862 protein-coding genes, 6 tRNA genes, 1 other RNA gene, 9 pseudogenes, 1 riboswitch and 1 other annotated feature (2 of these 880 cut by a window edge) are annotated in these 922,746 nt (G+C 53.5%); of the genes and pseudogenes, 472 read left to right on the forward strand and 406 right to left on the reverse strand.

Annotated elements, in window-relative coordinates:
* Positions 1 to 2,555: the 5' portion of a cyanophycin synthetase gene (gene cphA / locus RAL91_RS03710; RefSeq protein WP_306259822.1), read on the reverse strand. Its footprint begins 73 nt before the window's first position; the window shows 2,555 of its 2,628 coding nt (coding positions 1–2,555); it begins with the start codon at positions 2,553 to 2,555; the stop codon falls past the left edge of the window.
* 354 nt (positions 2,556 to 2,909) lie between these two features.
* On the opposite strand from cphA, the gene RAL91_RS03715 reads away from it, so the two are divergent.
* Genes RAL91_RS03715 through RAL91_RS03725 form a run of 3 tightly spaced genes read left to right on the forward strand, consistent with a single transcriptional unit; the run spans position 2,910 to position 5,107 of the window.
* Complete coding sequence (locus tag RAL91_RS03715; protein WP_306259823.1) at positions 2,910 to 3,743, forward strand: cyanophycinase; 834 nt, start codon at positions 2,910 to 2,912, stop codon at positions 3,741 to 3,743.
* 43 nt (positions 3,744 to 3,786) lie between these two features.
* Positions 3,787 to 4,503 (forward strand): MFS transporter, encoded by a 717-nt coding sequence (locus RAL91_RS03720; RefSeq protein WP_306259826.1) that lies wholly within the window; start codon positions 3,787 to 3,789, stop codon positions 4,501 to 4,503.
* A complete protein-coding gene (locus RAL91_RS03725) occupies positions 4,463 to 5,107 on the forward strand; it encodes an MFS transporter (RefSeq protein ID WP_306259827.1) in 645 nt (214 codons plus the stop codon). Before RAL91_RS03720 ends, RAL91_RS03725 begins: the two co-directional genes overlap by 41 nt.
* A 202-nt stretch (positions 5,108 to 5,309) precedes the next feature.
* Here RAL91_RS03725 and RAL91_RS03730 read toward each other — a convergent pair whose 3' ends face one another.
* On the reverse strand, positions 5,310 to 6,152 hold the full coding sequence (locus RAL91_RS03730) for a PRC-barrel domain-containing protein (protein ID WP_306259829.1): 843 nt from the start codon (positions 6,150 to 6,152) through the stop codon (positions 5,310 to 5,312).
* A gap of 191 nt (positions 6,153 to 6,343) precedes the next feature.
* Positions 6,344 to 7,354 (reverse strand): sensor histidine kinase, encoded by a 1,011-nt coding sequence (locus RAL91_RS03735; protein ID WP_306259831.1) that lies wholly within the window; start codon positions 7,352 to 7,354, stop codon positions 6,344 to 6,346.
* Positions 7,355 to 7,460: 106 nt separating this feature from the next.
* On the opposite strand from RAL91_RS03735, the gene RAL91_RS03740 reads away from it, so the two are divergent.
* Positions 7,461 to 7,811 (forward strand): response regulator, encoded by a 351-nt coding sequence (locus tag RAL91_RS03740; RefSeq protein WP_306259833.1) that lies wholly within the window; start codon positions 7,461 to 7,463, stop codon positions 7,809 to 7,811.
* Positions 7,812 to 8,149: 338 nt separating this feature from the next.
* Here RAL91_RS03740 and RAL91_RS03745 read toward each other — a convergent pair whose 3' ends face one another.
* Both RAL91_RS03745 and RAL91_RS03750 read right to left on the reverse strand, forming a co-directional pair.
* Positions 8,150 to 8,998 (reverse strand): DUF1206 domain-containing protein, encoded by an 849-nt coding sequence (locus RAL91_RS03745; RefSeq protein ID WP_306259835.1) that lies wholly within the window; start codon positions 8,996 to 8,998, stop codon positions 8,150 to 8,152.
* A 51-nt stretch (positions 8,999 to 9,049) separates the two neighbouring features.
* Complete coding sequence (locus RAL91_RS03750; RefSeq protein ID WP_306259837.1) at positions 9,050 to 9,760, reverse strand: phosphatase PAP2 family protein; 711 nt, start codon at positions 9,758 to 9,760, stop codon at positions 9,050 to 9,052.
* Between the two features lie 811 nt (positions 9,761 to 10,571).
* Here RAL91_RS03750 and RAL91_RS03755 point away from each other — a divergent pair.
* The 3 genes from RAL91_RS03755 (at position 10,572) to RAL91_RS03770 (ending at position 12,007) form a co-directional block, all read left to right on the forward strand.
* Positions 10,572 to 10,895: a helix-turn-helix transcriptional regulator gene (locus RAL91_RS03755; RefSeq protein WP_306259839.1), complete on the forward strand. Its 324-nt coding sequence runs from the start codon at positions 10,572 to 10,574 to the stop codon at positions 10,893 to 10,895.
* On the forward strand, positions 10,892 to 11,302 hold the full coding sequence (locus RAL91_RS03760) for an SRPBCC domain-containing protein (RefSeq protein WP_306259841.1): 411 nt from the start codon (positions 10,892 to 10,894) through the stop codon (positions 11,300 to 11,302). Before RAL91_RS03755 ends, RAL91_RS03760 begins: the two co-directional genes overlap by 4 nt.
* 282 nt (positions 11,303 to 11,584) lie before the next feature.
* On the forward strand, positions 11,585 to 12,007 hold the full coding sequence (locus RAL91_RS03770) for a DUF1801 domain-containing protein (RefSeq protein ID WP_306259844.1): 423 nt from the start codon (positions 11,585 to 11,587) through the stop codon (positions 12,005 to 12,007).
* Positions 12,008 to 12,018: 11 nt separating this feature from the next.
* Here RAL91_RS03770 and RAL91_RS03775 read toward each other — a convergent pair whose 3' ends face one another.
* Genes RAL91_RS03775 through RAL91_RS03795 form a run of 5 tightly spaced genes read right to left on the reverse strand, consistent with a single transcriptional unit; the run spans position 12,019 to position 14,617 of the window.
* The gene (locus RAL91_RS03775) at positions 12,019 to 12,639 is read right to left on the reverse strand and encodes a glutathione S-transferase family protein (protein WP_306259845.1); all 621 of its coding nucleotides are present in this window, start codon (positions 12,637 to 12,639) and stop codon (positions 12,019 to 12,021) included.
* Positions 12,636 to 12,947: a hypothetical protein gene (locus RAL91_RS03780; protein ID WP_306259846.1), complete on the reverse strand. Its 312-nt coding sequence runs from the start codon at positions 12,945 to 12,947 to the stop codon at positions 12,636 to 12,638. The genes RAL91_RS03775 and RAL91_RS03780 overlap by 4 nt, the downstream gene beginning before the upstream one ends.
* Positions 12,940 to 13,476 (reverse strand): GFA family protein, encoded by a 537-nt coding sequence (locus RAL91_RS03785; RefSeq protein WP_306259847.1) that lies wholly within the window; start codon positions 13,474 to 13,476, stop codon positions 12,940 to 12,942. The genes RAL91_RS03780 and RAL91_RS03785 overlap by 8 nt, the downstream gene beginning before the upstream one ends.
* Positions 13,469 to 13,951: a VOC family protein gene (locus tag RAL91_RS03790; RefSeq protein WP_306259848.1), complete on the reverse strand. Its 483-nt coding sequence runs from the start codon at positions 13,949 to 13,951 to the stop codon at positions 13,469 to 13,471. The genes RAL91_RS03785 and RAL91_RS03790 overlap by 8 nt, the downstream gene beginning before the upstream one ends.
* Positions 13,952 to 13,954: 3 nt before the next feature.
* Positions 13,955 to 14,617, reverse strand: coding sequence for a TetR/AcrR family transcriptional regulator (locus RAL91_RS03795; RefSeq protein ID WP_306259850.1), 663 nt, complete (start codon positions 14,615 to 14,617; stop codon positions 13,955 to 13,957).
* A 58-nt stretch (positions 14,618 to 14,675) separates the two neighbouring features.
* Between RAL91_RS03795 and RAL91_RS03800 the strand changes: the two genes are divergently transcribed.
* From RAL91_RS03800 to RAL91_RS03810, 3 genes are all read left to right on the forward strand, one after another.
* The gene (locus tag RAL91_RS03800) at positions 14,676 to 15,047 is read left to right on the forward strand and encodes a DUF1428 domain-containing protein (RefSeq protein WP_306259852.1); all 372 of its coding nucleotides are present in this window, start codon (positions 14,676 to 14,678) and stop codon (positions 15,045 to 15,047) included.
* A gap of 18 nt (positions 15,048 to 15,065) precedes the next feature.
* Entirely contained in the window at positions 15,066 to 15,683 is a 618-nt protein-coding gene (locus RAL91_RS03805) for a dihydrofolate reductase family protein (protein WP_306259854.1), read from the forward strand.
* 94 nt (positions 15,684 to 15,777) lie between these two features.
* On the forward strand, positions 15,778 to 16,431 hold the full coding sequence (locus RAL91_RS03810) for a glutathione S-transferase family protein (RefSeq protein ID WP_306259856.1): 654 nt from the start codon (positions 15,778 to 15,780) through the stop codon (positions 16,429 to 16,431).
* Positions 16,432 to 16,472: 41 nt separating this feature from the next.
* On the opposite strand, the gene RAL91_RS03815 is transcribed toward RAL91_RS03810, so the two are convergent.
* Positions 16,473 to 17,093, reverse strand: a complete 621-nt coding sequence (locus RAL91_RS03815; protein WP_306259858.1) for a glutathione S-transferase family protein — start codon at positions 17,091 to 17,093, stop codon at positions 16,473 to 16,475.
* 89 nt (positions 17,094 to 17,182) lie between these two features.
* Between RAL91_RS03815 and RAL91_RS03820 the strand changes: the two genes are divergently transcribed.
* Positions 17,183 to 17,860, forward strand: a complete 678-nt coding sequence (locus RAL91_RS03820) for a YafY family protein (RefSeq protein WP_306259860.1) — start codon at positions 17,183 to 17,185, stop codon at positions 17,858 to 17,860.
* A gap of 428 nt (positions 17,861 to 18,288) precedes the next feature.
* Here the strand turns inward: RAL91_RS03820 and RAL91_RS03825 are convergent, their stop codons facing one another.
* Together RAL91_RS03825 and RAL91_RS03830 are read right to left on the reverse strand one after the other, a co-directional pair.
* Entirely contained in the window at positions 18,289 to 18,807 is a 519-nt protein-coding gene (locus tag RAL91_RS03825; RefSeq protein WP_306259862.1) for a DUF421 domain-containing protein, read from the reverse strand.
* 32 nt (positions 18,808 to 18,839) lie between these two features.
* The gene (locus RAL91_RS03830) at positions 18,840 to 19,475 is read right to left on the reverse strand and encodes a DUF998 domain-containing protein (protein WP_306259864.1); all 636 of its coding nucleotides are present in this window, start codon (positions 19,473 to 19,475) and stop codon (positions 18,840 to 18,842) included.
* A gap of 213 nt (positions 19,476 to 19,688) precedes the next feature.
* Between RAL91_RS03830 and RAL91_RS03835 the strand changes: the two genes are divergently transcribed.
* From RAL91_RS03835 to RAL91_RS03865, 7 genes are all read left to right on the forward strand, one after another.
* Positions 19,689 to 20,306, forward strand: coding sequence for a site-specific integrase (locus RAL91_RS03835; protein WP_371932521.1), 618 nt, complete (start codon positions 19,689 to 19,691; stop codon positions 20,304 to 20,306).
* 111 nt (positions 20,307 to 20,417) lie between these two features.
* On the forward strand, positions 20,418 to 21,974 hold the full coding sequence (locus RAL91_RS03840; protein ID WP_306259868.1) for a type I restriction-modification system subunit M: 1,557 nt from the start codon (positions 20,418 to 20,420) through the stop codon (positions 21,972 to 21,974).
* Positions 21,971 to 23,206, forward strand: a complete 1,236-nt coding sequence (locus tag RAL91_RS03845; protein ID WP_306259870.1) for a restriction endonuclease subunit S — start codon at positions 21,971 to 21,973, stop codon at positions 23,204 to 23,206. Before RAL91_RS03840 ends, RAL91_RS03845 begins: the two co-directional genes overlap by 4 nt.
* 81 nt (positions 23,207 to 23,287) lie before the next feature.
* Positions 23,288 to 23,698, forward strand: a complete 411-nt coding sequence (locus RAL91_RS03850) for an MbcA/ParS/Xre antitoxin family protein (RefSeq protein WP_306259871.1) — start codon at positions 23,288 to 23,290, stop codon at positions 23,696 to 23,698.
* Positions 23,695 to 24,405: an RES family NAD+ phosphorylase gene (locus RAL91_RS03855; protein ID WP_306259873.1), complete on the forward strand. Its 711-nt coding sequence runs from the start codon at positions 23,695 to 23,697 to the stop codon at positions 24,403 to 24,405. Before RAL91_RS03850 ends, RAL91_RS03855 begins: the two co-directional genes overlap by 4 nt.
* Before the next feature lie 2 nt (positions 24,406 to 24,407).
* Positions 24,408 to 27,281, forward strand: a complete 2,874-nt coding sequence (locus RAL91_RS03860) for a type I restriction endonuclease subunit R (RefSeq protein ID WP_306259875.1) — start codon at positions 24,408 to 24,410, stop codon at positions 27,279 to 27,281.
* Positions 27,282 to 27,313: 32 nt separating this feature from the next.
* Positions 27,314 to 27,814, forward strand: coding sequence for a hypothetical protein (locus RAL91_RS03865; RefSeq protein ID WP_306259877.1), 501 nt, complete (start codon positions 27,314 to 27,316; stop codon positions 27,812 to 27,814).
* 358 nt (positions 27,815 to 28,172) lie between these two features.
* Here RAL91_RS03865 and RAL91_RS03870 read toward each other — a convergent pair whose 3' ends face one another.
* Together RAL91_RS03870 and RAL91_RS03875 are read right to left on the reverse strand one after the other, a co-directional pair.
* Entirely contained in the window at positions 28,173 to 28,958 is a 786-nt protein-coding gene (locus tag RAL91_RS03870; RefSeq protein ID WP_306259879.1) for an SDR family NAD(P)-dependent oxidoreductase, read from the reverse strand.
* Positions 28,945 to 29,799 (reverse strand): IclR family transcriptional regulator, encoded by an 855-nt coding sequence (locus RAL91_RS03875; protein ID WP_306259882.1) that lies wholly within the window; start codon positions 29,797 to 29,799, stop codon positions 28,945 to 28,947. The genes RAL91_RS03870 and RAL91_RS03875 overlap by 14 nt, the downstream gene beginning before the upstream one ends.
* A 284-nt stretch (positions 29,800 to 30,083) precedes the next feature.
* Between RAL91_RS03875 and RAL91_RS03880 the strand changes: the two genes are divergently transcribed.
* From RAL91_RS03880 to RAL91_RS03935, 12 genes are all read left to right on the forward strand, one after another.
* Positions 30,084 to 31,067: a tripartite tricarboxylate transporter substrate binding protein gene (locus RAL91_RS03880; protein WP_306259884.1), complete on the forward strand. Its 984-nt coding sequence runs from the start codon at positions 30,084 to 30,086 to the stop codon at positions 31,065 to 31,067.
* 85 nt (positions 31,068 to 31,152) lie between these two features.
* Positions 31,153 to 31,635, forward strand: coding sequence for a tripartite tricarboxylate transporter TctB family protein (locus tag RAL91_RS03885; RefSeq protein ID WP_306259886.1), 483 nt, complete (start codon positions 31,153 to 31,155; stop codon positions 31,633 to 31,635).
* A gap of 2 nt (positions 31,636 to 31,637) precedes the next feature.
* Entirely contained in the window at positions 31,638 to 33,158 is a 1,521-nt protein-coding gene (locus RAL91_RS03890; protein WP_306259888.1) for a tripartite tricarboxylate transporter permease, read from the forward strand.
* A 36-nt stretch (positions 33,159 to 33,194) separates the two neighbouring features.
* Positions 33,195 to 34,976, forward strand: coding sequence for a thiamine pyrophosphate-binding protein (locus RAL91_RS03895; RefSeq protein ID WP_306259891.1), 1,782 nt, complete (start codon positions 33,195 to 33,197; stop codon positions 34,974 to 34,976).
* Positions 34,977 to 35,001: 25 nt separating this feature from the next.
* Positions 35,002 to 36,417, forward strand: coding sequence for an aldehyde dehydrogenase family protein (locus tag RAL91_RS03900; RefSeq protein WP_306259893.1), 1,416 nt, complete (start codon positions 35,002 to 35,004; stop codon positions 36,415 to 36,417).
* Between the two features lie 16 nt (positions 36,418 to 36,433).
* Complete coding sequence (locus tag RAL91_RS03905; protein WP_306259895.1) at positions 36,434 to 37,387, forward strand: NAD(P)-dependent oxidoreductase; 954 nt, start codon at positions 36,434 to 36,436, stop codon at positions 37,385 to 37,387.
* 21 nt (positions 37,388 to 37,408) lie between these two features.
* On the forward strand, positions 37,409 to 38,389 hold the full coding sequence (locus RAL91_RS03910; protein ID WP_306259897.1) for an NAD(P)-dependent oxidoreductase: 981 nt from the start codon (positions 37,409 to 37,411) through the stop codon (positions 38,387 to 38,389).
* Positions 38,386 to 40,083 (forward strand): FAD-dependent oxidoreductase, encoded by a 1,698-nt coding sequence (locus tag RAL91_RS03915; protein WP_306259899.1) that lies wholly within the window; start codon positions 38,386 to 38,388, stop codon positions 40,081 to 40,083. The genes RAL91_RS03910 and RAL91_RS03915 overlap by 4 nt, the downstream gene beginning before the upstream one ends.
* Positions 40,080 to 40,982 carry an NAD(P)-dependent oxidoreductase gene (locus tag RAL91_RS03920; RefSeq protein ID WP_306259901.1) on the forward strand — a complete coding sequence of 301 codons (903 nt, stop codon included), beginning with the start codon at positions 40,080 to 40,082 and terminating at the stop codon, positions 40,980 to 40,982. The genes RAL91_RS03915 and RAL91_RS03920 overlap by 4 nt, the downstream gene beginning before the upstream one ends.
* A gap of 20 nt (positions 40,983 to 41,002) precedes the next feature.
* Positions 41,003 to 41,350, forward strand: coding sequence for a cupin domain-containing protein (locus RAL91_RS03925; RefSeq protein WP_306259903.1), 348 nt, complete (start codon positions 41,003 to 41,005; stop codon positions 41,348 to 41,350).
* Positions 41,351 to 41,431: 81 nt separating this feature from the next.
* Positions 41,432 to 41,539 (forward strand): M48 family metallopeptidase, encoded by a 108-nt coding sequence (locus RAL91_RS03930; RefSeq protein WP_306262770.1) that lies wholly within the window; start codon positions 41,432 to 41,434, stop codon positions 41,537 to 41,539.
* A gap of 331 nt (positions 41,540 to 41,870) precedes the next feature.
* Positions 41,871 to 43,193 carry a site-specific integrase gene (locus RAL91_RS03935; protein ID WP_306259905.1) on the forward strand — a complete coding sequence of 441 codons (1,323 nt, stop codon included), beginning with the start codon at positions 41,871 to 41,873 and terminating at the stop codon, positions 43,191 to 43,193.
* Between the two features lie 166 nt (positions 43,194 to 43,359).
* Here RAL91_RS03935 and RAL91_RS03940 read toward each other — a convergent pair whose 3' ends face one another.
* The 5 genes from RAL91_RS03940 to RAL91_RS03960 form a co-directional block, all read right to left on the reverse strand.
* The gene (locus RAL91_RS03940; RefSeq protein ID WP_306259907.1) at positions 43,360 to 45,297 is read right to left on the reverse strand and encodes a DUF3732 domain-containing protein; all 1,938 of its coding nucleotides are present in this window, start codon (positions 45,295 to 45,297) and stop codon (positions 43,360 to 43,362) included.
* Positions 45,294 to 45,803 (reverse strand): three component ABC system middle component, encoded by a 510-nt coding sequence (locus RAL91_RS03945; protein ID WP_306259909.1) that lies wholly within the window; start codon positions 45,801 to 45,803, stop codon positions 45,294 to 45,296. The genes RAL91_RS03940 and RAL91_RS03945 overlap by 4 nt, the downstream gene beginning before the upstream one ends.
* Positions 45,796 to 46,974, reverse strand: coding sequence for an ABC-three component system protein (locus RAL91_RS03950; protein ID WP_306259911.1), 1,179 nt, complete (start codon positions 46,972 to 46,974; stop codon positions 45,796 to 45,798). Before RAL91_RS03950 ends, RAL91_RS03945 begins: the two co-directional genes overlap by 8 nt.
* Positions 46,975 to 47,248: 274 nt before the next feature.
* Complete coding sequence (locus RAL91_RS03955; RefSeq protein ID WP_306259913.1) at positions 47,249 to 48,130, reverse strand: nucleotidyl transferase AbiEii/AbiGii toxin family protein; 882 nt, start codon at positions 48,128 to 48,130, stop codon at positions 47,249 to 47,251.
* Entirely contained in the window at positions 48,127 to 48,951 is an 825-nt protein-coding gene (locus RAL91_RS03960) for a type IV toxin-antitoxin system AbiEi family antitoxin (RefSeq protein ID WP_306259915.1), read from the reverse strand. Before RAL91_RS03960 ends, RAL91_RS03955 begins: the two co-directional genes overlap by 4 nt.
* Positions 48,952 to 49,069: 118 nt before the next feature.
* On the opposite strand from RAL91_RS03960, the gene RAL91_RS03965 reads away from it, so the two are divergent.
* The 4 genes from RAL91_RS03965 to RAL91_RS03980 are packed head-to-tail and all read left to right on the forward strand — an operon-like array spanning position 49,070 to position 53,216.
* On the forward strand, positions 49,070 to 50,116 hold the full coding sequence (locus RAL91_RS03965) for a restriction endonuclease (protein WP_306259917.1): 1,047 nt from the start codon (positions 49,070 to 49,072) through the stop codon (positions 50,114 to 50,116).
* Complete coding sequence (locus RAL91_RS03970) at positions 50,113 to 50,727, forward strand: hypothetical protein (RefSeq protein ID WP_306259919.1); 615 nt, start codon at positions 50,113 to 50,115, stop codon at positions 50,725 to 50,727. Before RAL91_RS03965 ends, RAL91_RS03970 begins: the two co-directional genes overlap by 4 nt.
* A 57-nt stretch (positions 50,728 to 50,784) precedes the next feature.
* Entirely contained in the window at positions 50,785 to 51,654 is an 870-nt protein-coding gene (locus RAL91_RS03975; RefSeq protein ID WP_306259921.1) for a hypothetical protein, read from the forward strand.
* Entirely contained in the window at positions 51,651 to 53,216 is a 1,566-nt protein-coding gene (locus RAL91_RS03980) for a caspase family protein (protein ID WP_306259922.1), read from the forward strand. Before RAL91_RS03975 ends, RAL91_RS03980 begins: the two co-directional genes overlap by 4 nt.
* Positions 53,217 to 53,314: 98 nt before the next feature.
* Here RAL91_RS03980 and RAL91_RS03985 read toward each other — a convergent pair whose 3' ends face one another.
* The 4 genes from RAL91_RS03985 to RAL91_RS04000 are packed head-to-tail and all read right to left on the reverse strand — an operon-like array spanning position 53,315 to position 58,622.
* Positions 53,315 to 54,730, reverse strand: coding sequence for a UvrD-helicase domain-containing protein (locus tag RAL91_RS03985; protein WP_306259924.1), 1,416 nt, complete (start codon positions 54,728 to 54,730; stop codon positions 53,315 to 53,317).
* Complete coding sequence (locus RAL91_RS03990; RefSeq protein WP_306259926.1) at positions 54,723 to 56,456, reverse strand: ATP-dependent endonuclease; 1,734 nt, start codon at positions 56,454 to 56,456, stop codon at positions 54,723 to 54,725. The genes RAL91_RS03985 and RAL91_RS03990 overlap by 8 nt, the downstream gene beginning before the upstream one ends.
* A 55-nt stretch (positions 56,457 to 56,511) precedes the next feature.
* A complete protein-coding gene (locus tag RAL91_RS03995; RefSeq protein ID WP_306259928.1) occupies positions 56,512 to 58,377 on the reverse strand; it encodes an ATP-binding protein in 1,866 nt (621 codons plus the stop codon).
* Between the two features lie 14 nt (positions 58,378 to 58,391).
* Positions 58,392 to 58,622, reverse strand: coding sequence for a hypothetical protein (locus RAL91_RS04000; protein ID WP_306259930.1), 231 nt, complete (start codon positions 58,620 to 58,622; stop codon positions 58,392 to 58,394).
* A gap of 396 nt (positions 58,623 to 59,018) precedes the next feature.
* Between RAL91_RS04000 and RAL91_RS04005 the strand changes: the two genes are divergently transcribed.
* The 3 genes from RAL91_RS04005 to RAL91_RS04015 all read left to right on the forward strand — a co-directional run bounded on the left by RAL91_RS04005 (position 59,019) and on the right by RAL91_RS04015 (position 63,380).
* The gene (locus RAL91_RS04005; protein WP_306259932.1) at positions 59,019 to 60,011 is read left to right on the forward strand and encodes an ArdC family protein; all 993 of its coding nucleotides are present in this window, start codon (positions 59,019 to 59,021) and stop codon (positions 60,009 to 60,011) included.
* Positions 60,012 to 60,134: 123 nt separating this feature from the next.
* The gene (locus RAL91_RS04010; protein WP_306259934.1) at positions 60,135 to 62,234 is read left to right on the forward strand and encodes a ParB/RepB/Spo0J family partition protein; all 2,100 of its coding nucleotides are present in this window, start codon (positions 60,135 to 60,137) and stop codon (positions 62,232 to 62,234) included.
* 63 nt (positions 62,235 to 62,297) lie between these two features.
* On the forward strand, positions 62,298 to 63,380 hold the full coding sequence (locus RAL91_RS04015; protein ID WP_306259936.1) for a toprim domain-containing protein: 1,083 nt from the start codon (positions 62,298 to 62,300) through the stop codon (positions 63,378 to 63,380).
* A gap of 108 nt (positions 63,381 to 63,488) precedes the next feature.
* Here the strand turns inward: RAL91_RS04015 and RAL91_RS04020 are convergent, their stop codons facing one another.
* Positions 63,489 to 63,671, reverse strand: a complete 183-nt coding sequence (locus RAL91_RS04020) for a hypothetical protein (RefSeq protein WP_306259938.1) — start codon at positions 63,669 to 63,671, stop codon at positions 63,489 to 63,491.
* Between the two features lie 3 nt (positions 63,672 to 63,674).
* Here RAL91_RS04020 and RAL91_RS04025 point away from each other — a divergent pair, with 3 nt between their 5' ends.
* The 16 genes from RAL91_RS04025 (at position 63,675) to RAL91_RS04100 (ending at position 76,044) form a co-directional block, all read left to right on the forward strand.
* Positions 63,675 to 64,616: a DUF2493 domain-containing protein gene (locus tag RAL91_RS04025; protein WP_306259939.1), complete on the forward strand. Its 942-nt coding sequence runs from the start codon at positions 63,675 to 63,677 to the stop codon at positions 64,614 to 64,616.
* A gap of 159 nt (positions 64,617 to 64,775) precedes the next feature.
* On the forward strand, positions 64,776 to 65,237 hold the full coding sequence (locus RAL91_RS04030; RefSeq protein WP_306259942.1) for a hypothetical protein: 462 nt from the start codon (positions 64,776 to 64,778) through the stop codon (positions 65,235 to 65,237).
* 585 nt (positions 65,238 to 65,822) lie between these two features.
* Positions 65,823 to 66,143, forward strand: a complete 321-nt coding sequence (locus tag RAL91_RS04035; RefSeq protein ID WP_306259943.1) for a DUF736 domain-containing protein — start codon at positions 65,823 to 65,825, stop codon at positions 66,141 to 66,143.
* Between the two features lie 191 nt (positions 66,144 to 66,334).
* The gene (locus RAL91_RS04040; RefSeq protein WP_306259946.1) at positions 66,335 to 66,589 is read left to right on the forward strand and encodes a helix-turn-helix transcriptional regulator; all 255 of its coding nucleotides are present in this window, start codon (positions 66,335 to 66,337) and stop codon (positions 66,587 to 66,589) included.
* 123 nt (positions 66,590 to 66,712) lie between these two features.
* Entirely contained in the window at positions 66,713 to 66,982 is a 270-nt protein-coding gene (locus RAL91_RS04045) for a DNA -binding domain-containing protein (RefSeq protein WP_306259948.1), read from the forward strand.
* 121 nt (positions 66,983 to 67,103) lie between these two features.
* Positions 67,104 to 67,457, forward strand: a complete 354-nt coding sequence (locus RAL91_RS25005) for a transcriptional regulator domain-containing protein (RefSeq protein WP_371932478.1) — start codon at positions 67,104 to 67,106, stop codon at positions 67,455 to 67,457.
* Complete coding sequence (locus RAL91_RS04055) at positions 67,372 to 67,872, forward strand: DUF2285 domain-containing protein (protein WP_306259951.1); 501 nt, start codon at positions 67,372 to 67,374, stop codon at positions 67,870 to 67,872. Before RAL91_RS25005 ends, RAL91_RS04055 begins: the two co-directional genes overlap by 86 nt.
* Before the next feature lie 177 nt (positions 67,873 to 68,049).
* Complete coding sequence (locus RAL91_RS04060) at positions 68,050 to 68,331, forward strand: AlpA family transcriptional regulator (protein WP_306259953.1); 282 nt, start codon at positions 68,050 to 68,052, stop codon at positions 68,329 to 68,331.
* Between the two features lie 8 nt (positions 68,332 to 68,339).
* Positions 68,340 to 69,419, forward strand: a complete 1,080-nt coding sequence (locus RAL91_RS04065; protein WP_306259955.1) for a replication initiator protein A — start codon at positions 68,340 to 68,342, stop codon at positions 69,417 to 69,419.
* Entirely contained in the window at positions 69,416 to 69,937 is a 522-nt protein-coding gene (locus RAL91_RS04070) for a DUF2840 domain-containing protein (RefSeq protein WP_306259957.1), read from the forward strand. Before RAL91_RS04065 ends, RAL91_RS04070 begins: the two co-directional genes overlap by 4 nt.
* Positions 69,934 to 70,476: a S26 family signal peptidase gene (locus tag RAL91_RS04075; RefSeq protein WP_306259959.1), complete on the forward strand. Its 543-nt coding sequence runs from the start codon at positions 69,934 to 69,936 to the stop codon at positions 70,474 to 70,476. Before RAL91_RS04070 ends, RAL91_RS04075 begins: the two co-directional genes overlap by 4 nt.
* A 46-nt stretch (positions 70,477 to 70,522) precedes the next feature.
* Positions 70,523 to 70,861 (forward strand): DUF736 domain-containing protein, encoded by a 339-nt coding sequence (locus tag RAL91_RS04080; protein WP_306259961.1) that lies wholly within the window; start codon positions 70,523 to 70,525, stop codon positions 70,859 to 70,861.
* Between the two features lie 4 nt (positions 70,862 to 70,865).
* Positions 70,866 to 71,624 carry a lytic transglycosylase domain-containing protein gene (locus RAL91_RS04085; protein ID WP_306259963.1) on the forward strand — a complete coding sequence of 253 codons (759 nt, stop codon included), beginning with the start codon at positions 70,866 to 70,868 and terminating at the stop codon, positions 71,622 to 71,624.
* Between the two features lie 244 nt (positions 71,625 to 71,868).
* Positions 71,869 to 73,608, forward strand: a complete 1,740-nt coding sequence (locus RAL91_RS04090) for a VirD2 family relaxase/mobilization nuclease (protein WP_306259965.1) — start codon at positions 71,869 to 71,871, stop codon at positions 73,606 to 73,608.
* A gap of 19 nt (positions 73,609 to 73,627) precedes the next feature.
* Positions 73,628 to 75,613, forward strand: a complete 1,986-nt coding sequence (locus RAL91_RS04095) for a conjugal transfer protein TraG (RefSeq protein ID WP_306259967.1) — start codon at positions 73,628 to 73,630, stop codon at positions 75,611 to 75,613.
* Positions 75,614 to 75,624: 11 nt separating this feature from the next.
* Entirely contained in the window at positions 75,625 to 76,044 is a 420-nt protein-coding gene (locus RAL91_RS04100; RefSeq protein WP_371932479.1) for a CopG family transcriptional regulator, read from the forward strand.
* Between the two features lie 196 nt (positions 76,045 to 76,240).
* Here RAL91_RS04100 and RAL91_RS04105 read toward each other — a convergent pair whose 3' ends face one another.
* Positions 76,241 to 77,152: an NmrA family NAD(P)-binding protein gene (locus RAL91_RS04105; protein WP_306259969.1), complete on the reverse strand. Its 912-nt coding sequence runs from the start codon at positions 77,150 to 77,152 to the stop codon at positions 76,241 to 76,243.
* A gap of 101 nt (positions 77,153 to 77,253) precedes the next feature.
* On the opposite strand from RAL91_RS04105, the gene RAL91_RS04110 reads away from it, so the two are divergent.
* The 12 genes from RAL91_RS04110 (at position 77,254) to RAL91_RS04165 (ending at position 87,661) form a co-directional block, all read left to right on the forward strand.
* Positions 77,254 to 77,586 (forward strand): helix-turn-helix domain-containing protein, encoded by a 333-nt coding sequence (locus RAL91_RS04110; RefSeq protein WP_306259971.1) that lies wholly within the window; start codon positions 77,254 to 77,256, stop codon positions 77,584 to 77,586.
* A 514-nt stretch (positions 77,587 to 78,100) separates the two neighbouring features.
* A complete protein-coding gene (trbB, locus tag RAL91_RS04115) occupies positions 78,101 to 79,081 on the forward strand; it encodes a P-type conjugative transfer ATPase TrbB (RefSeq protein WP_306259973.1) in 981 nt (326 codons plus the stop codon).
* Entirely contained in the window at positions 79,081 to 79,413 is a 333-nt protein-coding gene (locus RAL91_RS04120) for a TrbC/VirB2 family protein (protein WP_306259975.1), read from the forward strand. Before trbB ends, RAL91_RS04120 begins: the two co-directional genes overlap by 1 nt.
* Complete coding sequence (locus RAL91_RS04125; RefSeq protein ID WP_306259978.1) at positions 79,413 to 79,676, forward strand: VirB3 family type IV secretion system protein; 264 nt, start codon at positions 79,413 to 79,415, stop codon at positions 79,674 to 79,676. The genes RAL91_RS04120 and RAL91_RS04125 overlap by 1 nt, the downstream gene beginning before the upstream one ends.
* 7 nt (positions 79,677 to 79,683) lie before the next feature.
* A complete protein-coding gene (gene trbE, locus RAL91_RS04130) occupies positions 79,684 to 82,206 on the forward strand; it encodes a conjugal transfer protein TrbE (protein ID WP_306259980.1) in 2,523 nt (840 codons plus the stop codon).
* On the forward strand, positions 82,203 to 82,970 hold the full coding sequence (trbJ, locus tag RAL91_RS04135) for a P-type conjugative transfer protein TrbJ (protein WP_306259982.1): 768 nt from the start codon (positions 82,203 to 82,205) through the stop codon (positions 82,968 to 82,970). The genes trbE and trbJ overlap by 4 nt, the downstream gene beginning before the upstream one ends.
* Positions 82,967 to 83,239, forward strand: a complete 273-nt coding sequence (gene trbK-alt, locus RAL91_RS04140; RefSeq protein WP_306259984.1) for a putative entry exclusion protein TrbK-alt — start codon at positions 82,967 to 82,969, stop codon at positions 83,237 to 83,239. The genes trbJ and trbK-alt overlap by 4 nt, the downstream gene beginning before the upstream one ends.
* A 4-nt stretch (positions 83,240 to 83,243) precedes the next feature.
* Positions 83,244 to 84,560, forward strand: coding sequence for a P-type conjugative transfer protein TrbL (gene trbL, locus RAL91_RS04145; protein WP_306259986.1), 1,317 nt, complete (start codon positions 83,244 to 83,246; stop codon positions 84,558 to 84,560).
* On the forward strand, positions 84,560 to 85,243 hold the full coding sequence (gene trbF / locus RAL91_RS04150; RefSeq protein WP_306259987.1) for a conjugal transfer protein TrbF: 684 nt from the start codon (positions 84,560 to 84,562) through the stop codon (positions 85,241 to 85,243). The genes trbL and trbF overlap by 1 nt, the downstream gene beginning before the upstream one ends.
* Positions 85,240 to 86,235, forward strand: a complete 996-nt coding sequence (trbG, locus tag RAL91_RS04155; protein WP_306259989.1) for a P-type conjugative transfer protein TrbG — start codon at positions 85,240 to 85,242, stop codon at positions 86,233 to 86,235. The genes trbF and trbG overlap by 4 nt, the downstream gene beginning before the upstream one ends.
* Positions 86,232 to 87,407 (forward strand): TrbI/VirB10 family protein, encoded by a 1,176-nt coding sequence (locus RAL91_RS04160; RefSeq protein WP_306259991.1) that lies wholly within the window; start codon positions 86,232 to 86,234, stop codon positions 87,405 to 87,407. Before trbG ends, RAL91_RS04160 begins: the two co-directional genes overlap by 4 nt.
* Positions 87,408 to 87,409: 2 nt before the next feature.
* A complete protein-coding gene (locus tag RAL91_RS04165; RefSeq protein ID WP_306259993.1) occupies positions 87,410 to 87,661 on the forward strand; it encodes a DUF2274 domain-containing protein in 252 nt (83 codons plus the stop codon).
* Here the strand turns inward: RAL91_RS04165 and RAL91_RS04170 are convergent.
* The 7 genes from RAL91_RS04170 to RAL91_RS04200 form a co-directional block, all read right to left on the reverse strand.
* Complete coding sequence (locus RAL91_RS04170) at positions 87,624 to 88,628, reverse strand: LysR family transcriptional regulator (protein ID WP_306259995.1); 1,005 nt, start codon at positions 88,626 to 88,628, stop codon at positions 87,624 to 87,626. The two genes, RAL91_RS04165 and RAL91_RS04170, sit on opposite strands and share 38 nt — an antisense overlap.
* Entirely contained in the window at positions 88,625 to 89,779 is a 1,155-nt protein-coding gene (locus tag RAL91_RS04175) for an MFS transporter (protein ID WP_306259997.1), read from the reverse strand. The genes RAL91_RS04170 and RAL91_RS04175 overlap by 4 nt, the downstream gene beginning before the upstream one ends.
* Complete coding sequence (locus RAL91_RS04180; RefSeq protein WP_306260000.1) at positions 89,724 to 90,158, reverse strand: MerR family transcriptional regulator; 435 nt, start codon at positions 90,156 to 90,158, stop codon at positions 89,724 to 89,726. Before RAL91_RS04180 ends, RAL91_RS04175 begins: the two co-directional genes overlap by 56 nt.
* A gap of 74 nt (positions 90,159 to 90,232) precedes the next feature.
* Entirely contained in the window at positions 90,233 to 91,189 is a 957-nt protein-coding gene (locus tag RAL91_RS04185) for a LysR family transcriptional regulator (RefSeq protein WP_306260002.1), read from the reverse strand.
* Entirely contained in the window at positions 91,186 to 92,220 is a 1,035-nt protein-coding gene (locus RAL91_RS04190) for an aldo/keto reductase (RefSeq protein ID WP_306260004.1), read from the reverse strand. Before RAL91_RS04190 ends, RAL91_RS04185 begins: the two co-directional genes overlap by 4 nt.
* Positions 92,221 to 92,255: 35 nt before the next feature.
* Positions 92,256 to 93,551, reverse strand: coding sequence for an SGNH/GDSL hydrolase family protein (locus tag RAL91_RS04195; RefSeq protein ID WP_306260006.1), 1,296 nt, complete (start codon positions 93,549 to 93,551; stop codon positions 92,256 to 92,258).
* A 5-nt stretch (positions 93,552 to 93,556) separates the two neighbouring features.
* The gene (locus tag RAL91_RS04200; RefSeq protein WP_306260008.1) at positions 93,557 to 94,741 is read right to left on the reverse strand and encodes an MFS transporter; all 1,185 of its coding nucleotides are present in this window, start codon (positions 94,739 to 94,741) and stop codon (positions 93,557 to 93,559) included.
* Between the two features lie 106 nt (positions 94,742 to 94,847).
* Between RAL91_RS04200 and RAL91_RS04205 the strand changes: the two genes are divergently transcribed.
* Positions 94,848 to 95,753 carry a LysR family transcriptional regulator gene (locus RAL91_RS04205; protein WP_306260010.1) on the forward strand — a complete coding sequence of 302 codons (906 nt, stop codon included), beginning with the start codon at positions 94,848 to 94,850 and terminating at the stop codon, positions 95,751 to 95,753.
* Between the two features lie 114 nt (positions 95,754 to 95,867).
* Here the strand turns inward: RAL91_RS04205 and RAL91_RS04210 are convergent, their stop codons facing one another.
* Positions 95,868 to 96,221, reverse strand: coding sequence for a VOC family protein (locus RAL91_RS04210; protein ID WP_306260012.1), 354 nt, complete (start codon positions 96,219 to 96,221; stop codon positions 95,868 to 95,870).
* A 25-nt stretch (positions 96,222 to 96,246) separates the two neighbouring features.
* Entirely contained in the window at positions 96,247 to 97,257 is a 1,011-nt protein-coding gene (locus tag RAL91_RS04215) for a LysR substrate-binding domain-containing protein (RefSeq protein WP_306260014.1), read from the reverse strand.
* A gap of 54 nt (positions 97,258 to 97,311) precedes the next feature.
* Here RAL91_RS04215 and RAL91_RS04220 point away from each other — a divergent pair, with 54 nt between their 5' ends.
* From RAL91_RS04220 to RAL91_RS04245, 6 genes are all read left to right on the forward strand, one after another.
* Complete coding sequence (locus RAL91_RS04220) at positions 97,312 to 98,004, forward strand: FMN-dependent NADH-azoreductase (RefSeq protein WP_306260015.1); 693 nt, start codon at positions 97,312 to 97,314, stop codon at positions 98,002 to 98,004.
* Between the two features lie 238 nt (positions 98,005 to 98,242).
* The gene (locus tag RAL91_RS04225; protein ID WP_306260017.1) at positions 98,243 to 98,566 is read left to right on the forward strand and encodes a helix-turn-helix transcriptional regulator; all 324 of its coding nucleotides are present in this window, start codon (positions 98,243 to 98,245) and stop codon (positions 98,564 to 98,566) included.
* Positions 98,563 to 98,973, forward strand: coding sequence for an SRPBCC domain-containing protein (locus RAL91_RS04230; protein WP_306260019.1), 411 nt, complete (start codon positions 98,563 to 98,565; stop codon positions 98,971 to 98,973). The genes RAL91_RS04225 and RAL91_RS04230 overlap by 4 nt, the downstream gene beginning before the upstream one ends.
* 30 nt (positions 98,974 to 99,003) lie before the next feature.
* Positions 99,004 to 99,369: a DoxX family protein gene (locus RAL91_RS04235; RefSeq protein WP_306260020.1), complete on the forward strand. Its 366-nt coding sequence runs from the start codon at positions 99,004 to 99,006 to the stop codon at positions 99,367 to 99,369.
* A gap of 27 nt (positions 99,370 to 99,396) precedes the next feature.
* Positions 99,397 to 99,981: a YdeI family protein gene (locus tag RAL91_RS04240; RefSeq protein ID WP_306260022.1), complete on the forward strand. Its 585-nt coding sequence runs from the start codon at positions 99,397 to 99,399 to the stop codon at positions 99,979 to 99,981.
* 87 nt (positions 99,982 to 100,068) lie between these two features.
* Positions 100,069 to 100,491: a DUF1801 domain-containing protein gene (locus RAL91_RS04245; protein ID WP_306260024.1), complete on the forward strand. Its 423-nt coding sequence runs from the start codon at positions 100,069 to 100,071 to the stop codon at positions 100,489 to 100,491.
* Positions 100,492 to 100,527: 36 nt separating this feature from the next.
* Here the strand turns inward: RAL91_RS04245 and RAL91_RS04250 are convergent, their stop codons facing one another.
* The 7 genes from RAL91_RS04250 to RAL91_RS04280 all read right to left on the reverse strand — a co-directional run bounded on the left by RAL91_RS04250 (position 100,528) and on the right by RAL91_RS04280 (position 103,929).
* Entirely contained in the window at positions 100,528 to 101,103 is a 576-nt protein-coding gene (locus tag RAL91_RS04250) for a putative glycolipid-binding domain-containing protein (RefSeq protein ID WP_306260025.1), read from the reverse strand.
* A gap of 69 nt (positions 101,104 to 101,172) precedes the next feature.
* Positions 101,173 to 101,517, reverse strand: coding sequence for a VOC family protein (locus RAL91_RS04255; protein WP_306260027.1), 345 nt, complete (start codon positions 101,515 to 101,517; stop codon positions 101,173 to 101,175).
* Between the two features lie 41 nt (positions 101,518 to 101,558).
* Positions 101,559 to 101,957, reverse strand: a complete 399-nt coding sequence (locus RAL91_RS04260) for a GFA family protein (protein WP_306262775.1) — start codon at positions 101,955 to 101,957, stop codon at positions 101,559 to 101,561.
* Positions 101,957 to 102,268: a hypothetical protein gene (locus RAL91_RS04265; protein ID WP_306260029.1), complete on the reverse strand. Its 312-nt coding sequence runs from the start codon at positions 102,266 to 102,268 to the stop codon at positions 101,957 to 101,959. Before RAL91_RS04265 ends, RAL91_RS04260 begins: the two co-directional genes overlap by 1 nt.
* Entirely contained in the window at positions 102,261 to 102,797 is a 537-nt protein-coding gene (locus RAL91_RS04270; RefSeq protein ID WP_306260031.1) for a GFA family protein, read from the reverse strand. The genes RAL91_RS04265 and RAL91_RS04270 overlap by 8 nt, the downstream gene beginning before the upstream one ends.
* Positions 102,790 to 103,272 carry a VOC family protein gene (locus RAL91_RS04275; RefSeq protein WP_306260033.1) on the reverse strand — a complete coding sequence of 161 codons (483 nt, stop codon included), beginning with the start codon at positions 103,270 to 103,272 and terminating at the stop codon, positions 102,790 to 102,792. The genes RAL91_RS04270 and RAL91_RS04275 overlap by 8 nt, the downstream gene beginning before the upstream one ends.
* A 3-nt stretch (positions 103,273 to 103,275) precedes the next feature.
* The gene (locus RAL91_RS04280; RefSeq protein ID WP_306260035.1) at positions 103,276 to 103,929 is read right to left on the reverse strand and encodes a TetR/AcrR family transcriptional regulator; all 654 of its coding nucleotides are present in this window, start codon (positions 103,927 to 103,929) and stop codon (positions 103,276 to 103,278) included.
* A gap of 64 nt (positions 103,930 to 103,993) precedes the next feature.
* On the opposite strand from RAL91_RS04280, the gene RAL91_RS04285 reads away from it, so the two are divergent.
* The 3 genes from RAL91_RS04285 to RAL91_RS04295 are packed head-to-tail and all read left to right on the forward strand — an operon-like array spanning position 103,994 to position 105,671.
* The gene (locus RAL91_RS04285) at positions 103,994 to 104,365 is read left to right on the forward strand and encodes a DUF1428 domain-containing protein (RefSeq protein ID WP_306260036.1); all 372 of its coding nucleotides are present in this window, start codon (positions 103,994 to 103,996) and stop codon (positions 104,363 to 104,365) included.
* Positions 104,366 to 104,381: 16 nt separating this feature from the next.
* Positions 104,382 to 105,002, forward strand: coding sequence for a dihydrofolate reductase family protein (locus tag RAL91_RS04290; RefSeq protein WP_306260038.1), 621 nt, complete (start codon positions 104,382 to 104,384; stop codon positions 105,000 to 105,002).
* A gap of 15 nt (positions 105,003 to 105,017) precedes the next feature.
* Entirely contained in the window at positions 105,018 to 105,671 is a 654-nt protein-coding gene (locus tag RAL91_RS04295) for a glutathione S-transferase family protein (RefSeq protein WP_306260040.1), read from the forward strand.
* 40 nt (positions 105,672 to 105,711) lie between these two features.
* On the opposite strand, the gene RAL91_RS04300 is transcribed toward RAL91_RS04295, so the two are convergent.
* Positions 105,712 to 106,332: a glutathione S-transferase family protein gene (locus tag RAL91_RS04300; RefSeq protein ID WP_306260042.1), complete on the reverse strand. Its 621-nt coding sequence runs from the start codon at positions 106,330 to 106,332 to the stop codon at positions 105,712 to 105,714.
* 91 nt (positions 106,333 to 106,423) lie between these two features.
* On the opposite strand from RAL91_RS04300, the gene RAL91_RS04305 reads away from it, so the two are divergent.
* Positions 106,424 to 107,101 carry a YafY family protein gene (locus RAL91_RS04305; RefSeq protein WP_306260044.1) on the forward strand — a complete coding sequence of 226 codons (678 nt, stop codon included), beginning with the start codon at positions 106,424 to 106,426 and terminating at the stop codon, positions 107,099 to 107,101.
* Positions 107,102 to 107,275: 174 nt separating this feature from the next.
* Here RAL91_RS04305 and RAL91_RS04310 read toward each other — a convergent pair.
* From RAL91_RS04310 to RAL91_RS04325, 4 genes are all read right to left on the reverse strand, one after another.
* Positions 107,276 to 107,352 (reverse strand) — tRNA-Arg (locus RAL91_RS04310).
* Between the two features lie 291 nt (positions 107,353 to 107,643).
* Positions 107,644 to 108,207 carry a D-Ala-D-Ala carboxypeptidase family metallohydrolase gene (locus RAL91_RS04315; protein ID WP_306260045.1) on the reverse strand — a complete coding sequence of 188 codons (564 nt, stop codon included), beginning with the start codon at positions 108,205 to 108,207 and terminating at the stop codon, positions 107,644 to 107,646.
* A 58-nt stretch (positions 108,208 to 108,265) separates the two neighbouring features.
* A complete protein-coding gene (locus RAL91_RS04320) occupies positions 108,266 to 110,260 on the reverse strand; it encodes a DUF2207 domain-containing protein (protein ID WP_306260047.1) in 1,995 nt (664 codons plus the stop codon).
* Between the two features lie 7 nt (positions 110,261 to 110,267).
* Positions 110,268 to 110,822 carry a LemA family protein gene (locus RAL91_RS04325; protein WP_306260049.1) on the reverse strand — a complete coding sequence of 185 codons (555 nt, stop codon included), beginning with the start codon at positions 110,820 to 110,822 and terminating at the stop codon, positions 110,268 to 110,270.
* A gap of 198 nt (positions 110,823 to 111,020) precedes the next feature.
* On the opposite strand from RAL91_RS04325, the gene RAL91_RS04330 reads away from it, so the two are divergent.
* Positions 111,021 to 112,304, forward strand: a complete 1,284-nt coding sequence (locus RAL91_RS04330; RefSeq protein WP_306260051.1) for an efflux RND transporter periplasmic adaptor subunit — start codon at positions 111,021 to 111,023, stop codon at positions 112,302 to 112,304.
* A gap of 3 nt (positions 112,305 to 112,307) precedes the next feature.
* Positions 112,308 to 115,502, forward strand: a complete 3,195-nt coding sequence (locus tag RAL91_RS04335; RefSeq protein WP_306260053.1) for an efflux RND transporter permease subunit — start codon at positions 112,308 to 112,310, stop codon at positions 115,500 to 115,502.
* A gap of 156 nt (positions 115,503 to 115,658) precedes the next feature.
* Here RAL91_RS04335 and RAL91_RS04340 read toward each other — a convergent pair.
* A pseudogene (locus RAL91_RS04340) lies at positions 115,659 to 116,291 on the reverse strand (tyrosine-type recombinase/integrase).
* Between the two features lie 406 nt (positions 116,292 to 116,697).
* Here RAL91_RS04340 and RAL91_RS04345 point away from each other — a divergent pair.
* The 7 genes from RAL91_RS04345 to RAL91_RS04375 all read left to right on the forward strand — a co-directional run bounded on the left by RAL91_RS04345 (position 116,698) and on the right by RAL91_RS04375 (position 123,612).
* A complete protein-coding gene (locus tag RAL91_RS04345) occupies positions 116,698 to 118,149 on the forward strand; it encodes an HD domain-containing phosphohydrolase (protein ID WP_306260055.1) in 1,452 nt (483 codons plus the stop codon).
* A 164-nt stretch (positions 118,150 to 118,313) separates the two neighbouring features.
* Positions 118,314 to 118,688: a putative quinol monooxygenase gene (locus RAL91_RS04350; protein WP_306260057.1), complete on the forward strand. Its 375-nt coding sequence runs from the start codon at positions 118,314 to 118,316 to the stop codon at positions 118,686 to 118,688.
* 54 nt (positions 118,689 to 118,742) lie between these two features.
* Complete coding sequence (locus RAL91_RS04355) at positions 118,743 to 119,672, forward strand: efflux RND transporter permease subunit (protein ID WP_306260059.1); 930 nt, start codon at positions 118,743 to 118,745, stop codon at positions 119,670 to 119,672.
* 208 nt (positions 119,673 to 119,880) lie between these two features.
* On the forward strand, positions 119,881 to 120,384 hold the full coding sequence (locus RAL91_RS04360; protein ID WP_306260060.1) for a hypothetical protein: 504 nt from the start codon (positions 119,881 to 119,883) through the stop codon (positions 120,382 to 120,384).
* Positions 120,330 to 120,950, forward strand: a complete 621-nt coding sequence (locus RAL91_RS04365; protein ID WP_306262777.1) for a 3-oxoacyl-[acyl-carrier-protein] synthase III C-terminal domain-containing protein — start codon at positions 120,330 to 120,332, stop codon at positions 120,948 to 120,950. The genes RAL91_RS04360 and RAL91_RS04365 overlap by 55 nt, the downstream gene beginning before the upstream one ends.
* Positions 120,947 to 121,447 (forward strand): isoprenylcysteine carboxyl methyltransferase family protein, encoded by a 501-nt coding sequence (locus tag RAL91_RS04370; protein ID WP_306260062.1) that lies wholly within the window; start codon positions 120,947 to 120,949, stop codon positions 121,445 to 121,447. The genes RAL91_RS04365 and RAL91_RS04370 overlap by 4 nt, the downstream gene beginning before the upstream one ends.
* Before the next feature lie 2 nt (positions 121,448 to 121,449).
* Entirely contained in the window at positions 121,450 to 123,612 is a 2,163-nt protein-coding gene (locus tag RAL91_RS04375) for an RND family transporter (protein WP_306260064.1), read from the forward strand.
* Between the two features lie 126 nt (positions 123,613 to 123,738).
* On the opposite strand, the gene RAL91_RS04380 is transcribed toward RAL91_RS04375, so the two are convergent.
* Positions 123,739 to 125,103, reverse strand: a complete 1,365-nt coding sequence (locus RAL91_RS04380; RefSeq protein WP_306260066.1) for a mechanosensitive ion channel family protein — start codon at positions 125,101 to 125,103, stop codon at positions 123,739 to 123,741.
* Positions 125,104 to 125,339: 236 nt separating this feature from the next.
* Here RAL91_RS04380 and RAL91_RS04385 point away from each other — a divergent pair, with 236 nt between their 5' ends.
* The 12 genes from RAL91_RS04385 (at position 125,340) to RAL91_RS04440 (ending at position 138,072) form a co-directional block, all read left to right on the forward strand.
* The gene (locus RAL91_RS04385) at positions 125,340 to 126,920 is read left to right on the forward strand and encodes a peptide ABC transporter substrate-binding protein (RefSeq protein ID WP_306260068.1); all 1,581 of its coding nucleotides are present in this window, start codon (positions 125,340 to 125,342) and stop codon (positions 126,918 to 126,920) included.
* A gap of 82 nt (positions 126,921 to 127,002) precedes the next feature.
* Positions 127,003 to 127,926: an ABC transporter permease subunit gene (locus RAL91_RS04390; protein WP_306260069.1), complete on the forward strand. Its 924-nt coding sequence runs from the start codon at positions 127,003 to 127,005 to the stop codon at positions 127,924 to 127,926.
* Positions 127,923 to 128,825 (forward strand): ABC transporter permease, encoded by a 903-nt coding sequence (locus RAL91_RS04395; RefSeq protein WP_306260070.1) that lies wholly within the window; start codon positions 127,923 to 127,925, stop codon positions 128,823 to 128,825. Before RAL91_RS04390 ends, RAL91_RS04395 begins: the two co-directional genes overlap by 4 nt.
* Entirely contained in the window at positions 128,826 to 130,649 is a 1,824-nt protein-coding gene (locus RAL91_RS04400; protein WP_306260072.1) for an ABC transporter ATP-binding protein, read from the forward strand.
* 14 nt (positions 130,650 to 130,663) lie between these two features.
* Positions 130,664 to 130,888, forward strand: coding sequence for a hypothetical protein (locus RAL91_RS04405; RefSeq protein WP_306260074.1), 225 nt, complete (start codon positions 130,664 to 130,666; stop codon positions 130,886 to 130,888).
* Positions 130,889 to 131,110: 222 nt separating this feature from the next.
* Complete coding sequence (locus RAL91_RS04410) at positions 131,111 to 131,845, forward strand: glycerophosphodiester phosphodiesterase family protein (RefSeq protein WP_306260075.1); 735 nt, start codon at positions 131,111 to 131,113, stop codon at positions 131,843 to 131,845.
* A gap of 52 nt (positions 131,846 to 131,897) precedes the next feature.
* On the forward strand, positions 131,898 to 132,806 hold the full coding sequence (locus RAL91_RS04415) for an AEC family transporter (protein WP_306260077.1): 909 nt from the start codon (positions 131,898 to 131,900) through the stop codon (positions 132,804 to 132,806).
* Between the two features lie 75 nt (positions 132,807 to 132,881).
* The gene (locus RAL91_RS04420) at positions 132,882 to 133,256 is read left to right on the forward strand and encodes a hypothetical protein (protein WP_306260079.1); all 375 of its coding nucleotides are present in this window, start codon (positions 132,882 to 132,884) and stop codon (positions 133,254 to 133,256) included.
* 92 nt (positions 133,257 to 133,348) lie between these two features.
* Positions 133,349 to 134,242: a ribokinase gene (locus RAL91_RS04425; RefSeq protein ID WP_306260081.1), complete on the forward strand. Its 894-nt coding sequence runs from the start codon at positions 133,349 to 133,351 to the stop codon at positions 134,240 to 134,242.
* Positions 134,243 to 134,375: 133 nt separating this feature from the next.
* Positions 134,376 to 135,593, forward strand: a complete 1,218-nt coding sequence (locus tag RAL91_RS04430; protein ID WP_306260083.1) for an ROK family transcriptional regulator — start codon at positions 134,376 to 134,378, stop codon at positions 135,591 to 135,593.
* 8 nt (positions 135,594 to 135,601) lie between these two features.
* Positions 135,602 to 136,294 carry a D-lyxose/D-mannose family sugar isomerase gene (locus RAL91_RS04435; protein WP_306260085.1) on the forward strand — a complete coding sequence of 231 codons (693 nt, stop codon included), beginning with the start codon at positions 135,602 to 135,604 and terminating at the stop codon, positions 136,292 to 136,294.
* A gap of 131 nt (positions 136,295 to 136,425) precedes the next feature.
* Positions 136,426 to 138,072, forward strand: coding sequence for an iron ABC transporter permease (locus tag RAL91_RS04440; RefSeq protein ID WP_306260087.1), 1,647 nt, complete (start codon positions 136,426 to 136,428; stop codon positions 138,070 to 138,072).
* A gap of 279 nt (positions 138,073 to 138,351) precedes the next feature.
* On the opposite strand, the gene RAL91_RS04445 is transcribed toward RAL91_RS04440, so the two are convergent.
* Positions 138,352 to 140,022: a BCCT family transporter gene (locus tag RAL91_RS04445; protein ID WP_306260089.1), complete on the reverse strand. Its 1,671-nt coding sequence runs from the start codon at positions 140,020 to 140,022 to the stop codon at positions 138,352 to 138,354.
* A 379-nt stretch (positions 140,023 to 140,401) separates the two neighbouring features.
* Here RAL91_RS04445 and RAL91_RS04450 point away from each other — a divergent pair, with 379 nt between their 5' ends.
* Entirely contained in the window at positions 140,402 to 140,722 is a 321-nt protein-coding gene (locus RAL91_RS04450) for a DUF1330 domain-containing protein (protein WP_306260090.1), read from the forward strand.
* An 8-nt stretch (positions 140,723 to 140,730) separates the two neighbouring features.
* On the opposite strand, the gene RAL91_RS04455 is transcribed toward RAL91_RS04450, so the two are convergent.
* Positions 140,731 to 141,966: an amidase family protein gene (locus RAL91_RS04455; protein ID WP_306260092.1), complete on the reverse strand. Its 1,236-nt coding sequence runs from the start codon at positions 141,964 to 141,966 to the stop codon at positions 140,731 to 140,733.
* Between the two features lie 373 nt (positions 141,967 to 142,339).
* On the opposite strand from RAL91_RS04455, the gene RAL91_RS04460 reads away from it, so the two are divergent.
* Positions 142,340 to 142,786: a penicillin-binding transpeptidase domain-containing protein gene (locus RAL91_RS04460; RefSeq protein WP_306260095.1), complete on the forward strand. Its 447-nt coding sequence runs from the start codon at positions 142,340 to 142,342 to the stop codon at positions 142,784 to 142,786.
* Positions 142,787 to 142,828: 42 nt separating this feature from the next.
* Here the strand turns inward: RAL91_RS04460 and RAL91_RS04465 are convergent, their stop codons facing one another.
* The 3 genes from RAL91_RS04465 to RAL91_RS04475 all read right to left on the reverse strand — a co-directional run bounded on the left by RAL91_RS04465 (position 142,829) and on the right by RAL91_RS04475 (position 145,235).
* Entirely contained in the window at positions 142,829 to 143,077 is a 249-nt protein-coding gene (locus tag RAL91_RS04465; RefSeq protein ID WP_306260097.1) for a hypothetical protein, read from the reverse strand.
* 240 nt (positions 143,078 to 143,317) lie between these two features.
* Positions 143,318 to 143,974, reverse strand: a complete 657-nt coding sequence (locus RAL91_RS04470) for a hypothetical protein (protein WP_306260099.1) — start codon at positions 143,972 to 143,974, stop codon at positions 143,318 to 143,320.
* Between the two features lie 220 nt (positions 143,975 to 144,194).
* A complete protein-coding gene (locus tag RAL91_RS04475; protein WP_306260100.1) occupies positions 144,195 to 145,235 on the reverse strand; it encodes an extracellular solute-binding protein in 1,041 nt (346 codons plus the stop codon).
* Between the two features lie 171 nt (positions 145,236 to 145,406).
* On the opposite strand from RAL91_RS04475, the gene rirA reads away from it, so the two are divergent.
* Complete coding sequence (gene rirA / locus RAL91_RS04480; protein WP_306260101.1) at positions 145,407 to 145,865, forward strand: iron-responsive transcriptional regulator RirA; 459 nt, start codon at positions 145,407 to 145,409, stop codon at positions 145,863 to 145,865.
* 9 nt (positions 145,866 to 145,874) lie between these two features.
* Here rirA and RAL91_RS04485 read toward each other — a convergent pair whose 3' ends face one another.
* The gene (locus RAL91_RS04485) at positions 145,875 to 147,050 is read right to left on the reverse strand and encodes a MalY/PatB family protein (protein WP_306260103.1); all 1,176 of its coding nucleotides are present in this window, start codon (positions 147,048 to 147,050) and stop codon (positions 145,875 to 145,877) included.
* 181 nt (positions 147,051 to 147,231) lie between these two features.
* On the opposite strand from RAL91_RS04485, the gene RAL91_RS04490 reads away from it, so the two are divergent.
* Entirely contained in the window at positions 147,232 to 147,474 is a 243-nt protein-coding gene (locus RAL91_RS04490; RefSeq protein WP_306260105.1) for a hypothetical protein, read from the forward strand.
* A gap of 84 nt (positions 147,475 to 147,558) precedes the next feature.
* Here the strand turns inward: RAL91_RS04490 and RAL91_RS04495 are convergent, their stop codons facing one another.
* Positions 147,559 to 149,022 carry a short-chain fatty acyl-CoA regulator family protein gene (locus tag RAL91_RS04495; RefSeq protein WP_306260107.1) on the reverse strand — a complete coding sequence of 488 codons (1,464 nt, stop codon included), beginning with the start codon at positions 149,020 to 149,022 and terminating at the stop codon, positions 147,559 to 147,561.
* A 386-nt stretch (positions 149,023 to 149,408) separates the two neighbouring features.
* Here RAL91_RS04495 and aceA point away from each other — a divergent pair, with 386 nt between their 5' ends.
* The 3 genes from aceA (at position 149,409) to RAL91_RS04510 (ending at position 154,496) form a co-directional block, all read left to right on the forward strand.
* A complete protein-coding gene (aceA, locus tag RAL91_RS04500) occupies positions 149,409 to 150,695 on the forward strand; it encodes an isocitrate lyase (RefSeq protein ID WP_306260109.1) in 1,287 nt (428 codons plus the stop codon).
* A gap of 26 nt (positions 150,696 to 150,721) precedes the next feature.
* Positions 150,722 to 150,922 (forward strand): hypothetical protein, encoded by a 201-nt coding sequence (locus RAL91_RS04505; RefSeq protein WP_306260110.1) that lies wholly within the window; start codon positions 150,722 to 150,724, stop codon positions 150,920 to 150,922.
* A 334-nt stretch (positions 150,923 to 151,256) separates the two neighbouring features.
* Entirely contained in the window at positions 151,257 to 154,496 is a 3,240-nt protein-coding gene (locus RAL91_RS04510; RefSeq protein ID WP_306260112.1) for a hypothetical protein, read from the forward strand.
* A 189-nt stretch (positions 154,497 to 154,685) separates the two neighbouring features.
* Here RAL91_RS04510 and RAL91_RS04515 read toward each other — a convergent pair whose 3' ends face one another.
* The 8 genes from RAL91_RS04515 to RAL91_RS04550 all read right to left on the reverse strand — a co-directional run bounded on the left by RAL91_RS04515 (position 154,686) and on the right by RAL91_RS04550 (position 162,934).
* On the reverse strand, positions 154,686 to 155,483 hold the full coding sequence (locus RAL91_RS04515) for a hypothetical protein (protein WP_306260114.1): 798 nt from the start codon (positions 155,481 to 155,483) through the stop codon (positions 154,686 to 154,688).
* 217 nt (positions 155,484 to 155,700) lie between these two features.
* A complete protein-coding gene (locus RAL91_RS04520) occupies positions 155,701 to 156,777 on the reverse strand; it encodes an AbrB family transcriptional regulator (RefSeq protein WP_306260116.1) in 1,077 nt (358 codons plus the stop codon).
* Positions 156,778 to 156,927: 150 nt separating this feature from the next.
* The gene (locus RAL91_RS04525; RefSeq protein WP_306260118.1) at positions 156,928 to 157,515 is read right to left on the reverse strand and encodes a 2-hydroxychromene-2-carboxylate isomerase; all 588 of its coding nucleotides are present in this window, start codon (positions 157,513 to 157,515) and stop codon (positions 156,928 to 156,930) included.
* Positions 157,512 to 158,537 carry an ABC transporter ATP-binding protein gene (locus tag RAL91_RS04530; protein WP_306260120.1) on the reverse strand — a complete coding sequence of 342 codons (1,026 nt, stop codon included), beginning with the start codon at positions 158,535 to 158,537 and terminating at the stop codon, positions 157,512 to 157,514. The genes RAL91_RS04525 and RAL91_RS04530 overlap by 4 nt, the downstream gene beginning before the upstream one ends.
* The gene (locus RAL91_RS04535) at positions 158,534 to 159,508 is read right to left on the reverse strand and encodes an ABC transporter ATP-binding protein (RefSeq protein WP_306260122.1); all 975 of its coding nucleotides are present in this window, start codon (positions 159,506 to 159,508) and stop codon (positions 158,534 to 158,536) included. Before RAL91_RS04535 ends, RAL91_RS04530 begins: the two co-directional genes overlap by 4 nt.
* Complete coding sequence (locus RAL91_RS04540; protein ID WP_306260124.1) at positions 159,505 to 160,371, reverse strand: ABC transporter permease; 867 nt, start codon at positions 160,369 to 160,371, stop codon at positions 159,505 to 159,507. The genes RAL91_RS04535 and RAL91_RS04540 overlap by 4 nt, the downstream gene beginning before the upstream one ends.
* 13 nt (positions 160,372 to 160,384) lie before the next feature.
* Complete coding sequence (locus RAL91_RS04545; protein ID WP_306260126.1) at positions 160,385 to 161,350, reverse strand: ABC transporter permease; 966 nt, start codon at positions 161,348 to 161,350, stop codon at positions 160,385 to 160,387.
* 24 nt (positions 161,351 to 161,374) lie between these two features.
* On the reverse strand, positions 161,375 to 162,934 hold the full coding sequence (locus RAL91_RS04550) for an ABC transporter substrate-binding protein (protein WP_306260128.1): 1,560 nt from the start codon (positions 162,932 to 162,934) through the stop codon (positions 161,375 to 161,377).
* Positions 162,935 to 163,385: 451 nt separating this feature from the next.
* On the opposite strand from RAL91_RS04550, the gene RAL91_RS04555 reads away from it, so the two are divergent.
* The 3 genes from RAL91_RS04555 (at position 163,386) to RAL91_RS04565 (ending at position 165,550) form a co-directional block, all read left to right on the forward strand.
* The gene (locus RAL91_RS04555) at positions 163,386 to 164,180 is read left to right on the forward strand and encodes a DeoR/GlpR family DNA-binding transcription regulator (RefSeq protein WP_306260130.1); all 795 of its coding nucleotides are present in this window, start codon (positions 163,386 to 163,388) and stop codon (positions 164,178 to 164,180) included.
* A gap of 26 nt (positions 164,181 to 164,206) precedes the next feature.
* Positions 164,207 to 164,338 (forward strand): hypothetical protein, encoded by a 132-nt coding sequence (locus RAL91_RS04560; protein ID WP_306260132.1) that lies wholly within the window; start codon positions 164,207 to 164,209, stop codon positions 164,336 to 164,338.
* A gap of 603 nt (positions 164,339 to 164,941) precedes the next feature.
* A complete protein-coding gene (locus RAL91_RS04565) occupies positions 164,942 to 165,550 on the forward strand; it encodes a hypothetical protein (protein ID WP_306262779.1) in 609 nt (202 codons plus the stop codon).
* A 235-nt stretch (positions 165,551 to 165,785) separates the two neighbouring features.
* Here the strand turns inward: RAL91_RS04565 and RAL91_RS04570 are convergent, their stop codons facing one another.
* From RAL91_RS04570 to RAL91_RS04615, 10 genes are all read right to left on the reverse strand, one after another.
* Positions 165,786 to 166,223: an RbsD/FucU family protein gene (locus RAL91_RS04570; protein ID WP_306260134.1), complete on the reverse strand. Its 438-nt coding sequence runs from the start codon at positions 166,221 to 166,223 to the stop codon at positions 165,786 to 165,788.
* A 39-nt stretch (positions 166,224 to 166,262) separates the two neighbouring features.
* The gene (locus RAL91_RS04575; protein ID WP_306260136.1) at positions 166,263 to 167,045 is read right to left on the reverse strand and encodes an SDR family oxidoreductase; all 783 of its coding nucleotides are present in this window, start codon (positions 167,043 to 167,045) and stop codon (positions 166,263 to 166,265) included.
* 80 nt (positions 167,046 to 167,125) lie between these two features.
* The gene (locus tag RAL91_RS04580; RefSeq protein WP_306260138.1) at positions 167,126 to 168,424 is read right to left on the reverse strand and encodes a TRAP transporter large permease; all 1,299 of its coding nucleotides are present in this window, start codon (positions 168,422 to 168,424) and stop codon (positions 167,126 to 167,128) included.
* On the reverse strand, positions 168,417 to 168,986 hold the full coding sequence (locus tag RAL91_RS04585; RefSeq protein ID WP_306260140.1) for a TRAP transporter small permease: 570 nt from the start codon (positions 168,984 to 168,986) through the stop codon (positions 168,417 to 168,419). The genes RAL91_RS04580 and RAL91_RS04585 overlap by 8 nt, the downstream gene beginning before the upstream one ends.
* Positions 168,987 to 169,009: 23 nt before the next feature.
* Positions 169,010 to 170,044, reverse strand: a complete 1,035-nt coding sequence (locus RAL91_RS04590; protein ID WP_306260142.1) for a TRAP transporter substrate-binding protein — start codon at positions 170,042 to 170,044, stop codon at positions 169,010 to 169,012.
* A gap of 83 nt (positions 170,045 to 170,127) precedes the next feature.
* Positions 170,128 to 170,463: a cupin domain-containing protein gene (locus tag RAL91_RS04595; protein ID WP_306260144.1), complete on the reverse strand. Its 336-nt coding sequence runs from the start codon at positions 170,461 to 170,463 to the stop codon at positions 170,128 to 170,130.
* Positions 170,464 to 170,512: 49 nt separating this feature from the next.
* The gene (locus RAL91_RS04600) at positions 170,513 to 171,442 is read right to left on the reverse strand and encodes a 3-hydroxyacyl-CoA dehydrogenase family protein (protein ID WP_306260146.1); all 930 of its coding nucleotides are present in this window, start codon (positions 171,440 to 171,442) and stop codon (positions 170,513 to 170,515) included.
* Between the two features lie 4 nt (positions 171,443 to 171,446).
* Complete coding sequence (locus RAL91_RS04605) at positions 171,447 to 172,256, reverse strand: SDR family NAD(P)-dependent oxidoreductase (RefSeq protein ID WP_306260149.1); 810 nt, start codon at positions 172,254 to 172,256, stop codon at positions 171,447 to 171,449.
* Position 172,257: 1 nt separating this feature from the next.
* Positions 172,258 to 173,061: a cyclase family protein gene (locus RAL91_RS04610; protein WP_306260151.1), complete on the reverse strand. Its 804-nt coding sequence runs from the start codon at positions 173,059 to 173,061 to the stop codon at positions 172,258 to 172,260.
* Positions 173,062 to 173,076: 15 nt separating this feature from the next.
* Complete coding sequence (locus RAL91_RS04615; RefSeq protein WP_306260152.1) at positions 173,077 to 173,886, reverse strand: cyclase family protein; 810 nt, start codon at positions 173,884 to 173,886, stop codon at positions 173,077 to 173,079.
* A gap of 274 nt (positions 173,887 to 174,160) precedes the next feature.
* Between RAL91_RS04615 and RAL91_RS04620 the strand changes: the two genes are divergently transcribed.
* Entirely contained in the window at positions 174,161 to 175,072 is a 912-nt protein-coding gene (locus RAL91_RS04620) for a LysR family transcriptional regulator (RefSeq protein WP_306260154.1), read from the forward strand.
* Here RAL91_RS04620 and RAL91_RS04625 read toward each other — a convergent pair.
* On the reverse strand, positions 175,069 to 175,626 hold the full coding sequence (locus tag RAL91_RS04625; protein ID WP_306260156.1) for a fumarylacetoacetate hydrolase family protein: 558 nt from the start codon (positions 175,624 to 175,626) through the stop codon (positions 175,069 to 175,071). The genes RAL91_RS04620 and RAL91_RS04625 overlap by 4 nt on opposite strands.
* 267 nt (positions 175,627 to 175,893) lie before the next feature.
* On the opposite strand from RAL91_RS04625, the gene RAL91_RS04630 reads away from it, so the two are divergent.
* The 3 genes and pseudogenes from RAL91_RS04630 to RAL91_RS04640 all read left to right on the forward strand — a co-directional run bounded on the left by RAL91_RS04630 (position 175,894) and on the right by RAL91_RS04640 (position 177,688).
* Positions 175,894 to 176,535, forward strand: coding sequence for a GntR family transcriptional regulator (locus RAL91_RS04630; protein WP_306260158.1), 642 nt, complete (start codon positions 175,894 to 175,896; stop codon positions 176,533 to 176,535).
* A pseudogene (locus RAL91_RS04635) lies at positions 176,532 to 176,992 on the forward strand (heme-binding protein). The gene RAL91_RS04630 and the pseudogene RAL91_RS04635 overlap by 4 nt, the downstream one beginning before the upstream one ends.
* Before the next feature lie 15 nt (positions 176,993 to 177,007).
* Positions 177,008 to 177,688, forward strand: a complete 681-nt coding sequence (locus RAL91_RS04640) for an SDR family NAD(P)-dependent oxidoreductase (RefSeq protein WP_306260159.1) — start codon at positions 177,008 to 177,010, stop codon at positions 177,686 to 177,688.
* Between the two features lie 15 nt (positions 177,689 to 177,703).
* Here the strand turns inward: RAL91_RS04640 and RAL91_RS04645 are convergent, their stop codons facing one another.
* The 8 genes from RAL91_RS04645 to RAL91_RS04680 all read right to left on the reverse strand — a co-directional run bounded on the left by RAL91_RS04645 (position 177,704) and on the right by RAL91_RS04680 (position 186,474).
* The gene (locus RAL91_RS04645) at positions 177,704 to 177,997 is read right to left on the reverse strand and encodes a hypothetical protein (protein WP_306260161.1); all 294 of its coding nucleotides are present in this window, start codon (positions 177,995 to 177,997) and stop codon (positions 177,704 to 177,706) included.
* A 70-nt stretch (positions 177,998 to 178,067) separates the two neighbouring features.
* On the reverse strand, positions 178,068 to 178,565 hold the full coding sequence (locus RAL91_RS04650; protein WP_306260163.1) for a hypothetical protein: 498 nt from the start codon (positions 178,563 to 178,565) through the stop codon (positions 178,068 to 178,070).
* A 223-nt stretch (positions 178,566 to 178,788) separates the two neighbouring features.
* Positions 178,789 to 179,514, reverse strand: a complete 726-nt coding sequence (locus RAL91_RS04655) for an isochorismatase family protein (protein ID WP_306260165.1) — start codon at positions 179,512 to 179,514, stop codon at positions 178,789 to 178,791.
* Between the two features lie 11 nt (positions 179,515 to 179,525).
* Complete coding sequence (locus RAL91_RS04660) at positions 179,526 to 180,884, reverse strand: dihydroorotase family protein (RefSeq protein WP_306260167.1); 1,359 nt, start codon at positions 180,882 to 180,884, stop codon at positions 179,526 to 179,528.
* Positions 180,881 to 183,601, reverse strand: coding sequence for an aconitate hydratase AcnA (acnA, locus tag RAL91_RS04665; protein ID WP_306260169.1), 2,721 nt, complete (start codon positions 183,599 to 183,601; stop codon positions 180,881 to 180,883). Before acnA ends, RAL91_RS04660 begins: the two co-directional genes overlap by 4 nt.
* Before the next feature lie 14 nt (positions 183,602 to 183,615).
* Complete coding sequence (locus RAL91_RS04670) at positions 183,616 to 184,533, reverse strand: oxaloacetate decarboxylase (RefSeq protein WP_306260171.1); 918 nt, start codon at positions 184,531 to 184,533, stop codon at positions 183,616 to 183,618.
* Between the two features lie 37 nt (positions 184,534 to 184,570).
* Positions 184,571 to 185,848: an aspartate aminotransferase family protein gene (locus tag RAL91_RS04675; RefSeq protein WP_306260173.1), complete on the reverse strand. Its 1,278-nt coding sequence runs from the start codon at positions 185,846 to 185,848 to the stop codon at positions 184,571 to 184,573.
* Between the two features lie 92 nt (positions 185,849 to 185,940).
* Positions 185,941 to 186,474: a hypothetical protein gene (locus RAL91_RS04680; RefSeq protein WP_306260175.1), complete on the reverse strand. Its 534-nt coding sequence runs from the start codon at positions 186,472 to 186,474 to the stop codon at positions 185,941 to 185,943.
* Between the two features lie 249 nt (positions 186,475 to 186,723).
* On the opposite strand from RAL91_RS04680, the gene RAL91_RS04685 reads away from it, so the two are divergent.
* The 3 genes from RAL91_RS04685 to RAL91_RS04695 all read left to right on the forward strand — a co-directional run bounded on the left by RAL91_RS04685 (position 186,724) and on the right by RAL91_RS04695 (position 189,581).
* The gene (locus tag RAL91_RS04685) at positions 186,724 to 187,941 is read left to right on the forward strand and encodes an NAD(P)/FAD-dependent oxidoreductase (RefSeq protein ID WP_306260177.1); all 1,218 of its coding nucleotides are present in this window, start codon (positions 186,724 to 186,726) and stop codon (positions 187,939 to 187,941) included.
* 5 nt (positions 187,942 to 187,946) lie between these two features.
* A complete protein-coding gene (locus RAL91_RS04690; protein ID WP_306260179.1) occupies positions 187,947 to 188,699 on the forward strand; it encodes a hypothetical protein in 753 nt (250 codons plus the stop codon).
* 72 nt (positions 188,700 to 188,771) lie between these two features.
* Positions 188,772 to 189,581, forward strand: a complete 810-nt coding sequence (locus RAL91_RS04695; protein ID WP_306260181.1) for a GntR family transcriptional regulator — start codon at positions 188,772 to 188,774, stop codon at positions 189,579 to 189,581.
* A gap of 37 nt (positions 189,582 to 189,618) precedes the next feature.
* Here RAL91_RS04695 and RAL91_RS04700 read toward each other — a convergent pair whose 3' ends face one another.
* Positions 189,619 to 191,097: an aldehyde dehydrogenase gene (locus RAL91_RS04700; protein ID WP_371932522.1), complete on the reverse strand. Its 1,479-nt coding sequence runs from the start codon at positions 191,095 to 191,097 to the stop codon at positions 189,619 to 189,621.
* A gap of 279 nt (positions 191,098 to 191,376) precedes the next feature.
* Between RAL91_RS04700 and RAL91_RS04705 the strand changes: the two genes are divergently transcribed.
* From RAL91_RS04705 to RAL91_RS04720, 4 genes are all read left to right on the forward strand, one after another.
* The gene (locus RAL91_RS04705; RefSeq protein WP_306260185.1) at positions 191,377 to 192,426 is read left to right on the forward strand and encodes an ABC transporter substrate-binding protein; all 1,050 of its coding nucleotides are present in this window, start codon (positions 191,377 to 191,379) and stop codon (positions 192,424 to 192,426) included.
* Positions 192,427 to 192,500: 74 nt separating this feature from the next.
* Positions 192,501 to 193,685: an ABC transporter permease gene (locus tag RAL91_RS04710; protein WP_306260187.1), complete on the forward strand. Its 1,185-nt coding sequence runs from the start codon at positions 192,501 to 192,503 to the stop codon at positions 193,683 to 193,685.
* Positions 193,686 to 193,699: 14 nt separating this feature from the next.
* A complete protein-coding gene (locus RAL91_RS04715) occupies positions 193,700 to 194,497 on the forward strand; it encodes an ABC transporter permease (RefSeq protein WP_306260189.1) in 798 nt (265 codons plus the stop codon).
* 9 nt (positions 194,498 to 194,506) lie between these two features.
* Positions 194,507 to 195,610: an ABC transporter ATP-binding protein gene (locus RAL91_RS04720; protein ID WP_306260191.1), complete on the forward strand. Its 1,104-nt coding sequence runs from the start codon at positions 194,507 to 194,509 to the stop codon at positions 195,608 to 195,610.
* A gap of 40 nt (positions 195,611 to 195,650) precedes the next feature.
* On the opposite strand, the gene RAL91_RS04725 is transcribed toward RAL91_RS04720, so the two are convergent.
* On the reverse strand, positions 195,651 to 196,034 hold the full coding sequence (locus RAL91_RS04725; RefSeq protein ID WP_306260193.1) for a Rid family hydrolase: 384 nt from the start codon (positions 196,032 to 196,034) through the stop codon (positions 195,651 to 195,653).
* A 140-nt stretch (positions 196,035 to 196,174) separates the two neighbouring features.
* Between RAL91_RS04725 and RAL91_RS04730 the strand changes: the two genes are divergently transcribed.
* Both RAL91_RS04730 and RAL91_RS04735 read left to right on the forward strand, forming a co-directional pair.
* The gene (locus tag RAL91_RS04730; RefSeq protein WP_306260194.1) at positions 196,175 to 196,798 is read left to right on the forward strand and encodes a carboxymuconolactone decarboxylase family protein; all 624 of its coding nucleotides are present in this window, start codon (positions 196,175 to 196,177) and stop codon (positions 196,796 to 196,798) included.
* A 180-nt stretch (positions 196,799 to 196,978) separates the two neighbouring features.
* Positions 196,979 to 199,147 (forward strand): EAL domain-containing protein, encoded by a 2,169-nt coding sequence (locus RAL91_RS04735; RefSeq protein ID WP_306260195.1) that lies wholly within the window; start codon positions 196,979 to 196,981, stop codon positions 199,145 to 199,147.
* Positions 199,148 to 199,250: 103 nt separating this feature from the next.
* Here RAL91_RS04735 and RAL91_RS04740 read toward each other — a convergent pair whose 3' ends face one another.
* From RAL91_RS04740 to RAL91_RS04750, 3 genes are all read right to left on the reverse strand, one after another.
* Positions 199,251 to 199,574 (reverse strand): TipAS antibiotic-recognition domain-containing protein, encoded by a 324-nt coding sequence (locus RAL91_RS04740; RefSeq protein ID WP_306260197.1) that lies wholly within the window; start codon positions 199,572 to 199,574, stop codon positions 199,251 to 199,253.
* 62 nt (positions 199,575 to 199,636) lie between these two features.
* Positions 199,637 to 205,027: a S8 family serine peptidase gene (locus tag RAL91_RS04745; protein WP_306260199.1), complete on the reverse strand. Its 5,391-nt coding sequence runs from the start codon at positions 205,025 to 205,027 to the stop codon at positions 199,637 to 199,639.
* Between the two features lie 60 nt (positions 205,028 to 205,087).
* Positions 205,088 to 205,405, reverse strand: a complete 318-nt coding sequence (locus RAL91_RS04750) for a hypothetical protein (protein ID WP_306260201.1) — start codon at positions 205,403 to 205,405, stop codon at positions 205,088 to 205,090.
* 183 nt (positions 205,406 to 205,588) lie between these two features.
* On the opposite strand from RAL91_RS04750, the gene RAL91_RS04755 reads away from it, so the two are divergent.
* From RAL91_RS04755 to ptsN, 9 genes are all read left to right on the forward strand, one after another.
* On the forward strand, positions 205,589 to 207,400 hold the full coding sequence (locus RAL91_RS04755; protein ID WP_306260203.1) for a type I secretion system permease/ATPase: 1,812 nt from the start codon (positions 205,589 to 205,591) through the stop codon (positions 207,398 to 207,400).
* Positions 207,397 to 208,695: an HlyD family type I secretion periplasmic adaptor subunit gene (locus RAL91_RS04760; protein ID WP_306260205.1), complete on the forward strand. Its 1,299-nt coding sequence runs from the start codon at positions 207,397 to 207,399 to the stop codon at positions 208,693 to 208,695. Before RAL91_RS04755 ends, RAL91_RS04760 begins: the two co-directional genes overlap by 4 nt.
* A 98-nt stretch (positions 208,696 to 208,793) precedes the next feature.
* Positions 208,794 to 209,408, forward strand: coding sequence for a ribonuclease D (locus tag RAL91_RS04765; RefSeq protein WP_306260206.1), 615 nt, complete (start codon positions 208,794 to 208,796; stop codon positions 209,406 to 209,408).
* Between the two features lie 223 nt (positions 209,409 to 209,631).
* A complete protein-coding gene (lptC, locus tag RAL91_RS04770) occupies positions 209,632 to 210,339 on the forward strand; it encodes an LPS export ABC transporter periplasmic protein LptC (protein WP_306260208.1) in 708 nt (235 codons plus the stop codon).
* Positions 210,340 to 210,350: 11 nt separating this feature from the next.
* Positions 210,351 to 210,917, forward strand: a complete 567-nt coding sequence (lptA, locus tag RAL91_RS04775) for a lipopolysaccharide transport periplasmic protein LptA (protein ID WP_306260210.1) — start codon at positions 210,351 to 210,353, stop codon at positions 210,915 to 210,917.
* Positions 210,918 to 211,518: 601 nt separating this feature from the next.
* Positions 211,519 to 212,286 (forward strand): LPS export ABC transporter ATP-binding protein, encoded by a 768-nt coding sequence (gene lptB, locus RAL91_RS25010; protein ID WP_371932523.1) that lies wholly within the window; start codon positions 211,519 to 211,521, stop codon positions 212,284 to 212,286.
* A 217-nt stretch (positions 212,287 to 212,503) separates the two neighbouring features.
* On the forward strand, positions 212,504 to 214,009 hold the full coding sequence (rpoN, locus tag RAL91_RS04785) for an RNA polymerase factor sigma-54 (protein WP_306260214.1): 1,506 nt from the start codon (positions 212,504 to 212,506) through the stop codon (positions 214,007 to 214,009).
* A gap of 193 nt (positions 214,010 to 214,202) precedes the next feature.
* The gene (gene hpf / locus RAL91_RS04790; protein ID WP_306260215.1) at positions 214,203 to 214,772 is read left to right on the forward strand and encodes a ribosome hibernation-promoting factor, HPF/YfiA family; all 570 of its coding nucleotides are present in this window, start codon (positions 214,203 to 214,205) and stop codon (positions 214,770 to 214,772) included.
* A gap of 153 nt (positions 214,773 to 214,925) precedes the next feature.
* A complete protein-coding gene (ptsN, locus tag RAL91_RS04795; protein ID WP_306260217.1) occupies positions 214,926 to 215,390 on the forward strand; it encodes a PTS IIA-like nitrogen regulatory protein PtsN in 465 nt (154 codons plus the stop codon).
* A 121-nt stretch (positions 215,391 to 215,511) separates the two neighbouring features.
* Here the strand turns inward: ptsN and RAL91_RS04800 are convergent, their stop codons facing one another.
* Complete coding sequence (locus tag RAL91_RS04800) at positions 215,512 to 215,985, reverse strand: DUF302 domain-containing protein (protein ID WP_306260219.1); 474 nt, start codon at positions 215,983 to 215,985, stop codon at positions 215,512 to 215,514.
* Between the two features lie 68 nt (positions 215,986 to 216,053).
* Here RAL91_RS04800 and RAL91_RS04805 point away from each other — a divergent pair, with 68 nt between their 5' ends.
* Together RAL91_RS04805 and RAL91_RS04810 are read left to right on the forward strand one after the other, a co-directional pair.
* Complete coding sequence (locus tag RAL91_RS04805) at positions 216,054 to 217,631, forward strand: winged helix-turn-helix domain-containing tetratricopeptide repeat protein (protein WP_306260221.1); 1,578 nt, start codon at positions 216,054 to 216,056, stop codon at positions 217,629 to 217,631.
* A 203-nt stretch (positions 217,632 to 217,834) separates the two neighbouring features.
* Positions 217,835 to 218,098 carry a hypothetical protein gene (locus tag RAL91_RS04810; RefSeq protein ID WP_306260222.1) on the forward strand — a complete coding sequence of 88 codons (264 nt, stop codon included), beginning with the start codon at positions 217,835 to 217,837 and terminating at the stop codon, positions 218,096 to 218,098.
* A 67-nt stretch (positions 218,099 to 218,165) separates the two neighbouring features.
* Here RAL91_RS04810 and RAL91_RS04815 read toward each other — a convergent pair whose 3' ends face one another.
* Together RAL91_RS04815 and RAL91_RS04820 are read right to left on the reverse strand one after the other, a co-directional pair.
* Positions 218,166 to 218,987, reverse strand: a complete 822-nt coding sequence (locus tag RAL91_RS04815; protein ID WP_306260224.1) for an SDR family oxidoreductase — start codon at positions 218,985 to 218,987, stop codon at positions 218,166 to 218,168.
* A gap of 44 nt (positions 218,988 to 219,031) precedes the next feature.
* Positions 219,032 to 219,790, reverse strand: a complete 759-nt coding sequence (locus RAL91_RS04820; RefSeq protein WP_371932480.1) for an SDR family NAD(P)-dependent oxidoreductase — start codon at positions 219,788 to 219,790, stop codon at positions 219,032 to 219,034.
* Positions 219,791 to 219,950: 160 nt separating this feature from the next.
* Here RAL91_RS04820 and RAL91_RS04825 point away from each other — a divergent pair, with 160 nt between their 5' ends.
* Complete coding sequence (locus RAL91_RS04825) at positions 219,951 to 220,847, forward strand: AraC family transcriptional regulator (RefSeq protein ID WP_306260231.1); 897 nt, start codon at positions 219,951 to 219,953, stop codon at positions 220,845 to 220,847.
* 112 nt (positions 220,848 to 220,959) lie between these two features.
* On the opposite strand, the gene RAL91_RS04830 is transcribed toward RAL91_RS04825, so the two are convergent.
* Both RAL91_RS04830 and RAL91_RS04835 read right to left on the reverse strand, forming a co-directional pair.
* Positions 220,960 to 221,310 carry a DUF1428 domain-containing protein gene (locus tag RAL91_RS04830; RefSeq protein ID WP_306260233.1) on the reverse strand — a complete coding sequence of 117 codons (351 nt, stop codon included), beginning with the start codon at positions 221,308 to 221,310 and terminating at the stop codon, positions 220,960 to 220,962.
* Between the two features lie 144 nt (positions 221,311 to 221,454).
* The gene (locus RAL91_RS04835) at positions 221,455 to 222,012 is read right to left on the reverse strand and encodes a fasciclin domain-containing protein (protein WP_306260235.1); all 558 of its coding nucleotides are present in this window, start codon (positions 222,010 to 222,012) and stop codon (positions 221,455 to 221,457) included.
* A gap of 228 nt (positions 222,013 to 222,240) precedes the next feature.
* Between RAL91_RS04835 and RAL91_RS04840 the strand changes: the two genes are divergently transcribed.
* A complete protein-coding gene (locus tag RAL91_RS04840) occupies positions 222,241 to 222,681 on the forward strand; it encodes a GNAT family N-acetyltransferase (protein WP_306260237.1) in 441 nt (146 codons plus the stop codon).
* 8 nt (positions 222,682 to 222,689) lie between these two features.
* Here the strand turns inward: RAL91_RS04840 and RAL91_RS04845 are convergent, their stop codons facing one another.
* The 4 genes from RAL91_RS04845 to RAL91_RS04860 all read right to left on the reverse strand — a co-directional run bounded on the left by RAL91_RS04845 (position 222,690) and on the right by RAL91_RS04860 (position 229,016).
* Positions 222,690 to 223,592, reverse strand: a complete 903-nt coding sequence (locus RAL91_RS04845) for a LysR substrate-binding domain-containing protein (protein ID WP_306260239.1) — start codon at positions 223,590 to 223,592, stop codon at positions 222,690 to 222,692.
* 281 nt (positions 223,593 to 223,873) lie between these two features.
* Complete coding sequence (locus tag RAL91_RS04850; protein WP_371932524.1) at positions 223,874 to 224,830, reverse strand: DUF1402 family protein; 957 nt, start codon at positions 224,828 to 224,830, stop codon at positions 223,874 to 223,876.
* Between the two features lie 153 nt (positions 224,831 to 224,983).
* Positions 224,984 to 227,869 (reverse strand): DNA polymerase I, encoded by a 2,886-nt coding sequence (gene polA / locus RAL91_RS04855; RefSeq protein WP_306262781.1) that lies wholly within the window; start codon positions 227,867 to 227,869, stop codon positions 224,984 to 224,986.
* A gap of 103 nt (positions 227,870 to 227,972) precedes the next feature.
* Positions 227,973 to 229,016, reverse strand: a complete 1,044-nt coding sequence (locus RAL91_RS04860; RefSeq protein ID WP_306260243.1) for an acyltransferase family protein — start codon at positions 229,014 to 229,016, stop codon at positions 227,973 to 227,975.
* Positions 229,017 to 229,278: 262 nt separating this feature from the next.
* Between RAL91_RS04860 and RAL91_RS04865 the strand changes: the two genes are divergently transcribed.
* Both RAL91_RS04865 and RAL91_RS04870 read left to right on the forward strand, forming a co-directional pair.
* Complete coding sequence (locus RAL91_RS04865) at positions 229,279 to 231,402, forward strand: transglycosylase domain-containing protein (protein WP_306260244.1); 2,124 nt, start codon at positions 229,279 to 229,281, stop codon at positions 231,400 to 231,402.
* 118 nt (positions 231,403 to 231,520) lie between these two features.
* Positions 231,521 to 231,874: a hypothetical protein gene (locus RAL91_RS04870; protein WP_306260247.1), complete on the forward strand. Its 354-nt coding sequence runs from the start codon at positions 231,521 to 231,523 to the stop codon at positions 231,872 to 231,874.
* Positions 231,875 to 232,001: 127 nt separating this feature from the next.
* On the opposite strand, the gene secB is transcribed toward RAL91_RS04870, so the two are convergent.
* Positions 232,002 to 232,529 carry a protein-export chaperone SecB gene (gene secB / locus RAL91_RS04875; RefSeq protein ID WP_306260249.1) on the reverse strand — a complete coding sequence of 176 codons (528 nt, stop codon included), beginning with the start codon at positions 232,527 to 232,529 and terminating at the stop codon, positions 232,002 to 232,004.
* Between the two features lie 130 nt (positions 232,530 to 232,659).
* The gene (locus RAL91_RS04880) at positions 232,660 to 233,235 is read right to left on the reverse strand and encodes an FxsA family protein (RefSeq protein ID WP_306260251.1); all 576 of its coding nucleotides are present in this window, start codon (positions 233,233 to 233,235) and stop codon (positions 232,660 to 232,662) included.
* Positions 233,236 to 233,453: 218 nt separating this feature from the next.
* Between RAL91_RS04880 and RAL91_RS04885 the strand changes: the two genes are divergently transcribed.
* The 5 genes from RAL91_RS04885 to RAL91_RS04905 all read left to right on the forward strand — a co-directional run bounded on the left by RAL91_RS04885 (position 233,454) and on the right by RAL91_RS04905 (position 236,955).
* Positions 233,454 to 234,158: a Tim44/TimA family putative adaptor protein gene (locus RAL91_RS04885; protein ID WP_306260253.1), complete on the forward strand. Its 705-nt coding sequence runs from the start codon at positions 233,454 to 233,456 to the stop codon at positions 234,156 to 234,158.
* A gap of 28 nt (positions 234,159 to 234,186) precedes the next feature.
* Positions 234,187 to 235,311: a murein transglycosylase A gene (locus RAL91_RS04890; protein WP_306260254.1), complete on the forward strand. Its 1,125-nt coding sequence runs from the start codon at positions 234,187 to 234,189 to the stop codon at positions 235,309 to 235,311.
* Entirely contained in the window at positions 235,308 to 235,901 is a 594-nt protein-coding gene (locus RAL91_RS04895) for a Smr/MutS family protein (protein WP_306260256.1), read from the forward strand. The genes RAL91_RS04890 and RAL91_RS04895 overlap by 4 nt, the downstream gene beginning before the upstream one ends.
* Positions 235,898 to 236,278: a helix-turn-helix domain-containing protein gene (locus RAL91_RS04900; RefSeq protein ID WP_306260258.1), complete on the forward strand. Its 381-nt coding sequence runs from the start codon at positions 235,898 to 235,900 to the stop codon at positions 236,276 to 236,278. The genes RAL91_RS04895 and RAL91_RS04900 overlap by 4 nt, the downstream gene beginning before the upstream one ends.
* A 65-nt stretch (positions 236,279 to 236,343) precedes the next feature.
* Positions 236,344 to 236,955 carry a CDP-alcohol phosphatidyltransferase family protein gene (locus RAL91_RS04905; protein ID WP_306260260.1) on the forward strand — a complete coding sequence of 204 codons (612 nt, stop codon included), beginning with the start codon at positions 236,344 to 236,346 and terminating at the stop codon, positions 236,953 to 236,955.
* A 22-nt stretch (positions 236,956 to 236,977) separates the two neighbouring features.
* On the opposite strand, the gene RAL91_RS04910 is transcribed toward RAL91_RS04905, so the two are convergent.
* Positions 236,978 to 238,165 (reverse strand): O-succinylhomoserine sulfhydrylase, encoded by a 1,188-nt coding sequence (locus RAL91_RS04910; protein WP_306260262.1) that lies wholly within the window; start codon positions 238,163 to 238,165, stop codon positions 236,978 to 236,980.
* Between the two features lie 59 nt (positions 238,166 to 238,224).
* A riboswitch (SAM riboswitch) is annotated at positions 238,225 to 238,303 on the reverse strand.
* A gap of 56 nt (positions 238,304 to 238,359) precedes the next feature.
* Between RAL91_RS04910 and RAL91_RS04915 the strand changes: the two genes are divergently transcribed.
* A complete protein-coding gene (locus RAL91_RS04915) occupies positions 238,360 to 239,496 on the forward strand; it encodes a 2'-deoxycytidine 5'-triphosphate deaminase (protein ID WP_306260264.1) in 1,137 nt (378 codons plus the stop codon).
* On the opposite strand, the gene RAL91_RS04920 is transcribed toward RAL91_RS04915, so the two are convergent.
* Positions 239,486 to 240,316, reverse strand: coding sequence for an ion transporter (locus RAL91_RS04920; RefSeq protein ID WP_306260266.1), 831 nt, complete (start codon positions 240,314 to 240,316; stop codon positions 239,486 to 239,488). The two genes, RAL91_RS04915 and RAL91_RS04920, sit on opposite strands and share 11 nt — an antisense overlap.
* A gap of 266 nt (positions 240,317 to 240,582) precedes the next feature.
* Here RAL91_RS04920 and RAL91_RS04925 point away from each other — a divergent pair, with 266 nt between their 5' ends.
* A complete protein-coding gene (locus RAL91_RS04925; RefSeq protein WP_306260268.1) occupies positions 240,583 to 241,509 on the forward strand; it encodes a transporter substrate-binding domain-containing protein in 927 nt (308 codons plus the stop codon).
* 6 nt (positions 241,510 to 241,515) lie between these two features.
* Here RAL91_RS04925 and RAL91_RS04930 read toward each other — a convergent pair whose 3' ends face one another.
* The gene (locus RAL91_RS04930; RefSeq protein ID WP_306260270.1) at positions 241,516 to 242,337 is read right to left on the reverse strand and encodes a sterol desaturase family protein; all 822 of its coding nucleotides are present in this window, start codon (positions 242,335 to 242,337) and stop codon (positions 241,516 to 241,518) included.
* Positions 242,338 to 242,529: 192 nt separating this feature from the next.
* Between RAL91_RS04930 and trxA the strand changes: the two genes are divergently transcribed.
* The 4 genes from trxA (at position 242,530) to RAL91_RS04950 (ending at position 246,668) form a co-directional block, all read left to right on the forward strand.
* Positions 242,530 to 242,850, forward strand: a complete 321-nt coding sequence (gene trxA, locus RAL91_RS04935; RefSeq protein WP_306260271.1) for a thioredoxin — start codon at positions 242,530 to 242,532, stop codon at positions 242,848 to 242,850.
* A 692-nt stretch (positions 242,851 to 243,542) separates the two neighbouring features.
* Complete coding sequence (locus RAL91_RS04940) at positions 243,543 to 244,367, forward strand: hypothetical protein (protein ID WP_306260273.1); 825 nt, start codon at positions 243,543 to 243,545, stop codon at positions 244,365 to 244,367.
* The gene (locus RAL91_RS04945; RefSeq protein WP_306260275.1) at positions 244,364 to 245,725 is read left to right on the forward strand and encodes a hypothetical protein; all 1,362 of its coding nucleotides are present in this window, start codon (positions 244,364 to 244,366) and stop codon (positions 245,723 to 245,725) included. Before RAL91_RS04940 ends, RAL91_RS04945 begins: the two co-directional genes overlap by 4 nt.
* Positions 245,726 to 245,919: 194 nt before the next feature.
* A protein-coding gene (locus tag RAL91_RS04950) for an IS5 family transposase (protein WP_306260277.1) occupies positions 245,920 to 246,668 on the forward strand; the annotation gives its coding sequence in 2 pieces (ribosomal slippage) (positions 245,920 to 246,229 and positions 246,229 to 246,668; 750 coding nt in all).
* A 146-nt stretch (positions 246,669 to 246,814) separates the two neighbouring features.
* Here RAL91_RS04950 and RAL91_RS04955 read toward each other — a convergent pair.
* The 13 genes and pseudogenes from RAL91_RS04955 to RAL91_RS05015 form a co-directional block, all read right to left on the reverse strand.
* Positions 246,815 to 248,134, reverse strand: a complete 1,320-nt coding sequence (locus RAL91_RS04955; RefSeq protein WP_306260279.1) for a folylpolyglutamate synthase/dihydrofolate synthase family protein — start codon at positions 248,132 to 248,134, stop codon at positions 246,815 to 246,817.
* Positions 248,135 to 248,221: 87 nt separating this feature from the next.
* Complete coding sequence (gene accD, locus RAL91_RS04960) at positions 248,222 to 249,262, reverse strand: acetyl-CoA carboxylase, carboxyltransferase subunit beta (RefSeq protein WP_306260281.1); 1,041 nt, start codon at positions 249,260 to 249,262, stop codon at positions 248,222 to 248,224.
* A gap of 68 nt (positions 249,263 to 249,330) precedes the next feature.
* Complete coding sequence (gene trpA, locus RAL91_RS04965; protein ID WP_306260283.1) at positions 249,331 to 250,170, reverse strand: tryptophan synthase subunit alpha; 840 nt, start codon at positions 250,168 to 250,170, stop codon at positions 249,331 to 249,333.
* Between the two features lie 2 nt (positions 250,171 to 250,172).
* A complete protein-coding gene (gene trpB, locus RAL91_RS04970) occupies positions 250,173 to 251,393 on the reverse strand; it encodes a tryptophan synthase subunit beta (protein WP_306260285.1) in 1,221 nt (406 codons plus the stop codon).
* Between the two features lie 24 nt (positions 251,394 to 251,417).
* Positions 251,418 to 252,113 (reverse strand): phosphoribosylanthranilate isomerase, encoded by a 696-nt coding sequence (locus RAL91_RS04975; RefSeq protein ID WP_306260287.1) that lies wholly within the window; start codon positions 252,111 to 252,113, stop codon positions 251,418 to 251,420.
* 154 nt (positions 252,114 to 252,267) lie between these two features.
* Complete coding sequence (locus RAL91_RS04980) at positions 252,268 to 252,639, reverse strand: lipopolysaccharide assembly protein LapA domain-containing protein (RefSeq protein ID WP_306260290.1); 372 nt, start codon at positions 252,637 to 252,639, stop codon at positions 252,268 to 252,270.
* 89 nt (positions 252,640 to 252,728) lie between these two features.
* A complete protein-coding gene (locus RAL91_RS04985) occupies positions 252,729 to 253,010 on the reverse strand; it encodes an integration host factor subunit beta (RefSeq protein ID WP_306260292.1) in 282 nt (93 codons plus the stop codon).
* Positions 253,011 to 253,109: 99 nt separating this feature from the next.
* Positions 253,110 to 254,087: a signal peptide peptidase SppA gene (sppA, locus tag RAL91_RS04990; RefSeq protein ID WP_306260293.1), complete on the reverse strand. Its 978-nt coding sequence runs from the start codon at positions 254,085 to 254,087 to the stop codon at positions 253,110 to 253,112.
* A 33-nt stretch (positions 254,088 to 254,120) separates the two neighbouring features.
* Positions 254,121 to 254,381, reverse strand: a complete 261-nt coding sequence (locus RAL91_RS04995; RefSeq protein WP_306260294.1) for a DUF1150 domain-containing protein — start codon at positions 254,379 to 254,381, stop codon at positions 254,121 to 254,123.
* Positions 254,382 to 254,473: 92 nt separating this feature from the next.
* Positions 254,474 to 254,899 (reverse strand): annotated as a pseudogene (locus RAL91_RS05000) (Hsp20 family protein); the annotation flags it as partial.
* A 190-nt stretch (positions 254,900 to 255,089) separates the two neighbouring features.
* Entirely contained in the window at positions 255,090 to 255,257 is a 168-nt protein-coding gene (locus RAL91_RS05005; protein WP_306260295.1) for a hypothetical protein, read from the reverse strand.
* A gap of 640 nt (positions 255,258 to 255,897) precedes the next feature.
* Positions 255,898 to 255,973: transfer RNA gene (locus tag RAL91_RS05010), tRNA-Ala, on the reverse strand.
* A 160-nt stretch (positions 255,974 to 256,133) separates the two neighbouring features.
* On the reverse strand, positions 256,134 to 256,586 hold the full coding sequence (locus RAL91_RS05015; protein ID WP_306260296.1) for a TIGR02300 family protein: 453 nt from the start codon (positions 256,584 to 256,586) through the stop codon (positions 256,134 to 256,136).
* A gap of 296 nt (positions 256,587 to 256,882) precedes the next feature.
* Here RAL91_RS05015 and aroA point away from each other — a divergent pair, with 296 nt between their 5' ends.
* The 14 genes from aroA (at position 256,883) to RAL91_RS05085 (ending at position 273,428) form a co-directional block, all read left to right on the forward strand.
* Positions 256,883 to 258,235 (forward strand): 3-phosphoshikimate 1-carboxyvinyltransferase, encoded by a 1,353-nt coding sequence (gene aroA, locus RAL91_RS05020; RefSeq protein WP_306260297.1) that lies wholly within the window; start codon positions 256,883 to 256,885, stop codon positions 258,233 to 258,235.
* 8 nt (positions 258,236 to 258,243) lie between these two features.
* Entirely contained in the window at positions 258,244 to 258,885 is a 642-nt protein-coding gene (gene cmk / locus RAL91_RS05025; RefSeq protein ID WP_306260298.1) for a (d)CMP kinase, read from the forward strand.
* Between the two features lie 173 nt (positions 258,886 to 259,058).
* Positions 259,059 to 260,759 carry a 30S ribosomal protein S1 gene (gene rpsA / locus RAL91_RS05030; protein ID WP_306260299.1) on the forward strand — a complete coding sequence of 567 codons (1,701 nt, stop codon included), beginning with the start codon at positions 259,059 to 259,061 and terminating at the stop codon, positions 260,757 to 260,759.
* 294 nt (positions 260,760 to 261,053) lie between these two features.
* Complete coding sequence (locus RAL91_RS05035) at positions 261,054 to 261,404, forward strand: hypothetical protein (RefSeq protein ID WP_306260300.1); 351 nt, start codon at positions 261,054 to 261,056, stop codon at positions 261,402 to 261,404.
* Between the two features lie 364 nt (positions 261,405 to 261,768).
* Positions 261,769 to 262,458 carry a ribosome maturation factor RimP gene (rimP, locus tag RAL91_RS05040; protein WP_306260301.1) on the forward strand — a complete coding sequence of 230 codons (690 nt, stop codon included), beginning with the start codon at positions 261,769 to 261,771 and terminating at the stop codon, positions 262,456 to 262,458.
* Positions 262,459 to 262,510: 52 nt separating this feature from the next.
* On the forward strand, positions 262,511 to 264,136 hold the full coding sequence (gene nusA / locus RAL91_RS05045; protein ID WP_306260302.1) for a transcription termination factor NusA: 1,626 nt from the start codon (positions 262,511 to 262,513) through the stop codon (positions 264,134 to 264,136).
* A 29-nt stretch (positions 264,137 to 264,165) separates the two neighbouring features.
* Positions 264,166 to 264,885 carry an RNA-binding protein gene (locus RAL91_RS05050; protein ID WP_306260303.1) on the forward strand — a complete coding sequence of 240 codons (720 nt, stop codon included), beginning with the start codon at positions 264,166 to 264,168 and terminating at the stop codon, positions 264,883 to 264,885.
* A gap of 151 nt (positions 264,886 to 265,036) precedes the next feature.
* Complete coding sequence (gene infB, locus RAL91_RS05055; protein WP_306260304.1) at positions 265,037 to 267,751, forward strand: translation initiation factor IF-2; 2,715 nt, start codon at positions 265,037 to 265,039, stop codon at positions 267,749 to 267,751.
* Between the two features lie 39 nt (positions 267,752 to 267,790).
* Positions 267,791 to 268,255, forward strand: coding sequence for a 30S ribosome-binding factor RbfA (gene rbfA, locus RAL91_RS05060; RefSeq protein WP_306260305.1), 465 nt, complete (start codon positions 267,791 to 267,793; stop codon positions 268,253 to 268,255).
* A 5-nt stretch (positions 268,256 to 268,260) separates the two neighbouring features.
* Complete coding sequence (gene truB / locus RAL91_RS05065) at positions 268,261 to 269,187, forward strand: tRNA pseudouridine(55) synthase TruB (RefSeq protein ID WP_306260306.1); 927 nt, start codon at positions 268,261 to 268,263, stop codon at positions 269,185 to 269,187.
* 32 nt (positions 269,188 to 269,219) lie between these two features.
* Positions 269,220 to 269,489 (forward strand): 30S ribosomal protein S15, encoded by a 270-nt coding sequence (gene rpsO / locus RAL91_RS05070; protein ID WP_306260307.1) that lies wholly within the window; start codon positions 269,220 to 269,222, stop codon positions 269,487 to 269,489.
* A 251-nt stretch (positions 269,490 to 269,740) separates the two neighbouring features.
* A complete protein-coding gene (gene pnp, locus RAL91_RS05075; RefSeq protein WP_306260308.1) occupies positions 269,741 to 271,852 on the forward strand; it encodes a polyribonucleotide nucleotidyltransferase in 2,112 nt (703 codons plus the stop codon).
* 117 nt (positions 271,853 to 271,969) lie between these two features.
* Positions 271,970 to 272,785 (forward strand): 4-hydroxy-tetrahydrodipicolinate reductase, encoded by an 816-nt coding sequence (gene dapB / locus RAL91_RS05080; RefSeq protein ID WP_306260309.1) that lies wholly within the window; start codon positions 271,970 to 271,972, stop codon positions 272,783 to 272,785.
* Between the two features lie 22 nt (positions 272,786 to 272,807).
* Positions 272,808 to 273,428 carry a 2,3-bisphosphoglycerate-dependent phosphoglycerate mutase gene (locus RAL91_RS05085; RefSeq protein WP_306260310.1) on the forward strand — a complete coding sequence of 207 codons (621 nt, stop codon included), beginning with the start codon at positions 272,808 to 272,810 and terminating at the stop codon, positions 273,426 to 273,428.
* A gap of 5 nt (positions 273,429 to 273,433) precedes the next feature.
* Here the strand turns inward: RAL91_RS05085 and RAL91_RS05090 are convergent, their stop codons facing one another.
* Positions 273,434 to 274,297 (reverse strand): bifunctional transcriptional activator/DNA repair enzyme AdaA, encoded by an 864-nt coding sequence (locus RAL91_RS05090; RefSeq protein WP_306262782.1) that lies wholly within the window; start codon positions 274,295 to 274,297, stop codon positions 273,434 to 273,436.
* A 211-nt stretch (positions 274,298 to 274,508) separates the two neighbouring features.
* Between RAL91_RS05090 and RAL91_RS05095 the strand changes: the two genes are divergently transcribed.
* Positions 274,509 to 275,771 (forward strand): MFS transporter, encoded by a 1,263-nt coding sequence (locus RAL91_RS05095; RefSeq protein WP_306260311.1) that lies wholly within the window; start codon positions 274,509 to 274,511, stop codon positions 275,769 to 275,771.
* A 208-nt stretch (positions 275,772 to 275,979) separates the two neighbouring features.
* Here RAL91_RS05095 and RAL91_RS05100 read toward each other — a convergent pair whose 3' ends face one another.
* The 5 genes from RAL91_RS05100 to RAL91_RS05120 form a co-directional block, all read right to left on the reverse strand.
* The gene (locus RAL91_RS05100; RefSeq protein ID WP_306260312.1) at positions 275,980 to 276,498 is read right to left on the reverse strand and encodes a DUF2244 domain-containing protein; all 519 of its coding nucleotides are present in this window, start codon (positions 276,496 to 276,498) and stop codon (positions 275,980 to 275,982) included.
* A gap of 93 nt (positions 276,499 to 276,591) precedes the next feature.
* On the reverse strand, positions 276,592 to 277,755 hold the full coding sequence (locus tag RAL91_RS05105) for an alpha-hydroxy acid oxidase (protein WP_306260313.1): 1,164 nt from the start codon (positions 277,753 to 277,755) through the stop codon (positions 276,592 to 276,594).
* Positions 277,756 to 277,833: 78 nt separating this feature from the next.
* Positions 277,834 to 279,141 (reverse strand): TRAP transporter large permease, encoded by a 1,308-nt coding sequence (locus RAL91_RS05110; protein ID WP_306260314.1) that lies wholly within the window; start codon positions 279,139 to 279,141, stop codon positions 277,834 to 277,836.
* Positions 279,128 to 279,652, reverse strand: coding sequence for a TRAP transporter small permease (locus RAL91_RS05115; protein ID WP_306260315.1), 525 nt, complete (start codon positions 279,650 to 279,652; stop codon positions 279,128 to 279,130). The genes RAL91_RS05110 and RAL91_RS05115 overlap by 14 nt, the downstream gene beginning before the upstream one ends.
* Positions 279,653 to 279,736: 84 nt before the next feature.
* Positions 279,737 to 280,813, reverse strand: a complete 1,077-nt coding sequence (locus tag RAL91_RS05120) for a C4-dicarboxylate TRAP transporter substrate-binding protein (protein WP_306260316.1) — start codon at positions 280,811 to 280,813, stop codon at positions 279,737 to 279,739.
* A 145-nt stretch (positions 280,814 to 280,958) separates the two neighbouring features.
* On the opposite strand from RAL91_RS05120, the gene RAL91_RS05125 reads away from it, so the two are divergent.
* The 3 genes from RAL91_RS05125 to nth are packed head-to-tail and all read left to right on the forward strand — an operon-like array spanning position 280,959 to position 283,724.
* On the forward strand, positions 280,959 to 282,185 hold the full coding sequence (locus RAL91_RS05125) for an OsmC family protein (RefSeq protein ID WP_306260317.1): 1,227 nt from the start codon (positions 280,959 to 280,961) through the stop codon (positions 282,183 to 282,185).
* Positions 282,186 to 282,995, forward strand: coding sequence for an IclR family transcriptional regulator (locus tag RAL91_RS05130; RefSeq protein ID WP_306260318.1), 810 nt, complete (start codon positions 282,186 to 282,188; stop codon positions 282,993 to 282,995). It begins immediately after the preceding gene.
* Between the two features lie 6 nt (positions 282,996 to 283,001).
* Entirely contained in the window at positions 283,002 to 283,724 is a 723-nt protein-coding gene (nth, locus tag RAL91_RS05135) for an endonuclease III (RefSeq protein WP_371932481.1), read from the forward strand.
* Here nth and RAL91_RS05140 read toward each other — a convergent pair.
* On the reverse strand, positions 283,700 to 284,386 hold the full coding sequence (locus RAL91_RS05140) for a sulfate transporter family protein (RefSeq protein WP_306260320.1): 687 nt from the start codon (positions 284,384 to 284,386) through the stop codon (positions 283,700 to 283,702). The genes nth and RAL91_RS05140 overlap by 25 nt on opposite strands.
* 125 nt (positions 284,387 to 284,511) lie before the next feature.
* On the opposite strand from RAL91_RS05140, the gene RAL91_RS05145 reads away from it, so the two are divergent.
* The gene (locus tag RAL91_RS05145; RefSeq protein ID WP_306260321.1) at positions 284,512 to 285,525 is read left to right on the forward strand and encodes an adenosine kinase; all 1,014 of its coding nucleotides are present in this window, start codon (positions 284,512 to 284,514) and stop codon (positions 285,523 to 285,525) included.
* A gap of 8 nt (positions 285,526 to 285,533) precedes the next feature.
* Here the strand turns inward: RAL91_RS05145 and dut are convergent, their stop codons facing one another.
* The 4 genes from dut to ubiE are packed head-to-tail and all read right to left on the reverse strand — an operon-like array spanning position 285,534 to position 289,587.
* Positions 285,534 to 285,986 (reverse strand): dUTP diphosphatase, encoded by a 453-nt coding sequence (gene dut / locus RAL91_RS05150; protein ID WP_306260322.1) that lies wholly within the window; start codon positions 285,984 to 285,986, stop codon positions 285,534 to 285,536.
* Positions 285,987 to 286,013: 27 nt separating this feature from the next.
* On the reverse strand, positions 286,014 to 287,216 hold the full coding sequence (gene coaBC, locus RAL91_RS05155; RefSeq protein ID WP_306260323.1) for a bifunctional phosphopantothenoylcysteine decarboxylase/phosphopantothenate--cysteine ligase CoaBC: 1,203 nt from the start codon (positions 287,214 to 287,216) through the stop codon (positions 286,014 to 286,016).
* 37 nt (positions 287,217 to 287,253) lie between these two features.
* On the reverse strand, positions 287,254 to 288,831 hold the full coding sequence (gene ubiB, locus RAL91_RS05160; RefSeq protein ID WP_306260324.1) for a 2-polyprenylphenol 6-hydroxylase: 1,578 nt from the start codon (positions 288,829 to 288,831) through the stop codon (positions 287,254 to 287,256).
* Positions 288,832 to 288,843: 12 nt separating this feature from the next.
* Positions 288,844 to 289,587: a bifunctional demethylmenaquinone methyltransferase/2-methoxy-6-polyprenyl-1,4-benzoquinol methylase UbiE gene (gene ubiE / locus RAL91_RS05165; RefSeq protein WP_306262783.1), complete on the reverse strand. Its 744-nt coding sequence runs from the start codon at positions 289,585 to 289,587 to the stop codon at positions 288,844 to 288,846.
* 165 nt (positions 289,588 to 289,752) lie between these two features.
* On the opposite strand from ubiE, the gene mutM reads away from it, so the two are divergent.
* Positions 289,753 to 290,634: a bifunctional DNA-formamidopyrimidine glycosylase/DNA-(apurinic or apyrimidinic site) lyase gene (gene mutM / locus RAL91_RS05170; protein ID WP_306260325.1), complete on the forward strand. Its 882-nt coding sequence runs from the start codon at positions 289,753 to 289,755 to the stop codon at positions 290,632 to 290,634.
* Here mutM and RAL91_RS05175 read toward each other — a convergent pair.
* Positions 290,625 to 291,842 carry a DNA recombination protein RmuC gene (locus RAL91_RS05175; protein ID WP_371932482.1) on the reverse strand — a complete coding sequence of 406 codons (1,218 nt, stop codon included), beginning with the start codon at positions 291,840 to 291,842 and terminating at the stop codon, positions 290,625 to 290,627. The two genes, mutM and RAL91_RS05175, sit on opposite strands and share 10 nt — an antisense overlap.
* A 98-nt stretch (positions 291,843 to 291,940) precedes the next feature.
* On the opposite strand from RAL91_RS05175, the gene def reads away from it, so the two are divergent.
* The 4 genes from def to RAL91_RS05195 all read left to right on the forward strand — a co-directional run bounded on the left by def (position 291,941) and on the right by RAL91_RS05195 (position 297,056).
* Positions 291,941 to 292,459, forward strand: a complete 519-nt coding sequence (def, locus tag RAL91_RS05180) for a peptide deformylase (RefSeq protein ID WP_306260326.1) — start codon at positions 291,941 to 291,943, stop codon at positions 292,457 to 292,459.
* 27 nt (positions 292,460 to 292,486) lie between these two features.
* Positions 292,487 to 293,419 carry a methionyl-tRNA formyltransferase gene (fmt, locus tag RAL91_RS05185; protein ID WP_306260327.1) on the forward strand — a complete coding sequence of 311 codons (933 nt, stop codon included), beginning with the start codon at positions 292,487 to 292,489 and terminating at the stop codon, positions 293,417 to 293,419.
* Positions 293,420 to 293,435: 16 nt separating this feature from the next.
* Positions 293,436 to 294,191 (forward strand): tRNA pseudouridine(38-40) synthase TruA, encoded by a 756-nt coding sequence (gene truA / locus RAL91_RS05190; protein WP_306260328.1) that lies wholly within the window; start codon positions 293,436 to 293,438, stop codon positions 294,189 to 294,191.
* Positions 294,192 to 294,437: 246 nt separating this feature from the next.
* Positions 294,438 to 297,056, forward strand: a complete 2,619-nt coding sequence (locus tag RAL91_RS05195) for an EAL domain-containing protein (protein WP_306260329.1) — start codon at positions 294,438 to 294,440, stop codon at positions 297,054 to 297,056.
* A 32-nt stretch (positions 297,057 to 297,088) separates the two neighbouring features.
* On the opposite strand, the gene RAL91_RS05200 is transcribed toward RAL91_RS05195, so the two are convergent.
* The 3 genes from RAL91_RS05200 to RAL91_RS05210 all read right to left on the reverse strand — a co-directional run bounded on the left by RAL91_RS05200 (position 297,089) and on the right by RAL91_RS05210 (position 299,503).
* The gene (locus RAL91_RS05200) at positions 297,089 to 297,808 is read right to left on the reverse strand and encodes a spermidine synthase (protein ID WP_306260330.1); all 720 of its coding nucleotides are present in this window, start codon (positions 297,806 to 297,808) and stop codon (positions 297,089 to 297,091) included.
* Between the two features lie 30 nt (positions 297,809 to 297,838).
* Entirely contained in the window at positions 297,839 to 299,023 is a 1,185-nt protein-coding gene (dapE, locus tag RAL91_RS05205; RefSeq protein WP_306260331.1) for a succinyl-diaminopimelate desuccinylase, read from the reverse strand.
* 69 nt (positions 299,024 to 299,092) lie between these two features.
* Positions 299,093 to 299,503, reverse strand: a complete 411-nt coding sequence (locus RAL91_RS05210) for a DUF805 domain-containing protein (RefSeq protein ID WP_306260332.1) — start codon at positions 299,501 to 299,503, stop codon at positions 299,093 to 299,095.
* Positions 299,504 to 299,706: 203 nt separating this feature from the next.
* Here RAL91_RS05210 and RAL91_RS05215 point away from each other — a divergent pair, with 203 nt between their 5' ends.
* The 3 genes from RAL91_RS05215 (at position 299,707) to RAL91_RS05225 (ending at position 303,084) form a co-directional block, all read left to right on the forward strand.
* Entirely contained in the window at positions 299,707 to 300,897 is a 1,191-nt protein-coding gene (locus RAL91_RS05215) for an alpha/beta hydrolase (RefSeq protein ID WP_306260333.1), read from the forward strand.
* A gap of 281 nt (positions 300,898 to 301,178) precedes the next feature.
* Positions 301,179 to 302,441 (forward strand): sulfite dehydrogenase, encoded by a 1,263-nt coding sequence (gene soxC / locus RAL91_RS05220; protein ID WP_371932525.1) that lies wholly within the window; start codon positions 301,179 to 301,181, stop codon positions 302,439 to 302,441.
* On the forward strand, positions 302,425 to 303,084 hold the full coding sequence (locus RAL91_RS05225; protein ID WP_306260334.1) for a c-type cytochrome: 660 nt from the start codon (positions 302,425 to 302,427) through the stop codon (positions 303,082 to 303,084). Before soxC ends, RAL91_RS05225 begins: the two co-directional genes overlap by 17 nt.
* A 145-nt stretch (positions 303,085 to 303,229) precedes the next feature.
* Here RAL91_RS05225 and irrA read toward each other — a convergent pair whose 3' ends face one another.
* A complete protein-coding gene (irrA, locus tag RAL91_RS05230) occupies positions 303,230 to 303,637 on the reverse strand; it encodes an iron response transcriptional regulator IrrA (protein ID WP_306262788.1) in 408 nt (135 codons plus the stop codon).
* 431 nt (positions 303,638 to 304,068) lie between these two features.
* On the opposite strand from irrA, the gene fabA reads away from it, so the two are divergent.
* The 5 genes from fabA to RAL91_RS05255 all read left to right on the forward strand — a co-directional run bounded on the left by fabA (position 304,069) and on the right by RAL91_RS05255 (position 309,329).
* Entirely contained in the window at positions 304,069 to 304,578 is a 510-nt protein-coding gene (fabA, locus tag RAL91_RS05235) for a 3-hydroxyacyl-[acyl-carrier-protein] dehydratase FabA (protein WP_306262789.1), read from the forward strand.
* 32 nt (positions 304,579 to 304,610) lie between these two features.
* Positions 304,611 to 305,825 (forward strand): beta-ketoacyl-ACP synthase I, encoded by a 1,215-nt coding sequence (gene fabB, locus RAL91_RS05240; protein ID WP_306260335.1) that lies wholly within the window; start codon positions 304,611 to 304,613, stop codon positions 305,823 to 305,825.
* 32 nt (positions 305,826 to 305,857) lie between these two features.
* Positions 305,858 to 306,673 (forward strand): enoyl-ACP reductase FabI, encoded by an 816-nt coding sequence (fabI, locus tag RAL91_RS05245; RefSeq protein ID WP_306262791.1) that lies wholly within the window; start codon positions 305,858 to 305,860, stop codon positions 306,671 to 306,673.
* Between the two features lie 176 nt (positions 306,674 to 306,849).
* A complete protein-coding gene (phaZ, locus tag RAL91_RS05250; RefSeq protein ID WP_306260336.1) occupies positions 306,850 to 308,580 on the forward strand; it encodes a polyhydroxyalkanoate depolymerase in 1,731 nt (576 codons plus the stop codon).
* A 2-nt stretch (positions 308,581 to 308,582) separates the two neighbouring features.
* On the forward strand, positions 308,583 to 309,329 hold the full coding sequence (locus RAL91_RS05255) for a M48 family metallopeptidase (RefSeq protein WP_306260337.1): 747 nt from the start codon (positions 308,583 to 308,585) through the stop codon (positions 309,327 to 309,329).
* A gap of 185 nt (positions 309,330 to 309,514) precedes the next feature.
* Here the strand turns inward: RAL91_RS05255 and pheT are convergent, their stop codons facing one another.
* The 13 genes from pheT to RAL91_RS05320 form a co-directional block, all read right to left on the reverse strand.
* Positions 309,515 to 311,941: a phenylalanine--tRNA ligase subunit beta gene (gene pheT, locus RAL91_RS05260; protein ID WP_306260338.1), complete on the reverse strand. Its 2,427-nt coding sequence runs from the start codon at positions 311,939 to 311,941 to the stop codon at positions 309,515 to 309,517.
* Between the two features lie 12 nt (positions 311,942 to 311,953).
* Entirely contained in the window at positions 311,954 to 313,039 is a 1,086-nt protein-coding gene (pheS, locus tag RAL91_RS05265; RefSeq protein WP_306260339.1) for a phenylalanine--tRNA ligase subunit alpha, read from the reverse strand.
* Between the two features lie 125 nt (positions 313,040 to 313,164).
* On the reverse strand, positions 313,165 to 313,521 hold the full coding sequence (gene rplT, locus RAL91_RS05270; protein ID WP_306260340.1) for a 50S ribosomal protein L20: 357 nt from the start codon (positions 313,519 to 313,521) through the stop codon (positions 313,165 to 313,167).
* A gap of 25 nt (positions 313,522 to 313,546) precedes the next feature.
* Positions 313,547 to 313,744, reverse strand: a complete 198-nt coding sequence (gene rpmI, locus RAL91_RS05275) for a 50S ribosomal protein L35 (protein WP_306260341.1) — start codon at positions 313,742 to 313,744, stop codon at positions 313,547 to 313,549.
* A gap of 227 nt (positions 313,745 to 313,971) precedes the next feature.
* Positions 313,972 to 315,192: a phosphopentomutase gene (locus tag RAL91_RS05280; RefSeq protein WP_306260342.1), complete on the reverse strand. Its 1,221-nt coding sequence runs from the start codon at positions 315,190 to 315,192 to the stop codon at positions 313,972 to 313,974.
* Positions 315,192 to 316,538: a thymidine phosphorylase gene (gene deoA, locus RAL91_RS05285; protein WP_306260343.1), complete on the reverse strand. Its 1,347-nt coding sequence runs from the start codon at positions 316,536 to 316,538 to the stop codon at positions 315,192 to 315,194. The genes RAL91_RS05280 and deoA overlap by 1 nt, the downstream gene beginning before the upstream one ends.
* On the reverse strand, positions 316,535 to 317,290 hold the full coding sequence (deoC, locus tag RAL91_RS05290) for a deoxyribose-phosphate aldolase (protein WP_306260344.1): 756 nt from the start codon (positions 317,288 to 317,290) through the stop codon (positions 316,535 to 316,537). The genes deoA and deoC overlap by 4 nt, the downstream gene beginning before the upstream one ends.
* Positions 317,287 to 318,120: a purine-nucleoside phosphorylase gene (locus RAL91_RS05295; RefSeq protein WP_306260345.1), complete on the reverse strand. Its 834-nt coding sequence runs from the start codon at positions 318,118 to 318,120 to the stop codon at positions 317,287 to 317,289. Before RAL91_RS05295 ends, deoC begins: the two co-directional genes overlap by 4 nt.
* A complete protein-coding gene (locus RAL91_RS05300) occupies positions 318,117 to 318,506 on the reverse strand; it encodes a cytidine deaminase (protein WP_306260346.1) in 390 nt (129 codons plus the stop codon). Before RAL91_RS05300 ends, RAL91_RS05295 begins: the two co-directional genes overlap by 4 nt.
* 3 nt (positions 318,507 to 318,509) lie before the next feature.
* The gene (locus RAL91_RS05305) at positions 318,510 to 319,484 is read right to left on the reverse strand and encodes an ABC transporter permease (RefSeq protein WP_306260347.1); all 975 of its coding nucleotides are present in this window, start codon (positions 319,482 to 319,484) and stop codon (positions 318,510 to 318,512) included.
* A gap of 9 nt (positions 319,485 to 319,493) precedes the next feature.
* The gene (locus RAL91_RS05310) at positions 319,494 to 320,591 is read right to left on the reverse strand and encodes an ABC transporter permease (RefSeq protein WP_306260348.1); all 1,098 of its coding nucleotides are present in this window, start codon (positions 320,589 to 320,591) and stop codon (positions 319,494 to 319,496) included.
* The gene (locus RAL91_RS05315; RefSeq protein WP_306260349.1) at positions 320,588 to 322,162 is read right to left on the reverse strand and encodes an ABC transporter ATP-binding protein; all 1,575 of its coding nucleotides are present in this window, start codon (positions 322,160 to 322,162) and stop codon (positions 320,588 to 320,590) included. Before RAL91_RS05315 ends, RAL91_RS05310 begins: the two co-directional genes overlap by 4 nt.
* 65 nt (positions 322,163 to 322,227) lie before the next feature.
* Positions 322,228 to 323,226: a BMP family protein gene (locus RAL91_RS05320; protein WP_306260350.1), complete on the reverse strand. Its 999-nt coding sequence runs from the start codon at positions 323,224 to 323,226 to the stop codon at positions 322,228 to 322,230.
* A 245-nt stretch (positions 323,227 to 323,471) separates the two neighbouring features.
* Between RAL91_RS05320 and RAL91_RS05325 the strand changes: the two genes are divergently transcribed.
* Positions 323,472 to 323,927 (forward strand): methylglyoxal synthase, encoded by a 456-nt coding sequence (locus RAL91_RS05325; RefSeq protein ID WP_306260351.1) that lies wholly within the window; start codon positions 323,472 to 323,474, stop codon positions 323,925 to 323,927.
* A gap of 150 nt (positions 323,928 to 324,077) precedes the next feature.
* Positions 324,078 to 325,109 carry a glucokinase gene (glk, locus tag RAL91_RS05330; protein ID WP_306260352.1) on the forward strand — a complete coding sequence of 344 codons (1,032 nt, stop codon included), beginning with the start codon at positions 324,078 to 324,080 and terminating at the stop codon, positions 325,107 to 325,109.
* Between the two features lie 16 nt (positions 325,110 to 325,125).
* Here glk and RAL91_RS05335 read toward each other — a convergent pair whose 3' ends face one another.
* Positions 325,126 to 326,109, reverse strand: coding sequence for an SDR family NAD(P)-dependent oxidoreductase (locus RAL91_RS05335; RefSeq protein WP_306260353.1), 984 nt, complete (start codon positions 326,107 to 326,109; stop codon positions 325,126 to 325,128).
* A gap of 210 nt (positions 326,110 to 326,319) precedes the next feature.
* Between RAL91_RS05335 and RAL91_RS05340 the strand changes: the two genes are divergently transcribed.
* Complete coding sequence (locus tag RAL91_RS05340) at positions 326,320 to 327,969, forward strand: alpha/beta-hydrolase family protein (RefSeq protein WP_306260354.1); 1,650 nt, start codon at positions 326,320 to 326,322, stop codon at positions 327,967 to 327,969.
* 24 nt (positions 327,970 to 327,993) lie between these two features.
* On the opposite strand, the gene RAL91_RS05345 is transcribed toward RAL91_RS05340, so the two are convergent.
* From RAL91_RS05345 to RAL91_RS05390, 10 genes are read right to left on the reverse strand one after another with little or no spacing between them, the layout of a single operon-like run.
* Entirely contained in the window at positions 327,994 to 328,710 is a 717-nt protein-coding gene (locus RAL91_RS05345; protein WP_306260355.1) for a GntR family transcriptional regulator, read from the reverse strand.
* Positions 328,707 to 330,035 carry a TRAP transporter large permease gene (locus RAL91_RS05350; protein WP_371932483.1) on the reverse strand — a complete coding sequence of 443 codons (1,329 nt, stop codon included), beginning with the start codon at positions 330,033 to 330,035 and terminating at the stop codon, positions 328,707 to 328,709. The genes RAL91_RS05345 and RAL91_RS05350 overlap by 4 nt, the downstream gene beginning before the upstream one ends.
* A complete protein-coding gene (locus RAL91_RS05355; RefSeq protein ID WP_306260356.1) occupies positions 329,989 to 330,516 on the reverse strand; it encodes a TRAP transporter small permease subunit in 528 nt (175 codons plus the stop codon). Before RAL91_RS05355 ends, RAL91_RS05350 begins: the two co-directional genes overlap by 47 nt.
* Before the next feature lie 54 nt (positions 330,517 to 330,570).
* Positions 330,571 to 331,557 carry a TRAP transporter substrate-binding protein gene (locus tag RAL91_RS05360; RefSeq protein ID WP_306260357.1) on the reverse strand — a complete coding sequence of 329 codons (987 nt, stop codon included), beginning with the start codon at positions 331,555 to 331,557 and terminating at the stop codon, positions 330,571 to 330,573.
* A 22-nt stretch (positions 331,558 to 331,579) separates the two neighbouring features.
* Positions 331,580 to 333,226 carry a hydantoinase B/oxoprolinase family protein gene (locus RAL91_RS05365; protein WP_306260358.1) on the reverse strand — a complete coding sequence of 549 codons (1,647 nt, stop codon included), beginning with the start codon at positions 333,224 to 333,226 and terminating at the stop codon, positions 331,580 to 331,582.
* Positions 333,223 to 335,289, reverse strand: a complete 2,067-nt coding sequence (locus tag RAL91_RS05370) for a hydantoinase/oxoprolinase family protein (protein WP_306260359.1) — start codon at positions 335,287 to 335,289, stop codon at positions 333,223 to 333,225. Before RAL91_RS05370 ends, RAL91_RS05365 begins: the two co-directional genes overlap by 4 nt.
* A gap of 52 nt (positions 335,290 to 335,341) precedes the next feature.
* Positions 335,342 to 337,753: an ATP-dependent helicase HrpB gene (gene hrpB / locus RAL91_RS05375; protein ID WP_306260360.1), complete on the reverse strand. Its 2,412-nt coding sequence runs from the start codon at positions 337,751 to 337,753 to the stop codon at positions 335,342 to 335,344.
* Positions 337,750 to 338,418 carry an ATP-binding cassette domain-containing protein gene (locus RAL91_RS05380; RefSeq protein ID WP_306260361.1) on the reverse strand — a complete coding sequence of 223 codons (669 nt, stop codon included), beginning with the start codon at positions 338,416 to 338,418 and terminating at the stop codon, positions 337,750 to 337,752. The genes hrpB and RAL91_RS05380 overlap by 4 nt, the downstream gene beginning before the upstream one ends.
* Positions 338,419 to 338,434: 16 nt before the next feature.
* Positions 338,435 to 340,120 carry an ABC transporter permease gene (locus tag RAL91_RS05385; RefSeq protein ID WP_306260362.1) on the reverse strand — a complete coding sequence of 562 codons (1,686 nt, stop codon included), beginning with the start codon at positions 340,118 to 340,120 and terminating at the stop codon, positions 338,435 to 338,437.
* Positions 340,121 to 340,169: 49 nt separating this feature from the next.
* Positions 340,170 to 341,384: an ABC transporter substrate-binding protein gene (locus RAL91_RS05390; RefSeq protein ID WP_306260363.1), complete on the reverse strand. Its 1,215-nt coding sequence runs from the start codon at positions 341,382 to 341,384 to the stop codon at positions 340,170 to 340,172.
* Between the two features lie 210 nt (positions 341,385 to 341,594).
* Between RAL91_RS05390 and apaG the strand changes: the two genes are divergently transcribed.
* Positions 341,595 to 341,996, forward strand: coding sequence for a Co2+/Mg2+ efflux protein ApaG (apaG, locus tag RAL91_RS05395; protein ID WP_306260364.1), 402 nt, complete (start codon positions 341,595 to 341,597; stop codon positions 341,994 to 341,996).
* A gap of 28 nt (positions 341,997 to 342,024) precedes the next feature.
* Here the strand turns inward: apaG and RAL91_RS05400 are convergent, their stop codons facing one another.
* Positions 342,025 to 343,281, reverse strand: coding sequence for a lytic murein transglycosylase (locus RAL91_RS05400; RefSeq protein WP_306260365.1), 1,257 nt, complete (start codon positions 343,279 to 343,281; stop codon positions 342,025 to 342,027).
* A 143-nt stretch (positions 343,282 to 343,424) separates the two neighbouring features.
* On the opposite strand from RAL91_RS05400, the gene RAL91_RS05405 reads away from it, so the two are divergent.
* A tRNA-Thr gene (locus RAL91_RS05405) sits at positions 343,425 to 343,500 on the forward strand.
* A 499-nt stretch (positions 343,501 to 343,999) separates the two neighbouring features.
* Here the strand turns inward: RAL91_RS05405 and RAL91_RS25015 are convergent.
* The 4 genes and pseudogenes from RAL91_RS25015 to RAL91_RS05425 all read right to left on the reverse strand — a co-directional run.
* Positions 344,000 to 345,034, reverse strand: a pseudogene (locus tag RAL91_RS25015) (recombinase family protein); the annotation flags it as partial.
* Positions 345,031 to 345,384, reverse strand: coding sequence for a hypothetical protein (locus RAL91_RS05415; RefSeq protein ID WP_306260367.1), 354 nt, complete (start codon positions 345,382 to 345,384; stop codon positions 345,031 to 345,033). The gene RAL91_RS05415 and the pseudogene RAL91_RS25015, both read right to left, overlap by 4 nt.
* Positions 345,385 to 345,762: 378 nt before the next feature.
* Positions 345,763 to 346,383 (reverse strand): hypothetical protein, encoded by a 621-nt coding sequence (locus RAL91_RS05420; protein ID WP_306260368.1) that lies wholly within the window; start codon positions 346,381 to 346,383, stop codon positions 345,763 to 345,765.
* 28 nt (positions 346,384 to 346,411) lie between these two features.
* Positions 346,412 to 346,903, reverse strand: a complete 492-nt coding sequence (locus RAL91_RS05425; RefSeq protein WP_306260369.1) for a hypothetical protein — start codon at positions 346,901 to 346,903, stop codon at positions 346,412 to 346,414.
* A gap of 62 nt (positions 346,904 to 346,965) precedes the next feature.
* Here RAL91_RS05425 and RAL91_RS05430 point away from each other — a divergent pair, with 62 nt between their 5' ends.
* Positions 346,966 to 347,214: a hypothetical protein gene (locus RAL91_RS05430; RefSeq protein ID WP_306260370.1), complete on the forward strand. Its 249-nt coding sequence runs from the start codon at positions 346,966 to 346,968 to the stop codon at positions 347,212 to 347,214.
* Here the strand turns inward: RAL91_RS05430 and RAL91_RS05435 are convergent.
* Genes RAL91_RS05435 through RAL91_RS05470 form a run of 8 tightly spaced genes read right to left on the reverse strand, consistent with a single transcriptional unit; the run spans position 347,211 to position 351,756 of the window.
* On the reverse strand, positions 347,211 to 347,459 hold the full coding sequence (locus tag RAL91_RS05435; protein ID WP_306260371.1) for a hypothetical protein: 249 nt from the start codon (positions 347,457 to 347,459) through the stop codon (positions 347,211 to 347,213). The two genes, RAL91_RS05430 and RAL91_RS05435, sit on opposite strands and share 4 nt — an antisense overlap.
* Positions 347,456 to 348,436, reverse strand: a complete 981-nt coding sequence (locus tag RAL91_RS05440; RefSeq protein ID WP_306260372.1) for a type IV secretory system conjugative DNA transfer family protein — start codon at positions 348,434 to 348,436, stop codon at positions 347,456 to 347,458. Before RAL91_RS05440 ends, RAL91_RS05435 begins: the two co-directional genes overlap by 4 nt.
* The gene (locus RAL91_RS05445; protein WP_306260374.1) at positions 348,322 to 348,939 is read right to left on the reverse strand and encodes a hypothetical protein; all 618 of its coding nucleotides are present in this window, start codon (positions 348,937 to 348,939) and stop codon (positions 348,322 to 348,324) included. The genes RAL91_RS05440 and RAL91_RS05445 overlap by 115 nt, the downstream gene beginning before the upstream one ends.
* The gene (locus RAL91_RS05450; protein ID WP_306260375.1) at positions 348,936 to 349,265 is read right to left on the reverse strand and encodes a hypothetical protein; all 330 of its coding nucleotides are present in this window, start codon (positions 349,263 to 349,265) and stop codon (positions 348,936 to 348,938) included. Before RAL91_RS05450 ends, RAL91_RS05445 begins: the two co-directional genes overlap by 4 nt.
* A complete protein-coding gene (locus RAL91_RS05455) occupies positions 349,262 to 349,636 on the reverse strand; it encodes a hypothetical protein (protein WP_306260377.1) in 375 nt (124 codons plus the stop codon). The genes RAL91_RS05450 and RAL91_RS05455 overlap by 4 nt, the downstream gene beginning before the upstream one ends.
* A complete protein-coding gene (locus RAL91_RS05460) occupies positions 349,633 to 350,166 on the reverse strand; it encodes a hypothetical protein (RefSeq protein ID WP_306260378.1) in 534 nt (177 codons plus the stop codon). The genes RAL91_RS05455 and RAL91_RS05460 overlap by 4 nt, the downstream gene beginning before the upstream one ends.
* A 1-nt stretch (position 350,167) precedes the next feature.
* Complete coding sequence (locus RAL91_RS05465; protein WP_306260379.1) at positions 350,168 to 350,749, reverse strand: hypothetical protein; 582 nt, start codon at positions 350,747 to 350,749, stop codon at positions 350,168 to 350,170.
* The gene (locus tag RAL91_RS05470; protein ID WP_306260380.1) at positions 350,749 to 351,756 is read right to left on the reverse strand and encodes a hypothetical protein; all 1,008 of its coding nucleotides are present in this window, start codon (positions 351,754 to 351,756) and stop codon (positions 350,749 to 350,751) included. The genes RAL91_RS05465 and RAL91_RS05470 overlap by 1 nt, the downstream gene beginning before the upstream one ends.
* A gap of 957 nt (positions 351,757 to 352,713) precedes the next feature.
* On the opposite strand from RAL91_RS05470, the gene RAL91_RS05475 reads away from it, so the two are divergent.
* Positions 352,714 to 353,697, forward strand: a complete 984-nt coding sequence (locus RAL91_RS05475) for a hypothetical protein (protein WP_306260381.1) — start codon at positions 352,714 to 352,716, stop codon at positions 353,695 to 353,697.
* A complete protein-coding gene (locus RAL91_RS05480; protein WP_306260382.1) occupies positions 353,697 to 354,131 on the forward strand; it encodes a hypothetical protein in 435 nt (144 codons plus the stop codon). Before RAL91_RS05475 ends, RAL91_RS05480 begins: the two co-directional genes overlap by 1 nt.
* A 136-nt stretch (positions 354,132 to 354,267) precedes the next feature.
* Here RAL91_RS05480 and RAL91_RS05485 read toward each other — a convergent pair.
* Positions 354,268 to 355,019, reverse strand: a protein-coding gene (locus RAL91_RS05485) for an IS5 family transposase (protein ID WP_306260383.1) whose coding sequence is annotated in 2 segments (ribosomal slippage) — positions 354,268 to 354,686 and positions 354,686 to 355,019 — 753 coding nt in all. Because the reading frame shifts where the segments join, the coding sequence is not laid out codon by codon here.
* Positions 355,020 to 355,177: 158 nt separating this feature from the next.
* Positions 355,178 to 356,218 (reverse strand): hypothetical protein, encoded by a 1,041-nt coding sequence (locus tag RAL91_RS05490; RefSeq protein ID WP_306260384.1) that lies wholly within the window; start codon positions 356,216 to 356,218, stop codon positions 355,178 to 355,180.
* Positions 356,219 to 356,899: 681 nt separating this feature from the next.
* Here RAL91_RS05490 and RAL91_RS05495 point away from each other — a divergent pair.
* From RAL91_RS05495 to RAL91_RS05510, 4 genes are all read left to right on the forward strand, one after another.
* The gene (locus RAL91_RS05495) at positions 356,900 to 357,502 is read left to right on the forward strand and encodes an antirestriction protein ArdA (RefSeq protein WP_306260385.1); all 603 of its coding nucleotides are present in this window, start codon (positions 356,900 to 356,902) and stop codon (positions 357,500 to 357,502) included.
* Between the two features lie 85 nt (positions 357,503 to 357,587).
* Positions 357,588 to 359,291, forward strand: coding sequence for a ParB/RepB/Spo0J family partition protein (locus RAL91_RS05500; RefSeq protein ID WP_306260386.1), 1,704 nt, complete (start codon positions 357,588 to 357,590; stop codon positions 359,289 to 359,291).
* Positions 359,292 to 359,402: 111 nt separating this feature from the next.
* Positions 359,403 to 359,585 carry a hypothetical protein gene (locus RAL91_RS05505; RefSeq protein WP_306258403.1) on the forward strand — a complete coding sequence of 61 codons (183 nt, stop codon included), beginning with the start codon at positions 359,403 to 359,405 and terminating at the stop codon, positions 359,583 to 359,585.
* Entirely contained in the window at positions 359,575 to 359,871 is a 297-nt protein-coding gene (locus RAL91_RS05510; RefSeq protein ID WP_306257364.1) for a type II toxin-antitoxin system RelE/ParE family toxin, read from the forward strand. The genes RAL91_RS05505 and RAL91_RS05510 overlap by 11 nt, the downstream gene beginning before the upstream one ends.
* Positions 359,872 to 359,877: 6 nt before the next feature.
* Here RAL91_RS05510 and RAL91_RS05515 read toward each other — a convergent pair whose 3' ends face one another.
* Positions 359,878 to 360,450, reverse strand: coding sequence for a recombinase family protein (locus tag RAL91_RS05515; protein WP_306260387.1), 573 nt, complete (start codon positions 360,448 to 360,450; stop codon positions 359,878 to 359,880).
* Positions 360,451 to 360,639: 189 nt separating this feature from the next.
* On the opposite strand from RAL91_RS05515, the gene RAL91_RS05520 reads away from it, so the two are divergent.
* Together RAL91_RS05520 and RAL91_RS05525 are read left to right on the forward strand one after the other, a co-directional pair.
* Positions 360,640 to 360,999 carry a hypothetical protein gene (locus RAL91_RS05520; RefSeq protein ID WP_306260388.1) on the forward strand — a complete coding sequence of 120 codons (360 nt, stop codon included), beginning with the start codon at positions 360,640 to 360,642 and terminating at the stop codon, positions 360,997 to 360,999.
* Positions 361,000 to 361,878, forward strand: a complete 879-nt coding sequence (locus tag RAL91_RS05525) for a hypothetical protein (RefSeq protein ID WP_306258408.1) — start codon at positions 361,000 to 361,002, stop codon at positions 361,876 to 361,878. It abuts the gene before it with no gap.
* A 13-nt stretch (positions 361,879 to 361,891) separates the two neighbouring features.
* Here the strand turns inward: RAL91_RS05525 and RAL91_RS05530 are convergent, their stop codons facing one another.
* The gene (locus RAL91_RS05530) at positions 361,892 to 362,272 is read right to left on the reverse strand and encodes a helix-turn-helix domain-containing protein (RefSeq protein ID WP_306258409.1); all 381 of its coding nucleotides are present in this window, start codon (positions 362,270 to 362,272) and stop codon (positions 361,892 to 361,894) included.
* A gap of 19 nt (positions 362,273 to 362,291) precedes the next feature.
* Positions 362,292 to 362,732, reverse strand: a complete 441-nt coding sequence (locus tag RAL91_RS05535) for a hypothetical protein (protein ID WP_306258410.1) — start codon at positions 362,730 to 362,732, stop codon at positions 362,292 to 362,294.
* Between the two features lie 126 nt (positions 362,733 to 362,858).
* Between RAL91_RS05535 and RAL91_RS05540 the strand changes: the two genes are divergently transcribed.
* The 3 genes from RAL91_RS05540 (at position 362,859) to RAL91_RS05550 (ending at position 364,777) form a co-directional block, all read left to right on the forward strand.
* Complete coding sequence (locus RAL91_RS05540) at positions 362,859 to 363,515, forward strand: helix-turn-helix transcriptional regulator (RefSeq protein ID WP_306257369.1); 657 nt, start codon at positions 362,859 to 362,861, stop codon at positions 363,513 to 363,515.
* Complete coding sequence (locus RAL91_RS05545; RefSeq protein WP_306260389.1) at positions 363,515 to 364,078, forward strand: GNAT family N-acetyltransferase; 564 nt, start codon at positions 363,515 to 363,517, stop codon at positions 364,076 to 364,078. The genes RAL91_RS05540 and RAL91_RS05545 overlap by 1 nt, the downstream gene beginning before the upstream one ends.
* Positions 364,079 to 364,387: 309 nt before the next feature.
* Positions 364,388 to 364,777, forward strand: a complete 390-nt coding sequence (locus RAL91_RS05550; RefSeq protein ID WP_306260390.1) for a helix-turn-helix domain-containing protein — start codon at positions 364,388 to 364,390, stop codon at positions 364,775 to 364,777.
* On the opposite strand, the gene RAL91_RS05555 is transcribed toward RAL91_RS05550, so the two are convergent.
* Together RAL91_RS05555 and RAL91_RS05560 are read right to left on the reverse strand one after the other, a co-directional pair.
* On the reverse strand, positions 364,774 to 365,460 hold the full coding sequence (locus RAL91_RS05555) for an SOS response-associated peptidase (protein WP_306260391.1): 687 nt from the start codon (positions 365,458 to 365,460) through the stop codon (positions 364,774 to 364,776). The genes RAL91_RS05550 and RAL91_RS05555 overlap by 4 nt on opposite strands.
* 708 nt (positions 365,461 to 366,168) lie before the next feature.
* On the reverse strand, positions 366,169 to 366,840 hold the full coding sequence (locus RAL91_RS05560; RefSeq protein ID WP_306260392.1) for a hypothetical protein: 672 nt from the start codon (positions 366,838 to 366,840) through the stop codon (positions 366,169 to 366,171).
* Between the two features lie 695 nt (positions 366,841 to 367,535).
* On the opposite strand from RAL91_RS05560, the gene RAL91_RS05565 reads away from it, so the two are divergent.
* Complete coding sequence (locus tag RAL91_RS05565) at positions 367,536 to 368,660, forward strand: hypothetical protein (RefSeq protein WP_306260393.1); 1,125 nt, start codon at positions 367,536 to 367,538, stop codon at positions 368,658 to 368,660.
* Between the two features lie 381 nt (positions 368,661 to 369,041).
* Here RAL91_RS05565 and RAL91_RS05570 read toward each other — a convergent pair whose 3' ends face one another.
* Positions 369,042 to 369,581 carry a hypothetical protein gene (locus RAL91_RS05570; RefSeq protein ID WP_306260395.1) on the reverse strand — a complete coding sequence of 180 codons (540 nt, stop codon included), beginning with the start codon at positions 369,579 to 369,581 and terminating at the stop codon, positions 369,042 to 369,044.
* Positions 369,582 to 369,961: 380 nt separating this feature from the next.
* Here RAL91_RS05570 and RAL91_RS05575 point away from each other — a divergent pair, with 380 nt between their 5' ends.
* The gene (locus RAL91_RS05575; RefSeq protein WP_306260396.1) at positions 369,962 to 372,946 is read left to right on the forward strand and encodes an ATP-binding protein; all 2,985 of its coding nucleotides are present in this window, start codon (positions 369,962 to 369,964) and stop codon (positions 372,944 to 372,946) included.
* A gap of 397 nt (positions 372,947 to 373,343) precedes the next feature.
* On the opposite strand, the gene RAL91_RS05580 is transcribed toward RAL91_RS05575, so the two are convergent.
* On the reverse strand, positions 373,344 to 373,703 hold the full coding sequence (locus tag RAL91_RS05580; protein WP_306260397.1) for a hypothetical protein: 360 nt from the start codon (positions 373,701 to 373,703) through the stop codon (positions 373,344 to 373,346).
* Between RAL91_RS05580 and RAL91_RS25020 the strand changes: the two genes are divergently transcribed.
* From RAL91_RS25020 to RAL91_RS05600, 5 genes are all read left to right on the forward strand, one after another.
* Entirely contained in the window at positions 373,642 to 374,091 is a 450-nt protein-coding gene (locus tag RAL91_RS25020; protein ID WP_371932484.1) for an SH3 domain-containing protein, read from the forward strand. The genes RAL91_RS05580 and RAL91_RS25020 overlap by 62 nt on opposite strands.
* Positions 374,092 to 374,164: 73 nt before the next feature.
* Positions 374,165 to 375,277 carry an endonuclease/exonuclease/phosphatase family protein gene (locus RAL91_RS05585; protein ID WP_306260399.1) on the forward strand — a complete coding sequence of 371 codons (1,113 nt, stop codon included), beginning with the start codon at positions 374,165 to 374,167 and terminating at the stop codon, positions 375,275 to 375,277.
* Positions 375,278 to 375,415: 138 nt separating this feature from the next.
* Positions 375,416 to 376,072: a hypothetical protein gene (locus RAL91_RS05590; protein WP_306260401.1), complete on the forward strand. Its 657-nt coding sequence runs from the start codon at positions 375,416 to 375,418 to the stop codon at positions 376,070 to 376,072.
* A 581-nt stretch (positions 376,073 to 376,653) separates the two neighbouring features.
* Positions 376,654 to 377,934, forward strand: a complete 1,281-nt coding sequence (locus RAL91_RS05595; RefSeq protein WP_306260403.1) for a DUF4157 domain-containing protein — start codon at positions 376,654 to 376,656, stop codon at positions 377,932 to 377,934.
* A 565-nt stretch (positions 377,935 to 378,499) separates the two neighbouring features.
* Complete coding sequence (locus RAL91_RS05600; RefSeq protein ID WP_306260405.1) at positions 378,500 to 379,894, forward strand: endonuclease/exonuclease/phosphatase family protein; 1,395 nt, start codon at positions 378,500 to 378,502, stop codon at positions 379,892 to 379,894.
* 460 nt (positions 379,895 to 380,354) lie between these two features.
* Here the strand turns inward: RAL91_RS05600 and RAL91_RS05605 are convergent, their stop codons facing one another.
* Positions 380,355 to 381,698, reverse strand: a complete 1,344-nt coding sequence (locus tag RAL91_RS05605) for an HlyD family type I secretion periplasmic adaptor subunit (RefSeq protein ID WP_306260407.1) — start codon at positions 381,696 to 381,698, stop codon at positions 380,355 to 380,357.
* A 94-nt stretch (positions 381,699 to 381,792) separates the two neighbouring features.
* Between RAL91_RS05605 and RAL91_RS05610 the strand changes: the two genes are divergently transcribed.
* The 3 genes from RAL91_RS05610 to RAL91_RS05620 all read left to right on the forward strand — a co-directional run bounded on the left by RAL91_RS05610 (position 381,793) and on the right by RAL91_RS05620 (position 396,140).
* Positions 381,793 to 383,955 carry a type I secretion system permease/ATPase gene (locus tag RAL91_RS05610; protein ID WP_306260409.1) on the forward strand — a complete coding sequence of 721 codons (2,163 nt, stop codon included), beginning with the start codon at positions 381,793 to 381,795 and terminating at the stop codon, positions 383,953 to 383,955.
* 46 nt (positions 383,956 to 384,001) lie between these two features.
* Positions 384,002 to 384,601, forward strand: a complete 600-nt coding sequence (locus RAL91_RS05615) for a hypothetical protein (RefSeq protein WP_306260411.1) — start codon at positions 384,002 to 384,004, stop codon at positions 384,599 to 384,601.
* A 1,108-nt stretch (positions 384,602 to 385,709) separates the two neighbouring features.
* Complete coding sequence (locus tag RAL91_RS05620; protein WP_306260413.1) at positions 385,710 to 396,140, forward strand: LysM peptidoglycan-binding domain-containing protein; 10,431 nt, start codon at positions 385,710 to 385,712, stop codon at positions 396,138 to 396,140.
* A gap of 308 nt (positions 396,141 to 396,448) precedes the next feature.
* Here RAL91_RS05620 and RAL91_RS05625 read toward each other — a convergent pair whose 3' ends face one another.
* Both RAL91_RS05625 and mobC read right to left on the reverse strand, forming a co-directional pair.
* The gene (locus tag RAL91_RS05625) at positions 396,449 to 399,226 is read right to left on the reverse strand and encodes an AAA family ATPase (protein WP_306260415.1); all 2,778 of its coding nucleotides are present in this window, start codon (positions 399,224 to 399,226) and stop codon (positions 396,449 to 396,451) included.
* Entirely contained in the window at positions 399,226 to 399,669 is a 444-nt protein-coding gene (gene mobC / locus RAL91_RS05630) for a plasmid mobilization relaxosome protein MobC (protein WP_306260417.1), read from the reverse strand. Before mobC ends, RAL91_RS05625 begins: the two co-directional genes overlap by 1 nt.
* 217 nt (positions 399,670 to 399,886) lie before the next feature.
* On the opposite strand from mobC, the gene RAL91_RS05635 reads away from it, so the two are divergent.
* Entirely contained in the window at positions 399,887 to 401,059 is a 1,173-nt protein-coding gene (locus RAL91_RS05635) for a DUF6538 domain-containing protein (RefSeq protein ID WP_306260418.1), read from the forward strand.
* Positions 401,060 to 402,234: 1,175 nt separating this feature from the next.
* On the forward strand, positions 402,235 to 403,992 hold the full coding sequence (locus RAL91_RS05640; protein WP_306260420.1) for an AAA family ATPase: 1,758 nt from the start codon (positions 402,235 to 402,237) through the stop codon (positions 403,990 to 403,992).
* A gap of 148 nt (positions 403,993 to 404,140) precedes the next feature.
* On the opposite strand, the gene RAL91_RS05645 is transcribed toward RAL91_RS05640, so the two are convergent.
* The 7 genes from RAL91_RS05645 to RAL91_RS05675 all read right to left on the reverse strand — a co-directional run bounded on the left by RAL91_RS05645 (position 404,141) and on the right by RAL91_RS05675 (position 413,565).
* Positions 404,141 to 404,716 carry a hypothetical protein gene (locus RAL91_RS05645; protein ID WP_306260422.1) on the reverse strand — a complete coding sequence of 192 codons (576 nt, stop codon included), beginning with the start codon at positions 404,714 to 404,716 and terminating at the stop codon, positions 404,141 to 404,143.
* 362 nt (positions 404,717 to 405,078) lie between these two features.
* Entirely contained in the window at positions 405,079 to 406,356 is a 1,278-nt protein-coding gene (locus RAL91_RS05650) for a hypothetical protein (protein ID WP_306260424.1), read from the reverse strand.
* Positions 406,357 to 407,028: 672 nt separating this feature from the next.
* Positions 407,029 to 407,334: a hypothetical protein gene (locus tag RAL91_RS05655; RefSeq protein WP_306260426.1), complete on the reverse strand. Its 306-nt coding sequence runs from the start codon at positions 407,332 to 407,334 to the stop codon at positions 407,029 to 407,031.
* A 247-nt stretch (positions 407,335 to 407,581) separates the two neighbouring features.
* The gene (locus tag RAL91_RS05660) at positions 407,582 to 407,872 is read right to left on the reverse strand and encodes a DCL family protein (protein ID WP_306260428.1); all 291 of its coding nucleotides are present in this window, start codon (positions 407,870 to 407,872) and stop codon (positions 407,582 to 407,584) included.
* Entirely contained in the window at positions 407,872 to 410,496 is a 2,625-nt protein-coding gene (locus RAL91_RS05665; protein ID WP_306260431.1) for a DEAD/DEAH box helicase, read from the reverse strand. Before RAL91_RS05665 ends, RAL91_RS05660 begins: the two co-directional genes overlap by 1 nt.
* A gap of 1 nt (position 410,497) precedes the next feature.
* Positions 410,498 to 411,466, reverse strand: coding sequence for a DUF1837 domain-containing protein (locus RAL91_RS05670; RefSeq protein WP_306260433.1), 969 nt, complete (start codon positions 411,464 to 411,466; stop codon positions 410,498 to 410,500).
* Positions 411,467 to 412,794: 1,328 nt separating this feature from the next.
* On the reverse strand, positions 412,795 to 413,565 hold the full coding sequence (locus RAL91_RS05675) for a cell wall metabolism sensor histidine kinase WalK (protein ID WP_306260435.1): 771 nt from the start codon (positions 413,563 to 413,565) through the stop codon (positions 412,795 to 412,797).
* Between the two features lie 196 nt (positions 413,566 to 413,761).
* On the opposite strand from RAL91_RS05675, the gene RAL91_RS05680 reads away from it, so the two are divergent.
* Genes RAL91_RS05680 through cls form a run of 4 tightly spaced genes read left to right on the forward strand, consistent with a single transcriptional unit; the run spans position 413,762 to position 416,805 of the window.
* Positions 413,762 to 414,394, forward strand: a complete 633-nt coding sequence (locus RAL91_RS05680; RefSeq protein WP_306260437.1) for a MarC family protein — start codon at positions 413,762 to 413,764, stop codon at positions 414,392 to 414,394.
* Positions 414,395 to 414,418: 24 nt separating this feature from the next.
* Entirely contained in the window at positions 414,419 to 414,691 is a 273-nt protein-coding gene (locus RAL91_RS05685) for a YrhK family protein (RefSeq protein ID WP_306260439.1), read from the forward strand.
* 3 nt (positions 414,692 to 414,694) lie between these two features.
* On the forward strand, positions 414,695 to 415,378 hold the full coding sequence (locus tag RAL91_RS05690) for an endonuclease/exonuclease/phosphatase family protein (protein WP_306260441.1): 684 nt from the start codon (positions 414,695 to 414,697) through the stop codon (positions 415,376 to 415,378).
* Positions 415,375 to 416,805: a cardiolipin synthase gene (cls, locus tag RAL91_RS05695; RefSeq protein WP_306260443.1), complete on the forward strand. Its 1,431-nt coding sequence runs from the start codon at positions 415,375 to 415,377 to the stop codon at positions 416,803 to 416,805. Before RAL91_RS05690 ends, cls begins: the two co-directional genes overlap by 4 nt.
* Before the next feature lie 9 nt (positions 416,806 to 416,814).
* On the opposite strand, the gene RAL91_RS05700 is transcribed toward cls, so the two are convergent.
* A complete protein-coding gene (locus RAL91_RS05700; protein WP_306260445.1) occupies positions 416,815 to 417,513 on the reverse strand; it encodes a hypothetical protein in 699 nt (232 codons plus the stop codon).
* A 442-nt stretch (positions 417,514 to 417,955) separates the two neighbouring features.
* On the opposite strand from RAL91_RS05700, the gene RAL91_RS05705 reads away from it, so the two are divergent.
* From RAL91_RS05705 to RAL91_RS05735, 7 genes are all read left to right on the forward strand, one after another.
* The gene (locus tag RAL91_RS05705) at positions 417,956 to 418,843 is read left to right on the forward strand and encodes a DMT family transporter (protein ID WP_306260447.1); all 888 of its coding nucleotides are present in this window, start codon (positions 417,956 to 417,958) and stop codon (positions 418,841 to 418,843) included.
* Positions 418,844 to 419,055: 212 nt separating this feature from the next.
* The gene (locus tag RAL91_RS05710) at positions 419,056 to 420,561 is read left to right on the forward strand and encodes an ABC transporter substrate-binding protein (protein WP_306260449.1); all 1,506 of its coding nucleotides are present in this window, start codon (positions 419,056 to 419,058) and stop codon (positions 420,559 to 420,561) included.
* A gap of 71 nt (positions 420,562 to 420,632) precedes the next feature.
* On the forward strand, positions 420,633 to 421,547 hold the full coding sequence (locus RAL91_RS05715) for an ABC transporter permease (RefSeq protein WP_306260451.1): 915 nt from the start codon (positions 420,633 to 420,635) through the stop codon (positions 421,545 to 421,547).
* A gap of 9 nt (positions 421,548 to 421,556) precedes the next feature.
* Entirely contained in the window at positions 421,557 to 422,483 is a 927-nt protein-coding gene (locus RAL91_RS05720) for an ABC transporter permease (RefSeq protein ID WP_306260453.1), read from the forward strand.
* Positions 422,480 to 424,111 carry an ABC transporter ATP-binding protein gene (locus RAL91_RS05725; RefSeq protein WP_306260455.1) on the forward strand — a complete coding sequence of 544 codons (1,632 nt, stop codon included), beginning with the start codon at positions 422,480 to 422,482 and terminating at the stop codon, positions 424,109 to 424,111. The genes RAL91_RS05720 and RAL91_RS05725 overlap by 4 nt, the downstream gene beginning before the upstream one ends.
* A complete protein-coding gene (locus tag RAL91_RS05730) occupies positions 424,108 to 424,260 on the forward strand; it encodes a hypothetical protein (RefSeq protein ID WP_306260457.1) in 153 nt (50 codons plus the stop codon). The genes RAL91_RS05725 and RAL91_RS05730 overlap by 4 nt, the downstream gene beginning before the upstream one ends.
* A gap of 13 nt (positions 424,261 to 424,273) precedes the next feature.
* Complete coding sequence (locus RAL91_RS05735) at positions 424,274 to 425,314, forward strand: DUF475 domain-containing protein (protein ID WP_306260459.1); 1,041 nt, start codon at positions 424,274 to 424,276, stop codon at positions 425,312 to 425,314.
* A gap of 36 nt (positions 425,315 to 425,350) precedes the next feature.
* Here the strand turns inward: RAL91_RS05735 and RAL91_RS05740 are convergent, their stop codons facing one another.
* Complete coding sequence (locus tag RAL91_RS05740; protein ID WP_306260461.1) at positions 425,351 to 426,094, reverse strand: GntR family transcriptional regulator; 744 nt, start codon at positions 426,092 to 426,094, stop codon at positions 425,351 to 425,353.
* A gap of 105 nt (positions 426,095 to 426,199) precedes the next feature.
* Positions 426,200 to 426,364 carry a hypothetical protein gene (locus tag RAL91_RS05745; RefSeq protein ID WP_306260463.1) on the reverse strand — a complete coding sequence of 55 codons (165 nt, stop codon included), beginning with the start codon at positions 426,362 to 426,364 and terminating at the stop codon, positions 426,200 to 426,202.
* A 157-nt stretch (positions 426,365 to 426,521) separates the two neighbouring features.
* On the opposite strand from RAL91_RS05745, the gene RAL91_RS05750 reads away from it, so the two are divergent.
* Genes RAL91_RS05750 through RAL91_RS05760 form a run of 3 tightly spaced genes read left to right on the forward strand, consistent with a single transcriptional unit; the run spans position 426,522 to position 428,971 of the window.
* A complete protein-coding gene (locus RAL91_RS05750; RefSeq protein WP_371932485.1) occupies positions 426,522 to 427,244 on the forward strand; it encodes a ribonuclease activity regulator RraA in 723 nt (240 codons plus the stop codon).
* Between the two features lie 54 nt (positions 427,245 to 427,298).
* A complete protein-coding gene (locus tag RAL91_RS05755; RefSeq protein ID WP_306260465.1) occupies positions 427,299 to 428,204 on the forward strand; it encodes a 5-dehydro-4-deoxyglucarate dehydratase in 906 nt (301 codons plus the stop codon).
* Positions 428,201 to 428,971, forward strand: a complete 771-nt coding sequence (locus RAL91_RS05760; RefSeq protein WP_306260468.1) for an aldolase/citrate lyase family protein — start codon at positions 428,201 to 428,203, stop codon at positions 428,969 to 428,971. Before RAL91_RS05755 ends, RAL91_RS05760 begins: the two co-directional genes overlap by 4 nt.
* Before the next feature lie 15 nt (positions 428,972 to 428,986).
* Here the strand turns inward: RAL91_RS05760 and RAL91_RS05765 are convergent, their stop codons facing one another.
* The 4 genes from RAL91_RS05765 to RAL91_RS05780 are packed head-to-tail and all read right to left on the reverse strand — an operon-like array spanning position 428,987 to position 432,769.
* The gene (locus RAL91_RS05765; protein ID WP_306260470.1) at positions 428,987 to 429,622 is read right to left on the reverse strand and encodes an HAD family phosphatase; all 636 of its coding nucleotides are present in this window, start codon (positions 429,620 to 429,622) and stop codon (positions 428,987 to 428,989) included.
* The gene (locus RAL91_RS05770; protein ID WP_371932486.1) at positions 429,612 to 431,138 is read right to left on the reverse strand and encodes an FGGY-family carbohydrate kinase; all 1,527 of its coding nucleotides are present in this window, start codon (positions 431,136 to 431,138) and stop codon (positions 429,612 to 429,614) included. The genes RAL91_RS05765 and RAL91_RS05770 overlap by 11 nt, the downstream gene beginning before the upstream one ends.
* Positions 431,139 to 431,148: 10 nt before the next feature.
* Positions 431,149 to 431,952 carry a BtpA/SgcQ family protein gene (locus RAL91_RS05775; RefSeq protein ID WP_306260472.1) on the reverse strand — a complete coding sequence of 268 codons (804 nt, stop codon included), beginning with the start codon at positions 431,950 to 431,952 and terminating at the stop codon, positions 431,149 to 431,151.
* 25 nt (positions 431,953 to 431,977) lie between these two features.
* Positions 431,978 to 432,769 (reverse strand): DeoR/GlpR family DNA-binding transcription regulator, encoded by a 792-nt coding sequence (locus tag RAL91_RS05780; protein WP_306260474.1) that lies wholly within the window; start codon positions 432,767 to 432,769, stop codon positions 431,978 to 431,980.
* Positions 432,770 to 432,922: 153 nt separating this feature from the next.
* On the opposite strand from RAL91_RS05780, the gene RAL91_RS05785 reads away from it, so the two are divergent.
* The 9 genes from RAL91_RS05785 to RAL91_RS05825 all read left to right on the forward strand — a co-directional run bounded on the left by RAL91_RS05785 (position 432,923) and on the right by RAL91_RS05825 (position 443,478).
* Positions 432,923 to 433,681: an SDR family NAD(P)-dependent oxidoreductase gene (locus RAL91_RS05785; RefSeq protein ID WP_306260477.1), complete on the forward strand. Its 759-nt coding sequence runs from the start codon at positions 432,923 to 432,925 to the stop codon at positions 433,679 to 433,681.
* Positions 433,682 to 433,718: 37 nt separating this feature from the next.
* On the forward strand, positions 433,719 to 434,960 hold the full coding sequence (locus tag RAL91_RS05790) for a sugar ABC transporter substrate-binding protein (protein WP_306260479.1): 1,242 nt from the start codon (positions 433,719 to 433,721) through the stop codon (positions 434,958 to 434,960).
* Positions 434,961 to 435,029: 69 nt separating this feature from the next.
* Positions 435,030 to 435,893, forward strand: coding sequence for a carbohydrate ABC transporter permease (locus RAL91_RS05795; protein WP_306260481.1), 864 nt, complete (start codon positions 435,030 to 435,032; stop codon positions 435,891 to 435,893).
* The gene (locus RAL91_RS05800) at positions 435,886 to 436,707 is read left to right on the forward strand and encodes a carbohydrate ABC transporter permease (RefSeq protein ID WP_306260483.1); all 822 of its coding nucleotides are present in this window, start codon (positions 435,886 to 435,888) and stop codon (positions 436,705 to 436,707) included. The genes RAL91_RS05795 and RAL91_RS05800 overlap by 8 nt, the downstream gene beginning before the upstream one ends.
* An 8-nt stretch (positions 436,708 to 436,715) precedes the next feature.
* Positions 436,716 to 437,780 (forward strand): ABC transporter ATP-binding protein, encoded by a 1,065-nt coding sequence (locus tag RAL91_RS05805; RefSeq protein WP_306260485.1) that lies wholly within the window; start codon positions 436,716 to 436,718, stop codon positions 437,778 to 437,780.
* A gap of 191 nt (positions 437,781 to 437,971) precedes the next feature.
* Entirely contained in the window at positions 437,972 to 439,057 is a 1,086-nt protein-coding gene (locus RAL91_RS05810) for a hypothetical protein (RefSeq protein ID WP_306260487.1), read from the forward strand.
* Between the two features lie 22 nt (positions 439,058 to 439,079).
* On the forward strand, positions 439,080 to 440,267 hold the full coding sequence (locus RAL91_RS05815) for a hypothetical protein (protein WP_306260489.1): 1,188 nt from the start codon (positions 439,080 to 439,082) through the stop codon (positions 440,265 to 440,267).
* A gap of 26 nt (positions 440,268 to 440,293) precedes the next feature.
* Complete coding sequence (locus RAL91_RS05820) at positions 440,294 to 442,210, forward strand: AAA family ATPase (protein WP_306260491.1); 1,917 nt, start codon at positions 440,294 to 440,296, stop codon at positions 442,208 to 442,210.
* Positions 442,198 to 443,478 carry a DUF6638 family protein gene (locus tag RAL91_RS05825; RefSeq protein ID WP_306260493.1) on the forward strand — a complete coding sequence of 427 codons (1,281 nt, stop codon included), beginning with the start codon at positions 442,198 to 442,200 and terminating at the stop codon, positions 443,476 to 443,478. Before RAL91_RS05820 ends, RAL91_RS05825 begins: the two co-directional genes overlap by 13 nt.
* A gap of 35 nt (positions 443,479 to 443,513) precedes the next feature.
* On the opposite strand, the gene RAL91_RS05830 is transcribed toward RAL91_RS05825, so the two are convergent.
* Positions 443,514 to 443,993 carry a cupin domain-containing protein gene (locus RAL91_RS05830; protein WP_306260495.1) on the reverse strand — a complete coding sequence of 160 codons (480 nt, stop codon included), beginning with the start codon at positions 443,991 to 443,993 and terminating at the stop codon, positions 443,514 to 443,516.
* A gap of 529 nt (positions 443,994 to 444,522) precedes the next feature.
* On the opposite strand from RAL91_RS05830, the gene RAL91_RS05835 reads away from it, so the two are divergent.
* The 4 genes from RAL91_RS05835 to RAL91_RS05850 are packed head-to-tail and all read left to right on the forward strand — an operon-like array spanning position 444,523 to position 449,453.
* Positions 444,523 to 445,656 carry a DUF2333 family protein gene (locus tag RAL91_RS05835; protein ID WP_306260497.1) on the forward strand — a complete coding sequence of 378 codons (1,134 nt, stop codon included), beginning with the start codon at positions 444,523 to 444,525 and terminating at the stop codon, positions 445,654 to 445,656.
* A 5-nt stretch (positions 445,657 to 445,661) separates the two neighbouring features.
* Positions 445,662 to 446,867 carry a TIGR03862 family flavoprotein gene (locus RAL91_RS05840; protein WP_306260499.1) on the forward strand — a complete coding sequence of 402 codons (1,206 nt, stop codon included), beginning with the start codon at positions 445,662 to 445,664 and terminating at the stop codon, positions 446,865 to 446,867.
* Between the two features lie 36 nt (positions 446,868 to 446,903).
* Positions 446,904 to 448,952 (forward strand): M3 family metallopeptidase, encoded by a 2,049-nt coding sequence (locus RAL91_RS05845; RefSeq protein WP_306260501.1) that lies wholly within the window; start codon positions 446,904 to 446,906, stop codon positions 448,950 to 448,952.
* A gap of 18 nt (positions 448,953 to 448,970) precedes the next feature.
* Positions 448,971 to 449,453 (forward strand): MmcB family DNA repair protein, encoded by a 483-nt coding sequence (locus RAL91_RS05850; protein WP_306260502.1) that lies wholly within the window; start codon positions 448,971 to 448,973, stop codon positions 449,451 to 449,453.
* Positions 449,454 to 449,459: 6 nt separating this feature from the next.
* Here the strand turns inward: RAL91_RS05850 and RAL91_RS05855 are convergent, their stop codons facing one another.
* From RAL91_RS05855 to RAL91_RS05925, 15 genes are all read right to left on the reverse strand, one after another.
* Positions 449,460 to 450,032, reverse strand: a complete 573-nt coding sequence (locus RAL91_RS05855) for an ActR/PrrA/RegA family redox response regulator transcription factor (RefSeq protein ID WP_371932487.1) — start codon at positions 450,030 to 450,032, stop codon at positions 449,460 to 449,462.
* A 193-nt stretch (positions 450,033 to 450,225) separates the two neighbouring features.
* The gene (lepA, locus tag RAL91_RS05860; protein WP_306260506.1) at positions 450,226 to 452,043 is read right to left on the reverse strand and encodes a translation elongation factor 4; all 1,818 of its coding nucleotides are present in this window, start codon (positions 452,041 to 452,043) and stop codon (positions 450,226 to 450,228) included.
* A 63-nt stretch (positions 452,044 to 452,106) separates the two neighbouring features.
* A complete protein-coding gene (trmB, locus tag RAL91_RS05865) occupies positions 452,107 to 452,805 on the reverse strand; it encodes a tRNA (guanosine(46)-N7)-methyltransferase TrmB (RefSeq protein WP_306260508.1) in 699 nt (232 codons plus the stop codon).
* Positions 452,806 to 452,812: 7 nt separating this feature from the next.
* The gene (gene metK, locus RAL91_RS05870; protein ID WP_306260510.1) at positions 452,813 to 453,976 is read right to left on the reverse strand and encodes a methionine adenosyltransferase; all 1,164 of its coding nucleotides are present in this window, start codon (positions 453,974 to 453,976) and stop codon (positions 452,813 to 452,815) included.
* Between the two features lie 222 nt (positions 453,977 to 454,198).
* The gene (locus RAL91_RS05875) at positions 454,199 to 454,630 is read right to left on the reverse strand and encodes a helix-turn-helix domain-containing protein (protein WP_306260512.1); all 432 of its coding nucleotides are present in this window, start codon (positions 454,628 to 454,630) and stop codon (positions 454,199 to 454,201) included.
* A gap of 322 nt (positions 454,631 to 454,952) precedes the next feature.
* The gene (gene lnt / locus RAL91_RS05880) at positions 454,953 to 456,635 is read right to left on the reverse strand and encodes an apolipoprotein N-acyltransferase (protein ID WP_306262798.1); all 1,683 of its coding nucleotides are present in this window, start codon (positions 456,633 to 456,635) and stop codon (positions 454,953 to 454,955) included.
* Positions 456,636 to 456,656: 21 nt separating this feature from the next.
* A complete protein-coding gene (locus RAL91_RS05885; protein WP_306260514.1) occupies positions 456,657 to 457,934 on the reverse strand; it encodes a transporter associated domain-containing protein in 1,278 nt (425 codons plus the stop codon).
* A 91-nt stretch (positions 457,935 to 458,025) separates the two neighbouring features.
* Entirely contained in the window at positions 458,026 to 458,520 is a 495-nt protein-coding gene (gene ybeY, locus RAL91_RS05890) for an rRNA maturation RNase YbeY (RefSeq protein WP_306260516.1), read from the reverse strand.
* 4 nt (positions 458,521 to 458,524) lie between these two features.
* Entirely contained in the window at positions 458,525 to 459,565 is a 1,041-nt protein-coding gene (locus tag RAL91_RS05895) for a PhoH family protein (protein WP_306262800.1), read from the reverse strand.
* 74 nt (positions 459,566 to 459,639) lie between these two features.
* On the reverse strand, positions 459,640 to 461,091 hold the full coding sequence (gene miaB / locus RAL91_RS05900; protein ID WP_371932488.1) for a tRNA (N6-isopentenyl adenosine(37)-C2)-methylthiotransferase MiaB: 1,452 nt from the start codon (positions 461,089 to 461,091) through the stop codon (positions 459,640 to 459,642).
* 100 nt (positions 461,092 to 461,191) lie between these two features.
* Complete coding sequence (locus tag RAL91_RS05905; RefSeq protein ID WP_306260518.1) at positions 461,192 to 461,974, reverse strand: 1-acyl-sn-glycerol-3-phosphate acyltransferase; 783 nt, start codon at positions 461,972 to 461,974, stop codon at positions 461,192 to 461,194.
* A gap of 8 nt (positions 461,975 to 461,982) precedes the next feature.
* Positions 461,983 to 462,441 (reverse strand): Fur family transcriptional regulator, encoded by a 459-nt coding sequence (locus tag RAL91_RS05910; protein ID WP_306260520.1) that lies wholly within the window; start codon positions 462,439 to 462,441, stop codon positions 461,983 to 461,985.
* Positions 462,442 to 462,480: 39 nt separating this feature from the next.
* Positions 462,481 to 462,996, reverse strand: coding sequence for an N-acetyltransferase (locus RAL91_RS05915; protein WP_306260522.1), 516 nt, complete (start codon positions 462,994 to 462,996; stop codon positions 462,481 to 462,483).
* Positions 462,993 to 463,718 (reverse strand): tRNA (adenosine(37)-N6)-threonylcarbamoyltransferase complex dimerization subunit type 1 TsaB, encoded by a 726-nt coding sequence (gene tsaB, locus RAL91_RS05920; protein WP_306260524.1) that lies wholly within the window; start codon positions 463,716 to 463,718, stop codon positions 462,993 to 462,995. Before tsaB ends, RAL91_RS05915 begins: the two co-directional genes overlap by 4 nt.
* A 127-nt stretch (positions 463,719 to 463,845) precedes the next feature.
* Entirely contained in the window at positions 463,846 to 464,409 is a 564-nt protein-coding gene (locus tag RAL91_RS05925) for a NifU family protein (RefSeq protein WP_306260526.1), read from the reverse strand.
* 241 nt (positions 464,410 to 464,650) lie between these two features.
* On the opposite strand from RAL91_RS05925, the gene RAL91_RS05930 reads away from it, so the two are divergent.
* The 3 genes from RAL91_RS05930 to RAL91_RS05940 are packed head-to-tail and all read left to right on the forward strand — an operon-like array spanning position 464,651 to position 465,872.
* Positions 464,651 to 465,112 (forward strand): DUF4437 domain-containing protein, encoded by a 462-nt coding sequence (locus tag RAL91_RS05930; RefSeq protein ID WP_306260528.1) that lies wholly within the window; start codon positions 464,651 to 464,653, stop codon positions 465,110 to 465,112.
* A complete protein-coding gene (locus RAL91_RS05935; protein ID WP_306260530.1) occupies positions 465,109 to 465,450 on the forward strand; it encodes a helix-turn-helix transcriptional regulator in 342 nt (113 codons plus the stop codon). Before RAL91_RS05930 ends, RAL91_RS05935 begins: the two co-directional genes overlap by 4 nt.
* The gene (locus RAL91_RS05940; protein WP_306260532.1) at positions 465,447 to 465,872 is read left to right on the forward strand and encodes an SRPBCC domain-containing protein; all 426 of its coding nucleotides are present in this window, start codon (positions 465,447 to 465,449) and stop codon (positions 465,870 to 465,872) included. The genes RAL91_RS05935 and RAL91_RS05940 overlap by 4 nt, the downstream gene beginning before the upstream one ends.
* A gap of 10 nt (positions 465,873 to 465,882) precedes the next feature.
* Here RAL91_RS05940 and RAL91_RS05945 read toward each other — a convergent pair whose 3' ends face one another.
* The 11 genes from RAL91_RS05945 to RAL91_RS05995 form a co-directional block, all read right to left on the reverse strand.
* On the reverse strand, positions 465,883 to 466,374 hold the full coding sequence (locus RAL91_RS05945; RefSeq protein ID WP_306260534.1) for a universal stress protein: 492 nt from the start codon (positions 466,372 to 466,374) through the stop codon (positions 465,883 to 465,885).
* 82 nt (positions 466,375 to 466,456) lie between these two features.
* On the reverse strand, positions 466,457 to 467,515 hold the full coding sequence (gene trpS / locus RAL91_RS05950) for a tryptophan--tRNA ligase (RefSeq protein WP_306260536.1): 1,059 nt from the start codon (positions 467,513 to 467,515) through the stop codon (positions 466,457 to 466,459).
* A gap of 67 nt (positions 467,516 to 467,582) precedes the next feature.
* Positions 467,583 to 469,160 carry a murein biosynthesis integral membrane protein MurJ gene (gene murJ, locus RAL91_RS05955; RefSeq protein ID WP_306260538.1) on the reverse strand — a complete coding sequence of 526 codons (1,578 nt, stop codon included), beginning with the start codon at positions 469,158 to 469,160 and terminating at the stop codon, positions 467,583 to 467,585.
* The gene (locus RAL91_RS05960) at positions 469,157 to 472,015 is read right to left on the reverse strand and encodes a [protein-PII] uridylyltransferase (protein ID WP_306260540.1); all 2,859 of its coding nucleotides are present in this window, start codon (positions 472,013 to 472,015) and stop codon (positions 469,157 to 469,159) included. The genes murJ and RAL91_RS05960 overlap by 4 nt, the downstream gene beginning before the upstream one ends.
* Positions 472,016 to 472,097: 82 nt before the next feature.
* The gene (gene hslU, locus RAL91_RS05965) at positions 472,098 to 473,405 is read right to left on the reverse strand and encodes an ATP-dependent protease ATPase subunit HslU (protein WP_306260542.1); all 1,308 of its coding nucleotides are present in this window, start codon (positions 473,403 to 473,405) and stop codon (positions 472,098 to 472,100) included.
* Positions 473,402 to 473,860 carry a GNAT family N-acetyltransferase gene (locus RAL91_RS05970; protein ID WP_306260544.1) on the reverse strand — a complete coding sequence of 153 codons (459 nt, stop codon included), beginning with the start codon at positions 473,858 to 473,860 and terminating at the stop codon, positions 473,402 to 473,404. The genes hslU and RAL91_RS05970 overlap by 4 nt, the downstream gene beginning before the upstream one ends.
* A gap of 79 nt (positions 473,861 to 473,939) precedes the next feature.
* Complete coding sequence (locus RAL91_RS05975) at positions 473,940 to 475,100, reverse strand: hypothetical protein (protein WP_306260546.1); 1,161 nt, start codon at positions 475,098 to 475,100, stop codon at positions 473,940 to 473,942.
* Positions 475,101 to 475,110: 10 nt separating this feature from the next.
* Positions 475,111 to 475,668 carry an ATP-dependent protease subunit HslV gene (gene hslV, locus RAL91_RS05980; RefSeq protein ID WP_306260548.1) on the reverse strand — a complete coding sequence of 186 codons (558 nt, stop codon included), beginning with the start codon at positions 475,666 to 475,668 and terminating at the stop codon, positions 475,111 to 475,113.
* A 136-nt stretch (positions 475,669 to 475,804) separates the two neighbouring features.
* Complete coding sequence (locus tag RAL91_RS05985) at positions 475,805 to 476,692, reverse strand: NlpC/P60 family protein (RefSeq protein ID WP_306260550.1); 888 nt, start codon at positions 476,690 to 476,692, stop codon at positions 475,805 to 475,807.
* Positions 476,689 to 477,039, reverse strand: coding sequence for a MarR family transcriptional regulator (locus tag RAL91_RS05990; RefSeq protein WP_306260552.1), 351 nt, complete (start codon positions 477,037 to 477,039; stop codon positions 476,689 to 476,691). Before RAL91_RS05990 ends, RAL91_RS05985 begins: the two co-directional genes overlap by 4 nt.
* A gap of 47 nt (positions 477,040 to 477,086) precedes the next feature.
* Positions 477,087 to 478,529 (reverse strand): M17 family metallopeptidase, encoded by a 1,443-nt coding sequence (locus RAL91_RS05995; protein ID WP_306260554.1) that lies wholly within the window; start codon positions 478,527 to 478,529, stop codon positions 477,087 to 477,089.
* A gap of 251 nt (positions 478,530 to 478,780) precedes the next feature.
* On the opposite strand from RAL91_RS05995, the gene RAL91_RS06000 reads away from it, so the two are divergent.
* Entirely contained in the window at positions 478,781 to 480,484 is a 1,704-nt protein-coding gene (locus RAL91_RS06000) for a hypothetical protein (protein ID WP_306260556.1), read from the forward strand.
* A gap of 74 nt (positions 480,485 to 480,558) precedes the next feature.
* Here RAL91_RS06000 and RAL91_RS06005 read toward each other — a convergent pair whose 3' ends face one another.
* Genes RAL91_RS06005 through RAL91_RS06025 form a run of 5 tightly spaced genes read right to left on the reverse strand, consistent with a single transcriptional unit; the run spans position 480,559 to position 487,078 of the window.
* Positions 480,559 to 481,560, reverse strand: a complete 1,002-nt coding sequence (locus RAL91_RS06005; protein ID WP_306260558.1) for a PhnD/SsuA/transferrin family substrate-binding protein — start codon at positions 481,558 to 481,560, stop codon at positions 480,559 to 480,561.
* A gap of 28 nt (positions 481,561 to 481,588) precedes the next feature.
* Positions 481,589 to 483,694, reverse strand: coding sequence for a TIM-barrel domain-containing protein (locus RAL91_RS06010; protein WP_306260560.1), 2,106 nt, complete (start codon positions 483,692 to 483,694; stop codon positions 481,589 to 481,591).
* A gap of 11 nt (positions 483,695 to 483,705) precedes the next feature.
* Positions 483,706 to 485,091, reverse strand: a complete 1,386-nt coding sequence (locus RAL91_RS06015; RefSeq protein ID WP_306260561.1) for an L-fucose/L-arabinose isomerase family protein — start codon at positions 485,089 to 485,091, stop codon at positions 483,706 to 483,708.
* 11 nt (positions 485,092 to 485,102) lie between these two features.
* Positions 485,103 to 486,158, reverse strand: coding sequence for a tagatose 1,6-diphosphate aldolase (locus RAL91_RS06020; RefSeq protein ID WP_306260563.1), 1,056 nt, complete (start codon positions 486,156 to 486,158; stop codon positions 485,103 to 485,105).
* Positions 486,155 to 487,078: a PfkB family carbohydrate kinase gene (locus RAL91_RS06025; protein WP_306260565.1), complete on the reverse strand. Its 924-nt coding sequence runs from the start codon at positions 487,076 to 487,078 to the stop codon at positions 486,155 to 486,157. The genes RAL91_RS06020 and RAL91_RS06025 overlap by 4 nt, the downstream gene beginning before the upstream one ends.
* A gap of 170 nt (positions 487,079 to 487,248) precedes the next feature.
* On the opposite strand from RAL91_RS06025, the gene RAL91_RS06030 reads away from it, so the two are divergent.
* The gene (locus tag RAL91_RS06030; RefSeq protein ID WP_306260567.1) at positions 487,249 to 487,764 is read left to right on the forward strand and encodes a tetratricopeptide repeat protein; all 516 of its coding nucleotides are present in this window, start codon (positions 487,249 to 487,251) and stop codon (positions 487,762 to 487,764) included.
* Between the two features lie 113 nt (positions 487,765 to 487,877).
* Here the strand turns inward: RAL91_RS06030 and dctP are convergent, their stop codons facing one another.
* The 3 genes from dctP to RAL91_RS06045 form a co-directional block, all read right to left on the reverse strand.
* Entirely contained in the window at positions 487,878 to 488,966 is a 1,089-nt protein-coding gene (dctP, locus tag RAL91_RS06035; protein WP_371932489.1) for a TRAP transporter substrate-binding protein DctP, read from the reverse strand.
* Between the two features lie 79 nt (positions 488,967 to 489,045).
* Positions 489,046 to 490,383 carry a TRAP transporter large permease gene (locus RAL91_RS06040; protein ID WP_306260569.1) on the reverse strand — a complete coding sequence of 446 codons (1,338 nt, stop codon included), beginning with the start codon at positions 490,381 to 490,383 and terminating at the stop codon, positions 489,046 to 489,048.
* Positions 490,384 to 490,388: 5 nt separating this feature from the next.
* Positions 490,389 to 490,940 (reverse strand): TRAP transporter small permease, encoded by a 552-nt coding sequence (locus RAL91_RS06045; protein WP_306260571.1) that lies wholly within the window; start codon positions 490,938 to 490,940, stop codon positions 490,389 to 490,391.
* Between the two features lie 189 nt (positions 490,941 to 491,129).
* Here RAL91_RS06045 and RAL91_RS06050 point away from each other — a divergent pair, with 189 nt between their 5' ends.
* Entirely contained in the window at positions 491,130 to 491,999 is an 870-nt protein-coding gene (locus RAL91_RS06050; RefSeq protein ID WP_306262806.1) for a DMT family transporter, read from the forward strand.
* On the forward strand, positions 491,996 to 494,353 hold the full coding sequence (locus tag RAL91_RS06055) for a GH116 family glycosyl hydrolase (RefSeq protein WP_306260573.1): 2,358 nt from the start codon (positions 491,996 to 491,998) through the stop codon (positions 494,351 to 494,353). The genes RAL91_RS06050 and RAL91_RS06055 overlap by 4 nt, the downstream gene beginning before the upstream one ends.
* On the opposite strand, the gene RAL91_RS06060 is transcribed toward RAL91_RS06055, so the two are convergent.
* The 5 genes from RAL91_RS06060 to RAL91_RS06080 all read right to left on the reverse strand — a co-directional run bounded on the left by RAL91_RS06060 (position 494,332) and on the right by RAL91_RS06080 (position 498,843).
* Positions 494,332 to 495,345 (reverse strand): aldose epimerase family protein, encoded by a 1,014-nt coding sequence (locus tag RAL91_RS06060; protein ID WP_306260574.1) that lies wholly within the window; start codon positions 495,343 to 495,345, stop codon positions 494,332 to 494,334. The two genes, RAL91_RS06055 and RAL91_RS06060, sit on opposite strands and share 22 nt — an antisense overlap.
* A 110-nt stretch (positions 495,346 to 495,455) precedes the next feature.
* Positions 495,456 to 496,217, reverse strand: coding sequence for an SDR family NAD(P)-dependent oxidoreductase (locus RAL91_RS06065; protein WP_306260575.1), 762 nt, complete (start codon positions 496,215 to 496,217; stop codon positions 495,456 to 495,458).
* Positions 496,217 to 496,870, reverse strand: coding sequence for a uracil phosphoribosyltransferase (gene upp, locus RAL91_RS06070; RefSeq protein ID WP_306260576.1), 654 nt, complete (start codon positions 496,868 to 496,870; stop codon positions 496,217 to 496,219). The genes RAL91_RS06065 and upp overlap by 1 nt, the downstream gene beginning before the upstream one ends.
* A gap of 117 nt (positions 496,871 to 496,987) precedes the next feature.
* On the reverse strand, positions 496,988 to 497,953 hold the full coding sequence (locus RAL91_RS06075; protein WP_306260578.1) for an adenosine deaminase: 966 nt from the start codon (positions 497,951 to 497,953) through the stop codon (positions 496,988 to 496,990).
* 5 nt (positions 497,954 to 497,958) lie between these two features.
* Complete coding sequence (locus RAL91_RS06080) at positions 497,959 to 498,843, reverse strand: phytanoyl-CoA dioxygenase family protein (RefSeq protein WP_306260580.1); 885 nt, start codon at positions 498,841 to 498,843, stop codon at positions 497,959 to 497,961.
* A gap of 168 nt (positions 498,844 to 499,011) precedes the next feature.
* On the opposite strand from RAL91_RS06080, the gene argB reads away from it, so the two are divergent.
* Complete coding sequence (argB, locus tag RAL91_RS06085) at positions 499,012 to 499,917, forward strand: acetylglutamate kinase (RefSeq protein ID WP_306260583.1); 906 nt, start codon at positions 499,012 to 499,014, stop codon at positions 499,915 to 499,917.
* Positions 499,918 to 499,944: 27 nt separating this feature from the next.
* On the forward strand, positions 499,945 to 500,673 hold the full coding sequence (locus RAL91_RS06090; protein WP_306260585.1) for a pyrimidine 5'-nucleotidase: 729 nt from the start codon (positions 499,945 to 499,947) through the stop codon (positions 500,671 to 500,673).
* A 106-nt stretch (positions 500,674 to 500,779) separates the two neighbouring features.
* On the opposite strand, the gene RAL91_RS06095 is transcribed toward RAL91_RS06090, so the two are convergent.
* A complete protein-coding gene (locus RAL91_RS06095; RefSeq protein ID WP_306260588.1) occupies positions 500,780 to 501,229 on the reverse strand; it encodes a cupin domain-containing protein in 450 nt (149 codons plus the stop codon).
* A 415-nt stretch (positions 501,230 to 501,644) separates the two neighbouring features.
* Between RAL91_RS06095 and RAL91_RS06100 the strand changes: the two genes are divergently transcribed.
* The 7 genes from RAL91_RS06100 (at position 501,645) to recR (ending at position 507,003) form a co-directional block, all read left to right on the forward strand.
* The gene (locus RAL91_RS06100; RefSeq protein WP_306260590.1) at positions 501,645 to 502,811 is read left to right on the forward strand and encodes a winged helix-turn-helix domain-containing protein; all 1,167 of its coding nucleotides are present in this window, start codon (positions 501,645 to 501,647) and stop codon (positions 502,809 to 502,811) included.
* A 96-nt stretch (positions 502,812 to 502,907) separates the two neighbouring features.
* Complete coding sequence (locus tag RAL91_RS06105) at positions 502,908 to 503,183, forward strand: hypothetical protein (RefSeq protein ID WP_306260591.1); 276 nt, start codon at positions 502,908 to 502,910, stop codon at positions 503,181 to 503,183.
* Positions 503,184 to 503,584: 401 nt separating this feature from the next.
* Positions 503,585 to 504,010: a DUF2852 domain-containing protein gene (locus tag RAL91_RS06110; protein ID WP_306260593.1), complete on the forward strand. Its 426-nt coding sequence runs from the start codon at positions 503,585 to 503,587 to the stop codon at positions 504,008 to 504,010.
* 53 nt (positions 504,011 to 504,063) lie between these two features.
* Positions 504,064 to 504,163, forward strand: an RNA gene (ffs, locus tag RAL91_RS06115) — signal recognition particle sRNA small type.
* A gap of 71 nt (positions 504,164 to 504,234) precedes the next feature.
* Entirely contained in the window at positions 504,235 to 506,073 is a 1,839-nt protein-coding gene (locus RAL91_RS06120) for a DNA polymerase III subunit gamma/tau (RefSeq protein ID WP_306260595.1), read from the forward strand.
* Between the two features lie 3 nt (positions 506,074 to 506,076).
* Positions 506,077 to 506,400, forward strand: coding sequence for a YbaB/EbfC family nucleoid-associated protein (locus tag RAL91_RS06125; protein ID WP_306260597.1), 324 nt, complete (start codon positions 506,077 to 506,079; stop codon positions 506,398 to 506,400).
* A 9-nt stretch (positions 506,401 to 506,409) separates the two neighbouring features.
* Positions 506,410 to 507,003: a recombination mediator RecR gene (gene recR, locus RAL91_RS06130; protein ID WP_306260599.1), complete on the forward strand. Its 594-nt coding sequence runs from the start codon at positions 506,410 to 506,412 to the stop codon at positions 507,001 to 507,003.
* Between the two features lie 73 nt (positions 507,004 to 507,076).
* Here recR and moeB read toward each other — a convergent pair whose 3' ends face one another.
* Together moeB and mutS are read right to left on the reverse strand one after the other, a co-directional pair.
* Positions 507,077 to 507,838, reverse strand: coding sequence for a molybdopterin-synthase adenylyltransferase MoeB (moeB, locus tag RAL91_RS06135; protein ID WP_306260601.1), 762 nt, complete (start codon positions 507,836 to 507,838; stop codon positions 507,077 to 507,079).
* Entirely contained in the window at positions 507,835 to 510,522 is a 2,688-nt protein-coding gene (gene mutS, locus RAL91_RS06140; RefSeq protein ID WP_306262808.1) for a DNA mismatch repair protein MutS, read from the reverse strand. The genes moeB and mutS overlap by 4 nt, the downstream gene beginning before the upstream one ends.
* Positions 510,523 to 510,714: 192 nt before the next feature.
* On the opposite strand from mutS, the gene RAL91_RS06145 reads away from it, so the two are divergent.
* Positions 510,715 to 512,997 carry an NADP-dependent malic enzyme gene (locus RAL91_RS06145; protein ID WP_306260603.1) on the forward strand — a complete coding sequence of 761 codons (2,283 nt, stop codon included), beginning with the start codon at positions 510,715 to 510,717 and terminating at the stop codon, positions 512,995 to 512,997.
* A 205-nt stretch (positions 512,998 to 513,202) separates the two neighbouring features.
* Here the strand turns inward: RAL91_RS06145 and RAL91_RS06150 are convergent, their stop codons facing one another.
* The 3 genes from RAL91_RS06150 to RAL91_RS06160 are packed head-to-tail and all read right to left on the reverse strand — an operon-like array spanning position 513,203 to position 516,433.
* Positions 513,203 to 514,207, reverse strand: a complete 1,005-nt coding sequence (locus tag RAL91_RS06150; RefSeq protein ID WP_306260605.1) for an Hsp33 family molecular chaperone — start codon at positions 514,205 to 514,207, stop codon at positions 513,203 to 513,205.
* 60 nt (positions 514,208 to 514,267) lie between these two features.
* Positions 514,268 to 515,188: an ornithine carbamoyltransferase gene (gene argF / locus RAL91_RS06155; protein WP_306260607.1), complete on the reverse strand. Its 921-nt coding sequence runs from the start codon at positions 515,186 to 515,188 to the stop codon at positions 514,268 to 514,270.
* Positions 515,189 to 515,224: 36 nt separating this feature from the next.
* Positions 515,225 to 516,433 carry an aspartate aminotransferase family protein gene (locus RAL91_RS06160; RefSeq protein WP_306260608.1) on the reverse strand — a complete coding sequence of 403 codons (1,209 nt, stop codon included), beginning with the start codon at positions 516,431 to 516,433 and terminating at the stop codon, positions 515,225 to 515,227.
* 431 nt (positions 516,434 to 516,864) lie between these two features.
* Between RAL91_RS06160 and RAL91_RS06165 the strand changes: the two genes are divergently transcribed.
* Positions 516,865 to 517,389, forward strand: coding sequence for a GcrA family cell cycle regulator (locus tag RAL91_RS06165; RefSeq protein WP_306260609.1), 525 nt, complete (start codon positions 516,865 to 516,867; stop codon positions 517,387 to 517,389).
* A gap of 1 nt (position 517,390) precedes the next feature.
* Here RAL91_RS06165 and addA read toward each other — a convergent pair whose 3' ends face one another.
* The 11 genes from addA to RAL91_RS06220 all read right to left on the reverse strand — a co-directional run bounded on the left by addA (position 517,391) and on the right by RAL91_RS06220 (position 534,669).
* Complete coding sequence (gene addA, locus RAL91_RS06170; protein WP_306260611.1) at positions 517,391 to 520,924, reverse strand: double-strand break repair helicase AddA; 3,534 nt, start codon at positions 520,922 to 520,924, stop codon at positions 517,391 to 517,393.
* Positions 520,921 to 524,148, reverse strand: a complete 3,228-nt coding sequence (gene addB / locus RAL91_RS06175) for a double-strand break repair protein AddB (protein ID WP_306260613.1) — start codon at positions 524,146 to 524,148, stop codon at positions 520,921 to 520,923. The genes addA and addB overlap by 4 nt, the downstream gene beginning before the upstream one ends.
* Positions 524,145 to 524,936 (reverse strand): nucleotidyltransferase family protein, encoded by a 792-nt coding sequence (locus tag RAL91_RS06180; protein WP_306260615.1) that lies wholly within the window; start codon positions 524,934 to 524,936, stop codon positions 524,145 to 524,147. The genes addB and RAL91_RS06180 overlap by 4 nt, the downstream gene beginning before the upstream one ends.
* Positions 524,937 to 524,988: 52 nt before the next feature.
* Entirely contained in the window at positions 524,989 to 526,497 is a 1,509-nt protein-coding gene (tsaE, locus tag RAL91_RS06185; RefSeq protein ID WP_306260617.1) for a tRNA (adenosine(37)-N6)-threonylcarbamoyltransferase complex ATPase subunit type 1 TsaE, read from the reverse strand.
* Positions 526,498 to 526,509: 12 nt separating this feature from the next.
* The gene (locus tag RAL91_RS06190; RefSeq protein ID WP_306260619.1) at positions 526,510 to 529,077 is read right to left on the reverse strand and encodes a PAS domain-containing sensor histidine kinase; all 2,568 of its coding nucleotides are present in this window, start codon (positions 529,075 to 529,077) and stop codon (positions 526,510 to 526,512) included.
* A gap of 254 nt (positions 529,078 to 529,331) precedes the next feature.
* The gene (ahcY, locus tag RAL91_RS06195; protein WP_306260621.1) at positions 529,332 to 530,723 is read right to left on the reverse strand and encodes an adenosylhomocysteinase; all 1,392 of its coding nucleotides are present in this window, start codon (positions 530,721 to 530,723) and stop codon (positions 529,332 to 529,334) included.
* A gap of 132 nt (positions 530,724 to 530,855) precedes the next feature.
* On the reverse strand, positions 530,856 to 531,134 hold the full coding sequence (locus tag RAL91_RS06200; RefSeq protein WP_306260622.1) for an HPr family phosphocarrier protein: 279 nt from the start codon (positions 531,132 to 531,134) through the stop codon (positions 530,856 to 530,858).
* Positions 531,131 to 531,553 carry a PTS sugar transporter subunit IIA gene (locus tag RAL91_RS06205; protein ID WP_306260625.1) on the reverse strand — a complete coding sequence of 141 codons (423 nt, stop codon included), beginning with the start codon at positions 531,551 to 531,553 and terminating at the stop codon, positions 531,131 to 531,133. The genes RAL91_RS06200 and RAL91_RS06205 overlap by 4 nt, the downstream gene beginning before the upstream one ends.
* Before the next feature lie 108 nt (positions 531,554 to 531,661).
* On the reverse strand, positions 531,662 to 532,114 hold the full coding sequence (locus RAL91_RS06210) for an HPr kinase/phosphorylase (RefSeq protein ID WP_306260627.1): 453 nt from the start codon (positions 532,112 to 532,114) through the stop codon (positions 531,662 to 531,664).
* A 5-nt stretch (positions 532,115 to 532,119) separates the two neighbouring features.
* Complete coding sequence (locus RAL91_RS06215) at positions 532,120 to 533,949, reverse strand: sensor histidine kinase (RefSeq protein ID WP_306260628.1); 1,830 nt, start codon at positions 533,947 to 533,949, stop codon at positions 532,120 to 532,122.
* Between the two features lie 18 nt (positions 533,950 to 533,967).
* Complete coding sequence (locus RAL91_RS06220) at positions 533,968 to 534,669, reverse strand: response regulator transcription factor (protein WP_306260630.1); 702 nt, start codon at positions 534,667 to 534,669, stop codon at positions 533,968 to 533,970.
* A 185-nt stretch (positions 534,670 to 534,854) separates the two neighbouring features.
* Here RAL91_RS06220 and RAL91_RS06225 point away from each other — a divergent pair, with 185 nt between their 5' ends.
* Positions 534,855 to 536,426: a gamma-glutamyltransferase gene (locus RAL91_RS06225; RefSeq protein ID WP_306260632.1), complete on the forward strand. Its 1,572-nt coding sequence runs from the start codon at positions 534,855 to 534,857 to the stop codon at positions 536,424 to 536,426.
* On the opposite strand, the gene RAL91_RS06230 is transcribed toward RAL91_RS06225, so the two are convergent.
* Both RAL91_RS06230 and RAL91_RS06235 read right to left on the reverse strand, forming a co-directional pair.
* Positions 536,423 to 536,956, reverse strand: a complete 534-nt coding sequence (locus RAL91_RS06230; RefSeq protein WP_306260634.1) for a cytochrome b — start codon at positions 536,954 to 536,956, stop codon at positions 536,423 to 536,425. The genes RAL91_RS06225 and RAL91_RS06230 overlap by 4 nt on opposite strands.
* Before the next feature lie 26 nt (positions 536,957 to 536,982).
* Complete coding sequence (locus RAL91_RS06235; RefSeq protein WP_306260636.1) at positions 536,983 to 537,483, reverse strand: EF-hand domain-containing protein; 501 nt, start codon at positions 537,481 to 537,483, stop codon at positions 536,983 to 536,985.
* A 68-nt stretch (positions 537,484 to 537,551) separates the two neighbouring features.
* Between RAL91_RS06235 and RAL91_RS06240 the strand changes: the two genes are divergently transcribed.
* Positions 537,552 to 538,001: a MarR family winged helix-turn-helix transcriptional regulator gene (locus RAL91_RS06240; protein ID WP_306260638.1), complete on the forward strand. Its 450-nt coding sequence runs from the start codon at positions 537,552 to 537,554 to the stop codon at positions 537,999 to 538,001.
* 192 nt (positions 538,002 to 538,193) lie between these two features.
* On the opposite strand, the gene RAL91_RS06245 is transcribed toward RAL91_RS06240, so the two are convergent.
* The gene (locus RAL91_RS06245; RefSeq protein WP_306260640.1) at positions 538,194 to 538,805 is read right to left on the reverse strand and encodes a LysE family translocator; all 612 of its coding nucleotides are present in this window, start codon (positions 538,803 to 538,805) and stop codon (positions 538,194 to 538,196) included.
* A gap of 130 nt (positions 538,806 to 538,935) precedes the next feature.
* Between RAL91_RS06245 and RAL91_RS06250 the strand changes: the two genes are divergently transcribed.
* Complete coding sequence (locus RAL91_RS06250; RefSeq protein ID WP_306260642.1) at positions 538,936 to 539,331, forward strand: DUF2306 domain-containing protein; 396 nt, start codon at positions 538,936 to 538,938, stop codon at positions 539,329 to 539,331.
* Between the two features lie 42 nt (positions 539,332 to 539,373).
* Here RAL91_RS06250 and RAL91_RS06255 read toward each other — a convergent pair whose 3' ends face one another.
* The 3 genes from RAL91_RS06255 to RAL91_RS06265 form a co-directional block, all read right to left on the reverse strand.
* Positions 539,374 to 540,018: a glutathione S-transferase family protein gene (locus tag RAL91_RS06255; RefSeq protein WP_306260644.1), complete on the reverse strand. Its 645-nt coding sequence runs from the start codon at positions 540,016 to 540,018 to the stop codon at positions 539,374 to 539,376.
* Positions 540,019 to 540,054: 36 nt separating this feature from the next.
* A complete protein-coding gene (locus RAL91_RS06260) occupies positions 540,055 to 542,034 on the reverse strand; it encodes a tripartite tricarboxylate transporter permease (protein WP_306260646.1) in 1,980 nt (659 codons plus the stop codon).
* 162 nt (positions 542,035 to 542,196) lie between these two features.
* Positions 542,197 to 543,291 (reverse strand): tripartite tricarboxylate transporter substrate binding protein, encoded by a 1,095-nt coding sequence (locus RAL91_RS06265; RefSeq protein WP_306260648.1) that lies wholly within the window; start codon positions 543,289 to 543,291, stop codon positions 542,197 to 542,199.
* A 158-nt stretch (positions 543,292 to 543,449) separates the two neighbouring features.
* On the opposite strand from RAL91_RS06265, the gene RAL91_RS06270 reads away from it, so the two are divergent.
* Both RAL91_RS06270 and RAL91_RS06275 read left to right on the forward strand, forming a co-directional pair.
* Positions 543,450 to 544,289: a LysR substrate-binding domain-containing protein gene (locus tag RAL91_RS06270; RefSeq protein WP_306260650.1), complete on the forward strand. Its 840-nt coding sequence runs from the start codon at positions 543,450 to 543,452 to the stop codon at positions 544,287 to 544,289.
* 24 nt (positions 544,290 to 544,313) lie between these two features.
* The gene (locus RAL91_RS06275) at positions 544,314 to 545,246 is read left to right on the forward strand and encodes a sugar kinase (protein WP_306260652.1); all 933 of its coding nucleotides are present in this window, start codon (positions 544,314 to 544,316) and stop codon (positions 545,244 to 545,246) included.
* Positions 545,247 to 545,275: 29 nt separating this feature from the next.
* Here the strand turns inward: RAL91_RS06275 and RAL91_RS06280 are convergent, their stop codons facing one another.
* Positions 545,276 to 545,905, reverse strand: coding sequence for an SH3 domain-containing protein (locus tag RAL91_RS06280; protein WP_306260654.1), 630 nt, complete (start codon positions 545,903 to 545,905; stop codon positions 545,276 to 545,278).
* A gap of 244 nt (positions 545,906 to 546,149) precedes the next feature.
* On the opposite strand from RAL91_RS06280, the gene RAL91_RS06285 reads away from it, so the two are divergent.
* Entirely contained in the window at positions 546,150 to 547,148 is a 999-nt protein-coding gene (locus RAL91_RS06285) for a D-glycerate dehydrogenase (RefSeq protein WP_306260656.1), read from the forward strand.
* Between the two features lie 12 nt (positions 547,149 to 547,160).
* Here the strand turns inward: RAL91_RS06285 and coaA are convergent, their stop codons facing one another.
* The 7 genes from coaA to hisB are packed head-to-tail and all read right to left on the reverse strand — an operon-like array spanning position 547,161 to position 551,797.
* Positions 547,161 to 548,135, reverse strand: coding sequence for a type I pantothenate kinase (gene coaA, locus RAL91_RS06290; protein WP_306260659.1), 975 nt, complete (start codon positions 548,133 to 548,135; stop codon positions 547,161 to 547,163).
* Positions 548,136 to 548,145: 10 nt separating this feature from the next.
* Positions 548,146 to 548,472, reverse strand: coding sequence for a phosphoribosyl-ATP diphosphatase (locus tag RAL91_RS06295; RefSeq protein WP_306260661.1), 327 nt, complete (start codon positions 548,470 to 548,472; stop codon positions 548,146 to 548,148).
* Positions 548,473 to 548,486: 14 nt separating this feature from the next.
* Positions 548,487 to 549,260, reverse strand: a complete 774-nt coding sequence (gene hisF, locus RAL91_RS06300) for an imidazole glycerol phosphate synthase subunit HisF (RefSeq protein WP_306262810.1) — start codon at positions 549,258 to 549,260, stop codon at positions 548,487 to 548,489.
* Positions 549,260 to 549,991, reverse strand: a complete 732-nt coding sequence (gene hisA / locus RAL91_RS06305; protein WP_306260663.1) for a 1-(5-phosphoribosyl)-5-[(5-phosphoribosylamino)methylideneamino]imidazole-4-carboxamide isomerase — start codon at positions 549,989 to 549,991, stop codon at positions 549,260 to 549,262. Before hisA ends, hisF begins: the two co-directional genes overlap by 1 nt.
* 32 nt (positions 549,992 to 550,023) lie before the next feature.
* Positions 550,024 to 550,716, reverse strand: a complete 693-nt coding sequence (hisH, locus tag RAL91_RS06310; RefSeq protein ID WP_306262812.1) for an imidazole glycerol phosphate synthase subunit HisH — start codon at positions 550,714 to 550,716, stop codon at positions 550,024 to 550,026.
* A gap of 8 nt (positions 550,717 to 550,724) precedes the next feature.
* Positions 550,725 to 551,192, reverse strand: a complete 468-nt coding sequence (locus RAL91_RS06315; RefSeq protein WP_306260665.1) for a DUF2628 domain-containing protein — start codon at positions 551,190 to 551,192, stop codon at positions 550,725 to 550,727.
* A gap of 11 nt (positions 551,193 to 551,203) precedes the next feature.
* Positions 551,204 to 551,797 carry an imidazoleglycerol-phosphate dehydratase HisB gene (gene hisB / locus RAL91_RS06320; RefSeq protein WP_306260667.1) on the reverse strand — a complete coding sequence of 198 codons (594 nt, stop codon included), beginning with the start codon at positions 551,795 to 551,797 and terminating at the stop codon, positions 551,204 to 551,206.
* A 139-nt stretch (positions 551,798 to 551,936) separates the two neighbouring features.
* Between hisB and RAL91_RS06325 the strand changes: the two genes are divergently transcribed.
* Together RAL91_RS06325 and RAL91_RS25025 are read left to right on the forward strand one after the other, a co-directional pair.
* Positions 551,937 to 552,128 (forward strand): hypothetical protein, encoded by a 192-nt coding sequence (locus tag RAL91_RS06325; protein WP_306260669.1) that lies wholly within the window; start codon positions 551,937 to 551,939, stop codon positions 552,126 to 552,128.
* Between the two features lie 27 nt (positions 552,129 to 552,155).
* Positions 552,156 to 552,377, forward strand: coding sequence for an ABC transporter substrate-binding protein (locus RAL91_RS25025; RefSeq protein ID WP_371932526.1), 222 nt, complete (start codon positions 552,156 to 552,158; stop codon positions 552,375 to 552,377).
* Positions 552,378 to 552,603: 226 nt separating this feature from the next.
* On the opposite strand, the gene RAL91_RS06330 is transcribed toward RAL91_RS25025, so the two are convergent.
* Both RAL91_RS06330 and RAL91_RS06335 read right to left on the reverse strand, forming a co-directional pair.
* Positions 552,604 to 554,514, reverse strand: coding sequence for an ABC transporter ATP-binding protein (locus RAL91_RS06330; protein WP_306260670.1), 1,911 nt, complete (start codon positions 554,512 to 554,514; stop codon positions 552,604 to 552,606).
* 167 nt (positions 554,515 to 554,681) lie between these two features.
* Positions 554,682 to 555,587, reverse strand: a complete 906-nt coding sequence (locus RAL91_RS06335) for a hypothetical protein (RefSeq protein ID WP_306260672.1) — start codon at positions 555,585 to 555,587, stop codon at positions 554,682 to 554,684.
* 400 nt (positions 555,588 to 555,987) lie between these two features.
* On the opposite strand from RAL91_RS06335, the gene RAL91_RS06340 reads away from it, so the two are divergent.
* Complete coding sequence (locus tag RAL91_RS06340; RefSeq protein ID WP_306262814.1) at positions 555,988 to 557,019, forward strand: aspartate-semialdehyde dehydrogenase; 1,032 nt, start codon at positions 555,988 to 555,990, stop codon at positions 557,017 to 557,019.
* A gap of 68 nt (positions 557,020 to 557,087) precedes the next feature.
* On the opposite strand, the gene dapD is transcribed toward RAL91_RS06340, so the two are convergent.
* Positions 557,088 to 557,936, reverse strand: a complete 849-nt coding sequence (gene dapD, locus RAL91_RS06345; RefSeq protein ID WP_306260674.1) for a 2,3,4,5-tetrahydropyridine-2,6-dicarboxylate N-succinyltransferase — start codon at positions 557,934 to 557,936, stop codon at positions 557,088 to 557,090.
* Positions 557,937 to 558,035: 99 nt separating this feature from the next.
* On the opposite strand from dapD, the gene RAL91_RS06350 reads away from it, so the two are divergent.
* Entirely contained in the window at positions 558,036 to 558,455 is a 420-nt protein-coding gene (locus tag RAL91_RS06350; protein ID WP_306260676.1) for an HIT domain-containing protein, read from the forward strand.
* A 10-nt stretch (positions 558,456 to 558,465) separates the two neighbouring features.
* Complete coding sequence (gene nudC, locus RAL91_RS06355) at positions 558,466 to 559,416, forward strand: NAD(+) diphosphatase (protein ID WP_306260678.1); 951 nt, start codon at positions 558,466 to 558,468, stop codon at positions 559,414 to 559,416.
* Here nudC and RAL91_RS06360 read toward each other — a convergent pair.
* The 3 genes from RAL91_RS06360 to RAL91_RS06370 are packed head-to-tail and all read right to left on the reverse strand — an operon-like array spanning position 559,398 to position 561,336.
* Positions 559,398 to 560,327, reverse strand: coding sequence for a prephenate dehydratase (locus RAL91_RS06360; RefSeq protein ID WP_306260680.1), 930 nt, complete (start codon positions 560,325 to 560,327; stop codon positions 559,398 to 559,400). The genes nudC and RAL91_RS06360 overlap by 19 nt on opposite strands.
* A 9-nt stretch (positions 560,328 to 560,336) precedes the next feature.
* Positions 560,337 to 560,564 carry a hypothetical protein gene (locus RAL91_RS06365; protein WP_306260682.1) on the reverse strand — a complete coding sequence of 76 codons (228 nt, stop codon included), beginning with the start codon at positions 560,562 to 560,564 and terminating at the stop codon, positions 560,337 to 560,339.
* A 37-nt stretch (positions 560,565 to 560,601) separates the two neighbouring features.
* On the reverse strand, positions 560,602 to 561,336 hold the full coding sequence (locus RAL91_RS06370) for a 3-deoxy-manno-octulosonate cytidylyltransferase (protein ID WP_306260684.1): 735 nt from the start codon (positions 561,334 to 561,336) through the stop codon (positions 560,602 to 560,604).
* Between the two features lie 193 nt (positions 561,337 to 561,529).
* Here RAL91_RS06370 and RAL91_RS06375 point away from each other — a divergent pair, with 193 nt between their 5' ends.
* The 7 genes from RAL91_RS06375 to RAL91_RS06405 all read left to right on the forward strand — a co-directional run bounded on the left by RAL91_RS06375 (position 561,530) and on the right by RAL91_RS06405 (position 570,777).
* On the forward strand, positions 561,530 to 562,381 hold the full coding sequence (locus RAL91_RS06375; protein WP_306260686.1) for a cytochrome c family protein: 852 nt from the start codon (positions 561,530 to 561,532) through the stop codon (positions 562,379 to 562,381).
* 255 nt (positions 562,382 to 562,636) lie between these two features.
* Positions 562,637 to 564,217, forward strand: a complete 1,581-nt coding sequence (locus RAL91_RS06380) for a HAMP domain-containing sensor histidine kinase (RefSeq protein WP_306260688.1) — start codon at positions 562,637 to 562,639, stop codon at positions 564,215 to 564,217.
* A 101-nt stretch (positions 564,218 to 564,318) separates the two neighbouring features.
* Positions 564,319 to 564,395, forward strand: a tRNA-Arg gene (locus tag RAL91_RS06385).
* 1,272 nt (positions 564,396 to 565,667) lie between these two features.
* Positions 565,668 to 566,795 (forward strand): helix-turn-helix transcriptional regulator, encoded by a 1,128-nt coding sequence (locus RAL91_RS06390; protein ID WP_306260690.1) that lies wholly within the window; start codon positions 565,668 to 565,670, stop codon positions 566,793 to 566,795.
* Positions 566,796 to 566,812: 17 nt separating this feature from the next.
* Positions 566,813 to 567,964, forward strand: coding sequence for a fatty acid desaturase (locus RAL91_RS06395; RefSeq protein WP_306260693.1), 1,152 nt, complete (start codon positions 566,813 to 566,815; stop codon positions 567,962 to 567,964).
* Positions 567,965 to 567,970: 6 nt separating this feature from the next.
* Positions 567,971 to 570,259: an RND family transporter gene (locus tag RAL91_RS06400; RefSeq protein ID WP_306260695.1), complete on the forward strand. Its 2,289-nt coding sequence runs from the start codon at positions 567,971 to 567,973 to the stop codon at positions 570,257 to 570,259.
* The gene (locus RAL91_RS06405; protein ID WP_306260697.1) at positions 570,256 to 570,777 is read left to right on the forward strand and encodes a hypothetical protein; all 522 of its coding nucleotides are present in this window, start codon (positions 570,256 to 570,258) and stop codon (positions 570,775 to 570,777) included. Before RAL91_RS06400 ends, RAL91_RS06405 begins: the two co-directional genes overlap by 4 nt.
* A 67-nt stretch (positions 570,778 to 570,844) precedes the next feature.
* Here RAL91_RS06405 and RAL91_RS06410 read toward each other — a convergent pair whose 3' ends face one another.
* Entirely contained in the window at positions 570,845 to 571,456 is a 612-nt protein-coding gene (locus RAL91_RS06410) for a phosphatase PAP2 family protein (protein WP_306260699.1), read from the reverse strand.
* 499 nt (positions 571,457 to 571,955) lie between these two features.
* Here RAL91_RS06410 and RAL91_RS06415 point away from each other — a divergent pair, with 499 nt between their 5' ends.
* Positions 571,956 to 573,092 (forward strand): DUF6152 family protein, encoded by a 1,137-nt coding sequence (locus RAL91_RS06415; RefSeq protein WP_306260701.1) that lies wholly within the window; start codon positions 571,956 to 571,958, stop codon positions 573,090 to 573,092.
* Between the two features lie 96 nt (positions 573,093 to 573,188).
* Here RAL91_RS06415 and RAL91_RS06420 read toward each other — a convergent pair whose 3' ends face one another.
* On the reverse strand, positions 573,189 to 573,884 hold the full coding sequence (locus RAL91_RS06420) for a GntR family transcriptional regulator (RefSeq protein ID WP_306260702.1): 696 nt from the start codon (positions 573,882 to 573,884) through the stop codon (positions 573,189 to 573,191).
* Positions 573,885 to 574,584: 700 nt separating this feature from the next.
* On the opposite strand from RAL91_RS06420, the gene RAL91_RS06425 reads away from it, so the two are divergent.
* The 6 genes from RAL91_RS06425 (at position 574,585) to RAL91_RS06450 (ending at position 582,017) form a co-directional block, all read left to right on the forward strand.
* A complete protein-coding gene (locus RAL91_RS06425) occupies positions 574,585 to 575,760 on the forward strand; it encodes an extracellular solute-binding protein (RefSeq protein WP_306260704.1) in 1,176 nt (391 codons plus the stop codon).
* Positions 575,761 to 575,825: 65 nt separating this feature from the next.
* Complete coding sequence (locus tag RAL91_RS06430) at positions 575,826 to 577,607, forward strand: iron ABC transporter permease (RefSeq protein ID WP_306260706.1); 1,782 nt, start codon at positions 575,826 to 575,828, stop codon at positions 577,605 to 577,607.
* A complete protein-coding gene (locus RAL91_RS06435; protein WP_306260708.1) occupies positions 577,604 to 578,701 on the forward strand; it encodes an ABC transporter ATP-binding protein in 1,098 nt (365 codons plus the stop codon). Before RAL91_RS06430 ends, RAL91_RS06435 begins: the two co-directional genes overlap by 4 nt.
* Before the next feature lie 114 nt (positions 578,702 to 578,815).
* Positions 578,816 to 580,162 carry an MFS transporter gene (locus RAL91_RS06440; protein WP_306260710.1) on the forward strand — a complete coding sequence of 449 codons (1,347 nt, stop codon included), beginning with the start codon at positions 578,816 to 578,818 and terminating at the stop codon, positions 580,160 to 580,162.
* A 107-nt stretch (positions 580,163 to 580,269) separates the two neighbouring features.
* Positions 580,270 to 581,103: a fumarylacetoacetate hydrolase family protein gene (locus RAL91_RS06445; protein ID WP_306260712.1), complete on the forward strand. Its 834-nt coding sequence runs from the start codon at positions 580,270 to 580,272 to the stop codon at positions 581,101 to 581,103.
* Positions 581,104 to 581,123: 20 nt separating this feature from the next.
* On the forward strand, positions 581,124 to 582,017 hold the full coding sequence (locus tag RAL91_RS06450; RefSeq protein WP_306260714.1) for a VOC family protein: 894 nt from the start codon (positions 581,124 to 581,126) through the stop codon (positions 582,015 to 582,017).
* Between the two features lie 124 nt (positions 582,018 to 582,141).
* On the opposite strand, the gene RAL91_RS06455 is transcribed toward RAL91_RS06450, so the two are convergent.
* Together RAL91_RS06455 and RAL91_RS06460 are read right to left on the reverse strand one after the other, a co-directional pair.
* Complete coding sequence (locus RAL91_RS06455; RefSeq protein WP_306260716.1) at positions 582,142 to 582,456, reverse strand: bacterioferritin-associated ferredoxin; 315 nt, start codon at positions 582,454 to 582,456, stop codon at positions 582,142 to 582,144.
* A gap of 85 nt (positions 582,457 to 582,541) precedes the next feature.
* Positions 582,542 to 583,078: a hypothetical protein gene (locus tag RAL91_RS06460; RefSeq protein ID WP_306260717.1), complete on the reverse strand. Its 537-nt coding sequence runs from the start codon at positions 583,076 to 583,078 to the stop codon at positions 582,542 to 582,544.
* A 366-nt stretch (positions 583,079 to 583,444) separates the two neighbouring features.
* Here RAL91_RS06460 and RAL91_RS06465 point away from each other — a divergent pair, with 366 nt between their 5' ends.
* The 7 genes from RAL91_RS06465 (at position 583,445) to RAL91_RS06495 (ending at position 591,369) form a co-directional block, all read left to right on the forward strand.
* Complete coding sequence (locus RAL91_RS06465) at positions 583,445 to 584,638, forward strand: ABC transporter substrate-binding protein (protein ID WP_306260719.1); 1,194 nt, start codon at positions 583,445 to 583,447, stop codon at positions 584,636 to 584,638.
* Positions 584,639 to 584,744: 106 nt separating this feature from the next.
* On the forward strand, positions 584,745 to 585,569 hold the full coding sequence (locus RAL91_RS06470; protein WP_306260721.1) for an ABC transporter ATP-binding protein: 825 nt from the start codon (positions 584,745 to 584,747) through the stop codon (positions 585,567 to 585,569).
* Positions 585,566 to 586,279, forward strand: coding sequence for an ABC transporter ATP-binding protein (locus tag RAL91_RS06475; protein WP_306260723.1), 714 nt, complete (start codon positions 585,566 to 585,568; stop codon positions 586,277 to 586,279). Before RAL91_RS06470 ends, RAL91_RS06475 begins: the two co-directional genes overlap by 4 nt.
* Complete coding sequence (locus tag RAL91_RS06480) at positions 586,279 to 587,292, forward strand: branched-chain amino acid ABC transporter permease (protein ID WP_306260725.1); 1,014 nt, start codon at positions 586,279 to 586,281, stop codon at positions 587,290 to 587,292. The genes RAL91_RS06475 and RAL91_RS06480 overlap by 1 nt, the downstream gene beginning before the upstream one ends.
* A complete protein-coding gene (locus RAL91_RS06485; RefSeq protein WP_306260727.1) occupies positions 587,289 to 588,623 on the forward strand; it encodes a branched-chain amino acid ABC transporter permease in 1,335 nt (444 codons plus the stop codon). Before RAL91_RS06480 ends, RAL91_RS06485 begins: the two co-directional genes overlap by 4 nt.
* A 259-nt stretch (positions 588,624 to 588,882) precedes the next feature.
* Positions 588,883 to 588,938 (forward strand) — a sequence feature (sul1 is cis-regulatory element that is thought to sense ions involved in sulfur or methionine metabolism; They are found in Alphaproteobacteria).
* Positions 588,939 to 589,008: 70 nt separating this feature from the next.
* Complete coding sequence (locus tag RAL91_RS06490) at positions 589,009 to 590,505, forward strand: SulP family inorganic anion transporter (RefSeq protein WP_306260729.1); 1,497 nt, start codon at positions 589,009 to 589,011, stop codon at positions 590,503 to 590,505.
* A gap of 12 nt (positions 590,506 to 590,517) precedes the next feature.
* The gene (locus tag RAL91_RS06495; RefSeq protein ID WP_306260731.1) at positions 590,518 to 591,369 is read left to right on the forward strand and encodes a universal stress protein; all 852 of its coding nucleotides are present in this window, start codon (positions 590,518 to 590,520) and stop codon (positions 591,367 to 591,369) included.
* Between the two features lie 16 nt (positions 591,370 to 591,385).
* On the opposite strand, the gene RAL91_RS06500 is transcribed toward RAL91_RS06495, so the two are convergent.
* From RAL91_RS06500 to RAL91_RS06520, 5 genes are all read right to left on the reverse strand, one after another.
* Complete coding sequence (locus RAL91_RS06500; RefSeq protein ID WP_306260733.1) at positions 591,386 to 591,838, reverse strand: MarR family winged helix-turn-helix transcriptional regulator; 453 nt, start codon at positions 591,836 to 591,838, stop codon at positions 591,386 to 591,388.
* Positions 591,835 to 592,980 carry a twin-arginine translocation pathway signal protein gene (locus tag RAL91_RS06505; RefSeq protein ID WP_306260735.1) on the reverse strand — a complete coding sequence of 382 codons (1,146 nt, stop codon included), beginning with the start codon at positions 592,978 to 592,980 and terminating at the stop codon, positions 591,835 to 591,837. The genes RAL91_RS06500 and RAL91_RS06505 overlap by 4 nt, the downstream gene beginning before the upstream one ends.
* A gap of 321 nt (positions 592,981 to 593,301) precedes the next feature.
* Entirely contained in the window at positions 593,302 to 594,216 is a 915-nt protein-coding gene (locus RAL91_RS06510; protein WP_306260737.1) for a DmsC/YnfH family molybdoenzyme membrane anchor subunit, read from the reverse strand.
* Between the two features lie 9 nt (positions 594,217 to 594,225).
* Positions 594,226 to 595,041, reverse strand: a complete 816-nt coding sequence (locus RAL91_RS06515; RefSeq protein WP_306260739.1) for a 4Fe-4S dicluster domain-containing protein — start codon at positions 595,039 to 595,041, stop codon at positions 594,226 to 594,228.
* The gene (locus RAL91_RS06520; RefSeq protein WP_371932527.1) at positions 595,038 to 597,866 is read right to left on the reverse strand and encodes a molybdopterin oxidoreductase family protein; all 2,829 of its coding nucleotides are present in this window, start codon (positions 597,864 to 597,866) and stop codon (positions 595,038 to 595,040) included. The genes RAL91_RS06515 and RAL91_RS06520 overlap by 4 nt, the downstream gene beginning before the upstream one ends.
* A gap of 281 nt (positions 597,867 to 598,147) precedes the next feature.
* Between RAL91_RS06520 and RAL91_RS06525 the strand changes: the two genes are divergently transcribed.
* Entirely contained in the window at positions 598,148 to 599,290 is a 1,143-nt protein-coding gene (locus RAL91_RS06525; protein WP_306260741.1) for a glycosyltransferase family 4 protein, read from the forward strand.
* 12 nt (positions 599,291 to 599,302) lie between these two features.
* Here the strand turns inward: RAL91_RS06525 and ppk2 are convergent, their stop codons facing one another.
* Positions 599,303 to 600,196, reverse strand: coding sequence for a polyphosphate kinase 2 (ppk2, locus tag RAL91_RS06530; RefSeq protein ID WP_306260743.1), 894 nt, complete (start codon positions 600,194 to 600,196; stop codon positions 599,303 to 599,305).
* 177 nt (positions 600,197 to 600,373) lie between these two features.
* Between ppk2 and RAL91_RS06535 the strand changes: the two genes are divergently transcribed.
* The 16 genes from RAL91_RS06535 to RAL91_RS06610 all read left to right on the forward strand — a co-directional run bounded on the left by RAL91_RS06535 (position 600,374) and on the right by RAL91_RS06610 (position 616,207).
* Positions 600,374 to 601,774, forward strand: coding sequence for an ATP-binding protein (locus RAL91_RS06535; RefSeq protein ID WP_306260744.1), 1,401 nt, complete (start codon positions 600,374 to 600,376; stop codon positions 601,772 to 601,774).
* A gap of 180 nt (positions 601,775 to 601,954) precedes the next feature.
* Positions 601,955 to 602,992: a PstS family phosphate ABC transporter substrate-binding protein gene (locus RAL91_RS06540; protein ID WP_306260746.1), complete on the forward strand. Its 1,038-nt coding sequence runs from the start codon at positions 601,955 to 601,957 to the stop codon at positions 602,990 to 602,992.
* A gap of 425 nt (positions 602,993 to 603,417) precedes the next feature.
* Positions 603,418 to 604,455: a substrate-binding domain-containing protein gene (locus RAL91_RS06545; RefSeq protein ID WP_306260748.1), complete on the forward strand. Its 1,038-nt coding sequence runs from the start codon at positions 603,418 to 603,420 to the stop codon at positions 604,453 to 604,455.
* A gap of 105 nt (positions 604,456 to 604,560) precedes the next feature.
* Positions 604,561 to 606,021, forward strand: a complete 1,461-nt coding sequence (gene pstC, locus RAL91_RS06550; protein ID WP_306260750.1) for a phosphate ABC transporter permease subunit PstC — start codon at positions 604,561 to 604,563, stop codon at positions 606,019 to 606,021.
* Positions 606,021 to 607,340: a phosphate ABC transporter permease PstA gene (gene pstA, locus RAL91_RS06555; RefSeq protein WP_371932490.1), complete on the forward strand. Its 1,320-nt coding sequence runs from the start codon at positions 606,021 to 606,023 to the stop codon at positions 607,338 to 607,340. The genes pstC and pstA overlap by 1 nt, the downstream gene beginning before the upstream one ends.
* A 44-nt stretch (positions 607,341 to 607,384) precedes the next feature.
* Positions 607,385 to 608,182: a phosphate ABC transporter ATP-binding protein PstB gene (pstB, locus tag RAL91_RS06560; RefSeq protein ID WP_306262819.1), complete on the forward strand. Its 798-nt coding sequence runs from the start codon at positions 607,385 to 607,387 to the stop codon at positions 608,180 to 608,182.
* Positions 608,183 to 608,208: 26 nt separating this feature from the next.
* Entirely contained in the window at positions 608,209 to 608,931 is a 723-nt protein-coding gene (phoU, locus tag RAL91_RS06565; RefSeq protein ID WP_306260752.1) for a phosphate signaling complex protein PhoU, read from the forward strand.
* A gap of 45 nt (positions 608,932 to 608,976) precedes the next feature.
* Positions 608,977 to 609,675 (forward strand): phosphate regulon transcriptional regulator PhoB, encoded by a 699-nt coding sequence (gene phoB, locus RAL91_RS06570; protein WP_306260754.1) that lies wholly within the window; start codon positions 608,977 to 608,979, stop codon positions 609,673 to 609,675.
* A 219-nt stretch (positions 609,676 to 609,894) separates the two neighbouring features.
* Positions 609,895 to 611,088, forward strand: a complete 1,194-nt coding sequence (locus RAL91_RS06575; protein WP_306260756.1) for an NAD-dependent epimerase/dehydratase family protein — start codon at positions 609,895 to 609,897, stop codon at positions 611,086 to 611,088.
* Between the two features lie 70 nt (positions 611,089 to 611,158).
* A complete protein-coding gene (locus RAL91_RS06580; protein ID WP_306260758.1) occupies positions 611,159 to 611,845 on the forward strand; it encodes a hypothetical protein in 687 nt (228 codons plus the stop codon).
* A 65-nt stretch (positions 611,846 to 611,910) separates the two neighbouring features.
* Positions 611,911 to 612,261, forward strand: coding sequence for a hypothetical protein (locus RAL91_RS06585; protein ID WP_306260760.1), 351 nt, complete (start codon positions 611,911 to 611,913; stop codon positions 612,259 to 612,261).
* Positions 612,255 to 612,896: a hypothetical protein gene (locus RAL91_RS06590; protein WP_306260762.1), complete on the forward strand. Its 642-nt coding sequence runs from the start codon at positions 612,255 to 612,257 to the stop codon at positions 612,894 to 612,896. The genes RAL91_RS06585 and RAL91_RS06590 overlap by 7 nt, the downstream gene beginning before the upstream one ends.
* Positions 612,897 to 612,899: 3 nt before the next feature.
* Entirely contained in the window at positions 612,900 to 613,346 is a 447-nt protein-coding gene (locus RAL91_RS06595) for a hypothetical protein (protein WP_306260764.1), read from the forward strand.
* A gap of 33 nt (positions 613,347 to 613,379) precedes the next feature.
* On the forward strand, positions 613,380 to 614,723 hold the full coding sequence (locus RAL91_RS06600; protein WP_306260766.1) for a glycosyltransferase family 2 protein: 1,344 nt from the start codon (positions 613,380 to 613,382) through the stop codon (positions 614,721 to 614,723).
* Positions 614,724 to 614,876: 153 nt separating this feature from the next.
* Positions 614,877 to 615,074 (forward strand): hypothetical protein, encoded by a 198-nt coding sequence (locus RAL91_RS06605; RefSeq protein WP_306260768.1) that lies wholly within the window; start codon positions 614,877 to 614,879, stop codon positions 615,072 to 615,074.
* A gap of 317 nt (positions 615,075 to 615,391) precedes the next feature.
* Complete coding sequence (locus RAL91_RS06610; protein WP_306260770.1) at positions 615,392 to 616,207, forward strand: NAD(P)-dependent oxidoreductase; 816 nt, start codon at positions 615,392 to 615,394, stop codon at positions 616,205 to 616,207.
* 51 nt (positions 616,208 to 616,258) lie between these two features.
* Here RAL91_RS06610 and RAL91_RS06615 read toward each other — a convergent pair whose 3' ends face one another.
* The 3 genes from RAL91_RS06615 to RAL91_RS06625 all read right to left on the reverse strand — a co-directional run bounded on the left by RAL91_RS06615 (position 616,259) and on the right by RAL91_RS06625 (position 618,988).
* Complete coding sequence (locus RAL91_RS06615; protein ID WP_306262820.1) at positions 616,259 to 616,888, reverse strand: CoA transferase subunit B; 630 nt, start codon at positions 616,886 to 616,888, stop codon at positions 616,259 to 616,261.
* An 8-nt stretch (positions 616,889 to 616,896) separates the two neighbouring features.
* A complete protein-coding gene (locus tag RAL91_RS06620) occupies positions 616,897 to 617,592 on the reverse strand; it encodes a CoA transferase subunit A (RefSeq protein ID WP_306260772.1) in 696 nt (231 codons plus the stop codon).
* A gap of 166 nt (positions 617,593 to 617,758) precedes the next feature.
* Positions 617,759 to 618,988, reverse strand: coding sequence for a YbiU family protein (locus RAL91_RS06625; RefSeq protein WP_306260774.1), 1,230 nt, complete (start codon positions 618,986 to 618,988; stop codon positions 617,759 to 617,761).
* Between the two features lie 323 nt (positions 618,989 to 619,311).
* On the opposite strand from RAL91_RS06625, the gene RAL91_RS06630 reads away from it, so the two are divergent.
* Positions 619,312 to 620,016, forward strand: a complete 705-nt coding sequence (locus RAL91_RS06630) for a hypothetical protein (protein ID WP_306260776.1) — start codon at positions 619,312 to 619,314, stop codon at positions 620,014 to 620,016.
* Positions 620,017 to 620,023: 7 nt separating this feature from the next.
* Here RAL91_RS06630 and RAL91_RS06635 read toward each other — a convergent pair whose 3' ends face one another.
* From RAL91_RS06635 to RAL91_RS06690, 12 genes are all read right to left on the reverse strand, one after another.
* Positions 620,024 to 620,962, reverse strand: a complete 939-nt coding sequence (locus RAL91_RS06635) for a type II secretion system F family protein (protein WP_306260778.1) — start codon at positions 620,960 to 620,962, stop codon at positions 620,024 to 620,026.
* 7 nt (positions 620,963 to 620,969) lie between these two features.
* Entirely contained in the window at positions 620,970 to 621,920 is a 951-nt protein-coding gene (locus RAL91_RS06640) for a type II secretion system F family protein (protein ID WP_306260780.1), read from the reverse strand.
* A 4-nt stretch (positions 621,921 to 621,924) separates the two neighbouring features.
* Positions 621,925 to 623,394 (reverse strand): CpaF family protein, encoded by a 1,470-nt coding sequence (locus RAL91_RS06645; RefSeq protein WP_306260782.1) that lies wholly within the window; start codon positions 623,392 to 623,394, stop codon positions 621,925 to 621,927.
* A gap of 38 nt (positions 623,395 to 623,432) precedes the next feature.
* Positions 623,433 to 624,017, reverse strand: a complete 585-nt coding sequence (locus RAL91_RS06650; RefSeq protein WP_306260784.1) for a L,D-transpeptidase — start codon at positions 624,015 to 624,017, stop codon at positions 623,433 to 623,435.
* The gene (locus tag RAL91_RS06655; RefSeq protein WP_306260785.1) at positions 624,017 to 625,171 is read right to left on the reverse strand and encodes a hypothetical protein; all 1,155 of its coding nucleotides are present in this window, start codon (positions 625,169 to 625,171) and stop codon (positions 624,017 to 624,019) included. The genes RAL91_RS06650 and RAL91_RS06655 overlap by 1 nt, the downstream gene beginning before the upstream one ends.
* Positions 625,172 to 625,198: 27 nt before the next feature.
* Entirely contained in the window at positions 625,199 to 625,783 is a 585-nt protein-coding gene (locus RAL91_RS06660; RefSeq protein WP_306260786.1) for a TadE/TadG family type IV pilus assembly protein, read from the reverse strand.
* 11 nt (positions 625,784 to 625,794) lie between these two features.
* Positions 625,795 to 626,256, reverse strand: coding sequence for a TadE/TadG family type IV pilus assembly protein (locus RAL91_RS06665; RefSeq protein WP_306260787.1), 462 nt, complete (start codon positions 626,254 to 626,256; stop codon positions 625,795 to 625,797).
* A complete protein-coding gene (locus tag RAL91_RS06670) occupies positions 626,253 to 627,947 on the reverse strand; it encodes a Tad domain-containing protein (protein WP_306260788.1) in 1,695 nt (564 codons plus the stop codon). The genes RAL91_RS06665 and RAL91_RS06670 overlap by 4 nt, the downstream gene beginning before the upstream one ends.
* A 120-nt stretch (positions 627,948 to 628,067) precedes the next feature.
* Positions 628,068 to 628,289: a hypothetical protein gene (locus RAL91_RS06675; protein ID WP_306263122.1), complete on the reverse strand. Its 222-nt coding sequence runs from the start codon at positions 628,287 to 628,289 to the stop codon at positions 628,068 to 628,070.
* A 58-nt stretch (positions 628,290 to 628,347) separates the two neighbouring features.
* A complete protein-coding gene (locus RAL91_RS06680) occupies positions 628,348 to 629,853 on the reverse strand; it encodes a type II and III secretion system protein family protein (protein ID WP_306260790.1) in 1,506 nt (501 codons plus the stop codon).
* 63 nt (positions 629,854 to 629,916) lie between these two features.
* Positions 629,917 to 630,792 (reverse strand): Flp pilus assembly protein CpaB, encoded by an 876-nt coding sequence (gene cpaB / locus RAL91_RS06685; RefSeq protein ID WP_306260792.1) that lies wholly within the window; start codon positions 630,790 to 630,792, stop codon positions 629,917 to 629,919.
* A 113-nt stretch (positions 630,793 to 630,905) separates the two neighbouring features.
* Positions 630,906 to 631,142: a hypothetical protein gene (locus RAL91_RS06690; protein WP_306260794.1), complete on the reverse strand. Its 237-nt coding sequence runs from the start codon at positions 631,140 to 631,142 to the stop codon at positions 630,906 to 630,908.
* A gap of 306 nt (positions 631,143 to 631,448) precedes the next feature.
* Between RAL91_RS06690 and RAL91_RS06695 the strand changes: the two genes are divergently transcribed.
* The gene (locus RAL91_RS06695; protein ID WP_306260796.1) at positions 631,449 to 631,964 is read left to right on the forward strand and encodes a prepilin peptidase; all 516 of its coding nucleotides are present in this window, start codon (positions 631,449 to 631,451) and stop codon (positions 631,962 to 631,964) included.
* Positions 631,965 to 631,989: 25 nt separating this feature from the next.
* Here RAL91_RS06695 and RAL91_RS06700 read toward each other — a convergent pair whose 3' ends face one another.
* Positions 631,990 to 632,505: a tetratricopeptide repeat protein gene (locus RAL91_RS06700; RefSeq protein WP_371932528.1), complete on the reverse strand. Its 516-nt coding sequence runs from the start codon at positions 632,503 to 632,505 to the stop codon at positions 631,990 to 631,992.
* Positions 632,506 to 632,708: 203 nt separating this feature from the next.
* Between RAL91_RS06700 and RAL91_RS06705 the strand changes: the two genes are divergently transcribed.
* The gene (locus RAL91_RS06705) at positions 632,709 to 633,971 is read left to right on the forward strand and encodes an AAA family ATPase (protein ID WP_306260798.1); all 1,263 of its coding nucleotides are present in this window, start codon (positions 632,709 to 632,711) and stop codon (positions 633,969 to 633,971) included.
* Between the two features lie 27 nt (positions 633,972 to 633,998).
* Here RAL91_RS06705 and RAL91_RS06710 read toward each other — a convergent pair whose 3' ends face one another.
* The 5 genes from RAL91_RS06710 to RAL91_RS06730 form a co-directional block, all read right to left on the reverse strand.
* Entirely contained in the window at positions 633,999 to 634,523 is a 525-nt protein-coding gene (locus RAL91_RS06710) for an OsmC family protein (RefSeq protein ID WP_306260800.1), read from the reverse strand.
* 14 nt (positions 634,524 to 634,537) lie between these two features.
* Positions 634,538 to 635,773 carry an NAD(P)-binding domain-containing protein gene (locus RAL91_RS06715; RefSeq protein WP_306260802.1) on the reverse strand — a complete coding sequence of 412 codons (1,236 nt, stop codon included), beginning with the start codon at positions 635,771 to 635,773 and terminating at the stop codon, positions 634,538 to 634,540.
* A gap of 27 nt (positions 635,774 to 635,800) precedes the next feature.
* Positions 635,801 to 636,370, reverse strand: a complete 570-nt coding sequence (locus RAL91_RS06720; RefSeq protein ID WP_306260804.1) for an OsmC family protein — start codon at positions 636,368 to 636,370, stop codon at positions 635,801 to 635,803.
* A gap of 109 nt (positions 636,371 to 636,479) precedes the next feature.
* Positions 636,480 to 637,313 carry a class I SAM-dependent methyltransferase gene (locus RAL91_RS06725; protein WP_306260806.1) on the reverse strand — a complete coding sequence of 278 codons (834 nt, stop codon included), beginning with the start codon at positions 637,311 to 637,313 and terminating at the stop codon, positions 636,480 to 636,482.
* 35 nt (positions 637,314 to 637,348) lie between these two features.
* Positions 637,349 to 638,176 (reverse strand): class I SAM-dependent methyltransferase, encoded by an 828-nt coding sequence (locus tag RAL91_RS06730; RefSeq protein WP_306260807.1) that lies wholly within the window; start codon positions 638,174 to 638,176, stop codon positions 637,349 to 637,351.
* A gap of 269 nt (positions 638,177 to 638,445) precedes the next feature.
* On the opposite strand from RAL91_RS06730, the gene RAL91_RS06735 reads away from it, so the two are divergent.
* The 5 genes from RAL91_RS06735 (at position 638,446) to RAL91_RS06755 (ending at position 643,001) form a co-directional block, all read left to right on the forward strand.
* Positions 638,446 to 638,856, forward strand: coding sequence for an alkyl sulfatase C-terminal domain-containing protein (locus RAL91_RS06735; protein WP_306260809.1), 411 nt, complete (start codon positions 638,446 to 638,448; stop codon positions 638,854 to 638,856).
* Between the two features lie 149 nt (positions 638,857 to 639,005).
* On the forward strand, positions 639,006 to 639,644 hold the full coding sequence (locus RAL91_RS06740; protein WP_306260811.1) for a GntR family transcriptional regulator: 639 nt from the start codon (positions 639,006 to 639,008) through the stop codon (positions 639,642 to 639,644).
* 212 nt (positions 639,645 to 639,856) lie between these two features.
* A complete protein-coding gene (locus RAL91_RS06745) occupies positions 639,857 to 640,864 on the forward strand; it encodes a tripartite tricarboxylate transporter substrate binding protein (protein ID WP_306260813.1) in 1,008 nt (335 codons plus the stop codon).
* Positions 640,865 to 640,985: 121 nt separating this feature from the next.
* Entirely contained in the window at positions 640,986 to 641,483 is a 498-nt protein-coding gene (locus RAL91_RS06750; protein ID WP_306260815.1) for a tripartite tricarboxylate transporter TctB family protein, read from the forward strand.
* A 6-nt stretch (positions 641,484 to 641,489) separates the two neighbouring features.
* Positions 641,490 to 643,001, forward strand: coding sequence for a tripartite tricarboxylate transporter permease (locus tag RAL91_RS06755; protein ID WP_306260816.1), 1,512 nt, complete (start codon positions 641,490 to 641,492; stop codon positions 642,999 to 643,001).
* A gap of 94 nt (positions 643,002 to 643,095) precedes the next feature.
* Here the strand turns inward: RAL91_RS06755 and RAL91_RS06760 are convergent, their stop codons facing one another.
* From RAL91_RS06760 to RAL91_RS06770, 3 genes are read right to left on the reverse strand one after another with little or no spacing between them, the layout of a single operon-like run.
* A complete protein-coding gene (locus RAL91_RS06760) occupies positions 643,096 to 643,743 on the reverse strand; it encodes a ThuA domain-containing protein (RefSeq protein WP_306260817.1) in 648 nt (215 codons plus the stop codon).
* A gap of 15 nt (positions 643,744 to 643,758) precedes the next feature.
* Entirely contained in the window at positions 643,759 to 644,859 is a 1,101-nt protein-coding gene (locus RAL91_RS06765; protein WP_306260819.1) for a Gfo/Idh/MocA family protein, read from the reverse strand.
* A 3-nt stretch (positions 644,860 to 644,862) separates the two neighbouring features.
* Positions 644,863 to 646,083, reverse strand: a complete 1,221-nt coding sequence (locus RAL91_RS06770) for an ROK family transcriptional regulator (RefSeq protein WP_306260821.1) — start codon at positions 646,081 to 646,083, stop codon at positions 644,863 to 644,865.
* A gap of 744 nt (positions 646,084 to 646,827) precedes the next feature.
* On the opposite strand from RAL91_RS06770, the gene RAL91_RS06775 reads away from it, so the two are divergent.
* From RAL91_RS06775 to RAL91_RS06785, 3 genes are all read left to right on the forward strand, one after another.
* Positions 646,828 to 648,081, forward strand: a complete 1,254-nt coding sequence (locus tag RAL91_RS06775) for an extracellular solute-binding protein (RefSeq protein ID WP_306260823.1) — start codon at positions 646,828 to 646,830, stop codon at positions 648,079 to 648,081.
* 122 nt (positions 648,082 to 648,203) lie between these two features.
* Positions 648,204 to 649,088: a carbohydrate ABC transporter permease gene (locus RAL91_RS06780; protein ID WP_306260825.1), complete on the forward strand. Its 885-nt coding sequence runs from the start codon at positions 648,204 to 648,206 to the stop codon at positions 649,086 to 649,088.
* The gene (locus RAL91_RS06785; protein ID WP_306260827.1) at positions 649,088 to 649,939 is read left to right on the forward strand and encodes a carbohydrate ABC transporter permease; all 852 of its coding nucleotides are present in this window, start codon (positions 649,088 to 649,090) and stop codon (positions 649,937 to 649,939) included. The genes RAL91_RS06780 and RAL91_RS06785 overlap by 1 nt, the downstream gene beginning before the upstream one ends.
* 13 nt (positions 649,940 to 649,952) lie before the next feature.
* Here the strand turns inward: RAL91_RS06785 and RAL91_RS06790 are convergent, their stop codons facing one another.
* Entirely contained in the window at positions 649,953 to 650,387 is a 435-nt protein-coding gene (locus RAL91_RS06790; RefSeq protein WP_306260828.1) for a Fur family transcriptional regulator, read from the reverse strand.
* A gap of 145 nt (positions 650,388 to 650,532) precedes the next feature.
* Here RAL91_RS06790 and RAL91_RS06795 point away from each other — a divergent pair, with 145 nt between their 5' ends.
* The 4 genes from RAL91_RS06795 (at position 650,533) to RAL91_RS06810 (ending at position 654,167) form a co-directional block, all read left to right on the forward strand.
* A complete protein-coding gene (locus RAL91_RS06795; RefSeq protein ID WP_306260830.1) occupies positions 650,533 to 651,429 on the forward strand; it encodes a metal ABC transporter substrate-binding protein in 897 nt (298 codons plus the stop codon).
* Positions 651,430 to 651,493: 64 nt separating this feature from the next.
* Entirely contained in the window at positions 651,494 to 652,399 is a 906-nt protein-coding gene (locus RAL91_RS06800; protein ID WP_306260833.1) for a manganese/iron ABC transporter ATP-binding protein, read from the forward strand.
* Entirely contained in the window at positions 652,396 to 653,295 is a 900-nt protein-coding gene (locus RAL91_RS06805; protein WP_306260835.1) for a metal ABC transporter permease, read from the forward strand. The genes RAL91_RS06800 and RAL91_RS06805 overlap by 4 nt, the downstream gene beginning before the upstream one ends.
* Complete coding sequence (locus RAL91_RS06810; RefSeq protein WP_306260837.1) at positions 653,295 to 654,167, forward strand: metal ABC transporter permease; 873 nt, start codon at positions 653,295 to 653,297, stop codon at positions 654,165 to 654,167. Before RAL91_RS06805 ends, RAL91_RS06810 begins: the two co-directional genes overlap by 1 nt.
* Before the next feature lie 63 nt (positions 654,168 to 654,230).
* Here RAL91_RS06810 and RAL91_RS06815 read toward each other — a convergent pair whose 3' ends face one another.
* Positions 654,231 to 654,767 carry a peroxiredoxin-like family protein gene (locus RAL91_RS06815; protein WP_306260839.1) on the reverse strand — a complete coding sequence of 179 codons (537 nt, stop codon included), beginning with the start codon at positions 654,765 to 654,767 and terminating at the stop codon, positions 654,231 to 654,233.
* A gap of 89 nt (positions 654,768 to 654,856) precedes the next feature.
* On the opposite strand from RAL91_RS06815, the gene RAL91_RS06820 reads away from it, so the two are divergent.
* Together RAL91_RS06820 and RAL91_RS06825 are read left to right on the forward strand one after the other, a co-directional pair.
* Complete coding sequence (locus RAL91_RS06820) at positions 654,857 to 655,603, forward strand: AraC family transcriptional regulator (protein ID WP_306260841.1); 747 nt, start codon at positions 654,857 to 654,859, stop codon at positions 655,601 to 655,603.
* Positions 655,604 to 655,837: 234 nt separating this feature from the next.
* Positions 655,838 to 656,380, forward strand: a complete 543-nt coding sequence (locus tag RAL91_RS06825) for a histidine phosphatase family protein (protein ID WP_306260843.1) — start codon at positions 655,838 to 655,840, stop codon at positions 656,378 to 656,380.
* Between the two features lie 267 nt (positions 656,381 to 656,647).
* On the opposite strand, the gene RAL91_RS06830 is transcribed toward RAL91_RS06825, so the two are convergent.
* Positions 656,648 to 657,793 (reverse strand): N(5)-(carboxyethyl)ornithine synthase, encoded by a 1,146-nt coding sequence (locus RAL91_RS06830; protein WP_306260845.1) that lies wholly within the window; start codon positions 657,791 to 657,793, stop codon positions 656,648 to 656,650.
* Between the two features lie 491 nt (positions 657,794 to 658,284).
* On the opposite strand from RAL91_RS06830, the gene RAL91_RS06835 reads away from it, so the two are divergent.
* The 4 genes from RAL91_RS06835 to RAL91_RS06850 all read left to right on the forward strand — a co-directional run bounded on the left by RAL91_RS06835 (position 658,285) and on the right by RAL91_RS06850 (position 662,960).
* A complete protein-coding gene (locus RAL91_RS06835; protein WP_306260846.1) occupies positions 658,285 to 659,298 on the forward strand; it encodes a sugar ABC transporter substrate-binding protein in 1,014 nt (337 codons plus the stop codon).
* A 133-nt stretch (positions 659,299 to 659,431) separates the two neighbouring features.
* Positions 659,432 to 660,442, forward strand: coding sequence for an ABC transporter permease (locus tag RAL91_RS06840; protein WP_306260848.1), 1,011 nt, complete (start codon positions 659,432 to 659,434; stop codon positions 660,440 to 660,442).
* Positions 660,439 to 661,407, forward strand: coding sequence for an ABC transporter permease (locus RAL91_RS06845; RefSeq protein ID WP_306260850.1), 969 nt, complete (start codon positions 660,439 to 660,441; stop codon positions 661,405 to 661,407). The genes RAL91_RS06840 and RAL91_RS06845 overlap by 4 nt, the downstream gene beginning before the upstream one ends.
* Positions 661,404 to 662,960, forward strand: coding sequence for a sugar ABC transporter ATP-binding protein (locus tag RAL91_RS06850; protein WP_306260852.1), 1,557 nt, complete (start codon positions 661,404 to 661,406; stop codon positions 662,958 to 662,960). The genes RAL91_RS06845 and RAL91_RS06850 overlap by 4 nt, the downstream gene beginning before the upstream one ends.
* A gap of 34 nt (positions 662,961 to 662,994) precedes the next feature.
* Here RAL91_RS06850 and RAL91_RS06855 read toward each other — a convergent pair whose 3' ends face one another.
* Positions 662,995 to 663,144 carry a hypothetical protein gene (locus tag RAL91_RS06855; protein WP_306260854.1) on the reverse strand — a complete coding sequence of 50 codons (150 nt, stop codon included), beginning with the start codon at positions 663,142 to 663,144 and terminating at the stop codon, positions 662,995 to 662,997.
* 165 nt (positions 663,145 to 663,309) lie between these two features.
* On the opposite strand from RAL91_RS06855, the gene RAL91_RS06860 reads away from it, so the two are divergent.
* Both RAL91_RS06860 and RAL91_RS06865 read left to right on the forward strand, forming a co-directional pair.
* A complete protein-coding gene (locus tag RAL91_RS06860; RefSeq protein ID WP_306260856.1) occupies positions 663,310 to 664,002 on the forward strand; it encodes a GntR family transcriptional regulator in 693 nt (230 codons plus the stop codon).
* Between the two features lie 19 nt (positions 664,003 to 664,021).
* Positions 664,022 to 664,996: an aldo/keto reductase gene (locus RAL91_RS06865; protein ID WP_306260857.1), complete on the forward strand. Its 975-nt coding sequence runs from the start codon at positions 664,022 to 664,024 to the stop codon at positions 664,994 to 664,996.
* 34 nt (positions 664,997 to 665,030) lie between these two features.
* Here RAL91_RS06865 and RAL91_RS06870 read toward each other — a convergent pair whose 3' ends face one another.
* The 4 genes from RAL91_RS06870 to mnmA all read right to left on the reverse strand — a co-directional run bounded on the left by RAL91_RS06870 (position 665,031) and on the right by mnmA (position 668,435).
* Complete coding sequence (locus RAL91_RS06870) at positions 665,031 to 665,297, reverse strand: L-rhamnose mutarotase (protein ID WP_371932491.1); 267 nt, start codon at positions 665,295 to 665,297, stop codon at positions 665,031 to 665,033.
* Positions 665,298 to 665,311: 14 nt separating this feature from the next.
* Positions 665,312 to 666,421: a mandelate racemase/muconate lactonizing enzyme family protein gene (locus RAL91_RS06875; RefSeq protein WP_306260859.1), complete on the reverse strand. Its 1,110-nt coding sequence runs from the start codon at positions 666,419 to 666,421 to the stop codon at positions 665,312 to 665,314.
* 567 nt (positions 666,422 to 666,988) lie between these two features.
* Positions 666,989 to 667,065 (reverse strand) — tRNA-Met (locus tag RAL91_RS06880).
* Between the two features lie 164 nt (positions 667,066 to 667,229).
* Positions 667,230 to 668,435, reverse strand: coding sequence for a tRNA 2-thiouridine(34) synthase MnmA (gene mnmA / locus RAL91_RS06885; RefSeq protein ID WP_306260861.1), 1,206 nt, complete (start codon positions 668,433 to 668,435; stop codon positions 667,230 to 667,232).
* 342 nt (positions 668,436 to 668,777) lie between these two features.
* On the opposite strand from mnmA, the gene RAL91_RS06890 reads away from it, so the two are divergent.
* The 11 genes from RAL91_RS06890 (at position 668,778) to RAL91_RS06940 (ending at position 680,819) form a co-directional block, all read left to right on the forward strand.
* Positions 668,778 to 670,229, forward strand: a complete 1,452-nt coding sequence (locus RAL91_RS06890) for a flagellar hook-length control protein FliK (protein WP_306260863.1) — start codon at positions 668,778 to 668,780, stop codon at positions 670,227 to 670,229.
* Positions 670,230 to 670,245: 16 nt separating this feature from the next.
* Complete coding sequence (locus RAL91_RS06895) at positions 670,246 to 670,917, forward strand: flagellar hook assembly protein FlgD (protein ID WP_306260865.1); 672 nt, start codon at positions 670,246 to 670,248, stop codon at positions 670,915 to 670,917.
* 296 nt (positions 670,918 to 671,213) lie between these two features.
* Complete coding sequence (locus RAL91_RS06900; RefSeq protein WP_306260867.1) at positions 671,214 to 671,486, forward strand: DUF1153 domain-containing protein; 273 nt, start codon at positions 671,214 to 671,216, stop codon at positions 671,484 to 671,486.
* A 270-nt stretch (positions 671,487 to 671,756) separates the two neighbouring features.
* Positions 671,757 to 673,355, forward strand: coding sequence for a flagellar basal-body MS-ring/collar protein FliF (gene fliF / locus RAL91_RS06905; RefSeq protein WP_306260869.1), 1,599 nt, complete (start codon positions 671,757 to 671,759; stop codon positions 673,353 to 673,355).
* Positions 673,355 to 674,404 carry a flagellar motor switch protein FliG gene (fliG, locus tag RAL91_RS06910; RefSeq protein WP_306260871.1) on the forward strand — a complete coding sequence of 350 codons (1,050 nt, stop codon included), beginning with the start codon at positions 673,355 to 673,357 and terminating at the stop codon, positions 674,402 to 674,404. Before fliF ends, fliG begins: the two co-directional genes overlap by 1 nt.
* A gap of 17 nt (positions 674,405 to 674,421) precedes the next feature.
* On the forward strand, positions 674,422 to 675,060 hold the full coding sequence (locus tag RAL91_RS06915) for a hypothetical protein (protein WP_306260873.1): 639 nt from the start codon (positions 674,422 to 674,424) through the stop codon (positions 675,058 to 675,060).
* Positions 675,060 to 675,404 (forward strand): flagellar motor switch protein FliN, encoded by a 345-nt coding sequence (fliN, locus tag RAL91_RS06920; protein WP_306260875.1) that lies wholly within the window; start codon positions 675,060 to 675,062, stop codon positions 675,402 to 675,404. Before RAL91_RS06915 ends, fliN begins: the two co-directional genes overlap by 1 nt.
* Before the next feature lie 8 nt (positions 675,405 to 675,412).
* Positions 675,413 to 676,786 (forward strand): sigma-54 dependent transcriptional regulator, encoded by a 1,374-nt coding sequence (locus tag RAL91_RS06925; RefSeq protein ID WP_306260876.1) that lies wholly within the window; start codon positions 675,413 to 675,415, stop codon positions 676,784 to 676,786.
* Positions 676,787 to 676,796: 10 nt separating this feature from the next.
* Positions 676,797 to 678,923, forward strand: coding sequence for a flagellar biosynthesis protein FlhA (gene flhA / locus RAL91_RS06930; protein WP_371932492.1), 2,127 nt, complete (start codon positions 676,797 to 676,799; stop codon positions 678,921 to 678,923).
* Between the two features lie 291 nt (positions 678,924 to 679,214).
* Positions 679,215 to 680,060 carry an EamA family transporter gene (locus tag RAL91_RS06935; RefSeq protein WP_306262826.1) on the forward strand — a complete coding sequence of 282 codons (846 nt, stop codon included), beginning with the start codon at positions 679,215 to 679,217 and terminating at the stop codon, positions 680,058 to 680,060.
* 108 nt (positions 680,061 to 680,168) lie between these two features.
* Positions 680,169 to 680,819, forward strand: coding sequence for a pyridoxamine 5'-phosphate oxidase family protein (locus RAL91_RS06940; protein WP_306262828.1), 651 nt, complete (start codon positions 680,169 to 680,171; stop codon positions 680,817 to 680,819).
* Between the two features lie 135 nt (positions 680,820 to 680,954).
* Here the strand turns inward: RAL91_RS06940 and RAL91_RS06945 are convergent, their stop codons facing one another.
* The 3 genes from RAL91_RS06945 to RAL91_RS06955 all read right to left on the reverse strand — a co-directional run bounded on the left by RAL91_RS06945 (position 680,955) and on the right by RAL91_RS06955 (position 683,762).
* Positions 680,955 to 681,359 carry a hypothetical protein gene (locus tag RAL91_RS06945; RefSeq protein ID WP_306260878.1) on the reverse strand — a complete coding sequence of 135 codons (405 nt, stop codon included), beginning with the start codon at positions 681,357 to 681,359 and terminating at the stop codon, positions 680,955 to 680,957.
* 142 nt (positions 681,360 to 681,501) lie between these two features.
* Positions 681,502 to 682,926 (reverse strand): NAD(P)/FAD-dependent oxidoreductase, encoded by a 1,425-nt coding sequence (locus RAL91_RS06950; RefSeq protein ID WP_306260880.1) that lies wholly within the window; start codon positions 682,924 to 682,926, stop codon positions 681,502 to 681,504.
* 26 nt (positions 682,927 to 682,952) lie between these two features.
* On the reverse strand, positions 682,953 to 683,762 hold the full coding sequence (locus tag RAL91_RS06955; protein ID WP_306260882.1) for a TVP38/TMEM64 family protein: 810 nt from the start codon (positions 683,760 to 683,762) through the stop codon (positions 682,953 to 682,955).
* Positions 683,763 to 684,180: 418 nt separating this feature from the next.
* On the opposite strand from RAL91_RS06955, the gene rpmH reads away from it, so the two are divergent.
* From rpmH to RAL91_RS07015, 12 genes are all read left to right on the forward strand, one after another.
* The gene (gene rpmH / locus RAL91_RS06960) at positions 684,181 to 684,315 is read left to right on the forward strand and encodes a 50S ribosomal protein L34 (protein ID WP_306260884.1); all 135 of its coding nucleotides are present in this window, start codon (positions 684,181 to 684,183) and stop codon (positions 684,313 to 684,315) included.
* 75 nt (positions 684,316 to 684,390) lie between these two features.
* Positions 684,391 to 684,891, forward strand: coding sequence for a ribonuclease P protein component (rnpA, locus tag RAL91_RS06965; protein WP_306260886.1), 501 nt, complete (start codon positions 684,391 to 684,393; stop codon positions 684,889 to 684,891).
* Positions 684,892 to 684,905: 14 nt separating this feature from the next.
* Entirely contained in the window at positions 684,906 to 686,747 is a 1,842-nt protein-coding gene (gene yidC / locus RAL91_RS06970) for a membrane protein insertase YidC (protein WP_306260888.1), read from the forward strand.
* A gap of 180 nt (positions 686,748 to 686,927) precedes the next feature.
* Positions 686,928 to 687,560, forward strand: coding sequence for a CatB-related O-acetyltransferase (locus RAL91_RS06975; protein ID WP_371932529.1), 633 nt, complete (start codon positions 686,928 to 686,930; stop codon positions 687,558 to 687,560).
* Positions 687,557 to 688,213 carry a ribosome biogenesis GTP-binding protein YihA/YsxC gene (gene yihA / locus RAL91_RS06980; RefSeq protein ID WP_306260892.1) on the forward strand — a complete coding sequence of 219 codons (657 nt, stop codon included), beginning with the start codon at positions 687,557 to 687,559 and terminating at the stop codon, positions 688,211 to 688,213. Before RAL91_RS06975 ends, yihA begins: the two co-directional genes overlap by 4 nt.
* Positions 688,214 to 688,492: 279 nt before the next feature.
* Positions 688,493 to 690,268 carry an extracellular solute-binding protein gene (locus RAL91_RS06985; protein ID WP_306260893.1) on the forward strand — a complete coding sequence of 592 codons (1,776 nt, stop codon included), beginning with the start codon at positions 688,493 to 688,495 and terminating at the stop codon, positions 690,266 to 690,268.
* Positions 690,265 to 692,142 carry an extracellular solute-binding protein gene (locus RAL91_RS06990; RefSeq protein WP_306260895.1) on the forward strand — a complete coding sequence of 626 codons (1,878 nt, stop codon included), beginning with the start codon at positions 690,265 to 690,267 and terminating at the stop codon, positions 692,140 to 692,142. The genes RAL91_RS06985 and RAL91_RS06990 overlap by 4 nt, the downstream gene beginning before the upstream one ends.
* Positions 692,143 to 692,170: 28 nt before the next feature.
* Complete coding sequence (locus RAL91_RS06995) at positions 692,171 to 693,289, forward strand: microcin C ABC transporter permease YejB (protein WP_306260897.1); 1,119 nt, start codon at positions 692,171 to 692,173, stop codon at positions 693,287 to 693,289.
* Between the two features lie 3 nt (positions 693,290 to 693,292).
* Positions 693,293 to 694,447, forward strand: coding sequence for an ABC transporter permease (locus RAL91_RS07000; protein WP_306260899.1), 1,155 nt, complete (start codon positions 693,293 to 693,295; stop codon positions 694,445 to 694,447).
* Positions 694,447 to 696,090 carry an ABC transporter ATP-binding protein gene (locus RAL91_RS07005; protein ID WP_306260901.1) on the forward strand — a complete coding sequence of 548 codons (1,644 nt, stop codon included), beginning with the start codon at positions 694,447 to 694,449 and terminating at the stop codon, positions 696,088 to 696,090. The genes RAL91_RS07000 and RAL91_RS07005 overlap by 1 nt, the downstream gene beginning before the upstream one ends.
* Positions 696,091 to 696,099: 9 nt before the next feature.
* Positions 696,100 to 697,041 (forward strand): glyoxylate/hydroxypyruvate reductase A, encoded by a 942-nt coding sequence (locus RAL91_RS07010; RefSeq protein ID WP_306260903.1) that lies wholly within the window; start codon positions 696,100 to 696,102, stop codon positions 697,039 to 697,041.
* A 38-nt stretch (positions 697,042 to 697,079) separates the two neighbouring features.
* On the forward strand, positions 697,080 to 697,727 hold the full coding sequence (locus tag RAL91_RS07015; protein ID WP_306260905.1) for a nucleoside/nucleotide kinase family protein: 648 nt from the start codon (positions 697,080 to 697,082) through the stop codon (positions 697,725 to 697,727).
* Positions 697,728 to 697,757: 30 nt separating this feature from the next.
* Here the strand turns inward: RAL91_RS07015 and RAL91_RS07020 are convergent, their stop codons facing one another.
* The 3 genes from RAL91_RS07020 to RAL91_RS25030 are packed head-to-tail and all read right to left on the reverse strand — an operon-like array spanning position 697,758 to position 703,622.
* The gene (locus RAL91_RS07020) at positions 697,758 to 701,120 is read right to left on the reverse strand and encodes an error-prone DNA polymerase (protein ID WP_306260907.1); all 3,363 of its coding nucleotides are present in this window, start codon (positions 701,118 to 701,120) and stop codon (positions 697,758 to 697,760) included.
* Positions 701,117 to 702,733, reverse strand: a complete 1,617-nt coding sequence (locus RAL91_RS07025; RefSeq protein ID WP_371932530.1) for a DNA polymerase Y family protein — start codon at positions 702,731 to 702,733, stop codon at positions 701,117 to 701,119. The genes RAL91_RS07020 and RAL91_RS07025 overlap by 4 nt, the downstream gene beginning before the upstream one ends.
* Positions 702,642 to 703,622, reverse strand: a complete 981-nt coding sequence (locus RAL91_RS25030) for an ImuA family protein (protein ID WP_371932493.1) — start codon at positions 703,620 to 703,622, stop codon at positions 702,642 to 702,644. Before RAL91_RS25030 ends, RAL91_RS07025 begins: the two co-directional genes overlap by 92 nt.
* Before the next feature lie 262 nt (positions 703,623 to 703,884).
* Here RAL91_RS25030 and RAL91_RS07030 point away from each other — a divergent pair, with 262 nt between their 5' ends.
* The 6 genes from RAL91_RS07030 (at position 703,885) to RAL91_RS07055 (ending at position 708,457) form a co-directional block, all read left to right on the forward strand.
* Positions 703,885 to 704,529, forward strand: a complete 645-nt coding sequence (locus RAL91_RS07030) for a GntR family transcriptional regulator (RefSeq protein WP_306260910.1) — start codon at positions 703,885 to 703,887, stop codon at positions 704,527 to 704,529.
* 114 nt (positions 704,530 to 704,643) lie between these two features.
* Positions 704,644 to 705,675 carry an ABC transporter substrate-binding protein gene (locus RAL91_RS07035; protein WP_306260912.1) on the forward strand — a complete coding sequence of 344 codons (1,032 nt, stop codon included), beginning with the start codon at positions 704,644 to 704,646 and terminating at the stop codon, positions 705,673 to 705,675.
* Positions 705,676 to 705,740: 65 nt separating this feature from the next.
* Entirely contained in the window at positions 705,741 to 706,526 is a 786-nt protein-coding gene (locus RAL91_RS07040) for an ABC transporter ATP-binding protein (RefSeq protein WP_306260914.1), read from the forward strand.
* Positions 706,526 to 706,870 (forward strand): hypothetical protein, encoded by a 345-nt coding sequence (locus RAL91_RS07045; RefSeq protein WP_306260916.1) that lies wholly within the window; start codon positions 706,526 to 706,528, stop codon positions 706,868 to 706,870. The genes RAL91_RS07040 and RAL91_RS07045 overlap by 1 nt, the downstream gene beginning before the upstream one ends.
* Positions 706,863 to 707,681 (forward strand): ABC transporter permease, encoded by an 819-nt coding sequence (locus RAL91_RS07050; RefSeq protein WP_306260918.1) that lies wholly within the window; start codon positions 706,863 to 706,865, stop codon positions 707,679 to 707,681. The genes RAL91_RS07045 and RAL91_RS07050 overlap by 8 nt, the downstream gene beginning before the upstream one ends.
* The gene (locus RAL91_RS07055; protein ID WP_306260920.1) at positions 707,678 to 708,457 is read left to right on the forward strand and encodes an ABC transporter permease; all 780 of its coding nucleotides are present in this window, start codon (positions 707,678 to 707,680) and stop codon (positions 708,455 to 708,457) included. The genes RAL91_RS07050 and RAL91_RS07055 overlap by 4 nt, the downstream gene beginning before the upstream one ends.
* Positions 708,458 to 708,470: 13 nt before the next feature.
* Here RAL91_RS07055 and RAL91_RS07060 read toward each other — a convergent pair whose 3' ends face one another.
* Complete coding sequence (locus RAL91_RS07060) at positions 708,471 to 709,442, reverse strand: cation diffusion facilitator family transporter (protein ID WP_306260922.1); 972 nt, start codon at positions 709,440 to 709,442, stop codon at positions 708,471 to 708,473.
* 114 nt (positions 709,443 to 709,556) lie between these two features.
* Here RAL91_RS07060 and RAL91_RS07065 point away from each other — a divergent pair, with 114 nt between their 5' ends.
* Positions 709,557 to 710,504, forward strand: a complete 948-nt coding sequence (locus tag RAL91_RS07065) for a hypothetical protein (protein ID WP_306260924.1) — start codon at positions 709,557 to 709,559, stop codon at positions 710,502 to 710,504.
* 15 nt (positions 710,505 to 710,519) lie between these two features.
* Here RAL91_RS07065 and RAL91_RS07070 read toward each other — a convergent pair whose 3' ends face one another.
* The 5 genes from RAL91_RS07070 to RAL91_RS07090 form a co-directional block, all read right to left on the reverse strand.
* Complete coding sequence (locus RAL91_RS07070) at positions 710,520 to 711,305, reverse strand: 3-keto-5-aminohexanoate cleavage protein (protein ID WP_306260926.1); 786 nt, start codon at positions 711,303 to 711,305, stop codon at positions 710,520 to 710,522.
* 170 nt (positions 711,306 to 711,475) lie between these two features.
* Positions 711,476 to 712,981 (reverse strand): tripartite tricarboxylate transporter permease, encoded by a 1,506-nt coding sequence (locus RAL91_RS07075; protein ID WP_306260928.1) that lies wholly within the window; start codon positions 712,979 to 712,981, stop codon positions 711,476 to 711,478.
* 10 nt (positions 712,982 to 712,991) lie between these two features.
* Entirely contained in the window at positions 712,992 to 713,435 is a 444-nt protein-coding gene (locus tag RAL91_RS07080; RefSeq protein ID WP_306260931.1) for a tripartite tricarboxylate transporter TctB family protein, read from the reverse strand.
* Between the two features lie 81 nt (positions 713,436 to 713,516).
* Positions 713,517 to 714,521 carry a tripartite tricarboxylate transporter substrate binding protein gene (locus tag RAL91_RS07085; protein ID WP_306260933.1) on the reverse strand — a complete coding sequence of 335 codons (1,005 nt, stop codon included), beginning with the start codon at positions 714,519 to 714,521 and terminating at the stop codon, positions 713,517 to 713,519.
* A 38-nt stretch (positions 714,522 to 714,559) separates the two neighbouring features.
* A complete protein-coding gene (locus RAL91_RS07090) occupies positions 714,560 to 715,588 on the reverse strand; it encodes a YncE family protein (RefSeq protein ID WP_306260935.1) in 1,029 nt (342 codons plus the stop codon).
* A 115-nt stretch (positions 715,589 to 715,703) separates the two neighbouring features.
* On the opposite strand from RAL91_RS07090, the gene RAL91_RS07095 reads away from it, so the two are divergent.
* Complete coding sequence (locus RAL91_RS07095; protein ID WP_306260937.1) at positions 715,704 to 716,603, forward strand: LysR substrate-binding domain-containing protein; 900 nt, start codon at positions 715,704 to 715,706, stop codon at positions 716,601 to 716,603.
* Positions 716,604 to 716,711: 108 nt separating this feature from the next.
* Here RAL91_RS07095 and katG read toward each other — a convergent pair whose 3' ends face one another.
* Entirely contained in the window at positions 716,712 to 718,922 is a 2,211-nt protein-coding gene (katG, locus tag RAL91_RS07100) for a catalase/peroxidase HPI (RefSeq protein ID WP_306260939.1), read from the reverse strand.
* Between the two features lie 189 nt (positions 718,923 to 719,111).
* On the opposite strand from katG, the gene RAL91_RS07105 reads away from it, so the two are divergent.
* The 7 genes from RAL91_RS07105 to RAL91_RS07140 all read left to right on the forward strand — a co-directional run bounded on the left by RAL91_RS07105 (position 719,112) and on the right by RAL91_RS07140 (position 726,935).
* Complete coding sequence (locus RAL91_RS07105; protein WP_306260941.1) at positions 719,112 to 720,035, forward strand: LysR substrate-binding domain-containing protein; 924 nt, start codon at positions 719,112 to 719,114, stop codon at positions 720,033 to 720,035.
* A gap of 477 nt (positions 720,036 to 720,512) precedes the next feature.
* Entirely contained in the window at positions 720,513 to 721,085 is a 573-nt protein-coding gene (locus tag RAL91_RS07110; RefSeq protein WP_306263124.1) for an LVIVD repeat-containing protein, read from the forward strand.
* A 178-nt stretch (positions 721,086 to 721,263) separates the two neighbouring features.
* Complete coding sequence (locus tag RAL91_RS07120; RefSeq protein ID WP_306260943.1) at positions 721,264 to 721,848, forward strand: VOC family protein; 585 nt, start codon at positions 721,264 to 721,266, stop codon at positions 721,846 to 721,848.
* A 63-nt stretch (positions 721,849 to 721,911) separates the two neighbouring features.
* The gene (locus tag RAL91_RS07125; protein WP_306260945.1) at positions 721,912 to 722,640 is read left to right on the forward strand and encodes an SDR family oxidoreductase; all 729 of its coding nucleotides are present in this window, start codon (positions 721,912 to 721,914) and stop codon (positions 722,638 to 722,640) included.
* A 215-nt stretch (positions 722,641 to 722,855) separates the two neighbouring features.
* On the forward strand, positions 722,856 to 724,259 hold the full coding sequence (locus RAL91_RS07130) for an aspartate aminotransferase family protein (protein ID WP_306260947.1): 1,404 nt from the start codon (positions 722,856 to 722,858) through the stop codon (positions 724,257 to 724,259).
* A 111-nt stretch (positions 724,260 to 724,370) separates the two neighbouring features.
* Positions 724,371 to 724,979, forward strand: coding sequence for an NAD(P)H-dependent oxidoreductase (locus RAL91_RS07135; protein ID WP_306260949.1), 609 nt, complete (start codon positions 724,371 to 724,373; stop codon positions 724,977 to 724,979).
* 3 nt (positions 724,980 to 724,982) lie between these two features.
* Positions 724,983 to 726,935, forward strand: coding sequence for a cation:proton antiporter (locus RAL91_RS07140; RefSeq protein WP_306260952.1), 1,953 nt, complete (start codon positions 724,983 to 724,985; stop codon positions 726,933 to 726,935).
* Between the two features lie 8 nt (positions 726,936 to 726,943).
* On the opposite strand, the gene RAL91_RS07145 is transcribed toward RAL91_RS07140, so the two are convergent.
* Together RAL91_RS07145 and RAL91_RS07150 are read right to left on the reverse strand one after the other, a co-directional pair.
* Positions 726,944 to 727,864, reverse strand: a complete 921-nt coding sequence (locus tag RAL91_RS07145; RefSeq protein WP_306262830.1) for an NAD(P)-dependent oxidoreductase — start codon at positions 727,862 to 727,864, stop codon at positions 726,944 to 726,946.
* Positions 727,865 to 727,926: 62 nt separating this feature from the next.
* Positions 727,927 to 728,691, reverse strand: coding sequence for an NAD(P)H-dependent oxidoreductase (locus RAL91_RS07150; protein ID WP_306260953.1), 765 nt, complete (start codon positions 728,689 to 728,691; stop codon positions 727,927 to 727,929).
* Positions 728,692 to 728,873: 182 nt separating this feature from the next.
* Between RAL91_RS07150 and RAL91_RS07155 the strand changes: the two genes are divergently transcribed.
* The 15 genes from RAL91_RS07155 to urtE all read left to right on the forward strand — a co-directional run bounded on the left by RAL91_RS07155 (position 728,874) and on the right by urtE (position 742,801).
* The gene (locus tag RAL91_RS07155) at positions 728,874 to 729,668 is read left to right on the forward strand and encodes an urease accessory protein UreD (protein WP_306262832.1); all 795 of its coding nucleotides are present in this window, start codon (positions 728,874 to 728,876) and stop codon (positions 729,666 to 729,668) included.
* Between the two features lie 31 nt (positions 729,669 to 729,699).
* Complete coding sequence (locus RAL91_RS07160; protein WP_306260955.1) at positions 729,700 to 730,002, forward strand: urease subunit gamma; 303 nt, start codon at positions 729,700 to 729,702, stop codon at positions 730,000 to 730,002.
* Between the two features lie 34 nt (positions 730,003 to 730,036).
* On the forward strand, positions 730,037 to 730,342 hold the full coding sequence (locus RAL91_RS07165) for an urease subunit beta (RefSeq protein WP_306260957.1): 306 nt from the start codon (positions 730,037 to 730,039) through the stop codon (positions 730,340 to 730,342).
* Positions 730,342 to 732,054 carry an urease subunit alpha gene (gene ureC / locus RAL91_RS07170; RefSeq protein WP_306260959.1) on the forward strand — a complete coding sequence of 571 codons (1,713 nt, stop codon included), beginning with the start codon at positions 730,342 to 730,344 and terminating at the stop codon, positions 732,052 to 732,054. The genes RAL91_RS07165 and ureC overlap by 1 nt, the downstream gene beginning before the upstream one ends.
* 115 nt (positions 732,055 to 732,169) lie before the next feature.
* The gene (locus RAL91_RS07175; RefSeq protein WP_306260961.1) at positions 732,170 to 732,466 is read left to right on the forward strand and encodes a putative quinol monooxygenase; all 297 of its coding nucleotides are present in this window, start codon (positions 732,170 to 732,172) and stop codon (positions 732,464 to 732,466) included.
* Between the two features lie 73 nt (positions 732,467 to 732,539).
* Positions 732,540 to 733,013, forward strand: coding sequence for an urease accessory protein UreE (gene ureE / locus RAL91_RS07180; RefSeq protein ID WP_306260963.1), 474 nt, complete (start codon positions 732,540 to 732,542; stop codon positions 733,011 to 733,013).
* Between the two features lie 10 nt (positions 733,014 to 733,023).
* Positions 733,024 to 733,689, forward strand: a complete 666-nt coding sequence (locus tag RAL91_RS07185) for an urease accessory protein UreF (protein WP_306262834.1) — start codon at positions 733,024 to 733,026, stop codon at positions 733,687 to 733,689.
* A complete protein-coding gene (locus tag RAL91_RS07190) occupies positions 733,686 to 734,066 on the forward strand; it encodes a carboxymuconolactone decarboxylase family protein (protein ID WP_306260964.1) in 381 nt (126 codons plus the stop codon). Before RAL91_RS07185 ends, RAL91_RS07190 begins: the two co-directional genes overlap by 4 nt.
* Positions 734,063 to 734,677 (forward strand): urease accessory protein UreG, encoded by a 615-nt coding sequence (ureG, locus tag RAL91_RS07195; RefSeq protein ID WP_306260966.1) that lies wholly within the window; start codon positions 734,063 to 734,065, stop codon positions 734,675 to 734,677. The genes RAL91_RS07190 and ureG overlap by 4 nt, the downstream gene beginning before the upstream one ends.
* A gap of 422 nt (positions 734,678 to 735,099) precedes the next feature.
* Positions 735,100 to 736,578 (forward strand): hypothetical protein, encoded by a 1,479-nt coding sequence (locus RAL91_RS07200; RefSeq protein WP_306260968.1) that lies wholly within the window; start codon positions 735,100 to 735,102, stop codon positions 736,576 to 736,578.
* Positions 736,579 to 737,153: 575 nt separating this feature from the next.
* Positions 737,154 to 738,449: an urea ABC transporter substrate-binding protein gene (urtA, locus tag RAL91_RS07205; RefSeq protein WP_306260970.1), complete on the forward strand. Its 1,296-nt coding sequence runs from the start codon at positions 737,154 to 737,156 to the stop codon at positions 738,447 to 738,449.
* Positions 738,450 to 738,555: 106 nt separating this feature from the next.
* Positions 738,556 to 740,175: an urea ABC transporter permease subunit UrtB gene (gene urtB, locus RAL91_RS07210; protein WP_306260973.1), complete on the forward strand. Its 1,620-nt coding sequence runs from the start codon at positions 738,556 to 738,558 to the stop codon at positions 740,173 to 740,175.
* Complete coding sequence (gene urtC / locus RAL91_RS07215) at positions 740,175 to 741,350, forward strand: urea ABC transporter permease subunit UrtC (protein WP_371932531.1); 1,176 nt, start codon at positions 740,175 to 740,177, stop codon at positions 741,348 to 741,350. Before urtB ends, urtC begins: the two co-directional genes overlap by 1 nt.
* A gap of 3 nt (positions 741,351 to 741,353) precedes the next feature.
* The gene (gene urtD / locus RAL91_RS07220; protein ID WP_306260975.1) at positions 741,354 to 742,103 is read left to right on the forward strand and encodes an urea ABC transporter ATP-binding protein UrtD; all 750 of its coding nucleotides are present in this window, start codon (positions 741,354 to 741,356) and stop codon (positions 742,101 to 742,103) included.
* 2 nt (positions 742,104 to 742,105) lie between these two features.
* Complete coding sequence (urtE, locus tag RAL91_RS07225) at positions 742,106 to 742,801, forward strand: urea ABC transporter ATP-binding subunit UrtE (RefSeq protein WP_306260977.1); 696 nt, start codon at positions 742,106 to 742,108, stop codon at positions 742,799 to 742,801.
* 6 nt (positions 742,802 to 742,807) lie between these two features.
* Here the strand turns inward: urtE and RAL91_RS07230 are convergent, their stop codons facing one another.
* Positions 742,808 to 743,278: a hypothetical protein gene (locus RAL91_RS07230; RefSeq protein ID WP_306260978.1), complete on the reverse strand. Its 471-nt coding sequence runs from the start codon at positions 743,276 to 743,278 to the stop codon at positions 742,808 to 742,810.
* 247 nt (positions 743,279 to 743,525) lie between these two features.
* Here RAL91_RS07230 and RAL91_RS07235 point away from each other — a divergent pair, with 247 nt between their 5' ends.
* Genes RAL91_RS07235 through RAL91_RS07255 form a run of 5 tightly spaced genes read left to right on the forward strand, consistent with a single transcriptional unit; the run spans position 743,526 to position 749,403 of the window.
* Positions 743,526 to 744,569 (forward strand): BMP family protein, encoded by a 1,044-nt coding sequence (locus RAL91_RS07235; RefSeq protein WP_306260979.1) that lies wholly within the window; start codon positions 743,526 to 743,528, stop codon positions 744,567 to 744,569.
* Positions 744,569 to 746,137, forward strand: a complete 1,569-nt coding sequence (locus tag RAL91_RS07240) for an ABC transporter ATP-binding protein (RefSeq protein WP_371932494.1) — start codon at positions 744,569 to 744,571, stop codon at positions 746,135 to 746,137. Before RAL91_RS07235 ends, RAL91_RS07240 begins: the two co-directional genes overlap by 1 nt.
* A complete protein-coding gene (locus RAL91_RS07245; protein WP_306262836.1) occupies positions 746,127 to 747,176 on the forward strand; it encodes an ABC transporter permease in 1,050 nt (349 codons plus the stop codon). The genes RAL91_RS07240 and RAL91_RS07245 overlap by 11 nt, the downstream gene beginning before the upstream one ends.
* 2 nt (positions 747,177 to 747,178) lie before the next feature.
* On the forward strand, positions 747,179 to 748,126 hold the full coding sequence (locus tag RAL91_RS07250; protein ID WP_306260981.1) for an ABC transporter permease: 948 nt from the start codon (positions 747,179 to 747,181) through the stop codon (positions 748,124 to 748,126).
* Positions 748,123 to 749,403, forward strand: coding sequence for an amidohydrolase family protein (locus RAL91_RS07255; protein ID WP_306260983.1), 1,281 nt, complete (start codon positions 748,123 to 748,125; stop codon positions 749,401 to 749,403). Before RAL91_RS07250 ends, RAL91_RS07255 begins: the two co-directional genes overlap by 4 nt.
* 511 nt (positions 749,404 to 749,914) lie before the next feature.
* Here the strand turns inward: RAL91_RS07255 and RAL91_RS07260 are convergent.
* Positions 749,915 to 750,157: a DUF1344 domain-containing protein gene (locus tag RAL91_RS07260; protein ID WP_306260985.1), complete on the reverse strand. Its 243-nt coding sequence runs from the start codon at positions 750,155 to 750,157 to the stop codon at positions 749,915 to 749,917.
* A 431-nt stretch (positions 750,158 to 750,588) separates the two neighbouring features.
* Between RAL91_RS07260 and RAL91_RS07265 the strand changes: the two genes are divergently transcribed.
* Positions 750,589 to 751,149 (forward strand): hypothetical protein, encoded by a 561-nt coding sequence (locus tag RAL91_RS07265; protein ID WP_306260987.1) that lies wholly within the window; start codon positions 750,589 to 750,591, stop codon positions 751,147 to 751,149.
* A gap of 105 nt (positions 751,150 to 751,254) precedes the next feature.
* Here RAL91_RS07265 and RAL91_RS07270 read toward each other — a convergent pair whose 3' ends face one another.
* The gene (locus tag RAL91_RS07270) at positions 751,255 to 753,111 is read right to left on the reverse strand and encodes an autotransporter outer membrane beta-barrel domain-containing protein (protein ID WP_306260989.1); all 1,857 of its coding nucleotides are present in this window, start codon (positions 753,109 to 753,111) and stop codon (positions 751,255 to 751,257) included.
* Between the two features lie 97 nt (positions 753,112 to 753,208).
* On the opposite strand from RAL91_RS07270, the gene RAL91_RS07275 reads away from it, so the two are divergent.
* Positions 753,209 to 753,688, forward strand: coding sequence for a hypothetical protein (locus RAL91_RS07275; RefSeq protein ID WP_306260991.1), 480 nt, complete (start codon positions 753,209 to 753,211; stop codon positions 753,686 to 753,688).
* Positions 753,689 to 753,887: 199 nt separating this feature from the next.
* Positions 753,888 to 754,784, forward strand: a complete 897-nt coding sequence (locus RAL91_RS07280) for a hypothetical protein (RefSeq protein ID WP_306260993.1) — start codon at positions 753,888 to 753,890, stop codon at positions 754,782 to 754,784.
* 518 nt (positions 754,785 to 755,302) lie between these two features.
* Here the strand turns inward: RAL91_RS07280 and RAL91_RS07285 are convergent.
* The 3 genes from RAL91_RS07285 to RAL91_RS07295 form a co-directional block, all read right to left on the reverse strand.
* The gene (locus tag RAL91_RS07285) at positions 755,303 to 755,656 is read right to left on the reverse strand and encodes a hypothetical protein (protein ID WP_306260995.1); all 354 of its coding nucleotides are present in this window, start codon (positions 755,654 to 755,656) and stop codon (positions 755,303 to 755,305) included.
* Positions 755,657 to 755,954: 298 nt separating this feature from the next.
* Positions 755,955 to 756,809 carry a GIY-YIG nuclease family protein gene (locus tag RAL91_RS07290; protein ID WP_306260996.1) on the reverse strand — a complete coding sequence of 285 codons (855 nt, stop codon included), beginning with the start codon at positions 756,807 to 756,809 and terminating at the stop codon, positions 755,955 to 755,957.
* Positions 756,806 to 757,813, reverse strand: a complete 1,008-nt coding sequence (locus tag RAL91_RS07295; RefSeq protein ID WP_306260998.1) for a DUF3644 domain-containing protein — start codon at positions 757,811 to 757,813, stop codon at positions 756,806 to 756,808. Before RAL91_RS07295 ends, RAL91_RS07290 begins: the two co-directional genes overlap by 4 nt.
* Between RAL91_RS07295 and RAL91_RS07300 the strand changes: the two genes are divergently transcribed.
* Positions 757,704 to 758,452 (forward strand): IS5 family transposase gene (locus tag RAL91_RS07300; RefSeq protein ID WP_306260277.1). Its coding sequence is split into 2 segments (ribosomal slippage): positions 757,704 to 758,013 and positions 758,013 to 758,452, totalling 750 coding nucleotides; the frame shifts between segments, so codons are not numbered across the junction. The two genes, RAL91_RS07295 and RAL91_RS07300, sit on opposite strands and share 110 nt — an antisense overlap.
* Before the next feature lie 44 nt (positions 758,453 to 758,496).
* On the opposite strand, the pseudogene RAL91_RS25035 reads toward RAL91_RS07300, so the two are convergent.
* Positions 758,497 to 758,886: pseudogene (locus RAL91_RS25035) on the reverse strand (hypothetical protein); the annotation flags it as partial.
* Between the two features lie 122 nt (positions 758,887 to 759,008).
* Here RAL91_RS25035 and RAL91_RS07305 point away from each other — a divergent pair.
* The 6 genes from RAL91_RS07305 to RAL91_RS07330 all read left to right on the forward strand — a co-directional run bounded on the left by RAL91_RS07305 (position 759,009) and on the right by RAL91_RS07330 (position 765,136).
* Complete coding sequence (locus RAL91_RS07305; RefSeq protein ID WP_306261000.1) at positions 759,009 to 759,293, forward strand: hypothetical protein; 285 nt, start codon at positions 759,009 to 759,011, stop codon at positions 759,291 to 759,293.
* A gap of 207 nt (positions 759,294 to 759,500) precedes the next feature.
* The gene (locus tag RAL91_RS07310; RefSeq protein ID WP_306261001.1) at positions 759,501 to 761,081 is read left to right on the forward strand and encodes an ABC transporter substrate-binding protein; all 1,581 of its coding nucleotides are present in this window, start codon (positions 759,501 to 759,503) and stop codon (positions 761,079 to 761,081) included.
* 22 nt (positions 761,082 to 761,103) lie between these two features.
* Positions 761,104 to 762,078: an ABC transporter permease gene (locus tag RAL91_RS07315; protein ID WP_306261003.1), complete on the forward strand. Its 975-nt coding sequence runs from the start codon at positions 761,104 to 761,106 to the stop codon at positions 762,076 to 762,078.
* Positions 762,078 to 762,980, forward strand: a complete 903-nt coding sequence (locus RAL91_RS07320; RefSeq protein ID WP_306261005.1) for an ABC transporter permease — start codon at positions 762,078 to 762,080, stop codon at positions 762,978 to 762,980. Before RAL91_RS07315 ends, RAL91_RS07320 begins: the two co-directional genes overlap by 1 nt.
* On the forward strand, positions 762,980 to 764,683 hold the full coding sequence (locus tag RAL91_RS07325; RefSeq protein ID WP_306261007.1) for an ABC transporter ATP-binding protein: 1,704 nt from the start codon (positions 762,980 to 762,982) through the stop codon (positions 764,681 to 764,683). The genes RAL91_RS07320 and RAL91_RS07325 overlap by 1 nt, the downstream gene beginning before the upstream one ends.
* A 240-nt stretch (positions 764,684 to 764,923) precedes the next feature.
* Positions 764,924 to 765,136, forward strand: coding sequence for a hypothetical protein (locus RAL91_RS07330; RefSeq protein WP_306261009.1), 213 nt, complete (start codon positions 764,924 to 764,926; stop codon positions 765,134 to 765,136).
* A 395-nt stretch (positions 765,137 to 765,531) separates the two neighbouring features.
* Here RAL91_RS07330 and RAL91_RS07335 read toward each other — a convergent pair whose 3' ends face one another.
* From RAL91_RS07335 to RAL91_RS07350, 4 genes and pseudogenes are all read right to left on the reverse strand, one after another.
* Positions 765,532 to 766,719, reverse strand: coding sequence for a PIN domain-containing protein (locus tag RAL91_RS07335; RefSeq protein ID WP_306261011.1), 1,188 nt, complete (start codon positions 766,717 to 766,719; stop codon positions 765,532 to 765,534).
* A 131-nt stretch (positions 766,720 to 766,850) separates the two neighbouring features.
* Entirely contained in the window at positions 766,851 to 767,990 is a 1,140-nt protein-coding gene (gene tcmP, locus RAL91_RS07340; protein WP_306261013.1) for a three-Cys-motif partner protein TcmP, read from the reverse strand.
* A 12-nt stretch (positions 767,991 to 768,002) separates the two neighbouring features.
* Entirely contained in the window at positions 768,003 to 768,758 is a 756-nt protein-coding gene (locus RAL91_RS07345) for a DUF5131 family protein (RefSeq protein ID WP_306261015.1), read from the reverse strand.
* Positions 768,759 to 768,834: 76 nt separating this feature from the next.
* Positions 768,835 to 769,032 (reverse strand): annotated as a pseudogene (locus tag RAL91_RS07350) (iron-containing alcohol dehydrogenase); the annotation flags it as partial.
* Positions 769,033 to 769,216: 184 nt separating this feature from the next.
* Here RAL91_RS07350 and RAL91_RS07355 point away from each other — a divergent pair.
* Together RAL91_RS07355 and RAL91_RS25040 are read left to right on the forward strand one after the other, a co-directional pair.
* The gene (locus RAL91_RS07355) at positions 769,217 to 769,444 is read left to right on the forward strand and encodes a hypothetical protein (protein ID WP_306263126.1); all 228 of its coding nucleotides are present in this window, start codon (positions 769,217 to 769,219) and stop codon (positions 769,442 to 769,444) included.
* A gap of 40 nt (positions 769,445 to 769,484) precedes the next feature.
* A pseudogene (locus tag RAL91_RS25040) lies at positions 769,485 to 769,556 on the forward strand (hypothetical protein); the annotation flags it as partial.
* 10 nt (positions 769,557 to 769,566) lie between these two features.
* On the opposite strand, the gene RAL91_RS07360 reads toward RAL91_RS25040, so the two are convergent.
* Complete coding sequence (locus RAL91_RS07360) at positions 769,567 to 769,938, reverse strand: hypothetical protein (RefSeq protein WP_306261017.1); 372 nt, start codon at positions 769,936 to 769,938, stop codon at positions 769,567 to 769,569.
* A gap of 96 nt (positions 769,939 to 770,034) precedes the next feature.
* Here RAL91_RS07360 and RAL91_RS07365 point away from each other — a divergent pair, with 96 nt between their 5' ends.
* Entirely contained in the window at positions 770,035 to 771,030 is a 996-nt protein-coding gene (locus tag RAL91_RS07365; RefSeq protein ID WP_306261019.1) for a hypothetical protein, read from the forward strand.
* A 313-nt stretch (positions 771,031 to 771,343) separates the two neighbouring features.
* Here the strand turns inward: RAL91_RS07365 and RAL91_RS07370 are convergent, their stop codons facing one another.
* The 7 genes from RAL91_RS07370 to RAL91_RS07400 form a co-directional block, all read right to left on the reverse strand.
* The gene (locus tag RAL91_RS07370) at positions 771,344 to 772,489 is read right to left on the reverse strand and encodes an iron-containing alcohol dehydrogenase (RefSeq protein ID WP_306261021.1); all 1,146 of its coding nucleotides are present in this window, start codon (positions 772,487 to 772,489) and stop codon (positions 771,344 to 771,346) included.
* A gap of 5 nt (positions 772,490 to 772,494) precedes the next feature.
* The gene (locus RAL91_RS07375) at positions 772,495 to 773,877 is read right to left on the reverse strand and encodes an aldehyde dehydrogenase family protein (protein WP_306261022.1); all 1,383 of its coding nucleotides are present in this window, start codon (positions 773,875 to 773,877) and stop codon (positions 772,495 to 772,497) included.
* A 22-nt stretch (positions 773,878 to 773,899) separates the two neighbouring features.
* Positions 773,900 to 775,267, reverse strand: coding sequence for a glutamine synthetase family protein (locus tag RAL91_RS07380; RefSeq protein WP_306261023.1), 1,368 nt, complete (start codon positions 775,265 to 775,267; stop codon positions 773,900 to 773,902).
* Positions 775,268 to 775,359: 92 nt separating this feature from the next.
* On the reverse strand, positions 775,360 to 776,415 hold the full coding sequence (locus RAL91_RS07385) for a TRAP transporter substrate-binding protein (protein ID WP_306261025.1): 1,056 nt from the start codon (positions 776,413 to 776,415) through the stop codon (positions 775,360 to 775,362).
* A 65-nt stretch (positions 776,416 to 776,480) separates the two neighbouring features.
* Complete coding sequence (locus RAL91_RS07390) at positions 776,481 to 777,803, reverse strand: TRAP transporter large permease subunit (protein ID WP_306261027.1); 1,323 nt, start codon at positions 777,801 to 777,803, stop codon at positions 776,481 to 776,483.
* The gene (locus tag RAL91_RS07395; RefSeq protein ID WP_306261028.1) at positions 777,804 to 778,310 is read right to left on the reverse strand and encodes a TRAP transporter small permease subunit; all 507 of its coding nucleotides are present in this window, start codon (positions 778,308 to 778,310) and stop codon (positions 777,804 to 777,806) included. It abuts the gene before it with no gap.
* Between the two features lie 4 nt (positions 778,311 to 778,314).
* Positions 778,315 to 779,130, reverse strand: a complete 816-nt coding sequence (locus RAL91_RS07400; RefSeq protein ID WP_371932495.1) for an N-formylglutamate amidohydrolase — start codon at positions 779,128 to 779,130, stop codon at positions 778,315 to 778,317.
* Between the two features lie 171 nt (positions 779,131 to 779,301).
* On the opposite strand from RAL91_RS07400, the gene RAL91_RS07405 reads away from it, so the two are divergent.
* The 10 genes from RAL91_RS07405 to guaD all read left to right on the forward strand — a co-directional run bounded on the left by RAL91_RS07405 (position 779,302) and on the right by guaD (position 789,026).
* Complete coding sequence (locus tag RAL91_RS07405; RefSeq protein ID WP_371932496.1) at positions 779,302 to 780,189, forward strand: MurR/RpiR family transcriptional regulator; 888 nt, start codon at positions 779,302 to 779,304, stop codon at positions 780,187 to 780,189.
* A gap of 11 nt (positions 780,190 to 780,200) precedes the next feature.
* Complete coding sequence (locus tag RAL91_RS07410) at positions 780,201 to 780,506, forward strand: acylphosphatase (RefSeq protein ID WP_306261030.1); 306 nt, start codon at positions 780,201 to 780,203, stop codon at positions 780,504 to 780,506.
* A 136-nt stretch (positions 780,507 to 780,642) separates the two neighbouring features.
* A complete protein-coding gene (locus tag RAL91_RS07415; protein WP_306261032.1) occupies positions 780,643 to 781,416 on the forward strand; it encodes a Rieske (2Fe-2S) protein in 774 nt (257 codons plus the stop codon).
* A complete protein-coding gene (locus tag RAL91_RS07420) occupies positions 781,413 to 782,264 on the forward strand; it encodes an aromatic ring-hydroxylating dioxygenase subunit alpha (RefSeq protein WP_306261034.1) in 852 nt (283 codons plus the stop codon). The genes RAL91_RS07415 and RAL91_RS07420 overlap by 4 nt, the downstream gene beginning before the upstream one ends.
* A 5-nt stretch (positions 782,265 to 782,269) precedes the next feature.
* Complete coding sequence (locus tag RAL91_RS07425; protein WP_306262842.1) at positions 782,270 to 782,920, forward strand: glutathione S-transferase family protein; 651 nt, start codon at positions 782,270 to 782,272, stop codon at positions 782,918 to 782,920.
* Positions 782,917 to 784,458, forward strand: a complete 1,542-nt coding sequence (locus tag RAL91_RS07430) for an ABC transporter ATP-binding protein (protein ID WP_306261036.1) — start codon at positions 782,917 to 782,919, stop codon at positions 784,456 to 784,458. The genes RAL91_RS07425 and RAL91_RS07430 overlap by 4 nt, the downstream gene beginning before the upstream one ends.
* Positions 784,451 to 785,545, forward strand: coding sequence for an ABC transporter permease (locus tag RAL91_RS07435; RefSeq protein WP_306261038.1), 1,095 nt, complete (start codon positions 784,451 to 784,453; stop codon positions 785,543 to 785,545). The genes RAL91_RS07430 and RAL91_RS07435 overlap by 8 nt, the downstream gene beginning before the upstream one ends.
* The gene (locus tag RAL91_RS07440; RefSeq protein WP_306261039.1) at positions 785,542 to 786,465 is read left to right on the forward strand and encodes an ABC transporter permease; all 924 of its coding nucleotides are present in this window, start codon (positions 785,542 to 785,544) and stop codon (positions 786,463 to 786,465) included. Before RAL91_RS07435 ends, RAL91_RS07440 begins: the two co-directional genes overlap by 4 nt.
* A 48-nt stretch (positions 786,466 to 786,513) precedes the next feature.
* Entirely contained in the window at positions 786,514 to 787,602 is a 1,089-nt protein-coding gene (locus RAL91_RS07445) for a BMP family ABC transporter substrate-binding protein (protein WP_306261040.1), read from the forward strand.
* 62 nt (positions 787,603 to 787,664) lie between these two features.
* The gene (gene guaD, locus RAL91_RS07450; RefSeq protein ID WP_306261042.1) at positions 787,665 to 789,026 is read left to right on the forward strand and encodes a guanine deaminase; all 1,362 of its coding nucleotides are present in this window, start codon (positions 787,665 to 787,667) and stop codon (positions 789,024 to 789,026) included.
* A gap of 104 nt (positions 789,027 to 789,130) precedes the next feature.
* On the opposite strand, the gene RAL91_RS07455 is transcribed toward guaD, so the two are convergent.
* Complete coding sequence (locus tag RAL91_RS07455) at positions 789,131 to 789,883, reverse strand: SDR family oxidoreductase (RefSeq protein WP_306261044.1); 753 nt, start codon at positions 789,881 to 789,883, stop codon at positions 789,131 to 789,133.
* Between the two features lie 104 nt (positions 789,884 to 789,987).
* The gene (locus tag RAL91_RS07460; protein ID WP_306261046.1) at positions 789,988 to 790,896 is read right to left on the reverse strand and encodes a LysR family transcriptional regulator; all 909 of its coding nucleotides are present in this window, start codon (positions 790,894 to 790,896) and stop codon (positions 789,988 to 789,990) included.
* A 108-nt stretch (positions 790,897 to 791,004) separates the two neighbouring features.
* On the opposite strand from RAL91_RS07460, the gene RAL91_RS07465 reads away from it, so the two are divergent.
* Together RAL91_RS07465 and RAL91_RS07470 are read left to right on the forward strand one after the other, a co-directional pair.
* Positions 791,005 to 791,844, forward strand: a complete 840-nt coding sequence (locus RAL91_RS07465; protein ID WP_306261048.1) for a nuclear transport factor 2 family protein — start codon at positions 791,005 to 791,007, stop codon at positions 791,842 to 791,844.
* 72 nt (positions 791,845 to 791,916) lie between these two features.
* Positions 791,917 to 792,690: a nuclear transport factor 2 family protein gene (locus tag RAL91_RS07470; RefSeq protein WP_306261050.1), complete on the forward strand. Its 774-nt coding sequence runs from the start codon at positions 791,917 to 791,919 to the stop codon at positions 792,688 to 792,690.
* A 202-nt stretch (positions 792,691 to 792,892) separates the two neighbouring features.
* Here RAL91_RS07470 and RAL91_RS07475 read toward each other — a convergent pair whose 3' ends face one another.
* The 3 genes from RAL91_RS07475 to RAL91_RS07485 all read right to left on the reverse strand — a co-directional run bounded on the left by RAL91_RS07475 (position 792,893) and on the right by RAL91_RS07485 (position 796,059).
* A complete protein-coding gene (locus RAL91_RS07475) occupies positions 792,893 to 793,447 on the reverse strand; it encodes a hypothetical protein (protein ID WP_306261052.1) in 555 nt (184 codons plus the stop codon).
* A gap of 24 nt (positions 793,448 to 793,471) precedes the next feature.
* The gene (locus RAL91_RS07480) at positions 793,472 to 794,710 is read right to left on the reverse strand and encodes an NAD(P)/FAD-dependent oxidoreductase (RefSeq protein WP_306261054.1); all 1,239 of its coding nucleotides are present in this window, start codon (positions 794,708 to 794,710) and stop codon (positions 793,472 to 793,474) included.
* Positions 794,711 to 794,976: 266 nt separating this feature from the next.
* A complete protein-coding gene (locus tag RAL91_RS07485; protein WP_306261056.1) occupies positions 794,977 to 796,059 on the reverse strand; it encodes a methyltransferase domain-containing protein in 1,083 nt (360 codons plus the stop codon).
* A gap of 139 nt (positions 796,060 to 796,198) precedes the next feature.
* Here RAL91_RS07485 and RAL91_RS07490 point away from each other — a divergent pair, with 139 nt between their 5' ends.
* The 5 genes from RAL91_RS07490 to RAL91_RS07510 all read left to right on the forward strand — a co-directional run bounded on the left by RAL91_RS07490 (position 796,199) and on the right by RAL91_RS07510 (position 803,822).
* Positions 796,199 to 797,209: a GlxA family transcriptional regulator gene (locus RAL91_RS07490; protein WP_306261058.1), complete on the forward strand. Its 1,011-nt coding sequence runs from the start codon at positions 796,199 to 796,201 to the stop codon at positions 797,207 to 797,209.
* Between the two features lie 140 nt (positions 797,210 to 797,349).
* Positions 797,350 to 799,095, forward strand: a complete 1,746-nt coding sequence (locus RAL91_RS07495) for an ATP-binding protein (RefSeq protein WP_306261059.1) — start codon at positions 797,350 to 797,352, stop codon at positions 799,093 to 799,095.
* Positions 799,085 to 800,425 carry a sigma-54 dependent transcriptional regulator gene (locus tag RAL91_RS07500; RefSeq protein WP_306261060.1) on the forward strand — a complete coding sequence of 447 codons (1,341 nt, stop codon included), beginning with the start codon at positions 799,085 to 799,087 and terminating at the stop codon, positions 800,423 to 800,425. Before RAL91_RS07495 ends, RAL91_RS07500 begins: the two co-directional genes overlap by 11 nt.
* Before the next feature lie 124 nt (positions 800,426 to 800,549).
* Positions 800,550 to 801,548, forward strand: a complete 999-nt coding sequence (locus tag RAL91_RS07505) for a TAXI family TRAP transporter solute-binding subunit (protein WP_306261062.1) — start codon at positions 800,550 to 800,552, stop codon at positions 801,546 to 801,548.
* Between the two features lie 75 nt (positions 801,549 to 801,623).
* Entirely contained in the window at positions 801,624 to 803,822 is a 2,199-nt protein-coding gene (locus tag RAL91_RS07510) for a TRAP transporter fused permease subunit (protein WP_306261064.1), read from the forward strand.
* 148 nt (positions 803,823 to 803,970) lie between these two features.
* On the opposite strand, the pseudogene RAL91_RS07515 reads toward RAL91_RS07510, so the two are convergent.
* Positions 803,971 to 804,717, reverse strand: a pseudogene (locus RAL91_RS07515) (SulP family inorganic anion transporter); the annotation flags it as partial.
* A 78-nt stretch (positions 804,718 to 804,795) separates the two neighbouring features.
* On the opposite strand from RAL91_RS07515, the gene RAL91_RS07520 reads away from it, so the two are divergent.
* Positions 804,796 to 805,550, forward strand: a protein-coding gene (locus tag RAL91_RS07520) for an IS5 family transposase (protein WP_371932440.1) whose coding sequence is annotated in 2 segments (ribosomal slippage) — positions 804,796 to 805,137 and positions 805,140 to 805,550 — 753 coding nt in all. Because the reading frame shifts where the segments join, the coding sequence is not laid out codon by codon here.
* Here RAL91_RS07520 and RAL91_RS07525 read toward each other — a convergent pair.
* From RAL91_RS07525 to RAL91_RS07555, 7 genes are all read right to left on the reverse strand, one after another.
* A complete protein-coding gene (locus RAL91_RS07525; RefSeq protein WP_306261065.1) occupies positions 805,522 to 806,079 on the reverse strand; it encodes a SulP family inorganic anion transporter in 558 nt (185 codons plus the stop codon). The genes RAL91_RS07520 and RAL91_RS07525 overlap by 29 nt on opposite strands.
* A gap of 112 nt (positions 806,080 to 806,191) precedes the next feature.
* Positions 806,192 to 806,464 (reverse strand): helix-turn-helix domain-containing protein, encoded by a 273-nt coding sequence (locus RAL91_RS07530; protein WP_306261067.1) that lies wholly within the window; start codon positions 806,462 to 806,464, stop codon positions 806,192 to 806,194.
* A gap of 476 nt (positions 806,465 to 806,940) precedes the next feature.
* Entirely contained in the window at positions 806,941 to 808,338 is a 1,398-nt protein-coding gene (locus RAL91_RS07535; protein WP_306261069.1) for a uracil-xanthine permease family protein, read from the reverse strand.
* 52 nt (positions 808,339 to 808,390) lie between these two features.
* Entirely contained in the window at positions 808,391 to 808,885 is a 495-nt protein-coding gene (locus tag RAL91_RS07540; protein WP_306261070.1) for an ureidoglycolate lyase, read from the reverse strand.
* 2 nt (positions 808,886 to 808,887) lie between these two features.
* A complete protein-coding gene (locus tag RAL91_RS07545) occupies positions 808,888 to 809,736 on the reverse strand; it encodes a bifunctional allantoicase/(S)-ureidoglycine aminohydrolase (protein ID WP_306261072.1) in 849 nt (282 codons plus the stop codon).
* A gap of 18 nt (positions 809,737 to 809,754) precedes the next feature.
* The gene (gene puuE / locus RAL91_RS07550) at positions 809,755 to 811,152 is read right to left on the reverse strand and encodes an allantoinase PuuE (protein WP_306262844.1); all 1,398 of its coding nucleotides are present in this window, start codon (positions 811,150 to 811,152) and stop codon (positions 809,755 to 809,757) included.
* A gap of 166 nt (positions 811,153 to 811,318) precedes the next feature.
* Entirely contained in the window at positions 811,319 to 812,236 is a 918-nt protein-coding gene (locus RAL91_RS07555; protein WP_306261074.1) for a LysR family transcriptional regulator, read from the reverse strand.
* 116 nt (positions 812,237 to 812,352) lie between these two features.
* Between RAL91_RS07555 and RAL91_RS07560 the strand changes: the two genes are divergently transcribed.
* From RAL91_RS07560 to RAL91_RS07570, 3 genes are all read left to right on the forward strand, one after another.
* Positions 812,353 to 813,594, forward strand: coding sequence for a urate hydroxylase PuuD (locus tag RAL91_RS07560; protein WP_306261076.1), 1,242 nt, complete (start codon positions 812,353 to 812,355; stop codon positions 813,592 to 813,594).
* A gap of 73 nt (positions 813,595 to 813,667) precedes the next feature.
* Positions 813,668 to 814,072: a DUF427 domain-containing protein gene (locus RAL91_RS07565; RefSeq protein WP_306261078.1), complete on the forward strand. Its 405-nt coding sequence runs from the start codon at positions 813,668 to 813,670 to the stop codon at positions 814,070 to 814,072.
* 28 nt (positions 814,073 to 814,100) lie between these two features.
* A complete protein-coding gene (locus tag RAL91_RS07570) occupies positions 814,101 to 814,769 on the forward strand; it encodes a DNA-3-methyladenine glycosylase I (protein WP_306261080.1) in 669 nt (222 codons plus the stop codon).
* 4 nt (positions 814,770 to 814,773) lie between these two features.
* On the opposite strand, the gene can is transcribed toward RAL91_RS07570, so the two are convergent.
* The 9 genes from can to RAL91_RS07615 form a co-directional block, all read right to left on the reverse strand.
* Positions 814,774 to 815,379 (reverse strand): carbonate dehydratase, encoded by a 606-nt coding sequence (gene can / locus RAL91_RS07575; RefSeq protein ID WP_306261082.1) that lies wholly within the window; start codon positions 815,377 to 815,379, stop codon positions 814,774 to 814,776.
* Positions 815,380 to 815,560: 181 nt separating this feature from the next.
* The gene (locus tag RAL91_RS07580) at positions 815,561 to 816,337 is read right to left on the reverse strand and encodes an ABC transporter ATP-binding protein (RefSeq protein WP_306261084.1); all 777 of its coding nucleotides are present in this window, start codon (positions 816,335 to 816,337) and stop codon (positions 815,561 to 815,563) included.
* Positions 816,334 to 817,092, reverse strand: a complete 759-nt coding sequence (locus RAL91_RS07585; protein ID WP_306261086.1) for an ABC transporter ATP-binding protein — start codon at positions 817,090 to 817,092, stop codon at positions 816,334 to 816,336. Before RAL91_RS07585 ends, RAL91_RS07580 begins: the two co-directional genes overlap by 4 nt.
* An 11-nt stretch (positions 817,093 to 817,103) precedes the next feature.
* Positions 817,104 to 818,309 carry a branched-chain amino acid ABC transporter permease gene (locus RAL91_RS07590; protein ID WP_306261088.1) on the reverse strand — a complete coding sequence of 402 codons (1,206 nt, stop codon included), beginning with the start codon at positions 818,307 to 818,309 and terminating at the stop codon, positions 817,104 to 817,106.
* Positions 818,310 to 818,312: 3 nt separating this feature from the next.
* Positions 818,313 to 819,344, reverse strand: coding sequence for a branched-chain amino acid ABC transporter permease (locus tag RAL91_RS07595; protein ID WP_306261089.1), 1,032 nt, complete (start codon positions 819,342 to 819,344; stop codon positions 818,313 to 818,315).
* Between the two features lie 88 nt (positions 819,345 to 819,432).
* Positions 819,433 to 820,782: a substrate-binding protein gene (locus RAL91_RS07600; RefSeq protein ID WP_306261091.1), complete on the reverse strand. Its 1,350-nt coding sequence runs from the start codon at positions 820,780 to 820,782 to the stop codon at positions 819,433 to 819,435.
* A gap of 483 nt (positions 820,783 to 821,265) precedes the next feature.
* Complete coding sequence (locus tag RAL91_RS07605; RefSeq protein WP_306261093.1) at positions 821,266 to 822,009, reverse strand: SDR family NAD(P)-dependent oxidoreductase; 744 nt, start codon at positions 822,007 to 822,009, stop codon at positions 821,266 to 821,268.
* 151 nt (positions 822,010 to 822,160) lie between these two features.
* Positions 822,161 to 823,672 (reverse strand): UxaA family hydrolase, encoded by a 1,512-nt coding sequence (locus tag RAL91_RS07610; RefSeq protein WP_306261095.1) that lies wholly within the window; start codon positions 823,670 to 823,672, stop codon positions 822,161 to 822,163.
* 191 nt (positions 823,673 to 823,863) lie between these two features.
* A complete protein-coding gene (locus RAL91_RS07615) occupies positions 823,864 to 824,538 on the reverse strand; it encodes a GntR family transcriptional regulator (protein WP_306261097.1) in 675 nt (224 codons plus the stop codon).
* Between the two features lie 358 nt (positions 824,539 to 824,896).
* On the opposite strand from RAL91_RS07615, the gene RAL91_RS07620 reads away from it, so the two are divergent.
* The 5 genes from RAL91_RS07620 to RAL91_RS07640 all read left to right on the forward strand — a co-directional run bounded on the left by RAL91_RS07620 (position 824,897) and on the right by RAL91_RS07640 (position 829,672).
* Entirely contained in the window at positions 824,897 to 825,130 is a 234-nt protein-coding gene (locus tag RAL91_RS07620; protein ID WP_306261099.1) for a hypothetical protein, read from the forward strand.
* 114 nt (positions 825,131 to 825,244) lie between these two features.
* Entirely contained in the window at positions 825,245 to 826,744 is a 1,500-nt protein-coding gene (locus tag RAL91_RS07625; protein WP_306261101.1) for a sugar ABC transporter ATP-binding protein, read from the forward strand.
* Positions 826,741 to 827,739, forward strand: coding sequence for an ABC transporter permease (locus tag RAL91_RS07630; protein WP_306261103.1), 999 nt, complete (start codon positions 826,741 to 826,743; stop codon positions 827,737 to 827,739). Before RAL91_RS07625 ends, RAL91_RS07630 begins: the two co-directional genes overlap by 4 nt.
* Complete coding sequence (locus tag RAL91_RS07635; RefSeq protein ID WP_306261105.1) at positions 827,739 to 828,737, forward strand: ABC transporter permease; 999 nt, start codon at positions 827,739 to 827,741, stop codon at positions 828,735 to 828,737. Before RAL91_RS07630 ends, RAL91_RS07635 begins: the two co-directional genes overlap by 1 nt.
* Positions 828,734 to 829,672, forward strand: a complete 939-nt coding sequence (locus tag RAL91_RS07640) for a sugar ABC transporter substrate-binding protein (protein WP_306261107.1) — start codon at positions 828,734 to 828,736, stop codon at positions 829,670 to 829,672. Before RAL91_RS07635 ends, RAL91_RS07640 begins: the two co-directional genes overlap by 4 nt.
* A 72-nt stretch (positions 829,673 to 829,744) precedes the next feature.
* Here the strand turns inward: RAL91_RS07640 and RAL91_RS07645 are convergent, their stop codons facing one another.
* From RAL91_RS07645 to iolD, 4 genes are read right to left on the reverse strand one after another with little or no spacing between them, the layout of a single operon-like run.
* Entirely contained in the window at positions 829,745 to 830,578 is an 834-nt protein-coding gene (locus tag RAL91_RS07645; RefSeq protein WP_306261109.1) for a class II fructose-bisphosphate aldolase, read from the reverse strand.
* Complete coding sequence (locus RAL91_RS07650) at positions 830,575 to 831,417, reverse strand: 5-deoxy-glucuronate isomerase (RefSeq protein ID WP_306261111.1); 843 nt, start codon at positions 831,415 to 831,417, stop codon at positions 830,575 to 830,577. The genes RAL91_RS07645 and RAL91_RS07650 overlap by 4 nt, the downstream gene beginning before the upstream one ends.
* A gap of 17 nt (positions 831,418 to 831,434) precedes the next feature.
* A complete protein-coding gene (iolC, locus tag RAL91_RS07655; RefSeq protein ID WP_306261113.1) occupies positions 831,435 to 832,421 on the reverse strand; it encodes a 5-dehydro-2-deoxygluconokinase in 987 nt (328 codons plus the stop codon).
* Positions 832,421 to 834,307, reverse strand: a complete 1,887-nt coding sequence (gene iolD / locus RAL91_RS07660) for a 3D-(3,5/4)-trihydroxycyclohexane-1,2-dione acylhydrolase (decyclizing) (RefSeq protein ID WP_306261115.1) — start codon at positions 834,305 to 834,307, stop codon at positions 832,421 to 832,423. The genes iolC and iolD overlap by 1 nt, the downstream gene beginning before the upstream one ends.
* Before the next feature lie 162 nt (positions 834,308 to 834,469).
* Between iolD and RAL91_RS07665 the strand changes: the two genes are divergently transcribed.
* Together RAL91_RS07665 and RAL91_RS07670 are read left to right on the forward strand one after the other, a co-directional pair.
* Complete coding sequence (locus RAL91_RS07665; protein WP_306262846.1) at positions 834,470 to 835,591, forward strand: Gfo/Idh/MocA family protein; 1,122 nt, start codon at positions 834,470 to 834,472, stop codon at positions 835,589 to 835,591.
* A 32-nt stretch (positions 835,592 to 835,623) separates the two neighbouring features.
* On the forward strand, positions 835,624 to 836,517 hold the full coding sequence (locus RAL91_RS07670; RefSeq protein WP_306261116.1) for a TIM barrel protein: 894 nt from the start codon (positions 835,624 to 835,626) through the stop codon (positions 836,515 to 836,517).
* On the opposite strand, the gene RAL91_RS07675 is transcribed toward RAL91_RS07670, so the two are convergent.
* Positions 836,518 to 837,519 carry a LacI family DNA-binding transcriptional regulator gene (locus tag RAL91_RS07675; protein ID WP_306261117.1) on the reverse strand — a complete coding sequence of 334 codons (1,002 nt, stop codon included), beginning with the start codon at positions 837,517 to 837,519 and terminating at the stop codon, positions 836,518 to 836,520.
* A gap of 217 nt (positions 837,520 to 837,736) precedes the next feature.
* On the opposite strand from RAL91_RS07675, the gene RAL91_RS07680 reads away from it, so the two are divergent.
* From RAL91_RS07680 to RAL91_RS07720, 9 genes are all read left to right on the forward strand, one after another.
* Complete coding sequence (locus tag RAL91_RS07680; RefSeq protein WP_306262848.1) at positions 837,737 to 838,666, forward strand: sugar ABC transporter substrate-binding protein; 930 nt, start codon at positions 837,737 to 837,739, stop codon at positions 838,664 to 838,666.
* A gap of 118 nt (positions 838,667 to 838,784) precedes the next feature.
* Entirely contained in the window at positions 838,785 to 839,897 is a 1,113-nt protein-coding gene (locus tag RAL91_RS07685; protein WP_306261119.1) for an ABC transporter permease, read from the forward strand.
* A gap of 1 nt (position 839,898) precedes the next feature.
* On the forward strand, positions 839,899 to 840,678 hold the full coding sequence (locus RAL91_RS07690) for an ATP-binding cassette domain-containing protein (RefSeq protein ID WP_306261121.1): 780 nt from the start codon (positions 839,899 to 839,901) through the stop codon (positions 840,676 to 840,678).
* 300 nt (positions 840,679 to 840,978) lie between these two features.
* Positions 840,979 to 842,538, forward strand: coding sequence for an ABC transporter substrate-binding protein (locus RAL91_RS07695; RefSeq protein ID WP_306261123.1), 1,560 nt, complete (start codon positions 840,979 to 840,981; stop codon positions 842,536 to 842,538).
* 140 nt (positions 842,539 to 842,678) lie between these two features.
* The gene (locus tag RAL91_RS07700; RefSeq protein WP_306261125.1) at positions 842,679 to 843,659 is read left to right on the forward strand and encodes an ABC transporter permease; all 981 of its coding nucleotides are present in this window, start codon (positions 842,679 to 842,681) and stop codon (positions 843,657 to 843,659) included.
* Positions 843,656 to 844,600, forward strand: a complete 945-nt coding sequence (locus RAL91_RS07705; RefSeq protein WP_306261127.1) for an ABC transporter permease — start codon at positions 843,656 to 843,658, stop codon at positions 844,598 to 844,600. The genes RAL91_RS07700 and RAL91_RS07705 overlap by 4 nt, the downstream gene beginning before the upstream one ends.
* 5 nt (positions 844,601 to 844,605) lie before the next feature.
* Positions 844,606 to 845,598 (forward strand): ABC transporter ATP-binding protein, encoded by a 993-nt coding sequence (locus RAL91_RS07710; protein ID WP_306261130.1) that lies wholly within the window; start codon positions 844,606 to 844,608, stop codon positions 845,596 to 845,598.
* The gene (locus tag RAL91_RS07715) at positions 845,595 to 846,626 is read left to right on the forward strand and encodes an ABC transporter ATP-binding protein (protein ID WP_306261132.1); all 1,032 of its coding nucleotides are present in this window, start codon (positions 845,595 to 845,597) and stop codon (positions 846,624 to 846,626) included. The genes RAL91_RS07710 and RAL91_RS07715 overlap by 4 nt, the downstream gene beginning before the upstream one ends.
* A gap of 30 nt (positions 846,627 to 846,656) precedes the next feature.
* Positions 846,657 to 847,604, forward strand: coding sequence for a LysR family transcriptional regulator (locus RAL91_RS07720; RefSeq protein ID WP_306261134.1), 948 nt, complete (start codon positions 846,657 to 846,659; stop codon positions 847,602 to 847,604).
* 52 nt (positions 847,605 to 847,656) lie between these two features.
* Here RAL91_RS07720 and RAL91_RS07725 read toward each other — a convergent pair whose 3' ends face one another.
* Together RAL91_RS07725 and RAL91_RS07730 are read right to left on the reverse strand one after the other, a co-directional pair.
* On the reverse strand, positions 847,657 to 849,108 hold the full coding sequence (locus tag RAL91_RS07725) for an aldehyde dehydrogenase family protein (protein ID WP_306261136.1): 1,452 nt from the start codon (positions 849,106 to 849,108) through the stop codon (positions 847,657 to 847,659).
* A gap of 86 nt (positions 849,109 to 849,194) precedes the next feature.
* Positions 849,195 to 849,749, reverse strand: coding sequence for a hypothetical protein (locus tag RAL91_RS07730; protein WP_306261137.1), 555 nt, complete (start codon positions 849,747 to 849,749; stop codon positions 849,195 to 849,197).
* Positions 849,750 to 849,920: 171 nt separating this feature from the next.
* Here RAL91_RS07730 and RAL91_RS07735 point away from each other — a divergent pair, with 171 nt between their 5' ends.
* Positions 849,921 to 850,817, forward strand: coding sequence for a DMT family transporter (locus RAL91_RS07735; protein ID WP_306261138.1), 897 nt, complete (start codon positions 849,921 to 849,923; stop codon positions 850,815 to 850,817).
* Between the two features lie 2 nt (positions 850,818 to 850,819).
* Positions 850,820 to 851,692 carry a GNAT family N-acetyltransferase gene (locus RAL91_RS07740; protein ID WP_306261139.1) on the forward strand — a complete coding sequence of 291 codons (873 nt, stop codon included), beginning with the start codon at positions 850,820 to 850,822 and terminating at the stop codon, positions 851,690 to 851,692.
* Between the two features lie 2 nt (positions 851,693 to 851,694).
* Here RAL91_RS07740 and RAL91_RS07745 read toward each other — a convergent pair whose 3' ends face one another.
* The gene (locus tag RAL91_RS07745) at positions 851,695 to 852,081 is read right to left on the reverse strand and encodes a YciI family protein (RefSeq protein WP_306261140.1); all 387 of its coding nucleotides are present in this window, start codon (positions 852,079 to 852,081) and stop codon (positions 851,695 to 851,697) included.
* Positions 852,082 to 852,321: 240 nt separating this feature from the next.
* On the opposite strand from RAL91_RS07745, the gene RAL91_RS07750 reads away from it, so the two are divergent.
* From RAL91_RS07750 to RAL91_RS07775, 6 genes are read left to right on the forward strand one after another with little or no spacing between them, the layout of a single operon-like run.
* Positions 852,322 to 852,993, forward strand: a complete 672-nt coding sequence (locus RAL91_RS07750) for a malonic semialdehyde reductase (RefSeq protein ID WP_306261141.1) — start codon at positions 852,322 to 852,324, stop codon at positions 852,991 to 852,993.
* A gap of 36 nt (positions 852,994 to 853,029) precedes the next feature.
* Entirely contained in the window at positions 853,030 to 853,485 is a 456-nt protein-coding gene (locus RAL91_RS07755) for an OsmC family protein (RefSeq protein ID WP_306261142.1), read from the forward strand.
* Positions 853,486 to 853,523: 38 nt separating this feature from the next.
* Positions 853,524 to 854,624, forward strand: coding sequence for a C4-dicarboxylate TRAP transporter substrate-binding protein (locus tag RAL91_RS07760; RefSeq protein WP_306261143.1), 1,101 nt, complete (start codon positions 853,524 to 853,526; stop codon positions 854,622 to 854,624).
* 29 nt (positions 854,625 to 854,653) lie between these two features.
* Positions 854,654 to 855,277 (forward strand): TRAP transporter small permease subunit, encoded by a 624-nt coding sequence (locus RAL91_RS07765; RefSeq protein ID WP_306261144.1) that lies wholly within the window; start codon positions 854,654 to 854,656, stop codon positions 855,275 to 855,277.
* A 27-nt stretch (positions 855,278 to 855,304) separates the two neighbouring features.
* Positions 855,305 to 856,615, forward strand: a complete 1,311-nt coding sequence (locus RAL91_RS07770) for a TRAP transporter large permease (RefSeq protein WP_306261145.1) — start codon at positions 855,305 to 855,307, stop codon at positions 856,613 to 856,615.
* Positions 856,616 to 856,643: 28 nt separating this feature from the next.
* Positions 856,644 to 857,516, forward strand: a complete 873-nt coding sequence (locus tag RAL91_RS07775) for a dioxygenase (protein WP_306261146.1) — start codon at positions 856,644 to 856,646, stop codon at positions 857,514 to 857,516.
* Positions 857,517 to 857,548: 32 nt separating this feature from the next.
* Here RAL91_RS07775 and RAL91_RS07780 read toward each other — a convergent pair whose 3' ends face one another.
* Positions 857,549 to 858,268, reverse strand: coding sequence for a GntR family transcriptional regulator (locus tag RAL91_RS07780; protein ID WP_306261147.1), 720 nt, complete (start codon positions 858,266 to 858,268; stop codon positions 857,549 to 857,551).
* Positions 858,269 to 858,727: 459 nt separating this feature from the next.
* Between RAL91_RS07780 and RAL91_RS07785 the strand changes: the two genes are divergently transcribed.
* From RAL91_RS07785 to RAL91_RS07815, 7 genes are all read left to right on the forward strand, one after another.
* A complete protein-coding gene (locus tag RAL91_RS07785) occupies positions 858,728 to 859,948 on the forward strand; it encodes a LeuA family protein (RefSeq protein ID WP_306261148.1) in 1,221 nt (406 codons plus the stop codon).
* Between the two features lie 58 nt (positions 859,949 to 860,006).
* Positions 860,007 to 860,798 carry a glutathione S-transferase family protein gene (locus RAL91_RS07790; protein WP_306261149.1) on the forward strand — a complete coding sequence of 264 codons (792 nt, stop codon included), beginning with the start codon at positions 860,007 to 860,009 and terminating at the stop codon, positions 860,796 to 860,798.
* A 520-nt stretch (positions 860,799 to 861,318) separates the two neighbouring features.
* Positions 861,319 to 862,671 carry an ABC transporter substrate-binding protein gene (locus RAL91_RS07795; RefSeq protein WP_306261150.1) on the forward strand — a complete coding sequence of 451 codons (1,353 nt, stop codon included), beginning with the start codon at positions 861,319 to 861,321 and terminating at the stop codon, positions 862,669 to 862,671.
* An 84-nt stretch (positions 862,672 to 862,755) separates the two neighbouring features.
* Positions 862,756 to 863,763: a carbohydrate ABC transporter permease gene (locus tag RAL91_RS07800; protein ID WP_306261151.1), complete on the forward strand. Its 1,008-nt coding sequence runs from the start codon at positions 862,756 to 862,758 to the stop codon at positions 863,761 to 863,763.
* An 11-nt stretch (positions 863,764 to 863,774) separates the two neighbouring features.
* On the forward strand, positions 863,775 to 864,923 hold the full coding sequence (locus tag RAL91_RS07805) for a carbohydrate ABC transporter permease (protein ID WP_306261152.1): 1,149 nt from the start codon (positions 863,775 to 863,777) through the stop codon (positions 864,921 to 864,923).
* Positions 864,924 to 864,934: 11 nt separating this feature from the next.
* Entirely contained in the window at positions 864,935 to 866,596 is a 1,662-nt protein-coding gene (locus RAL91_RS07810; protein ID WP_371932497.1) for an alpha-amylase family glycosyl hydrolase, read from the forward strand.
* Between the two features lie 15 nt (positions 866,597 to 866,611).
* Entirely contained in the window at positions 866,612 to 867,709 is a 1,098-nt protein-coding gene (locus tag RAL91_RS07815; RefSeq protein WP_306261153.1) for an ABC transporter ATP-binding protein, read from the forward strand.
* A gap of 126 nt (positions 867,710 to 867,835) precedes the next feature.
* Here the strand turns inward: RAL91_RS07815 and RAL91_RS07820 are convergent, their stop codons facing one another.
* Together RAL91_RS07820 and RAL91_RS07825 are read right to left on the reverse strand one after the other, a co-directional pair.
* Positions 867,836 to 868,648 (reverse strand): lytic transglycosylase domain-containing protein, encoded by an 813-nt coding sequence (locus RAL91_RS07820; protein ID WP_306261155.1) that lies wholly within the window; start codon positions 868,646 to 868,648, stop codon positions 867,836 to 867,838.
* A 199-nt stretch (positions 868,649 to 868,847) separates the two neighbouring features.
* The gene (locus tag RAL91_RS07825; protein WP_306261156.1) at positions 868,848 to 869,639 is read right to left on the reverse strand and encodes a glutathione S-transferase family protein; all 792 of its coding nucleotides are present in this window, start codon (positions 869,637 to 869,639) and stop codon (positions 868,848 to 868,850) included.
* 154 nt (positions 869,640 to 869,793) lie between these two features.
* Here RAL91_RS07825 and RAL91_RS07830 point away from each other — a divergent pair, with 154 nt between their 5' ends.
* From RAL91_RS07830 to RAL91_RS07855, 6 genes are all read left to right on the forward strand, one after another.
* Entirely contained in the window at positions 869,794 to 870,795 is a 1,002-nt protein-coding gene (locus RAL91_RS07830; protein ID WP_306261157.1) for a TRAP transporter substrate-binding protein, read from the forward strand.
* A gap of 165 nt (positions 870,796 to 870,960) precedes the next feature.
* Positions 870,961 to 871,410: a TRAP transporter small permease gene (locus RAL91_RS07835; RefSeq protein WP_306261159.1), complete on the forward strand. Its 450-nt coding sequence runs from the start codon at positions 870,961 to 870,963 to the stop codon at positions 871,408 to 871,410.
* Positions 871,407 to 872,708 (forward strand): TRAP transporter large permease, encoded by a 1,302-nt coding sequence (locus RAL91_RS07840; RefSeq protein ID WP_306261161.1) that lies wholly within the window; start codon positions 871,407 to 871,409, stop codon positions 872,706 to 872,708. The genes RAL91_RS07835 and RAL91_RS07840 overlap by 4 nt, the downstream gene beginning before the upstream one ends.
* Positions 872,709 to 872,718: 10 nt before the next feature.
* Complete coding sequence (locus RAL91_RS07845; RefSeq protein WP_306261163.1) at positions 872,719 to 873,666, forward strand: D-2-hydroxyacid dehydrogenase; 948 nt, start codon at positions 872,719 to 872,721, stop codon at positions 873,664 to 873,666.
* 31 nt (positions 873,667 to 873,697) lie between these two features.
* On the forward strand, positions 873,698 to 874,876 hold the full coding sequence (locus tag RAL91_RS07850) for a Xaa-Pro peptidase family protein (RefSeq protein WP_306261165.1): 1,179 nt from the start codon (positions 873,698 to 873,700) through the stop codon (positions 874,874 to 874,876).
* Positions 874,877 to 874,921: 45 nt separating this feature from the next.
* Positions 874,922 to 875,896 carry an amidohydrolase family protein gene (locus RAL91_RS07855; RefSeq protein WP_306261168.1) on the forward strand — a complete coding sequence of 325 codons (975 nt, stop codon included), beginning with the start codon at positions 874,922 to 874,924 and terminating at the stop codon, positions 875,894 to 875,896.
* Between the two features lie 16 nt (positions 875,897 to 875,912).
* Here the strand turns inward: RAL91_RS07855 and RAL91_RS07860 are convergent, their stop codons facing one another.
* A complete protein-coding gene (locus RAL91_RS07860; protein WP_306261170.1) occupies positions 875,913 to 876,824 on the reverse strand; it encodes a pirin family protein in 912 nt (303 codons plus the stop codon).
* An 816-nt stretch (positions 876,825 to 877,640) separates the two neighbouring features.
* On the opposite strand from RAL91_RS07860, the gene RAL91_RS07865 reads away from it, so the two are divergent.
* From RAL91_RS07865 to RAL91_RS07890, 6 genes are all read left to right on the forward strand, one after another.
* The gene (locus tag RAL91_RS07865) at positions 877,641 to 878,189 is read left to right on the forward strand and encodes a hypothetical protein (RefSeq protein ID WP_306261172.1); all 549 of its coding nucleotides are present in this window, start codon (positions 877,641 to 877,643) and stop codon (positions 878,187 to 878,189) included.
* A 410-nt stretch (positions 878,190 to 878,599) separates the two neighbouring features.
* A complete protein-coding gene (gene infA / locus RAL91_RS07870; protein ID WP_306261174.1) occupies positions 878,600 to 878,818 on the forward strand; it encodes a translation initiation factor IF-1 in 219 nt (72 codons plus the stop codon).
* Between the two features lie 46 nt (positions 878,819 to 878,864).
* A complete protein-coding gene (locus tag RAL91_RS07875) occupies positions 878,865 to 879,548 on the forward strand; it encodes a Maf family nucleotide pyrophosphatase (RefSeq protein ID WP_306261176.1) in 684 nt (227 codons plus the stop codon).
* Between the two features lie 75 nt (positions 879,549 to 879,623).
* A complete protein-coding gene (locus RAL91_RS07880) occupies positions 879,624 to 881,300 on the forward strand; it encodes an NAD(P)H-hydrate dehydratase (protein WP_306261178.1) in 1,677 nt (558 codons plus the stop codon).
* A 12-nt stretch (positions 881,301 to 881,312) separates the two neighbouring features.
* Positions 881,313 to 881,510, forward strand: a complete 198-nt coding sequence (gene yacG, locus RAL91_RS07885) for a DNA gyrase inhibitor YacG (RefSeq protein ID WP_306261179.1) — start codon at positions 881,313 to 881,315, stop codon at positions 881,508 to 881,510.
* 162 nt (positions 881,511 to 881,672) lie between these two features.
* Positions 881,673 to 881,747, forward strand: a tRNA-Phe gene (locus tag RAL91_RS07890).
* A gap of 558 nt (positions 881,748 to 882,305) precedes the next feature.
* Here RAL91_RS07890 and RAL91_RS07895 read toward each other — a convergent pair.
* From RAL91_RS07895 to RAL91_RS07925, 7 genes are all read right to left on the reverse strand, one after another.
* On the reverse strand, positions 882,306 to 883,229 hold the full coding sequence (locus tag RAL91_RS07895) for a polysaccharide deacetylase family protein (protein ID WP_306261181.1): 924 nt from the start codon (positions 883,227 to 883,229) through the stop codon (positions 882,306 to 882,308).
* A gap of 45 nt (positions 883,230 to 883,274) precedes the next feature.
* Positions 883,275 to 884,318, reverse strand: a complete 1,044-nt coding sequence (locus RAL91_RS07900; protein ID WP_306261183.1) for a hydroxyacid dehydrogenase — start codon at positions 884,316 to 884,318, stop codon at positions 883,275 to 883,277.
* Positions 884,319 to 884,320: 2 nt separating this feature from the next.
* Positions 884,321 to 884,698: a carboxypeptidase-like regulatory domain-containing protein gene (locus RAL91_RS07905; protein WP_306261185.1), complete on the reverse strand. Its 378-nt coding sequence runs from the start codon at positions 884,696 to 884,698 to the stop codon at positions 884,321 to 884,323.
* Between the two features lie 5 nt (positions 884,699 to 884,703).
* Positions 884,704 to 885,516 carry a carbohydrate ABC transporter permease gene (locus RAL91_RS07910; protein ID WP_306261187.1) on the reverse strand — a complete coding sequence of 271 codons (813 nt, stop codon included), beginning with the start codon at positions 885,514 to 885,516 and terminating at the stop codon, positions 884,704 to 884,706.
* Between the two features lie 7 nt (positions 885,517 to 885,523).
* Positions 885,524 to 886,570 carry a carbohydrate ABC transporter permease gene (locus tag RAL91_RS07915; protein ID WP_306261189.1) on the reverse strand — a complete coding sequence of 349 codons (1,047 nt, stop codon included), beginning with the start codon at positions 886,568 to 886,570 and terminating at the stop codon, positions 885,524 to 885,526.
* A gap of 20 nt (positions 886,571 to 886,590) precedes the next feature.
* On the reverse strand, positions 886,591 to 887,838 hold the full coding sequence (locus tag RAL91_RS07920; protein WP_306261191.1) for an ABC transporter substrate-binding protein: 1,248 nt from the start codon (positions 887,836 to 887,838) through the stop codon (positions 886,591 to 886,593).
* 89 nt (positions 887,839 to 887,927) lie between these two features.
* Positions 887,928 to 888,962 (reverse strand): Gfo/Idh/MocA family protein, encoded by a 1,035-nt coding sequence (locus tag RAL91_RS07925; RefSeq protein ID WP_306261193.1) that lies wholly within the window; start codon positions 888,960 to 888,962, stop codon positions 887,928 to 887,930.
* Positions 888,963 to 889,177: 215 nt separating this feature from the next.
* Here RAL91_RS07925 and RAL91_RS07930 point away from each other — a divergent pair, with 215 nt between their 5' ends.
* The 6 genes from RAL91_RS07930 to RAL91_RS07955 all read left to right on the forward strand — a co-directional run bounded on the left by RAL91_RS07930 (position 889,178) and on the right by RAL91_RS07955 (position 895,797).
* Positions 889,178 to 890,293 carry an ABC transporter ATP-binding protein gene (locus RAL91_RS07930; protein WP_306261194.1) on the forward strand — a complete coding sequence of 372 codons (1,116 nt, stop codon included), beginning with the start codon at positions 889,178 to 889,180 and terminating at the stop codon, positions 890,291 to 890,293.
* On the forward strand, positions 890,290 to 891,156 hold the full coding sequence (locus RAL91_RS07935) for a glucosamine-6-phosphate isomerase (RefSeq protein ID WP_306261196.1): 867 nt from the start codon (positions 890,290 to 890,292) through the stop codon (positions 891,154 to 891,156). Before RAL91_RS07930 ends, RAL91_RS07935 begins: the two co-directional genes overlap by 4 nt.
* Before the next feature lie 96 nt (positions 891,157 to 891,252).
* Positions 891,253 to 892,077 (forward strand): helix-turn-helix domain-containing protein, encoded by an 825-nt coding sequence (locus RAL91_RS07940; RefSeq protein WP_306261198.1) that lies wholly within the window; start codon positions 891,253 to 891,255, stop codon positions 892,075 to 892,077.
* Positions 891,989 to 893,032: a sugar phosphate isomerase/epimerase gene (locus RAL91_RS07945; protein ID WP_306261199.1), complete on the forward strand. Its 1,044-nt coding sequence runs from the start codon at positions 891,989 to 891,991 to the stop codon at positions 893,030 to 893,032. The genes RAL91_RS07940 and RAL91_RS07945 overlap by 89 nt, the downstream gene beginning before the upstream one ends.
* 63 nt (positions 893,033 to 893,095) lie before the next feature.
* Positions 893,096 to 894,277 (forward strand): Gfo/Idh/MocA family protein, encoded by a 1,182-nt coding sequence (locus RAL91_RS07950; protein ID WP_306261200.1) that lies wholly within the window; start codon positions 893,096 to 893,098, stop codon positions 894,275 to 894,277.
* Positions 894,274 to 895,797 (forward strand): sulfatase, encoded by a 1,524-nt coding sequence (locus tag RAL91_RS07955; RefSeq protein WP_306261202.1) that lies wholly within the window; start codon positions 894,274 to 894,276, stop codon positions 895,795 to 895,797. Before RAL91_RS07950 ends, RAL91_RS07955 begins: the two co-directional genes overlap by 4 nt.
* A gap of 67 nt (positions 895,798 to 895,864) precedes the next feature.
* Here the strand turns inward: RAL91_RS07955 and RAL91_RS07960 are convergent.
* Positions 895,865 to 896,661, reverse strand: a pseudogene (locus RAL91_RS07960) (IS5 family transposase).
* Between the two features lie 197 nt (positions 896,662 to 896,858).
* Positions 896,859 to 897,437, reverse strand: coding sequence for a TetR/AcrR family transcriptional regulator (locus RAL91_RS07965; protein WP_306261204.1), 579 nt, complete (start codon positions 897,435 to 897,437; stop codon positions 896,859 to 896,861).
* Between the two features lie 89 nt (positions 897,438 to 897,526).
* On the opposite strand from RAL91_RS07965, the gene RAL91_RS07970 reads away from it, so the two are divergent.
* Together RAL91_RS07970 and RAL91_RS07975 are read left to right on the forward strand one after the other, a co-directional pair.
* Positions 897,527 to 898,666, forward strand: coding sequence for an NmrA family NAD(P)-binding protein (locus RAL91_RS07970; protein WP_306261206.1), 1,140 nt, complete (start codon positions 897,527 to 897,529; stop codon positions 898,664 to 898,666).
* A 48-nt stretch (positions 898,667 to 898,714) separates the two neighbouring features.
* The gene (locus tag RAL91_RS07975) at positions 898,715 to 899,245 is read left to right on the forward strand and encodes a carbonic anhydrase (protein ID WP_306261208.1); all 531 of its coding nucleotides are present in this window, start codon (positions 898,715 to 898,717) and stop codon (positions 899,243 to 899,245) included.
* Between the two features lie 58 nt (positions 899,246 to 899,303).
* Here RAL91_RS07975 and RAL91_RS07980 read toward each other — a convergent pair whose 3' ends face one another.
* A complete protein-coding gene (locus RAL91_RS07980; protein WP_306261210.1) occupies positions 899,304 to 899,966 on the reverse strand; it encodes a TetR/AcrR family transcriptional regulator in 663 nt (220 codons plus the stop codon).
* Between the two features lie 246 nt (positions 899,967 to 900,212).
* Here RAL91_RS07980 and RAL91_RS07985 point away from each other — a divergent pair, with 246 nt between their 5' ends.
* Positions 900,213 to 901,250, forward strand: coding sequence for an efflux RND transporter periplasmic adaptor subunit (locus RAL91_RS07985; protein WP_306261212.1), 1,038 nt, complete (start codon positions 900,213 to 900,215; stop codon positions 901,248 to 901,250).
* On the forward strand, positions 901,250 to 904,405 hold the full coding sequence (locus RAL91_RS07990; RefSeq protein WP_306261214.1) for an efflux RND transporter permease subunit: 3,156 nt from the start codon (positions 901,250 to 901,252) through the stop codon (positions 904,403 to 904,405). The genes RAL91_RS07985 and RAL91_RS07990 overlap by 1 nt, the downstream gene beginning before the upstream one ends.
* A gap of 54 nt (positions 904,406 to 904,459) precedes the next feature.
* On the opposite strand, the gene RAL91_RS07995 is transcribed toward RAL91_RS07990, so the two are convergent.
* Complete coding sequence (locus RAL91_RS07995; protein WP_306261216.1) at positions 904,460 to 905,518, reverse strand: hypothetical protein; 1,059 nt, start codon at positions 905,516 to 905,518, stop codon at positions 904,460 to 904,462.
* 158 nt (positions 905,519 to 905,676) lie between these two features.
* Complete coding sequence (locus RAL91_RS08000; RefSeq protein WP_306261218.1) at positions 905,677 to 906,225, reverse strand: hypothetical protein; 549 nt, start codon at positions 906,223 to 906,225, stop codon at positions 905,677 to 905,679.
* A gap of 78 nt (positions 906,226 to 906,303) precedes the next feature.
* Between RAL91_RS08000 and RAL91_RS08005 the strand changes: the two genes are divergently transcribed.
* Positions 906,304 to 906,882: a Crp/Fnr family transcriptional regulator gene (locus RAL91_RS08005; RefSeq protein ID WP_306261220.1), complete on the forward strand. Its 579-nt coding sequence runs from the start codon at positions 906,304 to 906,306 to the stop codon at positions 906,880 to 906,882.
* Between the two features lie 162 nt (positions 906,883 to 907,044).
* On the opposite strand, the gene RAL91_RS08010 is transcribed toward RAL91_RS08005, so the two are convergent.
* The 10 genes from RAL91_RS08010 to RAL91_RS08055 form a co-directional block, all read right to left on the reverse strand.
* Positions 907,045 to 908,289, reverse strand: a complete 1,245-nt coding sequence (locus RAL91_RS08010) for a D-amino acid dehydrogenase (protein ID WP_306261222.1) — start codon at positions 908,287 to 908,289, stop codon at positions 907,045 to 907,047.
* On the reverse strand, positions 908,286 to 910,532 hold the full coding sequence (locus RAL91_RS08015; RefSeq protein ID WP_306261223.1) for a molybdopterin-dependent oxidoreductase: 2,247 nt from the start codon (positions 910,530 to 910,532) through the stop codon (positions 908,286 to 908,288). The genes RAL91_RS08010 and RAL91_RS08015 overlap by 4 nt, the downstream gene beginning before the upstream one ends.
* Positions 910,533 to 910,569: 37 nt before the next feature.
* Entirely contained in the window at positions 910,570 to 910,776 is a 207-nt protein-coding gene (locus RAL91_RS08020; RefSeq protein WP_306261224.1) for a 4-oxalocrotonate tautomerase family protein, read from the reverse strand.
* A gap of 12 nt (positions 910,777 to 910,788) precedes the next feature.
* Entirely contained in the window at positions 910,789 to 911,562 is a 774-nt protein-coding gene (locus RAL91_RS08025; RefSeq protein WP_306261226.1) for an SDR family NAD(P)-dependent oxidoreductase, read from the reverse strand.
* Positions 911,562 to 912,500, reverse strand: a complete 939-nt coding sequence (locus tag RAL91_RS08030; protein ID WP_306261228.1) for a dihydrodipicolinate synthase family protein — start codon at positions 912,498 to 912,500, stop codon at positions 911,562 to 911,564. The genes RAL91_RS08025 and RAL91_RS08030 overlap by 1 nt, the downstream gene beginning before the upstream one ends.
* Before the next feature lie 21 nt (positions 912,501 to 912,521).
* Positions 912,522 to 913,817 (reverse strand): TRAP transporter large permease, encoded by a 1,296-nt coding sequence (locus tag RAL91_RS08035; protein ID WP_306261230.1) that lies wholly within the window; start codon positions 913,815 to 913,817, stop codon positions 912,522 to 912,524.
* Positions 913,814 to 914,272 (reverse strand): TRAP transporter small permease, encoded by a 459-nt coding sequence (locus RAL91_RS08040; protein WP_306261232.1) that lies wholly within the window; start codon positions 914,270 to 914,272, stop codon positions 913,814 to 913,816. The genes RAL91_RS08035 and RAL91_RS08040 overlap by 4 nt, the downstream gene beginning before the upstream one ends.
* Before the next feature lie 80 nt (positions 914,273 to 914,352).
* Positions 914,353 to 915,342 (reverse strand): TRAP transporter substrate-binding protein, encoded by a 990-nt coding sequence (locus RAL91_RS08045; RefSeq protein ID WP_306261234.1) that lies wholly within the window; start codon positions 915,340 to 915,342, stop codon positions 914,353 to 914,355.
* Positions 915,343 to 915,473: 131 nt separating this feature from the next.
* Complete coding sequence (locus RAL91_RS08050; protein ID WP_306261237.1) at positions 915,474 to 916,370, reverse strand: LysR substrate-binding domain-containing protein; 897 nt, start codon at positions 916,368 to 916,370, stop codon at positions 915,474 to 915,476.
* Between the two features lie 87 nt (positions 916,371 to 916,457).
* The gene (locus tag RAL91_RS08055) at positions 916,458 to 916,919 is read right to left on the reverse strand and encodes an Lrp/AsnC family transcriptional regulator (RefSeq protein WP_306261239.1); all 462 of its coding nucleotides are present in this window, start codon (positions 916,917 to 916,919) and stop codon (positions 916,458 to 916,460) included.
* 103 nt (positions 916,920 to 917,022) lie between these two features.
* Between RAL91_RS08055 and RAL91_RS08060 the strand changes: the two genes are divergently transcribed.
* Positions 917,023 to 918,486, forward strand: coding sequence for an aminotransferase class V-fold PLP-dependent enzyme (locus tag RAL91_RS08060; RefSeq protein WP_306261241.1), 1,464 nt, complete (start codon positions 917,023 to 917,025; stop codon positions 918,484 to 918,486).
* On the opposite strand, the gene RAL91_RS08065 is transcribed toward RAL91_RS08060, so the two are convergent.
* Complete coding sequence (locus RAL91_RS08065) at positions 918,461 to 919,837, reverse strand: amidase (RefSeq protein WP_306261243.1); 1,377 nt, start codon at positions 919,835 to 919,837, stop codon at positions 918,461 to 918,463. The genes RAL91_RS08060 and RAL91_RS08065 overlap by 26 nt on opposite strands.
* 341 nt (positions 919,838 to 920,178) lie before the next feature.
* Here RAL91_RS08065 and RAL91_RS08070 point away from each other — a divergent pair, with 341 nt between their 5' ends.
* Positions 920,179 to 921,153 (forward strand): aldo/keto reductase, encoded by a 975-nt coding sequence (locus RAL91_RS08070; protein WP_306261245.1) that lies wholly within the window; start codon positions 920,179 to 920,181, stop codon positions 921,151 to 921,153.
* Between the two features lie 27 nt (positions 921,154 to 921,180).
* Here RAL91_RS08070 and RAL91_RS08075 read toward each other — a convergent pair whose 3' ends face one another.
* Positions 921,181 to 921,672, reverse strand: a complete 492-nt coding sequence (locus RAL91_RS08075; protein WP_306261247.1) for a universal stress protein — start codon at positions 921,670 to 921,672, stop codon at positions 921,181 to 921,183.
* Positions 921,673 to 921,696: 24 nt separating this feature from the next.
* On the reverse strand, positions 921,697 to 922,746 hold the 3' portion of the coding sequence (locus RAL91_RS08080) for a TRAP transporter large permease (protein WP_306261249.1). 291 nt of this gene lie beyond the right edge of the window; the window shows 1,050 of its 1,341 coding nt (coding positions 292–1,341); its start codon lies beyond the right edge, outside the window; it ends in the stop codon at positions 921,697 to 921,699.

Raw genomic sequence — 922,746 nt, forward strand, 5'->3', positions numbered from 1 at the left:
ACCTCGTCAACTTGCACAACTATGAGGTCACCTGGCTGGACGATCGAGAACGCGCGAGCGAGCGCTTTGGTAGGGTCATTGACAATTTCCAGCTCCCCGGGGGCAAATCCATTGTGCAAAGCACCAGAGCGCACAAGTTCCGAGGTTTCGCCGAGTTCGCGCCCACGCGGATCGGCATCTGCAACAATGATGTGGTCGTAGACGTCAGAAAGCGCCGCACCGAATGCCTTTATGTCCTCGTCCAACCTACTTCCGGTACCATGCGCAACGACAATTTTTCGCCCCTTGGTGATGTGAGGGAGCGCGCTTCCCATGGCCTTCACCGCAGGTGTGTTATGCCCGTAATCAACAATAACTTTGAACGTCACAAAGTCGATCAAATTCATGCGTCCTGGGTTTTGGGAAGCGCTGGGGTGAAACGTGCTGATGCCGTTTCGTATCATGTCGACCGATAATCCCAAGCCGTGTAGGGCGGCCACTGCTGCCAGAACATTTGCAATGTTGAACCTTGCTGCGCCGCTCATGGTAATGGGTGCTTCGAGCACAGAGAGAACATGAATGGTGGGTTCCGGGGAATGGATGACAATGTCACCATCCTGCAAAACAGCCGCTGTGCCACCCTGGTCAAGATGCCGCGTAATTATTTCATTTTTTGGTTGCAGTGAAAAATAAATTACCTGGCCGCCCGCCCTGTTTTGAAGCCCTACGACTGTTGGGTCATCCGCGTTGAGGACTGATACACCCGTGTCTTTGACAACTTCTATAACGGTCGCCTTAACGAGAGAAAGCTCTTCCAGATCTTCAACACCATCAACGCCGATATGGTCTTCATCAACATTCAGGAGAATTCCGACGTCACAACTGTCAAAGCCCAATCCCCTTCGGATGACGCCACCACGCGCAATTTCAAGCACAGCATGGTCAATGGTCGGTTCACGCAAAACAATGTTCGAGCCTTCCGGGCCGCTATAGTCCCCATCAACGATCGGGACACCATCGATTGCAACGCCCGTTGTCCCGGCAAAACCGACCATTCGCCCGCTATATTTGAGCGTATGAGCGATGAGTTTTGCTGTCGTTGTCTTGCCGTTTGTGCCCGTCACCGCAATAATTGGCACGCTGTTGTCCAACTCGGGCGGGAACAGCATATCAACGAAGGGCTCAGCAACGTTACGGGCATTGCCTTCAGTCGGGGCCAAATGCATCCTGAAGCCAGGCGCAGCGTTGACTTCGACGATTCCGGCGGATCCGTGTTGCAGTGGCTGGTCAAGGCCGGGTGCCACGATATCTATGCCTATGCAGTCCATTCCAATAATACGGGCGACCCGCTCGCACATCAATCGAACGTCCTGGTGAACATTATCGGTCACATCGCAGGCGGTTCCGCCAGTGCTGAGATTGGCCGTGGATTTAAGGTACAGCTTTTCCTTCAACGGCAGTACATAATCGACCGAACGGCCCTGGAACGCGAGCAAACGCTGTGTCATATGATCGATCGAAATGGCAGTCAGCACCCGTTCGTGACCGATACCACGTCTCGGATCCAGATTAACCTGATTGATCAGTTGACCTATTGTGGATTTGCCATCGCCCACGATATGCGCAGGTTCACGAAGCGCAGCGGCCACCAGAACCCCGTTGATCACAAGCACACGAAAATCGAACCCGGTCATGGTTTTCTCAACTATGACAGAGCTGCATATCCTGCATGCTGACGCGAAGGCTGTTTCAAGCTCATTGTCGTCAATCACACGGGCGGTAATTCCACGGCCATGATTGCCGACCTCTGGCTTTACTGCCACCGGATAGCCAAGATCATTCGCAATTTGGGCAGCTTCAACGAGCGAGATCGCAACTTTGCCTTCAGGTGTCGGTATACCGGCTCGGCCAAGAAGCTCCTTCGTTCTGAATTTCTCATCAGCAATTTCAACGCCGATTGCGCTGGTCCGGTCTGTCATGGTTGCCTGAATATGACGTTGCTTGCAGCCATATCCGAGTTGAACGTGGCTATCATTGTTGAGGCGTATGGCAGGTATGCCTCTCAGTTTTGCTTCTTCGACAATGCTGTTGGTCGAGGGACCAAGAAGATCACTCTCTCGCAACTCCTTGAGTTGGGTAATAACGGTATCAATATCAAACGAGCGGTTTTGTGCGACAGCATGCACTAGAGCGACGGCTTCCTGGCCAGCTCTGAGGCCCGCCGATTCAACGCGGTAGCGGTACACGACTTTGTAAATCCCGTCGTCTTTGGTGTCGTAGGTCTTGCCGAAGCCCACTTCCATCCCCGCCAGACACTGCAATTCCAGGGCAACATGCTCAGCAATATGACCAATCCAAGTACCACGTCGCAGGCGCTCAATGAATCCGCCAGGTCTGCCAATTGAGCATCCGTGATTTTGAAGTGTGGGGATCAACTCGATCAAGCGATCCGCAAAACCATTCAATTTGTCAGAGGGTTGTTGCTCATACTCACCGATATCCAAGAGCATAAAAATGGCCTGATAACGGCTGTATCGATTTGGCCCCCTAAGGGCCCGGTGCTCGAGAATTTTCATGTGATGGCCTTCTGTGCACTCAAAGCGCACTGTTAACGCCAGACTCAATTTGCATGAGCAAAGCGCATTGTAGCTGTCGTGTTGACGATAAACGGTGCATGTACCCGGCTTTGACTAACCGGACCCGGCACATTTAGAAAACTGCTCGATATCTTTAAGTTCAAACACCGATATCACCCAATGGACCCCGCGGTGACAGGACTTTGAAACGGAACAGCCATCACTGACAACAAAGTGTGCCGCGTTTCCCAGGATGTAGCGTATCACGTAGTACAGCTTGAGCTTCATTGCCAGCTAGAATGCGATCGTGGTCATGGCAATGAAAGGGAAGCATAACATTTGGAGCCACTGCTTATGCCGCGTTATCTGATTCCCATCGGCGGAAATGAGAAGAAGTCGGAAAACTCGGATATTTTTAAGGAAATGATAGCACTGGCGGGCGGAGCTAAAGCGCGCATTGTTGTCGTGCCTACGGCCAGCGAAGACCCAAAAGAACGGGCGCGTGACTACCAAAAGCTGTTTTTGAGTTTTGAACCTGAATCAGTAGATGTTGTTCATATCGGGGAGCGCCCCGATGCCAGCTCTGCAGCGCTTGCCAAGATCGTTAGCAAAGCCACACTCTTCATGTTTGGGGGCGGCGACCAGTTGCGGCTCTCTTCGCTGATAGGCGGGACGCCGCTGCACAAAGCACTTTTGGAGCGATACCAGTCAGGCCGCTGTGTCGTCGCAGGAACTTCGGCGGGCGCCGCCGTCATTCCGGAAGGGATGATATTTCAAAACAATCGATTTCGACAGTTTCGCAAAGGCGGGATCGAAATGACCAAGGGGCTGGGATTGATCCACGACATCATTTTTGACACCCATTTCGTCGAGCGATCCCGAATTTCTCGTCTCGTACAAGCGGTTTCAACCAATCCAGCAATGTTGGGCCTTGGGATTGGAGAAGACACCGGGCTGCTGATCGAAGATGAAACCAAAGCGAGAGTGATTGGCACAGGTACGGTTATTGTGGTCGATGGGAGTGCCATCGAAATCAACCATGTCGGATACGTCAAGAATGGTAATCCATTCGCCCTCACGAATGTAATATATTCCGTCCTCACGCCAGGTGTGGTTTACGACCTGAAAAAACGAATGGTGATTGATCCCGGACCGATAGCCCCGCCACCGAGTCTAATACCTGCGTGAAATTCAAACCCACAAAGTGGGTACAACATATGGCTTTTGAATCATGTTAAGAGGCCTCTTTCCGCTCGCCGCTCTGTTGATCGGATCAGCTTTCCTGCTGTTTGCCGGGGGCGTGAATAGCATCATTCTGCCCGTCCGGGGTGATGCGGAAGGCTTCTCCGTCGCCTCGCTGGGTCTTCTCGGTACCGGGTGGGCCGCCGGTTACGTAGCGGGCTGCCTTAGAACACCGGCACTTGTGGCACGTGTAGGTCATATCAGAGCGTTTGGAGTGATGTGCTCAATTGCTGCCATCGCTGTTCTGCTGTCACTTGTCCTGATGTCGCCATGGGTCTGGATACCAGTTCGGGCCGTGTCAGGGTTCTGTTTCGCCGGAGCGGCAATGATCGTGGAAAGCTGGCTCAACGAGCGGGTGGACAACGCGTCCAGAGGACGTGTTTTTGGAATCTACACAATGGTCAATCTGGCAGCGACAACCGCAGGTCAGATGGTGCTTACCCTTGGTGACTCAAACGGTTACTTCTTCTTTGTTCTGGCTGCCATGGTCTATTGCCTTGCTCTTTTGCCGACCGCGATTTCCGCGACAACGACACCAAATCCCCTGACCAGCGTTTCCTTGAACCTACGCAGCCTCTGGGAGAACTCGCCGATTGCCGTTGTCGCAGCCGATTGCCGTTGTCGCAGTCCTCATGGTGGGGGTGTCCAACGCCTCATTTGGAACATTGGCAGCCGTCTACGCGGCTCGAATTGGTCTGAAACTTAGCGATATCGCGCTCTTTGCCAGTATTCCAATCCTTGCTGGGGCCGCCGCCCAAATCCCTATCGGCATCGCTTCCGACAAGCTGGACAGGCGGCGCGTGCTTGTTGGAATTGCAGTATGCGCCCTGGTTGTGGATGCGCTCTTCCTTTTCGGTGGATTAACTAATCTGTGGGCTGTCATGACCCTGGCAGGGTTATTTGGCGCAACAGTGTACGCCATGTATCCGGTGATCGTTGCCCATGCAACTGACCACGCCGCTACCGGTACCTATATTCAAGTCAGTGGCGGACTTCCTCTGGTCTACGGAATTGGGTCTATCTTGGGACCTACGGTCGCCGGTTTTGCCATGTCAGAATTTGGCGAGGCCAGCTTGTTTATGGTGACAGGAACAGCGCATATCCTCCTCATCATCTTCGCGTTGGCCCGCCTGATATTAGCGCCTGCGTTGGCTCCAGAAGATAAGGGCAGTTTCCAGGTGTCACCCCTTGCGCCTGTTTCCACCCCAGAGACCGCAGCCTTTGCGGCAGACCAGGCTGAGTTGAACGCTGACCGGTCTGAAGCCGCTGTTCTGGCGAGCGGCAATCAGAAACATCAGGACATGGACTAGGGATGGATAACAGGCGGGTCTTGGGCTGGATTTGATTGCCAAACCGTAACAGAATTGACGGCTCCTGATCCAAGATGAACAAAAAATATGCGATCTGGAAAACAATGATATTCCACGCGCCAAAATACTGGATTGCAGACAAAGAAACGGCCACTCCTTTTGAGAGTGACCGTCAAATCATGCAAGTAATTTACTTGGTAGATTAGCCTTCATATTCAGGCTGAGCTTCGAGTTGCTCTTTAGTTGCTTCAATGAAAACACGGAAGCTGGATCCATCTGCCGCGCGCAAGATGCTCAATTCATCAAGGGTTACTGAAATCTGGTGTTCGCCCAGACCCAGGAAGCCACCAATGTCCAGAATGGCACGCTTGATCTGGCCGCTGTCATCGACGATCAGGCTGTTGATTTCGCCGATATCTTCATCTTTGGTGTCATAAATCCGTGCACCTGTCAGATCTTCAGTTGTCAGCTCTTCCATGGTGGCAACGCCATAGCCATCCCGTGTGATTCTGGGGGCCATGAAAATTTCACGGTCGTTGTCCATCATTGTTTCGGCTGTCGCTTCAGCGCGGACTTCCGCCTTTTCTTCTTTCATTTCCATTGCAGTTGTGCGGGAATAAGCGTCGAAATCTGTCAGGGATTCCTTGTTTGTGTTGACGACAAGGAAGAAATCATCTGCGTCATCTTTTTCGTTCACCATTTTGATGCTGGACATTTCAACGGCGACATCTTTTTCGCCGATACCGATAAATCCGCCAACACCGATGATCACTGCTTTTACGCTGCCGTCACGGCCCAGAATAACATCGTTGATTTCGCCAATGTCTTCCCATTCCTGCTCAGCACCGGCTTCTACCATGGTGTCTGCATTAAAGCTGTCAAAGTCAGTTTCCGCAGCGTAGACCCGCATACCAATGAAATCGGATGCGTAAATGTCACCCGGCTGTTCCATTACATATGGGCTCAGCATTGTTGTGTGGGCGGCTGCAAATGCAGACGTGGACAGCATCAAAGTCATGGCTGTTGTTGCGATAATGCGTTTCATGAGGCATTCTCCGTTTGTTGTGTCGTTTTGGTCAACTTCACGCCGGGTTCGAAATCGTGCGTGTTGTTGCCTACAAAACAAACGACTGGCGAATAGGTTCCAAAGCTTTTTCAAGTTTTGAACTTATTCGCTGTCTGATCGCCAAAAGTCGGGTAACTTCCACATTTGCGTTCCGGCTGAGCATGCCCACCCTAGGCCTGCGGCGCGTGGCCGAATGACATTTCCGAGGCCTTCCATACACATTGATACGTCATGCCATTGCTACGCCATAAAAATTCGGGCTGTCCATTATAAGTCGCTTTTGTCAGTGATTTGAGAACTTGTGATCCAAATCCTTTTTTGTCACCGTGTTCTGCAAGTGGCTCTGGCCTGTTCTCGTCCCACCTCAGAATAAAACTGTCCGCTGCGGGGTTCACTTGAATGGATAGATCAACTTTCCCCTCTGGAACCGCCAGCGCTCCGTATTTAACTGCGTTGGTCGCCAGTTCGTTCAAGGCCAAAACCAGGGTCTGAGCAGCACGCGGATTAAGTTCAAATTCGGATACGTCCATCGAAATCTGCTTGGAGTTGTCGACCGAATGCAGCGTGTCGGACACAGTATTTGCAAGTGTGGCACGGCGTGTTTCGACGCCCAGAATGAGCTGGTTTACGCCCGCAATTGCATTGAGGCGCGTGTTGAACGACGGGAGGAATTCATCAAGATCAGCTGAATTTTTTGCCGTCATCCGCGCAATTCCGGAGACGAGCGCCAGAAGGTTCTTCACCCTGTGAGCCATCTCCTTAGCTGTCATTTCGGCTTGGAACTCAGCTGCTTTCAGAGCACTAATATCCCAATTGACACCGGCAAAGTGCGTATGAGAGGTTCCCGAAAGGGAAACAGCATCGCCACGCGCACCCAGCCAGATCGTAGTGCCGTCATCCCTGCAATAGCGAAATTCATGTCGAAATGTGGTGTTCGTCCGCAGCGCTTGCTCCACCGCTTCCTTCATACCAAGCAAATCCTCTTTATGGATGTTGCTGAAAAAATTATCTGCCAGAATAAGCCCGTTCGATGAACTGAGGCCAGTCAATGATTGTTGGACCACGTCAATATACAGCTCGTCGGTTGCCAGATCCCAGAACCACACCCCCAACCCGGCGGCCTCTAAAGCTTGAGAGAGCCAGGGCGCCGAAAAATTTTCGGCCGTCGCTTTGATATTCATATTTTGTTTGCCATCTTTTAAGACGTTTGGAACTGTTTGTAGTTCCACGCGTTGTTTAGGCACCCGCTTTAAGAATAACGAATTTTATTAAAACTGGAACAGACAAATGCCAGAACCACAAACATTACTGATTGTCGAGGATGATCCCTTCATTGCCATGGATATGGAAACTGAGTTTTCCGATCGTGGCTACAGGGTTGTGGCAGTGGCACAAACTGTTTCCGCCGCCAGCGCGATTCTGGAACACTCGGCGCCCGATTTCGCCATTCTTGACTACAACCTCGGCGATGATACGAGCGTTCTGATCGCGAGGAAGCTAAACGAGGCCGACATTCCGTTTGTATTTGTCACCGGTCGCCCGGATGCAGTCGCCAGCGATGAAGAGGCACCCGATGCACCGATCTACTGCAAGCCGGTTAATTTCGACGAGATTGAGAAAACGCATTTGGCAAACTAGGGTCTGGACTCAATTGGGCTCGGATCCTGGGTTATGAGTTCTCTGGAAACACACACAAAAAAACCCTCGGATGATAACTCATCCGAGGGTTTTTTGTGCTTTTGGAGGTCAGCAAATCGTTCAAGGAATGTGTCTCTACACCAACCCGGCGTAGGAGAGAATCGCGCCGACAATCACAATCAGGCCGACTACGTAAATAATGGATCTCATATTGTTTCCTTTCATCGTTCCTGACTTAAACGGCAGACCAACCAATTGGTTCCCGCTAGACGACAATTTATCGATGTCGGAATTCTGAACGTTGCTAAATGGCTTGAACGGCGCAGTGTTAAGACCTGTCAAACCTGATCCGTCAGCCCAGCGTCCTTTACGTTGATTTTGCGCCAGACGGCCTCGGTCAGCGAATAAGCAGCAAACAGGATCAGTCCAATTCCCATTGCGAGCAACAACCAGCGTCCGAATGGCAGACTTTGGACAAACTCAAGCGCATCGCGCACATTTGGCGTTGAAGATGGACTATTGCCGGCATTGAGGTAGCGGTAGAAAAGCAGCACGCTGATTAGCGCAAACACGCTGCCCCGTGCTGTCAGCCCCGCAATTGCGACAGGATGTATGAACTGCATTTGACGTTGACTTGCCTGAAAATGGTCGGCGTATTTTTTATGCAAGGCTTTCCACCAATGCGCAATTGCCACGCCCAGAAATACAGCGGCAAGCGCCAGTGATGAGTAATTCATACCGACAATGCCAAACATGGTTTCTGCCAGCCCGCCAGAATTACCAGAACTGCCAGAATTACCAGAACCATCAGAACCGCTTCCGGTCTCAAACCAAAACCCCAACAATGAAAGCGAAAACAGCGCCAGAGCAGTATAGGTGAATGCGCTGGCCAGAAGCCCCGCCCGAACCATCAGTCCTTTTGCGGACCATCCATGATCATCCGTGTCCAGCAGTGATTGCACGAGCCGCCAAAGAATATATCCGGCAAGACCAATGATCATGACGGCCAGCATCGCATCGCCCAAAGGTTGCTCGAGCACGACTCTTAGAGCGCCTTTCGTATCCTTGTTCTGCCCCGCCCCAAATGCTGCAAGAACAGTAAAGCACCCAATGATGAGGTAAACCGCGCCACGACAGGCATAGCCTGCGCGCGCCAGTGGGGAAATCCATTTTTTAGATGAGTTCATGATGACCGGTCCATGCTGATGAATGATTGCGCAAGCAAGCGCAATTTGGCTTCAACCAGAACGGCCCATGGCGTCGTTTCGTTCCCGACGCTTCAAGCTCTTTTGCCAGAATGCGTCTGCAATCAGCCAACTGAACGAGGCCCAGGTCAGACCCATCGCCCAACCGGCTATGACATCACTTGGCCAGTGCACGCCCAGATAAACCCGCGTCATGCCAATCATCAACGCGATGATGACAGCGCCCCAAAGCATGTAAATCCGCAAAGATCGACTTTTGACAAAGCGGATTGCAACAGCGGCGAGGGTAAGCCAGGCAATCATTGAAACCATGGCGTGACCACTTGGAAAGCTCGATGTGAAGGTTTTGTCCAGATGGTCAACAAGGTCAGGTCGGGGCCGATTGAACAGCAGCTTCAGGGCCGACGATGCGGCACTGCCCGAAATCAGGGTTGCCAACAGGAAGAAAGCTGCGCTGCCTTTGTGCACTATGAGAAGGGCAATCACGACGACAATGGATACAAGGATAAGAATTGGATATCCGCCCAGCGCTGTCAGCTCCGCAGCGGTCTCCTGAAACCAATCTGGGCCCCAGGCATCCGACAAATCTAAAGGGTTGCGCAGGATAAGAACAAATTGTCGATCAATCTGACCTGTCAGATCGTTCATCACCAGAAATGCGATTGTGGAAAAAACAGCCAGGCCACAAAATAAAATCACCCAGGCTGTGCGGCGCATTGTCGATGAAGAAGCAGTTTCATTCATTGTTGAGGATATCCATATTCTGCGCCCCGAGGACACTGATGATCAGATCAGGGATCAGCTTTACCGTATTGACTGTCGGGAACCGGGAAAACAGCCCAAATCGCAATTGGTTCCAATTTTAGCTGACCACTCGATAAAGTTTTCCGGAACTCTTCGGCCGCTCGCGCGTTTACTTACACAAATTCAAATTCGGAGTGATAAAAATGAACGGAATAATTTATCTCGTGGGTCTCGTTGTTGTAGTATTCGTCGTTTTATCATTTCTGGGAATCGTCTGACGGCTCCTTTCCGGCACGCCGGCCAAGAGTTGAACCCGATAATCCGTCCCTCAGCTTCAAATGAGATGCGTTGAGCCAAACCTCAGCCTAACGGGGTTATCTGTATGTTGGCTTCAACTGCGAAGCCGTGCCGAGACCTCGTTTTCAGAACAGAGCGCCAGCTTGGCGTTTTCTTCTCATGTCAAATCCCCGAACTCACACCGGACTTAGCCATATAGGCAAAGTGCCCCCAGCGCTGCCCAGCCGACAAACTCCAGACAAGCAAAACGACTGAAATCTTTGGTGCACCCGACAGGCGTGGCGCCTATGGGAGGTCGAGCCCGAAAGGGCCGGGATTATGCGCTTCCATCTTGATCCGGGTTCCCAATCGCATCCAACATCTTTTCCGGTGTCGACAGACTGGAACGAGGGGAGGTTTTCTCGTTTTAGTACCAGTTACCACCTGCAAATACTCCTGATTTCCCTATGCACTTGACCAACACATATCCAGATGGCTATATATAATTCAATAGCCAACGGGGTATAGCTTTCCAATGTCGAACACACATAATGTACTTTTCAGGGCGCTCGCCGATCCAACACGAAGGGCCCTTTTTGAACGTCTTTGCCGTGAGGGAGACACGACGGTCGGAGCATTGACTACCGGCGCCGGCGTTTCGCAACCGGTCGTCTCTAAGCATCTCAGAATTCTAAAGGAAGCAAAGCTTGTGCGCGGTCGCCATGAAGGGCGCCAAACTCATTACAGCGCCCAACTCGATGCGCTCGCACCGCTCTCCGACTGGACTCGGCAGATGGCCCGTTTCTGGGAAAGCCGGTTCGACGATCTGGAAGACGTCCTGAAAAGGATGGATAATTGAACGACAACGCACCCAAAATACGTTCGGTCGTCGTTGAACGTGATCTGCCCTATCCGCCGGAGAAAATCTGGCGCGCGCTTACGCAACCTCATCTGATTGAGGAGTGGCTGATGAAGAACGAGTTCAAACCGATCGTGGGCCACCGATTTGAATTGAGCGCGCAGTGGGGCAAGGTCGAGTGCGAAATCTTGGCCGTCGAGCCGAACAAGAAGTTAGCTTACACTTGGGGCAATCACGATCTGAAAAGCACTGTCACCTGGACGCTCGCCCCCACCAGAACAGGGACAGCCCTGCGCATGGAGCAGACAGGCTTTCAGTCGGATCAACCGCGCTACTATCAAGGTGCCAAAGCAGGATGGCCGACGTTTTTTGCAAGGCTCGAGCAGGTCTTGAAGGGGATGGATTGAAATCTGCCCCCAATCTATCCACACCGGTTCAAATTTTGAGGAGGTCTTTATGAATTGGAACAAGTGGGTCCGTCAGTTCCACCGTTGAGTGTCTCTGGCCTTTACGATAAGTGTCGGCGCAGTCTTCGCCGCATTGGCACTCGGGCAATCTGCTGAATGGGTCTATTACCTTCCGCTCATGCCCCTCGTTTTGCTTTTGCCAACAGGGCTTTACCTGTTCGTTCTGCCTTATCTCGGGCAGCGAAGCGGCAATCGTCCCGTTGTGACAGAGGAGTGATCAGGATGCCGGACAAAAGTACCAAAAACCCGAAACTTCTCTCTGGCGGCAATCCGCAGATTCCGAAAGGCGAAGGCGATGCCCCCGTACAGGCCTACATTGCGGCCATGCCGGGCTGGAAGCAGGACATTGGGCGAAGCATTGACGACATTGTAGAGCGTAATGTTCCCGAAACGCAAAAAGCGGTCAAATGGAACACACCCTTTTATGGGGTTGAAGGACATGGCTGGTTTCTGGGTTTTCATTGCCTGACCAAATACATCAAGGTCACCTTCTTTCGCGGTGCCTCCCTCAATCCCGCTCCGCCTGTCGAATCGAAGCAGAAGGACGTGCGCTACTTCCACATCCATGAGGGCGATCAATTCGATGAGGCCGGGTTCGCCGACTGGGTAAAACAAGCCAGCGAATTACCAGGCGAAGAACTGTAAGCGGTGACGCGTTATCTGTCGAAATCCGCCAGTTGATCAGACAGCGCCTTTTGGAATGCTACGCGGCCCTCATTTCGATCCACATAGGCCTGAAGCCTCGGAAACCCCGATAGCGCTTCTTCGGCTGCAAGCTCTCGCAACACGGTCGTCATAACGATATCGGCCGCGGTGAACCGACCTTCGAGATAGTCCTCGTCTCCCAGCCGGTCTGACAAAGCGTTCAGCCTGTCATGCAACTTCGCCGTGATCGCTTTCTGAAGGTCTTCGGAGACCGCATTGCGCAGGTGAATGTAATTCTGCGCCCGTGGTTCGACGGAGTTCAGCGCAGCGAACACCCATGCAGCAACCTGCGCTTGTCCCGGATGGTCAGCCGGCGCCAGCGCTTTTGACGTGGCTGCGATGTGAAGAACGATAGCACCGGATTCAAACAGCTCCACCTCCTCATCACGGTATGCCGGGACCTGTCCGAACGGTTGCCACTGCCGATAGGTTTCCGACTTTTGCATTTCGCTGTCGATCAACTCGACCTCATAGGGGATGCCGGCTTCCTCTAGTGCCCAACGCAACCGCAGATCACGGACGAAGCCGCGCGCAAAGTCCGGAACCCATTTGAAGGCCGCAATGGTGATCATAGGTTTTTACCCGTTTTGAACAGCCTGACCGGCCCCTTTCCGCCCCGTTCAATCACGCCCTTGGCTTCCATGTCGAGTTGCACGGCCTTGAGCCACCAGCCTGCTTTCTCACCACCCGGGAACAGCTCTTTTGACAGGTTTGGCAGAAGCGCCGCCTTGGCTTCAGCGACGGTCATGCCGGGCGCTTCGGTCGGCAAAACCGGAATGAGAGCATCACGCATTGCCATGTACTTGGCCCGGTTCACGCGCCCGGACCAGTCAGGCGAGGTGATGCTTTCGATCTCGATCTTCTCATTTACTTCAGACATTGATCTCTCCTGTCACTGGCATCTTGGGATTGCGGAAGCTCATGGCGACCCATGCGCCAAAGAGCTTGGCGAAGAACGCAAGGCTTTGCTTCTTCGCGTTGGGAACATCGTCCGGCAGCTCGGCGCCATTCGGCAGATCCGAGGTCATCGTCCGCATTTCGAATGATGGCCGCGTCCCGTCCGGCCAAAGCCCGCCGTAAAGGCTAAGCCAGTGACCGCCCTTGAACTCCAGAAAGACGGGCGTGTTACAGCAGTTGGCGATGACCCGCCGCGTGGATGCTTCAGGCGAGAGCCGGAATTCCTTGAGGCCATCTGTGCCTGCCAGAAAACGCACGCGGTCTTTTCGATGCATGACAAAGGGCGTCGCTTCGTATTCGGTCAGAATGTCGGGTGCGCCTTCGAGGTGCTGGACTTTCTCTGCGGCCTCACGGCACGACGAGCAGCAGCATTCGACGCTGGCGATGGGCTTTCCCGTCACCTCAAGGCGCGCCTGTCCGCAAGAGCATTGGATCTGTGCGGTATCAGCCATGGGCGGGCTCCTGTTCGGCAGCGGCATCCAATGCAGCGATGTCGATCTTGCCCATCTGCATCATGGCCCCGCTGACCCGTTGCACAACACCCGCATCCGGGCTTGCAAGTAAATCCGGCATGCGTTTGGGAACGATCTGCCAGGAAACTCCGAACCGGTCTTTCACCCAGCCGCATTGTCCGGCCTCGCCACCGTTTTCCACCAACGCAGACCATAGCCGGTCGGTCTCCTCCTGATCCTCAGTCAGAACGCTGATCGACGCGGCGGGCGTCAGCTTGTAGTGAGGGCCAGCTGTCAGGATCATCATCGGAGCTCCAGCCAGCATGAACTCGACGACCATGGGATCGTCCGGTTGACCATTGTCCCGTACAACCTCAATCCGGCTGTCAGGCACGATTTCAACGTACGCCTTGGCCGCGTCGATGCCGCGCTCGGCGAACCAGAGGCAGGTGCGCACTTTCGATGAATGTTCCATGGGTCAGGACTCCTTTGGTTGAGGTTGTTTTCTCTCTAAAACTGCATCGCTGGTTCTGAAAAGCTGGCGGACATAGCGGATCAGGTGATCGACGCTCTCGCGGGCCATATCCGGATCGCCTGAGGCCTTCGCGAGAATGAAAGCGCCCTGCAGAACTGTCTGCGTATGCCGGGCAAGGCTCCCGGCAGTCCAGTCGGCTGCAATGCCACGCGCCTGCATGGCCGCTGTGATATCCGCCTCAAGTGTGGCGGCATGGCCAAAAATACTGTCTGCGCAGGCGTCCCGGATCGCAGGAGTGGAAGCGTGAACCTCCTGCGCCATTGTTCCGACCAGGCAAGTATACTCGAAGGTCTCGCCGCCAATGATTGAGCGCCGAAAATCGAGATAGGCCAAAACGCGATCCAGCGGATCGGCCGGTTCGTGGTAAGGCGCGTTGATAAACAGAGCGCTGGTCGTCTCGGCCCAGAAATTCGCTGCGGCAACGCCGAGCGACTCTTTCGTCTTGAAATGGTGGAAGAACGCGCCCTTCGTTACCCCCGCTGACTGACAGAGATCATCCACAGAAGTGGCGGCAAAACCCTTCTGCCGAATGATGTCTCTGGCGGCTTCCAGAAGCCGGGTCCGCGCTTCGCCGCGCTCGGGTGATTGTTTGGTTGGTCTTGACATGGTTGACAGATACCATACGGTTGGTATGTTGGGAAGAGAAAAATGGAAGGAGAAAGAAATGAGCTATATCGACGGATTTTTGATCGCGGTGCCGACTGCAAAGAAGCAAACCTTCATCGACCATGCGAACCGCGCCGACAGTTTCTTCATCGAACAGGGCGCGCTCCGTGTTCTGGAATGCTGGGGTGACGATGTGCCGGACGGCAAGCTGACCGACTTTCGCAAGGCCGTTCAGGCGAAGGACGATGAGACGGTGGTGTTCAGTTGGGTCGAGTGGCCGGACAAAGCGACCCGCGACAGGGTCGGCGAACAGATGCAAGAATTGTCCAAAGCCGATGACCGGATCAATCCCGAGAAGAACCCGATGCCGTTTGATGGCGCGCGCCTGATCTATGGCGGCTTCTCTCCCGTCGTTACCCTGGAAAATTGAAATTGGAGTAGTCGCAAAATGAGACAGATCAAGATTCAGACATTCATGAGCCTAGATGGCGTGATGCAGGCCCCTGGCGGACCCGATGAGGACACGTCCTGCGGGTTTGCTCTTGGTGGGTGGTCGCAACCCTATTGGGATGAGATGATGGGTGAGGTCATGAGCCAGGCGATGGCCGAAGAATACGACCTGCTTCTGGGCCGCAAAACCTACGATATCTTTGCAGCACACTGGCCGAACGCAGGCGACGACAATCCGGTGACGCAGAAGTTCAACAAAGCGACGAAATATGTCGCAACCTCCGCGCCCGACACCCTTGAATGGCAGAACAGTGAGGCCATCACTGGCGATGTCGCTGCGGCCATCGCAGAGCTTAGGCAAGGCGATGGATTGCCGCTCAGTGTGCAGGGCAGCAGCCAGCTCATCCAGACCCTTCTTGAAAACAGACTTGCCGATGAGTTCTTCGTCTGGACCTTCCCGGTCGTTCTGGGATCAGGCAAACGATTGTTCGGCGACGGAGCTGCCCCGCTCGGTCTTGAGTTGGACGATTTGAAGACGTCAACAACAGGCGTATCGATGGCACGCTATCGCGCTGCCGGAGACGTCAAAATCGGCTCGTTCGCGTTGGATAACTAGACCCGACGGTTTCGAGCACCTGCAAGCTTGGCAAGCCTGTTCAGGTGCTCGGCCGCATCGCGGGAGACCATTTTTCTCAAGAAGGAGCAGCGTTATGCCAATCACCATAACGGCCTTTCAAACGTCGCCTGATCGCGGCCAGGGGCAGGCACGTGACATGCGCGTTCGTTGGGCGCTTGAGGAAGTGGGCCAGCCTTACGATGTCCGTCTCATATCGTTCGATATGATGAAGGAGCCGGCCCATCTGGCCCTGCAACCATTCGGACAAATCCCGACTTATGAAGACGGCGACCTTGCCCTGTTTGAATCCGGAGCAATTGCGCTTCATATTGCAGAGCGCCATTCAGGCCTACTATCGGACGATGCGAACGCCAGCTCACGCGCCATCGCCTGGATGTTTGCGGCACTGAGCACAATGGAACCGCCGATCATCGAAAGGGAACTCGCGCTCATTCTGGAATCCGGCCAAAGCTGGCACACAGAACGCCTGCCCCTTATGGAAGACCGCATCCGCGACCGGCTAGGCCAGCTGTCCGGTTGGCTTGATGACGCAGACTGGCTCGATGGCACATTCAGCGTGGGTGACCTGGTGATGGTGGGCGTGCTGCGCAGATTAAACGGATCGTCTCTCCTGAACGCGTTTCCGAACCTTTTGGCCTATGTCGCACGCGGAGAAGCGCGGCCCGCCTTCAAACGCGCATTTGCGGCTCAACTGGCTGTTTTCGAAAGGCAGTCTGCCGGAGCCTGATCCACGGCGGCGAAGTGGTCGCCGCCGTGGATGACGTCCGATCAAGCAGCGCTGACCTGCTCCAGATGCGCCGCATCAAACTCCACCATTTTTGTCGCAGATGGCCGGGCCTCGCAGCGCTTGATCCATGCCTTGATCGCCGGCTGATCCGGCGCAGCATCGGGAAACCATATGAACGGCGAGACCAACAGCAGATCCGCCGCCGTAAACTGCTCACCCATCAGAAATGGCGCATCTTCCAAAGCACCGGCCAGCCGCGCGATCAACTCGGGCATGCCCCGGAATGTAACATCGAGTATCGGATGCGAGAGCTCGGCCGCACCAAAAACGAGTACCGGTTCGACCACATTGCCATACCATGCGAGCCAGCTCAGATAGCGGCCGCGCTGCCGATCTCCCGCAACCGGGCCCATGCCGGCTTTCGGAAACAGATCGGTGAGATAGAGAATGATCGCATTCGATTCCCAGATCTCGACGCCGTCATGAACCAGCAATGGCACTTTGCCTTCGGGATGAGGGTTTGCCGGATCGTGTTCGCCCGTTCCATCTCTGTGCGTGATGCTGACAATACGGATATCGACCTCAGTCCAGATATTCAACTCGTCGATCAGCCGGATAATTCGCGATGAGCGAGAGCGGGGCGAATGATACAGGGTAAGCATGGTTTGACCTCATGATTTGGTTTCGAACTGCCATCTGGTATAAACGGACCATACTGCCAGTTTCCGGCAGGATGTCGTGAGAGGATTTCATGAGCCGGCCCGAACGCCTTTTCCGCCTTCTGAACGCGCTGCGGACCTTACCCAAACCCGTCACGGCCGCCCGGCTCGCCGATGAGACAGAGGTGTCGGTACGTACGCTCTATCGCGACATTGAGAGCCTGCGGGTGGCAGGCGCGCTGATCGATGGTGCTCCTGGCCTCGGTTACACGCTCACCGAAGACCCAGCATTGCCGCCGCAGACCTTTGACCGGATCGAGATGGAGGCGCTGGTTCTCGGTCTCAGCGATGTGCGCCAGCGTGGCGATCCGCAACTGGCGGCAGCGGCTGATGCTGCCCTTGCAAAGATCGCTGCGACCCTGCCGGAGCGTCTGCAGCGGCAGATCCTTCATGCGACGCACATGGTCTATCGATACGGAACGGCCGTGAATGACACGCCGGACATCTCGGTTATCCGCACGGCCTGTTGGGACGAGCGCGCAATCAACATCGACTATCGCGATGCGGACGGGGTGCCGACTGAACGGCGCATCTATCCGCTGGCCATCGTCTATCTCGATACCGGGTGCGGATTGCTCGCCTGGTGCTGCCTCCGAAAGGATTTTCGAAAGTTCCGGGTGGAGCGGATCGAAGCATTCCAGCCGACCGACGAGAGTTTCCGCCCGAACCGCGTCAGGCTACTCCGCGACTACCTTTCTCAGATGTCGTGAAACGGCGTGTCCGTAACGCATCAGCATTCTACGCGACAGCCGCGCACGCGCTGCGTAAACGAACCGCTCTTCAATGAACACTCTGTCGGATTCCCAACAACCATCAGGCGCGACCACCAGATGAAAACCTGTCGCGACGCCAGAGCAATATGTTGTTTTCAAAGAGAAAAATGGTGTTCTGTGGGATTTGGACTTGTGACCTCTGCCTCTCAGGCTGGAGATCACAATTCAACTTGGCACAAGTTCAGAACGTCGCGGCGGCGGCCCTTGGGATAACGCGGACATCTATCAATTTGCAATGAGTTGATAGCTCCGGATCAGGAGTCGACACCAACACGGACCATATCAAACGGCGTCAATGCGGACGAAGCCTGCTGATGGTTGCAATCGCGCAAAAGACCACTTTCGACAAAGGCCGCAGGAGATTATCAATTAATCCGCTGCACATTATCGAGCAGTCGCTCCTGCATTTTAGGGCCATGGAGGACAGAGATATCCCCGGTTGTCTCTAACACGACGGCCCGCACATCGGAGAGATCAAGGACGTTCGCTTCGCGCAGTTTGGCGATCAGATCGTCCTCGGCCACACGGGTCGCATCCAGCGCCGCGTGAAGGATTTCACCATCATGCATCAACAATACCGGAGAATTCTGAACGATTGCCTCGAACCGGTCGGATGATCTTCGTAAGCGCGCGGTAATCCATTGAACGCCGAGCAGGCTCGCGATCGCAACAATCGGCTGGAGGAAGGCCGACCATGATGCAGCCTGGCTCGCTCCGGCCAATAGAGAGCCGATGGCAACCGTCACCACAAAATCAAAGGCTGTCATTTTCGAAAAAGCGCGCAGTCCAATGACCCGCACGACAATGACAACCCAGCAGACAGCAACTGACGACAAAGCGAGTGCCCTGACTATCGTATCGAGTGGTTCGGATGAAAAGAACATTTTCTGGTCAACTCTCGTTCGCGCAGATCTGGTCAGCGAAGACTGTTTGCACGTTGAATAAACAGCCATGCCATTGTGATCACCGTACAAAAAGCAATGAGACCCAGATAACGCTCATAGATGCCATCAATGCTGTCTGGCAGAAAAAAGAAAATCGGGGCCGAGATCGTCCAGAGTATTGAAAGAGCGATGAGTATGCGACCAAAGTTGCGTCCGGAACGACGCGCGCCTTGCGCCATGGCCCATGGCAGTGCTGCCATTAGCAGGCCGAGGGCGTAGACGAGATAGATGTGGATCACGACCCCATCGCGGTCATTGTCACCATATTCGTTGCGTGCGCCCACCAAAAATACAATGAGCCCGAGCACGGAGAAACCGATAATTCCAAAACTCCAGCTCCTCCCGCCCAGATGAACGTGAGCGGCCAGCAAAGCGACAGATATGAGCGACGCCGAAAACGCGTAAATGCCAATATCGACGATGAACTCGTATTTACCCGCGCCCAGATCGCTGATCGTGTCCGCGATCCAGTCATGATCGGGCACGACGAAATCCGCGATCAAAATAGCGATCCCGAACACAATGCAGCCAAAGATCGCATACCATCCGAGTGCGCGCATGAGCCCGGGTCTTTCATGAGCCCCTGGCAACCCGGTCTCGTCCATCATCAGCAGCTCTCCTCGTTAATGATTGCCCAACGCAGCTTTCAGGCAAATCGTTCCAGATGCACCCACTCTTGGTTAAAGGCAATCGTGTACTCTGGGTTTGGTATAAGCGTGCTGCGTCCGCGATGATAGAAAATTTGATGACCCAAAGCTCCGACAGTAAAAGCTGAAAAAAGTAGTCCGACCCTGGCGATGGTGGAAAACGCTGTGAACAATATGCCCCGCCAAACTCCAATAGAAAACCGAAACCGAGCCCTCATCGCACTGACAGCGCTGACTGCGATCCGCGTTGGCGCCCAAATTTCGCTCAAACTCAAACATTTTGACCTAAACAGAATGTTGGTTCGTCAAATCCCTCAAGAGGTTGCGACCAAGTTCAGCAAGAGAATAGACACCTTTGTTCGCCCGTTTAGCGAGGCATTGGCGCAAATCTGTCTGGGCTGGGGGTGCTACCTCAAAGACGTTGAACTTTTTGCTGGCGACGATCCGCTGTTTCCCAAACCTGCCATGGGGCACCATGTAAATAATTGTTTTGCGGTGACCGATTTATCACGGGAACATTGGGCGGGTACTGCGCCGGTCCGTTTCATCATGATGCAGGCTTTTGATGACGCTGGAATTCCGCTTCTTACACCACACCGCTTCCGGCATATGCTTGTTAATGACCGATATGAGCGTGGGCTGAATGTCGCTGAGATGAAGGCTTTGAGCCGGAACCTTGGCCATGAAAGCGCAATGACGACGCTCATAAGTTATGGGACCATTGCCGCCGAGCAACAAGGGCGGCTCATTCGAGGCATCAAAAGCAATCATGAGGACAAACCATTCACCTAATCGCAACTCCGGGATGTGCTCAAGAGCGTTGCATCAGAGAAATTGAATGATGCAATCTGATTCAGGCGTGATGTATGGTAACGAATCAAGTGGGTTTTGGGGGCGATTTACGTGACGGATGATCAAAAGAAAAAGCTGGAGCAAAAGCTCTGGGATATTGCCAACACCCTGCGCGGCAAGATGAATGCAGATGAGTTTCGTGATTATATCCTCGGGTTTATCTTCTACAAATATCTGTCCGAACGGCTCCATCTCTATGCCAACTCGGTGCTGAAAGCGGACGGGATTGATTTTTGCGATCTGGATGAATCCACAGATGAGGGGCAGGCCTATCTGGATGCAGTGGCCGAAGCGGCGATTGGGGCGCTGGGCTATTTCCTCAAACCCTCGGAACTGTTCAGCGCAATTGTCAAGCGTGGCAGCAAGCCGGGGAATTTCATCCTTGAAGACCTTGCGCGCATTCTCAACAACATCGAACGCTCGACCATGGGCACGGAATCAGAAGATGATTTTGACGATCTGTTCTCTGATATGGATCTGACCTCCAACAAACTGGGCCGCACCGAAGAAGCCAAGAACACTTTGATCGCCAAAGTCCTGACCCATCTGGACGAGATCGACTTCGAGCTGGAAAAGGCTGACAGCGATGTGCTGGGCGATGCCTATGAATATCTGATTGGCAAATTTGCCAGCGGAGCAGGCAAGAAGGCGGGGGAATTCTACACCCCGCAAGAGGTCAGTACGATCCTGGCCCGTATCGTCACCACCGGCAAAACCCGGATCAAATCGGTCTATGATCCCACTTGCGGATCCGGCTCGTTGCTGCTGCGGGTCGCCAAGGAAGTCGAAGTGGGGGACTTTAATGGTCAGGAAATGAACCGCACCACCTACAACCTAGCGCGCATGAACATGATTTTGCACGGGGTTCACTACCGCAATTTTGATTTAAAGCAGGAAGACACGCTGGAACATCCGCAACATGCGGACAAGCGTTTTGAGGCTGTGGTGGCCAACCCGCCCTTCAGCGCCAAATGGTCAGCCAATCCGCTGCTGCTGAATGATGATCGCTACAGTCAATACGGGCGGCTGGCACCGGCCTCCAAGGCCGATTTTGCCTTTGTCCAGCACATGCTGCACCAGTTGGATGAGAACGGCACTATGGCCGTGATTCTGCCCCATGGTGTGCTGTTTCGCGGTGCGGCAGAGGGCCATATCCGCGAATACATCATCAAGCAAGGCAACTGGCTGGATGCGGTGATTGGCCTGCCGGCCAATATCTTTTACGGCACATCCATTCCCACCTGCATTCTGGTGTTCAAGAAATGCCGCGAACACCCTGAGGATATCCTGTTCGTCGATGCCTCAACCGGCTTTGAAAAAGCAAAAAACCAGAACTTTTTGCGGGCACAGGATATCGACAAGATCGTGCACACCTACCGCACGCGGGTAGTGGAGGAGCGGTTTTCACACCGCGCCCTGCTGGTTGAAGTGGCCGAGAACGATTATAACCTCAACATCCCGCGCTATGTGGACACGTTTGAACCCGAAGAGCCGATTGATCTGGCCGAAGTCGCTGCTGAGTTGCGGGCGAATGCAGCAGGCATGGCCGATCTGGACGCGCAGATTGCGGGGTTCTGCGCCGAGCTTGGGATCGAGGCTCCGGTATGAATGAGCCAGCGTTGCGGTTTCCTGAGTTCGACGGGGAGTGGAAAGAAAAACCACTGGGTAGTTTAGTTGAGACTGTCACCAGCGGTTCCCGTGACTGGGCACAATACTATTCAAACACGGGTGCAAAATTTATCCGAATGACGAACATTCCAAGGGATGGCATTCAGTTAATGTTGTCTGATCTAAAGTATGTGGAGTTACCTACAACCGGCACGGAGGGTGCTAGAACTTCTTTGCAAAGCGGTGATATTCTTGTTTCGATCACAGCTGAGTTGGGGAAAATAGGCCTTGTTCCCCATGATCTTGGAGAAGCGTATATCAACCAACACACAGCGCTCGTTAGGCCGCAAAAAAAGGAAGTTGTGCCCCAATTTCTTGCGCAACTGCTTGCAACAAGATCGTCAAATAAGCGCTTAAACCGACTAAATGACTCTGGTGCAAAAGCAGGTTTGAACCTTGGAACTGTTCGGGCGTTCAAGGTCTGTCTGCCAAAGCCCGACGAACAAAAGAAAATCGCGGCGTTTTTGGGGGTGGTGGATGCCAGGATTGCAGCGCTGCGGGATAGGCAGGCGGGGCTGGAGCGCTATAAACGCGGGCTGATGCAAGCGTTGTTCAGCCAGCGGCTCCGCTTCACCAAACCAGACGGCACCGCCTTTCCCGATTGGGAAAAACGCAATCTCTCTTTCTATCTTAGTGAACCAAAAGCCCGAAATCGCGACTTATCATTTTCCAAAGATGATGTTTTGTCCGTGTCTGGTGACGTTGGATGCGTCAATCAAATCGAGCATATGGGTCGCTCCTATGCCGGGGTTTCTGTGAAGGACTATCACATAGTTCGAACAGGAGATGTCGTTTATACAAAAAGCCCGCTGAAGCTTAATCCGTATGGGATAATCAAGGCTAACTTCGGTCGCGACGGTATAGTTTCGACCCTTTATGCGGTTTATCGACCAACTGATAAGGCAGACGCCTTGTTCATTCACTACTATTTCAGTCTTGATGATAACTTGAATCGCTACCTTCGCCCCATCGTAAGGAAAGGAGCAAAAAATGACATGAAGGTGAATAACACCGATGTTCTGGGAGATGCTGTCTTTTTTCCATCACGCGACGAACAAGCCAAAATCGCCGACGCGCTCTCGGCCATGGACACCAAAATCGCCGCTGTGACGGGGCAGCTTGACCGGATGCAGGCCTTCAAAAAAGGTCTGCTGCAGCAGATGTTTGTGTGATGCGCTCACATAGCGATACATCAAAAGATTGACATTTGTCATAAATTATATAAATAAATGACAAATGGCAGGAGTAACCACATGGTGCAACTTTACCGCATTGAAACGCCACAGCCCGTTCCCCAGCCGGACTTTTCGGATGCCGAAGCCGGGGCGATGCAGCGTGCTGTTATTCGCCTGTTTGATCTGTGGGGCCTCACCGACAGGCAGGCTGCTGTGTTGCTGGGCGATATTTCGGAGCGGACCTATGCGCGTTGGAAAGACGGGCAATATGGCCGCGTAAGCCGCGATCTTGCAGCGCGCCTGTCCAATTTGATGGGCATTCACAAAGCACTGCGCCTGTTGTTCAGCGAGGCTGCACGGACCTATGCCTGGGTCAAGAAACCCAACAGCGACTTTGGCGGGCGCTCCGCACTTGAGGTAATGCTGAACGGCAATCTGACTGATCTCATGCGCATACGGCGCTATCTTGATGCACAAAGGTCCTTGTGACCGCGCCGACACATGCGCAGATTGTCTGGGCGCGCTATTACCGGCTGATCAACTCGGCCTATCCGCCGATTGATGTGTTTGAAGACATTGCAGATCCGCAGGACTGGGCATTGCTCGCCCATGCCGAAAGTAAAACCAACCCGAGGCTGGCCGAGACAATCGGCAATCTCGATCTGGTTCCGCAGGCGCGGCGCGTGGGTGGTCCAGGCGCTTCCTATGTCATGGCACCCTTTACCCATTGCACACCCGATAAGCCCGGCCGTTTTCACGATGGCCATCGGGGTGCATTTTACGGGGCGGACCGGTTTGAAACAGCTATCGCCGAGACGGTGCATCATGTCGCCGGCTTCTTTTCGGCCACCAGTGAAGCTGCTGGGTGGGTCACCCAGATGCGTGAACTGATCGGTTCTGTGGACGCAGAGTTGATTGATATTCGCGGCGATGGCTTTGCCGATTTGCTTGATCCCGACAGCTATGCCGCGTCGCAGGCTTTTGCCGCAGAGATGATTGCAACCGGTGCTGACGGGATTGTTTACCCCAGCGTGCGCCAGCCTTATGGCCAGTGCTTTGCTGCATTCTATCCAGACATTCCCGATGTGCCGGTTCAGGGACGTCATTTTTCCTATCATTTTGACGGGCAACGCATTGATATGATCAAGGAATTAACCCTTGATGGGCAAGGCTCTGTTTATGAGTTGGGGGACTAGAAATGGCCGATTATCAATCTGAAGCACAACTTGAAGCCGATCTGGTCGAACGCCTCACCGGCCTTGGCTACGCCCCCGTCATTTTGCCGGATATGGACGCCATGCGCGTCAATTTGCGCGCACAACTGGGCAAGCATAATGGCGTCACCCTGTCAGATGCGGAATTTGCCAAAGTGCTGAACCACCTCGACAAGGGCAATGTGTTTGAAAAGGCCAAGATTCTGCGGGACCGGATGCAGTTGACCCGCGATGATGGCACGCCGCTTTACCTGCAATTCCTCAACACCCGGGACTGGTGCCGAAATCAATATCAGATCACCACCCAGGTCATCGTCATCGGCCATCACAAGACCCGCTTTGACGTGACCCTGCTGGTTAACGGCCTGCCACTGGTCCAGATCGAGTTGAAACGGCGCGGGATAGAATTGAAAGAAGCCTTCAATCAGATCAACCGCTATCAGCGTCACAGTTTTTGGGCTGATAAGGGGCTGTTTGAATACGTTCAGCTGTTTGTCATCAGCAATGGGGTGAACACCAAATATTACGCCAACAACCGACATCAGGATTTCAAACAGACATTTTTCTGGGCTGGGGAAGACAATGCGCCGATCACCCAATTGGATGCCTTTGCCGATGTGTTTCTGGAAAAATGTCACATCAGCAAGATGATCAGCAAATATATCGTTCTGCACGAGAGCGATAAAATCCTGATGATCCTGCGCCCCTATCAATATTATGCGGTTGAGGCGATAGACGCACGGGTAAAGAATGGCCGCAAGAACGGCTATATCTGGCACACCACCGGCTCTGGCAAGACTTTGACCAGCTTCAAGGCTGCGCAGGTGCTGATTGAAAATCCCAAGGTGGACAAGGTGGTGTTCGTGGTGGACCGCGCCGATCTGGATTATCAAACCACAAAAGAGTTCAACTATTTCTCCGATGGCTCTGTTGATGGCACTGACAATACCAGGGCGCTGGTGGGGCAGTTGGGCGGCGATACCAGGCTGATCGTGACCACCATTCAGAAGCTGAACACGGCCATATCCCGCGACCGCTATGAAGGTGCATTGCAGGCGGTCAAGGACCAGCGCGTTGTCTTCATATTTGACGAATGCCACCGTTCGCAGTTTGGCGATACCCACAAGCGGATTGTGGCCTTCTTCAGCAAGGCGCAGATGTTCGGGTTTACCGGCACTCCGATCTTTGCCGAAAACACCGTGGGCAAGCGCACGACCAAAGATCTGTTCGATGAATGCCTGCACAAATATGTCATCACCGACGCGATTGGGGATGAAAACGTGCTGCGCTTTTCAATCGAATATTGGGGCAAGCTGAAGCGCAAGGATGGCAGCCTGATCGACGAAGATGTACCGGCCATCAATGTGAAAGAATTCTTTGACAGTCCCGACCGGATAAACGGCGTTGTTGACTGGATCATCCAGAACCACGACCGCAAGACCCACGACAAGCAATTCAGCGCCATGCTGTGCGTCAGCTCGGTGGATGCGCTGATTGCCTATTACGAAGCTTTCAGGCGCAAGAAGCAGGCCGGCGAGCATCATTTGCGGGTCGCCACGATCTTTACCTATGGCCCGAATGAGGATGACCCTGATGCAAATGGCCTGATCGGAGACCCCGATCTGAATGTGGCCGACCTGCCTGTTGATGTGCACAAGCGTGACAAGTTGGAGTCCTTCATTGCCGACTACAACGCCATGTACCAGACCAAGGAAACCGTGAAGACCAGCGCCGGGTTCTACACCTATTACAATCATCTGAACAAACGGATGAAAGACCGCGACCGCAAGGATGCAAAGGATAAGGACAGGCTCGACATTCTTCTGGTGGTCAATATGTTCCTGACCGGCTTTGACGCCAAGAAACTCAACACGCTCTATGTGGACAAGAACCTGAAATATCATGGGCTGATCCAGGCCTTTTCGCGCACAAACCGCACGTTGGGTCAGTTGAAATCCCAGGGCAATATCGTGTGCTTCCGCAATCTGAAGCCCAACACGGATCAGGCGATCACACTGTTCTCGAATAAGGACGCCATCGAGACAATTTTGATGGGCCCTTACGAAGATTATTTGAGCGCGTGCAATGATGCGATCAGGGAGTTGCTCGCAATCGCACCCGATCCCGAAGCGGTCGATGCCCTCCAAAGCGAAACCGAGATGCTTGCCTTCGTGAAGGCGTTTCGAAAAGTGATCCGGCTGTTGAATATTCTGGAAAGTTTTACCGATCACGATGCCGGGAATATCGACCTGACCGCGCAGCAGATTGAGGATTTCAGCAGCAAATATCTGGACCTGCGAGATATCGGCCAAAAGGCAGATCCTGAAGGCGCGGCTTCCATATTGAACGAAGTCGATTTTGAGCTGGAACTTATTCAGCGCGATGAAATCAATGTGGCCTATATTCTGGCTCTGTTGGCAGATATTCACGATGATGAAAACAGCGACGATCCCGACATTCGATCCGCTGCCAGGCAAAAGCGTAAAATGGTGTCTGATCTGCTTGGGTCCGACGTGAAACTGCGCAGCAAACGTGAATTGATCGAAAAATTTATTGACGAACAGATGGTCGCTTTGAAACCAGGCGACGATGTTGCGTCTGCATTTTCTGATTTCTGGAGTGAAGAAAAGCAGAAAACAATCCGCGAAATGTGTGAAAGCGAAGGCCTGAAAATGGACGCGCTTCAGGTGATGATTGAAGAATATCATTTCTCCGGAAAAGAACCGCTTGGAGAGACAATCGTTGGCGCATTGAACGAACCGCCCAGGATATTGGAGCGCAAATCGATTGTGACACGCATCACAGAAAAAATGATGCGTCTGGTGCGGGTGTTTGATGACGATATGGGTGGTGTTTGAGCAACCACTAAGGCTGCGGAAAGGGAATTTACGTGGCATTGAGCGCACAAGAGTTGATCGAACTCGAACGATTAATCTCGGAATATCAGTCGCGCCTAGTTTGTGAATTTGATGATGAGAAATGGACCGCTGGCCGGTCAGACAACAAGTCTCTGTTAAAATACGAAATCTCAGAAAAGCCTGAAGCTGATGATTTGAAAGAAGCTATCATGATTGCGGTCGCATCCCGTGAAAGTAAGGGAAAACTAGTTGCACCAAACCCTGACGATCACAATGCAGGAAGTCACTGCAAAGGTCACCAATGCCGAATCCGTAAGACGGCTTATGGCGAACTTACAAAGCAACTAACGAGTGCCTCCCAATCCATTGAGGCTGCTCAAAACTTTGATGAAATCTATAAAATTGTCGACAAAGAAGCCCGACACGTCCATGGCGTAGGAGCACTTATGACCTATGATGTTGCCCAACGGATAGCGTTGTGGCGGGGGAAGATTATCACCCGAAACTCGTATATTTACACGCTACACCATTGAAATCGGCGAAATTTCTGATCCGTCCTGGTGTAAAAGGAAAGTTGAAACCGACCGGTTTTCCGGAACCGTTTCAAAAGTTGTCTTGCTCGAATATCGAGAATTTTCTGTGCGTGTATCACGATAAGATCAAGCGTGTATTAGCTGACAATTGAGCTCTGGAAACTTGATGGCCGCTTCGCAAAGCAACGGATGTCTCAGTGTGTCGGTACCAGGGATGACAAACACGCGGTGGTTACGTTTCAAATTAGCAGAGTAGTAAAACCCATCTAACTTACTGAAAGAATTGGTGCATCCGGCAGGATTCGAATCTGGTATCATTGCCTTCTTTTTGCGTCGCTCATCCGCCATTGTCGGTTGCCTACAGACCTGGTGTCGCGCCGCCATCAATGGCGATGCCGACCCCCTGAATATGCCGTGCCCTTGGAGAACACAGAAATGCAACGGCCTCTGCGATATCTTCGGGCTGACCTAGACGGCGCAGGCCCGATTCTGCACTTTTCCGGCTGCGAATTATATCGATGTCAACGCCTTCGGCTTTGGCCTCCTGCATGAGGAGGTCTTCCAGCCTGTCGGTTTCAGTCATGCCCGGGTGCAGGATGTTCACGTTCACGTCATCACTCACACCCTGTTTGGAGAGTGCTTTGGTGAAATGTGCGAGAGCTGCGTTCACCGCGCCCCCAACCATGAAACCGGGACCTGGCGTATAGGCTGCGGCTCCACCGATATTGATGATTATGCCTTTGGAGGAAACAAGAGCCGGCCAGAGATGGCGAGTGAGACGCACCGTGCCGTGGAACTTGAGCGCAAAGCCGTCAATCCAGTCTGCGTCGGGCTGCTCGGGAAATGTGCCCGCGCGGGTGGCGCCGGCGCAGTTGACGAGAATGTCGAGTGACCCGAGCGCAGCAAGCGCCGCGTCTGCCGCTGTCCGACAGCCGACCTCAGTGCCGAGATCAGCAGCGATGGCATGAGCTTCAGCACCGGATTTTGCAATTCCTGCGACAGCCTCAGTCAACCCTTCGCTGCCGCGCGCGGCGAGGGCGACACGACAGCCACTAGCGGCCAGGCGACCGGCGATCGCCCGCCCAATCCCTTTACTTGCTCCGGTGATCAGGGCCGTGCGGCCCGTTAACTCAGGACTTGTCATATTTAGTACTCCGTCTTTTTGGGGTCTTGTCATCGGTGGGTGTGACGGCCTCGGGGCGGAAGCCAAACTGACTGGACAATTCTGCAGAAATCGAGCGGATCACCTCCGTATACTCGGCAAGGTCCGTCAACGACGTTCTCCAGACAGGGCCGGAAAAGCCAATTGCACCAATTACATTGCCTGTAAAGTCCCGGACGGTTGCCGCCATGCAGCGAACTTCGGCGTTGAATTCACAATCGTCAAAGGCAATGCCATCGCGCTGCACTTTCTGGACCTGCAGGCGCAGTTCATTCGCATCCTTCAGCGTGCTGGGTGAGTAGGGTTCAAATATGATATCGCTTGCGTGACTGTCATAGGCGGCCGGAGTCAGGCCAGAGAGCAGCGCCTTGCCGATGGCAGTGCAGTAAACCGGCCTGAGCGTGCCGGCGCGCTCGTTTATCTGTAGTGCGTTGGGGCCGGTATGGCGCGTCAGGATAAGCGCTTTCCGGCCTTCCCAAATGGCAAAATGGGTTGCCTCGCCTGTCAAACCCGCCAGCTTTTCCAGAAATGGCTTGGCGGTGGCGCAGATCTCGGCCTCGTCGAGACAAGCCGCAGCCAGTTGAAAGATGCCGCGTCCCATGCGGTAGCGCTTGTCATCTGGCCCGGTGCGCAGATAGCCAAGCGATACGAGCGTGCGTGTGAGGTGATAAAGCGTGCTGGTATGCAGCCCGATCGCTCGGCCCAGATCTGAAAGCGTAATTCCGTCGCGGTGGCGCGATATTTCCTCCAGTGCGCTGAAGGCACGGTCCAGAGACTGGATGTGGCCGTCACGGCGATTGTCTTGTTTATCGACTTGAGTCACGGGATTTCCTTTCGACATGGAGAGATTAATATTCGTCTATGTGAGAAAATCAATGCTGATTTCGGAATTGACCAGAGAAAATTGACTCTGAAGGACTGTGTTTCCGGCTAAAAGACGCAAAAGTTAGTCGTTTTCGAGCATTCTTCTCACATTGAGAAAAACAAAACGAATATATGAGAAACATGTTGACTTGGCGCTGTCTCCTCCCCTAGCACTAGGTTTGCGGCATGAGGGACCGCAATGGGCAGGCCGATATTGCCCAATACCGAAAAGGGAGAGAAAGAATGATTTCCAAGACAGAATTTCGCAGTGGACTTGCAGCCGCGCTGATTGCGTCGGCTGCACTGCTTGCCGGGCCTGCGGCAGCGCAAGAATGGCCCGAACGTCCGATCACATTGATAATGCCATGGGGTGCCGGTGGCGGGACTGATACTGTGGCCCGCACGCTTGCGGCCGCAATGGAAGGACCGCTCGGCCAACCGGTAAATGTTGTGAACCGCACTGGCGGCTCGGGCATCATCGGACACACAGCCATGGCGACGGCTGCTCCGGACGGATACACAATCGGCACGATCAACGTCGATCTCAGTCAGCTCGTTTGCCAGGGTCTGACCGACCTCACGGCCAGCAAGTTTACCCACATCGCTCTGATAAACACCGAACCAGCAGCTGTCAGCGTCAGCGCTGAGTCTGAGTTCACATCGTTGGAAGATGCGCTTCAGGCCATTCGCGACAACCCGCCGGGCACATATACCGCCTCGGGTTCAGGCACAGGCAGCATCTACCATCTCGCTTGGGCAGGCCTGCTTGTGGCCGCCGATATCGATCCAGGTCGGGTGATCTGGGTGCCATCACAAGGTGGCGGACCATCGCTGCAAGACGCGGCGTCGGGGTCCATCGACTTCGTCACACCGCCACTCTCGACTGCGGCGCCACTCATCGAGGCTGGCCGTATCCGGCCACTGGCAACAATGGGGGCCGAGCGCTTCTCGGGCCTGCCGGATGTGCCAACCGTGAAGGAGGTTGTCGGTCTGGACTGGACATCGCAAACATGGCGCATGATTGGCGCCCCTGCCGGCCTTTCTGATGATGTGCGCGACAAATTGACAACTGCTGTTCGCACCGCTTTCGACAGCGCCGTGTTCACAGAGTTCATGGATGGTCGCGGCTTCGCCAAGACCTGGATGGACCCGGAAGAAGCGCGCGCCTTCCACGAATCCGAAGACACCGCAATCTGCGAAGTCATGGAAGCCGCAGGAATGCTTTGACCAGCATCATCTGCTGAAAACGCCTCATGTTCCCGCCCGGTTGGAGTTTCCCTGGGCGGGGACGACACGCGCCGGAGCTTGACCAATGAAGTTCAACGATGCCATTTCAGGAGCGCTTTTCCTCGTGATAGGAATCTTCGCGTTCATCCATGCCGGAAGCTTCAAGGGCTTTCCCGGCGTGCCTTACGGTCCTGAAGTATTCCCGCGGATCATAGCGGTGATGATGGGGGGCGGCGGGCTGCTTCTGATCGTTTCAGGCTTGCGCAGGGCAAGCAACGCGCCGTGGCTGGAATTGGCCGACTGGGCGCGACAGCCGCGCAGTTACGGCCTGTTCACGGCAATTGTGGGCGCGGTGCTAATTTACATCCTCGCTTCGGACTTGCTCGGGTTTTTGCTGACAGGTTCCCTCATATTGACGGGGCTTTTCCGCATCACACGTGGCCCCAAAACATTCGTCTCGAGCGCCATTCTGGCTGTCGGAATCACCGTGCTCATTCATCTTCTGTTTGCCAAGGCGCTGAGGGTGCCACTTCCTTTCGGCATCATTGAACATCTGTTGGTGGGCTAGCCATGGAACCTCTTTTTGCTGCATTCGACCTGGTGTTCCGGTGGGAAATCTTCGCAGTCATCCTCGGATCATGCGTGTTCGGGATATTTGCTGGTGCCATGCCGGGTATATCCGCCACGGTGGCTGTGGCGCTACTGGTGCCAATCACCTTTTTCATGGAGCCGGTTGCCGCTTTGGCCGCAATTGCAACAGCCGTTGCTATGGCAATCTTTGCGGGTGACCTGCCTGGCGCTTTGTTGCGTATTCCCGGAATGCCGGCCTCCGCAGCTTACGCAGAGGAAGCCCATGAGATGACCATGAAGGGGCAGGGAGGGACCATCTTGATGGTGTCGCTTCTCTGTTCGGTTCTCGGCGGGCTTGTGGGCACTCTTGCCCTCGCATTCTCGGCACCGCTGCTGGCCGACTTCGCTCTGGAATTCCAATATTATGAATATTTCTGGCTGGCTTGTCTTGGCCTCTCCACGGCGGCGCTTGTTGCCGCGACAAACCCGGTGAAGGGCATGATTTCCCTATCTATCGGGCTGCTTCTGGCCACCGTCGGGCTCGACATGATTTCCGGCCAGCCGCGCTTCACCTTCGGCACGCTCGGCCTGATGGAAGGCATTCACTTCATTCCTGTCATGATCGGCATTTTTGCCATCGCCGAAGTGCTTCGCACATTGATCCACCCGCCGCGCGCAGATGCGCGCAACGCGCGTGTCCAGAAGATCGACTTTCGCGAGGCATACCGGATTATCTGGCGTTACAAGGCTAATCTGGCTCGCGGATCGCTGTTCGGCACGCTCATTGGTGCGTTGCCGGGGGCTGGTTCGGACATTGCGGCGTGGGTGTCTTATGGCTATGCTCGGAAACGGTCGAAAACACCTGAAAAATTCGGCACCGGCCACCCGGAAGGAATCGTTGCCGCGTCTGCATCCAACAATGCCGCGACCTCATCGACATGGGTGCCGTCGCTTGTCTTCGGCATTCCCGGAGACAGCGTAACGGCCATAGTAATCGGCGTGCTGTTCCTGAAGGGCCTGGAGCCCGGACCCAATGTGTTTATCGAAAATGCGCCGCTGGTCTATTCCATCTTCGTTTCATTTTTCATCGCCAATCTGGTCCTGATACCGGTGGGCTATGTGGCAATCCGGGCCGCGAGCCAACTTCTGAAAGTGTCGAACAACATCCTGATGCCGATCATCCTGATCTTTACACTTGTGGGCGCGTATTCCATCAACAATTCCATGATGGGTGTCGCCGTCGCCCTGGCCGCCGGGATCGGTTCATTCTTCATGCAGGAAAACGATTTTCCCGTCGCGCCGCTCATTCTTGGCATGGTGATAGGCACCCTGCTGGAACAAAACTTCATGCAGGCCATGATTGCTCAACAGGGTGATCTGACAGCCTTCTTCTCCCGGCCGATTGCAGCGTCTCTCGGGGTGGTGACAATCTTGATCTGGGTCACGCCGTTGGTTGGGGCCGTTCGTCGGTGGCGCAATCGGCAACGCGCTCGTGCAACTGATGGCGATCAAAATGTGTAGTTTGAATTCTGGACTTTACTTGGAGGTGGTCGAACAATGACCAAAATAAAGGGTGGCGAACTCATCGCCGATCACCTGATCCGCGCTGGCATGCCGTATGTCTTTGGAATTTGCGGACATGGCAATGTGGGAATGCTTGACGCACTTTATGACCGGAAAGATCACATTACGATGATCTCGCCCCGGCACGAGCAGACGGCCGGCCATATGGCTGACGCCTATTATCGCGTGTCCCATCAGCCGGTCGCAACGCTCACATCCTGCGGCCCGGGCTCTGCCAATATTCCGATGTCCCTGGCCTGCGCGCAGGCGGACAGTTCCGCCTTTCTGGCGATCACCGCCAATGTGCCGACATCACAGTTCAACCGCGGCCCTTTTCAGGAGACCTACATGCACGGGCAGGCCAGTTTTCCAGATTCGGTGAAGCCCTTCGTCAAGCGCTCTTTCCAGCCCAGCCGGGTAGAAATGTTGCCACTTGCCCTGCGGCAGGCAACCAATCTGCTGACTTCCGGACGGCCAGGGCCGGTCAATCTGGATGTGCCTTACAATCTGTTCCAGGAAGAGGCTGACACTGCTCTTGAGCCGATGAATGGTGCTGGTGTCGATAACCGACCGGGCGCTGCACCTGAAATTATCACTGCAGTGACGGATATGCTGCTCGCCGCCAATGCACCTTTGATCTTTGTCGGACACGGGATCACGATCTCTGAGGCGGGTGCTGATCTGACCGATCTGCAACACCGATTGCAGATACCACAGGTGGCCTCACCGAATGGCATGGGGTCGCTCGACATGGCTGACCCGCTCTCGCTGGGTTTCATCGGCCGGAACGGCACTTACCCCGCGAACCAGGCTGGGCGCAGGGCCGATATACTTCTGACCATCGGGGCACGGTTCGACGATCGATCAGCCTCGTCTTGGCGCGAAGGCTATTCGTGGAATATTCCGCCGTCAAAGCTGATTCATGTTGATATTGATCCAACCGAGATCGGTCGTAATTATGAGCCATTTATGGGAATTCAGGCCGATGCACGCACCTTCGTGCGTCAGATATTGGCGGAACTGGATCGCCGCGGTGTTACCCGGCACGAGGGCACCAAATCCTGGCTTGCCCAGATCGCAGGCTGGCAACAGGAATGGGATTCGTTCATCGCGCCAAACTTCGAAATTGACTCTGCCCCGATGCGGCCGGAACGGGTTGTGCGTGACATGATGCAAGTGGTCCCGGACAACGCAATACTGGTTCCGGATTCCGGCGCGCATCACAACTGGTTCATGCAGTTCTGGAAATGCCGCCGCCCGCAATCCATGCTGAATACGTGGGGTTACTCGGCAATGGGGTTTGGCGTTTCAGGTGTGCTGGGCGCAAAATTGGCGGCACCGGACAGGCCATGCATCGCCGTGGTCGGCGATGGTGGATTTACCATGACACCGCATGTTCTGTGCACTGCTGTTGAATACAACATACCCGCGATTTGGGTGATCTGGAACAATTACGCATGGGGCGCAATCCGTGATTTGCAGCACGGCCAGTTTGGCGGACGCGAGATCGGTACCAGCTTTACGCACGGCCCCAACAGCGAGCCATATAATCCCGATTTTGCAGCGCTGGCGAAAGCCCATGGTGTGGACGGGATCAAAGTCAGCCGGTCGAGCGATTTCCGCGACGCTCTGGGCGCTGCAATCGCTGCGAACCGCCCCTATGTGATTGATCTTGAAGTCGATCCGGGCGTGAGGCCGCCTTCAACAGGGTCTTGGGAACTGCCACCACTGCAGGCACCAGAGCCAGCCTTTGGCGCGCCATGGCGTCCGCTTTGAGCAACAACAAGGACAGGAGGCAGATATGGACCTGACCCATATGATCGGCGGCGAGGCCGTCCCCGGAAGTGATCGTTTTGAAAGTCGCGACCCCTATCGTGGAGATTTGGTGTGTACAGCGCCTACCGCTGGCGTTGAAGAGGTTGACGCAGCTGTCATTGCCGCGCGCAAAGCTGCGCCGGAAGTGGCTGCAATGCCCGCATATGAACGCGCCGCAATCTTGCGCAAGACCGCTGAACTGGTTGTGGCAAACGCCGCAGCGATCGGCGAAATCATGGCGCGTGAGACGGGCAAGGCACTCGGTGATGCAGAGGGCGAGGTGAAACGCTCAATGGACACTCTCACCTTGTCGGCAGAGGAAGCGATCCGCATTGAGGGAAGCCATGTCCCGCTCGATGGCAGCGCAATGGGCCACGGCAAGATGGCATTCCTGATGCGCTTCCCGGTTGGCGTTGTGGGTGCAATTACGCCGTTCAATGCGCCCTTTAATCTGGCCTGTCACAAGCTCGGGCCGGCTTTTGCAGCAGGCAATGCAGCAATCATAAAGCCACCGCAACAATGTCCTTTGGTGGTGCAGCGGCTTGTGGAACTTTTCTACGAGGCCGGTCTGCCGCGCAATTTCATACAGCTGATCCACGGCGGCGCGGCAACCGGACAGGCACTGGTGGAGCATCCGGGCGTGGACATGCTGACATTTACCGGGTCATCTCAGGTCGGCGCAGCCATACGTGCGCGCGCAGGCCTTCGGCCCGTCACTCTGGAACTGGGCGGTACAGGACCAACCATCGTCTGTGAAGATGCGGACCTGGATGAGATCGCGCCGGTGCTGGCGCGCAATGCGGTCCGGCTTGCGGGGCAAAGCTGCATCTCGGTGCAGAACATTCATGTCCCGCGCGCGCTGGCAGAAGATCTCAGCGCCAAAATCACTACCGAGATGAACAAGCTCACCCTTGGAGACCCGTTGGTCAAGGGCACGGATGTCGGCACGATGATTGATGAAGCTGCAGCGCAGCGCGTTGAGACATGGGTGAATGCGGCAATCGCCCAAGGCGCAAGCCTATTGGTAGGCGGCCGGCGTGAGGGCGCAGCCTACGCGCCGACAGTGCTGGCAAATGTTCACCCCGAGATGAAGGTTGCCTGCGACGAGGTTTTTGGACCGGTCGCCAGCATTCTGGCCTATGACGATCTGAGCGAACCCGTTGAGCAGATCACCAATAGCCGCTTCGGTCTGCAATGCGGCATTTATACCGACAGTACCAAACGTGCGATGTGGTTGGCGCGCAATCTGCGCACCGGCGGTATTATCATCAACGGTACCTCAACCTGGCGCACGGATCAGCTTGCCTATGGTGGCGTGAAAGACAGCGGGATCGGCCGCGAGGGGCCGCGCTATGCGATCCGCGACATGACCGAAGAACGCCTGATCCTGTTCAACCACTGAAGCGGAGCGAAACGTCGTGTCAAAAATCCTAGTGACAGGAGCGGGCGGCTTTCTGGGTGGCGCAGTGGTGCGTGCGCTGCTGGAACGCGGAGACGCAGTGGTCGGACTCGACTGCGGTCCGAATGCCGCTGTGATGAAGACCATGTCGATGAGCAATTCCGGCTTTGACGCCGCAGATGCCGATATTTCCGACGCTGAAGCGGTCGACTCTGTTTTTGCAGAGCACCGGCCCCGGGCTGTGATTCATTGTGCCGCTGTTGTGGGTGTTCTGAACTCACTGGCCTCGCCAGCGCGCTTGTTTCGGGTCAATGTTGAAGGTTCTGTGAATGTGCTGGAAGCGATGGCACGGCACGCTTGCACGCGCATGATTCATATTAGCTCGGAGGAAATCTACGGCGCTTTCCGCGCCCCCCGGATTGACGAGACTCATCACCAGGCACCGCTTTATGCCTATGGCGTCAGCAAGGCGACGGTCGAACATTTGTGCCGCAGTTACCGCACGACCCATGGCCTTGATTGTATCAATATACGCACATCGTGGGTCTACGGACCCGGGTTCCCCCGGGACCGTGTGCCGCTCAACATGATCCGTGCTGCCGCAGAAGGACGTGTGCTGCATGTTACCAGCGGTGCGGATGAACGGATCGATCACACCTATCTGGACGACGCCGTGGCAGGGACGCTCGGCGCGCTCGACTGTGCGGAACATGCTTTTGACGCTTACCATATCGCCAGTGACAGTGCGCCATCACTGGCCGAAATCGCCGCAGTGGTGCGCGATCTGGTACCGGGTGCCAAGATTACTGTGGGATTTGGGCCATATAAGCACAGCGACGAAATAGCGATGCCGGCAAAGGGCGCGCTCAATTGCAGCCGTGCACACGTCGCATTCGGCTATCAGCCGAAGTTTGACATCCGAGCGGGCCTCGCAGCCACGCTTGAGGCGCACCGCGCACAATTGGCCAATTAAAGAGATTTGGGAGAACGTGAAATGGGGAAACTGCTTATCACCGGCGGCATGGGGCATGTGGGCTATGAAACGGTCCGGCAAGCTGCGGCATCCGGTATCGAGGTGGTCGCGCAATATTTGTCCACCTTCCGCAAGGAGGACGCCGAGGTAGTGGGGTCGAATGTCACCTGGGTAAAGTGTGACCTGTCCGACCCGTTTGAACTGTCTATGCTGGCATCAGCGCATGATATCTCGGGCTGCATCCACACAGCTGCAATTCCGAATGACAAACTCGGCTTTCCGCAACCGTTGCGCACCTTTCAAAGCAATGTGACGGCCACCGAATTGTTGCTGGAGGCGGCACGGCGTCTGGAGTGGCGGCGGTTCATCATGGTTTCAACGGGATCGGTGTTTCAATCCTTGCCAGACGCGGTGACGCCGGTGGCTGAAGACACAAACCCGACACCACGGTCTTTGTACGCGGCGACGAAACATGCAGCTGAATTGATGACATCGGTCTACGCTGATACTTATGGACTTTCCACAGCCACCGTACGGATTTCATGGATCTTCGGGCCACCGCTTGTACCCCGAATGTTTGACGGACCCCGTGGGCCGATTCCCGAATTTCTGCGCCGGGCACTGAAGGGACAACCCATCCGCGAGGCTTCCGGCGGCGAGTTTGCGGCGAGTTTCACCTACGTCCCCGATTGTGCCGCAGGCCTTCTGGCGCTCTGGCAAGCAGCGTCGCTCAAGCACAGCGTTTATCATCTTGGATCAGGTCGCAACCACACAACCCAGGAGGTGGCAAATGCCGTGATGCGTGCTGTGCCTGACGCAACAATAGAGATCGGCGCTGGCACCGCGCCCTGGACCGATACGACGGTGATGCGCGGCCCACTCGATTGCACGCGCATGGCTGAGGAATTCGGCTTTCGCCCGGAGCACTCGCTTGACGCCGCGGTTGCTGCCTTCGCCGACTGGATGCGCGCAAACCCCGAGCATTGGGGAGCAGCTGAATGACCGATACCGCCTACGATGTGATTGTGGTCGGGGCAGGTGCAGCCGGAATGACAGCCGCAGCAACGGCGGCCGTGCACGGGCTCCAGGTTCTGGTTGTCGAAAAGACCGGGCTCGTTGGCGGCAACACCTCTTTTTCCGGAGGGATGGTATACATTCCCGGCAATCACAAGGCGGCCGAAGCGGGCAAGCCGGACGACCCTGCTGCAGCCAACGCATATCTCGACGCCGCAGTGCCGACGCCGGCAGGGCGTGACGTGCGCCAAATTTTCGTTGACCGCGGACCTGAAGCCATCCAGTTTCTTGAAAAGAAGACGTCTGTTCGGCTTAAGCCTGTGCATTTTTATCCAGATTACTATCCGGAGCTGGATGGCGCTGCAGAAGGTCTGCGCGTGCTGGAACCCGTAGCTTTCGATGCTGCAACCCTGGGCGATTGGTTTGCCAGATTGCGTCCGCCTTTGCCGGAATTCACGATCCTTGGCGGCATGATGGTTGCGCGCGAGGACCTGCCCCATTTCCGCAACATGTGGCGCTCTCCCCGTGCTTTCGCACGCGTAACCCGGCTTGTATTGAGTTATGCGACGCAGCGTTTGCGCTATCCTCGCGGATCGCGTCTCGTGCTTGGTAATGCGCTGGCTGGACGGTTGCTCAAATCGCTTCTCGATCTAGACGTTTCAATCCGCACCGATTGCGTGATCGAAGAGGTGCTTATCGAGGAAGGTCGTGCGGTAGGCCTTCGGGTTCGGGAGAATGAGACCACTGTGACCATGCTTGCGCGCAAGGGTGTGATTCTGTCGACCGGCGGTTTTTCCAACAGCAGCGACAAACGCAAGGCCTGGTTACCGGATCCCGTTAGCCCCGACAGTCCCTTTGCGCCCGGCAGTACGGGTGATGGGCTTGACCTTGGGGTTGCAGCCGGAGGAGAGGTGGGCACTGACAACACCAACAATGCCTATTGGTCTCCCGCCTCGGTCTATACCCGCAAGGATGGGCGCAAGGTTGTATACCCCCACACAGTTACTGATCGTGGCAAGCCCGGCTCGATCGTCGTCAATTCCGCCGGGCGTCGCTTTACCAATGAGGCCGTGTCCTATCACCGCTTTGGTGAGGCCTTGTTGCAGGGCAATGACAAGGCTGTGAATCTGCCTGCATGGATCATTTGCGATGCAAATTTCATCTGGAAATACGGGTTGGGAGCGATCATCCCTTTCACCCGCAATCTGAAGAAATATCAGGCCGCAGGCTATCTCAAATCAGCGGCCAGCCTGCCCGAACTTGCGCGCAAACTAGGCCTCGATGAAACCGGCTTCTCGGCCACTATCGAGCGGTTCAACGCGGATTCCAGAATTGGGTGCGACACCGAATTTCATCGCGGTGAGGATATTTACTCCCGCTATCTGGGGGATGCCGACCACGGGCCGAACCCCTGCCTGGCACCATTGGAAAAATCCCCGTTTTACGCCATTGAACTTGTGCTCAGCGATCTGGGGACTGTGGCCGGGTTGCGCACCGACGGGGAGGGGTGTGTCTTGGGCGCAGATGGCCAGACAATTCCTGGCCTTTACGCCGTGGGCAACGATATGCAGTCCATCATGCGCGGCCGCTATCCCGGTCCCGGCATCACGCTCGGCCCCGCATTGACCTTTGGCTATCTCGCGGGCCTGCATGTGGCAGGTCGAAGGCATGACACCGTATGATGCGCGTTGTGGTGACCGGATCATCGGGCCTGCTCGGCACTTATGTTGTGCAGGCGCTCACTGACCGCTCGGAAGTCATCGGCCTGGACACCCGCCCACCAATGTCTGATCGCGGCCATGATCATATCAATGCCTCCATTCTGGATTTGCCAGCGCTTGAGCAGGCATTTTCGGGGGTCGCCGCCGTGTTGCATGTTGCTGCGGCTGCTAATATCGGTAGCGGATCACCAGAACAGATCATCGATGCCAATCTCAAAGGAAGTTGGAATGTGCTGGAAGCGGCGCATCGCGCTGGTGTTCGGCGCGTGGTCCTGTGTTCTTCCGACAGCGTTATGGGCAATACGGTGTGGACAGAAAATTTTTGGTGCCCTGATGCTTTGCCCGTGGACGAAACGCATTTGGTAAAGCCGGCAGATCCCTATGCGCTATCGAAATACCTTGCCGAGGAAGCCGGACGCAGTTTTTCCTATCGCGGGCTTGATGTGATCGCGCTGCGCCCGGTCTTTATATTGTTCCCATCGATGATGGGTGAAGTGCGCGCCCGCCACGCCGATCCTGAATCCTATATTGGGCCCAGTGCCGGTGGTCATGTGGCAGCGGGCGGCGGGCCATGCTGGCACCACATTGATCCCCGCGATGTGGCAGAGGCATTCCGGCTGGCCCTCGATATGGCGTGTCAGGGCTTCGAGGCGTTCTACCTCGCTGCGCCCTCCACGCTGCATCCATTGCCCACATTGGATCGAATAATTGAGGTCTTTGGGCGCCTGCCGGGCAGCATCGATCACGATCATTATGGAGCAAATCCGCATGCTCCCATGTTTGACATTTCCGCCGCCGCGCGCCGCCTCAATTGGCATCCGCGCTATGATCTGCGAGCCGACGTGATGGGTTCGCCATAAACAAACGAAGGGAACATTTGATGACGGACAGCAACAAAATTCGCACCGGGCATGTACGCGCTTCTGAACTGAATTGGCAGGATATGGGCGATGGCACCCGGCGCAAAATCCTTGGTTATGAACCGCAAATGCTGATGATGCGCAATGCCTTCGAGGCCGGGACCGAAGGTCCGCTGCACAGTCATCCACACGTACAATCAAGCTATATCGTTAGCGGCAAATTCGAGATCACCATCGGCGCAATCACCGAACAACTCGTTGAGGGCGACGGCTTTCTCGTGCCCGGCGGGGTCGAGCACAGCGCACATTGCATTAAAGCCGGTGAGATCATCGAAGTTTTCACCCCCATCCGCGATGAGTTTGTGTAGCTGGTAATTTATGGGCAGGCTGGCCCAAAAAATGACATGCATGGATGACAGCAAAAGACCTTTCGCAAACAATGCTCTCCTCTGACCACTCATTCCCAGGCATTCTGGAATGAAGTCGATAAGGTAATGCCTGATTACAAAGAGCGGAAAGACTGGTTCCGCCGCAACGGTGTGTCGCTGGACCTGTAACCATCAGGATGTGCTGCAATCCACTCAGGAAACTCATTCCGTGGTTACTATGTGGTTACTTTTCAATAATGCAGAAAAGCTGAATTCACCTAAGTCATTGAAAAATATGGTGCACCCGACTGGAGTCGAACCAGTGACCTCTGCCTTCGGAGCTGGTTTAAGGACCTATCCGAAGTGCACGATAGGGTACGCCAGAGCACGATATCAGCCTGTAATCACTAGACTTTTCTGATCGTCTCTCCGAAACCTCTATCCGAGAATACGCCCTGGTTTCCGCCCGCGTGCTTGCGTGGTGCTTACGTGAAATCAGGGCTCGGCAGGGAACAGGAGCATGGCGAAACTCACCAAACGGTTTGTAGAAGCGGTCGCGCCGCAGAGCAAAGGCCATGTCGTCTGGGACAATGAATTTCCGGGCTTCGGCCTGCGTGTCTATCCCTCTGGCAAGCGCAGCTACATCGTCCAGTACCGGTCGCGAGGACGATCCCGCCGCTATACGATCGGCCTTCATGGCCTGTGGACGCCTGAAACAGCCCGGCGCGAGGCGAAGGCCCTACTCGGGCGGGCAGCACATGGCGGTGATCCTGCGGAAGAACGTGAAGAAGAACGGAAAGCGCTGACCATCAAGCAGCTTTGCGAGCACTACATCGCGGATATGGAAGCTGGACTCATTCTCGGCAAAGGCGGCCGCCCCAAAAAGGAAACAACCATTGCGACCGATGTGGGCCGTCTGCGGCGGCACATCGTTCCCCTTCTCGGGACCCGGCGGGTGCGAGACATCACCAAGCCGGACATGAACAATCTGATGAAGGACATCATCGCTGGCAAAACGCGCGTCACGGTGAAAACCGAAAAGCTCCGTGGCAAGGCCATCGTCCGCGGCGGTCCCGGAACAGCTATCCGAACGATGGGGCTTCTCGGCGGCGTCTTCTCCTATGCCGTCGAGGCGGGCATTATCGAACACAACCCGACACACGGACTGCGCAAACCGAAGTATAAGGTTCGGGACCGGCGGCTCAGCGAATCCGAGTATCGGACGCTGGGCGACATTCTTCGACAGGGATGCCAAAGCAACCAACTCCGGATACACGCTGACATCCTTAGAATTATCGCGCTGACAGGCTGTCGCCGCGGTGAAATCGTCAACCTTAAATGGAGCGCTGTCGATCTTGAAGGAAGCTGCTTGCGTCTTGCCGACAGCAAGGAAGGTGCCACAGTTCGTCCCGTCGGATTGCCGGTCGTGGAATATCTGGAAAAGGAACGCCCGCACCGAACGGGAACCTATGTCTTCCCAGGCCAAGACATCGACAATGCAGTCGGTAATTTCCCCCAAAGCTGGAAGAAGCTCTTCAAGGACACGCCCCTCTGGGATGTGACGCCTCACGTGCTGCGGCACAGCTTCGCGAGCATGGCCAACGATCTTGGTTTCACCGAAATTACGATTGCTGCGCTGATCGGTCACGCGAAAGGGTCGGTCACCAGCAAATATGTCCACACGCTCGACTCCACGCTGATCATGGCCGCAGACACGGTCGCTGGTTATGTGAAGGCCCTACTGGAAGGCGCCGAGTTCAGGCGAAACACTTATACGTTGGATCGACAATCCCGGCAGAGCGCGATCGAGCAAATGCTCATTGAATCTAGGCCGACAGGATAGGATACACCTTGTTCATCCCAAGAATTGAACGCGCGTTTCGAATGAGACAATGGCGCCATAACCGCCATATTTGACGGCTAATCGCGCACTAACTGTCAAATACGACTGTTAATAGTGCATATTCTTCTCAGTTTGATAGCTTGTTCGCATCTGAGAATTGGAAAGTTCAGGAGGCATCGGGCCAGTCGCGGGGCACCAAAGCGTTTTGTCCTCGCCACTCCTCGACGATAGCTTTTTCAAACCAGTCTTCGCGCAGATGTGCATGGTCAAGTACGATAAGCTGAAATGGCGACTGAATTTCGTTGCACGCACGCTGCATCAGCTCAAATAAAGCAAGGACCGCACGCCTATCCGCATCGAGTTCTATTTCTTCAAGCGCGCCAGCTTCATTATCTGGAGGATAGTAAGCCTGCGTCGGCTGATCAAATATTAGAAAAGCCGGCACTGGGCGGTTTCGGCGACGCAGCCACCAATGAAGGGCTAAATGGGTCACGACGTGGTAGCCGACCCAATTCTCGCCACTGCCGATACGGTTCAAGGGAATGGGACCGTCTTCGGTGTTTGCAACCACCGTAAGCTTCGCCAAGTCCAGGCGCAGTGAGCTACCGCTATGCTCCAAATCCAAGTGTTGGGAATATTCCGTCATCTTTTCGCTGATAAAACTCAATATGGTTTCAAGTTTTGAAGCTATCTCATCCGAATTGAGCCTTTCCTTGACAGCGGAAATAAGTCTGCGCACCTGTTCGACCTCATCAGCTGTCGCTGCTTCAGTTTCGGCGGGCTCAAAGACTTCTACAAAGTCCGAAAGGCGTCCGAGGTAGCGCGCTCGACTAACAAGTTGATTTTGTGCTTCTCGCGCATTTTGATTTTCGGAGACAGCACGGTTCAGCTCACTTTGGGTTAACCTCAAAGCTTCCGTGGCGTTAGTAATCTGATCCTCTAGACCAGTCACGTGGGCTTGGATGTGCGGGCTTTCCTTGTAGACACCCTGAAGTTGTAGGTCGACCCGCTGAAGAGCTTCGTTCAGAGTGTGAACCGCAGGAACTCGGTTTTCAAGGCTGGTTTCGCACAACGGACAGGTTTCGATCGGCCCTCCGGCGGATTTGTACAGACCGACGCTTTTGAGACGGGCGCGTTGCTCGGATACTTCCTTCGAGAATGCCGTTTGGTCGGACAGGAACGATCGAGCCGCTCGAAGGTCCTGATTCAGTTCGCCAAGCCTACCTTGCAGAGTGGACTGCTCTCCGCGAAGTCGCTCAATTGTTTCTCCGAAATCGGGAACGATGCCTGGTGCAATAACCTCTGTCTTTGCTACATCTGCCAGATAGGCAAACACACTATCATCCACCGGTTGATAATCCTGAGGGATCAAACCCGTTCTCTTGCCCTCATTGACGATCTTGGTGACCCGGTTTCGGTTAGTCAGAACGGCTTGCAAATGCTGGTTCTGAGTACCTTCGAGCTCTCGAAGCCTTCGCTGAAGATCGTCCAGTTCACCCATCAAGAGGAAGTGCTTTTCGTCGACAGCGCCAAGAAAATAGGGAAGTGTATCTTTCAAGGCTTGCGGAAGAAACTGCTCGTTCATCCGGTGAAAAAGTTGATCCTGGCTGGCGATAGTATTCTGCTTCTGAAAGCAAAGCCACAGAGCGTGAGCAATATTCGCCTCCAAAGGATCTCTGGAACCAGTCGATGGGCGGTGTTCATTCTCCTTGATTCCGGCAAAACGAGTTGCGAAGGCCTTGAGACTGTTTTCCGTTGTATTCTTCTCGATGTCGTCAACCTGGGGGTACTGCTCGATTTTCCCGCGTTGCAGATAAACCTTGGCTCCGGTACCAGCACCAGGCCCCGGATTATCGCGCGCGATGAACACTTCGTCTTCACCCTTCACCAGGTGGAGAGCAAACCACGCCACCTTTTTGCGGATCGTTCCCTCAGCAACGTTGAAGCTACCGCGCCCGAGGCAGTAGTCGACTATATCGATGATGGCTGACTTGCCGGTCTTGGATTTGCCTGTAATTATGTTCAGGCCATCAATATTGAAATCAATCGTCCGTATATCTCCGGAATGGCTGTATAGGACCATTGATTTGATTGAAAAGCTCATGGGCGCACTCCCCACGCCGCAAGAATTGATGATTCCGAACCTGATTTTGCAAACCAGCGCCCCACAAACTTCGTTCGATCGATGATATCGCGGGTCTCTGCTGTGGTTTCGTCAATGAAACCTTTGGAGAACGGCGCTTTCTTCGATCCAAGTTGCAAATGGTGCCCCTCCCTGATTGCAAGAACCTCCTGTGCAACCGCAAATATTATGGCTTCGCGAATATAGGCCATCAATCCATGTGTACGCTCGGGGAAGCCGATCAATACGTCTTCATTTTGCTGCAGCCATTCATAGAGCGATGTGACTATTGAATACGGAAGCCGTCTGCGCGTCCCGCCGTGCAGTGAGATGGCGAGCGCGATCGCCGCCAGAGTTAGCGGAGCCGATCCATCCCGCTTGCTGCCGTAGGCCTTCACAAACTCGGTCGAAAGTGAACTGAGAAAAGCAGGGTTGAAAAGGCGAGCTTCTTCAGGGGCACGGCTGTTCCAGGCAGCAAGACTAGGCATCTTCACCTGCCATAATCTGTTCGAAATCCGGGTGCCAACCAATTTCCATCCGGTCGGAAAGCCCGTGAAACGAACCAGCGGTAATCCAAGTTTCCACTACGTTGCGAAAGCCCACCTGCTGCTGGGATGCCCAAAAGAAGATCGAACGACCGAGCTTCCGCCTCTCGTCCTCAGATTGTCCATCACTCTGGGTGCAATCTTCATCGAACTTGCGACCCCAGCGGTCTTGCAGGGATTTGTCATATCGGTCGCTCTCACCATCAAGGAGGAGGTTTTCGCGCGCCCATTTCGAACGTTGTGCGCTAGACCGGTAGAAGTCCCGGACTCCTCGCATGACCGCTCTTTCTGGCAGGCCTATGACGCGCATCTGCCTGACGAAGACGGCGTCTTCATCGTCTGAGGTGTAGGCCTTTGCGTCTAATTGTTCTGGATCGTCTACCGGCAGGCCGCCATCTTTAAACATGTTTCCGATTTCGTTTGCTTTGATTGTGATCGACTGAACCGGAATGAGGTCAGAGCTTTCTTCAACCAGATGCTTCCCAACCACACCCAACCACCATCCTTCCAGATATTCGGCTATTGTTGCTACGTGCTGTGGGGACAGGATAACAAGTTCTCCCTGGATATCGTCGGTCATATCGATCAAATTTGGATGCTGATCGCAGATCTCGATTGACTGAAGGAAAAGTTCGGCTTCCGAGTCGGTCAATTCGAGGAATAGCTTTCGTCCCACGTCAGTGATTTGATTTTTTGATTCATTGGCAGCCACGCGCAAAAGTTCCTGAGCCGCTTTTCGATCAGTGGCATTATGACCTGGTCGCAGCTTGGCCATGGCAGTGCCATCCGCAGCTTCAGCAGTCGTAATTAGAACCCGTCTCACGTTCCCCGCGGTCAGCGAGCCGGTCTGAAAGGACTCCAGCCATACACGCATGGTTTTCCATAAGTCGACGCTCTTATCGGCCAAGGATTTTGGCATGATGTGATGCTTTGCTTGGACGAGGCATTTTCCATAGTCGTCATCCTCGAAGACAACGTCATCAAACCTTTCAATTGATATCAGGGAGTTAGGATGCTTTTTTAGTAACTGCAATCCTTGCAACAATGCCAGCCGGCTTTGGAAAATATACCCAGCCATGGATGCACCGGCATCAAATTTGCCCTGTTGACTCACGGCCTAACGCCCCTCCCGCATCCGGTCAAAGATCCCCAGCCCAGACTCGTTCGGATACCGAGCATGTGGAATTTGTGATGCCAAGCTGAAGTAAAGCAGTAAATTCTAATGATTACTAGGGTTTGGTAGAGTCCGCATCCCCGGAGACGAGCGGTGAGTACAGTATCGATGACGCAGGCAACGATCAGATAGACAAAATGCCAGGATGGGTTGGTTAGGGATTGATGATCCGCTGTCGCGACCTCTTGTAAACTTACGGATTTCCAACGGGCCATCATGAACTGCTATCTGCAAGTTCAACGAGCCCGAGCGATAGAGCGATTTCGTCCATCCGCGCCCATCGCTGTCCAGGAATCCGCTCAACTACGTCGGTGAACACTCTGATGAATGCTGACCGCCCCGCTGCATCATCCATTTCGTCTGCAATATCTGGCGTCAAAAGAGCACGGATGTCAGCTAAAAGATCGGGTTTGGCGTACTTCGCAAGCATCCGCCTCTCCGCCTCGGGACGTCCTATCACCTGGCTTTGCAGGTCAAGATATCGGCCGAAAATCTCAATCATGCGCTCAACATCGAGATTGGGAAGGACTTTTAGTGCATGATCGAGATCGAACAGATCACGCCCTTTGTCCCTTTGGAGCAGCGCACGCAGCTTTGTCGCCAGCAGTTCTTCTGCCGAGAACGTTGCGATTGTGGTGGCACCGCTGAACCAAGGATTGTCAACCTCATAGTCGACTGAAACTGGTGCATCGAAGGCCTCAATCTCTGCGATGTTGATCTCGATCTTGAGGCGGATCTGAGCATCGGGATCATCTTCAGCCGGAACGCGGAAACGCAATTTCGGTGCAACTTGGCTCGATGCAAAGCTGCCCTGACCCAACCAGGGTTCCAGAACATCGCGTAGGGCGTCCAGGACGGGTCCGATTGGGCCTGCCTCAGTACGGACGAGGTCAATGTCCTCTGAATACCGTAAGGGTTTTGGAAAGATGATCTTGTTGAGCGCGGTGCCGCCTCGAAAGCGCAGCGTCGACCCAAGCAGGTCGTGGTTGAAGATATCTACCAGCGCGCGTGAAATGATGAGGTCCTGCTCGACCTGTCGCGGCTCAGCCCACGGCGCTACTTGGCTCCATGCCGTGATGTTCGTTTCGGGGATCATTGTTCGTCGATCTCGATCGGTCGCCGGACGATGACATGCCAGCGCCTGTCACGTTGGGGCTCGCTCTCCTCGATCACAGTATCGGCTTCGCCCGGATCGAGTTCGACCCACGGAATGGTGCCTTTATAGAGATGGCCATGAAGTGCTGCGGCGAGTTCATCACTACCAAGGTGATCGAGAACATAACCGAGGCGCTGCACAACGGACCGTTCGAAGGTTGGCGCCAAAGAAAGCAGCTGTTCAGGATCAATTCGAGATGCCAGCTCGTTAAGGACGCTGGCGGTATGATCAAGGCCGCCGCTGGCTTGACGATAACGCAGCAGATCGAGCGCGGTGAGCGCGGGCGATGATATTCGCATCGACCCCGTGTCCGTCTTGCGCCGTTCGATGCCCGCCTCAACGGCGCCGATGTCCTTGCGGAAATAGAAAACAAGCTTCGATCGACCGGCACGTATAGGCTTCCACTGTCTGTCGGTCACGATCTGGAATTCCATCACCGCCTGATGCGCTGCCCCCTGTAACTCCGCTGCCTTCAGCAACGCCACGTAGTAGGGTCGCCCTGAAGCCTCCATCATCGCGTCGATGTACCAGGTCGGTGGCGGCGCACCCCATTTCAGGAAGCGCGTTGGGGTGATGACGTAAAAGCCTCGGCGCGGCGCGAAGAGATGGCCACGTTTTGCAAGCCGGGCGGCTGCATCGAGAAACGCACCATGGGTTAGGCCCAGTGCGTCCATGGCTTCTTGTCGTGCGAAGTGGGTTCGACCGGTGGACGCCAGCTCTTCGGCGTAGCCGGCCAGGCCATTTGAATGTTCTAGAATCATATGCCAAATTCCGCGCTTTCAGCCGAGTTTGTAATATGATACTTGAATGTTGGCAAGTTCCATATCGCGAACTCCGCACAAGATGCGGAATTAGCCATATGAGTTGAGGAGAGATTGTGTGGGCCATATCGATGATGATGACCGGCTTATCCAAGAGGTGCTTACAGAACTCGGCCGGGATGCAGACCCCAAGGAGATAGCCGAGAAGGTTCGCCGGCTCGACTTGGGACTGCCTGCCGAGGATGAGCTAACGGCTATCTGTAGCTGGCTTGGCAGGGCGCGCCTCGTCCACAAGCTCGATCAGATGCAGGCACCGCTGAAGTCCCGCGATACCTATCAGGTGCCCGATCTGCTCGCCCAATTCGAAAACACTGGGCCGTTGCTCATCGAGGTCAAGTCCAAGACGAAGCAAACCCTGTCATTTACCCCAAACTATCTCGACCGGCTCAACGCCTATGCCAAACTCGTCAACATGCCGCTGCTCATCGCATGGAAACATCATGGCATATGGGTCCTGTTCGAAGCTCGGCACCTCACCAAAGCCCGTAAGAATTTCAACATCAGGTTCGGCGATGCCGTGCGCGAGAACCTGCTCGGCATTCTTGCCGGTGACCTCGCCTACAAAATTGCTCCGGGTGCTGGCGTGCGGTTTCGCTGCCGGAAAGAAGAACTGCTGATGCTCGATGAAAACAACGGCACCATCACAGAACAGTGGCAGATGCGGATCGACAAGGTCGACTTCACGGTTGCTGACGGCAAGCCGGCGGAAGGTCTCGACCCCGACGTTACAACGCTTTTCACGACCTGGGATCTTGCCGAGCGCCAATCGCATAGCGACGCCCATATCGAACTTCAGTTCGTTGCAGGAGACGACGACGGCATGATGTTCGGGCACATGGCACTTACGCATCTGCTGAACTGGACCCTCCCCCAAGGCAGTGCCATCAACTGGAGACACGCCATCCGGCGCGACGCAGTCGTCAGAAATATGGCCAATTTCAGTCAAGCTCTCGAACGGGCGTTGGAACAGAAAGTCGTGCGTCTCATCCTCCACCAGCAGCCTCAAAGCTGGCCGGACTTCATCCCGCGCGCATCGCTCCCTTTTAGGCCATCTTCACAAATGCCATATCAACACCGGCTCGCAAAAACTCAGGAAAAACAATGAGCAAGCAGGCAACCCAAGAGTTCGGACGAGCCGATCGAATTGATGAGGCGCTGGGTCTGGACGAAATCGTCGGACCGAAACTGGCTTCGATCATCGTCTTGGCTGCAAACATCGAATATCATCTTGAACGTGCCATCTGGGCGCTCGACGGTATCGACCCTAAGGGCATCCGTCCGGAAACCGATGCTAGGCCGATTACCGAGCTCATCGCGATGCTGGAAAAACATGCTACCAGTGTGACGGACGCTATCGTCCGCGGCATGCTGGAAAACTGGTGTCGCGCGGCACGACCGGGCTTTATCATTCGCCACAACATCGCACATGGCGTTTCGTTCAAGATGGAGACGAAGCTCGTCTTCTCCCGAAACCCCCGATGGCACGGCGAAATCCGGAAGCGAGAGTTCGGTGACCTCTGGTGCGACCCCTACATTTTGGATCTGGTCCGCGAGTCCTTAGCCACTTTGTTGCGAATCGTCGTAGCCATAGCCAAAAACCAAAAGCCGCTTGCAGAGGTTGCCAGTCCCCTTGCGCTTCGGGCGGTGCGCGATGCGCGCTCCATCCTCGGCGAGTTCGCGGATCAGTTCTATAATCCGAGCTTTGAAAAATACTGATGTATCGACACGGGAGGCAGTCTCGAAGATGAAACCGCAAAAAATGATCCTTTCGACATGAATGAAACCAAGACCCAAAACTTATCGTGGAGCGATATCAACTCATTGCGAGCCGATCTGCTTGAACATTTTCCCAAGGATCGGTTTCTCAAGAGGCTGCTGAAAGGCGTCATGAGGGTGGCGCGCGATAAGGCAAACCCGATAAGGGGCAATCTGGTCGCAAGCGGACTCCGCGAGGTTGTCGGTCACGTCTTGCACGACCTCGCCCCCGACGAGGAAGTCCGACGTTGCGTCTGGTTCGAACAGGCCACCGATACGAAAACCGTTACGCGTCGCCAACGCGCAAATTACATTGTGCATGCCGGTCTTCCAAACGCATTCGTCGAAGACACCCTGAAACTCGACGTGCGAGAGTTCGTTCAGCCCCTGCTCGATGCGATCGACACATTGAGCAAAGCGACACATGTCCGTTCCGAGACCATCGTTCACAAAGGCCGAGACGTCCGGGCGATGTTGCAAAACGTCCTGCTCGGACTTCTCGGTCTGATGGATGCAGCAGAAGCCAGCCGCGACAAGATGAAACGGGCCATTGCAGAGGTGATGCATCACGCCGTCTTCGAGAACCTTATTTCAGATACAATCCAAGAATTGGACGAGCTGTCCACTCACACTGTGGTCGATGGCCACTACATCGATACAGTGGAAGTCCAGTCCCTGTCCGCAACTAAAATCGAATATGTCGTGACAGGACAGGTTGAGGTCGAACTCCAATATGGTTCTAACTCAGACGTGCGGAACGACATCGGTTTTCGACAAGATGACTCATACCCTTACAGTGCGGTGATCAAATCTAAGCCGGCGAACCCAATGGATATACACCCCAATGATGTCGCTCTCAAAGTAGACAATAGAAGTTTCTTCGAATGATAAAGAAAATCAAAAAATCGATAGTTCCAACAGAGCCTACGCTCTTGCTCAAGAAAGGCGGCCAAGTGACGGCCGTCATTATTGCTATGGAAGATTATCAGCCCCGAAATAACGGCCAAATCCCAGGGGTCGACTACGCCAAAGCCGACGCAGAAGCCTTTTCGGCCGTTCTCAATCAGATGTTTCCAGATACAGAAATACATCGAATTGAACTGATCAACAGCCTGGCGACGAGCATGAGCGTTCAGGACGGTGTCAAAGAAGCGATCCATTCGACCGGACCCGACGACCTTTTGATCTTCTACTACGCAGGGCATGGCTTCCATAACGGGATTTCCAACTTGATCACTGTATGGGACAGCAACGGCCACAATCTATCTGGAACCTGCCTCAATCTGAGGGACTTGATTTTTGATCCAGTTGAGATAAGCGAATGCCAGAAGCTCCTGACATTCATCGATGCCTGCGCCGAAGAACTTGAAGTTCAATTCAGCAGCCGCAGCGTGATCTCGGATATGAGCGAGACTGAGTTCAAAGACTTCGTGAACGTCGACCAGTATGTGGGTGTGTTCCTGTCCTGCACTCCAGGCCAGAAGTCATACGGCCATGTCGGGCTTGGTCACGGGGTATGGTCTTACCATCTGGTGCAGGCCCTGAGTGGGAACGCACCGGATGCGATCGATACTTATTCAGTCATCACAGACACCTCGCTCAGAGACTATCTCAGCAAGTCGGTACGCCGCTATATCACGAAGAAGATGTCGACGGCGGCACAACAAACACCTATCGTCCGCACATCTGCGTCAAACCGCTTCGCGATCTGCGAAATCAAGGAAGCAGATGAACCAGCATTGCCCAAGAATGATTTTACCGCCCTGTCGTTCAAACCGGATTCCACGCATTTTAGCTATATTGAAACGCGCGCCTATGACCGGCTCCCCGGATTCTCGAAAGCAAAAGGACATTTCGTTCCCGACAATGTGAATCCAAGCAGTGCGGAGTTTGCCCGAAACCTCCTCGAAGAGGAAATCAACGAAGAGATCGATGACCACTATCAAGAGGCAAAACGGATTTTTCGCCTCCGCCGCGATGATATCGGAGCCGGTGATGACACACTTGATACTGATCATTTCCGGTTTTGGATTGAGATTCGGCAAACACCCGACGATCCATCAGAAATCCAGATTATCCGCTGCTTAACTGTGCGGGCGGATTCTGAGGAAATTCTTCGAAGTATCGACGAGATGTTTGGCGCCACGTTTGATCGTGTTGTCAGTCGCATCCAAGGGGTAGGACCAGACTTTGACGAGGTCGTCCGGCGACTTGAAGATATTGAAATTGAACATGGCGGATCGCTAGAAGAATCAGAGCGCAGACAGAAAGCGACATACTACTTTCCGGAGGGTGGTAGCTTGGAATTTGATCTTCGAGACGGTTGCGTAAGTATTTGTGCGCAGAAGAAAGCCAAGTTCCTCGACATTTTGGATTTCGCAAAACCAATCGCGCTTGGGGGACCCGATGATCCGGTCAAATATCTCTCAGACGAGTCACAGCGCGTGTAGGACAATCGGAGGACACTGGGCCTTGAGGGCAAAGCGTTCGCCTGCGGTTGAGCCTGTAGTATCGCCCGACCCCTTCTTCGGGGGTAAGTACGGCTTCGCTAGGCTTGTCTGACAATTATTGGGTTCGTCGTACAGATCACCAGCTTTCGCGAACCGCGCGTCATCGCAACATAGAGATCGCGAGCATTCAGCAGATCTGTATCAATTACTACTGCCACATCGGCTTCCAATCCTTTGAGAAGCAAAGTGCTGCCCACCGCCCGACGTGGCAACGCCCGGCCTTTAATGCGGGACTGCTCCCGCGCGCGAACCGCCATTTCATGAAAGTCATCGGCATCCACACATCCATTGAATGCCAGAATGGCAGAACGCACCAAGGCGGGACGAAGGGGAAAAACCCCCGCTTGCCGATTAATCTCAACCAACATGGTCACGGCGGCTTCTGGGCTTGGTGATCGTGAAAACGCTAGCGCCGCACTCTCAGCATCTGTTGGCGGCGTCCGTTCTCGCCCCGCCAACAATACGCCGAGCCGTTGCTTCATTTGTGCCGCGCCGACGCCAGTCATTGTGCTACCAGCAAAGTCTATCAGCTCCGCCGCCGCGGTCGGCGCGCGCATATCAAACGCTTCGGCAAACCGGATAAAATCGGTCAGATCGGCATTTTCCACTACGACCGCGCCATGCGCTCGTCCTGCGATATCCCGGTGCCGTGGCGGTCGTTTGGCGTCACAGACGATTAGGACACTCCCACCATCTACCGGCGCGCGCGTATTGGCAGCCTGCGTTTGCTTCTGGATGTCGTCGTCACCTGTCACCGAAATCAGCTCCACCTCAGGTGGTGCTTGGCGCAGGTCAATGGCCTGACCTGATTGAAGCGCGGCCCTCACAGCCAAGAGCCATCGTCCAAAGTCTTCGGTCCCTGCATTGCGCCAACGCCATGGAACATCCAGCTCTCCCGCCGCCGGAAAGCGGGCCTGAACATCGGCCTGCCAATCGACGAGAACGTTGGTGCCCCAACCGAAAATGGCCTGCATGGGATCGCCGAGAACGCAGGTCGGCAAGACTTCCGCAATCTTCGATACCATCGTGTGCTGTTCAATAATGCAATCCTGATACTCATCGACAAACAGACGGGCATAGGTTGCCTGGAGTACGTCCCTGAGATGGTCGCCAGCAAGGATATTGAGCGTCCCCACACGGATCGCGGGATAGTCATCTCTTGGATTGTTGAGGTCCAGCGTTCCGTCCGCATGACCACTGCGCTGCGGGAAGGTTCCAATGAGGCGCATTCCCCATCCGTCGATCGTCGTAATACGAAACGCACTTTGCGGGACACCCATATGCGTCAGTCGGGCACGGAGCGCCGCAACACCGGCATTTGTATGCGTCAGTATCAGAATCGGTTTTGGATCGACGTGGCGTTGCAATGCCGACGCTATGAGATGCGTTTTCCCGCACCCAGCAGGCGCGGAAACGCTGCCGCAAGTGATACTGAGCAGGTCGATCTCAGCCATGCGATGTCTGCGCCCATCCGAGCAGCGCATTCACGCGGTTCTGAAAATCCACACTGACATCTCCGAAGCTTGATGCCAAAATATTGCGTGCCACATATTCCATCCGGCCTACCGTTTTGAACCATGGGTTTTTCTTGGTGGTGCATGCCGCTATAATCATATCTCGCTGAGCTGAAGAGATCGCGTGCTCCGGTGAATGAAGAATTGCACGGAGATTTTCTATCGTTTCCTGGTTGGCTGACACTGATTGAACATGCGCCGCGACCATCTCCTGACCATGTTCTGCTATGGCGTAATCCAAGAGAACCAAGAGTGTCGCGTCTCCTGCATTGCCGATAATTGCTGCCTCTAACGATTGCCCGGGATGCCAAGTAAATGTGGTCCCCGCTGTCTGATGGAAAGCGGCTTCAATTTGTGTGTTGGGTACGAGATCAGCATCGCGAAATACCGCAGCGCGATACCCCAGCTTCACGAACTCCGTTGCCTTTTCGTACAATCGGTCTGGATGACCGCCACCGCCATCAACAAGTGCGACGCCACAGGCAAAGATCGAGGGGCGGCCGTGTGCAGCGCAGTGTTGTTCAAAGCCTCTTACAAACCCGATCTCAGACGCTCCCTCACAAACCAGAACCGATGGGGCCAGAAAAGCTTCGGGTGCGCCGCGCAGCGTCCCTTGTGCAGAATCAGGAACGAAACGCGCGACGTGTTTCCCTTCTGACTTACGCAACACACGAAGCTGTTTCGCGGCAAGTTCCCTTAAAACGATTGGTGAGTGCGTCGTTGCGAAGACTTGTTGCGGCGGCACCTGTTCCTTTGCCCCCAAAGACCCCAATAACCGGATGATCCGATGTGGTTCCAGACCGTTTTCCACCTCGTCGACGAGTAGGATAGACGATACCGCTGCCACTTCGCGTTGGAGGCCAGCAATCAAGAGGCGCGTCGAACCTAGGCCAAGGCCGCGCAGGGGCACGCCGTGTTCGTCGTGCAGCGCGATGGATCCGCCCGTCACAGAAACAGAATGTGTGTCGAGAAGCGCCTGTGCTTTTGCACCGATCGGGATGCCGAGTTCATCGGCTGCCTTTTTGACCGATGCTAACGCATCTCCCAGTTGTGCATCGGCGTCATTGCCAAAGGCTTTGCGAGCCTCTCTTGCAGCTTGCGAAAGTGCCAAGGACGCATCAGGTTTCTCTTCGCTTAAACGTCCAAGCACCGATCCGCGCCGCCATGCGAGATTATGGTCAGACGTTGCGCCTAGTCGGGTTGGCGCAAGGTTCAGCCGATCCTTCCAGTTGAGATTGCGTTCGGTGCCCTTCTCATCTGCTCGATCCGATCTCAGTCTCCAGCGCGGTTCAAGGTCGCCAGCAATCTCCAAATTCAGCGACAGGACGGTTTCCAATCCGTGCCCTGGCTCGTCTTCAATCGTTCCCAATAGACCTTCGTACCCGCGCAGATAGTCGCCATAGGCCTCATAATTTCTCAGACTATCCGACAAGTCGCCTAAGGTCAGTGTGACCGAAATCGGAGTCTCGACATCAATCATGTAAAAATCGGCGTCCGTAATCGGGATGGATCGACGGGCTCCAAGACATAGGTCGATCGCATCCAAAACGGTACTTTTACCGGAGTCGCCAGAGCCGATCAGGCAATTGATCCCCGGCGTGGGATACCATTCCAACGATTTGATCGACCGGAAGTGTGAAATCTCGACTTTGCGAATGACCGCCATGCTGCCCTCCTTAACGGCCTCCGCCAATTCCTAATTCTTCGCACCGCCTTTTGACCTAGGCTGCATTCTCTTCTGGCACGTCCGCCGTCTTGATCAGTTCTTTGGCATACCGCTTCGCTTGCGAGATGCTCTGCTTGTAATCGTCGGCGGCAAGCGACAGCGATTCAGGAGAAGTGGCGCGGTCTAAATCGTCACTTGACCAATCGTCTGAGAGGCGTTTGCTGATCGCATAGCAAGTTGCCTTTCCAACACGGAATGCCATGAATTTGCGGGAAGCTTTGAGAATAGCCGAACGCACAACCTCCGGTTCGCCCGACGTGCGCAGTTCCGCATCAAGCTCGATGGCCATACGCTCAACGACGGAGTAAAGACCGTTCACGAACAGCGTTTGGGCGTCTTTGTAAAAGCGCCCAGCACGGCCTTTCAGGTTTTTTTCGGCTATCTCCTCAGGATCGGTGAGGATCTTGATCTCCGGCACACGCTCCAGGGACTGAGCGGAACGTGAGAGTTTTGCCCCCTCGGGCGCCTTACGGACCTTTTTGTGCTTGGCGCGTTGGCTCTTGTTCGGGTCGCCCTTGGTACCACTCTCATCCGTGTCCTCACGCGTCTCAGCGAAATCCGTGTCGAGATCGACTGGGTCGGACGTTTCGCTGCCTTCGGCGGCATCTTCCGTCCGGGATGCTGACGGGCGGCGCGACGGACTCAGGGTAGCCGTGGGGACGCGGAACTCGTCGAGGAGTTTCTGAAGGTCGGTTTGGAGATCATCCAAATTGTCATCGGAGGACGGTGACTCCGAGCGAATAACATCCCTGACCCATTCCGGCATGAGTTCGCGGACATATGCGTCGAAATCCTCGGCGATCATTGAGGACCGGTCATCTGGCCACGTCAATCCGTCACGATACTGATTTGGCATGGCGATCGTGTCAGCAAGTTCGATTTCAATGGTGAGAACCTTCGAGCCGAACGGGATCCCGAAGTTTGGGGCTGCGGCCGACCAAGCCTTCTTCGATTTGATGTCATAGCGCTCCCCCTTGTGCACCAGCGCGCAAAATGTCGTGGAACTCGTCGCAGGATTGGCGAGCGCGCTGAGGGAATGGCTGTGCCGCTCATGCTTGGGATCGTGAATATAATGTACCGTGATCTCGCCACCCGGCGCTTCGACCCTCTCATGATTGGGCAATTCATCGACCACATCTTCAAGCGTCTTAAGCCGGCGCGTACGTCCCGTCTCACCCTTGCCGCCGCCTTTGGTCATGGCGACATCAACGCGAACTTCGACTCCCTCGCCAAAACGGGCAAAACGCCGAAAGATCGCCGATGCGATGAAGCTACGTTCTAGGCTTTTTCCTTTACCCAACGGTTCAGCAACGGTGTCATGATCTTCGCTTTGCCCTACAAGAAGGACTTCGGTCCAATCGAACGATGTGTCCTGCCCCGCTTCACGGGCCACATCGGTGACGTCGTAAACCGTGTCGAAGCTGCCATCGGGCAATTCGACGGGAAAGCGAACATAGGTGCCCTCGTCGGCATCAAAGCCGATCGTAACCTCATTAACGACACCATTCCTGCACGACCGATAGCGTATACCCTCGCGCGACATGGTGAGACCTGAGACTTTCGCCCCGATCCCGAAGTTTCCGTCGAGCGCCATCTCTTTATTGACTGATGACGACAGGTCCGTCGCTTGCTTCAACTCCTCATCATCCATGCCCACGCCCGTATTCCAGAAGGTCAGCTTGCGCACGCCCTCCATCGTGGTGGGGTAGATTTCGATGCGGCGGTTTCCTGGCTGCGCCTGAACAGCGCTTTCGTCGGCGTTCTTGAAGAACTCGCGCACAAGCGTGCTCACGGGCGCCTGTTCGATCAGCCGATTTATGAGAAACCGCTTGTCGCGGATGTTGAGTGGTTCGGCCTTCATGGGTCGTGCGCCTCCTACAGCTTGAATTTGTCAGCGCCGTCGCCGGAGATTGATCCGAACTTTCGCTCAATGTCGCTCGTCGCGTCTCGAAGTACTTTGATTATCTTCTTCACGTCTGCGTCGTCATACTCGTACGCGCGGCGGTTCGACAGATTGCCAAGCTTGCGAATTGCATCGAGCGCGGACTGCGTTCGCCCTTCGGCCAAACGAACAAACTTTTCTCTTTTTTCACTGCCTTTAGCCATCGAATCGTCACCGCTTTCCGCATATTATGATGAATTTCAGATAATAGGCTCACCTCTATCTGTCAACATCTCATCAAAATTCATCACACATATTGAACATAATTCATCAAAACTATTCGAATATCGCCACACTGTGGCGGTATTTCATGGAGATTTTTATGCGATTTCATGGATGGAAAATCCGCCCGTCGCTGCGTGTAACCCAGTCTTCTGCGCGCCGCGTATAGTAATTTTAGAAGAATGCCTTCCCATGCGGCCGAGCCTGTAGTCTCGCCCGACCCCTTCTGCGGGGAGACCCCGCAACGCCCCCTTGAGAGTGAGAGTGCGGACGGGTTTTCCGTGACGGGTTGAGAGCCGGGAGAGAGGCTTCCGGCGCCCGTCGCGGAGTATCCCGTGATGTCCCGAAACAAATCCCACACCCACTCTCGATCCCGAGCAAAAGGAGACCGGACGAACCTTTATGACGAAATCACCAACAACATCATCGGCGAGTTGCAGGCCGGCCGTGTGCCTTGGGTCCAGCCCTGGGGGTCAGCGGCGGCCAAAGCGCCGCTCGCCATGCCAAACAACGCAGCGACCAGTCGCGGCTATTCCGGCATCAACATTCTGATTCTCTGGGGTGCCGTCATCGAACACGGCTTTTCCGGCCAGAGTTGGCTCACCTTCCGCCAGGCGCTGTCGCTTGGCGGCAACGTTCGGAAAGGCGAACGCGGCACGACCGTCGTCTATGCGGATCGCTTCATTCCGGACGACGAGAAGAAACGTGCGCGCGAGACCGGCGACGATCCGCAGGCCATCCCGTTCCTAAAGCGCTTCACCGTCTTCAACACGGCGCAATGCGAAAACCTGCCCGAAGAGGTCGCCGTTGCCGCGCCGCCTACCCCGCCGGGACTGATCGAACCAACGGTGGAAGCCCTAATCGAAACCAGCGGCATTGAGTTCCGCATCGGCGGCAACCGCGCCTTCTACGCACCCGCCGATGACTACGTGCAGGTACCACCACCCCAAGCCTATTTCGAACCGATCAACTGGCACCGCACGGCGCTCCACGAACTAGGGCACGCATCTGGTCATCCCTCCCGGCTCGACCGCGACATGTCCGGCTCGTTCGGATCGAAGGCATACGCCTTCGAAGAACTCGTCGCCGAGATGAACGCCGCCTTTTGCTGCGCCTCGCTCGGCATCGTACCGACCGTGCGGCACGCCGACTATATCGGCTCTTGGCTCGAAGCTCTGCGCGAGGACAATCGCGCCATCATCCGCGCGGCCTCCAAGGCCAGCAAGGCAGCCGATTATGTGCTCGGGTTTCTTTCAGAACGCGAGCCGGTGCATGGGGCGGCGTCCGATCCGGATCGGAACGTGGAGGGTCTCGTGCCCGCGGAATCATAGTGCCGGAAACACGCCCTTCCGGTTCTGCGGCACGCCTCGCTGAGAGGGAGAGGAGGGAGGGGTTTTCGTGACGGGTTGGAGGTCGAGAGAGAGTCTCCCGGCCGCCCGTCGCGGAGAAAACCGATGACCAACGTCAAGTCCAAAACCAAGATCGCGCTCAGCATGTCGCGCGACATTCCTTTCAACAAGCTCATCCTCAGCCAAGCGAACGTCCGGTGCGTAAAAGCCGGCGTTGCGATCGAGGAGCTCGCCGCGGATATTGCCCGGCGCACGCTCCTCCAGAGCCTGACCGTGCGGGCGGTGACCGACGAGGACGGCACCGAGACCGGGATGTTCGAGGTCCCCGCCGGTGGCCGCCGCTTTCGCGCGCTCGAACTGCTGGTGAAGCAGAAGCGGCTCAACAAGACCGCGCCGGTCCCTTGCGTGATCCGCACCGAGGGCCTCGCCGAGGAAGACAGTCTGGCCGAGAACATCCAGCGCGCGCCGCTGCATCCGCTCGATCAGTTCCGCGCCTTCCAGGCAATGCGCGAGAAAGGCATGGGCCAGGAGGAGATCGCCGCCGCATTCTTCGTCTCCGTCAATGTCGTCAAACAGCGCCTGCGTCTCGCCGCCGTCAGCGAGACCCTGCTGGATGCCTATGCCGAGGACGAGATGACCCTCGACCAGTTGATGGCGTTCACGGTCAATCCCGATCACGAGCGGCAAGCGCAGGTGTGGGACGCGATCAAGGACTCGTATTCCGCACGGCCCTACCAGATCCGCCGTATGCTCACCGAAGATGCCGTGCGGGCGTCGGACAAGCGCGCCCAGTTCATCGGGATCGACGCCTATGTCGAGGCCGGTGGTTCGGTCATGCGCGATCTGTTCGAAAGCGACGATGGCGGCTGGCTCGAAAATATCGGTCTGGTCGACATGCTCGTCACCGAAAAGCTCAATGAGCAAGCTGAGGCGATCCGGGCCGAAGGCTGGAAGTGGATCGAGGTCGGTCTCGATTTTCCTTACGGTCATACTTACGGACTGCGCCGCGTATTCGGCGAACAGGAACCGCTGACCGACGAGCAGGAAGCGAGCCGCGATGCGTTGCAGGCTGAACTCGACAAGCTTGAGGCTGAATATGCCGATCTGCCGGAATTGCCCGACGAGATCGACGAGCGGCTTGGCCAGATCGAGACGGCGATCGAGGCGTTCGACGACCGTCCGGTGGTCTACGAGGCCGAAGACGTGCCCTGCGCGGGCGCGTTCCTGAGCGTCAGCCCGGGTGGCAATCTGCACATCGAGCGCGGGTTCGTGCGTCCCGAGGATGAAGCTCCTGTCGAGCCAGAGGTCGACGAACCGGGCACGACCGGCACTGGTGAGACCGAGAACAATGATGCGCACTCCGTCGACCCAGCAAACGAACCGGAGGAGGATGAAGATCTAAAGCCGATCCCCGATCGATTGGTGACCGAATTGACGGCGCATCGCACGGTCGCACTGCGTCTGGCGCTCAGCGGCTCGTTCGACACGGCGTTCCGCGCCTGTTTGCACAGGATCGTGCTCGACACGTTCTACAGCCACGCGCAAGACAGCTGCCTCGAACTGTCGGCATCCTGCGTTTATTTCGGTTCGCAGGCACCGGGCTTGGGCGAAACGCCTTATGCGACGGCGCTTACAGAGCGGCATGAGGCGTTCGCGGGCGCTCTGCCGAACGATCCCGAGCAGCTGTGGGACGCGCTCGGCGAACTGTCGGATTCCATGCGCAAGGAACTGTTCGCGCATTGCATCGCATTGACCGCCAACGCCACGGTCGAAGCGTACAACCGCAGGCCGCGCGCGATCGCCCATGCCAATAGGCTGGCGGTGACGCTCGGGCTCGACATGACGGAAGCGGGCTGGAAGCCGACCGGCGATGCCTATCTCGGCCGGGTGACCAAGGCGCGCATCGCGTCGGCAGTGGCAGAAGCGAAGGGCGACAAGGCCGCATCCGACATCGAAAGTCTGAAGAAGGACGCGATGGTCGAACGGGCCGAAGCCCTGCTTGCTGAGACTGGATGGTTGCCCGAACCGCTGCGGACACCTGCGCTCGCAGACGAACCGAACGAGCCCGAAGTCGATGACGACGTTGCTGATACCGGCGAAGTGGTATCGGCGGCAAAGGACGGCGAAACGGCCATGGACGAAGAGGTCGAACCGGCCGACCATGATGAGAAGGAGCAGGAAGAAGAACTCGAAGCCGCGGAATGACGACAGCATTCCCTCACTGGGTCCGCCGCAAGGCGGGCCCTTTTTTCTTTAGAAGGAACCGTCATGTCCCAATCGATCGCTGATCTGACCGAAGCCTTGGCCCGCAACGCCGAGGCTGTCTGTCGGCATTATCTACGCGATGGCCAGCGCCAAGGTCACTACTGGATGATCGGCGATGTGCGGGGCACGCCCGGACAATCCATGTTCGTCCGCCTGAAAGGGCCGACCAGGGGCAAGGGTGCTGCCGGCAAATGGACCGATGCCGCCACCGGCGAACATGGCGACCTGCTCGACATCATCCGCGAGACTTGCGGGCTGGTCGATTTCAAGGACGTTGCCGACGAAGCGCGGCGCTTTCTTAGTCTACCGCAGCCGGAACCGCAGACCCGCCCGAAATCGCGACCCGTCTCAGCCCCTACCGGATCGCCGGAGGCAGCGCGGCGGCTGTTCGCTATGGCACATCCTATTTCCGGCACGCTTGCAGAAACGTATCTGCGCAAACGCGGCATCACTAATTTGCGCGAAACCGGATCACTCCGTTTTCATCCCAACAGTTACTATCGGCCCGACCATCATTCGGAGACCGAGACCTGGCCCGCATTGATAGCAGCGGTCAGCGATCGTGTTGGAAGCATCACCGGGGCGCATCGTACATGGCTTGATCCAGACGGCTTCTCCGAGGCCATGCTTGGCAAGGCTCCGATCGACACGCCGCGCCGCGCGATGGGCAGTCTACTCGGCAATGCGGTTCGGTTCGGGATCGCACGGGATGTCATGGCGGCGGGCGAAGGCATCGAGACCATGCTGTCGCTGAGGATGATCTTACCCGGAATGCCCATGGCAGCTGCGCTTTCTGCAGCACACCTCGCAGCCATCATGTTTCCGGCAACGCTGCGCCGCCTCTATATCGCCCGCGACAATGATCCGGCCGGTGACGGAGCGATGAAAACCCTGATCGACCGGGCGCGTGAATCCGACATCGAAGCGGTCCCGCTGTCGCCACAACACGGGGACTTTAACGAGGATCTGCGCCTTCTCGGGATCGGTGCGCTGCAAGCCGCAATACGGGTCCAGATCGCCCCGGACGATGTCGACCGGTTCATGCATGGCGCAGCCACGGTCGGGAAGGAGGCGGTGACGGGCTGATGTGCCGCGCCGGGATCGGTGGGGGATATCGACCTGCATCGGTAAGAGCCGCGACCTCGGCCTTCTTCAGAGGGCGAACGGACGGCAAGCGGGCCGGTCCGGCAATGGCTACGCCCGGTTCTTTTCCGTCGACCCTGCGGGCCGTTCCATCGCGAGCCAAAAGAACCGGTCTGCGCCATCCTCCGCTGCGCTGCGGCCCTGCGCATCCGCTCCAGGTGCAGGTCTGTCCCGCCCGCCGTCTTTCGTCGCCATGAAGGCCGCGGCGGTCGCGGTCCACCCAATGAGGAGCATCCCATGTACACCGGTCCCCACAGCGAAAACACCGAGCCCCATCACGCATCTTCACCTACCGACGACATCTGCACCGGCCTCCAGTTGCACGGCTACCGACATTCCGAAAACGATCCCGACCCGCGCGATGTGCCCGAAGACGACCGGATCATCGGGGCCGTCGCCGATATCTTCGATGCCCTCGTGGCAACGATGGCGGACACCAGTCTCGACACCGATCTCGACGAATTGCTCTGGTCCACCGTCAATATGTTCCACCGCGCCACCGACCGGATCGAACGCAAGCTCGACGACAACGAACAGGCGCAGAAACGCGGCCAGCGCCGACAGGACGGCTCCGAGGTCAAGGCCGTGCAGCTCGAACATCTGATCTCGGTCGGGCAATCCTTGCTCGAACGCCGCGACTGCATGGAGGTCTTCCGCGACAGTGCCGCCGAACATCATCTGAAACTTACCGGCTCACCCTGGTCCGCTCGCTCCGGATCACGGGTCAGCCACCGCAATCTCACCTCGGCGATGATCGATAGCCGGGACTTCCTCGCCGCGAAGAAGCACGCCGATACCGAAGTGCATCTGCCCACAGGTACAAAGATCGCCTTCACCGGCGGAATGGACTTCAACGATCATCGCCTGATCTGGGATACGCTCGACAAGGTTCACGCCAAGCATTCCAACATGGTCCTGCTGCATGGCGGCTCGCCCAAGGGTGCCGAACTGATTGCCGCCAAATGGGCAAACAACCGCAAGGTGACACAGGTCGTCTTCAAGCCCGATTGGACACGCCACGCCAAGGCCGCTCCGTTCAAGCGCAACGATGCGATTCTCGATACCCTGCCGATCGGTGTCATCATCTTTCCCGGGACCGGTATTCAGGACAATTTTGCCGACAAGGCAAGAAAACTCGGCATCAAGGCCTATGACTTTCGCAAGAAGGACGGCGCATGAGCGCCGTTCCACCTTTTGCGATCAAGCAACCGCAATAGCAGACGGTTGCATTGATCGCGCCTGCAGACCCACTCCCAATTCTTCGCGTTTTTTGCTATAAGTAAAATGCGCCGAGGTGGTGGTGGCTGGCGCGACCGTTCTAGCACGGAGTCTGTCACCATGATCTTTATCAACATCCTCCTTGTCGTCGGCGTGATCAGCTTCCTCTGCTGGCTCGTCTTCACGCTCGCCGTTCACGCATTGCCACTCTTCACCGGCGTTACGGTCGGCATCTGGGCGCATGACAGCGGCGCTGGCGTTGTCGGCGGTCTAGCCATCGGTGCCCTCGCCGCGGGCGCCATCGCCATTGTCGGGCAATTGGTCTTCGCTTTCGCCCGCCCGCTCTGGGTTCGTCTCATCGTCGCGGCCCTCTTCGCGGGACCGGCTGCGGTTGCCGGTTACGCTGCAACGCATGGGATCGCGAAACACCTCATGCCGTCCGAAGCTTGGCAGATGACGTTTTCGATCGTCGGTGCAATCGTCGTTGGAATTACCGCTCTGTTTCGAATGCCGGGCACGGCCCCACCCGAGCCGGGCACGGCCCCACCCGAGCCGGGCGTGGCGCGTACGAGCGGCGCTTAGTCACCGTTAAGGGCCGAAATGGGGATGGGTGCGGCTGTCCGTCCGGATCTTCGCTGCCTCATCTTAAGAGAATGCACGGCGACGGGATGGATCTCAATTCTCGGTTCGAGCGAAAGTCACCCATGTCGAAGGTCTCCGGGTCGGAACCGAAGGCGCTGGACGTTCCGGGAAATGGTTGACTGGGTTCTCACAACTCCGGCGGAATGGCTCACGAGACGGCGCAGCGTGCCTGCGTATTCATGAAACGGATTTGACCGTTGTGAAACCGGACTGTCTCGGTGTCATCGGTTTCCAATTTCTCCGTCGGCTACCTCTGTTGGGATCGACCGCTCCAAACGGCCTCTTCAATGGACTGATCTGGCCGAAGGACGGCTTCGCCTCGACCGCCTATGGCTCAACGGTGCCGGTCCACTTTCTTCCCCTGCCGGCTGTGCCGCCATTCCTCGCGAAACCAAGAAAGTCTCCCGTCACCATCCTCCACCATGTTTCGGCCCTACGGGTGAGCCGTCGGTCGCCTCCGGCTTCTTGATCGCCATCGAGGCCGCAATGGTGCGGGCTCGGACACAGAGCAAACGGAGAAATATCATGGCAACCATCGGCACCTTCAAAAAGTCCGGCAACGAATACACGGGCGAAATCGTAACCCTCAACGTGCAGGCCAAGAACGTCCGCATCGTCCCCGAAACCAGCCAGAGCAACGAGAACGCTCCCAGCCACCGCGTTCTGGTCGGCCGCGCCGAAATCGGCGCCGCCTGGTCGAAGACCTCCAACGAGGGCCGCGACTATCTCGGCCTCAAGCTGGACGATCCGAGCTTCACCGCTCCGATCTACGCCAACCTCTTCGACGACGAGGACGAAGGTTATAGCCTCATCTGGTCCCGCCCCAACCGCCGCAACGGCGACTGAGCGACCAGCGAGACGCCCCGTTCGGACATTCCGGGCGGGGCCGTCAGCGTGCCTAGGCGACCGAATCAGATCGCCTCACCGTTCGCAAACTACCCATAGAACTGAATATTTTACTCGCCAATATCGCAAAGAACGACTATTATAGTCGTAGTACTGGCGTGCCTATTCGTGTCTGTAGGAGGTGATCATGCATGATCACCGCCCGACAAACGCGGGCTGCGCGCGCGTTACTTGGTTGGACGCAGGAGACGCTCGCTGAAAAAGCCCTGGTATCACTGACCGCCTTGAAGCGCCTTGAGTCATCCAGTGACTTGAAGGTGTTCGAGTCGACTTTCGACCAGGTCCGCCGCGCGCTGGAAGGTGCCGGTATCGTCTTCCTCAATTCCGGCCAAGGGGAAGGAGTGATGATTGTTCACGCCAAGGACGAAAGCGCGCAGGCGGGATAGGTTTCTTTATACCTTTTATGCGAAATGCTACGCGTTTTCCACCGGTCGCCAGCAACATCACTTCCCGAAAAAAGCCTCGTCGATACGGTTAACAACCGTCGCGCAGGCCGCTATCGATGGGGGATGGGGGTGACTACTGACAGACACGACGATGAGCCGCCACGTAGTGCAAGTCTGACGGCCTATGACCGGACTCATCTGAAACTGTACCTGCGTCTGCTCGACGCCGAGGCGGATGGGGCGGCATGGCAAGAGATCGTACAAGTCCTGTTCGATATTGATCCCACTATCCATCCCGACCGCGCCCGCCGCATGCATGACGCCCATCTTGCCCGCGCGCGCTGGATGACCGAACAGGGCTATCGCGATCTCCTTTGGGGCGCACGGCATTGACGCCGACGTGATGCCGCTACGGCATCACCCCTTGCCCAAAATCCGGCTTCTCAAACCAGCAATCTCTTGAAATCATGGAGGCTTAACTGCCCACCATGGCCTGCAGACGTTGGAGGAGAGGATGGCGCTTGACCCAAACCAGTGGCGGTCCGATGCCGCCTACGCCTATCTGGACGACCTCAATGCCGAAGGTCTGGCGTGGGAATGCCTGCGCCGAAACACCGGCTATCAGGATGAATATGCCGCCGCCCAAATCGGGAAGATCGATGGTGATGCTGTCGACGACCTGATCAGGCGGCACTGGGGGTTACGATTTCGCGACGCGTCCGGACTGCACTGCACTCGACGAAATCATCTATTGGTCACCGGTAATCGACACTGCGACGGTTATGTTGGCCGCAACATCCCCGACTATCGGTATGGTTGCCGAGCAATCGATCTTACTCGATCCTTCGTCGGTTCGCTCAGCCCCTGACGGATTGTATGCCCGCCATGGCGATGGGCCATCTGCGGTCTATTCCGTGGTGTTGGGGCAACGAGAACTTGTTCCGACCGCAACAGTCATCGTCCCTCTTGACGCAGATAGTCCGGACCGCCTTGCCGCCGCTGGTCGGCTCTGGCGTGTGCTCAACGGCATAGCCGCACCGGACACACGCCTCACGCCCCAACGTCGCAAACGGCTCAGTCTTATGATCCGCGCCGCAGATGGCGTTGCATGCCATGCGTCCCATCGTCAGATCGCAGCCGTGCTATTTGGCAGACATCGCGTCGCTGCCGAACTCTGGCACGAGTCCTCGCTGCGCTACACGACTATCCGGCTGTGTCGGAACGGTCAGGCGATGATCGACGGCGGCTACCGCGATATTCTGCGTCACCGCAGACGAGCGTAGCCAGCCTCCACGACGGAAATAGCGTCTCCGCCCTGCGTTCCGGCGTTTTTCCACCGGCGCGGTGCAAATTAGCGCTTCCCTTCTTCGCACCTGCCCGCGCCGGGCACGCTTCGCCATCGTGGCCTCCAATCGTCGCCGACCATCGGCAACGCGCTTGGACCCCACGGAGGCCTCACCATGTCAGCAAATACCGCCCACCTGCCGCCACGCTACCTGAGAACGCCAGAAGCGGCGCACTTCCTCAGTCTGTCCGGGCGTACTTTGGAGAAGCATCGCACGTACGGAACAGGACCCGCGTACCGTAAGCTCGGCGGCCGGGTCGTTTATTCGGTGGAGGACCTGCAGGCCTGGGCGGACCGCGGCGCGGTCACCTCGACCTCCGATCCGCGAGGATCGGTCCTTCCCGCCAAGCGCCATGACGATGCGTCGCTCGCTCCAAGTGACGGCGAGCCGCGCTGAGCTTTCTCATGTTGCGCAAGTCACAATCCAGATCCGAGCGTGCCCAGCTGGAGCTTTTCTATGCTTCCAGCGCCGATCCTGCCCCGCGCGATGCGCAGGATTTGATGGCATATCCCTTCTTCAGCCTGTCCAAAACGCACCGCACCCGCCCGATCGACTATGACGTCGCAGGTGTCGTAATCCGCGTCGAAGCGGTCCCCGAGCACGGGATGGCGACGATCTGGGATGCGGACATCCTGATCTGGGCCGCAAGCCATTTGGTCGAGGCCCGCGATGCCGGGCTGCGGACATCGCGCCTGATGGCGGCGACGCCCTATGAAATCCTGACCTTCATCGGTCGCGGCGTCAGTTCGCGCGACTATCAGCGTCTCAAGGCGGCTCTCGACCGCCTACAATCGACCACCGTCGCGACGACCATACGCCAACCCGCGTCAGGGCGGCGCCACCGTTTCTCCTGGATCAACGAATGGGTCGAGCGCACCGACCACCGCGGCAAGCCTGCCGGTGTCGAGTTGATCGTGCCGGACTGGTTCTATCGCGCGGTGCTCGACGATGCGCTAATCCTCACCATTGACCGTGCTTACTTCTCCCTCACGGGAGGGTTCGACCGCTGGCTTTACCGCGTCGTTCGCAAGCACGGCGGACGGCAACGGAACGGTTGGCGTTTCGAGTTACGTCATCTCTATCTGAAGTCGGGCAGCCTCTCTCCGTTCAAACGCTTCGCGTTCGAATTACGCGATATCGTCCGCCGTCAGCCATTGCCCGGCTACGTCCTGTCGATCGAAGTCGAGATCGGCGGCAAAACGTTGCTCGCCTTCGAGCCTGCGAGCGTCCCGGCACCTTGTGGACAATCTGTGGATGGCCTCGTGCTATCGGGAACCCGGCCTATCGTGCCATCGGGAACCGGAGTGTCGTGCTATCGGGAACCGAAACCGGCGCTAACACCCCGCACCAAAAGAGCAAATCGCACCCTTAACTTAGAGTCTAACTCAGAATCTAACTCTTGTAGTGGGCGTGCGGCTGTGAACAACGCTGCCCCGGCAGACGACATCGGAGACAATGATGCTTCTTCGGGAACTGCGTCATGAACTCACCCGCAGCATTCAAGAAAGGTGCGCAACGCGAGGCGACTGACCGTCAGTCGGACGCCCTTACCCATGTCGAATTGATCTGGTTCGAGAAGCGAACCGAATACTGGATCCGCTTTGGCCAACAAGCCGGTGAGCGCGTCATCGATCGCCGTCGCCGCGTCGTCAGCTTCGCGCCCGGACAGGTTTTTGCGTTCGTCCGCTGGGCATCGAACGACTACGGCACTGTCCTCTCTTGCATCGATATCTTGCGCGCCGTCTGTCGCGGTGAGCCATATCAGACGCTGCCGTCCGTGCAGCCCGGCGGCGATGTTTTACTGACCATCACGGGGTGGCCGAAGGTTGAACGGGTGTTGCAGGTCATCGATGCGATCGAGGCATTTGGCATCGATCCGGTCGATGTCACGCCCGACCATTGGCGGCACGTGCACAACCGGATGGCTGCACGCCAGACACCGCGCACCTACACGCAAACCCGCCATGCCGCCTGGATCAAACGTCGGAGGGTGGGCCGATGAAACGCCGCGCATGGTCGCTTATCGGTGCTGCGGCAGTTGGCGCGATTGCCTTTCCGGCGTTTGTCGAAACACCCGATACCTTCATCTGGAACGTCACGCCGTCCGCGCCTATCGGACTCTACGAAGTGCGACCTGTCGCGCAGCTTCAAAGGACCGAACTGGTCGTCCTCGAAGCTCCACAACCGCTCGAAAGTTTCCTCGCCGAACGCGGCTATCTGCCGCCGAATATTCCCCTCCTGAAGCGCGTCGTCGGTGTGCCGGGGCAGACCGTCTGCCGTATCGGTCGCACCATCACCGTCGACGGCACTGTGATGGGTAACGCTCAACAGCGCGACAGTTTCGGGCGTCCGATGCCGGTCTGGAGCGGATGCCAGCGCATCGCTCCAAATGAAATTTTTCTCATGAATCGCGACGCCGAGAACAGTCTCGACGGGCGATATTTCGGACCCGTTCCCGCCCATTCGATCACCGGCTTGGCGGTCCCAGTGTGGACCATCGAGCCCGGCACGGGCCGTTACCGCTGGCGCGCCGCCCAATGAACGGCACGCCGAACCTCCCACCAACGCCAGATGAAAGGACATTCCCATGGCACATATCGGACATTTCACGCGCACCAAAGATGGTTATCGAGGCCACCTGAAAACGCTCACCCTCGACGCCGAACTCACCCTCGTTCCGGCAGAGCAAACCGACGCCGAGAATGCACCCGACTACCGGGTTCACATCGGTGCAGACATGGAAGCCCATGAAATCGGTGCAGGTTGGAAACGCACCGGCGAGAAGGCTGGCGACTATGTTTCGCTGGTGATCGATGATCCGGCTTTGCCGCATCCGATCCATGCGAACTTGTTCCACTCGGTCAGCGAGAACGAAACCTATTTGCTGACCTGGAACCGGCCGCGCAAACGCCGCGAAAATGGGTAAGGCGATGCGCAACGCTCATCACCGCACGACTGCCGGACATCAACAGATCGTCCGGTTCGTCGCCCTCCTTCTCCTTTCCGGCCTGCTCGTCGGTGCCGCCCTGCCGTCCGTCACAGTCGCGCAGCGCGCTTCGATAGAGCGCCCGGCCGCCGATCCCTATGCCGCGCATATTGCAGAGGCGTCGCAGAGATTCCGCATCCCCGAGCGCTGGATACGCGCCGTCATGCGCGTCGAAAGCGCTGGCCGGGTGCGGGCGGTGTCCAGCGTGGGCGCGATGGGCCTGATGCAGATCATGCCAGGCACTTGGGCGGGACTTCGTATCCGCCACCGACTTGGCCGCGACCCCTTCGATCCGCGCGACAACATTCTTGGCGGCACGGCGTACCTGCGCGAGATGTACGACCGGTTCGGTTCGCCCGGTTTCCTCGCGGCCTACAATGCCGGTCCTGGACGCTACGAAGATCATCTCGCGACCGGTCGGGCGCTGCCACGCGAGACGCGCGCCTACATGGCGACCCTGTTGCCGATGATTGGTTTAGCGTCGTCGAATGGCTCCTCGACAACCGTGCCCGCACCACCGGATTGGCGCGAAGCTCCGCTGTTCGTCGAACGCTCCGAACGTAAATCGACTGCAAATCCCGTGCAGCAAGAACGCCGAACGTCTGGAGTCCCGCCGACGCCTCCAGCACGCAACCGCGACGCGCAAAGCGAGCAACCGGACGGCATCTTTATCGCCCAGTCACGCGATGAGAGGACACCATGATGATCGCAATCGCATTTCGCACTTTCGGAGGCAGCAGCGCAGTACGGCGTGTGTTGAGGGGAAAGGTCAGAAATTGGGAGAGGGGATGGCGAGATAAAAGGGCACGATGTGCGCCTCGGTTGTGGGGTGTGTTTTCAAAGGGTTATGCTTTGAATTCACGAGGTGCGCTTGAACAGCGCAGCCTGCATCCATCCTGCTTTCCGAGTGATTTCAATACGTTTGCGCGATGTGCGGGTTTCGCACCATGAGCAACGACGATGATTTCCACATCCGCCCTGGCCGCATTCGGTCATCGTCAAGTCAGCGCGCGCGGCCCTTCGTTGCTCAGGCCTTAGCTGCAGCACAGCGTGCTGGCGGCAATGTCTCGCGCTCGGGAAAGATCACGCCGGGCAATCGCTCATATTTTGGGCGCGGCAAGCGTGCCAGCGTGCAGGCCAATCGCTGGCTAACCAGCAGATCGCGCAACGCCGTCATCAAGACCCGTGTCGTTCGGCACAACGCTCGAAGCGCTCCCTTAGCAACCCATCTCACTTACCTGCGCCGCGAGGGCGTCACCCGTGATGGGGAGAAGGCAAAGCTGTTCGGTCCAGACATCGAAGAGATCGCTCCAAGCGAGTTCGCTGAACGGTGTGAAGACGACCGCCACCATTTTCGGTTCATCGTGTCGCCGGAGGACGCAGTAGAGATGACAGACCTTAAATCCTTCACCCGCGATCTGATGCGTCAGGCGGAAAAGGATCTGGGCACCAAACTCGATTGGGTCGGTGTCGATCACTGGAATACCGAGCACCCACATATCCATGTCATCGCACGCGGGCGTGCCGACGATGGCGAAGACCTCGTTATTGCCCGCGATTACATCAAGGATGGGATGCGTGCCCGCGCGCAGGATCTGATTTCGCAGGAGCTCGGCCTTCGCACTGACCGGGATATCCAGAATACCCTCGAACGACAGATCGATGCTGAGCGCTGGACCAGTTTGGACCGACAGCTCGCGCGCGACGGTGAGCGCTCAGGCGTAATTGACCTCGCCCCACGTCGCGGCGGGCAGCTCGACGGTCTCCAGGCTCTGAAAGTCGGACGCCTGCGCAGGCTGGAAAAGCTGAACCTCGCCGATCAAATTGGTCCCGGACAATGGGTGATGAAGGACACCGCCGAGACGACCTTGCGTGAATTGGGCGAGCGCGGCGATATCATCAAACGCATCCACCGCGGGTTGACCGAACGCGGCATCGAACGCGGTACATCGAGCTATGTCCTGGCAGGCGAAAGGATCGACCATCCCGTCATCGGACGGCTTGTCGATCGTGGTCTCGACGATGAACTCATGGGAACGGCTTATGCAGTGATCGACGGTGTCGATGGCCGCACCCATCATATCAAACTACCCCACATTGACGCCGCCGGAGACAACACGCTGGGATCGATCGTTGAGTTGCGCAAGTTCGAGGACCGCAGAGGCCGAGCACGGGTCGCGCTAGCCGTGCGGTCCGATCTGTCCATCGAGAAGCAGGTGAGGGCAACCGGCGCGACCTGGCTGGATCGGGAAGCCATCGCCCGGGAACCGAGCGCGCTTGGCAGTGGCGGATTCGGCGCGGAGGTCTCTGCCGCACTGGATCGACGTGCCGACCATCTGATCGAAGAAGGCTTGGCCAAACGGCAAGGGCAATGCGTCATCTTCAATCGTAATTTGCTCAATACGCTGCGCCAACGCGAACTGACGAATGTTGGTGAGACGCTCGTGACCGAGACCGGGCTCCCCCAGAAGCAATCCGCGGCAGGCGAGTATGTGGCCGGCATCTATCAGCGGCGCGTTGCATTGGCCTCGGGCCGCTTCGCCATGATCGGCGACGAGCTCGGCTTCCAGCTCGTGCCCTGGACACCCTCCATCGAAAAGCATCTCGGCCAGCACGTCTCAGGCATCGCCCGCAGCAATGGCGGTGTCGATTGGGATTTCGGCCGCAAGCGCGGGATCGGGCTGTAGCGCCCGGAAAGGAAAAGAGATGAACGCGACAAAAATTCTCTGGGGCCAGATCGTCTTCGTATCGATGATCGTTCTCGGTACGACATGGGCGGCAACGCAGTGGACAGCCTGGCGGCTGGGGTTCCAGCCGCAGCTTGGAATGCCATGGTTCGACCTGCTCGGATGGCCGGTCTACTACCCGCCGGCGTTCTTCTGGTGGTGGTATGCCTATGACGCCTATGCGCCGCCGATCTTCATCGAAGGCGCGTTCATTGCCGCATCGGGCGGGTTCCTCGCCGTTGCCGTGGCGATCACCATGTCGGTCTATCGCGCCCGGGAAGCGGAGAACGTCGCCACCTACGGATCGGCCCGTTGGGCGGACCAGAATGAGATCAGGAAGGAGGGCCTGCTCGGCTCAGATGGTGTGGTGCTGGGACAACTGAGCCAAGAATATTTACGCCACGATGGTCCCGAGCACGTCCTGTGCTTCGCGCCGACGCGGTCCGGCAAGGGAGTGGGTCTCGTGATCCCGACGCTTCTTGCCTGGCCGGGCTCGGCCATCGTCCACGACATCAAGGGGGAGAACTGGCAGATCACTTCGGGGTTCCGTGCAAAACACGGAACGGTGCTGCTGTTCGACCCAACCAATTCCAAATCGTCCGCTTACAATCCGCTGCTCGAAGTACGCCGCGGCGAATGGGAAGTGCGCGACGTCCAGAATATCGCCGACATCCTAGTGGACCCAGAAGGCTCGTTGGAAAAACGCAATCACTGGGAGAAGACAAGCCACGCGCTGCTCGTCGGCGTGATCCTGCATGTCCTCTATGCCGAGGAGAACAAAACGCTGGCCGGTGTTGCGGCCTTTCTCTCCGATCCGAAGCGCCCAATAGAAACGACGCTCCGGGCGATGATGGCAGCAGCACATCTCGGCGATGCTGGCCCGCATCCCGTTGTCGCCAGTGCGGCGCGTGAACTCCTGAACAAATCCGATAATGAACGCTCGGGCGTCCTGTCGACTGCCATGTCGTTCCTCGGCCTCTACCGCGATCCCGTCGTCGCCAAGGTGACGCGCCAATGCGACTGGCGCATCTCCGATCTCGTCGAAAGCGAGCGGCCGGTTACACTCTACCTTGTCGTCCCGCCTTCTGACATCAACCGGACCAAACCGCTGATCCGGCTGATCCTGAATCAGATTGGGCGGCGGCTGACTGAGGATCTGCAAAGTCACGCCAGGCGACACCGCCTGCTTCTGATGCTGGACGAGTTTCCCGCGCTGGGACGCCTCGACTTTTTCGAAAGCGCTCTGGCCTTCATGGCAGGCTATGGCCTGAAGGCGTTTCTAATCGCGCAGTCTCTCAACCAGATCGAGAAGGCTTACGGACCGAACAATTCGATCCTCGACAATTGCCACGTTCGGGTGAGCTTCGCGACCAACGACGAGCGCACTGCAAAGCGCGTTTCCGACGCGCTCGGTACAGCAACCGAGATGCGCGCGATGAAAAACTATGCGGGCCACCGGCTGTCGCCATGGCTCGGGCACCTGATGGTCAGCCGACAGGAGACTGCGCGCGCCTTGTTGACGCCCGGCGAAGTCATGCAACTGCCCCCAACCGACGAGATTGTCATGGTCGCAGGCATCGCGCCGATCCGCGCGCAGAAGGCGCGTTATTATGAAGATCCGCAGTTCCAGCAGCGTGTTCTGCCGCCACCTGCCCTTGAAAATACAACGGCTACGAAGACGGATCCCTGGACCGAAATGCCAATACCGGTGCAGCCGGATGGCATGGAAGAAAATGAAAGCGAACAACGAGAGGACGAAGACACCACTGGCTCCGAACCCCGTCGTCAACCCGAGCTGGAACGAACGAACCCCACCCCACCGAAAGCGCCCGCACAGAACGAGTTCGATCTCGATCCGCACGACGATGATGGCGAGGATCCCGCGCAACTGCGCAATTTGAATGCCCGCGTTCGGCAGGTCGCGCGTCAGGCGTCGATGAACCCTGACGACGGCATCGACATGTGAGGCGCATGACGATGAAACAGCCTAAGAAACTACGTCTGTCGGTTTACGTCGATCCGGACATCATGAACGCGCTTACGGAATATGCGGTGCGCCGGAATCACTCAAAGTCTCTGGTCGCTGAGGCCGCGATCGCCTCGTTCCTATCACCAGACGCCGCCGAGCGTCAGGAGGCAGCGACCACCAAACGTCTCGATAAGATCGACCGGCGTGTTTCGCGCGTGGAGCGTGATGTCAGTATTTCAGTCGAGAGCCTGGCACTTTTCATACGGTTCTGGCTGACCACCAACCCACCTCTGCCGGAAGCGGCGCAATCTGCTGGTAAGGCTCAGGCGGGAAAGCGATACGATGACTTTGTCGCTGCGCTCGGACGCCGACTCGCGAAAGGCCCCGCGCTGCGGCAGGAGATTTCCGAGGACATACCGGATCGGTAATGCTGTCCAGTTCAAATGAGCTGGTGGCTGGTCCTGACGCCAGATGTGGGAGCGTTTTAGAACCCTCCAACGAACTCTATCGCGACGACAGCAGCGTTTCACGTTGTCGTTGCAGTCAGGTATACTCATCTGAACATCCGCTAATGGGTGGGAACGGAATGGCGGCTTACGGTGTTATCTCGTTATTAGTTGCAGTCTACGCCACCATTGTAGCAATAGCAGTGTCGAGAGAAACAATCCCTGTTCTGTGATCGATTCCCGCATCATTGATAAAACTAATATGTCCCGAGTTAAGGCCCTGAGTCATCTCGACAAACCCATTCACAGCTACGGTTGAAAACCCTGCATTAGACAACGCCTCAGGCCACGCTGATTCAGACAGTGCAATAGGAACAACTATTTTTTCAAGCGCTTGGGTTAAACTATTTGCAACATCTTTTGGCGAATACCTGGCAGGTCCTTCCAGCTCAATTATCCTTACTTTGTACCAGTCTTCACATAAAGCTGCAGCAGCCATGCGCCCGATATCTTTAGTGGAAATCATTGGCAGTTTTTGCTCAACCGGTGCAAGAAAGCTGCGTAGTTCGCCATGTGTAGCGGCTTGAACTAAAGGGCTCCAATTCTCCATGAAATAAGCTGCGCGAAGAAATGTTACGGGTAATCCAGTTTGACCCAAAAACTTCTCAAGCGTTCTGTTCATGGCAATCCATCCTGTACCATCTGATTTATCAGCTCCTATCGATGATAGAGCTACAACTTTCTTAAGTTGCGCATTGGCGACGGCTTCAGCGATGTTATGTGCCATGACTTCAGATTGCTCGAAAAGGTCATTCGAATCATATTGCGGCGGACTGATTATATAAGCACGATCACCACCAGATAAGGCGCTACTTAAAGCCAATAAGTCAGTGAAGTCCGCGAGAACCACCTCTGCTCCTTGACTGGCCCATAGACCTCCTTTGGAATCGTCGCGCACCACAACCCGCACTCGCTTCCCCGCTTTTAATAAAGCGTGGGCTGCAGCCGAGCCAGTGCGTCCGCTAACACCAGTGACAACATATAATTCATTTTTATCGATCGGTTTCTTTTTTTCACGAAATGTTTGCATGCCAGGCTCCAGTTATACCTAGGAGACAGATGGCAAACCGTTGCTTTATCCGCAAGTACGCACCATGTTGATACATACATACAAAAAGGATACCATAAATCATGAAAGCACATGAGGCCTATGACTGCGCGGATGGATGCCCTGTTGAGGCAACATTAGAAATTATTGGAGGTAAATGGAAAGGCGTGATCCTGTTCCACCTTCTGCAAGGCACAAAAAGATTTAGTGAACTAAAACGAGAAATGGGTTCGGTCACGCAGCGTATGCTGACGAAACAATTGCGCGAACTAGAAGCTTCAGGCTTAGTAAACCGTAAAGTTTACCCGGTTGTTCCACCCAAAGTTGAGTATACTTTATCTCCCAAAGGTATGACGTTAGAACCAATTTTAAATTCGCTTAGAAATTGGGGCGAAACGCATATTTTGACCGACTGAGAGCAGATCAATATGTCCGCTATTGAGCGGAAAACGGAAAGTCTGTTTTTTGGATTCAAACGTGGCAAAAGTGAATATTGCGTTAGGTCGTATCCGACCCTGCTCGTGGAAGAGCATTATCATTCTGCATGCCCGCTGCGGCCCCTAACCGCACCATGTATGCAATCCGCCGTTCATCAACCCGTTGTACTGTTTGCCGGGTATCGGCGTGGCGATGATGCGAACGCGTGCGGCATCGGCGAAGTCTAAGGTCGCTAGGCAAGGCTGATGGAATTGATCTGCCGATAATTTTACCTCAGCCCAACGTTCGTTTCGCTACGATCATCCTGCACCAGCCGATACTCCTGGAGTGTTTCCACTCGACTATCGGTTGAGCCGCCCCGCCATTTCCCTGTCTTTCTACGCTAACACCCTACTACGCCCCTGACGCTATTGCACTGGACCAGTTTGCGGTTCTTTTAATCGTCCCATATCCGGGGCCGTCTTGTGACTTCCCCTCCAGACGGGGACGTACATGGCGACATCTCACCAATATTCCGAGGCGGTTTCACGCGGGTCGCGCATGCTGCGCACCGCGCTTGGACCTGCCATCGCCAAGTATCTCGACGACGAACAGATCGTCGAGATCATGCTCAATCCTGATGGGCGGCTCTGGATCGACCGGCTCTCCGACGGCCTCGCGGCAACCGAGCATAGTCTTTCCGCTGCCGACGGCGAACGGATCGTCCGTCTTGTCGCGCATCATGTCGGAGCCGAGGTTCATGCGGACGCACCGCGCGTTTCGGCCGAGCTTCCCGAGACGGGGGAGCGGTTCGAAGGGCTTTTGCCTCCAGTCGTCACTGCACCGACCTTCGCGATCCGCAAGCCCGCAGTCGCGATCTTCACGCTCGACGATTACGTCTCCGCAGAAATCATGTCTGAGCGCCAAGCGGAGATACTGCGGGATGCAGTCGCCGCTCGCCGAAACATTCTGGTCGTTGGCGGCACCTCGACCGGCAAGACCACACTTACCAACGCATTGCTCGCCGAAGTCGCCAAGACCAATGACCGCGTCGTGCTGATCGAGGACACGCGCGAGTTGCAATGCGCCGCGCCGAACCTGGTCGCCTTGCGGACCAAGGATCAGGTCATCTCACTGTCCGATCTTGTGCGCTCCTCGCTCCGGCTGCGCCCCGACCGTATTCCAATCGGCGAGGTGCGCGGCCCCGAAGCGCTCGATCTCCTGAAGGCCTGGGGCACCGGTCATCCGGGCGGCATCGGCACGATCCATGCCGGGTCTGCCCTCGGTGCGCTGCGTCGGATGGAGCAGCTCATCCAGGAAGCGGTCGTAACCGTGCCGCGAACGCTGATCGCCGAGACGATCGACGTCGTTGCATTGCTCTCGGGACGCGGGTCCGCCCGCCGTCTCACCGAGCTCGTGCGCGTCGAAAGTCTCGATCCATCGGGCGATTACCGCCTCAGCTCCGCAACTCCAGACTGCAAAGGAACCTCCTGATGCTTCAACATTTCCTTCAAAACCGCCGCCAGTTCGAAGCAATCTGCATCGCCCTGTTCGTTTCGCTCGCCATGGCCAGCACCGCGCGCGCCGCCGGATCGTCCATGCCGTGGGAAGCCCCGCTGCAGGCGATCCTGGAATCAATCGAAGGGCCGGTCGCCAAGATCATCGCGGTAATGATCATCATCATCACCGGCCTGACGCTCGCCTTCGGCGACACGTCCGGCGGTGCGCGCAAGCTGATCCAGATCGTCTTCGGTCTGTCGATCGCCTTCGCTGCGTCGAGCTTCTTTCTCAGCTTCTTCTCGTTCGGCGGCGGGGCGGTGATCTGATGGAGGATCCCGTTCCCGGCTTCACAATCCCGGTTCACCGCGCGCTGACCGAGCCGATCCTCCTGGGCGGCGCGCCGCGTACCATCGCGATCGCCAACGGCACACTTGCTGCCGCCATCGGGCTCGGCCTGCAGCTTTGGCTGGTCGGCATTCTGATCTGGGTGGCAGGCCACGCCGCTGCCGTCTGGGCCGCCAAGCGCGATCCGCTCTTTGCCGACGTGGTGCGCCGCCATGTGCGCATCCCCGGCCACTTGGGTTTGTGAGGCAATCATGATGAACCTCGCAGAATATCGCCGCACGTCGAACCAACTGGCCGACTTCCTGCCTTGGGCCGTCCTTGTGGGTGACGGGGTCGTTCTCAACAAGGACGGTTCGTTCCAGCGCACTGCGCGGTTTCGCGGGCCCGATCTCGACAGCGCGGTGCCTGCCGAACTGGTCGGGATCGCTGCACGCATCAATAACGCGCTGCGCCGTCTTGGGTCCGGATGGGCTGTCTTCGTCGAGGCACAACGGGTGCCCGCAAGCTCCTACCCTGAAAGCAGGTTTCCCGATGCCGCATCGGCGCTGGTCGATGCCGAGCGCAGGGCGCAGTTCGAAGAAGCTGGCGTCCATTTCGAGTCCGCCTATTTCCTGACGCTGCTGTTCCTGCCGCCCGCCGAAGACGCCGCCCGCGCCGAGCGGTTTCTTTATGAAGGCCGCGAGCGCGGAGCCGGGGCTAATGCGCATGAGACTCTGGTCGGGTTCGTCGACCGCACCGACCGCGTATTGCAGCTCATCGAAGGCTTCATGCCCGACTGCGTCTGGCTCGATGACGCCGAGACGCTGACGTACCTGCATTCGACAATCTCCACCAACGTTCAGCGCGTGCGCGTCCCCGAGGTGCCAATGCATCTGGACGCGCTACTGGCCGATCAGCCGCTGACTGCCGGGCTAGAGCCGATGCTTGGGTCAGCGCATCTGCGGGTGCTGACCATCACCGGATTTCCGAGCGCAACGACGCCCGGGATCCTCGACGACCTCAACCGGCTCGCCTTTCCCTATCGCTGGTCGACGCGTGCCATCATGCTCGACAAGACTGACGCCACACGGCTGCTCATCAAGATCAGGCGGCAATGGTTTGCCAAGCGCAAATCCATCGCGGCGATCCTCAAGGAGATCATGACCAACGAGTCCTCGGCGCTTCTGGACACCGACGCGCATAACAAGGCGATGGATGCCGATGCAGCTCTTCAAGAGCTGGGCTCCGACTTGATCGGCGAAGCCTATGTCACTGCGACTGTCACAGTCTGGGACGCAGACCCGCGCATCGCAGACGAGAAGCTGCGATTGGTCGAGAAGGTCATTCAAGGCCGCGACTTCACCTGCATCGCGGAGACTGTGAACGCCGTCGAAGCCTGGCTCGGTTCCTTGCCCGGCCATGTCTACGCCAATGTGCGACAGCCGCCAGTCTCGACGCTCAACCTCGCCCATATGATTCCACTATCTGCAGTGTGGGCAGGGCCGGAACGGGACGCGCATTTTGCAGCGCCCCCGCTACTCTTCGGTCAGACCGAAGGCGCGACCCCGTTCCGGTTTTCCCTGCATGTCGGCGATGTCGGCCACACGCTGGTGGTCGGACCAACCGGTGCGGGCAAGTCGGTGCTATTGGCGCTAATGGCGCTGCAGTTCCGGCGCTATGAGAACGCACAGGTTTTTGCATTCGATTTCGGCGGTTCGATCCGCGCCGCAGCGCTGGCCATGGGCGGGGAATGGTACGATATGGGCGGCGCGCTGTCCGACGATGCATCGGATCCGGTCTCCCTGCAGCCACTTGCCCGGATCGACCAAGAGAGCGAACGCATCTGGGCAGCCGCCTGGATCGCCGGTCTGCTCGGCCGCGAAGGGGTCGAGATCGGCCCGCTCTACCGCGATCACATCTGGTCGGCGCTTTCCAGTCTCGCCTCCGCGCCAAGAGAAGAGCGGACGCTCACCGGTCTCGCCATTATCCTGCAATCGGCCGAACTCAAACGCGCCCTGCAACCCTATACACTCGACGGTCCCTGGGGCAGCCTGCTCGACGCCGATAGCGAGGCGTTTGGCGATGCGCGCGTTCAGGCGTTCGAGACCGAGGGCTTGATCGGCACCGATGCCGCACCTGCCGTGCTCGCCTATCTGTTCCACCGCATCGAACACCGGCTCGACGGGTCGCCAACCCTATTGATCATCGACGAAGGCTGGCTGGCGCTCGACGACAAGGGCTTTGCCGGGCAGCTGCGCGAATGGCTCAAGACATTGCGCAAGAAGAACGCCAGCGTCATTTTCGCCACCCAGTCGCTGTCGGATATCGACGGCTCGGCCATCGCGCCAGCGATCATCGAGAGCTGTCCGACCCGGCTGTTCCTGCCCAACGAACGCGCGATCGAACCGCAGATCACCGCCATCTATCGCCGTTTCGGTCTGAACGACCGCCAGATCGAAATCCTCAGCCGGGCAGCACCAAAGCGCGACTATTACTGCCAGTCGCGGCGCGGCAATCGGCTGTTTGAACTCGGGCTCGGCGAGGTCGCGCTCGCCTTTACTGCGACATCGGCCAAGACCGACCAGGCCACCATCGCCCGCATATTAGAGGAGCATGGCCGTGACGCGTTTGCCGCCGCCTGGCTCTGCGAACGCGGCGTCGATTGGGCTGCGGACCTGATTCCGAACCTCACCAATCTCAGGGGCGTCGAAGCCGTCGATGAGTTTGAAACTCAGATCGCGCTCGACCTGTCCGAAGACCCAACCACCCCCACCGAAAAGGAGACTTCGCCATGACTACCAAGCAACTTCATTTACGCAGGTTCGCAATTGCCCTGATGGCCGCGCCGATTGTGCTGTCGCCAGTGCTGGCAGCGCCCGCACAGGCCCAGTTTGGGCGGATCGTTTACGACCCGACCAATTACGCCCAGAACGTCATGCAGGCGGCCCGCGCCCTCGAACAGATCAACCATCAGATTACCTCGCTCCAGAACGAGGCGCAGATGCTGATCAATCAGGCACGCAATCTGGCGAGCCTTCCACATTCCTCACTGCAACAATTGCAGCAATCGGTGGCGCGCACGCAAGCGCTTCTCAGCGAAGCCCAGCAGATCGCCTACAATGTGCAAGATATCGATCAAGCCTTCGAGACGACCTATGGTGACGCCTCGATGACCGCTTCCGATCAATCTTTGATTGAGGGGGCGAAACAGCGCTGGCAAACGACCGTCGCGGGTCTGCAGGATTCCATGCGCGTCCAGGCGGGCGTGGTCGGCAATATCGAAACCAATCGCCAGCAGATGTCCGAGCTTGTCGGTGCCAGCCAGTCGGCGACCGGCGCGTTGCAAGCGACACAAGCGGGGAACCAGCTCCTCGCGCTGCAGGCGCAGCAGATTGCCGATCTGACAGCCGTCATCGCGGCGCAAAGCCGCGCGCAGAACCTCGAAGCTGCCCAGCGGGCCGCTGCGCAGGAACAGGCACGCGAGCAACGACGCCGCTTTCTCGAACCCGGCGAAGGCTACCGGCCTGGCAACGCCGAGATGTTCCCGGGCGAAGAATGACGATGGGTCGGACGGCACTTCCCAGGCTTGCTGCCGCCGTCTTTCTGATGATCGCGATCGTGGTCGCGGTCATCGAACTTGGCCGTGATGGAAAAGAGGTCCGTTTCTCTGAGCCCATCGCGGCGGTCTCAGATCCGCTGAGCGCCGAACTCCAGCGCTGTCAGGCGCTCGGCGACGCGGCCTTGGAGGACAAGTCCTGCCTCGATGTTTGGGCAGAGAACCGGCGGCGTTTTCTAACACCCGGATCACCGCTGGACGGAAGGGAGTAACACAATGGGCGGCACAGGCGTCATCGATCGCTTCCTCGAAGTCTTTACCCGCTACATCGACAGCGGCTTCGGTCTCTTGGGCGGCGAAGTCGCGTTCCTTGCGACGACGCTAATCGTCATCGACGTCACGTTGGCGGCGCTATTTTGGGCCTGGGGTGCGGACGACGACATCCTTGCGCGGCTCGTCAAGAAGACGCTCTTTATCGGCATCTTCGCCTACATCATCTCCAACTGGAACGCGCTCGCCCGCATCATATTCGAAAGCTTCGCCGGTCTCGGCCTGCAGGCAACCGGCACCGGCTTTACAACCGCAGACCTTCTTCGCCCGGGCCGTGTCGCCCAGGTTGGTCTGGACGCTGGCCGCCCGATCCTCGAATCCATTTCCGACCTGATGGGTTTCGTCAGCTTCTTCGAGAATTTCATTCAGATCATCGTGTTGATGTTCGCTTGGGCAATGGTGCTGCTCGCCTTCTTCATCCTCGCGATCCAGCTCTTCATCACCCTTATCGAGTTTAAGCTGACGACGCTGGCGGGCTTTATTCTCATCCCGTTCGGGCTGTTCGGTAAAACCGCCTTCCTCGCCGAGCGCGTGCTCGGCAATGTCGTGTCGTCTGGCGTCAAAGTCCTGGTGCTCGCCGTGATCATCGGCATCGGCTCGACGCTGTTTGCCGAGTTCACGGCCGGGTTCGGCGGTGACCAGCCCAGCATCGAGGACGCCATGGCAATCGTGCTGGCAGCACTCTCGTTGCTCGGTCTCGGTATCTTCGGCCCCGGTATCGCAAACGGATTGATCTCAGGCGGTCCGCAGCTGGGAGCCGGTGCGGCGATCGGAACCGGCGTTGCCGCTGCTGGCGTGACCGCAGCGGCGGTGGCCGGAACGGGCATAGCGGCGGGTGCGGTGGCGAAAGGAGCTGCCGCCGGAGCGCGCGGAGGTGCCGCCATGAGCGGCGGAACCAGCGCCGCCTACAGTCTCGGGTCTACCGGAAAAAGCGGCGCATCAGCTGTTGCAGGCGGCATGGGCGGTGTCGCCCGAGCCGGAGCGGGCATTGCCGCCAGTCCTTTGAAGAAGGCTGCGGGCGCAATGCGTGACAGCGCCCGCAGCGGTGCGCGGACAGCGATCGAAGCGAGCGGCGGAACCTTCAAGGGCGGAGCCGTTGACGCCGCGTCTACCACTCCATCTTCCGCACAACCTAGCTGGGCCAAACGCATGAAGCGTTCGCAGTCCCTCCAACACGGCACGACCGCCGCCGCCCATGCCGTCCGTTCGGGCGACAGCCACGGAGGCGGCGCATCCGTCAATCTCTCCGAAAGGGACAGCTGATGTTCAAACGACCCTCCCTCCGCTACGGCAAGACGCCAGAACCCGAGACCCCCTATCAGAAAGCCGCGCAGGTCTGGGACGAACGCATCGGCTCCGCCCGCGTCCAGGCCAAGAATTGGCGCATCATGGCTTTTGGATCATTGCTGCTCGCAGGCGGCTTAGCGGGTGGTCTGGTCTGGCAATCCGCACGCGGCACGATTCAGCCTTGGGTGGTTGAGGTTGATAATCTGGGCGAGGCCCAAACCGTCGCGCCCGCAACTGCCGACTACCGCCCGACCGATCCGCAAATCGCCTATCACCTCGCACATTTCATCGAGCGCGTCCGGTCGATCACCGCTGACCCCGTTGTTGTGCGGCAGAACTGGCTGCGCGCCTACGACTTCACCACCGATCGCGGTGCACTGGCATTGAACGACTACGCCCGCGCCAACGATCCCTTCGCCAAGGTCGGCGAGATGCAGATTTCGGTCGACGTCTCCAGCGTCATCCGTGCCTCACCCGACAGCTTTCGCATCGCCTGGACCGAGCGGCGCTACCAGGATGGCAGTCTCGCGCGCACCGAGCGCTGGACAGCCATCCTCACCATCTCGGTGCAGCCGCCGCGCACCACCGAACGGCTGCGGAAGAACCCCCTCGGCATTTACGTCCATGCTATCAACTGGTCGCGGGAGCTGCAGGAATGAGACATTCATGTTCCGCACTACCGCTCGCCGTGGTCACGGCACTCCTGCTGTCCGGCTGCGCGACCTACAAGCCGCCCGAAATTACCTACGACAGCGATGTGCCACCACTCCCGACACCTCCGCCGCCGGTCGTCGAGCAGCCACCGACGGCTGTTCACACGCCGCCTGCTTGGACGCCGTCGCGTGGCGGCGAGAATGCAGGGACTCCAGAGGCCCGCGTCATCAACGCCAATGCCGCCGCCCGCGTCGAACCGCGCCGCGAGGGCTATTACAACGCAATCCAAGTGTTCCCCTATAGCGAGGGCGCACTCTATCAGATCTATGCGGCTCCGGGTCAGATCACCAATATCGCGCTCGAACCCGGAGAGCGATTGACCGGTGACGGGCCGATTGCTGCTGGCGATACCGCGCGCTGGATCATCGGCGATACGACAAGCGGCAGCGGACGTGCAGAGCGTGTCCATATCCTCGTCAAACCGACCCGGCCGGAAATTTCCACCAATCTCGTCATCAGCACGGACCGGCGCGCCTATCTCGTTGAACTGCGCGCGAACGAGAGCTCCTATATGCCGTCGGTCGCGTGGTCCTATCCGCAGGTTCGTACACAGACACGGGCACCTGCCGTGGCGCAGCCGACCATTCCTCCCGCGTCCCACCGCCGCTACCGCTATGGACTGCAGGGTGATAGCCCGCCCTGGCGGCCGCAGACCGTCTTCGATGATGGACGGCGCGTCTATGTCGTCTTCCCGCGCGGCATCGTTCAGGGTGAGATGCCGCCACTGTTTGTGATCAGCGCGGATGGCGAAGCACAACTCGTCAATACGCGCGTGCATCGCAACATCCTTATCGTCGACCGATTATTCGCCGCCGCCGAACTGAGGCTGGGCGGAGACAACCAGCAGATGGTCCGGATCGTGCGCACCGACGGCGTGCGGCAACGCCCGTCTCCAGTCGTGCCCGACGACGCCCGGTCCGGGACGCCCAACAAATGACCCATATACCCCCCGAGCAGGACCCGAAGGTCCCCGCAGACCGGCCCATCGATCCGAATGAGCCGTTCCGGCTTCGCGCCGCGCCGCCGCGCGTCGTCCGCCTGTCGCGCAAGGTTTTGGCCGGATTGGCGATCGTGGTGGCGCTCGGTATCGGCGGCGCGCTGATCTTCGCGCTTCAGGGCCGCGAAGATGGCGTGGGGCCGAACGAGTTGTTCACCACGCAGAACCGTCCGACCGCCGACGAATTGCGCCGACTGCCGTCCAACTACGGTGATGTCCCGCAACTGGGACCGGCGCTTCCCGGCGACCTCGGCCGCCCGATCCGTCGCGCCCAGGAAGAAGGTCGTCCGGTACCTGCCATCGTGGCACCTGGGCCTGACCCCGCGGAACAAAGGCGTCTGGCGGAACTAGAGGCGGCCCGGGTCAGTCAGCTGTTCATCGGCACGCAGAACCGCGGTCGATCGACCGGCGCACCCCAACCGGCATTTGGCATCGGTGCTCAACCCGTAGCAGGTGCGACACAGCAAACTGCTCAGGACAGGCAACTGGCATTTCTCAATGCCCCAGTCGATCGCCGTACCGTCTCTGCAGATCGGATATCGCCACCCCCGTCTCCATACACGCTTCAGGCGGGCGCGATCATCTCCGCTGCACTCGTAACCGGTATTCGCTCCGACCTGCCGGGCCAGATCACCGCCCAGGTGACCGAGAACGTCTATGACAGTCCGTCCGGCCGCTATCTGCTCATTCCCCAGGGCACCCGGCTGATCGGTGAATATGATAGCGGTGTCGGGTTCGGACAGCGTCGGGTGCTGCTGGTGTGGAATCGCCTGATCCTACCCGGTGGCCGCTCAATTGTGCTCGAACGGCAACCAGGAGCCGATGCTGCTGGCTTCGCCGGACTGGAAGACGGCGTCGACCATCATTGGTGGGACATCGCCAAGGCTGCAGCGCTCTCGACCTTGCTCAATATCGGGGCCGAGTTTGGAAGAGACGAGAACAACGAAATCGCCGAAGCGATCCGAGATGGCGCGCAGGATACGATTGGCGATGCCGGGCAGGAAATTGTCCGGCGTCAGGTTGGGCGAACTCCGACGCTGACCATTCGGCCCGGTTTTCCGGTGCGGGTGATCGTTACACGCGACCTGATCCTCGAACCAGTGAGGGAATAGGCATGGCTAAGCTGAAACTCGGATCGATCGTGGATGATAAGCCGGTGAAACTTACCGTAGAGTTGCCTGCTGCCGTGCATCGCGATCTTGTGGCCTACGCCGAGATCCTGGCGCATGAGACCGGCGGAGCGCCGGCCGTCCCAGCCAAGTTGATCGCACCGATGGTTGCCCGGTTTATGGCAACCGATCGTGGATTCGCAAAGGCGCGGCGGATGTCTACGAAGACGGATCCTTCGCCGACATCACGTGCATGAGTTCAGTCTCAGTTTGTTTGCTACGACCAATACCGTTTTGATGGGCCATTGCTTTGGCAAGACTCAGCATACGACGAAATGCAGGATTGTCGTTGCGTGGCGACCAAACCGCACAGAAGGGGAGTGTCTCGCCATCAAGCGGCCTGTAGACGACACCGGGAAATTGAGCCGCGATGGTCGACTCGCTCGTTAGAGTCAGCCCCCGGCCAAATGAGACGATCTGCATCAGATTGTCACGACCGACACGGTGGCGCTCAATCGATGGTTGTACCCCCAAATCGGCCAGATGCTTTACCAAGAAGTCCTGGATTTCCGGGCCCGGATCGCTCTCGCTCACGACGAATGCCTCGCCGTATAGATCGCGCCAACGGAGGGAGGCTCGTTTCGCTAAATCGTGAGCACGCGGCAAAACAACGAACACGCGCTCGGTCCAGAATTGAGAGGCGTCGCAGTCGGACAACATTGGTACACCCGTGACGAAGGCAACATCTAGGTTGTGGAGACGCACTGCAGAGATATGGTCAGACGGCGCCCCTTCGACAATATCGATCCGCACATCGCCGTATCGTGAGCAGTAAGTGTGTAACAACCGAGCAAGAAAACCAGACGCGAGAGACGAGAATATCCCCATCCGAATGGCTCCTCTTTCGCCGCGACCAATCAATCCGATACCCACCGCCGCATGTGAAATTTCGCTCAATGCTTGCTGGGCGTGACGGACGAATTTCTTGCCAGCGTGAGTCAGAATGACGCCGCCGGAATGCCGGATGAAAAGAGCAGCTCCTATCTCGTCTTCGAGGTCACGGATACGCCTGCTCACCGCAGATTGTTCGATCTCAAGTGTTTTCGCTGCTTGGCGAAAGCTTCCGCATTTGGATGCGGCAACGACGTAGCGCAGATGTCGCACCTCAATCCTCATCGGAATAGACCGCACCATCGAATGCTGAATATTGTGATCACTATTCACGACGGTGCGGCTCCTTCCTTCTCCGTGGATGATACTGGCATGAGCGACACTATTGCAGCGCACAGCAGTGCAATGGCCAAAACCGCGACCCATACAGCCGAAACGCCGTAAGCAAGCGAGGCAAGACCCGTTGCCGCTGCAACGCCCAGGTTCATCGCGCTCATCGCGAAGGCCATCAGCGTACCGCGACGTTCGGCGGACAATGCAGCAATGTGCGTCTGAAGAGCGGGCGCACCGACACCGCCCAACAACGCCCAGGCCGCCAATGCTGCACAAACAAGGATGAGAGGCGCAATATCCAGTGCGTAAATCACTACAATCGCGACCAGCACAAAGCATAATGCGACGCGCATGATGCGGCGTCCGGAACCGAACAGTCGAACTGCGGATGGCATTAAGAAGTTTCCGGCAAAAGTCAGCAATCCGAAACCGGCGTATATCAATCCGATCGTACCGGTTCCGAGCTCGAACTGATCCCTCAGCCGCTCGCCAACCAGAGCAAACATTCCAATGGCACCACCAAGTCCAAGCCCCATCGCGATCAAGGCGCCGATCGCGCCAGGCACAAAGAGCTGCCCGTCGTCGGGTAATGCACTTGTCTTTGTGGCCATGGACTTACGACTGAGAAAGCCAAAAAGAGCGATCGGGAGTGCAAGGACACCCAAACCCGCAAATGCCGATCGCCAAGATATATACTGAGTGGCCAATGCACCGATGCTGGGACTGAGGATTATGCCAAGCGTTAAACCCGAGGTCACAACTGCGATGGCTTTCGCGCCTTTGGCCTCGCCTTCATCGCCGGCCAACGCAAATGCGACAGGCAACATTCCGGCACTGGCGGCTCCCGTGACGACACGCGTAAGCAACCCCAGTTCAAAGCTGTTGACCAACGAAGTCGCGATCGAAGCTATTGCGAACACCAGCGAGGCTGGCGCCAGTACTGTCACGCGCCCGAACCTGTCCGACAAGTTGCCGAAAATCGGAGCAAGCAGGGCCAGTGGTAAACTGTAGGCCGCCACGAACAGGACGACGCGTTCGGGAGGAACGCCGAGATCACTACCGATCGGTGTGAGGATTGGACCAAGTAGAAATTCGTCAGCGCCGACGAGAAAGGCGATCAGGAATAGAAGTATCAGGCGGGGAAGTGGCATGGTGTTTGCTCTCTTTGTTCGGGTGTGAACGAAGAGATGCCGCGAATGAGTCCATGCGGGTGGTGACAGCTTCACGCTTGCTTTCCAACTCGGCAATCAGCCGGTCGATTTGCTCACGCTTATGCTGCAAATCCGCTAGACCGCCTTCACATGCACCAGCGCCGTCATCGCTCAGGCATGGGGCCATGGCGAGTATTTCGCGGGTCGAAAAGCCAGTCGCAATCAGGTCTCGCACACGCTCGGCGCGCCGAAAATCGCTCTCGTTATAGACGCGATATCCATTACTCCCGCGCTCCGGATTAAGTAGACCGGTCGCTTCGTAATGGCGAAGAGTTCGCTGACTGACACCGAGGCGATTGGCGAGTTCCTGAATCTGCATTTGCATCCCTTCCCGACCCTCTTACGGGGTTAACACTAGCGTCAATGTCAAGCCTGATAATTGGAGTTTTAATATCAAGGGCCCGCCATGGCTCGATGCGTCGAGCTGTTGCATAGACTATTGCGTCGCGCCATCACTCTGGCGAGACTGAGCAACCGGCGCAGCGCCGGATTATCATTCTTCGGTGACCAGATGGCGCAGAAGGGAAGTGCCTCGCCGGCTAACAAACGATAGACGACGCGTGGGAACTTCGTACCGGTCGTTGCTTCGCTGGTGAGCGTCAGGCCCTTTCCCAATGAGACGAGCTGCATGAGATTATCACGACCGACCGCGCAGTATTCGACGCTCGGATGGTAGCCGGGAAGCGACAAATGTTTGACGAGAAAATCGTGAATCTCGGGACCAGGATCGCTTCGACTGACGATGAAATGGCGATTGCGGAGATCATTCCAAGCAATCTCGGCGAGGTTGGCCAACTTATCTGCTTCGGGAAGCACGACGAAGACGCGCTCCGTCCAAAGGTGCTGTCCCTCGCAGTCAGGCGGTGCAAAAGGCCCGGTAAGGAACGCGATGTCTAGCTTGAAATGGCGGATGGCTGAAAGATGCTCTCTGGGTGAGCCTTCGATGAAATCAAGACGAACATCGGTATGTCGTTGCTCGTAAGCACGCATTAGATCTGCGATAAATCCCGAAGAGATGGATGAAAAGATACCAACCCGGACGATACCGGCATTGCCGCAGCCATGCGCATTTACCAGACTGGCCGCACGTTCGATCTGCCCCACGACGCGCCTGGCGTGCTCAAGAAAACCCTCTCCAGCAAAGGTCAGCTCGACGCCGCCAGAATGGCGGTTGAACAACGACGCCCCAAGCTCCTCTTCCAGGTCGCGGATACGCCGACTGATCGCGGACTGATGGACTCCGACAATGCTCGCCGCCCGCCGAAAGCTATGGTGTTCGGCAGCGGCAATAACGTAGCGGAGATGCCTCAGTTCAACTCTCACATTACATTGGGTGGTATTTCCGTTCACACCACTGGTGGGTTGAGCCGGGCAAAACCTTCCTGTCTGCGGTAAGGGAAATAGGGATAGGGTGCCGTCACCACACTCGCTGCGTCGAGCTTGACAATTTGATCTGGTGTTAGCTTCCAACCGACCGCTCCGAGATTGTCACGAAGCTGTTTCTCATTTCGCGCGCCGATGATGACGGATGAGACGGTCGGACGTTGCAGCAGCCAATTGATCGCGATCTGAGGTATGGTTTTGCCCGTTTCCTGGGCAACGTCGTCGAGCGCATCGACAATATCGAACAGTCGTTCGTCATCGACCGGAGGGCCAAATTCGGCCGTCTGATGCAAACGGCTCCCTTCCGGTATCGGCTGGCCGCGCCGGATCTTTCCAGTCAGCCGACCCCAACCGAGCGGGCTCCAGACCATTGCGCCGACGCCTTGATCTACACCAAGAGGCATCAACTCCCACTCGTAATCACGACCCACCAGAGAATAGTAGACCTGATGCGCTACATAGCGCGACCGACCATGTTTCTCAGACAAGCCCAGCGATTTCATGACCTGCCAGCCGGAGAAATTCGAGACGCCGATATATCGAACCTTTCCAGCATGCACGAGGTCATCGAGCGTGGAGAGAACCTCTTCGATAGGTGTGCCAGCATCGAAAGCGTGGAGTTGGAGAAGATCGATATAGTCAGTGCCGAGCCGGCGGAGCGCATTTTCAACTGACCGGATCAGACGCGAGCGGGAAGAACCGGAATCATAGGGTCCGTCGCCCATCGGCAACGCCGTTTTGGTGGAAATGAGCACCTTGTCGCGCCGGCCCTTGATGGCTTCGCCGAGCACTTCCTCCGAAGCCCCGTCGGAATAGACGTCGGCGGTATCGAAAAGGTTGACCCCCGCATCCAGGCAAATGTCGACAAGATGTCGCGCTTCTTTTGCGTCGGTGTCACCCCAAGCGCCAAATAGAGGGCCGGAGCCGCCGAATGTTCCCGCGCCGAAGCTCAATGCCGGGACTTTGAGGCCGGACCTGCCAAGAGAACGATATTCCATGAGATATTCCTTTCAGATTTTTAAACAGGGACCAATCAGCGGCCGAGCAGCGCATTGAGGTCGACGGCTTGGGCCATCGCGTGGTTGCCCGTGTCGCCGGGATGGAGGTGATCGCCGGAGTCGAACGATGGGGCGAGACGTGCAGGGTTCGACGGGTCACGGAGTGCTGCGTCGAAATCGACGACGGCGTCAAAAGCGCCGCTCTCCCTGATCCAGCGGTTCACCGTTTGACGAAGAGCATCTTTGTCGGCGTCATAGTAATCTGCGAATGGTGTGCCGGTAAGCGCGCCCTCGAACGGCGTAAGTGTCGCCCCGATGACCCTTACATTGTGCGCTTGCGCCAGAGCGATGAGCTGCTGGTAGCCAGAGATCATGGCCTCGGCAGTTGGTCTCGTCTCACGTCGGGCGAAGGCGGTGCCTGGCCAAGAAATATCGTTGATGCCAATCAGGACGATAATGGCCCTCACATTCGGTCGGGCAAATACGTCCTGTTCCAAACGCGCGACGGCGTTTACGCCCATTTTATTCCCTAGGAGACGCGCACCGGATATGCCGGCGTTCAGCACCGCAACGTCGTGTGACACCAGACGTCTTGCGAGGAAATCCGGCCAACGCGCGTCAGCATCGACCGTCGCGCCGTTCCCATCGGTGATCGAATCGCCGATCACGATGACCGCGCCGTCATTCTCGGTATCGACCAACACATCGCTCAGCAGAATGCGGGCGTCTGTCGTGGCTATCGCTTGAAAGTCGACGCTGCGTGTGAGATCGCCCCTGCCGAACCAGGCCTTTCCTCGGCCCTCCCAATGAAAGGTACTCAGCGGTGTCTCGTCGGGGAGGTAGGTGGAAACAACAAGACGCGCCTGTGCGTCCACGTTCATATTCACCGGATCACTGATAGCCGGTGCACCTGGCGGGATGACTATGAGGTCCTTACCGCCAAATGTAAGCGTGCGGATCGTATCTCCTTCAATTGCTCCGTCTTGGCCTGCCAGCGCCATTGTCGCGCTACCAATTTTCAATGAGCGTTCTCCATAGATATTCGAAAAGACGAAGCGTACGCGCGAGCCGCCCAGGCTGATGCGCACGATCTGCCGGAAGGTCTGGTCTTCAACCGTTGCCGGGATCTTAGTTGGCAAGGCGAAATTCTCTTCCCAAACCGGCTGTGGACTGGCCATCCATGTGCCGATCCAGTCTCCATCCTCAGCTTGCGCTGGTGACTGGCCGAGAAGGACGGACGCCAGGGCAAATGCGCCAATGAACTTGCCGAAGAACTTTTTTCTTCGGCCGTATCGGTAGCCCGTGGTCGCCGAGAGGGCTTCATTTGACATTGCTCTTATCCTTTGATTTTGCGAGCGACATTCGATCTCGTCGAGTGTTGGTCGATGCGCGCCGCGAAAGCGGCGACCGCGATCGCGAGGCTTGGAAAGAGGGCTGAGACCAGCGGCAGGACGACAAAGCCCGGGCCGTGGTCGATCACCATGCCGCCCGCCCATGCACCGATCGCGTTGCCGAGGTTGAAGGCGGCAATGTTGAAGCTCGATGCCAGTGTTTGCCCGGCACCCTCGGCCTTAGCGAGCACCCACATTTGCAAAGGCGCCACCGTCGCGAAGCCGGCAATTCCAAGCAGCCCGACGAAAATCACAGCGGCAACGCGATCCTGGAACGCGAACGTCATGAGGCCGAGAACGACAGCGAGAAATCCCAGCGTGCCAAGTATCGCTGGAACGAGACGAAAATCCGCCAATCGTCCGCCAATCAGATTGCCAACCACCAGGCCGATGCCGAAGATCAGAAGGATTGGCGACACCGCGTTCTCGGCAAAACCGGTAACTGTCTTTAGGATAGGCGCGATATAAGTGAACACTGCGAAGACACCGGCATAGCCGAGCACCGTCGTCAGAAGTCCAAGCACTACCGGACGCCGGGCGATGGCTCTCAGATCGGTGCGCCAATCGCTTGCTTCCGGCGTAGCCTTGTCTCTGGGAACGAACAGAATGATAACGGCAAGCGCCAGAAGACCGACGACTGTCACCGCCCAGAAGGCCGACCGCCAGCCAAATTGCTGGCCAAGCCAGGTTCCAAAGGGCACCCCAAGGACTGTCGCGAGCGTCAGACCGGTGAACATGATGGCAATGGCAGACGCCTTGCGATCGGGCGCAACCAGTCCTGTTGCGACGACGGCCCCGACCCCGAAGAAGGTGCCGTGGGTCATCGCCGTCAGCACCCGCGCCGCCATTAAAAACCCGTAACTCGGCGCCAACGCACAAGCAGCGTTCCCAACGACGAAGATGACCATCAGTCCGATCAGAACGACCTTGCGTGGCCATCGAGTCGTTAGAGCGGTCAGCAAAGGCGCGCCGACCACCACGCCCAATGCGTAACCGGAAATCAGAAGCCCCGCCGCCGAGATCGAGATGTCCAGATCGCTGCTGACCTCAAGCAGCAAACCCATAATGACGAATTCGGTCACGCCAATGCCAAACGCTCCGGCCGTCAGGGCATAAAGAGCAAGAGGCATGCAGGTTGTCCTTTCGTCGAAATTTCAGATCGAAAGACACTATGGACGTTATGCATAAAGTGAGATAGACAGCGCATAGTACAATCACTTATGAGTTGAATTCATCATGGCACGATTGGAAGTCAATCGCTCTGGCGAAATGGAAGTCTTTGTCAGGGTCGTCGAATTGGGCGGGTTCACCGCTGCCGCACGTGCCAGCCATATGACGCCGTCGGCCGTCAGCAAACTCATCGCCCGCCTGGAGGCACGTCTCGGCGCGCGGTTGGTAAACCGCTCAACGCGAAAGCTTCAGCTCACGCCGGAAGGCTGTGTCTTTTATGAGCGCAGTACTCGTGTTCTCGCTGATCTGAACGAAGCTGAACGCAGTGCCTCGACAAGCGAGTGTCCGACTGGACGCATCCGTCTCAACACGAGCGCCTCTTTCGGCACGCATATTCTTGCGCGATTGCTCCCAGAATTTCTGGCGCTCTATCCGGATGTGACATTGGACATTGTGCAAACCGATGCCGTGATCGATCTTTTGGAAGACAGAACCGATGTCGCGATCCGCGCGGGGCCCATGAAAAGTTCTAGTCTTGTCGCACGTAAGCTGGGCGAGACACCGATGATGATCGTCGCAGCGCCATCTTATCTAAAGACAGCCGGTACGCCGAAAACCATCGCTGATCTCGAAGATCACAACCGCATCGGCTTCAATTATGCGCGCGCGGTCGAGGGATGGCCATTCAAGATCGAGGGTGAGACGATCATCGTTCCTATGGCAGGAAGTGTTCAAACGAGTGATGGCGAAGCGCTGAGGCGTCTCGCATTATCCGGTGTCGGGATTGCTCGCCTCGCTGCATTCACCGTGCGAGAGGATATTGAAGCGGGACGGCTCATCTCTTTGCTGGAGCCCTTCGGCACTAGCGAAAAGGAAGCTTTTCACGCCGTTTATGTCGGTCAAGGCGGTCCGCTTCCTTCACGGGTCAGAGCGCTACTCGATTTTCTGGCCGAAAACGCGAAAGTCCAATGATTGTTATTCAATGTGAGAAGCATAGCGTTGAAAATGGTGCATAACGTTGGGTGAAAGAGAACTACGTCTCTGAAATTTCCCTATGATCCGTTTTGAGTGGTTTGCCGACGCTGCTCAATCAGGATGTGAAAGAACGTTAAGCAGCTTTCCAGCTGGATCGCGGACATAGAAACGCCGAACCCCCCAAGGCTCGTCAGTCAGTTCATAGGCGATCTCATGACCGAATTTTTTTGACAGTGCATATGCAGCGTCCACATCATCAACTTCGATCGAAAGGTCGGGTACGGGGGTGCCCGAACCACCCTCACTCGCGACACTGATTTGAACCGCCGCGGTCTCACCCGAAGCAAGCGTCACGATCCATCCGTGGTCCATAACAACGTCCAGACCAAAGAGATCCGAATAGAATTTTTGAACCGACGAAACCGATTCCGCTGCCACGTTCGTCACAATGCGTTTGACTTTCATTCAACTTCCTTACGCTACGCAGTGGTTATTTATCAATTATGTTACTGGCCGTCAGTGATGGGGCCACCTCTTCTTGATCCAAAAGCGTGCCGGCCCAGTTTGCGAATGTTTCGATCAGCGGCACACGTCCGTTGTCCGCGTCATAAACGATCCAGAAGCTGTAGCTGGGAACTGTGGTGCCGAACGGCCTTTCCAATAAACCATTGTCCAATTCCCGTCGGACGAATGCATGGCCGATGAGCGCGGCGCCGCGCCCTGCCAGAGCCATTTCAATAGCCTGATTCTCATCGCTCACATGGATGAGCTTGTCTTGCCCGATTGCGGCCATGGCATCTGGCTGCCCTGCGGCGGCGAACCAGTCTTGCCATTGTGGCGCGTCGGGATCGCGGCTCTTCCATTCGAAATGGATCAGCGGCACGTCAAGCAGGCAGGCGGGATTGCCGGATAACGCTAGGCGGGTTCGCAGCGACGGACTGAGAACCGGTTGCAACTGATCCTGATACAGTCTGAAAGCCGAAGCGTCCGTAGGGGCATGTCGGCTGTACCGTACAGCGAAATCGATGTCGCCGCGCTTTAGATCATGGACTTCTTCGCTCGCCCTTACTTCCAATGGCGGCTCGGGATTGACCGCATACCACTCCGCAAGGCGGGGCAATAACCACCGCGCCGCGAAAGCGGTCGTCGCGGTCATCACCAACGGACGCCGCGCGTTCGCCTGTGTAAGCCCATTCATAGCGGCGGCAAAATCGTCGAAACCGCGCCTGAGGACGGGCAGCAGCGTCTGCCCAGCCTCGGTGAGCCGCATTGGGCGTGGCCGCCGGCGAAACAGGAGGCAACCGCAAATCTCCTCAAGCAGTTTCACCTGATGGCTGATAGCCGTCGGGGTCACGCCGAGTTCAGCAGCCGCGTCTGCAAAGCTCATATGCCGGGCTGCTGCCTCGAAAGCACGCAGACTGTTAAGGGGTGGCAAGCGTCTCATCCGCGGCATTGTAGATGAATTATTCTCATCCAGCAGCTTATAAATTCGATTTTGCATGGCTCAACACCTTCAGGGCACATGAGGAAGCATAACAATCGGAGGAATAACCAGATGGCCACCTTACTTCACATCGACGCCAGCGCGCGCAGCATCGGTCCCGCGCCAGAGCGACACCGGTCGCTGAGCCGGCAACTCTCGCAGGCCTTCGTCGACGAATGGCTTGCCAAGCAACCTAAGGACTTCGTGATTCAACGCGACGTGGGCTTGGCTCCGCCGCCTGCCATCAGCCAGGACTGGATCGAGGCCGCTTTCACACCACCGGAGCAGCGCAACGCCGAGCAGGAAAAAGCGCTGGCGCTGTCGAACGAGCTCATCGCCGAAATCGAAGGGGCCGACATCATCGTGCTCGGAACGCCAATGTACAATTACGGCATGCCCGCCGCGCTCAAGGCGTGGTTCGATCAGGTCATCCGCGTAGACAAGACATTCACCTTCGATCTTGCCCGCGGCGACTTTCCATTGGAGCCGGTCTTGACCAGCAAGACGCTGGTCATGCTGGTAAGCAGGGGCGAGTTCGGCTTTGCGCCCGGCTGCATCCGCGAGGACATGAACCATCTTGAAACACATATCCGCGTCGCGGCGCGCTATCTCGGCGTCGCCCGAGATCATCTGATCGCCATCGAATACCAGGAATTTGGCGATGACCGACATAATCAGTCAATCGCTGACGCGTTTGCTGAAATCCCCAAGCTTGTCGGGACGGTTCAAGCTTACCGGTCGACCGAAGAAAGGGATGATGAGTGATATTTTATCTGCTCAAATTCACATAGCCAAAGAGGTGCCGCAGATCGTCGATGAAAAACTCGCCGCCATCTACGGGATGCACCGCCTGTAAAAGTTTGTCGTGCGTTTCGATGGGTAAGGATGCATTCAATTTCCACTACTCACCTTCTGATAATGCACTGTTTTTCTATTCGTTCTTGACCAACTCATACCTCTTTGGCTATACATAAATCAATAGTCAACGAGGTATAGCTTCCAAATGTCACAAGCGCATGACGTACTGTTCAAGGCACTTTCTGACCCGACTCGAAGAGCTCTTTTTGAACGGCTTTGCCGGGAAGGAGATACGACAGTCGTGGCTTTGACGGCAGGTGCCGGTGTCTCACAACCTGTTGTTTCAAAACATCTCAGAGTTCTGAGGGAGGCGAAGCTTGTTAGTGGCCGGCATGAAGGACGCCAAACGCACTACAGCGCTCGACTCGACGCGCTGTCGCCGCTGGTCGACTGGACACGCCAGATGGCCCAGTTTTGGGAAAGCCGGTTTGACGACCTCGAAGACCTGCTGAAAAGGATGGACAATTGAACGAGAGATCAACCGGAACACGTTCTGTCGTCGTCGAACGTGAGTTGCCTCATCCGCTGGAGAAAATCTGGCGCGCGCTTACGCAGCCTCATCTGATTGAGGAGTGGCTGATGAAGAATGAGTTCAAACCAATCGTGGGCCACCAGTTCGAGTTGGGCGTAGAGTGGGGCAAGGTCGAGTGCGAAGTCCTAGCCGTCGAGCCGAACAGCACGGTTTCCTACACTTGGGGCGACCACGATCTGAAAAGCATTGTCACATGGACGCTTACTCCCACGGAAACGGGGACAGTTCTGCGCATGGAACAGACGGGCTTCCACTCAGATCAGCCGCGCTATTATCAAGGCGCAAAGGCCGGATGGCCGAGGTTCTTTAGCCAACTGGAGCAATTGCTGGAACGGCTGGACTGAATCTGAACCCATAAATCGAGGAGTGAAGGGATGAATATGTTTCTATGGATTCTTCAGATCGTTCTAGCGCTGCATACGGCCATCGGCGCGGGCTGGAAGTTTTTCAATTCGGAGCAGAACATTCCCTCGCTGAGTGCCATACCTCATGGGCTATGGATAGCGCTGACCCCCTTTGAGTTAATATGCGCAGCAGGGCTGATTGCCCCGGCAATCGTTCCGTCTCTCGGCATTCTTGTTCCGATCGCGGCGATCGGCATTGCGGCTGAGATGTTGGTCTTCTCGGGCGTGCACCTCCAGTCCGGAGAGGGGCAGAACGGTCCCATGTTCTACTGGCTCGGTGTGGCGGCCATCTGCGCGATTACCGCAGTTGCGCGCTTGAAAATCTCGCCCCTCTGAAGGCGCCCGGAGGAAGGATATACGATAATGAAAAAGAAGTCAGAAGTCGAAAATCTGCTGCTCAAAAAGAACTGGCACAAAGAGCGGAAAAAGCTGCGTTCGCTGATCCTCGATTGCGACCTTGACGAGGAGGTAAAGTGGGGCAAGCTCTGCTATTCGTATCAAGACAGCAATGTCGTGATCATTTACGGAATGAAGAACTACTGCGCCCTCGGGTTCTTCAAAGGTTCACTCCTTGATGACGACACAGGTTTTCTGGTGCAACCGGGCAAACACTCGCAGGCCATGCGCCAGCTACGGTTCGATAACCTCGATGAAATCTCCGACAGCGAAGACCTCATCAAGGACTATATAGGAAAGGCAATCCAGGCGGAGAGGGATGGTCTTGAGGTGGATTTCGATGAGAAGGACAACCTGACCTATCCCGATGAGTTGCAGGACGTGTTGGATGATGACCCAGAATTTGCCGAAGCCTTCGATGATCTGACACCGGGACGTCAGCGGGGCTATGTCCTCCACTTCTCGGACGCCAAACGGTCCACGACGCGGAGCTCAAGGATCGAGAAATGCACGGCAAAAATTTTGGATGGCAAGGGACTAAATGAACGGTGAAACCTTCAAGCGAGCTGTCATTGGCTATTCCGCCTCATGTCAGCAGGCACAAACTTGGACGTTCCGCAGCAGAAGATGGAAAGTAAGATGGCAGACAAGAACGCCGAGAAACCGAAGCTTCTTTCAGGCGGCAATCCTCAGATACCGAAAGGCGAAGGCGATGCCTCCGTGCAGGCTTACATTTCTGCCATGCCGGGCTGGAAGCAGGACATAGGGCGCAGCATTGATGATATTGTAGTGCGTCTTGTTCCAGGCGTGCAAAAGGCCGTCAAATGGAACACGCCCTTCTATGCGGTCGAAGGAAATAGCTGGTTCCTAGGTTTTCATTGCCTCGCCAAATACGTCAAGGTCACCTTCTTTCGCGGCGACTCGCTCAATCCCACGCCGCCTATCGAGTCGAAGCAGAAGGACGTGCGCTACTTCCATATTCATGAGGGCGACCAATTCGATGAGGCCCAGTTCGCCGACTGGGTAACGCAAGCCAGTAAGCTAACTGGTCAGAAACTATAGATCATGCTGAGTATCACTGGCGGCAATCCAGTTTTCTCACTCCGAGATCGCTGTCCACAGCCCCGGATAAATACGAACTATCCCGAACTCGTCGGTTACGAGGTTGGCGGCATAATCGTGGGAAGGTGAGCTATAGGAAAAGTCGGTTTTGGAAAGCCGCTGATACACTTGTCTCAACGGTTTGAAACGCCAGTCTTCGGTATCAAGCCAGACAGCGGTCGTTTCGACCTTCTCGCCGATTTCCAAATCCAGCCGCCTGATCGCATTCGTGTTCGTCGCTGGCGTGAAGCCGAGATCGACGTCAAGAAGACCAGAGACTTCGCCAATCTCTTCGCCGTTGAAATCCCATGAGCCTGTCGGGTGGCGCGATAATGCAAACTCTGTCTTCGTAGTGCCAAGCCACCCGCTCACGCGCGCCGACTGGCTTGACCAGTCGGAATTGCAATTAACCTCATACTCGAACTTCGCCGGATCATCGCGCTCTTGATAGAGTGCCGTTCCTGAAATCAGAAAGCCATCACCCGATGGTTCGTAGGAGCAAGCGTCCATGCCATCTACATCAACCCTGCGCCACAAGATGGTGCGTGGAAACTGTTCATATTTGATGGTCATGCTAGTAACCCGCCCTTCTATTTCAGATCGCAGCTTAGCTCCCAGAGATGGCCGTCGGGATCGGTGTAGTTAGCCGTGCGGATGCCCCACGGACGATCCACTGGACCGCTCAAGGGCCTCAATGCCTCTTTCGGGCAGGCATGCCATTGTTGCATCAACATTCTCGACAGGCAAAGTATATACCGAACGCAGGCCTGTGGCGGCCATTTTTGCCGGTTCGATCAGCTCTGGCACGGCGCTTGAGCGCAGTAGATTCACCAAGGTCTCACCGATCTTGAAAACGGCAGAATCCTCATCTTCATAGATCGTCTCGGACTGAAGGAACTTCTCATAGAAAGCCTTTGCCAAATCTTTATCGGCGGTAAAGAGTGTGATTGCCCCGATGTGTGTCGCTTGGATCGTCTGCTCTGTCATACTTTCTCTCATCTGTGATCAGTCATCATCGCCGCTTTGGGTCAGTCAAATTCGCGGTGTTGCGGAAGATCATCTGTGATCTCAAACCATTCGGCTTTCGACCCGACGAAGATATGCGCCGTTGGCCGGATACTTGGCGTATCGACCAGCGTACCAAGCGTGACATGGGCGAACGTGCCGTCCCGGACCACAGAATATAGCAACGAGCCGCATGTCACACAGTGAAGGTCGTGCGCGTCGCCCCCGCCGAAACGCAGCAACTGGTTTTGCCCCGATACGATCCCAATCCTGTCGATCCCGATACCAGCCATCGGTTTAAAGGCAGACCCAGTAGATCTTCGGCAATCCGAGCAATGGCAGTTCATCGCATATTCGAATGCGTCCGCCACTTCATACGTCACCGTGCGGCAGAGGCATTGTCCTTTCAGCTTTCTTTCCATCATTGACTATCCGTAATCCTGAACAGTCGCACTGGCCCCTTGCCCCCGCGCTCGATCACGCCCTTGGCTTCCAGATCAAGCTGCACAGCGACCAGCCACCACCCAGCTTTCTCCCCGCCGGGGAAAAGCTCCTCGGAAAGGTTGGGCAGCAAGGCCGCTTTGGCATCGGCGAACGTCATGCCGGGCGGTTCGGTCGGTAGCACCGGAAGGAAGGCGTCGCGCATGGCCAGATACTTGGCGCGGTTCACGCGTTTGGTCTTGCCTAGCTGCGTGATGCTCTCGACTTCGATCATTTCTTCGGCGTCAGACATTGATCTCTCCTGTCTCGGGCGTCTTCGGGGTGCGGAAACCCATCGCGACCCACGCGCCAAAGAGCTTTGCAAAGAAGCCCAAGCTCTGTTTCTTGGCGTTGGGAATATCATCCGGCAGACTCGCACCTATAGGGAGGTCTGAGGCCATCGTGCGCATTTCCGCTGGCGGCAGCGCGCCTTCGGGCCAGAGCGTGCCATAGAGGCTGAACCAGTGGCCGTGCTTGAAATCCAGATATATCGGCGTGTTGCAGCAAGTCGCGATGACCCGTTCCGACGAGGAGTCCGGTGTCAGGCGAAACGACTTCAGCCTGTCTTTGCCGGTTAGAAACGCCACGCGGTCTTTGCGATACATCACGAAGGGCGTCGCGTCGTAATCCGTCAGGACTGGCGGTGCGCTCTCAAGCTGCTGCATCCGTTTCCCGGCCTCTCGGCATGAGGAACAGCAGCACTCGACACTCGCGATAGGCTTGCCCTGAACCTCAAGGCATGTTTGCCCGCAGGAACAGGTGATCTCGGTTGTATCACCCATTCGCTGGATCTCTCGCGGCTGCAGCCTCCAAAGCCGCGATGTCGATCTTGCTCATCTGCATCATGGCCTCGCTCACGCGCCGCACGACGCCTGGATCGTCACTGGCCAGAAGGTCCGGCATCCGTTTCGGCACGATCTGCCAGGATACGCCGAAGCGATCCACCACCCAGCCGCAGTGTCCGGCCTCGCCGCCATGCTTAGTCAGCGCATCCCAAAGCCGGTCGGTCTCCTCCTGATCCTCGGTAAGCACGCTGATCGAGGCGGCGGGCGTCAGTTTATGATGCGGACCTGCCGTCAGGATCATCATCGGCGCTCCGGCAAGGGTGAACTCGACAACCATCGGATCGTCGGGCCGACCGTTTTCTCGCACGGTCTCGATCCGGCTGTCCGGCACGAGCTTTACGTATTCCTGGGCTGCCTCATGGCCACCCTTCTCGAACCAAAGGCAGGTCCGCACTTTTGCTGCATGTTCCATTACTCAATTCTCCTTTGTTGGTGAAGTTTGTGGTTCGACATTGAGTCCGAACAGTCCCCGCACATAGCGGATCAGGTGATCGACGCTCTCGCGGGCGAGGTCGGCGTCGCCCGTCGCCTTGGCGAGGATGAACCCGCCTTGCAGGACCGCCTGGGTGTGCCGGGCGAGGCTTTCGGCGGTCCAGTCCGCGTCGATGCCGCGCTGAACCCTCGCCGCTTCGATATCCGCCTCGAGCGTCGCCGCATGACCGAAGATGCTGTCGGCGCAGGCGTCACGGATCGCGGGAGCGCTGTCATGCACTTCCTGCGTCATGGTGCCGACCAGACAGGTATATTCGAACGTCTCGCCATCGATGATGGACTTGCGGAAGTCGAGATAGGCCAGAACGCGATCCAGCGGATCGTCCGTCTCGTGATAGGGCGCACCGGCAAACATGGCGCTCGTCGTCTCTGCCCAGAAATTCGCTGCGGCAACGCCGAGCGCCTCTTTCGTCTTGAAGTGGTGGAAGAACGCGCCCTTCGTCACCCCCGCTGCCTGGCAGAGATCGTCCACCGAGGTGGCGGTAAAACCTTTCTGCCGAACGATGTCTCGAGCGGCTTCCAGAAGACGAGTTTTCGCATCGCCGCGTTCGGGTGATTGTTTGGTCGGTCTGGGCATGCTTGACTACATACCGTACGGTTGGTATGTAGTCAAGCATGAGAAGTACGAGAGGAAAACGACAATGAGCTACATCGACAGATTTATCCTCGCTGTGCCAGCCGCCAACAAGCAGACATTCATTGATCACGCAGACCGGGCCAACCGCTATTTCATGGACCAGGGAGCGGTTCGGGTTCGGGAATGCTGGGGTGACGACGTGCCTGACGGAAAGCAGACCGATTTTCGCAAGGCCGTTCAGGCCAAGGGCGAAGAGACGGTAGTGTTCAGCTGGATCGAATGGTCGGACAAGACGACCCGCGATGCCTGCATGGCTCAGATGGACGATGCATCGAAATCCGACGAACGGATCAATCCCGAGAAGAACCCGATGCCGTTTGATGGGATGCGCATGATTTACGGCGGCTTTTCACCCGTCGTCGAACTCGACGCCTGATGGATTGGAAAACTGTATGAGACCGATCAAGATCCAGACATTCATGAGCCTCGACGGCGTGATGCAGGCACCCGGCGGGCCCGACGAGGATACCTCCGGCGGGTTCACTCTCGGTGGGTGGTCGCAGCCCTATTGGGACGAGATGATGGGCGATATCATGGGCAAGGCGATGGCCGAAGAATACGACCTGCTTCTGGGCCGCAGGACCTATGACATCTTCGCCGCGCATTGGCCGAATGCGGGCGATGACAATCCGGTGACGCAGAAGTTCAACAAAGCGACGAAGTACGTCGCGACCTCCGCACCAGACACGCTGGAATGGCAGAACAGTCAGGCGATCACCGGTGATGTCGCGGCGACCATAGCAGAGTTGAAGCAGGGCGATGGATTGCCGCTCAGCGTGCAGGGCAGCATCCAACTCACCCAGACACTGCTCGCACACGGACTTGCCGATGAGCTGTTCCTCTGGACATTCCCGGTCGTCCTCGGCTCGGGCAAGCGGCTCTTTGGAAACGGCACGGTACCGTTCGGTCTGGAACTGGGCGATGTAAAGACATCCACAACCGGCGTGACCATGGCCCGCTATCGCGCCGCTGGAGACGTCAAAATCGGCTCCTTCGCCTTGGAAGACCAGTAAGGTGTAGGCCCCGCGATGACAATCACGATCACAGCCTTCACGGCCTCACCGGATCGCGGGCGGGGTCTTGCGCGCGACATGCCTGTCCGCTGGGCGCTCGAAGAGGTCGGCCAGTATTATGATATCCGGCTAGTCTCGTTCAAGGAAATGAAGGAGCCAGCCCATCTCGCCCATCAGCCGTTCGGGCAGATACCAACCTATGAGGAAGACGGACTGGTTTTGTTCGAATCCGGTGCCATCGTGCTGCATATCGCAGGGCGTTATCCAGGCTTACTGTCCGACGAAGAGAATGCGCGGGCACGGGCAATCGCTTGGATATTTGCGGCGCAGGCGACCGTGGAACCCCCGATTGTCGAACGCGAAACCGCGGGGTTTCTGGAACAGGATCGGGTTTGGCACGAACAGCGTCTGCCATTGATGGAGGAGCGCATCGAAACACGGCTGGCCCAACTCTCCGCCCGTCTCGGCGAGGCTGACTGGCTCCAAGGTGCATTCAGCGCGGGTGATCTGGTCATGGTGAGCGTGCTGCGCAGATTGAACGGATCGCCTCTCTTGAACGCGTTTCCGAACCTTTTGGCCTATGCCGCACGCGGAGAAGCGCGGCCCGCTTTCAAACGCGCATTTGCTGCTCAGCTGGCCGTCTTCGAAAGGCGATCCGCAGAAGTCTGATCCCCGGCGGCGAAATAATCACCGCAGGGATAACGTTCGATCAAGCGACGCTGACCTGCTCCAGATGCGCCGCGTCGAACTCCGCCATCTTTCTCGCCGATGGCCGCGCTTCGCAGCGCTCGATCCATGCCTTGATCGCCGGTTGATCCGGCGCAGCATCGGGAAACCATGTGAACGGCGAGACCAGCAGCAGGTCTGCCGCCGTAAACTGCTCACCCATCAGAAATGGCGTATCTTCCAGAGCACCGGCCAGCCGAAAGGTCATCTCGGGAATGCCGCGAAAGGTGACGTCGAATATGGGATGCGACAGTTCAGTTGCTCCAATGACGAACACCGGTTCGACCACATTGCCATACCATGCGAGCCAACTCAGATATCGGCCGCGTTGCTGATCGCCCGCAACCGGCCCCATCCCAGCCTTCGGAAACAGGTCGGTCAGATAGAGAATGATCGCATTCGATTCCCAAATTTCGACGCCGTCATGCACCAGCAGCGGCACCTTGCCCTCTGGATGCGGGTTCGTCGAATCCTTCTCGCCCGTCCCATCATTGTGCGTAATGCTGACGATGCGGATATCCACCTCGGTCCAGATGTCTAACTCGTCGATCAGACGGATGATGCGCGACGAACGAGAACGGGGCGAATGATATAGGGTAAGCATGGTTTTGACCTCATGAGTTGGTTTCGAATTGCCATCCGGTATATGAGCATCATACTGTCAGTTTCCGTCAGGATGTCGTGAGGAGGATGTTATGAGCCGGCCCGAACGCCTTTTTCGTCTTCTGAATGCCCTACGGGTTCTACCCAAACCCGTCACAGCGGCCCGGCTCGCCCGCGAGACCGAAGTGTCGGACCGTACGCTTTATCGCGATATCGAAAGCCTTCGGGCGGGCGGCGCGCTGATCGACGGCGCGCCCGGTCTTGGTTACACACTCACCGAAGACCCGGCCCTGCCGCCGCAAACCTTCTCCCGGATCGAGATGGAAGCGCTGGTCGTCGGTCTCAGCGATGTGCGCCAGCGTGGCGACCCGCAACTGGCGGAAGCGGCTGATGCTGCGCTCGCCAAAATTGCCGCGACGCTGCCGGAACGTCTGCAACGCCAGATCCTTCACGCAACGCATATGGTCTATCGGTATGAAACGCCCGTGAAAGGTACGACGGACATCTCGGATATCCGCACGGCCTGTTGGGACGAGCGTGCAATCGACATCGACTATCGTGATGCGGACGAAGTTCAGAGCGAACGGCGCATCTATCCGCTGTCCATCGTCTATCTCGATACCGGGTGCGGACTGCTTGCCTGGTGCTGCCTCCGCCAGGATTTTCGAAAGTTCCGGATTGAGCGGATCGAAGCCTTTCAACCGACCAACGAGAGTTTTCGCCCAAACCGCGTCAGGCTACTCCGCGACTATCTTGCTCAAATGTCGTGAAGCGGCGTGCCGGTAACGCATTGGCACTCCATGCGACGGCCTCGCACATACAGCGTCAGCGAACCGCTTTTGCGTGAACATATGTCGGATGGGCAAATAACCATCAGGCGCGACGACGATCAGATTAAACCTGTCGCGACGCTTGGGTGACGAAATGTTTTTTGAAGAGAAAAATGGTGCACCCGACTGGATTCGAACCAGTGACCTTCGGCTTCGGAGGCCGACACTCTATCCAGCTGAGCTACGGGTGCATCTTTGCGTTTTTAACGCTTGAACTGCTTACGTGGTGCTTACGTGAGAAACCTGGCTTTGAAAAGTCATCATTGCGCCTCATGCAAGCTGTTGATTCTAAGTACTTTTTTCGTCTCCTTTTTTCGAATTCCTCCTTGACATCAGCCTTCGGAGGGCAGCGCTCTATCCAGCTGAGCTACGGGTGCTTTTGGATATGAGGTCTGTTTAGCGGATGCGGCAGCTGGTCGCAACGGGGAAATCGGGTTGACGTAAAAAAGGTCGGCGGTGGTGCCGACCTTTGTCAAATTTTCCTACCAGGTGCGCCGTGGTCCGACATCTATGTGATAATGGCCGCCGCGATAGTATTTGTAACCGCCAACGCCGGGGTGGCTCTTGAGGAAGCGGACGACGGCTTCCGGGTTGGCGCGCACGCCGAAATCAGCCGCCTTGCATTTGCGGTGCCAGGATTTGCGGGCACCACCTTTGCGCAAATTCTCCAGCCACCAGCGTTTGGTCGACGTCACCGAGACCGGCCCGAATTGATGGGCCACATCCTGCAGGACATTTTTAAGGCGCCGTGGCACGCACCATTTTGTATCGGAATAAGTGACCTTGGCATTGGGGTAGGGGAGGCTGGATGAGCGGGTGCTGCCACAGCCTGCAAGGGCAAAGGCCAGCAGCATGATTGTCAGAACAAGCGCCATGCGTTGAAGGTTGATCGGCTGCGGATCAAACGGTTTGCGTGGTTGGACAGGCCGGTTGAAAATGCGTCCCAAGCGGGTGTGCCCCCGGGCGTTGGAACCGGGAATATCCGGCACGCTGAAGGTGGCGTTCAGGGCGTCTGTGCCCGGCTGTTTTTGAGTGCGATGTTCCATGGCCGCACCCTAGCCGTGCAGGGTTAATTTCGTGCTGAGAAAGCTGGTTTATAAAGTGTTACCAGCCGCCCCCACCGGAGCTGCCACCACCCCCTCCGGCGAAGCCGCCAGAGCTGCGTCCGCCACTGCTGCGCCTCCCGCTTTTAGGCGCAGGAATGGACGAGCGCATATCCTGTTCCAATGTGCGGGAGAGCCGTCCAAGATCCCGGCCAAGATTGTTGAAGCCGCGCCCGCGATGCCCGTACCAGTTGGAGGAGCGCATGGAAGCGGCCTCTGCCATCGTGGCGCTTTCAAGCCAGCGATCAAACGCGCTGGACCAGGGTTTTTCAAGATCAAGGGCGATGGCGAAAGGCAGCAAGGTTTCGAAATGCTGGGGCGACATCTTGGGTGCCCCCTGCAGGTTCAATCGGTCCTGCTCTGCCAGTTGCAAATAGGTTTTCAACCCTTCAATTTTGGCCAGCACCTGTTGGCCCAGGGGCGTGGGGGCCTGCATCAGTTTGAAGAACAGGGCGTTCACAGCCACAACGGCACTCAGCACCAGAAGAACCAGCGGATTGTCGATCTCAAAACCGTCAATAATCAACGGCACGACGCTCGCTGCGCCCACAAGTATACCGGCCAGTGGAATCAGCGATATTACCAATTGCCACCATCTGCGGCGATGGGCCTGCAGGGCGCGCACAATGCGCAGCAAAAACACGCCGATGAATATGAGGAAAATGATTGAGGCCATCAGCGGCGGGATGAGATTGGCAAGGCTGCCTCGGGACAGCACCAGCAGTGCCATAACACCCAGCGCCGACAGGGCGACGCCGACAATGCAATAGCCGCGATTGACCCGGAAAAACACCTGACCGTGCTCGCGTTCAATCGCGCCCCGGAATCGGCTGACCATGCTCTTGATGGCCTTGCCCTTGGCTTTTGAGAATTGCAGGGTTTCGCCCTGATCCAGTCTGGACAGCAGAGCAGCCTCGCCGGTGGCCGGTTTCATGCCGTCCTCCGGGTCCTGTGTTTTCTCGGTGCGGGTGATTGAGGGCGTTTTGTCAAACCCGGAAATTGTCAGAAAGCCACCGACAGCCAGATTGACGAGCGACGACGAAAGGGCGCGAAACGGATTGCCGCCAAAACCGCGATTTTGAACATAATTGGCAAGTGCAGGCGAGATGCCTTCAGGTGGTCTCCAGTCAGGCACGACCACGCCGCCCGGCGGATCGCGCCCGACGCGCAGCCACACCGCCACGTAATAAAGGCTCACCAAAAACAGGATCAGAATGGAGCCGACGATTTCCAGATTATCGCGCAGATACCACCAGATCAATTGTCTGAAATCCGGCTCGCGGACGGCCCTTTTTTCAAACTCAGCACGCACAGTGATGATACCGCCTGGCTGAAGTACCTCTTGCCGCGTATAAAATGCCGCGTTTTTATCCTCTGACAGGTAATGATTTGAATGGGCATTCTCGTCGCCAAAGGCACCGGCGTAAAAGTCTGCCGAGATCAGCTGTCTGTTTTTCCGCACACGTATGGTTGCTGTGATGCTATCGATGGGCAGGTTTTCAATGTCACCCGCGACATTCCAGATCAGGAAATCCTTGTCAGAGCCAAACTGCACCTGCCGGTCGACCCTGTAGCGAATGGAATACGTATGTTCGCCAATTGGAAGAAGCACGTTCTCCTCACCAATGAACAGACGCACATTGCCCGGAAAATACTCAATTCTGTATTTTTCCGGCACGCCATTGCGCGTAACTTCTCTAAATTTATAGGAGATTTTTTGCAGCCTGCCATCCGCTTCCTCGCGGACAGTGCTGAAGTCGAGATAAATGCCGCGTTTGATCTGCTTCCGCTCCGCGCGCACGGTAATCGTATCGCGCACACTCAGCCGACCATCTCTCGGGATCAATATCTTGCTGTCAAAAGACAAGATGCTCTCTCTTGCCTCTACCTGCTGTGGCAGCGCAACAAGCGCGACAACAATCAGCAAAAGCGCGTAAGCAGCAGACAGCAAGGCGCGAGGAACCGCAGCAAAACCGGTTGTCAGGAAGCGGGTCACTCTGTGCTCAGAACTGAACGTCTGGCACGGCTCTGTCGGAGGCATTTTCAATTTCAAAATAATCCATTTGGGAGAAACCGAAATTATTGGCAATCAGATTGGATGGAAAGCTCTCCACTTTCACATTCAAAGCGCGGGCAGCCCCATTATAATAGCGACGCGACATCTGGATTTCTCCTTCAATATCACTCAGCTGTTTTTGCAAATCCTGAAAGTTCTCATTGGCTTTCAAGTCCGGATAGGCTTCGGCAACGGCCATCAGCTTGATCAGTGCTTCGCTGAGCATGCTTTCGCTCCGGGCGCGTCCGGCCACATCATCATCAGCCACAGCACCGGCATTTGCGCGCAATTCAGTGACCCAGGAAAACGTCTCCATTTCGTGGGTCGCATAGCCCTTCACTGTTTCCACCAGATTGGGGATCAGATTGGCGCGGCGCTTGAGCTGAACATCAATGCCGCTCCAGGCTTCCTTCGCCATCTGGCGGGCTTTAACCAGACCATTATAGATAAAGATCAGATAAACGCCGATTACGATAATCAGTGCAATCACAATCAGTTCCATGATATTCTCCTATCGGTCGGCGCTCGATAGCCCCTGTAATACCCAGCCCATCGCAACCGGCCCTTGCAAATCGCTCTTGCAACGAGTCTTTGCAAGGAAAAGATTTTAAAACCGTTTTGCGCCCAGCTTGTACTTGCTGGTCGGTGCAATCGCTATATATTGCCGTTCTTAAAGCGTGTTTAACTGAAAGACAATTACATGCATCTTCTGCCAGGACTGAATGACCGACTTCCATTGCTGGTAGCAGGTGGTGTCCTGATCGCTTGCCTGACCACAAGCGTGCCCAATAGCGCCAGTGCCCAAGGCGGCCCTGCAGGGGTGGTTGTGGAAACCATCGAGACGCGTTCCTTTACCGAAACAGCGCCTGTGCTGGGCGAGTTTGTGGCGCCAACCAGCAGCGTGGTTGCCAGCCGCATTCCAGGCCTCATTGTCGAGGTCTCGGTTCAGGTGGGCGACCGCGTGAGTGAAGGGGATCCGCTGGTTCGGCTGGATACGGAGCTTCTGGGCATTGAATTGGGGGCGGCAGAAGCTGCGCGCAACGAAGCTTCTGCCGGGCTGACCGTCGCCGAGGCCGATCTGGCGCTGGCGCGGCAGGCGTTTGAACGCATAGAGCGTCTTAAAAAATCGCCGGCTTTCTCCCAGGGTCAGTTCAACGATCTGGGACAGCAATTGCAGCGTGCGCAGGGACAGATCGCGCAGGCACAGGCGCGCATCAAAAGTGCCGATGTGACCATCGCGCGCAGCCGCTACAATCTGCAGAATGCCGAAATACGCGCGCCGTTTTCAGGCACAATTCTGGAACGTCAGGCGCAGCCCGGTGAATACATTACCACCGGCAGCGCAGTTGCAACCCTTCTGGACGGCGCGCATCTGGAAATTGTGGCCGATGTGCCTGCTGCTTATGTTGCAGGACTGGCGCAAGGGCGCGAAGTCAATGTCAGATTGGCCGATGGCGGCGAATACCAGGCCATGGTTCGTGCCGTTCTGCCGCGCGAGACCGTGTCCACCCGCACCCGGCCGGTGCGGTTGATCGCACCCTTCACCGCAGCCGACGCCACCGATGGCAGCACACCCTTTGCCGAAGGTCAGTCTGTAACGGTTCTGGTGCCGGTTTCAGAGGAAAAATCGGTGCTGACAGTGCCCAAGGATGCTTTGGTGCAGGCTCGGGGCGGCTGGATTGTTTACATAGCGGAAGAAGGCAAAGCTCAACCGCGACCCGTCCAGATTGGTGCAGCTGTGGCTGACCGTTTTGAAGTGCTGAGCGGCCTGCAGGAAGGTCAGCAGGTAGTGGTGCGGGGCAATGAACGGCTGCGTCCGGGACAAGATATCATGACCGGACCACCCGGAGGTGCCTCAAGTAGTGCCCCCGGTGGAGCTCCAGGTGGCGGACAGGGCGGTGAAGCGGCTCCTGATGCAGAAGCCCCCAAAGCAGCGCAATCAGACGCAGGCGACACATCGTCCGATGAAAAAAGTGGCGGATAGCTCATGAACATCATCAAATATGCCATTGAACGCCCGATTGCTGTTATCGCAGCGGTGCTGATGGCTGTGCTGTTTGGTCTGGTGGCATTAAGCACCATTCCCATCCAGCTTGCGCCGGATGTGCGCAAGCCCATTATCATCATCGGTACTGACTGGGGTGGTGCTGCGCCTGCAGAAGTAGAGCGCGAGATCGTCAATCCGCAGGAAGACGTGTTGCGCGGGCTCGACGGTCTGGAGACCATGCTGTCCCGGTCCCAGACAGGGCGCGCTGAAGTCACACTGGAATTTGCCATCGGCACCAATATGGACCGCGCCTTGTTGCTGGTCTCAAACCGGCTGGACCGGGTGAATTCCTATCCTGATGAAGCAGGCCAGCCAACGCTCAATACATCGGGCGCGGAAGACAGTCCCATTGCCTGGTTCATTCTAACGCGGGCCGAGGGCAATACACGCGAAATTGCTGAATATGGCGACTTCATCGAAGACGTGGTCAAAGAGCAGGTGGAACGTGTGGAAGGCGTTGCCAATGTCAATGTATATGGCGGCGTCTCGCGCGAGTTGCAGGTTGTCATCAATCCGGAACGGCTGGCCCGCTTTCGTCTGACCATCCCGCAGGTCATTTCAAAAATGCGGTCGGAAAACATTTCTGTCTCTGCCGGCGATGTGGAGGAAGGCAAGCGCCGCTATATTGTGCGCGCGCAAGGGGAATTGAACACGCTGGAATCCGTCAACGCGGTGGTTCTGCGCAGCGAAACCGATCTAGGCACAGAGCGTCTGGGCCGCGTGCTGGTCAGAGATGTTGCCACCGTCAGGTTTGACTATAAAGAGCCCGGCGCACGCATTCGCTACAAGGGCCAGCCTGCCATTGCCATCAATGCGGTCCGGGATGCCGGGGCGAATGTCATTGAAACCATGGAAGGCGTGCGGCAAACGCTGCTGTCGCTTGAGAAACGTGACATTGAGCCTGCAGGCCTAAAACTCAATCAGGTCTATGATGAAACGCTTTATATCAACAGCGCCATTGATCTGGTGACCCAGAACATCTGGGTGGGTGGCATTCTCGCTGCCTTCATTCTGATGCTGTTTTTGCGCTCACCACGGGCAACTTTGGTCATTTCGCTGGCCATTCCAGTGTCCGTTGTTGCCTCCTTTGTGGCAATGGCCGCCATGGGCCGAACGCTGAACGTCATCTCGCTGGCTGGCATTGCCTTTGCTGTCGGCATGGTGGTGGATGCGGCAATTGTGGTGTTGGAAAATATCTTCCGTTTCCGGCAGATGGGATATTCATCCCGGCAGGCAGCCTATGAGGGTGCACGGCAGGTTTGGGGGGCCATTCTGGTGTCAGCCCTGACCACCGTTATGGTGTTCATTCCCATTCTCGTCATGGAACTGGAAGCTGGGCAATTGTTCCGCGACATTGCGGTAGCGATATCGGTGTCTGTGGTGTTGTCGCTGATTGTGGCGGTGACCGTCATACCGGCTCTGTCCAGTCGCCTTTTAGGCAGTAAAGGCAAGCTTGAGCCAATCCGCCTGCCAATCATTGATCATTTTGCCCGGTTCTTCTCCAGAGGGATCATGGCCTATGTGAAAGTCACAATTGCCAACCGTATTCTTGGCCTGTTCATGGTGGCGCTGATCGGTGGCAGCGCTATTTCTGCGGCCTGGTATTATCTGCCAGAGCTGGAATATCTGCCCGAGGGCAACCGAAATTTGATCTTTGGAATTGTCATTCCACCACCCGGTTACAATCTTGAAACCACCACCAGCATCGCCAAGCGCATTGAAGATGTTGCAGAACCGATATGGAACAAGGATCTGGATGACCCTGAAGGGCCGCCTGCCATTGAAAGCTTCTTCTTTGTGGCAACACCCAGCAACTCCTTTGTCGGAGCCGATGCAAAAGACGGAACCCGCGTTGGCGAACTGATCCCGGTTCTGTCGCGGCCCATCTTCTCCGAGCCCGGTACATTCGGCTTCATCACGCAGCCATCCCTGTTTGGTCGCGGCATTGGCGGTGGGCGTGCCATAGAACTGAACGTTTCGGGCCCTGATCTGGAAGATATTCTGGGCGTTGCACAGCAGGCCGCCGGCATCATTGCCGGCCGGTTACCGCGTGCCGAGGGACACCAGTTCCGTCCCATACCAGGGCTGGAATTGGGCGCGCCGGAAGTGCGGCTGACACCTGACCGCCTGAGACTGGCGGATGCAGGCGTTGGGGCTGCCAATCTGGCAACCACGGTGGATGCCTATAATGACGGCGTGCGCATTGCCGAAATTACTGTCGGAGGGCAGCGAATTGACCTGACCCTGAAGGGCGATGACACCAATTCTGACATTCAGCGAACGCAGGATATCGGTGCTTTTCCGGTTGTGACGCAATCCGGGCAGATTGTGCCGGTTGAGGCGCTTGCCAGCGTCACAGTGACGGCAGGCCCAACAGAAATCCGGCATCGTGAACGGCTCAGAACGGTTACGCTGGAGGTGCGCCCCTCTAACGAACTACCGCTGGAAACAGCGCTGGAGATACTGGAAACCGACGTGGTCGCGGTGCTTGAACAGGGCGGTCTTCCGCCGGGTGTGCGCTTCACCCTGTCGGGAACAGCGGATCAGTTGACGCAAACCTGGAATGCCATTTCCATCAATCTGGTGATTGCGCTGCTGATTGTCTTCCTTGTCATGGCCGTGTTGTTTGAAAGCTTCATTCTGCCAATGGTCATCATGATATCCGTGCCGGTGGCAGCTGCAGGCGGGGTTGGCGGACTGGCCGCATTGAACCTCATCCAGACCCAACCACTGGATATGCTGACGTTGCTGGGATTTGTCATTCTGGTGGGGATTGTGGTCAACAATGCCATTCTCATCGTGCATCAGTCACTGCATCATCTGCGTGAAGACGGTATGGAGCCGAAAGCGGCCATCACTGAGGCGACCAGAAACCGCATCCGCCCGATATTCATGAGCACACTGACCAGCGTCTTCGGCATGTTGCCGTTGGTGCTGTTCCCGGGCGAGGGTTCAGAACTCTATCGCGGCCTTGGGTCTGTCGTCGTCGGTGGTTTGGCAACGTCTGCGTTGCTGACCCTGCTGACCGTGCCACCGCTGCTGGGCATTGTTCTGCGCAGTTTGCCCGCCATTGCAGACGAAACGCCGCCTTTGAAAGTCGACGGCGAGGGGAACGCCCCGCAGCCGGCGGAGTGATTGTTTGCGTTGTTGGTGCAATGGGCGGGAAGCGGAACTTCGCTGCGCTTGCGAACCCGGCAAACCGAATAGAAAGAAGCGGACCTTCGACTGGTCGGATCACAGCGACTCACAAAACAGGTAAAAAGAGGCCGTCCGCGAAGACGGCCCCGGTAATCAGATTTCATCGGCTTCCGAGATTGCCAACGCGTCTTCTAGCTCGACGCCAAGATATCGAACTGTGCTGTCCATCTTTGTATGTCCAAGCAAAAGCTGAACCGCACGCAAATTGCCAGTCCTCTTGTAAATCTGCGACACCTTGGTTCGACGCATCGAATGGGTCCCATGCGAACTTGGTTCCAGACCAACCGACTTGACCCACTCTCGAACCAGTCGCGCTTATTGACGTCTCGAAATGTGGAGACGTTCGTGGAAACGCCCAGGCCACAGAAACTCAGAGCCGACCATCAATGGTTCGTCCATCCATCTAAGAAGTGACTTTCGGGTTCCTTCAGTGATCTCGAACCGAACCGGCTTTTGCGTCTTGCTCTGAATGATCGATGTTCGCTCCTTTACTTGGCCGGCTGCAAAAACATCAGCAACCATCAGTTTCACCAGATCGCAACCGCGCAGCTTGCTGTCGATGGCCAGATTGAACACCGCCAAGTCGCGGTAATTCTCGGCAATTTCTAACCGCACGCGGATTGCCCAAACATGTTTCGGCAACAAAGGGCTTTTCTGTCCAACAATGCGCCCTTTGTTCCAGGCTGGACGACAAGCGCGAATAGCAGGTAAATTTTGAATATGCATGGTGGTTCCTCAATTCCACCGCGCCCAACCTCAACGCCAACCCGACGTTGACGCGAGATCATACCATGCACATGTATGAATGCAGAGAAAGTCGGCTCTGAGCCCAATTTACACATTCTTAAAGCTGCGCCTGCAAGGTCTCGGTTAGTTCGCGTCAATCCAATTGAAAATTGAAGAAGTGTGAGGTAACTCTGAAGGGTCCGAATTGCAGGAATCTGATTTGCTTGTGGTATTGGTTCGTTTCAGATGCATCTGACAGCAAAAGTGAACTTGAATGAGAATAGGTCAACTAGCGAGTTTCGGAGTAGCGCTCCTCGGGGGCGGAACAAAGACCGGAATAGCAGAAGGGCTGGGTGTTCTCGCATTGGCAGCGGACGCTGCAACGGGCAGACCACAGGGTTCGGGTTTGACGGCGGCTATAGTCGCCGCCGAATTTTCGCGAAGGCTCGGCGACAACATCGAAACCCAAAAAGATGCGTATCACATTGCCTTGGTTCGGTTCATTGGGTGCACCATAACCAGCCACGAAACCGGCATGTTGTCGATTGGCGATGATCAAGGATTTGCCGTCGCGACAATGCTGGGCGATTGGGCCGACCGGGCCGATCTGAAGAAGCATCTGAATCATTTCATCGCTTTGGACGTCCCAGAAGACGAGCGTGATGCGGCATTTGAATCGATCTGCGATATCATCCCCGAAGCCGCGCCCGACTTCACCGCTGCCCACTGTCGCCAATCATACCTCTTGGCCAAACGGCTACCCATTTCCAAAGCTGTATTGGAAAGCATTCCCTACTTTTACGGCCGATGGGATGGGAAGGTACTTCCCTATGGTGGGGCAAGTCTCCCGTATTTGCAGCGGCTTCATCGCGTCACCGAACTGGCCGAGCTGGTTCGACGGCTAGAAAACCCGACCCGCGCGAAAGAGGTCATTGCCACCAAGCTTGGCCACGAAATCGATCCGGACTTGGGCGCCAAATTTCTTGAGCATGCGGACGAAATTTTCAAAGCCGCCAGCAAGACACCGGAGTTTGAAAGCTTCGTCGCCGCGGAACCTGGAGAGCGCGTTCTCATGACGCCCCAGTGTCGCGAAACCTTGGCAGAGATTGCCGCCGATATGACCGACCACAAAGCCCTTTGCTTCCTAAGCCATTCCCGCAGGGTCGCGGGTCTTGCCGCCCAAGCCGGACAAATAGCGAAGATGTCCAAAGGCGACGTCGTTAACCTTAGATTGGGCGCTCTGGTTCACGACATCGGCAAATGTGCGATAAACAATCGTATCTGGTACAAAGAAACCGAACTTGCCGTCTCCGAAAGATTGGAGATGGAACGTCATACCTATCAGACGCAGTTTTATCTTTCCCACGGCAGTCCATTCTCGCAATGGGCCGGCGTGGCCGCGTCAGTCCAGGAGCGCGCGGACGGGTCGGGATATCATCGTGGCGTTCCGCTCACGGACTTGGGCGCGAATATCCTCGCGGCCGCAAACGAATACGACGAACTCACGCATGGAATGCCCAATCGCCCGGCAATAAGTCCCGAACAAGCCGCCGAGCATTTGAATGCACAGAGTCGTGAAAAGCGGTTCCTGGCAACCGCCGTCTCGTCAGTTTTGCAGGCCGCTGGTCACAAAATAAGCGAAGCACAGGCGTCGTTTCCCTTCGGGCTCACGCGTCGGGAAGCGCAGGTTCTGTCTCGATTGGCAAAAAGCGAAACCACGGCGGGAATTGCGCAAACCCTTGGGATATCACCTAAAACTGCCGATCATCATATCCAGAATATCTACAACAAGACAGGTATCCGAGCCCGCCCCGCGCTTGCTCTGTTCGCGCTCGAGCACGGGATCGTGATGGATTGAGAATTTTCGTGAGAAAATAGGGGAAACTCCCGATACATAGGGACCCTCCTATGCTGCACCCTCATCTCAACGGCGACAAACATGCCGTCGGATAAACGAGGGAAATCAAGATGATTACGCAAGCGATCAAAACAGCAACTGCAGCACTGCTGCTTGGAGGACTTATGACAACTACCGCTATAGCCGAAAACAGCGACGATATTGTATGGACGCTGACGGCAAATTTGGCCGAGGGTCAGGATGACACATTCAACGCACTGATGGCAGAAATGGTCGAAGCAACAATGGCGGAAGAAGGTGCAAAGTCTTACGAATGGCACCGTTCAGGAAGCACCATTCACATCAATGAGCGGTACGAAACAAATGAAGATGCTGGCATCCACCTTGGCAACTTCGGAGAGAACTTCGCAGAGCGCTTCCTAGCCATTCTGTCGCCCACTGGACTGCAAGTATATGGCCCGGCTGTTGGTGGCGTCCGCGAAGGGTTGGCCGGGTTTGGCGCGACATTCTATGAGCAAGTTGGTGGATTTGAGCGCTAAGTTGTTCCCAAAAAACCAGAAACTGAAGGAGCCTGTTCACGGGCTCCTTTTCCATTGCATAGACGGTGGGTATCTTCGCGTTTTGACCTGACCCTGAAGGGTGATGACACCAATTCTGACATTCAGCGAACGCAGGATATCGGTGCTTTTCCGGTTGTGACGCAATCCGGGCAGATTGTGCCGGTTGAGGCGCTTGCCAGCGTCACAGTGACAGCGGGCCCTACAGAAATTCGGCATCGTGAACGGCTCAGAACGGTTACGCTGGAGGTGCGCCCCTCTAACGAACTACCGCTGGAAACAGCGCTGGAGATACTGGAAACCGACGTGGTCGCGGTGCTTGAACAGGGCGGTCTTCCGCCGGGCGTGCGCTTCACCCCGTCGGGAACAGCGGATCAGTTGACGCAGACCTGGAATGCCATTTCCATCAATCTGGTGATTGCGCTGCTGATTGTCTTCCTTGTCATGGCCGTGTTGTTTGAAAGCTTCATTCTGCCAATGATCATCATGATATCCGTGCCAGTGGCAGTTGCAGGCGGGGTTGGCGGACTGGCCGCATTGAACCTCATCCAGACCCAGCCACTGGATATGCTGACCTTGCTGGGGTTTGTCATTCTGGTGGGGATTGTGGTCAACAATGCCATTCTCATCGTGCATCAGTCGCTGCATCGTCTGCGTGAAGACGGTATGGAGCCGAAAGCGGCCATCACTGAGGCCACCAGAAACCGCATCCGCCCGATTTTCATGAGCACACTGACCAGCGTCTTCGGCATGTTGCCGCTGGTGCTGTTCCCGGGCGAGGGTTCAGAACTCTATCGCGGCCTTGGGTCTGTCGTCGTCGGTGGTTTGGCAACGTCTGCGTTGCTGACCCTGCTGACCGTGCCACCGCTGCTTGGCATTGTTCTGCGCAGTTTGCCCGCCATTGCAGACGAAACGCCGCCCTTGAAAGTCGATGGCGAGGGCAATGCCCCGCAGCCCGCAGAATAGACCAGGTTTTAGAATAGCAATACGGGAAGCTGGCAACAGCAGAAGAGGGTCGAAATTCTTCTTTGATTCAGCTTCCTGTTGAGCAAAAGGCTGAGGATCCTCGGAACGAAAGCGGGTCTGAATGGTTGTCATAACAGTCAGGGCCGCTATGTCCTTGATAAGGGCATACTCATACGCGATGACATCTGGTCATCCGAAAGGGTCTCGTTTGACCGTTTACCTCCATGGCCTCTCAACAGCACTTCCACAATATTGCCTCACCCAAGCAGAAGTTCAGGAACGCGCCGCCATAATATTCGGCGGAAAATATCCGCAATTCGATCGGCTCTCCAGAACGTTTGCCACAGCTGGCATTGATAATCGGTATTCCGTTGTGCCGATTGACTGGTTCTCTGAAAATCATGGCTGGTCGGACAGAAATGCAGCATTCATCGCTGGCGCAAAGGCAATGTTCATTGAAGCCGCAGGCCGCGCTTTGGCAGATGCGGGCTGGACCGGATCGGATGTGGATTGTGTCATCACTGTTTCTTCAACGGGCATTGCGACGCCGACTTTGGAGGCTCAGGTATTCACCGAGATGGGCTTTCGTGATGATATCATGCGGGTTCCATTGTTTGGCCTTGGCTGTGCTGTGCGGGCGGAGTTTCGGGATTGTCCGTGGCTCAATCGCTGGCTGCGGGCAAACCGGGTGCCAAAATCCTGCTTGTTGTGATCGAAACCTGTTCGGTGTCATTTCGCGCCGATCGTCTGCAAAAATCGGACATCATTGCGACCGTGCTTTTTGGCGATGGTTCTGCGGCGGCATGTCTCAGTTCGAATGCCCCGGTCCTGAAAAAGACCGTCATCTTGGGTCCGGGGCATCAGAAAATATGGCCCGATACACTGGGGATCATGGGGTGGGATGTGGATGAAACCGGATTCGGCGTCGTGTTTGACCGTTCCATCCCGACCTTTGTGACGAAAGAGTTCGCGGGGGCAACTGAGGGCGCGCTGAAAGCTGCAAACCTGAATCACGCGCAGATCGATCGCTATGTCTGTCACCCCGGCGGTGCCAAGGTTGTGGATGCCATTGAAGGCGCATTGCACCTGAACCAGGGCAGTCTTGACGCAGAGCGTGATACATTGCGCGACGTCGGCAACATGTCTGCGCCAACAGTTATGTTCGTATTGAAATCGGTTCTGGATGCAGGTAAGACGGGCCAGATGATGGCCTGCGCTTTGGGCCCCGGCTTTACAGCCTCTTTCTTGCCATTCCATGTCAGCGCAGAGGCCGCATGATGCAGACTGCCACCGTTCTGTTTTTGAGCTTTATCATCATTCAGCGGTTGAGTGAGTTGGTCATCGCTCGCCGCAACACGGCCCGTTTGCTGGAACAGGGGGCGTATGAGATTGGCGCTGGCCACTATCCGGTTATGGTCGGGATGCACAGCGCGTGGATCGCCTGTCTGGTGATCTTCGGCTATGATGAGGCTGTGTCTCTTGGCTGGCTGGCCGTCTTTGCAGTGTTGCAGGTGTTTCGGGTCTGGATTTTGGCCAGCCTTGGAAAGCGGTGGACCACACGCATCATCGTTTCTCAGGAACCGCTCGTTGTGCGTGGCCCGTATAAATATTTTTCTCATCCCAACTATATACTGGTGATCGCGGAAATTATCGTTGGCCCAATGGTTCTGGGGCTGGTGTGGGTTGCGCTGGTGTTTACGGTGCTGAATGCTGCGATGCTGTGGGTTCGCATTGGCGTGGAGCATAAGGCGCTGGGACCTCTTCGGACTGTCTGAAATTGACGTGGGGTATTGGTTTTGGTGCGGAACGGTTCGGTCTTGCAGCGCTGAGATTTCCGAAAATTGCAGCCCTTTGCATCCTTGTGCTGCTGGCTGCGATCGGGGCAAGTCTTCCGCGCATTTCATTTGATGATGATATTCACCGCGTTTTTCTGTCCGACAGCCTTTTATCGCAAGCTCAACGTGATTACGAAGCGAAACAATCACCACCCGTCAGTACTGTCCTGATCCACGTCACATCGCCAGACCCGTTCTCGGTCAATAATATGACAGCCTTGCGCGACCTGTCGCTTGATCTGGAATTTCTCGACGGGGTCAGCGCTGTCGCTTCCCCCTTTAGTTTGCGGTTACCACCGACCGCTACCGCTCCTTCCGGCGTGCCGCTGTTCGCGCCGGAAATCAGGGCAGGTTTTTCTGATGATCTTGCCAGCTTCAAAGCGCTCAAAACCGGCCTGCCGATTTTTCTGAATGATGCGTTGACCGCCATGGTTCTTAGCGTTTCTGTCAATTCTGATCAGACCTCTGTCGCGCGAGCCATGCAAGGCATTACAGCCGAGTTGGACCGGGTGCTGCCCCCTGAACTTTCAGCGACCATCACTGGCGAAGACGTAATAAGTGCCGAAATTGTCTCTGGTTTAAAAAACGAACTGATCTCTCTGAATCTTTGGGGCGCTCTGATCGTCACAATCGCGGCCTTTGGATTGCTGCGCGATCTGCGCATGGCCCTCCTGGCTGTTGTACCTGCAATCGTCGGGGCCGCGGGTGTTCTGGCGCTGTCGGTGTGGCTTGGCTACCCGATTACTGTGCTCAACAATGTGATACCAATCCTGTTGCTGGTCCTGGGCGTCGCAGATGGGGTGCATTTGTCACGACATTTCAAGGATACAAAAAATGCCCGCACCACCATTGTCACTGTCGGGCCTGCCTGCGCTTTAACGGCAATCACAACAACCGCAGCTTTCGCCAGCATAATGCTGACCGGGAACGAACAATTGTTTGAGTTTGCTGTTCTGGGAGCAATCGGAACCATGTTTGCTTTTGTTATTGTGATCATAACATTCCCGCTGATGGCAAATCAGATGACATTGTCCGCCAAGCCTGTTTTGCAGCAGGGTACCTTCATTGCAAAGATGCTGATCGATACAGGCGCCGCAAGACCAAGAATTACGGCTGCAATCGGTTTGGTGCTTCTTGCTGTATCGACGTTCGGATTCATGCAGACAAAAGCATGGTTCCCACTTTACCAGAACCTACCCGACGACAGCCCGATTGTGGCTGCAAATAACGCCCTTTCGGACGATTTCGGCGGCGTTTTTCAAATGATCATAGAAAGCGACGGGGATTGGGAGACAACGCGCAGGATTGCCGACAGTCTGGAAACCGTAAGCGCGCCGCAAACTGTTCTGTCCCAGCTCAATTTCGCCCGTTGGCTCGGAACACCCGAGCAGCGCCCGACGCCTGCGCAACTCGAAATGCTCCCAACCGCCCTGGTTGAGCAATTGCAGCCCACAGGCACCACATCCCGAATCTTTGTCTCCATGCCTGAGCCAATGCTCAGCGCGGCCACTCTGGCGCAATTCGATCGGCTCCACGATGCAGCGTTGGCCGCCGAAGCTGACCGCATTATCGGGTTGCCGACGATCATGCGGTATGAAGCGGTCAGTCTGATTTCACAATTGTCCCGTGGATTGGTCGTGGCAGCGTTAGGCGCAACGCTACTTGTCGCACTGGCGTTCCGGTCTGTGCGGCTGGTGCCAGTCCTGTTGATCCCGAATGTGCTTCCGCTGATGCTCACCGGGGCATCGCTGCACATCTGGGCGCAAGGTCAACTCAGCCCGACGGCTGTTCTGGCTCTGACTATCTCCTTCGGGATAGCCATCGACGATACAGTGCATTTTCTCAGCCGCTATTTTACTGCGAAAGAACAGGGTTCCAGCACGTCCGCAGCGCTTGGCATCGCGGCCGGATCGGCCGGGGAAGTCATGGTTCTGACAACACTTTTGCTGACAGCAGGCCTTTGCGTGACCCTGTTCAGCGCTTTCACCCCGATCCGACTGTTTGGCGGGATGATGATTACGACGCTCTTTGCCGCCTTGTTGATTGATCTGCTGCTTTTACCAGCCTTGCTGAGCTGGCGGGAGAAAAGCCGCGCCAGTATCTGAAATACCGTTCCCTGTGGTCGAATAGCACGGGCAATTCCCGCGTTCGGCCTCTTGATCTTCGTGAAAGATCAGAGGCGGCGGCGAATGATTTGCCCGTCTCATACGAACGATCAACAGCGTCCAGCCTCAGCCCATTTCCTGGGGCGCATCCTCTTTCAACAGATCCTGATCACCCAATTGCGCGCGCTCTTCCTCGACGATTTCTGCAATGCCTTCATCCGCCGAGATATCTGCCTCTTTAACCGGTGGCAGTTTTTTCTTCGCAGAAGCAGCTGGTTTGGCAGACGGCGCAGATTTCGCATCGGTAAGGGTGACGCGATAGCCTGGTTCCGGAAGCTCAAAACCGGCATTCTCCAGGGCGCGCATAATCAGTCGTATGGCCTGACCCCGAGCCAGCGGCATACTGGTTTCGCGTTGATCCACCCAGCCTGCATATCGAAGCTGAACAGTCGAATCCCCAAGCTCTTCAATACGGGATTCAGGCTGAGGTTTCTTCAAAATGAAATCCAGATCCTTCAGCACGTCATGCCCGATATCTACCGCCTTTTGAAGATCACCATGGGGCGCAATACCCATGTCTACAGTAAACATGCGTTCAGGGTGACGCGTGTAATTTGTGATCACACTTTTGAAGACGGTGGCGTTGGGAATGCGAATATGATTGCCATCCAGACTGAGCAGCACGGTCGCGCGTGACGTCAACATGATGACGTGGCCTTCATGCCCGTCAATTTCCACATAATCCTTGGGCCGGAACGGTTGGCGCAGGCTGAGCAAGATACTCGCAATATAATTTTCAACGGTGTCGCGCACCGCAAAGCCAACCGCAAGGCCGACGATCCCGGCAGCCCCGAGAACGGTTCCAATGACGGCACTGGCCCCCAGAATATCGAGCGCCAGAACAAGGCCGAGCCCCAAAAACACCAGACGCAGGATCTGGCGCAGGAGATCGGAAATAAAGGCGTTTGGCGCAATCCTTTCAAACGGCCATCGACGGGCCGCAAGCCACCAGCCGAAAATGCCGACGATTGCGAAAACAAGAACAGCCACTGTCAGCAGGGGAATGTAGTTAAGCGCCTGTAGCAGGCGGGTGGAGAGCCGTTCCATGACAGGAACAATGCGCTCAGTTACAGAGGTCTCTTCCTGCAACTGATTCGAGACGGTCACGACCCCCTCAACGCGGGTTGCCAGCGCTTCTGCCTGATCAATGGCAAACTGATCCGGCAACGCACCTTGCAGCAAAACCACACCGGAGCGGACGGACACCCTGACTGTTTTCAAGGCATCGATCTCTGCAAAAATCCCGGAAATCCGGTTTGCAATGGCGCTATCGGAGGGAATATCCCGTCCGGCAGCAATGGTTTCGCCACCCATCGTATCCATCGTCACCGGTGCTTTTTCGTCACCCGTCAAATCTTCGACAGATGTTTGCGCCAGAGCGCCTGTGGCAAGGCTTGTTATGATCAGTAGAAGAGCCAGAATAAACCGCATGGCTGACCTTGTTTGGATGTGGACTGAGTTTGGACTTTAGCCAGATACCACAAAGTGCTGTGCAAGGCGATCTTAGTCCGTGTGGCCTGGAATTCTAACGCAAGGCCACTCTACCGAAAGATGCACTTAGTGATTGTGTGCCGCTACCACTCAAGCTATCGTTACCGCACAGTTCAACGTGTTACAAGGCTAACGTGTTGATTTAAATAGTTTTTAGAGAAGAGGAGACCTTTAGAATGTATCACGGCTTCTTGAAATCGATAGCAGCGTTTGCAGTCTCGGCAGTTCTGATTTCCCCATTGTCGGCAGCAATACTGAATATCCACAATGGTGGCGATCCAACGTCACTCGATCCGCACAAGGTTTCCGGCGACTGGGAAAACCGGATCGTTGGCGATATCTTTGAAGGCCTTCTGACCGAGGATCGCGGTGCGCAACCAATTCCCGGACAGGCGGAAAGCTGGACCATTTCTGAAGACGGTCTGACCTACACATTCAGCCTGCGCGAGGGCATCGTATGGACCGATGGAACACCTGTTACGGCAGGTGATTTTGAGTTTGCTCTTCAGCGGCTTGTGGATCCGGCAACTGCGGCAGATTATGCTTATCTGCAATATCCGATTATGAATGCAGAAGAGATCAATGGCGGCACAATCTCCGATCTGGGCGAATTGGGTGTCAAAGCCCTGGACGACACAACTCTGGAAATCACGCTGAAACAGCCGACGCCCTATTTTCTGGGCGCGCTGACCCATTACACCGCCTATCCGGTGCCAAGGCATGTCGTCGAGGATAAGGGTGCCGACTGGGTCAAACTCGATAACATCGTGACCAATGGTCCTTACCGGCCAACCGAATGGGTTCCAGGCTCTCACGTGACAACAGTCAGGAACGACACCTATTACAATGCAGCCAATCTGAAAATCGAAAGCGCAAAATTTTTCGTTCTGGAAGATGCATCCGCTGCCCTGAAGCGGTATCGCGCTGGTGATTTCGACATCATGACCGAGTTTCCGACCGATCAGTATGAATGGATGCAGACGAACATGCCGGGCGAGCCACAGGTCGCGGCTTTTGCCGGGCTGTATTACTATGTGGTCAACCACAACAAGCCCCCGTTTGACAATGCAGATGTGCGGCAGGCACTGGCGATGTCGATCAATCGGGAAGTGATTGGCCCGCAGATATTGGGCACGGGCGAATTGCCGGCCTATTCCTGGGTGCCGCCTGGCATGGCCAATTACGGCGAGCCAGCCTATTTCAGCTGGAAAGACCTGCCTTACGGCGAGAAAGTTGCCGAAGCGAAAGCATTATTGGAAAATGCCGGGTTTGATGCCGACAATCCACTGGCGCTTCAATTGCGCTACAACACCAACGAAAACCACAAGCGGATTGCAGTTGCCGTTGCTGCCATGTGGAAGCAACTGGGCATTGAAGTGAGCCTCTATAACACTGAGGTTAAGGTGCATTATGATGAATTGCAGCGCAATATTGTCGATATTGGGCGCGCTGGCTGGTTGGCCGATTACAATGATGCACATAATTTCCTCAACCTGCTGGAAACTGGTATTCCGAACAATTACGGTCGCTTCAGCAATGCTGAGTACGATGCGCTGATGACACAATCCAACGGCATCGTTGATCTGAAAAAACGGGCCGAACTGATGAAGCAGGCGGAGCAAATTGCTCTGGATCAGACCGCCGCCATTCCAATCTACTACTATTTGTCACGCAATGTTGTGTCGCCGAAGGTCAAGGGCTTTGAGAACAACGTCTTCGACATTCACCGCACAAGATGGCTGGAGCTTGCCGAATAAGCTATTTGGATTTGTCCCTGCCAGACTTTGCAACAGCGCATAGTCAGGACTAATGCAAAGTCTGGCAGGGACCACACCAACCATGTTGCTTTACGCACTCAAGCGGTTCCTCACCACAATCCCCGTTCTCTGGATTGCAATCACGGTCTGTTTCTTCATTCTGCGGCTGGCGCCTGGCGGACCGTTTGATGGCGAGCGTCCTTTGCCGCCTGCCGTGAAGCAGAATCTGGAAGCGCACTACAATCTCGACAAACCACTGATCCAGCAATATGCGATCTATGTTGGTAATGTGCTGCAGGGCGATTTGGGCCCCTCTTTCATAAATGAGGATTTCAGCGTTGCAGAGCAGCTGAAACTCGGCCTGCCTTACACCATCACCATTGGCGGCACTGCGTTCATTGTGGCTGTTTTCTTTGGCATTCTTGCTGGCATTTATGGCGCGCTCTGGCGAAATTCCTTGCCTGATTATGCCCTTGCCAGCATCATATTACTGGGTCTGATCCTGCCCAGTTTCCTGCTCGCGCCAATTTTTCAGCTGACATTTGGCGTCGAGCTTGGCTGGCTTCCGGTGGGCGGCTGGGGCGATGGCGAATTGCGCTATATTGTTCTGCCGGTTGCCGTGCTGGCCTTGCCGCATATCGCCCGGATTTCCCGCCTGATGCGCGGCGCCATGATTGAAGTTCTGCATTCCAATTTTATCCGCACGGCGCGCTCCAAGGGGCTGAACACAGGACCCATCGTCCTGCGCCACGCTTTAAAGCCTGCATTGATGCCGGTTGTGTCCTATCTGGGGCCCGCGGCCGGTTATCTGCTGACCGGGTCCATCGTAGTGGAAACCATTTTCGGATTGCCCGGGATCGGGCGCTATTTCATCAATGCAGCGCTCAATCGGGATTACGGCATGGTTCTTGGAACCGTGATTTTCTACATGGTTCTGATCGTCATGCTGAACCTCATTGTCGACATTCTCTATGCCTGGCTGGATCCGAAAGTGACAAGCCAATGATCGGGCGCTCCTATCGGCAAGAGGCAACTGATGTTGCCCTGACGGCACCGAAGGGTCGCAGCCTGACGCAGGATGCACTGAGGCGCTTTCGCCGCAACAAAGCGGCCATGACAGGTGTGGTTCTGTTGGTGCTGCTGATCCTTGCAGCTTTTATCGGACCATCATTGCTGCCCTTCAATTATGAAGACCCCGACTGGAACGCCTTTCGCGTACCGCCATCATTTGAAAGCGGGCACTATTTCGGGACTGATCAGAACGGACGCGATCTTTTGGCGCGCACGCTGTTTGGCACCCGCATTTCCCTCGCCGTCGCACTGGTTGCAACACTGGTATCGGTGGTGATCGGTGTCACGTATGGCGCGTTTGCCGGTTATCTGGGTGGGCGGATTGATCAGGCGATGATGCGCTTTGTCGATATCATCTATGCGCTGCCTTACATCCTGTTTGTCATTCTGCTGATGGTGATTTTCGGACGCAATGTGTTTTTGCTGTTTGCCGCCATCGGCGCGCTGGAATGGTTGACGATGGCACGCATTGTCCGCGGGCAGACCCTGTCGATCCGTCGCCGGGAATATATTGAAGCCGCCCGCGCTTCGGGGCAAAGCACACCTGCCATCATCTTCAGACACATCGTGCCCAATCTGGTGGGGCCGGTGGTGATTTATGCCGCTCTGACCGTGCCGGAAATCGTCGCGACCGAAAGCTTTCTGTCTTATCTTGGCTTTGGCGTTCAGGAGCCACTGACCTCGCTTGGCACTCTGATTGCTGCAGGGGCAAATGTGTTTGAAGTCATGCCCTGGCTGCTCTGGTTCCCGGCAGGCTTTCTGGTGACGTTGTTGCTCAGCCTGTTGTTCATCGGTGATGGTCTGCGCGATGCGTTTGATCCAAGGGATCATTAGATGGTGACCACTACGCCCTTGCTCAGCATTCGTGACCTCCATGTGAATTTTCAGACCCATGATGGTCTTGTGGAAGCTGTGAAGGGCGTTGATTGCGACATTCTGCCCGGCGAATGTTTGGGCATTGTCGGTGAATCCGGGTCCGGCAAAAGCCAGACGTTTCTGGCCGTAATGGGTTTGCTGCATAGAAATGGTACCGCGCGCGGGACGGTGGATTTTCAGGGTGCTGATCTGCTCGCCATGGACGGCAAAGCGCTGAACCAGATCCGTGGCCGCGCCATATCCATGGTTTTTCAGGACCCGCTGACGTCGCTGACGCCGCATCTGAAAATCGGCGTGCAGATGCGTGAAGTTCTGAAAACCCATCAGCAGATGAGCGGCGCAGAAGCGGACGCCAAATGCCTTGAGTGGTTGCAGCGGGTCCACATTCCACTCGCCAGCCAGCGTCTGCGCCAATACCCGCATGAATTGTCCGGCGGCATGCGTCAGCGGGTGATGATCGCCATGGCGATGCTATGTGACCCCAAATTGCTGATCGCGGATGAACCGACCACGGCTCTGGATGTTACCATTCAGGCCGAGATACTGGATTTGATGGATGAGTTGCGCCGGGATCATGGCACAGCCATCGCCCTCATCACCCATGATATGGGCGTCGTGGCGCGCATGTGCGACCGCATTCAGGTGATGCGCTACGGGCGTTATGTCGAGGAAGGCGCGGCCGATGACATCTTCTATGCTCCGCAAAATGGTTACACAAAAATGCTGTTGGAGGCCATGCCGCGTCTCGACGGCAAGTCAGGCTCGGACCGGCAAATCAAACCGTATCAACCGCGCCTGGAGCAGGAAGACTTCCTGAACGTGGATGATCTGAAGGTTCATTTCCAGATCAGCAACGGCTTCTTCGCAAAGCCGGCCATTTTGCGCGCTGTCGATGGTGTGAGTTTCGCTTTGAGACCCGGGGAAACCATTGGCATTGTCGGTGAATCCGGTTCAGGAAAATCCACCCTTGCGCGCGCTGTCCTGCAATTGATCCCGCCAACCTTTGGCGCGGTGACCTGGCTTGGCGCTAATCTGACCGCGCTGGACCGACACGCCATGACCCAGAAGCGCAAAGATTTGCAGATTGTGTTTCAGGACCCGATGGCAAGCCTCAACCCGGCCATGACCATCGGCGATTCCATTATGGAGCCGATGCGCATTTTTCGGCGTGATGCCACCAAGGCAGACCGCAAAGCCCTGATTGCGGCACAGATGGAACGGGTCGGGCTGGAACCGGCCATGATCAACCGTTATCCGCATGAATTATCAGGCGGTCAAAACCAGCGTGTTGGCATTGCCCGGGCCACTATTCTAAGGCCCAAACTGGTTATTTGTGACGAGGCGGTGTCTGCGCTGGACGTCTCCATACAGGCGCAGATACTGGAATTGCTTGGTGGATTACAGGCTGAATCCGATCTGTCTTACCTGTTTATTTCTCACGATCTGTCTGTGGTTCGGGAAATATCCCATCGCATTCTCGTTATGTATCTGGGCAGTGTGGTGGAAATGGCAGATCGTGATGATTTGTTCAAAAACCCTCAGCACCCTTACACGCGACAGCTCATTTCAGCGGTTCCGATTCCGGATCCCAAAATCGAAAAAAGTCGCAAACGCCTGCGGTTGAAGGGCGAACTGACCTCGCCGATTGATCCCATGGCGCGGCTGCGGTTTTTGCCATCCCGAATGGGCAACGACACCCCATACCAGCCGAAGCTGCTGGAACGCTCGCCTGGCCATTTCGTGGCCGAACATGACCCGCTTGAAGATCTGCTGCTGGAGTAGCAGCATCTGGCGACTTGACACTGTCCCGGGTGCGCACCAACATTGCGGCGTTTCCGGCCTTGGGAGGATTTATGGAAATCGACGGAACAACAATCGCCTGGTATGCTGTGGTTTGCGGCATTCTTTCGGGGATGGCCCCAAGTCTGGGCGGACTGGGACTGCGGTTGGCAATTGGTGGCGGCGTTGGCATTTTTGCTGCCAGTGTGCTCCCGGTCATTCGCGGCATGATGGGTTACTAGGGTCCAGACCCTGGAGCATTAGTTTATGCTGCGAGATTTGCGCGCTCGCTGGATATTGCTGTGCTCCACTTGTGGTAGAGAGCGTTGCGGCGTAAACTGTACCTCACCAGCAACGCTCTAATTCGGTCAAATGATCCCGCATAGATAATTAACGCTCCAGAGGGGCTTTCCAGCCTCTATCCGCATGCCAAAGTGCTGGTGTTACAAGCATTGGAACAAGCCGTGCATCAAACGAAAATGGTCTGTCACAGGGGCGCACGTCTGAGTGCTCCTGAAAACACATTTGCTTCTGCTGAAACTGCGCTCAAGCTGGGCGGTTCCATCATTGAACTGGATATCCATCAGTCAGCAGATGGTGTGCTTTATGTCTTGCATGACGACACAGTCGATCGCACGACCAATGGTTCTGGTCCGATATCCGAGTTGAACAGCACCGAGATTGACGAACTGGATGCTGGACGCTGGTTTGCGCCACGCTTTGAAGGCCAGGTCATCCCGCGTCTTGAAGCCTATCTTGCAGCCTTTGCCGACCGGGCTGGTTTCTATCTGGAAATCAAACGTGCGGATTGTGAACAGGTTTCAAGCGTGGTGCGCAAGCTTGATATTGCGGATCGCTGCTTCACCTTTTCTTTCGATCCACAGATGCGCCAGCAGATGTTTCAGCACTGTCCCGACGTGCGCCGCATGGTGCATTGGAGCAATGCAGGCAGCCCGGAAGCTGCCATAGAAGAACACCATGCCAGCATTGTGGAGTTCAATACAGATTCGTTTGACGCATCCCGGATTTATGAATGTCAGGCAGCCGGTCTTGAGGTGATGTTCTACACTGACAAGTCTGATGAAGAGCGCTTTCACGAGGCGCTGGAAATGGGTATGAATTACGTCAACATCGACTATATTGCGCTTTTCCAGCAGCTCAGATCAGACTATGAGAGCAGCATCGGCACCGCGCCATAGGGCTGCATTTCCCAATTGAGTCCAGGTCCTGGCTTCCCACAAGGTTTCAGCATTGGAAATTCTTCAAGTCCTGATGGACCCCATTTTGCCGGTCTTTGCTATAATGGCCTTCGGGTTTGGCATGGGCCGGGCTGGCAAATCCAGCGTTGATGATGCACGTCTGCTGAACCGTTTTGCCATGTCTGTTTTGCTTCCGATCTATATTTTTGGGCTGATTGCAAATTCGTCAATCCAGAGTTTCAGCCTTGCACCTATTCTGGTCTATCTGCTGGTTCAGATCATCATTTTCAGCTGTGGCTTCTGGGTGGCTCACCGTCTGTTTGGGCGCACGCGAAAAGAGTCGCTTCTACTGGGGTTTTGCGGGATTTTTGGCAACAATGCGCTTTATGTGCTGCCCATGTCCGTTCTGCTCTACGGCGAAACCAATGTACTGCCGATCAGCAGCATTGTGACCCTGGATGCAATTGTGGCCTTTGGCGGCGCCATGCTGGCGCTTCAGATCATCAGTCTTGGCAAGGTAAGTCCTGGCACTGTTGCACTCGGCATTGCCAGGGTTCCCATGCTTCAGGCCATTGTTGTTGGTCTTGTGTTCAATCTGGCCGGTTTCACCGTCCCGGCACCGGTGAATACCTTTGTCGGTTTTTCCGGGGCAGGCGCGGCACCGGTTGCTCTTTATGCGCTGGGTGTTGTCCTCTCCCAGACAAGGTTCCGGCCGGACAAGGTTGTCATGACCTTCACGCTGCTCAAGCTCATCATGTTTCCTGCAGCCATGTGGCTTGGTCTTACGCTGTCCGTGGGCGCGGACAATGTCAGCAACCAGTTTATGCTGGCCGCCGCCGCTCCGGCAGGTGCCATGTCGTTCAGTCTGGCGATGCTCTATGATGTGAGTACAGATGATATTGCGCAGGTCATTATTATTACATGTGTTCTGTCTCTGATAACGCTTGCCGCATTTGCTTGACATGCCGATGCCTGCAAGACAGCATGGACCCTTGATACTTAGACTGGGCAGACGAGCTAATTCGGGGATGGCACCATGACACAGGATGATGATCCGATTGAAAAACAGATTGATGATTGGATGTCACCCGGCCTGAACAATGTGCGGCTGGTATATATCCTCTATCTGGTCAGCTTTGTGGTTGGCATTACAAGTATTGTCGGCCTGGTTTTTGCCTATATGAACCGCAGCAAAGCGGCTCCGTGGCTCCAGACGCACTATACCTTCCTCATCCGCACCTTCTGGATCGGCGTGCTGATGTTTTTCGCAGCCCTTGTCCTGACGCTGGTTGCGATAGGATTCGTGTTGATGCTGGCCATTGCGGTGTGGGTTATTGTGCGCTGTGTGATCGGATTGCAAAAGGCCTCACGCAATGAACCGATTGAAAATCCCGAAACATGGCTGATTTAAACTAGAGATTGATAAAATGAATTTTACAACCTTGACTTTTGTTGCCTGCACATGACACTTCGCTCGCAGGTTGAAATGGGCTGGGTGATTTCGTGATTATTGTATTTGGATCCATCAATCTGGACATTGTCACCCGTACAGCTCGCATTCCAGGTCCTGGTGAGACTGTCAAAGGCGAATCCTATCAGCTTATTCCAGGTGGCAAAGGTGCCAATCAGGCTTTGGCGGCGCGCCGGGCTGGCAGTGAAACGTTGATGGTAGGAGCTGTTGGCAAAGATGCTTTCGCCGATCTGGCACTGGAAAATCTGAAGCGTGATGGTGTGGATTTATCCCAGATCATGAAGGTGGATGCGCCAACCGGCATTGCCAATATCACGGTTGATGAGAATGGCGAAAACGCGATTGCTGTTGCCAGCGGTGCGAATGCCAAAGCGGATGCTTCACAGTTAAACGTATTGAGGCAGGTCGATGGCTATCTGCTCACCCAGAATGAGGTGCCGGAAAAAGAAACCCATCTGGCCCATTTGAAGGCGCGAGAGCTTGGCCTGAAGATCATTCACAATGTGGCTCCGGCCTACAAGCTGTCCAATGAAGAACTGGCCGAGATTGACTGGCTGGTCGTGAACGAGACCGAGGCATTGATTGTGGCCTTTGGGGCCGGTATTTCAGCAGGGTTTGATTCTGTGAAGGCTGCCGAAGCCTTGGCACAGCAGACCGGAAACAATGTGATTGTGACATTGGGCAACAAGGGTGCCTTCAGTTTTGGACCGGCCGGCAACCACCACGGCAAAGCGCTGTCGGTTGACGTCAAGGACACGACCGCAGCAGGTGACACCTTCACGGGAGCATTTGCAGCAGCGCTGGATCAGGGATGTTCAGTCGAAGATGCCTTGTCACGTGCATCCGTTGCGGGCAGCCTGGCCTGTACGGTTTTTGGTGCCCAGCCCAGCATCCCTGACAAGGCGGCCATCGAAAATTCGCTCTGATTGAGGGCAACCCGTCAATTCTCAAATCTATTATCAGATTAAATTGACTTAATTAGGCGCTGTACCCAAATACCCGTCATAACTCGTTCCTATATGAATGGTCGGGAGTTGGCACAAATATGGAGTACAGGGTGTGACCCTTCCTCTCACAGGCAGTGATAGTATCAGTACAAATGCGGTCGCAATGCGGACCCATGATGAGCGCTTGGTGATGAGCCTCCTCAAGCAGCTCGGCGCGCTGCAGGAGACCGACATCGTCCAACACAGTGGATTGCCGCTGCAGACTGTTTCCCGCGTTCTGGATGATCTTGAAAAGGACGCCCTGCTGCTGCGGGAACCGCCGCGCGGCGCAGCCGATCAGCTTTTGTCTGCTGCCTCATTGAATCCTGATGGCGCGTTCTCGATTGGATTGAAAATCGGCCGGCGCACATCCGAGCTGGTATTGATGGATTTTTCCGGTGCGATCCGGGCCTCTGCCAGCAGGGCCTACGCCTATCCGCTTCCAGATGCCATACTGGATTTCCTGCAATCGGAGTTGCCTGACATACTGGACGTTGTGCCTGCTGATCTGCACCACAGAATTTGCGGTATCGGTGTGGCTATGCCTTTTGAGCTGTGGAACTGGGCGCAGGCAGTGGGGCAGGGTGGTTCTGCTGAGGCTGGTCTTGCTGACTGGAAGCAAATTGATGTGGCTGGCAGAATAGCAGAGCTGACAGAGCTTCCGGTCCATGTTCAAAATGATGCAACAACGGCCTGCCGCGCAGAACTGGCGCAGCGAAATGCGCCGGAGTTGAGTAATTTTGCCTATTTCTTTATCGGCTATTTTATCGGCGGTGGCATTGTGGTTGACTATGCAGTCTATTCCGGACCCACTGGCAATGCCGGAGCGCTCGGCTCTCTGCCCATAATTGTTGGACGACACGGAAGTGGACAATTGCTCGACAAGGTGTCACTGGCCAGTCTGGAATTTGCGCTCACGCAGCAAGGCATCGACCCGTCACCCATATGGGTCTCTCCCAATGCATGGACGACATTCGGGCCGGTTCTGGATCAATGGATTGAGGACAGTGCAAATTATCTGGCCCAGGCTGCGTTGGCCTGTTGCTCGGTCATCGATTTTCAGGCCATTATTATTGATGGCGCATTCCCGCAGGATGTGCGCAGCGCCTTGGTGGAGAAAACCGCCTCTGTGCTGGAAACCCTGAATACGCAGGGCCTTGCACGCCCGGATGTTCTGGCCGGATCCATTGGCCACGAAGCCCGCAGTCTGGGGGCTGCGACACTGCCGATGTCCCATCGGTATTTTGTAGACCGAAATGTGCTGTCTGCGGCAGCAAGCAAAACGAATTGAGGACCAACATGAAACGTTCAACTGTCAACCACATCATGGAAGAAGCAGATGATTTCATCCGGTCCTTCGGATTCCTGTTGCCACCTTTTGCCTATTTCACGCCAGAAGAAATGCGGGCGCGTCGCAATGACATAGAGGCCATTATCGACGCACGTCTCGGTTGGGACATTACCGATTACGGCGCGGGGAAATTCGACGAGATGGGCCTGTTTCTGTTCACCCTGCGCAATGGTGATCAGGAGCACCTGAAGCGCGGCGGTGGCATGTGTTATGCCGAGAAAATCATGATTTCGCGTCAGGACCAGCTGTCCCCCACGCACCGCCATGTGGTCAAGGCCGAAGACATCATCAATCGCGGTGGTGCGACTTTGGCGTTGAAACTGTTCAATTCTCTGGAAAATGGTGACGTTGATAATGATACCGATGTCACCGTTTATTGCGATGGCATTCCACGCACCCAGAAAGCAGGCGAGGTGTTGCGTCTGTCACCGGGTGAAAGCGTCACCCTGCTGCAGGGCAATTGGCACAGTTTCTGGGGCGATGGCGGCGATGTTCTGATTGGCGAGGTTTCCACCGTCAATGACGACATGACCGATAATATCTTTGCCGAAAAAATTGGTCGGTTTTCCAAAATTGATGAAGACGTCGCGCCAAAGCATTTGCTGGTCTCTGACTATGACAAATGGCTGGTTCCTGGCTGACAACTCACCAGCTGCATATTGTGCGCATGGGGCAAAGTGTCTAAAACCACCCAACACTGTTAACAATGCCCGGTCAATTTCTGCTGGCAACCCGTCGGATGGTAGCAGACCTGTTTTGAAGGACTAAGTCTTTGCGTCTGGCAGCATGGAGTTTTGCCGCCCTCTGTCTGCTTCCCATTATAGCTGTGATTATCACAGCAATTGGCGCAGATGGCAGCCGCTGGGCAGCGTTGATAGACACGGTTCTTCCCGGTTACATCTGGAATACAGTTCAGCTGGTATTCTGGGTAGCATTGGGCACGGCGATTCTTGGCACAGGCAGCGCTTGGCTGGTCACAAACTGCCGCTTTCCCGGTCAACGCTTCTTCGAATTTGCTCTGGCCATGCCGCTGGCCTTTCCAGCCTATGTGCTGGCCTACGCCTACACCAATTTGCTGGACCATCCAGGCCCGGTTCAGTCTGCTTTGCGCGCGACGTTTGATTTGGGTCCACGAGATTACTGGTTTCCGGAAATCAGATCTCTGGGTGGCGCTGCAGCCATGCTCACATTCGTGCTGTATCCTTACGTCTATCTTCTGGCGCGTACGGCCTTTTTGCAGCAATCCGCCAGTGCCTATCAGGCCGCCCGCATGCTGGGCCGCACCCCCTGGGGGGCGTTTCGGTCGGTCAGCCTGCCTATGGCCCGCCCGGCCATTGCCGCTGGCATTACACTGGCTCTTATGGAAACCATTGCCGATTTTGGCACCGTGGCGCATTTCAATGTTCAAACCTTCGCCACCGGCATCTACCGTGCCTGGTTCTCCATGGGAGACCGGGGTATGGCGACGCAACTGGCGCTTTGCTTGCTGGGAGCCGCCCTGCTGCTTGCCGTTATTGAACGTATGGAACGGGGCGCGGCCCAGCGTTTTCCTGCTGGCAAGAAGAATGAAGGCATGTTGCCGCAACGCCTGACCGGCGGCCGTGCCCTGGGAGCTGTCCTGTTTTGTGCTTTCCCGGTTCTGCTCGGCTTTGTGGTTCCGGCGGTCATGCTGCTGGTGATGGCCCATGGCTCTGGCCAAAGCCTTCTGACCTCCCGTTATCTTGGCTTCATGGGCAATTCCATTACGCTTGCAAGTCTGGCAGCTTTGGCCACCGTCCTGGGTGCCTTGCTGATTTCCTATTGCGCACGCATGTCACCCGGTGTTGCTGCCAGCAGCGCCAAGGTTCTGGCGGGCATTGGCTACGCTATTCCAGGCGGGGTGATTGCGGTGGGTTTGCTGGTACCCTTTGCCGGGTTCGACAATTGGCTGGACGCTTTTTTCCGCAGTCAGTTTGGTATATCGACCGGCCTGTTGTTCACCGGCTCAATCGGCTTGCTGATTGTCGCCTATCTCGTGCGCTTTATGGCGGCAGCACTGGGGTCAGTTGATGCCGGTCTTGCCAACATCAAGCCCAGCCTCGACGATGCAGCCCGGTCTCTTGGGCGCACCGAGGCCGGCATGCTGAAGAGCATTCACATACCGCTAATATCCGGCAGCCTGTTGACGGCATTGCTGATTGTCTTTGTAGATGTGATGAAGGAATTGCCGGCAACCTTGATCATGCGCCCGTTTAACTTCGATACACTGGCCGTACAGGCCTATCGTCTGGCATCGGATGAACGGCTGGAACAGGCGGCAGTCCCGTCTCTGGTGATCGTCGGACTTGGCCTTGTGCCGGTGCTTCTGCTGTGCCGCGCAATTGCAAAAGACAGTGCTCGCCCGTCGCGCAGCCCCGCCCTTGGCGCAACCGTTACATAGCCGCGTTGATTAACAAAGCTGTGCTGGCCGCCGTTTCTTGACGTCGCATGTTGCTGATGTTTGTTGGCAGTTCTGCCTGGCAGGCAATTGGGGAGTTTTGTGCAATTGAGTTGTCTGCGACCGCAGCCAATCATTGCTTGAAGCATCATGAAGTTTTGGTGCCTGGAGTGTCTCTCTCACGAACTATGACGGCATGAGATATATGGGTTCGCGCTTGACGAGGTAGGCTGCGTCGCAAAACTGAACTGCTTTGCGACGCAGGTAATTCAGAAAGGCACCTTATTCGGCGGGTGCTGTTTCTATATGGGTTGTTGGCAATCCATGTTTTGCCCGCTGTCCATCATGGTAGATCGCTTTGATGAGTGAAAGACCCATCAGGACCATAACGAAGCTGAATGGCAGAGCGCCAATCACCATGGCTGTTTGAATCGCGCCCAGGCCACCGGCGATAATCAGACCTCCGACCACGAAAGCCAAAGCTGCACCCCAGAACAGGATATGTGGGCGTGCTTTAGGACCTTCATCGCCGGCAGCATTGATCGTATTGATGATCAGAACCGCGCTATCAGCCGACGTAACGAGGTAAGTCAGCAACAAGATGACGACAATAATTGACATCAAATATGACATGGTTTCGCCAAGCATCACCGCCAACATTGCGAACAACTGGTCAGCCTGACCGGCGTCAACAATAGCGCCCTGGGCTACGCCAGAAAGCTCCAGATCGATGGCAGTTCCGCCAACCAGAGCGAACCAGACAAAGCACATGATCGCAGGGATGATCAGCGCGCCCAGAACGTATTCGCGAATTGTCCGACCTTTGGAAATTCGCGCCAGGAAGACGCCCACGAAGGGTGCAAAGGCAATCCACCAGGCCCAATAGAAGATGGTCCAACCACCTTGCCAGCCAGCCAGGGCATCACCGGTTTCCGTGCCGTCTTTCGCCCAGACGGTCAGGATGTTACCCGGGATTGACATCAGGTAGTCCCAGATGCCGACAAAAAGAGTTTGCATTCCAAAGAAGGTGGAACCGAACAGCAGGAAGAAGGCCAATATGAAGAAACTGAGGCCCATATTGATGTTGGAGAGCCATTTGATTCCCTTGCCAACGCCGGACATTGCCGACAAAGTTGAGGCACCCATAATAACGATCAACGCCACTATGATACCGAGGGTCGATGAAGATCTGGTACCATCTGCCGCTGTTGCGTAAAGCCAGTCGCCAACGCCGATCCGGGACAATCCGGAGATGAATTGTTCAACCCCGAAGCCCAGCGTCTGCGATACGCCCAACACGGTGGCCACAACCGCAACCACATCAACCGTATGGCCAATCGGTCCTGACAGCTTTTTGCCAAAGATTGGCGTGAGTGCAGAGCGGATCGTCAATGGCAGGCCGCGACGGTAAGAGAAATAACCAAGTGCCAAGCCTACGATGGCATAGGCTGCCCAGGCAGCAAGTCCCCAATGGGTGAATGACCAGATGTAGGCGTCACGTACGTTTCCCGCAGTGCTGCCTTCCGTCAGACCCATAATGGTCGATGGGTTCTTGGCAAAGTGATACATCGGCTCAGCCGTTGCAAAAGTCAGCATGCCAATACCGATTCCGGCTCCGAACATCATTGAAAACCAGGAGAAATTGGAAAACTCCGGCCTGTCATCGTCCAGACCCAGTCGCAGCCTCCCTGCCGCAGGCCATAGTGCCAGCGCAAAACAAAGCACGACGAAAAACGCCATGGAATAGACATACCAATAGTTGAAAGTTGCCAGGAGGACTGTGTTTACCGAACCTAGAACTGCAGCTGCCTGATCCGGGAAAGCAATCGCCCAAAGGATCAATGCACCGACCAGTATTTTGGCACTGATGGTCACATCCTTGGTGAAGCCACGATAGAATCCGGAGTTCGAGACGCGAATTGGTAAATCTGTGATAGGTGGTTTTATAGGCATTATTTCTCCCTCGGTCGATAAATCGCCGATATTAATGAATGTGTTTTGTGTGTGGCAGGTTTATTAACCGAAACGCCCCAGATAGCAACGCTTCGGAGGCTAAAGTCAGGCCCCATGCCCCCATTTGTCGAATTTATCGCAGTCCTGTTGAGCCACTATGAAACGCTTTTTTCAGGATGCAGACATCACCTAAATGGCAGTAAACCGGCGGCTTGGGCGACTTGGGTTGGACGTGTCGGGTGGTGAGCTATTGTGATATCGGGTGATGCAAATGCATAGGTTCGCCATACACTGCTTTGCAGGTATTTAGAGCTAATCCAGATAGCGGTGCGGTTGCGTTTCAACCTCTGGTTTAATCATATTTTGGGAAATTTGCGCATTGTCTGGTTTCGTTATCCACCACTACAACATAATTGACCGCTCACGCGTGGATGAACTGGGTCCTCTAACCCTTCCGATCGCCGAAAAATATGGCGCTGACGTGATTGTCGCAAGCCCCGTCAAGGCGCTCACAGGTAAAACCTATTCTCATATGGTTATCTACCAGCTTGAAAGTTTTGAAGCCGCATTGAGCTTCCTTCACTCTCCAGAGATGAAGGGACTCGAAGAGATGCGAAATCAGATCATTGAGGGCTTTGCAGCTGTTGTGCCCGGACACACGGAAACAGCCGATGTCGTGAAATCTGGATATTTCGATTGATTTGCATGTCAGTCTGGTTGGCGCTCGCAATCTGGGGCGAACAGGACCTTGGCGGCCTCCAGCAGGAACTCATCTTCATAATGCCTGGCAATCAGTGACACGCCGACGGGGAGCCCGTCTACACTTGCAGCCGGTATCGATATTTCAGGCGCTCGTCCCACTCCGGCAAAGGATGTGAGGGCCATTGTCCGGTCGTAGAAATTCTGGAACTGCACAGCGCTGGTCATCGATGCTTTGAGTGGCGCTGGCGAAGGTGTTGTTGGTGTGCAAATCAGATCATCTGGACCCATGAAGTCCAGGATTCTGGCAAACAGATATTCGCACAGATCAAGCGCTTCATTCACGGTGCTGCGATCCTGATGCTGCACGTTCTGATAAGCCAATGCAAAGCCCGGGCTGACGTCAGCCTCCACTGTGTCGATCCAGCTGCCAACAGTGCTGGCAAACTCGGCTGTTTGCAGAATTCTGAGCGCGCGTTCGTTCGCTGCAATCAGATCGTAGTCACTGCCAAATATGTCGTTGGCGCTGACCTTTGAAACTGTCACCCCGTGTGCGCAGGACAAGTTGCAAATGCTGTTCTCGATGGCTGCTCTAACCGCAGGGTCGGCAACAGAGAATGCATCTTCCAGCAGAAAGATATTGTTGATGCCGCCGAACGGTTTTGGGCGGCTTCGCAGCAGAACACGCATCACTTTTCCCAGAACGTCAATTGTATTTGCAAACGCGCCCACGGTGCTGACACTGGGCATGAAGGGAAGAATTCCAGCCTCGGAAATACGATGCAGTGTCGGCCGCATGCCCCAGATGCCACAGAAGCTGGCCGGAACCCTGATCGACCCGGCCGAATCCGTTCCGATGGCAAAATCGCAAATCCCGCAAGCCACAGCAGACGCGGACCCGCTGGACGATCCGCCGGGTACGTGATCAGGCGCTCCGGGGTTCAGCGGCGTTCCGAAAAACGGATTTTCCCCGGTCAGGCTGTAAGTGAATTCGTCTGCCACAGTCTTGCCGATGCAGCTTGCTCCCGCCCCTAACAATTGCTCAACGCACAGGGCGTTATGAACTGCGTCCGGGTGGGTGTCCTGCCAGGATTTACTTCCGTATGAAGTGCGCGTTCCGGCAATTTCGATGTTATCTTTGACAGCGAAAGTCATGCCGTCCAGCGGCCCGGTCCGATAGGACGGCAGCGTGAATGTCTCAACAAATGCGTGGCTGTCTTTGACGCTGTATGCTTTCGATCCCATCAGACGTTCCTGCAAGTAGTCGTAAAATTGTGAGTGGCCGGACCAAGCCAACCGAAGCGCAAAGGGGTCCACGTCGGTGAGTGCCGTTGATTGGACTCAAATCGGTACGAATCTCATAGCAGCTTCTGGCAGCGTAGACACCTGCTTCAAACCCGACCGTTTCAGGCTGCCCGGGGTCTTTTTAGGAAACAACTGCCTCGGATCGGCACAGACCCAGCTCGATGAGCACAGGATTGCCCTGCATCATTCCATTTTGAAACGAAAACAGTCGGAAGATGACTTTGACTAAATTTCGGTGACGGCGATAAACACGCCCCAACCGAAAAGGAAAAAAGTAATGGGCAAATTTTTGTGTCTCGTGGGAGCTGCTTTGATGACACTCCCGCTTCCTGCGGCTGCGGAACAGCATGTCGTTTGCACCCTTGCAGTCGATGTTGAAACCAATGAAACACTGATAGGGGATGGAAGCTGCAACCAGCGTATATCCTCTGCATCGACTTTCAAGATAGCGATCAGCCTCATGGCATTTGACAGCGGAATTTTCACCGCATCGGATCAACCGGAATGGCCGTTTCAGGAAGGCTATGCCGACTGGAATCCGAAATGGAGTCAGTCCACCACACCTGAGACCTGGATGCGGGATTCAGTCGTCTGGTTCTCGCAACGTGCGACCGAAAAAATGGGTGCAGGACTGCCGTTTGGAGATGATGGCAAGCTGCTGAAGGGCCAGCCCTTTGACTGGTATGTCGGCTGGGCCGAAAAAGAGAACCGCACGGTCGCATTGCCCAGCTCATTCGCTTCAGCGAACGCCCGGACATGACCCCAAGTCTTTTGGCTCACCAAGGGATGGTCGATGAGTTCTTTACAACCTCAGGGCTTCTCGACTGACATTGACCTGGTAGAGACATCTCGCAACAGTGCCTAGAGCTGCGTAACGCGTTGCAAGACGTTTGGTTGGGGCGGTCAACCCGCTCCAGTCATGTGTAAGCACCACGCAGGCCCGGCTTGCAGCATTTGTGTCCGGAACAACGACATAGCCTTCAAAGGTGGTGTCACCATCGAAGTAATCGATTTTCTGTTCCTGTGGCTCGCAAATATTCTCTTCTTTCATGAACTGGTTCTCCTGCTGGGCTTTTCCCGATCATGGCATTCTGGAAGCGTCTGGTATTGAACGAATGTGACGTTTTCGATGTGTCAAAGATAGAAGGCTGGTTCGGCACGTGATGCGTCTGCTTTAAAGTGGTCAGCAACCGAAGATGGCCCCTTTTTTTCGTATATGCCGGGCGTGGTTCCCAGTCTGCGCCGCCAACTTCGGATCTTGTGCACCTGATCACTGAAACCAAGGCCGGGGTCACCTCGTTTCAATTGACTGCTTCGTAAACTGTTTGGAGCCGTTCCAGATCAGCCAATTCTTTTGGACCGATGCGGTATGACGCAGAAACCAACGATGCAGTTGACGCCGGTTGACGCTCGCCGCCTCAGCAGCATCAGAAACGGATCCATTGCATCGCAGAATAGTGCGCGCGGCGCTGACGCGACGAAGCTCTGAGACCGGTTCTGACGAGGCCAGTCTGGCGATCAGCCAATGATCCAGCAGCTTTGCAATCCGTCCAGGCTCGAATGCAGCGCTCACTCCCCTTGATAGCGATCCGGCGAGAGCATCTCCAGCTATCGCGCCAAGGTCCAGAATCCTGTCTGTGGATTCCGGGCCTGTATTTGGAAACAGCCGAACGAGACCAGGGATCGTCAACATCACCATGACAAAATAAGTGCCGGGGCAGGATCGCCACAAACGCGCCCGCGATTGCTGCCCAAGCAGGGAAGCGCGCGGGATAAGAGAGCCGTCTTCGCTTGTGTTAGGCCGACCGATGTTCACCGAAAGTACAGCGAGGGGAATTGGGCTTGTGTGGATATTCTTTCCTGCAAACTCTCCTTGAATATCCTCGATGAACCAATATGTGGCGACCATCGGGGCAAGCTGCGGATCGGGGGAAAGAGTAACGAACATGGTGGAGAAGGGTACAGATCAACCGATACATTGCAAGATCAGCCACGGCACAAGCGCGACCAATCAGATAGGGCCAATCAGATACGGGGTGTCGGCAAGCGCGGATGTCTGTGTGCGGACCAACGATTGTCAAGAAAGGAATCTGACCAAGATTGCCTCAAAAAAAGCCCCGACTGCTTGTGCAGCCGGGGCTCGGTATGAAACCTCAGAACCTGCGAAATTATTCCCAGCCAACCGCGTTGAAAATTTCTGTCGCTTTCGCTGCATTATTGGCAACGGTGGACAGGTTGATTGCATCCTGACGGAACAGTCCCAGCTTTGCCACTGACGGGCTGAGCGCCACACCTGAGACGGCCGGGTATTCGTCATTGCCAGCGGAGAAATATTGCTGGGCGGCATCACTGGTCAGATATTCCAGGAATTTGATAGCGTTTTCACGATGTGGCGCGTTGGCTGCAACGGCACCTGCAGAGATATTCATGTGAGCGCCATTGCCGGACTGATCCGGGAAGACCCAGCCGATTTTATCGATTGAAGCCGACAGGCCCTTTACATCTGTGCGGATGGCGCGGGCGAAGTAATAGGTGTTGGAAATGGCAATGCCACATTCGCCTGATGCGATGCCGCGCAACTGGTCAGTATCGCCACCCTGAGGCGCGCGTGCCATGTTTTCGCGCACGGCTTTCGCCCAGCTTGTTGCAGCTTCTTCGCCATTATGAGCGATGATCGAAGACAGCAGCGAAATCTGATAGGTGTTGGTGCTGGAGCGGGCGCAGATCATGCCCTTATAGTCCGGCTTGGCCAGATCGGCATAGGTTGCAGGCGGTGTTTCAACACGCTCCTTGTCGTAGAAGAAAATACGTGATCGTTGTGAAAATCCAAACCAAAGGCCATCTGGATGGCGCAGATGCTGCGGCAAGCGCGCATTAAGAACGGCACTGTCCACACTGGACAAAAGGCCTTTTTCTTCTGCGCGGACGACACGGGAAATATCAACGGTCAGCAAGACATCGGCAGGGCTGTTGGCCCCTTCAGCTTCCATGCGTGCAATCAACTCGTCAGCATTGCCTTCAATCCGGTTGATTGTGATGCCGGTTTGCTCTTCAAAATCAGAATAAAGCCGTTCATCAGTGTCATAGTGGCGGGAGGAATACAGATTGACCTCACCCTTTGCCAAAACAGCACTGGTGCTGGCCATCAGGCTGAGTGTCAGAAGTGCAGCTCCAAAAACTGTCTTGCGGCGACGTATATTGTGGCTCATATGAATTTTCACTCTCGTGTTCAAATTTAAACTTGACTGCATAAGTCATGTTTATTGGAGGAATGCTTGAGCGTCAACAACCTGAAACAAAAAACTTGAATTATTTACTCATGTTTCTTAGAATAGTTCTAGACTGGTTTCTACCCGGTCCTGATTTAACGGAGTGACGACATGCGGCTGACACGCCAGACGAATTATGCCATCCGCATGCTCATGTATTGCGCGGCAAATGACGGCCAGCTCAGCCGTGTTGCGACCATTGCGAATGCCTATGGCGTTTCCGATCTGTTTCTCTTTAAAATCTTGCAGCCATTGGTCCAGGCAAGTTTCATGGAAACCGTTCGTGGGCGCAATGGTGGCATTCGCCTTGCAGTTCCCGCCAACACGATTTCACTGCTTGATGTTGTGAAAACCACTGAAGACAATTTTGCCATGGCTGAATGCTTCGAAGATGAAGGCTCTGATTGTCCGCTGATTGGCAGTTGCACACTGAATGGTGCCCTTCGCGAAGCGCTCAACGCTTTTTTCGCGGTGCTTGGCGGCTACACGATTGCCGATCTGGTAGAGCCCAATCCCATGTTGGCTCCCTTGCTGGGGCTGGATCTGGCAGCCGCGCCTCCGGCTGCGTAAACAGGCTGTCTAAACCTGAAAAGCTGTTTCCAACCGGCTGATTGCGTCGTCCAAAGTGGCACGCGGGCAGGCAATGTTGAACCGTATCCAATGATCGCCGCCAATGCCAAAGATGGGGCCTTTGTTGACTGCAATGCGCGCAACATCCTGTACCCGGTGGATGACTTCGTCTGCGGAATAGCCGGTTTCGGAAAAATCGCACCAGGCCAGATAGGTCGCTTCCAGCTTCATCGGCCGCACGCCTGGAATTATGCGGGACACTGCTTCATCAAACCGGTCACGATTGGCTTCCAGATATGGCAGCAGAGCCTCCAGCCAGGGTGCGCCATGTGTATAGGCTGAAGTTACCATTTCAATTCCAACCCGGTTTGGGCTGTATGACCCCGTTCCCTTTACTGTGGTCATGAATGCCTCGCGCAGTTGCGCGTTGGAGATCATGACATTGCCTGTCATCGCGGCGGCAAGATTGAAGGTTTTGCTGGCAGCGGTCAGCGTGATCAGCCGGTCCGCAATGTCCGGATAGGCGTTGGCCGTAACGCAATGGCGATTGCCCTCAAACACCAGATCAAGGTGAATCTCATCAGAGATCAGCAGAAGATCATGGGCCTCGCAGAATTTACACAGATCAACCAGTTCCTGCCGGGACCAGACACGCCCGCCCGGATTGTGCGGTGAACATAGAATGACCAGTTTCGTCTTGGTATCAATTTGTGTGGCCAGGCCATCCAGATCCATCTCATAGCGGCCCTGAACAAGGCTCAGCGGACTTTCGATCACCTGCCGGCCCGCAGCGCGAATGGTGTTGCCAAAGACATGATAGACCGGAGAGAAGATCACAACGCCGTCACCAGGCTGGCTGAAGCTGTGCAAGGCAGACCCGATAGCGGCCACAACCCCGTGGCTTGTCGTAATCCAGTCCGGGTCAACGTCAAACTGATGCCGCGTTGCCATCCAGTCGCAGACAGCCCGCTTGTAATCCCGGTCATCACCAAAATAGCCGAAGACGCCCCTGTCAGCGATAAGGCGCAACATGTCCGCAACTTCTGGCGGCGCTGCAAAGTCCATGTCGGCAACCCACATCGGCAACATGTCCGGGTGACTGAGCCCAAGCCTGCTGTCCATAGCATCCCATTTCAGCGAATGGGTATTGCGCTGGTTAATGACGCGATCAAAATCATATGACATGAAGTACTGGTTCCGCTTGCACAATGTTTGACGCTCTATGTCACACAATGTTGCGATCTGTCACTCACAGTTCATTCACAAAATGACCTCTGGGTTGTCACTGAATCACAAAATTGCGAACACAGCAGCCTGTCAGTCTCTGTCTTGTTCAATCAGAACATTCCAACAATGGAGACTGACCATGACAAATGCGATGAAACTCAAATCCACCCTGTTTGCAACTTTGTTTGCAGGTGCATCTACCGTGGCGATGGCCCAAGGGGTCGAATTTGCAACGGTTGATACCGATGGTGATGGTATGCTGTCCATGGACGAAATCAAAACGCTTCTGCCGGATGTTCCCGATGATCAGCTGGTAGCTGCCGACGCAAATGGTGATGGCATGCTTGATGAGGCCGAATATCAGGTCCTTACCGGCGGATAATCAAGCCGTCTAAATGCTGGGGCAGCCCCTCCCACAAGGGTCTGCTCCACTGCGTTTGCAGGGTTGCAAGCACCAAAACCTGTCTTACGCTGTCTCATCAACAAAGCCGAAGGGCGAAATGCCCCGGCGATGCTCATCCACTTCCAGCGTTTTTGTCAAAGGCGGTGCTGCCCGTTGACGGCAATCCGGCCTTTCGCATAATTGGCAGTTAATGCCGATTGGTGTGGGATTGGGCGTGTCAAGATTTTGCCCCTTCGCATAAACAAGTCTGTGCGCGTAACGCAATTCGCAGCCAAGGCCGATGGCCAATTGCGGCTCGGGTTCCGAAAACGGTGTAATTGCACGCCGCACGGTGCGGGCCAGGCTGAAATATTGCACCCCGTCCGGCATCTCGACAATCTGGGTCAGAATTTTTCCAGGCGCGCTGAATGTGGAATGGACATTCCAGAGCGGGCAGGTGCCGCCAAATTTTGAAAAATGAAATTTTCCCGATGAAAACCGCTTCGAAATATTGCCTGCATTATCAAGGCGTATGAAGAAGAACGGAATGCCCCGCGCTGTTTGCCGCTGCAATGTGGTCAGACGATGGGCCACCTGTTCGTAGCTTGCCCCAAAACGCTGGCATAAAATGTCGATGTCATACCCAAGCGTTTCGGCTGCGTCCAGAAACCGCGCATAGGGCATCATCAAAGCACCGGCAAAGTAATTGCCGAAAGCGACGCGAGCCAGACGTTTGGTCACAGGGTCTTCCAAATTCGCCCGGTCCACCAGATCGTCAATGATTTTTCCAGCTTCCGTAAAGGCCAGATGATAGGCAACCTGAAAGGCGCGTCCGGCGGGCTCCATCAGTTCTGATAGCATCAGGCGTTTACGGTGGCGGTCAAAGCGCCGCAATTCACCGCGCATGACATCTTCCGGCATGACACGCACATCAATGCTGCGCGCCTCCCGCAAATGTCGGCGCATGGGCGCGTAAATCTCGTCATCCTCCTGGCGAAACCGCGCATACAGATCCTCGGCCACCTGATCCAGTTCCGGATAGTAATTATTGGCATCGCGGATCATGTCGCGAATCTGATCCATTGGACTGTGCAAAGCGGACGCGCTGGCATGAGCATGGCCATCAGCTCCAGCGCCTACGGCGCCTGCCAGCCGGTCACCGGATAATTTTGCGCCACTATAGGCCTGATACAGCCGCAACACAGCGTCTGCGACACTCGGGCTGTGTTCCGTCAGATCTCGCAATTCCTGCTGTGGCACCTGACCACCGCCACCGGCAAACACCGGGTCTGAAAAAATCTCGCGTAATTCGCCAAGCGCCTGATGCTCGGTGTCCGAGGCAAGAGCACGAATGTCCACATCATACGTGCCTGCCAGCTTGATCAGAAACTGGGCCGTTGCCGGTCGCTGCCCGCGCTCAATCAGGTTGAGATAGCTGGCCGAGATATCCAGTTCTTCGGCCATGCGCGCCTGTGTCAGTCCGAAGTCACGCCGCAACCGCCGCAAGCGCGGTCCTATGAAAAGCTTTTTTTCAACTGTGTCGACCACGTCAAGTCCTCTTCATGTGCATTGCACACACTGAAAACTGTGCGGTGCAAAATGTCCAGAATAATCGACCAGAAATTTACAATATTTACAAATTTACAAAACTTACAAAGATAAATTTACACGCTGACATCATTCTAAGGCTGGAATTACGTTTAATTCTTGTAATTAAATTTCAAAAATGAAAGCTTGAACGCAAGAAAGCGAAATTATTGCCTTTCACAGTTTGATTTGAAAAGTTTTTGTAAATATCTGCAAATGATTGAATCAAACGTCTGACTGGAACAATTTCACTTTCTGCCGTGTCGCAAAAGTTTCATTTTTTTGCGGCGCAATAGAAGCCCCGAGACCGCTTTGAAGGCGGCATGTTGACTTAAGGAATGAGAACAATGTCACAGAACACATTCAGCACTTTGGTTCCGAACACGACTGAAGATCGGTTTCAGTATATCGAGCGTCCTTATAGCGCTGACGATGTGGCGCGGTTGCGCGGATCGGTGAAAATCGAGCACACCCTGGCTGACAAGGGTGCCCGGAAATTGTGGGACCTGCTGAAATCAGAAGATTATGTCAACGCACTTGGTGCCATGTCCGGCAATCAGGCCATGCAGATGGCGCGTGCGGGCCTCAAAGCCATTTATCTGTCTGGCTGGCAGGTGGCAGCAGACGCCAATGTGGCCGGGGCCATGTATCCTGATCAAAGTCTCTATCCTGCAAACTCCGGTCCCGAGCTGGCACGCAAGATCAACCGCACTTTGCAACGTGCCGATCAGATCGAGCACAGTGAAGGCGGCGCGGAGCGGGATTGGTTCGTCCCAATCGTGGCCGACGCGGAAGCCGGTTTCGGTGGCCCGTTGAACTGTTTTGAAATCATGAAAGCCTATATTGAAGCAGGCGTTGCTGGCGTTCACTTTGAAGATCAACTGGCATCTGAAAAGAAATGCGGTCATCTGGGCGGCAAGGTTCTGATCCCGACACAAGCCCATATCCGCAATCTGGATGCAGCCCGTCTGGCCGCAGATACCTGCGGAACATCAACTTTGGTAGTGGCGCGTACAGATGCAGAGTCTGCCCGGTTGATCACATCGGATGTGGATGAGCGGGATCATGAATTCCTGACAGGTGAGCGCACCCCGGAAGGCTTCTTCCGCCTCAAGGAAGGCACGGGTGTTGAACATTGCATCAAACGCGGACTGGCCTTTGCCCGTCATGCTGATCTGATCTGGTGGGAAACATCCAAGCCAAATCTGGACGATGCCCGGCGTTTTGCAGAAGCCATCCAGAAAGAATTCCCCGGCAAGATGATGGCCTATAATTGCTCGCCATCCTTCAACTGGGAAGCCAATCTGGATAAGGAAACCATCGCCATTTACCAGCGCGAATTGGGGGCCATGGGCTACAAGTTCCAGTTTGTTACGCTGGCTGGCTTCCATCAATTGAACCACGGCATGTTCGAACTGGCCCGTGGCTACAAGGATCGCGGCATGGCAGCCTATTCCGAACTGCAACAGGCCGAATTTGCGTCCGAAGCAGACGGCTACACAGCCACCCGCCATCAGCGCGAAGTCGGCACCGGTTATTTCGACGCGGTCAGCGTTGCCATTGCCGGCGGCCAATCATCAACCACAGCCATGGGCGAATCCACCGAGACCGCCCAATTCACCAAAGCAGCTTGAAGCTGAACCCTGAAAGGATAGTGCCCATGCAAAATTCACGTTTCTGGATTGTTGGAGGCGAATTCACCTCAACGGATTTCAGCCAGGTTGTCGAAGGAACCGAACAGGTTGTCGGACCGATGGAATGCCGCAAGAAAGCAGAGCAATTGTGGCGCAACATGTCCGAGCAGGACCGTTCACAATGTAACATCCGCTACTCGATCGTCAGCGAACCAGCTTTCGCCTGATCGTTGAAAGGCAAACAGACCACGGCCTCCCGGCATGCGTGTCGGGAGGCTTTTTTTATGGAAGTTTATGTTTGGAATACAACTCGTCAGATTTGTTGTGCTACTCAATTTTTGCGAACAAATAACCGATGAGTTTCACTGCAAAATCACGGCCAACAAATTACTGGTCCACTATCTTGCTTAGCTGAAGCCGCAGTCATTCCCTGCAACCTCGACTGCCGACAAATCAGATTGAAAAATGAGTAATAAATTCCAGCAGAGTCAAAAAATATCGTGGCTGGTATTGTTTGCCAGCTGAGGTAAATATATAGGTGTTTCAAAAAGGAGATGCCCTTTGGTAGAGCTCGATGAAGGCTCCACTCTTTTGCTGGAGGAGGCCGCACGCGCTGGTCTGAAAACTTCCGAAATTGAGTTAACAACAGATAACGTTGAGGCAATTTTTGGTCGTATTGAAACAGAGTTTCGTGGATTTGCTGTGCGTGGCGGTCTCATTTACGAGGAATCTCCGATTTATTCAAAGCGTACCGGTCATCTGTTAAACGGATATGCTGCTGAGACTGTGATGAGCCGATCTGCAACAAGGGTTGCGCTTGGCATGATCGATGTGCCGGTAGCCAACGGCCGTGCTCTTCGCTCCTCTGTTCTCGATGCAGTGTTCGCCTATGCTCGAAACATTCAATCGCCTCTCCTTATAGCGCCAGATGACCGTGAGCTTGGATCGGCTTGGCTCTGCGTGGATACCGCAGGTAGCTTTGAGAATGTAGTTGGGATGTTGGCTACTATTTGCGATACAATATCAATTGAAAGCATCCCGACAGGTCGGACGTTTCGGTTCTTTTTCACTGTGGAGCAAGTGATCGGGGTAAAGGAAGTCTTGGACCCGCAAATTCCTCTTACTGGCGAGTCCCCAGAGCACATACCGAACAGATCTGTATTTTTTGCAGGCAAATGTGAGCCGCACCCATCATACTTCAGGGAAGCTAGCCGTGTTCTTGGAGCTTTCCCGACACTGAAATACGGGGCAGTTGATATCCGGTTGCTGAGCCCTGATGAGCCTGCCAATTCATTCAATTTTCAAGTTTCTGCAGTTCATCCGAGAGTTGACTTTGGCCAAACTTGCTGGACGGCTGATGGACAGGAAATCAAGTTTTCTGCGGCACTTGTTCGCATGTTGGCAGACATGCAGCCCGAAGGCATGACAGACCCAACACTTGCAAAGCGCGATCGGGGTGTTGAACGGTATGACATGGACGTCTTGGACCTCATTCTGGCATCTCGAGAATTGGGGATGAATACTCGTATGGTGAACTCCGACTCAGCGGGAGGGTCTCGGCGTACACTTCAGATTGAAGTCGCTTCCACACCTGTCCAGTTCCGGAACGGCGCTATTCGCATAGTCGATCAAAATGGCAACACCAGCCATATTAACGACGACGCAGTGAAAATTACGGTCAATAAGCAAGCCACAAGAGAAATACTTGAGACGGTTGGACTGTCGGGTCCGGAAGGACGACAGTTTGCATCAAGCCAATTGGCTGAAGCACTGATCTATGCAGATGATCTCGGCTACCCAATTTGTGTAAAGCCGTTGTCTGGTTCGCGGGGACGATTGGTCAGCACTGGCCTTACAACCAGCGCAGAAGTTGCAAAGGCCTTCCGAGAGGTAGCGAGCGCGTTTGGGGAAGTTATTGTAGAACGCAATGTTGATGGTGAAGTGGTGCGTTTATTCTACATGAAACCAGATATCTGCACCGCTCAATATCAAGCTCGTCCTGCTGTTATTGGGGACGGGAAATCAAGTGTCATAAGCTTGATCGAACAACGCAATACCAACCGCGGTACAAGTCAGCGCAAACCGGCAATTGTTACGCGTGCTATGGTGGGGAATTTGGCGCATCGGGGAATTGATTTGGCAGATTGCCTCCCCACAGGTGAGAAGCTGATATTTGGAGCTACTTCACATATATCATTGGGGGCAAGAGCGGCTGTTGCCTCTGATATCCATCCATCCTATCTGGAAAACGCCCGAAAAGCTTTCAAAGCGATTGATGGTCTGACAGTCGGTGCGATGGATATGATCGTAAAAAACCCAAGGCAACCCGCAACAAGCAAAAACCATTGGATCCTGGAGGTCAACAGTTCTGCAAACATAGTTGCATTTCATCAATTCAAGGAGAATGCCAATCTTGATGGCTGCAAAGCCTTGCTGCGCCATGTAGAACGGGTACTGACCGAAAGAAACAATGCCGAAACTGATGCCCAAACAAATTCCATTGAAAATCCGACAGAGAACATCTCTCGGGCATTGGAGCATATGGAGCGCGCATCGCCTGTCAAAGTCGCAAATACGCAAGCCAAACAACTGGAACAGGTGTTGCACCACGCCTGGCAACATACAGGCTTCTATCGCAGTCGGCTGAATTGCTTGTTTGAAGGCGGCGGATTTAATCCTGAAGCATGGACCGATGTTCCATTGTTGACTCGCCAAGAAGCCCAAGAGCATCGACTCAGTCGGCGTGCATTCGAACTTCGGGATGGCAATCAGACTTATGCTTCCCGCACGTCTGGCTCCAGTGGAGTCCCGCTCGACATCACGTGGAACCTGGTCGCAACAGTGTCGACACGTGCAGCAGCGGAGCGCATGTATCGATGGCACGGTCTTGATCTTGATGCACCACTTGCGGAGATCAAGAGTTTTGGAGGCGTCGGCTACGACTTTCCCGGTGGTCGGGGCCCGCAAGGTTGGAGCCCATCATCACCCAACGCAACCCGATTTAGGCTCTCGGTCAGTACACCAGTGAAGGATCAACTCGCTTGGCTGGCGCTTGTGAAAGCGCCATATCTCACGACCTATCCAACCATGATACGTGAGCTTGCGTTGGAAGCCTTAAAACACAAAAGCACGTTACGTTTTGATGCTATCCTCACCATTGGTGAAGTTCTGACGCCGGAAATCAGGCAGCTTTGCAACGAGGCTTTCGGCGCGAGGGTGATAGACTCATATGGTTGTCAGGAAATAGGGAAATTGGCAATCCAGTGTGACCAATCTGAAAATTATCACGTGTGCTTATCCAATGTTCTGTTTGAAGTGCTGGATGAAAATGGGCGACACGTGGCCCCTGGTGAAAGTGGGCGGGTAATTCTGACCAGCCTGTTCAACTATGCCACGCCCTTTATTCGCTATGATATTGGCGATTATGCCCAGCTCGGGATGGGGCCTTGTCAGTGTGGTCGGTCGCTACCTGTATTAACGTCAATTGTGGGCAGGCGACGTAATATGGTGACCTTGCCGGATGGAGAAAAACGATGGCTATCCGGCACCGTATTAGCTGAACTGGGCTCGATGGTGCATGCTGAGCAATCCCGCCTGATACAGCGAACACATAATCTCTTCGAATTACAATTTGTTGCCAATGGCAACAGCATCGATTTCGACCCGAAAACCGTCGCGCGTCGCGCTACTGAACTTATCCATCCGGAAATTATTCTCGAACCAATTCGGGTCGACGCACTCAAACGCTCGAGCGGCGGAAAATTTGAAGACGTAGTTGGATTAGAGCAGGAGAAGCTCTAGTTGGTGAATTTGGTTTGATAATTAAGCAAATCAGATTCAGTGTGGCAAAAAGTCAGTGCCTCAAAGACCGCCAATGCAACATATCATGTTACGATGAACCAACCTGCTTCATGGCGCCGAAAAAACGCCGCCATATGGTGTGTTTAATGAATTCTAAGCCTCAGCATATGAAGAAGATAGTTTGGATATCTATTCTGCTATAAATCCATCTTTATCTTCATAACTGCCAGTAGCATCAGACGCTGCCGCTAAAAACAAATCGAAATGATCGACTGGATCGTCTTCTCTCATGCGGTCGATCAATGGTTTCTGAGGACCAAAATAGATTCGCACTCCGACCTGACCACCAATGTCATCTTCACTGAAGGAGGCTTCACCGAACAATGAAAGGCTGTTGTCATTAATCGGCGTGAGCCATTCGCCACCGACAGATCCAATATGATCAACGTCGCCCGGCAAGTATTTGTGCTGCACGTAGAGCCGCAGATTATCATCAGCAAAATAGGACAGACTGGTCTTGGAGAAAAATCCTTCTCCCAAGTCGCCGAATTGGTAACCGGCCAAACCTGATAACATCAAGCGATCAATATAAAATTCTGTCTCTACACCCACTCTGGTTTGGTCGCCCCCGCCATCAGCAGATGCGTGCGCAAACTCTCCGTAGAGGCCCAGCAATGCGGTATCAGGATCGCGCCAAAAAAGATGTGCCGCGCCACCACCTGCAAAGTCACCGTCGACGATTCCGAGCATTCCGTCGAACTGCGCGCCCCAAGAAAAGGACAAGGGGATGGAAACTGAGCCAACAGCTGCAACGGATTCAACGCCGAACATATGATTCCAGCGGATGTCAAACTTGCTATTCAACTCGGAGACGGCTGGCTTGGGACCGGGCAAAGGCTGAGAGTTCTCAAGATCGGCAGCAACAAGCGGCTGTGCAATCAAACTTACAAGTGCTGTTGAGGATAACAACCAGTGAGACTTTGGCATAAAGATAATTCCTTCTTTCCCGCAATAGACCGTTTGACGAAGGGCACGTCAAGTAATCAAAGCGGTTTTGTAACTGCTTTTTTCTTGTTGAGGTTGTGTGATGTATTTTTGCAGCGGTTCGTAATTTTTGACCCGTCATACATGGCCCCGCTCTCGGGTCTTTTTCGAAGGCCGGGAGTAAGCACTATGCAACACATATGTGTTTCCGTTTGCGCAGCTAAAGGTCATTTTTCGAGCTGCGCCGCGCCATACCCAGCATGATAGGGGCAAGAAATGTCAGGATGAAAAGCCGCATCACATGGTGGGCGGCAACAAAGGCCGGGTCAGCATCCAGAGACACCGCCATGGCCGACATGGTTTCCACCCCGCCAGGTGCAAATGCAATCAACAGATGGCTGAATGGCGCGTCAATGAATAAAGACACGCACCAGGCAGCGAACGCCGAAATACTAAAAGCTGCCAAAGTCACCACAGCCCCGGCTGCAAATGCGCGCTTCAACTGGGCCAGTGTCACCCCGGAAAACCGGGTGCCGATCAAGGCGCCCAGTGTAATAAACGCAGGTATCGCCACATAGGGAGACACCGTCCCGTCAATGGCACCGGTAATGTGGCTTCCGGTGGACCAGATCAGCCCACCCAGAAGATAGGCTGCCGGAAGGCGGAGCCGGTTGAAAACATAGCCTATCGCAAAAGACATGATGAGGCTCAGCCCAAACATGGTCAGTGGCATGATGGCTGCTTGGGCAGCCACGGCGTCAGCCTCAAGTCCGATCAGCACCACAGCAAACGGCACTAGTATGGTCAGAGCCAGAAGACGCAGACTTTGAATGACACTGATGGATGTCAGGTCGCCACTGGTCTGGGCCGACAGGCCAAGAACGTAGCTCAAATGGCCAGGAACAACCGAGAGCAGAGCCGTCATCGGGTCAAAATGCCAGAATTTTTGCAGCAGCCAGCGACATCCCACAATGATCACAACCAGTGATAGGCCCAGGATTAAAAAACTCAGCGGCCACTGCTTTGCCGTCTCAACCACATCCGGCGTGACACCTGCCCCCATGGTGAGGCCGATTATGACAAAGCACATATCGCGCAGATGCCTTGGAACATTGACCTTCATCCCGAACAAGCCAACGCATGTCACGGCCAGGGATGACCCGATCAGAAAGGGCGCGGGAGCCCCGAACCAATAAGCTGCGCCAGCACCAAACGCTGCCGTCAGCAATGTTATTGCAACGGTCTGGAAGCTCTGCTGCCACGATGGAGCAGATTCGGTGGAAGGGTCAGAAATCATGGGCGTTTTTCCCACGCAGATTGTGGAAAGGCAAGCCGGATATGGTAAAGCGGCGGGCACAGAGTGCTTTCTGGAATAGTGAAGCATCAATCAAGGTCCGCGATGCCCGAAAGGGCACCGCAAATGCTGTAGGTTGAATTCGGTTGAAGCCTATTCAGACAGGCGTCGGTCCAGAAACTCAAGACGGTCTTGCCCCCAGAAACGCTCTCCATCCAGAACATAAGTCGGCGTGCCGAAGACCCCGGCTTCGCTGGCTTCCGCATGGCTCTTTTCCCAAAGAGCGACAATGTCCGGAGTGTCCTGCATCTCGGCCAGACGTACGCCATCCATGTCCTGGGCCACGGCAACATCGATACGCGTTTCTGTATCAAGGATATCGCGTTCCTCCGACCACAATGCGCGCAGCAAGGCGTGGCTCAGTCGTAATGCGTCCCATCCCAAAGTATCGGCAGCAATGACCATGCGCGCGGAAAATTCCGGGTTCGCAGGGTAATGCGCAGGGCGCAAGACAAGCGGCATATCCAGATATTTGCGCCAGCGATCCAGTTCCAACTCATGGTATTCCTGTCGCGCAGAGGGACGTGTTCGCAGAGGAATGCCGCCATTTTCCGTCAGAACAGTTGTCGGGCGTAGCACCACTTTAAGATCGTGCTTGCGCACGATATCATGAAAGCGTGGACCGCCAAGATAGGCCCAGGGTGATGAGAGGGAATGAAAATAGACAATTTCTCTGCTCATGGGAAAAACAGCTCCTTTGCCGCCAGGTGTTGCGTAGCGCGCATGGCGTCTGCCTGCGCCGGATCGTGAAGATGACAGGCGACTTGCCGCCCGGTCACCGGCTCTGTGGTTTTCGGCGTTACGGTGCGGCACAGATCCGTCGCAAAGGGGCAGCGCGGATGGAAATGGCAGCCAGGCGGCGGATTGGAGGCTGACGGGATTTCGCCGCTCAACCGCACCAGCGCCGTACGGGCCGATGGATCGGGGATCGGCGAAGCAGCGCGCAAAATCTGGGTGTAAGGGTGCAGCGGCGCATCGAATACCGGACCCACAGGGCCGCTTTCCACAATCCGGCCCAAATACATCACTGCCAGCCGTTTGCAGAATACCCGCACCACACCAAGATCATGGGAAATGAACAGAAACGACAGGCCGCGCCGTTGCATGATATCGCTGAGCAGTTTCAGGATTTGTGCCTGTATAGAAACATCCAGCGCGCTGACGGCCTCGTCGGCGATGATAAGGTCCGGATCAAGCGTCAGGGAGCGTGCAATGGCAATGCGCTGGCGTTGTCCGCCGGAAAACTCGTGTGGGTAACGGTTGGCCGCTTCCGGTGGCAGTCCCACCTCCTGCAGCAGGTCCGCCACAATACGGTCAGCTTCCTCGCCGGACCCACGGCCATGCACACGAATTGGCTCGGCAAGCGCCGCCCCCACCTTTTGCTTTGGATTGAGAGATGAATAAGGATCCTGAAAGATCATTTGCATTTTCGGGCGCAGCGCGCGCAACGCTGCCGGTTGCAATTGCAACAAATCCTGACCATGCAGCGCGACGCGCCCTTCATCCGGTTGGATCAGATGCAGTACCGCCCGGCCGACTGTAGATTTGCCGCAGCCGGATTCTCCGACAAGGCCAAAGGCTTCTCCGGCTTCAATATGGAATGACACACCATCCACGGCCCGCACGCTGACCGGCTTGCCGCCAAAAGCGCCGACACGGGTTTGAAAATACTTCTTCAGCCCTTCGACTTCAAGAACGCTCATGGTGTTTCACCTGCGCGCACCAGACAGGCGGCGGAGTGGCCCGGTGTCATTTCAACCAGCACGGGATCGTCGGTTTCACAACGGCTGATCTTGAGCGGGCAGCGAGGTGCGAACCGGCAGCCTTTCGGCATTTTGTCAATCGAGGGTACTGTGCCCGGTATGGAGTAGATATCCTTGGCATCGCGGTCCGGGCGCGGAATGGATCGTAACAGACCTTCTGTATAGGGATGGATGGGACCGGCAAATATCTTGTCCACCGGACCGGTCTCGACAATCGCACCAGCATACATCACGGCCACACGATCAGCCACAGCGGCAACAACACCCATGGAATGGGTGATCAGTAACAGACCCATTCCCTTGTCGTGGCGCAGATCCTCCAAAAGGCTCAGGACCTGCGCCTGAATTGTCACATCCAGTGCTGTCGTCGGCTCATCGGCAAACAGCACTGCCGGCTCGCAGGCCAGTGCCATTGCTATCATCACCCGTTGGCGCATTCCGCCGGAAAACTGATGCGGGTATTCTCTGGCGCGGCTTTTGGCGGATGGAATGCCAACCAGCTCCAGCAGACGGACAGCCTCATCCAGTGCAGCCTCACGGCTCAGACTGCGATGCTGCATCAAAGGTTCCGCCACCTGATAACCGACACGCAGAACCGGGTTGAGGGCGGTCATGGGCTCCTGAAAGATCATGGCCATCTGATCGCCGCGCAGCTTTTGCATGGCCTCCGCATCCGCGCCAATCGGCACACCATTGAGCAATACTTCGCCTTCAATCCGGCTGCCTGCTTCCGGCAAAAGCCGCATGATTGACATCACGGTCACTGATTTGCCGCAGCCGCTTTCGCCGACAATGGCAAGGGTTTCATTGCGCGCAAGATCGAAAGAGACGCCGCGCACCGCAGGATGCCATTCTCCGCCAATGTAAAAGCTGGTGGTTAAATCGCGAACCGCGAGAATCGGGTCGGTCATCCCATATCCCTCACCTGTTTCAGCCGAGGGTCAAGCGCGTCGCGCAGACCGTCGCCGATGAGGTTCAAGGACAGAACAGCCAGCAAAATGCACAAGCCTGGAAAAATGGACATCCACGGTGCCTGAAAGATGTGTTCGAACCCCTCACGAATCATGCCGCCCCAGGTGGGTGTTGGCGGCCTTACACCAAGCCCCAGAAATGCAAAGCCAGCCTCAATCATGATCGCGTTTGCGGTCCACAAGGATGCCATGACGAGAATTTCTGTCAGGATGTTCGGCACGATATGAAACAGGATAATGCGCGTATGGGAAAATCCCATCGCCCGGCATGCTTCGATATAGGCCCGTTCTTTCACCGCAAGGGTCGGTGCGCGGGCAATGCGCGCGAATTTCGGAATCAGCGTGACAGTAATGGCGACAATTACATTGGTCAGTGACGGACCCAGCAATGCCACGATAACAATGCCGGTGATCAGTGTTGGAAATGACAGCAGCACATCCATGGTGCGCATCACCACCGCGTCAATCCGCTTTCCAAAATAGCCTGCAAGAACACCCAGTAACCCGCCAATACTCATGCCCAGCAAAACGGAGACGACGCCGACCGTCAGCGAGATGCGCGCGCCATAAAGAGCACGGGAAAACTGATCGCGTCCAAAGGCATCAGTGCCGAACAGATACTCCGCAGAGGGCGGGCGCATACGGTTCATCACGCTTTGGTCAATCGGGCCGTAGGGCGCAATGAATGGTGCCAGGAATGCAACTGCGCACAGGATTGCGAACAACACCATACCCACCCAGGACAGTTTGTTGCGATTAAACGTCTGAATCAGCCCGCCTTTGGTGGCTCCTGCTGCGCTCATGGCGGCGTTCCGTTCATGACTGGCCGATGCGGGGATCAATGACTGAATAGGTCAGATCGGTCAAAAGGTTGACGACAATAACAATCGCCGCATAGGCGACCAGCAGGCCCTGTACCATCGGATAATCGCGATTATCCAGCGAGCCGATAATCAATGAGCCAAGACCGGGACGGGTGAAGACTGTTTCGATGAGCACTGAATTGCCGATGATGAGTGCAAAATAAAGCCCGATTACAGTGACAACGGGGATCAGCGCGTTGCGCAGGGCATGACGGTAAAGCACGACCTTCTCCGGCAATCCCTTGGCGCGCGCGGTCCGTATGTAATCATCTCCCAGCACTTCCAGAAGTGATGACCGGCTGGCGCGCGTAATCATGGCGATTAACCCCAGAGATCCGGCAACAGCGGGCAATACCAGCCCATGCAGGGCACTGCCCAACCCCCCTGTGGTCGAGCTGATGACCGGGAACCAGGGGAGCCAGACAGCAAATATCAGAATCAGCATGATACCGGCGTAAAAGACCGGGAATGAAAACCCCAGAAGTGAGAGCACCCGCGTGACATAATCGATGAACCGGTTGCGGTGCAGCGCGGAGATAATGCCAAGTGGAACGCCGATGAGTGTGCCAATCAGAATGGAGGCCAGTGTCAGGGCCAGCGTGTAGGGCAGCACACGCAGCAATTCCGACAGAACGCCGCGCCCGTAAACCAGCGAGGTGCCCAGATCACCACGCAGAAGGCCGCCAAGGAAATCAAGATATTGACGCCAAACCGGCAGGTTCAGGCCCAGCTTTTCACGCAGGCCCGCAATGGCCGCATCGGTCGCGGAATCGCCAAGGATCGCAAGGGCCGGATCACCAGGCAATGTGCGGATGGCAAAGAAAATGACTGTCAGCACGGCGAGCAGGGTGGGAATGGCCGACAACAGTCGCCGCAAAATATAGAGCGGGGCACGATAACGCCCCGCCCACTTGTCCATTGCACTCATGTATAGCGCTCGTCTCTACTGGGCAAAATGAGTGGTTTCGGTGATGGGAGGCCCAAGGTTCAGGGTACCGGTCAACTCATAACCCAGATCAAGCGATTTACGTTTGCCCCAGACCTGCATCAGTTCAAAGATTGGAACCACACATAGTTCTTCCATGATCTTTTGTTGTGCCGCTTCCCAGGACGCAAGTTGCAGCGCAGGATCGGCTGCAATACGGGCCGCAGAAATCTCCTCATCAGCGACATTGCAATGCGAAAAGTTGGTCTGGCCGGTGGGCGTGCCAACAATCGATGAAGATGCGAAGAACGGTGTCAGGAAAGCATCAGATTCAGGGAACGGCGCAGCGCCATAAATCACCATCGGGCTTTCATCCTTGCGGATCAGACCATGCCAGGCCCGGTGATCAACAAAGTCCACTTCCAGATTGATACCAACCCGGCGCATCTGTTCCATGATCAATTCAAAGGGAACTTTGAGCGACGCGATCTGGGTTGTCGGGACTTTGATGGAAACCCCATCGGGATACCCGGCTTCTGCCAGCAAGGCTTTGGATTTGTCCGGGTCGAATTCATAGCGCGGCAGATCAGATGCCTGGCCAAGGAACCCGCTTGGTACCGGAGCGAACAATTGCTTTGTGATGTCCTGACCGATCAGCACCTGAAATTCATCGCGGTTGATGGCATGGGCAACAGCTTGTCGCACACGAAGGTCATCCAGTGGCGAAACGCTTTGGTTCAAATGCAGCATGCGTGACTGGCTGGGGCTGAAAATCAGCACGTCCAGATCTTTGGCATACTGATTTTTGACCCGCTCCACCCAATCCTGTTCGCGGCGGCCGTAAAACAGGTCAATCTCGCCAGCTGCAAAGGCCAGCTCGCGGGCGTTGTCCGATGGAATGTAGCGGTAATTGATTTGCTCCAGCTTCGGAGCACCGCGGAAATAGCCAGCGTTGCCACTCAACACCGTCTGCACTTTCGGCGTATAGGTTTCAAACTGAAACGGGCCAGTGCCGATCATGGCGGCTTTGACATCCTCGCCCAGTTCCTCAGCGGCCTTTTTCGATATGATGAAGCCGCCCGCCGGATTGGCAAGCATCCCCATAAATGTTGGCACACGCTCTTTCAGCGTGATCTTGACCGTCATATCGTCCACAGCCTCAACGCTTTCAATCGCGGAGAATGCGGAGGCAAAGGCTGACGTTTCGGGATTGCGCACCCGATCAAGCGAGTACACAACATCAGCCGATGTCAGCTGACCATATCCGTGGTGGAACTGCACGTCATCACGCAGTTGTATGGTCCATACAAGACCATCATCACTGCCCTCAATTGAGGTTGCCAGATCCAGTTCAATCCTGGTCGGATCCATGGAGCCGGGTGGAAAGCGTGTCAGACCATTGAATACATACCCAAACAATGCGCGGTCTTGGCCACCACCGGACAAATGCGGGTCTAGCTGGTTCGCGTCAGCGCCGAATGCGCCAACATTTACAACACTTTGCGCCATAGCGCCGGTTGCCAGAACAAAGCTCATCGCCAGGGCGCTCAACCCGCATTTTAAAGAGTATTTCGTCATAATCGGTGCCTCATGTTTAAGTTGCGCAATTCATACGAATTCGTCGAGTTTACACCGGAATTTTGGAAGAGTCTCACCACTATGTTTGCCAAATATGGAGAAATTTCTATCAAATGACCCAACAAATCGGGAATAGAGTTTCACTGGCCCGGCGCCATGGGGCCCTGCTACTCAATCACGTACTGGTCCAAATAATCACAAGCATTTCCATCCCGCGCTATGCCCTTGAATTGGCAGTTATAGCCTCCACCATCACTGCCGAGTCACGAGGCAGAGACCGGGAAAAACCACGTTGAAATTTCTTGAAAATGCCAAGGTCTATTGAATCGAGACAGTAGACATTTATGCCTGCCTGATTGTGATACTCAGCATTAGTGCTTCTTTCGGATCGACCAATCCTCTATGAGAGCATGGACCCTTTATGGGTGCCAACGGGCTGTAAAGGACATCAATGCCGGTACTTCATCCACGTCAGAGTGATATTGTTGAGCGCGCACGCCAGGAAGGGCGTGTCGAGGTGGATTCCTTGGCAAAATCCTTTGATGTCAGTCCGCAAACCATTCGCAAGGATTTGAATGATTTGTGTGCCATGAGCCTGTTGCAACGCATTCATGGCGGCGCGATTTACCCCTCGACTGTCAGCAATATTGCCTATCTGTCCCGTCGCAGCATGGCGTCGGATGCCAAACAGGCGATCGCCAGAAAAGCCGCGTCTCTGATCAATGATGAGACCTCGATCATCCTGAATATCGGCACGACCACTGAGCAGGTTGCGCAAGCGCTGAAGCGCCACAATGATCTGATGGTGATCACCAATAATCTGAATGTTGCGAATATTCTGGCAGATGCGAGCGGTGTTAATCTGACCATTGCCGGTGGCACCTTGCGCAAGTCAGATGGCGGCATTGTTGGCGCAACGGCCATGGATATGTTTCGTCAGTTCAAAGTCGATTTCGCTGTCATTGGTGTGTCAGCCATAGACGAAGATGGTGCCTTGCTGGATTTTGATCATCGCGAAGTGCAGGTGACGAAAACCATTCTGGCCCAGGCCCGGACCACAATTCTGGTCGCCGATGCCATGAAGTTCAGCCGCCGGGCCCCGGCATTGGTTGCCACTCTGGCAGAACTGGACGTGTTTGTGACGGATTTGATGCCGCCCCAGAATATCGTCGATCTGTGTGACGCAAATGACGTTGAACTCTATGTCACCTCTGAAGGCAGTCCAGACCCTGTGAAACGCAACTGAGACCTGACGGTTTGCTGTATTCCGCCATGTTTGATGTTGCAGGTTCCGAGCATAACTCTGTTGTCGGAGGCGATCGTGGTCAGGTGCCAACGCCTGAATGGCAGCTCAACGATCAGGGCCGTGTTGCCAGGGAAATGGATGCGCTGATTGGCCGCTAAGCGGCATACAGTCTGACAATACCAAATAAAAAGGGGCGGTTTCGCGCAAGCATGAGCAGCCCTTTATCTTTGGGAGTTCTGGCTTTCACTGTCTGCCATGAAGCGATTGTGGAAGGAGAGGGACGCGGCGCATTGAAGATCTGGAGCAGGTGGACTGAAGGCTTTGAGAAGTCTCAATCTGCACTGTCAGACTGGTCTGGCTTCGTGCGCCTGTGCCGAAGCGACACTTGTACTTTTCGGTTGTTTAAGCTGGTTGGACCATTGTTATTTCTGGGCCGTGGCCGGGTCCACGGAATAAATCCGAGGACGACGATGGGAGCATTTCGACAAGACCGGTTATACGCCCACATCGCATGCCGTCGTTCTCGGGTATATTCCCAGAATCCATCAGATGACACCTTTACGGCGGGCTGTACGTTCAATGCGGTTTGGACATAACATTGATGCAGCACATGAGGCGATCAGCTTCATCTAATGTTTTCATAAAACAAAACGTGCCATAGACTGGAAAAATGTCTGGCAACCAATCAGAGATCTAGTTTTGTGAAAAGTCTCAAAAGCCTTGAAACGCTGGGGCGTGTGCGCCTCTCCAAACATTTCTTCATGCGGGATTTCCTCTATTCGGAAATTGGCAATTTTCATGCAATTCCAAACATGCCGAGCGATGTGGATTTGGCAGTATCCGCAGGTGAGCGGCTTTGCCAGGACTTACTGGACCCGCTGTTTGAAACTTTTGGCAATGTGATCATCCGTTCAGCCTTCCGGTCTTGCGATGTGAACGGCTTTGGCAATGCCAATAATCTGAACTGTGCGTCTAACGAAGCCAATTTCGCCGCCCATATCTGGGACAGGCGCGACGCGGATGGCAATATGGGCGCCTCTACCAGCATTGTTGTGCCCTGGTTTGCAGACCAGTTTGAACAAGGACGCAACTGGCAGGACCTTGCATGGTGGGTCCATGATCATCTGCCCTATTCCTATATGTGCTTCTTTCCGGTGCGTGCAGCGTTCAATCTGGGTTGGCGGGAAAACCCGAAACGGGAGATTTCATCCTATGCCAAGCCAAAGGGTAAATTGCTGAAAGCGGGACAAGAGCCCGAGCAAACACGGGAAGCAAGGCAGGCGCGCTATCAGGATTTCCCGCCTCTTAGGGGAATCCACTATCCGCCGACACCCGCGCGCTGGACGCAGAAAGAACAGATATCAAGTTAAATAGAGCGCGTAAGGCAATGCGGGCGGACCCTTGCACTCATAGCCTAAAGAAGCTTGTTCATTTCGGTGCACGTCTGCCCCCATCGGTGAACATGGCAACCCGGTGTCGGCAAATCAGATCAAGATCAGTTGGCAAAAGGGTGCGGGTAGCCAGCATCTTATACATCCCCGCTTGATGACGATCTGACGTCGCAACAACGTACGTCGAATGCAGGTCTGAAAGCCTGTCAGCCCTCTAAATGATGATACCCTTGCGGATAACCAGATTGCCGTAAGGCCGTGTTTCGAGCGTGTGGATGACGACAAATGATTTTTTTGTGATCTCATAAAAGGCATAGCGTTCAACAAGGCTGATTTTGCTGCCTTCGGCTTCAACCAGCGGTGCGCATTCCTGCATGCAGGGTGGCACTTCGTCCGGCGCACCAACGACCTGCATGCCCTGAACCGGAGGAATCTCAAGATCAAATGTGTCGATGGGAAAGACGGAAAGAATGCTTGCGAGCGCAGTTGTCAGATCAACCGCCAAGGGCAGAGCTTCACCTGTAATCGTATCTGCAGCCACAGAAGTTGCCGGGAAATTTGAATCGCAGATGGTCACCGTATCGCCATGCCCCATCGAGGCCAGCGCATAAAGGATATCCGGATTGAGCAGAGGATCGATATTTTTCAGCATGTGTTTATCCTTCAGAAATTGGCCGCAATGTGCGGATGGCTATGATCCGGTGATGGCCCGATCGAGGTGGGTGTAACCACCATCCACAAACAACCATTGGCCTGTTGTATGGCCTGCTTTGTCTGACAGTGCAAACGCCACCATATTTGCCAGTTCATCGGCCTCTGTCATGCGGTTGCCCAATGGAATGCGCTGTGTGATCTTCTGCAATTCAGCTTCCGGATCTCCCAGGGATTGAAGATAGCGTTCATAAAGCGGCGTCATGCACTCAGCGGGAATGACGGCATTAACCCGTATGCCATGCTGCGCCAGATCCGCTGCCCATTCGCGGGTCAGGCTCAATTGCGCGCCTTTGGCGGCACAATAGGCAGATGTGCCACCCTGACCGGTGATGGCTGTTTTGGAGGAAATATTGACGATGGCACCTTTACTGGTTTTCAGATGCGGCAGGCAGAGATGCGCCATCGTGTAATAATGGGTCAGATTGCGCTCAATGGAGGCGCGGAAGGCATCCGGCCCGGCATCAAGACCGATCCCGTCATTGGCGCCGGCATTGTTCACCAGTCCGTCAATTTGCCCGAAAGCCTCAAGCGTCTGCGCAATGGCTGCCGCACACTGGCTGTCATCGGTGAGTTCACAACGGATCACACGTGATTGCGGACTGTTGCTTTGCAGCCCATCCAAAAACCCGTCAGCAGGAGCCGAGCGGGCCAGGACCACAGCAATGCCGCCCTCGCGCGCAATACAATTGCTGATCGCAGCGCCTATACCGGAAGCGCCGCCCGTGATGAGAAACACCCTGTCGCGTAATCCCAGATCCATATCGTCGCTCCGCTTGCTGTCATTCGTATATGGATCAAGTATTCATATATAATATTTCAGGTCAACAGGCATCCGGTCTTCTAGCCAAGAGAAGGCAGATACAGCGTGATGGCGGGTACAAAGATCAAAAGCGCCAACCGCACCGTGTCGGCAATGATAAAGGGCACAATCCCCCTCATTACAGTGGCCGAGGAGAGATCGCGGGAAACGCCCTGCATGACAAACAGGTTCATGCCCACAGGCGGTGTAATCAGACCAAGCTCAGCAACCGTTACCACCAGAATACCAAACCAGATCGGGTCAAACCCGAGCGCTGATATCAAAGGGAAGACAAAGGGAATGGTCAGCATGATCATGGACATGGAATCCATGAAGCAGCCCAGCACCAGATAGAACAGAATGATCATCAGCAAAATGCCGAACGCAGGCAGGCCACTAGCTTCCACAGTGGCAATCAGATATTGCGGCAGGCCGGTTGTCTCAATGAAGAAGTTGAACAGCGCGGCACCAATAATGATGAAGAAGATCATGCCGGTCAGTTCAACAGTTTCCTGCATGGCGGAGGCAAGGGAGGAGCGGTTCAAAGACCGCCGCGCAACAGCCAGCAAAACAGCGCCAGCGGCACCCACCGCTGCCGCCTCTGTTGGCGAAAACACACCCGCCTGAATGCCGCCGATGACAATTGCGAACATGGCCGCAACCGGCCAGGCCTTGCGAACCGCCTTCCAGCGCGACGTCGCAGAGGCTGGTGGCAGGCTTCCCACAAGACCGGGATTGAGTTTTACAGATAGAACGACGGTTAGCGCATAAAGCGCTGTTGCCAGAAGGCCGGGAAGGATGGCCGCTGAAAACAGCTTGCCAATCGATTGCTCGGTCAACAATCCATAAATGATCAAAAGAATGCTTGGCGGGATCATCACACCAAGTGTTCCGCCGGCTGCAATGCTGGCAGAGGAAAGGCGGTCATCATAGCCAACCTTGCGCATTTCCGGCAGCGCCACCCGGCCAATGGTAGCAACGGTTGCCAGTGACGAGCCACAAATGGCCCCGAACCCGGCACAGGCACAGATGGTGGCAATGGCAAGTCCGCCGCGAAAGCGGCCCACAAGGGCATTGGCTGCCTGAAACAAATCTGTCGAAAGACCACACCGTGATGAAAAAACGCCCATCATCAAAAACAACGGAATGACAGACAGGGAATAGGGAAAAATCGCTTCAAACGGGCCAGACCCGATAATGAACAACGCGCCATAAAGCCCGTTGGTAAAAGCGTAGCCGGCAATGCCCACAAAACCCAGAGACAGGGCAACGGGCACACCCAATGCAATCAGAACCAGCGAGAGTAGAAAACCGAGAAGGCCGATGATGGGATCACTCATCACGGGGCACAGTTTCTCTGGGGTGGTCTGGACGAAACGCCTGATAAAGACCCAGGACACAGGCCAGCAAAGACACGGCAAAGCCAAGGATAAGCGGAGCCCAATACCAAGTGTAGGGAATGCCAAGCGTTGCTGATGTGGTGGTGAAATCCAGTTGGCCTCGCATTTCACCCCAGGCTGTCCACAAGCACAAGCCGCATACAGTGCCGCCAATAAGGGCTGACAACGCAGCAGACAAACGGCGACCCTTGCGCGACATCAGATTGAAAATCAGATCGATGCGGATATGGGCGTTCAGAAAGAAGGCGGCGGCAATGGCAAGCGGCACAGCGCTCATCATGGCAAGCTGGGTGAGATCGACCAGACCAAACAGGCCCCATTTGGGACGCTGGCCGGACAGCATCTCAGCAATCGAGGCGGCCAGACGCACGAGAATATCCCCCACTGTCATCACCATGGAAATGGAGATGGCAGCGAAGGACAGAAAGATGATCAGCTTTGTGAACACGCGCCCGCCAGGATTTCCATCAAGCGCGCGCGTATCAACTATGGGGTCAGACACAGATGCTGTGTTCCGCTGTGTCTTTATTGCGCATCTGCAAAGGCCTTCAGCTTGTCATAGATCTCTTGCGCATCATCGATGCCCTTGCTTTCCAGATCAGCAATGAACGCGGTGACCATGGGCTCCAGAGTTGCTGCCCATTTGGCGCGTTCTTCGTCAGACAGGGTGGTGATATCATGGCCTTCAGCAACAACGCGGTCATATCCTGCCTTGTCCCACGCATTCCACCAGTCACCGAATTTGGCAATCAGCGCCTCACCGGATTGCCCATCAACACAGGCTTTGACCTTGTCTGACAGCTCATCATAAGTGCGCTGGTTCATACCGAACCAGAATGTGGTCACATAGGCCTTTGCATCCAGATGATACTTCATCACTTCAGCCAGATTGAACGAGGCCATTGTATCCCACGTGAATACCGCACCATCGATCACACCTTTTTCGGCGTTTTCATAAACCGCGCCAGGTGGCAGACCAACCGGATTGCCGCCAAGAGCGGAAATCATGGCCGAGGCCGCTGCCGTTGGAAAGCGCAAGCGCAATCCCTGCAGATCATCGGTGGTTTTCACCTGCTTTTCTGTGGTGTGAACCTGACCTGGATTATGGGCATGGATCGCCAGAATTTTGACATCCGGGAACTCCGCTTCCAGATGCTCGGGAAAGACAGACCAGATCGCCCGTGTTGCTTCGTCAGCGCTGTCAAAAATAAACGGCAGCTCTGCAATTCGGGTGCGTTCAAAGCGCCCGCCTGGAATGCCGCTCAGACCCTGAGCGATATCCACTGCACCGGCACGCACCGCATCATAGATCTTGCCCGGATTGCCCAATTGCGTACCGCCCGGAAAGATCGTGACTTTAACCGCGCCTTCGCTGCAGGCTTCCAGATCCCGCGCCCATGGCTCCATGAAATCTGAATGCATGCCATTGGCCGTTGGCAGAAAATGCGCAAGTTTCAGTTCCACAGTTTGCGCATTCGCAGGCCCGCTGAGGGCCATCAGGGCGGCCAGAGCTCCAGTGAGCGCCGTTGGAACCGCATGTCTCAAGAGTGTTTTCTTCATTTCAGTCTCCTCCGTTTTTTGATTTTCATTCTGTTCCCGGTTGATCCACTAAAACCGGATCACCACAGATTTTTTAGTTTTTGTCAGTTTGGGGATATCACCAGCATCTGGACCACATGATTGGTCTTGTTCTCGATTGAGCGTTCCAGATTGGGCGGCAGATAGCAGGAATCATATTTCTCCAGCACCGTGTCGCCCTCAGCCGTGGTCACCGTAATTTCCCCGTCCAGCACCACATAAACCTTGGCCGTTGGTGCAGATCCCTGTTCAGCACCGCCGCCAGGCAGAAAGGTTGAAAATCCAACCCAATAATTTTCCAGATCAGAAACACCCTGTCCCTGCAGACGCACGGCCGACATGCCGAAATGTTTTTTGGCATCATAGGGTTTGGCCGTATCGAACCGTGTGACCTGCAACATATTTTGTTCCTTATTGTCTGAATACGCGCCCGAAAAATCCGGTGATGCGTCAGTCCTTTTTGTTGGTCGTCGCCTTTGTGTCGGCTTGTGCGACGAGGAAATTGTTCAGCCGCTCACGCAACGCATTGGCTTCTTCTTCTGTCCAGGTGCGAAAGCCTTCTCCGCTGGCCATGCCGATATGCCCGTCGGCAATCCGCTGCTCCAGATACGGGTGCACAGTGTCGGTGCGATCCAGATCGGGCATCAGCGTTTCATGGATGGCTTTCGTCAGCGGCAGGCCGACAAGATCGGATTGTTCCAGAGGCCCCAGCACGGCCAGCCTTTTGCCAAAGCCGTGCTTCACCACATCATCCACCGTTTCCGCATCGCAAATACCGTTGGCAACAAGCGCAATGGCTTCGCGTTTCAGCGCATGCTGAAGACGGTTGCCGATGAAGCCGGGAATATCCTTGCGCACATGCACAGCGTGATGACCCGCATCAGATAAAAGCGCCAAAGTCCGCTTGATGGTCTTCAGACTGGTTTTTTCCGCCTGCACCACTTCCACAAGCTTGACAAGATGAGGCGGGTTCCAGAAATGGGTTCCGACAATGCGCTCAGGATTGCTTGCCCTGGCTGCAATTCTGGTGATCGGCAGGGCTGATGTATTCGACGCGATAATTGAAGTGGGCTCAACCACGGCTTCCAGTTCGGCAACAATGAACTGCTTGATTTCCAGATTTTCCGCCGCGGCCTCAATCACAAAATCTGCGCCTGTTGCCGCTTCTGCCAGATTGCTATGAGTGGTGATGCGATCATTGATTGCGGGATCAACGCTCAGCAGATCACACAATTTGGCAAGGCGTTCAGGAAGACTCGCAAGAGCCTCCGCTGAGCGATCAAACACTTTGACCGGATGGCCAGCTGCCGCCAATACATGGGCAATGCCATGGCCCATCAGCCCGGCACCAATGATGGTAATGTTTGAGGTTTTTGACATGGCTCTATCCCGCTGTGAATCCACCGTCCACATACATGATCTGGCCGGTACAGAAATCGGAGGCAGGCGAGAGCAGATACAGCGCCATACCCATCAAATCTTCCGCTTCGCCCAACCGGCCAAGTGGAATACGCGCTAGTGAACGTTTGCGTGTTGCCTGTCCCACCGGATCATCGCTCCACATCCACGCTGTCAGTTTGGAGCGGAAGACGGTTGGTGCAATGGAATTGACGGTGATGCCATATTGCCCCCATTCAGTGGCCAACACACGGGTCAGCGCATCCGATCCACCCTTGGACGTGCAATAGGCAGTGTAGCCGGAGACATTGCCATGGCGTCCGCGAACCGACGACATCATCAGCATCTTGCCTTTGATCGCGTTTTCAATCCAGTAACTGCCGACCGCCTTGGCCATAAACCAGGCGCCGCGCACATTGGCATCCATGACCGCCTGCCAGTCTTCGTAATCCATGTCCTGGATAAAACCGGCCTTGTTGTAGCCGGATGCAATCACCAACTGGTCAATGCGGCCATAGGTTTCCAGAGCGAAATCACGAATGGCTTCTGCGTCTTCCAGTGAATTGGGCCGACGTTTGATGGTAACAGCGTCGCCGCCGACGTCTTTTACTTCAGCCAGCACGGCAGCCAGTTCCGCTTCAGAGCCAGACACCAGCACAAGCTTGGCGCCCAAAGATCCAAGGGTCAGGGCGCAGGCGCGGCCAAAGGCACCGGATGCACCAGTGATGATAGCGACCTTGTCTTTCACCTGAAACATGGAAAGCGGGTCACGCAGGGTCGGGGTGATCTCGCTCATATCAGGCTCCTGTTGGAATGCGGAAGGACTGGTCCGGATCAATCACGGCCATGACGCGCACGCCGCAGCCCTCGCCCTCTGGCCAGCGCCATGGAAACGACATGAAGGTGCAGCGTTTGCCGGTAACCATATCCAGTTCACCGCCCACATTCTCGATGCCGGGAATGCCACCCTTCACCATCAGAATTTTATGTGCAGCTTCCCAGTTCGGGAAATCTTCCTTCACATCGCGGCCGGTATAGTCCTTGTATTCCTCAATCAGATGCGGATGTGTGGGTCCAAGACCATGATCGACCAATTTGGTCGCCATCGGGTGGTCATTGGCCTGTACATCAACGCCGACCATCTTGACGCCTTTTTCAACAAGCCATTCAGCACCCTCGGCATAAAGGCCGGGCGAGTAGGCATAATACTCATCCGTATCCGCCATTTTGTGATGCATGCCGGTATTGATCATCACGATATCGCCCTTTTGAATTTTGGGCGTCGCGTTTTCCAGATCCTCGGCCGTGATCACTTCCCATTTTCCTTTTGGAATGGAAACCGCAACGCCGGTGCCGAAAAACGTGCTGACCGGATAACCCGTCAGCGTCGGCGTATTCTCAGTGACATGGAGTGGGGCATCCACATGGGTGCCGCGGTGCATGATCCCCTCAAATTCGGTGACATAAACACCGTCCTTGGCATGAAATTTCTTTACGCCCACATTGATGCCGGGGCTGGAAGGCCATTCTGGCATGCCATGCCCCCAGCGGTGCGACAGATTGTAGTAGCGAAGTCCGTTTTTTGTCTCTGTTTCAGCCATGATATCCTCCCGGCGCTATGCTGCAGCGCCTGCGTCAATGCGATAGTTTCCATTGGGGTCTGTGATTGCCACCAGACGAACAGGACAGGCATCGCCTTCTTTCCAGTTCCAGGGCAGGGCATGCATCAGGGCTGTTTTGCCCAGCATGTCATCCACATCACCGCCGACATTTTCGATGGTTGGAATACCGGCACTCAGCAGAACCTTGTGCGCGCCATTCCACACAGGGTGCTCGACCTTCGGATCTTTGCCCGTGCCGTCCTGATATTTTGCCACCAGGCGGTTCATCAGCGGCCCGCCGCGATGTGGTCCAAGTGAGGTGGCCAGAGGATGGTCCACCTGCGGCGTGTCTACAGCCACAAGGCCAACATTTTTTGCCACAAGCCATTCAGCGGCCTCGATGGAGAGGCCCGGCCCGTCGCCAAAATACTCAAGACTGTCGGAATATTTGCGGTGCCAGCCGGTGACAATCACCACCAGATCACCTTCGTTGACGCGATCCGAGAACGCGTCCAGATCGGCTGCTGTTACCAACTCCCATTGACCTTTGGGAATGTCCAGAACCACGCCATTACCAAACAGACGCTCCATGGCAATGTCGCCAACGCCAATACCTTGCTGGATCATGTGAAGTGGGGAGTTCAGATGCGTCCCGGAATGCATGACCATGCGCATTCGATGTGCCATGACACCGTGCTGACCATGCTTCACGCTGCGATACATCACAACATCATCAAACCCTGGAAGAGAGGGTGCGCCATGGCCCCATTCATGGCTCAATTCATGAAAAACAAGACCGCTTGCGGCCTCTGTATAGCCGGACATGGCTCTCCTCCATATGTGTGTTTACCGTTTGACCTTTGCGGCAATGGTGCGTGACGGACCGGGGGGCGTCCAATACATTGTTATGCCGCGTCCATAACGCTTGGTTATTCCCATCTGCTTCCCATATGTTTTTTGAAATGGTAAATCGCCTATAGTCACTGGTAGTCATGGGCTTTGATTGTAAGTCACGGCACAGCACAATTACGATGTTCATAACTACCGGGAATTGCACACCCGGCAAAAGAACATTGAGAAACGCTTTGGGAAGGTCATCATGCAGTCACGGCTTCTACGCAGTTTTCTGGTTGTTGCAGAAAACAACAGCATCACAAAAGCTGCTGAAATCCTGCATATCAGTCAGCCAGCGCTGACGAAGAGCATGCAGAAGCTCGAAGAAGAATTTGAGGTGAAATTGTTCGACCGCGTGTCCACAGGCGTGCGGCTGACCAATTTTGGTGAAATCCTGTTTCAGCATGCCAAAGTTATGGAGAATGAATACCGCCATGCGGTTTCGCGGATTGATCGGCTGCGCGGTGGCCATTCCAGCGTGTTGCGCATTGGTGCCGGTCCGGTTTGGCTGGTCAGCATATTACCGCCCATTGTGGCACGGTTTCAGGAGCAGCAGCCCGGCGTCAACATTTCGCTGATCGGTGGTGTGATCGACACATTGGTACCGGAGTTGATCAATGGTGAGCTTGATCTGATCTGTGTTTCATTGGATTTCCCCAACCGGTCTGAAGTCATCAAACAGAAACTGTTCGACATCCATCACGTGCTGATCGCTGACCCAAGTCATCCACTGGCCAGAGAGAGCGAAGTCGATGCCCTGATGATTCACAATTATCCATGGATGGTGCTGAAAAGTGATTATGTGGGAACAGAGCGCATCTCTTCCTTCTTTGCCGCTAACAGGCTGGAGCCGCCCCATATTGCATTTGAAACGACATCTATCCACAGCCTGCTACAGGGTCTGAAAAGTGGTCGTTATATTGCGCATGTTCCGGCGCAGATGCTGCCGCTGGCTCATGCCATTGGCCTGCAGGAAATCAAACTGAAGCAGCCCATCTGGGAAACCACTGCCGGCTACGCCTATCGGGCATCTGCAAAGGTTCCAGATCACATGAAAACCTTCATGCAGATGTTAAAGGACAGCGAACACGCCAGACAGGCCATCATCAACCATTAGAGCTGATCAGCTCTTCCCGGCTTGCCGATAATGGCAGCCAGTTCGCCTTCCCAATCCAGCGTCGGGCTGCAACCGGGAGCCACCATGGCTTGCCCATGCGCAATCTGGTTGCGGGCCAGTCTCAGAAAGATGGTCGGGTAATCAGTCCCTGCCACCGGCGCTTCCCGTTCATGGTCCGCATAATTGAGGCCGACACAAAAAATGCCCTTTGGATCTGTCAGTGGCGGCAGCAGGTTGATGGCGTCCAGTGATACGGATTGAAGCTGATCCGCTGCTGATGCGATCTTCTGCACAGCGGCGTCACCGCCGGCAATCACTTCCATCATGGATGCGGGCATGCCGGTCAGAGTGGGATTAACAATCAGGACAGTGGTCAGATCTTCCTGCACCCATCCAAGGTGTTCGGGAGCGGAGCCAGAGGCTGGCGCAACGCCATTGCCCGAGCGATCAAAGCCCCTGCGATCGAAGCCCGTGCGATCAAATTGTGAAAACGAAACCAGTTTCATTGAATAATTCTGCATAACGCAAACAGCCAAAGCAGACGGTTCACACATGCAAAGTCTCCTCCTGACTGCATTGTTCAAAACCATATGATCGGTAAAAATTCTGTAAAGCATATTTTATCGATAAAAATTCTTGCCATTTTGTGTTACCCAATAAAGTAGGTGTGACAGGTAGAGCAGGGGTAGAGCAGGGAATGGGCACTAATCCCAAGCCGATATGGCGTAGTCTGCGACACGTCTGTGTGATAAACGCAGGTGAAGAGCGGAATTGAAAAAGGTTGGTCGAACTTGAAGAGCGAGCGGACTCATACATCAAACGTGTATGAACAGATCAGAGCGGATATTATGAATGGCATGCTTCCGGCAGAGTCAAAGCTGAAGACCAGAAATCTGGCTGAGCGCTTTGATGTTGGCCTGAGCCCCATTCGCGAGGCCCTCAGCCGGTTGTCGTCTGAGGGCTGGGTTGTACAAAGTGATCGCCGGGGCTTTTCTGTTGTATCCGCCAGCATTGAAGAATTATGGGATTTGAATCGCGCACGCTGCATGTTGAATGAAGCAGGGCTTCGTGAATCCATTGAATATGGCGATGCGGAATGGGAGGAAACTGTCCTCCTAAGCTGCATCCGCATCTCACGGCTGCAGCGCCCGGCAGATCTGCAAATCACCGCCGAAGCGGAGCATTGGAACAAATTGCACCGCGCCTTTCACAGCAGCCTGGTCAGCGCCTGCCGATCAAAGCGGCTTGTTGAGTATTGCGAAAAACTATTCGACGAAATCGAGCGTTATCGGCGCATCGGTTTAACCTTGGGCAAGGCCTGCAACAATGTGGCCGATGAACACCGTGCAATAGCCGATGCAGCCGTTGCCCGTGATCCGGAACTGGCTGTCAGCCTGTTGAACAAACACTTCACAACGACCGTAGAGCAGGTGGATCAGGCAATCCAAAAGTCTGACACATGAAAGTGAAACGCAGCCTTTCCCTCGCCGCCGACAGCGCCATTGTTGATGGTGCTTTGGCTACCGCCCGGCAACAGGATTTTGATCCCCTGACCGTTGTTGTGCTGGACAGTGGCGGCATTCCGATAGCCTTCAAAAGCGAAGATGGCTGTGGCATTCTGCGCTACAATATAGCTCTTGGCAAAGCCTATGGTCCTTTGGGCATGGGAACATCCAGCCGAGATCTTGGGGACCGTATGGTCGCGCGGCCAAATTTCTCAAATGCCCTGAGCGCCGCATCTGATGGCCGCTTTATTCCGGTTCCCGGTGGGGTGCTGATTATGGATGAAGACGGTGCTGCCGTCGGGTCTGTGGGCATCAGCGGAGATATTTCCGCAAGGATGAGTTTTGCGCAATTCATGCCATCCGTGACGCTGGTTTTACGCCCGAACCCGCCAAGGTGGATGAAAGCCTGGCCTGATAGGGGAGCAGTTTTATGAAGACAGTCATTATCACGGGTGCCAATCGCGGCCTCGGCCTTGAATTCGCGCGGCAATATTCAAAAGACGATTGGAACGTGATTGCGACCTGCCGCGATTTGGATAAAGCCGGTGATTTGCGCGGGCTCAATGTAAAAATCATGCAGCTTGATGTCGCTGACCCTTCCTCCTGCAAAGCCTTTACCCGCCAGCTGGAGGGTCAAAAAGTTGATCTGCTGATCAACAATGCAGGCATTATGGGTGATAATACAAAAACCGCCCTTGATGCTGATCGGTCTGAATGGACTGACGCCTTTAACATCAATGTTCTTGCGCCTGCTCTGCTGACAAATTTATTGGTGCCGAATTTGAAACTGTCTGACAATCCTGTGGGTGCCACTTTGGGCAGCCAGGCTGGCACCTTCAGCAATATGGTTGCCGCCCGTAACTGTGTTTACGCATCGACCAAAGCGGCGGCGCATGCGGTGACAATTTCGCTCGGGCTCGCGCTCAAGGAACAGGGCATCACCTACATTTCCCTGAGACCCGGCCCGACAAAGACAGACATGCTGCCCGTCGGGGCCAAGTATGAAGCCGATGATTCCGTACGCAAAATGCGCAAGGTGCTCGCAACGGTAACAGCTGAAAACGCGGGCAAGTTCATGGACAGAACCGGCGAAGAAATTCCGCTGTCTTAGGGCAACAGTAACGGTCTATTTACTGTCTGAAATACATCTTTGGATCTGCTGTTGGACGTCTGTAAAAGACATGGCCGGAGCCAGTCGATCATCCGCAAACTGATTCCCAGGGGCCTCTTTGAATGGCCCATGACCATTGCCGTGGAAGGGGTGCTTTCCATTTTGCGGATCAATAATCATGTAATTCGGCGCAACGCCGTCGCCGGTAAGCCCGAAGCGGATGGAGGCTAGTTTGCCTCCATGCTTCACCATATTACCGAGAGCTTTCCTGAAATAGTCAGATTTTTTTACTTCTTCATGAGGATACATTGCGATCTCCATATGGTTTTCAAATAAATTTCAAATAATATAGGCTTCGGGAGCTGATCTTAGAAGAAGCTCAAAGCTTGATAGCGATTTCAATCTGCCGCACAGACACCTGATACAATTCGGCTATTCTCTCGCGATATTTACCAACGATAGCCGATTTGTCCGTTGCTTTTGTTGCAGATAATTGCCTTGGAGGAACTGATCGGAATTTCAGCTTGGACACATCCACACCTAGCGTCTCAAAATCTGTGAACCAAACGGGATTCTGTGACTTGCCCCATGCATCAGCGATATTGACCTCAGCATACTCGGAAATATCAATCTGAATTCTGGGCCTTCCATTGGCAGCCGTCTCATCGACTTCTCTTACACCAGAGATACGTCCGATCAGGAATACCGCACCATGTTCAACATCATGTGGCGCAGACGGGTGCTTGAAATTTCGTACCAGCACTACATACGGGTATTCTTGCACGCGCTCAGCTTTTGCAACCCAGCTGCGCGATCCGCCCTGCTTCAGTATTAATTCGCGTGGCTCGAATGTCAGCAGTGCGATAGCTTGTGTCATATCATGTTCCTTTTTGGTTTTGGAACATGTCATATACTAGTATCGCCACGCTCAGTCAACATGTATAATACAAGTATATGGATATATATTGTTTTTAAGCTTTGCCGTTGAGGCCTTGGCTTTTATGATTCTCTCTGTTTTTGGTTTTGCGCCCACCAGAGTCCTGTCCCGATCACCAGATCAATTCAATGGCCTCGCAATGTCCAATACAATGACTGCGGTCTCACGCCGTTTCACCGCTTTCCCGCTTCGGCAATTGCTGCAGATAATCCGCTACGTCATCCACCGGAATGACATCGGCATATTTGCAATTGAGATCGAACAGATTCATGGCGTGGCTGGCTTCAAACCGGTCAAAGGCGGTTTCTTCCGGAATCACCACTTTGAAATTGAACGAATAGGCATCCACACTTGTCGCCCGCAAACAGCCTGATGTGGTGCAGCCGGTCATGATCAGCGTGTCAACATCCAGAAAATTCAGATGGCTCATGAAGAGTGTGCCGAAAAAGGCCGAGGGCTTGCGCTTGCCGATCAGAATATCCTGCGGCTCCGGCTTCAAAGACGCAACTGTCTGGGTGGCATGGGCGCCTTCCTGACTGGTTTTTTCGCTGCCTCGATGATTTTTACCTACCTGCACACCGCTGTCGATCATATCCGGGCGGCGTTCTGACTGGGTATAGAACACTGGCAGGTTTTTTGCCCGTGCCAACTTCAACAGCCGTTCAATATGCGGAACAGCCTTCCAGCCTGCCTCGCCACAATGGGTGCGGTATTGTTTCAGGCCCTCTTCATGCGCCTCGCCAGGTTCATTGCCGCAGAAATTGTATTGCACATCGATAATGAACAGAGCTGGCCGTGTGCCAAAACCACCGCGTTTGCCATAGCCCGCAAGCTGGTAAATCCGCTTGTCTTTATCGGTCAGAAACTTGTCCCAAACCCGTTCTGTCATGTCTTGTCCTTTCAGCACGCGCGGTGCAGATATTGTCCATGGGGTGACGACGCAGTGACCAGATTGCCGTTCTCGGCAATAATCTGTCCCCGCAATATTGTATGCGTGACCGCACCCCGGCACCGTTTGCCTTCATAGGCCGAATAGTCAGAAAAGGAAGGCGATTGCGCGACGTCAATCAAAGTTTCCTTAGCCGGGTCAATAATGGCAAAATCGGCATCATAGCCTGGCGCAATCGAGCCCTTGTTTGGCAGGCTGTAGAGCGCGGCCACATTGCGGCTGGTCGCTTCTGCCAGTCGTTCCAAAGGAATATCCCGTTTGTGAAAACCTTCTTCCAGCAGCACTGGAAGGATTTGGCCAACGCCTGGAAAACCGGCACTGGCCTGCCAGATATCCGGCCCTTTGGTGGACCGTTTTCGCGGCACATGATCGGAACCAATGGTGGAAATATCGCCGGCTGCGACGCCTTCCCACAAGCCATCAATATCGGCCTGCGACCGCAGCGGCGGATTGACTTTTCCAATGGCTCCCAGATCAGAATCATGGGGCAGGGTGAGGTAGTGAATGCAGGTTTCTACATGAATGGGCGGCCGGTTGCGGTGACGCATACGGCGCACCAGATCAAGGCTCTCGACTGTCGACATGTGAACTATATTCACCGGGCAATTGGCTTTCTCGCCAAAGAACGCAACGCGAAATACATTTTCTGTCTCCAGAAAACCCGGAGATTGCTCATCCCAGACTTTCAGATCATCGCGCCCGGATGCTTTGAGCGGGGCGCGAAAAAACGGAATGACCTCGGTGTTTTCACAATGCACACCCACCACGCCGCCCTTGACCTTTGATCCCGCATCAAGCGCTGCAAACAGCAGATGATCATCCACTTCGGTAAAGCCCTTGGCCGCGCCGGTCGCGCCCTTGTACATGAGATAGACTTTGATAGAGGTTACGCCATGGGTTTTGGTGGCCGCAGCCAGTTCCGCTACATGTGCCTGCGATGTAATGCCGAAATGAAATCCGAAATCGATAACACTGCGCGTGAGGGCTTCGTCGCGCCAATCCGCTGCTGATTGCATCAATTCCTGGCTGCGCCAGAAACTCATCAGGCCGGTCACACCGCCCAAAGCAGCAGCCTGTGTTTCACTCGCCCAGTCATTCTCCTTGTCGCCAAAGCCGATATGGGTATGCGGGTCGATCAGGCCGGGAAATATCCATTTGTCCCGGCAGTCTATCACCCGCAGTGAATCCGGACGTTGATCTGCAGCCAGTATGGCCGCAATCTTACCGTCCTTGATGCCAATCGTGCCGGATCGGATCCCTTCTCCGGGGAAGATGATGCTGCCGTTCAAAAGACACAGATCAAAGCTCATTCGGTCATCTCCTTGATGCGGTTCTTGCCCTTGGCATTGGCAATAAGAGATTGAAAAATTCCGCCCTGCCGCAGCAATTCCGTTTCCTGCATGCCGCTGACATCCAGCTGTGCGTCAAAGACAGTGTCTTTGCCTGATGCATCTTTTGCCGTGACGACGACGGACTGACCGCCTTCCAAAGCCTGGCTCAAACCGGCAAAACTGAAGGTTTCAAACCCGGTAAGCCCAAGACTGTCGATAGATTGACCCTCAACAAACACCAGCGGAATGATACCCATCCCGATCAGATTGGCCCGGTGAATGCGTTCAAAGGACTGTGCCAGCACAAGCCGAACGCCCAGAAGTTTTGGTCCCTTCGCTGCCCAGTCCCGGCTCGATCCCATGCCGTAATCACGTCCAGCCAACACAATGGGGTTTTTGTGATTGTCCGTCAGCCATTGGGCCGCATCGAAAATCGGCAGGACATCGCCATCCGATGTGAGTCGGGTAAATCCGCCTTCAACGCCCGGCACAAGCCGGTTTTTCATACGCTGATTGCCAAACGTAATGCGCGTCATGAAGTCATGATTGCCGCGCCGCTGCGTGACGGCGTTAAAGTCGGATGGCGCAACGCCGCTATCCATCAAATAGCGCCCGGCCAGACTGTCGCTCAGAATTTCACCACTGGGGGTCACATGATCTGTGGTGAGAGAGTCCCCGGCCATGACCAGCACCCGTGCGTTCGATAATTCATCGGGCAGATCTGTGGCTGGCAAATCAAAGAACGGTGGCCGTTTGATATAGCTGGAGTGCGTATCCCAGGCGAATTGCTGGCCAGATGGGCTTTCCAGATCGCGCCACAGCTTTGACCCCTGATAGAGGCTGGCATAGCTGGCATTGAACCGCGCTGGCGTTTGGCTGGTGCCGACCAAAGACAGAATTTCATCCCGGTCCGGCCAGATATCTTTCAAAAAGACCGGCCCGTTGTCGGGGTCAAACCCAAGCGGCTCAGCATCAAAGTCAATGTCGACCCTGCCTGCCAGTGCGAAGGCAACGATGAGGACGGGAGAGGCAAGGTAGCTTGCCCGGCAGCTTTTATGTATGCGCCCTTCAAAATTGCGGTTCCCGGACAGCACAGCCGCCGCGACCAAATCCTGATCAGAGATGGCATCTGCAACCACGGGATTAATGGGGCCGGATTTCCCCGAACAGGTGGTGCAGCCATAGCCGACAATATGAAACCCAAGCTCCTGCAATGGGCCCATCAAATCGGCGTCCTGCAAATAGTCGCGCACCAGTTTCGAGCCCGGTGCCATGGAGGTTTTGACAAAGGCGGGAACGGTCAAGCCCAGACGCCTTGCATTGCGCGCGAGCAGACCAGCCCCGATCATCACAGTCGGGTTGGAGGTGTTGGTGCAGGAGGTTATTGCGGCGATGACAATGCTGCCATGGGTCAGCGTGTGGTCTTTGCCAGCAAGGGTAATGGTCGCTTTGTTCTCCAAAGCGTGCGGCGGCAGTCCAAATCCGCCATTCTGTGTATCGGTCGAGAGCGTTTCTCGGAAAGAGTGCGCAAGCGCATCCAACGCCACAAGATCCTGCGGTCTTTTCGGCCCCGAAACGCTTGGCCGGATGGACGCCAGATCAATCTCAAGGATGTCCGAATAGTCAGCCTCTTCGTCCGCATCGGCAAACAGGCTGGATGCTTTGGCGTAGGCCTCGACCAGCGCGATGTGCTCTTTGCTTCGACCGGATTGTTGCAGATAATCAATCGTGTTGTTGTCAATTGGAAAGAAGCCAATGGTCGCACCATATTCCGGGGCCATATTGGCAATAGTCGCCCGGTCCGCGACGGACAGCGCCTCAAGTCCGCTGCCGAAAAACTCTACAAAGGCCCCCACCACACCATAGTCCCGCAACCGGTTGGTGATGGTCAAAACCAGATCGGTTGGCATGATGCCGGCCTGCAAGGCACCGGTCAGACGCACGCCAATGACACGCGGAATACGCACGCTATAGGCATTGCCGAGCATGGCCATTTCACCATCAATGCCGCCAACACCCCAGCCCAGAAGGCCAATGGAGTTGATCATGGTCGTATGGGAATCGCAGCCAAGCACGAATTCCGGAAAGGCCAGAGGTTGCCCCGGTGCCTGGTCATCCAGAGCCACAAGACGGGCCAGCTTTTCCAGATGCACCTGATGGATAATGCCTGAGCCAGGCGGCACGATCGTCAGATTGTCAAACGCCGCTTCGGCCCATTTAAAAAATGCGTAGCGTTCCGCGTTGCGCTCCATCTCCTTTGCTTCATTCAGCGCAGGCGCATCAATGCGCCCGGAATGGTCGACGATCAGCGAATGATCAACAACAAGGGTAACAGGCACCACCGGTTCAATCAGTTCAGGTGCAAGACCCGATGCAGCCATCGCATCGCGCGCAGCAGCCAAATCCATCAATGCGGGCAGGCCGCTGCTATCTGGAAACAGAACCCGGTTGGCTTTCAGCGAGCAGATAATCTCGCCACTATCCGCCCCCAAATTCACCAATGCATCAATCTGCGTTGAAACATCGGCGCCTTTCAGCTGCTGGCGCAACAGATTTTCCAGCACAACCATCAGACATTTGGGCAGGGGCCGCTTGCGCGCACGCAATACGCGCTGCAAATCCAGACAGGCGTGGGAGCGAGGGCCGGTTACATCAAACCGCTTAACCTTCAATCTGTCTGTATTCGCAGCAATCATCGACAGGGCTCGTTTCAGCGGTGATATTTCGTCTCAATGGCTTCTGTTGTCAGGAGCTTGGCTTCCAGGTCGCGCGCGGAATCATAGTCCATAAGGTCCATGATTTCCTCAATGCCAGCCAGTAAATCTGTCCGGTCGACCGGTATACCGGTTTCAATGACCTCTCGCATGACGCTCAGAGCTGTCTCCATGGCTCGTATGGCCGCAGCCGGCAGCATACGCGGCAGACTGATGCGTTGCACACCCAGTTCTTTCAGGCGGGGCAGGGGAATGAGCGGTGTTGTGGGCCGCGCACGTATGCCAAAACCCATATTGACCGAAACCGGCACGTCTGCTGCCTCAACCACCCGGGCAATTGTCTCTTCGGAATTGACCGCATCGGCAAAAATCATGTCAGCACCGGCCTCAACATAGGCTTTGATGCGATCCAGTGTTTTCTCCAGCCCTTCAACGGCCAGCGCATCAGTGCGCGCCACAATGACAAAATCATCATCGCGCCGCGCCAGGCAGGCCGCCTCAATTTTCTTCTGCATTTCTGTGCTGTCGACCACCTCTTTGCCGCTCATATGGCCACAGCGTTTCGGGCTGACCTGATCTTCAATATTCACGCCGACAGCGCCAATGGCCTCAAATTCCTGGACAGTGTGATAGACATTGACCGGATTACCATAGCCCGTATCTGCATCACACGTGACCGGCAGATTGACCGCCCGCACGATGGCGCGGCACTGGTCCAGATTTTCCGCAAGGCCCATGACGCCCATATCGGCGATGCCCATTCGCGAGTTCGAGATAGCCGCTCCACTGGTCGCAACGGTTTTATAACCGGCTTTTTCGATCAGCCGGGCGCTGTAGCCATCATAGGCACCACAGGAAACGATGAGATCATCGCCCGCCATGAACTCGCGATATTGTCTCGCTTTTGTCGGCATCAAAAAATCCTTTTGTTCAGGACCTGCCGCTTCGGGCCTATTGGCCGAGCACTGCAAAGGCCTCTGTCATGGCGTCTTTGGTCAGGTCTATATCCTGTTGTGTATGGGCGCTGGACAGATACATCAGCCCGCGTGCAATGATCTGCACATTGCGTTTCAACATTTCTGCAGCGAACCGTGCGGTCAGTTGCTTGTCAATATGGGCCGTGTCCGAGAGGTTGGTGATTTTGGGCAGGCCCAGAAAAATCTGCAGTGCTGAACCAACCCTTGTGACGCTGGCCGTAACGCCTGATGCATTTGCACATGCATTGGCGTGATCTTCCAAATCGGCAGCCATTGCATCAATATCATTGTAAATCGTCGGCGCATGGCTGCGCAGATGATTGATACAGGCAATGGAGGCGGCAAGGCTGATGGGGTTCCCGTTAAACGTCCCCCGGTGCAACATGCGGCCGGATGCAATCGGTTCCATAGCCTCTTTAGTACCTGCTATGGCACCAATCGGCATGCCTGATCCCATGGCCTTGCCGATGACAGCAATATCAGGACAGACCTTCAACACCTGCTGGGCGCCGCCAACAGACAGCCGGTAGCCGGTGATGACTTCGTCAAAGATCAAAACGACGCCAAGTTCCTGTGTTTTTCGGCGGATGGCCTCCAGAAACCCTGCAGGTGGATACAGACACCCGCCATTCACAGCGATTGGCTCCAGAATAACAGCTGCATAATCCGAAGAGATCGCTGCCTCAAACCCGGCCGTATCGCCCCAATCCAGAATGGTCATATGAGACGCGGCATCTGGATTCTGGCCAATTGTAGCGGGGCCGTCATTCTGCGCATCATTGGCGAAATGGATGTTATCAAACCAGCCATGGTAATTGCAGCGAAACTTGATGACAGGCAATTTGCCGGTAACCGCACGCGCCGTACGCAGTGCCAAATGGGCAGCCTCAGAACCGGAGCTGACAAAGGCCGACTGTTCGGCACAAGGCAGCGTGTCGGCAATCAACTCTCCCAATTCCGCCTCGCCGGTATGCACAGAAGCGGTGCGCAAGCCAAGCTGGACCGCGTTCTGGATGGCGTCCACCACACAAGCTGGAGAATGACCGAGAATCAGCGGACCATAACCCAGCGCATAATCAACAAAGCCCGCGCCGGTTTCATCATAAATGTGCGCTTCCTCCGCACGTTTGGCCACGATCGGTGCAGGCAACTGGCGACCGCGCGGTGTCGAGGACACGCCGAACGCGACGCTTTTAAGCGCGCGTTCCCGGTAAGCTCGTCCATAGTCAAAGGCTTTGTCGGCAGGGTGCATTCTGGCTCTCGCAATTTGAAGATGCCCATAATGTATTAACATTAGTACATTAAAGCAATCAAAAAGCGAAAGCGGCGGGACTTATCGAACGCCTAAAGAGCGCGTTCAACTTCCCGTTGGTGGTCGATCTCATCTCGTTTGAGAATCAGCATGCCCATGAACTCAATGCCTGACTTCATGGAATCCATGATCAGCCTGACGGTATCACCAAGCGGCAGGCGGCCATCAACAAGCTGATATTTTTCCGGCAACTCAATCAGACCGAGAGACGTGAAAGACTTATAGTTCTTCTGAAGGTGGATACAGGACCAGTGCATGGTCATCGACAATTGCATTTTCAGGAACGAGGAAGGCTGAGTGTGCCAGACCGTAACATCACTGTCGCTCATGATCTCAAAGCTGAGGCTGACCGCAGAATTCATGCGAAATTCAGCCGTGAACACATCGCTGGCAAGACCCTGGCAGCATTCAAAAATGTCCTGAAAATCGTGGCTTTTTATCGCACGCCTGACAGTCTGTTTGCCGTTTTGGCCTTCAAAATGAATGACGACCTCTTCACCTTTCGGCGCGGTTGATTCGATCAGGATTTCAGTGAAATCCAATTCATACGGGGCCGGCGGGTTCACTTTGAATCTCCTTCGAACGTCAAAAGCGGTTATTTCAGTGTCACGATAGAGCTTATCCGGCAGGCAGTATACAACAAGTGCGAACCGTGGTCACGGCGGCATGCGGGCCAATATGAAGACAGAAGCCTATGCGGTCTTTTCGACATTATTGCGACGCCAAGTACTGAAACTGGTTGCTGAGCCGGATTGATATGTAGTATGTATGTAACATAATACATATGTTTGTAAGTGAATTGGCTAGAGGATTAAATGAGCGCTCACGTTTCAAAGCCGGATATCGTTATTTGCGGAGCCGGGCCTGTGGGCCTGACGGCTGCTCTGAAGCTGGCCAATCACGGCATAAGCAGCCACATTCTTGAAAAGCGTTCCACCTTGAGCCAGGCTTCAAAAGCCTCAACATTTCATCCCCCGACCCTGGAAATACTGGCGGAATTTGGCTTGTTGGATGTCATGCTGTCGCAGGGCTGCAAGGCGGAGCGCATCCAATATCGGGGAACCGGCGGTAACATTCTGGCCGAGTTTGATCAGGCTGTGCTGCAACGCGACACCATTGCACCTTACCGCATTCATCTGGAACAATCCGCAGTAACGCCCCATCTTCTGGAAAAGGCTCTGGCAACCGATCTTGTCAGGATCAGCTTTGATGCAGATGTGACAGAAACCGGTCAGGACGACAATCATGTCTGGGCCAGAACATCTGACGGGCAGACCGTGAGTGGTGCTTATCTGCTGGGGACCGATGGCGCGCGCAGCGCTGTCAGGCAGTCTCTCGGGTTAGAGCAGACCGGACATGTCTATCCCGGCCGGGTTCTGCGTTTGATAGTTGCTAAATCTTTCGGTGAATTAATGCCTGACATGGCTCCGGTTTCCTATATTTTTTCACAGGACAAGCGGTCTGTCAGCCTGCTGGAGATGCCGGATTGCTGGCGCATTATCATTCGAATTCCGCCAGGGGCCTCTGACGAAGAGGTGAAAGACCCGGCTTGGTACCGCCCGATTGTCGATGAGTTTCTGCCTCAATGCAGCACCGATCTGGAAATTCTGGGCACTGATGTTTACGGCGCCAGCAAGATGCTCTGCGATACCAACGCGGTTGGTCGGATCGGCCTGCTCGGCGACGCGGTCCATCTGACCAATACACGCGGCGGCATGAATATGAATTGTGGTTTCCACGATGCTTATGCAGTGGCCGATGCCATCATCGATGCCATGAATCATGGCAAATCCGAAAAATTTCATGAAGTGCTGCAGGAACGGCTCAGGATTGCGCGCGACGTCTTGCTGCCGCGAACCGATAAAAACGTCACTGGCAAGGATGACTGGCTGACATTCATTGCAGACGCTGCGTCTAACCGGGTTAAAGCCCGCGCCTATCTGCTGACAAGCTCCATGCTCGACATGGCGCCGGAGCGCCTGTCCCATCCAGAACGCTTTTCCAACCCGGAACGCCTATCCAACAAAGTGTGAATGATATGACTGTTGATGACTTGACCGCTAATGACATGACAAGCCTGACCCCGGACCATCGTGTAGGTGTCTTGGTGCCGCCATCCAATCCCACCGTGGAACCGGAGACACGCTACCTGCTGCCATCCAATGTCGGCGTTCATTTCTCGCGCTTCAGTCCCATGCCCGACACGACACTGGAGGAGCGAAACCATATTTATCTGGACAGATACGAACAGAAGATCGGCGATTTTGGCGCCATTGATCTGGCCGCTCTGATGATCGGGCTGACGGGCCCATCCTATCGTAACGGACCGGACGCAGATATCGAGAACTGCAATCGGCTGTCTGAAAAGCTTGGCAAACCGGTTGGAACTGCAAGCCTGGCAATTTCAGGCGCCTTGACGCATTTGGACGCGAAATCCATTGTGCTCGTCTCCCCCTATCCTGACTGGCTGACACAACTCTCTGTTGCCTATTGGGAAGCACTAGGGGTTGAGGTGTGCCAGACCCGGAAAATGTCTGAAGAGTTCCGTGCCTACGAACTGACAACTGAAGAGGTTGCCGAAGCTCTTGCGGGCATCGGCAAAGCCAATGCTGATGCGGTTGTCTTAAGCGGAACAGGCATGATAACGGTCCCGGCCATCCAGATGGCTTCTGCTGAAACCGGGATGCCGCTTCTGTCATCCAATATCTGCAGTGCCTGGTGGCTGTTGCGCACAATCGGCGTGAAGACAGCCCCCAATCTCAATACAACCCTGGCGACACTTGCTCTTTAAACGGTCGCCTCTTGATGTTATCAGTGCCTTCGATGGTTCGGAATACATTCTGAATTCTCAATCAGGTGAGTGATGTTGAAAGAAACCAAAAAGAAGCCGAAGGGACGATCCAAGATCGACCATTCCGTCCAGGACGTCATACCGCTTTATTATCGTGTCTATGAAATACTGCGTAAGGAAATAGAGCGCGGAGATTTTCCTGAAAATACGCCGCTCCCCGGTGAGCAGGAAATTGCCCTCCGGTTTGAGGTCTCCCGCGTGACTATCCGCCGGACCATGCTGTTGCTGGAAGAGGCGGATCTCATCACGCGCTTTCGCGGGCGTGGCACCTTCGCCAATCCTGCCGCGATCAAAACCGATGATGCGACAAATTACAGCGGCTTTGACCAGAATATCAAAGATTTTGAAGAAAACACCAAGGTTGAATTGATCAACTCTCAAACGGTCACCTTACCGGATTGGGCGCATGAGATCATTGGTGATATCGGCCCGGTTCTGGAAATCGAATACACAAGACGTGAAAGCCAGCAACCCTTCTCCCACATCCGCGTCTACGTGCCGGAGCCGGAAGCCAGCAAACTGAACATTGACGAGTTGGGCAACCGGACCGTGACAACAGCGCTGGAAGATGCAGGCATCACAATCATTCACATGGACCAGAGACTGACGGCCATTGCAGCTGATCCGGCTGAGGCCGGGCATCTGGGATTATCTGAAGGGCATCCGCTCATTCGGGTCCGGCGCGTTCTGTACGATGCAGATAATCGGCCCGTCCAATGTGTCGAGGCGACCTACAATCCCGAATTTTTCGAATATCGGGTTGAGCTGTCCCGCGAGAAACGCTTCGGTGGTGCGCCGCAATGGGTCGCGGCTAACAAATAAAAGCATTAACGCGCGCGCACTATGTCTTCAGTTGACCCTATCGTCTGATGAATGGATTGGGGATATCGACATTTGTTGAAATCCAGACGCTTTTCAGCTCCAGATATTCCATCATGCCGGGAATGCCACCTTCACGGCCAATACCGCTCATCTTGAAGCCGCCAAACGGGGATGTAACGCTGGTAGAGCGGTAATTGTTCACCCAGATGGTTCCGGCCCGAACCTTCTCCGTCATGCGGATGCCGCGCGCCAGGTTTTCTGTCCAGATACCGGCAGCCAGTCCGAACTTGATATCATTGGCGATGCGCACCGCATCCTCTTCCGTGTCAAAGGGAATAACTGACAATATCGGCCCAAAAACCTCTTCCTGTGCAATGCGCATGGAATTGTCGACATCTGCAAAAATGGTCGGCTCGTAAAACAGGCCGTTTGGATAGCCATCGACACTGGCGCGTTTGCCACCACGTACAAGCCGCGCGCCTTCTTCGGTGGCTATGCGCACATAATCTTCGATCTTCTTGAGCTGCGGAGCTGTTGAAATAGGCGCAATCTGGGTGCTGGGATCTGACGGATGGCCAAACTTGATGTCTTCCAGAAATGTGACCAGTCGCTCCAGAAAGGCATCATGGATGGAGCGTTGTACCAAAAGCCGCGATCCAGCCACACAGGTCTGCCCGGAGGCCGCAAAAATTCCCGCGACAGCACCTTTCAGCGCCTGATCGAGATCCGCATCTTCAAAAATGATATTTGGTGATTTGCCGCCAAGCTCCATCGTGACGCGCTTCATGGATCGGGCGGCCTGCTCATTGATGATCCGGCCAGCCTCCGGTCCGCCGGTAAAGGCGATGCGTTCCACATGGGGGTGAGACACCAGCGCCTCTCCCATTTCATGCCCGAAACCGGTGACGACATTTACAACGCCTTTGGGAAAGCCGGCCAATTCCACCAGTTTGACAAATTCAAGCAGCGAGGCGGAGGTGAACTCTGATGGTTTCAACACAACCGTATTGCCCGCCGCCAAAGCGGGTGCAAGTTTCAGACTGGTGAGCGGCAGCGGGGAGTTCCACGGCATGATACAGGCAACCACACCCAGTGGTTCATAACGCGTGAAGTTGAAAACGCCCGGTTTGTCGCTGGGTATGGTCGACCCTTCGATTTTGTCAGCCAGACCACCATAATAATAATAATAGTTCGACATGTAGCGCATCTGATTGCCCAGTTCGGCGATCAGTTTGCCATTGTCCTTCATTTCCACAGATGCCAGCCAGTCCGCATTCTCCAGGATCAGATCACCAAGCTGCCGCAGAAGCTTGCCCCGTGCGCTGGCGGAAAGGCCGCGCCATTCAGGGTTCTCAAAGGCTGCCTGTGCAGACGCGCAGGCTCGTTCGACATCCGCATCGGTACCGCGTGCGATTTTTGACCACACTTCACCTGAGACGGGGTCTGTGCTTTCAATGTAGGAACCGGAGTCTGAGCCAGTGAAGGCTCCATCAATATAATGGCCATAGACCCGCAGCCCGGCCTCATCCGTTGGTGTTGGTAAGATACCGCTATTGACAGGAGTCTTGAGCACAGAATCTAACATTGGAATCCCTTAATGTTATGTTATGCTAACATTAATACTTTTTGACCTTACTGCGCAAGAGACGCGGGGGAAAAAACCCCTGCCGGACGCCGCGAACGGCTCCCCGAAAGACAGCGCTTGAAGAATCCAGTTGTATTAAGGTAGCGTTTATAATACATTTAACCCAATCTACGCATTTCCAGCCCAAATGTTAACTACAGGAGAGTGACTATGAAATTCGGAACCCGCTTTACGGCAGCTGCTCTGGTTGCAGCCGGTCTTTCGGCCACAGCCTTTCTGCCGACTGTGGCAGACGCACGTGATCTCACAATTGTGGGATTTGGTGGCGGCTATCAGGATAGCGCACGTGAACACCTCTTTGAACCATTTGAAGCCAGTACCGGAATCGCTGTCAGCGATGATGTCTATAATGGCGAAATGGCCAAGGTTTATGGCATGGTCGAGGCTGGCGATGTCACTTATGACATCATCATGGTTGAGGCGCCTGAACTGGTCCGCGGTTGTGAAGATGGTGTGTTTGCCAAGCTTGACTACGATGTCATCGACAAATCCAAAATCATCGAAACTGCTGTTCACGAATGCGGTGTCGGCGGTGCCGGCTGGGGTGTTGTCGTGTTCTATGACAAGGCACGTCACGCAGAAGGCCCAACCAACCTTCAGGAATTCTGGGACACAGAAAAATTCCCGGGCAAGCGCTCTTTGCGCACAGGTCCGAAGATTACGCTTGAAGTGGCATTGATGGCTGATGGTGTAGCAAGTGCGGATGTTTATGACGTTCTGTCCACACCGGAAGGTGTTGACCGCGCTTTTGCAAAGCTGGATGAAATCAAGGACGATATTGTCTGGTGGAAATCCGGCGCTCAGCCGCTGCAATTCGTTGGCAGTGGTGAAGTCGACTATGCCTTTGGTTACACAGGCCGGATTATCCGGGCCATGGGTGAAGGCGCCGACTACGACATGAACTGGAACACGCTGCTTTACTCTGTTGATTATTGGGCTGTTGTCGAAGGCTCTCCAATGACCGAACAGGCAATGCAGATGGTTGACTACATCACAGACGCTGGTCCGCTGAGAAATCAAACGAATGTATGGCCATCCTCTCCTGCCAATAAGGAGATCAACATGGATCCGGAAATTCAGGCGAAGAACCCGGGTATGGTTCTGAACCATTCAGACAAGGGCCTGTTCCTGAACACAGAGTTCTGGATTGCAAATGGTGATGATCTGGAAGCCCGATTTACATCCTGGGCAGCTCAGTAATAGACTTTAAAAATTAAAACAGGCAGCACCCGGCACACCGGGTGCTGCCAACTCAAAAAGGCGGCATCCAGTCCATGAATGGCAAATCAAAAATGTCCTGGCTGCTGGTTGCACCACTGCTGATTTTGGTTTGCGTCGGCTTTATCATTCCCATCGGATACACGCTGATAAAAGCCATCAAGAATCCTGAAGTTACCGCAGCTCTTCCCCGCACAACGTCTGCCCTTGAAAGCTGGGAGTGGGACGGGAAAAGCCCGCCGCCCGAAGCGGTTTATGAAGCACTTATTGCCGATATCGAACAGGGCGATCAGGGCCGGAATTACGGTTCCATGACCCGGCGTCTCAATTTCGAGCAAAGCGGCACCCGCTCCACCATGATGAAAGCCCGGCGCGTTGCCGACAAGCTCAAAGCGCCCTATGCCGTAACCCTGCCAGAGGCGGTTCCTGAATTCGGCGATGGCGAAATCTGGCAATTGATCAAACAGAACTCCAATCCTTATACAGCGCGCTATCTCCTGCGGGCAATGGACCTGACCGTCACCATAGACGGGGCCATTGAAAGAGTTGCCAGTGATCAGGCGATCTTTGTCGATCTGTTCCAACGCACCTTCGTCATCAGCATCTGGGTGACGGTGTTATGTGTACTTCTGGGCTATCCAACTGCATTCTGGATGAGCACTCTGTCCGACCGGGCAGCGGGTTATGTCATGCTGCTGGTTCTCATTCCCTTCTGGACGTCCATTCTGGTGCGAACAACAGCCTGGTTCATTCTTCTGCAAAGGGAAGGGCCGATCAATGCAGCGCTACTGGGCACCGGTCTGGTGGATGAGCCCTTGCGTATGATTTTCACCCGTTTTGCGGTTTACATCGCCATGGTCCACGTGCTGCTGCCATTCTTCATTCTGCCGATTTACAGCGTGATGAAGCGGTTGGGCATGGAATATGTCAAAGCCGCGGCCTCTTTGGGCGCGCCGCCATGGCGACAGTTTGTGACCGTCTATCTGCCACTTTCCATGCCCGGCGTTGCTGCTGGTGCTGTGATTGTGTTCATGCTGTCGGTTGGCTTCTACATTACCCCGGCGCTGGTCGGCGGTCTGCAGGATCAGATGGTCAGCTACTACATCGCCTTTTATGCCAATCAGACCATCAATCTGGGCATGGCGTCCTCATTGGCTGTCCTGCTGCTGCTTTTCACGGCCGCAACCATTGCCATTGCCAAAAAGCTGCTGCCTGAAACGGGCAGTGGCATCCGGGCTTAGGAGGGGATCAAACCATGATGCGTTTTGGATTACCCATCTTTTCCGGCCTGGTTCTGTTTTTTCTGGTGTCGCCGATTTTTGTGATTTTCCCACTGTCGCTGTCATCAAGTTCCGTTCTGACATTGCCTGTGCCGGGTTATTCGCTGCAATGGTATGAAGATTTTTTCTTCAGTGAGCGCTGGTTGCTGGCCACGCGAAACAGCTTTGTCGTCGGCTTTGCAACCATGTTCATTGCCGGGCTTTTGGGCACCATGGCGGCTTTCGGGCTGCATGCATCAGAGTTTCGCGGCAAGAAGCTGGTGCTGGGCGCCATGTCTCTGCCGATGGTCGTTCCGCTGATTGTCACCGCCACATCCATGTTTCTGGCTTTTTCAATTGTGGGCATTGCCAACTCCCTTTGGGGTCTGATCGTTGCCCACACAATCATTGCCGCCCCCTATGTGGTGATCACTGTGCTGGCTTCACTGCAAACCTTCGACATGAATCTTCTGCGTGCTGCTTTGTCTCTTGGCGCGCCGCCTGTAACGGCCTTTCGTGAAATAGTGTTGCCCATGATCATGCCTGGCGTCATTGCCGGCGCGATCTTCGCGTTTGCAACCTCTTTTGATGAGCTTGTCATTGCCATTTTCATCACCGGCCCCGGCCAGTTTACCCTGCCGCGCCAGATGTTTGCCGGCCTCCGGGAATTCATGAGTCCGACCATCAGTGCTGCAGCGGTTATTATGGTCGTCCTGTCATTCATATTTCTGTTCATCACCGAAGCGGTTCGCCGCCGGGGTGAACGTCTTAAATCCAGCCCTGCTGAACATTAGGAAGTCCTCATGAGCAATCCAGTTGAGCCCTTTGTCATGTTCCGCAATGTGGACAAAAGCTACGATGGCAAGACCAATGTCGTCGACGGGCTTAATCTGGATATCGCGAAGGGTGAGTTTCTGACGCTGCTTGGTCCGTCCGGGTCTGGCAAGACAACGACATTGATGATGCTGGCCGGATTTGAAGCCCCGTCTGCCGGGACCATTCAATTCGACGGCAAGCCGATTACCGATGTGCCCACCTACAAGCGTGATTTCGGAATGGTGTTTCAGAACTACGCTTTGTTTCCGCATATGAGTGTGGAAGAAAATCTGGCTTTTCCCTTGCGCATGCGCAAGGTCGCTAAGCCTGACATCACGGACAAAGTGAAGAAAACGCTCGATATTGTGCAGCTTGGTCATCTGGCCGACCGCAAACCCGGACAACTTTCCGGAGGTCAGGCACAGCGTGTCGCATTAGCCCGGTCGATCGTTTTTGACCCGAAAATGGTGTTGATGGATGAGCCGCTGGGCGCGCTGGACAAGCAATTGCGCGAGCATATGCAATTGGAGATCAAGCGTCTGCACCACGAGCTTGATATCACCATGCTTTATGTCACCCACGACCAGACGGAAGCGCTCACCATGTCTGACCGCATCGCGGTCTTCAATGACGGAAAGATTCAGCAAATCGGAACTCCGTCACAAATGTACGGTTCGCCGCAGAATAAATTCGTTGCAGGCTTTATGGGTGAGAACAACGCCTTGAATGGCCGGATTTCCGGCACAGGCGAGGACGGTCTGGTGTCAGTGCATCTGACGGATTTCGACGCAGATATGCAGGCGGTTTCAAAGGAGCCTCTCCAGATTGGTGACACTGTGAAACTGATGGTGCGCCCGGAACGGGTGCGTCTTGTGAACGAGGCCGATGCTGAAATTCTGGCGGATGCCTTTGCATCGAATGTGACTGATACGATTTATTACGGCGATCATGTACGCCTGGTGTTTGGGTCAGATCTGAACAATGCGCTGACCACTCGCGTCCCGCATGACAGCCAAAGTCGTGACTGGGCAAAAGGGGACGCGGTGTTTTTGAGCTGGGAACCGCAGGCTGCGATTGTTTTTCAGCCCTGAGCGGCAATATCCTCAATTGTGAGCACAGCCGACTTGGGGTCTAACGACAGGCCACCGCCCGCATCTCCACCAGCGCGTTCTCCGGTATGAAATCTGTGACCCCAATCGCTGTCCAGGCAGGATAGGGTGCTTTGATATAGACATCTTTCACGGCGCTGAAAATATCCATGTGCTGCTTAAGCTCAACATGAAAAGATGTCAGCTCAACAATGTTGTCATAGTCCAGTTTTGCTTCAGTCAGATAGATTTTCAGTTTTGCAAACGCATCGTGAAACTGCTGCTCGGGGTCTTTGGAAATCTCCCGGCCCGGATGTGCAGCGGTCACGCCGGACAGAAACACCAGATGGCCCGTATCCACGACCGGCGTGAAATGCCAGTCATCGCGGTAGTGAGAGAAGGTTTCAGGAACAAGATAGTTTGGCATTGGCATAAGTCTCCATTTGGCGCGGGCGCTCGCAACAACCGCCACGCATTGGCTATGGAAGTTTGGTTGAGATCATCTCTATTTTATTGTATGAACAATAATACAAATCAACCAATACATTTTCTTTTTGCGAGGTCCCAATGCCGTTTTTTCCCTCAATGCCTGATGATGCCCGCAACATTCATGCTTGGGGCTTCAACCCGCAACGCTATAAATACTGGCCGAAGCTGGCCGAAGGGATCATGCGCGGTGAATCGCCACTCTCTCTTGCTGAAAGGGAAACCATTGCCGCTTACGTATCTGGCCTGAATGCTTGTGGCTATTGCTTTGGCGCGCATAAGGCAGTTGCCACGGAACACGGTATGGACCCGGCCATTCTGGAAGCAATGGTGGAAAATGTTGATACAGCTCCGGTTGCAGAAAAGCTGAAACCCATTTTGCATTTCATCAAGAAACTCACTCTGACGCCGTCACGTCTGGTTCAGGCCGACGCAGATGCGGTTTTTGAGGCAGGCTGGAGCGAACAGGCATTGCATGATGCCATTGCAGTGTGCTGTGAATTCAGCTTTATGAACCGGCTTATGATGGGACACGGAATTGAGCCGCTTCCGCCGGAGATTGCTGCAAAACGTGCGCGCGAACGCGTCAAATATGGCTATCTGGCCATGGCCGCTATGGAGCGCGGAGCCGAAAACGTGGAAGGCCTGGATGCAGAAACACAGGACATCGTTCAACAGAACAAGGATGAAATCACCAACTCCTGAATGCGCCTCCCGAACCCTGAATGTTGAACGCAATTCTAAGTTTACGCAATGTTCACGATAAACACAGGAACTTGCGATCTCTGCTTGCCCTTTACGGAATGTGTAACTTCCGGATCTATTGTGCGATTCATGGAATCTCAGTCTCCGGCTGTCTTGTCCGCGGACCAATGAGGAAGTCACATGAATACGAAATTGACCAGACGTATAACAATGCTTCTCTTCGGAGCGGTTGCAGCGACAATCTTCACGATCAGCGCGGTGCTTGTTTGGATGGCTGGAGAATTTAACCAGAAATCCCAAAACGATTCTCAAGTGATGATTCAGGGTGGTCTGGAAGCTATTGATAACACTCTCAGATTGGTCACCGTGGATTATTCCTGGTGGCAGGATGCTTACGACAACATCAGAGAGGACAATGCGGATTGGGTCAGATCCAATATCGGCTCAGGCGTTGTCGATTCCTCAGCGCTGGATTTGGCGGTCGTTGCGCCGCCATCTGGTCCTGCCAAATATGGCTGGATCAAAGGCCAGGAAGTTGAAGGCCCGCAGACCGGGCTGCTGACACCTGAGCAGATTCTGAGAATGCGTAAGCTGATTGACAATACACCAACCGATCAGGTTGTTGCCCTGACCCAGTTTGATATGGTCGGTAATCATCTGGTTCTGCTCGCTGCGGCGCACATTACATCAGACGATCCGTCGGGTCTTGAGTTCGATACGCTGGCGACTAATATTTTTGGTTTCATTTTCGATGAAGAGCGCATTACCAAGCTTGGTGAAACATTCCTGACAGATGATTTGAAACTGTCTTCCGTCATTGAACCCGACAAAGAGCATATTGCCTTGCTCGGACCTGTGGGCGAAGTGTTGGGTTACCTTGTCTGGACTGCTCCGGCACCGGGCGCTGAATTGCTGCAAAAAACACTGTTGCCTTTGTCGGCTGCGCTCATTTCATTCGCTGCAATTGGCTTTTTGGTCGCCTATGGGGCCAACAAATTTGCCGAGGAACTGGGCCGTAAGGAAGCTGAATCCTACGAAAATGCGCGAACTGACAGCATGACAATGCTGCCAAACCGATTCCACTTTATCGAAGCTCTTGGACGTCGATCGGCGCGTGCCGCAAACGAAAGGGGCGAAATGGGGGTGATCTTCCTGGATGTGGATGGCTTTAAAAATGTCAATGATACGATCGGGCATGCCGGCGGTGATGATCTTATCTGCCAGGTTGCCCAACGTCTGGAAGCCATTGTTCCCGACAATGCGTTTCTCGCCCGTGTCGGCGGCGATGAGTTCAACATTCTGCTGACAGGCAAAGAGATTGCGTCTGAGGCGAATGCTGTTGCGCAGAAATGCATAGAGGAAATCCAGAAAGATTTCCGGGTTAAAGGGCGTATTTTCAGGGTTTCCGTCTCTGTCGGCTATGCAATTGCCGATGAAGGCCAAACCAGCTGCGAAGAAGTGGTTCGCCGCGCCGACGTTGCCATGTATCAGGCCAAAGCTCAGAAAACAGGCGAGCCTGTTGTCTATGACAAGGAATATGAATCGAATCTGTTCAAGAACAAGCAGATCGATGACGCCTTGCGCGCTGCGCTGAATGCAGGTGAAGTTGAGGTTTACTACCAGCCAATTGTAAACGCCCAGTCCGGTAAAATGGAAATGGTCGAGGCGCTGGTCCATTGGGACTCCAAAAATCTTGGATCCATGTCACCGGCGGAATTCATTCCGATCGCCGAAGAATCCGGTCTGATAGGCGCGTTGGGAACCTATGTGTTCCGAAAAGTTTGCGAGGATCTGATCAAGAATCCAGAGATGATTGCGAGCATCAACATGTCGCCGGTTCAATTGCTTGATCCTTTGTTGGTGGAAAATCTGCTCTCGATTATTGAGCAGACTGGTGTGGACACGGCGCGCATTGAACTTGAATTGACAGAAGGTATTGTTGTCAGCCACCCAGGTCTGGCCAGAGAAAAGCTCACCGCCCTCAAAGGCGCTGGATTCAATATCGTACTCGATGATTTTGGCACCGGTTTCTCCTCTATCGGCTATCTGCGTCAGCTACCCTTTGACAAGCTGAAGATCGACAGAAGCTTTATCAGTGGCGTTGAGACGAATGTGGAAGCTCTTAACCTGATGAAATCTATCGCAAGTCTTGGCCGTGCGCTGGACCTGACGGTGGTTGCTGAAGGCGTGGAGACCGCCGAACAAGCCAATTTGGCACATTTGGCGGGTTGCAATCAGATCCAGGGCTTTTACTTCAGCGGGCCGATGGCAATTGCTGATCTGCTGAAATGGCAGCATCCCGGTTTTGACAAAAACGGCAACCCGGAAAGCCATTTGCTGAGAGCTTGAAAAACACCATAAGGGCCGCCGGCGCCAGCGGTCCTTGCGCCGCCGGCCCGCATGGTTTTTCATTGCACTGAACAGCCAATTGGAGAATCCGGGGCTCAGCGTTTCATATGCGCGTGATGATATCCGGGTGCGACCTATACGCATCAGCCAGACCTTCATACCCGTCTGCATCGCACATCTTTCCCCGCATCCTGGCAATCCATGCCCGGTGCTTTTCGAATAGCGTATGAAGACATTCCGCCGCGGTATTGGTTCCTGATTGATAAGCGCTGACCAGGTCCGTTTCGACGGATTTCAAATCCGGAACGACATTCTCCATACCTCCGGGCATGACGCCGATTGCCGCTCGTGAAGTTGCGATTTGCGCTGCCAGGTCCGCACCGTATCGCTGAAACAGCTGTATTACATATTGGATGAATTCATTCAATCCGGTCTCCCGAACAACAGCAGGATACCGGCGAACATATCTGAAAATATGAGAGTATCAGCCTAGACGAACTGGAAGGAATCATCCGGGTTAAGACCACTGGTCAGATCAATGTTGCTGATTGTGATGCTGTTATCTGCATCCAGCTGAACAATGGTATCACCGTCTTCAAAGCGGAAATCGCTGAGATCTGCAGTGGAGGAAAAGCCATAGGCGGAAATATCAATGAGATCTCCATCCGTAGAAGAAAAGTCCCCGATTGTATCGTCACCGTCACCGGTTTTGAACACGAATGTATCGGCGTTCTGGCCGCCAAACAAGGTGTCGTCACCAGCTGCGCCGGTTAGAATGTTGGAGAGGCTGTTTCCAGTCAGTTCGTCAGAATATTCACTACCGCTGAGGTTCTCAATATCGCGCAGCCTGTCACTGCCACTTCCGCCGGTCTGTTGCTCGCGTGTCGTAGCAAGTGAGACTGTGACACCGCTGTCGGCACCCTCATAAGAAGCTGTGTCGTTCCCGTCGCCGCCGTCCAGGCGATCATTGCCCTGGCCGCCATTGAGAATATCATCGCCATCTTTGCCATACAGGCGATCTTTGTTGCCCAGCCCGAAAACCAGATCTGCGTCGTCCGTGCCATTATAACGATCACGGCCCTCGCTCAGATAGACCGGCGTAATGTCATCGCTGAGAATCGTGCCGGTTGCTGTGTCGGTATCAATAATCAGAGCATCGCTCGGATTGCTGAGTGTCACGGAGAAGGTTTCATCACGTTCGGCATCAACATCACCGGCCACCTCTATGGTGATGATCTGGCTGATCTCGCCAGCTGCAAACACAATCGTTCCCGATGGCAGAGTAGCTGTGGCAAAATCATCTGCGTCAGCTTCGTCCGAGCCGCTGCCACTGACGACAAAGCTGATGGTCTGCTCGCTGGAGGCCGCTTTGTCGAGCGTAACCTCAAAGGTCAGTTCAACACTGTCCGCGTTGCCTTCTTCCCTGCTTGATTGCAGGGTTGAGATGGTCGCGATGGAGGGCAGGCCAATAACACCATCATCAAACTGAAGGTTTTCAATGCTCTCAAGTGTATCGCTGCCATCTGGACCATCAATGGTAAAGACGCCATTTGCAAAGCCGATTGTATAATCAGCACGATTGCCACTGAACACAGCAATATCGGTGCCGTCGCCGCCGACCAGCCTGTCATTATCGGCCCCGCCGGTCAGCGTGTCATCATCGTCGCCACCAAACAGGACATCTTCGCCACCTGCACCGTCAATCTGATCATTGCCGGCAAGGCCATCAATGCGCTCGTTCGTTTCGTCTCCGACATAATCGTCAATTCCGTCGGTCAACGGGACAATGGTCAGCTCCGCCGCTTCTATAGTCCCATCGGAGAACTGGAAAAACTCGATATCGGTCAGCGTATCGGTTCCATCCGGCCCGGAAATTGTGAACTGATCAGTGCCAGCATCATAGACAATTGTAGAGGCCGCCATTTGGGTGTCATAGATTGCTGTGTCTGTGTCGTCACCGCCATCCAGAATATCATCATCACCGCCGCCGCGCAGCGTATCATCACCCGCGCCGCCGGACAGAATGTTAACTCCGGAATTGCCAGTCAGCGCGTCAGAATATTCACTGCCACTGAGGTTCTCGATGCTGCTCAGGGTGTCTTTACCAGCGCCGCCGGTGTTTTGACTGCGTGTCGTTGCCAGTGAGACCGAGACGCCGCTGTCAGCGCCATCATAAGAGGCTGTGTCGTTCCCGCCGCCGCCGTCCAGGCGATCATTGCCCTGGCCGCCATTGAGAATATCATCGCCATCTTTGCCATACAGGCGATCTTTGTTGCCCAGCCCGAAAACCAGATCTGCGTCGTCCGTGCCATTATAACGATCACGGCCCTCGCTCAGATAGACCGGCGTAATGTCATCGCTGAGAATCGTGCCGGTTGCTGTGTCGGTATCAATAATCAGAGCATCGCTCGGATTGCTGAGTGTCACGGAGAAGGTTTCATCACGTTCGGCATCAACATCACCGGCCACCTCTATGGTGATGATCTGGCTGATCTCGCCAGCTGCAAACACAATCGTTCCCGATGGCAGAGTAGCTGTGGCAAAATCATCTGCGTCAGCTTCGTCCGAGCCGCTGCCACTGACGACAAAGCTGATGGTCTGCTCGCTGGAGGCCGCTTTGTCGAGCGTAACCTCAAAGGTCAGTTCAACACTGTCCGCGTTGCCTTCTTCCCTGCTTGATTGCAGGGTTGAGATGGTCGCGATGGAGGGCAGGCCAATAACACCATCATCAAACTGAAGGTTTTCAATGCTCTCAAGTGTATCGCTGCCATCTGGACCATCAATGGTAAAGACGCCATTTGCAAAGCCGATTGTATAATCAGCACGATTGCCACTGAACACAGCAATATCGGTGCCGTCGCCGCCGACCAGCCTGTCATTATCGGCCCCGCCGGTCAGCGTGTCATCATCGTCGCCACCAAACAGGACATCTTCGCCACCTGCACCGTCAATCTGATCATTGCCGGCAAGGCCATCAATGCGCTCGTTCGTTTCGTCTCCGACATAATCGTCAATTCCGTCGGTCAACGGGACAATGGTCAGCTCCGCCGCTTCTATAGTCCCATCGGAGAACTGGAAAAACTCGATATCGGTCAGCGTATCGGTTCCATCCGGCCCGGAAATTGTGAACTGATCAGTGCCAGCATCATAGACAATTGTAGAGGCCGCCATTTGGGTGTCATAGATTGCTGTGTCTGTGTCGTCACCGCCATCCAGAATATCATCATCACCGCCGCCGCGCAGCGTATCATCACCCGCGCCGCCGGACAGAATGTTAACTCCGGAATTGCCAGTCAGCGCGTCAGAATATTCACTGCCACTGAGGTTCTCGATGCTGCTCAGGGTGTCTTTACCAGCGCCGCCGGTGTTTTGACTGCGTGTCGTTGCCAGTGAGACCGAGACGCCGCTGTCAGCGCCATCATAAGAGGCTGTGTCGTTCCCGCCGCCGCCGTCCAGACGATCATTGCCCTGGCCGCCATTGAGAATATCATCGCCATCTTTGCCATACAGGCGATCTTTGTTGCCTTCACCCAGGATCAGATCAGATTCATCTGTTCCATTAAGCCGGTTTTTTCCATCAGTGCCATTGATGATGTTGTACTGGGATCGCGTTGTAAAATTCAGTGTTTCCGCATCACCAATACCACCAAATGCATTGTCGGCACTGTCCAGCACCGCTCCGGCATCGACTGTCACATAATAGGAACTGTCAAACGACAGATCAGCAGTCGGATTGATGCTGAGTGAAGAGTAGTCGGTAATGTTGATCTGGGTGCTATCCGTCACATCAATGCTGCTCCAGACGGACCCGTCTGCATTGTGAATTGTCACAAAACCGGTTCCAGCTTTCACAGCCTCATCGAAGATCAGGACCAAAGTGGCATCTGTCTGGATGGTGTCCGCATCGTCTGAAGGTGTGCTGGATGTTAGTTGTGGGGCTGTTCCATCCGGCCCGGTTGCTGGCGCCTCAATGGTCTGATCATCAAATTTCAAGAATTCGAAATTCGTCAGCGTATCCGTGCCGTGAGCACCACTAACCGTGGTTACACCGACTTCGCTGGTGATTGTGTAGTCATCAAGATTACCGAAGAAGACGGCTGTATCCGTGCCATCTCCACCATCCATAACGTCATCGCCACGCATCCCGTAAAGGGTGTTGTCTTCGGCATTGCCGATTATCTGATCATCACCGTCACCTGCAATCGCGTGCTCAATGGTGGTGCCAAGGGAAATTGTCAGAAATGCAGTTCCTGCCAATGTGGAAGTGCTGCCCTCAGACAGGTTCAAGACCAGATTGCGATACATCGCCGAAGCGTCAATCCAATCCACGCCTCCATCGCTGTCAGTCAGGGTCTCACGACCGCTCTGCGCTGCCTGCGCTGCCAGAACTTCATCAGTATAGTGATAGACATCATCTTCGGTGAGCGCGGTTCCATAGCCGGTGAAGCGCACTGAATTCAGGGTGCCTTCATCGGCGTTGTAGGTATCTTCGATTTGAACCGTCCACTGCCCGTAGCTGGATTCCCCGCGATAACCATCCAATCCGAATGTATAGGAAAAGCCACCGTCAGAGGTTGAACTGTCCCCACTGGAACCATTGTAAAACGACATCTGAGTTCCGTCGGGGGAAATCAGGTCCATGCGCAGATCTGTAAAATAGGAATGAGTGAGAGAGATCGTCAGCGCAACATGTTCCAGCGCAATGCTCTGGCTGACCATGAAGGAAAAGCTCATGGTCGCCAGATCGATAATCGATTTATTGGCAGTCACGGTTCCGGTTGTGACGCTTTGTTCGTTGGATGAGGTCTCTGGCGTTGGAGTGAACGCACTCCAGACTTCAGCCATCCGCACGGCGTTGAAGGCATTGATCATGCCATAGCCGTAATCCTCGCTGAAATGCAGCCCGCCGCCATTCCAGTTGTCGGCACCGTTCCACTTCCAGCTGTGATTTTCATAGGCGGTGGAACCTGAATACAGGCTGCCTGTTCCCACAGATGAATAGCTCAGAATATTCTGGACATCACGCCAGCCAAGCCCTGGATTGGCATCCAGAATGAGTGACACAAGCCCGGCTGTTATGGGGCTGGCAGCCGATGTGCCACCGAACTGATTGGTATAGTCACCGCCCAATAGGCCATCATAGCCATTGCCATTATCCAGCCGGTCGGTCGTTACCGATCCAGCAGGCGCTGAAACCAGCAAATGCGCCCCATAGGTGGAGTAATATGTAACCTGACCACCGGAATCGACGGCTCCGACGGTAACCGTGAATCGGCTCGCATCCAGCCCTTCACCATTGCCATCAATATTGCTGTTGCCTGCGGATTTGACATTGACGGTTCCAAGCCCGCCGCGCCCAATTTCGGCGGCATTTTCAAATTTTGCTTCATCACCATAATTGTAAAAACCGGGCGAGCCGCCATAGCTGTGGTTTGTTACGTCAAATTCACTCAGGGAATTCAGCGTTTGCAGGTAACGCGACCAGTTGCTGTTGATATCATCCGCACCACCAAAGATGCGGATGCCGGTCACACTTGCATTGAAGGCAACGCCGACGCCACCCGTTCCATTGTTCTCGGCCGCAATCAGACCGGCAACAGCGGTGCCGTGTCCATCTGTGGGTGTCAGCGGTTGCCCGTCATTGAGCGTGCCATCAATGCGCACATGCATGCTGTCATCATAATTGCCATCCAGATCCCAATGATCGGACTCAACGCCGTCATCCCATATCCCGACGGTGATGCCTTCGCCGGTATGGTCGGCCCAAATACGCTCCAGCCCGGCAAAATTCTGACCAAGCGTAAAGCCCAGCCGTCCGATGAGGGCCAGATGCCATTGATTTCCGTAAAGCGGATCGTCAGGAGAATAGTCGGAGATCACTGGTGCCTCAAATTTCTATGGTCAATGCTGGGTGGAATTTACGTTTCATTCATCAAGACTTCATTGCGGGACTGGAGAGGCGTTAAGAATTTCATCCACCCGAAACGTGCGGGCTGCCTGCTGACAGGTTGAATGCCGTACAAAAATACCGGTGGCAGTGAACGTCTTTCCTGCTGATGCTTTCTGCTTCGATACACCCATCAGAGAAACGCTTTCTCCGGTGCGCAGTTTGAGCATGGGACACGTGATTCCGCCTGCAATCACAACTCCTGAAAGCGTTTCGGCCTTGGAGGCATGAGCAGGCTGACCCAGTGCGGACAGAAAAAGTCCAACACACAGATAGAGAGAGACAGCTATAAGTCTTTGTTTGAATTGCACGCTAGTTCAGCCCCAGGTTGAACTATTTTCTATAGGGCAAATGAATCCATAAATTGTTAATTAATGCATCAGCATGTTAAACAATGGGTCGATATTTGCGGCAGGTCTGGGGTCCGAAATCAACTTGCTCAATGGGTCCAATCCCTTCCAGTATTCCTGAACCAGTGACTGAAAAGACCGGCTATGACAGACCCAAAACAATCTGATACCGGCAGCCCGACACGTTCGCGAAATGAATCGCCCGTTCCGCCCGAATTTTCGTTGCTGCGATTGGTGCCTGGTTCCGTCATGGCATTCAGTCTGGTCACTAACATACTGATGTTGACCGGGCCGCTCTTCATGCTTCAGGTCTATGACCGTGTTCTGTCCAGCGGCAGCGTCTCGACGCTCGTGGCTCTGTGCATTCTGGTTGCAATCCTCTATGCGCTCTATGGTTTCCTGGAGTTTATCCGCGGACGCATCATGACCCGTGTCGGACAACAGATAGATGAGCGCTACCGCCATACTGCTTTCAACATGGTGTCCCACTACGCGAAACTGGGGCTGGAACGTGTGAATCTGGCACCGATGCAGGATCTGGTGACACTGCGGAACTTTGTGTCCGGTCCAGGTCCTCTTGCATTTCTCGACATGCCATGGGCTCCGATTTATCTGTTTGTGATTTATCTCATGCACCCGCTCTTGGGGCTTGCATCCCTTGGCGCGGTTTTGCTGCTGGCCGGACTGGCCATATTGAACAACAGACTGATTACAGAGCCGACTGAGCTGTCTCAAAGAGCGCAGGCTGCCGCGCAGAATCTGGGCGCGGAAAGCCGCCGAAATGTGGAGACCAGCTCTGTGCTGGGCATGACAAATGTCGTGCGGGATCGCTGGACCCTGTTGCAAATGGAAGCGCTGGAGGCCCAGACAAACGCCTCTGACAAGGGTGGCGCCATAACGGCGACATCACGGACATTGCGGCTGGTCTTTCAGTCCGCCATTCTGGCGCTTGGCGCCTATCTGGCCGTGCGCCAGCAAATATCACCCGGTACCATGATCGCTGCCTCGATCATCATGTCCCGTGCACTCGCCCCGGTGGAACAATCGGTGACGCACTGGCAGGCATTCGTTTCATTCCGCCAGGCCTGGAAACGGTTTTCAATTTTGATGGCTGATATGCCTGCCCCTGTATCCAGACTGTCTCTTCCAGCACCTGAAGGCCGCGTTTCCGTTGAGGGTCTGACAATCTTTTCGCAATCAGACCGGCGGCCCTTGCTGCAGAATGTGACCTTCCAGTTGGAGCCGGGAAGCGGCTTGGGCATTATCGGGCCAACTGGTGCGGGAAAAACCACGCTTGCCCGCGCGTTAACCGGGAATTGGCCTCTGAAACAGGGCGTGGTGCGGTTGGATGGTGCAGATCTTGACCATTGGGACCCGGTAGAGTTGGGGCCATATCTGGGATATTTGCCGCAACGTGTTGATCTGTTCGAGGGAACAATCAGCCAGAACATTGCCCGTTTCCAACCCTCTGCCATGCCCGATGATATCGTAGCGGCTGCAAAGCAGGCAGCGGTTCATGACATGATTCAGCAATTGCCGGATGGCTACAACACCCAGCTTGGTCCGCGCGGCGGCACCTTGTCTGCCGGTCAATGCCAGCGCATTGGTCTGGCACGCGCCCTTTACGGCCACCCCGCATTGGTCATTCTGGATGAGCCAAATGCAAATCTGGATGCTGAGGGCGAGGCCGCGCTGATCAAAGCTGTGCTATCGGTGCGTGCCCGGGGTGGAACAGTGATCCTGGTGGCCCATCGCCCCAGCGCCATTGCTGCTCTGGACAAGTTGATGATGCTGCGTAACGGCCGGATGATGGCATTTGGCGATAAGGATGAGGTTTTGGGTAAAGTCATTGCAACCCGGCAAGCTTCCGAGAGCGAAGAGGCCACTACTCCCACATCGGATGGCACACAGACGCTGAAGGTGATTGGCAAATCTGTGAAGGATACGGCCACATGATGCAGTCATCAGAACAGTCCATGAAGCGTTATCAACGAGCCGGCGGGTTGGCAATCATCCTCGTTCTGGGCAGCCTGGGAGCCTGGGCCACGCTCAGCAGCATCAGCGGTGCCGTCATTGCGTCAGGAACGATTGTGGTTGAAAGCAACACCAAGCGTATTCAACATCTGGAAGGAGGTATTGTCGCGGAAATACTGGTGGAGGAGGGAGACACGGTTGCGGCCGGTGATCCACTGCTTCGGATTGACAGCACAGATGCCCAGGCGGAATTGTCCATCCTCGATGCAGCGCGTCTGGAATTGCTGGCAAAGATTGCACGCCTTCGGGCTGAGCGGGACTTTTCAAAAGATATCGTATTTGACGAAGATCTTCTGTCTCGCCAGGGCGATCCGGAGATGGCCGCTTTGCTGCTGGGACAGCGCCGCCTGCTGCAAACCCAGAATGCGGCCATTCAGGGTCGGCTTGATCAGTTGGAAGAGCGCATCGCGCAATATGATGATGAGATAAAGGGACTGGTGGCCCAACGGGCTGCAAAAGACGCGCAAACTGCTTTCATCACGGAGGAACTGGTCGATATTAAGTCCCTCAGTAGCCGTGGTCTGGTTCCCAAAACCCGAGTTCTGTCGCTGCAGCGTGAACAGGCCCGCCTTGGCGGTGAATCCGGTCAATTGAGTTCGGAAATGGCGCGTATTTCAGGGCGCATCAGTGAAACCCGGCTTCAGGCTATTCAGATCACTGATGATTTTCGCGCCCGCGCATTGGACGAATTACGCGATGCAGAAGCCCAGTTAAGTGAGTATCGCGAGCGCCGCCTGGCAGTCTCCGCCCGCTTGCGCCGCACCGAAATTGTCGCGCCACGGTCCGGTCTGGTGCATGAACTGTTGGTCACCACCATCGGTGCTGTTCTGGCTCCGGGCGAAACTGTGATGCAATTGGTGCCGGAAGGCGATCCTCTGGTGGTGGAAGCGCGGGTGCGGCCTCAGGATATTGACCAGATCAGCACCGGTCAAACCGCCTTGCTGCAATTTCCCAATGCCGATTCAAGACTGACCCCGCAGATCAATGGTGAGGTCATCCGCATTTCGGCCGATTTGAACCAGCCGGGTGGAGATGTGGCCCCGTTTTACACGGTTCGGCTTCGTCTTGCCGAAGCTGAGGAAACGAAATTGGGTCCGCTGGTGCTGAGGCCGGGCATGCCGGTTGAGGCCTTCCTGCAAACATCGGAACGCAGCCCGCTCAATTACTTCCTCAAACCGTTTTCCGACCAGCTCCGACACGCATTTAGAGAAAAGTAGCCGTTTTCACAGATTTCCTTGCATCAATCCGGGCTTTCATAGACGTATCAGGATAAAGAGCGCAGTCTCACGACCTGTTTCAAGAAAGAATGATCCTTATGACCATCCGCCTGCATAAAAACGATCTGCCAGATGATTACGATCCGGGCAGTTCTGTGGCCATCGACACTGAAACCATGGGGTTGAACCCGCACCGGGACAGGCTTTGTCTGGTGCAGATTTCCACCGGGGACGGCAATGCAGATCTGGTTCAGATCACTCAGGATCAGGAGACAGCCCCCAATCTGACAAGAATTCTGAATGATCGCTCTGTCTTGAAACTGTTTCACTTTGCCCGTTTTGATGTTGCGGTGCTGCTGCACCGGTTTGGCGCGCTGACGTCGCCGATCTATTGCACCAAAATCGCGTCACGACTGGTGCGCACCTATACAGACCGCCACGGCCTGAAAGAATTATGCCGGGAATTGATCGAGGTGGATCTGTCGAAACAGCAGCAAAGCTCGAATTGGGGCGCGGATGAGCTGAGCAAGGCACAGCAGGAATATGCTGCCAGCGATGTTCTTTATCTCCATGCTCTGAAAGAACAACTGGATGAACGCCTTGCGCGCGAAGGCCGTGCGGAAATTGCACAGACCTGCTTTGATTTTCTGCCTACAAGAGCGCGGCTTGATCTGATGGGCTGGCCGGAAACCGACATATTCGCTCATTCCTGAAACAATGTGCCAAAAACCAGTGGGCCCAAAACCAGTGGCCTGAAGTCCACGGGCTTGCAACTTGGTGTTTGCCTGACACATTCTCACCAAAACTTTCTCGTTTATAGAAATTGTGAAGTTTAGCCTGTATGGTTGCAAGGCGGCCATATGGCCGTGGTGGAAAATGACAGATAATCGGGTTTGCTGACTGTTGAGTGAGATGGTTTCAAATGGATCGGGTGGAGTGACGGCAGGCGCAGTCGTGCCGGCTCGTGCTCACTTGCCCGCGTCCAATGATCTGATGTCCTTTGACAGGACAAAGCTTTTCAGAAAAGTACGCCGACATTCCATCCTGGTGCGCATATTGAGGCTGCTCCTGCCGGTGCTCGGTGTCGGAACGATCGGTGCCCTGATTTTCATAACCACCTTTGTGCCCAGAATTGGTATAGCCGGGCTTGAACTTGATCCGGGTATGACGCTCTCATTTAATGGCTCTTCCATCCTGATGAACAATCCCAAACTCAGTGGATTTGGCGATGATGGCCAATCCTATGAGGTGAAAGCGGACAGCGCCACCCAGTCAATTCTCAATCCCGGTCTTATCAATTTAAATGGCCTGTTTGCCAAGATCACTCTTGAGGATGGGACCTGGGCGGATGTGCGCTCGCGAGATGGTTTGTATAACAACAACTCGTCGGAGCTGACCATACAATCGCCGATCCAGGTGGACTCAAGTGAGGGCTACAAGGTGACGTTGCAAAATGCCGAGGTTGATCTGAAAAGCGGAAAGCTGACCAGTCAGTCACCTGTAGAAGTGCGCAGTGAGACCGGCTTCATGCAGGCAAATCAGCTGATCATTGACAATAATGGCAAACGCATCCGGTTCACAAATGGCATACGCGTCACAATCGTGCCGCCGGACTCTGATGGAAAGTTGATAGTACAAGAATGATGGTTTCTAACATGAGTATTGTTGCGCAACAGAGCAAAGCGCCGGGCAAGAACAGGCTTTTGCAGTGGGTAGGTGCCTTTGCAATGGCTTGCTTGCTTTTGACACCTGCCGTTCATGCACAGGATGTTTCAGATGCCTTTTCTGGCTTGTCTGCGTCATCAAGAGATCCAATTGAGATTGAAGCAGACGAGTTGGAAGTTCAGGACAGCCAAAAAACGGCGGTCTTCCGGGGCAATGTGCGCCTTGTGCAGGGACCGACAACCCTGCGGGCGAGCAGCATAACTGTGTATTATGATGGCCGTGCGACGGGAGCCAATCAGCAGATTTCAAAAGTTGAGGCACGGGGACCCATTCGCGTCACCAGTGAAGATCAGACGGCACGCGGGGATCGGGCGACGTTTCAGATGGCGTCCCAGATATTGACCCTCACCGGCAATGTCATTCTCACCAAAGGCGGCAATGAACTGCGAGGTCAGCGCCTGATCGTGAACCTGAAAACCGGCGAAAGCCGTGTTGAAGCGCCTAACAGCCAGTCCGGGGGCCGGGTGCGGGGCGTCTTCCTGCCAGGAAAACGGTAAGCTTAAAGGACCGTCGACCGGGAAACCATGCGGCAGGAAACTGCACGCTTGCACATCGACATGGCTTTTGAAGCAGGCTATTGAAAACAACACCTGTTAAAAGCAGGGCCGATCACGTTTCAGGGTGCCCGCATCAGTGAAAAAATTCAGACTATCCAGGAAGGAAAATCGTGCGCGCGATGCGGCACCTGATTCAAGGTCCGCTCCTGTTGAGCCTGAATTCTCCGAAACCGGGATTTCCGGATCAAAAAACTGGGATGATGCGCAGATAGAGAGCGAAGTTTCCCAGCGCCGCCAATTGCGTTCGATCTATGATGATGATCGCGACGATTTGGTGCCACGAAGTGGTCCCGCCAGCAGTGACCGCGGTACGTTCCGAATCCGGGAAATGGTGAGCGCTGCTGTGAGTCCTCTGAAGGCGCTGCGCTTCAGGCGGAAGCCAAAAACGGCACCGGAACCGCCCCGGACGGCACCTTTGAGAGCGCAAGGCGCACCGCGACCAGAGCCGGTTTCGGAGGCATTTGCCGAACCCACACCTGTCTCGACCCCGGCCTCAGCATCGGCATTGTCACCCGGCAAGCCTGCAATTCGAAAGCCTGCAATCCGAACGGCAGGCAAACAAAAAGGCCGTCAATTCAGTGATGAAGATGGCTGGCTGGTGGCCCAGAATCTGGCAAAGAGCTTTCGGCGGCGACCCGTAGTTCGTGATGTCACCTTGGCTGTGCGTCAGGGTGAGGCCGTTGGACTGTTGGGTCCAAATGGTGCCGGTAAGACCACAGTTTTCTATATGATTACCGGCCTGATCCGCCCGGATCGCGGTGCAATTCGCATTGACGGTCTGGATGTGACTTCGCTGCCCATGTACAGTCGGGCGCGGCTTGGCATCGGCTATCTGCCACAGGAAGCGTCCATTTTTCGGGGCCTCACGGTGGAAGATAACATCAAAGCGGTGTTGGAGATTGTCGAGCCGGACCGACGCCAGCGCAAGCAGGACCTTGAGCGCCTGTTAGCGGAATTTGGTATTGATCATTTGCGCAACTCACCCAGTATTGCGTTATCGGGCGGCGAACGCCGCCGCTGCGAGATTGCGCGTGCTTTGGCCAGTCGCCCGGCTTTCATGTTGCTGGATGAGCCATTTGCCGGCATTGATCCCATTGCGGTGGGGGATATTCAGAAACTCGTCCGGCAACTGACGGCGCGCGGGATTGGCGTCCTGATTACCGATCACAATGTACGCGAGACCCTGGGACTGATTGACCGGGCTTACATCATCCATTCCGGGGAAGTTCTGATGGAAGGTACGCCAGAAGATATCGTCCAGAGTGAAGATGTAAGGCGCGTTTACCTTGGTGATCAATTTACTCTTTGAATACAATGGCCTGCTCGGCTAAAGTCCAATCAGCCCGACATCTGGTAAAATACTGGATGGAAAACGGGTCCGGAAGAATGCTGGATCATACAAGACGATATTTCATACAAGACGATATATCATAGCAAGCGCTTCAGAATAACACGTCAAAAATTCTAGGATCGTAGGGATCAAACCACCTATGTCAGGGCCAAGTTCATTTTCTTTTGCAGCAGGGATGAGTCAAAAACTCGCCCCCGGATTGCGTCAGAACCTGACTCAGTCTCTGGTCATGACGCCCCAATTGGTCCAGGCGATCAAGCTGTTGCAGATGTCGCATCTGGAATTATCGGGACATGTTGAAGATGAATTGGAAAAAAATCCACTTCTGGAGCGCGAATCCGAAGGCGATTCTGACGATCCTGCACCCCAGGCCGAGACAGATGACTGGCACGCACGGGAACTGACAGAAACCAATACCGATCTCAGCGGCCCGCCGGATTCCGACTACAGCAATCTTTATCAGGATGATAATGAAAAGGCTCTGACACCTTCGCAGGAAACCCCTTACGATCAGGCCCTTGAAGGCCCTTCCATGCTTGGGGCCGCCGTCGGCGAGGATATGGCCTTCGATGCCACACTGGCTGGCACAACCAGCTTGCGCGCACGCCTGGAAGACCAACTGTTCCTGATGACGACCAACCAGGTGATGCGGGCATTGTGTCAGTATCTGCTCAGTCAATTGGATGGCGCAGGCTATCTGCAACTCGACAGTGCTGCCATTTGCGAGCAGTTTTCAATTGATGAGGCAACACTGGAAGCGGCGATTGCACTGATTCACGCGTGCGAGCCAGCCGGCATTGGCGCGCGCAATCTGCAGGAATGCCTTGAACTGCAGTTGAACGATCAGGGTGAGCTGGACGCTGCCATGCGCCTCATACTGGATAATCTGCCGTTGCTGGCACAGCAGGATGTTGATGGCCTGCAAAGCCTCACCGGCCTGTCCGATAGAGACATCAGCCGCAAGATTGCCTGCATCCGTTCCCTCAATCCCAAACCGGGCGAGATGTTTGAAGCATTGGAGCCTGAAAGTCTGGTGCCGGATGTTCTGGTCAGGCCAAGCAGCGCCGAGGGAAGTGACAGCGCCTGGCATATTGAGCTCAACAGCGATGTCCTGCCGCGCCTTCTGGTGAATGAGATCTACTACCAGACCGTCTCAAAACACGCCAAAGAGGACGAAAAGATATTCCTGAACACCAGTCTGCAATCGGCAAGCGGCCTGATCAAGGCGCTGGATCAAAGGGCCAGAAGTATTTTGAAAGTGGCAACGGAAATTGTCCGGATGCAAGACGCTTTTTTCCTCTATGGAATTGAATATCTCAAACCCATGACCTTGAAACAGGTGGCAGACGCCATCGAAATGCATGAATCGACGGTCAGCCGCGTGACATCAAACAAATACATTTCAACGCCGCGCGGCATTTTCGAACTGAAGTTTTTCTTCTCCTCCTCCATTGCCGGCGTGAACGGTGAAGTCCATTCCGGAGAGGCTGTCAGGCACAGAATCAGGCAGTTGATTGATCAGGAAGTGGCCGGTTCCATTCTCAGTGATGACGCCCTTGTGGAAAAATTGAAGGCCTCCGGCATCGACATTGCGCGCAGAACCGTGGCAAAATACCGCGAAGCACTTGGCATACCCTCCAGCGTGGCACGTCGGCGCCAGAAGCGGACGGTTGGCGGGTAAGCCAGATAGGCCGTATGAGCTGCCTCGGCGGCAGTGAAAACGGCTACAATGCTGAATGTGGCATTGAGTGCAGCACTGACATTGGGTCGGGTAACCGGCCCATAATCAGTGGCTAGGCGTCCCAAACCGGCTTCTGAACCGGTGGATGAGTTGAAAAACGGCCCCATGCCGGGGCTCAAGCAAGAGGTAGATTATGGAACTTCGCATATCCGGAAAAAACATGGATGTGGGGGAAACCCTGCGTGGCGAAATAGAAAACAGGATTGGCGAGGCTTTAAACAAATACTTTTCAGGAACCTATTCCGGACAGGTCACCATGACCAAGGAGCCGAACGGGTTTTCCTCAGAATGTTCGATTCATCTGAGCACTGGTGCGAATTTGGCCGCATCCGGTAAGGCAGCAGAACCACGCGCAAGCTTTGAGAAATCCGCCGAGCGGGTGGAAAAGCAGCTGCGTCGCTACAAGCGTAAACTGAAAGACCATCATCAGCGCGCGAACCGTGAAAACGCAATGATCTCAGCAAATTACATTCTGGCTGCGCCCGCAGAAGACGAAGAAGTTCCGGAGGATTTCAATCCCGTCATTATTGCTGAAACGGCTTCCAGTTTGCCAACCTTTACGGTAGGAAATGCAGTCATGGAGATGGACATGACGGATGTGCCGCTACTGGTGTTTCGAAACGCTGGACATGGCGGTGTAAACGTGGTCTACCGTCGCGCCGACGGCAATATTGGCTGGGTTGATCCATCATTGCAGACTTGAAGGACTGCCGGGAACGGTTAGGTCCTGAGGTAGATGTGACAGCATTTTGAACCTGTAAGCCAAGCTGTTAGCCACCAGTCACCGGTTACCAGCTTGTATGTGAAACAGAGATATGTGCCGCGACAAAGACAAATTCAATAATGGATGTTTGCGATGGATCTGAGTGATCTGGTTTCGCCTGATGCTGTAATACCCACCCTGAAGGTGCAATCCAAAAAACAGGCCATACAGGCACTGGCTGAAAAGGCTGCGTCTTTAACCGGTGTTCCGGAGCGCGAGATTTTTGACACGCTTCTGCAACGTGAACGGCTTGGGTCCACTGGTGTGGGGCATGGCATTGCCATTCCTCATGGAAAATTGGTGACCTTTGACGCAATTATTGGCGTGTTTGCCCGTCTGGAAACACCAATCGAGTTCGAATCGCTTGATGGTGAGCCCGTTGACCTGATTTTCCTCCTGCTGGCCTCCGAAGGGGCAGGGGCAGATCATCTGAAGGCTCTGGCGCGCATTGCCAGAGTGTTCCGCAACAACCAAATCACATCGAAATTGCGTGAAACACGCGATGCAGACGCCATCTATTCCGTTCTGACGCAGGATATGGCGTCCAACGCGGCTTAGAGTATTTTCGCATTCATAGCTTCGTCTGCTGCACCAAACGATTGCCAAAACCAGAGCGGACAGACGGCCTGTTGGACCTGCGCCCAATTGACCGCCTGTGTGTCATTTGCAGGTTCGAACCCTAATTTCCGGAAGAATTGCCGCTGGCCGCCATTGTGAGCTTTTTCAAAGCTCCTTGCATGGCCTGGATGGCGGGATGATCCACTGGAATGCCATGTTCCACCGCAGCATCCGCTGGATCGGGATAGCTCAACCAGACCTGTCCTGATGCATCTTCATAGGCCAGAACACGCAGTGGCAAATAGAGCCCGATAGTCTGACCGATGGCGAAGGCGTCTGCGCCAATTTTCGGACTGCCAAAGATCAGGACGGTGGTGGGGCGAATATCTTTTCCAACACTTTTGACGCCTTGCTGAAAATCGACCTTTGTGAAGAGGCGTGCCCCCGCCTTTTCTATAGCGGCCTCCAGCCTGGCGGTGACGTCGCTGACGGGTAATTCGCTTTTTACGTTGATCGTTGCGGCCTGCGCTGACGAAAATGTCAGGAGCGCAAACAGGGCTGACAGACCTATGTTTCGGATGTGTGTGAGGTTCATTGGATTTCCTTTCCCGGATGTTCCAACAAAGGGCTACCAACGATTGGAAATTGGTGCTTGAGTCCGGCTTGAGTATTTTTGGAGGAATTTTGGAGGTTCCACAAACGGTCCGGGTTGGTGTTGTGATCTATCAGTTTGATAAATTTGAATTGGACTACACAAAATTCGAGTTGAATCATGCGGGCCAGCAGATTCATGTCGAGCCGCAAACGCTGACCCTGTTGCATTTTCTCATCCAGAACCGGGACCAACTGATTTCCAGAGCAGACATGATCGAGACCATCTGGTCTGGCCGCGCGGTTTCTGATTGGGCGGTATCTGCGGCGATCAAAGCCGCGCGAATTGCCCTTGGCGACGTCGACACGCCCCGGCGCTATATTCGGACCATTCACGGCAAGGGGGTTCGGTTTGTCGCCCACGTCAATGAAGTGGCGAGCGGTGCTGCCCCGCCCAAAACAAAGCTGGTGTCAGATAATGGTCTGCATCTGATCATCCTGCCGCTCGCCGATTTTAGCGAGCGCAAACAGAACCAGTATCTGGCAGACGGAATCACAGAAGATCTGATCAATGATCTGGGAACGGCCAAAAATCTGCGTGTTGCGCCGCGCAGTGCGTCTTTCCGGCTGCAAAACGAAGAGACTGCTCCCGGGTTTCTGCGGGACAGCATGGGCATCAGCCATATTTTGGAAGGCTCGATCCGCAGAAGTGACAGCCGGGTTCGGATTAATCTGCAATTGCTGGAAACCGAAACTGAAACCCAGGTTTGGTCTGACAGATATGATGGCACAATGGGGGACATATTCGATTTTCAGGACACGATTTGTGCAAAAATCGCGCGCAATCTGAAGGTCCAGTTTTCAGCGCTGTCAGGCCGCAGCGGCACGCGCAACAAAGATGCCTATGAGCACTGTCTGAAAGGTCGGGCCGAATACTACCAGTATAAGCCGGCAAGCCTTGCCAAGGCGCTCACGCATTTTGAAGCCGCAACGGCAGCAGATCGCTCGTATGCGGAAGCCTTCGCCTATCAGGCCTATTGCCGAACATCGAACTATGTCTTCACATGGCCAGGAGCCGATGATGATCTGAGCGGTGCAGAGGAATTGGCACGAAAGGCCATCGAACTGGATGAAAGCTCCGCCATTGCCTTTGCCCGTCTGGGCTGGACGCTTGGCTTTCTGGCAGATCGTGATCGAACCATTGAAGCCTTTGAAAAGGCTCTGGATCTGGACCCGTCCAATGCTGAGGTCTGGCATTCCTATGGTGAAACCCTCAACCGGCTGGCGCTCCCGGTAGATGCTTTGCGTCGTCTGGAAACAGCCTTTGCCATAGATAGTTACGCACCACCAAGTTGGGAATTCGCGCGCGGCCATTCCAGAATCCTGCTTCAGGATTACGATCAGGCGTTGGAGTATTTGTTGCCTGTACTGGATCGCGTTCCCGGCTTCATTCCCGCCCGCGTTCAACTGACGCGGCTTTATGCAGAAACAGACAGGTTGGGTGAGGCCGCTGACATGGTGGCATCCATTCGCAAACTGGCACCACGCTATCGAATGGAAAACGCGCTTAGAATGTTTCCGTATCCAGATGCCGCGCATAGCAAACGTTTTAAGGAGGCGCTGGAAATCGCTAATTTTCCAGAAGTTTAGTGTTTTCCAGAGGTCATTCTTTCAGCCAGGAAGCGCACAAACAGAAGTGTCAGGCCTTCTTCAGCAACATTGTTCGGCCCAGTCGAATTAAGAAACTCAATAATCCCATATTATCAATGTTTTTGAAATGCTGCATTCTATTTCAACGAAAGGCGAACACGCGTGTTTCAGCGGAATGCCATACAGATCAAAAGGAGTAAAACATGTCGGAAATCGTATTGACGCACAGAGTTGAAGACGTCGCCAAGTGGAAAAGTTTTGACGATGAGCGGAGCGCAAATCTCGGGGCCTTTGCCAAGAATATCAAAAGCCATGTTGATGTGGACGGCGGTGATCTGGTGGCCCTGACAATGACCATTACTGACCGCGATGGCATGTCTGCCTATATGAAGTCAGACGCCTGTGGTGCCATTATGAAGCAACACGGTGTCATCCAACCGGTCAACATGATGAAGCATGGCAGCTAGGTCTGAAACAAAGATCTGGTCGGGCAATCTGGCCGGGATGAGTTCCCGACCAGTTGTATTTGAATCATCAGAGCCCGATCATGGCCTTCATATTACCAATGAAGGTCGCATCATCCTGCTGCTTGCGCGCATCCAGCAGAGCGTCCGCATCAGGGCCAGCGCGATATCGCAGGATGCCCGTTCCATCAATTGCCGCTGACCAGATGATTTCGGCAACCACGGATGGTTCGGACGCTTCGGCATTGCTGCCCCAACTTTCAAACAGCTTTTGGACGGTTGGCTGATATTCAGCCATGGTTTCGTCATTGACGAAGTCGAACGACCGGCCGCCAAAATCAGTTTTGATGAGACCCGGTTCAACAAGTTTTACCCTCACGCCAAATGGGGCCAATTCGTAATGCAGGGATTCTGACATGCCTTCGACCGCGAATTTGGTGCCGTGATAAAGCGTTCCTAGCGGGAAGGTCATCTGCCCGCCAATGGACGAGATATTGATGATGGTGCCGGATGCATTGGCGCGAAAATGCGGCAGCAGCGCTTTGGTGGTTGCCAACAGACCGATGACATTGGTTTCGAACTGACGCCGGATGCGGTCCATCGGAAAGGCTTCCAGAGGTCCGTAAGCGCCATAACCTGCATTGTTGAGCAGAACGTCAATTTTACCAAACCGCGCCAAGCCCTGTTCGACAGCTTGCGCAATAGACGCTTCATCCGTCACATCCAGTCGCGTTACCAGAACATTGTCGAGTTGCGTGAGTTCCTCCTCTTTATCAGGGGCGCGCATGGTTGCGATGACATTCCAGCCATTGGCCTGAAACAGTTTGGCAGTTGTCTTTCCAATTCCCGAAGACGCGCCGGTGATGAGTATAGTCTGTGTCTTGGTCGGCATAATGGAGTGTTCCTTCAAAAGATTTTGCTATCTGATTTGTGCTCTCAGAGGTTCTGGCCGCCAGAAATCTCTATGCGTTGCCCGGTCATCCATTGATTGTCACCCACCAGAAGACTGGTAATGGCTCCGCCAACATCATCTGGAAGGCCAACGCGGCCCATGGCTGTTGTGGACGCGACAAATTGATTGATTTCAGGATTATCCCGCACCATACCGCCGCCAAAATCTGTCTCAATGGCTCCAGGCGCAATGGTATTGACGGTGATACGGCGTACGCCAAGTTCGCTTGCCATGTAGCGGGTCAGCACTTCCACCGCGCCCTTCATGGCGCCATAGGCCGAGAAACCAGGCATGGTGAATCGGGCAAGGCCCGTGGATAGGTTCACAATGCGCCCGCCATCATTAATCAGGGAAAGCAGCCGCTGGGTGAGGAAGTAGACCCCTTTGAAATGCATGTTCATCAAAGTGTCGAAGTCGTCTTCACTGGTGTCTGCAAAGGGCTTGTTGATGCCGATACCGGCATTGTTGACCAGAAAGTCAATTGTTTCGCGTTGCCAGGTCTGTGCCAATGCAGCCGTCAGGCTTTTGGTGAAATCGGCAAATTGACTGGTGTTTCCAGTATCCAGTTGCAAGGCAACAGCCTTGCCGCCTTGGGCCTGAATCTCGGAGACAACCGCCTCTGCCGCTTCGCTGTTGGAAAGATAGGTCAGAACTATGTCGACATTCCTGTCGGCGAGACGAAGAGCTGCGCTGCGCCCAAGACCGCGACTGCCGCCTGTAATCAATGCAATTTTGCGTGTCATCATATGCTCCAGCTTTGTGATGAAGCAGATTTAAGCCATGCAGATCTTCAATGCCTGCCCTTTTCTCCACATTATGTGCCTATTTCTCCAAAGAGCAGGATTTTATAAGTAATTCTGGAGTGAGCGCTCTATAAAAGACACTGAATTGGAGAGACGTATCATGCTGGATCACTTTGCCCAGACCGTTTTGACATACTTTGATAAAAACGGCTCAGAAGCTGAGCCTTGCCTGACCGATGTGCCGGGTTTGGTCGCTTTGTCCAATCGGAAACCAACCAGATTGGAAGGCATGCTGTACAATCCGGTTATTTGCCTGATTCTACAGGGTCGCAAGGAAACTTACATTGGTGACCGCAAGCTGAGTTTTGGCCAGGGAGAGTCGTTGATTGTCTCCCATGATCTTCCGGTTATGGCGCAGATCACTGAAGCCAGCCTGACAGCGCCCTACATTGCCGTTGCCCTGTCCATCGATCTGCAGATTATTCGCAGCCTTTATGATCAGATCGATGATCTGGACGATTTGCAAAGCCAATTCTGCGCCATGGATGCTGCGAAGGCCGACAATGAGTTAGTGAGCGCATTTGGCAGGCTTTTCGAGTTGGTGGACAATCCGCTAGAGGCAAAAGTCATGGTGCCGCTGGTTCTGCGGGAAATCCATTTTCGCATTCTTCTGGCCAAAAATGGCGGCATGCTGCGGCAATTACTGATGCGCGACAGCCATGCCAGCCGCATCGGCAAGGCCATTGACCGCATCAGACAGGATTTCGCCGCGCCGCTTTCTGTATCAGAGCTGGCACATATTGCGGGTATGAGCACGTCCTCGTTTCATGAGCATTTCAAGGCCATCACATCCTCCACCCCCTTGCAGTATCAGAAGGATTTGAGACTGCTGCAGGCACGGCGGTTGATACTGGAGGGGGATTGCACGGTCTCATCAACTGCTTTTGCTGTGGGCTATGAAAGCCCAACCCAGTTCAGCCGCGAATATTCCAGAAAGTTCGGGATTGCACCACGCAGCGACCGAACCAACCAGCAGATCGCAGCTCAGACGGCCTGAACTTTTTCTGCGACGCGCCGCTTTACCTGTTCCTCAAGCGCTTTCCCACAAAAAGCGTCGCTGTGCAGCGCCCGGCGTGATGCGGCATCGCAGAAGCAAAACCGCTTTGGGATCAGCTTTCAAAAATCGGTTCAAATCCGGCCCACATCATACGCATGCCATCGAATGGCATTTCGGGCATTTCTTTCCAGCGCGGATCGCTTTCCATCTTTTGTGCGGCAGCGTCGCAGGTTGCTTTGTCAGGCCACTCGATCCAGGAAAAGACAACAGCTTCATCCTTTTGCGCTTTGACCGCACGATTGAAGTCGGTCACCTTTCCATCCGGCACGCTGTCACCCCAGCATTCCACGGTACGCAGTGCGCCATAATCCTTGAAAACCGTTGCCGAGAGTTCAGCCATCTCGCGATAGGCATCCTTGTTATTCCGGGGAACTGGAATCAGGAATCCCTGAACATAGCTCATAACATTTTCCTTCCAAAACGAGACTACAACTCTAGGGCAGAAGAATAGCACACCAGATTGTGGTAAGACAAAAGGCCCTCAACCAGATGGCTGAAGGCCTTTCGGTCCTACCCGTTTTTTCGGGCTTGCCGCCAGCGCCCCGCCTTAGCTGGCAGGCAGCAGGACTTTGTCGATCACATGAATCACGCCATTGGACTGGTTGACATCGGCAATTGTCACGTTGGCAATGTTGCCCTGACCGTCTTTGATCATGATCTTGTCGCTTTCATACATGGCAGTGAACTCACAGCCACCGACGGTGCCGACAGAGTGCATTCCGCCATCATCATCAACCATTTTGGTGATGTCTTTGGACATGGCATCAGCCGCAACCACATGACATGTCAGAATCTTTGTCAGTTGGTCCTTGTTTTCAGGTTTCAGCAGCGTCTCAACGGTACCCGCTGGCAGTGCTTCAAAAGCCGCATCTGTTGGAGCAAACACTGTGAAGGGGCCGTCGCCAGACAGAGTTTCGACCAGACCAGCCGCTTTGACGGCTGCAACCAGCGTCTCATGGTCTTTTGAGTTAACTGCATTCTCGATGATATTCTTGTCTTCATACATCGCTGCGCCGCCGACCATCGGGTTTTCGGCAAAGGCCGTTCCGGCTGCAATCGTGATGGAAAGGGCTGTGGCTGCTGCGAGTGCTGTCTTTGAAATCATGAATGGTCTCCTTGTTGGCGCCCAATTCAGTTGAACTTCGATGTCCATTTTTTTTGAGCGGGTACCAACAGCCACGGTCAGCGTTGGGAAAAGTTTCAGATTCTTTTGATTTTCCAAGCCGACAGAAATTTGGTGTGGTCGAATGCGAAGGTTAGAAATTCGGCAACCAGCCATAGGCTCAATCCCGATGTGGAGCTGCAAACGGATCTATGCTGACAGGATATGGAAGTGGCAAGTTTTCTAGCGGCCAAGCCCGCTGACGCAGAAGCGCTTGCAGATATCCGCACCGAAGCCATGCAGCCCAGCCTTGAAGCCATCGGTCGCTTCCACCCGGTTCGCGTGCGGGAACGGTTTCTTTCGTCGTTTATCCTCGAGGATACACAACTGATCCTGCATGATTCAGAGATGGTTGGTTTTTTTGTTGTTCGAACAAGGAAGGACCATCTTTTGTTGGATCATCTCTATCTGAAGGCATCAGCGCTACGCTTGGGGCTGGGGCAGCGGGTTGTCAGACATGTTCAGAACATTGCAGGAAAGGCCAACATACCAATCAAGCTGATGGCATTGAAAAACAGTGCCGCGAATGAGTTTTACAAATCGCTTGGTTTTACCCGCGTCGCTGAAGAAGGTTTTGACAATTGCTACGAATGGCACCCTTCAGAATCCTGATCTTTGTGTCAGCCGCTGGTCCAATCGCGGATTGAGTCAGACAGCTCACTTTTCAGCCAGGACCGAAACAGGCTGACGATCTTTTTCCGGGATCGTTCTCTGCCTGTTACAAACCAGTATTTTGCTCCCGTTTCCATGCGCTGAGGAAATGGTGCGGTAATGCGCTCTGCATGAACGGCGTCGCAGGCAAGCGTTTCCCAGGCCATGAACACACCTTGCCCGGTCATCGCTGCATCAAGGCACAGCGACCCGTCGGCATAGGTTGGACCGTCATTCAGCAGCTCCGGCGTCAGATCAAAGGCGGCCAGCCATTCAGACCAGCCATGCAGGCATTCGTTTTCTCGAATGATCGGAACGCTGGCAAGGTCCTGCGGGCTTGAGAGACGAGCCGCCATTTCACTTGTGCAAACTGGAAACACGCGCTGTTCCAGCAACAGCTCACTTGTGACATTCGACCATCCGCCGCAGCCCACACGCACACAGGCATCCACATCATCATGATCCGGGTTCAGCAGGTTTACGTTTGGATCAATTCGAATGCGAATATGCGGATAAAGATCATTGAATTTACGCAGCCGCCAGACCAGCCATCTGCTGGCAAAGATGGGCGCAACCGAGATGGTCAGACAATTATCCCGCGAAGGATCGAGCAGCGATACAGCCGATGCAAGGTCGGACATGCCACGTGTCAGCAACGGCATGATGTCCGCACCCGATGGTGTGAGCAGCAGGCCTTTGGACGTGCGCTTGAAGAGCGGCAGGCCCAACGCCTCTTCCGCCTTGTGGATGCGTTGGCTGACCGCGCCCGATGTCACGCCCAATTCTTCTGCCGCCTTGACAACAGTGCCAAGACGCCCCGCAGCTTCCACGGCGCGCAGACTGGTAAGTGGGACCTTGTTCAAATCTCGCATTTAGAAAATCTAAATCCGAAGGCTTGAAGTTTCAATACCCAATTCTCCACAAACCACTATCTCTTTTGCATGACCTATTTTGCAAAAATCAAGATGTTGATAACCCGGATAATGCCAGGCAAAGCTTTGAAAAATATGGGCTGTTCAAAAGGTGATTGGGGACGGGACCCTTTGTCTCATCCGGATCTGCAAGCCATGTCAGAACGTGAGCTTGCCGATCTCCCCTTTGACCCCGGAACTGTTGTTTCTGAGTAGGTATCAGGATTTGGGGAATCCAGAGCCTAGTTCAGCAAGCCACGCAGCGTATCGATGCGGTTATTGACCAGCCAACCATAATAGTTTTCTTCCGGCAGCTTGAGGCTTTCTCCAGAAGCGCTGCGTTTCTGGTTTTCCAGCGCCAGCGCTGTCGCACGTGCTTTCGTGCCGCCCAGATTATAAAGCGTGGCTGTAATGCCTGGATTGCTTGAAATATCAAATCCGGCGATCTTTTGATAATCATCAATCGCGGTGCGCAGCACAGCAGCCATATAATGCAGAGACTTATCAGGGTCCATGATGGTTTGATAAATCACACTCGGCTTGCGCACATCCAGCTTGCGCTGGCGGCCCTGTTTTTTTGCCATGTCACTCATCATCAGCGCCGTCAGCGGGTTGAGTTGCCCCAGACCGAAAGTCTGCCCGGCAAAAAGCGGCTGAAAGAAGGTTTTCCCGAATGATTGATCTGGAAGAGACTGGCCGCGGAACCGGGCGTTAAACACGTCTTCTCGGCAGGTCCACAATTCGTAGGAATCGCGCAGACTTTCACACGATGCGAATTCAGGCCGGTGGACGAAATCGGTTACGCTTTCGCCATTATGCTCGAACCGGATGCGGGTTTCCGCATAGGCCAGTGCTTTCACATAATAGGACTGCAGCTGATCCACAGCATCAACATTGTAGGTATGCTCACCAACAATGGCACCGATTATGTGAACTGGATCGATATCATAGCGTTTGGCGGTTTTCTGAATTTTGGAAATCAGCTTCCTGTCGTTTTCGAACAGGCGCAGCACCTTTTGAAATTTGCCTTCAAACGTATCATTCGTCTGCTGGGTTCGGATCACCGCATCACGGGGAATTTCGGGTTGAGTTTCGTTGCGGTTACCAGCCGGAACAGCCGTGGCTGCCCAGGCACCGACAGAGAGGACCAGTACAAACAGGCCTGAAAACACAAATGCGATGATGCGTAATGGTGTCATAGTCAATAACTCGATGATGCGGGCGCGTTGTTTCAATACTCGCCATTGCGGCGCAAATGGGACAATTCCATGGCTGGTTTCTGGCTGTTTTCGAAATTCAGACATTTGTAACCTGTTTCGACGCAACCCGCCAAGGCTTCAAACAAAACCGGGTTAATGGGCTTCATCCCAATTATCGGCAGCGCGCGCGTCCACCTGCAGCGGCACTGACAGATCAATCAGAGGCAGGCAGGCCTGTTCCATAATGTCCCTGACCACCGGAATGGTTGCATCCACTTCATTTTCGGGAACTTCAAATATCAGTTCATCATGCACTTGCAGCAGCATCTGCGCTGATAAGGTTGACTTCGTCAGCGCCTCTTCCATACGCACCATGGCGCGGCGGATAATATCGGCTGCCGATCCCTGTATGGGTGCGTTGATGGCGGCGCGTTCATTGAAAGCGCGCATATTCGGGTTTTTTGAGTTGATCTCCGGATAATGCGCCCGTCGCCCGAAAATGGTCTGAACATAACCGTGCGTGCGGGCAAAAGCCTTGGTGTCTTCCATATAGGTGCGAATGCCTGGAAAACGCTCGAAATAGGTGTCGATATAGCTCTTGGCATCAGACCGCGAAATGCTCAACTGATTGGCCAGACCAAAGGCCGAAATGCCATAGATAATGCCGAAATTGATCGCTTTGGCCTGACGGCGCACCATCGGGTCCATACCCTCAATCGGCACGCCGAACATTTCACTGGCGGTCATGGCGTGAATGTCCAGACCATCCGCAAACGCCTGCTTCAATTGTGGAATGTCGGCGATATGGGCCAGCACCCGCAATTCAATCTGGCTGTAATCCGCCGAAATCAGCTTGTTGCCGGCTTCAGCCACAAAAGCTTGCCGAATTTTGCGTCCGGATTCGGTACGGACCGGAATGTTTTGCAAATTGGGATCAGAAGATGACAGCCGCCCGGTGGTGGTCGATGCGAGCGAGTAGGATGTGTGAACACGTTTTGTATCGGGATTGATGAAGCCGGGCAGGGCATCCGTATAGGTGGATTTCAGCTTGGAAAGCTGACGCCAGTCAACGATTTTGCGGGGCAGTTCATGGCCTTCTGCAGCCAGTTCTTCCAGCACTGAGGCCGATGTGGACCACGCGCCGGTTTTGGTTTTCTTGCCGCCGGGCAGGCTCATTTTGCCAAACAGAATATCGCCCAATTGTTTGGGCGAGCCAATATTGAACCGCTCTCCGGCAAGCTCTGTAATCTCGGCCTCAAGGCCCGCCATGCCTTGCGCAAATTCTCCGGACAGGCGCGACAGCATTTGTCGGTCCACCGATATGCCGCGCTTCTCCATGCGCATCAGCATTGGCACCATGGGGCGTTCCAGGCTTTCATAAACCCGGGTCATGCCATCGGCGGCAAGGCGCGGTTTCAAAACCTGCCAGAGGCGCAATGTCACATCGGCATCCTCTGCAGCATAGGCGGTGGCGGCTTCCAGTGGCACCTGATCAAAGGTGATCATGTTCTTGCCGGAACCTGCAACCTGCTTGAATGGAATGGGCGTGTGATCCAGCCAGCGCTGCGACAGTTCATCCATGCCATGCCCGCCGCGCCCGGTATCAAGCGCATAGGACAGCAGCATCGTGTCGTCGAAACTCACCACATTCATATCGTAGCGTGACAGCAGCAGAGCGTCATATTTTAGATTTTGAGCAATTTTCAGCACTGCGGGATCTTCCAGCAGTGGTTTCAGAACCGACACAGCATCACGCAGGGGAATTTGCCCCTCAACCATGCCGCCGCCTAACAGATCATCCACACCGCTTTTGTGTTGAAGCGGTATATAGGCAGCCTTGCCGGGCGCCAGCGCCAGCGAGACCCCAACCAGATCAGCCTGCATCGCATCCAGAGATGTGGTTTCCGTGTCGAAACTGACAAAGCCCTGATCTCGCGCCGCATCACACCAGGCGGACAATGTGTCCAGATCAGTGATGCGTTCATAAAGATCATGGTCAATCTTTTGCCCGAAAGCCGAAGCCTTCAGCGCTTCGGTCATCGCAGTTGGAGAGTTCTCTGCATCGCTCCTGGTCGAAGCCGCATCAAGCGCGCCATTCCCTTCCCAATGATCGACAGAGACCTTGGTGGCGTCGATTGTTTCGGCTACGGTTTCAGTGGCCTCTGCAACCCGCTTCGTCAGGGTTGTGAATTCCATGCCTTTCAGGAAAGCCACCAGCTTGGGACCGTCGACGCCTTCAACGGCCATATCATCCAGCGTTGCATCCACCGGAACATTCTGTTCCAGTTCCACCAGACGTTTCGACAGTCTGGCCTGATCGGCAAATTCGATGAGGTTTTCCCGGCGCTTGTTCTGCTTGATTTCTCCAGCACGCCCCAAAAGCGTTTCAAGGTCGCCGTACTCCAACAGCAATTGCGCAGCCGTTTTGGCTCCAATGCCTGGCACTCCCGGCACATTGTCGGTGCTGTCACCGGCCAGAGCCTGAAGATCGATCATCTTTTCCGGCCCGACACCGAATTTTTCAATCACTTCCGCAGTGCGGATGATCTTGTCTTTCATCTGGTCAAACATGATAATCTTTTCGGTGACCAGTTGCATCAGATCCTTGTCTGACGAGACGATTGTGACATGGGCCCCCATTTCTTCTGCCTGACGGGCATAGGTGGCAATCAGATCATCTGCTTCAAATCCGTCCTTTTCGATGCTGGCGACATTGAAGGCGCGTGTGGCATCGCGGATGACAGCAAATTGCGGAATCAGATCTTCCGGAGTTTCACTGCGGTTGGCTTTGTATTCACCGAAGATCTCATTGCGGAAGGTCTTGCTGCTGGCATCAAAAATCACCGCAAAATGGGTTGGCTTCTCACCAAGTGAGGTATCTTCGGCCACCGCCAGAAGTTTCCACAACATGTTGCAGAACCCGGCCACGGCCCCAACGGGCAGGCCATCGGATTTGCGGGTGAGGGGAGGCAAGGCGTGATAGGCGCGGAAGATATAGGCCGAGCCATCCACGAGCATAAGATGATCGCCGGGTTTCATGGATTTGGTCTGAGAATCTGTTTCATGTGACATGGCCGGACTATGCCATTGCCGCCACCCATACAAAAGCGGAAATCACCAACCAGATACGATTGGTGTCGCCTTATTCGCCCGGTTCTATCGCGACCTTGCGGTTCTGGGACGGCGATGTGTGTGACATCCGCGCCCATGAAGGTCTTTCAAACAGGAACAGCCCGATATTCAGCCGCTGCAGAATGAGATAGAAAACGGCCGGTGCCAAAACACCTGACAGGGTGACAAGCACAGATACGGTCCCAAGATCGGGAATGAGGCCCGTTTTCAGCAAAATGATCCGCGAGATCGCCATTGGCAGGAAAAACGCCAGGTAAATCACGATAGAGTGTGCCCCGAGCCAGGCAATCGGCCCGGAGAAGCGGCTCTGTACCAGTATTGATGCAACACAGATCAGCGCAACGGCACCAGCAAACCCCAGCGGCAGCGAGAAGACGGGCGTACCGGCAACACCGGCCCAAACAAGCCCGCCATTGACCAGCGCCCAGACCAGAAGGAAGGCCGCTGCCTTGGGCAGATCATGTCGCACCCATTCGGCAATGCGGAAGATCAAAGGAGCCAGCGCAAAGCCTGCAAAGAAGAAGACATAACGGGAGGCAAACTCATCCACCAGCAACCAGCCGGTGTGAAGCCCGGTTAAATGCAACAGCGCGGCCACAATGCCCGTCATCCAGACCGGAATGTGCAAATCATGGGCAGTTTTGGTTACAACAAAGAAGATCGGCAGAATATAGATGAACCACAGGGTTCCGAAGGGCTCGATATAGCTTTTCAGATACAGCAGAACCGTGCCGCCAATCCCGTATTCAGAGGCCAGTCCAGGCGCTTTGAACAGAAACTGGATCGTGACCCACAGGGCATAAAAATAGAAGAAGTGAATAACTTTGAGATCGAAATATTTCCGCCAGTTGCGATCCAGCACCAGCGCCAGAAACAGCCCGGAAATCAGGAAGAAATCCGGCATGCGGAATGGTGCGGCAAACGCAACAACCAGATGCATCCAGCTTGTCTCGCCGGCGGCTTTTTCCACCCCCAGCGTTGAATGCATCATGACCACGAAAATAATGCAGATGCCTTTGGCAGCATCCACCCAATCCACACGTTGTTGTGCCATTTTATCTTTTCTCAAGCGCGTTGTAATATGACGCTGAGAATACAACAGCGCATCCGGCCAAGGGTTAATGAGACCCGCAAAAGCCTGACTTTGTGGCGTTACAGTTAATATTTTTGACGTCTTGTCAGAGTTTTCGTCGGCCGATTGGCGAAACTGGCGGGTTTGGAAAAGTGGCTATACTTAACCGCCCCTTAAATTGCCTTATTTAAACTCCATGCCGCATGACGTATTATCCCTGACATGAGAGCGTGTGGAACACCCCATGAGTGGCCCCAGACAGCAGAACAGAAAAGAACCCGTATTTGGCACCGCGCCAGCGCGCGGGACAGCACAGCCGCGCACACGCGCTGCGCGACCTGAAGCACGGTCTGGCGCGGTAAAGCGGGGCGGTGGTGGCGGTCCAAAGCCACCTCAGCGCGGCAGGAAACATCCTTCAAAAGAGCGTCGCCCGAAGAAGAAGCGTGGTTTTTTCGGGTTTCTGTTTTACTGGAGCTTTGTGCTCATGCTTTGGGGCGCTATCGGCCTTGGTGGCCTGGCGATTTATTTTTCCTCGGAGCTTCCTGATTTTGCCGAACTGAAAATCCCGGGTCGCTCACCTAATGTGCAGCTTCTGGCCCGCGATGGATCCTTGATTGCCAATCGCGGCGAAACCGGGGGCGAAACGGTTCGACTGGAGCAATTGCCGCCTTATCTTCCGCAAGCGGTCATGGCCATTGAGGATCGCCGCTTTTACAGCCATTTTGGCGTTGATGTTCCCGGTATCGCACGTGCCATGGTTGCCAATTTCCAGGCCGGACGTGTGGTGCAGGGTGGCTCGTCTATTACCCAGCAGCTTGCCAAGAACCTTTACCTTGGTCCTGAGCGGGACTGGCGCCGCAAGTTGAAAGAAGTGCCGATTGCCATCTGGCTTGAGTACAAATTCTCCAAAGATGAAATCATGGAGATGTATCTCAACCGTGTCTATCTTGGCGGTGGTGCGACAGGCGTTGATGCAGCGGCGCGCACCTACTACCAGAAATCGGCCCGCTATCTGACATTGGCTGAATCCGCCGTGATTGCAGGCCTGTTGAAAGCGCCATCACGTCTGGCACCCAATCGCAATCCGGAAGCGGCACAGGCACGCGCCAAACTGGTTTTGGCTGCCATGGAGGATGTTGGATATATCTCCAGTTCCGAACGCGAATTTGCCATTGCAAATCCGGCCTCCGCCACAAGCCGTCATTTGGCGGGTGCTGAGAACTATGTAGCCGACTGGCTGTATGATCGGGTGAAGGGGTTCCTGGGCACGATTGATGAAGATGTGGTGGTTCAAACCACCATTGACGGTCGTCTGCAGAAACTTGCCGAAGGCGCGCTGCGTGAGGGTCTGGACCGCGATGGCGGGACCTACGGTGTTACCCAGGGCGCAATCGTATCGATTGATCCAACCGGTGCTGTCCGTGCCCTGGTTGGCGGACGTGATTATGGCGAAAGTCAGTTCAACCGCGCAGCCGATGCACGCCGTCAACCCGGCTCATCCTTCAAACCCTTTGTCTATCTGGCAGCTATGGAACTGGGCCTGACACCGGATACCGTTCGCATTGATGGTCCGGTTCAGATCAATGGCTGGGAACCACAGAACTACAACAAGAAATATCGTGGTCCGGTGACACTGGAACAGGCGCTGTCCCTGTCGTTGAACACGGTTGCCGCGCGTCTTGGTGACGAGGTCGGCATTGATGCGGTTGCAGAAGTTGCCAACCGTTTGGGCATCAACAGCGATTTGCAGCGCATTCCCAGCCTGTCTCTTGGAACCAGCGAAACAACACCGCTGGAAATGACATCGGCCTATGTGCCCTTTGCCAATGGCGGATACAGTGTTATCGAGCACGCCATCAAGCGGATATCAACAGCCAGTGGCGAAGTGCTTTATGAACGCCAACCCAGTGGTAATCTGCCGGTTATTGCACCCTTCACATTGGGGTTGATGAACAGCATGATGCAGACAACTCTGGTCTCCGGTACAGCCACCAAGGCACGGCTGGATGATCGGCCTGCGGGCGGTAAAACCGGAACCAGTCAGGACTTCCGGGATGCCTGGTTTATCGGCTACACCGCCAATCTGGTAACCGGCATCTGGCTCGGCAATGATGATAACAGCCCCACCAAGCGGGCCTCCGGAGGCAATCTGCCTGCAATTATCTGGCATGATTTCATGCAGCCTGCCCATGAGGGCATTCCGGCATCGCCACTTATCGGCGCCTCTGAATCCCGTGAAATTCTGGCCCAGACCGAAGCAACTGAGTTGCAGCCTTTTGCCAGATCATCAGATCAGATTGCAGCTCAACCGCAACGGCGCCGCACTGAAGAACGCGGGTTTCTACAGCGTCTTTTTGGTGGCGGATAGATCAGTCGCTGAAAAGCCGGATCTGAAGTCAGCAACCGGCTTGCATATCGCCTGAACTCGACACTGTAACGCAGAAATAGTAATTGCTACTTCTGATTACAATCGGTTGGGATTAGCCATGCTTAAGAAGATCACCATGCCGCCGCTGCTGGCAGCAATTTTCACAATGTCCGCACTCAGCTTTCCCGCGTCTGTAGCGTCAGCCCAACAATCCAGTTTTGAGGCAAATTGTGCTGTGACCTCAGGTACAAATGGCGGTCAGAAATACGCGACCCTGAAATGCCACAAGGTCAGTGAGCCGGGAAATTACAAGATTCGCACCACCGTGTGGGAGAACAAAGACAAAAACGGCTACAAGGATTTGGCCCGCATGTCTGGCAGGCGTTTGACCTGCACAATGGTCTGGGGTGGCGCAAACTCCAGCCGGGAAACCATCCATACAACTTATGAAATTACCGGATGTCGCAGGTAGCGGCCGTCCGCGAAAGATCTGCGCTGCGCTGAGCGCGGGCCTGACCCCATCGGCATTGCAGTGAGTATCCCGCAAAAAAAGCCGGCTTTCACCGGCTTTTTATATATTCAATCTGTTGTCAAAAAGCTTAGTTCGGCTGACCTTCGGCCTGCTGCTTGGCCTGAATCTGTTCCAGACGCTGGCGGTAAAGGGCGGCAAAATCCACCGGATCGATCAACAGTGGCGGGAAGCCGCCATCGCGTGTGGCAGAGGCCACAATCTGGCGTGCAAACGGGAACAGCAAACGCGGGCATTCGATCATGATCAGCGGATGCAGATGCTCTTTGGGAACATTGGCAAGCCGGAAGATACCAGCATAGTCCAGTTCAATATTGAACAGGATATCATCTTCATGAGTCGCCTTTGACTCCAGCTTCAGATCAACTTCAAAATCATTTTCCGACAGCGGTGTCGCATTCACATTGACGTTGATGGAAATGTTCGGTCCACCTTCACGCGGGCGCAGGGAATCCGGTGCTTTTGGATTTTCAAACGAAAAATCCTTGATGTATTGCGCAACGATATTGATTTGCGGCGGCTTTGCGGCTCCATCGCCATTCGCGGACGGTGCGTCCTGGTCAGATGGGGCCTGATCTGATGAAGAAGTATCGCTCATTGTTAATCCTGTTATCATTCAAGAAAAGTTGGTGGGTGGCTAACATGTGCCCGGCGCAGAAACAACCATTCAGCGCTTTTTATGCGCTCTGTCCCCTTGCGAAGTGGGCATTTATGCATTTTCTGCTGTCTCAGACTTTGTCGTCTCCATTGCGCCCATCTGCCCAAGGGCTCTCCGGATTGTTGTCCCGATAATCATCGGGGTCCAGATCGACGACAGTCTGGCCGGTTTTTGATTGGCTGGAAGATGGGTTCTGGGCACTCCTATTTTGGCCCTGCGAGCTATGCGAAGAACCTCCTGCATTCGGCGTCGTTGCGCCATTCGGGCCGCCCGGCATGCCGGGGCCGACCAAATTAACCTTGGATTTCAGAAAGTTCCAGACAGTGTCTTGAATCGGCGGAACAAAAAGCAGAAATCCAATCGTGTCGGTCACAAAGCCAGGTGTCAGCAGCAGGATACCGGCGATAACCAGCATTGCCCCACGCACCAGATCTTTGGCCGGTAGACGTTTTGCTGCCATTTCACCTTGTATGCGGCGCAGCAGTGAAACACCCTGCCAGCGCAACAGGAAGGAGCCGATAATGGCGGTCACAACCACCATGGCCAAAGTTGCCCAAACGCCGATCTGGCCTCCAATCAGAACGAAGGCGGCAATTTCCATCAACGGCACGATAAGCAGCACAAAGGGAATTAGGGAAAAGCGCATTAAATGTCTCCAATGATCGGCAGATAGGTGATTTTACCTGAAAAACGAGACTTTTTTGAAGTTTTATCGGCAAAGATGTGTCAAAATGGCTTTGCAGCCTGTTCAACACTTGTGTGTGACAGGCCTAGCGCTATCTGTAAAACAAGACTAAGAAAGCGCTGAGATGCGGCCCGTATTGTCACGGGTGACGGCTATGAAAAGGCACGAGCGGAATATCCATGCAATTTTTCGATTTCTACACTCTTGTTTTTATCGCAATCGCGGTATTTTTCTTCCTTCGCCTTCGCGGCGTTTTGGGAAAACGGACGGGTCATGAACGACGTCCGTATGATCCCTATGCGGAGAAACCCAAAACGGGCCAAAAATCATCCAATGACAATGTCATCAATCTGCCCAAGCGTGATGATGGTTCAGATGGTGAACCTGTTGACGGGCAGGATGAGGACGAAGATGTCGATCCAAAGAAACTGGCCCTCAAAAATCTTGTCGCGCCCATCGTGGCGCGCGATCCGGACTTTGATGCAAAGGAATTTGTGACAGGTGCCCGTGTTGCTTACGAGATGATTGTAACCGCTTATGCTGCCGGGAATCGCGACCAGTTGAAACCACTTCTGTCAGAAGAGGTTTATGCCGGATTTGACGAAGCAATCGCCGAGCGCGAAAGCCGGTCAGAAAACGTGGATTTCACATTTGTCGGTATCGAGAAAGCCAACATCGTGGATGCTCATGGTGACAATTCCGAATTGCGTGTCACTGTGCGCTTTGTCAGCGAATTGATTTCGGCCACCCGCAATCAGGATGGGGATATTATTGACGGGAGCGCCAGCAAGGTGACCGAAGTCACAGATATCTGGACGTTTGCGCGCGATCCACGCGACGGTGATCCGAACTGGCGTCTGGTGGCTACGGAAGCCGCAGACTGATCCTTGCAATTGGGCCGGGGCAGACAGGATGCAAACGGCCCTTCAGGCTCTGAGCTATATTGATCTGCCCGGCTGGGCTGACGATGATCACTTGGCAGCGTTTCACTGTTTTCTGAACAGCGCTGACATTTTTGAAGGTGTGGACGGCCCCAAGACCCGAGCTCTTGGCATTGATGGCCCGGCATTGGGCTGTGTATTCGCAAAGGCGCGCAGGCAAGCTGCCCAAATACAGGATTCTGCAGCCGCAAAAGCGTTTTTCGAAACTCATTTTACGCCGATTATGTTTGCCTCTGATACGCCATTTGCGGAATATCCGGGCCTGTTGACCGCCTATTTTGAACCGGTCGTGGAAGGCTCTCTCACCCGCTCCGAAGCCTTTCCCATTCCCCTGTTACGACGACCTGCTGATCTGGTTGAAACCAAGACGTTCGCACCGGAAGACATACCCGAAGACTTGCCGGAAGGTTTGCGTTTTGCAAAAAAGACAGCGCAGGGACTGGTGCCTTACTTCGATCGCAGTGAAATTGAAGGCCGTGTTTTTTCAGACGGTGCGCTGGCCGGGCAGGGGCTGGAAATGGTCTGGCTGGCCAACCATGTTGACGTTTTCTTTATCCATATTCAGGGTTCTGCCTCTATCCACTTGCAGCAGGGCGGAACATTGCGGGTCAGCTATGATGGCAAATCCGGCCATGACTACACGGCCATTGGCAAAGTGTTGAAGGACATGGGGGAGTTGGCACCGGGTAACATCATGATGCAGACCATCAAAACCTGGCTTTTGGAAAACCCGGACCGGCAATTGGAAATTTTGCACCAGAACCGGTCTTTCATCTTTTTTCAGGAAGAAAAGAATCTTCAACCGGATTTGGGCCCGCGGGCAACGGCTGGCGTGCAACTGACGCAGGGCCGCTCGCTGGCTGTTGACCGCGTATTGCACACATTTCACACGCCGATCTTTGTCAGTTACAGCCGGGATGGCGCCATAGATAATCGCCTGATGATCGCGCAGGATACCGGTTCCGCTATTGTCGGCCCACATCGTGGTGACTATTTTGCGGGCAGCGGATCGGGTGCCGGTGAGACCGCTGGTGGCTTTGCTGCGTCCTGTCGATTTGTTGTCTTGATGCCGCGCGCGCAGGACTTGCCAACATGAAGCGGCGCAAGTCACGAGAATTATCGCCCGAAGAACGCAGACTTTGGAACCGTGTGACCGAAAGCGTCATGCCTGCGCGTCCAGAGTCACATTACAAGAAAATCGCCAGTGAACCTAAGTCAAAAAAGGGCGATGAAGCGCCAAAGCCGGCCAAGTCTGTTGCGCGCCGCATCGTGCTACCCGCCTATCATCCCCCCGTCTCCACACCGAAACGGCCACAGCCATTATTGCTGTCCCCACTGGACAACAAAAGCAGGCGACGGCTGAAACGCGGTCAGGATGCGCTTGACGCAACGCTGGATCTGCATGGCATGACGCAGGCTGCAGCCCATAACAGGCTCATCCAGTTTCTGCATCAGGCTCATGCAGGTGGTGCGCGCTACGTGCTTGTCATTACAGGAAAGGGCAAGGCTGCGAACCCGGACACAGGCGAACGGGGCATTTTGCGCCGCATGGTACCGGCCTGGCTGTCCGGCCCTGACCTTGGATCATTGGTTGCCAGTTATGATGAAGCCGCCACACCCCATGGCGGTTCCGGTGCATTATATGTCAGACTGCGGCGCAAGCGGCAGGGACTTCAAAGACAATGACACCACTTGGCAAACGATTGCGGGAATTGCGGTCGCAAAAGAGTGTGACGTTAAAACATATGGCCGATGAACTGGGCGTATCATCAGCCTATCTTTCGGCATTGGAGCACGGCCATCGTGGCACGCCGGGCTGGTTGATGCTGCAGCGTATCATCGCCTATTTCAATCTCATCTGGGATGACGCGGAAGATCTGGTGGCATTGGCCCGCAGTTCCGACCCGCGTGTGACGGTGGACACATCCGGCCTCAGTCCCGAAGCAACGAGACTTGCAAATCTGCTGGCTGCAAACATTGCCGATCTGCCACCGGAGGCCCTGAAACGGCTGATTGAGGCTCTTGAAGCTGAACTGCGTGAGGCTGCGATCAAGCAAGAGTGAATGCGCGAAAGTCAGGAATGGTTTAGAGCGTATCTTGTGAAACCTGCCGGAACTGATGATTTGCCATGCTTGACAGCCAAATGCGTAAACTGATCGATCCACCTCTGAACCGCATCGGGATCTGGCTGGCATCGAAAAACATCACCGCCAACGGGGTCACAATAACCGGCTTTGCAATTGGTCTGCTGGCCGCGCTGGCAATTGCCTTTCAATTCTATCTGCTGGGTCTGGTTTTGTTGTTGCTCAGCCGCCTTGCAGACGGGTTGGACGGGGCGGTGGCCCGCGCCAGCGCGCCCAGTGATCTGGGCGGTTTTCTGGACATAACGCTCGATTTCTTTTTCTACGGGGCCATTCCATTGGCCTTCGCAATTGCGAATCCTGAGGCAAATGCTCTGGCCGCTGCCGTTCTGCTGACCGGCTTCTATGCCACCGGCTCCAGCTTCCTGGCCTTCGCCATCATGGCGGAAAAGCGTAAAATCACCACCACATCACAGGGCATCAAATCGCTCTATTACATTGGTGGCCTGGCGGAAGGCACGGAAACCATTGCCATCTTCGTCGCCTTTTGCCTGTTTCCAGGCTGGTTTGCCTGGATCGCCTACGCGTTTGCTGCCATCTGTTTCGTGACGGCAGCAAACCGTGTGGTCATTGGCTGGATATCGCTGAAATCCGACTAAGCCGACACCTTAGGCAGACATCTTAGGCAGACAGCGCCTGATCCAGATCTTCTTTCAGATCTTCCACATCTTCCAGCCCAACGGAGAAGCGCAGCAGGCCGGGTGCTATGCCAAGTTCCACCTTGTCTTCATCAGACAGACGCTGATGCGTTGTTGTTGCCGGATGGGTGATCAGGCTTTTGGCATCTCCAAGATTGTTGGACAGCCGGATAAGGCTAAGCGCATTGGAGAAGCGGAATGCGGCTTCCTTGCCACCCTTGACTTCAAAGGCGATCATGGTTCCGCCCTTTTCCATCTGCCGCGTGGCAATTTCATAGTGCGGGTGGTCTGTCCGTCCGGGATAAAGCAGGGTTTCAATCGCCGCATGATCCGCCAGAAAATCTGCCAGAGTTGCCGCCGAGCGCGTTTGTTCTGCAACCCGCAGCCGCAATGTTTCCAGACCTTTCAGCAATGTCCACGCATTGAACGGGCTCAGGCTTGGGCCTGTGTGTTTCAGGAACGGGGCTAGCTTGTCTTCCACCCATTCCTCATCAGACAATACCACACCGCCAAGGCATCGGCCCTGACCGTCAATATGTTTGGTTGCCGAATAGGCCACCACATCAGCACCAAGCTCCATAGGCTTTTGCCATAGAGGCGTGGCGAACACATTGTCGACCAGCAACCTTGCGCCGCCCGCATGGGCAATGTCGGCAATCGCAGCAATATCCAGAACCTCAAGGCGGGGATTGGTTGGGCTTTCCAGAAACAGGGTTTTGGTGTTTGGGCGCATGGCGGCCTGCCAGGCCGACAGATCGGTGCCATCAACCAAAGTGGTTTCAATGCCATAGCGCGGCAGAATATCGTCTACGATGTAGAGACATGAGCCAAACAGGGCTTTTGCTGCCACCACATGATCACCAGCCTGCAGATCGCACACAATGGCGGCGTAAATCGCTGCCATGCCGCTGGCCGTGGCCCGTGCGCCGGCAGCACCCTCAAGCGCCATCATCCGGTCTTCGAACATCTTGACGGTCGGGTTGGCATAGCGCGAATAGACAAAGCCCGGATCGCTGCCATCAAAGCGCGCCTCAGCGGCTTCCGCATTGTCGTAAACATAGCCCTGAGTCAGGTAAATTGCTTCCGACGTCTCACCAAATTGAGAGCGTACGGTTCCACCATGCACGAGTTGCGTGGCAGGGCGATACTGCTTGGATTGATCATTTCCCATTGCTGGCTCCATCAAAAGACCAAAAAAAAACCCGTTCCGACGCTTATTGTCGGAGCGGGCTTGCACACTCTCCGACCTTTTAGCGCTTTGTTTAACGTGGCGGCAAGCCGGCCGGCTCAAATGACCACGAGAGGCAGCAATAACGGCCTTGCCGCTTGGCGTCAATCCTGCAATCGGTTAAGGAAGGCCGACAAATGGTGAAACGGGGTTCTATTGTGACAGGCAAGTCGGAAGATCAGGCAGCAGGAATTCTGCCGGACCGCATGATCAAGGACCTGTTCGCGACCGGAGGCATAACAGCAAAGCTGGCACCGGTTGAGGGCCAGATACAGCCAGCCAGCCTTGATCTGCGCCTTGGCAGTGTCGCTTATCGCATTCGCGCCAGTTTTCTCCCCGGCCCTGAATTATCGGTGGCGGACAAGCTGGCCCGTTACAAGCTGCACGAAATTGATCTGACACAGGGTGCTGTGCTGGAAACCGGCTGTGTCTATCTGGTGCCCATACAGGAGCAGCTCGACCTGCCGGAAGGTCTGTCCGCATCGGCCAATCCCAAAAGCTCGACCGGGCGGTTGGACATTTTCACACGGGTCATTGTCGACAAGGCCCGCGAATTTGATCAGATACCGCAGGGCTATTCAGGCCCGCTCTATCTGGAAATCAGTCCACGTACTTTCCCAATTGTGGTGCGCCCCGGATCGCGCCTGTCGCAAATCCGCTTCCGCAGCGGGCACCCGCATCTGGATGATGCTGAATTGACGGCACTTCACAATACAACACCGCTGGTCATTGGCAGCGAGCCGCATATTGCCGATGGGCTGGCTTTCTCAATCGATCTGGAAGGCAAGGGCGAAGGCGCGCCGATTGGCTATCGCGGCAAACCCCATTCCGCTGTTGTCGATGTGGACCGACCGGGCGCTTATGAAATTCTGGATTTCTGGGAACCGATCTATCCGCGCGGTGCTGCCGAGCTTATTCTGGATCCGGACCAGTTTTACATTCTGGTGTCACGCGAAGCCGTTCAGGTGCCACCTGACTACGCTGCAGAAATGGTGCCGTTCGATCCGCTGGTTGGCGAATTCCGGGTGCATTATGCCGGTTTCTTTGACCCCGGTTTCGGCCACACCAAAGATGAGGCTGGCAATCTGATGGGCAGCCGGGCCGTGCTGGAAGTGCGCAGCCACGAAGTGCCGTTCATTCTGGAACACGGCCAGACCATCGGCCGGCTGGTTTACGAACCGATGCTGGACCGCCCGGATGCGCTTTACGGCGTCGATTTGAAATCAAATTATCAGGGCCAGGGCCTGAAACTCTCCAAGCACTTTAAACCCTAGTTTCAAGACCGGTTTTGATCTCATTGCGTAGTTGCGCGAGTTCCGTTCTCACGCTCTTCAATTCCGCCAAAACCGCTTTGTGATCATTTCGCTGGCGAACGGCAGCGTCGCTGCCCGCTTCTTCTTCTTCTTCAAGCGCGGCCTCATGTTCTTCCTGCATGGCACCGACAATGATGCCGATCAGCAGATTGATGACCATGAAGCTTGAAAACAAAATGAAAAGCACAAAGAACATCCAGGCAAAGGGGAATTCCTCCATCACCGGGCGCACAATGCCCATCGACCAGCTTTCCAGTGTCATGATCTGAAACAGTGAATAGGCGGATTCGCCAATGGAGCCGAACCATTGCGGAAAGCTGTCGCCATACAATTTTGTGGCAATGACAGAGGCGACGTAAAACACCAGTCCCAGAAGCATCAGCACGGACCCCATGCCGGGCAATGCGGTGACCATGGCCCCCACCACCCGCCGCAAAGATGGCAACAGGCTGATGAGGCGCAAGATGCGTAGAATGCGCAGAGCCCGCAGAACCGACAGAGCGCCACTGGATGGCAGCAAGGCAATGGTAACAATGACGAAATCGAATATGCGCCAACCATCTCGGAAAAACGCACCGCGATAGGCAAACATCCGACCGATAAGCTCAACAGTAAAAATACCCAACAGAACCCTGTCGGCCAGCATAAGCAACGGCCCGGCAACAGCCATGGCCCGGTCGCTGGTTTCCAGCCCAAGTGTGATGGCATTCAAAATCACCAGTCCAGCGATCACATATTCGGTTTTTTTGTTTTCGTAAAAATCGCGGAGCTTCTGATCCATGTATCCAGCCATCGGTGTGTGGGGGCAATGCTTCAGTCTTTAACTGAAGCAAATCGGATGTGGAGCTTTTTTTGGCGCGAACAACTCCAATGGCGCTTTTTTTGTGGTATTACGCCGCGGCGTAACGCTTGTGCAGACGACAGACCCATTCACAATGTGTATTTCCCCGGCAAATACGAAGCAGAAAATGGATTTTCAATCTGAAGTATGTCATTCAGAAAAACGTCATGAACGTTTTGAACACGATCTGCAGGGAAACTGGTTGAATGGCTCGATGCGAGGATAGTTTGACGGCGCGGATAAAGCCGCAGGGATCATCCTCTTTCTCTCCAGTCTTTGCCATGTGTGCGGCTGCCGTTGCGATGCTTGTTCCCGTATCCGGTTTTGCCCAGGACACAGACGCAGCTCTGGACAGCCAGCAACAGGCGACGCTTGGCCATGTGCCAAATTATTGGGATTTCAAAACAGTTGGTGATAGGCCCTCTGCTGAGGATCTGGGGTCGGTTCGGTTTTTGATGACCGACGATTTCCCGCCCTTCAGCTATCTTGCCCGTGATGGTCAATTGGCAGGTTTCCATGTCGATTTTGCGCGCGTTTTATGTGAAGAGTTGCAGATTTCCTGTCAGATTCTGGTGCGGCCTTATGCCGATCTCGTCGGCACGCTTGGAGATGGCAAGGGCGATGCGATACTGTCCGGTATTGCGGTTTCCACAGCGCTTGATCAGGGGCTTTTGCTGTCGGATGCCTATCTCACAACACCGGCCAGATTTGCTGCCAAAGCGGGCAGTGAGGATTTGCCAAAAGTGGAAGACATGGCCGGACGCAGCATCAGCTTTGTCACCGGCACATCTCACGAAGCGTTTCTCAAAGGCTTTTTCGGAGAGGCGGATTTGCGCCCCTATGACAGCCGGTTTGCTGCCCGCCGCGCCTTGCGGGACGGCGATGTTGATTTCACCTTTGGTGATGGTCTGTCGCTCTCCCTATGGCTGAATGGTGCACAGTCAAAGGGCTGTTGTCAGTTTGTTGGCGGTCCTTATCTGGAACCGCGTTTTTTTGGCAATGGCTTCACCATGGCCTTCTCACCAACGCGCCCGGAGCTGAAACAGGGATTTGACTACGCCATTCGCGAAATTTTCAAATCCGGCAAGTTCGCTGAATTGTATCTGCGCTATTTCCCAGTCAGTTTTTTTTGAGAAGCATCAGCTCTTTCTGATGAAGGGCAGCCACAGGCTCCAGGCCAGCCGCACGGGCTCTCCGTGCTGATATTCCTGCAATCCGATTGTCATGCCTTCATGGCCATCTTCGGGCTGATCCCGATAAGTTCCAAAGACCCGGTCCCAGATAGAGAAATTGAAGCCGTAATTGCTGTCTGTTTCCTTGTGGCGGATAGAGTGGTGAACCCGGTGCATATCCGGCGTAACAATAAGCTTGCGCAAAGGTCCTTCAAGCCAGATCGGCAGTTTGACATTGCTGTGATTGAACATGGCACACCCATTCAGGACCACTTCAAACAGAAAAACAGCGAAGGCCGGTGCGCCCAGTAGAATGATGAGGGCAGCCTTGATCAGCATGCTGAGAACAATCTCGACCGGATGAAAACGAATTGCTGTGGTGACATCAATGTCCGGATCAGAATGGTGGACCTTGTGAAACCGCCAGAATATCGGAATTTTGTGGAACACGAGATGCTGCAGCCAGATTGCAAAATCCAGGAAAATGAACACCAGGAGCCCGAAAAGCCACGCCGGTGGGGCGATGGCTTGTGAGACGGCCCAGGGGTAAAGTCCGATCTGGTTTTCACTGGCCCACACGGCAATGCCGACCGCTGCCGCCGGGAAAAGAACGCGTATGATCAGTGAATCCAGCACAATAATCGAGAAATTCGTGAACCATCGCCCGCCGCGGCCATGGAGCAGATGACGCCGTGGCGCAACGATCTCGAACAGGGCCATAGCGGCAAAAATGCCGAAGAAAACGCTGAGCCGAATGAGGCCTTCTGAAAATGAAAACGGTGAATCCATCGAATTACGCCAATTATTTTTAAGAGTATTTCTTTTATATAGCGCATTTGGAGGGACGCTGTAGGTCAAAGACTTGTGATCCGCGCACTGCGTCCCGCTCCTTGACCTGCTGCAACCGGGTTCCTACGTTGCAGACATGCTATTGAGGCGCGAATCGACTGTTTCGATGCGCTCTACTGGAGAAATGAAAAGATGACGACTCATACGGTTACAGATGCAGATTTTGATGCCTCAGTGTTGCAATCAGATACGCCAGTTGTGGTGGATTTCTGGGCTGAATGGTGCGGACCCTGCAAGATGATTGCCCCGGCACTTGAGGAAATCTCGGAATCCGTTGGTGACAAGGTCAAAATCGTCAAGCTGAACATTGACGAGAACCAGAATACCGCCATCAAATATGGTGTGCGCTCGATCCCGACGCTCATCATGTTTAAAAATGGTGAGCCGGTCGACATGAAGGTCGGAGCCGCCCCAAAGGGTGATCTGGACAAATGGATTTCAGGCGCAGCCTGAACTCATAGCAGTCTGGGCTGTCCGCAGCCTGAAATCATCAAAGAACGTATAAAGAGCCCCGGCAAGTCCGGGGCTTTTTTGTGGGATTAGCTCTATTCTGTTGATCATGATCTCGCGTATCTGAAAGACAATGTTGCAGAGACGGTAAGGGCTGTTTTCGCCCAAAGACGCCTGATCCATTCGAGGCCATCCAAAAGCAAATCATGTGGCAGCCGGGATGGGAATAAAGTCGGCGCCCTGCTCAAGCACCAAGCAATTACCGGTCGATACGGTAGCCATCCGGGGTAGGCCTTCGCAAGGCCGTATCACACATCGGATCAAAGAGCCGCTGATTTACCCATATGGACGCTTATGTATTTGGCATAGACCAGATGGTGGAATAGAAGACAAAGCACCTGTCCATCGACTCGGCGTAAACAGAGTCTGCGTATTGAGGCCCCACACCAGGAAAAATTTGGCAAGCGCGCAGTGAGAGAATAGCGACAAATAGTAATGGTAGTTGGCGCGAACAGACAAGTTGTTGACTGTAACCTCAGGTTGATGCATAATTTTAACATTGACATGCGGTTGTTTAAACTGCGGCCAAACCACTCATTCAGTTCTTTTTAGGGAGGTCCGATGTGGCATTTGGAACAACACGGTCCTCGCGACTTATAATAGCTATTACCATTTTGGCGTTCGGAGTGCTGCTGATGATCGCGCTTCCGATACTGGATGCGATTGCAGATGGAAGAGCTACGGATGGGCGAGCGGCATATGATTTCCTTGTGTTTTGGCCTGCCATTTACATCCTGAGTCTGGCAATTGTTGTATCGATGTTGACGATAGTCATCGCTCATCTCATTCGCCTTGACGCATCCGCAACCAAAAAATTCAAGATCCTTGGAGTAGAAATTCCTATCGAATTTAAGGGAGCTTCTCTTCTTATGCTATTGCTTAGCGTTGCTGCGGGGGGCGCGACACTGAAGTGGGATTTGGTTGGACTTGCCGAACTTCACGCAGATTATGACGTGACTAAATTAGACTATGAGAGAGAAAAAATTCTACGCGGAAATTCTGAAGCGCAGGTTGAACTACTCCTTACAGTCTTAGCCGGTAAAAGAAACAGCAAAGGAATTGAAGTTCTAAACTTGGTTGTGGCTTGCGGACCATCGGAGCACCAGAAGCATTCTGCGTGGGAAGTATATAATCAAGATGATAAAAAAAACCCTTGGCATAAATACGCTTCCCTACGCAAGCCTCTCGTTGTGAGCAAAAATCCGAAGGCTTATAGAATGACTCAGAACGGGCGTGAACTGATCAGCATCAACGTCGAATTCTCTGACAGCGGAGTTGTGGAGGTGGATCTTAACGACACTACGAGTGTCGCTGAATTCTGTAAATTCATCAATGAGCCACCATCTTCGGGGTTTGGAGTCGAGAATGCAGAACATAGGCCTCTTCCTGAAGAAATATCAACAGATCCTGATGCTCAGTCCGTAGGCGAAATTGAATCAAGTGCGAAGCGCGACGGATGACTATTCGCTTTGTTTTCCTACTGCAACTCGGTTGCGCGTTGTTAGGTCTGTCGAGAGAAGCCGCTTCACAAGAACTTGACCGTGCGCTCGTAGCAAAGGATCCAGTAGCTTTCATTGATGCTCTGGAGCCACAACAACGCGAAGCCATAGTAAGAGATATCGCCAAACTCATTGAAAAGAAGGGCCGAGAGTTTGATTCGCTTGTAAATCTCCTTTGTGAGGTGAGGCCATGGACGACGGGTGGTCGGGACCTCGATATTGAACTTCAAGATACGCTTTGGCAGAATGCGGCGCTGGAAACTGCTCCATGGACCGAAACCTTTGCTGCGTTAGATTGTGCTGCAGCAAATAGAATCGACTTCTATTTTTCAGAGGTTGTGAACCCGCTGGCGAAACTAAGGCAGGACATATGCGAGGGAGTAACAGTTTCAAGTATCGAATTTGAGCAATTTAGCCAAATTAGCAAAGCGATCGAGAAAGTTGATACTGCCATACTTCGCGGTCTTACGCTGCCGGGACGGAATAGTCGTAAATTTAGGAGCTATTTCCCGCTCCGCAACGCAATGCGTCGGGCGATGATGGAAGCAGCGCAGGGAGTTCGAGTTGCTGACACTAACTGGACTGAGGCGCAAAAACACTTTTTGAATGCATCGGAAGTTTTAGAAGAATGGAATGAGCTCGGAAGAGACGGAAAAACACGGATACTGCTCAAAAATACGAGGAATGGTTGGAGGTTTCATAATGATTTACAGCTTTATTCTGCATTATATTCATGGCTTGGAGGGAGCAGTAAGAATCTCGACCTCGAAGTTCTGAGAGCATGGCCCCCGGCAAAAGAGGATTGGGGTGTTGCGGGCGCTCTTGGCGCGACAGTTGAGCGTCGCATGCCAAAAAGCTTTGTTGATTTCATCTTCGTAGAACGTATTTTACCTGGTGCTGCAAGCGGTGCTTCAGAGTGCGAACGCTGGCGCCTTCGTTCGTATAATACTGAGGAGTTCTCAACCCACGTTGAAAACTGTGCTGAAGGACTTGTCCCAAGTGATCTCAAATCTCTTCGACAGATAGACGATTGCATAGCAAGTTATCAGGCATCAGATTGGAGGGTTCAGTTTCTCGCATTTAAGCGCCGATCCCAATGGGAAGATGTAGCGGATGAAGAAATAAGTAAAATTAAGGCCGCACTCTCGACGAGTTCAGATGATTTGAGTGATATTATTGAAAGCATTAGACCAGACCCTGGGGTCTGGATAAGAATTATGACCGATGAGAAGTTTACGACTGCAAGGGTTAATGAAGTTAGAAGTGAGGTATTGAAAATATATCCTAATGCTTTGTTTGCCAGGCCAGCCCTATATTAAATCTCATTTGAGAATGTTCCAAAAATTTATTTTCCCGTAGTTGCGAAAGAACACATCAAGCAGGATCCAATCATAACTGAAGGATAATGTTACGAAGATGGTGGCGCAAAGTTTTACTAGGGTGTGAACCCAATTCAGTCCCTTGATTTTGCTTGTGAAAGTGTGATTCACAACCTCCTTTGATGGAGGTAGTTATGGCACGATTTGATTTGACTGACGAAGAATGGGCAATTATTGCACCGCTTCTTCCCAAGCAGGGACGCGGTCCGGAACGCAAGGATGATCGCAGGGTGCTGAACGGCATCTTCTATGTTCTGCGAACGGGAGCACCTTGGCGTGATTTGCCGGAACGATACGGCCCCCGCACGACGGTTTATAACCGATACATCCGATGGGGTGAGCGTGGCGTCTGGCAAGGCATATTCGAAGCCCTTGCGCAAGAATGTGAAGACGCTTTGGTACTCATAGATGCTTCCATCGTCAAGGCTCACCGCGCAGCGGCTGGGTCAAAAAAGGGGAACTGGAAGAAGGTATTGGCCGCTCACGAGGTGGTCGCACAAGTAAGGTTCACGCGGCTGTAGATGCCAAAGGCCGTCCGTTGAGACTGGCCATATCCGGCGGACAACTACACGATAGCCAGATGATGGATACGTTTTTGAATTGGGACACTCCGCCACTCGCCATCGTCGCAGACAAAGCATATGGCAGTGGAAGAATTAGACAGCAAATTGCCGATGAAGGCGCATTGGCTGTCATTCCATCTAAGAGCAACGCGCGCCAACAGATCCCGCACGATGCCAACCTCTACAGGCAACGAAATGTCGTTGAACGCTTTTTTTGTAAGATGAAGGATATGCGAAGGCTGGCGACCAGGTTCGAGAAGAAAGCACGAAACTTCCTTTCAATGATCCAGATATTCGCAATCAGATGTTGGGCCAATTGAGTCCACACCCTAGACGTAATGGGGTAAATTGATTTTCCATCGCATTATTGCAAAGTAATCACAATAAGACGTTTTTTGTAAAATGGAGTTCTGCTAATACAATGAAAAACAGTTGTATTAATATGATGAAAGCTTTTCATTATCGACTATTCTGGCAGCGTTCCATTTGCCTTTAGAACCTCACCGGCCAGATACAGCGATCCGCAGATGAGAACGCGCGGGCTGTTTTCATAGCGCCAGTTTTCCGACATTGCCGCAAGCGCTGCTTCAACAGAGGCAGCTGGCTCGGCACTCAGACCGGCTGCAATTGCCAGATGGGCCAGTTCCTCTGCATCGCGAGATGATTCCGCGCCCGGAATAGCAACTGTGAAGACGTGTCGGGCCAGACTTTCAAAGGGTTCGAAAAAGCCGATTGGATCTTTCGTGCTCAACATACCGGCAATCAGGAAGAGCGGCCGTTCGACACGCTCTTCCAAAGCGGCCATGGCGCTGGCAACCACCGCGCCTGCACCGGGATTGTGTCCGCCATCCAGCCAGATTTCAGTGTCCGGATGCGCGATTTTGGTAAGCGCGCCGCTCTGTAAGCGCTGCAGGCGCGCGGGCCAGATCGCATGACCCAAACCATATTCGCGCGCATCTGATGACGGCATGAACCCGGTCGCTTCCAGCGTCGCAAGGGCCACGGCCGCATTGCCGATTTGATGCTGGCCCACAAGATTGGGCAGAGGCAGGTCCAGCACGCGCTGTTCGGTCTGAAAAACCATGCGGCCATGCTCGGCAAAGGCATCAAAATCCTGACCCAGCAAATGCATGGGGGAGCCGATGCGCCCAGCCACTTCAGCAATGACTGACATGGCTTCAGGCACCTGTCTGGCGATGATCGCTGGAACACCGGGCTTCAAAATGCCAGCTTTCTCATAGGCAATACTGGCCAGAGTGTCCCCCAGAAAGCTTTCATGATCCATGGAGACCGGCGTGATCACAGTGGCCAGAGGGTTTTCGACAACATTGGTGGCATCCAGACGCCCGCCAAGCCCCACTTCCAGCAACAGCACATCTGCCGGATGTTCAGCAAACAGTTTGAAGGCAATGGCTGTGGTGATTTCAAATTGGGTGATTTCCGCACCATCATTGATGCGTTCCACGTCCAGCATGGTCGAAATCAACGTGGCGTCATCCACCAGCCTGCCGCCGCCAGGCTGTCCCAGCCGGATGCGTTCGTTGAAGCGCACCAGATGGGGCGAGGTGTACACGTGAACCTGCTTGCCATCAGCCTCCAGCAGGCTGCGCATATAGGCGGTGGTCGAGCCCTTCCCGTTGGTTCCGGCAACGTGAATGGTTGGAGGCAGGGACTTTTCCGGGTTGCCCAACTTTACAAGCAAGTCCTCCAACCGACCCAGCGATAGGTCCATCAGGCGGGGATGCAGCCGTGTCAGCCGCTCTAATATGGCAGTCGTGTGGTCCATCAGATGTCTTCATTTGCTGCGGACAGGAGAATTGGAAACCGGTAAATGGCTCTTAGCAAGCCTTTGCCAGGATGTCAGTCTGGAAGTTTATGCTGTTTTGGCAGGCCCATCGGACGAGTCCACTTCTGCCGCATCAATTGGCTCCGGAGCCGGGTTCAGCTCACTGTCAACGGGCTCCAGTTCAACCACTTCCGGCGCGTCTTCCACGTGCGCCTTGGCGTCTTCCGCATGCTCGGGCTCATCAGCCTCTAAAGCAGCAGTCTTGCTGAGAGCCGCAGGTTGCTTCATCAGCAAGCGGCACACATTAGCCAGCGTTTCGCGCATTTTATGGCGATGGATCACCATATCGACCATGCCATGTTCCAGCAGATATTCGGACCGCTGAAAGCCTTCCGGCAGTTTCTCGCGGATGGTTTGCTCAATAACCCGTTGCCCGGCAAAGCCGATAAGCGCACCGGGCTCAGCAATGTGTACATCGCCTAGCATGGCGTAGGAAGCGGTTACGCCACCTGTCGTCGGGTTGGTCAGCACCACGATATAGGGCAGGCCCGCCTCGCGATGCTGTTGCAACGCGACCGTGGTGCGCGGCAATTGCATCAGCGATAAAATACCTTCCTGCATGCGCGCGCCGCCGGAAGCAGCGAACAGAATGAACGGAACTTTGGCTTTGGTTGCGGCCTGAAATCCGGCAATAATGGCTTCCCCGGCGGCCATGCCAAGCGACCCGCCCATGAAATTGAAATCCTGAACCGCAACAACGACGGTTCGTTCTTCCAGCAGGCCCTTGCCGAGCATGATGGCGTCTTCATAGCCGGTTTTGGCTTTGGCATCTTTCAGCCGGTCAGTATAACGCCGTTCATCGCGAAACTTGAGCGGGTCAACCGGCGCTGTTGGCAGAGCCAGTTTTTCAAACTTTCCTTCATCGAACAGCCTGGTCAGCCGCCGTTCGGCACTGATCCGCATATGGAAGCCGGAATTTGGAATGACGAAGTCATTGGCTTCCAGATCGCGGTGGAACACCATTTCACCGGACTCAGGGCATTTGATCCATAGATTTTCCGGAACTTCCCGCTTGGTGCTCCAGAGATTCTGGATTTTGGGCCGGACAACACTGTTAATCCAATTCATTGGCTTTCCTTGCTCATATGATGAAGAGCGAGCTGTAGTGATAAGATATTTGTCTCAATGTGGGCAGTTTAGCTGACTTCTGCAAGCCGCGATTTGCGAACGCCCTCGGCAAGCTGACGAACCAGCTTCGTGACGGCTTCTACAGGGTCGGAAGATACGCTGCCATCGTCGGACAGGGAATTTGCAACAGCATCCACAATGGCGCTGCCGACAACCACACCATCTGCGGCCTTGCCAAAATTTTGCGCTTGTTCTGCGGTCTTGATGCCAAAGCCGATACAGACGGGCAGATCTGTATGGGACTTGATCCGCGCCACAGCCTCGGCCACAGGCCCTGTGCTTGCAACGGCAGAGCCGGTAATGCCGGTCTTGGACACGTAATACACAAACCCGGATGTGTTGGTCAGCACCTTTGGCAAGCGCTTGTCATCGGTAGTCGGTGTGGCAAGGCGAATGAAGTTAAGACCGGCTCCCAGCGCTGGCAGACACAATTCCTCATCCATCTCGGGCGGCAGATCAACAATAATCAGACCATCAATACCGGCTTCCTTTGCATCGCTCAGGAACCGGTCCACCCCATAAATATAGATCGGATTGTAATACCCCATCATAACAATCGGCGTAGTGTCATCTTCTTCGCGGAAAGTCCGTGCCATCTGCAGGGTCCGGACCAGTGTCTGCCCGCCTTTCAGCGCGCGTTGCCCGGCCATCTGAATGGTCGGTCCATCAGCCATCGGGTCGGAAAACGGCATGCCCAGCTCAATCACATCGCTACCAGCGGCGGGCAGCGCCTTCATGATGCGCAAAGAGGTTTCAAAATCCGGATCGCCACCCATAAAATAGGTCACGAGCGCAGGGCGGCCTTCAGCCTTCAAAGCTTCAAATCTGCGGTCAATGCGTGTTGTCATGACTATAGCTCCACGCCCATGATTTTACTGACAGTGAAGACATCCTTGTCACCGCGCCCGCACAAATTCATGACGATAATCTGGTCTTTGCCCATTTTCGGGGCGCGCTTCATAACCTCTGCCAGGGCATGGGCAGGCTCCAGTGCCGGGATAATGCCTTCAAGCCGCGTCAGCAACTGAAATGCTTCCAGCGCTTCTGTATCCATAATCGGCACATATTCAACACGTTTTGTGTCTTTCAGCCAGGAATGTTCAGGTCCAATGCCGGGATAGTCCAAACCGGCAGAAATCGAGTGACCGTCTTTGATCTGCCCATCTTCATTTTGCAGCAGATAAGTCCGATTGCCGTGAAGCACGCCCGGACTGCCAGCCGTCAAAGAGGCACAATGCTCTTCGCTCTGCAGTCCCTTGCCGCCGGCTTCAACGCCGACGATCTGAACATCCTTATCGTCCAGGAACGGATGGAACAGGCCAATAGCATTGGACCCACCGCCAACAGCGGCCACCAGCATATCCGGCAATCTGCCTTCAGCGGCCATCATTTGCTCTTTGGTTTCCGCACCGATCACCGACTGGAAATCCCGTACCATTTCCGGGTAAGGGTGTGGTCCGGCAGCTGTGCCGATCAGATAATAGGTATCATCCACATTGGTAACCCAGTCACGCAGGGCCTCATTCATGGCATCTTTCAACGTGCCATGGCCGGATTTCACCGGATGGACCTTAGCACCCAGCAATTTCATGCGGAAGACATTGGGCGCCTGACGCTCCACATCGGTGGCACCCATATAGACTTCGCAAGGATAGCCAAACCGGGCCGCGACAGTGGCTGTTGCAACACCATGCTGACCTGCACCCGTTTCTGCAATGATGCGCGTTTTGCCCATACGCTTTGCCAGTAGAATCTGGCCCAGACAATTATTGATCTTGTGAGAGCCGGTGTGGTTCAGCTCATCGCGCTTGAAATAGATTTTCGCGCCGCCCAGATGCTCTGTCAGCCGCTCGGCGAAATACAGCGGAGAGGGGCGACCGGTATAGTGGGTATTCAGATTCTGCAATTCTGCGTGAAAGGCCGGATCCTCTTTCGCCTCAGTCCATTTTTCCTGCAATTCCAGAATCAGGGGCATCAGCGTTTCAGCGACAAACTGGCCACCAAAAATACCGAACATGCCCTTGTCGTCAGGGCCGTTGCGCAAGGAGTTTGGACTGGAATGCTGAGTCATGCAGTTACTCTTTCAGGGATGTGGTTATGCAGCAGCTGCCTGCGCGCGCTGCAAAAATGTCTCTATCAGGTCTTTATCTTTGATCCCGGGCGAAGTTTCAACGCCGGATGACACATCAATTCCGGAAATAACCGGATGCGCATGCGATAACTGCACTGCAGCCGTGATATTTGCCGGCGTCAGGCCGCCTGAAAGCATCACCGGAAGCCCTCCGCAGATGTCCGGTGTCAGGGCGTCGAGAATGCTCCAGTCAAAGGTCAGGCCATTCCCGCCCGGCAAGACACTGCCTTTGGGGGGCTTGGCATCAACCAGCAGCCTGTCTGCGACACCGCTATAGGGCCTTAATCGCTCAAAATCCGCCGCCTCCGAAACACCTATGGCCTTCATGATTGTCGTCGCGGTGATGGCCTTGACGTGCCGCACGCGGTCCGCAGTTTCGCTGCCATGCAATTGCAGAATATCCGGCTGGACGTCTGTGCAGATCGCCTCCAGCTCAACATAGTCGGCATCTACGGTCAGTGCCACGATCTGAATCTTGCTATCTGCCTTATCCCGTGCAAACGCAGCCAGATCAGCCGCAGCTTCAAACGTGACATGGCGCGGGCTTTTTTCAAAAAACACCAGTCCGATCATGGTTGCCCCGCCATCAATGGCGGCGGCCACATCGGTTCTGGTGGAAAGGCCACAGATTTTTATATCGAAGACTGATTGTGTAGTCATGAGAGCTGGCCATTATGTGAAACGAAAAGGACACGATAGCGCCTGAACATGCCGAACATATTTGAATTCAGGCCCAAACTATCAGGCCCAAACTTTGCTGATTGAGCTATCGGGACTGAGCCACCGGGTTCGACATGCAAGCTGGCAGAAAAACCTAAGCTTTTGCAACCGGCAAAAGAGGGTGATTGTTGTCATGATCAGGAGCCATGTCCCGGGCTTTCTTTTCGGCCTCTTCCGCCCGCTGTTGCTGGCGGCTGGCCTGGTGCTCATTCTCACGCGCTTTGCGTCGCCATTTTCCCTGGGAAAACCAGGAGCCAAGCCCCCCCAGAATGACGCCCAGCAGCAGGAAACCAAACAGCAGCAGGTATAGCGGCACAGAATAGCTCAGCACTGCCAGATCTGTGCCCGCCGCTGAATCTTGAAACGGATTAAGGGAAACAGTGACCGCGCCCCGATTGGCAATTGACAGAACCACCACAATGATACCGAGCGGTATCAGAATTAGGTATTTGATGAACCACATCATTTGAAAAGGACCTGCCTATGCCTGTTTGAGCCCAACCGGGCCTCGTTCGGACCGCAATTATTCTGCGATCTCGTATTATATGCGATGCATCAGTCGCTGTTCAACCGCTCACGCATTTCTTTGCCGGTTTTGAAAAACGGCACAACCTTGGATTCCACCTGAACCGATTCTCCGGTTCTTGGATTACGGCCGGTACGTGGATTTCTTGTTTTAACCGAAAAGGCACCAAATCCACGCAGCTCTACCCTGTCCCCCTTGGAGAGCGCTGCCGTAATCTCATCAAGGATTGCATTCACAATCATCTCGACGTCTCTTTGAAAAAGATGCGGATTTCGATCCGCTATCTTTTGAACCAGTTCCGACTTTATCACCGTATCGCCCCTTGCAACCAAAATATCCCCCAGAGCGTAATTCTGCGGGCCATCTTAGGGTGAAGACTCAAATTGAATCTATGTTGTTGGAATTACTCCCTAATCGAGAATAGGGTGCCAAACTGAAATCAGGCCGTCAAGCTGTGCAGGGGCGGAAACAGCGCTCAAAAAGCCAGAATCACCCCCCTGAAGGCCGATTGTTGTTGCAAAGGTGACAAATAAGGCACGCATGGCCAGCGTCAGAGGCGAACCGGCCTCATCAAAATCCCGGCGTATCACTTCGATATCAGTGTCAAGACCGTGCTCCAAAACCAGCCATTCCCTAGCCTGTTCCTTACTGCCAATCGCGTCAATAAGCTTGGTCGATAGTGCTCTGTCGCCCGAATAGACGCGTCCATCTGCCAGATCTCGCGCTGTGGCATCATCAAAATTCCGGCGCTCCTTGACCAGATCCAGAAACCACTCATAGGAATCGTTAATCAGGTTTTGAATGGCTTCCCGAGCTTCTGGAGACGTCGGAGAAAACGGGTTTGGAGAGGCTTTCAACGGAGCGCTTTTGATCTGCTCCATACGAATGCCGAGCTTCCCCATCAATTCGCTTATATTCGGGCTTTGATAGACAACACCTATGGACCCGGTAATGCTGGCGCGGCGGGCATAAATGCGGTCCGTGGCCAATGCCGCCATATAGGCAGCGGACGCGCCAACACCGTCAATGGTCGCGACGACCGGTTTTTTGGCGCTCAGTGTCAGTAGAGCTTCATACAAGGCCTCGCCGCCGGATGTTGTGCCACCTGGCGAGTTTATCTTGACGATAACCGCCTGCACATTGTCCTGGCTGCCAAGTTCTTCAATCAGATCCAGCCGTTCCCTGGCACCCACAATCACACCGTCAATAGCGATTTCTGCAATGTGTTCCCCCCGCGACGCGGACAGCGGGTCCAGTCCTGTCAGCCGGGCAATGCCCGCGATCAGGACAAAACCCAGCAGAACAAGTCCAGCTATCCGCCAGAAGGTCAGTTTCCGGCGCAAACGCCGACGGTCGAGAATGTAGTCCGGGTTGCTAGGCTCGGCCATCAACAGTCCTGCTATCGTGTGAGTTTTATAGGATTAATGAACGCTAACCGGCTGCAATTCATGTTCCCATGCATTTGCAATCAGCGCTTCGCGGCTATCGCCGATGACAATAGGCGCACCATCGGCATTCAGCAAAGCCCATAATTTCATGCCCGCTGGAAGCTCCTCCACATCTGGAAAGGCTGCGTGGAACTGGTCCGATGTCATCGAGCGGATGTAGGCGACCTTGCCTTCGCCAAGCAGGGCGAAGTCATGTGCACTCATTACCTTATTGATTTTGTTCTGGTTTCTCATGACGCAGGCTCCTTGGTTGATTGGGCCGTTTTCAGATGTTCGACAGTTTCCAGATGATTCGTATGCACAGAATTGCTTCGCGTTGTGTCATCATCGTGAATCTTGATGTCAATTTTGCGGACAATACGCTCCGGCTGAGGCCGAACAAGATCGATATTCAACAAACCGTCCTTCAGATCAGCTCCGAGTATCTCCATACCATCTGCCAGCAGGAATGCCCGCTGGAACTGGCGCGCAGCAATGCCGCGATGCAGATATTCCCGGCTGTCATCTTCCTGTTGACGTCCACGGATCACCAATTGGCGCTCCTCAACGGCAACGTCCAGTTCCTGGCGTGAGAAGCCAGCCACCGCAAGTGTAATGCGCAACACATCACTTTTGGTACTTTGTTCCGATCTGATCCGTTCAATATTGTACGGAGGATAGCCATCAGAGGATTTGGCCACACGGTCCAAAACACGTTCAATTTCGTCAAAGCCCAGCATAAAAGGGCTGGAAAACGCCGATACGCGCGTCATGATTAGTCCTTTCCTTCGGCCCTAAAAGCGGCCAATCAGCGATCCCGTAAGGCAATCGCCGTTATTGAGAATATGGTACGAACCAAAGGAAGCTTCAAGAGAGACGTGTGTTTTGTGCAACAAGGAGGCCGCGCCGTCAGGTTTTCCAACAGGGACAGAATATCAAAAGGGTTCGGATTCAGAGCGTCTATTATTGCTGCGAGCGGTTGCCAATACCGATACACAGGGACACAGGAGTTCCATTTGGCATATTGCCGGCACCACCCAGCACATCCAGCGTAATCGCGCCATTAGCCACACAGCTTGCATGAATGGCCGTCGCGTTGCTCTCTGGAATGCCATAGGTGAGGGTAGACACAAATTGCCCGGTACGATCATCTCTATGTTGACTGGCAAACCACAAAGGACCGCCGCCAAAGCTGGCGGGTTGTTGCTGCGCAACGGCTCCGGTCCAGCCGCAATTTGCTTTGAAATCATCCAGTGCCTTGCGTGATCCGCGCAGGCCAAAATCGTGGCGCTGGCCGTCAACCAGAAGAGTGACCGGGCGGATTGCGCCCGCAGGACCATTTTCGCTGCTGATGGATGGCAGGTTTACCAGGGCAGGTCGGCCATTGCTTGGCGCTGTGGGAGCCGGAGCCTCTGTGAAAAACTCCTTGTCAATTTGACAGGCAACAATTCCGGCACCCAGCGCCAGAATTCCAAGCGCTATGGCCTCTGGCGCAGACAGATCGTCATCCGGTTTGTTTTGCTGTGCAAAGCTGCTGGTGACGCCCGCAAAAAATCAGCATGGCTGCAAAAACGAGGCTGAAAAGGCCCGAAGAAATACGCGAATACAAGTGTACTGCCCCAATATGACAACCGCAAAGCCCTCAGCAACTGCGATCCAGCTTGTACTGTTATTCTGGAAATCAGCCTATACGGAACAACAAGGCGGGTGCAAATATTGCACCGCTGACCAAGGGGCTGACCAGGGGCTTCGTCTGGGAGAAATTGGGGAATGGTGGAGCCAGCCGGAGTCGAACCGGCGACCTCTTGCATGCCATGCAAGCGCTCTACCAACTGAGCTATGGCCCCAATGCAATTTGTGTTGTGAACAACCGCCAATTTGCCGCGCGGTTTTAGGAAGGCCTTGGCAAAAGATCAAGCGGTATTTTCGCTCATTTCAATTTGCCCGAACGGTGGTGCCCGAACCGGGGGCGATCAATGGCGTCACCGGTCCGTCGTTGCAGGATGATCAATTATCTTCGTCTTTGCCGCTTGATGGCACAACGATCACCGCGCTGTCATCATCATCGTCTTCCAGGAAGGTGTCATCATCTTCCGAGTCGTCATCGTCATCATCATCAATGTCAATGCCAACATCGATGTCGATGTTTTCTTCGCTATCATCATCATCGTCGTCGTCATCATCGTCATCGAGGCCGGCAGCTTTCACGGCACCGGTTGAACCATCCTCATCATCTGCGTCTTCCAGAGTGACCAGTTCGGCGTTTTCCAACTCTTCTTCTTCCTCTACCTTGGGCTTGGCTTTCACCGGCGCAGCCTTTTCAGGCTTGGATCTGGACACGGCCGCCAGAACGAAAGGCGTCTCGCATTTGGGGCAGATAATCGGGTCGCGTTTCAGATCGTAAAACCGGGCGCCGCAATTGCCGCAGGTCCGCTTGGTTCCAAGTTCTTCTTTAGCCATATTCTTGCCTCTGTCTTTTCTGTCGCAGGTGTCTGACTGTCGCAGCGCTACCTTCTAGAGAGATCTGTCGCGCCCGTGCCCAGCCCGTCTGTCATTGCCGGAAATTGGACCTGCAGATAGCGACCCGGACCCGGACTGTCAAAGCAAAACATTGATGAAATGCGCAAGAAACAAAACAACAGCCCTGTTTCGCCCTTCAAACCGGCATCGCAACATGCTAACGGCTGCGCCCATAACAGGTTTGTGGCCGCAGGTGAAAGGCCACATATGACAGCGTACCAAAAGGACATTCGGACATGACAGCTCATAAAGCAGGCCTGATGGCGCATCCGGCGCGCAAGCTCTCCGGTACGCTGCGCGTGCCTGGCGACAAATCCATTTCACATCGTTCGCTGATGTTCTCCGCCATGGCTGTTGGTGAAAGCCGCGTTGAAGGCTTGCTGGAATCGGAAGATGTGCTGGCAACCGCAAACGCCATGCGCGCCTTCGGGGCCACCATCGACAAAGATGGGGACAACATCTGGCACATTCATGGTGTCGGCCTTGGCAGCTTTCTGGAGCCGGAAGAAATTATTGATTATGGCAATGCGGGCACAGGTGTGCGGTTGGCTCTGGGCTTGGCAGCCCATGGTGATTTTGTCACCCGGTTTACCGGTGACGCCTCATTATGCTCCCGCCCTATGGGTCGTGTGCTTGACCCCCTCCGGTTGATGGGCCTGGAAGTGCTGGAAAGCAATGATGATCGGCTTCCACTGGCCGTGCGCGGCCCGGCCCGGCCTGCACCGATGCGTTATGAAACGCCGGTGCCATCTGCGCAGGTCAAGTCTGCTGTTCTTTTGGCCGGCCTGAACGCGCCTGGTGAAACCACAGTGGTCGAAAAGGTTTTCACACGCGATCACACGGAAAAGATGCTGGTCGGCTTTGGCGCTGATTTGACGGTCGACACGGCCAGTGACGGCACCCGCACAATTGTTCTGAAGGGCCAGCCGGAATTCAAACCGCAATCCATCATCGTACCGGGTGACCCAAGCTCAGCCGGTTTTCCGATGGTTGCAGCGCTGATTGTGCCAGACTCAGATGTCACCATTCAGGGCGCTTTGATGAATGAAAGCCGGACCGGTCTCATCAAGACGCTTCTGGAAATGGGCGCGGACATCACCATCCAGAACGAGCGGGAATCCGGCGGGGAAGCGATTGCCGATCTGCATGTGAAGTCCAGTGAGTTGAAAGGTGTGACCGTTCCCGAAGCGCGCGCCGCGTCCATGATTGATGAATATCCTGTGCTGGCTGTCGCTGCGGCTTTTGCCGCTGGTGACACCCATATGGAAGGACTGGCGGAACTTCGTGTCAAGGAATGTGATCGCCTGTCCGCCACGGCATTCGGCTTGAAAGCCAATGGCGTGACCTGCGTGGAAGGCAAGGATACATTGACGGTCACCGGCGGTGTTGTGCCAGGTGGCGGAACTGTGCCAACTCATATGGACCACCGCATTGCCATGGCTTTTCTGGTGATGGGGCTAGGATCGCAAAAGGGTGTCGCGGTCGATGATGCCGGACACATCGCCACAAGCTTCCCGACATTTACAACATTCATGGCGGAACTGGGTGCTGAGATCACACCGTTTGACGCTGATGCAATGGCATCCTGAGCGATAGAATGGCTGCGCAAAAACTGCCCCTCACTGTCGCGATTGACGGTCCTGCTGCATCCGGTAAGGGTACGCTGGCCCGTCGCCTGGCAGCAGAATTTGACCTGCCTTATCTGGATACCGGACTGACCTACCGCGCAGTTGCCGCCAAAATGCAGGCCGAAGATCAGGCTCTGGATGATGAAGGGGCCGCCATCAAAGCGGCACAAAGCCTAGATCTGGCAACGCTGGACCGGGTTTTTCTATCGGATCACCAGATTGGCGCTGCAGCGTCAAAAGTGGCTGTCATGCCAAAACTGCGCGCCGAGCTGGTGACCCTGCAGCGCGGGTTTGCGGTAAAAGGCGCTGTCATGGATGGACGCGATATTGGCACCGTCGTGTGTCCGAATGCACAGGTAAAGCTGTTTGTGACAGCCAGCGCGGAAGCACGTGCGGAGCGGCGTTTCAAGGAAGTTGAAGCAAGGGGTGATGCCTCCAGCTATGCCGATATTCTGCGTGATATCAGGCAAAGAGACGCGCGCGACAGCTCAAGATCCGTCTCGCCTTTGGAGAAAGCTGCCGATGCGCACTTGATTGATACCACTAATATGGATATAGAAACCGCGTTTCTTTCAGCGAAAACCCTGGTTTTGCAGGCAGTCGAGCGTTAGAAACACATATCAGTTGCCGAATTTGGACCATGCGCCACAGTTTGTTGGAGTGCTTTAAGGCACCAACAGGTCCAAACCGGCTTTCATCAACACCAACCTGGCGCATTGCGACCGGCCATATTTGACTGGCACTGAGGTGTCCCGAGACCGGCCATCGCATTCTAGGAGAATTCATGAATATCGAAACACCAAGCCGCGAAGATTTCGCAGCTCTTCTTGACGAAACCTTCGGATCAGAAACGCAGCAAGAAGGCAGCGTGATCAAGGGTACAGTCATTGCTTTTGAAAAAGATCTGGCCGTCATTGATGTGGGCCTGAAAGTTGAAGGCCGTATTTCCGTTCGGGAATTTGGTCATCAGGACAAAACCGGCGGTCTGTCCATCGGTGACGAAGTTGAAGTTTACCTTGAGCGTATTGAAAACGCGCTTGGTGAAGCTGTTCTGTCCCGTGAAAAAGCCCGTCGTGAAGAAAGCTGGGTTCGTCTCGAAGTGTCCTTCGAAAAGGGCGAAAAAGTTACCGGTCAGATTTTCAATTCCGTCAAGGGTGGCTTTACTGTCGATCTTGAAGGGGCTGTTGCCTTCCTTCCGCGCAGTCAGGTGGATATCCGCCCAGTGCGCGATGTAGGCCCGTTGATGAACAATCCGCAGCCATTCCAGATTCTGAAAATGGACAAGCGTCGCGGCAACATCGTTGTGTCCCGCCGTGCCATTCTGGAAGAAACTCGCGCCGAACAGCGTTCCGAAATCGTCCAGAATCTTCAGGAAGGTCAGGTCATGGAAGGTGTTGTCAAAAACATCACCGATTATGGCGCATTCGTAGACCTTGGCGGCATCGATGGCCTGCTTCACGTGACCGATATGGCCTGGCGCCGTATCAACCACCCAAGCGAAGTTCTGACAATCGGCCAGACGGTCAATGTTCAGATCATCCGGGTGAACCACGAAACGCAGCGCATCTCGCTTGGTATGAAACAGCTGGAAAGCGATCCATGGGAAGGCATCGATGCGAAATATCCGCTCGAAGCCAAATTCACTGGCCGCGTGACCAATATCACTGACTATGGTGCATTCGTTGAACTGGAGCCAGGCATTGAAGGTCTGATCCACGTTTCCGAAATGTCCTGGACCAAGAAAAACGTCCATCCGGGCAAAATCGTCTCTACATCTCAGGAAGTGGAAGTGCTTGTTCTGGAAGTAGATCCATCCAAGCGTCGTATTTCGCTGGGTCTGAAACAGGCTATGGACAATCCTTGGACATCGTTTGCTGACAAATTCCCAATCGGAACCATTGTCGAAGGCGAAGTGAAGAACAAGACTGAGTTCGGTCTGTTCGTTGGTCTGGATGGCGATGTCGACGGCATGGTTCACTTGTCCGATCTGGATTGGAAACGTTCCGGCGAAGAGATGATCGAAGAGTTCAAAAAAGGCGACATGGTGAAAGCCATTGTACTTGACGTGGACACAGACAAAGAACGTATCTCTCTTGGTATCAAGCAGCTTGATGGCGATCCGTTCGCTGATGCTGCAGCTTCCGGTGAACTGCGCAAGGGTGCGGTTGTAACCTGTGAAGTGTCCGAAGTTCAGGAAAACGGACTGGAAGTGAAGATTGCAGACACCGATCTGTCAGCCTTCATCCGCCGCTCCGATCTGTCCCGCGAACGCTCCGAGCAGCGTCCTGACCGTTTTGCCGTTGGCGAAAAGTTCGACGCCCGGATCACCAACTTCGACAAGAAAGCCCGCAAGGTTGCCCTGTCGATCAAGGCTCTGGAAATTGCAGAAGAGAAAGAAGCCGTGGCACAATACGGCTCCACCGCTTCCGGCGCATCGCTTGGCGATATTCTGGGTGCAGCTCTGAAAGGTCAGGACGACGAATAAAATCGTCTCTGACTGATCCGGATTGTAAATTCGGATTGAGATACATTTTAAAACCGGCGCAGTATTCCTGCGCCGGTTTTTTGTTGGCCGGATGATGACGCTTGGAACGATGGCCGTTGGTAACTTGTGCAGCTTTGGCAAAAGGAAATGGGGCAGGGGCGGACCCCGGGTGAACAGCGCGCTCGCGCCATCCTTAATAATTCATTAAGCATGCAAGCTATGCCAGCTTGTGTGTTACTGGGTTTTTCATTGCGCAATGATGCGCACTTTCCCACCTACAGATCGGTCTAAAACATGCAAATTCCTGAATGGACGAAACCCGCACTCATGGGCGCGGCAGTGGGCGCCATCGCATTGGCTGTTGTTGGATTCAATTGGAGCGGTTGGGTTACCGGTGCTTCAGCTTCCGAAATGTCCGGCAAGCAATCAATGGCAGCTGTTGCTGCAGCGCTTACGCCTTATTGTGTTCAGAACTCTGAATCTGACCCCAAATCCGTTGAAATCTTGGCGGAGATTGAGAGCGCCAGTACTTATCAGCGACGTGGCATCGTTGAAAAAGCTGGATGGGCGACGCCCCTTGGAGCTGAAAAACCAGACAGAGCCCTGGCAGAATCTTGCCAGATTGCACTGACCAACGACAATTGATTAAAGACAATTGACCAACTTTCGCCGGCAAAAAAGAAACATCGCCGGCGAAAGACCAAAATCGAATTGTCTGGCACTCGCCTTAAGCAATATCGGCAGCCGATGACAGTTCGGGGCTTTATCCCGACAAATTTGAGTTCATTCCCGGCTGCTTCAAACCAATCGCTTGCAAATCCCGCCGCCGCCAATTATATACAGGATAAATCTTGAACACTGTTTGAGAGTGGGCCCTACCGGACCCGCTCTTTTTTGTTGCCGATTGCCCGCTGGTTAACCGTCGAAACGACGCGCTGGCATTCGGAACTTTGTGATAAAGCCCAAATTTTCTGACAGGGCCGAAATTTACTGATTAGGAACAACGGATATGGCGGATGATCCGCGCATTGTAACTGAAACCGGGTTGGATGCCCGCATAGCCATGATTGCCGAGCCTGTCATACAGGATCTGGGCTTCAGGCTTGTGCGTGTGCGCGTCTCCGGACAGAGCGGTGTAACAGTGCAGATCATGGCGGAACGGCCAACCGGATTGATGACAATCGCCGATTGCGAGGCAATTTCGAAGGCCATGTCTCCGGAACTGGATGTTCATGATCCGATTTCCGGCGCTTACCACCTCGAAGTGTCGACGGCCGGTGTTGACCGCCCATTGGTGCGCAAATCGGACTTTGAGCGCTGGGCCGGACATCTTGCAAGAGTTGAAATGGCCATCACCATTGGCGGGCAACGCCGTTTTCGCGGCCAGCTACTGGGTCTGCGCGAAGAAGGTGACGGCGTGGAATTTGGCCTGCGCCCAATGGAAAAGCGCGGCAAGAAAACAAAAGCCAAATCAACAGAAAAATCATTGGTCTTGCCCGGGGCAGATATCTGGTTGCCATTGGCGGATGTGGCTGACGCCAATCTGATTATGACTGATGAATTGATCGACGCTGCCCGCGCTATGCTGAAAGCGGAAAATCCTGATCTTGATTCCACCACCGACGATGGCGCGATGCCTGAACTTGATGGTGACACTGAACTTGAAATTGATACAGAACCTGAACCCAATACTGACTGACCAACAGACCTGCCGGGATCGTTCCGGTGGCTCCGTTTAGGGAGATAAAGACATGGCTGTAAGTGCCAACCGACTTGAGTTGTTGCAAATTGCCGAGGCAGTTGCCCGCGAAAAAGTAATCGACCGCACCATTGTGATTGCGGCGATGGAAGACGCGATCCAAAAAGCCGCCAAGGCGCGCTATGGATCTGAAACCGATGTCCGCGCGGAAATCAACGACAAGACGGGTGAAATTCGTTTGGCTCGCTTGCTGCACGTGGTTGAAGAAGTCGAAAACTCGATGTCGGAAGTCTCTCTGGTGGACGCTATGGCGCGCAATCCGGAAGCCAAGATTGGCGATGCTTTGTCTGAGCCCCTGCCGCCGATGGATTTTGGCCGTATTGCTGCCCAGTCCGCCAAGCAGGTCATCGTGCAGAAAGTACGCGAGGCGGAACGCGACCGTCAGTTTGAAGAATATCAGGACCGCATCGGAACCGTGGTCAACGGCACTGTCAAACGTGTTGAATACGGCAATGTCATTGTTGATCTGGGCCGTGGCGAAGCGATCATCCGCCGTGATGAGTTGATCCCGCGTGAAACGTTCCGTTATGGTGATCGCGTGCGTGCCTACATTCATGATGTGCGCCGCGAGCAGCGCGGACCGCAGATTTTCCTCTCCCGCAGCCACCCGGCTTTCATGGCCAAGCTGTTTGAAATGGAAGTGCCTGAAATATATGACGGCATTATCGAGCTGCGCTCCGTTGCGCGTGATCCTGGCTCCCGTGCCAAGATTGCCGTCATCTCCAATGACAGTTCCATTGATCCCGTAGGTGCCTGTGTGGGTATGCGCGGTAGTCGTGTGCAAGCCGTGGTTGGTGAATTGCAGGGCGAGAAAATCGATATCATTCCGTGGTCTCCTGATGCTGCGACCTTTATTGTGAATGCGCTGCAGCCGGCTGAAGTGGCCAAGGTTGTTCTGGATGAAGATCAGGCGAAAATCGAAGTGGTGGTGCCGGACGAGCAATTGTCACTGGCCATTGGCCGTCGTGGTCAGAATGTGCGTCTTGCTTCGCAACTGACTGGTTGGGATATTGATATTCTGACTGAAGAAGAGGAATCCCAGCGTCGTCAGAAAGAGTTCGCCGAACGTACCGAACTCTTTACCAAGGCCCTGGATGTCGATGAAATGGTTGGTCAGCTTCTGTCCACCGAAGGCTTTACCTCGGTTGAGGAAGTGGCCTATGTGGAACTGGATGAGATTGCCTTCATCGAAGGGTTCGATGATGATACGGCGACTGAAATTCAGACCCGTGCTCGCGAGTATCTTGAAAAGCTGGAAGCTGAGCAGGATGCAGAGCGAATTGAACTGGGCGTTTCTGATGAACTGCGCGAGATTGAAGGTGTTACAACCGGCATGATGGTCGCATTCGGCAAGAATGATGTTAAAACTGTTGAAGATTTGGGGTATTGTGCTGCTGACGATTTGATCGGCTGGACAGAACGCAAGGATGGTGAGACCCAACGGTTTGAGGGTATCTTCCCGCCGGCGGACATGTCCCGCGCTGAAGCCGAAGCCCTGATCATGACAGCGCGTCTGAAATCCGGCCTTATCAGTGCAGAAGATTTGGCGGTTGACGACGAGGCTGAGGCCGGCGCTGAAGAAGGTGCTGTGCCAGCAGCAGAAGAGGTGGCCCAGTAAGGCGTTTGGTTTCGGCAGGGTTTACGCACATGTCGAACACACCGGACGGTCCAAAAGCTGCCATTGCTGAAGGTGCTGAGCAGGACATAGAGCCGGATGATGGGAGTCCTCGGGCTCGCAGAGAACCGAAAAGGCAATGTGCCGTCAGCCGCGACGTTCTGTCCAAAGCGGAGTTAATCCGCTTTGTGGCCGATCCGGAAGGGCGTATTGTGTCTGATCTGAAAGCTGTTCTGCCTGGGCGCGGTGTCTGGGTCAGGGCAGATGCCAGACATGTGGCGCTGGCGGAACAAAACAGGGTGTTTGCGCGTTTACTTGGCAAGAAAAGTGATCAGACGATCATTGTCGAAGCGGGTCTGGCAGGCAGAGTTGAAAAACTGTTGTTGGATCGGGCCATGGGTGCTTTGGCACTGGCGCAGAAATCCGGGCGGATTATAACTGGCTTCGCCAAGGTGGAGTCTGCAATTGGCAACGACAATGTAGACGCATTGATTGTAGCCAGTGACGGCGCTGAAGACAGTCTGCGCAAACTGAAGCAGGCGATCACAAGACGATTTGGCTCTTCGGACGCCTTGCAGCTGGTTCGAAGTTTTAAGGGTGTGGAATTGGATTTGGCATTTGGTCGCACAAATGTAATACATGCCGCGCTAACGAAAGCAGAAAAGAAGACGGACCGGGGAGATGGTGGCTTTTTGAACGCAGCCGAGCGGCTCCAAACATATATTGGAGCGCGGGCAGAGACCGAGAAATAAAATAAGGATACGCGCCTGGATTGAGGTGCGGGTCCCTAACAGTTGAAAATTAGCAGCCAAAATCGGGCAGAAAATTGCCTGATTATAGCGAAGATAATTTGACAGACGCGCCGCGCGGCAGTTTAAACGCGGCAGCAGGATCAGGATAAGAATGAGCGATACGGATAACACAGACGACAAGCAAGGCGGACGTCCAACTCTCTCGCTGAAACGCGGTGTGGAGCAGCAGGGAACTGTACGCCAGAGCTTTTCTCATGGCCGGTCAAAAGCCGTGGTCGTGGAAAAGCGCAAGCGCAAGATCAATATGCCAGGGTCAACACCAGCGGCGGCGCCGGCGGCTGCGGCGGCTGATGCCCCGCGCGCGCCAGCTGAAGCCTCTCGCAGTGCTGCAGCAATACCCGCGGCACCAGCAGCAACATCAGCTCCGGTGGCAAGACCGGCAGCACCGGCGGCAAAGGCTCCTGCACCTGCAGCGCCTCCTGTCACAGGTCCTGCCAGCCGGGTTGCACGCCCATCGGTACAAAGCCGGCCTGCACAAAACCGGTCTGGCGGCGGCCAGCGCGGCGGCAACAAGACCTTGCTGCGCACACTAACCAGTGGCGAACGCGATGCCCGCGCAATGGCATTGGCTGGCGCAAAGGCGCGTGAAGCAGAAGATATTGCCCGTCGCACGGCAGAAGAGGCCGAGCGCACCGAGCGTGAGGCGACTGAACGCGTCCGCCGGGAAACCAAAGCCAGAGAAGAAGCTGAAGCTGAAGCCAAAAAGACGGCTGAAGATGAGGCCGAACGCGCCCGCATGCGTGAAGAGGCAGTCAATCTGGCAGCAGCTGAAGAAGCTGGCGATACGGCACGCCCGACCAAGACCCGTGAACCTGACGCCAAAAACACCAAGGTGCTGCGCGCGGTCAAACGACCTGGACGCGAGCAGGAACAGGATGATTCCAAAGCCGCTCGTAAAAATGATGATCGTCGCAAGGGCAAGCTGACGCTGTCCAACGCGCTGGAAGATAACACCGGAGATCGGGCACGGTCACTGGCATCGATCAAACGTCGTCGTGAGCGCGAAAAACAGCGTGCTGCGCAAATGTCGCCACGTGAGAAGATTTCCCGCGAGGTCATCATTCCTGAAACAATCACCATTCAGGAACTGGCCAACCGCATGGCAGAACGTGCAGTTGATGTGATCAAGCTGCTGATGCTGCAGGGACAGATGCTGAAAATCAACGATGTGATTGATGCAGATACTGCCGAATTGATCACCGAGGAAATGGGCCACAAAGTGCGCCGCGTTTCTGAGTCTGATGTTGAAGGCGGCCTGTTTGACGAGGTGATCGAAGCTGACGATGATGGAACAGGTATTCCTCGCCCACCAATCGTGACCATTATGGGCCATGTTGACCATGGTAAGACGTCATTGCTGGATGCATTCCGCAAAACCAACATCGTGTCTGGTGAAGCCGGTGGCATTACCCAGCATATCGGTGCTTATCAGGTTGAGCAGTCCGGCCAGAAGATCACCTTCATTGATACTCCGGGCCACGCGGCGTTTACCGCCATGCGTGCACGTGGTGCCAAATCAACCGATATCGTCATTCTGGTTGTCGCGGCTGATGATGGCGTGATGCCTCAGACGGCAGAGGCGATTGCGCATGCAAAAGCCGCTGGTGTTCCGATGATCATCGCGATCAACAAAATCGACGTTGAAGGCGCTGATCCGAACCGTGTACGCACCGAACTTCTGCAATATGAAGTTCAGGTGGAAGGCATGGGCGGTGACATTCTTGATGTGGAAGTGTCTGCCTTGAAAGGCACAAATCTGGACAAGGTTCTGGAAGCCATCATTCTTCAGTCAGAATTGCTGGAGTTGAAAGCCAATCCGGAACGCAATGGCCGTGGTACGGTTGTGGAAGCACAACTGGATAAGGGCCGTGGCCCTGTTGCGACTGTTCTTGTACAGAACGGAACGCTTAAAGTTGGCGATATTATCGTGCTTGGCTCTGAATGGGGCAAGGTGCGGGCTTTGATCGATGATCATGGCAAACAGGTCAAATCTGCGCCACCATCCATGCCGGTTGAAGTGCTTGGCCTGCAGGGAACGCCTGAGGCCGGTGATCAGTTCGCCGTTGTTGAAAATGAAGCGCAGGCGCGTGAAATCACTGAATACCGCCGACGTGTGAAGCAGGAAGCTGTCAATGCACGGGGAGCCCGTGGCTCTCTGGAAGCCATGATGAACCAGCTTCAGACAGACAATGCGCAGGAATCGCCATTGCTCATCAAAGCCGATGTGCAGGGCTCTCTGGAAGCCATTGTCGGCGCTCTGGAAAAGCTCAACACCGACGAAGTTGCAACACGTGTGATCCATTCAGGCGCCGGTGGTATCACCGAAACCGACATCACGCTGGCTGCGGCTTCAAATTCACCGGTTGTGGGCTTCAATGTGCGTGCCAACAAACAGGCACGGGAAGCGGCGGAAGCAAACGGCATCGAAATTCGCTATTACAACGTCATCTATGATCTGATTGACGATGTGAAAGCGGCCATGTCCGGTATGCTGTCGCCTGAGCTGCGCGAGCATATGCTGGGCAATGCTGAAATTCTGGATACATTCAATGTGTCCAAGGTTGGCAAGGTTGCCGGTTGTCTCATCACAGATGGCAAGGTGGAGCGTGGCCAGCACGTACGCCTCATCCGCGATGATGTGGTGATCCATGAAGGCAAGCTGTCCACACTGAAACGCTTCAAGGATGAAGTGAAAGAAGTGAATGCCGGTCAGGAATGTGGCATGGCATTTGAAAATTATCAGGACATGCGCAAGGGCGATGTCATTGAGTGTTATCGGGTCGAAACGATTATCCGTTCGCTCTAACTGATTTCCAATCAACGCCATGCCTTGGTTAAACCGGGCATGGCGTTATTTTTTCTGGATGAGATAATGGGCCGTTCCGGGCATAAAAGTATCAGCAAAGAACCAACCCAGCGCATGCTGCGCGTGGGCGAAGTTGTGCGTCGTGCGATTGATGAGTGTCTGCGCCGGGGCGAAGTACGCGAGCCGGAGTTGGAGCGCATTATGGTCACGATACCGGAAGCCCGCATGTCGACCGATCTGAAACTGGCCAGCGTCTATGTTGCGCCGCTTGGTGGTGGCGATGGCGAGGAACTGGCCAAGTTGCTGAACGGTCACGCCAAATTCATCCGGGGTCGCATCGCCAAGGATATGACGCTGAAATACATGCCGGAAATCAAATTCTTTGCCGACAACCGCTATGATGAAGCCAGCCGGATTGAGAACTTGCTGCGCCAGCCCAAAGTTCTGGCAGATCTGGCAGCGCCTGATGATCCCCCTGAAACGGACGATGACGGCGGAACCTGATCAAAATGGGGCGTCGTAAAAAAGGGCAGGATATCCACGGTTGGGTCCTGCTCGACAAGCCCCTGGGGCTGGGGTCTACACAGGCCGTTTCCAAAGTGCGCTGGCTGTTTGATGCCAAAAAAGCGGGCCATGCCGGAACTCTCGATCCGCTGGCAACCGGCATGTTGCCGATTGCATTGGGCCACGCCACCAAAACGGTTCCCTTTGCCCAGGATGGTCAGAAGACCTATCGCTTTTCCGTTAAATGGGGCGAGGCGACCAGTACTGATGATGGTGAAGGCGATGTTGTTGCAACGTCACAGCACCGTCCGGACAAGGCCGCGATTGAGGCAATTCTTCCCGAATATAAAGGATGTCTTTCACAGCTCCCGCCCGCCTTCAGTGCCTTGAAAATCAATGGTGAACGCGCTTATGATCTGGCCCGTGCTGGCGAGACGGTGGAGCTGGAGCCACGTGATGTTCAAATTGACGAACTGACCCTGGTGGATTGCCCGGATACTGATCATGCCGAGTTTGAAGTTCTGTGTGGAAAAGGCACCTATGTCAGGGCTTTGGCCCGCGATATGGCCCGTTCTTTGGGAACGGAAGGCCATGTCAGCGCATTACGGCGTACACAAGTCGGCCCGTTTCACGAATCCCAGATGATTTCACTGGAACTTTTGCAGGAAATGCGCCATAGAGACCCCGCTGAAGCTGATATGGCTTCGGTACTGCATCCTGTTGAGACCGCGCTGGACGACATCCCGGCGTTGGCCGTCACGGAAGCGGAAGCGGTCCGGCTGTTAAACGGTCAGGCCATATTGTTGCGCGGACGGGATGCCCCCCTAGCTCTTGCCGAAGCCTATGTCACCACCAAAAATACTTTGGTGGCCATTGGCTCAGTGGATCAAGGCCAGTTCATCCCCAAGCGTGTTTTTAAAAATGCCGGGTAAAACCGGTAAGCGTTACATAGAAAGGATACCCGATGTCGATTACTGCAGAACGCAAGCAGGAACTCATTACCGAGTATGCCCGCGCAGAAAATGACACCGGTTCACCAGAAGTACAGGTTGCCATTCTCAGCGAGCGTATCAGCAATCTGACCGAACATTTCAGAGCACATGGCAAGGATAATCATTCCCGCCGTGGTCTTTTGAAAATGGTCTCTCAACGGCGCCGTCAGCTCGACTATCTGAAAGCGAATGACGAAAGCCGTTATACGGACATCATCAAGAAGCTTGGTTTGCGTCGCTGATGCGACACAAAACGGGCGTCGCTGTGCGGCGCCCTTTTTGGTATTTCTGGAATCCGTAAGAACAAACAGAGCCATGGCAGGATTATCAGATGCTTTTGAACGAAGAGCATCTTGTTGTCTTGCGATGGCTCAGATACCCGGCGTGATTTTCGCGCCATTCTGACACAAAGCGCGATGGTCGCGCCAAACTATCGATGATGACGGAAGGCCGTTTTCATCCTGTCCATTGACAAGAAGGTAAGACACAAAAAATGTTTGATACACAACGTGTAGAAATTGAATGGGGCGGACGCCCTTTGATCATGGAAACGGGCCGCGTAGCGCGTCAGGCCGATGGGGCCGTCATGATCACTTACGGCGAAACAACTGTTCTCGCCACCGCAGTTTCAGCCCGCTCTGCAAAGCCGGGCCAGGATTTTTTCCCGCTGACCGTGAACTATCAGGAAAAAACCTATGCAGCCGGTAAAATTCCAGGCGGCTTCTTCAAGCGTGAAGGCCGTCCGGCTGAAAAAGAAACACTGACATCGCGGCTGATCGATCGCCCGATCCGTCCTCTGTTCGCTGATGGCTACAAAAACGAAACCCAGATTGTTCTGACAGTTCTGTCTCACGATCTGGAAAATGATCCGGACATCGTTGCGCTGGTTGGCGCATCTGCTGCCCTGACAATTTCCGGTGTTCCCTTCATGGGCCCGATCGGCGGCGCACGCGTTGGCTACATTGATGGCGAATATATGCTCAACCCGCCACTGGATGTCATGGAAGACAGCAAGCTCGATCTGGTTGTTGCCGGTACAAATGATGCGGTTCTGATGGTTGAATCAGAAGCTCAGGAATTGTCTGAAGAGATTATGCTGGGTGCCGTCATGTTCGGCCATCGTGAATTCCAGCCTGTCATCGAAGCCATTATTCAACTGGCCGAGAAAGCTGCAAAAGCACCGCGTAACCACACGGCTATTGACCATTCTGAATTGTATGCAAAAGTGAAAGATTTGGTCGAGACCGATCTGAACGCTGCTTACGACAATCAGGAAAAAGAGCCGCGCCGCGATGCTATTTCCGACGCCAAGGCGAAAGTCATGGAAGCGCTTCTGCCTGAAGGTGCCAGCCCGGACGACAAGAATATTCTTGGCGACCAGGTCAAGAAGCTGGAAAGCAACATTGTTCGTGGCCGCATTCTGAAAGACGGCAGCCGCATTGATGGACGTGATACCAAAACCGTGCGCCAGATTGTTGCTGAAGTTGGCACATTGCCACGCGCACATGGTTCCTCCCTGTTCACCCGTGGTGAAACACAGGCGCTTGTCGTTGCCACACTGGGTACTGCAGATGATGAACAGTTCATCGATGCACTGACCGGCACTTACAAAGAACAGTTCATGCTGCATTACAACTTCCCGCCATATTCTGTCGGTGAAGCTGGTCGAATGGGCACCCCGGGTCGCCGCGAAATCGGCCACGGCAAGCTTGCATGGCGCGCTGTGAACCCTGTGCGTCCTCCGCATCATGAATTCCCATACACACTGCGTCTTGTGTCCGAAATCACCGAGTCCAATGGATCATCTTCCATGGCGACGGTTTGCGGCACATCGCTGGCTTTGATGGATGCGGGTGTTCCCCTGCGCCGTCCGGTCGCCGGTATCGCAATGGGCCTCATCAAGGAAGGCGATGATTTCGCTGTCCTGTCCGATATTCTGGGTGATGAAGATCATCTTGGCGATATGGATTTCAAGGTTGCCGGTTCCGAAGTGGGCATCACTGCTCTGCAGATGGACATCAAGATTGACGGCATCACCGAAGAAATCATGAAAATCGCTTTGGCTCAGGCCAAGGATGGTCGTGAGCATATTCTGGGTGAAATGTCGAAGGCTCTGACTGAGTCCCGTCCTGAGCTTGGTGAATTTGCACCACGCATCGAACAGCTGAAAATTCCGGTTGATAAAATCCGCGAAGTTATCGGCACTGGTGGCAAGGTCATCCGCGAAATCGTGGAGAAAACCGGCGCTAAAGTGAACATCGAAGACGATGGCACCATCAAGATCGCGTCTTCCGATGGCAAGTCCATTGAAGCTGCTATCGCCTGGATCCGCTCCATCACGGACGATCCTGAAGTTGGTCACATCTATCAGGGTACTGTTGTGAAAGCTGTTGATTTTGGCGCTTTCGTCAACTTCTTCGGTGCCAAGGACGGTCTGGTTCACATTTCCCAACTGGCCAATGAACGCGTTGCCAAAACCACCGATGTGGTCAAGGAAGGCGACAAGGTCTGGGTTAAACTGATGGGCTTCGACGATCGCGGCAAGGTTCGCCTATCGATGAAAGTCGTCGATCAGGAAACCGGCAAAGAAATCGAACAAGAGTAAATTCACTTTGTTCGTAAAAAAAGGCCGGGTGGAAACACCCGGCCTTTTTGTTTGCCATAACGGCTGGTTGGCCATGGCTGCGCTGTGTGCTAGAGCGTTTTCCAACAGGAGACTTTTATGGCCGATTTGAGAATTGTGGTTGTGGGCGCTGGCGGGCGCATGGGGCGGGCCTTGATCACGGCCATACATGGTATTGCCGGTGCACAGCTTGTGGCCGCCATTGAGCGCCCACAGGCTGATTGTATGGGGCAGGATGCCGGTACACTGGCAGGTCTGGAGCCATTGGGCGTTCCCGTCACCGACGATGCGCTGCTTGCCTTTGCCGCAGCTGATGCGGTGCTGGATTTCACCATGCCGGAAGCCACGCTGACCTTTGCCGAATATGCCGCTCAAGCACGTATTGTGCATGTCATCGGCACCACTGGTATGCCGGTTGAGGATGATGCCAAAATTGTCGCCGCGTCGCGTCATGCCCGGATTGTCAAATCTGGCAATATGAGCCTTGGGGTCAATCTGCTGTCCGTTCTGGTGGAGCAGGGCGCGAAGGCGCTGGGCCTTGAATGGGATATTGAAGTGCTGGAAATGCATCACCGCAACAAGGTCGATGCGCCGTCAGGCACTGCGCTGCTTCTGGGTGATGCTGCGGCCACCGGGCGCGGTATTGATCTGGCCGAGAATTCCGAACGCGGACGTGACGGCATCACCGGCGCGCGCGAGCCGGGCAGCATCGGCTTTGCCGCGCTGCGTGGCGGGTCCGTTGTTGGCACCCACAGCGTTATTTTCGCAGGGGATGGCGAACGGGTAGAGCTATCCCATATCGCAGAAGACAGAACGATTTTTGCACAAGGCGCGGTGAAGGCTGCGCTTTGGGCATTCCCACAGAAACCGGGCCTTTACAACATGCTGGACGTGTTGGGCCTTTCAAAAACCTAAGGGCATGTCCCGGGAGATTTTTATGGAACGTTTACTGGTACTGGTCCGTCACGGCCAAAGCGAATGGAACCTCAAAAACCTGTTCACCGGCTGGAAAAATCCGGATTTGACGGAAAAAGGCATTGAGGAAGCCAAGGCCGGTGGCCGGGCGCTGAAGGCAAAGGGCATTACATTCGATGTGGCTTACACATCCGATCTGATCCGTGCCCAGCACACATGCGATCTCTTGCTGGAGGAATTGGGCCAACCAGACCTTCCCACCATTCGCGATCAGGCTTTGAATGAGCGTGACTATGGCGATCTGGCAGGCCTCAACAAGGATGATGCCCGCAAGAAATGGGGCGATGAGCAGGTCCATATCTGGCGCCGCTCGTTTGACGTGCCGCCTCCGGGTGGTGAAAGCCTGAAAGACACCGGTGCGCGCGTTCTGCCTTATTACATGACCGATATTCTGCCGCGTGTCATGGCTGGCGAAAAAGTGCTGGTAGCAGCCCATGGTAACTCACTGCGCTCATTGGTCATGATTCTGGAAAAGCTCGACACAGTCCAAATCCTGAAACGCGAAATCGCAACCGGTCAGCCTATGATCTTTCGTCTGAAAGCTGACACGACGGTCGACAGCAGCGAAATGCTGACTGGCTGAGGCAATTAATCGGGTCGGGCAGTCTGCCCGGCCTCCCAGCCTAAAATAGCTCTTTTGCGGGTAATTCCCCAGTGGTAGCCGGTGAGGCCACCGCCTTTGCCAATGACCCGATGGCACGGCACCACAAAGGAAATCGGGTTGCGCCCCACAGCCGCGCCCACTGCGCGTGCCGCCTTGGGCTTCCCAATCGTGTCTGCCAGCGATGAATAGGTGGTGGCCGTGCCCATGGGAATGCTCAGCAGCGCTTCCCATACGCGCACTTCAAAATCTGTCCCGATCAGCACCACCCGAAGCGGTTGATCCGTGTCTTTGCCAGCAAATACTTTGGCAAGGAAGGGTGCGGTTTTATCCGGTGCTGCAACAAAATTGGCTTGTGGCCAGCGCCGCGCCATATCCGCAAAGGCGGCCTCTTCGCCATCAGCATCGGCAAAGGCAAGGCCGGACAGACCTCGGTCTGTGGCCATGACCAACGCAATGCCAAAGGGGCTGTCGTGAAACCCGTAATAGATGGTCAGACCGTCGCCCTTGGATTTGTAACTGCCCGGCGACATGGCCTCCGCATTCACCATCAGATCATGCAGCCGTCCCGGCCCGGACAATCCCAGATCATACGACACATCCAGAATACTGTCGCCGCCCTTCAGCAACCGGCGGGCATGGTCCAGCGTTACGCACTGCAAAAAGCCTTTTGGCGAAAGACCAGCCCAGCGCGTGAAGAGTTTCTGCAGGTGAAACGGGGACAGGCCTACCAGATCAGCCAGCGTGTCCAGACTTGGCTGATCCTGATAATTCTCTGATATGTGCTCAATGACCCGGCGCACAACATCATAATCGCGCGCAGCAGTCAGATCAGCAGCCGGAACCGGCATGGCGTGTTTCAGATCAGCCGCGCTTAATTGGAAGTTCATGATATTCGGTCTCTCAGGTCCGTTTCAAGGCTACAGGACCACAAGGGTTAGCTGCGCACCACCCGATTCTTGCGCAGATGAATGCAAATTTTTTCGGATTGAGATACACTTCAAATTCTTCGGTAAGTTGCCAAGCCACTCGCAGAATGCCCATCACAGGACGATTATACAAATGACCCGGGATCAGTTGCATTTTCTGCTGCTCAATATTGGGCACTTCCTTGACCATTTGTTCATGCTGATCTTCGCAACGGTGGCAGCCCTGGCGCTGCATCGGGAATGGGGCATCGGGTATGCTGATCTGTTAGCTTATGCAACGCCCGGCTTCTTTGCCTTTGGCCTGTTCTCGCTTCCTGCTGGCTGGCTTGCGGACAAGTGGAGCCGCGATGGCATGATGTGCGTGTTTTTTGTCGGTATTGGCGTCTCCTCAATAGCGGCTGGCTTTGCAACAACGCCCTTTCAAATGGGCCTGGGCCTGTTCGTGATCGGCCTGTTTGCAGCGATCTATCACCCGGTCGGACTGGCAATCGTAACCATGAAATGGCGCAATACCGGGATGCGCATTGCCGCAAATGGCGTTTGGGGCAATCTGGGCGTTGCCTGCGCTGCGCTTGTCACCGGCTATCTGATCGACAATGGCGGCTGGCGCATGGCGTTCATTCTGCCGGGCCTTTTCTCAATTGCGGTGGGGCTGGTGTATGTATTTTTGTGGCGCAAGACCGCCGCAGCGGACCATGCAGCACCACATGCGGACACCCCGAACAGGGCAACTGACACCTCATTGGTACACCGCGCCTTGGTGATGCGAGTTTCCGCGATCGTGTTTCTGACCACCGCCGTCGCCGCGATCAGTTTCCAGTCAACCACGTTTGCACTGCCCAAGATTTTTGATGAACGTCTGCAGGGCCTTGTCGCTCAGATTTCCGCACCAGCTGCCGCTGTTTCTGAATCCGGGCAGACTGACTTTGCGACGACACTCGGGATTCTTGCGTTTCTGGTGTTTGCTGTCGCCTCCATGGCGCAATTATTGGTGGGCAGACTGCTTGATCGTTACGGCCCGCGTCCCGTTCTGATGGCCGTGGGTGCGGTGCAGTTGATCTTCTTTGCGTGGATGCCGGGACTGACTGATGGTGCCGCCCTGGCGGTGGCGCTGGGGTTCATGCTGGGCGTCTTCGGTCAAATACCGATCAACGACTATATGATTGGCAAAATGGCCAGCGGAGCCTATCGGGCGCGCATCTACGCCGTTCGTTATGTCGTCGCCTTTACAGTTTTGGCATTGTCATTGCCGTTGATTGCACTTGTCTACGAGAATTGGGGATTCGATACCCTGTTTCGCATTCTGGCTGGCGTGGGTCTGGTGGTTGTGTCAGCCGCTGCCATTCTGCCACGCAAATTGCCCACCCCCGAACCCTCACCGGTCGTGGCTGAATAATTGTCCGGAAACACCGGATACTCATTGATTGGCCTGGTGAATCGATGATTTTCACAGCTTCGATACCGCGTATTTTGTCTTTCCCGGTCATGGCGAAATGATCGGAGCGCGCGCATGTGGTTCAAGGTCAATCCATTTGAAGGGTCGATGAGAGTTCCGCTTTTGGCGATGAGCCCGGGCTGAAAGAGGGCCATGGAGCACGCCGCCATTAAGAAAAAACCGGTTGCCGCGCTTTTTGCAGCGCATCACGCAAGGCGGCGCCAAAGGTCTCCCGGTCTCCCGGGTTCAAAAAACCACCGATCCCAAGTGACTGGCCGTGGCTTGTCAATGTCAGGGCCGTCACCCCTTCATCCTCTTCCCGGTTGATGGCCAGACGCACCCAGAACGGGTTGAAACTGAATTCCTGCGTCGCGCCTTTCGGACTGACTTTTTTGATGTGCAGGAGATCTTCAGACAAGACCACTTCTTCATAAGCCCGGGCAGAGCGGTAGTTCAGTTTGAATGCAATGAAGATGATAAGCACATCCAGCCCGAAAAAGCCGAACACTGGCCACGCGCCAATGGCATAAAACAAAATCCCCGCGACAAAGCAGATGATCGACAGACAGGTCATCAAGATCAAAAATCCCTTTTGCCCGAGCGAGCGATAGGGTGTCAGGCGAGCGGCAAAAATCAGTTGGCTGTCTGAGCTGGGTTGTGCCGTCTCGGATGAGGTTTGATTTTCCATGTGCTCATAATTAGCGCGGAAAAAACACATGGCAAAGTGAAAGGGACACAAATTTTCTGTGATGATAGGTGCGTCCCCAATGACACAGCCGTTTTATGCCAGAAAACTCTCATCCAGATCTCGTGCCGCACGGCAGCCGATCATGGCCAGCGCATGGGCTGATTCCACTTTCATGATGTCCATCGCACGCTGTGCGCCCGGTGCCCCGCCAGCGGCGACACCAAACAGGGTAGCCCTGCCCAGAAAGCAAAAACTGGCACCGACCGCCAACGCCGTCAGCACATCGGTGCCCCGGCGAATGCCACCATCAAAGAACAGGGGAATGCCGTACGTCTCCTTTTGCTCTTTGCAGATTTGAGACAGGGCATGCAGGCTCGGCAGCACACGATCAAGCTTGTTACCGCCATGATTGGAGATGGTCACAGCATCTGCGCCCGCAGCGATGGCACGCCGAACATCTTCCGCTCTTGAAATGCCTTTGATGACCATTTTTCCGGGCCACAATTTACGAATGCGCTCGACTTCCAGCCAGTCAAAGGGACCACACCAATTCTCATTGAAAATCTCAAACAGTTCCGATTGCTTCGCGCCCTTGGGCGCATAGGGCTGCCAGCTTTCCAGTTTGGGCGTGCCGCCTGAGGCGAGAAACTCGATCAACCACAGGGGATGACGCGCAGCATCCAGTGCAAGAGAGGGGAGCGTTTTCAGGGTTGGTCCACGGCCAACGGAAATGCCCGTGCGCTCTTTCACTTCGCTGCGATTGGGCTCGGGATAATCCACCGTAATAACCAGAACCTGCACACCTGCATCCTTGGCGCGGCTGATCATGTCTTCCGTGATTGCAGGGTCCTTGGCCGGATAGAGTTGATACCAGCTATGCTCCGGCGCAAGTTTGGCAATGGTTTCAATATTCGCTGTTCCAGACCCGGACAAAATGAAGGGCACATTGGCATCCCGCGCGGCCTCGGCCAGAATCTCATCAGCATGTTGGCGGTAGATGCCAGCCAGACCGACAGCGGAAATGCCGAAGGGCTGTGCGTAAGTCCGGCCAAACAAGTCCGTCGACATGTCGATAGGCGCATTGCCGGCCAGCGCTTTCGGGCTGAAGTGATAGTCCAGAAATGCGTCTACATTTCCGGACGAGCAGGCCCCGGACCCTGCGCCGCGTTCTGCATAGGAAATGATGAATTTTGGCAGGCGTCTGCGTGCCAGCTTTTGCAAATCATCAATCGTGACGGCGTTTTTGACAGAAAGCATGAATGCGGCCTTCGCATGAAAGGGCTGGAGCGTTGCACGGAACCAGCCGCCCTCGGCCAGATGGCTGGCACAATGGGTTCAGTTGAGTGTGAGCCAGGGCATGAAAATAACGAACAGCAAGCCAACCACCATGGTCAGGGCAAACGGAAACGCACCGATGAAAATATCGCTTAACGAAATATTCGGATCGTTCAAAGACCCCTTGATAACGAAACAGGCAATGCCCAATGGCGGCGTTAAAAGCCCAATCTCTGTTCCCAGAACAGTGACGATGCCAAGCCAGATCAGATCAACATCATAGGTTGCAAAAATCGGCAGGAACAGCGGCACCAGAACCAGAATGATGGAGGTGGAATCCAGGATCGTACCCAGAAATACCATCAGCAATATGTAGACGATCAGGATCAGCGTGAAGCCGGCATCCAGACTGGTGATAAAGGCTGACAACTGACTGGGAATGCCGGATACGCCGAGCATGCGACTATACATGCTGGCGGCAATGATCAGAAACAGGATGGACGCTGTAATGCGCCCCGTATCTGTCAGAATATTCCAGAAGCTGCTGATGCTCAGCCGACGCTTGGCAAACGCGATGAGCATGGCGCAAAAGGCACCGGCTGCCCCGGCTTCGGTTGGGGTAAACACACCACCATAAATACCACCGAGCACAACCCCGATCAGAAAAACTGTCGGGAAGATCAGTTTTACGCCCTTGAAGAACCCAAGCCGTTCCGCTTCTTCTCCTTGCGGCTGAGAAGCCGTGCCGGTGAATTTGGGCATGAACTTGGCCATGAACAGGATCAGGATACAGAACAGGATGGCCAGTACGATCCCCGGAAGAATGCCAGCAGTAAACATATGCGCCACCGACACTTCGGCAATCAGCGCGTACACAATCAACAAAACGGAAGGCGGTATAAGCATACCCAGGACAGAACTGCCCGCAACAACCCCCACAGCAAAGCGTGGCGTGTGACCGTAGCGGATCATTTCGGGCACCGCGATGCGTGTGAAAATGGCCGCTGAGGCAATCGAAATGCCGGTGATGGCGGCAAAAATGGCATTGGCGGCAACCGTTGCAATGCCAAGGCCACCATTCAGCTTGCGGAAAATGGCATTGGCAACAATGTAAATATCGCGCCCCAGATTGGACTGGGTTACAAACAGCCCCATCAACACAAACAACGGCACGACGCCAAAAGAGTAGCTCGCCACCGTGTCTTTGGCAGCAATGGTCAGCAGGCTGACCGCGATGTTGATATTGCCCTTGAAGATCCAGATGCCGACAAAGGAGACGGACGCCAGTGCAACGGCCACATGCATGCCGAGATAAATCAGCAGCACCATGATGACCAGTGAGGCTATTCCGATTTCAATGCCCGTCAACGGAACTCTCCCCGGCAAGCACAGAGCCGTCGGCCAGTACCCGCAACACTTGCGATAGATAATTGAGCGCCGCAAACACTGAACCGATGACAATGCACAGCAAGGCAGGCCAGATCGGCGCTGTAAAGATGCCCGGATTGCCGGTGAATAGATTGCGCTCGAAAGCCTGAATAAGTTTGAACCAGACGCCATAAGCGATGGCGCACATAACAAGCACGCCAACTGTATTGAAGGCTATGTCCATGATGCGTCCCAGACCGGGGCGCGACTTGATGATTGCTGTGAAAATGGCGTCGGAGCGAATGAAATTACCCGTGCCGATGGCGTTGGGAATTTGCAGAAAGACAATCGCAACGATTGTCAGTTCGATAATTTCAAACACGCCTGGAATCGGATGATCGAAGAAAAAACGGCCACCGATATCGGAGCAGATCAGAATCATCTGGAGCAGTATGAGGATTGTCCCGATACTGGCTAGAATTCTGTTTGCTAGGACCAAAATGCCTTGCATCGGAGCGTTCCTGAATGATGAAAAATTACCTGGACAGGGCCATAATGACCCCATCCAGGCAAGTTGGGAGGAGACCCTTTTGGATTATTCAGCAGACCAATCGCGCAGGACCGTCTGTCCCGCAGCCTTCATTGCATCAATATAGGCTTTCAGGATTTCAGTGCCTGGCGCACCGGTTGCCTCAACTTCTGCGGCCCATTCACCGGCAATATTATCAATGCCATTGGCCCAGATGACACGATCTTCCTGACTGACCTGAACAACCGTCGCGCCCGCAGCCACCATATCCTCGACAGATTGCGCAGCTTCGTCCATGGCATAATTGGCAAGAGCCGCGCGGTAGACTTCCGCAGAATCGCGCAGCGCAATTTGCACATCCTCCGGCAAGCCAGCCCAGACCGATTCATTGACGCTGAGCGCCATGGAATTCACACCGCCAAAATCAACTTTCACATAGGTCGGTGCGGCTTCATAAAGCTTGAAAGCCTCAGCTGCAGTCGCCCAGGCAATCACGCCATCAAAGAGGCCGCTGGCAACGCCATTGTAAAAATCTGCAAGCGTGGAGGAAACACCCGTTGCGCCAACACTTTCCACATAGCGCAAATTCGTGCCCGCACCACCGATCTTGAGACCTTTGAGACTTTCGGGACCGGTATATTCGCCATCCAGCAGGATTTGATAATTATCAACCGCCGCCAGAGTGGTCAGAAATTCCAATCCGTTCTGGGCCCAAACCGCCTTCATGGCCGGAAACTGTTCCGTCAGATCGTTGACGGTCTTCGTCACCAGATCCAGATCGGTTGTCACAAAGGGAGTTGCAAAGGCAATGTCATAGACCCGCAATTTGTCCGGATGGAACACAGTCTGCACGATGCCAATGTCAGCAAGGCCGGTTTCAATGGCTTCCAGCTCTCCCTTGGGGCCAACAATTGCGCCGCCCCAGCCATAGCTCCACTCAATCTCGTAATCACCTTTTTCAGCAAGGCGTTTATTGACTTCAGGCACATAGGTGGTTTCAAAAACCTCCACCCACGCGGCTGTTTTCGGATAGCCGGACACAGTCGTCAATTTGATTGTTTCTGCCGCAAAGCCGGGCGCTGTTGTCGCTGCCAGCATGAGTGCTGCCACGGCTGTGCTGCCAGTAAAAATTGAATTTTTCATAGAGACCTCCCTAGTTTCTAACGGATTAGATAATGACAAATTACTGAGTTGTGAATAAAATGCAAGTGCAATATTGAACGCATTCACTTTTCGGCATCAGGTCTTGCCGCAAATGCGTGAGAGAAAAACAAGGGAAGTGCGCTGCATGAAGAAATCCGAAAATGTAATCGAAACCTGTGGACTGCCGTTGGTGTTCCGGCTGGGACTGGCGGATGCCGCAATTGTGCCTGCAGCGATGCCACGCAGGGCAGAGGCAATACGTGTTTTTGCCACGTCATTGTCGGGCTATCAGAAAGAAGCACTGGTTAAATCCGCACGCACTGGCATGACCTGGCGGCTGGTCAGTGATGAGGGGGAGAACCTCAATGGTCACGATGCCGCGCCGCCGCCACTTGGCTTCTTCGCAGCCGGCCTTCTTGCCGGCTACATGGAAGAAATGACGGCGCTCGCCATCCGCCGGAATGTCAGCATTCGGACCTTGAATCTGACGCTGGATAATTTTTATACAATGAAAGGCTCCATGCCACGGCGGACAATGGTGGGAGGCGCGCAATCTGTTGAACTGACTGTGGCAATTGATTGCGATCTGACCGGTGCAGCGCTTCAGCAATTTCTGGCCGACGCGATCCATGCCGCGCCGCAAAACGGGTTTGTGCGCAAATCTCTCAACAGCATTTTTACGTTGACAAAAAATGGCCAGCGTCTGGCCCCGGCCCGTGTCGAGGAGATGGATGTGGAGCCGCCTGCCAACTCTTTTACAAATGATGCGGCAAAGGATTTAGCACCCGGCACGGCTGTCAAAACCAACCCTGTTACCGGTCTGCTGCTGCAATCTGCCGGGATGTCTCCGCCCTCAAAGACCCATGTGGCCAAGGGCAGTGCCGAAAATTATTCAACGGCCAATCCGCCACCACGCCCTTTGCATGTGGCGGCAACGGCCACGTTACGGGACGATGGACTGAAGGAGGTTTTTCAGCAACTTCATTTCCCCCACAGCTCCCAATGGCGCTTTCTGTCCGAAGAAGCCCCGGTCAATGGCGGCATGGGGCGTGCGCCTGACGCCAATACGCTAATTTCTGCGGGTATCGGCTTTTGCTTCATGACCCAATTGGGAATTCTGGCGGAAACATCGAAGCTGGATCTGCCGTCATATTCCATCTATCAGGACACGCATTTCAGCCTGGGCGGCGCATCGGGCGGGACGCAGACTGCAGGCGATGCAGACGCGGTTGAAACTCATCTTAGGCTGAGTACATCGGAGAGTGATCAACTTGCACAGGAAATGCTTGACCTTGCAGAACAGGCTTGCTTTCTTCACGCCTTGTGCAGCAAACCCCTTAAAACAAAGCTGAGAGTTCTTGAAATTCGATAGATGACCACACCGGAGACGAAAAACAAAAACCAACGGGGTATTTCGTCAATCGAGGTTGGCTTTGGAATTCTGAACGAATTTGCTGTTGACGGAAAGCCCATAAAGCTGCGTGATCTTGCCGAGCGAACAGGGATCGCCGCCGGTCAATTGCACCCCTATCTGGTCAGTTTTCGCAATGTGGGCATGATCGAAAAGAACGATGATGGCCTCTATCAATTGGGGCCGCACGCCTTGCATCTGGGGTTGATGCGGTTGCGGATGCAAAATGCCCATCGCATGGCAATTTCGCGCGTCGCGGCTTTGTCAGAGCAATTAAGCCTGATGATCTCTGTTGCTGTGTGGGGCCCCCATGGGCCGACCATCACTTATATCCAGGAATATGCACGCTCGCTTCACGTCAACATCCGGGTGGGTGGTGTTTACTCCCTGCCCATGACCGCCACCGGTCTCGTATTTTGCGCCTTCCTGCCAGAATCAAAAACCATCCGTCTTGTCGAAGCGGAATTTGCAGACAATGAAAGCAGGCGGCGGGATTTCTTCAAAATTGACAAGGCCGCTTTCAATGACAGTGTGGAACAGGCCAGGAAACGGGGCTTTGCTACAACGCAGGATATGCCAATTCCCGGCATCACTGCAGTCTCGGCGCCGGTATTTGATCATCTGGGAAAAATACAATTATGTGTCGCAGCCGTCGGGCCAAGTGATCTGATTGAGGTCGCACCAGGGACCCGGGTTGTGAGTCAGTTACTCGACTTCGCTGATAAATTGTCCCATGATCTGGGCTATCGACCCGAGCTTGCGGCGCGTTGAGGTCTGATGCAAAGGAGTCCATCTGTGAAGACCCAGGCTAAAAAGAAGCCCGCGAAGTCCCCGAAAACTCAGAAAACTCAGAAGCGCTCGCGCCTGTCTGTGGCTGATCGTCAGGACATGTTTGACCGGTTTTCGCGAGCCAATCCGGAGCCGAAGGGTGAGCTGGATTATGTCAACGACTTTACGCTGCTGGTTGCTGTTGTGCTGTCGGCGCAGGCAACGGATGTCGGCGTAAATCGCGCAACCAAAGACCTGTTCAAGATCGCTGACACTCCCGCAAAGATGCTTTCCCTGGGTGAGGAGAAGGTGCGCGAGTACATCAAGACCATCGGTCTTTATCGCAACAAAGCCAAAAATGTGGTGGCGCTGTGTGAAAAGCTGATTGCGGAATTTGATGGCGCGGTACCCGCCAATCGGGATTTTCTGGAAACACTGCCTGGCGTTGGCCGAAAAACCGCGAATGTGGTCATGAACATTGCGTTTGGCGAACCCACCATCGCGGTTGATACGCATTTGTTCCGTGTCTCAAACCGCACTGGCCTGGCGCCGGGCAAAACGCCGCTGGATGTGGAATTGCTTTTGGAAAAGGCGATACCGAAAGAGCATCTACTACACGCCCATCACTGGCTCATCCTGCATGGCCGCTATATCTGCAAGGCGCGCAAGCCTGAGTGCGAAAAATGTCTGATCGCAGATTTATGCCGCTATGAAGGCAAGACAGTCGCCTGATCTTTTCCATCCAGCCGTTTGAACACATGCACCATAAAGGCGGTTGCAAATAGGGGAGTCAAAAGGTTGAGAATGGGAATGGCCAGAAGCCCGGCAATCATGAGACCTGCAAACAGAATTGTCGTGGAATGGCGAGCGCGCAAGGCGCTGGCGTCAGCCTCGGAATAGAACCGCATGGCAACAAACTGAAAATACTCGCGGCCAAGCAGATAGCCATTGGCCAGGAAGAAGATAATCAGATTGATGCCGGGAACCAACAGCAGAAACAGTGCTACCAGATTCACGCCGACCACCAGCAATAGAAACCGGGCAGAGAGCACGAGCGAGCGGCCAAGCGGCATCGGCGCGCCTGGCTCATCCTGTGCATAGTCACGCTCCTCGACAACTTCGGAAATCTCATCCAGAAACAGTCCGGCAAACACGCTCATAACAGGGGCAATCAGGAAACCGGCCCCGATCAGCAGGCCAAAACCGGTCAGAAATGCAATGGCAGTATCCACCCATGGTGAACTGACGGCAATAAATAAATCCGCCAGATTTTGCAGCAGCATCACCAATGCGATCAGCAAGAGGATGGTCAGTCCCATGGATTTCCAGAATACCCCCCGGAAGCGGGGAGAGAGAATTTGCGAGAAAGCGCGGCTGGCGGCGGAAAAAAGCATAAGATTTTGGCGTTCCGTTGGTGGCAATGGCTGGTGTTTGGAGCATTTCCTGCTACATACGGGCAGGACATAGGCATCCCTTGTCCAGTTCACAAATCAAAATCGCCATAATACCGGACCTTCTTATGACCGACCGTTTTGACCACCATGTGCTCGGCATCGGCAATGCCATTGTTGATGTGCTGTCTCTGGCCGAAGATGACTTTCTGCTGCGAGAAGGTCTCGCCAAGGGAAGTATGAACCTTATCGACACCGCTCGGGCAGAAGAATTATATGCCCTGATGGGGGCGGCAACCGAAGCATCCGGCGGCTCAGCAGGCAACACCGTTGCAGCAATTGGCAGTCTGGGCGGCAAGGGTGTGTTTTTCGGCAAGGTCTGTGATGATACGCTGGGCCAGTTTTACCGCCATGACATGCGTGCCCTTGGCATGACATTCGACACAGAACCGCTACCAAATGGCGGCACGCCTACGGCACGGTCGATGATTCTGATCACGCCTGATGGTGAGCGCACCATGAATACGTTTCTGGGTGCCTGTGTGGAACTGGGTCCGGACGATATTGACGAACAGATTGTCGCAAACAGCGCCATTGCGTATTTCGAAGGTTATCTCTGGGACCCGCCCATGGCGAAAGATGCGTTCCGCAAGGCAGCAGATATTTCTCACGCACATGGCCGCAAAGTATCCATCACCCTGTCGGATTCCTTTTGTGTGGATCGCTGGCGCGAGGAATTCCTTGGGCTGATCAGGGATGGAACAGTTGATATTCTACTGGCCAATGAAGCCGAGATCAAAGCGCTCTATCAGACATCAGATCTGGACACGGCGCTGAAGCTTATTCAGACAGATTGCCCTCTTGCCGCAGTAACCCATGGCGAGCAGGGCTGCTTTGTTATCAGTTCTGATGACCTTGGCGGCATTGTATCGGTTCCGACCACTCTTGTAGAGCGTCTGATCGACACCACAGGCGCTGGAGACATGTTCGCCGCAGGCTTTCTTTATGGCCATGCGTTGGGCCTGCCCAATGAGACAGCAGCATCCATTGGCAATCTGGCAGCCGGTGAGGTGCTGGGCCATATTGGCCCGAGACCGCAACGCAATCTCTACCAGTTGGCTCAGCAGGCGGGTCTCCTATAGGAGAGTTTTTATAGCCCTGTGCTGCCGAAACCACCTGAGCCGCGCTGGGTCTCATCCAGCGTGGTCACACTCACAAAGTCTGCCTGCTCAGCCGGTGCAACCACCATTTGCGCAATGCGCATGCCGCGGCTGATCTCAAATGGTTCCCGACCGTGATTGATCAGCAGCACATGTATTTCACCGCGATAATCGGCGTCTATCGTTCCAGGTGCGTTCAGAACCGTGACCATGTGTTTGGCAGCCAGACCCGACCTTGGCCGCACTTGCGCTTCAAAGCCGGCAGGCAATGCAATGGCAATGCCGGTGGGTATGCTGGCCGCCGCCCCCGGTTCCAGAACCAACAGGGCGTCCTCCGGCGCTGCACATAACAGATCAACGCCCGCTGCCTGCGGGCTTTGATAAGACGGCAACGGCAACTCCGCCCCATGTGGCAGACGCATGATGTTAACCTGAACGCTCATCGATAAAATACCTTGTTGAAAATACTTCTATTGAAAGTGCTGAATAATCTCTGACACAAGCCGGTTAGCTACAGCCTGTTTATCCGCCTTTGGCCAGGCATCAATCCCTTGATCGCGTATCAGATGCACGCTGTTGGTATCACCGCCCATAACGCCCTCCTGTGACACATCATTGGCCACAAGCCAGTCGCAGCCCTTGCGCAGTCGCTTGGCGGTTGCATGCTCGATCAGATGATCCGTCTCGGCGGCAAAGCCAATCACCAGAGCAGGGCGGGGATCAGCCTCGCGGGCAACATGGTGCAGAATATCCGGGTTTTCGGTCAGTTCCAGCACGGGTGGTGTGCCGCTGCCATCTTTCTTTTGCTTTTGATCAGCCGCACTTGCTGTCCGCCAATCGGCAACAGCTGCACACATGATAGCAATATCAGCGGGCAAGGCATCGACAACAGCCTGCTTCATCTGGCGGGCTGTCTCGACAGCCACCACTTCAACGCCTTCTGGCGCATTGAGATGAACCGGCCCTGTTACAAGCGTTACCTCTGCTCCGGCAGCATGTGCCGCTGCGGCAATGGCATAGCCCTGTTTGCCCGATGACCGGTTGGCGATATAGCGCACCGGGTCAATCGGTTCATGGGTCGGCCCGGCGGTAATGAGGACGTGTTTTCCAGACAGCAGGCCATGCTGTGATGGTCTCAAAAGTCCGTCAACAGCATCCAGAATGGCGGCAGGCTCTGCCATGCGCCCGGTTCCGGCCTCGTTGGCTTCTGCCATTTCACCGGACGTTGGTCCTACAAAATGCACACCATCTTCGGCCAGTTGCGCGCGGTTGCGTTTTGCCGCTGGATGATCCCACATTTTCGGATTCATGCCGGGCGCAATCAACACTGGTCTGTCATTCGCCAGAAGGGTGGCAGTAGCCAGGTCATCTGCCAGACCATGGGCCATCTTCGCCATCAGATCAGCTGTTGCTGGTGCAATCACCACAATATCGGCCTGCCGCGACAGGCGAATGTGACCCACATCCATTTCTTCATGGGGATCAAACAGATTGGCGTAAAGCTTGCCTTTGGCGAGGGTGGAGACGCTGAGCGGCGTTACAAATTGTTCTGCAGCTTTTGTCATGATCACCGTCACTTCGTAGCCACGATCCTGCGCCCGCCGGATCAGTTCCAGCGCCTTGTAGGCGGCGATGCCACCTCCGATGATGAGCAGAATTTTATGTTTTGTCATGACGCGAAGCTTGGTTTTCCGGTGGAGTTTCAGTCAATCAGAACACATAGGCCAGTGCAACAGCGGCAGCCGACAGCGCCATTACAACAAGCGCAATCCGCGAGGTGCGGTTTTCGCGTGCCTGATAATGTGCCAGTCGCGCAAGGCTTGCATCATCAAGCCGCAATCCGGCCAGAGACATGTCATCCAGAGCTTGTGAGGCATGGGCGGCCCGATCTGCCAATTGTGGTAGCTCATTCAGCAATCGGCCAATGGAAGATAGGCTGCTGGCCGCCTGCTCCAGCTTGGCACCCGGTCCCAGATTGTCAGTCAGCCAGTCCCGCAGCACGGGTTCAGCGGCGCTCCACATGTCAAAATTGCTGTCCAGCGAGCGCGATACCCCTTCGACCACAACCATGGTTTTCTGCAGCATCAGCAATTCGGTGCGCGTCTCCATGTCAAATAATTCGGTGATTTCAAACAACAGACCCAGCAGCTTGGCCATGGAAATATCCTGAGCGGACTGGCCATGGATCGGCTCGCCGACAGCGCGCAGGGCCTGGGCAAAATCCGCAACCGATTGGGTGGCAGGCACATAACCGGCTTCAAAATGCACTTCTGCAATGCGCAGATAATCCCGTTTGATAAAGCCATAGAGAATCTCGGCAAGGAATTTGCGCTCCTTGGGTCCGATACGCCCCATAATCCCGAAATCAATCGCAACGATACGGCTTTGCGCATCAACGAACATGTTGCCCTGATGCATATCTGCATGGAAGAAGCCGTGATTCAACGCATGGCGCAGAAAGATCTGGATGAGATTTTTCGCCAGCGCGGATTTGTCGTGACCTGCTTTTTCCAGCCCGTCCAGATCTGCCATTTTCAGACCGTCAATCCAGTCAATCGTCAGCACATCGCGCCCGGTCCGGTCCCAGTCAATGGACGGAACGACGAACAAGGGATCATCCTTCGCTATTTCGGCCATTTCCGACAGGGCAGCGGCCTCGATGCGCAAATCCATTTCCATGGTCACACTGCGCGCCAGCGTATCAACCACGGCAACCGGACGCAGACGTCTGGTGGATGGATCAAGTGTCTGCACCAGTCGTGCTGCTGCATAAAAGCTTTCCAGATCCTTCTGGAAACGCACGCGCACATCGGGGCGCAGCACTTTTACGGCAACTGCCTTTTCGGTGTCAGCATCGACAATGGTTGCTCTGTGCACTTGCGCAATGGAAGCCGCTGCGACCGGTGCACTGAAGGTGCTGTAAAGCACATCTATCGTGCGGTTCAGATTGGAGGAAATGATCTGACGTGCTGTCGCGTCGGGGAAGGGTGGCACATCATCGCGCAATTTGCCTAGACCTTCGGAAATATCGGGACCGACAATATCCGGCCTGGTGGCCAGAAACTGGCCGAGCTTGATATAGGATGGGCCAAGCCGGTTTAATGCAGCGTTCAGCCGGTCGCCCTTGCTTTTATTATCAATATTCTTTTGGGCAATACGGTCCGCACACCACAGACCAAAGCGCACGGCAAGCGGCGCATCGTCTCGCGGCAGCAGGCTGAACACGCCTTCACGCGCCAACACAAAGCCAGCTTTTACAAGGCGCAGATAGGCAAGGGGTGCTGACACAGACTGCAGGTCCTACAATTTCCAACCGGAATGAATAGCAGCGACGCCACCGGTCAGATTGCGATGGGTCACTCTGGAAAAACCCTCATCGGCAATGATCTGCTCAAAGCGTGCCTGATTGGGGAATTTCCGAATGGATTCCACCAGATACTGATAGCTGTCCCGATCATTGGCCACCAACTGGCCCATCAGCGGAATGGCGTTGAAGGAATAGGTATCATACACCTTGTCCATTACGGGAATATCGACCTTTGAAAACTCCAGACAGAGGAAGCGTCCGCCGTGTTTCAGCACCCGATGCGCCTCTTTCACCGCCTGTGCTAAACGGGGCACATTACGAATGCCAAAGGCGATGGTGTAGGCGTCGAAGGATTTGTCTGCAAACGGCAATTCCTCGGCATTGCCTTCCACAAAATCGACCTGATCCGCCAGCTTTTCCTTGATCGCACGGTCTTCGCCAACACCCAGCATGGACGTGTTGATATCGCAAACGGTGATCCGCGCTTCAGCGCCTGCGCGCCGCGCAATCCGGAAGGCAACATCGCCCGTGCCGCCTGCCACATCCAGCACCCGGTAGGGCCGCGTTTTGGGCGGTGCCAGCATGGAAATCATGGCATCTTTCCACACCCGGTGCAGACCGGCTGACATGAAGTCATTCATCAGATCATAGCGTGAAGCAACCTTGTGAAACACATCATTCACGCGCTCCTGCTTGTACCCGCGCGCGACAGCTTCATAGCCGAAGGACGTTTCCATTCCGGCAGGATCAACTACGGTCTCAGGCGGTTCTGGCGATTCTGGCGATTTCGCATATATTGGCATGATAGGCCTGTTTCATGTCTGTGTATTCATCACAAGGTTCATATATAGCAAAATTAACGCACCACCATGCAAAACTGACAACAAACTTAAGGGGACATCTTGCCCGAATTGCCAGAAGTTGAAACAGTTCGGCGCGGTCTGCAGCCGGTTCTGGAACAGAAACGCATAAAGCGTCTGGAACAGCGCCGCCCAAATCTTCGCTTTCCGTTCCCCGAGAATTTTTCACTGCGTGTTGAAGATCAGACGATTACGTCACTTGGACGGCGCGCCAAATATCTTTTGGCAGATCTGACCAGCGGTGACGTTCTGGTTATGCATCTGGGCATGTCCGGCTCTTTTCGCATTGAGGTGCCGGAGGGCATGGACGTTCCCGGAGCTTTCCACCATGAGCGCTCAAAAATCAGTGCCCATGATCATGTGGTGATCCACATGGAAGACGGCACCACCATTACCTATAATGATCCGCGCCGTTTTGGTTTCATGCTGTTGATACCGCGCGCCGAAATTGCCGAACACAAGCTGTTTTTGAAAATGGGTATCGAACCGTTCGGCAATTCTTTGACGCCTGCCTATCTGGCAGAAAGATTCAAGGGTCGGACCACGAACCTGAAAGCGGCCTTGCTGGATCAGAGCAACGTCGTCGGGCTTGGCAATATTTATGTGGCGGAGGCTTTGTGGCGGGCTGGCCTGTCACCCAAACGCAGCGCCGGCAGTCTGGTGACCAAGGCCGGTCGACCGACAAAACATCTGGAACCGCTGATCGAGATCATTCAGGCCGTCTTGAGCGAGGCCATCGAAGCTGGCGGTTCATCCTTGCGCGATCATGCCCAGACCGATGGCAGCCTAGGTTATTTTCAACACCGTTTTTCAGTCTACGACCGCGAAACAGTGGAATGCCAGCGCGATGGCTGTGAAGGTGTGATTGAAAAATTTACCCAGAACGGAAGGTCCACCTATTGGTGCCCGTCCTGTCAGCGCTGACCGCTGTCTGATCCACGCACAGACTGCTTCAGGGGAATGACCGGAGTTGGCTTATCGGGCTGTTTGGCAACAGGTTGAACTTCGATTTCGCCAACTTCCAGATCTTCAATTTTTTGACTGCGCCGAACCACCTTGTTGGTGGAAATCAGAATATCATCAATGTCCTTATTGGCCTGACGGAAGTGGGTCTGAAGCTTGTTGACCCGGTCATCGAGCCGAAGCGTATCATCACGCAGCGCGGCAACTTCCGCCTGAATGACATGGGCCAGTTCGCGCATTCTTGCATCTTTCAAAATGGCCTGTACCACCTGAATTGACAGCATCAGCAGCGACGGTGAAACAATCACGATACGGGACCGATGTGCCTTTTTGACAAGGTCTTCAAATTGTTCGTGAATGGCCGCAAAGACCGATTCCGAGGGCACGAACATGAACGCTGTATCCTGGGTTTCACCCTTGATGAAATACTTGTCCGCAATCGCTTTGATATGCACATCCACATCTTGCTTGAAGCGGCTCGTGGCGTGTTTCTGTGCTTGCAGATCCGGCGCGTCCTGCAACAGATTATAGGCTTCCAGCGGAAATTTGGCGTCAATCACAAGGCTCGGTGCATCATTTGGCATGAACACAATACAGTCGGGCCGTGTGTTGTTGGTCAGGGTGGACTGGAAGGAATAGGCGCCATTCGGCAGCCCGTCCGCAACAATCGTCTCCATCCGCATCTGGCCAAAGGCACCACGGGTTTGCTTGTTGGCCAGAATCTGCTGCAATTGCACCACCTGGCCGGACAGCTCCGTAATATTGGTTTGCGCCCGATCGATGACGGCCAGCCGTTCCTGCAATTTGGAAAGGCTCTCCTGTGTGCCCTTGCTGCTTTCGCTGACAGAGCTGTTAAGGCGCTGGCCCATGCCATCAAGCCGCTCATTGACGCCGCGCATCAACTCGCTTTGCCGGTTTGACAACACATCCGACATGGTGCGCACCTGACCGGTAATCTCGCTCTGGGTGCGTGACATATCCAGCAATCGGGCTTCCAGCTCCTGCGCCCGGCGCTGGGCATCCTCCACGACTTTTGCCTGTTCCGCCCGCGTTTTGCTTTGCGAGTGCAGCAGCAGCCATGCGAACAGCACAAGCGCCACCACAGCGGCGATCAGCAGATCGCGGCCAATGATAATGGTGTCACCAAATTGAAAAACGGGCTCAAGCATGAGCCTTTCATATCTGATTCGCCGACGCTTGTGGCAAACTGCATTGACCAGCCTGCTTCAATTCCTTATCTCGTCCTTGAATAAAGAAGGACAACACGATGGCAGTTAAGAATCTGGTCATCTTGCCGGATGATCAACTGCGCCAAATCTCGAAGCCGGTTGATGATTTCGGCGATGACCTGCAGACGCTTTTGGATAACATGCTGGACACCATGTATGACGCGCCGGGCATTGGCCTGGCCGCGATCCAGATTGGTGTGCCAAAACGGGTTGTAACCATTGATTGCTCCCGCGAAGAAGACGAGCCGAAAAACCCGATCTTTCTGATCAATCCGGAAGTCATCTGGACGTCTGAGGAAACCTCGATCTACGAAGAAGGTTGCCTGTCCATCCCGGAATATTTCGAGGAAGTGACACGGCCAACGGAGTGCAGGGTTCAGTATTATGATCGCACCGGCAAACAGCAGGAGCTGGAAGCCGATGGATTGCTGGCCACATGTTTGCAGCACGAGGTAGACCACCTTAACGGCGTGCTGTTTATCGACTATATATCAAAACTGAAGCGGGACCGGGTGGTGAAAAAATTCACCAAGGCGCTGAAACAGAAATCCGCCTGACGGGCTGGAAACCAGGGACTATTCACCATGCCATTGCGCGTTGTTTTTATGGGCACGCCGGATTTTGCCGTCGGCCCTCTCATGCAGATCGTGGGCGCCGGGCATAATGTGGTCGCCTGCTACAGCCAGCCGCCGCGCAAGGCGGATCGTGGCATGGAATCGCGAAAATCTCCGGTTCACAAAATGGCAGAATCTTTCAACATACCGGTTGAGACGCCGACAACGTTGAAAGACAGCATCGCCCAGACGATTTTCAAAAGCCACAAGGCTGATGTGGCCGTGGTTGTGGCCTATGGTCAATTACTGCCAAAACACATTTTGCTGGCACCCAGACATGGTTGCCTCAATCTTCATGCCTCTAAGCTGCCGCGCTGGCGCGGCGCAGCGCCCATCCAGCGTTCCTTGATGACCGGCGACACGGAAACCGCCGTCGCCGTGATGAAAATGGACGAGGGCCTCGACACCGGCTCGATTGCCATGGAAGAGATTGTTTCCATCGACCCGAATATGACGGCTGGCGATTTGCACGATCAATTGTCGATTGTCGGCAGCGATCTCATTCTGGAAGCATTGGAACAGCTGGGCACCAGGGCTCTGACACTGACAGAGCAGAAGAAAACCGGCGTGACCTACGCCAACAAGATCTCCAAATATGAAACCCGTATCAAATGGAGCCGCAACGCCAAGGATGTTCACAACCACATTCGGGGCATTTCGCCGTTTCCTGGCGCGTGGTGTGAATTTGAATCAGGTGGACAAAAAGAGCGGTTGAAGGTTCTGCGGTCCCGCAAAATGGAAGGCGAAGGCGTACCCGGTGAAATCCTTGACGATCAAATGACCATTGCCTGTGGCAAGGGCGCAGTGCGCCTGGAGGAAGTTCAAAGGGCAGGCAAAAGACCCATGAGCGCAGAAGAATTCCTGAACGGCGCACCAATTAGTAAAGGCGCGGTCCTGCTTTAGAACCCGGACCCAGGCAATGCCCCGCTACAAGCTCACAATTGAATATGATGGCGCGCCCTATTTCGGATGGCAGCGTCAACCAAACAGGCCGTCCGTTCAGGCAACCCTGGAACAGGCTGTTCTGAAGTTCTGCTCCGAGGAAGTCACTGTTCGCGGTGCGGGACGCACAGATGCAGGCGTCCACGCTTTGGGCCAGATTGCCCATCTCGATCTGTCAGAGCCCCATAGCACCGACACAGTGCGTGATGCCCTGAACTTTCATCTGAAGCGGGAGCAAATTGCCATATTGGGTGTTGATCTCGTGGGCGATGATTTCGACGCCCGGTTTTCCGCGACAAAACGCCATTATCTGTATCGCATCCAAAGCCGTCGGGCGCGGAGCATTCTGAAAGAGGGACGCGTCTGGTGGGTGCCCAAGCAGCTGGACGCCGATGCCATGCATGTTGCTGCCCAATTGCTGGTTGGCCATCATGATTTCACAACATTCCGCGCAACCAAATGTCAGGCAAAAAGCCCGGTGAAAACCCTTGATAAGATTGATGTCAGACCGGAGGGCCTTGAAATCCACATTCGTGTCTCGGCCAAGTCCTTTCTGCACAATCAGATTCGCTCTTTTGCCGGGTCATTAAGGCTGGTGGGTGAGGGGGCCTGGACAGCCGATGATCTGCAGGCGGCGCTTGATGAAAAAAACCGGCGCGCCTGCGGGCCAGTTGCGCCGCCTTGGGGGCTGTATCTGCAGGGCGTTGACTATACCAGACCGGATCAAGATTGAATTCAAAATCCTGCACCGTTTTCTCAATTTGTTTTGAATTCTCTTATGCTCATTAACTGTTTGTTATAGTTGAATTGTAGCTTTGTTAGCCGTGTCACTTTGTCACCGCAACAATAAAGATTCTCTTTATTATTTATGTTCTATAGCGACGATCACAAATTTTGCTATTGTGTCTATGAATAGTGGTTATGTTTTCAAAACCCCTTGTCGATGGAGCGCAAGAGAAGATTGACGAGAAGGCATACAATGACGATACCCGCACCCATCCCATCTGATGAAGCCGAACGCCTCGCGACCCTGCGTCGCTTTGCAATTCTCGACACCGAGAAAGAGCGGGCCTTTGATCGTATCACTGATTTTGCCGCCAAAAACTTTGACGTGCCTATTGCGATTATCTCGTTGGTGGATACGGATCGGCAATGGTTCAAAGCATCATGCGGATTGGATACCGGGCAAACACCCCGTGATCTGGCCTTTTGCGCTTATACAATTCTGTCTGATGACGTGCATTTCGTGCCCGATGCAACCAAGGACAAGCGCTTTGCGAAACATCCTCTGGTCACCGGTGATATGGGCATCCGGTTTTACTGCGGTGCGCCACTCATCGCTGAAAACGGTCAGCGGATAGGGTCTCTGTGTCTCATTGATACGAAGCCGCGGCCTGATTTTACCAAGGATCAGCAGGAGCGGTTGGCAGAACTTGCTGCAATGGTGGTTGACCAGATGGAAATGCGCCTGGCCACCGGCGATGTCCTTCAGGAGATTGAATATCGCCATGAGGCTCAGCATAAGGCAGCCGTTACCGAGCGTCAGATGAGAGCCCTGATTGAACATGTTCCCACTGGCATCGCCCTGGTTGACAGGAACGGACATTACCTGGCGACCAGCCAATCATGGCGCGCGTTTTTATCGTCCGTTGAGGCGAGCAAGAGCGACCACGATATTCTGGACTTCAAGAATGTGCATCCCGGATGGTTAAGGGCCTTTAAAAAGGCCTTGAAGGGAGAGACAACGCTCAACCTGGAAGACGCGGTTCAACTGTCTGATGGAACAGTGGAGTATTTGCGGTGGGAAGCATGTCCCTGGAAATCCGGAGGTGATGAGATTGAAGGTGTTGTGATTTCTGCGACCCTTGTATCCACGCAGGTCCTGGCACGCAAACACGCTGAAAACCAGACAGAAATGCTGAATGCAGTGCTGGAAAACGTGAAGGACGGGGTCGTCGCTTGTGATGCTGAAGGCCGTCTGACCATGTTCAACCACGCAACGCGTGTTATGCACGGGATCGACTGCAAACCGTTGCCACCGGAGGAATGCTCTGAATTCTACAGTCTGTTTGAAGCAGACGGCACCACACCGCTAACGGCCGAGCGCGTTCCTCTTTTTGAAGCCTTGGCGGGAACTTCCATTGTGGATCGGGAAATGTTGATTGCCCCGAACGATCTTCCCGAACGGCATATTGTTGCGCAGGCGTCGCAGCTTTTGAATCCTGACGGCACGTTGCTGGGGGCGGTCGCCTCAATGACGGACGTCACAGCACAAAAGCATGCTGCGAATCAACTAAAGGCCAGCGAAGCTCATGCCAATTATGTGGCCTTCCATGACACACTGACAGGCTTGCCCAACCGCGCCAAGTTCCGCCAGATGATTGAGCACAAAGAGAACAGTCTGACAGATCAGATGACGGCTGCCTTCTTCCTGGATCTCAACCAGTTCAAGGCCGTCAATGATCTGATGGGGCATAAAATCGGCGATGATCTATTGAAGCGCACGGCCGACGTGCTGACCGAAATTGCAGGCAGCGAAGCATTTGTCGGGCGTCTTGGCGGTGATGAATTTATTGTCTTCAAGCCTGTGATGGACAGCGAAGAAGCAGTGAAGTTAGGCCAGCAGATGGTCCACGAAATCAGCAAGCCAATGGTACGTGGCGGGCATACGGTTGCATCCGGAGCATCGGTTGGCATTGCTTTGTATCCAGAGCATGGCGAAGATCATGACGAGTTGATGCGTCGGGCGGATTTGGCCATGTACAAGGCAAAGTCACTGAGTGACGGCAATCCGGTTCTCTTTGATCCTGTGATGGAACTGGAGACAATCCAACGGCGTGCGCTCGAAATGGAACTCGGACAAGCCGTCAACAACAATGAGCTTGAGGTCTATTTCCAGCCAATTGTTGACGGACAAACACAGGAGACTGTGGGCGTTGAGGCGCTTGTGCGCTGGAACCACCCCACCCGTGGGTTGGTCTCCCCGGTCGAATTCATTCCCGTTGCAGAAGAAAGCGGCAGCATCGTGGAAATTGGTGACTGGGTGCTGCGCACGGCCATGACAACCATGGCAAACAGGCCGGAGCTGTTTCTGTCGGTCAATCTGTCTCCCGTCCAGTTCCGCGATGCCTTTCTCGTTGAGCGCGTGTTTAACGCCGTGGACGAGACGGGGTTTGATCCCAAAAGACTGGAACTGGAAGTCACTGAAGGACTGTTGATTTATGATGCCAGCGTCGCACGGCGCACCATCGAGACCTTCAAATCCAGGGGTATACGGATCGCGCTGGATGATTTTGGTACAGGTTATTCCAGCCTTGGCTACATTCAGAGCTTCCCATTTGATAAGGTGAAGATCGACAGATCATTTGTCTCCGATATCGACATCAACCCTCAATCGGCAGCCGTTGTACAATGCGTTGTCAATCTGGCAGCATCGATTGGGATGGAAGTGACTGCGGAGGGAATTGAGACCAAAAGTCATGAAATGCTTTTGAAGTTCATCGGTTGCAACACACTTCAAGGCTTCAGATACGGAAAGCCTATGCCTGCCGCCGAGTTTGAGGCTTTCAGCAACCAAAAGAAGAAGAAGCTGGCTTGATCATCAGCAAGTTTGCAGCTGCGCCATAGGTTTCAATCTGCTGCCTGAGCCAGATAGACCGTCTGAACAAAATCCTTGTTTTGCAGCGGATTGAAAAAGCTCACAGTTTCAGCGCTTGCGCTGTCAAAAATACCGGCCAATCTTGCGGTAAAGCCATCATCTGGCAGATCGTTTGACCACAGGCCAAACACGCCGCCGGGTTTCAGATGCGTGCTCAGCTTTTGCAGACCTTGCGGTTCATAAAATGAGGCATTTTGCGGATCGAGCAAAAACTCTGGCGAATGGTCGATATCAACAAGGACAGCATCAAACTTTCGCGCAGGCGCAGCAGGGTCAAACCCTTCTTTTGACGCTGCCATGGCAAAGAAGTCTCCCAATTCAAACCGGTTGCGCGCATCTGCTGTCAGTTCCGGTCCCAGCGGCAGCAAACCATCTTGATGCCAGTCAATAATGGCCTGCAAGGCATCAACCACAATCAGCGAATTGACACGCTGGTCTTTCAGCACGGCCTGCGCTGTATAGCCAAGACCAAGACCACCCACCACCACGTCCAGATGATCGCCATTCAAAAGCGCCAATCCCAGATCAGCCAGCGCAATTTCCGATGCCGTAAAGCGATCCGACATCAGAAACTCTTCGCCCAGTTTAATCTCGATCACATCTGCCTGGAGCACCGGGTCGCGGCGGCGGCGCAGGCTCAGTTCGCCAATGGGGGTTGGCTGGAAGGCAAGTTCTTCAAAGGAAAGGCTCATGGGTTTGCCTTTCTCGGGCAATTTTCAAATTCAGGAAAAATAAGTGTCCAGAAAGCTGCGATAAATCCGCGTCAATTGGTCCACATCATCAAGATCTACACATTCGTCAACCTGATGCATGGTCTGGCCCACAAGACCAAACTCCACCACCGGACAGTAATTCTTGATGAATCTGGCATCAGACGTGCCACCGCCGGTAGACAGTTCCGGCTTGCGGCCGGTTACTGACCGAACGGCGTTGGACAGGGCATCAATCAACGTGTCGGACCGGGTCAGAAAACTGTCTGACAGATTGTCAATGAATTTTAAATCATAGGAAATCGGGCTTTTATCCGCGCTGCGGAAGCGATTGTCAGACACTGCTTGATCCAGTCTCTTCTTCAACTCTGCGGCAATTGTTTCCGGGGTCCACTCATCATTGAAGCGCACATTGAACAGAGCCGAAATACTGGCCGGGGTGACATTGGAGGTTTCATTGCCGGCATCAATGCTGGTGACTTCCAGATTGGTTGGTTGAAAGCGCTCATTGCCGCTATCAAGCGGCGGGTCCATCAAACCACCCAACAGCCCGATGATGCTGCGCACCGGATTATCCGACAAATGCGGATAGGCCACATGCCCCTGTATTCCGGTGACTGTCAGTCGTCCGGTAATGGAGCCACGGCGCCCGATTTTAATGGCGTCACCCAGAACCGATGGATTGGTCGGCTCGCCCACAATGCAGTGATCGAAATGGTCACCCTTATCTGCGCACCATTGCAGCAGCTTGACGGTGCCATTCACCGCCGGACCTTCTTCATCCCCGGTGATCAGAAACGATATTCTGCCTTTAAAGTCGGGCCTGTCTTTCAAAAACCCCAGGGCCGCTGCAGCAAAACAGGCAATACCGCCCTTCATATCCACCGCGCCGCGTCCGTAGAGAATATTGTTCTTGATCTCGCCTTCAAAAGGCCCGTGGGTCCAGGCGGACAAATCACCCGGCGGCACCACATCGGTGTGCCCGGCAAACACGAAATGAGGTCCACCGGTACCGATGGTTGCATAAAGGTTTTCAATTGTGGGCGTGTCCACATCCTCAAAGCTTGGGCGCGCAACTAAAAATCCGGCAGGTTCCAGCAGCGCTTGCAGGGTCGTCAGTGCCCCGCCTTCATCAGGCGTCACAGAAGGACATTTGATCAGGCTCTGAAGAATGTGGGTGGCGGAGTTTTGGGGCATAATTGATGGAACTCAGATGAAACAGAATGATTGTGGCAAGGGGCTGACCCTTGATGAAAGAGGCGTCTTTTATCTTGGCGGGACCATGCCGTATTTGTTTGGCTCATTGTTACCCTTCATCAATCCAAGCATAAGAAAGGCCAACAGGCCAATAGCCGGAAACAGGAACACGCAGGCAACAATGCCGGGCCAACCCAGATCATGCAGTCGTTTTACCGAAATGGCAAAAGTCACATAGAGCGACGCCACCATAATCATGAAAAACGGCGCCATCATTGCATCGGGCAGGAGAAGCTCGCCCTCGCTGGACAATTCGATTGAACCGGCAAACAAAATGCGAAAGGCCACAAGCGAGATACCCAGCAAAAACGCATTGGCCCACCAATACTCCTCCCGGTTCATGCGTCCGGAAAACTTCAGCATGGCCCAAAGAACATTATGTGTCTGGTTGCTGCGCTCTGGAGTTTGCTGGTCTGCCATTGGCTATTTGTTCCTGTTGAAGCGCGCCTGTGTGCAAGGCGGATTAAATCTGCTTTCGTGCGTTTGTCCCTTGCTAAACCCAAACTTGAATCAAAACAAGAAACCGCCATCATGCACATCTAAGTCCTGATGTGCCCGCCTGCAATCCGCCGCAATTTGGTCGCTAGGCTTTGGCAAAGAAAGTCTCGTTGGCGGATATGCATTTGATTAAAAGATTTTTCTGCCTGGCGCTGCTGCTGCCATTGGTTGGGTGCGCCTCGCTTGCGTCAACCGGCACCAGCACACAAGTGACCGGCAGCGTTAAGACAGAACACATTCTTGTGGCGACCACCCGCGCCCGTTCGGATGATACAGAGGAGTTTTTTTCCGGTGAACGCGGCGTTGGCCTCGACCATGCTGCCGTCTTTGTTTCCATACCACCGGGTCACCAGGCTGGCGCTTTGGAACGCCCGCGATACGGCCAGCCCTCTGCGGACCGGCATTTTGTCATTCGCGACCGCACCTATCTGAACAGCGATGAGGTATTCTCAAAAGCCGTCAATGCAGAGATTGCAACTCAGGAGAACAGCGATCGTGATGTGTTGCTGTTCGTGCATGGCTACAATACCGGTTTTTCCGACAGCGTCATGAGATTCGCTCAATTCGCGCATGATTCCGGCTTTCAGGGAACGCTGGTTTTGTTCACATGGGCTTCCAGGGGAAGTCCGCTGGAATATTTCTATGACCGCGAAAGCGCGACAATTGCGCGCGACGGATTGGAAAAAACCCTGAAGCTTCTGGCCGGAACAAATGCGCGCAAAGTCCATATCATGGCCCATTCCATGGGCAATTGGGTTGCGATGGAAAGCTTGCGGCAATTGCAGATCGCTGGCAATCCGACCCTTGGCGGCAAAATGGGAGAAGTGGTGCTTGCGTCACCCGATATTGATGTTGGGGTGTTCAAGGCGCAGATGCAACGGCTCGGCCGTCCGGAAAAGCCTTATAATCTGCTGGTTTCCAAAGATGATCGCGCGCTTAGTCTGTCGCAAAGACTGTCCGGCAATCAGCCACGCATCGGCAATTACGCTGAGGACACGGAAATCGCGGATCTTGGAATCATTGTCTATGATCTGACCAGCGTGAAATCAGATGATTCCCTGCGTCATGGCAAGTTTGCTCAGGCTCCGGAAATCGTGAAATTGCTTGGCGGCCGATTGAATGATGGCAATCAGTTTTCCTCAAATGACATGCGGTTTTCTGACCGCCTGCAAACCCTGACCCGCAATATTGGTCAGGTTGTCGCCACCACTGGTGATATCGTCATCCACACGCCTCAAACAGTGTTGACGCGACCCGACGAAATCCTGACGGCTCCCATTGAGGTGTTTGGCAACACTGTTAAATCCGTTCGATGATTCGCGGTCGTTTTCGATTCGCTGCGATAGCGGTTAGACCCAACAACAAAGACGGATAAATACCCTCACAGAGCGCATAAGACCCGTTGTGCGTAGCTCTATTTTCACATCCGGAATTCTTTACATTCAAAAAAAAGAATGTAATGATGTGTACACGAAATTCAGCGTTGAAATACGCCGGACAATGTTTGTGACACAGGGGAGGGCCTGATGTGAGCGATCAGAAAAACCGCCAGAATACAGGCACGGATGTGCAGCAGGATGGCTCAGGTTCGGACCCCATGAAAGGGCCATCCCGCCGTAGTTTTCTGCGTGCTGGAGCTGCTTCTTCGCTGGCTATGGGCGCAAGTCTTCTGGCCGGACAAAAGGCAGTCGCTGCCGGTGATCCCGCTATACTGGAACTCCAGGACTGGAACCAGTATCTTGGTGAGGGCGTTGACGCGCGCCCATACGGCACGCCCTCACCATTTGAGGAACAGGTCGTGCGACGCAATGTCCCCTGGCTGACGGCTGATCCGGTTTCTTCGGTGAATTTCACGCCATTGCATGATCTGGATGGGATCATCACCCCGAACGGGCTTTGTTTCGAGCGCCACCATGCGGGCATCGCCGAGGTTGATCCGTCACAGCATCGCCTGATGATCCACGGCATGGTGGACAAGCCGCTGGTCTTCACCATGGAAGATCTGAAGCGCTTCCCCAGAGAAAATCATGCCTATTTTCTGGAATGTGCCGCCAATTCCGGGATGGAGTGGCGCGGCGCCCAGTTGAATGGCTGTCAGTTCACCCACGGCATGGTTCACAATGTCATGTATACCGGTGTCCGGCTAAGCCATTTGCTGGCGGAAGCAGGCGTCAAACCCAAAGGCAGCTGGCTTTTGGCAGAAGGCGCAGACAGCGCCGCGATGACACGCTCCATACCCATGGAAAAGGTGCTCGAGGATTGTCTGGTTGCCTTCGCCATGAATGGTGAAGCCCTGAGGCCGGAACAGGGTTATCCGGTTCGGCTGGTGGTTCCGGGCTGGGAAGGCAATATGTGGGTCAAATGGCTCCGCCGCCTCGAAATTGGCGATGCGCCCTGGCAGCATCGTGAGGAAACCTCAAAATACACCGATTTGATGGCCGATGGGCGCGCAAGACGCTTTACCTGGGTCATGGATGCAAAATCCGTCATCACCAATCCCTCGCCACAGGCACCGTTGATGCATGACAAGGGCCAGACCGTTTTAACCGGGCTTGCCTGGTCGGGACGGGGAACAATTGCCCGCGTTGACGTCAGTCTGGACGGCGGCAAAAACTGGCACACGGCGCGGCTGGACGGTCCAAGCCTTGATAAATCGCTGCACCGCTTTTATTTCGATTTCAACTGGGACGGTCAGCCGCTGTTGCTGCAGTCACGGGCGATTGACTCCACCGGTTATGTGCAGCCCACCAAATCTGCCTTGCGGTCCGTGCGCGGCGAAAATTCGATTTACCACAATAACGGCATCCAGACCTGGCATGTCAAAGCCCCGGGGGAGGTGGAAAATGTCGAAGTTTCTTAAGGCATCAATTGCGGCCCTGCTGCTGAGCTCTCTCACCCTGCCTGCTTTTTCTGAAGGCCTGGGCCTTGGCCGGGTCGCCAGCGACGACGAAATTGCCGCCTGGGACATTGATGTGCGTCCGGATGGGACGGGACTTCCGCAAGGCTCCGGGACGGTTACCCAGGGCGAAGAAGTGTTCGCGGAACGTTGCGCTGTCTGTCACGGTGATTTTGGCGAGGGCGTGGATCGCTGGCCGGTATTGTCGGGTGGGCAGGACAGCCTGACCGATGATCGGCCTGTCAAGACAATCGGCTCTTACTGGCCCTATCTGTCCACCGTTTATGACTATATCAACCGGGCGATGCCATTTGGCGAATCCCAGTCACTGACACCGGACGAGATCTACGGCATCACGGCCTATCTGCTCTACATGAATGATATTGTGACGGATGAGGAATTTGAGCTATCGAAACAGAATTTTGCGTCAGTGCGCATGCCCAATGAGGACAATTTCTTCTTTGATCCAAGGCCGGATACACCAATTTTCAAAGCTGATGATCCTTGCATGAGCGAATGCAAGCCTGAGGTGACAATTACCAGCCGCGCACGTATTCTCGACGTGACGCCCGATGCGGAAGAAGGCGAATCCGGTTCCATTGACTGATTACCGATTTTGACGGTCCGGATGAGCTTACCGAACTGACCGATCTGACCGAACAGGGCGCACGTATTTTGGCGCGCGTCATCTGCATTTAATTTGCAAAATTTGGTAATTGGCATGATTTGCCGATCAGGCAAATAGGAGAGAATCAGCTTTTACGGCGGACCCGCACCACCACTTCAACACGGGTGATTTCCATGCCTTCCGGTGGTTCCGGCAGCATGCCCAAGGTGAAATTCTGTGCAGGGATATCAATGACCTCTTGATCATCTTCCACAAAGAAGTGGTGATGATTGTCGACATTGGTGTCGAAATAGGTTTTTGACCCGTCAACCGGCACTGCGCGCAGCAGACCTGCATTGGTGAATTGATGCAGCGTATTGTAGATGGTCGCCAGAGACACCTTGATGCTCCGGTTTTCCGCTTCCTCGTGCAGTGCTTCAGCGCTGATATGGCGGTGACCCTTGGAAAACAGCAGTTCCGCCAAGGCTACGCGCTGGCGGGTGGGGCGCAGATCATGGTCGCGCAACAGGTTTACAACACCCGTTTCAACCATCTCTTCCTGGATGTCAGCTTCGCCTTGTGTTTCAAAACCGGCCATCGGCCACTTACCTTTTCAATTAACCTGCCTGAACAATAGGCATTTTGGTGTCAAACCGCAAGGATTTGCTGCATCCGCGAAATGGCATTTCTCTGGGGTTTGAACTCAATTGGGAGATTGAATTGGCGTGTATAGAAAGCACAAATGCTATGAACAGATTGCGGGTAAGGCTGGGTGCCTTTTCAAAATCGGTGCAGCGGCAGTCGGGCATTCTATATAGTGTCCCTTCGGGAGGAGCGTGGTTTTGCGCCAGAACAAGTCTTTTCGTTGGCACATGCTTGTGTTAACGACAGCTATATTTAGGTGGTGTCTTCACATCATCGATACGTCTTAATGCCAGAGAAAGAGTTTAAGTGAGCGATAATCAAACGTCAGGCGACACACCGATCACGCGGCCATCTTCATTTGACAAGGCAGCCCTGCTGGAATGCGGTCATGGCCGCCTTTATGGACCGGGCAATGCCCAGCTCCCGCTGCCGCCCATGCTGATGTTTGATCGCATCACCGCCATTTCCGAAGAAGGTGGTGCGAAGGACAAAGGTCTCATTCGGGCTGAATACGATATAAATCCTGAACTCTGGTTTTTCACCTGCCATTTTGAAGGCGACCCCGTCATGCCCGGTTGTCTGGGCCTGGACGCCATGTGGCAGCTGTTGGGCTTCTATCTTGGCTGGCTGGGGGAACCGGGCCGGGGGCGTGCCCTGTCGGTGGGCGAGGTGAAGTTTTCCGGGATGGTAACACCCGATGTAAAGCTCATTGAATATGGAATCGAAATCAAACGCGTCATGCGCTCACGCCTGAAATTGGGCATCGCCGACGGCTGGTTAAAGGCTGATGGCGAGACTATCTATCAAGCAAAGGATTTGCGGGTTGGTCTTTTCCAGACTGAAGCGTAATCCGTAATTTTTGATCGTTAAAGGAGCCGACCATGAAACGCGTCGTCGTTACCGGCATGGGCATTGTGTCCTCAATTGGCAATAATAAAGCAGAAGTTCTGGATAGCCTGAAAACAGCTCGTTCTGGCATTTCCTATTCAGAAGAATATGCTGAACTGGGCTTTCGCTGCCATGTTTACGGCAAGCCAACCCTTGATCCATTTACAATGGTCGACCGGCGTGCTGCCCGTTTCATGGGGCTGGGTTCCGCCTGGAACTGGGTAGCCATGCAGGAAGCCATTGAGGATTCCGGGCTGGAACAAAGCGATGTCTCCAATCCACGCACTGGCATCATCATGGGGTCGGGCGGGCCTTCCACGAAGTCGGTTATTGAGGCGGCTCAGTTAACGGTTGAGAATAAATCGCCCAAGCGCATTGGGCCATTCACTGTGCCCAAAGCCATGTCGTCTACCGCGTCGGCAACTCTGGCGACACCTTACAAGATTATGGGCGTAAACTATTCAATTTCGTCGGCCTGTGCCACGTCCAATCATTGTATTGGCAACGCCTATGAGACCATTCAGGTCGGCAAGCAGGATATTGTCTTTGCTGGCGGCAGTGAAGATTTGCACTGGTCCATGTCCAATCTTTTCGACGCCATGGGCGCGATGACCAGCAAGCACAATGACACGCCTGAAACGGCTTCCCGCGCTTATGATGTAACACGCGATGGATTTGTCATTGCCGGTGGTGCTGGTGTGCTGGTTCTGGAAGAACTGGAACATGCCAAGGCACGCGGTGCCAAAATCTATGGTGAGATTGTCGGCTATGGTGCGACGTCTGATGGCCATGACATGGTCGCACCATCCGGTGAGGGCGCTGTACGGTGCATGCAACAGGCGCTGGCGACTGTTGAGGGCACGGTTGATTACATCAATACCCACGGCACCTCCACGCCAGTTGGCGACCGTAAGGAAATCGGCGCTATCAAGGAAGTCTTCGGAGAAAACATTCCCTTCATTTCTGCAACCAAATCACTGACAGGCCATTCGCTTGGGGCGACTGGTGTTCAGGAATCGATTTACTGCCTGATGATGATGGAAAACAGCTTCATGGCAGAAAGCGCGCATATCACCGAGCTTGATCCAGAGTTTGAAGGTGTTCCCATTCTGCGCGAGCGTAAGGACACGGAAGTCCAGATTGCACTGACCAATTCATTTGGCTTTGGCGGTACCAACGCAACGCTCGTTTTCCGCCGTGATGTGTAAAAGGGGCTAAAGTGACTGAGACAACAACGGAAATGCCGCGGTCGGCCGCTGGCCTGATGCGTGGTAAGCGTGGCCTTATAATGGGTGTCGCCAACGATCATTCGATTGCCTGGGGAATTGCAAAGGCTTTGCATGCTGAGGGAGCAGAGCTCGCCTTTACCTATCAGGGGGAGGCTTTCGGGCGTCGGGTCAAACCACTGGTGGAAAGCGTCGGGTCAGACATGCTGATCCCGTGTGATGTGGAAGATCTGGACAGTGTGGACAGTGTGTTTGACACATTGAAGGAAAAATGGGGCAGCATTGATTTTCTGGTCCACGCCATTGCCTTTTCCGACAAGAATGAGCTGAAGGGCAAATACGCCGATACCAGCCGGGGCAATTTTTCCAAAACCATGGTGGTTTCCTGCTTCTCCTTTACCGAAATTGCCAAACGCGCAGCTGATATCATGCCGGATGGCGGTGCGCTTCTGACGCTCACCTATGGCGGGGCAAGCCGCGTCATGCCGAACTACAATGTCATGGGCGTTGCCAAGGCTGCTCTGGAAGCTTCTGTACGGTATCTGGCCGGAGATTTTGGATCGCAGGGCGTGCGCGTTAACGCAATTTCTGCCGGACCTGTGCGCACATTGGCGGGGGCCGGTATTGCGGATGCGCGTCTGATGTATGATTTTCAGGAAAAGAACTGCCCGCTGCAGCGCAATGTAACCATTGAAGATGTCGGTGGCAGTGCGCTCTATCTGCTCTCGGATTTATCGCGTGGTGTCACCGGTGAAATCCACTTTGCAGATAGCGGATACAACATTCTGTCTATGCCCAGACTAGAAGAGCTGAAAGCCATGAAGTCCTAGAACACAGCGAATCTGCGGCATTCCGGCACCATGTCGGATTAAAATGCCGGATAACAACGCTTGTGTTGCGACTTTGGTCTGGTTTTGTGCGCAAAAGTCTTGCCCGATTCGGGAATCAGGCCCATATTGCAGTGCAGTATGAGTATTGATCCCCCCGAACACAAAGGCTGTCACACGTGCCCTTCTATCACTGGTATGAAATGAGTCACGCTGCCTTCGCACCTTTGCGTGCGGTCGCTGATGCAACAAAGCTTTATTACGACAATCCTCTCAATCCATTGTCCCACAGCGCAGTTGGCAAGAATGTATCCGCTGCCTGTGAGCTGTTTGAGCGCTCCACCAGGCGATATGGAAAGCCCGTGTTCGGTCTTGAAACAACCGAGATTGACGGTATTGAAGTTCCGGTTGTCGAAAAAACCGTATGGTCCCGGCCATTTTGCAATCTGGTGCGCTTTGAGCGCGCCAACCCAACCCGCCGCAAAACAGCAGCACCAGAACCGAAACTGCTGATCGTAGCGCCCATGTCCGGCCACTATGCAACCTTGTTGCGCGGCACAGTTGAGACCATGCTGCCCCATTATGATGTCTATGTCACCGACTGGATCGATGCGCGCGCAGTTCCCATGGCAGAGGGCAGTTTCGATCTGGATGATTATATCGATTATCTCATTCAGATCTTTGGCGTTCTGGGGAAAGGCGCACATGTCATGGCTGTTTGTCAGCCATCTGTGCCCGTTCTTGCAGCGGCCGCTCTTATGGATGAAGCCGATCACCCCGCCTTGCCAGCTTCATTGGTTTTGATGGGCGGGCCAATCGACACCAGAATCAACCCGACCGCTGTTAACAAGATGGCGGAAGAGAAGGATTTATCCTGGTTTGAGCAGAATGTGGTGATGACAGTGCCATTTCCGCATCCCGGATTCATGCGCACAGTCTATCCCGGTTTCCTGCAATTGACCGGTTTCATGTCCATGAATATGGACCGGCATCTCGATGCTCATAAGGAGTTCTTCAACCACCTTGTGGATGGTGATGGGGATTCTGCAGATAAGCACACCGAGTTTTACGATGAATATATGGCGGTCATGGACCTGACCTCGGAATTCTATCTTCAGACGGTTGATGCTGTCTTCATCAAGCATTCCCTGCCAAAAGGCGAGTTAACCTATCGTGGTCACCTGGTAGATCCGTCAGCCATTCATCGTATCGCCCTGATGACAGTCGAAGGCGAAAACGACGACATTTCCGGTGTGGGTCAGACAGAAGCGGCACACACGCTGTGCACCAATCTGCCCGAAGATATGCGTGCGCATTACATGCAACCGAAAGTCGGTCATTTTGGTGTTTTCAATGGCTCCCGATTCCGTTCGGAAATAGCGCCGCGCATTCGTGATTTTACAGCCACCCATAGCGAACGCCTGTCCTCAGTGAACGCTGCGCCGCCCGCACCAAAGGTTAAAGCAGCGCCAGCGGCACCAAAGGTGACAGCAGCGGCAAAACCAACCGCAACAGCCAAAAAGCCGCCTGCGGTGGCTAAAACCGCACCCGCGCCGGCCAGAGAACCGGTCGCAGCAGTTAAGAATGCGCCTGTTGCCGCCAAAACCCGCAAGGCGGCACCGAAGAAAGTTGCAGCCAAACCCAAAAATGATTTGGCGAGCTTGCTGCTTTCAAAGCCGCAAGGGGCAGCTGATGATCTGAAGAAGATTTCAGGTGTGGGGCCGAAGCTGGAAAATACATTGAACCAGACCGGTATCTTCCATTTCGCCCAGATTGCACGCCTCAGTCAGAGGGCAATCGATGAACTGGACGACAAGCTGGCATTTAAAGGCCGGGTTGCGCGTGATAAATGGGTTGAGCAGGCAAAAGCCCTGAGCGGTGCTGCCGCGAAAGACGAAACCGTCGGCTGAAAATGCTGTTTGCACGCAAACAGAAAAAATCGGAGCCGGTCGAGATTTCGCTGCGCCACGGGGACCAGACCATTGCGGTTGAATTGCGTCCCAATCCACGGGCACGGCGCTATATTCTAAAGCTTGATGCGAAGAACAGAAAAGCCATTGTGACTGTCCCCAAAGGGGGCAGTCGCAAGCAGGCGGAGCGCTTTGCCCGCGAGCAGGCGGACTGGATTGTCGAGCGGCTGGACAAACTCGAAGAACCGCTTCCCTTTGCCCCTGATATCCTGCTGCCGCTGCGCGGCGTCGAGCACCGGCTTGTGGCCACAGGGGCGAGCCGCGGCCTGGTTAAGGTGGTCGTCGCGGACCCTTTTACCGAGTTGCACGTAGCAGGTGCGCCAGAGCATTTTGGCCGCCGTGTACAGGACTATCTCAAAAGTGAGGCGCTGAAGGATTATCGTCGTCTGGTCGCGCATCACAGCCAGGCGCTTGGGGTACAGGCCAGCGCCATAAGGCTGCGTGATGGCAAGAGCCGGTGGGGATCATGCTCATCCAACAAGACCCTCAGCTTTTCCTGGCGCTTGATTCTGGCACCACCAGAGGTGCTGGATTATCTCGTCGCTCATGAAGTGGCGCATTTGCGGGAAATGAACCACGGCGCCCAATTCTGGGCTCATGTGGCTGCGCTCTGCCCGCAATACAAAACCCATCAGCAATGGCTGCGGACAGAGGGAACCCGGCTTTGGCGGTATGGGTCAAGCGGTTGATCCTGAAGCGGTAACATTTGCATGTGGGTCCTCGGAACAAGTCCGAGGACGACGGTAGTAAAGGTGAGGTTTGGCGTGGCACTAAGCCAGCTAAATTAAACCCCACCCGTCATTCTCGGACTTGTTCCGAGAATCCACAGCTTTCAGCTTATCAACCGGCGCAAGCAAGCGCGTGCGGCAAAAAATTATCCGCGCAATTGCCCGCCGGTTGCCTTTTCCACTGATGCGACAATGGCAGAACTGACAGCAGAAATATCCTCGTCTGTCAGCGTCTTGTCACGCGGTTGCAGGGTCACCTCAATCGCTACCGATTTTTGACCAACTTCCATACGGTCGCCTTCATAGACGTCGAAAATCGAGACACTCTGGATCAGCTTCTTGTCTGCAGATTTCGCAGCTTTCAGCACTTTGTCAGCACTCACATCCGAGGCGATCACAAATGCAAAGTCCCGCGATACCGGCAACAATTCCGGAAGATCAAGCGCAGGCCTGGTCCGTGAGGTCTTGTTCCGGGGTTTCGGCAGGTTTTCAAGGATGATCTCAAAACCAACCACAGGTCCATCCACATCAAATTGCTTCAGGATGGCCGGGTGTATTTCACCAAAAGTTCCGAAAATCTGCTTGGGTCCCAGTTGAATGCGTCCGGAACGGCCCGGGTGGTACCAGGACGGCGCGTCTGCCACGACCTGCAGATTGGCAACCGGAACACCCAGTTCTGCCAGGACCCCAAAGGCATCTGCCTTGGCGTCAAATGCATCCACATTGCTCGCAGCCCCGCGCCAGTCTCGCCCTTCATGGGTAATCTGAACCGCGCCACGACGCACACCGGTTGCACCGGTTTTCTGGTCATCCGGCTGGTCTCCCGTGAAGATCTGGCCGACCTCAAACAGGGCAAGATCATTGATGCCGCGATCACCATTGCGCTGCAGAGCGCTTAAAAGGTTTGGCAACAGGCTGGGCCGCATATCCGACAGATCATTTGAAATCGGATTGGCCAGCGCCAGTTCGGGCTGACCGCCACCAAACGCTTCCGCCTGATCTTTGGGCAGGAATGACCACGTAACCGCTTCCATCATGCCGCGTGAGGCCAGTGCACGCCGTGCGCGCCGTTCCCGTGTCTGACGCACGGTCAGAATAGGGCCCTGCACATGGTCGCCCCGTTCAATCGGACGATGGGCAATTTCATTGACGCCCACAATGCGCATGACTTCTTCAACGATATCCGCCTTGCCATCCACATCCGGACGCCAGCTTGGCACGGAAACCTGAACGACATCACCACTGCCGGAGACGGGAAAGCCAAGGCTTTCCAGAATGCTGTTGGTACGATCCTGCGGCACATCCAGTCCGGTCAGGCGCTTGATGTCGGAATAGGGGAAATCCACCAGCTTTTGCGGCTCTGGTAAAGTACCAGAGACACTGACCTTGCTGGCAGCACCGCCACACAGCTTCAGCACCATATGCGTTGCCAATTCTAGACCGGGCAGCATCATCGCCGGGTCTACGCCCCGCTCAAAGCGGAAGCGCGCATCGGAGTGAACGCCAAGATCGCGACCCGTGCGGGCAATGTTCAGTGGTTCCCAAAGCGCAGACTCGATCAGCACATTGGTGGTGATTTCCGAACAGCCACTGTCTTCACCGCCCATGACACCGGCCAGTGATTCCAGACCATTGTCATCGGCAATCACACAGATATCCGAATTGACCTGATAGGTCTTGCCATCCAGCGCGACCATCTTCTCACCAGCCTTGCCGCGCCGCACCACCAGATTGCCCGATACCTTGTCAGCATCAAACACATGAAGCGGGCGACCACGATCAAATGTGATGTAGTTGGTAATGTCGACAAGCGCATTGATGGGCCGCAAGCCAATGGCTTTCAACCGCTGCTGCAGCCAAACAGGCGAGGAGCCATTTTCAATGCCGTTGATAAGACGCAGGCCGAAGGCCGGGCACAGGGATTCCGTATCACCGAAATCCAGCGTGACCGAGACCGGGCAATCGCCTTCTCCCTCGACTGCGGCAATGCTGCCATCCTTCAAAGTGCCAAGACCCGCAGCCGCCAGATCGCGTGCCACACCATAGACGCCCAGACAATCCGGGCGATTGGGTGTGACGGCAATCTCGATCATCGGATCGTCAAGCCCCGCATAGGCGGCAAAAGACGAGCCCACAGGCGCATTGTCCAGCACATCTTCGGACAGGTCGATAATGCCATCATGCTCTTCAGACACTTCCAGCTCTCGCTCAGAGCACATCATGCCGAAGCTTTCCACGCCGCGAATGCTGGAGGTGCCAAGGGTGACGTCAATGCCGGGCACATAGGTGCCAGGACCGGCAAAGGCACCGATCAGCCCAGCGCGGGCATTGGGGGCCCCACAGACAACTTGCACCGGCGTTCCCGACCCTGTGTCTACAGACAGCACGCGCAATTTATCTGCGTCCGGATGCTGTTCGGCAGTCAGGACTTTTGCAATGGTGAAGGGCTTGAATTTGGAGCGGTCATCGACCTCTTCCACTTCCAGTCCAACCATGGTCAGTGCCTCGACGATCTCATCGAGCGAAGCAGTGGTATCAAGATGGTCTTTCAACCAGGAGAGTGTGAATTTCATGTTCCTGTCTCCCTATACGCGGCTCAGCCCGCCGAACAATGTCGGCAGGTCAAGCGGGCGGAAGCCGTAATGTTCAATCCAGCGGGCATCCGCATCGAAGAAGGCGCGCAGATCGGGCATGCCATATTTCAGCATGGCAATGCGGTCGATCCCCATGCCCCAGGCAAAGCCCTGATATTCGTCGGGGTCCAGCCCACCGGATTTCAGGACATTGGGATGCAGCATGCCGCAGCCCAGAATTTCCAGCCAGTCATCGCCCTGTCCGATTTTCACATTGTCGCCAGAGCGGTCGCAGCGAATATCCACTTCCAGTGAGGGCTCGGTGAAGGGGAAGAAGCTGGGGCGGAAGCGCATGTCAACTTCGGGCACTTCAAAGAACGCCTTGCAGAATTCAGCAAGGACCCACTTCATGGTGCCAACGGTTGAGCTCTTGTCCACAACCAGACCTTCGATCTGGTGGAACATCGGCGTATGGGTCTGATCACTGTCGCAACGATAGGTGCGTCCGGGAATGACCACACGAATGGGCGGCTCTTCCGCCTTCATTGTGTGTATCTGCACCGGCGATGTATGTGTGCGCAGCAACAGCCGCTCGCCATCTTCCTTCGGATTGAAGAAGAAGGTGTCGTGCATTTCCCGTGCCGGATGGCCTTCCGGAAAATTCAGTGCGGTGAAATTGTAGTAGTCGGTTTCAATGTCCGGCCCTTCAGCAATGGCAAAACCCATATCAGCGAAGATGGCGGTAATTTCATCCACAACCTGGGACACAGGGTGGATGCGACCACGCTCAGCCGGGCCAGCGGCCACAGGCAGTGTCACATCGATGCGTTCGGTCGCAAGGCGCTGTTCCAGAGCTTCATTTTCCAGAATAGCTTTGCGGGCAGCAATCGCGTTCGCCGCTTCATTTTTCAGCGCATTCAGCGCCGGGCCCATGATCTTGCGCTCTTCGACATCCATTTTGCCGAGCGATTTCATGGCGTCGGAGATGGAGCCTTTTTTGCCAAGGCTGGCAACGCGCACCGCCTCAAGATTTGCTTCATCAGTCGCTGCCGCAATATCTGACAGTACGGATTGTTTTAATGTGTCCAGATCACTCATTGGAGATTCCAGTAGTTAAAATTTCAATTCAGACAATGGCGCATCAATATGACAAAACCCACGCTGGCGCCGCCAACGTGGGTTCATAATCTGACCCCAACCGGGCCGAAAGCAGCTACTTTGGTTCAGGCGAGCGCGGATTGCGCTTTATCGACCAGAACTTTGAAAGTAGCAGGCTCATGAATGGCAATGTCTGAAAGTACTTTGCGATCCACAGCAATCTCGGCCTTGTTGAGGCCATCGATAAATCGACCATAGGTCATGCCATGTTCACGTACGGCAGCATTGATCCGCTGGATCCACAAAGCGCGGAAATTACGCTTTCTGGTTTTACGGTCACGATAGGCGTATTGGCCTGCCTTCTCCACGGCCTGTTTGGCAACGCGGATGGTATTTTTGCGGCGGCCATAATAGCCTTTTGCAGCTTTGATAACTTTTTTGTGTCGGGCGTGGGACGTGACGCCCCGTTTAACTCGGGCCATTTTCGTATTCTCCGGTAAAGATCAATTAAGCGTATGGAAGGAACTTCTTCACGATACGTGCATCCTGAGGACACAGCACCGTGGTGCCCCGCGCCTGACGGATGAATTTCTTGCTGCGTTTAATCATGCCATGGCGTTTGCCGGCCTGCGCAACCTTGATCTTTCCACTCGAAGTGACCTTGAAGCGCTTTTTCGCACCCGATTTGGTCTTCATCTTGGGCATTTTGCTCTCCTTAATTTGTCTTGTAAGCCCGGACTGGTCTGTTGCGCGAAACGCAATTTGGCCAATCAATATGTGGGCTTGAGCATTTTTGAACGGACTCGGCATGCCCTGCCGGCCAGTCCAATGAAGCCGCAGCTTATAACGGGGTGTCGTAGGAAGGGCAAGGGGTGATTTGCAATTCTGTTGGTCTTGCAAAACCATTATCTGAACTTGCTGTCTTTGGGAGTCTACAGAAAATTCGATCCATGTTTACCCGGCCCAATACCAAGGTGCGCCGCAATGGTTTCCCCGATATCGGAAAAGCTTGGCCGCAGACCAATTTCCTTTGCGCCAATGCCCGGTCCGAAGGCCAGTATCGGGACCTGTTCCCGTGTGTGGTCGGTGCCAATCCATGTCGGGTCGCAGCCATGATCGGCAGTGATGATAGCCAGATCACCATCCTTCATCTGGTTGATAAAGCGCGGCAGCATGGCGTCAAAGGCCTCCAATGCCTCGGCATAACCTGGCACATCACGGCGGTGTCCGAACAACATGTCGAAATCGACAAAATTCACAAACACCAGATCACCATCACCGGCCAGTGTCTCGGCTTCCATCATGGCATCGAAAAGCGCGGGATTGCCGCTGGCCTTGATGGATTTGGTAATGCCCTTGGCGGCAAAAATGTCTGATATCTTGCCAACAGCAATGATTTGTCGCCCTGCCGCCTTCAGCCGATCCAGAACCGTATCCTGTGTTGGCTCAATTGCGTAGTCGTGTCGGTTGCCGGTGCGTTTGAAGTCTTTTGCACTCTCGCCGATAAATGGCCTTGCAATGACCCGGCCAATCATCATGTCGAAAGTCAGCTCACGCGCAATTTCACAAATTTCGTAAAGCCGCTCCAGACCGAAATGGGTTTCATGGGCTGCAATCTGCATCACCGAATCCGCCGATGTGTAGAAAATCGGTTTTCCGCTGGCGATGTGTTCTTCGCCCAATTCTTCAATGATGACGGTTCCGGACGCGTGCTTGTTGCCCAATATCCCGGGCAGGCCGGCTTTTTCAACAATTTGAGCAATCAGCTCATCTGGAAAGCAGGGTTCTGTTTCGGGAAAATAGCCCCAGTCAAATGGCACCGGCAATCCGGCGATTTCCCAATGGCCGGAGGGTGTGTCCTTGCCATTCGAAATCTCGCGGCCGACGCCCCAGGCGTTTTCTGACGCGCCAGAATAATCCAGCCCGGCAGGTCGCGCACCGTCAGAAAGCTCTGCTGCTGCACCCAATCCCAGCCTGTCCAGATTTGGCAGCGACAATGGGCCTTTGCGCAGTCCGGCGCGATCACCGCCGCCTGAGGCACATTCTTGCGCAATATGCCCAAGCGTGTTGGACCCTTCATCGCCAAAGATCGCTGCATCCGGCGCACCGCCAATACCAAAACTGTCCATGATCAATAAAAATGCGCGTGCCATCAGGAAGGCTCCGTGGTTTTGGCAAAATCATCGGGTGCAAGCCGGTGCAGGATCACAGGTTTTCGGGTTGCGCTCTCACCTGTTGCATAACAGGCCTGCAATTCCGCCGCCGCTGCATCTGCTCTGTCCTGTGTCGCGGCATGGACACGGCCAATCGGTGTCTCATTGTCGGCGGTATCACCTATGCTCGCCAGATCAGAGAAGCCGACCGAGTAATCCAGTTCATCTTCCGGCGTGGTCCGTCCTCCGCCAAGTCCGATGACAGCCAGGCCCACATTACGGGTCTGAATTTCATTGATGATCCCTTCATGCGCCGCAAACACATCCATAATCACCGGCGCGACCGGCAGATGCCTACTGGCATTGTCAATAAAGTCAGTTGGGCCACCCAGAGCGGCAACCATGCGGTCAAACTGCTCCGCAGCCTTTCCGCTTTCCCAAACTGTCTGCAGCGCCGTGCGGGCAGCATCAAGGCCGCTATACAGATTACCAAGAACCAGCATGTCTGCGCATAAAGACAGCACCACCTCTTCCATTCGGGGCATTGCGCGTGCACGGGTCAGGAAATCAACCGCATTTTGAACTTCAACCGCATTGCCAGCGGCATTTGCCAGGGGCTGGTTCATATCAGTGACCAGCGCAAGTGTCGGCATGCCTGCACCATTGGCCACAGAGCCAAGCGAGTTTGCCAGACCAAGGGCTTCTTCTTCGCTGGCCATGAAGGCCCCGTTGCCGCATTTCACATCCAGCACAAGGGCAGACAGGCCCGCAGCCAGCTTCTTTGACAGGATGGAAGCGGTAATCAGGGCTTCCGATTCCACGGTCCCTGTCACATCGCGAATGCCATAAATCGTCTTGTCTGCCGGCGCGAGGTTTTGCGTCTGGCCGATAATGGCGCAGCCAACCTCCAATACGGTTTTGTGGAACAGGGCATTGTCCGGGCTGGTCTGATAACCGGGAATGGCATCAAACTTGTCCAATGTGCCACCGGTATGGCCAAGGCCCCGGCCGGAAATCATCGGAACGAAGCCACCACAAGCGGCAATCAACGGTGCCAGCATCAGCGAAACATTATCGCCGACGCCGCCGGAAGAATGCTTGTCGAGTGCGGGACCTGGCAAATCCGACCAGTCCAGCACATCGCCGCTGTCGCGCATGGCCTCGGTCAGCGCAACGCGCTCAGCCATGCTCATATCATTAAAGAACACGGCCATGGCAAAGGCGGAAATCTGCTCAGCCTTCACACTTTTGTCGGCCAGCCCCCTGACCAGAAATTTGATTTCGTCCGGTTCGAGCGCTTTTCCGTCGCGCTTTTTGCGGATGAGTTCCTGTGGAAGATAGCTCAATAGCCTGCGCCTTTTGTTTCCTCGCGTCCCTCAATAGAAGCGATCATCGCATCCAGAACGCTGCTGGCACCAAGGCGGAACAGAGCCGGGTTTGGAGCAGCGTCACCCCTGATGCGTTTCGCCACGTCAAAATAAGCAATAGCATCGGATGATGTCTTAATTCCGCCAGCGGGTTTGAAGCCAATAGTTTTGTCCGTTTCAGCAATCGCTGTCAGGAGAATTTCAGCTGCATCCAAAGTGGCGTTGGTGGCAACTTTGCCGGTTGAGGTTTTCAGAAAATCGGCCCCGGCAGCCAAAGCTACATCGGCAGCTTTGCGAATGGTCTCCGCGTCCTGCAACTCACCTGTTTCCAGAATGACTTTCAGCAGCGTATCGCCGCAAATGCGTTTGATGCGTACAATCTGAGTTTCTGCAAATCCGGGCCGGCCTTCCGCCAGCGCCTTATAGGCCATGACGAGGTCAATCTCGTCAGCACCATCGGCGAGCGCCTGCCGGGTGGCAGCCTCCACGGCCACAGTGTCTTCACCGCCATCGGGGAAGTTCACCACGGTTACGACCTTGATGCCGGTGCCGCTGAGATGGTCTTTGGCTTCTGCCACAAAACGGGGGTAGATGCAGACAGCTGCAACATTGCCATGCGGCGTTTGTGCCTTGGCGCACAGCGCGGCAATGGCGGCTGAATCGCAATCATCATTTAGATTTGTCAGATCAAGACAGCCAATCAGGCCTTTTAGCAAATCGGTATCGCTCATGTTTTCGCAAGTTCCTCCAACACACCGGCAATCAGCTTTTTCAGCTTGTCTGCCGCTTTGGGTGCGTTCTCTTTGGTTTCGTCATGGGACAGTTCCTGACCGGTCATGCCGGCAGCAAGATTGGTGATAGCAGACACCGCCACCACACGCATATCGAAAAAACGGGCCAGAATGGCTTCTGGTACGGTGGACATACCAACCGCATCAGCGCCGACAATGCGGGCCATGTTGATTTCCGCAGGCGTCTCGAATGAAGGCCCGGAAAACCACATATAGACCCCGTGATGCAACGTAATGGCCTCGCGTTTGGCGATTTCGTCAAACAGGTCACGCAGGTTTTTGTCATAGGCTTCCGTCAGGCCCACAAAACGCCGGTCCGTTGGTTCTCGAAACAACGGGTTGGACCCGGAGAAATTAATGTGGTCGGTGATGAGCATTGCCGAACCGGGACCCATTTCCGGATGCAGCGATCCCGCCGAATTGGTCAGCACCAGAGTTTCACAACCCAGAGCTTTCATCAAAGCAATCGGGCGGCGCATGACCGAGGCATCTTCCTGTTCGTAAAAATGCGACCGACCGGAATAAAGCACCACCGGCAAGCCCGACAGATCGCCGGCGATCAGAGTGCCTGCATGGCCCGAAACGCCAGAGGCTGGAAATCCGGGCAGATCGGTGAACGGAATTTCGATCCTGTTTTCCACCATATCGGCCAGAGCGCCAAGGCCTGAACCCAGAACAAGCCCGGTAGAAAAACGGCGCCCGGTTGTCTGGCGCACCAGCCTTAACGCGTCTTCAGCCTCAGTGCTGGCAAGATCGAATGTACCACTCATACCCGGTCCAATTTGAAAGCGTTGGGTAACAGATCACCCAGCAATAATGTGTCGACAATGCCGCTGTCTGTGGCAACGTGTACCGGCACCTGCCTGGAACCAAACTCGTTCAGTCTTTGGCGGCATCCTCCGCAAGGCGTGCAAAACGCATCGCCGGTACCGATGACGCAAACTTCTGTAAGGCTTTGCTCTCCATCCATGATCATATGGGAAATGGCAGATGTTTCTGCGCACCAGCCTTCGGGATAAGAGGCATTTTCAATGTTGCAGCCGGCGTAGATCTTGCCGTTTTTTCCACGAATAGCCGCGCCTACCAAGAATTTTGAGGCAGGCGCATAGGCCATGGCGCGAGCTGCCAGCGCGGCTTCAAACAAATCCTGGGACATGGTTCATCGCTCCTTGACGTAAGGCACGCCTCCGGCTTTCGGCGGTATTGCTTTGCCGATAAATCCAGCCAGCAACACGACAGTCAGTACATAAGGCAAAGCCTGCATGACTTGACCTGGGACAATACCAATGCCTGGAAGCGAAATTTGTGGATACTGGATCGGAATCGCCTGCAACAGGCCAAACAACAGGCACGCCATCATAACCGGCACAGGTTTCCATTTGGCGAAAATCAGTGCGGCCAGTGCAATAAAGCCACGGCCTGCTGTCATGTCTTTCGTAAAGCCCGAGGCCTGTGCAATGGACAGATAAGCACCGGCAAATCCGCACAACACGCCACAGACAATCACCGCACGATAGCGCAGCCAAATCACCGATACGCCAGCGGTATCCACTGCCGCCGGATTTTCGCCAACGGCCCGCAAGCGCAGGCCAAATCGGGTGCGGAACAACACCCACCACGATAAGGGAACCATCAGAAACGCAACATAGACCAGAATATTGTGGCCGGAGATGATGCCTTCATACAGCGGACCAAGGAACGGCACATCTGCAAGTTGGTTGGCAAAGGGCAGCGTCAATTCGCCAAATCGGCCATCGGGGCTGAGTTGCGGGGTACGCCCGCCTTGCGAAAACCAGGCTTGCCCCAATAAAACTGTAAGGCCAAGCGCCACGAAATTGATCGCCACACCGGAGACAATCTGATTGCCGCGCTGGCTGATGGAGGCAAAGCCATGCACCAGCGCCAGGGCAACAGAGACCAGTATACCGGCCAGCAATCCCGCCAGTGCGGAATCCATGACAGCGGCTGCAGCCGCCGCGCCAAAAGCTGCGCCCAGCATTTTGCCTTCCAGACTGATGTCAAAAATACCGGATCGTTCCGAGAAAAGCCCGGCAAGAGCGGCAAATAACAAGGGCACGCTGAGCCGGATCATGGAGTCCAGCAACAAAGGCAGCTTGATGAGAAAGTCTTCCATTACAGCCCCCTATTCAGCCGGTACAAGCGCTGGTTCGCGCCGTGTAAACAGTCTTATCAGACTGGGCCGGAACATATGCTCCAGTGCGCCTGCAAACAGGATTACCAGTCCCTGAATGACCACGATCATATCCCGTGAAATGGCTGGCATGGCGAAGGCCAGTTCAGCGCCACCCTGATAGAGAATGCCGAACAGCAATGCTGCCAATACAATGCCCACCGGATGTGACCGGCCCATCAAAGCAACCGCAATGCCAACAAAACCATAGCCCGCAACGAAATTATCCTGAAGTTTCTGGGCCTGCCCCATCACCTCATTAAGCGCCATCATGCCCGCCAGAGCCCCGGAAATCATCATGGTCACCACAATGATTTTAGTGGGGGAAATGCCGGCGTAAACTGCGGCTGACTGGCTGAAGCCGAATGTGCGCATCTCGTAGCCCAGCCGTGTGCGCCAGATCAGAATATACACAAACACGCAGCAGGCCAGCGCCCAGAAGATGGAAATATTAGCCGGTGAAAAACCGAAGGCCGGAATGATATCCCGCAGATAGGGCAGGGTGCCGCCTGCAGCAAACCGTGCGGTCGCTGGCTCCATGGAGCCCGGAACCTTCAGCACATTCACCAGCAGATAAACCATCAGCGATGCGGCAATGAAATTGAACATGATGGTGGTAATGACAATGTGGCTGCCGCGTTTTGCCTGAAGCCAGGCCGGTATCAGCGCCCAGGCTGCCCCAAACAAGCCCGCGCCCATAATCGCAACCGGAAATGTCAGCCACCAGGGAAAAACCTCGCCCAGAGACAGGCAGACCAACGCGACCCCCAGGCCCGCAATATAGGCCTGACCTTCTCCGCCAATGTTGAAGAGGCCTGCATGAAAAGCCACGGCCACAGCAAGGCCTGTAAAGATGAAATTGGTGGTGTAGTAGAGCGTAAAACCAAAGCCTTCGCCGTAGCCAAGTGCGCCAAAAATCATTTCCTGTATGGCCAGTACCGGATTTTCTCCGATGAACAACACAACCAGTCCGGACACAAGAAAAGCGGCGGTGACATTGAGCAGGGGGATCAGCCCCATATCCACCCAGCGCGGTAATTCGTTTTTCATTCTGCGGCCTCCGCCCGTTCAATGCCAGCCATCAGCATGCCGATTTCACCTTCCGGTGTGTCAGGTGAGCACTCGCCGACAACACGGCCTGCAAACATCACCAGAACACGGTCAGCCAGGGATCGAATTTCATCGAGTTCCACAGAGACCAGCAGGATTGCTTTTCCCGCATCTCGCATTTCGACAATACGTCTGTGAATGAATTCAATGGCGCCAATATCCACACCACGTGTCGGTTGGCCAATGATCAGCACATCGGGGTTCTGCTCCATTTCACGGGCCAGAACGATTTTCTGCTGATTGCCACCGGAAAAATTACCAGTCTTCAATCTCGGATTGGGTGGACGAATATCGTATTTTTCGATCTTGTCTGCGGCATCCTTGCGCATGGCACCAATATCCAGGAACGGGCCTTTCACAAAAGGTTCGCGCACCTGATAGCCCAATATGGCGTTTTCGTTTTCCTCAAATGGCAGCACCAGGCCCATATGGTGCCGGTCTTCGGGCACATGCGCCATGCCTTTTTCGCGCAACAGTGCCGGATCAGCATCGCCTGTGACATCGATTGGCGCACCTTTCAGCAAAACCCGTCCGCTCAAGGCCGGGTAAATGCCCGATATGGCTTCCAGCAATTCAGATTGCCCATTACCTGCAACCCCGGCAATGCCAACAATTTCGCCTGCACGCACATTCAGCGACACATGGTCCACCATAATCACACCGCGCTCATCGCGAACCGTCAGATCCTCAACTTCAAGCAACAATTCACCCGGTGTTGCAGGTGTCTTTTCAACATTCAACAGCACACTGCGACCAACCATCAACTCGGCAAGTTCTGCCAGGCTTGTCTCTGCGGTTGTGACGGTGGCCACCATTTCGCCGCGGCGCATAACAGACACCATATCGGTAATCGCCATGATTTCGCGCAATTTGTGGGTAATCAGAATGATGGTTTTGCCCTGAGCCTTCAATTGCTCAAGAATGCGAAACAGGTGATCAGCCTCTGCCGGGGTCAGCACGCCAGTGGGCTCGTCAAGAATAAGAATGTCAGCGCCGCGATAAAGCGCTTTCAGAATTTCAACCCGCTGCTGCAGGCCAACGGGCAGGTCTTCAATCATGGCATTCGGATCAACATCAAGCTGATACTCTTCCTCCAGATGCTTCAGATCCTTGCGCGCTTTGGCAAGAGCACCGGCAAGCACAGCACCGCCTTCGGCACCCAGGACGATGTTTTCCAGAACTGAAAAATTTTCCACCAGCATGAAATGCTGATGCACCATGCCTATGCCGGCAGAAATCGCTGCCTGACTGTCTTTGATGGTAATGGGTTGACCCTTGATCCGTATCTCGCCGGAATCGGCCTGATAAAACCCGTAGATAATCGACATTAAAGTGGATTTGCCAGCACCATTCTCACCAATTATGCCGTGAATGGACCCTTGCCCGACTGACAGGTTGATGTCCTTGTTGGCATGAACGGGACCGAAACGTTTATTGATACCGATCAGTTCGATTGCACGCGGTGATGTGTGTTGTGAGGCGGTTGCAGCGCTGCTTTGGGTCTCAGACATGAAGCCTCAATCATTTGCAGATGAACAAAACCCCCGCGCTGGGCGCGGGGGGTAATGATATGTGTTTACATGACAGGGCAGGAGTCGCTGGACATGTAATCATGTACGGCAATATCGCCGGCGATGATGGCAGCTTTGGCTTTTTCAACGGCTGCTTTCATCTCGTCTGTTACAAGATCGGCATTGTTCTCGTCCAAAGACCAGCCAACACCGTCTGCTTCCAGACCCAGAGCATTGAATCCGGTTTCAAACTTGCCTGCCTGTGCGTCACGAAACGCGTTGTAAACAGCCACATCAACACGTTTCACCATGGATGTCAGAACGCTGCCCGGGTGCAGGTAATTCTGGTTGCTGTCCACGCCGATCGAGAATTTACCTTCGTCAGCCGCTTGCTGCAGCACACCAACACCGGTGCCGCCAGCAGCTGCATAAACCACGTCTGCGCCAGCATCGATCTGCGCTTTGGTGATTTCGCCACCCTTCACCGGGTCATTCCAGGCTGATGGTGTTTCGCCAGTCATGTTCTGAATGACATTTGCTTCGGCATTGGCAGCCTTTACGCCCTGAACATAACCGCAGGCGAATTTACGGATGAGTGGAATATCCATTCCACCAACAAAACCCACAGTGCCTGTTTCAGATTTCATGCCAGCCAGCAAACCGACCAGATAAGATCCTTCATGCTCGTTGAAAACGACAGAACGAACATTCGGCTTGTCAACGACCATATCGATGATAGCGAAATTCAGGTCCGGAAATTCTGCAGACACTTTGTCCATTGCTTCGGCCTGGGCAAATCCCATGACGACGATCGGGTTATATCCGCGACGGGCGAAGTTGCGAAGCGCCTGTTCGCGTTGTGAGGCGTTTGTAATTTCAAACTCGCCATATTCAACGCCAGTGTCTTCTTTGAATTTTTCAGCTCCTTGAAAGGCAGCTTCGTTGAACGATTTATCGAACTTGCCGCCCATGTCGAAGATGACAGCAGGTTTGAACTCTGCCGCGAAGGCAGACGACGCCATCATGGCGGCGGCAGCAACGGCCGCAAAAAGTTTAAGTTTCATAATTATACCGCTCTTGTTTTGGCTGTCGGTCCAAAGGATGCACTATTTGATACATCTCAAGGGGCTGCCAGCGCTTGGTTTCTCCACTAAAAACGCGATCAGCTTTGCACGGCTTTCAAAAATTTGCATCGCTTTTTTTAAGAAGCCATGGTCATTTGGGGAAAACAAACTGGCTGTTGGCGGTCTGCTGCGGCCACCTGTCGGGACGTTGTAAAAGACAGGTAATGGAGATGTGGGGAAGAACGATGGAAACTGCGGCTCCAAAAAAATCGGGCAGGGCGAGGTTGGCCCTGATAGCCCATGATGAGAAGAAAACAGCGTTGGTGGAATTTGCCATGCGCCATCGCGCAGCGTTGCAGAATTTCGATATTGTCGCCACAGGCACAACAGGCGGGCGACTGAAGACTGCCTGTCCGAATTTGTCGATCACTCTTATGCGCAGTGGCCCACTGGGCGGTGATCAGCAAATTGGCGCGATGATTGCTGAGGGAACCATCAACGGGCTGATTTTCTTCATCGATCCACTGACACCAATGCCCCATGACGTGGATGTAAAGGCATTGATGCGCCTCGCTGTCGTTTACGATATTGCTACAGCTCTCAATGAAGCAACGGCGGAATTGATGATCGTCGACCCGGCACGCCTGTCTGATCCCCTGCCAATTGATCGGCGGGAGCGCGAACCGAAAGTAACACAATAGCGTGGGGCCGCATTCCGGTCGTTGCCTTGCCAATGATGGGCATCCCTCAAAATCACCTTGCCCGCCAGAGCGCCTTGTAGTTGACGGTTCCGCTGCTTTTTGTTTTGTGGTGTGTTCATTTGTAATTGAAATCGGAAGCGTTCCAGAAACATGACCCAGTCCGTTCAAAGTCACGAAAACCTTCCCTATCCGGTGCTGGTTGCAGATATTGGTGGAACCAATGCCCGTTTCGGTGTTCTGACAGACGCCCATGCTGAATTGAAAGAATTCGACACGGCTAAAACGGCAGATTTCGAAGGGCTTGAAGACGCCGCCGATGCAATGGTGCTGTCCCGCACTGCCATTACGCCGCGGTCTGCTGTTCTTGCCATTGCTGGCCCGATTGATGGTGAAGAGGTGCCTCTGACCAATTGCGACTGGGTTATTCGTCCCAATGCACTGATGCAGGCATTGCGACTGGATGAAGTTGTTCTGGTCAATGATTTTGAAGCGCAGTCATTGGCACTTCCGTCCCTGAAGGACAGTGATCTCCAGCTTATTGGTGATGTTGAAATGGCAGAGGCCGGAACCAAGGTCGTGGTCGGGCCGGGTACCGGGCTGGGCGCTGCCGGCATGGTGCATACCGGCGCCCTATGGGTGCCTGTTCCCGGTGAAGGTGGCCACATTGATCTGGGGCCGGTCACCGATGAGGAATTTAATCTGTGGCCTCATTTTGAAAAGGAACATGGGCGCATTTCCGGTGAAGCCCTTTTATGCGGTCGCGGCCTTGTGCGGCTTTATAATGGTGTCGCCAGTTGGCGCGATAAGCCTGCTGAATTGAGCGATCCCAGCGCCATCACATCAGCAGCTCTTGCCGGATCAGATGAAATTGCCGAGGAATCGCTGAACTTTTTTTGTCGTCTATTGGGGCGCGTTGCCGGAAATCTCGCCATCGCCTTCATGGCAAAAGGCGGTGTCTATCTGGCCGGTGGCATTTCGCAAAAGATTGCCGGATTTCTGGCAAAGTCCGAATTTCGCGCAGCCTTTATCGCCAAAGCGCCTCATGAAGCATTGATGAACACCATGGCAACGGCCGTTATCATTCACGAAAAGCCTGCGCTGCTGGGATTGGCTGCTTTTGCCCGGACACCTCAACTCTTCGGGGTGGATTTGAACGGACGACGATTCTACGCGGCAGAGTAACGCTTCAGTCCAGACCCTAATATCGCACAGCGTTGGTGTCTTTGAACCAGCGCACGAATTTAGCAATACCCAAATCCAGACTGGTTGTGGGGGCGAAGCCGTAATCATCCGATATGCGCGTAATATCCGCATATGTTGCGTGCACATCACCCGGCTGCATGGGCAGCATATCCTTGACCGCCTGCTGGCCAAGCTCACGCTCAAGACATTCGATCAGATGCATCAGCTCTTCCGGCTGATTATTGCCAATATTGTAGAGCCGGTGGCCTGCATCTGAAGACACTTTTGGCACATCGTCGGCGGTCGCCAGAACGCCCGCAACAATGTCGTCAATATAGGTAAAGTCCCGCTGCATTTTGCCGTGGTTGAAAACCGGGATCGGGCGGTTTTCCATAATCGCCTTGGCAAATTTCCAAAGCGCCATATCGGGCCGACCCCATGGGCCATAAACTGTAAAGAACCTGAGCCCCACCAGCGGCAATTCATAAAGATGGCTGTAGGAAATGCTCATCAATTCGTCAGCCCGTTTGGTGGCTGCATAAAGAGACACTGGCTTTTCAACCGGGTCATCTTCCGAAAAAGGCAGTTTCGTGTTGCCGCCATAAACGGAACTGGAAGAGGCATAGACCATGCGCTCCAGCGTGTCGGTATGACGTGCCAGCTCAAGCATATTCAAATGCCCGGTCAGATTGGTCGCCGCATAAGGTTCCGGGTGATCAATCGAATATCGCACGCCAGCCTGGGCTGCCAGGTGCACAATTTTTGTGATGTTTTCGCCAGCGACCGCTGAGCGGATTGCTGCCGCGTCGGCAATATCGCAATCAACAAACTGAAATGAATTATGGTGTGGCTTCAGCGCCTCAAGGCGCGCCTTCTTGAGCGCAACCGCGTAATAATCATTGAGGTTGTCAAAGCCAATAACCCGCTCACCCCGCTGCAGCAATTGCCGCGCTACGTGAAAGCCGATAAAGCCGGCAACGCCGGTCACAAGATATGTCATAACAGCTTGGTTTTTCCGCTTAGATTACATGGGAGCGGCCTATACTATTGCACGTTCACCGGCAAGCATCAGGCTTTTGAACAATGGGTCAGAACATGGGGATTGTCGGTTAAGATCGCCGTTGCGGTAATGCAAATTGCTGGCATATGTGTCAGCAACGGTCATATCGGCTTTGAAATAGAAGTGTGTTGCAGCTAAGGGAGACAAGAAATGGGCAAAAAACTCCTGCAGTCTTTTTCGGTTCTGGGCACATTATTCGGATTGTTGTTTCTGTGTGGCTCTTTAACTCCGTCACTGCTGCCGCGTGTACCGGCGGTTCAGGGCGTTCTGAGTGGCGTTGCTCTTGCTGTGGGATATGGGGTTGGCAAAGGCGTTTACTTCGGTTGGTGGCTGTTGGAATTCAAGGAAATTTCCGGCCCGTTTAAGCGAATTTCAATCTGGATTTCGACAATCGCTTTGGGCTTGCTGACAGTTTTTACCTTTAGTCGAAGCGTTGTTTGGCAGAATTCAGTCCGTCAAAAAATGGAAATGCCCGACGTCGAAAGCGCCTATGTCTGGATGGTGGCCGGCATTGCGCTGGCTGTAGCTTTGTTGTTGATCCTGATCGTGCGCGGAATTCTGCGTCTGGTGAAATTGGCCATTGCGTTGCTGATGCGCCTGGTGCCGCGCCGCACAGCCATTGGCCTTGGATCAATCATTGCCGTGTTACTTGTTTTCTCGCTGGTGAACAGTTTTGTTGTCCAGCGCGCCTTGCTGGCCGCGGACACACTGTTTGCCACCCTGGACGGTGTTGTCAGCGACGGTGTCGAGGCACCCACACATGGTTTTGCCTCAGGCGGTCCCAATTCACTTGTCGATTGGGAGGACATTGGGACCAACGGCAAAGACTTTCTGGTTGACGGACCGGGTCAGGCCGAAATTGCCGCATTTACAGGCCGTGAGGCATGGGAACCCATCCGTGTTTATGCGGGCTACAGTTCAGGGGACAATTCTGAAGAACGCGCGGCAATTGCCTTGCAGGATCTAATTAAAATGGGCGGTTTTGATCGTTCCGTGCTGATTGTCGCCACACCAACCGGCACCGGTTGGCTTGATCCGGCTGCGATCCGGCCAATCGCTTATCTGCATGGTGGCGATTTGGCCATTGTATCAACTCAATACACCTATGTCCCCAGTTGGCTGTCCATCATGGTCGAGCCCGATAGATCGCGCCTCGCGGCGCGTGCACTTTTCAATGAGGTTTTTACCTATTGGACCGCTCTTCCTGAAGACAACCGACCAAAACTCTACCTCTTCGGCCTCAGCCTTGGGGCACTGGGATCGGAGGCTGCTGCTGATTTAATGACTTTGTTTTCAGACCCGATTGATGGTGCGTTGTGGAGCGGCCCGCCTTTTGCCAGCACAATCTGGCCCCAACTTGTTGCTGGCAGAAACGAGAACAGCCCGGCGCAACTGCCCGAGTTCAGAGATGGCAGTCTGGTCCGCTTCATGAATCAGGACAAAATCGCCACACCGGCTGGTGCAAGCTGGGGCCCGATGCGCCTGTTGTATTTGCAGTATGCCAGCGATCCAATGGTGTTTTTCTCAACCGACCTTGCGCTGCAACGCCCGGACTGGCTGGGAGAAGACCGCGGTGCTGATCTGTCGGAATATTTCAACTGGTATCCGCTGGTGACATTTCTGCAGGTCGGGTTTGATGTGCCAATGGCAACCTCGACACCTTCGGGATATGGTCATACCTATGACGCGCTTGACTACATTAAAGGGTGGATCGAAGTCACTCAGCCAAAAAACTGGACGCAAGCTGATACGGAACGGTTGAACGCGCTGTTCACGGACTTTTCCGCTTCACCAATTTAAAGCGGTATAGAGCGGCCTGTGCACCTATTCGATTTCAACGTCTGTGCGCACCTGAAATCTATCCGGGTCAAACGTCGCTATGGAAACTTCCATAAGGCCCCCATTGCGCTCGTAAAGTTGCGCGACGATTTGCAGAACCGGTGCACCACTGCTTAACCCCAAAATCTTCGCTTCGGCGGGAGAACATGAAATTGCCTTGGCCGCTTGGCTGACACGCCCGACGGAAACACCGAAATTCACCTCGATGGCGTTAAAGACCGACGTTTCCGTCTCGCCAAGCAGGGGCTCAATTCCGGCATATCGCGCTGGGACATAAACATGATTGACGTTAAATGGCCTTGTTTCGCCTGCCAGTGATCTGGTGCCGGATACCTCAAGCCAATGCCCTGTTTCACTGTCGTTGCCATCCAGTAGCGGGATATCTGCGGTCCGGACAGTGCGCGTGCCGGTGACCGTCAGCTCAGTGTCGCGCCCAAGGCTCAACAGCTCGTAAATGCCGGTTGTGCTCATGGTGAATTTGGGTTTGGGCCGATCTGCAACGATTTGCGTTCCAGCCCGTTTTCGTCGTTTCAGAACGCCGACACGTTCCAATTCGGCAAAGGCAAGACGCAGCGTTGATCGGCTGATGCCAAGCTCTTCGGCATATTGTTCTTCGGGTGGAAATTTATCGCCAATCTGCAAGACGCCGGACTGCACCTGATCCAGAATATCCCGGGAGACCTGTTGATACAGCGCGGTCATTTCAGTGTCCTTGGAAGCCAGAGTGCCAGTTCAGGAAATACAGCCAGCAACAACGCAAATCCTGACAGGATCAGAAAAAACGGTGCTGCAGCTTTGGCTATCGCGCCGATTGCTTCGCCTGTCTGCGATTGTATCACAAATAAATTGAAACCAATCGGCGGTGTAATCTGGCTGATTTCGACCGCCACCACCACAAAGATACCAAACCAAACCGGGTCAAAGCCAGCCGCTGTCACCAAGGGCAATGTAATCGGCAGGGTCATAACAATGATGGATGTTCCATCCAGAAACATGCCTAAAATCACATAGAAAATGAGCAAGACTGCAATCAAAACAAATGGCGACAGGCCAAAGCTGGCAATCTGCGCCGCAATGGCCTTGGGAATGCCGAGAAATCCAAAAGCCGCGTTCAACAAAGCCGCGCCAATGATGATCAGGCCGATCATGGCTGATGTGCGCACCGCGCGCCGTCCAGCCGCAATCATGGAGACCAGACTGAACCGGCCCATCGCGATTGAGATGATGATGGATCCCAGAACACCAATGGCTGCAAGTTCGCTGACGCTGGCCAGCCCAAGGTAAAGTGACCCCATAATCGCAATGATCAGCGCCGCCACTGGGCCGATATCACGCAGGCCCTTCAGCCGGTCTTTCGCGGTGGGTTTTTCCTGTTGGGGCTGCGTTCCGGTCAGGGTCTGGTGCAGCGCGATATACGCCATGTAAAGCAGGGCAAGCGTGATGCCCGGAATAACACCGGCAATGAACAATTCCAGAATGGATTGTTCTGCCACCACACCGTAGATGATCATGATGATGGAGGGCGGGATAAGAAATCCAAGTGTGCCCGCACCAGCCAGCGATCCCATGGCAAGTTTTCGATCATACCCACGTTTTTGCAATTCGGGCAGACTGACTTTACCAACGATTGCTGTTGTTGCAGCAGATGATCCGGACACAGCAGCAAACAGGGTGGAGCCGACGACGTTTACATGCAAAAGCCCGCCGGGTAGCCGACCGAGCCATGGCGCGAGACCGGAAAACAGGGATCGTCCCAAACCCGCCGCGACCAGAACTTCACTCATCAGAATAAACAGTGGCAACGATAGTAATGGCGTAGGGATCATCGATCCCCAAACAACGCCGCTGGCAAAAATATCCATTGGAATATTCGGCTTGAAGATTGCCAGAAGTATGTATCCGGTCGCAAACAGTGACAGGCCGATCCAGACCGAACCTGCCAGCAGTGCAACAAAGAGCAAGAGTGTGACAAGCGAGATTTCAAACATCAGCGCTTTCCACATCTGCATCTGCCTTGCGCCACTCATAGGGGCGATCCGTTGCACGGCGGATCAACCGGGCCAGCAAATCCAGCCAAAGCTGCGCGAAGCCCCAAAGCACAATTGCCTGTGGAATCCAAAGCGGGCTTTTTGTAACTGATGTGGCAAGGATATTTCGTTCAAACGACGTTGAAACCTTGGTCCAGAGCGCGGATACGATAAGGGCAACAATGGCAAGTGCCACGATGTTTGCCAGAACATCCAGCCATTTGCGCGCGCCCATGGGGAGCATCTCCGACAACAGGGAAATGCGCACATGAACGCCGGCTCGAATGGCAGGACCAGAGGCCAGTGCAAAAATTGCTGACATCGAATATTGGCTGAACTCCCATGTAAAGGAGAGGCTGCTGGCCTGGCTGCGCGCGACAACTTCAGTCAGCATCAAGGCGCAATAGCCAAAAATCAGCACAACTGCGCAAGTCTCGGCAAAGCGCGATAAGCGCTCATTGATGGTTAGAAACTGGATCATTTATGAATCCACCGGGGTGACATGTGCCGGGGATTGCGCCCCGGCACCAATAGCCTATTTGCCGACTTTAGCAGAATAGACGTCAACAATAGCTTCAGCCTCAGGCACCGTCTTGAAGAAGTCTGCCCACATGGATTTGCCAGCTTCAGCCATTTTGGCCTTCAGACTGTCATCAGCCATTGATACGGTCATGCCGTTCTCCGTCAGAACGGTTGTTTTGCTGGTGTCTTCTGCAGCAGAGGCCGCCCAGAAATCAGCTTCCATTCTGTCGGCTATGCCTTGAATGATCTCGCGTTCTTCATCGCTTAGCGCATTCCAGGCATCAAGATTGACAGTCACAGCATCCGGCGACATGGACCAGTTGAGCGGATTGAAGTGCTCTGTGAATTGGTACAGTTTTGAATTCGCACCAGTCGATGTAGACGTTGCTGCCCCGTCAACAGTTCCGGCAGCAACCGCTGCAGCCAATTCGCCAAAGGGAAGCTCAACCGGTGCCGCGCCCATTTTTTCCAGGAATGTGAACGACGTTGCATTGAAGGCGCGAATGCGTTGGCCGGCCATATCATCTGCACTTACAACAGCTTGTTTGGTGTAAATGCCGGGCGAAGGCCAAGGCACATAGTAAAGCGCTTTCTGGTTCTTCGAGGCGAAGATTTCATCATATTTCGGACCCGCCACTTCAAGCCAGACTTTCATCTCATCCTGTCCCTGTATGAGATATGGCAGAGTATCGATGCCCAAAAACGGTGCTTCGCCAGCTTGCAGGAACAGCAGCATGTCTGCCATCTGGATCACGCCATTTTCAACAGATGACAGTTTTTCGGTGATCTTCACACCGATTTCACCTGACAGATGAACGGTAATGTCGACCGACCCGTTGGTTTCCTCACGCACGGCATCTGCAAACGCCATAGCACTTTGTGCATGGAAATTATTGGCGCCCCATGCCGTGCTCAGGTCCCATTTTGTTTCCGCCCATACGCTTGAAGCGCTGAGTGCGATGGCCGTTGAGGCCGCCAGAACTGTTTTCATGAAAGTCATCAAGATCTCCTACCTTTAAATTTTACGACTGAGTTTCATCCAATTTATAAATGGTTTTGGCTGCATCAGCCGTTATCAAACCATGAGACAAATCCTGCTTTACCGCAGCCCTGTCACGTTTGGCAGGGTCTGCAAACCCGCCACCACCCGGCGTTTGAAGGATCAACCGCTCTCCTGCCGGAATTTCGTAAATGCCTTTGTCCTTAATCACTGTGCCATCAGATATCGACACGCGTCCTTCTGTGCCATTCCCGCCGCCCTGGCGTCCTGCCGGGCCGGAGGTCAGGCGTTCAAAGGCAGCAGCAGACATGCTGAGCGGCTCCCCGATGCGCGAACTCACCTCAATGCGTTGGGCAAGTCCTCCGCGATAGGTACCAGCGCCGCCGGTATCAGGTGCAAACTCTTTTGAATGATAAATCAAGGGGGCCGCGACCTCAGCAGCTTCAATCGGCACTGCACCAACGCCGGAGGGAAATGCGGTTGTGGACAGACCATCCAGAGTGGGCCTTGCGCCCATCCCGCCCAGCGCCACATTGAGCGATGTGAACTGGGTGGTTCCTGCGCCCGACAATGATAATGTCCAAAGCGCGCCCGAGCTTTCTGCCAGCACTTCACCGGGCAATGCCTGTTCCAGACAGCCAAGCATCAGGTCTGGCAATGCCTGACCAATCACATGTCGCGCGGTCACCGGGCTTGGGCGCTCTGCGCTGACAACAAGGCCGGGTTGAGCCGTCACACCGATTGCATTTAGTGAGGCCTGATTGTTTGGAATGTCAGGGGCAAGCAGCGCGCGGATGCCAAAGGCAGCGTAAGCGGCACTGTAGTTCAGCGGGCAATTGATGCCGCGATTCACAGCCTTGGAAGAACCAGTGAGATCTACATCAATTCGGCCATCACCAATGGTCATTCTTGCGCGCAATTCAATCGGCGCATCGTAGCCGTCCAGCTGCATGACACTTTCATAAATGCCCTGCGGAGCGCGGCTCAATGCTTTTCTGGTGCCTATCGCAGAATGTTCAAAAATGAACTTTGAAACCTCTTTCAGATCGGTGAGCTGATATTCACGCATCAGGTCCAGCAAACGGGTAGCGCCCGTATCATTGCAGGTCAGAAGGGACAGGATATCGCCCCGCGCTTCGTGCGGCACACGCGAATTGGTGGTGACAATCCGCAACATATCTTCATTGAGGGAATTGCCGCGCCGCAGATGCATAACGGGGATGATGACACCCTCTTCAAACACTGAAGAAGATTCCGCCGACCAGCCGCGCCCGCCAACATCCACGATATGGCTGGTTGACGCCAGATAGCCGATGATTTTCCCATCCAGAAACGCGGGCGTAACCACGACAAAATCAAACACATGCCCGGCACCCAACCAGGGATCATTGGTGACGAGGGCATCCCCCTGGACCAGACTGTCAGAGGGCACAATTTCCAGCATGGCGCGCACGGAAGCGGCCATCGTGTTTACGTGGCCCGGCGTTCCGGTCACAGCCTGTGCAAGCATATCGCCATTGGCATCAAACACACCGGCTGACAAATCGCCTGCTTCACGCACGATGGCACCAAACGCTGCCCGCATCAGGGCATTGGCCTGTTCTTCGCAAACCGAAATCAGGCGGTTCCACAGGACGTTCTGAGCCACAATATCCAATTGTCCTGTCATGATGCGCTCCGCTCAAGAACCAGATGTCCGATGTCAGAGCGATGCACAGTCCAACCCGGACGCACCAGCGTGGTTGTTTGCGGCTCGCTGATGACGGCTGGACCATCAGTAAGGCTGCCATTCAATGCTGATCGATCCATGACAGCATAATTGAGATGTTCTTTGGCACTGAGGTCGTAGATATCGCGTGTCTGCGCGTCTTGTGTCGTTACGGTTTGCTGATCAGTGGCGCTGGTCGGTTGTAGGGCCTCGCGCGCGCTGACACTGATCGATACCAGTTCAATGGGAATGTTTTTGAGATCGAAGCCAACAAGGGCTTTGTAGCGTTCCACAAAAACCGCCTCCAATTGAGCCAGGCTTGCTGCAAAGTCTTCGTCGTCCGACAGTTCGATAAAGAGTTCCAGCCCCTGTCCCTGATAGCGCATTTCAGCCTGTATCGCAGTTGTAATGCGCTCTGAGCGAACGGCGTCTGCGACAATATTCCTGACATAGGCGATCTGTTGATGGACACGTTCTGTCAGCGCTTCTGAGTCGATGGCATCCAGTGTGCTTATGACTGAGATGGCGCTTTCAAACGCCACGGGAGAGCGCAGAAAACCAACAGCGGAACCTACGCCCGCATTTTGAGGAACAATAACGCGGCGAATGCCAAGCTTTTCCGCAATACGCGCTGCGTGCAACGCGCCACCACCGCCGGATACCAGAAGATCAAAGCTGGCAACGTCCAATCCCAGTTCAATGCCGTGGACGCGCGCAGCATTGGCCATAGTTTCGTCAGCAAGTTCAATAATTCCGGCAGCCGCGGGTTCAACCTTGTCCAGACCCATGGGCTGCTGCACGTGTTCCGCAATGGCGGCCGGTGCGCGTTCGGGCGCCAGTTCAATCATGCCACCAGCAAATCCATTGGCTGAGATATTCCCAACCGTCAAATGGCTGTCGGTGATCGTGGCCTCTGTGCCTCCGCGATTATAGGCCGCGGGTCCCGGGTCGGAGCCTGCGCTTTTCGGACCGACTTTCAATCGTCCTAACGCATCGATGGTGGCGATGGAGCCACCGCCTGCACCGATTTCCACCAGTTCCACGGTGGGAATGCGCACGGGCAATCCGCTGCCTTTTACATCCCGCCAGGCGCGGGCAACTTCAAACTTGCGTGTGGTTTTTGGCAGGCCCTTTTCAATGAAGCAGATTTTTGCGGTTGTTCCACCAATGTCGAGGGACAGGGTTTTATCTGACCCGACTTCACGTGCCACATGGGCTGCCAATGCAACCCCTCCGGCAGGTCCGCTTTCAAGCAGCCGGATGGGAAATCGAACAGCCTGTTCAAGCGTTGTCAGCCCGCCGCCTGACAGCATCATAAGCAGCGAGCCGTCAAATCCGCGATTTTGCAGCTGTGTTTGCAATTGTTGCAGATAGCGCGCCATGACAGGCCGCACATATGCATTGGCGCAGACGGTGGAGAAACGCTCATATTCGCGAATTTCACCAGCCACTTCAGCACTTTGACAGATCGTGACATCGTCGCCGAGCAAGGCGCGCAGGCGTTCGGACACATGGTTTTCATGAGAGGCGTTGCGATAGGAATGAAGAAACCCGACCGCGACGGCCTCAATTTTTTCTGCGATTAAGCGCGCAGCCAATTGTTCGATTTCACCGTCCTGCGGTGCCGCGAGCACTGAACCGTCTGCAAGAATGCGCTCGTTCAAGCCAAGGCGCAGGGGCCGTGGCACCAATGGCTCCGGCATCTGGATATCCAGTGCGTATTGATCGAACCGCTTTTCGTAACGCATTTCCAGCACATCGCGGAAACCAGCCGTGGTCACAAAAGCGGTTTTGGCACCTCGGCGTTCAATCAGCGCATTGGTCGCAAGTGTCGTCCCGTGAATGACTGTGGTGATATCGCTATAGGTAAGGTTCAACTCGTCCAGAAGGCAGCCAACACCGTCCAATGCACCCAATTCAGGTGATTGCGGCGTGGTCAAAACCTTTACAGAAAACAGCCCGGCCAGCGTTTCCGCCACCACGTCTGTAAACGTACCACCAATGTCTATCGCGAAACGAAGCATGGGATTAAGTACGTACTTATGACTTATGTGTCAACATAAGAGAAGTAACGGTCTAGGTAGAGGACGGGTTCTCCGGCCAATTATGTTTGGGATACCGACCGCGCATATCAGCACGAACGTCTCGCCAGGACCCGGTCCAGAACGTCGGCAGATTACGGGTGATCTGAATGCTGCGACGTGCAGGCGACAGAAGATCGATAATCAGCGGAACATTTTTAGCAATCACGGGGTGTTCATTCACTCCGAAGAAATCCTGCGCCCGCGCCCGCAAGGTGGGCCCGTTTTCGTTGCTGTAATCAATGGTCATCGTTCGGCCATTGGCTAAGGAAAACCGCTCCGGGGCCAGCCGGTCCAGATCATGGATTTGCGGCGCACGAAATTTGAGCGCATCCATGATTGCGGTATGCGATAGTGCCTTAAGCGCGACCGCTCCCGGCACAAACGGGCGAAGCCAGCTTTCCAGGGTTTCAGCGAGCGTTGCACGGCTCATATCAGGCCACGGGTCACCGATGGCGGTATGAAGAAACTGCAGTCGATCCAGCAATGCGTTGGTTTTCTGGGAAATGGGCACAAGATCAAGCCCACGGGCCGCAACCGCCTGCCAAAACACATCTTCTGCAGCGCTTTGATCAAATTTTGCCACTTGCTTTCGTTCCAGAACAATTGCGCCCAGACGTTTGATTTGTTCGGCTTTGACACGCCCTTCCGCTTCATTGAATTCCAGAAACTCTTCAGATGTTGCGTGACGTTCCGCGTGCGCTTGATAATCATCAGTGGCAAGTGAACTGGCAGATAGCAAACGCAGGTTTCCCGCATCCCCCATCATGTCTGTCACAACCAGAAACGGCTCGCCGGCCAATGCGTGTTCGGCAGGGCAGGTGACGCGCTGGCCTGCCGCCAGTTGAAACCGTCCCGGCCCCCGATTGATGGCAACCCACATGGGAAACGCGATCAGCAACAAGGGTCCAACAGCTTCGCGTGACCATGTCGGCCCTTTGACCGGAATGGAAAAGTGACGGCAGAGCCGTTCAAAGGATTGCCTTACCATGCCTTCCGGACGCGAGCGTGATTGACCGTAAAGAACGCCAAGATCCAATTCCCTTTGGGCCTGGGTATCGCTCAGCAGCGCGGCCAGCAGAAGGGCCGAGCGCAAAGCTTCCGTGCTTTGTTTCGCTGCGGACAGCGCCATGGCACCCAGATGCGGATCAAGCGGCAGCGCCTGCAGCTTGCGTCCGATATCTGTGACGTGCCCATCCTTGTCCAGGGCACCGAACGATCGAAGCTGGTTTTGCGCGGCAGTAAATTTGCCTTTGGCCGGGTAGTCCAGAAACGCCAATTGTTCCGGCGCATTGACGCCCCATTCTGCTAGATCAAGCGCGAAACGGGACAGATCAGCTTCCAGAATTTCAGGCCGATCCTGCGCCTCCAGCGTGCGCATCCATTGCTCCGGCCAGAGCCGGTAGCAGATGCCGGGTTCTGTTCGCCCCGCGCGTCCCGCCCGTTGATCGGCAGCCGCACGGCTGACGGACACCGTTTCCAGCCGCGAGACACTGGTTTGCGGGTTAAAGCGGGGGCGGCGGGACAGGCCACCATCCACCACAATACGAACGCCCTCAATGGTCATCGATGTCTGGGCAAGATTGGTGGACAGAACAATTTTGCGTTTGCCCTTTGGCGCAGGCTGCAAGGCCGCGATCTGCGCTTGTTGTGGCAGGCCCGCATAGAGCGGCGCAATCAGGATCGTGTCATCTCGGTCATAAATATCGTTGAGCATCCGCCTTGTTGTTTCAATCTCGCTGCGGCCCGGCAAAAACACCAACAGACTGCCGCTGTCCTGTTTGATCGCCAGCTTAACAGCCTCAACCACTTGCGGTGCAATCCGCTGTCTTGGCTTGCCCGGCAGATAATGAAAGTCGATGGGAAAGCTGCGCCCTTTTGAGGTGATCGTCGGCGCATCCTGCATCAGGGCCGACACGGCTTTTGCGTCAATCGTGGCTGACAGCACCATCAGCTTTAAGTCAGGGCGCAGCGCTGCCTGCACATCCAGCGCAAGGGCAAGCCCCAGATCAGCATCAAGAGAGCGTTCATGAAACTCATCAAACAGAACAGCACCGACGCCGGGCAATTCAGCATTATCGAGGATCATTCGGGAGAAAACGCCCTCGGTGACGACTTCCAGCCGCGTTTTGGCGCTGACTTTGGTTTCAGCCCGCATGCGCAGACCAACTGTTTGCCCAAGCGTCTCGCCAAGCAGGCTGGCCATGCGTTGGGCCGCTGCGCGTGCAGCAATGCGGCGTGGTTCCAACAGGATGATCTTTTGCCCGTCCAGCAAGGTTTCCTGCAGCAGCCACAGCGGCACTTGCGTGGTTTTACCCGCACCCGGCTCGGCCACCAGCACCAGATTGGGATGATTGCGAAACTGGTCCAGCAACTCCGCTTTAACGGCTTCAATCGGCAGTTTCATGATTTTGAATCAGGTGCCGTTTCAAGGGGCATGATCACGCGCCCGCCGGCGGCTTTGGCATCATCCGCATCGTGGGTGACCAGCAACACAGGCAGGTTCCGGGCTTTGGCCAGATCAAACACAATGCGCCGAATGCTCAACCGGCGATCCGCATCCAGTTTGGAAAATGGCTCATCCAGAAGCAACGCTTTGGGCGCGGACAGCAACACGCGGATCAGCGCGACGCGCGCGGCCTGCCCACCAGATAATGTTGCCGGGTCACGGTCAAACAGGCCTTCAAGGCCGACCTCTTTCAGGGCGTCTTCGGCCATGGATTGCCGGTCTGATTTGGCTTTGATGTCGGGCGGAATGGCAAACAGCAGGTTTTGACCCACACTCATATGAGGAAACAGCAGCGCATCCTGAAACAGAATGCCGACACGGCGGCTCTCTGCCGGTTGATCGTGGATCGCCACGCCATTCAGATAAACCTCGCCCATACCCGCAAAGACCCGGTCCAGAAAACCGCCGACATAGGCCAGAAAAGTAGATTTGCCAGAGCCTGAGGCACCCATAATGGTCAGCACGTCACCCGGTGCCACATGAGCACTGACATGAACAAGCGGTCGGCCATCCAGCAGAATGCAGACATCCTTCAGGGTCAGGCCTTCATTTGGCACACTCATAGACTTCCTTTTCGCATCAGCCATTGGCACGCATGGCCCGGCGATTGCGATACAGCAGTGCGGGCAGGGACAGCGCTGCGGCAAAACCGATAAAGGGCAGCAAAGCCTGTATCAGCGCATATACGCCGATCACCCGTCTGTCACCCCCGGAAGCCAGTGCAACGGCCTCGGTGGTAATCGTCGGGAAACGTCCGCTACCAATCAATAAGGTCGCCAGATATTGCCCAATGGAAACCGCAAAGCCAACCGCGGCTGCTGTCAGCACAGGGGTCAGCAGCATCGGCAGCCGAACCGACCAGAACACGCGGTTGGCGCTGTGACCCATGCCCTGGGCAACAGCTGCGTAGCGGGTGTCCCATGCACGCCATGGGTCAGCCAATGACAGATAGACGTAAGGCAATACAAAAATCACATGGGTGAAGATGACAAGCAACACATTGGCTTTGCCACCCATCTGCAGCACCAGTATATTCAACCCGAACAGAAAGCTGACTTGTGGCACAATCAGCGGGATATAGAGCAAAACCAGAGCCCGGCTGGTTGCGGTTTTCCCCGAGCGCGCTTCCTGCTCCAGACAGGCCAGCGTCAGCACAATGGCAATGGCGGTCGCCGCAACCCCAATTGTCAGTGTGTTTTGCAACGGGGTTTCCAGCCCCATCGCCTGTCGGCTCCAATTGGCGAGGGTAAAGCCGACGGGCAAAGCATCGGGAAAGCGCCAGAAACCGGCGATTGACCAGATGCCCAATACAATAATCCCGGCCAGAACCATGGCCGATGAAATGACAGCCAAAACGGCAATTATGCGCCGCAACGATTGGTCGGCAAAAGTCCGGTAGCCCCGACTGACGGCGCGCATGCCGGTCCGGCGCACCAGTTGCTCGGCTGCAAACCAGACCAACAGCGCAAGGGCTGTCACACCCAATTGCATCATGGCCCCGGCAGACGCGCGGAACCGCTCCGTAATTTCAGGATCATTCATCCATTGCAGCAGGCGCACAGACAATGGCGCCGGTGTGGACGGCCCCAGAATAATCGCCACATCCACAACCGATGTGGCATAGGCCAGCACTGCCAGAACAGGCAGGCGGATCTGGCGGTAGATGAGCGGAAAACTCGTTTTGAAAAAGCCGCTGACCGGGCCATAGCCAAGCGTGGCCGCAAGCACTGTTTTGCGCCGCAGATCGCTTTGCGGCAGGGCCGCCAGCGAGACCAGCAGCAGAAATGGCACTTCCTTGGCAATCAGACCTGCCATCATCGAAAGAGCAAGCGGATCATTCACAATCAACCAGTCAGGCGGACGGGTGACGCCGGTCGCCCAAGGCGACACAAGACGCATCAACCAGCCGGATGGCGCAATCAGAAACGCCAGACCAAAGGCAGCGGCTGCATGGGGCACAGATAACAGCGGTGACAGCAGGTTTTGCAGAAGCTTGAAGAATTTCGTGCCGTGCCAACCCGCAATCAGTAACATGACGATGCCAAGGGAAATGGCCGTTGTAATCAGACCCACCGCAAGGCTGAGAAATGAAGAGCGAATAACGCCGGGCGTCGTCAGAATATTTTGGAAATAATCCAGAGTCAGGCTGGTGCCGCCAAGACTTGGCAGTACGCCAAAGGCTGGCAGCAATACACCCATCAGACCGGCTAGCACCGGGCCAATCAAAAAGAAAAGAGTCAGGGCGGGAATGTGTTTTAGCACCATTTCCCGCCCTTGAAATCACGTCTTGTCAGCATGGTTGAAGCCGAATGGGTCAAACGCCGTAGCGCGCCAGCCAGACTTTTTCCAATTCCACCATCCAGGATGGATGTGGTTCTGGCAACACAATGCCAAGCTCGCTTGGGCTGAGGGTTGCAACGCCCAGATCCAGTCCTTCAAAGCTCCCCCGCGCGGCGGCGGGCAGTGCGACCACATCCAGGACTGTTGGATCGCCCCAGACATTTGGATCCTGCTTGCGCAATTGCGCTTCCGGTGACATCAGGAAATCTGCCAGCACCATGGCACCCGCCTTGGCATTGGCATTGAAGGGAATGGCAACAAAATGGGTGTTGCCGATAGTGCCCTTTTCCAAAACGAAAGAGCGCACACTGTCTGGCAGTTCATTATTGGCAATCGCATTAGAGGCCGCCGCGGGATTGAAGGCAAAGCCGATTTCCAATTCACCATCGGCCAATAATTGCCGCAAGCTTGCGGTGTTTTGCGGAAAGGCACGACCGGAGCGCCACATATTCGGGTGCAGCTTGTCCAGAAAGGCCAGCAATGGCTCGGTAACCGCGGCAAAATCAGCCTCATCGGTTGGTTGTTGCAGGACGGTCGGATCGGTCACCAATTCGTAGAGCGCCTGTTTCAGGAAAGTTGACCCGACATAATCGGGCGGCTGCGGGTAGGAGAACCGACCCGGATTTGCGGCCGCCCATTCAAGCAGCGCTTCCATGCTGGTGGGCATTTCGGTGCTGATGGCTGTGTCATTGAAGAATACCAGTTGCGCCATGCCCCAGGGTGCTTCCAGACCGTCAGTCGGTACGGTAAAATCATTGATCACGGTCGGCTTGCCGCCCACATCAACATATTGGAAATTCGGCAACTTGTTGGCCCAGCTTTCACTCAGCAACAGGCCTTCTCGTTTCATGGCGGCAAAATTCTCGCCATTGATCCAGATCAGATCAACCGATCCACCATCCAGTGTTCCAGCTGTCTTCTCTGCCAGAACCTGTGAGACCACAGACCCGGTGTCCTGGACTTTGACATGAACCAGTTCAACGCCAAAACGCTCTTCAATTTCGCGCCCCGCCCAGGCAATGTAGTCATTGATACGTGGCTCACCGCCCCAGGCATGCCAGTAAACCGTCTGCCCCTTGGCTTGCGTCAGAAGGTCTGGCCAGTTGGTCGGATCAGGCGCATTCTCTGCTTTCGCGGCACCCATCATAAGGAAACCGGCAAGCATGGCCCGTGTCAGAATTTTTAACATATGTCTTCTCCCCAAAAGATTCTGGAAGTTCAGTCGCCCCATGGCTCTGTTCACCTAGGAAATGGCGCGCTGTTGCCCTTCTGGTCAACTAACATTTTCTTGATAGCAGCGCGATCAACCTTTTAAAGCGGGACCGACACAGTCAGCCTTTGCAAGTCAAACGCTTTGCTTTTACAAAGAAGAAACGAACACGCACGTGTGAGCATGTCTATGACCCATCCCTATCAATCTGTGACCAACGGCGTTGAAGTGTCGGTCGCACCGCGGTTTCTGGAGGATCAGTCCGATCCGCTGGAGGGTCGTTACATGTGGTCCTACGCCATCGAAATCGTCAATAACGGGCCTGAAACCGTCCAGCTTGAAGCCCGGCACTGGACTATTACGGACGCTAATGGCTTGCAGCAATTCATCGATGGCAATGGCGTGTTAGGGGAACAGCCGGTGCTGAACCCCGGCGACAGCTATTCCTATATGAGCGGCTGTCCTTTGGTAACGCCAGACGGCGTCATGGTTGGCGCATACACCATGCGCACGCCTGGCGGAGACGAGTTTTTGGCTGACATTCCAGCTTTCTCTCTGGATAGTCCCTACACCAGACGCGTGCTGAATTAGCGACCATCGATAGCCAAGATCGCGAAAATCAGGGCCGCGTTTTTGGCAATGGCGGCGGCGGTGGCGGTGTTAAAGCGCTGCCGGTGTTGCGTTGCAAATCGCTCAGCAAGGCACGTGTGGGCCATGCATCGGCAGGCTGGCCAAGCTTCATTTGTATGTCTCGCACAGCGGCACGTGTACCGGAGCCGATAATGCCGTCAATCTTGCCCACATCATAGCCACGGTCCTGCAAAAGCGTCTGCAGAAGCTTGGCCTGATCAATCGGGAGAATATCTTCCGGTTTGCCCCGGTTCAGCGTTGGCGCGCCATTGATGCGCGTCGCCAGATAGCCAGCACTTGTGGTGTAAACCAGCGACTTGTTCCATTCCAGAAAGACGCTGAAATTCGGATAGGCCAGAAAGGCCGGACCCTCGCGCCCCATGGGCAGGATCAAAGATGACGGCAAATTATTGCTGTCCAGCGCCGGGCCATTACGGGCTTTAACCCCCATGGCCGCCCAGTCGGTCGTGGGTCGCTTGTTGTAAATCCCGGCCTGATCCCATGGCAGATTGGCTGGCACGGCAACCTCCTGCAGCCATGGCTCGCCCCGCCGCCAGCCCAGATGATTGAGGAATTTAGCGCCGGTGGCCAGCACATCGCCTGTGTTTTTCAGCAGATCAACCCGGCCATCACGATCATAATCCACGCCGTTGTCGAGATAATCTGATGGCAGAATTTGCAATTGCCCCAATTCGCCAGCCCACGCGCCCTGCATTTGCGCCGCCGACAAATCGCCCCGATCCAGCAATTTCAGCGCCGCAATCAATTGCGGGCGAAACAGCTCCGGTCTGCGACAATCATAGGACAGGGTTGCCAGTGCATTCAGCGTGTTGAAATTGCCCAACACCGCGCCAAAATCCGTCTCCAGCGCCCAGAATGCGGAAATCACGGCACCCGGTACGCCATACTCCGCCTCAACATCCTGAAAAATCCTGGCATGACGTTTTAACCGGTCACGCCCGCCACTGATGCGATAGGGCGCCACCATGCGGTCGGAAAACTGCAAAAAGCTTTGCGCAAACACACCCTGCTTGCGATCGGCTGCAATTACGCTGTTGGAATAGCTGAGCGATGGCACGATGCGGCGAATGATTGATGCATTGACACCTGCTGCCGCAGCTTCCTCCGCAATCCCCGCCTTGAAGCTTTCAAAGCTGCCGCTCGGTTGGCAGCTTTGCCCATAGGCCGCGCCCGCCATCAACCCGGTCACAAGCAGTGAAATGCCGGTGGCAGAAATCAGTTTCATACGCCGAAAAACGCCCATTCTATCACTCACCTCACCACAATTGCATTCACAGGCCTGAATCGCCTGAGATCAGAATCACAGCATACCAACTTAAAAGCAAGAGTTTGACGGATCGAACCCCAATGCGCTATTTCCCGACCAGTGCCGCTTTAGCTCAGTTGGTAGAGCACATCATTCGTAATGATGGGGTCGTAGGTTCGAATCCTATAAGCGGCACCATTTCAAACTTTCCCAGGCGAAAGTTCTCTAACACCTTGAATGGTAAGGTGGTTTTTGGTGTTCGATAGCCCTCTTTTCGGCAGTAGGCAATTCGCTCAGAAAAAGCCAATCTGAGGACCAGCCTTTTCAAGTGATATTGACCGGAATCCCATATATTCCAAGGGTTTGCGAGAAAGGTCATTGCGTGTTCGATAAATTCATCGAACCGGTCTTGAGAGACGGGCTTTTCTTGCAGTTTTTCGATTAGCAATTGCCGTTTGCGCTCTAGATTCTCCACTTTGCTTTCATATGCAGCGATCACAGTTGAATTGGAAGCATCCATGATGCGTTCCAAAGTTGTGTCAATCTGCCGTTGGATGTTCTTTTCATCCTGTTTCAGTGTTGCAATGGCACTTTCGGCCTGATTTCTGCGTTGGTTCCAAGCATCCCTGAACATAGCCTTGGCTATTTTGATCAGGTTTTGTGTTGGTTGCAGCGACCGCACGATGTCTGCAAATTCACCTTCGATTCTCTCTCGGGGAATAGACTTGCGATAGCTTTCACAAGCTTTGGTATCACACAGGTAATATGGGTATTTTTTGAGCTTACCTGCAGACCAGCAAGCCGTCAGTGGTTTGTGACAGTCATTGCAAAGCACGAAACCACGCAGGGGGAAATCGTGATTGAGATTCTTACGTGCTGGCGCTTTCGCCGAACCTTTGCGGCGCTCCTGAATCTTCTCAAAAGTCTCAAGTGTGATCAATGGATCATGCCGAGCTTTAACCCAGTTTATTCCCCAATCCTTATGGTTGAGATAACCGGCATGGATAGGTTGTGTTAGAATATCGGCCACGCGCTGATGCGTGACCACGCCGCTTTTGGGCTTTGGAAAAGCTGGTTGAGAGTTGAGAAATTCCCTAACCTCACCTTGGCTTTCAAAATGTCCCGCAGCGTATCCTTCCAGCGCTTCTTTCACAATTGGCGCCAGAATTGGGTCGAACTCAAGCACATGGCCGCCGCCTTTTGCTGCAACATAGTGATAGCCTTTGGGAGCAGGGAAGACCCAAAAACCTTGCTCCATACGCGCCATCATTTTTTGTGTCACCTGCCGTCCGTTTTGCTCACGTTCTAGAGTTCCAGCGGCGACTGCAATGGTTTCGGAAAATTTCCCTTCGGGGGAATCATCGAAAGGGAAGTTCAGGCATACGCGTATAGCGTTTCGAGCGGCCATTTCTCTTTTGAGTTTTAGATGAAACTCCGTGTCGCGAGAATAGCGCTTCAAATCATCAAATATCACGACATATTTCTTGGTGGGGTTTGCATCGAGATAGGCCAGAAGCGCAACCATGCCTGGGCGTTTCAAAAAATCACCGCCTCCACTCACATCATCAGGAAACACAGCTTCAACGTTGCAGCCAATTGCGTTCGCATGCTGCCTGCACCGATGCTCCTGGCTCTCAAGACCGCTGCCTTCCACTGTTTGTTTTTTGGTGGATACCCTGCAATAGATCAACGCCGCATCGGGTTTTGAAATCTTCTTTTTTTCTGTTGTCATTTTTGATTCCCTTTTTGTGATGCAAACGGTGACCCGTCGGCGGCGGTTAGAAATTCTGTTTTGGGATTATTGTTTGAGGTTATCACATCACTCGAATCCGGGGTGAGAATTTCAACTGGAATTCGATTTTGCTCACAGGCTTTCTGGAGCGGGGCTATCTTGATTCCGAGATCAACGAAGGCGACCATACTGTACCAAAGTGCTTGAAGAAATTCCTGCTTTTGTGCGTCCGTCAGATCGCACTCCTGGAGCATTTCGCCATAAAGATCCCAATCGATTTCAAGTGCCGGAAAAACGGTTAAATCGCCGCTTTGTTCGGGTTTGTCTGTCTTTTCCAGCTGTGTAGCCATGATCGTTCTCCTTTATGCTGTTGTTGCCCATCCTTTTTCCACGTAAGTGAACAAAAAGAGAACAGATTAGGTATAAAATCCTATATAGTCAAGTATAAACGACGTAATATTGTTGCTATTTTTAATATTAATGGATTATGTATTTACGGTTATTTATGCATAATCAGTCTTAGTTGTATTGAAGATGGTCGAACAGAGCGCTCCATCGCCTAAACTCGCTTTCGCTTATGCTTTTGAAGGAATAGGGATGCGTTTCAACGAGCCATTCACAGTGTATTGATGCCGCAGACGGTGCATGTCGGTTCGGCAGGAGGCTGACCATCAGCCGCCTGCTTTGAACTCGACCTAGAGGATATTCCAAAGAGTCCCATCGTCGGTCTAACGTGTTCGCGCATAACCACGCGTCTGCTGCTGGCTTTGCCCAGCTTTGCGCGCCTGTTTTTCGGCTTCGATTTGCGGGGTGTAGAATTTCTTTTCCTGCTCCTTGCCCCAGTCATAGAATTTCTCACCATTGACGGCCTCGAACTGCTGGGTCATCAAACGTTTTGCGCCCAGATCCGTAATATTGAGATCAGAGCCGAGGGCTCTGGCCTCGTGCGAAAACGCGCGGTGGAAAGAGATTTTATTGCCTTCTTCAATCATCTTGCCGACCTGCAAGGCCGCAGTGAATGCGCTTCTTTTCTGTGTGTCCGAAAGTGTTTCCTCACGCTTCACCAACAGTTCCCGCATGTCATTCATGCTCATGCCAGTACGTTCTTTGAACAAATCGCGTATGGCGACTTCGGCCTTGTGGGTTTCGAATTTTTCGGTTCTGGCAAAGGCAAAGGCGTAATCGCCAAGCTTTTCTTTGAACCTGCCGGTCTTTTGAATCTCTTTTTCAATGATGCCGGTAATTGTCATCGCTTCTTCGAATTGCGGGTCCGACAACAAACGACCGGAGAAGCTTTCGCGCGCTGATTTGACACGCTCCATTTCCTTGGGATCATACATGATTTGCATTGGTCATCTCCTTTTGGGCTAGTGGTAATTATCTTGACCGTTTTCGGGATTGCGATTGGTGTCTGTCTTGCACGTGCCGACGATCAACGGTCCTGTTGAAGGCGCGCTCCGCTTTTCCCTGAAGCTGGTTTTCGCGTTTAGCCTCTGTCATCAAATTTGACAGGCCGCGCTCCTCATATTGGTTGATCTGCGCGATCCGGTTTTCATGTGCCTGCCTGACATCCTGTTGCGCCAGATACAGCGTTGCGGACTTGTCGAAGCGGTCATTTTGCGACCAGAAAGGCTTATATTCTCTGGTCTTTGACCCGGCTTCATCAATCAGCTTTTTCTGGACGACTCCGACACGCATAGGATATCGCTTGAAATTGAGCTCTTCGGCCTTCTGACGCGCCTGTGCACACCGTTTGATCAACTCACCGCGCTTTTCCCACTGACGCCCAGTGAGCCGCGCTCCGGCTTCACGGCGAAGGGCGATTAGATTAAAAGTCTGTTTGACCCGCTCAGCGGTGGATAAAGCCATACTCATGACCCCCTGCAAAAATAGGCTTGCACTCGGAATCGCAAATCTGATATTCTTAATTCATGATAAAGTTCAATTACATGCAGGAAGTCGAAGAGTGGCTTGCGCCGCTGACATACGAAGAGTTCTGGCGGGAAACTGATCCCAACGGCCTTCAATCCGAAGATCGCGATCACTATGATTGCGAGATTGCCCGAGGCATTCCCAAAGCGACGATCCTCACAGTTCTGAAAGGGGAAAAGCGCCTTGAGATTATTGCCGAGCAGGATTTGAAATGCCGGCACCCGCATGATGAGATGCTGCTGCATTAATTCTCTCCGTCTTCGTAGTTGAAGAATTTGATGCGCGGGCAATTGCCATCACCGGGATGAATGGTGATTTCAGTGCGGAAATTCGTATAGGTGCAGCGCGTATAATGCCGTTCGGCAAACGGATCATTGCCACCATCACTGTAAAAATCATACGACCAGTTGAGATAAGGCGTGCCGTAGATCTGATAGGCCAGATACAGTGCTATGGGTACGATAACCCAGACGAAATAAACGGGCCGGATCATTTCTCCACCTCGAAATAATCTGCCAGATTGATTTTCACATCAGGTTCAAGCCGTCCGCCTTCGACGGGGTTATCACCCAGGTCGAAACAGGAAGGCGCAATCTCGTTCTGGCGAATTTTGAGGCAATGAATCCAGCCCACACCAGGGACGCGCAGAAATTGCTCACTCGGCGGCAAACTCATCAGTTCGTCGATGGTAAAAAGAGGCTCGCGCCCGGTCTGAAAAGTTGTTGTAAAATCCGGCTTGTCGGAACTGCCGCCAAGATTGAAATTGACGTTATCAATTTCGCCAATAGCTTTAGAAACGCGCTCGGCCTCTTCGAAATTGCCGAACTGGAGCCATTGGATGCAGCAATTGTCTTCCAATGTTTGAATCAGTTTTTCACCGTTCTGGCGGATCAGGTCGGCGCGCGATTGTGCGATATAAAGCACCTGTAATTTTGCACCGCGAAAAACCGTGACTTTTTCAATGAGTTCCTTGGCCGGAGTGTTTGCCACTTCATCAAAAATAATTGTTGTCTTGCCGCACTCACTGCTCAATTGGGCGGACAGGAAGGCATTGAACATGAGACCGTAATAAGTTCCAAGCCGCGCGGCATTCTTCGGATTTTGAACTACACAAACGACGTATTTTTCCGCGAGAAGTTGCTCGTGTGTAACGTCAGCGTCCCGGCCTGCTTCGGCTAACGGACTGCCAGCCATGAACAGGCGAAGTGCCGACTGCGCGGCCAGCATATGCTGGCTGTAGTGCTCGGGGTCTTTGTCGCGAAGTTCTTTCAACTGCCTAGCACGATTGCGTGTGAGCTCCTCGCCTTCGTCCGCCTCGATATCAATGACAGAGTTGAAAGTCTCCGGGTCAGCAATCAAAGCGGCCAGCCCGCCCGGAGTTGTAAGTGCCGCGCTGTGTTCCAGCAGCGCCAAAATTGCAAAGGCAAGAATTTCCCTTGGGACCTGCCGAAAGAAAAAATTCTTATCCAACCCCCCCTCGGGCTCTGGTATGATTGTGTTTGCCGCCGTTTCAATTTCCAGCAGCAATTCGGGACTTTTTTTTGGTGAGCGTCAACCAGATTGCCAAACGTATTAACGCGGATGCAATAAGGATAATCGGCACCCAAAACAAAGTTGTCATCAATCACGGCGAACCTGCGGCCAAGCTTGATACATAGCGCGGCAATCTGGTGCGCGATTTCTCCAGACTTCACATCATTGATGACAAGTGCGCGCGTTTGATCCCAGATCAGGGATTGAACAGCGGGAATGCTGACACAAGTCGTCTTCCCGCTGCCTGCACCACCATAAATCACCCATGACTTATTTCCGGGCGGCTCGAAAACCGGGCTGCCATCTGCAATATCTCGCCCAATAACGCGGCGGATTTCCTGAAAATTTACTGCATTATCTTGAGAGAGTTTTCTCAGCCGGATTGTGCGCCGGACAGCCTTTTGCGTGCCGCCAAAGAAGCTTTTGAGTTTTTCCCTCATGACTGCATCCCGCCATTTTGTTGAGCTTGCTTATTGGCAAGCCTCGCCTGCTTTGGCGCTTTGCCGCGCTTTTGAAATGCCCGCATTCTTTTGTAGTAGACGTGGAGTTGTCCCATTTGGCGCAGCGACTTGAAAACCAGACCTCCTGCCGCAAGCCAGCAAATTATCGACATCGCGCCAAACGCCCACCAATGGGGATCAGACGGCCACATCAAGACGCCGGCGATCACCAAAAGCGTTCCATAGCCAAGTTGAAAATTGATCTCAAAAATCGTGCCAGTGTTGTTGTGTGGCGGCCTGTTGTTGTCAGTTGGTGCCTTGCTCATGAGACCTCTCCAGTGTGGGAGTGATCAATCTTTTGGGCGATATCGGATCTGATTTTATTCAGATCAGCTATTTGACCCCACACAGCGCCTGATAGCTCGTTGCCATTCAATTCGCGGCTCAACAGTTTCAACTGCCCGATTTGTGAGGCAACCGCTATCGCAACAAAAACACTCGCCATGGTCGCGGCAATCTCATACCAATACAACAGATCGGCAAAGCTGATGATGAATCCGATGAGGGCGATACTGAGGGCAATCACCGGCACGAAAAACGGCAATTCCGTTGACACTGCCTTAAGCGATGAGAGGACATAAGATCGTCTGCGGGTTTCCAGCATGCCGCCTGATATTTTGGCGTAACCAAAGATCATTGGAATTCCCCCCGGCAAACAGGTGAGTTCAAAGCCGTGAATAATTCCGCATTCAAATTTTTGATTTCAGACGGAATCACGATTCTGAAGGAGCCGGAGTACAAACCCCAGAGTGTGCGGTTTTGGAGTTGAACATTTATGGCGCAAGTGCATCGGGAATTTGCGTTGCTCGCCGCGTTCTCAAGGCGTTTCGTATACGCTTCAACCAGCCTTTTGTTTTGGATTTTAATTTGGGATGCCAGTGGGTTCTCAAATAGGCCGCCAACGACATTACAAAGCGCTTTGCCATCCTGTCCGGCAAACATCCCCATGACGGCATTGCAGTCAGGTGTCGGTGCACTGAATTGCAGATCAGGTTTTGTATCGTGGGCATGTTCGACAACGACCCGTTCGCAATGTGGTAACCACCCGGAGCGTTCTATTGTTCGCTGTCCGATAGTTTGTCCGCCGACCCCCCAGAAAAAGGCCGCATACAGAATGCCTGCAATCATGATACCGCCGCCAAACGGCAAGGCGTTTTGATCAATCATATTATTGCTCCCGATTTTGATCGCTTGCGCGTGTATCAAACACGCCGAAGCGGCAATTGGCTTTTGCGATAGAGGCAAGGCGCTCTGTGCTGATGCCAAGCTCAGACAAGACATCTGGCGGCACGGTCTGTAGATCGCTGTAAATTGGCCGGGACGCCCCGGCCTGCTTGCCAAGATCAATATGTCTGGTGGCAACACCATTGCCGAAGCCGACATAGCACCACTGTTTCGCCACACGTTTTTCAATGACGTCTTCAGCGGACGCAAAGCTTGCTCCAGTCACGACGACGCCAAGCCCGGCGACAGTGACCCGCTTGAAGAAATTGATTTCGTCAACACCATCCAGCAAGTCGGTTTGTTGGGTTGTGTTTTCAGTATCTTCGGTTGGATGCCACTCACCAAACATTGCCAGCTTGAAATTCTCCCATTTGTCGCGGAAGACAAAGAAATCAGCATCCCACGCAATGAAAATCATCATGGCAACGAGGACAGCGCCGCCCAGCATCGTGAAGCCGATAGTGCGCGCGAGGCGGTTGGCCCCGCGCACATATCGTTTGCGCTTTGGGGTCGCAGGGGTGTTCATTAGCGCGCATCCCCATCCAGAGGCGTCGTCTTGCCGTTCTTATAGGCTTGCGGAGGAGTAGCGTTGCCGGAGCCACTATTTTTTGCCGTATTCTGTGATTTGTATTTTTGCTGCTTGAGCGCCTGCTCAATGATCCAGACTTCCTTGAGATAAGCCATGATCCAGACGGAGATCGGCAGTACGCCATCTATCGCGATGATCAGCAAAAACAGTGGCAAGAAATCCATGGCATGGGTCACCGCCTCACCAACCCCGGGACGCGCCGGAAAGATCGGACGCATGACTGCGGTACCGCCGCTACTCTCCAGGATTGCTTCAAGATTCTTGCCATGTTCCGACAAAATGGCATTGATACGCTGTGCGACATCTGCCCGTCCTGACAGCTTAATGCCGTTCGACAATTCCTCCGCATATCGTTCGATAAGATGCAGCGGTACGGCATTGGACAGTTTTGCCGTTGCCTGGTGCAGCAGGTTGTCGGTCTGTTTCAGTGTGTTGCGGCGCTCCCAAATGCTGATCTCTGTCTGCCCAACAATGCGCTGATAATCAGCAAAGTGATCGTTGATTTCTTCCAGCGCATGTTCACGCGCGGCTTCGCCCTGTTCATATTGCTGTTGAATGGCTTCTGCCTGTTCCGCCAGACCTTCTAGGACTACTGTGATAGACCCACGCCCCGTAGCGGCTGCTTTGCTCAAACAAGACTGGGACTGCTCGCAGGCGGCCCAGCCATGCAAATCCGATGCTATGACCCCGAGAGTCGCGCCACTTCTGCTGGCCTCAGTCGCGACTTGATTAACTTGCGAAATCTCTTGCGCTAGCTTGGTACCGTGATCCTGCATTCGAAGAGCAGCAACATCGGGTAAAATGTTCCCGGAAAATGTTGCCAAGGCGAAACCCGCGCCGACAAACATTATCCCAACAATGCTGGCGATCGCCGCCAACCTAAAGCGTTTGGCGGCATAAGGCGCACCAAAGCTAACAGCAAGGTGCATGACACCAAAACTCACTATCCCTGCACCAAGGGTCAGGGATGCAATCTTCAAATTGTGAAAACCGCCTGATCCTGTGATGATGTTTGGCAGGCCAAGCGCCAGTGTCAGTGTTTGGGTTCCGACAAGAAGGGGTGGGACCCAATCCATCAATGGGCGGCTCGGCGGGCGTTCATGAACCTGTAAGTCATTGTCAAAAGTGTCGTTGTGAACGTTCATATTATTCTCCGGTTTTGGGTGACAGCGACGAACGGGCCATGATTGCGGGCGTGCGGAAACAGCCGCGCAAAATCTGTCCGGTGGTACGGTGTCGATATATTTTGAAACTTTGACGGCTACGGATTTGCCGAAGCCGTCAGGGTTTTTTGTCTGGGCGGTTCCCTAGATGGGAAATGATCCGCGACCACGACAGCTCCGGCAAAAGAACGAATGTCGCGTCATTCCCCATCCCCTGCATACTGGGCAGGATAATTTCTCAAGATCATGAGGAAATAGTGTCGGATCAGGAAGCGGTGATAATTCCAATTCACTGATTGACCCGCAGTCTCCCAAGGTAGATAAATTCGCAATCATCAGGTTTCAGCCTTCACGTTGATAGTTGATGAAAGGAGCCGGAGAGCCGCAACTCTCTGGCTCCAATTTCAGTTCTTCAAATGCCCGCCTGAAGAAAGGCCAAGCATATTGACGGATGTTCCGGTTGAATAACCGAGTTGTCCCAACATGAACTGATAGGTGGTATTATTTCTCATTCGCATTTTCATTCTCCTTGAATCTTTGTTGAGTTGATGAACACAAAGGAGGCACTGCGCCAAACGGAGCAGAACTCCTGAACGCAAGATAACAGATGCAACTTGATTTGATTGGGGCACAGTTGGGGTACGTTTTGAACGCACAGGAATCAACTTCAAAAAACCACAATCGCAAATAGAATTTTGTAATTCACGCTCGAAAGGGTTCAATTGTGGTTCCCAAAAAATGAAATCAAAATTTATGATAGATAGCCAGCAACTGATCATACTGCCAATGACCTATGACTCTGAACGTCGAGAATTTATCCGTGACGCTTTCCGAATTGAATTCAACAGTCAGTCAGATACACAACAGCGTTATTTTAAAACTACAATAGTCCCGTTGCTCAATCAAAACGCTCACCGGTTTTCCATTCCTGGTGCAACGAAGGTTGAGTTTGAAATTGATGCATTTGTGAATGACAAAAACTTGATGAGGGATTTTCTGAAACAGAAAGACAAAGGCAAAAAACCGAGACGTTTCGGTGATCGTTTGGTTAAGGTTTTCGATGCTTTTCTTCAATTAAGAATTCCGGGCTATGATTCTGCATTTGAGAAGCAGGGCGCAGCGGATGGTGTCGGCCAAATATTAGGTACATATCTTCGCGACCAGTCGGCGCTTAAAGATCGCTATCAGCAGGCTCTCAATGTTGAATCAATCTTTGGTCTTTACGAATATGACGAAGTGGACACCCATCATAAATATAGTGGTTCGACCCGAGTGTTGGCCTTTCTATCAGGTAAAAGCATCGACTATTTGAAGGTAATAGACTTTTTCATGAATCAAAATAAACATGAAGGAACAGGGCAACGGGAACGGTTGAATATTATTTCTGGTTTTTGTATTCCCGGGCGTAGTTTTTCCCCGGTGATAATGCGGTCTGAGACATATAAAACTCGTCATCTAGGCCTGCTTTATACGCCGGGAAATCTCATAGATATGGTTGGCGGAGTCCTCGACGATCTTACTTATGAAGTTTTTACAACCGAAGAAAATAAGGAAAAAGTTACATTACCTACCAAATCTACCGCTCATGATGAGCTTTTTAAGAAAGCGCTAAATATTCATTACGGACCAAAGTTAAGAAGAAATTTGAGGGTAATTAAGGAAAAATCATATAAAATCGATATAGAAAGAAAAATAGACTTAATATTGTCGGATATGATATAATGTTTATTGTTTCTAATAACCTAATTGATAATTATAACCTATTGAACGAAGACAAACCTAATATTATTAGGGGAGCAATGAACGCGGATTTAGAGGAAGTTAAAGCTGCATTATTGGAAAACCCTGACTGTATCAACGAGGCCGACCCCGAAACTGGCCTGACAGCGATGCATATTGGGGGTGGCGAAGGCGATTATGCGCTTGTCGACTTGCTTTGCAATCAACCCGGGTTTGATATTAGCCTCCGCGATGCGTGGGGCCGCACGCCATACCTAATGGCTCGTGTCATAGGACGGCAAGATATCATCGATAGGATGTTTGAACAGATTAATGCCGAAATCAGCCGAAGATTAGAATTAGAAGATAGTGAAACAGAGGACTCTGCTAGCGTCACGCATTTTCGTCCACGCCGTCCGCCTTCTGGTCCGAGTTGATAACAATCAACCGCATTTTTGAAATTTGATAATATTTTGCCACTTCGCGGTGAAGGATGTCTTGTACCTTAAGCTATCATTATCCTCTTGACCCAAGTTGAAGAAATCAAGAATTCCGATTAGGGGTTGGTGACGTTTACCTTGTGTGAATGAGCGTTGCGGCGATTGAGATGAAGGCTTTAAAACTCTGGTCGGTTTTGCAAGAGCGCATTGCTGTCCCTCTGTTTTCCTTCAGTTTGCCAAAGTAGTTTTCGATCAATTGCCGCCATTTGTAGGTCTCCTTGTCGAATTCCGCCGGGAACCGCCGGTTGGATTTTGGCGGTATGACCGGGATTATGCCGCGATCCAGCAGGTCATTTCGCAGCCAATCCGCGTCAAAAGCCCTGTCCGCCAGTAAATGCCCGGCGGACAGGCCGCTGATCAATGCATCGGTCTCGCGCAGATCATGGGCTTGCCCGGGCACCACAGAGAAATCGACGAGATTGCCGAGCGCGTCAGTCAGGGCCAGTATCTTCGTCGTTATGCCGCCGCGAGAGCGTCCGATGGCCTGGCAAAGAGTCCCCCTTTTGCGCCTTGTCCCGAGCGATGAACCTTGACGATAGTACCGTCGATCATCGCGTATTCCAGGTCGGCTTCTGAGGCTAATGCTCTGAACATACGATAGAAAATATCTGCTTTGACCCATCTGCGGAACCGCTTGAATACTGAGTTCCATTTGCCGAACTCACCCGGCAGTTCGCGCCATTGAGCGCCCGTGCGGACAATCCAGAGGACTGCCTCCACGAAAAGCCGTGGGTCACGTCCGGTTTGTCCCGGATCGGTGGATTTGCCCAGGCAATAAGGTTCGATGATCGCCCATTGCGAATTGGATAGGACTCTTCGGGTCAAGGTTGCTCTCCTCCGTTTGCAACCTTGATGAACCAGAAATCAGCTGATTTGGGAATCCCGAACATCAACAGCCCCTAGTTCGTGTTTTTTGCTGTATTTGCAGAAATCTCAAAAATCTCCACGATGCACGATTTCAGACGAACATCTTTATACCGCGCTCAGGATGAATTCGACTGGTTGTCTTTTACAATTTCACCAACAGTATCAATGTCCCGTATTAATTTTTTCGCTGACCCATCCATTCCAGTAGAGGCTTGTCTATCCTTCACAACTGTGTTGAAAGTCGCATAATCGTATGCATATCGGTTCACACCAATTTCTTCAAAGACTTTCCGTAGCCGTCTATTTTCTTTTATGAACGGTATTTTGAACCATCTCTTGTCAATTAACCCATAATTTTGATCAATTTTATCTCTAGCAAGATCGGTGTAAATGTTCGTAACATCACCTATTTCTTTACCGCGCACCGCTAAATGAACCTCTATGACTTTTTCTAGATAATCATAATCATATGGTTGTTTGTTGTGTTCAGCATAGTGCATATAAATAAATGCCCTGGCTGCGGACAACTGAATGTCACTTGCAAATCCTGTAAGCGTTTTAACAAAGCGCCAAACAGCCCCAATAATTCCGAGCCGACCTTTGCTCTTGAATGATTTTGGGGCGTCCAACTTCCGCGCATAAGATGTAATCGCTTTGGTATTTTGTCCGTAGGCGAGATATGCAGGCGCTCTTAGAATCGACCATTCTTCTGTAAGTAACCGCATTGCTAGTTCAGCCTCGTCGATAACTTGATAACCGAATACAAATTTCCACAATGATGGTAGATAGAATTCTTCCTTTGATTGCATTAGGTCATCGACGAATGAGAGTGAAACAACACCATCGCCACCTGCTTTTATGGTGCTTTTGATGTTTTGTTGAGCATCATGCAATATAGCAAGTTGATCTATTCCAGAATTTCCGCCGTGAAAAACTTTTGGCCGCCCACCACTATTTATCGACCAATGTGTCGCATCCATATTCTCAACCACGTGCTTTACATGATTGAAATTCAACGGCAAATCATATGGGCCAAGATTTACTCGAATAAAAATCTGTTCAAACCCAAATGGGACGATAACATAGAGCCCGTCATCTATCTGCATTGGGTCGTTTTTAGTGGTTTGTAGATAGTTCTGATGAAATGGTCTAAACATCAAAAATAGTGCTCGCAAATAATTTGATTAGGCACCTCACAGAAAGGAGCCAATTATCAAGGTAATTATATTCTTTATTATTTGTCACAAGTAAAGCTGAACGCATAATTCATGCGATAATTGTTAGAATTCGACCTGCCTGTCCGAGCCGGGCACTATTTCACTAAGCGCGTGCCTTGCTAAGCGAAATCGAACCAACGAGTTGTTTCGGCGCATGCGCGTCACGATCCCTGACAGAGAAAGACCAAGCGGACGGCAATCCAAGGGTGCTCTCGATCCCGCGGCTTTGGCCGCTCCTGCGGGAACACCGGGAACCTTGGCTCACCGATCGACGCGTCCCGCCACCTCAAATGTGGCTCCTGGCAGTCTTCATTTTTATGGTGCCGTCGTTGACGGCGTTTTTAAGGACTGGTGGAGGCGGCATATGTGCCGCCGCTTATAGTGATGCCCGGCACACCGGACATGGAAACCCTAGGCCAGCTTACACCGACACAAAACACCTGATCCAATAGCCAAAATCCTCCGGCCCGCTCCATTCACCTCATTGCATTCGGCTCCCGTGTTGTCGGATCGGCTGGCGAGCAGCCGCCGCAAGCGGTGAGGCTTTGGGGCGTTTTGCTTTCGGCACAACCGTCCAAAGAGACGTCGCCCCCGATAAATCGGAGGCGGCTTTTTTCGTTTTTGGACGCTCGCCGCGAGCAAGGTTTCATGTGCGGGGTAGACAGAAGAAAGTCTGAAAACCTCGTTTTTGAAAACCAACATTGCGAGGAAAAAATGACCCTGATATTTTATGCACAACCCTATGATATTTCTGCCGAAGGCTTCTATTTTCGATCTGTCGATGAGTATGAGAGCCAAGCGTCAACCTTACGAAACAGCCACGGCCAAAAGGTCGAGGAATTTGAAATTCAATTCATTGACGGCGAGACTATTGACTGTGAGCTTGCCAAAGTCTGGGGCTTAAACCAATCCGATATCGCCAGATATTTCGAAGCGGCAACCGATTGGGATGATGACCAGAAAATCCGCTTCATTATTGCTGTTGGAGAATGTGGTTATTCCCACTCTCAACTTAGCGACGATCCCGAAGATATTGAAATCGACATTTACGAACTCGATAGCCTGAAAGAGCTGGCGTATCAGTTTGTAGAAGAAGGACTGTTTGGCGACATCCCTGAACGCATCCAGCACTATCTGGATTATGACGCTATCGCACGCGATTTAGGTATCGATTACAGCGAAACAACAATCAACAGCACGAACCTGATTTACAGGTGCGCTTGATGGCGTCCTTAAGCCCCTGCACTGTCGGGGGTTTTGGGATGCAATCACGCATCATTTAATCCATTTATTGAAAAGGAAAATTATCATGGAGTTACAACATATTGACCTAAGCCAACTTAAAACCACAAAACTGAATGTCCGTAAAATCGGCGCAAAAGAAATTGATGACCTTGTGCCAAGCATTCAGTCTCTTGGCATTATTCAGCCGCTGTTGGTGCGCAAGAATTGCGAGGGCTTTGAAGTTGTCGCGGGACAGCGCCGCTATCATGCCTTGAGCAAAATTGCTGAAACGGGCGCTATCGAACCTGTACCCTGTATCATCATGCAAGAGGGGGACGATGCCAAAGCAATTGAGGCGTCCTTAGCTGAAAACATCGCCCGTCTGCCAATGAGAGAAATTGACCAGTACAAAGCGTTTTCTGCCCTGTCCAAAAAAGGGACAGGCGTTGAAGATATTGCCGCGCAATTTGGAATTACCGACAGGCAGGTCAAACAGCGTCTTGCCCTTGGTAATTTACACGCGCCGATTTTAACTGCCTATGAAAAACAGGAAATAGGCGTCGATACAATCCGCTCCCTAACCTTGGCAACGCCGAAGCAGCAAAAAGCATGGTGGCAATTATTCAAGAGTGACGAATTCGCGCCCCAATTTCACGCGCTGAAAGCTTGGCTTTTTGGTGGGGCGAATATCCCGCTTGAAAATGCGTTGTTTGATGTCGCGGATTATGAGGGGCAGATTGTTTCCGACCTTTTTGGGGAGGAAAGCTATTTTGATGACGCAGAGAAATTCTGGACGCTTCAAAACCAAGCCATTGCCAAGCTGAAACAGGGTTTTCTGGATGAAGGCTGGCAGGAGGTGACTATCCTTGATGTCGGGGAGTTTTATTACAGATGGGATCATGTTGAAACGGGTAAAGACAATGGCGGCAGGGTCTATATTTCTGTCAGCAAGCTAGGTGAAGTCTCTCAGCATGTCGGTTATGTCACCCAAAAAGAAGCCAAGCGCAAACAGCAAGAGCTGAGCGGCGAAACGCCCGTTTCCAAAAACGGCGAACTCACCAAGTCCATGCAAAACTACCTTGGACTTCACCGCCATAGCGCCGTGAGAACCGAACTCCTGTCACATCAGGGCATTGCCCTGCGTTTGGCGGTGGCGCAGATGATTGCAGGGTCTTCGCTTTGGAGTGTTCAGGCCGACCCGCAAAAGTCCAATACGGACGCTATTGCAGAAAGCCTTGCAACCAATAAGGCGGAAAGCGTGTTTCAGGCAGAGCGCGAACGGGTACAGAGCCTGTTAGACCTTTCTGGTGAAGAGGGCGAACCCATCGTACCGCGCAAAACCGATTGGGGTAAAAGTCCTGATCTTTACGCCATAGTCGCCAAGCTGCTGGAACTGGACGATGCCAGCGTCAATCTGGTTTTGACCTTTGTCGTTGCCGAAACCCTGCCAAGCGGTTCTGCCCTTGTCGAAGTTTTAGGCGAAAAACTGTCGGTGAACATGGCCGATCACTGGCAACCGGATCAAACCTTTTTTGATCTGTTGCGCGACAAGGAAACGCTCAACACCATTGTCAAACAAGTCGCTGGAAAGAGCACGGCAGACGCGCATGTTGCCTCCACCGCCAAAGTCCAGAGACAGATCATTCAGGACGGCTTGAGCGGCAAGCGCAAGAATGGCAAGCAGGACTGGCAACCGGGCTATATGAGTTTCCCCATGACCGCCTACACCAAAAAGGGCGGCATAGAAGCCATGGACAGCCGCAAAGCCCTCAAGAAGCTGTTTAAATAGCCCTCACCAAAACAAAACCGCCCGTTGGCTCCCCAACGGGCGGTTTTACCGCTTTCGCGGCAGTTGTCGTTTTTTATGGATTTTTGCCCTTATTTTGCGTTACAATGGGGCATGAGCGAAATCAAAGAAACATCATCATTGGCTGAGTTGACACAGCCTTGCGAACCGTCTTCCGACCCAAACTATCTGGCTTGGAAAGAGGCCAAGATACGCAAAGGCCTTGAGCAGTCAAAAGACCGATCAAACATGATTCCCGCCCATAAGGTTTGGGAGACATTCGGCTTTGAACGTTAATTTTACCCCCGAAGCCCTTTCTGACCTTAAACATATTCATACCTACATCGCTGAGTTTGATCCGTCTGCCGCTGACCGCGTTATATCGCGCATTCGTCAGGTCACGCAGATTTTTGAAAACTTCCCGCTTCTGGGGCGTGAGGGACTTGTCAAAGATACGCGGGAGTTCGCCGTAACGGGTTTGCCCTATACGATTATCTACAAGATCACATCACCAACCGACATTGATATCCTGACCGTGATCCATCAGCGAATGCAATACCCTCCAGTAGAGCAAGACGATTAAGACCAATCACTGATGAAGCGTCCGCTCCGGTGGTAAAGCCCGCATTCTGCGGGATAGCGTCCAAGGGTGCACTTTCAAAGAGGCCGCCGCATCTTTGATGGTTGTATCGGAGCTATCAATCAATGCTTTTGCATCACGCACCTGTTCATCGGTGATTTTGGGCGGCCTGCCTAACCGGCTTCCTCGCTTGCGTGCCAAGACCAGCCCTTCAATCGTGCGCTCCGATATCTTGCGCCGTTCCCATTCCGCCGCTGCCGCTCTGCTTTGATATTCGTGGTTTCCATCTGCCGTACTGGTGTCGATGTTCATGTTCATGGCCTTGAATTTTATGCCACGCCGCCGAAACTCCTTCTCATAGACAATCGCGTCATACGTCGTCCTGAAAACTCGATCCAAATCCCAGACAAGAAACGTATCGCCGCGCTGTAGCTTTTGAACTATTTCTTCGAATATTGGCCGTTTTGCCGATACTGCAGATAGCACTTCAACGAAAAACGCGTCACATAAGCCTTTCAGCCCCTCAATTTGACGATCAGGCCTTTGCATTTTTGTACTGATCCGAAGATATCCATATATCATGTTTTTCAATGCGTTAGCTACATATGGTCGGTGACAAGCCAACCAACAAAATCGGTCCTTTTTGTGTGATCCTGAATTTGTGATGAAGTGCCGGGATTGTGTCCGGTCAAGTCATTGAAATTGCACGATTACAATTCAATTATAACAAAACCAAGGCATAAGAATCAAATTCCACAATATTGACCGATAATGTTGAATAGAAAAGTTAATATATTAAGTAAGTATAAACAAATATCTGTAATAATACTGTTATGTATATTTGGAAACACTGCCAGGGCGCAGGAAGACGTGATAAATGCCGGGTTTGTGTTACATAAAATGGCGGTTGCAGAGCAGTTCGCTTATGTTTCAGGGGTCGTGGAAGGCTTGGCCTACGCACGGTTTTTGCGGGATAAGCCAAATGAGGATGGGATGAAGTGTATTTATGACTGGTATTATGCGGATAGTGACCGACAGTGGGCGCGAATTGAAACGGTTTTTAGCGCACACTTGGAAAAACCAGTTGGAGTGTTGCTCCACGTCCTCATCAAAAAAAAGTGTGGTGCGTAGATGATTGAATTGGTGAGCCATTTTGCAAGCAAGGAACGAAGTCGCAATTTAGAGCCACTTCGCCAAAAGCAATGGTTCATCAAGGCAAAACAGGAAGCCAAACAACGCACGGACGTTGAAGATAGACTTGAAGGCGATGTTCTGGCGTTTGCAGCCGAAACCATCACCGCTACACAAATTCAGATTGAAGCATTTGAAGCCCGTCTTGATAGCTACGGTTCACAGCTTGATAAGAACGAAGCACAGCTGCTTGCATATGACACAGCTATTGTTGAGGCGTTGATGGAAAATCGACGACGTTTAGATCAAATTGGAGACGAACTGAACGAAGTTGACGCTGAACTGGAAAGCTTGCTTGAACAAGCCCATGTCCATGAAGACGGACGCCGCCTTTTTAAATCGCGAGATGGCTTGTCTGTCATTGATGAAACTGGTGAGAACGTCTCACTTGATGAGATTGATGTAGATTCTGTTTTTAGTCCTGCCTCTGAATTATATACGGATGGACTTGCTCGAAGGCGCGATTTACAGGGACAACAGTTGCTTGCCGAACAAGAACGCAGTGAACTTCTAGACGCACAGGAAGATATTGCCGTTGAACTTGAAGGGATTTCTGAATCCCGCGAAAATCTTGGTCAGGCGCGGGAACGCGCCGCTTCCGGCGACATGACAGTCAAAGAGATGGAAGAATTCGACGCCGAGCTTGAGGACGCCATGTCCCTGCCAATGCCAAAGATTCCAGCTTCTGCCATGAAACATATCACTGGAATTGAAAGCGCGATTGACACGCCAAATGCCACAACCGCCTTTACCAGCAATGCCGATCCAGCCGCAGCATTGCAGTCTCCAAATCATAATCCAGCCTTTCAACCTGGCTAGATGCAAAGAAGTTTTACGCCGCGTCTTTGCTGCGCTTTTCGTCCCACCGGATGATGGAGCGCACAAGATGAAAAACGCTTTTGCGGATATTCTCGTCCGGCAACTCCATGATCTCAGCCGCCAGCAACAAGCCGACTTTGTTCGTGTTCGAAGCTGCCGGATGCTGGTCAGTCTCGCCATAGAAAAAGCCGACAGGCGTATTCAGCGATGCGGCGCATTTGCCGATTGCCTCCGCAGTCAAAGGGATTTCACCCGCTTCATAGCGTTGCATTGTCGGGGTTGAAACACCCAGTCTCTCGCCCAGAACCTCTTGCGACCACTTGTTGAGACTTCGTATCTGCCGGACACGAAAGCCCAGCTCGACATTGAATTTGTTTTTCTGTTTCTTTTTCATTGCGACCCCCATCATCTGATCAGGCAGCAAACGCCTGGCACAGGGGAGTGCCAGACGTTTGCGGGGAAAGCCGCCTTGAAAGGTATGACGGCTTTGACAGTGCCGTTTTAACCTTGTGGTATAATGCGTGGTGCAGTTTCATGCTTGTCCAGTAGAGCCGGAAGACACGGTTGAACTCGATCTCAAGCGTGCGCTCGGCAATGTAGGCGATTTTACCCTCTTTGCGGCTTCGGCGCATTTTTCTCAACTCTTTGGATAAGTCCTGCGCTTCCCCACGGAACAGCTCCAGCATTTCAGTGCTGGCTTTGAAGGGCATATAGTCCGGCACTGTCGTTTCCGCCGTTGCGCGTTCGATTTGATCCATGATTTCCTGGGCTACAGCCTCGCCATAGCGTTTTTCGAGCTCTGCTCTGAGCGCCTCATTGTCTTCTTTTTCAGTATTCTTATTAGTATTACTCATAATAAACCCCCGTGTGTCTCAACTAATTAAATATGTAAATTAATAATATGTTGTACTTTCTACAGATATATGGTTAAAGAATGGTTAATATATAGTAATAATAGAAATTAAATTCCGGTATAGACAATGATTACTAAAGAACAATTACGCGCAGCAAGAGGTTTGGCGGGCTTCGAGCAAAAATTCGTTGCTGAGAATATCGGCGTAGACCCGAAAACTATTTCCAATATCGAAAATGGAAAGGGCAATGTTTCAAGCCCCCATGCTGCAAAGCTCGTCAATTTCTATGAAACCCGCGGCGTCGAATTTACCGATCACAATGGGGTCCGGCAAATCCCTTCGGGTGTTCGGGTCTATCGTGGAAACGCTGAGTTCCGCCAATTCTATGACGATATCTACGAAACAGCCCGGAAGGTCGGCGGCGAGATATGCCTTTACAATGCCGCATCACACCTTGTCATCGGCGCTTTGGGTGCTGACTTCGTGAAGGTTCAACAAGAACGTATGCTGGCGTTGAAAGACAAGAAGCCCAATCAGTTTAGATACCGGGTCATTTTTGCGGAAGGTGACGGCACATTTTTTGGCGCGTCCTATTGCGAATATCGCTGGATAAATCCCGAACACTTCAATGATACGGCTACCTTTGTCTACGGCGATAAAGTGGGCATTGCCACGTTTGAGAATAACGACGTCATGGTTGTTGTTATCAAGAATGCCGGTTTTGCCGAGTCCCTGAAAAAGCAGTTCAGCTTGCAGTGGCAATTGACGCATGAGCCAAAGTGATGCTCGGGACAATCAAACGCACGCATTTCTTGAAGACCAGAGATCAGTTCAATGCGCGTGGCGTTTGCGCGAAACACAGATTGGTTGAAGTCACCCCAAATCCGAAGAATATTGTTGACCGTGTGTCGAGCATTCCATGGAATTGGATCAACAAGGAACTTTACGATGTTGATGTTTTAACCGCGCGGATCAAAAAACAAAATATGCGCTTGTTTGATTTTGTTGAGGTTGGAAAACAGATTGGCTATTGCATCGCTGTGATCCCGGATCAAAATGTTACCAGGACGTTTCTTTCGGCGGCAAAACCGAAAAATCCGATTGAGATCGAGAACGTCGCCCTGTTCCCGGAACATGCGGGCAATGGCAGAGGCCGTAGCGTGGTAAATCTCATGATGGGTAAGTTGTTTGAAGACGGTCATGATGTTGTGTGTCTGAATACCAGCGAAACAAACTATCCAACATTATCCGCATTCTATGAGCGCATCGGAATGACCAATGTGGGGCAGGATGAAATTCCGGACTTCAACATCAGGACGCGTCAGCCAGAATGCATCGTGGCTTGATCTGATTGCTGAATTGCGTCCTGCGCAAATCCCACTTTCAAAGGTTACGCAAGAATTTGCGTGGAGCGCAACGGTGCTATGTTGGCAACCGCGCAACACGCACAAAATGCTGCCTATGGATGGTTTGTCTTGAGCTTTGATCTGGAGATCTGCGATTATCTTTTGATGAGCGAAACAAAAACCATCAACCAATTTCACAGAACAATGCGATATTTCCCCATCGCTTGTGCAGATCGGGGGAAAGCCAGCCGAAAGCGATTTGGGGTGTGTAGGCTTTCCTCCGGTTTCATGCGCTTTTGAAGGCCTGAAATGCGTCTGGTAGATCAAGATATTGAAAAACTAATCGGGCAACGCCTAAAGAAGGCGCGCCTCGAGGCAGGTCTGACGCAAGCCGCTCTAGCTGAAAAAATTGGTATCAAATTTCAACAACTTCAAAAATATGAGTCTGGCAAGAACAGGATTTCATCATCCAAATTGTTACAATCCGCTATCATCCTGGATCAGCCGGTTAGTTATTTTTTGTGTGATGCGCGTGCCGTTTTGACCGGCAGGCAATTATTATCAGAGCCGCGAAGTTTAGATGATGATGAAACGATTTTCGGCTACGGCCTTATCGTTCATGAAATACGCGACCCCGAATTCAGGCGGTCTTTTATCAATCTCATTGACCGCCACAATAAAATTGCTGAAATCAATTAAATTAATTCCAGCCCATCCTGTTTTGCTCCGCGCGCAACAATCTTGAGACTGTTATCTGGCAGAGGCCGTTGTACTGAAACGGCCTCGACCCATGGTGCATTCAGCCAAGTATCAGCCTCTTCGCTTGTTCTTAAAATCACCGGCATGGCCTTTGGATGAATAGCACCGACTTCCTTATTGGCTTCCGTTGTCAAAAACGCAAAAATATCTGCGGAGATTTCACCTTCCTTGAGTTTTCTTACACCTGTCCAATTTGTCCAAACTCCCGCAAAGAACTGCAGTGGCCTGTCATCGTTTGCCGCAAACCAGACAGGCGGGCGCGACCCATCCTGCAAGACTTCATTTTCGCTAAAGGAGTTAAACGGCACTACGCATCTGTTTTCGACCCCGAACCATCGGCGCCAATGCGGGCTTTTGGTGTTGCGGATATTGGTAATGCCTTTATCGGTGCCTTTCCGTTTCCCGGTCTTTTTACTGATAAGTGCAAATTCAGGTGACGGCATTCCCCAACGCGCCATTGAAAGCTGACGCTGATTTTCAAAGTTTCGTACAATTGGCGCGGTATAATCGGGGAAGACACCCGGTATTGGCGGGAAATTGCCAACGCCTTCTGCAACGCTAACGGCTTTGACAAAATCTATGATTGCCTGCCGATTGGTCGTGACCGAGTAAAGATTGCACATCGAGAAAATCTACGCGTTCTTGCGCGGCCTCGCAAGGCGTGCAATGTTCTGTTTTTGTTCTTATGTGAAACTCCAATGACTCGGCGCATGAATGCCTCCCTCTTATCGACGTGAGCTTAACCACCCTGGCAACAAGGAGCATCGCTTGTGTGATGCTGCCAAAGCGGGGCAGTTGATACTGGTAAAATGCAATTTATGCCGACGTGCCATTTATTTTTTAGCGTCTGATTTGGTCAATGTACTAAACCCGAACAACCCCGCCCGCAACGTCCCGTTTCCGTGCTCGAAATGTGGTAAAACAGATTATATCAATGTGACATTGCGCTTTCCTGCAATGGGCGATTACGGACATTTGAAACTTCGCCGACCCGATGAAGTCAAACATATCCAGACATGGCGCACCGTGAAACTTGGTGATCCATGACCCATGCTTGATGCGCCTCACGACACAACATCTCCTGGCACAAAAGAAAATACCGCAGCATCCTACGAGACAATCAGAATTGCCTGAACACTTTCGGCCCATTCCTGCCGTTCGTCGGGCAAGATCAGCTCCCCCGATTGCAGTCATTCGCCGCATTTGCGAACAATAACTGGGTCAGACGACCGCAATGCGGACTTTTGAGACCTTCAAAGCCTGTCGCTATCTGAAGGTTGCAAACATCACTAACGAGAAAAACGACTACAAACGCAGAATTCTCATAATAATCAACAACTCTGTGGGTTGACGCCGGACATGGACAAGTCAAAGTTATCAATGTTATCCAAGTCGGATTTATCAATAAAATCAATTGCTTTAGTAGCGTACATAGAGCCCCCGCAATCACTAATTATAGCGACGGATTCAGTGTTTTTCTTATCAATATAGCTCCCGCTTTTGTCTTTCATCGGATTACCAGCCTTGTCGAAAATAGAGATTAGAACCCACGGGGCATTGCCGTTGGTAGGAAATTTCTGATTGCCAGACCGCGCTCCTGCTGAATAGCGGAGATAGATATTGCAATTCTTGTCGATATTCAAAAAAGCCCTATTAACAGGCATTGTCCCACCGCCGCCGAGGCTAATTCCGACGTTTCTGTTTGTATCGCTCCAGTATGTTTCTTCAGCAGCCAACACACGTCGCTCCTCACATTCCGGTGCGGTAGTCGGCGTATTTTCTTCAGGAGGTACGAGGGGAGCTATCTCGCCGTTTATGGGAAGAAAAATAACTGCTACGTAGATTGCGACAATTACGAGTAGCAGAGCTACGCGAATAACTACAGGAGCGCCTTTCAGTAAAGCCAACGCGAGACCAGCAATTAGCAACATTGCCAATGTCGTCAAACCTGTATGATCTCTTATCGCCTCAAACAATTGCGGATTGAGTATTCCGTCCAGCATTTGATTCTCTTTAACAATCTATCAATTTAGATATGAAAATATGCATTATCATATAGCATGTAAAAAGCCATTATATAATGAGCGCAATACTAGACATGAGATTGCACCATGATGGGTCTGACATTGAGTTGGATCAATGCCGAGTTGGTCAGTTTGCGGCGTGCGCAGTTTTGTATTTTTGGGCTCATTGCGGCCTGATGCGGTGCAACATTTGGCGGCGCTCACAGCCGACCAGGGTCGACGTTTCCGGCCGAGGCTGTGTGAAAACTCAAAATTCTTCAGAGCAGCTAGAATGAATTTCCGGATTTGAGTGATTTCACGAGTGTTGGCGAAATGCATGTTTTGTCTGGGGTTGAGCAGGGGAATGGCGTTCTATCAGAGTTTTCCAAGATGGTGTTTTTACACAGCCTCGGCCCATTCCCGACCTTCGATGCATCGTTCGCATTTTGCGACTGCGAACCCGTTTCCAGACATTCGTAAATGGTACTCAAGTAGGCTTCAATCCCACGAGTTGCGTTTACTTGTTTGGGCCCTGAACGGCGTCCTCGGTCAGCATGTGGCGAATTTTGTATGGTTGCTGCGAGGAGTGCCGCGTTAGTGTCCGCTTCATAAGGGGGCATCGTAAATATGCAGAATCCGCTTGTCAGGGTATGGTTTGGGCCGGTACGAAGATTTATTGTCAAGGCCATTTCAGAATGCGTTCAATTGGGAGCATGCTTGTGTCAAAGTTCTGTGTATTTTGTGGAAACCCACCAGAAAATAAGAACAAAGAGCACGTTTTGCCACAGTGGCTTTTGAAAGAAACTGGTGACCCAAAACGCGTTGTGAAAATGTGTTTCAATTATAGAACGAAGCAGCACATTGAGTTTTCATGGAACAGCTTGACGATGCCGTCGTGCACAACCTGCAACGACGAGTTTTCTGGCCTCGAAGGTCAGATCAAACCGATCATCCAAGCGTTGCTCCGCCGTGAGGGCGTTTCCGTCGAAAACTACATTTCGTTAATGGACTGGATGGACAAAGTTCGGGTCGGGCTTTGGCTGAACTACCATATTCTCCAAGGAAACCCGACTGGTATAGATCCCAATTTTCATATCAAGGAAAGGATCGGTCGGAAGGATCGATACCTTGCAGTTCACTCAATTGATACAGACAAGATGGGTCTAAACGCATTCGGCGTAGAGAGCCTTGTGTTCCATAACGCGCCCATATGTTTTGGCCTAAAAATCAACAGCATACTTCTGGTCAACATTTCAGCCGATTTCATCTTCTCCGAACGGGCAGGATTCCCGTACCCAACACGCTGTGAGTACATAAGTGTAGGTGATTTCATGGGCGCTCATAAATTGGCTGATTTCGAGATGAACAAGCACATCGAGCATCCCGTACTTCACCCTAGAATGCACAAGGCTTCAATTGAGTTGGTGCAACCAATTTTGCAAGCAGACGTGAAGACTAGTGCATCGGTGGGGCCTCAAAAAACAATGAGAAACTTCTTGGGTGTAAACTGGGACGTCGATTCATATCTTACACCACGCACCTATCCACCACACTTTCAGGCTCAAGGCGTCTTGTTGCGCCAGCTTCAGGACCAGACCATCTCGTTGCCTGAATTGGCGCAGGTGATTGAGTTTGACTCAGTGACCGGGGACGAGTCCCAGCCAATCGGCGAGCTCGTAGCTCAGATTTACGAGTATCAAAACATGCTGTTTGAAAAGGCCGTGCCAGATGGCGTCAGCGTCGATGATGAGCCTTGGAAGGGAATTCTAAGTTTCAATTCAGCCGTCGCAGAAGAATACCGAAAACGCTCAGGGGGCTGATCTGGTAGCAGGCTCGCCCCTAATCCGACCTTGGGCCGGGCAATAGCCGCCGTTTGCTCACGGCGCAACGAACTTCCGCTCTCCATCCGAAGTTACCATACCTTCATTGGTACTTTCGGCCGATAGTGTTGAAAAGCTCCGCCTATCGACAATCAACGCCAGACTTGTAGCACCGCATTCCGCAGTCAAGTTCAGAATGAAATTCAATTTCGGTCAACCGCGAAGGCAGGGATCAAATTCTAAAAAATTGGCTGCGAATTTCGGTAACGGACTTTTTCAACACTATCGGCCCTAAGTTGCTCATGATATCGGTTCGTTATGCTGCGGTGCGGCCCGTCAAAGGAGACATCCGATTATAACTCTTAGGAGGGGCCATCTGCCTTAGTATTGCATTACACGACAAAACTCGCGGAAATTTTTCTGGAAGGTCATTCGAGAACTAGCCAAAAAATGAACACCCAGATTTGACTTGCCTAGCTCTTCCACAACGGTTCTGGCACTTCGCAGAAAAACGTCGATTTCGCCGTTTTTTATGTTCGCGAAATTGGCCCACTCCGCCTGCTTCCTCTTGGTGTTGACGTGCGCCGTTACATTGTTGCGGTATGTCGCGATCTTGGTCCTCAAACCGAGGCAGTTTTCGCACTCCATTTTGGCCAATGGCGAGACGATCAGGTCCGGGTCGTTGATGGCATGGTGCATCGAGTAAGAACGTTTTCCTGACTCCACAGACGCATAACAAGCAGACATAAAACTATGGCTAAGCAGGGCCCTAATAGTTGCATATCCATTGTACTCTGGGCTGTCTTGTCGCTCTACTGGCCAAACAGAGAATTTGTCGTACGCCGCGATGTAGATGCGCCAGGACGCGGTGGCCGTCGACACAACTTCATCCAACAACCAGATTTTGTCGCTAGGTGACATAATGGATGCTTCCCTTTGCCTGCCTCTCACTCGAACCTGCATCAAATCGGATGTGGGCAATAGATGCCAGATTTAATTGAGCGCAGACAACCTCGGCCCATACCGGCCACTGGGGAAAGGTGGTGATGCTGCAACAGCACTCCGGTTTGCGGACATTCATCCTGTCGTGCCAATGCATGAGTCCTCAGGCTATAGTACAATGCTAAAGACAAGCCGGAAGTTTTCGGTCGGGCTAGCTGGTGAAGCTGGAGAAGGCCACGTCCATAAAGACTATTGCACGCATATCGAAAGAATAAGTCCGATCTCACAAGGGACCTTGCGATTGGAAAATCTAAATCTTATGACTAAATCTAAGGGTGCAGCTCCAAGGATTTATAAAAATGAGAATTAGCGAAGTCATTCTAGAACGGATCAACAGCAACCATGCGCTCGACGGATACGTCAAAAGTTCAGTTGCTCGAATTTCTGACCATATCGTTTCAAACAAATTGGTGTTTTTTCCAGAATATACCGACCATGATGTCACTCACTTTGAGGCGGTTCTGGAAACGGCGGTTGACCTAGCAACCGACAAATCCTTGGAACTCATGACCGACCTCGACTTTGCCGCCCTGACTACATCAGTCATGCTGCACGACCTAGGTATGCACCTTACAAAGGACGGGTTTGAGACGCTGGTAAGTGCGAAAAGCCCGATGGTTCCCATTGAGGATTTCGGCGATTTACCTTGGAATGAGCTTTGGGTCTCCTTTCTGGCTGAAGCCAAACGTTTTGATGCCAAGAAACTGGAAGCGCTATTCGGCTCAAATTACGAACCAGTAACTGCGTTCCCCTCGTTCAGCGAACCATGGGACGAGTTTGACATACTGCTAGTTGGTGAGTTCCTTCGACGACACCACCCGCGCTTAGCGCATGAAATTGCCTTGTCCGGAATGCCCTCCAAAGACGGAACTCTCATCCAATTCTGCAACAACACCTCTGACCAAGACAGATTTCTGAATGACATCAGTGGACTAATTGCTCGTAGTCACGGCATGTCTCTTCGAGACACCTTTTCGTATCTGGAAAAGCACTACAACAATAAGATTGAGACGCGCTCTGCGCATCCTGTCTTCCTCATGGCTCTTCTCAGGGTCGCAGATTACCTGCAAATTCAAAGCGCAAGAGCACCTTCCGCTAAAACGGACGTTTCAAAGTTAAAGAGTCCCGTCTCGTCTCGGGAATGGTCTGTTCATCAATGCGTTACAGACATAACCAACATCGCCGACCCTGAGGCAATCGACATTATTGCCCATCCGCAAGACATCGACACATTCTTGCGGTTGGAGTTCTGGATACGCGACCTTCAACGCGAACTCGATATGTCTTGGGCCGTACTCGGCGAAGTTTATGGCCTTCATGCACATAGTGGGCTGAACAAGCTTGGCCTCAAAATACGTAGACTGAGGTCAAACATTGATGATGTCGAGGACTTCTCCCAAACTGTAGCTTATCTTCCGGAGCAAATCGCGTTTACAACAGCGGGAAGCGAACTCTTAAAACTACTTGTGGGACCACTCTATGCCAATGACATCACAGTTGGTCTTCGCGAACTGGTCCAGAACGCGACCGATGCAGTCAAAGAGTTAGACAGCCTGGTCGATGAAGGTTCAATCGAACCAACCAAAGGTCGAACTGACATATCAGCTGACGTGCAAGTGGACTTTGTGCAAGACGGCGAAAGTCGTGAGCATCTCATTCCCAACATTGTTGAAATCACAATCACGGACCGAGGTGTCGGAATGACCGCCGACATTGTAAAAAACTACTTCTTAAAAGCTGGGGCCTCATTTAGAAGCTCAGACGTTTGGAAGGAGCAATTCGAAAAAGCCGACGGTACTATTCGCGTCCAGAGAAGTGGGCGTTTCGGCGTTGGCGCGCTCGCAGCTTTTTTGATCGGTGAAGAAATCGAGGTAGACACTCGACATTATTCTGAACCTACCGAAAATGGGCTTCGGTTTTCAGCCAGCATTGAGACAACCTCGATAAACGTTGTGAAAGTTGCCTGTGCTGTCGGAACAAAAATAAGAATAAAGGTACCAAAACACCTCCAAAATCAAGTCGGCCAACTTCTCGGCGATACCCAAGGACGAGGAGTTGACCTGTATCACGGGATAAGCCAGTATTTTGGCCGAGAACCAAGCCTAAACTATACAGTTGATGGCAAGAACATCCCATGGGACGAGAAGTGCTTTCTACCTACGAAGGTCAGTTCATTTGAGGGAGGTTGGAATTACTTTGACACCGATGATTACGAAATAAATTGGTCATATGAAAGCGGGAAGCCAGCTCTCTCAGTCAATCAAATTCGGGTTTCGGGCACTTTCGCAGACCAATTAGTATCAGGCGAAAGCAACAACGCCGGGATAATACTGAGGACCGTCATTTTTAGTACCCCCGCCCTCTCAATCGGGGACAAGTCTGGTTCATTCCCGTTAAACCTGCAGAGAAACACGTACGCCGGAAACGAAATGCCATTTCAGAGTGAGTTGGCAACAGAGGTCACTGATGAGCTTCTGTTCTCCTGTCTTTGGCATCTATCGATCAAAAAGCAAAGCACGTTCCCCAAGTACGCAGGCTTTGAGCAAGGTAAATATTGGCGAGGTCATCGCCCCAAGTGGTTGCACTGCTCTGACGGAATGATTCTCAACATTCCAATGTTTTTGCGGGCTTACAATCCCCAGTTTGCTCTTGCTCGCTACGGGGGAACTGACGACTGGACTATCGCACAAGAGATAGTTGATGTCCTTCCAAAACAGTCACTTTTTGTTCACGAAGCCGACGATGAGTTCGCTAGGCGAAACTTCACGATGAAAGGGAAACTCACCAGAACTCTTCAGGGTGAAGCCCACGAATTCACAAGAAATGCCACTAAATCACAAACAGTGTTCGTGCCAAGTTCATTTGTTGATTTGATAAGAAACAAGATGAAGCCGGGCAGAGACGCAACCGTAGCTCTGGACAGTTTGGTGCAAGATACTGTCCCCAATTGGCTAGTTCACAACGCTTCAGGCGTCAAAGAACCCGATGAAGCTCAAAAATGGCGAAAGAAACTTAGTCATGACGGGACAGATACTTCGGTTGTTAGCTTGCATGAGCTAGCTTGTTCAAAACGGCCTGACAAGGAAGGCTTCGATAAGGTATTTTTTGAACGCTGGATGGAACTCATTGGTCACCCTCACCTACCAAAGTCGCCTTCCAAGGCGAAAGAGCTCCAGAAAGCACTCATGGGCAAGCTGGGAGAAAAATATAAATTCTTCGAGCAACGCGCTAATGAAAAAATCAAGAAGAAAAGAGATAAAGCAAAAGAACAAGGCGTTGGTTAGTCTTGGCGTTGCCTCCTACTCAATCGAGAGTGCATGGAAAGCTAAAAATGTCGTTCAGTAGATTGCAAGCCAATGTCTCCTCTCATCCAGGATCTGCCTTGACTTCGCATCCGCAGCGAAAGTCCAGTTTTCGCCCAACTTCGCCGTTTGTTGCGTTGCAATAGGTATGGCCAGAGAATTTCCCTTCTTGGTAAAGACACTTGAATTTAGAAAAGCTCTATTCCCGATTGGCTTCGCTCATATGGATTTGCAAGAAAACATTAGAGCCCCGTGAACCAAATTTGCGACGGGTCATGACCGCAACGAAAGTGGAAATGAGCCGAGAAAGAAGAAATACCGCATAGCGCAATGCGCTCCGATAATTCTACCACCCATTGACATGCCTTTGAAAATTTATTCAAAGTTGCATCGGGAGGTTGAGTATGGCTAGAAAGAAATCAGTTTGGCCATGGGTGTTTGGATTGGTTGCTATTGCGTGGCTCTCGCAAGATAACAGCCCCGATTCCACATTGCCCTCTCGATCCACAGATAATCCTCTTCCCAGCTCGATTGAGATTGGAATATCAAGTCCGAACTCGCCCCAGCAGCCGATCAGAAATACGAGAGAAACTGAATCCCCTAAACCACCGAAATTCGATATAGTAAGATCGGCGCCGCCTTCATCACCCTCATCTCCCGCAATCGGCGGTCGCACCATGTATGTGGACGCGTCGAGACTTAATGTCCGAAATGGACCCAGCAAAACCGACAAGGTCATTTGGACAGTCAAACAAGATGAAGCCGTCTCGGTTACAAAGACGGCAGGTGAATGGTCGTTTATCCGGGGCGCGAGATATGAAGGCTGGGTCTACAGTGGATATCTGACACCCAACCGATCTCCAATGGTCACGGTGACACTGGAACCCAAAAACCAACAACCAATCCGCCGAACCCAGCAATTGTCGGAGGCGGCAATAGCACAAATTTTGATCGACAGATCGAAAGCCTATTACTCTGGAAACTGCCCTTGCCCCTACAATACCGACAGGGCTGGACGGCGCTGTGGTGGTCGTAGCGCGTACTCACGCCCGGGCGGGGCTTCACCGCTCTGTTATCCGCGTGATGTATCATTGCAAATGATCGCTGACTATCGGGCGAGACAGTGATGCCCCAAAACGTGACTTCTAGAACCAAATGTTTTCCAGAAACCGAATTGCCACAATCCTGAGGGAGAAAGACATGAAAGTTACAAGCTCTTTAATGATCATTTTAGCAATGACCATTGGTGGGACGCATTCGAGTTTCGCGAAAGACACCATTGATATTGTCGCATTTAATGCAGAGAATTTGTTCGACACAATCGACGACATCGACAATCCGCGTGATGACACTTATTTGCCATTGAGCGTAAAGGCCATCATGCAACCCTCGCATGATCAAAAGTGCGATCAATACAACGGCAGCGGTTCATTCTACGCAAAGCAGTGCAAAACACTTGATTGGAGCCTTGCGACCTATAACCAAAAACTAAAAAGATATGGCGATGTACTGAAGGCCATGCCCGCGACCCCAGACATAATCGTCATCTCCGAAACAGAGAACAAACAGGTTTTGCTGGATTTGACCCAACAGGAGTTGTCCAGCGAAAACTACAACATCGTACAACTCGATAGCAGCGATGAGCCAGATAGCAGAGGAATTGATGTTGGCATCCTCAGCAAGTTTCCAGTCGTGGGAGATCCAGTTGCTCACACAATTGACTTTGGTAATGATGAAAGGACCTGTGGGAAAACACGTGACATTGTGCAAGCAAGCTTTGAACTTCCAGACGGTGAACCTCTTCATGTTTTCGGGGTTCACTTTCCATCAGGCAGAAGTCCATTCATATGCCGAATCAAAGCGTTTCAAAATCTGAATGAAATCGTCAAGACTCTACCGGCAAACTCATTGGCAATCGCAGCAGGTGACTTCAACATAAACTGCGTTGAAGCGCCCAGTGACGCCTTTACACGCTTGCTCGTGCGCAACGGCTGGTATGCTTCACCGCTGATCAGCAGCGGCTGCAGAGCGCCTGGATCAAGCAAGTTTATCGAACGCTCAATTGACAATTGGAATACATGGTCTTTTCTGGACATGATCATTGTATCTTCAGAGCTCAGTCCAACCAGACCGTCCGCGAAAAACTGGTTCGCGGATTTGGGTAGCTTCAGCACCCTAGTGGTTCAAAGCGAACAGATAATGGTTGATGAGGACGACAAGGGATACATTGAACCCAGACGCTTCGATCCCGTTTCTGGGAGGGGTGTCAGTGATCATTTTCCAGTCGGAATTCGTTTGGTCAATAGGCGTTAGTGTCAGCATAACGGCCTAAAGGTGACTTTGTGTTATCTGCAGCAAAAGACCGCAAGGAGCCTCATACGACTGCTGTGCAATGCATCAACGGCTACTAATCTGCATAAATGATTACAGCATTTAATTAGGAGATAAAAATTGCCAGGAAGAAATAGCTATGGCACAGCTTTTGTTGCCCTCATCGTTGGTGCTATTGCAAGTGCTGGCTACACCGTTGCAGCGTATTTTTTCCCAATCATAATATTTGGCACCATAGTGCCTATGGTTATAGCTTGTGTAACCATTATCGCTTTCCAGTCCGCAATGAAGGGTAGCAGCCTTTTTCGACTTAGTGTTTGCCTTGTAACTACTATTCTAAACGTAAGTGCAATTTGGTTTACATATTTTTTCATATTGTGGGGGCTAGACGGTGCTCTGAAAATATTTTCATCGGGTCCGATTAAAATTATTGAGGAAATCTATTTGAGCTCGCTCGAATCAAGCTTCGAGTTTTTCAAAGATTTCGGGAGCCTCGCAACCGACTCTGGCATAACTATTACCGGGACATTTCTCCTCATCTTATGGGGCCTTGAAGCTTTGATCTTCAGTACTTCGGCAATCGTTGGTTACGGAATAGGAAGAGAGAGTCAGGAGGAGTATTCCAAAGATCAGCTAGTTGATATTGCGGATAACTTGCGTAGTGAGGGCTTGCCGATTCTAGCCGTACTTTTCTTCAATTTTCTGAAAGGTCTAGTGCCAGTTGCTATCGTATTTGGGGCTATTTATGTTGCGTCGGAGGTGTTCGATCTATTCTGAACCTGCTCTACCGAAGTGAGGAACTATGATTAGATGGCATCCTTAATATTGACACTGAAAGGCAGAAGTCCCCCTTGTTTAAAAAAGGAAACCGGATTTAAAAACCAACCGGATGATATTAAATTTTGCCCGCAAATTGACCGTTTGCGCAATGCGCAGCCAATGACTGCTTTCCGCCCACAAACGTCTTTTTTGCGTTGCGATAGCTCCCGGTCGGGGAATTTCGCTCAGTGCATAAGAAACTCCATTTTAGAAAAACTTCATTCCCGATTGCCTTCATGCACGTGGTTCTGCAAGAAAATAATGGGGTTACGGGAACCGAATACGCAACGGGCCAACATTGGTGCAAAGCGAAGAGATTAGGAAGAGAAGAACGATTAACGCAGAGCGCATATACGTAATGTCAGACATTACGTATATGGCAAGGGAGACGCTGGCGCTCTTCCGTTGCATCCCGTCTAGCCCGACGATTTAAAACGTTGCAATTGGTCTGAACACCGACCACCTTCAGTTGCATTCTTCAAAAAAATTCGCAATTGTGGTATATTGAATATGAACCATAGTTTTCGGTTGGGGGTTACATGCGTAAAACAATAGTTTTCTTTATTGCATCAATTTCTATATTTTTGTCCCAAAACACAATGGCAGGTTTCCGTATTCCTATTGTGTCTGATGTCGTTGACAAAGCAGTCGATGTTGCAAAGGACGTAGCGAAGGTTACGGTTCCGACTCAAGCCGCCATTGATGTCGTTAGAGGAAAGAAAACACCGGACGAGGCCATTACGGGCATTATGAATGATGCACAAACAGCTGCAACCGGAACGGGTGAAGTTGTTCAGATGGTCAATCAGGTGACACGAGACGTAACAAATATTCCGGATCAAACTTTTGAAAAGTTGGCCGAAAGTATTGGTGGTGACGTTGGAAAGGTAATTTATCAAATAGGGACAGGCCCAAATAGACTGGTCAGAGAGTTCGGATTTACTTCCGTGGATGCTGGCGCAGCAATATTGCAGGGTCGAGACCCTGCTATCATAATCGCGATGCCATTGGCTGCCGCCATACGAGATGCACGCAATAAACATATCGATGCAGCTCTACCGCTTCCTGATGATATTAAAAAAGTTCTCACACCAATAATTCCTCGTCATGTGCTTGATCGTGCAAGATATACGGTCGGCTCCGTAAAAATGTCTTTGCCTGGAATTATTGATAAATTTGGAGATCAAGATGCGGTTACGTTAGATGATGTAATAGTCTTCTTTCAGGAGCCGGAATTACAAAACGCTTCCCAGATTGAATTGTTAGCTCACGAACTCTATCATGTTTATCAGTATTCGGAATGGGGAGTAGATTTATTCGCATATCGATATCTCATAAACCATGGTAAGGTTGAGGCTGAGGCCGAGCAGGCAGGTGGCTATGCTAAAAACTATTGGCAGAAAATCAATTCGAATAACGCGATGGTGCAGCCCGCGATGTCGTTTGCAGGGGTAAAAAATAGCCTCTCCGCACCAGTGAACATTAACACTCCGTTTGGTCCTCTCGCGATCAATCGCCCTGTCGCCCAGAACAACATGGCAGCTACGGTAGGCGGTGGATCTTTCACAGATCGATGTGTCGTGCAAGGCGAATACGTCGTGGTAACATCATCAAACCAAGTGATGTCCATTTCGCAAAATGGAATGCTCGTTGGGAGACGATTTCCGCCTTCTGTGCCCGGTTGCGTTTTTGAAATGCAAGGTTTAACAGGACAGCGCTTTTGCGTAGGCAATCAAAGTGCAGGTTTTGTTTATACTCCAGGATACAATGGTCCCGTAGGCCAATGTCAACCTTGCTTGAACGAAAGTTGTTTTTACTGAGTAGTAGTGACGAATTGAATTGCCCATGGCTCGGGAAGAATATGGTTGGTTCAAGATTAGCTGTCGAGACGGTTATGCGTTCAGCCAGAAAATTTGCCGACCCACAGAGGAAGCATTCAGTTAGTTCGAATTCCAGTCTAACACTTCTTCCGACTGTGCAAACGGCTTGTTCGGCGGTATTGATCGCAGCTTTGCGGCAGATCTCTACGACAGACGTACCTTTTTGCCTTGCCTGATGATGAGCGCCTTCTGCGCACTCGTGAACTTGGATGCTTTGATGCCTTCCCACTCCTCTCCCTACCAGGAAAACTCTAACCAAAAATGAGGACGCTTTAAGGGGGCACGTCACTTTCCATGCGGTGATTTTAATTCGCACTTCGCCGAATGATGAGAACAGAGTTATGATGAGGCACTCATCGCGGAAGCTGTCACGATATCATAGGCTGCAAGGTTCTATAAACGCCCGTTTTACTTGCATCATAATGTAAGGCGGCTTAGGGTAATTTTGGGTCACCCTTGTAAAGCTGCGACACACACATGGCGCCCGTTGAATGACGACAACTAGTTGCTGGTCATTTGCTTGATTTTTATCTGTGCATTGATTATCGGCGATAGCGAAAAAGGTGAAATCATGAAGCTGATACTATCTTTAATGTTACTAGCTTTAACTTTTATTAGTAGCGCTCACAGTGAACCCGTTTCATTTGTTGCATGGAACGTTGAAGACTACGACTTTGGCGGCCGTGAACCGCAAAATGGGAGTGATGGTGCGATCATTGCGACGCAATTGAGGGATGATTTCAATGGCATCGACATCTTTGGCCTAACTGAGGTGCACAGTGAATCTGCCATGCAAGTCTACGCAACTATGGCAGCGGCGGACGAAGATATCAGTTACCAATATATTTTCACTCGATCAGGGGGGTGGCTGCGTATGGGTATGATTTTCAATGCAGATCGCTTTGATGTCATCAACAGTCAGGAGCTCGATTTCGGTCTGAGCTCTGTCAGAACTAGATTTCCACTCGCGGTCACATTTAAAGACAAGACCAGAGATGTTACCTTTGTAGCTGTGCTGGTGCATTTGGCGCGGGGTAACTCTGATGTCCGTGAATTGCAGGCTCGACGTCTGGCGGAATGGGCGGCTGAAAATTCAGAACCCGTCATAGCCTTTGGTGACTTCAACTTCGACTACAATGTGACCAACGACTCTCACAATGGCGGTTATAGCGCCTTATTGGATAGCGGATATTTCAGCTGGCTCGAACCCGCCAACCGAGCCGATACCTCGTGGTCAGGCGACATTATCGATCAATATCCAGACTCCATTTTGGATTTTGTGTTTGCAGGTGGCGAAGCAAAAAACTGGTTGTATGAGTCGTTTGTGTACGTACGTGATGGAGATTTTCCGGATAACAGCGATACAGCAGATCATCGTCCGGTCGTCGCAGTGGTGGAACCAGCCGTTGGCAATGCATTGGAGCCTGACTTTAGTTATTTATTGCCGAAGCTTAATCTGGATGAAGTGATGGTATCAGAACTTAGTGCAGGGGCGCCGAGTGTCACGCGTGTCGAAACAACACGGCCCGAAGCGCTAAAGAGCGCTCAGGCAACACTGCAAGGGAGCAAGCTCGAAGACTTCAATCTCAATGGTGGAAGTGGCAGCGGAGGGGGTGGGCCAACAGGCGAACAGTTAGCGCGTCTCCGGTCAGCTGCAGCGAACTATCAGAGTGTTTTGGGTGAATTAGGTTACCTTACACCAGATGCGAACCCAGGTGATTATCCACCTAGTTTATTACCGTATATTAGGTCAGAGCAGAGAGAAAAATTTATCCAAGATCTTGGTTTGCATGGCTATATTACGCCAGACGCGGACCCAAACGACTTTCCTTCAAGTTTGTTACCCTACATTCGCGGTTTGCAAAACCGTCCGCTTCTCGATGGTGATAATGGGCGCTGAGCATTTGACGCTCAATAGGTCGCGCTATCGAGGTAATATGCTGTTTGGATCACAAAGCAGGCTGCTTAACTGAGTCAGTAAGCGAAGTGCAAAAAGTGCCCATTGTTGCTATCTGCTTCGAAAAGTCTTCGCGATAGCAGCGGATGACTACTTCGACGAACGTGCCAAGTCAGCAACAATCGGCAGCTACGGGCCGAAACTCCCATTTTCCAGACACAATTCATTTGATCAAATCAGATCGGATTGAACCTACTTGACCCAAATTTGGAACCTTGACCGAAGAAACCCTTTGACCATGCCCGAACGCTTATCTCTATTCGCAAGCTGTGTGTTGTAATACAACACCGACTTGGCAAGGGGGCTGAGCCCCCCGTTGCATCCCCGCCTCAATTTGGCACCTCAATTGAGCCCATAGCAATCCAGCAGGCATCACGAAGCACTAATCCCGGGCTGGTGGCCGCTATCTCTCCCGAATAGCTTCATCCCTGTATCGCAGAAGCGGCGACAGGAAGAACTCTATAATGCGCCTTTTGCCGGTTTTGACCTCTGTAGATGCGTTCATGCCCGGGCTCAGCGACAATTGCTTGCCCTCAATACGAATGAATTGTGCGTCCAGTTGAACTTTCGCGCGATAAACAGGCCCTAGTCTTTCATCAATGGCCACATCGTTTGAAATTGAACTTATCCTGCCATCAAGGACACCGTATCGTGTGAATGGGAAGGCCTCGAGTTTGATTTCAGCAATTTGTCCAACTTCAATAAAACCAATATCCTTGTTAAGAATGAGCGCTTCTATTTCAAGCGGTGTGTCTGCTGGCACGACGGTAAGAACTTGGGTGCCAGCCTCGACAACGGCTCCAATTGTTGAAATGGAAAGTTTGTCTACAAACCCAGTAACGGGCGAACGTAGTTCACGATATTTCTGCCGTTGAGCGGCTTTTTTTAATTCCTGTTCGATAGAAGATAATTTGTTCAATGCAGAATGCCGGTTTTGCGCAGCGGTTGAACGATATGTCGAAACTGCTTCGGCACGCTTGGCACTCAGACTGGCAATTGCAGCTTCAGCTTCGTGCACGCTTTCCTCAACGAACTGTTGCTGATGCAATGCCTCAATAAGGCTCTCACGCAGCTCCAGAACGAGTGGTTTTTGTGTGATGCCTTTTGCGAGAAGGTTTTCCTGCGCTGCCAACCGTTCCTGCAGCAAGGGCAATTTCTGTTCAAGCATCGATTTTTGAATGTGCGCCGAAGTTATTGCACTTTTTTGCCGCTCGATCTCGGCCTCAATTGATTTCAGCCCGGCAGAGTGACTATTCATCATGCCAGCCAAAAGTACCTGCGTATTGGCTCTTATGAGGCTTGGCGTACTGTCCGGGAGTTTTAGCTCACCAGTAACCTCTCTTAGAAGCGCTCCACCCAGTTCCGCTTCGACACTTGCCTGTATCCACTGGGCCTGAAGGGCATCCAAATTAGCGACAGTTTCTGTAGGGTCCATCTCAATAACAAGATCGCCCTTTTCCACATATTGACCATCTTCGATGTGAACCGCGCGCACCACGCCAGTTTCAAGCGTTTGGAGCGTTTTTACTTTGCCAGTGGGGACAGTTTGTCCCTGCGCGATGACCACAATATCAATTGTTCCTAAAGTCGCCCAAAACACTGCAAATACAAAGAAGCCACCAAGGATAAACGCCATGTATCTCCCTGATCGGGAGGGTGGTGTTTCCAGCACCTCCAAAGCTGCTGGTAGAAACTCATGCTCATCAGATTTTTTCAAGTTCTGATTGAAGCTTTTCCACACCGTCACAAAATTGTCTCCAAAAACTCGTTGAGCAAAAAGAATATTTCAACTATACCGATTAGATAAAAATAGTAAAAGGCAACGTGGAAAAAATACATATATGCTTGATCGGGTGGCTTCTTCGGGGGAAGAAAACCAACCAAGTTCGGACAACGCTCCACTTGGTGGCAGCGGTGCGCAAAGTCTTGCTATGTTGTTGGCTTTTCATGAAATTCGAGCATCTCCTGATCAGATTCAACATGATTTCTCTGATGAAACGGGTCAGCTGAGCGTCATCAATATGGTCCGCGCAGCACGACAGAACGGGCTTAAGGCAAAGTCCGTTTTCAGCGGTGTTAAGAAGCTTCATTCATCTCCACTTCCAGCACTGGCTTCAACCCATGAGGGTGACTGGTTTGTGCTCGCAAAGGTTGCTAACGACAAAGCTTTGATCCAAAGCCCCGGTCAGCCGCCAGAAACCCTGTCGATTGAAGATCTCAATAAGGTTTGGAACGGAACCCTTGTATTGGCCGCCCGGCGGGCCGGGCAAATGGTTGCAGACCTGCAATTTGGAATGCGTTGGTTTGTTCCGGTTCTTTACAAATATCGCAAGCTCTTTACCGAAGTGTTGGTCGCGTCGTTCTTCATTCAGTGCTTTGCGCTGATAACGCCTCTTTTCTTCCAGGTTGTCGTTGACAAGGTTCTGGTCCACAGGGGCATCACAACGCTGGATGTTCTCATTATCGGCCTGGGTGCCATTGCCGTATTCGACACGCTTCTTGGCTTCCTGCGCACCTACATATTTTCCCACACAACCAGTCGTGTAGATGTACAGCTTGGCGCTCAGCTCTATCGGCACCTCTTGGGACTGCCAATCAGCTATTTTGAAAGCCGGCCTACCGGGCAAACCGTTGCGCGTGTTCATGAACTGCAGACAGTCAGGGACTTTATTACATCATCATCCCTGACGGTGGTCATAGATCTGTTGTTCACGTTCGTGTTCTTCGCAGTCATGTGGGTGTTTTCACCGCAACTGACGCTCATCGTGCTGGCATCGGTTCCCATCTACGTTCTGCTTTCTGTTGCCATTACGCCCGAGCTACGCCGACGGGTTGAGGAAAAATTCTATCGAGGGGCTGCCAACCAGTCATTTTTGGTGGAGAGTATTTCTGGCGCGGAAACGCTCAAATCAATGGCAGTTGAACCCCAGATGCATAATCGCTGGGATGAAAATCTGGCGGCCTATGTGAAAGCATCTTTTCGCACGATCACCCTTGGCGCTTTTGGCTCGCAATTCGTTCAGCTGATCAACAAGCTTGTGATGGGTTTAATCCTCTGGCTTGGCGCGAAAGCTGTGATGGCAGGAGAGCTGACAGTTGGCCAATTGGTGGCATTTAACATGTTGGCTGGTCAGGTGAACCAACCCATTTTGAGGTTGGCCCAGCTTTGGCAAGATTTTCAGCAGTTCAGAATATCAATTCAGCGCCTTGGAGATATTCTCAACACGAAGACAGAGTTGACCAACTCTGCACCTGAAAACCTTCCGCCGCTGAAAGGTGGAATTGAGTTCAAAAATGTCACTTTCAGATACCGACCCGATGAAGCGGAAATACTCAAAAACCTGTCTCTGAAAATAGAACCTGGCCAGACAATTGGACTTGTCGGGCGCTCCGGATCTGGCAAGTCGACCATCACCAAATTGATACAACGGCTTCATATGCCCGAGAGCGGTCGTGTTTTGCTGGACGGCATAGAAATAGGGATGTTGAATCCCTCCTGGCTGCGGCGGCAGATCGGGATGGTTCTTCAGGAGAACATTCTTTTCAACAGAACCGTCAGAGACAACATCGCCCTTGCCAATCCGGCAATGCCGATGAAAGCTGTCATTCAGGCAGCTGAATTCGCTGGCGCGCACGAATTCATCCTGCAACTGCCAAAGGGGTATGACACTCAGCTCGAAGAACGGGGTTCAAATCTGTCGGGTGGGCAGCGTCAACGCATAGCAATTGCCAGGGCACTGGTCACCAATCCGCAAATTCTCATACTGGATGAGGCAACAGCAGCGCTCGACTATGAGTCAGAACGTATTTTCCAGCGCAATTTACAGCATATTTCAAAAGGGCGGACGGTGCTGATCATCGCCCATAGATTGTCCACGGTGCGCAATGCGGACCGCATTCTGGTCATGGATCAGGGGCAATTGGTTGAAGACGGCACCCACAGCGTATTGATGGCACAAAACGGTCTTTATGCCGAGTTACATCGCATAGCGGAGGCGGATTGATGGCAGCAGGTCCCGGAATGCATCTGGCCCATTATGGAGGCCTAATATGAATTCAGAAATGCAGATCACCGTGCCTGAGGGTGACGATTTAACTGCGGAGGATGTTTCTTCCGGGGCTGCGGCTTCGAGTAACACTGAACCGGTTGCTCATGGCACAAGCGTATCGGACGGGTTGGTTATTTACCGGGCCAGACATGTCGATGAAATTCCGAATGTCAGAGATATCGTCTGCGAATTTCATGCTGAAGGCCGCTTTTCCCACCTGCCTTTCTCGGAGGAAAAGTTCATTCGCTTTTATACCAAGGCACTCAGCAATCCGCACAACACGTTCTTGATTTACATTCAATACAAAAGCAAAACGATTGGGGTGCTCCATGCCTGCGTGGGGGATTATTATCTGGGCATTGGCGGGCGCATGGTGACGGTCTACGGGATATATGTATCAGCCAAAGTGCGCGGCACGTATTTGGGTGGCAAGGTGGGGGTCAAGCTGCTGAGGCTCGTTTCGGAATGGGCCAAATCGCAGGATGCCGAGGAAATCCACATTCATTCCACATCTGGTATTGAACCGGAACGCACCAACAAAATGCTGACGCGCATGGGGTTTGAAGCCTATGGTGGAAACTATGGGGCGCGGTTGATATGAGTGAAATACTGTTGTTTCGACTTGATCATGAAAAGCGAGTTGGCTCTGGAATGCAGATCAAGATGACCACCTAAGCTGCGAAAGGGCGTGGGATGTATGCAAAAAAACAGAACGTGACGTCAGGCGTACGCGATGGTGCAACAGTTCGGCTATACGGATCATCTAATGCGGAAAATGCACTTGAATACGATCGGTGAAAACTATGAACTCAAAATTAAAATTGAAGATCTTATCGCTAATACTTATTTTTTTTACTTCTACCGCAGAATTAACGGCGTTAGAGGTATCTGATTTTGTGGCTAACGATGGTTCGCCATTTTATCAAGAAATTTTAGAAATGTCCGATCCCCGAATAGCAGTTGTTGGTTCTTTAAGTTACTTGTTTGACCGTTCAAAATGCGACAACCAAGGGTGTCACGTATTTATCATATGCAATGATTTCGGCGGCCAGGATAAGGACACTCATTGTCATAACTCCCTCGGAGAAATACTAGCTAAGGTATTTATATCAAGTCAATATTTTCCAGTTCGAGAGAGTGCAAATAAGTCAGAATTAGACGAGTGTCGTGTCAGATTTTCAGGAATTTGTTTGAGGTAACTTAAGATGGATATTGCGGATGTTAGAGTAAAGATCACTGGGTCATCTGATTTTCAGGACGCGGTCAATCGTGTGCGATCAACCGGTTCGTATGACAAACTCAACCGGATGATGACTGACCGAGGGATTGCCTACATGGAAGTCCGGGAATCTGCCAGCTTCATGGGTTCCCCTGGAAGTGCAGTGTTTTCCCAAAATAGAGGTCTGCTCGCCACCATTGATACTTCTTCTAGGTATCCTAATGGGAGGCGGAATGGATTTATGTCTGTGGAAGAGGTAATCTTCCACGAAATTTCTCATTTTGCTCTAGGACATGTGTTTCAAACTAGAGAACTTGCAATGGAATATGCGTCCGTTACTTTTACTAATCAGACGTTTCGTAAAGAATTAGGCCTGAGCTCGCGTGTTGGTTACGAATTTAACCCTCTTTCTGTAAGGCCAGGTGCTCGTTACCTTGAACCTGCAGAGTGTTTTCCTGGGTTTGTTGAAATTTCGACGCCCAAAGGCATTATGAAAATTTCTGATATTAAAGTCGGCGATACTGTTTGGTCTTTTTCTGGTTCGAGTCTGATCCCGGCTAAAGTGTCCCGTCTTTATCGCAACGGTACAATAGAGTGGGTCAGGCTGAGGTGGCAGGAGCGGGACGAAACTGATACGCTTGTTAGTCGTGAGCTTGTTGCCACTCCCGGTCACCATTTCCTTGACCGTTTCGGCAATTTCCGAACCATAGAAGAGATGATCGAAAACGGTGAAGCCACCGTTATTCTTGCAAATGGCGAAGAAGCGCGAGTAAAAGCTGAGCGCATAGTGTATTCTGAAGAGACTGCGCATCTATTTGAGCAGGCCCAGTCCGTTACATCCGTTTCCAGTAATTTGGCCGTGAAGCCAGAATCTGTTGAGGGTTGGCAAACCTACAATTTCGAAGTTGAAGAACTCCACACCTACATCGCGGGAGGTGTGCGTGTTCATAATATGTCTTACAACACAACTATTCAACCTGGTGACACGCTTTCTGAAATCGCATTGAAAAATGGGACAACGGTGGCCGCTCTGTTGGAGGACAATGAATATATTCAGGATCCAAACAAGATTTATGCCGGAAACACGCTGCATATCACGCCCGGAGTCCGCGCAACCTATTCCTCTTATGGCAACGCTGGAAATACTTATAGTATCCAGAGCGGTGACACGCTGTCTGAAATTGCGCAGAGAAACGGAACCACCGTTGCCGCACTGATGCGAGACAACCGCCATATTACGGATCCAAACAAGATATATGCGGGTAACCGACTATACATTACGCCGGGGGGAAGCGTTAACTCCACCTATGGCAATAGCTCTAATGGTTACAACATTCAGAGCGGCGACACGCTGTCTGAAATCGCACAAAGAAACGGAACAACAGTAAGTGCATTGCTACGGGCTAATCCGCAGATTTCCGACCCCAACAGAATTAATGCGGGCGATAGGATTTCTTTTGGATCAACATCTTCTCGTACAGTCAATCGTGGTTCGACAAATTCATATAGCACCAGCTCAGACAGCGGCGGGCCTTATTCCGGGCAGTCTTGGCGCGATACATCGACTGGTGGAACACGTGTATTCAATCCTTCTTCACGCCAGTTCGAAGACATAGGTGGCAGCAGGGCTGGTCAACGTTCAACAAACCAGACCGTAGGCAGCGGTGACAGTGACAGTGGCGGTAGTGATACCAAGCCTGTTTTGATGGATCTTGACGGTGACGGGGTCAACATCACGCCGCTTCAATCGTCGAATTTCTTCTATGACACTGATGGTGATGGACAGAAAAACCGGACGGCGTGGGCGGCGGCTGGTGACGGTGTGCTGGTGCGTGATGCGGGCGATGACGGTATTATTGAACTCAAGGAAGAAATTGACTTCACGTCCTGGGCGCCCTCCGCCAAAAGTGACCTGGAAGCCCTACGGCTGGCATTTGATACGAATGATGACGACAAGCTGAGTGCGACAGATTCCGAATGGTCTCTGTTTAAGGTGCTTGTAACGAATGCAGATGGAACAACAATCCTCAAGACGCTTGGTGAACTCGGCATTACCGAGATTGACCTGATCAGCAACAATCAGGAAATCACGTTTGAGGATGGTTCCAAAATTGTTGGCTCAACCACTTTTACGAAAAGCGATGGCAGTACGGGTATTGTCGGTGATGTGCAATTGGCGAATGACGCGGCGGGTTATGTTGTCGCTGAAACCGTGACCAACAATGCTAATGGGTCAACGACGATTGAGAATGTAGCGTCACGTACAGATGGAACCATTGCTCATAAAACGACAACCACGACCAGTTCGGATGGTAACAGCCGTACAATAGATTTCGATGATGATGGTGATGGTGTTCTGGACCGCAAGCAGACAGAAGTGCGTGTGGTGAATGGCGATGGGTCTGTTACCAAAACGCTGGAAGATTATGATGGCAGCGGCACGATTCTGACGCGCCGACAGATCACCGACACAAGTGCAGATGGCAAGACGGTTACGGTCAACCGTGACACTGATGGATCAGGGGTTAATGATCAGGTTGAAACCCGTGTCACCGGTGTTGATGGCACTCTTACCCTGACTATCACCAATTTGAACGATGATGGCACAACAAACAGTGAAGAGGTCGCCATCACGAGTGCCGATGGCTTGAGCAAAACCGTTACGGTTGATTCAACAGGCGATGGGGTTGTAAACGCCACACGGGTTGTCTCTATCTCCGTTGCCGTTGATGGCACACGCACCGAGACAGAAACAGACTATGCGGGCGACGGTGTAACGGCAGCGCATCGTGTCAAGACAGCTGTGATCGTAACCAATCCCGATGGCAGCAGCAGAACAGTGGATACTGATCTGGACGGCGATGGCACCACTGACATCTCGACCATCAGCACCATTTTAAATAATGCGGATGGGAGTAGAACAACTTCAGACGATGTGTCGAACAATGATGGGTCACTGCGCGGCAAGACATTAACACTTGTGAGTGCGGATGGTAAAACCGAGACAGCAAGCATTGATCTGGACGGCGACGGTATTTTTGACCGGGTCAGTGCTGATGGCACAGTGGAGAATGTGGATGGTTCCAGCACACGCTCCATTATTCAGAGCTTTGCAAATGGGCAGACGGCCAGCAGTTCGATTGAGACATGGAGCGCTGACAACAAAACCCGCACAACAAATATCGATAGTGATGGTGATGGTGCAGTTGATCAGGTTCAGACGGTTGAGATTATTGGCACGGATTCTGTTGAAACCAATTCGGTTTATTCGGCTGACGGGACGACGCTGTTGTCCCGGTCTGTTGCAACCACCAGTGCGGATGGCCTGACGCAACTGACTCAGACTGATGTGAATGGCGACGGAACCTTTGATGGATCTGAGAATGTGGTCAAAGTCATCAATCCTGATCAATCCTCAACTGTGACGATTGAGAACAAAAGCAGTGATGGGTCGATTATCAGTAAAACCATTACCACGACAAGTGCAGACGGCCTCTCCACAACAACCGAAATGTATCTGAACGGTGAAGCCAATCCTTATCAGCGTCAAGTCAGCGTTACGGTGTTAAATGTCGATGACTCAATTACCCAAACACAGACACTGTTTGCCGGAACCAACCAGATTCAGGTTTCACGGGCTGTTATCACAACCAGTGCCGACAAACTGTCTCAGACCGTTGAAGGGTTTTTGGGCACGAACGCAGCGCCGCAATCTGTTGTGACCAGTGTAACTTCCATCGATGGGATCGTTACGGAAACGGAGTTCACATATTCTCCTGATGGTACAATGTTGCTTGGCAAAACCGTTGCGACACTCAGTGCAGATGGCCTGACACAAACCACCGCCACGGATGCAGATGGTGACGGAGATATTGATGAAACCAGCATCGCTGTAAAATCTCTTAACACTGATGGAACCACCACCACCACCACAATCAACTATGCGGGTACCGGGACAGATGTAACTGATCAGACCGGGCGGTCTGTTGTGACCGTGAGCGGCAATGGTCTGTTGATCACGTCACAGAACGACGCCAATGGTGATGGAATTTTTGACGAGAAAAACACCGACGAAACTGTTCTGAACATTGACGGGTCCACGACAAATACCATTACCACCTTCAATGGTGATGGCACTATACAGACCGGTAAAGTCATCACCACAATCAGCGATGACGGCCTTGAGACGACGACTTCGACCTTTGTGGGCACTGACAGCATCCCACATCTGGTAGCAACGGAAGTCAGTGTTCTTGGCTCGGATGGTTCAACGACCAAAACCACGTCATCCTATAGCGCCGATGACACATTGATATCTCGGCAGGTTGCGACGAATAGCGGCGATGGGCTGAGTTCCAACATAAGCACAGATACAAACGGCGACGGTGTTGATGATCAGGTCACTGTCACAAACACGAATGCCGATGGTTCTGTCACTGAATTCACGTCAATCTATGATGCGGGTGTTCTGGGCTCCCGAACAACACGCACAGTCAGCGGGGACGGCCTAAGCTCAACAATAACCACTGATCTGGATGGAGATGGTGTCACTGATCAGTCATCAAGCGAGTTGGTGACGCTGAATGCAGACGGATCCCGGCAGACAACCACGTCCAACTTCAATTCCGATGGGTCCCTGCGGGATCGGATATTGATCACAATCAGTGCTGATACTTTGACGACGACGACAATCTGGAAGGGGGCGGATGACAGCACAACAAAGACGGAAACAAAGTCAGATGTTGTAAACGCAGACGGTTCCTCAACACAGACCGTTACAACTTTGAAGGCTGATGGGACGCTGCAGGACGAGACAATTTCCGTCACGAGTGCTGATGGAACAAATGCCCGGACAACCATCGATATTGATGGCGACGGGACCGTAGATCAGACCTTCGTTGATACAACACATACGGACGGGACAACAACGAGTTCCAGCATGAATGGAACCGTTCAGTCAGCCTCAGGGCGCGAGTTTGGGGCCGATGGTGGGCGATATCTTTCAACCAGCGCAGACGGACTTGTTTCGACAACGCAGTATGACGCGGATGGCGACGGCCTGGCGGAAACTCAGACAATTGTTGCAATTGTACTCAATGCAGATGGCACCAGTACAAGCACAACAACTCGAGCCGATTTGACTGGTGGCAATGCCGGCTCTGCCACGCCGGTTTATACAGAAACGGTGGCTGATATCACTATCGTCACCACCAGCGCTGACGACAGAACTGTCACGACAACCTGGGATGTTGACGGCAATGGTGTTGCAGAGACCAGCAGCACCATGCAATCCATTTTGAATAGTGACGGCACCACCACAGATACAACAGAGTATTTTGAAGGCACAACGCTCACGTCACACTTCGTTACGAGCACAAGTGCAGATGGTCAGACGGTCACGACTGAGCGCGATATAGACGGGTCCGGTACGATTGATGAGGTGTCTACAAAAACGTTCAGCTATGAATCTGACGGCACAGTGGTTGAGCTTGTCACCAACACTGATTCAAGCGGCACCTTGGTTTCGAAGAAGGAAACAACCACAAGTGTAGATGGGCAGACTGTAACTGTACAATGCGACCCGGAAGGGACAGGGGCATACACTGAATCCATGACTACAAGGATTGTACTCCGGGCAGATGGATCCAGCATCGTCACACGGTCCGCTTACGATGGAACAGTTTTGCGCGATCAAAGTACAAACACCACCAGCGCTGATGGTTACACGACAACAATTGAACGTGACACAGATGGCGATGGTTACATTGACCAAACAGAAACAATTACGCAATTCGTTGATGGGAGTTCTGAAACTGTCATCTCAGATTTTGATGGGTCAGGAACACTTACGAGCGAGAATATAGGCCTCTTGTCCATGGACGGCCTGATCCTCAACTCGGAAAACGATGAAAACGGCGATGGAATCATTGATCAGACCACATCGCATACCTGGCATAATGCAGCTGATGGCTCTTCCATAGAGGTTCTGAAGGTTTACAGAGTCAGTGAGGAAGCGAACAACGGAACGTTTTCGACTATTTCACCTGAGCTTGAACGCGAAGTTAAGATCACCACAAGCGCGGATGGCCTGACTCAAACCTCTACCGTTGATGTCAATGGCGATGGTACCGTGGATGAAACGACAATAGTGGCACAAGGTATTGATGGATCAACAGTTACTACAGCCACTGCAAATGCTTTAGCGCGATCGGTAAAAACTGATCCAGATGAGGTCAAATGGGCCTCTACCATTGCATCGGGTAGCCCAATAATAGCTGCCGCCACGACCACTACGACAAGTGCAGATGGTTTGACAAAAACCGTTGAATCCGACTTCGACGGCAACGGCACCTATGAGCACAAGCAGGTCTGGAAAAGCAATATTGACGGTTCCCAGATAGCCACCATTACTGACTCGAATGGAAGCGGTAGCATTATTGCCTCGGGCACAATTATAGTCTCGGCAGATCAGCGCACGACTGTTCTGACCAGAGACAAGAACAACGATGGCACCATCGATGGTAGTGAAGTGACTGTCAGAGAAATCGATGGAAATGTGATCAAGACAATCATAGGTAGTTCAGGCAACGAAACGCTTACTGGTGGAGACGGAGATCAAATTCTGATTGGTGGTGGCGGAACTGATAAACTCAAGGGCGACGACGGAACAGACACGGCCAGTTATGCGACGTCTTTGGCTGGGCTTACCGCTAATTTGACTACCAGATCAGCTAACACTGGTGATGCTTCGGGTGACAGATACTTTTCAATTGAAAATCTTATCGGTACCGACTTTGATGACGAAATGGTCGGCAATTCCAGCGACAACGAAATTCAAGGTGGCGCCGGGGACGATTCCCTTGACGGTCGTGCCGGCAACGATACTCTTTTGGGTGGTGCGGGGGCCGATCATTTAATTGGTGACGCTGGGGATGATCGCCTAACTGGCGGAGCAGGGGCCGATATTCTTGATGGTGGTGCTGGTGACGATATAGCCATTTACAGGGCCTCATTTGAGAGCGTATCCATTGATCTTGAGTCTGGACTTGTATCCGGTGGAGATGCTGCCGGTGATGTTTTGACGGATATTGAATCACTGGAAGGGTCAGGGTTTGATGACACGCTTTCCGGTGATGGCAGTGACAACAGTATCGCTGGTGGTTTTGGTGATGATATTCTCGCAGGCCGTGGCGGGGCTGATGCGCTGGATGGCGGAGCGGGTACAGACGTTGCTATTTATGATGGGGCTTTGTCAGAGTATGAAGTCCTTCGCCATGGCGATATAATCCGTGTAACGCGCCTGTCTGATAGCTCCGATGTCGACGAGTTGACGAATATCGAGACGTTACGATTTGCTGACAGTGATGTTGATCTGGCATCTGCGTTCCCCGATATTAACCCTGCCGCAGCGCAAATATGGGTTGGCACATCAGCCGACGGGCGTTTTACAACTGCCGTGTCTAGCATGAACTATGCGCTTGAGAATGGCCCTGAACATGGCTCTGTTACTATCAATGCAGATGGTAGCTACAGCCTGACGGCGGCTTCTGATTACAGCGGGTCTGACAGCTTTACGGTGAGGATGACAAATGCAAATGGCTTGGTCGAGCTGATCACCATTGACGTAACGGTTGTAACCACCGAGTTTGCTGCCGGTGCTGAGACACAGGTGAATACCAACACACCCGGTACTCAATATTCGAGTCACGTGGCGGGCCTTCCAGGTGGTGGCCATGTAGTTGTATGGCGGGACAACAATGGTCCGGATGGCAGTCTAGCTTCGGTTCGCGGCCAGCTTTATGGGGCTGACGGGTCTGTCCTTGGTTCTGAGTTCCAGGTCAACACATATGGTGCGAGCCTTCAGATTGATTCATCTGTCACCGGTCTTTTAGATGGTGGTTTTGTGGTCAGCTGGTCATCGTGGGTTCAGGACGGTTCTGGCTACGGCATTTATGGCCAGCGCTATGATGCTTCTGGGGCTACTATAGGGTCAGAGTTCGCAATCAACACCAGTCAAACCTCAAAGGACCAGAGGTATTCAAGTATCGCCTCCCTTTCTAGCGGTGGCTTTGTTGTAACATGGTATAATGCTAGTGGGTCATCTATTCGTGGTCGTGTGTTTGATTCCAATGGTGCGGAGACCGGCTCTGAGTTCCAGGTCAACACATATAATTCAGACACGCAGATTACGCCTCATGTTACGGGTTTGGCGGATGGCGGTTTTGTGGTGATCTGGAAATCCAATGGTCAAGACGGTTCTTCTTGGGGGATTTTTGGTCAGCGCTATAATGCCGCCGGGGTAACAATTGGGTCAGAGTTCGCTGTAAACACCGGTATAACCTCATCCAGCCAGAGAGAGGCGCGTATCGCTTCTCTGTCTGGTGGTGGTTTTGTTGTGACGTGGTATGATGCCAGTGGCTCAGATGGCGATGGGCTATCGGTTCGTGGCCGGATGTTTGATGCCAATGGTGCGCAGACTGGCTCAGAGTTTCAGGTTAATACCTACAGTACAAACCACCAGTCTCAGTCCACTGTTACGGGTCTGGTTGATGGTGGCTTTGTGGTCAGCTGGGCATCCGCTGGTCAGGACGGTTCCGACTATGGGATCTTTGGTCAGCGTTATGATGCCTCTGGTGCTGTTGTTGGCTCTGAGTTCCAGATCAGTGACTACACGTCAGGCAAGCAGTACCTGCCGTCTATAGCAGCGTTACCGCAAGGCGGTTTTGTGGTCAACTGGACATCCGAAGGTCAGGACGGTTCTGGTTATGGGATTTACCGCAAAGTCTACACCCTCAAAGATGAGGTGCTAATTGGCAGTTCGGGCTTCGACCTTTTGGTTGGTGGTGATGGCGATGGCCGGTTAACTGGTGGTGACGGAATAGATAATATTGATGGGGGAGCGGGCGATGATGTACTGAACGGTGAGGGCGGCAACGACATACTGATAGGGGGAGACGGTCGTGACGAATTTCACGGCGGTGCAGGTAATGATAAACTTCACATCGACGATGACGATTTTGATGTAAATGGATTGCTTAATGTTGACGGTGGAGAGGGTTCCGACACTCTGGTCTTTGAAGGCGCAACGGATCTCACTCTGGATTTGTCGCTCTACAACATGGAAAACATGAACTCCGGTTCCGGAGACGACACGATAACTACCGGCGATGCAGATGCCGTTCTTGAGCTTGGTGCTGGGAATGACACCGCACAAGCGGGAAGCGGGAATGACGAAATCCACGGTGAAGCGGGCGACGACACCCTCAACGGAAATCTCGGCAATGACACGCTGATTGGTGGCGATGGCACCGATACTCTGAATGGCGGCGATGGCGACGATCGGATTGTCTCGGACGGCCAAGACACATGGATAGGTGGCGATGGCGGCTGGGATACGGTTGTGTTTGAAACGACATCCGACATTTCCTATTCGCTCGCGCAGGGTAGTTTTGAAGAAGCTGACGGTGGCTCGGGTAATGACACGTTCTGGGGCACAGCCGACGACAATATTTTGACCATGAATGATGGCGATGATACAGCCTTCGGCTACGCCGGGAATGACACCATCATTGGCGGGGCCGGTGCAGACAATCTGAATGGTGGCGATGGCGACGATCGGATTGTCTCGGACGGCCAAGACACATGGATAGGTGGCGATGGCGGCTGGGATACGGTTGTGTTTGAAACGACATCCGACATTTCCTATTCGCTCGCGCAGGGTAGTTTTGAAGAAGCTGAAGGTGGCTCGGGCAATGACACGTTCTGGGGCACAGCCGACGACAATATTTTGACCATGAATGATGGCGATGATACAGCCTTCGGCTACGCCGGGAATGACACCATCATTGGCGGGGCCGGTGCAGACAATCTGAATGGTGGCGATGGTGATGACCTGATCATTTCAGATGGCCTGGACAGCTGGATCAGTGGTGGCACTGGCTGGGATACGGTTGTATTCGATACCACGGTCGGCGTTTCCTATTCGCTCGCGCAGGGTAGTTTTGAAGAAGTTGAAGGTGGCTCCGGCAATGACACGTTCTGGGGCACAGCCGACGACAATATTTTGACCATGAATGATGGCGATGATACAGCCTTCGGCTACGCCGGGAATGACACCATCATTGGCGGGGCCGGTGCAGACAATCTGAATGGTGGCGATGGTGATGACCTGATCATTTCAGATGGCCTGGACAGCTGGATCAGTGGTGGCACTGGCTGGGATACGGTTGTATTCGATACCACGGTCGACGTTTCCTATTCGCTCGCGCAGGGTAGTTTTGAAGAAGTTGAAGGTGGCTCCGGCAATGACACGTTCTGGGGCACAGCCGATGACAACATTTTGACCATGAATGATGGCGATGACACAGCCTTCGGCCACGCGGGGAATGACACCCTCAACGGTGGTGCAGGTAATGATTATCTCAATGGTGGTGATGACAGTGATACCATCGACGGTGGCGACGGCAATGACAATATATTGGGCGCTGACGGCAACGATACACTCATCGCAAGTCAAGGTGTTGATGATTACGAGTTCGCCCGCGGTGAAGGTCAGGATGCCTATATCGGAAGCGACACAGCTGGCATGTCGGATGATGATGTGTTTTCCTTCACCGATGGAATATCGAAGGAAGAACTTTGGTTTTCCCGCTCCATTGAAGATCTTGAGATCACAATTGTTGGGTCAACAGACAAGGTCACCCTGCAGGACTGGTTCAGCAGCAATTTGTCCTCAGACACACCTGAGTACACTATTGATGAAATCTGGGCCGGGTCCGAAAAACTGGAATCCACGGATATCAACTCATTGATTTCGGCAATGGCGGCCTTCACGCCAGATGACGGAAATGGAAACGGGGGCGTTACGTCGACCAATTTACCGCAATCATTGCAATTGGCAGTGGACGCGGCCTGGGCATAACCTGCGTTATACTGTCTGCACAAAATGAATTAGTCGAATCGAGCTTCCAAGACTCATAACAGGAAGGTGGCACTTTCGAAGAATGAGTGCCGCCTGCCATTCTATCCAGCGCGCGCGTGGCACGCGGGTGGAACTGATCTGATCCATGAAAATGCCCACGTTTATGGTTAGAGGCTTCCGCAGAGATTCCTTAGCGGGAGAGGAGCGAATTGCTATGAAAGCATCGAAGTTTCGCAATTAGCACCAATCATACGCTTGCTGCAAAATAGATAATTTGATGGAGTGTCCAATAACCTCGTTCATTGCTGTCAACTAAGGGTCGGCACTCTTGATCGCCTTGGTGACAGCATACGCTCAATTTCGCTCGCCCGCTTCCGAGAGTTATCGACATAGAGTTTCGCGGTGTCTCTGTGTCTGGACATGGCAACATACGTTAAGTGATGATCCATTTTGCCCGACGACAGCACAAAAGTATCATCAACCGTCGCGCCCTGGCTCTTGTGAATCGTCGTCGCATATCCATGATCGATGGAAGCATATTGTCTCGGTGAGAATGTCAGGCGGCGCGTCTGGCTTTGGTCATTACCATCAAGCAAGACGGTGAGGTTGTTTTCTTCAAAATTCTCAACAGTACCAAGAGTGCCGTTCTTAACGCCAAGGTCGGTATTGTTATTCGTGAAGATAATACGATCCCCGACAGCAAAAGCGCGGGGGCCATGATTGGTTTTGAACAGCTTTTCTTCCGCCAATTCCCCACCGGATTGACGCGCTTTGCGGACAGCCTGATTGAGCGTGTGAACGTCCTTGCGGCGATAAGCCAACGCCAAGCGAGACGCAGACGCACCCCGCAATTCAAAATCCGCCATGTAATCTTGCATTAGTGCAGTAATGGCATCAGATTTGGTGTCGTACTGCTCTACCGCGCCACGATCCGCATAGGCTTTAAGGGCAGCACTCGTTTTGTTTTGTGCAAAGTCTCGGGTGGCCTGACGTTGCCAGTCTTCATTCTGACGGCGAATTTCTGTCAGCTCGGCCTTGCCTATTTGCTTAAGAACATCACGGAAAGGCGTGCCGGCATTTATGGGTTGCAATTGCTCGGGATCTCCGACCAAGACAAGCTTGGCACCCCGAAGGCGTGTTTCCTTGATAAATCGTAGCATTTGGCGGGTGCCAACCATTCCGGCTTCATCAATCACCAGCACATCGCCGCGTTGAAGTTGATTGAACCCATTATTCCAGCTTGTTTCAAATGATGCGAGCGTGCGACTTGCGATACCAGAAGCATCTTGCAGTCCATCGGCGGCCTTGCCGGAGAGCGCCGCGCCAAGAACGCGGTATCCTTGTTTTGCCCAAGCATCATTGGCGGCTGCAAGCATCGTACTTTTACCGGAACCGGCAAATCCGACAACCGCGCTCAATTGGTTATCTTCGAGCACATGGTTGATTGCCTGACATTGCTCATCGCTTAAGCTCGCACCCACGGCTTTTTGAAGCTTCGCATTCTGGTGATGAATGGCAGCGTGGATAGCCCGTGACCCAACATTATGAGTTCTTTGTCGTGCCATTGTTTTTGCATGATCGTTTAGCGATGTATGAAGGCGTTCCATCTCCTGCGTTGAATAAATTGGTTTTGGCGTATCGGAGAGTTTGACCAACTCGCTTGAAGCCAGCACGTCATCACAGGCAATGCGCAACTTGGCCGGGTCATCAATGTACTCTGCCAGCTTTCGCACAATGTCATTACGGCTGAACCTGGCTTCCTTATCGGTGATAACATCGAGAATTCGTTCCGGAACGCTTCTGATTTGTTCAGCGCTCCAGATGATGTCCCATTCCTCAGGCGGGATAAAATATTGTCTTGGATCAAACGCAAGATCGTCGCTGCGTAAAAGCGTTCCGGTATCGCGATAGAATTTCGCCAGTGCGATGGATTGATGATGCCGCAGAATGTGAATGTCATGCTGCAGAACCTGTCGCTCATTAAGCTGGCGCTCAATCAGTTTTTGCGCCTTTGCCTGATCGCGTAGGTCGCAAGCGTGCGCCTCTGCTTCAATCTCCTGGCGCAGTGTTTGATAGTGGCCTGACAGCTTAGCCCAAACAGCCTTAATGCCTGTCGGAAGCCCTTCAGAACGCGCTTTGATCTCGGCGATGCGCCGGGCTTCATGTTCTTGTCGGAGCGTCTCACGGGCGGCTCTATGGCGAGCAACCATATCAGCGCGCTTGCCCTGCAATTCCAGATGACGGCGATCATATGAGGCAATTGCCTCTTCGTGGATTTCTCGCGCCTCGTGGGAAATTTCGTTTGCGACTTTGCGCTTTACATCATCAACCGAGGGCAGAGTGTCAGGATCACCCAGTTTTGCCCGAACATCTTTTGCTTTGACGCCGACCCATCGCGAGATTGAATAGATTTCACCGCGCCAATCAACCGCCACATGGCCGCGTCTATCGCCTTTCGCCAAAGTGAATCCGCGCTCGGCCAGAGCATTGGCAAACGCATCTTGCGAGTCCGACACCGCCCAGCAATCGTGAAACAGCTTCTTGAGAACCCGTACGTCATGTTTCGTGCGCTTGGCTTGTTGCCATTCAGCGCGCTTGAAATTCAGCGGATCACGGTCTTTGTAATTCTCTAACCCAGGTGGCATTTGCCAATCATGTTCAAGGAAAAGATCACGGGAAATTTCGGTCAGCTTTTCCTTGTAGAGCGACAGATTGATCGCTTTCATCTGATCAATGTTGATGCGTGAGAAAACACAATGCACGTGACGACGGCCTTCCTTTTCGTGAAAGACAATCGCGCGGGGCTGCCCCACCAGCCCCAGCTTCTTTTCAATTCTCTCAATTGCGTCCTCGAAAACTTTGACGGGGACATTTTTATTGCTTGGAGGATTGAGGCTTATCGAAAACAGATAATTTTTGGCTCTTGTCCCCATGGAAACGGCCTGAATTTCTTTGAACGCGCCGAACAGATTATTGGAGACAAAACCTCGCAAATCATGGATTTCAACATGATCATTATCCATCGTATTCATAAGATGCCGAGCCAGGCGCGATCCCCCGGCACGCTCATTTGCTTCGAGGATCATTAAGCTGACTCGGTCAACCCAAGCGCATTGATCAGATCGCCGCGCATGGAAACGATATGTCCGTAAGCCTCATGGATTTCTTTGGTACATTGTTCATCAACCACCAAGGAGCCGACATTTGCCTGATAGGCGATCTGGTTTAGATTGTTGGCAATCCGGGATTGACCGAGCATTCCTAAAACCCGTGCAAGGGCCAACTCATCTTTGACCGGAACACGAGAGCGCACCTTTCGCGGGGCTGTATCATTGCCAAATAAGCATTTGCGGATATAGGCGCTCAAAGACATCCCAGCGGCCAAATCCTTTAGCATCGCCCGTTCTTCGTCCGTCAGCCGCAAGGTTATCGGGGAAGGATGCCTCTTGGACTGCTTTTGCGATTTGGCGGCCCGTTTAAATGAATTGCGGCGTTCGCTGTCGCTCGCCGAGCTTTCCTGATTTCTCATGGCCTTGGCCCTTGAAACGGGACTTTAGGCGTGTCTGGGGATAGTTCCTCAAAGCCAATGTTTTCTTGTTTGAGGTGTGTGTTCCAGTCTTCTAATGTCTCAAATAAGGTGTTCGAAGTTTCTCCTTCGAGGTGCACCATTCACCCTAGGTGAACCCGCAGTAACCCTCTGATTTATAATGGTTTAACCGTTGGAACTCACCCGGAGGGATGTACATATGGATGTACAAAATACACGCCATCTCTATACCAAACGTGGCATCTACTATTTTAGCCGTCGTGTCCCCAGAGACTTGAAGGCACACTACAAGCAATCACGAATTTCATTGTCGTTGGGCACAAAGTCCCAAAAAGTCGCTGGGGCAAGGGCAAGGACCCTTGTGGCGAAATTGGATGATGACTGGATTACACTGCGATGGAGAGCCTCCAGTGATCCGATTCGGCGCTTTCTTGTGGACCACACAGCTCCTAATGTCGCACTCACGTCCGATGCCCCCACTCTTGCAGAAGCAATGGATCACTATCTCCAGGCTAAGAGCAAAGGCAGATCAGTAACCTTCCGCCAGGCTGCAGAGCGGTCTGTTGGCTACCTTACTGGACTTCTGGGCGACCGACCCATTGATACCTATGCTCGTGCGGATGTGAACCGATTCCGAGATTCATTGTTTGAACGCGGTCTAAGTGCTGCAAGCGTGCGTCGCACCTTCAACAATGTACGTGCATTGATCAACTTCGCCGCCCGTGAGCACGGTCTTCCAGAGATCAGGAGTTTCTCCGGGGTTTATCTGGGAGAGGAACAGCATCAGTCTGAATCCAAACGCCAAACCATTCCCGTCGATGTCATCACGTCTATTCAAGCTCAGTGTCGGCAGCTTGATGATGAAGCGCGTTGGCTCATTGCGTTGATTAGTGACAGCGGGATGCGTTTGAGCGAGGCAGTAGGACTCACGAAGGATGATGTTCATCTCAGCGGCACCCACCCACATCTCACGCTCAAGGCGCACCCATGGCGAAGACTGAAGACGCGTGGCAGCGAAAGGGTGATACCACTCGTGGGAGCTTCGCTTTGGGCAGCGCAGAGAGCCACATCAACTTCTCAGGGCGATTTCTTGTTTCCGAAGTACTGCAGCAAGGACGGTTGCAAAGCCAATTCGGCCAGTGGGGCATTGAATAAGTGGCTATCAGCAAGGGTGCCCAAGGGCTGTGTCATCCACTCCTTCCGGCACAGTATAAGAGATCGCCTTCGGGCTGTTGAATGTCCATCGGATATGATCGATCGTATTGGCGGTTGGAGCATCGCAAGCATCGGTGAAGGCTACGGCTCTGGTTACCCAGTTGCAGTGGTTTCCAAATGGATGCTTAAGATTCAGATCAGCGCCAAAACGTTATAGTCTGCATGGCGGTCATGAAACAGACTGCAATCTCGTGGTTGAGAGCTTGTGGGAACATCCCTCCGGGTGAGTTCCAACGGTTAAACCATTATAAATCAGAGGGTTACTGCGGGTTCACCTAGGGTGAATGGTGCCGCTTATAGGGATTGGTTCCCATCACAGGCATCGCAGCGACCCTGACTTCTAATGTAATCAATGACTTAGCAGATAGGCAGTTCGATGTGAAGGGGCAAGAATGTACATCCGTTTGTACATCCGCCCCATAGGCCTCCCTGAGTGACCTGAAGTTACCCTGGGTGGACTCTTCGGCGGACCGTCGTTGGTATAGGAACTGCCAGACACCTCGAAGGGGGGGGTACCGGGGGAAACTGGAAACACAGACACATACATTCATGCTCCCACATTTTTTGGTCAAAATGCCCGCACCCCAAGGTTACACCCTGGTTGCCTCTCAGTCTGCCATTGCTGTCGTCGCATTGAGTCACAGAGAGCCGTTAGTGCTTTCTAGGCAGCTGCCGCCGCGGAAGTTGAGAACGCTCTCCACAGCCCCATGGTAGGAGTCACAAAGGGCACTCTGGGTACCGAGGGTCTTGCTAGTGAGGAGTGATGTGAATGAAGTACGACATACTAGCCCACGGCAACCAGCGCCCCACGGTGTCCTGAAGGAGACCACTGGGTTGCACCAGCAGGGGCACCTGATGGGAAGCCCAAAAGAGGACCCACACCCAGCCGCCTAACCAAGACACAAAACAATGGTCATGAACATCAGTCGTGACCGTCGCTCACAGGACGTGTCTCAGGTTGCGTAAGGCATCGGTGTCTGCCTTCTCCCTCGTCTTCGTATGTGAGGTGGACTGCGATCCGGTTGGACCCAAGGTAACCTTGAGGTGCGTTGCGTCAGCCAGGATAACTGTGAGTTAAACCTAGGGGCACCGGGGGAAACCAAACGACCGATATGTACAATCGGGGTCACATATTTTATCTGGAAATGCCCGCCGGAATCATGAGCAGGGAAGCTTCAGAGTGACTCACAGAGAGGCGTTTCGGTCACCGTAGGGGCAAGGTCATTTGGGCAGCTAAACGGCTCTGAGGGACTCACTGTGTGTGCTGCAAACGATGGATGGTCGACGGGAGCACTTGGGGTGGACTAGGGGTGGAGAGCGGAAGCCCGCTGCTTGTACGAAAATGGCAGCAGCGAGGCGGTTTATCCCTTGGCAAAAAGTATCTCGCTCAAAAACCTAATTAGAGTGACTTCGTCCAAATGCAACTTCCAAACGAATGGAATGCATCTTATGTTGTGCTGGAATAATGTCGGAGCACGTATGTCATTCAACCTGAGTTTCCCAGGACAGAACACTGATATTTCAAACCTTAAGCTTGAAGCTGACCAAATGCTCTTTGTGTTGGGCGCGAACGGCACGGGCAAGTCGAGCATGATGCATCGCTTTGCCACACAAAACGCAAACCATGTAAGGAAAATCGCGGCACACCGTCAAACGTGGATGAGCACAGACGCCCTAGATATGACGCCTCAAAATAAGCTTCAAACTGAAGAACAAATCAGAACAAACGATGCTCATAAGAGGTCACGTTATACCGACCGCTTTGCCGCGCAACGTGCGAGCATGACCGTTTATGATTTGATTGACGCGGAGAACGTTCGCGCCCGGGCAATGCAGACTGCCTACGATGCGGGTAGGATGGATGATGTGGAAGAAGCGGCAAAAAAAGAAGCCCCAATCACGATCATCAATGAATTGCTTCGGCAATCTAATATCCCAATCACGATCAATATAAGAGCAAATGAACGGGTAATGGCGAGCAAGGAAGGCGGACCAGAATACAGTGCAGTGGAACTTTCAGACGGTGAGCGTAACGCACTGCTGATTGCGGGGAGCGTACTCACAGCTCCGCCCGGTACTCTGCTGATTATTGACGAACCGGAGCGGCATCTGCATCGTTCGATCACTGCGCCGCTTTTAAGCCAGCTGTTTGCGCTCCGTTCTGATTGTGGATTCGTTATCTCGACGCATGATCACGACCTGCCCCTTGAAGTGCCCGGAGCTCGCACGCTTCTTGTCCGTGCATGTAACTTCGAGGGTCAAAATGCGCAGAGTTGGGAGGCAGACGAACTACCATTCGATTCTCCAATTGACGACACTCTAAAGCGTGACCTCCTCGGCGCTCGTCGTAAAGTATTATTTGTCGAGGGCACGGAAAGCAGTTTAGACAAGCCCCTCTACAGCCTAATCTTCCCGATGGTTTCCGTGATTCCTAAAGGCAGTTGTCGCGAAGTCGAGAACTCGGTTGCCGGTAGCCGCGCGGGAGACGGCTTCCACTGGCTTCGCGCCTACGGGATTGCTGACGGTGACGGCTATGACGAGCAACAGATCGAAAGCAAGCGCCATGGAGGCGTATACGCTTTGCCCTTCTATTCGGTGGAAGCAATCTACTTTCATCCAGAGGTTATATCAAGGATTGCAGCACGCCAGACAGCCATCTTGGGGGGCAACTCAGCAGCCTTAGCGCAGAAGGCGATTGAGAGTGGGGTTGCGGGAGTCGCAGGATATACGGATCGTCTCAGCAAGAACGTGGCGAAGAAAGCGGTACGGAAACTGATAATGGATCAAATACCAAACGACGACGATCTTTTGGCGGGGCATGAGGTGGAGGTTGTGAACAACGCGCCAAACATCCACGCAACCTGTAAGGCGGAACTCGACGCGGCAGTTTCAACAAAAGACTGGGGAGCCATCTTGACCCGTTGCCCTGTCCGAGACTCGCCAGCTCTTGGAAACATCTCAGTAGCATTGCGTTTCCGCAATATTGAAGATTATGAAAAAGCGGTTCGTCATATGTTGACAGTGGACGCAAACGCACTGGCCTTCGTCAGAAGTCTGTTTGGTAATCTGCCAAGCCAACTTGATGGGTAACCATAGTGGCCTACACTTATGGCTTAGCCCTAAATGCCAGATTTACTCAGGCTGTTATCGTTCATGCATCTCGCGGCATAAGTCAACAAGGACTCACTTTTGCGATTGGCAACACCGCCCGCAAAGGTCAACAACGTGCTCTGATATATTAGTAGATTCCGCTGAAACTTGTTCGAAGCCCCTCGTCCTCTTGGAGAATCTGATCAATGACAAACAGCGCCGCTAAATAAAGCATGGCGTTTCGATCAGCATCCGGGTCGCCGCTCTTTCCTCCGTGAAACAGGTTGTTCCGCACACGTCTCATCGCAGCTATTAGCTCTTGAATGGACGAAACTGCACCTGATTTTCTCCAATGCAAATTGCCATAGTTGTCAGCAATCTGTTTCATAGGTGGGGTTTCGATCAACGGCTCAGCGTCGGCGGCATCTTTAATCTTTTCCCAGAAAGCTAAACCAAGCCTTTCATTAACATAGCGTTCCCAGTGAACCTCAGCAACTTGCCGTCGACCTGGAGTGCAGAAGCCAATATCTTTCAGTGCGAATTCTAAGCGCATCATAATCTTGAAAAGACGTATGCCGTCATCAAGTACCTCTTCAGTTTTTGAATAGTTCACACCTTGTGCGGTCAAAACCAATCCTCCGCTGTCGGTCAAGCGTCTCGACACCATACCTATGTGATAGTGGATTTTGTAAGGGCTTAATGGGTCGATAATAAAATACTTCACACACCGCCACTGGTGCCCAACTTAGGTTCAAATAACAACATATTCATTGAGAGTCGCTCGGCGTCCCACGCACGGACGAAAGGCTTCTCTCGAACGGCGTCTTCAGGATGTCCTGTCGGCGGGATTTCTGGAACGTTCTGCCACGTGATTTAGCAAAGAGATTGATTCGCCTGTTTGTTGATCTTAAGCGGCTTGATTGAGATATAGAAAATGCTGTTTTTTGAACATTTGGCGTTCAAATAAGATTATCTGGACGTGTCGAAAATAGACGTCAGCGGGAGTTAGGCTTCTCAGTTTTCCGTCTGCCAATGGATGCCTCCAGTTTTCACTGGGAGCTATAATGATAGTTTTCAATGTCGTTCTCATGCAGCCAACTGCTGTGAAACCTTGTGCTCTATATTGCTGGCACCTGCATCCAACCAAGTATTTAGAAGCCGCCTCATCCGTTTACTGGGCAGGTATAAGACAATGGGTTCACCCCGCCTTACCCTTGAGCGGTAGACCCACTGGATGAGTTCAGTGAGCGCATAACGATCCTGCGCATTTGTGTCTGAATTTGGACCCAACCAGTTCTTGATGTAGGTATTCATGTACTGATCGTATAGGTAAATCAGATGAGTGCAGTCGATATAGTCGTTAGTCCCCCTTGTCGTATTTGCGACCCATTGGGCACGATCGAACATCCTTGAATTCTTTGCGAAGTGACCAGTTTTGATTTTATCGCCTGTAGATTTTCCGTTGTGGAACCAGTTTGCTTTGGCACAAGTGATCATCACCCTGGACATATCGGATTGACCGTCCTGTTTTATTATCTGGCGCTGTTTGATATTCTTTAGGGCAGATCCGACGATCCTCCCATATTTCTTTTGGTTATTAGGATCGGTTTGTTTTGTGTAGGATAAATTAAATTTTCCAAGAGCAGGTATGTCTCTGATTTCGATAAGTTCCTTGGCTCGCTTCCGAAACTCTAGGTCCACTGGAGGGTCTTTATCGACATCAACGCCGAGCTTCTTCAGATAGGGTACCAGCATCGACCCATCTGCCATGTATGTGTAGACAGTAAAACTACTTGCCTTGGTAAGCAGTTCAATTGGCAAGGCCCACATAAAGAACTTCCCACTGACAAGGTGGAGCATTCCAGCATTGGCAAGCTTGAATAGCTCTGGGGACAAGGTGTCTGATGTGTTATCGCAGTCATTCATCCACTTCTCGGTCGCTAAAATTCGATTGTCTGGAGACAAGGTTGCATAGCCACGTCCAAGGTAGAACTCTTGGAAGGACGTTGTTGTGACCCCTGCAACACTGGCACACGTGTCAGGGACCTCATCGATGATGATGTGGTAATCCTCAAGTTTCCCGCTGCGGGCAAGACAGGCTACTCTCTGGTACATGGCATGAGTCGTGACAATGTTCAGGCCTTCGTCAAGGTGGGTCTCAAGGCTTTCTCTTTTGGTACCAGAAGCATCCTTTGGTTCAACAAAGGGAACGCAAGCGCCTTTGATGACCCTTTTGACTTCACTTAGTAAGGGCACTACGACGAGGTATTTATATTTGGGATTGAAGGATTGCAGCAGTTTGGTGGTCTTTCCAGAACCGCAGGGTTGATCGACAATGCGTATGGGTTTCCGAGTTGATGTCATAAACATCTCCTTGGTTTGAGTGATTTTATTTTAAGGGGGAGGTCAATAAACCACAACTTTTCAATGGCTTACGAGTCGGTTGATCCGTGAGAAACGGCTCAGCGGTAACAAGGCTTGAACTCAGAGATAAGTTAAGTCGACCCAGGGGCGTCTGTGATGGTCTGTGATTGGTCATCACCCGAAAACAACAAATTTATATGGTCATTACCTGGGGTGAAACCTGAAGGTACTGAAGGTTAACTCAATGGGAAGGTGCTTACTGTGTGCTTTACGGTCCACTTAGTTAAATGGTGCTGTTCCACACCCCTTCAGAACCATCCAAACCCTTGCTCATCAAACAGCCCATGGATGCGATTGAGTGCAGCTTCGATAGCATCATCACGTTCAGCATTAGCTGACTAAGAGCCTGACGACGGAATGTCTCTTAAGGTTGGCTACAGGGTCAACCAGAGGAAATGGGTTTGCGTTGGGTATCCTTGGTATGGTCCCTCTCCTTCGGAGCAGGAGTACCATCACCTGAGCGATATTTAGGAGGCCCAGAGTGTCTCCAATGGTCTACCACCTCTTTCACAGGTCGTGTCTAAGGGTGAACCCTGAGGTACTTAAGGTTAACCTATAGTTATAACTTAAGGTATGTATCTATCGGCCTAGTGTGCTGTATGAGCCACTTAGCTAAGCCGTTGAATTACATAGGTTATTCGGAGCGTCAAATTGGACCTCAAGATGGAGGTCATGGATGTGTTCCAATTCCCTCCTAAGCTCTTCTGATTGTTCATCATTTGCTGACTTAGCGGCATCCTGATCCATGATCTCGATGAAGAATGCTACCAACATGGCCAGCACATCCACCCTATCATCATGGCGCAAGGCATTCTTCTCCCGGCAGATGTGGGTCATCTGATAGAAGAGGCTTTTGTCGTTCCGATGTGAGATGTCGTATTTCTGGATGCTGTCGTGGTCGTCGATTATGACCCGCATAATGCAATCGTGATTGCGGTGGTCATCTGTGAGACGCCTTTGCTCATTGAATAGGTGTTTCCCGGTGTAGGGATCAGACCTAGAATGAGCGTTTAGGAAGTTCCGGGGTTTGATTTGTACCGCAGAACCCTAAACGGCTCTGTGTGATCCAGTTTGGTAGGATGTAAATAGCTCTTAGAATTGTAGACAACCTTGTGAACGTGCACCATTTGAATAACGCAATTTAGCCTACAATTATTAGAACTAGTTAAACGCAACTTTTGTAGGAAAATCGTTCCTCACTCCCGTCCGTTCTTCTTACCCAAAAGCACTTCGTCCCATAATCAGCTCTTCTTACAAAAATATGGGCGACCCCAGCGCCAACTTTTTCACTGACTTCTGGATGGTTTTTGAGGGCTTTGAGAAGAAATATCTCATCCACGGCTGATACACGCTCTTCGGGGCTGTACCGGTTAAGTAGCGATTTCAGATAATTTAGTGCATCACCCTTTTTTGCGAATTTCATATCGCCGATCTCAACAGGCTGTGCTCTTGCCATTAGTTCGCTTCCGTGTTCTGGTCAGGTGCTTTCTCAACCTTTTTCTGCTCGATGACCCTACGTATTTCGCGTTTTACCAGCGCAGGTAAGCTAAGAGCTTCCCACTCTCCAGTTTCCAAGCGTTCCAGAATTTCCCCCTCAGACAAGGTTGTTGTCCCAATGTACTCACTCAGTTCAATTGAGCTGGTTCTGGATAGGCCCAAACCTATAAGGGATATTAGAGTTCTGGTACTTACACCAAACTCCAGAAACAGATCGTAGGTCAGTTCCTCTGGAAAATCGTCAGGTATGCCTTCTTCATGAAAGTACTGCCTCAACACCGAAAGATACGCGCCAAGGTATTTCGGAGCCAAAAACCGTGCGATGCTTTCAACATCAGCCATCGTGTCACGTATGAATTTCGCATACGGTAATTCTTCGTCGGTTTGATAATCACCCTTGGCGCGTTCACGTTTTAAGCGGCCGACTATCATCTGCCCAAGCGTGCGCCCTCGCATCCAGTCCCAAGTAGTTAAGGCGCAGGGCAGGACGCGAACATCTGGGGCAAATACAGGTGCTAGTGTCAAATTAATGATATCGAAAATGAACACAAATCTGGTTACTGAGTCCTCGTCTTCTGGCGGGATTGGGAGCAAGGACTTTGATTCACCATCAAAATCGCGAAAATAGCTCAAAAGCCTTTGAAGGGCCACGATAGAGATACCAGGATTGGCATCGACAATTTCCAGCGAGACATCAATTGCTTCCAGTGATGGCGTTATAAGCTCCTCAAGCTGACTTGCGGCTTCAGCGCTGATCTTCTTGATAGGTGGCGCTTTTTCGAGAGAGCCTTCCCTGTATTGCCAGCTCATAAGGTACGCGGCTACGTGTTCGAGCTTACCGTCGACATTGTCAGTCTTCATCTCCAAGCGTTCTGACAGATATTGGGAAAGATCATCAAATTGATCAATCACCTGATCTGTCTCGCGCCTAATCGGATATGCTGTCTTTTGCGGCAAGCCTTGGGGCCATACATCTGGCTTGCTCACATCAACGCAAACGATGTTTCCGTAGAAATCTGCTCCCCAACGTCCGGCCCGCCCGGCAAGATTCCAGAAATCCTGGGGCGACATATCCCGCCCGATTCCCTTCTTTGGGCCTCTTATCACAATAGTTCTGCAAGCGAGATTCACCCCCTCAATGAGGGTCGAAGTTGATACCAGAAACCGTATTTTTCCAATTGTAAAAAGGCGTTCTATTTCTTCCCGCAGAAGTGATGGCATGTTCCCATAGTGAAACGCTACACCTCGCTTGACCAAATGCACCAATTGAAATTTCGGGTGGATCATTTTCTCGCAAAAGTCAGACAGATCCTGAAGGTCACTGTCTTCCTCGTGATCTTCGTCTCTAAGGCCATCATAGATTAGCATCGCAACACGCTCTGCCGAGTCAGCCGTAGTGACGTATACCAGAGTTCCAGGGGTTTGTTTGCCCAGTGCAAGAGCAACAAAGGCCATACGTTTTCGCACTGATGTTGGCCTATCGAACAGTGAGAAATTGCCCAATGGTCTAAGCTCCTCCCCAAGCGCAAGCGAAAGGGTCCACTCCTTGGTATTTCCTTTCACCTGCTCCGCAACCAGCAAGTTTTGCATGACGGTCGCTGTGTTGCTCGGCACCACAGCCGTCCTCGCCTTTTCGGGGGCCTCTTCAAGGAGCACTTCAGGGTTGTCGGAATGAGGGCTCAAAAATACAAACCTGCAATCGCTGTTCGCCCGTGCCACCCTTTCTACTGCGTCTTGAAGTATCACCCCGCGTCTTTCATCGGACAGCTTTTGGGCTTCGTCGACAATCGCGATATCAAACTGATGCGGTTTTTGGCCAGCATTGAGAAAGATATGAAGCCTTTCCTGAGTAAAGACTGAAATGAAGGCCCCCGTTTGGAAATCTTCCTCGTTTATCGGCAGCGATGTCACTTTAAGTTTATTCAAGCCATGAACTATTTTAAGTTCATTGAGCTGTCGCTCGACCTCAGAAACCAGAGCGCGGGTCGGAGCTACGAAGACAGAGGATCGACTGTTTCCATTCGCGTGCTGCGAAAGCACCCAATTCAGGACCGCGAAAGTTTTCCCGGCTGCCGTGGGAGCGGTTGCGGACAGCCACTCTGATTCTGCAAGTTCCGACCACAACTCAGTTTGAAATCGGTTCCCGAGAAAGGATGTTTTCTCCCCCATAGAAATCTCGGCAGCGAGCCGCCTTCGTATTGACAATAACTGCTCCATCATACCAACCCGATGCTCAACATCCGGCAGGAGAAGCTCACGATCTTCCGCCAATTGCACAGCTCTGTGATTTGATAATCGGGTCAGTATCAGACTTCCGGCATCTCGAAAAATTCCATGACTTGAGAAGCAAACGGCACTTTCGGCGACCATAAGCGCGTACTCTTGGGACTCGCGATCTCTGCTTTCCGAAAGGATGCTGGCTGCCAGAAGCAGCTTGTTCCAGTCATGTGTGTCAGCGGTATTTTCTGTTTTGATGACACCGTCACCAAAGCTCAACGTGGCTGACCAAACCCTAAGCTCATCAAGGCTGGACCGGAGCCCTTCTGATGTTATCAACCAGCTTTGTATGCTTTCGAGGCCCATTTCAGTTCGCCAAAAGACTTAAAAAATAGTCTCTGAATTCTTTGACTGTCCTCATCGGAACACAGATGAAGTGAATGTCGTACTGGCTAATAGCCTCTTCGCTTACACGGTGCTTGATTTGTTTTAACCAAGTTGGGATTTGATCGAGGAGTTCGTTCTCAAGTGCTGCCTCGTCTGTGTTGAGGCTGTCATTCTTGTAAGAGGTTGTATCAAATCCAATAAGCGCGATACCACAATGTTTTAGCGAAAGTGATTTTGTATCATCGAGATCGAAATAGCGCTTGAGACCTTCGGCCAGCTTAGGATCGTCAAAGTTGGCGAATTCATTGATGAGGAATACATCTTGGGACCTCGCAGAATCGCTCCCATCTGTGTCGACCAAAAAAGGAGCCAAAGATTTTAGACAATCTCGTGCTGCGTCAGATGGATCACCGTACAGCTTTGATTCACCCCAATAGACATTAAGCCCGCCAGCATCTGTTCCTTTTGCGTATACACCATCTGCACCATGATAATGCATTTCTGCAGAGGTCTTCAGGCTCATCTTACAGATTATTTGGTTGAGACCAAAAACGGCCTCAGCAAACGCAAAGATTAGCAGTTCGCCACCTTCGCCGCTCTTGCTTAACGAGGTAAAAAGGCTCTTTGCTTCTTTCTCTAGCTTGAGTAGCAGAGCCGTCGAGCCAGTGTCATTCAAGCTTCTACGCGCATCCTCGATGCGTTTTCGGGGTATCGCATAATCGATGATACGTACACGGAGAAATTCAGCAAGTGGCTTGAAACGAACGCGACCGTTGCCATCAATTGGCAATCTATAACAATGAACAGTGGTTTTTGTGTCATCAACTTCAATGTTCTCACGCAGCATTTTCAGGTGGGTATCTGTTACTTTGCCACCACCTCGGAGAGAGCCATCGAGAAGACTGGCCATGTCTAGGATAGTCTCATCTATTTTGATTTCTTCATTCATTTAGTGGCAGCCAACGTGGGATATACAATACTTAGGGACAGTACCACTTAGAGTGTAGAGCAAAAAGTGATTTCTTCATCTCAGATGGAAGCTAACCCAATGTCCGCTTCCCAGAACTGGTTCATCTTAATTTGTACCCGCAGCGACCCTCCGCTCTCCTGCCCTTTTAGACACCCAAAGCAAACCCAAGGATTATCGCCACGTCCCGCATTCCCAACTCGGGTGATCGTTTTGTTCTGCCCCTAGTCCACCCCAAGTGCTCCCGTCGACCATCCATCGTTTGCAGCACACACAGTGAGTCCCTCAGAGCCGTTTAGCTGCCCAAATGACCTTGCCCCTACGGTGACCGAAACGCCTCTCTGTGAGTCACTCTGAAGCTTCCCTGCTCATGATTCCGGCGGGCATTTCCAGATAAAATATGTGACCCCGATTGTACATATCGGTCGTTTGGTTTCCCCCGGTGCCCCTAGGTTTAACTCACAGTTATCCTGGCTGACGCAACGCACCTCAAGGTTACCTTGGGTCCAACCGGATCGCAGTCCACCTCACATACGAAGACGAGGGAGAAGGCAGACACCGATGCCTTACGCAACCTGAGACACGTCCTGTGAGCGACGGTCACGACTGATGTTCATGACCATTGTTTTGTGTCTTGGTTAGGCGGCTGGGTGTGGGTCCTCTTTTGGGCTTCCCATCAGGTGCCCCTGCTGGTGCAACCCAGTGGTCTCCTTCAGGACACCGTGGGGCGCTGGTTGCCGTGGGCTAGTATGTCGTACTTCATTCACATCACTCCTCACTAGCAAGACCCTCGGTACCCAGAGTGCCCTTTGTGACTCCTACCATGGGGCTGTGGAGAGCGTTCTCAACTTCCGCGGCGGCAGCTGCCTAGAAAGCACTAACGGCTCTCTGTGACTCAATGCGACGACAGCAATGGCAGACTGAGAGGCAACCAGGGTGTAACCTTGGGGTGCGGGCATTTTGACCAAAAAATGTGGGAGCATGAATGTATGTGTCTGTGTTTCCAGTTTCCCCCGGTACCCCCCCCTTCGAGGTGTCTGGCAGTTCCTATACCAACGACGGTCCGCCGAAGAGTCCACCCAGGGTAACTTCAGGTCACTCAGGGAGGCCTATGGGGCGGATGTACAAACGGATGTACATTCTTGCCCCTTCACATCGAACTGCCTATCTGCTAAGTCATTGATTACATTAGAAGTCAGGGTCGCTGCGATGCCTGTGATGGGAACCAATCCCTATAAGCGGCACCATTTTTCATCAATAAAAACAGTATGTTGTGGGTGGGCGCATGATCAAGCGAAAATATTCTCAGTTCAATTCGCCTTCCTGAACATCGCCCGAACAAAAAGCCCACCGCTTGGCAGATTTGGGTTTTCGGAAGATATCAAATCCGCATGGTGCGGATTGGTTATGGTTTTGACCAGCGACAGGCCCAGGCCAGCACCATCGGTCGTTCGGCTTTTCTCCAGACGATAGAGCGGTTGCGTGATCCGGTCATACTCATCTTGAGGAATGCCTGGTCCGGTATCGGATAGACCCAAAGTGGGTCCGTCTGCAATCAGCGCGATGTCTGTTCCTTCGGGCGTATGATGCATGGCATTCTCGATAAGGTTTGCAAGCATTTGCACCAGTAGAACGCGATCTCCCTGGATGATCGCCGGATTTGTGACTTCTACGATCAGTCTGCGACCACTGTCTTCGATAACAGCACCGAAAATATCGGAAACTTTCTGAACAAGCATACCAAGATTGATAGCTTCAAAAGCGGCATAAGCCGCGCCGGATTCCAGTTTGGCAATCCGTAAAAAGGCATCAAAAATCGCAATGATGTGGTCTGTTTGGGCAATCGCGGCCTTAATGTTTTCAGCAATTAGGACCGCTCGTATCGAACCGGAGGGGCGCGCATGGCAGGCTCGCCACGAACCTGATTTCTTTGAACACGCCCGATAGGCTGTTTTGGGTGTGGCGCTTTTTAACAGGGCAGAGTGTTTCATTCCTTTTTGAGCGCGGTCTTCGCGGCAGTCAGTTCGCGGCAGTCGGGGGAAATCAATCAACTGGTCGCGTTGACCGATTACGCTCCACATGCAGCATCAACGCCTATTCTCCCGCACGTATGTTTCGTCGATATGCCATTGTCGGGCACGCCAGGATCGGTGCTGGGCGCAGGGGTATTTGGGGAGCGTGCGCTCGGCTTGTTCTGGCAGGTCAGGCAGGGCACAGTCTTTCGCAAGCGCCAATCCTGAGCTAGGGTCAAAGCAAGCAACGGGTCAAGGAACCGAGATGGACTACGCTGAATTGATGAAAGCCTTCGGGGCATTCTTTGCGATCATGAACCCATTTGTGAATTTACCTATCTTTCTGGCACTCACGGCCGGTTTCACAGTGGCTCAACAGCGCACTTTGGCCCTGAAAATTACAATTTTCTCTGCCATCATGTGCGCCGTGATCCTGTTCGCAGGGCACAGGATCATTGACTTTTTTGGCATTACCATTGATCAGTTTCGCATCGCAGGTGGTCTGGTTCTGGCACACATCGCCTGGTCGATGTTGAACGGCAACAGCATTACGTCGCATCACGGTACTGAAAAAGAGCAGGACCACATGCAGGACCTGTCTGGCCTTGCGTTCTATCCGATTACTTTTCCCATGATCGTGGGTCCGGGAACCATCGCGACGCTGATAATCTACGCTGGACACGCCAAGGGAATTGAGGGATTGATCGCCATCGGCGGGGTCGTCGGTGCCATTCTGGCAATGCTGTTCATTGTGCTCTTTTTTGCGGCCTTTTTTGGCAAAGTCTTGAGCGACACGATGCGTGTGATTATGACACGTCTGATGGGCATGATTCTGTTAGCGATTGCGATGGAGATGATTGTGGCGGGGGCAAAGGCTGTTTTGCCGGGCTTGGCCTGATAGCAGAAACATGGGGTCGCCGAAATGAAATTATTCAATCCAGACAATCACACGAGAAGCGCCGAACACAAGAGAATCTATGCTTATTGCGAATTGGCTTACACGATCGTGGATTTTGCCGCAGCGGCACTATTCGTGGTGGGAAGCATTCTCTTTTTCAGCGCGCAAACGACTTATTTCGGTACATGGTTGTTTTTGATCGGCTCGGTTCTTTTTGGGCTGCGACCGACAATTAAATTGTTTCGGGAAGCAGCCTATCTGCGGGTCGACAATTATGACGACGTTATAAAAGGCTGATGTGTGCGCGTCGCTAGTTATAACATCCGCAAAGCCGTCGGTCTGGACTGGCGACGGGACCCGGATCGGATTGTCGATGTCCTGGCCGAAATCGATGCTGACGTCGTGGTTTTGCAAGAGGCGGATCGGCGTGCGGGTTCCCGGGCAGGTGTTCTGCCGCTCGACCGCCTTGAGCAAGAGCTTGGCTATGAAATGGTCGACGTTTCTGTGCGACCTCAAAGCCATGGCTGGCACGGTAACGCGATCCTGGTACGCAGCAGCTTTGTGAGTTGGTCTTCAACGCGCATTGAAATTCCGACGGTTGAGCCGCGCGGGGCCGTTTCCATGCTCCTTACTGATCCAAAGGTCGAGGTTGTGGGCGTGCATCTGGGTCTGACGCCAGGCATGCGCAGGAAGCAAATTGAAGCGCTACGACAATTGGTCGATAAACGAGATCATCCAGTCATTCTGGCGGGTGATTTCAACGAATGGAACCATTCCAGACTTGTGTTCGATCCAGCGTCAAAAGTCATTTCACCTGGGCCAAGTTTCCATGCAGCCCGTCCGACAACAGCACTTGATTGGTTTGTCCTGACGGGGGCTGTGCATGCTGTCTCGTCACATGTGCATACCTCCAATCTTGCCGAGCGTGCTTCAGATCACCTGCCAATTGTTATTGATATTGAGTTCATGGAGAACGCTCAATGACAACAATTCTGTTCCTTCATCTCGTTCTCGTCATTGGATTCACCTTACGCATTCTACTGCGTGATGATTTGTCACCTCCTGCACGGCTGGCATGGATCGTTGTGCTGAATGTCCTGCCCTATGTCGGCAGCGTCGTGTATTTTATGTTCGGCGAGATCGATCTCGGGCACCGCGCTAACATACGACACGAGAAAATCTTTGATGAAATCCGTGCAAAAGCCGATGCCTATATGGGAGAAACCGGTAACTCCGACAGATTGATTGATCCGCTCTATCGCCCGCCATTCCGATATGCCGGTTCGATCAATGGGTTTCATCCGGTCGATGGCAATGGTGCCAAACTGATGGCAGATGGCGCCGCCACGAATAAGCACCTTGTTGAAGATATTGATGCAGCGACCAGCCATGTTCACGTGTTGTATTACATCTGGCACAATGATCACACGGGGACGGAAATCGCTCAGGCGCTGATGCGTGCTGCCAGGCGAGGTGTGGTATGCCGTGCTATGGCTGATGGCTTGGGGTCTCGTACTCTTATCAAATCGGACCTTTGGAAACAGATGAAGGATGCCGGCGTTAAACTCGCTGTTGCTTTGCCTCTCAGCAATCTGATCCGCACACTCCTGACCAGTAGAATTGACCTGCGCAACCATCGCAAGATCACAGTCATTGATGGCAGGATTACCTATTGCGGAAGTCGAAATTCGGCCGACCCCGAATTTCTTGTGAAAGCCAAATATGCGCCCTGGGTCGATATCATGTTGCGCTTTGAGGGGCCCGTCGTTGCGCAGAATGAACTTTTATTCATCAGTGACTGGATGCAGGCGACTGATGAGCCATTCGATGCATTTGAGCTGAAAGCAAAGCCGGTCAAGGGCGGATTTGCGGCTCAGGTCATGGGGGATGGGCCAACTGAACGCCGCGGTGCAACCCCACAGTTATTTTCAAATCTCATGGCCTGCGCCCAGCATGATCTGACTCTCACAACGCCTTACTTCGTGCCGGATGCGACGGTGCTGGAGGCACTTTGCTCAGCCGCGCATCGTGGCGTGCATGTCACGCTGATTTTCCCCAAAGTCAATGACAGTTGGATCGTGGCCGCGACAAGCCGCAGTTACTACCGAAAACTCCTGACCGCAGGGTGCCAAATACATGAGTTCGTGGGCGGTCTTCTTCATGCCAAAACTCTGACGATCGACGATAAAATCACCCTGGTAGGCTCCTCCAATCTCGATCTGCGAAGTTTTGATCTGAATTACGAAAACAACATTCTATTGCAGGATGTGGCAACGACAAAGGCCGTCCGCGACCGGCAGGAAAGCTACATGTCACAATCGGATGCTGTGGGTCTTGAACAGGTCCTGACCTGGCCATACCACAGACGAATATGGAACAACGTCGTCGCCACAATCGGCCCAGTCCTGTAAAGCGGATTCTTACGGTGCGCTGGTTGAATCGGCGTAGGCGTTTGAATCGTAAGACTTGGTGCCCTGTAAATCATCCAGCCAATAGCCGGAACTGATTGCCTCCACGGACCAAACGTCTTTACCGGCTGTATCAACACTGACAATCCAGATGATTTTATCGGCATTTGGAAATGATTTTCCGGACAGTTGTTCGCCATACATCCGGTGTAGCACCGCGCGATCTTCCATCCCGTCAGCAAGCAACCGGACCAGAAAGGATTCATTGGGTGAGGCGCTTAAAAGCTCGTTTGAGGCGGGGTTGAGAGGCGTGACTTCAAGTCTGACACGAACCGCATCAGGTTTGAGAAATACCCGGGGCATGGCTGCATAAAGCAGGCTGCCGACATTGAACAGACGCTCGTGGAATGCCGGATCTACGTATTCCTCCCAGAGCTTTTCATCGAGCATCTCGTTGGCCATGTTGCGTAACTGGCCCTCTCGAAGGGCATCACCTATGACATGTTTGAGCACAATATAGGCAGCCTCGTCGGGCTCCTGGTCCTGCAGTGACATGAGGCACATTTCGCGCAGTTCGTCGTCATCCAGCCCGGACCTGTCGCCAAACTCCATATGATCGAGAAGTGCTTCGAAATCACTGTTTGTCCACGCGCCTTCAATCTCCAGAAGGTTGGAGAAATCAAGCAATTGCACATGAAAACTGTTATTCATACTTCGCCGATTTTCTTATGATGTTCAGTTCAAGCCGATAGAAAGCGACTGCCTCAATAGCAGACGGCAAACCTTTGATCAAACGTTGTGTTTATAGCGGTCGGTGGCCGAGAACAGATGAATTGAAACTTGGTCCACAATAGGCTCATTAAGCAGAAATTTCAAAGTTACGATGTGAATTTACCAGGATGCCATCGCAAGATATCACAGGGCGTTCACGGTCCACGTGGCTCCATCTGCGTCAGGGAAAAACAGGTCTGGAAAAATTTGCGTCATCATACTCAACAGGTGAACGCGACTCGCCTCCTGATAATAATTGATGTATTAGCGTACTAGAATAAAATTCGCTTTGTGTCGTTTCCAACCACCTTGCACATGGACCACGCCTTTGAGGTCCGGGAAATTGAGTGAGATTTAATCCCCCAATGGAGTTCAGACCCTAATGTCCTTGGGCAGTCCCGGTGCCAGTGTGCGCAATGTCAATGCGATGGTGGCAGCAGCCCTGATGCTGGTCGCCGCTGTTCTGACCGCACTCGACGCTGTGCTTGTCAGGTTACTGGCAGACGAGGTGCATCCCTTCGTAATCGTATTTTTCCGCAGCCTTTTTGGGTTGATGGTCGTGCTGCCGTGGATTCTGGCGCGACGCCAGCAGATGGGTTCCCACTATCGCCTGATGCACTTTTTGCGGGCGGCCATGAAAATCGTGGCGTTGGTCTGTTTCTTCTTTGCGTTTGCCCTGGCGCCATTGGCGGATGTGACCGCCATCATGTTTACGGCTCCCATTTTCCTGACGCTGGGTGGCTGGATGATCTTCGGCGAAACATATTCCCTGGGTCGATTAATTGCGGTCCTGGCAGGATTTGTCGGGGTCATCATTGTCATCGGCCCGGCTGGAGGCGATATGAGTTGGGCGTTGAGCTATGCGCTGATCGGCTCTGCACTGACAGCAGCCATCCAGCTGATGCTGAAGAAGATGGCAAAGCATGACAGTACGCAAACTCTGGTGTCAAGGAATCTGGTTCTGATGGCACCACTGGCATTTATACCGGCGCTTTATTTTTGGGCGACGCCAACCCTGCCTCAACTGGGACTGTTGGCAGTGCAAGGCATTGTTGGTGCCCTGAACATGTCGCTTGTTACAAGGGCGCTCAGCATGGCTGATGCATCCTTGCTGGCGCCGATTGATTTTGTCCGATTGCCCATTGTTGCGATCCTCGCCTTTCTGTTTTTCGGCGAGTTGGCCAGCGTTGAAACCTGGATTGGTGCCAGCGTGATCTTTCTATCGACTCTGATAGTGGCTGGCGGTGCAGGCTGGAAACGCACCAAGTAACGACGCAGGTCAGGCGTTTAGAACGCATGGGTTTGCACCGGTAAAATTAGTCTGTGCGACCGAATCCGATCACATATTCTTGATTGACAAATACACTAATATATTAGAGGATCACTTTGAGGCATTACTCGAAACCCCTCGAATTGTATCAGACGGCGCGTTTGCAGCAGCGCGCCTTCTTATAAAAAAGCTGCACCGTAAAGGAGGAATTCATGCGTAAACTGTCTGTAGGTTTGCTGGGTGCGTCGCTCGCAATGACGATGATGTCACCTGTTTTGGCAGAAGACACCGATATCACCATCGTGCTGAGCGAAGAACTGGATTTGATTGATCCCTGCATGGCATCGCAGTCCAATATTGGCCGCGTCGTTCTGCAAAATATTTCCGAAACAATGACCGAACTCGACGGCAGCGGTGGCGGATTGATGCCGCGTCTGGCCGAAAGCTGGGAATCGGTTGATGGCGATACCTGGCGCTTCAATTTGCGCAAGGGCGTCAAGTTCTCCGACGGTACAAGCTTTGGTGCCGAGGATGTTGCACATTCGCTGAAGCGCGTTGTTGCCGAAGAGCTGGTTTGTGAAATCGGCGCGAAGTACTTTGGTGGTTCAACCATCACCACAGAAATCATCGACGATCACACAATCGAAATCACGTCCGATCCGGCGCAGCCTATTATGCCGCTGCAATTGTCGGGTCTGACAATCGTTCCATCTGAAACATTGATGGAGTACACACGCGAGCCCATTGGAACAGGCGCTTATGTTCTGTCCGAATGGAATGTCGGCCAGAATGTCATTCTGACGCGCCGTGACGATTATTGGGGTGAAACTCCGGCTGTCACCAAAGCAACTTACGTGTTCCGTTCAGATGATTCTGTGCGCGCAGCAATGGTCGCGACTGGCGAAGCGGATTTCGCGCCGAAAATCTCGGAACTGGATGCAACCAACCCGGCAACAGATTTTGCCTACCCGAACTCTGAAACTGTATATCTGCGTCTCGACACAATGACGCCGCCACTTGATGACGTGCGTGTTCGTGAGGCCATGAACCTCGCGATTGACCGCGAAGCCTTTATCGGGACAATTATTCCCGCCGAAGCGATCCTGGCCACCGCAATTGTACCGCCATCAACCATCGGCTGGAATGCTGATCTGAAGGTGCCGGCTTATGATCTGGAAAAAGCCCGTGCGCTTTTGGCCGAGGCCAAAGCCGATGGCGTGCCCGTCGATGCGGAAATCACATTGATCGGCAGAACCAGCAACTTTGCAAATGTCACTGAAGTGATGGAAGCATTGCTTTCCATGTATCAGGATGCTGGCTTCAACATGAAGTTGGAAATGTATGAAGTGGCAGAATGGCTGGATTTCTATTCACAACCTTTCGCGGAAGATCGCGGACCACAGATCATCGAGGCGATGCATGACAACGCCAAGGGTGATCCGGTTTTCTCGATGTACTTCAAATACGCGTCCGAAGGTTTGCAGTCAGCTCTGCGTGATCCTGCAGTCGATAAGATGATTGCGGATGCAACAGCTGCAACAGGTGATGACCGTACATCCAAATGGTCCGATCTGTTCGCATATCTGCACGATGAAATCACTGCAGATGTCCAGTTGTTCCATATGGTTGGCTTCAGCCGGGTCAGCGAACGGCTTGACTTTACACCGACCATCGCGACCAACAGCGAAATTCAACTCTCGCAAATTGGCTTCAAATAAGCTTTCAATAGAGAAGGGGGCGGCAAGTTCGCCCCCTTTTTGCATCTTGAGCTATGATGGGAGGGGCGGCAATGCGGCATTTCATTGGGAAACGAGCCTTCGCAAGCGCTCTTTCGCTTGTTGGCCTCATCGTATTGGTCTTCTTTCTCTCTCGCCTTACGGGCGATCCGACCGCATTGTTCCTGCCGCTTGACGCTTCGCTTGAAAGCCGCGAACGGTTCCGTGAACTGCACGGCCTGAACGATCCGATAATAGTTCAGTTTGGCCATTACGTCTGGGATGTCCTGAACCTTGATTTTGGCGATTCCATTCGCAAGGCGAGACCGGCGCTTGAGGTGGTTCTTGGCGCCTTTCAATGGACGCTGATACTGGCATTGACTACCGTTTTTCTGGTCACAGTCGCTGCCATCATCATTGGCTCACTGGCCGCATTCTATGCTGGCGGAGTTTTTGATCGCATCGCAACGTTCCTGTCGCTGATCGGTGCAAGTGCACCGGATTTCTGGATTGCCATTGTGGCAATCGTCTTGTTCTCCGTAAATCTCGGCTGGCTGCCAACTTCGGGAACCGGAACAATCTGGCATTGGGTTATGCCAATTGCGGTTCTTTTCATCCGTCCATTCGGCCTGGCTTTGCAAGTTGTACGCGGCTCAATGATCACCGCGCTGTCCTCGGCCTATGTAAAGACCGCCCGTGCCAAGGGCGTTCGGGCCAGTCCAATCATATTCATCCATGCCCTGCGCAATGCTTTGCTTCCCGTGATCACCGTGATCGGCGATCTGGCTGCAGGCATGCTGAACGGCGCTGTGGTGGTTGAAACGATTTTTGGCTTTCCCGGTGTTGGAAAGCTGATGATCGACTCCATTCTGCAACGCGATTTCACAGTCGTTCTGGCGGCAATCATGGTGTCGGCCATGGCCATTTTTCTTATGAATCTTCTGATCGACATCGCCTATTCGGTGCTTGATCCGCGCATTCGGTATTAAGGGACGATGATGACCGATACCGACCAGGCTCCCGACAATGCGCTTGAAAAAGAGCCGAATGCCTTTGCCCAGATGATGCGCATGCTGTGGCATGACAAGGTCGCACTGGTGGCCGTGATTTTTCTGATCATTGTGGCATTTTGCGCAATTTTAGGGCCGTGGCTTCTGGATGCCGCTGCAACGAAACAAAATTTGCGAGGGCGCAATTCCCCGCCTTTCGATATTGCGAAGGGCTGGCTGTTTGTGCTGGGTGGCGATGCTTTGGGGCGGCCATTATTTGCACGCATCATTGTTGCCGCGAGCAACACAATCATGGTGGCAACCGGCGCAGTGCTGTGTTCCATGGTGATTGGCAGCACGCTTGGCCTGATTGCCGGTTACACCAAGACAAGGGCAAGCCAGATTATCCTGCGGCTGGCCGATGTCATCATGTCATTCCCCTCACTGCTACTGGCGGTCATCGTGCTCTACATGCTGTCCCCGTCGGTCTCCAACATCATCATTGTTCTGGCAATCACCAGAATCCCGATCTATCTGCGAACCACCCGCGCGGAAGTGCTGGAAATCCGTGAGCGCATGTTCGTTCAGGCGGCCCGCGTTATGGGCGCTTCAGATATGAGGATCATCTTCCGCCATATCCTGCCGGTCGTCTTTCCAACCCTGCTGACCATCGCGACACTGGATTTTGCCTTTGTCATGCTGGCTGAAAGCGCGCTGTCATTTCTGGGTATCGGCATCCAGCCACCCGAGATCACCTGGGGCCTGATGGTGTCGCAGGGCAGGCCGTATCTGACAAATGCTTGGTGGCTGTCTTTCTGGCCTGGCCTTGCCATCATCCTGACCACGCTCAGCCTCAACCTTGTGTCAAACTGGATGCGTATTGCGCTTGACCCGGTTCAACGCTGGCGTCTGGAAATAAAAGGCAAAAAGCAATGAGCGCGCATCTGCTGGAAGTTCGGGACCTGTCAGTGGAGTTCCATACACTGCATGGTCAGGTGAAGGCCGTTCAGGGTGTCAGTTTCCACCTCGATCCCGGTGAAACGCTGGTCATTCTGGGCGAAAGCGGATCGGGAAAGTCAGTCTCGGCTTCGGCAGTGATGAACCTGATTGACATGCCACCGGGTGAAATAACCAGCGGTGAAGTGCTGTATCGGGGCAAAAGCCTTCTGGATATGACCGGCGAAGAGCGTCGCGCCATAAATGGTGCCAAGATCGCGATGATCTTTCAGGACCCGCTGGCCCATCTTAATCCGGTCTACAGCGTCGGTTGGCAGATCATTGAAATGATGACGACCCACGGCATGCCATCAGGCAAGGCGAAGCAGCGCGCGATTGAATTATTGCTGCGTGTCGGAATCCCGGATCCGGAAACCAGAATGCGGGCCTATCCGCATCAGTTTTCCGGTGGTCAACGTCAGCGTTTGATGATTGCAATGGCACTGGCACTGAAGCCCGATATCCTGATTGCGGATGAGCCGACAACAGCACTTGATGTGACGGTTCAGGCCCAGATTCTGGCATTGCTGAAGGAATTACAGGTCGAAACGGGCATGGGTTTGCTGTTGATCACCCATGATCTTGGTGTCGTGGCTGAGGTGGCTGACAATGTCGTTGTCATGAATGCTGGAGAAATCGTTGAATCCGGTCCCGCTGGTGAAGTTTATGCCAACCCGCAGCACTCCTATACCAAACGCCTTATCGCTTCGGCGCCCGGTCGCGGGGAAATGGCAGAACCTGTCAAAGCGCCCGGTGAACCCCTGTTGCGGCTGGTAGGCCTTAGCAAGAGCTTTGGGAAATTCGAAGCGCTCAAGGATGCAAGTCTGACCGTCATGCCCGGTGAAATTGTCGCCATTGTCGGGGAAAGCGGCTCTGGCAAATCCACCTTGGCGAAGACCCTTTTGCGATTGGAAGAGCCCACCAGCGGCGAAGCCTTCTACAAGGGTCGTGATTTGTTCAAGATGTCGCCGAAAGAGCTGTTTGGCATGCGCCGCGATATCCAGATGGTGTTTCAGGACCCCACGCAATCACTAAACCCGCGCATGTCGGTCTATGATCTGATTTCCGAAGCCTGGGTCATCCATCCTGAAATTTTGCCGAAGCCGAAATGGCGTGAGCGTGTAGCCGAATTGTTGGATCTGGTCGGTCTGTCGCCGGATCATGCACGTCGTTATCCGCATCAGTTTTCCGGCGGCCAACGGCAGCGCATTGCCATCGCAAGAGTTTTGGCACTGGAGCCCAAACTGGTGGTTTGCGACGAAGCAGTCTCGGCGCTTGATGTATCCATTCAGGCGCAAGTGATTGATCTGCTTGACGGTTTGCGTCGCGATTTTGGAATTTCCTACATATTCATTGCTCATGATTTGCCGGTGGTCCGGGACTTTGCGGACCGGGTTGTGGTGATGCAGGCCGGGCGGATCGTCGAAGAAGGAACCGTGCGACAGATATTCGAGGCCCCGCGCAATGACTACACGCGTGCTTTGCTGGCTGCCAGCTTGGACCCGGATCCGGAAGTGCAGGCGAAACGCCGCACTGCCCGTCTTGAACTGGAGGCCTTGCGCCCATGAAAGCCGATATCTTGTCTGCACCTGGACCACAGGGCACTTTGATCAACAGAGCGCGCCGAAGCGTGGTTGATAAATACGCCATCATTGCTGCGCTGAAGGCGGGTGATCTGGGGTCCGCCAGTCCTGACTCCGGTCAACTGAGACGCTGACGGAGAGTAGATTATGGCGTCGTCACTCTGGTTTTTTCGCTGGCCGTTTCTGGTAACGGTCCTGGGGCTTATGCTGGCCGCCTGGCTGGGGTGGCAGACCACCGGCACAGGAGCGGGCGCGCTCACCTTCTTTCTGATTGGCGCCGTCCTGGCTGTGTTGGAGATATCGCTCAGTTTCGACAATGCCATCGTGAATGCGAACAAGCTGAAGGATATGTCGCCTGTCTGGCAGAAACGGTTTTTAACCTGGGGTATTCTGATTGCGGTTTTCGGGATGCGCATTATCTTTCCCCTCGCCATTGTTGCAATCGCGGCCCAGATCGGGCCATTCGCAGCCATTCATCTGGCCGCAACGGAACCCGCCGAATATGCCCGCCTGATTGGAGAGGCGCATGTGTCGATCTCAGCGTTCGGCGGCACATTCCTGATGATGGTCGGGCTCTCTTACTTCATTGATGACAGCAAGGAAGTGGACTGGTTCTGTGCGCTGGAATGCCAATTGCGCAAATGCGCGGCGGTGCGCGGGCTGCAGGTGGGGCTTGTTATTGCTCTGGTAATGGTTTTTGCCAGTTGCCTGTCACAGGAAGACGGGACAACGTTCCTGTTTTCTGCCCTGTTGGGATTGCTGACATTTGTGGCGGTTGATCTGCTTGGTCACGTACTGGATGCGTCCCAGGGAGCGCGCGATGTCGCACGCGTCGGCGGGTTGGGCGCATTCATGTATCTTGAGGTACTTGATGCCAGCTTCAGCTTTGACGGCGTGATTGGTGCCTTCGCATTGACGCAGAATCTGTTTCTGGTTGCCATCGGATTGGGGATCGGGGCGATGTATGTGCGCTCAATGACCATCATGCTGGTCGAGCGGGAAACACTGGCACAATTCCGGTATCTGGAGCACGGGGCGTTTTATTCGATACTGGCTCTATCAGTGATCATGTTTGCACAATCATTGTTTCATATTTCGGAGTTTGTCACCGGGGCGCTGGGTGCCGGGTTGATCGGCGCATCGCTCTACGCATCGATCCGCTACAAAAAGCAGCTGATCAGCGGCTGATCACCGGCTTGTCAAATGGGGAGATGAAAAGTCTGGTCAGGCGACGTTGAAATAGTCCGGAAACTGGCTGCGAAGCGCTTCGACACGTGAGATAGATACCGTGTCTTTCAGATGGTCCCTGATGGCGGCAATTGCCTGGTTTTCATCGCCGGATTCAATCCCGGCAATGATGCTGGCATGCCCCTCAAGAATAAGATCGAATTTCCCCTCCGGTGGTGGGCCAAGACGTCTTATACGGCCAAGATGGCCTGATTTGGATTGCAGCAATTGGTGCAGTCCGCTTTGTCCCACACCGTCGAAAAGCGTTTTGTGGAAGGCTTCATCAAAATCATAGAACATGTCTATTTGTTCCACATCATGAACGATCGCGTGCTTCATGCGCAGGATGGATTTGGCTTTGGAAAGCACGGACGGATCGCACTCATTGGCCAGACGTCGAACCACCTCGGTTTCAACGGCAATCCGCAGAAAATAAGCTTCAAACATCTGTTTTTCATCAATCCGCGTAACCAGTGTCCGCGACTGTGGAAAAATCTTGACCAACCCGTCCTGTTCCAGCCGCTGCAATGCTTCGCGTACAGGTGTTTGACTGACCTTATACCGGTCGGTCAGGTCGGCGCGGGAAAGCGTTGTATCCGGTGGCAAATGAAGATCAATGATCCGCTGCCGAAGGTCCAGATAAATCCGGGTTGCAGCAGAACCTCCAACTGATGCTGAAAAGGGGGAGCCCTGCATATCCAAGGTCGGGAAATTCATACCAATTCCTTTTGTTTGCCCCATACAGCAATCTCCCGAAACAAATCAATGTCAGACCGGTTTTTTGTTGTTTTTACTAAAGCACTAATATATTAGTGCTCTAGACGGTAAAAACACAATAGCAACTTATCACGATTTATTGCGACCCTTTTCGGAAAAACTCGATGCCACGAGAAACCTGTCAAAGTCTGCGGTCGGCGCGCTGGTTCGTGCGAGAAGAATTATGCGATAGTCAGACAGCAACAAGGCAGATTGGGTGAAGCGCAACATGGCCAGATTATACAATAAACGCATGTCAGGAGCGTCCTGCGGGGCCAGCGCCATGCATGTGGCGCAAACCGACAAGGACTGTGACTTAGATTGTCTCACTTCGAAAACCGGGCGTCCCGTGCCCGGGCTGGAGATCAATTGAGATCAGACCCAAACATCAGAAAGAAAAACGAGGACCGAAATGGCTGAAAATTTGTCTGACGAGACGAAACAAAAACTGATGCACGTATCGGTCGCGACGCTTGCAACGGCGCTCTACAAAAGAGGCTTGCGCAATCAGGTGATTCAGGACGTACACCCGGTGGCGCGCAAAGGCCGCAATATGGTCGGTCCAGCCTTTACCCTTCGATATATGCCAGCCCGCGAAGATCGCAACACATTGGCCGAGTTTCGCAACCCGATGCACATGCAGCGCCAGGCTGTTGAACAATGTCCGCCAGACTCTGTGCTGGTGATGGATTGCCGCAAGGATGCCCGAGCGGCCTCGTCGGGAGATATTCTGATTAAGCGGCTGATGGTGCGTGGTGCCGCCGGTGTCGTGACCGATGGTGGCTTCCGTGACAGCATGGTGGTCGGCGAACTCGACATCCCTGCCTATCATTCGCGCCCGTCCAGTCCCACCAATCTGACGCTGCACGAGGCAATTGAGATCAATGGTCCGATTGGCTGCGGCGACGTGGCTGTCTTTCCTGGCGATACTCTGGTCGGCGATGATGACAGCATCATTGTGATCCCGGCCCACATCGTTGACGAAGTCGCTGATGAGGCGGTGGAAATGACGGTTTATGAGGACTTTGTTTCCGAGATGGTCCTGGAGGGGGCGACAATTATCGGGCTCTATCCTGCCACTCAGGAAAAGAACCTGAAATTGTTTGCAGAATGGCGCGCCGCAAAAGGTCGTTGATAAAAGCAAAGCGGGCCATTTCCGGTGGCTCCAGAACAATAAATTGGACTTGAAATGATTGCCCCAAACGAGCTGAAATCCATCATCCGAACCGGCCTCCTGTCGTTTCCGGTAACCCCGTTTGATGCCGACGATAATGTGGATGCGACCGCCTTCAGCTCACATCTGGAGTGGTTGTCCGGATATCCGGTTGCCGGTTTGATCGTGGCTGGTGGGACAGGAGAGATGTTCTCGTTGACCCCGACCGAGATTGTGGAAATCGTGCGGACCGCCAAGGCCGTTTCAGGCGATGCACCGATCATTTCCGGCTGTGGCTATGGCACAAAACTCGCTTGTGAAATGGCGCAGGGGATCGAGGCGGTGGGCGGTGACGGTATCCTGCTATTGCCGCACTATCTCATCGGGGCACCCCAGGACGGTATTGAGGCGCATATCCGTGCCGTCTGCAAATCCACCAATATGGCGGTCATTGTCTATAATCGGGGCGCAAGTCGCGTGTCAGTCGATACGCTGGCACGGCTCTCCGAGGAATGTCCCAATTTGATCGGCTTCAAGGACGGCACAGGTGATATCAACACGGTGCGCCGCGTGACCCTGACAATGGGTGACCGTCTGGCCTATATCGGCGGAATGCCGACACATGAATTATTTGCTCAGGCCTATCGTGGTGCTGGCATGGCGACATATTCCTCGGCTGTCTTCAATTTCGTCCCCGAAACAGCGCTGGCTTTCCACAAGGCATTTATCGCTGGGGATGATGCGACCTGCAATAAACTTCTGACCGAGTTCTACTATCCCTTCACCGCCATTCGCGACCGCAAGACGGGGTATGAAGTCGCCGCGATCAAGGCAGGTGTACGAATGCGTGGTTTTGCAGCAGGCCCAGTGCGAACACCCTTGATAGATTTGACTGCAGTAGAGGACGACATGATGCGGCAATTGATGGAGGGAAGAGGATGATGGTAGAAATTCCAAAGAATGCCTTCAAGCAGGCACTGCGCGAAGGCCGCCAGCAAATCGGCTTTTGGTCTACGATACCCGACCCATATCTGACCGAAATTCTATCAGGTGCAGGCTTTGACTGGCTGTTGCTGGATTCAGAGCATTCGCCAACAGATATAAGATTGATGATGCTGCAGCTTCAGGCCGGACGCGCTGGTCCCAGCGCGCTGATTGTGCGCCCGCAGGTCAATGACCCGGTCCTGATCAAGCAATATCTGGATATCGGCGCGCAAACATTGTTGTTGCCCATGATCCAGTCAGCCGACGAAGCCAGAGCGGCCGTTTCTGCCATGCGATATCCGCCTGCAGGTATACGCGGTGTTGCCACCATGACCCGTGCTTCCCGGTTTGGCCGTGCCGAGAATTATCTGCAGCGTGCAGAAGAAGAATTGTGCCTGTTGGTACAGGTCGAATCCAAAGAGGCCGTTGAGCAGATTGAAGCGATTGCGGATGTGGATGGGGTTGATGGTATTTTCATTGGTCCTTCGGATCTGGCTGCCAGTCTTGGCCATAGGGGCGAACCGTTTCATCCAAAAGTCGTGCAAACCATCGAGACCGCAATTGGCCGTATTACAGCGACCGGAAAACCTGCCGGTATTCTGACACCCAATGTGGAATTCGCGCAGCGTTGCATGGATCTTGGCACACGTTTTACCGCCGTTGGCAGTGATATGGGTTTGTTGCTGAATGGCGCTGAAGCGCTCGCACAGAAATTTTCCGACTAGGGGCTGAACTGGGCTTCAGGTCTGCCGATGATTTGACAGATGCGACGGCAAATCCTTGAGATCATCTATCCACACATCGGCTGGTAGGCCGGGATTGTTATAGGCAACGAGCGTAAGCCCGGCTGCTTTTGCGCTTTTCGCGCCAGAATGGCTGTCCTCAATCGCCAGAGCTTGGGATGGCTCAATCTCCATTTTGCTCATGGCTTGCAAATAGGGTTCGGGATCAGGCTTCGCTTCGCTGACATCATCAAGGCTGATGCTGAATTCGAAAATGCCATTGGTGCGCAGGAATTCAAGGTTGGTATCCACAACCTTGCGTCCCGAGTTTGAAACAGCCGCCTGCCGGATTCCGAGCCCATGCAGGCTTTTGATGGTCTCAATGGCGCCCGGCATGGCATGAAGCGTTTCAGACTGGCGCACATAGTGATCGTCTATCGCTTTTGTCCATACACCTCGGGTTAATTCTGCCGGGAATCGACGCTTGAGAGCGTCCCATACACCGTTCAGGTTTACACCGATGAATGTGTCATCCGGGAGATCTGAAATATCAGCATTGTACTGCATGCAAACCGCAAGCAGCGCTTTGAGATGCAGAGGCTCACTGTCGACCAACGTGCCATCGATATCCCAAAGAACTGCCTTAATGCCCACGAATTGCCTCCCTGACCGCGCGCTGGGCATTGTAGGTTTCACGAAACTGCCGATATCCCGCATCGTATAATGCGGCAGTCTCGGGGGCGGGTTGCAACAGCTCACCGTAAGTGACGTAGCGGTTGATGCCAGCCCAGTCATTGCTGAGGCCAACGCCAATAGCTGCAACCCAGGCAGCAGCCAGACATGAACCGGGATGCCCCTTTAGCAACTGAACTGGTTGTTGCAGAACGTCGGCACAAATTTGCATCCAGAATAGCGAATTCGCGCCGCCATCGGATGCAAGAACTCTGCGAGAAGGGTGGCCCATCTCTTCAAAGACGTCGACATGATGACGCAGCGCGTAGGCATATCCCTCAAGCATCGCTCGCCACACATGGCGCAAATCGTGATTGAGGCTCAGGCCATGAATGATGCCTCTGGCATCGGTATCGTGGATCGGTGTTTTCTCTCCAAGAAAATACGGAATAATCCGAACACCGTCCGCGCCGGGTGGCGTGGTAGCTGCGATCTTGTCGAGATGTTGATGCAAGGTGATGCCGGCTTTGCCAGCGGCCTCGGCTTCACCGGCTGCAAATTTGTCTGCAAACCAGTTTAAAGATGATCCGCCGGACGCCATGCATCCATTGGGCATGAACAGCCCGGGGATCAGATGGTAGTCGAGGAACATCCTGGGATCAGGTGACGCTGTTTCAGTTGCGATCAGCACATCTATCGAGCCGCCGAATTTGAGCAGTACATCGCCGGGTTGCGTAACGCCTGCGGCCAGTCCCGAGGCGATGTGGTCTGCCGCGCCGCCTACGACAGGTGTGCCAACGCACAAGCCTGTTGCTTGCATGGCAGAATGTGTGACTTGCCCAAGAATTTCCTCCGAACGGATTTTATCCGGAATGCATGCGCGCGAGACATGCCCTAATGCAATGAGTTCGTCGGAAAGCTCATGGGTTCCAAGATCCACAAAACCCGCCTCAAGTGCCCAGTTCTGTTCAATCGCTTTTTTGCCGGTCAGCTTCCAGTTGATGAAATCATACGACCCGAACACCGTGGCGATGCGCTTGAAATTATCAGGCTCGTTCTGTTCCAGCCAACGCAGCTTCGCAGCAATGAGCTGTTGGTTTATTCCATTGCCAGCGATCTGCGTAAATTCTGCCTCGTCAATTTCAGAGGCAATCTCCGCAACCTGCGCACCGCAGCGGCCATCGCTTTGCTGGATGGCGGGCCGAATGACCGTCTCGTTCTGATCAAGCGTTACGAGGGCCGGGAGCATGCCTGTGACACCGATGGCCTTGATTGCTTCGGCCTGAATGCCTGAGCGCTCAAGAAGCTCGGGAATGATCTCGGTGACGTTGGTCCACCAGTCTTCCGAATTCTCCTCAGCCCACCCAACCTTTGGTGAGGAAAGGGTAACCAGGCGCGAGGCTTTCGCAAGCACCCTGTCAGGCAATTCAATCAGAATGCCAATCGTCGACGTGGTACCGATGTCCAGACCCAGGACGCAATCGATGTGCTCGTTCATGCCAGAGATCTCAACGCAATCCGTCGACCTTATCCATGAAGCGTTTGACGCGGTCGCTATCAACCGGGTTCCACGTATCGCCGTCGACTTTGAAATGCGTGCCGATGATACAGCCCGAAGCGACCGACATCACATCATCCACATTGTCGATGTTGACACCTGTATTTGCAAACACGGGAACGGCGCCATCAATTTCATCAACCACATCGCGCAGGTCAGACCCTTCTACAGGCTGGCCGGTAATGGGGCCGGAGACCAGAATTGCATCAGCCAGCGATGAGAAAACAGCTGACTTGGCGCGAAGGCCGATAGGGCGCTGATCCAGAGAATGGGCGAATTCCGCATTGATGTTGAACAGCAGCTTCATGTTGTCACAACCCAGATTGCGGCGCATGCGCAAAGGCGTGGCACAATCGGGGGCCCAAACGCCCATATCGGAGGCAAACACGCCTGTAAAAATCTCGCGCACAAAGGAGGCTCCCGTGGCGGCTGCAATCGCGACGCTCGCCGCAGGGTCCCACAGATAATTGACCCCAAACGGGACTTTCAAAACAGGTTTTGCAGCCGTGACGATATTCGTCATGGCCGCGACGCTTTCGGTGGTCGCCTTCATCAGATAGGGCCGGTCATTTTCATTGCCGAACATAATCGCGTCGACACCACCGGCCTGCAATTTTTCAATATCCGAAAGGACATTTTCAACGAGTTTCTCCATGCCGCCATCGGCATCATACAGCGGTGAGCCCGGCATCGCACCGATGTGGGCCATGGAAATAACGGCTTTTTGCTTGTCGCCAAGAAAGTCGAAAATCATGTGGGTTTCCCTTTGCAGTTGAGAGCTAGTCGGCGATTTGAACAGTGACGCCGGCAGCTTTGAGTGTTTCCGATAATTGTTCAGGTGGCTCGGCGTCCGTCACCAGCATGTCAACGTCTTTCAGCGCGCATACTTTGGCGACTGACATGCGGTTGAACTTCGTGCTGTCAATGAGCGCAACAACCTTCTGCGATCCTTCGATCAGGGCGCATTTGATGTGTGTGTCTTCGAGCGAATAATCGTAAAAACCCGCATCTGTAATTCCGGACGCGCCGATGAACACGACATCAAAGCATAGATCGCTCAGGCTTTTGACGGCCTGCGGCCCGACAACTGAAGGCTCAGAACCGAATATGCGGCCGCCGGGAACAAACACACTTGGCTTCTGGCCTGAAAGCACACCGGCGATTTTCAGGCTGCTCGTATAAATATTGACATCATGGTCAAGCAGAAGGTCGGCCAGGCATAGCGCTGTGGTTCCGATATCAAGCGCAATCGTCTGGTTGGGTTGGATGAGCCCGACTGCGCTGCGCGCTATGGCACTTTTGCCTTCGCTGTTGACGACAGAACGCGCGGCGATGTTTGGCTCCACCAAATCCACCATGACGGCTCCGGTGGAGTCCAGCTTGCTGGCCCCCCCATGAGTTCTCTCAAGCCTCTTTTTTTCCGACAGCAAGTCAAAATCGCGACGCATTGTCATCTCTGAAACATTGCAGGCCTCCGCCATCTCGGGGACGGTTACAAAACCGGTTTCATCCAGCGCCTGGAGAATGAGTGAGTGCCGCTGGGTTGCATGCAATTTTGCCGCTGCCCTCATGTTGTTCGCCTCTCAATTTCGCCAAAGCACACGTTCAAATTGTTCTATTATGTTTATATCGGAAATATATCAAACATAAAAGAACATTTTTCCGTTGTAATGATGTTTTTTACGTGTTTTATTGTTATAAATTGTGGTTTCTTGGGAATTCTAATGAAAACAGTTTTGATCACAGGGGCTGCGGGCGGCATAGGATTGGCCTCGGCTCGTGCATTTCACAAGCTTGGGCACGCCGTTGTGATTGCGGATCTTGATGAAAATCTGGCGCAAGAAGCGGCTGCATCCTTGGGCGATCGCGCCTTTGGCTGTCAGGTGGATGTGCGGAACAAGGCTGAAATCGAAACGGTATTTGAGAAGGCCCGGTCTGTATTTGGCCCTGTCGATATTGTCCATGCCAATGCGGGCGTCTCAAATATGAAGCGCGCGCTGGAATTGACCGAAGATGATTGGAATTTCAATCTGGATGTGAACGCAAAAGGCGTTTTCTTCACCAATCAGTGCGCCGTCCAGCATTTTCTGGATCATGGTCGGCAAGGCGTGATCGTCAACACCGCATCGCTCGCCGCAAAGATGGGTGCGCCTCTGCTGGCTCATTACTCGGCCAGCAAATTTGCGGTCGTTGGCTGGACGCAGGCGCTGGCTCGCGAGCACGCCAAGGACGGTATTCGCGTCAATGCGGTCTGCCCCGGTTTTGTGCGAACGCCCATGCAGGACCGTGAAATTGCCTGGGAAGCTGAACTGCTCGGGTCGACGCCTGAGAAGGTGCTTCAATCCTACATTGACCAAACGCCATTGGGGCGACTTGAAGAGCCGGAGGATGTTGCCGATGTTGTGGTTTTCCTCGCCTCGGAGGGCGCCCGGTTCATGACCGGCCAGGCCGTGAATGTGACCGGCGGCGTTTACATGACTTGAACCATCAGAACATCAACTGAAGCAGGAGTGCAATGACATGAAAAAATTCAATTCTCTACCGGCTGTCGCCACCTTTTTGTCAGCGACGTTTTTGAGCACGGCATTGGTAAGTGCTGCAGATTTGAACATTATCATCGAAGAGGTGCCCGACTACGAAATTGTCAAGAAACTGACGGAAGAATATATAGCTGCCAACCCGGATGTGACCGTTAAATTTGACGCCATGCCCTTTGATGCAATGCGCGATAAAATCCTGACGTCCTCCCTTGCGCCATCAGCGACTTATGATGTGATCATCATCGATAATCCGTGGATGGAGGAGTTTGCAAAGGCCGGCTATCTGGCACCATTGGATGATTACATCGCGTCCAGTGATGGCTATAATTTCGATGATTTCGTCGGTGCCGTCAGCTCGATTGGTGTTGTAGATGGCAAAACCTACGGTGTGCCTTATTACAATTACGCACTTGGCCTGATCGTGCGTCAGGATATCTTTGACAAGGAAGGTCTGGAAATCCCGACGACGATCGAAGACTACATGAAAACAGTTAAATCACTGACGACTGACGACATGTTCGGTGCGGCCATGCAGCCCCAAAAGGGCTACAAGATCATGGAAGAGTGGAAGAACTGGCTGTATGCAAATGGCGGTGACGTGTTCGATACAGATGGCAACATCATCATCAACAATGAAGCGGCGGTAAAGGCACTCAACCAATACATTGAAACCTACAAATCTGCGGCGCCGGCAAACTCGCTCAATTGGGGTTTTGATGAAGCATTGCGCGCCATGTCTTCGGGCACAGCGGCGACCATGCTGTCTTATAACTGGATGCTTCCAGCCCTGAACGCAGAGGGTGGCATGTCCGGAGACCTTGCAGGCAACTTCACCCTGCATGAGGTTCCAGGTGGCAAGGCCGTGTTAGGCACATGGTCATGGGGTATACCTGCAAACTCTGAAGACAAAGATGCGGCCTGGGACTTTGTTTCCTGGATATCCAGCCCAGAAGTTGCCAAGCGTCGCGCTATCATGGGCGGTGCACCGGTCCGCACCAGCGTGCTGAATGATGAAACTGTCTGGAAAGACGGCTATGGCGAAGCTTACTACAAAGCGCTCTCGGGCATACTTGAGGATGCTGCGCCACTGACATCTGGCACCAATGCTGAAGAGCTGATCGAAATCATTGGTACAGAGCTCAGCGCAGCCGTCTCGGAACAAAAGTCACCGCAAGAGGCGCTTGATGATGCCGCGGCTGCGGTAAAACGGGCCAACCGCTAAGTTCAAAACAGCTGCGGCGCGCGAACCTTCGAGCGCCGCGGCAGTTCCAGCCGTTCCTGAGAGGGCCTGATGCAGTTGAAACATAAATTCGTCCTGCCGCTCGCGCTCGTGCTTTCGGCTGTGATGCTTTATCCAGTTGCTTTTTCGGCCTGGATTTCACTGCATGATTACCGACTTACACGCCTCAACGACGTGCGCTGGGTTGGTCTGGATAACTACACCTTCATCGCGACCGATCCTGGTTTTCTGAATGCCATGGGCAACACCATCACATTTGTGATTGGGGCTGTTACCTTGGAGCTGGTGCTGGGCCTGGGTCTGGCAATTTTGCTGCAGCGACTGGTGCGCTTTCAAAATTTTGTCCGGTCAACATTGCTCGCCCCCATGTTCATCACGCCAATCGCCGTTGGCCTGATGTTTCGTTTTCTGTTGAATTCGGAGCTTGGCGTGATCTCCCATTATCTTGGCGAGATCGGGATCAGTATTGATTGGTTCGGCCCGCAACTGGCGCTGTTTTCGATCATTCTGATTGATGTGTGGCAGTGGACGCCATTCATGGTGCTGATGTTTCTGGCCGGTCTGGAATCGCTGCCGAAAGCCCCGTTCGAGGCAGCCCGCATCGATGGCGCCAGCGCCTGGCTGACCTTTCGGTCAGTCACCCTGCCGATGCTGCGTCCTGTGATCACTGTTGCGATCATAATCCGTGCGCTCGACGCCTTCAAAGTGTTTGAATATGTGTTTGCGATTACCCGTGGCGGGCCTGGTGACGCTACAGAAACCATCATGTATTATATTTACCAGGCGGGTTTTCGGTTCTTCCGGATGGGAGAGGCAGCCGCTGCAGCCTTCCTTCTGATCGTTGTTATTCTCGTTCTTGTCATCGCCCTTGTGAAAGCCACCAAGAGCAACACCGAAGCGCCAAACGATGTTTAGTTTTTCCACCCGCCCAGCCCGGATAGCTGCATTCTTTGCCATTGCTTTGGCGCTTGTGGTGGTTCTGTTCCCGTTTGTCTGGGTTTTCCTGGAATCCATCAAGCCGCCCTCATTGGGCGGAAGACCTGATGTATGGGTATTTCCACCAACAGGTGACAATTGGAACAACGTTCTGTTTCAGTCCGATGTACCCAGCAACATCTTGAATTCATTTATTGTGGCATTTGCAACAGTCGCCATTGCGCTGTTGGTTGGATGTCCGGCGGCTTACGCGTTTTCCCGTTTCCGTGGCTATCATGGCGCGCGTTACTCCATACTGGCAGCGGAGATGATGCCGCCGGCAATTCTCATCCTGCCGTTCTTTCTGGTGTTGTATCACTTGCAGATGATCGACTCGCTGGCGGGCGTCATTGCTGCCCATCTGTCGTTTGTGGTGCCTGTGGTCACGTGGTTCATGATCGGCTTTTTTGATGAAGTGCCGAGAGACCTTGAACATCAGGCCATGGTCGATGGATACACGCGCTTTCAGGCGTTCTATAAGGTTATCCTGCCGGCTGTCCGGCCCGGAATCGGCGCGGCTGGCGTCTTCGGCTTTGTGCTGTCCTGGAACGATTTGTTTTACGCATTGCTTCTGACAGGTGGCGAAAGCCGTACACTGCCTGTCGCAATTGCAGGCTATTGGACCTTTCGAGGCGTCGACATGGGCAAGATGGCTGTCGCCATCCTGATTGCAGTCATTCCTGTATTGATCCTGTCTTTCTTCATTCAAAAACATCTGGTCCGCGGCATTGGCGGTGGTGCTGTCAAATATTAGGGTTTTGCATGAGCTACGTTTCACTGAAGTCCGTAACAAAGAAATTTGGCGCTGTTGAGGTTCTCAAAGGCGTTGATCTTGATATCGGGCGCCATCAATTTACTGTTTTGCTTGGGCCTTCAGGCTGCGGTAAATCCACAACGCTGCGGCTGGTGGCGGGGTTGGAGCCAGTCAGCGACGGGCAAATCTTCATTGACGGGCAGGACGTTACGATGCTGGAGCCACGTGAGCGCGATATTGCGATGGTGTTTCAGAACTATGCGCTTTATCCGACAATGACCGTCGAGCAGAATATGGGCTTCGGTTTGAAGGCCAAGAATGTCCCCGCATCTGAAATTCGCACAGCCGTTCACAAGGCCGCAGACTTGCTCGACATAACTCCGTTGCTTGCGCGCAAACCGGGCGCTCTTTCTGGCGGACAGCAGCAACGTGTCGCTATCGGACGGGCGATTGTCCGCCAGCCAAAACTGTTTCTCTTTGACGAGCCGCTTTCAAACCTTGATGCAAAACTGCGTGTGGAAACCCGGGCGGAGATTCTAAATCTTCACAGGCGTCTCAAGGCCACGACGATCTATGTCACCCATGATCAGGAAGAGGCCATGACCATGGCTGATAAGATTGTGATCATGAACCAGGGCGCGATCGAACAACAGGGCACACCCGAAGATGTTTTCTTCCACCCTGCCAGTCGCATGGTCGCCGCGTTTATCGGTAGCCCGGTGATGAATTTCTTTGATGGTGTCGGCACGGCGAACGGAAACATTGAAACGCCGGTCGGAATTTTCAAAGGTTTCCCGCAAGTCAAGACGGGACAGAAGGTCGAAATTGGCATCAGGCCAGACGATTTGCTTCCCGCTGCGCCAAGCGACAATACAATTACGGGACAGGTGCAACTGTCCGAACTTCTGGGCGTTCGCGCCATTATCCATTTGAAGACGGAAAACGGTTCTGCGTTCAAAGCGGTGGTAGATCATGAAATCTATCGGGATATGAAGCTGGCAAGTAAGGCGTCCTTCACAGTGCGCGAAGGGCGTCTTCATGTTTTCGACAGTCAGAGCGGCCAGCGCCTCTAAAGCTCAAGGCCATTTGTTGCTGCATCTGTATTGCAACTTCTGTCTCAACGCCAGGATAAGCTGAATAGACGCACAGTCTCGGCCAGTTGGGCCTGTTTGCCATCTTCTGCGTGCGTTTTTGGCGTGAACCGCTATATTGAACCCAACACATACAGATATTGACAATTCTATCCGCGTTTCAGGGGGACTATATGGCCGGTATTCAGCAGTTTGATCAGGAAATCGAAAAAACACGTGAGATGGTGGAGGAGATGCGCTCGAAGATTGATCAATCTTCGGAAGTGCTCGACACCATGGCGTCCACTGACAGCATTATGGACGTCAATTTCGACATCGAGAATGCGCGCATTCAGGATGTTCTGGGCCAGCAGAAGGTGATGGAAGGCAACATTGCCGACCTTATTCTGAGCCTCGAAGATGTGACCAATTCCTTCGGCGCTGAATTCAAGAACATGCAGACATTTACCGGCATGGAAAAGTTCATTGGCATGTTCTCGCAGAACAAAGCCAAATCCATGCGCAATGAGCGGGTGCGCACTACGTCTCTGGGCGGCAATCTGCAGGACCTTCTCTCAAAATCTGATACGATCGTCGGCATTCTGACCAATCAGAAAACGGTTCTGGAAACGCGTTATGCGACGTCCGAATCCAGCTTGCGTACCGTGCTGGATCGACGTCAGGCAACCACCGATGCATTGCAGGAAATCCAGAAGAAAATTGAAGATCTGAACCCGGCGCTGATGGATCTTGAGAACCAGATTGCAGCCACCACCGACCAGCAGGAGCGTACAGAGCTGGAAACAAAACGCTCTGAAATGGCGACCGATTATAATCAGGCACAGGCCAAGGAGCAGGAATTGCTGGCCGCGTCCCAGACCCTGGAACGCTATACGTCCATGTTCCAGACGTTCATAGACAGTCTGAACAACCAGATTGCTGCGCAGAACACACTGATCAACAAGCTGAAAATCGATACGGAGCAGCGCATTGTATTGTACAAATCTTTGGAAGACTCGTTGAAAACGGCTGCCCAGCAGGATGTTGCACACAAGATCAACACGCTGGGGTCCAAGGTCGATCTGGCGGCAGAACAGACCATGGCTGGCATTGGAGCTGCGGCGCAGTCTCACATTGCCGACCTTTTGGAGATGCATGAGCAGTCCATGGTCAATTCCGCTGAAATCCAGCGCCGCAAGCAACTGGCTGATGATGCGTTTACACGGCGCTTTTCTGACGTTATGGACAAGCATCAGGCCGCAGAATACAACGCGTCCTAGTCGAGACTTTTAGGAGTTCTCTGTGAGTTCGCAATCGGTTCTGGTGCGCTATTTCAATGCGTTGAAATCGGCCATTGTCTCTCTGGAGCGCGCTGTCGTGGCGCGCGATCAGGGGCCATGGGGCGCACGGCCTCATGACATTCTGGGCGCGGTCATGACTGCCAATCTGACACGGCTGGAAAATTCCACAAACGCCTTTGCATTGCAGGCGCGTTATCAAGACCGGTTTCGTATTGATCTCAATGAAAGCGGATTTCCTGTCTTGCAGGAAATCATGGCACTTTCCGACGCGGAAAGTCAGGCCCCGGAACGACTGAAAGCCTTGCCAAACCCAACCACGATCAAACGCAAAATGGTCGATCAGATGTTGTCGGCCCGCAAGAAGCCGGAAGCGTTGCAAAAGCAGATGGCCGAGCGATTGTTTTATCAGGAACTGCGCCGCGTGGCGGCGATCGATGGTATTTTCCCCGCATTCACACCGCCCAAAACCATCCGCATTTCCAAAAACCCGAAAAATGATCGCCCCTATTATGTGGTCTATTGGTCCACTTATGACGGCACCGCCAATATGCCGCTGCTTTACACAATGGTGGTGGAGGATTCCTCAAAGGAAGTGGCTGAGGGTAAGGCTGCGCTCATATTCAACGAAGCCATTCGTCCACCGTCGGGCAAACCATCACGCAGCAAGGCGAAACAAGGCATGGATGGGCTGCCAAACAGGGAGATCTCGGCGGAGTTCACACAATTTCTGGAAGCCAATTCCTCTTACAGCCTGACGCTGACCACCATCGGCACGGCGCTGGACAATGCCTTTGACAATCTGCACCCCAAACAATTGCGCCGCTTTGTGCTGGGTCCGTTTTACGCCGGTGGCATTACCAAGCACAATGAAACGGTGCAGGGTTTGTTGGACAAGGTGGATGCGTCAGGTGACAGCTGGCTTTTGACCTGGACCATGCAGGAGCTGTTTTCGGAAAGCGAAAAACCCGGCCAGCGACGATTCTGGAGCCAGAGCCCGCCCGAACAGATTTTTCACATCAACACCGATGATATTGATTGCGTACAACAGGGTGTCAGTGCGGTGGAATATCATGCGCTGGTCCCGCATGCAGCCTATCAGGCGGTCTATGCCAGCGGCATGGCAGGGGAAGTGTTTGGGCGCTATCAGTGCTCCATTGTCAGTGAAGACGATATAATCCGGCAGGTCTGAGCGAGAGAATATAAGGAACAAGTGTAATGGATATCGGCTTAACCACTTTGTCCGAAAAGGACATAGCCAAACATGTCAGCACCATGCAGGCATTGCTGGAACGCACAAGTGTGCTGGTGATGGAAGACCGCAGCCGATCCAAGACCGAAATTGCCGGCACAAGGCGCCGCTTTGTCAGTACGGTCTCGACAGCGCCGCAGCGACAGGCGCGGGATATCCGCTTTTTGCAGCGACTGCAGGCCATTCACCCGGATGACACGCTGCTGACCCCCGAAGAACATGCGCTGGTGTATAAATTGCGCCGTGGAATGGCCGTTGGTCAGGCGGTCGCCGATGTCTTTGCCCGTCAGACAGAGCTGGAAAAGCTGCAACAAGAAAACCGCGCAGGTGCCCTGAACGGAGAAGCAGCCCAGCATTTCCATAATCTGCAAAACACCGCTTCGTTTGTTGCCGCCTTCACAGCTGCACGCTTTTTGCTGGATGCGTTGCCCGCCAATGGCGAAAACCAGAGCGATCAGCCCGAGCCAATCCTGCAATTTGATACGGTTCGTGATGCCCTGAAGGGTCTGGTCGCGACGTTGGACGAAGCGCTGGATGGGGCAGACAGCGATGTCGCCATGACGTCCAATGCAAGAGCCAGTGCCCAGAGTTTCCTGGAAGCCCTGTCAGAACGGGCGCAGCGCTTTGATGAAATCGGTGTTTTCGAGGCGATGCACATCCGCCTTGATGCAGATGACTTTACGCTGGATGGTCTGGAGACCGGTCCGTCCAAGGCCAGCAAACCGCTGACCATGAGCTTCAAGAAAACCCATGAAGTTGTGGGCAACCACATCGCGAAATATCAGGCGGTGAAGCTGTCAAAAATGCTCATGGCCTATGATTTCGACAAGCAGATGAACCCGTTTGTGGAACTGGGCGGTTTCATTTTCACCTTTATCGGTGATGGCTTTCCCGGCACCGGCAAAACCACGCTTATTCAAATGATCGCCGGCCTGATGAATGATTATGCCCAGATTGGCGGCTACCGGTTTCACTACCAGAATTTTGGCGTCGACCAGATTTCCTCCTATCAGGGCAAATCCGGCCAGAACTGCCGCGCTTTCGTGGAAGCGGTTTTGGATCCGCGCAGCATCGGCTTTGGAACAGTTGATGATATTGATCAGGTGGCGGCAAAACGGTCTGACGCCAACAACACCTCCGCCGGACAGCAGGAAATCACCGCTGTTCTGATGGATGCATTTTCCGGTGCCAACACAGTGGTGCGCGGCAATTGCTCGTTCGGCATGTTTTCCAACTATCCGGAAATGGTGGATGATGCCCTGCGCCAGCGCGCCGGTGCACGTTGGTTGGTTGACGGGCCGCAAAGCCGTGAAGATTATGTCGATATCTTCACGCTGCTTCTGGGCAAAAACCACTCATTGGAATTGGGTGACCACGAGCTTTATGCCAATCAAAACATTCAACGTGCTGCCAAAGAAGCCTATGGCAATCTGATGGTGCCCGAAGAAGAAGGACTGAAGCAGGTATTCAACCACATCATTTCGGCTAATGGAACGCCTGAGACAATGGCCGATATCGGACGCTATCTCCACGCCATCAAGGAAGCACAGCCGCGTTTCACCGGACGTGCCATCAAAAATGTCACCGACGCCATCAAGATGCGGGCCTTTGATGTGGAATTGCCTGATGAGTGGTTTGAAGCGCCGGATCGCTTCATGCATCGCCCCTATGATGAAAAGCTGGCCATGATCAAGGAGCTGCAAAGCCCCATCACAATGGAAATGGTGATGCAAGAGATCAACCGTTATGCATCCTCCGAATTCCGCTATTCCGATAAATCAGATGAAGCAGCTACCGAGAAGATTTTGCGTGATCAGCGGGTGCGTGAACGAGCTCAGCGCGAAATGGAGCAATTGAAGCGGGACGGCCAATGGAGCGCCTGATTGCCAGCAAGATGATTTATGGCGGGCTGATGGAAGTCTCCCAGCCTCATCTTGTGAAGAATTACAACACCGCGCTGACCCAGTTTGGCTTCAAGCCGGTCGCGCCGGACACCTTCTCCATCGATGCTATGGGTTTTTCACCGCAGGTCGCGGACATTCTGGGCGACCAGCATTATCTCAATCCGCATCAGGTCAATCCGCGTTTTATCATACTGTCCCCCAAGCAGCATGATTTGCCCTATACGCAGGTTTCCTTCTCCTCAACGCCGGAGTTCATGCGGTCATTTTTCCAGACCAACCGTGTTGCGCTTGATATTCTGACGTTGAAGGATGTGGTGTTCGGAGAAATCGAGGACGATACTTATACGGTCACGACCATCGATGATCTGCTGTCTATACGTCATGTTGTGTTTGATCTGAACAGTGCCAATGGCGTGTTGGAAGCGGCCAACAGGCTGGAAGGCCTGATTGCAAGGTTTGAGCGGGAAACCACGTCCTGGAATAATGAAAAGCTGATGGACCAGATCATCGATCTGGCCGCGCTGACAGGTGATATTCGCAAGAACGATCCGGTGCCGCGCAATGTGCGCTTTACCAAAAATGCCTTTTGGGCAGACCACTTTGGCGGTGTCTACATTCTGCGCGACGAGGATGGCCACATGGTTCTGGGCGAACCTGAAGAGCCACCGTTCCCCAGCAAAAAGCGGGCTGTAAATTGGTATCTGTCTCTGGCGGACCCCAAGACACTCCACGCCTATCTGACAGCGACAGACCGTTTGGAACCTTTGAACCCGGACTGGCTGCTGGACTCAGGCGTATTGGAAAGCCGCATTGACCAGCATATGAGAGCTGTGATGGCTCTGTCCGGCAATGGTGCGGATTTGGGCAAGCTGACCCCTGCCAATGTGCGAAAATGGGTGCATGCTCATGCAACCGACATGGCGAATGACCGGGTTTTGTCCTTCCTCAATCGCACCAAAAAAGCGCTCTTGGCGAAAGAGAGTGTCGATCTGTACAAGGTTGCGCCCGATCTGCGCTTCCTGCTGCAACGGGCCAACCCGGATCATGAAGATGCCGGGTTGATCAATCGTCTTATCGCAGAATTTATCCCGTTTGATTTTGTGCTGCGCTTCATGGTCAACAAGGAAGCGTTTTATCGCGATTATGAAACCTATCCGGAAAATCTGCGTGACTACGTCGTGGCGCTGATCGAGAGCACCTATTTCCGCGACAAGGAAGTGCATTGGCAGAGATTGTTTGGTGTTTGAAGCTCTTCAACCCGTTGCGTGATCAAGCCCCGACCTCAATCGTAGTGGCTGCCATCCTTTTGCTTGAACACCCACTTGCCCGCTTCCAAGACGGCCTGCAGATCATCTTCAGGATAGGACCCTTCGTCTCCCGGTGTCCGGTCGCCAATTTCCAGATAGCGCACAATTGTCTTCGTTCTGTTGATCAAATGATGTGCCGTGCCGCCGGCTGGAAAACCTGCGCACATGCCGGGCTGCAAAAGCTGTTCGCCATCTTCCATGCGCAGTGTCGGCGTGCCTTCGAGGATATAGATCATCTCATCCTGACGCGAATGGCGGTGCAGCAATGCGGATTGCGCACCGGGTGATAATTCAGTCAGATTTACGCCAAAATTCTGTAAACCAAAAAAGTCTCCCAATTGCCGTTTGAGGCGTCCAGCCACACGCGCACCAAATGGGTTGGGATAGACCGACGGTTTCGACCGAACGGCCACATCCTGTGCCGCAATCGCTGGTTTTGTATCTGGCTGTTTCATGATTATTGTCCCTTGGTTGAAAATGTGCCGTGGATCGGTATTCTCGAAACACGCTGTCTGCCGCTGGTTACCCGGACGATTGCCGGAATAGGCTGATTACACTGTGAAATCAGGCGCGCCTGCGTTGCAGCAAGTGCGTGTCGGGTCCGGTTGCTTACAGATCGTTTTCATCGACGATGGCTCTGAGTTTTTCATACATGTGATGGGCATTCAAAAACAAACTCCCGGGAATTTGACAGAAACTGACGCAATACAAAACCGATTTCGCACGCTTGAATCAGTCATTTTGCGCCTTCCAAGATCAAAAATACTGATAAATCATCTTTCATCATCGACCGTGTCAGAGAACGTGCGGTTATAATTAATCGTATTCGCTGTATCTGCACCGCAAGCAATGGTGTGGCTGCTGATTGGCTTTTCTTGTGTATCTCTGGCAAAAATCCTATGTCATCAACCACACACATATGTGCGGAACGTATAAAGAAGCCGCACCTGGCTTTGCCATTGATCGAAAAAGGAAGACAGACCGATGCTGGACCCATTGATTGAAGGGTTTAAGGGCTTGATCGCCAGTCTTGTGGCATTGGCCAAAGGCTTGTGGCTGGCATTTTTGTGGCCGTTTCGTTCGGCCCATCAATTTGTCATGCGGCGCAGGCTTTGGATCCGCATTGCATTGGGTCTGCTTGTGTTCCCCATCCTCATTGGTTACGCGCTTCTTATCTGGAATGCCGCCTGGATCAGGGGCTATGACATAACCTATCCCGACAATTTCAAAACCTCCACGGACTCAGTTCCCGCCGGGGATACGGTGACAGTGGAAGGCGCAGCCGACACAACATTGACCTGTGGCCGCTCCTATACGCTCGACGCGGTCAGCTATCTGATCGATTTCAACGTCAACACCAACAACTGGATGTCCAGCAATCCGTTCTACAAGCTCGGCTTCTTTGGTATTGATTGGGACCGCACCTGGATCCTCGACAATAAAGCGGCATTCCAGCGCGGCGTTCATCAGGCGATTGGCCGTACTGCCATTGAAATGTCTGATCGGCTGGGCCGGGTTCGCGGCACATCGCAGATTGATCCCAATCTGAAGTCAGCTCGCGGATCGCTGCAATTCAATCAATATACCTGGTTCATCAACCCGTTCGGTGATCAGCCTTTCGGTCCCACCACCAGAAGCCAGACCTATTACCGCAATGCCATCAAGTCTCTGCAAGCCTATCAGGATGATCTGATTTCCTGCGACGCCACATTCGATGCCCGCGCCGATAATCTGATGCAGTTCATCGACCGAATTGCCAATGATATCGGCTCAACCTCTGCAAGTCTCAAGACGCGTGCGGAAGGCTACAATGCCGGGTGGTTTGACACCCGTGCGGATGATATTTTCTGGAACGCAAAAGGACAGCTTTATGCCTATTACGGCATATTGAAAGGCGCCCGTACCGACTTTTCAGATATTATTGAATCACGCGGGCTGGGCACATTGTGGCAGGAGATGGAAGCTCAAACCCTGAGCGCTATCAAACTGGAGCCCTTTATCGTGTCCAATGGCAAGGAAGATGGCTGGCTGATGCCAACCCATCTAACCACCATCGGTTTTTACATTTTGCGGGTCCGGTCCAATCTGGTTGAACTACGCTCAATTCTTGATCGTTAGACCGCGTGGCCGAGATTGCTATCATTGGTGCAGGCCCTGCCGGATTGATGGCTGCCGAGGTGTCGGCTGCGGCTGGCCATCAGGTCACCATCTATGAAAAAATGCCAAGCCCGGCGCGTAAATTCCTCATGGCCGGTCTGGGTGGCTTGAACATCACTCATTCCGGGTCCGTGGAGGCGCTGAAAGAGGCTTACTTTCACGCATCCCCGGCTCTGTGCGACGCAATTGATGCATTTCCGCCAGATGCCATTGTGAACTGGATGGCCGGTCTGGGTGAGCCGGCTTTCACAGGGTCCAGCGGCAAGATTTTCCCACACAGCTTCAAAACCTCCCCGCTTCTGCGCGCATGGCTGCGCCGGTTGGAGGGGCAGAATGTCAGGCTCCTGACGCGCCATGTCTGGATGGGATTTGACGACAGCGGCGCCTTGCTGATGCAGACCGCAAATGATGAGAATATTGTCGTCAAAAGTGCTGCAACAGTGTTTGCCATGGGCGGTGCAAGCTGGCCTCGCCTTGGCAGTAATGGTGCCTGGGCAGATCATCTTGGGACCTTGGCACAGATCGAGCCAATGCTGCCGTCCAATATGGGCATCAATATAGGTTGGACCGATTTCATCAAATCCGGCTTCGCAGGCGCGCCGTTAAAGGCAATTCAGCTGCATCTTGATGGCACACAGGTCGCCGGTGAGGCCCTGATTACCCGCTACGGCCTTGAAGGCACCGCTATTTATGCACTCAGCGCGCGTTTGCGACAGGCGCTGGCTCAGGGATTGACGACGATACACATGGATCTGCGCCCGGCATTATCACACCAAGCCATTGTCGAACGCCTGTCACACGTACCGGCGAAACAGTCTGTTGCTAATCGGTTGCGTCGCGCCCTGAAATTTTCCCCAGCCGAGCGCGCTTTGTTGCATGAAGCGGGGCCGTTGCCGAAAGACCTCGAAAACCTTGCATCCCGCATCAAACAACTGCCGCTCAGGGTTGATGGCTTTCAGGGACTGGAGCGCGCCATATCAACCGCCGGGGGCATCAGTGAGAATGACCTGACGGAGAATTTTATGTTCTCCCGACAACCTGGTCTGTTTGCAGCCGGTGAGATGCTCAATTTCGACGCCCCCACAGGTGGTTACCTGTTGCAGGCAGCGCTTGCATCCGGTCGCAGGGCCGGGCATGGCGCTGTAGATTTTCTTGCACAGGCCGAGGTCTGACCTACATTGACAATTCAACAGTTTCAGGAACAAAAAATGTCCGACAATCCGCTTCTCGCCAAATGGACAACGCCTTTCGAAATCCCGCCATTTGATCGTATTGAAATGGCGCATTTCAACGATGGTTTTGAAAAAGCCATGGCCACCAACAGGACAGAGATTGACGCCATTGCGGACAATCCGGATGCGCCAAGCTTTGACAATATGATTGGTGCACTGGAAGGGGCGGGCGATGATCTGAGCAAAGTTGCCAGCACCTTCTTTAATCTGTCCGGTTCAAACACAAATGACGAACTGCAGAAAATCGAACGCGAGATTGCTCCCAAATTGTCGCGGCACTCAAGCGCAACAATTATGAATGCAAAACTGTTCACCCGCATCAAGACCCTGTTCGAGCAAATTGATGGTCTTGATCTGGACACCGAGCAAAGCCGGGTCCTGACCAAATATTATGAAAATTTTGTGCGCGCCGGAGCGGCCCTGTCCGGGGATGCACGTGAGCGCATGTCGGAAATTTCTGCACGGCTTTCGGAACTGGGTACGCAATTCTCGCAGAATGTTCTGGCCGATGAAAAGGCGTTTCAACTGGTTCTGGAAGATGAAACCGATCTTGCAGGATTGCCTGATTTTCTGGTGTCGGCAGCCCGGTCTGCCGCCGAGGAACGCGGACATGAAGGCAAACATGTCATTACGCTGTCGCGCTCTCTGATTGAGCCTTTTCTGCAGTTTTCGAGCCGTCGTGATTTGCGGGAAACCGCTTTCAAGGCGTGGATCGCCCGCGGTGAAAACGGCGGTGAAAACGACAATAGAGACATCATAACCGAAACTCTGACGCTGCGCGACGAGCGTGCAAAGTTGTTGGGCTTTGATGGATTTGCCCATTTCAAGCTGGACAATCAGATGGCAAAAACGCCGGAGGCTGTTCGCGAGCTTCTGGAAAATGTCTGGGCACCGGCAAAGGGCCGCGCGGAGCGGGAGGCGCAATCCCTGTCCGCGCTTGCACGTGATCTGGGAGACAATTCGGAAATAGCGCCGTGGGACTGGCGTTATTTTTCACAGAAGCTGCGGATGCGGGACCATGCGCTGGATGAGGCTGAAATCAAACCCTACTTCCAGCTGGAAAACATGATTGAAGCTGCCTTTGCCGCTGCCAACCGCCTGTTTGGCGTATGGTTTCGGGAAGTGACTGATCTGAAATTATATCATCCGGACGTGCGGGCCTGGGAAGTGAAGGACGCTGCAGGTCACCATGTCGGTCTTTTCCTTGGTGACTATTTTGCACGCCCCTCCAAACGCTCCGGTGCCTGGATGAGTGCGTTCAGGTCACAGGAGAAGCTGGCTGGCGATATTCGCCCGATTATTGTCAACGTCATGAATTTTGCCAAGGCCCCTTCTGGCGAACCCAATCTTTTGACATTTGATGATGCGCACACGCTGTTTCATGAATTCGGACACGCGCTTCATGGCCTTCTTTCAGATGTCACCTATCCATTGGTCTCAGGCACCAGTGTGGCCCGCGACTTTGTGGAACTGCCGAGCCAGCTGTTTGAGCACTGGCTGACGACGCCGGACATCCTGACCAAATATGCCATCCATGCCCGTACAGGCGAGCCCCTGCCGCAGGATTTGATGGAACGGCTGCTTGCGGCCAGCACCTTCAACCAGGGCTTTGCCACGGTCGAATATGTGTCATCAGCTCTGGTTGATCTGGAAATGCATTTGAATGCGCCGGAGGCTGCAAAGGACCCGCTGGCATTCCAGGCCAGGACATTGGCCAATATCGGCATGCCGAAGCAGATTACCATGCGCCACGCCAGTCCGCATTTCATGCATGTGTTTTCCGGCGATGGCTACTCATCCGGCTATTACTCCTATCTGTGGTCGGAAGTGATGGATGCAGACGCATTTGTTGCATTTGAGGAGACCGGTGACGCCTTTGATCCTGAATTGGCAAGCAAGCTGAAGCAGCACATTTACAGCGCCGGTAACAGTGCCGACCCAGCTGAGCTGTACACCCGGTTCCGGGGCCGTATGCCAGCGATTGATGCATTGCTGGAAAAACGGGGTCTTCAAAGCGTAGCCTAGCTGCCTTAAGCTTGGCAGATGCTTGTCCGGGGAGAAGATTCGCTGGCACGGCAACTTGCCGATGGCCGCCAAAGTGAGACTGCGCTGATGATACAGCGCGGTGTCGGGCGTATGCTGTTCACCCAGCGCTTCTCCGTTTTGAGCGAATTGACGCTTGCCTCTGGTCGCAGGGCCGACCTCATGGCCTTGTCACCCAAGGGTGATTTCTGGATTATCGAGATCAAATCATCGGTGGCAGACTTCAAGTCTGACAACAAATGGCCAGACTACAAGGACTATTGCGACCGCATGTTTTTTGCCAGCCATGAAGAGGTTCCGGCAGATTTGTTTCCCGCAGATCAGGGTCTGATTATGGCCGATTCATTTGGTGCAGATATTCTGCGTGATGCGCCGGAGCATCGCTTGTCTGCAGCCCGGCGCAAGGCGGTCATGTTACGGTTTGCATCATTGGCCGCAAACCGGCTTCATCACCTCAGTGATCCGGGCCTGAGCGGAATTTAGAAAAAATCAGCGCGGTGCACGCTTTGCCAGAATGCGCTGCAGCGTACGGCGATGCATGGACAGCCTACGCGCAGTTTCCGAGACATTCCTGTCGCAGGTCTCAAAAATGCGCTGAATATGTTCCCAGCGCACCCTGTCCGCAGACATTGGGTTCTCTGGTGGTTGCGGCTTCTGATCTTCAGTTCGGGTCAGCGTGTTGAAGAGCTGCTCGGCAGTGGCCGGTTTTTCCAGATATTCGAAGGCACCCATCTTTATCGCTGCAACAGCAGTGGCGATGTTACCATACCCGGTGAGGACAATGACACGGGCCTGCGCGTTCGACGACAGCAGGCGTTCTAACAAATCCAAACCATTTCCGTCTGGCAATCTGATATCGATCACTGCAAAATCAGGAGCATTTTTATCGATGTTCGCCATGGCTTGTGCCATGGTCTCGAACGGTTTCACGGCAAAGCCCTGACCTTCAAGCGCGCGGGCAATGCGGCCTGTAAAAATGGTATCATCATCCACCAGAAACAGATTTCCGAGTGACTGCTTGCTGACAGGTATTTCTGCTTTCGTAAAGTCCAATGGTCTCATCCTGGATGCGCCAAACCACGTCGCCAAATGCGACACTATAACTCTGTTATATGGCGCAAATTGCAGACGGCAATTTATCAACCTCGTAATGCGACAATACAGCGCAGTAAAAGTATCAAAATGGCTGATTTTTGCGGATGTATGGTTTGAAAACAAAGATCCCCGGGCTTGGCCCGGAGATCCAGGTGCAGCTTCAGTCGCCCATCTTGAGCGCCGCGATAAACGCATCCTGAGGAATATCGACTTTCCCGAACTGGCGCATTTTTTTCTTACCCGCTTTCTGCTTCTCCAGCAGCTTGCGTTTACGGGTCACATCGCCGCCATAGCATTTGGCGGTAACATCTTTGCGCAGGGCGGCAATGGTCTCGCGGGCAATGATTTTGCCGCCGATGGCCGCTTGAATGGGGATTTTGAACATGTGGCGCGGGATCAGTTCTTTTAGTGTCTCGCACATGTCCCGGCCGCGTCTTTCAGACTGCGATCGGTGAACCAGCATGGCAAGGGCATCAACCGGCTCTGCATTGACCAACAGGGACAGTTTGACCAGATCGCCGGCGCGATAATCGGTGATCTGATAATCAAAGCTGGCATAGCCCTTGGATATGGATTTCAGCCGATCATAGAAATCAAACACAACTTCATTCAGCGGCAGATCATATTGAACCATGGCCCGACTGCCCACATAGGACAGATCAGTCTGCATTCCACGCCGGTCCTGACAGAGTTTCAGGATCGGGCCAAGATGCTCGTCGGGCGTCATGATTGTGGCATGAATCCAGGGCTCACGAATTTCTTCAATCTTCATGACATCCGGCAGATCCGCCGGATTGTGCAAATGGGTTTCCGTTCCATCAATCATGGTCAGCTCGTACACCACGCTTGGCGCGGTTGCGATGAGATCCAGATTGAATTCGCGCTCAAGACGTTCCTGAATGATTTCAAGATGCAGCAGGCCGAGAAAACCGCAACGAAAGCCAAACCCCAGCGCTGCCGAGGTTTCCATCTCGAAGGAAAAACTGGCGTCATTCAGGCGCAATTTACCCATGGCCGCCCGAAGGTCTTCAAAGTCACCGGCATCAATGGGAAAGAGGCCACAGAAAACCACTGGCTGAGCCGGCTTGAAGCCATCAAGTGCTTTGGCGGTTGGTCGGCGCTCTTCTGTAATCGTGTCGCCAACACGCGTATCTGCAACTTCCTTGATGGACGCCGTCAGAAAGCCGATTTCGCCTGGACCCAACTCATCCACAGTCACGAGCTTGGGTGTGAAGACACCCACACGGTCCACATCATAGGCAGCGCCTGTGCCCATCATTCGGACTTTCTGACCCCTTTTCAGCTTTCCATCGACAATGCGCACAAGCACGATAACGCCCAGATAGGCGTCATAATAACTGTCCACCAGCATGGCTTTCAGTGTGGCATCCGGATTGCCCGCAAGCTTGCCCTTTGCCGGTGAGGGCAGACGTTTGACAATGGCTTCCAGAACCTTGTCGATGCCGATACCCGTCTTGGCAGAAATTTCGATGGCGTCAGACGCGTCAAGGCCGATGACTTCTTCAATTTGCTCCTTGACCCGGTCTACATCTGCCGCTGGCAGATCGACCTTGTTGAGCACTGGAACGATTTCATGGTCATTTTCAATCGCCTGATAGACATTGGCCAGCGTTTGCGCTTCCACGCCCTGACTGGCATCAACGACCAAAAGCGAGCCTTCACACGCTGCCAGTGAACGACTGACCTCGTAGCCAAAATCCACGTGTCCCGGTGTATCAATCAGATTGAGGATGTACGTGATGCCATCTTCGGCATTGTAAGTCAGCCGAACCGTCTGCGCCTTGATGGTAATACCGCGCTCGCGCTCAATATCCATACTGTCGAGAACTTGCGCCTTCATCTCACGGTTTTCCAACCCGCCGGTGAGCTGAATCAGCCGGTCAGCAAGGGTCGATTTGCCGTGATCAATATGGGCAACGATTGAGAAATTTCGGATGGTTTCGATAGGTGTTGTCATGGGCGCTAATTAGCACCGGCTAATGATATCAGCAAAGGTTTTTGTGCCGCAGGACTTGTTTCGTCAAATCCGCTCAAAAGTCAGGTATGTGGGAAGGCGCCCCGCCTCCTGCGCCTTGGCCTCATAACGGGTTCCCGGCCAGTCAGAAAATGCGCCGCCTTCCGTCTTGATCCAGTCATCAGAACCTGTCGCTGTCCATGAAAAAGCAGGATGCCTGTGACAGTGATCAAGCGTCCAGCCAACATAATGCTCAATGTCGCTGGCAAACAAAAACAGCCCGCCCGGCTTCAGAACCCGTGCGATGCGGTCCAGATTGCGCGGCGATACAAACCGCCGTTTCCAGTGTTTGAATTTGGGCCAGGGATCAGGATAGAGCAGGAACACGCGCGCGATGGATGCTGCCGGTAACCAGTCAAGCAACGCACCTGCATCATCATCATGAAAGCGGATATTGGTGAGTTGAGCGGCATCGACCTGCATCAGGGCCTGAGCCAGGCCATTAATGAACGGCTCCACACCAATGAAACCAGTGTCCGCATGGGATGCGGCACGATGCACAAGATGTTTGCCGCCGCCAAAACCGATTTCCAGATGTACGTCTTCCGCTGCATTGAAGATCTGCCGCAGATCATCCGGCGCAGGTTGGGACGTATCCAGCCTTAAGTCGGGCAGCAGATTTTTAACCAGCGCAGCAGGGCCAGGCTTGAGCGGCTTGGTTTTCCGCCGTCCAATAAAGTCGCTCTTCTTTGTCCGGCGGGTCATTTGGGTGTCAAAAGGCAGATTTCAAGGCGTCCACGAGATTGGTCTGCTCCCAGGAGAAGCCACCATCGCTATCTGGTGTGCGGCCAAAGTGACCATAGGCGGCAGACCGGGCGTAGATCGGGCGGTTGAGGGCCAGATGTTCGCGAATGCCACGTGGCGTCAAATCCATCAATTCCCGCAGGACATCTGCCAGCTTCTGTTCGTCCACTTCGCCGGTATTGTGCAGATTGACGTAAAGCGACAGTGGATGGGAAACGCCGATGGCGTAGGCAACCTGTAACGTGCAGCGTTCAGCCATCCCTGCGGCGACCACATTTTTGGCCAGATAGCGAGCAGCATAGGCAGCCGAACGGTCAACTTTTGTGGGATCCTTGCCAGAGAAAGCGCCGCCGCCATGGGGGGCCGCACCGCCGTAGGTATCGACAATGATCTTGCGACCAGTCAGTCCACAATCACCGTCGGGCCCGCCAATGACGAATTTGCCCGTTGGGTTCACATGCCATTCGGTTGCATCGGTAATCCATCCATCTGGCAGCGTTTCGCGGATGTAAGGCTCCACAATGGTACGCACATCCTGCGACGACAGGCTTTCATCCAGATGCTGGGTCGACAGAACCAGCGATGTCGCCCGGACCGGACGATGGTTTTCATAGGCCAGTGTAATTTGAGTTTTTGCATCTGGTCCCAACATTGAGGCCGCGCCGCTTTTGCGTGCCTGAGCCAGATTTTGCAGAACACGGTGGGAATAGTAGATGGGCGCTGGCATCAAATCGGGCGTTTCAGTGCAGGCATAGCCGAACATGATGCCCTGATCACCAGCGCCTTCATCCTTGTTGTCCCCGGCATCAACACCCTGGGCAATCTGGTCAGATTGCTTGTGTACCAGAACCTCAATGTCGCAGGTTTCCCAGTGAAACCCGTCCTGCTCGTAGCCGATATCACGGATGGCCTTGCGCGCAAGCGCGGCCATCATCTCGCTGTTGACGTCTTCCGGGCCGCGCGATTCCCCGGCAATAACGACCTTATTGGTGGTCGCAAGTGTTTCCACAGCCACGCGGGACTGGTCATAAGCTCCCAGATAAGCATCGACGATCTCATCAGAAATGCGATCGCAGACTTTGTCAGGATGGCCCTCGGACACGGATTCACTTGTGAAAAGATAGTTTTTCATAATTTCTCAGAAATCAGAGATACGAAATCGCTGCCTTTGCGTTCCTCGCAGCCGATTTGGCGCGCACATAAGAATTGAGCCTCGCACAGGACATGCGAGGCCATATAAGGAATTCCTTATGTGGCGGTTTTTATATGAATCGTCAAGGCCAGATGAGACCTAGGGTGCGCACCCTAGTAACTGCTATGTTTGATCCGATTGAGAGATTCCAACCATACGCTGCTACTCCTCAATATCGCCGGCCATTGAGCGCACCAGATCAACAACACTCTTGCGCAATTTTGCATCTTTGATTTTTACAAAAGCCCGGTTCAACTGAAGCCCTTCATTGGTCGACAGAAACTCCATCACATGGCTTGTGGCTCCGGATTCGACAAAGCCTTCTTTGGCTATGGGCGAAACGTCAGGCGCATCTTCAAAGAAAAACGCCACGGGTACCTGAAGAATATTGGCAATTGCCTGCAGACGGCTGGCCCCAATGCGGTTGGTGCCTTTTTCGTATTTCTGGACCTGCTGAAAGGTAATGCCAAGCTGCTCGCCAAGTTTTTCCTGACTCATATTAAGCATCATTCGGCGCAACCGCACGCGGCTGCCCACATGAGCATCAATTGGATTGGGACGTTTCTTGTTAATCGGTTTTGGCTTGGTTTCCATCTGGCACACACTTCTCAGGTCCGTGATGTCAAAACCGCCCCCCGAATTCTGCTCAAAGGTTTCGCTGAGATGAAACTCTGAAGATTACGGGGAAAGTTATGACCTTGAGATATATGTCTATCGTGCGAATTTCGCACGATCAATTAAAAAACTGCGATATTAGCAATTATCAACCTCCAATATACATCTTTTGATACGGATGTGCCGAATCTGCATCTTTTAAGTGTGATGTTCTCGAAATGTCCCTTCAACGAGACACAGAGTCTCAAAGAAATTGATTCGTTTCCAAAAAACAGGTTCAGATTTGCTCTGCGCCTAACCTTTAAACGGCATCTTCCGGTTTGATAAAAATCTGACCGACTAAAAGTATGAGCCCCAAAATAACCATGACAATGGCAAAGGGCACATCTGGAAAACGTTTTTGGAAAGTGGATGGAAGTGCTGATGGCAACACAGTATCGATGATGCCAGCGGTTCCCAGCGGCAGGCTTTTCTCGATACGGCCAAACGGATCAACCGAAGCGCTGATGCCTGTGTTGGCCACCCTGATCAGGGGAAGGCCTTCTTCGACAGCCCGCACTCTTGCCTGGTGGAAATGCTGATAGGGCCCGGTAAGGTTGCCAAACCAGGCATCATTAGTGACATTTAACATCCATTGCGCAGGACTGTTTGACTGGTTCGGGTCATCTTCTGAATGGGGCACACGGGATGAAAAATTCGGAAAAATCGCTTCATAGCAAATCAGGATTCGCGCAGGGGGCAATTTGCTCTCTGCCTCTGCAGGCATATCAAACTGCATCATATTACCGCCAACGCCCGGGGCGAAACCGCTTGGCATATTCACCAGATTGGAAATGCCAAAACGCTCAACAAAGTCACCAAACGGGATAAACTCTCCAAATGGCACAAGATGTTGCTTGTCGTAAAACCCCATTGGCACGGCGCGATCATTGAAGTCTATCAGGGAATTGTAGAATTTAAGCTTGGGCGGTGAGTTGGAAAAGGTCATCTCCGGCGGCTTGACCCGCACTGCGCCACTCAGCAGCCTCACACCCTCGGGCAACAAGGCATCAATGCGTGACAGGGCATCTGGCCTTTGCATGACGAGGAACGGAAAGGCCGATTCCGGCCAGATCAATGCGTCGATGTCATCAAGTCCCGGTGCAGAACTCAGATCCAGATAGGTCTGGAAGACAGCCTCCTCATTGCCCTGGCGCCATTTGTCCCGCTGGGAGATGTTTGGCTGCAGCAAGCGAAGCATGATTGGATCGTCAGAGGCAATGTCGGGCTCTGCCTGCAACAACCGGAGCGCACCAAAGCCGGTATGAGCTGCCAGACTGAGACCCACACATATGAGCAGCGCCTTTCTGTGGACGCGCTCCTTACCAGTGCGTTCCTTGCCAGTTCTGGGCAATACCAAAAGAGCAGGGCTGAAGGCCGCCAGAAACGTGAAAGCGGTCACGCCCCATAGGCCAATGACACTGGCGCTTTGCATGAACAGCGCATTGGGCATGGCACCGTAGCCAATCGTGTTCCAGGGAAACCCTGTCAAAACGAAACCACGGAAATACTCGGCAAAGGTTAGAAAGAAAACGAGGCTGACAATTTTCAGCGGGTTGGACCGCCAGAACATCAAGGCAATTGCGCAGGCAAGCCCCCAAAAAAGGGCAAGCACGGCCGGAAACCCGGCAACGGCAAAGGGAAGGGCCCAGGCAAACGTAAGTCCATCAACCAGAACCGCAGCACCAATCCACCACAATCCCGCGAGAAAATAGCCAAACCCAAAACACCAGCCAAGCCAGAGAGCCATCCACCTTTTCTGGCGCGGAGTCTTGCCCACAACGCTTTCGTTCAAAATTAGAAAGAAGCCGGAAAACGAGATGAACAGGATAGGTGAAAAATGAATGGGTGCCATAGCAAGAGCCGCCAAAGCACCCAACAAAAATACGAAGGCCACACGTGATTTGCCACGCAGCCCCAGCACGAAATCAAGGGTTGAGCGCATCACGCCGTAAACCCCGGACCGTTAAGGCTGGCTTTGAACGTCAGCAGAGTTGTGGCTGACAGAATCTGTGGGCGTCCCATCTGCAGCGGTGTACTCAACTCCAGTTTGCTCGCGGTTGCGATGGGCTGCAATCTTGCTGCCGGCTTTCCGGCGTCTGCGGTGAATACGCAATCGTTTGATACGTCTGGGATCGGCTTCCAGAACTTCAATTTCAAAAGGCCCCGGTGCTGGAATAAGTTCACCACGTATGGGAATCCGTCCAACCAGCGCATAGACCAGACCGCCAAGCGAATCGGCATCTTCAGAATATTCACCGAGCGTGAATTCAGGGCCGATAACACCCACAACCTCGTCCAGATCCGTTTTTGCATCCGCAACAAAACTTGTCTCGCTTTCTGCAACAATGGTCGGCTTTTCGTCCTCATCGTGCTCATCTTCAATATCGCCGACAATGGTTTCCACCAGATCTTCCAGCGATACCAGGCCATCCGTTCCGCCATATTCATCGATGACCAGTGCCATCTGAATGCGCGCAACCTGCATTTTGGCCAGAAGTGCGGAGGCTTTCATGGAAGGCGGTACAAACAGCACCGGCCGAATGAGCGAGGTGTCTTCCAGTGACATACCAAGATCGATCTGACGCAAATCCAGATCGCCAGCCATTTTGCGCCGCCGCTTGACCTCCGGCCCAGGACTATATTCCGCGGTTTTGGTCATATAAACCAACACATCCTTGATGTGGATCATGCCACGCGGATCATCCAGCGTATCGCCGAAGACCGGCATACGGGAATGACCGGCACTGCGAAACAAATGCAGCAATTCCGCCAGATTTGTAGTGATCGAAACCGCATCAACATCGGCGCGCGGCACCATGACATGCTCAACGCGCACATCGCGCAAGGCCAGAATGTTTCCAAGGAAGATGCGTTCATCGGCACTGAAATGGCCTGCATCAAAACTGTCCTCTGACAGCGCAAACTGCAGATCCTGACGGATACTGCCATTCTTGATGCCAAGAATTTTCTTGAACTTGTTGAAAAATCCGTCCCGGCTTGTACCGTTTACGGTTTCCTGGGTCTCATCATTGTGCTGGGCAGAGTGCGACGCTGCGCCCAAACTGGGCCCGGAATCGCCGGATTCATCGCCGGATTCATCACCCGATTTTTCGCTGGATTGATCCGAGGAATTCTCAGAAGAGCTATCAGTTTGACTGGCGGTCGAAGTGGCAGCCAAACTGTCAGATTGACTGGCAGCCGAACTGGCAGTCGGATTGGCAGAATTAGAAGAGGCGGGCATTTCTGCGGTTCTCAATGTAAATTGTTCAACTTATTGTAGCCTATTTCAGGTCTATTGACACGTGCTTTATGGCAGTTTTCTGTTTCCAGGTTTAAATATGGGTGTACGGATCAGAAATTCCAAATCCTGTCAGAATGTCTGTTTCCAGGCTCTCCATTTCTTCAGCCTCTGCATCATCTTCATGATCAAATCCAGCCAGATGCAAAATTCCGTGGATAATCATATGGGTCAAATGGTCCTGCAGTGATTTGTCAGTCTCGGTAGCTTCCCGCAGAACGGTTTCGTAACTGACCGCAATATCACCAAGATAAAGTGCGCCGGTTTCCGGGTCCGGTTCCTCATCATCATTGGGAAATGACAGCACATTGGTCGGCTTGTTCTGGTCGCGGAACCGCGCATTCAAATCCTGAATATGTGCGTCATCAGTCAGCAAAACCGTCGCTGCAATTGCCGTATCATGATTGATTGTCGGCAGGCAGGCTCCCGCAATTCTGGTGCAAAGCTGGTTCGCATCAGGCACGGCGCTCCAGCGTGCGTCCTCAATGACACAGTTCAGTGCAAATTCTGGCGATGATGTCCCGGTCATTGGTCTAACGGCGGGCCGCAGTGGCACCGGCCTTGTCATAGGCACGCACGATGCGGGCAACCAGTTGGTGACGCACCACATCCCGATCGTTGAAGCGGATCATCGAGACCCCCTCAACATTTTCGAGCAATTTTGTGGCTTCCACCAGACCTGAAACCTGTCCCGACGGCAAATCCACCTGACTGGCATCGCCGGTCACGATCATCTGCGAATTTTCACCAAGGCGGGTGAGGAACATTTTCATCTGCATGGATGTGGTGTTCTGGGCTTCATCCAGAATAACAATCGCATCCGCCAGGGTCCGCCCACGCATGAAGGCAAGTGGTGCAACCTCAATCATGCCGGATTGCAAGCCCCGCTCTACCCGCTCCGGAGGCATCATATCGTAGAGCGCATCGTAAAGCGGACGCAGATAGGGATCGACCTTCTCGCGCATATCACCGGGCAGAAAACCAAGCCGTTCGCCGGCCTCCACTGCTGGACGTGACAGGATCAGCCGTGACGCTTCTCCGCGTTCCAGCCGAGCGGCCGCATAGGCAACGGCCAGATAGGTTTTACCGGTTCCTGCCGGCCCAAGGCCAAACACCAGCTCATTGCGCTGCATGGCACGGATATAGGCATCCTGTGTCGGCGTGCGGGCAATCACGGTTTTGCGGCGTGTCGAGATTTGCGACATCGCAACACGGCTGCCCTTGCCATTCTTGTCTTCTTCCAATGTTGGAAGGGAAGGCTGTGCGGCTTCCGCACGAACCATCCGGATCACACCATCCACATCGCCTGGAGACAATTCGTCACCGGCAGCCAGACGCTGATACAGGGTCTCAAGCACGTCGCGTGCCTCAGCACAGGCATCCTTGCTGCCGCGCAAAGTCACCTGATTGCCCCGTGCAAGTGCTTCCACACTTAACAGCTGCTCAAGCATTGCAAGGTTTTGATCAAACTGGCCGAACAGATCTCCGACCAAACGGTTGTCGTCAAATACCAGAACAATCTGATCGAGTTCCGTTTCCGGAATAGTCAGATCACTAATCGCATCGCCACGCATATCTGCAGGGGCGAAGAGAGCCTTTGGAATCAAATCAAAATCTCGCTGTTTGTGGGCGACTCACAGACCGGCATTCAGGCCGCATCTGCATTAGAAGGCGCGATCAGCTCCGCAGACAAGCTGAATTTTGTGATACCCGTTATCAAGACGCTCTGCAATGTCCCGATCAGATCTTCAGATGCCATCAGATGCACCGGTTGAAGCCATGGTGAACGACCGCCCAATTGACCCGGCTCCCGTCCTTTGCGCTCCAGCAGCACATCCATTGTAGTTCCGACTTTTGACGCATTAAAGGCAATCTGCTGTTTATTCAGCAAGGTCTGCAGCCGTTGCAACCGCTCAGACTTGACCTCTTCCGGTACTTGTTCCTCATGGGACGCAGCTGGTGTTCCGGGCCGAGGGCTGTATTTGAACGAATAGGCCTGTGCATAACCAACTTCCCGGATCAGCGACATGGTGTCCTCAAAATCGGCCTCGGTTTCCCCCGGAAAGCCAACAATGAAGTCGCCGGAAAGCGCCAGATCGGGCCGACCGGTGCGGATTTTCTCAATCAATTCCACATAGTCGCGCCGCGTATGCCGCCGGTTCATCGCTGCCAGAATGCTGTCGGAGCCGGACTGGATCGGCAGATGAAGATACGGCATCACTGATGGAATATCGCGATGGGCCGCAATCAGCCGGTCATCCATATCTCTTGGATGGCTTGTGGTGTAACGCAGCCGTGCCAACCCTGAGATGCCGGACAATTCCTCCAGCAAGCTGCCCAGTCCCCAACTGGTCTGATCTTCGCCCTTGCCGTGGTAGGCATTGACGTTTTGCCCCAGCAGCGTGATTTCCTTCACACCGGCAGCAACCAGAGAGCGGGCTTCTGCAACAATATCGCGCACCGGACGCGAGACCTCGGCGCCGCGTGTATAGGGCACCACGCAAAAGGTGCAGAACTTGTCGCAGCCTTCCTGCACGGTTAAAAAGGATGTGTAGCCACGGGCTTTGGTGATGGCTGGTTTCGCGGCAGGCAGATGCTGAAACTTGTCTTCTTCGGGAAATTCGGTTTCGACCACCTGCTCCCCGGCTTCAACGCTTTTCAACAGGCCCGGCAGACGATGATAGCTTTGCGGGCCAAACACCAGATCGACAATCGGCGCGCGGCGCATGATTTCCTTGCCCTCGGCCTGTGCCACACAGCCCGCCACGCCAATCTTCATCGGCTTGGCATTTTCACCACGTGCGTCGCGGATTTTCCGAATGCGGCCAATCTCCGAATAGACTTTTTCAGCGGCTTTTTCACGAATGTGACAGGTATTGAGAATGACCAGATCGGCATCTTCGATAATTTTGGTTTCGGCATAGCCTTCCGGCGCCAGCGCATCGGTCATGCGCGTGGAATCATAGACATTCATCTGGCAGCCATAGGTTTTGACAAAAACCTTTTTGGAACTGCCGTCTGTGCCCTGTTTTGCGTCCTGTTTTGCGTCCTGTTCCGGCGTCGGGATCATCTGTGTCTGCTCAGTGCTGGTTTCAACCATGCGAATGTCCTGCAGTGCGGCGCCGCTGCGCCCCTAAATCATGTGTGGATGCTGTTTGCGGGCGTTCTAGCGCGTTTTGCGGCGCGGGCAAAGGCCGGAGTTAAGGTCGCGCCTCTTCCAACAACATCAGCACTTCCGCTTCCATCATCTTTGTCAAAGTTTTTCGGTTTGTATCCGGGTTTACTTCAACCGGCGCACCAAAGACGATTTTGGCTTCCAAACCGCCGGTGGTGATGACCGACCATAAATGTGGCAGCAGGTCGATATCGCCGATCCAGGCTACGCGTTCAGCCTCCATGCGGCCAAGGGCGATGCCGCGCAGGCTGGTATAGGCCAAGGCGACCGGCTGCACGAACAGATCGATATTATGATCCTCCATGCGGGTTGCTGTGGCCACGACAGCGCCAATCAAAGCGCTTTTGAAAGGCAGAGTGCCCCAACCCTCGCTGCTGGTGCCTTCGGGAAACAGCACCAGAGCATCCCCGCTTTCAAGCCGCTCTGCCATGGCGTCAACGGCAATGCCGGTTTTGCTGCGCTTGTCGCGCTCTACAAAGATGGTGCGCTGCCATTTCGCCAGCCAGGAAAACACCGGCCATTTGGCCACATCCGCCTTGGCAACAAATGACAAGGGCGCGGCCCGTGACAGAACAACAATGTCCATCCAGGACACATGATTGCTAATATAAAGGACCGGGCCGGGTTGCGGCGTGCCACTTATGGTGACGCGCACACCCACCACCCATCTGGATACGAAATGCCACAGATAGGCAGACTGATTGGCGCGTTTGGGTGCAAAGGCCAGAAACACCAGATGAAACGGCAACAGCAGCACTGTGAACAGCACCAGCAGAACAATTCGGATGCAAACCAGAAAGGAGGACATGATGTGGATCAGTCCTGTGGATCTTTGTCGGCATCGGGCAACGGAACTGCATAGAGTTCCAGCCGGTGGTCGACAAGCCGATAACCCAGCTCTTCGGCAATCAACTCCTGCAACTGCTCAATGCGTTCATTGCGAAATTCGATAACGCGTCCGTTCTTCACATCAATCAGGTGATCATGATGCTCATCAGGAACTGTTTCATAACGAGAGCGGCCATCACGAAATTCATGGCGCTCAATAATGCCCTGTTCCTCAAACAGCCGCGTGGTGCGGTAGACGGTTGAAACAGAGATATTGGCATCAACGGCTGATGCGCGTTTGTGAAGTTCTTCCACATCGGGATGGTCATCCGATTGTTCCAGAACGCGGGCAATAACCTTGCGTTGTTCGGTCAGGCGTAAGCCCATTTCGCTGCATTGCTGTTCAAGCAGGGATTTCTTGTCGGCCTCGATCAGTTTTTGCGCCATGTCAGCCGTCCGCCAAAGACAGGAATCATTGAATGTCGATTACCGAACATTGCAGGCCATGACAAGCGCTGTCCCGCCAGATACACCTTTGCGCTTTTCAGCGTGGGTGTAATACCCCTTGCGCACGCCTACCTGCTCAAACCCGAGCTGTCGGTAGAGATGCAACGCGGACTGATTGTTCTCATCAACTTCCAGGATCAGTCTGCTGATGCGGTCGGCGTAGAGTTTTCTGAGCGACTCAGCCATCAGCTTGCGACCAACACCCCGGCCTCTGGTCTGCGCGGCGACGGCAATTGTCAGAATTTCCGCTTCATCTGCGGCGTGGCGCAACAACACAAAGCCAACCGGTCGGTTCCGGGTCAGCGGACCGGTTTCAAGCGCCAGATAACCGAACACATTGTTCTGGCGCAGCAGGCCCATCATGTCCTCAGCGCTCCAGGCAGGATCAAAGCCGGTAGCGTGAATGTCGGACATGGCCACGCAATCCTGCTCTTCCAAAGGCCGCAGCAGGATTTCCCGGTTTATAAGACGTGCCGGATTGAGGAATGAGATCACAGCGCTGCCCCTGACGATCTGCCACGGTCTTGTGCAGCAGGGCGCAGCACATGTTTTGCAGATTGAGGTTTTGCATCAGCACCGCGCAGATAAAGCGGCTCTGCCGGGTTGGTTTCAACGGCCAGCGTGTGGCCAAGCTCGGCTATGCTCAGAATATCCGGCAGCGTGGTGTCGATGAAATGCGGCTCTCCTGCGTTTTCAGCAGACAGCAAGGAAAGGCCTGAGCCAATCAGGCAGAGCGGCTTGGGCAAAGCTGCCAGCGCGCCTGGAAGAGCGTCAACAGGGATCAGGCTGTCATCTATCAGCACAGTCCCAGAATTATCCACAGCTTTGACATAAGCGGCGCCGCGCCTTGCATCGTTGATAGCACAGAAGGCCTGCGAATCGCGGCTGAGCGCACGCGCTTCCAGCAGCAATGCGTCCAGCACATCGACCCCGATGGCATCAATTTTCAGTGTTGCTGCCAGAACCCTGGCTGTCGCAAGGCCAACCCGCTGGCCGGTGAATGAGCCGGGGCCTTTCGTGACGGCAATCCGGTCAATATCAGCAGGTGCAAGACCGCACGTTGAGAGCAGCGTGGCAATCTGCCCGGTCAGAACTTCCGCATGACCCCGTCCCAGATCCTGTGTGTTCCGCGCGACAAGCTGAACCCGGCCGTCTTCCCATCTGGAAACCGCGACCGCACAAAGCGCATTACAGGTATCTATACTGAGTTGAACCATGGAATGTTCGTTAAAAGGCTTTTGTGGCGCTGCCAAGTCTTAGATCGCAGTTTCAACAAAAATGCCGAGCGAAATTGCCCGGCATTATAGAGTGCTGATTTTGTGATCGCGGGTGTTTCGCAAGCGATCAGGTGACCGGGCGCACTTCCTGCACATCGGGCACAAAATGGCGCAGCAGGTTTTCAATGCCGTGCTTCAGTGTCGCTGTGGATGACGGGCAGCCTGCACAGGCACCGCGCATATGAAGGAAGACAACGCCATCCTTGAAGCCCTGAAACGTGATGTCGCCACCATCATTGGCCACTGCCGGGCGCACACGCGTCTCCAGCAATTCCTTGATGACTTTCACCGTTTCCGCATCACTTTCTTCAAAAAATTCACCACTGCTCTCGGCATCGGCATCACCCGTGCCATCAAGCACCGGCAGTCCGGACAGGAAATGCTCCATAATCGCACCCAGAATGGCCGGTTTGATATGGGCCCATTCCACATCCGATTTGGTAACGGAGATGAATTCCTGACCAAAAAACACGCCGTCCACGCCCTCGACAGAAAACAATTTCTGCGCAAGCGGAGAATCTTCAGCATCTGAAGCGCTGCGATAATCGCGTGTTTCCTTTGCCAGCACCGTCTGTCCCGGAAGGAACTTCAGCGTGGCTGGATTTGGCGTAGCTTCTGTCTGGATAAACATGGAAACGAACTCCCGAAACAGTGCCTGAGTGCACTGTAAAAAACATCATCGTTGAATACCGATATAAGCATATTCTGACAATGTAAAAGGTCAAATTTAGAATTATTCTAGACTGGAATGCGATGTTTCACAATCTCGGATTTCGGCAGATCAGACCACAATTTCTCATACAGCTTGACATGATACCATTTGGTATCATATATAAATGATATCTTTTGGTGTTATTAAAGGAGTTCACTGGGTGTTTTACAAATTAACCATGCGTCTCGCAATTCTTGCCTCCGCAGCCTTGATCGCAAGCTCTGCTGTCGGTGCCAGCGCCGAAATTGATGAAGGCGGGGATCAGATTATCAACAAGCCAGCCGCGCAGATGAATTGGGAGATGACCGGCGAGGGCGTTCAGTTCGCCGCACTGCAGGGGGATCGTTTCTCAGAAGCCTATATGGCGATGGTGAAATTGCCTGCAGGCCTGATCAGCCCGGCGCACATCAAATCGGCAAACATGTATGGCCTGGTTCTCAGCGGCACCATCACGCACCACGCGGTGGATGTCGGGCCGGATGATGAGGTCGCGCTTCCTGCCGGCTCATACTACAAAATTCCTGCGGGTCTCGCCCATGTCAGCAAATGCGTTTCCGACGTCGATTGCGTCACCTTTCTCTATCAGGATGGCAAGTTTGATTTCCTGCCAATTGGCCAATGATGTCGGCAGAGCAGGGGGCTTTTCGTGCCCTGGCAGACCCAACGCGTCGTCAGATTCTCATGCATCTTGGGTCATCAGACATGACCATTGCCGAGGTTTCAGACCAATTTGACATGACCAGAGGCGCAGTCCGGAAACATCTGACTATTCTGGAAGAAGGCAATCTGATCTCGGTGCATCCCAAAGGGCGAGAGCGGATCAACCGGCTGGCACCCGAAGGCATCAGGGCCGCCGCTGACTGGCTCAACTACTTCAACCGTTTCTGGGATGAAAAACTGAGCGCACTGCAAACTGCAATTGAAAACGAACAACGCAATGAAAGTGAAAAAAAATCATGAGCAATGACACATTGAACAAATCCATCTTCCTGCCTGCTTCACGCGAAACCGTCTGGTCCTTTCTGACCGAGAAAGACAAGCTCAAACTATGGTTTCAGCCCGCTGAGGCCGATCTTGTGGACAAGCAGGATTATGCACTCATTTCGACCGGGGATGATGGCTCTGTAAACAAAATTTGCTGGGGCACGGTGCTGGAAATGGACCCACCGAGCCGCCTGAAATACTCATTCACCATCAAACCGTTGAATGGGGCCAGCACCATTGTGATCTGGGAGCTGGAAGCACTTGATGGCGGCACGAAACTGTCGCTGACCCATGAAGGCATCAGTCAGGCTGCGGGCGAAGCTGCAATGGGTCTGATACTGGCGCTCGACAAGGGTTGGGACGAACATTTGGCAAGTCTGCGTAAGGCAGCGAGCTAGGCTTTTGGGCTCAGACGATTGCATCCATGTCGTGGTCTGTCAGATCACCTGGAACGATGGTCACCGGAATTGGAAAGGCATTATTCTTGGTTGCAAGGGAAGCAATCAACGGACCGGGGCCTTCAGTACCGGAGGCTGCCGCCAGCACAAGGATGGCAATGTCTTCATCTGCTTCGATCAGTTCCAGAATCTGCGGTGCGCGCTGGCCTTCCAGAATAACCAGGTCCGGGCGTATCGTTGAGACCGAATTGACCTCATTTTCGTAGCGCGCAAGAATGCCTTCGGCTTCTTCGCGCGCTTCGGCCCGCATGATGTCTTCCACACCTATCCAGTGTTGAAATTCGCCAGTGGAAATCACATACAGCAGCACCAGCCCGCCGCCGGTGCTCTCTGCACGCCGTGCGGCATAGATCAGGGCTCGATGGCACTCGGGCGTGTCATCGATCACCACAAGAAACTTGCGGCGGTGACCCTCTTCCTTACTTTTTCGCTGCTTCATCATGTGCGGATGCTGCCATTGGTTGCGCGTTGCGGCAAGTATTTTGTTAGAGCACTCATTACGATTCTGTGTAAACAAAAACGCTCTAGGACACGAACCCGAATATGGCTTTGACATCCCGCAGAACCGGTTGTGCCAGCACGCGGGCTTGTTCTGCGCCATGACGCAGCACTGCGTCCACATGGTCCGTATCATCCATCAGACGGCGCATCTCCAATGTGATCGGAGACAGGGTTGCCACAGCCAAATCGGCCAGTGCCGGTTTGAACTTGGAAAAGTCCGCCCCGGCAAACTCTGTCAGCACATCCTGCGGTGCCTGATCAGACAGGCCGGAATAGATGTTGATGAGATTGCGCGCTTCCGGCCGATCAACCAGATCATCCAGACTTTCCGGCAGCGGATTGGCATCCGTCTTTGCTTTACGAACTTTCTTCGCCAGTTCGTCAACATCATCTGTCAGGTTCAGCCGCGACAGATCGGACGCATCGGAACTCGACATTTTCTTTGAACCGTCCCGCAAGGACATGACCCGTGTTGCTGCACCTGTAATCAACGGCTCCGGCAGCGGAAAATAGGCCTTGTCCGGCCCCAAACCCAATCCGAGGCGGTCAATTTCGCCAGCAAAATCCATATTGAATTTCTGCGCAATGTCGCGTGTCAGTTCCAGATGCTGTTTCTGATCTTCGCCCACCGGCACATGGGTGGCGCGGTAAGCCAGAATGTCAGCGGCCATCAGACTGGGATAGGCAAACAGGCCAACAGACGCGTTTTCGCGGTTCTTGCCCGCCTTGTCCTTGAACTGGGTCATACGGCTGAGCCACCCCATGCGGGCAACGCAATTGAACAGCCAGGCCAGTTCGGCATGTTCTTTCACCTGGCTTTGATTGAAAACAATGTGTTTTGATGGATCAATGCCCGCAGCCAGAAAAGCCGCTGTTACTTCCCGTGTTTTCTGCCGCAGCACAATGGGGTCTTGCCACACGGTGACGGCATGCAGATCAACCACGCAATAAACGCAATTGTGGCTTTCCTGCATGGCAACGAAGCGCTTGATCGCGCCCAGATAATTGCCAAGATGTACATTGCCGCTAGGCTGGATGCCGGAAAACACCCGTGGTTCAAAACCGGAAGCTGCCGTAGTCATGTTTTACTCTTGTGACTGGAATTGAATGCTGCGCTCTTATGACGAAGCGGGGCGGTGCTGGCAAGACTCAACCTTTCGAGCGGCTCCGTATCCGTTGTGCAATGGTCAAGGCATTGAAGACGCCGGTCAACTGACACACCAGGCCGAAGATGGCGAGGCTGACAGTGCCCAGAACCCCCATGCCAAAGAATTTCACCAGGAAGGCAGCATCGGTCAGAAACGGGTTTAACCAGTTGGCGCCATAGTAAATCCAGGCACCTGTCAGAAGCGTTGCCAGCACCAGACGCGGTACCCGGCGATGCAGGCTGTCATCCCAGATGAAGTGACCGCGTTTCCACAGCATGAACCCAAGGCAGCACGCATTGGCCCAACCGGCGATGGAGGTGGCAATGGCAATTCCGACATGCTGAAACAAAGGGAACAGCGCTAGGGAAAAGGCGACATTCACGGCAACCCCAACGCCTGCAAAATACATCGGCGTCTTGGTATCTTCACGGGCAAAATAACCTGGAGAAAAGACCTTGATCAGCACAAAAGCCGGCAGGCCCCAGGCAAAAGCGGCCAGGGCAGCACCGGTTTGAATGGTCGCTTCCGGTGTGAAATTTCCGCGCTCGAACATTAACCGGATAACCGCATCCGGCACCAGAAACAGAGCCATCGCTGCGGGCAGGGTCAATGCCAGCGCCAGTTCCATTGCACGGTTCTGGGTGTCGCTGGCAATCTGCAGCTCATCGCGTCTTATGTGCCGCGACAGGACCGGCAGCAGAACCACGCCCATGGCAATACCAACGATGCCCAGCGGAAACTGATAAAGCCGATCAGCGTAATACAGAAATGACACCGCACTATCCTGAGTGGAGGCGATGATGGTGCCAACAAGAATGTTGATCTGGGTAATACCCCCGGCAATGACACCCGGAACACCCAGCGCCAGCAGGCGCTTGACGGATTTTGTCAGGCGCGGTCGTTTGAGCCGAAGATTGAATTTGGTTCTCCGAAACATCCAGTACAGCACGCCCAACTGCACAAACCCGGCTACGAAAACGCCCCATGCCAGCCAGTAACCGGAAATAGGTGTGTCGCCAAAGCCCCGCAAACCAATGACAGCCAGCACGCCAACCATGATGACGTTCAAAAGGATGGGGCCGTAGGCTGCCGCACGAAAATGACCGAACGTGTTGAGCATGCCGCTCAGCATCGCAATCAGCGACATGCACAACAAATAGGGAAAGGTGATGCGTGTCAGCCAAACTGCCAGTTCGAATTTGACGGCGTCATCCAGGAAACCGGGCGCAAGAACGGATACGAAAAAGGGGGTCGCAATTTCTGCAAGCGCTGTCAGCAGCAGCAGAGTGAATAGAAACACAGCCAGAATTTCGCTGGCGAAATTGCTGGCCTTGTCGGGGTTCTTCTCCGCCTCGCCCTCTTCCAGAGAGCGCGCAAACAATGGCACAAAGGCTGCGTTGAATGCACCTTCAGCAAACAATCTGCGAAACAGGTTTGGCAGCCGAAATGCCACCAGAAAGGCATCTGCAACCGGACCGGTGCCCACAAAGGCCGCCATAAGAAGATCACGCACATAGCCAAGTATACGACTTAAAAGCGTTGCAAAACCGACAGTGAAGAAATTGGAAAAGAGTTTCACACGGTCAGGCTCTTTTTGTTCATCGGCGCTGTGTTGCGTTTGCTTTTGTTCGGCACATGACCGGCGGTGCCGGGCTTTGTCGTGAAAATCCGCATCAACCGTTCCTTGATTGCTTTGTGTTTGGCAGGACCGGTAATCTTCTCACCCATCAGATCCGTCACGTAAAACCCATCCAGTGCCCGCTCTCCAAAAGTCGCAATATGAGCTGAGGCAATGTCCAGATTAAGATCAGCCAAAGCTGTCGTCAGATCATACAGCAGACCAAGCCGATCGAGACCCGAGACTTCGATGACCGAAAACAGATTGGAAACCGTGTTGTCAATCGAGACCTCAGGATCGAGCGAAAACGCTTTCTGACGGCGCGTCTTCTTGCTTTTTGTGGCCAGCACACCTGGCAGATGCAACGATCCGTTCAGCACCTCTTGAATGAGATCGCCAATGCGCGCGCCGCGGCGCAATTCATCGGCATCATCATTGAATTCCCGGTTGATGAAAATGGAATCCAGCGCCTTGCCATTGGTGGTCGTGAAAATCTGTGCGTCAACAATGTTTGCGCCGGCAACGGCGCAGGCTCCGGTCACATAGGCCAGCAATCTGGGATGGTCCGGCGCATAGACGGTTATTTCGGTGATTTCTTCAAATGATTTCGTATGAACGGTGGTCGCAAAAGTCCGCTTTTCCGCTTCGGCATCATTGATGAAACGCGCATGGCGGGCCATTGCCTCCGGATCAACCCGCATCCAGTAGGCCGAATAATGGAGTTTCTGATAGGTTTTGACCTGGCGTTGGCTCCAGACTTTTTCGTCGCCGCGTTGTTCTTCCATCAGCACCTGGGACAATTGCTGTTTGGCGCGATTGACGCGCTCGCTTTGGGCAACCTGAGTAAAGCCACCGGTGAGCAGCGGCTCGGTTTCATAATAAAGCGTGCGCAGAAGCTGGCCTTTCCAGCCATTCCAGACACCGGGACCAACAGCTTTAATATCGCAGACAGTCAGGATAAGCAGCATTTTCATGCGCTCGGTCGTTTGCACCAGCGCATGAAAATCCTGAATTGTCTTGCGGTCGGCCAGATCGCGCGACTGGGCAATGGACGACATGGTCAAATGCTCTTCAATCAGCCAGGCCACCAGTTCGGTTTGCGCTGTGGTCAGGCCAAAGCGGGGGCACAGTTTACGAGCAACCTTGGCACCGGCAATTGAGTGGTCTTCCTTACGCCCCTTGGCAATGTCATGCAGGAAAAGAGCGACGTAAAGGACGACGCGATCCTTGATTTCAGGGAAAATCTCATTGGCCAGCGGGTGTTCTGCTTCCAAATCCCCGCGTTCGATTTCAGACAGAATGCCGATGGATCGCAACAAATGCTCATCAACGGTAAAGTGATGATACATATTGAATTGCATCATCGCCACGACGCGCCCGAAATCAGGGACGAAGCGGCCCAGAACCCCGGCCTCATTCATGCGTCGCAAAACGATCTCTGGCTGATTTTTGCTCGTCAGAATATCCAGAAACAATCGGTTGGCTTCCGGGTCTTCGCGCAGCCGCTTGGTGATGAACTTCAGGGATCTGCGCACCAGTTGGATTGTATCTGGATGAAAGGCCAGATTGTGTTTACCAGCCAGCCAGAACAGACGTATCAGATTGACCGGATTGCGCTCGAAGATCGTGTCATCTGCCGCAGCAATTCGCTTTGTCTCCAGAACAAAATCTGTCGTGCCACGAATTTTGCGCCTGCGGCGGCCGGTGAGGTTGAGAAACAGCCGATTGAGATCGGGTGTATCCTTTGCATTGGCCTCTTCCAGCTCAGCGCAGAAAATACGGGTCAGATCGCCCACATCCTTGGCAATCAGGAAATAGTGCTTCATGAAGCGCTCAACGGCTACCAGACCGCCATGTTCCTGATAGCCAAGCCGCCGTGCCAGTTCTGCCTGAACATCGAAAGACAGGCGTTCTTCGGGCCGACCGGTCAGGAAATGCAGATGGCAGCGCACAGCCCACAGGAAGTCTTCACATTTCAGAAAACGATTGTGTTCCTTACGGGTAAAAACGCCGAGCTTGATCAACTCATCCGTTTTGGAAGCCCCGTAGAAATATTTGGCGATCCAGAACAGGGTGTGCAGATCACGAAGCCCGCCCTTGCCTTCCTTGATATTCGGCTCAACCCGGTAACGTGACGCGCCAGACCGTTTGTGGCGGTCGTCCCGCTCTTCCAGCTTGGCTGCAATGAATTCTCTTGCGGTGCCGCGCACCACTTCCTTTTCAAAACGCTGTTCCAACTCGTCAAACAGGGAGCGGTCGCCGCACACATGGCGGGCTTCCAGTATGGAGGTGCGGATTGTTATGTCTGTTTTGGAAAGGCGGACACATTCATCAATGTTGCGGGTGGCATGGCCAACCTTGAAACCCATATCCCACAACAGATACAGCAGATATTCAACAACGCTTTCGCCCCAGGGCGTCTGCTTGTAGGGCAGTACGAACAGCAGATCGATATCGGACCCCGGTGCCAGAGTGCCGCGTCCATAACCACCGACAGCCACAACAGACAGTTTTTCTGCCATGGAAGGTGAACCGGTGGGGAAAACATGACCCAGAGCGAATTCCAGAATGCAGCGCATCAACAGATCCTGCATGTCTGAAAGGCGTTTGGCACAGGCCGTGCCACTGCCATTCTCATTCAATTCAGCCTTGGCAACTTCGCAGCCGGTTCGATAGGTCTCCTTCAGAGTAGCAAGAACCTTGTTGCGCACCTCATTTGCGTCAGCCTTGCCGCCATTTTCTGCAACAATGCTGTTCAACTGTTTGTTCAGCGCATTGATATCAATAAGCGGGAGGTTTTTTAGATGTATAGCCATGCTGTCGCTTTTCAGATTAAAGGGCCTGTCTGTCAAGGACAGACCCTTAAGGCCAGCGCACTAACCTGCATGAATATACCGGCTATAGAATAAACCGGCTAAGGTCAGTATCCTTTGCCAGTTCGGCCACATTTTCGCGCACCAGTTCGGCGTTGATCTCAATGGTTTCACCACCCCGGTCGGTTGCTGTGAAGCTGATTTCTTCAAGCAGCTTCTCTAAAATTGTCTGCAACCGTCTGGCTCCGATATTCTCCACCGATGCGTTGATCTGAACCGCCAAACGCGCAATTTCCGTTATGGAATCATCGGTAAATTCAAGCGTGACGTCTTCCGTCGCCAACAGCGCTTTATACTGTTTGATCAGGCTGGCTTCGGTTTCTGTCAGAATACGCTCAAAGTCGTTCTGTTCCAGAGCGCGCAATTCAACACGAATGGGCAGACGACCCTGCAGCTCCGGCAAAAGGTCTGACGGTTTGGCCACGTGAAAGGCGCCGGATGCAATGAACAGAATATGATCTGTCTTGATTGGCCCGTGCTTTGTTGCAACTGTTGTGCCCTCAATCAGGGGCAGCAGGTCACGTTGAACGCCTTCACGGGAGACGTCCGCACCGCCACGATCCGCTCGCGCGCAGATTTTGTCGATCTCGTCTAGAAATACGATGCCGTCATTTTCCACCGTTGAGATGGCATCGGTCACGACCTTCTCTTCATCAAGCATCTTGTCGGCTTCTTCGCTCAGCAGCAGACCATAGCTGTCCCGCACATTCACCCGGCGCTTTTTTGTGCGCCCGCCCATGGCTTTGCCGAACAGATCATTGAGGTTCATGACACCGACACTGCCGCCGGGCATGCCCGGAATGTCCATGCCACCAAGTGGGTTGGACGTGTCACGCAACTCGATCTCGATTTCCTTGTCATCCATGCTGCCATCACGCAATTTTTTGCGGAAAGATTCACGCGTTGACGGGCTGGCCGTATCACCCACCAGAGCATCCAGCACGCGTTCTTCAGCTTGCAGATGCGCTTTGGCTTCGACCGTTTTGCGGCTTTTTTCCCGTGTTTGCGCAATCGCAACTTCGATCAGATCGCGGATGATCTGTTCCACATCACGGCCCACATAGCCGACCTCTGTAAATTTGGTGGCTTCGATCTTGATGAAGGGCGCATTGGCAAGCTTCGCCAGACGGCGGGCAATTTCGGTTTTACCGACGCCTGTCGGCCCGATCATCAATATGTTCTTGGGCAGCACTTCTTCGCGCATGACCCCTTCCAACTGCATACGGCGCCAGCGATTACGCAGCGCAACGGCCACCGCACGCTTGGCATCTTTTTGCCCGATGATGTGGCGATCAAGTTCGGAAACGATCTCACGTGGAGAAAAATTACTCATAAAGTCCTCTGAAAACGGCTTCTTGTTAGGTCCATCAAATGTGTCACGCCTGTTGGCGTCGTGTAATCCAGCAGGTCTTCAAATCCTGCTTTTCCGTAGGCTTTGACAGCATTCGTGTTTTTGGCGTCCGGGTCGATCACCAGATAGTCGGCACCCTCATCAAAGAGCTTTGCACAAAAGGCGTGTACCATTGCGGTACCAAGCCCTTTGCCTATCATAGTGGTGTCACCAATAAACGTATCAATTCCAACGCTATCTTTTGGCAAATCCGCAGCCCATGGCTCTTCGTCCGCATAGTCTGTCGGCCGCCATTTCTGGATATAGCCAAATTTCTGTTTATCTGCCGATACAACAAATCCCTGTTCAAACGGATGCGTCATGGATTGCCGCATCAATTCAATTTCATGCTCGGGTTCCCCCCCAACCACAAGCGAACATGTGGTGTGCTCAGCCATTTCTGCAACATGGGAAATGCAGATTCTGCCACAGGTTGGAACGAGAATGACGGAGCAATAGTCGACATTCCCCCGCACCTTAAATTTTGATTGGTGGCAATGCAGCCAACCACCGATTGGGCAACACCGTGCCAATGACCATGTGCCGGATACGCTGCCAGCCCATGCCGAATATGATGATCAGTGCGCCAATCACCAGCAGCACCAATGCAAATGGCGGGATGCCCGTATTGTCGGACGCATTTTCAACGATGCGATAAATGCCCAGGGCACCGAAATAGGTGAGTGTGGGGATCAGCAAAGCGCGACGGTCAATCGCCAGTGAAATCAGAACGATGATCACCATCAGGGCAACAAGACCAACGGTTGCTGTGGTCCCGGGCTCAATGGAACCAAAGCCGACATCCTGACCGCTGGACAGAATAAACAGGGGATGGACAATCATCGGTGCAGATATCAGATGAAGCCAGAAGGCTGCATCAGACATGGTTGTAAGACGATTGCGGTCCTTGAAATCCAGATAGATGCCTGTGGCAAAAATCACCAGACCACAGATCAGGGGCAAGACCAGCAAACGCTGGAGCAACTGCAACACATCTGTCGCACTGGAAAGCCGAACCTGACCCTGCGCAACTTCATCCATGAACAATTCGCTGGCGCCTACAGTGACAAGACCGGTTGCGGCCAGCGCTATGATGGCCGCTTCCACAGGCACACGGAACCGCCAGAAATAGATGGCAGATACCGCCAGAATTGCCGAAAAACCAATAAGACCGGCAGTCTGGCCCTGATCCAGCAACACCAGTGCTGCCAGCGCATTGTCAGGTTCGGCAAAGTCGAACCGTTGATCCAGCCAGATCTGCAGCAGGCCACCAATGCAAACAAGAAAGCCAAGGGCCAGCACCGTGCTGGGCAGCTTCATTCGCTTGATGCGGCTGATATATTCTGCAAGCAACCAGATCACAGCGCCCATAATGGCGAACTGGGCCACCATTGACTGGTTCATGACCGAGCCGAGTGAAAACGCCAGCCCGGTCAGCAACAGAACGATTCCGATGGTGACAAAAATATCGTTGAAGCCGCCAATCAACCGAAAAGATTCACGGTCATCTGTTGCCCGGCTGGTGTCCGCTACGGTTTTCAGCAGATCGCGATTGCCGAACGCAACCAGATCAGCCGCCTGATCGGGGCTGATAATCCCGGCTTTCACCGCTGCAGGAAGATCAATCTGATGAGTCATCTTGGCCGGTTTACTCGCTGTCGAGGCTTTCCACGACGACCTGATCATTGGTGTAAACGCAGATATCGGCGGCAATTGCCATGGATTTGCGAGCTATCTCTTCGGCAGTCAAATCCATGTCAATCAGTGCTTTTGCAGCAGACAGCGCATAATTGCCGCCAGAGCCGATGCCCATGACGCCGGCTGGTGGTTCCAGCACATCGCCGGTCCCGGTCAGAACCAGAGAAACGGATTTATCGGCCACCAGCATCATGGCTTCCAGCCGGCGCAGATAGCGGTCTGTCCGCCAATCCTTGGCCAGATCGACACAGGCGCGGGTCAGCTGATCAGGATACTGCTCCAGCTTGGCTTCCAGCCGTTCAAACAGCGTGAACGCATCTGCCGTTGCTCCCGCAAATCCGGCGATAACCTGACCGCGACCAAGTGGCCGGACTTTTTTGGCGTTGTGCTTGATCACGGTCTGACCAAGGCTGACCTGACCATCGCCCGCAATCACAACCTTGCCGCCCTTGCGAACGGTCAAAATGGTTGTCCCATGCCATAAGGGCATGGCGTCTGACTTACTCATAAATGCTCCATTTCATTGAGCCGATCCAGGCGCGGACAGGCGCATCGCATCCGCTACCACATGTTCGTAGGTGACCTATGTAGTCATTTCGGTCCGGGCTGCAAACATATCTGACAAAACCGAGCTGTTTCCGGGTTTAATCCGGCCGCATTGCATGGCTTATTTTTCCGTAATGGGCCGCGATCCGCGCTTCCGCCTGCGCCAGAGGCTCAATGGCCGTTGCCATATGAAACCCGTTGGTATGAATGATATTGGTTGCGTCCAACATGATGGCAACATGGCCGGGCCAGAAAATCAGATCGCCGCGCTGTAGACCCGAAAAATTTGCCGTGAGTTCCAGCTCACGCCCCATTTTACCTTGCATATCGGAATCCCGTAAGGCGCTTTTACCAGAGGTCTGCCGGGCTATTTGCACAAGAGCAGAACAATCAAGCCCGATGCTGGACCGCCCGCCCCAAAGGTAAGGCACATGGAGAAATTGCTCAGCATAGGAAACCCAGTCCGGGTTACGCGTGTCCAGTGGCTGAACATGGCGCGCAATTACAGCGCCCTCAATTCCATCCGGCAAGGTGACCAGCTGATATTGCGTGCCGCGTGTTTCGGCGGTTCCAGTTGTACGCAGTTGAGCGCACATGGACAGCTGCATCAGGGGCGGATCACGCAGTTCGGCTTTCGGATAGACAAAGCTGCGCTGCACCACAATCTGCGCATTGGCGGCAACGGCGCGGTCTTTGGATATAAGATTGCTGGCCGGCATATAGCCGACATAATTATCGCTCTGTAATTGCCCCCAGCACCAATCACCGCTTTGATCGAAGACCGTGAAGGTTTCCCCCATCAAAGCTTCGGTTTCCATCGTTGATGTGGAATCAGCTGTTCTGTGGATGGGCGCCGTCGGCGTACTGACAATGAACGCTGTGCCCGCTACATAGTTGGCGGCATCGACGCGATCCTTAAGCCGTTCATCCGCCAAATCATCGCGAAAGGCGTGCAGCCTGCGATCCAGTGTAGACATATCACTCATCGGGGCACCTCTTCTGCCATTCGGGCAATAACATCGCCGGCACGTTCCAGAAACAATGATCCCTCAACTGTACGCTGGATCACCACATTGCGTCGGTCTTCCGGGTCCCTGCGTCTTGAGACAAGGCCCCAGCCGCCCATTGTATCAAGAGCCCGCGTGATCACAGGTTTGGTGACATCCAGTTTCCGCGCCAGGCCCCGCACCGTGTGGGGTGGTGGCTCCAGATAGATCGACAGCAGCACAGCCCATTGCCGCTGAGACAGATCGGGCTCCTCATCCAGTACCATGGCCAGATTGGCCTTGTGCCACAGATAGAGCGCTTGGGCTGGGCGCAGATTGACAGGCATTGGTTAAAATACAGTCCGTAACAAGGTTTCGTTTCGGAACCGTATCTTTATTGATCCTGTGCGTAAAGATTTTTCAGACACGCGTATAATGCGCGCATTCCCTGTGTCTCGCCACCAGCCGGTTTGCCGGGCCTTGTCGTCAGATTATAGGCCATCAGATCAATATGAGCCCACTTTGTCTCATTGGAGACAAAGGTCGACAGAAACAGCGCAGCCGTTATGGCACCGCCATATCCACCAGGGGAGATATGGTTGATATCTGCGATCTTGCTGTCGAGTGACTTCATATAGGGCTGCCATAAGGGCAGTTGCCACAGCGGGTCTGCTTCTGCCAGCGCGGTTGCCTGCAAATCTGCCGCGAACGCATCATTGTTCGAAAACATGCTTGGAATATCAGTGCCAAGCGCAACCCGCGAAGCACCAGTCAGCGTTGCCATATCAACAATCAGGTCAGGCTCATCTTCACAGGCCAGGGTCAATGCATCGGCCAGGATCAGCCGACCTTCTGCATCCGTGTTGCCAATTTCAACCGTGCGGCCAGATCGGCTGGTCAGAACATCACCTGGCCGGAAGGCAGAGCCGGAAATGGCATTTTCCACACAGGGGATGATAACGCGCAATCGCACCGGCAGATCGGTCGCCATTATGGCAGATGCCAGTGCCAGAACATTGGCCGCTCCGCCCATGTCTTTCTTCATCAACAACATGCCCGCCGCAGACTTGATGTCGAGGCCGCCAGAATCAAAAGCCACCCCCTTGCCGACAAGCGTGACTTTTGGATTGCTGGTCGCACCCCAGGAAAAGTCAACCAGTCTTGGCGCTTGCTCGCTGGCACGGCCAACAGCGTGGATCATCGGAAAATTTTCCGCCAGCAAGTCTTCGCCAATTGTAATTTTGCAGGGAACATCATGAGCGCTGGCCAGCGCTTGCGCTGCATCCGCTATGTCCTGCGGCCCCATATCATTGGCCGGAGTGCTCACCAGATCGCGGCCAAAAGCCGTGGCGCGGGCAAGTGCCCTTACCTCGTCCAGGTTGGTGACATCCTGATCGACGCATAATTTTGGTTCAGCAGAACCCATTTTCTTGTAGCGGTCGAACTTGTAGGATCCCATCGCCCAAGCTAATGCGTCGCGGGCGCGATCACGGGTGATGTTCTCTCCATAGGCAATCCGATAGTCACCGGCTGGCAGCGCCTGTGGTAATGCGCCGACAATCAGAGGGTCCTGATCCGCGGTATCGGTCGGTCCAACGCCAAGCACAACGCAGGATAGAAAACCTTCATCATCCGGCACAAGAAGTACTGCGCCAGTCGCTGCACCGAAGTTCGATGCTTTGATCCAGTTTTTTGCGCGCAGACTTATTGCCTCAAATGGATCATCTTCGAACAGCACATTATCCGCAGTTAGCACATAAATCGGTATGCATTGTGCTGGAGCCGTGGCTTCCGTGAATCCGGGGTCAAATGTCTGAAAGGCAAATTTATCGGTCATAAATGCGTCCACTGAGTTAAATCCTGGATTGGCTCTAGCATCTGGCCTGACATTCCAAAAGCCCGGATGCCCGGAAGTCTGTGGCCCAACCACTCATGAAATAGTTTATCAACACATTGTGGGTACCATTGGTAGATTAGTAACATCAACACCACTGGTGCATCATGGCGTCAAACGCCACAATTAGTGAGCCGAAATCAAGGACTGAAAGGCTGGTTCAGCCTGAGGATTCTCAATCTTTTGCGCCCAAATTGCATGCGTTTCTCCCCGCCATCCGTTTGTTCCTGAGGGTATGGATTGCCGTCGCCCTGGTCTATTTCTGTGGCCTTGCCGGATGGCACTTCCTGACTCAGGAGCAGAAGGCAAAAGCAACCATTGATGCCTCGATTGAACGTGTCCTGCTGGGCCTGCAGGCCGGCGCGGCGGTTCAGGATTTTTTAGATGCCGAACAGATTTCAGCGCTTGGAAAACAGTTCATCGTGCATGATATCATTCTGGGTGGAAAAGTGCTCAGCCCGACAGGTGATGTTCTGACCAGTTTTGGCCGCCAACCATTTCTGACCTGGCAAGACGTTCAGCTGAATGGCGAAAAATATCGCTATTATTCCGATGACAAGACCCTCGATGTTTCTTTCGAACAGATCGAGACCGGATTCACCTATCAGCTCATTCTGCGTATTCCCGGTCCCGGTCATGCTTTATCAAAACAGGATGAGACAATCGCTCTTTCCAGTCATTTGGTCAGGGATGCGAATGTTGCTGCTTCCGCCGCAACGGCCGTTGCCTTGCTCTTTCTGGTATTGATAGTGGGGCCACACAGGCATCTTCAGCAGGCCGCGATCAAAGCGGCCTCCGCCTCAAAGAATGTCGCGGCTGCGCGCCTGAAATGGCGACGAGGCGATTCAATTGGTGTGACCGCCAGAGCCATTGATGCGCTGATCGTGCGGCTGCACTATCTGCGTGAAAGTGAATTGGCGCCGCTAAGGCACGCCTTTCACAAATCCGGTTTCCCAATCCTGAAATTTAATGCCAATGGACGCCTTAGCGAGGCCAATGAGGCCGCAGCACATTTCTTTGAACGGGAAAACTCTGCTCAACTGAAAGACTTCGACTTCCTGTTTACCACCATTGCCGAAAACACGCAGGGCACGCCATTAGCTCTCAGCCAGGCTAGTGAAGATGGCAGTTATCAGGGGCAAATCCTGGTGCAGACTGATAAGGGCAACAGTAAAATCTGCTTCGCTGACATCACGGCAATGTCCTCAACCGAAGCACGAAAAAATGCTGCTATCCAGGTGGTACTTGCAGACGCGACGACATTTTTCACACGCCTTGTGACAAAGGAGCAGCAAGCTGACGCGCTGGAAGGTGCAAATCGGGAGGTAAAGCGGCATAGCCTGCAGTTACAACGACAGTTGGAAGCTCTTGCAAGCATGTCCAAGCCATTTGCGGACAAAAGCAAAGATGGCGGTGATAAGTCGGTCTTTATCAGCATGGAACGACTGATCAATGAGTGGTATCAGGAAAACGAGGACATGGGCGATCGACCCGATGACTTTGATGATAAAGCTCTGGAGGCCGTGAGCGGTAACGCTGAAATCGTCCGCATTGTTGTCCGGCAGGCCTATAATGCCCTGTTCTCCAAATGTGGTGAGATTTCACCCCGGATTGAAATTTCATCAAGGCTTGTTAGCGGTCGAATGGCAGAGTTCAGCATTGAACAAATTCCACAGCCAGGCGCGCCCCGGATGCAGCAACAAGATGAGATTATGGATTGGACATATAATTTCAAAGCCTTCCAGAAAGCACTCGGGGAAGCTGGGGGGAAACTGGTGTCTTTTGACCCGAACGCTCTTGAAGGCAAAATAGTCATGCAACTGCCTGCCTTCAGAGCGGCAGGCTTTGGTGGAGCCTCATCGACGTCGGATGGACCTTCCATGCGCAAGGCAGGATAGAGTTCACCGACTTTAAAGACATTCGGGAATTCAAAGAGCACAGGAAGGCAAAAGGGTTGCGGCGGCAAAGGGTCTCAGGGCCAGGCGGGTACCGTGTTCTCGGTGCCCCACCCCAGCACATTCAGTACGGGCAGATAGTCATAATGATCGACCGGAGAAAAACCACCTCCGAATATGTTGTCGATGGAATCCAGAATGTCCGACGCAGTGTAACTGGTCTCAAATGCCTGCTGGCTATCATTGGATGCCTCAGCACTCCGAACGCGCAATATCACTGAATCATCCCAAGGATCCAGATCGATCAGAGCTGACCGCAGATCGGCAATCAGTGAGGCAGGAAGATCTTTCAAAACCGCATGTGGTCCATGTGGTAACAGGTCTGATCGCCAGACAGAGCGTGCAAATCCAGGCTCGATAAGGCCTCTTTTTTCTGCAGACGCGATCATCCCGCGCTGAGGGCCTTCGGCACCTTCCCAGGCAAATACCCCATTGGCGCTTCCAGACTTGAGCGCCTCCAATCCGATAGTGGCATTGCGGGCCATATCTGCATCAGCGAAAACAAAACGGTCTTTGCCGCTGAGCAGTGACATGGCTCTGGCCGGTATCAAATGTCCTGCCAACGTTGAGGGCGAGGTGTACAGAACGCGCTGATTATTCAGATCATCCAGAGACCGAAAGCGCGTATCCGCAGCCACCAGCAATACGGAATAAATGCCGTATCCACCGCCAATGGATTTTGGAGCAGCCAAAGGTTCCAGGCAGCGGCAAGAGGCCCAGGACCTCGCATAGGCTGATGCTGAATAAATGGCATAGTGAATGCGCCCCTGCGCATGCACTTCCATCAGGTTTTGGAAACTGTGGGTTCCCTCAATGGTGACCCGGCGATCAAGCCTGTATTCCAGATAGAGGCGAAACGGTTCCATCCGCTGCAATGTGTAATTCAGATTGTCGCCCACCACCACGCCTATACGCAATGTGGAAATCGGGCGTGTTCCCTGCGCCCAGGCAGACATGGTGAGGAACAATAAAACCAGAATTGCTGCGCCGAAACGATGACTATGGGCGGCAAATCTCATTCCAGGCCTCGTTAGCGCGTGGGGCGTGTCAATATTTGCAGCTTTCCTCAATCAGCGGAGTATCCCCGATTTGGCCCGTATGCTGCACGGAAGGACCAAACGGAATGGTTGCTCCTTCTTTCACATAAACGGCCATGCTTTCCAGATCAAGCTGCTGATTGATCACCCGTCCACCCGCAACAAGCTCATTCGTCACAAGATGGCGCCAGTTGCCGGCAGGCAGATAGGTCTTGCCAATACCCTGCGAACGCACGATGGGAGACACCAGAATGTCGGGGCCAAACATGAATTGCAGCTCAAAGCTCCAAGCTGCAGGATCATCGGGAAAAGCAACCGCCATGGGGCGCTGAACGGGAAGGCCGGTTTCACAGGCTGTCTGAAGAGTGCGCCACAGATAAGGCAGAAATCTGTAGCGCAGCTTCAGGGCTGCCATAACTGCATTTGCTGCGCGTTCCCCATAGGACCAGGGAGCCCGGTCACCGATACCATGGAAGCGCATATGGGACGAAAAGACAGCGGCCTGAGTCCAGCGCACGAACAATTCTGCATCCCGAGTGTCGCCGTAGAAGCCACCAATGTCAGTTGCATAACAGGCCGCGCCGGTATTGGCCCATGACAGGCCGCCGCGCAGAGAAGCGGCCAAACCTTCCCAGTCGGCTTGCGGATCTCCGCCCCACTGGGCCGGATAACGCTGGGAACCAGCCCAGCCGGCCCGCGCCAGAAGGCATGCGCCTTCAGGAGAGTACATTTCAGAGGCTTCGTAAACGCATCGATTATACAGCAGCGGATACACATTATGCAGTCTGTGACCCGTATCGCCATTGAAGGCCTTGCAATCCAGCTCAACCTGTTCGCCAAAGTCGCTCTTGATCATGTCAACGCCAAGCGCAAACAGATCCTTGTGCTGATCGCGCCACCAATCATAGGCGGCGGGGTTGGTGAAGTCGATGAGGCTTGAATCTGGCAAAGGTGTCAGCACCTGACCAAATGGCTCCATATCCCATTCATAGCGATAGGGTAAATCCGTGCGCCTGTCGGTGAGAAAATAGCCCTTTTCGCTCAACTCATCATAGATAGGGCTGTTGACCGAGACCAGCGGATACTCCCAGCAACACACATGGAAGCCCATCTCCTTGACCTGGTCGATAATCGCTTTGGGATCGTCGAACCGCTTCGGGTCAAAATCAAAATGGAACCGCGTATCTGTGTCCTGCCAGGCACGGCCATCAAAGGTAATTGTATCGCATGGCATCCCGTAAGTGCGGACGGTCCGGGCCGCTTCCAGAAATTCTGCTGGTGTCTGATAATAGGCTTTTGAAAGGATGGCCCCAAGGCTCCAGAGCGGCGGCATGGCGGGCCGACCGGTGAGCCGGGTATAGCGTTCCAGAATGCGCTCCGGGGTTTTGCCGCAGATAAGAAACAGATCAAGCGCTTCGTCTTCCACCAGCAACCCATAGGCCCGGTGTGACCATTGCGAAAACCCAATGGCATGCAACACCGGCGCAGGTGTGTGCACAAAGATGCCCCAGCCTGCCGGAGACCACGCAAATGGACAGTTTTTGTAGGACCGCTCCGAGTTAACCCCCAGCGCGTCATGTGTGTAGGAATGGACAAGTTGACCGCGTTTATCCAGCGGGCCCCATTTTTCACCAAGTCCATAGACTGGTTCCTGGCTGGTCAGATCGAAATTGACAAGCCAACCCTTGTCGACACGCGCAAATGGCGGCAGACGAAATTCACGCACGAAATGACCATCACGGGCCGACTCCAGAATAGGTCCGTCCGATCTGTGAAAATCAATCGCCATCGGTTGGTGGCGGACGGTCAAGGTAAACCAGCCCCAGCTGATTATGGTTTCGCTGTCGGTTTGTTTTATTTCTGCCGGTACGGGAACCGGGTTTCCATCCAGAATGCCATAATCCGGCTTGTCATGTGGCCCCAGATTTAGCCTGACACCATTTTCCAGCGTCGTTATGTGGAACGGGCCATCGGTCGTATCGAAGATCAGTTGGCCGGGAGATACAATTTTTGCCGCGCCCAGAACTTCTGTCTGGCGACACGCGCTCCAATTGGGATTGAGAATATCAAAGGGAACGGTTTCATCAATCTTGGTCGTTTGGGGAAGGGCGCTCATCTTGCTCTCTTTCAAGCCATAATCACAGGAAGACCGAGGGCACTGGCAGCCGCCGTCAGCGTTCCCGCATGATCGCCATAGGCGAGGGTCGTGTGGTGTTCCAGCCCGGCATCCATCACTGCTTTCAGTGTTTTCTTGATGCCCGCATCAAATTGCATCACGCCGGCGGTACCGGAAAAGGCCAGTGGTGCTGTTTGCATCTCTCCGGTGGCCAGAAACAGGCTTTGTTCGCCCCGTGCCTGGCTAATACGGGCAAGGGTCACCCGTCCCGGCTTCAATGGAAATTCAAACAGAAGCGGCATTTTTCGATTGGAGTGAATGCTTGCCTGAGGCGCAAATTCCGGATCACACATGGATATGGGGGCCTGTCCGCAATGCCAGACAACGCCGGTTTCACTGGCCTCATCCAGATCGACCAGATCCACCAGAAACGGAGGCAATCCGGTTAGTTCCTGCACCAGCAGGTTGGTAAGCGCGCCATAGACATCAGCTTCGCAGGCACAGGGAATCTTGGATTCCCCCATCATGCCAACCGGGCCGCAGACCGCGCCGCCATATTCCGTGAAGGTTTCCGGCCAGCAGCGAATGGCGAAAGCACTGTAATCCTTGCCCTTTTGCATGTCCTGCAAAGCGCCATGCAACGCCAGTGACCGATCCAGCTGTGGCTGATCCACTTCTGCAAGCCCGCCCAAATCGGACACGATATTCCGGCTGGCCGAAATCGCTTCCGCAGGCACTTTGCGGGCCGTCTGGAACAGATCATCAAGCTCGATTTCATCAATCTTAACGCCGGTGAGATGCTCTACGGTTTTGGCGTTGTAGCGGCACGTATCGAACCCGTCCGGGCGTTCACCAATCCGGCCAATGCGCTTGCCCTTGAGACGCGCAATGGCCGCGTTAACGGCGCCGGTATCAACCGTGACGTCCCCACCAAGGCGAGGGGAGGCTTGCCGGTTTCCTGACAGAAAATCAGCCAGCAAAGCTTTTACATCTGTTTCACCGGGAGCGGAATAGGCATAGGAAAACGCCGTATCATTGAGGCCAAGAGCATGTGCGGCAAGGTTCAGGCCGCAAAAGGCGTTCAATCGCAGCCGCCCGCCAAGACGTGGTTCTGGAAAGGCCCACAACGCCAAAGGTGCATTCAGTTCACTGGCAATCCGCACCGTCATGCTGGCATCGGTAAAGGTTACCTGAAGGATCAGAACAAGGTCCAGCTTGTGTGATTTCAACATGTCCAGCGCAGATACAGTGGCATCAGCGTCGAACAACAATGTGTCGCCGCCAATGATCTCATGGCCGCTGGCCGTCAGGGCATCGCGCGCTTCGCCAAGCAGCTCCTGCGCGAATTCGACATCGAATGTGGGTCGACCAAGGGCCAGAACACCAATGCTGGACATGCGACTATCCTTTAAAATCCGGCGTATGTATTGCGGAAACCGGCATCGTCATCATCAATAGCAAAATCCGGCCCTGTTGTCCCACCGAAGCGGTCGTGATCAAACCAGGGCAATGCATGCGCATCGGTCAGTTCGTTGATCGATTTCATGTATGGCACCGCATCGGCTTGCAGTCCGGCACGCACCGCGTCCCAGTCCGGAAAGGCACCAAACGCATCCAGCCAGATCGCACGCCCTGCCAGATAACCGGACGCACCGGCTTTGTAGGCGTGGTCCAGAATGTTCGTGAACGCAGCCTTGTCAGCACCGGCTGACAGCATCACCCATGGCCGGGCAGACAGACGCCCCATTTCATCGAACAGGGCTTGAATGGCATCGGAGCCCATCGATCCGTTGCCAGCTGCAACAGCGGCACTGACGGGGCTTTCCAGCTTGAATACGTCTACGCCGTAATCCGCATGGGCAAACTCGGCAACGCTTTCCAATACATGAGCTGAATCCTTGCCCTGCATTTCCACGTAATCCTTTGTCTGATGCGCATCATGAGACAGCGGATAGACAAGCAACTCAAACAGGAACGGAATGTCAAAACGGGCGCAGGCGTCGCCAATGCGTTTGGTGAAATCCTTTTGCGCCTGACAGACCTGAGGAGAGGCATCGGGGCGATACCAGGCGAGAACCTTGACTGCATCGCCGCCAACCCGCTTGATTTTCTCGACGCTCCAATTGTCGATTTCCGCCGAAACGCGTCCGCCATCGGATTCTTCAAACAGGGAATCTTCCAGAGTCACGATCAGACCGTTGGTCGGATCTATCATGCGCATGCCCTTGGGCAGGGCAAAATGCGGGTCCAGAAGCATGGCCGTTGAACTGGCCTGCAACTCTTCCAGCAGCATCAGCTTGAATTGGGTCACATCCTTGTAGGGCGCTTCCGGTGTTCCGTGGAACTTGGCAATCGGGTTTTTGATTGGCGGCCGTTGATCAACGGCCAGCATTTTGTAGCGACCATTGGCGTCCGCCATTCTGCGAAGGCCCCATAATTTACCGTGAGAAAGTGAATGTGTCATAGGGAAATAGGCTCCATCTGGAGTGGGTGTGTTTCAAGAAAGTTGTTTAGAATTTCGCGCGACGGCGTGCCTTTACGCCCACCGAACTGAGTGCATTTCAAAGCGGCTGCGCCGGAGGCAAACATGATGGCCTGTTCGGCATTTTTGCCTTCTGCCAAGGCCAGAGCAAATGCGCCGTGCCAGACATCACCGGCCCCTAATGTGTCGACCACATCCATCTGGTGACCGGGCAACCGACTGAGCAATCCATTGTGAGCGACATAGACACCATTGGGTCCATCAGTCACTGCAGTCCATCGTCCTTCGCGCGAGGCACTGGCGGCCAGCAACGCGGTTAGAACGTCAGGCTCTTTTGCATAGTCCTGCAGGCCCTGAGCCGAGAAAACCGGGTGTGTTGCCAGATGCGCCGCTGCGCGTTCCACAGCGCCAAAGGGCATTTCGCCATCCAGAACGGCAGGAATTTGTTTCTCGGCAGCCAGTTCAAACAGACGCACGGCACCTTCCGCCCAGCGGCTGTCTGCAAGCACGGCATCTGGCGCACCAAAGTAATCGGCCACAAACCCCGGATCGGTCGGCATTTTTTCATCGCGGTAACCGACAACCAAACGCTCACCGCTCTGGTCTACCATGATGGAAGACAGGGGAGATTTGTAACCATCGAAGCGTTTTACGCCTGCGCAGTTGACGTTATCCGATTCCAGATCGCCAACAATGATGTCAGCCGTGATGTCGTTCCCAAGCCGTGAAATCAGGTGGCAGTTACCGCCAAGGCGTGCCACTGCAACAGCTGCAGTGGCCGCGCAACCACCGCCAACGACCACAAGGTCTTTTGCTCTGTATTTGCGTGCCTCAGTCGGGATTTCATCTACGGAAAAGACGAAATCCTGCACTGCAACGCCAAGAGAAATGACCGTGGCCATGAGTCGATCCCGAATTTCTGGGTGTAGGCAGAGCACAAATTTGCTCACTTTTGACCCTAATCAAGTCTTATGTCTTTTACAAGACTCTCAATGGCGGAAATCACGTCTTCGCCGCATTGCGTTTCTCTGTCGCCTTCCTATGGTAGGGAAAGATTTTTACGGAGGCGAAAATGATCAGAAAAATCAGTTTCAGACGCAATTTGCGCAATTGTGGCATCGGACTGTTTGCGCTGGCAGGGCTGGCAACGCAAAGTGCTGCCGGCGCGGATTTGTTTGATGGCTTGACGGCCATGAAAGCCAGCCGGTTTGAGGAAGCCAGAGAAATTTTCCTGCCATTGGCGCAAGGCGGAAACGCTGATGCAGAAGAGTTGATTGGCGTCATGTATGCCATGGGCCTTGGCGTCGAGCGTGATGACGAACGTGCATTTGACTGGTATTTGAGGGCCTCTTTGAAGGGGCATCCCGGCGCGCAATCGGGCATTGGATGGTATTATGAGGTTGGCCGCGGCATACCGGCCCCGGATCTGCCCCGTGCCTATACGTGGTATACGCTGTCGGCCATTGGCGGTGATCCCGATGCCGCGATTTCCATGAACGAAGTTGTCAAGAAAATGACACCGGAGCAGATCGCAAAAGCTGAATTGCTGATCGATGATTACAAGGATCATCTTTATCCGGAATATTGAGACCCACGCCTTGCAGATGCGCAAACAAAAGGCCGCTTCAACAGGATGTTGAAGCGGCCTGATTTAAGTCTGACAGACCTGAAGTAAGGACCGTCAGAATTAGGACAACTGGATTATTTCACATCCATCATAGCGCCGCCGTCGATTTTTTCTTCCGCTGCAGCGGCTGCATCAACAAGTGCCTGATAGAAGGTTTCGCCTTCACGAATGTTTTCCTTGAACCAGTCGAACACAGGCGCAGCTGCTTCGCGGAACATGGTTTTTTCTTCAGGAGTTGGCACATAAAGGTTACCGCCACCGGCGACAAACTCTTCATAGGCTGCAATGGATTTGCGTTTTGGTGACGCGAAGGTTGCCTGCTGCAGAGCAGCAAATCCATCGACGACCACGCGGCGCATGCCTTCATCCATAGCCATGAAACGATCATTGCTCATGAACCACAAAGCGCCCATGTAAGCATGGCCATCAAGGGTCATGTATTGCAGACCGGCGTCCGGGAACTTCATGCCCATGACATCGGTAATGCCGTTTTTGGAACCTTCAACAACACCCGTCTGGAATGATGTGAAAAGCTCAGGCCAGGGAATCGGGGTTGGGCTGGCACCAAGTGCTTTTACCAGTTCCTGCGGAAGATCTGCCACCACGGTCCGGATTTTCAGACCTTCCATATCGGAAGGCTTCTGAATTGGACGCTGTGTGTTGGCAAAGTTCCGCCAGCCACCAGTATTGCCAATTGTCATCAGGCGGATCGTGTCACCGGAATCTGCCAGCATCTGGGCACGCATTGTGCGAACGAAGTCACTTTGAAGAACTTCTTCGGCAATACGGTCATCACGCAGCAGATAAGGCAGATCAAGCACCTGCACATATGGGAAAATGCCAGCGGCACCGCCAGATGTTGAGATGTAGATGTCAATTGATCCATCAGCGATGCCTTGAAGACATTCAGCGCCCTTGGAGCACAATTGCGTACCGATGAACAAATCAACAGCGATGGTACCATTGGATGCGTTTTCGACGTAATTCTTGAAAACAACCAGACCATCATAGTCTTCATCATTTTCATTGGAATTGGCAGTTGCACGCAGAGTAATTTTCTCGACATGCGAAGCGGCCTGCGCATCGGACACAAGTCCGGTGCCCATAAAGGCTGCTCCAACGGCAAAAGCCGCGAAGGTTGATAGTAAGGATTTGAGTTTCATGGAAGTCCTCCCTTTACGATGAATCTCAGTTTATTCGCTACGATGTAACAAGCAAATGTCATTTATATGATTCCCGGACCTAGCCCCCGAAAATCAGTCTTAGAACCGGTCCCATAAGATCGGAATCCGCTGACACGAAACCGGTCAGCCACGGCACACCCATGGAGATGATCGGGAAATAGGTGATCAGGAAAATCACCACAACTTCAACGGCCAGGAATGGCAGAATGGCCTTTGAAATGGCCTCCACCTTCTCACCCGAGACGCTCGAGGCGACAAACAACACCAGTCCCATTGGCGGTGTGGCCAGGCCAACCGTCAGATTAACGCTCATGATGATGGCAAAGTGAACCGGATCAATGCCCATATTGATGAAGATGGGTCCAAGGATTGGCCCCAGAATGATGATCGCAGGGCCAGCATCCAGAAACATGCCGACAATGAACAGCAGGATATTGATGAGGAACAGCAGCATCAAAGGATCACTGGACATGGCCAGAATCATTTCCGCAAGCGCTTCCGGCGCGCGGGACAGGCTGACCACTGTTTTGAAAGCCATCGCCGCACCAACCAACAGCAGCACGACCGAAGAGGTCAGCGCGGCTTTTGTCAGGATCGATGGAAGGTCTTTGAAGCCAATTGTTTTCAGAAGAAACATACCGACAAAGAACGCATAGGCCGCAGCGACAGCGGACGCCTCTGTTGGCGTCATGACGCCACCCAGAATGCCACCAAGAATAATGACGGGTGTCAAAAGCGGGAAAAACGCCTTTACCAGTGCATGCCAGCGCTCACCCCAATTGGCACGCTCTCTGGCGACAGGATAATTATAACGCTGGGCCATCATGCCGGTGACGACCATCAGGCCAACACCCACCAGAACGCCGGGAACGATGCCGGCCAAAAACAGAGCTGCAACCGACTCGCCCATCACATAGGCATAGATAATCATGATGCCCGAAGGTGGAATGATTGGCCCGATGACAGATGAGGCCGCTGTAATGGCAGCTGCAAACCGGCGCGTATAGCCCTGCTTTTCCATGGCAGGAATAAGCATCGATCCCAGTGCGGACGTGTCAGCCACAGCCGAGCCGGACAGGCCCGCAAACAGCATCGACGACAGAATATTCACATGGGCAAGGCCACCGCGAAAGTGTCCCATCATGGACTGGCTGAATTCAACCAGGCGCATCGTGATGCCACCCCGGTTCATCATTTCTCCCGCCAGCATAAAGAACGGAATGGCCATCAATGGAAAGGAGTCGATACCGTTGAAAACGTTCCGGTACAAAAGGGCCAAATCGCGCTCCTGGCCGTTCAGCCAGAGCAGAACACCGGGTGCGAACAGAAGGCCGAAAAACACCGGCAGGCTGATCATCAGCAGGACTAGAAAGAGAGGCAGGAACCAGACAAGCATGGGCTTTACTCCGCGATAAATTCTGGCGCGTTATCGCCGGATTTATAATTGACACTCGGATCAAGTGCTTCGTGGAGTTCCTTGGCGATCAGCTCAACACAGGCTGAAATCATCATCAGGAACCCGACCGGAAGTGCCATATAGACCCAGGCAAGTTTGATTTTCAGTGTAGCGGACCCGAACAACCAACCACTGTTGATGTGTTTCCAGCCATAATAGGTCATCACGATCAACACGATCAGTGAAATACCAAACAGACAAAGAGTTAAAATTGCGCGTGGCCAGCGCGGCAGAAGATCGCGAAACATGTCAATGGCAACGAAAGAGCCCCAGCGATAGGCGGATGGTGCCATCAATCCGGTCAGCCACAGCATCAATACCCGTGCCAGTTCTTCGGACCATGGCAGAGCGTCATTCAGGATGTAACGCGCGAAAACCTGCGCTAGAATGATGAGGACCATCACTCCAATTGCCATCCAGGAGAGTTGTCGTCCAACCCAGAAGACCGCATCATTGATACGTGTTAGAAGTGCTATAAAGCCAGCCAAAGCTGCCATGATGTCTCCCCCTGCATCGCCCACCTGATCCTTAACGGACCTTTTTATGCAAGACGATACCGCTGCGACGGTCAATTCAATTCTTCCCTTCATCAACCCTAACAGGTCTTATATCTTTTACAAGACTCAACAAATGGCGGACTGATCTTGGAAGAACGGACGACCAAAAGATCCATCTTGCTGGCGCATTTGGCGCAGCTTTCCTCTGTGGCAATTTTTTCTTGCGGCTTCATGGTACAGCAGGCTTTGGCCATAGAATTCGCGCCCACGACAGTTCTGCTTTGGCAGTTTTTGGGCGCCGCGATCATCATGTGGATCATCTGCTTTGCAAGGCATCAACTGCCGCCACTGAACCGGCGCTTTGGCAAAACATTGCTATGGGGCTTCATGGCACCAGGCGCGGTTTTGATCTTCAGCATACATGGCGGCGCGCGAACCGACGGGGTCTCGCTGGCCCTTATGTGGGGGCTTTTACCGTTGATCGCTTCGGCGCTGGGCTATCTGATGCTTCGGGAAAATGCCCATTGGTCGCTGGCCGTTGGCAGCTGTATCGGTTTTGGTGGGCTTGTGATCGTCACTCTGAGCCGGGAAGCCGCCGGCGTTGGTGATCTGATTGGCAATGTATTGGTGTTTTTTGCAGTTCTGTGCGCCAGTTTCAGCCAGATTGTGGGCCGGCGCATGAACAGCGGCGACGTGCCCTGGTTTCAGGTCGCGACCCTGCAGGTGACCGGAGCACTGATTGCCGTTTTCTGTCTGGCACTTGCCACCAATGCCTTGTCATTTATCGCCCTTGGCTCCCCGTTGCAGATCTTCGCAATGCTGTATCTTGTGCTGGCCATGACAGTGTTGAATTACGCGATCTTCAATTTTGCGCTGCGACATCTGCAAGTGGCCTGGGTATCAATTTACGTTGCCCTGAACCCGGTCCTGGGTTCACTGGCCGCAATTGTCATTCTGGGCGATATCCCGCGCCTGTTTGACTGGGCAGGCATGATGGTTATCATCACCGGTGTCATGCTGCCACATGCCTATTCTCTCTATCGCAGGAGATATCGGTGATCTTGCCAGATGCCGCCTTCAAAATTGCAATGGACTGGGATGGTCCGGAACCACAACGGAAAATTTCTGCGCAAACCGGCGGCACATCTGATTCCGGCCTGCCGCTCGGCGGTCTTGGAACCGGCGGCATGGTGTTTTCCAGAACAGGCCGGTTCACACGCTGGACCATAAACCCCCAGCAGGTTTTGCATCATCGTGAAGCCGCGGCTGGATTCGCCCTATGGCAACAGGAAGCCGGGCAGGACCCAAAATCTTTCATGCTGCAACCCGATCCGAATGACGGGTCATTATCCGCAGCATCATGGCGGGAGGAGAATGCCAAAAACCAATATGCGGCATTGTTCCCAAAAGCCTGGCATGACTATGCAGGATGTCCAGGCCCTGTGAAGGCTCGCTGCGAGAGCTTCTCACCGCTTGTGCCAGATGATTTGGAAACCAGCGCATTGCCGGTTGCCATATTCAAATGGACTTTGGAGAACACGTCCACGGCACCCATGTCCGCCGCATTGATGTTCCAGTTCCCCAATCTGGTCGGTGCGTTTCGCGAATGTGGAAAGCCTTACCGGCGCCATGCCGGCTGTTTCAACACTCCGGTTCACAGCGACACAGCACACAGCATTGTCTTTGACAGACAAACCGCCGCTTCATCTCCAGATTCACCCCCTGATATGGGGGAGGGGCAGATGGCAATTTCCATTGCCAATGATGGCAATTTGCTGCTGACCGAGTGTGCAACTTTCGACGCTGCATCTGATGGCAGTGATTTTTGGCCCGGTTTTTCGAAAAGCGGAACTCTCGATCCGTCAGTCGACTGGATTGCAGATGCAGGTTTCCGGGAGGTTGAGACAAACCGCCCCGCTGGTGCATTGGCAGCCAAATGCGAACTGGCACCGGGTGAAAGCAGAACCATCACTTTTGCATTGAGTTGGGATCTGCCGACTATTCGCTTCGGGTCAGGCCGTCATCATGCCCGGAAATACACCAAGCACTGGGGCTGTGAAGGCAACAATGCACTTGCGATGGTCGAACAGGCTTTATCCTGCGCTCCGGATTGGTCGCAACGCATTGACGCCTGGCATGACAGCATGATTGCCCGGCTCGGCGATAGCCCATCGGTCACAGGCATGATGCTGAACGAGCTGTATTTTCTTGTGGATGGCATGACCGTCTATACAGCCGAGTCTGAAGCCGACAATGGCCATTTTGGCATTATCGAATGCCCTGACTACCCCTATTACAACACCCTTGATTTGTGGATTTATGCATCGGAGGCGGTGCTGAGTTTATGGCCACAGGCCGCTCGTTTAGTCATGGAGGATTTTGCCCGCAGCGTCTTGCAAAAAGATGATCGACAGCGTCGTCACATGCGCTCAAAAGCCAGCTTTCCTGTGAAACGAGCCGGAGCATTGCCGCATGATCAGGGCTGCCCGGATGAGGATCCATTTTTTGTCAATAATGGCTATGCCTGGCAGGATTCTACCCAATGGAAGGATCTCAATTCGCAATTCCTGATTGGCTTTGTGCGCGACGGGCGGAAATTTGGCGCGCATTGGTTGGCAGCACATTGGGATGAGGCCCGAGCGGCTTGTTTGCATCTCAATCAATATGACCGGGATGGCGACGGGCTGATCGAAAATGACGGCTTTCCTGATCAGACGTTTGACAATATTCCGATGAAAGGACCCAGCGCCTATTGTGGTGGCTTGTGGATTGCGGCCCTGTTTGCAATGGCAGAGGCCGCACATCGTGTCGGAGATACCAGTGCTGGCAAAACCTACTGCGACCAGGCCAAATCTGCCCGTGAAGCCCTCGAAGCTGCGTTATGGACGGGCACGCATTATCGGCTGGACCGGGATGGCCCGTTTTCCGAATGTTTGCTGATCGAACAGCTTTTTGGCGCATTTCTGGCGCGGCGCTATGGGTTTGATAACGTGGTTCCAGACAAGCATGCCATTCTGGCCCTGAAGACGCTCTATCGCGAAAATTTTCAAATTGCGGGACGTGGAGAGGGCGCAATTACGCTTGCAAATATGCTTCCAGCCGCAATTCAGGCTGTGCAGGATGATCACCACATCGCGTTCCAGACTTCGGAATGTATTGTCGGGTTCAATTTCAGTTTTGCGGCGCAACTGGAATGCTGGGGGCTGAGGCATGAGGGCCAGAAAATCCGCAAGGCGCTTTACCGTAACCTTTATCAGCGCGGCATGTTTGCCCGCACGCCAGCAGCATATGATGTGGCTGGCATGGAAAAGGGACTAAAGTTCCGAGCAACCATGAACATGCGACCACTGGCGGTCTGGTTCGCGTCGCCCTGGGATTTCAGGCAACCGGATCAGGCCATGTTAAAGCGGTAGATCGTTTCCTGAAAATAGGTTTCGCCTGGCCGCAAGGTGGAATCGGTAAAGTGACGGTGGTTCGGACTGTCCGGCCAGCGTTGTGGCTCCAGACACAGCCCGGCACTGACCCCGTAATTGCGACCATCCAGGCCTGGAACCGGCACATTCAACTTGTAACCATCGTAAAATTGCAGGCCAGGTTCTGTGGACAGAACATCCATCGATAATCCGTTGCGGGAGCTGCTCAGCCGGGCAGCAGGAACGGGCCTTGGTCGCGGCGCAAGTGCCAGAACATAATTTGTGTCAAAGGCAATGCGGCGGCCTTCATGCAAGGTGCGCACAGGCCGCGTCTCGCGAAAGTCAAACAAGGTATTCTGCACTGGCAACACAGCACCCGTCGGGATCATATCCTGTGTCACGGGCGTGTAGGCATCCGCTTCAATCTGAAGTGTGTGATCCAGAATATCCGGTGAACCATCCAGATTGAAATAGGAATGATGCGCCAGATTCATCAGTGTTGGTGCATTGGTCGTGGCTTCATAAATGACGTGGAGTGACGCAGGCGGGACGATTTTGTAAGTACAGCTGACCATGACCCGGCCCGGATATCCATCTTCCCCATCTGGCGAAACAAGTGTCAGGCGAATGGAATCAGGGGCAATTGACCCGACCGTCCACAGCCGCTTACCAAAACTGGCATCCCCGCCATGCAGATGGTGCGGCTCGGTGTTCTGACTCAGTTGATGCATGCGGCCATCGAGCGGGAAGCGGCCATAAGCAATACGGTTGGCGTAGCGCCCTGCAGTCGCGCCAAAGAAAGGAGAGTGATTGGCGTAATCCTCAAGGCGGTCAAAACCCAGCACAAGCGGATGATCAAAACCATCCAGCCGCAAATCCCGCAGGACTGTTCCCCATGTTAGTATTTTTGCGCGCAACGCTCCGGCACCGATTTCAACTTCGTTGATCTCAGTGCGGTCTTCCAATTTGCCAAATGGTCGCTTGAAATTCATGAACCCCACCTTCACTCGAATCAATGACTTTATGCCTGCCATCAGTGTTAGCGCAGATCATCATCTTAGGAAACGGGGCAGGCGTTTCCAAGCTGCCGATTTCCGGTCAGCTAGACCCAACCGCCATCCACGATAAAGCGCTGATTGGTGCAGGCCGCTGCCGCATCAGAAGCCAAAAACAAAATCGGACCAACCATATCGTCAGGCACCAGTTTGCGCTGCAGGCACTGGTTTTCCAGGATCGATTTCTCGCCCTCATCATCCAGCCATAACTCTTCCTGTCGCTTGGTGATAATCCAGCCCGGCAGCACCGTGTTGACGCGAATATTGTCCGGACCCATGATGCGTGCCAGCGAACGTGTCAGACCTTCCACCGCCGATTTTGCCGTGGTGTAACAGGGCATGGATCCAGTCCCCATAACCCAGGACGTCGATCCCATATTGATGATGGACCCACCGCCCAGTTTTTTCATGTCATCCTGCACCGCCTGTGCGCTGAAGAACTGATGCTTTAAATTGACGGCAAAGCGCTCATCCCAATACTCTGATGTTACGTCCTTGATGTCATGGCGCTGATCATGTGCAGCGTTGTTGACCAACACACCAATCGGTCCAAAGCGATCACGCACTTGAGCAATGCTTGCCTGAAGCGCTGGAATATCCGTCAGATCACAATGCAGAAACGCAACCGAGTGCCCGGCATCGGTCAGCTCCTGTTCCAGCGCCTGACTGGGTTCATCAGCAATGTCGAAAAACGCGACCGAGGCCCCTTGCTCGGCAAAGCCACGCACCAGATGCGCACCAATACCACTACCGCCGCCGGTGATCAGGACAACTTTGCCGTCAAGATCGGGAAAACGGGCGGAACTCATTATTTGGTTCCATACATGCGGTCACCGGCATCACCGAGGCCCGGCATGATATAGCCCTTCTCATTCAGCCGCTCGTCCAGCGCCGCTGTATAGATCGGCACATCCGGATGGCTTGTACGGAATTTTTCAACACCTTCCGGTGCCGCCAGCAGGCACAGAAAGCGGATTTGCTTTGCGCCACGCTCTTTCAGTTTTTCAATAGCAGCCGTTGCCGAGTTGGATGTCGCCAGCATCGGGTCCACCACAATCACAAGCCTGTCTTCCAGCTTCTCCGGGGCCTTGAAGTAATACTCCACCGGCTCCAGCGTTTCGTGGTCACGGTAAAGACCAATATGGGCGACCCGGGCTGCAGGCACCAGATCCAGCATGCCTTCCAGCAAGCCGTTGCCTGCGCGCAAAATGGACGCGAAGACCAGTTTCTTGCCTTCCAGAATGGGCGCATCCATTTCCTGCATCGGAGTTTCAATGCGTTTGGTGGTCAGCGTCAGATCGCGTGTGACCTCATAGCAAAGCAATAATGAAATTTCGCGCAGCAATCTGCGAAACCCGGCTGTTGAGGTTTTCTTGTCCCGCATGATGGTCAGTTTGTGCTTGATCAGCGGATGATCAACAATCGTAAACGGAGCTGGCAGATTATTGGCGTCGGTAACCATTGGAAACTTCCCTGAGCAAAACGTACTGCCAATTTCTTAGCAGCGCACAGCAAGCGGAAAAAGCCTTTGGCCGCCCGAAACACGGGGCCTGAGGGGATTCAGTCAGGTTTTACACCGTTAATCTTCAAACAGGCGCTGAAACAGGCGCTGTCGCGTCGGCTCGTCCACAAAGGCGGCTTCAATCGCCTGATGGGTAATCGCCACCAGATCAACAGCGGCAAGCTGGAATGCTGTTGCCCCTTCTTCATATTCCTGACCGATGCTGGTCTGGAAGAAGGGCGGATCATCGGAGTTGAGTGTCATGCGCACACCGGCGGTTCGAAGCGCCGTAAACGGATGCGTGTCACGACCGCTGCACAAGCCAAGTGATACATTTGAGCCGGGGCAGACTTCCAGTACGATGTCTTCCTCGCGCAGCCGGAGCAGCAGGTCTGCGTCCTCGACAGAACGCACACCATGGCCAATCCGCTTGACATCCAGTTCATCAAGGACGGCGCGCACACTTTCCGGCCCGGCAAATTCACCGGCATGGGCCGTCAGACCCATCCCCGCATCCGCAGCCGTCTGAAACGCTTTGGCAAAATCCGCCGGATGAAACATGCGCTCATCGCCGCCAATGCCAAATCCTGTAACCATGGGATGGGGATGCGTGTGCAACAGGCGCGCAACAGGCTCGGCCCGTTCCGGCCCGAAATGGCGCACGCAAGTGACGATGATCCGGCCTTCAATACCGGTTTCATTACCCGCCCGCTTTATGCCATCTGCCAGCGCCTCAATGTAAGCGGTGTAGCTCAGCCCTGCCAATTCCGCATGATCTGGAGAGGCAAAGATTTCTCCATAGATCATGCCTTCTGCCGCTGCGCTGCTGAAATAATCATGGGACAGATCACTGTAATCCTGCTCGGTGATAAACACTGCCGCTGCCCGGTCATAGGCATTCAGGAAACTGGTAAAATCATGCCAGATGTAATGCCCGTTTGCATCAATCAACCCGTCGATTGAAATCCCGTTCTGGGCAGCTTTCCTGCGCACAAGGGCAGGCGAGGCCGCGCCTTCAATGTGACAATGCAGTTCTGCTTTCATCACCATTATGCAAAACCTCTGACCGGCATATCAGATGCACGTTTGAGCCAGTTATCTTCAGCCCAGTCCGCCTTGCGGTCAAACATATGAAGTGCGTAGGCCTCGCGAGAGCGTGGACTTGTATTGGATGCGGAGCTGTGTGGCACAAGCCCATGGATCACAACCAGCGTGCCTTTGGGTGCTTCCAAAGCTTCTTGCGGACCCTGTGGTTTGGCGTCAGATGTCTGCTCCATGATCAGATCATCGCCATCATAATGGAACCGCTCCAGCAGCCCGGCCTTGTGACCCCCGGCCTGTCCGATCAGGCAGCCATTGCTCTGATCTGCATCTTCCAGCGCAAACCAGAAGCCGGTTGTGGTCATGGGGCTTGTATAAAGAAAGGTGGAATCCTGATGCATGCCCACCTCGCCGCCAATGAAGGGCTGTTTCATGATCACCATGGATTGCACCAGACCCGGATCCTGCAGTCCCAGCGCCTCTGCAAGATTGCCAAGTTTTTCAGATCGTGAAAACCGGTCAAATTCCGGATCAAGATCATGCAACGCATGGCCGATCTTATTGAGCGCCTGATGCTTTGGCTTCACCAGTTCGCCTTTGGCATCAAATGCTCCGGTCTCGAAGAAGAAGCGGATTTTATCGCCGGATTCCTTGAAATAGAGATCCCGTGCATGGGCCTGATCATCTGTTGAAAAGGTGCTGCGCACGCTTTCGGGATCAAACGCATCCACCAGCCCGGCAATCCTGGCTTTTAACGCGTCACAGGCGGCATCGCTGGCAAAACCTTCCAGAATCAGAAAACCGTTTTCTTCATAAAAGGCCAGCATTTCCGGTGTTGGCCTGCCATCGGCAGGACTGATAAAACGTTTCGCGACAGGCAAGTCAGATTGCATTTTAATCACTCCGGTCAGACAGGTGGGCTTCGCAAGTCAGTTGATCATCTGTGGTTTCACTGAGGTTTGTTTCAACCATCATGTCAAAACGCTGGAAAGTCCACTGGCACGAAATCGGGAAAACGCCTATAGCTGACCTTTCATATTCACAATTCCCGCCCAGAGTTCATGACCGATAGCGACCAACTTCTTTCTTCACCCAGCGCCCAGGCGCAACTTCTGTCCAAAGCGCTTCCCTATATGCAGCGCTATGATGGTCAGACCGTTGTTGTAAAATATGGCGGTCACGCCATGGGAGACGCGTCACTGTCCCGCGCTTTTGCCCGGGATATCACGCTGCTGCATCAATCCGGCGTTTTACCTGTTGTCGTCCATGGTGGCGGACCACAGATCGGGCAGATGCTTCAGCGTCTTGGTATTGAAAGCAAATTTGAGGGCGGATTGCGGGTGACCGATGAAGCGACGGTTGAAGTCGTGGAAATGGTTCTGGCCGGGTCTATCAACAAGGATATTGTCGCTTCCATCAACAGCGAAGGCGGTCGCGCCGTTGGGCTGTGCGGTAAAGACGGCAATCTGCTGACGGCCCGAAAACTCGCCCGCAGCATGATGGATCCTGACAGCAATATTGAGCGGATCATTGACCTTGGCTTTGTCGGTGAACCGGTGAATGTGGACAGCACTGTGTTGCAGATGCTGGCGCAGAGCAAACTCATCCCTGTCATTGCGCCGGTGGCTCCGGGCAAAGATGGTGAGACTTACAACGTCAACGCAGACACGTGCGCAGGCGCTATCGCTGGCGCACTCTCTGCACGTCGACTGCTGTTTTTGACCGACGTTCCCGGTGTTCTGGACAAGAACGGAAACCTGATCAAACAGCTCACCGTCTCAGAAGCTGAAGCGCTGATTGCTGATGGAACGATTTCCGGCGGCATGATTCCAAAGGTCGAAACCTGTATTGAGGCATTGGAACAGGGCGTATCCGGTGTCGTTATCCTCAATGGCAAAACCAGACACGCGGTCTTGCTTGAACTCTTCACAGAACATGGTGCTGGCACGTTGTTCGTGCCGGGCTGACTCTCCCCCAAAACAGATCGAGACATAATGACCGTTGAAAAACTTGAGCCGCATGATGCGGACGATTTGATCGCTTTTGACCATGTCAGCGAGTGGGTCTTTGATCTCGACAATACGCTTTATCCACGGCATTCCAATCTGTTCGATCAGATCGACAAGCGCATGACCACCTATGTGGCGCGCCTGATGAACCTTGGGCGCGATGAAGCAAGAATCATCCAGAAGGACTTTTATCACCGCCACGGGACGACCTTGCGCGGCCTGATGCTGGAACAACAGATCGACACGGACGAGTTTCTGGAATTTGTCCATGACATCGACCACACCCCCATTGAACCCAATCCCGAACTTGCCCAGGCCATCAAGGCGTTGCCAGGACGTAAGCTGATTTACACCAATGGATCGCGCAAGCACGCCGAGGCTGTGGCTGACCGATTGGGAATTTCAGAACATTTTGAAGACATTTTCGACATTGTGGCCGCTGATCTGGAGCCAAAGCCAGATCCGGCACCGTATGGCAAGTTTTTTGCCATGATGGGTGTTGATCCAACACGGGCGGCCATGTTCGAGGACCTGCCGAAAAATCTGCGCGTTCCCAGGAATGAAGGCATGGTCACAACCCTGCTTGTCCCGCAAGGCACGCGTGACGTGTTCCACGAAGAGTGGGAGCTGGAAAAACAGGATGGCGATCCGGTGGATTTTGTCACCGACGATTTGACAGAATTTCTGCAGGAAATTCTGGCGGTCATCCGCTGATTTAGGGCGCGTTTTGTGGCCATGTTGGGTTGCTGTAAATATTAGGTTTACGAAACGATTTCGACAAACGCCAAATTCGAAATAGCCTGGATTTGGTTCCGGTGTCTCAAGCTAGTATTTCAAGTCCTTCATCTTTACAAACCTTCGCGACCCATTCCATATCGAGTTCGGGTGAATTTGTCGGCCAGTCATCAGCACCGACTTCAAGGTCTGTGCCACATATTTTGAATACATTTTCATGGATCGCGCCGGGCACATTCAAGATCAACATCCGGGCCTCGGAATCAGAGGTGTTTTGAAAAGAGTGCACACCTCCTTTGGGTACTTTTACAAATTCGCCGGGACCCGCATTCGTGACAACACCGTCGACGGTGAATTCTACAGTTCCTTCGCGGACAAAAAATGATTCAGCATCGTCGGGGTGGCGGTTCTGTGGCGCACCTGCCGATGGTAACAAGGTGGCGTCACATAGAAAATACCCGTCGCTCTCGCTCGACGTGAGGAAATGCATTTTCATACCCATCAAATACATTGTTCGTTTGGTTTGCCGTTCCATTTTTCTCTGCCCTTTTAGTTTGTTTCGTTGGTAATGAAGCCCAGCATCATAAAACTATGAGGTCGGAATTACGCCATGCCAGCCAAGTGAATATTTTACAGAATTCCTACAAACCGAGTGGTATCCATTTTGCTGATTTTGGTAGTATGTCCCCAAAACGCCTGATCGGCTTTCATCGAGGTTTTTCTGGCCCAGATCGATATGTCACCCAGTATTTTGGCAAACCGATTGTTATTGCGCACAATGATTGTTGGGTTAGACTGATCTGGGTGGAAGAGATTGTTCATTTGGTGCCTCGGGGGATGTAAGTGGTTGTTGAACTAACAATAGAAGGCTCCCGAGGGCCTTGCATGATGATTGGCTTACCGTTGGCTCATCAGACCGTTTGTTTTGCTAACCGCAGGCTTATTTTTTTGTGATTTATCAATTTGGCGTCTTTCAGCTCGATATCGATGGCCTGGAACTCAGCAAGGATGGCGCGCTCGTAAAGTTGCAACCGCAAGCCTTTGCGCTGTTGAGTTTTCTGATTGAAAATCGTGACCGGGTGGTGACGAAAGACGAGGTGATCGACAAGGTTTGGGATGCACGTGTGGTATCCGATGCAACACTCAATACTCGGATTAACGCTTTGCGCCGGGCTTTGGGTGACAGCGGAGTCGTTCAATCGGTCATCAAGACCTTTCCAAGACGCGGGTTCAGGTTCGTCGCCAGCTTGAACGACAGCACTCCGGATTCCTCTGTTGCGGTGCCAATGCCAAATACAGATTCAAAGCCTTCCATAGCGGTGTTGCCATTTGTCAACATTAGCGGTGACGCGGAGCAAGAATTTTTCGCCGATGGTATTACGGAAGATCTGGTCACATCCATGTCTCGGATTGGTGGACTGTTCATCACGGGGCGAAACTCGACATTTGCCTACAAAGAATCTCGCACTGATATCAAAACAATTTCTGCGGAGCTGAATGTCAGATACGTTTTGGAGGGCAGCGTCCGGACGGCAGGAAAACGTGTGCGTGTATCAGTTCGACTGTCAGTGGGTGCCACCGGCGAACAATTGTGGGCCGATCGATACGACCGCGAATTGGACGATATCTTTCTCATACAAGATGAAGTGACAAACAGTGTCGTCGGCCAGTTGGCCCCTGAAATCTATTCCGCTGAGAATGCAAGAACGCAACGTATTCCACCCCAAAACCTTGATGCTTGGGAGTGTTTCGTTCGCGCAATGCATCAATACAGTCTTCAATCGGCAAAGAGTAGTTCAGAGGCGATCCGATTGCTCGAGCGCGCCACTGTCCTTGATCCGGAATATGCGCAGGCATGGGGCTTGTATGCACTGACCATGGCTTGGCGAGCGATCCAACGACTGGAGCCGTTTGATGAAGCCGTTGCGCTCGCATCGCGTGCCGCAGAAGCAGCCATTGCAGCTGACATAAATGAGGCATGGGCCCATATGGGATTGGGTATGGCGGGTATGGTAGCGCGCCAGCAATCAAAAGCTGTCATGGGTTTTGAACGGGCGGTCGAACTCAGTCCGAATTTCGCATATGCTCATGCTATGTGCGGCGCGGCGAACGCCTAGGGCGGCAATCCGGAAAAAGCCATCAAATGTATAGACCTTGCGATCAGACTTAGTCCACGGGACGCCTTTCTCGATAAATTTTATGTCTACTATTCGTTGGCGTATTTTCAAGGTGCAGATTACGAAAAAGCCGCTTTGGCCGCTGAACAGGCAATACATCTGAAACCGGAACACCCCAATACCCACATGTTGGCGGCGGCGTCTCATGCTCTGGCTGGAAATTCAGAACAAGCAATACTGGCATTAGCCAATTTCAAAGACTTGGTTCCAGGCAAAAATGCAGCCAATGTTGAACGGGCGATTGCCTATACCAATTTGGCAGACCGCAAACGACTGGCTAACGGACTTCGGCTCGCTGGCCTTGAGGGCTGAAGATTTCTACACGATAAGCGAGAGTGCCAGGTCCGCTCGTGATTTTTCAGATTTGTGACCATCCGGTGAACTTGTTCACAGGGGATTTGAGCGTATTTGAGCTGAAAACCCTCTCTGTCATAAGCTGATCGAGGACGTCAATTTAGCGTCTTTTTATGGACAATGGCTGTTTATAAGTCACTCATTTGGAGATGATCATCTGTGTGAAGTCACCTCGGTAAAAAAATCGACAAAAAACAGCGTTTTTTTGGAAATGTAAAAATAATACAATAAAAACAATATCTTGTGACATAATAATGGACCCGGATTTTCCGGGAAAAGCTGAAAAATCGATCAATTTTACCTTGAATGGGGCGTGAAACTCACCACCTGAAACTCATCAACTGAACGAGAGGGTGAAAATGATACACGCAACTACTGCAGACCAAAGAAATTGTTCAGGGCCGTTTCGCAGCCGCCGTTGGACGCCTTTTAACACCGTCGTCATGATTTTGGGATTTGTCCTGTTTTGGCCGCTTGGCCTGGCGATGCTGGCTTACATAGTATGGGGTGATAGAATGACTGGAAATCTTGCAACAGCACGCGACCGGATGGATGGGTTTGGTTCAAAATTCAGCCGTGACCGCCGTCCAAGCTATCGTGCACAGCCAACTGGCAACGCTGCTTTTGACGAATATCGCTCTGCCGAATTGGCACGTCTTGAAGAAGAACGCTTGAAAATTGATGAAATGCGCGCCGAGTTTGACGCGTTCGTAGACAATCTGCGTCAGGCCAAAGACAAGAAAGAGTTCGACAAGTTCATGTCGAGCCGTTCATCGTCTGAATAAATTGCTTTAAACGGCACCTTGCAATCTCCTGCATTTCGGACGATATGAAGTGTGGGAGGTTGGCGTAGGACGGACCACTCGCCAACCGGGTCAGATCCGGAAGGAAGCAGCCCTAACGAGATTCCGGTTCGGGTCTTTGTTCAGCCTCCCACTTTTCAAACAGCGCTGCAGATCCCGGCGGGATTTTGCGGCGGTCTTATGAAGCGGGTTATTGGCAAACAAACATGAGCGATCAGGAAAACACCGCCTATCGCGTTCTTGCCAGAAAGTACCGCCCTTCCACATTTGACGATCTGATTGGTCAGGCACCCATGGTGCAGACCCTGACCAACGCCTTCAAGCTGGGCCGCATTGCGCAGGCTTACATGCTGACCGGCGTGCGCGGAGTGGGCAAAACCACAACAGCTAGAATTCTGGCACGCGCCCTGAATTACGAAGTATCGGCAAAGGATGGTCAGGAAGCGATAAACGCACCAACCATCGACATGCCCGAACTTGGCGAGCATTGCACTGCCATTATTGAAAGCCGTCATGTTGATGTCATTGAAATGGATGCGGCCTCGCACACATCCATCAATGACATTCGTGAAATCATAGAAGCCTCACGCTACAAGCCGGCGAGCGCGCGCTATAAGGTTTACATTATCGATGAGGTGCACATGCTCTCCACAGCGGCCTTTAACGGCCTGCTGAAAACACTGGAAGAGCCGCCGGCACACGTCAAATTCATCTTTGCCACCACGGAAATCCGAAAAGTCCCTGTTACAGTGCTGTCCCGTTGTCAGCGCTTTGATCTGCGCCGCATCGATGCTGACACCATGACCACCTATCTGAAAGGCATTGCGGGCAAGGAAAATGTGTCGATTGCGGATGAGGCCTTTCAGCTTCTGGCTCGCGCCAGCGAAGGCTCTGCACGTGACGCTCTGTCCTTGATGGATCAGGCCATTGCCCATGGTGCCGTGAAGGGGAGCGGTGACATTGGCGAAGAAGACCTGCGCGATATGCTGGGTCTGGCTGACCGGGCGCGTGTCATCGACCTGTTTGAACTTTTGATGTCGGGCAAAATTGCGGAAGCTCTGGCGGAATTCAATGAGCAGTATAATTCCGGCGCAGACCCGGCGGTGGTCCTGACCGATCTGTCCGAGTTCTGTCATTTGCTGACCCGCCTCAAAGCGGCACCTGATGTGGCAGATCAGGGTGCATTGTCTCCGCGTGAAAAAGAACGCGGTGCCGAATTGGCAGCGCAATTATCCATGCGGGTCTTATCTTCAACATGGCAGATATTGCTGCGCGGCCTGCAGGAAGTCGCCAATGCGCCAAAACCGCTGGCGGCTGCAGACATGGTGCTGGTGCGCCTGGCCTATGCGGCTGATTTGCCAAGTCCCGACGAAGCCTTGCGGCAATTGAAAGACCAGACGAGCGCTGCGCAAAACGCACCAGCCAGCGCAGGTGGTACCGCTTCACCATCTGGTGGCAGTGTGAATGCACAAGGCTCACGGCCAGTGCAGGCCATATCATCCGGTGGTCCGCAACTGCGTGCCGTTGTGACAGAGCCCGAGCATGAGGCTATGACATTGGCTGACGAGAGTATTGCGCTGCCAGAAACGATTGCTGAACCGGTTTCCGATCCCATTTTGAACGGCGAACCTCAGCAACAGCCGAAGTCGCTGGCCGATATTGCAGCTATGGCTTCTGAGAAACGCGATTTGATGCTGAAGATGGCGGTAGAGCGCTATATGCGTCCGGTGCGGTTTGAAGCGGGCCGAATTGAAGTTGCCATGACGCCGGGTGCCCCCGCAGGAATTGCTGGTGATCTGGGTAAAAAATTGTCCGACTGGACCGGCCAGCGCTGGATGGTTTCAGTGGTGCAGGCTGAAGGCGCTGCCACTTTGCATGAACAGGCCGAAGCCGACAAGACACGGAAAATGGCTGAAATTCGTGCCCACCCACTGGTTGCTGCAGCACTGGAAACCTTTCCCGGCGCGCGCATTGTGGATGTGGTAGATCGCGATCTTAGTCAAGACACAGATAACAAAGACACAGATAAGAATGAACAGGAATAAATCATGAAAGACATCATGGGCATGATGAAACAGGCACAGCAACTGCAACAGAAAATGCAGGATGCGCAGGCCGAAATCGGCGAGCTGGAAATTGAAGGCACGTCCGGGGCAGGTCTGGTCACCATCAAACTGTCCGGCAAGGGCGATATCAAAGGCATTTCAATTGATCCATCGCTGATCAATCCTGAAGAACCCGAAATGCTGGAAGATCTGATTATGGCCGCTCATAACGACGCCAAATCGAAATCTGAAGCCGTCATTGCTGAAAAAATGCAGAGTGTGACCGGGGGCCTCAACCTGCCGGAAGGTCTGAAACTTCCTTTCTAGGCACTTTTGATGACCGGTTCTGAAATTGAGCGGCTGATCCAGCTTCTGGCCAGGCTTCCAGGGCTTGGCCCCCGCTCGGCCCGCCGCGCAGCTTTGCACCTGATCAAGAAGAAAGATGAGTTGCTGGTGCCGCTGGCCCGGGCAATGGGTGTCGCGGTCGATAAGATTCAGCTTTGCAGCAATTGCGGCAATGTGGATACGATTAATCCCTGCACCATCTGCACCGACCCGCGCCGCGATGACACAGTGCTGGTGGTGGTGGAAGATGTGGCTGATCTCTGGGCGTTGGAGCGGGCAACCGCAACACGGGGACGCTACCACGTACTTGGCGGAACCCTGTCACCGCTGGATGGTATTGGTCCGGAAGATCTGTTTATTGCCAAGCTGGTGGAGCGGGCTGGAGCGTCCGAAGTCAGCGAGGTCATTCTGGCCGTCAACGCCACGGTCGATGGTGTGACAACGGCCCATTACATCACAGATCAGATTCAGGGTCTGGATGTTGCAATCACACGCCTTGCCCATGGTGTGCCTGTGGGCGGCGAGTTGGATTATCTGGACGAAGGCACGCTCAGCGCGGCCATGCGGAGCCGGACAAAGTTCTGAGTTTTGTTGTTGTGTGATGTACCTTATGGATCCTCGGACTTGTTCCGAGGATCCACGCCGCTGGCTGCGACCTTTAACCGGTTTTGCGCCCGTATTTCACCGGATAAAACAGCATCGACCCTGCATCAAACAGTAAATGCCGACCTACCAGTAATTCGCCTGCGCCGGTGATTGCCTTGACTACTTCCAGCGCCTGAAGTGAGCCGATTACGCCGGGCAAGGCGCCCATAATGCCGGCTTCCTCACATGTCAGCACCGTACTTTCATCAGGTGCTTGCGGAAACAGATCCCGGTAACGCGGGTTGAGTGTGCCGTCCGCCCGGGTCAGAAAGGGCTGAAGGGTTGTGATTGAGCCGTCAAAGCGGTTGACGGCACCGGTTACCAGCGTTTTTTTCAATTGCTCGCAAGTATCAGCCACCAGAAAACGAGTGGCGAAATTATCGCTGCCATCCGCCACAATATCATACCGGGAAATGAGGTCGGAAGCGTTGGCTTCATCAATGCGCATATTGTGCAGGTCCAGAACCGGATGCGGGTTGATGGCTGTCAGGAATTCAGCCGCGCTTTCCACTTTGCTTTTGCCAACATTCTGGGTCGTATGCACAATCTGTCGCTGCAAATTGGAAAGGCTGACATGATCATCATCAACCAGACCCAGATGACCCACACCGGCTGCAGCCAGATACATCAGCACAGGGGCACCAAGGCCTCCGGCACCCACGACCAGAACACGCGCGGCCTTCAGCTTCTGTTGACCTGAACCGCCGATTTCCGGCAAGACCAGATGGCGCGCATAGCGCTGAATTTCTTCCGGGGAGAGCGGTGCATTGCTCATTGGCTCTGTCTCAGTTTCTTCAATTGGTAGAGGGCCTCAAGCGCCTCGCGGGGCGTCAAATCATCCGGGTCAGTTGCGTCCAGCTCTGCCAGTGCCTTTTCATCCTGCGACGCCATGGCTTTGGCAGGCTTGCGCTCAGGAGACACAGAAAACAGTGGCAGATCGTCAACCAGCGTGGTTTTCGAGCGTTCCCGTTCCTGCGCTTCAAGCTGCTTTAAAACATCGCGTGCCCGGCTCAGTGCAGCTTCTGGAAGCCCCGCCAGTTTTGCCACCTGAATGCCGTAGGAACTGGTGGCAGCGCCCGGCACGATTTCGTGCAGGAAGACGACATTGCCATCCCATTCCTTGACGCGAACTGTGGCGTTGGACAGCCGATCCAGCGTTTGCGACAGCGCGGTCAGCTCATGGTAATGAGTGGCAAACAAAGCGCGTGAGCTGTTGATGGCATGCAAATGTTCAACGGCTGACCAGGCAATGGCCAATCCGTCATAAGTCGCCGTGCCCCGACCAATTTCATCGAGTATGACCAGTGCCTTCGGCCCAGCCTGATTGAGGATTGCTGCCGTTTCCACCATCTCGACCATAAAGGTAGAGCGGCCGCGTGCCAGATCATCAGACGCACCAACTCGGCTGTACAGCGCATCAACAATGCCGATATGGGCGTGCGTGGCAGGCACATAGGAGCCGATTTGCGCCAGAATGGTGATCAGCGCATTCTGCCGCAGAAAGGTTGATTTACCAGCCATGTTGGGTCCGGTCAGAAGCCATATCTGTCCGGCTTTATCACCTGACAGCGTGCAATCATTGGCCACGAACACATCGCCCGCCTGCCGAAGCGCCTGTTCCACCACAGGGTGTCGCCCTCCTTCTATGGCAAAAGCCAGACTGTCATCCACATCCGGGCGGCAGTAGTTCTCGCTGTCCGCAAGCGTGGCCAAAGCGCAGATCACATCCAGCTCGGCCAAATTGCGGGATAATGACTGTATCGGTTCGGCAGCGGCGCTGACCTGGCCCAAAAACCGGTCAAACAAATTCAGTTCCAGTCTCACCGCCGCGTCGGCGGCTCCCGCAATCCGGCTTTGCAGAGCACTGAGTTCAGTTGTCGTAAACCGCATGGCATTCGCCATGGTCTGCCGATGGATGAAGCGCTGGTCAGCATCATTCTGCAGCGCTGGCGCGTTTTGTGCGGTTACCTCGATAAAGTAACCAAGCACATTATTGTGCCGAACTTTAAGTGCTTTAACACCGGTTTCACTGGCATACTGGTTTTGCAGCCCGGCAATAATCTTGCGGCTTTCATCGCGCAGCCCACGATGTTCATCCAGCTCTCCGGTATATCCGGTGCGAACAAACCCGCCATCTCGCTTGAGCAAGGGTAGATCATCGGCAAGTGCGTTGGTGAGCTCATCCGCAAGCGCTGCCAAATCTCCGGTGCCAGCCTCACTGAGAGTCTGCCTGATGTCTGCAACCAGACCATCAGAACCATCCAGATCAGCGGAGAGGGACCGCGCTCCGGACAAGCCATCACGAATTGCGGCCAGATCACGTGGGCCACCACGATCCAGCATCAGGCGCGACAGTGCTCGTGCCATATCCGGCAGACGTTTTAATTGTTTGCGCAGATCTGAAAGACCAGCCGGGTTCTTTATGGCCCACGCCAAGGCATCTTGTCGGGCCTGAATGGTGGCGACATCGGTTGAGGGCGCGGCCAGACGCATGGCCAGCAACCGGGCGCCAGCCCCGGTAACCGTGCGGTCAATGGCATCAAACACACTGCCGGACCGCTTGCCGGACAAGGTATGCATCAATTCCAGATTGGCCCGTGTGGCTGCATCAATCGACATGCCACTGCGCGCAGCCTCCCGCTCCGGGACGGACAATGGAGGGCGCGCACCGATCTGGGTTTTTTCGACATAGGACAGAATTGCGGCGGCTGCAGACAACTCAACACGTTCAAAACTGCCATGACCTTCCAATGTCTTCAGGTCAAAAAACCGGCATAGCCGACCGTCTGCGGTCGCACCGTCAAAAAACACTTTTGGAACCGGGCTAACTGTCGTGCTGCTGCCCTCCAAAAGGGTTTTGACCTCGTCATCATCCAGCAGCGCATCAGACAGGATCAATTCTTTTGGATCAATGCGGGCAAGGGCAGCTGGCACCTGCATCGTGTCCAGCGCTCTGACAAAAAATGCACCAGTGGACATGTCAATCCAGGCCAATGCGAAGCTGAAGGGTCCGGATTTTGCATGCGCCAAAGCAGCCAGAAAACTGTTCTGGGCGGCATCGAGCAAGCGTTCCTCGGTGATTGTACCGGGTGTCACAAGGCGCACCACATCGCGCCTCACCACCGATTTGGCACCGCGCTTTTTTGCCTCTGCCGGATTTTCCATCTGCTCGCAAACGGCCACTTTGTGGCCAAGCGAAATCAGCTTCTGCAGATAATCATCGGCTGCATGAAACGGTACGCCGCACATGGGGATATCGTCCCCAAGATGTTTGCCGCGTTTAGTGAGCGTAATGCCGAGCGCCTTGCTCGCGACTTCCGCATCGTGGAAAAATAATTCGTAGAAGTCGCCCATGCGATAGAACAAAAGCGAGCCCGGATTTGCGGCCTTGATCTCGATGAACTGGGCCATCATCGGCGTCAGTTTTGGCTCAGCAGACGGATCGACTGCAGTCTTCATTGCAGAACCGTTTTCTGTTTGGTGGTCATCACTGGAGGATTCGTCGGTGCGCATGGTCCTTCAATAGCAAATAAACCAGCGTAATTCACGCGGGATTGTCGTCTTCACCAAACCACACCTTGTGGATAACGCCCCGTCTCGCTACGTTGCTGCTCCAATTTAAAAATCAACAAATTAAAAACAGGAAACGCCATGCCAGCAACGGACAAGTCCGGCAAAAGCAAGATCCCGATGACCGATCAGGAAGCGTTGCAATTTCACCAGCAGGGCCGACCCGGCAAGCTGGAAATCACACCAACAAAACCTATGGCAACACAGCGCGACTTGTCGCTGGCCTATTCACCAGGTGTGGCGGTGCCGGTAAAGGCCATTGCGGAAGATCCTTCACGCGCTTACGACTATACGACACGCGGCAACATGGTGGCCGTTATCACCAATGGCACAGCTATTCTTGGCCTCGGTAATCTTGGTGCGCTGGCCTCCAAGCCGGTGATGGAAGGCAAGGCCGTCCTGTTCAAACGGTTTGCTGATGTCGACAGTATTGATCTTGAAATTGACACCGAAGATGTCGGCGAATTCATCAATGCCGTACGCTATCTGGGGCCTTCTTTCGGGGGCATAAATCTGGAAGACATCAAGGCTCCGGATTGTTTCATCATCGAGCAGCGTTTGCGTGAATTGATGGATATTCCGGTATTTCATGATGATCAGCACGGCACTGCCATCATTTCGACTGCGGGATTGATCAACGCCCTGCATCTCACCGGGCGCGACATCAAGACCACAAAGCTGATTTGTAACGGTGCAGGGTCTGCCGGGATTGCCTGTATTGAATTGATCAAATCCTTGGGCATGCCCCATGAGAACATCATCCTGTGCGACACCAAGGGCCCGATCTATCAGGGCCGCCAGGAAGGCATGAATCAGTGGAAATCTGCCCATGCGGTGCCGACAGAGGCGCGCACTTTGCTGGAAGCGATGGAGGGTGCGGATGTGTTCTTTGGCCTGTCTGCGAAAGGCGCTCTGACCGCAGATATGGTCCGTGCCATGGCTGATCAGCCGATCATCTTTGCCATGGCCAATCCTGATCCTGAAATGACACCTGAGGAAGTTGCCGAAATTCGCGACGATGCGATTGTCGCAACCGGTCGTTCGGATTACCCCAATCAGGTCAATAATGTCCTTGGCTTCCCTTATATTTTCCGAGGTGCGCTGGATGTGCGCGCTTCAACCATCAATGATGAAATGAAAATTGCAGCCGCGCGCGCGCTTGCTGATCTGGCACGCGCTGACGTACCCGATGAAGTGGCCGCGGCCTATCGTGGGAACCGGCCCAAATTCGGCACGGATTACATCATTCCGGTGCCATTTGATCCAAGGTTGATTTCGACTGTGCCAATGGCAGTGGCCAAAGCCGCCATGGAGTCGGGCGCTGCCGGCAAGCCCATCGTCGACATGGATGCCTATCAGGCTGAATTATCCGCACGCCGTGACCCGACCGCCAACGCCTTGCAACGCATTATTGCCAAGGTCAAACGCAATCCAAAACGGGTTGTGTTTGCGGAAGGTGAAGAGGAGCAGGTGATCCGTGCTGCGGTCAGCTTTGTTTCACAGGGCCTGGGGACTGCCATTCTGGTTGGTCGTGAGGATGAAATTCATAGCACGGCCAAATCCGTGGGTGTGGAACTGGGCGGAAAGATAGAAGTTGTCAGCGCCAGAAGCTCAAATCGCAACAAAGACTATGCAGACTTTCTGTACGCCCGCATGCAGCGCAAGGGCTATCTCTATCGTGATTGCGTGCGCCTGATGAACACCGACCGTAATTATTTCGGCAGCGCGATGGTCGCCCTGGGAGATGCGGACTGCATGGTCACTGGCATCACCCGAAACTATTCCACTGTGCTGGAAGATGTGCGGTTGATGATTGACCCAAAGCCGGGTCACCGTGTCATTGGTATGTCAATGGCCATTTGCCGTGGCCGTACAGTGCTGGTGGCCGATACAGCTGTCCACGATATGCCAAATGCCGTTGAGCTGGCCGATATTGCGGAAGAAGCCGCCGGTGTTGCCCGGCGTTTGGGCTATGAGCCTCAAGTTGCCATGTTGGCCTATTCCACCTTCGGCCATCCACAGGGCGAACGCTCCGAGCGTGTTCAGGAAGCAGTGAAAATTCTCGACAAGCGCCGCGTTGACTTCGAATATGATGGCGAAATGGCAGCAGATGTTGCCCTGAATGCGGATGTGATGAGTTCCTATCCGTTCTGTCGCCTGACCGGCCCGGCCAATGTGCTGGTTATGCCAGCGTTCCACTCTGCATCCATCTCTACCAAAATGTTGCAGGAACTGGGTGGTTCAACAGTGATTGGCCCGCTTCTGGTTGGTTTTGACAAATCGGTCCAGATCATGCCGATGGGCTCACGCGACAGCGATATCGTCAACATGGCTGCCATTGCGGCTTATGGCATTTCTGGCTGATGGAGGATGAGTGCCAAGTCATTGAGCGCATTGGGTTCTCGGAACAAGTCCGAGAACGACGGGGTTAAGCCTTTACGCCAACCCCGGCAGGACTGGATTTACCCTCTCCGCCGTCACCCTCGGACTTGTTCCGAGGGTCCACAATTTGTTGGTGTTCCAGCAATTACCCAAGAAGCAATCACCTGGGAAGCAACCGTCCTGAAAATCAGGACGGCTTCAAAAGCGTTTTCGGATCAAAGTCATATCTGCGGGCGCAAAACTCACAGGTCACTTCAATCTGACCGCTGTCAGCAATGCTCTCGACCACTTCTTCGCGGCTGAGTTGGCTTAAAACCCCACCGACCTTCTCTGCAGTGCAGGAGCATTTGTCATGCACTTCCAAAGCATCATAAACCCGGACACCGCGTTCATGAAAAAGACGGAACAGAAGCCGTTCTGCTGACAAATCCGGGTCCGCCAGTTCATTTTCCTGCAATGTGTCGACAAGCGCCAGAGCTTCCAGCCAGGCGTCATCATCATCCGGTAGCCCGGCGTGATATTCGTCATCGGCGACACCGCCACCTGGCAGGTCCTTTTGAACAAGACGGTCCGAGGCGTGAGGCAGAAACTGGACCATCATACCACTGGCTTGCCAGGAATGACTGGTTTCGCCGGAATCAGACCGGGTGATCAATTCGGATACGGCCAGTCGGATACGGGTTGGTATCTGTTCAGAGCGCTCGAAATAATCATGGGCGGCATCTTCCAGTGAACCACCCTTCAATTCCACATAGCCCTGATACCGGTTCATATATTGCCCCTGATCAATGGTCAGAGCCAGCGTTCCGGTTCCAAGTAATGACCCTGAATTGGCATCGTCGGCAGCTTCCAGTGCGGCCACACGGTCAGCATCAAATTTGGCGGTTGCGCGATAGTCACCCGGAGCCTGCATATCGACCACCAACAACGAGACCGGACCATCTGTTTGTGCCTGCACAATCATTCGGCCTTCCAGCTTGACGGAAGCTGCAAGCATAACCGTCAGTGCCGCAGCTTGCCCCAGCAGACGGGACACCGCCTTTGGATAATCATGGCGTTCCAGAATGCTGTTCAGGCTCTGGTTCAAATGCACCATGCGGCCGCGCACATCCAGTGCGTCAACCGAAAACGGCAGCACTTCATCGTGTCCCGGAGCCTTCGTGAGAACGTCCAGAGTTGTTTGATCTGTCATGGCAGACCTTTCTAAAGCATCATGTGAGCAAAGCAGCTATCTAGGAACTGATCTCAGGATTTAAAGAGCATCAAACGCCCAAACCAGAATTCCCTTATGGGCATGCAACCGATTTTCCGCCTGATCGAACACAACTGACTGAGGCCCGTCCATAACGGAATCCGTCACTTCCTCATTGCGGTGTGCAGGCAGGCAATGCAGGAAAATGGCATTCTCGTCTGCCCGGCTCATCAGCCGATCATTGACCTGATACGGCATCAGCAGATTGTGACGCCGCCCAGCATCATCATCGCCCATGGACACAAATGTATCTGTCATCACCACATCACAGCCAGCAACCGCTTCCTCGGGATCGGTCGCGACGACAAGATCCGCACCTTTTGCCCGTGCATCTTCTATCAGTGCCGGGTCCAGCGAAAGGTCCGGTGGACACGCCATCCGCAATTGGAACGGAAACTTGGTTGCAGCTTCCACCCAACTGGCCAGCATGTTGTTGCCGTCACCACAATAGGTGATGATTTTACCGTCAAGCGAACCGCGATGTTCTTCAATCGTCTGGATGTCGGCCATGATCTGTGTCGGGTGCGCCCGCTGCGTCAGACCGTTGATGACCGGAATGGTGGCATATTCCGCAAGTTGCGTAACATCCTCGTGGCTCAGCATACGGATCATGATTGCGTCCACAAACCGCGACATGACACGCGCGGTGTCGGCAATGCTTTCACCACGGCCAATCTGCATTTCGCTGCCATTGAGCATGATCGTTTCACCGCCCAACTCGCGCATGCCCACATCAAATGAAATGCGCGTGCGGGTTGAGGGCTGCTCAAATACCAAAGCAAGCACCTTGCCGGCAAGTGGCTTTTCGGGCGCAGTTCGGCGGATTGATTTCAGGCGTACTGCCTCATCCAGCATGGCGCGCAGCGCCTCTGTCGAATGATCTGCAATCTGCAGGAAATGTCTTGTGTTCGTATTGGCCATGGAACGACCTCGTTAGAATTGTTTATTATGTATCGATCAGTTTGCTGGCTTCAGGTCTGCAAATGCAGCATCCATTCGGTCAATGGCGGCATTGGCTTCGTCCAGCGTGATTGTCAGCGGCGGCAAAAAGCGTACAACATTGTTGCCCGCACCAACCGTAAGCAGATGATGCTTGCGCGCCGCTTCCACCATAGGTCCAACACCATTTGGAAACGCATCAGCTTTTAGCTGCAGGCCGAGCATCAGCCCTTCACCTCGGATGCTCTCAATCTGGTCCGGATATGTGTCGGCCAGTTCTGCAAGTCGCTGCTTGATCCGCAGGCCTTTCTGCTGAACTTCTTCCAGAAAGCCCGGAGCCAACACAACATCCAGAACGGCATTGCTGACGGCCATGCCCAGAGGATTGCCGCCGAACGTGGAACCATGAGTTCCAGCGGTCATGCCGGAAGCTGCTTTTTCAGTCGCAAGGCAGGCGCCAATTGGAAACCCGGCTCCAATCCCTTTGGCAATGGCCATGATATCCGGTGTGATGCCGGCCCATTCATGAGCGAACAGCTTGCCGGTCCGGCCAACACCCGTTTGAACTTCATCCATCACAAGCAAAATACCATGCTCATCACACAGTTCACGCAAGCCACGCAGGCATTGGTGAGGAACAACGTTCACCCCGCCTTCACCCTGAATGGGTTCGATAAGGATGGCAGCCGTTTCATCAGTGATGGCAGCTTTCATGGCCTCATGATCGCCAAAGGGAACCTGGTCAAAACCACCGGCTTTCGGACCGAAACCTTCCAGATATTTTTCCTGACCACCGGCGGCCAATGTCGCCAGCGTCCGGCCGTGAAAGGCCCCTTCAAAGGTCAGAATGCGGGTCCGTTCCGGCGCGCCATTGACGAAGTGATAGCGCCGCGCAGTCTTAATCGCGCATTCCATCGCCTCCGCCCCTGAATTGGCGAAGAACACCTTGTCAGCAAAAGTGACGTCTGCAAAACGCTGTGCCAGTTTCTCCTGACCTGGAATCTTGTATATATTGGAGACGTGCCAGACCTTGTCTGCCTGTTCTTTCAGGGCAGAGACAATATGAGGGTGGCCATGGCCGACCGAAGACACCGCAACACCACCGGCAAAATCCAGATATTCCTGATTGTCGGCAGTATATAGTCGCGCACCTTCGCCGCGTTCAAAGCTTAGCTCCGACCGTGCATACGTGCTGTAAAGCGCGGAGTCTTGCGCCTGCGATACCATAATCCTGTCTCCGTCAGTCCAGATGTGGAAGAAATTCCAATAAAAAATGCCGCCCTTCCGACTCTGTCGGTTGGCGGCGCCACATCGTTTAATGGACCTTACATACAGCCTAAAGGTCTGAATTCAAAGACCCTTTATCAAAGCCCATTTAATCGCATTAAATTTTACCGGATTCGCGGACTTTGGCTGCGACAAAAAAAACGGGGAAAACAAATTTAATTGGCCTCCGACTCTTGTCACAGACTCACCGCATATTGTAGTTTCAATTTAGTTAAGTACGACATATCGTGTCGCGTTTCCAATACCCCCTATATGCGGTGTTCGCGCGTTTAAAACATAATCGGTTTTGAACGGGGAGTTGGATTCCGGGCGTCTGAACGCTTTTGTTCAAGTCCGCCGGGAAAATAGCACGAATAATTGTGGAGACAAGCATGTCCTGGACCGAAGAACGCGTAGCCCTTTTAAGCAAACTCTGGGCTGATGGCCTGAGTGCCAGCCAGATTGCAACCCAATTGGGTGGCGTGACGCGTAATGCCGTTATTGGCAAGGTTCACCGCCTTGGCCTGTCCGGCCGCGCAAAATCTGCCAGCACGGCTGCTCGTCCCCGGAAGCCTCGTGCAAGTACAGCATCTAAAACATCAATCAAGTCTGACAGTGCATCCTCTGCACCGCGGCGACCTCAGACAATGGGCGCAACAGCGCTTAAATTCGAAGCGGACGTTGAAGCCGAGGCTGCCATCGCGCCACAAGCTCATGATGATGTTGTGGTGCCGATTTCAAAGCGCGCCAGCATCCTGACGATCACAGAGCAGACCTGCAAATGGCCGATTGGTGATCCCGGCGGAAATGATTTTCACTTCTGCGGACATGATTCCAAGGAAGGTGCGCCATACTGCAACTATCACTGCAAAGTGGCCTATCAACCGGCCAGTGATCGTCGCCGTAAAGCCTCCTGATTTATACGTCTATCTGGCGAGGCCCGCCCAGAATTCGGGCCTCTGCCGCATCCAGCATGTCTGTCGGTAGTTGATCCAGTCGTGCGGCGCTCACCCATAGGATAGCGGCTTTTATCTCGGTATCTGGAAAACTACGTCTGAGCAGGGCACGATAGGCCGCCAACTGATAAATATAGTTGGTCGGCGTCCCGGCGGCCGTTTCGGGGACACGCGCATTGGTCTTGAAATCGACAATCAGAAGGCCGTTTTCCAATTGGCATAAGCGGTCAATTTTTCCGCTGACCGCATAAAGCCCCTCGGTGGACTGAAGCTGTCCGGCAACGCCAACTTCCGCTCTGGTTTCGGGGCCAAACAAAACCGAAAATTCCGGGTTCTTCAAAATACCAAACACAGATGCCGTGATCTGTTCAACAATGTGGGATGGACAGCCAGTCGGTAAAGCGTGTGCCAGATAAGAGCGCGCGGCGGCATCACGCTCTTCGTCTGCCAGCGCAGGCAAATGCTGCAACAATGTGTGGACGGCCTGTCCCCGCTTCAAAGCGAATGAACTGTCCCGATTTCCCAGCGCGTCAAACCGTTCCTCCCAGGACAGCTCGTCAGCGCGTTGCTGTTCCGCATCCAGACGTGACGGCGACATGGCCTTGGCGATGGGAGGTGCCGGTGGCGGCGGGGTCAGTAGCCAATCTGGCAGCGGGCCCACATCTGCCTGCGTTTCGGCGGGTTCCGGGCGTTTGGAGGCTTGGGGTTCTGAGACGCGCCAGAGGAAATGGTCGACCTGACCGTCCTCGGTCTCAACGGTCCGCATGTGCGGTTTCAACGTGGCCTCAGCAAGACGATACCAATTATCATCTGAAATTGCCCGTTTTCCCTGCTTGCCACAGACGATCAGCCGGTCTTCAGCGCGGGTCATGCCGACATAAAGCAGCCTGCGATACTCCGCCATGGCGTCCGTATCGCTTGCATCCAGCAATTGGCGCTGCAAATCGGTCTGGTCCTTTTTGGCCCGCGCACCCCAGAAGAGAGCAGGCATTCCTTTGGCACCTTCGGGCCAATGGGCAAAGATCTGGGGTCTGTGGACATGGGCGCGTGGTTGGCTGCCATCATCAACCAGATACACAATCGGTGCTTCCAGACCTTTGGCGCCATGGACCGTCATCACGCGCACTTCGTCGCGGGCGGCATCCATCTGGCGTTTGATATCGCCGCTTTTCTGATTGATCCAATGGTTAAACCCCTGCAGCCCAGAGCCGCCGCGCCCTGCCGTCATTGTGGTTTCATAGTCCAGTGCCTGAGCCAGAAACTCGTCAATCAGATCTTCCGCTTCACTGCCAAGCCGCGTCAGCAGTTTCCTGCGCCCGCCATCTGCTGCCAATATACGGGCGAAGAACCGATAGGGCGTTTCAAAATCCACCCGGTTCAGCCACAGAATAATCTGCTCATAAGCCGCGCGATAACGGGCTTCCCGGGAGCCACGCATGGCTTCAAGAAGCGATCCGCTACGCGCTGTTGCCAGCGCCATCAAGTCCTCATCTGAAAAATCAAAGAATGGGCTCTTGAGCAAACTGGCGAGCGACAGATCATCGTCAGGGAGCAGCATGACATCGGCCAGGCACAGCAAATCCCGCACGGCAATGTGGTCTGTGAGTGCCAGCCGGTCCATTCCGGCAACGGGCAGTCCCGCACTTTTAAGTGCCTTGTTGACAAGGCCCATAATCTGGCCGCGCTTTTTCAAAAGGATCAGAAAATTGCCAGCACGCAAACCTTCATTCCGTATGGAAGCGGCGATATCTGCGGCAATCCTTGCAGCAAGTTGCTCCAGAGCATTTGCCGGACGGTCCACTGGCCGCCGCCAGTCTTCCGCAGTTTCTGTATCGCTTTCTTCCAGAAGCGGCCACAAACGCACTTCGCCAGCAGCATTGGCGCGATAGGCCTGATGGGGATCAACGCCCATACGGCTGACACTGGTTGCCATGTCTACCGGTGCAAACACGGCGTCTACTGCTGACAGAATGTCATTGGTTGACCGGAATGACAGGTTCAAAGTGATGTTGTGCCAGGGCAGTTGTGCCTCTTCTGCCTTGCGTTCAAAAAAACGCCTTTGAAAGTCAAACGCATCGGGAGCAGCACCCTGAAACGAATAGATGGATTGTTTTTCATCACCAACGGCAAACAGGGTGCGCACGGGTCCCCCACTGGGGCGATGATCGCTTCCCGCGTCATGGAAGAAGGCCTCACTCAGAGCCGTGACAACGCGCCATTGCGCCGGGCTTGTATCCTGCGCTTCATCAACCAGTATGTGGGACAGGCCCCGATCCAGCTTGTACTGGACCCACATGGCTGCCTCTGAGCTAGCCAGAAGCCGCTCGGTTTTGGCAATCAGATCATCATAATCCAGCAGGCCGAGCTGGTTTTTGAAGCCCAGATAGGCTTCGATAATGGCACCTGCGAGAGTCAGCAAAGCTGATGTATCGGCAAAGGTCTTCAAGGCATTCAGCCTGTTGCGCACTTCGGGCAGCCCAAACCTTAAAACCGCAACAGCTTCGTCATAAAGATCGGGATTGTCTTCGCGCACACTCTTTGTCAGAAACCGTGCTTCACTGCGCGGCTCCCCGGCACTGGTGGTGAAGATGGCAATCCATGTTTCAATCTGGGCTGCACCACCTTCGGCTGCCAAAGCCGTGCTGACACGGTTGGCAACATCCAGATCAGACTTTTTATCACTGCTTTGCGCAGCTTCGTGCAAATCTGCCAACCGATCACGGTTGAACGCGCCGAGCGTTCCGTCAGCAATGTCATTTGCGAGACGTTCAATTGTGTCACCCGGCGAGAGGCCCAGAACTGTGCTCAATCGTTCACTGTGCTCGGCAAGCCCGTTTTCCCGGCTGACAATGTAGCGAATATACACGTCCCGTTTGCGCAACAGTTCCCCAATGGCACTATCAATGGTCTCATCATCGCTGGCGTCAATCAGCGCAACCAGCGACCGTCTAAGCGCGCTGTTGGGATCAGTGTCCGCCGCGTCAATTGCGCGCTGCATGACGGTATTCCTGGCCCGGTCCAACAGGTCCCTCTGCCGGTCATCATCGGCCACTTCAAAATGGCCGGGTACATTGGCCTCAAGCGGAAACTGCTGCAACAGACGCTCGCAGAAGGCGTGAATGGTCTGGACTTTCAGTCCACCCGGTGTTTCCAGTGCGCGTGCAAATAATTGCCGGGCAAAGCTGAGTGTTCGCGGCTGAATGCGCTCCTCACCCAAATCCTTCAAAACCTGTGTTAGGGCCGCGTCCTCCAAAACCGTCCAGCGCGCCAATTCAGCAAATACGCGATTGGACATCTCACTGGCAGCAGCTTTGGTGAAGGTCAGACACAGGATGGTTGAAGGGTCGTTGCCCGCCAGCAGCAGGCGGATGACACGCCGCGACAATACATATGTTTTGCCGGAGCCTGCATTGGCACTGACCCACGCCGAGACATTTGGATCAGAGGCCTGACGCTGCCGCTGGCGCGTATCTTCCGGGATCGGCAACGCGCTCATTCTGCAGCATCCTCTTCGCTGCCCTGACCGCGCCATTCTGAAACCCGCGCCAGATGATCATAGGCACCTTCATACCGTACGGTCTGTGGCTGCGCCTGTGACAGATAACCGGTGTCTTGCTGGGCATAATGCGCAATCAGCTCTTTGAGCTTCACAAGAGCCGCGTCCGCCAATGCGGTAACGGCCGTTTCATCCTGGCAGACGGGCACATAAACGCCGGGAATGCGGTTTCCGGACAGACGGACATAGGAAAGGGTCTGTGATGGAAGAGCCGGGACGCCTTCAAATGCCCCTGCAGCGATCATGGCAGCTTCCAGCGGCAATTGTGGTGCAAGGCTCGATTCCACTTGCGCTTTGGATGGCGCTTGACCAGTTTTGTAATCGATAATTTCAACCAGACCATTGTCCAGAAGATCAATCCGGTCGGCCCGGCCTGTCAATCGAAACTGCGGCATGGTCAGTTCCAGAGACCCGGATAATTCGGTGAGCCGCTGACGAACCCTGTCGGACCGTTCGGTTTCAAACTTCAGGAACCAGTCCGAAATGCGCTGAAAACGCGTCTGCCAGCGCGCATAAAGGTCCGGGTAATCCTTGATCTTTTCAAATTCCCCCTGCGCAATCCGCTTTAAATTCTCAGCCGCTTCCGGCGTATCGAAATCTGATGTCCGAGCCTCCAGAAACTGTTGCAGGATGTCATGCAGCAGACTGCCGCGATTGGCATAGTTTGGCACTTCGCCAATGCCATCAAATGGCAGCAGTTTCAGAACATGTTTGGCATAAACCGCGTAAGGGTCGCGGATGAGTGTTTCAATCTCGGTGACGGACAGTCGTTTGGGCCGCAATGCCACTGCGGGTCTGGGGGAGGGGCGCAACACGGGCCGGCCGGTTGGATCGGCAGGCGCATCAAGCTTGCGCGCCAGTTGTAAAATGCGTGTTCCCCGGGCTGAAAGGGCATCCTGCTCCGCTGAACCAATCATGGCATCTATGCGCTGCAACCAGCGAGACGCCTTTGTTGGCGCACCGTCTTGCAGCAGCGATCGTGTCAAAACAACTTTCGGCTTGGAAGCAAGTTGCACAAAATCATGTGCTGACAAACCAATGGCCTGTTCTGGCGGATTGAGACCCAATTGCGCCCGCATGTTGCGCGACAGCCAGGGGTCCAGCTTGCCATCAGCTGGCCAGCCGCCTTCATTGAGACCGCCCAGAACCAGATGATCCGCGTTCAGCAGGCGCGCTTCCAGGGTGCCCAATATCTGAACGCGTGTGTCTTCCTCCAGATTGGGGCGATGACGCCGCACCGGGCGCGCACCCAGCAATGCCTGCAGCAGGTCGCTGTAATCGGACGCTGCGATTTCCAATGTGCGGGCTTCCGGCCCCAAATCACGCAATTCCGCCATGGCTGCAATAATGGCTGTACCATCTTCGGATGTTGCAAACTGCGGTGCCGTATCCTCACCGGCAGTGATGGTCTGAAGTGTTTTCAAATGTGCATCTATCAGATCACCCAACGCGAACCGATTGTCTTTGTCAGTGAAGAGGCGTTCAAAATCCTCCATGGCTGCTTGGGTGGCGTGAGCAATTTGTTCCGCATTTTCCCAATCATCACCGGACAGGCTGTTCTGCGAAGCCCGTAATCGCTGCTTTGGACCAGCCAACAGATTTTGTCGTAATTCAGATATGGCGTGAGACAGGTTTGCGCTGCCGGAAGGCAAGGCAGGACCACGCAGAATGGCCCGTTCCAGAGCGCGCACGCCAGAGCGAATGTCAGCGCGTGGCAGGCCCAACCCACAAAGCGGGTGCTTCAACAGTGCAAGCATCGAAATGGCGGTCCCATCGCGTGCCGCCTCGGCAATCAACCGCGCAAGTGTTCCAGCTGGGGTGGCAAATAATGGCTGTCCGGCGGAATCGTCTGCATTGATGCCAAACCGTTCCAACTCCACGGAAACCCGCCGGGCCAGAGAGCGATCAGGCGTTACCAATGCGATGCTGCTCAGGCCATTGATCTCCAGCGCTTCACGAATTGAAACGGCTATGGCAAGCGCCTCTTCCTGCGGGGTGCGGGCTTCTATGACCGTGAGGTCTGAAAAGGCCTGTCCGACGGAGGACGGAGGAAAATCGTTGATGATGTGCGACCACTGATCCGTTGTCGCTGCAGGCCGAAGGGCTTCATTTAACAGACGGAACAGCGCGTCATTTCCATTGTGCTGCTTCGGTTGCAGGTTCTGGACATCTTCACGCGTCACATCCAGATGAGACAGCGTATGTTTCAGCGCAGCTTGAGGGTGCCCCAGGGCAGCAGGATCGAACCCATCTTCCGCGTCCGCACCAATTGCAGCCCATGCAGTGGCATCCAAGCCCAAATCCAGACCCGGCAGAACCACACAGCCATTTGGCATTTGCGCAATTGCTTTCAGCAAGCGTGCGGTGGCTGGAACCGAACCGGTTGAGCCTGCCGCGATGGTTGGCCCCGTTCCGCCCGTATTCCGCGACAGCGCATCAGCCTTGGTTTCAATCAGTCGGTTCCGCCTGGCCATCGCATCGACATGGCCAAGATCTGCCAAATGTTGAGGCCAGGCCTGCGTCACGATTTCCAGAAACGACAGGCTCAATTGCCAGTAACGGGCAAAATCATCGGGAACCAGGGTCTTTAACTGGCCCCAGTCAACTTTGTGATTTTCCGCTTCATCCAGAATGGCCGCAAGGTCAGAAGCCAACCGCGCAGCATCAGCCGGATTGGCCGGAATAATGACAGCCTCATAAGGCTCCATATTGGCTACTTGTTTAACAAGGGCGCGGCTCCAGCCCCAGACCATTTCGGTCAGGGCGACATGACGTTCCAGCTCAGGCATTGCGGGCGGCAGATCAGACAGCGCCGACAGTGGATCAATTGCGCTTTCCTGCAGCATCAGATCGGCTTCATCCGTATCGCCGATGGCGCGGATTTGCGGCAACAACGCTGCCGATGCGCCACCACTGCGCCGCGCAACCGCCTGCACAATCACGTCTTCGGCCGCACGCACTGCGCGCCGTGTGGGCAGGAACAGGGTTACATCGGCAAGGCAGAAGGGGTTGTCGGCAAGCGTTTGCGCGTCAAGAGCGAAGCCGGGGACCAGTTCGCCGTCAAACAGCGCCTCTACGAGTGTATCCAGAAACGGATATTGTGGAGCAATGGTAGCAACGCGAGATGATTTACGGACCGACGGTGTTTGGCCCCGATCACTCACGCGGCGCTTTCACCAATGGCGTATTCAGCGTCCCGGACAGCCTGTGGTGTTCCGACATGGAGCCATGTGCCATCCATGCGAACCCCATGCAATCGGCCTTCTTCAATCAGAGCATCGAACAGCAGATTGAAGGAGAATGCGCCATCAGGAGACTTGTCAAATACACGGGGATGAACAATGGCCCCGCCTGCATAGACATAAGGTGCAATGCGTTTTTCAGGGCGGCGTTGCAATTGCCCTTCCGGCCCGAACAGAAAATCGCCCGGCCCTTCATAACCTACAGCACCCACTGTCGGAGACAGCAGCAGCAGCATATCCATGGCATCATCATCCCAACTTTCACACAGCCAGGAAAGATTGGGCCGTGCGCCCTCTATCCAGAAACTGTCGCCATTGAGCACAAAGAATGGTTTGTCGCCAAGCAGCGGCAAGGCTCGTTTGGTCCCGCCGCCAGTATCCAGCAATTTATCAGTTTCATCAGAGATCGCAATATCCAGCCCCTTATAGTGAGCCGCGAACTGGTGTATCTGGTCCGGAAGATAATGGGCATTCAGCACGGCTTTGCGAAGGCCCGCAGCTTTCAGTCGATCCAGACCATAGTCAACAATCGGCTTGCCGCACACTTCGATCAGTGGTTTGGGCGTAACAGCCGTAAGCGGGCGCATGCGTTTGCCAAGTCCGGCGGTTAGAACCATTGCAGTTTCCGGGCGGATGCGCGCCATGTCCCCGGCGCGGCGCGCCTTGGTATTTGCCAATGATATGACGTTAATCGCCTTGGTCTTTTTCATATGTCTGCTAATCCTGATTTGCAGATGAGTTTGCCACGATCCTGGTGTGGCATCAATTGCGCTGCCTGTTACCAAGATGGGTCTCATACCAGTGTCTGACCGCGCCCATTGCCTCATGTGCCAGCATTTCGCGCAAATAGTCTTCATTGCGAGGCATATGGGCAACGTATGACATTTTTGCGTCATGGGACGCCAGACGGGCAAAAATACCGAGTATCTTCATCGTGCGCTGCGCGCCAAGTATCGCAAGATGCTTGTCCATGTCAGCGCGCTCAAGTGGTGTTTTCCGCATGGATTGGTATCGGTCCAGCATCTCCTTGCGGAAGTCTGATGAAATGGTAATGCGCGCATCATAGACCAGAGATGACAGATCGTAGAGCTGAGGTCCCCAAAGGGCGTCCTGAAAATCGAGCAGTCCAATTTGTTGCGGCGGTTCACGGTCAGCCAGCCACATCAGATTGGGAGAATGCACATCGCGCAAGATGAACCCGGTTTCGGCTCTCTTCAACTCATCGAACAGGTCTGACCACAGGGTCGTAAAATCCTGCTGCTCCTGCGCCTGTAATTGTGTGTCGCAATAGGGTGCGTACCAATCGGCAAACAGTGCGACTTCCGTCAAAAATGCAGTGCGATCAAAAGCCGGGATCGTATACGGGCCATCAACCATTTGCGACAGGGCAGGGCCTTTGTCATGCAACGCTGCCAGAACATCAATCGCCGCAAGATAACGGTCTTTGATCGGCTGTGCGTCGCTGTCCACAATGCCTTCCTTGCCGAAATCTTCGAGCAACAGAAAGCCTGAAACATGATCCGAAGACAGGATTGAAGGCGCGCTGAAACCCAGTTTTAAAAGCGCTTCAGCCATTGCGGAAAAAGGTCTGGTGTCAGCGGCGCGGTGCACAAGGTCAGCATAGGATTTGCCATCTTCAATAATGTCACCCGGGGGCGTTTCCGGTGCATTCATGAAGATTGTCGTTGTTTGTCCAGCATTGGAAATACGTTCATAGGAACGATGGGAAGCATCGCCCTGAACATGGCTACGGGTTGCAGAACCATGTCCGGCAGATGCCAAGAATCTGCGTGCCGCAAGTGTGCGCTCGAAACGGGCTTTCTGAGCCTCAGGCACTGAAAGTTGAACAGATCGGGCGTCTCCAGCCAGTATGTCGATGGATAAAGTCATGTGATGCTCAGGCAGCATATCGCCCGCACGAGCGGGCCATTCGACAAGCGTAAGAGCCGTGTCTGGCTCATCGAAGAAACCGATTTCCTCCAGTTCTTCCGGGTCAGCCAGCCGATACAGATCGAAATGTCGAACCGGAATGCGCAATTCATATGGTTGCAACAGTGAGAATGTCGGGCTTGGAACTTCCAACTGATCGTCGCCCGCCAGATTGCGGATCAATGCCCGGCAGAATGCGGTTTTTCCGGCGCCCAGATCACCATAGAGGGCAATCAGATCACCCGGTAGAATGGCGGCTGCAACATCCTGCGCAAAGCGACGGGTTGCGGCTTCATCAGGCAGGGTTTCGTCAAAGACCTTGGTGAGGTTTTGCTGCTGCATGCTGACGACCGACTACTCGGCGGCCTGGGTAATCGGCTGCGGCTCAACAGGGAAGCGGCAGGTTACAATTGTGCCCTGACCTTCTTCGGATTCCAGTTCCACGGTTCCATGATGCAGTCCCATGAATTTTTCAACGATGGACAGCCCAAGACCAACATTGCGACGCCCATCAGACGGTGCTGTGCTTTCAAAGGGTTCAAACGCTGTCGAGCGATATTTATCAGGAATGCCAGGGCCCTGATCTGAAATTGCAAAGACAATCTCGTTCTTTTCCAGACGGCAGACCAGTTTGACCTCGGAGCCCGGATCAGAGAAGCGGATGGCGTTGCTAAGCACATTGAACAAAACCTGCCGCACACGCTTTGCGTCGCCAATGAAGCTGGAGGCGTTCTTGTCAATATCCTTGATGAGACGAATTTTGGTTTCATTGACCCGATCTTTTGAGGCTTCAATGACAGCCGCTACGGTCTCTGCCACATCCACCTCGCCCAATTCCAGCTCAACAATACCGGCTTCCACTGTCGCCAGATCCAGAACGTCATTGATGATGGCCATCAGAGACGATGACGAGGTCAGAATGTGATCGACATAATCGTCCTGCTTCTCATTCAGCGATCCGATTTTCGGCTCAGCCAGCAATTGGGCAAAACCGATAATATTGGTCAACGGCGCGCGCAGGGCATAGGAGACATGCTTGATGAATGTGGACTTGATTGCGTCAGCGGCTTCAAGCGCCTGATTGCGGTCGATCAGAGCCTGTTTGACCTGAACAGAATCTGTGGCATCGACAAAGGTCAGCATGGACAGCCCGTCGGGCAGGGGAACCAGAGCGTATTCGACGATCTTGTCGGGAGAGCAGGATATCTGCCCGGAAATCCCGCTGCGTCGATCTTCCAGACCTGTGATGGCATTGGCAATGTTCTGCCAGTCCTGCGTCGCATTCTGCGTCCAGTCTTGTGAATACAGGAATGCAGCTTCCAAAATCTCGCTGATGTGGCGGCCCGGTTCAACAGCCTTCTCATCCAGAAGCCAGATCGAGCCGAAGGCCGGATTGGACAGTTGCAGACGTCCGTCCGAGGCGAACACGGCAACCCCTTCGGAAAGATGGTCCAGCGTTTCGCCCTGAACCTGCGAAACGCGCTTCAGACGGCTGCGCAAATCCAGCTCTTCAGTAACATTTTCGAATATCTGGGTGATGCCGCCCTGCGGATGCGGCGTGGTTATGACATGAAGGGAGCGGCCATCCGGCAGATGCCACCAGTCGCTGATTGGCTCCATGGATTTATAGTGTTCCAGGAAGGATTTCCGCCATGATCCGAAATCGGACTGTTCCTGCAAGAGGCGCAGTTCGCGCAACCGATCCAGGATTTCACTTTCCAGTGGAGAGGCCTGGAGGAATGACGCTTCCAACCCCCAGAGGTTTCGATAGGCACTGTTGCAGAAACGCAGACGTTGATCGGTTCCAAAAACGGCAACTGGTGTGGCCAGTTGATCCAGTGTCCGGGCATGAAACTGTTGCATCTGGCTGAGTTCAGTTTCTGCATTTACGACAGCCGTGACGTCAGTGGCGATGCCTGCTGATCCACGATTTGCCCGCACATCCAGAACTTCAACAACGCGGCGCTGTCCGGCCATGGTTGCGCTCATCCGGCCGCTGGTCACGCTTTCACCCTGCTGTGCCTTGATGATGTCAGCACGTTCATCGCTGTCCAGTAATTCCAGATCCTGGGTGACCGCGATTTCAGGGTCGGATGCATCCACAGCGCTTGCATAGGCCTGGTTGACCCAGATCAGACGGCCCACATCATCGCGCATCCACACCGGCATCGGCGTTGCCTGCAACAGGGCACGCAGCACGGCGGTATCACGCGTCATCAGTTTGTGGTGAGCCTTTAACTCCGCAAGCTCCATGGAATGATCGCTCAGGGTGCGAAAGCGCAGCATGGGTTCATGGCCGGCAATACGGCCAACAACTTCCACCATGCCGCCACTGAGTGTGTGGGCTGCGTGGCTGAAGGCCTTGCCGGTCTGGACCAGTTCCAGCACTGCGTCAGTCAGTTCCGCAGCTGCTTCGGGTTCCAGCCAGTCGTCAAACTGCAGCAATCTGATGCTATCAGTGGCCAAAGCCTCTTCCAGAACCTGATCGCCAAGAGACAGGGCGCCAAACAATTTGGTTCCAATAATTGTGCCAACGGGGCCGCGCTGAATGGTCAGGGTCAGTTGCTCATCAGCGTGCAACAGGCGCTCTGCGCTGTCCGCTTCCCGCCGTGCTTCGGCCAGCGCGCTTTCCAGCGCGCGCTTTTCCGTTGTGTAGCGATGTCTGTTTTTGAGAAGAACCAGACTGCTGACGCCAGCGGCGACCAATCCGGCCAAAGCGGTAACGAGCAGTAAAAGGGTTTGCGGTTGAACGATGATTTCGGGTTTGTTGGCGGTTTCCTGTGCCAGGACGTGGGCTGAGGTTCCAAGAGCTGCAAATGCGCTAGTTGACAAAAATGCAATGCGTCGCCGCAACGGACGGCGACCGGGAATCCCGAATGGTTTGCGGCTGTATTTTTCAACAGCCCGCATAATGCGGTGCATAGGTAATCCTCAAGAACCAAACTCAACGCGCCAGAGCGTGGCCCAGACAATGGCCACATCGGCTACTCACGATATTCGTTGGTTGCCACCAGGGCGATAAGGTTGTTGGAGATTGAAAGACCCGCATCAACCAAAACGAATCAGTCGAAATTACCTGCTTCGCGAATCGGGGGGAAGCGCTTTAGGACATAAAAAGGGGGCGGTGAATCACTTTTTTCACCGCCCCCTACATATAGTGTATGGTTAACTTTGTATTAATACCTGTAGTGGTCCGGTTTGAACGGGCCATCAGCAGGTACATCAATATAACTGGATTGCTCGTCTGTAAGGCGGGTCAATTTAACGCCAAGCTTCTCCAAATGCAGCATGGCGACCTTTTCATCAAGGTGCTTGGGCAGGACATAAACCTCATTTTTGTACTGGTCGCCCCTGTTCCACAATTCCATCTGTGCGAGTACCTGATTGGTGAAGCTGGCGGACATGACGAAGCTTGGATGCCCTGTTGCACAGCCAAGATTCACCAACCGGCCTTCGGCGAGAACGATGATGCGCTTGCCATCCGGGAATTCAACTTCATCAACCTGAGGTTTGACATTATGCCATTTGAAATTCCGCAGACCGCCAATCTGAATTTCACTGTCAAAGTGACCAATGTTGGACACGATGGCCCGGTCTTTCATGGCACGCATATGATCGACTGTGATGACATCCTTATTGCCGGTTGTTGTCACGAAAATGTCGCCCTTTGAGGCAACATCATCCAGTGTGTCGACTTCAAATCCTTCCATGGCTGCCTGAAGCGCACAGATAGGATCGATTTCGGTGACAATAACGCGCGCTCCGGAAGAGCGCAGGGATTCAGCAGATCCTTTGCCAACATCACCATAACCACAGACAACAGCCACTTTACCAGCCATCATCACATCGGTTGCACGGCGCAGGCCGTCAACAAGGCTTTCACGGCAACCATAAAGATTGTCGAATTTCGATTTGGTCACACTGTCATTCACGTTGATGGCAGGGAACGGAAGCTCACCGCGCTGTTGCATCTGATAGAGACGGTGGACACCTGTGGTGGTCTCTTCTGAAACACCTTGAAGGTTTTCACGAACCTTGGCGAACCAGCCTGGTGTTTCCGCAATGCGCTTTTTGATAGTCGCGAAAAGCGCTTCTTCTTCTTCATTTTCCGGCTTGTCGAGAACAGAGATATCTTTTTCAGCGCGCGCACCCAGCAGGATCAGCATCGTCGCATCGCCGCCATCATCGAGAATGAGGTTGGCCGTTTCACCATTGCCCCAATTGAAAATGCGGTCCGCATAGTCCCAATATTCCTCAAGGGTTTCGCCTTTGACTGCGAAAACCGGAACGCCGGTTGCTGCAATGGCAGATGCTGCGTGATCCTGGGTGGAGAAAATATTGCAGGAAGCCCAACGGACTTCGGCGCCCAGTGCCACAAGCGTTTCAATCAGAACGGCAGTCTGAATGGTCATATGCAAAGATCCGGCAATCCGCGCACCTTTGAGCGGTTTGTCTTTGCCGAATTCGTCGCGCAGAGCCATCAGGCCCGGCATTTCTGTTTCGGCAATCGCAATTTCCTTGCGGCCCCAATCGGCCAGCGAAAGATCTTTGACAATATAGTCAGCCATGAAGAACAGCCCTTGATAAATAAGTGAAATGGAAGACCCGCCTAAAGCGGGTAAATTTGACGATTTGCTATCATGGAGATAGCCATAAAGCAAACTAAATATAAAGATTTCTTTATACGTTTTGGTGGAGCGTTATTCCTCGCCGAAACGACTCTTGATCAGGGCCTCAAGGGCGTTCAGGACCTCAGTGGAATCCGGTCCGCTGGCGGAAAGCGCCACTGCGCTACCGGGTGTTGCGCCGAGCATCATCAAACCCATAATGGATGTCCCGCCAACGGTCTGCCCGTCCTTGGACACCGATACGGATGCATCAAAGGCACCAGCGCATTTGACAAATTTGGCTGAGGCGCGCGCGTGTAAACCCTTTGCATTCAAGATGGTAAGAGTCCGAACCGCGTTGTCGTCGGTCATCCTGCAGTTGTCTTTTGAGGTGCTGCACCCAGAAGCGCGCTGGCAACATTGATGTATTTGCGGCCGGCATCCTGCCCTGCAAGCGCAGCATCGACCACACCCAAATTACGCCGCACGCTCGCCAGTTTCACCAGCATCGGCAGGTTCAGACCCGCAATCACTTCAATGGTGCCTGGTTCCATGGCAGAAATCGCGAGGTTTGAAGGTGTGCCACCAAACATGTCGGTCAGAACAATCACACCGGAACCGGACTCAACAGAGCGGATGCCCGCGACAATATCGTCACGCCTGGTTTCCATATTGTCATCTGGACCGATGCAGATGGTAGCAATCGCTTCCTGAACACCGACAACATGTTCCAGAGCGGAGCGAAATTCATCCGCAAGCTTACCGTGGGTGACGAGCACCAATCCGATCATTGAACAATCCAGCTTAAATACAAACCCAGTACGATACAGTCTTTATCTTGGGCATTGACCGTGCGAAGGCAAGGCCCAATTTTTGATTTTGACGCTTTTCCAAAGCAGCTAAGCGTTGATACGCCTCAAAGTTGCATAAACAGAAGAGGCACCATTTCGGGGCTGCTCCGGGAGTATTAGCTTGGGCAGCGAAACCGCTTCATGTGTCCAGATCAACGCATCGGGTTCCGGCATGCGGTCAATCCGGTCTCCCGGTATCAGTTCCACCACCAGCCCAAGACGACAGGTTTCCACAAATGCGTGCGTTTCAATGCCCATGCCGTAGCGCTCGATTTTGCCGCGTAAATTTGGTGGGGCAGATGTCCATAAATCTGCGCCGTCTGCACGCAGCAGCACACCATCATCTGTAACAAGAGAGCAGGGCCGCGTGGCATCACCCATCAATGCCAGAGCCAATTGAGATTTTCCGCTTCCGGAGCGGCCGATGATCAGAATGCCCGTTTTTTGCCAAACAACAACTGTGCCATGAATTGCCGGACCTGTCTTGCGGTCATCAGGCACGAATATCAGTCTCCCACCAGTGGCAGATGAACAATGAAGCGGGCACCTGCTGGCACATCTTCGTCGGTGTCATACCAGTTCTGGGCGACGATTGTTCCGCGATGGGCTTCCACAATCTGTTTGCTGATCGACAGGCCAAGCCCGGAATTCTGACCAAAATCTTCGCGCTCCGGGCGGTCTGTATAAAACCGTTCAAAAATCCGGGTCTGAACGTCCGGTCTGATGCCAGGCCCATCATCCTCAATTGTGATCACTACTTCATCATCGTCACATACCGCCGAAATGCGCACACTGCCTTCCGGACCTGTAAACGAACATGCATTATCCAGAAGGTTGTTGATGACCTGTCCCAGCCGTCCATCATCTCCCAAGACGAATAACTGGTCCTTCAAAGCGTCATCAATGGTCAGCTCTATGGTTGGAGATGTAGCTGTTGCGGTCTCGCGCGCGATTGCAACAACTGTATCCAGCAGCAACCACAGGTCAACCGGTTCTGAGGATTGGCGGGCCAGTTCAGCATCCAGCCGGGACGCATCTGAAATGTCGCTGATCAGGCGGTCCAGCCTTCGGATGTCATGTAGGATGACGCTCAACAGTCGTTCGCGTTGCTCTTCATTCTTGGCAAGCGGCAGGGTTTCCACAGCGCTGCGCAAAGAGGTCAGCGGGTTTTTCAACTCGTGAGAAACATCAGCTGCAAAGCTTTCAATGGCGGCCATACGGGTAAAAAGCGCATCGGTCATGTCACGCAATGCCTGGGAGAGATGTCCGATTTCATCCCGGCGTTTGGTAAAGTCCGGAATCTCACCACGGGTATTCACACCCCGACGCACCCGGTCCGCCGCCGCCGCCAGACGGCGCATGGGCCCCGCAATTGTGCTGGCTAACAGGATGGACAGTAAAATCGTGACGATGGCTGCAACCAGAAACACCCTGAAAATAGCCAGGCGTTCCGCTTGGACAATGGCATCAATATCGCCGCCTTGGGTCGATAGCAGCAACGAGCCCAGAACGGCCCGAAAACGCTGGATCGGCACAGCCACTGCAACGGTCAATTCGCCCTGATCGGTCACACGCACTTCGCTGGCCGGTGTTCCCGACAGCGCGCGCACTACTTCCGGATAGTTACGACCATTGCCGCCATCGACTTCGCTGTAGAGCGGCAGATCACCGCGGCGCAGCCACAATTTGGCTCTTTGCCAAAGCAGCTCATACCAGGCAGGCACCGCTTCAACGGGCGGCAGATCAAACCGCAAGATCTGGCCAGAGGCATAAAGCGCACGGCTATCCAGGATAAGTGTGCCTTCCTGATCATAAATTCGCGCCCTTGTGCGGGTCGGCGAAATCAGCCTGCGCAGGACCGGGGCAACAAGCTCTGGATTGATGGGAAACTCAAGTGCGTCTTCCTCTTCCTCAAACGCTGCGATGCTCTCGCCACTGCGCAGTTCCAGAAGTCGATCAGGATCAATTGTAATGGTATTGGTTTGCACACTGGCGGAGGCCGCAATGGCCCCCGAGATGATCTCGCCCTGTGTCAAAAGGCTTTCAATCCGCGCTTCTGTCAGTCCGGCCCGAAACTGGTTGAGAAACAGAATGCCGGACAGAAGCACAAGAAGCGCCGCAAGATTGAGAAATACAATCCGTCGTGTGAGAGATGAGAAAACCTGCAGACTGACAGCTGCTAATACACGCTTGGGCGTCAGCCGGGAAAAACGCACACGTCTGCGCGCACCCTTTTTGGCCTTTTCGGCAACCCGGCGCAAGGCAGATGCCGGTTTGGCAATCTTATCCTCAGGCTGGTGCAGATCATCCTCTTTTGTGGCGTCAGAAGCCGACATGGCGGTTTGCTGGTGTCCCTATCCTTCGCGAAAGCGGTAACCGACACCATACAGTGTTTCGATCATATCGAAATCATCATCGGTTGCCTTGAACTTTTTACGCAGCCTCTTGATGTGGCTGTCGATGGTGCGATCATCCACATAGACCTGATCATCATAGGCTGCATCCATCAAGGCATTTCGGCTTTTGACGACACCGGGCCGTTGCGCCAGAGCAAACAGGATCAGGAATTCAGTCACGGTCAGAACCACATTCTTGCCGTTCCAGGTGCAGGTATGCCGCTCCTGATCCATGGATAACGCGCCGCGCTCCAGCGCCTTGCTGGCCTCAGGTTCCTTGATGACACTGCCGTCACGTGGGGCGACCCGGCGCATTACGGCCTTGACACGTTCCACCAGCAGGCGCTGGGAAAAGGGTTTGTGAATAAAATCGTCCGCGCCCATTTTCAGGCCGAACAATTCATCAATCTCATCATCCTTGGACGTTAGAAAGATCACCGGCATATCGCTGCTATGACGCAACCGGCGCAGCAATTCCATACCATCCATGCGTGGCATTTTGATATCCAGAATGGCCATGTCGGGCGGATTATCCATCAACCCGTCCAGTGCAGAGGCTCCATCCGTGTAGGTTTGAACCCTGTAACCTTCCGATTCCAGCGCCATGGCGACAGAGGTCAGGATGTTACGATCATCATCAACAAGAGCGATTGTCGGCATAAAGTCAGCTCCAACGGCTTTTTGAGTGTCTTTAGCGCTTTCGCAGCAAAATTGCGCGCAAATTATGACTGCGGCCTTTTTGCGTTGTTCAAACGGCTGAAAATCTGGTTTGTAGCTGAACTCACATCCATTACGGTGCGGCTGACTTCTTCCAAGTCTCCCGATTTTCATAAAGGTCTCCCTACATGTCTTTCCTTCATAAGGCGCGAGATTTGCAGGCTGGTGCTGTTGCCGCCGGGCATAAAGTCACGGCTGACGCGGCGGCTCGCACGCTGAATGATGGTGGCAATGCCTTTCAGGCCGCCGCAGCCGGGCTGATTGCAGCCTGTCTTGCCGAGCCGGTTTTTGCCAGCCCCGGTGGGGGTGGGTTCATGACTGCGCGGCATCGCAGCGGAAAAACGGAAGTTCTGGATTTCTTTGTGGATCTGCCAGGGCAGAAGCAGAGCGATGCGCATGTGACGGATGTCGAGGCCGATTTTGGCAGTGTCCGGCAATTGTTTCATATTGGGGCCGGAACCAGTGCCGTGCCGGGAATGGAGGCTGGCCTGACAGCTCTCTTCAACCTTGGCAATACAGCGAATGCCCATACAGTTCATACTGGCCAAGCAACTCATACTGGTTTGACAATTCAGCAACTTTTCCGAACGGCTCTGGCAAGCGCGGAGGGACTGACGGTTAGTCCGCTTCAGGCAAAACTGTTTGAAATTGTCTCGCCCATTCTACAGGCATCAGACCCTGCCAGATCATTATATGCGCCAGAGGGAAAATTGCTGGCAGAAGGTGATGCCTTCAACAATGCCGAGTTGCTACGCCTGTTCAATGAGTTCGCCGAGCGCAGCGACGCATCTTTCAACGGCATGTGCGAGATAGACCGCGTGCTGCAACAGCAGGTGGATGAAGGCGGCCACATAAGGGCCGATGATTTTTCAGACTATGTTGCTCAATTGCGTGATCCGACACGCTGGGAAAACACAGCATGCCGGGTGTTCAGCAATGCGTTGCCAGCAATGGGTGGCGTGCTGTCTCTTGCCATGCTGAGCGCAGACAGCAACCCCTCATCGCCGCTATCTGGCAGGGCAGATGCAATTGCACAGGTGGATCGATTTTGGCGCTCTGGCCGTTCAGGCTCGGAAATAGCCGAAAAGTTTAAAGTGCAGGCAAAACAATCGGAACAGTCTGGCACCAGGGACGGGTTCAACGGAACCACCCATATCAGCGTCATAGACCGCCATGGCAATGCCGTTGCTGTGACCGTCACCAACGGTGAGGGCAACGGCCAGATCGTTCCCGGTCGGGGTTACATGTTGAACAATATGCTGGGGGAAGAGGATGTTAATCCGGAGGGTCCAACCCGCTGGCAACCGCAGCCCAAGGGGCAGCGACGCCTGTCTTCAATGATGGCTCCCACCATTGCCGATGGTGCAGACGGAACGTTGCTGGCTTTGGGTTCCGGCGGCTCAAACCGCATTCGCACAGCCCTTTATCAGGTGCTGGCCAATCGTTTTCTGACCGGTATGGGCATTCGCGAGGCCGTTCATCGGCCTCGTATCCATGGCGAGCGGCGGCGGCTGGATATCGAGGATTACAGCAATCAGCCAGAAGCAAAAGCGCTGGAAGGTGTGTTTCCCGAGACAGAATTCTGGCAGGAGCAAAGCCTTTATTTCGGCGGTGTTCATGCTGTCGAGCGCAACCCGCGTGGCCGCTTTGACGGCGCAGGAGACCCGCGCCGCGAAGGTGTCTTCGTGGTTGTGGATTAATCCGAACCCTTTTGAAACCACATCCGCATCAAGGTCACATCCCGTTTCATGAAATGGTGAAACAAAGCTGCGCCCGCATGAAGTGCAATCAGCCCGGCCAGTATCTTGGCCGCTATTCCGTGGGCTGTGCGCGGTAAATATTGTGAAAAATCAGGCAGTTCGGCACTGCCAAACACGGCATCCGGCGCGTCGGACAGGATGGACAGTCCAATGCCACTTCCCAACATCACGAACAGCAACACATAAAGCAGCCGATGGGTCCATACAGCAATGCTTTTCTGCCATGAAGGTGTCCCCTCAAGCGGCGCTGGTTTTTTATCGAACCGCCACCACCAGACCAGCCGTGCCACTGTGAGAACCAGCACCAGAATCGCGACAGGAATATGGACCCGGAGGATCGCGATTTTCACTGCTGGATCAAGGGTCATGTCCGACCTGAGTCCAGACCCCAACAGCACCAGAATAAGGATGGCGCTTAACCAGTGAATGCTGACTGCAAAGCGTCCGTAGGATTGTTTTGTGCTTTTCATAACCGACTCCATTCGGCTTCAGGAGATTAAAGATCGGGCCGGATCGCAGCGCGCATGGCAACTATGACCGCGAAACCACCGATGAATTCCGATTGCGAAAGCGTGCCATTATCATCGAGATCGGCACGGCGAAAATCGGCATTCATGGCAAACCGCATTTCAGCTTCGGTGATTTCGCCATTGCCATCACGATCCCAGAAAGCGAATACGATTTTGGTCGCTGTGGTATAGGCCTCGGATTTTCCCTCTTCTTCAGCAATGCTGGAGAAGCCCGGGTCCCATGCAGCGAATTCCTGATAGGTCAGCTTTCCGCTGTCATCATAATCCATGCCTGAAAACACACTCGCGCGAAATTCTTCCAGGTCTCCCTGATGAATGTAGCCTTTGCCGGTTGTATCAATGGCACCGAATGTCAGTTCAGCAGTCAACCGACCCGCTGGTTTGTCTGTAGCATTGGCGGTCTGTGCAAATGCGCATGTCGTTGTGCTAATTGCGACGGCGAGTACTGCTATTCCTGGAAACTTCATTTTACATCTCCTGTTGTCATGGACTAGATTATATTTACAAGCATATTTATTACAGGTAAAATATTTACATGGCAAATAAAAAATTGAACCCACCACGATCCATGGGCAGACAACTCAATTACACGGCAGGTGCGTGCAATGCGGTGTGCCAGAAAATTCTGGAGCGATATGATCTATCGTTGCCGCAATGGGTCATTCTGTCCGCCGTGTGGAAAAATAGCGGCCTGACCCTTGGTGATCTGGCCGCCTATAGCGGCAACAACGCACCCGCAACCTCGCGCATTGTGGATCGCATGGTTGATAAGGGGTTTCTGCTCAGAACGCCTGACGCCCATGACAGACGCACGGTCAGAATTGACGCAACCAGCGCTGCAAAGGACCTCAGTCACCTTGCGAACTTTTACGAAGACATCAACGCTGTGCTGCTGGATGGTTTTTCAAAGACAGAAACCGACATGCTGTTCAGCCTGCTCGAACGGGCCGAGCAGAACGCAAAAGGATGGAACAAAGCGGACTAGCCGCTTCGACTTGTCTTCCAGATATGGCGGTAACGATCGAACCCACGATTGGCCGCTGCTGCAACTGCCAATGCAACCGACCAGCCAGAGTTGCATCGCCCTGCCGTTCTGCCTCCGCGATCAGCAAGTCGGGTCTGTCTGAAGGCTCTGCAGGCCGAATGGACAAGCCCGTTATGACTCTGCAGAAAAACCTTATCTGTCAGACAATGCCAGACGCAGTCCCAGGAAACCGAATGCCCCAGCAAATGAACGCTTCATCCAGACCATGACATTTGGTCGCCTGATAAAATAGTCCCGGGCCAGTGCGGCGCAGCCGCCGTAAAGGACGAAGACCAGAAAGGTGAGCAGCATGAAGATACCTGCCAGAAAGAACATGGTCGGCATGGCATTTACCTGGTTCGTGTCAACGAACTGAGGCAGGAACGCCAAAAAGAAAAGCGACAATTTCGGGTTCAGAACATTGATAAGTGTTCCGTTCAGCGCGGTCTGAAACAGCGAGACCTGTTTTCTGTCTTCATTGACATCAAGAGCGCCTCCGTCACGAAGAATGCGCCACGCCATAAACAACAAATACGCAGCGCCCAGATATTTGACGATCTGAAACGCCAACGCGCTTGTGTGGAAAATGGCAGCCAGTCCGATAATGCTGGCAATGGCAGCGGGAACAATGCCGAATGTGCAGCCCAACGCGGCGGCAATACTGGCTCTAAAACCCCGCCCAAGCCCCACAGCCAGCGTGTATAGAACGCCAGTTCCCGGCAACAGAATGACAATCATTGATGTGATGAGAAATTCAACCGACATGGGATCTTCCAGCTTGGCTTTCATGTGAGGGAAGACCTTGCACGAAGTTGGGTGTTTTTCAAACCACCCAATTGAGCTCAAGCCCAAATTTTGCGTGGAAGGCGTGGCGTGCCTGTGGCACATATCATTCATGAATTTTGAACCGCTTCTGTCGGCTGCACAGCCGGTCCCGATCCATGCCATTCTGGCCATTTTTGCCGTTGTATCCGGCGGCCTGCAATTTGCGTTGCCCAAAGGCACAACTGCGCATCGATGCCTTGGCTATACATGGGTTACCGCAATGTTTGTTGTTGCGGCCTCCAGCTTCTTCATCAACGAATTTCGCACGGTGGGTCCCTTTGGACCCATTCATATATTGTCAGCCTTTGTTCTTTGGGCGCTGTGGCGTGCCATTGGCTTTGCCCGAAGGCACAACATTCCCGCGCACCGAAGTGCGATGATTCAGGTCTATGTGTTCAGCCTGCTTCTGGCAGGAGGATTCACATTCTGGCCCGGCCGCATCATGCATTCGGTCCTGTTTGGTTGAACATTCAGGATCGAATGCCGTTCCGAACTTTTCTATTTCAATTCAATTTCTTGCTTTGAATTTCGCCAGAGTTTCTTTTTCAAACGTCAGGACTTTTTGAACGCTGGGGCGCTCTGACAGGCGCTCGAAATGGGCCTGACAGTTTTTGAAGCCCGACAGGTCTACATCGAACATTCCGGTCCGGCGAAAACACCAGAAAAAATAGGCATCTGCCGTTGTGAAATGATCGAAGAAGAAGTCCTGGCCAGCCAGCATGTCATCGGCAATTTGAAAACTGCTCATAAGCGTCTTCTTGGCCAGGTTTCGAACATTGTCTTCCGTGCCGGGCACATCGCAAAAACCGGTGGGTGCATTACAGCGGCTGATATGAGGATGAAACCCTGAGGCAAACCAGGACAGAAGCGAAAGACCCTGGGCTTCCTGCCAGGTGCCTGATGGCAGCAGATTGGCATCAGGAAAGGTTTTGGAAATCCAGTATTGGATGGCCACATTCTCGGTCAGCGGTTCTCCGTCTACGATCAGAAGAGGAACTTTGTGCTTTGGGTTCAGCTTGAGATAATCGGGCGACATTTGCTCCTTGCCGCGAATGTTGATCGGGCTGATCTCAAAGTCCGCCTGTGCTTCATTCAGGCTCACAAAGGGAACAAGCGAACAGGCGATTGGCGCGTAATAAAGTGTAACTTTCATTTTGACCTCCTGGGAGTTTTGAACATTCGGCTTCAATCAGAACAGGGTGAAGAAAAGCGGCTGATACCAGATCACAGGAACAACCACTTCAAAAAGGCCGTAAAGGCCAATGGCGGAAAGGGCGCAGTAAAGCGCGATGATGCGGGGGCTGTAGCGCCCCCAAAACCAGAGATAAATCCCGACAAAAGCTATCAGGGCAAGATATTGCCCCACCACCAAAGCGGCCAGCAGAACGCCCAATAGCAGCAGGACAAACTTCATGGCGTTGCCCATCTCCGACGCCACAATGGGTCGCAGAGCCGTATTCGCCCCCCGCTTCATCAAGGCCAGATTCCGGACATCCGACAGAACCACAGACAATGCCAGAGCAATGCCGACTGCAATGACCGTCAAGGGGAACAGTTTCGAGCCATAAGACCACCCCAAGGCCGTGGCGCCGGCAGCCAGAAACACCAGTAAAGCGCCCATTGATACAGGAATGGAAAGGCTGGGGTGATGCACCGAGCCACCTTCAGATTCTGAATCCTCAAGCGGATCAGTGTTCAATTGGTTGGTTTTGTGCCGCCGGTAAGCCACATAAAGGGTCAGGATCAGCAATGCGATCATTGCCAGAACAATGGGCCGTGAAAACGATCCCATACTATGGGTCTGGATGCTGATATGCAGCGCAGATTCCATGATTTTTCCCAAAATGTAACCAAGCACTAGAGGCGGCCGGGACCAGCCGCCCTTTTTCATCAGATACCCAAGCGCACCAAAGCCCAATAACAATATCCAGTCGCCCATGTCACTGCGCTCAATCCACGAGCCCATGAAAATGAACTGCATCACGGCTGGAACCAGAATGTGACCTTTTACAAAGGTCAGTTTTGCAAGCTGGTTGCCCCAGACCAGAAGCGCCAATGCACCGGCCACATTGGCAATGGCCAATGACCAGATCAGGCTGAATGTCACATCCAGTTCGCTGATCAGCATTTGCGGCCCGGGCTGCAGCCCCTGAATGGTAAAGGCACCCAGCAAAATGGCCATGGACGCGCTGCCGGGAATGGCGAAGGCAATGGTCGGCAACAGCGCGCCGCCCTTCATGGCATTATTTGCAGCTTCCGGCGCAATCACGCCTCGAATGTCGCCTTTGCCAAACTGGCTTTTATCCTTGCTGCTTTGCACAGCATGGCCATAGGCAACCCAATCCACAATGGCACCGCCCAAGCCGGGCAGCATGCCGATATAAACACCGATCACAGTGCAGCGCAGGCCAAGCCACCAATGCTTGAACGCATCGCGCACACCCGTCATCATGCCGCCCTTTACCTCGGTGCGTTTGACGCGCGAGATGGAGCCATCACTGATGGCAAGATCGAGAATTTCCGGAATGGCAAACAGGCCCAGAACCAGCGGAAGAATGGGCACGCCGTCCAGCAGGTAAATGAAATCAAATGTATAACGTGGCTGACCGCTGAATTCTGCAAAACCGATGGTGGCCAGCAACAGTCCCAGACACGCTGCAGTCAGCCCTTTCAGCATGGAATGTCCCGACAGCGCACCGACCATGGTCAGCCCCAGGATGCCAAGCACAAAGAACTCCGGGTCTGAAACAGCCAGAATCAAGGGCTCCACGATGGGAATGGACAGGGCCAGCATTATCGCACCCAAAAGCCCACCAATGCCGGACACGGTAAATGCGGCGCCCAATGCACGTGCAGCCTCGCCCTTTTGGGCCAATGGGTAACCATCCAGAATAGTGGCTTGCGAGGCAGCCGTTCCCGGTACGCCCAGCAGAACCGATGCCAGCGTGTCGCTGGTTGTGGTCACCGCGTACATGCCGATCAGAAAAGCAAAGGCCGAGGCTGTGTCCATGCCGATGGTAAAGGGCAGCAGAATGGCCATTCCCACCAAACCGGACAATCCGGGCACGGCTCCAAAAAACATGCCCAGAACAATTCCCAGACCCAGATATCCAATGGCGGGCCAGACGACCACCATGGCCAGTCCGGCAAGAGCACTTTCAAAATACATTTATATGTGCTGCCCGACAGGCAGGTCCCTCTGGGTTTTGAACAGGGTGTATGTGCTGTGCTTTTATTGCAGTTGGCGCGCGATGCCTGATAAATCGATGACGGGCAGCGCGTGCCGCCCGTCAGTAAGTCATATGTTCAAAGCATCGATCAGACCGGCTTCTTATCTGGCACCTTCAGCCGCATAAGATTTGAGAATATCGATGATTTTCTGATCGGTATTCAACAGTGACGCCAGGCGCACCTCGGCTTCGTCATCGGGCAAGGCCACCAGATCGAAGCCACTGATTTTCATGAACTCGGCACGATATGCAGGATCTTCGGTTGTTGCTTTGAAAGCGGCCCGCAGGGTATCGACAGCTTCCTGCGGAGAGCCTTTGGGCAGGAACACAGCCCGCAGAGATGTTGAGCGAACCTGAGCAACCGTCCGCAGCACATCATAGATCGGTCCGGACGGCTTCTTGCCAAATCTGGCTTCATAGAACTCATCAAAGGTCGGAACGCCATCAAGTGTGCCAGGCGCTGCAGCCAAATGGCCGTCTTCTGTCGGAATGCCCAGAGAGAACAGCGGAATTGAATGGCCTTCATCCACAAGATTAGGCTTCACGCGCGACGCGTAGCCGGTCATGGAGTCTGCGGACATGTCCACATCACTCTTCAGGATGGCACCGCGAATTTTGCCGGATGACTGAAAACCGGTGACATGCTGATAATCCACTTCCAGCAGATCCATGGCAGCGCGCAGAATAAGGTCTTTCATGTTTACAGGACCATGGCCCGCAGTTTTGATTGGCGCATCAAGATCAAAAATATCGGTCGCCTTTTCCACGCCGACGCCTTTGCGCAGGTGAAAAATTGTGTCTTCCGGAATGCCGCCAATAAACTCAAAGTCTCCATGAGAGACGGTGAGCGCTTCATTGCCCATCATTTCCGGCATCAATGCGACGGAGAAAACACCAACGGTGAAGCCATCATTTCTGACCGCTTGGCCAAAATAATTTGTGCCGACAATGCCACCGGCACCGGCCCGGTTTTTCACCACGATACGCGGCTCGCCGGGGATGTGTTTCTGCATGAACTGCATCAGGGTGCGGGCTGTAATGTCGGTGTTTCCACCGGCGTCATAATTGACGATGACATCCAGTGTTTTGCCGTCGTAAAAATCTTCGGCGACCGCAGGTGCGGCGCCAATAACAGCCGACATGGCAAATGCCGCCAGACATTGACGCGTTTTCAGGCGCATTGTTTTCAGGTTCATCTCTGTTCCTCCCATTCAAATTAGTCTTTTGTGAGCGCACAACTCTCGAACGGAAAGGCGCTCTGATGGCGAAAATGTACACGCGTCAACATATAAATAAAGTTTACATATTTTACCGAAAGCGCTAATAAAATTAAACTATGATGACAAACCTCAACATGGATTGCCTACGCTCATTCGTCGCTGTGGTGGAGCTTGGCAATTTTTCAAAAGCGGCTGAACGTGCGGGGCGAACTTCGCCCGCCATCAGCCTGCAGATGAACCGTCTGGAAGGCCAGATCGGAACAGCGCTCTTCAAGAAGGAAGGCCGCAGTCAGGTGCTGACGACCACTGGCCGGGAGGTGCTGGAGCACGCCCGCGCAATTCTCACGCAAAACGATGCTGTCCTTAAGATCACACGCAGCAGTCAGATTTCCGGCCTTGTCAGAATGGGCGTCGTTCAGGACATTGCAGAAAGCTTCTTTCCAACAGCCCTTTCCGAGTTCTCCGAGCAGTTTCCCAATATCCGCATTCAGGTGTTGGTAGATCGCAGCCCGGTGCTTGTGGAAGGGCTGAAGCGGGGAGAGCTGGATCAGGTGATTTCCTACAAGCAGGACACCGATGCGACCGAAATTGAAATCAACTCGCCGCAGATGATCTGGCTGGAAAAAGCAGGCTCGGATATTTCAAGCAAGCGACCGCTACCGCTGGTTCTGGTGGAGGGACCTTGCAGTTTTCGCAAAGCCGCCCTGAATGCGTTAGGGCAGGCTGGCATTCCCTGGGAAGTGACTTTGACAAGCCCGAGTCTTGCCTGTGTTGCAGCTGCCGCTGAAGCCGGGCTGGGCGTCGCCGTGCGAACCCAGGAAATTCTCAATGGAAGGCGGCCAAAACTTGCGCAGGCGAAAAAACTGCCGGTATTGCCGTGCCACCATATGAGAATTTATAATGGCGCGAATGACACCAATCTTGCCATTCGCAAGCTGACAGATTTCTGGCTACAACAGTTCAAAGTCAGTTAGCGTCAGGAGTTCTGGAAAATCGTGATGCCCACAAATATTGTCACCGCCGGTGAACTGCTCGTTGAATTCGTATCGCACACGAAAGATTGTGCCTTGGAGCAGATTTCCAATTACTCAGGCCCTTTTCCAAGTGGCGCGCCAGCCATTTTCATAGATCAGGCGGCTCGCCTGGGCGCACAGACCTCGATTTTAGGCGGCGTCGGGGCAGATGGTTTCGGCAAGGCATTGCTCCAGCGTCTCAAGGATGATGGCGTGGGCGTGGAACATATCTTCATTGATCCTGACCGTCCGACCGGCGTTGCCTTCGTCTCTTATTTCAGCGATGGCCAAAGGGTTTTCATTTTCCATTTGGCGGGCACGGCAGCAGACTCTTTCCAGGTGCCAAATGATGGTTTGAAATTGCAGGATACGCTGTTCCACATCTCAGCCTCGTCCCTTGGAAACCCGAATCTGCGAAAAATGGTGCTGAAGACCTTTGACCAGACCATTGCTGCAGGCGGAAAAGTAAGCTGCGATCCCAATATCCGCCCCGAGCTTATGCGCGACACGGAAGTGCGTGTCGCCCTGGATGACATCATCAGCAAATGTACTTATCTGCTCCCCAGCACAGATGATCTGACCCACCTGTATCCCGGTATCACAGAGGAGGCCGCGATAGATCGTTTGCAGTCGGGTGGTGCAGAGATCATCGCCTTGAAGCGTGGATCAAAGGGCGCGCTGATTTTGGACGGGAAAAGCGAATTTGCAATTGCACCCCATCATGTATCGGAAGTGGACCCAACTGGAGCAGGCGATTGTTTTTGCGGAACGTTTCTGGCGCTTTTGATGCAGGGCTATTCTGCGGAAACCGCAGGGGAATATGCCAATGCAGCCGGCGCACTTTCTGTCACAAAACGGGGGCCGATGGAGGGAAATTCTTCGCTTGAACTGATCCAGGACTTTTTGGCTGAGAACTGAAGAAACCGGACGTCACCTTTGAGGTGCGGCTAATCCTCAAATTCTTCATTGGTGTAGACACCCCATAATTTATTCTGCTGGACGAACCCGCGATAGCTCTGGTCATTTCCGTCTCTTACGTCTGCACGGCACCATTCGCCATCGCATTCATCAATATTCAGCAGCAGGCCGGTTTCCAGTCTTGCATTGAGTTTTGCGCCGATGCTGCGCTCGCGATAGAGCGGCAATGGTTCGGCATCACTGGTCCATGGGGTCACCAGCGCGGTTCTGCGTCCTGATAGGAGGCTGTGAAACACCCAACCGGAATTTCCGGCAGCATCGCGAATGCGCCGCCAATTGTCGGATTCCTGAAAAACTTCAACCGGCAAGCCGCCTTTGACGAAAATCCAGGCGATATCGTAGTCCCGCCCAGGACCAACGCGCACATTCACCTGATTGGATTTCAGGCTTACAAAGCGGGGCAGAGGCAGACCAGACGTACCAACGCGAATGCCACGCTCATCGGCTGATTGAGCAAAGGCAGCGCCGGGACCCGGACCAAACATCGAAAATGTAAACGCGATCAAGCTCACGCAGGCGATGGATAAGACCTTGCCAAGGCATATCCTTCGGTACTGCTTTCGCACTGCCGGTCCAAATTGCATCAATTTAAAACTCATGTCCTGCGCACTCATACACCTTATCAGCGCACCCTACGTTGCAAACTCGCCGTCCACGCAATAGGAGGCTTGGCATCTGCTCTCCTGACACATTATACAAAGTCATTCAAATTGTGTTTGCAGTTCTATCTGTTAGGGTCTGCAAAATGAACCTTGTCCGGATCGGGCGATATCTGTTGATACCATATACATGTTTTGAACAGATATGGTTAAAGAGCTCTCAAAGAGAAGGGGCTAGCGCTAAATGTCGAGATCAAAAACGCTGGTTGTGGTAACGCGGAAACTGCCGGAACAGGTGGAAACGCGCATGCGCGAGTTGTTCAATGCGCGGCTCAATTTAGACGATCACGCCATGACACAGGCGGAATTGGTGGATGCTGTGAAGACAGCCGATGTGCTTGTGCCCACAGTTACCGATCGTATCGACGCCGCCATCATCAATCAGGCCGGGCCGCAATTGAAGCTGATTGCCAATTTCGGAAATGGTGTGGATAACATTGATGTAGGTGCTGCCCACGACAAGGGAATTGTCATCACCAACACGCCAAATGTGCTTACCGAAGACACCGCTGACATGACCATGGCGCTGATTCTTGCTGTGCCACGCCGCCTGGCCGAAGGCGCTGCGATACTTCCTGACGGCGAACACTGGTCAGGCTGGTCGCCAACATGGATGACCGGGCGTCGCATATCGGGAAAGCGCCTCGGCATTGTTGGCATGGGCCGCATTGGACAGGCTGTTGCACGCCGCGCCAAAGCGTTTGGACTGGCGATCCATTATCACAACCGCCGGCCACTGCCAGCCGAAATTGAAGACAGCCTTGAAGCCACCTATTGGGACAGTCTTGATCAGATGCTGGCGCGGATGGATATCATTTCTGTCAATTGCCCTCACACGCCCGGCACCTATCATCTCCTGTCAGCCCGGCGGCTGCAATTGATGCGCCCCGAAGCCTATGTGGTAAACACGGCGCGCGGCGAGATCATTGATGAAAATGCGCTCCTGAAAATGCTGGAAGAGGACAAGTTGGCGGGAGCCGGACTGGATGTGTTTGAACATGAGCCAGCCATCAATCCCAAACTGCTGAAGCTGGCTCAGACCAACAAGGTTGTGCTGCTGCCACATATGGGATCTGCGACCATCGAAGGACGCATTGATATGGGCGACAAGGTGATTGTGAACATCAAATCACTGTTGGACGGCCATGCCGCGCCGGACCGTATTCTGCCAAGCATGGTTTAAAACCTGGCCGCGCTAAAGTCGGCGCAATGCCACTTGATCAATTTTGTGATCTCCGCCCTTGTGCAGGATCAGATCAGCGCGTTGCCGTGTGGGCAAAATGTTCTCCAGCAGATTGGGCCGGTTGATCCGTGCCCAGATATCATCAGCCGTGGCCACTGCATCCTGTTCCGTCAATTCAGCAAAGGTCCTGAAGAAACTTTTCGGATCGCGGAATGCAGTTTCCCGTAGGCGCAAAAACCGCTCTCTGTACCATTGCTGAACAAAGACCTCATCTGCATCCAGATAAATTGAAAAATCAAAAAAGTCCGAGACGAAGGGAACACTGTCACCGCCCGGTGGCAGGTCGCGGACTTGCAAAACATTCAACCCTTCCAGGATCAGAATATCCGGATTGGAAATCGTTACCGTTTCGTTCGGCACCACATCGTAAATCAGGTGCGAATAGAGCGGCGCGGTTGCAAATTGCTTTCCGGCCTTGATATCGGTCAGAAAGCGCAGCAACGCGGTCACATCGTAGCTTTCCGGGAATCCCTTGCGCTCCATCAGGCCCTCAGCTTTCAACACAGCATTGGGATACAGAAAACCGTCCGTGGTTATCAGATCTACCTTGGGCATGGAGGGCCAGCGTGACAGCAGGGCCTGCAGGACACGGGCTGTGGTGGATTTGCCTGCCGAGACCGATCCGGCCAACCCGATGATAAACGGCACTTTCCTGTCTTTCATATCAAGAAACTGGGCGGTCGCCTGAAACAGGCCTTGTGTTGCCTTGACATAATGGAACAGCAGACGGGCAAGCGGCAGATAGACCCGCTCAACCTCTTCAACCGATATCGGATCATTCAGACTTTGCAGTCTGCGGATTTCATTGATTGACAGTGTCATCGGTGTATCGGCGCGCAGTTTTGACCAATGCTCGACATCATAGATGCGATAGGGGGAAAGAGAGCCTTCATGCAGGCTGCGTTCAGATGGTTTTGGCAAGCTCATATCAGGCTTCTTACTCAGGCGAAGTGCGTGCGGCTTTTTCCGCAAGACCGGATTGTGCGGTACGTTGGTTAAGAATTTCCATTACCTGATCCAGCCCAACACCACGTGCGCGCAGCAAAACCATCAGATGATACAAAACATCGGCAGCTTCATTCGCCACGTCTTCCTGCTCTTGCGCAGCGGTTGCCAACGCCAGTTCAACAGCCTCTTCGCCAAACTTTTCGGCGCATTTCAAGGGCCCCTTTTCAAGCAGGCGCGCCGTATAGGATGTCTCCGCACCCGCCGAACTGCGTTGCTCGATAATGGCTTCCAGATCGTTCAGAGAAAATGTGCTCATAACAATATCCGTTGTCACACAAGCCGCATCGGCAGGCCAGCTTTGGCCATATGCGCCTTGGCTTCGGCAATCGTATAGGTGCCAAAGTGAAAAATTGAGGCTGCGAGAACGGCGCTTGCATGGCCGCCAGTGACACCTTCTACAAGGTGATCCAGATTGCCAACACCGCCGGAGGCAATCACCGGCACATGAACAGCGTCGGCAATGGCTTTGGTAAGTGGCAGATTGTACCCGATCTTGGTTCCGTCCCGGTCCATACTGGTCAGAAGAATTTCTCCGGCGCCCAAGGCAACCACCTGTTTGGCAAAAGCAACAGCATCAATGCCGGTTGCTTCGCGCCCGCCATGGGTGAAAATTTCAAACCGGTCCGGTTCATCGGGTCCAGAAACGCGTTTTGCGTCAATGGCGACGACGATGCACTGATTGCCAAATTTGTCTGCGGCCTCACGCACAAAGTCCGGGTTTTTCACCGCAGCCGTGTTGATCGAAACCTTGTCGGCACCGGCCAGCAGCAGGCTGCGGATATCTGCAACTTCCCTGACGCCGCCACCAACGGTCAGCGGCATGAAGCAATGTTCCGCCGTCTCGCGCACGACATCCAGCAAAATGCCACGGTCTTCATGGCTGGCTGTGATATCCAGGAAACACAGCTCGTCGGCACCGGCAGCATCATAGGCAATAGCGGCCTGAACCGGATCACCTGCATCAATCAGATCGACAAAATTGACACCCTTGACCACACGGCCTTCCTTGACATCAAGGCATGGAATGACACGGATTTTCAGCATCACGCAGCTTTCTTCAACAGTGTCAGGGCTTCGGTCGGATCAATCCGCCCATCATAAAGCGCCCGTCCGGAAATGGCACCTTCCAGAATCTGCGCGTCGCCCTGCGTCATTCTTTGAATGTCAGTCATGGAGGCAAGGCCGCCCGATGCAATCACCGGAATGGACACATGATTGGCAAGCTCCAATGTGCTGTCCCAGTTAATGCCAGCCAGAACACCATCCCGGTCAATATCGGTGTAGATGATGGCTGCAACGCCTGCATCTTCAAACCGCTTGGCCATATCCAGAACCGTCAGATCAGATGTCTCGGCCCAGCCTTCCACGGCCACATGGCCGGAGCGGGCATCAATGCCAACGGCAACTTTTCCCGGAAATTCAGCACAGGCCTGCCGCACAAGAGCAGGGTCCCGCACAGCAATTGTTCCCAAAATGACCCGGGCAAGCCCTTTTGAAAGCCAGGCTTCAATGTGATCCAGAGTGCGAATGCCGCCACCCAACTGCACCGGATTACTTGTGGCGGCCAAAATCGCATCCACAGCTGCGCCGTTGCGGCTTTCACCGGCAAATGCACCATCCAGATCGACCACATGCAACCATTCGAAACCCTGATCTTCAAAGGCTTTGGCCTGAGCGCCGGGACTGTCATTGAAGACGGTCGCCTGATTCATGTCACCCAGTTTCAGGCGCACACACTGGCCGTCTTTCAAATCAATGGCTGGAAAAAGGATCATGGGTTTAATTCATTTCTCTAAATACAATCAAGTCAGGCGTTGGCTGCCACAGCATCAATCTGTGCCCGGCTTTTCGCTGGCCACCAGTTCAGGAAATTGCCGATCAGCGACAGGCCAAGCTGCTGGCTTTTTTCCGGGTGAAATTGTGTGCCGATCAGATTGTCACGCGCCACGATGGCCGTGACCGGACCTCCATGGTCCGTCAGGGCAACGATATGATCCGGATTTTCTGGCACCATATGATAGGAATGGACAAAATAGGCGTTGAGACCGTCTGGCCCCAATTGAATGCCGTCACAGACCGGATGTGCGCGCTGCTCAAGAAGCGTATTCCACCCCATTTGCGGGATTTTCAGTTCCGGGTCCAAGGGTTTGATGGGAACCACATCCCCGGCAATCCAGCCCAGACCATGAGAAACTTCCTTTTCCAGACCACGACTGGCCATCAGCTGCATGCCAACACATATGCCGAAAAACGGCACTGCGCGCTGTTCCACACTGTCGCGCAAAGCCTCCACCAGACCATCGATCGCAAACAAGCCAGCGCGGCAATCGGCAAATGCACCTACGCCGGGCAATACGATCCGATCAGCCTTTGCAACAAAGTCGGGATCATCGGTCACGACAATGTCAGCTGCAATGTCGCGTTCCCGCGCAGCCCGCTGGAAGGATTTTTCAGCAGAGCGCAAATTGCCGGACCCGTAGTCAATAATCGCGACACGCATCGACTGGCTCATGACTGATATCCGATAATGTTAGGTGCCGCGGGTTTTGCGCGAATAGAGGGGATTCCCGAAGTCACGCGCACAGGTGTGTTCGCCGGTTTACGATCTTCATCAAGACTGGCAAAAAACCGCTCTTCCGCATCCTCAAGATCATACGCCGACACAACACCTGCCAGCTGCCACCCTTTGGCACTCAGCCGCCAGCGCCGCAATGTGCTGGCCTCCAGCGCAATGCCAAGACCAAATAGAAAATTGACGATGGAAAGGGCCCAAAAAGAAGCAATATCGGTGGCAAAATCCAGCACCACCAGCGCAGCAATATACAGCGCCAGGCCCAGCCATTGACGGTACCAAAGCAGCCAGACCGGCGGCGCAATCAGCGCCACAATATGAAATCCGTCGCGCACGAAAACAGCTATTGACAAGCGCTCGTGCTGCGATGGCGAAGGCGGTGTGTGAACAGTATAGGACTGCATCCGGAACCTCTTTAAAGGGTGCCTTTGGTGGAAGGTATCTTGCCGCTTTCACGGCTATCCATGGCAATCGCAACCCGCAAAGCTCGTGCGACCGCCTTAAAGGCGCTTTCCGCAATATGGTGATTATTCTCACCATAGACACCCTCAACATGCAGCGTCAGTCGTCCATTCATGGCAAATGCCTGGAAAAACTCGCGCACCAGTTCGGTATCGAAATTGCCGATTTTTGCAGCATTGAAGTCAAGGTTCCAAACCAGAAACGGTCTGCCGGACACATCGATCGCTGCCCGTGACATGGCTTCATCCATGGGCAGATCGGCCGAGCCATAGCGGGTAATGCCGGCACGGTCGCCCAGCGCATCATTCAGCGCCATACCCAGCGCAATGCCGACATCTTCCACGGTGTGGTGGTCATCAATATGCAGATCGCCATTGGCGCGGATTTTGAAATCCATGCCACTGTGACGCGCTAGTTGCTCCAGCATATGATCGAAAAATCCGACGCCGGTTTCAATGTCATACTGCCCGGTTCCATCCACCGTGACAGACACTTCAATGTCTGTTTCACTGGTCTGTCTGGACCGGCTGCCAATGCGGTTGCTCATAAGGCGAACTCTTTTGCTTTTCTGCCAATGCGCTGGCCTTTTATCAGGCTAAGGATTCAAACGCCAGCATTTGCATTATTGCGCTATGGCGAGAGTTTAAGAGCGCGCTTCCCTTTGGCAATTTGCGAGCATTTCAACAATGAACCAGTTTCCACGGACCATTGCGCACCATGGTCATGAAATTGGTTTCCATCACAACCCGGTCATTGGCATGCTGTCGCTGAAAAGTGGCGATCTGGATCTCATGACCGAGCTTGGCTGGGTAGATGTGGCGCCTTTCAGCCGTGACGGTGATTTTGTAACGGGCACGGACCATCCGGCGTGGTTATGATCTCTCGCTTAACCTGAAAACACCTGCCTGCAGAACAAGGCCGTTCGTGAGGCGATTGATCTGTCACTGGACAGGAAACGCATTGCCAATCTGCTGTTTGGTCCTCAGTCCCAGACCTGCTGCCTGCCATATTCGTCCAACTCGTTGGCCCATTTCGAAGAATTTGACAATTGCGAGTATGATCTGGACAAGGCAAGGACGGTTCTGGAAGGCGCAGGCGTTGAACTTCCGCTGGAAGTCAAATTCTGACGTCCCCTGAAATCCGTACACAATATACGACTATTTCAGAAATCCTGCCGATCATTCCAAACATTTTTCTCTATGTTGCACCAACATCCGTCAGTGATCTGCAATGCAGTGCAGACGGTTTCGGTATTCTGGAAGGCGCAAAAATCACTGAATAAAAGGCTCGTCATAAAAAGGCAGTGTTTTGTAAGCAGGCGCTGCATAAATCGGGGCCTGTTTTTAGTCTCAATTACTCGGCTGCCACAGTCTGATCTACGCCACCCAGAAAGCCCCCGGACTGGCGGTGCCACAGGCTGGCATAAAGCCCGTCATTGGCAATCAGCGCCTCATGGGTGCCTGTCTCTGCAATGTGTCCGCCATCCATCACAACCAGACGATCCATTGTTGCAATGGTCGACAGACGGTGGGCAATGGCAATCACGGTCTTGCCTTTCATCAGATTGAACAATTGCTCTTGAATGGCAGCCTCAACTTCTGAATCCAGCGCCGACGTCGCCTCATCCAGAATGAGGATAGGGGCGTCTTTCAGCAACACCCGTGCAATCGCTATGCGCTGGCGCTGACCGCCGGAGAGTTTAACCCCGCGCTCGCCCACATGGGCATCAAAGCCCTGTCGACCTTTGGGATCCACCAGATCAGCAATGAACTCCATGGCCTCCGCCTGAGTGGCTGCCTGAATCATATCAGCTTCACTGGCATCGGGCCGGCCATAGAGAATGTTTTCCCGCACCGAGCGGTGCAGCAGGGAGGTATCCTGCGTCACCATGGAAATCTGACCGCGCAGGGAGTTCTGGGTGACTTTTGCGATATTGTGGCCATCAATGGTGATGCGCCCGCTTTCCACATCATAAAGCCGCAGCAGCAGGTTCACCAAGGTGGACTTGCCCGCACCGGAGCGCCCGACCAGACCGATTTTCTCCCCCGGTGCAATGCCGAGCGTAATGTCATGCAGCACACCTTTGCCAGGATCGCCGTCTTCATTGCTGTCAGCAGCGTTCTGCTGATTATCCAGCTTGCCATAGTGAAATCCCACATGGTCAAACGACACTGCACCATCCACCCGCGACAGAGTTGGCGCTGTCGAAGCGTCGGTAATGTCGCGGTCATTGGACAATGTGGTGATACCATCTTCCACCGTGCCGATATTTTCAAACAGGGCTGACAATTCCCACATGATCCATTGCGACATGCCGTTGAGCCGCAGGGCCAGTCCGATGGCCACAGCAATGGCCCCGGTGGATACATCTGCAGCAAGCCAAAGGCCGATTGCAGCAGCACTGGTCGAGAAAATCAGCAGACAGTTAATCACGTAGAGCAGGGCTTGCAGGCCCGTCACCTGTCGCATTTGCGCATGCACGGTTTGCAGAAACCCATCCAGGCCTTCCCGCGCATAATCCTCTTCCCGCGAGCGATGCGAAAACAGTTTAACCGTGAGGATATTGGTATAGCTGTCGACGATCTGGCCCGTCATCAGTGAGCGTGCATCGGCCTGACGCTCCGCGATACGGCGCAGGCGTGGAATGAAATGACGCAACAGAAAAACGTAACAGACAAGCCATACCAGCAATGGCACCGCCAGGCGCCAGTCTGCCACGGCGATTAGAACGACGGCTCCAATGAAATAGACTGTGACGAACACCAGAACATCCAGAACCTTCATCACAGCTTCGCGGACCGCCAGCGAGGTCTGCATGACTTTTGTGGCAATTCGGCCTGCAAAGTCATCCTGATAAAAGCTCATGGATTGACCCAAAAGATAGCGATGTGCCTGCCAGCGGATGATCATCGGAAAATTGCCCAGCAATGATTGATGGATCAGCAAACCGCCCAGAAAGACAGTCAATGGCAACAACACAACGATCATCAGGGCCATCAGCGACAGAGACACACCATTATCCGCCCAGAATGTTTCCGGGCTGGACGCGTTCAAACGGTCGACAAGGGACCCCAAAAACCCGAACATCAGCACTTCCATGATGGCGATGGCCGCCGTGATGGTGGACATCACCAGCAGGACTGGCAGCACAGGCTTTGAATAATGCCACAGAAACGCCATCAGCGTTTTGGGCGGGCGTGTTGGCTCGTCGGATGGAAACGGCTCAATCCGTTTTTCGAACCAGTCGTAAAGTGCGGTAATCATTTTAAAAGTCCGATTTGGTTCAGCAACAATGCAGCAAACGTTCCAAGTGCAGCAAAGCCGGTCAGAATATCAAATCTTGTGAAGCATGTCTGTCACCATTAAGTGACAGGTCGACCTAAAATTGAGTTCAGCACAACAACAACCGTGTGCTGAACTCGTGGTGCGTGTCAGAAGCGCGCACTCTCGGGCTTTGGTAGCCATTCGGTTTTAAGCCAGCCCTTGATCTTACCCTTCGAGTGTTCGACCAGAACAAATTTGTGGTCTTCGCTCAGGCGACGCACAATGATTGTACTGCCATCGGGCAAGGCGCCGGACGTTGCACTGGCATCATCGGGTTCGCCGCGCAACGGGAAGGGCGCGCCTTCGGGCAGTTCGATGCGAAGCGGTTTCCAGTCCCGCGGGTCTTCTGCCAGCGCGTCGGTAATCATTTCCTGATCAAGCGTTCCGTCATTCGTCAGAAAGCGCACATATTCCATACCGTCGCCGGCAGCTGTGGTCGTCATGAATTGATAGGGTCTGTCATCTGAAATCAGATAGACGCTTCGGTACCAGGTTGGGCCGCTGCGCTGCATGGTTGTGATTTGCTTTTGTTCCAGATCGATCTCCGGGTTGGACAAATCCCGACCGGCAGCTTGTGGCTCAAAGCCCGCTTCGGTTCCCAGATAAAGATCGAAAAACACATTGACGCCGCCATAGCCAATTTGTGTCTCTATCAGCAAATCCCGAATACCATCAAAATTCACGTCCAGCAGCCGCACCTCAACAGTACGATGGGGCAAGGTTTTCACGTCAAGGTCAAACAACTGGTCAGCGTGAACAACATTTCGGTTCTGCACAGAGGCAATAACGCGGTCACCCTTCCGGGTCAGAGCCAGTGACAGGTCCGGAGCAAGCGCAATTATGCCAGACGAATTCGTTTCCATATGCACCCGGCTTTCGCCATTCGGCAGGTCAAGAATACGTGCTTGCCTGATCACCTGATCTGCGGCCAGCGGATCATTTGCAAAACAGACCTGACTGGCCCCGAATGCAACAATCAGCGCGGTAGCAAGTCTGACAGAATGGGCGATCATGGAACGGCGAACTTTCACTGATGAGAAGCGGAATGACCGCGAATCTCTTAAAGGGCTTAATAACTCACTTTGATGACAGCGAAGTATGATTGCAATATGGCAAATGGTCGTCCATTGACTCTTTTGCGGTTTGCCCGCATAGAACGCGCAAATGCTGAAAGCAAGCTTTCGATAAGGTCAAATGTCAAACGGTTTGAAGCCAGTGCAGAAACTTGAATCAACCGCGTGCCGCAATGGCGCGAGGGTTTGCACACTGACGACCTTCACGACCACCACATCAGACAAAACCACCTGATTTCCCTCATAAGCCGCGTTCTCTTCCGCCGGTATTGTGGGGGAGAAAAGTCCCGGCCATGCGTGTCCGGGCCAAGCAGGCGGGAGAGCGATGAAAGGATATGAAATGGGTTACAAAATAGCAGTTGTCGGGGCCACCGGCAATGTCGGCCGTGAGGTCCTGTCAATTCTGGACGAGCGCGGATTTCCTGCAGACGAAGTGGTGGCACTTGCCTCACGCCGCAGTCAGGGAACGGAAGTCTCTTATGGCGACAAGACCCTGCGCGTGCAGGCCCTCGACAATTATGATTTTACCGGCACCGACATTGCGATCATGTCAGCCGGTGGTGACATATCGAAAACCATGGCGCCAAAAATCGCAGCCAAGGGCTGTGTTGTCATCGATAATTCCTCGGCCTGGCGTTATGATCCTGATGTGCCCCTGATTGTTCCCGAAGTAAATCCTGATGCGATCAGCGGATTTTCAAAAAAGAACATCATTGCAAATCCCAACTGCTCGACAGCTCAACTGGTTGTGGCGCTGAAGCCGCTGCATGACAAAGCCAAGATCAAGCGCGTTGTTGTCTCAACCTATCAGTCTGTATCGGGTGCCGGCAAAGAGGGCGCAGACGAGTTGTTTACGCAGACCCGTGCTGTATTCGTGTCCGATCCGCTGGAGACCAACAAATTCACAAAGCGCATTGCCTTCAATGTTATTCCCCACATTGATGTGTTTCTGGATGATGGCTCCACCAAGGAAGAGTGGAAGATGGTTGCCGAGACAAAGAAAATACTCGACAAATCCATCAAGCTGACCGCAACCGCTGTGCGTGTTCCGGTTTTTGTGGGGCATGCAGAAGCCGTCAATATCGAGTTTGAAAACGAGATTACCGCCGATGAGGCGCGCGATATTCTGCGTGAGGCACCCGGTTGTCTGGTGGTCGACAAGCGCGAAGATGGTGGCTACGTCACGCCTTATGAATCGGCAGGCGAAGATGCCACTTTCATTTCACGTATCCGCGAAGACAGCACCATCGAAAACGGCCTGAACCTGTGGGTTGTGTCCGATAATCTGCGCAAGGGCGCCGCGCTCAATACAGTTCAGATTGCCGAATTGCTGGTTAATCGCGGATTGCTGAAAGCCCAATCGGCAGCCTGATTTTCTAGGATTTAATAACTATCCGGCCTGACGCATTCCGGCGCGTCAGGCCATTTTTTTGCCTGACGTCAATCGCGCAGCAGTTCGTTGATGGATGTTTTTGACCGCGTCTGTGCATCCACCTTTTTCACAATGACGGCACAGTAAAGGCTCGGGCCCCAGTTCTGTCCGGGAATGGGTTTGCCCGGTAGCGCGCCGGCAACGACAACAGAATATGGGGGCACTTCACCCATGTGAATCTCGCCTGTGGCACGATCTACAATCTTGGTTGATTTGCCGATATAGACACCCATGCCCAGCACGGAACCTTCACGAACAATACAGCCTTCCACCACTTCCGACCGCGCACCAATGAAGCAATTATCTTCAATGATCGTTGGGCCCGCCTGAAGTGGTTCCAACACGCCGCCAATCCCGACACCGCCGGACAGATGCACATTCTTGCCAATCTGGGCGCAGGACCCGACGGTTGCCCAGCCATCAACCATGGACCCCTCATCCACATAGGCACCAAGGTTGACAAAAGACGGCATCAAAACCACGCCGGGGGCGATATAGGCTGATTTGCGTACCGTACAGTTGGGGACAGCGCGGAAACCGGCTTTTTCGAAATCCAGAGCGCCCCAGCCGTCAAACTTTGAGGGCACTTTATCCCACCAAACGGACTCGCCTGGTCCACCTTCAATGATTTTCATGCTGTTCAGCTTGAAGGACAACAGAACCGCTTTTTTCAGCCATTGATTGACTGTCCATTCTCCATCGGCCTGTCGCTCTGCGACACGGGCTGCACCCCGATCCAGCATGTTCAAAGAGGTCTCCACAGCATCCCGAATTTCGCCGGTGGTGTGGGTGTCAATTGAGCCGCTATCTTCAAAAGCGGCTTCGATAATGGTTTCCAAGGCTGCAAGGTCAGTCATTCTGGCTCCAAGATGTAAATGGGTCTGGAAAATCGAGGCGGACAATAGGGGCAAGAGGTTGATCTTGCAATGGGCGGAAAACCGGATTAGGCGTGGTGCATGAAACTGCACCCACCCGCCGAATTCCAACTTGATCCCCGTCTGGAAGCTGATACGCATTTCGTAGCGTCATTGTCGCTCTGCGATGTGTTGTTGATGAATGACAACCGGTTCCCATGGCTCATACTGGTACCGCGCCTGACAGAGGCCACCGAAATTGTGGATCTGGATGAGGCGCAAAAATCCACACTCTGGCAGGAGGTCGATCAAGCCTCGCGAGAGCTGCGTGCGTTGACATCCTGCGACAAGCTGAACATCGGCGCGCTGGGCAATATGGTGCGCCAGTTACACATTCACGTCATTGGCCGTTATGCAGCTGACGCGGCCTGGCCGGGTCCGGTTTGGGGCAAGGGAACTGCAGTGCCCTATGAGGACATTGCCGCAAAAGCCGTCGTGAACAATTTCAGATCAAAATTTTAAGGACAGATGCGTGAGTTCATTTTTTAAGCAAGCTCCCTTTCTGGATGCTGGCGTTGATGACGCCTCTGAGAGAAATGCTTTTTCCGCCAACAAGCTGGTACGCAACAGCGAGCATTTGAGCGCGCAGGATCTGGCAAAGGCCTGGGACAATCCAAACGCGCGCGTGCACCTTTACAACAAGGGCGCGCCCGTTCTGAAATATGATGGCGATCGGGCCCATGCCTTGTTCACCCTGCAGGAGGCGTCTGCCCTTGGTTATGATGCGGAAGGTGGCATCTATCTTGGGGAACACAACAATATGCCCGTTCTTGCAGCTAAAATTGCACCGGTTGAAGAACTGCCATCCGGCTACACCAGTCTGGATATACGCTCGATGGTTGTCTCAGGTGATGTGGTGGCCGAGGAGGTTGCGACACTTGGCCATGGCTGGTCGCTTCTGAGTTGGCACACAAACAATCAGTTCTGCGCCAATTGCGGGCAGAAGACCCAGAAAATTCAGGCGGGATATCGCCGCAAATGTCCTGCCTGCGAACGCGAGCATTTCCCAAGGTTCGATCCGGTTTCCATTATGCTGGTGATTGATGGCGACCGATGCTTGATGGGGCGCCAGCCACATTTTCAACCCGGCATGTATTCCTGTCTGGCCGGTTTCATTGAGCCAGGCGAAACACTGGAAGGCGCAGTGCGACGGGAGGTCCTGGAGGAGGCGGGCATACAAATATCAACCGTGCGCTATCATTCCAGTCAGCCCTGGCCATTCCCACACACATTGATGATCGGTTGCTTTGCCAAAGCCGCATCAACCGACATAATCATGGACGTTACCGAACTGGAAGACTGCCGCTGGTTCAGCCGCGACGAGGTGGGAAAAATGCTTACCCGTGAGCAAGAGCTGAAAACGCCGCCGCCCATGGCGATTGCGAACCAGTTGATCCAAACCTTTTATGATGTCTCTGGCTGAGCCGGGCGCAGTGCACGATTGACTTCAGGCTCTTTGATATTGGCGCGGAAGGGGCTGGCCGGATAGACGCCCAGTATCTTCAACTCGGCACAGAAGAAGCCAAGCTCTTCGAGTGCCAGCCTGACCGGTGCATCATCCAGATGGCCCTCGATTTCGGCATAGAATTGTGAGGCAAAGAACGTGCCTTCCAACTGGTAGGATTCCAGCTTGGTCATGTTCACGCCATTGGTGGCAAAGCCGCCCATGGCTTTGTAAAGCGCTGCTGCCACATTGCGCACGCGAAATACGAAACTGGTCATCACCGGCCCATTATCAGCCTTGGCCTGTAAAGCCTGTTTTGCCAGAATGATGAAGCGTGTCGTGTTATGATCTTCATCTTCAATATCTGAGGCCAGAACATCAAGTCCATAAATATCCGCCGCCATACTTGATGCAATGGCTGCAACGGATGCATCGCCCCTTTCTGCAATCTGTCGGGCTGAGCCAGCAGTATCTGCCCCGATCACGGGTGCCAGACCGAGCTTGCGGATAATCTTGCGGCATTGGCCAAGCGCCATGACATGGCTTTGCACAGACGTGATTGAACCGGTGTCGGCGCCCGCCAACCCCATTAATTGATGATGTATCGGCAGAAAATATTCACCGATAATGCTGAGCGAAGACATTGGCAGAAGATGATGAATATCCGCGACCCGTCCGGCGACTGAATTTTCGATGGGAATCATGCCAAGTTCAGCATCGCCCGCTTCAAGCGCTGCAAAACAATCCTCAAATGTTGCCATCGCCACGGCTTCAGCGTGCGGGAAAACCTCGCTGCAGGCAATATGCGAATTGGCGCCGGGCTCTCCCTGAAACACCACCTTGGTGGGCTTGATTGTATTTGCCAGAAGCGCTGCGGTTTCTGCGGTCATGTTACATCCTTAGGGCGTGGACCCTTTATGGGTGGTGAAATAGTCGGGATCGGTTTGTTTGCAGACCAGGAGCAAAGAAGCAGGAAGTCTGAACACTTTCAAGTCTTTGCGACGCGGGCTGCGGGCAAACAGGCCCGATCCCTGATGGACAGAAAAATGGCTGCGACCTGCGGCGTCAAAGTGCTTAACCGGGCAGAAAGCCCGCACCGCGCGCATTCCCTTGCATCTCTTTGCCATTTGTTCTGCTATTTCATCACCCATAAAGGGGCCGCCCCTAAGATAAAGCCTGCCGGGCAAGCTCCAGATCATGAGGCGTATCCACCCCTAGCGGCACTGTGTCAACAATCATGGCATCAATGCGCATGCCATCTTCTATGGCGCGCAATTGTTCCAGCCTTTCACGCTTTTCAAGGTAGGAAGGCTGCAGGGACACAAAGCGCTCGAGCGCCGAGCGCCGATAGGCATAGATGCCGATATGATGATAGAGCGGTCCATCACCATAAGGAGCAGTAGCTCTTGTAAAATAGAGGCCCCGCAAGCGTCTGTCTGTTATGGGACTGCCAATAATTTTTACGATATTCGGATTTGTCTTCTCGGCTTCATCGGAAATAATTGCTCCCAATGTGGCAATATCCACCTGGTCGTCTTCAAGCGGTACCAGACAGGCTTTGATGGACGCCGGGTCCAGCGTTGGCAGATCACCCTGAAGATTAACAATTGTCTGGTGGGTCTGATCCGGGTCACTGATTTGCAGCGCTTCAAAAATCCGGTCTGAACCTGACGGATGATCAGCGCGGGTCAATACGGCCCGACCACCCACTTGGGAAATGGCATCTGCCACACGATCAGAATCGGTTGCGACCACCACATCGCCGATATTGGCATCCATTGCTCTGCGCCAGACATGAACAATCATTGGCTCACCGGCAATATCTGCCAGCGGTTTATCGGGGAGTCTGGTTGCGGCCAGTCTGGATGGAATAAGCACCAATGGCGTTGGGGAAGCCATGAAATTGATCTCTATTGCCCTGTTTTTCGCAGTTCTTTGTAAAATATCCTGATTTCAGGACACTTCGTCACAAAGAACTATGCTTATACGTGTTGCATGACGAGGTGAAAGTTTTTAGTTTGCGATCATATCTTAGATGGCGTATCGCCACTGGCGAAACAATGCAACACCGGCTTGCAAGAGAGAGAAGCGAATGGACTCCTTTGAGTTTAACAAGATCGCAGGTGCTATTCTGGGCACCCTGCTCCTGGTGATGGGACTGGGAATCGTGGCAGAAACCATTTTCTTTAGCGAAGACATGGAAACCCCCGGATACGTGGTTGATGTCCCTGAAGACGGCTCGGATACGCAAACGGCTGCTGCTCCAACCGAAGAACCTATTGCCGTTCTTTTGGCTAGTGCAACTGCAGACGATGGTGAATCTGTCGCCAAGAAATGTGCGGCCTGTCACTCCTTCGACGAAGGCGGTGCCAACAAGGTTGGGCCGAATTTGTGGAACATCGTCAATGCCACGCCTGCTGCTAGGGATGGGTTCAAATACTCAGCTGCCATGGAGGCCTATGGCGATGAAAATGTTTGGGCTTATGAAAATCTGAACAATTTTCTGGCAGCCCCGAAGAAATACCTCAAAGGCACATCCATGGGCTTTGTTGGTTTGAAAAAGCCTGACGAGCGGGCCGATATGATCGCCTATCTGCGGTCCTTGTCGAATGCTCCGGCTGCCTTGCCGGTTGTGGAACCTGCTGCGGCTGAAATGCCAGCGGATGATGCCGCAACTGAAGAGGCTGCGGGCGAAGCAGCACCTGCTGCAGAAACAACTGACGCCCCATCTGCAGAAGAGCCTGCTGCAGCGGAAACCGCTGAGCCGGAAGCTGCGATGCCAGAAGCGACCGCACCAGAAGCTGCCATGCCGGAAACAAATATGCCGGAAACAAATATGGAAGCGCCTGCGGCAGAAGGCACAGAGACAATGGAAGAAGCAGCACCTGAAGCTGAAGAAACCGCACCTGACGCAACAGAGAGCAGCGAAACTCCTGCAAACTAAGCGAACGCACTTCGGCACTTTCACTTTGCCTGCAATACTGATCAACCTCCCGGACACACCGGGAGGTTTTTTGTTGCGTTCTGTTAGCTGGTGACAATTGCTGGTAACAGAAGCTGGTAACAAACGCTTCACGGGCTGTTTACTGTTGGTTTATTTGCAAATTTCCGCCAGCCGACGGATAAAGCGTCCACAATCTGCTTAGATGCGTGATCGACTTGCCTTTGTCGGATCACTGATTTTGCTGGACAAGCTTAAATGACCAACCGCCTTGAAAACACTTCCAGCGCTGCTGAGGCCCGAAAGCCCGGCAGGATTCGCCGCGCTGTCCAGCCTCGTAAAAGCAAAATGGGTGGCTTGTCGACAAAGCTTCTGCTGCTGACAATTGTGTTTGTCATGATCAGTGAAGTGCTGATCTATGTTCCCTCACTGGCAAATTTCAGAAATACCTGGCTGGTGGATCGCCTTGAGCGGGCAGCAATTGCGCTTCGCGTTGCCGAGGAATCGGGTAATTTCGACATGTTGTCCGACAGCGCCGCAAGCGAGATCATGGAAGAGCTGGGCGTTCAGACCATTGCAGTTCAACGTGATGGCCGCCGTCAGTTGATCGCCATGTCCAACATGCCCTCCATGGTGACTTCAGAATTCAACACCTCTGTCATGCAACCGACGAACGCCATTATGGAGGCCATTCAATCATTGCTGAATGGCCAGAACAGAACCACACGGGTGGTGGGTTTTGTCCGTGGTTTGAATGATGCAGAGGGCCAACCGGCAGAAGTTGAGGTTGTCCTGAAGGAAGATCAGCTGCACGACGCCTTGCTCGCTCACTCCTTTAACATTCTGCAATTGTCTCTGGTAATCTCCATCATCACCGCATCGCTGGTCTTTCTGGCACTGCGCGCCCTGTTCGTGCGCCCGTTCAGACGGGTGACGCAGAACATGGTGCGTTTTGCCGAAGATCCGGAAGACCCGGCGCGCGTCATCAACACCACCAAACGCAGCGATGAACTCGGCATTGTGCAAAATCAATTGGCAGACATGCAGACCGATCTGCAGACCATGCTGGGTGAACAACGCACGCTGGCAGACCTTGGTCTGGCGGTTTCAAAGATCAATCATGATCTACGCAACATCCTGGCATCTGCCGTTCTGTTTTCCGATCGCCTGCAATCCATTGATGATCCGGTGGTGCAACGCTTTACGCCCAAGCTCGTGCGCGCGCTGGATCGTGCCATCGCCTATTGCCAGTCCACGCTTTCCTATGGCCGGGCACGCGAAGCGCCGCCCACCATCAGAGTGGTTCAATTGCAGGCTCTTGTGATGGAAGTCTGCGAAGTGCTGGGTCTCGACAGCGAAAAGACAGTCCGGTTTGAAAACCTGGTGCCGAATGAAGTGACAATCGATGCTGATCCAGACCAATTGTTCCGCGTGTTGCTGAATCTCAGCCGCAACGCGCTTCAGGCCATGCAATCCAACGGCGCGGAAATGGCCGAAAGCGTCATTAATTGCCTGACAATCAGGTCCTGGCATGAAGAAGGTCACAATTGCATTACTGTCTCTGACACCGGCCCGGGCATCCCGCCGGAACTGCACGGCACGTTGTTTAAAGCCTTCCAGTCCTCATCAGGCCCCGGTGGCTCCGGCCTTGGTCTCGCCATCGCCTCGGAACTGGTTCGCGCCCACAGTGGCAGCCTCACACTGGATGAAACAGGGCAGGGCGCCAGCTTCACGATTCGCCTGCCCGTTCTCAGCGAAACGCCAGATCTTGCAAGCCCGGAATCCAGTGGTCAGGCGACCTTGCGCGTGGTCAAATCCGACAGCAGCCACAGCGCCTGAGCACCCACAGCAATTCCCGCAATTTTGTCCCCAATTACCGCTTGCATTCTGCCCGTCATCGCATTAGGGATACGCACCTTGCCGCCCGTTGGGCCTGCAATGCACCGGTAGCTCAGCTGGATAGAGCACCAGACTACGAATCTGGGGGCCGAGGGTTCGAATCCTTCCCGGTGCACCATCATTTTTTTCACGGCAGTTTGCTATGCAAACGCCTCCGATGGGGCGGAGCAGACGCGCCGGACGCTCGGTCGAGCATCTTGGTTCAGGTTCGAGGTTGTTCTTCTCACCCGCACCATTTCCCCATGTGAAACGTCACATCATTTTGACCTTTACGTCAAAAACTGACCCAACATCAGATCGTAGCCTTCCTGCACAGGTAATCGTCACCCGCAGGGCGGATCGACGAGGATAAGGTCGGGCAGTTGGCAAGGGAGTGTTCCAGCTCTGCGAGACGGACACCGGCCGAGAAGGAGCGTGACATCGGCATTGATCGAAAATTTGAGCATAGTCTTTAACTGCCGGTTTGCGGATGGTCTTGTTTCAGAGCGCATTGACCATAAATTGATCTGAAAGGAGAAAAGGAATGACGCCAGAAACATTGATAATCTTCGCAATCGCCATCGCTATTGTCGGCTATCTCGCTTGGCGTACCTGGCGTTGAGCATTTGTGCGTGCAAAGGCTCGAGAAAGCATTTGCGTAGAAGCATTGTGGCTTTGTCCGCTTAGCGTTCTTTCGACCACGGCCAAGCGACCATTGACGCAGCTCAAATAGAGCGACAATGTTCCGAGCGAAAGCCGGTTCGCCGACAGTAGTCTGGAGCGCGGTGTCCTAACGCAAAAGGTCGTGGGACAGGAGTGTTGAACGTCAGATGACTTTGACCTTCAAATTATAAACTGACCCAAAATGAGAAAATCCGTAAAGCCGACCTTGGCACGGATCGTAGCGAAGGTCCGGTTTGGGTCAGAATTGCTTGAGGTTTAGGCCAATATTGCGGGACGCGGCCCCCTGATAGGATTCTGAAATTCCTCTGCATCGAGTCAATGGTGCGCGACGTTCCACACCCCAGACAGCAGAACATCCCTGCAGCGCATCTCTGGAAATTCATGATCAGACTAGGTTTGGCGCCTTAAACCGACCCTTGCCACATTCTTTGAGGAAATTTGCGGGATTGGCCTGTTGAAAAAAGGCGCACGGATGTTGCTTTCCCTTGCTCTTTTCGCTTTATCTACCACATTTTGATATGATCAAGATTTCGTGATCACCTGTTTCCGTGGGCGTAAACCGGCGGCGCAAGCGCACCCGAAAACCCCGATAGCGCAAACAGACTATTGGCAAGCACCCCAAACTCTCAGATGATACCAAAAGTTCTGGCAATAACTGCCAGGGTCTGAACCCGGTTGGGAACTGGGGTTCGGGCTCTGGTTCATAGCTTGGTTTGGGGAGGCCAAAGTGACCGGGGGACGGCTGTCAAAAATTGAGTCTGTGGCTCAATCTGTGTTTGAGGCTGGAATTGGCCAGAGCTCGTGGACGAATGCTGTGCGCGACATGGTGGCGCTGCACAATGGTGCCGGTGGCGCTCTGTTTCAAATGAACAGAAAAACCCTCCAGATTTCTGAGTGGCATTCTGTAAACCTCAACGACACAGAAGAATATATTGAAGAGATGAATGCCATCAATCCGCGCATGCATCACTCTTTGGCAAACGATGCACCACACATTATCACAGACCTGGACTGCATCAGCAGGGAAGAGATGGCCCGCCACGAATTTTATCGCTGGCTGGAAACACGTTGCCACATGCAATACTTCATTGGAACCAGACTGATGGACACGGGAGATACGTCCACATTCATGTCCGTCGAATTTGAAGCGGGTGAAGCGTCGCCGCACAGGCAAAATCTGGAAGATTTCAGGGTTATCAGCACCCATTGTGCCAATGCCAAACGTCTGGCAATGGCCAGAAACGCTGAAAAGCCGTTGGCCGATCTGGACAGTTTTCTAGCTCAAAAATCATCGACAGCGCTTTTTTTCCTCGACAATAAATGCAGATTTTTCTTCGCTAATCCGGCAGGTGAATCATTGCTGTCCAACGGTCAGTTGCTCGCTTTGGCTGATGGATTTCTGACACTGGTACATAAGGCGTCGCAGGAGAAACTGGCCGCGATTTATCAATCCGTACAAGACGATGAAACCGGGTTGATCACGCAGCTGTTTCGCCCAATCTTTGTCCCCTCAAGCAACCCCAAATTCACGATGTTAGTCCGGTTTATGCGCCTGCCTCATGTGTTGAGAGGCCCGGGCAACAAGTGGAGTTCCATCTGTCTGTTCGTACAAACCACAACGGGTAATGATGACGAAATCAAAAGTCTTCTGGTGGATACATTCGGCCTCACTGGTCGTGAAGCGGAGTTGGTTATGATGCTCAGAGAGAATGGCACCATCGCAGAAGCCGCCGCCACGCTGGGGATCGCACACAATACGGCGCGGGTGCATTTGCAGCGCGTTTTCAAGAAAACCGGTGCCGGCACGCAGGCGGATTTGGCCGTGATCGTTGAACGTCTGTCAACATGGGTATGAGGTTTCCAGAAGCATCAATGACTCACATGAGATTTTACTTTCAGCCGCTCATTCTCATCTTTTCGGCATTCTGTCTGTTGAAGGGGGGCATCTGGATGTGGGTCAGCCCGGTCCTGATCTTCTTCAGTCTCTCTTTCATCGATGAGATTTTTGAGGAGAAGGATGACAGCGACGAAAATTTATCATCGGATGTGCCGCTGTTTTTGACCATTGGTCTGTTTCTGATGGTCTGGCTTTTGTTCCTGATTGTCGTCGGACACACTTACCAGAACTGGGGTGGCTACGTTCCGCTTAATTTATCCGATTTTGATGGTATATTAGAGCCGCAGCCGCTTTGGGCGCTTATTGGCGCCACCTGGACGATGGGCATGCTGGGGATCGCGGTTTGCAACATTGCCCATGAATTCGCTCACCGGCTTGCTAGCCCGCCTCGGAGGTTCGTCGGGCAATGGCTGCTGGGCTTTGCGTTCCACACCAGCATGCCAATCGAGCATGTCTTCGGTCACCACAAAAATGCGGGCTTTTACGATGACCCGGTCAGTGCTCATCGGGGAGAAGGTTTCTGGCTGTTTCTGATCCGGTCTTTTACGGGCACTTATCGCAACGCATTCAACATCGAGAAACAACGCCAGAAACGCAATGGCAGGCCGCTCATCAGCCTCAAGAACAAGGTATTTGCTGGCTATCTGATGCAACTCGGTCTTTTCGCTGTCAGCTTTTTGATAGGTGGGATCGCCGGAATTCTGGGCTTTTTGGGCGCTGTTGTGTTGAGCCTCGTCATTCTTGAGCAGTTTCAATATATCAGCCATTACGGGCTGACACGCATTCCAGGAACGCCGATGCAGGTTCATCATTCCTGGGATTTTTCCAGGCTGGGGTCGAACAGCTTCATGTTCAATCAGACCCGGCACAGCGACCACCATTTGTCTGCCCGCAAGGAATATGGCCAACTGGACAAGACCGATGACACGGTTTCCTACCCCTTCAGCCCCATTCTGATGCTTGTCATTGTGCTGGTTCCATCCCTTTTCAGAAAAGTGGTTTCCGCCGAGCTGGCGCGCTGGGACAACAGTCTTGCCAGTGCAGAGGAGCGGGATTTCATCCAGGACTATCTGAATTCAGATCCCCATGGGCGTGCTGCTGCAGGCCGAACAGCGGTTCTGGATTGAGAGCCCATGCTGGCAAGATTTCCTCAGGCCCATCGTCTTGGACAAATGTCACTGCACTATCCCAAATGGGCTGTGGTGATTGTTGTGATTGTCACCGCACTGTCGATATTCGGGATAAGCACGCTCAAGTTCGATGATGGTGTGGCCACCGCTTTCAGAAGCAAGGACGACATCTATCGCCTTTACAGTGAGAACAAGGAGCGTTTCACGCCGTCTGAAAACGATCAGGCAATTCTGTTCCGCTCCTCTGGTTTTGATGATCCGGAAAATCTTGAGAGAGTGCGCAATTTCGCGCTGGAGATATCCCTGATTGATGGTGTGGAAGACGTCTTTTCCATTTTTTCGCTGCGGACAGATACAGGCAGCGGATCATTCGAACCTGCTTTGCCGGTCGATCTCTCCGAGCTTGGTGCTGGCCTGTCTGATGCCTTGAAGGGTTTGAAATCCCACCCGCTGGAGCGTGGGCAATTTCTATCAGAAGATCTGAAATCCACGCTGGTCCTGTATCACCAGAATTTCGATCGTGCCGGGCTGGAGGCCTCCCGCATAATCTTGTCGGAAGTCCAGGAAGCCGCTCAGATGGTTGTCGAAGGTTCGGATGTGACCTTTGAAGTCACTGGCTTGGCCTCTATCAGGCAGATACTGATCGATTCCCTTTTGGGGGATTTGATGAGGTTGAACCTGATCGGCATGACATTGGGATTCCTGATCGCGCTGGTTGCCTTGCGCTCGGTCGTTTTGGCTTTTCTGACCTCGGTCCCATCGAACATTGCGCTCTTCTGGTCATTGGGAAGCATGGGGCTTTCCGGCATCGCGATTGATACGCTGACCAATGTCATTCCGGTTCTGATTTTGGTGTTGTCGTTAGCAGACAGCCTGCATCTGACCTATGAGCTGCGCCGCAATCTGGGCAAGACTTCTGAGATGAAGGCCATTGCAGATACGCTTCAGAAAATCGCCCCCGCATGTGTGCTGACCTCAATCACAACAGCGATTGCCTTTTCAACCCTGCTCATCTCTCAATCGGAGCTGGTCAGAAATCTGGGCCTTGCGGGCCTGATGTCTGTTCTTGTGGCCGTTGTTGCGGTGCTGTTGGTTCATCCTTTGGTGTTCATATTAGCCCTTAAGCTGAAAATTATTCCCAAAAATGCGCCGAAAAGAGCGGTTCCGCTCAGCTCTTACTTTGATGGCATGCACCTTGTGCGGTTCGGCACGCGCCATGCAAAAGTCATCACCTATCTGTCAATCATCGTGCTGTTGCTGGCCATCGCCGGTCATTCCATCAACAAATCGAACTACAGTTTCATCACGCTGGTCCACAAATCGCAGCCGGAAGTTCTGACGCTGAGGCAGATTGAAGAGACCCTTGCACCCACCATGTCAATCGACCTGCCAATTGAGATAACAGCCGGCAAAGCTTTTGCGCCGCAGGTTCTGCAGGAAGTCCATGCTGTTCAAACCGCCATTGAGACCGCGCTGCCCGACAATCCGGTGTTTTCAATCTCGTTGCTCGCGCAGTGGATTGCGCCCGATAGCAATAGGCTGGACAGGGAGACAATTGTGATCGATGTTTTTGAACAATTGTCTGAAACAACGCAAACGCGATTGCTGAACAGCGACAGAAATGTTGCGCTTATGCGGGTTCAGGTTGCGGACCACGGCGCGACTGAAACAAAGCAAAAAATTGCCGAAATCAGGGCTGCTTACAGCGCACTTGAATTCGAGCATATTCGTATATTGGAGCCAACAGGTCTGTTGCCGATGTCTGCAATTGTGGGCAGTAATATGATCCGCCATTTGAACATCAGCTTTCTGCTGGCAGTAATTTTTTCCGGGATTTTGATCGCCGTCTGGTTTGGTCATTGGCGATACGGTTTCTTTTGTATTGCGCCAAATGTTCTGCCCATTGCCATGGTTGGTGGTTGGCTGTTTCTGATGGGCTGGCCATTGGAAATGCCGTCAGCAGTGGCCTTGACAATTGCCTTTGGCATAGCCGTTGATGACACGATCCACGTTCTCAACCGGTTGAAATTCGATGCGCCGATTGAGCAGGGATATGACAAGGTTCTGGTTGAAAAAGCGTTTCAGGACGTATCACCTGTTCTTGTCACCACCACCGCGGTTTTGGGTTTTGGCACGCTTGGATCCCAGTGGAGCAGCACACCGGCAATCGCGTATTTTGGAGCGCTGACCATTGCCATTTTCATTTTGGCCCTGTTTGCTGTTCTCACCGTTTTGCCTGCATGGTTGGAAATATTCGGTAAATCAAGAAAACAGCGCGAGATTTCAGAATGACAGTCAACAAATTTTTTGCGGGAACAGTCATGGCGCTCGTCCTTGTGCTCTCGACAATGGGGTTTGGTTCGGCAGACACACTTCTTGCCAAGGCCGATGGCAGTTGGTCTGGCAGCGGATGGTTCAGGAACGGCATTGATACGCCCAAAGAGGCTGCACGCTGTCGCTATAAAAACCAGGTCAGTTCGTCTGGAGACAAACTGACAATCAGTGGAAAATGCACGGCCGCAGGCAGAACATTCAAAACCACCGGAACGATTGATTTTTCCGGAAGTGGCGGGCGCTTCACTGGAGGCTGGAGCAACCCCAGGGGACCCGGCACCATTTCATTGGTTGGGCAGCAATCCGGGAGCAAAATTACATTTACGTTTCGGGCCAGGGAAGAAACCACTTCCCAGTATCTGGCACACCGCAGCATCTGGACCATCAGCAGTTCAAAGCTGCGTCTGGTTGGAAGCGTAAAAAATCCGGACACAGGCAAATATTCGGACCTCAGCGTTATGGAATTCTCGCGCTAGACCTCAGCAAACTGGTGGATCAGTCCGGCCTTCGGGAATGATCCATGGCTTCGCAAATGATCCATGCCTAATAGACCTGTTGAAACAGCCAAAACACAAATCCGGCCAAAACAATGCCACCGGGGATATCCAGCACATAATGCTGCTTGGTGAACACGGTACTCGCCGAAATCAGAAACACGACCGTAAACATCACACCGGTCCAGGGTGTCAGCCAGTCAGAGATATTGGCCAGAATATGGAACAATGTCAGGAAAACCGCACTGACATGCATTGAAGGAAAACAATTCCCCCCTCGATCAATGATCTGCAAATTGGATAGAAATTTTTCTGATCGGGAATTATCCGGATCATAGCTGCGCCAGGAATCCGGTGTTTTCACGGGAAAGAGAAACGCCAGTAAAACCTGCAACACAAGCAGCAGGATAAAACTCGTGATCACGAATGAAAAGTGCCGCAGATCAGTCATGGTGAGGATGACCGAAGCGAGAAAGGGGTAATACAACAAACAATAAGCCCAAACCCAGCGCGGTTTGAACGGGATCAAATCATCCAACGCAGTGTTCAGGTTAAAATGTTGTCGAAGATGATATTTTTGGGGAAGTAAATAAAGCTGATAGCCACCCAGCAGAACAAGGATGGTTATAAATAGTGCGTTAAGACTATCTAGCAGGCTCATAATGTGTGAATTCACGTATTCTATGTGATTTATAAAAATGGATCATAAAATGCGTCAATTTACGTGTCCATTTTAAAAGCAGATTACACCATAATTTCTTTGACTATTTCATTGGAATATCAAGAGTGCCAGGTGAGCGCACAATCATAGATAGTTATACTTAAGTTTCTGAAGTTGTGGTTTAGTTGTGCGGGTGGCCTCGTGACGGGTCTCAGTCTGTTTTGACCTCCGGCCAGCAACTGACCTCTTGGTAAACACGCCAGCGCAGCAGCTGCTGCAATTTCACCAATTATCGTCCGCGTCAGCCAAAGAATGCGCTCCGGAAGGTCGCGGGGATGCAGCACCGGATAAAGTTGATCTGCTGCTTGACACATCAATAGTTAACATACTAACTATCGATCTGATGAGGCCACGCATCCGAACAGCGCCGAGGTCACTATGTTGGTCGGATTTGGGCCGACCACCGCATGCGATCCATCGGCCAAGCCAAGGAACCGACATGAAAAAGCACAAGACTTTAGGTATCCTCACCCTTATCTGCAGTGCTGCAGTTTTGGTCGGGCCAAGCAGTGCCCACCACGGAGTCAACGGGCAGTTTGACCTCAGTCAGACGCTCGAAGTTACCGGCACTGTTACGAATATCCGGCTCGTAAATCCTCACAGCTATGTTTATTTCGATGTACAAAACGACGAAGGTGGCGTTGATGAGTGGCGCTGCGAGCTCAGATCCGGCAGCATTCTCAGACGCCTCGGCTGGAGCAGAGATCTGTTCCCCGACGGTGCAGAGATCACCATTTCGGGCGCTCCGGCCCGGGAAGAACCGCATGCTTGCTATACCGAAACGATTACCTTTGCTGACGGCAGAGTTCTGCAACGCAATTCCACCATTGATGCCGAGGGAGCCGTGATCAAGGAAGAGCGGCAGATCGTTCGGTCCGATGGCACGCCAAATATCGACGGAAACTGGGTTGCGCCTGCGCGCAGTAGACCAGGTCCGCCCCCTGGTAACGGCGAGGGCGAGGGCGAAGCTGCGGCACCAACCGGCACCCGGCCTTCTGGTTCACCTGCAGATCCCCCTCCCGGTGGTGGCGGGAGAGTTGAAATCGAATTGACCGAGGCCGGCAGCGCGCTCGCCGCTGGGTATGTCCGCGAAGACCATCCCCGCTTCAATTGCCAATCCGTAAACATCTTTGATGACTGGACTTTTGACCAGATGGTCAACAGAATTGTCCAGACAGATGACACCATCTACATCAATTACGGATTCATGGACATCGTCCGCGAGATCCATCTTGATCTGGAAGATCACCCGACAGGCATCAAGCCGAGCATCTCCGGACATTCCATCGGGCGCTGGGAGGATGGGGTGCTGGTTGTTGACACAATCGGTTTTGAACCGGGCTACCTCGTCGCGCCTCCGGTGACAGGGCAGGGCGCTATGATGAACTCTGACGAGTTTCATGTGGTCGAGCGATTTTCACTCAGCGAGGATGGCTTGACAATGGCCCGCACCTTCGAGGGCAAGGATTCGGTAAATCTGGTGGGGCAATATGAGGGGCAAGACAGCGTCAGCCTGACTGATGCTGCCTATGAAGATTATGCCTGCGAGGATCTGACCAACGAGACCTTACCCTGAGACGCGCTGCTGTGGTCAGCTCTGCTGTAGCGTGGCTGCACAACTAGGGCGATTGACTGTCGGAGGATGCGGCATACCAGTTGGCTGCAACAAAGCCTACGCTGAATTTTCTTCAGCTTCGCCAACAACCGTCTGCACCAATTGCGCGGTCCGCATGAAATGCGCATTGAGCAATTCGATCACGAGGTCGGTCTCCCGGTCGACGGCCGCAGACATGATTTCCTGATGCTCATCGCGCGGGTCGCTGCGGGAGACACCGGCGACACGGGCCAGGTTTCGGTAGCGCTCTGCGGCATCAAAAAGGCGGCTGCAGGTATCGATCATCCAGTTTGAACCACAGGCTGATATGAGCGATTGGTGAAAATCCTTGTGGACAGTGGCCCATTTTGGATTGGGGATCATCTCTTCCTCGGGGAGAAAGCGCGGTGTCCTCTTGAGCCGATGGCAGTTCAGGATAACCGCTTCCTCCCAGTCGGTATTGCCTTTTTCAATCGATTCCCGGACGCCAATTTCATTCACCCAACATCTGGCCTGCGTTAAATCCGCAAGCTCCGGTACGCTGACCGGCTGAACCTTGAAACCGCGATTGTCTGCCTGAAGTGCCAGGCCTTCGGCTGATAGTCGGTTCAGCGCCTCCCGTACGGGACTGAGACCGGACGCGTAGGTTTTGCTGAGATCGCGGATGTTCAGCTTCGCGCCGGGAAGCAGCTTTCCCGCAAGAATTTCGTTGCGCAGAAGCAGGTAGATGGACGACGCCCGCGTGGGTCTTTGCTCAATGGCTTCGTTCACCATGTCTTTCATGCCTCATTTGGAAGGCTGGCCTGTCAGGAGTGATCGCCTTTGACTCTCAAGATGGGCCGCATTTATTGCCAACGATAACCCGCGCATTCAGATCAGTCAAAAATGATCGATTATTTTTACAGGCCCAAAATTCCGATTGCCGCTCTCGCGTATATTAAAACTGCAAACAAACCCGGCAACCTGTCCCAGAGCAATATTCTGGCAAACACACCGCCAAATCCGCTTGGGAATTTCATTCGGATGCCATTTTTAGAGTGTCGGTTTATGTCGATTATTCATTTGATAATTGAATGATACCATATATTTAGAAAATGTATCAAGTTGTTAGTTCCGGTATCGCATCCAGCTGTGGCGTAACGTTTCTGAGGGAACTCACTGCTTCCACGACAATATGAAATTTTCCACTTCATGGCTGCTAGGGCCCTGTTTAAGCCTCTGGCATCATCTGAGCAGGAACCTCTCGTAAATCCGTTTTTGATGCATTGTTGCAAAAATTGTTGGTCAATTCGGTATATTCGTGCAGAATAGAGCAATTGATAGATTATCAATCTTTAAAGAGCAAATAATCGATAAAATATTGCAGGGCCGTTTTCATTGATTTACGGTCGGGAATACCCGCTGACGGTCAGGAGCCGAACGCGGCATTCGAAAGCACCGCAATGGTGTATTTGGAAAACCAGGGAGGAAAAGTATGACTTTGATACAAAGAATGTCGAAACTGGCAGGCTGCTCCACAGCAGCGCTGATGGTGTTCGCCGGTGCCGCTTCGGCAGAAATGACTGATGAGGCGCGTGCATTTCTGACAGAGGGCGGCATTGATGCCGCCATCATCGAGCAGGCCAGCACCGCAGCAACAACAGACCTGGACGTTCCTCAGGAATGGATCGACAAGGCCGCAGAAGAAGGTGCAATTGATTTCAGCACCAATGATACGCCGGACCATGTCGCTGCCTGGTTGCCGGTTTTTCAGGCGCGCTATCCGAACATTGATATTGTTGCGACAGAGACCTCGGGCGCGGCCCGGGCTATTCAGCCCCTGCTGGGCTACAAAGCCGGCAGCCTTGTGCGCCATATTCTGGTGAGCTTTGAGGGCTCATTGCCTGATTTCATCGAGGCTGACGCATTGGCAGAACTCGACGATCTGCCAGCCTGGGACGGTGTTCCCGAAGAAAGACGCGCCGCCAACGGCACCTATGCCGGTATGCAGAACACCACATGGTGTCTGGCCTACAACAAGGACGAGGTTTCGGCAGATGAACTGCCAGCAACCTGGTGGGATCTGATGGCTGAGGACGGACCGCTGTCTGGTGGTCGTGTCGGTGCTGCCAACCGTGCCCAATTGTGGACACTGAATTTGTGGACCCATCCTGACTACGGTCCCAAACGTATGACCAACGAATTGCTGCCGGCGTTCTTCGATAATCTGAAACCGCAATTGCGCAAAGAAGGCATCTCTGGAATTTCCAATCTGATGCTGGTCGGAGAGTTTGATGTGGCGCTGCCCGCACCAAATGACGAGACTGAAGAATTGATGGAAACCGGCGCGCCGGTTGGCTGGCATTGCCCGGAGCCTGTTCCACAATATTTCAACCTCATTGGCATGTTCCGTGACTCGCCAACCCACTACTCATCCAAAGTCTTCATCAACTGGATTCTAAGCCAGGAAGGTCAGATGGTCCGCTACGTGGCTGGTGGCGACGGCCCGGTTCACAAAGACCTGCAGATCGATGGTGCTGCCGCGCTGGGTGCAGAGTTTGCCGGCAAAGACATTGCCCTGCGGACGATTGAGGGTCTGACGGTCGGATTGCCAGAGCTCTACAAGGTCTGGAATCCACTGTGGTCCAATTCGGGTGGCCCAGGTAAATAAGCTAAGCCGGTCGGCGTCGCCAATGGCGCCGGCCAATCAATTGTCTTCCACTTACAGGCAATAGCATGAGCAACACTGCTTTGGATGCCGGCCAGACCGTGGCCAAAAAACGCCCCACAAATATTCGAAATCTTGCGGGGCGCTTCTTTCCCTGGGCCATTCTGATCCTGATCGCTGCCATGGTTGCAGCCCCTGTCTTCTCACTTGTTGTGGGGGCTTTCAGCCAAGCACGTCTGCCCAATGAGTTCTCCATCGACAATATGGGGCTCGACAATTTCTATGCTGTCTGGGTTGAACAGCGCATCGATCTCGTGCTCTGGAACACGGCCATCTATGTCGTTGGCTCAACAATCTTTGGCATTACCACGGCGGCTGTTCTGGCGTGGTTGGTCGAGCGGTCGGATATGCCCGGAAAGCTTTGGGTCTATGCAGGCGTTCCTCTTGGCATTGCCGTCCCGGGTATTCTGCATGCCATCGCCTGGGTTCTGTTGCTCAGCCCGCGATCCGGGTTCCTGAACCGTGGCTGGATGTTCATGACCGGTTCGGAAGAGCCGCTTTTCAACGTCTACTCCATGGCAGGGTTGATCTTCGCAGAGGGGCTTCGGCTGGTCCCGGTCGCGTTCTTGATGCTGGTACCGCTGATGCGCAGTATGGACCCCAGCCTGGAAGAGGCCGCTGCCGCAAGTGGCGCCAGTCCCATGCGCACAATACGGCGGGTTACATTTGCCCTGCTGCTGCCCGGCGTCCTTGCCATCAGCATTTTTCAGGCCATCACTGCTATCGAAAATTTTGAGGTTCCGGGCATTCTTGGCATGCCGGTCAACCTGCATGTCTTCAGCACACGGGTCTTCAACCTGATCGAAAACATTGGGACGATCCCTGCATTCGGGCAGGCGAATGCCGCTGCGGTCTTCTATCTGTTCATCGCGCTGATCATTTCATTTTTCTATCTGCGTTTGGTGCGCCATTCAGAACGCTATTCCATCATTACCGGCAAAGGTTACACACCGCGTGCAGTTCGTCTTGGCAAATGGCGCTATCCGGCCATTGGCCTGGCTCTATTCTTCCTGTTCGTCACCATCGTGCTGCCATTCCTGGTGCTGCTTTATGTGTCGCTGGTCGGGTATCTGCGCCAGCCATCCATTGACGCCTTCCAGTCCTTTTCATGGAAGCATTACGAAGCCGTCTTCCGGCAACCGCGCGTTGGTCGGGTTATGTGGAACACGATTTCACTGACACTTATGACAGCGACCACAGTGACAATCCTGTCCTTCATTGTTGCCTACATCATTGTGCGCACGCGATTTGCGGCGCGCTACACTCTGGACGTGCTGTCCTTCATGCCACATTCCATTCCGGGCATTGTTCTGGGCCTGGCCCTGTTCTGGTTGTTGATCCAGTTTGACTCGCTCACCGGTGCAAGCACCTTTGGCTCGCTCTACTCTCTGGTGATTGGCTTCACCATTCTCTTTCTGTCCTATTCCGTGCGGGCCATGAGTGTGGCGATGATCCAGGTCCATTCGGATTTGGAGGATGCAGCCAAGCTGTGCGGAGCGCCGCCATGGCGCGTGGCGATCCGCATTTTTGCGCCGCTGCTGATGCCAACGCTTGTCGGTATCTGGATTTACGTGGCCATGCTAAGCGTACGCTTCATCAGCCTGCCTTTGATCCTGTCGCAAGGTGGCAATAATGAAGTGCTTGGCGTCATGATCTGGTCCCTTTGGGACAATGGAAATATCAACTCAGTAGGAGCAATTGGAATAATGCTGATGAGTGTAATGTTCGCCCTGGCTCTGTCACTCCGCATCTTCGGATTTGGCCAGAACAAGGGAGGCGGCGCGATATGATCGAGATTGATAATCTTCACGTCCGCTTTGACTCAGACAAAGGCATAGTTCATGCGGTGCGCGGCGTTACCATAAGTGTTGCACCCGGCGAATTTTATACGCTGCTGGGACCAAGCGGTTGCGGCAAGACGACAACACTGCGCTGTCTGGCCGGTCTGGAAACACCATCCGGCGGCAGCATCAGCATTGGCGATGTGGTGGTTCACGACACGGACCGGAATGTTTCCATTCCCACATACCGCCGCGACATTGGAATGGTGTTTCAGTCCTACGCGATCTGGCCACATCTGACCGTGTTTGAAAACGTCGCCTTCCCGCTGCGCGAGATGAAACCAAAACTCAAGGAAGCGGAGATTGAAAGACGCGTCAAAAACGCTTTGGAGCTGGTTCAGCTGATCGGCTACGAATCCCGTCCCGCACCGTTCTTGAGCGGCGGTCAGCAGCAAAGGCTGGCGCTGGCGCGGGCCATTGTGCGCGAAGCAACTGTTGTCCTGTTTGATGAGCCGCTGTCCAATCTGGATGCAAAGCTGAGAGCCGAAACACGTTTGGAATTGCGGCGTCTGGTCAAGCGTCTCGGCATGACCGCACTTTATGTGACCCATGATCAGACCGAAGCCCTGACAATGGCAGATCGTGTGGCCATCATGCGGGATGGCGAGATTGCCCAGGAAGCCACACCAACTGAAATTTATAAGCGGCCGGTCTCGCGCTTCGTCGCCAGCTTCATCGGTCAGTGCAATTTTGCTGATGGCGAAATTCTCTCTGTTCCAACCGCTGACACGCCGGGCCAAATCGACACGGAGTGGGGCAAGCTGTCTTATTCCGAAGGTCTGGATCACACGATAGGCGACAAAGTCACAATCGCGGTTCGGCCAGAAAATGTCTGGCTTGCCGGAAAGGGAATTGACGATGTAGCGACGTCAATTACGGGCGAAGTGTCAGAAATCATCTTCCTTGGGGAGTCTCTGGAATGCCGTGTGACTCTGGGCAATTCAAACCTCATCACGCGCTTGCATCCAAGCAGTGAAGTTGCGGTGGGTGACAGTGTTGGCATTATCGTGAAACCAAATGATGTCGCGATATTAGCGGCGTGACCTTGGCCCCATCCAAGGGCAGGGCAGGCGGATAAAATGGCCTCAAACAGCCCAAAGAATGATTTAAAAACACCCGAAAATCCGGAAACTGTCTCCGGGCTTTCGGGGACACCCTTGAGCACACATTTAGCCTTTGTCACAGTGCTGATTGCTGTTTGGGCCATCGTTCTGGAAAGCACGGCGGTCAATGTCGCCCTGCCGTTCATTGCTGCGGATTTTGATGTGACAGCCGCGACAGCCACATGGATTGTGGGCATGTCCCAGTTCATCATTGTGGCGCTGCTGCTTCCCATGGCTTCTCTCGGCGAGACAATTGGATATCGCCGCCTCTTTCTATCCGGAATGTTGCTGTTCTCGATTGCCTCTGTCGGCTGCATTCTGGCACCCAGTTTCAATGCGCTGGTGGCCGCCAGAGCTGTCCAGGCAGTGGGAACTGCCGCGACGATGAGTTTGAGTTTCGCCATGGCACGCACCATTTATGCGGACAAGAATTTGGGCGCAGCTATTGGCATACTGGCAACGGCGGTTGCAATCGCCTCGTCAGGCGGGCCGGCCATTGCAGGTTTTCTGTTGGAATTCAGCGGATGGCGCGGCGTTTTTGGCCTGATGCTTGTGTGCAGCACGCTGGGATTTGTAGGGGGCTCGTTTCTGCTGCCGCCAAACAAGCCATCTGATCGTCGGTTTGACATTAAAAGTTCAGTTCTTGTGGCGTTGACGCTGGCATGCGTCCTGTACGTTCTGAACGGGTTTGCAAACGATTGGTCGCTTTGGTCAATCATGGCTGCTGCAGGCGCGTCCGTGCTTGGTTTCATAGTGCTGACCCGCACATCCAGGGGCAAGGAAGGTGCTGTCTTTCCGCTGGATCTACTCGCCTTGCCGGTTTTCAGCCTGTCAGTCATTGCATCGGTCTGCGCCTTTTCATCTCAATTTCTTGGGTTTGTTCTGCTGCCGTTCTATTTACTGCTGGGTGTGGGATTCAGCCCGGTTGAAATGGCGCTGGTGCTGAGTGTTTGGCCTGCTTCAACGGCGATCCTGGCACCTATCCTTGGCTGGGCATCCGACCGAATTCCAGCCGGACCATTGGGCGCAGCCGGGCTGCTCGTTTTTGCAATTGGATTCTTTCTGCTGGCGGCCATGCCCGAGGATGTAACGACACTTGGCATTGCAGCACGACTGGCTGTTTGTGGCATTGGCTTCGCAGCGTTCCAGACGCCCAACAATCGGCTGGTTATGCTCAGCGCCCCCAGGGACCGTAGCGGTGCAGCAAGCGGGATGATTTCACTGGCCCGCCAGTTTGGACGTGCTCTGGGGACCGCGATTGCAGCTTTCACACTTGCCTCGATACCGGCTTCCGGCGCTCTGAGCGCTCTGAATATCGCTGGAATATTGGCGCTCGCAGGTGCCCTTGCAACTGTGGTGCGGGCCGTGGCCCTGCGCGATCGACAGGGCCAGACTGAATGAGGCAAGGCTAGACTGAATGACGCAAGACAAGACAATGAACAAGACTGACAGGGCGAGCATACCGTCGGCACTTAGCCAAAACCGGACGACAGATCAGGAGAAAACAAATGCGATTTATCAGTTTTGAGGCCGGTGGCCGCAAGTCATGGGGCCGTGTCGAGGACGACGAGATTGTTGATCTGGGAGCGCTTGATGGCGCGGCGGAAGATTTAAAGACGGCGATTGCTGCGGGCAAGCTTGACGGGACAAGCGATGCGCCACGTCTGAAGCGAGCTTCGGTCCGGTTGCTGCCGGTGATCCCAAATCCATCCAAGATTTTGTGCGTGGGGCATAATTACGAATCCCATCGCGTTGAAACAGGCCGCGATAAAACCAAACATCCGTCCATTTTCACCCGTTTTGCCGATACGCTGATCAGCGCAGATGATCCGATCATACGGCCGAAAGTGTCGTCTGATCTGGATTTTGAAGCAGAACTTGCCGTTGTCATTGGCAAAGGCGGACGCAACATTCCTGAATCAGAAGCCATGGACCATCTGGCCGGTTTTGCCTGCTTCAACGATGCTTCATTGCGCGATTGGCAATGGCATACGCGCCAGTTTATTCCAGGCAAAAACTTTCCCGGCACTGCGCCTTTCGGGCCGGAACTGGTCACACTGGACGAAATTGATGATCTGGACCGCATCGAGGTGAAAGCGGTTTTGAATGGTGAGGTGATGCAGAGCGCGACGCTGGATCACATGCTGTTCCCAATACCCACCATCATTGCCTATGTATCAACCTTCACACCGCTGTCTCCCGGCGATGTGATTGTCACAGGAACACCCGGTGGTGTGGGCGCAAAACGTACGCCGCCGGTCTGGATGAAAGCCGGTGATACGATTGAAGTGCACGTGTCCGGTGTGGGTTCGATAAGCAGCCATATCGTGGATGAAACCTGATCTATCAAAGGGAGACTGCAATGACCGATGGATTTCCCATAAGTGGCCTTCGCAGTGTGGAACTGGAAGCGCCGGATTTGGATCAGGCCGCAGCATTCTACACCAGAATATGGGGGCTGACAGAGGCGGCGCGTTCGCAGGGCCATGTCTATTTGCGGTGTGAGGGAGATGATCCCTATACAGTGCGCTTGAGCCAGGGCAATGCGCCGGTAATGCTTTCCTACACGCTAAGGGCTGCAGACAGCACAGATCTGGCTACTCTTCTCACACGCGCTGAGGCTGCCGGTGGCAAGGCGGAAGGCGGCATTGCGCCGCTATCGGATTTTGGTGGCGGAACCGGTTTCTCAATGTTGGATACAGTCGGGCGGCGTTTGCGCATTGTGCAGGGTGATGACCGCGTCGCAGAAGATTTCACCGAACACAGTCGTCCGGACCGCCTGTCACACCTCAACATCAACACCACCGATCTGGAGCGTGATATTGCCTTCTATGTGGACGGTCTTGGGTTCACAGTTTCGGACCGCAGCAAGATCATGGGGTTTGTGCGCACCAACAGCGACCACCACACAATTGTGCTGGCCAGGGCGCCGGTTGAAACGCTCAACCACATCGCCTTCAATCACCGCAACTGGGAAGATGTGATGAAAGCCTCAGGCCGCATGGTGGACGAAGACCATCCAATGGGCTGGGGCCCTGGACGACATGGTCCCGGCGACAATGTTTTTGCCTATTTTGTTGATCCATTCGGCATTGTCATAGAACACACGGCGGAAATGTTGCAGATCGATGAGACATACCGCGTCGGCGGCCCTGCAGACTGGACTTGGCCACCGGGCCGGATCGACCATTGGGGCATAGCGCCGCCCAAAACAGAGACCTGCAAGGCAGCGCAACTGGCTATTCCGTTCAAATAGGTTTGTCCAGGATCGCGCCTCGGCTATGCCGCGCTTGAATTCATAATTTTGAAATCCGCTTTGCTTCCGTCAGCCACGCCCGCATTGAGTTGGCCATATTTTTCTTCGCCAATTCTGGAAAAAATCAAGCCGCTTGTTGTGTTTTTCTGAGGAGCGCCAGGCGACGGGCTGTTTCGCAACGTTCATGCTCATCGCGTATCCGTTTAATGAACGGTATGACCTTGTCATGGGGCGACTGTCGCTGCGCGTGATAAGTCTCGCTGGTGCGAATGATGATATCTATGACGCCGGGAAAACAGCCGCAGCATTTGCCGCGCATTTTCATGGCGTGATAAACTTTGCCAGGCGTTATAAGTTGCCATTCATCCAGATCGAGAAAGCTGGTGATGACCTCTTCGATCTCCTGAGACGTGATAAAATTACAGCTGCAAACAATCATTGTCAGTTTGAATCCCGCCCCAAAAATATGGTGTTTCCCAAATCATTTTTGACACTATCCAAATGAGGCATGATCCCGCTGGCCTTCAGTGAAGCGTAAGGGGTGCAGGATGAGATTCTGCATCCCCGGCATGCCGGGTGGCACGGCTGAATGCCAGAATGTTCTCCATGACAGAAATCGAAATCGGCATAAGAACATGATTTGCGCTCTTGAGGATGAGGGCAAGTTCGCCTGCTGCGACAGCCACCTCGGCGCAACGGTTTTTGCAGGAAAGACTTGTCAGACTTAACTCAGCCGCTTCCGCGTCGCCATACTGTAGCGCGGCAATCAGGGCTAGCACCATGGCTTCATCCTTACACAAATGCCCCGATCCGACCTGAAAGGTTTTCAAAGGACAGGTTGAACAAATACCAAGTGCATTGATGAAGCCCATTAACGCGCTCAGGGCAGGCTGAACCTGCTTGAATGGTAAATATTCGCTGTAGAGGCTTTCGATGCGCGCCAGATCAGGTCGTTGGGCAATCGCCATTCCGGCGACCCAGTGACGATACCCTTCAAGCACCAGCCGTTCCGGCGTGTTGAAAAGGTTGTTCTCACATGAATGACAGTTGAAGGCGTTCATTTCCCAAATCTTTTAACATGATATCGTGAGTCATGTTTAGCGTTGCACATAAGTGGAGTCAAATTGTATAGTTTAGAATTGCTCTAACATGGCGGATCTTGGAACCGACACCGGTCTTACTGCGTTACTTCCAAGTCCTGATGACTGCCAATTCACGAGATCTCAGCCATTGGGTAAGCGTCATGTTGATTTTATTCCGTTGATGGCTAAACTCTCGTATGATTTGAGACGAAATGATGTTTATCTAAGAAAAGACGGTAGAATGTGCGCGCTCGTCTGTTTCATGGCAGCTGGTGCCACAAACATAAAACAACTCATACGTATCCAAATCGACAAGATATGTCGTACTAATAGGGGGAACTAAAATTGAAAAAAATCTTTCTCGCCGGATTGAGCACTGCTGCTCTGATGACCGCTACTGCAGCCTTGGCAGATGATCACGAAATCAAGATTGGTGTGATCCTGGGCTTCTCCGGTCCACTTGAATCCATCACGCCAGCCATGGGAGCTTCAGGTGAGCTTGCCATGAAAGAAGTATCGGAATCTGGTGCTTTCCTGGGCGGCAAGACCGTGACGCCGGTTCGCGCCGATTCAACCTGCATTGATGCCGCCGCTGCCACATCAGCTGCTGAGCGTCTCCTCTCTTCGGAAGGTGTCGCGGCCATTTTTGGTCCCGATTGTTCCGGTGTGACAACTGCTGTGGTGAACAACGTTACTGTTCCGCAAGGCGTCATAAACATTTCGCCATCTGCCACATCACCGGCTTTGTCCTCCATTGAAGACAATGGCCTGTTCTTCCGTACGTCACCGTCCGATGCCCGCCAGGGTGCTATTCTGGCTCAGGTGGTAATGGACCGTGGCATTGACGAAGTTGCTGTGACCTTCACCAACAATGATTATGGTAAGGGATTTGCTGATGCCTTTGTTGAATCCTATAAGGGAATTGGCGGCACGGTAACTCTTTCAGCGGCTCACGAAGATGGCCGCGCCGACTATTCTGCTGAAGTTGGTGCATTGTCCGCTGCTGGCGGTGATGCCCTTGTCGTACTTGGCTATATTGACCAGGGCGGACTGGGCGTAATGCGCTCGGCTATTGATACCGGCGCATTCGATGTATTCGTTGGCGGTGATGGCATGTATGGCACGAGCCTGCTTGAGAGCCTTGGCGATGATCTGGAAACCTGGTTTGGCACATTGCCCGGTTCTGCCGTTGAAGGCGATGATCCGTTCGTGGCGATTTCCGAAGCTGCAGGCATTGGTATTGACGGACCTTACGTGCGCGAGAGCTACGATGCAGCCGCGCTGCTTCTGCTTGCTATGCAGGCTGCCGGTGAAGCCACTGGTGCTGCCGCTGAACATGTAATGGCGGTCGCCAACGCACCGGGCGAGAAGATTGCTGCTGGAGAACTGGCCCGTGGGCTGGAACTGTTGGCCGCTGGTACAGACATTGACTATGTCGGTGCTTCGGGCGTTGAACTGATTGAGCCGGGTGAGTCTACTGGCGTTTATCGTGAGTATGAACTCGTCGACGGCGCCCTTAAAGACGTGCGGATGCGCTAAGCTTTTTAAGCTTGCATGAGTTGGAGGTGGCCGTCCATTAAACCGGATGGCCACTTTCCTTGACCCAGGTGCTACACCCCACATTCCCAAACAAAGTGGAGATGCGATGATCCGCGTTACGGATCTGCACAAGCGGTTCGGCGGCGTTCATGCTGTCGATGGCGCTTCCATCGAGATCAAGACGGGTACTATTACCGGATTGATCGGGCCCAACGGGGCCGGAAAAACCACCCTTTTCAACGTCATCGCTGGTGCGTTCCCTCCCACATCGGGCAAGGTTGAGCTGGACGGCGAAGACATTACCGGGCTTGCAGCACACGACTTGTTTAGCAAAGGCTTGCTGCGCACTTTTCAGATCGCCCATGAGTTTTCTTCCCTCACAGTGCGGGATAATCTGATGATGGTGCCACCAGGGCAACCCGGTGAATCCCTGATAAGCGCTTGGTTCAAGCCGACCGAAGTCAAGGCGAGGGAAGCCGAGCTTCGCGAGAAGGCCGACGAGGTTCTTGCCTTCCTCAATCTCTCCCACATAGCTGATGAGCGTGCAGGCAATTTGTCAGGCGGTCAGAAGAAGCTACTGGAACTTGGGCGCACCATGATGGTGGATGCGAAAATCGTCTTCCTTGATGAGGTCGGGGCCGGTGTTAACCGCACGCTTCTCAACACCATTGGCGACGCAATCATCCGCCTTAACAAAGAGCGCGGCTACACGTTCTGCATGATCGAGCATGATATGGCCTTCATCTCCCGCCTTTGCAATCCTGTCATTGTCATGGCCGAGGGCAAGGTGCTGGTGGAAGGTACCGCGCAGGAAGTCCGCAAGGACGAGCGCGTGATCGAAGCCTATTTGGGAGTTGGCCGCAAACAGGCTGCCAAACACGAAAATGAAGCGCCAAGCACAGCATCAAACCCAGAAGGCGTGGCACCATGAGCTTACTCCAAGCCACTGACATGCGCGGCGGGTATGGCGCAGCCGACATTCTGCAGGGCTGCACCATCACCTGCGACAAGGGCGAGGTCGCTGTGATTGTTGGACCGAATGGCGCTGGCAAATCCACTGCCATCAAGGCCATTTTTGGCATGATGAATTTGCGTGAAGGCGGTGTGACCTTTGAAGGTAAATCCATCAAAAGCCTGGCGCCGCAAGCGCGCGTGGCAGCCGGTATGGGCATGGTGCCGCAAACCGACAATGTCTTTCCCGGCATGACAGTAGAAGAAAACCTGCAGATGGGCGCTTTTCTGCGTCATGATGGCGGCGCAGGTGTGATCGATAAGGTCTATGAGCTTTTCCCCGCCATCAAAGATAAACGTTACCAGCAGGCTGGCGAACTGTCTGGTGGTCAACGCCAGCAGGTTGCTGTGGGCAGGGCCATGATGACTGAGCCGACATTGCTGATTCTGGATGAACCAACCGCTGGTGTTTCACCCATTGTGATGGACGAGTTGTTCGACCGGATATTGGAGATTGCCAAAACCGGCGTTGCGATTTTGATGGTTGAGCAGAATGCCCGCCAGGCGCTGGAAATCGCTGACACTGGATATGTGCTGGTGGAAGGCCAGAACCGCTTTACAGATACTGGGGCAGCTCTCCTGGCAGACAATGAAGTGCGTGCCACATTCCTCGGTGGGGATCAAAGCTGATGCATGAATTTGCCAACGCTTTCGTACTGTTTTCGAACTTCGTTCTCATCCCGTCCATCACCTATGGCGCACAACTCGCAATTGGAGCGCTGGGCATTACGCTGGTGTTTTCCATCCTGCGCTTTGCCAATTTCGCCCATGGCGACACCATGGCCTTCGGCACGATGATTGCCATTTTCTGCACCTGGGGTTTACAGGCCGTGGGTTTTTCTCTTGGGCCATTACCAGTTGCTCTGATTGCCTTGCCGGTAGCGATTGCCTTTACGATTGGCCTGGTACTTGGAACCGACAAAATCATCTACCGGTTCTACCGCGACAAGAAGGTCGATCCGATTATTCTTGTCATGGCCTCGGTGGGCGTGATGTTCATGATGAACGGTCTGGTGCGCATTTTCATTGGCGTCGGTGATGTCTCCTTTGCCGATGGCTCTCGCTTCATCATCCGGGCCCGCGAATTCCGCGAGATGACAGGGCTCGATGAAGGTTTGGCCTTGCGTACAACACAAGTGATCACAGTTGTGGTTGCGGTTGTCGTCATGGGCGCCCTGTTCTGGTTTTTACAGAAAACCCGCACTGGCAAGAGCCTGCGCGCCTTTTCTGACAATGAAGATTTGGCGTTGCTTTCTGGCATCAAGCCGGAGCGTGTGGTTCAAATTACCTGGATCATAGCAGCGACGCTGGCCACCATTGCAGGCGTGCTCTATGGGCTGGACAAGGGTTTCCGCCCGTTCACTTATTTCCAGCTGCTGCTGCCTATGTTCGCGGCTGCTATTCTGGGCGGCATTGGCCAACCCGTTGGCGCTGTTGTCGGCGGGTTTGTGATAGCCTTTTCAGAGGTTTCACTCACCTACGCCTACCGGCGCGTGTTCGAATATCTGGGTCCAGAAGGCTTTGAGGTCGAGGGCCTCGCGCAATTAATTCAGACCGAATACAAGTTTGCGATCTCCTTTATGCTTCTGGTCATCGTGCTGCTTGTACGACCCACCGGCATCTTCAAGGGGCGCGTGCTATGAGCGGTTCCACTCGCATTTCACAGACCAATACCACTCTCCTGCATCAGCCATGGTTCCTGTTCACGGTCATGGCAGCGCTGCTTGCCTTTACCGGTTTTGCACAAAGTTGGTTATTTGCACTTACGATTGTGCAGCTCTGCATGATCTCCGCCATCATGGCCCTGGGTGTGAACGTGCAGTGGGGTTATGCTGGCCTGTTCAACGCTGGCACCATGGGTTTTGCAGCGCTTGGCGGCGTGGCAGCTGTACTGGTTGCCGCCAATCCTGTCCCGGAAGCATGGTCAGCCGGTGGAGCTGGCATTGGTCTGTCGGCACTTATTATTGGCGCAACGATTGCATCTGTTATTCTGGTGCGCGCCAAGCTTGGCGGTCTGGTTCGTCTGATCGCCACCGCCTCGGTTCTGATCATCGGGTATCTGCTGTTCACGCGTTACTTTGGGCCAGCGACAGACGCTATTGAAGCCGTCAACCCGTCACGGACCGGCTACCTCGGCGGCATGGGCATCTCTATCCTGTTCAGTTGGTTGCTCGGTGGCTTTTTGGCCGCTGGTGCTGCCTGGATCATCGGCAAGATTGCCATAGGCCTGCGCTCGGACTATCTGGCGATCGCGACACTGGGCATTGCTGAAATCATTCTTGCCGTTATCAAGAACGAAGATTGGCTGACCCGCGGCGTGAAAAACGTCACCAGCCTGCCGCGCCCGGTTCCTTATGAAGTCGACCTGCAGACGGATCCTGCATTCCTCTCACTTGCACAAAATTTGGGCATGGATCCCATTGCGTTATCCAGCATTGCGGTCAAGCTTGCCTATATCTCTTTGTTTGCAATCGTGCTGATCGCGCTGGTCTACCTGTCGGAGAAAGCACTCTATTCACCCTGGGGCCGCATGATGCGCGCGATCCGCGACCGGCCTGACGCGGCAGAGGCGATGGGCAAGGATGTGAAGCGTAGACACTTGCAGGTCTTTGTTCTGGGCTCAGCCATTTGCGGCATTGCCGGCGCCATGCTCGTGACGCTGGATGGGCAATTCACACCGGGCTCCTATCAACCGCTGCGATTCACCTTTCTTATCTGGGTCATGGTGATTGTTGGTGGATCTGGCAACAATATGGGCTCGGTACTCGGTGGCTTCCTCATCTGGTTCGTTTGGATCCAGTCTGAATCTGCAGGCTTTGCCCTCATGGATGGCCTGTCCAGCCTGTTGGCAGAAGACAGCCCCATTCGCGGCAACCTCATAGAAGCGGCTCCTCATCTCCGACCGGTTCTCATGGGCCTTATTCTGGTGCTGGCCCTGCGCTTTGCACCGAGAGGTCTGATACCGGAACGGTAAGTTCACAGGTTCCTGATTGCGTTGATGTGCTACGCGGGGCGGCCTTGATACGCCTGTGGATTTATCCGCCATTCCAGTCGGATTGCAGTAAAATGCGAGGTTTATGTAGAAATTTGCGTTGAGCGGTGCTCATGAACACCTCTTTTCTGCGATCCTTGGGATTTTGATCGAAATCCCCCAGATCCCGCAACACCTTGCGAAATATGTTTTTGGGTCTTGAGTTTGGCTGAAAAACCATGTCTATGCCCTGATGATAACGTGTGGACCCGGTGAAAATCCGGGTGGCTCTTCCGGCCGCTGATCCGCCGGACAATTCCAAGAATACCCAAGCCATGCTGCGGGACCTTCTTGCGAAGGATTTCCCATCAAGGGTATTGGACTGTTTATGATCTCAATTTCAGACTATCGACAGCAATGGTTCGGCAACATTCGCGGCGATGTTCTTGCCGGAATCGTCGTCGCGCTGGCGCTGATCCCCGAAGCCATCGCTTTTTCCATCATCGCGGGTGTGGACCCGAAAGTGGGGCTTTACGCCTCCTTTTCAATTGCCGTTCTGATCGCTTTTACAGGCGGACGTCCCGGCATGATTTCGGCGGCGACTGCGGCCACCGCTGTCCTGATGATTACGCTCGTGAAGGATCACGGCCTTGAATATCTGCTGGCGGCCACCGTCCTGGCTGGCTTGATACAAATTGGTGCAGGCTTGCTCAAACTTGGGCGTTACATGCGCTATGTATCAAAGTCCGTGATGACGGGCTTTGTCAACGCTTTGGCTATCCTGATCTTCATGGCACAACTCCCGGAGTTGAACCTGGCCAACGCTGGTGTATCCTGGCTGACCTATGTTCTGGTCGCTGTGAGCCTTGCCATCATCTATCTCTTTCCGCGCATCACCACGGCGATTCCATCGCCGCTTGTGACCATTGTGGTGCTGACGGCTGCCGTCTTTTTTATGGGCTGGGATGTGCGCACTGTTGGGGATATAGGCGCATTGCCTGACACCCTGCCGATTTTCCTGATCCCGGAAGTGCCGCTGACGCTCGAGACCCTGATCATCATCTTCCCCTATTCTGTCGCTGTTGCGGTTGTGGGGCTTTTGGAAAGCCTGATGACCCAGAACATCGTGGATGACCTGACCGACACGAAATCCAACCGTAACCAGGAGTGCATCGGTCAAGGCATTGCCAATACGGCGACGGGCTTCATCGGCGGTATGGCAGGGTGCGCCATGATCGGGCAATCGATCATCAACGTGAAATCCGGTGGACGCGGGCGTTTGTCCGCATTCACGGCGGGGACCGTGCTGTTGATTCTCGTGGTTGGGCTTGGCGATCTTGTGTCACGCATCCCGATGCCTGCACTGGTCGCCATCATGATCATGGTATCGATCGGAACCTTCTCCTGGTCATCAATCAAGAATTTGCGCTTTCACCCTCGTTCGTCCTCCATCGTCATGATCGCGACCGTCGTTACGGTTGTCTATACGCACAACCTTGCCATCGGCGTGTTGGTTGGTGTGCTGTTGTCCGGCATCTTCTTTGCCAGGAAGATTGCACAACTTTTCCATGTCAATTCCAGCCTTTCTGCAGATGGTCGTGAGCGCACTTATGTGCTTGAGGGACAGCTCTTTTACGGATCAACAGAAGACTTTGTGGATGCCTTCGATTTCCGTGAGGCACCCGACCGTGTCATCATTGACGTCAGCCGCGCTCATATTTGGGATATCAGCTCGGTCCAGGCGCTGGATATGGCAATTCTGAAGTTCCGCCGGGAAGGGGCTGATGTTCAGGTCATCGGCATGAATGATGCGTCTGAGACTTTGGTCGATAAGCTTGCCATCCATGACAAGCCCGGCGCAATGGACACGTTGATGGGGCACTGAAGGAGGAACACGATGGACAAGATACTAACGTTGCTGGATGGCTCGGCTTACTCTGAGAGCGTTTGCCATCATACGGCATGGATCGCCAAAAAACTGAATGCCAGCGTTGAAGCCATGCACGTGCTTGGTCGCCGTGAAGGTGCTGTCTCCACCGATCTTTCCGGTGCCTTGCGCCTTGGTGCCCGAACGGCACTGTTGAAAGAGCTGTCATCTCTCGATGAACAGCGCGCCAAGCTTGCTCAGGCAAAAGGGCATGCCATTCTGGAAGATGCGAAAAACATCCTGGACCAGGATGGGGTTCCGCTAGTGAACCTGCGATTGCGCAAGGGAGATCTCCTGGATGCTGTCCGCGAGATCGAAGACGACATACGCGCAATCATCATCGGCAAACGGGGCGAGGGCGCGGATTTTGCCACCGGGCATCTGGGCTCTAATCTGGAACGGATTGTCCGCACGTCGAAAGTGCCGGTTTTTGTCGCCTCTCGAGAATTCAAGCCAATCTCCAAGGTTCTGGTTGCCTATGATGGCAGCGCCAGCGCCAAGGTTGCCATCAATCGTATTTCCACCAGCCTGGTTTTCAGCGATCTCGAAATCAGCGTGCTTTGTATTGACGATAGCAGTGCAAAAGCGCAGGCAACCGCCGAACAAGCGGTGGCTATTCTGCGCAGTGCCAATCTGGAAGCATCATTTCGTGTCGCTTCCGGCGAACCGGAAGCAGTTCTCGGTAAATTGGTCTCCGAAGAAAACTTCAATCTGCTTGTCATGGGGGCTTACGGCCATAGCCGTATCAGGAGCCTCATCATTGGATCGACAACAACGGCGATGATTCAGACCGTGAAAATTCCCGTGCTTCTGTACCGTTGATGGCTGCAAATAGCTTTCAGGCGTCCCGATTATTATCCAGCGCTTCGCGAATGGTCTGAAGGTCCGGCAGCATCCGGGTAATCGTGTCGAGATCCACATTGCGTGACAGCAAATCGATCAACGGGTTCAGACTTTCAATGGCATCTTTGTGAAAGCTGCGACCCGCATCGGTCAGAAAAACCAGCTTGCTGCGTCCGTCTGACGGATGTGGCTGGATGGCAATCAGGTTCCGCTTCGACAGGGCCCCCAGCGTATGGGTCATTGTGCCCTTGGTGACCTGAAACGCGTCAGAAATGGAATGCGGTGTCTTGCCATCACCCAACCGCATAAGGTGGTTGAGGACGGCAAAGTGTGACACGTGAAGACCATCCGGCATCTTCCGGTTGAAAGCCGTTGTGCTGAGCTGTTGAATAATCCCGATTTCATTGAAGAACTGGAAGGTCAACTTCCGCTTTTCGTCACTGTTCAAACTGTATTCCTGATAATCTTGGCATCCAATGGCCAGCGTGGGCTTGGCGGCACCGGTGCTGCAAACCCAAGCCGCGCAAGCATCTGCACAGTGCCACCCTCTGGCGCCAACATAGCATGGGTTTTTTCGTACAGTCCCGCCATTTCAGAATATTCCTGAAGGGCCTGGCTCATGGGTTGAGTGCCCAAACCTTCGGCTGTGGTTGCCAGGTTGATACGCAGCCAGTCCCGCCCTGCATGAATCTGGTCTATGCGTGTATTGCCGGGTGTCACCAGCCAGATGTGGGCCATGGCCGTATCAGCACTTTCCAGAACAGAATCCATACCCTGTGCATAGGCGCTGGAACTGGTATCCAGGGTCTGCTCACGAGTGAAAAGACCGGTCAGATGCATGCCTTCAAACAAGGGCCCGGAGAAATCGATACCGTCCGGATTGGCTTCAATCTCGGCGTGGCCAATCCGAAACAGATCGACACTTTCCTTGAATGTGTGCGGCGTCTCCACTTCTATACGCATGGCTTCATGGGTCAGCTTGCGCAATTCATCTACACGAGCCGGGTCATTGGAGCTGCCAACGCCCTCTTGAATGTTATCTTCAATACGGGCAAGCGCTGCAGAGGCAACCGGGCGCGCCATATCATAAGGCTCTTTCAAGGACCGACGATCAAAGACATGAGCAAACAGGGGATCACGCTTGACTGCTCGGTCTTTGATGAACGTCGCAATTGCAACGGGTCTTTGATCCAACTGCGTTGCGTCTTCACCGTCTGGAAACAGATCAAAGACCACATCAAATCCGTCGTCGGCAGCAGCCATCCGCAACAGCTCCAAAAAGCAGCCAAGGCCAATGGTAATCTGCCTGTTGAAGGGATCGGTATGTGGCAACAGCCGATCCGTATCGACAAATAGAACCATCTGGTCCGTGCGTGACAGATCAATCAGCCAGGGTTGCCGGTTATGCGGGTTCGGCGCCAGAATGGCATGGGACAATGCTTTTTTGCGAGGGTCGCTGTAGCTGACACCCGCATTGGCCCAAGGCTTCAATGCGTCTGTTGGTTGTCGGGTCACCGCGTAACCGGCAGCGCCGCCAGCCGCCAGAACAATACCACCACCGATCAATGCTATAAATTTTCGCCTGTTCATCACTATCTCCATTTGTTTGATATCAAACTATATAGTTTGATGTAAAACTAAATGCAAGAGGCTTTTACAGATGTGGGGTTTAAACAAGCGCATGAGATATTTGAAAATGTTTGCGCAGGCCTGTTTGGCCACTCTCGCAGACGGGCTGTCACGGACTGTTGGCGGGTCCATGGAATAGACCAAATCACAATGATGGAATCGTGTCCGCAACGCGGGGCAAGCGGCGACGTCTCATGCAACCGTTCCCGGATTTATTTCGAGAACCCACGAAGCCTGGCGCGCTGAGAGAACGCTCTGTCAGAAGGTGTTTGGAAAGGTGCGCTAGGCGCTGTCGGATCCGTAATAAACAGAGACCGCGTGTTTTGCCTCGGCAAAGAACAACCAGCGTTCTGCAAGAATACCTGTCAGATGGCTGAGAAGGGCAATTATGCCGAAAAAGACCATGCCGGTCGCACCCATAATCAGCAGCAACAGCACAGGCAGGACAAGGCCCAGGCCATAGCTGATCAGGCGCAGTTTCTGTGCGTGCTTGCGCGCCACGCGAAAACCCATTTCGCGGGTCAGGTAGTTCTCGCCCATGTGAGGACGTTCAAGCAGGCGGACTTTGCCAAGAAAACCAAGCCCCGTTGCGCTTTCCGGAGTGGAAGGACCACTTTCATTATCGAGCGCACGAAACCAGATGGTTTTTGCAATAAAGGCGGCAGCCAGGGCAATGATGGCCAGGACAATCAAAGTGGTCTGAGCATCGTTGAAGGCACTCAGCGTTGCGACTGCCAGCAGGCCACCTGATGCTGCAAACAGCATGTAACAGGTATTGGTCATTGGATTGTGCCAGGCATTCACGGTTTTCAGCGACGCGTAAATCATGCTGGTCGCGTAAACAGTAATAGCCGACATAATTGCTACGACAAATCCCAGCCAGCCGATGCTTGTATCAAACAGCACCGCAAGGCCGGTCTGTACTGTCAGTGGCACAAAGGTCAGAACAGCCAGTACGCCTTCACGCGATAGCCAGCTTGAGCGCCATTGCGAAAAGGCCCGCCATGCCCGCTGTGGATTGCCAAGATGAAGGGTAGAGGCCAAAAGCCCGCCCGCAATTGCCAGAAAGGCCAGCACATGACCGAATTTTACCGCCAGCAGAGACGGGTCTGGCTGAAACAGTCCCAAAATGGCGGCAAGGCCATAACCAAAGCCGGACAAGGTGGTGAAAATAATAACTGATAAAGCGGGGTGCATAATAGGGCCTTAGATTTTGGACAGCGCAGTGTCGATCCATTTCATGAAACCCTGCGCGCCATCTGTGGTCTCTGCTATTGCAGCAGCGGACGGCACTTCGGCGCTTGGCAGGGTCTGGCGGGCACGTGGTGGCAGATATTTGTTGACCGGTCGGGTGCCCTGTTCCGGCATCAGATCAATTCCGCCACGCTCTTCCACCATCTTGGAGACATCGGAATTCGGGTCTCCCAGATCGCCGAAATGCCGCGCATTGGCAGGGCATGTACGCACGCAGGCTGGCTGGCGGTCAATTTCCGGAATGTCTTCATTGTAAATGCGGTCAACGCACAGGGTGCATTTTTTCATGACACCTGCATCCTGATCCATTTCGCGGGCCCCATAAGGACAGGACCAGGCACACAGGCCGCAGCCAATGCACTTGTCTTCATCAACCAGCACAATACCGTCTTCGCCGCGTTTGTAGCTGGCGCCTGTCGGACACACGGTTACGCAGGGTGCGTCATCGCAATGCAGGCATGATTTGGGGAAATGAACAACACGCGCTTCTTCGGTTTGTGCAATAACTTCACCGACACCCTGACCTTTTGGCTTCTTGCCGTAGCCCGGAATCATGTCGCCCGGCGTCACTTCAAACGTATGAATACGGTTGAGCCAGGCGCCGGTGACATCCTCACCATAGGGGTCCTGATCGGACAATGCAGAGCCGTAGCCGCCAGTGTTCCATTCCTTGCAGATAACGGCGCAGGCATGACAGCCCACACAGACATCCAGATCGATGACAAGACCAAGTTTCTTGCCGGTAACTTGTGTTGGCAGGCTGGTCATGAAGAGGTCTCCTTGGTCCATTCCTCGCCGTAGCGCAGTTCATCGGGTGGATCACCCAGAACCTTCCGTGCGCCTACATCAGCAAAGCCGGGGGTGCTTTCCGGACTGGTTTGATCAACATCCCTGGTGATTGAAACGCGCAGATCATACCAGGCGGCCTGCCCGGTAATCGGATCACTATTGGCCCAGCGCAGACCGTCACCCTTTGGTGGCAGCAATTCATGTATCAGATGATTGAGCAGAAACCCTTCGGTTGCTTCAGGTGCCTTGGGCGATAGGTTCCACGCGCCTTTACGTTTACCGATGGCGTTCCATGTCCACATCGTGGAATCATTCACCGCTTCCATACGCGCAATCGGCACGCGAATGGATGAATGCCAGGACGAAACCTTTGCCCAGTCGCCATCTTTCAGGCCCTCCGCATCGCAAATGGGGCCGGGTACATACAGCACATTCTTGGTGTGAATCTGGCGCAACCATGCATTTTGCGAGCCCCAGGAATGGTACATGGCGGCTGGCCGCTGGGTGATGGCGTGATAGGGATAGGCTTCCAGATCGACACCATCTTCCTCAAAGGGCGCATACCAGACCGGCAGCGGGTCAAAGCAGGTTTTGATCCGTTCTTTCTGATGTGCTGGCGCAATGGGTTGGCGCAGGCCATCAGCGCAGAGGCGGAACTTCTGCAGTTCCTCAACATACAACTGGAACGTCACCGGTTGCGGTGCATCGAAGAAGCCCATTTCAACGGCAAAATCCTGATAGGCCTTATTGGCATGTTTGAAGAACCGCGCCTCTTCCGGCAGTTCTTTTGACCAGAAGGCACCGTTTTTGATATAGGCGTTGATCTGGTCCGGGTTGGGTGCTCCGCGCCCGACCTGATCGCCATTCTCGCCGCGGAAACCGGCCAGAGGGCCAATACCGGGTCGGCGCTGATGGTTGACGATGTAGTCGGCGTAATCCTTGTAAAGCTGTTCACCATCATCATTCACGAAGCCTGGCAGTTTCAGCTTTCCACCCAATTCTATCAGGGCAGTCTGGAAGCCGCGCACATCTCGGTCCGGCTCGACCACTGGCCAGCGAATGCTGTCATTGACGGAATCCGGTTCCGAAATCGGCCTGTCCAGGAGCGAGATACAATCATGGCGCTCCAGAAAGGTGGTGTCCGGCAGGATCAGATCGGAATAGGCCACCATTTCACTGGAATAAGCGTCGGAATAGATGATTTTCGGAATTTTGTATTCGCCCGTCTCATCCTTGTCGGTCAGCATATCAATCACTGACTTGGTGTTCATCGACGAGTTCCAGGCCATATTGGCCATGTACATGAACAACGTATCGATTTTGTACGGATCACCTGCATGGGCATTGGCAATCGCCATATGCATCATGCCATGGGCCGACATGGGGGCTTCCCATGAAAACGCCTTGTCGATACGCGTTGGCTTGCCTTCACCGTCAATCAGCAAATCTTCCGGGCCGCGTACATAGCCAAGATGCGGGCCTGCCAGTGGTTTGCCCGGATTGATGTGCTCAGGCTTGCCATGTGGTTTGGGATGCGCAGCAACGGGTTTCGGGTAGGGCGGTTTTGTTCTAAAGCCGCCGGGACAATCGATTGAGCCGATCAGCACCTGCAATACGTGCAAGGCGCGCGTGGTCTGAAAGCCGTTGGAATGGGCGGAGATGCCGCGCATGGCATGCATGGACACCGGACGGCCAATGATTTTGTCATGGCGCTCGCCCGTCATATCAGTCCAGGGCTGTTCAATGACAATCTCTTCTTCAAATGCCACCCGGGCAATTTCAGCAGCCAGATTGCGAATGGTTTCAGCCGAAATGCCGGTCTTTCCGGCAACGGCCTCTGGTGTGTAGTCAGGCACCAGATATTTCTCGGCCATCAGTTCCAGTACAGGAACTGCCGTTTTGTCAGCGCCGGTCAGGCAATCTGCCGGCAGGGTAACCGAGCCGCCCATGCGTGGCGAAACGCCCTTGGTCTTGGTGGGTTGGACTGATCCGTCTTCTGCCAGCACCAAAGGCGTGCCATTGCTGTCGCGTGCGATCAGACCGTGATCCTTGTCACCCGGTGCCTGAACCACCAGCCAGGACGCATTGGTGTAACGGTTCAAATAGTCCAGATCGATTTTGCGCATCCGGAACAGCTCATGAATCAGCGACAGGATCAGCAGCCCGTCAGTACCCGGTTTTACGCCCAGCCAATTGTCGGCAATGGAGGAGTACCCGGTGCGCACCGGATTGACAGACACAAAACGCGCCCCACGCTTTTTCAGTTTTGACAGGCCCATCTTGATGGGATTGCTGTCATGATCTTCGGCGACGCCAAACAGCAAAAACAGCTTGGTCCGGTCCCAGTCCGCCGAGCCAAATTCCCAGAAGGCGCTGCCAATGGTGTAAATGCCGCCAGCAGCCATATTGACCGAGCAGAAGCCGCCATGCGCGGCATAATTGGGTGTTCCGAAATTCTGCGCCCAGAAACTTGTCAGGGCCTGAGACTGGTCCCGGCCAGTGAAGAATGCCAGCTTTTGCGGATCATTGCGCAGCGGGCCAAGCCATTCAGCGGCCTTGTCAAGCGCTTCTTCCCAGGAGATTTCCTTGAATTCATTCGAGCCGCGCGGACCTGTCCGCAGCAAGGGTTTTTTCAGCCGGGCAGGGGACATGTGCTGCATGATGCCGGCAGATCCCTTGGCGCATAAGACACCCTTGTTGACCGGATGATCGCGGTTGCCTTCAATGTAGCGGACCTTGCCATCGCGCAGATGCACATTAATCCCGCAGCGGCACGCACACATATAACAGGTTGTCTGGCGCATATCGTCGCCAACCGGCCCATTTGTGCTAATGGTTCTATCACCAACACCACCCACCAGATGCTGTGGAGACGTCTCGCTCATGCTCATATACTTCATCCTCCGCACCCATGTGATAACTGCACACAGGCGGATTATCAATAGAAACCGTCGACTATCAAGACTATTAGTCTCAAAAATGAGCAAATGATCTTGGAAAAATGTGAGCCCAGATATGGACCTGAAGAACCTATTAACCTGTCTTATATAAGAATGACAAACCTAATCTTTTCAGTTGATGCAGAATGACGCAGCAAAACCCCCTCACAATCATACATCTCGTCCGCTCGCCAATTGGTGGAATCTTCAGACATCTTGCGGATTTGGCCGTGGCGCAAGCCGAGCAGGGCCACAGGGTTGGCATCATCTGCGATGAGGTAACGGGTGGTCCCTTCGAGGCCACTCACATCGAGCGTTTACGCCCATTGCTACCGCTTGGCGTCAGACGGCTGAGAATGCCTCGGGCGGTTGGTCCATCGGACATTGCCGCCTTTTTGCGGGTCAAAAAAGTACTCCAGTCAGTGAAGCCCGACATTGTGCATTGTCACGGCTCCAAGGGCGGCGTTTATGGCCGCTTTGCCAAAGGCCTTGGCAAGTTTGGCGGTCTGGAAAAGGGAACCGCCGTATTCTACGCCCCACATGGCGGAAGTCTGCATTATCCCAAATCCAGCAAGGAAGGCCGCATCTATTTTACCATGGAGCGGTTTCTGGAGCGTTGGACCAGCGGCCTCATCCATGTCAGTGCCTACGAGCAGCGGACCTATGTTGAAAAGGTCGGCGTGCCGAAAACAATGGCCACAGTCGTCCACAACGGCATCACCAGCGCTGAACTGGTGCATGTGGAACCTGATGAGAGCGCTCGAGATTTTCTGTTCATTGGCATGTTGCGCGATCTGAAGGGCGTTGATCTGTTCATCGATGCCATGGCGCAACTGAACCGCGAAAGCCTGACAACTGCCTGGATCGTCGGCGATGGCGCTGAAGCGGATAAGGCACGGTATCGCGACATGGTGGCGCAACGCGGCCTTGAAGACGCCGTTGCTTTCAGACCGTCAACACCTGCCCGCAAGGCGTTTGCAATGGCAAAAGCAATTGTGGTGCCTTCGCGGGCAGAATCCCTGCCATACATTGTTCTGGAGGCCGCCGGTGCCGCCATGCCCATGATCTGCACGCAGGTCGGCGGCGTTGGAGAGATTTATGGCGACCGCTCAGCAGCGCTGGTAAATCCGGATCTGCCGGACATCACCAACGCTATGCGCGTGATGAAACAAGCTGATTTCAAGTCAGCGGACACCGACTATCTGCATCAACGTGTCTCAGACGAGTTTTCCATTAAAGTCATGGAGCAACGCGTTATGGACCTCTATCGGTCTGCGCTCCAAAGCTGACCGACCGTTCAACTAATCATCAAAATCCATTGCCTCGTGCAGCCTCAGGAATTCAGGGCCCTGGCCAAGAATGAGTGGATCAATCTTGCCAATGGCATCCTTGTCCTTACCGTCATAGTCCAGATTGCTGAGCACATGACGGATTGTATTCAGGCGCGCCCTGCGTTTGTCATTTGAGCGCACAATTGTCCATGGCGTAGTAATCGTGTGAGTCGTCTTCAGCATCAAATTGCGCTTGTTCGTATAGTCACCCCATTTGTCCAGGGAAGCGATATCCATAGGCGACAGTTTCCACTGTTTCAACGGGTCATGCCGGCGGTCGTGAAACCGCTTCATCTGCATTTCACGCCCGATATTCAGCCAGAACTTGAACAGGTGAATGCCTTCATCCACAAGCATTTGCTCAAACTTTGGCGCTTCCTGCAAAAAGGTCTGGTGCTGTTCCGGTGTGCAAAAACCCATAACGGGTTCAACACCAGCGCGGTTGTACCAGGAGCGGTCAAACAGAACTGTTTCACCTTCTGTTGGCAGATGTTGAATATAGCGCTGGAAATACCATTGCCCGCTCTCCCGCTCGGTCGGTTTGGGAAGCGCTGCAATTTTGACTGAACGTGGGTTCATATAGGCGCGGATGGCATTGATGCTGCCGCCTTTGCCAGCAGCGTCCCGGCCTTCAAACACCAGCACCAGCCGCGCGCCGCTATCATTTGCCCATGCCTGAACTTTCACCAGTTCAATTTGCAAGAGCCGCAATTCTTTCTCATAGGTTTTGCGCGACAATTTTTCATCATAAGGATAATGGCCGCTCTGCATGGCCGCATCCTTGATCCGGGATGCCAGTTTTGCTTCATCAAGATCAAACTTTTCAAGAAGTGCATCGCTGGCGGATGAATTGCTTTTCGTCATAAAGGCTCCCAAACACTGTACTGTTGCCTCACGGTATCGGATTGTCGCTTCGCTCACAATCCGGCAGATTTCTGGTCAAGAGTTTCGCCGACTGTCAAAAAACTGAAATAACTTTGCCACATAAGGGTTTTCGGTCATGTTCAATGACAGATGCTAGTGAATGGAGGACCGGCCATCATGCCAGTCGACCCCGCAGTTCCGGATGCGGAAACGGAAAATATTGCGCCAATAAAGCGGTTGCTGGACCAGCGCTGGGTGTTGATTGTCTCTCTTGGAGGCGTGTTGGCCTTCTGGCTGCGCGGCGATGTGACACCGGCTGCCGGTATTCTGTTCCTTTTGGCGCTTTGGGCCGCAGCCATGGTGGAGCCTGTGACCAGTCAGCGGCGCAGGCATTTGGCTGTGCTGCAGACAGCGCGCGCAGTGGCCAGGCAGTCGATATGGCCCAACACATCCACCAAACGGGTTGTGGCGTCCCTATCGATGCCCAGCATTCTGGTGGATCGCGAAGGGATAGTGCGCTTCAGCAATTCGGCAACGAAGGAGGTGTTGGGAGACATCAAACCTGGTCAAGCCATGTCCCTGCATTTTCGACAACGTGATCTGGTGGGCGCTTTGACCCGGGTTTTGGCAAGCGATCAGCCCGAACAGCTTGAGTATATCGAGCGCTTTCCAGTTGAGCGCTGGTTCAACGTAGCCTTAAGTCCGTTGCGCTTCGATACGGAAAACAGCGGACGCATGAGCGAGCCGTCACGTTTTCTGCTGGTCCAGTTTCAGGATTTGAGTGAGCAGAAGCGCACAGAGCGCATGCGTGTTGATTTCATTGCAAACGCCAGTCACGAATTGAGAACCCCACTGGCGTCTATGTCCGGATTTGTCGAGACGTTATTGGGTCCCGCCAAGGACGACGAGGCTGCGCGCGCGCGGTTTTTGAATATTATGCGGGAACAGTCGCAGCGTATGTCGCGCCTCATTGACGATTTGTTGTCTCTCAGCCGAATTGAAATGAAAGCCCATTTGCGGCCAACTGATCCGATAGAATTGGGCGCGCTGATCGGCCATGTGAACGATACGCTGGCCCCTCTGGCACGCGAGAACAAGGTGAAACTTGATCTCGATATTTCGGCTCAGCCCGTCACGGTGTCCGGTGCTCAGGATGAGCTGGTTCAGGTGTTCAGCAACCTGGTCGAGAACGCGATCAAATATGGTGCGTCAGGCGGTCTGGTTGAGATCGTTCTGGCAGCAGGGTCGCCGGAAAATGGCCCGTCTGTCTCCATTCGTGATTACGGACCTGGAATTGCATCTGAACACGTCCCGCGCCTGACAGAACGGTTCTATCGAGCCGATGTGGAAACAAGCCGCCAGAAACAGGGTACGGGGCTTGGGCTTGCGATCGTCAAGCACATACTGAACAGGCATAGCGCTACGTTGGATATCGAAACGGAATCCGGTAAAGGGGCGATGTTCACCGTTAAATTTCCCCAAAAAATCGAGAATTCATCTATCGAAAATGGCTCAGAACTTCTTCTCGCGGGCAGCGTCAATTTAAGCTCCCAATCGGGTTCAGACCCTGAACACTGAGCCCTTAGACTATCGTTGGGTTGATGCCTAACGTTAAAGGAAGCATCCTTGAATCTGGCCTGATTACTTTTGGAAGAAGAAACCGGGCCCTCGATTCTCAAATGGGAAAGGTGCGCTTGCACCAATCGTTGGGTTCTGGAGCAGGAACCATAAACCCAGAATCTTCCCGGGAGAATTCAGGTGAAAACTGTTTCTGCGATATGTGCAATTATTGTTGGCGCATCATTTCTGGCAATTGGTGGCTCTGCGAAAGCGCGTGACCAGATTCAGATATCCGGTTCATCTACGGTCTTGCCATATGCAAACATCGTTGCGGAAGCATTCGGGAACTCATTCTATTTTCCGTCGCCCAAAGTTGGGTCAGGTGGGTCAACTGCCGGTCTGAAACAGTTCTGTGAAGGTGTTGGTGAAAACACAATTGATATTGCCAATTCGTCTCGCAGCATCAACAAGAAAGAATTGGAAGCCTGTCGGGCAACTGGCTTTAGAGACGTGCACCAAGTTAAATTCGGTTATGACGGCATAGTTTTTGCCTATAACATTTTTGCACCTTCAATGGCTTTCGAACCGGCTCATTGGTACAAGGCTCTGGCTGCGCGCATCGTTGTCGGAGGCAAGTTAGTCGACAATCCTTACATGACCTGGAATGAAGTAAACCCCAAATTCCCTGCAATGGAGATTACAGCTTACATACCTGGTAAAAAACACGGAACCCGTGAGGTTTTTGAAGAAAAAGTACTGGCCGCCGGCTGTGAAGCCACGGGTGCATTGGAGGTCATGATTGCCTCCGGCATGGACCCAATTGTTGCGGAGGGTGTTTGCATTGAGGTTCGTGAAGATGGTCGGTCAGTCGACATCGACGGCGACTACACAGAAACACTTGATCGTATTAACCTCAACAAATCCGGTATCGGAGTTTTTGGTCTCGCATTCTACAAGGACCACGCCAACAAACTTCAAGTCTCTACAATGGGTGGAATTCTGCCTTCCACACAAAGCATTTCCAGAGGTGAGTACCCTGTTTCCAGGCCTCTTTATTTTTATATAAAACAGAAAAATATTGGCGTCATTCCCGGTTTGGCTGAATATGTTGAGTTCTTTCTGTCGGAAGAGATTTCCGGTCCTTATGGTCCATTGGCAGATTACGGTCTGGTTTCCCTGCCGGAGTTCGAGCGGGAGCAGGAAATTACACAGTTCCAGAACAAAAAAACCATGTAGCTGAGTTAGACGTTCAGAGTACTGAACGGCCATGTGGCGGATAGGCTTGCCCAGTTTGGGCTGTCAATCGTCAAGCACATTCACCAATTCAACCCCCCAATTGATCCCGGACCCTGGAAAGATTGATGTTCCATCTGTTGAAAACGGATCGAACTTCGCTGCGTTGGATAAAAAATCATTTCAATGACAGTTACTTAGACTGTCATTGAAATGATACATAAACGTCATAGAAGCATCATTGCGTCTGGCTAGTTTGCATTGTGAGGGGCAGGCTTATTTCCTGTCTTTTGCGTAGCGCAAAGTGCGCTCGCTCTTTATTCGTCGCCCGTGCCTTCCTGTTTTGGGGAGGCAGTGAGCTTTAAATTGAACATTGGGTACTGCTGCAATATGGACAGTGGGCCCGGACCTTTCCAGGGAGAAGTCCATTGAAAGTTACTTCCGCAACAAGCGTGCTTGCTGTCAGCGTATCAATTTTCGCAATTGTCGGTGCAACTGAAGCACGTGATCAGGTTCAGGTTGCCGGGTCTTCAACCGTGCTTCCTTACGCCACCATCGTTTCCGAAGAGTTCGGAAATTCTTCTGAATTCCCGGCGCCAATCATAGCATCCGGCGGTTCTTCTGCCGGTCTGAAACAGTTCTGCCAGGGCGTCGGTGAAAACACCATCGACATCGCAAACGCGTCCCGAGCAATCCGCGAAAAAGAAATTGCTGCTTGTAAAGCTGCAGGCGTTGAAGGCATCCACGAAGTCAAGTTCGGTTATGACGGCATTGTATTTGCCTACGACATTGATGCACCTGCCATGGCGTTCGAGTCTGACGATTGGTACAAGGCTCTGGCCGCACAGATTGTCGTAGATGGCAAGCTCGTCGACAATCCATACACCACCTGGAATGAAGTAAACGCCAGCTTCCCAGCCTGGGAAATTGCCGCTTACATTCCCGGCGAAAAGCACGGCACCCGTGAAGTGTTCGAAGAAAAAGTGCTGGCCTCCGGGTGCGAACATGTTGGTGCTCTGGAGGTAATGATCGCCTCCGGCATGGACGAAGATGCTGCTGAAGACGCCTGTATTAAAGTCCGCACAGATGGCAAATCTGTCGATATTGATGGCGACTACACAGAAACGCTTGCGCGCATCGAATCCAACAAAACCGGTATCGGCGTGTTTGGTCTGGCATTCTACGAAAACAACACCGACAAACTGCAGGTTTCCACGATGGGCGGTATCTCGCCTTCCGTTGAAACAATCTCCAGCGGTGAATACCCTGTGTCACGTCCCCTGTTCTTCTACGTCAAACAGGCACATATCGGCGTGATCCCGGGTCTGGCGGATTATGTTGAGTTCTTCCTGTCCGAAGAGATTGCCGGTCCGTACGGTCCGTTGGCCGAATATGGTCTGGTCGCTCTTCCAGAAGAAGAACGTCAAGCTGAGCTTGCTCAGTTCGAGAACAAAGAAGCCATGTAATTGAAAGGGCGGTCAGATTAACTGGCCGCCCTTTCTTCTTGATATTCTAGGTATTTAAGGCTGCGTCTTGCCCTCAGGTGACACGCGGGAAGACGAGGGTCAGACATGACAACCGGGCTCCTTTTGAGCGTCATCATTGTTCTGATGGTCGCTGCATTCTTGTACGGCCGCACGCGCGCTGTCCAACTCGTCGCAGGCGATGTCAAGAAACTGCACTCGCGCCCAACTTATCATGGCAGCTTCGGAGCACTTTTGATCGGTTTACCGCTTGTTGTGGTGATGGTCTTCTGGATGATTGCAGAGCCGATCTACCTGAACAAGGTGGTTCAAGGTCAAATGCCTGATACGGTCAGCGCGCTGACGGACGCAAAGCGCGGGCTTATCGAAAGTCAGGTCCGCTCAATTGCTGACGGATTGACCTTGCTGGATGCTCCAGAACGTCGTCAGGTCAGCGCGGGTCTGGTGGATACACGGGCGCTTCTGGCAGAAAAGGGCGTCCCGCTGGGATCCGATGTCCAGCGCTATATGGTGATCGCAGCAGACGCATATCTGGAGCGTCAGGGCGTCAGCCGCACAGTGCGGGTCGGTGTTCTGATATTGGTGGCCCTGCTGGCCGGTTTTTATCTGTTGAGACTTTTGACACCAGAGTTGCGCGCCAGAAACCTGGTGGAACTTGCGGTCCGTATTGCGCTGATAACAGCCTCCAGCATCGCAATTCTCACAACCGTTGGCATTGTGCTGTCAATGCTGTCCGAGACCATTCGCTTTTTCAATATGGTGCCGCTGTCCAATTTCTTCCTTGGCACAGTCTGGGACCCACGCTTTGCAAATGTCGGGTCCGGAACGGAAGTTGGCCAGTATGGTCTGATCCCGCTGCTGTGGGGCACAGTTCTGATTTCCGTAATAGCGCTGCTGGTTGCAGTGCCAATCGGATTATTCGCGGCCATTTATATGGCAGAGTATGCGTCTAACCGGGTCCGGAACACAGCCAAACCGTTGCTGGAAATCCTCGCGGGTATCCCAACCATAGTTTATGGTTTCTTTGCCCTTGTAACCGTCGGGCCGTTTTTCAGGGATTTTGGTGCAACTCTGGGCCTGGATGTCTCCGCCCGAAGCGCACTGACTGCTGGCGTGGTCATGGGAATCATGATCATTCCATTCATTTCGTCCCTGTCAGATGATATCATCACCTCAGTGCCCCGCGCCATGCGCGAAGGATCTCTCGGGCTTGGCGCAACCAAGTCGGAGACTATTCGGCGGGTCGTGTTTCCGGCAGCTTTGCCCGGTATCGTCGGCGCCATTTTGCTGGCAGCGTCACGCGCCATCGGCGAAACCATGATCGTGGTTCTGGCCGCAGGGGTCGCTCCCAATCTCACGGCAAACCCCCTTGAGGCGGTCACAACCGTTACCGTGAAAATTGTCAGCCAGTTGACCGGCGACACCGAATTCACCAGTCCTCAGACCCTGGTGGCTTTTGCCCTCGGCCTGACGCTGTTCACCATGACTTTGATTTTGAACATCTACGCGCTGTATATTGTGCGCAAATATCGGGAGCAGTATGACTAATGACTGACAGCACCCAGCCTTCCCGACCGACATCAGGCCGCAAGACAATTGGCGAGGCGATGAAATCATCGCTGAAATCTCGCTATGCAGCCGAGAAACGGTTTCAGGCCTATGGCATTATCGCGATCTCGCTTGGATTGATTTTCCTCGGCCTTCTGTTTTACTCCATCATCTCACGCGGCTACACGGCATTTGAGCAAACAATTATCGACCTGCCGGTTGATCTGCCAAAGGCAGAGTTTTCCGTAAATAATCAGGTGACCGATGAAGCGATTTCCAAAGCCAATTATTCAAAAATAGTGCGCGAGGCCATCGTTAAAACCGTTGGCGCTGACCTGTCAGACAGAGGTGAAGTTCGCAAGGTTCTGGAACTCGTATCACGTGAAGCGAGCAATCAAATTCGCAATTTTGTCGCTGAAAATCCGGATGCGATTGGCTCCACACAGATCATTCCTGTCCTGGCGCGCGGTGATGTGGATTCCCTGATGAAAGGGCAGATCAGGCGCGACGTGGATGAGAGCCGACGTCAGCTGGACGATCAGCAACTTGTCTGGATTGACCAACTCGTGGACGAAGGCCGTCTGGAAAAACGGTTCAACACCTTCATCTTCACTGAAGGCCCCTCCAGCCGAGCGGAATCCTCCGGCATTGCTGTCGCTGTCATGGGCTCGGCCTTCATGATGGGGGTTGTGCTGTTGCTGGCGTTGCCAATTGGCGTTGCGGCCTCAATCTATCTGGAGGAGTTTGCCCCCAATAATCGCTGGACCGACCTGATTGAAGTCAACATCAACAATCTGGCAGCAGTCCCGTCCATTGTGTATGGGATTCTGGGTCTTGCAGTCTTCATCAATTATGCCGGTCTGCCGCGCTCCTCTGCCATCGTTGGTGGTCTGGTTCTGACATTGATGACGCTGCCGACCATCATCATTGCCACAAGAGCAGCGCTGCGTGCCGTCCCGCCTTCCATTCGCGAGGCAGCGCTTGGTGTCGGAGCGTCTAAAAACCAGGCGGTTTTCCATCATGTGCTGCCACTGGCGGCACCCGGCGTCATGACCGGGACCATCATTGGTCTGGCTCAGGCATTGGGCGAAACCGCACCCTTGCTGATGATCGGCATGGTGGCATTCGTGAATGACTTTCCAACATCCCCCTGGAGCCCGGCAACCGCTGTTCCGGTTCAGATTTTCCTATGGGCAAACTCCGCCGAACGTGCCTTTGTTGAGCGCACCTCTGCGGCAATCATCATTTTGCTGGTATTCCTAATTTGTATGAATGCCCTGGCCGTCTTCCTGCGCAGGCGCTTCGAGCAGCGCTGGTAACTCGTATGAAAGGATCTCATGACATGGACGCTTCCGCTCAGATCATGACTACCGATAATGAAAGCACCGATTTGACCTTCTCGCCGTACATCAAGATGAAGGGCGAGAAGGTCAATGTGTTTTATGGTGAGAAACAGGCACTTTTCGATGTGGATCTGGAAGTGCCTGAACATCAGGTTACGGCGCTGATCGGACCTTCCGGCTGCGGTAAATCCACATTCCTGCGCTGTCTTAACCGCATGAATGATACAATTGATATCTGCCGGGTTAAGGGCAACATCACATTGGACAAAACCGATATTTATGGCTCGTCAGTAGATGTTGTTGAATTGCGTGCCCGCGTGGGCATCGTGTTTCAAAAACCCAACCCTTTTCCCAAATCCATCTTCGAGAATGTGGCCTATGGCCCAAAAATTCATGGCCTTGCGCGCAATAAGTCAGAACTTGAGGAAATCGTTGTTGAAAGTCTGCAAAAGGCGGGCCTTTTCGAAGAGGTCAAAGACCGTCTTGATGAACCGGGAACCGGGCTGTCCGGCGGGCAGCAGCAGCGTCTTTGCATTGCGCGCGCCATTGCGGTGAGCCCTGAGGTGATCCTCATGGATGAACCCTGCTCAGCGCTTGATCCGATAGCCACAGCCAGAGTGGAAGAGCTGATTGATGAGTTGCGTCAGAATTTTACCATCGTGATTGTAACGCACTCCATGCAGCAGGCCGCGCGCGTTTCTCAGCGAACCGCTTTTTTCCATCTTGGCACGCTGGTGGAAGAAGGCGTAACCGACGATATTTTTACCAATCCGACGGACAAACGGACCCAGGATTACATTACCGGCCGGTTCGGTTAGCGTCGAACCCAAGCAAGGATAGAACAATGGCTGATCATACAGTTACCGCCTATGATGAGGAACTTCAGACCCTTGCAAGGTATATCGCCGAAATGGGTGGTATCGCAGAGGGTATGATTGTGGATGCCCTGCATGCGCTTTTGCGTGCAGACGCCGTTTTGGCCCGCAAGGTGATTGCTGACGATAAGGATCTGGACAAACTTCAGCGCCAGGTCGAAGAAGATGCATTCCTGACAATTGCCAAACGCCAGCCAATGGCTTCGGATTTGCGCGAAATCATTGCAGCCCTTCGCATATCAAATGATCTGGAACGGTGTGGTGATCTGGCCAAGAATATTGCCAAGCGGGCGATTGCCATCGAAGGCATGGTTCAGCCGTCGAAGCTCATCCATGGCATCGAGCATATGGCCGAGCTTGCCCAGGCCCAGCTCACCAAGGTTCTGAACGCCTATGTGGCCGGGGATGTGGATGAGGCAGAGCTTGTCTGGCAGAATGACGATGAAATTGACGCTATGTACACTTCGTTGTTCCGCGAACTTCTGACTTATATGATGGAAGATCCGCGCAATATTTCATTTTGCACCCATCTGCTGTTCTGCGCGAAAAATGTGGAACGCATTGGTGATCATGCAACCAACATTGCGGAAACGGTTATCTACAAGGTGACCGGTGTCCAGTTGGAAGACGAGCGGCCAAAGGGCGACAACAGCGCAATTCAGGTTCCAGACCAACCCCGGCCCAAGTCCTGATACGCAAACAATGAAAATCTGTAAGCACATCATGGAGACGCAGTAATGGCAGCGCCAAACATCTTAGTGGTCGAGGATGAGGAATCCCTCAGTCTGCTTTTGCGTTATAATCTTGAAAGTGAAGGCTATCACGTAGATGTCTCTGATCGTGGTGACGAGGCAGAACTGAAACTGCGAGAAAACGTTCCTGACCTGTTGCTGCTGGACTGGATGTTGCCGGGCCTGTCGGGGATCGAGCTTTGCCGCAGGGTGAGGGCGCGGGATGAAACCCGCAATCTGCCCGTCATCATGCTGACAGCCCGGGGTGAGGAAACCGAGCGCATTCGCGGACTGTCCACTGGCGCCGACGACTATGTCGTCAAACCGTTTTCTGTGCCTGAGCTCATGGCGCGGGTGAAAGCCATGCTCCGGCGAGCCAAGCCGCAGGTGGTCTCAAGATTGCTGCAGGCAGGCGATCTGGAGATGGACCGGGAAACGCACAGGGTTCATCGCGCGACACGCGAAATTCATCTGGGACCCACCGAATTCAAACTTCTGGAATTCTTCCTGCAAAGCCCAGGACGTGTTTTCTCGCGGGAACAATTGCTGGATGGTGTTTGGGGCCATGATGTCTATGTTGACGAACGTACAGTGGATGTACATGTTGGGCGCCTCCGCAAGGCTATAAATAAGGGCCGTGCGACAGATCCAATTCGGACTGTTCGCGGTGCTGGCTATTCCCTCGACGATCAGTTCCCCGTTTGATTTAATTGAAATTTTTCTATTTTAAATAGCATTTATCAGCAATGTACATAAGTCCTTGATTTTTATTTGACGGTTTTTCTGCTTTTAAAAGCAGGATGTTGACATGTTTTTCCCAATTTTCCCTTGTCTTGGACAGAGCGCTGCCCTAATTCCTGTTTACTAAACCTTAAGTAATAAGCGGGGAATGGGGTATGACGGCTTCGCCTTCAGTATTCGTGCTTGGGGGGGGACGGATTTTGTGGGTGGCCGACGGCTCTGCATTTGTCGAACCAGGGATATGACGTAACGATTGTGGACAATTTGTCGCGGCGTAAAATTGACGTCGAGCTTGGGACACAAAGCCTGACGCCGATTGCGGATGTGGAAACCCGTTTGCGCGCCTGGAAAGATGTAACAGGCAAGGTCGTCCGGTTCGAAAACATCGACATAGCAAACGATCATGAGGCGTTGCTGGCATTGCTGATGCAGCACAAGCCGGAATCGATTGTCCATTTCGCAGAACAACGGGCCGCACCCTATTCCATGAAGGGCCCTTCGCAGAAACGCTACACCGTCAACAACAATATCCAGGCCACCCACAATCCTCTGGTTGCTGTGGTTGAGGCCGGTCTTGAGACCCACATCGTTCACTTGGGAACAATGGGTGTTTATGGCTACGACACCGCGGAAGCCTCCCTCCCTGAAGGCTATGTGACTGTTGGGATTCCCACCGATGATGGCGGAATGCACAAACGCGATATTCTCTATCCGACCAATCCGGGCAGTGTGTATCACCTGACGAAATCAATGGATCAGTTGCTGTTCCAATTTTACGCCAAGAATGACCGACTGCGCATCATCGATTTGCATCAGGGCATTGTGTGGGGCACGCAGACCAGCGAAACCCGTCTTGATGAACGTCTGATCAATCGCTTCGATTATGATGGTGACTATGGCACCGTCCTAAACCGTTTCCTCGTGCAGGCGGCCATCGGCTATCCACTCAGCGTGTATGGCACTGGCGGCCAGACACGGGCTTTCATTCATATTGAGGACACGGTGCATTGCATTGAACTTGCGGTCAAAAACCCGCCAGGTGCCGGAGAAATGGTCCGGATCAGGAACCAGATTGCGGAATACCACCGGGTCAGGGACCTTGCGGAAATCGTGGGTGAAATTACCGGTGCGGAAATTGCACGATTGGAAAACCCGCGCCTTGAAATGGCAGAAAACGAGTTGCGTGCGAGCAATGATTCATTCGTGGAACTTGGATTTGAGCCAACTCTGCTCAAGGATGGAATTCTGACCGAGACGATGGAGATTTGTCAGGCCTATCGGGACCGCTGTGACATCAACACAATTCCAAGTACGGCGGAGTGGGTGACCCGCCGGGGAGATCCTCTTCAGCTAACCGAGGATTTGTCAGCACGGTAAAATTTATAAATAAGCCTGGTGTTAACGGACATGTTTTCCCCGTCCGGGCACCGACAAGGATTTTTGTTTGATGCGTATTTTTCTGCTCCTTGCATTGGCTTTTGCGTTGATAAGCATTTCGCTTGTCGTGTCTCAGAACCCGGGGTTTTTGAGACACACCCAGCAATTGGTAAGCGGATCAAACAAGGCCACACCGGCTGCAGGCTTGACGGATAACAGTCCCGCCAAGTGGTCGGACCTGTTTGAGCACACAAGTTTTGTTGGTATGCAGGACTCTGGCTGGCAGGCATTATCCGGCTTTCCTTCTTTTGCCAAAATCATCATTCCGCTGCCACGTAAAGTAACCCTGACCGAAGGTCGTTTGCGGTTGAGCCTGTCAACACAGATGGCCGAAAGTGGCGTTGGAACCTTGCGTGTGTCTGTTAACAAAACGAGGCGCGCCGATTTGGTCCTGAAAATCGGCGAAGACAGGCGTATTCTGTTGCTGGGACTGACCCCGGAAGATTTGGGAAGGCCACGCTTGGTGGTTTCCTTGACAGTGCAGGGGGATGCTTTTTGGGCGTTTGCCCGAGCCGGCCGAGCTGCAGCGTTGTTGTCGATGTTCTGCCCGAAAGCGGCGTTGAACTGGCTCATTCTGAAGCGCTTTCAGATCCTCTGGACATCTGGCTGGCAGATGCAAAACCAGCCCGGTTTTACATGCAGGCAAGCGATGGCGCTGTCCAGCGCGCCGACAGTCTCTTGTTGGCTGCGCGTCTGAAACAGTTGCAACATAATGTTGAGTTTTTTCCGCAACCAGACGCAGAGAATGCTCCCGTCCAGATCTTGTCCGTAGATCGAAGCCAGGCTGAGGAATTGGTCTATGACAATCAAACCGGTCGGTTGACCATCAAAGATCCGAACCTCGCTGTCACCAGCTTTGCCAGCGACACGACCCTGTCTCTGGCCGATCTTTTGTCCGGACCTTTGAGCGCTCTTCCGGCAGATGAAAACACAATTTTGGATGACGGCAGCACACGCACCTTTTTCCGCAGCCATCGTTGGCGGTTGAACTATGATCTGACCGAGCGCCGCGCTGGAAGCGCGCCTTCACAAATGCGTCTGGCTTTGAAAACCAGCAACCAGCTGGAGGGTGCAGACTGGTTGGTGCAGACTGGTTGGTGCGGGTTTTGTTGAACAATAATCTGTTGACCAGCTATCAGCTGGAAACCGGGTCGGATGTCTTTGAACGAATAATTCGTCTGCCCGCAGAATTGCAGTTGCCTGACAATGAGATTGCCGTTGTTCTGCTGACGACAGATATTACAAACTCAATCTGTGATCCCGGCCTGGAAGTTGCTGCCCAGATCCTGCCGGAGACGAAATTGTCAGGTGAGGCTGTTACAAGTGCCCAAATTCCTATTCATGCGGTTAGGGCGCTGGGTGAGCCGGACCGCATTTCCATGACTGCAGAGCCTCAGCTCAGCAGCGCCCAGGCAGCCCTTGCAAGCAGCCTTGTTGCCTATGTTCTGCCTCAGGACACATTGGTTGAAACCAGTGCGCAAGAGCTTGCGGCGATACCGACCAGATTGGACATTACCGATAGAGCCGGGCTTCAGAAGAGATTGGCAGCTGTGGATCTGAGCGACACCAGCAAGCAATACTGGATCGTAACTGAAACCGATGGTGCGTCGGCCGCACAGGCACCTTATCAGATCATTCCAGTAGGAGCCGGGCAACTGACGACCAGCAGGCTTCCGATTTACGACAGCGCAGTTTTTCTGTTCATAGAAACGTCTGGGGAGGCGACTGGCGGCGCACAGGCGGACTGACATTTGGCTACCCGATTAACCGACGCCTTTTTACACAGTGACTTCTGGTCCACAGACAGCGCACCGGCTGGCCTGTCTGCGCGCGTGTCCATGTGGAGAACGCCCGGTGTCATTCTGCTGTTCTGTGCGTTGAGCTATGGAAGCCTCTTAATCATCAACGAAGTCCCTTTTCTAAACGAGAACTTCCGCAATGATGATCTCAACTTTTCTCCCTATACCGGCACGCATTCGATCCCGGTACGTGTTTTTGTTCTGTGTTTCATGGTGGCATTTTCGGTCTTTGCGGCAGGTGGTAGGCTGCAGCGCCTCCGCTTCGGGCTTTATGTCATTGCGCAATACATCGTCTATTGCGCTGTGTTTGATATTTTCAACATCATCAACCACAGCGTGTTCGGATTTCTCTACCCCCTGTCGCTCATTGAAATCATCAGCGGAGTAGTGGGTTTCTAAGTTTTTTCCAACGCTCTTTTGCGGCTTGGAAACATGCCACCAAAGCGCGAGCGGGTCTATGTCCGGCAGTCGGTCATCCGGCCAGTGTTTCTGTTTTTCCTGGTTTTTTTGACGTCGGCCATTTTGGCATCCTGGATTTCCATCGTCACACCGGAGCGCATCATGGAGTTCCGTCTGCTGGCTCTTATGGGAGGAATTGGACCAGGGGTTTTTTTGTTTTTCCCGCTGTTCTTTGTTTCGCTTTACGCCATCAACCGGCTCAAGGAGCTGGCGTTCAATCGGGTCGATTTCAGGCCGCCGCTGACCATCATCATTCCCGCCCATAATGAAGCGCATATTCTGCGTCAGACGATCGGCAACATCGACAAGGCCGTTGAGGTCTACGGCGCCCCGGTCACGATCCTGATCCTGGATAACAATTCAACCGATGCAACGCCTTTAATTGCGCGCATCGCACTGTCGTCTTGCAAGTTCGTGTCGGGGCGTGTGGTGGATGTACCAACCCCGGGAAAAGCCCACGCACTCAATCGCGGTCTGGATCTTGTTGGAACCGAGTTCTTTGTTCGCATTGATGCCGATACACAGGTGGAAGCAACCTCATTGCTGCGCGCGATGCGCCATTTCAAAGACGCTGATATGGGCGTCGTTGGCGGTTTGCCGCTGGCACCGGGCACAGGCCAGTTTGACCACGCGCGCCTGGTGGAAACACTTCTCATGCACGGTTTTTATCAGGTCGCATTGTATCCGATCCGGGCCGTGGTTGGTGTCGCTGGAATGTTCGCGGTGTATCGCACGGAATTGCCGAGGCGCCTGGGCGGATTCGCCTCTGGTATGAATGGTGAGGACACGGATATGTCTCTGGCGATCGGAGAATCCGGATATCGGGTGAAGATTGATCCAGCGGTGAAATTCGTGTCTGAAGTACCCGCCACCTTCAGGCATTTGCGTGAGCAGCGTATGCGCTGGTTTCGCTCTGTCTATCATGTGACTGCACGCAATGCGGATTATCTGGAACGCTGGTGGCCGTCTGTGCGCGGTAAACTGATGCTGCCCTTCATGCTGATCAACTCTGCCAGACGCGCCATGATGCTGCCCCTCGTGTGTTTTGGACTGATCGAATACGCCACCGCTTTCGACAGTTCCAGCGCGCTGGTCTGGCAGGCCATTCTGGCAGTGCTGATCGGAATGCCCGCTGTTATGGCTATTATTGCCTGCCTGCTTAACCGACGTATCCGAGCGCTTTTATACCTGCCGGAATATGTGCTGTTCCGCGCACTCAGATCCTACTTTACGTTGGAGTCGCTGCTCTCAATTTCGCTTTATCTGCCACAAGATCAGCCAGAAGATCAGATGAAAAAAGCATCAGAAAACCAATAGCCCACGCCTTGGTTAACACAACCTAAATAAAACCATAAGGTGTTGCATTAAATCAAAATGCAACCTTTAGCCGGTTTATCAGTTGTTATCTGTAGAAACCGATCAACGTCCGCACAGACTCGTGCGGACACGTTCAATTTGTCGGAGGCTGATATGAAATTTCCTGTGCTCGGAATGGTTTTGGCGCTGATGCTGGGACAATACGCTGTTTTGGACTTCTCATTTGGTTTGGCCCACGGCCTTGCCGCGATGGACAGCAAAACTAAGCTTGCATCTGTTGATACACACGCCTCACCTGCCGTGTTTTGCCGTCAGCCTGTAAACGCTACCTGGCAGTGCACGCAGGGTTAGCATCGAAGTAGACCGCCGGGACAAGCCAGACGGTGGCGCCCAATTTGTGAGCAACCATCACACTCAGATTGAACCCACTGTCGCCATTCTCTGATTTGCTCCGAGAATCTCCCAGGTCTCACCTCAGAGCTACCAGAGGTCAGAAATCTAGCGCATGCCTGAAACTGCTATCTATTCGAGTTGCAGTTGGCCTGTGCGCCTCTGTCATACAAACTCGCTCGGTCAGCGCTGCATCCATTTTGCCATAACTCTGCGGTAGGTTTGATGATAAGAGATCGTCAGGTGCCGAACCGACATTGAGAGAATGGGCAACTGCAGTGACACAATCAAAAATCGGATTAGCCGGCTGCGGGCGCATGGGTGAGCCGATGCTGGCCGCTTTGCGTAGCGCTGGCTTTGACGCGTTGGGATTTGATATCCGTTCGCCACAAAGCTATGGAGATTTTGCCCGAGCGGTGACAGATAACGCACGTCATTTTGCCGACCACACTGAAATTCTTGTCTCGGTCGTCCGGAATATCAACCAGACCGATGCCCTGCTGTTTGACGATCAGGCGCTCGTGAAAACTGCGACGAACCTCAATACGATCATCATTGCCTCTACCCTGTCACCGAGCTATGTGCGCGCACTGCGCGATCAGGTGCCCGCGCATATAAGCCTTATCGATGCACCCATGTCCGGAGCCGCAATTGCAGCGCAGGAGAAGCGGCTGTCCTTCATGTTGGGTGGCAGTGACGCTGACCTGCAGCCGCTGATGCCACTATTTGAAGCTATGGGAACATCATTCCATAAAATGGGCAGCTTCGGGTCTGGCATGAGCGCAAAAGTATTGAACAATCTGCTCGCGGCATCATCTACAGTCATGACCCGCCTTGTGCTGGATTGGGCTGACAAACTGGATCTTGACGAACAGAGCCTTTTACAACTCATCGACAAGAGTTCCGGTCAGAACTGGTTTGCCAGTGCGTTTGATACCATTGAATTTGCCCGCGACGGTTACGCGCAAGACAACACAATTGAAATTTTGGAAAAAGATGTTTTCAGCGCACTGGATGCAGCACCGCAAGGTGTCGACACAGCATTGCCGGAAGCCGTGATAGCCGCAATTCGAAAACTGGAACCACGCAACTGAACTGCAAAACAGGCGTCGGGATCAAAAGGAACCCGACGCGAATATCAGGTTCTAGCCAACAATGGCAGCTTCGGTTTTGTCCCGAACATCCTGCTCAGAAACACCTTCGGCCAATTCGACAATTTTCAAGCCGCCCTCAACGACATCAAACACACCAAAATTGGTGATGATGCGGTCAACCACTGCCTGACCCGTCAGAGGAAGTGTACATTCTTTCAGGAGCTTGGTTTCGCCCTTCTTGTTGGTGTGGTCCATGACGACGATCACCCGTTTCACACCGGCAACAAGGTCCATGGCGCCGCCCATGCCTTTCACCAGCTTGCCGGGTATCATCCAGTTGGCCAGATCACCATTTTCCGCAACTTCCATGGCTCCGAGAATGGCCATGTCAATTTTGCCGCCCCGGATCATGCCGAAGCTGTCCGCTGAAGAAAAATAGCTGGTCCGATCCAACTGCGTGATCGTCTGTTTACCCGCATTGATCAGATCCGGATCAAGGTTTTCCTCGGTTGGAAACGGGCCCATGCCAAGCATGCCGTTTTCCGACTGCAGCGTGACATCCACACCGTCCGGAATGTAGTTTGAAACCAGAGTAGGAATGCCAATACCCAGATTGACATACATGCCGTCTTCCAGCTCGCGAGCCGCGCAGGCAGCCATTTGATTGCGATCCCACATAATTGCTCTCCTTAAGCCGCGCGTACGGTTTTCTGTTCAATCCGTTTTTCATGTTGGCCGACAATCAGACGGTTCACGAAAATACCGGGCGTATGGATCATATCCGGGTCGAGGCTGCCAACCGGCACAATCTCTTCAACTTCGGCAATGCAGACCTTACCGCAGGTCGCCGCATTCGGATTGAAGTTGCGGGCCGTTTTTCGATAAATCAGATTGCCCTGGGCATCACCCTTCCAGGCTTTGACGATGGAGATGTCCGCTACAATTCCGCGTTCCAGAATATAGGTTTGGCCGTCAAAATCCTTGTGGTCTTTGCCTTCGGCAATCACCGTGCCAACACCGGTTTTTGTATAGAAACCCGGGATGCCGGCACCACCGGCGCGCATGCGCTCAGCCAGTGTTCCCTGTGGATTGAATTCAAGTTCCAATTCGCCGGACAAATATTGCTGCATGAAGGTGTCATTTTCACCCACATAGGACGAGATCATTTTTTTGACCTGGCGCGTTTGCAACAGCAAACCAAGGCCGAAATCATCGACACCGGCATTGTTGGAGGCAACTGTCAGATCTTTGACACCGGCTTCACGAATGGCGGCGATCAGTAATTCCGGAATGCCGCAAAGACCGAAACCTCCTGCCGCAATAAACATGCCGTCGGACAGAAGCCCATCCAGGGCCTCTTCCGCTGAATTGAAAACTTTTTGCATTATCTGCTCCCGATTGAATGCCGCATTGCAGCAAGAGATACAAAAGTGTTGCTACACGAGAAGCTCCGTTTTCGCAAAGCCAATTGAACGGAATTTGTTCCGGATTGAGTAAATGTTTGAAAATCTGCCAGTCAGTCAGACCTCAGCACGCATGGAAAGCAAATCATCACAGGCCCATCTGGCGTCGTCCAAGCTCGGTCAGATCATCAATCGTAGCGCGCCCCTTGAAATCAACTTCATAATCTTCTGCGGCAAAATCCGGAGCGCTTTTACCGGCCATGAAATGTACAGCCTGTCGGCGCGCATAGGCTTCGTTTTTCGCACATTTAGGCGATGCGCCAATGTAGATCACATTGGCAAAATCGGTGCCCGTATGGGCGTTCGCGACAGAATGGATCAGATCGGGATGCCACCAGACCGTATCGCCGGGTTCTACGACCGGAATGGAAACCAGCCCTCCAAGAATATCCGCATGCCATTGTGGGTCGGCAGAGAGCGCCCGGCCCGGCGTTGCACCACACAAATCATCCTCCGGCACATCATCCTGCAGCGCTCGCAGCAGAAAGTAGGCAATGCCTCTGGCTGATGGGATCAGGCTGAGCGTACCGTCGCCCGGACCCTGACTTGTCAAACCTGTCCAACCTTGAAAAGTACGGAACATGGAGCACACTGAGGGGGAAGAAAACTCGCGTGTCTGTGTTCTGAACGTTGCTTTCCAAGGATCATAATCCTGCCAGGAGCCTTCAAACACTGGTCCGTAAATACGCTGATAAGCAGGGTCCACCCATCGTTCATATGAGCCTGAATCCATGTGTGGAGACAGGCCAAGGGTTGTATCACCCGGGCGGCGACGACGCGTTCGGTCAGCATAGGCGTAATCCTGATCAGGATTGAATTCCTGGCCCATTGGTCCACTGACATCCCACAGGCGATTGAGAAACTGTTTTGTTCTGGCCATGCTTTCCGCTTGCCGCGCCATGACTTGCGGCTTTGACCAATAAAGTCCAAAAATTTGCGGAGAGCCCGCATCCAGTGCACTGAAATAACTGTCCAGCCCCGCCTTTTCCTTGGCCTTGGTCACATAATCATTGTCTTCGATATAAGCGCCCAGTTCAGCATTCCAGTCTTCTGCCTGCTGGCGCGGAAAAACGCCGCGGATAATGGCGGCGCCACTTTGGCGAATGTCGTGCCGCAGCGTGTCAGAAACTTTGCCATCACGGATATGATCATAGCTCAGTTCAGGAATTGTGGATTGCCCGCTTGCGGCTCGCTTGCTGATCGCATCCACATCCCGGCAGACATGATTCCGAACATCCTGAAAAGCAGTTGTCACATCCTGTAGCGACCTCAGCCGTTGTTTGGTCGTCCTGACATAAGCTCTGATCTCTTCGTCCATACACGCCTCCCGATAGATTCTCAGTTTATTTTCGATGATTGAAGCACGCTCTTGGCAAAGCTTCAATCCGTTGCTGGCGTGCGATATTGATCGACCTTGCCGATTTGAATCCAGCCAAATTTCGGAATTTGTGGCAAAATTCATTTGCCCATTCCGTCTATGGAAAAAGAAGCCGGATTAACTATGGTTTCACAAATGTTAACAAGCACAATCAGAATTGGCGTAATTGTACCGCCATGTCATATTCAGTTCCATCGTCCGAATTTTTACTAGATTATCGGCGCATTCTGTTTTCACGGAGGAGCCTGCGAACCTGGGTCAGCTTGATTCCAAGTTCACCACAGGCATTGAAAATTCTGATTGGCCTATTGGTCATAGACCTTCTGTTCATTGGAATTTTTGTCTTCTATGGCGTTCAGCAGGTGGTCAGCGAGAACCCCGAAAAATTCCCGCAAATGTGGAGCCTTGCCGCAGATTACAGCATTCCGGAATTTTTTGGCTACGCAAAGTTAGCTCTGGTTGCTGCGTTCTTGTTCATTACGTTCAAACGGACCGGGCAGCCTGTCTGGTGGAGTTGGGCAGCCGTTTTTACCTTGCTGTTGGCCGATGACATGTTGCAGTTGCACGAATATGGCGGCGAGTGGGTCGCTGCGTTTTTGCCCTTCCATTCCATTAGCGGTATCGAGGCGCATCACATTGGTGAACTGTCGATTTATGCACTGCTTGGCGTAGCAGGCATCGCTCTTCTGATCATTGGCGCGCAGCGCACAGCTGCAGATGTTGTTGCTGGAAGCGGGTTTTTCCTGCTTGTCGTTTTGGGCCTTGTGGTATGCGGCGTTGGAATAGATCTGGTGTCTTCGGCAAGTTATTTTCAGGACACGGATGCTGGCACGGCGGTTTCAAAAGCACTCTACGGAGTATTGATAATTGCCGAAGATGGTGGCGAATCCATTTTCATGACGCTTGGCTGTGTAGGCGCATACGCTGTTTGGTTGAACAATGGAACGCAAAGTCTATCGGTAGAATAGAGAGCCGTCAGGTACCAAGGCTCTGCAACACACCCAAAACTTTCATGATGATTGGTACAGCAACAATCAGAATACTGATCGGAAACAGAAACAGGGCCAGCGGAAACAGCATTTTAAGCGGTAGAGCGTTGGCCTTTTCTTCGGCCGAGATCATACGCTTTTCACGCATTTCCTGACTGAACACACGCAAGGCTTTTGTGACGCTGGCACCTAATTCTTCGGATTGCCGGAACAAAATCGAAAGCGATTTGGCTTCGTCGATGCCCAGACGGTCTGCCAGATTTGACAAAGCATCCCGTAAGCGTCTGCCGCCCCGCACTTCCAGCATCATCATGGCCAGATGAAGCCCGAAATTCTTGCTGCTGGATTTGAGAAATTCCTTTGAAACCCGGTCAACCGCCGCCTCGACGCTTAGTCCGGCATCGACGCAGACAATCAGCGTATCCATGAAATCAGGAAACAAACGCCGGTAATCGGTCTCGCGGGAGTCGCCAATTTTTTCCAGCACTATATTACAGATGACAAAGACCAGTGCCCCGAAAATGAGAGCAACCAGCAACAACGAGGATTGCGGCAACTCTGGAGCAAAAAACGGAACACCAAACATGATCAGGCTGCAACCCATCAGGGACAAAGCCACTCTTATGAGATGGTAGGTCCGCGTAGCGCCGGAGTGGAAGTATCCCGCTCGAACCAACCGGTTGTTGACCGAGTTCGGGTCCTTGTCAGCGCGAACAACCGAGTAGTAATTCTTGACAAGCGTGGCTTCGCTTATGCTGAGGCCGCGGATATCCTGAGGCACCTCAATGTCATCTTCCTTTTTCTCTTCTGTCTCGGCGTCAAACCGTGTGGTGATCTGGTGACGGGAGTTGAAAAAGCCGATGAAGACCGCCGCGACAATGAGGACGGAGACAAAGGTTGCAAGAAGAATGAGGTTTTCAGACATGGGGTGCTCAATAGTCAAAATTGATGATTTTGCGGATGACGAGCATTCCCACGGTCAGCAAAACGCCCGACACCACAAGAAAATGTGTTCCGTATCCACTTTCCCACAATGGTGTAAAATAATCTGCATTCAACAATCGTATAATGCCATACAGGAAGAACGGAAAACCGAGCATGAACCATGCGGTCATGCGGCCTTCTGCGGATATTGCCTTGATCTTCGATTTCATCATCACGCGCTTGCGGATCATATCAGCAAGGTTGGTCAGAATTTCACCCAGATTACCTCCGGAGCCTTTCTGCACGCTGAGTGAGATGGCCAGCAGATTAAGCTCTTCAGCCCCGACTCTGGCCGCCATATTGCGGATTCCGACATCAACATCGACGCCATAGGTCAGTTCATCGGACAGGATTCCGAATTCGGATCCGATTGGATCCTTCGTTTCCCTTGCAACAAGCGATATGGAGATCGGCAGCGGGTGTCCTGCGGACAAACTTCTGATAATGATGTCAATGGCTTCAGGAAGTTGCGCGGTGAACTTCTTCACCCTGCTGGCTTTGGCCCGGAATACAAAAGCCAGCGCCACAGCCGCTGCGAGCATGGCTGCAATGGCGATCCCAAGCAGTCCGCCATATCCCAGATATGCCAGTCCGAGATAGCAGAAGGCCGCAACCAGTCCCAAATAGGACGTGATACGGGTGAAACTAAGCCGCAGTCCGGATTGTATGTACAGCTTGTTCAGATAATTGCTGAACGATTGTTGGTCTTCCGCGTCAATGCCGCGTTCCTTCAGCAGATTCCGATACACAGCATTGCGATCAGCATCCTGCTCAATCAGACTGAGACGGTGGTTCATATAGCTGCGCCGTTGAAGCCGATTGCGAACGGTGCGCAAAATCGTGTCCGTGGCAACCAGCACGCAGACAAAAACAGCGAAATAGACCAGATATATCGACATGCGCCTACATCAGCTCCCGGCTCGGGTCAAACAGGTCTTCTGGAACCGAAAGTCCTATTTCGGCTATCTCTTCAAGAAAGCGGGGTCGGATTCCGGTGGCGTAATACATACCTTTCACCTTGCCATTATCATCAAGGCCCTGCTTCTTGTAAGCCATGATTTCCTGCATCTGGATCACATCATTTTCCATGCCGGTGACCTCGGCAATCGAGGTCAGTTTACGTGATCCATCATGCATACGCTCGACCTGAACAACCAAGTCAATTGCGGAGGCAATCTGCTGGCGAACGCTTTTGATTGTCATCGGCATTCCGGCCATGCCGACCATTTGCTCAAGGCGTGAAATAGAGTCGCGCGGCGTGTTGGCGTGAACCGTACACATGGAGCCCTCGTGGCCCGTATTCATGGCCTGAAGCATGTCAAAGGCTTCTTCACTGCGCACCTCACCGACAATGATCCGGTCCGGGCGCATGCGAAGCGCGTTTTTCAGCAATTCGCGCTGACGAACCTCATTGCGCCCGTCAAGCGTGGCAGGTTTTGTTTCCAGTCGGCACACATGCACCTGTTGCAATTGCAATTCGGCAGCATCTTCAATGGTCAACAGCCGCTCTGAGTTTGATATCTGCGAAGACAGCGCGTTCAGCATGGTCGTTTTACCGGAGCCTGTACCGCCGGAAATGATAATGGATTTCCGCCCTTTTACCGCAGCAGACAGCAAGACGCGCATCGCGTCGGCCATGGATCCGCTGTCAACCAGTCTTTCCAGCGTGTAAGGCCGCCGAGAAAATTTGCGAATTGACACCATGGGGCCATCAACCGCAACTGGCCGGACGGCCACATTTACGCGAGACCCATCAGGAAGGCGGGCATCAACCAGCGGCGAGGATTCATCAACCCGCCGTCCGACAGCCGAGACAATCTTGTTGACGATCCGCATCAGGTGGTCTTCGTCCTTGAAGCGTATATCCGTCAATTCAAGCTGGCCATAGCGCTCGATGAAAACCTGTTCGTGACTATTGACCAGAATGTCAGCAATCGTATCATCCTTCAAAAGCGGTTCCAGCGGGCCAAGGCCGAGCATCTCATTGGTCGTATCCAGAATAAGCGCATCCAATTCAGGCGCGCTGAGCGGGAACTGGTTCTTTTTGATGAAGTCCCGGACCAATGGCCGGATTTCATCAACCAACTCTTCCGTATACATTGTGTCCAGGACACTGAGATTGATCTCGTCCAGAAGATAGCGATGCAATGCAACACGCATCGCAACCATGTTTTGCTGATCTTCATCAATGCCGGGATCGGGCGCTTCAGGCGCAGGAGCATCTTGTTTCGGTTTCTGGACTGAAGGGGCCTTGTGCGAAGCTCTCTTGGCCTCACTACGCGCATCCTCTCCCCGCGCGCCATCAAGCGGGTTTTCAATTGTCTCTACTGATTTTGCGGGGCTGAAAAACCGTCCCAGAACGCTTTCGTTCATAATAGACTCCTCTCGACAGCACCAATTATTCCCCGCAATCAGTTGCGGACAATCACTTTGGTTCCGGTCGGGATGTTGGCGTACAAATCCAGGACATCAGAGTTGCTGAGCCGGAAGCATCCGGATGTCACACCACCACCGACGGAACTGGCATCATTTGTGCCATGGATTCGGTAAAGGGTGTCTTTACCATTCTGAAATAGATAGAGCGCGCGTGCGCCAAGCGGATTGTGTGGCCCTGGAACCACCGTTTCTGGCAGACCGGGTTGCCTTGCACGCATCTCTGCCGGGGGGCGCCAGGTCGGCCATTCCGCTTTGCGGCCAACCACTGCTGTTCCGGTCCAGGTAAAACCTTCCCGTCCGATGCCTATTTTGTAGCGGACGACCGTTTTACGATCCTGCACCACATCCAGCGTTCTGGCCGAATTGGATATGATGATCGTACCGGATATCTCTCCCGTTTGAAGCTGCATACGTACTTTGGTAGCCGGACCATGTGTGCGCGGAATTTTGTTGGAGGCACCTTCAACCGGATTTGGCGAAAGGCTCAACAACCCAAGGGCCAGCGTCAGGCAGGCCAGAATATACGCAAAATTCTTCAACAGTTTCGACGTGTGTATCATCACCTGACCTCTTCAATAATGGAGTCTGTCATTTCCTGAACGCGGGAGCAGAAAGTAGAGCGCTGATTGACTTCGCTGGGAAGAATCCCGCGGTTCAAAGCTTCCATCATAATCTGTTGCTCGTCCGGTATGATGGTCAGGATGGATGAATCAAACAGCTTCGTAAGTTCCTTTTTGCCAAACTGGGATCCAAAAAAACCGGTCTTGATACGGTTGGTAACGACGCGGATCCCTGCCTCGCTGTTGCGAAGGGCGGTGATCTGTTTCAGCTTTTGTTTGGCCCGTTGCAGGGAGGGCAGAGAAGGGCCGGAAACAATCGTCACCGTGTCAACGGCAGACAGGATCGTGGGCTGCCAGCGCGTCATGTAGGAGGAAAGGTCAAGGACAGTGTGATCATGCCGGTAACTGACGAGGTCGAGCATTTTGAGAACCAGTTCGGAAGCCAGTTCCGAATAGGTCAATTGTGGGCTTTCAAAAGAGAATAATGTGAAGCCGGATTCATGTGTCTTTTTGATCACGTCGATGAATTCCAGATCAACGCGTTCTGATTTCCCGATCACGCTTTCAAGTTTGAACGCATTTTCAACATTCAGATAGGCCCCGACATCTGCTTTTGAAAAATCCAGATCAAAAAGGGCACCGGTCGTATGTGACCGCTTTCGACGGCGGCTGAGGTAATGGGCCATCATGATGGCAACACTCGTGCCACCTGATCCCCCGCCACACGAAACAACCGCATGGACTTTATTGCCGCCTGACTTCTGACGCTGCGTGATGGCGCTGACAGTGTCGATCAGTGCACGCTGTTTCAATGGTTTGGAAAGCCAGTCTGCGCCCTCCAGCTTGATGAGTTGACGAATGCGCTCCTGGTTCAGCTCATCAGAGATAAATAAGACAGACAATTTGCCAAGACTGCTGCGCATTTTTAGAAATGCGGGATCATCAAGCGCGGATCCGTCACCCACATCCAGGATCGCAATGTCGAATCCTTCGGGATCGACGCGCCCGTTTTCCCCCAACTCCTGCAGGGTGCATTTTGTCAGCTCATAGGACGACAATGACGAAAAGACACTTTCCATCATCTTGTTGGACTGCTCATCCTGAGAATACATCAGAACGTGCGAGCGTCCGATTACGGCAGGGACCGAACTCATAGGCTGATCTCCAAAAACTTATCCATCCTAAGAGCACCCATCCGGGCAACTCTGCAGATCTTCAGATGTGGCTGTTACTGCAAAGGACGGAAAGGAAATATCTATCAGATCGAGGATGGCACTGGTGATCGGAAGATTGATGGCGTTGCGCGCAAGTTCCATCCGCACGCTGACAACCGGACCATCCGGACGCCCCTGATATCCCAGACCGTTCAACTGATATGTGACCGTGATGTCGTCCACCTGCAGCGCTGGAAAAAAAGCCTGCAGGCCCTGCCAGCTGCCGCTGCCGGAAACAATACGCTGCATGAGAGCTGCATTACAGGTGACGCCTGTGTTGGCACCGCAGGTCGAAACAGCCCCCGCATTGGGTGCTATCAGGCCTCCTGTCTGTGAATCGTCAAATGAAAAAACACTGTAAAAGTCCGGTGTAACCGGGTCAGAAACAATCAGTTTGCGGACACCCAACTGCATGGCCTTGGCACCCGTATTCCACTGATGAAGAAGAAAACCGAATTCAACGCAGGCTGCAACAGCCAGAACCATAATCGGAAAAATTATCACTCCCTCTGTCAAAGCGGTTCCGCTTTGCTGACTAAAGAATTTGCGCATACGTGCAGGCCTCACCATCCGATCACCCGCTGATTGTGCCAGGAAGTGATTGTTATTTCGTCAATTCCAAGAATTGAAAATAATGGCGAGTTAACAAGCTGATGGGTTGTCGATGCAGTTACAATTGTCTGGGTAGCTCCTGTTGCCTCGGAAAAGCTGATCGGGGAGCCTGCGGGAACCCAGTCTGGAACACGGGGATTTGCCAGTGCTGCAACTGATCCGTAATAGGCTAGATTTCGCGCCACGGTCTCGCAAATCGCGGTATCGTGACGACAGCGCGCCATGTAACGCGCGGCATCACGCAGGCCGGTTTCAATCTGCTCGCGTTGCCAGAAGAGAGATCCGAATTCAAGAACACCGACAGTGAGCAGAATCAGCACTGGCAAAGCCACCAGAGCTTCGGTCATGGCAGCACCATCGTCTGATGTCCGAAAGCGACGCACGCGGGTGTTTGGGAGAATAGCTCGTCTCATCGCACCAACGCAGCCTCTTCACGGAAGAAATCGCTTAATGTGCCCAAACCGTACGTTCCTGTGATGTCCACGATTTCCATGGCAATCGTGCGATCATTCCCCTGGGCGATGGCCGGCCGTGTTAGGAACATTCTCGCAAAGCCTTCGGCCGGGATGTTCGTCGCCGCGCCTTTCAGGTCATCTTCATATTCCTTGCAGTTCACGATGGCCGAGAAAATAATTCTGCGATCAGCCTCGGAAGTAACAGAGGGAGCCTGGCACTGGGCCACGCCGGTCTCACCATTGGGTGACGCATCGCCAACCAGATTGTTGTCAATCTCGTAATTATAGACGTCGTAGCGTGACGCATTGGTTCCATTAGGCAGATTTGGAAAACTTTGTGGAATGCTCACGGGAAGGGCAGGAGCCGAATATCCCGAGGTGTCGGGCGCACTGGCATAACCGCCATGGGCAATGTCCCAATAGGTCTCGATATCCCAGTCACTGCTGCCGGATATGGTTCCGCCACCCATATCGATCTCGGTGTCGCCTTCGGGAAACGCAAGTGACTCATAACTCGAGGAATTGTCTTCCGGATCGTAGCCCGTACAACTTGGTCCGCTATTGCCGCCGCCGTTACCGCCGCCGTTTCCCTTACCGTTTCCCTTACCGTTGCCGTTGCTCGTGCCTTGTGATTGACCGACGCGGACATTCACATCCGGAGCATAGGCCTGATTGGAAGAGGGGAATTTGCTGCCATTTGGATAGAATCCAAATCTGGTATTGATGCCATCGGTCACAGGACCGACATTAGCGCCGGGCTTGGTATCCAGTCCTGACTTGCGATAGCAACTGGGTGAACTGGTTGCCAGTGCCTGAGCCAGAGCGCTGGCACCATTGCCATCGACCCGCAGAAATCCGAAGTTTCCAGGCCCGGCTTGCCCGTTCTTCCCATAGCTCAAATTGAGCTGCCGACCATAAAGATTTCCCTGCCCGAAATTCTGCGCGAAGGTCGAACCGTTTGCCAGCGAATTGCCCTGATAGTCTTCGAATGGATTGCAGATGAAGATCGGCGTTATGTCGCAAACGACAGCTGAGTAGGTTGCCACAGCTTCCGCAGTAATCGAAACTGTGTCGTTTCCGATGCCGGGAAATTGAAAAATGGTACGAATGGAGCGCGGCGTTGCCACAACCCGAACGTATAAGGCGTTGTTTGATCTTGTTGCATCCGAAGCGCCCAAAACCTGGCAGTCGGTTCCATTGGAAGATGTGGCAGCGCAGGCGCCACTTCCAATCGCAGTGTCATCGGACGCCGGGATAGCGCCGAGAAATGAAACAGTCACATCGCTGGATGCACCATCGGCTGTTGTATAGGTGATATTGACCTTCGATCCCATACCCTGGGCGGTCCCGTTATCACCGAACCAGGCCTGATTGCTGTTCATCGCTGCAATCGCTGCCTGAGCGCGTTGAATGGCGTCATCATCTCCGTCCAGTTCTCTGGCTCCCGCCAAGGCCATTGCGTCGACTGCGTTTTGGAGATCGGTATGCAGATTGGCAACGCGAGAGCCATCGATGACAAACGCGGAGAGGGCAAGAACAAGCGGCAAGGCCACAAGTGTCATTGCCAACGCATAGCCTTTTTCGTCGGTCCGGAACTGGCCAACCAAATTTTCAGTCTTGTTTTGTTTTCTCTTCTTTCCGATGCCCATCGCGTATCACATCCTGATCCCGGCTCTTTCGTGACAGGTGATACAAAATATAGGCGAACTGTCAGGGATTGCTTAATTTTCAACGCATTGCAGCGTTTTTTTTGGCTGCGCCAATTGAATTCATTTAGACTTGGTTACTGAATACTCACCAGAATCGCCACAGGTGACAACATCAGGGTCACAGGGTATCAAATAGCGCTCCCGGGCCTGCTCGGTTTTTTCTGGTGACACATTGATTGTCGTGTCAAGCGCGGAAGCGGGAAATGGCTCTACGGTGTGAATTCCCATATTGGCTGCGCTTGCGTTGCCCGCACCCAGTGTAATGCTGTCGCGATTGTTCATATGATCTGCACACGCTGAAAGGCTGAGCACGCCGAGCAGAGTAATGGCTTGGAGAGGTCTATTTCCTGAGAACATATGCGTCCTCAAATTCAAGGTCGAGACGATGGCCAAATGGGCCGGTAACACCAGCACCTGATCTAAATTGCCGGATCATGTCTTTGTCGACTTCCATCAATCCAAGAAGAAATAATTCTGGATCATTCGACGGCCGTGTTTGATCCAGCGGAGAATGCAATTGTTCATTGGGTGCGGCAGGGCGCACCAGCCGGGGGGTCACTACAATGACGAGGTCGGTTTCCTGCTTCTGATAGCTTGTTGACCGAAACAAAGCGCCGAGAATGGGTAGATTGCCGAGCCAGGGAAGTTGCTCGATATCTCTTTGATTGACCACCTGCAGAAGACCGGCCATTGCAAAACTCTGGCCACTGCGCAGCTCCATCACTGCTTCGGCCTTGCGGGACGTGAATGCAGGAAAGCCGTTGACCTGCAAAGTACTATCCAGTTCACTGACTTCTGTCATGACACGGATATTGATTTTCGAATCTTCCAGAACAGTTGGCACGAACTGCAGAACCACACCGTAAGGTCGATAGGTGTATGACACCTGCCCATCGCTTACGCTTGAGGGGACAGGTATTTCTCCCCCGGCATGAAATTTGGCCGCTTCGCCGCTGATGGTCGTGATGTTTGGCTGCGCCAGCCGGCGGACCAGTCCTTTTTGCTCCAGAGCATCGATAATAACATCAATCCGGATCCCAGCGCTTTCCAACACATTGGCCACCAAAGTTCCAAATGCTGTGTTTCCCGACAGGATGCGGTTGGATGCCGCTGTGTTGTTTTCAAGATAGGTGCCGAGCGTACCGGTATCATCTGCATTAACGACTAATCCAGTGCCGCTGCCGAAAAGAGAGTTTTTGGTCGTGCTCTGAACTTTGACGCCCAGATCACGGCCGACAGAGCGCTTGGCTTCCAGAACGCGAACTTCCAGGGAAACCTGTTGCACGTCGGAAATGCTCAATGCGTTGATGACGGGCTTGCTGGAAAATTGCTGCGCTGCCTTGAGCGCGCGTGCCTGGTCTTTTCCGTTTGCAACTATTCCTGATAGCTGTATCTGATCGCCCTGAGTGGTGACCAGAATATCGGCATAAGGGACAACAGCCCTGACGGCTCGTTGAATCTCGCCCGCATTTCGTTCCACACGAACATCAACCACCCCAAGCAGGTTTTTGAATTCGTCATATATGGAGACATTGGTGAAGCCGGTTGACAGGCCCTGGATGTAGAATGACACGTTGGACAAAGGAACGGCGTCCACCACCGAAGGATCGCCAATGACCAGATCAGAGAAGCTCTGGTTTGTGATAACTGTGGTGGAGGTGCCAGGGCGAATGGTTGCGCTCGTCGCCTGCCGCTCATTCAGGGTGATGCGCAAATCCTGTGCATGCAGGGCTGTCGGGACAAAGATATGGGTGAGCGAAAGGCCGAATGCAACCGCAACAAGCCCTCTGCCTATACGACAACTACGAAGGCATCCATAGATGCAATCCTTGTCCAACCACTGCATTTTGATTAACAGCTCCGAATCCTTTACGCGCTGTTAAACAATTCGCATTCCTATGGTTAATAATTACTTAATCTCGCTGAGAACATTGTACTCCGTCCGCTCGGAATCACGATAGACTGCGACCGTGGTAGTGGTGGGTTTTCGTACAACCGTTTTTGGCTTCGGCTTTTCTGGCTTGGTCAATTCGGAACTGGTTGAACCATCCAGATCGTTGATGTTCACAGCAGTTATTGTCTCTCTGGCAGATGAACCCACATTGCGAAGTGCCAGAGAAAGGGTGCCAATGGATTGAGCCAGGGTCAGCTTTTGTGCCTCCGATGTTGACACTTCAAAGGTGATGGTTTTCACGACAGCAGGATTGTCAGCGCGGTCATCAGCCAGTTGATCAATAGCCAGAACTTTCACACCCTGCAGCAGGACATCTGTCGAGACACTGGCTGCAGCCGTTGCCGCGTTTTCAATCGTGCGTGTCAGCATGACGTCGACCCGATCACCGGGCAGAACGAACCCTGCAACACCAAACACATCATTGACCCTTATGGATACGGCTTTCATGCCGGGGCTTAAAGCTGCGGATAGTGTTGCACGTTGACCGGGTCCGGTAATTTTGCTGGTAAGCAGCGGTTCGCCGGTTTCCACAGCTGACATCACATATCGCGGTTCGCCGGTTTCGCCGATCACTTCGGCGACGGTGCGATAGGCACCTTTTGGCACTATGTCAGACGGCCAGTCGATCACCCGAAGGCTTCCTGGCTCAATAATTTTCCCGAACCGCAGCGGCTGTGCTGCCACCACTATCGTATTTTGCGGAATTGATTTAGTCGTATTGTCCGCCAGAAGGGCTGCCTGTTGGCTACGCAGATAGGTCTGTACACCTACAACCGCAGCAATCGCCAAAACGAAGGCGATCAGCAGGCTAAGCAGTGAAGATCTGTTCATAATGGTAACCACCCAAAGAGCAGCCGGTTAGACCGGCTGCTTTTTTTGTTGGATCCCGCGAATGCAGACAAATACAAATGTCACTGCATTCGCGGGATCAAGACTGTTCGGAATTAACCTTCGCCTTCACCTTCGCCTTCGCCTTCGCCTTCGCCGCCGCCGCCGCCTGCGCCGATGCCGTCCCAGAAGGTCGACCATGAGGTCCATGCACCTTCAAGGCTATCGCCAGCAAGGCCAACGGTCGCGATGACGCCACCAACAAGAAGGCCGAGGAGGATGAGATATTCCGTCAATGCGATGCCTTCTTCGTCGGCTGCAAATGCGCGGAGGTTTTTGGAAATGCTATTCATGTTACACCTTATATTTCTGTTGTACTCAAACATTAGGGCGACTGGATACGTCTTGGTTCAGTGCTTTCTGCCCGAAATAGCTGACAACGCGGGAACGCTGAAAACCAATTCCCTGAGAACGTATTTTGTCGGTTTCTACCTATGCGCCTAATATCCCTTCAGGAATGAACCCTAAGGATTGACTATTTCCAAAGACATAAGATTTCATTTATGCCATTTGGCATGGAAGAATTTCTCCATAGTCCATACGATAATCAGCAGAGGTATATTAGTCGTGATTCAGTTAGATAAAATTTTAGCTATCTCATGATTGGGGCTCTCGCGATGCTGGTCCTGGTGGCGACCGGCCTGAGTTTTCTGTATGCAGCATTCACGGATTTCAGGTCCTGGAAGATACACAATCAGACCGTTCTGACGCTCATCTTGCTGTTTGCACTTTATGCTGCCTGCAGGCCCTATGTGTTCGATAGCCGGTTTCCTCCAGTCGATCTGCTCAGTGCATTGGGTGCTGGTGCCCTGTTGTTTGCGACAGGATTTTTATTGTGGCAATTCAAGCTCTTAGGCGCTGGAGACGCAAAGTTGATGTTCCCGATTGGCCTGTTCCTGGGCTGGAATAGTCTGCTGACCTACGCGTTTTTTCTGATCGGCTTTGCGGTGATAGCAATGTTGTTGCTGCGCATACCGTTGCCCTATGGACTGTCCAGAACCTGGCCGGGCATGCGGTTGGATGAAATCAGAAGAACAGGAAAGGTTCCTTACGGCGTCGTCATGGTGGCCGCATTTTTTGCTATACTGTTTGTTAACTATAGACTTACAATTTAAAAAAAATTGTATGGAACAGCCTGAGTCAGCCCCGCTGGATGGTCGTGGTGCTATTGCGCAGCAACTCCAGATTGTTGGCTGTTGTTTCATTTGCGGGGTCAATCTCATAGGCTTTTAGAAAATAGCGTCGTGCCTGAACCAGATTTCCGCGCAGTAAGTAGGAATAACCAACATTGTTGAGGTATGCTGGCCGGTTTGGAATCATGGAAGACAGGCGCTGATAGGCCTGATCTGAATTGTCGAAGCGGGCCAGATGATCCGAAGACGCTGCATATCCAAGCCACGCCATTGGATCATTGGGGTAAACGGAGGCGGCTTTCTTGAAGAGCGAGTAGGATTTTCCGTAATTCCGTTCACGGAACTGCACCTTGCCTTCTTTTACCAACTGATCATTTGAGTAATAGGACGCATAAGCGAGATCATCAGAGGACACAGAGCTGTCGCCAAAAGATGACAGTTCACGGCTCACTGACGCGCAGCCCGCAAGCAGACTGACAATTGAGATTGTAATGAAAAATTTCGCAACCATGATTTGTACCATTCTCATAAGACACATCCATACTGGTATGGGTGGGAACAACCCCACAGGCCTACAGATTACGAGGGTACAAAATACAGGAAACGCCTCTTATGCTGTCATAATGCACAATAGTCCTTAACAGTCCCTAAACTCGGGGCTTACTTAGGCTTAAGGAATGATTGGGTACAACCTGCAATGTGCAAGACCTAGCAGGAGAATTGACTATGGCTATCACTGAGCCGGCAGCGCCAACCACCGTTCTTGAAACGGGCATCAAACGTGATTCCTTGATGCAACTGCTTGCCAAGACCCTGCTGGTGCATGGGGCACTGGCTCCATCGCAAATTGCGACAGAGATGAGACTGGCTCCGGGCGTAGTGGTTGAATTGCTGAAGGAGTTGCAGAAGCTTCAATATGTGGAATCGCGCGGGTTGGAAGGGCACGAAATGCGCTCTGAGGTTCGCTTTTCTCTGGGCGGTGCCGGTGTGCATTATGCCAATCGCGCCAATGTGCATTCCCAATATATCGGCTCCGCACCGGTCAGTCTGGAAGACTGGGTTTCCCAAATCCGCAATCAGTCCATTGCAAATGAACGCATAAGCCGGGAGGTTTTGCAAGACGCCCTGTCACATCTGATTCTTCCGGAAAATATTGTTTCGCTTGTTGGCCCAGCCATCAACTCTACCAGGTCAGTCCTCCTTTACGGCGAGCCGGGGAACGGAAAAACCAGCATTGCCGAGGCGATGGGCAAAGCGTTCCGGGATCTGATTTACATTCCTCATTGTGTTGAGGTTGGCGGACAGATCATCAACGTATTTGACCCGACATTGCACACACCGGAAGAAGAAGACTATCAGCCCAAGAGCCGCCAAACATTTGACCGGCGCTGGCGTCGTTGTCGCAGACCGTTCGCGCTGACGGGTGGAGAGCTGACGCTCGAGATGCTGGATTTGTCCTACAATCCGGATTCGCGCTATTACGAGGCACCCATTCATTTGAAGGCAATTGGCGGCGTGTTTGTCGTTGACGATTTCGGGCGCCAGCGCACCAATCCGCAGGCGGTGCTGAACCGATGGATTGTGCCTTTGGAACGACGCTACGATTTTCTGACCCTGCACACCGGCAAGAAATTTGCCGTTCCCTTTGACCAATTGGCGATTTTCTCTACAAATATTCCACCTGATGAACTGGCTGATGCCGGCGCATTGCGGCGTTTGCACTACAAGATAAATGTTCCCACGCCTTCAGCGGACGACTATCGGGTGATTTTCGAGGGCGCAGCAAAAAAAGCCGGATTGCCCTTTGACAGTGATGTATTTGAAGCATTCTTTGACCGTCACTACGCGAATGGAAAGGCGACCCCTGCCGGCCACCATCCCAAATACATCGTTGATTTCATCACATCCGTTTGTCGTTTCAAAAGCGAGGAACTGCGCATGGACGCTGATTTGCTGGATGGCGGTTGGAACAATCTGACTGTGAACTGACCATAGGTTGATGAGCAAACTGGTTGTTCAGCCGACTTCAAGCCGGGTCACAACACTTTGCGGATCACGCAAAGCCAGAAACCACGGGCCCATTTCCAGCACATTTTCAATCATATCTGACACCGTTTGAAGGCTGACATCCGTATCGACGCGAATGAGGATCCGTGTTTCAACTGGCGCGGCCGTTGAGTCTCCCAAACCAAAAATGGCGAGATCGTCGAAATCCGTCGTAACCGCGACATCAACTGTGCGCAATGAAATGCCGTCGCGCGCGGCTGCCATCTTTACGCCTATGGCCACACAGCCCGCAATCGCGGTTCTGGCATAAAATCCGGGCGAAGGTCCTGCAACTGTGCCCCCCATGCCATATCCCAAATCAGTCACAGCGGTGAATTTTCCTTCCCGAACAGTACATGCCAGACCGTCTCCCACACGGCCCTGTATTGTTATTTCGCTTCTGGCAGCGGACGGATCAGAAAGCATACGTTTGATTACCTTCCTGTGGGCCAGTTGGATCGCGTTATCTGCATCATTCGTCATGTGAGAGTTCATAATTACGTGTCCTTTCAGGCTGCATGTTGTGTGGCTCGTATTGTCAGGTGATCGGCCAACGCTTCTGCATCCCCGCCTACACCATCAATCAGCGCGGATTTTCTGCGTCTCAAAAACGGCAGGCCAAGCACATAGAGGCCAGGAGCGACAACACCCCGGCCATGTTGCAAACGGTCCTTTGAATCAAACACCGGAAGCTGCAGCCAACTGAAATCCGGCTGATAGCCTGTGGCCCAGACAATGGTACCGATCGATCCTGTATTGAGGTCACATTGCAGTTTCGGATTGCCGCCAACGCTGGTCGCTGCGTGCCGATGGGGCGCGGCAATATCTGCAAGATTGTGAGCGGTTGCCCAATCATCAAATCCATCGAGAAGGCGGTTCATTTTGAGATCAGAAAGCGTACATTGATTTGCCAGCGATCCGGAAAACAAAGCACGTCCATCCCGAATACCGGCAAGCCTGCCAACAATCTCCACGCCGTCAGCCTGAAGCGCATTCAAATCCATGATCGGACGCGTTTTGGAGCCGATCAACTGAAGGGATGGCACGCGCCTTGCGCGGTCAGGATCATCCACATCATCAAGACTCATATCCAGAACGCCGGTTCGGTCCATCCACCATTGAATATCGAACCCGCGATACTGGCGGGGCATCCGGATGTGTTGTCCGGCCGCAAGCATAACCTCATGGCCCGCTGCCTTTATTTCCGACGCCAGTTGGACACCGGTTGCTGATGCGCCAACCACCAATACACCGCCGGGTCCAAGCTGGCTGGAATTGCGATAAGTGAGCGGGGTTAGCTGCGTAATAGGGTTGGGAATGCTCTGCGCAAACTGTGGCAGGCGAACCTGCGCACATGCTCCGCTCGCAACCACCAGATTGTCGCAATACCAATTGCCTCGTGATGTCTGCACGCAATAGCCGGAGCCGTGTGCGGTCGCGGACAACACTGTGGTGCGGTCTTCTATGGGTGCCGTGATCTTCTGTGCATAGAATTGCAAATGGCTGACGATCTCCGGCATTGACATGAAGCCGTCCGGATCTGATCCGGCATAGGCAAAGCCGGGGAGGCGGTTTTGCCAGTTGGGTGTCAGTAATTTGAGGCTGTCCCAGCGTTCATGGCCCCAGGAATTTGCCACCTCGCCCCGCTCGATCACCACATGGGCAATCGAGCGGTCGGCAAGGCATTTGCTCATGGCGAGCCCGGCTTGACCGGCGCCAACAATGACGGTCGAAATCTGTTTCACGACACTCGCTCCTTCAGGCAGCCCGGATCAGGCTACGTCCACATGGACATTGGTTGGGTTGGTGATGAGGTCGAACACAGCCGAACGTTTTTGTGATTGGGCAACCAGAGCGCGGATATCAGCGTCGCTGGCATCCGCATCGATCTCAAACCGCACTCTTACGGCACCAAAACCATTGCGAATGTCCGGGTCCATTCCCAGAATGCCTCGAACATCCACATCCCCCTCAACAATGGCCTTGACGCCGCGCAGTTGAATGCCGCGATGCTGAGCAACTGCCGCGACACCGCCGGTCAGACAGCTTGCCAGTGCAGCAAGCACGATTTCAGGCGGGGTTGGCGCACTGTCTTTGGCGGCAAAAACCTCTGGGTGGTCAGACGCGATTTTGAAAGTATGCTTACGCTCATGATCCTGGCCAAGACCGAAATAACCATTGATGCTGTTGATGCTTTCGGTGCCATCCACCCAGTCGCAGGTGCTACGGAACGTAAAGGCAGCAGCCTCTGGCGTCTCGGCAAATGCGCCGCATGCGCCAATAAGAGCTTCTGTGTTCACGCCATTGTCGATGACGCCGTCATTTGTAATTGCATGTGTCATGTTATCGTTTCCTTTTAGGATTGGTTGTTTTGTCATTGGGTTTGGTTTGGATGGCAGTTTAATCAGCCACGGGGTTACGAGCCGTGATCAGCCAGGAAGAACTGTCCATCTACAGCCCTTCCGCATTTGTTTCGACTGTTCGGAACAGTTTGGTGAGTGCAGCCTCAACATCCGCACGTCGTTCTTCGCCAAGCGCACCGGCTTCGCGAAAAGTTTCTCCGGCAGGACCGATCGCCAATTGAAAGGCAATGGCCTCCTCGATCGTGCGGCCCACCATGACTTTGGCGTCAATGCGCTGAAAGGCGACATCGGCAAAGCCGGCAGATTTCATTTGCGCCCGTGTGGTTTCTTCATCGGCCATCGAAAACGGGCCGGGTCCGCAGGTTCGAGCGTCTTCACCTGGTTTTGGCAAGATGCTTTGCACAACATCACGAGCCGCAATCAGCCAGGGATTATCAGCACGTTGCCGCCACACGATATGGGCTATCCGACCACCAGATTTCATGGCGTTCCGCATGGTGCGCAATCCGCCGACCGGACTGGCAAAGAACATGGTTCCAAAGCGGGCAAACACGAAGTCAAACTGTCCTTCATCCAGCCCCGCTTCCACATCGCGTGAGACAAACCGGACATTGCTTGATCTGTTATATGCAGCGTGTTCTCCGGCATAATCCAGAAAGGCCTGGCAGCAATCAACGCCGATAACGTCACCGGATGGTGCAACCCGTTTGGCCAGCGCAACCGCTGTATCGCCGAAGCCGATATCCAGAATCCGGTCACCTTTCCGCACATCGAGCGCAGGAAGGGTTTCGGCGCTGTGCCGAGACAGCCCACCAACCAGAATATGGCGATAGCGGATGAATTTGGGGGCCAGAATTTCGTTCCAGAACTCCACGAGGGGCGATGCTTCAAGCGCCGCCATGTTTGGTGTATGTGCATTCATTTTCTTGTCTCCCTTTCCAACATCTCTGCGCGCAATCAGGCTTTGGTGATGATGATTTCGGCATATTCCGCCGGCGCATTCATCGACCCGTCTGTGGCGATATTGAATTCTGCTATCAGGGACAGAATGTCCGCTTCCAAAGCTGCCTGACCATTTGCATCCAGCGCCAGAAACGCTTTGTGCACAGGGCCGTAGAGTGCCCGGAACACATCGATAAAATGCGCCGGTGAGCGATAGCGGAAATTGAAATGCCGCTTTGTGAACCGTATGGTTGATGCGGTGGTGGCAAATGTTTCATCCAGCCAAGCCTGATCACCCCACAGGGCAGGGGATTGAACACCCGCTGGCGGCTCGACATGCCTGCCAAGGGTTTTGAACAAGCGCCCGATGAAGCTTGCGGGCGTCCAATTGGCCATGCCGATCTGCCCACGGCGCTTGCAGACCCGAACCAATTCACGCGCTGCCTGTTCCTGATTTGGCGTGAACATCACACCGAATGTGGAAACAACCGCATCGTATGAATTGTCATCAAAGGGCAGTGCTTCGGCATCAGCGACTTTGAAATCCACATCATGGCCTTCAGCCGTGGCACGGACCTTGCCGCTTTCCAACAGTGAAGCCACATAATCGGTTGAAGTTACATTGTGCCACCGACGGGCAAAGGCGAGGGTGGCATTGCCATTGCCCGCAGCCACATCAAGGACTTCAGCACCGGCTTTGTTGTCCATTGTTTCCGCCAGCGTTTCGCCGACGATCTGCAGTGTTGTTCCAACGACTGCATAGTTGCCAGACGCCCATGCCGCGTTCTGTCTTGACTTGATGGCCTCAAAATCGGTTTCGATGATCGTGTTGTGAATATTCATGATGTATCTCCGTTTTATCAATTGTTTCAGTTGTTTAAGGAAAATACATTTGATTGCTTGCCGATAAACAGACCAATAGACGGAGAGCTCGTGTGCAGATACTTCGCAGAGTGAAGTAAACCACTACAGAAATGAAAGTGACGCGCTACACGAAATGAAGTTACCGTGTTAAAATGCCTTATCCTTGGCCAGAAGCGATATGAATATTTCCCGACAGAAGCCTGCAAAGCGCTTTTGCCGCTCCTGATCTCTCTGATCTATCTGGGCGAGTGGGACCGGTCTGGGCCCGCCACACCATCCTGGATGCAGATTTCGATGTCGAGTTTCTGATGTTCTATCTGGAGCGCGCCGTTGACCCGTCAAAACTGATCGGAACCGAAATCGTGATTAAATTCCGCTTTTCCGATCTGACGGCACAGCGTGACTGGTGGCTTCTGATTGAAAGTGACAACACGCAAGTCTGTCTGAAAGACCCGGGCAAGGACATTAATGTCTATTTCGATTGCTCGGTTCGCACCATGCATGATGTCTGGATGGGAGACCGCACCTACAAGGACGCAATGAAAAGCGGTGATCTGTCTGTTCAGGGTGATGTGGCCTTAACCAGAAATATCCAGGCATGGCTCACGCCAGCCACATTTGCCGATTCAGAGCGGGCGCCCCTACCGGCTTACAGTTGATTCCAAACTCCAATGGTTTTGAAATTGGTCGATATGGTCTGTGACCTCGGCTGGCCGGTCCTGGAACAGCCGTTGCTACGTAATCTATATGTCCTATATAACGGGAAACGCCAGAACCTGCCTCCAGTAAAGTCGGCACCGCTATCTTTATGAAAAAAATCGATGCCTACATCAAATTCAAAGACTGCATTTTGTCCGGCCAACTTCGCCCAGGGCAGTTTGTGACGCAAAAAGAGCTTTGTGAGTTGATTGATGTTCCAATTGCGCCCGCCAGAGAGGCCATCCAGCGTCTTGAGCATGAAACACTGCTAAAAGTGTATCCAAAGCGCGGTATCCAGATATCCGGTGTCAGTCCAAAGCTCATCCGAAACGCTTACCAAGTTCGCGTGCTGATGGAGAAGGAAGGGCTGCGGATCTATCTCGAAAAAGCCCCGATTGCCGACATCGAAGCGATGCTGGAGAGATCCAAAGAAGTGTTGAGCCGACTGGAAAAGAGAGAACTGACAGCGGACGAGGTCCTCGAAATTGATACAGTAGATGACTCGTTCCACAACACCATCGTCGAATATCTCGATAATGAAATTCTGTCGCAGACATACCAGATAAATCAGGCGCGTATTCGCCTGATCCGTATGGGCAATCAAAGTACAGGTGATCGGAAGATACCTGCCATGCGGGAGCACGTCGATATTCTGACCGCCTGTAGTGAGCGTGATATCTCGCTGGCAACGGCGCTTCTGGAACGCCACCTGCAGCTTTCCCAACGCCGTGCATTAGACGGCTGCTAACCCCCCAAAACGCCGAATAAGCTCTGACTGCATTGGCCCCTTGTGATTTCCCGGCGGCGCTGAATTCCCAAGACAATTGGATTTCAGGCTGCAAGCACGACTTCATTTCCGTTTGATTGCCGGCCAAATTCTGTTATATATATGTAAAATGTAAGAAGAATTTATAAGAACATGCGGCTCAGAAACGCATAAATTCTACCAAGGAGGAAGAAATGAAATTTGCTTCAATATTAACGGCTATGGCTCTGCTGACGGGTGTCGTGTCAGTCCAGACAGCAGCAATAGCTGCAGATTTTCCGCAACGGCCTGTGCAGACAATATTTCCATGGGGGCCGGGGACAGCGATGGCTGCGGATCAGATTATTGCCGATGCAATTGGCAATGAACTGGGCGTTGCAGTGACACTTGTTTCCACGCCGGGAGCTGGGGGCACAAAGGCGTTCAAAACCGCAATGGCACGCCCGGCAGACGGATACACGATGATTTCAGGCTGGGTTGCTCCATTGGTCAGTGCGCCAGCAAGTGGCAAGGCCGATTGGACTTACAAGGACTTTACGCCGCTTCACTCTGGCGTGGCAGCTGCGTTTGCCATCGCCACGCGGGTTGATGACGACCGCTTTGCCAATTTCCAGGAAATGATGGACTATGGAAAAGCCAACCCTGGAAAACTGCGTTATTCATCTGGGACTGCAGGGAACCTGCCGCATAAAGTCATGGCCAAGGCTCTGAAAGCCTTCGGTGTTGTTGCACAGGTCGTGCCTTACAAGACCGACGGCGAAGCCCGCAAGGATCTCCAGTCTGGTGTGTTGGACTTCGTCTTTGTCAATCCGGGAGCCTACATGGCCGACAAGGATGGCTACACAATTGGCCTTGTTCTGTCAGAATTGCCTGCTGTCAAAGCATTGTTCGACGGGGCAGATAACGTTGAAGACATGGGCATAGACATCGGATTGACGGGGCTCGGTCCACTGGGCTGGACATGGTGGCTGGTCCATAAAGACACACCAACTGAACAGGTTGAAGTGTTGCAAAGTGCCATGAGCAAAGCCATGAAAAAGGATGCTGTCAAAGAAAAGCTGAGCGCCATTGGCTGGACACCGCTTGAATGGGATCATCAGCAATATGCTGAAATCGTTGGTTCAGTATCGACGCAGATTTCCGGTATGGGCGACGGTCTGCTTTGGGAAGAAGAACAGATCAAAAAGCTGCGCGCCCAATAGCGTTGCTGTTCTCTTGGAAATGGCTTTTTTTAAAGCTTGATCAAGCCATTTCCCATCGTGCGGCAGAAAACTTCACTTCTGCAGACGACTCACTTTTGAGGCAGGCGACAGGCAGCACAAGATGACATTCACCCGGCAACACGTGGAATGGCTTTCCCTGGTCCTGTTCCTGGCAATTGTAGCAATCGTCTTCCAACAGATCAGCACAGACCTGGTAAAACAGGGCATTGCTGAAGGTGATCCTTTCCACAACGCGGCCTTCTTTCCGCGTGCGGTTTGCATTCTTATAATCGCGGCTGTCCTGATCCGTGTGGTGACGTTAACGCTGCAAATGAGACAAGAGACAATTGTCGGCGATTCCGTTGCCGCGAAAGACTTGCGCCGGCCCTTTATGCTGATCTGCCTGTTCGGTTTGTATTTATTGTTTCTGGACTTGCTGGGCTACCATTTGGCAACCGCGCCGTTCATCGCCATTGCCATGATCACTTGCGGGGATAAGAAGCCGATCCCGACAATCCTCTATTCTGTTGCAGTTGCGTTGCTCATAGCGTTTCTGTTTGAAAAATATCTGAAAATTGTGCTGCCGGGCGGCATGTTCGCTATCAATATACCGTGGTGACGTTTCATGCTGATTGAATCCATCACCCAGGGCTTTGCTCTATTCGCAACGCCGCTCGTTTTCATACTCATCATACTCGGCATCGTATTTGGTTTGCTGGTGGGGGCTGTTCCTGGCTTGGGACCGCTCATGGGAATTGTTCTGATATTGCCTGTCGCAATCAATCTGCAGCCCATTACCGCCATGGCACTTTTGCTGGGCATTTACGTTGGCGGATCCTGCGGAGGTTCGATTTCTGCAATTTTGCTTAGAATTCCAGGAACTCCCCTCGCGGCAGCCACCTTGTTTGATGGCTATCCGCTTGCGCAAAAAGGGCGCGCCGCCGAAGCCGTTGGCGTTGCCATTTCTTCTTCGGCCCTCGGCGGCCTTATTGGCGGTGTCATTCTGATTACGTCGGCACCAATCCTTGCGATTTTTGCCCGGCAGTTCAGTCCGCCCGAGTTCACAATGCTTGCGATTACCGGGCTGGTCGCGATAGCATCTGTTTCCGAGGGCTCATTCCTCAAAGGCGTTCTGTCTGGGTGTTTGGGCTTGATACTGGCAACCATCGGAACCGATCAGATTTCGATGGGCTACCGCTTTACATTCGACAGCCATCACATGCTCAACGGTTTTCATCTGGTTTCCATCGTTGTCGGGATGTTCGCTATCTCAGAGATGGTTTTTCAGATGATGGGCAAAAACCTGACCGCCAAACCGAACATTCCAATCGTGCGTGCGGAGTTCAAATCGGTCCTGTCGGTTCTCAAAAATTGGAAAAATCTGATCAGATCGTCCTTGATCGGAACATTCTTTGGCATCCTGCCCGGGGCCGGCGGCGTCATCAGTTCATTTGCAGCATATGCAGTTGCCAAGAATGCCGCCAAACCTGACGAAAAATATGGAGAAGGTGAAGTTGGCGGTGTGATTGCAACCGAAAGCGCCAACAATGCCACCTGCGGAGGTGCGTTGGTTCCATCTTTGGCGTTGGGCATCCCAGGTGACCCCATCGCCGCCTTGCTGGTCGCAACGCTTCTCATATTCGGTTTTTATCCCGGGCCAACGCTTTTCGAGGATCAGCCCGAAATCGTTGGAGCCATTTTCATTGTCTATCTGGCATCGAATGTCGCTTTGCTGATATTGGGTGTCTTGCTGACCCCGCTTTTTGTTTATGCGTTGAGAATTCGCAAATCCAGATTGATCCCCGCAATTCTGGTGTTGTGCGTTGTTGGCACTTTTGCTCTTCAATCCTCAATCTTTGATCTGTGGGCAATGTTGGGATTTGGGTTGGTCGGGATCATTCTACGCATTGCCAACTATCCCTTGGCACCCATCGTTATTGGAACCATTCTTGGGCCCTTGCTGGAAAACAATCTCCGACGCTCTCTGCTCTTGTCAGATGAAGGCTATTGGATATTCCTTGATCGACCGGTCTCTGCCGTCCTGCTGGTAATCAATGTGCTTCTTTTGTCGTGGGTTGCCTGGAGCACAATTCGCAAAATCGGATCACCTGAAAGCAAGCAAGACGATCCTGCATGAACAATGCCAGCGACAAATGTGGGAGCAGAACGTGCAAAAACACGCCCCCAATTGTGTCCAGACCCCAGTGCTTGTCAGACCTTGCACACCGCCATTACCGCGCGGCCCACAAGGCCCCACGCTCAAAGATGCTTCTCATCTGTGGCACCTTGAACTCGTCGGCCACATGGCCAAGTGAGCTGTAGAACACGCGGCCTTTGCCGTAAGTTCGTTTCCAGACAACAGGCATGACAACACCGTCGATTTCCTCAAAATAGGTACCATCGAAGCGCGTTGTTGCCAGCACCTCAATACTGGGATCGAAATGCATGTAATATTGTTCGGACCGATAGTCGAAATCGCCAATTCCGGCGACAATGGGATCGTCGGACTTGGTGATTTCAACCCGGTAATCGATGATATCTCCGGGATGCGCCACCCATTGGCCTCCGGTCATGAACTGATAGTCCGGCTCATTGCGAAAGGAGTCGCACATCAGCCCGTGGAACCCGGCAATGCCGCTTCCAGCGCGTATGCAGGCCAGAAGGTTTTGCAGTTCTTCTTTCTCAATGCGTGACATCGTGACGGCCGGAATGATCAGATCAAATTCGCCAAGTTTTGGGTCCGCAAATGCTTCGGTTGAACTGTCCAGAACAACGTCAAAATTCTGGGCTTCTAACATGTCTTTGACTACATTGGCACTGGCTTCCGGCGTGTGACCTTCCCATCCGCCCCACACGATAATCGCTTTCTTGTTACTCATGATTTTGGTGTTCCCTTAATTATAAAGCTGCCCGGCGGGCAGGGTGCTCTGCAAAGGCAGGGCTTGTTTACATTGATGTTTCAGCGTGATGGATTGTCCGGTGTCGGCAGAGATCAGAATGGATTCCATGATTTCCAGAACATGCAAAGACAGCTCGAGACTGGCGCGATGGCTGTGGTCTTTGACGATGGCTTCGGCCATATCGGCCAGGCCTATGACCCTGTAGTTGCCGTCACCATATAAATGGGTTTGCTCGGCTTTGCTCCAGTCGCCGGAGCCTGTTGAAACAAGAATGTCGCCGTCAAAATTGTTAGGGTCGGCGACGATCATGGAGCCTTTGCTGCCATAAATTTCTATGGGGTTGTGATCGTGCTTGTGCACGTCGAAACTGGTGACCAGTGTAATGGAAGCGCCATTTACAAAAGATAGAATAGCCGAAATATGGGTCGCGACATCCACCGCAATGGTCTCACCTTCGCGTGGTCCGGAGCCAATGGTGCGCGTCGGCCTTGTGATTTTGGCCGTGCCACAAACGGATGAGACCGGACCCAGCATATTGATCAGACTGGTGATATAATATGGCCCCATATCCATTAGAGGGCCACCGCCATCCTGGTAGTAAAAATCGGGATTTGGATGCCAGCGTTCATGGCCGGGAACCATCATGAAACCCGTTCCCGCAACCGCGTCTCCAATCGCGCCGGAATCGATGATCCGACGTGCGGTCTGGTGCGCCCCACCAAGAAATGTGTCCGGCGCACAGCCAATTCGCAGGCCGGTACGTGATGTGGCTTCCAGTAGTTTTTCAGCTTCCGCCAATGAGGTGCCAAGTGGCTTTTCGCAATAGGCATGCTTTCCCGCGTTAAGCGCGGCAAGATTTACGTTCACATGATGTTGCGGCGTTGTCAGGTTCAGAACAATGTCGATCCGGTCATCAGCCAGCAGTGCTTCGACGGTCATCGCTTCCAAACCATATGTGTCAGCTTTCTCCTTTGCAGCTGCCTCATTGATATCTGAGCAAGCAATCATGTTGATGAAGGGGAATTGCTTGGCTCTGCTTAAATAGGCATCTGAAATGACGCCACATCCGACCAGTCCTATACCCAGTGAACGCATAATCTATGTATCCTTTGCAACGTCGTTCCACGGCGCTCTGTAAATATCGCGCAGCATCAATGCCGCCGCACCGCGTGCCCATAATTGTTCGTTGATGGTGTGGAAGATAATTTCTGTGGCATCAAAATGCGCGGAAAAACTGTTGTCCCGTACGCTTTCATGAAAGGATTTGCTGATCACACTTTCATATCTGCTGTCTTCCGTAACCATCACGATTTTTTCCGGGTTTATCAGATTTATGATGTGAGAAACGCCGACCCCGAGCATTTTGCCCTGCATCCCGATCTGCTCAAGCGCCCATGGATTTTTCGCAGCAGCAAGTGTGATCAATTGCGATGTGGCGTTATCAGACTTGTGATGCTCCGATTGAACGGCCTCAGCCTGTTCTGCGCGCAACTGCGTCACATCAACTTCCATGTAAGCGTCGAGGCAATCCCGCTGACCGCAGCGGCAAGTCCGGCCTTCCAGACCTGTCTTGATATGGCCGAAAGCAGACCCCAAAGTTGTTGCGCCCTTGTGGAGATCATCGTCAATCCACAAGGCCAGACCTACGGCCTGATCTATTGTGATCGCGGCAAATGAATGATTGTTCTGAGCGTAGCCAAACCAGCTCTCGGCCAGGGCAACCAGATCTGCTGGCTTGGCCATTCGGGTCCGCAGTCCCAGTCGCTCTTCCAGCAATTGCGCAAGCGGAAACTCATCATCGGCAAAGATTGATCTGGAATGCTTTTGGCTGGCTTCCAGGTCAAAACGGTCGGGGACACCAATCCCGATGCCTTTGATTTTGCTGCGGTCAATGCCATGCGCGGCAACGCAGACATGAATGCTGTTCTCAATCACGTCGACAATCGCGTCGATACTCCTGCTGGCAACTTTCACAGACATCTGCATGGAGTAAACAGCTTCACCTTTGAAGTTAGCAATCGTCGTTGTGATTTGCTCGGATGAAATTTTTACGCCAATCACATGAGCTGCATTCGGTATCAGGTCGAGCAAAACGCGCGGACGGCCACGCTTTCCATCCTCAGGTCGTTTCACATGGATCGCCTGAACAAGGCCTTCCTCGATCAACGCCCCGGTAATCGCCGACACGGTGGTTCCGCTCAGCAAAGTGCGTTCCGATATCTCAACGCGGGAGATACGGCTGTGACAGCGGATTGTCTCAAGAACATGGTACTTATTGATCTCCCGCATCAGCAGTGGATCGGCAATCTTAACGGCCAAACGGCAGGCTCCCAAACTCGTCTTCGTATTTAATTCGTGTTCTTTATGTAAATCAACTTAAGCCCGCGTGGAACCCGTTTTTTTACGAAAATGCATATTAGGTCAAGCCGCCGGGCCACGGCCTGTCTCCACTGCACGGCCCAGTTTCAAGGCCCTGAACAGGTTGGGTAAATTGCATGGGGCGCACAAATCCAAATCAAAAACTTGTATTGGTGGATCGGTGGAAATCAGATTTTAGGAGGTAAATCAAATCGCGTAGAAAATGGTAAAAAATCCAGTAAAGCATTGTTATATATATATTTTCAAAATATCTTCATGATGCATCTGAGCGCTTCATTGTTATCCAGTGTTTGTCCTCGCTCGGACAATTTTGCAATCACTGCTGCCTGATATTGTTTAGCACTTGAATGCCGCAGACATCGTGTTGGTGAAACACGCGTCGATCCAATTTTGACTCCACGAAACCTGGCGCTGTCACGAAGCTCTTCGGTGGGTGCACTCAAATGATGGAGGATCTGTTTTCGCACAATACGGAGACAAAAATTATACGCTAAAACTCGGATAGCATATATTTTATTATTATTATTCAATATGTTATTCAATAATTTGCGATATTTGGAACGTGACTTGCCAATTAAAACCGGATTGTTTATTAAATAAGGAACGCCTTGCTCTGACAAGGGCTCAGAGGCTGAGCCAGGTGCATCGCGATCTGGAAACAGGGATTATTTTGGGAGGAAGACAATGATTAGACTAGCTATAGGTGCAGCACTTCTCGCGCTTGCTGCGGTTCCGGCACAGGCCGAAACGACGGTTGACTGGCTTCATATTGAGTCTGTGGAAGGCACTGTTGCCATCATGGAAGCAGCCGCCAAGGAATACGAAGCGGCTCATCCTGATATCAAAATCAATGTGCAGTTTCTGGAGAACGAAGCCTACAAGGCCAAATTGACGACCCTGCTGCAGTCTGACGCTGCCCCGGACATTTTTTATAGTTGGGGCGGTGGTGTCATGAGCGAGCAGGTGGAAGCTGGTGTCCTGCGCCCTATTGGTGATGTGCTGTCTGAAGAGGCGCGTAATGCCATTGGTGAAGCCGGTATCAGTGCCTTTACCCGCGACAATAAACTTTATGGCTTGGCGCAAAATGTCAGCCAGGTTGTCTTCTGGGGCAACAAGGACTTGCTCGACAAGGCAGGCGTCGGTGCTGATGACATGAAGACCTGGGATGGATTCCTGGCCTCTGTCAAAAAGATCAAGGATGCAGGAATCACACCCATTACTGTGGGCGCACAGGACAAGTGGCCTGCGCATTTTTACTGGTCATATCTTGTTGTACGACAGGCTGGTCAGGCGGCGTTCGACGCGGCTCGTGCCGGCGAGGGCGACGGCTTTGCAGGTGCCCCCTTTGTTAAGGCAGGCCAGATGTTCCTGGATCTCGTGGCTATGGAGCCCTTTCAGGATGGCTTCCTGGCAGCCAATTTTAGTTCGGCTTCGGGAAATTTTGGTGACGGAAAGGCAGCATTGCACCTGATGGGAAACTGGGATTATGCAGTTCAACGTGACAGTTCGGCGAGCGGCAATGGTTTGTCGGACGATCAGCTTGCGATCTTTCCATTTCCAACGGTCGAAGGTGGCGCAGGCGACCCTGCAGACACGCTTGGCGGGATCAATGGCTGGATATTCCATCGCGACGCACCGGATGAAGCGGTGAAGTTCATGGAATGGTATACGTCGAACGAAGTGCAATCCCGCTTTGCCGCTGCCAGCGTTTACATTCCGATTGTGGCAGGTTCCGCAGACAGTCTTGCCAATCCTTACTTCAAGGAGATCTCCGACAATATCAACAAGGCGAAGTGGCACGCCATCTTCTTTGATCAGGAACTGGGTAAGGACGTTGGCGGGGTGGTGAATGATATCTCAGCTGAACTTTCCGACAATGCGATCTCAGCAGAAGAAGCCGCAGAATTGGTGAAAGAGGCTGTTGACGACTCCCTTTAGTGGATTGCCTTACATACCGGCTGCAATCAGATTTGCAGCCGGTATGTAAGTGGTATGTGCCGCCATTTAGAGCAGTATCGGACCTATGAAGATGCCACAATGTTGTCGATAGGAATGCAGCAATGGTAAAGCGTCGTTTGTTGACCAGACGTTGGGTCGCGTTGATGTTGTTTCTTCCGTTGACGTTGGGATTGTTCACCCTGATGGTCGTCATGCCGATGTTCGAAGCGGCAAATTTTTCGTTTTACAAATGGAACGGCTTTGGTCCGCCAACTGACTTTGTCGGGTTGCGCAACTACGATGATGTTCTGACCCATCGGCACTTCTTCACCGCTGTCAAAAACAGTTTCTTCGTAATCGCGGTGTCGCTGTTGGTGCAATTGCCACTGGCGCTTTGGGCCGCCCTTGCCCTGGTTGCGAATAATTGGGGCATCAGCATGATCCGCACTTTGTTCTTCCTGCCATATATGCTGGCGGAAATTGCGGCGGGCCTGATGTGGCGGTTTGTCTATGACGGCGATTATGGTCTGGTTCCTGCGATCGGGAATACGCTGGGCATCGATACGCCCTTTGTCCTTGGCGACAAACTCTGGGTCATGCCGGCAATCATGCTGGTGATCGTCTGGAAATATTTCGGTTTTCACATGATGATATATATTGCAGCGCTGCAATCCATACCGCGTGAAGTCATCGAGGCGGCCCGTCTTGATGGCGTCAGCCCTTGGAAAATCACCCGGTACATCAAAATTCCGATGATCCGCTCGGCCATCCTCATCTCGGTGTTTTTCGCAATAATAGGGGCTCTGCAATTGTTTGATCTGATCATTCCGCTCAGTGGTGGAGGCCCCAGCAATTCCAGCAACACCATTGTCAGCTTTCTGTATCAGTTTGGCATTACCCGCACGAAATTTGGCTTTGGCGGCGCTGTCAGCATGATCCTGTTTGCAGCCTGTGTGATCATCACACTGGCTTATCGACATTTTTTACTGGCACGGAAGTGGGACTGATGGCAGCTCTTGGGAAAAAACGGTTTTTTCGGCCTTCGGGACTTTCAATCGGACAATGCGTAGGTCTATGTATCATCGCGCTTTTTGTCATTATCCCGCTTTATGCAACGGCATTGGGTGGCTTCAAGACCCTTGGAGAGTTGCGCAGCAGCCCGTTTAATCTGCCACAAAGCTGGAACCCGCAGAATTTCATCGGCATTGTTACTGAGAGCGCCTTTTTCAGATCGCTTTGGAATTCCCTGTATGTGTCCGTGGCAACGGTTGCCCTGACCGTAGTCCTGTCTTCCATGACAGCATTTGCGCTGGCTCATATCAGGTTTTTTGGCCAGCGCATGTTGACCAGTTTTCTCATGGTTGGCTTGCTGTTTCCGGCAGCGACCGCCGTCTTGCCATTGTTTATTACGCTGAGAGATCTGGGTCTTCTGGATTCTCATCTCGGCATTATTCTGGCACAGACAGCCTTCAGCCTGAGTTTTTCAATTCTGCTGTTCCATAATTTTTTCAAGGATCTGCCGAAAGAACTGATCGACGCAGCGCGAATGGATAATTGCGGTTATATCCAGATTTACTGGCATATTACGCTGCCACTATCGCTGCCCATTATCGCAACGGTTAGTGTATTCGCATTTGTCACGAGCTGGAACAATTTCCTGTTGCCGCTTGTCATGCTCAACACGCCCGACAAATACACCTGGCCACTTGGTATCATGCAGTATCGGGGCGAATACGGCACTGACTGGACCAAAATCCTGGCCTATCTGACGCTCACCATTATTCCGGCGGTTGCATTTTTCCTGGCAGCTCAGAAATACATCATATCCGGTCTGACCGGAGGGGCCGTCAAGGGATAGGCGCGCTTCTGGCTTAGTCCCGGTTTCTCACTTTGCCGTAGAGTTCCAGACGGTGATGGACAATGTCATATCCCAGCTCACGGGCAATTTCTGCCTGAAGTTCTTCAATCCGGGGGGAGATGAATTCAATCACATCGCCTGTATCAACATCGATGAGGTGATCATGATGCGGTTTATTGGCCAGTTCAAATCTGGCGCCCGTGCCATCAAACTCGTTGCGCAAAATGGTCCCGCGTCCTTCAAGAATTGAAAGTGTTCGGTAAACCGTTGCCAGCGACACCGACGAATCCTGCTTCCGGGATCGTTCCAGAACTTCTTCAGCACTGGGATGGTCACTGGAATTGGCAAGCGCCGATAGAATGGCAACACGCTGGCGCGTGATGCGCACGCCCTCAGCGCGCAATTCATGTTCAAGGTCGTCGACCATCGGTGTGTCTGTTTCGCTCATGCCAAATCATTAGCACGATAGATTCATTTGTTCAAACCTTGTTGCAAATAATTCGCAAGTGCATTGACTAGTTGCGAATTATTGTCATAATCATTTGCAGAAAGCCCACAAAGAGTGAATTATCAATTTGAACATGGAGCAAAAGATGCGTTTCGCTAAACGAGTCCTCTTGGCTACTGCAGTCCTTGCAATCAATGCATCCGGCGCATTCGCAGACGGCAAGATGAAAGTTGTGACAACCTTTACGGTCATTGCCGACATGGCTGCAAATGTTGCGGGCGACGCGGCAGAAGTGGTCTCCGTTACCAAACCGGGCGCAGAAATTCACGGGTATGAGCCGACACCGCAGGACATCGTACGCGCTTCAGACGCAGACCTTATCCTCTGGAATGGCATGAATTTGGAACTTTGGTTTGAGCAATTTCTCTCTAATTTGAAAGACATTCCCGCAGCGACATTGACCGACGGTATCAACCCGATCCCGATTGGTGCCGGGTCTTACGAAGGCCAACCCAATCCCCATGCCTGGATGGGCCTCGATAATGCGTTGATCTATATCGACAATATTGTCGAGGCATTTACCGAGTATGATCCGGACAACGCCGCGATCTACGTAAAAAATGCGGCCGCCTATAAGGATAAACTGCGCGCAACGATTGAACCTTTACGCGAACAGGTCGCAAAAATTCCCGAGGCCGAGCGCTGGCTTGTGACGTGTGAGGGGGCCTTCAGTTATCTGGCTCGGGACTTTGGCATGAAGGAATTGTATCTGTGGCCCATCAACGCTGATCAGGTTGGTACACCACAGCAGGTTCGTGCCGTCATTGATGGGGTACGGGATAATGATATTCCGGTCGTGTTTTGCGAGTCGACAGTCAACACTGCACCTGCAAAACAGGTGGCCCGCGAAACCGGCGCTGCCTATGGCGGAGAGCTTTATGTAGACTCCCTGTCAGAAGCCAATGGCCCGGTTCCAACTTACCTTGATCTTTTAAGGGTGACCTCACAGACAGTTGCCAATGGTCTGGTGGGCACGAACTGAATGCCTCACGACATAAGGGTGCAGGCGACCGCGATGAGAACAGAAGCTGAAATGTGATGCACAGATGCTTGATACAGTAATAGAGGCCAAACCCGGTTCCGGACACAACGCCGCAGCCGATGGCATCTCCGCCAAGAATGTGACCGTTACATATCGTAACGGCCTCACAGCGCTTCACAACGCCAGTTTCGAAATTCCGCGCGGCACGGTGACCGCATTGGTGGGTGTGAACGGGTCAGGGAAATCGACTCTCTTCAAGGCCATCATGGGGTTTGTGCCGGCGGCCAAAGGTGAAATACGCCTGCTTGGAAAACCAATCTCCGAGGCACTGCGCAGCAATCTTGTCGCTTATGTCCCGCAATCCGAAGAGGTCGACTGGGCCTTTCCGGTTTTGGTGGAAGATGTCGTAATGATGGGCCGATACGGCCATATGGGCTGGCTGCGTCGACCTTCGGCAAAAGACCACGAGGCGGTCACCGAAGCGCTGGCCCGCGTCAGCATGAGCGAATTTCGCGACCGCCAGATTGGTGAATTGTCAGGCGGGCAACGCAAACGTGTCTTCCTAGCCCGCGCCCTGGCGCAGGAAGGCCAGATCATTCTGTTGGATGAGCCATTCACCGGTGTCGACGTCAAAACCGAAGATCAGATTGTGGCGCTGCTGCGTGAATTACGTGACGAAGGCCGTGTGATGCTGGTCTCGACGCACAATCTGGGGTCCGTGCCCGAATTTTGCGACAGGACCATTCTGGTAAAGGGTACTGTGCTGGCGCACGGTCGGACCGAGACCGTTTTCACCCGCGATAATCTGGAACGCGCCTTTGGCGGTGTGCTGCGCCATATCACCATTGGTGGCGATGCGCTGCATGATGATGCTGACGCCAGACAAGTTACGATCATGACAGATGATGAGCGCCCCTTCGTGCAATATGGCGACATCACCGTACGTGGCGAGCAGGACAACGAAGAATGATCAGCTATCTGCTGGAGCCGTTTGGGTACAATTATATGACCAACGCCATGTGGGTTTCAGCCCTCGTTGGCGGTGTTTGCGCGTTCCTGTCTGCCTTTCTGATGCTCAAGGGCTGGTCTTTGATCGGCGATGCGCTGTCCCATTCGGTGGTGCCCGGCGTTGCCGTGGCGTACATGCTGGGCTTGCCATTTGCGCTGGGTGCCTTTGTCGCCGGAGGTTTGGCAGCCGGAGCAATGCTGTTCCTGTCTGAACGTTCCGGTCTGAAGGTCGATGTCATTATCGGTTTGATATTCACATCGTTTTTTGGCCTCGGCCTTTTCATCGTCTCAATCAGCCCGGTGTCGGTCAGCATCCAGACCATCACAATGGGCAATATTCTGGCCATCACGCCGGAAGACACGCTGCAACTCGTGATCATTGGTCTGGTGTCGCTGGTCGTGTTGTTGGCCAAGTGGAAAGATTTGATGGTCACCTTCTTTGACGAAAACCACGCCCGCTCCATCGGTCTGCGACCCGGGCTTCTAAAAGCTGTTTTCTTCGCCCTTCTGGCAGCATCTGTGGTGGCAGCCATGCAAACCGTCGGTGCATTGTTGGTGATTGCCATGGTCGTCACGCCGGGTGCCACGGCCTATCTTCTGTGTGACCGGTTTCCCCGGCTGATCGCCACATCAGTTGCCATCGGCAGCATCACAAGTTTTGTCGGTGCCTATGCCAGCTACTTCCTGGATGGCGCCACCGGCGGCATTATCGTGACGCTGCAAACGCTGGTGTTTCTGATTGCCTTCGTACTTGCCCCCAAACACGGCATTCTTGCCTCCCGCCGTAAATCGCGCATGGCGTTGGAACAGATTGATCAGGAAACCCCTGACGCCGCAGCCATCAGGGAAACGGCATAATGGAAAGCCTGTTGCTGCCCTTCCAGTTTCCCTTCATGCAGAATGCGTTTTTCATCTGCATGATCGTGGCAATCCCGACTGCGTTGTTATCCTGTTTTCTTGTGTTGAAAGGCTGGGCCCTGATGGGCGACGCCGTCAGCCATGCCGTACTGCCCGGCATTGTGCTGGCCTATGTTCTGGGCATTCCACTGCTCATTGGCGCATTTGCAGCGGGTATGTTTTGCGCGGTAGCGACCGGTTATCTGTCAAACAATTCCAGGGTCAAGCAGGACACCGTAATGGGAGTCGTGTTTTCCGGCATGTTTGCTGTTGGTATCGTGATGTATGTGTCCATCGAGACCAACATGCATCTGGATCACATCCTCTTTGGCAACATGCTGGGTGTCGAGCCGCATGAATTGCTGACCTCGGGGTTGATTTCGCTGTTCGTTTCACTGGCAATTTTGCTGAAGTGGAAAGATTTGCTGCTCCACTCATTCGACCCGACACAGGCACGCGGGTCGGGCCTGCATGTCGGCTGGTTGCATTACGGATTGCTGGCCGCCTTGTCTTTGACGATTGTCGCAACCCTCAATGCCGCCGGGTTGATATTGGCAATCGGCCTGCTGATTGCGCCAGGGGCCATTGCCTTCCTGCTGGTGCGGAAGTTTTCAACCATGCTCTGGGTCGCGGTTCTGGTCAACATGGTCACCATGCTTGCCGGCACCTATGCAAGCTTCTTTCTGGACAGCGCATCTGCGCCCACCATTGTGCTTGTCCAAACCGCTGTCTTTATCGTTGCCTTTGTGCGCCGGCTTGCCATCACCCGCAAAGCGTCGCTCATGCAGATTACGGCAGAAACTGAGGCCTCAAACCAGTCAAGTACGGCCTAAGGAAAAAGCGCGCAGCTCATAGAAATGGGAGCGCAGTCTGCGCCCCCATATCGGTCTGACTGATCAGACCTCACCATCATATTCGCCGCGTGCCGGGTAGTTGTTTTTGATTGCAAAATCCAGCGCACTGACAAGCTCTGAGAAATGCGGACGCACAAACGGCATGGTCTGCGTCGAGCCATAATAAAGGCTCTGATCCGGTGAAACCATGAAGAGACCGGGCTCTGAAAACAGGGCAGGTTCCTCAATGCCAATGGACGTCTTGCCGCGTGAGGTCGAAATATAAAGGCCCCATTCGCGTGCGACAGACAGCGGCAGGCTGTGACCGAAGCGGATATTCTTGTTCTCGATCTTGTCAGCCATGGCCCGCGTGCGTTCCTCGGTGTCGACACTGAGCGCAATGACCGTCACACCACGCTCTGCAAACTCGCTGACGCGCTTGTCGAGTTCGGACAGGTAGTTCGCGCAGATCAGGCAGTGCAGCCCCCGATAAAAACACACAACAGTGCCGCGTTCAGACTGTTCGTCTGACAGATTGAACGCGCCATGATCAAGGGTGGGAACGGTAAGCTCAGGGGTCTTGCGACGTGGCATCAACATGAGTAATTCTCCTTTTGAATTTCTGTTGCAAAAGGAGTAGCAGTCTCTATGATCGGATAAATCAGAAATAACCAACTTTAAAGACGAAAATGAAGATTGATCGCCTGACGGCCCTGTTGAACCGCTTTCGCCTGATTGTACAGCCCACAACACTGGAAAGCGCAAATCTGGCCGCGTTTCGAAATGTCGAAACAGGGCAGGATCATTTGGTGTTTCAACCTCGGGAAATCGGTATTTCAGGTCACGAGGGCGCACTTTTGTTCGCGTTGCATGTCGACTTTGATAATCTGACCAACCCGCTGCAAACCGCTCTGCCGGAGATGGTGGTCGAGATCGCCGAGCCTGATAGTGATTTGTCCAGTCTGGTCTCGTTGCTGGCGTCCGAGCAGCAAAATGCCCGCTGCGGCGCACCTGCTGTGCTGGGCCGTTTGGGGGAGGTTCTGGTGGTCCGCATGTTGCGCTTGCAATTGGAGCGCGGTGCAACAAATTCCGGTCTTCTGGCTGGTCTCGCCCATCCCCGCATCAGCCCGGCAATCGTCGCCATACATGACAATCCGGAAAAACCATGGAGCAATGCAGCGCTGGCCAGCGTGGCAGGCCTGTCCCAAAGCCGCTTCAAGCAACTCTTCGCCAGCGCCGTCGGCACAACCCCCGCCAGCTATCTGCGCCGTTGGCGCATGGTATTGGCACGCATCGATTTACAAAAAGGCGACCGCGTAGAACGCGTCGCCCACCGCTACGGCTACACCGCGCCAGACGCATTTTCGCGGGCTTTCATGAAGGAGTTCGGGGTGAGACCGAGCCATGTAACAAATGAGCTGTCTCATCCGGCATAAGTAAATCTGATTAGCTATCTGAAGTGTTGGTAGCGGAGGCAGGGCACTGTGTGGTCGTTTGATGTTGTAGCGGTTCCTCCAGTTTGCCGCACAGCCGCGAGGGAAGTGAATTGGCGTGCCAAAGCAACTCTGTTAGAACGGGATGGCAAGCTACCTTGCGCCAGGCTGGCAACTCATGCCACTGGTCAGACCCCGGTGTTCAACATCCTTCCAACTGCAGATACAGGAAAACATATGACCGTCTATCTCATTCGGCACGGCCAATCGGAATTCAATGCTGCCCACAATGACGGCGAAGCGGACCCGATGATTTTTGATGCGCCATTAACGGAAAAAGGACGCATGCAGGCGGAACAGGCAAGAGTCGCAATCATGGATCTTGGAATTCAGCAGGTCATAACGTCACCGTTGAGCCGCGCCATCCAAACAGCCCTTACAATTTTCCAGGGCATAGCGCCAATTCGCGTGCAGTCAGGCCACCGTGAACTTTTAAGCCACAGTTGCGATATGGGCCGCGCTCCAGGCGCATTGCAGGCGGAATTCTCCAGCCTGTCTTTTGACCATTTGGATGAGATATGGTGGCATCAGGGGCCGACAAACGCGAATGGCGTGCCTGTCGAACCAAGGGATATTTTCCAGCAACGCATAAGAAAGTTCGCCTTGGAACTTGACCAGATGGCAGACATTCAATTGGCAGTGGTCGGTCATGGAGACGTCTTCAGGGAACTGGCGGGATTCTCCATGGAAAACTGTGAAATCCGCGAATATCCCAAATAATTTGCGGCACCTTGCACCGTTTCCTGGTGGCTCCGTAATGTCGGCGGGTGCCCAACCCATAAGCACAGTTCTGTTAATCGGCTGCGCCACTGCCATGGGCCGCACCTAACCCGCTAAACAGGGCACCCCGCCCTATCAATGGCTTGTCGAAATTCAATGACAAACACATGGTCGGGATGGTCAAAAACAAGCCCGGTGGGAGCGTCCGTTTTCAGGATTTCCGACAGATCGGAACTCAATCACGTACGAACGCCGCCAAGCATCGCCTCAGTCAAGCGGAAGGTGCGGATACGCCTTCTGGCGTTTTTGGAAGGACAGAACGACCGGGTTTACAACAACACCGGCATCAACATTGATGGCCCGGCGAATGGTCTCGTTTTCCTGCCAGGCGGCGCGTCCATCGACAATGGTTGGCAAGTGCACCAGGAGTGCTGCAGAAATGGAACGTGACGCACTTTCCCAAAGGTAATTCGGGGTATGATCAACCGCATAATAATCGGTCTTTTCAACCTTGAACATTGGGTCTTTGAAAGTTGTTGGCTTGGCGAAATAGAACCCCATGCCCTCATCGCAGCTCACATCCACGATCAGGCTTCCCGGTTTCAGACAGGATTTTTCGGCTTCCGTGACAAAATCCATAGGATTATCCGGGTCCTGATAGGTCCCGTTGACAATGATGTCGGACTCGGAAATCAGATCGGACAGTGACCGTTCGCTGCCATCATGCTCGACGACCAGCATACGCGCTTCACCTTCACCGCCTTCGCGCAAGCGAACATAGTGACAATCCAGAACCTCTTCGCGCACTTCATGATCAGGGCGTTGGATGCAAATAGTTATGTCTCTGAATCCATGGGCCTTGAGCGCATAGATAGCGCCACGGCTGACCGCGCCAAAACTGAAAATGATCGTCTTGCGCTGGTTACCATAATGTCCATCAATGCCCTTGACCCGCAAAGCATGCAGGATTGCGCAATACCCGGCCAATTCATTGTTCTTGTAAAATGTATGCCGCCCGACCTGCCCGGACGGGCTCCAGACAAACATGTCCTCAAAGGCAATAAGGGTTAGCTTGCGGTCGATCGCAGCCTGGGTGATGTCGCGCTGTTGAGCGCAATGCGGATAACCCCAAAGAATGCCGCCCTCTTGAAGCTCCATAAGATCGGATAACATGGGCTTGGCGACGATCACATTTCCAAGCTCGGACAGGAGCGAACTTCGCGACGCAACGCCCCCGGTTTGTGCGGCAAGTTCAGCATCTGAAATGTTAAACGGTTCGCCATAGCCCTCCTCAAAGACCAGTTTTTTGCGATATTCTTCGGCCAGCCGAGGCAAGTGTTCGGGATGAATTGGAACGCGCTTTTCATATTTTTTCCTGGATGTCCCAATGACTCCGAAGGTTAGCTTGCTCATTCTGGTTCCATTTCCGGGGATTGCCCCTGAGGTCTAGGTCGATATGGGGGTAGACGTCGATATTTTGATCGCAATTTGAGCCAAACAGCAGAGGGAAATGTCTATGGACATCCCTCTGGCAAACCCGGCTTTTCATTGAAAGAGGCTGACAGCAGATGCCGCCAAATTTGCAGCTTCCACTGTAAGTTTTATGCAGTAACTGATTGCCTGAAAATTATCCAACAGAAACAGTTTTTAAGAAACATCGGGGTTGGCGGAGATCTGCTGATATGGAATTCATTCTCCCAATTGGGTGCAGACTCTAGGCCTTTGATGAGCGGTCATTGGCTGAAAGAAATCAGAAGGCAGCATCATATGGCACAGCCTGTATTGACACACTACCATGGTAAAGTAACATGCGGTTGTGAGACCACTCTGGCAAACGCGGTCATGAAGAACCCTGTCGGGAAATGGTGGTCACCTAATTTTGGATGTTAACGGGAGGACTTTGAATGTCTTTGAAATGCCTTATCACCACTCTTGTTGCTATCGGAGCGGTTCCAACCGCTGCCCTGGCCGAACCGTCTTCGCGCGTTGCTTTGGTTCCAGGTGGTCCCCATCCCTATTTTGCCGCTTGGGAACAGGCCGGTGCTGATGCTGCCAAAGAATTCAACATTGGTGCGGCAGAGTACAAAGTCCCGCAGAAATGGGAACTCGGACTGCAGAACCAAATGCTCGAAAGCCTTGTCACTCAGGGCTATAACGGCTTTCTGATTTTCCCCGGTGATCCAGTTGGAACAGTTGCAATCGCAAATGAACTGGCGGATACGGGGGCTCCTGTCATCGCTCTTGCCGGCTGCCTGAAGGATCCTTCTGACGCGCAGTTCTGTATGGGAACTGACACTGGAAATTCCGCCTATCTAGGCACGAAGGAATTGCTTAAGGAACTTGGAAGTGGTGCGAAGATCGCTCATTTCACAGGCTTTCTGGTGGATCCTAACACCCAGTTGCGCATCGACGCCGTGGAAAAAGCCGCAAAAGAAGGCGGCGCTGAGGTCATCCAGGTGATTGCCGATATCGATGCACCTGAACCTGCCGAAGAAAAAATCAACGCCTATCTGGCAGCCCATGCCAGTGAGGTTGACGGCATCATCACAACTGCATGGGTGCCAGCGGTTGTCGCATCCTCCGCTCTGCGCAAGATCGGTGACAAGCGCATCAAGATGGTTGGCATCGATCATGATAAAGTGGTGTTGCAGGCAATTAAGGATGGTTTCGTCCACGGCACCATGCTGCAAAACCCTTATGGTCAGGGCTATATCGGTTCCTATGCGGCAGACAAGCTGCGCACCGGTTGTACAGTAAAGGCTGATGCGCCGTTCAAGAGCAACGCTCTGACCGACAAATTCATCGATTCCGGCACAGTGTTTGCCGGCGTGAATGATGTCGATAATTACGTCGCATCAATGCAGGCGATCACCAAGACTCTTTTCGAAGGTTTTGAATCGACTTATCTCGATTGTTGATATTATTGTTTGGCGGAGCCTGATCCCGGGCTTCGCCAATTCTACTTCGTCAATCGCTCTTCCATGATTTATGACGGGACGGAAGTTTGAAAACTGACGTCCCGCATATCCATTTGATGCTATCAAGGAAATAATGGCCAATTCCTCTCAGCAAGACGCACCCCCGCGCTTTTCTGCCACACGCATTCTGTTAAGCAATGAATTCGGCCTGCTAGTGCTGATTGTGTTGTTTGCGACCATTTTTTCGACCATTTCTCCGGCATTTCTGTCGAAATTCAGCCTCTATGCTCTTGGGCGCACGTCTGCAGTCAACATTATGATCGGCTTTTCCATGATGGTCGTAATCATCACCGGCGGACTCAATCTGTCGGTTGGTGCCATCGGAGTGTCCGCTGCCATGTTCAGCGGCCTTCTGATGGAAAGCGTCGGACTGCCATGGCCTTTGGCCGTCGTCGGCGGGCTTGCGGTCGGTGCGGGTTTGGGCGCGATCAACGGCATCATCATCGTGCGCACCGGACTGCACAGTTTCATCATTACCCTGGCGACGATGAGTATCTTTTTCGGCATGATGATCTTTCTCACCCATGCTGAATCGTACCGTGGGATATCGCCGGTCTTCACCGGATTCGGGCGGATGAAGCTGTTCTCAATCTTCTCCCCATTGCTGCTGGTGACAATAGTCGTCGCACTCGGTCTTTCCGTGCTGTTTCGCTTTACCGCTCTGGGCCGGGAATTTCTCGCAACGGGCGCCAATGAGCGCGCAGCCGAACTGTCCGGCATCCGCGTCCATAGAATGATTACCTATTGTCATATGCTGTCCGGTGTTCTTGCTGGCATTGCCGGACTGATGCTGGTGTCGCGCACCGGTGCAGCGATTCCGTCGATGGCTGGGCAACTCGGGCAAGACTGGCTGCTACCGGCCTTTCTGGGCCCGGTACTGGGCGGAACGCTGCTCACCGGTGGACGCGTCTCTGTTCTTGGCACCTTACTGGGGTCGTTTCTGGTCACCATGCTCACAACAGGTCTGCTGCTGATGCAGGTCGGGGCATTCTGGGTGCAGACTTATCTGGGGCTGCTGCTGCTTTTTGCGGTTCTGGTAGATCTCGTGCGCCGATCTTATCTGCAGCGGAGAAAGTTGATATGAGCACCCGCTTCTGGGAGTCCGACTGGTTCGGACCATTTGTTATTACAATTGCCGCCATTGTTGTCGTCGGCGCGCTCAATCCGTCGTTTCTGTCACCGTTTAACATTCAGGTGCTGTTGCTTGCCATTTCGGTCAACGCACTGATTGCATTTTCTCAAATGATCATTATTGCCATTGGCCAGATGAATCTTTCGGTTGGCGCGATAGGTGGCCTGGCAGCGATTTCCTTTGCCGGAATGATGCAGGTATGGGGTATCCCCTGGCCCATCGCGGCGGCGGCGGCTCTGGCTATCGGCCTGCTGGCAGGCCTTGCCAATGGCGTGCTGGTCGCCTTCACTGGTATCTCGGCATTTGTCATCACCCTGGCCAGTCTTTCCATATATAAGGGCATCAATCTGGGCATTACCGAAGCCCAGCCCTTTTATGACATCCCCGACATCGTCAAGTCCTTGGGAAATGACACGTTCATTCACCCATTGCCGTGGCTGGTAATCCCCTGTGTTCTGGCGGCGATCGCGCTCTGGTATCTGCTCAATCGGCTGCCTCTCGGGCGTTCGATCCTGGCTGTGGGCGGCAATGAACATGCATCCGAACTGTCTGGTATTTCTGTCCGTCTAGTGGTCATCGTCGCCCATGCAATTTCCGGTGCACTGGCAGCTCTGGCGGGCATTTTGCTGGTCGGACGTCTGCAATTGGGCCAACCGACCATTGGCGACGATTGGCTGATCCTGTCCTTTGCCGCACCTGTGATCGGAGGTGCAATCCTGTCCGGAGGGCATGTCAGTGTTGGTGGCACGCTGCTTGGCGTTATGATCGTCGCGATTTTCACCCAGGTGCTGGTGCTGTTCAATATTGATCCATTCCTCGTTCAAGTCGTTCTGGGCGGGCTGATCCTGTGGGCTGTCGGTATGAATCGTTGGCGCGAAGTTCGGACGCAGCGCCATGCCGGGCAGGTTCGGACATGAGCGATACGACCCTCAAAACTGTGTTTCATGCTGACAATATCACCAAGACCTTCCCCGGTGTCGTTGCGCTGGACGAGGCGCGCATAACCCTGTCGGAAGGCTCAGTTCACGCCTTGCTGGGTGAAAACGGGGCCGGAAAGTCAACCCTGATCAAGGCGATCACCGGTGTTCATCGACCCGATTCCGGCTCAATGACGTTGAATGGCGAAGTCTTTGCGCCGCTCAGCACCAGAGATGCCATTGCCAAAGGCGTTGGCGTGGTGCACCAGGAGCGCAATCTGATCCCGCGCTTTTCTATTGCGGAAAATATATTTCTGGAAAAGCTTAGCGCCCACCCAATGCGGCCGATCAATTATCGGAAATTGTTTCGGGACGCGCGCAAGTGGCTGGATCTGCTGGAGATCGATGCTGATCCTTCGCTTCCGGTCTCGCGTCTCAGTGTGGCAAAGACCCAATTGGTGGAAATCGCCAAAGCTCTGTCGCTGAATTCAAAAATTCTCCTGCTCGACGAGCCGACCGCCTCTCTGACCTCGCATGAGACCGACACCTTGTTCGACATTCTGCGCCGTTTGAAAGGCGATGGGGTGAGCCTGATGTTTGTCAGCCACAAACTTGAAGAAGTTCAGGAAATTTGTGATCAGGTGACTGTGTTGCGGGATGGCCGAAATGCCTGCGAAAGCAGGCCTCTGGCGGGTCTTGATCGTCAGGACATCGTACGCTTGATGATCGGTCGCAACGAACAGATTCCGGATTGGTCGGCGCGTGACCGGTCCGGCGAAGAGACGGTTCTTGAGTTGAAGAATGTGGCGTCCTCCCTTGGGCACAAAGGCATTAATCTCAGTCTTCACAAAGGTGAAATTGCCGGGCTTTACGGGCTGGTCGGAGCAGGGCGCAGTGAACTTGCAAAAGCGATCCTCGGCAAATTTGCAATCACTGAAGGGTCGGTTCTGCTGAACGGTGAAAAGGTCGAGATTAAAAGCGTGGCCGATGCCGTTGGCAAATACCGCATCGGCTATGTAAGTGAGGATCGCAAGAGTGAGGGCCTCATACTACTGCATTCGGTGCTGGAGAATGTCGGTGTCCCTGTCTGGCGGCGGCTTGCAAACCTGTTCGCACCGCTGACCAATCGCGCTATTCGCGAGCACACCGAGCCCTATATCCGCAAGCTTGAAGTGCGCACGCCGTCGCTCGACCAGAATATGGGCAATCTTTCCGGCGGCAACCAGCAGAAAGTCAGCGTTGCCAAATGGCTCGCGGCTCAGGTCCAGATCCTGATTATTGACGAGCCTTCGGTTGGCATCGACATCAAGACAAAGGCCTATCTGCACGAACTCATCCGCGAACTCTCCGATCAGGGGACCGCAATTCTCCTGATTACCAGCGATATGCCGGAGATGATCGCGCTGGCAGACCGGATCATCGTGCTGAACGATTATCAGGTGCGCGGAGAAATCAGCAATACCCGCGAATACGACACTATGAGTGAGCGCATCATGAACCTGATTCAGGGTGAAGAAGCTTCAGTTGAGGTGATGGCTTCCGCAGGGTCATAACGATTAGGGTAACCTGATTTGGGGCGATTTGGAGCTAGATCACAGAATGGAATTTGTCACATGTGCCGCCCATGATGGCGACCTGTTCTGCCTCACTTAATTGGTTAGCCGAAGAGATGACGATGTCCAGCGCCATCAGAAAATCTGCTGCCAAAGTGCAGACCCGCCCGCCGGATTCACTCATCAACCGGTTTGGTCTTGGTGTCGGATGTTATCGTAAGTTTGCCAGGGAAATCGACAGATTGCGCAATCATGATGCGGGTTTACCCGCGAGAGAGTACCTACTACCATGGTAGTAGGTTAATCTGAACTGTGAGAAGTGGCCGGGTCGGGGAAGGAGGGCTTCCAGATGAATTCTGACGCAGCAATCATTACCTTTGACCGGAGCGGCCCTGTCACGGTCCAGGTCCATGCTTTTTTGCGACAACGCATATTGCGTGTGCAGTTGAAACCCGGAGAAGCGCTGAGCGAAAAGGAACTTTCCCTGCAGTTGGGCGTCAGTCGAACACCGGTGCGAGAGGCGTTTATACGGCTTTCCGAAGAAGGGCTTGTCGATATTTTCCCACAACGCGGAACTCTGGTTTCCCCCATCAGAATGGACGAAATCAAGGAGGCCCAGTTTCTGCGGGATATTCTGGAAACCGCCATAGTTCGCCGTGCGGCACGGGATATCGATGAGGCCAGCCTGTCACAGATGCAAGCCAACCTTCAGCGCCAGGAAGTCTCTCTGCAGAAGAAGGACTATTTTCAATTTATGGAACTGGACGAAGAGTTTCACCGGCTATTGTGCCAGAGCATCTCCCTGCCGCGAGCCTGGCGGGTGATTCAAGCCATTAAGGGACAATTGGATAGAGTGCGGTTTATGGGGCTGCCCCAGCCAGGTCATGCAGATCTCATGGTGCGGCAGCATGGAGCTATTTTCAATGCGATAAGGACGGGCGATGCGGATCTGGCTGAAACCGAAATGCGGATCCATTTGCAGGCGATCTGGGGCTCCATAGAATTGATGACCAACGAAAACGGCGCGTTTTTCGAAACTTGACTTAGAAGAGAAGACTTTCATGGCAATTGACCTCCCACAATTGGGTTTTGGTGGCGCGCCGATCGGTGGGTTGCTTGACCCAGTTGACGATGCCGCCGCTCTGGACGCTGTTTCAGCAGCGCTTGAATGCGGAATTCGGTATTTTGATACCGCGCCGTTTTACGGGTTTGGCCTGTCGGAGCGGCGGCTGGGCGATGTGGTACGCGGCGCAGATGACATCATCATCTCCACCAAGGTCGGACGGCTGTTGAAGCCGGGTCTGCCGGGCGATCCTGCAGCCTTCGGCTGGCCCAATCCATTGCCATTTCATCCGCAATTCGATTATGGCTATGCTGCTGTTATGCGCTCTTTTGAAGACAGTCTGCAACGGCTCGGGCGCGATCATGTTGATATCCTGTTTCTGCATGACATTGGCCCGTTCACGCATACTGACCCGGATGAAGAGACGCGCCATTTCAAGGATGCGATGAGCGGTGGTTACAAGGCGCTGGATGAGCTGCGCCGGGCAGGAAACATCAAGGCGATTGGAATCGGCGTCAACGAGATTGATGTTTCGATGCGCGCACTCGATCATGGAGACTGGGATGTCTTTCTCCTGGCGGGGCGCTACACCTTGCTGGAGCAGCATGCGCTTGGAGAATTTCTACCGAAATGTGCTGCAAAGTCGGTGCGCATTATAATCGGTGGTCCGTTCAATTCGGGTATTCTCGTTGGAGGCACGACTTGGAATTATGAAACCGCTCCGGCTGAAATCGTCAACCGGGTAAAGGGTTTGACAGAAGTCTGTACAGCTCACAATGTGCCGCTTCCCGCAGCCGCACTGAAATTTCCGCTTGCGCATTCGTCTGTTTCCAGCGTCATTCCTGGTGTGCGCACACCGGAGGAATTCTCGCAGCTTATGGACTGGTGGAAAACAGACATCCCCGCCGCCCTCTGGACAGATATGAAAAGCGCAGGTCTTATTCGCGAAGATGCACCGCTGCCAGTGTCGTGATCTGGCTTATGTTGGTACCAGATTTGTGTTCGTGTCAGGCAAGATGAAATACGTCGTACATCATCGCCCGGAACTCACCGTCCTTGCGCGTTGACAGCGGCACCAGGCAGGGGTCGGTAATGGTCAACCAGCGCAGGTTTTCCGGCTTCCTCAGAAAGATCGAATAATTGCGGATATGGCTCGTCGCCAGACAATCCAGAACTGACGGCCAAACGTTAGCATGCAGCCGTTTATAGTCAGCCACTTTCTCTGACTTCGAGCCTGTCACCATGCCCATTCGCTGCAGTGCACTGCCCCTCATTTATGCCGTTGATGTCAGTTCGATGACCATGAGAGGCCGTCAATCCGAGACCGGTCAATTGCGTCCCAGTCCCACTCGATGCCCAGTCCGGGCACTTCGCTCGGCCAGGCACGCCCGTTTTCAATACGCAGGCCCGATTTTGTAATCGTTTCGAGCTGCGGAATATATTCCAGCCACGGCGCATTGGGAATGGCGCAGACCAGGCTTGCATGCAGCTCCATCAGAAAATGCGGACAGACCGGCACGCTGAAAGCTTCAGCCAAATGCGCGACTTTCATCCAGGGCGTAATGCCCCCGATACGCGCGACATCAACCTGAACAATCGAGGCGCCGCCGCAGACAAGGTAATCCTTGAACTGGCTGACAGAATACATGCTTTCACCCACGGCAATCGGAACAGAGGTAGAGGCAGCAAGTCTGGCATGCTCAAGAACATTGTCCGCAGGCATAGGTTCTTCAAACCAGCCGATGTCGAACTCCTCCAGCATCCGTGCCCGTCGGGTTGCTTCCGCCCGGCTGAACGACTGATTGGCATCTACCATGATTTCGTAGGCCGGTCCGACCGCCTCGCGAACAGCGGATAGCCGTGCCCGGTCCTCTGAAATATGCGGTCTGCCGATCTTGATTTTCGACCCGGCAAATCCCTTCGCTTTCGCGTCCAGAGCATCCTTGACCAAATCTTCGGTATCAATGTGCAGCCAGCCACCCTCGGTGGTGTAGCAGGGCACATTGTTCTTGGCGCCACCCAGAAGCTGGAACAGCGGTAGGCCAGCTTTCTGACATCTCAAATCCCACAGCGCCGTGTCGATCGCTGCCTGCGCAAGCGAGGTAATCGCACCAACGGCCGTCGCATGAGTGGAGAACAGCAAATCCTGCCAGATTGCTTCAATAGTTTCGGCTTCTTTGCCGATCAGTCTGGGGACGAGAGTATCGCGCAGCAGAGACATGATCGCCGGCCCACCCTGACCAATTGTATAACAATATCCAGTGCCCGTGACGCCGTCCTTGTCGGTAATGCGCACGATTGGCGTTTCCTGGCTGTCAAAGGATTGGATCGCATCCGTCCGGCGCACCTTGGGCACCAGATCAACCATCAAAATCTCACACCGATCAATTATAGCCATGGTAGTCAGCCTTCCCTGCCTCAATTCGTCAACATCTTCCCGACTCAGCTTTCACCGACAGGAAATCAGACTTTAATCAGCCCCGTTTGACTGGTCCAGTTCGATTGTTCTTGCAGCCATGAACATGTCTGCGCATCTTCCATAACGAGTTGCAATGCGCTGCCAGTCTGTGAGCCTGCCGATCATCCACAAGGGTACTTCGTGAACCAACGGGGAGGTGTCCCTAGCGCTTGGTGCCGGGCGAATATCTCACATCAAATAACAAGATGCCGCACAGGACCTTGAAAGCGCATCGTCTAAATCTGTGTATCTGTCTGCATACATTGAAAGAAGATCAATGTATCAACCGTCATGGCCAATCAGAGGCTGGGCATCAAGGAGGTGGACGATGGAATCTGGCTCATCAACTTCATGAAATATGATCTGGGTTACATCGACCCGAAACAAAAAACACAGCAAACTATCGACAACCCGTTCGGCGCAAGGGTGTCACCTATGTCTTAGGTACAACCTGTTACCTATGTCTCCGGGTCGGACACTATGTCTCTGGGTCGGACAAGTGAAAAATGGTAGCGGAAGAGGGACTCGAACCCCCGACACGCGGATTATGATTCCGCTGCTCTAACCAGCTGAGCTACTCCGCCCCGTAAGGGACATCCACATTGAACGAAGTCATGGGATGTCTGGAAATCGTTATTTATCTAACGAATGACGCGCATATAAAGGGCGCAGCGCAGTCGTGTCAAGCGCTGTCACGGTGCCACTTTCAGATGAATGACGCCTGTGCGGTCTGACCGCCGGAAACGGGTCAGGCAATCAGGAAGTCTGAGACGGTTTTTGGCGCCGATGCCGGGTCTGTTGAAGCGGCAGAACTGATCTGCGGACGCTCGGTCGAGCCTATCCAGCCGCCGCCCAGAACAAGGGTGCTTGCAGTGTCATCTTCATAGATTACACAGGCCTGCCCTGGCGAAATACCGTCTTCCGGATTTGCCAATTCGCACCACACATCATCTCCTGATGCAAAGAGAGTTGCGGGCATTGGTGGGCGTGTGCTTCGCAAGCGCGCAAAGATCGGCAGACCCTCTTCAGGCAATTCCGTTAGTGCTGGTGTACCAAGCCAATTGACGTCACGCAGATGCACAATGGCCGTTGCCAGCGCTTCGCGCGGACCGACAATAACCTGCTGGGTTTTGGCATCCAGATCCACCACATAAAGCGGGTCGGCAGCTGAAATGCCAAGGCCACGGCGCTGGCCAACAGTGTAGTGAATAATGCCCTTATGGATGCCAAGCACTGTGCCATCCACATGCACGATGTCACCGCCGGTTGCCGCGTCCGGCTTCAGTCGTGAGATCACATCGGCATAGCGGCCGGATGGCACGAAACAGATGTCCTGGCTGTCCGGCTTTTGTGCAACATGCAGGTTCAGATCTTCTGCAATCTGGCGGGTTTCCGCCTTGCTGAGACCGCCAAGCGGAAAGCGGATAAAGTCGAGCTGTTCCTGCGTGGTGGCAAACAGGAAATAGCTTTGGTCCCGGTCATGATCGACCGGGCGATAAAGCTCGCGGTGCCCATCTTCGCGCATACGGCTGCCAATGTAATGGCCGGTCGCAAGCGCCGCCACACCCAGGCTTTTGGCGGTTTCCAGGAGATCGGAAAATTTGACGGTCTGGTTGCAGGCCACACACGGAATCGGTGTTTCGCCAGCCACGTAGCTTTCCATGAACGGGTTGATCACCTGCTCGCGGAATTTCTGCTCATAATCCAGTACGTAATGCGGCATATCCAGCATGTCGGCCACACGGCGGGCATCATGAATGTCCTGCCCGGCACAACAGGCACCCTTTTTGTGGGTCGCTTCGCCGTGATCATAAAGTTGCAGGGTCATGCCAATGACCTGATAGCCCTCGCGCTTCAAAATCGCGGCGGTCACAGAGGAATCGACGCCGCCAGACATCGCAACAACAATGCGCGTGTCTTCCGGCTTTCCCGGTAAATCAAGACTGTTCAGCATGGCAATGGTCCAGATAGTTCATCAGATGGTTTGCAGTGAATGCAATCACAAGGTTTGCATATAGTCCGACAATAACAAAACCCAAGCGGTTCCAATCATTTCGCGGCGTTTTAGGCCGAACACGCCGCCCATGCAAGGTTTCGCGTCCTACCGACACCGCCAATATGGCGAAGATGCGGTCGCATTTGCCGCTTTGGGCGGAAAAAATTGCCGCCTCTCAAGAGATGAAAACACGCGGATTATATCAAGTGTCTGATAAGTATGGATAAAATAGAGGAAAAAAACTGGCCTCTTGCTTGCATAGAGTGAGTGTCGGCGTGCGTCGACGCTTTGGAGTAAGCCATGTTTGTTTCCACGCCTCCGCAGATATCAGCGGATGCAGCCCAGACCGGATCTAATGGTCCGTCAGCCCCGGCAGATGCCGGATCTGGCGGGGGCTTTGCTGCGTGGTTGCCTGGCAGTGCGCAGCCAGGCGGCGAGACGCCAACAGGCGCGGCCCCCCTTCAAGGCGCTGACGGCACAATACCACCACCACAATTTTCACCGTTTGGACTGGAAGTCGCGGCGGGGGCATTGGGTCAATCCAATCAGGCAACTGCTGAAGCTGCGGTTACAACCGGTTTTCAAAAAGGGGCCGGTACAGCCGCTGACATGCTGCTGCAAACAGCTTTCCTGACCAAGGGTGACGGGCAGGCAAACCAGAGCGCGAACCCGTTGGCTGGCCAACAGGGCCTCGCCCAGTCAGGTGCAGAACTTGGCCTGATGGCTTCATCAAAATCCGGAACGACTGCGGCCACCACACAGACCGATGCTGACACCGCCGAGACTGTACTGAACCGGTTGGGTGTCCCTGCAATGCCAAAAGAGATGACAGACCCCTTAGCCAAACGCGCTGCCGCTTTCTCATCCACGGCGGCAGAACCATTTGGCAGCGCGCAACGCGTCAGTTCTGATGGATTGCCGCAGAGCCAGACACAATTAGCGACATTGCCGCAATCGACAGATAGCGGGTTCCGGCCACAGCTTTCGCAAGGTGGCCTGACCCAATCCCAAACTCAGGGTCAGGGCCAGGATGGCACCGGGAGACCCAACCCGACTATAAACTCCCCGGACATTGCGGTGCAGATGGCGCGCAACAAGGCGGCTGGCAACAATCAATTCACAATTCGCCTGACACCGGAATCCATGGGCACCATCACCGTCAAGCTGAACATAGCCAACAATGCAAATCTGACGGCGCAGTTGACGGTTGAAAAACCCGAAACGCTGGCGCTTTTGCAAAAGGATATGGCTGGCCTGGAAAAAGCGTTGAAAGCGCAAGGGTTTACGACCGGTGACGGAGATCTGACGATTGCATTGAAATCGTCTGCAATCGGCGTGCGTGGCGGCGAAGCGGCGATGAATTCTGGCGCCGACCAGCGTTTTAGCCACAACCAGAACACTGGCCAGAATATGGGCCAAAATCAAAGTCAGGCGCAGGGTCAAACCAATGCGCAAAATCAGGGATCAAGCACTGCTGCACAACAAGCGCCGTCCAGCCCGGCCCCGACAGGTGGCATGGATCGTCCGGCTCCCGGCATGTTGTCGTCCGGCGATATGGGCTTCCAGCAGTCTCATCATGAGCAAGGTACCCATGGTCACGAGGGGTTTGAGCAAAACCCGAACGGACAGGGCCAGCCGGAACCAGATGAACAGGATATGGCTCTGTTGGAACACGCAGAGCTTATTGCAAATGCCTATCACGGCAACAGCTTATTAATCGGAATGTCCACCCAGTTGGACCTGTCCGTATGACTTTTGGAGAAATGACATGGACCTGAGCGGACTCAGCGCTTTAACCAGCCCAGCCAGCACAGCCAGTGCGGCCAGCACGGATCAGTCGGATTTGATTCAGAGTTATGATCAATTTCTGCAAATTCTGACGGCACAATTGCAAAACCAGAGCCCGCTGGAACCTATGGATGCAAATGAATTCACCAATCAGCTGGTGCAATTCTCATCCGTGGAGCAGGCCATCAAGACCAATGATTCGCTTGAATCCCTGATTGCGCTTAGCGCTTCCAATGAGGCAACCAGCCTGGTTGGATATCTGGGACAGAACATCACAGCCGAAGGCGCGGCAACCACATTGCAAAATGGTTCGGCCACGTGGAAGCTGGATTCTGCCGATTATGCAAGTGAAACTCAGGTAAAGATTCGAAATGCAGCCGGGACGATCATCTACTCAGATGAGGGCACGCTGGACCCGGGTGAAACCAGCTATGTCTGGGATGGCACAACAAATGACGGCGGCACCGCCCCGGATGGCCTTTACGGCATTACCGTGGAAGCCAGAGACGGGGAAGGTAACGTGGTTGATGTATCGACGGCCATTTCCGGCAAGGTAACCGGTGTGGATTTCAAGACCTTCCCATCCGCACTTTTGGTGGGCGACACCCGTGTTCCGATCACGTCTTTGACGGCAGTCGAACTCGGAACCTAGCGCCTGTTTCATCCACCCAGAGCCATTTTATAAATTGAGCCAGCTGGCTTGAGGGCTGATATACAGCGGACAGCGCGTCTGCCCACCTGTGGTCGTAGAAGGCAGATGCGTCGATTGTGCCCCGCCAGCAAACGCCGAAACCCGGTCAAATGATTGCGTTTGAACAGAATATATCTGGGCCATTCGCATCCGTTCAAATTCTTAGCAAATCCTTACAGTCACCTTAGGCAAAATTTAAGGCGTCAGCGGTATTGTCTCCAAGTCTGGTCACATCAGATTTGAGTGTGAGAGTACTGATGACCGATCGCATAAAACCGCGTGTCAAATACGTGATCGGCCCTGACGGGTCGCCACTAACTATTGCTGATTTGCCTCCAGCGACAACTCGTCGTTGGGTCATTCGCCGCAAAGCAGAAGTTGTAGCTGCTGTTCGTGGTGGTCTGTTGAGCCTGGAAGAAGCCTGCAGTCGTTATACGTTAACGGTTGAAGAATTTTTATCCTGGCAATTGTCAATAGAAAGCCATGGGTTGGCTGGTTTACGAACGACGCGCATTCAGCAGTATCGCTGAATGATACAAAACTAAAAAACCGGCGGAAACGCCGGTTTTTTTACGCCCAAATTTCCAAATTTCACCGTGCGACCATGTTTCAAACATGGCCTCAAAATGTGCCTTGAATGAGGCCAAAACGCGGCGCTTTTTGGAAACGCTGCACTCGCTGGTTCACTAAATCTTAAGGCTTGTTAAGGACTTGTTTACCAATAGGTAGGTAATTTTTTCCTAGCAACACAACTATCTGAGCCAACAACACCACACCAATATTGAGAATAGAGTCCCTTCGTGCTGGAATTGACACGTTTTTTCAAATCAATCGGCGTTGCGCGTTTGGCTGCCATGGGGGTCGTCGCGGCAGTCCTTATCGGCTTTTTTGTGTTGATCATATCGCGCGTCACGTCGCCTTACATGGTGCCGCTATTCACCGATCTCACCTTTGAAGATTCAGCCGCAATTATTGAACAGCTTGAAAGCCAGGCCGTTCCATATGATCTGCGCGGGGAAGGCGCAGTTGTCCTGGTCCCGAAGGAAAATGTCCTGCGGTTGCGCATGTCTCTTGCCGAAAGCGGTCTGCCATCGGGCGGCAGCGTCGGCTATGAGATATTTGATCGTGGTGACACTTTGGGCGCTACAAGTTTTGTTCAGAATATCAATCGCCTACGTGCATTGGAAGGCGAGCTGTCGCGCACGATTCGTGCCCTGCAGCGTGTCGTGCAGGCCAGGGTGCATCTGGTCATACCCGAGCGGCAATTGTTTCAGCGTGACTCCGAATCACCCACTGCCTCCATAGCGGTGAAAGTACGTGGCGAACTCACCAACGGGCAGATTCAGGCAATCAGGCATCTGGTTGCATCAGCTGTTCCAGGACTTAAGCCATCACGCGTTTCGATTGTCGATGAAGCCGGCCAATTACTGGCAAATGGCGAAGACAGCGCCTCCGGCGGTGCCATGATGGGCGCGCTTGATGAAAAGCGCAAAGCGCAGGAAGCCCGTTTGCGCCGCGCCGTTGAGGAGATTGTTTTCCAGGTCGTTGGTGATGGCCGGGCGCGGGTACAGGTCACTGCAGAGCTGGAGCGCAACCGCATTACCCAGACGGCCGATGTCTTTGACCCGGATGGACAGGTTGTCAGATCTTCCCAATCTCGCTCCGAAGCCAGCAACGCATCAGAAGATCTTGCTGCCGGTGGTGTCACTGTTGGCAACCAATTGCCAGGCGCTGATGAAGAGGGCGGAGATACAGGCTCAAATTCTCAACGTGAAACCTCCGAAGAGGTCGTGAACTACGAAATTTCCCGCACCACAACCACCGAAGTGACCGAGGCTGGACGCCTTCGCAAATTGTCTGTCGCTGTCTTGGTTGACGGGGTTTACACCCAGGAAGCCGGTGGAGATCTCACCTATGCGCCCCGCACGGACGAACAATTGGCGCAAATTGCAACACTCGTTCGGTCTGCTGTCGGTTTTGAAGAAGGCCGTGGTGATCTGGTCGAAGTGGTCAATATGAGATTTGTGGCCAATGCTGCGCCTGATGCAGCACTGGTGGAACCCGGTCTGTTTAACTTCAGCATGGACGACATCATGCAGGTTGCCGAATTGGGTGTCATGCTTTTGATGACATTGCTGTTGGTGTTGTTTGTCATGCGCCCGCTGGTTCGAAAAGTTCTGACGCCAGAGCAGGTTGAAACGCCAGCACCGATCAGCCCGACCATGAACCAGGAGGGTTCTGAAGGGGTCGCTGTGGGTGAGCCGGATCAAAGGCTTGAAAAGGCACAGGCTACCGGTGCTGCTCGTGCTGACATGGTGCGTCAGGTCAGTGAACTGGTAAAAACAAATCCCGATGATGCGGCGACCATTCTGCGCAATTGGCTGCAGGAGGCTGCGTAATGAATGATCTTGCAGCTATTGGTGAGCTACAGATTTCAGAAAGCGCCCAGAACCGGAAACTGACCGGGGCTGACCGGGCTGCGGTTCTTCTGTTGTCACTGGGGGGTGACAATGGCATCGGCGTCTGGGAACGCCTTGATGAAATAGAAATCAAGGAAATCTCATTGGCTATGGCTCGCCTGGGGCCCGTATCCCCGGGCATGATGGAGGATCTGTTGGTTGATTTTGTTGCCAAATTATCCGCCAAGGGCGCGGTGATGGGCAATTATGAATCGACCGAAAGATTGCTTGCCTGTTTCCTGCCCAATGAACAGGTCAGCTCCATCATGGAAGAGATTCGCGGACCCGCTGGCCGAACCATGTGGGAAAAACTGTCCAACGTTCAGGAAACTCTCCTGGCCAATTATCTGAAGAATGAATATCCGCAAACCGTTGCTGTCGTGTTGTCCAAGATCAAGTCGGACCATGCCTCCCGTGTTCTCAGCCTGTTGCCGGAGGAGTTTTCTCTGGAAGTCGTCAACCGGATGCTGCGCATGGAGGCTGTTCAGACCGAAATTCTGGACAAGATTGAACAGACCCTGCGCGTAGAATTCATGGCCAATCTGTCCCGTGGCAGCAAGCGTGATCCACACGAACACATGGCGGATATCTTCAACAGCTTCGACCGTCAGACAGAAACACGCTTCATGTCATCGCTCGAAGAAGAGAATGAAGAATCAGCTGACAAGATCAAGGCTCTGATGTTCACATTCGATGATCTGGCGAAACTGGATGGCATGGCAATCCAGAGCATGCTGCGCTTCATCGAGCGGCCTCAACTGGCCCTGGCGCTGAAAGGCGCGGGGGACAGCATTCGCGATGTATTTTTTGAAAACATGTCTCAACGGGCCACCAAACTGCTCAAGGATGACATGGAAGCGTTAGGGCCTGTCAGACTGAAAGATGTTGATGAAGCGCAAAGCGGTATGGTCAACAAAGCCAAGGAAATGGCTGACCGTGGTGAAATCGCGATCTCCAGTAACCAAGGAGAGGACGAGTTGGTTTACTAAGCCAACCGCTGCGTATCATGGACGAAACTATCGTTGCCTCAACACCATTCCGATTTGATCTGGATCTGTCAAAAAATGCCATGACAGTTCAGGAGCGTCTGAATGCGCTTGAAATCGAACGCCTGGATCTGGAAAACAGGCACAGCACCGAACTTGCTGACGCCATAAAGGACAGTGAAGCAAAGGGGCGCGAATCCGCCGAAGCTGTCGCCGCAAAGAAATCCGCTGATGATGTGGCAAAGCTTGTCAAAAGCGCGGAAGCCCTTTTAAGCGCAAGAGACACCAACGCACAAAAGATGGAACGTGAGGCCTGCGAACTGGCCTTTACCATCGGCACACATTTGGCAGAAACCGCATTGGCCAAAACACCCTTTGCAGAAATCGAAGCACTTTTGAAAGACACAATGGATGTGTTGTCAGATACACCACATCTGGTGCTGTATCTGCCGCTGCAGACAGCTGATGACATCAAGCCGCAATTGACCCGGCTTTTGGATGAAAGTGGATTTTCCGGACGCCTGATCATTAAGGCCGAGCGTGAATTCACCAGCTCTGATGTACGCCTGGAATGGTCAGAAGGACAATTGGTGCGCGACCTGGAGGCAGCCAAAGCTGCTTTGCGCGAAAAGATAAATCATTATTTTGAGGCCACCTGATGAGTGACACCACAGACAAAGCAGCTGGTGCTTTACCACTGGATGACCACGGACCATCCAGTGGTAAATCAGAACTGAATGACCCCGACACACCCAAAACGGCGGCTGATCTTGAGAAGCTGTTCGATGTGCCCGTCAAGGTCTCTGCCATTCTTGGGCGGGCACGTATGCCTGTGGCTGAATTGCTGAAGCTTGATGAGGGTGCGGTTATCGAACTGGACCGTAAAGTGGGTGAAGCCATTGATATTTACGTCAATGATCGGTTGGTCGCACGCGGTGAAGTTGTGCTGGTTGACAGCAAGCTCGGCGTTACGATGACAGAAATTATCAAGACAGATAACTAGGAAGAGTCATGCGTTTATTGATCATCGGCAGTCTGAATGGACAACTGACCCTCGCCACCAAAATGGCTATGGCAGAGGGTGCCAAAGTTGTTCATGCCGACACCGTTGTACAAGCCCTGCAGGTTCTGAATGGCGGCACAAGCTTCGACCTGGTGATGGTGGACGTTACGCTCCAGGTGGCTGATCTGGTGTCTGGCATTACGCGTGCACGTATTCATCTGGATGTTGTGGCCTGTGGCATTGATCCTGATGCCGATGTGGCTGTTGCGGCTATCAAAGCTGGCGCAAAGGAATATATTCCACTGCCGCCAGAGCCGAAACTGATTGCAGCCATTTTGAAGGCTGTATCCCAGGAAAGCGCAGATATTATCTATGCCGATCCCAAATCACAGGCACTGATTGCGCTGGCCGAACAGATTGCTCCTTCTGAAGCAACCGTTCTGATTACCGGTGAATCCGGCGTTGGCAAGGAAGTCTTCGCCAAACACATCCACGCCAAATCCCGTCGTGCAAAAGCACCCTTTATCTCGCTGAACTGTGCCGCTATTCCCGAACAATTGCTGGAATCTGAATTGTTCGGCCATGAGAAGGGCGCGTTTACCGGCGCCGGGTCGAGGCGCATCGGAAAATTTGAAGAGGCCGATGGTGGAACGCTGCTGCTGGATGAAATCAGCGAGATGGATTTGCGGCTTCAGGCCAAACTGCTGCGCGCTTTGCAGGAACGCGTCATCGATCGTGTCGGAGGCAGTAAACCAATTCCGGTGGATATTCGCATTCTGGCCACCAGCAATCTGGACTTGATGAAAGCCGTTGCCGAAAATCGCTTTCGCGAAGATTTGTATTACCGGTTGAATGTGGTGAACCTTGCCATTCCGCCTTTGCGTGAACGGCCGCTGGACGTTGTGGTTCTGGCCAGGCATTTCGTCAAGAAATACGGGCAGGTCAACGGATTTACGTTACAGTCGCTTTCGCCACAGCTTGAAGAGGTGCTGATGGCAGCACCATGGCAGGGCAATGTGCGCGAACTGGAAAACGCGATGCACCGCGCTGTTCTCCTGTCCGGCGAGAGCCCGATTTCCGAAGCCGTGTTGAACCTGCCTTTGAATGGCGCAACATCTGCATCAGGCCTCACAGCCAGCAGTCACGCCGCACACATGGCGGCAGCCACAACACAAAACATGGTGGGCCGCACAGTGGCTGATGTGGAGCGCGAGCTGATCCTTGAAACGCTGGATCATTGTCTTGGCAACCGCACCCATGCCTCAAACATACTTGGTATTTCAATTCGCACACTGCGCAATAAGCTGAACCAATATACGGATGAGGGGCTGGATGTTGCGGCCCCTGGCGGCCAGCGCACCGCGCCTGCCTATCTATCGTGAAAGCTGATCAGTGAGCGATACCACTCAAAACACACCTGCAACCGGGCCGAAATCGGGCGCTGGCTTCAAGTTTCCTGGTCTCGATCAGATTGCAAAACGGGCTGATCTTGGGCTTGCTCTTTGCGTGATCTTTATCATTCTGGTTTTGATCATGCCTTTGCCCTCAGGGGCACTGGATTTTCTGCTTGCGCTGTCAATCATCTTCTCTGTCCTGATTTTGATGACGGCTTTGTTCATTCAATCGCCGACTGAGTTCTCATCATTTCCGGCCATTTTGCTGATCGCAACCATGTTGCGATTATCGCTCAATCTGGCATCAACACGTCTGATTCTGTCGAATGGGCACGAGGGGCCCGGGGCTGCTGGCAAGGTGATTGAAGCCTTCGGTAACTTTGTCATGCAGGGTAATTTCGTCATCGGGATTATTGTTTTCGGCATTCTGGTGATCGTGAACTTTGTCGTCATTACAAAGGGTTCTGGCCGTATTGCCGAAGTGGCTGCCCGCTTTAATCTGGATGCGATGCCCGGCAAGCAGATGGCCATTGATGCTGATTTGTCAGCAGGCCTCATCGACGAGAGTGAAGCCAAGGCGCGCCGCCGCGAACTGGAAGATGAGAGTTCCTTTTTCGGTGCCATGGATGGTGCCTCCAAATTCGTGCGTGGCGATGCCATTGCTGGTCTGCTGATCACCTTCATCAATGTTATTGGCGGGATGATTATTGGTGTGGCCCAGATGGATATGTCCGCAGGCGATGCGGCCCGTGCCTATACGTTGCTGACGGTCGGCGATGGTCTGGTCAGTCAGATACCGTCACTGATTGTGTCCATTGCCGCTGGCTTGCTGGTGTCCAAAGCTGGCGTCAAAGGTGCTGCTGATCAGGCGTTGATCAAACAATTGTCCGGCTATCCAAAAGCCATGGGCCTTTCGGCTTTTGTCATGATCGCCATGGCCTTCCTGCCTGGCCTGCCTTTCATACCGTTTATGGCGCTGGGTCTGGGGGCGGCATTCATTGCCCATCGATCATCGCGAAAACAGGATGAAGAGGTTGAAAATGCCGCTGCCATCCAGATCGCCGCGTCAGCCGACACGGGTCCCAAAGAAGAACCCATAACAGATGCGTTGAAGATGGATGAACTGCGTGTCGAGCTTGGCTATGGTCTTGTTCCCCTCATCAACGGCCCTGCCGGACAGGACATGTTGAGTGAACAGATCAAAGCTCTGCGCCGCCAGATGGCGCTTGATCTGGGCTTCATCATGCCGTCGGTTCGTATTCTGGATAACATCCAGCTGACCGGTGGTGACTACGTTATCAAAATCCGCGAAATCGATGCGGGCAGCGGAACCTTGTACCCGGACCATCTGATGGTGATGGACCCGGCAGGTGGCAAAATAAGCCTGCCCGGTCATCATACAACCGAGCCGACATTCGGCATTCCCGCCACCTGGGTGGAAGGGTCTTTGCATGATGAAGCGGAAGCCCGTGGCTTGACGGTTGTTGATCCGGCTACGGTTCTCGTCACCCATCTGACCGAGATCATCAAAAGCAACATTGCCGAATTGTTCAGCTATGCCCATGTTCAAAAACTGGTCGATGAATTGCCAAGCGAGCATAAGAAACTCGCTGATGACATCATCCCCTCCCAGATTTCGATGAGCGGCTTGCAGCGCGTTCTGCAGATGCTGCTGGCGGAACGGATTTCCATCCGCGATCTACCCGCCATTCTGGAAGGCGTGGCTGAAGCTGCAGGCAGCAACCGCAATCCGCAATGGTTGTCAGAACAGGTGCGCGCCAGATTGGCTCGGCAGTTGTGCAACGTAAACAAGGCCCCCGGCGGCTACCTGCCTATTTTGCCCATGTCACCGCAATGGGAGCAATCCTTCGCCGATGCCATGATCGGAGATGGCGAGGCGCGCCAATTGGCCATGGCCCCATCCAAACTCCAGGAGTTCGTCACCACGCTTCAGGAACGCTTTGAAAGCGCTGCAAAACTGGGTGAAGTACCGGTGCTGCTAACGTCCCCCGGCATTCGCCCCCATGTCCGCTCCATCGTCGAACGCTTCCGCACGCAGACCGTGGTCATGTCCCAGGCGGAAGTGCATTCGCAATGCAAGCTGAAGACAGTCGGGACTGTTTGAGTTTTGGCGGGTGGGTCTGTGAGTGAACGGGCCGGAACACAAGGCTTCACCTACTGGACTGGAAAGTCAGCACACCTTAATCCGTGAAGACGCAATGCGTGTTGAGTTCCCAGCCGTCTATGTGGCTTTTGCACGACCATATCTGATGCTCTTCTGTCTGCGGTTGGAACTGATGCATATCGACTGCGATGTGACGCCAGTAACGGCAAATACCGCTATCTAGACAAATCTGACTTTGATCAATGCACAAAGCGTTCGCATTTTTCGGGCGAGCGGCTAGTCTCCTTGAATATGACCTATGATGTAACCCTGTTGATATTGCTCGCCGCAGTTTTGCACGCTGGCTGGAATGCATTGATTAAGATCAGTGGTGACCGCATTGCCGTGATGGCGGTTGTCACAATGGCAGGAAGCATTTTGTCGGCGTTCGCACTACCCTTTGTAAATAGTCCAGACCCGGCGAGTTGGCCGTTGCTGGCTCTGACCATCTGTATTCACACCGGGTATCATTTTTTCCTTCCTGCTGCCTACGATCATGGGGATCTCGGGCAGGTATATCCAATTGCTCGCGGTATGGCCACTATTCTTGTCACTCTCGGCGCGTTGGTATTCGCTGGAGAGCACGTAAGCCAACTCGCGTTAATTGGCATTTTATGTCTCGCCGTCGGGGTTATGGCGCTCGCTTTCGATGGTGGAAAAGTCAGCTCGATCAATCCCAGGGCGATATTCTTTGCGCTTGCGACAGGCGTTTGTATTGCCTCCTACACGGTTGTCGATGGATTGGGCGTGAGGCAAGCCGGGTCGGTGCTCGGCTTTGCAGTGTGGCTCACCATTTGCAACGGAGTCCTGACTTTTCTGATTGCACTCATTTGGAAGAAGCGCGAAATAGCAGTGGTTTTGAAAAACAATGCTCTGACCGGTCTCGCCGGGGGCGCGATGCAAGTTGGCGCTTATTGGATTATCGTCTTTGCATTGGCTGTTGCGCCCATGGGAATGGTCTCCGGCCTGCGCGAGACAAGCGTTCTTTTCGCCGCGCTGATTTCTACTTTCTTGCTCAAGGAAGGATTCGGCGTTTGGCGCTTTGTGTCCGCCTGCCTGGTGACATTTGGGCTAATAGTCAGTCGAAACAGAAGTTAGACAGTTGAACAAGGCCTGCTTCTGCGAGTGGGCAAAACAGAGATCGACAGCCGAGAAGAAATCCGCTTGGGCGACATCCCAGCCGAGGCATTGAGAGGAGCAGGTATGGTGAAAGAGACACAATTGAAGCCGGAGTTTTTGGTCAAGGATGAGGAAGACTTGAGGTCTCTGTTTCCACAAACTCATGCCTTGGCAGTCAAGAAATGCCAAAATCACCTGGACAAACATGCCATGGACTTCGTGGCTCGATCACCCTTTCTGTGCATGGGAACACAATCGCCGGATGGGTTGGCTGATGTCAGCCCGAGAGGTGATCCCAGCGGTTTTGTAAAAGTCCTGGATGACAAAACACTCATGATCCCGGACCGGCCCGGAAACAACCGCCTCGACTCACAAACAAATATCCTGGCCAATCCTGCAGTCGGTTTGCTGTTCATGGTACCTGGATTTGATGACACGTTGCGTGTGAACGGGAATGCAAGAATAACCTGTGATCCAGATTTGCTTGCATTGATGGCCATGAAGGACCGAATGCCGACCGCTGCCATCGTTGTTACTGTCGAGGAAGTGTTCATGCATTGCGCAAAGGCTTTTCGACGCTCAAAGCTGTGGGATCCAGATCAGCTTCAGGATCGCAGCGAAATGCCATCCTTGCCCAAGATAATACTCGATCAAACCTTTGGTACACCTGACGACCCTGAAGAGATGCGGAAGATCGACGCTGACCTTGAGGATGAATATAAAAGGACGATGTATTAGCGCATGCGGGAAATCGCGATGTCCGCATGTCAGCCATGCAGACAAACCTGCTCTTGGGAAATTCAGGTTGAGTAATTGTTCCTATTCCACAGCGGATGGTCAAATTTCATCGAGGCGTCAGCACATCCTATTTATTTATGTGGTCTCTGTTCGTTTTTCAGACACAAACAACCATAGGAAAAACAGCATGAACACAAAGTCATTTAGCCCGTATATCGAATAAAAAACGCCTGCAAGAAAATCACTGGAATAAACCGCGCCGAGATCATTATTTATCAACCAGTTCAGCCAGGCCGAAACATAGACCAGCTTCTCAACTGCAAATACTGCTGCCAGCCACATGATATTCGACCGGATCGTGGATGCGCTTATGTAGGCGAGGCCCCAAATGACAATCATGAGGAGCCCGAAGTTAGACATAACAACAGGATCGGCTTCATTGATTGTCGTGTTTGAAAAAAATCGTGAGCAACCTAATGCGCCGACGATATTCATCACTCCGGCGGCAATAAGCCCGTTTTTCTTCAGTTGTACCTGCATCATGTAAGCCATTTATTCGGTGGAAATCTGGTGCTGGCCATGCTGATACCATACAAATCAGCTTAACTGGGTTTTCGAAATGGCTTACTGCTGTCAGCAGAGCTGTAATCGGCAACTCTGCTGACGGTATGTGAAAATCCGATCAATCAAACCGGCGCAGGAATTTGAGCACCCGCTGAACCCATTTGTTCTGCGCAGCCCCTGAAAGATTGGTGACAGCTGCACGTTTGCTGATTTCGGTTATCGTCGGGTATGGCGAAATGTAACCGGAAATTGCGCTGATATTCATCTTCTGTGAAATTGCCAGCGACCACATATTGATCATCTCACCGGCCTGATAGCCGACAATGGATGCGCCAAGGATCTTGCCTTTTCGGTTTACAATAACCTTGATCAGGCCGCTGGTCTTGCCTTCGGCCTGGGCTCGGTCATTTTCCGCATAGGGCCAGCGCAGAACTTTAATGCCGCGATGTTTTTTGCGGGCTGATTCTTCGGTAAAGCCCACATGCGCCATTTCCGGATCTGTGTAAGTGGCCCAGGGAATGATGTCCCGGTTTTCCTTCACCGGCAGGCGGAACAGAATGGCGCGGATCACCAGACCTGCGTGGTAATTCGCCATATGGGTGAATTGCAGGCTACCGGACACATCGCCAATAGCGTAGGCGCGCCGGTTGGAGGTGCGCATGCTTTTGGACACTTTAATGGCGCGATCAAACCGGATGCGCGCCTCTTTCAGACCAAGCCCGTCTACATTCGGCTTGCGACCGGCCGCGACCAGAAGATGGCTGCCGGCAATGATTTCTTCTTCGCCATTGCCGCTGTCCAGTACAACGGCCACACCGCTACCGGATTTTTCAACCCGTGCAATTTTAACTTCTTCACGAATGACAATGCCGTCTTCTTTCAGCTTGTCGAGAACGATTTCTGTCAGTTCAGGATCATCCTTCGCCAGCGCCTTGAACGCTTCAACCACTGTGACCTGGGCACCAAGACGCCGATGGGCCTGAGCCATCTCCATGCCGATGGGACCACCGCCAATGATGATCAGATGATCAGGCGCTTCGGTGCGTTCAAAGATGGTCTCATTGGTCAGGAATGGAATGCTGTCCAGTCCCTTGATCGGCGGGACGGCCGCGCTGGATCCTGTTGAGATGACAAAGCGTCTGGCACGAATACGGATGCCATTGACCTCGACAACCCGTGGGTTGATGAACTTTCCGGCGCCTTCAATGACATGAACGCCCATGGAGGTGAAACGCTCCACACTGTCATTGGGCGCGATTGCGCCAATTACTGAATGCACATAATCATGGACCTGCTGAAAGTCGACGACAGGCTCAGGCACGTGAATTCCGTATTTATCAGCATGCCGAATTGCATCTGCGGTTTTGGCCGTTGCGATCATGGCTTTTGAAGGCACGCAGCCATAATTCAGGCAATCACCGCCCATTTTACCTTTTTCAATCAGAACAACGGAAACACCGAAGGCTGCCGCGATGGCTGCAACGGACAACCCGCCGGAACCGGCGCCAATGACGCAAATGTCAGGTGTGAGAATTTCGGCCATAATAAAAGTCTTTCCAAAAAGTCGGGTTAAGCGGGTTTGCGGTTGCGCAACCGCTTCAGAACAACCGGGATCAGGGCAACCACGCTGAGGGCTGCCAGAGCTGCAAGAATTTCAGGTGTAATCAGGTCACCAGTGCTGATTTCGATGGCACATTCGCTGTTGCCGATGCAATCGGCATTGGCCGCGCGCTGTGCCTCGATAACGCTACCCAGTCCCGCGCCAACGAAGGCAAAGGCAAACGAACCTGGAATAATGCCGATGGCCGTCGCAGTTACGTAGGTGGACAGTTTGATTCCAAGCATGGCCGGGGCAAGATTGACCAGCCAGAACGGAAAGGCAGGTACGAGGCGGAGAAACAGGAGGTAGTTGAAGGCATCTTTTTCAAAGCCCTCTTTCAGCTTGGCGACCCAGGGTCCGGCTTTGGCACGCAAGGCATCGCCAAACGATGTCGTCACGGCCAGGAACAAAAGCGTTGCTCCAATTGTTGCGGCAACAATGGTCGCTGGCGCGCTCACCAGCCAGCCAAACAGGAACCCGCCACCAATGCTCAGGATGCCGGCACCCGGCAGCGAAAGCACCACGACGGCAATGTAAATGCCGACATAGGTCAGTAATGTCAGGGCAAAATTATCTTCAACGAAAGCCCCAAGACGTTCTCTGTTTTCTATCAGGGCGCTGATGGACAGGGCCTTATGCCATCCCATGAAAAAGGCAAATGCCATGAAGCCGGCAATGGCGACCAACGGTAGCCAGCGTTTCAGGCTGGAACCGGATTTGTCTTGCTTCGGGGCATTTTCCATTTGTGTTTGCTCTTCCAGTTGCTCGGACAGCATCATAGGTGCCCCTCTTTAAAATCATCAAGTGTTGCTTCAGATCGATTGCGGCATTTGGTCCCCGGTCTGCACGCGTTGCGATCGTGCATGTCCATCCGGGAACAGCCCCTAAATAGATGTCTGATGGCAAAACGAAAGCACAATCCGCGAGTCTCACCCATAAGTGAGAGAAGGGTCAAACCCGCCTCACGCCGCTGTGACTATTGTGATGTTGAATGTGATCGGCCAAGAAAGGTCGAATTACGGAATTCTGGTCCGCGATCAATTGACTTTTGCCGACAATCTTGCCTATAAGCCCGCTGACTTTGGCAAAACTCGGCTGAACTTTACGCTGATATGGCTTTGCCATTATGATTTCCCGTCTTGCGACGTTGTAATAGACTTTTTTTAAGAGGGCCGCTCCCTTTGCGGCAATGATACGATGAAACGTACCTTCCAACCGAGCCGTCTGGTTCGTAAACGCCGTCACGGTTTTCGCGCACGCATGGCCACCAGCGGTGGTCGCCGTGTTATTGCAGCCCGGCGCGCTAAGGGTCGTAAGACCCTTTCGGCTTAAGACAGCTTGCCGGCCTGATAGGGTCGGCAACCGGGTTAGGGCGTTTCTGATTCGACACAGACCAGAAGCGCTTTGATGGATCGGCTCAAAAAACGTTCTGATTTTCTGCGTGCGGCGCGGGGGCACAAACAGGTGCGCCGCGCCCTTGTGCTACAAGCATGGCAACACCAGATACAGGAACACGAGCAACCGGACCGCGAGCAATCCACCGATGGCGCGACCCGCATTGGATTCACTGTTACCAAAAAAGTTGGCAACGCGGTCATACGCAATCGTGTCCGCCGACGCCTTAAAGAAGCCGTTCGCCTTTTTGAAAAATCCGGCGGTGAAAGCGGACAAACAGATCTATTTCTTCCAAACACTGACTATGTTGTCGTTGGCAGGCTGTCGGCGCTTACCATGTCGTTTTCAGAAATTCAGCAGGATCTGGCCAGCGCATTTGACAAAATTGCAGCACAAATCAGGCGCCGCTCTCGTAAACTTGATAAAAAAGCTGAGAATCCTGAGCCTGACCACTCGCCAATCGATCAAAACCCCCTTAAAGAGCAGGGCACAAAGCCCTCTGACATTGCCTAAAAGCTGGACCCTTCATGCAGGACACTAAGAATCTCATACTTGCCGTTGCGTTGTCTGCTGTCGTTTTGATGGCGGCCCAGTTCTTTCTCTGGGGCCCGCAGCAGGAAGAAGCCCGGCTTCAGGCGGAACAACGCCAAGCGGAAATTTCCCAATCGACGGATGCTGCAACGACAACAACACCTGCTCCTGGCAGCAGTGTTGTGCCGACGCCCGGCGCGGCGCCGAGCGCCGCATCGGGATCGGGCTCCGTGGCTCCGCCATCCGGCGCGCCACGTGAAGCTGTTTTGCAGTCCAGCCAACGTGTTTTAATCGACACACCGGATTTGACCGGCTCCATCAATCTGACCGGTGGCCGGGTTGATGATCTGTCCTTGAAGAATTACCGCGAAGAGATTGATCCGGAAAGCCCGATCATTCAGCTGTTCTCGCCATCCGGCAGTGCGAACCCGTATTATGCGGAATTCGGTTGGGTGAAGGGGCAGGGCGTGACCGCGACGGTACCCGACAGTCAGACGCCATGGACCCTGACGCAGGGAGATCGTCTGACGGCGGAAACGCCGATTACCGTTTCCTGGGATAATGGCGAGGGTCTGATATTCTCGCGTGTCTATGCGATAGACGAACATTATCTGGTGACAATCACCGACAGTGTGGAGAATAACACAGCTGCACCTGTGTCACTGTTTCCCTATGCGCTGGTAACGCGCCATGGCATTCCCGATCTCCAGAATTTCTTTATTCTGCACGAAGGCATGATTGGCTTTGTTGGCGAAGAGGGTTTGCAGGAAGTCGATTATGATGACCTGGAAGAAGAGGGCGAGCTGAAATTCGGCACGCAGACCCAAGGCTGGCTTGGCATCACGGACAAATACTGGGCGTCAGCCATCGTGCCGACCCCGGGAGAGGCCTACACGCCGCGCTTCTTCCACCATATGGTCAACAATCGCTCCGCATTCCAGGCAGACTTTTTGGGTGAGTTGGTGGAAATCGCTCCCAGCAGCAGCGGAGAACATGTTTCGCGGCTGTTTGCAGGCGCCAAGGAAGTCAGCGTCATAAACAGCTACCGCGACGCGCCGGGCATTGAGCGCTTCGATCTGATGATCGACTGGGGCTGGTTCTATTTCATCACCAAGCCGCTTTTTGTGGCTCTGGACTGGCTCTTCAATCTGATCGGCAATTTTGGTCTTGCGATTCTGGCCGTGACCGTTGTTCTTAAAATATTCTTCTTCCCGCTTGCCAATAAATCATATGCCTCCATGGCCAATATGAAAAAGGTTCAGCCGCAACTGACCGAATTGCGTGAGCGCTACAAGGATGATCGTGCCCAACAGCAAAAGGCTATGATGGAATTGTACAAGAAGGAAAAGATCAATCCCCTGGCGGGTTGTCTTCCGGTCTTGTTGCAGATTCCCGTATTCTTTGCGCTGTACAAGGTTCTGTTTGTTACGATTGAAATGCGCCATGCGCCTTTCTTCGGCTGGATTCAGGATTTGGCTGCACCGGACCCCACGTCGATTTTCAACTTGTTTGGTCTTATTCCCTGGGACCCGCCGCAAATCCTGATGCTTGGCATCTGGCCTTTGATTATGGGCGTCACCATGTTCGTTCAGATGCGTCTGAATCCATTGCCGCCCGATAAGACACAGGCAATGATTTTCACCTGGATGCCGGTCATTTTCACCTTCATGCTGGCGTCATTCCCGGCAGGTCTGGTGATCTACTGGGCTTGGAACAACACCCTGTCCATTGCACAGCAGTCGGTCATTATGCGCCGTCAGGGTGTGCCTGTGGAAATCTGGAAAAATACGCTCGAAGCTTTTGGCTTGGGCGGTAAAGAGAAAGACGAGAAGGCGTAGCACCTATTTGCTATGCCGAGATTGGCTTTGAATCAGGTCCTGGACCGGGCGATCTGTTTGATCGTTCGATTCAGACCTGATTTACTGTCGCAACAGACAGACCAACCCATTTGATTCGAGACAGAAATGCCTGCAGATATTCCTGAGCAAAGCGTCGGTCAGTCCGATGGCGTGTCTGGGATGGGTCCAGATCCTGAATTGGCATTTCCCTTGTCGGAATTCCCGCAATTGGGTTTTCTCAATTGTCTGGTTGATCATCCGCATGTGACGATTGGCGATTACAGCTATTATGATGATCCCGATGGGCCGCAACATTTTCTGGAAAAATGCGTCAAATATCATTTTGACTTTGTTGGCGACGAGCTGATTATTGGTCGCTTCTGCGCATTTGCAACTGGCGTGCAATTTATTATGAATGGTGCAAATCATCCGATGGATGGATTCTCCACCTATCCCTTTGCCGCTATGGGCCGTGGTTGGGAAGCCGGTTACGAATGGCCGAAAAATTCCCGTGGCAATACAATCATCGGAAATGATGTTTGGATTGGCCGGGAAGCTATGATCATGCCAGGTGTGACAATCGGGGATGGTGCCATTGTCGGGGCACGAGCGGTTGTTTCGCGCGATGTGCCCGCCTACACGATCGTGGCAGGCAATCCGGCGCAAATTGTGCGAAAGCGTTTTGATCAGGACGTAATCGATCGTTTGTGCCGCATTGCATGGTGGAACTGGGATATAGCGACAATTACCCGCAATCTGAATATCATTCGCGGGGCGGATCTGGAAGCGATGGTACGGGCGGCGCCACAATGAGCACGGATAACACACAATCAGACTCGGCTGAAAATGCGTTCACACCCGAACAATTGGAAACCGGTCGACTGGCCTTCGCCCGCCCATGGCGGTTTGTCCTAGGCGTTGCAAAGCTGGTTCAGCTACCGGAAAATGATGGTATTGAAATAGCCTTTGCCGGTCGATCGAATGTTGGAAAATCCAGCCTGATCAATGCGCTGACCGGTCAAAATGGCTTGGCCCGAACATCCAACACACCCGGCCGCACCCAGGAACTGAACTTCTTTACCAATGACGATATTACCATCGTCGATATGCCCGGCTACGGCTACGCCAAGGCGCCGAAAGGGCAAGTCGAGGCATGGACACGTCTTGTCTATTCATATCTGCGCGGACGGCCAAATCTGCGGCGTGCCTATGTGCTGGTCGACAGCCGTCATGGCATCAAGGAAACCGATCAAAAAGCGCTGGACCTGATGGATAAAAGTGCCGTTTCCTATCAGATTGTCATGACAAAAGTTGACAAGCCGCGGCCGGCCGAACTTCAGGATGCCTTGGAGAAAACTCGCGCTGCCATTGCCAAACGTCCGGCGGCGCATCCGGAAATTTTGCTGACATCCTCGGAAAAAGGCTCCGGTCTTCCGGAGCTTCGTGCCGAAATTCTGCGCCTGTGACCCGATTTACCCCCTCCATCGCTTAAATTTTGGTCATAAAGGCACCTTTGCCCTAGTCCAGTCCGGCTTATAACCTATAGAAATAAGGACGGGTGGACGGTGTTTGTGCATCGTTCAGATTTTAAGCGCGTTTTCAGGAGGCTGGTCTTGGCAATAAAGAGTGAGCAAATAAGAGCATGTGCAGACGATAAGTTTCAGCACAGTCTGATCGTGGCAGGGACGTTTGTCTTAACAATGCTGGCGGCCTTATGGGTTGTGAGCCCGGCGAGTGCACAAACCATGAGCGAGTGGAAAAAGTCCACTGCCTTGGTTGGTGAGCCGCAATACACTGATGATTTTACTCATTTTAATTATGTCAATCCGGATGCCCCAAAGGGTGGAATTGTGCGTCTGGCAACTGACGGCACTTTTGACACGCTCAATTCCGTTCCACAACGCGGCAATCTGGCGATTGGTCTGGGCCTGATTTACGACACTCTGTTGACGCCTTCCCTCGACGAAATCTCGGCAATGTATCCGCTGGTCGCCACGCAGATGCGCTATCCCGATGATTACTCCAGCGTCACATTCCAACTGCATGAAGACGCGCGCTGGCACGACGGAGAGCCGCTGACAGCCGATGATGTGGCCTGGTCGTTCAATACGCTGATTGAGAACAACCGCGTTTACCAGAATTATTACAAGCATGTCAGTGGTGTGGAAATCATCAATGATCACGAAGTCACGTTCACCTTCGACCAGACTGGAAACCGTGAGCTGCCGCACATTGTTGGCCAGTTGCTGGTTATGCCCAAGCATTGGTGGGAGGGCACGGATAAAAAGGGCGAGCCACGGGATATAACGAAGGGTACTTTGGAAATCCCGCTTGGAAGCAGCGCTTACCGCATTTCACGAGTCGTTCCTGGGCGTACTGTTGAATATGAACGTGTTGAAGATTACTGGGGCCGGGATTTGCCGGTTAATGTCGGTCAGCACAATTTTGATCGAATCCGATACGAATACTTCCGTGACTCAGTTGTCCAGATGGAAGCCTTCAAATCTGACGATTATGATTATCGGGTTGAAAGCACAGCGCGTGTCTGGGCCACCGGGTATGATTTTCCCGCAGTGGCTGACGGTCGGGTCATCAAAGAGAGTTTTGTCGAGCGCGGGCGCGGGCTGATGGTTGGGTTCATACCCAATTTGCGCCGTGAGAAGTTTCAGGATCCGCGTGTTCGCAAGGCTCTGAACTTCGCGTTTAATTTCAACGAGATGAACCAGGCTCTTTTCTTCGACCAATACGAACGCATTGACTCCTATTTTTATGGAGAGGAATTGGCTTCGTCCGGTGTGCCGACAGGTCTTGAACTTGAGATACTCGATGGCATGCGTGACATGGTCCCGGAGGAGGTTTTCACAACACCCTACGAAAATCCGGTGTCTGGTGACACGCGCGCATATCGCACCAATTTGCGCGAATCCATCAAGCTGTTTCGTGAAGCCGGCTACGAGTTGAAAGACGGCAAGATGGTAAATGCCACGACTGGCGAGCCCTTTACCATTGAGTATTTGCTTAACAGTAATCGCTTTGAAAAGGTCGCATTGCGCCTGAAGTCGAATTTCGCACGAATTGGCGTCGATCTTTCGGTGCGCATTGTTGACAGTTCCCAATGGGTAAACCGCGTACGAAGCCGTGACTTTGACTTTATCTACTCCGGTTGGGCGCAGTCACTTTCTCCGGGAAACGAGCAATTGGAGTATTTTGGCTCCGCTGCTGCAGACCAGGAAAGTGCGCGCAACTGGGCCGGTGTAAAAAACCCTGCCGTTGACAAGCTCATTCAACGCATAATCTTTGCCAAGGACCGCGATGAACTGATCGCTGCGACGAAGGCCATGGACAGGGTACTTCTGGCCAATCATTACATCATCCCGGGCTGGACGCTGTTGTCGACACGCACGGCCCGTTGGGATCGTTTTTCCCATCCAGAGACGCTGCCTGCGTTCTCAGAACCGGGCTTCCCGACTATCTGGTGGTATGATGATGAAAAGGCCGCCCGCGTTGAGGCTGCCGAATGACAAAGCAAACCCAGACAGGCATAACCCGGCGTGAAGGATTGTTGTTTGCCGGTGGGACAGTGCTGAGCCTTGCGGCAGGTCCGGTTCATGCCCAAACGCTGGTCAGCCAAGTTGAAGGCTTTACAGACCAACCTGCCCGCCACGGCCTGTCCATCTTTGGTGATCTGAAATATCCCGCTGGCTTCTCCCACTTTGATTATGCCAATCCATCGGCACCAAAGGGCGGGCGCTTTGTGTTGGCGCCGGGAAGCTGGTTTCACAATCAAAATCCGCAAACCTTCAATACGCTGAATGGCTACGTCACCAAGGGGGATGCCCCTCCACGGCTTGAACTGATCTTTGATTCGTTGATGGCCCGCGCCCATGATGAGCCGGACGCTGTTTACGGGCTGGTGGCAGACAGCATTACCGTGTCTGAAGACGGCAACAGCTTTTTGTTCAGTCTTCGCCCCAATGCCCGGTTCCACGATGGGACGCCGTTGACGGCAGAAGATGTGGTGTTTTCTCTGACGACACTGAAAGAGAAGGGGCACCCTGATTACACTCAGAGCTTTCGCAAGGTAATGGCCCTTGAGGCACTTGATGAAGGGCGCCTTCTGGTCACGCTGGATGGCACCCAGTCCCGCGGCCTGATTTTTGAAGTTGCTGGCGCACCAATTTTCTCAAAAGCCTATTACGCAGATCGAGACTTTACCGCGTCCACCATGGACCCGCCCCTTGCGTCAGGTCCTTACAGGATTGGCCGCTTCGATGCCGGAACCTTTCTGGAGTATGAGCGTGTAGAGGATTATTGGGCAAAGGATTTGCCCATCATGCGCGGTCAGGCCAATTTTGATGTGGTGCGTGTTGAATTCTACCGCGAGCGGCAGACAGCATTTGAGGCCTTCAAAAAAGGCAATATGACATTCCGGCAGGAATTCACATCCAAGACCTGGGAAACGGAATACAACTTTCCCGCCGCCCTTGATGGCCGGATCAAGAAGGTTTTGTTTCCAGCCGAACTCCGGCCGCGATTTCAGGGCTCCTTTCTGAACACCAGACGCCAGAAATTTGCCGATCCGCGAACCCGCGAAGCATTGGTGCTTTGCTTCGATTATGAATGGGTCAATGAAAACCTGTTCTTCAACGCCTATTCCCGCGTTTCCTCCTATGTCGAAGGGTCGATTTACAAGGCAGAAGGGGTGGCGAGCGGCATGGAGCTTGCGCTGTTGGAGCCATTTCGCGACCAATTGCCCGAAGCAGTTTTCGGCGAAGCCTATCTTCCGCCCGTATCAGATGGCAGCGGCCGGGACCGCAGCTTGCTGCGGCGTGCCTCCGAACTCCTGTCAGAAGCAGGCTGGCAGCGCCGGGATGGCGGACTTTATAGTGTAAATGGTCAAAAGCTGACGATGGAAATTATGGTGCGCTCGCCTGTGTTTGAACGCGTCTATGGCAAATATGTAGATTCGCTTCGCGCTGTCGGTATTGAGGCCACAATCCGCGTCGTGGACCCTGCACAGTTCCAGGCCCGCTCCTCAGTGTTTGACTACGACATGGTTGGCACTGCGTTGTCATTGGGAGCCACGCCGTTTTCATCTGCTGATCAATTGTTCTCTTCACGCTCCGCTGATCTGGAGGGAAGCAACAATTGGGCAGGCATCAAAGACCCGGTTGTAGATGCGCTGACAGAAATAGTGGAAGCTGCAAAAGACCGCGAAACCCACCAAGCTGCATGGCGGGCTCTTGACCGGGTGGTCCGCGCTGGCCATTACTGGCTTCCAGGGTGGTATTCGGCAAATCATCGAATAGCAGTATGGGATAAATATGAATGGCCAGACACAAAACCGGATTATTATTTCCCTGTGGAAACCACTTGGTGGTCAAAGACGACCTGACGCAATAACAGTTTGAGTCGATAGAATTATGGCCGCTTATATTCTGAAACGCTTTTTGCTCATGATCCCAACCTTGTTCGGGATTATGGCCATTACCTTTGTCATCATCCAGTTCGCGCCCGGCGGGCCGGTGGAACAGGTGATTGCGAAACTCTCCGGCAATTCCATTTCAGCCACAGAGCGCATCAGCGGATCCGGCGGTGATTTTGGATCCGTTGGTGAAAATAATCTGGAACAATCCGGTCAGGCTGATCCGATCAACTCACGCTATCGCGGGGCACAAGGCCTTGACCCGGAGTTTATCCTTCAGCTGGAAAAAGACTTTGGCTTCGACAAGCCGCCGGTTGAGCGCTTTTTCTCCATGCTCTGGAATTATGTGCGCTTTGACTTCGGCGACAGCTATTTCCGCGATGTCAGCGTCATTGATCTCATCAAGGAAAAAATGCCTGTCTCGATTTCACTCGGCCTCTGGATGACACTGATCTCCTACGGCATCTCAATCCCCCTGGGCATTTCCAAAGCAGTACGTGATGGAAGCCGTTTTGATGTGTGGACTTCTTCAATCATCATTGTCGGCTATGCGGTGCCAGGGTTTTTAATTGCGATCTTGCTGATTGTAGTTTTTGCCGGGGGCAGTTTCTGGGATATTTTCCCTTTACGCGGTCTGACCTCGGAGAATTTCGACCAGCTGAATCTGTTTGAAAAAGTGCTGGATTATTTCTGGCACCTGGTCCTGCCTTTGACTGCCATGGCATTGGCCGCCTTCGCCACATCCACGCTGCTCACGAAAAACTCGTTTCTGGATGAAATTCGCAAACAGTATGTGGTCACAGCCAAGGCAAAAGGCGTGTCCAATCGTCAGGTTTTGTATGGTCACGTATTCCGAAACGCGATGCTGATTGTGATCGCAGGTTTTCCAGGTGCCTTTATCGGAGCATTCTTCTCCGGGTCTTTGTTGATTGAAACGATCTTCTCGTTGGACGGTCTGGGGCTTTTGAGCTTTGAATCTGTTCTCAACAGGGACTATGCGGTGGTCTTTGCAACACTCTACATCTTTTCGATCATGGGGCTCCTGGTCAGTCTGATATCGGATTTGACCTATACGTGGATTGATCCGCGTATCGATTTTGAATCGCGGGAGGTGTAGGTCATGGATGCACAGATTACACCAGCCGAGACAACAGATGCGGCAGCGGCTCCGCAGAAACGCAGCCGGTTCTCGCCAATCAATCAGAGGCGCTGGCAGAACTTTAAGGGCAATGGCCGCGGCTACTGGAGCCTGCAGATTTTTCTGGTGTTGTTTTTCGTCACCCTGTTTGCCGAATTCATTGCCAATGACAAACCTTTGCTCGTCTCCTATCAGGGCGAACTGCTGACACCGGTCTTTGTCGATTATCCTGAAGAGAAGTTTGGCGGTTTCTTGCCCGTGACGGATTATCGGGATCCATTTGTGCTGGAAGAAATCGAGGCCAATGGCTGGATTCTATGGGCGCCAATCCGTTATTCCTACCGCACTGTGAATAATGAAATTCCAACGCCCGCGCCTTCAGCTCCCTCATGGATGCTGGACAAGGAGGAACGCTGCCAGCGTTATCCGGGCGGGGTTGATGATCCCAATTGCTCCATCGGCAACTGGAACTGGTTCGGCACAGATGATCAGGCCCGTGATGTTATGGCCCGCCTGATATACGGCTTCCGGATATCGGTTCTGTTTGGTCTGACATTGACAATATTCTCGTCCATCATCGGCATTGCTGCTGGCGCGACGCAGGGCTATTTCGGTGGCTGGACGGATCTTCTGTTTCAGCGCTTCATTGAAATCTGGACCTCGGTTCCAACCCTCTATCTGTTGTTGATACTGGCCGCCATCATCACACCGAACTTCTGGATATTGCTCGGCATTCTGCTGCTGTTTTCTTGGGTCAGTCTGGTGGCTGTTGTGCGGGCCGAATTCCTGCGCGCCCGAAACTTTGAATATGTCAACGCAGCCCGTGCTTTGGGCGTGGGCAACATGACGATTATGTGGCGGCATTTGTTGCCAAACGCCATGGTCGCGACGCTCACCTTCATGCCGTTTATCCTCAATGGCTCGATCACAACTCTGACCTCACTGGACTTCCTGGGTTTCGGCCTGCCGCCGGGGTCACCTTCGCTTGGTGAATTGCTGGCACAGGGCAAGAATAACCTTCAGGCACCATGGCTGGCACTGACCGGCTTCTTTGTCATCTCGCTGATGCTGAGCCTTCTGATTTTCGTCGGTGAAGCCGTCCGTGACGCATTTGATCCCAGAAAGACGTTTTCCTGATGGCGACAGATAAGGCGGCTGCGCCACTCTTGAAAGTTGACAATCTGCATGTGGATTTTACCGCTGATGGTAAAACCACGCATGCGGTGCGGGGCGTGTCATTTCACATCAATCAGGGCGAAACTGTCGCGCTGGTGGGTGAATCCGGCTCAGGCAAATCGGTCACGGCCTTGTCCATTCTGAAATTGCTGCCCTATCCCCCGGCGTCGCACCCGGCAGGCAGCATTCTGTTTGATGGCGAAGACCTGATGCAGACCAAGGAAACAGAGTTGCAGCACGTGCGCGGCAACAATATTTCCATGATTTTTCAGGAGCCCATGACCTCGCTCAATCCGCTGCATTCGGTTGAACGCCAGATCGGTGAAACCTTGAAACTGCATCAGGGCGCATCTGACACCAAAGTCCGGGCGCGTGTTCTGGAATTGCTCAATCAGGTCGGAATTCGCGATCCTGAGAAACGACTGGAGTCCTACCCGCACCAATTATCCGGCGGGCAGCGCCAGCGTGTGATGATTGCCATGGCCCTTGCCAACAGCCCGAAGCTGCTGATTGCCGATGAGCCAACCACGGCGCTTGATGTAACTGTGCAGGCGCAGATATTGGAATTGCTGGCAGATATGAAAACCCGCATGGGTATGGGCATGCTGTTCATCACCCATGATCTGGGCATTGTGCGCAAGATTGCAGACAGGGTCTGTGTCATGACCGATGGTGAGATTGTGGAGCATGGGCCAACGGAAGATATTTTCCGCAACCCGCAGCACAGCTATACCCAACATCTGCTGTCTGCGGAGCCAAAGGGTGATCCACCGGAGTTGGATGTCAACGCAGCGCCCGTCATGACCGGGAAGGACATCAAGGTCTGGTTCCCGATCAAGCGCGGATTTATGCGCAAGACGGTGGACAACATCAAAGCCGTCGACGGTATTGATGTAACGGTGCGCGAAGGCCAGACACTGGGCATTGTTGGTGAAAGCGGATCAGGCAAGACGACGCTTGGTCTGGCATTGATGCGGCTTATTTCCTCAAGGGGCGATATCAATCTTCTGGGAACGGGTCTTCAGGGCAAATCATCAAAGGAATTGCGCCCATTGCGCAAGGATATGCAGATTGTCTTTCAGGATCCATTCGGTTCTCTCAGTCCGCGTATGTCAATTGCCGCAATTATTGCAGAAGGCCTGACAATCCATTTCCCCAAATTGTCTGTGGAAGAGCGCGAACAGCGCGTATCTGACGTGTTGCGCGAAGTTGGGCTGGACCCGGAGATGCGTAATCGCTATCCGCATGAATTCTCCGGTGGTCAGCGCCAGCGCTTCGCCATCGCCCGTGCGCTGGTTCTGGAACCCAAATTTCTGATGCTGGACGAACCGACCTCGGCTCTGGATATGAGCGTACAGGCGCAAGTCGTGGATTTGCTTCGGGCGGTCCAGAAACGGCGCAATCTGGCTTATCTGTTTATCAGCCACGATCTGAAAGTCGTGCGCGCGCTTGCCAATGAAGTCATCGTTATGCGGCTTGGCAGAGTTGTGGAGCAGGGACCATCAGCAAAGATTTTTGATGCGCCCGAGCAGGATTATACCAAGGCCCTGATGGCCGCAGCCTTTGATCTTGCTGCAGTCGATTCTGATGAGGTTGCGGTCTAAAGTGCTATCATGAGCATTCTTGTATTGGTCGATGGCTGGAATCCGGCGCCCTGGGTGCATGCCCTCAAGGCAGCAATGCCGGATGAGCGTATTGAGGCCTATCCAGATATCAAAGACCCGGAAGCGGTTGAGTATGCCCTGGTGTGGGCAGCCCAGGGCGAAACCCTGGCCACGTTTCCAAATTTAAAGGCTCTGTTTTCTTTGGGGGCAGGTGTTGACCATTTGTTTGGTGGCAACACATTGCCCCCAGTGCCACTTGCACGCGTTGTCGACCCTGATCTGACAGCCTGGATGACGGAGTGGGTTGTGGCGCAGGTCTTGCTGCACCACCGCCAGCAATTGCAGTATTCTCAACAACAGCGCCGTCGCAATTGGCAGGTTTTGGCGCAGCCTTTAGCCAGAGAAGTGCAGATCGGCTTGATGGGCCTTGGCGAATTGGGGCGTGATTCAGCGGGCCTGTTACACAAGCTTGGCTTTGGTTTGCGCGGCTGGAGCCGAACTCCGAAAGAACTGGACAATGTTACCTGCTTTCACGGTGCTGATGGGCTGGATGAATTTCTGTCCGGTACGGATATTCTGGTGTGCCTGCTGCCACTGACACCGGAGACGAAGGGGCTGATCGGGGCATCTGTCTTTGAAAAGCTGCACCGAAGCGGACCGCTGGGCGGGTCGGTCTTCATCAATGCCGGGCGCGGGCGCATTCATGTGGAAACGGATGTTGTGGCCGCCTTGCAAAGCGGCGTGCTGAAAGCGGCCAGTCTGGATGTGTTTGAAGTGGAGCCCTTGCCGAAGGAGAGCCCGCTTTGGGACTTGGACAACATTATCATCACACCGCATGTGGCAGCGGTCAGCGATCCAAAGACCCTGTCACAGCTGATTGCCAGACAGGTGGGTGCTCATAGGGACGGCAGATCGCTGGAGCATCTGGTGGATATGACACGCGGTTATTAAAGCGCGTCTGACAATTGGCCACACAAACGGGAGTCTATATGTCGCAATCTATTGATCAGCAGGAACTTTTGACGGAGCTGGTAAAAGGCGTCGATGCCGGTTTGGCTGGCGACAGGCTCATCATTGCCATTGCAGGCGCGCCCGCTTCAGGTAAGTCGACCCTTGCTGAATGGCTGGTGGATCAACTGAATGAAGTCCGTGCGGGGCAGGCCGCCTTACTGCCCATGGATGGCTATCATTATGATGACCATGTGCTGACACCAAAAGGATGGCAGGCGCAAAAAGGCGCGCCCCATACATTTGATGTTGGTGGACTGGCTGCCATGATCAAACGGCTTCGGGCTAACACTGAGCCGTCCATTGCTGTGCCAGTGTTTGACAGAACCATAGAAATTGCCCGTGCGGGTGCCGCTCTCATTGAACAGGCAACCCGTGTGATTGTGGTTGAAGGGAATTATCTGCTGTTGGATGAGGCACCCTGGCAGCAATTGGCGGAGCAGTTTGACAGAACGGTGATGGTCGAGGTGGGAGCTGCTGAATTGGAGCGGCGCTTGCGAGAGCGCTGGGTAAAGCTGGGGCTGTCAGAGGCTGATGTTGAACGCAAGGTTTTCGACAATGATTTGCCGAATGGCCTGTTGGTTTATGGAAAAAGCCGGGTGCCGGATATACGCCTTCAAAGCAACTGACGGGCGCAGCCTGTTGGACCCAATGATGCTTTAATGAAAATTTCGCCCTTTTGGCAAAACCGCACCGGCGCGTGAAGGGGGGCGGTTTTTGTGACGCATTGTATCGAGATCTTTTTCAAATTTTTCAATTCGGTCAGGGCGCGCGCGTTTTTGCCTGACATCCTGCTGCGGGTTTTTAACCTCATCTGCATTGGCCAGCGGCTCCAGATGCTCCGTTGCATCAGATATGGCTGACAGAAGATGCGTCAGATCTTCAAGATGGTTTGCAATCACATGCGTCACGCCCTCTGCCGTTTGAACCTTGCCATGAATGCCGACAAACCGTGCGCCCAGAACAACCGGCCGATATTTTTCAAAAATTTTCGGCCAGACAATAATATTGGCAACCCCGGTTTCATCCTCGATGGTTTCAAAGATCACGCCTTTGGCCGTGCCCGGTCGCTGGCGCACAAGTACCAGTCCGGCAATACGAATGAATGAGTTTGACCGTGCTGTGTTGAGAGCTTCCGTCTGGCGGTAATGCATTTGTCCCAGTGTTTGCCTGACGAAGGACACAGGATGCGCCTTCAGCGATAGGGATAGCGAGCGGTAGTCATGGATCACATGCTCGCCCAATGGCATGGTCGGCAGCGCAACATCCGGCTCGTTACGACGGTCCGTATCTGCCCCGATTGCAAACAGCGGCAGACGCTCTTCACTGGTCAGCGGGTCCAGTGCCTTGGCGGCCCACAGGGCCGTGCGGCGGTCCAGACCAAGAGAGCGCAGACAATCGGCCTCTGCCAGACGTTCCAGAGTGGATTTTGCAAGGCCGGAGCGAAGCCACAGATCGCGCATACTGTCATAACCACGCCCGCGATGGGCAACCAGTTGATCCGCATGGTCCTTATGCAGGCCTTTGACCCGGTTAAGGCCAAGGCGAACGGCATGGTTGTTTTGCATCACACCAGCCATATCCCGGTGTTGCGGTGAAATTCTCTGCGCCTGTGAATCTGCTTCCAGACTTGTGTCCCAGTTTGAATGATTAATGTCGGGAGGGCGCAGTTCCACACCATGTTCCCTGGCATCGCGCACAAGCTGAGCCGGGGCGTAGAAACCCATGGGTTGCGAGTTCAGGATCGCAGCGCAGAACACATCGGGATAATAGCATTTCAGCCAGCAGGACACATAGACCAGCAGAGCAAAACTGGCTGCATGGCTTTCGGGAAAACCATAATCGCCAAACCCTTCAATCTGCTTGAAGCAATGTTTGGCAAAGTCGCGCTCATACCCGTTGGCCACCATGCCCTCCACCATTTTCCGTTCAAAATTGCCGATGGTGCCAACCCGGCGAAACGTGGCCATGGCGCGGCGTAATTTATCGGCCTCGGACGGGGTGAAATGGGCGGCGACAATGGCAATATTCATGGCCTGTTCCTGAAACAGCGGAACACCCAGCGTTTTTTTAAGAACCCTTTCCAGTTCAGCTTTGGGATAGCTGACCTTTTCCTTGCCCTGGCGACGGCGCAAATAGGGGTGCACCATATCCCCCTGAATGGGTCCGGGCCGGACAATGGCAACCTCAATGACAAGGTCATAATAGGTTCTGGGCTTCAGACGCGGCAGCATCGACATTTGCGCCCGGCTTTCAATCTGAAACACACCCAGCGTATCGGCCCGGCAGATCATGTCGTAGGTCGCTGTATCTTCCTGCGGCAGGGACGCCAGAGTTTCATGACGTCCATAATGGGTTTTGAGCAGATCAAACGCCTTGCGAATGCAGGTCAGCATGCCCAGCGCCAGCACATCGATTTTCAACATGCCGAGACTTTCAAGATCATCCTTGTCCCATTCCACAATGGTACGATCATCCATGGCGGCATTTTCAATCGGGATCAGCGATGACAGCCGGTCGCGTGTAATGACAAAACCGCCGACATGCTGGGAGAGATGACGCGGAAAGCCGATGATCTGATTGGCCAGATCAAGCAATTGCTTCAGATGTTTGTCCTGTGGGTCCAAACCGGCCCGCTTGGTCTCCTCATCACTGATGGCGCTTGATCCGCTGCCCCATCTCGTGCCGGAAATGGCGCTGATGGCATCATCCGACAGGCCAAAAACCTTGCCCACTTCCCGTATGGCCGAGCGCGCGCGATAGGTGATGACCGTGGCTGCCAGACCGGCTTTCTCCCGGCCGTATTTTGCGTAGATATACTGGATGACTTCTTCGCGCCGCTCATGCTCGAAATCCACATCAATATCCGGCGGCTCGCCGCGCTCTTCGGAAATAAAACGTTCAAACAGCAAGTCAACCTTGACGGGGTCAACTTCGGTAATGCGCAGGCAATAGCAAATGCTTGAATTGGCAGCAGAGCCGCGCCCCTGACATAAAATACCCTGACTGCGGGCAAAGCGCACAATGTCGAAAACTGTCAGAAAATAGGAGGCATAATTCAGCTTTTTGATCAAACCCATCTCATGGCGGATAGCAGCCTGCACCTTGGGGGGCACCCCTTCAGGAAAGCGTTCCTTTGCACCGCGTGCGGTCAATTGTTCCAGCGCAATCTGGGAGGGAACCGGATGCCCGCCAAGCTCTTCAAAAACCGGATCTTCAGGATATTGATAGCGCAATTCATCCAGAGAAAACTGCAACTGTTCAAACACGGCTACAGAAGCGCTGACAGCCGCTTCATAGCCTTTGAAAAGCTGTGTCATTTCAATGCCGGATTTCAAATGACGCTCGGCATTCGGCTCCAGTGCCTTGCCAATGGTGGCCAGTGTCTTGCCTTCGCGCACACAGCTTAAAACATCCTGCAAAGGCCGCCTGTCGGGCGCGTGGTAAAGCACGTCGCCAATGGCCAGAAGCGGCAATTTGTAAGTGCTGGCCATGCGTGACAGACGTTGCAACCGCCTGTCATCATGCGTCCCATAGCTGCGCGACAGGGCAAGATAGACGTTGCGGCCAAACCGGCTTTTCAATTTTGGTAGAAAAGCGCCCGTCTTTTCTGAAAATTGTGCGGGCAGAACAGGAGCCATGATCATCTGTTCTCCCAAATCCAGAAAATCATCAAGCTGCAGATAACAGGCAGCTTTCGGCGCACGCCGTTTACCCCGTGTCAGCAATTCACACAGATTGCCCCAGCCCTGCCGGCTTTTCGGCCAGACAAGAATATCCGGTGTGGCATCGGTGAACACCAGCCGGCATCCAGGTGCAAAGGGCAGCTCTGCCTCCTTGGCGGCCATATGAGCGCGCACCACACCAGCCATGGAATTGCGGTCGGCAATGGCCAGGCCGGTGAGGTCCAGTTTTTTAGCCTGAAGAACCATTTCCTCGCCATGAGAGGCTCCGCGCAGAAAGGAAAAATTACTGGCTGCGGCCAGTTCCACATAAGGCAGGGCAAATGGCTGCTGGGTCACGGGAACAGCCCGTGCATATACCAATGCGGGCGCGCGGCTTCCCGCTCGTATAATCCCTGACGGAACAGCCAGAACCGCCGCCCTTCACGATCTTCAGTCTTGAAGTAATCCCGCGTCAGCGCCTGACGGCCATCGCGCCACCACTCGCAGGCAATTCGCTCCGGACCTTCGCTGGCGGCAATCTCATACAGCACTTTGCGCCAGCGGAAGCGTTGCGGCAGGCCTTCGGGTATCTCGGCAATCACATCCACAGGTTCAGGCTGATTCAACAGCAGAATTGGCCGCGTCAGTTGCGTGTCCAGCTCTTCCATATCCTCAGCATCTGTCAGGGAGAGGGCGGCCTGCGCCCGCATATTTTGATGCCTATGTCGGCCCTTCTGATTGGGCCTGCGAATGGACGGTAGCACCCCAAAGCTGCGTTCCGGAATATGGCTGTCATTCATGATGAAATGCTGGACCCGGTCTGTGCCAAGGCGCGCGCCAAGCCGGTTGATGAGCGCGTTATAGCTGTCTTCCATCGGCACTTTGGCAACAAAATCTGCCTGCTGATCGAGCATGGGCTCCGATGTGGCAATTTCCAGACGGACCAGATCAAACCCGAAACCGGCTTCCAAAGGGCTGTGCAAACTGACAAGCCGGTCCTGAAACAATTGCTCAATATGGGCGGGCTCGCGTTCCGGATTGGCCGTGACAACGCTGAGCATGCGGCGCTCTCCGTCCACCCGGAACAGTTTCAAGACCAGAACCCGTGCGCCAAGCGCGCGCTTTTCCAGAATAGGTTTCAGATTGCCTGCAAGCGATAAAATGCTGCGGCTGATATCATCCTGCAACGAGATTGGATCAACAAATTGCCGTTCAGATGCAAGTTCCGCCACAGCCATGCGCGGTGAAATGGTTTCCTCTTCGCGGCCAAGCGCCTGATCAAGCCTGCGCAGCAACTGCCTGCCAAACCGCAGCGATAGCGGCCCGCGTGGCAAATCCATGATGCAGCCAACGGTTTTCAACCCGACCTGCTTCAGTTCCTCAACAGTTTTCGGGTCCATGCGCAGAGCCTCAAGGGGCAGGGGCGCGACATGGTCCCGCTCTGCGCCTTGGGCAGCAATACGACTGTCGTTCACGTTCCCGTAGCGGGCAATACCCCAGGCAGCCCCTGGTGTGGAGGCAATGGCAATGTTGGTGACAAAACCCTGGGCATTCAGGCTCGAAATCAGATTCAGGCGCAATGCCTCCTCGCCTTTGAACAGATGTGCGCAGCCGGTGATGTCCAGCATCAGTCCGGGAAGACCATTGATCGTGTCGATGGACAACAGCGGTGTGTAGCGCTCGCACCAGTCGGCAATGGCTTCCAGAAGCGCAGCATCAGCCGCCTCATCAGCTTCATGACAGTCCAGCTTTGGCAAAATAGCCCGTGCATCTGTCAGGGTCTGATCTTTATGCAATCCGGCCTGTCTGGCCGTCTGGTTTAGCGCGGACAGGCGCAAGGCACTTTTAATGGAAGCGATAACGGCAAGGGGCGGGCAGTCAGCCTGCCCGTTCCAGTTTTGTTGGAAGCGCCACGATTTTCCCCATATCTGACGGCTGATCCGGTCGGTTGGCAGAAAGGGGAAGGCGATGCTGAGGAAGCGTTGCCCTTTGTCCTGATTGGGGCCCAGATTGTGGCCCTGAGTGTACCCCAGATTGTTCGTGGATGTGATCTTTGTGTCGGACATGGCAAAAGCCTCGAATTTGGTGGTTCCATGTGGCAGAGGCAGCCCCGGTTGCCCCTTGTCGATTACGCTCCAGATGAGCGGAAAATGCGGTATGACCAATGCCTGCATCGGGCTTCAGGGCACCCTGCATGTCTAACTGGCAGGACAGGCGCGGCTTGATGCACCAACGCGTTATGGCTGCATTGGCTTCCTCTTCGCTGCTCTGCCGCAGAATGAGAACGCTGGTTCCGCTTTCACTGGCTCGCAGGTTCAAACGCCGCGTAGCGGTCATATCAAGTGTTCTGGGGTGGCCCTCAACATGCAGAATGACAGCCGCCAGATCGGTGCATTTGGCAGCCTCATCCGCCGCCCATAAAGCGTGTTTCACACTGAGTGGCGTGACAATGACAAGGCGGTCAGGATCAAAGCCCAGATTGGCAAGACCCTGCGGGAACAGGCTCATATTGCTGGTATCGGCAAAAGGCGCTGATATCCATAAAACCGGTTTCGCCGCGTGTTGGTTCATCCGGCTCAGCAAGGCCATTGCAAACCCTGTCAAAGCCCCCGCATCACGGCTGTGCGCGCAGCGTATTTCATGCAGGCTGCCGGGCGGCAGACCGGTGTCAAAAAAGGCTGACAATTCATCTTCTGCAACACTCTGGCTGTTGGGCAGTAAGCGGCTGGCAGGGATCAGCTGTGCATTCAGCGCAGCGGGTAATCTGGTCCCAACTTTTGTCTGAAAACCGTCCTGAACGCGCATTTGATCCTGCGTATGCAAATGATCAATCAACGCTGTTGCCGTTGCGTTACGCACAATCGTCCTCGCTAAATGTTCCTATTTTGTTCTATTTAACAGGAGGGCGGACAAATGAGTCAAGCGGAAGATTTCAACAGCAACTCTGAAGCATGGCTCTGGTGCAGGCAGTTAAACCGAAGGCTGTAGTGAAAAAATATACCCGTGTTCAAACGGGTGAGCAAAACGGCGCAAGGTGCTGGATCGGGCATTGACTCATTTCATACGCTTTGATATTTCTTGTAAAATTTTACAAGAAATTTTATTGGGAGGGGACCTGAATTTGCTTCGCGAAAACGCTTATGCGGCCTTCAAGGAATCACTGTTTGCCGAGCAATTGCATCCCGGACAGTTTCTATCGATTCAGGAATTATGTGATGGATTGAACGTCTCGATCAGTCCCCTGCGTGATGCTTTACGCCAGCTTGAAAGTGAAGGGCTGGTCGAACTGCTTCCCAAAAAGGGCGTTCGCATCGCCAAGGTCGACCGGGATTTCATCACCAACGCATTTCAGGTGCGCCGGTTTCTGGAAGTGCAGGCCTGTTATGAACTGGGCGACAATGGCTGGCCGCAATTGCAGGAAATTCGCGACCGGACAAAAAGCATTGCCGTCAGGGCAGAAACCAATATTGACGAGGCCCTGCTGCACGATGCCTACAAGACCGATTGGGCATTCCATGACGGTTTGATAGCAGCCATCGGGAATGATTTGCTGACCCAGATACATGGCCAGAACAGTGACAAGGTCCGCATGGTTCGTCTGAACCGTCGCTTCATTGCTTCGCGCGTTTTACCGGCCATGCAGGAGCATTTGAAAATACTGGACGCGTTGATTGTGGATGACCGTGCGGCGGCTGCAGCAGCCCTGAATGAGCATCTTTGCATCTCGGAAGCCAGAGCCCTTGGAAAAGAACCGGGGCTGGTCTGACGAACGCACGCCATCCCTAAAATAGCATCTCTGGCCATGAATGCCTTGCCGAACAGAAGATCCGGGACGTGGCCAGTACCAATAGACTGACACCCAAATAAAGAGGAGGAAACCATGAATACAATACTTAAATTAATGCGCTTCGCCATGGTGGCGTTGTTACTGGGCGGAGGAGCCGCAACTGCACAGGATACTCTGAAGCTGAAAATTGCCGCTGCAGGTGGAACACTGCATGCACCAATTTTTGTGGCGGTGGAGCAGGGCCTGTTTGAAAAGCATGGTCTTGATGCAGAGATTGTGATGTTCCAGACAGGTGTCGAGATGATCAACGGTCTGCTGGCAGGCTCCCATGATGTGAACACGATGGGATCAATTCCATTCCTGTCCGGGGCATCAAACGGCTTTCCGCTTGTTTTGATCGGTCACCTTCATGGCGACGCCCTCAAGGATCACTATGTTGACAATAACGGTATCGCATCGTCAGCCGGTATCAATTCAATTGAGGATCTGAAGGGAAAACGCATCGGTTTGCCCCGCGGCACTGGCGCGGAAGGCTATGTGCTGGGCCTGCTTGCCCAACACGGAATGACAGGTGATGATGTCGAGATGATCAACGTTAAGCCACCGGAGCTTCCGACAGCTCTTCTGAACGGCGATGTAGATGCGGTTTCCGTGTGGGAGCCATGGCTCTCAACAAGTGTTGTCAACGTTGATGGCGCCAAACAGCTCATCGTCGGCCAATGTCAATCCTGCTATGATCCCGGCACAATTCTGACGTCCAAATCCGTTGTTGAGGGAAAGGCGGAACAGCTTCGCCGCTTCATGCTCGCATTCGCAGAAGCGTCTCAATGGGTTCGCCAGAATCTCGATGAGGCTGCGGAAGTGAACCTGCGTTGGATCAATCTCAAGGATGCCAGCGTCATGAAAGCTGCCATACGCAACGGTCTGAGTGACCCGCGCATGTCCCGCTACACCGTGGATATGTACCGGGAAAAAACCATTCCTGGTCTGAAGGCTGCCGGCAAGCTGCGTGATGAAATCAATCTGGATGAGGTTGTTGATGCGCAGTTCATCAATTATGCGATGGAAACAGCTCCGCAATTTTTTGATGATCTGAAGCCGATCCCGGATGATCTGAAAAACTAGCAGATAAACGGAGCCGTCAAACAGGGCGGCTCCGTTTTTATCTGCCAGAGCAAAGAAATGTGGTTGTGAACAAAGAACTCCCCAAAATTTCGGTCGACAACGCGTCCATCGCCTACACCAATCAGGACCTTTCCGAGCCGCATCTGGCGGTCAAGGATGTCACATTGGAGGTGAGTGCAAACGAGTTTCTGGTCGTTGTCGGGCCCAGTGGTTGCGGAAAATCCTCATTGCTGTCGGCAATCGCCGGATTTCTGACACCGCAGAGCGGCAGCATCAAGCTGAACGGCAAGGACATTGAAGGACCGGGCGCTGATCGCGGTGTGGTGTTTCAGGATTATGCCCTGCTGCCGTGGAAAACGGTGCTGGACAATGTTGGCCTTGGCCTGAAATTCCGTGGCAAATCCAAGCCCGAGCGCGATAAAACAGCCCGTGAATATCTGGCCCTGTGTGGCCTTGCAGATGCGGAAGCGAAATACCCCCATCAATTGTCAGGTGGCATGCGCCAGCGCGCGGCCGTGGCACGCACATTGGCGAATGAGCCGGAAGTGATGTTGATGGATGAGCCGTTTGCAGCCGTGGATGCACAAACCCGCATGACGCTTCAGGAAGAACTGGTCCGCATCTGGCAACAGACAGAAGTGACCGTCTTTTTTGTAACCCACAGTGTGGAAGAAGCCATCTTTCTCGGTGACCGGGTTATGGTTCTGTCTTCCGGCCCTGGCGAGATCAAGGCGATGGTGGATATCGATATTGACCGTTCAGAACGAGATATGTCGTCACTGAATTCCAATCCGCGCTTTCAGGCATTGCGCGACGAGATCACAAAGCTGGTCAGGCAGGATGCGGCGTGATGGGTTGGATGCGAGTGCTGCTGAAGCCGCCGATCCTGACCACATCCCTGATCCTGGTCTTTGTGCTGGTCATTGCGTTGCACCGCACCTCACAGCGTGATCTGAAACTGGACGGGTTCCAGACAGAGCCGGGGGGGAAATACGCCATTGTTGCAAGTCTCGACTTTCAACCGGAAGCATTTCACATGACGCGTCTGCAGCAGACCGGCAGGTTGATGCGGGTAGATGAAACCAACGTGTATCTGCGTGATGTGTCGACCGGGGACCTGCTGGCACTGGCGAGCAAACCATGGATTTCATCAATCAATTCCTGGGATCCAGAGCAGGGTGACGCAAGTGAGTAGGTCGCCAGCTCAGGCACGTTTGATAAAGCGTGGGATTAAAGCTTCCAAAGGCGTCGCCGGGATAGCGGCCCTGTTCATCGCCTGGCAGATAGGTGCCAGCGTGTCCGGGGTCAGTTCCTATTTCTTTCCAGCACCGGTTGATGTCTATCACGCCTTTATGGACATGATGCGCAAAGGCATTCTGGAGGTCTATCTTCTGGACAGCCTTTACCGCTATGTGGCCGGTGTCTTTCTTGGCTCCCTTGTGGGAATTGGTGTTGCGCTTGCACTTGGCCTGAACAAGGCCATTGCCGCCGTTTTCGCACCGCTGGTCGGGTTCTTCTATGCAATTGTGGAATCGGCCTGGCTGCCGGTCTTCGTCATCTGGTTTGGCTATGGCATTACGACCATATTGACGTTGCTGATCTTCGTGGTCGCATTTCCCATTCTCTACAATGTTCTGGCTGGTATTCAGACCCTGCCAATCGTCTATGTAAATGCGGCGCGCTCACTGGGCGCTACCCGCTGGCAAATCCTCAGGGAGGTTATTTTGCCGGGTGTGTTGCCAAGCATTGTAACCGGTTTTCGCATTGGTGCCGGTTTTGCATTCCGTGGCCTCATCATTGCTGAAGCCATTGCCGCCACATCAGGAATCGGCTTTCTGATTTTCGATGGTGCGGCCAACAAGCAAACCGACAGAACCATTGTCGGCATGATTATCATGGGGCTGTTGTGGCTGATTATCGAACTGGCCTATCTGCGCCCCTTTGAGCGCGCCACCATTCAAAAATGGGGCTTGGTGACTACAGCCGAGCAGCGTGAGATTCAATGATGAAAACCTTCAAACTCAGGCCATATCTACTCGCTGCAATGCCCTTTATCGGCATCCTGATATTATGGACGGTGCTGCCCTCACTGCTGTCTGTGCCAGCTTACAAACTGCCATCTCCGCAGCTTGTCTGGACCAAAGCAATCGAACTCACCGGCGATGGATCGCTGTTGGAACATATTCTGGTCAGTCTCTATCGGCTGGCGCTTGGATTTATCGTGGGAAATCTGCTGGCAGTCCCGATTGGCATTGCCATTGGCGTCAACAGACATGCATCTGATTTCCTGCTGCCCCTGCTGACATTTCTGCAATCCATTGCCGGTATTGCCTGGATTCCGCTGGCCGTCTTGTGGTTTGGCATTGGCGATGGCGCAATCATCTTCGTTATTGCCAATATCATCTTCTTCTCAAATCTCTACAACACGGTGATTGGTGTTGAATCCATCCCGCAAACCTATTACCGCGCTGTTCTCTCACTTGGGGCCAGCCGGTTTGATATTCTGAAATCCGTCATCATCCCCGGTGCCTTTGTGCAGCTGATCGTTGGCTTTCGCTCATCCATGGCTTTTGGCTGGCGCGCCCTGATCGGAGCAGAACTCATCGCTGGAACCACGGGGCTTGGCTATATGACCCTTGATGCCGTTCAATGGTATCAGACCGAGACAGTCATATTGGGCATGATTATCGTGGGCGTCATCTGGCTTGTCATGGACCGCTTCCTGTTCCGCAAACTGGAAACCATGACCGTGCGCCGATGGGGCATCCTTCAAGACAAATAGTAGAGCCCGGACCCTAACCCGTCCAGCTGTGTTCGTGATCCCCATGTTGATCGGTTTTGTCGGCTCCACTGGCAGCCGCATGACCAACAGTCTTTGCTGCGGGGCAGGCATGGATCGAACATTCAATTTCCAGTGTTGCATGCGCAATGCCAAATTTGGCTTGAAGCAATTCCTTGGTGGTCATCTTGATAGCATCAGCATGTCCCCATGCGCCTTGTGATACAACCAGATGTGCATTGAGCGCCGTCTCATGTTCCTGCATCTGCCAAAGGTGCACATGATGAATATCTGCCACACCCTCAATGGACCGGAGTTCTGCCAGAATATCGGGAATACTCATATCAGGTGGGCTACCAAGCATCAGAATGCGGATCACAGGCCCGATCTCCGCAAATGACTGCCACAGGATATAAGCAGCAATCATCAGAGTGACAATCGGGTCCACCAGACGCCAGTCATAAAGCAGGATCAGGGTGCCGGCGAAAATGACGGCGATCGATCCCAACGCATCCGCCACATTGTGCAGGAACGCTGCACGAATATTCATACTCTGCTTGGACATGGTAAATGTCAGAAGCGCTGTAACGGTATCAACGGCAAGCGCTATGCCTGCAATGATGATAACCAGCCAGCCATCCACGCCCTGCGGATCAAAGAACCGCAAGACCGCCTCATAAATCAGATAGAGCCCGATAACGATCAGTGTTGTGTAATTGACCAGCGCCGCCACGATCTCGGCTCTGCCATAGCCAAATGTCATGGCTTCATCTGCCGGACGGCGCGCAATCTTGCGCGCGGCAAACGCGATGATCAGCGAAATGGCGTCGGAAAAATTATGTAACGCATCAGCCAGCAACGCCAGGCTGCCAGACAGAATGCCGCCAATGATCTGAGCAATTGTAAGGCCCAGATTGACGACAACAGCCCAGAATACACGCGTGTCGCCAGCGTCCGGGTCTATGTGATGGTGGTGATGTCCTGCCAATGCCTAATCCTGCGCCATTCCTGCCGAATTCATATTCATTCCATATTTCAAGAATATCTGTGCCCATTATGTGTCGCACTTTTGCACACTTTCTCACACAGGCGGCCTGAAAGCATGTTTAAACACACCCTCCCAATTGTCTTTCTCTGCACGCTCGCACCTGCTGCTTTTGCACAGGAACCAACCTTCACAACCGGCCCGGCAGAAATCACCAACCCTGGTCTCATTGATTGCGGGCGCCGGTCTCGTGTCAGTCTGGTCGGAGAGATTACGGCCGATGACGGCACGGTATGGACTGTTCCGGCAGCGACCAATTTTGAAACAGCTCCAAAAGCAACTGATCTGTACAATGAGTGTGGCGGCGCCCAGCTTGGCTCTCTTTCAGAGCTGAACCTGGCGGACGTTCCGCTGATGGATGCGGGCGGCGATGAGGAATTCACCGCCTATATCTTCGCAGACAATTATTTCGAGTTCTATGTAAATGGCGAGTTGCTGGCGGTCGATCCGGTTCCGTTCACGCCATTCAACTCAAATGTAATCCGCTTTTCCGCTGATCGTCCGGTGACCATTGCCGTGATGATGGTTGATTGGGAAGAAAATCTGGGTCTTGGCTCTGAAGCCAACCGCAGCGCAAGCCATCATCCGGGTGATGGCGGCTTCGTGGCCCATATTCAGGATGCTGCAGGTAAAATCGTTGCCCTGACAGATTCCAGTTGGCGCGCGCAGACCTTTTACACCGCACCGCTTAAGGACCGCACTTGCCTTGTTGTAAGTGGTCCACTGCGGGACAGTTCGACCTGTGATCAGGAAGGCGTAAATGATGCAACAGGCTTTTCCGCCGCTCACTGGGCCATGCCCGAAGACTGGATGATGCCCAATTTTGACGACAGCATCTGGCCTTACGCCTCGACCTATACAAATGACATTGTTGGCGTCGACAACAAAAAAAGCTTCACAAATTTCGTGGATGTTTTTGACACGCCCGATGCGGATGCAGACTTCATCTGGTCAACCAATCTGGTGCTCGACAATCTTGTGCTTTTGCGAAAGACAGTTGAATAACTTACAGCGCCTAAATCACGAGGCCTGAACAGATCGCGAAATTTCATGAACCCGCTCGGTATTGTCAACGGCCAGTGAACCATCTTGGTTCCAGAGCGAGTTTTCAAAGCCGACGCGGACTTTCCCGCCCAGTCTGACAGCTTCTGTCAGACAGTCTGTCTCTTCGCGCCCGAAGGCACACAGCATCCAGTCGAATGTATGGGCGCTAGAGCTGCCCAACAGATCAAGCAGGGACTGTATGTCATCCAGGCGGCTGATGCGCGTGCCCTGATAGTCGCCCAGAACGAATTGCAGCAAATGATGCGTGCCGGGAATTTTGCCCGCGTCTAAAGCGCCGAGAAACGCCGCGACCTCTTTGGGGGTATAAAGAATGTGCTGGATCGCAACGTTGGCTTCTGCTGCCCAATGATAAAAATCCCGTGCGGCGGGCCAGGCTTCAGGCGAGGGGGCCATTTCCCTCAGCGCAACAGAAACATGATCCGGCTTCAGGGCACGAACAATGGCTATCTGCTCGCCGGTTTCGTAGCGACCGGCAGCTTCCGATGTCACTTGAAGATACATTTCCGGAACAGCAGCCATGAGCGCCTCAAGCAATTGCGCATAGCCCGCTGCATCCAGCAGATGCAGTCCCTGTTCGTCCCTGATGTGAAGATGTATCCCGTCTGCACCTGCTTTTTGGCAGGCAATCGCGGTTTCAACCAGTTCCGACTGCGTCAGGGGAATGGCCGGATGATCCGCTTTGGTTCTGCGCGCACCATTGGGTGCCACCATGATGTTTGGCAATGGCCGGTGATGGATCATAGAACGGCAAAACTCCGATGAGGGTTGGGTCCGGAATTTATAAAACACATTTTAAAGTGGCACGCCAATACCGGCCAACGAACCGCTTGGAGTATGTGAAGTGAGGTTCCAGATTTGTGAAAATTGCTGAGAGATGAGCAGAATGACGCAAGATTTCTGATTTCGCTGCCCTAATCCTCGTCCACCAGCGCAACGTTCCTTGTCTTCCGAACAGACGGCAGAACTGCAGCCACCAATGCAATGGCCGCAACGGCCAGAAGTCCGGCGCTGATTGGCTCGCGCACAAAGACAGAAACCTCACCGCCCGAGATCAACAAGGCCCGTTGCATATGCCCTTCCATCATCGGCCCCAGAATGAAGCCCAGGATCATGGGGGCAGCCTCGCATTCCAGCTTCTTCAGCACATATCCAAGAACGCCAAAGGCGGCCATGGTCAGCACTGCGAAAGCAGTGTTGTTGACGCTGAAGACACCCACACAGGCAAACACGATCACAATCGGAAACAGAAATTTATAGGGGATGGACACCAGTTTGACCCACAACCCGACCAGCGGCAGATTAAGAACCAGAAGCATCAGATTGCCGATCCACATGGAAGCAATAATACCCCAGAACAATTCAGGGTGGTCTGTAATCACGGCAGGGCCAGGCTCAATCCCCTGAATGATAAGAGCGCTGATCATCAGCGCCATCACCGGATTGGAGGGAATGCCAAGGGTCAACATGGGAATAAAGGAGGTTTGTGCACCGGCATTGTTGGCCGATTCAGGCGCTGCTACACCCTGAATGGCACCTTTTCCGAATGCGCTGGGATCCTTGGCGATTTTCTTTTCCAGCGCATAGGCCGAAAAGGATGCCAGCAGCGCTCCGCCGCCGGGCAACACGCCCAGAAAGGAGCCCAGAAACGTGCCTCGCACCATGGGCGCAAAAATGAGTTTCAGATCATCCCGTGTCGGCATCAGACTTGTAATTTTTGACACACTAAATTCGCGTTTGGTGGTGTCTTCCAGATTGCGCATGATCTCGCCAAGACCGAAAATGCCCATGGCAATTGCGGCAACGCTCAACCCGTCTGATAGTTCAGGAATGTCCAGTGTCATGCGCTGAAGGCCCGTCATTTCATCGGTGCCGATCAGACCCAGCAAAAGACCAAAGACCATCATGCCGATGGCTTTCAGAACGGAGCCATTGGCAAGCACGACAGAGACAATCAGACCGCAAACCATCAGGGAAAAATATTCGGCAGGGCCAAACTGAAAGGCAAGCTCTGCAAGGGGCGGTGCGAAGACTCCAATCAGAACCGTGGCCACACATCCGGCAAAGAAAGACCCAATGGCTGCGGTCGCCAGCGCTTTTCCAGCATGTCCGCGCTTCGCCATTTCGTGGCCATCCAGCGTCGTAACAATGGAAGAGGCTTCTCCCGGCAAATTGATCAGAATGGCTGTCGTCGAGCCACCATATTGTGCGCCGTAGAAAATTCCAGCCAGCATGATCATCGAGGACACCGGATCAAGCCCGAAAGTGAAGGGCAGCAATACAGCGATAGCCACTAATGGCCCAAGGCCGGGAAGCACGCCGATAAGTGTTCCCAGCAAGACGCCGAAAAAGGAGAAGAGCAAATTCTGGCCGGTTAAAACTGTGCTGAAACCGAGGCTGAGATTGTTGATCAGTTCCATACCACGCCTCTCAAAACGACCAGAGGGCGACAGGTAAATTCAAGGCACCGATGAACAGAAGCGCGCTGAAAAAGGCGAGACCCGCTGCTGCCAGAATGCGGTGAACCCAGCCATAATTGGCTCGGGCAAAGCTGGCAACAATGGCAGTGACAAACACCGACGGCACCAGACCAAAGCGCTCAATACACAACGCAAAAACGACGACTGCGCAGGTAATCAACAAGAAGGGCCGGATCGCAATTGCCGAAATTGGGTCGGCTTCACGCAACCAAACACCAAGCGCCACTGCAATGCCAATCAGAATCAGAAGCGTGGACAGGATAATCGGAAAAAAGCCGGGGCCAGGCTCTGCAGTGGACCCAAATTCAAAGCTGGATGTCAGGACCAGACCCGTGATGCCAGCCAGGGCAAACAGCAAACCCGATCCAAAATCCTTGTCAGTCAATAACTTCACCGCGAGCCCCTCAGTTTTGGTGAAAGACACCAAAGGCCTGCACAAACTATGAACAGGCCTTTGTCTTATTATACAGCTTGGCTACTTGGACAGAATACCCTTCCAACTGGCAAGCTCAGCATCAATTACGCTGGCGAATTCTTCCGGTGTGCCAGCGATCAGTTCCAGCCCGGCCTTTGCAAGTGCCTGCTGGAAAGCCTCTGTCTTGGTCTGGCGGACGACTTCCGCATTCAGCTTGGCAATGATGTCCGAAGGAACCCCCGATGGTGTAATAAAGCCAAACCAGGATTTGAATTCATAGCCGGGAACACCAAGTTCCGCGATTGGTTTCAACTCCGGCGCGCCTGGATTGGGTGTCAGACCGGTGATGCCCAATGCGGTCAACTTGCCATCCCGGACAAATTGCATGCCTTGTGCAGCAGACACAAATACGGTGGAGACGCGCCCTGCGACAACATCCAGAACACCAAGATTGAGCTTCTTGTAAGGAACGGCTTTCATGCTCACGCCGGTTTTGGTCTGGAACAGTTCCGATGCCAGATTGGCAGCGCTGCCAAGGCCCGCTGTTGCAAATGTCAGCTTGTCGGGATTGGCTTTGGCATAATCGATGAATTCCTGAACGCTCGAAATGCCAAGGTCATTGTTCACATAATGCACCATGGACGCACCCGCGACCCGGATCACCGGATCAAAATCCGCCTGCACATCATATTTGATTTTGTAAAGATAGGGGTGCGTGGTGAGGTTCGCTGGAACAAAACCAAGCGTGTAGCCATCAGCCTCTGCTTCCGCAATCTTGGCAGCCCCGATAGAGCCGCCAGCACCGCCAATATTCTTGACGATGACCTGCTGGCCCCAATTCTCGGTCATGCCATCACCAACGAGGCGCGCCAGAATATCAACCAGGCTGCCAGGGCCTGTTGGCACAATAATGTTGATGGGCTTTTCCGGATAGGATTGAGCCGCTGCAGGCGTTGGCATGGCTGTCAGCGACAAACCAATCGCGCCAATGGCCAAACCACCAAATTTCAGGCCACCAAATGTCAGAGCACCAAAGGCGCGTCTGCTCAGTTTCAAAAATGTCATGGCAATTTCCTCCCGTTTTACCAATTATCTGTTCTGTTCTAGAAATATGTAAGTGTCTCGATACCCTTGCCCGCGGCCACACAGGCCACTGCCTTCTGGCTGGCCAGATGAACCCGCGTAAACAGACCGCAATCATGATTTGAGATCAGCGTGTGCTCACCGTCCGGATCAAAGGCAATGCCTTGTGGGCCCTTGGCGATTGGCAGCAAGACGTGATCTTCCGGGTCCTGCGCATCATGGATATGCATGACACCGGAGACGTAATTTGTGCTCACAAGATATTTGCCGTCAGGCGAGAAACGCAACCGGATCAACCGGCTTGTTTTGGGGCTGCTGAGGACAGCGCCCTTCAATGCAATCACCCGAATGATCTTATTGGTCGCTATGTCGATTTCCAGCAGATCCTGCTTGCTGTTTTCCGCCGCATAAAGCCGGTCGCCGCCGGGTGAAATCGAGATGCCCTCGGTCCCCTTTGGCACCTGAATTTCCGCTACGACCTGCCGTGATGCGATATCAAAAACCAGAATATTGCCAAGCTTGCATGAGACATAGATGCGCTTGCCGTCCGGTGTGATTTCAATGAAGGGAGCACGCTTTCCTGCCGCGCCAATGACGCAGGTCTCAACCAACTCCATGGAGCCGGTATCAATCCGTCCCAGTTCACCGGTCTCTTCAAAGATCACCCAAAGATCGCCATTTGCATCAAAGCGCATGGCGTGTGGCCCTTTGAATTCTGATGTGGAAATGCGGTGCATAATGGATTGTTCTTCCAGATCGACCACGCTGATATGCGCGCCGGACTCGATGAAATTTCCGGCGAAAAACTTGCCGAGTTCCGAGACGAAGGCAAATTTATGATCTGGCGTGACAGCCAGCTCATGGTGGTTTTTCTTGGGAATTATTTTTTGTGTCTCAAGGCTGACAGGGTCAAAAAACAAGATGGCGTCGCCAACCTTATCGATACCGATAAGACCGTTACGCCCGGTTGGATTGTTCACGGCTCCAAGATTTGAAACGCCAGACGGGCTTTCTTGTGGCGTGCCGTCCTGTTGTGTCGCGATTGCCATGCTTCCTCACCTGCCGAACTCCCCATCCGGCTTGAATTTGTCCGCAGCTTCGCAATTGCTTTATTCCATTTCAAATATATAATTATCATATTATATTCTTATATGGACTATTAACATGCGATTTTCACTGAACCAGATTCAGGCCATTGTCGAGATAAGCAGGCAGGGGTTTCATGTGTCGAAGGCTGCAAAAAAGCTGAACACATCCCAGTCAGTCATCAGCAAGCATTTGAAATCACTGGAAGATACACTCACCCGCAAAATCTTTATTCGCACCGGAAAACGCCTGTCTGGCCTAACGCCGGAGGGTGAGAAAATTCTGCACCATGCAGAGCGTGTTCTTCAGGATATTGGCAGCATCGAAAAAATCGGACAGGAAGCCAGTACGCTGGAACAGGAGACCCTGTCGCTGGCAACAACACCAACCCTGGCGCATTATCTGCTCACGCCAACGGTGAAGAAATTCACGCTCAAGCATCCAAACGTTCACTTGCGCATGCAGGTGGAGGAATCGGACAAGGCGGTCGAAGCTGTACGCCTCGGGCAATGCGATTTTGCAATTGCACCAATTGGCGCGGAGCCGCGCGGAAATCTGGCAACAGATATCCTGCTGGAATGGACGCGCTTGCTGATAGGAACTGCAGATTGTCCATTGTTCAGTGCGGAGAATATTACGCTTGAGATGATTTCAACCGAGCCGATTATCGCGTTTGAAACGCCAACGGTTTCCCTACGCGAGACCTTTGACAGAAACGGACTCAGCCCCAATTACGCGCTGACCACCAGCAACCCGGATGTCATGAAAACCTACGCTGCCAATGGGCTTGGTGTTGCCATTGTCGCCACGCCGACCTTTGACGCGGAGCGCGACAGGCCGCTGGTTGCCCGAGATGTTTCACACCTGTTTCCCAACGTCAAAATTGCCTCTGTGCATCGGATTGATGATTACAGCACGCTGGCCCGTAGAACGTTCCTGGATTATCTGAAATCCGGTTTGACAGAACAGAACAGCTGAGAAAAAAGCGGCGCCCCGGATATCCCGGAACGCCGCTTCGCAATTTTGGTTCAGATGCTGGCAGATGATGCCCTGTTCAGGGCACACACATCGCCATAAGTGGCAAAATCAGGCCAGATCAAACCGGTCTGCATTCATCACTTTCACCCAGGCTGCAACGAAATTTTCCACAAAAGTCTCTTTCGCGTCGTCCTGCGCATAGACTTCGGCCAAAGCCCGCAATTGGGAGTTCGAGCCGAACACCAGATCAACGCGAGTGGCTGTCCATTTCAGGTCGCCGGATGTGCGGTCGTGGCCCTCAAATACTTTGTCCGAGCCATCTTTGCCGCTCCATATGGTGCCCATATCAAGCAGATTGACAAAGAAGTCGTTGGTCAATGTTTCAGGACGATCGGTGAACACACCATGCTGCGACTGGCCGAAACTGGCATTGAGAGTGCGCATGCCGCCCACAAGAACCGTCATTTCAGGGGCCGTCAGTGTCAGCAATTGTGCGCGGTCAACCAGAAATTCTTCAGCCGAAACCGAATAGTCCAACTTCAGATAGTTACGGAAACCATCTGCCGTTGGCTCCAGCATGTCGACAGATTCCACATCGGTCTGCTCTTGTGAGGCGTCACCACGCCCAGGTGCAAAGGGAACCTCAATCTCATGACCGGCATTGGCTGCGGCTTTCTCAACAGCTGCCGAGCCTGCCAGCACAATCAGATCGGCCAGCGATACCTGCTTGTCATTTGACTGGCCATTGTTGAAGTCGGCCTGAATGCCTTCCAGTACACCAAGGACTTTTGCCAACTGGTCTGGCTGGTTCACCTCCCAGTCTTTCTGGGGAGCCAGACGAATGCGCGCACCATTTGCGCCACCGCGCCGGTCAGACCCGCGGAATGTGGCAGCAGATGCCCAGGCTGTGGAAACAAGTTCAGAGATTGAAAGACCTGACGCCAGAACCTTTGCCTTCAGTGCAGCAATATCCGCGTCGTCAACCAATGCGTGGGTGATTTCTGGAATCGGATCCTGCCAGATCAGTTCTTCATCAGGGACAAGTGGTCCCAGATACAGATCACGCGGCCCCATATCGCGGTGTGTCAGCTTGTACCAGGCGCGTGCAAACGCATCGGCAAATTCATCCGGGTTTTCGTGGAAACGTTTTGAAATTTTCGCGTAGATGGGATCCTCTTTCAAGGCAAGATCCGACGTGAACATTACTGGTGCATGTGATTTGGAAGGATCATGTGCATCAGGCACTGTTCCGGCAGCAGAGGCGTCTTTTGGTGTCCACTGAATGGCGCCTGCCGGGCTTTTGGTCTGCTCCCAATCGAAGCCAAATAGATTTTCAAAGTAATTATTGTCCCACGAGATCGGATTTGTGGTCCATGCGCCTTCAAGCCCGCTGCCTGTGGCATGAACGCCAATGCCGCTTTCAAAACCGTTTTTCCAGCCAAGCCCCTGATCTTCGAGCACGCCGCCTTCGGGATCGGCTCCAATCAGCGCAGGGTCACCGGCCCCATGGGCTTTACCAAACGTATGACCACCGGCGATCAGCGCGACAGTTTCTTCATCATTCATGGCCATGCGGCCGAATGTGTCGCGAATATCATAGGCTGACGCCAGCGGATCGGGGTTGCCGTTTGGGCCTTCAGGATTAACGTAAATCAGGCCCATCTGTACGGCGGCAAGCGGATTTTCCAACTCACGCTCACCTGTGTAGCGATTGTCGTCGAGCCACGTATCCTCATGGCCCCAGTAAATATCTTCTTCAGCTTCCCAGATGTCCTCGCGGCCACCGGCAAATCCGAATGTTTTGAAATTCATGGAATCCAGAGCACAATTGCCAGCCAGGACCATCAGATCAGACCAGGAAATCTTGTTGCCGTATTTCTGCTTGATCGGCAACAGAAGTCTGCGCGCTTTGTCCAGGTTCACATTGTCCGGCCAGCTGTTCAAAGGAGCAAACCGTTGTGAGCCAGACGTTGCGCCGCCACGACCGTCTGCGGTTCGGTATGTTCCCGCACTATGCCAGGCCATACGCACGAATAACGGTCCGTAATGGCCGTAATCAGCAGGCCACCATTCCTGGGAATCTGTCATCAGCGCATGAAGGTCTTTTTGCAATGCATCCAGATCAAGCTTCTTGAATTCTTCAGCGTAATTGAAGTCCGGAGCCATAGGACTGGACAAGGAAGAATTCTGGTGAAGCATCTTCAGGTTCAACTGATTTGGCCACCAGTCTTTGTTTGATTTGGCACCGCTGATGGTGCGCCTGTGGCCTGCACCCATCACCGGGCATTTGCCCACATTGTCAGCCGCATCGATATCCATTTCAGTCTCCTAATATTCCTGGGTTACTTGAATGCTCCTGAGTGACGTTTCCTGTCAGCTTAAGCCTTGTGGAGATATCATCATCAGGTGGCTGTAAAACTGAACAGCCTTTCCTCGCTGTGAGCACTCTAGCAAATCCCTCTCATTAGTTTAAGTTGAATATTCTGATCGCAGGAATAAGTTCAGCTTATGACAAATATCACTTTCAAGCAGCTTCGCTATTTTGAATCACTGGCGCGGCACACCCATTTTGGTCGCGCAGCGGATGCCTGTGCCATCTCTCAGCCAGCATTGTCCATGCAGATCAAAGAGTTGGAGGATGAGCTTGGAACAACCCTCATTGAGCGCGGCGCGCGGCAAATCCGGCTGACAAATTTCGGAGAAGCCTTTGCATTGCGGGTTCGGGATATATTGCGTTCAGTCGATGAATTAGGCGAGTTGGCCCGCGCCTCTCAGGACGGGCTGGTCGGACGATTGCGAATCGGTATCATCCCGACCATTGCGCCCTATTTACTGCCGACAATCATTGGCAAGCTGAACCATGCGTATAAAGACCTCGACATTCATGTGCGCGAGACCCTGACGCCCAAACTGATTCAGGAATTGTCCGATGGCCGCATAGACACGGCCATAGTTGCATTGCCGGTATCAGAGCCATCTTTCACGGAAGTCGCTCTGTTTGAGGAAAACTTCATGCTGGTTCGGTCCAGCAAGGATTCCAACAAACCGGTGCCGGAAAGCGAATTGCTGCATGAAATGCGATTGCTGCTTCTGGAGGAGGGCCATTGCTTTCGCGATCAGGCTCTTTCTTTCTGCGGTGTGCCGTCGGCCCGTCCGTGGGAGGGGCTGGATGGCAGCTCTCTCTCAACGCTGGTTCAGATGGTCGGTGTTGGCCTTGGTGTCACGCTGCTTCCAGAAATGGCGGTGGCAGTTGAAACGCGCTCGGCCTCTGTTTCTGTTGCAAGCTTTAAGGAGCCGCAGCCGTCACGAACCATCGGCATGATCTGGCGCAAAACCAGCCCGCTGGCAGCACAATTATTGCGCTTGTCCGAACTGATAGGTCAATCAGCACTCGCTCTGCGGAACGAGCACGAGCAGGCTTTACGGACCTGACTTTATAAGAAAACGGACTATCGTCAGGTCCGGCCTGCAACCTGTTGGCTATGCCAAAAGGTAGAAAAATCTATGCCGGTGAAGGCATATCTCCGCGCATTGCCTGCAAGGCAGGGCGTGAAATGCTTGCAAAACGGCGATTTGAACAAGCTCCAATCCGCTCATCCCAGCACAAAGCATTATAACTCCATATTATAACTGCGCGAGCCATTACTATTGGACCAAAACAGCATTTCACGGCCACTTTTAGGTGTGCTGCAGATTTGCACACCGGTTGGAGGTAACCAGCAATTTGAGACGACGCTGGAAAGCCGGTGCCAACCGTTGGCAGGCTTGGCCTTGCGCAAGGCTTTTGCGCCTTTGCGGACCCGGTTTTGAGCGCCCGTCACAAAGGCCTTCAGCGGCGGTGGTGGGATAAACGATCAGCATAATGTCTTGGATAGAGCACTATTGGCACCCATCCTGAAAGGGAGTGGAATGCCAGAGGCGCACAATATCAAAGAAGTCGGTTACGTTGATTGTGTCGGTGGAGGACAGGTCGTCGTTGTGGATGGGATTGCCTATATCGGCCACGTGAACGCCCCTGATGGTACGTCCATCATTGATGTAAGAGACCCAAAAAACGCCAAGGAGCTTGCCTCAATCGGCATGGCGCCGGCGACCCATTCTCACAAGGTGCGCGTGGCCAACAATCTGATGATTGTGAACCATGAATTGAATGACGCTGACCACGCGCCTGTCCCTGATGATTTTGCCGGGGGCGTGGTGATTTATGACGTCTCTAACCCTGCCAAACCGCGTGAAATTTCGCGTTGGACGACGGCAGGCAAGGGCGTTCATCGCTATGATTTTGATGGGCGCTACCTCTACATGTCACCCACCGTTGAGGGCTATGTGGGCAACATCGTCATGATTCTGGATCTTATTGATCCGGAAAAGCCGCAGGATGGCGATAATAGTGTTTTCGGCGCTGGGTCCACATGGGCGCAGCACCCTGTTTTGAACCCGGTCTTCGTTACCCCATGCGCCCCGGACAGATTATGCGTGTGAACATGATCACCAGCTTTGATCGCTTCTTCCGCGATGCCGATGGTCTGGGCGTATTTGTGAACCAGCTCACCTTTAGCCATGTCGCGTAGCGCGACTTTGTGGCCACGCATGATTTTCTGGTCTGCTTCTGTCAAATAGGGCAATGTCATTTATCCAAAGCAGTATCAGGAGAGCCATTATGCAAAAGCTCCAGTCTCAGGGCGTCCATCACATCACACTGGTCGGTGCCGACAGGCAGACATCCATTGATTTTTGGGAAGGCGTTCTTGGCATGCCCTTTGTCTTTGAGCAGCCCAATCTGGATGACCCTGACGAAGGTCACCTTTATTTTGATCCAGGTGACGGGCGGCTCATTACCGTTTTTACCAACGAAAATCGCGAACGTAATCCAGGCCGGACTCCAACCGAGCCGGGCTGTGTCCATCATGTTGCATTCGCGGTGAGCCAGGCAACCTATTCGCAACTGGTGGGTCGCCTTGATGCGCGCGGCATCAAACATTCCGGCGAGAAAGATCGCGGGTTCATGAATTCGATATATTTCGAAGACCCGCTGGGATTGCTGATCGAACTTGCCTCCTATCGCTTCGAACCACCAAACGGCGCGACGCACACAGATGTTTTGTTTGAAGCACATCTTGTCCGCACGGAAGCTGGCGACAACAGTATTGCAGACACGCATGTAGCCGAAGCAATCGAGCGTCTGTCTCACAGGTTGCAACGCTCACATTCAACAGATCGCGGGCCTAAAAACCCTTATGGATGATGCTGTGGCCGGTGTGTTTTGGTCAACGCGGCTGGTGCAGAACAAACGATTTAAAGGAATGACATGAGCAAGTCTCTGGAAGGCAAAACAGCGCTGGTAACTGGTGCAAGTTCAGGCATTGGCCGGGCTATTGCGCGCAAATTGTCCAAAATGGGGTGCAAGCTGGTGCTGGCCGCACGGGAGCGCAAGACCCTTGAGCTGGTGGCACATGAATTGGAGGGCGAAAGCATCTGTGTTCCAACAGATCTTGCCGATCGCGTTCAGGTGGAAGCGCTGGTCAAAGAGGCGGTCAAAAAATTTGGCTCACTTGATATTCTGATCGAAAATGCCGGCATTTATACCAGCGATGCTTTTTCGGATATGACGCCAGAAGCCATGCAAAAAATGATTGATGTCAACCTGACCAGCATCATGGTGCTGTCTCATGCGGTGCTGCCCTATATGAAGCAGCAGCAATCCGGGGAGATCATGGTTATCGGCTCAATTGCCGGTGTTGCCGATATGCGTGATGAAGCTGTTTATTCTGCCACCAAACACGCGGCCAACGCCTTTGTCCGCTCACTGCGCCGACAAGTGGCACCCGACGGCATTCGGGTCGGGTCAATTCTACCGGGAACCGTGGCGACCGAATTATGGGGCGAACTAGATCCCGCTCGCATCGACCAGCAGGTTGCTGAGGGAGAGGTATTGCGGCCTGAAGACATAGCCGACATAGCCGTCTTCATGCTGCAGCAACCGGCAAATGTGACGATCAGGGAACTTGTGGTTCTGCCGCAGACTCAGGATATTTAGTCAGATCCGTTACTTGTGACACGGCGCGCTTCTGCACGCATGGGCTTTGCACACCCAGCGATGCAGCAGCCTGCGCTCTCATTACGGCTGGCGCAGTGTTGGCAGCAAAAGACCTGTTGTTCAAATGCAAGAGCCTTCGAGTATCTCAAAAACCCGGCTTGCCATTGGCCTTGGGCCGGTGCCAGAGTGACGTCACAACAAACCTGGATCCGCACATGACATCACCCGGCAAAGCCGCGCCTGCCCAGTCCGAGGGTGAGGTCAACACATCCTCCCGCCGTGCCCGCTGGGCCGCAGCCAATCATGATGCTGAAACCCAAAAAATGCTGGATGAAGATGCGCGCTATTTCCTGCATCAAGCGGTGTCGACACCCTGCCTGTCTGTCATCACCGCAGCAGAAGGGGCTTACATCAAGGACGCACAAGGGCGGCGTTATCTGGATTTTCACGGCAACAATGTGCATCACATCGGTTATGGCCATCCGCGTTTGAAGGCAGCCATTGCTCAGCAGATGGATGAGCTGCCCTTCGCGCCAAGACGTTTTGCCTGCGCGCCTGCAACGGCACTTGCCAAAAAACTGGCTGACATTGCACCGGGCGATTTGTCAAAAGTGCTGTTCACAACCGGTGGCTCTGATGCGGTGGAAGTGGCATTGAAAATCGCCCGCGCAGCGACTGGACGCCACAAGACAATTTCATTCTGGGACTCCTTTCATGGTGCTGGCTTTGGTGCATCATCGGTTGGCGGTGAGCAATTGTTCCGCTCTGCAGTGGCCGGCCCGCTTTTGACCGGCACAGAACATGTTGCCCCCTTTGCCTGCTATCGCTGCCCTTATGGCTATCCGGATAATAATGGCGCGCCACAGCTGGATCTTTGCAAACTGACATGTGCAAATTTCGTGCGTTATGTGCTGGAAAAAGAAGGAGATGTTGCCGCTGTGATTGCCGAGCCCGCCCGTGCTGTACCTTATATTCCGCCTCCCGGTTTTTGGGCCGAAGTGCGTAAGGCCTGCAATGAAGCGGGCGCTTTGCTGATCTTTGATGAAATTCCAACAGGCCTTGGCAAGACCGGCAAGATGTTTGCATGCGATCATGATGAGGTCGTGCCGGATCTTCTGGTTATGGGCAAGGCATTGGGTGGCGGTATTCTGCCCATCGCTGCCGTTATGGCGCGTCCGCATTTGGATGTCGCCGGTGGATATGCCTTTGGCCATTACACCCATGAGAAAAACCCGGTCACAACGCGCGCGGCGCTGACGACAATCGAGATTATCGAGGATGAGGGCCTGGTCGAATCCGCCGCCACATTGGGCACCTATGCGCTGGAACGTTTGCGGGAAATGCAGCAAAAACACCCGACCATAGGTGATGTGCGTGGCCGTGGCTTTTTGTTTGGTGCAGAGCTTGTTCTGGGGCGTGATAGCAAGGAACCCGCCAATGAGCTTGCAGAAGATGTGCTTTATCGCTGTCTGGACAAAGGCCTGTCGTTCAAACTCTCCATGGGCAACACGATGACATTGACCCCGCCTTTAATCCTGAAGCGTGATGAGCTGGATCATGCTCTGAACATCGTCGACGAAGCGCTTTCAGATGCAGAACGTCAGTTTGATTTGGCCTGATTGAAAGGAAGGCAATCGCCAAACACATTTTGCCGTGCATCCGGAAATAAGTTTTGGCTTGATTCTGCAAAGCTATTCCCCTTTGCTTGAAAAAAGGCAAAGGGGCGAATTTTGGCAAAACTGATCGTGTATTATGCCCATCCCGGGCAGCGTCATTCCCACACAAATCGGGAGATGGCAAAAGTTGCGAGGGATGTGGACGGCATTACCTTTGTGGATTTGTATGCGGAGTATCCGCGCAGCAATATCGACATAGACAAGGAACAGCAGCGCCTGCTGGATCATGATGTCATTCTGTTTCAATTCCCCCTGTTCTGGTATTCTACGCCGTCACTCATAAAAGAATGGCAGGATCTGGTGCTGGAACATGGTTTTGCCTATGGCTCCGGCGGTGACAAGCTGGATGGCAAGCGCGTGATGCTGGCCATTACCGCCGCCGGGCCTGAAGACGCCTATTCGGCAACCGGCTATCAGCAATTTCCGCTGCGCACCTTTCTGACACCGCTTGAGCAAACGGCGGTGCTTTGCAAAATGGAATTTACACCACCCTACGTGCTGTTTGCGTCCTTGCGCGCGCCGGAAGAAGGTCTGGTTGATCCTCATGCCAAAGGCTATCGCGCATTGCTGGAGGCGGTCCGCGATGGCCGGTTTGATTTTGCAGACGCGGCCTCAAAGGATGTGCTGTCCTTTGAGACACTGCCGATAATGGAACGGGCATAGGGCATGGAAAGTTTTCTGGTTCTCTCCTTCGTTTTCCTCATTGCCGGCGTCATCGCCGTGCCGATTGCCTCCCGTCTCGGCCTCGGTTCGGTTCTGGGCTATCTCATCGCTGGCATTGTCATTGCGCCTTTGCTGCAGAATCTGGGTGTTGATGTCATCAGTCTGCAGCATTTCGCCGAGTTCGGTGTGGTGATGATGCTCTTTCTGGTTGGATTGGAACTGGAGCCACGCCTGCTCTGGCAGATGAAATCCAAACTGCTTGGCCTTGGGGGCCTTCAGGTGGGTTTGACAACCCTGTGTGTGATGGCCATCGCCATGCTGTTTGATCTGTCCTGGACAGTATCCCTTGCCGTTGGTTTGGTGTTTGCTCTGTCCTCAACAGCTATCGTTTTGCAGACGCTTAATGAAAAAAGTCTCATGAAATCCGATGGTGGAGAATCCAGCTTTGCCGTGCTGCTGTTTCAGGATATTGCTGTTATTCCCATGCTGGCCTTCATTCCTTTGCTGGCCCTGCCTGAATTTGCAGAAATTGCCCAAAACGTCGATGTGGCTGGTCACGGGACCGAAGCTGCGGGCGCAGACAATGGCGATCACGGGTCCGGTATCAATCTGGTCGAAGGGTTGCCAGGCTGGCAGCGTGCTGTTGTAACTATAGCCGCTATTGCAGCCGTTATTGGGGGCGGTTCCTTTCTGACCCGCCCCATCTTCCGCTTCATAGCCATGGCCAAGCTGCGGGAATTGTTTACCGCGACCGCGTTGATGATTGTTATTGGAATCGCGCTGCTGATGTCATTGGTTGGTCTGTCGCCAGCCCTTGGTACCTTCCTGGCCGGTGTCGTTTTGGCGAACAGCGAATATCGTCATGAACTGGAAAGTGACATCGATCCCTTCAAGGGATTGTTGCTCGGCCTGTTTTTCATGACGGTCGGTGCTGGCATTAATTTCGGTCTGCTTTTTGCCAATTTTGGCGCGATCATCGGTCTGACAATCGGCTTGATAGCGCTGAAGGCAGCCGTTCTTTTGGTCCTGTCCTATATTTTCAAGATCAACGGCTCCGATCGTTGGCTGTTTGCGCTTGGCCTTGCGCAGGCGGGCGAGTTTGGCTTTGTGCTGCTGTCTTTCACGGTCGATAACAACGTCATCCCGGAAGCGATTGCCGATCAACTGCTTCTGATCGTTGCTCTGTCAATGCTGCTGACGCCGGCATTGTTTATCCTCTACGACAAGGTAATCGCGCCGCGCTATGCGGTTGCGCAGACCAAAGAGCCGGATGATATCGATGAGAAGGGCACAATTATCGTTGTTGGCCATGGCCGATTTGGTGGCATCGTCAATCGCATTCTCATGGGAGCGGGCTTCAACACTGTGGTTCTGGATCACAGTTCTGCGCAATTGGACGTGCTGCGCAAGTTCGGGTTCGAGGTGTTTTTCGGCGATGGCACACGCCCTGACTTGCTGCATGCCGCAGGTATTGAAGACGCCAGCATGTTGGTTATTGCCATTGATGATGAAGAGCAGGCAACGGAACTGGTGCACTACATTTCCAAAACCCATCCCCACATCCACATCTTGGTACGCGCTCGTGACCGCAATCACGTCTATGAACTCTACGGTGCCGGTGCCCGTGATATCATCCGCGAGACATTTGACAGTTCTGTGCGTGCCGGACGCTCCGCGCTCGAAGCGCTGGGGTTTCATCCCTATGACGCTGAGCGTCAGGTGCGTGATTTTGTGGACGGTGATAAAGAAGCTCTGCGCCAGTTGGCTGAGCTGTATGATCCCGACATACCAATTCACCAGAATGAAGCCTATGTAGCGCGCGCCAAGGAAATTGGCGCAGAACAGGAAGCCTTTATGCGCGGTAAATCAATGGCATTTGCCAGCCGCGCAGATCGCGGCTGGGTTCCGCCCACATTGAGCGATGTTGAAGCAGAGGCTGAAAACAACGATGGCTGAGGCCGGTCCTATTTGACGGGCTTTTCCGGTTTGACCTCTGTGCCGCTGAGCCGCCCGACATATTCAGGCAGCATCGGTACATAGTCTTCCGGGCCATCACCTCCGGCTGCATGTGCGGCTGCATAAAGGTTCTTCACCGCATTGCCGACAGGGTTTACCATACCGGCATTGTCAGCCATGGATTCCAGATAGCGCATATCCTTGAATGCATTGGACAGGGTGAATTTATGCGCCTCGCGATTGCCCTCCATGATGTAATCCATGAAGGTCTGATAGAAGCCGCAATCCATGCGGCTGCCGCGAATAACACTGTCAAATTTCGCGGGTGACAGACCCACCTTGCTGGCCAGCGCCAGGGCTTCAGAGTAAATCGCGCCATACCCGAGCGACAGGAAATTATTCAGCAGTTTCATGCGGTGACCATCGCCAACGCCGCCAATATGCACAATTGTTCCCGCCCAGGCTTCCACCACCGGCTTGATACGCGCAAAGACCTCATCCGCTGCACCGATCATCGCACCCAATTCACCGGCTTCCGCCTGCACTGGCGTGCCGCCCAAAGGCGCATCAGCCAAAGCAATATCCAAATCCGCCAATTGTTCGGAAAGACTGGCAGTGGATGTCGGGTCGGAGGTTGAGCAGTCAACAATGACGGAGCCCGGTTTCAAACCTTCTTTCAGCTCACGCACAATGGCCTCGACCTGGGGCGAGCCCGGCGCACAGATGAAAACAATTGAGGATTTTTCGCCAAGTTCTTTCAGCGATCCGGCCTCGGCCGCTCCGCGTTTGACAAGATCTTCGACCGGCTCCCGATTGCGGTGGCCGATAACGGTCAAGGCATAGCCCTTTTCGGCGATATTCTTCGCCATGCCATGCCCCATCAGGCCAACGCCTACAAAGCCAATCGTTTCGTTCGAAGTACTCATAATATGTATCCTGTCTGCTGATATTTGGGCTAGCGATTCCTATAGCGCGTTTTCATGCAAATTTCCTATCGCGCAACATGGCGGATGAAGTCTGAATGGCTCGGTGCATCCGGTTTCAACTGGCCTTCTTTTGTAAAATCATCGTCACTGTTGAAGTGAAGCCGCGGTAAAGTGTCGTAATCTGCAATGATGTCAGGATGATCTGCCAACGTCTTGCTGAGCCGCTGAGCCAATGCGTCTGCCGCGATATCCTTGTGATAACTGTGCACGCCACTGACCGTAATCGGGCATAAAACAGAAAATCCCAGATAGCGCAGTGCCTGGGAAAGCGGCCAGAGCAGCATCTGGGCATTGCCTTCCTTGCCATCCGGCGCGCTTTGCACAGCTGAGGAACCGGTGGTCACGCAAAACAATGCCGACTTGTGGCGACAGCGACCCGTGTCAAAGCGCTCATCGGTGTTGTGCATCGCGCCATTGGCCAGCACCCGGTCAAACCAGCCTTTCATGATGGCGGGCGGTCCGAACCACCACATGGGAAAATGGAAAATGATGCGGTCAGCCGCTTCAATCTTGGCGATTTCAGTTGCAACATCGGCAGGCAAAGTTTTCGTTGCAGCGGCTGCTTCCTGCGCACGCAGAACATCAAAGGGGTCCGTATCAAGCTGCTGGTAGTGATCTGCCCGCTCTACCGGATCAAATCCCATGGCAACGAGATCAGACACTACAACGTCCTGGCCAAGCGCTGCACTTGCCGCACGAGTAGCCTCTGCCCATTGGCCGTTGAACGACTTTGGGTCCGGGTGAGCCAGAACAATCAGGGTCTTAACCACGCATTTCCTCCTTAGCCAAATCTTCAAAGGAGTTTTGACATGGTGCAAAAAACCTGTCTGTTTATGCCCGAAGAAGCCTCGGGAGTCGCGCCAATTTTGATCCGTATCACTTTCCACATTGGCTTCATACAAATACAGAAATGGCCCAGCACGTGACCCTTTCAAATGAAATCCTGCCCGCAATGCAGCGCGCCGTCGGCGTCGGTCGGCTGTCGGTCAAGCAACTGGATGGCCGAACCCGTATCAACCGGCTTTATCAGGAAGGCTGCGCGAGAATCCGCATCCCCAAAACCTATCACGGAACCGCTCTGGAAGCCGTCATCATCAACACATCTGGTGGCGTAACAGGCGGCGACCGCATGAGTTGGTCTTTTGAGGCTGGCCAGAACACACATCTGATGGTGACCACGCAGGCCAGCGAGAAAATCTATAAATCCTCAGGTGGTGTTGCCGCAAACACAGTGGCGTTGAAAGCGGATCAGGGCGCGCGTCTCGCCTGGCTTCCACAGGAAAGCATTGTCTTTGACCGCGCCGGTTTTTCCCGAACCATCACGGCTGACCTTGCCGAAGGTGCCGAGGCGCTCTTTCTGGAGCCAATAGTCTTGGGTCGTCGTTCCATGGGAGAGCGCGTTGAAAGTGCCGATCTTCGGGACAGGTGGCGCATTTCGCAATGTGGCCAACTGATCCACGCTGAAGACTTTTGGCTCAACGGCGAAATTACCTCCATTCTGTCGCAGAAAGCAGTCACCGGTGGTCAGACCGCCTTTGCCACACTCCTGTTTGTGTCGCCCCGCGCGGACGGTTTTTTGAACGAGGCCCGTCAGTTGATAGGACCCAATGGTGGCGTCTCCTGCTGGAATGGCAAGCTTCTTGCTAGGGTTATGGCTGAAGACAGTTTTCAACTGCGCAAAATACTGTTGCCGCTGGTCACCTTGATGAATTTTGAGGCGGACCTGCCTAAAGTTTGGTCAATTTAAGAGCCGAATGTGAACTTGTAAGGGATCTGGAATGAATTTAACCCCTCGTGAAAAAGACAAGCTGCTTATTTCCATGGCTGCCGAAGTCGCCCGAAAGCGCCTTGCGCGCGGCGTGGTGCTGAACCATCCCGAAGCCATTGCCCTGATCACTGATTTTGTTGTGGAAGGCGCGCGCGATGGCAGAAGCGTTGCCGAGTTGATGGAAGAGGGCGCCCACGTTCTCACCCGCGCGCAGGTTATGGACGGCATCCCCGAAATGATCCACGACATTCAGGTAGAGGCAACTTTTCCAGACGGCACCAAGCTGGTCACCGTGCATGAGCCAATCCGCTAGGATCTGAAGAAAACAAGCATAAAAAGGAAACGCCATGATCCCCGGAGAAGTCATTACTGCCGCAGGTGAGATTGAGTTGAATGCCGGTCAGCCGACCAAAACCATCATGGTTTCCAACACGGGAGATCGCCCGGTTCAGGTTGGCAGCCATTATCATTTTTTCGAATCCAATGAGAGCCTGTCCTTCGAGCGGGAAACAGCGCGCGGGATGCGGTTGGACATTGCACCTGGCTCAGCCGTGCGCTTTGAGCCGGGACAGACGCGGGAAGTGACACTGGTGCCGCTTGCCGGAACCCGCACGGTCTACGGCTTCAATCAGAAAATTATGGGAGCACTCTGATGCCCGCAAAGATTTCCCGTGCGGCCTATGCAGATATGTTCGGCCCTACCACAGGCGACAAGGTGCGGCTGGCGGACACAGAATTGTTCATTGAAGTCGAAAAAGACCTGACCACTTATGGTGAAGAGGTCAAATTCGGCGGCGGCAAGGTCATCCGGGATGGCATGGGGCAATCTCAGGTGACACGCGCGAATGGCGCTGTGGATACGGTCATCACCAATGCACTGATTGTAGATCATACCGGCATTTACAAAGCGGATATCGGCCTGAAAGACGGGCGCATTTCCGCTATCGGCAAAGCTGGCAATCCGGACACGCAAGCAGGCGTCGATATCATTATCGGCCCGGGCACAGAAGCCATTGCCGGTGAGGGCAAGATCATCACCGCAGGTGGTTTTGACAGCCACATCCATTTCATATGCCCACAGCAAATCGATGAAGCTTTGATGTCCGGCCTCACCACCATGCTTGGTGGCGGAACTGGTCCGGCCCACGGCACGCTGGCCACAACCTGCACGCCGGGGCCCTGGCACATCGCGCGGATGATTGAATCCGCTGATGCATTTCCAATGAATCTGGCATTCGCCGGCAAAGGCAATGCCTCTCAACCCGGTGCGCTGGAGGAAATGCTGCTTGGTGGTGCCGCCGCCCTGAAACTGCATGAAGACTGGGGCACGACACCCGGCGCGATTGATTGCTGCCTGTCAGTGGCCGATGAGTATGATGTGCAGGTCATGATCCACACCGATACGCTGAATGAATCCGGCTTTGTGGAAAATACTGTTGATGCCTTCAAGGGCCGCACCATCCACGCTTTCCATACAGAGGGTGCAGGTGGCGGTCACGCGCCGGACATTATCAAAATCTGCGGACTGCCAAACGTTATTCCATCCTCCACTAACCCGACCCGGCCCTACACGGTCAACACCATTGCCGAGCATCTCGACATGCTGATGGTCTGTCACCATCTGGATTCAAATATTCCGGAAGATGTAGCGTTTGCTGAAAGCCGTATCCGCAAGGAAACCATCGCTGCAGAAGATATCCTGCACGATATGGGCGCGTTCTCCATCATTGCATCTGACAGTCAGGCGATGGGCCGTGTCGGTGAGGTGATCATCCGCACCTGGCAGACCGCTGATAAAATGAAGCGCCAACGCGGTGCCTTGCCGGAAGAAACCGGTGATAATGACAATATGCGCGTGCGCCGTTACATCGCCAAATACACCATCAATCCCGCCATCGCGCATGGCATGTCCACTGAGATTGGCTCACTGGAGGTTGGCAAACGCGCTGATCTGGTAATGTGGGACCCGGCCTTTTTCGGCGTGAAGCCGGATATGATCCTCATCGGCGGTACAATCGCTGCCTCTATCATGGGTGATCCGAACGCTTCCATTCCGACCCCGCAGCCGGTGCATTTCCGGCCCATGTTTGGCGCATTTGGAAAATCACTCACCAACTCCTCGGCAACTTTTGTGTCGCAGGCCGCCATCGACGACGGGTTGGCTGGCAAGTTGGGCATCGCCAAGGAATTGCTGCCGGTGATCAACACAAGAGGCGGCATCTCAAAGGCGTCCATGATCCACAATGATGCCACACCGGATGTGGAAGTTGACCCGGAAACCTATGAAGTGCGCGCCAATGGCGAGTTGCTGACCTGCGAGCCTGCGGACGTGCTGCCCATGGCACAGAAATACTTTCTGTTTTAGGCGCGTGGCATAAGTGGAACCGGTACTGAGCGCACTAACAGCTTGTTGTCGTACATTGTGAGGTGATATTGAACGTCACCCACGCAAACGTAACCAACTGAATTGACGGATAAAAATGATCTATCTCATTGCTACACTGAAAATCAAACCCGGCTCCCTTCCACAAATCATGGAAGCGGTTACGCCCTGCATAGCAGCTACACGGCAGGAAGCCGGTTGTATTTCCTATGATCTGGTTCAAAGCCTGACAGATGAAAACACAGTGATGTTTGTCGAGCGCTGGAAAGACAAAGCGGCACTGGATGCACATTTTCAGGAGCCACATTTGATTGCCTGGCGTGCAGCCGGCGAACCCTTCTTTCTGGGCCGAAAGCTCGAAATTATCGAACCTGCTGATGTGGAAATTCGCTAACTTGGGCTGACCAGGTGAAGTCGTGTCTGGCTCGTGTCGAGGCTCGTCAACGCATTACGGGAGAACAATTCTGGTGATCCGCGCTACTCATTTCATCGATCATGTTCATGATGCGGCCGATACAATTACGCTGGACGAAACGGCTCGGCACAGGCGTCGCCTCAAAATGCAGTCCGACAGTGGCATCTCATTTCTGCTTGATCTGCCGGAAGCAAGATTGCTGCGTCATGGTGAGGGGCTGGTGCTGGAAGATGGTAGGGTGATTGAAGTGCAGGCTGAACCGGAGCCGCTGTATGAGGTGCGGGCGCGTGACGAAAAGCACCTTCTGCAACTCGCCTGGCAATTGGGCAACCGGCATCTGCCAGCGCAGATTACTGCGGACAGTATTCGCATCCGCGCTGACCATGTCATCAAGGCAATGCTGATTGGCCTTGGTGCAAAGGTGGCTGAAATAAATGCGCCGTTTGATCCGGAGGGCGGCGCTTATGGTCAGGCCGACAATACGCACGACCACAGTCACGGGCATCATGCCCACAGCCACGATTGAGGATGTTGTAATGTCGGCTGAAGGCATTGGGTTGATCCGCCTGTTAAGCTGGTTGTCGCCGGTTTTTCCAACAGGGGGCTTTGCCTATAGCAACGGGCTGGAACGGGCTGTTCATGATGGCCTTGTCGGCAGTGAAGCGGAATTATGCGACTGGCTGCGCAGCATCATCACCCACGGATCTGCAAAGAATGATCAGATATTCCTGGCGGAGAGCTGGCGGCAAGCTGCTGCCAAGGAGACCTGCCAACCCGTTGCTGAACTGGCAATTTCGTTGGCTGGCAGTAAAGAACGGCATCTGGAACTGACCGCACAAGGTGAAGCCTTCGTGCTGGCCGTCGATAACTGGGAGTTTGAAACGCGCCCGGATTTCGCAGAATTATATCCTCTGCCGGTGGTTGTCGGTGCTTATTGTGCCGTGGGGGGCGTGGACCTGAAAACTGCCTTGATCGGTTATCTGCAGGCGATGATATCCAATCAATTGCAGGCAGCCATTCGCTTATCTGTGCTCGGACAGTCTGGCGCGGCGCGTATTCTGGCCGCGCTGGAGCCAGATATTGCCGGTTTATCAGCCGCAGCCGCTGAAACGACATTGGATGATCTTGGAACTGCGGCCATCAATGCCGATATCGCCACCATGAACCACGAAACACAAAGGGTCAGATTGTTCCGCTCATGAGTGATGACACTTATAAAATCGGCAAGGAATTGTCCGAAAGCCTTAATCCGGGCATGGAAGACGCGTTGCGTCAGCGTTATGGTCACCTTGTGCCCGGCATGGCGGAGTCCGTCGTGGATTTTGCCTATGGCCAACAATATGCCCGCGAAGGCCTGGATCTGAAGACCCGCTACCTGGCAACTATTGCAGCGCTCACAGCACTTGGAAGCCAGACCAAACCCCAATTGAAAGTCAATATTGCTGGCGCTCTGAAAGCTGGCGCAAGTCAGCGTGAAATTGGCGAAGTGATCTGGCAGATGGCGCTGTATGGCGGCTTTCCAGCTGCGGTCAATGCGCTCAACGCGGCGTTGGAAGTTTTCGAGGACGAAACAGAATGAGCAACTCTCAAAACGGTCCGTTGCGCGTTGGCATTGGCGGGCCTGTGGGCACTGGCAAAACCACACTGACCGCCGAATTGTGCAAGGCGATGCGTGATAAATGGTCCATCGGTGTCATCACCAATGACATTTATACAAGCGAAGATGCAGATGCGTTGGTGCAGCTTCAGGCGCTTTCCGCAGACCGCATCATGGGTGTGGAAACAGGCGGCTGTCCGCATACGGCCATTCGTGAAGACGCGTCCATCAATCTTCATGCCATCCGTGAGATGAATGAGCGCCATCCTGATCTGGATGTCATTTTCATTGAATCTGGCGGCGATAATCTGGCGGCCACCTTTTCGCCGGAACTGGCGGATTTGACGCTTTATGTCATTTCTGTCTGTCAGGGCGGAGATATCCCGCGCAAAGGCGGCCCTGCGATCACGCGTTCAGATTTGCTGATCATCAATAAAACAGAACTGGCGCCCTATGTTGATGTTGATCTGACGCAATTGGAAGCGGATGCCCATAAATCTCGCAGTGGTCGTCCGACAGCCATGACAGATCTGCGTAGTGGCAAAGGATTGGAAGCGGTGATCGGTTTTCTACAGGATTCCGGTGGGCTATAGCTAGAAAAAGCGATTTCTTAAAGTATCTGCGCGCTGTCTGAAGCAGAGAGAGCAAGTTCACTTTGGTGCAAGTTTTGAACGTTGTATTTCTAGTCCTTGTGAAGCGCTTAAGGAAGGCATCCATCACGCAGTTGCTGTCGATCCGCCAAAAGCCAATTGAAGCATGTATGGCTAGCAGAGCAATTGAAAGTGGGTGGAGTGGAGGAACTGGATGACCGCTGGTCGCATCAGCCATATGTCCTGATTTCTTCCTGTCGGACGGCTAAACATTGGAACCCCGTTGGGGCGGGACAATAAACAAATGCAGCGTATTACGTGATAACTGTTTGATCGTAAGAAGATTCATGGCGCATCATCTGACATGGATCTTCATCAAAGCAAAGCGGTGACACATGGACATTGCTTAAGGAGAGGTGATTGTTATGGATGTTCTGCGGCCAAGCAATGACAGCCGGGAACTCGTCAAGCACAGTCGGCAGATGAACTTTGCCATGCTTCTTGTCGTTGCTATTGTAACAGTGGGTTTTCTAACACAAAGCACCAGCAGATTGGACCGAGCTATAAGCCAAGCGGAAACTATCCAAGGTATGATTGGGTACATCATGGATGAAGTCCAAACCAGCCAAGAGATTCCCAATCTGTCCCGGCTCCTTTTGGGAGCGGTGCCACGCGCTGACACAGCGCTGCAAACTTTCGATATCACGTTCACACGGGCTTCCCCAAGCCCCTTGGAAAATTCGGCATTACCCACCTCGCTGAGGTGCCGTGCGACCGTCGATTTATCTTACTATTTCTACCCAGATCGTAAATTGGGGGCACAAAACATCAACTTCACAGACGAAATGTCTGGCGAGTATTCTCTTCTCTTATCGACTTTCGGGGCGGGTGGACAAAGTTGGTCGAGCACCCCGAGATTGCCGAAAGATCTTGCTGAACTGGAGGTGTTCTGGAACGTCTTTGCGGAAACTGGGGAAGCAGTCCGTATGACTAATGTTAAGCCGCAACTTGCTTATGCCGAGTTGTATTCAGGCGAAACCGATACCAGTGTTTATTACGTTGCTGAGTCGTACCTGCCGGTTGAAGAACCGCTCAATGAACGCTTGGTAATGCCAGGGTTAAGTCAGTTTCAAGAATATTTCGAACGGCCTGACGGCGAGATGATGCCTGATTTTCTCCGGAAGTTACCCCCGATGATAAGCGAACCTTGGGTCGAACACGACGTTGACGGGTTTACACAATCGGAGTGCATCAATCTCGATGCAACTCTATGGCCAGGGTGGATAAGAATTCCTGCCGAATACAACTACGAAACAACCAATTGGATAGGCGCTTGGTTTGAGCAATCCGATGGGGCGGGCTACGTGCAGGATAACTTCCGTCCACATCGCGAAAAGTTCAAATCTGTTTTCCAGGAATTGTCCGTAGAGACGAGCGGCTTAGAAAGTCTGACTTTCAGTGATGCACGAAAATGGTTGAGAACGAGGGCTGTCGCCTCAAAGCAGTCTGTTGAGGTCTTCGGCGTAGAGGTGCCGGGGGAACTGCTTCGAATTACTGGTATTTCTCTGATTGTAATGATGCAATTGTATACAACAATTCATCTATTGGAAGCCAAACGACGCCTGGCTATCAGCGAATTGGGTGATCCAGGGGCGTTCGAACCTTGGATCGTGCTCTACGATTCGCCTATAGCAAGGTATGCTGCGACGGCATCGTATATTGCACCCATCGGGGCGGCTATTCTAGTTTTCATCAATGTTATGCAAAATGAAGGGCTCGAGAGTTGGGGCGCTCTAATTGCCGCCTTGGGGCTGTTGGTAGCATTTCTGCTTGGTTCGATTTCTACCCGGGAGGCAATGGGTATCCGCCGCGAGGCACATAGGCACCGTTTAGGACGCAGTTGAACTGCCATGATTCAAAAATTCCAATAAAACAGAACTGGCGCCTTATGTTGGTGTTGATCTGACGCAATTGGAAGCAGATGCCCATAAATCGCGCAGTGGTCGCCCGACTGCCATGACAGATCTGCGTAGTGGCAAAGGACTGGAAGCGGTGATCGGTTTTCTACAGGATTCCGGTGGGCTTTGAGCAGGGTATTGGCCGGTTTGATGGGTTGCAGCGCTCCCCGCCCGAAGCAGGGAGCGCAAGGCCATTTTGGTGTAAACAACCTGCCGCAAAAAATGCAGCCTGCCCATAATAGAGTCGCTGCAAAAATTTAGCCAAAGAATTCGCTGAAATTTTCAGAGATTGCCAAAATAATGGGCAGTTTTAAATGTTGCTCATTAAATATGCGGTGTTGTGCTTGTTCCTGGAGCTTTTTGAGTGACCGGTAGCCTGCAAATTCCGGTAATCACTTTAATCATGAGTCGTTTAAGTATTTGAATTTATTGATTAAAAAATAAAGCCGATATTTTTGATCTGTGTTTGGCATGGCACTTGCAAACTTTAGTGCGGTGTAAACAAACCTGTCGGAGGTATCATGACTGGTAAACTTAAAACTCTCGCTTTGGCGTCCCTAGCGTCAACCATAATAGCAACGGCGTCTTTCACTGCCAATGCTCAGGAAACAATTAAGGTCGGTGTTCTGCATTCACTGTCCGGTACAATGGCGATTTCCGAGACAACTCTGAAAGACGCAATGTTGATGCTCATTGACGAGCAGAACAAAAAAGGCGGTCTTCTGGGCATGCAGCTGGAAGCTGTGGTTGTTGATCCGGCCTCTGACTGGCCGCTCTTTGCTGAAAAAGCACGTGAGCTGATCGAAGGCGAAGGTGTTGCGTCCGTATTTGGCGCTTGGACATCTGTGTCCCGTAAATCGGTTCTGCCAGTATTTGAGGAGTTGAACAGCCTGCTGTTCTACCCTGTTCAATACGAAGGTGAAGAAAGCCAGCGCAACGTATTTTATACTGGCGCTGCGCCGAACCAGCAGGCAATTCCTGCGGTCGACTATCTGATGGAGAACGAAAGCGTTGAGCGTTGGGTTCTGGCCGGAACCGACTATGTCTATCCGCGCACAACCAACAAGATTCTTGAAGCCTATCTGCAGTCCAAAGGTGTGGCTGCTGAAGACATCATGATCAACTACACGCCATTCGGTCATTCAGACTGGCAGACAATTGTTGCTGACATCAATGCATTTGGTTCCGCTGGCAAAAAGACAGCTGTTGTCTCCACCATCAATGGTGATGCCAATGTTCCATTCTACAAGGAACTCGGCAATCAGGGCATCAAAGCGGAAGATATTCCGGTTGTTGCTTTCTCGGTTGGTGAGGAAGAACTGGCTGGCCTTGATACAACACCGCTTGTCGGTCACCTTGCGGCCTGGAACTACTTCCAGTCCGCAGACACCGAAGAAAACGCTGAATTCATCGAAAAATGGAAGACCTTCATTGGTGATGAAAACCGCGTAACCAACGATCCAATGGAAGCTCACTACATCGGTTTCAACATGTGGGTCAAAGCGGTCGAAAAAGCCGGTACAACGGATGCGGATGCCGTTATCGATGCCATCATTGGTGTCTCCGTACCAAACCTGACCGGTGGCTTCTCAGCCATGATGCCAAACCATCACATCACCAAGCCTGTCCTCATTGGCGAAATCCAGGAAGACGGTCAGTTCGAAACTGTTTGGGAAACCTCCGGTCTCGTTGTTGGCGATGCATGGTCTGACTATCTGCCGGACTCCAAGGATTTGATTTCCGATTGGCGTGCGCCGATGTCTTGCGGCAATTTCAACACGGCTACCGGCCAGTGCGGCGGTAAAGGTGTCAACTAAATCCTGACCGGATTTAGCAGACTTTTCCAAAACGTTTCCGGGCGGAATTTCTGTCCACTTCGCCCGGAAATCATTCAAAACCTCCCATGTTGAAGGCCTTAAAAGCGTGTACCGCAACTCAATTCTGGCACTGCTGACTGTATGGTGTCTGTCGCTCTTTGCGCCTGTCGCAAACGCACAAGAGCCGGATCTCCAGGCAATTGTTCAAAAATTCGCAACATCCAAAAATTTCAATCAGACCAAAGCCATTGTGGCAGAGCTTGCCGAGACAGGTGATGCATCAGTTGCCGGTGTTCTGAACGCGCTGTCAGATGGTGCTGTGTATTTCCGCAAATCTGACAGACAGGTGTTCGTGGTTCCGGGAAGCGGGAATACGCTGGAACTGTTCGACCCTCTCACTGGGGAGGCAGCCGGCGAAGCCGGAAAACGCGAGCTCAAGAAAGTCAGAGTCAATAATTCACTTCGGCGCAGCATCAGAGATGCCATTGGTGGCCTCACACTGGCGTCGGCAGATCCGGCGGTTCGTCTGAATGCTGCAAACATTTTTGCGGCAAACCCGGATGTGGATGCGCTGCCGGCCATTGAAGCCGCGCTGGAAAAGGAAACCGATGAAACAGTTGCCATGCGCCTGCGTCAGGCTCAGGCCGCCGCAACTCTGATTTCCGACCGATCACTGGAAGAAAAGACAATCGCCGTCAGGGTCATGACCACGCTCGGCAATCGGGAGGCACTGGCTTTCCTGACCCGCTTTGAAGCACAGGCCGAGGGTGAGCTGAAGACCCTTGCAGTCAGCGGCATCACCAAGATTGAGAAATCGCTCAAGCTTTGGGGCATGGGTCAGAATATCTGGTACGGGGTCTCGCTTGGTTCTGTGCTGCTGTTGGCAGCCATTGGTCTTGCCATCACATTTGGTGTGATGGGCGTCATCAACATGGCCCATGGCGAGATGGTCATGCTGGGAGCCTATACAACGTATCTTGTGCAGGAAATTATCCGCAACTCCATGCCCGAACTCATGGACTGGTCGCTGCTGATCGCGCTGCCTCTGGCCTTTATGGTGTCGGCTCTGGTTGGGCTGGTTCTGGAACGCGGTGTTATCCGCTTCCTCTACGGTCGCCCGCTGGAAACTTTGCTGGCAACCTGGGGTGTATCTCTCATCCTGCAACAGGCGGTACGAACCTTGTTTGGCCCCAGTAATCAGGAGGTTTCAAACCCCTCCTGGATGTCCGGCGCCTTTGAGGTCGGCCTGATAACAATCACCTGGAACCGCCTCTACATTCTCATTTTTGCGCTTTGCGTGTTTGCAATATTGCTCTGGGCTTTCAACAAAACATCGCTGGGTCTGCAAATGCGCGCTGTTACGCAAAACAGACGCATGGCATCGGCCATGGGTATTCGCACTCCATGGGTTGATGCACTGACCTTCATGCTTGGCTCCGGCATTGCCGGTATTGCTGGCGTGGCTCTCAGCCAGATTGACAATGTGTCGCCTAATCTGGGCCAGAGCTACATCATCGACAGTTTCATGGTCGTGGTATTTGGCGGGGTTGGCAATTTGTGGGGAACGCTTGTGGGTGCCTTGTCACTCGGGGTCTTCAACAAATTTCTGGAACCCTATGCAGGCGCAGTGCTTGCCAAAATCCTGGTGCTGATTTTCATCATTCTGTTTATTCAGAAGAAACCGCGCGGCCTGTTTGCACTTAAGGGACGGGCAATCGAGACATGATTTTAACGCACTTCCTCAAAAAGGGCCTCACCTGGCCTATCACGTTGACCATTCTGGTCATTCTGGCCGCGGCCTTTGCGGTTCCCTTCCTGAACCTCTATCTCGATACAGCTCATCCGCTACATATCCCCAATCATCTGGTGGGTTTGTATGGCAAATATCTCACCTATGCGCTTCTGGCTCTGGCCCTGGATCTGGTCTGGGGCTATTGCGGCATTCTCTCGCTCGGGCATGGCGCATTCTTTGCGCTGGGCGGTTATGCCATGGGCATGTATCTCATGCGCCAGATTGGCCCGCGCGGTGTCTATGGTGATCCGATCCTGCCCGATTTCATGGTCTTTCTGAATTGGCAGGAGTTGCCATGGTTCTGGCAGGGCTTTGATAATTTCTGGTTTGCCGCACTGATGATTGTTCTGGTGCCCGGTGCACTGGCGTTTGTTTTTGGCTGGTTTGCCTTCCGCAGCCGGGTCACAGGCGTATATCTGTCAATCATTACCCAAGCCATGACTTACGCTCTGCTGCTGGCCTTCTTCCGTAATGATATGGGCTTTGGCGGCAATAATGGCCTGACTGATTTCAAGGATATTCTGGGCTATGACATTCAGGCCAGCGCAACCCGCGCCGGACTGTTTTCCGCAAGTGCCATCGCATTGGCGCTGGGTGTTCTGATCACGGCGGCCATTACCAGTTCGCAATTCGGCAAGTTGATGATTGCTGTGCGGGATGCGGAAAGCCGGACACGGTTTCTGGGATACCGTCCTGAAATGGTCAAGCTGTTCGCCTTCGTAGTGTCCGCTATTATGGCAGGCATTGCCGGTGCGCTCTATGTGCCGCAAGTCGGCATCATCAACCCGGGAGAATTTGCCCCGGCCAATTCCATCGAAGTGGTTGTCTGGACCGCTGTCGGCGGACGTGGAACCATTATTGGGCCCATCATTGGTGCCCTGGTGGTAAATGCTGGCAAGAGTTGGTTTACCGGTGCTTTCCCGGAATATTGGCTGTTCGCGCTGGGCGGCCTGTTTATTCTGGTAACGCTTCTGTTGCCAAAAGGCATTGTCGGCACTGTGCGTGATGGTTGGGCAAAACTGCGCCCCGCCAAGCAACAACCGACACAGGATGACCAAACTAAAACGGCTGAAAATAAATCAGGCAGCCAGCCTCAGGCAGCGGAGTAGGTCATGACCGAGAAAACCAATTCATTGCTGTATCTGGATGGCGTGTCCGTTTCATTTGACGGCTTTAAAGCCATCAATAATCTGTCGCTGGTGCTGCAGCAGGGCGAAATGCGCGCCATTATCGGCCCTAACGGGGCTGGTAAAACCACCATGATGGATATCATGACCGGTAAGACGCGCCCGGACATTGGCGATGTCATTTTCGCTGGCGAAATTGATCTGACCAAGCATGATGAAGCCGATATTGCCACAATGGGCATTGGCCGAAAATTTCAAAAGCCGACGGTCTTTGAAGGCCATACAGTCGAGGGTAACATTGCCTTGGCGCTGGCTGGAACACGGGGCGTTATTGCCACGCTGTTTCACCGCCGCAGTGAAACGGGGGAAGGGCGCATTCGTCAGGTTCTGGATACGATCCGCTTGTCTCACTTGCGCGGAAATACAGCGGGCAACCTCAGCCATGGTCAAAAGCAGTGGCTCGAAATCGGCATGTTGCTGGCACAGGATCCCAAACTCCTTCTGGTGGACGAGCCGGTTGCGGGTATGACAGATGCCGAAACCGAAGCAACAGCGTCCTTGCTGCGCGACATTGCCGAGGATCATTCGATTATTGTCGTGGAGCACGACATGGGCTTCGTTCGCGAATTGGGCGTCAAGGTGACGTGCCTTCACGAAGGCTCGGTGCTCTCGGAAGGTTCATTGGACCATGTGTCAGCCGACCCAAAAGTCATAGAAGTTTATTTAGGACGTTGATGATGCTGACTGTAGATAATGCCGTTCTGCACTATGGAGCTGCCGAGGCGCTTCGGGGTGTGTCCATGGAAGCGGCTTCTGGCCGCATCACTTGTGTTCTGGGCCGTAATGGTGTGGGCAAGACCAGTCTGATGCGTGCTGTCGTGGGGCATCATCCGCTCACCTCCGGCAAAATCAGCATGGAAGGCAAGGTGCTGGGCAAATCGGCCTCCTATGATCGCGCCCGCTCGGGCATCGGTTTTGTGCCACAGGGGCGCGAAATCTTTCCCCTGCTCAGTGTTGAGGAAAATCTGGAAACCGGATACGCCGCTGTCAAACGCGCATCGCGCACAATTCCGACCTATGTGTTTGAACTGTTTCCGGTTTTGAAAGACATGCTGCACCGGCGCGGTGGCGATTTGTCAGGTGGGCAGCAACAGCAACTGGCCATCAGCCGGGCGCTGGTAACACGGCCAAAACTTCTGGTTCTGGATGAACCGACGGAAGGCATTCAGCCGTCCATCATCAAGGATATTGGCCGCGCCATCCGCTTCCTGCGCGATGAGGAAGGCATGGCCATTTTGCTGGTCGAACAATATCTCGATTTCTGCCGCGAACTGGCCGATGACATTTACATTATGGATCGCGGCGAAGTGGTTCACACCGGCGATGCTGCAAGCCTGGACCGGGACGATGTACGCCAGCATTTGATGGTGTGAGCCAACCTATTCAGTATAAATTTCACCGGTGGCCTGATTGATGCGAATGCCAACAATCGCAGGTGTCGTGGACCCGGTTCCGCCAAAGTCATAGCGCTCTATTGGCACACTCAACAAAAGACCGAGGCCAGCGTCGTAGCTGGCAGTGATGCTGTCAAAACGGATCCAGTTGAAACCGCTCAATTCCGGGCCATCGGTCAGCAATTTGCACTGTCGGCTTTCCAGTTCCACTTCTGAGCCGGTGGGCGCAAGAACAGCAAGGTAAGAGCTGCAGCAGACCGGTTCTCCGCCCGTATCCACATGGGCAATTCTGATTTTGCCATTGGCAAAGGTCCGTGTGTGGCTCTCCCATGGTTCAACAATATTGCGCAAGCTGGCGGGCCAATCGCAGTCGGAAATCGCTTCCTGTGCCATCGCGGTGCTGGACACCAAACAGAACGCGGACAGGAAGCTGAGGCTGGTTGATATGAAGCGCATGAGAAGACTCCTTACAGGTTTCGGTCTGGATGCAAATACTGCCAGTCTTGCCTCACAGCATATCATATCAGCGATCCCGAAACAGCGGTTTCTGCACCTTCCGCGAGCACTGAAATTGTGAGGGTTTCCGCCTGTTGCAATAAAGTCCTGTGGACAATGTGGCAGCGCTTGTCAGACCCCCGAATTCGAACTACCGTGACGGATCGTGGCAATCCCTCCTGCCATTTTTTCAACAAGGAGCCTTTCTATGACAGATCCAATCAAATCGCTGATCAATGCAGCGATTTCACGCCGTTCGGTGTTGAAAAGTGCAGGCTTGGGTGCCTCCGCGCTGGCCATGCCGGGCCTGATGGGTGCAGCTGGTGCTGCCAGCCACGCACCGCTCAAAGTTGCCGCCATTTACACGCTTCCTGTGGAGCAGCAATGGATCAGCCGCATTCATAAAGCAGCCCTTGCGGCCGCTGAACGCGGTGACATTGAATATGTCTATTCAGAAAGCACATCCAACAATGATTATGAGCGCGTCATGCGCGAATATTCTGAAGCTGGCCATGATCTGATCATTGGTGAAACCTTCGCTGTTGAAGATGCGGCACGTGATGTGGCCCGGGATTATCCGGACAAAGCCTATCTCATGGGTTCCAGCTTCAAGCCGATGGATGATGCCCCGAATTTTGCGGTTTTCGACAATTACATTCAGGACGCGGCCTATCTCTCTGGCATTATTGCCGGTGCCATGACCAAAACCAAGAATATCGGCATGGTTGGCGGCTTCCCAATTCCGGAAGTGAACCGCCTCATGCACGCATTCATGGCGGGCGCTCTGGAAATGCAGTCGGACATCAAGTTCCAGGTCGCTTTCATCGGCTCCTGGTTTGATCCGGCAAAAGCCAAGGAAACCGCCTTTGCTCAGATCGATGGCGGCGCTGACATCATGTATGCGGAACGTTTTGGCGTATCGGATGCGGCCAAGGAGAAAAACGTTCTGGCCATCGGCAATGTGATTGATACACAGGCAGATTATCCTGACACGGTCGTTGCATCAGCCATCTGGCATTTCGAGCCAACACTGGCTGCAGCCATTGAAAAAGCCAAGGCTGGCGACTTCAAGGCCGAGGATTACGGCGTCTATTCCTTCATGAAAGCGGGCGGCTGTTCTCTCGCGCCCTATGGCACATTTGAAGGCAAGATTCCGGAAGAAGCTCTTGCCATGGTCGCTGCAAAAGAAGCCGCCATCAAGGATGGAAGCTTCACGGTTACCATCAATGATGAAGAGCCGAAATCCAGCTAGTGACGGCACAACCGAGCGGAGAGGTTGTTCTCAACCTCTCCGGTATCACCAAGACATTCGGGCCGTTGGTCGCCAATGACTCCATCAGCTTTTCCCTGAAACAGGGAGAGGTGATCGCCCTTCTGGGTGAAAATGGCGCTGGTAAAACGACCCTCATGAACATCCTCTTCGGCCATTATGTGGCGGATGCTGGAACAGTGACCGCATTCGGTCATGAACTGCCGAAGGGCGATCCGCAGGCTGCACTCGATGCAAAAATCGGCATGGTCCATCAGCACTTTACGCTGGCGGACAACATGACCGTGCTCGACAACATCGCGCTTGGCACACAAAGTCTGTTTCGGCCAAGTTTCGACCGAGCCAATGCCAATCAGCGCATTGTCAGCCATGCCGAGGATTTTGGCCTGTCAGTGGATCCCGACGCATTGATTGCCGATCTGTCGGTGGGCGAGCGTCAGCGTGTTGAAATTCTAAAAGCGCTGTATCGCGATGCACGCATTCTCATTCTTGATGAACCCACAGCGGTTTTGACCCCGCTGGAAACAGATGCCTTGTTCCGCACTTTGAAAATGCTGGTGGCAAAGGGTCTGTCGATCATCTTCATCTCCCACAAGCTGCAGGAAGTCATGGCCGTCAGTGACCGTGTGCTTGTGCTGCGCGGTGGCAAGATGGTTGGTGAAGAACTGACCGCCAACACGGACCGTAAGGCGCTGGCCAGCCTGATGGTTGGAGAAGACATCGAGCCACCCAAAATTTCCGAACCGCAAACCGGAAAGACCGTGTTCAAGCTGGAAAATGTGAGCGCAAAAGGCGTTGGCACGGGCGCAGATCTGCATGATATATTTCTGGAATTGAAAGCCGGAGAAATTACTGGTCTGGCCGGGGTTTCCGGCAATGGCCAGGCCGCATTGGCGGCGCTGATTTCAGGCACCCTGTCGCCGTCAAAAGGCAGCATAGATATCAATGGCGAGGCTATCCGCAGTTGGTCTCCGCGGTCCGCCTTGGCGCATCAGATTGGTCGCATTCCTGAAGACCGCCATGCCGTTGGCATGATCGGCGATATGAGCGTCACTGAAAATGTTGTGTCCGAGCGCTATCTCAGCAGCCGCTTCAGCAAAATGGGCTTTCTCAATTGGGGTGCCGCCCGGCGTTTTGCTGAAAGCATCATCCGCGATTTTGATGTGAAATGCCCATCCCCGGAAGCCCGTGTCCGGCTGCTCTCCGGCGGTAACATGCAAAAGCTTATTCTTGGCCGCGCCTTTGATGGCGATCCGCAAATGATCCTCGCCAGCCAACCAACCCGTGGGCTGGATGTCGGCGCGGTGTCCTATGTCCATGCGCAATTGTTGAAGGCCCGCGCACGCGGTGCGGCCATTTTGCTGATTTCTGAAGATCTGGATGAGGTGATGACCTTGTCTGATCAGATCATCGTCATGTCCAAAGGCCGTCTGTCATCCCCCTCCAGGCGCGGCGTACGCACGATTGCCGATCTTGGCACTTTGATGGCCGGGCACGGCTTTGAAGGTGCTTCCAATACCGCGTCGAAGGAGCCAAATCATGCGGCTTGAACCCAAGCCCGCACCGTCCATGACGGTGACGTTGCTCTATCCGGCCATGGCCATTTTGGCGACCTTTGTGATTGCTGCCATTCTGGTCATGATAGCTGGCGCTGCACCATTGCAGGTGTTTGGACTGGTCATCAAAGGGGCCGTTGGCTCGCAATTCGCGCTTGTCGAAACACTGACACGGGCAACACCGCTGATCTTTACCGGTCTGGCCATCGCCGTCGCCTTCAGAGCAAAGCTCTGGAACATCGGTGCAGAAGCACAGCTTTATGCCGGTGCTGTCATGACCATTCTGCTGGGCACGGGCGCTATTTCCGCGCCAGCATTCGTGCTGATCCCGATCATCATTGCCGGTGCCATGACCGCCGGAGCCTTGCTGTTGCTCGGACCCGCCATTTTAAAAACCCGCTTCGGCGTGGATGAAGTGGTGACCACCCTTTTGCTCAATTTCATCTTTCTGCTGTTTGTGTCCTTGCTGTTGGAAGGCCCGCTGAAAGACCCGATGGGTCTTGGCTGGCCACAATCGGAACGCGTGGTGTCAGAGGGACGTTTGCCGCGCATCATTCAGGGCAAGCGCCTGCATTTCGGGTTCATTCTGGCCATTTTCAGCGCCTTTGCAGTCTGGCTGATCATGGCAAAATCCGTGCTTGGTTATGAAATGCGGGCCGTCGGGCACAATCCTCAAGCGGCGCGTTTTGCGGGCATTCCAGTCAATCGTGTGCTGGTCAAAACCGCGCTTTTGTCAGGTGGTCTGGCCGCACTGGCGGGCGTATCTGAAGTGGCTGGCCTCAAGGGCAGTCTGACACTCGATATATCACCGGGCTTTGGCTACACGGGCATTGTGGTTGCCATGCTGGCGCTGTTGAATCCACTGGGTGTTGTGGTCTCGGCCATCTTTGTTGCCGGCATTTTCGTTGGCGCAGATGCCATGAGCCGCAGCGCGGGCGTTCCCAGCTACATCTCTGATGTAATGGTGGCCACCGCCTTGTTGAGCATGGTGACAGCCATCATGCTGACCCGCTTTCGCATCAGGTGGAGGTGACCATGCTGCTTGATGCTTTTGACATTTTTCTGACAACCGGTTTTTGGGTCGCAGCCATCCGCATTGCCTCGCCGCTGATTTTTGCCACCATGGGTGAATTGATCTGCGAGCGGGCAGGGGTGCTCAATCTGGGCATTGAAGGCATCATGACGGTTGGGGCCTTTACCGGCTGGTTCACCGTCTATGCCGGTGGTGATTTATGGACTGGCGTGATGGTGGCAGCCCTATCAGGTGCCATGTTCGGGCTTTTGCACGGCTTCCTGACGGTTCCACTTGGCCTGTCGCAACATGTGACGGGCATTGGCATTACCTTGCTGGCCACCAGCCTGACCTATTTCACCTATCGTGTGGCGTTGTCGGAATCCACGTCTCCGCCCAAGATCGAGCCTTTCCAGCCTTATCCAGTACCGGGTCTGTCTGAAATCCCCTTCATCGGCGAAATCCTCTTCATGCAAACGCCGCTCACCTATCTGGCCTTCATTGTGGTCGCCATGGTGGCCTGGGTTCTCTACCGCACCCCGTTGGGGCTTGCAGTGCGTGCTGCGGGTGAAAATCCGGTGGCGGTTGAGGCACAGGGCATCAGCGTCACGGCTATTCGCGTTGGTGCTGTTATGGTCGGGTCCGCTTTAATGGCCATTGGCGGAGCGTTCCTCACCATGTCCGCGTTCAATTCCTTCTTCTTTGAAATGATCAATGGGCGCGGCTGGATTTGCATTGCCCTTGTTGTGTTCGGCTCCTGGCGACCGGGCAAGGCGCTGATTGGCGCGATTCTGTTTGCCGCCTTTGATGCCTATCAGGTGCGTCTGCAGCAGGTCACCGGCGGCGTCATTCCCTATCAGATATTCCTGATGTTGCCTTATGTTCTCTCTATCGTGGCTCTCATTGTGGTGGCACGGCGCGCAAGCTATCCAAAAGCACTGATGGTGCCGTATCAGAAAGGCGAAAGATGAGTTTTGACTTTTTACTGACCGGCGGCATTCTTCCGGATGGATCAACTGCTGATATCGCGATTTCCGGCGAAAAAATCGCCGCGATAGCCCCGAAGATTGATGGTACTGCGAACGAGACCATCGACATCTCTGGCAATCTGGTCAGCGCGCCTTTTGTCGATCCGCATTTCCACATGGACGCCACCTTGTCCTATGGCATTCCGCGCATCAACAAATCCGGCACATTGCTGGAAGGCATCGGCCTTTGGGGCGAGTTGAAGCCGCAACTGACCCATGAGGCGGTCAAACAACGCGCGCTTGATTATTGCGACTGGGCGGTCACGCAAGGGCTGCTGGCCATCCGCACCCATGTCGATGTGTGCGATGACAGGCTGCTGGCAGTTGAAGCCCTGCTGGAAGTTCAAAAAGAAGTTTCCGACTATATCGATCTGCAACTGGTTGCCTTCCCGCAGGACGGTGTTTTTCGCAGCCCCAACGCCATGCAGAACACGCTGCGTGCGCTGGATTTGGGCGTTGATGTGGTCGGCGGCATTCCCCATTTTGAACGCACCATGGAGGATGGCCGCCGCTCGGTGACAGAGCTGTGCGAAATCGCCGAAAAGCGCGGCCTGCCGGTGGATATGCATTGCGATGAAACCGACGATCCCCAGTCACGCCACATCGAACAACTGATCTATGAAACCCAGCGGCTCGGTCTTCAGGGACGCGTTGCCGGGTCGCACCTGACCTCCATGCATTCCATGGACAATTACTATGTTTCAAAACTGCTGCCGCTGATGGCGGAAGCAGAAGTCTCTGCCATTCCCAACCCGCTGATCAACATCACCATTCAGGGCCGCCACGACACTTACCCCAAGAGAAGGGGCATGACCCGCGTGCCGGAAATGCTGGCCCATGGCATCCGCGTTGGCTGGGGTCAGGATTGCGTGCTCGACCCCTGGTATCCGCTCGGCAATGCCGACATGCTGGACGTCGCCTTTATGGGCCTGCATGTCGCCCAGATGACCAGCCCCGCAGATATGGCCCGTTGCTACGACATGGTCACCAACCAGAACGCCGCCATCATGAATCTGCAAGATTACGGCCTGGAAACCGGTAAAAAAGCCAGCCTTGTGGTGCTGGATGCCAGCAACCCCGTCGAGGCCATCCGCCTCCGCCCGGAGCGCCTGCTGGTCATGGCCAAAGGCAAGGTGATAGCCAGGCGGGAACGGCAGGACACGCAAGTGACGCTGCCGGGGCGGCCATCACACGTAAACCGGCGTCACAAAACACCTTAGGCGCTGGACCTTTGATGTAACAGCCGCCGCTATCGGTCCCAAGCCATCATTCGTTCCACTGGATTTGCAGAATTAGACTTCGTCAAGCCAGACATTCATATTTTTGAACAACCAGATTTCATTTGAAGTCAGCAGATTGATGTGCCCCCTGAAAACGCACTCATTTTTGTTCAGAGTTTTCTGCAACGAATCCTAGGGTGCGGACCCTTTATGGGTGGTGAAATAGTCGGGATCTGTTTGCCCGCAGCCCGCGTCGCAAAGACTTGGAAGTCTTCACGACCACAAGTGGGCTGTAACGATGTCCAGCGATCTCGCAACTCCGGCCTTCGGTGACCCAGAACAGCCCACCAGCAGCGTTAGCCAGCTTGCCCGACGCGCCGCCCCCGACACGATTGGGCGCTGCGCTGACTGCCTTGCGGGATGAACTGTTCTGGGTCATCAAATGAGTCCGTATAAACAAGAATGGCTCTTGGTTGGGCTGCATGATGCAGCCCAACCAAGGCATTTAGAATTATTCGATGATCGAGATTTCGGTGGCTTCGGATGTTCCGTCGGTGAACATGACATTGACCATCGTACCGACCTCAAGGCCTTCCAGCTCAATTTCTTCGGTAACCGTGAACATTTCGCCGGTTTCAAGTTCGACGGTTGCGTTTGCCGGGTCTACAGCCTTGACCACGCCTTCAACTGCGCCTGCAAAGGCGGTCGAGATCATGGCGACGGATGCGAGAGCGATTGTAACAATCTTTTTCATGGGTTTTCCATTCGTTGACACCCCGAACCGAAGCCTGCCGGTTCTCGGCCGGGCCAGTTTACACCTCGTCGGGTCACTGTTGATATGAGCTAGCCAAATGGCCGCTACAAGCGGAAAAAAGATATATTTTTCAAGCCCTAACCAGATGTAATTTAGTCGTAATTTGATCTTTACAATGCGCTTTTGGACTGATTTTCAGCCTCGGAGGCCGGGCGAATTGGCTCCGCCTGATCCGATGCCGGATCAGACCTGACCTCCATGCATTTCATGGGCAATGACCATGTCTCAAAACGGTGGCCTCTGATCGCCCGCGCACCGGAAATGCGGCTGGCAATATTTCCTGCTATTATAGACGATACAAATGAGCAACCATCAGGGCCTCACGATTTAGGGAAGTAAAAGCCGCGGACAGATCAACACAGGACATCAAGATGACAACAGAAAGCTACACAAGCAAAGCTGAGAAGAAAATTCCCAACAACCGTCTTCCGCTGCTGGTTCACCGCAATGCGATTCCAGGCGGTGGCGTCGAGGCGGTCAAGGCCTGTTTTAAAAACAATGGATGGAGCAATAATTGGGACTATCCGGGTGTGTATAATTACGCGCATTTTCACTCCACAACACATGAATGCCTTGGCTGCGCGCGTGGCTGGATTGATTTCAAATTATCCATCGGGCCAGACGGCTGGACGAAGCTGCGCGTGACGGCAGGCGATGTGATCGTCATGCCAGCCGGTGTCAGCCATGAAGATGTCGGGCACTCGGACGATAACATCATGTGCGGAGGCTATCCGGGTGGACGGGATTGGGACAATATCCAACCGGAATTCCTGTCGCAGGACCTGTACCACCAGGCCTGCAAGCGGATCATGTCATTGCCAATTCCTGACAAGGATCCGGTGAGCGGTGAGGCCCTGCATCATTGGCTCGATGCGCCTTCATCTACGGAAAATTGGAATGACTGGCGCGACTCTCTGGACCGCAGATCCTGACCTCTTCGAGCGGCGCGAATGCTGGCTGACCAGGACGGATACTCGAATGCTGCTTTTCGGCATCAACCGCACGGAAATCAAGCCATGCTCCATGCAGACATGGGGTCAGTATTTGATTTTGACGCCGACCCGAACCGTGCTGTTTACGCTATAGGCCGTACCAAGCTGCATCTGTTGACCTGCGCCAATGGATGATGGCCGATTGACCTCCGTGGTCGGAACAGCTTCAACTTCGGCGCTGGCAACCATCTCGACGCAACGATTTTTCAATTGATCAACAGCTGCGGAAATAACACCGGCCAGTATCTCTGTTTTTCGATCCCTGCAGAAAACATAGAACCCCAGGGCAGCTTTCAAACCACCAAAAACATCAAAGCTGTTGTTACCGGTTGTAATTCCCGAATTCTGGAAAAGAGTACCATCACATCCCGGTGTCGCAGTGAACCCGTCTCCACAATCGCTGCCTCGATACTTGGCATTGGTAAAAATCCCGCCGACATGGCCGCCAACTGTCATTGATAAATTGGCATTTATCAAATGCGTCAGGTCCAGCCCTGCATCAAAACCAAACTGATTTTCACGTATGTCCTCAGTCAGCGTATTGACGAATGTACCACCGAGAAAATCCGTTTCAAGACTGACATTCGTACCTGTGTCATTGAAACGATAGAGCAGCCCGCCATAAGGCCTTACGAAAAGGCGATCAGACAGTCTTCGCTTGAATCCAAGCTCCCCTGAGATCTTGAAAGTCGTCCGGTCAAAATCGGCATCAATCCGGCTGTTATCGTTAAACCCGAAGCCGCCGGTCCCGGTAATGTCGATGTAAGTTGGTAGCTGACCGCCCGGGAATGAGGCAATCTTGTCTCTGTCTCCTCCAAACAGTCTGGCGTATTCGCCGTCAATGCCGCCATGCCAACCTTCATTTTGGTTGAATGGCCCCGTCTGGCCAATTTTGATGCCAGCCGTCACGACAGGTCCGTAAAGGTCGGCATCCAGATTATGAAGAGGGGTCCGGTTTGTATTCAGGCTTTTAATACCAAGAGACAAATCAGGAAGCCGTAAATACCGCCCACCGATGATAAACTCGAGCGTAACATCCGGTCTGGACACAACTTCTTCCGTAACATCCCCCTCTGGTTTTTTTCCCGGTTCTCCCCCCGGTTTTTCAGCCTTTTCCGGCAGCGGCGTCGGCGGTTGATCAGACCCGGCAGGTGGCTTGGAGCGGGCAGGCGGTTTTGGATCTTTTCTCGCAACACCGGATGTTGTTATTGGAGGACAATTCGGCCGATTAGTGCTTACGGTCCAGTCTTCTGCGACAGTTCTGACTTGCGAACTATAGACGACCTCTTTTTCCAAAATCAGCTCGATATAGTATCTGTAGTCTGCCAAAACCTTTTCGCGGACGAGTAGCAACGCCCTGTCGGATGGACCTTCAATCTCAATCAACCCCGTGCGTTTCAAATAGTCGGTGGCCGCTGCACGATCTTCGGCTGACAGTGCCTCATTCGTAATAGGCTCAATGCCTGATTCCAGATCGGTTGCCAGTCTGGACGTTTTTTCAAGGATACCGTGGAGATATGACCACCTGTGCCACAATTCTTGTTCAACCGTATCTTCAATTGCGGAAAGCTCTCTTAGAACGGTCTCAATTTTGCATCCATTAATGGCTGTGCTGATTGGCCCGGTGAATGAACCCAACAGTTGAGAGTTTTTGGTTGGAAGCCCGACATAGGTTGTGGCACTCCCGCGACCATACCGGGAACTACAACTGCGTGCATCAAGATCAAGTTGAGCAGAATCATATACACCGTTGAATGCATTTTCTGCAGCATTTCGGCACGTGCGGTCATTTTGCAGGTCTTCGATACGAGATAGAATATCAAAACCCGGCGGTTCAGCAGCCAAAGCCGCCATCATGGAAGACAGCCCGAATGCTATGACAAAGATAGCGCGCAGCAACATCTGATTTCCCCAACTTTATTCAAAAAACGCACAGACCAGCGCCAAAAGTTAACAAGAACTTACCGAATTCTGAGGATTTAGGGAAGCCTGCTTCAAAATGGAGACATTTGCTGGTCGCAGAACAGGCTGGCAAACGGAGAGGAATGACCCGCGTTCCGGAAATGCTGGCTCATGGCATTTGCGTTGGCTGGGGGCAAAAAAGCCAGCCTTGTGGTGCTGGATGCAGATGCGCCTGACGGCAGGCGATGTGATCGTCATGCCGGCAGGTGTCAGCCATGAAGATGTCGGGCACTCGGACGACAACATCATGTGCGGAGGCTATCCGGGTGGACGCGACTGGGACAATATCCAACCGGAATTCCTGTCGCAGGACCTTTACCACCTAGCCTGCAAGCGGATCATGTCGTTGCCAATTCCCGACAAAGACCCGGTGAGTGGCGAGGCCCTGCATCACTGGCTTGATGCGCCATCATCTACGGAAAGTTGGAATGACTGGCGAGACTCTCTGGACCGGCGGTCCCAACGGTTGGAATATACGACCTACGCGAAAGGCGGCCCAAAGCTGTCGTTCGACTAAGTCGTCGAATTCTTATCCAAATTTCTGAAAGCTGACATTCGGATTGACGTTCGCCAACTTGAACTCATTGGGCGCTCAGTGGACAAACTGCAGAACCTAGCCATGCCGCGGGTTGGCCAAATGTTCCATGTATTCAGTTATGCAGTAATTATTGTAATAAGAACTTTCGCGACTACCGATCAGTGAGGAACATAGTGTTATGAATGACGTCAAAAAGTTTTTAGCAACAAAATTTGCTGACAACGATTACGTTCGTGAGCTCCTCACTGCCCTGTATGAGGAATTTACGTCTTGGGGCATCAAAGACAATATTTTTGATCAGGATTTTACCGATGGAGAACCTCACCACTTTTTTCCACGCGTCTGGGAAATGGTTCTCGCTCGGCATTTAGTTCAGTTGGGTTATGACGTTTCGTCAAAAGATGCCGGCCCCGATTTTCTGATTGAACACAACGGTCAACGGATCTGGATTGAGGCTGTTTGCCCGTCACCGGTGGGATTACCAGACGAATGGATTAATCCAATGCGACCGGATGAAGGATCGCGTTTATTCTCTGTGCCACATGAGGCAATGCTTCTGCGCTGGACTTCTGCCCTTAAAGAAAAGAATGACAAGCTTGTCGGCGCGAAAAATAAGGAGGGTTATTTAGAAAAAGGCATCGTCGACGAGGATGACGCGTACATAATTGCAATCAGCGCCTGCCAGCTTGGTATGGGATTGCTTACCTACCGAGGAATTTCGCAATATCCTTTTGCTGTCGAAGCGGTGTTTCCAATTGGGCCGTATGAGATTGTCCTGGACCGGGAGACGTTCAGTACAACTGAAGTTCGCCATCAATACAGACCAGCAATTGCCAAGCCCAAGACCGGGGCTGAAGTCAGCACGGACAATTTCCTAGATTCGGACTACAAAGGTGTAAGTACCGTGATAGGTACCAACGCTGGAATCAACGCAGCATGTGGAGCCGCGTGGCCATTGGCGCACGTGCACAATCCGAATGCGCGCAATCCGATTCCTAAAGGCATTCTTGAAGGGGCGGAGGAGTTCTTCGCGACTGACATGGGAGATTTTCTACAACTTGAGAAGCTCTCCTAACGTACCATCGACTGCTCATTCGCAGAACTTGGTCTGAATTTCTTTGCGAAGTTTTACGGCTTCAGGCACCGCGGGTTGGATCTATTGAGTTAGCAATATTTTGGTGTGGGTATTTCCTGGCTATTTTTGCTTGGCCAACCTGACTAGGAGCAGTCTCTGGGGCTACCCCAAACGTATCAACAATTCGTAGTGGGCGAATGTTCGGTTCGAGAAGATAGATCGGAAGTTGACTATAGCATTCAACGTCCATTTCTCGCCCGAAATTACCGGACAGAGGCAGTCAATCACGGCTCATTGCTGCCACTAGACATCATTGTCTTATGCCGCGGCGCAGCTATTCAGAATGGACCAACAAAAACCTATTCTGAATGCCAGATCGTTGGCACCTCTTCAATGCGATACCTCTTCTTAAATTCACTTAGAACCATTTCGAGCGTAGCTACGAATGTGCTTTCATCAAATCTCAGATTTTTCGCCTCATAAATGTGACGCCAATCAACAAACGCTTTTTCATGCTGCTAAAGGACATTTCTTATTCCGTGGTCAATGGAGAAAAAATCAGGATGATGCGGGGCAACTGAACGTCTGAACTCAGAATCCAATTTGGATTGGCTCTCCGATTTCAACCTAGCAAACAATTCTGGAAGGTTATGAGACTTTATGACTTTGGGAGTGTCATGGTCAAACAGAAACCAAGCTTTCAACGCCAACTCCATTGAGAGAGCCAGCAACATTTGCTCGATCCATATATGAGCGCGAATGTCCCGTTCTTTCTTGTTACGCAGATTTTCTTGATCGAAGGCTTTGACGCGTTGCAGTGCGGCATTTGCTGAATCGGCAATTCTTATAGCAATTGTTATTGCGGCACTCATGAACCTCTCCTGAGAACTATAATCTACAAGGATTGCTTAGTGGAAAATCGAACTCAAGCCAACTATCCCGGATTGGGCGCACGCCATCGGCTCAAAGTTCCTCGTTCCGAGTCGCAACATCCCAAGAAACAATCAGAATTGCCTGATCACTCTCGGCCGTCTGCAAGAATTGGCTTGCCACTCAAAATCCAGTATTCCAGCTTTTGCGTGGCAATCGTATGTGCGAGGCGCTACTCTTCATCATTCTAAAATTTTGCTGCCTGGAATTGCAGCTTCGAGGATGCCCTGTTGAGAAGACTCACAGCTTACCGCTGACACCGGCGATCCAAGCTGTGGTCAAATCGTCATCCTTAAGACCCTGAACGATTTCGTTGTTTGCAAAATGCCTGAGACAATCGAAACGTAGGAGCAATGCCTGTTCCATGGCGTACGCTTGCCGCGCAGTGTCCCAAAGGTGAAAGCTAAAAGGCGCATATTTGAGGCCACCGAGATCCGGCATAGAAGCGTGATTCAACTGGCGTGCACGTTGCTTGAAGTCAAAGGCCCAGCCAATCTTGAACGCATTGGTCTTCGCGCCAACGACTCGCATGGCGTAGGTGTATGCGGGTGCCCGCCGCATATGCATGACACCGCTGCGCGTCGTAGAAGGCGGTGGGGCTGTCCGTTTGGCGGTTCCATGCTTGCGCGCCATGCGTTCCTGCGCCTGAGCGGTCGGTTGCAACAATTTCTCTTCTGACCATTCCAAGGCTTCGATTCGTGCCACCTCTGAGTCGGCTAAAGGAACAATTCCCTGTGCGGCATCCATGCTGAACTTCCGGTCGCTGATTTCCGTCAATTTTGGGCGTTCTGGCAGTGACCAAGCGCGCAGGTTCATTAATCCCACCGGCCATTTATATTCTCCATCCACAAAGTCGCCAGGTCGCGCTTTTACTTTGAAATCCAACGACATAACGGGTTCAGGCGATGGCTTCATGATACCTAGAACACGCCCCCTCATAACTTCGGGGGTTTGGTTGCCCATCGTTCCGACCAGCACCACGCGGTCGCCCGGTTCCAGTTGACGCAAGGCGTTGTCGCGCCAGCCACTCGTGCTGAATTGCAGGGGGCCGACAGGGACGTCCCAGCCCCAGACTTTTGTGAGAAAGAACTTCATGACGTTTTGTACCTGTCGCTATTCTCGGCACAATGCTCCAGCACGCGCGCGATCCAGTTGTCGAACCATACCCAAGTGTTCTTGTAGTCACCTTCGCAGCCGTAGCCTTTGGCCGGGTCTTTTGCCTCTAGGGTTTGCCAAAGCGCCGTGTGATCGCTGATACCAAACCTCTTAAAATCCTCCTTTCTGACAGCCTTTACAACCTCTGTCGCTGTATGACGTTTCTTGTTCACTTCCTTAAGAAGAATCCTGTTGACCGCTTCGGCATTCTCGCTACCTGGCTTAATAAACTCCACAGCGCGGTCGGCGCCTGAGGCCCGGTTGCTCGTCATGGGAACGAAGGCTACGCGGTAGCGGAACGCCGGATTGGCTAGGTCTTCATCCGACAAGCAATGTTCAAAGGCACTTATGAAGCTCGATACATGTGACGGAAGGTCCGCAGCCTGCTTTAGCCGCGCTCGTTGATCGTCTCCAAAAGAAACGAATTGCAGGGCTATTGGCAGACGTTTTTCCAATCCGTGCTGGACACCAAAAAGACTTTTAAGTGCTTCATTAAAATTAATGCAGCATGCCTGCAATTCGCCGCCTATGGCATCGTCAATTCTGCTGGTGGAGCGATGTTCTATTTCATGGCGAATTTCCAACAGGAATTCCAGGTTTTTAACCGCACCAGCAGGAACAGGACATTTTGCGTGTTTTAGGCATTTCCCAAGCTCCCAGTATTTATCGGCTCCCTGCTTAGTCTTTTCAGTGTAACGATAGTCAACACCTCCTCGCTTAAACCAAGCGTGCATGAGGTAGGTCCATGCAATTATGCTAGGGTGTGAACCCAATTCAGTCCCTTGATTTTGCTTGTGAAAGTGTGATTCACAACCTCCTTTGATGGAGGTAGTTATGGCACGATTTGATTTGACTGACGAAGAATGGGCAATTATTGCACCGCTTCTTCCCAAGCAGGGACGCGGTCCGGAACGCAAGGATGATCGCAGGGTGCTGAACGGCATCTTCTATGTTCTGCGAACGGGAGCACCTTGGCGTGATTTGCCGGAACGATACGGCCCCCGCACGACGGTTTATAACCGATACATCCGATGGGGTGAGCGTGGCGTCTGGCAAGGCATATTCGAAGCCCTTGCGCAAGAATGTGAAGACGCTTTGGTACTCATAGATGCTTCCATCGTCAAGGCTCACCGCGCAGCGGCTGGGTCAAAAAAGGGGAACTGGAAGAAGGTATTGGCCGCTCACGAGGTGGTCGCACAAGTAAGGTTCACGCGGCTGTAGATGCCAAAGGCCGTCCGTTGAGACTGGCCATATCCGGCGGACAACTACACGATAGCCAGATGATGGATACGTTTTTGAATTGGGACACTCCGCCACTCGCCATCGTCGCAGACAAAGCATATGGCAGTGGAAGAATTAGACAGCAAATTGCCGATGAAGGCGCATTGGCTGTCATTCCATCTAAGAGCAACGCGCGCCAACAGATCCCGCACGATGCCAACCTCTACAGGCAACGAAATGTCGTTGAACGCTTTTTTTGTAAGATGAAGGATATGCGAAGGCTGGCGACCAGGTTCGAGAAGAAAGCACGAAACTTCCTTTCAATGATCCAGATATTCGCAATCAGATGTTGGGCCAATTGAGTCCACACCCTAGTCACGATAAACAATTCTGCGCGGAAGGTCAGTCCAGCGCCGTTGAACGTATGAACAGCAGCAATCATCGCCTCACGCGCTTTTATTAACAGTTCATCGCCACGACAGCTAAGGCCCGTATCCTGATCAACATCAGGCCATGCCGCTAAGAATATCGCTAAGGTGTCGTCGCTGGTTGCTTTGACTGACTTGTGTTTTGAACCCCTACGAATTTCGCCAAAAGCTCTATGGTTTACCGTTCGCATTGGTCGCGTGAAGTATGCCTGTATGTCTTGGTCTGAATAGACTCCGCGTACAAGCATCGCCTTGACAAGAGCTACCTCCCATCGCTCTAAAGTATTGCCGCGTTTTCGCTTAACCTTTGGGATTTGTACCGAATGTGAAATTGGGAATTGTGAGGAATCATCTGGCATACACACCATGATAGAGTATCAGTTTGGCTCGCTCAACTAATCGTACAGCAGCACGCAAGAACTGTTTGGGAAAGCCCGCAATTCCATGCAACATTTTCCGCCTCAAAAACAAAAAGGGGAGGGAACAAATCATGGCTTACTCAACGATTTCTCACTGGCTGGCGACTGAATGGACGGATGAAATGGAGACCATCGCGCGCGAAAAATTTGTGCCGTTGATCATGTCTGTGGGTGCGCAGAGTGTTCAGATGATCAGGACAGGAGAGCTGACATTCACAGTTGTCACAGATTATGCCGACGAAGCTGCAGCTCAGACAGCGCTGGCCCGGATTGCTGAAATTCGGGCAAAGGCGGCTGACGAGCTTCCCATGTCGATGACGGAAAGTGCGGCTGGCGGCGTGTTTGCAAGCGGATAAGAAGGACGAAGCTGAAGCCTGGCATGTTGTTGGGCTTCGGCAGTCTGAACGAGACCATAGAACGATGCCTCAAATACCCACCCCATCAAAGCCCGGGCTTGACCTCGCCCCTCACACCCCAAAATTGTTTTCTTGACCTGAGAAGTGCGTTTTGCTCTGACCTAGGGTCAGAAGAATAATCAAAAATACAAAAATGGGGAAATCAACATGACTTTTTCAAAGTTTATGCAGAGCAGCGCCCTTGCCGGTGTGCTCTTGCTGGGTGCCCAGGGTGCTTATGCCGAGACATTCCGCTGGGCCTCGACCACGGATCCACAGACCATGGATCCGCATGCGGTTAATGCAACCCCTGTGCTGTCCTTCCTCAACAATGTGTATGAAGGCCTTGTGCGCAGAAGCGAGACCATGGCCATTGAGCCATCTCTTGCGACATCCTGGGAGCCGCTTGAAGGCGAAAATGGCTGGCGCTTTAATCTGCGTCAGGGCGTGAGCTTTCAAAATGGCGCAGCGTTTACCGCTGAAGATGTGATGTTCTCGTATCAACGTGCCTCTGATGAAGCGGCTGATGTGCGCTCGTGGTTTGCGCCTGTGTCAGAAGTGCGTGTTGTTGATGATTACACCATTGATTTCGTCACAAACGCGCCGAACCCGCTGTTTCCCGACAGCATTGCGAATTTCATGATCCTCGACAAGGATTGGGCCGAAAGCAATGACGCTGCCCTTCCGGCACGGGATGCCGAGAACTTTGCGACGATGAATGTCAACGGAACCGGCCCCTTCATGCTGGCCAGTCGCGACCCCGGGGTGGAAACCCGTCTGGCACCCAATGCAGGCTGGTGGGATACGGCCAGTCACAATGTGACAGAAGCGATCTTCACACCTATTGGCAACTCTGCCACGGGTCTTGCGGCGCTGCTGTCGGGCGAGATCGATTTCATCCAGCCGATCCCCTTGCAGGATGTGGCGCAGGTGGAAACCCGTGATGGCTTCAAGGTGCTGGAAGGTGAGGAGACCCGCGTTATCATGTTCGGCTTTGGCCATGAGCATGACAAACTGCTCTATTCCAGTGACATCACCGACACAAATCCTTTCCAGGACCCAAAGGTGCGTCTGGCAGCGGCTCATGCCATTGATATTGCGGCCATCGATCGGGTGATCATGCGCGGCAAGATCGAAGCTGCATCACAACTGGTGCCAGCAGGTATTTCAGGCTTTTCAAAAGCCAATGCAGACCGCCCCGGATATGACCCCGAACGCGCAAAGGCCCTGCTGGCTGAAGCAGGTTATCCAGACGGGTTTTCCTTTGGCCTCAAATGCACCAATGATCGCTACATTAATGATGAGGCGCTGTGCCGCGCCGCTGCATCCATGTTTGCAGCCGTTGGCCTGAAGGCAGACCTGACGACAGGGCCAGTGCGCGATTACTGGACCCAGTTGCGCGCCGATGATTTCGATATGTATCTGCTCGGCTGGTCGCCAGGCACGTTCGATGCCGAGCATCCCATTCGGTTCCTGCTGCACACGCAGAACGATGAAAAGAAGCTGGGTTCCTGGAATTTTGGCAATTATTCCAACGCACGTGTGGATGAACTTCTGCCACTCATTCAGCAAGAGATCGACCCGGCAGCCCGACAGGCCCTGATCGATGAACTGGTTGGCATCACACAGGATGAAGTGGCCTATATTCCGCTTTATACGCAGCCGCTGATCTGGGCCGCAAAAGACAATATCGAGCTCACACAACGTGCGGACAATTTCTTCATGCTGCGCTGGGTCACGGTCAACTGATCGACGGCAGGTAAACCCGGCGATGGCGTTCTTTATTCTCAAACGGCTGGTCCAGTCGATTTTTGTGATGATCGCCGTCGCCTTTCTGGCTTTTTCGCTGTTCCGTTTTGTCGGCGATCCCGTCAGCCAGATGACGGGCGTTGAAACCTCTGCAGAAGATAGCGCGCGCCTGCGTCAAGAACTGGGGCTGAACGATGCTTTCATCGTCCAGTTCGGCCGGTTCACCAGCAACATGCTTCACGGTGATTTTGGCTATTCCTACCGGACCCGCCAGCCCGTTGCTGACATGATCGCCTCGCGCATTCCTGCCACGTTGGAGCTGGGTACGGTTGCCTTGCTGATCTCGCTGCTGGTCGGCATACCCACCGGTGTTTATACGGCGCTGCGCCCGCGCGGCTTCGTGACCCAGGCCGTTCTGCTGACCACCCTTGTCGGCGTCTCGATTCCGACCTTTGTCATCGGGATCATGCTGATCTTTCTGTTCGGGGTTCAGCTGGGTTGGCTGCCCACCTTCGGGCGCGGCGGTACTGTGCAAATCGGGGGTTGGACCTCGTCCCTGTTCACGCTTGATGGCTGGCGCGCCCTGATCCTGCCCGCCCTGACCCTGGGCGTTTACCAGCTGACGCTGACCATGCGGCTGGTGCGGGCCGAGATGATGGAAGTTCTGCGCTCCGACTTCATCCGCTTTGCCACAGCGCGGGGCATTCCCTATCGCTCGCTTTATTTCCGCCATGCGCTGGCCAATACCATGGTGCCCGTCATCACCATTATCGGTCTCCAGTTTGGCGGGGTCATTGCGTTTTCAATTGTCACGGAAAGCGTTTTTCAATGGCCCGGCATGGGGTTGTTGTTTCTTGAATCCATCCGCTTTGTCGATATCCCCGTTATGGGCGTCTATCTGGTGGTGATCGCGTTCTTCTTCGTCCTGGTGAACATGATTGTGGATCTGTTGTATGTCGCCATCGATCCGCGCCTGCGGGTCAGGGAGGATGGTTGATGCTGGCCCGCATGTTCAAATCCGAGCCGGTCTATCTGTTCTTCCGCAGCCCTGCGGCGATGCTGGCCGCAATTGTGGCAATCCTTGTTGTTGGCGGAGCGATTTTTGCGCCGCTGCTGGCCAGCACTGACCCTTATGATCTGGCCTCATTTTCGCTGATGGACGGGCTTTTGCCTCCGCTTTGGGAGGGCGGGAACCCGCGTTTTCTGCTGGGGACTGATGATCAGGGGCGCGACATGATCTCTGCAATCCTTTATGGCGCGCGGCTTTCGCTGACCATCGGCCTGATGGCGATGGCAATTGCATCGGTCCTTGGTGTCGGTCTGGGTTTGGCAGCCGGGTATTTCGGCGGACGCTTCGATGCCATCGTCATGCGCATCGCCGACATACAATTGGCATTGCCTGCCATCCTGACAGCCCTGCTGATTGACGGCATCTCGCGCGGGGTTCTGCCAGCGGCAATCCACCAGGATTTGCGCGTTGCGGTGTTGACCCTGGCCATCGCGTTATCGCTTTGGGTCAATTTCGCGCGCACAGCGCGGGCCAGTGTGTTTGTCGAGCGTAACAAGGATTATGTGCAGGCCGCCATGATCATGGGCCAACACCCCGTGCGCGTGATGCTGCGGCACATCCTGCCCAACATCATGGGGCCTCTGCTTGTCATCATGACGGTCGATCTGGCATCTGCCATCCTGCTGGAAGCGACGCTGTCTTTCCTGGGCATTGGCCTGCCTGCGGACAGCCCGTCGCTGGGAACCCTGATACGCATCGGCATGCAGTTTTTGCTGTCGGGTGAGTGGTGGATTCTCTGGGTGCCGACGCTGTTCCTTGTGGCGCTGGTGGTCTCCATCAATGTGCTGGGCGATTTCCTGCGCGATGTTTTCAACCCGAGGCTGCGCTGATGTTGCAGATTGAAGGCCTCACCGTGCAATTCCCCGGCCGCTTTGGCGTTTTCACCGCGATTGATGATGTCAGTCTGTCTGTCGCAGCGGGTGAAATCCATGGGCTGGTGGGCGAAAGCGGCGCTGGCAAATCCACCCTTGGCGCGGCAATCATTGGCCTTCTGCAAACTCCAGGGTTTGTTGCAAAGGGCAAGATGAGCTTGGGCGATACGGATTTGCGCAGTCTCAGCCCGGTGCAGGCGCATGACCTGCGTGGCAAGCGGATATCAATGATCTTTCAGGACCCGCAAACCAGCCTGAATCCGTTGATGACCATTTCGGACCAACTGATCGAAACCATTCAGGCGCATGAGGATGTCAGCACCTCTGAGGCCCGGGACCGCTCTATCGCGTTGCTCGAAGAAATAGGGATCGAAAACGCAGCCTCGCGCATAAAAGCCTATCCGCATCAGTTCTCCGGCGGCATGCGCCAGCGGGTTGTCATTGCACTGGCGCTTTGCACCAATCCGGAACTGATCATCGCGGATGAGCCGACAACCGCGCTGGATGTGGCGGTTCAAAGCCAGGTTCTGGATCTGATACGCAGATTGGCCAAAACGCGTGACATTGGCTTTCTGCTGATCACCCACGATATCGGGGTGATCGCGCAGATCACCGATAATGTCACCGTTTTGCGCGGTGGCCGGCTGATGGAAACTGGCCCGACCCAAAAGGTGCTTCGCACGCCGGAACATGCCTATACAAAATCCCTGATGGCCGCCGTTCCACCGCTGGATCGAAAGCTGGACCGTTTTCTTGTGCCAGATAGTGACGCGCCGGGCAGCAACACGCCTGATTTGTCAGCACCTGCGGGACGCTCCGCCGCTGATGCCGAGAAATGGCTCACCGCCGGGACGCAAATCTTTGGCGAGGGGCTTGGGATGAAGGATGTAACGGTAAAATTTTCCGGTAACCGAACCAGCCTGTTTTCCAGGCCTGCTGCCTTCACGGCGCTCGATGCTGTGTCCCTGTCCGTGCGTCCCGGTTCCGTCATGGGGCTGGTTGGGGAAAGCGGGTCCGGCAAATCGACCATCGCAAAAGTGCTGACAGGCCTCGTGCAACCCAGCGCCGGACAATTGTATCTCGGCGATAATGACTTGCCACCAGCACGTTCGCGCAGTCGTAAAGACCCGTCACGCCGCCAGATTCAAATGGTTTTCCAGGACCCTTATTCAAGCCTCAATGGCCGCCACAGGATCGGGGACATTCTCGCCGAACCGCTGTGGCATTACGGGCTCGAAGCCGATGCCGACAAGCGCCGCGACATTGCTGCGGCCATTCTCGACCTCGTAGGCCTCTCGGCAGACGCAATCGACCGGTTTCCGCACCAGTTCTCGGGCGGACAACGCCAGCGCATCGCCGTTGCCCGCTCGCTTTTGGCACGGCCCAATGTATTGATCTGTGATGAGCCAACCTCTGCGCTTGATGTCTCGATACAGGCGCAAGTGTTGAACCTGCTCAAGGATTTGCAGGCGCGTTTTGGCCTCACAATCCTGTTCATAAGCCACAATCTGGCCGTGGTGCGCCAAATGTCAGATGATGTGACAGTCCTCAAAGGTGGCACTATCGTGGAAACCGGCGCATCAGAAGACTTCTTCACCAACCCAAGCGCGGCCTATTCCCGCGAGCTGCTGTCCTTGACGCCTGGAATGCCAGGTCAATAGGTTTTTCTGAAATTTAGCGTTTTCTTGGTCCGTTCAAGGTGCCGTGTGCAAGCGGCAGCGAAACACTGCATTCAACGTATGGTGTCAAATACTTCGGCTTGTGCAAATGGCATTGCAGGACCTGCGTTCCAGAAATGTTACCCACAAAATCCGCCTTAGCTGGGGGCGGAATTGTGTGCTGGACCCGTGGTACCCGGACGGCAACGACGACATGCTGGACGCGCCTTCATGGGCCTGCATATGACTAGTCCCGCAGCCATGACCCGCTGCTACGAAAGGGTCACCAACCAGACCGCAGTTATCATGAATCTACTGGATTACGGCTTCGCAATCGGCAAAAAAGCCAGCCTCGTGGCCCTAAACGCCGGAAACTCCATAGAAGCCATCCGCCACCGCCCGGAGCGCCAGCTGGTCATGGCCAAATGCAGGGTGATAGCCCCGAGCGAACGGTAGGATACAGAATTGACTCTGAAGGGGCCTATTTGCGAGAGACCCGGCGTAACAAGACGCCATAGGCGCAGAAAGTCAGATACAACAGACGCGAGCGCCATTGTCAGCTCAATGTGACCATTCGAAAAGAACAAGTCGAATGACCGATCCGGTCTGAAACCGACTTAAGTCTATGTTCTGGACGATGGCTGTGATGCGAAACCCGAGCGGCTTGGAATCTGGCAGTTCAAAATATTTTCGACAGTACCCAAAATCCGTATCTCCCAATACTATGAAAATTCCGTGACTAATCAATAATTTAGATCGTCTATGATGGAACCAAGATTCAGTTTTTTGTTGAGTTCGTAGAGCCTTGACAGTCGGAGAAAATTTCCATGTTTAGATAGCAAACTCTGGGGCTACGGTTGCTCTGCCTCGTCTTCGTCCTCGTAATCCTCAGATTCGAAGACATCGACTGTGCCAAGCTCAATCTCATGATGCAGATCATCCAATTTGCTTTCTATAAACTCGATCTGCTGATTGGGCGTTCCCAGAGAATGGACGTCGAGTGTAACGGTTGTGCGTGCCTCAATCTCCTCTTCAACCTCAATTCCTCGCCCTCCCATTTCGACAGACTCTTTGTCAACACTGTCCCAGAATGAAAAATTTAACTCCACTTGAACCTTCACGACGAGGCTAACTGGTAAACTAACGACTACACGCATGACACCATCGTCATCTCGTCCTACCAACTCTATGATGTCAATTTCTTCTGGGCTCGGCCAGCCTAGGCTTTTGAGTTCTCCAGCCCATGTGAAAATCTCCACCTCGCCGTGGTTAGGAGAAGCATTCGCGGTAAAATCAAGACGCTCTATATTGTCGGAAACGCTATCTTGAAATTCGTCTGAGCCATCGCCGTCTTCAGCCAACCACAAGGTTACCGCAGTTCGCAGGCCAAGTGGTGCGTCCGTAATGAGAGACAATGCGCGTTCGATTTCAGGCCCAAGGAAAAGGCGAGGGGAATTGTTACAAAACGCTTTCCAGTCACCATCTTTTGAAATGACTAGAATCCCAATATCTCGATCAGTAGCAATTTGTTCCAAAGCGTTAAGCGCCAAAGCGTCTGGAAACTCATCTTTCTTTCGTCCTGACCCGAAGGGTGGTTCACCGGCAAAATAATCATCATAAATTGTGGCCGTGTCCACAAGATTAGCGTCGTCCAGCACCTCGCAATTTGTGTCAGCGATGTATTTGTCCCAGCGCGCGCTCGCAGCTTGCTCAGCAGTCCGTCCACCAGAAATCTGCGTCAGCAATTCTTCGCGCGTAGGTGCAACTGTTTCGAATGAAAATAGTGCCTTTCCAATGGCTATTTTGGTCGACCGGAGTGAATCACTTGTCGATTTTTCTAGATGGGCCAAGACTTCCTTAGCAACGGTTTCTGAGAGCAAAAAATCAAACGGGCGTCCGGTAAGACCTGCGAAAGATTGCAACGTAGCTGAGTTCAATTGCAGGCGTTTTTGATGAAATATGCTAGTATCAATAGAAATAGCGGAAATTTGATCGCGCGCCAAAAGCGCCTTGAGCTCTTCATCGTTTACAATTGGCACATCAATTCCTTATTTTAGGTTGTGTGATCAGCCTTCATCAATTGCTTAGGAAGCAAGTGTGCTGCCAATGGGTTAAACTTTTACTAGCAACCCAATATCATCGGTTCTTCTTTGGGTTCAAACTGATTTCGCTACGTTAAAGTGATCCGAGTATTGAATTGTGGCACTCGCTTTCGCGCGGGCAGATCGAAGCGGACTACGCCTCGTTCGCGCATGTTGAGGATCAGAACATTTAGCTGTGTTCGTCTAATCGGAACCGACTCCATAACTGCGTTGTACAGTGGACCGGGAAAAGCGTGAGCCCGTCCTCTTAGGAAATCACCAATGATAACTTCGGCGCGGTCACAGTTTGTTTTGCACCCTACACCTCTCTGTTTCTGATGGAACGCTGCAATGTCCTCTGCAGAAAACAGACTTACCTGAGGGCTGTCACCTTCGCGAAGGTTGTGGCGCATTTCCATTTCCTGCTTTTCAACTTTCTCTTGAACGTCACGGAAGACTTCAAGACCTTTGGGGCTATGTGTGCCGAGAATAAGGCGCATCTTTACCCGCTCTTTCTTTGGCACCATGATTGAGAAATCTGGCACATAGGTCGCAACCTTGTGCGTCCGCATAGCTTCTTTCATTAAGTGAAGAATTTTCCGTTCGTTACTCCAATCCTCTGGTAACTTGGAAAAATCATCCTCCCACTGTGCATCGGCAAGGAAGCGACCGAACGATGCCGCTACCTCGGCAAACTCAGCATGCCGATTGATGTGATCAGACATGAAATTAAGTATGAATTCCCCGCGCCGATCGCGTAGGAACCGAAACACCGCCTCATTTCGGATGTTCCATCCAGTAGGGTCAATGAAAGTGAACGTGAAGCCGTCAGGCAGTTTCGCCGCAATACTATCCAGATTGTCCTCGAACGCTCCTTCAAAGATGTGAATTTCAAATTTATTTTTCGTGACTGCGTATTCGCGGAGTCGTTGCACAGCTTCGGATCGCTGTTCACAAAAGCAAAATCTAATCTTTAAGCCGTTGATGCCTCTTTCTTCCAGATTCGAACGCACTTCCTCCAGGGTGTTGATTGCTTGATCGAAGGAGGCATCGGAATATTTTGCATCATCGGACACTTTCCAAGGTCCAGCGAAGGCATCCACAAAGTTAAATGTAGGTGAATGGCCTTGCAGCGTAATAATGGCTGCTGCTTGTAGATATTTCGTCAAGAATTGATGCTTGATGAATGATTGTTCGCGGTCACGGTAGAGGTCTATATCTACTGTCATAACGCTCTTTCACTATCGCAATTCAGCCATGATCGATTTAGGAACAATTTGCCAAGGGAAACCATTCCATTCTGCGCCCTCAAGCATGCGCCCACCAGATTTTGGTCGCGCTCCGCCCCATTGTTTAAAGAAGAATGCCACATCGAAGAGTTTACAGGCGAGACGTAGTTCTGTCGCCCACGCAGCCTCCATTGGTCGCGACCTTGGTCCGCTTTCGCCGCCGACAATCGCCCATGCGATCCCCGATAGGTCGACTTCACCGATTTGCCCCAAGAGGGGTTCGAATGAGATGAATCGAGCATCCGAATTGATTTGGCGAAGGTGTTCGATACGACCTTTGTGCGCGCTGTCCTCGACGGAAACACCCAGCCAGATATGCGACGGCACTTTGCCTTCGCTATACCGCTGCTTGACGTAATTGCGCATAAGTGAAGATCGCTTGGTCAAAACCTGATAGACGTGCCAATCCGCTGCCTCCATAGCATCGAACACTTTATCGATATGGGTACGGTCGATCTCTTTGTGGAATAGATCACTCATCGAGTTGACGAAGATCATTCGCGGCTTCTTCCACTGGGCCGGCTGTGTCAGCCGAGACGGCCAAAGGCGGAGATCGAAACCTTGTTCATACGGGTGTCCTTCGATCCCACGCCAACGTTCTGCAAATCTTTCCGCATAGCAGTTGTCGCAACCGGGGCCGACTTTTGTGCAGCCGGTAACCGGGTTCCAAGTTGCATCAGTCCATTCGATTTCAGATTTTTGCGCCATTGCTCATACCTTGGTCTAGAAAGCTTTAACTCACTTACCACAAACAGGGAACTCATTTTCGGGTTGATCCAGCCCCCTAAAGACACGCCTCAAACAACGCCCGCGTATTCGCCTCCGTCATCGAAATCGGATTACCACCCACACTCGAGTCTTTGAGGGCCTCGGCGGCCAGACGGTCCAGATCAGGATTGATGCTGCCAAGTTCTGTCAGGCCTTTTGGGATGCCCAGCGCGGCGTTCAAATCTCCCACATAGGCATAGAATTCATCAAAGCTGTTTTCGAGCGCAAAGTTGCAACCAAAATGTCGGAGTTCATGGCGCGGATTGACAAGCCCATGAACGCGACATTTTCTGCCTACCCGGGTGACGAGCTGCTGGGGTCGGTATCTCTTGACGGTGAAGACCTTGAAGAAGGCGTTAGGGTGCGGACCCTTTATGGGTGACGAAATAGCAGAACAAATGGCAAAGAGATGCAAGGAAATGCGCGCAGAGCGGGCTTTCTGCCCGGTCAAGCGCTTTGACGCCGCAGGTCGCAGCCATTTTTCTGTCCATCAAGGATCGGGCCTGTTTGCCCGCAGCCCGCGTCGCAAAGACTTGAAAGTCTTCAGACTTCCTGCTTCTTTGCTCCTGGTCTGCAAACAAACCGATCCCGACTATTTCACCACCCATAAAGGGTCCGCACCCTAGTCGCCTGCGATGGTTCATTGTCGGCCCCAAGGCAAAAGGTATGGGCATCGGGCGCCTTTTGCTTAAGAAGGCCACATCCTTCGTGGACCAGAACGCTATTGACCGCACACGCCTTTGGACATTCAAGGGGTTGGACGCAGCCCGGCATTTATACCAGAAACACGGCTTTCAACTCGAACATGAATCCCCCGGCGCGCAATGGGGCGAGGAAGTTCTTGACCAAGAGTTTTTGCGATTACGGACATTGCGCGGCTAAAGGAGAACGGTCGCAAAGTCGGCATTGCTGCCTTTTCGCCAAAGAGCAAATTAGTGCGCTCCGGTTTATTCTGCAAAAGGTCCGCCGTGGCGAGCCTTGTAAGTTGCAATTTAGGTTGAAGCCTCATTAATTCAAAGGATGCAATGACCGTTTCGAGCCCATCTTGCAGGTTTTCTGCATCGCGGCGAAAGTCAGCATTGAGAGAACTGGCGCATTGCAAGATGGGAATGGTGGACATGGTCGAAACCATCGGATTAAGGTTGAAAGGGAGCAGGAAGTTGCTGCCACCAGGCAAGCTGGTACAATGTTTTTGAATTATTCAAAGGAATTCACTATGTGGGATTTTAGTATGGGGACAGCGTTTGGATTGATGCGCAAGACAGCGCCCTTTCTGTTATTTCGAATTGTTGTCTACTTTGGGATCGCAGTAGCATATGTGCTGGTGACAGGTACGGGCGCTGGTATCGGTTACGGTGTTGGTGGCTTTGGAGATGACGATTTTCAGGCATCCACAACCGTTTGGGGAGGCATCATCGGCTTCGGAGTTACAGCTGGTGTGCTGTATCTTATGCGCGAGTATCTATTGTATGTTGTCAAAGCGGGCCATATCGCGGTGATGGTAGAGATCTTGGACGGTCGCGAATTGCCGGATGGCCAAGGTCAAATCGCATACGCCCGAAAGATCGTCACCGAACGTTTTGGAGAAGCCTCGGTTCTGTTCGGGATCGATCAGTTGATCAAAGGGGTAGTCAGAGCGATTACCGGGCTGATCCAAGGGCTTTTGACGATCATTCCGATCCCCGGGCTAAACAAGGTAATGTCGCTGGTGCGGGCCTACTTGAAGCTCGCTGTTGGGCTTGTTGATGAGGTAATCCTTGCTCATGGGCTGCGCACAAGGGCTGAAAATCCCTATGCCTCCGCGAAAGAAGCGCTCGTGCTTTATGGTCAGAACGCCAAGCCTATGCTGAAGAATGCTGCATGGCTGACTTTGTTCACATGGGGTCTTTCAATCGTTGTATTCCTGTTCATGTTGGCTCCTGCGGCGGCGGTTGTTTACATCATGCCGGGTACGTGGTCGGCAGGAGGTATGGTCTTTGCCTTGCTCTTTGCCTGGGCCGTGAAGGTCGCAGTGATTGAGCCATTTGCGATTGCCTGTCTCTTGCAGGCATTCTTTAAGGTCACGGCAGGTCAGGAGCCCAATCCAGAATGGGAAGCCAAACTTGAAACGGCTTCGGTGAAGTTCAAAACCCTGGGCGAGCGAGCCGTGACTTGGGCGAGTGGTGGGCGCGGTAATCCCACCCCAAAGGCACCACCAGGTACCACAGCTTGAATCTAATAAATGCAGACCCGGCGTGGGCCGCTATCCAGTATTGATGATTGCAGATCAAAGCCACTGATATCATATGCTACGGAATCAGCCTTTTGACCTTGCTGCCTCCACCATTTGTTGCACGCCGAATCCGGTCATTGGTCAGGTTTCGGCGCAGCGAAGGTCCGCTTCCCGCCCATATTGCCAGGCGTTTAGTTTAACGCGAATGTGGTCGAAAGATTGTCAGAGGGGCGCGGCCACTGCGACAAGTGTCCTGTTTCACTATGCCTTTGCCTTACGACAGCGGTATTGCTTTTGTTACGAGGCCCGGAGCCTAAAAACACGCCTCAAACAACGCCCGTGTATTCTCTGCATTCATCTCAACCGGATTACCACCCACACTCGGGTCTTTCAGCGCTTCCGCCGTCAGATGATCCAGATCAGGATCGCTCACCCCAAGTTCTGTCAGGTCTTTCGGGATGCCCAGCGCGGCGTTCAACTCTCCCACATAGGCGTAGAATTCATCAAAGCTGGAGCCGATGCCAAGATAGGCGGCGGCCTGAGCAAGTCGCTCTTCGATGGCGGGCCGGTTGAACATCAGCACGGGCTGCATGACCACCGCATTTGTGGTGCCATGATGGGTGTGATGGATCGCGCCGATGGGGTGTGAAAGGGCATGGATGGCCCCGAGCCCTTTTTGAAAGGCGGTTGCACCCATGGCCGCAGCGCTCATCATGTTCGCACGGGCTTCCAGATCAGTTCCGTCTCGATAGGCGCGCAGAAGATTGTCCTTCACCAGCTTCATGCCTTCCAGCGCAATGCCTTGGGACATGGGGTGGTAATGCGGCGAGCAATAAGCTTCCAGACAATGGGCAAAAGCATCCATACCGGTGCCGGCGGTAATCATTTTCGGCATGCCGACCGTCAGTTCGGGATCGCAGATGACAATGGCCGGAAGTGTTTTGGGATGAAAAATGATCTTCTTCACATGGGTGTCTGAATTGGTCAGAACACCGGCACGGCCAACTTCTGAACCGGTGCCAGCCGTGGTTGGAACCGCAATGATCGGATGAATGGCATCCGCATTGGCGCGGGTCCACCAGTCGCCGACATCTTCCAGGTCCCAAACCGGGATGGTCTGGTCTGCCATCAGCGCAATCAGCTTGCCAAGGTCGAGACCGGAGCCGCCACCAAATGCAATGACACCATCATGCTTGCCAGCCTTGAAAGCTTTCACGCCGTCGGTCAGGTTTTGTTCATTCGGATTTGGGTCAACGTCGCTGAACAGAGCACGGCCAAGGCCCGCCTGGTCCAGAATATCCAGCGTGGCGGCGGTAATCGGCAGACTTGCCAGACCCTTGTCCGTCACCAGAAGAGGCTTTTTGATGCCCGTGGCCGCACAGGCTTCTGCGAGTTCGGTAATGCGCCCGGCACCAAAACGAATGGCGGTCGGGTAGCTCCAGTTTGCAGTTGGAACCATGATGGTCAGGCCTTCTTCAAGTGGTAGGATTTGGGTCTTGTGACGCTTTGATAGCCAAGCGCGGACAGTGATGCGCCGCGTCCGGTTTCCTTGCAGCCGGTCCAGCAAAGGGCGGGATCAAGATAGTCGCAACGGTTCATGAAAATGGTGCCGGTTTCAATGGCGCGGCCAATGTTCTCGGCAGCTTCCGCATCGGCAGTCCACACAGATGCGGTCAGGCCGAACACGGAATCATTCATCAGTTTGATGGCTTCTTCGTCGGATGACACTTTCATGATGCCAACAATGGGACCAAAGCTTTCATCGTTCATGACACGCATGGAATGATCGACATCCACCAGAATTTGCGGTGCCAGATAGGCCGTGTCGCCCGTGTCTTTTGGAAACAGGGCAGGGTCGATCAGGGCCGTGGCACCGGCAGCAATCGCTTCGCGGGTTTGCGCCCGCACTTCATCTGCAAAGCGAATATGCGCCATGGGTCCAAGCGTCGTTTCGGCGTCTAACGGATTGCCAAGCTTGTAGGTTTCAACCAGCGCCTTTGCCTTTGCAACAAATGCATCAAACAGGCTTTCATGCACATAAATGCGCTCAATTCCGCAACAGCACTGGCCCGAATTGAACATCGCACCGTCCATCAGCGTATCAACAGCTGCATCCAGATCAGCGTCAGCACGTACATAGCCGGGGTCTTTTCCACCCAACTCCAGACCCATGCCGGTAAAGGTTCCGGCAGCGGCGCGCTCCATTTCACGGCCACCATTCACCGAGCCGGTGAAATTGATGAAGTCGAAACTTTTGGCAGCGATCAGTTCGCTGGTGTCGCCATGGCTGAGAAACAGATTGTTGAACAGGCCGTCCGGCAGTCCCGCTTCGTGCAAGGCCGCCGCAAAGCGTTCACCTGCAAGGATCGTCTGCGTTGCAGGTTTCAACATCACGGCATTGCCGGCAATCAGGGCAGGCGCAATGGAGTTGATTGCCGTCAGATAAGGATAGTTCCAGGGCGCGACGACAAACACAACGCCAACCGGCTCGCGGGCAATAAAGCGGTGAAACGCATCACTGTCTTCAATGGTGGTCGGTGCCAGTGCATCCTCGGCAATGGTTGCCATGTAACCGGCCCGTTCGCGCACGCCGCCGATTTCGCCGCCATAACGCGTCGGACGGCCCATCATATGGGCAATCTCAATGGTGATTTCATCATTCACGGCAGCCAGCGCATCAATGGCTTTCAGCACAATGGCACTGCGTTCATTGATGCTGCGGTTGGCCCAGCTTTTCTGAGCCTTCTTTGCTGCTGTCAGCATGGTTTGCACTTCGGCAAAACTGTGTGTTTCACGCGTTGCAAAAACACTGCCATCGATGGGTGATGTGCAAGTGAGCGTTGTCATCAAGATTATCCCTAAAAATGCTCTATGAGCGTTCAAAACCGCGAGAGACTTCCCAGTCCGTCACGCGGGTGTCAAAAACTTCCTGCTCCCAGCGAGCAGCGCGTACATAGTGATCAATCACGTCATCGCCCATAGCGGCGCGCAACATGTCCGAGCTGTCCAATGCAGCGGCAGCGGCGCGCAGGGTGTTGGGAATTTCCCGAATACCTTTGCCGCCATATGCATCGCCCTCAAAGGCCGGTTCCAGTTCCATTTCTTTCTCAATACCGTCCAGCCCGGCTGCCAATTGCGCGGCAAAGGCAAGATGCGGATTGAGATCAGACCCGCCAACCCGACACTCAATGCGAATGCCCTTGGTTTTTTCAGCGCAAAGGCGATAGCCCGCTGTGCGGTTGTCCGGGCTCCAGATTGCTTTGGTCGGTGCAAAGGTTCCAGCCACGAACCGCTTATAGGAATTGATGTTGGGCGCCAGAAAGTAGGTCGTTGCATTGGCATGGGCCAGCAGACCGGCAACATAATGCTGCATCAGTTTCGACATGCCGTGTTTGGCGCTTTCGTCCAGAAACAGCGGCTTGCCATCATCGCTCCACAGTGATTGATGGACATGGGAGGATGATCCGGCGGAGTCATTGTCCCATTTCGCCATGAATGTCAGTGCTTTGCCCTTTGACCAGGCAATTTCCTTGCAGCCATTTTTGACAATCGCGTGATTGTCAGCGGCGATCAGCGCGTCTGCATATTTGACATTGATCTCTTCCTGACCGGCAGAGGCCTCACCCTTGGAACATTCAACCGGTATACCGGCACCATAAAGCCCGTTGCGGATGGCCCGCATTACATCCTCTTCCTTGGTGGTCTGGAAGATGTGGTAATCCTCATTATAAGGCCCGATCAGATTCATGCCGCGATAGCCGCTTTGATGGGCTTCGTGATAGCTTTCGTGAAACAGGAAGAATTCCAGCTCAGAGGCCATCATCGCCTTCATGCCCATGGCTTCCAGACGCGCCAGTTGCTTTTTCAGCACGGCGCGGGGGCCGTGAGGCACGTCCGTGTGGCTGTGATGATCTTCCACATCGCACATCACCATGGCCGTTCCTTCTAGCCAGGGAATGTGGCGCAGGGTCGTCATGTCAGGGCGCATCACATAGTCGCCATAGCCCGATGCCCAGGACGTGGATTTATAGCCTTCAACGGCTTCCATCTCGAAATCGGTCGCAATCAGATAGTTGCAGGAATGGGTTTCGGCGTGCGCGCTTTCAATGAAATTGGAAGCGTGGAACCGTTTGCCCATCAGTCGGCCCTGCATGTCCACCTGAACGGCCAGAACAGTATCAATCTCTCCAGCCGCGAAGGCTTTCTTCAGCGCATCAAAAGTCAAATTCCCAGACATCAAAAAGGTCCATTCCAACAGGTCATTAAAGGAAAGCGGCCCCGCTCACACAAGGCCAAGCGCAAGGCAAAGAGGGGCCGCTTCTAATTGTCTTAGCTGTAGCGGTAAGGCCGTCCAGCCTTATCCATGGCAGCATTATAATCTTTCAGAATCTGAACGATCTTGGCTTTCAGCTCACTCTCCTGGGCAATTTCATCCCAGAATACGCGTGCTTCGGCTTCAACAGTTGCCCATTCTGCATCGGGAATGCTGGTCAGCTTCATCTTTGTGCCATCGACACGCAGTTTCGCTTCTCCGCCCCAATACCAATGCTGACGATAATAGTGCGAGGAATCCATCGTCAGTTTGAAGAGGGTTTTCAGATGCTCTGGCAACTCATTCCAGCGATCCATATTGGCAAAGAAAGAGCCACACCATGCGCCGGAAATATTGTTGGTCAGGAAGTAGTCAGTCACGTCAGCCCAGCCAACTGTGTAATCTTCCGTAATGCCGGACCATGCAATGCCGTCCAGCTCACCGGTCTGAACCGCAACTTCAATGTCTTCCCATGGCAGCGTGACAGGGACAACGCCAAAGCGGGTCAGGAAACGACCGGCTGTCGGGAAGGTGAAGACGCGTTTGCCTTTGAGATCTTCCAGCGAGTTGATCGGGTCTTTGGTTGCAAAATGGCATGGATCCCAAGATCCGGCAGACAGCCATTTTACGCCAACCTTGTCATATTCAGCTTCCCAGATATCGCCGAGACCCCATTGGTTAAACAGGACCGGAATATCCAGTGAATAGCGTGACGCAAATGGGAAGTAGCCGCCAAAGACCGTGACTTCTGTCGGCGAGGCCATGGAATCATCATCAGACTGAACCGCATCAATCGTGCCGTTCTGCACAGCGCGGAACAATTCGCCCGTTGGGACCAGCTGATCGGCATAGAACAGCTCGATTTCCATCTCGCCATTGGCCGCTTTGTTGAAATCATCAATTGCCGGCTTGATCACATGTTCACCCAGCGCTGCGCCTGCGTAAGTCTGCAAACGCCACTTGATCATGGACTGACCGTGAACAGCTGGCGCTGCCAGAGTAGAAGCACCAGCTCCCACACCAACCACACCGGCTTTTTTCAGAAAGTCTCGCCTGTTGGTATTTTTTGTCATCTCATTCTCCTCAGTTTAAGACCACGGATGATACCGGGCCAGGTTTTCGCCTACCGATGTGTCGGTCATTTGCCATACACATATTCGGGAAGCCAAAGGGCGATCTGCGGAAAGGCTGTCACAAGGGCCAGACCAATCAGCATAACAAATACAAACGGAATGATGGAAATATAGATGTCCTTCAGGCTGACTTCCTTGGGCGCCATCGCGCGCATCAGGAAGAGATTGTAGCCGAAAGGCGGTGTCATATAAGCGATCTGACAGGTGATGGTGTACAGAATTCCATACCAGATGAGATCGAACCCAAGCATTTTCACCAGCGGCACATAAAGCGGGGCCACGATCACCAGCATCGCCGTGTCATCCAGAAACGTGCCCAAAATCAGATAGGACAATTGCATCAGGATCAGGATTTCCCACGGGCTGAGACCGAGCTGCCCAATAAAGAAACCTTCAATCGCCTTCACCGCGCCCAGCCCGTCAAACACAGCGCCAAAGCATAATGCTGCCAGAATGATCCACATGAACATGCAGGATATGGCAAGGGTCTTGCGGGTTGAGTTTTCAAACACTTCCCGTGTGAAACGTCTCTTGGCGACAGCGGCCACCACAGCCGTTAACGCGCCGATTGCGGAGCTTTCCACCAGGCTTGTCCAGCCATTCACAAAGGGCACCATCATGGCCGCAAAAATGATGAAGGGCAGCGCGCCTGCACGCAGCAGGCGCAGCTTCTCGGACAACGGCACATTGCGCTCATCATCGTTGAGCGCAGGCCCCAGATGCGGCTGAAACTTGCAGCGGATGACGACATACAGAATGAAGAGTGTTGCCATCATCAGGCCGGGGAACACGCCTGCCAGCCACAATTGACCCACAGGTTGGCGCGCAATCATGGCATACAGCACAAGCACGACAGAGGGCGGCACCAGAATACCAAGCGAGGAGCCTGCCTGGATCACCCCCGTCACCATCTGTTTGTCATAACCCCGCTTCAGCAACTCCGGCAAGGCAATGGTGGCCCCGATGGCCATGCCGGCCACCGACAGGCCATTCATGGCTGAAATCAGCACCATCAGCAGAATTGTACCAATCGCCAGACCGCCATTCAGGGGCCCCATCCACACATGGAACATCTTGTACAGATCATCCGCCATGCGGGATTCAGACAGCACATAGCCCATGAAAATGAACAGCGGCAGTGTCAGCAGCGGGTACCATTTCATCAGCTTCATGGAGGCCGAGAAAGCAATGTTAAACCCACCGGTTCCCCACAATGGCAGGGCCACGATGACCGCAACAAAGCCAATGGCTGCAAAGATGCGCTGGCCGGTCATCATCATAAGCATCATGCAGGCAAACATGATGATGGCGATGGCTTCGTAGGACATCTAGATCTCGTCCCCGCGCAGTTTCGCGACATCCTTGAAGAAGGTCGAAATGGCCTGAAGCAGCATCAGAAGAATGCCAAAGCACATGATGATTTTTATCGGTGACATTTGGGGCCGCCATGCAGTCGGGCTGCGCTCGCCATATTGCAGCGCATAGCTCGTGCTTTCGATGCCGCCATACAGAAGGATCACCAGATAGAAAATCAGGAAGAAAATGGTGAACGCATCAACCCAGGCCTTGGTGCGCTCCGACCATGATCCGTAGAACAAATCCATACGCACATGCTCGCCCATCTGCATCGAATAGGCCCCGCCTAAAATGTAGTAGGCGGTTAGCGTGAATTGCGCCATTTCAAGCGTCCACAATGACGGCAACAGGAAGGTCTTCGAAAACGAAGACCACAGTAAAATGCCCATCATCACAAACAACAGATACATGGCAAACCGGCCTACGCGGTAGTTGAAGGCATCGATATATCGGACAAGGGTTTTGATCCATTGCGGCATGATTTTAAGCTTGTGCTCCCGCTGAAACCGGATGCTGGATTGATGGCTGCGACAGTTCAGACAGAGCTGACAGCAACAGGGTCTCAATGATCTGCGCCACTTTATTCTGCTGCTCTGCAGTTGCGACAAGATCGTTTCGGATTTCAAGCATCACATTCAAGATACCGCGCGGCAATGCGTGTATCTCAAGGGAATGCGCCACGCCGTCTTCCGGCCCATATGGCGCGTTTCGCAACGTCGTGAAGTCCGTGATGCGGGGCGCCACACGCAATAATTCATCGGCCAGCCGCGTATCAGAACCATGCAGAATGCCAAGTTCAACTTCGCGCTTGTTGCCAAGATATACCGGCGTGAATGTATGAATTGTGACAAGCACCGGCATCCGATCTTCCGCCTGATGCCGGTCCAGAACCACTTCGACTGCATCATGAAACGGCTTGTAGAGGTGCTCGGTACGGGCCTGCTGATCCTGCTGTGACAGGTCTGAATTGCCTGGAATCTGGTAAATCTCACTGACCGTTCGCATGGCGTCCGGGTGCTCCGGTGGCCGGTTGAGATCATAGACCAGCCGGGAAAATCCGGCGGTCACCAACACGGCATCCAGCGATTTTGACAGCAACAGGGCAATTGCCTCGGCTCCCGGATCCCACGCTGCATGACTTTGAAGGGCATCTTCAGACAGGCCCAATGTACCAAGTGCGCTTGGAATGCGATTGCTCGCGTGCTCACACACAAGCACGATGTTGCTTGTTCCATCGGCATTGATGGTCTGCAAAGCCGGACCATCTGATGCGTTGATAAGAGATTGTGTGGACTGCAAGTCAAATCCCGCTGCAACAATTTGTAAAAGTCTGTCTTGAAGAGGCCCGTTTTGAAGAGGATTGTACAGACAGGATTAAACTGTCAATATCTTTTCTAAAATGGATGCAGGTTTTGAACAGGCCTTGGACTTTACCAAGGCCCAGCATCGCGCCATGCCTGGAGGCCTGAATTGAAAGACCACAATCCTGACCATGATGTGACCACGGTTTATGAGCGATTGCAGACCGGTTTTGATGATCTCACACGGGCTGAACGGCAATTGGCCGTGTATCTGATGGAAAACTGGCCCGTATCGGGTCTCTCCAGTATCACCAAGGTGGCGGAAAATGCCGGGGTTTCGACGCCCACTGTTGCCCGGATGATTCAAAAACTCGGCTTTTCCGGCTTCCCCTCGTTTCAGTCGGCCTTGCGGGATGAATTGGAAGCAAAGATTTCAAATCCGCTGGAAAAGCACGAGCGCTGGTCGGCCGAAGCCCCTGATACGCATATTCTCAATCGCTTCGCCGATGCAATTCTGCAAAACCTGCGGCAGACCTTTTCACACATCGATCCTGATGCGTTTGATCAGGCCTGCCAGATGCTGGCCAATCGGGACAGCGCCATCTTCATTGCTGGTGGCCGCATAACTCATACATTGGCGGAATATCTGTTTCTGCATCTGCAGATGATCCGCTCAGGCACGGCGCTCATTCCGTCCAGTGGTGCTGCCTGGCCGCACTACGCAATGGATATGAAACCGGAAGACGTGCTTGTTATTCTGGATGTGCGCCGTTACCAGAACGATTTGTTGAAGCTTGCCGAGACTGCCAGAGAACGAGGTGTGAACATCATCCTTCTGACAGATCAGTGGCGCTCGCCCATTGCGCTTCATGCTAAACTGACCTTTAACAGCCGCATTGAAGTGCCGTCGGCCTGGGATTCCAATGCAGCTCTTCTGGTGTTGATAGAAACCATGATCGCAGACATTCAAAAGACGATCTGGGATACAACAGAGAAGCGCATGCAGGATCTGGAAAACCTGTTTGACCGCACGCGCCTGTTCCGCAGATTCAAATAACCGGAGTATTGATGACTCAGAATGGGAACAAACAAACAGAATTGTTCAGATTTTCAGGTGATGTAAACAAGCCGGATTTCCTCCACTGGATTTGCCACCGTGCCAACCGACTTGGCCTCAACGGCTGGGTCCGGGAAGATGTGTCCGCAAAGTCAATTGAAGTGCTGGCAAGCGGTCCGGAAGAATTGCTTGATGCTATGGAGCTGGGGTGTAGTTTGGGGCCAATAACCGTTTGGGTAGAAGATGTTGAGCGTTATCCACACAAATCTGACAGCCCTGTGCCCAATGGGTTCAATATCCTCAATCCGGTGGATTGATTGCCCGGCGACATAAGTGTCTGCTGGAACCTGTTGGACCGGTGGATGGCATGTAAGTTGCATGAATGATCCGGAATAATATGACACTCGGATTGTGACCGAGATACTTTATACGAGTTGGGCAACAGGTCAGGTAATGAGCGCCGATCATTCAGAAATAGCGGTAGGCCCAGGCGGTTGGATTCCGGTGGCATTGTCGGCGGATCTGCCAGAAACTGGCGTCATGCGCGCGGTCATTGACGGCACTCAGCCACTTGATCTGGTTGTCTGGCGATCCCGATCCGGTCAGGTAAGTGCCTTTGACAATCGTTGCCCGCATCGCGGCATGCGACTGTCCTTCGGCTTTGTCAGGGGCGAGCGTCTGTCCTGCATTTATCATGGTTGGCAATATGGCGAAGATGGTGCCTGCCGCCATGTTCCAGCACATCCCGACATGACCCCGCCCACCTCCATTTGTGCCAATGCTTATGCCTGCCGCGACCATGATGGCGTGGTCTGGATCTCACAAGACGCTGAAAATTCTGGTGAACTGCCGGACTTTGGTGGGCAGGGCCTGCGCAGCCTGTCGGTAGAAACAGGCGAAGCGGTTTTGAGAAAGATGCTGGCGGACACCCATTTGCCGGTTTCGGTTGTAAGCGACATACCGACAGCGGAAGCTACAATTGTGACGCAAAACCAGACAAGTCTGGTGCTGGAAGCGGGGTCTGACGCTGGAAATCTGCGCTTGATGGTTCATTTTCAAAAAATCACCCGGGACAGAACCATGCTGCATGTTCAGACCAGCCCTGAGCTACCCGCCGCACTGCGGATTTCTCTGTCTCGCTGGGCGGAGCGGTTCCGGTGGTCTGCTGAAAATTTAGGCACAATGATGAATTCATGGGATGCCACGGCGCAGGAGACACATCCATGACGGCCTCAGATGTAGCGCGCAATGATTGGTATCCGGTCGCAATCGACAATCTGTTGAAGACGGGACAGTCGGAAGTTGCTGTTTTGATGCAGGAAGAACTCACAATCAGCCGTGGTGATGATGGCGTGGTCAAGGTAACCGCACAAGACGGGCGCGATTGTCCTGTCACCATAAGCTACGGCCATGTCTGGTCGTCCATCGGCCACCCGGACCATGCACTGTTCGACATTCCGGAAGCCCATGAAGATGGGCGTCGAATGGTGGATTGCGGCCCGGTGCGGGTCAAAGCCTCGCCATTGCGGGTCGTGGAAAATTTTCTCGACATTGCGCATTTTCCCTTTGTTCACACCGATATTCTGGGCGCAGAACCGCACACTGAGGTCGAGCCCTACAAGGTGGAAATCCGGGATACGGTTGATGAGGTTTGGGCCACCAAGGTTCGGTTCTTTCAGCCTCAGGCAGCCAAATCCGCTGAAGATGGGCAGATGACCGATTACATGTATCGGGTGCCGGCACCCTGTACGTCGATCTTGTATAAAACCTGCCCGCCACGACCGGGTTCATGGGATGTGATTGCTCTGTTTGTTCGGCCCATCTCGGAAGATTTGTGCGACGCTTATGCCTGGATGGCGCTTTATGACGAGACAAGCAAACAATCGGATCTCATACAGTTTCAGCAGATGATCTTTCTGCAGGATCGCTCCATTCTGGAAAACCAGCTTCCGCGTCTGTTGCCGTTGGACCCCAAAATGGAAGTTCCCACACGCGCTGACACAACTTCAATTGCCTATCGCCGCTGGCTGAAGCGCAAGGGCATGACCTATGGCGCGCAATTGGTGGCACGCTGATGGGATTGCAGCTTTACGATTATGTTCTGTCTGGCAGCGCTTACAAGGCGCGGCTTTTCATGGCTTTGTTGGGCCTCGACTACCAGTCAATCTCCATCGATTTTCATCCAGGTGGCGAGCACAAAAAACCGGATTTTCTGGAAATCAATCCAGCTGGAACCCTGCCGGTACTGGTCGATGGTGATGTGACCTTGTGTGATACTCAAGCCATTCTCGCTTACGTTGCACACAAATTTGATGCTACGGATCAGTGGTATCCAAACAACGATCCCGTAGCGACTGGCCGCATCTTGCAGTGGCTTGCCTTTGCCGGTCGGCTCACGGATACAGCCGGTGCTGCCCGATTGCATGACATGCTGGGCCGTTCGCTTGATATCGATGCTGCCCGCAAAGGCGCGCACAAAGCCTTGCGCGAATTGGAAGCTCATCTCACAGAACAGGGCTTGCGTGGTGAGGCATTTCTGATCGGCTCCAAGCCGACCATCGCCGACATTGCCTGCTTCCCCTATACAGCGCTGGCACCTGATGGCGGCATAGAACATGATGATTATCCTGCGATCCGCAAATGGCTGATTGCCATTCGGCGGTTGCCTGGTTTCATAGAAATGCCCGGCATTCATCGTCTCCATGATATGCGCGACGAGGATGCCGGATGACAGCGCTGCTGAAACTCACAGGCATTTCCAAAACCTACCCTGCCGTGGTTGCCAATGACGCGATTGATCTGACTGTCATGCCCGGAGAGATTCACGCGGTTCTGGGAGAAAACGGCGCGGGTAAATCGACATTGATGAAAATCATCTATGGCGTGACCGCACCTGATGCTGGAACGCTGGAATGGCTGGGGACCGCCACCCGGATCAAAAATCCTGCCCATGCAAGGGCGTTGGGCATCGGCATGGTGTTCCAACACTTTTCCCTGTTTGATACGCTGACAGTGGCGGAAAATATTGCGCTGGCCATGAAGGGTTCGGTCAAAAGCATCACGCCGCGCATCAAGGCTGCCAGCGAGCGGTTTGGTCTGGATGTTGAGCCGGAAATGCGTGTGCAGTCTCTTTCTGTGGGAGAGCGCCAGCGCGTTGAAATTTTGCGCTGCATGTTGCAGGAGCCAAAACTCATCATCATGGACGAGCCCACATCTGTCCTGCCACCGCAAGGCGTCAGCGATCTCTTCAGGACCCTGAAGAAACTGGCGAGCGAGGGCATTGGCATTCTGTTCATTTCCCACAAGCTGGATGAAATTCGAGAATTATGTGATGTCGCCACTGTGCTGCGCCATGGCAAGGTAACCGGAACTGCGGTGCCGCGCGAGGAAACCAGCAAATCCCTGGCGCGCATGATGATTGGTCGCGACCTACCGCATGCGGAAAAACGCGGCAGCAACGCTGAAGGCAAGGTTCGTCTTACCGTTTCCGAACTCAGTTATGTGCCAGACGATATATTTGCGACGCCGATGGAAAATGTCGCCCTGACACTGCGTGAAGGTGAAATTCTTGGCATTGCGGGCGTCTCAGGCAATGGCCAGAACACGCTCGTTGGGTTGTTGTCAGGTGAAACCAAGCTGCCGGATGCGATGGCTGCAAACATTCGTTTGAATGGTGCCGAACTGGGCGCAACTGGCCCGATGGATCGGCGCGAGCTTGGCCTGCATTTCGTGCCGGAAGAACGGCTGGGTCGCGGCGCAGTTCCAGAGCACGATCTGAGCGAAAACAGTTTGCTGACCGGCTTCGGGTCGGGCCTTGCCAAATACGGATTTCTGAATTTGGGCGGCATGAAGCAATTCTCCTCTGAAACAATTGACGCCTTTGATGTGCGGTGCGGCGGGCCAAATGCGACCGCGCAAAGCCTGTCCGGCGGTAATCTGCAGAAATTCATTGTAGGTCGGGAAATTTCGCTAAAGCCCAAAGTGCTGATTGTCTCGCAACCCACATGGGGTGTCGATGTTGGCGCGGCGGCAGCCATTCGTCAGAAGCTCATCGATCTGCGCGATGAAGGCGTTGCCATTCTGGTCGTGTCGGAAGAACTGGAAGAGCTGTTCGAAATCAGCGACAGGCTGCATGTCATGTTCCGGGGCCGCCTGTCACCAGCCATCAAAACGCAAAGCACCAATGTCGAAGATATCGGCCTTGCCATGACCGGTGATTTCGAGCGTCTTGAAACACCAGCCAGCGCCAGCGTGGTTGAACATGCGTAATATTTATCTGGAACCCCGCACCGAGCGATCTGTCTTTGCGCCATTTATGGTGTCCATGCTGGCAGTCTGCCTCACCATCATTGCGGGCTCGGGCCTGTTTCTAATCTATGGCAAATCGCCCATTGCGGGCTTTCATGCGATTTTTATTGAACCGCTGCTGACCAGTTATGGCATTGGCGAAATCCTTCTCAAATTAGGACCTTTCCTGTTGATTGCGCAGGGTCTTGCCATCGGCTTTCGCGCCCGCGTCTGGAACATCGGCGCTGAAGGTCAGTTGATCATTGGGGCCATTCTCGCCTCTGTCGTTGCCATCCGCTTCGATGGGTCAACCTCATCCCTGTTGCTGCCGGGCATGGTTCTGGCAGGCGCTCTTGGCGGCATGGGCTGGGCGGGCATCGCGGCCTGGTTGCGCACGCGCTACAACGCCAACGAAATTCTGGTCACCTTCATGTTGTCCAGCATTGCGCTGCAAATCCTGTACTATCTTGTCACTGGCCCGTTGCGTGATCCGGAAGGCTTTAACTTCCCACAATCGATTACCTTTTCGGCAGCCGCGACGTTCCCAATTCTCATCGAAAACACGCGCGTCAATGCTTCGCTCATCATTGCTCTCGTGGTGTCGGTTGTCGCCTGGGTCTTCATGCAGCGCAGCTTGATGGGCTACAAGCTGGTGGTTGGTGGTCTGGCCCCTCATGCAGCACGCTATGCCGGCTTTGGCGAAAAGCGCGCCATCTGGCTGGCGCTTCTGATTGGCGGCGCAGCGGCAGGCATTGCAGGTGTCGGAGAAGTGGCTGGCCCCCTTGGCATGCTGCAACGAACTGTTTCACCGGGTTACGGGTTTAGCGCAATCATCGTTGCTTTTCTGGGTGGCCTGCACCCCATCGGCATTGTGTTTTCCAGTCTGTTGATGGCGTTGATCCATGTCGGCGGAGATTTCGCTCGGCTGTCTGTTGGTCTGCCAAGTGCTGTGACCGACATTTTTCAGGGCCTGTTGTTGACTTTCTATCTGGCAAGTTCTCTCCTGCTGACCCATCGACTGCGCCTGCGCAAACCTGATGCTGTCCTGACGGCGGAGGCCGCAGAATGACTGCAACAATTATCTTCATTCTGGCCGGAACGCTGGCAGCAACGGTCCCGCTTTTGCTGGCCGCCATGGGAGAACTTGTTGCTGAGAAATCCGGCATGCTCAATCTGGGTGTTGAAGGCATGATGGCCGTTGGCGCTGCCGCGGGTTTTGTTACGGTTGCCATAACCGGGTCCCACGCTTTGGGCCTGCTTGTTGGAGGGTTGGCCGCGCTTTTGCTATCGGGCGTTTTCGCAACGCTCAGCATCGTCTTTCTCGCCAATCAGGTGGCCGCTGGGCTGGCAATAGGCATTCTGGGCCTCGGTGTTTCTGCGGGTATCGGCAAGAATTATGAAGGCACAACAGTGGCCCCGATGCCAAAACTGCCCTTCGGCGTTCTGGGTGACATTCCCGTAATCGGCCCGGTGCTGTTTGCCCACGACGTCATGGTTTATCTGGCCATCGCCGCGGCGTTTGCCGTCTGGTTTGTGCTGCAGCGGACCAAGCTGGGTCTTATCATTCGCGCGGTCGGCGAATCCCCACAATCTGCGCATTCACTGGGTTATCCGGTTGCGCTGATCCGTACAGCGTGTGTCCTGTTTGGCGGCGCGATGGCAGGCATTGGCGGGGCTTATCTGTCCATCGCTTACACGCCTTTATGGGCTGATGGCATGGTCGCAGGACGCGGCTGGATTGTGGTTGCCCTGGTAGTGTTTGGAACCTGGATTGTGCCGCGTGTCACGCTCGGGGCCTATTTGTTCGGTGCGATTTCTCTTTTGGAATTATCCATCCAGGGGCTGGGGCTGAATGTCCCATCGCAATTGCTGTCCGCATCACCCTATATCGTCACCATTATTGTTCTGGTGGTGATTTCCAGAAACCCGACACTCATCCAGCTCAACAGCCCTATGAGCCTTGGCCAGACCTACCGGCCAAACGGATGACCCGATTTTCAAAACCAAAACCTTAGAAATTTAAAACAGGAGACAGGCATGAAATTAATAAGAAAAACCATGAGGCACTTGGCTGCGGCCACGATTGCAACAGCCATGATTGCAGGTGCTGCAAGTGCAGCCGAGAAACTGAAAATTGGCTTCGTCTATCCATCGCCGGTTGGTGATGTGGGCTGGGCCTATCAATTGGATGAAGGCCGCAAGAAGCTCGAAGCCATGTTTGGCGATCAGATTGAAACAGTTGTGGTCGAAAACGTTCCCGAAGGTCCTGATGCCGCGCGCATCATGAACCAGATGGCGTCCACTGGTGCCGGTATGATTATGATCGGATCTTTTGGCTATATGAATGACGGTCTGAAGCTGGCTGCGCAAAAGCCGGATATCAACTTCATTCACGCCAGTGGCTACAAGACAGCCGCGAACTTCGGTAATTTCCAGACCCGCAATTATGAAAGCGCCTATGTCGCTGGCATGGCGGCAGGGTATGCCAGCGAAACCAACACGCTGGGTGTTGTTGCCGCTTACGCCATTCCCGAAGTGGTCGGCATCATCAATACCTTTACGCTGGGCGCACAGAGAACCAATCCTGACATCACGGTGAAAGTGGTCTGGCTGAATTCATGGTTCAACCCATCCAAGGCTCAGGAATCAGCCAAATCTCTGATCGCCCAGTCCGCCGATGTGATCTTCTCGCTCTATCAGGATACACCGTCTGTTGTATCCGTGGCCGAGGAAGAGGGCGTCTATGTGGTCAACACCTCGTCTGACATGAAGAAATATGCGCCAACAAAGCTGCTGGCTTCCATGACCATTGATTGGGGCCCACACTTTGTTAAGCAGGTAAAAGCTGCCCTTGATGGAACATTTGAAGGCACGGCCTATTGGGGCGGCATGGCTGATGACGCTGTCGGCCTAGCGTCACTGAATGATGATCTGTCTGCAGAGCAGAAAGCCGACATTCAAAGTGTCATGGATGAAATCGCTGCCGGTTCATTCCATCCCATGTCGGGGCCGATTACAGCACAGGATGGAAGCGAAAAAATCGCTGCCGGTGAGAGCATTGATGATGGCGCCATGCGTGGTATCGACTGGCTGGTTGCCGGTGTTGAGACCAAACTACCGAACTAAGCGACGTAGCTCCAACACCGCGCGCGTTGCGTGCGCGGTGTTTTTTCAAAGAAAGCATCGAAATGATGGATGATCTGAAGGGCAAGACCCTGCAAACCACTTTGATGCATGCGCCTGAGCTTGGCTCGGTGGAGATCATCAAAGATGCCTTGATCACCATTGATCATGACGGCACAATCAGCTCTGTACTGAAGCCTAGCGACCCATATTATGAAACCGCATTAGCGACTGACAATCTGGTTAAAACGGCAAAGCGACAATATCTGCTGCCGGGGTTTGTCGATTTGCACATTCACGCACCGCAATGGCCGCAACTGGGCAAAGCACTGGATGTGCCATTGGAAGTCTGGCTGCAGAAACACACTTTTCCGCTGGAAGCGCGTTATAAGGACAACGTCTTTGCTGAGCGGATCTATGGCGATCTGGTATCATCTTTGCTTGCTCATGGCACCACCAGCGCTGTTTATTTCGCCACCATTCATCAGGACGCAACCCGAACGCTGGCAGACATTTGTCTGAATTTGGGACAGCGCGCTTTCATCGGCAAAGTAGCCATGGACAATGAAGATCAATGTCCGGATTTCTACCGCGATGCGGATGCGGCTGCAGCACTGGATGGCACCCGCGCCTTTGTCGATTATGTTCTGTCCATGCCGGGCAATGATGCAGGGTTGATCCGCCCGGTCATCACGCCGCGCTTCATTCCAAGCTGCACCGATGCTGTTCTGTCGGGCCTCGGTCAGATGGCCGCAGACTATGGCTGCCATGTACAAACCCATTGTTCTGAAAGCGATTGGGAACATGCCTATGTGCTGGAACGCACCGGCAAAACGGACACCGAGGCACTTGATAATTTTGGCCTTCTTGGTCGCCATACCGTGTTGGCTCACAGCAATTTTCTGAGTGATGACGCCATGGATTTGATCCACAGTCGCGGCTCCGGCGTTGCCCATTGCCCGCTTTCCAACGTCTACTTCTCAAACGCAGTCTTTCCCCTGCGGAGGGCGTTGGAAAAATCGGTGCGCGTCGGATTGGGCACAGATATTTCGGGCGGCCCCAGCGCCTCCATGCTGGATTCATGCCGCCACGCCATCTCAGCCTCTCGCAATCTGGAAGAGGGCGTAGACCCCAGCCAAAGCGGCGACCAGCGCGGCACATCTGACAGCCGCATCAGCTTCCGCGAAGCCTTTCATCTGGCAACGGCAGGCGGCGCAGATGTTCTGGATATTCCGGTTGGCCGCTTTGCAAAGGGCTGCAAGCTGGACGCCATTCTGGTCGATGCAGACAATCAAGCTGCCTCGATTTCCATTGACGAAACCATGGATAGTCAGGACGACATTCTGCAAAAAATCATAAATGGCGCAACCCGTGCCAACATTTCTACAACGTGGGTTGCGGGCAGGACGGTTCATCAGCAGGCCTGAACTTTATAAAACTGGGTAACAATCCACCAGCGAGCGCAGTCAGGCATGGCTGCGCTCTTGCTGATGTCTCCAGCAGCAAGAGCTTTGTTCGTCTTCCTGATCGATCAGGTTTTATTGATCGAGTTCCCGCCATCCGCAATCATGGCACTGCCTGTTACAAAGGACGCCTGATCAGAGATCAGAAACAATGCAGCCTGTGCGATTTCGGACGGGTCTGCCATTCGTTTCAGCGCATGCAGCCCGCTGATCCAATCGTGGGTGCCGGGATGATCGCCAGCCATCTGGGTTTTGGTTCCGCCCGGCAACAGCGCGTTGACGCGAATCTTGTCTGTTCCGTGCTCAACTGCGAGAACCTGAGTCAAACCGATCAGCCCCGCTTTGGCGGCAGCATAGGCCCCCATACCAGGCAGGCCAATCGTGTGGCCAACGAATGATGAGGTGAAAACTATGGAGCCACCGCCATGTTTCCGCATGGCCGGGATTTGGTGTTTGGCTGCATGAAACCCACTGTTCAGATTGACGGATATCACCTTATGCCAAGTGTCGTCCGCCATGTCCGGAATTGGCCCCATATCACCTGTTGTCCCGGCATTGTTGAAAGCGCCATCAAGTCGTCCAAATGTCTTCTCGGCAAGCAACACCAGTTCAGCGGCATAGTGGCCATCTTCCACATCACCAGCAAGAAAGACAGCCTCGCCTCCTTTGCCGCAAATATCATCCGTGACGTTTTCAAGAAGCTCCGAGCGTCGCGCACCGAGCACGAGCTTTGCCCCTTCATTCGCAAATAACTTGGCCGCAGCAGCTCCGATTCCACTACTTGCGCCTGTGATAATAACAATCTTGTTTTCCAACAGCATTTTGTCTCCTTGCATGAAATTGCTGGAGACGTTTTGGCGAGCATTGCTGACCCGAGCCACCCGATTCTTGTGCGACCGAAATTGATTCCAGACAGGCCATCCACTCAAAGTGGATTGAGAGAGACTTTCTCAGCGGAAATTGAGGTCTTGATATGCTCCAGCAAGCGTCTGGTCAGCGCACTGCGCGGACCGGTCTCTGGCCAGACGGCGAAGACACCCAGTTTCTCGAGGCTCCAATTTGGCAGGACATGAACCAATCTGCCCTGTTGCATGTCATCAGCGATTTCCGTGAGTGGCAAACTCTGTAAACCCAGTCCGGCTAACACCGCCGACCGGGCCGCTCTGACCGAGTCGACCCTGATCCGTATCTGATCGTGAGACACGGTCTGCTGTTTGTCTTTGTAGCTCATGGTCTCTGTGTCGGGCACCATCTCAATCGACACGAAGTCTCGGTGTTGCAGGTCTTTTGGTGTTTTGATTGTTTCAACGCTTGCCAAATAGGCAGGTGAGGCCACAAGGCGGCGCTCGAAATCTCCCAGCCGGCGCGCTTTCAGAGTTGAATCCTTTAACCGACCAATGCGGATCGCCAGGTCCCAGCCCTCTCCAATAATATCGACAACTTTATCGGAACTGCGCAATGTTATTGCTACGTTGGTGTATCGCGCGGCAAAACTCCATATGGCGGCCTCATAAGGGCTGTTTTGAAGAAATGCAGGTGCAGTAAGATGAAGCGCACCCGAAGGCTCTGCGCTTAGATCAGCAATCATATCCAATCCGTCAGCTGCGGCTGAGATCATCCGTTGTGCAGCCTCCAAAAGTCGCTCGCCTTCATGCGTCATCGATAAGGCACGGGTGGATCTGTAGAGCAGCGTCACACCGAGCCGTTTTTCCAGTTCACTTACATGGTAGCTGACGACGGACGTGCCGAGATGTAACCTGCGACCCGCTGCGCTGAAGCTGCCCGTTTCAACGACTGTTGCGAAAATTGCCATGCTGCGCAGTTCATCGATCATAGTTCACCTTACGATTTGATCGGACAATGATTTCAATAATACGCATGAAGTCAAATAAAAACGCTTCCTCTAGATTGACCGCATTCATTCCATCCAGAGGAAACCGTCGTGAAAAAGCTACTTATCGCCGCCGCTTGCATCTCCGCCTTTGCCTCCGTGGCATTTGCAGATGTTGAGACGAACAAGGCTTCTGTCAAATCGGCATTGACGGGCGCATTCGCAGAGCATGATGTTGCAGCTGTGGATAAATATTTTGCAGATCCATACATCCAGCACAATCCGATTGCGCCATCTGGCGTGGCACCCTTGCGCGGTCTTGTCGAGCAGCTGTCGAAAGGCCCTAAGGGCGATGTCGAGATTCACCGCATCATTGGGGAAGGGGACCTGGTTGCCAGCCACACGACTTACACAGGGTTTGGTCCTGTGCCTCTCGTGGCGTTCGATGTTTTCCGTTTCAACAAGGATGGTAAAATCGTTGAACATTGGGACAATCTGGCCCCTGTCGCTGCGCCCAATGTCTCAGGGCACACGCAAACCGATGGAGCAACACAGATCGTTGACCAGGACAAGACAGAAGCCAATAAGGCACTCGTTGAGGACTTCATTTCCCGCGCGCTCATAGAGCGCGAGCAGCTTGACTTTACAAAGTTCATTTCGCCCACAACCTATATTCAGCACAACAGTTCTGCTGGCGATGGCTTTGAAGGCCTGAGTGCATTCATGCAGTATCTGGCCGAAAACAAGATCGATTTCTACTACAAGCAACGCCACCTTTTGGTAGCCGAAGGTAATTTCGTCATGGCTGCATCCGTAGGTGTCTTTGGTGATGCGCCCACAGCGTATTTTGATCTGTTCCGACTGGAAGACGGCTTGATTGTAGAGCATTGGGATGTGATCGCTGATATGCCTTCGGGTGACCTTCCGGCCGGCTATCCGGGTAAATTCTAAAGCGCCGAGGCTGGACGATCTCGCGTTGCCTGGCTTCATGCCTGACCTGAAATTACAGATATGAGGAACCCAATGAACACCGCAAAACAAAATGCCATAAATCTCTACATGGAAGGCATCCTGAAAGGAGAGCCGCGCAAGGCTGTTGAAGCTTATACGGGTGACCGATACACACAGCATTCCACTGGCGTTGCAGATGGCAGGGACGGGTTTATCGCATTTTTTGAACCCTTCATCGAGCGCAATCCCATACGTGAAATCAACATCGTAAGAGCGCTTCAGGATGGTCCGAATGTGTTTCTTCAGGCCTATCAGAACATCAACAATGGCGAAGCTGAATGGTTGACCACCGATTTCTTCGATTCAGATGAGAATGGAAAAATTGTTGAGCATTGGGATGTCATTGCGCCGGTAAAGCCCAACAATCCATCGGGGCGCAGCCAGACAGACGGCGTCACAGATGTAACTGATTTGGACAGAACTTCAGCCAACAAAGCTCTGGTGCTCGACTTTATCAATTCATGTCTCATTGAGCGTCACATCGACAGGATGGCCGACTTCATCGATACCCAGAATTATGCTCAGCACAATAGCGATATCGGCGATGGCCTTGATGCATTCGTTGAGAAGTTTGCACAGGAAGCCTCCTCGCTTCGATATCAGGAATGTTTTCTTTGCGTGGCAGAAGGCAATTTCGTCGCCACATTGAACCGCGCCTCGTGGGATGAGCAGGACCTTTGCCAGGTCGATCTGTTCCGTGTCGAAAATGATAAAATTGTTGAGCATTGGGACAATTCAGAACCGGTCCCGCCGCGCCATGAATGGGCAAATTCGGGAAAGTTTTGATTCAGAGTATAAAGATTAACCTGCGCGACTGTTGAGCTTGCTTTTCACATAGTGCGTCCGTCCAAACAGAAAAGGCCCCGTACATACGAGGCCTTTCTTTCATGTCAGCTCAACCGTTCGGCGAACTCAGTTCTGTCCCGCATGCCCGTATGGTCATGCGATCAAATGTGGGCTCCCGTTGTGGACGGCGATCAAATGTGGACTAACCTCCTGTGGTGGCGTCTTCCTGCCCCAGTTCGATCTGCAGCCGCACGCCGTAGCCTTCACTCATACCAAGCAGCGTTTGGTTCAGCGTGTGGGGGCCACCCGCATAGTCGCCCGTTCCGCCGGTAACAGCTCGTGTGATGGTCGTGCCAATATCCGCCAGTTCAGGGCCATGGCTTATCAGCAGGTCGCCATCATCAAAGCGATAGATTTGCCGGGTCATCACGATGGCGCCGGTTTCAGTGCGCATGCCATCTCCCACGAAGAACCCGTCACAAGTCCACTCGCCGATGACGAGGTCAGGAAAGGCCGGATCACCATTTGGCAATGTGCCTTCGACACCGCCTTCCAGCGTGCCTGCAGGATATATATAACCCTGTGTGACGAATGGGTTGCCATAGGCAGGCATGCCATCATCGAAAACAGGCGCGGGAGCAAAAACGAAGCGTGAGATATCCTCTGCCACGTCGAATTCTGCGCGTGGGTCGTCGGCAAAGGCGGTGAATGGCATACAGGCTATAATTGCAACAGCCAGAGTTTTATTGAGTTTCATCTGTCTAGGTCCTTTTATTTGAAGTCAGGAAGTGGGTGCGGGCGCGTCAAGTGTCGCGGCTCGCCTGGGTACAGCCCTTCGCAATGAAGGGTCGTGTTTGTTTGACGGGTATTCAGTAACGGTTCCATGCAGGGCGGCCGCAACACCGTTGGCAATGCGGTCCGCTGCGATTCCCGCCGCATCGAAATAGCCGGTAAAAATGGGCCGGAAACCGGTAAACCAAAGGCCGGGATTATCCGGGTCACTTTCACCCATCGGGTGCCTTGGCTGGCCGCTTTCATCGAGCGCACCAAGGTGCGCCAGCAAGGGTGCAAGCCCATTACGGTAGCCGGTCGCTGCGATCACAACATCCGGGTGGAACGAAGTACCGTCGGTCAGATGGATACGGGTTCGCTCGAAACGCTCGACGCCGGAAACGACCCGGAACCGTCCGGACTTCAGCTCCGCGATATAACCATCGTCGATTGCGAACGCCACGCCATCGCGCACGAGCCGCGTGCCGCTGCCGTCGGGATGGCTTTTGAGCCCGTATCGCTCAAGATTGCCCAAGAAAAGGCGCTGGGTGATCCGAAAAGCGGGGTCGACGATCGCAAGAGGCAGCGCTGCAAAAACCCGCGCCAGCCGGTGCAGAGGCAATCCGAATATGCGCGTCGGTACCACCGCCGGGCCGTGCCGGACGGAAATGAGCACCTCTGCCGGGCGATGCCGTGCCAGATGGTTCAGGACGTCTGATCCGGAGTTTCCCGCGCCCACAACAAGCACGCGTTTGCCATCAAACCGGGATGCATCACCCAGATCGGCAGCATGGAGGAGTTCGCCTTCGAATGTCTCCCGGCCCGGCCAGTCGGGCGAATAGGGGTTACTGTCCCGCCCGGTCGCAAAAACGACATGAGCCGCCAGAAAAATCCCGGCCGTCGTCGTCACCTGCCAGCCTGTCGGACTCCGCTCAATCCCGGTTACCCGGGCGCCGAACCGGATTGGCACATCCAGGTGCGTCGCATAGCGTTCCAGATGAGCCACGACCGTGTCGCGTTTGAGAAATGGGCCATCTTCACGCGGTGCTTCCTGTCCCGGGAGCCGCACGAAGTGCCGGTGTATGTTGAGCCGCAGGGCCGGATGGCGGTTACGCCATGGCTCGGCCACTCTGTTCTGTGCTTCCAGAATAGTTACCGAGAGTCCTCGTTTTTTCAGGGCCCGAGCAGTGGCGAGGCCGGACAGACCGGCCCCAATCACCAGTGTTTCATTTTCTTGGGTCGTTTGCATGAGATGTCCTTTCAGCGTCATGCGTTAGAGCTTGGGCCAGCGGTCGCTGTTGCGCCGCACATATGCGTGCTCCACCAGTCCAATGTCCTTGAGTGTTTGTTCAGAAAGATGTGACACAGCCAGCTTGTCTCGCCGCTGCCTTTTCCAAACGTGGTGTCGGGCCATCAGCCAAGTCATGAAACCGCCGATACGTCTGCGTGCAGGGCTCGGTATTTGGTCGTGATTCAATATCAGACCCATGGGATCTATCCTTTGTTGGAAGTGGTTCAGTCGCGGGCGACGAAGTAGGCGTTGATCGGGTCGTGCGGCAGGCGGTGTGTATCGATTTGCCCGAACCCGGCCAGTGCCAGAAACTCCTGGGCAGTCTCGACACCCCACATGGCGCCAAGACCCGGCCCGCCCTGACCGATTGAAATCGGCGTGCAATGCATGCTGGAGATCGTGTAGAGCAGCGGTGCAAAGGGATTGCCGATGTTTTTCTCAAGATCGCGTGAGCCGCCAATATCCTGCATCAGGAAGACGCCCCCATCATTCAGGGAACTGCGAACCAGATTAAGCAGACCTTGAGGGTCTTTCTGGTCGTGCACAGCATCAAACGCGGTCACGAGATCGAAACTGCCAATGGCGTGACCGGTCGACAGGTTACACTCTACGAATTGCAAATTCAGCAGCCTCTTGTCCCGCGCCTCAGCCTTTGCAGAAGCAAAGGCATCCGGACAGAGATCAAATCCGACGAAGCGGCTGTTCGGAAATGCTTCGGCAAGATGCAGCATGGCCAACCCGCCACCACAACCGACATCAGCGACATCAATACCTGTCTTCAGGCGATCAATCAGTTCGGGAACAATTGGCAGAATTGCGTCGGTAAGGCTTGCCACAACAAGCTGTGCGCTGTCCTCTGCCATCACTTCATGAAACCGGTCAAAATGCTCGTAGCAGAGCCCGCCCCCGGCACGAAATCTGTCGATCATGGCATCTTCGACCGAGGCTGCGACGCCGATGAACTGGGCGGTGGTCGCCATGTTATTGGGCGCTGCCGCGCGGGTCAGGAAGGCGGCATGTTCTGGCGGCAATGTGAAGCTGCGATCAGATGGTGCGTACTCGACCACTCCTGAGGTCACCATGACGCCAAGCCATTCGCGCAAGTAACGCGCATTTACATCGATTGCATTGGCAAGAGCGTCGGATGTGAGCCCGGGATTGGCGGCAAGCGCGTCGAACAAGCCAACGCGGTGACCCAGCGACGTCATGATCGCCAGAGCAGCTTCCGAAAGCGTTCCGACAAATCGTACAGCGAACGCTTCCGCTTTTGCATCGTCGAAGATTGATTTGTGATGTTGAATGTTCATTGTCATTCCCTTTTGTTCTTGAGCGGAGAAATCTCCTGCTGTGTTCGGGAAGGCAATGGACTATTCAGGTGCAAAGAAATATGATGGTATTGGAATAAACCGGTGATTATCGGACCGTATTAGGGGTATTGGAGGGGGAATGAATATAGATACGGTTGTAATCGGCAGTCGTTTTGCAGGCACGTCGACGCTGTTTTCAATTCTTGATGTGCTGGCATCTGTCGGACGGGATTGGGAAGCTCTGCACGGACTCCCGTCGCTGGAACCGTACTTTTCAGTCAGTCTGAGAACGCACGACGCAGCGCCTTACTGGGACATCAATGGGCGTAAAATTACCCCGGATGCTGCCCTCAATGAACTTCCAACACCCGATCTCATCATTGTACCCGACTTGCATCTGGATCCTGCGGGCGGGCTTCCGGAGGAGTTTGCTCCGGTGGTTGACTGGATTCGCGATGCATATGCGCGCGGCGCAATGGTTACATCTGTATGCTCCGGTTCGCTTCTGCTGGGCGCGGCTGGTGCTCTTGACGGAAACGAGGCGACAACCCATTGGGGATATGCTGATATGCTCGGGCGGAATTTCCCGGAAGTCAAAGTGTGCCGAGAACGAATTCTTGTCCCGACAGGTGAGGGCCACCGGGTTGTCACGGCCGGAGGTGCTTCGGCCTGGGCCGACCTCATGCTATATTTGATCGGGCGCTTTGCGGGGGCAGATGTGGCCCGGCGGATCGCGAAAATCTATCTGATCGAGCCTCATGCTGACGGCCAGCTGACTTACGCGTCGCTGACAGCGTGCCGTCAACATGAGGACCAACTCGTAGCCGCGTCCCAGATTTGGGCTGCTGAGCATTACAACGTTTCCAGCCCTGTTGCGGCAATGGCGCGGAGCAGCCAATTGACCGATCGCGGCTTCCACCGCAGGTTCAAACGTGCGACCGGACAGGCACCCGCCGACTACGTTCAGACATTGCGTATCGAAGAAGCCAAGCAATTACTGGAAACGACCGAGATGCCGATCGACGATATCTCTACCGAAGTTGGCTACACGGAACCTTCCAGTTTCCGATCGGCATTCCGCAAGCGCGTAGGCATTTCCGCTTCCGCATATCGCAAGAAGTGGCGGGCGCTTGCACCGACGGCAGGATAATTTGTTTCAATGTTGATCATCATATCGAAATCCCGCCACCCTGCGGACATCCGCAGGGTAATGTGACATTAACAGCGGGGCGCGTTTGAACTGGGGAAGGATAATCCGGTATACCTCCCAAACAACAAGTTGGGAAAGATATGTCCGCCCAAAATAGAGTCGCTCTGGCTCCCGATTCCCGCCTCTTCGGCCGCAAAAGCATTGCGATCATACTCATTGCAATGGCGTTAGGCGCCAGTGCGCTGGTGTTCTTCGTATCCCAGACGTATTTCCGCTCATTGGATCAAGAAACGGCCCAAAGCAGGCTGAGCCTTTTTGAACGCTCATTGAACGAAACCCTCAGTCGCTTTCAGCATCTGCCTTTTGTGCTTGCACGGGATGCGACCGTTCGGGAAGTTTTGGGTGGAAAACCCAATACCCGGCTGAACCGCAGACTATCGGCCTTTGCAAGAGAAGCTGAACTGGAAGCCATCTATCTGATGGATTTGAGCGGCCTGGTTATCTCGGCTTCCAACTACGATAAGACCCCATCTTTCCTGGGCAAGAATTACGGGTTCAGGCCTTATTTCAAAGCCGCAGCTGCCGGTGGCCGCGGCAATTTTTTTGGTGTTGGTGCCACAACAGGCCGGCCCGGTTATTTTGTTTCAGAGCCAGTGCGGGCGGTGGACGGCAGCACGATTGGAATTATTGCGATCAAGCTGGATGCCAGCGAACTGCAAAAGAGTTGGGAGGAGGCAGATGAAGCCGTCCTGGCAACGAACGCTGATGGGATCGTCGTACTCGCATCCGATCGGACGTGGCTTTACAAGACGATCAATCATCTCGAACCGCAACAGCTGGAAGCGATCCGGCTCAGCAAGCAGTTTGGGAATGTGAATGTGGTGCCCCTGTCCTGGAAAAAAGAGGGACCAGCCTCCGTCGAGTTGCTTGGAAATACCTATACATTGGCAAGCACGGATGCAGCCTTTCTGGACTGGAAAATCCACTATTTGCTGAATGGCGCGCGCGCTTACGAGCGAACAATTTTGGCAACTTCGATATTTGGGTCATTGATTGCATTGCTGATGGGGTTTGCTGCCTATTTGCGTTCAAAACGGATACAGGCAGCGCTGGTTGCTTCGCAGTCAGATCGCCAGGAACTGGTGCACGCAAACCGCCAGCTTGAAAGCGCACAAGCAGAATTAGCTCGCGCCAGTAAACTGGCAGCATTGGGACAATTATCAGCATCAGTGGTGCATGAACTGGGACAGCCCATCTCGGCATTGCGAAACTATCTGACGGCGGAAGAACTCAGCAACGATACTGCCAGCCTGCCGACACTCAACAAGCTGGTTGGCGTTGTCAGCCGAATGGAGAACATCACTCGGCAATTGCGATTTTTCACCAAGCCGGGCGATGAGGCGTTTGATGTTGTCACGGTCGAAGACGTGATTTCCGATTGTCTGGAACTTACCCAACATGACATCGACTTTCAAAATGTCGATCTGACAGTTGATATTCTAACCAAGAATATGGGCGTTAAAGGCAACCGGTTAAGGCTTGAGCAGGTGTTGGTAAACCTGGTCAAAAACAGTCTCTCCTCATTGCAGGAAACCGCGGCAACAAAACTTTCAATCACAGCGTTTGAAAGTGAAGGTCGCGCCCACATCGAAGTTGCAGACAATGGTTCCGGTTTTGGTGCCCGAAATTTGGAGATCATGCAGGAACCATTCCATACGACACGCGCATCCGGCGATGGTATGGGCTTGGGGCTGTCGATTTCCTCAGCGATCATCAGCGAGCATGATGGCACTCTGACAGCTGAAAATATTCCAGAAGGGGGCGCGAAGTTCAGAATCAGCCTGCCTCTGGCAACACATAAAAGCGAGCGTATCGATGGCCAATGACTACCGCATTTTAGTGATTGATGACGACCGGGAAATGCGAGAGTCGCTCACGCATCTGTTGACCAAAGCCGGGTTCGAAGTTTCCAGCCTGTCGCGCGCCCAGAATGTTGAAGCACAATTATTGGCTCAGAATACAGACGTACTGCTTTGCGATGTGCGTATGCCGGGCGTGACAGGCATCGAATTGCAGGCGCAACTTCAGGAAACAAGCGACATCCCATTGGTGCTCATGACAGCCCATGGCGATATCGCGATGGCAGTAGAGGCAATTCACAACGGCGCTTACAGCTTTCTGGAAAAGCCGTTTGATCCGCGACGGTTGCTGAAACTGTTAGAAAATGCAGCGCTGCGGCATCGATTGTCTCAAAAAACGGCCAGATTGACTGAAAGACTTACCGAGTTGTCCGGTCTTGACCGGATCATGATCGGTGACACCGAACAAATCACTGCGCTACGCACCGAGATCGTTGATCTTGCTGCCACACAACCAAACGTCATGCTGCTCGGCGAGACCGGCACGGGAAAAGAACTTGTTGCGCGGGCGCTGCATGATCTTGGACCGCGTGCGGCCGAGCCCTTTATCGCCATTAATTGTGCGGCAATTCCTGTGTTGCGGTTTGAGGAAATGGTGTTTGGAATTGAAGGCCAGTCATCAGGCGTGTTTGCACAGGCTGAGGGAGGCACATTGTTCATTGATGAGCTTGGCGCTATTCCGCTGGAAGCGCAGGCCAAATTGCTGCGGTTTATTGAAACCAAAGAGTTTGCGCCTTTGGGCTCTGCCACAACCAGGCAAGCCGACATTCGCATCGTGTCAGCAGCGAACGACAAATTGCAAATGGCGGTAGACGCAGGCGAATTTCGGGAGGACCTGTTCTTTCGCCTCAATACAATTATTCTCAATCTGCCACCGTTGCGTGAGCGACTCGACGACGTTCCATTGCTGTATCGCCATTATCTTGGGGTTTTTGCCGCAATCTATGAAACCGGCATTCCGCATCAAACATCTGACGATACCGCAATTCTTCTAGCGCATGACTGGCCCGGAAATGTGCGTGAATTGCGTAGCCTTTGTGAACGTCATGTTTTGGCCGCGCGGCGCGGTGATGTGTCTGTGCGTGAGTTGTTGCTGTATCCGGCTAATGAAGTTTCCGCACCGGAAACCTTGCGTGAAGCTGTGGCAGCCTTTGAGCGGGAACTGATTGGAAAAGCACTGACTTCACAGGGCGGGCGAATGGATGATGTTGCTGATGCATTGGGAATTGGCCGCCGAACACTGAATGAGAAGATCGTAAAACTTGGTATTGAAAAATCCACGCTTCTGGAGTCCTGAGCCTGCGGAAATCCGCAGACCCTTTATTGCGATTTGCGCAATTTCCTTCATAGCGACCGCTTGGCGCTGTCCTCTACGTTGCAGAAACGTGCCGTGGAGGCGGCGCATCATGGAGGATTACCCGATGAAAAAACTCACCACTTTTGTGGCTGGTGCAATGCTTGCGCTATCCACCACGGCAGTTCTTGCCGAATCCAAAGATTATATTTTGAACACCGCTTCAACTGGCGGAACCTATCACCCTGTTGGCACGGCCATTTCGACTTTGTCGAAAGTGAAGCTTTTGCCAAGTCAGAAATTTAGCCTGACTGCTGTGAACTCAGCAGGCTCCGGTGCCAATGTTCAGGCCTTGGGCGCAGGCACTGCTGATTTTGCTATTCTGCAAGGCCTTTACGGTTCCTATGCGGCAACCGGTACCGGCCCCGTTTCGGAACCACAGCAGAATATCCGCTCGGTGAGCATGCTCTGGCAGAATGTCGAACAGTTCGTCATTGCTGCTGACTTGGTCAAAAGCGGCACTGTCGAAGACCTTGTTGCGCTGAAAGGCAAATCCGTTGGGATGGGCAAGCAAAATTCTGGCACGATTGGCTCCAACACTGTGCTGCTTTCGGGACTTGGTCTCGATGTTGAGACAGACTTTACGCTGATCCATGCAGGTTATGGTCCAACCGTTGATGCAATGGCGAATGGGCAAGCGGTTGCCGCTGGCATTCCGTCTGGCCCGCCTACCGGAGCAATCACCAAGCTGATGGCTGCCAAAGAAGGCAAATTTGTCATTCTTGATGTCACTGACGAACAGGCGAAAATGATGGATGGTGACCGCAATCTGTGGACACGTTTTGTCATTGAAGCCGGTACTTATCCTGGCCAGGACAAGGACGTGAACACGATTGCTCAACCAAACTTCCTGGCAGTTAATGCAGATGTGGACGAAGAGCATGTCTACCAGCTCACCAAGACCATGTTTGAAAATCTTGGCTTCCTGACTGCCATTCATCCGGCAACAAAAGCCATGTCGGTCGAAAAGGCTATGGCTGGTTTGCCGGTTGCATTGCATCCCGGTGCCGCACGTTACTACACAGAAATCGGTCTGGATGTTCCTGATCGTCTGATGGCCAAATAATGTCCTGAAACAGGACGGTCTGGGGGAGCTGGAATTTGGTTCCGCTCCCCTTTTTTGTGACGTTGCGAGGGCATCATGAGCGATTCTACAACAACCGAAACGACTGATCAGTCTGTCTGGCTGTCTCTCAAAGACATTGATGGCAGTCCGTTACGCGGATTTGTCTGTCTTTTCGCAATTGTTTTCGGAATTTGGCATGTTGTCACCAATGTCTATCTGAACGAACCGGGTCTGTGGCAAAACGCGATCCATTTCGCGGGCTTCGCCTTCCTCGCCGCAGTCACCGTGCCGCTTGTTTCCAGGCAGAAAGCCACAAAACTCAATACCACTTTGAACGTCATATATGGTTCGTTTGTCGCCGCTGCAGCGCTTTGGGTTGCCGCTTCCGAAAGCTCACTTTACGAGCGGTCTCTGGCTGTCACCGGGCAGGCCTGGCAATTCAACCTCATTGACTGGTTAGCCGGAGGGCTGCTCATTTTTGCAGCACTGGATCTGTCCCGCCGCGTATCAGGATGGGTCATTCCCATTTTGATCATGCTGTCACTGTCCTACATTCTGTTTCTGGGTTCACATTTGCCCGGTGTTTTCCGCGCCGCAAGCCTGCCCGCAAACGATGTGCTGTTCCGTACGCTTTATAATGACGAGGGCATGTTCGGCATTCTTGCCAGCATTTCATCTGTCAACATTACCCTGTTCATGATCTTCGGCGGGTTCCTTGTTGCCTCCGGTGCCAGCAATTTCGTGATCGAAGTATCGAAAGTGGTTGCTGGCCGCATTCGTGGCGGTGCGGCTTTTGTCGCTGTTCTATCGTCGGCCCTGACCGGAACCATCAGCGGGTCTGCAATTGCCAACACGGCCTCTACCGGGGTGATCACGATTCCCTTGATGAAGGCCAATGGGTTCCGCCCAAAATTTGCAGCAGGCGTTGAGGCCGCTGCATCGACCGGCGGGCAGCTCATGCCGCCTATCATGGGCGCAGGAGCTTTCGTGATGGCAAGCTATACGTCGATACCTTACTCGACCATCGTGTCCGTATCGGTGATGCCGGCCATTCTGTATTTTCTGTCTGTCGCTTTCATTGTCCGTATAGAAGCCGTCAAGCATCAGGTCGGTCAGGATATCGATCTGGTCGTGAACAAGGGAAAGTTACTCTCTGGTGGTCTGGTCTTTGTCATACCACTCACGGTGATGATCTGGTTTCTGATGAGCGGTGTCACGCCCGCCTATGCAGCTTCCTGGGCCATTGCCTCGCTCATTATCGTCTCATGGGGCACAAGTCTGCTCGCAGCAATCATAAAGCAGTCCGGGTTTGAGCCAGTGGTCATGGGGCCACGCCAGATTGCTGACGCATTGTTGATCGGTATGCGTACTGCCATCATGACGGGAATTCTTCTGGTGGCCATTGGCATCATGAACAATGCCATTGTTACAAGCGGCATCGGCAACGGGTTCTCATTGATGATCGCCCAATGGTCACAAGGCTCTATTGTCTTGGCGATATTGCTGATCGGGTTGGCATCGCTGGTCCTCGGCATGGGCCTTCCTGTTACAGCGGCCTATATCATCCTCGCCATCCTGACAGCGCCCGCCCTTGCCGGAATTTTGGCCGATACAATTATTGTCGAGCAACTGATCTCGGGGATTGCCGATCCAGCCAAGTCAGCCATTTTTGCATTGGTTGATAGTCCGCATGTTGCCAAGGTGGCCGACGGCATGACGCGTGAGGAGGCTGTTGCTCTTCTTGGCGCAATGCCGTTTGAACTTGCCATTACCGTGCGTCCGCTTCTGGTGGATCCAACTCAGCAGGCGGTTTTTCTTCTGACCGCACATCTGATTATCTTCTGGCTCAGCCAGGACAGCAACGTCACACCACCTGTCTGCCTGGCCGCATTCGCAGCCGCGGGGATCGCCGGTTCGAAACCGATGGAGACCGGGTTCCAGTCGTGGAAAATTGCCAAGGGCCTCTACATTGTTCCGTTGATGTTTGCCTACACGCCGCTGATATCAGGCGACTGGTTGCAGATCATGCAAATTGGCTTGTTCGGGCTGTTCGGCATGTATGCAGTGAATGCTCTGATTCAGCTTCACGCGGAAGGCCCCTTGAATTTGCTGACAGGAAGTCTGCTGATTATCGGGGGGATTGGGTCGTTCTGGCCGCTAAACCTGCCTTTGAACATTCTTGGTGCAGGCATCGTAGTGATGGCAGTGGTGCTTTCGGCGCGCGCCATGCGTCATAAACTTGACCGATCTGAGCCGAGTATATCTCCTGTGTAGCAAACTCTAATGTCTGCAAACCCTTGGTCCGCTTCGAGCCCTTAGCGACAGCGCCAATGAGTTTTGCGACCACCATTTGCGACACCTAAATGGTTGGTGTTGTTGCCCTGCAAAAGCTGTTGCAAAAACCATCGGTTTCGCAACGCTCTTATCTGTCGGGAGGTATCCAATCGCTTTCAACAGATTTGCGGCGGCTCAAACGCAGAGCAAGGCCAACCGACACGCCAACACCAATGGCCACAGTCAAATCGACAAGAACGGTCAAAACGAGTGTGAGAAGTAAAAGCAGGATATCACTTTTCCTGCCGCGAGCGTATTCACCCCATTTGTGTGGCTCAGTCATATTCCACGCAGTAACAATGAGAAGTGCGGCAAGTGCAGGCATTGCCAAATAGCTTGCTAGTGGAGCGGCGAGCAACATCACCAGCAAAATAACAGCCGCATGAACAATTCCCGCTACAGGTGTTTTGCCGCCTGCCTTGATATTGGTGGCAGTTCGCGCAATCGCGCCTGTTGCGGGAAGACCCGTGAACAGTGCCGAGGCGATATTTGCGATACCTTGAGCTGTTAGCTCCGCATTTGGTCTGTGTTTTCCCCCAATCATTTTGTCAGCGACCATGGCCGATAGAAGCGATTCAACAGCAGCCAAGAAAGCAATGATGAAAGCTGAGGGAAGAAGCTCAATGATCCGAGTTGGTGAAAGGTGAGGCAGTTGAGGCCAAGGTAGTTGGCTTGGAAGTTCGCCAAAGCGAGAGCCCAGGGTGTCGACGGGCAAGGAAACGAAGGCCACGAGAGCAGAGCCAAACCCAACGGCCACGATGAGACCGGGAAAGCGCGGAGCTACTCGTCGCAGAAACACAATCAAGATGAGTGTTACAAGCGCAATGGCAAGAGTTACTAGGGTCCAGACCCTTTAACGGGATTCCCAATTGTTTTGTTATGTGATTCAATCCCCTTTTTTGGAGGATTGCAAATGTCTGATTTGTTTTGGTTTTCCGATGCACAATGGGCTCGTATTGAACCACTATTGCCAAGCAACACACGTGGCTTGAAACGTGTTGATGATCGCCGTGTTTTGAGTGGCATTGTCCATGTCATCCGCTCCGGCGGTCGGTGGGTGGACGCTCCTGCTGATTACGGTCCCAGGAAAACCCTGTATAATCGGTTCCAACGCTGGGCAGAACGCGGCATATGGGAAGATATTTTCTCCGCACTTGCGGGGCGTGAAGATGTTCCGGACAGGCTCATGATCGATAGTACAATCGTCAAGGCGCACCGCTCTTCAAGTGGTGCAAAAGGGGGGCCTTGGCTCATGGTATCGGCTTATCAAAAGGCGGAAGAACGACCAAAATCCACTGCGTGACCGATGGACGTGGAAGGCCGTGTGTTCTGGCGATAACTCCAGGAAACACCAGTGATCACAAGGCAGCGCATCAATGTCTGGCAGCCATGCCACCTGCAACACATCTTATCGCTGACAAGGGCTATGACAGCACGGCATTTCGTGATTGGCTGACGTCCCGTGGCACTATTCCAGTCATTCCGCCACGCTCAAATCGCAAAATCCAATATCACTACGACAGGAAACTCTACCGTGAGCGAAACATCATCGAACGCACCTTCAATCGCTTCAAGGATTTCCGACGAATAGCAACCCGCTATGACCGAAAACTCAAAACCTATATGGCTGCACTGTGCCTCATCGCATCCGTGGTATGGTGGCTGTAAAGAGTCCGGACCCTAGGCTGAGCGTTTCCCGCGCATCCCATAGCGCGGGAATTTTTTCCAAAAAATCGGCGGGGACCTTATCGACGGCCAAACCAAGGAAATCCTTTAATTGGCTGGTGGCAATAATGATGCCAATTCCAATGGTGAAACCGTTCACCACGGCCTCTGGAACAAAGGCAATCAGGTTCCCTGCGCGAAAATAGCCCCCAATGAGCAAGATGATGCCTGCCATAAAGGTTGCCAGAACAAGGCCATCATAGCCATGTTGGGCAATGACCCCGAACACAACGACGATGAACGCCCCAGTCGGGCCACCAATCTGAACGCGACTGCCGCCAAAGAGCGAGATCAAAAAACCGCCGACAATAGCGGTCACAATCCCCTTGGCTGGGTCAGCACCAGAAGCAATGGCAATGGCGAGACTTAAAGGTAGGGCAACCATGGCAACTGTTGCCCCTGCCAGTAGGTCACTTACAAAAAGCTGCCAGCTATAAGTCTGAATTGTTGTGAGAATCTTTGGTTGACGCATTTCGAGAGCCCATTGTTAAATTTGAGAGATTCTACCTCTCGCTTCATGCAGCTTTGAGCGGTGAAATCGTCGGCAGAGCTGTCGGCGGTCGCCGTCGCGACTTGGCTGATATTTAGTGCGGCCTTCCAGACAGAGACGTTGGGTTTTTAAGTCGAACCCCACGCCCGCCTGGGTCGCTGCGTGCGTAATCCCCGATGAGTTCTATACCCGCTTTGTCGAGGGCTGCCGCCACCTTGGTAAGGGTGTCGATGATGCCACGGACATTACCATCGCTCGCTTCCATCCGTTGTATCGTTGGCAATGAAACGCCTGCCATAGCGGCGAGAGTTTTTTGATCTATTCCAAGAAGTGCTCGAGCGGCACGCAACTGTGAAGCAGTGATCATGGTTTCGCTCTCTTTTGTTAGCACCTAATATAAATGTATAAGCCAAATATAATGATGTTTCAAACATGAATAATGGCATATTATTCATTATATGGAGGAGCCTCACTTCCGTACGCAAAGACCGTTCATCAAAGGTATTCAGTGCCAGCAAAGAAGCCCGCATAGCGGTCTTTGCCGCATAATTGAATATATGGAACATCCGTCTGTTAGCGGCAGGTGGGCTTGGTCGCTTTGTCCGCACAGCGGACCCACGCGGTTTGTAGCGCCTCCTTCCATTTTAGGTATTTTAGGACCCTCAATTTTTGCTCACATCGGCGTGCCGAGGAGCAGCTTCGGTTGGTAGAAAATTCTTGATAGGTCAGGCAGGTGAGGACGGTCATTCGGCCGACAGGTTGGAAGGATGCTTGTCCTATAACTCGGAAAGGCCCCGCCAAAGCGGGGCCTTTCGTTTTAGCTCAGTTCAGAACTTTTGAAGTTCAGTCGTGTCCGGCATGCCCGCCGGAGATTTCATCCGTTTGCTCATCGGACAATTCTTCCGGAAGTACCAGGTTGAGAACAATCGCAATAACCGCCGCAGGCAGCAGGCCTGTGGTGGCCAGAAGCCTGATCGTGTCGGGCAGATGCTGCAGGGCACCTGGCTCCAATTGCAGACCAAGACCTATGGACAGGGCCACAGCAAAGATGACCATGTTGCGTCGGTTCCAGTTCACATCAGACAGCATGGACACACCAGCTGCCACAACCATTCCGAACATTACAATGACGCCGCCACCCAGAACTTCAATGGGGATGGTGGAAATCGCAGCACCCACTTTCGGCACCAGACCGGCTGCAATCAGGAATAGCGCACCAATGGTCACCACGTGACGGCTCATGACGCCGGTCATTGCAATCAAGCCGACATTCTGGCTGAAAGAGGTGTTCGGCAGGCCGCCAAAGATGCCAGCCAAGGCTGACCCGATACCATCGGCGTAAGTCGCGCCGGTGATTTCCTTGTCGGTTGCTTCACGGCCTGCACCACCTTTTGTGATACCAGACACGTCACCAACGGTTTCCACCGCCGACACGAAAGCCATCAGGCAGAAGCCGATAATCGCTGCAATGCTGAACTCAAAACCATAACGAAGCGGATCGGGAACAGCGAAATCTGCTGCACGACCCACATTGTCAAAACTCACCATGCCAAGTGCATATGCAACAACATAGCCCGCGATCAATCCCAGAAGCACTGCTGATACTGAGAGCATGCCTTTTGTGAAGAACTTCAGACCCAATGTGACCACAATGACCACCAGAGCCACAGACCAGTTCAACAGGCTGCCATATTCCGGTGTGCCGATGGCTGGAACGCCGCCCGCAGCATATTGAATGCCCACTTTTACCAGTGCCAGACCGATCATTGTCACGATCAGGCCGGTGACCAGCGGAGGCAGGGCAAAGCGGATGCGACCGATGAATGTGCCGATCAGGGCATGGAACAGACCACCCACAATCACGCCACAGAACAAGGCAGGAAGCGCATCAACGCCCTTGCCGGCCACCAGTGGAATCATGATGGGTACAAATGCAAAACTTGTCCCCTGCACAATCGGCAGCCTTGCGCCAACCGGTCCCAATCCGATTGTTTGCAAAAGGGTGGCGATGCCAGCAAAGAACATCGACATCTGGATCAGATAGATCAGTTCAGGAAAATCCGGCGAATTGGACCCAAATCCAAATCCCGCAGCCCCTGCAATGATGATGGCTGGTGTTACGTTTGACACAAACATGGCCAGAACATGCTGAATGCCCAATGGCACTGCTTTGTGCAGTGGGGGTGTGTAGTTCGGATCGCGGAGTTGCTCCGGGGTTCCGATAGATGTGTCTGCTGTCATGATTGCCTCCTATGACGAGCAATAAAACCCAATTGGGTCAGTTCAACATTGGTCAGTTGTCCGCAATTACATACGGGGTTTCAAACCAGTGCTCTTCCAGATTTTTGCCATCGCCAATGCGATCAACAACGGCAAACAAGCCCGGCTCGGACAATGGTGTCAGTACGCCATGCCAGGTATTTCGGTGGTAATTCACACCCTGTCCGGGTGTGGTGATGAACGCTAGTGGTGTACCGGGTTTCCCGTCTGTATCCGGCGCTACTATGGTCAGGAATGGGTGGGCGGTCATGGGAATGAAGGCCTGACTGCCCAGTGGATGACGTTCCATCATATCAAGTCTGTAGGGCAGGCTGCGCGCTTCAGAGTTGAAAAAACTGATGCCGGCTGTCGCGTCGCTGCCGACAATATCGATCCTCGCAAGATCATGAAAGCGGCTGCACAGGCCCTGATTGATGATCATGTCAGGCTTATCGCCAATCTCCAGAACATCACCAAATGGAGCAAATGCATCCTGGCTCAGTGATTGGGTCTGAAGGGTAAGGCTCATCCCTAACGCCTCCCGGTGCCTGAAGCGCCGACTGTCAGCTTCATATGGCGGTTGACGTCCTTGTAAAGCAGATAGCGGAATTGGCCCGGGCCGCCCGCATAACAGGCCTGCGGGCAAAAGGCGCGCAACCACATATAATCGCCAGCCTCGACTTCCACCCAATCCTGATTAAGCCGATAGACCGCTTTGCCTTGCAGCACATAAAGCCCGTGCTCCATGACATGGGTTTCCGCAAATGGAATGACCGCACCGGGTTCAAGGGTCACAATATTTACATGCATGTCATGGCGGATATCGTCAGGTTCGACAAAGCGGGTTGTCGCCCATGTGCCATTTGTTTTGGCCATGGGAATGGGTGCCACATCCTGCTCGCGGGTCACGAACGGCGGAGGCCCATCAATGCCTTCAACAAATTCATAGGCTTTGCGAACCCAGTGGAACCGCACTGCATCCGTACCAGAATTCAGAACGGTCCAGGCTGTTCCCGGTGGCAGGAACGCATAACCGCCCGGTGCCAATTCATGCGTTTCGCCCTCTATGGTCAGCGTCAACGCGCCTTCAACGACAAATAAAACACCCTCAGCATCGGAGTCGAGCTCAGGTTTCTGACTGCCACCGCCGGGTTGAACTTCCATAATGTATTGGGAGAAGGTTTCCGCAAATCCTGACAAGGGCCGTGACAGAACCCATAGCCGGGTTTTCTCCCAGAACGGAAGAAAGCTGGTAACGATATCCTGCTGAACGCCTTTCGGAATCACCGCATAGGCATCGGTAAACACTGCCCTGTCTGTCAGCAACTGGGTCTGCTCGGGCAGGCCGCCATGGGGCGCGTAATAGGTGGGGTTAGTCAAAATCGTTCCATCCCGTTGTCATGGCAGCATATCGCTCAGGCGCAGAAGCGCTATGCGCTCAACTTGTCGGCAGGCCTCAGAGAATTCCGTTTCGCGGTCATGATTGATGCGGGTCTGGAAGGCTGACAGGATCGCGTCCTTGGTCAGCCCCTTCACCGCAATGATGAACGGAAAGCCGAATTTGTCCGTATAGTCTGTATTCAGCTTCTGAAATTCGGCGCGCTCGGCATCGGTCAATGCATCCAAGCCGGCAGATGCCTGTTCGGATGTGGATTCAGCTGTCAGCCGTTTTGCCGCTGCCAGCTTTCCGGCAAGATCCGGGTGCGCTGTCAGAACAGCCAGCCGCTCGTCGTCACTGGCAGAACGGAATTTACGTGCAAGCCCGTAGGACAAGCCAAGCGCTGTATCGTGCGCGGGTCCCAACTCATCATCGAAAGCACGTTCGGCAATCCAGGGCGAATGCTCGTAAACGCCGCCAAAACTGTCAACGAAAACACGTTTTTCCATCTGTGAAGGGGCGGATGTTCTTGCGGGCGCAGGATGGGTTTTCTGCCAATGCCGCGCAATATCGATGCGCCGGGCAAACCATACTTTCTCATGGGACTTTGCATATTCCATGAATCGGCGCAGGGCCATGACACGGCCCGGTCGGCCAATCAGTCGGCAATGCAGTCCGATATTCATCATTTTCGCCTGACCAGCCGCACCTTCTGCATAAAGCGCATCAAAGCTGTCTTTCAGATAGGTGAAAAACTGGTCGCCGGAATTGAAGCCCTGAGGTGTCGCAAAGCGCATATCATTGGCATCAAGCGTGTAAGGAACGATCAACTGGTCGCGGTCCTCGCTCTGGTGCCAATACGGCAGATCATCAGCATAGCTGTCCGAAAGGTAGTCAAAGCCACCTTCTTCTGTCGCCAGATCAATAGAGTTCATCGAGCAGCGCCCAATATACAGGCCTTGGGGGCGCTTGCCTGTCACGTCCTTATGCAAGCGAATGGCTTCCATCAGATCAGCACGCTCATCCTCAGGCGTATAGTCCTTGTATTCGATCCATTTGAGGCCGTGACTGGCAATTTCCCAATCCGCCGCTTGCATGGCCGCTACCTGAGCCGGAGACCGGGCGAGGGCCGTTGCCACACCATAAACAGTGACTGGAATATCCAATTCAGTGAACAGACGATGGAGCCGCCAGAATCCGGCGCGGGCGCCGTATTCGTAAATGCTTTCCATATTCCAGTGCCGCTGACCCTGCCATGCTGCAGCACCGACAATTTCCGACAAGAAGGCTTCGGACGCCGCATCGCCGTGGAGAATGTTATTCTCCCCGCCTTCTTCGTAATTAATGACAAATTGAACGGCGATGTTTGCGCCACCAGGCCATTTCGGATCTGGTGTTCTGGAACCATAGCCTTGCATATCACGCGGATAGCGACTCACATTGATTCCCCCAGAACACGACCAGTCGTTATTTAACAATATAGCAAAACAATGAGGTTGATTTTCAAAAAAACCAATTAAGAGTTTCGCGCTTATAGGGGCAGTTTTTGAAGCCGAAGGAGCGAGCAGGTGGCGAGCATAGTCCTCAAACCAGCTTCCGCTTGTCCAACTCCATACGACATTTTGCAATCATGAAATCAATGAACAGGCGGATTTTTGGGTCCTGAAAAGTTCTGTGAGGATAGAGGCATGCCAATTGCACAGGTACCGGCGGTGTGGCCTTGGCAACTTCAACCAATGCACCGGATTTCAGATGTTCGACCACTTCAAAGACCGGCTTGTTGACAATGCCACGTCCTTCCAGTGCCCATTGGGTAAGCACATCACCATCATCGGATTCAAACGGGCCTGCCACTTCGAAACCGTTCGGTCCGTCCCCGGTCTGCAGCAGCCAGCGAAATTCCGGCGAGCCGGGAAAGCGCAATTGCAGACAATCATGCTGCCGATTTGCCAATTCACTGCCATGGGCAGGATGACCCCGCACTTTGATATAGTCCGGAGAAGCGCAAAGCACCCGGTCACAGTCGGCAATCATCCGGGCTTTGAGGTTTGAATCCTTCAGATGGCCCAGAACAAAAGCAACATCCAGTCCTTCCTCGGCCATGTTGATTTTTCGGTCTGACAGGCGCAGCCGCACATCAATTTCCGGGTAATGGTCCTTGAAGGGCGGTACGTGTGGCGCGATGAATTGCCGCCCGACGCCAAGTGGAGCTGCCACAAAAATGGACCCACGCGGATTTCGTGTGATTTCCATCACCGCCGCTTCTGCGTCCTCAATGGTTTCCAGAACTTTAGTGGCACCGCTGTAAAACACCTTGCCATGCTCGGTTGGTTGCAGGCGGCGCGTCGTGCGGTTAAACAACCGCACACCAAGGTGTTTTTCCAGTTCCGCTATTCGGCTTGAGGCAACTGCGGCAGACACACGCAGATCCCGTGCAGCGGCCGACATATTTCCCAGTTCAAAAACCCGCACAAACATGCGTACATTGACAACATAGCTCATGCCCTGAAACTACGATCTTTTGGAAAAATTTGAAAGTCTTGGAGAATTTGAGCGCTATTCAAAATAATATGAACCATCCATAGTGTACTCAAAGAGCAGCCGACAGGAGACAGGGCATGTATGATCTGGCAATTTTCACCGAGTGGCTGCACTTCGCAGTGCGTTGGGTGCATGTCATCACGGCAATCGCCTGGATTGGATCTTCTTTCTATTTCATAGCGCTGGATTTGGGCTTGACCAAAGCGCCCAATATGCCAGACGGCGTTTCAGGGGAAGAGTGGCAGGTTCACGGTGGCGGCTTCTATCATTTGCGTAAATATCTGGTTGCACCTGCTGAAATGCCAGAGCATCTGACCTGGTTCAAATGGGAAAGCTACATGACGTGGGTTTCCGGTTTTGCCCTGCTATGGCTGGTTTATTATCTGGGCGCGGATTTGTATCTGATCGATCCTGCTGTCGCCGATATCTCCGTCATGACAGCCATTGCTATTTCTCTTGCCTCTATCGTGTTCGGCTGGCTGGCTTATGACCAGCTTTGCAAAAGCCGCCTGGGGCAGAACAGCACTTTCTTGATGGTCTTGCTGTTTGGCGTTCTGGTGGCCATGTCCTGGGGGTTCACACAGGTGTTTTCCGGGCGCGCAGCGCTGTTGCATCTGGGCGTTTTCACCGCAACCATCATGTCCGCCAATGTGGCCTTCATCATAATCCCCAATCAGAAAGTCGTGGTGGCTGATCTGAAGGCCGGGCGCAAGCCGGACCCGAAATACGGCATCATCGCCAAGCAGCGCTCAACCCATAACAACTATCTGACCCTGCCAGTGATCTTCTTCATGCTGTCCAACCACTATCCGCTGGCCTTTGCGACGGAATACAACTGGATTATCGCCAGTCTGGTGTTTCTGATGGGCGTAACCATTCGCCATTACTTCAACTGTCGTCATGCCCGGACCGGCGATCCCACATGGACATGGCTTGCAACCGCCCTGATTTTTTCGGTTATCATGCTGTTGTCTCTGGCACCGCTCTATCAGGCGGATAAGGCAGAGGATGCAGCGGCGGCGGTGATTACGCCCACTCAGCAGAAATATGTTGATGCCGCGTCTTTTGAAGAGGTCAGCAGCATTGTTTCAACCCGCTGTTCCATGTGCCACGCAAACGAACCTGTTTGGGAGGGCATTTTGTGGCCACCAAAGGGCGTGCGTCTGGAAACGCCGCAGCAGGTTGCCCAACATGCCAGATCTATTTTTCTGCAAGCGGGTGTAACCCATGCCATGCCGCCAGCCAATGTCAGCTGGATGGAAGAAGACGAGCGCCGAATTATCGTCAACTGGTTCCGCGCTGCACAAAGCGGTTCCTGATCAGGCGTTGCCATAGATTTTATTGTGTTCCGCTGCCCAAACGCCCATATCCTTTCAAAAAGGAAGGTTCATTATGCAGCGCGACCAGGTGACTTTAGCAACCCAAACCATCCACCGTGAGGATGAGCCACGGCATTTCATGCGTCTGAAGCCGGTGCCACGGCGCATTCGCATTCTCAAAGACAGTCAGGTTTTGGCAGACACAGAAGCGGCACTTCGACTGACAGAAGTGGGCAGGGATATTTATGATCCTGTCTTCTACATTCCCGAGGCCGATGTGCAGGTGGATCTGGTTCCCATTATTGGAAAAAGCACCCATTGCCCATTGAAAGGCGATGCCAGTTATTTCGCCCATACAGGTGATGAGCCGATTGCCTGGACCTATGACAGGCCCCTTGCTGCAACCGAAGCCCTGAAGGGGCTGATTGCATTTTATCCTGATCAGGTCGTGGTAGAGGAAATAGGCCAGAAAGCTTAGGTTAAACGTCAGGGGAGGCTTGAACACTATGCGTTCATTTGATGCCTTATTTGAAATTGCGGCAGATCGAAAGGGCGGGGTGGACGCGCTGAGCAAACTCTTGCAGCCGCCCGCCAATGTGGAAGACATCAAGCAGATCAGCGATGATCGCTGGCTCTCCGGCATGTCCAAATCCGTTTTTCAGGCGGGCTTCAACTGGAAAGTTGTCGACAAGATGTGGCCCGGTTTTGAAGCTGCGTTTCATGGTTTTGATCTGGGGCGCTGCGCCATGCTGACCGATGAAGATTTGGCGGATCTGGTCTCCGACAAACGGATTGTCCGCCACGGAACCAAAATCCGTTCAGTTCAGGCAAACGCCGTTTTTCTGATTGATCTGGCCAACGAACATGGCAGCGCCGCCAAGGCATTTGCGGATTGGCCTTCAAATGATTTCGTCGGCCTGTTGGCACTTTTGAAAAAACGCGGATCAAGATTGGGCGGTATGACCGGGCAATATTGTTTGCGTTTTATGGGGTGCGACAGCTTTATTCTGTCTCGCGACGTGACGGCACGCCTGATTGCAGAAGGCGTTGTCGACAAGACACCAGGCTCACAAAAATCCATGCGTGCCGTTCAGGATGCTTTCAATGTCTGGACTTCCCAATCCGGCAGATCACTAAAGGAAGTCAGCCGTGTTCTGGCGATGAGCATTGGTTGATGCTCTAGATTTTGTCAGGGTGTAATCCGCAAGTACAATCCAGATCACGCAACAGACCATCAGTCAGGCCGTAAACCCAGCCATGGATTTCAATGTCTTTTCCATCACGCCAGGCCGATTGTATGGTTGGCGTGCGCGACAGGGTTTCCACCTGTGTCTCAATCGATAATTCACAAAGCCTGTTGAAACGCTCTTCCTCATTGGTGATGGATGAGAGTTCCTCATGCGCCTTTGTCGCGACATCGCGGACCGGCTGGAGCCAATGATCGATCAGACCGTGCCGCTGCCCATCAATGGCAGCCCTGACGCCACCACAGCCATAGTGTCCGCAAACGATGATGCGCTTCACCTCAAGGCTCTCAACGGCATATTCCAGCACTGAAAGGAGATTCATATCGCCGCGGTGGACCAGATTGGCAACGTTGCGATGAACGAACACTTCGCCGGGCTCCAGACCCGTAATCACATTGGCAGGCACGCGACTGTCGGAGCATCCGATCCACAGAAAGTCCGGGCGTTGAAGCGATGACAGGCGACTGAAATATTCTGGGTCCTCTTTGGATCGCTCCGTGGCCCAGCGCAGATTATGGTCAAGCAGATCGTCAAGCATTGGGCATTCCCTGAAATGAATCGTCTCGGCTGTTTGACACCATAGACGAGGCATGATCACCAAGACTATCCATAGGCGATAATTTAATCAGGCCTGCCAACAGCGCAAATTGCGGCGTGCGGCAATGCGGAGCCGGTCCAAAGAGAATACTTATTGCTTTCAAGTGTTTGCGTTTCTGCAATCAGATCGCCAGATATTCCTGACGCAATTCTTCATTATCCAGAACATCCTGGGCAGTGCCGTCAAACACGATATTACCCATATCCAGAATAATCGCGCGGTCTGCCAGATGCAGAGCGGCAATGGCATTTTGCTCCACAATAATTGTGGTCATGCCCAGGGATTTGATCTCCTCCAGCGTGCGCTCAATTTCCTGAACAATCACCGGAGCCAGGCCTTCATAAGGCTCATCCAGAAGCAACAGTTTGATATCGCGCGCAAGAATGCGGGCAAGCGCGAGCATCTGTTGCTCGCCGCCAGAAAGCGTTGTTCCTTCTTGATTGCGACGCTCGGCAAGACGCGGGAACAAATCGTAGATACGTTCCAGTGACCAGCCCTGAGGCGGTGCAATCTGGGACAGTTTCAGATTTTCTTCAACGGTCAGACCTTGAATGATCCGTCGGTCTTCTGGCACGAGGCCGATACCATTTTGAGCCGCCTGGTATGATTTCATTTCATGAAGCGGCTGGCGATCAAGCCAGATCTCTCCGTGTTTCAGGGCCGGGTCGTCCATGCGTGCAATGGCGCGCAAGGTGGATGTTTTGCCAGCACCATTGCGGCCCAAAAGCGCGACAATTTCGCCTTCGCGCACATTGAAGCTGACGCCTTGCACGATGTAGCTCTCACCATAATAGGCGTGAATGTCCCAAACCGAGAAATAGGCTGGTTGACCACCGACTGCCTTGCTGGGGGCAACGCCAGGTGTTGGGCCGGAGCCTTGGACTAACGTGTCGTTCATAATTGTGCTCCTCCCAGATAGGCTTCCTGAACCTTTGGGTTGCCTTTGATGTCTTGTGGCAGGCCCTCGGCAATGATCGAGCCTTGTGCCAGCACAGAAATTTTTTCAGCAAGCGAAAACACCACATGCATGTCATGCTCGATGACGACCATTGTAATGTCGCGTTTTTCCTTGATTTCTTTCAGCAGATCGATGGTGTTGTTGGTATCGGCGCGTGCCATGCCAGCGGTTGGTTCATCAAGCAGCAGCAGCTTTGGCTCTTGCACCAGGCACATCGCCATTTCCAGCCGACGCTTGTCGCCGCGTGACAGAGCGCCTGCGTGCATGTCTTTCTTCGTGTGCATGTTCAAGTCGCGCAAGATGCTTTCCGCTTTGTCCATAAGGTCATGTTCGTGGGACACGGATTCGTAGGCATGCATGCGGAACGGGCCGTCGCGTTTGGCAAAACAGGGGATCACCACATTTTCAAGAACCGTCAAATCGGCAAAGATCTCCGGCGTCTGAAAGACCCTCGAAATACCCATCTGGTTGATCTGGTGTGGGGCAAGACCAAGCACTGGTTTTCCATCAAACATCACCGAGCCAGTATCCGGATCAAGCTTCCCGATAAGGCAATTCAGCAAGGTGGATTTACCAGCTCCATTAGGTCCGATGATAGCGTGGATGGTATTTTCCACGATATCAAGATTGACATCACCAAGTGCCTGTAATCCACCAAAGCGCTTGTTGACACCGCTGACTTCCAAAATACCCATAGCGCTTGTCCTTACTCTGCTGGTTCGGCTTTTGCGGATGCCGGGGGCATGCCGCTTGATTTATCCTTGCGGCGGAGTAGCCGTGCAATGCGTTGGGCTCCTTCAACCAGGCCACCTGGCAGGAAGATGACCACCAGCATGAACACAATGCCAAGGGTCAAATGCCAGCCCTTACCGATGAAAGGATAGGTGAGGTTCACAACCAAATCTTCCAATCCATCAGGTAGGAAAGAAAACCAGGAATGCAGAATTTCCGTGTTGATCTTGGAAATGATGTTTTCCATGTATTTGATCGCACCAGCACCTAATACGGGTCCAATCAGCGTTCCAACGCCACCCAAGATAGTCATCAGGACCACCTCACCCGAGGCTGTCCAGAACATGCGTTCAGGCCCCACCTGGGTATCCATGGCCACCATCAGACCGCCAGCCAGACCTGCATACATGCCTGAAATGACAAAGGCCGCCAATGTGTAGGGCTTGGGGTTGAGTCCGGTGTATTTCATGCGATTCTGGTTGGATTTGACGGCACGCAGCATCATGCCGAAAGGCGAGCGGAAGATGCGGATGGCTAGATAGAAACTCAACAGCATCACCACGGCCGCTACATAATAGCCAGCGTTGAAGGTGAAGAGCCAATTTCCGATTTCCAGCTCATAGCTTGAGCGCATCGACAGACCAAACAGATTGGCAGTGGGTGTAGCGCCATCCACCAATGCACCATCCAGCAGACGCGGATCATTCACTTTTGGCTGTAGACCGGTCTCTCCACCAGTGATGGGGGTCAGCACGGAATAGGCGAGCTGATAGGACATCATTGCAAAGGCCAGAGTCAGAATGGAAAAATAGATGCCTGATCTGCGCAGCGAAATATAGCCGACGACGACACTGAACAGACCGGCGACCACGACTGCCACGAGGATCGCCGGGATCACATTCATGGTCAGCAGTTTCATCATCCAGATTGCAGCATAGGATCCCACGCCGAGGAATGCCGCATGGCCGAAGCTCAGATAGCCAGTCAGACCAAACAGAATATTGAAGCCAATGGCAAAAATACCAAAGATCACAAATCGCTGCATGAGATCAGGATAACCAGCATTGAACTGGGCCAGCGCCGAACCTTCCGGAAAGGGGTTCAGCACGAATGGCGCCAGCATGGTCAGCATGGTGACAATCACTAGAAGCAAAAAATCTTTTTTGTTCAATCCAAGCATGGCCTAATCCTCCATCACGCCTTTGCGGCCCATAAGACCACGCGGGCGTGTGAGCAAAATAATGATCGCCACCAGATAGATGATGACCTGATTGATGCCGGGAACGAGCGCCACGACTTCTTGAAGAGAGGCAAGACTTTCCAGAATGCCGAGCAAAAACCCGGCCAGTACAGCGCCTGGCAGCGAGCCCATACCTCCCACAACAACGACCACGAAGGAGAGCACAAGGAAATCCATGCCCATATGGTAGTTGGGCGATACAATGGGCGCGTACATCACTCCCGCCAGACCAGCCACAGCGGCTGCGATGCCGAACATAAGCGTGAAGCGCTTGTCGATATCGATCCCAAGCAGGCCAACGGTTTCCCTGTCGGCCATGCCAGCGCGCACCACCATGCCAAAGGTCGTGAATTGCAGGAAGGCAAACACGGCTGCCACAATCACCATGGCAAAGCCAAAGTAGATCAGGCGCCAGTATGGATAGAGGATTTCGCCTGTACCAAACCCGATCACGGCACCAATGTCGAACACGCCTTCAAATGCATCCGGCATGGGGGTCTGGATTGGATTGGCACCGTAGAAATATTTGACGATTTCCTGCAACACGATGGCAAGACCAAATGTTACCAGAATCTGGTCTGCATGGGCACGTTTGTAGAAATGGCGAATCAGGCCACGTTCCATGATCACCCCAATGACGATCATGACGGGTATGGCGAATAAGATGGAAAGCGGCACGGCCCAATCAATAATGACGGACCCCGTGGCCTCTCCGAAAAAATCATAAATGTAAGGCACATCCACCTTTGCCGGATTGCCCAGAAAGTCAGTACGTGTCTCATCAACCACTTCGTGACTGAATGTCAGGATACGGCTGAGTGTCACGGCACAAAATGCACCGATCATGAACAAGGCGCCATGCGCAAAGTTCACCACGCCAAGGGTGCCGAAGATCAGCGTCAGACCGAGAGCAATCAAAGCATAGGCGGACCCTTTGTCGAGCCCGTTCACCATCTGCTGAATATAGACTTCCATTTTGATCCCACCCCTTTGAAACCGAGCCGTTTACGATAAGGCCGGCCGCACTAACATTGCGCGACCGGCCATTTGAATCAACTCAGGCTTATGCGCCCGGGTTACAAGTTCCAAGTGTCGCTTCTGCGCCGCCCATCTGTGGGTGGTCAGGGGAATACATGACCTGGCTGACCGGCGTGACTTCCACAACTTCCAGAAGATCGAACTCATTTTCCGGGTTTTCTTTACCGCGCACAACAAGAACGTCCTTGAAGCACTGGTGATCTTCCGCACGATAGAGTGTCGGTCCATTACCAAGACCATCAAACTCAAAGCCTTCCAGAGCTTCGCCAACCGCACATGGGTTGAAGGAACCTGCACGGTTCACTGCATCAGCATAAAGAAGGGTCTGCACGTAGCAGGTATGAGCTGCCTGGCTGGGCGGGAAACCGTATTTGGTGCCGAAGGATTTCACGAAAGCCTTGGAGGCATCATCCTGCAACGACCAGTGCCAGTTGGTGGATCCGTAAATACCGGCAACGTTGGAACCGGCACCTCGGGCCATCAGGCGCGAATAGAGCGGCACAACGATTTCGAAGTTCTTGCCGTTGGCTTGCGCTGCACGCAGGCCAAACTGAACAGCATTTGTCAGCGAGTTCACCATGTTGCCGCCGTAGTGGTTCAGAACCAGAACATCGGCGCCAGACTGCAGAACCGGAGCGATATAGGATGAGAAGTCGGTCTGTGTCAGCGGTGTTTTCACAGCGTTGACAGTTTCCCAGCCCATAGCTTCGGTCGATTCGCGAACAGCCTGCTCTGTGGTGTAACCCCAGTTGTAGTCAGCTGTCAGGTGATAGGCCTTGCGGTCTGTTCCGTAAGCTTTTGACAGCACAGGTGCAAGTGCAGCACCGGACATGTAGGAGTTAAAGAAGTGGCGGAAACCGTTTGCTTTGCGGTCTTTGCCGGTTGTGTCGTTTGAGTGGGTCAGACCTGCCATGAAGATAACGCCAGCTTCCTGACACAGAGCCTGCACAGCCACAGCCACACCGGAGGATGAACCGCCAGTGATCATGACGGCACCGTCTTTTTCGATCATCGAGCGAGCCGATGCGCGGGCAGCGTCAGATTTGGTCTGTGTATCCCCGGTTACGTATTCGACTTTTTTGCCGAAAATACCGTTACCTTCGAGCGTCTTGGAGCTGAACGTGGCGAGCATGCCACCATCTCCGCCGCCGTTCAGATGCTCCACCGCAAGCTCATAAGCGCGCAACTCATCGGCACCCTCATCAGCGTATGGGCCAGTCTGTGGCACGTTGAAGCCAAGGGTCACACTGTCGCCCGTTGGCTCATTCGTAAATGCATTTGCGCCACGAATGAAAAACTGTGGCGCTGATAGGCCTACACCCACAGCAGCCGCACCCTTCATCAGGCCACGACGATTCATTTTAAGATCAATCATATTAGCTATCCTCTAACGTTTCCCGGCAACCGCATGAAGCGATTGCGAACCCCTCGCGTGTTTTTTTATTTTTATTCGCGATCCACACAATTTCTAGAATTCCAGAGAAATGCGCAACACGACTTTCGGCTAGTGCCGGTGCCGCCAGACCCGTTATTGTGTCCAATACCCATCAGGAGCTGCCTGGCAAATTGGCAGAAACGGCTTCGCGCAATGCAGAGCTGAAAGCCATGCGCAGTTCAGTGCCAATGTTGATTTTTGACACGCAAATTTTGAAGGAGATTTTGGGGCAAGTTTCGGCTGGAATGCCGTTGCCGCCACGCAAATCGGTGGCAAACGGGTGAATCCTTCTCAGGCCCGCAGTGCTGCAAAATCAATTGCAGCACTCGTTCAGGTTTGAACGCGAAAATCGGCGATGGAAGTAACCTTCTCTTTTGCGCTGATTTCCCGATCAATCCGAGCAGTCTATGTCTGCAGCTTGCCTTAAAACGTCGTTCGGCCACCTGACAGATCGAATGTTGCTGCCGTGGTGAAGCTGTTTTCCTTGCTGACAAGCCATGCCACCATAGCGGCGGCTTCATCAACCTCGAGAAGGCGGCCGCGCGGAATACGCGAGCGCATATATTCGATTTGCTCTGCTGTAATCTGCTCAAGAATACGGGTTTGCGCCGTTGCCGGAGAGATGCAGTTTACCGCAATGTCATATTCGGCCAATTCCTTGCCTAGTGATTTGGTCAGTCCAATCACTGCGGCCTTTGACGCTGAATAGGCTGCAGCATTCGGGTTGCCTTCCTTGCCAGCGACAGAGGCGATGTTGACAATGCGTCCATAATTTCGCGTCTTCATGCCGGGCACAATCGCCCTGTTGACGTAAAAGGTGCCATTGACATTGATGTCCATGACCTTTTTCCACATGTCGATATCGTAGACATCAAGGGGCGCAGCTGGTCCCGCGATTCCTGCCGAATTAACCAGGATCGAGATATCACCATATCCGTCAGTTTCAGAGCGCGCGGCGTCGACTGCGTCCCAATCGGAAACATCGACAAAGATTGTGCTCGCGGCCTCACCGAGTTCCTGTTTTGCACTCGCAAGACGTTCTTCATCCATATCCCACAGAGTAACAGTGGCTCCAGAGGCGACGAAACGCTTGGCCATTGCAAACCCCAGACCCTGAGCGCCACCGGTCACAACGGCGTGCTGATTATTTAAATCAATCTTGTTCATGCTGGGTATTTCTCCTGCGTTTAAAAATCTTGGTTTTCTGTAATGCTGAATCCAAACAGATTTCAACATTTATATATTGGAGACCCGGACACAAGGGCTGGGGAAGCGGGGCTAATTGACCTGGCAGAATGCGATTTTGGCACAGGATCGATTACATCGTGGCGCCGAGGCTCCAAGGTACGAATTCATTATCACCGTAGCCAATCGCTTCTGATTTGGTTTGGCCGCCGGACGCGACGCGAAGAATTTCTGCGAAAATTTCTTCGGCCTTTTCGGTCAAAGTTACACCATCAAGAATGTCTCCGCAGTTGATATCCATGTCTTCATTCATCTGTTTATAAATATAGGAATTGGAAGCCAGTTTGATGGAAGGGGTTGGCTTGCAACCAAAGGCAGACCCGCGTCCGGTGGTGAAGCAAAGAACGTTTGCACCGCCGGCAACTTGTCCGGTAGCTGAGACTGGATCATAACCCGGCGTATCCATGAAGACGAGGCCACGTTCCGTGATAGTTTCGGCATATTCAAACACGGCACGCAAATTTGTGCTGCCACCTTTGGCAGCCGCGCCCAGAGATTTTTCCAGAATGGTCGTCAGCCCGCCCAGCTTATTGCCCGGTGAAGGATTGTTGTTCATCTCCATATCGTGCTTGGCAGTGTAATCCTCCCACCAGCGAATACGTTCAATGAGTTTTTCGCCAACATCGCGCGTCTCGGCCCGCAATGTCAGCAGATGCTCAGCCCCATAGATTTCCGGCGTTTCTGAAAGCACAGCCGTGCCGCCCTGAGCGACAAGGAGATCAACAGCTGCGCCCAGAGCAGGATTGGCGCTAATTCCCGAATACCCGTCAGAACCACCACATTGCAGCGCCAAAAGAAGCTCTGATGCAGGCTGAGGGGTTCTTTGCGCGGCGTTGACGGTCGGCAACATCTCAATAATGGCCTTTACACCGGCTTCCACGGTTTTGCGCGTGCCGCCGACTTCCTGAATAGTCAATGTGCGAAAGAGGGTGCTTTCTTCTATGTTGTAGGTCTTCATCCACCGTGGAATCTGGAACGCTTCACAGCCCAGGCCGACCATCAGCACGCCGCCAACATTCGGGTTTGTAGCAAATCCCCACTGGGTTCGCTTCAGAACGTCGTAGGCCGATCCCTTCACATCAATCCCGCAGCCGGTGCCGTGAACAAGCGAGATCACACCATCAATGTTGGGGAAATCTTTCAGCACACCCGAATTATTGACTTCAGAGGCTATGAAACGGGCTGCACTGGCCGAGCAATTCACAGAAGTCAGGACAGCAATATAGTTGCGTGTGCCGACTTTGCCGTTCGCCCGGCTATATCCCATGAAAGTGGCGCGGTCTGCTTCCGGTACAATCGCAGTAGGCTTGGCTTCAGTGCCGAATACATAATTGCGTTCGAATTCGCGCACATAGACATTGTGCTCATGCACCCAGTCACCAGCGGAAATCGGCTCACGTGCAAAGCCAATGGTCTGGCCGTATTTCGTGATCGCTTCGTCAGCGCAGATATCGCGAATTGCCATTTTATGTCCGCTCGGGATTCGGGCTTTGGCAATCACGTCCCCGGCAGGGTCGCCAGCCTTCAGCGGGTCGATTGCAAGAAGAATGTTGTCGGTATTCGAGAGCTTTATGAAACGAGCCATTAATTCCAAACACTGAAGGTTTTACGATCATGTGGACAATCGTGTGAATGTCAAAATGTATACTAATATAATAGAACGATTATGGTCAAGCATCTGCGCCGACTTCAAGAAAACCTCTGCCTTAAATTATTGGGTAATTGTCAGTCGTTGTGAAAGGCTTCTGCGGCACGTTTCAGAGGTCGCTTTTGATATCAACCAAGAAGGTCAGCCGCCACTTCAAGCGTGTTGTGAAACGATGTTTCCAGGTGATCCCGCATGGCTTCAGCCGCGCCTTCAGCATCATGACGTTTCAGCGCATCAAGAATAGCCTGATGTTGTTGAATGGTTTGTTCGCCATAGCCGGGTTTGGGAATCGCCAGATAACGCCCACGATCCATTTGTGCTTTCGAAATATCAACGGCCCGCCAGATCATTGGAAAACCGCAGATTTCCGCAATAGTGCGGTGAAAGTCATCGTCGAGCTGAATGGCGTTGGCGAACTTCCCGCGGGATATTGCCAGGCGGTGGGCCGCAATATTGTCCTCAAGCGTCTCACCTGCAGAGGGCGTAAACTTGTCGGCAGCACGCCGGGCGCTGTCCATCTCCAATGCCCGGCGGATGACATAGGCTTCTTCCAGATCATCACGCAAAATGGGGGCAACATAAGTGCCTGTCTGCGCCAGAACTTTGACGAGGCCTTCATCGCTGATGCGTTTTACGGCTTCCCGTACAGGCGTTCGGGACACACCGAGAGCTGCGGCAATCGCTACTTCGTTGATGGTCTCTCCGGGCTGCATTGAGCCACTGACAATCATCGTGCGAATTTTCTGATAGATTTGATCGCGAAGCGGCAGTGCCCGGTTCAAAGTACTGGGATCAAGTTCCATCCCGCCCCTCACTTTTCTTATTTGGCTCCGAAAGGATCACTATCACAATAGAATGTCAAACGCAGAAGCCGTCATCCGCGCGGCAAATTTCTTGAGTTTTGCCATCCTTGCTGCTCGCTCATGGCGCATTGGGGAAGGCCTTGTTGCAACTATTATATTAGTGTAATAATTGCAATATACACATTGTTTCTTGCGCTGCAACCGAAAGCTGGCTTGAGGGTTGCAGTCGAAAACCCGTATCATCCAAGCCATATCACCCATGTCTGGAGGGACGTTGATCGTGGGCTCACATCAGCATCTTTGGCAGGCGGATTGTGGTGCGTGTCACCAGATGCATTCAGACAGTGCAGTGTCTGCCATGACGGAGCAGGGGCGCATCACCAAAGGTGTCGCAACGTGGCTCCATTCTAACCAGTCCAACTTTTCGGTGGGCCACGTCAGCTTGATTGAGGCGTTACTTTTCCCGGCACACACCTTCCATTTCATGGCCTGCCCGCTCAGAATTTTTGGTTCCGCTCCTATCCCCAATGAGAAGCCACCAAAGACAGTTTTCGCGGCAAATGCGATCGGTTTTAACCAACTGGCGCAGTGATGAATATCTACAGCTTAATCCCCCCTTGAAACCACTATTATATTAGTATAACGTCAAATTTAAAGGCTTGGTGGGATGGATCAGAGCCTGGTGGGGTAGGAGCCGAAACCTGAAATGAACTCAGCAGATTACGCCTTGAATATGAGGGGCATCAGCAAAACATTTCCGGGGGTCAAGGCGCTTTCCGATGTCAACTTTTCAGTAAAATTTGGCACCGTTCACGCTGTGGTCGGTGAGAATGGCGCCGGTAAGTCGACACTGATGAAGGTCCTCAGCGGCTCTTACCAACCCACATCCGGGACCATTGAGGTGGGTGGAGTTGAGGCGCGATTGCGTCGCCCTGCTGATGCGCAGGCCCTTGGAATTCGGATGGTTCATCAGGAGCTGAATCTGGTTCCCGATCTGACCGTGGCAGAAAACGTCTATCTGGGCCGCATGCCGGGCAAATGGGGTTTTCTCGACAAGAAAGAGATGTTGCAGAAAGCCACCGCAGTTCTGAAAGAGCAGGGGACGGCCATAAATCCTCAGGAACGCCTTGGAAATCTGTCGATTAGCCAGCAGCAATTGGTCGAGATTGCAAAGGCCTATGCTGCCGACCCCAGGATCATCGTTCTGGACGAGCCGACGTCGAGCCTGAGTGAGCATGAAACAGCCGCGCTTTTCAGGATTCTGCGCAAAATGCGCGATGCCGGCATTGCAATTGTATATATCAGCCATCGCTTGAAGGAAGTGCTTGAGATCGCGGATGAAGTAACAGTGCTTCGTGATGGAAGCATGATCGAAACGCGACCAATTGCAGGGGTTTCTGCAAGTGACATGATCCAGCTGATGGTTGGCCGCGAAGTCAGCAACGTGTTCCCCAAAAGCCCTGCCAGGATTGGCGAGCCTGTTCTGCGTGTCAACGCGATCAGTGACGGATCGAATTTTCGTGATGTCAGCTTTGATGTACGGGAAGGGGAGATACTGGGCTTGATTGGGCTGGTTGGTGCCGGACGCACAGAAGTGGCACGGGCCATATTTGGCCTTGCTGATGTGGTGGAGGGCACACTTACCCTGAAGGGCGAAAAAATCGTCATCAATTCACCGGCCGAGGCTGTCAAAGCCGGGATCGCTTACGTGCCGGAAGATCGAAAAGGTGATGGAATTATTCCAGGTATGTCGATCCGGGAGAATATCAGCCTTCCTGTTTTGAAAAGACTGACCACTTTGGGCCGGATAAGAAGAAATGCGGACCGATCTCTGGCTGAGCAGTATGTAAAGCAGTTTTCAATCTCACCACCAGATCCGGAAAGACGCGTCAATCTCCTGTCAGGGGGAAATCAGCAAAAGACCGTGATAGCCAAATGGCTTGCTGCAACGCCATCCGTACTCATTCTTGACGAGCCCACACGCGGCGTGGATGTGGGCGCCAAGGCTGAAATTCATCACATCATCGGACAACTCGTCGCGGACGGAATGGCCGTCGTGATGATCTCATCGGAATTACCGGAAATCCTCGGGGTTTGCGACCGGATTGTGGTGATGCGTGACGGGCAGGCATCGCCGCCTATTGATCGTCAGGATTTGACCGAAGAACGAATTATGGCTTTGGCCACCGGGGAGGAGGTGGCGTGAGCGAGATTGCTTCAGAAATCAACAGCGAGAGCTCCAATGAACGTTTCGCGCGAGGCAGCCGGCTCGTTGATCTGCTGTCAAAAACCGGATTGTCCTTGGCAATTGTAATCGTAATTCTTTATGGCTCCATATCCAGCCCGGTATTTTTCACAACAGGAAATTTCCTCAATATCCTGACGTCAATGTCGATCATCGGCATTGTTGTTGTTGGCATGACATTTGTTCTTGTAGTTGGCGGTCTGGCTGATCTTTCTGTTCCTGCCACAATTGCGTGCGGAGCCATTCTGTCTCTTGGATTGCAACCCATTATCGGGCCTGTCCCTGCCTTCATTGTTGCGGTTGCGCTGGCCGGGTTGATCGGATCTGTAAACGGAGCTCTGGTCGGATATCTGGGCGTTAATCCCATCATCGCGACCCTTGGCATAGGCACGGTTGCCTTGGGCATTGTTCAAGCGGCTGTTGGCGGTGTCATTGTCTATGGCGCAAATCCAAGCTCTGCAGAATTCGTCAAAGGTCGCCTGTTTGGCATTCCTGTCGTGGTTCTCATTTTTCTGATCATAGCGCTGATCGGTCACTTCATTCTTTCCCGTTCATTCTGGGGGCGATGGACACTTGCAACCGGTGGCAATTACAGCGCAGCGGAAGCAAGTGCGGTGCCCGTGAAGGCGGTTAAGGCCGGAGCATTCGTGATTACTGCATTGGCAGCCGGCATCAGTGGTGGCCTGCTTGGTCTCACGCTCCAGAGCGCCCGGCCACTCATCGGTCAGGGCTACGAGTTCAGCGCAATTACCGCCGTCGTGGTTGGTGGCGTATCCATCATGGGCGGTTTTGGCTCAGTGCCGCGCGCAATCGCGGGGCTGATCTTCGTGCAATTGTTGACCAATGTGATGGTGCTCGAAGGCGTGCGGACGCCGGTCCAAGGGTTTGTGCTTGGCATATTGATCGCTGGCGCAGTGGGAATGGATTCAGCTCTACGCAAGCGGGGCGTTGCCTGATGCCTCGCATGATTGCGCTTATCCTAAAGCATAGGGTCGCCATTATTCTGGCCCTCACGCTCACAATATCCGGGCTGATCGTTCCAGGTTATCTGAGTGGAACGACCCTCAGTCTGGGCCTTGATCGGGCCGCCGCAATTGGCCTGATTGCTACCGGATTGACGGTGTTGCTGATTGCCGGTCAGATCGACCTGTCCGGTGGCGCCATTTTTGCGCTCGCGGGCATAGTTTCAGTTATTCTGCAACCAAGCATCGGCATTTTGCCTGCTGCCTTTGTAGGTGTTCTGGTCGGTGGCCTGTCCGGGGCAATCAATGGATTGCTGGTGGTTGGCCTGAAGGTAAATTCTCTGGTCTTGACGCTTGCGACCATGCTGATTTTCCGTGCTGTGGCGCACTGGATCACAAACAGTCAGCCAGTGAGTGGCATTGACATAATGTTCTCGCTCACCATGGCGCAGATCTATCTTGATATCTTCTCCATACGCAGCACTCTTTTCATCGTCTTGATAGTGCTTTTGCATGTTTGGCTGACGCGCACCATTCCGGGCAGAAACGTGTTCGCGGTCGGATCAAACCCCACTGCCGCAGAGGAAAGTGGCATCCGCTCTGGTCGGATCATCTTCTTCGGCTTTGTTTTCGCCGGATCGCTGGCGGGCGTCGCTGGCGTTCTGCAAAGTCTTGTAACCAATACAGGGTCGCCTGTTTTTGGATCGGAATTAACCGTCGCTGTCATCGCTGCCGTGGTGGTTGGCGGTACCAGACTTGAGGGCGGGCGCGGCTCTGCGCTCGGCACCCTTGGCGGCGTGCTGATCATGGCTGCGCTGACCATGGCCATGGAGTTTCAATCGGTTCCCGCGTACATCCAACAGGTCGTTTCAGGACTTATCCTGATCCTGTTGGTGGTGCTCGACCGAACCGTACACACAAGAGGGAGGACTGCAGGCGCAATCCCCCTTCTCGTAACGCAGAATCCAATCACCACAGGAGGAAAAAAATGATTGGCAAGAAGAGTATGATTTATGTCGCAGTGACCGCTGCGATGCTGGCATCCACAAGCATGGGTTACGCGAAAACCGTTTGCTATGTGACGGCGGCTGATTCCCACGCCTACGTCACGCCAGCTAATCTGGCACTGCAGGAACGTGCTGCAGAACTGGGTATCGAAATCCTGAGCCTTAGCCAGGAATTTGATGTGCAGAAGGGCACTGAGCAGCTTAACACCTGTGTTGCGCGCGGTGTCGACGGCATTATTCTATGGCCGCTGGACCCTCAAGCCTATATCCCGGGTTTGGCACGCGCTCAACAGGCCGACATTCCATCCATCCTGATCAACTCTCCAATGGATGAGGCAGCCAACCAGTTTATCAAGTCGTTCACAGGACCCGATGTCTATGAGGAAGGCGAAATGGCTGCTGATGCCCTCAGCGAGGCAATGGGCGCCAAGGGGACTGTCGTCGTTATCGCAGGTCAGGCTGGCAATGGCACGACCATTGGACGGGTTGCCGGCTTTGTAGATCGTCTCAAGGAAACCAATGCACAGATCGAGATTCTTGACACGGTCAATGCTGATTTCGATCAACAAAAAGCGCTTGTTGTCAGTCGCGATCTGATCACCCGGTTTGGTGACAAGATACAAGGCGTCTATGCCAATGATGACACGATGGCACGTGGCTTCATTGATGCATGGAAAGAAGCAAACCCGTCTAAGCCTACCCCTCCCATCGTCGGCATTAATGGCCAGAAGGATGCGTTTGAATCAATTCGCACCGACGAGATGTACGCGACTATCGTTCAGTCTCCGATCGAAGACGGAAAACTTGCGATTGATACAATGGCGGAAATTCTCGATGGCAAGGAAGTCGATAGCCGGCTTCCAATCCCGTTGACCGTCGTAACGAAAGACAATGTTGAGTCCGTAGAACCGGCTTTTTGATACTAAGGACTGGCCCGGTATTCCGGGCCAGTCTTCCACTGCATAAGCAACAAATTTATACGTAAAAAAGCTCTAGCTCAGCGGTCCGATCCCTGTCAGAACTTTTGCAGCAACCTGCCTTACGGGAGCAATGGTTGGTTTGAGCAGCGCAACGCGGTCATAGCTGTCCGGGTTGGCTGCCAGGGTTTCGCGTAACGCAGAGCCAAAGGCCATGCGCAGTTCAGTGCCAATATTGAACTTTGAAACGCGCGATTCTGAAGCCAGTTTGCGGCGGATGTCAGTTGGAATCCCACTGCCGCCATGCAGAACCAATGGCAAGCGGGTGACCGCTTCAATGGCACGCAATGCTGCAAAATCAATTCCAGCACTCTTTTCGGTTTGAAGATGGACATTGCCGATGGAAATTGCCATTGCATCGGCGCCGCTTTCCCGGTCAAACCGTTCCGCTTCCTCAGGCGTTGTGCCTGCAGATGCCGGGCCGTCAGCATAGCCGACATAGCCAACTTCGCCCTCAAGAGAAACGCCAGCAGCATGCGCCTTTTCAGCAATGCTTGCGGTTTTATCAATATTCTCCGAAAGCGGCAGTTTTGAACCATCAAACATCACGGATGTAAAACCGCAGTCGATTGCTTCAAAACACTCTTCGCGCTTATAACCATGGTCCAGATGACACACCACCGGAATGCTGGCCTGTTCTGCCAGATGCCGAAACATTTTTCCCAAAATTGGCATCGGCGTATAAGCGCGGCAGCCAGGCCCGGCCTGAAGAATGACCGGCATTCCGGTTTCTTCCGCGGCCTCCACATAGGCTTTCGCATCTTCCCAGCCCAGAACCACAAGCCCGCCAATGGCGTATCCGTTCGCCATGGCCGGTTGCAGGACATCGGTAAGCGTCGCGATGGTCATTTGAATTTCGCGATCATGTCCTTGATGCCTGGAATGGTTTCAATCTGGTAGGCATGGTCCGGCTGGAAATACTGGACCAGAGAGCGCTGCGAAAGACCGCCCAAAATGGTGAAATAATACATCTCGTAGCCAGGCCCGGTGACACAGGGGTGATAACCTTTTTCCAGCGTGATCGTAGACCCGTCTACCAGATGATACGCATCGCCGACCTTGCCATCCTCGCGCTGCACCAACTGCATGCCAAAGCCATGATTGGGGCGGAACCTGAAATTGTAGGTCTCATCATGGCGGGTTTCATCCGGCAGGCGATCCGTGTCGTGTTTATGCGGCGGAAAACCTGACCAGCCACCCTGTCCGACAGTGAACAATTCGGAGACCAGAAGACGGCCAACCTTGTCATGATATTTGGTGCCAAGAATGTGCTTGATCTTGCGATGTGTCTTGGTCTCGTCAGAGCCGTATTGAACCTTGTCGATGTCAGCAGTGCGCACAGCAAACGGATCAAGCACTTTGTCATAGCGTGCGCCGGCAATAAACACTTCTGCCGTATCGGTGAGGCATTCAAATGTAGCCTTTGCGCCGGTTGGCACATAGACGCCTTCCGGCTCTCCATCCCAGACATCAACCGTTCGGTTGCCGATGGAATCGTAGGTTTCGCCTTCAACATCCACATTCACGCTGCCGGTGGCCGGTGCAATACAGGTCTCGTACCCGGGGACTGCATAGCTGAAAGCCTGACCCTTGGTCAGTTTGACAATGTTGAAGTAGTTGAGCGGTACACTGGAATCGTCAATATCCACGATGGGTTTATTCTGATTGTCAAACGGTGGAATGTGCATCGTGGTGGTCCTTGTGATCAGGCATGAACCGGGCTGAGCCCGGAATGGGTTTTGATGAAACTGTTCAGCTCATCCGGAGTGGGCATGGCAGGGGCGCAGCCGACACGCGAGACAACGATTGCGGCAGCCGCCGAGCCGCGCGCAACGCTGTCTTCCACGGATTGTCCGCCTGCAAGTGAAGCGATGAAGGCACCAAGAAAGGAATCGCCCGCGCCGGTTGGTTTTAACGCTTCGACACGGAAAATTCCTGTGTCAAAAGACCGTCCGTCGTAAAAGGTGGTCGATCCGAATTCGCCTTTTTTGTAGACAATTATCCGGCCAGGCTTCTGCGCAAGTTTCTGTGCAAGCGGAAAACCGTCGGCCTTGCGCCCGGCCATGACGCCAAATTCGTCATCATTGCCAATTATGATATCGCAATATTCTGCGGCCTTGGAATAGACGCTTGCGGCTTCTTCACCGGATGTCCAGGAATAGGGCCGGTAATCGACGTCAAAGATTATGGGTACGCCTGCGTCTTTCGCAGCTTGAAAAGCTTTCAGCGTTGCATCCCGTGAAGGTTGCGCTGCCAGGACGGTTCCGGTTGTAATCAGCGCGCCGAATGCGCTGAAATCAACTCGGTCGATATCAGCATCATTCATTTGAAAATCTGCGGCATTGTTGCGATAGATTACAGATTGATGGTCTTCAATCCGTGTTTCCACCACGGCCAGTGATGTGCGCACTTCGCCGCTGACAGACCGAACGTGGCTGGCATCAATGCCGTATTTGGCCAGTTCATTCACCGCAAGCCGGCCCAGCGCATCATCAGACACACAGGTGACCAGCGAAGCCTGTCCACCCAGCTTGACGATGGCAACACCAATATTCGCCGATGAGCCGCCAAGGCAGGAGAAGAATTGTGTGGCTTCTTCTGTCTTGGTTCCCGGCGGATCAGCATAGAAATCAATTCCAGCCCGACCAATAATGACAAATTTGTTTTGTCTGATTTGATTCAGCAAATTCATCACACGCCTTTTCTCTGACGACCGCGATCGGATTCCCAATCTTCATGAGCCTTCAACACTGATGGGTCTTCCGAAACTGAGGGTGTGCCGACCTCCCACCAGGAATGGCCTTCCTGTGTCCAGCCATCATGGGCGTCGACCTGAATGCAGATTACATAGGTTTTGCTGGAAGCTTTCGCCCGGCCAAACGCTTCGCCCAGTTCGGCAATGGAATGGACAGTTTCGCCTGCTGCACCCATGGATTTGGCATGCGCCTCAAAGTCGACCGCAAACGGCTCAACTGCCAGATTACAGTCCTCAATCAGATTGTTAAATGATTGGTTTCCTGTGTTTTTCTGCAGCTTGTTGATAACTGCAAAACCACCATTGTCACACACCAGAACAATCATTTTCATGCCCGTCAAAACCGACGAGTAAATATCGGAGTTGAGCATCAGATAGGACCCGTCGCCGGTAAAGACGATTGTGTCCTGATCTTTCTGCTTTTCGGCTTGGGCAATACGTGCGCCCCAACCGCCGGCAATTTCGTAACCCATGCAGGAAAAGCCGAATTCCACATCGACAGAGCCGATGCTTTTCGTGCGCCAATTGGCTGTCACTTCTGCTGGCAGGCCACCGGCAGCTGCCACAACACGGTCATTCGGGTCGCAAAGTTCGTTCACCTTGCCAATAACTTGCGCATAGGAAGCAGGCCGATTGTTTCCGGCCTTGTCAGTTGGGTCGATATTGTCATCCACATAGGCATTCCATGCGGTGCGCTCGCTGGCTGCCAGATCACTCCAGCTCTTATCGGTGCGGTAGTCGCCCAGAGCATCATTCAGCAGCGCCAGCCCTTTGCGCGCATCACCAACAACAGGTGTTGAAAGGTGCTTGCTGGCATCGTGCCGGGCCACATTCAGCGACACGATTTTCGCGTCATGCGAAAACACGGTCCACGAACCGGTGGTGAAATCCTGCAATCTTGTGCCGACGGCAAAAACCACATCGGCCTGTTCCGCCAAAGTGTTGGCTGAGTTGGAACCGGTTACACCAATCGGGCCGCAATTGAGCGCATGGTCGAACAACAGGTTTGCACGCCCGGCAATGGTTTCAACCACGGGGATATTATGCTTTTCCGCCAATGCGGTCAGTTCCGCTTCTGCTCCGGAATATTGCACACCGCCACCGGCGATGATCAACGGACGTTTTGCAGATTTGAGGACATCAACGGCGTCAGAGATTTCCCGCTCATCCGGTGTAACCCGGCGCATACAGTGGGTCTTTTCCGCAAAGAAGGTTTCCGGGTAATCATAAGCCCAGCCCTGCACATCCTGCGGCAGCCCCAGAAAGGCTGGTCCGCAATCTGCCGGATCAATCAGCGTGTTGATGGCAGCGGGCAGGGACTGGATAATCTGAGCAGGATGCGTGATCCGATCCCAGTAGCGCGACACGCATTTAAAGGCGTCATTTACCGAGATTGTCGGATTGTTGAAATGCTCCACCTGTTGCAAAACAGGATCGGGCAACCGCGTAATGAAGGTATCGCCACACAGCAGCAGCAAGGGCAGCCTGTTTGTATGAGCAATACCGGCAGCAGTTAAAATGTTGGTGGTGCCTGGCCCGGCAGAGCTGGTGGCAAACATGAAACGCTGGCGCAATTTCTGTTTTGCATAAGCGACAGCGGCCATGGCCATGGATTGCTCATTCTGTCCCCGGTAAAGCGGTAACTCTTCGCGGTGCTGATACAGAGCCTCACCAAGGCACGTAACATTGCCATGGCCGAAAATACCAAAGCCACCGGCGCACAAGCGCACCCGCTCGCCATCAATTTCAACATATTGATTGGCAAGATATCGAATAATGGCTTGCGCCATGGTTAGTCTGATTGTCTTTGTGGGCACCGACATCCGTTTTCCCTCGCCTTGTCTTCTTGCAAATTTTATTGTCAGAAATTGATGCAAAGCGCATTTGGGCGCAAACTGCAATTCGGTTCTTGACGGGCGATCCTAATTAGAGTTTAGATTTTTTGCAACCGGTTGCAAAAATAATCGATGGAAATGATCTTGGCTATGAGAAATATCGGAATTGGCATTGTTGGTGGCGGATATATGGGCAAAGCGCATTCTGTGGCTATGCAGGCTGTTGGATCCGTTTTTGAAACCAGCTTGAGACCGGTTTGCGAAATGATCTGCACAACGTCCCAGGCTGGTGCAGAGCAGAAGGCGAAGGCGTTCGGGTTTAACCGAGCGACGGCAGACTGGAAGACGCTGGTCAACGATCCGGCGGTGGAAGCCATCGTCATCGCCTCGCCACAGGAAACCCATCGTGAAATTGCGCTGGCAGCCTTTGATCTTGGAAAACCGGTTTTCTGCGAAAAACCGTTAGGGGCCAGTCTGGCCGACAGCCGCCTGATGGTGAAGGCTGCGGAAGAGAGCGGACTGCCCAATATGGTCGGCTTCAATTATATCCGCACGCCCGCCTCGCAATTGGCCCGTAACATTATTGCTTCCGGTGAAATTGGCGCGATCACCTATTTCCGTGGCGAACATACGGAAGACTTTTTCTGTGATCCAGATATGCCCGGCACCTGGCGCACGCAGGGCCGCTCAAACGGAACCATGGGCGATCTGGCACCGCACATGATCAACGGAGCGCTGGCCTTGGCCGGCCCCATGACAAGCTTGTGTGCCGACATTGAAACCGTCCACAAAACCCGCCCCGCCGCAGATGGAAAAGGCGAGGAGACCGTTACAAACGACGATCATGGCCAGTTCATGTGCCGCTTTGAAAACGGGGCCATGGGGATGCTGTATTTCAGCCGCGTCGCGACCGGGCGAAAAATGGGCTACGCCTACGAAATATTTGGCACAAAGGGTTCGATCCGCTTCGATCAGGAAGATCAGAATGCGCTATGGCTCTACAAGGGAGACGCTGCATCAGACCGTCAGGGCTTTACCAAAATCCTCGCAGGTCCGGAGCATCCTGATTATCTGCCGTTCTGTCAGGGCCCCGGCCATGGCACAGGCTATCAGGATCAGATCATCATCGAGGCCCATGATTTCCTGAAAGCCATTGAAGCCGGGTCCAGCATCTGGCCCGACTTCCGCGATGGCATGCAGGTCAACCAGATTATCGAGGCGGCCTGGGCTTCCTCAGACGACCGCCGTTGGGTATCAATCAACGAATTTTAAGACAACACTTCAGGTATAAGAAAGAGACTTCAGTGACGATACGAATTGGAAATGCACCCTGTTCATGGGGTGTCGAGTTTGCAGATGATCCGCGCAATCCGGCCTGGCAATCAGTTTTGGACGATTGCAAATCCGCCGGTTACAAAGGCATTGAACTGGGCCCTGTCGGCTTTTTGCCGGAAGATCCGTCGGAACTGGCGGATGCTTTGGGGCAACGGGAACTGACCTTGATTGGCGGCGTTGTATTCCGCGCCTTTCATGACAAGGACAAGTGGGAGGATGTGATGGACGGTGCGGTACGCACTTGTAAATCTCTGGTTGCCCATGGCGCAAAGCACCTTGTTTTGATCGATTCCATCTCCCCGCGCCGCGCGCCAACCGCTGGTCGGCCTGCGGAGGCTGAACAGATGGATCAAGCGGAATGGGCGGAATATGCGTCCCGCTTTGAGGACATCTGCAAATTGGGAACGCAGGAATACGGCCTTGATGTCAGCATCCATCCTCATGCTGGTGGCTTCATGGATTTCGAGCCCGAAGTTGAGCGCCTCCTGCAGGATATTGATGCAGATTTGCTGAAAATCTGTCTCGACACTGGCCACAGCCACTATGCGGGGTTTGATCCCGTAGCCTTCATGAAACGCCACATGGACCGTATCACCTATGTGCATTTCAAGGACATTGATCCGAAGGTGAAGGCAAATGTAGTGGCCAACAGGATCAATTTCTACGACGCTTGCGGGCAGGGCATTTTCTGCAATTTGGGAGATGGCGAAACCGATTTCCCGGCAGTCCGCCAATTGCTGCTCGACAGCGGCTATGAAGGCTGGTGCACCGTCGAGCAGGATTGTGATCCTGAAGGCGATACGTCACCCATTAACGACGCCATCGCCAACCGCACCTATCTGGAATCCATTGGCTTCAAATGATCAGGACTTAAGCGGCTTCAATGTGCCGCGTTCAACCACGGAGCACGGAAAAATCCGTGTCTCCATGGCGCGTCCCGGATCATCAACCAGCGAAACAACCAGTTCGATCGAACTTAAAATAATATCAGGTGTTGGTTGGCGAATGGTCGATAGATTATAGGCCGACCAGGCCGACATATGCATGTCATTGAAGCCCAGAAACCCTATATCACCCGGGATCGAGAGCCCGTTATTGCGGGCAGCATCCATGGCCCCCATACAGATCAGATCATCCCCGCAAAAAATTGCTTCGACCTGTTGATTTCCCAACAATTCCAGCATGGCTTCCTGACCGGCATCATAATTATAGGCCGTCGCATAAACGACGTCTGCAATTTCGATATTCGAAGCTTTCAACTGGCTGAGGAAACCGCTGGCTCTGTCCTGGGTGGATGTCGCCATTTGCGGCCCACCGAGAAATGCAATCTTCTTGTAGCCGTGTCGCATCAGCGTATCTGCGGCCATGCGTCCACAGGCCAGATTATCAATGCCAACAACGTGTACAGGTGAGCCTTGTTCAAATCGGCCAAAGGCATGAACCACAGGCATATTGGCATTTTTGAAAGCGCGCGAGAATCGGGGTTGCAGCGTTGATGTGGCAACAATTACACCGTCCACATTGTATTGCCGCAGCATCTGAACCGAGTGTTCCGGATTGGTTTCATTGGTCAGATTGACGAGGAGGGGACGCAACCCCCGCTCTTGAAGGGCACGTGTGTAGAGATCAAACACCTCCAAGAAAATTGGGTTCTGAAAATTATTGGCCACCAGACCAATAAGTTTGGTGCGGTTTGTTGCCAGGCTCCGGGCGATCAGGCTTGGACTATAGCCCAACTCACGGGAAGCTTTTTCCACTTTTTTGCGGGTCTTTTCAGAGACACTTGCCCCTTCTGTATAGGTCCGCGAAACAGCAGAGCGGGAGACGCCTGCGCGCTCTGCCACATCTTTCAGGGTTACCACCATTTTATGCTGCGTCTCTCATTCTGGTTGTTTGCGGTTGCACGCTAATATCACCAATGTTTCCAGTGCTTAGTCAGAAAGTCCAAACATTTTTTTTGCAACCGGTTGCAAAAACTAAAATTCCGTGATTACCTGAAGGCGGGAGATGCTTATCTGACCCGGTAAGATCTGTTTGAATTTTTTGGGAGGAACCAAAGTGAAAAGAATTACAAAACACCTGATGGGCGCCGTTCTTGGAGCCGCTGTTGCAGTGACAGGATTCGCCACCACCGCTCAGGCGGAAGGCGAAAAATACATTCTTGTCAGCCACGCACCGGATTCCGATAGCTGGTGGAACACCATCAAAAACGGCATCGCACTTGCCGGTGAGCAGATGGGTGTGGAAGTCGAATACCGTAATCCACCAACTGGCGATCTGGCCGATATGGCCCGCATCCTCGAGCAGGCCGCGGCATCTGGCCCTGATGGCATCATCACAACGCTGGCTGATTTTGATGTGCTGAGCGGACCGATCAGAGCAGCTGTTGATCAGGGCATCAACGTTATCATCATGAATTCAGGCACACCTGAGCAAACACGCGAAGTTGGTGCTTTGATGTTTGTTGGCCAGCCTGAATATGATGCGGGCCTTGCGGCCGGTATTCGCGCCAAGGGCGACGGAATTGGCTCATTCGTTTGCGTGAACCACGTCATTTCCAACACTGTTGTGGCAGAACGTTGCCGCGGCTTTGCTGATGGTTTGGGTGTTGATCTTGGCAGCCAGATGATCGATAGCGGACAGGATCCGTCTGAAATCAAAAATCGTGTTCAAGCCTATCTGACAGCCAATCCTGATACAGATGCGGTTCTGACACTTGGACCAACATCTGCTGACCCAACCATTCTTGCTCTGCAGGAAATGGGTCTGGCCGGTGATATCTACTTTGGTACATTCGATCTTGGAACCGAGATCGTGAAAGGCATCAAAGACGGCATCATCCAGTGGGGCATCGATCAACAGCCATTCCTGCAGGCCTATCTGCCGGTTGTGATCCTCACAAACTATGACCGCTACGGTGTATTGCCGGGCAACAACATCAACTCTGGTCCTGGCTTCGTCACAAAAGACGCTTTGGCACAAGTTGAAAAATGGGCTGGCGAATACCGCTAGAACCCCTTTCTTCGGCGGCGCTCCCAGAATTTGGGGGTGCCGCAGCTTTTTCTGTTCAGTTTCCAATTAGGGTCGGGCTCAAGGGTTTTGGCCCCTATTCATATTAGGGACACATAAAATGTCAGACGCTGCGCAAGGTGACGAGCGTATCAAGGAAATTTCAGGTTTCCGAAAATCGCTTATCCGGCCCGAATTAGGCGGAATTGTTGGAGCAATTGCCGTCTTTACATTCTTCATTCTATTCGCTCACGATAGCGGAATGTTCAACAGCCAGGGCGTGTTGAACTGGTCTATCGTATCCGCGCAATTCATGATTATCGCCGTTGGCGCATGTCTGCTGATGATCGCCGGTGAGTTCGATCTCAGTGTCGGTTCCATGATCGGCTTTGCCGGCATGATGATTGCCATATTCAGTGTTACACTGGGTTGGCCGGTCTGGATGGCCATTCTGGTGACCTTCGTGCTGTGCGTCGCAATCGGCGGGCTGAATGGGTACATCGTCGTGCGAACAGGACTGCCAAGTTTTATTGTCACGCTGGCGTTTCTGTTCATCCTGCGTGGCTTCACCATCTTCCTTCCTCAGACTGTTGAGCGCAAAACCATTATTGGCGGTATTCGCGATGTGGCAGAAGGTGATTGGCTTGCACCGGTATTCGGCGGAAAAATTGGCGGACCAATTTTCCAGTGGATGGGGGAAGCAGGTCTGATTGCTGTTTTCGAACGAGGAAATCGTGCAGGTCAGCCGGTTGTAGATGGCATCCCGATGCTGATCGTCTGGGCGCTTGTTCTGGTCGCTTTCGGGCATTTCCTTCTAACCCGCACCCGCTTCGGTAACTGGATTTTCGCTTCAGGTGGCGATGCTCAGGCCGCGCGTTATGTCGGTGTCCCTGTCAACAAGGTGAAAATCCTGATGTTCATGTTCACGGCATTCTGTGCCACGGTATTTGCAACCTGTCAGGTCATGGAATTTGGCTCGGCTGGCGCGGATCGCGGTTTGCTGAAAGAGTTTGAGGCCATCATTGCAGTGGTGATCGGTGGTGCATTGCTTACCGGCGGTTATGGCTCGGTTATTGGTGCCGCTCTCGGGGCGCTAATCTTTGGCGTCGTCCAGCAGGGACTGTTCTTTGCCGGTGTTGAAAGTTCGCTGTTCCGGGTGTTCCTCGGAGTCATTCTTTTGATGGCGGTGATTTTGAACACCTATATTCGTCGCATGATTACAGGGGAGCGATAAGATGGCTGATCCAATCATTCGAATGAGCAACATCGAAAAGCACTTTGGCAGTGTGATCGCGCTGGCCGGAGTGACCCTGGAAGTGAATCCCGCCGAATGCCATTGCCTTCTGGGCGATAATGGTGCCGGTAAATCCACTTTCATCAAAACCATGTCCGGCGTTCATAAGCCAACCAAGGGCGAGATTTATTTCGAAGGTAAACCTTTGTCTTTCGCCGAGCCTCGGGATGCGATCACAGCTGGCATTGCAACCGTGTATCAAGATCTGGCGATGATCCCGCTCATGTCTGTCAGCCGCAACTTTTTCATGGGCAATGAGCCCACGAAGAAAAAGTTCGGCGTTTCTGTCTTTGATCACGAATATGCCAATGAAGTGACTATGACTGAAATGAAGACGATGGGCATTAATCTGCGTGGTCCCGATCAGGCGGTGGGAACACTGTCCGGCGGGGAACGCCAGACAGTCGCAATCGCCAGAGCGGTCCATTTCGGCGCCAAGGTTCTGATCCTGGATGAGCCGACATCAGCTCTTGGTGTGCGCCAGACGTCCAATGTTCTGGCGACCATCGACAAGGTGCGCAAAAGTGGCATTGCCGTTGTTTTCATCACCCACAATGTACGCCATGCCATGGCTGTGGGTGACCGGTTCACTGTGTTGAATCGGGGCAAGACATTGGGAACGGCACTGAAAGGTGAAATCACACCTGAAGAGCTACAGGATCTGATGGCTGGCGGGCAGGAACTGGCAACCCTTGAAGGATCTCTGGGCGGCACTGTTTAAGCTGAATTCTCGACATTGTAAAAGAGGCCCGGACCAGATTGGTTCGGGCCTCTTTGCTTTGTCAGACAGGTTTTACAGTGCGGATGGACGCGCCGAACGGGCCATCATTGGTTCGACATTGATACTAAACGCTCGTATTTTGGCCACGCTTCGACCACTATGAAGACCAAGTTATGCCACATCATTCATGATTTGCATGGGCAATTTGAATTTTGCATTGGCTCGTGTGATCAAACAGTGCGTTAATTGAGGCTGACTAAATCTGGAGGTCGGTATTTGACTTCCTAGAAGGAGAGAAAGATGAAAAATATTATCCGCACGGTTGCGATTTGCGTGATGTCTCTCGCATTTGCAACTGCTGTTCAGGCTCAGACCACAGTCAATGTGGCCTATGATGCCGACCCTGTTTCACTGGATCCACATGAGCAGCTTTCCGGGGGGACTCTTCAGTTGTCACACATGGTATTTGATCCATTGGTGCGCTGGACTCAGGATCTGGAATTTGAAGCACGCATTGCCGAAAGCTGGGAGCAGATTGATGCGACCACCACACGGTTCAAGCTGCGTGACGGTGTTAAATTTCATTCCGGCAACGAATTGACCGCAACTGATGTCAAATGGACATTTGACCGGTTGAAAGAAAGCGATGATTTCAAAGGTATCTTCAGCCTGTTCACCGCTGTTAACATCATTGACGACCTGACCATTGATCTTGTCACATCCGAACCATATCCACTGGTTCTGCACACTGCGACTTACATTTTCCCGATGGACAGCAAGTTCTATTCAGGAACAACAGCAGACGGCAAAGACAAGGCCGAACTGGTGAAACACGGAGACAGCTTTGCTTCGCGTAACGTGTCTGGCACGGGCCCATATGTGGTTTCCGAGCGGGAACAAGGCGTGAAAGTTGTTTTCGATCGCTTCGCCGATTATTGGGATACGGCATCTGAAGGCAATGTGGACAAAATTGTTCTGACCCCGATTAAGGAAGATCCTACGCGGGTTGCAGCACTTCTTGCCGGTGATGTTGATTTCATCGCTCCGGTTCCACCAACCGATCTGAAGCGTGTCGAAGAAAATGCCGGCACAAACCTGATCACTATGCCCGGCACCCGGATCATCACATTCCAGATGAACCAGGATCGCGTAGAGGCGTTCAAGGATGCACGCGTACGTAAAGCAATCGACTATGCAGTAAATAATGCTGGTATCGTTGATCGCATCATGCGCGGCTTTGGTACTGTTGGAGCACAGGCCAGTCCTGCTGGTTATCTGGGTTACAATGCTGAGCTGACCCCGCGTTTCGATGTGGAAATGGCTCAGTCCCTGATGAAGGAAGCCGGATACGAAGATGGCTTCTCGATCACCATGATGGCCCCAAACAACCGCTATGTGAACGATGACAAGATTGCTCAGGCAGTTGCGTCGATGCTGTCGAAAATCAACATCAAAGTTGATCTGCAAACGATGCCGAAGGCCCAGTACTGGCCAAAATACGACGAGCGGGCAGCTGACATGATGATGATTGGTTGGCATGCAGATACCGAAGATAGTGCGAATTTCCATCAGTTCCTGTCTGCTTGCAAGGATGACGCTTCAGGCAATGGCCAGTATAATTCCGGTGCCTATTGCAACGCAGAAGCTGACGCATTGATGAATGCTTCCAACAGCGAAACCGACGTCGCTAAGCGTGGGGAAATGCTGCAGAAGCTGGAAGGAATTCTGTATGACGAAGCGGCATTTATTCCGCTGCATTGGCAGAATCTGGCTTGGGGCGCCCGCGAAGGCATCCACGCTGAGAAAATCGTGAACGCACTGAACTTCCCATACTTTGGCGACCTGGTTGTCGATAAGTAAGTCTCAGTTAGTTTGATCATCTTCCAGGACGAGCCATAATCGCTCGCCCTGGAAGGCCATTTGCAACCACCGCTTTTCACCGGCATTCTTCGCAACACAACGAAGAGGCAACGACAAGTGCGATAACAGGTTAAGAGAGTATGCTTGCCTACCTCGTAAAACGTGTTTTCCAGGCCGTTGCCGTGATGTTCGTTATCTCACTCATTGGCTTCGCTATTCAGGATAATCTCGGAGATCCACTGCGCGAATTGCTCGGGCAGTCAGTCTCTGAAGAAGTGCGGCAGGAGCTGCGCGAGGAATTAGGCCTGAACGATGGTTTTCTGACACAATACACCCGCTTTCTCGGCAAAGCGCTTCAGGGCGATTTGGGCACCAGTTATTTTTTCAAGGAACCGGCGCTTGATGTCATTTTGAAGAAGCTTCCAGCCACTATGGAATTGGTTCTTGGGGCAACCTTCATAATCGTTGGTTTTTCGGTGCCGCTGGGCGTTTACACCGCGATCCGACCTAACACGATCCTCAGCCGTGTTATCATGGGCCTGTCAATTATCGGGATATCGGTACCGGTCTTTCTGACTGCAATTCTGATGATCTATGTATTTGCTGTTGGCTATGGTTGGCTTCCATCATTCGGCCGTGGCGATTTGGTCCATGTCTTTGGCTATTGGGAAACCAATTTCGCGACGCTTGATGGCTGGTCCCATATCTTCCTTCCATCGCTCGCCCTGGCCTCCATCATGCTGCCCTTGTTCATACGCCTGATCCGATCAGAAATGATGGAAGTGCTGCAAAGTGAGTATGTCAAATACGCCAGAGCCAAGGGCATTTGGCCGTGGCGCATCTATTTTGTCCATGCACTCAAAAACACACTCTTGCCCGTGATTACCGTTGGCGGCGTTCAGATCGGAACCATGGTCGCCTACACAATTCTCACGGAAACTGTGTTTCAGTGGCCTGGTATGGGGTTCATGTTTCTGGAAGCGGTCAACCGGGTCGATACACCTCTGATCGTGGCCTACCTGATTGTTGTCGGCTTCATTTTCGTCGTTACGAATACCATCGTTGATCTGATCTATGGGCTGGTAAATCCCATGGTCAACCTTGCAAGGATGGGGGCATGAGCACTTTGGAAACAAGCCCGCCGCCTTCGCTTTGGGTCCGCATGTGGGACTCCAATATGGCGTACAGCTTCCGGCGCAATCCGGTTGCAGTCGTCTCTCTTATCATATTCGTTGCTGTCGCACTGATGGCAATTTTTGCACCGCTGGTTGCGCCGTTTGATCCATATGATCCAGCGCAGATCGACATCATGAACAGCGAATATCCCCCTATCTGGATCGAGGGTGCCGATCCGAATTTTCTGTTTGGAACTGATGATCAGGGCCGGGATTTATGGTCCACCATCCTCTATGGCACACGGCTTTCGCTTTTGATTGGACTATGTGCAGTTGCTTTGCAGGCTTTCCTTGGCATCTCCATCGGTCTGATTGCAGGCTATGTTGGCGGTCGGCTGGACAGTCTGTTGATGCGGTTGGCAGATATCCAATTGTCCTTCTCAACCTTGATGGTTGCGATCATCTTCCTGGCTGTCACGCAAGCCATGTTCGGGTCGGAGACATTCAACCAATACGCCATCTATTTCCTGATTGTGGTCATTGGCGTGGCCGAATGGCCGCAATATGCGCGAACGGTGCGCGCAACGGTGCTCGCAGAGAAGAAAAAAGAATATGTCGACGGCGCCCGGGTTCTGGGGTTTGGCCCGCTGCGCATTATGGTGCGGCACATCCTGCCAAACTCAATGTCACCGATTTTCGTGATCTCAACAGTTCAGGTGGCTAACGCAATTATTTCTGAAGCATCGCTTTCGTTCCTCGGATTGGGCATGCCGCCAAGCCAACCTTCACTGGGCTCACTGATTTCCTCCGGATTCGATTACATCTTCTCTGGCAGTTGGTGGATTACAGCGATCCCCGGTGTGGTTCTCGTGGTTCTGGTGCTCGTCATCAATTTGCTGGGGGACTGGATGCGTGATGTTCTGAACCCCAAATCGTTTAAAGGATAAGCGCAATGACATTGCTTTCAGTGCGCGATCTGACAGTTAAATTCGCCACGCGTGACAGTTCGGTGACCGCACTCAACCAGATCAGTTTCGATCTGGCCAAAGGCGAGCGCCTTGGCATTGTGGGGGAGTCGGGTGCGGGTAAATCCATCACCGGATTTTCCTTGATGAATTTGCTCAGTCGTCCGGGTTTCATCGACAATGGGACAATTCTATTCCAAGGCGACGATATCGTTAAAATGTCCGAATCTCAGATGCGCTCTATTCGCGGCAATCAGATGGCGATGATCTTTCAAGATCCGATGGTCACGCTCAATCCCGTGCTGACAATCGGACAACAGATGGTTGAAACCCTGAGGGCCCATCGTAAGCTCAGCCAAAAAGAAGCGGAGCAGATCTCTATCGTCAAATTGCGCGAGGTCTATATTCCCTCGCCGGAAGAGCGCTTGGACCAGTATCCGCATGAATTATCCGGAGGAATGCGACAACGCATTGTTATTGCGATCGCACTCTTGCTGGATCCGCAATTGATTATTGCCGACGAACCAACAACTGCGCTTGATGTCACGATCCAGGCCGACATCATGGAACTGCTGTTGGAACTGTGCCAGTCAAACAAGGTTGGGCTTATTCTGATCACCCATGACCTCGGGGTTGTCAGCCAGATGACCGAACGCACTTTGGTCATGTATGCGGGCAGGATCATAGAGGCGGGGCGCACACGCGAGATCATCAATGACCCACAGCATCCCTATACGCAGGGCCTGATCAACGCATTGCCACAACAGACCCAGCCCGGCAGTCCGCTTAAGCAAATTCCGGGCAATATGCCATCGCTGACGGCCATTCCAAACGGATGTGCTTTCAACCCCCGGTGCGAATATGCCTTGGACCACTGCCGCACCACGGTCCCGGAAATCGTGCAATACGCCCATGTCAAGGTTGCGTGTCACGAGGTCAGTCGCCTGCACAGCGACAAATCCGAGGAGCGCAGTGCATGAATGATATGAACCACGCCCGACCTCTTCTGGAACTAAAAAACCTTGAAAAACGCTTTGAGCTGGATCGTGGTTTTCTCGAAACCATCAAGTTCCGAAGCGGGAAGATCGTTCGCGAACGCCGCGAGGTTCATGCGGTCAACAATATCACGCTGAATGTGGAACGTGGCGAGGCGTTGTGCGTGGTGGGAGAAAGTGGCTGTGGAAAGTCCACAGTTGCCCGTTTGATCGCTGGTCTGCTGACACCAAGTGGTGGTGAAATCCATTACGAAGGTGAGCGTATCGACAATCGCTCACGCCATGCGATGATGCCTCTGCGCAAGAAGATGCAGATGATTTTTCAAAATCCCTATGCATCACTCAATCCGCGGATGACCATTCAGCAGGCGCTTGAAGAACCTGTGCGCTACCACAATCCGGAACTGTCCAAAAGCGATGTGGTGGAAAAGGTTGCCACGGTCATGCGCTCGGTCGGCGTCGATCCCAGTTGGTCGAAACGCTATCCGCATGAATTTTCTGGCGGTCAGCGCCAACGCATTGCAATTGCCCGCGCATTAACTGTGGACCCTGAATTCATTATTGCCGATGAACCTATTTCTGCGTTGGATGTGTCCATTCAGGCTCAGGTTCTCAACCTGATGCTGGAAGCTAAAAACCAGCGCGGGCTAACCTACCTGTTTATCACTCATGATTTGAGCGTGGTTCAGCACTTTGGCACGCGTGTTGCGGTTCTCTATCTCGGGTCCGTCTGTGAACTGGCAGATACCGCCACGCTGTTTGAGAACCCCAAACACCCTTACACAAAAGCTTTGTTGTCGGCTGTGCCTCAGCTGAAAGATGATCATCCCAACCACATCCGGCTCAAGGGCGAAATCCCAACGCCGATCAATTTACCGCAAGGGTGCCCATTTGAAAGCCGTTGTGCATATGCCAATGATCGTTGTAGGGTCGAGCAGCCCAGACCGCTGCAACAAACTGATGGTTCCATTGTGGCCTGTCATGCAGTTGAAGAAGATCGGTTGGAAAGCTGAATCCCGTAATTCGCTGAACGGACTGCAAAATTGGACATAGCCTGGCTGAAAGACTTTGAAGCTTTGGTCGCTCAAAGAAATTTTTCACGTGCGGCAGAAGAACGTAATGTCAGCCAGCCAGCATTTTCCCGCCGTATCCGCGCATTGGAAGAGGACGTTGGTGTCAAGCTGATTGACCGGCAGACGCTTCCTCTGTCGCTGACGTCTGCCGGTGAAGTCTTTCTGCCGCAGGCGCGCAGTATGTTGCGGACCTATCATGAGACGCTTGAGCGCTGTCAGACGGTTGATGCAGCGGCTGAACACGTCATCCGGTTTGCCACATCCCAGTCGCTCTACATGACCCATTACAAGACCCACATCGCGCCACTGGTTGAAGTGGGAGGTTTGGACATTGATCTGAACTCCACGAGTTGGTCTGCAGATCAATTCGTAACGGCATTGCAACAGCGTTATTGCGATGTGATCCTGACCTACTGGCATCCCGCGATGGATTATCTGGCACCGCTGGAGGTCGGAAAGTGTGACTATCTGACCTTGTCCCGGGATGATTTTTTGCCGGTGTCCAAAACAGACGCAACCGGTCCAATCCACAGCTTTGAACGAAACGACAAGAAACCTGTTTCCCTGCTGTCCTATGGCACAGCTTCGGCGCTGCGTGCCGTACTGGACTTCACACTTCGACAGAATATCGATGGTCCCAAAATCCTGGTGGTTAACCAGAACGCATTGGCGATATCGGTGAAGGCGATGATCATGGAAGGTTTCGGAATGGGCTGGCTGCCACGGGAAATGTGCAAGAATGAGCTATCGAGCGGGCAGCTTCAGATTGTTGGTGGTGAGAACTATATCAGCCAACTGGAAGTGCGCCTGTATCGCGCCCGTGAAAACACAAAGCCGACTTTGAACAGGCTTTGGAACGATATGAAAGCAATCGTGGAAACTGGCGAAACTGGCGTGGGCCTGCTTCAACAGCAATAGATAAGTGGTTTGGCTTTAATAGCGGCAGCCGGTCTGGCGTCTACCATAGTGTTCAGGCCTCAGTCGTGAGGGAAAGACCACTGATAGACTTCAATTCCTGAAACGCTCTGATACCCCAAATGCCAGCCTCACGCCCAAGGCCGGATGATTTTGTGCCACCAAAGGGGGCTCCCAATGCCCGGCTGTTGCCATTCACCTGGATCATGCCGGCATTGATACGGCGAGCGGCCTCATTGGCCATGTGCGCATCGCTGCTCTGGATATAGGCCGCAAGCCCATAGGCCGAGTGATTGGCTTTCAGGACCGCATCATCCAGATCACGAAATGACATGATGGTCAGAACCGGGCCAAAAACCTCCTCGCGCGCAACATTCATATCCGGTGTGACATCAACCAGAACCGTTGGCCGGACAAAATAGCCCTGGTTCAAGCCATCAGGTCTGCCTGCTCCGCCGGAGACGCATCTGGCACCTTGCTCAATGGCGTTTTCGATAAAGTTCTGAACCCGCACAAACTGCGCCCGGTTGACCAGCGGGCCCATATGCGGGCCTGATTTTTGAGGCAAATCCGCATGATAAGTATCAGCAATATCGGCAGCCGAGGTTACAACTTCATCGTAAATGCCGTCCTCTACCAGCATCAGTGAGGCTGCATTACAGGATTGGCCGGCATTGCGGAAACAATGCGCAACCCCTTGTCGGACTGCCGTTGCGATGTCGCAATCGGCAAACAAAAGGTTGGGTGATTTTCCACCAAGTTCCAGGGTCAGCCGACGAAACCCGATAGAAGCTGCCGCTGCAACCAATTGTCCAGCGCGTGTCGAGCCGGTGAAAGAAATGGCTGAGACCCGTTTATGGGCCGTCAACAGTTCACCGGCTTCCGCTCCCCCGATCAGAAAATTGAAAACCCCGTGAGGCAGCTCCGTGGCCTCCATACATTGCGCAAATAGGTGGCCTGTTAACGGCGTCAGCTCGGATGGTTTCAAAACCATGGTACAGCCGGCCATCAGCGCGGCACCAACCTTCAACGCAATCTGGTTCAATGGCCAGTTCCATGGCGTAATCAGTGTGGCAACACCCATTGGCTCGTAGCGCACACGATGCATGGGATCATCTGCAATGGGCGTATCGATCGCGCCCTGCACAGTCATTGCGTCTACAAAACCGCGCAAGTGGGCAAGTGATGCCTCCACCTGATGCGCTTTGCAAAAATCAATCGGCGCACCCATTTCCTGGGAGATGATGTGAGCAAACTGATCACGTCTGTTCTCGATTTCGGCAATCAGCCGGTGAAGATAGATCAGCCGCTCCGATACAGATGTCTCAAGCCAACCCCGCGCCAACGCTGAATGGGCGGCCTCGACCGCCCTGGCAACATCTTCAGCACCGGCAAGTGGCACACGGCAGCGCACAAGTTCCGTTGCCGGATCACACAGTTCAAGTGTTTTCGCTGCTTCAGGGGTAACCCAGCAGCCATCCACATAATGGTGAAAGTCGAAGTCCATCACGTGGGCTTAGAGGTTTAGGGGGAGGGGAGAAAGCAAATAAATTTGATGAATTCATGAACGATCCCGCATGAACAAGAAACGCTCTAAAGCAAATTGCGTGCAGAAGCTTCCCGGCGATAATCGCTCACAGCATCTGCAAATCTGGAAAGATCCCATTCCAACAGGCGTGTCTGGCCACTGCGGTCAGCAAACTCCTGAACAAGCACATCACCTCCGGACATGTGATCAAGCATGTCTTGTGCAGCCGCACCGGAGAGCGCGCAGGGGGATGTATCCAGACACCCGTCCACGGCGCTCCAGACCCTTTCTCCCTGCCGTTCGACACGAAACCCGTTTTCGCTATAGCGAACGCCGCGTTCAAAGCCGAGTTCGATTTGTGTCTGCTTGTCCTGCGTGTAAGCGAACACAAAGCTGGCCATGAATACCGGGCGTGGCGAAAACACGTCGACATAACGCAAGTAGCACCGCTGTCGCAGCTCGCCTGCCTCCATACGTTCATCACACACACTGTCCCACAGACCGAAAGAGGCGTAGTGCTTTGCCAGCCAGTCCGAGGCCGTGTCATTCCCTGATCGATCCTGCGCTGAAACCTGGAAAGGGGCTACAAGAGCAACCGTCAGAAGGATTGTTTTGAGCATATCTGTTCTCCCATGTGTGGCAGGACATAGAACCGCAATAGAAGCCAACGCATCAAACAAACTCTTGTCACGTCACCGTGATCGAGTGGGCTTTCATCCGCTGAGGGGTGGGCCTATAAACGGGTGTTGTGAATCGCTCGTGGCGACGAATTTCCAGAAAAGCACATTCCAATGACCACCGTAGAACCTTCCAATTCAAAAGCTGCAATGTGGATGGCTGGCTGGCTGACAGCCATGCTGACCATGGCCGTCGCGGGGCGTGAGGCGGTCAGCCAGATCGGCGCATTTCAGGTTATGGAGTTGCGCGCCATAATTGGCATGTTTCTGCTCTACCCGCTGGTGCGAATGAATGGCGGTTTTGCAGGGATGAAGACCGCGCATCCCTGGCGTCATATCTGGCGCAACACAGTGCATTACGGAGCGCAATTCGGATGGTTGGTGGCCATCACGATGATCCCCTTGGCTCAGGTGATTTCAATTGAATTCACCATGCCGATCTGGACGGCTCTTCTGGCTGTTTTCTTTCTCGGCGAGAAAATGAACAGCTGGAAAATTGCCGCTGTGATGCTCGGTCTGGTCGGCGTCTGGATCATTGTCAGGCCAAGTACTGATGGTGTGGAACCGGGCCAGCTGATCTCGCTGTTGGCTGCTGTCGGCTTCAGCATCTCGGTGATCTTTGTAAAAGCCCTGACGCGTACTGAAAGTGTTGTCCGCATTATTTTCTGGATGCTGGTGATCCAGGGCATCATAGGCTTGATACCGGCACTGCTTGTCTGGCAGCCCATACCCAACAACCTTTGGGGCTGGATTCTTCTGGTTTCGATCTGCGGGACATTTTCCCATTATTGCATGGCGCGCGCTATGACGTTTGCCGATGCGACCATTGTGGTTCCCATGGACTTTCTGCGCGTGCCTTTGACAGCCTTGGTGGGTTGGCTAGTGTATAGTGAAGCAATCGATGTCTACACGGTTGTCGGCGCGGCCTTGATCCTGTCCGGCAATTTACTGAATCTCAGGAAGTCTGCACCGCCGGCGCAAAAGCAAGCGCGCTTTGAAGAGCCAACCTAGACATGACAGATCTTCAGATAAGACCGGCAAGCGAGAACGAGTTCGCAGCCGTAATCAACTGGGCGGCTGACGAAGGCTGGAATCCAGGATTGGATGATTTGGGCGTCTTCCACCAGACCGATCCGGACGGGTTTTTGATGGGGTGGAAAAACGACAAGCCAGTGTCTTGCATTTCAGTCGTACGCTATGGGAAAACACATGGCTTTCTGGGCTTTTACATTGTCCACCCGGATTGGCGCGGCTCCGGTTTTGGAATTTCCACCTGGAACGCTGGTATGGCGCATCTGAAAGGCCGCATTGTCGGACTTGATGGCGTGGTTGAGCAGCAACAGAATTATGCCAGAAGCGGGTTTCAGTTTGCCGGAACAAATATTCGTTTCACTGGCGTGCCAGAGCGCAATGTCCCCAGCCTGGAACATTCAGACATCCGGCCTGTCGAACACATCGACAAGTTTGATATACTGAACTACCAAAAACCGTTTTTTCCGGCAGAACGGGATGACTTCATTGCACGCTGGGTGCGCCCGTCAACTCTTGGTGCACTCCCGCCTTCACGCCAAAGTCTCGCTGCTTTTGAGGACGGTAAATTAACCGGTTTTGGGACGATCCGCACATGCCGAAACGGCTATAAAATTGGCCCGCTTTTCGCTGATGACGATCGGACAGGGGCTGCCCTCTTTCGCTCTTTATGCATGATTGTGCCGCAGGATGCGGAAGTTTCGCTTGATGTGCCAGAGGGCAATCAGGCCGCCATGGACCTGGCGCGCAGCGCTGGGCTGCAGCCGGTTTTTCAAACCGCGCGCATGTGGAAGGGCGACAAGCCGGATCCGCAAACCCGTCGCACCTTCGGATTGGCAAGCTTTGAACTAGGTTGATCCTAGCTAAGCGATGCCGTTTGATTTGCAAAGCCAACGGAGATGGACAAGGAGCCCTCATTCACAAGCCATTTGCGCAAGGTAAAGGTGCGGCCACCTTTTGCATGCATCGGGTCATTCTCGGTCAGCGCTTTGGCTTCTTCCAGCGAGGCCGCGCGATAGATGATCATGCCGCCGCCACTCATTTGCTCTCCGCTCGCATCTGACAAAGGGCCTGCCATGAACAGCTTGCCTTCGGATTCCATCTGCTTCTGATAGGCAAGGTGCTCGGGCAGAATTTCAAGCATCTGTGGCGGTGCCATGGCTGGCGTTGATTCAACGATGTAAAGTTCAAACGCCAGTGAACCCCGCGCCCGAGCGGTTTCCCGATATTCTGACCATAATGGCATATTCAACACTCCTCAAAACCTGTTTTCCCAGCCGAGTACGCCTGTTTTCTCCGCTGGACATGCGAGCCAGCATACAGAGTTTTTGGAAAAACAAAATATCGATATTAATTGACGTTTAGAAAAAAATGTGGGTATTTTCAGAAAAATTCGGCGCGGATCGAACAGTCAACTTTGCCTTAATCGGGTAAAGTCGGTTTTTACACTGAAACCTCGCGCCTTTCGCTACAAGGACAGCCATGCATGAATGCTAATGCGCCTCACGGACAGGATCTGGAACAAGCGCGGATACACGCGCAGGAAGATGTGCGCGATCTGCGATCCAAAATCAGCCATTTGGGTGAAGACGAAATAGGGTTGATGTTGACCCGTGCGCGTTCTCACTACGCATGGCAGGACAAACCTGTAACCGATGAACAACTGAAGCAGATTTACGACATTACAAAAATGGGATCGACCAGCATGAATTGCTGTCCGGCCCGTTTTGTCTTTGTAAAATCTGCTGCAGGCAAGGACCGTTTGGCAAAGGCATTGAAGCCGACCAACGTGCCAAAAGTCATGAAGGCGCCGGTCACCGCGATCATTGCTTTTGACAAGGAATTCTGGACCGAACTGCCGCGTCTGTTCCCCCATGAAGATCGTCGGGGTCACTTTCGTGACAAGGAAAAGCATTCATATGACACGGCATTCCGCAATTCCACGCTTCAGGGTGGCTATTTCATGATGGCTGCGAGAGCTATCGGTCTGGATACGGGGCCAATCTCGGGTTTTTCCAATGAGATCGTGGACGCAGAGTTTTTTGCCGGCACAACAATTGCCTCGAACTTCCTGTGTAATCTGGGTTACGCGGACGAGTCTGCCTTATTCCAGCGTTTGCCACGTTTTGACTTCGAGGACGTCTGCGAATTCGCCTGATAAATAGGAACGTGTCAAATGGGAGGTGATGCGACAATGCAATCAAAAACAACCGTAAAGCTGCGTGCTTCGGCCGTCAGCCCGTCTCATTCATTGTCAAACATTTCCGTGCGGGATGTAAGCTTTGCAATTGATGAGCCCGTGGAGCGTGGCGGCACAAATCTTGGCCCGACACCCACGGATACTGCATTAAGTGCCCTGGTTGGCTGCACCAATGTAATTGGACACAAATGTGCCGATGTCCTGGGCGTCGATATAGGCCATCTGACGATCTCTGCAGTTTGTGATTTTGACCGGTTGGGCGTTACTTTGCAGCAGGAAGTTGATGTCCCATTCGTCAAAATACTTCTGACCGTGGAAGCCGACGGTCCAGCCACGCAATCGGAACTGGATCTTGTTTCAGCGGAAGTCGGGAAATATTGCCCTTTGGCCAAATTGTTCCGGCAGGCTGGAACAATTATTGAAGAAAACTGGAAGTCAACACACAGCTGATCTTGAAATAAAGCTCAGCACACTTTGGAGGAAGCACAATGAGTACAATGACTTTACGCCGTGCCATGCTGTCGGCGGTTGTGTCTGCAGGCCTGTTTGCCGGACTGCATGCGCAATCTGCAAACGCAACAGAAACCATCAACATGATTGCAATTGATGGGTATCCAGATCGATCCATGTGGGTCAAGGAATTCTCCGGATTCTTTATTCCACGGGTGAATGAAGAACTGGCTGCCACAGGCAATTACAAGATTGAATGGCAGGAAGCGTATGGCGGCACAATCGTCAAGCCACGCGGTGTGCTGGAAGGCATCAAGCTTGGTCTTGGTGACATTGGCATCGTGACCACCATTTTCCACAATTCCGCATTGCCAAGTCAGGGTATTTCAGCGGTTACGCCTTTTGTCTCTGCCGATGCCCGTGTGGTCGCAAAAGCGGTTGATGAGATCGCAAAAGAATTCCCGCAGATGGCATCTGAGCTGGAAGCAGAGAACCAGATTTATCTGGCAACCGGCGTGGTGCTTGATACCTATCAGATCTTCTCCAAGACGCCGATCAACGCATTGTCAGATTTGGGTGGCATGAAAGTAGCTGGTGCTGGCTATAATCTGCGGTATCTGGAAGGCATTGAAGGTGCTGCTGGTGTGCGCGGTGGCCTGCCAAATTTCTACAACATGCTTCAAACCGGTGTTGTTGATGCTGCCATGCTGTGGCCTGAAGCTGCAAAAACATTCAAGATCGCTGAAGTTGCGCCTTACATGCTGAAAGCCGACCTTGGTGCCGTGAATTCCAAAACCGTTACAGTCAACAAGGACGTTTGGAACAAGCTGCCTGACGAAGTGAAAACTGCGCTGCAGAAAGTGGCAGTTGAATATCGCGATCATGTTGCCGGCATTGCTATGGACCGTGCAGCTGAATCACTTGAAGCCTATAAGGCTGGCGGTGGTACAGTTGTCGAAATGTCTGCTGAAGCGCGTGCCGCCTGGGCAAACTCCATGCCAAATATTGCTGTGGATTGGGCCCAGAAGCTCGATACAGCGGGCGCGCCCGGTTCTGAAATGCTGAAAGCCTATATGGCGAAGCTGAAAGCTGCTGGCCAGGTGCCAATCCGTGACTGGGCAGCAGAATTGACAAACTAATATAAATTGAAACGGCGGAGCAGAAAATCATGTCCAACAATGCGCTTCGCCGTTTCTACAGTGCCTCTGTCTCGATCGCGACAATTGCCAATATGGTGGGAACGGGCATTATTTTTGTTCTGGTTGCCATTCTGAACGCTGATGTTGTGGCCCGAGGCGTTTTTCACGACCCTATTCGCGGCGTCGTAGAAATGGTCATTTTCTCACTGGCCTTGATCGTCTTCATGCAATTGCCGGATGTGGTGCGCAGCAACAGGCTGACCCGGTCAGATGGTATGCTGCTGATGATGTTTGAATCCCGACCAGGGGCCGCCCGGATTATGACCCGTGTCATTGATCTTGTCGCTGGAATTTTCATGGCGCTGATCGCATGGACCATGTGGCCCGAATTTATTGAATCTTTTGAAACCTGCCATTTCATCACGCCTCCGGAATTTGGGCCTGTGCCGACCGGCGACTTCCTAGCCGACATGTCGGCTGCATTCGGACGCTGTGAGTATTCCGGAACACCGGGCATTTTCACCGCACCCTGGTGGCCGATTAAACTCGCAATTTGTTTCAGCGTCACGCTGTGCACGATCATCTTCTTCATGAAGGCGTTGATCGGAAGCAAGGGTGCTGATCTGTTTAATATTGGAGATCGCCCGGCATGACGAACCCAACCCATCTGGCGGATCAATATGTCTCCCGTTGAAATCGGCTCGCTTTCAGTTCTGGCCATTGTCGTGCTCGTCTATATGGGCATGTATATTCCGGTTGCGCTTGGGTTGGTGTCATTTGTCTCCATCTGGCTGATCAGCGGAAAATCCATTCTGGCTTTCAACTTCCTGAAAATTGCCGTTGGCGATGGTGTTGCAGAATATGAATTTGCCACCATTCCGCTGTTCACCGTCATGGGGCTTTTGGTGTCTCGAGCAGGTTTAGGAACCGATATCTATACGGTTATGAACCGCGGCTTCAGGCGCATAACAGGCGGTATCGGAATGGCAACTGTGGGCGCAAATGCTGTGTTTGCCGCGGTTACCGGATCGTCGATTGCCTCTGCCTCGGTCTTCACCAAGATATCCGTCCCCGAAATGCTGAGACTGAATTATAATCCGCGTTTCGCTGTTGGTGTTGTTGCCGGGTCATCCGTACTTGGCATGATCATCCCGCCAAGCGCGATGTTGATCATCTACTCATTTGTTGCCGAGCAATCGGTTGGCGAAATGTTCATTGCGGGCATTATTCCAGGCTTGATTCTAACTGCAGCCTACATCGCCGGTATCCTGGCAGCCGGTCGCTTCTGGCCCACATTTCTGGGTGTCGGGGCGGGTGTCACCGAAGATATTCCTCTGAGCACCTATGAACTGCTGGAAAAGACAGTTCCTATTGTCAGCCTGATCATCATCGTGTTGGGCGGTATCTATACCGGCTGGTTGACGCCTGTTGAAGCCGGTGCTGCCGGCGCTCTGGTAGCGCTGCTGATTGCAATCATCCGCCGCAGAATGACATGGAAATCCCTTTGGGCAACGGCCATCGAAACAGGCCACATCACAGCTTCCATTCTGTTCCTGATTACAATGGCATCACTCTACAGCCGCATGCTTGGCTACGCCGGCCTGCCAAATGAGCTCGACAATCTGCTGCAGACTTATGATCTGGGCTTTGCGGAAATCATGATCATCTATGTGATCCTGATGCTCTTTTTGGGCACATTGCTGGATACAGCTTCCATTATCCTGATCGTGGTTCCACTGTTCATCACCTTGATGGAATCCATGGGGCTCAGCCTTATCTGGTTCGGCATCGTAACGGTGATTGGCGCAGAAATCGGTTTGCTGACACCCCCATTGGGAATTTCCTGCTTTGTGATCAAAGCTACACTCAACAATCCAAAGATCAGTCTGAAAGATGTGTTCATGGGGGCCTTCCCCTTCGCAGTTATTATGCTGTTGGTGCTCATCCTCCTCATTCGCTATCCGATCCTCTCAACCGGACTGCTCGGCTGATCAAAACTCCACAGACGAGGACTATCAAATGCGTACAGTTTCAAAAGACAACATCACACAAGCGTTTCTGGATTATTGCAGCGACGAAACGGAGCCGCGTGTGCGCTTCGTTCTGGAAAAACTGGTCAGCCATCTGCACGATTTTGTGCGTGAAACTAACCTCACGCACGCCGAATGGCGCAAGGGTCTGGAACTGCTTGAAAAAACCGGTGACATGACAGATCCGGAACGCAATGAGTTCGTTCTCATGTCAGACGTGCTCGGCTTGTCTTCTTTGGTTGATATGGTCAATTCGCCAGATGAAGGCACGCCTTCCAGCGTGCTTGGACCTTTCCATATTCTGGGCGCACCGGACCTTGCAGTCGGTGGCGACATGAAACAGGACAATGACGGTGCAGCCGTTATTGTAAAAGGTCATGTGCGCAACCCGGATGGTGAGCCGATCAAGGGTGCCGAAATCGAGATATGGCAGACCGCCGACAACGGCCTGTATTCCAATCAGGACAACAAACAGACAGAGTATAATCTGCGCGGTCACATTGTTGTCGGCGATGATGGTCTGTATCAGTTCTCCACGGTTCGGCCGGCACCTTACACTGTGCCCGGCGATGGTCCGGTTGGCGAATTGCTGCGTGCCACAGGACGTCACCCCTGGCGTCCGTCTCACCTGCATTTCATCATCACAGCCCCAGGCTACCGCAGCCTTGTGACGGAAGTATTCCCAAGCGATGATGAATATCTGGATGAAGATGCTGTGTTTGGTGTGCGCGAGCAGCTTGTGATGAAATATGTTGAACAAAACGACGTGACCGCCATCCCAGATGGGATGGAGATCGCTGAGCGATTGCAGGCGCCATTCTTCACAGTTGATTTTGACTTTGTTCTGGCCAAAGAAGCGTAAACAGGACCACTCATTTGTGTCGGTTGGACGGCTTAGTAGTCGTCCAACTGATCTTTGAGAAAGTCGCCGGTGTTGACGTAGTGGCTGACCAGCAATTGTGCGGCCAGATCAGCATCACGTGCCAGCACCGCGTCGCAGATGGCACCGTGTTCGGCCGTTACATCCCGTGAGGGATAGGCCTGTATCCCGGATAATTGGCGGTACCGGATGTTCTGATCATAGAGTTGGTCACAAAATTTCATCAGCATGGTTGAATCGCATGCCGAAATCAGCGTCACATGAAAGTGCTTGTGGCGTACTTCCCATTCCGCATTGGCAACGAAATGATCATCCGCCGCCGAGCGCGGAACACGGGATAGCCGGTAGGCTGCCAGCACAACCTGCTCTTCCCAACTTGCATTGCCATGGTCAATGGATTCGCGCAAAGCGCGTTCTTCAAGCCAGCAACGGGTTTTAAGCAATTCATCAAATTCTTTCGCGCTGACCGTTGCGACACGAAAGCCGCGCTGATCAATGCGTTCTACGAAATGATCCGAGGTCAAAAGGCTCAGCGCTTCGCGAATCGGGCTGGTTCCGACATCGTAGAGTTGCCGCAATTCTTCAATCTTGAGCTTCTGTCCAGGGATCAAAACACCAGCAATGATATCAGCCCTCAACCTGGCATAGGCGCGGCTGGTCATGGAAGCCCGGCTTGATGTCTCCTTGTCCGACATATCAGACAGACTGATGTCGTCGACTGATTCAGGCATCATAAGCTCGGTGTCTTCCTGTTTCATCAAAAGTCTAATCTTCAGCGGAAAACATGTATTTCCAAACCTGACGATGTGTATTCAGAACCTTCAGTCTATCCTGTTTACCAAGTCCCTGTCTTCATAACGTAGCCCAAAATACAATTAATCGCACTCTGGAAAATCGGGATGAGGAAAATAATATCGATTTTTTGACGGTAGAAAATTTGATGATCTGCAGAAAAGTGAACTTCGCCAAGCACGAATTAATTCAGCACTAAAAAAAACATATAATAATTTCAATTGATTATAGCGTTTTTGCTACATCTGATCTGATTTCGTCGCACAAAAAATTCATGGGCTTTAATGAAGAATAATATTGATATTTCTTGTTAAAAATATAAAATATAGACAAGTTGGGTTTGGTTCCTGTTTTGGCAGGTGCGGACGGACACCCTTTCACGATAGCTTTGGAGAGACAACATGCGCGAGAACCATTTTGAAGAGGATAAATGGTGGGTCAGCCCATATAATTTTGTACCCGAAGTGCGTGATGCTATGGACCTGCCTCCAAAGGTAGAAATCCATGACGCGACACTGCGTGATGGAGAGCAGACACCTGGTGTTGTTTTTTCTGTTGATGACAAAATTGCGATTGCGCAAAAGCTTTCCGAAGTTGGTGTTGAGCGCATTGAAGCTGGTATGCCCGCAGTTTCCCCGCAGGATGCCGAATCCATCAAGCAGATTTCAAAATTGGGCCTGAACTCCCGTATTTTCACTTTTGCGCGAGCCATGAAAAAAGACATCGACATGGCGCTTGAGTGCGGCGCGCAAGGCGTCATCATTGAAGTGCCAATCGGCTATCCCAAGCTGAAAACCCAGTTTGGCTGGACCTGGCAGGATGTTCTGGCGCGCAGCGCGCCCGTCATCAATTACGCCCGTGAAAACGGCCTTTATGCTGTGTTCTTCCCATATGACACCACCCGCGCCCGCGCGGATGATCTTGAGAATTTGTGCAAGGGCATCATGGCTGAATCCCCACCCGATTCCATTGGCATCGTTGATACAATGGGCTGCGCCACGCCTGAAGCCATCAAATACATGGTGCGCTGGGTCAAGCGTATGACCGGCCTTCCAATCGAAATTCACACGCATAATGATTTCGGCATGGGTGTTGCCACTGAACTGGCAGCGGTGACCGCCGGTGCCGAAGTTGTGCATTCCTGCGGAAATGGCCTGGGTGAGCGTACCGGCAACGCAGCGCTGGAAGAGCTTATGCTCGGTCTTGACCTGCTTTACGGTTATGACACCGGCTACAAACTGGATAAATTACCAGAGCTGGGCGAGTTGCTGTCCCGTTTGGCCAATGTGCCGATTGCCCGCAACAAGCCAATTTTGGGTTCTGGAAACTTCACCCGCGAATCCGGCATCGGCATCAATTATGTGATGCATGACCCACTGGTCATGTTTGGTACGCATCCGGCTCTTACGGGCCGGGCAGGCGAAGTGGTGCTGGGCAAGAAAAGCGGCAAAGCTTCCATAGCTTACAAGCTGGAAGATCTGGGTCTGGGCGAATCAGATGAGGCTGAAACAGCGGAAATGCTTGATCACGTCAAACAGGCCGGTATCAAAAAACGCGACATTCTGAGCGATGATGAGTTCAAGGCCATCGTTGAAGCGATCCGCTCCCGCAAGGCAGCCTGATCGAACATCAAGTAAGGCCCTGACAGCGTAAACCACGTTTGTCGGGGCTGCATCTCTCATGTCAGAACCCGAAATCACGCTCTATCATTCGCTGACCTCAGTCTGTTCCCAGAAAGTGCGGCTGACCTTGGCAGAATTGGGCCTTGGCTTCCAAAGTCGGGTCATGGACCTGAAGAAGGGCGACCAGTTTGCGCCTGATTATCTGAAGCTGAACCCCAACGCTGTTGTCCCAACATTGATTGATGGCACGCAGGTGGTTTTAAACTCCAATACCATCTTGCAGCATTTATGCGCGCGCAATGCAGCGCACCCACTCAGCACTGCAACCGTAGATCGTCAGGAGCTGTGCTCTCAATGGTTCGAACGCGCTGACCGGCTCCACGTCGCAATCCACGCAATTACCTATGTCAGTGTAAATCGTGAAAAGCTGTTGGCCTTGTCGCCAGAGCAACGAGAGCAACGCTACCAAAACATCCCGGACCCCGTCCGCTCCGCCAGGCTGCGCCGGATTGTAGACGATGGATTTGAGTCCGCTCCGGTCCTGGCTGCATTGGAAACACTCAATGAAATTCTGCCAAAACTTCAAACGGCACTCCGGGGCTATAGATGCTTGACGGGTGACCGTGCAACGCTGGCTGATTTCGCGATGTTTCCATTTGTGCATCGGCTGCATCTGTTGGGCTTTGACCCATTGTGGGAAGAGGGGAACCTGGCCCGCTGGCATGGCGACATGATGCAGCGCCCCAGCTTTCAAACCGCAATCCGGACTGTTGTCCCTGCCAGCGCCACCGACAATTTCGCGGCTTCCGGAAAAGCCGCTTGGCCACAGCTTGGCGTGCGTTTCAACTGAATAGATTTTCTTGGCGCGTACAGGTTTCCAGACGCTTTTCAGCAGCATCCATTGCCCGATTCCTTTGTTCTCCAATGCTTAATCACCCCAAGGTTGTGAATTGGCTTTAAAAGCCCTGCCAGTCAAGCTCAGAAAATCGCCGCCTCTTGATGATGTGTCAGGCCGAATTCCAGGCCAAGACCCTTGGGTCATCTCGTTTCGTATCGCTCAATAAAGGACATCGAAGTGAAAGTTAGACGTTTCAACTTCACTTTCAAATCTTGTTTCAAAAACTCCAAAGCGCCTTGAATTCACAGTGATGTGCGGAAGCCGCGCCTCATAGCAGGAACTGGGTATTGTTAACAAAATGGCTTTTAGAACGGCTAAAATCTGCGGATATTCCATATCAAAGATGAAAATCGGTTGACAAGCAGCGGGAAAAAGGAGGTATATTTGTTTCCAAAGCGCTTTGAATTTTTTAAATAATGAGTGTTCGGACAAGATTTTCATGTTATGCATGTTTTTTCTGGGAGGAAAATTTATGAAGAAAATACTCTACTCAACAGCCATGGCTTTGGTGCTTGCTGCTGGTTCCGCACAAGCGCAGACTGCTCTCATGTTTGAGCCTGGTTCCGGTGATTTTAACTGGGACAGCTACGAAGCGCTGAAATCCACACAACTGAACGGCGAGCAGGTCACAGTCTTTGGCCCGTGGCTCGGACCCGATCAGAAAGTAGTCGAAAGCGTGTTGGCCTATTTTGGCGCAGCAACAGGTGCTGACGTTAAATATGTTGGTTCTGACAGTTTCGAGCAGCAGATCATGATTGATGCTGAGGCCGGGTCTGCACCAAATGTTGCCGTGTTCCCTCAGCCGGGACTTGCGGCAGATATGGCTGCACGCGGATTTCTGACGCCTCTGGCAGACGGTACCGGTGACTGGATTCGTGAAAACTATGCGGCCGGACAGTCCTGGGTCGATCTTGGCACTTATGCCAGTGCGAGCGGTGAAGATGAACTCTTTGGCTTCTTCTACAAGGTAGATGTAAAATCTCTGGTTTGGTATTCGCCTGAAAACTTTGAAGATGCCGGTTACGAAATTCCAACCAGCATGGAAGATCTGAAGGCGTTGTCAGAGCAGATCGTGGCAGATGGCGGAACGCCATGGTGCATCGGCCTGGGATCAGGCGGCGCAACAGGCTGGCCTGCAACCGACTGGGTTGAAGACATGATGCTGCGTACGCAGACACCTGATGTCTATGACCGATGGGTGACGAACGAAATTCCGTTCACAGATGAGCGCGTTGTTGCTGCTATTGATGAGTTTGGTGCTTTTGCACGCAACGATGATTTTGTTGCAGGTGGAGCTGGAGCCGTTGCTTCAACTGACTTCCGCGATAGCCCCAAAGGCCTCTTCTCGTCGCCTCCTCAGTGCTACATGCACCGTCAGGCTTCTTTCATCCCGGCTTTCTTCCCTGAAGGTACAAGTGTTGGTGAAGATGCGGACTTCTTCTACTTCCCATCCTATGCTGGCAAGGATCTTGGAAACCCGGTTCTGGGTGCAGGTACAGTTTGGGCCATCACAAGCGACAGCCCGGGTTCTCAGGCACTGGTCGAATTCCTGAAATCGCCAATTGCTCACGAATTGTGGATGGCACAGTCCGGTTTCCTGACACCACATAAAGGTGTCGACACTGGAATTTATGCTGACGATACACAGCGCGCACTGGGAGATGTTCTTCTGGGGGCGACAACCTTCCGCTTCGACGGATCCGATCTGATGCCTGGTGGTGTTGGAGCTGGTGCCTTCTGGACCGGAATGGTGGACTATGCAGGTGGCAAGCCTGCGGCAGAAGTTGCCGCAGAAATCCAGGCCTCCTGGGACTCGCTGAAATAATCAGCAGGCCGTGACGGCTATTGAGGAACCCGGCCCAAGCCGCCGGGTTCCCACCGAATACTAAAAGACATTGGGGAGGGGACTATGCATCCTGCATTCCAGGGGTTGCTGACGATTATCATCGGCGTTGGCGGTTGTGTCGGCTATTATTATTTTTCCAATCAGTTTTTGGACAAGGTTCTGTTCCCTGCCAAAGGGGCGAATATTGGACGGAACATAAATCGGGCCAATATGGTTCGACCGTGGCTGTTTCTGTTCCCGGCTCTTTTGGCACTTGGGCTCTATCTGGCCTATCCCGTTGTTGAGACATTGCGCATGTCCTTGTCCGAGCGATTGCCGGGCGGTGGTTCTCAGTTTGTCGGCCTCGATAATTACGGACAGATGCTGACCGAGCCAAAGTTCTGGGAGGCCTTGCAGAACAATTTCTTCTGGCTTCTGGTGGTTCCTGCGATGTCGACGGCCTTTGGTCTGTTGGCGGCGCAACTGACTGACCGCATTTCCTGGGGCAACATTGCGAAATCCCTGATTTTCATGCCCATGGCCATCTCCTTCGTTGGTGCGGCCGTGATCTGGAAGCTGGTCTATGACACCCGCCCTGTGGATCAGGAGCAAATCGGCGTTCTGAACGCACTGTATCTCTGGTTTGGCGGCACCGAACCCAATACCTGGCTGACCATGCCGTTCTGGAACAACTTTTTCCTGATGGCTGTCCTGATCTGGATCCAAACCGGATTTGCCATGGTTATCCTCTCCGCCGCTTTGCGCGGCATACCTGAAGAAACCATTGAGGCTGCGATTCTGGATGGTGCCAATCCGTTCCAGGTTTTCTTCAAGATCAAGGTGCCGCAGATCATGGGAACCATTGTTGTGGTCTGGACGACCATCACCATCGTGGTTTTGAAGGTCTTCGACATCGTGTTCGCTATGACCAACGGTCAATGGGAGACGCAGGTTCTGGCCAACTACATGTATGACAAGCTGTTCCGCGCCAATGATTGGGGCGTCGGCTCTGCCAGCGCCATGGTGATCATGCTTCTGGTGACACCAATCCTGGTTTGGAATGTCTACAACGCCCGCAAAGAAATGCGCTGAGGGAGACGACAATGGATAATATTGCAGGAACAAAATCCAGTCTCACCTGGGCTGTACACATCTCGGTGGCTTTGCTGGTTGCATTGTGGCTTTTTCCGACACTTGGGCTTCTGGTCTCGTCATTCAGAACGTCCGACCAGATTGCCACAAGCGGTTGGTGGAAAGCAGGCTTTCCCTCTGAGCAGAACCTGACGCTGCGAACTGCAGATCCTGATACGCAGGAGCAGGAAGGCGATGTCTTTGTTATCGAAGGCAATCTGTTCGAAGAACCGGGCGCCGCCGAAATTTCGGTTTTTGGCGTCTCGTCCCGCGAAATCAGCACCTACAATGCCGGGGATACGGCGGAACTGAGGGACGGTTCCACAGTAACCGTGCAAAGCAATGGCGACTATCGTCAGGAAAGCACGGAAGAACTGACCGGGAGCCGTGGTAGCCGAATTTTTGTGACGGCGACAACGCCGCCGGAATTCACCCTGAGAAACTATCAGAACGTCTTGTTTGATCCCTCAAACAGGGAGGGCATGGCAAAAGCGTTTTTCAATACGCTGACGGTGACAATTCCGGCCACCATCATACCCATCCTGGTCGCAGCCTTTGCCGCTTACGCGTTGGCATGGATGGATTTTCCAGGTCGTGCTCTGCTGATTGCCGTTGTGGTCGGTTTGCTGGTCGTGCCTTTGCAACTGGCGCTGATACCGCTTCTTAAATTTCACAATGAAATTGGTATTGGAAAGGGGTATCTGGGTGCCTGGATGGCCCATACCGGCTTCGGACTTCCTTTGGCGATTTATCTGTTACGAAATTACATGGTTGGATTACCTCGGGATATCATTGAAAATGCCAAGGTTGACGGTGCAACGGATTTCCAGATTTTCGTAAAAATCATCTTGCCGCTCAGCTTCCCGGCATTGGCCTCCTTCGCCATATTCCAGTTCCTTTGGACATGGAATGATCTGTTGGTGGCTCTGGTGTTTCTGATCGATTCAACCGGCGATACGACCGTCATGACCAAGCAGATTGTTGAATTGCTCGGCACACGTGGCGGCAATTGGGAAATCCTAGCGACATCCGCCTTCGTCTCAATTGCAGTGCCATTGCTGGTGTTCTTTGCCATGCAGAAATATCTCGTGCGCGGCCTGTTGGCCGGGTCGGTAAAGTAGGGCTCACAATTATGAACGCTATGGTCAATTTGGTGCCCAATCAGCTTCCGGCTGTTGATAAGGATTGGTGGCGCGGCGCGGTGGTCTATCAGATCTATCCGCGCAGCTTCCAGGACAGCAATGGTGATGGCATTGGCGATTTGCTGGGCATCTTGCAGCGTCTGCCCTACATCGCCTCATTGGGTGTGGATGCCATCTGGATATCACCATTCTTCACCTCGCCCATGAAGGATTTTGGCTACGACGTCAGTGATTACTGCGATGTGGATCCGCTGTTTGGATCGCTGGCGGATTTTGATGCCGTGGTTGATGAAGCGCACAGGCTGGGCGTTCGCGTCATGATCGATCTGGTTCTCAGTCACACCTCAGACCAGCATCCATGGTTCGTGGAAAGCCGTGCTGATCGGACCAATCCCAAAGCCGACTGGTTTGTGTGGGCTGACCCGCAGCCCGATGGCACTGCGCCGAACAACTGGTTGTCGATTTTCGGCGGGCCTGCCTGGCATTGGGATGCACGCCGCGAACAGTATTATCTGCATAATTTTCTGATGTCTCAGCCGGATTTGAACTTTCACAATTCTGACGTTCAGGATGCGCTTCTGGATGTCACCCGCTTCTGGCTGGAGCGCAAGGTGGATGGCTTTCGCCTGGATACGATCAATTTCTACTTTGCTGACAAGGAATTGCGTTCGAACCCGCCTTTGCCGCCGGAACAACGCAATTCGAACATTGCGCCATCTGTGAATCCCTATAATCATCAGGAACATATCTATTCCAAGAACCAGCCGGAAAATCTGGCGTTTCTGGAACGCTTCCGCGCTGTCCTGGATGACTATCCGGCGACGACCTCTCTGGGTGAAGTGGGTGATGCGCAATTGGGGCTCGATATACTGGGCCAGTATACCAGCGGTAATGAGCATGTTCACATGTGCTACGCCTTTGAGTTTCTGGCACAGGAGAGACTGACTGCTGCTCGCATAGCCGAGGTGTTTGCCAAGCTCGATGACGTGGCAAAAGATGGCTGGGCCTGCTGGGCATTTTCCAATCATGACGTGAAGCGTCACAGCTCGCGCTGGGACTTGCCGCCGGCAGCACTACGTCTTTACGCAACCATGATGATGTGCCTGCGCGGATCGGTTTGTCTTTATCAGGGCGAGGAACTGGGCTTTCCGGAAGCCGATGTCGCCTTTGAAGATTTGCAGGACCCGTATGGCATTGAGTTCTGGCCCGAATATAAAGGGCGGGACGGTTGCAGGACACCGATGACCTGGGACAAATCCAATTTGAATGCAGGCGCGTCAGAAGGCAAAACCTGGCTGCCCGTTGCCTCCGCACATCTGGCACTTTGCGTGGAGCGGCAAGAAGAAGATCCAACATCATTGCTGCATCACTACCGCAAGGCCATCGCCTTTCGTCAGGCGCATCTTTCTTTGACCAAGGGAGCAGATAATGGCGTCCACAGCGAGGGCGACATTGTCTATTTTGTGCGCAGTTTTGGTAGCGAGCAGATTTTCTGTGCCTTCAACCTGAGTGACTCGCCATCAGCGCTGGATATGCCATCAGGCAAGTGGCTTCAGACCGGAGCCGAACTTGGCAGCGCCAATGTATCGCTAGATGGGAAATTACATTTGGGGCCGTGGCAACCATGTCTGGCACTCAAGACAAAAGCATAAACGGGGAGAGAACATATGGCCGACCTGAAACTGATAGACGTTGCAAAGACATATGGTGGGACCGTAGAAGTCCTGAAACACATCGATCTTGATATCAAGACCGGTGAATTGATTGTTTTTGTCGGCCCGTCGGGTTGCGGCAAATCCACCCTGCTGCGGATGATCGCCGGGCTGGAGAAAATCAGTGGTGGCGAATTCTACATTGACGGTGAGTTGATGAATGATGTGCCGCCCGCCCAGCGCGGCATTGCGATGGTGTTCCAGTCTTATGCGCTGTATCCGCACATGACGGTTCGCGACAACATGTCCTTTGCTCTGAAACTGGCCAAGAAAACTCCCGAAGAAATCAAAACTGCAGTGGATAAGGCGGCTGATACGCTGCAATTGACAGAGTATCTGGACCGGTTGCCCAAAGCCTTGTCTGGCGGCCAGCGCCAGCGTGTTGCCATTGGCCGCTCAATTGTCCGCGATCCAAAAGTCTATTTGTTTGATGAGCCGCTCTCCAATCTGGATGCTGCGCTTAGGGTGGCCACACGCATCGAGATTGCCCAATTGAAGGAATCCATGCCCAATTCCACCATGGTCTACGTGACCCACGATCAGGTCGAGGCGATGACACTTGCCACCCGCATCGTGGTTCTGGCCAATAAGGGCATTGCACAAGTGGGCAGCCCGCTTGAGTTGTACGAAAAACCTGAAAACGAGTTTGTCGCCCAGTTTATCGGCTCTCCTGCCATGAACCTTTTGGCTGGCGAAGTTGTTTCCACGGGTGCCCAGACCGGTGTTGTTCTGACCGAAGGCAAAGGCACCATCATGGCGGATATTCCGACCCAGGCCACAGATGTTGGGCTGAAAGTCAATGTCGGGATCAGGCCTGAAGACATGGCACTCACCGACGGTGAGAATTATGCCTATGAAGCCAAAGTGGAAATCAGCGAAGCGCTTGGCGAAGTGACTCAGGTCTATTTTGCAAAGACCGATCCCTCCCACGATCCGGTCATAGCAAAACTCCCCGGCATTCACCGCGACGTGCGCGGCAACCTTCTGCGCATGACAGCAGACCCGTCAAAGCTGCACCTGTTCAGCAATGGCATGTCATTGCTGTATCGTTGATTTTTGGGCTTTGAGCTGGTGAGACGGACTTAGCCGGGAAACGGCTAAGTCCGCGTCTGGTCTACTGCTTCCAATGCGCTTCATATAAGAATTGGCGCCGGACTGACTTCCCAGACTTATTGCCTATCAAAGAGTGGCTGCAAATTTGGCGATCGCCTGTTGGTAGGCCGAAGACGCATTCCATTCTTTCAGCACTCTGAAATTATGTGTTCCCTGGCCGAAGGGTTGGCCAGCACGCCATCCGTGAGCGCGCAGGTAATTGGCTGTTGACGCCATTACATCCGGGACGGAACGGATAAGATCCCGCCGACCGTCGCGATCAAAATCAACGCCAAATTTTATATAGTTCTTGGCCATGAACTGGGTCTGACCAATTTCGCCATGACGCGCGCCGCGCATCTGCTTTTTATCTATCCAACCCTTGTCGATGATCATCAGCGCAGCCATCAGATTTGGTTTGAAAAAGCCGGACCGTCGGCAGTCATGTGTTAGCGAGGCCAGTGATGTGACAATGTCATGCTTTCCGGTAAAGCCGCCAAAGCCTGTTTCCATGCCCCAGATTGTCACAAGGATTTCTTTGGGCACGCCGTATTTTTTCTCAACCTGGTTCAGCAGTCTTGCATAGCTTTTCAGCCGTTTGCGCGTTGGATTGAGCAGGCCTTTGGTTTTCTTGGCATAAAAGCTTGAAAAATTTGTTTTTGCGCGCTTGAAGCTGCGGTTGACGCTGCGGTCATACTTGATGACCCCCGGTGAATACTTAGTGGCAGCCAAAGCCGCCAGACCCCGGCGCCCGATGCCCGCAGCCTTTGCTTCCTTGGTGAAGTCACGTTTGAAAGCATCAAATCCTGATCCATTATTACTGCATTTAGCAGCCATGGCGGAGCCTGAGACAAGCGCAAATGTAACTGCACCAACGATAATTCCAAAATTTCTGCGCATACAAGCCTCGTTAAAACATGGATCCGATTGTCGGATTTCAAAATGAAAGCGTCGGCATCATAGATACACCACATCGCTTTCCGGCAAAAGAGGGCCAAAATCCGGCGATTCTGTGTTTAACAGCTCGCTATTGCGAATTGGTAAAGCAGGTTGTAGCGGCGGGCGAGGATTGTTCTGCCACCGCCGCGCCAGCTTTTGCTTAAATTCCGGTCCAGATCGTCCTGATGTCTGGCCAGGCTTCTTCACCCACCTGGCGGGAACGTTCCGCCGCTGCGGATGGAATGAGATCACCAATCGCGGTTTTGTAGCTTGGCCGTGCCTGATTGGCACGCAGCCATGGATCAATCGCGGGGTAGCGTTCGGTCCACAGTCTGGACAGGCTAAGCCGGTCCAGACGATCCACATAGGCGATCACCGCAATATCTGACAAGCCGTATTGACCGGCGGTCAGCCAGTCCGCGCTCTCCAGTGTTGCGGACATGTCATCGAACATACGCTTCAGCGTGAACAGGGCACCTGCAACGTAAGGAGAGTTCACACCATTGGTATACAGATCAATGCGCTTTGACCGGATTTGCGGGTTCGGGAATTTCGCAATACGCGCTTTCACTTCTTCAGGCGTACTGTCACGCAACTGGTTTTGGCGCATCAATGTTGCAAATGTTATGGAGTTGATGGCAGCATGAATATCAATTGCACGTGTCAGCCACAGATGCATAGCCGCCTGATCTTTTAGGGCTGTCGGGGCCAGTGGATTGTGTTCGGACAGTTGATCCAGATATTCGGCAATCACACTGGATTCCCGTAAAACAATATCGCCATCAACCAAAGTTGGAACGACACCTTCCGGGTTTAGTTTCATGTATTCAGCAGTCGATTGCTCACCCTTGGCAAGATCAAGATGAACGCTTTCCCACGTCAATTCTTTTTCCGCGAGCGTGACGCGTACCTTTTGCGAACAGACGCTATTATTGTTGTGATAGAGTTTCATTGCTTGGTCCTCCATTTGAAATCTGCGCCGTGCCTAGCACAATTGACAATTGGGGAAAAGCCACGATACGATACAAGTGTACCGCAAGGCAGGTCACTCATGGTCAGGGGAACATGGGGCGGGAACCGATGCTCTGGTACAATGGAGGAGAATTATGTTGCAAAATCCGGTCGTGAAAATTGCTTTGGCTGTTGCCATCAGCGCCGCATCCATCTCTGCGGTTTCGGCGCAGAAGCTGAAAGTATCCAGCTTTCTGCCGCCCAATCACACATTCCACAAAATGCTGAAATTGTGGTCAGATGAAATGAGCGAAAAATCCAACGGCGAAATGTCTTTGGAAGTCTTTACATCTGGCCAGCTTGGCCCACCCCCGCGCCAGTTTGAATTGGTTGCTGCTGGTGCTGCTGATCTGTCGATCATCCTGCACGGCGCAACACCTGGTCGCTTTCCAATGACAGAGCTGGCTGGATTGCCGCTCAGCCATCCCTCTGCCGGTGATTTGAGTGCCATTACATCGCGGCGCCTGACAGAGCTTGCGCCAGAATATCTGGCGGAGGAACACGCCGGAACCAAAATTATGTGGATGGCCGTCACACCGCCTTTGAAAATTCACTCGGCAAAAGCCGATCTGAGCAAACTGGAAAACATCAAAGGTCAACGCATTCGGTATGCCGGTGCCATCTGGCAGCAGGTTGTCGAGAAACTTGAGGCTGTTCCCTTGAGAATTCCACCGGCGCAGTCTGCGGACAGCATTTCAAAAGGCGTCGCTGATGCAGCTTCATTCCCGTTTGAAGCAACAAAAGCGTTCGATATGGCGCCCCTCATCAAATATTCGCTGGAGCCAGGCATTGCCTCGGCAACCTTTGCAGTGGTGATGAACGAAAACACCTACAACAGCCTCAGCCCTGAAATGAAAAAGATCATTGATGACACCACTGGTCCTGATCGGGGCGAAGCATTTGGCAAAATGTGGGATGATGGTGAAGCCGAAGCGCGTCAATATATGGCCGATGGCGGCGTGAACATTGTTCAATTGTCAGACGCTGAGCGGGCCACACTGGAAAGCATTGTTGCGCCAATCAGCGACAGTTTCATCGGTGCTGTGAATGAGGCCGGAAAACCCGGCAGTGACTTTGTAGCAGCCTACACAAAATAGAAATGTAGCAAGGCCGGGCATTCATGAACTGGATGTCCGGCTTTTGCCTTGATCCGTGCCATCGGCGTTCGCGCCCTGGCTGCAAACAGGGATAGCCCTATGCCGCATAACGGCCAAGTTCGGCGAGTTTTGCATTCCATTTTCGAACTGCAGTTGAAGCTGTCAATGCTTGCGCTAGTCGCGATGATGCTCATCATCGTCGCAGATGTTTTCATGAGATATGCATTTAACGCACCTATCCCGGGGACCTATGATCTTGTTGGCATATTGCTTGCGATCATGGTCTTCTTCGGCCTGGCAAAAGTGATTTCGGAGCGCGCGGAAATCACCATCGATATTGTGGATAATCTCGTAGCGCCAATTGTCGTGCGTCTGCTGATGATGATTGCAAGTCTTGTGGCATTGGGCGTTCTCCTTTTTGTTTTCTGGTCAATGATTGGCCCGATGATCAGCGCCCAACGCTATGGGGATCGTTCGCTGGAACTCAACCTGCCGGTCTGGCTGACCTGGGCCTTATCTCTAGTGGGTTTGGCAGGGGCAATCCTGGCCGCTTTTATGGCTGCATTTTCGTCAGGAAAATTGACAGCGTCTGACGAGCGGGGCACGGACCTATGAGCATCCCGATTATGGGACTGCTGTCCATAGCAGTGCTATTCGGCTTGCTGCTGTTGCGACAGCCTGTGTGGTTGGCATTGGCGCTATGCGGTATTGTTGGCAATGTGCTTCTGTCCAATGTGAGCGTGGCGAAACTGGTAACTGGCACCAACGCCTTCGACATTGCGTCAGGGTATGGTCTGTCGGTCGTGCCGCTTTTCATTCTGATGGGTGAAATCGCCTCAAAATCAAGATTGTCAGCCGATCTGTTCAAAGCTGCACGCATTGTCCTTTCGGGCGTGCGGGGCGGGCTTTCTGTTGCCACCATCGGGGCTTCTGGTGCCTTTGGTGCCATTTGCGGCTCGTCTATCGCTACCGCCGCTACCATGACCCGTATCGCAATGCCGGAAATGCGCCGTGCGGGTTATGAGGAAGGTTTTGCGGCCTCTTCTGTGGCAACCGGCGGCACGCTGGGCATTCTTATTCCGCCCTCGATCATCCTCGTTATCTACGGATCAATTGCGGAAGTCTCTGTCCCCAAATTATTCGCAGCGTCGCTCATTCCCGGCCTGGTATTGCTGGTCCTGTACTCGGCCATCGCCATGATCATTGCCGCAAGGTCTCCTGAAAAAGCCCCGCTGGACGCGTCGGCCAGTTTGACAGAGCGTCTGAAAGCACTGCGTGAGCCATGGCAGTTCATCATTCTGTTCACGGCAACAATTGGCGGTATCTATCTGGGAGTATTCAGCCCCAACGAGGCTGCCGCTGTCGGTGCGTTCGGCGCAATTGTGCTTGGCTTTGCCACTGGCAATCTGACAGTGCTCCGATTGACGGAAGCCGTGCGCGCATCGGTCATCACGTCCTGCGTCCTGTTTCTCATTGTGATTGGCGCAACCATCTTTGCAAACTTTGTCGTGCAGACAAGGCTGCCGGAATTGCTGCTGTCTTCAGCTCAGGAATTTGGACTTGGCCCCTTCGCAGTGGTCTCCATCATCATCCTGCTTTACATTGTGATGGGCTGTTTTCTGGAGGGGATCGGCATGATGCTGATCACGGTACCTGTCTTCCTGCCAATCATAATCGGCTACGGCTATGATCCGATCTGGTTTGGCGTTCTGGTTGTGGTTGTCGTTGAGCTGGGTCTGATAACGCCGCCCGTTGGCATGAATCTGTTTATCATTCAGGCGCAAATACCAGGGACCAATATTGCGACCCTTTACCGGGGTATTGTCCCTTTTCTGATCGCGCCGCTGATCCTCATTCTGATGTTATTTCTGCTTCCTCAGCTAACGCTCTGGTTGCCATCCATTCTTTATTGAGCGGGACCCGATGCACTCAAAAACAGCCCTTATTTTTGATCAAAAGGCAGACTGGTATGCCCACGAACTTGGTGGCCTGTGTCAGGATTATCAGTTTGTTGCAGCGTCCACCCACGAAGAGGCTGTGTCGCGCGCTGCAAATGCGGACATACTGGTCGGCCTTGCGCCCTACATAAAACCGGATTTGATTGCCGCTATGCCCAATCTGGAATGGGTTCAGGCCCTGACCACAGGTGTTGATAATCTTTTGGCAATGGACACGCTGCCCAAAGATGTTGTGATCACCAATTGCAATGGTTTCCACGGTCCCCAAATGTCGGAACTGACGCTGCTGTTGATGTTGTCGCTTGGGCGCAATTTTCCAACCATGCTGGAAAACCAGAAATCAGCATCCTGGCAAAGATGGCCGCAGCCGCTGCTGGCTGGAAAAACCGCCTGTCTTGTCGGGCTGGGTGCCATTGCAGAAACATTGGCAAAGCGCTGCCTCGCGATGGAGATGCGCGTGACCGGTGTTTCCAATGGGCGTACCGAACTGGAGGGTTTCGACCGGATTTACAAGCGATCTGACATTGAAAGCGCCGCCGGTGACGCGGATTTCCTCATCGTGATTGTTCCTTATTCAGACGAAACACATAATATCATCAACGCCAGAATCCTCAGCCTCATGAAACAATCAGCCTTTCTGATCAACATTTCCCGCGGCGGCTGCGTCGATGAAGAAGCATTGGTTGATGCTCTGGACGCGGGCCGCATTGCCGGGGCAGGCATGGACGTGTTTGCAACCGAACCGCTGCCGGCAGACAGCCCGCTTTGGCAGCATCCCAAAATCATTGTTACGCCCCATATCGGCGGAATGGCGGATATTTATCATCAGCAGGCTCTGCCGCTTGTCGCCGAAAACCTCAACAAATTCGCCCTGTTCGGGGCCGATGGTTTGACTGGAAAATTTGACCGCTGAAATTTTTGATAATTCTGTAAGGAACTCTCCCATGAAAATGCGCTCTCCCATCACCGATGCAGAACTGCAGCGCCGCTGGAAGGCTGTTGCCAGTGCCATGGAGGCGGACGGTATCGACGCCTTGGTCATGCAAAACACCAGCGATTGGGTTGGCGGTTATGTGCGCTGGTTCAGCGACATTCCCGCAGGCAATGGCTACCCCAGAACCCTCATCTTTTACCGTGATCAGCCGATGACCATTATCGAAATGGGTCCGTTTGATACAGTGCGGGATCTTGGCGGCACGGATGATATCCATCGTGGCGTTGGCCGCGTGGTTCACACACCTTCCTTTACCTCAATCGGTTATACCAACAGATATGATGCTGAATTGCTGGTGAAAGAATTCCAGAACACCAAACCGGCAAAAATCGGCTGGCTGACGCCCGACACACTGCCTTACTCTCTGGTGAACTCGGTGCAGAAAATGCCCAACGCACCGCAGCAGGTCGATGCGACGGATCTGGTTGATACAATCAAAGCCGTCAAAAGCCCGGAAGAAATCGACCTCATCATCCAGACTGCACATCTGCAGGATAAGGTGTTCGCCGAAGTCTGCGATTTCCTGCGTCCAGACGTCCAGGACATTGATGTTGCCAACCATGCACAGGCGGTGGCCCACAGACTTGGCAGCGATCAGGGTATTTTCCTTGGCACATCTTCACCGCTAGGGCGTTCATCGCGGTTTGCAAGCCGGCCGCTTCAAGCCCGTACAATTGAAAAGGGCGATCATTTCTCGCTGCTGATTGAGATTAATGGGCCCGGCGGCCTCTATCTGGAAATCGCCCGCACCATGGTGCTTGGCACGCCAAGTGACCATCTGCTGCAATCATTTGAACACATGAAGAAGGCGCAGGATTACACGCTGTCCCTGATGAAACCCGGCGCCAGCCCTGCTGAAATAGCCGCGGCGCATGATGCCTGGATGATCGATCATGATCTGCCGCCCGAGACACGTCTTTACGCGCATGGTCAGGGTGTCGATATGGTGGAACGCCCGATGATCCGGAAGGATGAAACCATGCCATTGGCTGCCAATATGTGCTTTGCGGTTCATCCCGGATTTGATGATGGCGAAGTCTTTGCTGTGATCTGCGACAATTACATGATCGAAGAAAACGGTGTTGGCGCCTGCCTGCACAAGACGGACAAGAAAATTTTCCAGCTCTGATCGGCGCGCGCAACAAAGCCACAGATTTCAAAGAAGGACGCATAAATGGATCAGTCATCGGGACACCGCAAGATAGCTCTGGAAGAGCATTTCATGATGCCGGAATTTGTCGATTATTGGTCCAGAACGGCGATCAATATCAGCCCGGGATTGTTCGGCAAGGTGCGGAATACGCTGGAGGATTTTGGTGAATTGCGGCTCACCGGCATGGAGCGAAACAACATTGAAAAAGCTGTTCTGTCGCTTGCAGGCCCGGGTGTCCAGGCAGAGACGAATACTGCAACCGCAGTGAAAATGGCAAAGATCTGTAACGAGTATCTGGCAGAACAGATCAGCACGCAGCCGGGCCGCTATGCCGGTTTCGCGCATCTGGCCCTTCAGGACCCGCTTGCAGCAGCTGATGAGTTGGAACGCTGCGTCAAGCAGCTTGGCTTTTGCGGTGCCATGATCAATGGCCAGACCAACGGGGCCTATCTGGATGATGATCGCTTTTCAATTGTCTGGGAACGGGCATCTGATCTTGATGTCCCGATCTACATACACCCCAACAATCCGGCGGATGTCCCCTATATGTACAACAATCATCCCGAGCTCTTTGGCCCCGTATGGTCATGGACAGTGGAAACCGGCAATCACGCATTGCGGATTTTGTTCAGCGGTGTGTTTGACCGCTATCCAAAGGCCAAACTCATTTTGGGTCACATGGGTGAAACACTGCCGTATCAGCTTTGGCGTTTTGACAGCCGATGGCTGATCAGCAATCGCGGCGACATGACGCTGGACATGAAGCCGTCTGACTATTTCAAGCGCAACATTTACGCGACCACTGCAGGTGTCTGTTCAGATGAGCCGCTGCGGTGTGCCATGGACGCGATGGGCCCTGACCGAGTTATGTTTTCGGTCGATTATCCTTTTGAAAAGATAGACGAGGCCGGTGGGTGGATAGACAGCGCAAAGCTCACCGAAGAGGAACGTACCATGGTGTGTTACCAGAACGCCAAGACATTGCTGCGTCTATAGGCTTGCATATAAGGCGTCATGCGGATTTCCTGATAAAGGTTCCCGCGTTCAATTCATTGATGGCCTGCATCAATTCTGCGCGCGTGTTCATGACGATTGGGCCGTGCCAGGCAACCGGCTCCTGAATGGGCGTCCCTGACACCAGCAGAAAGCGGATGCCCGCATCGCCTGCCTGGACTGTGATTTCATCACCTGTCCCAAACAGCACCAGGGATCGGTTGCCGCTCTGGTCCCGGATCAGCAGCTCTTCGCCATTGGCTTCTTTCTCGGTCAAAACCCCGATGGGCTTTGAGGCATCGCGAAAGGTGCCGGAGCCTTCAAAAATATAGGCAAATGCCTTTTGATAGGTGCTGACGGGCAGGGTGCGTTTTTTCCCGGCGGGCACAAACACATCCAGGTAGCGCGGGTCAGCGGCAATACCATCAACCGGTCCTTTACGATCCCAGAATTCGCCGCAGATGATTTTGACTTCTGTCCCGTCATCTTCCTGCAACAGCGGAATTTCGCTGGCATTCACATCCTGATAGCGCGGGTCTGTCATCTTCAGATCACGGGGCAAATTCGCCCACAGTTGAAAGCCATGCATCTGCCCCTTCGCATCACCTTGCGGCATTTCCTGATGCAGGATGCCACGGCCTGCTGTCATCCATTGTACGTCACCGGCACCCAGAGCGCCTGTATTGCCAAGACTGTCGGCATGTTCCACAGAGCCTGAAAGCACGTAGGTAATTGTCTCAATGCCCCGATGCGGATGCCAGGGGAACCCGCGTTCAAAATCTTGCGGCTTGTCATTGCGAAAATCATCAAACAGCAGAAACGGGTCTGCCATATCCGGATCACCAAAACCAAATGCGCGATGTAACTTAACGCCAGCCCCTTCCATTGTGGGTTGGGCTTGCAGAATTTGGTTGACCGGGCGGACAGACATAACAGTGCTCCTGTATTGTTCACGGAAATAGTTTGACACAAATTATCCAGGAAGTGTCGTGAACGATGTGTCTCGTGCTGCTGTACAGAGTGAATTGCCTTCGGCCAAGGAGTTTCCTGAGGGGTTTGAAGTTTATAAAATTTTAGTAAAAGTCTCTATATTAGTGTTAACTTTTTATTATAAATATACGAAGTTGTTGATTACAAATTATGAATAGAAGATAAGGGTGGACATAGAGAGTAGCGGCGGAAATGAGCTTCAAAAGAATCATCAAGAAAATATATATTTAAAAAATGTAATAATTTATGAGAATTAGTTTTAGAATTTAAGAAATAAAGTTGCCACCATTCGCCCATGGTGGCATCGGTTGGGCAGGTTTCTTGCATTTTTAATGAAGGTTGCAATCGTTCGCCCCGAGAGCTGCTTCCATTTTTGAGGCTTGCCCAACTGCTTGCCCAACTCCTTGCCCTGCAGGCTGCTTCATAACCCGACAGACTGCTTCGCAAAAGACGCCGAGAGTGCTCTCGGCGCCCCAGGCAAAATCCTAAAATCCCCAAAATTTGAAATGAATTGAATCGCATTGCAAGGCGATTTTTGATTCGCCTTATTCAAAATAAGTAAATTGGACAATTAAGAATAGAAATTAACATTAACAGTTAGTCTTAACATTAATATAATTAAGAAGTTGTTAAATTTCTGTTGAAAACCTGTCAAATAAGTATTTTTATTGTAGTTTCGGAAAGCATTTTCCAAATTACATTTTAAAAAAGACAAAGTGCTTCCGATTAAAAGTATTGCGTAAATCGGAGAAACATTATGATTAAGTATATATGGGGAGTATCCTCAAGTTTGATCGCCGGTGCGGTCATGGCAACTGCCATGGCAGTAACCCCCGTGCAAGCTCAGCAGGGACCAAGCCAGGAAGTTTGCGAACAGCTTCCTCAGCACATTCGTATTGAATATAATTGTTCAGGATCAGCCTTCCTGGTTGAATCCAACGCAGAAGAGAACGCAGTTGTGGCGGCTACAACAGAGCCGAGCCGCAAACTGGAAAAAGTGAAGCATCACGGACACAAGTACCACAAGGTGAAGAAGCTTAAGAAAAAAATCAACAGACTTACAAATAAAAAGAAAAAAATCAAAAATAGAATAGAAAAACTGAAGGACAAAAAAGATCCTCCAAAGAAAAAAATCAGAAAACTCAAAAATAAAAAAGAGAAAATTTCTGACAAGATAAAGAATAAAAAGAGAAAATTGAATAAAATCACCAAAGGCAAAAAGGGCAAAGGGTCCAAAAGTCGTGCAGGTCGCAAAGGCGGGAAACACCGTGACGGAGAAAAGCGTAGCGGAAAAGACCGAGATTGAAACGACCGTGACGGCCAGGGTAGTGGCAACAATTAGTGCTGAAACCGGAAGTCAGGCAATCAGAATAATCTGATACCCTAAACTCTGGAACACCCAGGTAAATCGCAAAAATGATACGGCATCATGCTCATCACATGGTGCCGTATTTTTTTGGGTTGCGACAGAGTGTCCTGCTTCTTGTGGTGCCAGGTGGCGCATGAATCTCGGGAAACACCAGCTCTTAAAAATTGAAATTTCCACGAATTATCAGATTTCCCGCACTTAATGGTGACCTTTGCTTACCGATCTGGTAACAGACCATCCAATGTGATGCGAAAAGTCGGCTTACTGTGCCGACACGGGCATCTTAATAATATGTCTGAACGGTTTATCCGGTTCAGATCTGTAGAATACTGTAGATAAGGAATCCTATGGCTAAGGAAGAAATCCTTGAGTTTCCCGGTGTGGTCACCGAGTTGCTGCCAAACGCGATGTTCCGCGTGAAGCTGGAAAACGACCATGAAATCATTGCCCATACAGCGGGCCGCATGCGCAAAAACCGTATCCGGGTTCTGGCAGGCGATAAAATTCTTGTGGAAATGACGCCTTACGATTTGACAAAAGGGCGCATTACCTACCGCTTTAAGTAATCAGAATGACGCTTCCGGCGTTGCTGCTTGCGGGTAAATTGTAAACATGGCTGCCAAATCCACTCCCAAATTGGTTCTTGCATCGTCGTCACCAAGGCGGCTTGCTCTGCTACAACAGGTCGGGCTGCAGCCGGATCGTTTGCAGCCGGTAGATTTGGACGAAACACCACGTCGTCGTGAAAGCCCAAGAGCGCTGGCAGCCCGCCTTGCCACCGCAAAGGCAAAAACAGCACGCGAGATGCTTGTGGCCATGGCTAAATCCATGGACGGCAAGGAAAGCGAGTTTGCGGACCTGTCGCCCAAAACAGAACGCTATGACGATGCGTTCGTCCTGGGTGCAGATACGGTTGTTGCTGTCGGTCAACGCATATTGCCCAAAACCGAAACAGTGAATGAAGCTGTCGAGGCGCTGGAACGCCTGTCGGGCCGCGCCCATCGAGTTTACACAGGCGTTGCCTTTGTCACGCCAAGAGGTGGGCTGCGCAAGCGGTTGGTTGAATCCAAAGTCCGCTTTAAAAAGCTGTCACGCATCGAAATTGACGCCTATCTGGCATCTGATGAGTGGCGCGGAAAAGCTGGCGGCTATGCCATCCAGGGTCTGGCCGCAGCCTTTGTGACCAATCTTCAGGGCTCTTATACCAGTGTGGTTGGCTTGCCCCTGTTTGAGACCGTTTCCCTGTTGCAGGGAGAGGGTTTCCCGGTTGTTCTGAACTGGCTGAACCACGAATAATCGCGGCAAGCCGCGTTGCATGACTGTTGACCGGGTCCAGGCGATCGCGATGATACACATCAAAAGCGAGCAGATATGACCAGCGGCACCATTACGCGCGTCAATTTCGATCAGACGCGACACAAGCTCCTGACAGAACAGCAGATGCGCGACACCGAACAGCGCGCTATGGCATCCGGTCATGTAACCGGCTTATCCATGATGGAAACTGCCGGGTGCGGTGTGGTGGATGCCCTGTTGCAGTCCCATCCGCAATTTGGGGAGACCGGAAACAGCGCGGCAGTGTTGTGCGGCCCGGGCAACAATGGTGGCGATGGTTATGTCATTGCACGGTGCTTGCACCAGCTTGGTTGGAAAGTTACCGTCTTTCATTATGGCAATCCCGACAGGCTTCCCACTGACGCTGCAGAAAATGCACGATTATGGGCACAGCTTGACAGCACCCATCCTTTGTCTGACCTGACCGCGGCGGATGTTTCAGGCCAGGATGTTGTGATCGATGCCTTGTTCGGCACAGGCCTGACGCGTTCGCTTGGCACAGAAATTGTTACAAAACTGGATATGGTGGCGCAGCACGCCACAACCATTATCGCGGTGGATATGCCGTCCGGGGTGAGTGCTGACAGCGGAAAAATGCTCAAAAATGTGCAGGCAGAAACGCCCCCGGCAGCTACCGGCCCTCAATTGTCCTGGCCAAGTGTGAACCATATTATCACTTTTCAGCGCATGAAGCCCGGCCATCTCTTTTGGGTCGATGCGATGTCCCAACAGACAGGTGCCGACAAAACCGCTCCCATTCTTTCGATTGTCGATCTTGGTATCGAGGATTTTGAACCATCCAGTGGGCGCAAACCCGATGAGGCTGACCCCGATCACCCCATAAACACTGGCGGAATTCCCGCCGGACTGAACAAACCCAATCTCGCCCATAAATATCAGCACGGTCATGCGGTGGTATGTGCAGGCGGAAGTGGCCATGGCGGGGCAGGAAGGCTGGCTGCCAGGGCCGCGTTACGCGTTGGGGCCGGGGCTGTCACTCTGACCTGTCCATCCGCCGCACTGATGGAGAACGCTGCACAGCTTAATGCGATCATGCTGACACCAATTGCAACGGTGGCGGAGCTGGAAACCCTTCTCACGGACACCAGAAAAAACAGCCTCTGCCTGGGGCCAGGCATGGGGCGTGGTCAAAATACCAGATCGCTGGTTTGTGCAGCGCTCAAGAGCCAACGCCCGATTGTGCTGGATGCAGATGCCCTGACCAGCTTTGAAGAGGATCCATCAAGTCTGTTTGCCCGCCTGCATGAAAATGCAGTTCTGACCCCGCACAGCGGAGAGTTTGCACGCCTTTTCCCGGATCTTGTGAGAGTTGAAGAGGCCGCCGGAACCGACACAAACGGGAGTGGACTATCTGGAATCGAGAAAGCCCGCCAAGCCGCAAAAATGGCTGACTGTTGCATTCTGCTGAAAGGCGCTGTGACCATTATTGCCGCACCCGATGGCCGGACAGAACTCTCTGCAGCACTTGGCCAAAGACAGGTTCCCTGGCTTGCAACAGCAGGCGCAGGCGACGTTCTGGCCGGATTCATCACAGGTCTGATGGCGCGCGGTTTTGACCCCTTTGAGGCGGCAAGGGCCGGAACGTGGCTGCATGTGGAATGCGCCAGAATGTTCGGCCCCGGCCTTATTGCCGAAGACCTGCCGGACATGCTACCCCGCGTTCTCCAACAGATTGAAGCCGAAACGCAATAAAGTGACAAACCCATGAGCGATAACAAGATTACCCCTCTCAGAAAGCCGGTGCCGTGCCCCATCTGCAAGAAGCTGTCACACCGCGATAGCTATCCGTTTTGTTCCAAACATTGCGCCAATGTGGATCTGGGCCGTTGGTTCAACGGCAAATATGCAGTTCCAGTGATCGAGGAAGACCCCTCCAGCGACGAATTTGACATAGAAAACTAGAGCTGCCGGGCGGCATTTGGCCCTTAATCAACTTTTCCAAAAGGAACAAAAATCGCCACTGGACAGGTGTTTGTGACTTGCCTATAACCGCTCAGCAACATGATCAGCCCTTACCTCGGGGCTCCGCACTATAACGCAACAGCGCTGGCGGACGATCAGTATGCCCGGGTAGCTCAGGGGTAGAGCAGCGGATTGAAAATCCGCGTGTCGGTGGTTCAAATCCGCCCCCGGGCACCATTTTTCATAAATAATTACAATAGTTTGAAAGATTTTTGAATATAGTTTGCGATGTCAATGATTTGGCTGGGTTGCAAACAGGCAGCAAGTTTGTTTTTTGACTGTGACGATCAATCGATGGCCCGTTGATCTTGCAACTGTGCTGCCGAAAACAAATTTGAATTGTTTGGCTTAAGCCTTCTCAGAAAAATGTGCATATATAGAGAGTGCGCTTTCGAGGAATTATAAAAAATTGCTGTTGGGGCTTGTATTAGCCAAACATCAATCCCAGAATTATTCGGGCGAAAGTCTACGAACCGACAACAATCGAGCGGCCATCCTGAATTGGTGTACACGCTCATTCGATAAACGACGGGTCATTTGTTTGACCGCAACATAGGCCACTTTTGCTCAAATTGGTTGGTAGAGACCCACGTCCATTTCCCTCGGAAATTCCTGGTGAAACAGAAGTTTGCTACAGCTTGGCGATCAAATGGTTTGATTTTCAAGACCAGATTGACGGTTACGGTTTCTGATCAACTATGATCGTCCTCAGCCCAATTTTGGCAGCGGTACTTTCTATCTAACAGGCAAAATGATGGTTGATGTGTTTTGCTGCATGAGTTCGCGGAACGGGCGCATGCCGATTGTCTGGATTTCAAATTCATCCAGCCAGCCAGCGATCAGGCCATTACGCAGAGCCTCCGTCTCCTCCACCCGCCAATGTGCACGCGGCGGAACGATCGTTTCAATATCACCGGTGACGTTGGGGTGAAGGGCAAAAAATGTGATGCCAGGGTCCAACGCTTCGAGGATCTTTCGATAAGCAGCTGCACCTTCGCCTTTTGGAGCGCCAGGCGTCATGGCGAAATTGTCCACAAGCGGTTCCTGATTTTGTGCGCTTTGTGCGACAGCTGCGTCCCATTCTGCTTCACCGCCATGGGACTCCAGCTTGAGTACATCCCGATAGGTTTTGCCGTCGCGCGGAAGCAGCACTGGAAGATCGTATTCCCGGCCCAGACGAAGTGTGGTTTCTAAAAGTGGGGCGCATAGAGCTGCGCCCATATGCGTATCCAGATGAGTGACGTCAATCCCGGCACCGAGCGCGCGCTCTATTTGCGCCCGCATCTCGTCTTTGGCGGCGGCGGGATCAATCCGTTTTGCAAGTGCTGCAACGTTGCTGTGAAAATAACCCGCATCGTCCACCAGGCCTGAATCAGAACTGGCGCGGGTCAGCGGCCCCCAACGATAACTCGTCCATTCGCTGGTCAATGTCAGGTGGACGCCCAGATCAAGTGTGTCGTCGCCTGCAGCTTCGCTGGCAATCTCAGGAAACCATGGGCACGGCACCATAACCGAACCGCAGTTCAGCGCCTCAGAACGCGACAGTTCGAGAAACGCGACATTGGCACCGTGACACATTCCCACATCGTCAGCATGCAGCAGGACGGCAGGATGATCGGGGTTCAGTCCCAGAGCCTGCATGGTCTCTGATCGGTTCATCTGCACATTCCCCTTCTTAGGTTTGTAATCTGATCGGTAGCACCCTTACTTTGTCTCGGTGGTGTGCTGTTGCCCCGGTGTGGAGCGCAGACGGGCGACAGTTTCCGGGTGCGCCGATTGCAGTCGTGCGGGGGGCAGACCGGAAAGCAAAAGGCCAGCATCATCCGCCACCATCTCTCCGATCCTTAGAAAAGCTTCTTTGATGCCGCCAGCGCGGTGCGCTGAAAGGATCATATGATCATGCCTACGCACTGGATCATCAGGAGACACGGGCTCTTGCGGGAAAACATCGGTTGCCGCCCGGAAGCGCCCCTCACGAGAGGCTTCCAGAAAGGCATCCCAATCCACGATGGGGGCACGCGACATGAGCAGGAAAGCGGCTCCGCCAGGTATCAGTGCAAGTTGTTCTGCGCCGATCATTCCGTAGTTTTCTTCGGTCACCCCGGCGAGGACAAATGTCACTTTTGATTTCGATAAGACACCCTCAAGTGAATCAGGAACCAGACCGTGTTCACGCAATGCGCCTGGTGGCACCCAAGGATCGAACACCCGGATCGTTGGCCTGAAAGGTTGCAAAAGAGGTAGCAGCGAACGGCCCAAATGGCCGAAGCCAACAAAGCCCATATCCGCTCCGGTCAGGAGAAACGATCCGGCATTATCTGCCTTCCCATAACCCTCTCGTCCGGCGCGAAAAGCCCGGTCAGCGCGGGTAATACCGCGTGCGGCGTCGATGGCCATGCCCAGCGCCATTTCCGCTACGGGCAGAGAGAAGGCCGGACCTATTCCCAACACGCGAATTCCGCGCGCAAAGGCAATCTTGTAGTCGACATTGGGATAGAAATTGCCTTCAACGTTAATGATCGCCCGAAGTGGTTCGGCGCGTTCTAGTCGTTCGGCGGGCAGGTCTGTCTGCCCTATGATCAGGGAAGCTTGGGGCAAATATTCGTCAACCAAGGCGTCGTCCATACGCCCGGCACCTTCATGTGAGATCACACGACCCAGAGAATTCAGCCGTTTCCAATCTTCGGCACTGAAAATTAGTTCGCGGCTTCGCGGCGAGGGATCGAAGATGATGACAGGCTGACTCAAAATTATTGCTCCGCGACCAGTTTCAAGGGTTCTTTCAAGACGAGTTCCTGTCCTTTGAAATAGAGCCTGTATTCACGAGATGACGTTTCACCAACCCCCGGCTTTTCTGCAGCCAGATAGAGTCTATAGACGTCCTGGTTTTCGAATTTGAACTGTCCGTCTTCATCGGTTTCCGCTGTTCCCTTTGGGCGCGTGACGAGCAGCGTTCGTTCAGACAGGCTCACAATTGCTCCGGTTACCGGAGCCCCGTCGGGACCTATGACCCGACCAGCGATGAGCCCGGTATTATTGGCTTCAACGTAGATATTCCAGAACGCGATCAGCACCGCAAGCATGCCGAAGGTGATCGAAAAACGATTAAAAAGCCAGCGGCGTACCATAGCGCTTACCCCTTCGTCGCGCCGGAGGTGAGGCCAGTAATGAATTCCTTTTGCGCCAGAAGGAAGATCAGCAGTCCGGGCACAAGGACCATTACGCAGAAAGCATAGAGCGCGCCGGTCGTGTCCTCTACCACACTCAGGAATCGTGAAAGCCCGAGTGGTAGCGTTTGCATCTCGGCATCGCGCACAATCACCAGCGGCCACAGGAAGCTGTTCCATGACCAGATAAAGGACAGAATGACATTGGTAGCGATTGCAGGTTTTGTGAGCGGCATGATGATGCGGAAGACGATCATCCATTCCGGCACACCATCAATCCGGGCAGCATCAATCAGGCTTTTCGGTATGGCCTCAAAGGCCGCCTTGAAGATGAAGATGCAGACGATAGTCGACATCAGCGGCAGCGCCATGCCGATGTATGAGTTCAGGATGCCCAATTTGGCGGTAATCAGATAAGCGGGAATAATGGTCACTTGAAAGGGGATCATCATACAGCTCAAAAACAGCAGCACAGTTAGTTTTTTACCCGGAAACTCGCGGGTTAACGCATAGCCGGCAGTCGCGTTGAGAACAACATTTGCAATAACAACCAGCACCGAGACGACGACCGAATTGAAGAGATAGCGCACGAAAGGGATGGCGTACCACACATCAACATAGAAAAACGGCTGCGGGTTCTCCGGCAACAGAGCGGGCGGATAGGCAAAAATGTTTTCGCCCGTCAGGCTAGTCTTCAACACCCAATAGAAGGGGATGAGCATGATGGTCGAAACGATCATCAGCATGATGTGGACGGATAAGGTCGATCTTTTGCGCATGACTGCTTTAGCCTCCTGTCTTCACTGCACCCGCATCACCGCCTGCCAATCGGTTACCGATAAGAGCGAGCGCGAGGAAGAGAAGAAAATTCACCACAGTCATCGCTGCTGCATAGTCAAACTGCGATAACTTGAAGGCGGATGAGTAGATGTATGTGATGAGAAGATCAGTTGATCGTCCCGGCCCGCCGCCGGTCATGACGAAGATGAGATCGAAGGCGGTGAATGAGTTGATAATGCCGACCACGAAACACAGGAATAGAGACGGTCGCAGAAGCGGCATGGTAATGCGCCGGAATTGCTGCCAGCGGCTTGCTCCGTCAATTGAGGCAGCCTCATAGAGATTAGGCGGGATGCCCTGCAGACCCGTGAGCAGAATGATCATGTAGAAGCCAATCACTTGCCAGATTGACGCGACAATGACCGCAGGCAAGGCGTAGTCGAAACTCTCAAGAAACGGGATTCCCTGGTCTATGACGCCCAGCGAGAGGAGAATGTAGTTGATCAATCCGACCTTCTCGTTGAACAGCCATTGCCAGATGACACCCACGGCAACTGTCATGACGGGGTAGGAGATGAAGACGATTGTACGGTAGATGTTACGTCCCCGAACCGGGCTGTCCACCAGGATCGCGATGCCCAGGGCCAGGAAAATACCAATTGGCGCAGAGGCCATGAACAGAACGGTATTCCAGAGGACCTCCCGGAAGGCCTCGTCGTAGATCAGCATTTCCTCATAGTGGTACAGACCTGCGAATTCTGCCGGTTTGTAGGGCGACCAGTGCTGGAACGATAGAACACCGTTCCAGATAAGCGGAATGATCCGGTAGAGCGCAAAAATGAAAAGTGATGGTGCCAGAAAGACCCATACAAGGGTAAGTTCCCGGGTCCGTTTGCGCCCGGCGAAGGCGCGAAGCCCTCGCCGGACGTTAGAGTGTCCGGATGCAGATACGCCATCTACTTTGGTGGTATCATTGGACCCGGTGGCGGTGCTGGGAGACACCGCCATCTTTTTCGGCACTGAACCGACAGCCATTCGATTATCTGGTGTCATGGCCAGTGCCTCTTGCTGTGCTAGCGGCGTCGCAGGACGCGGTTAACCTTGCGTTCTGCATCAGCCAACGCTTCGGCAGCGCTTTTTTCACCAAGCAGGGCGGCCTGAAGCTCAGGATAGAAGACGTCCTTGACGGCCGCATCATTCGCCAAAGGCCAGTTTCCGGTCAGCTTGTCGAGGTTCTGCAACTGTGTTTCCAGCACTGGAACCACGGCAGGAACTTTCTCGGCGAACAACTTCATCAATTCTGCGTTTTCAATGCTGTCACCGGTCAAGTTGTTGGTTGCTGAACCCATCGCATAGGCACCTTTGCCACTGGTAGCGATCTTCATGAAATCCCATGCTTGCTCAGGATATTTTGACCCTTTGGAGAGCACCAGCGAGTGGGAGTTAGGGGTCGACATACCGCCTGGCATGTTGATTGCCTGAACTGTGTTTTCGTCAACCCAGTCCGACTTGCCCTTGAACCACAGGAAGGCAGGTGCGTGGGCATGAAGCATGCCTACAGTTCCGGCAGCAAAGGCACTGTTCGGCTCAACCCAGCGGCCCGTCCAGCTGAGCTTGTTAATAGCCCCACTTTTCGTTGCTTCCGCCAGACGTTCAACCAGCGCAACAGCTTCAGGTGTATTGAATGCCGCCTCCGTCAGGTCTTCATTTACGAACTCAATACCGTTCATCGCGAAAAGTGGCCAGTAGAGCCAATCGAAATTGAGGGTCATGAAGCCGGTTTTTTCGCCACCCGACATTTTCTCTGCCGCAGCCATCAAAGACTCAAAATCGCTGGGAGCTTCGGTGACGCCCGCTTCGTCCATCATCTTCTTGTTGAGGAAAAGCAGCGTCTTGGAAATGTAGAGCGGAACGCCGTAGTTCCTGCCTTCGTATTTCCAGCTGTTGATGACCTCGGGGATCATCCGTTCGGTGTAGTCCGTATCGCGCTCCAATAAAGGCGTCAGGTCAACAAGGCCACCTTGGGAAGCGTATTCCAGCCAAAGACCGCCTTGAATGTCAACAATGTCAGGTGGTGTGCCAGCCACGACCTGTGTCTGATAGAACGTGGGGATATCCGTCCCCTTCATATCGATCCGTTCGACTTCAAAATCAGGGTGCAGTTTTTTGAACTCATCGACCCAAAGCTGAAAGCCCTCTTGGTAGTAAGAGATATTCCAGGTAACGACAGTAATTTTCTTTTGCTCCTGCGCCACGGCCGGACCAAACAGGGCAAGCCCCAGCATGGCGGCGCCCGCGAGAGCCTTTGATAGAATATGCATTTAGATCTCCTCCTTTTTTATAACCACTCATTTTGCTGAAAGCCGTTGCGGGGTCATGCAACCCCCTGTCTCAACAATTCGATACGCGATCAGTCGAAGTTCAGCATGACCTCCTTACCTTCCGACAGAGAGCGTTCTGCTTCCAGGCAAACAAGTATGCGCTTGCGCGCATCCTCACCTGATACAATTGGACGTCCCTCGCGAAAGGCCTGCACGGAAAGCCGCAACTGCTCGTCAAGTTCAAACAACTCACCCGAAGCGCCAAGCTCAAGATTTTCCACAGGCTCGTCACCCGATTTGAGTTTTAGTTCGAATGAAGGCTGGCGCGTTCGATCCTGCGCACCCGACCACCAGGTCCGCAAAGAACCCTTTGTTCCAACGATTTCCATGACGTGATGATGTTCGAACCCTGAAAGGGACTGGGTCAGCACGGCATATTGTCCGTTTGGCCAGCGCATGATTGTGGTCAGATTATCAGCCATGGCCGCGCCGCCATTTGTGGCATCCCGATCACGGGCGTTTCCCGTCGCCATCAAAGAGACGGGATCTCCCAATTCTTCGAAATACCACATAATGCAATCATAGAAGTGGACCGGTTCTTCCAAAATCCATGAACCAACCTTGTCCGCATCGTAGCGCCATCCTCCAGACCCTCCGCGATAAGGAAATCTGAAAAGGCTCATGTGAGCATAAAGGGGTGTACCGATTGCGCCGTCATCCACGATCTTGCGAATGCGTCCCCACTGAGTAGACAGGCGTAATTCATGACCGATTGTGAGCACTTTGCCTGATCGTTTCGCCGCGTCAATCAGACGGTCGCAAGAAGCGACCGATAGGGCCATCGGCTTTTCAAGCAGAACGTGTTTGCCGGCATTCAGTGCAGCAACGCCGATTTCTTCGTGCAGATGGTTGGGCACGACGACATCGATTGCCTCGATTGCAGGATCGTTAATAAGTGCATCGGCATTGAGATGGATTTTGACGTCTGGAAATCGCTCACGTGCTTTCGCCGCTGTCGCTTCGCTTGAACAGGCAATGGCCGTTAGCTCTGCATCGGGTGCCTTGGCAATTGCCTCGGCGTGATGCTGTCCCCATAGCCCATAACCAACAAGACCGAACTTCACTTTGCTTTCCTCAACTTGATCCGAAGCCAATTCCGCACAAAAGAATCCTCAGAAATTTGAGCGTCTTGGCTGTCAAAAAAACCATACTTGATATTAATAGACCATATGTGGTTGTCTCTGACAAGCGGTCGTGGAAATTCCGCTGCATTGATGCCGCCGTGGTTCTTTACCCCACAGGTTGGTAGACCAGTTGATTGAAGGGGAGGGGAAGTTCCATGGCCACAATAGAGCTTAACAAGGTGATCAAGCGATACGGGGACGTCCAGGTCATCCATGGGGTTGATCTCTCAATCGCCGACAAGGAATTTGTGGTTTTGGTTGGGCCTTCTGGCTGCGGAAAGTCAACTTTGTTGCGCATGATCGCTGGTCTGGAAGACATATCAGACGGGACCATCTCAATCGGTGGCAGTGTCGTGAACGAAAAGGCGCCAAAGGAGCGTGACATCGCCATGGTGTTCCAGGACTACGCGCTCTACCCGCACCTGGATGTTTATCGAAACATGTCTTTCGCTCTTGAAGTGCGCCGCATGAAGGCAACCGAGATTCGCCGCCGGGTTGAGCGTGCCGCAAAAATTCTCAATCTTGAAGAGCTGTTTGATCGTAAGCCGGCACAATTGTCCGGGGGACAACGCCAGCGTGTAGCCATGGGCCGCGCTATGGTTCGCGAGCCTGTAGCATTCCTGTTTGATGAGCCGCTCTCGAATTTGGACGCAAAGCTGCGCGGCGAAATGCGCACCGAAATCAGGAAGCTGCATCAGGAGGTGCAGAAGACCATTGTCTATGTGACCCACGATCAGGTGGAAGCCATGACACTTGCTGAGCGCATTGTGGTGATGCGCAGCGGGTATGTGGAACAGATTGGTACGCCCAATGAAGTTTATAACCACCCCGCGACGCTGTTTGTTGGTGGTTTTATCGGAGCGCCTCGGATGAACCAGCTACCTTGTGTTTATGATCCCAAAAATGGCGGCAAACTCTCAATTGCAGGCGGTCCGGACATCTCTGTTCCGACCCACCTCACTGAGGCCACTTCGGGACTTGAGGGGCGTCGGCTGGTGTTGGGAATACGTCCCGAGGCCTTCATTTTGGCCAAGGCTGACAGCACTGCGGACGCGTTTACGGCGAAGATAGATTTCCTCGAACCGCTCGGTTCCGACACACTTGTATTCTTGCACGTTGGGGATGTTGAAGTGATCGCGCGCCTTCCACCGCTTGAACATCTTAGGGAAGGCAACGAAATTACGCTCGCTCTGGATTCACCTAAACTGCATCTCTTCGACGCAGACACCGAACAGGCCATCACGAAGTCTTCACCAGTTGCAGCGACATGAACCAGGAAACGAAAGCGGATGTTTTGCCGCTTCTTATCCCCAAGGATATGGTTGGCGTTGGCTCGCCGATCCCGCTGGAGACAGTACCTGATCCAGCCGCTCTGACCGAGCGTTTCGCCAAAGATCTTATGTCCGAATATCTGGCAGCTAAAGCGTCGGGCAGGGACAAAATTGTCTTTATCGTTCCGGTTGGACCCGTGGGACAGTTCGAGCAATGGGCAGACAGGTGCAACGCTGAAAAGATCAGTTTACGCGATCTCGTCGTTATCAATATGGATGAGTATTTGAAACCCGACGGAAGCGGCTTCATTTCCATTGATGATCCTCTTAGTTTCCGGCGTCACATGGACCAAAAATTCTACAATCGCCTTGACCCGGAGCTGGCCCCGCCATTGGAAGCGCGCCATTTCCCCAATCCCTTACACCCCGAACAGACCGGCGAACTGATCGCCACACATGGTGGTGTTGATGCGTGTTTTGGGGGCGTTGGTATCACCGGCCATGTGGCCTTCAATGACCCGCCGGAACCTGGAAAGCCGATGGATCTGGACGAATTTGCCGATCTGCCCACACGTTGTGTTGAGCTGTCTCGGGAAACACGCCTGATCAATTCAGTCACAGTCTGTCGAGGTAATCTGTCGCGCATACCGCGCAAAGCTATCACGGTTGGTATGCGTGAAATTCTCAACTCTCGTCATGTGCGGATCTACATGAACAGACAATGGCAGTGTGCGGTTGTGCGCCAGTTGCTACACGGTCCGGTTACGCCGGACGTGCCTGCTTCTCTCCTTCAGCGGCATAAGGATGTTCGGGTTGTTGCGGTCGATTTGGTCAGGGAAGTACCAGAGCCGACCCTGGCGTGAGATCCGAACGGGCTTGGACAAACGCCCGTATTTGAAAATACAATGCTATATATGGTAGAGGCAGAATAATTATTGAAATCTGAAATGGCACGTTTTATGGATTCATCTCAACCAGTACTGCGCACGCTCAAGGTACTGCAACAATTCACGCAGCCAAGTCATGATGGAATGACTTTGACGGAAATCGCACGGGCATGCGCGATTGCACCCGCTACACTTGGCCGGATTGTTAAAACCCTTGAGGCGGAGGGTTATATCGAGCAGGTTGAGCGAGGCCGCTACCGGGCAAATTTCGAAATTCGTAAAGTTCTGGACATGCCGAGCCATTATCTTTCACGTTTGGCCCGCGTTCTCGATCATCTCGTCGATGAGACACGGCAGTCATCTGAAGTGATACTGCGAAGCCATGGTGATCTCGTATGGCACGCCAAGCGCGAGCATCCCGATCTGGCTATCATCATTCGTGCGCGGCCAGGTTTTCGGCGCGGGCTTCACGAATTGGATGCACTTTCACGCCTGTTTCTGTCCGCACTTGGTTTGGACGAGGTGCGCGCGCGCTTTAACCTGGATGGGTTTGTGGCGACCGGAGGTGAAGATCAGCCTATTTCAGCGGCAAAGGTTTGCGCTTTGATCGAAGCAACGGATCCAAACGGCATTGCTTACGATGTCCAGGGCAATGAACACGGCGTGCGGCGTTTCTGCCGCCTCGTTTACGGTGTCGACGGGGTCCCCCTGCACGCGATTTCCATCGCAGAAGCGGCGCGTATGAATATTGATATTCAGTTGCACATTGCCCGCAACACGCAACTGCTGGAGCGATATGGTGACGTCCTTGCCGAAGCTGCACGAGCAACGCTTGCTGATCCCGTATCCTCTTCTTCCCAATCCCAAGATGATCTTCAACAATTATGGAGAGCATGAATTGGCGTGGGGTTTGTTAGACAGCTGTGAAGCTGGTTTTCGCTACGGCTTCCTGACCAATCAACTGGTCGATGTTGGCATAAGCGATGCTGATGAGATGTGTGATTTCTGGAGTGAGGGCGGTTTCGATACACTTGAGATCGGCCCCACGTTTGATTTATCTGATGAGGCATTGCGTGGTTTTGAAAGCCGGGGGGTGAAGATCTCCGATCTCATCTACTGCCGCAATACATTGGCTGCCAATACTTCCGACCGTGAAACGGTTCTCGAAAAACTGCGTCAGCGTATCGAATGGGCTGACCGGTTTGGCATCCCCATGGTCACGACGTCTGCTGGTTTCCCCGGTCGTTCGGACAACAAGCAGACTTACGACCGGTATGAAGCCATTCGGCCTTTGCCTGCTGCTGCCATTGACGAATGGGTCCGTGTCTTTACGCCGCTGGTCGAATTAGCAGAATCCAAAGGCGTCAAACTTGCCTTCGAAAACTGCCCATTGATGCAAAACTGGGCCATCGCGCCGGATTTGTGGGCGTCGATGTTTGAACGGATCGACTCAAAACAACTCGGGCTGGTTTATGATCCTTCCCATCTGCTGTGGCAGATGATCGACCCATATGAACCGCTTGAAGAGTTCGCTGACCGAATTTTTGCAATCCACGCAAAAGACACTCAAATCGATCATGAGCGGCTGGCCCGATGCGGTATCCTGTCGGATTTCAGCTGGTGGAGCTATCGTATTCCAGGTCGAGGTCAGCTCGATTGGTCCCGTTTCATGGAAAAGCTGCTCGATATCGGTTTCGACGGCCCCATCACCATTGAACACGAGGACGCGGATTTTTCAGGTTCTGCCAAGGACGTCAAGGCGGGCATTCTGCAAGGACTGGCTCATCTCAGACATGCGGAAAAACAAGCGCGAAGCCAACGCGCAAAACTGAGCCAGCTGCAAGAGAGTTGATGTCACCGAACAGTCAGTTCGATTGACGGACACGTCTTGCGGCTCATTGATGGAGGAAGCCTGATGGGTGCCGACGGTCGAAAATTGAAGATGGGTATGGTCGGTGGCGGGGCAGGCGCATTCATTGGCCATGTTCACCGCCGGGCAGCCGAACTGGATGGCGAAATCGAGCTCGTGGCGGGGGCGTTTTCCTCTCAACCCGAGAAGGCACAAAAATCCGCACAGGAACTGGGGTTGGACCCGGAGCGCAGTTATCTGGACTGGTCCCAGATGATGATTTCGGAAGGGACAAGACCGGTCGACGACAGGCTGGATTTGGTTGCCATAGTAACGCCCAATCATCTTCATTTTCCGGTCGCGAAGGCGGCAATCGAAGCTGGCTTCCATGTCATGTGTGAAAAACCGATGGTGCGCACAATCGAGGAGGCGGAGACGCTTTGCAGCTTGCTGGAGGAACGGCAGGTGTTTTTCGGGCTATGCCATACCTACACGGGCTATCCCATGATCAGGCAGGCACGTGCCCTTGTGCAAAACGGAAGGCTGGGACGCATCAACCGTGTCGTTGTCAACTATACGCACGGCAACATGGTTGGCGTTGCGGCAAATGAAATGCGCCGGCGTTGGCGCGCCGATCCTGAAAAATCCGGTATATCCAATGCGATGGGCGATATTGGAACCCATTGTCATAACTTGATTAGCTTTATTACCAACCTGTCCCAATCTGAGATCTGTGCCGATCTGCATGCCGCGCAACCAGGTGAATTGGACAATGAAGGGACTGTTCTCGTTAATTTCGAGGGCGGCGCGAAAGGGTTGATCCACGTCTCGCAACTATGTGTTGGCGACGTGAATAATTTGTGGATCAAGGTCCACGGTGATGAAGGCTCGATAGAGTGGAAGCAGACAGAGCCAGAGACCCTCTGGTTTCGTCAGGCTGGAAAACCAGCCAGCATGATAAACCGCGGTTTTGGCGATCTATCCGAGGAAGCCAGTCGGGCAAGCCGCCTTCCGCCCGGCCATCCCGAAGGGTTCATAGAGGCATTCGCTACGCTCTACGCCGATTTCGCAAAAGCGATACGGTCTGACGATCGCAGCATGTGTCTGGTGCCGGACCAGAAAGATGGCATGCGCGGGATTCGCTTCGTGCATGATTGTGTTGCAGCAAGCCAAAGCCCAACGAAATGGCACGCCATCGCAATTGAGCAGGCGGTCACGTTACCAAAAGAGAATGGAAAGCAGACATGACGAAGCGACCAAACATTCTATTCATCATGTCAGATGACCACGCAGCCAATGCCATCAGTTGCTACGGGTCTGGTCTTAACCACACACCAAACCTTGACCGCATCGCAACACAAGGAATGCGGCTGGACCATTGCTATGTGACCAACTCGATCTGCACACCAAGCCGCGCCTCAATTCTCACGGGCACCTATAATCACGTCAATGGGGTGACAACCCTTGAAACGCCGATCAATACGAATGCACCTAATGTGGCGAAGCACCTGCAAGCAGGCGGTTACCAGACTGCAATTGTCGGCAAGTGGCATCTGGGCGAGGGTGCGGCGCACCAGCCTTCCGGTTTCGACTTCTGGTCCGTGCTGCCGGGTCAAGGAGAATATTTTGATCCCTACATGATTGAAATGGGAGAAGAGGTCGAGCTTGATGGCTACGCCACAGATCTCATCACCGACAAGTGCCTCGACTGGATGAAAGCGCGCGACAGGGATCGCCCATTCTTCATGATGTGCCATCACAAAGCGCCACATCGAAGCTGGGAGCCTCATTCTCGACATAAGGACTTGTATCAGGACGAAATAGCTCTGCCGGAAACATTCAACGACGATTACAAAAACCGGGCGAAGGCCGCCGCCGCCGCAACAATGCGTATTCGCGAGGATTTGTCCTATCAGGATCTGGGTTTGGTACAGCCCGAGGGCGGCAATGAAGTGGGACGGCGTTCGGCACCCGGTTCAACGAACCGGCTCATTCCTTTTTCAGAAGATGTCACGGGGTTGCGTCTGATCGACAAGGATACAGGGGAGACCTTCACCTTTTCCAGTCAGGACGAACTCGCTCATTTCAAGTATCAGCGCTATTTAAGGCGCTACCTTCAAACCATTGCGTCTATTGACGAGAATGTGGGCCGACTACTGGATTATCTGGATGAAGACGGCATAGCCGAGGATACAATCGTCATTTACACCTCTGACCAGGGCTTTTTCCTTGGTGAGCATGGCTGGTTCGACAAACGTTTCATGTACGAAGAATCTTTCCAGATGCCATTTTTGGTTCGTTATCCTCGGGCCATTCAGGCTGGATCAGACGCTTACAACATTGCCTGTAACGTTGACTTCGCACCGACATTTCTGGATTTCGCTGGTCTCAAGGTTCCAAACTATATGCAGGGACGCAGCCTACGACCGATCCTCACCGACAATGTGCCCGATGATTGGCCAGATACGGCGTATCATCGATACTGGATGCATCGCGATGCTGAACATAATGCCTATGCGCATTACGGCGTACGCGACCAGCGTTACAAGCTGATCTATTGGTACAATGAGGGGTTTGATCTGCCGGGAACGAACCAGGGCGGTCAGGACAGGGAGTGGGAGCTCTTTGATTGCGAGCGTGATCCTCTGGAACTCTTCAATCTACACGCTGACCCAGAATATTCGGACGTCGTGCGCGCTATGACCGTCAAGCTTGATGCCAAGATGGAGGAAATTGGTGACGTGCCCATGCATGGTGTACTGGAATGAGCAATCGGCAGAGGTTTCGTTCCAACGCAGCGTGCCAACCAAACTCCATATCCAGGCTCAGGACTCATTAAATCCACCATATGACGATAGCTGCAATGCATATGCTTGAAAAGAATGTGTGTGCGCATCTGTGGTATCGAGTTGCTACGCGTCGCCGGTCTTTAAGTCTGCCGAACATGTTTTCCACCTTGTGGCGTTCCTTGTAGAGGGTTTTGCTAAAACCGGCAGGAAGGTTGCGACCCTTTCGCGGTGGAATGCAGGGCGTTATTCCCTTGGCTTTCAGCGCAGCCTTAAACTCATCGCTGTCATACCCTTTGTCGCCGATCAGGTGGGATGCTTTCTCAGGAAACGCGGGACAAAGCAGTTTGGCGCCGATGTGATCGCTTAACTGGCCCTCACTCACGCCCATGATGATCGGACGTCCCTTGCCATCACAGACCGCATGCAGTTTGGAGTTCAATCCACCTTTTGTGCGGCCAATATGGCGGGGAACATCGCCTTTTTTAGCAAACTGCAGGCAGTTCGGTGGGCTTTCAGGTGGGTGGCATCAATCATAAGCGTATCAGGACTGCCCGCGTCGCTGACTAACGCACTGAAGATGCTATCAAAAACACCAGGTGGCTCCATCGGATGAAGCGATTGTATAGCGTCTTATGCGGCCCATGATCCGATGGTGCATCGCGCCAGCCGTTGGCCGGCAGACAAGCAAAGCGCAATCGAGAGGCGAAGCCCATTCTTGATCACAAAGATAATCCCTGACACCACCACCCGACGATCATCCACACGCGGCTCACCATGGGCCAAGGGAAAATACGGCTCGATCTTCGCCAACTGATCCTGCGAAAGCCAAAACAAGTCACTCATGATGAATCACAATTCAGCCAAAATGGGAATCCAGTCGATTAATAGGTCCTGACCCTAGGTGTGTAATTTGACACGGTTCAAATCCGCCCCCGGGCACCATTTTTCACAGTCTGTATTCTTTCCATGACCCGTATTCATTCGATGGCCTTTGTTTAATTTGATTTGCTTGCTGGCGGTTCTCCCTTGATCAACTCAGCTCAGCCAAGCAGCCCGCCAATCGCCTCTTTGGCATCCTTCAACAACTGGTCTCTGTCGGCATTTGACACCGCAATCCGTGCAAGTGATATCGTGCCGACAAGAAGACAGGCAATCGTATTAGCTTTGCTCATTGCGACCGACTCAGCGCCACCAATTGCATTTGCGATCAGCTGCGTTGTTGTTTTGAGCGCTTCGCTTGCCGATTGCCGTGCTGCGCCATCGGTGCGCGCAGCCTCACCGGACAGCGCTGCCAGTGGGCAGCCATTTGACAAATCATCCACATGCTCAACCGATAGATAAGTGCTGATATAGTTGTCCAGCGCTTTCAAACGCTCGGCCTGCGTCTCTGCCGCACGCATGGCTCGGGTCACATCCTGGGTGGCGAAATGAAACGCAGCGCCAACCAATTCATCTTTCGATTTGAAATGACGATAGAATCCACCATGGGTCAGCCCGGCAGAATTCATCACATCCGACACGCTTGTCGTCTCCAAACCTCCGGACCGCAGCAGGCGTGAAGCCTCTTCAATGATCCGATTGTGACTGCGTTCTTTTTCTGCGGCCGAAACCCTTGGCATCATTTTCTCCAAAATAAGCGCTTGACTCTATAGATGATATATAACATCTAATATTAAAGATTACCATAATCATCTAAATGGAGTGCCGCATGTCAAAGCCTCTTATTCTTGTTACATCTGCCTCTGGCAAGACGGGACTCCAGACCGCTCTCCAACTGCGCCAACAGGGGCTTCCGGTGCGTGCATTTATCCGCAGGCATGATCACAGATCAACATTGCTGGAACAGGCAGGCGCGGAGCTTTTTGTCGGCAACCAGTATTCCCTTTCGGACATGCGCCGGGCGATGCATGGCGTTCAACGCGCCTATCAATGTGCGCCGACCGCACCCAATGGCCTTCATTTCAACGCTGTGTTTGCCGCCGCTGCCTATGAAGCGGGCGTTGAACATGTCGTGACACTCAGCCAATGGCTTTCCAGCGTTGATCACCCATCCCTGTTCACCCGTGAGGTCTTCATCAGCGATATCCTGATGGCGATGCGGCCTGAAATGACGGTCACTACGGTCAATGTCGGCTGGTTTGCCGACAATTATCTGATGGTTCTGGATATGGCGGCGCATCTGGGCATCTTTGCGATGCCGCTTGGCGATGGAGCCGTGAAAAAGAACGCGCCGCCCTCCAATGCAGATGTTGCAAGCGTGGCAGTCGGCGCTCTCATGGACCCCGCAAGCCATGCCGGCAAAACCTACCGGCCCACCGGCCCGGTCCTCTTGTCACCCAATGATATTGCAGCGGCGATGGGGCGTGTTCTAGGTCGAGAGGTCAAATACCAAAACATCTCGGAAAGCATGATGCTCAAGGCTCTCAAAGCCCTGCCGCCGGACAATTATTCCGAAGCCGCCGTATCGCAACTCAAAATCTATGCTGATGAATATCGCAGAGGCACTTTTGCGGTGAATGCACCAACACAGCATGTCCTCAAAATTGGTGGGCGGGTGCCCGAAGATATTGAAACCATTATACGCCGTGAAGTTTCAGAGCGGACTGATTTAAAACCCGGTTTTGCGCGGACGGCGAAAGCCATGGTTGGATTTCTGAAGGTCCTGGCCACAACAGCACCAAATACAAGCGCCATTGAAGCCAGCAAGGATTTCGTCCAACTGGCCAGGTCGGAATTCTGCCAGGAGAGTGAATTTTGGCAGCAGACCCATCAACCGGAAAGTCAGGTGGAGCCAGAAAGTCAGATAAAGCCGGAAAGCCCGGCCCGAATGGCAGATTCAGCGGCCTGATAGCCAGTCTTTAAGCCGTTCCAGTAACCCTCAAACAGGAGACGCTTCATGTCACAAACAAAGACGCTACTCGATCGAAACCGCGCATTCTCCAGCACCTTCGAATCCGGCAAACTGCCAATACTGCCAAAGATGCGCACTGTGGTGCTGGCATGTGCTGATGCACGCGTTGACCCAGCGCATATTTTTGGTCTCGAACTGGGAGATGCGGTGATTATTCGCAACAATGGCGGGCGCGTGACACCGGCTGTCATCGAAGAAATTGCAACATTGGCCTTCATGGTTGCCATGATGGATGGCGAAAATCTCCAGCCTTTTGAATTGGTTCTGGTACAGCACACCCAATGCGGCGCTGAACGTTTTGCCGACCCCGGCTTTCAGAAAGCACTGAAGGCCAAGGTTGGCGTGGACGTGTCTGCGGTCGCGATCACTGACCATGAACTGAGCCTGCAGGATGACATCGAAAGTCTGCGCAATGCACCCGGAATCCCGGGCTATGTGGTGGTTTCCGGATACATTTATGATGTGCAGACTGGCCAGGTGCGCGAAATCATTTCACCGGCACCCTTGTCAGAATAAGGACAAGGCTTCGACCCGATAATGGTATGAGATTCGGTGTCATCAGTCCGGTTAACGACTACACTTTGGTGTCCCGTGAAAGCCCTGTCGGCGTACGGTCCATGACAATCCGGTTTGAGATTTCTCGAAGCAGTATATCTTCGGGAAACTCAATTCCTTTATTGGCAGCTTTTCCATCAATCATGAGCCAAGAATGCCCGTGAACCATCGTCCAAAGCATATAGGCGCGCCGTTCCGCTTCGGGTTCATCTGCACCAATACCGAGATAATTCGCGACTGCCTCAATCACAATCCCGAATACCCGGGTACCACAATCGCGCAATTCCTTATCATCGGCATGGCTTTCCGATAAGCCGAAGACAAGTCGGAACATGCCAGGGTGTTGTCGTGCAAAGTCGATGTAGCACTGACCTAATGCATCAATGCGTTCGATCGCGCCAATATCAAATGGGTCCATGACGGATCGCATATTGAGAGCCATCGTTTCCATGGCATCCATGACCAGCGCTTTCAGAAGTTCAGGCTTGTCTTTGAAGTGACGATAAGGTGCAGCGCTGCTAACGCCCGCCTTCCTGGCCGCTTCTGCTATCGAGAAGTTTTCCGAACCCTTGTCTTCCACCAAATGACGAACAGCATTGAGCAACTGGGCACGCAGATCACCGTGATGATAATTCGCTTTCACAGTGACATCGGCTGTGGGCGGTGCAGTTTTTTTGCTCATCAGGTGATCCGGTTTCTATCGAAGTAAGTATCGCTAACATCTATTGACAAAGTTAGCGTCACTTACATATGTTAGTGCTTATAACATAACAGTGCATGCGCGCTGTTACAATTCAGGTGTTTACCAATGGCCCGTCTCGAAACAAACAGAAATTTCATTCAGCGTCTTTATCCCCGATTCGCCACACTGTTACTTACTGCAACATTTATTGCGGTCGCTGGTGGCGCAGTTTGGCAGGGAAGTAGCTTGATTGCAAAACGGGCTGTCGCGGCGGAACCACCGGCTGAAACTCTGCCAATAATGATATCCACTTCAACCATCCAGATGCTGGACAGCTACTCGGTAACCCGAAATTTTGTGGGGCAGATCGAAGCGCCACAGACAGTCCAACTAGCATTTGAACAAGGTGGCACACTGGAGGAAGCGTTCGTTGATGACGGCGATGAGATCGCTGCGGGCCAGATCCTGGCGCGTTTGGACGCTCGTTTGCTGCAGGCAGATGTTGATCGCCTGCGCGCGTCGAAAAGGATCGTGGAAGCACAGAAAGAACTGGCAGTGCTGACCGCCCAACGGCAGGCTGAGTTGAACCGGAAAGGTTTTGCCAGCAGCCAGACAACAGATGAGACCCGCCTTTCGGTCATCGGATTGGAGGCGCGAATTGCTGAAGCTGATGCCGAGATACTGGCTGCCCTTATACGTCTTGAAAAGACAGTGATACGCGCGCCGTTTGACGGCAGGGTAAACTTGCGCCTGATTGATCAGGGCAGCACAGTTGCCGGTGGGCAGGCAATCTTTTCCCTGGTTGAAAAAAGCACCCCAGTGTTCCGCGTTGGCATCGCTCCCCAATTAGCTGACCAACTCTCGGTTGGCCAGACGATTGAAGTGATGGTTGCAGGCAATTTCCATGCAGCTGAAATCATAGCCATATTGCCACAGATCGATCCAACGACCCGAACGCGGATCTTAAGAGCCGCCCTCCTGTCGACCACTGATATTGCATTGGGTCTGACAGGAAAGCTATCGCTCCTGGAAGATGTGCAGGCGCGCGGAGCCTGGTTGCCATTGTCTGCAATCGAAGATGGAGTTCGCGGGCTCTGGATCATCAAAACGCTCAATGAAGTTGAAGAGCGCGGTGGCCGCGCGGAAATCGCCATTGAAGCAGTCGAAATCATTCATGCAGACAGCAACCGCGCCTACGTCCGGGGTACCTTTGAAAATGGTACCCAATTCGTTGAAAATGGTGTCCATCGTATCGTTGGTGGACAGACGGTGCGCCTGAAATAATGGCTCATTCAATCAACACACTGACATTCCGTCAGCCAAGACTCGTCTTTCTGATTTTGATGGTTCTCATTGCCTCGGGCCTGTCTTCTCTTTTGTCAATTGGCCGTCAGGAAGACCCAACGATTACCAATCTCTTTGCCACCGTTACAACCGCGTTTCCCGGAGCCGCACCCGGGCGCGTAGAGACACTCGTGACGGTCGAAATCGAAGAGTTGATCAAGGAAATCCCGGAGGTGGACACAATCAATTCGGTGTCATCCACGGGAATTTCCATTGTGTCCATAGAGCTGGTCGAAACAATTCCTGACGGTGAGATTGAGCAGGTGTGGTCTGAAGTGCGTGATGCACTTGAAGATGCGCAAGCGCAATTTCCGCCCGGCGCGCAACCGCCTGAATTTGATGCCGATGGCGTAAATACCTATGCGGCCATCGTCGCGTTACGAGTTGATCATAATCAGGTGCCGCTGACCATCGTCAAGCGTTACGCAGACGCAATGGCTGATGAAATCCGAAGCATACCCGGCACCAAACTGGTGGAAATTTTCGGCGCGCCCGAGGATGAAATTCTCGTAACGCTGGACAGCGGACGCGCTGCTGCAGTCGGGCTGACCGCCGCGATGGTGTCAGGCGCAATCCGTGCTGCTGACGCCAAGGTGCAGGCAGGCCGCTTGCGCGATGCCACAAATGATATCGTTTTGGAAGTCAGCGGTGAGATCGAAACGCTTGATCGTCTGCGCGACATTATTGTGCGGGAGGGCGCAGACAACAATGCAACCCGACTATCAGACATCGCCACCATAACACGCGGGCCCCGATTGCCGGTCGGTGAAATGGCAATCCATAATGGATCGTCGGCGATTCTTGTGGCTGCCGCCCTTGAAGACGGTTTGCAAGTTGATGTGTGGGCCGGATTTGTGCGTAAGACAATCTCGTCATTTGATGAGCAGATGCCCGGCGGCATTTCTCTGGAACTCATCTTCGATCAATCAGAATACACGTCAGACCGGTTGCTTGAAGTCGGGACAAATATGGCGATAGGCATTGCCCTTGTCGTCGGAGTTCTGCTTTTAACCCTGGGTTTTCGTGCGGCGATGATTGTCGCGCTTATCCTGCCTGTGGTCGGCCTGGCAACTTTGGCGACGATGAACTTTCTGGGTCTTGCAATACACCAGATGTCGGTCACCGGGCTCATTGTCGCCCTCGGCCTTCTGGTGGATGCAGGAATTGTAATGACCGATGAAATAGCGCAGCGCCTTCGCAAAGGTACCAGACGCATTGAAGCTGTGCGTGATGCAGTTATGCGGCTTTGGGGTCCCTTATTTGCATCCACGGTCACCACGGCTCTTTCCTTCACGCCGATGATCCTGCTTCCAGGGCCAGCCGGAGATTTTGTCGGCTCCATCGCGCTTGCAGTTGTTATCATGCTGTGCTGGTCATTTGTCATTGCAGTCACAGTCACGCCTGCCATTGCAGGCTGGCTGATGCCAGATCAGACACAGGCCAATCCCTTCAATTCCGGCATCCCTGGTGGCGCACCGGCAAAGGCCTTTGCCTGGTCGCTGCGGCTTGCGACCCGCAATCCTGCGCGTTCGGTTGCTCTGTCATTGATCCTCCCATTCATAGGCTTTGCGTCTATGTCATCTCTCACAGCCCAATTCTTCCCGGGCGTGGACCGTGACCAGTTCACCATTGAACTCGAAATGGCGCCTGGAACGGCCATTGGCGAAACCCGTCGTCTGGTTGACCGAGTGGATCAGTTGTTGAGGAACGAAGATGGCGTCGAACAGACCTTTTGGTCAATTGGTCGCTCCGGCCCTGCATTTTACTACAATATCATAGGCGGGCGTGATAACGCCGCCGGATATGCTCAGGCGTTTGGAACCACAGCCTCACCCATGGCCACCGAGCTGTTGGTGGGAAAGTTGGAACGTACACTGGGTGATGCCGCTCCAATGGCGCAGGTTCTGGTACGCGGTCTGGTCCAGGGTCCACCGGTCGCTGCGCCTGTTGAACTGCGCCTTGTTGGCCCGGACGTCGATACACTCCGCGAACTGGGCGACAGTTTGATGGCAACCATGACAGCTCTTGATACGATTGTTTTGGCACGAACAACATCTTCCGGAGGAGCGCCTAAGTTGGTTGTTGACGTTGATGAAGCCAAGGCACGCGCATTGGGGCTGGATCTATCCGCTATTGCAGGTCAGCTTCAAGCCAGTCTTGAGGGGGTAACCGGTGGGTCGCTCATCGAAGAAACCGAGCAATTACCCGTCCGCGTGCGGCTCGGTGATGAGATACGCGGCAATCTCAACACCATCAGAGATCTGCCAATCATTTCTCCGCAGGGTGCATTGGCATCAGCATCCGGCCTGTTTGCAGCTGTGCCACTTTCGGCAATTGCCGATATTTCAATGTTGCCAAGTGACGCCTCTATTACGCGCCGCAATGGTGATCGTGTGAACACTGTCCAGGGCTTTACCTTACGCGCTGTACTTCCTGAGGAAGCGTTGAAGGAAGTACAGGCTGATCTGGTCGCAAGCGGATTTGAATTGCCGTCCGGCTATCGTCTGGAGCTTGGCGGGGACAGCGACGCACGATCTAACACGCTTGGAAACCTGCTCGCATCCATCGGGATGATCGTTACACTGACCATTGCCACAATCGTAATGACATTCAACTCGGTCCGGCTCGCAGGTGTTGCACTGTTGGTGAGTGTATTATCCGCAGGCTTGTCATTGCTCGCTTTGGCGATCTTCCAATTTCCGTTTGGCATAAACGCCATTATCGGGGTGATCGGATCAATCGGCGTGTCTATAAATGCCGCTATCATCATTATGACTGCGCTGCAGGCAGACGAAGCATCCGCTGCGGGTGAACCTGACGCAATGGCTCATGTGATCATGAACTCGTCCCGGCATATTGTGTCCACCACGATCACGACAGTGGGTGGTTTTCTGCCTCTGATACTGGCCGGAGGTGGCTTCTGGCCACCCTTTGCAATGGCAATTGCAGGCGGGGTGGCCTTGTCGACGATTGTCAGCTTCTATTTCACACCGGCAGCCTTCAAACTGGTCTACGCACGCAAAAAGCGGGCGGAGGCAAAAGTGATCGGCCTGCAGGACTATACCAACTCAAAAATGCTGGAAGCTGCGCAATGAGGTCTGTTCACACACGCTCCTGATCTGCGCTAACTGCCGGTCAGGACGCTGGAATTAAAGCGCCTGCTCTGCCAGCCTGGTTCCTTCAACGCGGGCTTTGATTTTGGCAAAAGCTGTGGCGCGCGCCATGGCAATATCATCACCAAAGGGCGAAAATCCGCAATCATCAGTGGTGCCGAACCGCTCACCTTTGAGGTGTTCGGCAATTTCCAGAGTTGCATCACGCACTTGTTCTGCGGTTTCTGCTGTCGTGTTGCAGGGATCGATCACACCAACAAAAGCAATCTGGTGGGACTGGCGTTCACGCTGAATGATGTCGAGAACCCGTGGCTTGTCAGCTTCACTTGCCATTTGCAAATAGAACCGTCCGGCATTCATCTTGAAAAGATCCGGCAACAGTTCTGAGTAGTCAACATCGGCGGAATGAGTTGAATTATGATCGCCGCCGGGGCAGGTGTGAACCCCAATTCTGGCGCGCTCATCGTCTGAAAACTGGCCCAGAACCATATTGTTGAGATCAACGAACTGGCGCAACAGGCCTTTGCTTGGGTCAAGTTTGCACGCAAGACGCCCTTCAGTGAAGTCGATCTGCACAATCTCGGCCCCGGCATCAAAAGCGGACCGGATATCCTTGACGCATTCGCCAATCAGATCTTCAATAAAGGTCTCGCGCGCATAGCTCTCAATGCCAGCCTCCGGGTAAAGAAGCGCCATGGCAGAGGGAGAAATCACAGCTTGTTTAAGGCGGCGCTGTGTCAGGGTTTTTGCCTTTGCAACATAAGCGCCAGTGTAGGTTCCATAGCGAAACGGACCTGCAGTCAGGCATGGCAATTGACGCGTATGGCCATCTTCAAACGGAATAACAACGCCATCGGGAGCCAGATTGGAAAGGCCCGCCAAAGGGTATGTTGCAAAGCTGGGCTTTGATTGCTCACCATCGGTAATAATGGCAGATCCGGTCGCTTCCATTTCTGCAATCGTTTCTGTCAGTGCCTGGTTTTGAACTGCTTCAAACTCATCGGCAGTTATGGTCCCTGCCTGCAATGCGCCCATGGCGTCAATCAGATATTGAGGTCTTGGAACGCTGCCGCAGCCTTCTGTCGGGATATTCATGCAAGTCACCTTTGGTTGTTCAAAACCGGAATTTCCGAATGTTGAATCTATCAGTGTTTTCGATTCTTGGTTTTAATTGCGTGCCTTCATAACATGATTGATATCTGAACGCCCAAGCAGCCGGTGAATGCTGAACGCCTCACAAACGGCCTTTACGCTCAATGTAGTTTCGTGACCCTTGCATGGAACACAGTCCGCGCCACAACGATCAACATCATGATAATGGCGCAAGTCGTTGCGCCGGCTTTCACGATGGACGCTGCACTCGTGACGCTGACAAGACTACCAGAAACCTTTGGCCATAGAACAAGCATTGCGGTGATTCCTGTGTTTTCAAGATAATCAGCCGCAGCGGCAAGCCAGCTAAGACCAATGCCAATCCCGATCCATCGACCGGCGGTTAAAATCGACCGGCACCAGAGGAAGGCATTTGTCAGGAAGAGCGCGAAGGCTGCAGGGAACACGATATCCAGCGGGATCTGGTTTGTGAGGTAGTAGTGGCGACCTGCTTCACCAAGCCTCTGCAGCAGCAATTGGGCATCTTCGTAGCTATACCCGGTTGGACGCATGTCGAAGGGTGCTACCCCAGACAAACTCTCAAGTTCTTTCAGCGTGACCAGAACCATGATGGCGTAGAACGCTGCTGCAACTGCAAAGAAAACATAAGTCCTTTGGCGAAAACGGTTCATATCATTCCTTGTGTTCATGTGTCGTTCTCCTATGTTGAGCAAGGCTTTAGTGCGCTCTGAAACCCACGGCATTATCATTTGATAACAGAGGCAAAAATGAACGTTGCTTCGCTACTGACGAAAACCGGGCTAACTGAGACTCCCGTAGATAATGGCAAGGCGACAATGCTCGCCGAGCGGTGGATGCCTCGACATATCTCGAAAGGCGGATTTCTGGTGCGTCAGGGGGATGAAGATGCCTTTGAATACATGATACTAAGTGGGAGCGCGGTCAGCCATATCAGCGATGCGGAGGGGCGCAATGTCTGTGTGGCATTTCACCTTGGACCCTCAATCATAACGCCGAATATTGCGCGCCAACGCGCCCAGACATCTCTGGTAAATATCGAAATTGTGTCTGATGCGCTGATAGCGTCAATGCCGTCAAAAGAGTTGCTGGCTCTTATGGTCGCCAATGAGGAAGTTCGCGAATGGGCTAACGCGATCCTGCGAAACGAAATTGGGTTCAAAGCCGAGCGCGAATGGTGTCTTGCAGCGCTGGGCGGCGCAGATCGGCTAGACTGGTTTCGCGGTCGCTATCCAAATCTCGAAAACCTGTTTGGCCATGCCTATATTGCATCGTTTCTAGGGTTGACGCCGGTCACGCTGAGCCGTCTTAGAAACCGAATTAGGTAAGTAATTCGTTTGCCGAATTGAACCTGTAATCTGACTTGAAGCCGCGACGCGGGTGGAGCAAATTTCAGGCCACTTTTAGTTTAGAGCCCAACAGCGGTGCAGCGCTGTTGTCCCTGCCCGGTGCCGGAATATTCGTTCTAGGCACCTTGATGCAGTGTCGCATTACGCCTGACACAGGCCGCTTGTATCGATCTCGGGTTCTAGTCCGGAAATGATATCAGCAACCACCTTTGAGGTGCCACAGGCCTGGGTCCAGCCATTGGAACCGTGCCCTGCATTCAGGAACAGATTGTTGTAGCGGGTTTTGCCAAGTCGGGGTGGCCCGTCCGGTGTCATGGGTCGGAAACCGGCCCAACGCTTGCACTCTGCCGGCTTTATTGCACCGGGGAATAGCGCTTCGGTGCGGTGCAGAACATTCTCGAAGGCAGACGGTCGCAGCGTGTCGTCAAACCCTGCAATTTCAGCAACGCCAGCCACACGCAACCGGTCGCCAAGGCGGGTAAACATGATTTTGGAATGTTCATCCATCACCGATGACAGGGGCGCGTTACCGCTATCCTGAATGGTTCCTGTTATGGAATATCCTTTGACTGGATAAACCGGCAGAGAAAGCCCTAAGGGCCGCAACAGGCCAGCGACTTTTGCGCCCAGAGCAACCACATAAGCATCCGCCTCAAAAGAGCCTGCGCTGGTGGCCACGCAATCGATTTGGCCGTCCTCAGCAACAAGCTTTTGAATCTCAGTGTTGTAGTGGAAGATGACACCTTGGGCCTGCAGCAACGCTGTGAGTTCCCTGCAGAACATATGGCAGTCACCGGTTTCATCCTTTGGCAGATGCAAACCACCCTTGAAGGGAACGCGAGAGTTTTTCAGAGCCGGTTCAATTTTGCTGGCTTCGGCAGAGTCCACAAGACGGTTGGGGATACCCTCAGCATCCAGCAAATCAGCGCAAAGGGCTCCATACTCGAACTCCTCGTCAGTCTGGAAAAGCTGAAGCACGCCTGCCGATTGGTTGGCATATTCAATGCCCGTCTCCGCCCGCAGCGATTGCAGACAGGCCAGGCTGTAATGGGCAATCCGCTGCATGACCTGTTTGTTACGGGTAAATTTGTCGACGCGACAATTCAAGACAAATTGCAGCAACCAGGCCCACTGAGCAGTATCAGCTTTTGGTCTGATTTTCAGGGGTGCTGATGATTGGAACATCCATTTCAGCGCTTTCAGCGGCATGCCCGGCGCGGCCCACGGTCCGGCAAAACTGGGGCAGACGCCACCCGCATTGCCAAAACTGGCCCCCAGAGCGGGTCCGGAATTTTCCTCCAGCACCACAACTTCATGTCCGGCTTTGTGCAGATACCAGGCACTCGTCACACCAACAACGCCGGCTCCCAAGACTAGAACTTTCACCCGGTCTGCTCCTGATCTTCCAAGTAGCGCTCAAGCGTCACAAGACATGTTTGAGCGGCCGTTGCTTGCGATAAGGGCGAAGTTCCGATATCCAGCGTCACCGCATTGGGATTGCCGCCATGATCCAAGCCAGCCTTATTGCCCTCATACCATGGGCCAGTTTCCATGACGGCAATGCCGCGTCGACATTGTTCCGTGCGCGCGATCCGGGCAAGACAGGCACCGCGCGGCGAAGACACCCGAACCAGATCCTTTTCCCTGAAACCACGTTGATCAGCCTCAGATGGATGGATGCAGATTTTTGGTGGCTGATCCCCGGCAAGGTCAGTCTGGCCCAACTGGCTGTGAAGGAATTTTGCTGGCTGCCTGGTGAGAAGTGCCAGCGCATCGGGCGGCGCATCGCCAATCCATTCGGCTGGCGCAACCCATGCCGGATGTTCGGCCACATCTTCATAGTGGAATGAGCCAATCCGGGCGCTTGCCAGTTCAATTTTCCCGCTGTCTGTCGGTAAAGGGTTTTCAATAGGGTTTTGCCGAAAGTCGGAAAGATAGATTTCCGGTTTGTCGGGCAGGGGCACTTGCCACACACCCGTCTTGATGAGTTCATCAAAACTGGGCGCTGTCAGCCCTTGGGCGGTCGCCCTGGTTTCCGTCCCGCTCCAAAGATGTCGTAGCCATGCGGTTTCATCACGTCCTTCGGTAAATACTTCCCCAAAACCCAGCCATTCTGCCAGATCGGCAAAGATATCGAAATCATTGCGCGCCTGACCCACCGGATCAATCAGCTTTGGCATGTAGAACACATTCGGATCCCGTGAGGTGCCACCGATGTCTGAGCGCTCCAGGGAGGTCGTCGCGGGCAACACAATATCAGCGCGGTTTGCAGTCGCGGTCCAGAATTGCTCATGCACGATAATCGTTTCAGGCCGGGTCCACAGGCGCTCCAGCCGAAACAGATCCTGAGCATGATGAAATGGATTGCCGCCAGCCCAATAGATCAGTTTCGTATCGGGATAGGTGATGAGTTGACCATTGAACGGAATGCTCTTGCCGGGCTGTTCCAGCATGTCAACAAATCGGGCAACAGGGATGGACATGCCAGCCTTGTTGCCGAGCGTCGGCAAAGCGGGCACAAGGCCTTTGCGGGCACCTTGTCCAACCGCATTCAACGATCCATAGCCAAAGGTAAACCCGCCGCCGGGCAATCCAATTTGTCCCAGCATGGCTGCAAGGGCAATCAGCGCCCAATAGGTCTGTTCGCCATGATGCGCGCGCTGCAGCGACCAGCTTGCCGTCAGCATCACCCGACCTGTTTCAATGATATCTGCAAGGTCTGTCAGAGACTGAACCGGCACATCAGCAATACTAGCGGCCCAGTCGAGTGTTTTTGGCTGCTGGTCAAGATCGCCGTTCAAGTGAGCGATCAGGGTCTCGCTGCCGATACAGAACCTGTCCAGAAACGTGCGATCTGCCCGGCCACGGCGCAGCATTTCGTGGCAGAGCCCAAGCATGATGGCTGTATCTGAACCCGGTCGTGGCGCAATCCAGTCCGCCTCCAATTCGGGCGGAATATCGTCGGCGACCGGGCTTATGACAACGAATTTCGTGCCCTGGTCGGCTGCCCGTTGAATGTGGGCAGGCATGTGATGAAACCCGGCACCGCCGGATGTAACGCGCCAGTTCTTGGGGTTCAAACCCCCAAACGCTATGAAAGCATCTGTGTTGCCGCAGATACTGTCCCAGCTTGTGGCCGCACTGGAAACCGCATCCTGGCTTCCAAGCACATGCTGCAAAATGATCTGTGCCGCGCCCCAGCTATAATTCCCGGTCTGATCGGTAAAACCGCCGAAGGCCCCGAAGAACCGACGGATTTGACTGCGCGCGTGGTGAAATCGCCCGGCACTGGACCAGCCGTAAGAGCCTGCAAAAAGTGCCTTGTGTCCATGGTCGGTCCGAACCCGGTCAAGTTCCTCTGACACCAGCTTCAGCGCCACGTCCCATGACACAGGCACCATGCGGTCATGGCCGCGCATTGTGCCGTCTGACAGCGCACGGTCTCGCAACCATCCTTCGCGGATATAGGGTTGATCAACGCGCTTTTCAGAATACACCAGTTGCGGCAGCGCCCCGATCATGTCCGGGTCGGCGCCGCTGCCCTGCATGGGCTTGGCTGCAATCAGCCGGCCGTTGGCAACCTCCGCTTCAAAGGCACCCCAGTGGCAGAGGCTGATCGGGTTTGTCATGGTTCCACGCCATCATGTTCGGCGTGATGAGGGCTCATCACGTTTCGCCGCGGTTTGCCTTGCGTTCTGTTATGGTCTCGCCGCCAACAGTCCAGTCATCCGGCGGAATATCATCAAACACCACATAAACATGCTCGGCATGGGCACCGCAATGCTTCACAAGCGTATCCGTGATTTCCAGCGCTGCCGCTTTCTTTTGCTGGGACGTGCGGCCCGCCGCCATTGTAACTCGAATAATCGGCATTCTATCTCTCCGTTAAGTCAGGGATAATCCGCCATCGACGCGCAGAACCTGCCCGGTAATGTGGGAAGCATCATCGCTGAGAAAAAATGCGATGGCGGCTGCAATATCGGCAGGTTTTGCCAGACGTTGATTAGGGGTAAGCTCGGCTGCCGCCTGCCAGGAACTCTGAGACAGTGCGGAATGCCCGGCGCTTTCTTTCTCGGTAAAGCCGGGGGCAACGCAATTTACGGTGATGCCTTCTGCAGCCACCTGAACTGCAAAGGTTTTTGCCAATGCTTCCATCGCGCCCTTTGCCGCTGCGGTTGCCGGAAACATGCGCTTGATCGGCACCTGGTCAACCACGAAAGACGACACGGCAACCACGCGGCCACACTTTGAAGCTGTCAGATGGGGCAGGGCAGTATCAATCAATTCAAAGAAAGCGCCGGTGATAATTGTAAGGGAATGATCAAGATCATCCCGCGTGATTTCACCAACCACCTTGTTGAGGGCAAATCCGGCATTGGAAACAATCCGGTCCAACTGCCCGAATTTTTCCACCGCCTCATCTACCAACGCTGCAGCTGTTCCAGGCTTGCCCAGATCACCGATTGAAATTTGTACTTCAGCACCTGCGGCCCGCGCCTCATCGGCAACGGCTTCAAACAGAGGTATCTTTTTGCCATCAACCCCGCCTCTGGCATGCAGAAGCAGACACTCACCCGGGCCTGCTATCCGCCTTGCGGTGGCCGCTCCAATGCCGCTGGATGCACCGGTGACAAGCGTTACGCGTTTGCTTTTTGACATTATGCCGCTTTCACCGCGCCATTGACCTTGTAGCCATAAATCCGGTCAAGGTTGAGCTTGCTGACAATGTCCAGACCCTTTTGCAATTGCGCGCCTTCAAAGGAAGTCAAAGGCTTGCGCAACGGACCGGAAGGCAGGCCAACGGCCTGCATCAGGCTTTTGATCGCAACTGGATTTACAGCCGAATAGGCATAATGCAGCATGTCGAGATTATGCAGATAGGCCTGCTGGAAATTCGCAGCGTCCTCAGCTGTGTCCCAGGGTTTTGAAATAGTCGCAAACTCACGTGGAATGATATTGCCGGTCATATTCGCTGTGCCATGCCCACCCAATGACATGGTCGGCACAATCAGCCCCAGATTAGGTGAGCAGCAGCACATAATGGACAGATCTGGTTTCGCCGCACACATCTGAGCTACCTGTCCCACGCGTGTGGTGCTTTCCTTCAGCACCACCATATTGGGATGCTTGGCCAGTTTCAGCAGATTGTCCCAATGCAAATCCGTTTTGACGCGGGGCGGATTGTTGTAAAATCCAATCGGAAAATCGACGGAATCACAGACTTCTTCTGCATAGTCGGTGATGTCATCATTGGACGCACAGATATAAGATGGCGCGGCAATAATCGCCCCATCACCTCCTTCACCCTTGGCAAAGCCAACCATGTCGATGGTCGTCTGGGTGTTGTTTCCCGAGCAGCCGTAATATTTCAGGATGTGTCCGCTGTCCATCTTGGCGGTCTCGGTGATGATAAGCTTCTTCTCCTCAGGCGAAAGCATCGAAACCTCGCCCGTGGAGCCCATGATCAGCACAGCCTCGGTGCCGTTTTCGACATGAAATTGCAGCAGGGACTGGAAGCCGCCAATATCAATTGAGCCGTCTGCGTTCATCGGCGTAACCAATGCGACGAAACTTCCCTTGGGTTTAATATGAGTCATGTTCAGGCTCCATGAGCTGTTCTAGTTGGCAAAAATAACGGGAAAAGACAGTTTTGGCAGCGCCAGAACGATATCTGGAAAGAAGATCGAACCAATGGCGACCAAAACAGTGAGTCCGACAATTGGCGTGACCGCCAGCATGGCTTTGCCCAGAGGCACATCGCCAATCTGCGCTGCAATGAGAAGGCAAATCCCATAGGGCGGCGTTATCAGACCGACTGACAGGACGATGGTGGTCAGGACCCCCATGTGAACCGGGTTCATACCGGCTGTATCTCCAAGCGCTTGTATGATGGGCAGGAAAATCAGCACCGCTGAAATGGGATTCAGCACAGTTCCGATCAGCAACAGAAAGCCAATCAACAACAGCATGATTCCGACCGGGTCGGAGGTCTGGGACGTGATGAAATTCACGACAATATCGGCAGCGCCGAGAAAGGCGATAAGCCAGCCGAATATGCCTGCGCCCGCCACTGTGAACAGCGGAACCGCAAAATCCATTGTCGCATGGGACAGAAGACCAGGCAGCTCGCGCAATGGCACATCACGATAAATAACAAAGGTCAGAATAAGCGCCCAGATCACCGCGCTGATGGCAGCTTCTGTCGGGGTGAATATTCCGGCAATCACACCACCCAGAACAAACACCGGGATCAGCATTGCTGCCGCGCCGCGCCAAAGCGCTTTTGCCAGGCCGAGCAGCCCCGGAAACGGGTTCGCCGGGTATCCTTCGCGCAGTGCCATCACATAAGTGTAGCCCATCATGAAGAGCCCGATCGTGATGCCCGGTACAATCCCCCCCAGGAACAGGGCCCCGATCGAGACATTTCCAAACGCGCCGTAGACAATCAGAATGATGGAGGGCGGGATGATGACCCCCAGCGTGGAAGAGGCCGCCGTCAGTGCCACTGAAAATGCGGGGCTGTAGCCAGCCTTTTTCATGGCCGGGATCAATATGGAGCCGACAGAGGCCGTGTCAGCCGCTGCGGAGCCGGACAGTGAGGCAAACACCATCGACACAAACACATTCACATGCCCCAGACCACCACGCACATGGCCAACTGATGCATCAGCAACTTTGAGCAGCCGGTCGGTAATGGAACCGGCGTTCAAAATGCGCCCCAAAAACATGAAGAAGGGCACAGCAAGCAGCGTGAAACTGTCGATGTTGGAATACATCTGGTTGATCACCGAAGTCAGCGGCAAATCTTCCCACAGGATGACAAAGACCGATGACAGGATCAGCGAGAACCCGATATTGACCCGCAATGCAATGAGGACGAAAAACCCGCCAAGCAGCAGAACAAGCGGGTTCATTTGGAATTCCGATCAAGCAGGGCTTCAATCGTGAAGAGGCCAATGAAGGCTCCACAAATCGGAATTGGCAGATAAAACCAGAACTCTGAGATGTTGAGCGACAGGGCAACCCGGTTCAAGCCGATCAGGCTCATGATTATGCCATGCCGGACAAGCACATACACAACAATCGCTGCGGCCAGATAGGTCGCGATTTTTGGAATGATATTGAGCGGGCTGTTTTTCGGCCACAGATTGACCAGATAGTGCCCACCACGTCGGTAAGCGAATGCCGCGCCCAGAAATATGCACCATGAAAACAGAAGCTGCGCCAGATCCAGCGTCCAGGTCATTGGCACCATAAGAATGTTACGTGCAGCCACCTGCATGAAGACGACGCCAATCAGGCCCGCAAACAGGCATGCCAGCACCATTTGAAATATTCTGTCCAGAGTGTCGCCAAGAGTTTTGAGCATGGTAAAATGACAGCTGTTTCAATGCATTGGAACGGATGAAGTTGGTGCCAACCGGGCGATTGCCCGATTGGCGTCATTACTTATTGTGCAGTCAGCGCGGCCATTGGGGCTTCAAGGCCCATTTCGGCAACCAACTCGACCTTCAATTCTGCCAGAGCGTCCTGGAATTCGGAGATATCTGGACGGGTAACCGTGACATTATGTGTTGCCTGCAGCTCTTCTACGAGCGCACCTTCATATTCCTTGGCTTTCTCAATTCCCAGGGCCGAAGCTTCCTGTGCAACCTCGATGATCATTTTCTGCTGATCTTCCGACAGTTTACCCCAGGCCCGTTCGCTGATGGACACATGGTTGACCTGAATGGAATGGGCTGTCAGCGCAAGATAAGGCGCAACTTCATACAATTTTGCACCGGAATAGCCGGGAATGGAGCTTTCCAGCGCATCCGCAACCCCTGTCTGAACGGCCGCATACAACTCGCCCCAGGCGACGGACACAGGCAGAGTGCCAAGCTGTTCCCAGGTTTTGGAAATCATCGGCGACGGTGGTGTCCGCATTTTAAAGCCGGAGATATCAGCCAGTGCGTTTACAGGTCCTTTTGCATTGGACAGGTTCCGGGTTCCGGAGCCACCAAGGGCCAACAGACGCATATTAAGGCTGCGATCCGCATAGACGCCCTGATAAAACTCTTCGGATTTCGAACCGGGACCGACTTTGGCCATCAGATCATCAAAACCGGAAAACAGATAAGGCACTGAGAAAATCTGGAACTCAGGAACCTTCTTGGCCGCATTGTTGGTGGAACTGATCATGAGATCAATTGTGCCCAGACCCATTTCACCGATAACGGCATCATCATTGCCCAGTTGGCCAGCGTCAAAAATCTTGATTGCAATGGCGCCGTCAGACCGCTTCGCAACTTCTTCAGCCATGAAGTCGGCCATGTCATTATATGGATGCGGCGATTTCACCAGTGTGTGCAGCCGCATGTTGATTTCCGCTGCCAAGGCACTGGTGGAAGCCAGAGCTGACGCCAGAATGACTGAACTTAAGAATTTCAATCCGCGCATGATGTGTTCCTCTTTCGTTGGGGCATATGTGTTTTGGGTATTTCACCCGGAATTCTACTACCAAGGTTCAAAAAAAGACACATTCCGTCAAATGCTAAAAATATGCCATTAGATGCCGAAAGGTTATGTATCTATTTTATCAATGGAAGCTTGCTCATAACATCAAGGGCAATATCTGCGAAATGCGAGGCCAGTGCCGACGATTTAATACCAGAGGGCCGTATGAGCTTGAACTCGAAGGGAATGCTTGGCCCGAATGGTACCACCGATATGCGATCAGACTGGAAAAACTCTGCCGTGAGCGAGTCAATGATTGCGATGCCAAGCCCTTCAGCAGCCATCAGACAGGCGACATAAGAAGGCTGGGCCTCTGCCAGAATTTTGGGGCGAACCCGCGCGGCCTGAAAAACCTGACCCAGCCATTGTGCCGTATCGGTTTGATACGACAGCGACACCAGCGCTTCCCCATCCATATCCTCCGGGCGCAAAACCTTGCGTTTTGCCAAAGGGTGATCGGATGCCATGACACAGACGCAGTCGACATGCCATGTGCCAAGTACCTCAATTTCCGGCCTGTCGACAGACAAATGACAAAGGCCAAGGTCGAATTGTCCCGACCCGATTAACTCACCAATGCGTGGTGAAGTGTGAACGTCCAGAGTTGTCTTGACCGTTGGGTGCAATTTCACAGCCTGGCGCATGATGGACGGGGCAAGTGACAGTGACAAAGCCGGCATGACGGTCATTCTCACATGACCGCGCCTCAGCTCCCGTATTTCTTCAGCCGCGCCGGCAATACGATCAAGACCAATGAAATAAGTGTCGACCTCGCGTTTGAACTGACGGGCTTCGGGCGTTGGTTTGACTGTCCGCCCGCTGCGTTCAAACAGGGTCAGCCCGGTGTCAGCCTCCAGCCCGGAAATCATCCGGCTGACGGCAGGTTGCGAAATATTGAGCATTTCAGAGGCGCGGTTGATCCCGCCATAATTCATAACCGCACGAAAGACTTCCAGTTGGCGTTCTCTCATTTACTTGCTTTCAGGTTATGTATTTCGGGTAAAACATAACATCGAACAAAGTTGACCGAAAGTCGCTGTCGTTTTCAGGCGTGCATATCAAACCGGCAGATCGCGTCCATCTGCAATGGATTCCATGGCAAGATACGACGTCACCGCATCCAGCTCAACTTGCCCGATCAGACGTTGATAAATGCGATCAAAGGCATTCATGTCCTCAGCCACGATTTTGATGATGTAGTCATAATCACCGGCAACCCGGTAAAAGCCCATCACATTGGGCACTGCCAGAACCACCTCACGAAACTGCTTCAGCCAGTCAGCGGAGTGATGGCGCGTGCGCACCAGAACGAAAACCGTCAAGCCCAAACCAAGCTGTTCAGAATCAAGCCGCACGGTCTCGCCCTTCAGCAATCCGCTGTCACGCAAGGCTTTCAGCCTTCGCCAGCACGCATTCTGGGACAGTCCCACTTTTTCCGCCAGATCACGCTGTGACAGCGAAGCATCATGTTGCAGAACCCGTAAAATTGAACGATCAATATTATCTATATTTGAAGCCATGGACGATCATTTGACCACATATTGAAAAGAATCAAGAGGAAATAGGTGGTATTCTAGCATGAAATGCGAATTAAACTGGTAAGAACACCAGACGGAGCAAATCATGCAAGCAGATCCTAACCCTCTCCAGACCTTTGCGGCCTCATTGAACTCGGATGACGTCATCCAGGCGTTGAGGGACAGCTTGATCGGGGACGGGATGACAATGGATGGACCATTCGGGTCCAAGGAAATCTTGTATGCCGACTATGTGGCATCAGGGCGCGCGCTGCATCTGATCGAAGAATTCATCATGACGAAGGTGCTGCCCTATTACGCCAATTCGCACACCGAAGCGTCCTTTTGCGGTGCCTTCATGACCCGTTTGCGCGCTTCGGCGCGTGCAGACATTGCGCGACTGTGTGGTGCCACAGAGGGTTTTTCAACCGTGTTTGCCGGTGCCGGTGCCACTGCTGGCATCAACCGCATCGTGGGGCTGCTGGGCGTTGCCGACGCTGTTCGGAAGGGCGAAAACCCTCTGATACTGCTTGGCCCTTATGAACATCATTCCAACATTCTGCCCTGGCGCGAAAGCGGCGCGCAGATCATCGAAATTGAGGAAGACGCCACTGGCGGTCCGTGTCTGGCATCACTGGAACAGACGCTGCGGGAAGCAGGTCCTGACCGGCTGATAATCGGCGCGTTTTCACTCGCGTCCAATGTCACAGGTATCGTGACGGACGCAGATACAGTGACCAAATTGCTGAAAGATCATGGCGCATTTTCCGTCTGGGATTGTGCTGGTGGAGGCCCCTATTTGCCGCTGGATATGCGCGCGGGCACGCCTTACGAGAAAGACGCCATCATTGTATCGCCTCATAAATTCATTGGTGGTCCCGGCGCATCCGGTGTGATGATCGTGCGCAATGCAGCGGTTACACGTCAGAAACCTGTCATTTCCGGCGGCGGCACGGTCAAATTCGTGTCTCCATGGGCACATGATTATTCTGACCATATTGCTGTGCGTGAAGAAGCCGGCACGCCAAATGTCGTCGGCGATATCCGCGCCGCCCTGTGCTTTCTTGTAAAGGAATCCATCGGACAGACCGCAATGGACAAGCGCCATAATCAGTTGCGGGACCGGGCGCTGAGTGTCTGGCAGAACAATCCGAACATCGATATCCTCGGCAATCCTGATGCGGATCACTGTCTGCCAATCTTTTCAATGCAGATACGCGATTCAAAGCAAGGCGGTTTCATCCACCAGCAACTTTTCACAAGGCTTTTGTCAGACTGTTATGGTGTTCAGGCACGCGGTGGCTGCGCTTGTGCGGGACCCTATGCCCACCGTCTTCTGGGCATAGATCAGCAACACTCCGAATCCATTCGGGCTGCGATCCTGTCCGGAGCGGAATTTGAAAAACCGGGTTGGACCCGCCTGAACTTCAGTGTTCTTCTAACCAATGAGAAAGCGGATTGCATTATTGATGCAGTTGATACGCTGGCGCGCAATCCTTACCCCATGGTCGATGCCTATCGCTGTGACGATGCCACGGCCCGCTTCAGCCCTTTGCAGCAATCTGCATAAACGGTTCAATGGCTTTTGCAACAGCAAGGATACGGTCATCCTGACCGAACGGAGCTGAGATCAAGGCTCCAATTGGCAGTCCCTTACGATCAACACCAATTGGAAGACTGACCCCGGGCATGCCCAGATAGTTCCCCAAGATGGTGTTTCTCAACGCTTTGAGATTTGATTGCGCAAAAAAATCGTCGTCAGCTTCCAGCGGCGCAAGTGCAGGTGCTGTCATCGCAACTGTCGGGAACAGCAGGCATTTATCGCCAAGGATATTGCCTGCAGTTTCCTGAAGCCGTTCCCGTTCCCATTGCAAGCGAATGTAATCCTGAGCCGAAAACCCGCTCGCTGCCATCATGCGTGTGCGGACGCGCTGGTCCATCTCGTCCGCCCGTTCGCTGCTCAGCAAGGCTTCATGAAACGTCGCGGCTTCTGCAACGGTTGGCGTGCCATGTGCGGCGAAGAGCTTCATGATCTCGGCGAATATGGGAAAAGGCGCGCGGCTTATACGGATGCCCGCATTTTTGAGGCGATCAACGGCTTCGTCAAAAGAGGCGCGGATATCAGCTTCAATTTCATCAAAGACAATCGTTTCGGGGATCAGAAATTCCAGGTCAGCCAAGTCTACATCGGCAACGGGAGCCGCAGCATGGGCGCGCATCAGCGCATCCAGAACGATAAGATCATCAACGCAATGGGCAAGCGGCCCCAGCGAATCCAGACTGGATGACAGTGGAAAAACGCCTTGCTTGTCATATCGGTTCTGGCTTGATTTGAATCCTGCCAGCCCGCAAAAACTTGCTGGAACCCGCACCGATCCGGCTGTGTCTGTGCCAATGGCAACAGGTGCCAGGCCGGCGGCAACAGCAATGGCAGAGCCAGCGGAGGACCCGCCCGGCGCGCGTGGCATCTCATCTGAATAGGGATTTACAGGCGTGCCATAATGCGGATTGAGGCCAAGGCCGGAATAGGCAAATTCCGAAAGATTGGTTTTGCCCAGGCAGACCAATCCCAGATCACGGCAGGCGGCAACGGTGGCTGCATCGCTCTTGGCGGGGTTTGCATTGGCATAGACTTTTGATCCGGCAGTGGTCGTATCACCCTCGGTATCAAACAAATCCTTCCAGGCAATGGGGATGCCATCCCACGGGCTGAGCTGAGTGCCGTTCAAACGCCGTGCGTCACTTGCCTCGGCTTCGGCCAGCGCACGGGCTTTGGTGATTTTGATAAAGATCGATTGATCGTGGTATTGCGCGATAGCGTTTAGATAGCGCTCTGCAAGCTCCACGGCCGTCATTTCACCCGCTTGCAGCATACTTGCAAGCTCTGTGGCCGAGAGCCCGTTTAAAGTTTTTTTCGTCACGCTTGGTCTCCGTCGCCCAGTCCCATATACGAACAGCATCACGGCCGCCGGAAACACAATAATCAGAATGAGCACTGCAATGTAAGCCGCAATATCAGGCAGTGCGCTCTTTGATGCTCAAACCTGACGGCTTGGCAGCGATGAACAGGTTCACACCTCGAAATAGATCAGATCCATGCCTGCGGCGACAATAAGCGTTCCTTAGAATCCGTCGGAATGTTGCATTTTGAAATGATATGGACGGATGCTATTGAACATGTCGAATCTGAGGTGAAAGCTGATCACGACACCACTGAACAAGTTAGCCAGGAACGGAGCTTTGGCTTGGAAAGTAAGAATCTATGACCATTGAATTGCCGGAACTGGGATTTGGCGGAGCGCCTATTGGTGGCTTGATGGACGCTGTTGATGATGCCGCAGCACTTGATGCGCTTGCGGCTGCACTGAAAAGCGGAATTCGCTATTTTGACACCGCACCACTTTATGGCTTTGGTCTGTCGGAGCGCCGAACCGGTGATATGCTGCGCGGGACTGAGGACTTTGTCATTTCAACCAAGGTCGGTCGTTTGCTAAAGCCGGGCAGGCCAGCAGATCCGAACCAGTTCGCCTGGTCGAACCCGCTGCCGTTTCATCCCGATTATGATTATGGCTATGACGGTGTCATGCGATCCTTTGAAGACAGTCAGCAACGGTTGGGACGCGACAAGATAGACATGCTGTTTCTGCATGATATCGGATCCGATACCCATCGGGATCCGACTGAGGAAGCGCGCCATTTCAAAGATGCGATGACGGGCGGATACAAGGCGCTGGATGAATTGCGAAGCGCAGGCGATGTGAAAGCCATCGGCATTGGCGTCAATGAAACGGATGTCTCCATGCGCACACTCGATCATGGAGATTGGGACGTCTTTTTGCTGGCTGGCCGTTACACACTGCTGGAGCAGGAAGCACTGGACGCATTGCTGCCCAAATGTGAAGCCCAGTCGGTCAAAATCGTGATTGGTGGCCCTTTTAACTCAGGCATCCTGGTGGGCGGAACAACCTGGAACTACAAGGCTGCGCCAGCCGACATTCTGGAGCGCGTCGCCGGACTGAAAAAAGTTTGCGCAGCACATGATGTGCCGCTTCCTGCCGCCGCTTTGAAATTCCCGCTCGCACACGCATCCGTCATAAGCGTCATTCCGGGCGTGCGGACACCCTGCGAGGTTTCCCAGCTTTTGGAGTGGTGGAACACGGACATTCCTTCATGCTTCTGGTCAGACCTGAAGCATGAAGGTTATGTTCGTGAAGATGCGCCCGTACCGGGCGCATAAACAAAATTGAAAACAGTTTACGGTCGTTCAATCATCCCGATAGGGAACGACCAGTGTGGGAATGGTTGCTCGGCGCAAAACGCGCTTGGCAACTGATCCCAGAAATGTCTGGGAGAGCCCGTGATTGTGTGCTCCCAGAACAATGAGGTCACATCCCAGTTCTTTTGCACGACGCAGAATAACTTCAGCGGGATATCCTTCGGTCACTTCAATTGACTGGACCTGATCCCGAATGCCCCGGTCTTCCGGTGGCAGTTCAGCCCAAAAAGTCTTCTGCCGCTCGGTCAGGATGGCTTTGACATGTTCCGTCCTTGTTTTCATGGCGTTCTGCCGCGATGTCTTATCCTGCATGAACATCTGCAAGGTAACTTTTGCATCCTCGCTCATGGGTTCACTCACATGGAGAACATGAAGCTTGGCGCCGGTTGCCTTCGCCATGCTGGCTGCATGGCGAAGGGCAAAGGTTGAGTTCGTCGACAGATCTGTCGTGAACAGAATGTGGGTGACTGTTGGTTGCATGTTTTTTTCTTTCTGTACTCAGGATCAGTAGCCAAAGAACCGTGGCAGCCACAACGAAATTTCAGGGAAGAACGCAATCACGAAGATTGCTGCTGTGTTAATGGCTGCAAAGGGCAATGCCTTGAGTGATATTTCCTCAATGGATATCTTCGATATCCCCGAGGCAATGAATAGATTTTCACCCAAAGGCGGGGTTTGAAAACCGATGCCCAATGTACAGATCATCACCACACCGAAATGGATCGGATCAATACCCACACTATAGGCAACAGGAAGCATCACGGGCACCAGGATCAAAATGGTCGCCAATGTTTCCATGAACATGCCCACAAACAGCAGGAAGAAGATGATCAGGAACCAGATCAGATAAATGTTGTCGGTAAACGATAACATCCCGTCTGCAATCACAGCCGGTATCTGGTTTTCCACCAACAGGCGTCCAAACACAGTTGCGGTAAACATGATCAACAGCACGCGGCCGGTCAGCCATGTGGTTGTTTCAAGCGCAGTAAAGAGCTTTTCCCACGACATTTCCCGATAGATGAACGTACCGACAATCAACGTGTAGAAAATTGCCACAATAGCCGCTTCGGTTGGCGTGAAGAACCCGGAATAGATACCGCCGAGAATGACAACCGGTGCCATCAGCGCCCAGAAACCACGATACAGTTCGCACCAGATCTGGCGGGCCGACCACCCTTCGGTGGTTCCGACGTAATTGTTCTTCTTTGCAATGAAATAGTTCACGATCAGCAGACTGCCTGCAATCAGGAACGCAGGCAGAAACCCTGCAATGAACAATTTTGGAATGGAAACAGTCTGGAACGTTCCATGCAGTTCAACGGCGGCAGGGGGGGGCGGCATGCCCAGTGCTGCAATACCGAAAATAATCAGCGGGATGGAAGGCGGAATAACAATTCCCAGACCGCCAGCAGACGCTGTCACGGCGGATGAAAATCCTTTTCCGTAGCCGCGCTGGATCATCGCCGGGATCATCAGCATACCAACCGCAGCGGTTGTTGCAGGGCCCGATCCGGAGATCGCACCAAAGAAGAGACATGCCACCACAGTGGC

Source organism: Pararhizobium sp. IMCC21322, assembly GCF_030758295.1.
Taxonomy (GTDB): domain Bacteria; phylum Pseudomonadota; class Alphaproteobacteria; order Rhizobiales.

What these genes read in the sequence shown, in the direction of transcription:
- RAL91_RS03715 (WP_306259823.1), top strand. Translation starts at nt 2,910, where the DNA reads ATGCCGCGTTATCTGATTCCCATCGGCGGAAATGAGAAGAAGTCGGAA.
- RAL91_RS03720 (WP_306259826.1), top strand. Translation starts at nt 3,787, where the DNA reads ATGTTAAGAGGCCTCTTTCCGCTCGCCGCTCTGTTGATCGGATCAGCT.
- RAL91_RS03730 (WP_306259829.1), bottom strand. Translation starts at nt 6,152, where the DNA reads ATGAAACGCATTATCGCAACAACAGCCATGACTTTGATGCTGTCCACG.
- RAL91_RS03735 (WP_306259831.1), bottom strand. Translation starts at nt 7,354, where the DNA reads ATGAATATCAAAGCGACGGCCGAAAATTTTTCGGCGCCCTGGCTCTCT.
- RAL91_RS03740 (WP_306259833.1), top strand. Translation starts at nt 7,461, where the DNA reads ATGCCAGAACCACAAACATTACTGATTGTCGAGGATGATCCCTTCATT.
- RAL91_RS03745 (WP_306259835.1), bottom strand. Translation starts at nt 8,998, where the DNA reads ATGAACTCATCTAAAAAATGGATTTCCCCACTGGCGCGCGCAGGCTAT.
- RAL91_RS03750 (WP_306259837.1), bottom strand. Translation starts at nt 9,760, where the DNA reads ATGAATGAAACTGCTTCTTCATCGACAATGCGCCGCACAGCCTGGGTG.
- RAL91_RS03755 (WP_306259839.1), top strand. Translation starts at nt 10,572, where the DNA reads ATGTCGAACACACATAATGTACTTTTCAGGGCGCTCGCCGATCCAACA.
- RAL91_RS03770 (WP_306259844.1), top strand. Translation starts at nt 11,585, where the DNA reads ATGCCGGACAAAAGTACCAAAAACCCGAAACTTCTCTCTGGCGGCAAT.
- RAL91_RS03775 (WP_306259845.1), bottom strand. Translation starts at nt 12,639, where the DNA reads ATGATCACCATTGCGGCCTTCAAATGGGTTCCGGACTTTGCGCGCGGC.
- RAL91_RS03780 (WP_306259846.1), bottom strand. Translation starts at nt 12,947, where the DNA reads ATGTCTGAAGTAAATGAGAAGATCGAGATCGAAAGCATCACCTCGCCT.
- RAL91_RS03785 (WP_306259847.1), bottom strand. Translation starts at nt 13,476, where the DNA reads ATGGCTGATACCGCACAGATCCAATGCTCTTGCGGACAGGCGCGCCTT.
- RAL91_RS03790 (WP_306259848.1), bottom strand. Translation starts at nt 13,951, where the DNA reads ATGGAACATTCATCGAAAGTGCGCACCTGCCTCTGGTTCGCCGAGCGC.
- RAL91_RS03795 (WP_306259850.1), bottom strand. Translation starts at nt 14,617, where the DNA reads ATGTCAAGACCAACCAAACAATCACCCGAGCGCGGCGAAGCGCGGACC.
- RAL91_RS03800 (WP_306259852.1), top strand. Translation starts at nt 14,676, where the DNA reads ATGAGCTATATCGACGGATTTTTGATCGCGGTGCCGACTGCAAAGAAG.
- RAL91_RS03805 (WP_306259854.1), top strand. Translation starts at nt 15,066, where the DNA reads ATGAGACAGATCAAGATTCAGACATTCATGAGCCTAGATGGCGTGATG.
- RAL91_RS03810 (WP_306259856.1), top strand. Translation starts at nt 15,778, where the DNA reads ATGCCAATCACCATAACGGCCTTTCAAACGTCGCCTGATCGCGGCCAG.
- RAL91_RS03815 (WP_306259858.1), bottom strand. Translation starts at nt 17,093, where the DNA reads ATGCTTACCCTGTATCATTCGCCCCGCTCTCGCTCATCGCGAATTATC.
- RAL91_RS03820 (WP_306259860.1), top strand. Translation starts at nt 17,183, where the DNA reads ATGAGCCGGCCCGAACGCCTTTTCCGCCTTCTGAACGCGCTGCGGACC.
- RAL91_RS03825 (WP_306259862.1), bottom strand. Translation starts at nt 18,807, where the DNA reads ATGTTCTTTTCATCCGAACCACTCGATACGATAGTCAGGGCACTCGCT.
- RAL91_RS03830 (WP_306259864.1), bottom strand. Translation starts at nt 19,475, where the DNA reads ATGATGGACGAGACCGGGTTGCCAGGGGCTCATGAAAGACCCGGGCTC.
- RAL91_RS03835 (WP_371932521.1), top strand. Translation starts at nt 19,689, where the DNA reads ATGCCCCGCCAAACTCCAATAGAAAACCGAAACCGAGCCCTCATCGCA.
- RAL91_RS03845 (WP_306259870.1), top strand. Translation starts at nt 21,971, where the DNA reads ATGAATGAGCCAGCGTTGCGGTTTCCTGAGTTCGACGGGGAGTGGAAA.
- RAL91_RS03850 (WP_306259871.1), top strand. Translation starts at nt 23,288, where the DNA reads ATGGTGCAACTTTACCGCATTGAAACGCCACAGCCCGTTCCCCAGCCG.
- RAL91_RS03860 (WP_306259875.1), top strand. Translation starts at nt 24,408, where the DNA reads ATGGCCGATTATCAATCTGAAGCACAACTTGAAGCCGATCTGGTCGAA.
- RAL91_RS03870 (WP_306259879.1), bottom strand. Translation starts at nt 28,958, where the DNA reads ATGACAAGTCCTGAGTTAACGGGCCGCACGGCCCTGATCACCGGAGCA.
- RAL91_RS03880 (WP_306259884.1), top strand. Translation starts at nt 30,084, where the DNA reads ATGATTTCCAAGACAGAATTTCGCAGTGGACTTGCAGCCGCGCTGATT.
- RAL91_RS03885 (WP_306259886.1), top strand. Translation starts at nt 31,153, where the DNA reads ATGAAGTTCAACGATGCCATTTCAGGAGCGCTTTTCCTCGTGATAGGA.
- RAL91_RS03890 (WP_306259888.1), top strand. Translation starts at nt 31,638, where the DNA reads ATGGAACCTCTTTTTGCTGCATTCGACCTGGTGTTCCGGTGGGAAATC.
- RAL91_RS03895 (WP_306259891.1), top strand. Translation starts at nt 33,195, where the DNA reads ATGACCAAAATAAAGGGTGGCGAACTCATCGCCGATCACCTGATCCGC.
- RAL91_RS03900 (WP_306259893.1), top strand. Translation starts at nt 35,002, where the DNA reads ATGGACCTGACCCATATGATCGGCGGCGAGGCCGTCCCCGGAAGTGAT.
- RAL91_RS03910 (WP_306259897.1), top strand. Translation starts at nt 37,409, where the DNA reads ATGGGGAAACTGCTTATCACCGGCGGCATGGGGCATGTGGGCTATGAA.
- RAL91_RS03915 (WP_306259899.1), top strand. Translation starts at nt 38,386, where the DNA reads ATGACCGATACCGCCTACGATGTGATTGTGGTCGGGGCAGGTGCAGCC.
- RAL91_RS03920 (WP_306259901.1), top strand. Translation starts at nt 40,080, where the DNA reads ATGATGCGCGTTGTGGTGACCGGATCATCGGGCCTGCTCGGCACTTAT.
- RAL91_RS03925 (WP_306259903.1), top strand. Translation starts at nt 41,003, where the DNA reads ATGACGGACAGCAACAAAATTCGCACCGGGCATGTACGCGCTTCTGAA.
- RAL91_RS03935 (WP_306259905.1), top strand. Translation starts at nt 41,871, where the DNA reads ATGGCGAAACTCACCAAACGGTTTGTAGAAGCGGTCGCGCCGCAGAGC.
- RAL91_RS03940 (WP_306259907.1), bottom strand. Translation starts at nt 45,297, where the DNA reads ATGAGCTTTTCAATCAAATCAATGGTCCTATACAGCCATTCCGGAGAT.
- RAL91_RS03945 (WP_306259909.1), bottom strand. Translation starts at nt 45,803, where the DNA reads ATGCCTAGTCTTGCTGCCTGGAACAGCCGTGCCCCTGAAGAAGCTCGC.
- RAL91_RS03955 (WP_306259913.1), bottom strand. Translation starts at nt 48,130, where the DNA reads ATGATCCCCGAAACGAACATCACGGCATGGAGCCAAGTAGCGCCGTGG.
- RAL91_RS03960 (WP_306259915.1), bottom strand. Translation starts at nt 48,951, where the DNA reads ATGATTCTAGAACATTCAAATGGCCTGGCCGGCTACGCCGAAGAGCTG.
- RAL91_RS03970 (WP_306259919.1), top strand. Translation starts at nt 50,113, where the DNA reads ATGAGCAAGCAGGCAACCCAAGAGTTCGGACGAGCCGATCGAATTGAT.
- RAL91_RS03975 (WP_306259921.1), top strand. Translation starts at nt 50,785, where the DNA reads ATGAATGAAACCAAGACCCAAAACTTATCGTGGAGCGATATCAACTCA.
- RAL91_RS03980 (WP_306259922.1), top strand. Translation starts at nt 51,651, where the DNA reads ATGATAAAGAAAATCAAAAAATCGATAGTTCCAACAGAGCCTACGCTC.
- RAL91_RS03985 (WP_306259924.1), bottom strand. Translation starts at nt 54,730, where the DNA reads ATGGCTGAGATCGACCTGCTCAGTATCACTTGCGGCAGCGTTTCCGCG.
- RAL91_RS03990 (WP_306259926.1), bottom strand. Translation starts at nt 56,456, where the DNA reads ATGGCGGTCATTCGCAAAGTCGAGATTTCACACTTCCGGTCGATCAAA.
- RAL91_RS03995 (WP_306259928.1), bottom strand. Translation starts at nt 58,377, where the DNA reads ATGAAGGCCGAACCACTCAACATCCGCGACAAGCGGTTTCTCATAAAT.
- RAL91_RS04000 (WP_306259930.1), bottom strand. Translation starts at nt 58,622, where the DNA reads ATGGCTAAAGGCAGTGAAAAAAGAGAAAAGTTTGTTCGTTTGGCCGAA.
- RAL91_RS04005 (WP_306259932.1), top strand. Translation starts at nt 59,019, where the DNA reads ATGTCCCGAAACAAATCCCACACCCACTCTCGATCCCGAGCAAAAGGA.
- RAL91_RS04010 (WP_306259934.1), top strand. Translation starts at nt 60,135, where the DNA reads ATGACCAACGTCAAGTCCAAAACCAAGATCGCGCTCAGCATGTCGCGC.
- RAL91_RS04015 (WP_306259936.1), top strand. Translation starts at nt 62,298, where the DNA reads ATGTCCCAATCGATCGCTGATCTGACCGAAGCCTTGGCCCGCAACGCC.
- RAL91_RS04020 (WP_306259938.1), bottom strand. Translation starts at nt 63,671, where the DNA reads ATGCTCCTCATTGGGTGGACCGCGACCGCCGCGGCCTTCATGGCGACG.
- RAL91_RS04025 (WP_306259939.1), top strand. Translation starts at nt 63,675, where the DNA reads ATGTACACCGGTCCCCACAGCGAAAACACCGAGCCCCATCACGCATCT.
- RAL91_RS04030 (WP_306259942.1), top strand. Translation starts at nt 64,776, where the DNA reads ATGATCTTTATCAACATCCTCCTTGTCGTCGGCGTGATCAGCTTCCTC.
- RAL91_RS04035 (WP_306259943.1), top strand. Translation starts at nt 65,823, where the DNA reads ATGGCAACCATCGGCACCTTCAAAAAGTCCGGCAACGAATACACGGGC.
- RAL91_RS04040 (WP_306259946.1), top strand. Translation starts at nt 66,335, where the DNA reads ATGATCACCGCCCGACAAACGCGGGCTGCGCGCGCGTTACTTGGTTGG.
- RAL91_RS04045 (WP_306259948.1), top strand. Translation starts at nt 66,713, where the DNA reads ATGGGGGTGACTACTGACAGACACGACGATGAGCCGCCACGTAGTGCA.
- RAL91_RS25005 (WP_371932478.1), top strand. Translation starts at nt 67,104, where the DNA reads ATGGCGCTTGACCCAAACCAGTGGCGGTCCGATGCCGCCTACGCCTAT.
- RAL91_RS04055 (WP_306259951.1), top strand. Translation starts at nt 67,372, where the DNA reads ATGTTGGCCGCAACATCCCCGACTATCGGTATGGTTGCCGAGCAATCG.
- RAL91_RS04060 (WP_306259953.1), top strand. Translation starts at nt 68,050, where the DNA reads ATGTCAGCAAATACCGCCCACCTGCCGCCACGCTACCTGAGAACGCCA.
- RAL91_RS04065 (WP_306259955.1), top strand. Translation starts at nt 68,340, where the DNA reads ATGTTGCGCAAGTCACAATCCAGATCCGAGCGTGCCCAGCTGGAGCTT.
- RAL91_RS04070 (WP_306259957.1), top strand. Translation starts at nt 69,416, where the DNA reads ATGAACTCACCCGCAGCATTCAAGAAAGGTGCGCAACGCGAGGCGACT.
- RAL91_RS04075 (WP_306259959.1), top strand. Translation starts at nt 69,934, where the DNA reads ATGAAACGCCGCGCATGGTCGCTTATCGGTGCTGCGGCAGTTGGCGCG.
- RAL91_RS04080 (WP_306259961.1), top strand. Translation starts at nt 70,523, where the DNA reads ATGGCACATATCGGACATTTCACGCGCACCAAAGATGGTTATCGAGGC.
- RAL91_RS04085 (WP_306259963.1), top strand. Translation starts at nt 70,866, where the DNA reads ATGCGCAACGCTCATCACCGCACGACTGCCGGACATCAACAGATCGTC.
- RAL91_RS04090 (WP_306259965.1), top strand. Translation starts at nt 71,869, where the DNA reads ATGAGCAACGACGATGATTTCCACATCCGCCCTGGCCGCATTCGGTCA.
- RAL91_RS04095 (WP_306259967.1), top strand. Translation starts at nt 73,628, where the DNA reads ATGAACGCGACAAAAATTCTCTGGGGCCAGATCGTCTTCGTATCGATG.
- RAL91_RS04100 (WP_371932479.1), top strand. Translation starts at nt 75,625, where the DNA reads ATGAAACAGCCTAAGAAACTACGTCTGTCGGTTTACGTCGATCCGGAC.
- RAL91_RS04105 (WP_306259969.1), bottom strand. Translation starts at nt 77,152, where the DNA reads ATGCAAACATTTCGTGAAAAAAAGAAACCGATCGATAAAAATGAATTA.
- RAL91_RS04110 (WP_306259971.1), top strand. Translation starts at nt 77,254, where the DNA reads ATGAAAGCACATGAGGCCTATGACTGCGCGGATGGATGCCCTGTTGAG.
- trbB (WP_306259973.1), top strand. Translation starts at nt 78,101, where the DNA reads ATGGCGACATCTCACCAATATTCCGAGGCGGTTTCACGCGGGTCGCGC.
- RAL91_RS04120 (WP_306259975.1), top strand. Translation starts at nt 79,081, where the DNA reads ATGCTTCAACATTTCCTTCAAAACCGCCGCCAGTTCGAAGCAATCTGC.
- RAL91_RS04125 (WP_306259978.1), top strand. Translation starts at nt 79,413, where the DNA reads ATGGAGGATCCCGTTCCCGGCTTCACAATCCCGGTTCACCGCGCGCTG.
- trbE (WP_306259980.1), top strand. Translation starts at nt 79,684, where the DNA reads ATGATGAACCTCGCAGAATATCGCCGCACGTCGAACCAACTGGCCGAC.
- trbJ (WP_306259982.1), top strand. Translation starts at nt 82,203, where the DNA reads ATGACTACCAAGCAACTTCATTTACGCAGGTTCGCAATTGCCCTGATG.
- trbK-alt (WP_306259984.1), top strand. Translation starts at nt 82,967, where the DNA reads ATGACGATGGGTCGGACGGCACTTCCCAGGCTTGCTGCCGCCGTCTTT.
- trbL (WP_306259986.1), top strand. Translation starts at nt 83,244, where the DNA reads ATGGGCGGCACAGGCGTCATCGATCGCTTCCTCGAAGTCTTTACCCGC.
- trbF (WP_306259987.1), top strand. Translation starts at nt 84,560, where the DNA reads ATGTTCAAACGACCCTCCCTCCGCTACGGCAAGACGCCAGAACCCGAG.
- trbG (WP_306259989.1), top strand. Translation starts at nt 85,240, where the DNA reads ATGAGACATTCATGTTCCGCACTACCGCTCGCCGTGGTCACGGCACTC.
- RAL91_RS04160 (WP_306259991.1), top strand. Translation starts at nt 86,232, where the DNA reads ATGACCCATATACCCCCCGAGCAGGACCCGAAGGTCCCCGCAGACCGG.
- RAL91_RS04165 (WP_306259993.1), top strand. Translation starts at nt 87,410, where the DNA reads ATGGCTAAGCTGAAACTCGGATCGATCGTGGATGATAAGCCGGTGAAA.
- RAL91_RS04175 (WP_306259997.1), bottom strand. Translation starts at nt 89,779, where the DNA reads ATGCCACTTCCCCGCCTGATACTTCTATTCCTGATCGCCTTTCTCGTC.
- RAL91_RS04180 (WP_306260000.1), bottom strand. Translation starts at nt 90,158, where the DNA reads ATGCAGATTCAGGAACTCGCCAATCGCCTCGGTGTCAGTCAGCGAACT.
- RAL91_RS04190 (WP_306260004.1), bottom strand. Translation starts at nt 92,220, where the DNA reads ATGGAATATCGTTCTCTTGGCAGGTCCGGCCTCAAAGTCCCGGCATTG.
- RAL91_RS04195 (WP_306260006.1), bottom strand. Translation starts at nt 93,551, where the DNA reads ATGTCAAATGAAGCCCTCTCGGCGACCACGGGCTACCGATACGGCCGA.
- RAL91_RS04200 (WP_306260008.1), bottom strand. Translation starts at nt 94,741, where the DNA reads ATGCCTCTTGCTCTTTATGCCCTGACGGCCGGAGCGTTTGGCATTGGC.
- RAL91_RS04205 (WP_306260010.1), top strand. Translation starts at nt 94,848, where the DNA reads ATGGCACGATTGGAAGTCAATCGCTCTGGCGAAATGGAAGTCTTTGTC.
- RAL91_RS04210 (WP_306260012.1), bottom strand. Translation starts at nt 96,221, where the DNA reads ATGAAAGTCAAACGCATTGTGACGAACGTGGCAGCGGAATCGGTTTCG.
- RAL91_RS04215 (WP_306260014.1), bottom strand. Translation starts at nt 97,257, where the DNA reads ATGCAAAATCGAATTTATAAGCTGCTGGATGAGAATAATTCATCTACA.
- RAL91_RS04220 (WP_306260015.1), top strand. Translation starts at nt 97,312, where the DNA reads ATGGCCACCTTACTTCACATCGACGCCAGCGCGCGCAGCATCGGTCCC.
- RAL91_RS04225 (WP_306260017.1), top strand. Translation starts at nt 98,243, where the DNA reads ATGTCACAAGCGCATGACGTACTGTTCAAGGCACTTTCTGACCCGACT.
- RAL91_RS04235 (WP_306260020.1), top strand. Translation starts at nt 99,004, where the DNA reads ATGAATATGTTTCTATGGATTCTTCAGATCGTTCTAGCGCTGCATACG.
- RAL91_RS04240 (WP_306260022.1), top strand. Translation starts at nt 99,397, where the DNA reads ATGAAAAAGAAGTCAGAAGTCGAAAATCTGCTGCTCAAAAAGAACTGG.
- RAL91_RS04245 (WP_306260024.1), top strand. Translation starts at nt 100,069, where the DNA reads ATGGCAGACAAGAACGCCGAGAAACCGAAGCTTCTTTCAGGCGGCAAT.
- RAL91_RS04250 (WP_306260025.1), bottom strand. Translation starts at nt 101,103, where the DNA reads ATGACCATCAAATATGAACAGTTTCCACGCACCATCTTGTGGCGCAGG.
- RAL91_RS04255 (WP_306260027.1), bottom strand. Translation starts at nt 101,517, where the DNA reads ATGACAGAGCAGACGATCCAAGCGACACACATCGGGGCAATCACACTC.
- RAL91_RS04260 (WP_306262775.1), bottom strand. Translation starts at nt 101,957, where the DNA reads ATGGAAAGAAAGCTGAAAGGACAATGCCTCTGCCGCACGGTGACGTAT.
- RAL91_RS04265 (WP_306260029.1), bottom strand. Translation starts at nt 102,268, where the DNA reads ATGTCTGACGCCGAAGAAATGATCGAAGTCGAGAGCATCACGCAGCTA.
- RAL91_RS04270 (WP_306260031.1), bottom strand. Translation starts at nt 102,797, where the DNA reads ATGGGTGATACAACCGAGATCACCTGTTCCTGCGGGCAAACATGCCTT.
- RAL91_RS04275 (WP_306260033.1), bottom strand. Translation starts at nt 103,272, where the DNA reads ATGGAACATGCAGCAAAAGTGCGGACCTGCCTTTGGTTCGAGAAGGGT.
- RAL91_RS04280 (WP_306260035.1), bottom strand. Translation starts at nt 103,929, where the DNA reads ATGCCCAGACCGACCAAACAATCACCCGAACGCGGCGATGCGAAAACT.
- RAL91_RS04285 (WP_306260036.1), top strand. Translation starts at nt 103,994, where the DNA reads ATGAGCTACATCGACAGATTTATCCTCGCTGTGCCAGCCGCCAACAAG.
- RAL91_RS04290 (WP_306260038.1), top strand. Translation starts at nt 104,382, where the DNA reads ATGAGACCGATCAAGATCCAGACATTCATGAGCCTCGACGGCGTGATG.
- RAL91_RS04295 (WP_306260040.1), top strand. Translation starts at nt 105,018, where the DNA reads ATGACAATCACGATCACAGCCTTCACGGCCTCACCGGATCGCGGGCGG.
- RAL91_RS04300 (WP_306260042.1), bottom strand. Translation starts at nt 106,332, where the DNA reads ATGCTTACCCTATATCATTCGCCCCGTTCTCGTTCGTCGCGCATCATC.
- RAL91_RS04305 (WP_306260044.1), top strand. Translation starts at nt 106,424, where the DNA reads ATGAGCCGGCCCGAACGCCTTTTTCGTCTTCTGAATGCCCTACGGGTT.
- RAL91_RS04315 (WP_306260045.1), bottom strand. Translation starts at nt 108,207, where the DNA reads ATGGAACATCGCACTCAAAAACAGCCGGGCACAGACGCCCTGAACGCC.
- RAL91_RS04325 (WP_306260049.1), bottom strand. Translation starts at nt 110,822, where the DNA reads ATGGAACTGATTGTGATTGCACTGATTATCGTAATCGGCGTTTATCTG.
- RAL91_RS04330 (WP_306260051.1), top strand. Translation starts at nt 111,021, where the DNA reads ATGCATCTTCTGCCAGGACTGAATGACCGACTTCCATTGCTGGTAGCA.
- RAL91_RS04335 (WP_306260053.1), top strand. Translation starts at nt 112,308, where the DNA reads ATGAACATCATCAAATATGCCATTGAACGCCCGATTGCTGTTATCGCA.
- RAL91_RS04350 (WP_306260057.1), top strand. Translation starts at nt 118,314, where the DNA reads ATGACAACTACCGCTATAGCCGAAAACAGCGACGATATTGTATGGACG.
- RAL91_RS04370 (WP_306260062.1), top strand. Translation starts at nt 120,947, where the DNA reads ATGATGCAGACTGCCACCGTTCTGTTTTTGAGCTTTATCATCATTCAG.
- RAL91_RS04380 (WP_306260066.1), bottom strand. Translation starts at nt 125,103, where the DNA reads ATGCGGTTTATTCTGGCTCTTCTACTGATCATAACAAGCCTTGCCACA.
- RAL91_RS04385 (WP_306260068.1), top strand. Translation starts at nt 125,340, where the DNA reads ATGTATCACGGCTTCTTGAAATCGATAGCAGCGTTTGCAGTCTCGGCA.
- RAL91_RS04390 (WP_306260069.1), top strand. Translation starts at nt 127,003, where the DNA reads ATGTTGCTTTACGCACTCAAGCGGTTCCTCACCACAATCCCCGTTCTC.
- RAL91_RS04395 (WP_306260070.1), top strand. Translation starts at nt 127,923, where the DNA reads ATGATCGGGCGCTCCTATCGGCAAGAGGCAACTGATGTTGCCCTGACG.
- RAL91_RS04400 (WP_306260072.1), top strand. Translation starts at nt 128,826, where the DNA reads ATGGTGACCACTACGCCCTTGCTCAGCATTCGTGACCTCCATGTGAAT.
- RAL91_RS04420 (WP_306260079.1), top strand. Translation starts at nt 132,882, where the DNA reads ATGACACAGGATGATGATCCGATTGAAAAACAGATTGATGATTGGATG.
- RAL91_RS04435 (WP_306260085.1), top strand. Translation starts at nt 135,602, where the DNA reads ATGAAACGTTCAACTGTCAACCACATCATGGAAGAAGCAGATGATTTC.
- RAL91_RS04445 (WP_306260089.1), bottom strand. Translation starts at nt 140,022, where the DNA reads ATGCCTATAAAACCACCTATCACAGATTTACCAATTCGCGTCTCGAAC.
- RAL91_RS04455 (WP_306260092.1), bottom strand. Translation starts at nt 141,966, where the DNA reads ATGGGATCGAAAGCATACAGCGTCAAAGACAGCCACGCATTTGTTGAG.
- RAL91_RS04460 (WP_306260095.1), top strand. Translation starts at nt 142,340, where the DNA reads ATGACACTCCCGCTTCCTGCGGCTGCGGAACAGCATGTCGTTTGCACC.
- RAL91_RS04465 (WP_306260097.1), bottom strand. Translation starts at nt 143,077, where the DNA reads ATGAAAGAAGAGAATATTTGCGAGCCACAGGAACAGAAAATCGATTAC.
- RAL91_RS04470 (WP_306260099.1), bottom strand. Translation starts at nt 143,974, where the DNA reads ATGTTCGTTACTCTTTCCCCCGATCCGCAGCTTGCCCCGATGGTCGCC.
- RAL91_RS04475 (WP_306260100.1), bottom strand. Translation starts at nt 145,235, where the DNA reads ATGAGCCACAATATACGTCGCCGCAAGACAGTTTTTGGAGCTGCACTT.
- rirA (WP_306260101.1), top strand. Translation starts at nt 145,407, where the DNA reads ATGCGGCTGACACGCCAGACGAATTATGCCATCCGCATGCTCATGTAT.
- RAL91_RS04485 (WP_306260103.1), bottom strand. Translation starts at nt 147,050, where the DNA reads ATGTCATATGATTTTGATCGCGTCATTAACCAGCGCAATACCCATTCG.
- RAL91_RS04490 (WP_306260105.1), top strand. Translation starts at nt 147,232, where the DNA reads ATGACAAATGCGATGAAACTCAAATCCACCCTGTTTGCAACTTTGTTT.
- aceA (WP_306260109.1), top strand. Translation starts at nt 149,409, where the DNA reads ATGTCACAGAACACATTCAGCACTTTGGTTCCGAACACGACTGAAGAT.
- RAL91_RS04505 (WP_306260110.1), top strand. Translation starts at nt 150,722, where the DNA reads ATGCAAAATTCACGTTTCTGGATTGTTGGAGGCGAATTCACCTCAACG.
- RAL91_RS04515 (WP_306260114.1), bottom strand. Translation starts at nt 155,483, where the DNA reads ATGCCAAAGTCTCACTGGTTGTTATCCTCAACAGCACTTGTAAGTTTG.
- RAL91_RS04520 (WP_306260116.1), bottom strand. Translation starts at nt 156,777, where the DNA reads ATGATTTCTGACCCTTCCACCGAATCTGCTCCATCGTGGCAGCAGAGC.
- RAL91_RS04525 (WP_306260118.1), bottom strand. Translation starts at nt 157,515, where the DNA reads ATGAGCAGAGAAATTGTCTATTTTCATTCCCTCTCATCACCCTGGGCC.
- RAL91_RS04530 (WP_306260120.1), bottom strand. Translation starts at nt 158,537, where the DNA reads ATGAGCGTTCTTGAAGTCGAAGGGCTGAAGAAGTATTTTCAAACCCGT.
- RAL91_RS04535 (WP_306260122.1), bottom strand. Translation starts at nt 159,508, where the DNA reads ATGACCGACCCGATTCTCGCGGTTCGCGATTTAACCACCAGCTTTTAC.
- RAL91_RS04540 (WP_306260124.1), bottom strand. Translation starts at nt 160,371, where the DNA reads ATGAGCGCAGCAGGAGCCACCAAAGGCGGGCTGATTCAGACGTTTAAT.
- RAL91_RS04545 (WP_306260126.1), bottom strand. Translation starts at nt 161,350, where the DNA reads ATGGACAAGTGGGCGGGGCGTTATCGTGCCCCGCTCTATATTTTGCGG.
- RAL91_RS04550 (WP_306260128.1), bottom strand. Translation starts at nt 162,934, where the DNA reads ATGACGAAATACTCTTTAAAATGCGGGTTGAGCGCCCTGGCGATGAGC.
- RAL91_RS04555 (WP_306260130.1), top strand. Translation starts at nt 163,386, where the DNA reads ATGCCGGTACTTCATCCACGTCAGAGTGATATTGTTGAGCGCGCACGC.
- RAL91_RS04560 (WP_306260132.1), top strand. Translation starts at nt 164,207, where the DNA reads ATGTTTGATGTTGCAGGTTCCGAGCATAACTCTGTTGTCGGAGGCGAT.
- RAL91_RS04565 (WP_306262779.1), top strand. Translation starts at nt 164,942, where the DNA reads ATGCGGGATTTCCTCTATTCGGAAATTGGCAATTTTCATGCAATTCCA.
- RAL91_RS04570 (WP_306260134.1), bottom strand. Translation starts at nt 166,223, where the DNA reads ATGCTGAAAAATATCGATCCTCTGCTCAATCCGGATATCCTTTATGCG.
- RAL91_RS04575 (WP_306260136.1), bottom strand. Translation starts at nt 167,045, where the DNA reads ATGGATCTGGGATTACGCGACAGGGTGTTTCTCATCACGGGCGGCGCT.
- RAL91_RS04580 (WP_306260138.1), bottom strand. Translation starts at nt 168,424, where the DNA reads ATGAGTGATCCCATCATCGGCCTTCTCGGTTTTCTACTCTCGCTGGTT.
- RAL91_RS04590 (WP_306260142.1), bottom strand. Translation starts at nt 170,044, where the DNA reads ATGAAGAAAACACTCTTGAGACATGCGGTTCCAACGGCGCTCACTGGA.
- RAL91_RS04595 (WP_306260144.1), bottom strand. Translation starts at nt 170,463, where the DNA reads ATGTTGCAGGTCACACGGTTCGATACGGCCAAACCCTATGATGCCAAA.
- RAL91_RS04600 (WP_306260146.1), bottom strand. Translation starts at nt 171,442, where the DNA reads ATGTCAAAAACCTCAAACATTACCATCATTGGTGCCGGGCTGATGGGC.
- RAL91_RS04605 (WP_306260149.1), bottom strand. Translation starts at nt 172,256, where the DNA reads ATGAGCGAGATCACCCCGACCCTGCGTGACCCGCTTTCCATGTTTCAG.
- RAL91_RS04610 (WP_306260151.1), bottom strand. Translation starts at nt 173,061, where the DNA reads ATGGCTGAAACAGAGACAAAAAACGGACTTCGCTACTACAATCTGTCG.
- RAL91_RS04615 (WP_306260152.1), bottom strand. Translation starts at nt 173,886, where the DNA reads ATGTCCGGCTATACAGAGGCCGCAAGCGGTCTTGTTTTTCATGAATTG.
- RAL91_RS04620 (WP_306260154.1), top strand. Translation starts at nt 174,161, where the DNA reads ATGCAGTCACGGCTTCTACGCAGTTTTCTGGTTGTTGCAGAAAACAAC.
- RAL91_RS04625 (WP_306260156.1), bottom strand. Translation starts at nt 175,626, where the DNA reads ATGTGTGAACCGTCTGCTTTGGCTGTTTGCGTTATGCAGAATTATTCA.
- RAL91_RS04640 (WP_306260159.1), top strand. Translation starts at nt 177,008, where the DNA reads ATGAAGACAGTCATTATCACGGGTGCCAATCGCGGCCTCGGCCTTGAA.
- RAL91_RS04645 (WP_306260161.1), bottom strand. Translation starts at nt 177,997, where the DNA reads ATGTATCCTCATGAAGAAGTAAAAAAATCTGACTATTTCAGGAAAGCT.
- RAL91_RS04650 (WP_306260163.1), bottom strand. Translation starts at nt 178,565, where the DNA reads ATGACACAAGCTATCGCACTGCTGACATTCGAGCCACGCGAATTAATA.
- RAL91_RS04655 (WP_306260165.1), bottom strand. Translation starts at nt 179,514, where the DNA reads ATGACAGAACGGGTTTGGGACAAGTTTCTGACCGATAAAGACAAGCGG.
- RAL91_RS04660 (WP_306260167.1), bottom strand. Translation starts at nt 180,884, where the DNA reads ATGAGCTTTGATCTGTGTCTTTTGAACGGCAGCATCATCTTCCCCGGA.
- acnA (WP_306260169.1), bottom strand. Translation starts at nt 183,601, where the DNA reads ATGATTGCTGCGAATACAGACAGATTGAAGGTTAAGCGGTTTGATGTA.
- RAL91_RS04670 (WP_306260171.1), bottom strand. Translation starts at nt 184,533, where the DNA reads ATGCCGACAAAAGCGAGACAATATCGCGAGTTCATGGCGGGCGATGAT.
- RAL91_RS04675 (WP_306260173.1), bottom strand. Translation starts at nt 185,848, where the DNA reads ATGCACCCTGCCGACAAAGCCTTTGACTATGGACGAGCTTACCGGGAA.
- RAL91_RS04685 (WP_306260177.1), top strand. Translation starts at nt 186,724, where the DNA reads ATGAGCGCTCACGTTTCAAAGCCGGATATCGTTATTTGCGGAGCCGGG.
- RAL91_RS04690 (WP_306260179.1), top strand. Translation starts at nt 187,947, where the DNA reads ATGACTGTTGATGACTTGACCGCTAATGACATGACAAGCCTGACCCCG.
- RAL91_RS04695 (WP_306260181.1), top strand. Translation starts at nt 188,772, where the DNA reads ATGTTGAAAGAAACCAAAAAGAAGCCGAAGGGACGATCCAAGATCGAC.
- RAL91_RS04705 (WP_306260185.1), top strand. Translation starts at nt 191,377, where the DNA reads ATGAAATTCGGAACCCGCTTTACGGCAGCTGCTCTGGTTGCAGCCGGT.
- RAL91_RS04710 (WP_306260187.1), top strand. Translation starts at nt 192,501, where the DNA reads ATGAATGGCAAATCAAAAATGTCCTGGCTGCTGGTTGCACCACTGCTG.
- RAL91_RS04715 (WP_306260189.1), top strand. Translation starts at nt 193,700, where the DNA reads ATGATGCGTTTTGGATTACCCATCTTTTCCGGCCTGGTTCTGTTTTTT.
- RAL91_RS04720 (WP_306260191.1), top strand. Translation starts at nt 194,507, where the DNA reads ATGAGCAATCCAGTTGAGCCCTTTGTCATGTTCCGCAATGTGGACAAA.
- RAL91_RS04725 (WP_306260193.1), bottom strand. Translation starts at nt 196,034, where the DNA reads ATGCCAAACTATCTTGTTCCTGAAACCTTCTCTCACTACCGCGATGAC.
- RAL91_RS04730 (WP_306260194.1), top strand. Translation starts at nt 196,175, where the DNA reads ATGCCGTTTTTTCCCTCAATGCCTGATGATGCCCGCAACATTCATGCT.
- RAL91_RS04735 (WP_306260195.1), top strand. Translation starts at nt 196,979, where the DNA reads ATGAATACGAAATTGACCAGACGTATAACAATGCTTCTCTTCGGAGCG.
- RAL91_RS04755 (WP_306260203.1), top strand. Translation starts at nt 205,589, where the DNA reads ATGACAGACCCAAAACAATCTGATACCGGCAGCCCGACACGTTCGCGA.
- RAL91_RS04760 (WP_306260205.1), top strand. Translation starts at nt 207,397, where the DNA reads ATGATGCAGTCATCAGAACAGTCCATGAAGCGTTATCAACGAGCCGGC.
- RAL91_RS04765 (WP_306260206.1), top strand. Translation starts at nt 208,794, where the DNA reads ATGACCATCCGCCTGCATAAAAACGATCTGCCAGATGATTACGATCCG.
- lptA (WP_306260210.1), top strand. Translation starts at nt 210,351, where the DNA reads ATGAGTATTGTTGCGCAACAGAGCAAAGCGCCGGGCAAGAACAGGCTT.
- rpoN (WP_306260214.1), top strand. Translation starts at nt 212,504, where the DNA reads ATGAGTCAAAAACTCGCCCCCGGATTGCGTCAGAACCTGACTCAGTCT.
- hpf (WP_306260215.1), top strand. Translation starts at nt 214,203, where the DNA reads ATGGAACTTCGCATATCCGGAAAAAACATGGATGTGGGGGAAACCCTG.
- ptsN (WP_306260217.1), top strand. Translation starts at nt 214,926, where the DNA reads ATGGATCTGAGTGATCTGGTTTCGCCTGATGCTGTAATACCCACCCTG.
- RAL91_RS04800 (WP_306260219.1), bottom strand. Translation starts at nt 215,985, where the DNA reads ATGAACCTCACACACATCCGAAACATAGGTCTGTCAGCCCTGTTTGCG.
- RAL91_RS04810 (WP_306260222.1), top strand. Translation starts at nt 217,835, where the DNA reads ATGTCGGAAATCGTATTGACGCACAGAGTTGAAGACGTCGCCAAGTGG.
- RAL91_RS04815 (WP_306260224.1), bottom strand. Translation starts at nt 218,987, where the DNA reads ATGCCGACCAAGACACAGACTATACTCATCACCGGCGCGTCTTCGGGA.
- RAL91_RS04820 (WP_371932480.1), bottom strand. Translation starts at nt 219,790, where the DNA reads ATGACACGCAAAATTGCATTGATTACAGGCGGCAGTCGCGGTCTTGGG.
- RAL91_RS04825 (WP_306260231.1), top strand. Translation starts at nt 219,951, where the DNA reads ATGCTGGATCACTTTGCCCAGACCGTTTTGACATACTTTGATAAAAAC.
- RAL91_RS04830 (WP_306260233.1), bottom strand. Translation starts at nt 221,310, where the DNA reads ATGAGCTATGTTCAGGGATTCCTGATTCCAGTTCCCCGGAATAACAAG.
- RAL91_RS04835 (WP_306260235.1), bottom strand. Translation starts at nt 222,012, where the DNA reads ATGATTTCAAAGACAGCACTCGCAGCAGCCACAGCCCTTTCCATCACG.
- RAL91_RS04845 (WP_306260239.1), bottom strand. Translation starts at nt 223,592, where the DNA reads ATGCGAGATTTGAACAAGGTCCCACTTACCAGTCTGCGCGCCGTGGAA.
- RAL91_RS04850 (WP_371932524.1), bottom strand. Translation starts at nt 224,830, where the DNA reads ATGACACCATTACGCATCATCGCATTTGTGTTTTCAGGCCTGTTTGTA.
- polA (WP_306262781.1), bottom strand. Translation starts at nt 227,869, where the DNA reads ATGAAACCCGGCGATCATCTTATGCTCGTGGATGGCTCGGCCTATATC.
- RAL91_RS04860 (WP_306260243.1), bottom strand. Translation starts at nt 229,016, where the DNA reads ATGGCACAACAACGTGTGGATTGGGTGGATGCTGCCAAAGGCATCTGC.
- RAL91_RS04865 (WP_306260244.1), top strand. Translation starts at nt 229,279, where the DNA reads ATGAGTGGCCCCAGACAGCAGAACAGAAAAGAACCCGTATTTGGCACC.
- RAL91_RS04870 (WP_306260247.1), top strand. Translation starts at nt 231,521, where the DNA reads ATGCTTAAGAAGATCACCATGCCGCCGCTGCTGGCAGCAATTTTCACA.
- secB (WP_306260249.1), bottom strand. Translation starts at nt 232,529, where the DNA reads ATGAGCGATACTTCTTCATCAGATCAGGCCCCATCTGACCAGGACGCA.
- RAL91_RS04880 (WP_306260251.1), bottom strand. Translation starts at nt 233,235, where the DNA reads ATGCGCTTTTCCCTAATTCCCTTTGTGCTGCTTATCGTGCCGTTGATG.
- RAL91_RS04885 (WP_306260253.1), top strand. Translation starts at nt 233,454, where the DNA reads ATGCAATTTTTCGATTTCTACACTCTTGTTTTTATCGCAATCGCGGTA.
- RAL91_RS04890 (WP_306260254.1), top strand. Translation starts at nt 234,187, where the DNA reads ATGCAAACGGCCCTTCAGGCTCTGAGCTATATTGATCTGCCCGGCTGG.
- RAL91_RS04895 (WP_306260256.1), top strand. Translation starts at nt 235,308, where the DNA reads ATGAAGCGGCGCAAGTCACGAGAATTATCGCCCGAAGAACGCAGACTT.
- RAL91_RS04900 (WP_306260258.1), top strand. Translation starts at nt 235,898, where the DNA reads ATGACACCACTTGGCAAACGATTGCGGGAATTGCGGTCGCAAAAGAGT.
- RAL91_RS04905 (WP_306260260.1), top strand. Translation starts at nt 236,344, where the DNA reads ATGCTTGACAGCCAAATGCGTAAACTGATCGATCCACCTCTGAACCGC.
- RAL91_RS04910 (WP_306260262.1), bottom strand. Translation starts at nt 238,165, where the DNA reads ATGGGAAATGATCAATCCAAGCAGTATCGCCCTGCCACGCAACTCGTG.
- RAL91_RS04915 (WP_306260264.1), top strand. Translation starts at nt 238,360, where the DNA reads ATGGTGAAACGGGGTTCTATTGTGACAGGCAAGTCGGAAGATCAGGCA.
- RAL91_RS04920 (WP_306260266.1), bottom strand. Translation starts at nt 240,316, where the DNA reads ATGGATCAGAAGCTCCGCGATTTTTACGAAAACAAAAAAACCGAATAT.
- RAL91_RS04925 (WP_306260268.1), top strand. Translation starts at nt 240,583, where the DNA reads ATGGCTCGATGCGAGGATAGTTTGACGGCGCGGATAAAGCCGCAGGGA.
- RAL91_RS04930 (WP_306260270.1), bottom strand. Translation starts at nt 242,337, where the DNA reads ATGGATTCACCGTTTTCATTTTCAGAAGGCCTCATTCGGCTCAGCGTT.
- trxA (WP_306260271.1), top strand. Translation starts at nt 242,530, where the DNA reads ATGACGACTCATACGGTTACAGATGCAGATTTTGATGCCTCAGTGTTG.
- RAL91_RS04940 (WP_306260273.1), top strand. Translation starts at nt 243,543, where the DNA reads ATGATCGCGCTTCCGATACTGGATGCGATTGCAGATGGAAGAGCTACG.
- RAL91_RS04945 (WP_306260275.1), top strand. Translation starts at nt 244,364, where the DNA reads ATGACTATTCGCTTTGTTTTCCTACTGCAACTCGGTTGCGCGTTGTTA.
- RAL91_RS04955 (WP_306260279.1), bottom strand. Translation starts at nt 248,134, where the DNA reads ATGGACCACACGACTGCCATATTAGAGCGGCTGACACGGCTGCATCCC.
- accD (WP_306260281.1), bottom strand. Translation starts at nt 249,262, where the DNA reads ATGAATTGGATTAACAGTGTTGTCCGGCCCAAAATCCAGAATCTCTGG.
- trpA (WP_306260283.1), bottom strand. Translation starts at nt 250,170, where the DNA reads ATGACAACACGCATTGACCGCAGATTTGAAGCTTTGAAGGCTGAAGGC.
- trpB (WP_306260285.1), bottom strand. Translation starts at nt 251,393, where the DNA reads ATGACTCAGCATTCCAGTCCAAACTCCTTGCGCAACGGCCCTGACGAC.
- RAL91_RS04975 (WP_306260287.1), bottom strand. Translation starts at nt 252,113, where the DNA reads ATGACTACACAATCAGTCTTCGATATAAAAATCTGTGGCCTTTCCACC.
- RAL91_RS04980 (WP_306260290.1), bottom strand. Translation starts at nt 252,639, where the DNA reads ATGATGTGGTTCATCAAATACCTAATTCTGATACCGCTCGGTATCATT.
- sppA (WP_306260293.1), bottom strand. Translation starts at nt 254,087, where the DNA reads ATGGCCGAGCCTAGCAACCCGGACTACATTCTCGACCGTCGGCGTTTG.
- RAL91_RS04995 (WP_306260294.1), bottom strand. Translation starts at nt 254,381, where the DNA reads ATGAGAAACCAGAACAAAATCAATAAGGTAATGAGTGCACATGACTTC.
- RAL91_RS05015 (WP_306260296.1), bottom strand. Translation starts at nt 256,586, where the DNA reads ATGGCTAAAGAAGAACTTGGAACCAAGCGGACCTGCGGCAATTGCGGC.
- aroA (WP_306260297.1), top strand. Translation starts at nt 256,883, where the DNA reads ATGACAGCTCATAAAGCAGGCCTGATGGCGCATCCGGCGCGCAAGCTC.
- cmk (WP_306260298.1), top strand. Translation starts at nt 258,244, where the DNA reads ATGGCTGCGCAAAAACTGCCCCTCACTGTCGCGATTGACGGTCCTGCT.
- rpsA (WP_306260299.1), top strand. Translation starts at nt 259,059, where the DNA reads ATGAATATCGAAACACCAAGCCGCGAAGATTTCGCAGCTCTTCTTGAC.
- RAL91_RS05035 (WP_306260300.1), top strand. Translation starts at nt 261,054, where the DNA reads ATGCAAATTCCTGAATGGACGAAACCCGCACTCATGGGCGCGGCAGTG.
- rimP (WP_306260301.1), top strand. Translation starts at nt 261,769, where the DNA reads ATGGCGGATGATCCGCGCATTGTAACTGAAACCGGGTTGGATGCCCGC.
- nusA (WP_306260302.1), top strand. Translation starts at nt 262,511, where the DNA reads ATGGCTGTAAGTGCCAACCGACTTGAGTTGTTGCAAATTGCCGAGGCA.
- RAL91_RS05050 (WP_306260303.1), top strand. Translation starts at nt 264,166, where the DNA reads ATGTCGAACACACCGGACGGTCCAAAAGCTGCCATTGCTGAAGGTGCT.
- infB (WP_306260304.1), top strand. Translation starts at nt 265,037, where the DNA reads ATGAGCGATACGGATAACACAGACGACAAGCAAGGCGGACGTCCAACT.
- rbfA (WP_306260305.1), top strand. Translation starts at nt 267,791, where the DNA reads ATGGCGTTATTTTTTCTGGATGAGATAATGGGCCGTTCCGGGCATAAA.
- truB (WP_306260306.1), top strand. Translation starts at nt 268,261, where the DNA reads ATGGGGCGTCGTAAAAAAGGGCAGGATATCCACGGTTGGGTCCTGCTC.
- rpsO (WP_306260307.1), top strand. Translation starts at nt 269,220, where the DNA reads ATGTCGATTACTGCAGAACGCAAGCAGGAACTCATTACCGAGTATGCC.
- pnp (WP_306260308.1), top strand. Translation starts at nt 269,741, where the DNA reads ATGTTTGATACACAACGTGTAGAAATTGAATGGGGCGGACGCCCTTTG.
- dapB (WP_306260309.1), top strand. Translation starts at nt 271,970, where the DNA reads ATGGCCGATTTGAGAATTGTGGTTGTGGGCGCTGGCGGGCGCATGGGG.
- RAL91_RS05085 (WP_306260310.1), top strand. Translation starts at nt 272,808, where the DNA reads ATGGAACGTTTACTGGTACTGGTCCGTCACGGCCAAAGCGAATGGAAC.
- RAL91_RS05090 (WP_306262782.1), bottom strand. Translation starts at nt 274,297, where the DNA reads ATGCCGGTTCCGGCTGCTGATCTGACTGCTGCGCGCGATTATGATGTT.
- RAL91_RS05095 (WP_306260311.1), top strand. Translation starts at nt 274,509, where the DNA reads ATGACCCGGGATCAGTTGCATTTTCTGCTGCTCAATATTGGGCACTTC.
- RAL91_RS05100 (WP_306260312.1), bottom strand. Translation starts at nt 276,498, where the DNA reads ATGGAAAATCAAACCTCATCCGAGACGGCACAACCCAGCTCAGACAGC.
- RAL91_RS05105 (WP_306260313.1), bottom strand. Translation starts at nt 277,755, where the DNA reads ATGCTTTCTGTCAAAAACGCCGTCACGATTGATGATTTGCAAAAGCTG.
- RAL91_RS05115 (WP_306260315.1), bottom strand. Translation starts at nt 279,652, where the DNA reads ATGCAAGGCATTTTGGTCCTAGCAAACAGAATTCTAGCCAGTATCGGG.
- RAL91_RS05120 (WP_306260316.1), bottom strand. Translation starts at nt 280,813, where the DNA reads ATGAAAAATTCAATTTTTACTGGCAGCACAGCCGTGGCAGCACTCATG.
- RAL91_RS05125 (WP_306260317.1), top strand. Translation starts at nt 280,959, where the DNA reads ATGAAGAAATCCGAAAATGTAATCGAAACCTGTGGACTGCCGTTGGTG.
- RAL91_RS05130 (WP_306260318.1), top strand. Translation starts at nt 282,186, where the DNA reads ATGACCACACCGGAGACGAAAAACAAAAACCAACGGGGTATTTCGTCA.
- nth (WP_371932481.1), top strand. Translation starts at nt 283,002, where the DNA reads ATGCAAAGGAGTCCATCTGTGAAGACCCAGGCTAAAAAGAAGCCCGCG.
- RAL91_RS05140 (WP_306260320.1), bottom strand. Translation starts at nt 284,386, where the DNA reads ATGCTTTTTTCCGCCGCCAGCCGCGCTTTCTCGCAAATTCTCTCTCCC.
- RAL91_RS05145 (WP_306260321.1), top strand. Translation starts at nt 284,512, where the DNA reads ATGACCGACCGTTTTGACCACCATGTGCTCGGCATCGGCAATGCCATT.
- dut (WP_306260322.1), bottom strand. Translation starts at nt 285,986, where the DNA reads ATGAGCGTTCAGGTTAACATCATGCGTCTGCCACATGGGGCGGAGTTG.
- coaBC (WP_306260323.1), bottom strand. Translation starts at nt 287,216, where the DNA reads ATGACAAAACATAAAATTCTGCTCATCATCGGAGGTGGCATCGCCGCC.
- ubiE (WP_306262783.1), bottom strand. Translation starts at nt 289,587, where the DNA reads ATGGAAACGTCCTTCGGCTATGAAGCTGTCGCGCGCGGGTACAAGCAG.
- RAL91_RS05175 (WP_371932482.1), bottom strand. Translation starts at nt 291,842, where the DNA reads ATGCTTGAGCCCGTTTTTCAATTTGGTGACACCATTATCATTGGCCGC.
- def (WP_306260326.1), top strand. Translation starts at nt 291,941, where the DNA reads ATGGCAGTTAAGAATCTGGTCATCTTGCCGGATGATCAACTGCGCCAA.
- fmt (WP_306260327.1), top strand. Translation starts at nt 292,487, where the DNA reads ATGCCATTGCGCGTTGTTTTTATGGGCACGCCGGATTTTGCCGTCGGC.
- truA (WP_306260328.1), top strand. Translation starts at nt 293,436, where the DNA reads ATGCCCCGCTACAAGCTCACAATTGAATATGATGGCGCGCCCTATTTC.
- RAL91_RS05195 (WP_306260329.1), top strand. Translation starts at nt 294,438, where the DNA reads ATGACGATACCCGCACCCATCCCATCTGATGAAGCCGAACGCCTCGCG.
- RAL91_RS05200 (WP_306260330.1), bottom strand. Translation starts at nt 297,808, where the DNA reads ATGAGCCTTTCCTTTGAAGAACTTGCCTTCCAGCCAACCCCCATTGGC.
- dapE (WP_306260331.1), bottom strand. Translation starts at nt 299,023, where the DNA reads ATGCCCCAAAACTCCGCCACCCACATTCTTCAGAGCCTGATCAAATGT.
- RAL91_RS05210 (WP_306260332.1), bottom strand. Translation starts at nt 299,503, where the DNA reads ATGGCAGACCAGCAAACTCCAGAGCGCAGCAACCAGACACATAATGTT.
- soxC (WP_371932525.1), top strand. Translation starts at nt 301,179, where the DNA reads ATGAAAGGGCCATCCCGCCGTAGTTTTCTGCGTGCTGGAGCTGCTTCT.
- RAL91_RS05225 (WP_306260334.1), top strand. Translation starts at nt 302,425, where the DNA reads ATGTCGAAGTTTCTTAAGGCATCAATTGCGGCCCTGCTGCTGAGCTCT.
- irrA (WP_306262788.1), bottom strand. Translation starts at nt 303,637, where the DNA reads ATGGTTGAAACGGGTGTTGTAAACCTGTTGCGCGACCATGATCTGCGC.
- fabB (WP_306260335.1), top strand. Translation starts at nt 304,611, where the DNA reads ATGAAACGCGTCGTCGTTACCGGCATGGGCATTGTGTCCTCAATTGGC.
- fabI (WP_306262791.1), top strand. Translation starts at nt 305,858, where the DNA reads ATGCCGCGGTCGGCCGCTGGCCTGATGCGTGGTAAGCGTGGCCTTATA.
- RAL91_RS05255 (WP_306260337.1), top strand. Translation starts at nt 308,583, where the DNA reads ATGCTGTTTGCACGCAAACAGAAAAAATCGGAGCCGGTCGAGATTTCG.
- pheT (WP_306260338.1), bottom strand. Translation starts at nt 311,941, where the DNA reads ATGAAATTCACACTCTCCTGGTTGAAAGACCATCTTGATACCACTGCT.
- pheS (WP_306260339.1), bottom strand. Translation starts at nt 313,039, where the DNA reads ATGAGTGATCTGGACACATTAAAACAATCCGTACTGTCAGATATTGCG.
- rplT (WP_306260340.1), bottom strand. Translation starts at nt 313,521, where the DNA reads ATGGCCCGAGTTAAACGGGGCGTCACGTCCCACGCCCGACACAAAAAA.
- rpmI (WP_306260341.1), bottom strand. Translation starts at nt 313,744, where the DNA reads ATGCCCAAGATGAAGACCAAATCGGGTGCGAAAAAGCGCTTCAAGGTC.
- RAL91_RS05280 (WP_306260342.1), bottom strand. Translation starts at nt 315,192, where the DNA reads ATGGCACGCGCATTTTTATTGATCATGGACAGTTTTGGTATTGGCGGT.
- deoC (WP_306260344.1), bottom strand. Translation starts at nt 317,290, where the DNA reads ATGAGCGATACCGATTTGCTAAAAGGCCTGATTGGCTGTCTTGATCTG.
- RAL91_RS05295 (WP_306260345.1), bottom strand. Translation starts at nt 318,120, where the DNA reads ATGAGTGGTACATTCGATCTTGCCAGCACTGAGGCTGAAGACGCGTTA.
- RAL91_RS05300 (WP_306260346.1), bottom strand. Translation starts at nt 318,506, where the DNA reads ATGTCCCAGGATTTGTTTGAAGCCGCGCTGGCAGCTCGCGCCATGGCC.
- RAL91_RS05305 (WP_306260347.1), bottom strand. Translation starts at nt 319,484, where the DNA reads ATGGAAGACTTTCTCATCAAGCTGCCTTTGTTGCTGGACTCCATGATC.
- RAL91_RS05310 (WP_306260348.1), bottom strand. Translation starts at nt 320,591, where the DNA reads ATGAAAAACGAATTACCGCGCTGGGTGGATATGGGGCTGATCCCCCTG.
- RAL91_RS05315 (WP_306260349.1), bottom strand. Translation starts at nt 322,162, where the DNA reads ATGTCTGAGACCCAAAGCAGCGCTGCAACCGCCTCACAACACACATCA.
- RAL91_RS05320 (WP_306260350.1), bottom strand. Translation starts at nt 323,226, where the DNA reads ATGAAACTTAAACTTTTTGCGGCCGTTGCTGCCGCCGCCATGATGGCG.
- RAL91_RS05325 (WP_306260351.1), top strand. Translation starts at nt 323,472, where the DNA reads ATGGAAACTGCGGCTCCAAAAAAATCGGGCAGGGCGAGGTTGGCCCTG.
- glk (WP_306260352.1), top strand. Translation starts at nt 324,078, where the DNA reads ATGACCCAGTCCGTTCAAAGTCACGAAAACCTTCCCTATCCGGTGCTG.
- RAL91_RS05335 (WP_306260353.1), bottom strand. Translation starts at nt 326,109, where the DNA reads ATGACATATCTTGTGACCGGCGTTGCCGGCTTTATCGGCTTTCACGTA.
- RAL91_RS05340 (WP_306260354.1), top strand. Translation starts at nt 326,320, where the DNA reads ATGGGCAAAAAACTCCTGCAGTCTTTTTCGGTTCTGGGCACATTATTC.
- RAL91_RS05345 (WP_306260355.1), bottom strand. Translation starts at nt 328,710, where the DNA reads ATGACCGCGCTGTATCAACAGGTCTCCCGGGATATTCTGGATCAGGTG.
- RAL91_RS05350 (WP_371932483.1), bottom strand. Translation starts at nt 330,035, where the DNA reads ATGAGTGGCGCAAGGCAGATGCAGATGTGGAAAGCGCTGATGTTTGAA.
- RAL91_RS05355 (WP_306260356.1), bottom strand. Translation starts at nt 330,516, where the DNA reads ATGATCCAGTTTCTAACCATCAATGAGCGCTTATCGCGCTTTGCCGAG.
- RAL91_RS05360 (WP_306260357.1), bottom strand. Translation starts at nt 331,557, where the DNA reads ATGACTTTCATGAAAACAGTTCTGGCGGCCTCAACGGCCATCGCACTC.
- RAL91_RS05365 (WP_306260358.1), bottom strand. Translation starts at nt 333,226, where the DNA reads ATGACAGGACAATTGGATATTGTGGCTCAGAACGTCCTGTGGAACCGC.
- RAL91_RS05370 (WP_306260359.1), bottom strand. Translation starts at nt 335,289, where the DNA reads ATGCTTCGTTTCGCGATAGACATTGGTGGTACGTTTACAGACGTGGTG.
- hrpB (WP_306260360.1), bottom strand. Translation starts at nt 337,753, where the DNA reads ATGAAACTGCCGATTGAAGCCGTTAAAGCGGAGTTGCTGGACCAGTTT.
- RAL91_RS05380 (WP_306260361.1), bottom strand. Translation starts at nt 338,418, where the DNA reads ATGAGTGTGCCAAATGAAGGCCTGACCCTGAAGGATGTCTGCATTCTG.
- RAL91_RS05385 (WP_306260362.1), bottom strand. Translation starts at nt 340,120, where the DNA reads ATGGTGCTAAAACACATTCCCGCCCTGACTCTTTTCTTTTTGATTGGC.
- RAL91_RS05390 (WP_306260363.1), bottom strand. Translation starts at nt 341,384, where the DNA reads ATGTTAAAAATTCTGACACGGGCCATGCTTGCCGGTTTCCTTATGATG.
- apaG (WP_306260364.1), top strand. Translation starts at nt 341,595, where the DNA reads ATGACCCATCCCTATCAATCTGTGACCAACGGCGTTGAAGTGTCGGTC.
- RAL91_RS05400 (WP_306260365.1), bottom strand. Translation starts at nt 343,281, where the DNA reads ATGAAACTGATTTCTGCCACCGGCATTTCACTGCTTGTGACCGGGTTG.
- RAL91_RS05415 (WP_306260367.1), bottom strand. Translation starts at nt 345,384, where the DNA reads ATGGCTACACAGCTGGAAAAGACAGACAAACCCGAACAAAGCGGCGAT.
- RAL91_RS05420 (WP_306260368.1), bottom strand. Translation starts at nt 346,383, where the DNA reads ATGCAAATCATGTATGATCCCAAGGAAATGGAGCGTGTCAAATCAGCG.
- RAL91_RS05425 (WP_306260369.1), bottom strand. Translation starts at nt 346,903, where the DNA reads ATGGCTTTATCCACCGCTGAGCGGGTCAAACAGACTTTTAATCTAATC.
- RAL91_RS05430 (WP_306260370.1), top strand. Translation starts at nt 346,966, where the DNA reads ATGATAAAGTTCAATTACATGCAGGAAGTCGAAGAGTGGCTTGCGCCG.
- RAL91_RS05435 (WP_306260371.1), bottom strand. Translation starts at nt 347,459, where the DNA reads ATGATCCGGCCCGTTTATTTCGTCTGGGTTATCGTACCCATAGCACTG.
- RAL91_RS05445 (WP_306260374.1), bottom strand. Translation starts at nt 348,939, where the DNA reads ATGAGGGAAAAACTCAAAAGCTTCTTTGGCGGCACGCAAAAGGCTGTC.
- RAL91_RS05450 (WP_306260375.1), bottom strand. Translation starts at nt 349,265, where the DNA reads ATGAGCAAGGCACCAACTGACAACAACAGGCCGCCACACAACAACACT.
- RAL91_RS05455 (WP_306260377.1), bottom strand. Translation starts at nt 349,636, where the DNA reads ATGATCTTTGGTTACGCCAAAATATCAGGCGGCATGCTGGAAACCCGC.
- RAL91_RS05460 (WP_306260378.1), bottom strand. Translation starts at nt 350,166, where the DNA reads ATGATTGATCAAAACGCCTTGCCGTTTGGCGGCGGTATCATGATTGCA.
- RAL91_RS05465 (WP_306260379.1), bottom strand. Translation starts at nt 350,749, where the DNA reads ATGAACACCCCTGCGACCCCAAAGCGCAAACGATATGTGCGCGGGGCC.
- RAL91_RS05475 (WP_306260381.1), top strand. Translation starts at nt 352,714, where the DNA reads ATGAAATCAAAATTTATGATAGATAGCCAGCAACTGATCATACTGCCA.
- RAL91_RS05480 (WP_306260382.1), top strand. Translation starts at nt 353,697, where the DNA reads ATGTTTATTGTTTCTAATAACCTAATTGATAATTATAACCTATTGAAC.
- RAL91_RS05490 (WP_306260384.1), bottom strand. Translation starts at nt 356,218, where the DNA reads ATGTTTAGACCATTTCATCAGAACTATCTACAAACCACTAAAAACGAC.
- RAL91_RS05500 (WP_306260386.1), top strand. Translation starts at nt 357,588, where the DNA reads ATGGAGTTACAACATATTGACCTAAGCCAACTTAAAACCACAAAACTG.
- RAL91_RS05505 (WP_306258403.1), top strand. Translation starts at nt 359,403, where the DNA reads ATGAGCGAAATCAAAGAAACATCATCATTGGCTGAGTTGACACAGCCT.
- RAL91_RS05515 (WP_306260387.1), bottom strand. Translation starts at nt 360,450, where the DNA reads ATGATATATGGATATCTTCGGATCAGTACAAAAATGCAAAGGCCTGAT.
- RAL91_RS05520 (WP_306260388.1), top strand. Translation starts at nt 360,640, where the DNA reads ATGTTGAATAGAAAAGTTAATATATTAAGTAAGTATAAACAAATATCT.
- RAL91_RS05525 (WP_306258408.1), top strand. Translation starts at nt 361,000, where the DNA reads ATGATTGAATTGGTGAGCCATTTTGCAAGCAAGGAACGAAGTCGCAAT.
- RAL91_RS05530 (WP_306258409.1), bottom strand. Translation starts at nt 362,272, where the DNA reads ATGAAAAAGAAACAGAAAAACAAATTCAATGTCGAGCTGGGCTTTCGT.
- RAL91_RS05535 (WP_306258410.1), bottom strand. Translation starts at nt 362,732, where the DNA reads ATGAGTAATACTAATAAGAATACTGAAAAAGAAGACAATGAGGCGCTC.
- RAL91_RS05540 (WP_306257369.1), top strand. Translation starts at nt 362,859, where the DNA reads ATGATTACTAAAGAACAATTACGCGCAGCAAGAGGTTTGGCGGGCTTC.
- RAL91_RS05545 (WP_306260389.1), top strand. Translation starts at nt 363,515, where the DNA reads ATGCTCGGGACAATCAAACGCACGCATTTCTTGAAGACCAGAGATCAG.
- RAL91_RS05550 (WP_306260390.1), top strand. Translation starts at nt 364,388, where the DNA reads ATGCGTCTGGTAGATCAAGATATTGAAAAACTAATCGGGCAACGCCTA.
- RAL91_RS05555 (WP_306260391.1), bottom strand. Translation starts at nt 365,460, where the DNA reads ATGTGCAATCTTTACTCGGTCACGACCAATCGGCAGGCAATCATAGAT.
- RAL91_RS05560 (WP_306260392.1), bottom strand. Translation starts at nt 366,840, where the DNA reads ATGCTGGACGGAATACTCAATCCGCAATTGTTTGAGGCGATAAGAGAT.
- RAL91_RS05565 (WP_306260393.1), top strand. Translation starts at nt 367,536, where the DNA reads ATGCGTTCAATTGGGAGCATGCTTGTGTCAAAGTTCTGTGTATTTTGT.
- RAL91_RS05570 (WP_306260395.1), bottom strand. Translation starts at nt 369,581, where the DNA reads ATGTCACCTAGCGACAAAATCTGGTTGTTGGATGAAGTTGTGTCGACG.
- RAL91_RS05575 (WP_306260396.1), top strand. Translation starts at nt 369,962, where the DNA reads ATGAGAATTAGCGAAGTCATTCTAGAACGGATCAACAGCAACCATGCG.
- RAL91_RS25020 (WP_371932484.1), top strand. Translation starts at nt 373,642, where the DNA reads ATGTATGTGGACGCGTCGAGACTTAATGTCCGAAATGGACCCAGCAAA.
- RAL91_RS05580 (WP_306260397.1), bottom strand. Translation starts at nt 373,703, where the DNA reads ATGACCTTGTCGGTTTTGCTGGGTCCATTTCGGACATTAAGTCTCGAC.
- RAL91_RS05585 (WP_306260399.1), top strand. Translation starts at nt 374,165, where the DNA reads ATGAAAGTTACAAGCTCTTTAATGATCATTTTAGCAATGACCATTGGT.
- RAL91_RS05595 (WP_306260403.1), top strand. Translation starts at nt 376,654, where the DNA reads ATGCGTAAAACAATAGTTTTCTTTATTGCATCAATTTCTATATTTTTG.
- RAL91_RS05610 (WP_306260409.1), top strand. Translation starts at nt 381,793, where the DNA reads ATGCTTGATCGGGTGGCTTCTTCGGGGGAAGAAAACCAACCAAGTTCG.
- RAL91_RS05615 (WP_306260411.1), top strand. Translation starts at nt 384,002, where the DNA reads ATGAATTCAGAAATGCAGATCACCGTGCCTGAGGGTGACGATTTAACT.
- RAL91_RS05620 (WP_306260413.1), top strand. Translation starts at nt 385,710, where the DNA reads ATGAAAATTTCTGATATTAAAGTCGGCGATACTGTTTGGTCTTTTTCT.
- RAL91_RS05625 (WP_306260415.1), bottom strand. Translation starts at nt 399,226, where the DNA reads ATGATCCTCGAAGCAAATGAGCGTGCCGGGGGATCGCGCCTGGCTCGG.
- mobC (WP_306260417.1), bottom strand. Translation starts at nt 399,669, where the DNA reads ATGAGAAATCAGGAAAGCTCGGCGAGCGACAGCGAACGCCGCAATTCA.
- RAL91_RS05635 (WP_306260418.1), top strand. Translation starts at nt 399,887, where the DNA reads ATGGATGTACAAAATACACGCCATCTCTATACCAAACGTGGCATCTAC.
- RAL91_RS05650 (WP_306260424.1), bottom strand. Translation starts at nt 406,356, where the DNA reads ATGACATCAACTCGGAAACCCATACGCATTGTCGATCAACCCTGCGGT.
- RAL91_RS05655 (WP_306260426.1), bottom strand. Translation starts at nt 407,334, where the DNA reads ATGCGGGTCATAATCGACGACCACGACAGCATCCAGAAATACGACATC.
- RAL91_RS05660 (WP_306260428.1), bottom strand. Translation starts at nt 407,872, where the DNA reads ATGGCAAGAGCACAGCCTGTTGAGATCGGCGATATGAAATTCGCAAAA.
- RAL91_RS05665 (WP_306260431.1), bottom strand. Translation starts at nt 410,496, where the DNA reads ATGGGCCTCGAAAGCATACAAAGCTGGTTGATAACATCAGAAGGGCTC.
- RAL91_RS05670 (WP_306260433.1), bottom strand. Translation starts at nt 411,466, where the DNA reads ATGAATGAAGAAATCAAAATAGATGAGACTATCCTAGACATGGCCAGT.
- RAL91_RS05675 (WP_306260435.1), bottom strand. Translation starts at nt 413,565, where the DNA reads ATGTGGAGCGTAATCGGTCAACGCGACCAGTTGATTGATTTCCCCCGA.
- RAL91_RS05680 (WP_306260437.1), top strand. Translation starts at nt 413,762, where the DNA reads ATGGACTACGCTGAATTGATGAAAGCCTTCGGGGCATTCTTTGCGATC.
- RAL91_RS05685 (WP_306260439.1), top strand. Translation starts at nt 414,419, where the DNA reads ATGAAATTATTCAATCCAGACAATCACACGAGAAGCGCCGAACACAAG.
- cls (WP_306260443.1), top strand. Translation starts at nt 415,375, where the DNA reads ATGACAACAATTCTGTTCCTTCATCTCGTTCTCGTCATTGGATTCACC.
- RAL91_RS05700 (WP_306260445.1), bottom strand. Translation starts at nt 417,513, where the DNA reads ATGAATAACAGTTTTCATGTGCAATTGCTTGATTTCTCCAACCTTCTG.
- RAL91_RS05705 (WP_306260447.1), top strand. Translation starts at nt 417,956, where the DNA reads ATGTCCTTGGGCAGTCCCGGTGCCAGTGTGCGCAATGTCAATGCGATG.
- RAL91_RS05710 (WP_306260449.1), top strand. Translation starts at nt 419,056, where the DNA reads ATGCGTAAACTGTCTGTAGGTTTGCTGGGTGCGTCGCTCGCAATGACG.
- RAL91_RS05715 (WP_306260451.1), top strand. Translation starts at nt 420,633, where the DNA reads ATGCGGCATTTCATTGGGAAACGAGCCTTCGCAAGCGCTCTTTCGCTT.
- RAL91_RS05720 (WP_306260453.1), top strand. Translation starts at nt 421,557, where the DNA reads ATGACCGATACCGACCAGGCTCCCGACAATGCGCTTGAAAAAGAGCCG.
- RAL91_RS05725 (WP_306260455.1), top strand. Translation starts at nt 422,480, where the DNA reads ATGAGCGCGCATCTGCTGGAAGTTCGGGACCTGTCAGTGGAGTTCCAT.
- RAL91_RS05730 (WP_306260457.1), top strand. Translation starts at nt 424,108, where the DNA reads ATGAAAGCCGATATCTTGTCTGCACCTGGACCACAGGGCACTTTGATC.
- RAL91_RS05735 (WP_306260459.1), top strand. Translation starts at nt 424,274, where the DNA reads ATGGCGTCGTCACTCTGGTTTTTTCGCTGGCCGTTTCTGGTAACGGTC.
- RAL91_RS05740 (WP_306260461.1), bottom strand. Translation starts at nt 426,094, where the DNA reads ATGGGGCAAACAAAAGGAATTGGTATGAATTTCCCGACCTTGGATATG.
- RAL91_RS05745 (WP_306260463.1), bottom strand. Translation starts at nt 426,364, where the DNA reads ATGCGTTTATTGTATAATCTGGCCATGTTGCGCTTCACCCAATCTGCC.
- RAL91_RS05750 (WP_371932485.1), top strand. Translation starts at nt 426,522, where the DNA reads ATGGCTGAAAATTTGTCTGACGAGACGAAACAAAAACTGATGCACGTA.
- RAL91_RS05755 (WP_306260465.1), top strand. Translation starts at nt 427,299, where the DNA reads ATGATTGCCCCAAACGAGCTGAAATCCATCATCCGAACCGGCCTCCTG.
- RAL91_RS05760 (WP_306260468.1), top strand. Translation starts at nt 428,201, where the DNA reads ATGATGGTAGAAATTCCAAAGAATGCCTTCAAGCAGGCACTGCGCGAA.
- RAL91_RS05770 (WP_371932486.1), bottom strand. Translation starts at nt 431,138, where the DNA reads ATGAACGAGCACATCGATTGCGTCCTGGGTCTGGACATCGGTACCACG.
- RAL91_RS05775 (WP_306260472.1), bottom strand. Translation starts at nt 431,952, where the DNA reads ATGATTTTCGACTTTCTTGGCGACAAGCAAAAAGCCGTTATTTCCATG.
- RAL91_RS05780 (WP_306260474.1), bottom strand. Translation starts at nt 432,769, where the DNA reads ATGAGGGCAGCGGCAAAATTGCATGCAACCCAGCGGCACTCACTCATT.
- RAL91_RS05785 (WP_306260477.1), top strand. Translation starts at nt 432,923, where the DNA reads ATGAAAACAGTTTTGATCACAGGGGCTGCGGGCGGCATAGGATTGGCC.
- RAL91_RS05790 (WP_306260479.1), top strand. Translation starts at nt 433,719, where the DNA reads ATGAAAAAATTCAATTCTCTACCGGCTGTCGCCACCTTTTTGTCAGCG.
- RAL91_RS05795 (WP_306260481.1), top strand. Translation starts at nt 435,030, where the DNA reads ATGCAGTTGAAACATAAATTCGTCCTGCCGCTCGCGCTCGTGCTTTCG.
- RAL91_RS05800 (WP_306260483.1), top strand. Translation starts at nt 435,886, where the DNA reads ATGTTTAGTTTTTCCACCCGCCCAGCCCGGATAGCTGCATTCTTTGCC.
- RAL91_RS05805 (WP_306260485.1), top strand. Translation starts at nt 436,716, where the DNA reads ATGAGCTACGTTTCACTGAAGTCCGTAACAAAGAAATTTGGCGCTGTT.
- RAL91_RS05810 (WP_306260487.1), top strand. Translation starts at nt 437,972, where the DNA reads ATGGCCGGTATTCAGCAGTTTGATCAGGAAATCGAAAAAACACGTGAG.
- RAL91_RS05820 (WP_306260491.1), top strand. Translation starts at nt 440,294, where the DNA reads ATGGATATCGGCTTAACCACTTTGTCCGAAAAGGACATAGCCAAACAT.
- RAL91_RS05825 (WP_306260493.1), top strand. Translation starts at nt 442,198, where the DNA reads ATGGAGCGCCTGATTGCCAGCAAGATGATTTATGGCGGGCTGATGGAA.
- RAL91_RS05830 (WP_306260495.1), bottom strand. Translation starts at nt 443,993, where the DNA reads ATGAAACAGCCAGATACAAAACCAGCGATTGCGGCACAGGATGTGGCC.
- RAL91_RS05835 (WP_306260497.1), top strand. Translation starts at nt 444,523, where the DNA reads ATGCTGGACCCATTGATTGAAGGGTTTAAGGGCTTGATCGCCAGTCTT.
- RAL91_RS05845 (WP_306260501.1), top strand. Translation starts at nt 446,904, where the DNA reads ATGTCCGACAATCCGCTTCTCGCCAAATGGACAACGCCTTTCGAAATC.
- RAL91_RS05850 (WP_306260502.1), top strand. Translation starts at nt 448,971, where the DNA reads ATGCTTGTCCGGGGAGAAGATTCGCTGGCACGGCAACTTGCCGATGGC.
- RAL91_RS05855 (WP_371932487.1), bottom strand. Translation starts at nt 450,032, where the DNA reads ATGAGACCATTGGACTTTACGAAAGCAGAAATACCTGTCAGCAAGCAG.
- lepA (WP_306260506.1), bottom strand. Translation starts at nt 452,043, where the DNA reads ATGACAACACCTATCGAAACCATCCGAAATTTCTCAATCGTTGCCCAT.
- trmB (WP_306260508.1), bottom strand. Translation starts at nt 452,805, where the DNA reads ATGACCCGCCGGACAAAGAAGAGCGACTTTATTGGACGGCGGAAAACC.
- metK (WP_306260510.1), bottom strand. Translation starts at nt 453,976, where the DNA reads ATGAAAAACTATCTTTTCACAAGTGAATCCGTGTCCGAGGGCCATCCT.
- RAL91_RS05875 (WP_306260512.1), bottom strand. Translation starts at nt 454,630, where the DNA reads ATGGAAACCAAGCCAAAACCGATTAACAAGAAACGTCCCAATCCAATT.
- lnt (WP_306262798.1), bottom strand. Translation starts at nt 456,635, where the DNA reads ATGCGCTCAACCCTTGATTTCGTGCTGGGGCTGCGTGGCAAATCACGT.
- RAL91_RS05885 (WP_306260514.1), bottom strand. Translation starts at nt 457,934, where the DNA reads ATGCCCGCCTCTTCTAATTCTGCCAATCCGACTGCCAGTTCGGCTGCC.
- ybeY (WP_306260516.1), bottom strand. Translation starts at nt 458,520, where the DNA reads ATGACCGGGACATCATCGCCAGAATTTGCACTGAACTGTGTCATTGAG.
- RAL91_RS05895 (WP_306262800.1), bottom strand. Translation starts at nt 459,565, where the DNA reads ATGCGTGGCGATGCGATTAGTGATCTGACTATTCCGGAAACGGAACTC.
- miaB (WP_371932488.1), bottom strand. Translation starts at nt 461,091, where the DNA reads ATGGTTGAAACCAGCACTGAGCAGACACAGATGATCCCGACGCCGGAA.
- RAL91_RS05905 (WP_306260518.1), bottom strand. Translation starts at nt 461,974, where the DNA reads ATGTCCTCCTTTCTGGTTTGCATCCGAATTGTTCTGCTGGTGCTGTTC.
- RAL91_RS05910 (WP_306260520.1), bottom strand. Translation starts at nt 462,441, where the DNA reads ATGGCGCAAAAACTGATCGAGGCCGACAAGAAATCCCTGCTTGAACAG.
- tsaB (WP_306260524.1), bottom strand. Translation starts at nt 463,718, where the DNA reads ATGGTTCAACTCAGTATAGATACCTGTAATGCGCTTTGTGCGGTCGCG.
- RAL91_RS05925 (WP_306260526.1), bottom strand. Translation starts at nt 464,409, where the DNA reads ATGTTTATCCAGACAGAAGCTACGCCAAATCCAGCCACGCTGAAGTTC.
- RAL91_RS05935 (WP_306260530.1), top strand. Translation starts at nt 465,109, where the DNA reads ATGATGTCGGCAGAGCAGGGGGCTTTTCGTGCCCTGGCAGACCCAACG.
- RAL91_RS05940 (WP_306260532.1), top strand. Translation starts at nt 465,447, where the DNA reads ATGAGCAATGACACATTGAACAAATCCATCTTCCTGCCTGCTTCACGC.
- RAL91_RS05945 (WP_306260534.1), bottom strand. Translation starts at nt 466,374, where the DNA reads ATGATGAAGCAGCGAAAAAGTAAGGAAGAGGGTCACCGCCGCAAGTTT.
- trpS (WP_306260536.1), bottom strand. Translation starts at nt 467,515, where the DNA reads ATGACTACGGCAGCTTCCGGTTTTGAACCACGGGTGTTTTCCGGCATC.
- RAL91_RS05960 (WP_306260540.1), bottom strand. Translation starts at nt 472,015, where the DNA reads ATGGCTATACATCTAAAAAACCTCCCGCTTATTGATATCAATGCGCTG.
- hslU (WP_306260542.1), bottom strand. Translation starts at nt 473,405, where the DNA reads ATGAGTAATTTTTCTCCACGTGAGATCGTTTCCGAACTTGATCGCCAC.
- RAL91_RS05970 (WP_306260544.1), bottom strand. Translation starts at nt 473,860, where the DNA reads ATGGCTGAGCACACCACATGTTCGCTTGTGGTTGGGGGGGAACCCGAG.
- RAL91_RS05975 (WP_306260546.1), bottom strand. Translation starts at nt 475,100, where the DNA reads ATGACTCATCAGATTGATCTTCCTGCAGCGGTGAAAGCCGGGATTATC.
- hslV (WP_306260548.1), bottom strand. Translation starts at nt 475,668, where the DNA reads ATGAGTAAGTCAGACGCCATGCCCTTATGGCATGGGACAACCATTTTG.
- RAL91_RS05985 (WP_306260550.1), bottom strand. Translation starts at nt 476,692, where the DNA reads ATGAGTGATATGTCTACACTGGATCGCAGGCTGCACGCCTTTCGCGAT.
- RAL91_RS05990 (WP_306260552.1), bottom strand. Translation starts at nt 477,039, where the DNA reads ATGCCTGTCAATCTGCGCCCAGCCCAAGCGCTCTATCTGTGGCACAAG.
- RAL91_RS05995 (WP_306260554.1), bottom strand. Translation starts at nt 478,529, where the DNA reads ATGACCGATAAATTTGCCTTTCAGACATTTGACCCCGGATTCACGGAA.
- RAL91_RS06005 (WP_306260558.1), bottom strand. Translation starts at nt 481,560, where the DNA reads ATGAGATTTGCCGCCCATAGTCATCGTTTCGGCGCAGCAATTCTGGTT.
- RAL91_RS06010 (WP_306260560.1), bottom strand. Translation starts at nt 483,694, where the DNA reads ATGAGCGCCCTTCCCCAAACGACCAAGATTGATGAAACCGTTCCCTTT.
- RAL91_RS06015 (WP_306260561.1), bottom strand. Translation starts at nt 485,091, where the DNA reads ATGTCCAGCATTGGTGTTCTGGCCCTTGGTCGACCCACATTCGATGTC.
- RAL91_RS06020 (WP_306260563.1), bottom strand. Translation starts at nt 486,158, where the DNA reads ATGACACATTCACTTTCTCACGGTAAATTATGGGGCCTTCGCAGAATG.
- RAL91_RS06025 (WP_306260565.1), bottom strand. Translation starts at nt 487,078, where the DNA reads ATGGCCACGGTCATTTCTCTTGGCGTTGCAGTGCAGGATTTCGTCTTT.
- RAL91_RS06030 (WP_306260567.1), top strand. Translation starts at nt 487,249, where the DNA reads ATGATCAGAAAAATCAGTTTCAGACGCAATTTGCGCAATTGTGGCATC.
- dctP (WP_371932489.1), bottom strand. Translation starts at nt 488,966, where the DNA reads ATGAAACTCAAATCCTTACTATCAACCTTCGCGGCTTTTGCCGTTGGA.
- RAL91_RS06040 (WP_306260569.1), bottom strand. Translation starts at nt 490,383, where the DNA reads ATGCTTGTCTGGTTCCTGCCTCTCTTTCTAGTCCTGCTGATGATCAGC.
- RAL91_RS06045 (WP_306260571.1), bottom strand. Translation starts at nt 490,940, where the DNA reads ATGGCAGCTTTGGCTGGCTTTATAGCACTTCTAACACGTATCAATGAT.
- RAL91_RS06060 (WP_306260574.1), bottom strand. Translation starts at nt 495,345, where the DNA reads ATGAATTTCAAGCGACCATTTGGCAAATTGGAAGACCGCACTGAGATC.
- RAL91_RS06065 (WP_306260575.1), bottom strand. Translation starts at nt 496,217, where the DNA reads ATGAGTTCCGCCCGTTTTCCCGATCTTGACGGCAAAGTTGTCCTGATC.
- upp (WP_306260576.1), bottom strand. Translation starts at nt 496,870, where the DNA reads ATGGTTACCGACGCCAATAATCTGCCAGCTCCGTTTACGATTGTTGAT.
- RAL91_RS06075 (WP_306260578.1), bottom strand. Translation starts at nt 497,953, where the DNA reads ATGAAAGCAGAACTGCATTGTCACATTGAAGGCGCGGCCTCGCCTGCC.
- RAL91_RS06080 (WP_306260580.1), bottom strand. Translation starts at nt 498,843, where the DNA reads ATGCAATCTGACTTGCCTGTCGCGAAACGTTTTATCAGTCCTGCCGAT.
- argB (WP_306260583.1), top strand. Translation starts at nt 499,012, where the DNA reads ATGACCGATAGCGACCAACTTCTTTCTTCACCCAGCGCCCAGGCGCAA.
- RAL91_RS06090 (WP_306260585.1), top strand. Translation starts at nt 499,945, where the DNA reads ATGACCGTTGAAAAACTTGAGCCGCATGATGCGGACGATTTGATCGCT.
- RAL91_RS06095 (WP_306260588.1), bottom strand. Translation starts at nt 501,229, where the DNA reads ATGGAACGGCAAACCAAACGAACAATGTATTTGATGGGTATGAAAATG.
- RAL91_RS06110 (WP_306260593.1), top strand. Translation starts at nt 503,585, where the DNA reads ATGATACACGCAACTACTGCAGACCAAAGAAATTGTTCAGGGCCGTTT.
- RAL91_RS06120 (WP_306260595.1), top strand. Translation starts at nt 504,235, where the DNA reads ATGAGCGATCAGGAAAACACCGCCTATCGCGTTCTTGCCAGAAAGTAC.
- RAL91_RS06125 (WP_306260597.1), top strand. Translation starts at nt 506,077, where the DNA reads ATGAAAGACATCATGGGCATGATGAAACAGGCACAGCAACTGCAACAG.
- recR (WP_306260599.1), top strand. Translation starts at nt 506,410, where the DNA reads ATGACCGGTTCTGAAATTGAGCGGCTGATCCAGCTTCTGGCCAGGCTT.
- moeB (WP_306260601.1), bottom strand. Translation starts at nt 507,838, where the DNA reads ATGAGCAATGCACCGCTCTCCCCGGAAGAAATTCAGCGCTATGCGCGC.
- mutS (WP_306262808.1), bottom strand. Translation starts at nt 510,522, where the DNA reads ATGAAGACTGCAGTCGATCCGTCTGCTGAGCCAAAACTGACGCCGATG.
- RAL91_RS06145 (WP_306260603.1), top strand. Translation starts at nt 510,715, where the DNA reads ATGCCAGCAACGGACAAGTCCGGCAAAAGCAAGATCCCGATGACCGAT.
- RAL91_RS06150 (WP_306260605.1), bottom strand. Translation starts at nt 514,207, where the DNA reads ATGACAGATCAAACAACTCTGGACGTTCTCACGAAGGCTCCGGGACAC.
- argF (WP_306260607.1), bottom strand. Translation starts at nt 515,188, where the DNA reads ATGGCCAATACGAACACAAGACATTTCCTGCAGATTGCAGATCATTCG.
- RAL91_RS06160 (WP_306260608.1), bottom strand. Translation starts at nt 516,433, where the DNA reads ATGGTATCGCAGGCGCAAGACTCCGCGCTTTACAGCACGTATGCACGG.
- RAL91_RS06165 (WP_306260609.1), top strand. Translation starts at nt 516,865, where the DNA reads ATGTCCTGGACCGAAGAACGCGTAGCCCTTTTAAGCAAACTCTGGGCT.
- addA (WP_306260611.1), bottom strand. Translation starts at nt 520,924, where the DNA reads ATGAGCGCGTTGCCGATCCCGGAAGATACGCGCCAGCGGCAGCGTCAG.
- RAL91_RS06180 (WP_306260615.1), bottom strand. Translation starts at nt 524,936, where the DNA reads ATGAAAAAGACCAAGGCGATTAACGTCATATCATTGGCAAATACCAAG.
- tsaE (WP_306260617.1), bottom strand. Translation starts at nt 526,497, where the DNA reads ATGCAGCAGCAAAACCTCACCAAGGTCTTTGACGAAACCCTGCCTGAT.
- RAL91_RS06190 (WP_306260619.1), bottom strand. Translation starts at nt 529,077, where the DNA reads ATGCACCGCATTATGCGGGCTGTTGAAAAATACAGCCGCAAACCATTC.
- ahcY (WP_306260621.1), bottom strand. Translation starts at nt 530,723, where the DNA reads ATGGCTGACTATATTGTCAAAGATCTTTCGCTGGCCGATTGGGGCCGC.
- RAL91_RS06200 (WP_306260622.1), bottom strand. Translation starts at nt 531,134, where the DNA reads ATGACCGACGACAACGCGGTTCGGACTCTTACCATCTTGAATGCAAAG.
- RAL91_RS06205 (WP_306260625.1), bottom strand. Translation starts at nt 531,553, where the DNA reads ATGATCGGATTGGTGCTCGTCACCCACGGTAAGCTTGCGGATGAATTT.
- RAL91_RS06215 (WP_306260628.1), bottom strand. Translation starts at nt 533,949, where the DNA reads ATGTCGGCTTCTGACGCCACAAAAGAGGATGATCTGCACCAGCCTGAG.
- RAL91_RS06220 (WP_306260630.1), bottom strand. Translation starts at nt 534,669, where the DNA reads ATGCCGACAATCGCTCTTGTTGATGATGATCGTAACATCCTGACCTCT.
- RAL91_RS06225 (WP_306260632.1), top strand. Translation starts at nt 534,855, where the DNA reads ATGTCTTTCCTTCATAAGGCGCGAGATTTGCAGGCTGGTGCTGTTGCC.
- RAL91_RS06230 (WP_306260634.1), bottom strand. Translation starts at nt 536,956, where the DNA reads ATGAAAAGCACAAAACAATCCTACGGACGCTTTGCAGTCAGCATTCAC.
- RAL91_RS06235 (WP_306260636.1), bottom strand. Translation starts at nt 537,483, where the DNA reads ATGAAGTTTCCAGGAATAGCAGTACTCGCCGTCGCAATTAGCACAACG.
- RAL91_RS06240 (WP_306260638.1), top strand. Translation starts at nt 537,552, where the DNA reads ATGGCAAATAAAAAATTGAACCCACCACGATCCATGGGCAGACAACTC.
- RAL91_RS06245 (WP_306260640.1), bottom strand. Translation starts at nt 538,805, where the DNA reads ATGTCGGTTGAATTTCTCATCACATCAATGATTGTCATTCTGTTGCCG.
- RAL91_RS06250 (WP_306260642.1), top strand. Translation starts at nt 538,936, where the DNA reads ATGAATTTTGAACCGCTTCTGTCGGCTGCACAGCCGGTCCCGATCCAT.
- RAL91_RS06255 (WP_306260644.1), bottom strand. Translation starts at nt 540,018, where the DNA reads ATGAAAGTTACACTTTATTACGCGCCAATCGCCTGTTCGCTTGTTCCC.
- RAL91_RS06260 (WP_306260646.1), bottom strand. Translation starts at nt 542,034, where the DNA reads ATGTATTTTGAAAGTGCTCTTGCCGGACTGGCCATGGTGGTCGTCTGG.
- RAL91_RS06265 (WP_306260648.1), bottom strand. Translation starts at nt 543,291, where the DNA reads ATGAACCTGAAAACAATGCGCCTGAAAACGCGTCAATGTCTGGCGGCA.
- RAL91_RS06270 (WP_306260650.1), top strand. Translation starts at nt 543,450, where the DNA reads ATGGATTGCCTACGCTCATTCGTCGCTGTGGTGGAGCTTGGCAATTTT.
- RAL91_RS06275 (WP_306260652.1), top strand. Translation starts at nt 544,314, where the DNA reads ATGCCCACAAATATTGTCACCGCCGGTGAACTGCTCGTTGAATTCGTA.
- RAL91_RS06280 (WP_306260654.1), bottom strand. Translation starts at nt 545,905, where the DNA reads ATGAGTTTTAAATTGATGCAATTTGGACCGGCAGTGCGAAAGCAGTAC.
- RAL91_RS06285 (WP_306260656.1), top strand. Translation starts at nt 546,150, where the DNA reads ATGTCGAGATCAAAAACGCTGGTTGTGGTAACGCGGAAACTGCCGGAA.
- coaA (WP_306260659.1), bottom strand. Translation starts at nt 548,135, where the DNA reads ATGAGCTTGCCAAAACCATCTGAACGCAGCCTGCATGAAGGCTCTCTT.
- RAL91_RS06295 (WP_306260661.1), bottom strand. Translation starts at nt 548,472, where the DNA reads ATGAGCACATTTTCTCTGAACGATCTGGAAGCCATTATCGAGCAACGC.
- hisF (WP_306262810.1), bottom strand. Translation starts at nt 549,260, where the DNA reads ATGCTGAAAATCCGTGTCATTCCATGCCTTGATGTCAAGGAAGGCCGT.
- hisA (WP_306260663.1), bottom strand. Translation starts at nt 549,991, where the DNA reads ATGATCCTTTTTCCAGCCATTGATTTGAAAGACGGCCAGTGTGTGCGC.
- hisH (WP_306262812.1), bottom strand. Translation starts at nt 550,716, where the DNA reads ATGCGTGTCGCGATTATTGACTACGGGTCCGGCAATTTGCGCTCTGCT.
- RAL91_RS06315 (WP_306260665.1), bottom strand. Translation starts at nt 551,192, where the DNA reads ATGCAGTCCTATACTGTTCACACACCGCCTTCGCCATCGCAGCACGAG.
- hisB (WP_306260667.1), bottom strand. Translation starts at nt 551,797, where the DNA reads ATGAGCAACCGCATTGGCAGCCGGTCCAGACAGACCAGTGAAACAGAC.
- RAL91_RS06325 (WP_306260669.1), top strand. Translation starts at nt 551,937, where the DNA reads ATGAACCAGTTTCCACGGACCATTGCGCACCATGGTCATGAAATTGGT.
- RAL91_RS06330 (WP_306260670.1), bottom strand. Translation starts at nt 554,514, where the DNA reads ATGATTACCGCACTTTACGACTGGTTCGAAAAACGGATTGAGCCGTTT.
- RAL91_RS06335 (WP_306260672.1), bottom strand. Translation starts at nt 555,587, where the DNA reads ATGATCGCCCATTCTGTCAGACTTGCTACCGCGCTGATTGTTGCATTC.
- RAL91_RS06340 (WP_306262814.1), top strand. Translation starts at nt 555,988, where the DNA reads ATGGGTTACAAAATAGCAGTTGTCGGGGCCACCGGCAATGTCGGCCGT.
- dapD (WP_306260674.1), bottom strand. Translation starts at nt 557,936, where the DNA reads ATGACTGACCTTGCAGCCTTGGAAACCATTATCGAAGCCGCTTTTGAA.
- RAL91_RS06350 (WP_306260676.1), top strand. Translation starts at nt 558,036, where the DNA reads ATGAAACTGCACCCACCCGCCGAATTCCAACTTGATCCCCGTCTGGAA.
- RAL91_RS06360 (WP_306260680.1), bottom strand. Translation starts at nt 560,327, where the DNA reads ATGACCGCAGAAACCGCAGCGCTTCTGGCAAATACAATCAAGCCCACC.
- RAL91_RS06365 (WP_306260682.1), bottom strand. Translation starts at nt 560,564, where the DNA reads ATGGCAAAGAGATGCAAGGGAATGCGCGCGGTGCGGGCTTTCTGCCCG.
- RAL91_RS06370 (WP_306260684.1), bottom strand. Translation starts at nt 561,336, where the DNA reads ATGGCTTCCCCAACGCCATTGGTGCTTATTCCATCCAGACTGGCCGCA.
- RAL91_RS06375 (WP_306260686.1), top strand. Translation starts at nt 561,530, where the DNA reads ATGGACTCCTTTGAGTTTAACAAGATCGCAGGTGCTATTCTGGGCACC.
- RAL91_RS06380 (WP_306260688.1), top strand. Translation starts at nt 562,637, where the DNA reads ATGACCAACCGCCTTGAAAACACTTCCAGCGCTGCTGAGGCCCGAAAG.
- RAL91_RS06395 (WP_306260693.1), top strand. Translation starts at nt 566,813, where the DNA reads ATGACTCACATGAGATTTTACTTTCAGCCGCTCATTCTCATCTTTTCG.
- RAL91_RS06400 (WP_306260695.1), top strand. Translation starts at nt 567,971, where the DNA reads ATGCTGGCAAGATTTCCTCAGGCCCATCGTCTTGGACAAATGTCACTG.
- RAL91_RS06405 (WP_306260697.1), top strand. Translation starts at nt 570,256, where the DNA reads ATGACAGTCAACAAATTTTTTGCGGGAACAGTCATGGCGCTCGTCCTT.
- RAL91_RS06410 (WP_306260699.1), bottom strand. Translation starts at nt 571,456, where the DNA reads ATGAGCCTGCTAGATAGTCTTAACGCACTATTTATAACCATCCTTGTT.
- RAL91_RS06415 (WP_306260701.1), top strand. Translation starts at nt 571,956, where the DNA reads ATGAAAAAGCACAAGACTTTAGGTATCCTCACCCTTATCTGCAGTGCT.
- RAL91_RS06420 (WP_306260702.1), bottom strand. Translation starts at nt 573,884, where the DNA reads ATGGTGAACGAAGCCATTGAGCAAAGACCCACGCGGGCGTCGTCCATC.
- RAL91_RS06425 (WP_306260704.1), top strand. Translation starts at nt 574,585, where the DNA reads ATGACTTTGATACAAAGAATGTCGAAACTGGCAGGCTGCTCCACAGCA.
- RAL91_RS06430 (WP_306260706.1), top strand. Translation starts at nt 575,826, where the DNA reads ATGAGCAACACTGCTTTGGATGCCGGCCAGACCGTGGCCAAAAAACGC.
- RAL91_RS06435 (WP_306260708.1), top strand. Translation starts at nt 577,604, where the DNA reads ATGATCGAGATTGATAATCTTCACGTCCGCTTTGACTCAGACAAAGGC.
- RAL91_RS06445 (WP_306260712.1), top strand. Translation starts at nt 580,270, where the DNA reads ATGCGATTTATCAGTTTTGAGGCCGGTGGCCGCAAGTCATGGGGCCGT.
- RAL91_RS06450 (WP_306260714.1), top strand. Translation starts at nt 581,124, where the DNA reads ATGACCGATGGATTTCCCATAAGTGGCCTTCGCAGTGTGGAACTGGAA.
- RAL91_RS06455 (WP_306260716.1), bottom strand. Translation starts at nt 582,456, where the DNA reads ATGATTGTTTGCAGCTGTAATTTTATCACGTCTCAGGAGATCGAAGAG.
- RAL91_RS06460 (WP_306260717.1), bottom strand. Translation starts at nt 583,078, where the DNA reads ATGAACGCCTTCAACTGTCATTCATGTGAGAACAACCTTTTCAACACG.
- RAL91_RS06470 (WP_306260721.1), top strand. Translation starts at nt 584,745, where the DNA reads ATGATCCGCGTTACGGATCTGCACAAGCGGTTCGGCGGCGTTCATGCT.
- RAL91_RS06475 (WP_306260723.1), top strand. Translation starts at nt 585,566, where the DNA reads ATGAGCTTACTCCAAGCCACTGACATGCGCGGCGGGTATGGCGCAGCC.
- RAL91_RS06480 (WP_306260725.1), top strand. Translation starts at nt 586,279, where the DNA reads ATGCATGAATTTGCCAACGCTTTCGTACTGTTTTCGAACTTCGTTCTC.
- RAL91_RS06485 (WP_306260727.1), top strand. Translation starts at nt 587,289, where the DNA reads ATGAGCGGTTCCACTCGCATTTCACAGACCAATACCACTCTCCTGCAT.
- RAL91_RS06490 (WP_306260729.1), top strand. Translation starts at nt 589,009, where the DNA reads ATGATCTCAATTTCAGACTATCGACAGCAATGGTTCGGCAACATTCGC.
- RAL91_RS06495 (WP_306260731.1), top strand. Translation starts at nt 590,518, where the DNA reads ATGGACAAGATACTAACGTTGCTGGATGGCTCGGCTTACTCTGAGAGC.
- RAL91_RS06505 (WP_306260735.1), bottom strand. Translation starts at nt 592,980, where the DNA reads ATGAACAGGCGAAAATTTATAGCATTGATCGGTGGTGGTATTGTTCTG.
- RAL91_RS06510 (WP_306260737.1), bottom strand. Translation starts at nt 594,216, where the DNA reads ATGCACCCCGCTTTATCAGTTATTATTTTCACCACCTTGTCCGGCTTT.
- RAL91_RS06515 (WP_306260739.1), bottom strand. Translation starts at nt 595,041, where the DNA reads ATGACCAGCCTGCCAACACAAGTTACCGGCAAGAAACTTGGTCTTGTC.
- RAL91_RS06520 (WP_371932527.1), bottom strand. Translation starts at nt 597,866, where the DNA reads ATGCGCCAGACAACCTGTTATATGTGTGCGTGCCGCTGCGGGATTAAT.
- RAL91_RS06525 (WP_306260741.1), top strand. Translation starts at nt 598,148, where the DNA reads ATGACGCAGCAAAACCCCCTCACAATCATACATCTCGTCCGCTCGCCA.
- ppk2 (WP_306260743.1), bottom strand. Translation starts at nt 600,196, where the DNA reads ATGACGAAAAGCAATTCATCCGCCAGCGATGCACTTCTTGAAAAGTTT.
- RAL91_RS06535 (WP_306260744.1), top strand. Translation starts at nt 600,374, where the DNA reads ATGCCAGTCGACCCCGCAGTTCCGGATGCGGAAACGGAAAATATTGCG.
- pstC (WP_306260750.1), top strand. Translation starts at nt 604,561, where the DNA reads ATGACAACCGGGCTCCTTTTGAGCGTCATCATTGTTCTGATGGTCGCT.
- pstA (WP_371932490.1), top strand. Translation starts at nt 606,021, where the DNA reads ATGACTGACAGCACCCAGCCTTCCCGACCGACATCAGGCCGCAAGACA.
- pstB (WP_306262819.1), top strand. Translation starts at nt 607,385, where the DNA reads ATGACTACCGATAATGAAAGCACCGATTTGACCTTCTCGCCGTACATC.
- phoU (WP_306260752.1), top strand. Translation starts at nt 608,209, where the DNA reads ATGGCTGATCATACAGTTACCGCCTATGATGAGGAACTTCAGACCCTT.
- phoB (WP_306260754.1), top strand. Translation starts at nt 608,977, where the DNA reads ATGGCAGCGCCAAACATCTTAGTGGTCGAGGATGAGGAATCCCTCAGT.
- RAL91_RS06580 (WP_306260758.1), top strand. Translation starts at nt 611,159, where the DNA reads ATGCGTATTTTTCTGCTCCTTGCATTGGCTTTTGCGTTGATAAGCATT.
- RAL91_RS06600 (WP_306260766.1), top strand. Translation starts at nt 613,380, where the DNA reads ATGCCACCAAAGCGCGAGCGGGTCTATGTCCGGCAGTCGGTCATCCGG.
- RAL91_RS06605 (WP_306260768.1), top strand. Translation starts at nt 614,877, where the DNA reads ATGAAATTTCCTGTGCTCGGAATGGTTTTGGCGCTGATGCTGGGACAA.
- RAL91_RS06620 (WP_306260772.1), bottom strand. Translation starts at nt 617,592, where the DNA reads ATGCAAAAAGTTTTCAATTCAGCGGAAGAGGCCCTGGATGGGCTTCTG.
- RAL91_RS06625 (WP_306260774.1), bottom strand. Translation starts at nt 618,988, where the DNA reads ATGGACGAAGAGATCAGAGCTTATGTCAGGACGACCAAACAACGGCTG.
- RAL91_RS06635 (WP_306260778.1), bottom strand. Translation starts at nt 620,962, where the DNA reads ATGTCTGAAAACCTCATTCTTCTTGCAACCTTTGTCTCCGTCCTCATT.
- RAL91_RS06640 (WP_306260780.1), bottom strand. Translation starts at nt 621,920, where the DNA reads ATGTCGATATATCTGGTCTATTTCGCTGTTTTTGTCTGCGTGCTGGTT.
- RAL91_RS06645 (WP_306260782.1), bottom strand. Translation starts at nt 623,394, where the DNA reads ATGAACGAAAGCGTTCTGGGACGGTTTTTCAGCCCCGCAAAATCAGTA.
- RAL91_RS06650 (WP_306260784.1), bottom strand. Translation starts at nt 624,017, where the DNA reads ATGATACACACGTCGAAACTGTTGAAGAATTTTGCGTATATTCTGGCC.
- RAL91_RS06655 (WP_306260785.1), bottom strand. Translation starts at nt 625,171, where the DNA reads ATGAGTTCGGTCCCTGCCGTAATCGGACGCTCGCACGTTCTGATGTAT.
- RAL91_RS06660 (WP_306260786.1), bottom strand. Translation starts at nt 625,783, where the DNA reads ATGCGCAAATTCTTTAGTCAGCAAAGCGGAACCGCTTTGACAGAGGGA.
- RAL91_RS06665 (WP_306260787.1), bottom strand. Translation starts at nt 626,256, where the DNA reads ATGAGACGAGCTATTCTCCCAAACACCCGCGTGCGTCGCTTTCGGACA.
- RAL91_RS06670 (WP_306260788.1), bottom strand. Translation starts at nt 627,947, where the DNA reads ATGGGCATCGGAAAGAAGAGAAAACAAAACAAGACTGAAAATTTGGTT.
- RAL91_RS06675 (WP_306263122.1), bottom strand. Translation starts at nt 628,289, where the DNA reads ATGAACAATCGCGACAGCATTACACTGGGTGCGGGCAACGCAAGCGCA.
- RAL91_RS06680 (WP_306260790.1), bottom strand. Translation starts at nt 629,853, where the DNA reads ATGCAGTGGTTGGACAAGGATTGCATCTATGGATGCCTTCGTAGTTGT.
- cpaB (WP_306260792.1), bottom strand. Translation starts at nt 630,792, where the DNA reads ATGAACAGATCTTCACTGCTTAGCCTGCTGATCGCCTTCGTTTTGGCG.
- RAL91_RS06690 (WP_306260794.1), bottom strand. Translation starts at nt 631,142, where the DNA reads ATGAATAGCATTTCCAAAAACCTCCGCGCATTTGCAGCCGACGAAGAA.
- RAL91_RS06695 (WP_306260796.1), top strand. Translation starts at nt 631,449, where the DNA reads ATGATTGGGGCTCTCGCGATGCTGGTCCTGGTGGCGACCGGCCTGAGT.
- RAL91_RS06700 (WP_371932528.1), bottom strand. Translation starts at nt 632,505, where the DNA reads ATGGTACAAATCATGGTTGCGAAATTTTTCATTACAATCTCAATTGTC.
- RAL91_RS06705 (WP_306260798.1), top strand. Translation starts at nt 632,709, where the DNA reads ATGGCTATCACTGAGCCGGCAGCGCCAACCACCGTTCTTGAAACGGGC.
- RAL91_RS06710 (WP_306260800.1), bottom strand. Translation starts at nt 634,523, where the DNA reads ATGAACTCTCACATGACGAATGATGCAGATAACGCGATCCAACTGGCC.
- RAL91_RS06720 (WP_306260804.1), bottom strand. Translation starts at nt 636,370, where the DNA reads ATGACACATGCAATTACAAATGACGGCGTCATCGACAATGGCGTGAAC.
- RAL91_RS06725 (WP_306260806.1), bottom strand. Translation starts at nt 637,313, where the DNA reads ATGAATGCACATACACCAAACATGGCGGCGCTTGAAGCATCGCCCCTC.
- RAL91_RS06730 (WP_306260807.1), bottom strand. Translation starts at nt 638,176, where the DNA reads ATGAATATTCACAACACGATCATCGAAACCGATTTTGAGGCCATCAAG.
- RAL91_RS06740 (WP_306260811.1), top strand. Translation starts at nt 639,006, where the DNA reads ATGAAAAAAATCGATGCCTACATCAAATTCAAAGACTGCATTTTGTCC.
- RAL91_RS06745 (WP_306260813.1), top strand. Translation starts at nt 639,857, where the DNA reads ATGAAATTTGCTTCAATATTAACGGCTATGGCTCTGCTGACGGGTGTC.
- RAL91_RS06750 (WP_306260815.1), top strand. Translation starts at nt 640,986, where the DNA reads ATGACATTCACCCGGCAACACGTGGAATGGCTTTCCCTGGTCCTGTTC.
- RAL91_RS06755 (WP_306260816.1), top strand. Translation starts at nt 641,490, where the DNA reads ATGCTGATTGAATCCATCACCCAGGGCTTTGCTCTATTCGCAACGCCG.
- RAL91_RS06760 (WP_306260817.1), bottom strand. Translation starts at nt 643,743, where the DNA reads ATGAGTAACAAGAAAGCGATTATCGTGTGGGGCGGATGGGAAGGTCAC.
- RAL91_RS06765 (WP_306260819.1), bottom strand. Translation starts at nt 644,859, where the DNA reads ATGCGTTCACTGGGTATAGGACTGGTCGGATGTGGCGTCATTTCAGAT.
- RAL91_RS06775 (WP_306260823.1), top strand. Translation starts at nt 646,828, where the DNA reads ATGATTAGACTAGCTATAGGTGCAGCACTTCTCGCGCTTGCTGCGGTT.
- RAL91_RS06780 (WP_306260825.1), top strand. Translation starts at nt 648,204, where the DNA reads ATGGTAAAGCGTCGTTTGTTGACCAGACGTTGGGTCGCGTTGATGTTG.
- RAL91_RS06785 (WP_306260827.1), top strand. Translation starts at nt 649,088, where the DNA reads ATGGCAGCTCTTGGGAAAAAACGGTTTTTTCGGCCTTCGGGACTTTCA.
- RAL91_RS06790 (WP_306260828.1), bottom strand. Translation starts at nt 650,387, where the DNA reads ATGAGCGAAACAGACACACCGATGGTCGACGACCTTGAACATGAATTG.
- RAL91_RS06795 (WP_306260830.1), top strand. Translation starts at nt 650,533, where the DNA reads ATGCGTTTCGCTAAACGAGTCCTCTTGGCTACTGCAGTCCTTGCAATC.
- RAL91_RS06800 (WP_306260833.1), top strand. Translation starts at nt 651,494, where the DNA reads ATGCTTGATACAGTAATAGAGGCCAAACCCGGTTCCGGACACAACGCC.
- RAL91_RS06805 (WP_306260835.1), top strand. Translation starts at nt 652,396, where the DNA reads ATGATCAGCTATCTGCTGGAGCCGTTTGGGTACAATTATATGACCAAC.
- RAL91_RS06810 (WP_306260837.1), top strand. Translation starts at nt 653,295, where the DNA reads ATGGAAAGCCTGTTGCTGCCCTTCCAGTTTCCCTTCATGCAGAATGCG.
- RAL91_RS06815 (WP_306260839.1), bottom strand. Translation starts at nt 654,767, where the DNA reads ATGTTGATGCCACGTCGCAAGACCCCTGAGCTTACCGTTCCCACCCTT.
- RAL91_RS06820 (WP_306260841.1), top strand. Translation starts at nt 654,857, where the DNA reads ATGAAGATTGATCGCCTGACGGCCCTGTTGAACCGCTTTCGCCTGATT.
- RAL91_RS06825 (WP_306260843.1), top strand. Translation starts at nt 655,838, where the DNA reads ATGACCGTCTATCTCATTCGGCACGGCCAATCGGAATTCAATGCTGCC.
- RAL91_RS06830 (WP_306260845.1), bottom strand. Translation starts at nt 657,793, where the DNA reads ATGAGCAAGCTAACCTTCGGAGTCATTGGGACATCCAGGAAAAAATAT.
- RAL91_RS06835 (WP_306260846.1), top strand. Translation starts at nt 658,285, where the DNA reads ATGTCTTTGAAATGCCTTATCACCACTCTTGTTGCTATCGGAGCGGTT.
- RAL91_RS06840 (WP_306260848.1), top strand. Translation starts at nt 659,432, where the DNA reads ATGGCCAATTCCTCTCAGCAAGACGCACCCCCGCGCTTTTCTGCCACA.
- RAL91_RS06845 (WP_306260850.1), top strand. Translation starts at nt 660,439, where the DNA reads ATGAGCACCCGCTTCTGGGAGTCCGACTGGTTCGGACCATTTGTTATT.
- RAL91_RS06850 (WP_306260852.1), top strand. Translation starts at nt 661,404, where the DNA reads ATGAGCGATACGACCCTCAAAACTGTGTTTCATGCTGACAATATCACC.
- RAL91_RS06855 (WP_306260854.1), bottom strand. Translation starts at nt 663,144, where the DNA reads ATGAGTGAATCCGGCGGGCGGGTCTGCACTTTGGCAGCAGATTTTCTG.
- RAL91_RS06860 (WP_306260856.1), top strand. Translation starts at nt 663,310, where the DNA reads ATGAATTCTGACGCAGCAATCATTACCTTTGACCGGAGCGGCCCTGTC.
- RAL91_RS06865 (WP_306260857.1), top strand. Translation starts at nt 664,022, where the DNA reads ATGGCAATTGACCTCCCACAATTGGGTTTTGGTGGCGCGCCGATCGGT.
- RAL91_RS06870 (WP_371932491.1), bottom strand. Translation starts at nt 665,297, where the DNA reads ATGAGGGGCAGTGCACTGCAGCGAATGGGCATGGTGACAGGCTCGAAG.
- RAL91_RS06875 (WP_306260859.1), bottom strand. Translation starts at nt 666,421, where the DNA reads ATGGCTATAATTGATCGGTGTGAGATTTTGATGGTTGATCTGGTGCCC.
- mnmA (WP_306260861.1), bottom strand. Translation starts at nt 668,435, where the DNA reads ATGCTGAACAGTCTTGATTTACCGGGAAAGCCGGAAGACACGCGCATT.
- RAL91_RS06890 (WP_306260863.1), top strand. Translation starts at nt 668,778, where the DNA reads ATGTTTGTTTCCACGCCTCCGCAGATATCAGCGGATGCAGCCCAGACC.
- RAL91_RS06895 (WP_306260865.1), top strand. Translation starts at nt 670,246, where the DNA reads ATGGACCTGAGCGGACTCAGCGCTTTAACCAGCCCAGCCAGCACAGCC.
- RAL91_RS06900 (WP_306260867.1), top strand. Translation starts at nt 671,214, where the DNA reads ATGACCGATCGCATAAAACCGCGTGTCAAATACGTGATCGGCCCTGAC.
- fliG (WP_306260871.1), top strand. Translation starts at nt 673,355, where the DNA reads ATGAATGATCTTGCAGCTATTGGTGAGCTACAGATTTCAGAAAGCGCC.
- RAL91_RS06915 (WP_306260873.1), top strand. Translation starts at nt 674,422, where the DNA reads ATGGACGAAACTATCGTTGCCTCAACACCATTCCGATTTGATCTGGAT.
- fliN (WP_306260875.1), top strand. Translation starts at nt 675,060, where the DNA reads ATGAGTGACACCACAGACAAAGCAGCTGGTGCTTTACCACTGGATGAC.
- RAL91_RS06925 (WP_306260876.1), top strand. Translation starts at nt 675,413, where the DNA reads ATGCGTTTATTGATCATCGGCAGTCTGAATGGACAACTGACCCTCGCC.
- RAL91_RS06935 (WP_306262826.1), top strand. Translation starts at nt 679,215, where the DNA reads ATGACCTATGATGTAACCCTGTTGATATTGCTCGCCGCAGTTTTGCAC.
- RAL91_RS06945 (WP_306260878.1), bottom strand. Translation starts at nt 681,359, where the DNA reads ATGCAGGTACAACTGAAGAAAAACGGGCTTATTGCCGCCGGAGTGATG.
- RAL91_RS06950 (WP_306260880.1), bottom strand. Translation starts at nt 682,926, where the DNA reads ATGGCCGAAATTCTCACACCTGACATTTGCGTCATTGGCGCCGGTTCC.
- RAL91_RS06955 (WP_306260882.1), bottom strand. Translation starts at nt 683,762, where the DNA reads ATGATGCTGTCCGAGCAACTGGAAGAGCAAACACAAATGGAAAATGCC.
- rpmH (WP_306260884.1), top strand. Translation starts at nt 684,181, where the DNA reads ATGAAACGTACCTTCCAACCGAGCCGTCTGGTTCGTAAACGCCGTCAC.
- rnpA (WP_306260886.1), top strand. Translation starts at nt 684,391, where the DNA reads ATGGATCGGCTCAAAAAACGTTCTGATTTTCTGCGTGCGGCGCGGGGG.
- yidC (WP_306260888.1), top strand. Translation starts at nt 684,906, where the DNA reads ATGCAGGACACTAAGAATCTCATACTTGCCGTTGCGTTGTCTGCTGTC.
- RAL91_RS06975 (WP_371932529.1), top strand. Translation starts at nt 686,928, where the DNA reads ATGGGTCCAGATCCTGAATTGGCATTTCCCTTGTCGGAATTCCCGCAA.
- yihA (WP_306260892.1), top strand. Translation starts at nt 687,557, where the DNA reads ATGAGCACGGATAACACACAATCAGACTCGGCTGAAAATGCGTTCACA.
- RAL91_RS06985 (WP_306260893.1), top strand. Translation starts at nt 688,493, where the DNA reads ATGAGCGAGTGGAAAAAGTCCACTGCCTTGGTTGGTGAGCCGCAATAC.
- RAL91_RS06990 (WP_306260895.1), top strand. Translation starts at nt 690,265, where the DNA reads ATGACAAAGCAAACCCAGACAGGCATAACCCGGCGTGAAGGATTGTTG.
- RAL91_RS06995 (WP_306260897.1), top strand. Translation starts at nt 692,171, where the DNA reads ATGGCCGCTTATATTCTGAAACGCTTTTTGCTCATGATCCCAACCTTG.
- RAL91_RS07000 (WP_306260899.1), top strand. Translation starts at nt 693,293, where the DNA reads ATGGATGCACAGATTACACCAGCCGAGACAACAGATGCGGCAGCGGCT.
- RAL91_RS07005 (WP_306260901.1), top strand. Translation starts at nt 694,447, where the DNA reads ATGGCGACAGATAAGGCGGCTGCGCCACTCTTGAAAGTTGACAATCTG.
- RAL91_RS07010 (WP_306260903.1), top strand. Translation starts at nt 696,100, where the DNA reads ATGAGCATTCTTGTATTGGTCGATGGCTGGAATCCGGCGCCCTGGGTG.
- RAL91_RS07015 (WP_306260905.1), top strand. Translation starts at nt 697,080, where the DNA reads ATGTCGCAATCTATTGATCAGCAGGAACTTTTGACGGAGCTGGTAAAA.
- RAL91_RS07035 (WP_306260912.1), top strand. Translation starts at nt 704,644, where the DNA reads ATGAATACAATACTTAAATTAATGCGCTTCGCCATGGTGGCGTTGTTA.
- RAL91_RS07045 (WP_306260916.1), top strand. Translation starts at nt 706,526, where the DNA reads ATGGGTTGGATGCGAGTGCTGCTGAAGCCGCCGATCCTGACCACATCC.
- RAL91_RS07055 (WP_306260920.1), top strand. Translation starts at nt 707,678, where the DNA reads ATGATGAAAACCTTCAAACTCAGGCCATATCTACTCGCTGCAATGCCC.
- RAL91_RS07065 (WP_306260924.1), top strand. Translation starts at nt 709,557, where the DNA reads ATGTTTAAACACACCCTCCCAATTGTCTTTCTCTGCACGCTCGCACCT.
- RAL91_RS07070 (WP_306260926.1), bottom strand. Translation starts at nt 711,305, where the DNA reads ATGATCCATCACCGGCCATTGCCAAACATCATGGTGGCACCCAATGGT.
- RAL91_RS07075 (WP_306260928.1), bottom strand. Translation starts at nt 712,981, where the DNA reads ATGGAACTGATCAACAATCTCAGCCTCGGTTTCAGCACAGTTTTAACC.
- RAL91_RS07085 (WP_306260933.1), bottom strand. Translation starts at nt 714,521, where the DNA reads ATGACATTTTTGAAACTGAGCAGACGCGCCTTTGGTGCTCTGACATTT.
- RAL91_RS07090 (WP_306260935.1), bottom strand. Translation starts at nt 715,588, where the DNA reads ATGGCAATCGCGACACAACAGGACGGCACGCCACAAGAAAGCCCGTCT.
- RAL91_RS07095 (WP_306260937.1), top strand. Translation starts at nt 715,704, where the DNA reads ATGCGATTTTCACTGAACCAGATTCAGGCCATTGTCGAGATAAGCAGG.
- katG (WP_306260939.1), bottom strand. Translation starts at nt 718,922, where the DNA reads ATGGATATCGATGCGGCTGACAATGTGGGCAAATGCCCGGTGATGGGT.
- RAL91_RS07105 (WP_306260941.1), top strand. Translation starts at nt 719,112, where the DNA reads ATGACAAATATCACTTTCAAGCAGCTTCGCTATTTTGAATCACTGGCG.
- RAL91_RS07110 (WP_306263124.1), top strand. Translation starts at nt 720,513, where the DNA reads ATGCCAGAGGCGCACAATATCAAAGAAGTCGGTTACGTTGATTGTGTC.
- RAL91_RS07120 (WP_306260943.1), top strand. Translation starts at nt 721,264, where the DNA reads ATGCAAAAGCTCCAGTCTCAGGGCGTCCATCACATCACACTGGTCGGT.
- RAL91_RS07125 (WP_306260945.1), top strand. Translation starts at nt 721,912, where the DNA reads ATGAGCAAGTCTCTGGAAGGCAAAACAGCGCTGGTAACTGGTGCAAGT.
- RAL91_RS07130 (WP_306260947.1), top strand. Translation starts at nt 722,856, where the DNA reads ATGACATCACCCGGCAAAGCCGCGCCTGCCCAGTCCGAGGGTGAGGTC.
- RAL91_RS07140 (WP_306260952.1), top strand. Translation starts at nt 724,983, where the DNA reads ATGGAAAGTTTTCTGGTTCTCTCCTTCGTTTTCCTCATTGCCGGCGTC.
- RAL91_RS07155 (WP_306262832.1), top strand. Translation starts at nt 728,874, where the DNA reads ATGCAGCGCGCCGTCGGCGTCGGTCGGCTGTCGGTCAAGCAACTGGAT.
- RAL91_RS07160 (WP_306260955.1), top strand. Translation starts at nt 729,700, where the DNA reads ATGAATTTAACCCCTCGTGAAAAAGACAAGCTGCTTATTTCCATGGCT.
- RAL91_RS07165 (WP_306260957.1), top strand. Translation starts at nt 730,037, where the DNA reads ATGATCCCCGGAGAAGTCATTACTGCCGCAGGTGAGATTGAGTTGAAT.
- ureC (WP_306260959.1), top strand. Translation starts at nt 730,342, where the DNA reads ATGCCCGCAAAGATTTCCCGTGCGGCCTATGCAGATATGTTCGGCCCT.
- RAL91_RS07175 (WP_306260961.1), top strand. Translation starts at nt 732,170, where the DNA reads ATGATCTATCTCATTGCTACACTGAAAATCAAACCCGGCTCCCTTCCA.
- RAL91_RS07185 (WP_306262834.1), top strand. Translation starts at nt 733,024, where the DNA reads ATGTCGGCTGAAGGCATTGGGTTGATCCGCCTGTTAAGCTGGTTGTCG.
- RAL91_RS07190 (WP_306260964.1), top strand. Translation starts at nt 733,686, where the DNA reads ATGAGTGATGACACTTATAAAATCGGCAAGGAATTGTCCGAAAGCCTT.
- ureG (WP_306260966.1), top strand. Translation starts at nt 734,063, where the DNA reads ATGAGCAACTCTCAAAACGGTCCGTTGCGCGTTGGCATTGGCGGGCCT.
- RAL91_RS07200 (WP_306260968.1), top strand. Translation starts at nt 735,100, where the DNA reads ATGGATGTTCTGCGGCCAAGCAATGACAGCCGGGAACTCGTCAAGCAC.
- urtA (WP_306260970.1), top strand. Translation starts at nt 737,154, where the DNA reads ATGACTGGTAAACTTAAAACTCTCGCTTTGGCGTCCCTAGCGTCAACC.
- urtD (WP_306260975.1), top strand. Translation starts at nt 741,354, where the DNA reads ATGACCGAGAAAACCAATTCATTGCTGTATCTGGATGGCGTGTCCGTT.
- urtE (WP_306260977.1), top strand. Translation starts at nt 742,106, where the DNA reads ATGCTGACTGTAGATAATGCCGTTCTGCACTATGGAGCTGCCGAGGCG.
- RAL91_RS07230 (WP_306260978.1), bottom strand. Translation starts at nt 743,278, where the DNA reads ATGCGCTTCATATCAACCAGCCTCAGCTTCCTGTCCGCGTTCTGTTTG.
- RAL91_RS07235 (WP_306260979.1), top strand. Translation starts at nt 743,526, where the DNA reads ATGACAGATCCAATCAAATCGCTGATCAATGCAGCGATTTCACGCCGT.
- RAL91_RS07245 (WP_306262836.1), top strand. Translation starts at nt 746,127, where the DNA reads ATGCGGCTTGAACCCAAGCCCGCACCGTCCATGACGGTGACGTTGCTC.
- RAL91_RS07250 (WP_306260981.1), top strand. Translation starts at nt 747,179, where the DNA reads ATGCTGCTTGATGCTTTTGACATTTTTCTGACAACCGGTTTTTGGGTC.
- RAL91_RS07255 (WP_306260983.1), top strand. Translation starts at nt 748,123, where the DNA reads ATGAGTTTTGACTTTTTACTGACCGGCGGCATTCTTCCGGATGGATCA.
- RAL91_RS07260 (WP_306260985.1), bottom strand. Translation starts at nt 750,157, where the DNA reads ATGAAAAAGATTGTTACAATCGCTCTCGCATCCGTCGCCATGATCTCG.
- RAL91_RS07265 (WP_306260987.1), top strand. Translation starts at nt 750,589, where the DNA reads ATGACAACAGAAAGCTACACAAGCAAAGCTGAGAAGAAAATTCCCAAC.
- RAL91_RS07270 (WP_306260989.1), bottom strand. Translation starts at nt 753,111, where the DNA reads ATGTTGCTGCGCGCTATCTTTGTCATAGCATTCGGGCTGTCTTCCATG.
- RAL91_RS07275 (WP_306260991.1), top strand. Translation starts at nt 753,209, where the DNA reads ATGGAGACATTTGCTGGTCGCAGAACAGGCTGGCAAACGGAGAGGAAT.
- RAL91_RS07280 (WP_306260993.1), top strand. Translation starts at nt 753,888, where the DNA reads ATGAATGACGTCAAAAAGTTTTTAGCAACAAAATTTGCTGACAACGAT.
- RAL91_RS07285 (WP_306260995.1), bottom strand. Translation starts at nt 755,656, where the DNA reads ATGAGTGCCGCAATAACAATTGCTATAAGAATTGCCGATTCAGCAAAT.
- RAL91_RS07290 (WP_306260996.1), bottom strand. Translation starts at nt 756,809, where the DNA reads ATGAAGTTCTTTCTCACAAAAGTCTGGGGCTGGGACGTCCCTGTCGGC.
- RAL91_RS07295 (WP_306260998.1), bottom strand. Translation starts at nt 757,813, where the DNA reads ATGCCGTTCAGCACCCTGCGATCATCCTTGCGTTCCGGACCGCGTCCC.
- RAL91_RS07305 (WP_306261000.1), top strand. Translation starts at nt 759,009, where the DNA reads ATGGCTTACTCAACGATTTCTCACTGGCTGGCGACTGAATGGACGGAT.
- RAL91_RS07310 (WP_306261001.1), top strand. Translation starts at nt 759,501, where the DNA reads ATGACTTTTTCAAAGTTTATGCAGAGCAGCGCCCTTGCCGGTGTGCTC.
- RAL91_RS07315 (WP_306261003.1), top strand. Translation starts at nt 761,104, where the DNA reads ATGGCGTTCTTTATTCTCAAACGGCTGGTCCAGTCGATTTTTGTGATG.
- RAL91_RS07320 (WP_306261005.1), top strand. Translation starts at nt 762,078, where the DNA reads ATGCTGGCCCGCATGTTCAAATCCGAGCCGGTCTATCTGTTCTTCCGC.
- RAL91_RS07325 (WP_306261007.1), top strand. Translation starts at nt 762,980, where the DNA reads ATGTTGCAGATTGAAGGCCTCACCGTGCAATTCCCCGGCCGCTTTGGC.
- RAL91_RS07330 (WP_306261009.1), top strand. Translation starts at nt 764,924, where the DNA reads ATGACTAGTCCCGCAGCCATGACCCGCTGCTACGAAAGGGTCACCAAC.
- tcmP (WP_306261013.1), bottom strand. Translation starts at nt 767,990, where the DNA reads ATGACAGTAGATATAGACCTCTACCGTGACCGCGAACAATCATTCATC.
- RAL91_RS07345 (WP_306261015.1), bottom strand. Translation starts at nt 768,758, where the DNA reads ATGGCGCAAAAATCTGAAATCGAATGGACTGATGCAACTTGGAACCCG.
- RAL91_RS07355 (WP_306263126.1), top strand. Translation starts at nt 769,217, where the DNA reads ATGGCAAAGAGATGCAAGGAAATGCGCGCAGAGCGGGCTTTCTGCCCG.
- RAL91_RS07360 (WP_306261017.1), bottom strand. Translation starts at nt 769,938, where the DNA reads ATGTCCACCATTCCCATCTTGCAATGCGCCAGTTCTCTCAATGCTGAC.
- RAL91_RS07365 (WP_306261019.1), top strand. Translation starts at nt 770,035, where the DNA reads ATGTGGGATTTTAGTATGGGGACAGCGTTTGGATTGATGCGCAAGACA.
- RAL91_RS07370 (WP_306261021.1), bottom strand. Translation starts at nt 772,489, where the DNA reads ATGGTTCCAACTGCAAACTGGAGCTACCCGACCGCCATTCGTTTTGGT.
- RAL91_RS07375 (WP_306261022.1), bottom strand. Translation starts at nt 773,877, where the DNA reads ATGACAACGCTCACTTGCACATCACCCATCGATGGCAGTGTTTTTGCA.
- RAL91_RS07380 (WP_306261023.1), bottom strand. Translation starts at nt 775,267, where the DNA reads ATGTCTGGGAATTTGACTTTTGATGCGCTGAAGAAAGCCTTCGCGGCT.
- RAL91_RS07385 (WP_306261025.1), bottom strand. Translation starts at nt 776,415, where the DNA reads ATGACAAAAAATACCAACAGGCGAGACTTTCTGAAAAAAGCCGGTGTG.
- RAL91_RS07390 (WP_306261027.1), bottom strand. Translation starts at nt 777,803, where the DNA reads ATGTCCTACGAAGCCATCGCCATCATCATGTTTGCCTGCATGATGCTT.
- RAL91_RS07395 (WP_306261028.1), bottom strand. Translation starts at nt 778,310, where the DNA reads ATGCCGCAATGGATCAAAACCCTTGTCCGATATATCGATGCCTTCAAC.
- RAL91_RS07410 (WP_306261030.1), top strand. Translation starts at nt 780,201, where the DNA reads ATGACTCAGAATGGGAACAAACAAACAGAATTGTTCAGATTTTCAGGT.
- RAL91_RS07415 (WP_306261032.1), top strand. Translation starts at nt 780,643, where the DNA reads ATGAGCGCCGATCATTCAGAAATAGCGGTAGGCCCAGGCGGTTGGATT.
- RAL91_RS07420 (WP_306261034.1), top strand. Translation starts at nt 781,413, where the DNA reads ATGACGGCCTCAGATGTAGCGCGCAATGATTGGTATCCGGTCGCAATC.
- RAL91_RS07430 (WP_306261036.1), top strand. Translation starts at nt 782,917, where the DNA reads ATGACAGCGCTGCTGAAACTCACAGGCATTTCCAAAACCTACCCTGCC.
- RAL91_RS07435 (WP_306261038.1), top strand. Translation starts at nt 784,451, where the DNA reads ATGCGTAATATTTATCTGGAACCCCGCACCGAGCGATCTGTCTTTGCG.
- RAL91_RS07440 (WP_306261039.1), top strand. Translation starts at nt 785,542, where the DNA reads ATGACTGCAACAATTATCTTCATTCTGGCCGGAACGCTGGCAGCAACG.
- RAL91_RS07445 (WP_306261040.1), top strand. Translation starts at nt 786,514, where the DNA reads ATGAAATTAATAAGAAAAACCATGAGGCACTTGGCTGCGGCCACGATT.
- guaD (WP_306261042.1), top strand. Translation starts at nt 787,665, where the DNA reads ATGATGGATGATCTGAAGGGCAAGACCCTGCAAACCACTTTGATGCAT.
- RAL91_RS07455 (WP_306261044.1), bottom strand. Translation starts at nt 789,883, where the DNA reads ATGCTGTTGGAAAACAAGATTGTTATTATCACAGGCGCAAGTAGTGGA.
- RAL91_RS07460 (WP_306261046.1), bottom strand. Translation starts at nt 790,896, where the DNA reads ATGATCGATGAACTGCGCAGCATGGCAATTTTCGCAACAGTCGTTGAA.
- RAL91_RS07470 (WP_306261050.1), top strand. Translation starts at nt 791,917, where the DNA reads ATGAACACCGCAAAACAAAATGCCATAAATCTCTACATGGAAGGCATC.
- RAL91_RS07475 (WP_306261052.1), bottom strand. Translation starts at nt 793,447, where the DNA reads ATGAAACTCAATAAAACTCTGGCTGTTGCAATTATAGCCTGTATGCCA.
- RAL91_RS07480 (WP_306261054.1), bottom strand. Translation starts at nt 794,710, where the DNA reads ATGCAAACGACCCAAGAAAATGAAACACTGGTGATTGGGGCCGGTCTG.
- RAL91_RS07485 (WP_306261056.1), bottom strand. Translation starts at nt 796,059, where the DNA reads ATGAACATTCAACATCACAAATCAATCTTCGACGATGCAAAAGCGGAA.
- RAL91_RS07490 (WP_306261058.1), top strand. Translation starts at nt 796,199, where the DNA reads ATGAATATAGATACGGTTGTAATCGGCAGTCGTTTTGCAGGCACGTCG.
- RAL91_RS07495 (WP_306261059.1), top strand. Translation starts at nt 797,350, where the DNA reads ATGTCCGCCCAAAATAGAGTCGCTCTGGCTCCCGATTCCCGCCTCTTC.
- RAL91_RS07500 (WP_306261060.1), top strand. Translation starts at nt 799,085, where the DNA reads ATGGCCAATGACTACCGCATTTTAGTGATTGATGACGACCGGGAAATG.
- RAL91_RS07505 (WP_306261062.1), top strand. Translation starts at nt 800,550, where the DNA reads ATGAAAAAACTCACCACTTTTGTGGCTGGTGCAATGCTTGCGCTATCC.
- RAL91_RS07510 (WP_306261064.1), top strand. Translation starts at nt 801,624, where the DNA reads ATGAGCGATTCTACAACAACCGAAACGACTGATCAGTCTGTCTGGCTG.
- RAL91_RS07525 (WP_306261065.1), bottom strand. Translation starts at nt 806,079, where the DNA reads ATGCGTCAACCAAAGATTCTCACAACAATTCAGACTTATAGCTGGCAG.
- RAL91_RS07530 (WP_306261067.1), bottom strand. Translation starts at nt 806,464, where the DNA reads ATGATCACTGCTTCACAGTTGCGTGCCGCTCGAGCACTTCTTGGAATA.
- RAL91_RS07535 (WP_306261069.1), bottom strand. Translation starts at nt 808,338, where the DNA reads ATGACAGCAGACACATCTATCGGAACCCCGGAGCAACTCCGCGATCCG.
- RAL91_RS07540 (WP_306261070.1), bottom strand. Translation starts at nt 808,885, where the DNA reads ATGAGCCTTACCCTTCAGACCCAATCACTGAGCCAGGATGCATTTGCT.
- puuE (WP_306262844.1), bottom strand. Translation starts at nt 811,152, where the DNA reads ATGCAAGGCTATGGTTCCAGAACACCAGATCCGAAATGGCCTGGTGGC.
- RAL91_RS07555 (WP_306261074.1), bottom strand. Translation starts at nt 812,236, where the DNA reads ATGAGCTATGTTGTCAATGTACGCATGTTTGTGCGGGTTTTTGAACTG.
- RAL91_RS07560 (WP_306261076.1), top strand. Translation starts at nt 812,353, where the DNA reads ATGTATGATCTGGCAATTTTCACCGAGTGGCTGCACTTCGCAGTGCGT.
- RAL91_RS07565 (WP_306261078.1), top strand. Translation starts at nt 813,668, where the DNA reads ATGCAGCGCGACCAGGTGACTTTAGCAACCCAAACCATCCACCGTGAG.
- RAL91_RS07570 (WP_306261080.1), top strand. Translation starts at nt 814,101, where the DNA reads ATGCGTTCATTTGATGCCTTATTTGAAATTGCGGCAGATCGAAAGGGC.
- can (WP_306261082.1), bottom strand. Translation starts at nt 815,379, where the DNA reads ATGCTTGACGATCTGCTTGACCATAATCTGCGCTGGGCCACGGAGCGA.
- RAL91_RS07580 (WP_306261084.1), bottom strand. Translation starts at nt 816,337, where the DNA reads ATGAACGACACGTTAGTCCAAGGCTCCGGCCCAACACCTGGCGTTGCC.
- RAL91_RS07585 (WP_306261086.1), bottom strand. Translation starts at nt 817,092, where the DNA reads ATGGGTATTTTGGAAGTCAGCGGTGTCAACAAGCGCTTTGGTGGATTA.
- RAL91_RS07590 (WP_306261088.1), bottom strand. Translation starts at nt 818,309, where the DNA reads ATGCTTGGATTGAACAAAAAAGATTTTTTGCTTCTAGTGATTGTCACC.
- RAL91_RS07595 (WP_306261089.1), bottom strand. Translation starts at nt 819,344, where the DNA reads ATGGAAGTCTATATTCAGCAGATGGTGAACGGGCTCGACAAAGGGTCC.
- RAL91_RS07600 (WP_306261091.1), bottom strand. Translation starts at nt 820,782, where the DNA reads ATGATTGATCTTAAAATGAATCGTCGTGGCCTGATGAAGGGTGCGGCT.
- RAL91_RS07605 (WP_306261093.1), bottom strand. Translation starts at nt 822,009, where the DNA reads ATGAACAAGATTGATTTAAATAATCAGCACGCCGTTGTGACCGGTGGC.
- RAL91_RS07610 (WP_306261095.1), bottom strand. Translation starts at nt 823,672, where the DNA reads ATGGCTCGTTTCATAAAGCTCTCGAATACCGACAACATTCTTCTTGCA.
- RAL91_RS07615 (WP_306261097.1), bottom strand. Translation starts at nt 824,538, where the DNA reads ATGGAACTTGATCCCAGTACTTTGAACCGGGCACTGCCGCTTCGCGAT.
- RAL91_RS07620 (WP_306261099.1), top strand. Translation starts at nt 824,897, where the DNA reads ATGACGGAGCAGGGGCGCATCACCAAAGGTGTCGCAACGTGGCTCCAT.
- RAL91_RS07625 (WP_306261101.1), top strand. Translation starts at nt 825,245, where the DNA reads ATGAACTCAGCAGATTACGCCTTGAATATGAGGGGCATCAGCAAAACA.
- RAL91_RS07635 (WP_306261105.1), top strand. Translation starts at nt 827,739, where the DNA reads ATGCCTCGCATGATTGCGCTTATCCTAAAGCATAGGGTCGCCATTATT.
- RAL91_RS07640 (WP_306261107.1), top strand. Translation starts at nt 828,734, where the DNA reads ATGATTGGCAAGAAGAGTATGATTTATGTCGCAGTGACCGCTGCGATG.
- RAL91_RS07645 (WP_306261109.1), bottom strand. Translation starts at nt 830,578, where the DNA reads ATGACCATCGCGACGCTTACCGATGTCCTGCAACCGGCCATGGCGAAC.
- RAL91_RS07650 (WP_306261111.1), bottom strand. Translation starts at nt 831,417, where the DNA reads ATGCACATTCCACCGTTTGACAATCAGAATAAACCCATCGTGGATATT.
- iolC (WP_306261113.1), bottom strand. Translation starts at nt 832,421, where the DNA reads ATGAATTTGCTGAATCAAATCAGACAAAACAAATTTGTCATTATTGGT.
- iolD (WP_306261115.1), bottom strand. Translation starts at nt 834,307, where the DNA reads ATGTCGGTGCCCACAAAGACAATCAGACTAACCATGGCGCAAGCCATT.
- RAL91_RS07665 (WP_306262846.1), top strand. Translation starts at nt 834,470, where the DNA reads ATGAGAAATATCGGAATTGGCATTGTTGGTGGCGGATATATGGGCAAA.
- RAL91_RS07675 (WP_306261117.1), bottom strand. Translation starts at nt 837,519, where the DNA reads ATGGTGGTAACCCTGAAAGATGTGGCAGAGCGCGCAGGCGTCTCCCGC.
- RAL91_RS07680 (WP_306262848.1), top strand. Translation starts at nt 837,737, where the DNA reads ATGGGCGCCGTTCTTGGAGCCGCTGTTGCAGTGACAGGATTCGCCACC.
- RAL91_RS07685 (WP_306261119.1), top strand. Translation starts at nt 838,785, where the DNA reads ATGTCAGACGCTGCGCAAGGTGACGAGCGTATCAAGGAAATTTCAGGT.
- RAL91_RS07690 (WP_306261121.1), top strand. Translation starts at nt 839,899, where the DNA reads ATGGCTGATCCAATCATTCGAATGAGCAACATCGAAAAGCACTTTGGC.
- RAL91_RS07695 (WP_306261123.1), top strand. Translation starts at nt 840,979, where the DNA reads ATGAAAAATATTATCCGCACGGTTGCGATTTGCGTGATGTCTCTCGCA.
- RAL91_RS07700 (WP_306261125.1), top strand. Translation starts at nt 842,679, where the DNA reads ATGCTTGCCTACCTCGTAAAACGTGTTTTCCAGGCCGTTGCCGTGATG.
- RAL91_RS07705 (WP_306261127.1), top strand. Translation starts at nt 843,656, where the DNA reads ATGAGCACTTTGGAAACAAGCCCGCCGCCTTCGCTTTGGGTCCGCATG.
- RAL91_RS07710 (WP_306261130.1), top strand. Translation starts at nt 844,606, where the DNA reads ATGACATTGCTTTCAGTGCGCGATCTGACAGTTAAATTCGCCACGCGT.
- RAL91_RS07715 (WP_306261132.1), top strand. Translation starts at nt 845,595, where the DNA reads ATGAATGATATGAACCACGCCCGACCTCTTCTGGAACTAAAAAACCTT.
- RAL91_RS07725 (WP_306261136.1), bottom strand. Translation starts at nt 849,108, where the DNA reads ATGGACTTCGACTTTCACCATTATGTGGATGGCTGCTGGGTTACCCCT.
- RAL91_RS07730 (WP_306261137.1), bottom strand. Translation starts at nt 849,749, where the DNA reads ATGCTCAAAACAATCCTTCTGACGGTTGCTCTTGTAGCCCCTTTCCAG.
- RAL91_RS07735 (WP_306261138.1), top strand. Translation starts at nt 849,921, where the DNA reads ATGACCACCGTAGAACCTTCCAATTCAAAAGCTGCAATGTGGATGGCT.
- RAL91_RS07740 (WP_306261139.1), top strand. Translation starts at nt 850,820, where the DNA reads ATGACAGATCTTCAGATAAGACCGGCAAGCGAGAACGAGTTCGCAGCC.
- RAL91_RS07745 (WP_306261140.1), bottom strand. Translation starts at nt 852,081, where the DNA reads ATGCCATTATGGTCAGAATATCGGGAAACCGCTCGGGCGCGGGGTTCA.
- RAL91_RS07750 (WP_306261141.1), top strand. Translation starts at nt 852,322, where the DNA reads ATGAATGCTAATGCGCCTCACGGACAGGATCTGGAACAAGCGCGGATA.
- RAL91_RS07755 (WP_306261142.1), top strand. Translation starts at nt 853,030, where the DNA reads ATGCAATCAAAAACAACCGTAAAGCTGCGTGCTTCGGCCGTCAGCCCG.
- RAL91_RS07760 (WP_306261143.1), top strand. Translation starts at nt 853,524, where the DNA reads ATGAGTACAATGACTTTACGCCGTGCCATGCTGTCGGCGGTTGTGTCT.
- RAL91_RS07765 (WP_306261144.1), top strand. Translation starts at nt 854,654, where the DNA reads ATGTCCAACAATGCGCTTCGCCGTTTCTACAGTGCCTCTGTCTCGATC.
- RAL91_RS07770 (WP_306261145.1), top strand. Translation starts at nt 855,305, where the DNA reads ATGTCTCCCGTTGAAATCGGCTCGCTTTCAGTTCTGGCCATTGTCGTG.
- RAL91_RS07775 (WP_306261146.1), top strand. Translation starts at nt 856,644, where the DNA reads ATGCGTACAGTTTCAAAAGACAACATCACACAAGCGTTTCTGGATTAT.
- RAL91_RS07780 (WP_306261147.1), bottom strand. Translation starts at nt 858,268, where the DNA reads ATGATGCCTGAATCAGTCGACGACATCAGTCTGTCTGATATGTCGGAC.
- RAL91_RS07785 (WP_306261148.1), top strand. Translation starts at nt 858,728, where the DNA reads ATGCGCGAGAACCATTTTGAAGAGGATAAATGGTGGGTCAGCCCATAT.
- RAL91_RS07790 (WP_306261149.1), top strand. Translation starts at nt 860,007, where the DNA reads ATGTCAGAACCCGAAATCACGCTCTATCATTCGCTGACCTCAGTCTGT.
- RAL91_RS07795 (WP_306261150.1), top strand. Translation starts at nt 861,319, where the DNA reads ATGAAGAAAATACTCTACTCAACAGCCATGGCTTTGGTGCTTGCTGCT.
- RAL91_RS07800 (WP_306261151.1), top strand. Translation starts at nt 862,756, where the DNA reads ATGCATCCTGCATTCCAGGGGTTGCTGACGATTATCATCGGCGTTGGC.
- RAL91_RS07805 (WP_306261152.1), top strand. Translation starts at nt 863,775, where the DNA reads ATGGATAATATTGCAGGAACAAAATCCAGTCTCACCTGGGCTGTACAC.
- RAL91_RS07810 (WP_371932497.1), top strand. Translation starts at nt 864,935, where the DNA reads ATGAACGCTATGGTCAATTTGGTGCCCAATCAGCTTCCGGCTGTTGAT.
- RAL91_RS07815 (WP_306261153.1), top strand. Translation starts at nt 866,612, where the DNA reads ATGGCCGACCTGAAACTGATAGACGTTGCAAAGACATATGGTGGGACC.
- RAL91_RS07820 (WP_306261155.1), bottom strand. Translation starts at nt 868,648, where the DNA reads ATGCGCAGAAATTTTGGAATTATCGTTGGTGCAGTTACATTTGCGCTT.
- RAL91_RS07825 (WP_306261156.1), bottom strand. Translation starts at nt 869,639, where the DNA reads ATGAAACTCTATCACAACAATAATAGCGTCTGTTCGCAAAAGGTACGC.
- RAL91_RS07830 (WP_306261157.1), top strand. Translation starts at nt 869,794, where the DNA reads ATGTTGCAAAATCCGGTCGTGAAAATTGCTTTGGCTGTTGCCATCAGC.
- RAL91_RS07835 (WP_306261159.1), top strand. Translation starts at nt 870,961, where the DNA reads ATGCTTGCGCTAGTCGCGATGATGCTCATCATCGTCGCAGATGTTTTC.
- RAL91_RS07840 (WP_306261161.1), top strand. Translation starts at nt 871,407, where the DNA reads ATGAGCATCCCGATTATGGGACTGCTGTCCATAGCAGTGCTATTCGGC.
- RAL91_RS07845 (WP_306261163.1), top strand. Translation starts at nt 872,719, where the DNA reads ATGCACTCAAAAACAGCCCTTATTTTTGATCAAAAGGCAGACTGGTAT.
- RAL91_RS07850 (WP_306261165.1), top strand. Translation starts at nt 873,698, where the DNA reads ATGAAAATGCGCTCTCCCATCACCGATGCAGAACTGCAGCGCCGCTGG.
- RAL91_RS07855 (WP_306261168.1), top strand. Translation starts at nt 874,922, where the DNA reads ATGGATCAGTCATCGGGACACCGCAAGATAGCTCTGGAAGAGCATTTC.
- RAL91_RS07860 (WP_306261170.1), bottom strand. Translation starts at nt 876,824, where the DNA reads ATGTCTGTCCGCCCGGTCAACCAAATTCTGCAAGCCCAACCCACAATG.
- RAL91_RS07865 (WP_306261172.1), top strand. Translation starts at nt 877,641, where the DNA reads ATGATTAAGTATATATGGGGAGTATCCTCAAGTTTGATCGCCGGTGCG.
- infA (WP_306261174.1), top strand. Translation starts at nt 878,600, where the DNA reads ATGGCTAAGGAAGAAATCCTTGAGTTTCCCGGTGTGGTCACCGAGTTG.
- RAL91_RS07875 (WP_306261176.1), top strand. Translation starts at nt 878,865, where the DNA reads ATGGCTGCCAAATCCACTCCCAAATTGGTTCTTGCATCGTCGTCACCA.
- RAL91_RS07880 (WP_306261178.1), top strand. Translation starts at nt 879,624, where the DNA reads ATGACCAGCGGCACCATTACGCGCGTCAATTTCGATCAGACGCGACAC.
- yacG (WP_306261179.1), top strand. Translation starts at nt 881,313, where the DNA reads ATGAGCGATAACAAGATTACCCCTCTCAGAAAGCCGGTGCCGTGCCCC.
- RAL91_RS07895 (WP_306261181.1), bottom strand. Translation starts at nt 883,229, where the DNA reads ATGAACCGATCAGAGACCATGCAGGCTCTGGGACTGAACCCCGATCAT.
- RAL91_RS07905 (WP_306261185.1), bottom strand. Translation starts at nt 884,698, where the DNA reads ATGGTACGCCGCTGGCTTTTTAATCGTTTTTCGATCACCTTCGGCATG.
- RAL91_RS07910 (WP_306261187.1), bottom strand. Translation starts at nt 885,516, where the DNA reads ATGCGCAAAAGATCGACCTTATCCGTCCACATCATGCTGATGATCGTT.
- RAL91_RS07915 (WP_306261189.1), bottom strand. Translation starts at nt 886,570, where the DNA reads ATGACACCAGATAATCGAATGGCTGTCGGTTCAGTGCCGAAAAAGATG.
- RAL91_RS07920 (WP_306261191.1), bottom strand. Translation starts at nt 887,838, where the DNA reads ATGCATATTCTATCAAAGGCTCTCGCGGGCGCCGCCATGCTGGGGCTT.
- RAL91_RS07930 (WP_306261194.1), top strand. Translation starts at nt 889,178, where the DNA reads ATGGCCACAATAGAGCTTAACAAGGTGATCAAGCGATACGGGGACGTC.
- RAL91_RS07935 (WP_306261196.1), top strand. Translation starts at nt 890,290, where the DNA reads ATGAACCAGGAAACGAAAGCGGATGTTTTGCCGCTTCTTATCCCCAAG.
- RAL91_RS07940 (WP_306261198.1), top strand. Translation starts at nt 891,253, where the DNA reads ATGGATTCATCTCAACCAGTACTGCGCACGCTCAAGGTACTGCAACAA.
- RAL91_RS07950 (WP_306261200.1), top strand. Translation starts at nt 893,096, where the DNA reads ATGGGTGCCGACGGTCGAAAATTGAAGATGGGTATGGTCGGTGGCGGG.
- RAL91_RS07955 (WP_306261202.1), top strand. Translation starts at nt 894,274, where the DNA reads ATGACGAAGCGACCAAACATTCTATTCATCATGTCAGATGACCACGCA.
- RAL91_RS07965 (WP_306261204.1), bottom strand. Translation starts at nt 897,437, where the DNA reads ATGCCAAGGGTTTCGGCCGCAGAAAAAGAACGCAGTCACAATCGGATC.
- RAL91_RS07970 (WP_306261206.1), top strand. Translation starts at nt 897,527, where the DNA reads ATGTCAAAGCCTCTTATTCTTGTTACATCTGCCTCTGGCAAGACGGGA.
- RAL91_RS07975 (WP_306261208.1), top strand. Translation starts at nt 898,715, where the DNA reads ATGTCACAAACAAAGACGCTACTCGATCGAAACCGCGCATTCTCCAGC.
- RAL91_RS07980 (WP_306261210.1), bottom strand. Translation starts at nt 899,966, where the DNA reads ATGAGCAAAAAAACTGCACCGCCCACAGCCGATGTCACTGTGAAAGCG.
- RAL91_RS07990 (WP_306261214.1), top strand. Translation starts at nt 901,250, where the DNA reads ATGGCTCATTCAATCAACACACTGACATTCCGTCAGCCAAGACTCGTC.
- RAL91_RS07995 (WP_306261216.1), bottom strand. Translation starts at nt 905,518, where the DNA reads ATGAATATCCCGACAGAAGGCTGCGGCAGCGTTCCAAGACCTCAATAT.
- RAL91_RS08000 (WP_306261218.1), bottom strand. Translation starts at nt 906,225, where the DNA reads ATGAACACAAGGAATGATATGAACCGTTTTCGCCAAAGGACTTATGTT.
- RAL91_RS08005 (WP_306261220.1), top strand. Translation starts at nt 906,304, where the DNA reads ATGAACGTTGCTTCGCTACTGACGAAAACCGGGCTAACTGAGACTCCC.
- RAL91_RS08015 (WP_306261223.1), bottom strand. Translation starts at nt 910,532, where the DNA reads ATGACAAACCCGATCAGCCTCTGCCACTGGGGTGCCTTTGAAGCGGAG.
- RAL91_RS08020 (WP_306261224.1), bottom strand. Translation starts at nt 910,776, where the DNA reads ATGCCGATTATTCGAGTTACAATGGCGGCGGGCCGCACGTCCCAGCAA.
- RAL91_RS08025 (WP_306261226.1), bottom strand. Translation starts at nt 911,562, where the DNA reads ATGTCAAAAAGCAAACGCGTAACGCTTGTCACCGGTGCATCCAGCGGC.
- RAL91_RS08030 (WP_306261228.1), bottom strand. Translation starts at nt 912,500, where the DNA reads ATGACTCATATTAAACCCAAGGGAAGTTTCGTCGCATTGGTTACGCCG.
- RAL91_RS08035 (WP_306261230.1), bottom strand. Translation starts at nt 913,817, where the DNA reads ATGAACCCGCTTGTTCTGCTGCTTGGCGGGTTTTTCGTCCTCATTGCA.
- RAL91_RS08040 (WP_306261232.1), bottom strand. Translation starts at nt 914,272, where the DNA reads ATGCTCAAAACTCTTGGCGACACTCTGGACAGAATATTTCAAATGGTG.
- RAL91_RS08045 (WP_306261234.1), bottom strand. Translation starts at nt 915,342, where the DNA reads ATGCGCGGATTGAAATTCTTAAGTTCAGTCATTCTGGCGTCAGCTCTG.
- RAL91_RS08050 (WP_306261237.1), bottom strand. Translation starts at nt 916,370, where the DNA reads ATGAGAGAACGCCAACTGGAAGTCTTTCGTGCGGTTATGAATTATGGC.
- RAL91_RS08055 (WP_306261239.1), bottom strand. Translation starts at nt 916,919, where the DNA reads ATGGCTTCAAATATAGATAATATTGATCGTTCAATTTTACGGGTTCTG.
- RAL91_RS08060 (WP_306261241.1), top strand. Translation starts at nt 917,023, where the DNA reads ATGCAAGCAGATCCTAACCCTCTCCAGACCTTTGCGGCCTCATTGAAC.
- RAL91_RS08070 (WP_306261245.1), top strand. Translation starts at nt 920,179, where the DNA reads ATGACCATTGAATTGCCGGAACTGGGATTTGGCGGAGCGCCTATTGGT.
- RAL91_RS08075 (WP_306261247.1), bottom strand. Translation starts at nt 921,672, where the DNA reads ATGCAACCAACAGTCACCCACATTCTGTTCACGACAGATCTGTCGACG.